Origin of the sequence: Paraburkholderia phytofirmans OLGA172, assembly GCF_001634365.1 — a bacterium.
Classification (GTDB): Bacteria; Pseudomonadota; Gammaproteobacteria; order Burkholderiales; family Burkholderiaceae; genus Paraburkholderia.
The window spans coordinates 2,305,989-3,228,734 of record NZ_CP014578.1 but is presented as its reverse complement, the minus strand read 5'-3'; the positions used below and the strand labels follow the sequence as shown (position 1 = coordinate 3,228,734).

Here is a 922,746-nt window from a genome sequence, read left to right as displayed (position 1 = left end):
AGGCCGCGGATTTTCTGTTGTCGCGGCTGAAGTGCGGAATCTGGCTCAGCGTAGCGCCGCTGCGGCCAAGGAGATCAAGGGCTTGATCAGTACGTCGGTGGAGCGAGTGGGCAACGGGTCGATATTGGCCCAGGATGCGGGTCAGACGATGGATGAAGTCGTTAAGGCGGTGAAGCGCGTGACCGACATCATGGGTGAGATTTCGGCGGCTTCTTCCGAACAGAGTGCTGGGATTGAGGAGATCAACCTTGCGGTAACGCAGATGGATTCGGGGACTCAGCAGAACGCCGCGCTGGTGGAGCAGGCTACCGCGGCTGCGAGATCGCTGGATGATCAGGCCCGCGGCCTGAAGCAGATGGTCGGGAAGTTCAGACTATAAAAAACGGCGAAACCCCGCGAATGAGACAGCGTGTCGGCGCGCGCAGCGCTGCCGATGCGAAGCTGCTGCCCCCGCACAGGGGGCGACGCTAATAGACCAATAAGAAATCAGGGAAAGGCCAAAGCCACAGGCGCACAGACAACGTGCGCCGCGAAGGCAAACCGCTCAGCTTGGCTTAACAACAACGGTACAGGTAATGCCAGCGGCAAGCACAACACCGTCAGGCACGGAATCGATCTTCACCCGCACCGGCACGCGCTGCGCCAACCGAACCCAGTTGAAAGTCGGATTCACATCGGCCAGCAGCTCCCGGCTTTCAGGATTATCCCGATCATAGATCCCTCGAGAGATGCTCTCGACATGCCCTTGCAGCGTGCCGCCGCTCATCAACCGGACTTCGGCCTTATCGCCGACGCGAACATGAGGCAGCTTGGTCTCCTCAAAATACCCATAGACCCAGAACGAGTGGCTATCGACAATCGCCAGCTTGGCAGACCCAGCAATAGCGTAATCGCCCTGAAATACATTCAGATTGGTGACATACCCGTCAACCGGCGCGACAACCCGGGTCCGCTCGAGATTCAGCTTGGCGGCATCGAGCGCAGCCAACGCCTGTTGATAAGAAGCCTCAGCAGCAGAAGCCGTGTGAGTCGCATTCTCACGACTCTCCGTAGACACAACCAACGCGTCCATATCCGCACGCCGCTGCGCATCATCCCGCTTCATCTGCAACTCGGCCTTACGCGCAGCGACAGCAGCTTGTGCCTGCTCAACAGCAATCGCATAGTGCGACGGATCGATCTGCATCAACAGATCCCCCTTCTTCACCAGTTGATTGTCCTTAACAGGCAAATCCACAACCGCGCCTGAAACATCCGGCGCCACATTCACAATCTCAGCACGCACGCGCCCATCGCGAGTCCACGGCTCATCCATGTAATGAACCCACAACACGCGCCCAATCAAAATCGCGACGATAAAAATAATGGCTGTCGCGACGAAGCCCACAATATTTCGGATGGTCATGTTTCGACTCTGATCAACGATAAACGGCGAGACCGAGCACGCCGCACACGCAGACGAGCAAGCTGGCCCTGAACAATGACGGATGCCACACCACGCGATACAAGCCTGTATAGGCAATCACGCGGTCCAACACCCAGGTAAGCGCGGCGCCCGCGATAAACAGCAGCACGATGGCCGGCACGTAGGCGTCGAAAACGGCGATATCACGTGGCATGACGAACTCCTTCAGACGCGTCGGCACGTCCGCTCATTAGCGGTTCAAGCGGCGATTGCGGATCGAGCAGCGCGGTACGAATGAAATGCAGTTGACTCAGAATGCGTTGCAGCCGATGCCGCTCCTCGCGTGGTGGCGTGAAGGTGGCCAGCATCAGTTGAACTGCGGCAATCGCATCGGTGGTGGCGGCGAGCGAGCGGTCGAAGCGGTCCGCACGCGGCCGTTCGAATAGCGCGGTCACCGCATCGCGCATCGCACGCAATCTGACGCGCCACGGCATCGACTTCGCGTAGCGCGCGTCGGCGGGCAGCGCCGCCAGTTCGCGGCGCAAGTCAATCATTGCATTGCCCACTTCGAGCACCGAGAAGAGCCAGCGCAGAGTGTCGCGCTTGAGCTCGGGTTCGTGTTGCGCGAGCGCGTTGATCTGGAACATCAGATCGCGCGTGCCGCTCTCGAAGCGTGAACGCACCCGGCGCATGCCCGCACGGCTCGCTAGCGCCACCTGGCGGCGCAGGTCCGCCAGCATGCGGTTGCGCAGCCACGGCGTCGAAGGCGGCAGCAGCACGGCAAAGGCAATCACGCATGCCAGCATCGACAGCACCAGCGCAAGCGCGTCGTTAATGGTGCCGCTCGGATCGTAATGAATCACGTTGTCCGGGCCGGCCAGAAAACAGAAGAAGATGCAGTAGCCGACGCCGTAGCCGGCCAGCGCCGGGCGCGTCGTCATGAACACGCCGAGCAGCAGGAACGGCGTGAGCGCGGCGCACAGCAGCGGAAAGCCGTCGATGTGCGGATACACGCCGTACACCACGATCATGCTCATCACCGCGGCAACCAGCGTGCCGCCCGCCATCTGGAACGCCGTGCGCTTCGGATTCGGCGACGACGACGCCAGCGCGCATACCGCCGCGGCAGCCAACGTCAGGGTCGAGCCGCTCGGCCACGCGGTCGCGATCCAGAATGCGCCGAGCGCCATCATGACGATCGCCGCGCGCAGGCCGGCGACGCCCGCGGCGATCGCGTTCGTCTTCGGTTCGTAGCGCTCGATCCAGCGCTCGCGTTCGTGCGTGTCGACGGCAAGCGACGCATAGGTGGCCACGTACGCGTGCAGATCGTCGATGAAGCGGCGCAGCAGTTCAGCACCCGTGTCGAAGTCGAGCAGCGGTGCGTCCGGCTGCGTTTCCAGTGCGGCGCGTGTCGCGCCCACCCGCTTGGGCAGCTCCGCTTTGTACGCGTCGAGTTGCGCGGCGGAGTGGGTGGCATCCGCGGCGCTCAACACCGGTTCGCCTGATTTCGCGAGCAGGGGGGCGATTTCCTTGAAGTACGGCTCCAGTGCGTCGACCGCGACGGTCGCGCTGCTCGTGTTCGTATCGCGCAGCCGGTTCATCAGCTGATGCAACGCGTGAAAGCGCGTCGAGGCGGCCATGAACTCGCTGTTCAGACGCGCCAGACGGCCGCTGCGCATCCGCGAATCGGGGCCTTCGAACACGGCGGCACTGCGCGCCGCTTCGAAACCGACGATGTCGGCGACAAAGCCCGCGTTGGTTGCTTCGATCCGCGCGCGGTCGTTGCGGCCTGCCAAAGAGGCCGACACATACTCGACGAACGCAGAGAAACGCGCGCGCACGGTGCTGCGCATCAGCAAGCCGGCAAACTGCGGAAACACCAGCCCGCTGACGGCGCCCGCGCTGATGATGCCGACCACCACTTCCGCCACCCGCGTAAGCGCGCTCAGAAACGCGCCATCTGGATGCTGTGAAGCGGGAATGCCGATCAGCGCGGCGGTGTAGCCGGCCAGTACGAATCCGTACGATTTGAAGTTGCGATTGCGCGCGGCACCCGCGGTGCAGATGCCGACCCAGATCGCGGTCGTGGCGATGAACAGTTCCGGCTGCTGCGCGAACAGGCCGATCAACGCCAGCATCACGACGAGGCCGACCAGCGTGCCGCAGATCCGGTAGAAGCTCTTGGCGAACACCATCCCGCTTCGCGGTTGCATCACGATGAACACGGTGGTCATCGCGGTGCGCGGCTGCGGCAGGTCGAGTTTCATCGCGATGCCGAGCGCCAGAAAGCAGGCGGCGAGCGCTTTGAACAGATAGACCCACGTGAGGCCGTCGGTGCGCGCCCAGTCGGCGGCGGCCGCGTAGAGCGCGGCGAACGATGTCGGGCGCGAGCCGGGAGAGGGGGCGGCTGACATGATCGGCTTCCTTATTCAGCCGCGCTGGCGCTGGCGTTGACGGAAGGGTGGCTCGGGCTCGCCGCGGCGGTCGAACTGGCTGCCGAGGCGTTGCCCTTCCCATGCGCCGGCAACGTCTCGTTCGCCTTCGGACCATTGGCCGGCTCGTCGAGTCCACCGCCCAAAGCCGTGACCAGCGATGCATGCGCGCCGAGGCGCTCGGCCTGAATCTTCGCGACGCCTTCCTGTGCGTGCAACAACTGGTTTTGCGCGATCAGGACATTCAGATAGTCGGTCAAACCGCGCCGATACCCTTCGCGCGCCAGATCGTAGTTCTTGCGAGCTGCTGCGACCGAACGGTCGGCGTCTTGCGCCTGGGTTGCGAGTGAACGGATCCGGATCACCTGATCGGAGATGTCCTTCAGCGCGCCGACGATCGACTGGTTATAGCGATCGACCGCCTCGTCGTAGCCTGCCGACGCCGCGCCGAGCTGCGAGCGCAGACGTCCGCCGTCCAGGATCGGCAGCGACAGCGCCGGACCCGCGCTCCAGCTATGCGACGGGTTCTTCAGGAACTGGAACAGCGGCCCCATTGCGGCATATCCGCCGATCGACGCCAGCAGGTTGATGTCCGGATAGAAGTCAGCCTTGGCGACGTCGATGCCGCGCGCTTGCGCCGCGACCGTCCAGCGCGCCGCGACCACGTCCGGCCGATGGCCGATCAGATCCGCGGGCAGCGCGCCTGGCAGAGCGGCGGGTGCGTTGTCGAGCGAGAGCGTCGGGCGCTGGATCGCGTCGCCCGCGCCCGGACCCTTGCCGGCCAGCGCGGCCATCTGATTGCGGCCGAGGGCGATCTTTTCCTCGATCGCATCGATCTGGCGCTCGTATTCCGGTACCGGCGTTTCGGCCTGGCTCACATCGAGCTGCGTGCCGATGCCGCCTTTCAGACGCCGGTTCGCCAGGTCGACGATCTGCTGCTGCTGCTGCAGCGTGGATTTGGCGATATCGAGCAGCGCGTAGTTCATCGACAGCTCGATGTACGTGCGCACCACGTTGCCTTCCAGTTCGAGCTGGGCCGCGCGGAAGTCCGCCGCGCTCGCATGGGCGGCGTCGAGCGCGCGTTCGGCGGCGTTCTTGTCCTTGCCCCAGAGGTCGAGGTTGTACGACAGATCCAGCGTGCCGGTGTTGTTCCACGACTGCTCGCCCGCGAGCGGGCCTGGGCCGTAAAAGACGTTGTCGGCCCATTTCTGACGCTGGATCGACAGGCTGCCGTTCACTTGCGGCGAGAGCGCCGAACGGGCGACGCCCGCCATCGACATGGCTTCGCGTACGCGCGCCTGGGCGGCAGCGAGACTCGGATTGCCCGCCTGCGCGGCTTCGACCCACTCATTGAGCTGCGGATCGTTATACGCGCGCCACCAGTCGGTGGCCGGCCATTTGGCGTCCGCGTTGGCGGCCCGGATGGCGTTGCCTGCATCGAGCGAGGAGGGCTCGATTCCGCGGTCCTGCGGCGCGATGCCTCCGGTACTGGCACAACCTGCGATTGTTAATAGGATCGTGAGAACCGCGGCTGCGGCGATCCCTTTCTGTACCGGAGACTGCACGATTTCCTCCAAAAATGGCTATAGAAGCATGTGCGTCATTATATTTTTTGATTGATTGGGGAATAACTGGTAAAAATGCAAGGGATTTTTACGCAATATGAGACAATCGCCTTTGCGAATCGTGTAACAATCGCTACCGATTTCGAGCAACTTTATCGCAACTATGTTGTATGGGACCGGAGTAAGTGTTTTGCATGGGACCAGAGTAACGCCCTATGGGGCTGGAGTAAGCGCTAAAGCGCGAACTCCAGCCGACACGCGAACCCTGGCCGACAGCTGAAGCACTAACTCCGGATCGACAGGGAAAAGTATGGATACGCTTCAAAACATGCGCGTATTTGTCCGCGTCGTCGAAGCGGGCAGCTTCACGGGTGCCGCGCAGCATCTGAACACGACCACGGCGTACGCGTCGCGCGCAGTTTCCGACCTGGAAGCGCACCTGCGCACGCGTCTTTTGAACCGCACCACGCGCCGTATCGCGTTGACTGAGGCGGGTGAGCGCTATCTGCAGCGCTGCGAGCAGATCCTTGCGTACGTGGATCAGGCGGAAGCGGAGGCCAGCGACGCCCACGCGCGTCCATCCGGCAAGCTCAAGGTCCACGCGATGACGAGCTTCGGCCAGCACTATGTGGTGCCGGCGGCGGGCCGCTATCAGGAGCGCTATCCGGACGTGCATATCGAACTGACGCTCGCGCAGCGCATGCCCGATCTGCTCGACGAGGGTTTCGACGTATCGCTGACGCTGGCGACCGGCCTGCCGGATTCGGGGCTGGTGTCGCAGCGGCTGGGCAGCGCGTTCAGCATCGCGTGCGCGTCGCCGGCTTATCTGGAGCGGCACGGTGTGCCGCAAACGCCCGCGGACCTCGCGCACCACACTTGCCTGCAATTGGTCACACCGGTGTTCCCGCCCGACAAATGGACCTTCGACGGCCCGAACGGCGAGGAAACCGTCGCCCTTGGCCCGGCCACCTTCCAGGTGAACGTCGCCGAAGCCATGGGGGTGGCGGTGTCCAACGGCATGGGGGTCGGACTGATGCCGATCTATTCGGCGATTAGTGGTCTGCGTAGCGGCGACCTCGTGTGGCTGTTGCCGGCATACACATCGCAGGAAATGAATCTGTACGCGTTGTATCCGTCCCGGCAGTATCTGGACGCGAAAATTCGCACCTGGGTCGAATTCCTGCGCGACGAACTGCCCGCCACGCTGGCCGTCGATCAAGAGGAGTTGCGCCAGTTCGCGCGCAGCTGAAGCCGCGCCGCGCGGGCGGTTTACCATGGTCGACGATTCCAGGCCGAGGTGGCGGGACAGCCTGTTACACAAGTGCCGCGCCGCAACATTTCCTTACTTCTACGCCGCGGTCGATTTGCTAACGTGTGGTCCATGCGCTGCCGCATTCAGCCGGACGCGTTCAATTAGCCGCCGTTCGGCAAACCGCAACAACCGCAACAATTGAAGGACGAGGAATTCATGGATACGCATCTGATGATCGGCGTGGCCGTCATGCTGGGACTGATCGGAATCGCCGCATCGCGCGATCTGCTGCGCCGCCTGCGCGACCAGCAGCCGCAACTGGTGCCGATCAAGGTCGAGCGTCCTGATTCGCAGGCACAACGGCGCGATTGCTGAGGCTCTGAAATGCGCCAGCACGCCGGGTTGCCGGGCGCGCGGCGATCGAGCTGGATGTTGCATTTTTTAAATATGTTTTCCGCGATACCGCGCCGTTACGGTGCGGCTGCCGGTCAGCTGCGATTGGCGCGCCGCGCGCTCAGTGCAGCGCTTCGATCAGACCTGGTTCGTCTTTGAGCGTGCGGTCTACCTCCGGGCCCACCCGGTGCCAGCGAAAGCGCGCGGCGGGTAGGCAGGTGCTGCGTGCTAGCTGCTCGAGCTCGCCGAACTGCAGCGCCGGGTCCAGCCAGCGGCGCGCCGCCTCCGGCGCGAACACCAGCGGGCGTCGACCGTGCACGTCGATCAGGCCCGCATCTGCGGTGGCCGTCACGATCACCAATCCCATGCCTTCAGTTTGCGGTTCGGTGCCACGTACGCTCGATAAGGCCGCAAGGTACATCGGTACGTCGCTTTTCAGATGCACGTAGTAGGGCTGGCGGACCGTTGCGCCGGCTTCTCCCATGTTGTCCCCGTTTGATGTTCCGGGCGCCGCTTCCATGCGCCATTCGAACCAGCCGTCCGCCGGCACCAATACCCGTCCAGTTTTCCACAGGTCTTTGAAGTAGCGCGTATGCGGCGCGGTTTCGGCGCGCGCGTTGATCGTTTGCGGCAGATGCTGCTCGCGTGCCCAATCCGGGCAATAACCCCAGTGGATCGCGTGCAGCGTTTGGTCCGGGTAAATGGCCAGCGGGTGGGTCCCCGGCGCGAGGTTGTAGCCGGGGCGGCGGTCGGCGGCGTCGAACAGCATAAGCGGGTCGGTGAGGCCGAGCTGCTGTGCGTACAGATGCGGATCGCGGTACTGGCTGATTCGACCACACATGAGCGACCTCCGGAGATCACCGGGCTGTCGGGTTTCACCGATTGAGCTATCCGGGTGATTGGGTGCGGCGCCGATGTGCCAACGCCAACGCCAACGCCAACGCCAACGCCAACGCCAACGCCAACGCCAATGCCAATGCCAATGCCAATGCCAATGCCAATGCCAATGCGTCGGCACGCCCCGAACCCAACGACAACCACAGCGTAGTGCGTGGCGCCCGGCCGCGCTACCCAGATCGGCCCCAAGCCGACGCTATATCTCGACGACCTTATCCCACGCGAACTGCGGATTCTCCAGCCGACGGGTGCGCCGGTCGAGATAGCCGCGTGGATTGCAGATCACGCGCGTGCCGTTCACGGTGTAATCGAACGGCGTATGCGTATGCCCGTGAATCCACAGTGCAACGGGCGAGCGCACCAGTTCCGGCAAATGATTGACGAAACCGGCCGACACGAGGTCTTCCGCATAGCGCTTGGCCAGACTCAGCCGATGCGGCGCATGATGCGTGACGACGATCGTCTTGCCGTCGAACGGCCTCGCGAGTTCGCTTTCGAGCCAGGCGCGGGCCCGGCGGTGCAACGCGATGGAATCGTCAGGGGTGAAGTCGCGCGGCGAGTCCTGGGTGTCGTGCGGCCAGTTCATCTGGATCAGGCCGCGGAAGTCGAGCATCACCCGGCGCGCCGCGCCAATGGACTCGGCAAGCGTGTCGGGATCCGCGCCGTATAACGCGAAGTCGGTCCACAAGGTGGTGCCGAGCACGCGCCAGCGGCCTTGCGGGTCGACCAGCGCGGCGTTGTTCAACACATGCACGTTGTCGACTTGCGCGGCTGCGTCGTAGAGGGCGGTTTCGAGCGCGCCGAATTCGCCGTCGTAGTACTCGTGATTGCCGGGCACGTAGACCACCGGCACGGCGCCGTCGAAGGTTTGCGCGGCCCAGCGCGGGCCGGCCGCGTGATTGTGGATGTCGCCGGCCAGCACGATCAGATCCGCCTGCGCATGCGGGATCAGCTCGGGCTCGTCGTTCTCCAGATGCAAATCGGACAGCACTCGAATCTTCACGACAACGACTCCTGCAATGGGCTCCGCACCAAACGGCGAAGGCTTCAAACCCTAGCGTAGCACCTTGCCCGGATTCATCAGGTTCAGTGGGTCGAGCGCGCGTTTGACGGCGCGCATCAACTGCACCTCGACGTCCTGCTTGTAATGCATCGCCTCGTCGATCTTCAACTGGCCGAGGCCGTGTTCCGCGCTAATGCTGCCGCGATGCCGATGCACGCTGTCGTAGACGATCTGATTGATCGGGCTTTCCCAGTTCTTGAGGAACGCCTTCGCGTCGACGCCTTCGGGCGCCTGCACGTTGTAGTGCAGGTTGCCGTCGCCGAGATGGCCGAACGTGACCATGCGCGCGCCCGGCACGGCTTGCGCGATCGCCGCGTCGGTTTCCTCGATGAAATGGCCAATGCGCGAAATCGGCACCGCGATATCGTGCTTGATGTTCAGGCCTTCCTCAGCCTGGGCGAGCGGGATGTGTTCGCGCAGATTCCAGAATGCCCGCGACTGTGTGAGGTTTGCCGCGACCACCGCGTCTTCGACCAGGCCTTCTTCGAGCGCGGTTTCCATCAGACGCTCGAACAGTCCGCGCGCGTGCTCCTCGCTCTCGCTGTCTGACAGTTCCAGTAGCACGACTTGCGCATGCGGTTCGGCGAACGGATAGCGCATCTGTTCGAAATGCCGGCCCACGAGCCGCACGCAGAAATCCGACATCAGTTCGAAGCCGGTCAGAAGCGGCCCGGCGAAGCGTTGCGTGAGCGACAGAAAATCGAGCGCCGCATGCGGCGACGCGAGCGCGGCGAGCGCCGTGACGCGCGCGGCCGGTTGCGGATGCAGCTTGAGCACAGCAGCGGTGATGATGCCGAGCGTGCCTTCCGCGCCGATGAACAGGTCGCGCAGATCGTAGCCGGTGTTGTCCTTGCGCAATCCGCGCAGGCCGTCCCACAGTTCGCCTTGCGGGGTGACCACTTCGAGGCCCAGGCACAGCTCGCGCGTGTTGCCGTAGCGCAGTACGCCGGTGCCGCCCGCATTGGTGGCGAGATTGCCGCCGATCGTGCAGCTGCCTTCGGCGGCGAGGCTCAGGGGGAGCAGGCGGCCGGCTTCTTCGGCCTGCTTTTGCACTTCGGCGAGGATCACGCCGGCTTCGACGGTGATCGTGTTGTTGTGCGGATCGATGTCGCGTACGCGGTTCAGACGCCGCAGGCTGATAACCGCCTGCGCGCCGCTTGCATCCGGCGTGGCGCCGCCGGCCAGACCGGTGTTGCCCCCTTGCGGCACCAGTGCGATGCGATGCTCGACGGCGAGTTTGACGAGTGCCGCGACTTCGTCAGGCGTGGCCGGGCAGAGCACCGCGCAGGCCGAGCCAGTATAGCGGCGGCGCCAGTCGGTGAGGTAGGGAGCGGTATCGTGCGGATCGGTGAGCACTTGGGCGGCGCCGATGGCGCCGCGGCAAGCGGCGAGGAAAGCGGCTTGGGTCATGTTGGTCGGTCAGGATGTTTGGCGGATAGGTTACGCGGGAAGTGGTGCGGGAAGCGACGCGAGAAACGACGCGAGAAGCGCTGTTCTCAGCGTGTGCCTCCCTCGGCATATCCGGCGTTCTGCTGTGCGTTCTCCTTTGCTGCCTGCTTCGCTGCCCGTTTTGCCGCGCGCTTGAACGGTGCGACATACACGAGCGTGCAGACGAAGAAGACTACGGCGAGGATGACCTCGAGCCAGCCGAGGCGGGCGCTCAGGCCGCGGTCGCTCCAGCCGCGGACGATGCCCTCGGCAAAATACAGGAGGATCAGCATCGACGCCCATTGCAGCGTATAAAGCCGGTGCCCCCACACGCCGGGCAGGGCGAGCAGTAGCGGCACGGCTTTGAGCACCAGCGCCGAGCCGCCCGGACGCAGCGGCGCGAGCCACCATTCCCACGCGACGGATAAGACGATTAGCGCGAGCAGGGCGGCGGCGGCGCCGAATGCAGCAGAAGGTTTGGGCTGAACCTGCATGGCAAGCGCGGGCATGGACGCGGTTGTGCCGGTGTCTGCGGATGACGTGCCGACTTGCTGATGAGTGCGGCTGCCGACGCGTGGGTCGGCGTTTGGATTGCTATATCCGCGTTGTGCGTCTGCCTCGCTCCCTGCCATTTGCGCACCGGGTTCGCTCGACTGCGCGCGTGCATTCGGCTCGCTCACGGCCGTTCGCTCATGGACGCCGCCGTGCGGGCAACGCGTGCGCCGAGGGCGATCGCAAGCGTTTTCTCGTCGGCAGAGATGCCCTGTTCGGCCGTGCCCGCGCGAGCGAAATGCGACGCGCCGTAGGGCGTGCCGCCGGTTTGCGTGGTGGAGAGCGCGCTCTCGGTGTACGGAATGCCGACGATCAGCATGCCGTGATGCAAAAGCGGCAGCATCATGGACAGCAGCGTCGACTCCTGGCCGCCGTGCAAGCTGCCGGTGGACGTAAACACGCAGGCTGGTTTGCCGGACAGCGCGCCCGAAAGCCATTGCGGCGTGGTGCCGTCGAGAAAATATTTCAGCGACGCGGCCATGTTGCCGAAGCGGGTCGGCGAACCGAGTGCGAGACCGGCGCATTCTTCGAGGTCGCGCAGTTCGACGTAGGGCGGTCCTTCAGCGGGAATATCCGGCTGGGTCGCTTCGCAGACGGCGGACACCGCCGGCACGGTGCGCACGCGCGCCTGCATGCCGGGGACGCTGTCGACGCCGTGCGCGATCGCCAGCGCAAGCTCGCGCGTGGCGCCGTGACGGCTGTAATAGAGCACGAGAATGTCTTTCATAGGCCTCATCGGTGAACGGGTATTATAGGGGGTGGGTCCGCTGCACAGGCCATCCATAGCCATTCATAGCCATTCGGCCAGGCCTCGCGCAAGGTCCTGAACCACCGTTTTATGAAGCAGGAGGTACGGAGGTGGGTTTGTTGTCCAGGGTGCGTTTCGATCTCGACACGCTCAAACGGCTCGCGCAGTTTGCGGCGAAGCGCAGTAGCGAAGACCGCATTCCACAGGTGGCCGGCAGCCTCACGTTCACGACCATGCTCGCGCTCGTGCCGCTCGCCACGGTCGCGTTTGCGCTGTTCACCGCCTTTCCGCTATTCAGCTCGTTTCAGATGTCGCTGCAGATTTTCTTGGCCGACCATCTGATGCCCGCGCAGCTCAACAGTCAGATTTTCGATTATCTGAATCAGTTCGCGTCGAAGGCCAAGAGCCTCACGACCATCGGCATGATTTTTCTGTTTGTCACCGCCGTGATGACGATGATGACCGTGGAATCCGCTTTCAACGTGATCTGGCGGGTGCGCAAGGCGCGGCCGATCGCGCAGCGCATCCTGGTCTACTGGGCGATCATCACGCTTGGCCCGATTCTGATCGGCGTGAGCCTGTCGACTTCTTCCTATCTGTTCACGCGGTCCATGGCGTTTACGGCCGTCCAGCATATTCCTTCGGTGATCGACTGGGCGCTGACCGGCGCCGCGCTGCCATTGACGGCGCTCGCCTTCACAATGCTTTACGTGTTTCTGCCGAACTGCCGGGTGGAGTGGCGTGATGCGGTGATTGGCGGAATTACTGCTGCGATCGCCTTCGAACTCGCCAAGCGGGGCTTTGGCTATTACGTGCGCCGGATTCCCACCTACACGACGGTGTACGGTGCATTTGCCGCTGTGCCGCTATTCCTGGTGTGGATGTACCTATGCTGGTTCATCGCGCTGGCCGGCGCGATGATCGCGTCGGCGTTGCCGGCGATCCGTATCGGCCAGTTTCACCGGCCGACTTTCGAGGGCAGCGATCTGTTCGATTCGCTCGAACTCCTCGCGCGGCTCTCCGAAGCGCGCGATGCGGGCAAGCGCGGCTACACGGTGCCAGAACTCTCGCGAATGCTTCGCCGCGAGATGGATACCACGATCAAGCTGCTGCAAAAGCTTGAAGAGATCGAGTGGATCGCGCGCTTGCAGGACGACGACACGCGTGCGCACTTCCTGCTGCTGGCCAATCCGGCGCAGATCACGGTCGAACGTTTGTTCAGTCTGTTCGTGATCGACCGCGCGGAACTCGAATATCAGCTTGAACTGAACTCTACGCGTGTGGATGGCCAGACGCTTCTGGCGGCGCTGGAAAACGACAAGCTGAAAGTGACGCTTGCTACGCTGCTGGCGGCGCGCGCCGCCGCGCGGGCAGCGCGCGCCCTGGAGAGCGAACAGGGCACGTCTTCAATGCCGCATCAGGCTGCATGAGCAGGCCGCCTGAGGCGGCAGCAAACCTACAGCGAAATCTTCCCCACGCAAATGTCCTTGAACATCGCCCAGTCGCCCATCAGGCTATAAAGCGGATGCCGGAAGGTAGCCGGCCGGTTTTTCTCGAAGAAGAAATGCCCGACCCAGGCAAAGCCATATCCGCAGATGACGGCAGCCGGCAGCCATAGCCAGTCGCCGGTGGCGAGCGCCATGGCGAGGCAACCTATCACGCCGAGCGACCCTACGAAATGCAGCCGCCGCGATACCGTGTTGCGATGCTCGCTCAGGTAGTACGGATAGAACTCCGCGAAACTCGCGAAGTGATCGGTGTGCGCGGTTTGAGCCATCACGGCCTCCGAATGTCGACGCTACTCGATTCCGTGCCCGTCGCTCCCAGGTTGCTTCGCCGTGCGCTGACATTGCTCGGAACGCGCTCGAAACAGGACAGGCTTGACCCATTGTGCGGCTATCGGGGCAGGCGCGCAACCTGGCCATTCGGCCGATGGCGCGCGTCTGCCTGTGCGGCTATCGTGACGACTCGCAGCAACTATTGAACGGCGCTGGCGGCCTTCGAGGCGAAGCTGAACAGCGCGTCGAGCGTGGCATCGGGCTGCTCGGTCATCAAGGCATGGCCGGCTTCGAGCATGACCGTGCCGACCGGTACGCCGGCTTGAGAGAGCGCGTCGGCGAGCGCTTTGGCCGCGCGCGGCGGCGTCATCGCATCGCGCCGGCCCACGATCAATCGCGTTGGGCAACGCACCTCAGCGGCGCGTGCGAGGCCGTCCGCATAGCCATTGCAGGCGGTGAAGTCGGTGTGGAACAGGTCAGGCTCGCCGCTCGCCGAGACACGCTCCATCAGCCGCTGGTTCATGCCGTGCAGCCAGAAGCCTGGGCCGGGGCACGACGGCTTGGCGGCGAGCGTCGAATGCGACCATTGATTGACCATACCGATTGCATCGGGCTCGCGATGCAGGGCGGCGTCGAGCAAGGTGTCGGAGACGGCCATCGGCACGGCGGTGGCGAGCAGCGCCAGGTGCGTCACGCGCTGCGGATAGCGACCGGCGAAGTCGAGTGCGATCAGCGAGCCCATGCTGTGGCCGGCCACGAATGCGCGCTGTACGCCGGCGGCGTCAAGCAGGGCTGCCAGCCAGTCGGCCATTGCTGTCACGGTGGTGAGCGCCGGGCCGGCGCTGCGGCAGTGTCCGGGCAGGTCGACCGCCAGGACGCCAAAGCCGTGATGCGCGAAGTAACGCGTTTGCAATGCCCACACGCTATGGTCATGCTCGGCGCCGTGGATGAACACGGCGGTCGGCAGGCTGGCGTCGAATGGTTTGCCGCCGGTGTAGGCGTAGGCGGGCTTGCCTTGAACGGTGACGATCATGCGGACTCCGGGCGGGGTTTGGCCGCATCGGCGGGCGGGTCGGATGGGTTGCCTTGAGTTGGCGCGGCGGATGAACTGGAGAGGATGTCTTGGGCCGAAGCTGCGGATGAACTGGAGGGGCTGCTTTGGGCCGAAGCGGCGGATGAACTGGAGGAGCTGCTTTGCGCCGAAGCGGCGGATGAACCGGAGGGGCTGCTTTGGGCCGAAGCGGCGGATGAACCGGAGGGGCTGCTTTGGGCCGAAGCGGCGGATGAACTGGCGAGGCTGCTTTGCGCCGAAGCAGCGGACGAGCTGGAATGGATGTTTTTTGCCATGCTGGACGGACCGGATGATCCACTCTCAGGCGCGGTCGTCCCACCCGCTTTCTGCGCGGCTTTCAGCGCGCGCTTGAGGTCGTCGATCAGATCGTCGGGGTCTTCAAGGCCGATCGACAGGCGGATCGTGCCTTCGGCGATGCCGGCTGCGGCGAGCGCGGCGGCGTCCATGCGGAAGTGCGTCGTCGATGCGGGATGGATGACCAGCGAGCGCGCGTCGCCGACGTTCGCGAGATGCGAGAACAGCGAAAGCGCTTCAATAAAGCTGCGTCCGGCGGCGCGGTCACCGCGCAGATTGAAGCTGAACACCGCGCCGGCGCCGCGTGGCAGCAGACGCTTGGCAAGCGCATGGTCCGGATGCGATGGCAGCTCCGGGTAGGCGACGGCTTCGACGGCAGGGTGCGCACACAGGAATTCGACCACCTTGCGCGTATTCGCGACGTGCCGTTCCATGCGTAGCGGCAGCGTCTCGATGCCTTGCAGCAGTTGCCAGGCGGCCTGGGGATGCAGGCACGCGCCGAAGTCGCGCAAGCCCTCGCGGCGCGCGCGCAGGAGGAACGGTGCGACTGTGCTTTCCTCGGCGAATATCATGCCGTGAAAGCCCTCGTACGGCTCGGTAAATTCGGGGAAACGACCGGATGCGTTGAAGTCGAACGTGCCGCCGTCCACGAGTACGCCGCCGATCGTGGTGCCGTGGCCGCCGAGGAATTTGGTCGCCGAGTGATAGACGAAGTCGGCGCCATGCTCCAATGGCTTGAGCAGATAGGGCGTAGTGAAGGTCGAATCGACCAGCAGCGGCACGCGGTGCTCATGTGCGAGCTGTGCCACCGCGGCGATGTCGAGCACGTCGAGCCCGGGGTTGCCAAGCGTCTCGCCGAACAGCAGGCGTGTGTTGGGGCGCAGCGCGGCGCGCCACGCGTCAAGATCACCCGGTTTGACGAAGGTCGTCTCGATACCGAAGCGCCGCAGCGTGTAGTGCAGCAGGTTGTGCGAGCCGCCGTACAGCGCGCTGGAGGCGACGATATGGGAGCCGGCACCCATCAAGGTGGCGATCGCCAGATGCAGTGCTGCCTGGCCGCTGGCCGTGCCGATCGCGCCTGCGCCGTTTTCAAGCGCGGCAACGCGCTCCTCGAACACGGCCACGGTCGGATTCGAGATGCGCGAATAGACGTGGCCGGCGCGTTCCATATTGAAGAGCGCTGCGGCGTGGTCCGAGTCGCGGAACGAAAACGAGGTAGTCTGGTAAATCGGCGTGGCGCGCGCGCCGGTGCTTGGGTCGGGCGCTGCGCCGGCGTGCAGCGCAAGCGTATCGAAACGGTTGGCGGACATCCTGGGCGGCGAGGCCACGGACGGCCTCGCGAAAGGTGAAAGTGGCGGCCATCCTATCACCGGCATGGATCGCTTCAAGCGCGGTTTTCCCGATGCGCACGGTCAGGATGGCGCCGGGCCGACCTTGCAAATGCCCGTTGCGCCTTGGTGGGCGGGCCGCTTTCCTTTTATGGGCCTTTCCGCTAGGATCGAAAGTCAATTGGACACTATCAGCTTAGCGGGTATCACGGAGACATATCATGCGAGTCAGCGACATTCTTAAAGTCAAAGGCAACACCCTTTTCACGGTCACGCCAGATACAACGCTGCACGACGCAGTCAATACCATGGCCGAACACGATATCGGCTCGCTGGTCGTGATGGAATATGGCGACCTCGTCGGCATGCTGACGTTTCGCGAAATTATTCTGACCTTGAGCAAGCACGGCGGCAGCCTCGGTACCTCCACGATCCGCAAGTTGATGGACGACCATCCGCTCACCTGTACGCCCGAAACGGACGTCAACGAGGTTCGCCGCATGATGCTCGAGCATCATGTGCGCTATTTGCCGGTGCTGGAAAGCCGCAGGCTGATGGGCGTGATCTCGTTCTACGACGTCGCGAAGGCGGTCGTCGAAGAGCAGGGCTTCGAAAACCGCATGCTCAAGGCTTACATCCGCGACTGGCCGGAAGAACCGCAAGACCAGCAACCGTCGCCGCGTTAACTAGCTAACGCGCGGTGGCTCACCGCGGCGCTCGCGCCGTTGCCGTGAGTGCGAAGATGCGGTCAAGGCGCGCGCGAAAGCGTGCGCTTTTTTTGCGCCCGGACCTTTCCCATTTGTTGCTCTTTTAGCCGGTTCCCGAACTTCATGAGCGATCGTCCGTTGCCTGCTGCCCGCCGTGCCGCCCGCCCTCACGAGGCGCATGAGTCGCAGTTCCGCCTGCTCGGCGAGCGCCGTTTCGCGCCGTTTTTCTGGACCCAGTTCCTCGGTGCGATGAACGACAACGTGTTCAAGATCGGCTTCACGTCGCTTGTCACGTATCAGGCGGCGCGCTTTTCCGGTGTCGATCCGAAGACGGCGGCGTTCCTGATTTCGGCGATCTTCATTCTGCCGTTCGTGCTGCTGTCGGCCACCTCCGGCCAGATCGCGGACAAGTACGACAAGGCGATGCTCACGCGTTTCGTCAAAAGTTTCGAAATCGTCGTGATGCTGATCGGTGGCGCGGGTTTCTGGCTGCATAGCGCGCCGCTGCTGTATCTGTGCACGTTTCTGATGGGCGTCCATTCGACTGTGTTCGGGCCGGTCAAGTATTCGTACCTGCCGCAGCATCTGTCGAAGTCGGAACTGGTCGGCGGTAACGGGATGGTCGAGATGGGCACCTTCGTCGCGATCCTGATCGGCACGATCGTCGGCGGTGTGGGTGCGGGTTTCGTCGAGCATGGCGCCGTGGTGCTGGCCTGCGCATGTGTCGGGATTGCGCTGGTGGGGCGGCTGGTGTCGAACTTCGTGCCTGTCACGGCGGCGCCGCAGCCCGATCTGCGCATCAACTGGAATCCGGTCAGTGAGACGTGGCGCAATCTGAAGCTCGCGCGCGAAAACCGGACGGTGTTTCTGAGCCTGCTGGGGATTTCCTGGCTGTGGTTCGTGGGCGCGACCTTTCTGTCTTCCTTTTTCAGCTTCGCGAAAAACGTGCTGTCCGCCGATCCGGACGTCGTAACCGTGCTGCTCGGCACGTTCTCGATCGGCATCGGCATCGGCTCGCTGCTGTGCGAAAAGCTCTCGAAGCGGCGCATCGAAATCGGCCTCGTGCCGCTCGGCTCGATCGGCATGAGCGTGTTCGCGATCGATCTATTCTTCGCGAGCCATGCGCTGCCAGCTGCCGGGCATCTCCTGAGCGTCGGCGAATTCCTCGTGCGGCCCGCCCATTGGCGCGTGCTGGCCGATCTGTTTCTGCTGGCCATGTTCGGCGGCCTCTATAGCGTGCCGCTCTATGCGCTGATCCAGAGCCGCAGCCAGCCGAGCCATCGTGCGCGCATCATCGCAGCGAACAATATTCTGAATTCGCTGTTCATGATCGTCTCGGCGTTGATGGCGATGGCGCTGACAGCGGCGGGCTTCAGCATTCCGGCGATTTTCCTCGTCACGGCGCTGCTGAACATTGTCGTCGCGACGTACATCTATTCGCTCGTCCCCGAGTTTTTGCTGCGCTTTATCGCCTGGGTGCTGGTGCATACGTTCTACCGGATTCGTCTGGTTCATGCCGAACGGATTCCGGAAGAGGGCGCGGCCGTGCTGGTGTGCAACCACGTGAGCTTCGTCGATGCGATCGTCATCATGGCCGAGAGTCCGCGGCCGATCCGCTTCGTGATGGACCATCAGATCTTCGAGTCGCCGTTCGCCGGCTGGGTGTTCCGCCATGCGAAGGCGATTCCGATCGCGCCCGCCCATCAGGATCTGGCGCTGCTGGCGCGCGCCTATGAGCGCTGCGCCGAGGCGCTCGCCGAGGGCGATCTGGTCTGTATCTTCCCGGAAGGCAAGCTGACAAAGACCGGCGAAATGAATCCATTCCGCCACGGCGTAACCGAGATCATCCGTCGCGCGCCGGCGCCGGTGATACCGATGGCGCTGCGCGGACTGTGGGGCAGCGTGTTTTCGCGTGCCAACGACGCGCGCTGGCCGCGACCGATCCAGAAGGGCGTGATGAGCCGGCTGACGCTGGCGGTGGGTGAACCGATCGATCCGGTCGAGGCGACGCCGGAAGTGCTGCAGCAGATCGTCTCCGAGTTGCGCGGAGCGCGGAAGTAGAGCGGCCGGATAACGGTTTGCCGACGGGGGGCGGAGCGCAAGCTGCGGCGTCACGGAATTCGCGGTTGTGTGCCGGTTTGTGGTTTGTGTCCCGTTGCGGCAGGAATTCCTGCGCTTCCACCTGCGGCCCTGCTACCGCCAGAGACTTGTCCGGAAGGCATAGACCGGCGCGCGCTGCGGTTCGAGCCCCTTGAGGGCTGGCATAATGGCGGCTTCCCCGCATTTCTTTGGACGACGCCCATGTCCGGCAACACGCTCGGTACGCTTTTCACTGTCACGACCTTCGGCGAATCGCACGGCCCCGCTATCGGCTGCGTGATCGACGGCTGCCCGCCCGGCATGGCGCTTGGCGAAGCCGATATCCAGTTCGAACTCGACCGCCGCAAGCCGGGCACGTCGCGCCACGTTACGCAGCGTCAGGAAGAAGACAAGGTCGAGATCCTGTCGGGCGTGTTCGAAGGCCAGACCACCGGCGCGCCGATCGCGCTGCTGATCCGCAATACAGACCAGCGCAGCAAGGACTACGGCAATATTGCGGACACCTTCCGGCCCGGTCACGCCGACTACACCTACTGGCAGAAATACGGCATTCGCGATTATCGCGGTGGTGGCCGTTCGTCGGCCCGTCTGACTGCACCCACGGTGGCGGCCGGCGCGGTAGCGAAGAAATGGCTGCGCGAAAAATTCGGTACCGAGATCCGCGGCTACATGGCGGCGCTAGGCGAGATCGACGTACCGTTCGTCGACTGGGTGCACGTGCGTGAGAACCCGTTCTTCGTGCCGAATGCTGGGATCGTGCCGGAACTCGAAAACTACATGGACGCGTTGCGCAAAGACGGCGACTCGATCGGCGCGCGTATCAACGTCGTGGCTTCGGGCGTGCCGGTCGGGCTTGGCGAGCCGCTGTTCGACCGCCTCGACGCGGACATTGCGCACGCCATGATGGGCATCAATGCGGTGAAGGGCGTCGAGATCGGCGCGGGCTTTGCCAGCGTCGCGCAGCGCGGCTCGGTACACGGCGACGAATTGACGCCGGAGGGCTTCGTCGGCAATCACGCGGGCGGCGTGCTCGGCGGTATTTCGACCGGGCAGGACATCACGGTGTCGATCGCGATCAAGCCGACTTCGAGCATCCGCACGCCGCGCCGCTCGATCGACAAGGCAGGGCAGCCGGCCATCGTCGAAACGTTCGGGCGCCATGACCCGTGCGTCGGCATCCGTGCCACGCCGATCGCCGAATCCATGCTTGCGCTGGTGCTGATCGACCACGCACTGCGCCACCGTGCGCAATGCGGCGATGTCGCTGTGAGCACGCCGAAGATCGCGGCGAGCGCGCCGTAAAGAACGCGCTCCGAGTGTCTTCGTACTGTGCGCGCAACATCATATCAATGACCGATTTGAATATCGAGCCGGCAGATAGCCAAGTCGCGAACCTGCGAGCGCGTGCCGCCGCCCCGCATGCCGGCGCGGCCGACTGCCTCGCCTTCGGACAAACGCTGCTGCAGCACGCTGGCCGCGGCAAAGCTGCCCAGCGCGAAGCGCTTGCAGCGCTCGTGCGCGCCTATCAGCTCGATCCCTCTTGCGAACCCACACTGCTTCACACGATTGCGCAGACGGCGTTCGTCGTGCGCGACTGGGCACTCGTCGATTCCGCCACTACGCTGCTTCTCGAACGGAACACCGAAGACGCCAACGCGCTGATCTGGCGCGCCGCCGCCGTGCAACAACGCAACGACTTCGACACGGCGGAGCGGCTGCTGCGCGAAGCGGTGCGTGTCGTGCCCGGTAATCCGGTGGCGCTTCACAAGCTCGCGTTGTGCATCAAGGAGCAGGCACGTTTCCAGGAAGCGGAAGCCTTGCTCAGGCAGGTGCTTGCTTTGTCGCCGAATAACGCGCATGCGCTGTTCGATCTGTCGGAGCTCGAAATCCGCACGGCACGTTTCACCGAAGGCTGGGCGCATTACGAGTCACGTGTCGCGTTCGGCGACGATTTGAATAACGCGCAGCATGCGCTTGCTGCGATCAGCGCGCATTGGCAGGGCGAATCGCTGGAAGGCAAAACGCTGATCGTGTATGGCGAGCAAGGCAACGGCGACTGCCTGTGGGCGGTGCGCTTTCTGCCGCTGCTGGCCGAGCGGGCGCGACGCGAAGGCGGCCGGGTGATTTTCGGTCACGACGGGCCCTTGCGGCATCTATTCGAACGAATGCTGCCGGCCGACTTGCCGCTCGAAACGAACCTTGAAACGCGGCCTGATTTCCATTGCGGGTTGATGAGCTTGCCGCTGCGGCTTGGCGTCTTCGATGCAAAAGGGTGGGGCGCGCCGTATCTGGGCGCTGAGCCCGCGCGTGTGCAGGCGTGGCGCGAGCGGGTCCAGGCGCACACGGCCGGCAAGCCGGGTAATCGCAAAGTCGGTCTGGTGTGGAACGGCAATCCTGACCATATCCGCGATAGGCGGCGGTCGGTGCCCGTCGAGCAACTCGAGCCGCTATTGAGCGTGCCCGGTGTTACCTGGTTTGCGGTGTCGCCCGGGCGCAGCGAGACGGTCGCGCAGTGGCGGGCACAGCGTCTCGATATAGTCGACTTGACCCATCATTTTCAGTCCGGATTCGACGACGTCGCTGCGTTGCTGGCGAATCTGGATCTGGTCGTCACGATTGATAGCGGACCGGCGCATCTGGCGGGAGCGCTCGGCGTGCCGACGTGTTTGATGATCGATCATGTGTCGGCATGGTTTTGGGGCGATGAATCGCGCACCACGGACTGGTATGACGCTATTGAGCTCTTTCGGCAGCCTGAGATTGGTGCGTGGGCGCCGGTGCTGGCCAAGGTGCGAGAGCGGATTGAACTGATGCGGGGCGTTTGAGCTTTTTGCTTCGCGGCGACGTTGGCAGTGCGTCTGCCGTGGATGCCGCTTTGTCTTTTGCACGCCCGGAGCGATCAACTGCCTTTCCGGAGCGATCAACTGCATGCCGTGCGCGGACAGACAAACAAGCTCCGCGCACGGCAAACAAACACCGAATCACATATTCGGGTAATTCGGCCCACCGCCGCCCTCAGGCGTCACCCAGACGATGTTCTGGGTCGGGTCCTTGATGTCGCAGGTCTTGCAGTGCACGCAGTTCTGCGCGTTGATCACCAGCCGCTCGCTGCCGTCGTCGTTCTTCACGAACTCGTACACCGCAGCGGGGCAGTAGCGTGACTCCGGACCGGCATAGGTCTGCCAGTTCACATTCACCGGCACCGAAGGATCTTTCAGCGTCAGGTGGGCCGGCTGGTTCTCTTCATGGTTGGTGTTCGAGATGAACACCGACGACAGGCGGTCGAAAGTCAGCTTCCCATCCGGCTTCGGATAAACAATCGGCTTGCACTGCGACGCCGGTTTCAGCATCTCGTGGTCGGAATGGTGGTGATGCAGCGTCCAGGGCACGTTACCGCCCAGCAGTTTCTGCTCGATGCCGACCATCAGCGTGCCGAGGTACAGGCCCTTGCTCATCCACTGCTTGAAGTTGCGCGCACGATGCAGTTCGGTGTGCAGCCACGACGTCCTGAACGACTCCGGATAGGCCACCAGTTCATCAGCCTGACGTCCTGCCTGCACGGCATCGAATGCCGCTTCAGCGGCCAGCATGCCGGTCTTGATTGCCGCGTGCGAACCCTTGATGCGCGATGCGTTCAGGAAGCCCGCATCGTCGCCCACCAGCGCACCGCCCGGGAACACCAGCTTCGGCAGCGACATCAGGCCGCCCGCCGTAATCGCCCGTGCGCCATACGACACCCGCTTGCCGCCTTCGAGCACCGCGCGGATCGCCGGATGCGTCTTGTAGCGCTGGAACTCCTCGAACGGCGACAGATACGGGTTCGTGTAGCCGAGGCCGACCACGAAGCCCACCACCACCTGGTTGTTGTCCATGTGATAGAGGAACGAGCCACCGTACGTGTCGTTTTCCAGCGGCCAGCCGGCGGTATGCATCACCAGACCCGGCTTGTGCTTCGAAGGATCGATTTCCCACAGTTCCTTGATGCCGATCCCGTGGACCTGCGGATCGACGCCTTCGCGCAGCTTGAATCTGTCGTTCAGTTGACGGCCGAGGTGCCCGCGTGCGCCTTCGCAGAACAGCGTGTATTTCGCATGCAGTTCCATGCCGAGTTGGAAATTCTCGGTGGGTTCGCCGTCCTTGCCAATCCCGAGGTTGCCGGTCGCGACACCCTTGACCGAGCCGTCGTCGTTGTACAGAATTTCCGCCGCCGGAAAGCCCGGAAAAATCTCCACGCCCAGCGCCTCGGCCTGCTGACCCAGCCAGCGCGTGACATTCGCGAGGCTGATCACGTAGTTGCCGTGGTTCTTGAAGTTATCCGGCAGCGCCCAGGTGGGCACGCTCTTCGAACCGGTTTCGGTGAGGAACAGGAATTTGTCTTCGGTCACGTCCACCGTCAGCGGCGCGCCTTTTTCCTTCCAGTCGGGGATCAGTTCGGTGATCGCGCGCGGATCCATCACCGCGCCCGACAGGATATGCGCCCCGATCTCCGAGCCTTTTTCCAGTACGCACACGCCAATCTCGACGCTTTTCTCAGCTGCCAGCTGCTTCAGGCGGATCGCGGCCGACAGGCCAGCCGGGCCGCCGCCGACGATCACGACGTCGTATTCCATCGACTCGCGTGGACCGTATTGCTCAATGAGACTTGCGGGGGTCATTGATGCTCCTCTTGTTACCGTTAGAATGCTTTTTTCGGGATCGTATTGTGGGCGATGGCCTCCGCAACTGCAACCAGATGAGCAGAGATTAGCACGATCGTACTATTTCTGTGATACGGTATGACCCGCACTGAGGGTCTTGCCGCATCTGTCAATCGCGTCTGTAACAACAACCGAACAAGGGAACGACAATGGGCCGTTCGATCAATCTGGAAGGCAAGGTCGCGCTGATCACCGGCGCCTCGAGCGGGTTGGGGAAGCGCTTTGCTCAAGTATTGTCGCAGGCTGGCGCCAAGGTCGTGCTGGCGAGCCGCCGCACCGAGCGTCTGAAAGAGTTGCGCGCCGAGATCGAGGCCGCCGGCGGCGCGGCGCACGTTGTCTCGCTCGACGTCACGGATTATCAGAGCATCAAGTCGGCCGTTGCCCACGCGGAAACCGAGGCGGGCACGATCGACATTCTGGTGAACAATTCAGGCGTGTCGACCACGCAGAAGCTTACGGAAGTCACGCCGGCCGACTTCGAATACGTGTTCGACACTAACACGCGCGGTGCTTTCTTTGTCGCCCAGGAAGTCGCCAAGCGCATGATCATGCGCGGAAATGGCGCGCAGAAGCCGTCATACCGGATCATCAATATCGCCTCGATGGCGGGCTTGCGGGTGCTGCCGCAGATTGGCCTGTACTCGATGAGCAAGGCCGCCGTCGTTCATATGACGAAAGCCATGGCACTGGAGTGGGGCAAGCACGGCATCAATGTGAACGCCATCTGCCCGGGCTATATCGATACCGAGATCAACCATCATCACTGGTCAACCGAGCAGGGACAGAAGCTGGTGTCGATGCTGCCGCGTCATCGTGTCGGCAAGCCGGAGGATCTGGACGGGCTGTTGCTGCTGCTGGCGGCCGACGAATCGCAGTTCATCAATGGCTCGGTAATTGCCGCCGACGATGGCTTCGGGCTCGCCTGAACACGGCTTTGGGGCGCTGTTGTGGGTTTTTGTATCATGTTTGCGCCGGCTCATGCGCCGGTTTCACCCTTGTTTCAACCCGTTAAAGAAGTACGATGAACGATTTTCACGCAGTTTTTGAGATGTCGATGCCGATCCGCTGGGGCGACATGGACGCATTCGGCCATGTGAACAACACGGTCTATTTCCGTTACATGGAGCAGGTGCGGATTTCCTGGTTCGAACAACTGGGTCTGGCCGGCAGCAACGCCGACGGGCAGGGGCCGGTGATCGTCAATGCATCGATGGAGTTTCTCAAGCAGTTGCACTATCCCGGCGATGTGATCGGCCGGATGTCCGTAGCCACGCCCGGGCGCAGCAGCTTTGACACGGGGTTCGAGCTCGTGCGCGCCGACGATCCGAACACCGTCTATGCACGTGGCGCTGCGCGCTGCGTGTGGATCGACTACGCCGCCGGCAAGTCGGTGCCGGTTCCGGATCTGCTGCGCGCGACCATCGAGCGCGCGGCGCTGGTTAAAGCGGCCTGATCGCCTGGCCCTTGTAACAAGCGCGTGGCCGCGCCCGCAATCGAACCTGGAGCCATTCTCACGTTCGCTGCGGGTGGCCTCAAGGCCGGCTTCTCACCGAGCCGGCACCCGATTCCGGCCCCAATGCCCGAGCCCCAATGTCCGAGCCTCAGTGCCCGAGCAAACGCTGCAGTAGCTCGGTCGCGTTCCCTGTATCGTATTTGCGCATCAGCCGCGCGCGGTAGACGTCGACCGTGCGCGGGCTGATATCCAGCACCCGTCCGATCTGCTTGCTGGTTTTGCCCGTCACCAGTTGCGCGGCGATTTCCCGCTCGCGCGGCGTTAATTCGACCGCCACGCGCCGTGTCGCGCTCAAATCCTCGAAAGTCCAGACACCGGCGGCGTGCGGGTCGGCGCGTTGCTGCGCGCGGCCGGTCACGTGGCACCAGAACAATTCCCCGTTGGCCCGCTTCATGATCCGGTCGTCCGCGTAACTGCCCTGGGCGGTCATGATCGGCGGAATCCGCGTGCCGATCCGTTCGAATTCGTCCGTCGACGGGTACAGCACCTGGAACGACTGGCCGAGCAGCGCCTCGCGCGTGCAGCCGAATATCGACGCCAGTTCGTCGTTGCAGTCTTCGATGATCCGTTCGCGCGACAGCACGAGTCCGATCGGGGCGAGGTGAAACGCGGTTTGGTAATCCAGTGCGGGCATGGGTTGGCGGCAAGTACTTATGTATTTTTGCGTATTGTGCCGCATGGCGCGCCCAGCGTACTCTTTCGAGCACATAACAACGCGGCGAAACGTTCGCAGCAGGCATTGGCGCGAGGCACGATAACCCGAGCGCACAGCCGGCCGCGGATGACTAGAATGACGTGTCGGGCGTTTGCCCGCTGAACGTCTTATCGAAGTCGCAAAGATCCGGCGGCCGGTGTACCGGCGGCCGGCGCTCCGGTTTCGGGTTTCCATAAAGGAAGGGACATACTGATGAACAAGGTCTATCCAGGCGCCGCCGAGGCGCTGAAAGACGTCGTCAAGGACGGGCAGACGTTTGCCGTCGGCGGCTTCGGGCTGTGCGGCATTCCCGAGGCGCTGATCGCGGCGCTGCGCGATTCGAAGGTGCAAGGCATCACCTGCATCAGCAACAATGCGGGCGTCGACGGTTTCGGCCTCGGCCTGCTGCTCGAAACGCGCCAGATCAAGAAGATGATCTCGTCGTACGTGGGCGAGAACAAGGAGTTCGAACGCCAGTATCTGGCCGGCGAACTCGAACTGGAATTCACGCCGCAAGGCACGCTCGCCGAAAAGCTGCGTGCCGGCGGCTCGGGCATTCCGGCCTTCTTCACGAACACCGGCTACGGCACGCTGATCGCCGAGGGCAAGGAAACCCGTCAGTTCGGCGAGAACCACTACGTGCTCGAACACTCACTGACGGCCGACGTCGCTTTGGTCAAGGCATGGAAAGCCGACAAATCGGGCAACCTGATCTATCGCCGCACCGCGCGCAACTTCAACCCGATGTGCGCGATGGCCGGCAAGATTACCGTCGCGGAAGTCGAGGAAATCGTCGAAGTGGGCGAACTCGATCCGGATGCGATCCACACGCCGGGTATTTTCGTGCAACGCATTGTGCTCAATGCGCATCCGGAAAAACGCATCGAACAACGCGTCGTCCGCGCGAAAGGAGACTGATCATGGCATGGACTCGTGACGAAATGGCCGCGCGCGCGGCGAAGGAATTGCAGGACGGCTTTTACGTGAACCTCGGCATCGGCTTGCCGACGCTGGTGGCGAACCACGTGCCGGCCGGCGTCGAAGTATGGCTGCAGTCGGAGAACGGCCTGCTCGGCATTGGCCCGTCGCCGACGGAAGAAGAAGTGGACGCCGACCTGATCAACGCCGGCAAGCAGACGGTGACCACGCTGCCGGGTTCGTCGATTTTCTCGTCGGCGGATTCGTTCGCGATGATTCGCGGCGGTCACATCAACCTGGCGATTCTGGGCGCGATGCAGATCAGCAAGAAGGGCGACCTGGCCAACTGGATGATCCCCGGCAAGATGATCAAGGGCATGGGCGGCGCGATGGATCTGGTCGCGGGCGTCAAGCGCGTGGTCGTGCTGATGGAGCACGTCGCGAAGGGCGACCAGCACAAGATCCTCGAAGAATGCACGTTGCCGCTGACGGGCGTGGGCGTGGTCAATCAGATCATTACCGATCTCGGCGTGATCGAAGTAACCGAAGACGGTCTGAAGCTGACTGAGCTGGCGCCGGGCGTCAGCGTCGAAGAAATCAAGGCGAAGACGGGCGCGCCGCTGGATGTGAGCGCGGTGAGTTGAATGGTGTTGTGAGCCGCCGGCCTCGGTCCTTGTGACGGAAGCTGGCGGCAACGCAAGTTGCCTTGTGGGTCGTGGGCGGCTTATGAAGCGAGTTGAAGCGAAGTTGTAAGCGGGCGAGGCGCGAGTCTCGCCCGTTTTGTTTTGGTGCCGTCTTTTCGTGCCGTATTGCGCTGCTCGCGTCGGAGCGCCTGCGCTGCGGCTTTTACCCTGGGGCATCCTGGTCAGTCTTAGGCCGTTCGGCCGATCCTTGCCGCGCGGCAAAGCGGTTTACAATCGTTTGAAGATTCGACATTCATTTCCCGCCGCTTGGTCTGCGGCGAGCCCAAGGCGCTTTTGCAAGGAACCCAGATGACCGAAACGTCCGCTTCCACCGCCGAGCGGCCCGCGCCGCGCCAACGTTATGTGCAGTGCGCGAGCCCTGGCGGCTTGCACCGTATCGCCTACACCGAGTGGGGCGACCCGGCCAACCCGCGTGTGCTGCTGTGCGTGCACGGCCTGACGCGCTCGGGGCGCGATTTCGACCGCATCGCGGCGGAATTCGCCGGCACTTACCGCGTGGTGTGTCCGGATGTGGCGGGGCGGGGCTTGTCTTCGTGGCTCGCGAACCCCAACTTCTATGGCGTGCCGCAATACGTCGCCGACATGGTCACGCTAATCGCGCGCCTGAACGTAGAGACGGTCGACTGGTTCGGTACCTCGATGGGCGGTCTGATCGGGCTCGCGCTGGCCGGCCTGCCGGAAACACCGATCCGCAAGATGCTATTGAACGACGTCGGTCCGCATCTCGAGCCGGTGGCCGTAGAGCGCATCGGCGATTATCTCGGCAAGCCCGTGCGTTTCGAATCGCTGCAGCAGGGCATCGATTACGCTGCGTTGCTGGCGCAAACCTTCGGTCCGCTCACGCCAGAGGAATGGCGCGAGATCAATACGCCGCTTTTGCACGAACAGGACGGCGCATGGTTGTTCCGCTACGACCCGCGGATCGCGCAGCCGTTTACCGCGATAACCGAAGAAGCGGCCAAACTCGGCGAGGCCGCGCTGTGGCATTCGCTGGCTGCGTTTCAGGGGCCGGTACTGGTGGTGCGCGGTGAGCAATCGGATCTGCTTTCTCGCGAGACCGTGGCCAGGATGGTCGAGACCGGGCGCGCCGTATCGAGCGCGGAAATCGCGGGTGTCGGGCATGCGCCGGCGTTTCTGTCGGCCGATCAGATTGGCCTCGCGAGGGAGTTCTTTATCGGGCCGGCCGCTGGCGCGTCATAATGTAGAGTTCCGCGCGGCGTCCTTGACTGGGTGCAATGCGCGGGCGCAATGCGGAACGCATCTGCGATCAACTTTCAACCAACCTCAGGATTCTTCATGGCAGTCATTCGTCATCACGTCGGCAAGCGCCTCTCGGAAATCGCTGTCTACAACGGCACCGTGTACCTCGCAGGCCAGATCGCCGAAGACGCGGATCAGGACATCACGGGCCAGACGCGCGAAGTGCTTGGCCACATCGACCGTCTGCTGGCTGAAGTGAACAGCGACAAGTCGCACTTGCTGTCCGTGCAGATCTACATTTCGGACATGGTGCACTTCGCCGGTATGAACGCGGTGTGGGACGAGTGGGTTGCACAAGGCGCCACGCCGCCGCGCGCTACCGTCGAAGCAAAGCTCGCTAACCCGAAGTGCCTCGTCGAAATCGTCGTGGTCGCGGCGCAGCGCGATTGAGCCTGGCTCAAGCCCGGTCTCGCAGTTGTTGTTGAAATTCCGTTGATCCGTCTGGCCCGGTGGGCCGTCGCACCATGACTACCGAAATCGTTACGAGCACGCCGGCACCCATCCCTTCCTTCGACGAAGCGATGGTATTCGTGCGCGAACATGCGGGCGAAGTGCGGCTCTCGTCGGGCGAGTTGCTGGCGGATCATGCGGCGGGTACGGCGTCGATCATGCGCACGCTCAACGTCGATCCGCCGGCTGTGCTGGCTGCGGCCTTGTTCGCGCTCACGCCGCATCTGCGGGACCCGGAGCGCGTGATTGCCGATAACTTCGGTGAAGAAGTCGCGCAACTGGTCGGCGACGTGCGCAAGTTGCTGCGCCTGGGTACGGTGAGCATGCGCGCCGCGCAGAATGCGATGCCTGAGGCGGGGCGCGATGCGCAGGCCGCGCGCCGCGCCCAGGTCGAGGCGCTGCGCAAGATGCTGCTCGCGTTCGCACAGGACATTCGCGTCGTGCTGATACGGCTCGCGTCGCGCTTGCAATCGCTGCGTTATTACGCGGCGGCGAAAATCACGCCGTCGCCCGACGTCGCGCGTGAAACGCTCGATATTTACGCGCCGCTCGCCAACCGGCTCGGCATCTGGCAACTGAAATGGGAGCTTGAGGATCTCGCGCTCCGTTTCGAAGAGCCGGTCACTTACAAGCGCATCGCCAAGCTGCTCGACGAGAAACGCGTCGAGCGCGAAAGTTATGTGGCGCAGGCGATCGAGCGGCTGCAGCGGGAGTTGGCCGCGGCGAATGTAGAGGCCGAAGTCAGCGGCCGGCCCAAACATATCTACAGCATCTGGCGCAAGATGCATGGCAAGGAGCTGGACTTCGCCGAGCTGTACGACGTGCGCGCGTTTCGCGTGATCGTGCCGGACATCAAGGATTGCTACACGGTGCTCGGCATCGTGCACAACCTGTGGCAGCCGGTGCCGAAAGAGTTCGACGACTACATCTCGCGGCCCAAGCCGAACGGCTATAAATCGCTGCACACGGTCGTGATCGGCGACGACGGCCGCGCGTTCGAAGTGCAGATTCGCACGCAGGAAATGCATCAATTCGCCGAGTACGGCGTGGCGGCGCACTGGCGCTACAAGGAAGCGGGCACGCGGGGTTACGGCGGGCAGTTCAGCGCCAATGAGAAGTACGACGAGAAGATTGCGTGGTTGCGTCAACTGCTCGCGTGGAAAGACGATGTCTCGGAAGGCGAGCACGGCGAGAAGCGCGCCGCCCAGCCGTGGGAGCAACTGCGCCAGGCTACGCTCGACGACGACCACATCTACGTGCTCACGCCGCAAGCGCGCGTGATTCCGTTGCCGCACGGCGCGACCCCGGTGGACTTCGCGTACCACCTGCATAGCGAACTGGGGCATCGCTGCCGTGGTGCGCGTGTCGATGGCGCGATGGTGCCGCTCAACACGCAGTTGCAGAACGGTCAGACGGTCGAGATCGTCGCGGTTAAAGAGGGCGGTCCGTCGCGTGACTGGCTCAACCCGCAACTCGGGTATCTGCAGAGCCATCGGGCGCGGCAGAAAGTGCGCGCGTGGTTCAACGCGGTCGAAGTGCAGGAGCACATCGCGAGCGGTCGTGCAATGGTCGAAAAGACCCTGCAGCGCGAGGGCAAGACGTCGGTCAATCTCGATCAGCTCGCCGCCAAGCTCGGTTTCAAAACTACCGACGATCTGTTCTCGGTGGTCGGCAAGGAAGAGTTTAGTTTGCGGCTCGTCGAGCAGGCGCTGCACGATGCGCCACCGCCCGAGCCTGTGGTTGAAGCGCCGGAACAGTTCGAGAAACGCAGTAGCGGCGCGAGCGTCGCCCGCGGGGCTTCTACGGGCGTGCTGGTGGTTGGCGTCGACGCCTTGCTCACGCAGCTCGCGCGCTGTTGCCGTCCCGCACCGCCTGACGACATCAGCGGCTTCGTCACGCGCGGCAAGGGCATGTCGATTCACCGCAGCGATTGCCCGACCTTCCTGCGCATGGCCGATCGCGCGCCGGAGCGTGTGTTGCAAACCGCATGGTCGGCAGATGTCATGAGCGGCCGCGGGCAATCGGTCTATCCCGTCGACCTCAGCATCGAGGCAACGGATCGGCAAGGTCTGCTGCGCGATATCTCCGAAGTTTTCGCGCGCGAGAAAATGAATGTGATCGGCGTGAAGACGCAATCGCGTCGTAACGCTGCGTTCATGCAATTCACTGTCGAGGTGTCGAGCGCTGCGCAAATTCAGCGCGCGTGTACCTTGCTCGGAGAAGTAACGGGCGTGATGCGCGCTTCACGCAAGAATTGACGTACGGGCGAGGTGGCGGGTGCCAGCAGGCATCCGCTCAATGCGCTCGAGCATGTGAGTAGAAATTTAAAGTCGATGCATAAAAGTACTTGCCAAGCGGTGTGGGGCTCCATATAATCTCGTTTCTTCAGGCTCGTAGCTCAGCTGGTTAGAGCACCACCTTGACATGGTGGGGGTCGTTGGTTCGAGTCCAATCGAGCCTACCAACGAAAGAGAAATTCCGGTTTTGCCGGGGTTTCGCAAGCTGCAGTAAGCGCTTCGGCGCAAAAGGCAAATACGGTTATGGCACCGCGAACGTTGACCGAAACTACTTCGGAGCGACGCTAGTCGAGGACCACTTTCGCCACTGTAGTTAGCAGGAAATGTGAATGCGGCCCCTCGAAAGCGGGGCCGCATTTTTTTTGGTTTTTTGACCTGGTTGTATGTGCCGCCGCCGGTCGGCACCACGGAGAACGCAATGGTTTCGATACGTCTGCCTGACGGTTCTGTTCGACAGTACGAGCATCCGGTGACCGTCGCCGAAGTGGCCGCCTCGATTGGCCCTGGCCTCGCGAAGGCCGCGCTCGGCGGCAAGATCGACGGTGAACTCGTCGACACGTCCACGCTGATCGATCGCGACGTGGCGCTTGCCATCGTCACCGAGAAAGACGCAGACGGCCTCGATATCATTCGCCATTCCGCGGCGCACTTGCTTGCGTACGCGGTGAAAGATCTGTATCCGGAGGCGCAAGTCACGATCGGTCCGGTGATTGACAACGGCTTCTACTACGACTTCGCCTACAACCGCCCCTTCACGCCAGAAGATCTCGAGAAGATCGAAAAGCGCATGCAGGAGCTCGCGAAGAAAGACGAGCCGGTCTCGCGCCGCGTGGTGTCGCGCGACGAAGCCGTGGACTACTTCAAGAGCATCGGCGAAAAGTACAAGGCCGAGATCATCGAATCGATTCCGGCTAGCGACGAAATCAAGCTTTACTCGCATGGCGGCTTCACGGATCTGTGCCGTGGCCCGCACGTGCCGTCCACCGGCAAGCTGAAAGTCTTCAAGCTGATGAAGCTCGCTGGGGCCTATTGGCGCGGCGATTCGAAGAACGAGCAGTTGCAGCGCATCTACGGTACGGCCTGGACGAAGAAGGAAGACCAGGACGCGTATCTGCATATGCTCGAAGAGGCGGAAAAGCGCGATCACCGCAAGCTCGGCAAGCAACTCGATTTGTTCCACATGCAGGACGAGTCGCCGGGCATGGTGTTCTGGCATCCGCGTGGCTGGACGCTGTGGCAGCAAGTCGAGCAGTACATGCGCCGCCGCGTGAACAATGCCGGCTACCTTGAAATCAAGACGCCGATGATCATGGACCGTTCGCTGTGGGAGGCGTCTGGTCACTGGCAGAACTATCGTGAAAACATGTTCACGACCGAGTCGGAAAAGCGCGACTACGCGATCAAGCCGATGAACTGCCCGGGTCACGTGCAGGTGTTCAACCACGGTCTGCGCTCGTATCGCGATCTGCCGCTGCGGTACGCGGAATTCGGCTCGTGCCATCGCAATGAATCGTCGGGCGCGCTGCACGGTCTGATGCGCGTGCGCGGTTTCGTGCAGGATGACGCGCACATTTTCTGTACCGAAGACCAGTTCATCAGCGAATCGATCGCGTTCAACACGCTGGCAATGAGCGTCTACAAGGATTTCGGCTTCGACAATGTCGAGATCAAGCTGTCGCTGCGCCCGGATGCGCGCGCCGGCACGGACGAGACATGGGATCGTGCGGAGCAGGGCCTGCGCGAGGCGCTGACGGCGTGCGGCGTGACGTGGGAGGAATTGCCGGGCGAGGGCGCGTTTTACGGCCCGAAGGTCGAGTACCACATCAAGGACGCGCTCGGCCGCTCGTGGCAGTGCGGCACGTTGCAGCTCGATATGGTGCTGCCGGAGCGCCTGGGCGCCGAATACGTCGCCGAAGACAATAGCCGTCGCCGCCCGATCATGCTGCACCGGGCAATCGTCGGATCAATGGAGCGCTTTCTCGGTATTCTGATCGAGCACCATGCTGGTGCAATGCCGTCGTGGCTCGCGCCGATGCAGGTTGTGGTGATGAATATCGCGGAAAGTCAGGCCGAATATGCGCAGTCTCTAGCCCAATCGTTGCAAAAACAAGGGGTTAGAGTGGAGGCCGATTTGCGCAACGAGAAGATTAGCTATAAAATACGCGAGCACACGCTGGAAAAGGTGCCGTACCTGCTTGTGGTCGGCGACAAAGAGCGTGAAGCCCAAACGGTAGCCGTGCGTGCCCGTGGTGGTGTCGATCTGGGCGTGATGCCTCTCGATACCTTCATTGAGCGTCTGCGCCAGGACGTGCAGTCGTTCAACTGAGCCACTTGGCAGCCCGGCTCGTTTTTTTAATTTTTAGAGGAAACGTAACATCGCTACTGATAAGTCTGCGCACCGCATCAACGGTGAGATTACAGCACCTGAGGTGCGCCTGGTCGGCGTCGAGAACGAACCGCTCGGCATCGTGAAACTCGCTGATGCGTTCCGCATGTCGGAACAGCAAGACGTGGATCTGGTCGAAATCGCTCCGCAAGCGGTTCCGCCGGTTTGCCGATTGATGGACTACGGCAAGTTCAAGTACTCGGAAGCGAAGAAGCAGCACGAGGCCAAGCTCAAGCAGAAGGTCGTCCAGGTCAAGGAAGTCAAATTCCGCCCGGGCACCGATGACGGCGATTACAACGTCAAGCTGCGCAACCTCATCCGCTTCCTCGACGACGGCGACAAGACGAAAATCACGTTGCGTTTCCGTGGCCGCGAAATGGCTCACCAGGAAATCGGTATGCGCATGCTCGAGCGCCTGCGCACGGACCTCGACGAAGTCGGTCAGGTCGAGCAGATGCCGAAAATGGAAGGGCGCCAGATGATCATGGTGCTCGCACCGAAGAAAAAGAAGTAAGCGATTGGAGCGGCGGCGCGCCATGTGGTGCGCGCTCCGATTGCCAAAGATTGAAGCGATGCTGTGCCGGGGTCCGGCGCGGTATCGGCAGGTTTCGGATCGGTGCCTATGCAAATTGGTGCCGCGTTCTGAAAAGCGGCTGCCGGAGGTATCGGCGGTCTGCATACCAAGTGGAATGGGTTTCGAAGGGCGGGTAATGGCCATCTGGCCGACCGCACACCCATATCCATCTAATAATGGAGTTGTCATGCCGAAGATGAAGACCAAGAAGAGTGCTGCAAAGCGCTTCGTGGTGCGTCCGGGCGGTACCGTCAAGCGCGGTCAAGCCTTCAAGCGCCACATTCTTACCAAGAAGACCACCAAGAACAAACGCCATTTGCGCGGCTCGACGGCAGTTCATGATGCAGATATGAACTCCGTGCGCGCAATGCTGCCGTTCGCTTAACCCTTAACCGACACTCATAGGAGCAAGATATGCCTCGAGTAAAACGTGGGGTTACCGCACGGGCCCGTCACAAGAAGATTATCAAGCTGGCCAAGGGTTACCGCGGCCGTCGCAATAACGTCTATCGCATCGCCAAGCAGGCGGTCATGCGCGCAGGCCAATACGCCTACCGCGATCGCCGCAACAAGAAGCGTGTGTTCCGTGCATTGTGGATCACGCGTATCAACGCGGCGGTGCGTCAGCACGACATGACGTACAGCGTGTTCATCAACGGCCTGAAGAAGGCTTCGATCGAACTCGACCGCAAGGTGCTGGCCGACATGGCTGTGTTCGACAAGGCTGCTTTTGCTGCGATCGTTCAGCAGGTGAAAGCCGCCGTTGCAGCCTGATTGCGCTTTGGGCAATTAAACTGCGTGGTTCGTTGCAGCGAACATCCGGTAGTCTCGGTGCCGCTGCAACAAAAACGGGGCTCCTCACCGAGCCCCGTTTTTGTTGGTAGAACCAGTTTTGCAATGATTGAACACTGACGTTGAAATGATGGGATCAATGGATCTGGACCAGATTGTCGCCGACGCGCAAAAAGCCTTCGCAGAAGCCTCCGACGTCACCACCCTCGAGAACGAGAAAGCCCGCTTTCTCGGTAAATCGGGTGCGCTGACCGAGCTATTGAAGGGCCTTGGCAAACTCGATCCCGAAACGCGCAAGACCGAAGGCGCACGGATCAACCTCGTCAAGCAACAAGTGGAAGCCGCGTTGACGGCCCGCCGTCAGGCGCTGGCCGACGCGTTGCTGAACCAGCGCCTTGACGCTGAAGCCATCGACGTCACGCTGCCTGGCCGCGGCACCGGTGCAGGCAGCCTGCACCCGGTGATGCGCACATGGGAGCGCGTCGAACAGATTTTCCGGTCGATCGGATTCGACGTGGCCGACGGCCCCGAGATCGAAACCGACTGGTACAACTTTACCTCGCTGAACAGTCCGGAAAACCATCCGGCGCGTTCGATGCAGGACACCTTCTACGTCGACGGCAAAGATGCCGACGGCCGCCAGCTGCTGCTGCGCACGCACACCAGTCCGATGCAGGTGCGTTATGCCCGTACCAACACGCCGCCCATCAAGGTGATCGTGCCGGGCCGCACGTATCGCGTGGACAGCGATGCAACGCATTCGCCGATGTTCAACCAGGTCGAAGGCCTGTGGATCGACGAGAACATCAGCTTTGCGGACCTGAAGGGCGTCTACTCCGACTTCCTCAAGAAATTCTTCGAGCGCGACGATATTCAGGTGCGCTTCCGTCCGTCGTACTTTCCGTTCACCGAACCGTCGGCTGAAATCGATATGTTGTTCGAAACGGGCAAGAACGCCGGCAAGTGGCTCGAAATTTCGGGTTCCGGCCAGGTTCACCCCACAGTGATCCGCAACATGGGCCTCGACCCCGAGCGTTACATCGGCTTTGCTTTCGGCAGCGGCCTCGAGCGGCTCACGATGTTGCGTTACGGCGTGCAAGACCTGCGTCTGTTCTTCGAAAACGACCTGCGTTTCCTGCGTCAATTCGCCTGAACCGGCGCGTACGAACGCGACAAGCATAGAGCGCGGCATTGCACGCAGTGCGTGCCGCCCGCAGCGTCCCCGGCAGTGCCCAGTGAATCAACGGGCCGCCTGCCGGACGTGGACCTAACCTGATCAGAACGTACACAGAACCATGCAATTCCCGGAATCCTGGCTGAGAACCTTTGTCGACCCGCAACTGACGACCGATGAGCTGTCGCACGCGTTGACGATGGCGGGTCTCGAAGTCGAAGACCTGCGGCCGGCCGCGCCGCCGACTTCGAAGATCGTCGTCGGCCAGGTGCTGGAAGTCGTCAAGCACCCGGACGCGGACAAGCTCAACGTGTGTCAGGTCGACGCCGGCACGGGCGCGACGCTGAACATCGTGTGCGGTGCGCCGAATGTCGCGCCGGGCATCAAGGTGCCGGTCGCGCTGGTCGGCGCGCAACTGCCGCCGGCCGAAGAGGGCGGCACGCCGTTCGCAATCAAACTTTCGAAGCTGCGTGGCGTGGAAAGTCAAGGCATGCTGTGCTCGGCACGCGAACTGAAGCTCTCGGAAGATCATAGCGGCCTGATGATCCTGCCGGAAGATACGCCGATCGGCCAGGACATCCGCGAAACGCTCAATCTCGACGACACGGTTTTCGAAATCAAGCTGACGCCGAACAAGGCGGACTGCCTGTCGGTGTTCGGCGTGGCGCGCGAAACGTCGGCCATCACTGGCGCACCGTTGCGTCCGCTCGAGATCAAGCCGGTCGAAGTCAAGTTGAACGAAACGTTGCCCGTCAAAATCTCGGCGCCCGATCTGTGCGGCCGTTTTTCGGGCCGCGTGATTCGCGGTGTGAATGCGCGCGCGAAGTCGCCGCAATGGATGGTGCAGCGTCTCGAGCGTTCGGGTCAGCGCAGCATTTCCGCGCTCGTCGATATCTCGAACTATGTGATGCTCGAACTGGGCCGGCCGTCGCACGTGTTCGATCTGGACAAGATCCACGGCGGCATGGACGTGCGTTGGGGCCGCAAGGGCGAAACGCTCAAGCTGTTGAACGGCAACACCGTCGAACTCGATGAAACCGTCGGCGTGATCGCCGATGAACAGCACATCGAAAGCCTCGCCGGCATCATGGGCGGCGACAGCACGGCCGTCACGCTCGACACTACCAACATCTATCTCGAAGCCGCGTTCTGGTGGCCGGATAGCATTCGTGGCCGCTCGCGCAAGTACAACTTCTCGACCGATGCGGGGCATCGCTTCGAACGTGGCGTCGATTACGCGACCACCGTCGAACACATCGAACGCATCACGCAATTGATCCTCGATATCTGCGGCGGCGAAGCCGGCCCGGTCGACGATCAGATCGTCAACGTGCCGAAGCGTGAGCCGGTGAAGATGCGGGTCTCGCGTGCGAACCGTATCATCGGCGTCAAGATCGATGCGGACGAAATCGCGCAGATCTTCACGCGCCTCGGCCTCGAGTTCGAACGCGACGGCGATACGTTCGCGGTGATGCCGCCGTCGTACCGCTTCGATATCGAAATCGAAGAAGACCTGATCGAAGAAGTCGCGCGTATCTACGGCTTCGAAAAGATCCCCGCGCGTCCGCCGGTCGCGACCAGCGAAATGCTGCCGACCAACGAAACGCAGCGCTCGATTCACGTCATCCGTCACGCACTCGCCGCGCGCGATTACGCGGAAACGGTCAACTTCAGTTTTGTGGACACCGAGTGGGAGCAGGACTTCGCCGGCAACGACAAGCCGGTACGTCTGCTGAATCCGATTGCGAGCCAGTTGTCGGTCATGCGTACCACGCTGTTCGGCAGCCTGATCAACGTGTTGCGCACGAACCTGAACCGTCGCGCGGCCGATCGTGTGCGCGTGTTCGAAGCGGGCCGCGTGTTTCTGCACGATCCGTCGATCAAGGCAGGCGAGCTGACGGTCGAAGGTTTCGCACAGCCGAAAATGATCGGTGGCCTTGCGTATGGTCCCGCGTTCGAAGAGCAATGGGGCGCGCAAACGCGCGCGGTCGACTACTTCGACGTGAAGGGCGATCTGGAAGCCGTGCTCGCGCCAGCCGTGGCGCGCTTTGTGAAGGCGGAGCATCCGGCATTGCATCCGGGCCGCAGCGCGAGTATTGAACTGAATGGCCGGGCAGTGGGCTGGATTGGCGAATTGCATCCGCGCTGGATGCAAAAATATGATTTACCGCATGCGCCGATTCTGTTTGAAATCGAAGCGGAAGCATTAATGCAGCGCGTATTGCCGACTCCGGCGGACGTGTCTAAATTCCCGCCGGTGCGTCGCGATATTGCGGTGGTCGTCGATCAGAAAATCGAGGTGCAGGCGCTGCTGGACGAGCTCCAGAAGGCTCAGTCCGAAGCGGCCTGCAAGACCGTCCAGAAGGTTGCGCTTTTTGACGAATTCCGTCCAAAATCAAACACTTCCGGCGGTCTGGCTGCTCACGAGAAAAGCCTTGCGTTCCGTGTGACCTTGCAAGATACTGGCGGGACCCTTCAGGATGAAACGGTCGATTTGGCCATTCAAACTCTGGTGGAACGTCTGGCTCGAGTATATGGCGCACGGTTGCGTGGATAACCCGCACTTAACATTTGCACGGCATTTTCCCGCAACTTCCGTTTCTGCTTGGCGCGCCATTTGATAGATATGAATGAAATGAACTCGAGTGATTTCGAAGCCCTTCTTACGGCGCAACGCAGCGCCATGATTCGCGAAATTCCGACATCACCCGCGGCCGTTTCCACCGAAACGCCGACGCTGACCAAAGCTGAACTTGCCGAGTTGCTGTTCGACAATGTCGGGCTCAACAAGCGGGAAGCGAAAGACATGGTCGAAGCGTTCTTCGAGGTGATCCGCGACGCGCTGGAGAGTGGCGATAGCGTGAAGCTGTCGGGGTTCGGCAACTTCCAGTTGCGCGACAAACCGCAGCGTCCCGGCAGAAACCCGAAGACCGGCGAGGCGATTCCGATTGCCGCGCGCCGTGTTGTGACGTTCCATGCAAGTCAAAAGCTGAAAGCGCTGGTCGAGAACGGCGCTGAAGCGAGCTTCGCGCGCTGATTGACTGGCGCGTTCCTGCGCAACCCACCACGACGGCTAACTGACGATGACAGCGACGATCGAAAAAGTCGTCTTGCCTCCGATTCCGGCGAAGCGCTACTTCACGATTGGTGAGGTCAGCGAACTATGCGGCGTGAAACCGCATGTGCTGCGCTATTGGGAACAGGAGTTCACGCAGTTGAGGCCGGTCAAACGGCGTGGCAATCGCCGGTACTACCAGCATCATGAGGTGCTGTTGATCCGGCGGATTCGAGAGTTGCTGTACGAACAGGGCTTCACGATCAACGGTGCGCGCAATCGGCTTGATTCGCCTGGCGGTGGCGCGCACGGTGCGCCGGCTGACGTGGTCGAGGAAGGCGAGGGCGCAGTGGCGCCGGCAGCGGCGACGGCTACGGTCGATGTGGAGCAGTTGCGCAAGGAATTACTGTACGTGATCGATCTGTTGGGCCACTAGTTTGTTTTGTTAGCGTAGAGCGGTTCTAATCGCTTGAAGTGTCTGTTATAATTTTTAGCTGTTCGGGGCGTAGCGCAGCCTGGTAGCGTACCTGCATGGGGTGCAGGTGGTCGGAGGTTCAAATCCTCTCGCCCCGACCAAAGAAATCAAGGCCTTACAAGCAATGCTTGTGAGGCCTTTTTCTATTTCTGCGTCCGTATCCTAATCATGCACGGCCGCGTCCGCTTCCTGCATATCGCCGATTCTGAAGACCGCCACTGAATCGCGCAGACCGCTTGCCCGGCTGGCCATGGATCGCGCTGCGGTGGAAACCTGTTCGACAAGTGCCGCATTTTGCTGAGTGACCTTATCCATTTCGGAAACGGCGTGGTTGACCTGCTCGATGCCCGTCGTTTGCGCGGTCGATGCGTGCGCGATCTTGCCCATGATGCCGGTGAGCTGATGCACCGATCGCATGACCTGGTCAATCGTCGCGCCTGCCTCGGCAACGAGGTGGGCGCCGGCTACGACGTGCCCGGCCGACTGCTCGATCAATGTCTTGATTTCCTTGGCCGCTCCCGCGCTACGCTGAGCCAGCGTGCGCACCTCGCTCGCGACCACCGCAAATCCGCGTCCCTGAGCACCAGCGCGGGCCGCTTCGACGGCGGCGTTCAGCGCAAGGATGTTCGTCTGGAACGCGATGCCTTCGATCACGCTGATGATCTGCCCGACTTTCGACGAACTCGTGGAGATGTCCTTCATGGTCGTGACGACGCGTTCGACCACTTGGCCACCCTGGACGGCAGTGTCGGAAGCCATGTTTGCAATCGCGCTAGCTTGCGTGGCGTCCTCGCTGTTCTGCCTGACCGTGGAGGTCAATTCCGCCATGCTGGCAGCCGTCTGTTGCAGCGAGGCGGCTTGCTGCTCGGTACGTTGCGAAAGATCGGCGTTGCCTTCGGCCGTCTCGTCGGCACGCACTGCGATCGACTCTGCTGAAGTCTTGATTTGCGTGACGATGGATGTCAGTTGCACGCGCATCGTTTCGAGCGAGGCCATCAGGCTATGTGTGTCGCCTTTGTTCAGCTTGACTGCCACCGCAAGATTGCCGGCGGCGATCTCCCGTGCCATGCGCTGTGCCTCGGCGGGCTCCGCACCAAGCTGCCTGAGTATGCCGCGCGTAATCAGAAACGCCGCCGTCAAGCCGATCAGCAGCGCGGTTGCCACCGAGGCGGCGGTGACCGCCTGCAAGGTCGCGTAGGTGGAAGCGGCGCCATTCGCTGCGGCCCGACTGCGGGTTTGTTCCAGCGTAAGCAGTTCGTCGAGGGTGGTCAGCCAGACGACCTGTTTCGGACGCACTTCGCTCACGAGGACCTTCACTGCCGCGTCCTGATCGGTCGACAGTGCCCAACTCCGTGCTTCCTTTTCGACGAGCGGCAAGGTTGCGGCTTCTTCCTGCCTTAGCATGGCGAATAGCCGGCGCTCGTCGTCGGTCGTCAGGGACGACGCGTTGAACAGGCGCCCAAGCGCCTGATAGTTCTCTGTATAAACCGCTTCTTGCCTGGCAATGGACGCCTGTTCGTTCGCGACGTCTTTCTCGTCCGTCAACAAAGCCACGTTGCGGATCGCAATGGCGATGCCGCTGACCGCGCCACGCAGGTTCGTAGCAAGTGCCGTCTCGGCGTCGTGGACTTTGACGATGTCGTCGAGTTTGCCGCGGATACTGGCTACGCCGCTCATCCCCATAGCGGAAATGGCCGTGAGCAATAGGAGTACGGTGCCGAAACCAAGCGCCAGTCGCGCGGAGACTTTAATTTGGGCCATGGCAGTTCTTTTTCTGGTCGATGGGCTGCGCGCCGATTGACGTATTTGAATGCGCGCGCTGGCCGGTTTATTGTTTGTGCCGGCAATGCTAGTGCACTCTCAGTAGCGGAAAAAACTATTTTTTTGGCGTTTGCAGCACGTAAATTCGGGCGATACGGGTTTAACCTGGCGCGATTGATATCTTCGGCATGGGACTTTAGTCCGATGCACGCCGCGCCGAATCTTCGTATGATTTGCAAACCGTATATCGAACGGGGTCGAGAGCGACGTGGAGATACTCATTTCCAGGTATGTTCCATCGCTGCGCTTTGCACTAACGTCATGGCAGACCGCATCGTTCAACGACCGACGAGAAAAATGAACGTACGGGTGGCACCCAAGGCGTGAATCTGCATATCGCGCGTCTACGTACTCCTTGCTCTAAAGCAGCGACCCCGCATGCGCGCTATGGCTGCGGGCACGTGATTTTCAGGCAACGCTGGACTTCCCGCGTCTTCTGGCACGGCGAAAGGGGATCTTGTACCGTGGATCTGGAGTTCGTTGGGACCGCCTGGGCGGCGAAAGAGCGGCTGCGGCTAAGCGGGTACGCGACGTGTTTCCCCACAACCCGGCAATCAGATCCACGGCCTTGAATCCAGCGCTCAACCCCTCCCGAGCGCGATATACCGCTCGAGGTGATGATCCTCGTCGCCCAGTTGATGGTCGATCATCACGAGGCGCTTCGCATAGTGAGCCAACGGCAACTCCCACGTCATGCCGATACCGCCATGCAGCTGAATACATTCCTCGGCGACTAGCGCCCCGATCCGGCCGATACTGTACTTCGCCGCCGAAACCGCCCGTTCCCGCACGGTGCGCTCAGCCCCAAGCGCCGCCGCAGCGTTGATCACCGCCGATCGCGCCTGCTCGATCTCGAGCAGCAGATCCGCCATCCGGTGCTGCAACGCCTGGAAGCTGCCGATCGGCATGCCAAACTGTTTGCGTGTACGCAGGTACTCAAGCGTGTAGTCCTTAGCGACATCCATCGCGCCGACCGCTTCGGAGCACAAGGCAAGCACGCCGCAACTGATCGCGTATTCGAGCGTCGCAAAACCTTCGCCGGGTGTGCCGAGCAATGCGTCGTCGCCCAGCGTGACGTTGTCGAACGCGACCTCGGCCGCGCGGCCGCCGTCGATCTTGCGATAGCCGCGCACGTTGACACCGGCGGCGTCGCGAGGGACGAGAAAGAGCGCGATGCCGGCTTCGTCATCGTCGGCGCCGTCCGTGCGCGCGGAGACGAGAAAGAGAGACGCGTTCTCGCCCTGCTGAACGACCGCTTTCGCGCCATTCAGCTTCCACGCGTTGCCGTTGCGTTCTGCACGCGTCGTCACGCGCGATAGTTCGTAGTGGCCGTCCGGCTCGCCATGCGCAAGCGCAACGAGCCGGGATCCGTCGATCAAATCGCCAAGCGCGGTCTTTTGCGTTTCATTGCCGCCACGCGCGATCGCCTGACCGACGATTAGCGTATCGAGAAACGGCTCGACCACGAGGCCGCGGCCCAGACTCTCGAAGACGACAGCGATATCGAAGCCGCCGCCGCCAAAGCCACCCTCGGCTTCATCGAACAAGGCGCCGATAATGCCGAGTTCCGCGAAACGATTCCACTGGTCGGCGCTGAAGCCCTCAGGCGAGCACGCGATCCGGTCGCGCGTTTCGAAGCCGTATTGCTCAGTGACAAAACGGTTGAGCGTATCCGCCAGCATGCGGCGATCTTCGGTGTGCTGGAAATTCATGGCGTGTGCCCCTTACAGTCCCAGGATCATTTTGGAAATGATGTTCTTCTGGATTTCATTGGAGCCGCCGAAGATCGACAGCTTGCGGTTGTTGAAGTAAAGCGCGGCAGCGCTCGCGGCTTCGTCGGGGCCGACTGGTGTGCCCTCGAAGCCATCGTGCAAGGCTTCCTCGACGAACGGCTGCGCATACGGTCCCATCGCGCGGCGTGTGAGCGAGGAGATTTCCTGGCGGATCTCAGTGCCGCGAATTTTCAGCATCGAACTCTCGGCGCCCGGTACGCCGCCGCCGGCCACCGCCGCGATCACGCGCAGGTTGGTGGTCTTCATGTTCTCCAGATCGATCTCGACGCGCGCCATGCGTGCGGCAAACGACGGATCATCCGCCAGTGGCCGGCCGTTGCGCTGCTGTTTCGCGGCGATCTTGCGCAGCCGATTGAAAGCGGCCACCGAGAAGCCGACGCCCGCGATATTGGTACGCTCATACGTGAGCAGGTATTTGGCGTAGGTCCAGCCCTTGTTCTCTTCGCCGACGAGGTTCTCGACGGGCACGCGTACGTCCGTGAAGAACACTTCGTTGACTTCGTGCTCGCCATCGAGCGTGATGATCGGGCGCACGTCGACGCCTGGCGTATTCATGTCGATCAGTAGGAAACTGATGCCTTCCTGCTTGCGCACGTCGGTGGCGGTGCGCACGAGGCAGAAGATCATGTTCGCGTAGTGGCCGAGCGTGGTCCAGGTCTTCTGGCCGTTGACGACGTAGTGCTCGCCTTGCGCGTCGCTGCCGCGTACCGCGGTGGTCTTGACCGAGGCGAGGTCCGAGCCCGCGCCCGGTTCCGAGTAGCCTTGGCACCACCAGTCCGAGCCGTCGAGAATGCGCGGCAACCAGTGGCGTTTTTGCGCCTCGTTGCCGTATTTGATCAACACCGGGCCGAGCATGTTGACGCCGAACGGCACGATACGCGGTGCGCCTGCCAATGCGCATTCATTCTCGAAGATAAATTTCTGCACGGCGTTCCAGCCCGGGCCGCCGTACTCCTTCGGCCAATGATTGGCGAGCCAGCCTTGCGCGTTGAGTATCGCTTGCCACTCGGCCATGTCGTCGCGCGTGAGGCGGCGGCCGCCATGGACCTTGCCGGCGAGACGCTGCGGGATCTTGTCGCGCAAAAAGCGCTGCACGTCGGTGCGAAATGCCTCTTCTTCAGGTGTGAAGTTCAGATTCATAGCGGGTTCTTTCCTCGATATTTATCGGACCGGCGGACCGGCGGACCGGGGGCGATCAGGCCGCCACCGGTCGGGCATGTTCCAAATGACGTGCCGTCTCAAGCCGACTGGTTGAGGCTCGCGAAATCGGCGCCGCGCTCCACCAGTTCGACCAGCAGCGGCGACGCTTGCCAGAACAGCGGATCTTCTTTGGCGAACTCGCGGATGTCCGCGAGAACCGTGGCGAGGCCTACCGTATCGGCGTATTTCATCGGACCGCCGCGGTGACGCGGAAAGCCGTAGCCATAGAGGAAGGTTACGTCGACATCGAGCGGCCGCAGTGCGATGCCTTCATGCACGACGTTGGCCCCTTCGTTGATCATCGCGGCCATATAGCGGCGCATGATTTCATCGTCGGTGAACGTGCGTGGCGTAATGCCGGCGCGTTCGCGCTCGGCGTCGATGATGGCCTCGACCTCAGCGTCCGGCACGCCGGCGCGCGAACCTTCGGGGTACAGATAAAATCCACGACCGGTTTTCTGGCCGAACCAGCCGCGTTCGCAAAGCCGATCGGCGATCTGCACATAGCGCGCCTGAGGGTTCCGCGTGGCCGCGCGCCGCTTGCGCGTGGCCCAGCCAATGTCGCCACCCGCGAGATCGGCCACCTGGAACGGACCCATTGGGAAGCCGAACGCACGCACGGCCGAATCGATCTGATAGGGTGACGCGCCGTCTTCCATCATCGCGTCCGCCGCGCTGCGATACACCGCCAGCACGCGATTGCCGATGAAGCCGTCGCACACGCCGGCACGCACCGGCGTCTTGCGCAGTTTCTTCGCGAGTTCGAACGCGGTGGCGACCACGTCCGCGCTGACCTGCTTCGGCACCACCACTTCCAGCAGCTTCATGATGTTGGCGGGGGAGAAGAAGTGCAGGCCGATCACGTCCGCGGGGCGCGAAATGCTGGCCGCGATCGCGTCGATGTCAAGATACGACGTGTTGGTGGCCAGCACTGCGCCGGCCTGGCAGACGCGATCGAGTTCGGCGAACACGGCTTTTTTCACCGCCAGGTCCTCGAATACCGCTTCGATCACCAGATCGGCGTCGGCGAGGGCGTCGTACGAGGTGCTGCCCTGCCAGCGCGTCATCACGTCGGCTTTTTTCTCCGCACTCATGCGGCCTTTGGCGATCAGACCGTCGTAGACCTTTTCGATGTGCGCGCGGCCGCGCGCGAGCGACGCGTCGTCGCGTTCGATCATCGTCACCGGCAAGCCTGCGTCGAGCACCGCGACGGCGATACCCGCACCCATCAGGCCGCCGCCCACCACGCCGATCCTGTTCAGCGCGCGTGGTTTTTCCTCGCGTGTTTCCGGCGCCTTGAGCACTTCGCGCTCGGCAAAGAACGCGTGAATCAGCCCGGCACGCTGCGGGCTGTCGATGCATTCCAGGAACAGTTTGCGTTCGAGCCGCAGGCCGTCTTCGAAAGGCTGTTCGACGGCGGCTTCCACGGCATCGACGATTTTGAGCGGGGAGAACAGGCCGCGCGATTTCTTCGCCGTTTCCGCGCGTGCGGTGGTGACGGCGGCGAGGCTCGCGGCGCGGTCGCCTAGCGCAGTGGCGTCGCGCGTGCGCCGCACTGGCGCGTGAGCGGCCAGCAGTTCGTGCACATAGGCGAGTCCTTCAGCGAGGATGTCGTCGCTGCTGCCGAGCCGGTCGACGAGGCCGAGCGCGAGCGCTTCTTTCGCGCTGGCATGGCGGCCGCTCAGGATCAGGTCGAGGGCGGCCTGCGCGCCGATCAGGCGCGGCGCACGCTGCGTGCCGCCTGCGCCCGGCAGCAGGCCGAGTTGCACTTCGGGCAAACCGAGCTTCGCGCCATTCACGGCGAGGCGGTAGTGCGCCGCGAGGGCCACTTCCAGGCCGCCGCCGAGCGCGGCGCCGTGAATGGCGGCCACCACCGGCTTCGCACACGCTTCGATGCGGTTGCAGACATCCGGCAGCGACGGCGGCACCGGCGGCTTGCCGAACTCGCGAAGGTCCGCACCTGCGATGAAGTTGCGCCCGGCGCCGACGATCAGCACGGCCTCGACGGCCTTGTCGGCATCCGCGGCTTCAATGGCGGCGAGCAGGCCGCGCCGCACGTCGGCGGACAAGGCGTTGACTGGCGCGTGGTCGATCGTGACTAGCAGGACTTTGCCGCGCAATTCGCGCGTCACAACGTCGGCGGAAGAGGTGAGGGTCATCGTGTCGTCTCCTGACGGTTGGTTACCGGGCCAGATCGAGGCAGATCGGGGCATACCGGGTCTGGCGAATTCTGCGATTGTCGGTTGGTCAAGGTTTGTTGACAATTACATAGACCGTTGACAGACTGTCAAAACTATTTTGACAAAGGCCGTGTCATGGACGTCAATTCGCTGACCTTGCTGGTCGATATCCTCGATGCGGGCAACCTGAGCGAAGCCGCGCGGCGGCTGAAAATGAGCCGCGCGAACGTGAGCTACCACCTGAACCAGCTGGAGCGCTCCATCGGGCTGCAACTGGTGAGGCGCACCACGCGCCGGGTCGAGGCGACCGAAATCGGTCTGCAGTTATACGAGCACGGCCGCACGATCCAGAACGCGCTGCTGGCCGCGCGCGAGTCGGTCACCACGCTCGGACAGAGCTTGCAGGGGCGAGTGCGATTGAGTGTGCCGAGTGGCTATGGGCAACTGGTGATGTCGGATTGGCTGATCGCATTCAAGCGTCTTTATCCGGGCATCGTGCTGGATGTGATGTTCGAGAATCGCGTGGAGGATCTGATGCGCGACGAGGTCGACATCGCGGTGCGGGTGATGTCCGAGCCGCCGCAGAATCTCGTCGCGCGCGACATGGGGCCGGTGCGCTATGTTGCCTGTGCTTCGCCGGATTTTGCCGAAAGCCGCGGCATGCCGGTGCGGCTTGATGATCTGCGCACGGCGCCGTTGATTACGGCGGCGGTGGTCGGCAAGCAGTTGCGCGTGGCGGCGTATCTGCGCGACGAGCGCCACGAAGTGCTGCTGGAACCGACGATTATTTCCGAGAACTTTCTATTCTTGCGCCAGGCGGTGCTGGCCGGCCTGGGTGTCGGTCTGGTGCCCGATTACGTGGTGCAGGACGACTTGCGTCGTGGGGATGTGGTGACGGCGCTCGATGAATGGCGTTTAAGCATTTTCGGTACGAATATGTACCTGCTCTATATGCCGAATCGGCATCACACGCGCGCGGCGGCGAGTTTTATCGAGTTCATTCTGGAGCAGGTGAGGGGAAGTGGAAGAGGGGGCTCTGCTTGAGCTGCGAGCAAGCGGTTTTCCTTTGAGGAACGTGCGCATGACGCACGGAACCCTGCCGAACGGAATCCGCACACGCCGCGCCTTCCGCGACCGCGGCCAGCCCCACATGCTACGATGCTTCGCTCGTTGTGAAGCCCGTCGGAGACCTGGATGCGCCAAGAGAGTGCCACTCGTTTCGATGAACAGTTTGCACCTCGCATCGCCGAGGCGCTCGCCGCCTGTTTCGGCACCACTGTGCACACCGAAGTGCTGCCTTACGGCGGCCACGGCCACCCCACTCGCGTGCGGATCCACGCAGCGCCGATCGAAGGCCTCGGCCACTACCCGCATCCGTTGAATCTGTTTCTCACCTGGGACAGCGACGAGATCGAACGTCTGATGGGGGCGGAAGGGCAGGCGCGCTTCGCCGGCTATCTGGCCGCATTGCCGCGCAAGCTCGAAGCCTGGCGCCAAGTGCGCGAACTGGATTTTGTCTCGCACACCCAAGCCGAGCCGACGGCATTGATCGGCGGACTCGATTTTGAATCTTAAGCGGCGGTTCCAGGCGGCGTCGAAAAAATCACCCAACGCCGATCCGGCAGAAGATCACGATCAATCCGCCGCGCCAATCCGGAAGAAACGCACGCTTTGCACCAGACCCGATGCCTTGCTCTGCACCGCATCGGCCGCCGCGGCCGCCTGCTCGACCAACGCCGCGTTGCTCTGCGTCACCTGATCCATTTGCGTGACCGCATCGTTCACTTCCGCAATGCCCGCTGCCTGATCGACGCTGGCCGTCGCGATCGCCTCGACGATGCGCGTCACGCTGCCCGCGCTTTGCACCACGCCGTCCATCGTCTGACTCGCGTGATTGATTAACTGCGTGCCGGCGTCGATCGTGGCAGCCGACTCGCGAATCAGCGTCTTGATCTCTCGCGCGGCGTCGGCCGAGCGCTGGGCCAGGCTGCGCACTTCGCTCGCGACCACCGCGAAACCGCGCCCTTGTGTGCCGGCGCGCGCCGCTTCAACGGCGGCATTGAGCGCCAGAATATTGGTCTGCGCGGCGATCGCTTCGACCACCGCGATGATGTCGACGATACGCCTGGACGACGCGTGGATCTGGCCCATTGTGCGCACCGCGTCGGTCATCACGACGCCGCCGTCGCGTGCCGCTTGCGCAGCGGTTTGCGCGAGCGTGGTGGCCTCGCGTGCGTTGCTGGCATTGCGCTGAACCGAGTCGGTGAAATGCTGCATCGACGCGGCGGTTTCTTCGAGCGACGCGGCCTGTTGTTCGGTGCGTGCCGACAGATCGAGGTTGCCCGCGGCGATTTCCTGCGTTGCTGAAGAGATGGTGTTCGCGCCTTCACGAATCTCGCCGACGAAATGCCGCAAGCGCTGATTCATTTCGTTGAGTGCGGCCAGCAACTGACCGGTTTCGTCGCGGCTCACCACGGCGACATCGGTGCGCAGATCGCCTGCCGCAACCGCTTGCGCGACGCCCACCGCCTGCCTGACCGGCAACGTGATGCTGCGGCTCAGGAACCAGATCGCGAAGCTGCCCACGCCAAGCGAGCCGATCACGACCGACAGAAGCAGCACGCAGGCGAGCGTGTACGCGCGTTCTGCGGCCTCGCCCGTGCGCACGTTGGAGTCTTGCGCCTGCTGCATCACCGCGGCGACGATGCCGTCGATCGCGGCGGTCGGCGCGCGGTCGATCCCTTTGACCAGACCGTCGACAACGTGTGCCGTATTCGGATCGGCCGCGTCATAGTGCTTGAGCGCGTCGAGGTAACTGTCTTGCAGCGAGGCGTGCGTGGCGAGCGCCTTGTCGACGCCGTCAACGTTAGCGCCCAGTGCACTCAATTGATCTTTCAATCGCTGCAGGGCAGCCTGCGTCGCACCGCTCTCCTTGCTGAAGGCGTCGCGGTATTTGGCGAACGCAGCCGGATCAGCGCCGCGCAGCAACAGGTCTTTCCATTCCTGCACCTGCTTCTTGAATTCGACCTGCGCGACGCGTGCGATGTCGGCTGCCTGCGCATACTGGCTGAGCGTTTGCGCGGACCGAATTTGCAACGCATGCGTGTTCGACAATGCGTGCCAGCCTTCCAGGCCCACCACCATTGTCGCGGCGAGCAGCACCGCGCCGAGCAGCGCCAACTTAACAGCGATCTTCAGATTGCGATAAAACGTCACTGCGATTTCCTTTGGCGTACTTTAGTCCAGCTTGAACTGCGTGACGGCACTGGCAAGACTCACGGCCTGGCTTTGCAACGCGGCGGCGGCCGCCGTGGATTCCTCGACCAGTGCGGCGTTTTGCTGAACCATTTCGTCGAGCTGGCTGACCGCGCGGTTGACTTCCTGAATCCCACGCGTTTGCTCGTTGGCGGCCTGGGTGATTTCGGAAATGATGGTCGTCACGTTGGCGACGTTGCTGACGATCTCCGTCATCGTCTCGCCGGCCTGGCGCACCTGGCCCGAACCGGAAGTCACGCTCGCCACGGTCGCTTCGATCAGCGCCTTGATTTCCTTCGCCGCCTGGGCGCTGCGTTGCGCGAGGCTGCGCACCTCGCCGGCCACCACCGCGAAGCCGCGGCCCTGTTCGCCGGCGCGCGCCGCTTCAACCGCCGCGTTCAACGCGAGGATGTTGGTCTGGAACGCAATGCCGTCGATCACGCCGATGATGTCGGAGATCTTCACCGACGCCTGTTCGATCTCGCCCATCGTCGTGATCACGTCGGAGATTGCCACGCCGCCGCGCGAAGCGACCTGCGACGCGGACACGGCGCTATCGTCGGCCTGCTTCGCGGCGCTGGCCGACTGTGTGACCGTCGAAGTGATTTCCTCCATCGACGCAGCGGTCTGTTGCAGGCTGGCCGCGGCGGATTCGGTGCGGCCCGACAGATCGACGTTGCCCGCGGCGATTTCATTCGCGGCCACGCGCACCGATTCGCTGGTATCGCGAATCTGACGCATCACGTGGCTGAGTTTGTCGATGAAGGTATTGAACGAGCGCGCGATCTGCGCGACTTCGTCGTTGCCGGCGGCCGGCAGGCGCTGTGTCAGATCGCCTTCGCCCGAGCCGATCGCGTCCATCGCATCGCGTACTTTCGACAGGCGCTGGAACGACACGGCGGTGACCGCGGCCACGATGGCGGCAGCGATCGCGGCGATCACGAGCAAGGCGATGACCGAAGCGGTCAACAGCGATCGCATGCCCGCCGTCGCTTCCGATTTGTCGAGCGCGACGACTGCGTACCAATCGGTGCCGGGGATAGCCTCGGCGCGCAGCAGTTTCGTGCTGCCGTTCAGGTCGACTTCGACAGGGTGCTCGGCGCTGAAGAGCGCGGCCAGCTTGTCGCTGGTGAGAGCGGGGGCGAGCTCCGACACCGGCTTCAAGGTCAGCTTCGCATCCGGGTGCGCGACGATATGGCCGCTCGCGTCGATCAACATGCCGAAGCTCGCGGGGGTCGGATGAATCGCCTTGACGTTGGCAATCACGCTGTCCATCGCGACGTCGCCGGACACCACGCCTTTCACTACGCCATCGCGCACCACGGGCGCGGCGAACGCGACCACCAGCTTGCCCGTGCCCACATCCACATACGGCGGTGTCACCACCGGCTTGCCCGCTGCGGCGGCCTGCTTGTACCAGGGGCGGCCGGTCGGATCGTAGTCGGGCGGAATGCCGGTCGGGTCGGAGAACTTCGCGGTCTTGTCCGCGTAGCCGACGTACACGTTGGTGAACTTGCCGGCTGCGGCGATCTGCTTCAACGCGGCGTACGGGTCGGGTTGCAGCACCGCGTCCTGCAACGAGTTAATCATCTGACTATTGGCGGCGATCCAGTCGTCGATACCGTTTACATGACCGCTTTCGACTGCGTTCAAACTGCTTTCGATGGCATCGGCGTTATACGAGTTGGCGACGGCATAGTTGAGAACCGCGTTAGCAGCGAGCGCGACCACAACGATGGCGACGCACAGGGCGACGATGCGCGCGCGAATGGAGGAGAACATGTCGGGAGTCTTTCGGAGTAAGCAGTGAGCCGTAGTCGGTGAGGCGGGAGCCTCATACGCGGTATACGGCGTGGGCAGTTGGGACTTGAGCGGGTAATGCTTTCAGTTTCTGACGGCGGCCGGCAACGCCGCTTGTGGCGGCGCGCCGCGATACTACACATTTTTTCGCGCGATGCGGGGTTTTCAATGGATGCCGAAACATCGCCCTGGAAATGCGTTGCGGGGCGCTGTATTCGTATGACAATAGCGGTGATTATGACGCGCTACGACGCGAATGCATGCAAAAAACGGCCGCTGCTTTTTATCGCAGCGGCCGCTTCTTTTCGCACGGGCTGAATTGAACCTTGTTATCGGCGTTGCCGCGAGATAAACGCCGCGATTGCCTCGTTCAACGCGTCCGGCGCATCGCGATGAGGCGAGTGCCCACACGCGTCGAGTTTGACCAGTTGCGCGTGCGGTACGCGCTCGCCGATCGTATCGATCTGCGCCATCGTGCCGTAGTTGTCGTCGTGGCCTTGCACCGCGAGCAAAGCTTGCTTGATGGCGGCCAGTTCATCGACGATGCGCCATTCCCTGAACGCCGCATTCAACCAGATATCGTTCCAGCCATAGAACGCGGAATCGACGTCCGAGTGATAGCGGCTGAGCTTGCTGCGCAGATCGGTGGTTTCGTAGAGCGCTTTGGTCTGCGCGATGCTTTCCACCGAGAGGTCTTCGACGAATATATGCGGTGCGATTACCACCGCGCCGGCCAATGCATCCGGATGCAGCGCTGCGTAGAGCAGCGCGATCGAGCCGCCGTCGCTATGCCCGATCACCCACATGCGCTTGCGCGCCTGCATATCGATATCGAGTACGCCGAACAAAGCAGGCAGGATATCGCGCGCTTGTGCGGTCATGAAATCGACTGGCCACTTGACGGCGTGTTCACGCGGTGTGGACAGTCCATACCCAGGCCGTGAATAGACAAGGCCACGCATGCCGAGACGCTCGCATAAGGCTTGCGGCCAGTCGCGCCACATCGCAACCGAGCCGAGTCCTTCATGCAGGAAAACGGCGATCGGTGCATTGCCTGCCGCTTCGTTCACCCAGCGGTATTCAATGCGCAACGGCCCATGCGACGCCGTGGCGGGCAGCTCTGCGAAGTCGCTGACAAAGGCCGTGGTTGCGGGGTTCTGCATGGATCACCTTATGACTGTTCGCGCAGTTTGAAGCGTTGAATCTTGCCGGTAGCGGTTTTTGGCAAATCGTCGACGAACACGATATCGCGCGGATACTTGTGCGGCGCGAGCCGTTCCTTGACGAAAGCCTTCAACTTATCCGCGAGTATCTCAGACGGCGCGAATTCGCGCTTCAACACCACGAAGGCGCGGATCTTGACGAGGCCGCCGTGATCGACGCCAACCACTGCGGCTTCCAGCACCGCTTCGTGCTGCACCAGGACCATTTCCACCTCGACGGGCGATACGTACTGACCGCTCACTTTCAACATGTCGTCGCTGCGGCCCGCATACACGTAGCAGCCGTTCGCGAGGCGTTGGTATTTATCGCCGCTGCGAATCCACTCGCCAAGGAAGGTCGCGCGCGACTTCTCCCGATTGCTCCAATACATCAACGCCGCGCTCGGCCCTTTGATAAATAGATCACCGACTTCGCCATCGGGCACCGCATGACCGGCTTCGTCGCGCAGTTCCACTTCATAGCCGGGCACGGGGCGCCCCGTGGTGCCGTATTCGACTTCGCCCGCGCGATTCGACAGGAAGATATGCAGCATTTCGGTCGATCCGATACCGTCGAGAATCTCGCAGCCGAAATGTGCTGTAAAGCGCTCGCCGATTTCGCGCGGCAGCGCTTCGCCCGCCGACGTGCATATGCGCATCGCGACGTCGGCGCGTGGGGGCAGGTTGGGCGAGACGAGCATGCCCGCGTAGAGCGTCGGCACGCCGTAGAAAATGGTCGGGCGATGCCGCACGAGGCGCGTGAAAATGGCGTCAGCGGTGGGGCGCTCCGCCATCAATACGACCGTAGCGCCGACCGAAAGCGGGAACGTCAGGCCATTACCCAGACCATACGCAAAGAACAATTTGGCCGCCGAGAAAACCACATCGCTTTCGACGATGCCGAGAACCGGCTTTGCGTACAACTCCGCAGTCCAGTACAGATTCGCATGTGTGTGGACCGTGCCTTTCGGTTTGCCGGTCGAGCCTGACGAATACAGCCAGAACGCAATATCGTCGCAACCTGTCGCGCATGCTTTGACAGCCGGCGCGGCCGCGTCGATCAGATCTTTGAGTCGCGGTGCGGCTAAAGGCTCGCTTGCGTCGCTTTCGGGCGGCTGTGAGACGATCAACTGGCAACCGTCGTGTTCGGCCGTATCCATCGCCTGCGTGACATTCGAGAGCAACGCACCCGATGCGATCACGGCGCGCGCGTGGCTGTGCGTCAGCATGTACACGTAGTCGGCTGCGGTGAGCAGCGTGTTCGCGACGACCGGCACGACGCCCGCATAGAGTGCACCGAGAAAGGCGATCGGCAGTTCGACGGTATCGAGCATCACCAGCAGCACGCGCTCTTCCGGATGCACGCCGCGTGTGCGCAATGCGCTCGCGAAGCGCCGGGCCCGATCTTCGAGTTCGCCGTAAGAGGTGGCGCCGGTGTCGTCGATATACGCGGTCTTGCCGGCGCGCGATTCATTCAGTCGAAACAGGTAGGCCGCGAAATTAAATGCCGCAGGCGGCGGTTCGACCGTCGCGGCGGGCTGACGCGCAGCCGGTTCCAGCAGGGCATCCATATGTCTCCTCCATCGGGTGAGGCGGTCCGGCGGTTATGTGCTTATGATCCGCTCGATGCGTACTGCCTGATTGCTCGATGCTTGTCTCGTGCCGCTACGCTGCGGGCAAATGCGTGACTTGCGTCAATGCGTCGATTGCAGTGTTCGATGCCTGAATCGCAGAGCGCCTGTGATAGAAACCCAATGCACGCAGGCCGCCGAGTGCTTCGCCGGTAATCGGGTCGGTCAGCGTCGTGCCTCCACCGCCGCCCGCGACCCACTGGCCTGCGACGTAGTTTTTCAATCGTTCGCGCATGGCGGGTCTCAGGCGAGCCTCCGGATCAGCGGGCGCACGCACGTTAATTCATGCGTATCGTCTCGCCGTTTCCGAGACGCTGCCGAAAAACCTCGACAGCGTTGATTATTGGATCAATATTTGGCGAAAATTAACTGTTCAACAAGTGCCCTGTCAAGCACTATAGTACATGTAGTGTATTCAAGGGGCAGTTAAACATGAACCAAAATTACTCTTCCGCGCCGCCGGACGATCCAGCCGATGAGGACGCAAGCCGCGCGGGTCGGGCCAGGCGCGGGGCCGACAAAGGGGCTAACCCAGAGGCCGACCCAGCGGCGGAGCGCGGCGGCGAGCGCGAGGAGCGCGATCCTTTTCTGACGGCGATGGGCGATCGCGTGCGCCTGCTGCGCGCGCGCCGCGGCATGACGCGCAAGGCGCTGGCGGCCGAAACCGGTTTGTCTGAGCGTCATCTGGCGAATCTGGAATCGGGCGTGGGCAATGCGTCGGTGCTGGTGCTGCGGCAGATCGCGGCGACGCTGAACTGCCCGCTGGCCGAAGTGATCGGCGACGAGACCACCGCCTCCGCCGAATGGCTGCTGATCCGCGAACTGCTGCAGGGGCGCGACCAGGCGGCGCTGCAGCGGGCCCGCGTGGCGCTTGCCGAGATGTTCGCGCAAGCGCCGCGCGACCCCCACCGCAAGGACCGGATCGCGCTGATCGGCTTGCGCGGGGCCGGCAAGTCGACCTTTGGACGGATGCTGGCGCAGGAGCGCAAGGTGCCGTTCGTCGAACTCACGCGTGTGATCGAGCAACTTGCCGGCTGCCCGCCATCGGAGATTCATTCCCTCTATGGCGCGAGCGCGTACCGGCGTTATGAACACCGGGCGCTCGAGGCGGTGATTCAGGAGCACGAGCGCGCGGTGATCGCGTCGCCGGGCGGGCTGGTGTCGGAGGCGGGCACCTTTAACGCGCTGCTGTCGCACTGCTTCACCGTGTGGCTGCAAGCCACGCCGGAAGAGCATATGCGCCGTGTCGTCGCGCAAGGCGATCTACGCCCGATGTCCGGCAACAAGGAAGCGATGGACGACCTCAAGCGCATCCTGGCGGGGCGCGGCGAACTGTATGGCCGTGCCGACATGATCTTCGACACCAGCGAAAAAACCTTGGCCGACGCCTACTTGCAACTGCGCGACCGGCTTGCCGCAAGGCTCGCGGCCGAATCGCCGGACGATGTCTGACGTGGTGCGGTATTCCAGGGTTTACTAGCCAACATGCATTAAAGTGCTTTACATGGGTATTGCGGTGCACTATTGTTCAAAAAACAAGTTTTGCATCGTCCAGTCAGGAGACGCCCCATGTCCACGCCAGAAACCGCAATCGCGCCAGTCGACTACCGCACCGATCCCTCGAAGTACAAGCATTGGAAGCTGAGTTTCAACGGTCCCGTCGCGACCCTCGGTATCGACATCGCCGAGGACGGCGGCATCCGTGACGGCTACAAGCTGAAGCTGAATTCATACGACCTCGGCGTCGATATCGAGCTGCACGACGCGATACAGCGCATCCGCTTCGAGCATCCCGAAGTCAAAACAGTGGTGCTGACGAGCCTGAAAGACCGCGTGTTCTGCTCAGGCGCGAACATCTTCATGCTGGGCCTGTCCACGCATGCCTGGAAGGTCAACTTCTGCAAGTTCACCAACGAAACGCGCAACGGTCTCGAAGATTCGTCGCGTCATTCGGGTCTGAAGTTTCTCGCTGCCGTGAACGGTGCGTGCGCCGGTGGCGGTTATGAACTCGCGCTCGCCTGCGACGAAATCTATCTGGTGGATGACCGCTCGTCGTCGGTATCGCTGCCGGAAGTGCCGCTGCTGGGCGTGCTGCCGGGCACGGGCGGCCTGACGCGCGTCACGGATAAACGCAAGGTGCGTCACGATCGTGCGGACATTTTCTGCACGGTGGTCGAAGGCATTCGCGGTGAGCGGGCGAAAGCATGGCGTCTCGTGGATGAAGTCGTAAAGCCGAATCAGTTCGACCAAACGATTCAGGCACGCGCGCTCGAACTCGCGGAACAAAGCGATCGTCCGGCGGACGCGCAAGGCGTGGTGCTCACGCGGATCGAACGCACCGACCGCGAAGACGGCCTGACTTATAAAACGCTCGACATCACGATCGATCGTGCGAAGCGGATCGCCACCTTCACGGCGAAAGCCCCGCAAGCCGGACAACCCACGGAGATCGACGCGATCGTCGCTGCCGGCACGAACTGGTGGCCGCTGCAGTTCGCACGCGAACTCGACGACGCGATCCTGTCGATGCGCACTAACGAACTCAACATCGGCACCTGGGTCTTCAAGACTGAAGGTGATGCCCGTAACGTGCTCGCCGCCGATGCCACGCTGATGCAGCACAAGGACCACTGGTTCGTGCGCGAAACCATCGGCCTGCTGCGCCGCACCTTGGCGCGTATCGACGTGTCGTCGCGGTCGCTGTTCGCGTTGATCGAACCGGGCTCGTGCTTTGCAGGCACCTTCGCGGAACTCGCGTTCGCCGCCGACCGAAGCTATATGGCGGCACTGCCGGGCAACGAAGACGAAGAACCGGCGATCACGCTGTCGGAAGTCAACTTCGGTCTCTATCCGATGGTCACGCATCAATCGCGGCTTGCCCGTCGCTTCTATGAAGAGGTCGAGCCGCTCGACGCGGTGCGCTCGAAGATCGGCGAGGCGCTCAAGCCTGTTGAAGCCGAGCGTCTTGGCCTCGTGACCGCGTCGCCCGACGATATCGATTGGGCCGACGAAATCCGCATCGCGCTCGAAGAGCGCGCGGCGATGTCGCCGGATGCCTTGACCGGTCTGGAAGCGAATCTGCGCTTCAACGGCCCGGAAACGATGGAGACCCGTATTTTCGGGCGTCTCACCGCCTGGCAGAACTGGATTTTCAATCGGCCGAACGCAGTGGGCGAGAAGGGCGCGCTCAAGGTGTATGGCAAGGGCAGCAAGGCGCAATTCGACGTCTCGCGCGTTTGATTCTTTCCGACGCGACGCCACATAACTGAAAAAACGCCGCCTGCCTGATACGCGCCTCTCATCCGCAAGCTCTGTATTCCGACCAGGGAACCGACCATGTCATCGATCAACTACAGCGAAAAGATTCCGAACAACGTCAATCTCGCGGACGACCGCGCACTGCAACGCGCACTCGAACAGTGGCAGCCGAATTTTCTGTCGTGGTGGGGCGATATGGGCCCGGAAGGCTCGCACGGCTATGACGTGTATCTGCGCACGGCGGTGAGCGTCGACGCCGGCGGTTGGGCGCACTTCGATCACGTGAAGATGCCGGACTATCGCTGGGGCATTTTCCTCACGCCCGGCGAGCAGGACCGCAAGATTCACTTCGGCGAGCACAAGGGCGAGGCGGCATGGCAGGACGTGCCCGGCGAGCATCGCGCGAATCTGCGTCGCATCATCGTGACACAAGGCGATACGGAGCCAGCTTCGGTCGAGCAGCAGCGGCATCTGGGTTTGACCGCACCGTCGATGTACGACTTGCGCAACCTGTTTCAGGTGAACGTGGAAGAAGGCCGCCACCTTTGGGCGATGGTGTATCTGCTGCATCGCTACTTCGGCCGCGATGGACGTGAAGAAGCCGAAGCACTGCTCGGCCGCCGTTCGGGCGACGCAGACAATCCGCGCATTCTCGGTGCCTTCAATGAGAAAACGCCGGACTGGCTCGCGTTCTACATGTTCACGTACTTTACCGACCGCGACGGCAAGTTCCAGTTGTCGGCACTCGCCGAGTCGGGTTTCGATCCGCTGGCGCGCACCACCAGGTTCATGCTGACCGAAGAAGCGCATCACATGTTCGTCGGCGAATCGGGGGTGTCGCGCGTGATCCAGCGTACCGCGCAAGTGATGAACGAACTGGGCACGGACGACGTCGCGAAGATTCGCGCGGCCGGCGTGATCGATCTGCCGACCATCCAGCGTTATCTGAACTTCCATTACTCGGTGACGATCGACCTGTTCGGCGCCGATCATTCTTCGAATGCGGCCACGTTCTATAGCTCGGGCCTGAAGGGCCGCTATGAAGAGAACAAGCGCGACGACGATCATCAACTGAATGGTCAAAGCTACAAGCTGCTCGACGTGCAGGACGGCAAACTCGTCGAGCGCGAAGTGCCGATGCTCAACGCCATGAATGAAGTGCTGCGCGACGACTACATTAAAGATTCGGTGGCGGGCGTTGGCCGCTGGAACAAGGTGCTCGAAAAGGCCGGCATCGATTTCCGCATGACGGTGCCGCATAAGGCGTTCAACCGGCAGATCGGCACGTTTGCCGGCACCCGTATATCGCCGGATGGCCGTGTGATCAGCGAGACCGAATGGACCGCGAATGAAGCGAAGTGGCTCGCCTCGCCGGAAGACCGCGCGTATGTCGCTTCGCTGATGGGCCGCGTGACCGAGCCCGGCAAGTTCGCGAACTGGATTGCGCCGCCGGCAATGGGTGTGAACCGTCAGTCGGTCGATTTCGAATACGTGCGCTTTAACTGAGTACGGCGATTAACAACGTGCGGCGTCGTATTCGCACGAATATAGGGTGGAGGAAGTCATGAACGGCCCAGTATCGATCGAAGTTCTCAGGCAGCATCTGATCGATCCGGAAATCTGCATTCGCTGCAATACCTGCGAAGAGACTTGCCCGGTCGATGCGATCACGCACGACGAGAACAATTACGTGGTCAAGGCGGATGTCTGCAATGGCTGCATGGCGTGCGTGCCGCCGTGTCCGACCGGCGCGATCGATAACTGGCGCACCGTGTTGAAGGCCGATGCGTATTCCATCGACGAGCAGTTCAAATGGGACGTGCTGCCTGAGCAGAACACGATGGCCGTGCCTGCTGCTGAAGATGAATCGGTCGCGGCGGGAGCGTCAGGCGATGCGCCGACGGATGCAAGCGGTATTGAAGTCGATACCGTGCGTGGGTCGGTGGTCCCGCCGTGGTCCGCGGCGAAACCGTACGTGAATCTCTACACGCACAAGGCGCCGACTGCCGCGACGGTGGTCGGCAACTACCGGCTCACCGACGGTTCGACCGATAGCGACATCCATCACATCGTGCTCGATTTCGGTTCGATGCCTTTCCCTGTGCTGGAGGGCCAGTCGATCGGTATCCTGCCGCCGGGAGCGACCGCGGACGGCCGCACGCATCACGCGCGGCAGTACTCCATCGCGAGCCCGCGCGACGGCGAACGGCCCGGCTATAACAACGTGTCTCTCACCGTGAAGCGCGTTTCCCAGCAGCACGGCGACGCGCTCGATGGGATCTGCTCGAATTATCTGTGCGATCTGAAGAAGGGTGACGTGGTGAGCGTGATCGGCCCGTTCGGTGGCACCTTCCTGATGCCGAATCATCCGAACTCGCATCTGCTGATGATTTGCACGGGCACCGGTTCAGCGCCGATGCGCGCGATGACCGAGTATCGCAGGCGGCGTCGTCTGAAAGGCGCAACTGGCAAGCTGATGCTGTTCTTCGGCGCGCGTACGAAAGAAGAGTTGCCGTACTTCGGGCCGCTGACGAATCTGCCGAAGGATTTCATCGACACGAATCTGGCGTTTTCGCGCACGCCGGGGCAGCCCAGGCGCTATGTGCAGGACGCGATGCGCGAGCGCGCGGCCGACGTCGCGCACATGCTCAAGGACGACAACACGCATATCTACGTGTGCGGGTTGAAGGGTATGGAAGACGGCGTGCTGCAGGCGCTGAAGGATATCGGCGAACAGCACCAGCTCGACTGGGAAGCGTTGTGGACGAAGTTGAAGCGGGAAGGGCGGTTGCATCTGGAGACGTATTGATCGGCTAGCGTCCGGCCGAGAGTGGGCCCGCATGCTTTGCGGGCCAAGCGGCTTTTACCAGATCGTTTTGACGTGCGGATACGCGCGAATTTTTTCGTCTTTTGTCACTAGCGGTACGGCAAACTTGCGTGCGGTTGCCACGATCATCCTGTCGGCTGGGTCCTTATGGAACTCACCGGGAAGATCGACGGACTTCGTTGCGATTTCCACATCGACAGGTATAAAGCGTACAGCTTCGATTGCCGAGACGGTGGCGAGCCAACTGCTGACATCCATCGAGAGTAAGAGCCTCTCTCGCTCCACCAGCATGGCTATTTCCCATGCGGAAATAGCCGACACGACGATTTCCCCGCCGGCCATTTCGTGCCCGATGGCAGTTTTTGCTTTCTTGCTTAACGTCGAATCGCCGGTGACCCACCAGACCAGAGTATGGGTGTCCAGAACGATCACTGCGCCGCCTCCCAGTCGTCTTCTCCAACGGGAGTGGTAGGGTTGTCGTAACGCACGACTGAGCCGCGTAGCACGTCTAGTGGACTGCGTTCTACGCCGCGATAGGGCCGCACTTCAAGCGCTGGCTTGCCGTGGTCGGTGACAATCAAGCTTTCGCCGGACGCCTCCACTTGCCGGAACAATTCGAGCGCCTTGGCCTTGAATTCAGACTTCGATACCAGATTGCCTTGCATGATAGCTCCTATAGTCATGTGCCTATAGTCACTATTGTACTCAAAAATGACTAGATGGATATAGTCATTGATCGACTGATCCTTTGCCTTGCGCCGGCGACACCGCCCCACACGCCCGAATCACCAACTGCACGACTTCCTCCGTCGTCGCTTCGAACGCTTTCTGCGTCAGCGCGCGCTTGCCTTTGAGCGCGCGAATCTGCGCGTCGAAGTCGGCGTAGTGCTGGGTAGTCGCCCAGATCATGTACATCAGAGTTTGTGCGTTGACCGGCGCCAGCAGCCCGCGTGCGATCCAGTCGTCGATGACCTTCACCCTGCTGTCCAGCCACGGCTTCACGCGCCCCGTGAGAATGTCCTCCATATGCTCCGCGCCGTGGATGATCTCGCTCGCCCATACCTTCGAACCTAATGGCCGGCGGCGCGACAACTCCATTTTCGCGCGTACGTATCCGCCGATCGCTTCGACAGGATCGTCGCTGCATTCGAACGTATCCGCCGCGCGGTGCCAGTCTTCGAACAGGTCTTCCAGCACACGCCGGTACAACGCGAGTTTTGTCGGGAAGTAGTAATGCAGGTTAGCTTTCGGTAAGCCTGCGCGTTCCGCGATCATCGCCGTGCTGGTTCCGTCGAGTCCTCGCTCTGCGAAAACCGCTTCGGCGCACGCCAATAAATGCGCTTCATTCGACTCGCGAATATGCGCCTTGCGCCGCCGCAAAGGTGCGCGCGTTTCGTCCAGTGTCTCGTCGTTTTCCGTGATGTCGGCAGCCACGCTGTTGTCTCTCATGTTGGCCTTCATCGGCATGTGTGCCGCGTCGCGCTTCATTCTAGTCGTTTGAGCGCGGACGGACACGCGCAATCGAGGCCGTCGCAAAATGCGTGCTGCAGTGCAATGGCACGCTTCTCGCTACGTTTCCTACCGTACGAAAGGTGTTGATTTGGCGGGCTTAATCGTCTACAACCTGTCCAACTGGACAGGATTGAGAGAGCGGGCGATGCCCTAGGGTTTGCCCTCTGTATAAGAGGCAATCGAAGGGATCGAGTGTGCACCGCCGCCGTGCGGCCACGCCCCAAACCCGCCGCCTATGCACCAGTTTCATGTCGATTCACCGAAAGGAGCGAGACGAATGAACGCGGTATCCGAAGCGCTGAAGCAGGCAGAACCCGCTACGTCGATCAGGGTCGACGGCAAGCGGCTGTGGGACAGCTTGATGACGATGGCGAAGATCGGCGCGACGCCCAAAGGCGGTGTCTGCCGGCTGGCGCTGACCGACCTCGACAAGCAGGGGCGCGACCTGATCGTCAGTTGGGCGAAGGAAGCGGGTTGCACGGTCAGTGTCGATCAGATGGGCAATGTGTTCATGCGCCGCGCCGGGCGCAATCCCGATGCGCTGCCGGTCATGACCGGCTCGCACGCGGACTCGCAGCCGACCGGCGGCCGTTTCGACGGCATCTACGGCGTGCTCGGAGGACTCGAAGTGATCCGCAGTCTGAACGATCACGGCATCGAGACCGAGCATCCGGTCGAAGTGGTGATCTGGACCAACGAAGAAGGCTCGCGCTTCGCGCCCGCTATGGTTGCCTCGGGGGTGTTCGCCGGTGTCTTCACGCTGGACTATGGCCTCTCGCGCAAAGACGTGGACGGCAAGACCATCGGCGAGGAGCTCAAACGCATCGGCTATGCGGGCGATCTGCCTTGCGGTGGCCGTCCGTTGCATGCCGCGTTCGAATTGCACATCGAACAAGGGCCGATTCTCGAAGCCGAGCAAAAAACCATTGGCGTGGTGACCGATGCGCAAGGTCAGCGCTGGTACGAAATCACGCTGACGGGGCAAGAGGCGCATGCGGGTCCGACGCCGATGCCGCGCCGTCGCGATGCTTTGCTCGGAGCCGCGCGCGTGGTCGATCTGGTCAATCGCATCGGGCTGGATAACGCGCCATTCGGCTGCGCGACGGTCGGCATGATGCAGGTCTATCCGAACTCGCGCAATGTGATTCCGGGCCGCGTGTTCTTCACCGTCGACTTCCGTCATCCCGACGACGCGGTGCTCGCGAAGATGGATGCCGCGTTGCGGCAAGGCGTGGCGGATATCGCGGGCGGCATCGGTCTGGAAACCGAACTCGAGCAGATCTTTTACTACGCGCCGGTCGCTTTCGACGAAGCCTGCGTGAAGTCCGTGCGCGCCGCGGCCGAACGCTTCGGCTATTCGCATCGCAACATGGTGTCCGGTGCGGGACACGACGCCTGCTATCTGTCGCAAGTCGCGCCGACTTCAATGGTGTTCGTGCCGTGCGTCGACGGGATCAGTCACAACGAGATCGAGGACGCCACCTTCGAATGGATCGAAGCGGGCGCTAACGTCTTGCTGCACGCCATGCTCGGAAGAGCGTGCGAGCCGGTTTCATAACGCTTTCGCAGTAGCGGTTGCGGTTTGTGGTTGATTCACCAGCCTCACCGTAGTGCCCATAAAACATGCCGCCCCGGCTCCGCTTCAGCGCAGCCGGTGGGAGCGGCTACGTCCTCACATCGAAGAAGGAACGTGTATGGCCATCAAGCAAACCGGCGATATTGCGGCTCAGCGCCTATCGGCCGATCAACTCTCGTGCGAGTTCTCCGATATCGCGCCGTTGCTCGACGCGAGTGCCGCGGCCGCGGCGGCGAGCCGCTGTCATTACTGTTACGACGCGCCGTGCGTGAACGCGTGTCCGACGCAGATCGACATTCCCAGTTTCATTCGCAAGATCAGCAACGGCAATCTGAAGGGAGCGGCCGTCGACATTCTGTCGGCGAATCCGATGGGCGGCATGTGCGCGCGCGTTTGCCCGACCGAGATTCTGTGCGAGGGTGCTTGCGTGCGCAACCATCAGGACGCGAAGCCGGTGGCGATCGGCGCGTTGCAACGTCATGCGACCGATTGGGCGATGGCGCGCGGCGAGGTGCTGTTCAAGCGCGCGGCTGAAACGGGGCGGCATGTCGCCGTGGTCGGGGCGGGACCGGCCGGACTTGCGTGTGCGCATCGGCTTGCGTTGGCGGGCCATAACGTGACCGTTTACGACGCCCACGAGAAAGCCGGCGGTCTGAACGAATACGGCATTGCTGCCTATAAAACCGTTGACGATTTTGCGCAGCGAGAAGTGGCGTGGCTGTGCTCGATCGGCGGCATCGAGATCAGGCACGGCGTAGCGCTGGGACGTGACGTGGATCTCGATGCGCTGCGCAAGCAATACGATGCGGTCTTCCTCGCGATCGGTCTCACGGGCGTGCGCGCATTGGCGATGGAGGGCGAGGACCTGAGTGGCGTGACGAACGCAGTGGATTTCATCGAACAGGTGCGCACCGCGGCTGACTTCGGCACGGTGCCGGTGGGCCGCCGGGTCGTCGTGATCGGCGGCGGCAATACGGCAGTGGATGCCGCCGTGCAAAGCCACAAGCTCGGCGCGACCTCGGTGACGATGGTGTATCGCCGCGGCGTCGAGTCGATGAGCGCGACGTGGGCCGAGCGCGATTTCGCGCAGACCAACGGCGTCACACTTGTCACGTACGCAATGCCGGTGCGTTTGATCGGAGCAGGCGGCGTGGTGACAGGTGTCGAATTCGAACGCAAGTCAAGCGATGGCGATCAGGAGCGCTTCGTGGTCGGGGCCGACATGGTGCTCAAGGCAATCGGCCAGACGCTGGTGCCGGTCGGTATCGAGCGCGAACTGTTGACGCTGGACGGCAGCCGTATCGCGGTCGATGCAAACGGACAAACCTCGCTGCCAGGCGTATGGGCGGGTGGCGATTGCGCGGCGACGGGTGGGATCGATCTGACGGTACAGGCGGTGCAGGACGGCAAGATCGCCGCCGCGGCGATTGACGCCCAGTTTGCCCGCACAGCCGTCAAAGCCGCCTGAGCCACTCAAGTCACTTAAGCCACGCATCCCATCAGACAAAAAACAGCAGTCCCCAAGGAGCCGAACATGGCCGATTTGCGCTGTACGATTGCCGGCATTACGTCGCCGAATCCTTTCTGGCTCGCCTCCGCGCCGCCGACCGACAAAGCCTATAACGTGAACCGCGCGTTCGAAGCGGGCTGGGGCGGGGTCGTGTGGAAGACGCTGGGCCTCGACCCACATGTAGTGAACGTCAGTTCGCGCTATGGCGCAGTGCAATGGAACGGCCAGCGCATCGCGGGCCTGAACAACATCGAACTGATCACCGACCGTCCGCTGGACGTCAACCTGAAAGAAATCGCCCAGGTCAAACGCGACTGGCCAGACCGCGCGATGATCGTCTCGCTCATGGTGCCGTGCAACGAGCGCGACTGGAAGTGGATTTTGCCGCTCGTCGAAGACACCGGCGCCGATGCGGTCGAACTGAATTTCGGCTGCCCGCACGGCATGAGCGAGCGCGGCATGGGTGCGGCGGTGGGGCAGGTGCCCGAGTACGTCGAGATGGTCACGCGCTGGGTCAAGGAGGGCTCGAAGCTGCCGTGCCTCGTCAAACTCACGCCGAATGTCAGCGACATCCGCCTCGGTTCGCGCGCGGCCTATAAAGGCGGCGCGGACGGCGTGTCGCTGATCAACACGATCAACTCGATCGTCGCGGTCGATCTCGACGCGATGTCGCCGTTGCCGATGGTCGACGGCAAAGGCACGCACGGCGGCTATTGCGGACCGGCGGTCAAGCCGATCGCATTGAACATGGTGGCCGAAATCGCCCGCGACGTGGAAACGCCGAATCTGCCGATCTCCGGTATCGGCGGCATTTCGACATGGCGCGATGCGGCCGAATTCATGGTGCTCGGCGCGGGCAGCGTGCAGGTCTGCACGGCGGCGATGCACTATGGATTCCGCATCGTCTCCGATCTCGCGGACGGTCTTTCGAACTGGATGGACGAAAAAGGCTATGCGACGCTCGACGACATTCGCGGCCGCGCCGTGCCGAACGTCACCGACTGGAAGTACCTGAACCTCAAATACGACATCAAGGCGCGCATCGATCAGGACAAATGCATCCAGTGCGGCCTCTGCCATATCGCCTGTGAAGACACGGCGCACCAGGCGATCATGAAAGAAAAAGATGGCGTCCGGCATTTTGAAGTGATGGACTCCGAGTGTGTCGGCTGTAATCTGTGCATGCATGTGTGCCCGGTCGAGCAGTGCATCACGATGGAGCGTGTGGACAGCGGCGAGTACGCGAACTGGACCACGCATCCGAACAACCCCGCACGGGTGAATGCCGGTGAAAGCGACACGTCGGACGCGGCTGAAACCGCAGAGCACGCCCATGCCCATGCAGCAAAAGCAGCCTGAAACATGAGCTACCTGTAGGAAACGAAACAAAGCGAAGCGCTTGTACTGAACCTGTAGTTTTCCCCAAGGCCTGACGCGCCGCCAGAAGCCGCGCAGGCCTCAACGATCAGTGGAGATCTTTCGATGAAGCAGACAGTGCAATCCGTCGATCCGCAGTTTGCGGCCGGCGCGCAGGGCAGCAGTCTTTATAACGATGACCTTGCGCCGACCGGCGTCGCACAGCGCACGTGGCGGTGGTATCACTTTGCCGCGCTCTGGGTCGGCATGGTGATGAACATCGCGTCGTACATGCTCGCGGCCGGCTTGACGGAGGAGGGCATGTCGCCGTGGCAGGCAGTGGCGACCGTGCTGCTCGGCAATCTGATCGTGCTGGTGCCGATGCTGCTGATCGGGCATGCGGGCGCGAAGCACGGCATTCCGTATGCAGTGCTGGTGCGCTCCTCCTTCGGCACACAAGGCGCGAAACTGCCGGCGATGCTGCGGGCGATCGTCGCGTGTGGCTGGTACGGCATTCAGACATGGCTTGGCGGCAGCGCGATCTACACGCTGCTGAACATTCTGACCGGCAACGCGCTGCACGGTGCGGCCTTGCCGTTCCTCGACATCTCGCTTGCGCAGCTCGCGTGTTTCCTCGTGTTCTGGGCATTGCAGATCTACTTCATCGTGCACGGCACCGATTCGATTCGCTGGCTCGAAAGCTGGTCCGCGCCGATCAAGATCGTGATGTGTATCGCGCTGGTGTGGTGGGCCACCTCGAAGGCGGGCGGCCTCGGCTCGATGCTGTCCGCACCGTCGCAGTTCGTGGCGGGTGGAAAGAAGGAAGGCCTGTTCTGGGCGACCTTCTGGCCCGGCCTCACGGCGATGGTGGGTTTCTGGGCGACGCTGGCGCTGAATATCCCCGACTTCACACGCTTTGCCAAAACACAGCGTGATCAGATCATTGGCCAGTCGGTGGGTCTGCCGATACCGATGGCGCTGCTCTCGGTGATTTCCGTGGTGGTGACGTCGGCGACCGTGGTGATCTATGGCAAGGCGATCTGGGACCCGATCGATCTGACGAGCCGCATGACCGGCATCGGCGTCGGCCTTGCGTTGATCATCCTGACGCTGGATACGATGTGCTGCAATCTGGCGGCGAATCTCGTCGGCCCAGCGTATGACTTTTCGAGCCTGTGGCCGAAAGGTATTTCGTATCGTGTCGGCGGCATGATTACCGCGACCATCGCCATTGTGATGATGCCGTGGAAGATTCTCGCCACCACGCAGGGCTATATTTTCACGTGGCTGGTCGGTTACTCGGCTTTGCTCGGTCCGGTGGCGGGCATTCTGATGGTCGACTACTTCCTGATTCGCGGCACACGGCTGGATCCGCGTGAACTGTTCGACGAGCATGGCGAGTACAGCTACACCGGCGGCTGGAATATCGGCGCGGTGGTGGCGCTCGTGATCGGCGTGCTGCCGAATCTGCCGGGCTTTTTGCACACCGCGTTTCCGGCATCGTTCCCGAATGTGCCGGCGATTTTCAACACGCTCTATACCTATGCCTGGTTTGTCGGACTGGCGTTGGCGTCGATCGTATACAGCGCGTGGATGAAGCTGAGCAAAGGACCGAGCGCGCGCGTGGCGAGTGCCTGAGTGTGTCTGAGTATGCGTGAGCGAGTGAATGAACGAGTGCACGAACTGTGCACCAGCAGAACGAAGTACGTAGCACCGAAACCAGCAGTTCATAAGGAGGCGGCAACATGACGACCCTGATTCGCGGCGGCACGATTATCGACGCGGACAACACGTATCGTGCGGACGTGTTGTGTGCGGACCCGCAGGACGGCGGTACGATCCTGCAGATCGGAGCGGACCTGGCGGCGCCGGCCGGCGCCACCATCGTCGATGCGGGCGGGCAGTACGTGATGCCCGGCGGCATCGATCCGCATACGCACATGGAGTTGCCGTTCATGGGCACCACGGCCAGCGACGATTTCTATACCGGTACCGCCGCGGGTTTATCCGGCGGCACGACCAGCATTATCGACTTCGTGATTCCGAGTCCGAAGCAACCGTTGATGGAGGCCTTCAAGGAATGGCGCGGTTGGGCTGAAAAGGCGTCGGCGGACTACGGCTTTCACGTCGCGGTGACGTGGTGGGACGATTCTGTCTATCGCGACATGGGCACGCTGGTGCACGAACACGGCGTGTCGAGTTTCAAGCATTTCATGGCCTACAAGAACGCGATCATGGCCGATGACGAAGTGCTGGTGAACAGTTTCTCGCGTTCGCTCGAACTCGGTGCGCTGCCTACCGTGCATGCGGAAAACGGTGAACTGGTGTTTCAGTTGCAGCGTCAGTTGCTGGCAAAAGGCTTTACGGGTCCTGAGGCGCACCCGCTGTCGCGGCCGCCGGAGGTGGAGGGCGAGGCTGCCAATCGGGCGATCCGCATCGCGCAGGTGTTGGGCGTGCCGGTGTATATCGTCCACGTGTCCTCGAAAGACGCGGTCGACGCGATCGCGCGTGCCCGCAGCGAGGGCCTTCGCGTGTTCGGCGAAGTGCTGCCGGGCCATCTGGTGATCGACGAAGCGGTGTATCGCGATCCCGACTGGACCCGCGCCGCAGCGCACGTGATGAGCCCGCCGTTCCGTTCCGCGGAGCATCGCGAGGCATTGTGGCGGGGTCTGCAAGCGGGCCAATTACACACTACCGCGACCGACCACTGCGTGTTCTGCGCGTCGCAGAAGGCGATGGGCCGCGAAGACTTTACGAAGATCCCGAACGGCTGTGGTGGCGTTGAAGATCGCATGGCGGTGCTTTGGCATCATGGTGTGAATTCGGGACGTCTCACGCCGAACGAATTCGTGCGTATCACGTCGACTAACGCCGCGCAGATTTTCAACCTGTATCCGCGCAAAGGTGCGGTACAGGTGGGCGCGGATGCCGACCTGGTCGTGTGGGATCCGCAGGCAAGTAAAACCATTTCGGTGAAGACGCATCATCAGAAGGTCGACTTCAACGTGTTCGAAGGGATGACGGTGCAGGGCGTGGCGATGCATACGCTCACGCGCGGCGCGCTGGCATGGACCGATGGCGAGCTGCGGGCAGTGCGGGGTGCAGGGCGTTATCTGAAACGCCCGCCGAATCCGGCTTACTTCGATGCGATCCGGGTGGCCAATAAGCGGAAGGAGCCGCATCCGGTGGAACGGTAAGCAGCATTCGGAACAGCCTGGCAAGTCTTTATCGATTCAACTTCATCCTGCACGAGCTGGCGCACTGCGCCGGTTCGTGCTGTCTCGCTTCCAAGTAGCGCCGGCTGTATGACGCGGCGCTTCATCCCGTTCGAATAGCGACTCGCGCGTTTGCCCGCTGACAGCGTCTGTGTTGCGCGTCGCAGGAGCGACTTCGTAGTCCGCCGTTCTAAGGGCGCGCATATATCCAGTCATCCTGCAGAAACCGGTAGGCTGAGACAAAACCACCCACGGGCGGGCATTGCCTCGTGCCATATCATTTAACTCAGGTATCCAAAGAATTATGTTGATCAATGGGTTGTCATGCTATGCGGCCCGATTGGGTACTTGTCATGGCCGCCGGCGTGCCGGCCATGCGTGTCGATTGCATGCCTTGCGGTGGAGACGAATATGAAGAGTATTAGAGCGGGTACGGTCGGTGTCGCGCTGGCGAGTGGCTTTATGGCGGCCTGTAATGGATCAGTCGAGGATGCGCCGTCGGGTGCGGCCCCGGTCGCGCACTCCGCGCAGAATTTAGCGCAGGCGCGGCCAATTGGCGATCCACTGGCGGAGTATCAGTGGCATTTGAAGAACACCGGTCAAAGCGCATTTTCCATGGGCGCAGGTTTGCCCGGCATGGATCTGAACGTCGACACAGCGTTTGGCGCAGGATGGACCGGCAAGGACGTAAAGGTGCTCGTGCTGGATGACGGTCTTGAGATCGCCCACGAGGATCTTGCAGCCAATGTCGCTCCGGACATGCTCTACAATTTCGATCCCGCCGCGCCGGATGCACACGATCCGACGCCCGTCCAGGAGAATGGACATGGCACGTCGGTCGCCGGCATCATCGGTGCGATCGCCGACAATCAGGTGGGCGGTCGAGGGGTGGCGCCCGGTGTGCGTCTGGGGGGCGCCCGCTTCATCGGATACACAGGCTCGCGCAATTCGTGGGCGAGGGACACATTCGACGCGTTCGGCGGAGCGCCGTTTTCGAGTCGAGCGGATGTGCTCAACGGGTCGTTCGGGCGTGTGACGATCTATCCGCTCGAGCTGGTACCGGGCCAATCAGTCGAGTCTCTTGCAGCCGAGGGACTGGAACAATTGCGCAAGGGTAAGGGCGCTGTTTTTGTCAAATCGGCGGGCAATTCCTATGCCAGCGTTGCTGGCAGCGCGAGCTATTGCGCCCATGCGGTTGCGGCTGGTGTGACGTGCTCGAATGCCAATTCCGATCCGCTTGGAACAGTGCCGCAAGCAGTCATTGTCGGCGCAATCAACGCCCGTGGCGTTCGTTCGAGCTACTCGAGTGCCGGATCGAATTTGCTCGTGTCCGCGTTCGGCGGCGAATATGGCGGGGTGAGCGGTCCCACGATCGTGACATCCGACCTGATGGGATGTGTTCGCGGCTACGCCAAACGTGCCGTGAATAACAGGCCCGCCAACGACTTCGACAAACCGGATTCCGCGACTGGCAAAGCGTTCAATCCAACGTGCAACTACACCTCGCTATTCAATGGCACGTCCTCCGCGGCCCCGATGGTGAGCGCGGTGGTGGCCCTGATGCTCGAGGCCAATGCGAACCTCACATGGCGTGATATCAGGTACATCTTGATGAAAACGGCCAGGATCGTTGACGCGGATCGCAAGCCGGGAGAGGTTACTTTGCCATCGGGAGAAAAATATGCGCCGCAGCCCGCGTGGACGCGCAATGCTGCGGGACTGTGGTTCGACAATTTCTACGGATTCGGTCTCGTGGACTCGGCACGCGCGGTGGCATTGGCGAAAACCTATACGAACCATCTGACCGGACGCATGACCAGCACGGGTGACGCACTGCGCTACGCGGCGGCACAAGACGAGCCGGGCGTGGTGGTGCCAGTCGGCTCCGCGAGCGGCGTCGACACGTCGCTGGTCTACAGCAGCAACAACATCGGCAGGATCGAGGCCGTGCAACTCACGCTTTCGCTCAGGGACGCCAGCATGCGGGATCTGGCGGTGGAACTGATATCGCCGGCGGGTACCCGTAGTGTGTTGTCGAACGCCTATAACGCATTCTGGAATGAAAGTCGTGATGTCAGCGCGTTGACGTTGGCCTCCAACGCCTTCAATGAAGAGTCGGCAAAGGGTGTCTGGAAGGTTCGATTGATTGATACGAACTCCCGGAAAGGCATGCTCCCGACGCGACTTGCCAGTGCGCAATTGCGCGTGTATGGCCGCTGACCTACTTTTGTGATCGAGAAGCTGAGATGAAGACACAACACACTGTTGTATTAGCAGGTTTCGTGTTTATCGGGCATGCGCTCACGGCTCACGCTCAGGACGCTACCGATTTGACGCCCGGCCGGATAGCGCCGGCGAATGTCGTCCAGCAAATGCAATATGAGGCGCCTGTGCGGATCGGGGCGGTTTCGGTCCGGCCTTTGCCTCAAGGCGGCCAACACCCGCTTTCGACCGACGCCAGCCAATCGACACTGGTTGCGCGCACAACGGACAACCTCATCGGCGTCAGTGCCAATGAAATGGTCGTGATCGAGCCCAACGCATCGGCGGTGCAGAAGAAGATCGCGGAACTGGCGGCCGATGCCGCCGTAAGATTGTATGCGGGCAGAGGCATCACCGTGGTGCGGGTGAAACGGTTCTCCGATCTGCCGGCGCTTCAGCAACGACTCGCGGAAGCCTTTCCCACCGCGCGGTTCGATTTACCGGTCATGTACATCGAGAACGAGCCGCACTAGTTGCACGACACCTTCGTTGTTCACGCGGCGGTGAATTGGGCAGTTGCTTTCATTGGGCTTGCTCATCATCGCCGCGCATCGTTCCACTCCCTCCCGCGTTTTCCCCGATGGCGTCGGACAAGCGTTCCGTGTTGCCATGCATGCTACCTTCTCCTATCTGCTGTAAAGTTAAATCCGACGTTGCACCAGATATTCTTGCTGTCCGCTTAGCACGCAGGCGCATATGGATCGGAAACCTGATCCTTTGTAAAAACGCAGGCCTTTTGCTACAGTCCGCCCACTTCGCCTGGTCCATCCGGGCCGGCGGACACCATGGAATACAAGATCCAGCCACCGACGTTGCAAACTGACGTAGCAAACATTACGGAGCCACCTGATGAAGTCGATTCGTTCCATTCTGCTGATCGCGCTGCTGCAAGCGGTGACCCTGAGCCCGGCCTTCGCTGCTGACGAGCTCGCGCAGATCAAGTCCGCAGGCGTGCTCAAGATCGGCACCGAAGGCACCTACGCACCGTTCACGTACCACGATGAATCCGGCAAGCTGACCGGCTTCGACGTCGAGCTCGGCACGGCGATCGCGCAACGCCTGGGCGTCAAGCCGCAATTCGTCGAAGGTAAATGGGACGGTTTGATTGCTGGTCTCGATGTGAACCGCTACGACGCGGTGATCAATGAAGTCGCTGTTACCGACGCGCGCAAAGCGAAATACGATTTCTCGGACCCGTACATCACGTCGCATGCGGCGCTGATTGTGCGTTCGGACAACACCACGATCAGGACGTTCGACGACCTGAAGGGCAAGAAGTCGGCGAATACGCTGACCAGCAACTTCGGCAAGATCGCGGCTGCGCATGGCGCGGAGGTGATTCCCGTGCAGGGCTTCAACGAATCGGTCGACCTGTTGACCTCGGGCCGCGTCGACGCGACCGTCAACGATTCGCTGTCGTTCCTCGACTTCAAGAAGCACAAGCCGGATGCGAAGGTAAAGATCGCCGCGCTCGATACGGCGGCGGACAGCAGCGACAAGTCCGCGGTGCTGATCCGCAAGGGCAACCCCGAGTTGCAGGCGGCGATCAACAAGGCCCTCGCCGACATCAGGAAAGACGGCACGTATTTGAAGATCTCGCAGAAGTACTTCGGTAAAGACGTTTCCCAATAAGCGTCACGTGCGAGTCTGAATCATGCCGGCATGGTTGCATCTGATGGCGCAGTCGCTATGGCCCCTGCTGTATGCGGGGCTCGTCTTTACCGTGCCGCTCACATTGGCATCGTTTGGCATTGGGATTGTCGTGGCGTTTATCGTCGCGCTGGTCCGGCTATTCGGGCCGCGCTGGGCGGTAGCGTGCGTGCGCTTCTACGTATGGCTGTTTCGCGGCTCGCCCTTACTGGTGCAACTGTTCGTGATTTTCTACGGACTACCGAACGTGGGCATCGTGCTCGACCCGTTGACGGCGGCGATCATTGGTTTTTCGCTGAATGTCGGTGCGTATAACTCGGAAGTGATACGCGGTGTGATCGAGTCGATCCCGAAGGGGCAGTGGGAAGCGGCGTACTCGATGGGCATGACGCGTGAGCAGGCTCTGCGCCGCGCGATTCTGCCGCAAGCGGCGCGTGTGGCGCTGCCGCCGCTGTCGAACTCGTTCATCGCGTTGGTGAAGGACACATCGCTCGCCGCGGTATTGACGGTGCCTGAGGTGTTTCAGGCGGCGCAGCGAATCGCGTCGGTGACCTATGAACCGTTGATTCTGTACACCGAGGCGGCACTGGTTTATCTCGTGTTCAGTTCGGTATTGTCGTCGGCGCAAGTCCGGCTCGAGCGCAAGTTCGGCCGCCACGCACTTTTTCAGGCGAGCAACTGATGATTCGACTGGAAAAAATCGACAAGCACTTCGGCGAGAATCGGGTGCTGAATTCAGTGGACCTGCAACTCGCCCCGGGCAATGTCACCGCGCTGATTGGCCCCTCCGGCAGTGGCAAGAGTACGCTTTTGCGTTGCGTGAACCTGCTGGAAATCCCGGAGGCCGGATCACTTGAAGTTGGTGACCAGCGCCTCGAATTCAGCCGTGACCACAAGCCATCGCGCGAGGCGGTGCTGACGATACGCCGCCGCACTGGCATGGTGTTCCAGAATTTTCAGTTGTTTCCGCACCTGACGGTGCGCCAGAACGTCATGGAAGGATTGCTGACCGTACTGAAGTGGGACAAGGAGAGAGCGCGCATACGTGCGGACGAATTGCTTGAGAAAGTCGGCATCGCGCACAAAGCGGACGCATGGCCCTCGACGCTTTCCGGCGGCCAGCAGCAGCGCGTAGCAATCGCGCGGGCGCTGGCACCGTCGCCGGAAGTCTTGTTATGCGACGAGCCCACCTCGGCACTGGATCCCGGACTGGCTGCGGAGGTGGTGGACGTACTCAAGCAGCTCGCCACGGAAGGCATGACGATGTTGATGGCGACCCATGATTTGCGTCTTGCCGCGACGATTGCGCGAGACGTGGTATTTCTGAATAACGGCGTGGTGATGGAGGCGGGCCCATCGCGCGACATTTTCATGAATCCGCGCGAACCGGAGACAGAGCGCTTCGTGTCGACGCTGACGCATAGCTTGCCGGACGCATGGACGGAGCGGAGCTGACCTGAGAGAGGACAAGACGGGAAGAAAGCCAGTCTGTCGACAGCCAGTGGCGCAGCAAAAAAGAAGAGGGGCGCCGAAGCGCCCCTCAAAAAAATTAACGATAGACAAACAATAGACCACTGGTTTGCTAGCGGACTCTTCCGGCGAGCACGAAGTGCGAGTCGGGAGGTATGACGCCTTTGTCACATGCGCCGAATTCCAGATCAAGAACCCCCAAAAACCTCAAATCGCCACACGCTCCGCGTCATCACTCAACGCCACCTCAAAAAACCGTTCCCGCGCAGCGGCATTAGCCCGTGCGTAAGCCCGATTAACCCCACTAATCACAGCCCGAATAGAAGCCGTCACCAGATTGGCATCAATCCCAACCCCAAACGCACTTCCAACCACATCGGCCCCGGCCATCTCAGCCACAGCAACAGCGCGAGCATCGGCGCCTTGAGTCAGCGCCCGCTCTTCATAGTGCTGAATCCGCACAGGCGCCCCAATCGCATGCATCAACGCATCAAGCGGCCCATTCCCTTCCCCGCTCAAGACGCGCCGCGAGCCATGAATATCGACAGTGAGCTTGATATGTTCACGCCCGTCGCGCTCAGACAAACTATGTCCAACATAATGAATCGGCGCAGCACTGTGCACATACTCCTGCTGGAACAATTCCCAGATCTGCGAAGGCGTCACTTCTTGCCCGCTGTCATCGGTATAACGTTGCACGGCGGAGCTAAAATCGACCTGCAAGCGCCGCGGCAACACCACCCCGTAACCCTGCTCGAGCAAATAAGCAATCCCACCCTTACCAGACTGACTATTCACGCGAATCACCGAATCATAAGTCCGCCCAAGATCGCTCGGATCAATCGGCATATAAGGCACCTCCCAGACCGCATCCGGTTTCTGCACAGCAAAGCCTTTCTTGATCGCATCCTGATGCGAGCCGGAGAACGCGGTAAACACCAGATCGCCAACATACGGATGACGCGGATGCACCGGTAACTGCGTGCATTCCTCGGCGGTTCGCGCGACTTCATTGATATTCGAAAAGTCGAGCTCAGGATCGACACCCTGCGTGTACAGATTCAACGCGAGCGTCACGAGATCGACATTGCCGGTACGTTCACCATTGCCGAACAAACACCCTTCGATACGATCCGCACCCGCCATCACCGCCAGTTCCGCGGCCGCCACCGCGGTGCCCCGATCGTTATGCGGATGCACCGAAATGATCAACGAATCGCGACGCGCGAGATTGCGATGCATCCATTCGATCTGGTCGGCGTAGACATTCGGCGTAGCCATTTCCACGGTAGCGGGCAAGTTGACGATCGCTTTGTGCTCGGGCGTCGGTTGCCAGATATCGAACACGGCGTCGCACACTTCCTTGGCGAATTCGAGTTCGGTGCCGCTGAACACTTCCGGGCTGTATTGCAGCGTGAACTGCGTTTCCGGTGTGGCATCGACGAGACGCTTCATCGTACGCGCGGCGTTTTGCGCGAGTTCCTTGACGCCGCTTTTTTCGAGTCCGAATACGATGCGGCGGAATTCCGGCGCGGTGGCGTTGTACAGGTGGACGATGGCGCGCGGCACGCCACGCAAGGATTCGAAAGTGCGTTCGATCAGATCGTCGCGGGCTTGCGTCAACACTTCGATGGTAACGTCGTCAGGGATATGGCCGCCTTCGATCAGCTCGCGCACGAAATTGAAGTCGGTCTGCGAGGCGGACGGAAACGCGACTTCGATTTCCTTGAAGCCAATTTGCACCAGCGTCTTGAACATGCGCATCTTGCGCTCGGCGTTCATCGGTTCGAACAGCGACTGGTTACCGTCACGCAGGTCGGTACTCATCCAGATCGGCGCGCGCGTGATGGTGCGCGACGGCCACTGGCGGTCCGTCAAATTGATCGGCTTGAACGAGCGATACTTGGTAGCAGGGTTCTTCAACATTTTCATCATCCTTGGGATCGATCAACCTGGTGTCGACCGGACGACGAAAAGACAAAGCATGGCCGCCGGTCGGAAACCGGGGCTGGGTCAGTTACTGGGGAATTGAGCGGTGCTTCGGGTGTTTCAGATGGAAGCGCGCAGCAGCAGACCTAGCCCGGTAGAGCGGGCTAGTAGTAGCGATAGGATGGTCTGGGCGCGGTACATGGTGCGCAATAGGAACATATTATTGGGACCGCGTCAAGCGCGGCGCAGTGAAGGACGCGCCGACCGGTGGGGCTTATCGCTGCCGGGGCGCGCTGGGACCCGAGCCGGTCATGCCAGTCACCTGGGTTTCACGAAACGCAATGTCATGCGATCCGATTCGCCGATCGCCGCGTATTTCGCCCGATCGACGTCGTGGCCTTCATATGTGGGCGGCAGCGACCACACGCCGTTCGGATAATTTTTCGTGTCGCGGGGATTGCTGTTCACCTCGCTTTGGCCAGCCAATTCGAAACCGGCCGCGCGCGCGTGTTCGATGACATAGGCTTCGGTCACATAGCCGGTGTCGATGGTCTGTTGCAGGGAGGTGCCCGGCGCCGCGCGATGTTCCTCGACACCGAGAATCCCGCCCGGCTTAAGTGCCGCGTAGAAGGCGCGCAGGTTCGCGTCGATCTCGCCGTCCTTGATCCAGTTGTGGATATTGCGGAAAGTCAGCACCTGGTCGACGCTGCCATCGGCCGGAAAGCCGCTGAACCGGCCCGCTCGCAGCGTGCCGACCACCACATTGCCGTAGATGGCCGGCGTGGCCGCCAGCTTGCGCGCGAATGACGCCCGGCCAGCCCGCTCCTCTGCTGCCGATGCGGCGTCCGGGCTGTCGTATTGCACCTCGTACAGTTTTCCGTGGTCGTGCAGATAGGGCGCGAGTATCTCCGTGTACCAGCCGCCACCGGGCGCGATCTCCAGCACGGTTTGCGACGACGTCACGCCGAAGAATTGCAGCGTTGCTTTCGGATGGCGGTAGACGTCGCGTGCGCGGTTCTTGTCGCTGCGCTGCGGCCCGGAAATTGCGGTGTCGAGCGAGGCTGAATCAGCCGCCGCGGAGGAGGTCGACGCCGTCGGGGCGGCGCAGGCGGCGAGCAGCAGCGCCGCGCTCAGTGCCGCGAGCGTGAAACGCAGCGCGCGGGCTTGGGGAGTGGGGTGGGTGTTCATGGCACCCATTATCGGGCGCGATCCGTCTGGAAAGAAATCGCCAATCGGCATAACGATATGCACCGGCGGTATTTGCCATGTCGTGGGGGCTTCGGTTCAAGCTTTCAGGCTTCGGCGCGACCACCCACACGCCGCCCATGACCCGGCGACCGGATCGCCGGCCCCACGTCTGGCTCAGAGACCGAACACGATCCGCAACGTATCGTTCTGCACGATCACAGAGACGCCGATGACCAGCAGGATCAGCGGCAGCAATGCGGTGCCGTAACGCCGCATCGGCGCGCCCAGCAACGGATGCTCCACCAGCCATACCGCGCCCGCGCACCAGAGGCCGATCATCGCGACGAACACCAGCGAGATGAACACACTCTCGCTGTGCGAATGGCCCGCGTACAAGGGTACGTAGACGGCGAGATTGTCCGAGCCGTTGGCGACCGCCACACACGCGACTGTCCACCATGACGAGCCTGCGCCGGCCGTAGCCGGTGGGGCCGGTACACTCGAGCGCGCCGCGGCCGGCCCCTGTTTCTCCCGATCGGCGTTGCCTGGGCGAAAGCGCGTCCACGCTTTGCCCAGACCCACCCCGATCGGCAAAATGCCGAGCAGGCCGACATAGCCGGTGGGTAAGCGCGTCAACAAGGCGGCGAGCAGTATCGCCCCCACGATCAGGGCCAGCGAACCGGCAAACTGCCCGGCGATCACGCGATGCCGCTGACCGCCCGCTTCCGCAAGGAAGGCGAGCAGCACGAAAAGGTTGTCGATATTGGTGGCGGCGTAAGCCGCAACGGCGAGCAGGGCAAGGCTGAACATGCGGGAAAGCCGGTTAATGCACAATGGGAAAACGGATCTGCACCCGTGAAGCAGGTCCAGCCGAAGAGGCTGGCAGCGCGCTGGAGGCATGGCGGCCGGTCAACACGATGCCGATGCAAGGCGTCGCGGTCAAGCCGTCTCTTGAGCCTGTGCGATGCGTGCGTTCTGCGGTTCAGTATGTGGGTTTATCCGCTTCACGTGCAGAGCGGTGTCATGCTGTCCTGTCCTGTCCTGTCCTGTCCGCGTCCCTGTCCCTGTCCTTGTGGCCCGCGCGATGCCGATCCGGCAGCCCGTAAGCTACAATTGCCGACGGATTGAAAAACGGAACATCAATGAAGATTCGGATTCTCTCTATCGCCTGCGTCACGATTGCCGCCACGCTGCTGGCGGCCTGCACGGCCGTCTATAAGAACTCGGACGCATGCGAGCAGTTGATGCGAAGCAAGCTGGCTGAAACGTCGTCGGCGGATACGCTGAAGATCGCTCATACGGGCGCCGGTATCGACGGTTCGCGGGTGGTCGTCGAAGGATCGATCGAGCATGTGACGACGGCGTCGGAGGTTGCGGCTGCTTCGGCGGCGTCCGCGGCCGCTTCCGCGGCGCAGGTGGCGAATGCGCCACGCCCGGTCTCGGGCGTGCGCGCGGCGTCCGCAGTGTCGGCGGCTGCCTCGGCTTCGGACGCTGCGGCTACCCCCGGCGTGACGGCTGCTTCGGCTTTGGACGCTGCGGCTACCTCCGGCGTGACGGCTGCCCCGGCTTCGGGTGCTACGGCCGCTTCGGCGAGCCTCGCTGCGTCGGGGGCTGACGCAGCCTCGCTTAAATCGGCCAAGCCGAAGAAGACCCGCACGGCGGCTGCCGCCGAGTGCACGTTCCACGGCTCGGCGCTGAGTGTATTCAGCTGGTTGGCGCCGGCAAAGCTTGCCACGCCGCCTGGTCACGACAACGAAGCCACCGAGTAGCAATTTCGGTTGCGCCTGTTGCCGCGCGGCTGACGCCCCGAGTACCTCATGCCGTGCTCAACGAACACGGCATGATCCGGCTAGCGCCAGACGAATCTCAAGCCGCCCCATTCGCGAGGCGGCTTTTGTTTTGGTGCATCAGTTCAAGCACGCATTCGCCGAACGCCTGCGGCCGCCCTTCGAAGCAGCGCTGGACCGCCTGCGTATCGATCAGGCGCTGCCGCAGCGCCGTGCGCTCGTCGTGCTGGTCGATCATGCGCACAGCCGCAGTGATATACGCCTCAAGGCTGTCCGTGGTGGTCCACGACGGCATGCCCACGCGCTCGAACAGCGCGCCGTCGATCCGCTCGAACACTTCCGGTCCGCGTTTGCATACGCCGGGCAAGCCGAGCGTCAATGCATCGACAATACCGTTGGTGTTGCCGAACGGAAACGGGCTGAGGAACAGGTCGGATTGATTGACGCGCGCCAGATACGCCGCGTAGTCGTGAAAATCGTGCACGACGGCGCCCGGCACCGCTCGCGCGATGACCTCACGCAGACGGTCGAACGGCAGACCGGATGGCGCACCGCTCATAAAGTGAAACTCCACGGGTGTCGCGGCACGCGCGCCGATTGCGCGGCATGCATCGAGAAAGCCGGGATTGAGCTTCATCGCGCTGGCGGTAATGATGATCTGCAGCGTCTCGCGCGGCGACGGAATCTGCGCGACGATATCCGGCAGCGCAACGGACGGGCGGTACGGTTGCCCGTCTTTCGGCAGCTTCATGAGTTGTTCGCTGAAGCAGGCCGGGTCGCCGACATAATCCTCCTCGACGCTGACGTAGTCGATCCTGTCGGAATGCGTGGTGGCGGGATGGCCGAGCGCCGCGATCTGCAACGGCGCGATGCGCAGGTTGGACATGAACACCGTCAGCACGAACATGCCGACGCTCGGCATGTACAACACGTCCGGTTGTTCGGCCTCGGCAAACTCGCGAATCGTCTTCAGGCACTCGCCGATGTAGTCCGGCTGCTCCAGTTCGATGAAGCGGTCGAAGACGTTCCGTCCCACTTCGTCGAGGGCGTAACCGAAGCCGAAGCCCACCACCTCGAAGTGCTCGCGCGCGGCTTCGAGCGTACGCGAGTGCGTGCGGTAGATCGAATGGGCGCCGCTGAACCACTCCAGCACGACCACCATCAGGGGCTTCTTGCCGCGCCGCGGTTTGCCTTTGGCAGGCACGCGCTTTGGCGCGGGCAGGTCGGTCAGGCCGAGTTGCGCGAGCTTGCGGCGCACCAGCACATTGATGTCCTGCTTGATCGCATGCCGGCGCGGCGTATCGGCATAGCTGCAGAACATATAGGCGTTGTGCAGCACGGCCGAGGGCAGATCGTCGAGGTCGTCGATCTGCTGCAGCTTGCCGGGCAGCCATTCCAGCAGCGCCTCACGCTTGAGGTGCGCGCTCGGCGAGCCCTTGAAGACCGGTGCCAGCAAAACGAGGGCGAGACAGGCTGCGATGGTTTTGTCGTACGCCCAGAGCGCCGCGAAGTCGAGTTCCAGTTCGGACTCGGTCGAATAGAGCACGCATAGCTTCTCGATGAAGCTGTCACCCGGCAGAAACTGGGCATCTTCCGGGCCGCGGGGATTCAGGTAACGGGCGATGTGGTCCGCATTGCCGGACGCCGTGGCCGAGAATAGTGTGCCGATCCATTCGTGCAGGGTGAGAAACAGTCTGTAGCACTCGGTGGATGGCCGGAAATCCGGGTCGGCGAACAAGGTCGACACGGCGCTTGTCAGGCGCGTGCAGAAACGCTGGCGTTGTTCTTCGGGAGACAGGTCGGTCATGCCCGAGGCTTTGAAGCTCGCGTTCAATTCGCCGCGCGTTTGTTGAAGGAGTGCGAGCGCGGCGATGAGCTGGATTGAGGCTTGTGCATGCTGCCGCGTGTAGACGAGTTGCTCGAAATGGTCGAGTGAAAAGGTGACTTCCATCGTTTTGACTATTGTTAGATATGCAGGACTAACGATAACGAGATGACGCTAGCCGGAAACGACGATTATTGCAGTCAGGGTGTATCAAATAAGCTGGGGATGAGAATTGGGGAATTTTCCGCGCGGGAAAATCCGATCGGCTTGTAGGATTTCTTCTGTTTTGGCACGGGAGTTTGACCCATGGCAGGGGAAACCTGCTCAGGCGCTCAATCGAACCCGCCTGACGCCGCTGTCTTGCGCCAAGGCGGATCCCTCCGACATTGAGCGCTCAGAACGCGTAATACGGACCCGGCCCGGCCGAGGTGGCGCGCGACGCGATCGCCGTATAGACCCGCCGTCCGAAAAAGAACGGCAGGCCCCAGCCGAAGCTGTTGCTGGCGATGCCGGCAAGATTGTTGAACGCATTATTCGACGACGCGAACAACGCGCGCGAATTGCCGATCGCAAACGACACGGTGTTCGACGCGCCATCGGTACCCACGATCGAGGCGCTCGCTGTTTGCGTCGAGCTCGGACAGTACCAGAAGCCGCATTGCGGGAATTGGCTGCTGCTGAAGAACAGACCGTTTGAACCGCTGTCCACGTAGCTCGTTGCATATGTCTGGCCAGCGCTGCTGGTGACAACATAGCCCGTCTGCGCATTCGCCTTGACCACGCTCGCGCCGCCGAGCGTGTTGTTCGCCTGGGTGCCGATGCCGAAGATCAGCGAGCCTGACACGCTGGCCGCGCCCGCATCGGCGATGGCCGGCAGGTCGATCACCACGCCGTTGTTGTCGAGCGCGAATCGGCTGACTGGATTGGTGACCTGTTGCGCGAGCGCTTGCGTACTCGCGAGGCAGGCGCCACTGGCGTCGCAGCGGTAATACCAGCGGGGCAAAGCGGTATTGACGCAACCACTGCCGCAGTCGGCTGCGAACAGGCCGACGCCGAGAATGCCGTTGGCCCTCAAGGTCGCGACGGTTAGCATCGACGGGCCGGAGCCGGCGCAGTCGGCCGGCACATTGGGCAGCGTGGGGTCGGCGATCAGCTGGATCGGAAGTGAGGCGGCCAGTTGGCCGGCCATCCGCACGTCCGCGCTACGCACCGCGCCCCACGCATACCCGCCGCCGAAAACCGCGCACTCGCCAGCCACCCCGCTGCCCGAGTTCACCGCCGCGAGCGAAAGGCTGGCCGGCAGCGCCGACGCGAGAATCCGCAGGCCGTGCGAGCCGGTGTCGACCTGAATATTGTCGATCGTCGCGCAGTTGCTGGTGCCGGGCTGGCAGACGGTGACGCTGGTCGTCAGCATGTTGCGCGTCAGACCCGGTGCGGTGTTGACCGCAATGGGCTGGACGTTCGGGGTGCTCGATTGCGGCACGGACGTGGCTGTGCTGGAGACGCCGCTCCCGGATGGTGCGCTGTTGCCTGGCGAGTTCGCTGCGCCCGGACTGCTGGCCGGGCTCGCCGCCCCTGCCTGTGACGAGGCGGCGGTGCCGCCGCTGCCGCCGCCGCAACCGGCGAGTGCCGCGCTGAGGAGGAGCAGGGCGTGGAGATGGGAAGGGGTCTTCATGAGTTTGCCGGCATTCGGATCGTCGAGTTGTTTTTTTGATGGCGTGCGCGCGGTGTCGGCGGAAATTCAGCGGAAATCGCCGGTCGTGACGCCGGGCGGCAAGGCTGCTGGCAGCCACGCGCGTCCTGCATAGCCGCGCATCGGACCGCCGGATTCGACGATCACGTCCGGGCGAACCACCCGCGACGCATGCAGATTGCCGTCCGGCGCCGACGCTGCGGCGCCCGTCCGGTAAGAGTCGGCGTACGGTCCCAGCAGCGCGCGCAGATCCGGCATGGTCGGGCCTTGCCACGTGTAAGCGATGATCTGGCCGGTATTGGTTGCGTACTCGTTGATGGTGGTATTGCCCGCATCGGTCAGCGTGCGCAGGCGTAAGGCGCCGTTCAGCAGGGTTTGGGGCGGCGCGAGCGCCGAATCCGCCTGGCTGGGCATCGTGCCGCCCAATTCGGCATGCCCGTCGGTGCTGACACACAGCAGGGCAGCCACCATGGCTGGGACGGCGAGGGCCGGCGAAAAAGAAGGATTTGGCATGGCAACCTGTCTCGCTATTGAAACGCTCAAGTTTTATTGAGATGTCCAATTCAAGATAACACTCAGGTTTCCTGATCGTTGCCAGGAACGGCGCACGGCGCGTCAGCCAATCTCGAAAATAGCGTGCGACGAGGGTGGAAAGTGCCTTTTAAAACAATGATCTGACAATGAGGTAGGGGATGCCTTGCAGACTCTTGGGAAGTGTTGTGAATTGTTAAATCTGCGACTGCGGGAGAGGATCGCCGCCACCAGGCGAGACGTTTTTCTGCAACGGGAGGCTCGCACCGCGCAGCGCTTTGCCGGTATCCAGGCCATTCGCCGCAGTGCGTGTTTTGCGCGCAGTGAACTGCTCAATTCATGGGCAAGCCCCGGTTTTTGCACATGTCTCGCCGGGACCGGTAAAATGTTGGGTTGATCCACGGAAACTTGCCGTGGCGTAGCGGAAGGATTCCCCGAACATGACTGATCTTCGTCTTACCAAGCGGTTTGCAGTAATGCTGATGGCAGGCGGTCTGGTCGCCGGCTGCGGCACCTCGTCGCCGACCAAAATCGACTACAGAAGCGACTCAAAGTCGAAGCAAGTGTCACTTGCCATCCCGCCGAACATGATCGATGAGACGGCCGATCAGCGTTCGTTGCCCCCGCAAGGCGGCGAAACCTCGCTGTCCACGCTCCAGCAGGTCCAGGCGCAAGCACCGGTCGCCAATACCCTGACGGTGGTGCCGCCGGTGAGCGGCATGCACATCCAGCGCGACGGCAAGGAAAGCTGGCTCGTGATCGACGACAAGGCACCCGACCAGGCATGGGCGCAAATCCGCCGTTTCTGGCAGGAACAGGGTTTCCTGCTGGTGGTCGACCAGCGCGACAAGGGCGTGATGGAAACGGACTGGAACGAAACGCACGCGCAGATCAACGAGGGCCTGATCCGCGACACGCTGTCCAAGGCAATGGGCAACAGCTATGTGAGTTCCGAGCGCAACAAGTATCGCACGCGTCTCGAAACGGCGCCGAACGGCGGCACCTATGTGTTCATCAGCCAGAAGGGCATGCGCGAGGCGATTACCGGCACGAACAACGATTCCACCAAGTGGGAACCCAAGGCGAACGATCCGGGTCTCGAACAGGAATACCTGAAGCGGCTGATGGCAGCGCTGGCGCTGGCCGATTCGCGCACGAAGTCGAGCGATACGCAAAGCGCCGAGCTTTCGCCGGCGGGTGCGCAAGCGGCGCCGAACGCGGCTACGGCGGGTGCGAAGTCGGCGGCTGCGGCCACGGCGGCGCAAAACGTCGCACTGTCGGCGCAAGCGCCCATGTCGGATGACGCGGCGAACAACACGCCGGCACAGTTCTCGTCCACCGAGCTGACGCTCGGCGAGCCGTATGACCGCGCGTGGCTGCGTGTGGGTCTTGCGCTGGACCGCAGCAACTTCACCGTTGACGATCGCGACGCAAGCCGCGGTTTGTACTTCGTGCGCTACGTCGATCCGAAGGATCTGACGTCGGCGGAGCAGGGCTTCTGGAGCCAGGTGTTCCACGGCAAGAAGGAAAAGGTCGCCAAGCAGTATCTCGTGAACGTCCGCGCGGTGACGCCTGACCAGACCCGTGTCGCCGTGGTCGACGACAAGGGCGCTATCGATCAGAGCCCACAGGCCAGGCAGATCATGAGTCTGATGGTCGACCAGTTGCACTGAACGAAGCTGTAGCAAGCAGCGAACGCTGTCTGAAAACCCGCCCGGCATGCAGTCCGGGCGGGTTTTTTTATGTCCACTTTTTTCCCCGGCGCCGCAAGCCGTTACGCAGCCGTCATGGCGCGCATGTGTTTTGCTTACCGTCTGAAACACCGGTATGAACCGGCGCTCAACGGGAGATGGCTATGTTCGACGTGATTCCTTACTGGATGTGGGCGGCGAGCTTGCTCGTCCTGGCGCTCATATGCGGTGCCGCCTTGGCGCCACGCGAGCCGCGCCGGCCAACGGGTCTGCGAGTCAGGCAGCCGGCTTCGCAACGCACGAAATGGCCGGCGCCTTGATGTTTGATTCGCTTCAAACGCATGAAGCGGGACGGCGCGGCCGCCACTGTGCGGCCGCATGTAACGTGACGTTACCCCGGTGACGTAACTCGCAAATCCCCTTTCGCCAATCCTGTCAACATGCTTTCGTTGCAAAAAATGACAATAAAAATCAAAGGCTTACGAATAATTTCTAGTGTAGTCGCATAGCTGGCACACAAGCTGCTTTTAAAGACTCATGGGGCCAGATTCGTAACATCCGACGTGAGTTTGCGGCGAGTTTCAAATCGGCGATTCCCAGACCCTTTCAGCACCGGCGGCCGAGCCGGTGCTTAGCCCGATGATGGCCTGCGCGCGTGGCGCGCGGTCTCGGTGGCCCCGTCGCCTATCCTCGTAGGGCGACGGTTTCGCCCGCACTCCAATGGAGTGCGGGCTATTTTTTGGGGTTCTCGGAATGGGTTGCCAGGCCGCCGAGGCCGTGAGCGGTGCAGGACGGGAAAGCGGCGACGCTGAAGGAGGCGTCGCGCGACGCGGTTTTCAGGTGTCGGCGCGGCGCGGTCCGACCCACGGCAGACGTTTGATCGCGCCGGTGGCAAGCGCGGTGCCGACGAGAATCACGCCGCAGCCTTCCAGCATGCCCGGCGACACAGTTTCGCCGAGAAACAGCGCACCCCACAGAATGCCGAAGATCGGAATCACGAAGGTCACCGTAATCGCGCGTGCCGGCCCGACCACCGCGATCAGATGGAAGAACAGCATGTAGGCCACGCCGGTACACGCAACACCCAGCGCGATGACCGCGCCCCAGGCGTGCAGCGAGATCGGCGCAGCCGGCCAGTAGATGGCGGCGAGCGGCAGCAGCACGATGGTGGCGCCGATCATCGTGCCGGTCGCGACGGTCAAGGCGTCCACGCCGGTCAGGTGGCGCTTCGTGTAATTGGCGGCGATGCCGTACAGCAGCGTGGCGCCGAGCGCGGCAGCCGCCGCGAGCGCGGTGGACAGCGGCGTGGCGGCTGACCCGTTCGGTGCGGCGATCTGGTCCCACACCAGCATCAGGACGCCGAGGAAGCCGATCACGAGACCGACCGTGCGCAGCGCGCTCAGGCGGTCGCGCAGCCATAGAAAGCCGACGAGTCCGCCCCACAGCGGCGTGGTCGCATTGATCACGGACGTCACGCCCGCCGACAGCGTCAGCTCGGCATACGCGAACAGGCAGAACGGCGCCGCCGAATTCAGAATGCCGACCACGAGGAGTGGGAAGGCACGCGTGCGCAGGATCGTTGCGGACTGGCGCCACGGCCGCCGCGCGATCAGCACGATGGCGAGGAAGACTGCGCCGATGCCGACACGCAACGCCATCAGCGGCGCAACGCCGAAGTCGGTCACGCCGACGCGGATAAACAGGAACGAAGCGCCCCATAGGGCGGCCAGGATCAGCAACTGGAGCAGGTTTTTGGCATTCATTGTGATGGCGCCGCGCGCGGTTGAGTCGAGACGCATGCGCATCGTAGCAGCGCGATCGCGCGAAACGTTTCAGGCTGGAATGAAACGGCAAGATTCGGGAGATGAAGGGCGTCTGCCAGTCGTCATCGTAAGCGCAGTCGAGCCGGCTGCAAAACGAGCAATTCTCACGCTTATGTGAGAAAAATTGCGATGAGATTGGCGCGATGAGGATGCAATTGCGGGCCTGGTGGGGTGTGCGCCTGCAGAGCGTGAATTATTTTGCGGCAGCGCACCAGCCGACCACCATGCCGAGGTCAACTGGCTGACCGGACCCATCGCGCGCTCCGCCGCTTCAAGGCATTGGCAAGCGCACGCAGCTACGCCGACGGGCAAAGCACACCTTAGTGCGGAATCATCCCTTGCAGGAAGTTTTGCTGCACCCACACCAGCACGCCGAGGATCACCGTCAACAGAATCGAATGCTTGAAGGTCTTGGCGAACACCACGCCTTCCTTGCCTTTGAGGTCGGTCGTCGCCACGCCGGTCGAGATGTTCTGCGGCGAGATCATCTTGCCCATCACGCCGCCCGACGAATTGGTCGCCGCCATCAGGATCGGGTTCAGGTTCAACTGATGGGCCGCCACCACCTGCAGGTTGCCGAATAGCGCGTTGCCCGAGGTGTCGCTGCCTGACAGGAACACCGCGACCCAGCCGAGGAACGCCGACACCAGCGGGAAGAACGGTCCGACCGACGCGGCGCCGAGCCCGAGCGTGTAGGTGAGCCCCGAATAGTTCATCAGATAGGCGAGTGCGACGATGGTCGCCACCGTCAGAATGGCGATGCGCGTCTGGACCCACGTGTCGGCAATAGCCTTGCCAAATTCGCGCACCCCCAGACCTGTCACGAACGACGTGATGATGGCGGCCACCAGAATCGCCGTGCCGGTGGCGAGCGGCTGGAAGTCCCACACCGCGCCATACGGCGTGTTGTACAGGGTGATGAACACGGCCTTGTCGAGGCCCGGCCAGGGTAGCTTGACGTCGCCGATCAGGAAGATTTTGGCGATGGTCCAGACGATCACCACCGCCGAGACGATGATCCACGGATACCAGCCCTGGCCGCCGCTGATCGTGCCGCGCACCTCGCCCACGCGATCGATGTTGATCGCGAACTTTGGATCGGCGACGGGCTTCCAGACACGCAGGAACGCGATCGTCAGGATCAGCGAGACCAGCGACGACAACACGTCGGTCAAGCTGTAGTTGACGTAGTTCGCCGTGACGAACTGGGTCAGCGCGAAGCTCGCGCCCGACACCAGCAGCACCGGCCACACGCGCAACATGTTACGAAAGCCCGCATATACGCCGATCACGTAGAACGGCAGCAGCAAGGCGAAAAACGGCAACTGCCGTCCGACCATTTTGGCGAGCGAGTCGGCCGGCAGGTGCGTGACCGCGCCGAGCACCGTGATCGGTACGCCCAGCGCGCCGAACGCGACCGGCGCGGTATTGAAGATCAGCGTAAAGGTGAGCGCTTCGAGCGTGGGGAAACCGAGCAGGATCAACAGCGAACTGGTGATTGCGACTGGCGTGCCGAAGCCGGAAATCCCTTCGAATAGTGCACCGAAAGAAAAACCGATCACGACCAGCACGACGCGACGGTCGTTCGGCAGGTTATCGATCATCCACATGCGGAAGGCTGCGAAGCGGCCCGAGCGTTGTGAGATGTTGTAGAGCAGAATCGCAGTGAACACGATCCACATCACCGGCCAGCAGGCGAACACCGCGCCGTTGGCCACCGAAGCGGCCGCGAGTCCGACAGGGAACTGCCAAACGAAGATCGCCACGATCAGCCCGACAATCAGGCCTGCGAGCGACGCCTGCCAGGCCGGCCGGCGCGCCCAGCCGAGCAACAGCAACACGACAATGATCGGCAAGGCGGCGACGAGAAACGACGGCAATAGCGAATTGCCGACGGGAGTGAGTAGTTGGTGAAACATCATGTCTCCTTAGTTGTTGTTTGATTCGACGCGGGACTACGCACTACGCGGGGCGCGTCGCTCTGGCAGGACGGCTGGGCGCCGGCGGCGCGTGCAGGACGCGCCGGGTCGCTTAATTAAACGGATACTGCGTGTGGCTTTCCCAAGCATAAGTCGCGGTTGGGGCGCGTCAAGAAGGGAAAGTACGGGCAAAGGAGAGAATGAGACGCCGCGCCTTGCGTGCCGAAATCGCCGCGGCATGATGCGCGCGAGGCCAGTCCGGCGTGTACTGGCGCGTGCTGGCGGGCATGCCGATTTTTGGGCAACACACGGGGAGTGCACGTTGTGCGGCATAGGTCGGTCCAGTGCCCGGTTAGCCGCAGGCACTGGACCCGTCAAAGCAGGTCAGCGAGATTCAGCTGTGGGGTTCAGCTGTGAGGTTCAGTGCCAGTGACCGTGGCCCCCCCAACCGCCATGGCCCCCCCAACCGCCGTGGCCGCCCCCCCAATAGCCGAAGCCGATCGAGACCGACGGCCCGTACCAGCCGGGGTAGCCGTAATAAGCAGGGTAGGCCGGGTAGACCGGCGGCGGATAGTAGGCGGGATAGGCGGGATAAGCGGGATAGGCAGGAGCAGCATACACGGGCAGTGGCGGCTGAGCGACCGCATAGGTTGGCGGCTGGGATTGTGAATCGGCCTGCGCGTGCTGCGCCGCTTGAGCCTGCTGTTGTTGCGCGGTGGCCGGATCGCCGGCAGTCCCGACGGCACCATCCTGCTGCACGCCATTGGCCGGGACGGTGCCGTAAGCGTAATACGGGTAGTAGCCTGGGTAGTAGCCGTAAGGGTAATAGCAGCCGGATAGCGTCAGCACGCAGGCTGCGCCGGCAAGCGCGATGCCCGTGTGGGAAAGACGGGGCAAGCCGGGCGGCAAGCGCCGGCTGATTGTGCAGAGAGAGTTGATGACGCGGGACTTCATGACGCGCTCCTGTTTACATCGGACGCCGCCATCCGGGGCGTAATGTCTTGAGCTTACGCCCCTGTCGCGCCGGCAGGATTGCAAAACCGTAACGGCTTATTTCACGTCATTGCGAAGCAACCGGCATAGCGCCGGTCGCCTTTGTTTTGCCCGCACGCTCGTCAGCGCGTGCATCTTCGTTGTTCATCGTTGAGACGGTTGGCCTATTGCACCACCTTCCCAAGGGACGCGTCGCCAGCGTTTACTTGCCGACCTGGTTACCGATGATGCCGCCTGCCGCCGCACCACCAATCGTCGACAGTGCATTGCCGCCGATCACCGCGCCTGCGGCGCCGCCCACGCCCGCGCCGATTGCCGTATCGCGTTGCCGCGTGGTCATGCCGTCACACGCGGAAAGACTGGCGACAACCGCGCCGATTGCCGCGAGCGTACCGAGTTGACGAATCGATTTCATGATGCTGACTCCGTTCATTGTGTCTGGAAATGGTTGTGTGGAAATGGACAGATCACCTCCCGTCCTTGCATTTGATCTTAGCGCCGCAGCCCGTATCCAGATGTGTGAGCTTGTCAGCAGACTGTCGGTTTCGTAATCAAATGTTTCCTTTCAGTGAGCATGCAGCGTGCCCGCCCGCGCAGAAACGCGAAAGCCCGCCAGTGGCGGGCTTCGGTGCTGCTATGCCGTGATGCGAAAGGCTCGAACAGCGGGCGCGTACTCATGCGCCCGCGTTTCCGACCCTTACTGCCGCTGATAAATCTCAGCGCCTTTCTTCATGAACTCGATCGACTTCACTTCCATGCCTTTCTTCAGCGCTTCGTCGTCGGAGACGCCTTGTTGGGCGGCGAATTCGCGCACGTCCTGGGTGATTTTCATCGAGCAGAAGTGCGGGCCGCACATTGAACAGAAGTGCGCGACCTTGGCCGAGTCCTTCGGCAGCGTTTCGTCGTGGAATTCGCGTGCCTGGTCCGGATCGAGACCGAGATTGAACTGGTCTTCCCAACGGAATTCGAAACGCGCCTTCGACAACGCATTGTCACGCACCTGCGCGCCCGGATGGCCCTTCGCCAGATCGGCGGCGTGCGCGGCGAGCTTGTACGTGATGATGCCGGTCTTGACGTCGTCCTTGTTCGGCAGACCCAGGTGTTCCTTCGGCGTGACGTAGCAGAGCATTGCCGTGCCGAACCAGCCGATCATCGCCGCGCCGATGCCCGACGTGATGTGGTCGTAGCCCGGAGCGATATCGGTCGTCAACGGTCCCAGCGTGTAGAACGGTGCTTCGTCACACCATTCCAGCTGCAGGTCCATGTTCTCCTTGATCAACTGCATCGGCACGTGGCCCGGACCTTCGATCATCGTCTGCACGTCATGCTTCCACGCGATCTGCGTGAGTTCGCCGAGCGTCTTCAACTCGCCGAGTTGTGCTTCGTCGTTGGCATCGTAGATCGAGCCGGGACGCAGGCCGTCGCCAAGCGAGAAGGCCACGTCGTACGCCTTCATGATTTCGCAGATGTCCTCGAAGTGCTCGTACAGGAAGCTTTCCTTGTGGTGAGCCAGGCACCACTTCGCCATGATCGAGCCGCCGCGCGAGACGATACCGGTCATGCGCCTGGCCGTCAGCGGCACGTATTGCAGACGCACGCCCGCGTGAATCGTGAAGTAGTCGACGCCTTGTTCGGCCTGTTCGATCAGCGTGTCGCGGAAGATTTCCCACGTCAGGTCTTCCGCCTTGCCGTTGACCTTCTCCAAAGCCTGATAGATCGGCACCGTGCCGATCGGCACCGGCGAATTGCGGATGATCCACTCGCGCGTTTCGTGAATGTGCTTGCCGGTGGACAGATCCATCACCGTGTCGCCGCCCCAGCGGATCGCCCACGTCATCTTGTCGACTTCTTCGCCGATGGAGGAGGTCACCGCCGAGTTGCCGATGTTCGCGTTCACCTTCACGAGGAAATTTCGGCCGATGATCATCGGCTCGCTTTCCGGGTGGTTGATGTTGTTCGGGATGATCGCGCGGCCGCGGGCGACTTCTTCGCGCACGAATTCCGCGGTGATTTCCTTCAGACCGTCCGGACCGAAAGCGCTCGCACCGAATGCCTGGCCCGGATGCTGGCGGCCCATCATCGCGGCGAGTTTTTCGCCGTTCGGACCGCTCGTCTTCAGGCTTTCCAGATACGCGGCGCGTTGCTGGTTCTCGCGAATCGCGATGTATTCCATTTCCGGCGTGATGATGCCGCGACGCGCGTAGTGCATCTGCGAGACGTTCTTGCCGGCGATCGCGCGGCGCGGCGTGCGGTGCAGGCCCTGGAAGCGCAGATCGGCGGTGGCGGTATCGGCGGCGCGTTCGCGGCTGAAGTCGCTCGACAGGCCCGTCAGCGCTTCGGTGTCGCCGCGCTCTTCGATCCAGGCTTGACGCAGCGCGGGCAGACCGGCGCGGATGTCGATTTTGGCTTCCGGATCGGAGTACGGTCCCGATGTATCGTAGACATAGACCGGCGGATTCTTCTCGCCGCCGAAACTATCCGGCGTATCCGCCTGGGATATTTCGCGCATCGGCACGCGAATATCGGGGCGCGAGCCAGTCACGTAGACCTTGCGGGAATTCGGCAGCGGCGCGACAGCGGCGGCATCGACGTGGGCGTCGGCGGAAAGGAACTTCGGGTTGGCGTTCATGCGGATCTCCTCTGTCGACCGGAGTTGGCGCGTTAGCGCCTTACTCCGGTCCCATGCAACTTGTTGCGGTCGACGAGAGTGGGTGCCTTAGCTGTCGACAGGAGTTAGCACTTCAGCTGTCGGCTAGAGTTGGCGCTTTAGCGCTTACTCTAGCCCCATGCAAAGCACTTACTCCGGTCCCATGCAAAGCACGCACTCCGGTCCCATGTGTGGGGCCGCTAAGCAGGAGACGAGACGGAAGTTGGCGGATTCGCGAGGGATGAAACAGTAGGTCAGGTGCGAAATCCGTACGCTTCCCTGCGCTGGCATTATCCAGATCAGGTTCAAAGGGTATTTCTCACCCACGCAACACGGACCTCCGACCTCCGTGCGACGCAGGACCCCCGCGTTAGCAGCGCACACGATACACCGCCCGGGCGGTGCTTGGCAACCCGTCTTGAAAAAGTCAGATGTCGGAGATAACGCCCGTCAGCTACGCACTATTCTTATTGTGATAGGGCTGCCGGGGATGGTGCGGCGCAGCAGTTCCGCGTCGCGAATGTGCTGCGCTTACAGCGTGAAATCGTCGGCGGCTTCGGGCTGGAACAGGATCTTTTCGAGCTTCAGCACTTTTTCCGTGCCGCTCGGCGGTGTGAAGCGAATGCGTTCGCCGCGTTTGGCGCCGAGCAGCGCAAGGCCGACCGGCGAAAACACGTTCAGGCGGCCGTGCGCGAAGTCCGCGTTGGGCGGATAGACAACGATCCAGGTCATCTGCTCGCCGCTGGTTTCGTCGACCAGGGTGGCTTGCGAATTCATCGTGACGATATTCGCCGGGATGTCGCGCGATTCGACGATCACAGCGCGTTCGAGGACGTCGTCGAGCATGTCTTGCAATTTGGCGTCGGCGCCGGGCGCGGCTGCGTGCTTTTCAAGACGGGCGACGTCGAGTTCGGTGAGGTAACAGGGTTTCGTCTTTTTCATGATGGGTTCTCCATTTCGATCTGCATGTAAGGGGACTGCGTGCGGATGAGATCGGCCCGGAGCCCGACGACGCGGCTCCGGCAAAGGAAGGAGCAACGTCAGATCGGGCGCCGGGCGGCGAGAAGCGGGAGCGTTCGGGACGGTTGGCCGGCGTGAGGCGGGGCAATGTCCGCGCGTGCGCAACCGGTTGCGCGGCGGGGGCGCAAGCGGGTGAGGGCACGGGAGAACGGAAAGCGCATCGGGGTAGCCGGCAGATAACGGAAGGTGTTGGGGGCGCGCCGGACAGAAAGCTTGACCGACGCAATCGAAAGGTGAATGTTAGCACGGCCCGGGTGTCTCCTTAATCGTTCATGGAACGGTCGAGACCCTAGGCGAACATCCCAAGCCAGAATAAAAATCAGAATAGGCTGTCATAAGTGACCTCGTGGTCCGACAAACGTGCAGATCCTGATGGAGCACGCCATGCAAACCGCACGAACCCGCTACGCGAACCGGTATGCCACCCGCTACCTCACCCGCGTAATCGCGCTGGCCGTAGCGCTCGCGATCCTCTCGGCCAGCGGTCTGGCAAGCGCAGCCGCTGCCGTATGCGCGTCGCACAGCCCATCCCACCGCGTAGCGCTAGTAGAGCTGTACAGCAGCGAAGGCTGCAGCAGTTGCCCGCCCGCCGACAACTGGCTGAGCCAGTGGAAAAACAGCGGCGCAACCCAAAGCATCGTGCCGTTGGCCCTGCATGTGGACTACTGGAATAGCCTCGGCTGGACCGACCGTTTCTCGCAGCATCGCTTTACCGAACGTCAGCAAACCCTCACCGACCTCTCCGGCGGCCACACCATCTACACGCCTGAGGTCTTCGTATCGGGCCGCGAACTGCGCAGCTGGTCGCAACGCGACAGTTTTCAGAGCCGTGTCGGCCAGGTCGTCGCCGAACCCGCTCGGGCGAACGTGGCGCTTGAACTGAAACACGAGGCGAAGGGTGCCTTCAATGTCGATGCGCAATTCACCAGCAAGGCGGCGGACGCAACGGGCTCACTGAATGCCTACGTCGCGGTCTACCAGAACGCGTTGAACTCGCAGGTCAGAGCCGGGGAAAACAGCGGCGCAATGCTGCATCACGAACGCGTCGTGCGGCAATGGATCGGCCCGGTGCCGCTCGTTGCCGGTAACGCGCAAATCCGCCGCGATATCCGCATCGACGATGCCGATGCCAACGCGCCGGCTGACACCTTCGGCGTCGTCGCTTTCGTCGAAAACGCCGCGACCGGCGAGGTGTTGCAAGTGGGCGAACTGGCCGCCTGCAATTGATCGCGCGACGCCCCCCGCAGCGCCCCCATTCAATCGGAGATTCTCATGGCAACGCCTCATGCTCTCAGCGAAACCGCTCCGCCCGCCACGCCGAAGAGCGGCACGATTCATCCGGTGTGGGTGCGCGTCACGCATTGGCTCAACGCACTCGCAGCCATCCTGATGATGCTGTCCGGCTGGCGCATCTACGACGCGTCGCCGATCTTCAAAAGCTTTACGTTCCCCACGGCGATCACGCTCGGCGGCTGGCTCGGCGGCGCGCTGCAATGGCACTTCGCGGCGATGTGGCTGCTGGTCTTCAACGGCCTGCTGTATCTCGCCCTGAACCTGATCAGCGGGCGCTTCGTGCGCAAGTTTCTGCCCCTCTCGCCGCGCGCCGTGCTGCACGACTTCGTCGCCGCGCTGACCGGCAAGCTCTCGCACGCCGATCTGCGCGTCTACAACGCGGTGCAGAAATTCGCTTACGTGTTCGTCGTCTGCGATCTGATCGTGCTGGTGCTCTCGGGCCTCGCGATCTGGAAATCCGTGCAGTTTCCGCTGCTGCGCGAGTTGATGGGCGGCTACGACAACGCACGCGTCGTCCATTTCTGCGCCATGTCACTGATGGCAGCGTTCATCGCCGTGCATCTGGTGATGGTGGCCCTCGTGCCGCGTTCGCTGCTGGCGATGCTGCGCGGACGCTAAACCGCTGATCCACGGAAACGCAAAGCTTAAGGACATCGAATCATGACCACGCCCGATACACAACCCGGTCGAAAGCTCGCCCCTAGGCCTGACAATCAGCTTGACCGCGAATCGATCCTGATCGATGCACGGCGCGAACTCGCGATGCCGTCGCGGCGCCTGTTCGGCAAGCGGCTCCTGACGCTCGGCGGCCTGTCGATGCTGACCGGCTGCTCGCTCACCGACAACGATTCGGTCAACGCATTCCTGACGGCCGTATCGCGTCTGAACGACCGCGCGCAGGCCGCACTGTTCGATCCGAAACAACTCGCGCCGACCTACACCGAAGCGCAGATCACGCGGCCGTTTCCATTCAATGCGTTCTACGGCATCGAGGACGTGCCCGATGTCGACGCCTCCGACTACAAGCTGAAGATCAGCGGCCTCGTCACCGGTCAGCGTGTCTGGACCTTGCCCGAGTTGTACGCGCTGCCGCATGCCGAGCAGATCACGCGGCACATCTGCGTGGAAGGGTGGAGCGCGATTGGCCGCTGGGGTGGCACGCCGTTTGCCGATTTTCTGCGGCGCATCGGCGCGGACACGAGCGCGAAGTACGTCGGCTTCAAATGCGCCGACGACTACTACGAAAGCATCGACATGCCGACCGCGCTGCATCCGCAAACGCTGCTCACGTTCTCGTACGACGGCGAGCGCCTGCCCGCGAAATACGGCTTTCCGATGAAGCTGCGCATGCCGACCAAGCTCGGCTACAAGAATCCGAAGCACATCGTCGAGATGTTCGTCACCAACACGTTCCCCGGCGGCTATTGGGTCGACCAGGGCTACAACTGGTTCGGAGGCTCCTGACGCGCGCGGGTCGGCGCTTGCACAGACGGATGCGCGACCCCGGGCGGCAGAAGCTTCGGAAATACCCCGGCATCACCTGGAAGCCGGTTTAGATTCACCATCCATAACGAAACGGAGTCATCCCATGAAAAAGTTCGCAATCGCAGCAATGGCCGTCGCCCTCCTGACCAGCGGCGGCGCCGCGTTCGCTCAGGCAAGCGGCGCAATGTCCAACGATGCGATGTCGAAGGACACGATGTCGAAGGATTCGATGTCCAAAGACACCATGTCGAAGGACAGCATGAAGAAGGACACGATGAAGCACGACAAGATGAAAAAGGGCAACGACGCGACGGGCATGAAGCACGAAGCGTCGGGCGCGATGGCCAACTGAACGTGGCCGGCGATGCCGCTTGCATAGCTTGAGCGCCGGAATCACGGGCGGCTCAAAAGCCGGGGGACGTCCCCGGCTTTTTGTTGCAAGCACGCAAAAAAGTTACGATTCTTTCAATCGATGCGGTGGGCGCTTACTGCATAATGCGGTGCGCGCCGAACATTTGGCGCGTGTCAGCCGCGGATCGATTCCGATCGACCGCCGCGGCGTTGTGGCCCCATTGGCCATCTATCGTCTTTCCGTTCCACCGACATGTCCGCCAGCCTCGCCCGTCAGACCGCATCGCCGATGCGGTGTCCGCCATCCCGCCACAGGGTCTTCAGCGGGGGCGCAGCACCTCGAGCGGCATGGGCGGATTGAACGCATGTCGCCGCAACTCCCAAGCCGTTTTTCGCGTGGTTTCCCGATCCGTTTGCCGCAGTCCCGCAATGGGCAGATCGCGCTCGCGCTCGCGGTCGTTTATCTCGTGTGGGGCTCGACCTATCTCGCCGTGCACGTCGCGCTCGGTTCGTTTCCGCCCTTGCTGCTCTCAGGTCTGCGCAATCTGTTTGCCGGGGTAGGGCTCTTCATCTTTGCGGCGCGCCGCAATCCGGTCTGGCCGAGCGCGGGTGAAATCCGCAACGCCGGCCTTGTCGGCACGATGCTGGTCGGCTTGTCGAGCGGCATGCTCGCCTACGGCATGCGCACCGTCGGCACCGGCACCGCGGCCGTGATGGTTGCGACCGTGCCGCTGTTCGCGACGGTGATCGCGGCGGTGGCGGGGCGCAAGATCGGCAGAGGCGAGTGGTTCGCGGTTGGCCTCGGACTGGTGGGCATCGCGATCCTGAGTCACGGCGACAGCGCGCCGGGATCGGCGGGCGGCAGCCTGGCGATTCTGTGCGGTGCGCTTTTCTGGGCAGGCGGCGCGCATCTGGCCGGACGGCTGAAGTTGCCGTCGGACCTGTTTCTATCGACGTCGTTGCAGATTGGCCTCGGTGGCGCGATGTCGACGATGGTCGCCTGGGTATCGGGCGAGCGGATGATGGAAGTGCATTTTCTGCCGGTGCTGGCCTTCGTCTACCTGATGCTGATCGGGACGATGGCCGCCTATGTCGCGTACGGCTTTCTGATCCGGCATACGAGTCCGATCATCGCCAGCAGTTGCATGTACGTGAATCCGGTGGTTGCGGTGGCGCTCGGTGCGGTGTTGCTCGGCGAGCCGGTTACGCATTCGACGGTGATCGCGACGATCGTGATTCTGGCCAGCGTAGGGTTGTCTTTCTGGTTCGATTACCGGAAGAAGGGGCTCGCCTGAAGAGCGGCGGTGGCTTGCTGTCGGCTGCCGGTCGCACGCTTGAGTTTCTCCGCGAGGTCCGGTTCGCCTCAGGGTCTCTTTACGCGGATACCAACAAGGAGAGTCGCCAGCTCGGTGTATTCCGAACGTAGACGAATACGCCGTCCTTACGCCGGCGTATCAGGCGCGATTCGTGCGGGATACGCAATTCCCCAACACTCGATAAAGGAGAATTTCAATGGCGAAGTCTTCTGGCACCCAAGGCGCAGCATCTCAATTCAGCGATTCGTTCGTGATGGACATCAAAAAGATCCGCGACGACGCGCGTAAGCACATGTCGGATGGTCCGGTCACGCAAAGCTATGGTGCGGATCGTGACACGGTGCTGAAACTGCTCAACGACTCTCTGGCCACCGAGATCGTCTGCGTGTTGCGCTATAAACGACATCATTTCATGGCCAAGGGCATCAACTCCGAGGCGGTGGCTGCCGAGTTCGCGGAGCATGCGGCGGAAGAACAGGAGCACGCCGACCGCATCGCCGAGCGTATCGTGCAACTTGGCGGCGAGCCGGATTTTGCACCGGATGGTCTGACGACGCGTTCGCATTCGGAATACAAGGAGGGCGGCAATCTGACGGACATGATTCGCGAAAACCTGGTCGCCGAGCGTATTGCGATCGATACGTATCGTGAGATCGTGCGTTATCTCGGCGAGAAGGATGTGACGACGCGCCGTCTGTTCGAAGAAATCCTCGCTGTCGAAGAAGAGCATGCCGACGACATGGCCGATCTGCTCGAGGGCCGCGAGTAACCCGGTCGAAAAGCGGACGTTGAAAGCCAGGGGGCGAGAGGCGCCGGTTGGCCGCAACGCGAATGGCCGCTTGCGCTGCCGCGCTTGTTCGGGTGGAGATTGCCGGTGCTGGCGGGTCTGGATGGTTTCCCGCGCCGGCAATCTCTGCAACTTTTACCGCTGTGGTTCTGCATCTTCGGCTGAGGCGCTGCCGGAGGTCATTACAAAGTCTGCATTGGAGCAATCCTGTTGCACGGACACCAGACCGATAATTGGCGGTGCGCGTTTTGCTCCAGAACCCCAGCTCATGTATCAGCGTAGACCGGACGTGGCGGGACGCTTCAAATGATTCCACGCCGCCAGCCCGGCAAAACCAACCCCAGCGACACTCACCCCAAGCCACCCAAACGTCGGCCAAACCAAAGCGCCGACCCCCGACCCGACAGCACCACCAATAAAATAAGCCACCATATAAACAGTATTCACGCGACTCCGCGCTTCAGGCTTCAGCGCATAAATCCGCGATTGATTGGAAATCTGTGCAGCCTGCACACCAATATCGAGGATGATCACACCAATCACCAATCCAGCAATACTCTTCGCCGACAAGGCAAAAACAACAAACGAAATCGCCACCAGCGCAATCGACACCGTGATGATCGCCTGCGGTCCGCGTCGGTCGGAAAATTTGCCGGCGAGCGGCGCGGCCATCGCGCCGGCCGCACCGACGATCCCGAATAAGCCGGCGGCCTGCGGCCCAAGATGAAACGGCGCGCCCGCCAGCAATAACGCCAGCACCGACCAGAAAATGCTGAACGCCGCGAACATCGCCGCCCCGGTCAACGACGCTTCACGCAGCGCGCGATGCTCCACCACCAGGTGCCACATCGAGACCAGTAGCTTGCCGTACGGCAACGTCGACGTCGGCCTGCTCTTCGGCAGACGCATGATGATCACCACCGCCAGCACCAGCAGCGCGACGACCGAAGCGCCGAACACCGCGCGCCAGCCGAAGTACTCGCCGACAATGCCCGCCGCAGTCCGTGCCAGCAAAATCCCCAGCAACAGTCCGCTCATCACCGTGCCAACGGCATGGCCACGCTCGGACGCAGGCGCGAGTTCGGCAGCGAACGGCACCGCCTGCTGCGCGATGGTGGCGAGCACCCCGATCGCGAGGCTGGCGGCAATCAATACGGACAACGTCGGCGCCGCCGACGCCAGCACCAGCGCAACGCACATGCCCGCGATCTGCAACAGGATCAGGCGGCGGCGATCGAAGCGGTCGCCGAGCGGCGCCAACAACAGCATTCCGGCTGCATAGCCGAGCTGCGTCATGGCTGGCACCGCGCCGACCCACGACGCGCCGTTCGGAAACGACTGCCGGAAATCGTCGAGCAGAGGCTGGTTGTAATAGATGTTGGCGACTGCCACACCGGCAATCGTCGCGAGCAGAAGCAGCAAGCCGCGCAACGACCGGTCGGCGGAAGCGGGAGTAGAAGCGTCGGATGTGGACATGAGAGGGGACTGTCGATGGACCGGCCCATGCGCGGCCCTCAAGCGTGCCGATCATACCGGAGCAGGGAGGATCGTGCTGACGGCAGCCGAGCCTTGCAGACAAAATGAGATGGTCGTTCGGTTTTCGTTCGTAGAATCGGCGCGCGCAATAAGATCCATCACGTGACCGATTTCATGAACACAAGCTCGAAACCCGAAACCCGACGAATCAGCGGCTGGCTGCTCGTCGCCCTGATCTGCCTCGCCGCATGGGCGCTATCAACCGCAGTCGCATTGCGCGATCCACTCAAACTCATGCTCGAATGGGAATTGCTGGCGGTATTCGTGCGCCCTGAAACACACGGCTGGTATCGCACCGTGATCGCGATGGTCGGCTGCGACGTGATCATCGGGTCGTTCATCGTTGCCGGCGCAGGCTGGCTCGCGTTGCTTGCGCGGCGTAAATCCGCACGCTTTCCAGTACAGGTGCAGGCATGGCTGTTGGCCATCGTCGTCATGCGAACCATCGCCTATCTGCTCGGCGAGCACATGACCCACGCCATTGGTATCGCCATCGCCATTCCATTCGATGGCTTCATTCAGGCCGTTGTGGCCGCCGCGCTCGGGATACCGTATTTCAGGCTGTCCCGGCGCGTACAGCAAACTTTTGTCGCCGCCTGAAGCGGCGCGGCGGCATCGTCAATCGATCAACTCGCCTTCAGATTCGTAAAACGGATACGGCCCATCGGCTTTGTCGACATACGCATGATGCGTGACGATGCCCGTCGCCGGATCGTAGCGATGCAGCGCATAGGCGGGCGGCTCCATCACGAATGCCGAGGGCGCATCCTCGCGCAGATCGAGTCCGACCTGATGCGCGGGCGCCGGCACCGCCGACGCAATCGTGCCGCCAAACCGCACGAACATCGGCCGATGCACATGGCCGCAGATCACCCGCTCGACGTTCGGATAACGTGCGATCAACGCGGCGAGCTTGTCGGCGGCAACGGGATCGAGCCGCAATTCATCCATGTGCCCGATGCCGCAAACGAACGGCGGATGGTGCAACGCGACCACCGTCGGCTTGCCTCGTGCGGCATCGAGTTGCGTCGCGAGCCACGCGAGACGTGCGTCGCACAAATTGCCGGCGCTTTCGCCCGGCACCATCGAATCGAGTGCGATCACCCGCAGCGGTCCGACATCGACCGCGTATTGCACGAACTCGCCGCCACTGTGCAATTCGGCGCGATCGGGAAATGCCGCGCGCAACGCAGCACGTTCGTCGTGATTGCCCACCATCAGGAAGTAGGGGATCTCGAGCGGTGCGAGCAGGGTTTTGAGGTGCTCGTACTGCTCCGGATCGCCCTGGTCGACGAGGTCGCCGGTCATGATCACAGCGTCGGGGCGCGGCTCCAACGCATTGAGCGCGGCGACAGTGCGCGCGAGATAGGCGCCGGTGTCGACGCGGCGGTAAGCCAGCGCGCCGTGCCGTTTGATATGCAGGTCGCTAATTTGAGCCAGCAGCATGGGGAGGTCCTCTTTTATAGTGCGCTAAAAACACAGCGCTATCTCATTACGATAGCGCAATCAGCGCGTCCTGCGCGATCGAAATCCCGACCGGCGTGCCGCGCGCGAGTTCTACGCGGCCCGCGACGTCGATCAGCAAAGCGTCCGGTGCGGCGCCGCCGATCGTCAGCCGGGTGCGCTCGCCGAGAAACGCCGTGCTTTCGATATGGCCGCGCAATTGTGCGTTAGCCGGATCGGCAAGGGTCGCGTCTTCGGGACGAAAGAAAAATTCGTGTGCCGTGCTTGCGCTCGTGGGGCCTGAGGGCAGCGGTACAGCGCCGCCGGTTGTCGTCAGCAGGCCATCGCGCCGCTCGCCGGCCAGCCGGTTGATCGTGCCGACGAATTGCGCGACCGTGCGATTCGCCGGACGGTAGTAGATGTCGCGCGGCGAACCGATCTGCTCGATGCGCCCGGCGCTCATCACGACGATGCGGTCGCCGAGTTCCATCGCTTCGGCCTGGTCGTGGGTCACGTAGACGGTCGTGATGCCCAGTTCACGCAGCAGCGTATTCATCTCGCTGCGCAAGGTGTCGCGCAAACGCGCGTCGAGCGCGGTGAGCGGTTCATCGAGCAGCAGCACGCGGGGTTGCACGGCGAGTGCGCGCGCCAATGCCACGCGCTGACGCTGGCCGCCCGAAAGCTGATCGATCGGCTTGTCCGCGTGGGCGGTGAGACGCATCATCGCGAGCAATTCGTCGACGCGTTGCCGCGCGGTCTCAGCCGGCACCCGTTTGATCTTCAGTCCGTAGCCGATGTTGCCGCGCACGGTCAGGTTCGGAAACAGCGCGTAGCTTTGGAACACCATGCCGACCTGGCGTTTTTCAATTGGCAGCGCCGTGACGTCTTCGTCGCCGAACGCGATGCAGCCGCCGGCATCGGGTGTTTCGAGGCCCGCGATCATGCGCAGCGTGGTGGTTTTGCCGCAACCGGAGGGGCCGAGCAGGACCAGTGTCTCGCCGGCGCCGATGTGCAGATCGAGCGGTTCGAGCACACGCGTGCCGCGGAACGTTTTCGCGCATTGCGTGAGCGTGATGGGAACGGAGTCGAGTTTCATGGCGTGGACGTCGGTGCAGACTTCGAATGGGAGGCGGCGGTGCGCTTTTTCCCCGCGCTGCGCTGGCCGGTCGCATCGACGCCGAGCCATTGCATCGCGACGAGCAGCGGCATCGTCATGATGAAAAACAGAATCGTGTAGGCGCTGCCGATTTCGATGCGTAGCGACGCATAGGTGTCGGCGAGACCGACCGGCAGCGTCTTGGTGTCGGGCGTGTGCAGCATCCACGTCAGGTTGAATTCGCCGATCGAGAGCGTCAGCACCGCCAGCGCACCGGCGACGATCCCTGGCCGCGCATTCGGCAGCACGATCGTGACGAAGCGTTGAAAGAAGCTCGCGCCGAGGCTCGCCGCGCCTTCTTCGAGCGTGCGCAGGTCGCTGCTCGCGCATACGGCAGCAACCGCGCGCACCATGAACGGCAGCGTGAACACCACATGCCCGACGACGATAAAAGCGACGCTCATGCGAAACATCGTGAAGCCGCCGTAGACCACCAGCAGCGCAAGCGCGGAAGCGAGGCCTGGCAGGGCGATCGGCAGCACCAGAAACTCTTCGATGATGCGCGAGAGCCGCGTCTTGCTGCGCGCCAGCACGTAGCCGGCGGGCACGCCGGTCAGCAGCGTGACCAGCAAGGTCGCCGCGGCCACTTCGAGCGAGAGAAATACCGAGCCGTGATACTGCGTCCACACTTCGCTGAGCCAGCGCAGCGTGAGTCCGCTCGATACGCCTTTGAAGTAGTTGACTGTGAGCCCGGCCATGATCGACATCACGACCGGCACGATCAGAAATGCGCACAGCAGCAGCGTAACGAGCCACTGACCGGCTGCCAGCCAGGTGCGTGACGTGGGCAGCCTGAGGCGCCGCGGGCGCGGCTTGGCAGCTGGCTGAAGGGGAGCACTGATGGAGTTCATCGACGTCTTGCTATCGGGTTTGGACACACCGCTCATGCGCTTGCCGCGACAGCCGAGCCGCTCACGCTGCGAGCGAACGCCAGTACGGCCCACGTGACGATGCCGAGCACGATCGAGAGACCCGCGGCTGTCACCATGTTCGCGTTCAGCGTGAACTCGGTGTAGATGGTCATCGGCAACACGTCGATGTCGGTGGCGAGTGTGAAGGCGGTGCCGAAGGCGCCCATCGCGGTCGCGAAACATACCGCGCCCGCCGCGATCAAGCCTGGCGACAACGCAGGCAACACGATGTCGCGCGTGATACGCCATGGCGATGCGCCGAGCGAACGCGCGGCTTCTTCGAGCGAGGCATCGAGCCTGGTCGCCGACGCCATCACGGTGACGATCACGCGGGGAATCGAGAAGTACAGGTAGCCGAGAAAGAGGCCGCTCATCGAGTAAGCGAACACCCAGCGGTCGCCGGTGAGTTTTAACGACAACGCGCCGATCAAACCCTGGCGTCCGGCGAGCATGATCACCATGAAGCCGACCACGACGCCTGGGAATGCCAATGGAAACGTCAGCAGCGCGAGCAGCGTGCGCTTTAGTGGAAACTCACGGCGCGCCAGCAGCAAACCGGCAATCACTGAAAGCACCAACGTCGCCGCCGTGACCGCTGCGGACAACACGACGGTCGCGCCGAGGCTCGACATGTAGCGTGGATTCGTCAGCATCGCGCGATAGGTTGCGAACGCGTTGCCGTTGCCGCTGATTTGTGCGAGCGCACCCATCGGCAGCAGCCAGAACGCGATGAAAACCGCCAGCGCCGGCGCGATCAATGCGATGCGCCAGCGCAGCGGGAATGTGACATCGTTCAATGCATCACCTGTAGATAGTGCTCTCCGAAGCTCGACTGCTTCCCGGCCATTTTGCCGAAGTCGACCGGCTTGGCGCGGGCATAGTCGCTTGCGGGCAGGAATCGGGCGGCGGTTTCCGGACTCATTGCGTTCGCGCGCACCGGACGCAGATAGGCATCGGCCCACAGTTTCTGGCCTTCGTCAGACAGCACGAAATCGAGCACCTTCTTGCCGTTCGCTTCATGCGGCGCGCCCTTCACGAGACTCATCACGTATGGCACCGAGATCGTGCCTTCCTTCGGAATCACGAATTCGACGTTGGCGTGATCCTTGTACTTCGCGCGGTAGGCGTCGAAGTCGTAGTCGAGCAGGATTGGGATCTCGCCGGACATCACGCGCGCATAGGCGGTCTGCTTCGGCACGATCGGTGCGTTGGCCTTCAGTTTGCGGAACCAGTCGAGGCCCGGCTCGAAGTTGTCGAGCGTGCCGCCGAGCGCCTGATTCACCGCGACCGCGCCCGCGTAGCCGACAAACGCGCTCGACGGATCGAGGTAGCCGATCATGCCTTTGTACTCAGGCTTCAGGAGATCGGCCCACGAACGCGGGACCGGCTTGCCTTCGAGCGCGTCCTTGTTGACGAAAAAGCCCAGCGTGCCTGAATGGATTGCGAACCAGTAGCCTTGCGGGTCCTTCAGGTTCGCCGGAATGTCGTCCCAGTGCGCGGGCTTATACGGCTGGATGACGCCTTTGTCTTTCGCCTGGAACGCCGACGACACGCCGAGATACACCACGTCCGCGACCGGGCTCTTCTGCTCGGCCATCAGTTGCGCAATCGATTGGCCGGAGTTCTTGTTGTCGAACGGTACACGGATGCCGGTCTTTTGCCGGATCGCCTTGATCTGGCTCGCCCAGTCTGCCCATTCGGGCGGGCAGTTGTAGCAGATCGCGGTTTCGTCGGCATGGGCTGCTTGCGGCGCGAGGGCGGCGAGCGCTGCGGTGACGATCATGCCGGCCGACAACGCGGTGGCTGCCGTGCGGCCGAGGCGGCGGCAGAGCGGCTTGATCGAAGAAGCAACGCGTGTTGATAAGCGGATCACTGCGAGTCTCCTGGTGCGGAAGAGAGCGGGAGGTTCGGGGTTCGGAGTAGATGACGCAAATAGGGTGTTGCCAAGGGATGTTTCCAAACGATCTGTGAAAACCGTTCATAAAAACAGTGTGGGCAAACCGGCCCGGAGCGCGCGTACGTCTTACGCAAGCGACTAAGCAAACGGCTTCTCGGCCGCCGCCGAAGTTTCGTCGTGGTTCGAAATCGCCGCGATGGTGGCGCCTTCGCGCAAGCTGTGGGGCAACGTCAGCGTGAGCGACGTTTCCCCTAGTGTTTCGTAGGTGCCGGTTACGCGGGTCAGCAAACGCCGCCAGGCGGCGCAGCCGATCTCGCGATTCGGCGCGCAGACGCTTGCCAACGGCGGCGACAGCAATTCGCCCATGGCGAGTCCGTCGAAGCCGAGAATCGACATGTCGCGCGGAATCTGCAGGCGCGCACGGCGCAGGCCGCGCATCACGACCATGGCGAGCAGATCGTTGCTGCAGAAGAGGGCAGTCGGGCGGTTCGGGCCGCTGGTTAGATGAGCGAGCACGGACGGCGACAGTTCGTCGGCGTTGAAATCGACTTCGAGCGCGGGTGCGGGGGTGAGGCCGGCCTGCTGCATCGCCTGCGCGTAGCCGAGATGCCGTTGGCGGGCGCGGTCCGAGGCGGCCAGCGTGCCTGCGAGCATCAGGATGCGGCGATGGCCGTGCGCGATCAGCATGCGTACGCCATCGAACGCGGCGAGGCGGTTGTCGACCGAGACCGACGGACGCCGCACCGTGTCGTTATGCATCAGCACATAGAGCAGGCCGGCGCGGTCGAGCTCGTCGAGCAGCGGATGCGTGTCGGCATCGGCGACGGTCAGGATCAGGCCTTCCACGCGATGTTCACGCAGCGTTTCAATGGCATGGCGTTCGCGGTCGGCATCGTACTGGGTGGTCATCAGCATGAGCCGGTAGCCTTGCGCCGCGGCGAGCTCGTCGATACCTTGCAGGCATTCGGCGAACACGGGATTGGCGATCGTCGGCAGGATCACGCCGATCAGGCGCGTGCGCTCGCCGCGCAACTGCCGGCCTAGCGGGCTGGGGCGGAAATTAAGGGCGTCGATGGCTTGACGCACTTTGTCGAGCGTGACCGGGTTCACGGTATGCGGCGCGTTGATCGCGCGCGAGACAGTGGCGATGGAGAAGCCCGCGTGGGCGGCGACATCTTTGATCGTTGGGGTCATGGTTTCCGCTAGTCATGTAAACGTTTTCGCCAGCGGATTATCGGGAACGTTTGTGACTTGAGGATGACTCCAATTTTTGTCCCTGGCGGGCGAAGGTGAGGGTGGAGCGCGGCGGGATTGTGGCGGTTTGGTGCGCTCGACCGGCAATGGTAGAATTCGCGTCCACGTGCGGTCGTACCCCTGCCGGGGTGATGAAATTGGTAAACATAGCGGACTTAAAATCCGCCGCCTTACGGCTTGCCGGTTCAAGTCCGGTCCCCGGCACCACCCGCCCAGCAAAGGATTCGCGATTTTGCTTATTCCCGGCGAATCTGTGCGGTATGGGCTTTTTTGCCTTAAACCGGATTTCCCCTCTTCTGCCCGATCTTGCCAACGGCCGCTTAGGCCTGCCGATATGGTCGGCGCTCGCCCACATGTAGCCGACGAACCTGGTCGACCACGCATGCAAGTCGTTAGCGTCCTGTTCGGCATATTCGGGTGCCCACTTCTTGAGAGTCAACATTCTTTTCCTGCCATCCTTCCAGGTCGAACCTTTGTCCGTCACTTGGGCCTGCACGTAGTCGCCTATCGTGACGGATGGCCGCGTTGACAGGCCACATCGGCCCTCGGCGGCGAAGAGGCCGACAGAGATACCCCAAGCTCACGATTAATGTAAATTGATTGTTTTTGAGCATGCCTTTTGGCGGAGAGATCCATGAAGAACGGAAAACCGAAACGAACGCGTCGCGATGCAGACGGTCTTTTCCCCGACCTGCAGCAAAGCGATGCCCATTCGGCTAGCCGGCCCGATAACCCGTTCGGCGAAGAAACAGCCCGAACATCCGCAAGACGTGAGCGTGACGAAGCATCGCTCTGGAAAGACAATCTCGTTACCTTGCCTGCAGCGATCGAGTTGCCTCCGGGGTATGAGTCGGTGTCGCACGTGCGCGAGTCGATGGAGCGGGCCTGGCGTATGAAATGGGTCCGTGAAAGCGGCAATGAGGTTGTCGCGGAATTTCCCGAAGGTTGGGCTGCGATTCGGCCGGCCAGCGGTGCGGTGGAGTTGCGGGACGCGAGCGGCGTGGTTCGGGCTGTGTACGGCTGGGCAGGGGATGCTGAAGTGAGACTGCTGCCGCGGTATCGGGTCGAATCGCAGGAGAACAGTTCGAGCGGTCTCGGCAGTCTGCTTGTCCGTGATCGCGAGAACGGACAGATTCTCGAGAGGTCGTCGACGTGGTCTGCTCAGACCGGGACTAACCACCCCGATTGGGCCCGACTGTCAGCTTGGCTCGACAAGCAGTATCCGCTTCATCGGGATCCGCTGCGGCTCTGGACGGATTGCGAAGCCAATCGCAGTTAGTTCGGCTCAACGCGAATCCGCATCCCGCTGCCTTTGCAGCGAGGCATGCGGCCCGTGCCGTCGCCACTCGCAAATAACCCCACCATGCAACACCTGAAATACCTGACCGGCTACCCTGCACATCTGCAAGAGAAGGTGAAACACCTGATAGCCGACGAGCAACTAGGCCCTTACCTCGCGAAGCGGTACACCGGCACGCACGCAGTGCAAACAGACCGGGCGCTATACGAATACTGCGCGCAGTTGAAGCGCGAACACCTGCGCAACGGCGCGCAAATCGACAAGGTCGCCTACGACAGCAAGCTCGACGTCGTGCGCCATGCGCTCGGGCTTCACACTAGCATTTCGCGTGTGCAAGGCGGCAAACTGAAGGCGAAAAAAGAAATCCGCGTCGCCTCGCTATTCAAGGATGCCGCGCCGGAATTCCTGAAAATGATCGTCGTGCATGAACTCGCTCATCTGAAGGAAAGCGACCATAACAAGGCGTTCTACCGCCTCTGCGAGTTCATGCAACCAGGCTACCACCAGATTGAATTCGATCTGCGCTTGTATCTCACGTACCGCGATCTGAAGAAAGATCAGACCTGAACGTCAAGCCTGGAGATTCACGTTCGATCCGAATCCCGCGAAACTCGCAAACAAAGGCAACGGTCGGCCGTCAAGCAGCAACGGCTTCAACCCTCTCAGCCGTCCCAACCGCCGACGCCGTCAACAACACCGGAATCGACTTCGATGTCGGCGTCCCCGCCCCATCGGCGACCGAAGACAGCGGCACCAGCGGATTGGTTTCCGGATAATAAGCGCCGAGACACCCACGCGGAATGTCGTACTCCACTAGCAGGAACCCAGCCGCGTGACGCTCGATCCCATCGGCCCACACGCTCGTGATATCCACGCGCTGGCCCGCCACGAAACCCAGCATCGCGAGATCGTCCTTGTTGGCGAACAGCACACGCCGCTGCCCATACACGCCGCGATAACGGTCGTCGAGGCCGTAGATCGTCGTGTTGTACTGGTCGTGTGAACGCGTCGTCATCAAGGTCATCAGACGTTCGCCGTGCTCTGCGCGCGCCTGGTGAATCGGCGTGTCGACGTCGATCGCATGCACCAGGAATTGCGCCTTGCCGCTCGGTGTTTTCCAGATCCGCTCGCGCGACGCCACACCCAGGTGAAAACCGCCCGGGTTCTTGAGACGCTCGTTGTAATCCTGGAAGCCTTCGATCACCCGCGCGATGCCGTCGCGAATCAACGCATAGTCTGCTGCGTGAGCGAGCCAATCGACCTTGCTGCTGCCGAGCGTGGCGTGCGCCATGCGCGCGACGATGGCAATCTCCGACAACAGATTCGCCGAGGCTGGCTTGTTCATGCCGTACGAGATGTGCACCATGCTCATCGAATCCTCGACGCTCACGCCTTGCGCCACACCATTTTGAAGATCGATTTCAGTGCGCCCGAGCGTCGGCAGAATCAGCGCGTCGCGGCCGTGCACGAGGTGGCTGCGGTTCAGCTTGGTCGTGATGTGCACGGTCAGCTCGCACGAGCGCATCGCGTCCCATGTGCGTGGCGTGTCCGGCGTCGCGATCGAGAAGTTGCCGCCGAGGCCGATGAACACCTTCACCTTGCCGTCGAGCATCGCCTGGATCGTGTTGACGACGTCGAGACCATGCTCGCGCGGCGGCTCGAAATCGTAGACTTCGCCGAGCCGATCGAGAAACGCCTGAGTCGGTCTTTCCTCGATGCCGACTGTACGGTCGCCCTGGACATTCGAGTGCCCGCGCACCGGGCACAGGCCCGCGCCGCGGCGGCCGATATTGCCGCGCATCATCATCAGGTTCGACAGGATCTGCACCGTCGGCACGGAGTTCTTGTGCTGCGTGAGGCCCATGCCCCACGTCGAAATCACCGCGCGGCCCTTCACGTAGATGTCGGCGAGCTTCAGCACGTCTTCAAACGGCACGCCTGATTCGGCGACGATGGTGTCCCAGCTTTCGGCTCGCAAATCGTCGGCGAACGCATCGAAGCCGACCGTGTGTTCGGCGATGAACGCGACATCGAGCACGCGCGCGAGACCTGAGGCCGACGCTTCGTCGTCGAGTTCGATCACGCGTTTGGCGACGCCCTTGATCAGCGCGAAATCGCCGCCGACTTTCGGCCGGATGAACACGGAGCTGATCTTCGTGCTGCCCATCGTGATCATTTCGACCGGATGTTGCGGGCTTGCAAAACGCTCCAGGCCGCGTTCCTTCAGTGGATTGATCGACACAATGGTCGCGCCGCGCTTTGCGCACTCGCGCAGCTCGCCGAGCATGCGCGGATGGTTGGTCGCCGGATTCTGGCCGAAGATCAGGAGCGTATCGGCGTGCTCGAAATCGTCGAGCGTCACCGTGCCCTTGCCGATGCCGACCGTGTGCGGCAAGCCGCGGCTGGTCGCTTCGTGGCACATGTTCGAGCAATCGGGGAAATTGTTGGTGCCGTACATGCGCACGAACAACTGGTACAGGAACGCGGCTTCGTTGCTGGCGCGGCCCGACGTGTAGAAGGCGGCGCTGTCGGGATTGTCGAGCCGCAACAGGTGATCGGCGATCAGGTCGAATGCTTCGTCCCAGCCGATCGGCACGTAACGGTCGCGCACGGCGTCGTAGACGAGCGGGTCGGTCAGGCGGCCGTGTTGTTCCAACTCGAAATCCGACTGCGCCATCAGTTCTTCGACCGTGTGCTCCTCGAAGAAAACCGGCGTGACGCGCTTGCTGGTCGCCTCGGCTGCCACGGCCTTGACACCGTTCTCGCAGAACTCGAAGGTCGACGCATGCTCGCGATCCGGCCACGCGCAACCTGGGCAGTCGAAGCCGTCCGGCTGGTTCTGTTTGAGCAGCGTGCGGTAGTTGCCGCCCGTCACCTTTTCCTTGATCAGGTTGATGGCGACATATTTGAGCGCGCCCCAGCCAGCGGCGGGGTGCGTATACGGTTCGATGCGAGCTTCGGGTTTCTTCATGATCTTGCGGCCGGATATGGCCTGGACGAGGCTTTTATGCCGATGCATGGAAGCCTACTGTGTTCCAAAAGCGGCGCAGCATACAGAAAATCGGAAAGCGGAGGGATACAGTTGCAGTTTATTCGTCATAGACTGGCGGTTCCGCCCACGCCTTTTTTGAGCCAGGTCCTTGAAACTGTACGAAAAACTCGCCGATGAAATGACCGAAGCCGTGCGCCGCGGCGTTTTCGCGGCGGGCGAGCGGATTCCCTCGGTGCGGCAGGCGAGCCAGCAGCACGGCGTCAGCATCAAGACCGTGCTGCACGCGTACGCGTTGCTGGAAAGCCGGGGGATTGTCGAGACCCGTCCGCAGTCGGGCTATTTCGTGCGCGACGCGGTAGCGACGGCGGCAGCGCTCGACGAGCCGCGTCTGAGCCGCCAGCCGGCAGCCCAAACGCCACCAGTGGCCGCTGCGGTCGACGTGAGCCGCCTCGTGCTGTCGACCCTGCGCAGCATCCGCGCGCACGACGCCGTGCCGCTCGGCTCGCCGTACCCCGATCCGTCGCTGTTCCCATGGCGGCGCATCAACCAGTACGCGAATGCGATCGCCCGGCGCCACGCGAGCTGGAACCTGATCGACGACTTGCCGCCCGGCAATCCGGAGCTGATCCGCCAGATCGCGCGGCGCTATGCCGAGAACGGCGTGCCGGTCGATCCGGACGAAATCATCATCACGCTCGGTGCCACGGAGGCGATCAACCTCAGTTTGCAGGCGGTCGCCAAGCCGGGCGATACGGTCGCCGTCGAGTCGCCGACTTACTACGCGATGCTGCACGCCATCGAGCGTCTCGGCATGCGCGCCATCGAAGTGGCGACGCATCCGGTCCACGGCATCGATATCGAGGCGTTGGCCCAGGTCATCGCCCGGCAGAAGATCGCCGCGTGCATGGTGATGCCGAACTTCCAGAATCCGCTCGGTTTCCAGATGCCCGACGCGCGCAAGCAGCAACTGGTCGAACTGCTCGCTGCGCACGAGATTCCTGCCATCGAGAACGATGTCTATCAGGAGTTGTACTTCGGCGAGGCGCGGCCGTCGACCTTGAAGAACTACGACACCAAGGGGCTGGTGCTGCATTGCGCGTCGTTTTCGAAAAGCCTGACCGCGTCATACCGGATCGGTTGGGCCATGCCGGGGCGCTATCGCACGCAGGTCGAGAAGCTGAAATTTCTCAACACGCTGACTACGCCTTCGGTGCCGCAAGTCGCCGTCGCCGACTACTTGAGGCAGGACGGCTACGATCGCCATCTGCGGCATGTGCGCAAGGTCTACCGGCAGCAGGCGAGCATCATGACGGCGATGGTGCGGCGGTTTTTTCCGGCGGGCACGCGCATGTCGGCGCCGCAAGGCGGGTACGTGCTGTGGGTGGAATTACCCGAACGTGTCGATTCGATGCGGCTCTATCAGGCGGCGCTCGCACGCAGCATCACGATCGGGCCGGGCATGATGTTTTCGATGCGCGACGATTTTCGCCACTTCATCCGGCTCAATTACAGCTATCCGTGGACGGCGCAAACCGAGGCGGCATTGAAGACGCTGGGCGATCTGGTGGCGCGGATGGCTTGATGGGGCCTGGTAGCGCTTGAGAAAAGCGAGGAGACATCACGATGGCAGACGAAGAACTCGATTCGGTGCTGGTCGCCATACTGGCGCAGTTGTGGCGCGCGTATCAGGAAACGCCTGGCGGCGCGTGGTCGCTCGCCAGGCTTTCCAGGCAGGCGGACGTGCCGATGAGCGCCTTGCGGCGGCAATTGACAGCGCTGGTCGACGGCGGGCTGGTGGACGCCACCTTCACCGAGGAAGGCACGGGGACGGCGCGCCTGAGCGAGATCGGCCTGGGCTTGTGTGCGGCGCTGTTCGGCGAGGACGGTCCGCCAGACGATGAACCGGCCGGCCCAATGCCACCGGTTCATTGAGCTGCGGCCGAATTCGGCGCGAGGGCTTTGCCGATGTACTCGTTCGAAGATGTCGAACATGTCTGTCCGCGACCAAAATACAGATTTCGTTATGGGCGAGATAACGAATAATAATTTTTCCTCTGAAATTGACCTTCGAATATGGCCCCTTATGCTGGAGCCTTGCTCGGGACAATCCCGAGCGCTGTGGCAGGAACCTGGAAACTATCTTCGGAGAATTCATGAAAGCAAAGCTGGCGCGAGTGCTGCATCACTCATTACGCATCAAAACCGTCCGGACCGTTCTCGGCGCAGCGCTCGGCGCGTCCCTCGCGTTCAGCGCCGGGGCGGCTGCAGCCGCAACCGCGCAACCGCTCGGCATCGCCTTTGTCTACCTCGGCAATCCCGGTGACGCCGGCTGGACCTATGCGCACGAGCAGGGCGTGAAAGAGGTCGAGGCGAAATTCGGCGACAAGATCAAAGTGACGCGCATCGAGAACGTGCCGGAGTCGGCGGATTCGGAGCGCGTGTTTCGCGAGCTGGCGTCCAAGGGCAACAAGATCGTGGTGGGCTCGAGCTTCGGCTTCCAGGATTTCGAGTTGAAGGTCGCCAAGGACTTCCCGGACGCCGTGTTCGAACATGCGACCGGCTACAAGAAGGCCGCCAACTTCGCCACCTATGATGTGCGGACCTACCAGAGCGCCTACCTGGCTGGGCTGGTCGCGGGTTATACGACAAAGTCCAACACGCTCGGCTTTGTCGGTTCGGTGCCGGTGCCGGAGGTGGTGCGCAACATCAACGCGTTCACGATGGGTGCGCGCTCGGTCAACCCGAAGGCGCGCGTGAAGGTTGTGTGGATCAACAGCTGGTTCGACCCGGGCCGCGAAAAGCAGGCCGCCGAGACGCTGATCGGCCAGGGCGCCGACGTGCTGATCCAGAACACCGATTCGACGGCGACAATGCAAACGGCCGAACAGAAGAAAGTGCATGCATTCGGGTGGGACTCCGACATGAAGAAGTTCGGGCCGAATGCGCAACTGGGCGCATGCGTGAGCAACTGGGGCGTGTATTACACGCATCTGGTGCAGCAGGTGATGGCGGGCACGTGGAACAACTCGCCGGTGTGGTGGGGGCTGAAAGAGAAGGCGATCGATCTGGCCGACATCAACACGGACGCGGTGTCGCCGGCGGCGCAAAAGGCGTTGAACCAGACGCGTGACGACATCATCTCGGGCAAGCTCAATCCGTTTGCCGGTCCGATCGTGGATCAGTCCGGCACGGTGAAGGTCGCTGCGGGAAAATCCTTGAGCGATATGGAACTGCTGCGTTTGAACTGGTTCGTGCAAGGCGTGGACGGTTCGCTGCCGAAGTGATGAATTGACTGGTTCGCCTAACTCCTACTAAAGATTAAAGGAGATCGCCCGTGAGTCTTACCGTCCCGACCGATACCGGCGCCGCAGGCGTGGCGGCGACCTATCCGCCGCAGGGTCTAACGCCGACTCACGAGCAGATCGTGCGGCATCTGCGGCATTCGAGCCGGGTGGCCGAGCGGGCGACGCTGCTGGGCCACCATCCGTTCGGCGCGGTGCTGGTCGGCCCGGATCAGGAGACCGTATTGATGGAGCAGGGCAATGTCGACACGGTGAATCACGCCGAGTCGGTGCTGGCTCGCGTGGCGGCGTTGAATTTCACGCCGGAGTACTTGTGGAGCTGTACGTTGTACACATCGGTCGAGCCTTGCTGCATGTGCGCCGGCACGATGTATTGGGCCAATATCGGCCGCGTCGTGTTTGGCATGACCGAGAAGCGCTTGCTGGAGGCGACCGGCGATCATGCCGAGAATCCGACCATGAGCGTGGATTGCCGCTATGTGTTTGACCACTGCCAGAAACCCGTCGAGGTGATCGGTCCAGTGGCCGAGGTGGAGGGGGAGGTGATGGAGGTGCAGCGGCGGTTCTGGCGCGGCAGGTAGCGCTATGGCGGCGCACGCTCGCGCCAGACTGCCCTGACGCCTGCGGCCGTGGCCATCGGCGCCCCCGGCCACGGCTACGGCGCAGGCGCAGCAAACCCATTTCGCCGGGCGGCCTAATCCCGCAATCTGACCCCACTGCCACAGGCATTCAGACTCGATTGTTCGGTTTGACGGACAAGTGCCTTCGCGTTCCTGGTATTTATCCGCGCCGCCGATTTCCCTAAAATCCTCCCATCGAATGCAAATTCCGCGCCCCGCCGTTGCGGCTACGCGCGATGGGAGCCGTTATGCCAGCCTTGATTGCGAACCAGCTTTATCGGCCATCGGTGGTTCTGCCGATGGTCGCCCTCATGCAGGTGATGGTGTCGCAGGACTTCAACCTCGGCCAGGTTGGCTGGGTTGTCGCGACGCGCGGCGCGCAGGCCGCGCTGCAACGCTCGCGCGAATTCATCTGCGCCGCGCACTGCCGCGTCTGAACACAATCGGGCGCAATTCACACCCTATTCACACCGATCGGCCGGCGTCGTCCCCTGGACAGGGCGAAACGGGATCGCAAGCCGGGCACGGACGTCGCAGCGTGCAACAGAACCACCGAGAAAAGGGCGATAAAGGCAACGCGAGGCGCTGAGGGTAAGATGCTACGACCTGCATCCCAGCCTCGGGAGATCTGCCATGCCACAGCACTTCGACGCAGTCGTGATCGGCACGGGACAAGGCGGTGCGCCGCTCGCTGTCCGTCTTGGTCAAAGCGGCCGTAAAACTGCGGTTATCGAACGAGCTGCCTTCGGCGGGACTTGCGTGAATGTCGGCTGCACGCCGACCAAGTCTTATGTGGCCAGCGCCCGCACGGCCCACGTGGCGCGCCATGCCGCGGACCTGGGCGTGCAGGTGAGCGGGGCGGTCAGCGTCGATCTGGCTGCGGTCAAGGCGCGCAAGGACAGGATCATCGGCCAATCGCGCGACGGCGTCGAGAAATGGCTGCGCGAGGCGGCTAACGTCACCGTCTTCAACGGCCACGCGCGCTTCACCGGCGCGCATACGCTCGCCATCGGCGGCCCGGGCGGCGCGATGCCTGACGAACTCAGCGCCGACGAAATCTTCATCAATACCGGCACGCGCGCAAGCGTGCCGCCGCTCGACGGGCTCGAGCGCATTCGCTACTACACCAACTCCAATCTGCTCGACCTGACTGAATTGCCAGACCATCTGGCGATTGTCGGCGGCAGTTATATCGCACTTGAATTCGCGCAGGTTTTTCGCCGCTTCGGCAGCCGGGTGACGGTGCTGGTGCGCGGCGAGCGCGTGCTCACGCGCGAGGATGCCGACTTCGCCGGCTCCGTGCAGAAGGTGCTGGCACGCGAAGGGGTCGAGTTTGTCTTCGGCGTGCAGCCCTCGCGGGTCGAGCCGCATCCGCATCGAGACAGCGAGGTGTGCATCGGCTTTGCGCAGAACATTCCCGCGCTCGAAGCATCGCACCTGCTGTTCGCCACCGGCCGTGAACCGAATACCGACGACCTCGGCCTCGACGCCGCCGGCATCGCGACGGACCGGCACGGCACGATTCCCGTCGACGGCCAGTTGCGCACCAACGTGCCGGGCGTCTGGGCGATCGGCGACATCAACGGACGCGGCGCCTTTACCCATACTTCCTACGATGATTTCCAGATCGTCGTGGCCAATCTGCTCGACGGCGGCGCGCGCAGCGTCGACACGCGGATCATGACGTATGCGGTATTCGTCGACCCGCCGCTCGCGCGTGTCGGGCTCTCGGAGGCCGACGTGCGCAAGGCCGGCCGTGATGCGCTGATCGCCACCATGCCGATGACGCGGGTGGGCCGCGCCCGCGAACGCGGCGAGACCGACGGCTTCATGAAGGTGCTGGTGGACGCACGGAGCAAGCAGATTCTTGGCGCGGCGATCCATGGCATCGAAGGCGACGAGGCGCTGCACACGTTCATCGACATCATGACGGCCGGCGCGCCGTATCCGACCTTGCAGTACGCCATGCACATTCATCCGACCATCAGCGAACTGGTGCCGACCTTGCTCGATGGACTCAAGCCGATGAAATGAGCGGTGCGCTCAGTGACAAGCGGGGTGGCGAGCGCGCGATGGGCGAACATGCGCGGCGGACGCAGGTGACGAGGACAGCCGGAGTACAAGCGATGAAACGCGTGATCGGTAGCGGCAATCTCTTCGATCCCGGCGCGCCGGCGCGCCTTGGCGAGCAAGTCGATGCGCTCGTTGAAGAGGCCGGCGTGAGCATCGAGCGGATCGTCTCCAGAGGGCACGCAAGCCCGCCGGAGTTCTGGTACGACAGTCCGCGCGCCGAGTGGGTCGTGCTGCTGAGCGGCGCGGCGACGCTCGAATTCGAAGGCGAGCGTGAGCTGCATCCGATGAAGCCGGGCGACCACGTGCTGATCGAAGCGCATTGCCGGCATCGGGTGGCATGGACGAGCGACACGGAGCCGAGCGTGTGGTTGGCGGTTTACTACCCTGGGGCTCGCCGCTGACTGATCGCCAGACCCCGCCGGACGGGTGGATGGGCGATCACCGATAGCTGAGATCACGTCACCCTAACGGGATTACACTCAAACTGGCACGTATCCTGGAGCGAGATCATGACTGATGCCGACCCCAAAAGCACTTTTCGCGGTCTTCCGTTGACCCCGGAACAGGACGCGGAAGTCAGACACTACATAAAAAAGCAGAAGCAACAGGGCGTGGAGTGGGACACGCCGGAACTGGCGGCCATGCTTCGAGACATGCTGGAACCGCCGGGCGATGACGACGTTGAATTCGATCCCGTCTTCGACGAAACGAAAGCGGCCGCGGAGCGTGCGGCCGCTTCGATCGACGAGGCGATGGACCCGATTGAAGCGAGCGAAGAGCGAAACGCAGCCATGGAAATCGAGGCGATGAAGGGTCTGAGGCGTTGAGCCTACATCGCAGAACCACTGACGAGCGGCGCTTATCGGTCCGGCAGGGGCGGTCGCGAGTCCACGACGAATCAGGAAAACAACATGAGCATTAGCATCGTGCAGCTTGGGTCTCCGAGAGCGGCTGACGAAGGTCTGCGTATCGGTACTGTTCGGCGGCCGCCACGCGGCGTACCCCGGACGGAATTCGCGACCCGCGACTATTACGATGTGTGGCTGCCTAATCTGTCGCCTGATGCGGAGTTGGTGAAAGAAGCCAAGGCGGTCGCGAGCGACGCCGATTGGACCGCGTTCGCGAAGAAATTCCGCGCGGAGATGAATGGCGGCGATGCCAGCAAGGTGTTGGACCTGCTTGCCGCATTGTCGAAAACGACAAACTTTTCCGTCGGTTGCTACTGCGAGGACGAAAGCCGGTGCCATCGCAGCATTCTCCGTCAGTTGTTAAACGAGCGGGCTGCGCTGATCAGGTGAGGCGTGCATGCGCGGCCGGCGCAGGTTTTGACGCGTGAGCTTGCAGAACATCAGTCAGCGGAGTGAGGCCGTTTGGCCGATACTGACATCATGACTTCGCGCGCCCAGAGCTCCCCAGCCACCCGAATCGGTTTGATCTCCGACACGCACAACCTCGTGCGCCCCGAAGTCCTGCAGTACCTCGCGGGCTGCGACGCGATCATCCACGCGGGCGATATTTGCAATCAGGCGGTGCTCGATGCACTCGCACAGATCGCGCCGGTCACCGCTGTGCGCGGCAATAACGATATCGACGAGCCAGCCGCCTCGCTGCCGACGCACGTCAAGCTGACCGTGCAGCAGGTGACGATCCTCGTCGCGCATGACATCGCCGACGTGGGGGGCGATCCGCGCAGCGAGGGCATCGACGTGGTCGTGACGGGGCACTCGCACAAGCCCGCGATCAGCGAGCGCGACGGAGTGCTGTTCGTCAATCCAGGCAGCGCAGGGCCAAGGCGTTTCAAGTTGCCGATTTCCGCCGGTCTGCTGATCGTTGAAGGGGCGCACGCCAGCGCAACGTTCGATTCTCTGGTGACATAAAAAACGGGCCGGCAAATATCTGCCGGCCCGTTTTGGACATGCTCACGCTTATTGCTGTGGTTGGCTGCTGCCGCCCGTCATAGCGCTTGCAGGCGCTATGCGTACAACTTCAGCGGCTAGTTACTGCGCAACCCCGGCGCAACTCAGGATCAGGCACGCGCCGTAGCCGCGGCGGCGTAGCCTTCATCCATCTCCGCCGCTTCGCGCTCGCCGCGCAGCACCGCTTGCGCTTCCGCGCGCGTCGCCACGCACGGACCCGAGCCGAGCAGCGGCTTGCGGGCCGTTTCACGCAGTGCGAACACCGACACGATACCGATCAACGACGCGCCCATCAGGTAGTACGCGGGCATCATCAGATTGCCGGTGCTGTCGACCAGCCATGCCGTGACGAGCGGCGTCGTCCCGCCGAACAGCGACACCGAGATGTTGAAGCCGATCGCGAGCGCGCCGTAGCGGATCTTCGTCGGGAACAGCGCCGGCAGCGCCGACGGCATCACGCCGGTGAAGCACGACAGCAGCACGCCGAGAATCATCAGGCCGCCGAACACCGGCAGCACAGTGCCCATGCGAATCAGCAACAGCGCGGGAATCGACAGCGCGAACAGACCCACGCAACCGAACAGCATCACCGGCTTGCGCCCGATCGTGTCGGACAGGCGGCCGGCTGCCAGCGTCATCGGCATCATCAGCACCATCACGAGCAGCACGAGGAAGAGGCCGTGCGTTTCGTTGAAGTGCAGCGTGGCCGACAGATAGCTCGGCAGATACGAGAGCGCCATGTAATCGGTGACGTTGAAGATCAGCACGAGGCCGACGCACAGCAGAAGCGGCTTCCATTGCTGCATGAGCAACTCGCGGAAAGATTGCTTCGGCAGCGCTTTGTCTTCGGCTTCACGTTGCTCCGCCTGCTTCTTGAACGCGGGCGTTTCTTCGAGCTTCATCCGGATGTACAGACCGACCAGACCCAAAGGGCCCGCGATCAGGAACGGCACACGCCAGCCCCACGAGAGCAGCGCGTCGTTCGACAGCGTCGCCGTCAGGACCGCGACCGTACCCGCGCCGAGCACATAGCCGATCAATGTGCCGAACTCGAGGAAGCTGCCCATGAAGCCGCGGCGCTTGTCCGTCGAGAATTCAGCGATGAAGGTCGCGGCGCCGCCGTATTCGCCCCCCGTCGAGAAGCCTTGCACCAGGCGCGCGACCAGCAGCAACACCGGCGCGAAAATGCCGATTGTCGCGTAGCTCGGAATCAGGCCGATCGCGAAGGTGCCGATTGCCATCATGATCATGGTCATGGCCAGCACCCGCTGACGGCCGATGCGGTCGCCCAGCGGCCCGAACACCATGCCGCCGACCGGCCGCACGAGGAACGCCGCGGCAAACGTGCCGAAGGTGGCGATCAACTGCGCGGACGGGCTCGACGATGGGAAGAACACTTTGCCGAGCGTGACAGCGATGTAGCTGTACACGCCGAAATCGAACCATTCCATCGCGTTGCCGAGCGCCATGGCGCCGACGGCCCGCTTGAGGAGAGATTGGTCGACGACGGTGATGTCGTCGAGTGAGAGGCGTTGTTCTTCTTTGTGGTGTCGCCAGAAGCCGTTGCTGGAAGCGGTCAAGGTGAAAACTCCAATGACTGCGACGAAACTCATGAAAACGCGCATGAACGTTCCGCCACGGGTGCTGGGAAAGCGCAGTTTCGCGAGCAGAGCGATGGCGTCTCTCTCGCCCGAAGGCAATAGAAGGGGCGTGAAAAAGAAAATAAAACGCCCGTGCCTCGCGAATCATTCGCGAAAAAACACTCATCTAGATTGTGCTGACGGTTGCATCTGCGTGGCCGTGGAAGGGGGGGCAGATGCATGAGGACGCTGGGGTGGCTGGAAGCTGGCCCACGCGCCGCTGGAAGGCTCGAAACGAAAAAGGCCGGTGCGCATTCGCCGCTCACGGTGTGAGATCGAGCGGAGAAACGTCCGACAAGCCTTCTTGTATAAACTATTCAATCCGGCCTTTGGCACGCACTGCATGCCAAGTTTGAACTGAACGTGACTCGGGGTGAAATGCTGGCGAATTGCTGTTGGAACGATGCACATGGTAGCACGATGACAGAGGATCGTGCAAACCCGGGGTTCCGGGAACGGCCCGCGTGAGGCCCTCAACCCTTGCCGGGCGGGGGATTGAGCGGATTGCGGCGGTGTGGAAAGACGGCTTAAAAGTGGCCGGAAATGGACCGTTCGGTGAACCCGCCGGGCGGGAAAACGAGGCAAAAACGAGGCACGGGCGAGCCAAAAAACGAAGCCGGAACGCGTCCATCGGCGGCGTAAAAAGAACCGGGAAAGAGCGGAGGTTCACGCGAAAATCCGGGACATCGGGCGAAAAAAATCCGCGCACGCGGCGCGGATTTTCATGTCTGGCTCGAGTTCGCAGCCGCAAGCGCTTACTCGGCCGCCGGCGGCACGTAACCCTGCGCCGTATCCGCGCCTTCGCCGAAGAAGAACTTTTCGGTCTGCTTCATCAGATATTGACGTGCGCGCGGATCGGCCATGTTCAGGCGGTTTTCGTTGATCAGCATGGTTTGCTGCTTCAACCAGGCCTGCCAGGCTTCCTTCGAAATGCTTTCGTAGATCCGCTTGCCAAGTTCACCCGGCAGCGGCGGGAAATCGAGGCCTTCGGCTTCCTTGCCGAGCTTCGCGCATTGAACCATACGAGTCATGCTGTGCTTCTCCTTTGTCGACCGGAGTTAGTGCTTTAGCACTTACTCCGGTCCCATGAAAAAATAATTACCGTGGCGGGCAGTCGCTTTATATGGGGGCGCTCAGAGCTGTTTCATCAGCACGAGCGACTTGCGCTGCCAGTTATAGAGTCGGCGGCGGTCTTCCGGCAGGTCGTCGACCGTGACCTTGACGAAGCCGCGCTTCAAGAACCAGTGTTCGGTGCGCGTGGTGAGCACGAAAATCCGCGTGAGGCCGCGCGCCCGGGCGCGTTGTTCGATGCGCTTGAGCAGGCGCTCGCCGTCGCCGGTGCCTTGCGCTTCGGGCGCGACCGTGAGGCACGCCATTTCGCCGATGCGCTCCTGCGGATACGGATACAGCGCCGCACAGCCGAACAGCACGCCATCGTGCTCGATCACCGAGAAATGGTCGATGTCGCGTTCGATCTGATGGCGGCCGCGCCGCACCAGCGTGCCGTCGGATTCGAGCGGTTCGATCAGCGAGAGAATGCCGCCGACGTCGTCCGGCGTCGCTTCGCGCAGGCTTTCGAGGTTCTCGTACGAGATCATCGTGCCCACGCCGTCGTGCAGGAACAGTTCGAGCAGCAGGCTGCCGTCGAGCGCGTAGGGGATGATGTGCGCCCGCGCCACGCCGCCGCGGCAGGCGCGGATCGAATGCTTCAGATAGAAACCCGCGTCGCCGGTGACTTCGCCGCTTTCATGCAGCTTGTAGGCGTCGTCGAGCGACAGTTCGCGAATCAGTTCCGGCCCGTCTTCACCGGTCTCCATCAGGCCCGGCGTCTCGGTCAGGAACACGATTTTGTCGGCGCGCAGTGCGATGGCCGCCGCCGAGGCGACGTCTTCCATCGACAGATTGAAGGCCTCGCCGGTGGGCGAGAAGCCGAGCGGCGACAGCAGCACCAGCTTGCGGCTTGCGAGCGAATGGCGGATCGAATCCGCGTCGATCTTGCGCACCACGCCGGTGTGGGCGAAATCGACGCCGTCCAGAATGCCGACCGGGCGCGCCGTCACAAAGTTGCCCGACACCACGCTGATGTGCGCGTGCGCCATCGGCGTGTTCGGCAAGCCCTGGCTGATCGCCGCCTCGATATCCAGCCGCACTTCGCCGGCCGCTTCTTTCGCGGACTCCAACGCGCGCGCGTCGGTAATGCGCATGCCGTGCGAGAACTCGGATTCCACGCCGTGCAGGCTCATCTGCTCTTCGACCTGCGGCCGCGAGCCGTGCACCAGCACGATCTGGATGCCCATGGCCTGCAGCAGCGCGATATCGGACACGAGCGCATTCAGGAGCCCCTGATGCACCACCTCGCCGCCGAAACCGACGACGAACGTCTTGTTACGGAACGCATGGATGTAAGGGGCGACTGAACGCATCCAGTCGACAAATTGCGCGTGCTGGGCGAGGCCTTCCGTTGCGCCGGCGGGGGCCGGAACGCTCGCGGGCGCGGGGACGAGGTCGGTTTGGGAATTCATGCCGGGGATTATAATGCGCCCCCATGTCGAATGTACCCAAAAGTCCCGCTACGGCGAACGAGAATGCGGCGCCGGCCGCCGATCAGGCGAACGCCGGCGACGCGCAGCGCCGCAATGCGCAGGACGCTAACCGCAACACGCCACCGGCCGCGCGTGAGTCCCTGCGCTCCGCGGATGACGCGCGCGTGTCCGCACAGAAAAAAAACCAGCCACAGGGCGCGCGCCGCGAAGCGGGCGCGCAGGCGCCGAAAGCTGCGCATGAAGGGCGGAAGCCCACCCCACAGGGCGACGCTGCGCGCAGCCAGCCGACTTCCGGCGGCGTGGAGAAGCCCGCGCGCCGCGACGATGGACGCGGGCAGAGCGCGCTTCACGGCCAACGCCAGCAGCAGGGCGATGAACGGCGCGCGCAGTCCGAAAACACGCGGGCTCCAAATCAGCCGAAGCGTGGCGACGGACGTGCCAATCAGCAAAGCGGTGCACCCGCGCAAAAATCGCCGCAAGCAGGCGATGCTCAAAACGGCCAGCCCCGTCGCGAGCCCCGTTCGCCGCGCGTTCAGCGCGTCGTCGAGCCAAATCCGATTCCGCCGATTACTTTCCCTGAAGCGCTGCCGGTCTCGGGCCGCCGCGAGGAGATTGCGCGCGCCATCTCGCAGAATCAGGTCGTGATCGTCTGCGGCGAGACTGGCTCCGGTAAAACGACCCAGCTGCCGAAAATCTGCCTCGAACTCGGGCGCGGTCTCGGCGCGGGCGGCACCGGCCTGATCGGCCACACGCAGCCGCGCCGGATTGCGGCATCGGCGACGGGCCGCCGGATCGCCGAAGAACTCGGCACGCCGTTCGGCGAAGTGGTCGGCTACAAGGTGCGGTTTACCGACAATCTTTCGCCGGGCGCGTCGGTCAAGTTGATGACCGACGGCATTCTGCTCGCCGAAACGCAGACCGATCCGCTGCTCAAAGCCTACGACACGCTGATCATCGACGAAGCGCACGAGCGCAGCCTGAACATCGATTTTCTGCTGGGTTATCTGAAAGAAATCCTCGTCAAGCGCCCCGATCTGAAGCTGATCGTGACCTCGGCGACGATCGACGCGGATCGCTTCGCACGCCATTTCGGCAGCGACGACAAACCCGCGCCGGTGATCGAAGTGAGCGGGCGTCTCTATCCGGTCGAGGTGCGCTATCGGCCGGTCGCGGAGGACAGCCCGGCAGTGAAGGCGGCGGAGGGGTCTTCCGCATCGTCTTCGCGTGAAAGGCCGAAGACCCAGCGCGAAACGGATCGCGATCTGATGGAAGCGATCGTCGACGCAGTCGACGAACTGTGCCGCGAAGGCCCCGGCGACGTGCTGGTGTTCCTGCCCGGCGAGCGCGAGATTCGCGATGCCGCCGAAGCGCTGCGCAAGCACCATCCGCCGCATACGGAAATTTTGCCGCTGTTCGCGCGTTTGTCCGCGGCCGAACAGGAACGCGTGTTCCGCACCTCGAACGCGCGCCGCATCGTGCTCGCGACCAACGTCGCCGAAACCTCGCTGACCGTGCCGGGAATTCGCTATGTGGTCGATACGGGCTTGGCGCGCGTGAAGCGCTACTCGTATCGCAACAAGGTCGAGCAGTTGCAGGTCGAGTCGATCTCGCAGGCCGCCGCCAATCAGCGGGCAGGGCGCTGCGGCCGCGTCGCCGATGGCGTGTGTATCCGTTTGTATGAGGAAAGCGACTACCAGGGCCGCGTGCGCTTCACCGATCCGGAGATTTTGCGTTCGTCGCTGGCGTCGGTGATTTTGCGCATGAAGTCGCTGCATCTGACGGCGATCGAAACCTTCCCGTTCATCGAGCCGCCGCCGGGCCGCGCCATCGCCGACGGTTATCAATTGCTCAACGAACTGGGCGCCGTTGACGACGACAACCAGCTCACGCCGCTCGGCCGCGAACTCGCGCGCTTGCCGCTCGATCCGCGCGTCGGCCGGATGATTCTTGCCGCGCGCGATCAGCAGGCGTTGAAGGAAGTGCTGATCATTGCCAGCGCATTGTCGGTGCAGGACCCGCGCGACCGGCCGATCGAAGCGCAGGAGCAGGCCGACCAGGCGCATCGCCGGTTCGCCGACGAGCGTTCCGAGTTCCTGCAATGGCTGAAGATCTGGAACTGGTTCGAAGAAGCGATCGCGCACAAGAAGTCGAACCGGCAATTGCAGGACGAGTGCCGCAAAAACTTCCTGTCGCAACTGCGCCTGCGCGAATGGCGCGACGTGCACTCGCAACTGCTGACGGTGGTGCGCGAACACGGCTGGCGTCTGAACGAGGCCGAGGCGACCTTCGAGCAGATTCACCTCGCGTTGTTGACTGGCCTGCTCGGCAACATCGGCCTGAAAGCCGACGACGAACCGTATTTCCTCGGCGCGCGCAGCATCAAGTTCTACCTCTGGCCTGGCTCGGCGCTGGTGAAGAAGGCCGGGAAGTGGGTGATGGCCGCGGAACTGGTCGAGACGAGCCGTCTTTACGCACGCTGCATCGCGAAGATCGAGCCGGAATGGATCGAGAAGATCGGCGAGCATTTGCTGAAAAAGTCGTTGTCCGAGCCGCATTGGGAAAAGCGCGCGGCGCAGGTGTCGGCGTTCGAGCGCGCGATGCTGTACGGCTTGCCGATCTATCACCGGCGCCGCGTGAGCTTTGGCAAACAGGACCCGGCGCGGGCGCGCGAGCTGTTCATTCGCGGCGCGTTGGTGGAAGGCGAATTCGATACGAAGCTCGCGTTCTTCGCGCACAACCGCAAGCTGCTCGCCGATATCGAGCAACTGGAACACAAGTCGCGCCGCCAGGACGTGCTGGTCGACGACGAGCTGATTTTCGGCTTTTACGATCAGGCGTTGCCGCAAGGTATTTACACTGGTGCGTCGTTCGAGCGCTGGTATCGCGACGAAGTGAAAAAGAGCGGTCAGCCGGAAGAGAAGCTGCGTCTGTTGTATCTGTCGCGTGACGATCTGATGCGGCACGAAGCAGCCGGCGTCACGACCGACCTGTTCCCGAAGCGGATGACGATGGCGGGCGTCGAGATGGCGCTCACGTATCACTTCGAGCCCGGTTCCCCGCGTGACGGCGTGACGCTTGCGGTGCCGCTGTATGCGTTGAATCAGGTCGACGCGCGACGCTGCGAATGGCTCGTGCCCGGCATGCTGAAAGAGAAAACGCAACTTTTGCTGAAATCGTTGCCGCAGAAGTTGCGGCGCCATTGCGTGCCGCTGCCCGAGTTCGCGGCGGGTTTCGTCGAGCGGCAGGGTGGTCCGCGCTTCGGCGCGGGCGGGTTGCTCGAATCGCTGATTGCGGACATTCGCGAGCAGACCCAGGTCGCGATGAAGCAATCGGACTTCAAACTCGAGACGCTGACGCCGCATCTGTTCATGAACTTCAAGGTCATCGACGAGCATGGCCGGCAGCTCGCGATGGGCCGCAACCTGTCGCAGCTGCGCGCTGAACTCGGCGGCCAGGCGCAGCAGCATTTTCAGAAGATTGCGTCCGGTGCGGCCGGGGCGGCGTTGGCGGATGCGGGCGGCGGTGGCGGCGTGGCCGCGGGCGCGCAAGCGAGCGGAACATCCGGCGCGGCGAGCGGTGCGGCGTCGCGAGGCAAGGGTGCGGCTGCGCCCGGTCCGCTTGCCGCGGCGCAAGACGGCGCGCAAGGCACCGCACTGTACGAAAAGCTGACGACATGGAATTTCGGCAAGCTCCCCGAGTTGCTCGAAATTCGCCGTGGCGGGCAGACGTTGTTCGGCTATCCGGCGCTGGTGGATCGCGGCACGCATTGCGACGTCGAGGTATTCGATTCACCGGACGAAGCCGCGCGTATCCATCGCGCGGGGTTGCGCCGGTTGTTCGCGTTGCAGCTGAAGGAGCCGATCAAGTATCTGGAGAAGAATCTGCCGGGTCTGCGTGAAATGGCCATGCAGTTCATGCCGCGCGGGACCCAGGAGGAACTGCGCGATCAACTGATCGACACCGCGCTCGACCGCGCCTGCCTGCAAGACCCGCTGCCGGCCGATGACGTCAGTTTCCATACGCGTCGCGACGAAGGGCGCAGCCGGCTGACGTTGTTGGCCCAGGAAATCGCCCGGCTGGTGGGGCAGATTCTCAGCGAATACGCGACGGTGACGAAAAAGCTGGCGCAGGCGAAGGCGTTCGCCGCTGCGCATGCGGACATGCAGAATCAACTCGATCAGCTGATCGGCAAACGCTTCGTGGTCGATACGCCCTATACGCAGCTGGCGCATTTTCCGCGCTATCTGAAGGGGATTGCGTTGCGCATCGACAAGCTGAAGGCGGACTCCGCACGCGACGCACGGCAGTTCGCCGAATTCCATCCGCTGTTGCAGAACTACCAGCGTGCGCTCGCGCAACGTGGTGGCGTGCTGGACACGCGCCTGTCGGAATTCCGCTGGTTGCTCGAGGAGCTGCGCATTTCGCTGTTCGCGCAGGAGTTGCGTACGCCCATGCCGGTATCGGTGAAGCGTCTCTACAAGGTCTGGGAATCGATGCAGCGCTGAGCGGCGGGTGGTTGGGGCGCTGCAGGTGCCCGCGCCGCTCGCGTAGTGTTAGCCGATGTGGTTCTTCACATGGCGTCGCGCAAAAAAAACGCGCGACGCCATTCCTTTTGAGAATGACGCCACGCGCAAAGGGCGCGAGCGCTTCCGGGCTCACGCCTGCTCGCTGCTGGTACAGCAACGCGATTGACTTCGATGTGACTGGCTCGGATCGAGCCGGTCACGCTTCTTGCCGAAGTCTTACCAGTGCATGCCTGCGCCGACCGACGCGCCGAACTGACCGCGTGAGTCGGTCGTGCCTTGCACCTTGTAGACCCACTTGCCGGTTTCCGACAGCTGCGACACGCCGATGGCCATTGCCGACTGGCCGCCATACGTGCCGCCCGCAATCGCCACCATGCCGTGACCCGGCAAGACCGCTTGCGGCAAGCCGGCTGCCGCCAGCGCCGATGCCGTGCCGCCGTACGAATCGCGACGGGCCGAGCGGATCTTGTCGTCGGTGTAGCTGTTAGCCTGGCCGACTGCGCCGCTCATGCTCTGCTGCAACTGATTGACGTTGACCGCGTCCGTGCCTTGCACGCCGGCTGCGACGTTGGTGATCTGACGCTCCTGACCTGCCGCGCCGACTGATACGGTGTTCGCGCGATCCGCGACCGAGCCTTGACCCAATGCCACCGAGTTGTCGGCGCTGGCGTTTGCCGCAGCACCGAGCGCGGTAGCGTTGTTGCCGCTTGCGATCGAATTCGCGCCCATGGCGATTGCGTTCGTGCCGGTGGCATTGGCGTTGGCGCCCATGGCGACCGAATGCGTGCCCGATGCCTGCGCAGCTTCCGTGTCGGTGTTGCCGTCGGCGCTGAAGAACGGCACGTTCGGATTCACGGTGATGTTCTGGACAGCGCTGCTGATTGCCGCGTTCAGTTGGCCGAGGTTGACGGCGTCGGTCGAATCCACGCCTTCGCCGACGTTGTGGATGACCGTGCCACCACTGGCTGCATCGCCGCCGAGCGTCACGCTGTTCTTGTTGACGCTGCCGTCGGCGTTGGTGTCGTACATGACGGCGCCGTCGAGCTTGGCGGCGGTCTGCGCGCTGGCCTCTTTCAACTGGGCGACGTTGACCGCATCAGTGTCGGCGGTGCCGGCGGCGACGTTGGTGATCTGGCGCTCGCTATTGACGGAACCCACCGAAACGGTATTGGCGCGATCGGCAATCGAGCCTTGGCCGAGCGCGACGGCGTTATCTGCGGTAACGGCGGCCATGTTGCCCAGCGCAGTCGCGTTCGTGGCGAGGGCTTGCGCGCTTGCGCCGATCGCGGTGGCGCCTGCGATGTTCTCGCCACCTGTCGACAGCGGATCGTGGCCGGCGACTGCCTTCGCGCCGATGGCCACCGATCCGTCGCCGTTTGCCTCGGCCTGATTGCCGATGGCGACGCTGTTGTCGCCGCTGGCATACGCAGCATTGCCGCCGGCAAAGGCGTTCGTGCCGGAGGCGCTGGCGGCGGGACCCATCGCGACGGCGCGAAGACCGGTCGCGGCTGCGTCGTCGGTGCCGTCGTTGGCGCCGTTGGCCTGGAAGTAGCGCATCTCGCCGGCCGTCGCTGCGGTGATGGCGGCTTGCAACTGGCGCACGTTGACGGCGTCGGTGCCCGCGGTGCCGTCTGCGACGTTGGTGATCTGGCGTTGCATTGCGCTCGATCCAACGGACACCGCATTTGTCCGATCGGCCACTGAGTCTTGGCCTAGCGCCACGCTGTTGTCGCTATTTGCGGCGGCATTCGCGCCGAGCGCCACGCTGCCTGCGCCGAACGCATATGCGTTGGTGCCGAACGCGCCGGCCTGCGATCCGATTGCCTGAGAATCGGCCCCCATCGCGACAGAGTTCTCGCTTTGCGCCCACGACCCAGCGCCGACGGCGACGGCGCCAGCCGCCGATGCAATGCCCTGGTAGCCGATTGCAACCGAATTCACGCCGTTCGCTTGCGCGTTGTAGCCCACGGCCGAAGCGCCGGATGCTGTTGCGTGGGCGTCGCCCGGCGTCAGGGTGCTGTCGTTCGTGCGGACGTATTTGACGCCGCTACCGTTTTCCTGGATGTAGTTGCTGCTGGTGTCGCCAGCGATAGAGTAGAGTTGCGCGCCATTCACAGCGTCGGTGCTGGTGGCGGAAACCGTGCCTTGATGCACGTTCGTTATCGTTGTGCCGCCGGTTACGCCGCCGTCCGTTGATGCCGGACCGGCGAGCGTCACGCTGCTCTTGTCGGCAGGCGTTGTGTCGTACTGGACGCTATTTGCCGTGGCCGTTGCGATTTTGTTGTCGACGGCTTTGAGTTGGCTCACGTTGACGGCGTCGGTGTCCGCTGCGCCAGCGGCGACGTTGGTCAGGCGCCGTTCATTGCTCGCCGAGCCGACCGACACCTCGCCATGAGCCGTAAGGCCAGCGATGTCTGAATCGGCGGCGCCGAATTTTTCGCCCGATGCGGTTAGGTCGGCAGTCGTGGTGGACTTTGCGCCTAATGCAACGCTATTGACTGCGGTCGCCGTAGCGGCCGAACCTATGGCGACGCTGTCGGTAGCGGTCTTTGTAACGAATGCGTTCTCGCCAAACGCGACGCTGTTGGCTGCCGCGGCTTTACTCTGGAACCCGACTGCCACCGAACTGGCTCCGGTCGCTGCAGTGTTAGTGCCGAGCGCAATGGTTTCGCTGTTCAACGCACGAGCTGAGTTGCCAATCGCTATCGAATCGAGGGCGGCGGCTGTGGCTGTAGGGCCGGCGGCGATGGAGTTCATGCCATCGACCGCAAGGGCGTCGTCTGACCCATCGGCTAGTCCGCTGACGCTGAAATAATGATTGGCCGACGCCGGATCCGCGTAGGCAGCCGAAACGCTCCCCACCAACGCCGCCCCCGCCAGCACGACTTGCGCCATAGCCAGCTTCCGCGACGTCCCGCGTTTCGTCTTCGACCGAGTCGTTTCCGACGTAGCCACCCACGTGCCCGTCGCTTCACACCAAACCGATTTGTAGATCTTGTTCATTTTTTTCAGAAACTCCGCGGTTATTGCGTGCGTGGACTGCACGTGAAAGCGCGGCGACTCGAATCAGGCGTCATCGCCCTGGTATTTCGCGCACAAATAAGAACATATAGACCGCGGTTTTCCCCGTCGTCCGTTTTCTGTGTCCTGCTGAATTTTTCGCGCGTCCGAATCGCCTGCGTCACGCCCTTAAGTCCACAGGATTAAGTGCATGGGCGATGAACGGCGGGATTGTCAGGCGTGGCACGGCAGAGAGGGAATAAGCCAATTCCTAAACGGTTGAAAATAAATAATTGAATGTAATCTATTTTGATTAATTGAAATATAAATGCATAGAGCTAGGAAATATAAAGAATTATCTTTGTTTGTCTTATGTTTTGTTTAAAAACGTGAGAATGTAATAATTTTTTGTTTTGATTGAAAAGAGTTGCATTGTGAAAATCGGACGGAAGTTTTTCTTACGCGAAACCGACGTTACGTTGGTAGTGCAGCGGAATTAGCTGACAGCGTCGTACCGACATCCCGCCCGGTTTGCACTTTTCCGCGCGTCGCACCCGCATCCACGTCAACCGCTGGTCACAGCAAACGTTCTACAATGTCGGCTGTTCTCCGAAGTGAGTTTTCATGCGTAAATTTTTTCTTCCCGGCTGGACTGCCACGTTCGCCGCAGGCGCGGCGCTGGTCGCCGCCGCAGGCTTTTTTTCTCCGGCGGCCCACGCCAACAACGTGATCGTGCTCAATTCCGGCGAAGCCACGCTGAGCCTGATCGACGAGGCCACTCACCAGGTCGTCGGCACGGTGCCAACAGGTAAAGAACCGCATCACTTGATGGCCACGCCGGACAATTCGTCGCTGATCGTCGCCAACTCGGTGTCGAACAATCTGATGTTCGTCGATCCGAAGTCGGGCCAGGTTCAGCGCTGGGTCGAGAACATCGAGGATCCGTATCAGATCGGTTTCTCGCCCGACCGAAAGTGGCTCGTCACCACCGGGCTGCGTCTGGACCGCCTCGACATCTATCACTACGACAGCCAGAAGAACCAGATGACGCTGGCCTCGCGTCTGCCGCTCGCGGTGATGCCGAGCCACATGGCGTTCACCAATGACAGCAAGACGGTTTTCGTCACGCTGCAGGTGTCGGGCGAGCTGGCCGCTATCGATCTGGCCACGCAAACCGTCAAGTGGAAGATGAAGGTCGGTAAGGTGCCGGCCGGGCTGTGGATGACGCCGGGCGAAAAGTACCTGCTGATCGGCATGACCGGGGCGGATTACGTCGCGGTGGTCGACTGGCGCAATCAGAAAATCGTCAAGACAATCCAGACCGGCAAGGGCGCGCATAACTTCCGCTCGCTGGCTGACGGCAAGCATGTGGCGGTGTCGAACCGCGTCGCGAGCACGATCAGCATCATCGACGAAGACACGCTCACCAACGTGGGCGACATCACCGGCCTGATGCCGGGCCCGGACGACATGGAACTTTCCGCCGACAAACGCTATCTATGGGTGACTTTCCGCTTCGCGAAGCACGTCGGCATCATCGACCTGAACACGCGTAAGCTGATCCAGACGATTGCCGTCGGCCGTTCGCCGCACGGTATCTATTTCCTCAATCGCGCGCCGGTCACGGCGCCGAACGGCGCTTGACGCTGTCATCAGCGAACCGCCAGGAATGGAGTAACAGGCCGGCACGATGTTCCATCTGATTTTTTCTTCTCTCGGCAGCGCCGTCTCAGCGGTGCAGACGCTGCTGTACGTCGACGTGGTGCAGCCGCTGCTGTTCCGCTTCGATCTGATGGACTACGACGAAGACACTTACGATAGCCTTTATTGGGTGATCGTCGGCGTCTTCGAGGTGCTGGCGATGTACGCGATCCTGCGCCCGCTCGAGGCGCTGCGCCCGGTGGAGCAGTGGGGAAACCGCAAGGCAGTGCGCGTCGACGTGATCTACACATGGATCGCCAAGCTCGGCATCCTCAACCTGTTTTTCTTTTTCGCGCTGCAGCCGTTCTTCGACAACGTGCAGGCGTGGCTGCGGCTGCACAACATCGCGAGTATCGACTTCGACAATCTGTGGCCGGGTGTCACCACGCAGCCCCTCGTCACGTTCGCGATGTATTTGCTGGTACTCGATTTCGCCGGTTACTGGTATCACCGCTGGGAGCATCGGTTCGGCGTGTGGTGGGAGCTGCACGCGGTGCATCACAGTCAGCAGCAGATGTCACTGTGGTCCGACGACCGTAACCACCTGCTCGACAGTTTGTTGCAGGCTTCGTTTTTCGCAGCGATCGCACTGGTGATCGGCGTGCCGCCGTCGCAATTCGTCGTGCTGGTGGCGATCACGAACCTGGCGCAGAGCGTGCAGCACGCGAACATTCGTCTGTACTTCGGCTGGCTCGGCGAGCGCCTGCTGGTCAGTCCGACTTTCCACCGCCGTCACCATGCGATCGGCTACGGCCATGAAGGCCTGAAGTACGGTTGCAATTTCGGGGTGTTGTTCCCCTGGTGGGACATGCTGTTTCGGAGCGTGTCATGGAGCCGGGAGATGGAGCCGACCGGTATCCGTGACCAACTCGAAGGCCGGCGCTACGGTGACGGTTTCTGGGCGCAGCACTGGCTCGCCTTCGTGCGCATCGCCGGGCGGCTTTCGCCGAAGCGTCGCACCGAGGGCTGCGACGCCGCCCCGGTTTAAGCATTCTTCCGCTCACGCCGCCGGTTTTCCCGGCGGCGCGTCACGTGGTTTATCCTGTCCACGTTTGCACGCACGACCCTGGTTAGCTTTCTGTTCGGCATTCCGGTCAGTATTCCGATCCGTCCGCCGCACTTTTGGCCGGTTTGTCGCGCCGCTTCCCTTATTCCATCGTTTCGTTCACTGGCACTGGCTCGCATGAATGATCTGTTGCGCTCGTTCGGACGCGCGCTCGCAAGCGCGCTCCACCCGCGCATGCTCTGGCTGACCTTCCTGCCGTTTCTGGCGGCAACGGTCGGGTGGGGCGTGATCCTGTGGTTTTCCTGGCAGACGCTGATCGGCGCCACCCGCACGTGGCTCGAAAGCTGGTCGTTCACGCTCACGCTTTATCGTCTGTTCGACTGGCTCGGCTTTTCGGCGCTGCACGCGGCGATCGCGCCGTTCATTGTGATTGCGATGGCGATTCCGTTGATCGTCGTCACGGTGTTGCTCTTGATCGCCACGCTGTCGATGCCGGCGGTGATCCGCTTTCTGTCGGTGCGGCAATTCGCGGGCCTCGAAATGCGCCACGGCGGAACGTGGTACGGTAGTCTCGGTCAGGCGTTGTGGACCACGCTGGTCTGTCTCGTGCTGCTGATTGTCACGTTGCCGCTCTGGCTGGTGCCGCCGTTCTTCGCGCTGATTCCGCCGCTCCTGTGGGGCTGGCTGACCTATCGCGTGATGAGTTACGACGCGCTGGCGCTGCATGCCACGCGTGACGAGCGCCGCGCGCTGGTGCGGCGTTTCAGGTTGCCGCTGTTGTTGATCGGCATCGCGAGCGGACTGCTGGGATCGCTGCCTACGCTGTTGTGGGCGTCGTCGGTCTGGTTGATCGTGCTGTTCCCGGTGATCACCGCGGTGACCATCTGGATCTACGCGTTCATCCTCGTGTTCTCGGCGCTGTGGTTCGGCTACTACTGTCTGCGCGCGCTGCAACGCATGCGCGCGGAAGAGCACGGCCCGCGGCACGCGGCGCCGGTTCCCTACTGATTAAATGAAAGAGGCGGCAATGGCATTTGGCGTCATCATCATCGGCGACGAAATCCTGTCGGGCAGACGCGTCGACAAGCATCTGCCGAAGGTCATCGAGTTGCTGGGCGCGCGCGGGCTGTCGCTCGGCTGGGCGGAATACGTCGGCGACGAGCCGGAGCGCATCACGGCAACGCTGCGACGCACGTTCGCGTCGGGCGACATCGTGTTTTCCACGGGTGGCATCGGCGCCACGCCGGACGACCACACCCGTCAGTGCGCGGCCGCCGCGCTCGGCGTGCCGCTCGAACTGCATCCGGAGGCCGCTAAGCTGATTCAGGAGCGCATCCGCGATATGTATCCGGCGAACTCGGCTACGCCGCTCGATCTGGACGCGCCTGAGAACCGGCATCGTCTGAATATGGGCACGTATCCGCGGGGCGCATCGATCGTTCCCAACGGCTACAACAAGATTCCGGGCTTCTCGATCAAGCAGCATTACTTCGTGCCGGGTTTCCCGGTGATGGCGTGGCCGATGATCGAATGGGTGCTGGACACCCAGTACGCGCACCTGCATCACGCGATACCGCACGCGGAAAAGTCATTGCTGGTCTTCGAGCTTCCGGAGTCGCGCGTTACGCCGTTGATGGAAAAAATCGAACACGATTTTCCGGGTGTGCGCGTGTTCAGCCTGCCGAGCGTGGGCGATGCGGCGCGCGGCGGCGTGTATGCGCGGCATCATATCGATCTGGGTGTGAAGGGCGAGCCGGAAGCGGTGGCGGCGGCCTTCGTGAAGCTGCGCGAAGGCGTGCATCTGCTGGGCGGCGACATTGTCGAGCCCGAGGCGGCTGCGGCTAAACCGCGCGCTTGAGCCGCGCTTGAGCCGCGGATGATTCTCCGCACCCGCCAAACGTTGTTTGGGCGCGCTCGCGCCCGTGCCCGTGCCTAACTCAAGACTCAATGCATCATCGGCCTGTCACACGCAGCGCCGACGATGCGTCTAACTGCAATCCATCGCCCGCAGCCTGCGTGGGGCGAGCTGCAACGATCGGGCAAGCGCTCAGCATTCAGGCGCCGATCCACGGCAATCCGCGAAAGCACCAGCCCGACACCGTCTTCCGATGCCCCTGGGCGTCCTTGTCGCCTTCGAAGCCTTCCAGCAGGTCATACGCCTTGTCGTAGCCCGCCTGGGTGGCGGCGATCGCGGCGAGCTTCGAGCGCGCGGCGCTGCGGCACAAAAACAGCACCGGCGTATCGGGCGAGGCCGCATGGCTCAGTTGCTGAAGGAATTCCTGGTTCGGCACGGCGCCCGGATAGCGCGTCCATTCCACATGCACGTATTGCCCGTCGCCGATAACCGGCCGGCCGACCCAGTCGAGTTCGGCGCGGGTGCGCACGTCGACGAGACGCGTGCGCGGATCGAGTTGCAGCAGTTCGAACGCCTCGGCGGGCGATACCGCGCCCGCGTAGGGCAACTGGTTCTCGGTGCGGCGCTTGTCCGCCTGGGCGTACAACTGTTCGAGCGTGCTCATGAGCGCAAACCTCCTTCGGACCAAATGATCATTCTAGCGCGCAGCGTGTGGTGCGGATGCGGTTCAGAGACGGCATCCCGTCCGTGCGAAGCGGGAGGATGCGCGCTCAATGATGGTGCATATTTTTACAAATGCACCAAAATGGAGGCGGTAGTCGTTGTTGATTTTGTGGGCGCACTTAATCGGTGCGTGATGGGGCTCAAAGTTTTCGGGGCTGCATGCGGTTCGGTGCGTCCGTTCCCCGCAAACGCGCGCGCAGTGTCGTTTTGCGTCGGGTTGGCGCATACGTGGCATGGAAGCTGCTTTATTGATGTCGATCGATTTGTTCCAGCAGGCTTTTATGTTCGTCCTCAGCGATAGAGGGGTGGACGCGCCGGGGCGGGTCAGCTAGATTGGGCGGCGGCTGAACCCGCCGAATTCGTTAATCAGGAGATAGGTTATGAGTAAATCCGTGGCCGACGTCGTTCAACTCGTCAAAGACGAAGACGTCAAGTTTGTCGACTTCCGCTTCACCGACACGCGCGGCAAAGAGCAACACGTTTCGGTGCCGGTGTCGGCATTCGATGAAGACAAGTTCGAAAGCGGCCATGCGTTTGACGGTTCGTCGATTGCCGGCTGGAAGGGCATCGAAGCATCGGACATGCTGCTGGTCCCGGACGCGAACACCGCCTTCATCGACCCGTTCTACGAAGAGTCGACCCTCGTCCTGACCTGCGACGTCGTCGAACCGGCTGACGGCAAGGGCTACGAACGCGACCCGCGTTCGCTCGCGAAGCGCGCTGAAGCGTATCTGAAGAGCACGGGCCTCGGCGACACGGCCTTCTTCGGCCCGGAACCTGAATTCTTCATTTTCGACTCGGTCAAGTGGGGCACGGACCAGTCGGGCACGTTCGTCAAGATCGGTTCGGAAGAAGCACCGTGGTCCTCGGCGATGGACTTCGAAGGCGGCAACACCGGCCACCGTCCGGGCACTAAGGGCGGCTACTTCCCGGTCGCGCCGGTCGACACGTTCCAGGACATCCGTTCGGAAATGTGTCTGTTGCTCGAACAGATCGGCATCCCGGTCGAAGTGCATCACCACGAAGTCGCGGGCCAGGGCCAGAACGAAATCGGCACGAAGTTCTCGACGCTGGTGCAACGCGCCGACTGGCTACAGCAAATGAAGTACATCATCCAGAACGTCGCGCACACGTACGGCAAGACGGCAACGTTCATGCCGAAGCCGGTGGTCGGCGATAACGGTTCGGGCATGCACGTTCACCAGTCGATCTGGAAAGACGGCACGAACCTGTTCGCGGGCAACGGTTACGCAGGTCTGTCGGAATTCGCGCTGTTCTACATCGGCGGCATCATCAAGCATGCTCGCGCGCTGAACGCAATCACGAACCCGTCGACGAACTCGTACAAGCGCCTCGTGCCGCACTTCGAAGCACCGGTGAAGCTGGCTTACTCGGCTCGCAACCGTTCGGCATCGATCCGCATTCCGCACGTGTCGAACCCGAAGGGCCGCCGTATCGAAACGCGCTTCCCGGATCCGATGGCGAATCCGTACCTGTGCTTCTCCGCGCTGATGATGGCGGGTCTGGACGGCGTGCAGAACAAGATTCACCCGGGCGAAGCGGCCGACAAGAACCTGTACGACCTGCCGCCGGAAGAGGATGCAAAGATCCCGACCGTGTGTGCCGGCCTCGACCAGGCGCTGGACGCACTCGACGCGGACCGCGAGTTCCTGACGCGCGGTGGCGTGTTCACGGATTCGATGCTCGACGCGTACATCGAACTGAAGACGGGCGAGCTGCAACGCTATCGTCAGTCGGTGCACCCGATCGAATTCGAAATGTACTACTCGCTGTAAGCGGCAATGGCGCTTCGCCCTTCAAACGGCGAAGCGCTTTGCCCGACGCTCGCGATCGGTCACGAAGGGACGGCGGCGCCGTCCCTTTTTTGTTAGACCCGAATGATTCGGCGCGCAATGACGCGCAAGGTTTGCGGCGTAGGGGCAATGAAGCCGGACAGTAGTTAGCACAACAAGCAGGGCAATAAGCGGTACACCTGATTGATCACCATCTCCTATCGGCCACACTGCAAGATGGTTCTGAAGAATTTGATGAAGGCAAGGAAAGGACACGAGCAGACGCTGTCGGACGACGCTCAGCTGGTGAGTTCCGGTTTGCTGCCGGGCTTCGAGGCATTGCCGACGGTTGTGCTGGTGCTCGAAAAGCGCACGCTGCGCGTGGTGTTTGCGAACCCGTCGGCGGAATCGATGCTTGATCTGTCGCGCAAGCAACTGAGGCAGATGGCATGGCAGGACATCTTCTCGAACGCCGACGAACTGGTCGCGACCATCTCCGCGATCGCCGCTCACCGTTTTCACGCGACGCATCTGGACGCCGTACTCGAGCGCCCGGGCCACGAGCCGCTGCATGTGCATGCGATCGTCGGCTTTCTGGAGAGCGCGCAAGACTACGTGCTGCTCGAACTGTTCGAGAATGAGCGGCATTTACGGTCTGACCGCGAGGAGCGCATCAATGACCTCACGTCGGTCAACAAACAACTGATCCGCAATCTCGCGCACGAGATCAAGAACCCGCTCGGCGGGATTCGCGGCGCGGCGCAACTGCTCGAGTTCGAACTCGGCGAGCGTCAGCGCGACGAGTTGCGCGAGTACACGCAGGTCATCATCAAGGAATCGGACCGGCTGCAAACGCTGGTCGATCGCTTGCTGGAGCCGCACCGGCATCCGCATATCGTTGGCGACGTGAATATTCACGAAGTCTGCGAGCGCGTGCGCCAGGTGATTCTCGCGGAGTTTCCGCGCGGACTCACGATCGAGCGCGATTACGATGTGAGCGTGCCGGACCTGCGCGGCGACAAGGAGCAACTGATCCAGGCGCTGCTGAACATTGTGCGCAATGCTGCGGAAGCATTGCGTGAACGCATCTCGCAAGGCGACGCGCGCATCGAATTGCGTACTCGCGTTGCGCGCAAGATCACCGTGTCGAAACGCTTATGTAAGCTGGCACTGGACTTGCGTATCACTGACAACGGCCCAGGCATTCCCGAGGAAATCCGTGACCGCATTTTCTATCCGCTCGTGTCGGGGCGCGAGGACGGCAGCGGTCTTGGCCTGACGCTCGCGCAGACCTTCGTGCAACAACACGACGGGCTGATCGAAGTGGAAAGCCGACCGGGCCATACCGAGTTTCAGATTCTGCTGCCGCTCGACTGCTAACACCGAATGTATTTCAAGACTTCTGACCGACCTATATGAAGCCGATCTGGATAGTAGACGACGATCAATCGATTCGCTGGGTGCTCGAAAAAGCGCTCGCTCGCGAAAACTTCGCGACACGCAGCTTCGCGAACGTGCGCGAGGCATCGGCCGCGCTCGATCACGACAGCCCTCAGGTGCTGGTGTCCGACATCAGGATGCCTGGCGGCTCCGGCCTCGAATTGCTGCAAACCGTCCGTGACAAGGTGCCGGGCTTGCCCGTCATCATCATGACGGCGTTCTCGGACCTGGATAGCGCGGTCGCCGCATTCCAGGGCGGCGCGTTCGAATACCTCGCCAAACCGTTCGACGTCGACAAGGCGGTCGAGTTGATCCGCCGCGCGGTCGACGAAAGCATGCGCGTCGAACAGACGTGGGACGACCGCGTTGCCGAGGCGCCGGAAATGCTCGGCCAGGCGCCGGCGATGCAGGACATGTTTCGCGCGATCGGCCGGCTGTCGCATTCCTCGGCCACCGTGCTCATTACTGGCGAATCAGGCACCGGTAAGGAACTGGTCGCGCGTGCGTTGCACCGACATAGCCCACGCGCGAACGGTCCCTTCATCGCGCTGAATACGGCGGCGATTCCGAAGGATCTGCTGGAGTCCGAACTGTTCGGTCACGAGCGCGGGGCGTTCACCGGTGCGCAGGCCATGCGCCAGGGGCGCTTCGAGCAGGCCGAAAACGGCACGCTGTTTCTCGACGAAATCGGCGACATGCCGTTCGATTTGCAGACACGCCTGTTGCGTGTGCTCTCGGACGGCCAGTTCTATCGTGTCGGCGGTCACAATCCATTGCGCGCCAACGTGCGCGTGATCGCGGCGACGCACCAGAATCTTGAATCGCGCGTGCGTCAGGGCCTGTTCCGCGAGGACTTGTATCACCGGCTCAATGTGATTCGCTTGCGCTTGCCGGCGTTGCGCGAGCGCAGCGAAGACATTCCGCTGCTCACGCGCCACTTTCTGCAAAAGAGTGCACGCGATCTGGGCGTGGAGCCGAAGCGCGTGTCCGAAGATGCGCTCGCTCATCTGGCATCGCTGCCGTTTCCGGGCAATGTGCGTCAACTGGAGAATCTCGCCAACTGGCTCACGGTGATGGCGCCGGCGCAGACCATCGAGATCAAGGACTTGCCGCCCGATCTGGGTCCCGTGCAAGCTGGCGTGACCGATTTCGCGGGCGGGGGCAGTGGCGTGACTGGCACGGGTGAAGCAGGGCTTGCCGGCGGCGCGCCGATCAACGGCACCAGCGCGGCCACGCATCCGGTCGCCGCTGCCGGCATGCCGGCAGCGGCGACCGTGAGCGCCTGGGAAAGCGGCTTGCGCACCGAAGTCGCGCGGATGCTGCGTGAGAATGCGGCCGACGTCATGGACGAACTCGCGCGCCGTTTCGAAGCGGCGGTGATTCGCGAGGCGCTGGATTTCACACGCGGACGCAAGGTGGAGGCGGCGGAGCGCCTCGGCATTGGCCGTAATACGATTACGCGCAAGATTCAGGAACTCAATCTCGAGCCCTGAGGTTTGCGGGGGCGAACGGGGCGGCTTGCCAGCCGCCCCGGCAGTTTTCGCTCGCTTGGGGCACTCATCAGAGGCCGCCCGTTTGACCGCTTGCTCGACAGCGCCATAAGCCGCGTCGGCGGCGCCTTCAACCGCTCCGGCACGGTGCGTCAAAGGCTCCCGGGCTCACGCAAGGCATAATCGACGCTGTTTTCATTCGACAGCTGACGATGCCCGATTCTCCTGCTTCTCCCGCTCCTTTCTCCTGGCCGCTTTCCCCCGATCCTTTTCTGTCGCTCGAGGCGCTCGACGACCCCGGCGCGCTCGCGTGGGTCGAAGCGCAGAACGCCCGCACGCGCGCCGCATGGTGCAGCAGCGCGGAATTCGAGTCGCTCAAACGGCGGCTTGCGGACGCTTATCTGCCGCGCGAGCGTCCGGTCATCCCCGATCGCTGGAAGGACTGGGCCTACGATCTGTGGCAGGACGAGCGCAATCCCAAAGGCATCTGGCGGCGCACGACGTGGGCGGCCTGGCGCAGCGGCGCGCCGGTCTGGCAGAACCTGCTCGACTTCGACGCGCTCGGTGCGGCCGAAGGCACGCCATGGGTCTGCGCCGACCTCGACATTCTCTATCCCGATGGCGATCGCGCGCTGATTACGCTGTCGCCGGGCGGCTCGGATGCGCTGGTTGTGCGCGAGTTCGACATCGAGGCGCAACGGTTTGTCGACGACGGTTTCGTGATTGCGAAGGCCGGCAAGCACACGGTTTCGTGGATCGACCGGGATACGCTGTACGTCGGCTGGGACAACGGTCGCAAGACGCTGACGCGCTCCGGCTATCCGCGCGAAGTGCGGCGCTGGACGCGGGGCACTGCGCTGGCCGAGGCGCCGGTGGTCTTCAAAGGCGCGTTCGGCGACATCGGCGTGGAGGCGCACTACGATCCTGTCGAGCAACGTCACACGGTGGTGAGCAGCGTCGATTTCTTCGACTCGCACACGTATTACCTCGATAGCGCCGATGGCGCTTTGGAGGATGGCGTTGCGGGCAATGCTGCTAAGGCAGCTAAGGCAGCTGAGGCAGCTGAGGCAACTGAGGCAGCTAACGCAGCTAACGCAGCTAACACGGCTAACACGGCTAACACGGCTAACACGGCAAATGCAGGCAGCGTTGCCAATAGCGTCAATGCCTGGCAGCAGTACGACGTGCCGTCGCACGTCGCGGTCGGCGGCTGGCAGGGCTGGCTGCTGCTGGAGCCGCGCCTCGATTGGGACTGCAACGGTATGCGCTATCCGGGCGGCGCGTTGCTGGCGATCCGCGAAGCCGCATTCTTGCGTGGCGAGCGTGACGTGGTGCCGCTTTTCACGCCGACATCGCAAACCTCCGCCTGCGAGTGGACGCACACGCGCAATTATCTGATCGTGTCGTACCTGGAGGACGTGCAGAGCAGGACCTCGCTGTGGATCCCCTCGCAAGCGGCTGATGAAGTCTGGCACTGGCATCAACGCCTCTTTCCGTCGCGTGACGACGTGCAAGCCAACGTCTCACCTGTCGAGCCGACATTGAACGACGAAGTGTTCGTTGATACCGACGATTATTTGCAGCCGCCTGCCTACTGGCTCGCCGATCTTGCCCGGGACGACTTGACCGATTGGGCGTTGCTCGACCGATGGCCGACTCAGTTCGATGCGACGCCGTTCGCGGTGACGCGTGGGCATGCGGTGTCCGCGGACGGCACGCGCGTGCCGTACACCGTGATCGGACCGCGGATTGCGCGACACGCTGCGCAAGGGCAGACTGCGCAGACTGTGCAGCAAGCGCCCGAGCAGACGTCCGAGCAGACGTCCGAGCAGACGTCCGAGCAGACGTCCGAGCAGACGTCCGAGCAGACGCCCGAGCAAACGCCCGAGCAAACGCGCCTCTGCCTGCTCAACGGTTACGGCGGCTTCTCGATTCCGTTACTGCCGAGTTATCTGACCGGGCCGGGCATTGGCTGGCTGGAGCGGGGCGGTGTGTATGTGGTGGCGCATATTCGTGGCGGCGGTGAGTTCGGCACGCAGTGGCATACGGCGGCGCAGGGCGAGCATCGGCAGCGCGCGTTCGACGATTTCATCGCGGTGGCGCAAGCGCTCATCAGCACAGGCGTGACCAGCGCCGCGCAACTCGGCATTCAGGGCGGCAGCAATGGCGGCCTGCTGGTCGCGGCGTGCATGGTGCAGCGGCCCGAACTGTTCGGCGCCGTGGTGTGCGAAGTGCCGCTGCTCGACATGAGCCGCTATCACCTGCTGCACGCGGGCGCGTCATGGATCGATGAATACGGCGATCCGGACGAGCCCGGCGAAGCGCGCGTGCTGGCGGCCTATTCGCCCTATCACCGCGTGCGTGCGGAAGTGGCGTATCCACCCGTGCTGTTCACCACGTCGACTGCGGACGACCGCGTGCATCCCGCACACGCGCGCAAGATGGCCGCGCGCATGCAGGCGCTGGGTGCGCAAAGGGTCTGGTATCGCGAGAACATGGAAGGAGGCCACGGTGGCTCCGATGAGCTGGAGCAGGCCGAGCATGATGCGATGGTGTTCGAGTTCCTGTGGCGCTGTTTGAACGGCCCGGCGTAGGCTTCGGAAACGGGCCGACTGGCGGGCGCGACTGACGGTTCGCTCTGGCGTTGTTGAGGCCTCGCTTGAGGCCATGCGTGCGGCGCCGTTCAGCCGAGCTGTGCGACGACCGGTGCGTGGTCCGACGGCTGATCCCACTTGCGCGGCACCTTGTCGACATCGCAGGACGAGCAGATTTCGGCAAGGGCTTTCGACAGCAGAATATGGTCGATGCGCAGCCCCGCATTGCGGCGGAACGCCATCATCCGGTAGTCCCACCACGAGTAGATTTTCTCCGGCTGCTCGAACTGGCGGAACGCATCGACGAGACCGAGTTCAATCAGCCGCACGAATTCGGCACGCTCTTCGGGCGACACCAGATTCTGGCCTTCCCACGCTTTCGGATCGTGCACGTCGCGATCTTCCGGCGCGATGTTGTAGTCGCCGAGCAGCGCGAGCTTCGGATACGGCGCCATTTCGCTCGCGATCCAATCGTGCAGTGCGGCGAGCCAGCGCAGCTTGTAGGCGAATTTGTCGGTACCCGGCGCCTGGCCGTTCGGGAAGTACGCGGAGACGATGCGCACGCCTTCGATGGTTGCGGCGATCACGCGTTGCTGCGGGTCTTCAAAACCCGGGATGTTGCGCACGATGCTGCTTTCGTCGACGTTCAGGCCTTTGCGCACCAGGATGCCGACGCCGTTATAGGTCTTCTGGCCGGCGAACCAGCTCCGGTAGCCTTTTTCTTCGAGCTCGGCGCGGGGAAATTTGTCGTCGGTCAGCTTCAGTTCCTGCAGGCACAGCACATCGGTGTGGCTGGTTTCGAGCCAATCGATGACGTGCTGCAGGCGGACTTTGAGGGAGTTGACGTTCCAGGTGGCGATTTTCATGAAATTCTCACATTCTTGCTGGGCAAGGCTTTGTGGGGTACTGTCCCCGCGGTTTTGCCTTATTTTGCTTTAGCTGCCCCGTCTGGCGTCCCGGATTCGGGTTGGCCGGATCAGGTTGATTCCGATAGTCCCGCATCTTATCGCGCGAGACACGCGACGGTGAAAATTGCCTCGGCGTCCGTCGAAAATAAAAGCCCGATCCCGTCACGCCGCGGCGTATAGTGGGATCACCTTTACGCGCATCGGGGATGCATCATGGCCCAACTCTATCCAGCCCTTTATAAGGACTTCGAAGTGCATCCGCTAGTGTTTTCGCGGCAGTTCGACAAGTTCGACGGTCACAAGCGTCATGCCGAAGGTTACGACGTTGCGGTCCGCGTGTGCCGGCCGGGCGCCATCAGCGGCTCGAAGGCAAGCCGCGTATTTCGTCTCGTGCTGCCGTCCACGTTTTCCGATTTCGGCGTCGCGAAACGCAGCGCGAGCCAATACGGCGCGGACATCATCGACGGCAAAGTAGAAGGCGCGACCGTCGCGGATCTCTGAGGTGCCTGCTCATTTGCGGCGTCACTTGCGGCATCACTTGCTGCATTCACGTGCCGCCCGAGTGCGCCTGAGTGCGCCCGAGTGCGCCCGAGTGCGAATACGCGCGGCGCCTCGTCTGAAATTATTTCACCCGATTGTTTGACGTCTCGCGAACGGCCCTATACAATCGCTTTTCTCTGACGCGGGGTGGAGCAGTCTGGCAGCTCGTCGGGCTCATAACCCGAAGGTCGTAGGTTCAAATCCTACCCCCGCAACCAAGCATTGTTGAAAGCCCGCTAGCGCAAGCTACGCGGGCTTTTTGACTTCTGGCGCCTGCTGTTTCCTCATGCATGCGTCACGCGCACTAGCATTCAGTCTGCGGCTGTCAGTCCGACTCGATCGCCCATTCCACCGCCGCTTGAGCATGCAACGCGGTCGTGTCGAACACGGGAAGCGCCGAATCTTCCGGCTTGATCAGCAGGGTGATTTCCGTACAGCCGAGAATCACCGCCTGCGCACCCCGCGCAGCAAGTCCTTCGATCACGCGCTGATACACCGCCCGCGAAGCGTCATTGACGTTGCCGTGGCACAACTCGTCGTAGATGATGCGATGCACATCCGCGCGTTCGGCTTCGTCGGGAATCAGTGTCTCGAGGCCGTAGCGCTCGTGTAAGCGTCCCGTGTAAAACGTCTGCTCCATCGTATAGCGTGTACCCAGCAAACCGACCCGCTCGATTCCCGCCGCGCGCAGCGCGCTACCGGTCGGATCGGCGATGTGCAGGAACGGCACGTCGATCGCCTGTTCGATCGATTCAACCACGCGATGCATGGTGTTGGTCGCCAGTATCACCAGGTCGGCGCCGCCGCGTTCGAGCTGACGGGCGGCGTCGGCCATCTGTTTGCCGAGCGCGGTCCAGTCGCCCGCGCGCTGGTTGGCCTCGATCGACGCGAAGTCGACCGTCAGCAACAGGCTGCGGGCATTGTGGTGGCCGCCGAGGCGCGCCTTGGCGTGGCGGTTCATGAGCGTGTAGTACTCGGTCGACGATTCCCAACTCATTCCGCCGATCACGCCGATGGTTTTCATGGTCTTGCTCCGTTGGTGGATGATGCAGGCCGTTATGCGTCGAAGGAGAATGCCGACGCCGACGCCGACGCCGACGCCGACGCCGAACGCTGAACGCTGAACGCCAGGCACCGAGCATTCGAAAGTCGAGTATAGGCGGGCGCCAGTGCACGCAGCCGGTACGGATTCCCCTCTGCGCACCGGTACGGCGACTTGCTAAAACGTCGCCACGCACTTTCTGGCGCCGATAGAATCGTAGTCACTCAAAGAGCGGTCAACAGGGAGCGAACCATGGATCTGATCATCCGCCGCGCGATGCTGCCGCCGAGCGCCGCGCCGCGTCACAAGCAGCCGGTCGACATCGGCATCGAAGCGGGCCGCATCGTCGCCGTCGAACCGAATCTAAGCGCAAGCGCACGCGAAGAAATCGACGCCGCCGGTTCGCTCGTCACGCCGCCATTCGTCGATCCGCATTTCCACATGGACGCGACGCTGTCGTACGGTCTGCCGCGCGTGAACGCGTCGGGCACCTTGCTGGAAGGCATCGCGCTGTGGGGCGAACTGAAGCCTGACCTCACGCAGGAGGCGCTGATCGAGCGCGCGCTGCAGTACTGCGACTGGGCTGTCGCGCGCGGTCTGCTGGCGATTCGCAGTCACGTGGATGTCTGTGATCCACGCTTGCTCGCGGTCGAGGCACTGATCGAAGTGAAGCGCCGCGTCGCACCGTATCTCGACTTGCAACTGGTTGCGTTTCCGCAGGACGGCGTGTTGCGCAGCGCCGGCGCATTCGAGAATCTCAAGCGGGCGATTGCGATGGGCGTCGACGTAGTCGGCGGGATTCCGCATTTCGAACGCACGATGGCCGACGGCGCGCAGTCCGTGCGTATGCTGTGCGAGTTCGCGGCGGAGCAGGGCCTACGTGTCGACATGCATTGCGACGAATCGGACGATCCGATGTCGCGCCATATCGAAACGCTCGCAGCCGAAACGCAACGGCTCGGCTTGCATGGGCGCGTCACCGGTTCGCACCTGACCTCGATGCATTCGATGGACAACTACTACGTCAGCAAGCTCTTGCCGCTGATGCGCGAGTCGGGCGTCGCGGCGATCGCCAATCCGCTGATCAACATCACGCTGCAAGGCCGCAGCGACACGTATCCGAAACGGCGTGGCATGACACGCGTGCCGGAGATGATGGCAGCGGGCATCAACGTCGCGTTCGGCCACGACTGCGTGATGGACCCGTGGTACAGCCTCGGTTCGGGTGACATGCTCGAAGTCGCGCAGATGGGTTTGCATGTTGCGCAGATGACGGGCGTCGAGGGCATGCATGCGTGCTTCGACGCGGTCACGGTGAATGCCGCGCGTATTCTCGGTCTGGAAGACTACGGCATCGCGCCGGGAAGCGCTGCCAATCTCGTGCTGCTCGACGCACGCGATCCGGTCGAAGCGATCCGTCTGCGCGCCGCGCGGCTCGCGGTGGTGAGCCGGGGCAAGGTGGTGAGCCGTGCGCCTGCTGCGCACGCGGCGTTGTCGCTGGAAGGGCGTCCTGCGCAGGTGGATTTCAAACTGCATCGCGCTTAAGCCGCGCGCCGCATACTGGTGCGAGAATGAAAAAGCCGGTAACTTTGAACTGCACCCCAAAAGTTGGACACCCGTCCAACGATTTGGGGTGTTTTTTCATGAGCAGGTCACCGGCTTGTTTATCGACGTCGGCGCGGTCCGCAACGCCGACTGCCGCTTCAACGCGAGATCAATGCGCCGCGCCAGGCGTCATGCCGTTGTGGCGCAACAAGGCATCGATATTCGGCTCGCGGCCGCGGAACGCCTTGAACGATTCCATCGCGGGACGGCTGCCGCCCACCTCCAGAATCTCCTTGCGATAACGCAGGCCGGTTGCCTGATCGAGCACGCTGCCACTCGCGGCTTGTGCGGCTTCTTCGAACGCGGCATACGCATCGGCGGACAGCACTTCAGCCCACTTGTAGCTGTAGTAGCCCGCCGCATAACCGCCCGCGAAAATATGGCTGAACGTGTTCGGCCAACGCGAGAACGCCGCTTGCGGCACCACGTGGAAACGCTCGTTGATCTCGCTCGCGAGTTCGGTGGCGTTCTTCGTACCGGACGCATCGAAACCGGTGTGCAGCTGCATGTCGAACATCGAGAACACGATCTGGCGCAACGTGCCGAGACCGCTCTGGAAATTCTTCGCGGCGAGCATCTTGTCGAACAGATCACGCGGCAGCGGCTTGGCGGTATCGACGTGCGAGGTCATGTCGCTCAACACGTCCCACTCCCAGCAGAAGTTTTCCATGAACTGCGACGGCAATTCAACCGCGTCCCACTCGACGCCGTTGATGCCCGACACGCCCAGTTCATCGACACGCGTGAGCATGTGATGCAGTCCGTGGCCGAACTCGTGGAACAGTGTGATCACTTCATCATGCGTGAAGCAGGCAGGCTTGCCGCCGACCGGCGCCGAGAAGTTGCAGGTCAGATACGCCACCGGCGTTTGCACGCTGCCGTGCGTGTGCTTGTGACGGCCACGCGCATCGTCCATCCATGCGCCGCCGCGCTTGCCTTCGCGTGCATACAGATCGAGATAGAACTGGGCGACGAGGCCGCCGTCCTGATTCTCGACGCGGAAAAAGCGCACGTCCGGATGCCAGACGGCCGCTTCGTCGCGACGGATGCGCACGCCGAACAGCGTTTCGGTGACCTTGAACAGGCCCTTGAATACGATGTCTTCCGGGAAATATTGTTTGACTTCGTTCTCGGAAAACGAATAGCGCTTCTGGCGCAGACGTTCGGCGGCGAACGTCATGTCCCACGGCTGCAGGTCGGTCATGCCGAGTTCGGTCGCGGCAAATTCGCGCAGTTCTTTCCAGTCCTGTTCGGCGTGCGGACGCGCGCGCGTGGCGAGATCTTCGAGGAAGGCCATCACTTGCGCCGGCGACTCGGCCATCTTCGGCGCGAGCGAGACTTCGGCGAAGTTGTTGTAGCCGAGCATGTGCGCTTCTTCCGCGCGCAGTTTCAGTTGTTCGGCGAGTACCGCCGTGTTGTCCCATTCCGGCTTGCCGTAGCCATATTGCGGACCGAGTTCCGACGCGCGCGTCACATACGCGCGGTACATCGCTTCGCGCATCGCGCGATTTTCCGAGTATTGCATCACCGGGAAATATGACGGGAAGTGCAGCGTGAATTTGTAACCGGTCTTGCCTTCGCGTTCGGCCGCTTCCTGCGCGGCTTCGATCACGTCTTCGGGCAGGCCGGCCAGTTGTGCCTCATCGCCGGCTTCGACGATATAGGTGTACGCGTTCGTCGCATCGAGCACGTGATCCGAAAACGCTTTCGACAACCCCGCCTGGCGTTCCTGCAATGCGGCGAAATGCGGCTTCTGGTCTTCCGGCAATTCCGCACCCGACAGGCGGAAATCGCGCAACGCGTTGCCCAGGATCTTCTTGCGCTCGCCCGTGAGCGAGGCGAAATCGTCGCTGGCGTTCAGTGCCTTGTACTTCTCGTACAACGCGAGATTCTGGCCGACGCTCGACCAGAATTCGGTCACGCGCGGCAGATTTTCGCCGTACACGGCGCGCAGTTCCGGCGTATCGGCCACGGCATTCAGATGGCCGACCACGCTCCAGGCGCGCGACAGCGGTTCTGTGGCGCGCTCGACCGGCTCGACCACGTCGGACCACGAAGCCGGTGTAATCGGCTGGGCGGCGCGCTCGACAGCGGCGGCTGCATCGGCGAGCAGGATATCGAGGGCAGGGGTGACGTGTTCGGGGCGGATTTCGCCAAAGCGCGGCAGGTCGGAGAAATCGAGGAGCGGATTGTCGTGCTTCGAGGGGGTAGTGGACATATGGCTTCCTGTCTGACGCGGGTGAACGGGTAATCGGTGCATCGACGGGCGCGCGCGAGGACGCCCCGATGACACTCCATGAGGACATTATTGGGGCGGGGCGCGCCGATTCCAATCCGTCGGCAGACAAATTATCAGATGTCGCGCGACTGCGTGCGCGGGAGCGAATGCCGCGCGCGGTTCAGACAGTGTTCGGGCGGCGGGCAGGCGCCGCGGTGTTGCCCCTGACTCGCCGCTCCCGCTGTGCAGCTGCACGCTGTACGAAGCCGGACGGTGGGAGTTGCTGCCCTGCCGCATTCTGGCTTTTTTCCCGGCGTGCTCAGGAGGATGGCTGGCGTGACGTATGGCGATCAGGCATTGAAGCCGTGCCTGCCGGCGAAACCGCTTCGCCGGCACGAGTTCGCGTCTTTAAGCCTTTGCGGCGGCTTCGCGCTCGGCGGCTTCGATCGTGTTGACGAGCAGCATCGTGATGGTCATCGGACCGACACCGCCCGGCACCGGCGTGACGTAGCCGGCCACGTCCTTGACACCCGCGAAATCGACATCGCCGCACAGCTTGCCGGCTTCGTCGCGATTCATGCCGACGTCGATCACGGCTGCGCCGGGCTTCACCATGTCCGCCGTGAGAATGTTGCGCAGGCCGGTGGCGGCGACCACCACGTCGGCGTTACGGGTATGGGCGGCCAGGTCGCGCGTCTTGCTATGGCAGATCGTGACGGTTGCGCCGGCTTCGAGCAGCAGCAGCGCCATCGGCTTGCCGACGATGTTCGAGCGGCCGATCACCACCGCGTTCGCGCCTTGCAACGGAATCTCATAGGCCGCCAGCATTTTCATCACGCCGTACGGTGTGCACGGGCGGAACAGCGGCCGGCCGGTCATCAGTGCGCCCGCATTGGCGACGTGAAAACCGTCGACGTCCTTTTCCGGCGCGATCGCCTCGATCACCTTGTGGCTGTCGATATGCGGCGGCAGCGGCAGTTGCACCAGAATGCCGTGGATGCGCGGGTCGCGATTCAGTTCGTCGATGCGCGCCAGCAGATCGGCTTCCGGCAGATCGGCCGGATAGCGGTCGAACGACGAACCAAGGCCGTTGTCATTACACGCCTTGACCTTGTTGCGCACGTAGACTTCGCTGGCTGGATTGTCGCCGACCAGCACCACGGCGAGGCCCGGCTGATGGCCGCGAGTGGTAAGGGCGGCGGCACGCGTGGCGACTTCGGCGCGCAGGGTCTTGGATAGGGCGAGGCCGTCGATCAGTTTGGCAGTCATGGTCGGTCGAGATGGGCAGTTTGGAAAGCGGAGCAGGGCGCAGGCGCGTGTGTGTGGCACGTGCGATGGCGCTTTTCACCGGAAACGGGGCGGCACATGAAAAGCGCGCGGCGCGAATCAGGGATAAGCAGCGCTGCAAAGTCCGACATTATACCGGCCTGGCATGGCGCGCCATGTACGGATTCCGGGTGGTACGCCGCCGCGGCTGCCGAACGGCTTCGCCCCCTATTCTTGCCCCGGCTGCCAGCTATCGTCCGGGTCGAACGATTTAATGACCGCTGCGGCGCGTGCGGATTGCGGCCCCAGGTTCTTTTGATAGACCTGACCGTCCTGATTGACGATAAAGCTCATCACACCGGTCTTGCCGTATTCAGCCGGCGAGGCGATCAGACCGAACCCTTTGGTTAGCACGCCGTTCTCCACGTAGTTTTGCGCGCCGCTCTTCGCGTGCGGACCTTGCGCCGTCAGAATCCGGTAGTGATACCCGTGATAGGCCTCTTTCGGGAGGGTGCCGTTGGGCATGGTGGCGGCGAGCGGTCCGAGCGGGCTTTCCCCTTCGCCGGGCGCCGTCGCCCAATACAGGCCGTCATGCTGGCCCTGCGTACTGACGAAGCGCTGTGCGTAGTGGTGGGTCAGGTTGTGATAGTCGTTTTGCGCGTCGAGGTAGGCGAGCGAGGTCAGGATCGCCGCGTGTTCGTTGCGGCCGATGCGGCGTGTCAGCATCTCGTCCTGCGCCGCGGGCGGATCGAAGCGCCAGCCGTGCGCGGCCTGCACGAGCGGAATCGGCAAGGTCCAGCCACTGTCGCCGACCGCCAGATGCGCGGTTGCGCGACCTTTGCTCTTCACCGGGTCCTCGACGATCTGATGGCTTTTCGACCATGCGCCAAGGAACTGGTAGATGTCGTCCTCGCCGATTCCTTCGGAAGGAATGAAGCGGTGAAAATCGTTGCCGAGCACGTGTTTGAGCGCACTTTCGTCGTTGCGGGCCAAGGCATCGACGAACGCATTGGCGGCGTCATCGGCAGTGGGATAGACCGCTTGGGCGTGTGCGGAAGTTGCGCCGAGCAGCAGTACCGGCGCCACCAGCAGGGTGCCGGCCGTGCTGAGGGCGACGGCGAGTGTCAGAGCGTGAGCGCGCAAGGCGCCGCGTGGAAATAAGCGAATCATTCGAGACTCCTCTTGATCGTTCAACGGTTGCGGCCGAATTGGCGCTCACCGCCGCCGGCCAGTCTGCCGCCACCACCGCCACCGCCGAAGTTGTTGCCGCCGCCACCACCACCGCGCTGGACGCCGCCGCCGTTTGCACCGAGACCACCGCCCGTGCGCTGCTGGCCGCCGCCATTGGCGCCGAAGCTGCCATTGCCGGAGCGGTTCGCTGCCGCGTTGCGGCTTGCCTGGCCGCGCTGCGTGTCCTGCCGCGCGGCGTTGCCGTCGCCGGCGCCGCGTAACGCGTTATCGCGATTGGCGTTCTGCGCGCGGTTTTGCAGATCGGCGTTCTGCGTGCCGCCCTGGTGGATCCCCTGCACGCGCTGGCTCGCGCTGCCGCTCAGGTTCTGGCCGGTCCGGTTCTGCAAGGTCTGCTGCGCCTGGGCGCGAGCCCCGTCGTCACGGCCGCGATAGGCATCGCGCTGCGTACCGCCGAGGTTGTTGTTGACGTTGCGGTTGACGTTGGTGTTGTTGACGTTGCGATTGACGTTGGTGTTGCGGTTCCAGTTCGTCGTGCTGCTATTTACATTGATCCGGTTGTTCACATTGATGTTGTTGTACCGGTTCACGTTGATGTTGACGTCATGCGTGTTCCAGTTGAAGCCGCCCCACAGCGAATTGGCAACGGCGACACCGGCGCCGAACGCAAGGCCGGTAGCGAAACCGGCCGCGATTGCATAACCGGGCGGCGGCGGGACATATACGGGCGGGTACGCGGGATAGGGCCAGGCGCCGTAGACGACAGTCGGGTTATACGTCGGCACGTACACCACTTGTGGATTGGCCGGCACGATCTGAATCGTGCTTTGTTCGACCACGACCTTCTGCTGTGAACTCGTCTTCAGATTGCCGGTGGCTTGCGCCTGTTTGCGCAAGCGTTGCACGGAGTCCATCACGTCGTTTGGCTGGGCCAGGAAGGCGTTGCCGAGTTGCGAGACCCAGTCGGGTTTCGACGCCATTGTCGCGAGGACTTGCGGGAAGGCGACCAGTGACTGCACGCTCGGGTCCCACGGCTCGGACGCGACCGCCTTGACGGCGTCGTCGCCTTGCAGCTTCGAGTTCGCTTTCGACCACGCGGCGGCAGCCTGCACGTCTTGCGGGAAGGTAGCGGCCATCAGCACCTGCGCGAGCAGTGCGTCGGGATAGAGCGCGATGGGCGCGGTCAGCGAATCGAGTTGCTGGTTCGACACCTTCGCAGGGCTTTGCGCATACACCGCGCTCGGCATGGCCAGACCGGCGAAGAGTGGCGTGCCCGCAAGTGCGGCGCAAACAAGCAACACACGCGAACGGTGTGCTCCGGATCGTTTCACGATGAAATCCTCGCGGTAGTGTTAGACATGCGAAGTCGATGCGCAGCGCATGCTGCGTTGCTCCGGTGCAATGAAATGTGGAACGTAGTTAGGAGGGCGGTGGATGGTTCAGGTGTGGCCGAACCGATCGATATGACACATACGCCAGCGAAGCGGCTATGCCACTTCACCTGCTTTGCATCACCTGGCGATGCCGAGTACGACAACTGCAGTTCATCTGTCCTGTGCTCATCGGGCATCAGCGATTCCTGCTAAGGAGTTCTGCGTAAATTAAGGGGCGCAGACGGGCTTGTCAATCTTGTCAGAGGAAAGAAGTTATTGCCATGCGACGTGAGCGTATGCTGAGTAATGCGTAATGATTAACGGATGCGGATGCGGATGCGGATGCGGATGCGGGTGCGGGTGCGGGTGCGGATGCGGGTGCGGATGCGGGTGCGGGTGCGGATGCAGCTGCAGCTGCAGGTGCGGATGCGTCGAGCCATCCCGCGCGTAGTTGCTGCGAAGCAGAGGGATGAGAGGAGGGAGGAAGGGGGGAAGGAAGGGAGGAAGGAGCGGCGGACGGAACGGGCCGGACTTTTCGACAGTCCGGCCGTTGAAACTCAGTCGCGCCCAGTGCGATGGGACGCGCCCGTTGTGCGTCTTGTTATTGCGCCGGTTGCGGCTTGTTCGACAGCGCGAGGCGCAGCAGATCGGCGACCGTGTTGACGTTGAGCTTTTCCATGATGTTTGCGCGGTGTGCTTCGACCGTCTTGATGCTGATGCCGAGGTCGTCGGCGATCTGCTTATTCAGGCGGCCCGCGATGATGCGCTCGAGCACCTGGTGCTCACGCGCGGTGAGTTTGCCCAGGCGTTCGGCCGCGGCGCGTTGCTGTTGCACGCTGGTGCTTTCGCTGCGCGCCTTGTCGAGCATGCGCTCGACCAGCTTGCGCAGTTCGGCTTCGTCGAACGGTTTTTCGATGAAGTCCATCGCGCCTTTCTTCATCGTCGAGACGGCCATCGGCACGTCGCCGTGGCCGGTCACGAAGATGATCGGCAGCGACGCGTTGTCGGCGATCAGGCGTTCCTGCAACTCGAGACCGCTCATGCCGGACATCCGCACATCGAGAATCAGACATGCGATCTGGCCCGGGTGCGTATGCGGCTGCCATGCGTCGATGAACTGCTCGGCGCTGGAGAAGCATTGCACGCGGTAGCCGTTCGCCTCCAGCAGCCAGCGCAGCGAATCTCGCACGGCCTCGTCGTCGTCGACGACAAAGACTGTTTCCTGTGTGGTGACTGGGCTGTTCATAGCTCTCCCGTAACGGTTTGTGGTGTCGGCGCCTCTGACCCGCCGTTGCTCGGGCCGTCCGGCTCTCCAATAGGCAGACTGCAATGGAACGTGGCGCCTGTGACGTGGCCGTCAGATTCGACGTTGTTGACCACCCACAGACGGCCGCGGTGCGATTCGATAATCGAACGGCAAATGTTCAGCCCCATGCCCATACCATCGGACTTGGTGCTGTAAAACGGTTCAAAGAGACGCTCGGCTGTCGCTTCGTCGACGCCCGGCCCCTGGTCGACGACGCTGATGCAGACAAACCCGCTCTCCAGTCGCACGACGACGCGAATCACGGGGTCGACCGCATTCGGGCGCGCATCGTACATGGCTTCGACGCCGTTCTTCAGCAGGTTCACCAGCACCTGCTCGATCAGCACCGGATCGACGTAAATCACCGGCAGGCGCGAGCGCAGATCGGTCACGATGCGAATCTTGCGCTTGCGCGCTTCGAGTTCGGCGAGCCCCACGGCGTCGGCCACGATGTCGGCCACGCGCGTGGCCTGGCGTTTCGGCTCGCTGCGTTTCACGAACTCGCGAATGCGCTTGATGATCATGCCGGCCCGCACCGCCTGTTGGGCGGTTTTCTCGAGCACGGGCAGGAGATTGTCAGGCGTCGTCCGACCGGACTTAACCAGCGCCACGGTTCCCGAGCAATAGTTATTGATCGCGGCGAGCGGCTGGTTCAGCTCGTGCGCGAGCGACGAGGCCATTTCGCCCATCGTCATCAGGCGGCTGGTGAACTGCAGCTTCTCGTCCTGCTGGCGCGAGAGCTCCTGAGCCTGCTTGCGGGTGGTGATATCGGTTGCGATCTGCATCTGCGCGAGGTGGCCGTCCACCCACTGGATGTACTGGCGGCGCACTTCGAACCATTTCTGGATGTTCTGCACGTAGACTTCCTGCGCATCGGCCGTGCTTTGGGTTAGCGCGGCGGCGGGCAGGCCCGCGTAGGTATCCACCATATCGATCGAATCGGACGATGCCTGTGCGCTGTCGAACCCGCCGCCCGCCAATTCCAGATGGCCGTCCGGGCGAATGCCGAACAGGTGGCGGTAGTAGCGGTTGGCGAACAGCAGTTCGGCTTCATCGGCGGCCAGCACGGAGACGGCGGCGTCGAGACTTTCCAGCACGGTCGTGAAGCGCTCGTGCGCGGCGGCGAGTTCTTCGCGTGCGCGCTTCGGTTCGGTGATGTCGGTCATCGACGACATCCAGCCGGTCTGGCGGCCCGAGCTGTCGATCAGCGGCGATACATAGAGGCGAGCATGGAACAGCGAACCGTCCTTGCGGCGCACCCGCAACTCGAAGCCCGAAGAAGGCGCCTTGCCGCGCAGCGTCATGTCGAGCTGGCGTTGCATCTCAGGGTAGGCGTCGCGCGGCCAGTAAGCGAACGGCGCATTCTTGCCGACCAGATCGCTTTCATCCCAACCGGTCATGCGGCAGAAGGCCGGATTGACGTGAGTGATGCGGCCGTGCATGTCGAGCACACGCATGCCGATCAGCACCGAGTTTTCCATCGCGCGGCGGAAGAAGGCTTCGGCGTAGAGCGCCTGCTGCGCCTCGAAGCGTTGCCGCGTGTGCTTCCACAAACTCCACAGGCTCCACAGCACGAAGCACGACAGCCCGGCCACCAGCCAGACCAGCGTGTTGTTGGTGAAGTTGGTCATCTGCGGGAACGCGTAGACGCGCACCGAGACGCCCTGGCCAGGCGGATCGAGCGGCAGATCGTAGAACATGTCGCGCGGCAGGCGCGGACGGGTCGACGTGGTGGTCAACTCGCGGTTGTTCACGTCGATGATCGAGATTTTGTATTTGGCCGACAACTCGGGCGGAATGTCGTGCTTCAGGATCCCTTCGACCGAGAACACGGCGGCAATCGTGCCGAGGAAGTCGCGGTCGCGGTAGACCGGTGTCTGCAGCGTGATGTAGCCATTGCCGAGGTCGTCGTAGATCAGCGGCGAGTACACCTGGCGGCGCGTATTGCGCGCCTCGTTGAAGGCGGCTTTGACGGCTTCGTCCATCTGCGCGTCGTTCGGCTTGGCGAGGCGCTGGCCGAACACGGGGAGTGCGGTATTGGGCCAGCGCGGCTGCTGCTGGCTCGTGTACCAGTTCATGTAGAGGATCTCGGGATGCCCCTGCATGATGTCCGTGGTGGACACCTGGAATGAATGCGGATCGGCGTGGCCGGCGACAAGGTCGCGGGCGAGGGCCTGAATCTGTTCCTGAGCGCCGGTCATGGACAGGCGGATCTGCTGCTGCGCCCACGCGACATTGCGGTAGAGCGTGTCTTCCTGCTGCTGCTGTTCGCGCCGGTTCAGGCTCCACAGAATCAGGCTCATGACGACCAGGAACACCAGGATCGACAGCAGCGGCGTGAGCAAATAGGAGTTCGACCACCACGGTCCGTGGTGCCAGCGGGAGGACGGCGTCGAATCCGCCGGCGAACCGGCGGTGCGCGCCGAGCGAGCGAAAAGCCGTTCGGTCAACATGCGTGGCATTGTAGCGCAGCGGGTCACTAGCAAATGGCGCAAAAAAGCGCTGAAAGAACCGTTATTCGGCGCAAACTAGCCGACGTATCCGTCGATCGGCAGTCAAATCAGGTTGCGCCGCAACAATTTTTCGCATTATGAGAATCGATCTCGTAATTTGAAAATTTTGTTGCGCGGACGTCGGGACCCCTTTTACAATCGGCCGAAGCTGCCGCGGTCGTGCTTCGTCCGCGTCGTCTGTTCAAAGAGCGTTCCTCTACATCCAGGAGACGAGCATGTCCGCTGTACCCGACGAAGTCATGAAATATGTCGCCGCCGAAAAAGACGAAGATCCCCAGGAAACCGGCGAATGGCTGGAAGCGCTGGATGGCGTGATTTCTGCTGTGGGCCCCGATCGCGCTCACTACCTGATTGAGAAACAGATCGAATTCGCCCGTGTACACGGCGAGCATCTGCCGTTCTCCGCAAACACCCCGTACATCAACACGATTCCTGTGTCGCGTCAGGCGCCGATCCCCGGCGACCAGGACCTCGAACACCGGATTCGCTCGTACACGCGCTGGAACGCCATCGCCATGGTGCTGCGCGCGGGCAAGGACACGAACGTCGGCGGCCACATCGCCTCGTTCGCGTCGGCCGCCACGCTGTACGACGTCGGCTACAACCATTTCTGGCACGCACCGTCGGCCGAACATGGCGGTGACCTCGTGTTCGTGCAGGGCCACTCGTCGCCGGGTGTGTACTCGCGCGCGTTCCTGCTCGGCCGCCTGAGCGAAAACCAGCTCGACAACTTCCGTCAGGAAGTGGGCGGCGAGGGCATCTCGTCGTATCCGCACCCGTGGCTGATGCCGGACTTCTGGCAATTCCCGACCGTCTCGATGGGCCTCGGCCCGATCATGGCGATCTATCAGGCACGCTTCATGAAGTACATGCAGGCGCGCGGCATTGCGAAGACCGAAGGCCGCAAGGTCTGGGCTTTCCTCGGCGACGGCGAAACGGATGAACCGGAATCGCTCGGCGCAATCGGCATGGCCGGCCGCGAACGCCTCGACAACCTGGTGTTCGTGATCAACTGCAACCTGCAGCGCCTCGACGGTCCGGTGCGCGGTAACGGCAAGATCATTCAGGAACTCGAAAGCGAATTCCGCGGCGCCGGCTGGAATGTCATCAAGGTCATCTGGGGCAGCCGCTGGGATGCGCTGTTCCAACGCGACAAGTCGGGCGCGCTGATGCGCCGGATGATGGAAGTCGTCGACGGCGAATATCAGACGTACAAGTCAGAGTCGGGCGCGTTCGTTCGCGAGCACTTCTTCAATACGCCGGAACTGAAGGCGCTGGTGGCCGACTGGTCCGACGAAGACGTGTGGAACCTGAACCGCGGCGGCCACGATCCGCACAAGATCTACGCAGCGTTCACCGAAGCGACAAACGCCAAGGGCCAGCCGACCGTCATTCTCGCGAAGACGATCAAGGGCTACGGCATGGGCGAAGCCGGTCAGGCGATGAACATCACCCACCAGCAGAAGAAGCTGCACGTGGACCAGCTGAAGAAATTCCGCGACCAGTTCCGCCTGCCGATCTCCGACGACGACCTCGTCCACGTACCGTACCTCAAGTTCGAAGAAGGTTCGAAGGAACTCGAGTACATGCGTGCCCGCCGTCAGGACCTCGGTGGTTATCTGCCGGCGCGCCGTCAGAAGGCCGAGTCGCTGCCGGTGCCGGCGCTGGACGCGTTCGAGCCGTTGCTGAAGGGCACGGGCGAAGGCCGCGAGATCTCCACGACGATGGCGTTCGTGCGGATCCTCAACATCCTGCTGAAAGACAAGGCGCTCGGTAAGCGCATCGTGCCGATCGTGCCGGACGAATCGCGTACCTTCGGCATGGAAGGCCTGTTCCGCCAGATCGGTATCTGGAATCAGGAAGGCCAGAAGTACATTCCGGAAGATTCCGACCAGCTGATGTTCTATCGCGAATCGGAAACCGGTCAGATCCTGCAGGAAGGCATCAACGAAGCCGGTGGTATGTGTGACTGGATCGCAGCCGCGACGTCGTACTCGACGCACGGCGAGATCATGATCCCGTTCTACATCTTCTACTCGATGTTCGGCTTCCAGCGTATCGGCGATCTGGCATGGGCGGCGGGCGATATGCGCTCGCGCGGCTTCCTGCTGGGCGGCACCGCTGGCCGCACCACGCTGAACGGCGAAGGTTTGCAGCACGAAGACGGCCACTCGCTCCTGTGGGCCGCATCGGTGCCGAACTGCATCAGCTACGACCCGACGTTCGGCTATGAACTCGCGGTCATCATGCAGGACGGTCTGCGCCGCATGGTCGCCGACCAGGAAGACGTGTACTACTACATCACGGTGATGAACGAGAACTACGAGCACCCCGCGATTCCGCAGGGCGATGCCGTAGCGGCCGACATCATCAAGGGTATGTACTCGTTCAGGAAGGCCGATGCTGACAAGAAGGCGCCGCGCGTTCAGCTGATGGGCGCGGGCACCATCTTCAATGAAGTGATCGCCGCTGCCGATCTTCTGAAGAACGACTGGGGCGTTGCTGCCGACCTGTGGAGCGTGCCGAGCTTCACCGAACTGGCTCGCGAAGGTCACGAAGTGCAGCGCTGGAACCTGCTGCACCCGACCGAAGAGAAGAAGCTCTCGCACGTCGAGAAGTTGCTGAAGGACGCGCAAGGTCCGGTCATCGCATCGACCGACTACGTGCGCGCGCTGACCGAGCAGATCCGCGCGTTCGTGCCGCAGAAGTTCGTCGTGCTGGGCACGGATGGCTACGGCCGTTCGGACACGCGCGAAAAGCTGCGTCACTTCTTCGAGGTCGACCGCTACTGGGTCACGGTTGCCGCGTTGAATGCACTGGCAGATGAAGGCACGATCGAGCGCAAGGTCGTCGCCGAGGCGCTCAAGAAGTACAACCTTGATCCCGCCAAACCCAACCCGATGACCGTCTAAGGCATCATTCCCCGTGTGCCACGGCGTGCGCGCCTGCCCCTGATCGACAGGAGCAGGCGGCGTGCGCGGCCCAGGAGACACTAACAATGAGTCAAGCGATCGAAATCAAGGTGCCGGACATCGGCGATTACAAGGACATCCCTGTGATCGAGGTGCTGGTGAAGGCGGGTGATACCGTCGAGAAAGAGCAATCGCTCGTCACGCTGGAATCCGACAAGGCGACCATGGACGTGCCGAGCTCGGCCGCCGGTGTCGTCAAGGAAGTGAAGGTGAAGGTGGGCGACAACGTGTCGGAAGGCTCGCTGATCGTCGTGCTGGACGGCGCTGCAGGCGGTGCCGCTGCATCGCCCGCTCCGGCGCCTGCCGCCGCACCGGCTCCTGCGCCGGCCCCGGCCCCGGCCGCTGCGCCGGCTGCAAGCGGTGGTGGTCTGCAAGAAGTCAAAGTGCCGGATATCGGCGACTACAAAGACATTCCCGTGATCGAAGTCGCGGTGAAGGTCGGCGATCGCGTCGAGAAAGAGCAGTCGCTGGTGACGCTCGAATCCGACAAGGCGACGATGGACGTGCCGAGCTCGGCCGCCGGCATCGTCAAGGAATTGAAGGTCAAGGTGGGCGATACCGTGTCGGAAGGCTCGGTGATCGTCGTGGTGGAAACTGAAGGCGGTGCTGCTGCGCAGGCTCCGGCGCCTGCGGCAAAACCGGCAGCGCTCGAGAAGCCGTCGGACGCGCCGGCAACGCCATCGCCCGCTCCGGCTTCGCCGTCCGCGCTTGCACAGGCGCCGGTGATTCCGGCTGGCGAAGGCGGTGCTCGCCATGCGAGCCACGCTTCACCGTCCGTGCGCAAGTTCGCGCGCGAACTCGGTGTCGATGTGGCGCAAGTGCAGGGCACGGGTCCGAAGGGCCGTATTACGCAAGCGGACGTGACCGGCTTCATCAAGGGTGTGATGACGGGCCAGCGTGCTGCGCCGGCCGGCGCTGCCGCACCGGCAGCTGCGGGTGGCGGCGAGTTGAATCTGCTGCCGTGGCCGAAGGTCGACTTCACCAAGTTCGGCCCGGTCGATCCGAAGCCGCTGTCGCGCATCAAGAAGATATCGGGCGCGAATCTGCATCGCAACTGGGTCATGATTCCGCACGTCACGAACAACGACGAAGCGGACATCACCGATCTCGAAGCGCTGCGCGTGCAGTTGAACAAGGAAAACGAAAAGGCCGGCGTGAAGATCACGATGCTGGCGTTCGTGATCAAGGCGGTGGTTGCCGCTTTGAAGCAGTTCCCGACGTTCAATGCCAGCCTCGATGGCGATAACCTCGTGTTCAAGCAGTACTACCACATTGGTTTTGCTGCCGATACGCCGAATGGTCTGGTTGTTCCGGTGATTCGCGATGCGGACAAGAAGGGTTTGATCGATATCGCGAAGGAAATGGCCGAGCTTTCGAAGGCTGCGCGTGATGGCAAGCTGAAGCCGGATCAGATGCAAGGTGGTTGCTTCTCGATTTCTTCCCTGGGCGGGATTGGCGGGACTCACTTTACGCCGATTATCAATGCGCCTGAAGTCGCAATTCTCGGGTTGTCGCGTGGCGCGATGAAGCCGGTTTGGGATGGTAAGCAATTCGTTCCGCGTTTGATTCTGCCGCTGTCGTTGTCGTATGACCATCGGGTGATTGATGGTGCCGCGGCGGCGCGGTTCAATGCGTATCTGGGTGCGATTCTTGCCGATTTTCGGCGTGTGATTCTTTGATCTGGTGATGGCGTTGCGCGGGGCGCGGGTTTTGTTTGTTTTTTGTCTGTTATCCGCGCCCTTCTGTAGAACCTGCTTTCTTAGTGGTCTATTAGCGTCGCCCCTGTGCGGGGCGGCACCTACTTTTCTTTGTCTTCCAAAGAAAAGTAGGCAAAAGAAAGGCGCGTCCTTGGGCGGACGGCAAAGGATGATTCTGTCCAGGGCGTTGCCAGCTTTTAGGCTGTTTTTTTCGGGTTCTTCACCTCATCACGATCAATAAGAGAAGGGGACACTATGAGTCTCGTCGAAGTAAAAGTGCCGGATATCGGTGACTTCAAGGACGTCGATGTCGTCGAAGTCAATATCAAACCGGGCGATGTCATCGAGAACGAACAGGCGCTGATGACGCTCGAGTCCGATAAGGCCTCCATCGAAGTGCCAAGCGATACTGCCGGCACCGTCAAGGAAGTGCGCGTCAAAGCCGGCGACAAAGTCTCGCAAGGCACAGTCATCGCGCTAGTCGAGTCGTCGGCGGACGCGGCGCCCGCTAAAGAGGCACCGAAGGCCCCGGCCAAAGAACCTGAGAAAGCGCCGGCGCAAGCCGCTGCTGCACCGAAAGCTGCCGCGCCCGCTCCGCAAGCCGGCAGCTTCTCCGGCAACGCGGATATCGAGTGCGACATGCTCGTGCTCGGTTCAGGCCCCGGCGGTTACTCGGCCGCGTTCCGCTCGGCCGATCTCGGCATGAAGACGGTGCTCGTCGAACGTTATGCAACGCTCGGCGGCGTCTGTCTCAATGTCGGTTGCATCCCGTCGAAGGCGCTGCTGCACACGGCGCTCGTCATCGACGAAGCAGAAGCGCTCGGCGCACATGGCATTACGTTCGGCAAGCCGCAAATCGATCTCGACAAGCTGCGCGACTTCAAGTCGGGCGTCGTCAAGAAGCTCACCGGCGGTCTCGCCGGCATGGCCAAGATGCGCAAGGTCGAAGTCGTGACGGGCACCGGCTCGTTCGTCGATCCGCATCACATGGAAGTGCAGACCGAAGGCGGCAAGAAGGTCGTCAGGTTCAAGCAGGCAATCATCGCCGCAGGCTCGGAAGCGGTGAAGCTGCCATTCATTCCGGAAGATCCGCGGGTGGTCGATTCGACCGGCGCGCTCGAACTGCGTCAGATTCCGCAACGCATGCTGGTGATCGGCGGTGGCATCATCGGGCTCGAAATGGCAACGGTCTACGCCACGCTCGGCGCACAGATCGATGTGGTCGAAATGCTCGACGGCCTGATGGCCGGCGCGGATCGCGATCTCGTCAAGGTCTGGGAGAAGTACAACAGCAAGCGTTTTGCCAACGTCATGCTGAAGACCAAAACCACTGGGGCCGAAGCGAAAGACGATGGCATCTACGTGTCGTTCGAAGGCGAAAAGGCCCCCGCCGAAGCGCAACGCTATGACCTCGTGCTGGTCGCCGTCGGCCGTACGCCGAATGGCAAGAAGATTGGCGCGGACAAGGCAGGCGTCGCGGTAACGGATCGCGGCTTCATCGACGTCGACAAGCAGATGCGCACCAACGTGCCGCACATCTTCGCGATCGGCGATATCGTCGGTCAGCCGATGCTCGCGCACAAAGCCGTGCACGAAGCTCACGTCGCCGCTGAAGTGGCGCACGGCGAGAAGGCGTACTTCGATGCGCTGCAGATTCCGTCGGTGGCCTACACCGATCCGGAAGTGGCTTGGGCCGGCAAGACGGAAGATCAGCTGAAGGCCGAAGGCATCAAGTACGGCAAGGCGGTGTTCCCGTGGGCCGCTTCGGGCCGCGCGATCGCCAACGGCCGCGACGAAGGTTTCACCAAGCTGCTGTTCGACGAAGAAACGCATCGCGTGATCGGCGGCGGGATTGTCGGTTTGAACGCCGGCGACCTGATCAGCGAAGTGTGCCTCGCGATCGAAATGGGGGCGGACGCTACGGATATCGGTAAGACGATTCACCCGCACCCGACGCTCGGCGAGTCGATCGGGATGGCCGCCGAGTTGTACGAAGGCGTCTGCACCGACCTGCCGCCGCAGAAAAAGAAGTAATGCGGAAGGACCGCTCGCACCTGAGCGGTCCTTAAAAGCAGGCATAAAAAATGGCGCATCCTGTAAAGGGATGCGCCATTTTTTTACGGCACGCAGCGTAGAGCATTTTCCGGCTGGGACATTGAACCCGCGTAAAACACACAGGAAACCGCGGGAAAAAAATCCCGGCTTTCGCCGGGCAAACGATACGCTGTTCAACGTATCGGAGCGTTCGGCCGTGCAGCGCGGCGTATAAGGGCTACGCACCGCCACCCGGCACCGTTGCTTTCGATACTGCCGGCTTTTGCCTGGCGGCAGGCCGGCTTGTTGTTGAATCTTAAACCGTCTTCTTTGCCGAGCGCGATGCTTGTGCAGCGGCTTGCGATGCTGCCTTCGATGCGGCCGTTGCGGCTGCATTGAAGTTGCTTTCAGCGATCTCGACAGCTTGCTTGGTCGCCTTGTGGACCGTTTCGTACGTGGTGTTGGCGGCGGTGATAGCCGACTTCATCACGGCGACAGCGGTTTCCGAGCCGGCCGGGGCATTCTTTGCAACATTTTCGACGAGCGCCTGGACCTTGCGGTTTTGCTCTTCGAATTGGGCTTCCGCGACGCGGGTGAATTCACCTTGCGTTGCCGAAACGATCTCATACACGTGACGGCCATACGACAGCGCCTTTTCAGCCACCGGCTGTGCGAGGCTTGCCTGCAGCGCCAGCAATTCCTGCGCGTCCTTCACCGACAGCGCGCGTTGGGCGTTTTCCTGACTTTCCGCGAGCGTCGATTTGACGACTTGCAGGTTCAGCTCAACCAGCTTTTCGACGCCTTCAAATGCTTTGGTCGTCAGGCCGAACAACGTTTCAAAGTTGGCTTTCTGGGCTGCGGCGAATTGCTCAGGGGTCAGCAGAGTCATGGTTTACGCTCCTGGATTGCGGCCTGTCTGTGCGGACCGCATTGGGTTAGTGGCAAGACGATTCAGGATCGTCTCCCCGGACCGCGATGTTTTGTGCATCGCAGCAATGGTTCCCATTCTAGGATGGTCACAACGAATGTCAAGCGCTTTTTGTGCGTCGCACAATATCGATAAATTACTGATAAAACAGTACGTTATACGGCAGGCATGACACTCGTGTGACGCAAGTTAATTTGTCCGTTGCACTGTGCTGGTGCGGGAGGAATCGGTACGTGCTACCGATTTCAAGGCCGATTTTGACCGCAAGGCGAGGGCGGCGCTGGTGCGAAGAAAGCAACAATGTGTTTGACAAAAAATCCATCAATTGGCCATCCCGATGTAAACCAGAAAGTGTCACGGAACGTTAATGCTCTATACCGGTCGAATGCGCGTTGGCGGTCTCCAGCAGGTGTTTAACAGCCTGCGGCGAAGCCCTGCAACGTTCCGGTGCGTCGGCAAGGCTTTACATGCCTGCGCTCTAACCGTATTTCCCCTGATCAAGGTTGTCTCGAAATTGCCGTTATGCTGAAAGAATCCCTCGATTCTGGCGGTACAGGCGAGGCGAAGCGCGCGGGCGATCGTTTTTTTCGACCGAAGCGCGGCACTTATTTGTTTTTTTTGCGATCGGAGCTTACAAGCCGGTTTAAGGAGCGCCCATAAGTGCTTCAAATTGCTAATTTTTCGTTGTTTTACTACACTTGCGGAAACCTCTCGCCGCTCCCTACCGAACACCCATGAAAACCGACATGTTTTCGTCGCTAAAAGCGATCCACGGCGCGGCGCGCAGCACCGCTCTGTCGGTGGCCGCCTCCATGGTCATCGCAGCGGCGTTCGCCACACCTGTCAGCGCTTTTGCTGACACGCCCGCCACCCCGGCACAAACCTCCAAACACGCGAAAGCAGCCAAAAAGCCCGCCGCGGCCACCGCCGACAAAGTGTCGGGCAAGAAGGCCGCCAACGGCGCCGCTGCGAACACCGCGGCCGCCGCAGGTGACGACGCACCGCGCGCGAGTGTCAAACGCAAGCGCGTGACGTACTCGTTGAACGGCCGCCACCACTCGGTGGTGCGCCGCGTCGCCTACGAGCCGCGTCAGCCTAGCGTCGGCCAGGCTTTCGGTCTGCACGAAACGCCGGACGCGCTGATGCTGCGTTCAAGCGTTGCCTACGTGATCGACCAGAACACGGGCGAATCGCTGTTCGACAAGAATTCGCGCGCCGTGGTGCCCATCGCGTCGATTACCAAGCTGATGACCGCGATGGTGGTGCTCGACTCGAAAGAGCCGATGACCGACCAGATCGAAGTCACCGACGAAGACCGCGATTACGAAAAGAACACCGGCTCGCGTCTGTCGGTGGGTTCGGTGCTCTCGCGTGAAGACATGCTGCACATCGCGCTGATGGCCTCGGAGAACCGCGCGGCCGCGTCGCTGTCGCGTTATTTCCCGGGCGGCCGTCCGGCGTTCCTCGCGGCCATGAACGCGAAGGCCAAACAACTCGGCATGACCGACACGCACTTTGAAAACCCTACGGGTTTGACGAGCCAGAACGTGTCGAGCGCGCGTGACCTCGTGAAGATGGTCAATGCGGCGTATCAGTATCCACTGATCCGCAAGTTCTCGACCGATCACAGCTACGAGGTGTACACGGGCAAGCGTTCGCTGGCTTACAACAGCACGAATGCGCTGGTGCGCAACCCGACGTGGGACATCGGTCTGCAAAAGACCGGTTTCATCAACGAAGCGGGCGAGTGCCTCGTGATGCAGGCAACCATTCACGGCCGTCCGATGATCATGGTGCTACTCGACTCGTCGGGTAAGTACTCGCGCTTTGCGGATGCAACGCGTCTGCGCACATGGCTCGACAATGGTGGCGATCAGCCGCGCATTACCAGCGCGGATGCCAGCGGCGCGGGCACCTGAAGTTGCCTTGACATGCTCGAGTGGCCGGTTTTCGGACCGGCCAGAAAAAAGGCCTCGCAAATTGCGAGGCCTTTTTATTGAGCCGGAGGAGGGCGGCGGCCGGCTAGGCGTGCTGGGAATGCGCATGCTCCTGCGGTGTCTGCGGGCGATAACCAAGCGATTCGGAAATCAACAGGGCCGTTTGGCTGAGCTGCCCGAGCCATGAGTCCTGCAAACGATCCGCTGGGGCGGACAGCGACAGGCCCGCAACCAGCTTGCCGGTGTCGTCGTAAATCCCCGCTGCAATGCAGCGCACGCCCAGTTCCAGTTCTTCGTTATCGCGCGCGCACGCCTGTTGGCGCACGTGCGACAGTTCGCGTTCGAGTTTGGTCAGATCGGTGATGCTGTTCTGCGTGTGACCGGACAGGCCGGTGCGCGTGGCGTACGCCCGCACGCGGGTCGATTCGTCTGCGGCGAGGAAGAGCTTGCCCACCGAGGTCAGATGCAGCGGCGCGCGCCCACCGATCGCTCGCACCACCTGCATGCCGGAGCGTTCGGAATAGGCGCGCTCTATATAGACGATCTCGTCGCCCTGACGCACTGACAGATTCACTGTCTGCCCGGTTTGACGGTGCAGCTCGCGCATCGGCGTGAGCGCCGCGTCGCGTACCGACAGCCGCGCCTTCACCAGATTGCCCAGTTCGAGCAGGCGCATACCGAGACGGTAGGTGCCGGGATCCGACCGGTCGACCAGCCGGCACATCACCATATCGTTCAGGATGCGGTGCGCGGTGGACGGGTGCAGCTCCGTGCGGATGGCGAGTTCTTTCAGGCTGACCGGGTCGCTATGCGCAGCGAGTGCATCGAGCAGGCGCATCATGCGTTCGATCACCTGGATCGAAGTTTTGGGATCCGGGTTCGTATCGCTCATGGGAGGAATCGGTTGGCGCGTCAAACAGCGGAAATTGATTGTATCCCGTATTGTGAAAAGAAGGGAAGCGCTTGGATGCGCTATTCCAATTTTACGTGGCGTTCGTCCTATGCCTTCTGGCCGTTGGTATTGTGCCGCAAACAGCGGATAATCAGGCACGTTTTCCCGAAGGAGGGCTCATGCGAGTCGGATTGTTCGTTACCTGCCTGATCGATCTGATGCGTCCGGAGATCGGTTTTTCGGTTATCAAGCTGATCGAAGGCGCCGGTTTCGAGGTCGTGGTGCCGCCCGCGCAAACCTGTTGCGGGCAACCCGCGTACAACTCGGGCGAGCGGCGCATCGCGCGCGACCTGGCCGAGAAAACCTTGCGCGAGTTCGAACAGTTCGACTACGTCGTGGTGCCGTCCGGTTCCTGCGGCGGCATGATCCGTGCGCATTACGGCGACCTGTTTGCGGACGATCCGGAACTGATGAACCGCTTTGGCCGGCTGCGGGCCAAAGTGTTCGAACTGACCGATTTCCTCGTCAATGTGGCCAAGGTGCAATTGCAGCCAGGTGAGTTCGCGGGCCAGGTGACTTATCACGATTCCTGTTCGGGGCTGCGCGAACTCGGCGTCAAGGCGCAGCCGCGCGCCTTGCTGGCGCAGGTCGGTGTGGCGGTGACGGAAATGAAGGATTGCGAGCACTGCTGCGGCTTTGGCGGCACCTTCGCGATCAAGTACGGCGACATCTCGACGGCGATCGTCGACGAGAAATGCGCGAATATCGGCGCGAGCGGCGCCGGCACGGTGGTGCTTGGCGACCTCGGCTGCATGCTCAATATCGAAGGCCGCTTGCGGCGCACTGGCGATACCACCACACGCGTGCTGCACATTGCCCAGGTGCTGGCCGGCGACGCTTAATAAAGTCGCTGCAGCGCCCAAAACCGGCGTGCTTGAGTCGGCGCACTCCATTCGCGCGCTTCACCCGTACGCTTCGCTCGCATTTCGCTTGCATTTCGCTTGCATTTCGCTTGCATTTCGCTTGCATTTCGCTTGCACATTTCAACTGCGCATTTCGCTCGCCCATTTCTCTCGAATACGCCCAAGGCCGCCATGCAAGTCCAATCGATGCATTTCAAGGCCCGCGCGGGCCAGAAACTCGCCGACCAGCGTCTGCAGCAGAACCTCACCAAGCTGTCGACCAAGTTCGTGTCGGCCCGTGCCGCGGCCATGACCGCGATCGATTTTCCCGCCACCCGGGCCGCGCTGAAGGAGCGCCGCAATCGGGCGCTGGACAATCTCGACGTCTGGCTCGAGACCTTCGAACGTGAAGCGAGCCGGCGCGGCGTCACGGTCCTGTTCGCCGAGACGACGCAGGAGGCCGCGCGCCTCGTCGGCGATATCGCGCGCCGGCACGAGGTGAAGAAGGTGATCAAGACCAAGTCGATGGTCACCGAGGAAATGCGTCTGAACGAGGTGCTCGGGCAGATGGGCGTGCAATCGATCGAAACCGATCTGGGCGAATACATTCTGCAGATCAACGACAACGAGCCGCCCAGCCACATCATCGCGCCGGTCGTCCATAAAGATAAGGACGAGATCGCCGAGCTCTTCGCGAAAACGCATGGCCGGCCGCGTCTGACCGAAATCACCGACATGACCCGCGAAGCGCGCGAGATGCTGCGCCCGCACTTCATGACCGCGGACATGGGGGTGACCGGCGGCAACTTCGTGGTGGCGGAGACGGGTTCGGTTGTGCTTGTCACGAACGAGGGTAACGAGGGCATGTGCACGGTGATGCCACGCGTGCACGTAGCTGTGACCGGCATCGAGAAAGTGTTGCCTACGCTGGAAGATCTGGCGACGGCGATGCGTCTTTTGCCTCGCTCGGCCACCGGCCAGGCGACCTCGAACTATTTTTCCGTGCTGACCGGGCCGCGCGGCACGGGCGATCAGGACGGACCCGAGCATATGTATGTGGTGCTGGTCGACGGTGGGCGCACGGGGCTGATCGGCGGTGACTTTCAGGAAATGCTGCGCTGTATCCGTTGCGGCGCTTGCATGAATCATTGCCCGGTGTATCAGAAGGTGGGTGGTCATGCCTACGGCTGGGTTTATCCGGGTCCGATGGGATCGGTGCTGACGCCGAGCTACGTTGGGATCGACAAAGCGCTGGATCTGCCTCAGGCGGCGACTTTGTGCGGCGAGTGCAACAGCGTATGTCCGGTGGGCATTCCCTTGTCCGATCTGCTGCGCAAGCTGCGCGAAAAGCAGGTCGAACGGCACCTGCGGCCGTGGCGCGAACGAATGGGGCTCGCGGTGTGGGGTTTCCTCGCGCTGCACCCGGATGTTTATGCGCTCTTCACCAAGCTGGCGGTTCGCGTGCTGGAGCGAATGGGCGGGCGAAATCGTTCTATTGCGAGGCTGCCGCTAGGCGGCGCGGGCTGGACCGATACGCGCGATATGCCGGCTCCGGTTGGCCGTACGTTCAGAGAACTGTACGCCGCGCAACGCAGCCATATTGGCTGAGCGAGCGGCGCTGTCGTTCTATTTGCACGGCTGCTGGAAGGTGGCGCGAGACGGCGCCTACGCCTGCCCCCTTCCTTACCCGATCAATGATCTGTTATCCCTGGCTGGCGGCCGTAAGTGCCTCGGGCCGGCGCATTGCCTCCATTGCCGCGTCCACCGCCGTTGCCCGCTTGCTGTGGCGGCGGGGGCGGCGGGCTGCCTGCCCCCGGTCGTGGCGCATTGGACCCACTCGGTCCCCTCGGCCCGCCAACTGCGCCTTGAGGCGGCGGTCCTCCGTGCGGGCCGCCGCCGTTCGGCTGACCACGCCAGCCGCCGTTATCTCCGCGGTTTCCGTTGTTTCCATCGTTGCCATTATTCGGCCGTCCGCGATCCGGGTAACCCGGGTAGCCCCGATAACCCGGCCCCGGCCCGTAATAGCGGCCCGGCCCGTCGTAGTAACCCGGGCCCGGATAATTGCTGTAGCCCATATAGACGTTGGTTTGCGGCACGACCGGCACGCCGGTGGCATAGCCGTCGTACCCGTCATAGCCGCTGTAACCGTCGCCATAGCCGTTGCCGACCATCGGCGTGCCGTCCGGATAGACCGCGCAGCCGCCTAGCAAGGCAACAGCGAGCGTCAGGCCGGCAAGTGGAGCAATACGTTTCATTTGGAGGATCAGTGCGAAGATTTCGTGTCTGTAAGACAGCCATTATCGCCAACTGTCGCGCCCGTTTTGTATGTGTTTGTAAGGATTTCTTTTTCATGCCACGACGCAGGCCAACGTCGTGCGCGGCAAACCCGTCGATGCACTGTTCCATTCAGTGCAACGCTGTATCTCGCGCCCGTGGGTTTTTGCCGATTGTGGATTCCTATAGCATTTCGACTGGGCATAGTGGATCACGAGTTCACGAGCCCCTAATCGGAAGAAACAACATCATGAAAAAGACAATATCGGTGTACTGGCCCCTCGCTATCGTTGTGCCCCTTGCTGCGGCAGGCTATTTGCACATTTGCGGCGACGCTGCTTCGCGTGCCTCGCAAGCCCCGCTCGCTGCTGATCGATTGACGGCGGAACTGGCGCGCGCCGTCTCGTACGGCATGGTCGACAACGCGGCGAAGTTGCCGGCCAAACCGATGCGCGCCGTGACGGTAATGCCGCTGGCGGAAGCATCCTGAACGCGGCGGGGTTGGACGGTGCGGCGGGATGGCATCGCCTCGGTCGCTGCCGAACCGGCAGTGGGTTGGAGCGCGACGGCGTCTGTGACCGAACCTGGCCCTTGCCGGCGCGGCGCGGCGTCCATGGCCGAATTCGGACGCCGGCAGAACGTGCCCAGCCTCCGGCGTGATTTGGTGCAGCTTTGTATAATCGCGGCACCGTTGCCTAACTGTCTATCCGCGGGCGTTTAGCGTCCGAACGCCTCTGATGAAAACCGTGTCCGTCTGCTTCGTCTGCCTGGGGAACATTTGCCGTTCGCCGACCGCGGAAGGCGTGATGCGCCGACTGGTCGGCGAGGCGAAGCTTGCGGAACGCATTCTGGTCGATTCCGCGGGCACGGGAGACTGGCACATCGGCCAGCCGCCTGACGAGCGCGCGCAACGTGCGGCCAGCCGGCGAGGTTATGAGCTTGCCGCCTTGCGTGGACGTCAGATCGCGGCGGCCGACTTCGAGCGCTTCGACCTGCTGATCGCGATGGACGACAAAAACGTCGCCGCACTGCGCCAGGCTTGTCCGGCGGAGCAGCGTGACAAAATCCGCATGCTAATGGAGTTCGTCCCTGAGGCGGATGGCCGCTGGGGTGGCGCTCGCGAAGTCGCCGACCCCTATTTCGGCGGCGCCGAAGGGTTCGAGCAGGTGCTGGATCAATGCGAAGCGGCCTGCCACGGGCTGATCGCAGTGTTGCGTCCCCAACTGCTTGCGTAAGTCGGGTGGTCATCGGCGAATGTTTTTCGTCGACCGCCTTATCCAGTAATTAAGCAAATGACCCAAATCGCGATAGGGATACTTGACTAATTCACTCATGTATTTATACTTGACCGAACTTGTCGAGAATTGCGGTTCCCACACCATATGAGACTCACCACGAAAGGCCGTTTCGCCGTCACGGCGATGATTGACCTGGCACTGCGCCAGGAGCAGGGCCCGGTGACGCTTGCGGGTATCAGCCAGCGCCAGCATATTTCCCTGTCTTATCTCGAGCAGCTGTTTGGCAAGCTGCGTCGTCACGAAATCGTCGAGTCCGTGCGCGGACCGGGCGGCGGCTACAATCTGGCCCGCCGCGCTGAAGACGTGACCGTCGCCGACATCATCATCGCTGTCGACGAGCCGCTCGACGCCACCCAGTGCGGCGGCAAGGGCTCGTGCGAGGGCACCAAGCAGCACGACGGCCACTGCATGACGCACGAATTGTGGTCGACGCTGAACCAGAAAATGGTCGAGTACCTGGATTCGGTCTCCCTGAAAGATCTGGTCGATCAGCAGCGTTCGCGCGAAGGTGCGCCGGCGGTCTTGCGTGACCGGCGCAGCGAGGCGCCGGCGGTCGAACCCGCCCGCGTCGTGCCGAAAGGTCCTAATTCTGTTTTCAACATGGCCGGTTCCTAGGCGCGGCAATCTGAACGCACCGCAGCCTGATCAGGAACCCAGAAGCCAGAGTAATGACGTCCCCGGAGCAATTGATGAACAACGACACTCTCCACCTGCCCATTTACATGGACTACAGCGCGACGACCCCGGTCGATCCGCGCGTGGTGGACAAAATGATTCCGTACTTGCGCGAGCAGTTCGGCAACCCCGCATCGCGTAGCCACGCGTATGGCTGGGACGCGGAGCGTGCGGTCGAAGAGGCGCGCGAAAACGTCGCTGCGCTGGTGAACGCCGACCCGCGCGAAATCATCTGGACGTCAGGTGCAACGGAATCGGACAACCTCGCGATCAAGGGCGCCGCGCACTTCTATAAGAGCCGTGGCAAGCACGTCATCACGGTGAAAACCGAGCACAAGGCTGTGCTCGATACCTGCCGCGAACTCGAACGCGAAGGCTTTGACGTCACGTATCTGGACGTGAAGGACGACGGTCTGATCGACCTCGAGAAGTTCAAGGCCGCGCTGCGCCCGGATACGATTCTGGTCTCGGTCATGTCGGTGAACAACGAGATCGGCGTGGTCCAGGACATCGAGGCGATCGGCGAGATCACCCGTGAAAAGGGCATCATTTTCCACGTCGACGCGGCGCAAGCCACCGGCAAGGTCGAGATCGATCTGCAAAAGCTGAAGGTCGACCTGATGTCGTTCTCGGCGCACAAGACCTATGGCCCGAAAGGTATCGGCGCGCTGTACGTGCGCCGCAAGCCGCGTATCCGTATCGAAGCGCAGATGCACGGCGGCGGTCACGAGCGCGGCATGCGTTCGGGCACGCTGCCTACGCACCAGATCGTCGGTATGGGCGAGGCGTTCCGTATCGCTCGCGAAGAAATGGCGACCGAAAACGAACGCATCCGCATGTTGCGTGACCGTCTGCTGCGCGGCCTGTCGGACATTGAAGAAGTGTATGTGAACGGCGACATGGAACAGCGTGTGCCGCACAACCTGAACATCAGCTTCAACTTCGTCGAAGGCGAGTCGCTGATCATGGCTGTGAAGGATGTGGCGGTGTCGTCGGGTTCGGCATGCACGTCGGCTTCGCTGGAGCCGTCGTACGTGTTGCGCGCACTGGGCCGTAACGACGAACTGGCGCACAGCTCGATTCGCTTTACAGTCGGCCGTTTTACGACCGAGCAGGACGTCGATTACGTGATCAACCTGCTGAAGACCAAAATTTCGAAGCTGCGCGATCTGTCGCCGCTTTGGGAAATGCACAAGGACGGGATCGACATTTCGACGATCCAGTGGGCCGCGCACTGACGCGCCACTTAGCGTCGCGTAACGTATAGAACGCAGGTTGAAACGAAACTAGGAGTTAATCATGTCTTACAGCGCAAAGGTTCTGGACCACTACGAAAACCCGCGCAACGTCGGTTCCTTCGCGAAGGACGACGATGCGGTCGGCACTGGCATGGTCGGCGCACCGGCATGCGGCGACGTGATGAAGCTGCAGATCCGCGTGGGCGCGGACGGCATCATTGAAGACGCAAAGTTCAAGACGTATGGCTGCGGTTCGGCGATCGCGTCGAGCTCGCTCGTCACCGAATGGGTGAAGGGCAAGACGCTCGATCAGGCAATGTCGATCAAGAACACGCAGATCGCCGAAGAACTGGCGCTGCCGCCGGTGAAGATCCACTGCTCGATCCTCGCGGAAGACGCGATCAAGGCAGCGGTCGCCGATTACAAGCAACGTCACGGTGAAGCGGTCGTCGAAGGCGACACGCAACACGCGTAAGCGGCAGTCGAGCGCGTGGTTGAGTGCGCTCATTTGAGTGACTCGAAGCAGGCGGTGCGAGTAGAAGCGCACGTCCGGCATGAGCGATATTTGATGCAGGCAGGGTAGCAGCGTGTCAGTAGGCATAGGAATGCCGAACGCGCGCGGCGCAATGAGAAACGCTATGGCAATTACGTTGACCGAAAAGGCAGCACAGCACGTCCAGAAGTATCTGACTCGCCGCGGCAAGGGTGTCGGGTTGCGCGTAGGCGTACGCACCACGGGTTGCTCGGGTTTGGCCTACAAGCTCGAGTACGTGGATGAACTCGCGCCCGAAGACGAAGTGTTCGACTGCAACGGCGTGAAGATCATTGTCGACCCGAAGAGCCTCGCCTATATCGACGGCACCGAACTCGACTTCGCACGCGAAGGGTTGAATGAAGGCTTCAAGTTCAACAACCCGAACGTGAAGGACGAGTGCGGTTGCGGCGAATCGTTCCGCGTGTAAATCGGCTCATTCCGCGTGCGGCGGATCAAAGGCGGCGCGGGCCGCCTTTTTAGTTTCATCCGCGCATCGGCTTGCTGCTTTTCGGTCGCCCTTTGCTGCTGAACCTTCGCGGCGCTTTCGATTCGCGTTTTTAGCTTGCACCCCGGTGCGCTTTCCAGAATGGACTCCTTTTATCCGATGGTCTCGCTGAACGACAGCCACTTCGACCTGTTCGATCTGCCGGCGCGATTTGCGCTCGACGCAGCGGCACTCGATCATGCCTACCGCACGGTGCAGGCCCAGGTGCATCCGGACCGCTTCGCGGCGGCCGGCGACGCGCAAAAGCGCATCGCGATGCAATGGGCGACGCGCACCAACGAGGCCTATCAGACGCTGCGCGATCCGTTGAAGCGCGCGACCTATCTGCTGCACTTGCACGGTATCGACGTCGATACGCATAACAATACGGCGATGGAGCCGGCGTTCCTGATGCAGCAGATGGAGTGGCGCGAAGGCATTGAAGACGCCGCCGCGGCGAAGAACGTCGGCGCGCTCGACGCCTTGCTGACCGAACTGCGCGACGAAGAACGCATGCGTTTCGACAAGCTCGGCGCGCTGCTCGACAGCGGCGCGGATCAGGCAGCGGGCGAGGCAGTGCGGCAGTTGATGTTCATCGAGCGGGTGGCGTCGGAAATCGGCACGCAGATCGAGCGGCTCGAGAGCTAGCGGTCCGGCGGTGCGGCGGCCTGGCGCGCGCCGGCGCAGCGCATGAACAGGCACCCATAGCAGCCGTAGCAACGCATTTAGTAACGCATCCAGCAACGCAAAAATTCAGGACGGGGCCAAGCGGCTCCGAGAAGATCCAGATGGCCCTACTGCAAATCTCCGAACCCGGCATGGCGCCGGCGCCCCATCAGCGGCGTCTGGCGGTCGGTATCGATCTAGGCACCACCAATTCCCTCGTCGCCGCCGTGCGCAGCGGCGTGCCCGACGTGCTGCCGGACGAAAATGGCCATGTGCTGCTGCCGTCGGTGGTGCGTTACCTGGAAAAAGGTGGCCGCCGCATCGGCCGCACGGCCAAGGCTGAAGCCGCGACCGATCCGCGCAATACGATCGTGTCGGTCAAGCGCTTCATGGGCCGCGGCAAGGCGGAAGTGGAAGGCGCCGAAAACGCGCCGTACGATTTCGTCGACGCGCCCGGCATGGTGCAAATCCGTACTGTCGACGGTGTGAAGAGCCCGGTCGAAGTTTCGGCGGAAATTCTTGCGACGCTGCGCCAGCGCGCCGAAGACACGCTCGGCGACGAACTGGTCGGCGCAGTGATTACCGTGCCCGCGTATTTCGACGAAGCGCAGCGCCAGGCGACCAAAGACGCCGCGCGCCTGGCCGGCCTGAACGTGCTGCGTCTCCTGAACGAGCCGACTGCGGCCGCGATCGCCTACGGTCTGGATAACGGCTCCGAAGGACTCTACGCGGTCTACGACCTCGGCGGCGGCACCTTCGATCTGTCGATTCTGAAGCTCACCAAGGGTGTGTTCGAAGTGCTCGCGGCGGGCGGCGATTCCGCGCTCGGCGGCGACGATTTCGATCACGCACTGTATCGCCACGTACTGGAGCAGGCAGGCATCGCGCCGAACACGCTCGCACCGGAAGACGTCCGCTTGCTGCTCGACAGCGTACGCGTGACCAAGGAGGCGTTGTCCGACGCGCCGAATGCGAAGGTGCAGGCGACGCTGTCGAACGGCACCCAGATCGATCTGACTGTCGGCGAGGCCACTTTCGAGGCCATCACTCAGGCGCTGGTTCAACGCACGCTTGGCCCCACGAAGAAAGCGCTGCGCGACGCCAAAGTGGCGACGAAAGACATCAAAGGCGTGGTGCTGGTCGGCGGCGCGACGCGCATGCCGGTGATTCGCCGCGCAGTCGAGTCGTTCTTCGGCCAGCCGCCGCTGATCAATCTGGACCCGGATCAGGTCGTCGCGCTCGGCGCGGCGATCCAGGCCGATCTGCTGGCGGGCAACCGCGGCGCCGACGGCGACGACTGGCTGTTGCTCGACGTGATTCCGCTGTCGCTCGGCGTCGAAACGATGGGCGGTTTGACCGAGAAGATCATTCCGCGCAATTCGACGATTCCGGTTGCCCGTGCGCAGGATTTCACGACCTTCAAGGACGGCCAGACGGCGATGGCGATCCACGTCGTTCAAGGCGAGCGCGAGCTCGTCAGCGATTGCCGTTCGCTCGCGCGTTTTGAACTGCGCGGCATCCCGCCGATGGCAGCCGGCGCGGCGCGGATCCGCGTCACGTATCAGGTCGACGCGGACGGCTTGCTGTCCGTGTTCGCGCGTGAACAGGGTTCGGGCGTGGAAGCGTCGGTAGTGGTGAAGCCTTCCTACGGTCTCGCCGACGACGACATCGCCAGAATGCTCGAAGAGAGCTTTTCGACCGCCGAAGTCGACATGCGCGCGCGCGCGCTGCGTGAGGCGCAAGTGGAAGCGCGCCGTCTCGTCGAAGCGACCGACGCGGCGCTTGCCGCCGACGCCGAATTGCTCGACGACAGCGAACGCGCCGAACTCGACGCGCTGCTCGCCGCCTTGCGCAACATCGCGGCAAGCGACAACGCCGACGCGATCGAAGCCGCGACCAAAACGCTCGCCGAAGGCACCGATGAATTCGCCGCCCGCCGCATGAACAAGGGCATTCGCCGCGCGCTGGCCGGCCGCAAGCTCGATGAGATCTGAGCGTCTCGCGGCGGGGCCGCGTCATGCGCGCCAGCCGGCAATGAATCGCGCCGCGCGGACTTAAAAAGTCCGCGCGGCGCCAGTAAAATGGTACGGAGCCTGTTTGCGGCAGCCGTGCCGCAGACCCAAACGGAAAATGTATGCCTCAAATCGTTGTGCTGCCTCACGTCGAACTGTGCCCGGAAGGCGCGGTGATCGATGCCGTGCCCGGCAAGAGCATCTGTGACAGCCTGCTCGAGCACGGCATCGAAATCGAGCACGCGTGCGAGAAGTCCTGCGCGTGCACGACCTGTCACGTGATCGTGCGTGAGGGTTTCGCCGCCTTGACGCCGTCTGAGGAAGACGAGGACGATCTGCTGGACAAGGCGTGGGGGCTCGAGCCAGCCTCGCGTCTGTCGTGCCAGGCGACGGTGCCGGCCGGGCAGGATCTGGTTGTCGAGATCCCGCGCTATTCGATCAATCACGCGAAGGAAAATCACTAACTGGAGGATGCAGCCATGAAGTGGACCGATACGCAAGACATCGCGATGGCCCTGACTGACAAGCACCAGGACATCGATCCGCAGCAGGTGCGCTTCACTGATTTGCACCGTTGGGTCACCGAGCTGGAAGGTTTCGACGACGACCCTAACCGGTCGAACGAGAAGATCCTTGAAGCAATTCAGGCTGCATGGATCGAAGACGCGGATTACTGAACGCATTGCCGAGCTTTCCGCTGGCGGCGGGGCGCGTTTGATTGAGCTTGCGCTCCTGCTGCGGCAAAGAAAAAGGCGATTCCATCGGAATCGCCTTTTTTAATGCCTGGAGAATCATCAGGCTGCCAGCGGTCAGACTGCTACGAGCGTGCCGTTTTCGACCCGCACACGCTGACCTTGCTGGAACGGCGGCGCTTCGTGATAGGTGAAGTAGCGCGTCTTGCCGTTTTCCATCCGCACCCGCACGGAGTAGGAAGTCGTGCTGCGGATGTGCTTTTCAACCGAGTTACCGGCCAGGCCGCCGCCGAGCGCGCCCAGCACTGTCATCGCGGTCCGGCCGTTGCCGCTACCGAACTGGTTGCCTACTACGCCGCCGGCCACGGCGCCGCCGACAGCACCGATACCCGTGCCATGGCCTTCCTGTCGTACCGCCGAGACGCCTTCGACCGTGCCGCAGGTCGAGCAATAGGCCGGTTGCGACGGCTGTTGCTGAGCGTACTGCGGTGCCGGCTGGGCCTGTTGCTGCTGGGCGTACTGTTGTTGCTGCGGCGCCGCCGGGGCGGGCGCGCGTTGGGCCGGCGGCTGAGCCTGTTGTTGAGCCTGCTGTTCGGCCTGCTGTTGCGCTGCCTGTTGCTGTGCTGCCTGTTGCGCCGACAGATTGGCCGGCGCCGCCGAATCGACCACACCTGGTTGAGTGGTCACTTGCGCAGCCTGGGTCTGATCCGTTTGCGCGCCGCTGCTCGACGCCTTTGGGAACAGGCCCGTGACGGCCGCTGTCGCGGCAAGACTGGCGATGATCACCGCACCCGCAGCCGTAGCGACGAGCGGGTGAAGACGACGTTGTTGCGGGGGTTTGGTATCTGGACTATCCATGTTGGCCTCCGTCTGGAGCAGAGTCGACTGTTATTGAGACTGAGTGTCGGACAAATCGATCCCGGGAGGGTTTCAATTTGTAACCATTTCCCGGCAATCATCGTGGCTCTTTCGCGTCAAAGCTGCGCGCAGCGCGGCGGAGTGCCTGATTTCTTGCGGGTCCGCAGCAGCTTAAGAAAACCGCGGCCCAGCGGCGGATACGCGCCTTTTACCGATGGTTACAAACTGTCAGGTTTTAGCCGGCGGAGTTTTTCATGCACCTCAAGAAAAAACGCCCGGCATCGAGCCGGGCGATTTTTTGCGAGCCGTCGAGGCGAGCGACGCAACGATCAGTCTTCGCGGCGCAGATGCGGGAACAGAATCACGTCGCGAATGCTCGGGCTGTCGGTCAGCATCATCACCAGGCGGTCGATGCCGATGCCGCAACCGCCGGCCGGCGGCATGCCGTATTCCAGCGCGCGGATGTAGTCGGCGTCGTAGAACATCGCTTCTTCGTCGCCGGCGTCTTTCTGGTCGACCTGCTTCTTGAAGCGGGCAGCCTGGTCTTCCGGATCGTTCAGCTCCGAGAAACCGTTGGCGATTTCACGGCCCGTGATGAACAGTTCGAAACGCTCGGTGATGCCGTCGAACTTGTCCGACGCGCGCGCCAGCGGCGACACCTCGATCGGGTAGTCGATGATGAAAGTCGGCTCCCACAATTGCGATTCAGCGGTCTCTTCGAACAGCGCCAGCTGCAACGCGCCGACGCCCGCGTTCAGGAACTGCGGCTGCGAGGCATCGACGCCGAACTTCTTCAGTTCCGTGCGCAGGAATGCGTCGTCGCCGAGTTGTGCGTCCGTGTACTGCGGCGCGTACTTCTGGATCGCCTGGCTGATCGTCAGGCGATGGAAGGGCGTGGCCAGATCGAGTTCACGACCCTGGTAGCTGATCGTCGCGCTGCCGAGCGCATCGATCGCCGCCTGGCGGATCAGTTGCTCGGTGAAGTCCATGATCCACTTGTAATCGGTGTACGCCGCGTAAAACTCGATCATCGTGAATTCCGGATTGTGGCGTACCGACACGCCCTCATTGCGGAAGTTACGGTTGATCTCGAACACACGCTCGAAGCCGCCGACCACGAGGCGCTTCAGATACAGTTCCGGCGCGATGCGCAGGAACATTTGCATGTCGAGCGCGTTGTGGTGCGTGGTGAACGGCTTGGCCGCCGCGCCGCCCGGAATCGGGTGCAGCATCGGCGTTTCGACTTCCATGAAGTCGGCGTCCGCCATGAACTTGCGGATCGACGACATCGCCTTGGTGCGTGCGACGAACGTCTTGCGCGTTTCCGGCGTGACGATCAGGTCGACGTAGCGCTGGCGGTACTTCATTTCCTGATCGGCCAGACCGTGGAACTTGTCCGGCAGCGGGCGCAGCGATTTCGACAGCAAACGCAGTTCGGTGCAACGCACCGAGAGCTCGCCCTTGTTGGTGCGGAACAGCACGCCGCGCGCCGCGACAATATCGCCCATGTCCCACTTCTTGAAGGCGTCGTACGTTTCCTGGCCGACGTCTGCGGGCGTAATGAAAAACTGGATCTGACCTGAACCGTCGCGTACGGTCGCAAAGCTCGCCTTGCCCATCACGCGTTTGAGCATCATGCGGCCGGCGATCGCGACTTCGAGCGGATTGGCTTCGAGTGCTTCCTTGTCGGTCTCGGCGTACTGCGTTTGCAGATCTTCGGCGTGATGCGTGGGGCGGAAATCGTTCGGATAGGCGACGCCTTGCTCACGCAGTTCGCGCAGCTTTTCGCGGCGTTCGGCCATGATCTTGTTGTCGTCCACCTCGGGTACGACATTAGGCTGGGCCGCATTAGGCTGGGCCGCATTCGGCTGGGTCGGTTCGGTCATGATGATTTGGTATTCGGTGGCCCGCATCGGGGTGCCCCACATGCGGGTGGCCAGTCAGTGAAAAACCTCAGGCGGTAAAAAGAGGCGGCGCGGCGATGCGATGCATGCCGCGCCGGTTGCGCTTAGACGCCCTGTTTCAGGCTGGCGCTGATGAACGGATCGAGGTCGCCGTCGAGCACGCTCTTGGTATTGCTGATTTCGACGTTGGTGCGCAGGTCCTTGATACGGCTGTTGTCCAGCACATACGAGCGGATCTGGTGACCCCAGCCCACATCGGTCTTGCCGGCTTCGAGCTTGTCCTGCTCGGCCTGGCGTTTGCGGATTTCCGCTTCGTACAGGCGCGATTTCAGCATGGCCATGGCTTCGGCGCGGTTGCGGTGCTGCGAGCGGTCGTTCTGGCACTGCACGACGATGCCCGATGGCATGTGCGTAATCCGCACCGCCGAATCGGTCTTGTTGATGTGCTGACCGCCCGCGCCGGACGCGCGGTACGTGTCGACGCGCAGATCGGCCGGGTTGATGTCGACTTCGATCGAATCGTCGATTTCCGGGTACACGAACACCGACGAGAACGACGTATGGCGGCCACCCGACGAATCGAACGGCGACTTGCGCACGAGGCGGTGCACGCCGGTTTCGGTGCGCAAAAAGCCGTAGGCGTATTCGCCTTCGATCTTGATCGTGGCGTTCTTGATGCCCGCGACGTCGCCTTCGGTCTGTTCCAGTATTTCGGTCTTGAAGCCCTTGCGCTCGCAGTAGCGCAGGTACTGGCGCAGCAGCATGGACGCCCAGTCGCACGCTTCAGTGCCGCCGGCGCCGGCTTGAATGTCGAGGAAAGCGTTGTTCGGGTCGGCCGGATTCGCGAACATCCGGCGGAATTCCATGTCGGCGACACGTTGTTCGATGCCTTGCGCGTCTGATTCGCAGGCGACGAGGGTTTCCTCGTCGTCTTCTTCGCGGGCCATGTCGAACAGGTCCTGCGCATCGCGCAAGTCGTTATCGAGTGACGTGAGTTTGCCGACGGTGTCGTCGAGCAGTTTTTTTTCCCGGCCGAGGGCCTGGGCGTGCTTCGAGTCGTTCCAGACGTCCGGGTCTTCGAGCTCCCGGTTGACTTCGATCAGACGTAATGCCTTGTCGTCGTAGTCAAAGATACCCCCGTAGCGAGTCCGCGCGCGTGCGCAGGTCCGCCAGAGAGGCTTCGATCGCGTTGAGACGTTCCGCTTCCATGTCGATCTTTTATAGCTTCGTAAAAAGGGGAAATTATAGCCGATCGGCGCCCCGCGCCGGAGGCTTGTGAGCAATCCGGCGCGGGTTTGGGGTTGATTTTGCAGTGATTTTCGACGCTTTGCGCGCAAGGCGGGCGGAACGTTGGCTGCGCGCAAGCCGCACACTAGAGGCGCTCGCGCGGGAACCTCGCCGCCGCTTCAGCTCGCCGCGTGCTCGACGATCAATTGCACTCGCGACACGCCATTCCACGTGTCGCTGGCCAACCGGTATGCAACGGTGGTGCGCGCGGGCAGCGTGTCGGTGTGATTGAACCAGATCGCGTTGAAACGCTGGCGGCCGCGCACGAGTTGCAGCTTCAGATGTTTGTCTTTGACCAGCGCCTGTGACGCGATATCGAATTCGCCGGAAAACACCGGCGCCGGAAAGCCCTGGCCCCATACGGCGGCGTCGAGCATTTCGACGAATTGCGGCGTGAAATAGGCGTCTTCGAGTTCGCCGTCGGTTTCCACCGTGCGCGACAGCGCTTCTTCAGAGAGCCATTCGCGGCCTACTGCCTCGAACGCGGCCGTAAAGCGCGGCACGTCGGCGGCGGCGATCGTCAGGCCCGCGGCCATCGCGTGGCCGCCGAATTTGACGATCAGGCCAGGCTCGCGCTTCGAAATCAGATCGAGCGCGTCGCGCAGATGGAAGCCCGAGATCGAACGGCCGGAGCCCTTGACGAGTTGGCCGCTGTCGTCGGCGAGCGCGAATGTGAACGACGGCCGGTGGAATTTCTCCTTCAACCGCCCGGCGACGATGCCGATCACCCCCTGGTGCCAACTCGGATTGAACAGCGTGATGGTGGTCGCGCCGTCAGGATTGATCGCCGAGAGGTCTTCGAGCGCCTGCTGCTGCATGCCGGCTTCGATTTCGCGGCGCTCGCGGTTCATGGTGTCGAGCTGCTGCGAGAGATCCCATGCGCGGCCGATGTCGTCGGTGGTCAGACACTCGATTCCGAGCGACATGTCCGACAGGCGGCCGGCCGCGTTCAGGCGCGGGCCGAGCGCGAAGCCGAGGTCGAAACCCGAGGCGCTGCGGGCGTCGCGCGCAGCGGCGCGAAAGAGGGCGGCGATGCCTGGCTGCATCTTGCCTTTGCGAATCCGCTGCAGACCTTGCGCGACCAGCACGCGGTTATTGCCGTCGAGCTTGACCACGTCGGCGACCGTGCCGAGCGCGACCAGATCGAGTAGACCATCCAGGCGCGGCTCAGGGAAAGCGTCGTTGAAGGCGCCGCGGCGGCGCAATTCCGCGCGCAATGCCAGCAGCACATAAAACATCACGCCGACACCTGCGATGCACTTGCTCGGGAATGTGCAGCCCGGCTGGTTCGGATTGACGATGGCGCGTGCAGCCGGCAGTTCGTCGCCGGGGAGGTGATGGTCGGTGACCAGCACGTCGATGCCGAGCGCATTGGCCGCTGCCACGCCGTCGACGCTGGCGATACCGTTATCGACCGTAATCAGCAGTTCCGGCTTGCCCGACGCGCTGCGGGCGGCTAGCGCGACGATCTCGGGCGTCAGGCCATAACCGTACTCGAAGCGGTTCGGCACCAGATACTCGATCTGGCCGCCGAACATGCGCAGCCCGCGCACTGCGACCGCGCAGGCGGTGGCGCCGTCGCAGTCGTAGTCCGCGACCACTAGCATGCGGCGTTTGCTCTGAATCGCATCGGCGAGCAGCGCCGCGGCGTCTTCGCAGCCCTTGAGCGCGGCAGGCGGCACGAGCCGCGCGAGACCGGTTTCGATTTCATCGGGCATGCACACGCCGCGCGCGGCATACAGGCGCGCAAGCACCGGATGCAGGCCATGGCGGGTGAGAACTTCGGCGTCGACAGGCGAGCCGGCGCGCGTAACGATTCGAGTCATTCGGAAAGGCCGTGGATCATTCGATGAAGAGCGAGGCGAGCACGCGCCGCCGCCAGAATTTGCGCAGGTCGCCACGTGTGACCGTGAGCGTCACCGAACCGGTGTCGCCGCACAGCGTCAGGCCCAGTTCGCCAAGCTGGCCCGACTGCAGTGCTGTCAGCGCCGGTTCGAACCAGTCGGTTTGCAACGCGGCGAAGGCGTCGTTCCAGCGCGCCCAGTCCTGCTCGATGTAGGGCACGGAGAAGGGATCGAGTTCGACTAGCGTGGCGCCGTTCGCGTTGGCGTTGGCGTTGGCGTTTGCGTTTGCGTTGGTATTCGTGTTCGCGGATACGCCGCTAGGTATGTGACCCGAAGCGGTACCTGAAGCACCCCCCGCAGCGCGAGCTGCCATCAGCGCCGCGAAGGACGTCGGCGGTGCGCCCACGTCGACACCCGCCGTCATGGCGAGCCCCCGCGTGGCCGCCGCATCGGAGAAGACCCGCGCGAACGGGCTCGTCACGGGTTGCGCCGCGCCCTGTGCGTGAAACCAGATCGAGTTGACGGCCGGCAGGCCACGCGCCTCGCGCGCTTCATTGACCGGATGCTCGAACCACGCCATCTGCACTTCGTTTTGCAGCTTCATCCAGGCGCGCGACCGCTCGCCGGAGTGCGCCTCGTGCGGCAGCCAGATTTCGATGTTGCGGCCGCTCGCGCGCAACGGCGACGCCCCTGCCAGCGTGCCGAAGCCGTCGCCCGACAGGTACCAGCGGGCGGGCTTAGGCGCTTCGATGCGCACGCCGAGTTCCTCGATCAACGGCCGGGCGACCGCCAGCAGCACACTGGCTTCGTCGTCGGACAGTTCGAGCGAGGCCGGATCGATCAGCACCAGATGGTCGTGCGCGATGCGAACATGCACCGGTTGCACACAAGCCCACGTGGCGGGGCCAGGGTCGCCGCCGTCGGCGCGCAGCATGTACGGGGCAAGCGGTGCTTCGTCGGCGGCCGCCGCGCCGCTCGGCAGCGCGCCGAACTGGCGCGCCACCCAGCGCTCGTGCGGCAGCGTGCGCTGAAAATCTTCGCCGATCACCCGTTCGACCAGCGTCGCGCGGGCGATCAGCCGGTCGAGGGCCGGACTCTGGATGTCGTGCAGGGCGGTGGAGGCGTCCGCTGCGGCGGGCAGCGCGAAGGGCAGGAGAAGATGGAGGCGGTTGGCGGGCATGATGCTGCGCATTGTAGGGCAAAGAGTGCGAGTATTCAGACCTTCAGCTCCCCGCTTGACGAACCGCGGCAGCGACGGCTTGCGCTCGCCGCCCTGCGGACGTTGCAGCAGCCGCGCGCGGCGGCACCGCGCACATGACGATGGAGACCGGCATGTCGCGTGAACTCAAAACCGAGCAGGAACTGCTTGAACTGGTCGTCAAGGCCCTCGATGCGAACCCGGCGACCGCCGGATGGATTCCGACCGGCTTCCACGAAACGGTCGAGGATGAGGAGGGCTGCAATTGGGACATCAACCACCTGCACCGCGACCGCAAGGACGCGGACGTGCGCGATGCCGCCAACAGCGTGGCGGCGCGCATCATCAACGAACTGCGCAGCCGTTACAACCTGTGTTAGCCGATGCGGCGGCCGGCGCTTAGCCGGCGTTCATTCCGAGCGCTCCGGGCGCGGAGCGCCGGGCAGGTGGCTTCATGCCGGCCGCGAATCCGTACGGGAAAATTCTTCTACGCCTGACGAACCAGGATCTTTGTGAGGTTTTGGAATTCCATTAGAATTCCGCCGCCACGCGATTCACCGCGAATAACGATTACAAAACAAAAACAGACCAATGAAAGTGATCCACTCTTCAGACCTTGCTGTATCGGGGCATTTACTCAACTTCGACGTTTTACGTTTGCTGTTTGCGATCTTCGTTATTTTCTCGCACAGCTTTGCCTTATTGGGTTTTGCCGACCCGGTTCAGGCGCTCGTGCGCACGACCACGCCTGGCAGCCTCGGAGTCGACGGTTTCTTTCTCATCAGCGGTTATCTGATTACGCGCAGTTGGGTGAATGATCCCTCGGCCGGGCGTTTTCTCGCCCGTCGCGTGCTGCGTCTGTATCCGGGCTTTATCGTCGCGTCGCTGGTTTCGGTGTTGATTGTGGGTCCACTCGGCGCCGACCCGGCTCAGTATTTCCGGGGTCTCGATCTGGGCGGCTTCCTGCGTGGACTTCTGCTTCTGCATGAGCCGCAGGCGCCGCGCGTGTTTGCCGGTACCCCGGTCGAGACCGTGAACGGCGCCATGTGGACGATCTCGTTCGAATTTCGCTGCTATCTGGTGGCGATGTTGTGCGGCTGCATCGGCTTGTTCAGCCGCCGGCGCATTTTCCTCGTCATCGCGCTGCTGGTCGGCGCCGCGATCTGCTATACGGTGCCGGATAGCGGTCCGACCGATTCGCAGCACCAGTTGTTCGGGTTCAAGGCACTGCGCGTGTCCGATTACATGGCGTGGTTCGCGGCGCTGTTCCTGACTGGAAGCTGTTTTTTCCTGTTCCGCGAACGCATCCGCTATACGCTGACGGGCTGGGTGGTGGCCTTCGCCGTGCTGGCCTGGTCGCTGTTCTATCCGGAGTGGCTGCGGCCGGGCGTGCTGTTGGCCGGCGCCTACGTGGTGTTCGGCGTGGCTGCGATGCCCGCGCTGCGGCGCGTTCGCAGTGGCGGCTACGTCGATCTGTCGTACGGGCTGTATCTGTATGGCTGGCCTGTGCAGAAGCTGCTGAGCTGGTACTGGCCGAAAGTGATGCCATGGCCGATGTTCTGCGTGACGATGATTCTGTGCACGGGGCTTGCCTGGCTTAGTTGGCACCTCGTTGAGCAGCCTGCGCTGCGGCTGAAGCCCGGCGCGGCGAAGCGGCTGCGTTTCAAGACCGCGATGGCGGATATGGCCTGATCCAGCGTCGCCGGCTTGTCTGCCTGAGGCCGGCTCCAGAGCGCCATTGCGCGAGTCCGCGGCTTTGTATGGCAAACTTCGCGCTTGCCCATACCGGAACCATCCGCTCCGCCGCGACACCAATGATTACGACGCTCGGGCCGCACGGCAGGCGCTTCGCGCCGTCGTACGCAGCAGAAAGCCGAAGAACGCAGAAAAGGATTCGCTTGAAATTTCCCTACGAATGGCAAATTGGCTGGCGCTACACCCGCGCCGGCAAACGCACGACCGGTAACGGCTTCATTTCCTTCATCGCGCTCGTGTCGATGTCGGGCATCGCGCTCGGCGTCGCCGCGCTGATTGTCGTGTTGTCCGTGATGAACGGTTTCCAGAAAGAAGTGCGCGACCGGATGTTGTCGGTGCTGGCGCACGTCGAAATCTTTTCGCCGACCGGTTCGATGCCCAACTGGCAACTGACCGCCCAGGAAGCGCGCCAGAACAAGGAAGTGATCGGCGCGGCGCCGTATGTCGAAGCGCAGGCGCTGCTCACGCGCCAGGACGCCGTGAGCGGCGTCGCGCTGCGCGGCGTCGAACCGACGCTCGAGCCCGACGTGTCCGATATCGGCCGCGAAATGAAGGGCGGCAAGCTGACCGACCTCGTGCCGGGCGACTTCGGCATCGTGCTGGGCGCGGACCTCGCCACCAATCTCGGTGTGACAGTCAACGACAAGATCACGCTGGTCGCGCCCGAGGGCACCATCACACCCGCCGGCATGCTGCCACGGCTGAAACAGTTCACGGTGGTGGGCATCTTCGAGTCGGGGCATTACGAATACGACAGCACCCTCGCGCTGATCAACATCAAGGACGCGCAGGCGCTGTTCCGGCTGCCCGCGCCGACCGGCGTGCGGCTGCGCCTGACCGACATGCAGCGGGCGCCGGAGGTCGCGCATCAACTGGCGCGCAGCTTGTCCGGCGATTTGTACATCCGCGACTGGACCCAACAGAACAAGACCTGGTTCTCGGCAGTGCAGATCGAAAAACGCATGATGTTCATCATCCTCACGCTGATCATCGCAGTGGCGGCGTTCAATCTGGTGTCGTCGCTCGTGATGACGGTGACCAACAAGCAGGCTGACATCGCGATCCTGCGCACGCTCGGCGCGCAGCCCGGTTCGATCATGAAGATTTTCGTGGTGCAGGGCGTGACGATCGGCTTTATCGGCACGGCGACCGGCGTCGCGCTCGGCTGCCTGATTGCGTGGAGCATTCCGTGGCTCGTGCCGATGATCGAGCATCTGCTCGGCGTGCAGTTCCTGCCGCCGTCCGTGTATTTCATCAGCGAACTGCCGTCCGAGCTGATTCCCGCCGACGTCGCGCGGATCGGCGTCATCGCGTTCCTGATGTCGGCGCTGGCGACCCTTTATCCGAGCTGGCGTGGTGCGAAAGTCCGTCCCGCGGAGGCACTGCGCTATGAATGACCGTTCCGCCAATTTATCCATGGTCTCAGAAGACACCGCGCTGCATCCCTACGTGCTGGAAGCAACCGGCATTTCGAAGTCGTTCGTGCAGGGTGGTCTCAATGTGCAGGTGCTTAACAACGCGCAATTGAACGTGCGGCGCGGCGAAAAACTGGCGATCGTCGGCGCGTCGGGGTCCGGCAAGAGCACGCTGCTGCATGTGCTCGGCGGCCTCGACGATCCGAGCGCCGGCCATGTCTCCGTAATGGGCAAGCCGTTTACGAAGCTCTCCGAGCGTGAACGGAACGACCTGCGCAATCGCGCACTCGGTTTCGTGTACCAGTTCCACCATCTGCTGCCGGAATTCACCGCGCTCGACAACGTCGCGATGCCGCTGCGGATTCGCCGCATGACGACCGAAGCCGCGCGGCGCGAAGCGCTCGCGGTACTGGAGCGGGTCGGCATGGGGCATCGGGCGAAGCATCGTCCGGGTGAACTGTCGGGCGGCGAGCGCCAACGTGTGGCAATCGCGCGGGCCTTGGTTACCAAGCCCGCCTGTGTGCTCGCCGACGAACCCACCGGCAATCTGGACGGCGGCACCGCCGACACTGTGTTCAACCTGATGCTCGAACTGTCGCAAACGCTCGACACCAGTTTCGTGATCGTCACGCACGATCCGGAACTGGCCGGACGCTGTGACCGGATCATGCGGCTGCGCGACGGCGTCTTGCACGAAGAACCGCCGGTGCCGGTCTAAGCACCGCGCGGACCGTGAGCGATGCTCTGCCGCTGACGAGGCGCGCCATGTGGATCGATACACACTGCCATCTCGACGCTTCCGAATTCGACGCCGATCGCGATGAAGTCGCCGAAGCGGCGCGTCAAAGTGGCGTAGGGCGTATCGTGATTCCCGCGATCGGCCGCCAGAACTTCACGACGGTGCGTGAACTCGCGCACCGCATCGACGGCGGCGCGTATGCGCTCGGCATCCATCCCCTCTTTACACCAGGCGCACAGGAACGCGATCTCGACCTGCTGCGCATGGAAATCGAGGCGAGTCTCGACGATCCGCTGTTCGTCGGCATCGGCGAGATCGGCCTCGATTATTTCGTCGAAGGTCTCGACGATGCGCGCCAGCAGTTCTTCTACAACGGTCAACTTCAACTGGCGCGCGAATTCGATCTGCCGGTGATTTGCCACGTGCGCAAATCGCAGGATCAGGTGATCAAAGGGCTGCGGCGGCATCAGATTCATCGCGGCATCGCCCATGCATTCAACGGCAGTTTTCAGCAGGCTCAGGCATATATCGATCAGGGCATGCATCTCGGTTTCGGCGGCAATCTGACCTTCGAGCGGGCACGGCAAATCCGCCGCCTTGCCGGGCAATTGCCGTTCGACGCGCTGGTCGTCGAGACCGACGCACCGGACATCGCCCCCTCCTGGATGTACAAGCAGCGCAATTCGCCGGAGCAGATTCCGGCCATCGGCGCGAGTCTCGCGCAACTGCGTGGCATGACCGCCGACGAAGCCGCCCTAGGCACAACGGCTAACGCGCTCGCCGCGTTGCCGCGGCTTGCACTTTCCTCTGCATAATCGAACGCAATGGTTTGAGTGGTTCGCGCCGGGCGGAACCCACGCCCGGCGGCCCTGCTAACGCCTGCTCGCTGTGCGTTGCGCTGTCCGGCCACGGCTGGGCGGCACGGGCGGAGGGCGGATGCGGGCATGGTGGTGCGGGTTTGCGTTGGGGGTGATCGGGCTGCAGCGGCAGGCGGCGTTGCCGGATTGGCGTGGGTGGTGTGCGCTGGTACTGGTCGGGTGCGTTGCGATTCTTATCGCGGCGTGGGGATTGCGCCGCGGCGCTTCGGGCGAATGGAGCGGCGGCTCTTCAGGCGAAGGGTGTCGCTGTGCTTCGAGCGAAGGGGGCCGCGATACTTCTGGCGCATTGCGCCGCGGCGCTCCAGTCGTCGCGAACGCGCATGAGGCAGTTGCAAATTCGCGCATATGCCGCGGCTTGTCCAGCGCGCGCTTGCGTTCGGGCGTCGGCTGGGGCGCGGTGTGGATTGCGGCCATATGCGTGGGCTTTGGCTACGCTGCCTGGCGCGCGGAAATCCGGCTCGCGGTGAGCTTGCCGAGCGCTTGGGAAGGCCGCGATATCGACGTCGTCGGCAGCATCAAGGGGCTGCCGTCACGCGACGACAAGGGCGCGCGCTTCCACTTCGAAGTCGAGTCGGCGGATGCGCCGATCGCCGCTTTTCCACGCGTGATCCAGCTCTCGTGGATCGCCGAAGATGCGCCTGCGCCGTTGCTCGAACCGGGCGCGCGCTGGCGTCTGACCGTGCGGCTCAAACGCCCGCATGGCAATGCGAACTTTGGCGTGCGCGATGCCGAAGCCAGTTTGCTGGCGCGCAATGTACGCGCCACCGGCTACGTGAGCGCCCCGGCTCACGCATTGCGTCTACCTGGCAACGCGCGTGGCGTCAGCGTGACGGTCGATCGCTGGCGCGCCGCGCTGCGCGCGCGCATCGACACGGTGCTCGCCGACGCACCGCACCGTGGGATTGTGGTGGCGCTCGCCATCGGCGCGCAGGACGAAGTCAGCGCGGCCGACTGGCTGCTGATGCGCGGCACCGGCACGAGTCATCTGGTGGCGATTTCGGGCTTGCACATTGGCTTTGTCGCGGGCCTTGCGGCGTGGCTCGCTGGGGCGGTGTGGCGGCGCTCCGGATTCATCGGCCGCAACTGGCCGTTGCTGCTGCCCGCGCAGGTCGTCGCGGTGACCTGCGGCGCGTTGTTCGCGGGGCTGCATGCGGCGTTGGCCGGTTTCAACGTGCCGGCGCAGCGCGCGCTATGGATGGCGAGTGTGGTGGCCCTCGCGTTTATCAGCGGGCGCAACGTCGCGCGATCGGTGGTGCTGGCGTGGGCGTTGGGGTTGGTGCTGCTGATCGATCCGTGGGCGGTGGTGGCGGCGGGATTCTGGCTGTCGTTCTGCGCGGTGGCGGCGATTCTGTTCGCGATGTCGGGACGGCCCCGTGTGCAGGATCATGAGCAGCGCCGCGACGAAGAGGGTGAGGGCGGCGTGACGCCGACAAGGCTCTCGCGCTTGTGGTCCGGCCTATGCCGCCGCGCTCGCGCTTTCGGAGAACGCGTGCGCAGCGCCGCGCATGTGCAGTTCGCGGTGACCGTCGCGCTTGCGCCGCTCACCGCTTATTGGTTCGCGCAGATTCCGTTGATCGGCCCGCTCGCGAATGCCTTCGCGATTCCGTGGGTGAGTCTGCTGGTGACGCCGGCGGTTTTGGCGGGCGTCGCGTTGCCCGCGCCACTCGATGTCTACGCCTTGCGCGCCGCGCATACCTTGCTCGACCTGCTGGCCGCGGGCTTGCAGATGCTGTCCGGTCCGGCATGGACGCTCTGGCGCTTGCCGCAGCCGGACGCGTGGACGCTCGCCGCCGCCGCGGTCGGCGTTCTGTGGTGTCTGGCGCCGCGCGGCTGGCCGCTGCGCTGGGCCGCGCCGCTCACGTGGCTGCCGCTGCTGATGCCGGCGCCGCCCGGGCCGCCACATGGCAGCTTCCGTCTAACGGCGCTGGATATCGGTCAAGGCACCTCGGTGCTGGTCGAAACGGCGCATCACACGCTGCTGTTCGATAGCGGACCGGGGCCGGAATCGACGCATGCGGGCGAACGGGTGGTCGTGCCGTTTTTGCAGGCGCACGGCGTCACGGCGCTCGATACGCTGATCATCAGCCACGCCGATTCCGACCACTCGGGCGGCGCGCCGGCTGTGCTGGACGCGATCGAGGTGCGTCAAATGGTGGCGGCATTGGCGCCCGCGAATCCGCTATGGTCGAACGCAAAGCAACGCGGCGCGGACACGCTGCCCTGCGCGGCGGGGCAGCGCTGGCAGTGGGACGGCGTCGAGTTCGAGATGCTCTGGCCGGATGCCGGGCCGTTGCAAGGCAAACCGAATGCGCATTGCTGCGTGTTGCGGGTGAGTACGATGCCTGCAGCGGTGAGGCCGTCTGCCATGGCGAGCCCGCCGGCCGGGGTGAGCCTGTCACTCGCGCAAGGCAGGGCGGCTGCAGGGAGCATGCCGGCCGGAAGGGATCAAACGGCGCCCTTACGCATGGCGGCCCTGCTGGCGGCAGATATCGAAGCGCCGGTCGAACGCATCCTGCTCGCGCGCGATCGCGACGCGTTGCGCGCCCAGGTGCTGGTCGTGCCGCATCATGGGAGCAAGACCTCGTCGACCGAGCCGTTCCTCGACTCTATCGACCCGCTCGTCGCGCTATTTCAGGTAGGCTATCGCAACCGATTTCATCATCCGAACGCGGGTGTGTTCGAGCGTTACGAGGCGCGGCACATCGAGCTTGCACGCAGCGATGCGGACGGCGCGGTAAGGGTCGACGTGAACCCGGATTTCGACCCGGGTCTCAGCTTGGGCATCGAGCCCGAGGCAAGCGTGGGAAGCAGTGCGGGAGCCGGTCCGGGAAGTGACCCGAGAAGCGGTCCGGGAGGCGGTCCGCGAGGCAACTCAGGAAGCGGCCCGGGCCTGAACGGCGCCGCACTGATGCTCGAACGCTATCGCGACACGCAGCGCCGCTACTGGATGGATCGCTGATGGATTGCCGGCCGCACAGATAGAACAAATGCGCCGCTAGCCTCGGAGGCTGCACGAAAAGTCAGGTCCGAAGCTCGCGCGCTAAAACAGAACGGAGATAGCCGCAGTTGAAAAACATCATCCACTTCTCGCATGCGAACGGGTTTCCGGCGTCGACCTACCGGACGATCTTCGCCGAACTCGCCGACGACTATGAACTGCGCTCCATCGAGCGCATCGGTCACGACGCGCGTTATCCGGTCACGCAGGACTGGCCGCATCTGGTCGAGCAGTTGCTCGATGACATCAGCCGCTCGTACGAGCAACCGGTATGGCTGGTTGGCCATTCGCTCGGCGGCTATCTGTCGCTGATGGCCGCGCTGAAAAAGCCGCAATGGGTGAGGGGCGTGGTGATGCTCGATTCGCCTGTGATCGCCGGTTGGCGCAGCAGCATGCTGCGGGTATCGCAATGGACCGGGCTCGACGAACGCCTGTCGCCGGCGGCCGCCACCCGCACGCGCCGCACGCAGTGGGCAAGCCGCGACGAGGCGTGGCGGCACTTTCATTCGAAGCCGGCGTTCGCACGCTGGGACGAACGCATGCTGTCCGACTATATCGACTTTGGCATCCCGCAGAGTTCGTCCGACGGCGGCCGATCGCTCGCTTTCGACCGGCGCACCGAGTATCAGATTTATAAGACTTTGCCGCATACGCTTGGGCCCCGCCTCGCGCGCGGCGCCCCGGTGCCGGTGGGCTTCATCGCCGGCACGCATTCAAAGGAGGTGCGCCAGGCAGGTCTGGACGCTACCCGCCGCGCGACAGGCGGTCATGTGGAATGGATTGAAGGCAGCCATTTGTATCCGATGGAAAAACCGCTCGAAACCGCGCGCGCGGTGCAGCGGATGTTGCGCGAACTGGAGCGGGGGGCGTAGGGCCGCGCGCTGCGCGGCGCGCGCCTTCACCGGCGTGGCGGCCTGCTTATAGGAGGTGCCGCGGCGGTCGCGCTGGCGGCGCGCCCCGCTCATGCGGCTGGTCACCGCCGCGATAAACGGTGCATGATCGGCGACCGGCAATTGCCATTGCCGCGGCACACTTTCGTACCGCTGTCGCCAGGATTTTGCTGGGTTGAGACCCTGCTTTACGGTATAATCCGTTTTTCCCGCGAGCATCCAGCGATGACCAAATATGTTTTCGTCACCGGCGGCGTAGTATCTTCCCTCGGCAAGGGTATTGCCGCCGCTTCCCTCGCCGCGATCCTCGAATCGCGCGGTCTTAAAGTCACCCTCCTCAAGCTCGATCCCTACATCAACGTCGACCCCGGCACGATGAGTCCGTTTCAACACGGCGAAGTGTTCGTGACGGAAGACGGAGCGGAGACTGACCTCGACCTTGGCCACTATGAGCGCTTCATCAGCACGAAGATGCGCAAGGCCAATAACTTCACCACGGGCCAGATTTACGAATCGGTGATCCGCAAGGAACGTCGCGGCGATTATCTGGGCAAGACGGTGCAGGTCATCCCGCACATTACCAACGAAATCCAGGCGTTCATCGAACGCGGCGCGGCTTCCGCGACGTGCGGTGAGCCGGATGTCGCCATCGTCGAAGTGGGCGGCACCGTAGGCGACATCGAATCGCTGCCGTTCCTCGAGGCCGCACGTCAGATGAGCCTGCGCATGGGCCGCAACAGCGCGTGCTTCGTGCACCTCACGCTGGTGCCCTGGGTCGCGACCGCAGGCGAGCTGAAAACCAAGCCTACCCAGCACAGCGTGCAGAAGCTGCGTGAAATCGGCATCTCGCCGCACGTGCTGCTGTGCCGCGCCGACCGCCGCATTCCAGACGACGAGCGCGCGAAGATTTCGATGTTCTCGAACGTGCCGGAAGACGCGGTGATTTCCGTGTGGGACGCCGACAGCATCTACAAGATTCCGCAGATGCTGCACGATCAGGGTCTGGACGCGATCATCTGCGAAGAGCTCAAGCTCACGCCGAAGCCGGCCGATCTGTCGATGTGGTCGAATCTCGTCGAAAAACTCGAGCATCCGAAGCACGAAGTCACGATCGGCATGGTCGGCAAGTATGTCGATCTGACCGAGTCGTACAAGTCGCTGATCGAAGCGCTGCGTCATGCGTCGATGCATACGTCGACCAAGGTCAACATCGAATATATCGATTCGGAAGAGGTCGAGACGCAGGGCGTCGAGAGCCTCAAGCATCTGGATGCCGTGCTCGTGCCGGGCGGCTTCGGCCGTCGCGGCACCGAAGGCAAGATCGCCGCGATCCGCTATGCGCGCGAAGCGAAGGTGCCGTATCTCGGCATCTGCCTCGGCATGCAACTGGCCGTGATCGAATTCGCCCGCGACGTGGTCGGCCTGAAAGATGCGAACAGCACCGAGTTCGATCAGGACACCGAGAACCGCGTGGTCGCACTGATCACCGAGTGGTACGACCGTGAAGGCAAGGTCGAGAAGCGCACCGAAGAATCGGATCTGGGCGGCACGATGCGCCTCGGTTCGCAACGTTGCCCGATCAAGCCCGGCACGATGGCCGAAGAGATCTATGGCAAGGATGTGAACGAACGCCATCGTCACCGTTATGAAGTCAATAACCGCTTCGTGCCCCAGCTCGAAGCCGGCGGCCTTATCATCAGCGCCCGTACCCCGAGTGAGGACCTGCCGGAAATGATGGAATTGCCGCGCAGCATGCACCCGTGGTTCGTCGGCGTGCAGTTCCACCCGGAATTCACGTCCACGCCGCGTGACGGCCATCCGCTGTTCACGTCGTTCGTCGAGGCGGCGCTCGCCCATCATGAGCAGCTATCGGGTGTTGAGGAGAAAGCATGAAACTGGGCGATTTCGAAATCGGGCTCGACAAGCCTTTTTTCCTGATCGCGGGCACCTGTGTCGTCGAATCGGAACAGATGACCATCGACACGGCAGGCCGGCTGAAGGAAATTTGTGCGAAGCTGAACATTCCGTTCATCTACAAATCGTCGTACGACAAGGCTAACCGCAGCAGCGGCAAGTCGTTCCGCGGTCTGGGCATGGACGAAGGTTTGCGCATTCTATCGGAAGTGAAGCGTCAGCTCGGTTTGCCGGTGCTGACCGATGTCCACGCCGAGCACGAGATCGAGCAGGTTGCGTCGGTGGTCGACGTCCTGCAAACGCCTGCTTTCCTGTGCCGTCAAACCGACTTCATCCACGCTTGCGCGCGCTCGGGCAAACCGGTCAACATCAAGAAAGGCCAGTTTCTCGCACCGCACGACATGAAGAACGTGATCGACAAGGCGCGTGATGCGGCGCGTGAAGCCGGTCTTTCGGAAGACCGCTTCATGGCGTGCGAACGCGGCGTGTCGTTCGGCTATAACAACCTCGTGTCGGACATGCGTTCGCTTGCGATCATGCGCGAAACCAACGCGCCGGTCGTGTTCGATGCCACCCACTCGGTGCAGTTGCCGGGCGGGCAGGGCACGAGTTCGGGCGGTCAGCGCGAATTCGTGCCGGTGCTGGCGCGCGCCGCGGTTGCCGTCGGCGTGTCGGGTCTCTTCATGGAAACCCATCCGAAACCTTCGGAAGCCAAGTCGGACGGCCCGAACGCGGTGCCGTTGCATCGCATGGCCGATCTGCTCGAAACGCTTGTTACGCTCGATCAGGCCGTCAAGCGCGCGCCGTTCCTCGAAAGCGATTTCAACTGATTCAGGCATTCGCGGCGTGTCACGCCTGGTCCGCATAATCGGCTCAGTCGGTAGCATCGGCGCGCGGCGAATGCACGCAATGGTCGTCGAAAGCATCGGGGTGCGTAGTGTGCTGGGGAGACCGGTGCTCTGCATGGGACCGGAGCAAGTGCTAAAGCACTAACTCCGGATCGACATAAGCGCTAAAGCGCTAACTCCGGATCGACCCGGCCGGTGCAGTTTCACAGTAAAGAATTCAACGTCATTTCTTGAGGAAACCATGAGTGCTATCGTAGATATCATCGGTCGAGAGATTCTCGATTCGCGAGGCAACCCCACCGTCGAATGCGACGTGCTGCTCGAGTCGGGCACGATGGGCCGCGCTGCGGTGCCGTCGGGTGCGTCGACGGGTTCGCGCGAAGCGATCGAACTGCGCGACGGCGAAGCCGGCCGTTACGGCGGCAAGGGCGTGCTGAAGGCTGTCGAGCACATCAACACTGAAATCTCCGAAGCGATCATGGGCCTCGACGCTTCCGAGCAGGCTTTCCTCGACAAGACCCTGCTGGAACTCGACGGCACGGACAACAAGTCGCGCCTCGGCGCGAACGCGATGCTGGCCGTTTCGATGGCTGTCGCGAAGGCCGCCGCTGAAGAAGCCGGCCTGCCGCTGTACCGCTACTTCGGTGGCTCGGGCGCGATGCAACTGCCGGTGCCGATGATGAACATCGTCAACGGCGGCGCGCACGCGAACAACAGCCTGGACATCCAGGAATTCATGATCGTGCCGGTCAGCCAGCCGACCTTCCGCGAAGCACTGCGCTGCGGCGCCGAAGTGTTCCACGCGCTGAAGAAGATCCTGTCGGACCGTGGCATGAGCACGGCCGTGGGCGACGAAGGCGGCTTCGCGCCGAACTTCGGCAGCAACGACGAATGCCTGTCGACCATCCTGCAAGCCATCGAAAAGGCTGGCTACCGCGCCGGTGAAGACGTGCTGCTCGCGCTCGACTGCGCAGCAAGCGAGTTCTACCACGACGGCAAGTACCAGTTGGCTGGCGAAGGCCTGCAACTATCGTCGACCGAGTTTGCCGACTACCTGGCGAACCTGGCTGACAAGTTCCCGATCGTCTCGATCGAAGACGGCATGCACGAAAGCGACTGGGCCGGCTGGAAGATCCTCACCGACAAGCTCGGCAAGAAGGTCCAACTGGTGGGCGACGATCTGTTCGTCACCAACACGCGCATCCTGAAGGAAGGCATCGAGAAGGGCATTGCCAACTCGATCCTGATCAAGATCAACCAGATCGGTACGCTCACGGAAACCTTCGCGGCGATCGAAATGGCGAAGCGCGCCGGCTACACGGCTGTGATCTCGCACCGCTCGGGTGAAACCGAAGATTCGACGATTGCGGATATCGCAGTCGGCCTGAACGCCGGTCAGATCAAGACGGGTTCGCTGTCGCGTTCGGACCGCATCTCGAAGTACAACCAGTTGCTGCGCATCGAAGAAGACCTCGGCGATATCGCCAGCTACCCGGGCAAGTCGGCGTTCTACAATCTGCGCTAATGGCTTGTTTGCTAGCGCCGACCGATGAGCCGGTTATCCTTCGTTTTTGATTGACCCCGCCGCCCTGCGTATAGCGCAGGGCGGCGTGTATTTATTGTGCTTACTTCATGCGGCTCGTTACTGCTGTCCTGATCGTTCTGCTGGCGCTGATCCAGTACCCGCTCTGGTGGGGGCACGGCGGCTGGTTACGCGTGCATGAGTTGCAGCAGCAGCTGGCGCAGCAACTGCAGAAGAACACTGATTCGAAGCTGCGTAACGAGCGGATCCAGGGCGAAGTCCAGGATTTGCAGAGCGGCACGGCAGCCGTGGAAGAGCGTGCGCGTTACGAAATGGGCATGGTGAAAGACGGCGAAGTTTTCGTACAGTTCGTCTCGCCGAATGCGCCGTTGCCGACCGCGAACACGCCTTCGGTCACCACGTCTACGCGCGGTGAGGTGTCGGCGGCGCCGCTGCATGTGGTGCCGAATCCGGAGTCGCGCGCGAAGCCGGATCGCAAGCATGGCGGGAAGGCGGCGAAAGACAAGAAGCCCACGCACTGAGTTAAATCAGGCGGTTTGAGCGCGCGGACGAACGCGAAACCAGCCGCGGGAACGAACGTAAAAGTGCTCAGGAAGACGAAAAAGGCGCGGTGAAAACCGCGCCTCTTTCGTTGGGCTTGCGATGCGTGCATCTCTGCCGAACCGCTATGCCGATTGTCCAGGAGCGCTTGTTTCGGCTTACCAGCCCCAGTACGGTGAGTAGCCTACGCCAACACCCGTACCCCAGCCGTGCCCCCAACCGCCACCGTAATAACTGCCGTACACGCTGACAGGCGGCGAGTAATAACGTGAATACGCCTGAGCGGCGTTTTCCGCGGCAATGGCCTGGTTCTGATCGGACAGCACCTGACGGTCGATCGCATCATAGCGTTCGCGTTCTTCCGGCGTGAGCGGCCGGGCGGTGCTGGCCATGCCGGACTGGTCGGCCGGCAGGCGGCTATAAATCGGCGATGGGCCCGGCGGGTCCATTACGCAGCCCGTAAGCGCAGCGCTGCTCGCGACGACGGTCAGCACGGCGAACGAGCGCATGCAATGCTTTAGCGAAGTAGGGATGTTCATTTTGATCTCCATCGGTCGGATCCCTAAGCAAACCATGCGCAGCGCGCACCGCCCACGATCCAACGCAACGATCGACGATAACGCGTCGCCCGAGCCCTGGTAAAGCAGCAGGCGACGCGTCATTTTACTGCCGCAACACCAGGCGTAACGGGCCGCCGGGGGGCGCTAGGGCCGCCGCCTGGCCGTTTCAGTGTCGCTGGTCGGCCGCTGGCGTCACTGCTTGTGAGAGCGCATTGGCGACAAAAAGTTGCGCCACGTCGACCGGATCGAATTCGTACCGTTGGTTACAAAATTCGCAATGAATCTCGACGTGACCGCGCTCTTCGATCACACCGTCCACTTCCTCCCGGCCCAGCATCTTCAGCATGGCGCCGACTTTTTCGCGCGAACAGCTGCATTCGAAGCGCGTCGTGGCCGGTTCGAAATGCTGCACGTTCTCCTGCCAGAACAGACGGCGGAAAATCGTGGCCGGTTCTTCCTTCAGCAACTCGTCTTGCGACATCGTGCCGCCCAGCGTGCAGACGCGCTCCCACGTGTCCGCATCCAGAGCGCCCGGGTGCGGGACAATGCCGCCGTCGCCCGGCAGCTTTTGCAGCAGCATGCCGACTGCGCGTTCGGTGTTCGCCGCGAGCCACAGGCGCGTGTCGAGCTGCTCCGAGTGGTGCATGTAGTGCTCGAGCACTTCGGACATCGACTTGAGCGGGCCGTCCACACCCGACAGCGGCACGATACTTTGATACGGTTGCTGGCCGGGCTGCTTGTCGCGCGGGTCGAGCGTGATCACGCAACGGCCATGGCCGCTCGCGTTGACCAGGTCGATCATGGTCGTGTCGTCGCCGATCGTATTGCCCGCTTCGCCGGAGAGCTTGGCGGTGGCGCGCATCGACAGGTCGGAGCTGCACTGCACCACCAGCATCTTGGCCGGGCCGTCCCCGAAAATCTGCATGACGAGCGTGCCGTCGAACTTGAGGTTCGCCGAAAGCAGCGCGCACGCGGCCATCATCTCGCCCAGAATCGTCCGCACGGGCGCCGGATAGTCCCGGCGCGTCAGCACTTCCTGCCACGTATTGCGCAGCGAAACGATCTCGCCGCGCACCGGCGCCGCGCTGAACATGAATTTTTGCAACTGGTCGCTCACAACTTTTCCTCGGTCGAATGACGCAGCCTGATGCTGCGCCGTGCGCGCCGCACGCGCCGGCTGATTAGCCGATGCGCACGAGCTGCGCCTTGAAATATTCGCGGCGCTCGGCATAGCTTGCCGTGCCGCGCTGCATATTGGCGATATCCGTCCCGGTCAGTTCGCGCACCACTTTGGCGGGCGCGCCGAGAATCAGCGAATTGTCGGGAAACACTTTGCCTTCAGTGACGATGGCGCCCGCTCCGACCAGACAGTTGCGGCCGATTACCGCACCATTCAAGACCACGGCCTGAATTCCGATCAGCGAACCCTCCTTGATCGTGCAGCCGTGCAGCATGACCTGGTGGCCGATCGTCACATTCGGCTCGATCGTCAGCGGGAAGCCCGGGTCGGTGTGCAGCACCGCGTTTTCCTGCACATTGCTGCCCGCGCCGAGGGTGATCGGCTCGTTGTCGCCGCGAAGCGTCGCGCCGAACCAGACGCTCGAATTTTCCTCGAGCGTCACATTGCCGATAATGTTCGCCGAATCCGCGACGAACACGCTTTCATGGATGGTCGGGGCGGCTTCGCCAAGCTTATAAATTGTCACGGTGTCTCCTCTTGATCGGTCGCTATGCGCTGCGCTGGCCGGCTGGGGCGGTAAGACGGCTTGCAGATCGGGCTGTAAAGCGGGGTTGCAAAACGCCTGAAGACAGCCTGATGGCCGCGATTGCCCTGCCGGCCCCGCGCAATAGGCACACGAGATGGTCGAATCTAGTATTGTAAACGGTTGTGTGGTTAGGCCGCTTGCCGGTGCCGCAAGCTGTCCGGCGCGCAGCCTTGGCGAACGCCGCGCCTTCCGTCTTGCCTCTTGCCTTGCCCATTGCCAATCTGGTTGCCATGAATTCCGCTGCTCCGTCTATTTCGTCCGCTGCGCCGGTATCGAATCCTGAGAATTGTTCGAATCGCGCGAATTGCGGGCGCACCGCGGCGCTGGCCGCATTGCGCGAAGCCGACCCGGCAGGCAAGGCAACCGCGGTCCGCGAGTTGTATGCCGCGGTGCTCGACGGCAGCCTTGCATCCCATGCAGACCTCGAACTCGCCGAGCCGGCAGACCTGCCGGGCCGTCCCGCGCGCCCGGAACTGGTCGATCCGCGCAAACTGAAGCGCCGCAGCATGCAATCGCCCGAAGGGCGAGCCGTTTTGCTGCATGCGCTTGCGCACATTGAATTCAACGCCATCAATCTCGCGCTCGACGCCGTCTGGCGTTTTGCCGGCATGCCCGTCGCGTTCTACACCGACTGGCTCAAAGTTGCCGCCGAAGAGGCGCATCATTTCTCGCTGCTCGTGGCGCGGCTTGCGGAATTCGGCCATGCCTATGGCGATTTTCCCGCACACGACGGCCTCTGGGACATGTGCGAGCGCACCCGTGCCGACGTGCTGGCGCGTATGGCGCTGGTGCCGCGCACGCTCGAAGCGCGCGGCCTCGACGCCTCGCCGCCAATCCGGGCCCGCCTGCAGCAGGCGGGCGACCAGGCATCCGCGGCGATTCTCGACGTGATCCTGCGCGACGAAATCGGTCATGTGCTGATCGGCAACCGCTGGTTCCGCCATCTGTGCGACGAAATCGGCCTCGATCCGCACGCGACCTATGCGCGCCTCGCCGACCAGTATCACGCACCGAAATTACGCGGTCCGTTCAATTTCGAAGCGCGCCGCGATGCCGGTTTCGACGAAACCGAACTGGCCGCGCTGGTCTCACTCGCCGGCCTCGAAGCCGAGCAGCCGGCCCGGCCGGCCGCTCCGACCCTGAGTGACTGAAGCCTTTTTCCATAGCCAGATCCCACGCATCGCCCGGCTATCTCGTTATAATCGAACGACCATTCTTTTTTGGGCGGCGCCGTTCATGAATACCTCCAGGTCTGAATTCATCGCCGTGCGCGGCATCCGTCTGCACGTGCGGCGCTGGGGCAATCCGGACGCGCCGATGCTGTTCATGCTGCACGGCTGGATGGACGTGGCGGCGTCGTTCCAGTTCGTCGTCGACGCATTGGGCGGCGATTGGCAGGTGATTGCCCCCGACGTGCGCGGCTTTGGCCTGTCGGACTGGCCGGTCGCCGAGCACGGCGGCGGCGACTACTGGATGCACGACTACCTCGCCGATCTCGACGCGCTGCTTGACCACTACGCACCGGCCGGCGAAGTCAATCTGGTCGGCCACAGCATGGGCGCGAACATCGTCTGCCTGTATGCGGGCGTGCGGCCGGAGCGGGTGCGGCGCGTGGTCGATCTGGAAGGCTTCGGTCTCGCGCCGGCGCACTCGGCGCAAGCGCCCAAGCGTTTGCGCACTTGGCTCGACGAGTTGCGTGAGCCGCCGCAGTTGAGGCGCTACGCTTCGCTGGACGACGTCGCGGGACGCCTGATCAAGACCAATCCGCGACTCGCTCCGCAGCGCGCGCAGTTCCTCGCACAGCATTGGTCCAGGCCGGACGGAGAAGGGCGCTTCATGCTACTCGCCGATCCGGCGCACAAACGGCGCGGGCCGACGCTGTACCGCCTCGACGAAGTGATGGCCGTGTGGCGCAAGGTCACCGCCAAAGTGCTGCACGTCGAGGCTGCTAACTCGCCCACGCTCGCCCACATCGCCCGCGAGATTCCGCTCGACGAATTCAAGGCGCGTTTCCAGGCTTTTCCGAACTGGCGTGAGAAAATCATCGACGAAGCGGGGCACATGGTGCATCACGACCAGCCGGAGCAGGTGGCCGCGCTGATCGAGGGCTTTTGCGCCTGAACCTTGCAAAAAGGTTTCGATGCAAGGTCCGCTATCGCGAGATAGCTCTGCGGGCACTTACTGCGTTGCAGTAAAATGAGTGCAGAACCTTCTCAAGACAAAGATGAACGCTGACCTCCACTGTCATTCCACCGTTTCTGACGGCCAGTTCGCGCCGGCCGATGTTGCGCGCCGTGCGCATGCGGGCGGCGTGACGCTGTGGGCGTTGACCGATCACGACGAACTGGGCGGCCAGCACGAAGCGCGCAGCACCGCAGAGGCGCTCGGCATGGGCTACGTCAGCGGCGTGGAGATCTCGGTGACATGGGCTTCGCGCACGGTGCACATCGTCGGTCTCGGCGTCGACCCGACGAGCGCTACGTTGATCGATGGCCTCGCGCGCACCCGCAACGGCCGCGCGGCGCGCGCCGAAGCAATCGGCGAACAGTTAGCCACGCTCGGCATTCCCAACGCCTACCAAGGCGCCCTGAAATACGTCTCGAACCCGGACATGATTTCGCGCACGCACTTCGCGCGCTTCATGGTCGAAAACGGCTACGCGAGCTCGACGCAAGACGTGTTCAACCGCTATCTCGGCGACGGCAAGCCCGGCTACGTGTCGCATCGCTGGGCGAAACTGGCGGACGCGGTCGGCTGGATTCAGGCGGCCGGCGGCGAGGCGATCATCGCGCACCCGGGTCGCTATGCGTACTCGCCGGTCGAATTCGATGCGTTTTTCGCTGAATTCATCGACCTTGGCGGCAAGGCGATCGAGGTGGTGACGGGTAGCCATACGCCGGATCAGTACCGCGAATACGCGGACGTCGCGCGCCGCTTCGGCTTTGAAGCCTCACGGGGTTCCGACTTCCATGCACCCGGCGAGGGCCGCATCGATCTCGGCACGCTGCCGCCGCTACCTTCCGATCTCAAGCCCGTCTGGGAACGCTGGCTGTGATCGCGCGCCGTGCCGCGGCGGCACGATCTGCGCGAACGTCCTTGTCCGAAGGGCGTGCGCTCGCCCGATCCTCCGCCCGACTTTCCATTCGAGTTTTCGTGCACCGTCACCCGTAGCCACTGTTAGCCAAAATGTCCCAATACTTTCGGCTTCACCCGGATAATCCGCAGCCGCGCCTCGTCAAGCAGGCCGTGCAGATCATCAATGACGGCGGCGTCGTCGCGCTGCCGACGGATTCCAGCTACGCGCTGGCCTGCCATCTCGACGACAAGGACGCGGTCGAGCGCTTGCGGCGGATTCGCGGGCTCGACGAGAAGGCCCTGCTGTCGCTGCTGGTGCGCGATCTGTCGGAGCTGGCGAACTTCGCGATGGTCGATAACCGACAGTACCGTCTGATCAAGTCGGTCACGCCGGGTCCTTATGTTTTCGTATTGCAGGCCACCAAGGAAGTGCCTCGGCGCCTCTCGCACCCGTCGCGCAAGACGATCGGCCTGCGGGTGCCGGATCACGTCATCACGCTGGCGATTCTCGAAGAGCTCGGCCAGCCGCTGCTCGGCTCCACGCTGATCATGCCGGGCGAAACCCAGCCGCTGAACGACCCGGAAGAAATCCGCGAGCGGCTCGAGAAGCAGTTGGACCTGGTGATCGACAGCGGCCCGTGTGTGTGCGAGCCGTCCACCGTGATCGATTTGAGCGGCGCCGAGCCGGTACTCGTGCGGGCAGGGCGCGGTTCTCTCGCGCCATTCGGTCTCGAAGAGACGGCATGAGCGAAAGCGGACAGACGCACGCAATCGCGTTGTTACAATAGCGAGTTATGGATTCTTCCCTGATACAGACCGTTGCGGTTTACGCGTTGCCGGTGATCTTCGCGATCACGCTGCATGAAGCCGCGCACGGCTACGTTGCTCGCTGGCTCGGCGACAATACCGCGTACGTGCTCGGCCGCGTCTCCATCAATCCGATGCGGCATATCGATCCGCTCGGCACGATCGCGATTCCCTTGCTGTTGTACTTCGCCACTAGCGGCGCGTTCATGTTCGGGTACGCGAAGCCCGTGCCGGTCGCTTTCGGCAATCTGCGCGATCCGCGTTGGGGCAGCCTGTGGGTCGCGGCCGCCGGGCCGGCCTGCAATTTCGTGCAGGCGCTGGTGTGGGGCCTGATCGGCGTCGCGCTCGCGGTACTGGGCGTCGACGAACCTTTCTTCACACGCATGGCGGCCGCCGGCGTCGGCGTGAACCTCGTGCTCGGCGTGCTCAACCTGTTTCCGCTGCCCCCGCTCGACGGCGGCCGCGTGCTGATGGCGCTGTTGCCGCCGCGGCAGTCAATCGCGCTGTCGCGCCTCGAGCCGTACGGCTTTTTCATCGTGATGGCGCTGGTCATGACGGGCACGCTCACGCGCTATTGGCTTAGCCCGCTCGTGACGCTCGGCTACGGTGCGATTACCGCCATTCTGACTCCACTTGTTTCGCTTTTCTAAATAACCATGTTCCCAGACCGTATCTTCTCCGGCATGCGGCCCACCGGGTCGCTGCACCTCGGCCACTATCACGGCGTGCTGAAAAACTGGGTGCGGCTGCAGTCCGAATACCCGTGTTTCTTTTGCGTGGTCGATTGGCACGCGCTGACGACGCACTACGAAACACCCGAAGTGATCGAAAAGAACGTGTGGGACGTGCTGATCGACTGGCTCGCTTCGGGCATCGATCCGGCGCAGGCTACGCTCTTCATCCAGAGCAAGGTGCCCGAGCATGCGGAACTGGCGTTGCTGCTCGGCATGAGCACGCCGCTCGGCTGGCTCGAACGCGTGCCGACCTACAAGGAGCAGCAGGAGAAGCTGAAGGACAAGGATCTGTCCACCTACGGCTTCCTCGGCTATCCGGTGCTGATGGCGGCGGACATTCTGCTGTACCGCGGCTCGCTCGTGCCGGTTGGCGAAGACCAGGTGCCGCACGTCGAAATGACCCGTGAAATCGCGCGCCGCTTCAACTACCTGTACGGCCGCGAACCGGGCTTCGAAGAGAAGGCGAACGAAGCCGCGAAGAAGCTGGGCGGCAAGCGCGCCAAGCTTTATCACGAGCTGCGCAACGCCTATCAGCAGGAAGGCGACGACGAAGCGCTCGAACAGGCGCGGGCGATGTTGCAGGAATCGCAGAGCCTGTCGATGAGCGATCGCGAGCGTCTGTTCGGCTACCTCGAAGGTTCGCGCAAGATCATTCTGGTCGAACCGCAGGCCATGCTGACGGAAGCGTCGCGCATGCCGGGTCTGGACGGCCAGAAGATGTCGAAGTCGTACGGCAACACGATCGGCCTGCGCGAAGATGCGGAAACGATCACGAAGAAGGTCCGCACCATGCCGACCGATCCGGCCCGCGTGCGCCGCACCGATCCGGGCGATCCGGACAAGTGCCCGGTGTGGCAGCTGCACCAGGTCTACACGGACGAAGCCACGCACGAGTGGGTGCAGAAGGGCTGCCGAACGGCGGGGATCGGTTGCCTCGAGTGCAAGCAGCCGGTGATCGAAGGCATTCTGCGCGAGCAGCAGCCGATGCTCGAGCGCGCGCAGAAGTACATGGACGATCCGTCGCTGTTGCGCGCGATCGTCGCCGACGGCTGCGACAAAGCCCGCAAGTACGCCACGGAAACGATGCGTGAAGTCCGCGAGGCGATGGGCCTGTCATACAACTGATCGTCTGCGCTGACGCGATGAGCACTCCCGTTGCCTTGCCGGACGGTTCCTCGCACGGAATCGGCGAACCGTCGCGCTGGGTGCGCCAATGGGCGCATCTGGTCGCGGCGGGCGGCGCGGTGCTCGACGTCGCGTCGGGCGCAGGGCGGCACGCCCGGTTCTTTGCGTCGCGGGGTCATCCGGTGACCGCGCTCGACCGCGATGCGGCCGCGCTAGACTTCATGCGCGACGAGCCGCTCATTACTACGCTTGCGGCTGACATCGAAGGCGCCGCATGGCCCTTGCCCGCCGACGCAGAATTTGCTGCGATCGTGGTGACGAATTACCTGCACCGGCCGCTGTTTCCGCAGCTATTGCGCTCGCTCGCGCCCGGCGGCGTACTGGTTTACGAGACCTTCGCGCAAGGCAACGAAAGCGTCGGCAAACCGTCTAATCCGGCGTTTTTGCTCGCGCCCGGCGAGCTGCTCGACGTGGTGCGCGGCCACCTTCGTGTGGTCGCATTTCAAGACGGATTTCTCGCGCAGCCGCGCCCGGCTTACGTCCAGCGGATATGCGCAATTATGGAGGCGGATCGCTCAGCCGAGCGCGCAGAGGCGGGACTTCCGCCTTGTTACGAGTTGGCTGGTTAATCCGCTACAATCGCGGTTTACCTGATCAAATTCATGGCGTTTCATGACTAACGGCAATCAAACCAGCACTGGCGGCGTTCAGATTCGCGGCAGCATCCCTGCCATCATTACTCCGATGCTCGAAGACGGCGGCCTCGATCTGCCGGCGTTTCGCAAACTGATCGACTGGCATATCGCAGAGGGCACGAACGCACTGGTCGTGGTCGGCACGAGCGGCGAGTCGGCCACGCTGTCGGTCGAGGAGCACGTGCTGATGGTCAAAACCGCAGTCGAGCACACGGCGGGCCGGATTCCGGTGATCGCGGGCTCGGGCGGCAATTCCACCACTGAAGCCATCGAGCTCACGCAGCAGGCGAAAGACGTCGGCGCGGACGCCACGCTGCAGGTCGTGCCGTACTACAACAAGCCGACCCAGGAAGGCATCTATCGCCACTTCGCGAAGATCGCCGAAACCGTCGATCTGCCGGTGATCCTGTACAACGTGCCGGGCCGTACGGTCGCGGACATGAGCAACGAAACGATTCTGCGCTGCGCGCAGGTGCCGGGCATCATTGGTGTGAAGGAAGCGACGGGCAACATCGATCGCGCCGCGCATCTGATCAAGTCGGCACCCGCGCATTTCGGCATCTACAGCGGTGACGATCCCACGGCGATCGCGCTGATGCTGCTTGGCGGCCACGGTAATATTTCGGTCACCGCGAACGTCGCGCCGCGCGCGATGAGCGATCTGTGCAAAGCCGCGCTTGCCGCAGACGCGAAGACCGCCCGCGAAATTCATTTGAAACTCCTGTCGCTGCATAAGAACCTGTTCATCGAGTCGAATCCGATTCCGGCGAAATGGGCGTTGCAGCAACTGGGTCGTGTGCAGGGCGGAATCCGCCTGCCGCTCACGCCGCTCGACGCGCAATACCACGAAGTGGTGCGTGCCGCGCTGCGCGAAGCGGGTCTGCTGGGCTAAGCGGGCTCGACCCGGCACCCCCAGCGTCAACGAAAGCCTGTCACCGGCACTCCCTTAACCGACGTCGATCCAGCCCACGTTCCCGGCACACAGAACCAGGCACCGCGTTTTAGCATCACGAAGGACCTCATGAAACGTTCCGCACTTTCCCTCCACGCAACCCGCATGGCGGCGCTGGCGCTTGCCCTGGTAACGCTCGCCGGCTGTGACACGCTGAACGACTGGTTCGCCTCCGACCGCGTCAACTACAAGGGCGCGGGCAGCGCACCGGCGCTCGCTGTTCCGGGCGATCTGAGCACGACGCCGACCGATCAACGCTACGTGGCGCCGCCGGCCAATCTGGCGCTGGGCGGCGCGCAGCAACGCGCGGTCACGGCAGCAGGCAATTCCACCGAAGGCCAGCCGAATGCGCAAGACCCGCTGGGCATGCACATCGAGCGTGACGGCGATCGTCGCTGGCTGGTAGTCGACGGCCGCACGCCGGAACAACTGTGGCCGCAGTTGCAGGAGTTCTGGCAGGAGAACGGTTTCGCCCTGAAAACCGATGCACCGGCTACCGGCATCATGACCACCGACTGGGCTGAAAACCGCGCCAATATCCCGGACGACTGGTTCCGCCGCACGGTCGGCAAGGTGATCGACTTCGCCTACTCGTCAGGCACCCGTGACAGCTTCCGCACGCTCGTGTCGCGCGGCCCGGCTGACACCACGGACATTTCGATCACGCATAGCGCGATGGAAGAAATGCTGACGGGTCAGGACAAGACGTCTTCGCGTTGGGAAGAGCGTCCGCGTGATCCGGCTCTGGAAGCACTGTTCCTGACCAAGCTGATGCAGAAGTTCGGCCTGACCGAAGCGCAGTCGAAGCAACTCCTGACCGATGCCCGCCCGGCCACCGCGCCGGCAACGATCGACCAGAGTGCAGGCGCATCGACGCTCGACCTGCAGGAGTCGTTCGACCGCGCATGGCTGCGCGTGGGTCTCGCGCTCGACCGCACGAACTTTACCGTCGACAACCGCGATCGCGCGAAAGGTATTTACTACGTGCGTTACGCAGACTCGATGCAGGAGCTGAAGAAGGAAGGGCTCTTCGGCAAGCTGTTCTACAGTGGCAATTCGTCGAAGAAGCCGGGTCAGGAATTCCTCGTCAATGTGCGTTCGAAGGGCGACACCGTGACGCAGGTAGCGGTGGTGGATGCGAACGGGCAGGTGGATAACTCGTCCGACGCGCAGCGCATCGTGACGTTGCTGCACGCACAACTGAACTAAGCGGGCTGTGCGCTTCGCCAGTCTCGGCAGCGGCAGTGAAGGCAATGCCTTGCTGGTGGAAGCGCAAAGCGGCGCGACCACCACGCGCGTTCTGCTTGATTGCGGCTTTTCGGCCAAGGAAGTCGAGCGGCGTCTGACGCGGCTCGGCGCGGGCGTCGAGGGTCTCGACGCCATTCTGATTACACATGAACATAGCGACCACATCGGCAGCGCGCTGACGCTGGCGCGCAAGTGGTCGATTCCGTTGTACATGAGCTGGGGCACCGCCCGCGCGGTAGGTGCCGACGAAGCCGATGTCGACCTGCAAGTACTGTGGGGCGACGAAGCGGTGGCGATCGGCGACCTGAGCATCCTCCCTTACACCGTTCCTCACGACGCCCGCGAGCCGCTGCAATACGTGCTCTCCAATGGTGCGAGCCGGCTTGGCGTGCTGACCGACGTCGGCACTTCCACGCCGCACATCAGCGCGGTGCTGAGCGGCTGCGACGCGCTGGTGCTCGAGTGCAATCACGATGTGCGGATGCTGGCGGGCAGTCGGTATCCCCAATCGCTGAAGGCGCGCATCGGCGGCAATCATGGGCATCTGAACAACGAGGCGGCCGCCGAAATCCTCGCCTCGCTCGACCGCTCGCGCTTGCGGCATCTGGTGGCCGCACATCTGAGCCAGCAGAACAACTCGCCGGAACTGGCGCAGGCTGCCATGGCGGGTGTGCTGGGTGCGGCGCCGACCGAAGTGGTGGTCGCTTCCCAGGATGAAGGCTTCCCTTGGCTGAGCTTGTGATCCGTCTCTGATTACCGGGCATCGCCGTGCTCGGCGATTCACTGTTGACACGCCGGCAATGCAATGAAAGAAGCCCATGACGATTGCTCGCCATGGGCTTTTTCTTCAAGGCCGGCGTTTTGGCGCCGCGCCTTGCATCAGACTTAGTTGCGGTTGCCGCCGAAGATGCCGAGCAGCGCGAGCAGGTTGACGAACACGTTGTACAGGTCCAGGTAGATCGCGAGGGTGGCAGTGATGTAATTCGTTTCACCGCCGTTCACGACGCGCTGCACGTCGAACAGCATGTAGGCCGAGAAGATCGCGATTGCCAGCACCGACACCGTCAGCATCAACGCCGGCAGATGCAGGAACACGTTCGCGACCGAAGCCAGCAGCAGCACGACCACGCCCATGAACAGCCACTTGCCGAGACCCGAGAAGTCACGCTTGCTGACCGTGGCGATCGTTGCCATGGACGCGAAGATCACACCAGTGCCACCAAAGGCGAGCATGATCAGCGACGGGCCGTTCGAAAAACCGAGCACGAAGCTCAGGATGCGCGACAGCATCAGGCCCATGAAGAACGTGAAACCGAGCAGCACGAACACGCCGATGGCGCTGTCTTTGGTTTTCTGGATGGCGAACATGAAGCCGAAGGCGATCGCGAAGAACGCCAGCATGCTCATGCCGGGGCTGGTGGCGGCGAACAGCGAGAAACCGGTGGCTACGCCTACCCAGGCGCCGAGCACTGTCGGAATCATGGACAGCGCGAGCAGCCAGTAGGTGTTCCGTAGTACGCGGTTGCGTGTTTCGACCGTGCTGACCGCGCCATTGCGGCCAAAGCTATACGGATGATCGTTCATGGTCTCTCCTTACCTCAGAAGCGTGTTACGTAATGGTTGTGTGGCGGGTTGTGCAGCAGATTGTGCGTCGGGTAGTGCGGCGCCGGCCGGGATGCTTGCCGCCAGTCGCAGGGTGTTCATTCCTAAGATTGGCGCGGCGGCAGGGAGTTTCAATACCCCGAAAATGTCCACACGGCCTACGCTACCAGTATTCGTGAACTTCTGCCCGGAGTCTTTCAGTGCTGTAAGGGATCAATCGCAATCATACACGGGAACATGCTACAATAGCGGATTCATTTGAATCTGTAACCTCTTAATTTTTTGGAGTTTTTATGGCGATCGAACGCACCCTGTCGATTATCAAGCCGGACGCAGTGGCCAAGAACGTGATCGGTCAGATCTACAGCCGTTTCGAAAACGCTGGCCTGAAGATCGTGGCTTCGCGCATGGTTCACCTGTCGCGCGCTGACGCAGAGAAGTTCTACGCTGTGCACGCTGCACGTCCGTTCTTCAAGGACCTGGTTGATTTCATGATCTCGGGCCCGGTGGTCGTGCAAGCGCTGGAAGGCGAAAACGCGATCCTGAAGCACCGTGACCTGATGGGTGCAACCGACCCGAAGAAGGCAGAAAAGGGCACGATCCGCGCCGACTTCGCCGATAGCATCGACGCTAACGCGGTGCACGGTTCGGACGCCGCTGAAACGGCTGCAGTTGAAATCGCGTTCTTCTTCCCGCAAGTGAACGTTTACTCGCGTTAAGCGGGTTTGAGCCAGGTTTGAGCGGGTTCGCGTTGTAGAGGCGCTATCCGCGCGATTCGTGTGCAGCCGTTGAATTTGTCGCACGAATCCGCACGAACAGCCTGGCAAAGTAGTAAGGTAAAGCAGCAGGAATGGGCGCGAACGGCATTGCGTTCATGCAGCTTGTTGCATGAACGTAGTCTCGCACTGAAATGGCAGGATTCGATATGACGAGCAGTCCCACCGTCAACCTTCTCGATCTCGACGCCCAAGGGCTGGTCGCTTATTGCGACAGCCTGGGCGAGAAGCCGTTTCGCGCCAAGCAATTGCAGCGCTGGATCCATCAGTACAACGCTGCCGACTTCGACGGCATGACCGATCTGGCGAAGTCCTTGCGCGAAAAGCTTAAAGGGCGCGCAACGATCACGATGCCTGGCATCGTCAGCGACAATATTTCGACCGACGGCACACGCAAGTGGCTGATCGACGTCGGCAACAGCAACGCGGTTGAGACCGTTTATATCCCCGAAGAAACGCGTGGCACGCTGTGCGTGTCGTCGCAGGCCGGGTGCGCAGTCAACTGCCGTTTCTGTTCGACCGGCAAACAGGGTTTCTCCCGCAATCTCACCACCGGCGAAATCATCGGCCAGCTGCGCATGGCCGAGTTCGCGCTGCGCGCGACGCGCGGCACGGACGGCGGCCGCGCCACGGGTGGTGACGGAAAAGGCGAGCGCGTCGTCACGAATGTGGTGATGATGGGCATGGGCGAGCCGCTGCTCAATTACGACGCGGTGGTGCCCGCCATGCGTCTGATGCTGGACGACAACGCGTACGGCCTGTCGCGCCGGCGCGTCACGCTGTCCACCTCGGGTGTGGTGCCGATGATGGACCGGCTCGGCGCCGATCTGCCGGTGGCGCTCGCGGTATCGTTGCATGCGCCGAGCGACCCGCTGCGCGACATGCTGGTGCCGCTGAACAAGAAGTATCCGCTGCGCGAGTTGATGGCCGCTTGTCAGCGCTATCTGAAGGTTGCGCCGCGCGATTTCATTACGTTCGAATATTGCATGCTCGACGGCGTGAACGACAGCGAAGCGCAAGCGCGCGAATTGCTGGCCGTAACCCGCGACGTACCGTGCAAGTTCAACCTGATTCCGTTCAATCCGTTCCCCGAGTCGGGCCTCATCCGCTCGAAGCCGGAACAGATCAAGCGGTTTGCACAAGTGCTGATGGACGCTGGCGTCGTCACCACAGTGCGTAAAACACGCGGCGACGATATCGACGCTGCCTGTGGTCAGTTGGCCGGTGCGGTGAAAGACCGCACGCGCCTCGCTGAGCGCACCGGGAAGGCGGCGAAGGTGATCGAGGTTCGCGCCGTGTAATCGCGCGAGGCGGCAGGGCGTGGCGTTCGGAAGAGCGCTATCGGGGTGCGTAAAACCCCCCACGCCATCCGCGATTGAAAAGAAAGTTTGCAGAAGCGATCGGAAGCGGCACATAAGGCCGCGCATTTTGTTATAAACGGTCTGCGATTCGGGCGTGAGGCTTTGGTCCGTCCGGGTTGCACAAGTGAAAAAGAATCGACGCGAAAGGATTTGGGATGAGTGAGCCGCAGCACCCGCAGCCGCAGGACACAGACGCAAACGAAGGCCATCCGGCGCCAGTCGCCCGGGCGGTGGTGCAGCCTGTTGTACAGCCGGGCCTGGCTGGCTTGGTCAGTTTGGATTCCCTGGCAGCGGTTGGCGCGCGCTTGTCCCAATTGCGTGAATCGAAAGGCTGGACGATCGAAGACGTGTCGGCGCGCCTGAAGGTATCCGTCACCAAGTTGCATGCGCTCGAATCGGGTGACATTAGCCATTTGCCGGACACGACCTTCGCGCTCGGCGTGGTGCGCAGCTACGCGAAGATGCTCGGCGCCGATCCCACGCCATTCACGCAGGCGTTGCGTCGCGAGAAGGGCGTGCCGGCGCCGGATCTGTCGATGCCGGCTTCGTCCGGCAAGGATTTGCCGCGTGGCCGCGTATCGCTGTCGCTTGGCGGCAGTGGGCAAAAGAGCCACTCGTGGCTATGGGGCATTGCGGCGGTCGTCGTCGCGGTGATTGCGCTCGGCATGTGGCATACCAATGGCGGTGATTCGTCGGCATGGCTCGCCCGGTTGAAGGCGGGCGCTAACGGCGCCGCGGGTGGCGCGACTGGAGCATCGGGCGCGGTGGCGCAGGGTCAGGCGGCAGGTTCCGAGGCAACCGCAGAAGACGCTGCTTCCGCGCCGGAAACGCAGGCCGCAGCGGATAACGCAGCGTCGGCTACGCCGATGCCCGCGCCGCTCGCGACCGGTACGGCGCCGTCGTCCGCACCGGCTGTCACGGCAGCAGCGGTCGCGCCGAAGGCCGGTTCGCAGGCACAGGCTGTGGCGCAAGGCGCGAGCGCGCCGGTGGTCGCCGCGATAGGCGCATCGGCCGCGGCGGATATGGCAACTGCGGCAACTGCGGCAACCGCAACGCCGGCCGCGGGTGAGGCGATTATCGCGTTGCGCGTAACGCAAGACAGTTGGTTCAGCGTGCGTGGCAAGGACGGCAAGGAGCTGTTCTCCGGCCTCGTGCACGCGGGCGATACGAAGGAAGTGACAGGCGCGGCGCCGTTCAAGGTCACGGTCGGCAACAAGGTGGGTCTCGAGTCGCTTACGCTCGACGGCCAGCCAGTCGATCCGTCGAAATATTCGGCAGCCAAGGGTAATGTGGCGCGCTTCGCGTTGCCCTGATTAGATACGGTATGCGTCGCGGCCAACCGGGTTGCGGCGCTTTTTCAATTTATGCGCTACGTCTTTTGTGTGGCGCATGCGGCGTAAATGGGTTTTTCGATGCAATCCGAAGCTCAATCCCAATCCAGTAGCAAGGTCGTTTCAAACGAGCCGGTATTTGGCGGCCACGCTGCGCGGCGCAAGTCGCACGCGGTCGATGTCCGTTGGGGCGGACAGCTCGTCACCATCGGCGGCGATGCGCCCGTGCGCGTCCAGTCGATGACCAACACCGACACCGCGGATGCGATCGGCACAGCGATCCAGATCAAGGAGCTGGCGCAAGCCGGTTCGGAACTGGTGCGTATCACGGTCAACACGCCGGAAGCGGCGGCGGCCGTGCCGGCGGTGCGCGAGCAGCTCGACCGCATGGGCGTGTCGGTGCCGCTGGTCGGCGATTTTCATTACAACGGCCATTTGCTGCTGCGCGATTACCCCGCGTGCGCGGAGTCGTTGTCGAAGTACCGGATCAACCCGGGCAATGTCGGCCACGGCGCCAAGCGCGACACGCAGTTCGCGCAAATGATCGAAGCGGCGGTGAAGTACGACAAGCCCGTGCGGATCGGCGTCAACTGGGGCAGCCTCGATCAGGACCTGCTCGCGAAGATGATGGACGAAAACGCCGCGCGTTCCACACCGTGGGAAGCGCAGAGCGTGATGTACGAGGCGCTGATCCAGTCGGCGATCGGCTCGGCGGAGCGCGCGGTCGAAATCGGCCTCCCGCGCAACAAGATCATTCTGTCGTGCAAGGTCAGCGGCGTGCAGGATCTGATCGCCGTGTATCGTGAACTCGCGCGCCGTTGCGAATTTGCGTTGCATCTGGGTCTGACCGAGGCGGGCATGGGGTCGAAGGGTATCGTGGCGTCGACCGCGGCGTTGTCGGTGTTGCTGCAGCAAGGCATCGGCGACACGATCCGTATCTCGCTGACGCCGGAACCGGGTGGCCCGCGCACAGGCGAAGTGATTGTCGGCCAGGAAATTCTGCAGACCATGGGCCTGCGTTCGTTCACGCCGATGGTGATCGCGTGCCCGGGTTGCGGCCGCACGACCAGCACGCTGTTCCAGGAACTGGCGTCGCAAATCCAGACCTATCTGCGTACGCAGATGCCGGTGTGGCGCGATCAATATCCTGGCGTCGAGAAGATGCACGTGGCGGTGATGGGCTGTATCGTCAACGGTCCGGGCGAATCGAAGCAGGCGAATATCGGCATCAGCTTGCCGGGTTCGGGCGAAAATCCGGCCGCGCCGGTGTTCATCGACGGCGAGAAGGTCAAGACGCTGCGCGGCGATAACATCGCGCAAGAATTCCAGCAAATCGTGAGTGACTACGTCGAGCGCCGCTATGGCCGCGCCTAAGCTGGCCGCGCCTAAGCACTCAACTAAATACCGTCAATCAAAGACAGATGACTGAACAGAAGAAAAAGCTCGACAAGCTGTCCGGCGTGAAGGGCATGAACGACATCCTTCCGCAGGAAGCCGGGCTGTGGGAATTTTTTGAAACGACCGTCAAGTCGATGCTGCGTTCGTACGGATACCAGAATATTCGTACGCCGATCATCGAGCATACGCAGTTGTTCAAGCGCGGTATCGGCGAGGTGACCGATATCGTCGAGAAAGAGATGTACAGCTTCACAGATTCGTTGAACGGCGAAAACCTGACAATGCGCCCGGAAAACACGGCGGCTGTCGTGCGTGCGGTGATCGAGCACAACATGCTGTACGACGGTCCGAAGCGTCTGTGGTACATCGGCCCGATGTTCCGTCACGAGCGTCCGCAGCGCGGCCGTTATCGGCAGTTCCATCAGGTCGGCGTGGAAGCATTGGGCTTTGCCGGCCCGGACGCCGACGCTGAAATCATCATGATGTGCCAGCGGCTGTGGGACGACCTCGGCTTGATGGGCATTAAGCTCGAACTCAATTCGCTGGGTCTCGTGGAAGAGCGCGCGGCGCATCGCGTCGAGTTGATCGCGTACCTCGAAAAGCATATGGACGTGCTCGACGAAGAGGCGAAGCGCCGTTTGTACACGAACCCGCTGCGCGTGCTCGACACGAAAAATCCGGCGATGCAGGAAGTCGCGCAGAACGCGCCCAGGCTGATTGATTTTCTCGGCGAAGAATCGCGAGCGCACTTCGAAGGCCTGCAGCGCATTCTGAAGGCGAACAACATTCCGTTCACGATCAATCCGCGTCTCGTGCGTGGTCTCGATTATTACAATCTGACCGTGTTCGAATGGGTAACGGACAAGCTCGGCGCGCAAGGCACGGTCGCGGCCGGCGGCCGTTACGATCCATTGATCGAACAGCTCGGCGGTAAACCGACTGGTGCGTGCGGCTGGGCAATGGGTGTCGAGCGTATCCTCGAGTTGCTGAAAGAAGAACAGCTCGTGCCGGAAGACGAAGGTTGCGACGTGTACGTGGTCCATCAGGGCGACGCGGCGCGCGAACAGGCCTTTATCATCGCCGAGCGTTTGCGCGATACCGGCCTCGACGTGATCCTGCATTGCAGCGCGGACGGTCAGACGGCGAGCTTCAAGTCGCAAATGAAGCGTGCCGACGCGAGCGGCGCGGCATTCGCGGTGATCCTTGGCGAAGACGAGATCGCCAACGGTACGGTCGGCGTCAAGCCGCTGCGCGATACAGCCGCTAACGGCGGTAAAAACGAGCAACATAACGTGCCCGCCGAAGACTTGACCGAATTTCTAATCAATGCGATGGTTGCAACCGCCGAAGACGGCGACGACTGATCGCGATGTCGTCGAGCCTCCTGGCTCGACACGCACACGTATCAAGAATGAGGAAATCGCCGGGCGATGAGTTACCACGACGAACAAGAATCGATTGAAAGTCTGAAGGCATGGTGGACGCAGTGGGGCAATGCAACCACGTGGATCGTGCTGGTGGCATTGGTTGCCGCTGCCAGCTGGAACGGCTGGAATTTCTGGCAGCGTCGTCAGGCGGCGGAAGCCGCGGTGCTGTACGACCAGGTGCAGCAAGCCGTTGCATCGGGCGACAAGGCGAAGATCACACGCGTCGCCACCGACATGGAAGACAAGTTCAGCCGTACCGCGTATGCGCAGATGACCGCGCTGGGCGCAGCCAGGGCGCTGTACGCCGCGGGTGACGAAGGCGCCGCGAAGGCCCAGCTGCAATGGACCATCGATCACGCAAAAGATGACGAGTTCAAGCAGATCGCCAAGCTGCGTCTGGCTTCGCTGCTGCTCGACGACAAGGCTTACGACCAGGGTCTCGCACTGCTCGCCGAGCCGCAGTCCGATGCGTTCAAGAGTGTTGTGGCAAACGGGCGCGGCGACCTGCTCGCTGCAGAGGGCAAGCGTGACGATGCGCGCGCGGCCTACAAGCTTGCGCTCGACTCGCTGTCGAAAAACGATAGCTCGGCACGCCAGTTGATTCAGTTCAAGCTGGACGCGCTGGGCGGCTAATTGCCGCATGCAGCGCGCCGCATGACACGACCAACCGGTCTCCTTTAATTAATTTCCTGAATGCTTCGTCCACCGATGAATCTGCTGAAACGTTACGCTGTGCCCGTTGCCTGTGCGATGACCGTCCTCACCATGGCGGCTTGCTCATCCACGAAAGACGAGCGCCGCGTGCCGACGCCGCTCACCGAGTTCAAACCCGTGCTCGACGTGCAGCAGGCGTGGAAGGCCAGCGTGGGCAAGTCGGGTCGTTATCTGTTCTCGCCGGTCGCGGTCGGCAACGCGGTGTACGCGGCTGGCGCGAACGGCTCGGTTGCCAAGATCGACGCGCAAACCGGCCAGGACATCTGGCGCGTCAAGCTGCATGAGGACCTGTCCGCAGGTGTCGGCAGCGACGGCACGCTCACGGCGGTCGGCGGCCTGAAGGGCGACGTCTACGTGCTCGGCGCGGACGGCAAGCAATTGTGGACCGCCAAGGCGCCTGGTGAAATCATCTCGCCGCCGCTGGTCGGCAACGGCCTCGTGGTGGTGCGTACGGTCGACGGTCAGATCGTCGCGTTCAATGCGCAAACCGGCGAGCAGAAGTGGAACTACCGCAACCGCGCGGTGCCGCTCAATCTGCGCGTCTCGTCGGGCATGACGTTCGCGGGCGACGCGGCTGTGCTGGCGGGCTTCCCGGGTGGCGCGTTCGCCGCGATCAACCTGCAGACCGGCGACAACTACTGGCAGACGCCGGTGTCGTATCCGAAGGGCGTCACGGAAGTGGAGCGCATCAATGACGTGACGGGTCCGCCCACGCTGATCGGTTCGGAAACCTGCGCGGTGACGTTCCAGGGCCAGATTGGCTGCTTCGATGCGAACTCGGGCCGCGCGCTGTGGGAAAAGGCGTTCTCGAGCACGAGCGGCCTCGCGCAGGACGACCGCGCCGTGGTGGCGGCCGACGACTGGTCGGTGGTGTCGGCATTCGATGCCAACAGTGGCGCGCCGCTCTGGAAGAACGACAAGCTGAAGAACCGCGACCTCAGCGTCCCATTCATACTGGGTCACGCTGCCGTGCTGGGCGACTATCAGGGTTACGTGCATTTCCTGTCGCGCGACGACGGCACGCTCCTGGCCCGTGTGAAGACCGACGGCAGCCCGATTACCGCAGCGCCGGTGCTGGCCGGCGAGACGCTGGTCGTCCTGACGCACGACGGCGACCTGTACGGCTACCGCCCGCGCTAATCGCGCAGGCTGGGTGGTCAGGCGTGCAGGCCGGCTTTGCCGGCCGCACGCGTTTTTGTTGTGCAGCAGAAGCAGAGTAACTAGAAGAATTCCGCCGGACTGGCTGGTCCGGCAAGTCGGATCAGAAACGGCCCATGTGGCCATCGGTGGCTGCTTGCGGCGCCACCTTCGACGGCACCTTGGTCGATACGCAGAGAATCGTATCGGATTGGCGTGCGGGCCGTCGGGCAAGAAAGACTGAACCTGGCGGCCCATTGGCGCTGCCCCAAACAGCCAAACTCTCGTCCGCTTTGGGTGCGCATATTGACAGCGCAGCCGGAGCTGGCCGAATTCGTGATAATTTTCGTCAAACGCTGCCGTGTAGCGGCCGCATGGCGTCGCTACGCGGGCGGTCGATTTCGATCCCGCGTTTCACCGTGAACAACATCTGATGAAACCCGTTATTGCCCTGGTTGGGCGCCCCAATGTGGGGAAATCCACGCTTTTCAACCGTCTCACGCGCACGCGTGATGCGCTGGTTGCCGACCTGCCCGGTCTCACCCGCGATCGCCATTATGGCGAGGGGCGCGCCGGCGACCGGCCGTATCTGGTCGTCGATACCGGCGGCTTCGAGCCGGTCGCGAAAGAAGGCATCCTGCACGAGATGGCGCGTCAAACCCGCCAGGCGGTCGAGGAATCCGACGTCGTCGTGTTCATCGTCGACGGCCGCAACGGCCTCGCGCCGCAGGACAAGACGATTGCCGACTACCTGCGCAAGACCGGCCGGCCGATCTTCCTCGTCGTCAACAAGGCGGAGGGGATGAAGTACACCACGGTGGCCGCCGACTTCTACGAACTCGGTCTCGGCGACCCGCGCGCAATTTCGGCGGCGCACGGCGACGGTGTCACCGAAATGATCAATGAGGCGCTGGGTGTCGCGTACGCCGGGCAGCCGGAAGAGAGCGACGAGGAAAAGCAGGCGCACGGCGTGAAGATCGCGATCGTCGGCCGGCCGAACGTCGGCAAGTCGACCTTGATCAACGCGCTGGTGGGCGAAGAGCGCGTGATTGCGTTCGACATGCCGGGCACCACGCGCGATTCGATCTACGTTGACTTCGAGCGTCAGGGCAAGCCCTACACGCTGATCGATACGGCCGGTTTGCGTCGCCGCGGCAAGGTATTCGAAGCGATCGAGAAATTCTCGGTGGTGAAGACGCTGCAGTCGATCTCGGACGCGAACGTCGTGATCCTGCTGCTCGACGCACAACAGGATATTTCCGAACAGGACGCGCACATTGCCGGTTTCGTGGTGGAGCAGGGCCGTGCGCTGGTCGTCGGCGTGAACAAGTGGGACGGACTCGATTCGCATGTGCGCGAGCGCACCAAGGCAGACATCGAGCGCAAACTAAAATTTCTCGATTTCGCCAAATTCCACTTCATTTCCGCTGCGGAAAAAACCGGAATCGGCCCGCTGATGCGCTCGGTCGACGACGCCTACGCCGCCGCCATGGCCAAGCTGCCGACGCCGAAGTTGACGCGCGCGCTGATCGAGGCAGTGGAATTCCAGCAACCGCGCCGACGCGGTCCGGTGCGCCCGAAATTGCGTTACGCGCACCAGGGCGGACAGAATCCGCCGATCATCGTGATTCACGGTAATGCGCTCGATGCGATCACCGAAACGTACAAACGCTACCTCGAAAACCGCTTCAGGGAAACTTTCAAGCTGACTGGGACTCCATTGCGCATAGAGTTCAGATCGTCGACGAACCCTTACGCGGACAAAGGCTGAAACCCAGGCTGAAACCCAGGCTGAAACCCGCGTGTGTGCTGGGTTTGGCCGGCTGGCCAGCCCGCTCGCGCAAGAATGAAAATCGGCTATAGTGTAGCGGTTGACGGCGGATCTCTTTTTCCTTCGTCGTCGATTCAGTCAACCTGCAAAAAAATACGGAGTTTGCTATGAGCAACAAAGGGCAATTGTTACAAGACCCGTTTTTGAACGCACTGCGTAAAGAGCATGTGCCGGTGTCGATCTACTTGGTCAACGGCATCAAGCTTCAAGGGAACATCGAATCGTTCGACCAGTACGTCGTGTTGCTCCGGAATACGGTCACCCAGATGGTTTACAAGCACGCAATTTCTACGGTCGTGCCTGCGCGTCCGGTGAATTTCCACCCGGATACCGAACAGTCCTAACCCCCGTCGCGGCCGGCGTAGCGTCGCCCGTTGGCGATTACTCCCGGCCGCCTCATTTTGATACCGTCCAATTTGATCAATGCAGCGCTTGTCGGCATCGACTTCGGTAAGATCGATTTCGAAGCCAGCCTTGAAGAACTCAGCCTGCTCGCGCAAAGCGCGGGCGCGAATCCCTTAGTCACCCTCACGGGGCGCCGGTCCAGTCCCGATGCCAAGATGTTCGTCGGCAGCGGCAAGGCCGAAGAATTGCGTCTTGCCTGTGAGGCGAACGACATCGAACTCGTCATTTTCAATCACGCTCTGGCGCCTGCGCAGCAGCGCAATCTGGAGCAGGCGCTTAACCGCCGCGTGATCGATCGCACCAGCCTGATTCTCGATATTTTTGCGCAACGCGCCCGCAGCCACGAAGGCAAGCTGCAGGTGGAGCTCGCGCAGTTGCAGTATCTATCGACGCGGCTAATCCGCGCATGGACCCACCTTGAACGCCAGAAAGGCGGTATTGGTTTGCGCGGTCCCGGTGAAACGCAGCTCGAAACCGACCGCCGTTTGATCGGCGAGCGCATCAAGGCGCTCAAAACCCGCCTCGAAAAACTGCGCCGTCAGCACGGCACGCAGCGCCGCGCGCGCAGCCGCAATCAGACGATGTCCGTGTCGCTCGTCGGCTACACGAACGCGGGCAAATCCACACTTTTCAATGCGCTGACGAAGGCCCAGGCGTACGCCGCCGACCAGCTATTCGCCACGCTGGATACCACGTCCCGCCGTGTCTATCTCGGCGACGAAGCCGGCCAGGTGGTGGTGTCCGACACAGTCGGTTTCATCCGCGAACTGCCTCACCAACTGGTGGCGGCTTTCCGCGCCACGCTCGAGGAAACCATCCACGCCGACCTGCTGCTGCATGTGGTCGACGCGTCGAGCGCCGTGCGCCTCGATCAGATCGATCAGGTGAACGAGGTGTTGCACGCCATCGGTGCGGACACAATTCGCCAGGTGTTGGTGTTCAACAAGATCGACGCCGTGCCGGAGTTGGCGGCCCGTGGCGACGCGGTCGAGCGGGATGAGTATGGTAATATTTCGCGCGTCTTTTTGAGCGCGCGCACGGGGCAGGGGCTGGATACACTGCGCGCTGCCATCGCTGAAATCGCTACTGCCGAACCTCTCTCCGATACGCTGGTCGATCTGTCGGAAGAAGACCGGTCGGCAGCACCACGCGAGGACCGCAAGGTCTCAGAACTCGGGCACTGACCCGCTCCAATTGCACTGACCCGCTGTCTACTCTGGTGAACGAACACAGGTGAACGATTACAACGAGCGGAGTATCTGGCTGCGCATGCGCGCCATGCTTTCACTGAACGATCCGCGCTGGGGCCGGGGCGACGGCAATGGCGACCGCCAACGACCCAACGAACCCAAGCGTCCGCCGACCAAGGACGGTGAAGGCCCGCCCGATCTCGACGAGATGTGGCGCGATTTCAACCGCCGTTTGAGCCGGGTGTTCGGCCGCAAGGGCGGCGGTGCGGGCGGTGGCCGTCCGGACAACGGTCGCGGCGCGCGCATCGGTGTGGGCATCGTGATCGGCGTGTTGATTGCGATCTACCTCGGCAGTGGCGTGTTCGTCGTGCAAGATGGCCAGGCCGGCGTGGTGATGCAGTTCGGCAAGTATCGCTACACTGCGGGGCAGGGTGTGCATTGGCGCCTGCCGTATCCGTTCGAAGCGCATGAGCTCGTCAATATCGGCCAGATCCGCCAGGTGGAGATTGGCCGTAACAACGTGGTGCGTCTCGCCAACGTGAAGGACGCGTCGATGCTCACGCACGACGCCGATATCGTCGACGTGCGGTTTTCCGTGCAATACCAGGTGAGCAAGCCGACTGATTATCTCTTCCGCAGCGTCGATCCCGATCAGAGCGTCATGCAGGCCGCGCAGGCGGCGGTGCGCAGCATCGTTGGCGCTCGCAGCACCAACGACATCCTCTATCAGGACCGCGAAGCAATTCGCCGGCAACTGATGGCGTCGATTCAGCAATCCCTGGATGAATACCAGTCCGGCCTTGCCGTGACCGGTGTCACGATTCAGGGCGTGCAGGTGCCCGACCAGGTGCAAGCCGCTTTCGACGATGCCGCCAAAGTGCGTCAGGACAACGAACGCGCCAAGCGCGAGGCGCAGGCCTATGCCGCCGAGCTGCTGCCGCGCGCGCAAACCGACGTCGCGCGCCAGATCGACGAAGCGAAAACGTATAGCGACAAGACCGTGGCGCAGGCGCAAGGCGATGCCGAGCGCTTCAAGCAGGTCTACGCGCAGTACTCGAAAGCGCCTGCTGTGATTCGCGAGCGCATGTACCTGGAAACCATGCAGCAGATCTATTCGAATACGACCAAGGTGTTTGTGGACAGCAAGAGCGGCAATAACGTGCTGTATCTGCCGCTCGACAAGCTGGTCGAGCAGACTCGCCAGCGCGTTGCTGAAGTTGCTGCCGCTTCTGGCACCGCCGTTGCGTCAGGTGCAGCCGTTCCGCAAGCCGCGAGCAGCGCTGCTGCACCGTCTGCCGCTGCTTCCGCACCCGCCGCGGTCTCGACGCCTGCCAGCCAGGCTGCAGCCAGCAGCGACGCACTCCGTTCACGCGACTCCTTCCGCAGCCGTATGCGCGAAGACGACGTTCAATAAGGAGCGCACACCATGAACAAGATCATTGCGCTCGTCGTTGCCTTAGTCATCGTGCTGTTTGCCGCGTCGTCGACGGTATTCGTGGTCGACCAGCGGCATCTGGCTGTGCTGTCCTCGCATGGCGATACCGCGCCCGTTTTGCTCGGCCCAGGCCTGCACGTGAAGCTGCCGCCGCCGTTGCAAACGGTCACGCTGGTCGATAACCGCATCCAGTCGCTCGACGCGCCGGATGAAGATCGCTATGTCACGTCGGACAAAACCGATCTGCTGGCCAACCCGGTCATCAAATACCGTGTGACCGATCCGCTGAAGCTGCTCGCCGAAACCAAGGGCGATGTGCAAAGCCTGTCGGACCGCCTGGCGCTGCTGTCGCGCAGCGCGCTCGGCGACGCGTTCGGCAAGGTCACGCTGACCGACGCGCTTGCGAAGCAACAGGCCGTTGCCGACGAAGCACGCGGCGCGATGGACAAAGCCGCGGCATCGCTGGGCGTGTCGGTGCTCGACGTGCAACTCACGCGGGTCGATTTCCCGGCGGCGATGGCCGACTCGGTCTACAAGCGGATGATCGCCGCACGCGAGCAGGCCGCGGCCGACGAACGTGCGAAGGGCACGGCCGAGGCCGACCAGATCAAGGCGGACGCCGTCGGCCAGCAACAGGCGATTCTCGCGGACGGCTATCGTCAGGCGCAGACTATCAAGGGCGAGGGCGATGCCAAGGCGGCGGAAATCGCGGCCGAGGCATACGGCAGCGACCCGCAGTTCTATCAGTTTTATCAAAGCATGCAGGCGTACAAGAACACCTTCAAGCCAGGCGACGTGATCGTGGTCGACCCGAGCAGCGAGTTCTTCCGCTTCATGCGTAGCCCGACCGGCGCCGCCGCCCCGGACGCTCCCGCGGCACCGCGCAAACACTGATAACCGGAAACGCCGCGGCATCCGCATCGCGGCCTCTTCATTCGCATGGACATAGCCGGCTCGTTACTGCTCGCGATCGCATTGATGCTGATTATTGAAGGGATGTTTCCCTTCGTTTTTCCGAGCGCCTGGCGCGACACGTTCCGTAAAATAGCGGAACGGCCCCCGCATCAGATTCGCGTCGGCGGGCTGGTCGTGATGGTGCTCGGGTTAATCCTGCTGTTCATCGTGACCTGAAGGGACGCTGCACAGCGCTCGTCGCTGCGTGCCATCGCGATGGTGATATGCGTGGCAACAGCGGCGTGCACCAGCGCGAGCGTTCTGGCGCGGGCCAAGGCCGGCTGAGGGGCTGCGAAGGGCAGTTCCGACGCCTGCGAAAACCGCCAGAATAGAGCCGTCGCCCGCCATTCACACACACTTACCGGCGCCCCCAGTCGCCGTGTTCAACGTCGTAGGACTGTATCGATGTCGACCTGGTTACTTCCCGAGAATATCGCCGACGTGCTGCCGTCGGAAGCCCGCAAGATCGAAGAGTTGCGGCGCCATTTGCTGGACCGTTTCCGCTCGTACGGCTACGAGATGGTGATGCCGCCGCTGCTCGAGTACATCGAGTCGCTGCTCACCGGCGGCGGGCACGATCTGAATCTGCGCACGTTCAAACTCGTCGATCAGATGTCCGGGCGCACGCTCGGTCTGCGCGCCGACATTACGCCGCAGGTCGCGCGTATCGACGCGCATCTGCTGAATCGTCAGGGCGTGACGCGTCTTTGCTATGCCGGCAATGTGGCGCATACGCGTCCGCGCGGGCTGCACGCCACGCGTGAGCAGATCCAGATCGGCGCGGAAATCTACGGTCACGCCGGTCTCGAAGCGGATCTGGAAATCCAGCAGTTGATGCTCGACGCGCTGCGTCTGGCCGGCCTCGCGAAAGTGCGCCTCGATTTGTGTCATGCAGGCGTGCTCGCTGCGCTGATCGAAGGGGAGCCTGCTGCTGCCGAATTGGGTCAATCGCTCTATGACGCGTTGGCTGGCAAGGACGTGCCACGCCTCGTCGAGTTGACCGCCAATCTCACGCCGGTCACGCGCGACGCATTGCGCTCGCTTCCCGCGCTCTACGGCGACGCTTCGGTGCTCGACGAAGCCCGTGCACGCTTGCCGAACGCACCGGCCATCGCGCGCGCGCTCGACGACCTTGCATTCCTTGCGAGCCAGGTGAACGGTGCCGAGGTGATGATCGACCTGGCCGATTTGCGCGGCTACGCGTACCACAGCGGGGTGATGTTCTCGGCCTATGTCGACGGCGTGCCGAATGCGGTTGCGCGCGGCGGCCGTTACGACCACGTCGGCCAGGCCTACGGCCGCGCGCGCGCGGCCACCGGCTTCTCGCTCGATTTGCGCGAGGTCGCTCGCATTTCTCCCGTCGAGGCCCGCAGCAGCGCGATTCTTGCTCCCTGGCAGCACGACGAAGCGTTGCGCACCAGCGTTGCCGCGCTGCGTAACGCAGGTGAAGTCGTGATCCAGGCGCTTCCTGGTCACGAGCACGATCTGGACGAATTCGCCTGCGACCGCGTGTTGGTCGAGCGCAACGGCGCGTGGGTGGTCGAGCCCCGTCCCTGAGCCCGCATAGATAGACCGCTCGCGGGGTGACCCAAGGGCATTTCAGAAGGCGTCCAAAGCGTCGCCGGACCCGGCGCGGCTACTCGCCACGCTATTTTCGATATACCCACCATAACGTGCATACCGTTGAGCGGAAACGGAAAAATTCGGAAGGTTCCGCGAACATAGGTAGAATACGTTTTTAACCAGCTTACGAAACAACATGTCTGCCAGCGCAGTGAATGTGAACCCCGGGCGCAACGTCGTCGTCGTGGGGACCCAGTGGGGTGATGAAGGCAAGGGCAAGATCGTCGACTGGCTGACGGACCACGCTCAAGGCGTCGTTCGCTTCCAGGGCGGTCACAATGCCGGTCACACGCTTATCATCGGCGGCAAGAAAACCATCTTGCGTCTGATTCCGTCGGGCATCATGCATCCCGGCGTCGCGTGCTATATCGGCAATGGCGTCGTGTTGTCGCCGGAAGCGCTGTTCAAGGAAATTGGCGAGCTCGAGGCCGCCGGGGTCGATGTTCAGAATCGCCTCTTCATTTCCGAAGCCACCACCCTGATCCTGCCGTACCACATTGCTATCGACCAGGGCCGCGAAGCGCGCCGTGGCGCGAGCAAGATCGGCACCACCGGCCGCGGCATCGGCCCGGCCTACGAAGACAAGGTGGCGCGCCGCGGCTTGCGCGTGCAAGACCTGTTCGAGCCGGAAAGCTTCGCCGAACGTCTGCGTGAAAACCTCGATTATCACAACTTCGTGTTGACGCAATACCTGGGCGTCGCCGCGGTCGACTTCCAGCAAACGCTCGACACGATGCTGAGCTATGCCGATCGTCTGAAGCCGATGGTGACCGACGTGTCGCGCCGTCTCTACGACGAAAACGCAGCCGGCAACAACCTGCTGTTCGAAGGCGCGCAAGGCACGCTGCTCGACGTCGACCACGGCACCTATCCGTACGTCACGTCGAGCAACTGCGTGGCCGGTGCGGCTACTGCAGGCGCAGGCGTCGGTCCGCAAAAGCTGAACTACATCCTCGGCATCACCAAGGCGTATTGCACGCGTGTCGGTTCGGGCCCGTTCCCGAGCGAACTGTACGACGCGGATAACGCCGCGCGTCAGGAACCCATCGGCCTGGAACTTGCCAAGGTCGGCAAGGAATTCGGCTCGGTCACCGGCCGTCCGCGCCGCACGGGCTGGCTCGACGCCGCCGCGCTGCGCCGCTCGATCCAGATCAACGGCGTGTCGGGCCTGTGCATGACCAAGCTCGACGTGCTCGACGGCCTCGACGAAGTGAAGCTCTGCATCGGCTACACGGTCGACGGCAAGCATGTCGACCTGCTGCCGCGTGGCGCTTCGGAAGTCGCGCGCTGCGTGCCGGTGTACGAAACCTTCGCGGGCTGGAAGGAAAGCACCGTCGGCATCACCGAATGGGACAAGCTGCCGGCCACCGCGCGTGCTTATCTGACGCGCGTGCAGGAAGTCGCGGGCATTCCGATCGACATGGTGTCGACCGGTCCGGATCGCGACGAAACGATCCTGCTTCGTCATCCGTTCAAGGTTTAAGCCATGGTGCAAGGTGTACCCATGATTGCGATGAAAGATCCGCGTAACGATGACAAGAACCTGTGGGTCGGCTGGGACGAGTATCACCGGCTGATCGAACTACTCGCGTTGGCCGTGCACGAGTCGGGCTGGAAGTTCGACAAGATCCTGTGTCTCGCGCGCGGCGGTTTGCGCGTCGGCGATCAGCTCTCGCGTATTTACGATCTGCCGCTGGCGATTCTCGCCACCAGTTCGTACCGCGAAGCGGCCGGCACGGAGCAGGGCGATCTCGACATCGCGCAATACATCACGATGACGCGCGGCGAGCTGCACGGCAATGTGCTGCTGGTCGACGATCTGGTCGATTCCGGTGTGACGCTGGCACGCGTGCAGCAACATCTGAAAGAACGCTATCCGGCGATCACGGCGGTGCGCTCGGCGGTGCTCTGGTACAAGGGCTGCTCGAAAGTGAAGCCTGACTACCACGTGCAGTATCTGCCTACCAATCCGTGGATTCACCAGCCGTTCGAGGAATGGGATACGGTTCGCCCGCATAACCTCGGTGCGTGGATCAAGCGCGGTATGCAGCAGGAGTCGTCGGGCACGTGATGCGTGCTACGACGCCGTACTTATCGCGGCGTAGCCAGTGCAGTGCCTGCAGAACGGAGTCCGGTTGGGCTCCGTTTTTTTATGTGCGCCGTATATGCATTGTGTGTGAGTGCGGGGTGCTAAGCGCCTGCTTGGTGTGTATGTCGTAGCGCGGGCTAAGAACGGTGCGGCGCTCCGCGGAATGCGCTCGCCAGCGCCGGCGAAACGCCTGACGCAGCAGACGCGCCCAAATCGCGGTGCTACACTTCGCGGACCATCCACGTGGTGTATCCACAACAAGCCGGGCGGCGCTAGGCGGGCAGTTTAGAATAGCGGTCGTTTTTTCCGCTCAGGGAACGGATTTCCTCGCGTCTATGACAGATAACAATCACGTGCACAAACAGCCTCTGCCTTCCCTCGCAATTGCCGCGATCGGAGTGGTATTCGGCGATATCGGCACGAGCCCGTTGTACTCGTTGAAAGAGGCCTTCAGCCCGTCGCATGGCATTCCGCTGACCGATCAATCGATTCTGGGCGTGATCTCGCTGCTGTTCTGGGCGATCGTGATCGTGGTCGGCATCAAGTATGTGTTGTTCGTGATGCGCGCCGACAACAACGGCGAAGGGGGTGTCCTCGCGCTGATGGCGCTGGCGATGCGCTCTATCGACCAGAAGTCGAAAATGGCCGGCTTGCTGATGATGCTCGGCATTTTCGGCGCCTGCATGTTCTATGGCGACGCGGTGATTACGCCCGCCATCTCGGTGATCTCGGCAGTCGAAGGTCTGGAGATCGCGGCGCCCAATCTGTCCCATCTCGTGTTGCCGCTTACCATGGTGATCCTCGTGCTGCTGTTCTGGATTCAGCGGCACGGCACGGCCACCGTCGGCCGCCTGTTCGGCCCGATCATGGTGCTGTGGTTCCTGGTGCTCGCCGCTCTGGGTCTGTGGCACATCATTCAGTCGCCGAACGTGATCCGCGCGCTGAATCCGTACTACGCCTACACCTTTATGGCCGCGCACGTGTTGCAGGCTTATGTGGTGCTCGGCTCGGTCGTGCTGGTGTTGACAGGCGCGGAAGCGCTCTACGCCGACATGGGCCACTTTGGCGCCAAGCCGATCCGGATGGCCTGGTACGTCCTCGTGATGCCTTCGCTGGTGCTGAACTACTTCGGCCAGGGCGCGCTGCTGATGCATGACGCGAAGGCGATCGAAAACCCGTTCTTCCTGCTCGCGCCGGATTGGGCGCTGCTGCCGCTCGTGGTGCTATCGACGGTGGCGACCGTGATCGCGTCGCAGGCGGTGATTTCCGGTGCCTATTCGCTGACGAGCCAGGCGATCCAGCTCGGCTACGTGCCGCGCATGAAGATTCTGCATACGTCGGAACTGGCGATCGGCCAGATCTATGTGCCGGTGGTGAACTGGATGCTGTTGTTCATCATTCTGTGCATCGTGCTCGCATTCAAGAGTTCGGATAACCTCGCCGCCGCGTACGGTATTGCGGTGACGGCCACTATGGTCATCACCACGATCCTCGCCTGCGTCGTCATGGTGAAGGTATGGAACTGGAACAAGTTCCTCGTGGCGATGATCATCGGCGTGTTCATGGCGGTCGACCTGGGCTTTTTCGGCGCCAATCTGCTCAAGGTTGCGGAAGGTGGCTGGCTGCCGCTTGGCATTGGCGCGCTCCTGTTCTTTTTGCTGATGACCTGGTTCAAGGGCAGGATGATCGTCAAGGAGCGTACGGCGGCTGACGGTATTCCGCTTATGCCGTTCCTGCAAGGCTTGCTCGCGCATCCGCCGCACCGCGTCTCGGGTACCGCGATCTATCTGACGGGCAGCGACTCACTCGTGCCGGTGAGCTTGCTGCACAACCTGAAGCACAACAAGGTGCTGCACGAGCGCACCATTTTCCTGACCTTCGTGACGCTCGATATCCCGTACGTGAATGACGCGGAACGCGTGACGGTCAAGGATCTCAACGGCGGCTTGTACCTCGTCAAGGCGGCATACGGTTTCAACGAAACGCCTGACGTGAAGGCGGTGTTGCTCGAGGTCGGCCGCACGCACGACATGACGTTCGAGTTGATGGACACGTCGTTCTTCCTCGCGCGCGAAACGGTGGTGCCGACGCAGTTGCCGGGCATGTCGGTGTGGCGCGAACGTGTGTTCGCATGGATGCATCAGAACGCCGCCAAGCCGACCGATTTCTTCAGCATTCCGGCCAATCGGGTGGTGGAATTGGGAACGAAGATCGAGATTTGAGCGCGGACCCAGGATCGTAAGCGCCTTGCATGCCGAAGTGTGGCGAGCGACCAGAGACAAAAAAGCCCACGCAATCTTGCGTGGGCTTTTTTTTGCCGCTGGCTTGTCCTGACCTGGGCGTCAACCTATGTCAGGACGGGTCGCGCACAGTCTCGTGAACTTCAGCGCCTGACTCAGTCACGCGCTGAAGAACCCGCTTACTTCTGCTTGAGCTTGGCGAATGCAGCAGCCATTGCGCCACCTGCTTCCGGCTCACGCGAGCGCTGTTGCTGCGCGCCGCGTCCACCGCCGCCGGAGCGGCCGCGATCCTGCTGGGCGCCGCCACCGCTGCGCGGCGCGGCTGCCGCGCCGAACTCGTCGTCCAGACGCATGGTCAGCGCGATGCGCTGGCGCTTCACATCGACTTCCAGCACCTTCACCTTGACGATCTGGCCGGCCTTGACTACTTCGTGCGGGTCTTTGATGAACTTCGTCGACATGGCCGACACGTGCACGAGACCGTCCTGATGCACGCCGATGTCGATGAACGCACCAAAGGCCGCCACGTTGGTCACGACGCCTTCGAGCACCATGCCCGGCGTCAGGTCGCTGACCTTCTCGACGCCTTCGCGGAAGGTCGCTGTCTTGAACTCGGGGCGCGGGTCGCGGCCCGGCTTTTCGAGTTCCAGCAGAATGTCGCGTACGGTCGGCAGGCCGAAGCGTTCGTCGACGAATTCCGCCGGCGACAGGCCGCGCAGGGCGTCGCGATTGCCGAGCACCTCGCCGACATGCTTGCTGATCTTCGCGAGCATGCGCTCCACGACCGGATAGGCCTCCGGGTGAACCGACGAGCGGTCGAGCGGATTCTCGCCATTGTTGATGCGCAGGAACCCGGCGGCCTGTTCGAAGGTCTTGTCGCCCAGACGCGGCACCTTGCGCAGATGTTCGCGCGACGGGAACGGGCCGTTTGCATCGCGATAATCGACGATGTTGCGAGCCAGCGTTGCGTTCAGACCCGACACGCGCGCGAGCAATGCGACCGAGGCCGTATTGGCATCCACGCCGACCGCGTTCACACAGTCCTCGACCACCGCGTCGAGCGAGCGGGCCAGTTCGCGCTGATTCACGTCGTGCTGGTATTGGCCGACGCCGATCGCCTTCGGGTCGATCTTCACCAGTTCTGCGAGCGGGTCCTGCAGACGGCGCGCGATCGACACGGCGCCGCGCAGCGACACGTCCATGTCAGGGAATTCCTTCGCCGCGAGTTCGGAGGCCGAGTACACCGACGCGCCGGCTTCCGAGACGACGATCTTCTGCAGCTTGAACTCCGGATGACGCGCGATCAATTCGCTTGCAAGCTTGTCTGTCTCGCGCGACGCGGTGCCGTTGCCGATACTGATCAACTCGGCCTGCGTCTGTGCGCAGATGCGCGCCAGTTTCGCGATCGAGCCGTCCCAGTCGCGGCGCGGCTCGTGCGGATAAATCACGTCGGTGGCGAGCACCTTGCCGGTCCGATCGACCACCGCCACTTTCACCCCGGTGCGCATGCCCGGATCGAGGCCGATCACGGCCTTCGGACCCGCCGGCGCGGCCAGCAGCAGGTCCTTCAGGTTGCGCGCGAACACGCGAATCGCTTCGTGTTCGGCTTCGTCGCGCAGGTTGGTCAGCAGTTCGTTTTCGATGTGCGGCTGCACCTTCACGCGCCAGCACCAGCGGCACACGTCGGAGAGCCACTTGTCGGCCGGGCGGTTCTGGTTGGCGATGCCGAAGTGGCGGGCAATCAGCGCTTCGCCCGGATGCGGCACCTGCGCGTCGAGCTCTTCGCCAAGCCCCAGCTTGACCATCAGCACGCCCGCGTTGCGGCCGCGGAACAGGGCCAGCGCGCGATGCGACGGCACGGTCTTGATGGTTTCGGCGTAGTCGTAGTAGTCGCGGAATTTCTCTTCTTCCGCGTTTTCCTTGCCTTCGACCACTTTCGACGACACCACGCCCTGGTTGAACAGGTAATCGCGCAGCTTGCCGAGCAGGTCCGCGGTTTCGCCGAACTGCTCGGAGAGGATGTCGCGCGCGCCGTCGAGCGCGGCCTTGATGTCGGCGACGCCTTTCTCGGCGTCCACGTAGGCGGCGGCTTCGGCTTGCGGGTCGAGCAGGGGATTCGCCAGCAGCGCGTCGGCGAGCGGCTGCAGGCCGGCTTCGCGGGCGATCTGCGCGCGCGTGCGGCGCTTGGGCTTGTACGGGAGATACAGGTCTTCCAGCACCTGCTTGCTGTCGGCCCCTTCGATCGCGGTGCGCAGCTCGTCAGTGAGCTTGCCCTGTTCGTCGATGCTGGCGATGATCGCGGCGCGCCGGTCTTCCAGCTCGCGCAGATACAGCAGGCGCTCCTCGAGATTACGCAGTTGCGTGTCGTCGAGATTGTCGGTCACTTCCTTCCGGTAGCGGGCGATGAACGGAACAGTCGCTCCTTCGTCGAGAAGTTGCACCGCGGCCGCGACCTGGCGCGGCTGGACGGACAGTTCGGCGGCGATGCGCTGTACGATCTTGAGTGCTACGGTTTCCGTCATAAGGTCTTGGTGTTCCTGCTACTCAATCAAAGGTCGCGCACTAAGGGGGCACGCCGGGCACGCCGGGCACGCCGGTGCACGCTGGGCGTGCGCGCTGCGACCAGGTTGCTGGAGCGGGGCATTTTGCCATAAATGCCAAAGGGCTCAACCGCAGGATGATAGAATTTCGGGCATGTTCCGTTGACCATTTACGACGTTGCCAACCTCTTTGTCCCTCAACCGCCTGGGCTCCCGCTTGGTCTCTCGCTCGTCACACTTGCCGCCTTTTTCGTCGCCGCGTTTGGTGCGCTCGCCGCTTACGTCGCTCATGTCGGCCTCGCGGTCCGTGTTCAGGTCGGCGTTTCCGTTCAAGCGGGCGCTTTTTGCTTCGTGCGCCGCGTGCGTCATGGCTGCGGCGCTAGCCATGTCCGCGCCAGCGGCGGCGCAATCCGCAGCGCCGCTCGAGGCCGCCAGCAGTCTCGTGCCGGCAGCCGCTTCGGGCGCACGGGCAGCGAGCGCGGCGGGCGCAACGAGCACCACGAACGGCACGGGCGCGGGGAATGCCGGGAATGCGGGTACTGCCGGTGGCGCTGAGAATGCCGACAACCCGGCCTCGCCCGACAGCGCATTCGACGCGCGGCAGAAAGTCCTGGATCAGCGCACCGAGGAAAATGACTACCGTTACGCGGTTGCCGAACACGATTGCTACAGCAAGTTCTTCGTCAACCACTGTCTGAGCAAGGCGCGCGACAGCATGCGTTCGGTGCAGGCCGACATTCGCAAGGAGCAGCTCGCGCTCGACGGCGAACAGCGTGTCCAGCGCGCCCGCCAGCGTGACGAGCAGGCAGCGCTCAAGCGCGCACAAGACGAAGCGAGCGCGCCGCAACGCGCCGCCGCCGACGCGCGTAACGCGCAAGCCTACGAAGACAAGCAGCGCCAACACCAGCTCGACCAGGCGCAGCGCACAGCCGAGGCGCCCCAGCGCAGCGCCAACGCAGAAGCCTATCAGCAGAAGCAGCAACAGCACGCGCTGGATCAGGCGCAGCGCGGCATCAGTCCGTCGCAGGCCGCAGCCAACAGCCAGGCGTACGATCAGAAACAGGGCGACTTCCAGCGCAAGCTCGAGCAAGCGCGTCAACAGGGTGCGCAAAAGGCGCAGGAGCGGGTGGAGAAGCAGCAGAGCTTTGAAAAGAAGCAGGCTGATGCGGCGCAACACAAAGCCGACGTTGAGGCCCGTCAGAAGCAGGCGGCCGAGAAGGCCGAGCAGAAACGTCAGGACCAGTTGAAAGAGCAGCAGCAACTTGAAGAACAGCAAAAGCAGCAACAGCAACAATAGGTGTGCTGTAGCGGGTTCTGGTAGGGTTGTGCAGGGCAGTAGTCGCCGTAACGCGTTTTAAGCCGGACAGCAACCTCAGGCACTGGGCTGCGCCACGCAGCCTGTGCCGCTTACGAGAGGAGGCGAGCATGCGCGATCAACATCACGTCATCACCGCGGACACACTTCGCGACCGGATTCTGCAACTGGAATCGGAGCATAGTGGGCTCGATCGCTTGATCGACCGAATGTCGGATGAGCTCGGCATCGACGACTTCGAGTTGCAGCGCCTGAAAAAGCGCAAACTCAAAGTCAAGGACACCATCATCTTGCTGCAATTGCAGCTCGAACCGGACGCACGCGCCTGAGTTCGCGGCCTGGCAGGTGCCGGGTCGCGCCGCGCGCGCCGGACTTTGCAGGAAACGCTTGCCTTGAATTCACCGCTTGAAACTTCACCACACGCCACGACGGGCGATGATGCTCCGGCGGCCGGCGCTCCGGCGGCCGGCACTCCGGTGGCCGGCACTCCGGTGGCCGGCACTCCGGTGGCCGGCACTCCGGCGCCGCGTCCTGCCGCGTCTGCGCTCGCCGCATCATTGAATCCACGCCGCGTCGCCGAACTGGACGACATCTTCGCCGACAACGGGCTGCTCGCCCGTCAGATCGATGGCTATCGCTCGCGCGCCTCGCAGATCGAGATGTCGCGCGCCGTCGCGGCGGCCATGGAAGCGTCGGGCCGCGCCATGCCGGAGCCGGCGATGTTCGAGGCGCAAAAGCGTCCGGCGCGGCGTTTGCAAACGGCGGGCACGGATGCTGTAGCGCAAGCCGCCGAAACCGACGAGTCGAACGGTCTCGACGGCAGCGAAAACACGCTGATCGTTGAAGCGGGCACAGGTACCGGCAAGACCTACGCGTATCTGGTGCCGGCCATGCTGTGGGGCGGCAAGGTGATCGTCTCCACCGGCACCAAGCATTTGCAGGATCAGCTCTTTCAGCGCGACATCCCGACGGTGCGCGATGCGCTCGCCGTGCCGGTCTCGGTGGCGATGCTCAAGGGCCGCGCGAACTACCTGTGTCATTACTATCTGCAGCGTACTGCGGATAACGGCCGTCTGCCGTCGCGCCAGGAAACCTCGTATCTGCAGGACATCATTCGCTTCGCCAAGATCACGCGCACCGGCGACAAGGCCGAACTCGCGAGCGTGCCGGAAACGGCGGCGGTGTGGCCGATGGTCACGTCCACACGTGAAAACTGTCTCGGCCAGGAGTGCCCGCACTACAAGGATTGCTTCGTCATGCAGGCGCGCCGCGAGGCGCAGCAGGCCGACATCGTGGTGGTCAATCACCATCTGTTTTTCGCCGACATCATGTTGCGCGATACGGGCATGGCTGAATTGCTGCCTACGGCGAACACCATCATCTTCGACGAAGCGCATCAACTGCCGGAAACCGCGACGCTGTTTTTCGGCGAGACGCTTTCCACCACGCAATTTCTCGAACTCGCGCGCGATTCCGTGGCGGAGGGGCTAGGTCATGCGCGCGAGTCGGTTGACTGGGTGAAGCTCGGCTCGACGCTCGAACGCGCGGCGCGTGACGTGCGGCTCGCCTTCAAGGAAGACTCGGTGCGCTTGTCGATCGGCCAGTTGCCCGACGATCATCCGTTATTCCCCGCGCTCGAAACGCTTGAAGCCGAGCTCGACGCATTGACCGCTGCGTTGGCCGGTCAGGCCGAGCGCGCCGAATCGATCGGCGCGTGTTTGCGGCGCGCACGCGAGTTGCAAGGCGTGCTTGCGGGCTGGACGACACCGCCCACCGAGACCGAACGCGCAGCCGCTGCCCCGGCAGACGCCAAGACCGAACGCGCCGATCCGAATGAAAAGGTGCGCTGGATCGAAGTCTTTGCGCATACGGTGCAGTTGCACGAAACGCCGCTGTCGGTCGCGCCGATCTTCGCGAAGCAGCGCGCCGGCGTGCCGCGCGCGTGGATCTTCACGTCGGCGACATTGTCGGTGCGGGGCGACTTCACGCACTATGCGGCGCAGATGGGCCTGAACGCAAAACGTTCGATGACGCTGCCGAGTCCCTTCGACTATCCGACGCAAGGGCTTCTGTACGTGCCGCGCAATTTGCCGCAGCCTTCGTCGCCGATGTTTACCGACGCCGTGTTCGACGCTGCATTGCCGGCGATCGAAGCATCGGGCGGTGGCGTATTCATGTTATGCACGACGTTGCGTGCTGTGGACCGCATCTCGACCAAGCTACGCGACACCATCGAGGCGCGCGGCTGGGACTATCCGCTGCTCGTGCAGGGTGATGCGAGCCGTACCGAGTTGCTCGATCGCTTCCGTGCGTACGGCAATGCGATTCTGGTGGGCAGTCAGAGTTTCTGGGAAGGCGTGGACGTGCGTGGCGATGCGCTCTCGCTGGTCGTGATCGACAAGCTGCCGTTTGCGCCGCCCGATGACCCGGTTTTGTCGGCGCGTCTGGATGCGCTGACGAAGAAAGGCTTGAGCCCGTTTGCGGTCCACCAGTTGCCGCAGGCCGTGATTACGCTCAAACAGGGCGCAGGCCGTCTGATCCGCGCTGAGACCGATCGCGGCGTGCTGATGATCTGCGACACGCGTCTCGTCGACAAGCCGTATGGGCGCCGCATATGGCAGAGCCTGCCGCCGTTCAAGCGCACACGTGAGATCGAAGTCGTGCGCGAGTTCTTTGAAGAGAATGCAGCGCCGGCTCAATAGGCGATTAAGTGATGCCGTTCTGAAAAAACGGCGTTTAAATGACAAAAAGCCACGGATGTGAATCCGTGGCTTTTTGCTTTACCGCCCGGGAAATCGAGGTGATTTCCCGATGCGGTTTTCGCCCAGAGGCGAACCCTATGCGACAGCTTACTGGCTTGCGCCCGAAGCCGGAGCAGCAGCCGAAGCAGCAGCGCCTGCGTCCGAAGCAGCGGCCGTAGCCGAAGCAGCAGCATCGCTCGCAGCAGCAGCAGCACCCGACGCAGCAGCAGCAGCGTCCGAAGCAGCAGCAGCCGGTGCCGAAGCGGCAGCAGCGTCGCTAGCAGCCGGTGCAGCGGCCTGATCGTTGCTCTTGTTGCATGCAGCCAGTGCAACAGCTGCCAACAGGGATGCTACGAGGAGGGATTTCTTCATGATCACGTCCTTTTATGGTTAAAGGTAAGCAACAGCGCAAAATAATACCGGTAATGTGCTCCAACACCGACCTGGGCCGCTGGTGGAGACGCTCTTTTGACGAGCTAGAATCTTCCCTACGGCTTGGGCGGAAATTATATGCACTTTCGTACTGACAATCCATAAATCCGGGGTCAATACGTTGTCTTTCTCATACAAAATTTCACAGTACGGTATAACACGCGGGCAGAGTTACGCAAGCTCGCCCACTTGTATCCAGCCCGCACAATACCACTCGTGAAGCAGTGCTGTCACCGACGAATCGTGTGAGAGTGTTACAAAGCGTTTCGCACTCATACACCTGTGGTCGGCGAGGTCAAATAGCCACTTTTTTGCGCCGTCAAACGGCATTTTTTCTCCATTTACGAAGAAAAAACGGCGGTTGTACAACAAATTAGTCTTGCGGTCCAGCCGAATACCGGACTTCGTTGCCTGACTGATAAAACGGGCTTCATTAAGCGGTCGTTGCGGGGGATCAAAGACGACGCTCGGCTTCGGTTCGCTGAGGTAAGTGCCGAGGAACGACGCTATGTCCTGTTCACTCCACTTGACTCCCGCAAGGATTGCGCCAACGCGTTCGATCAAGGCGGCGGGCAGTTCGGCCGGGCGGTCCACGGCGGGTTGCTGTGGATCCCGATAGAGCGCGTCAGGCCGCGCCGCCGACTCGCCGCGCTCGGCCAGATGGTAGAGGAACTGCGCGGTCAATTCTCCCGCTGACGGGGCGCGAAAACCGATCGAGCAGGTCATGCATTCGCCTTCGGCGACACCGTCATGCGCGATATGCGGCGGCAGATACAGCATGTCGCCCGGTTCGAGCAGCCATTCCTGTTCCGGCTCGAAATGCTGTAAAACTTTCAACGGCAAATCCGGCTGGAGCGTCAGATCCTTCTGCGCACTGATCCGCCACCGGCGCTTGCCTTTTACTTGCAAAAGAAACACATCGTAGGAATCGAAGTGAGGGCCGACGCCGCCGCCATCGCTCGCATACGAAATCATCAGATCGTCCAGACGCGCGTCCGGCACGAAGCGGAAGCGGTCGAGCAAGGCACGCGCGCGATCGTCGTACAGGTCCACACCTTGCACGAGCAAGGTCCAGGCGCGCTGCTTCACCGACGGCAGTTCGTCAGGCGCGAACGGGCCGTGCTCGAGTTGCCATTTGTTGCGAAAGTGCGTGATCAGCCGCGCTTCGACTTCGTCCTGATCGGCCAGCTCGAAAAACGCTTCGCGCGACAGCGGCGCCTCCACGTTCGGGATCGCCTGGCGGATCAGCAGCGGCTTCTTCTGCCAGTACCGGCGCATGAATTGCGACGGTGTCAGATTGCCGAGCAGCGGCGTGGGCGTGTCGGGCGAGGGCGGGAGGCCAGGGAGCGCCGGCTTCGAAGCCGACGAAGATTTCCGTGCCGAAGCTGCATCGGCCGGGTGGTCAGTGGGCCGCTTGGGCATCGTATAATGTGAGTTGTATTCTGGAGAATCGAATGAAAATCGTAAAGAACACCGTCGTGTCGGTCGCTTACAAGCTATCGGATGCGCAGGGCAATCTGATTGAAGAAAGCGACGAGCCGATGGTCTATCTGCACGGCGGCTATGATGGCACGTTCCCCAAGATCGAGGAAGAGCTCGACGGCCACGAGGCCGGCTTCGAGACCCAGATCCAGCTCGAGCCGCAAGACGCGTTCGGTGAGTACGACCCCGATCTCGTGAAGATCGAGCCGCGCGATCGCTTCCCGGAACCGCTTGAAGTCGGCATGCAATTCGAAGGCACGCCGGAAGAGGGCGATGAGGATCTCGATTCGCTCGTCTACGTGGTGACCGACGTGGCAGAAGATAAAGTCGTGCTCGACGGCAACCATCCGCTCGCCGGCATGGCGCTGCGCTTCGCGCTGACCGTCAAGGACGTGCGTCCGGCTACTGAGGACGAAATCCAGCACGAACACGCGCATGGCGCCGACGGCCTCGAAGTACTCGATGACGATGACGACGAAGCCGAAGACGACAAGTCAGGGCCCACGCTGCACTGAGCTTGCGGGCGTCCCGGGAGCGCCTGAAGGCGCACCCGGTGCACGCGGCAAAACCGCCGCATCGGGCGGGGCGGACATGGCGGGCCCATAATCGCCGCTGCCGTCGTCCGCCGGTCTGCGCTGCGGCTGGTCGGGTTGAACCGGTTGTGGCTGCCCGGGCGTCGGCAACAACGGCGGCAATTCGGAAGCGGGGCCTAACGCAGGCACGGCCGGCATCGAAGCCGACGGTTCTTCACGCGGCGGCGCGGGCGGCGCCGCAGGCATCGGCATTTGCCTCGGCACGTCGCGCACACTCACGCGGAACGGCGGTTTCCTGCCGAAATCCGCTTCAATCTGAATCCACTGGTTAAGACGATCACGCGGCGCAAACGCGACACGCGTGAGATTCGTTACCAGCATCCCCTTGTCGTTGCGTAGCGGCTGATCGATCACGAAGCCGGCGCTCGCACGTTCATCGTCGCAATGAATCACCAGCACGGGGCCGCGGAAAGTCTGTGCGAGTTTGACGAGGCTGCGTTTGAATTCCAGAAAACCGTCGCGGCGCGTGTTGCGCGCAAAGCGCAGCCACGCAAAACGGTCGGGCCGTTCGTAACGTTCCGGATCAGGGTCACCCTGAATGAAGACGACAATCGCGCGCGCTTCGCGGCGTTTGGCGTATTCGGCGGCGTGCTCGAGCCAGAATGCGTTGGCGATCACGCGGTCTTCGAACTCGCCGTTGCGGCCGCCCGCAGTCAGGTAGTGATTGTTCGGACCCGGCGCGTTCAGGCCGACAAACACGGTATCGCCGACTTGCCAGCGCACGTTCTCCCGGAACGGACGAAAGCGTGACACTTCGCTCTCGCGCGTCAATGCAATCGGGTTTTGACCCATCGACGTGGAGTCCGTGAACAGGGTCTGGCGCAATTGATCGAGCCGCTCGACCGGGTCGAAGCCGCCGGCCTCAGCCGTGCCGCAGTTGGCCCAGTCGTGCTGGCCCGGAATGAAGAAGAGGGCGGGCCGCGACGTTTCGAGCAACGCGTGGCGCCGTTCGTATAACGCATCGCGGCAGGCTTCTTTCGCGCCCTTCAGATTGCCGTCATAGACGATGAACGATACGTCGCGGTCGCGGCCGATCGCCTCGATCAGGCGTTGCGTGGGCGCTTCGTCGGCGGGGTTTTGCATCGTGCTGGCGACGACCGCGAAGGCATAGCGCGGCGCTTCGGCGTGCGCCAGCGGGGCAAACGCGACGAGCCCCACCAGCGACGCGAAGCCGCTCGTGAGCGTGAAGGCGAGGGTCAGCGCCGAGCAAAGTTTGCGCGGACGCTGCTGAGGCCTGTGTGCGTCAATGATCTGCATCCGGCGCGGCGGCCAGCTCGTGCAGTTCGTACAGCAGATCGAGCGCTTCGCGCGGGCGCAGATCGTTCGGGTCGATTGCGCGCAAACGCTCGACGAGTAACTGCATGGCCGGCGATGCCGCCGCCGATGCCGGCGTGTCATGGCGTTGATCGCGTTCGTCGTCGGCGTCTTCGACCAGCATGGGCATGGGTGCGGCGAACAGATCGAGTTGCGGTGCGGGTTGCGCCGCCGATTGCTGTTCGAGATGCGCGAGATGCTTGCGGGCCGCGCGGATCACTGCGTTCGGCACACCGGCCAGTTGCGCGACCTGCAACCCGTAACTCTGATTCGCCGGACCTTCACTGACCGCATGCAGGAACACAATGCCGTGCCCATGCTCGACTGCCGACAGGTGCACATTGGCCGCCTGTGGAAACTCGGCGGGCAACTGCGTCAATTCGAAGTAGTGCGTGGCGAACAGCGTATGACAGCCGTTGTGCGAGAGCAGGTGCCGCGCGATGGCCCACGCTAGCGCCAAGCCGTCGAACGTCGACGTGCCGCGCCCAATCTCGTCCATCAGCACGAGACTTTGCGGGGTCGCGTCGTTCAGGATCGCCGCCGCTTCTGTCATCTCCACCATGAAGGTCGAACGGCCGCCGGCCAGATCGTCCGCCGCGCCGATCCGCGTGAAGATGCGATCGATCGGACCGAATGCCGCGCGCCGTGCCGGCACATAGCTGCCGACGTACGCGAGCAACGCGATCAGCGCAGTCTGCCGCATGAAGGTCGACTTACCGCCCATGTTCGGGCCGGTGATCAGCAGCAGTTTGCGCTCCGGTGTGAGCGTGCAGTCGTTAGCGATGAACTGCTCGACCTGCGCCTCCACAACCGGATGCCGGCCTTGTTCGATTTCGATGCCGGTATCCGGCGAAAACGTCGGCGCGACCCAATCGAGGGCGCGGGCGCGCTCGGCGAAGGCCGTCAGCAGATCGAGTTCGGCGAGTGCTGCGGCGACCCGCTGGCAATCCGGGATGAAAGGCAGCAGCGCTTGCAGCAACGCGTCGTACAGCGAGCGTTCGCGGGCCAGCGCGCGCTCCTGCGCGGACAGCGCCTTGTCTTCGAACGTTTTCAGTTCCGGCGTGATGTAACGCTCGGCGTTTTTCAGCGTCTGCCGGCGGCGGTAGTCGTCCGGCACCTTGTCGGTCTGACCGCGCGTGACTTCGATATAGAAGCCGTGCACCTTGTTGTACTCGACCCGCAGATTGCCGATGCCGGTGCGCGCCCGTTCGCGCGTTTCGAGGTCGATCAGGAACTGTCCGCAGTTCTCCGAAATATCTCGCAACTCATCGAGTTCCGCATCGTAGCCGCGGGCGATCACGCCGCCGTCGCGCACCATGGCGGAGGGTTCTTGCGCGACCGCGCGCTTGAGCAGTTCGACACACGCTTGCGGCGGTTCCAGCGACGCGTCGATACGCGCCAGCGAATCCGCATTGGACGAAACGGCCGCGAGTTGTGTGCGCAACTCGGGCAAGGCGATGAATGTATCGCGCAGGCTCGACAGATCGCGAGGCCGCGCCGACAGCAGCGCGAGACGCCCGGTAATCCGCTCGATGTCGGAGATCTGCCGCAACGCGCCGCGCAGCGTTTCGACGCCTGCGCCCGGCGGCGCGTCGAGCAATGCGCCGATGGCCTGCTGACGTGCTTGCGCCACAGCGGCTTCGCGTGGGGGATGGTGCAGCCAGTGACGCAGCAGACGGCTGCCCATCGTCGTGCAGCAGGTGTCGAGCAGCGAGCACAGTGTGGGCGATTCGGTGCCGCGCAGCGTTTCCGTGAGTTCAAGATTGCGGCGCGTGGCAGGGTCGAGCCCGATATATTCGGACTCGTACTCGACCTTCAGGCTGCGCACGTGACGCAATTGCTGGCCTTGCGTGGCCGCCGCATACAGCAGCAGCGCGCCCGCCGCGCCGCATGCCGCCGTCAGCGAATGCGCTCCGAAGCCATCGAGGCCGGCCACCTCCAGTTGATCGCACAGACGCTGTGTGCCCGAGGTGATATCGAAGTGCCAGACCGGCACGCGGGTGAGGGCGCCGGCGTTGACGGGCGGCGTCCAGCTCGCAGAGTCCGCGAGGGTGTCGGCCACCAGAATTTCTGCGGGACGAATCCGTTCGAGCGCGGCGGCTACCTGGTCGGGCGCGACTTCGGCGAGGCGCAATGCGCCGCTCGCCAGATTCAGCCACGCGAGCCCGATGCTCGTTGCGACGCCGCGGCGGTTATGCGCGACGCACAGCGCCATCAGATAGACGTCGCTCTTGTCGGACAGAAGTGCCGCGTCTGTCAGTGTGCCCGGCGTTACCACGCGCACGACTTTGCGCTCCACGGGCCCCTTCGACGTAGCCGGATCGCCGATCTGCTCGCAAATCGCGACGGATTCGCCGAGCTTCACCAGCTTGGCCAGATACTGTTCGACCGCGTGATGCGGCACGCCCGCCATCTTGATCGGGTTGCCCGCCGACGCGCCGCGCTGCGTAAGTGTTAAATCGAGCAAACGCGCAGCCTTTTCCGCATCTTCGAAAAAGAGCTCGTAGAAGTCGCCCATCCGGTAAAACACCAGCGTGCCGGGATGATCCGCCTTGATGCGCAGGTACTGCTGCATCATCGGCGTGTGTTGTGCGACGTCATTGGCCGCTGCGGTTTGAATGCCCATCCTTGGTGTCTTCTTGCGTAAGCTGTTCAGGGCGTGAGTTTAACCTGCCGGCGCGGCGAGCGGACCCTGGCTGGACGGCCAATCCGCGAAGCATTTCAGACCGCGAGGCGAATTCTCGTGCCAACTGGGCGGCGCTCGCCATGCCGTCACTCTTCCACCAGCGCCCGCATATCCACCGTGCGCTCATTCACGGCACTGCGCCGTTTTGCGAGCCACATCATGAACGTGATGAAGCTGCCGAACACGACGATGATCCATTGCGCCGGCATCTTGGCGATGAGCAGCAGCGCGTAGGCGCCGAGCATCAGCAGCACGGCCAGGTTCTGGTTGAAATTCTGCACCGCGATCGAATGGCCCGCGGAGAGCAGCGTCGCGCCGCGATGCTGAAGTATCGCGTTCATCGGCACGATAAAAAATCCGGACAGCGCGCCGAGCAGAATCATCACAGGATAGGCGAGCAGGATATAGATCGGCAGGACATACGAGCCGATACGAATGCCGGCGCCGGCCGGAAACATGTCCTTGTTATAGAACGCCACGGCGATCGCGACCGCGCCGGTGAGGATGCCGATCGGCAGCACGCGCAGCGAACGGCGCAACGGAATCAGCGCGGCCGCGGCAGCCGCACCGACGGCGATGCCGAGACCCGTGACGCCTTGCATCACGGCGGCCTTCGACAGCGACAAGCCGAGGTTCACGTTCGCCCATTTGAGCACCAGCAATTGCAGTGTGACCGCGCCACCCCACATCAGCGTCGTGACCCACAGCGCGATCTGTGCGAGCTTGTCGGCCCACAGCACGTTGAAGCAATGATAGAAGTCGCCGACCAGTTTCTTCGGTTCGGTCAAACGGTTCGGATAGCGCGCGCCAGTGTCGGGAATGAAGACGTTGATTCCCGCTGCAATGGCATAGGTGAGCATCACCGCGAACATGGCCAGATCGGCGGAGGAGCGGATCAGAGGCAAATGCGCATGGGCGACGAATTTATCGGCAACGGTGCTGATCAGCGCGCCGCCGACCATCGTGCCGACAATGGTCGACAGGACGGTGGCCGATTCGAGCCACGCGTTCGCCTTGACGAGTTTTGCCGCGGGCAGGAGCTCGGTGAGAATGCCGTATTTGGCCGGTGAATATGCGGCCGCGCCAAAGCCGACCACGCCGTACGCGATCATCGGATGAACGCCGGCGATCATCATCAGGCAGCCGCTCGCCTTTAGCGCGTTGGAGATGAACATGACGTGCCGCTTTTGCATCGCGTCGGCGAACGCGCCGACGAAGGGAGCGAGCAACACGTAGGAGATGGTAAAGAAAATCTGCAGCAGCGGCGTGACCCAGGCGGCCGAACGGATCACCGACAGCAAGGCGATGGCGGCGATCAGCAGTGCATTGTCCGCGAGCGACGAAATGAACTGCGCCGCGATGATTGTGTAGAAGCCTTTTTTCATGAAGCGGATCGGAAACTGCGCGGAAGTCTGGCGCGAAGCAGGGCGCTGCAAAAAACGCGCGAAACGCAGCCGGCGATCGAGCATGCCGGCGCGGCCTCCCGCTTTGTAGCACGAACGCCTGCCGGATGCAGGCGCGCCAACGAAAAGCGGCCGCAGCCGCTTTTCGTGTTGCCGATGCCGGCGCAGAGCGGGCCGGATAACGGGTTTCGGCTCCAGACCTGAGACCTCAGACCTCAGAAACCCGAGACCTTAAGCCGATTGCTGACGCGTACGGCTGTAGCGCGACAGGATCGGGATCATCTGCGCGTAGACCTTCGGATTGCCCGCGACAATTTCGCCAACGTGCAGGAAATCCGAGTCCCCCGTGAAATTGCCGACCAGACCGCCGGCTTCCGTGATCAGCAGGCTGCCCGCGGCGACGTCCCACGGATTCAGGCCTTGCTCGAAGAAGCCGTCCATCCGGCCCGCGGCGACGTTGGCCAGATCGAGCGCGGCGGCGCCCGGACGGCGCAGGCCGGCGCAGGCTTCGGTCATTTCGGCGAACTGGCGGCCGTACGCTTCGAGACCGTCCTTTTCGCGGAACGGGAAGCCGGTGCCGATCAGGCCATCAGCGAGGCGGTCGCGCTTGGCGACACGAATGCGGCGGTCGTTCAGGAACGCGCCGCGGCCGCGCGAAGCGGTGAACAGGTCGTTGCGGGTCGGATCGTAGACCACGGACTGCGTCACGATGCCCTTGTGGGCGAGCGCGATCGACACGCAGTAGTACGGGAAGCCGTGGATGAAATTGGTGGTGCCGTCGAGCGGATCGATGATCCACTGATATTCGGACTCGTTGTCCGACTTGCCGGATTCTTCGGCGAGGATGGCGTGATCGGGGTAGGCGGTCTTGAGCGTGTCGATGATCGCAGCTTCAGACGCTTTGTCGACCTCCGTGACGAAATCGTTGTGCTGTTTCTTGCTGACCTGGAGGAGATCGAGGTCGAGCGACGCGCGGTTGATGATCTGGGCTGCGCGGCGCGCGGCCTTCACAGCAATATTGAGCATGGGATGCATGAGACTGGATCCTTGTGCCGGGGCAGCACGGCTGCTTACCGGTAAATGAGCGCGGGATGAGCGCTAATTGAGCGCCATCGAGGGGCGCGGAAACAGCACGGAACGCACGTCCGGTAGAGGACCGGTGCGCATTCCGCCGACGGAGACGAATTGAATAAGAACGAGGCGCCGGATTTTTCGTAGGCGAAAGCCGGGCGCGAATATTGGTATTTTACCTGAGTCCGGGCGCCGCGGCAGCGGTTGCGGTCCGGCACGCGGTATGTTGGTCGGTGAGCGCGCGTTTTGTGCGGCCATCACATGCAATTCACGCGCAATTCGGAGCCGATGCGGGGTTGGCGCTACCATACGCGTTCTCTAGCCTGCCGAGTTTCATCGTGGACCACACCCACCATTCTTCCGATCCCGCCGTCGCGGACCTGCGCGGCGGTTTTACGTCGACGCGCTTCGTGCTCGTCGAGCCCAGCCATCCCGGCAACGTCGGCGCCGCGGCGCGCGCGCTGAAAACCATGGGATTCTCGCGCCTCGTGCTGGTGTCGCCACGCATGCCGCACGTGCAAAGCGATCCGGAAGCCATTGCCATGGCGAGCGGCGCCGACGACGTGCTGGCATCCGCGCACGTCGTGCCGACGCTGGCCGACGCGTTGAGCGGCGTGCATTGGTCGGTCGCGCTGACCGCGCGGCTGCGCGAGTACGGGCCGCCGCAATGGACGCCGCGTGCCGCGGCCGGTGCCGCGCATGAACAGGCGATGCATGGAGAGATCGCGCTGGTGTTCGGCAATGAACGCACGGGTTTGTCGAATGAGGACGTCGAGCGTTGTAGCGCACTCGCGCATATTCCGGCCAATCCGGCCTATAGCTCGCTCAATCTTGCGCAGGCCGTGCAGGTATTGGCGTATGAATTGCGCACGGCGTATTTGTCGGACGGCGAGGCAAAGCCCGCGGCGCCTGCCGCGGCTCAAGCGTCCGCAGGGCAGGGCGAGCCGGCCGGCGCACGGGCGGCGAGCGACGAAATCGAAAGCATGTATGCGCATCTGGAAAGCGCGCTGGTTGCGCTCGAGTTTCTCGATCCGGCCAATCCGAAAAAGCTGATGTCGCGTTTGCGGCGCCTGTTCGCGCGTTCCGGTCTGGAGCGGGAGGAAGTGAATATCGTGCGCGGCATCGCCAAGCATATTCTGCTGAAGACCAAGCCGCCGGGGGGCGACGCTTCTTAAGGGGCGTGGGCCTTAACGGCGACCCGGTGGCCCCCCAGCTTCAACCCTCCGGCGCACCAACCGCCCCCGCCATCGACGACCTTGCCGGCAGCGTGGGCTTCCGGCAGGTTTTGCGCAATCGTCCTACAATCGCTCGAAACGTTCTAAGCAAAGCTGCCGATCTGCTATGCGGCAAGCATCTGCGGTGCGTGGTGTTTCACGCATGCGGCCTTTTCCCCCACGACACAGTCCCTGCCATGTTCACGAGACTTCGCGAAGACATTGCCACGATCCGCGAGCGCGATCCCGCCGCCCGCAGCGCCTGGGAAGTCCTCACGTGTTACCCGGGGCTGCACGCGCTCGTGCTGCACCGGCTCGCGCACGCATGCTGGCAGGCCAGACGCCGCTGGCTCGCGCGGTTCGTCTCGCAGATGGCGCGTTTCATGACCGGTATCGAAATCCATCCAGGCGCGACGCTGGGCCGCCGCGTGTTCATCGATCATGGCATGGGCGTCGTGATTGGCGAGACAGCGCAAGTCGGCGACGACTGCACGATCTACCAGGGGGTGACGCTCGGCGGCACGTCGCTTACACGGGGTGCGAAGCGCCATCCGACGCTCGAGCGCGGCGTGATCGTCGGGGCGGGGGCGAAGGTGCTCGGCGGCTTTACGATTGGCGCAGACGCGAAAATCGGCTCGAATGCGGTGGTCACGAAGCCAGTGCCGGCAGGCGGCACGGCGGTGGGCAATCCGGCCCGGATCATCGTCCCGGCGGCGGCTGCCATGGCGTCAGCCGCTGCGTCCGATGCGGAGTCTGGCGGCGCCGCACGCGACGCCAAACGCGCGTCCAAAAGCAGCGCATTCTGCGCGTACGGCATCACGCCGAATGCGGACGATCCGGTCTCGCTCGCGATTCACGGCCTGATCGATCACGCCGCCACGCAATCGAAGCGTATCGACGAAATCGTCGACGCGCTGGAGCGGCTGGGAACAAGTCTGGCAGGACTGCAAGGCGCCGATGCGGCGCTGCTCGATTTGCGGCGCCTGTCCGCTGCTATTGCAGGAAAGGTGGAAGGCGTCGCGGCGGAGCGCTAATCCTCCGCCAATTGCGCGGGAGCGCTTGTCGCGAGACGCCGGCGAATCATGCCCATGCCCATGCGCGCGCGCTGGCAACCGGCAAACCGGCAAACCGGCAACCGGCAACCGGCAACCGGCAACCGGCAACCGGCAACCGGCAACCGGCAACCGGCAACCGGCAACCGGCAACCGGCAACCGGCAACCGGCGTGCGCTGATCAATCCAGCGGCAACGCCCGAATCCCCTCCGCATCGATCCGCAGATAACCGCCACGGCGCTTGCCGTGGTCGAGATCCCAGTCCGGCAAAACCCAGCGCATGCCGCCCGGCTCGCGATGCCGCGCCGGCCGGTGCGTGTGCCCATGAATGATCGTGGCCGTTTTCGACGACTTGAATAATGCAGCGACGGCCTTCTCCGTCACGTCATACTTCGGCGAAATCGGGCGCGAGCGGCCTAGCTCGCTTTTCGAACGCATATTTTCCGCAAGCGCCTGACGCCAGCGAAACGGCCACGCGAGAAACAGCATCTGCGCGACACGGATACGCGCAAAGCGGCGGAAAAATTGATAGCCGCGATCCGCGGTGCACAGGCCGTCGCCATGCGCGAGGGTGATACGTGTGCCGAATGCGGTGATCACGAACGGATCGGGCAACCAGATCGCGCCGGCCGCTTTCATGAAGCGCTTGCCGAGCAGAAAATCGCGATTGCCGTGCATGATGTAGAGCGCGATGCCGCGCTCCGACAACGTGTGCAGCAACGCCGCCAGCCGCGCGACGAACGGCTCGACGAGCATGTCGTCGCCGACCCAGTACTCGAACAGATCGCCGAGAATGAAAACCGAATCCGCCTGCTCGGCCGTGACGCGAATGAAGTGCTCGAATGCGGCGACCGTGTGCGGAATCGCCTCGCTCAGATGAATATCGGAGAGGAAAAAAAACGGGCGTGCGGCGTGCGGGCGTTTGCCCTCGCCAGGCACGCCCGCGGCGACGCTTCGCAGCGGCGTTTCTTGCAGCATTGAAGGTGCCTGATTTCAGTTCAAACGGGTTGGCCCTGATCGGACGCTTAGTCGACGATCACCGCTTTTTCGATCACGACGTCGTCGGCCGGCACGTCCTGATGGAAGCCCTTCGAACCCGTCTTGACCTTCTTGATCTTTTCGACGATGTCCATGCCTTCGACGACCTTGCCGAACACGGCGTAGCCCCAGCCCTGCGGCGTCGGCGACGAGTGGTTCAGGAAGTCGTTGTCGTTGACGTTGATGAAGAATTGCGCGGTCGCCGAATGCGGGTCGTTGGTACGAGCCATCGCGACCGAGCCGTTGACGTTCTTCAGGCCGTTGTTCGCTTCGTTGGTGATCGGCTCAGCCGTCGGCTTCTGCTTCATGCCGGGTTCGAAACCGCCGCCCTGGATCATGAAGCCGTCGATCACGCGGTGGAACACCGTGTTGTCGTAGTGACCGGCCTTCACGTAGTTGAGGAAGTTCTCAACCGACTTCGGCGCCTTTTCAGCGTCCAGTTCGAGTTTGATGACGCCGTGGTTCGTGTGCAGTTCAACCATGATGGAATCCTTTGATGAACGGGTGGGTTAAAAGGCGCGGCCGCCCGTCACGTGAGATGCGATGACGACGGGCCGCGCCGGGTGTATAGATTTAGCGTTGACTTCCCGTGCAGCGTGCCTGGTGCTGTCCGTGCTGTTTCAGTGCTGCTTTTGTTCTGCGTTGTCCTGCCTGGGTCTGTTACTTGCCGACAACCGTGGCCGATTCGATCACGACCGGCTTTTGCGGTACGTCGCTCATCGGGCCGCGCGTGGTGGTGGGTGTGCCTTCGATCTTCTTCACAACGTCCATGCCGCTCGTGACCTTGCCGAACACCGCGTAGCCGTTGCCGTCCGGATTCGGATAGTCGAGGCCGGCGTTGTCCACCGTGTTGATGAAGAATTGCGCGGTGGCCGAATCCGGATCGCTGGTGCGCGCCATGGCGAGCGTGCCGGCGGCGTTCTTCAGACCGTTACGGCTTTCGAGTGGAATCGGCGCGCGCGTGGGCTTCTCGGCGAAGCTCTGCGTATAGCCGCCGCCCTGAATCATGAAGCCGCGAATCACCCGATGGAAAATCGTGCCGCTGTACTGGCCGGACTTCACGTAGTCGAGGAAGTTGGCGACGGTTTTCGGCGCCTTGTCAGGATACAACTCGACGCGGATGTCGCCTTCCGTGGTCTTGAAGAGGACGGACGGATGCGCGGCCTGCGAACCGGACTGGGCAAAGGCGGGGGCATTTGCGATCAGGGCGGCGCTGCCGAGCGCCAACATCAACCATTTCATGAAGATCCTCAGGGTTGGATAAACGTGTTGCCGAAAACGATGACAGTGTTAGCGCGACGGCGCCATGTAGGGCGGCATGGCGAGCGAGCCATTTGCGCCGCCGTACTGGAAACTCGGTGTCTGCGTCATGTCTGAGGTAGCGCGCGAGGCGCTCGCCTCGGCGGGCGCGGCGGCGGCTTTTTTCACCGGCGTTTTGCTCTTGGGCGGTGAGATGACGTTCTGGATGTCGGCGAGGCGCTGCGAGGTCGTGGCGCTGGTTTTGCCGAGGCTCTGCGCGCGGCGGTACGCTTCGTTGGCCATGCGCAGATACAGATCGCCGAGATTCTCGTACGCGAGGCCGTAGCCCGGATTCACCTTGGTCGCCGTTTCGAGCGCGGCGCGTGCTTCCGCATAACGGCCGTGCTTCGCGTAGAGCGCCGCCAGGTTGTTATACGGCTCGGGCAGCTCGGGATACATTTCCGTGAGTTCGGTGAACGCGGTGATCGCCTCGTCGTCGCGATTCAGATGGGCCAGCACCGTGCCGCGCTTGAACCTGGCTTGCGCGTCGCGCGGATTCGAGGCGATGCGCGCGTCGAGTTGGGTGAGCGAGGCTTGCCAGTCTTTCTGCGCAATCGACGCGTCGATCTCCGGCGTGTTGTCACGCACGGCGGGCCCCTGCGGCATCGTGGCGGCTTTCTGCGCGTACGCGGCAGCACCCGGCAAGACCGTGAGGGCGACGGCGCAGAATGCCGTCGCGGCGAGGGTCGCAGCACTGCGCGCGCGGCCGCTGGAAGGTTTCATAGGCTCAGGTCTGGATGTTATACTCCGACCCATTCTAACAAAAGGTCTGCGCGTTCCGTCGAACCGCAAACTCTCTTTTCGTCACTCGTGGTCGTCTCCGCCTTGATCGCAGCCTGACCGCCGCACCAGGTGCACCGGTTTGCTGCTGTGCGTGTTGCAGCATGGAACGCACCCGCCGTTTTCTCGCGGGGGCGCCCTATGCCCGAAACAACACGAAACACATTGCGGATTTCTTTCGGCCCACGCACCGTTCTCTATGGAATCACTGCGCATCTACAACACGCTCGCGCGTGACAAACAAACTTTCGTGCCGATGCAAAATGGCGTCGTGCGGATGTACGTCTGCGGGATGACCGTGTACGACTATTGTCACGTCGGTCATGCGCGCGTGATGGTCGTGTTCGACATCGTGCAGCGGTGGTTGCGCACGCTCGGTTACGACGTGACCTACGTGCGCAATATTACGGATATCGATGACAAGATCATCCGGCGTGCGGTCGAGAACGGCGAAACGATCAAATCGCTGACTGATCGCTTCATCAAGGCGTTGCACGAAGACGCGGACGCACTCGGCATCGAGCGGCCCGATCTGGAGCCGCGCGCCACCGATTTCATTCCGCAGATGCTCGGCATGATCGAGAAACTCGAGGCGAACGGCTACGCGTATCAGGCGGCCGACGGCGACGTGAACTACGCGGTGCGCAAGTTCGCGGGCTACGGCAAGCTGTCGGGCAAATCGCTCGAAGATCTGCGCGCCGGCGAACGCGTCGCCGCGAACGACGCGAAGCAGGACCCGCTCGACTTCGTGCTGTGGAAGCCGGCGAAGCCGGGCGAACCGGCGGACACCGGCTGGGAGTCGAAGTACGGGCGCGGCCGGCCGGGCTGGCACATCGAATGCTCGGCCATGGGCTGCGCGTTGCTCGGCGAACATTTCGACATTCATGGCGGCGGTCAGGACCTGCAGTTTCCGCACCACGAGAACGAAATTGCACAGAGCGAAGCTGCGACCGGACAAACCTTCGTCAATTACTGGATGCACAACGGCTACGTACAGATCGACAATGAGAAGATGTCGAAGTCGTTGAACAACTTCTTTACGATCCGCGAAGTATTGGCGCAGTACGATGCCGAGGTCGTGCGGTTTTTCATCGCGCGTGCGCATTACCGGTCGCCGTTGAATTACAGCGACGTTCATATCGACGACGCGCGCAATGCCCTCGCGCGGTTGTATACGGCGCTGAAAGACGTCACACCGGACGGCGCGGAGCTCGACTGGAACGAAGCGCATGCGCAGCGTTTCCAGGCAGCAATGAACGACGACTTCAACACGCCGGTTGCGGTGTCGGTGTTGTTCGAGTTGGCAACTGAAGTGAACCGCACGCGCGACCCCGCGCTGGCCCGTCAATTGCGCTCGCTCGGCGCTTTGCTCGGGCTGCTCGGCCGAGAGCCGCGTGCCTATCTGCAGCAGGCTGCGGGCGCCGCCGCGGAAGGCGCGCTCGACGCCGCCGCGATCGAAGCGAAGATCGCCGCGCGCGTGGCCGCAAAGCAGGCAAAAGACTATACGGCAGCAGACCGGATCCGGGCCGAATTGCTCGACTCCGGCGTTGCACTTGAAGACAAACCCGGCGGGTTGACCGAGTGGCGGCGCGTGTGAGCGCACCTCGACCTTCCCTTTGATCGACTCGCCAGGCAGGAGGCAGGATGGCAACGGCCACGAAGACGCCGGCTAAACGAGCCACGTCTCAAACAAACGCGGCAGCCGCAGCAAAGTCGACACGAACGTCGGCTCGTGCGGATAGCGGCGCGGTAAAGAAAGCGTCGTCGAAAGCCGCCGGGGTGGCGGCGAAGACAGGTGCGGGCGCAGCGGCGGGCGCAGTGAAGAAGGCTGCGGCCAAGCGCGTGCTGAACGGCGCGTCGGCGTCCGCGCCCGCTGCGAAGCGCGCCAAGGCACCGCGTGCAAAAAGCAATGGCGCGTTGCCTGCCGAACTCGCCGGCGACGTGCAGGAACTTGCGCGCATTACGCACGAAGGGCGCGAAGGCGAAGTCGTGCGCAAGACGCGCGCGTCATCGAGTGCGGGCGGCGAAGCAGGGGGGGGCGCTGAACTTGCGGTGCCGGTGCAGATCGGCGGCCTCACGCCTGAAGTCACCCGTCCGGCGTATTGGGACAAGGCGTGTGCGGACCTCGTCAAGCGCGACCGTATTCTGAAGAAGCTGATTCCGAAGTTCGGCCCGGTGCATCTGCTGAGCCGTGGCGATCCGTTCGTCACGCTCGCGCGTTCGGTGGTCGGGCAGCAGATTTCGGTGGCGTCCGCGCAAGCCGTCTGGGCGAAAGTCGAGGCGGCATGTCCGAAGCTCGTGCCGCAGCAGTTCATCAAGCTCGGTCAGGACAAGCTGACCGCGTGCGGCCTTTCCAGGCGCAAGGCCGAATACGTGCTCGATCTCGCGCAACACTTCGTGTCGGGCGCGTTGCATGTCGGCAAATGGACGTCGATGGACGACGAGGCGGTGATCGCCGAACTCACGCAGATCCGCGGCATCGGCCGCTGGACCGCGGAAATGTTCCTGATCTTCAATCTGTCGCGCCCGGACGTGCTGCCGCTCGACGACCTCGGCCTGATCCGCGCGATCAGCGTCAATTACTTTAGCGGCGAGCCAGTTACGCGCAGCGAGGCGCGTGAGGTTGCGGCAAACTGGGAGCCGTGGCGCACGGTCGCCACGTGGTATATGTGGCGTAGTCTCGATCCGTTGCCGGTTGACTACTAAGAAGAGAACAAGAAGCGGACCGTTTAAAAAACTATCAATTGTTAAAAATTGATAGTTGCGAGAGGGTTTTGACATCGGCGCGCGCGGTTAGAATACGCGCTGCCGGTAAGTCCAAGGATTACAACCAATGAAGACCACCTTTCTGGATTTCGAACAGCCGATCGCTGAACTCGAAGCGAAGATCGAAGAATTGCGCTTCGTGCAGGACGATTCGGCCGTCGATATTTCGGAAGAGATCGAGCGGCTGTCCAAGAAGAGTCAACAGCTCACTAAAGATCTGTACGCGAACCTCACCCCATGGCAGGTTTCGCAAATCGCCCGACACCCCCAGCGCCCGTACACGTTCGACTACGTGAACGAGCTGTTCACCGATTTCCACGAGCTGCACGGTGACCGCAACTATGCGGACGATCTGTCGATCGTCGGCGGCCTCGCGCGTTTCAACGGCCAGGCCTGCATGGTGATCGGCCATCAGAAGGGCCGCGACACCAAGGAGCGCGCGCTGCGCAACTTCGGTATGCCGCGTCCGGAAGGTTATCGCAAGGCTGAACGCCTGATGCGTCTCGCCGAGAAGTTCGGCTTGCCGATCTTCACGTTCATCGATACGCCGGGCGCCTACCCGGGGATCGGCGCGGAAGAGCGCGGCCAGTCCGAAGCGATCGGCCGCAATCTGTACGTGATGGCTGAACTGAAGACGCCGCTGATCGCCACGATCATCGGCGAAGGCGGTTCGGGCGGCGCGCTCGCGATTGCCGTCGGCGACAGCGTGCTGATGCTGCAGTTCTCGACCTATTCGGTGATTTCGCCGGAAGGTTGCGCGTCGATCTTGTGGAAGAGCGCCGCGAAAGCGCCGGAGGCCGCGGAAGCGCTCGGCCTGACCGCGCATCGTCTGAAAGCGCTCGGTCTGATCGACAAGATCGTCAACGAGCCGCTCGGCGGCGCGCATCGCGATCCGAAGGGCATGGCCGCCATGTTGCGCCGTGCGCTCGCCGATTCGCTGCGCCAGTTCCAGGGCATGAGCATCAACGACCTGCGTCAACGCCGTTTCGAACGGTTGATGTCGTACGGCAAGTTCAAGGAAACGACGCCGGGTGCGTAAGCCCGCGCGCGTTTTCTTTCGTCCTTCGGCGCTTCACGCGCTAGCGACGTGACTCCCACCACCGATTCGCCCGCCGACCGCCTCGTTCTTGAGGCGGTCGGCGCGGCGCTGTCCGCGCTGCCTGCGGATGGGCGCATTGCGGTGGCGTTCAGTGGCGGCGTCGATTCGAGCGTGCTGCTCGATGCGGCGGCGCGTGTCGCGGGCGCGTCGCGTTGTGTCGCGCTGCATGTGCATCATGGCCTCAGCGCTCACGCCGACGCGTGGCTTGCACACTGCGAGGCGTTTGCACAGGAACGTGGCGTCGAATTCGCGGCGCAGCGCGTCGAAGTGCCGCGTGACGCGGGCGTGAGTGTCGAGGCCGCGGCGCGCGATGCGCGTTACCGCGCGCTGGACGCAATGTGCGCAACACGCGCCGTGCACACGCTATGGCTCGCGCAACACGCTGACGACCAGGCGGAGACGGTGCTGTTGCAACTGCTGCGCGGCGCGGGCCTGGCGGGTCTGGCTGCAATGGCGCCCGAGTATTGGCCGGCGGGCGCCTCTGCGGTGCGCGTGAGACCTTTGCTGCACCTGCTGCGAGCGCAACTCGAACAGTATGCGAACGCCCGCGATCTGCGCTGGATCGACGACGAATCGAACGCCGACACACGTTACGCGCGCAACGCATTGCGCCACGAGGTGACACCGGCGCTGGCCGTCCACTTTCCTGGTTTTCGCGACGCACTCGCGCGCACGGCGGCGCATGCGGCATCGGCGCAACGTCTGCTCGACGATCTGGCGCGCATCGATCTGGACGCAGCCGTGCGCGATGAAGGCCGTGCGCTATCGCATGACGCGCTGCTCACCCTCGGCGACGATCGCGCGCTCAACCTGCTGCGCTACTGGATGCGCACGCTGGGTCTCGTCGCTGCATCGACCGCGCGTCTGACCGACGCTTTGCGCCAGTTGCGCGAAGTCGGGGAAGCCGGCGAGGGCCATAACCTGCGTATCGATCATGCGGGGCAGGCGTTGCGCAGCTATCGCGGTCTCGTCTACTGGGAAGCGGGCGAAAGCAGCGAAGCCGCCGACGAAACCGCGCTCACCGAGCGCGCAGTCAGTGAACTCGCATGGCAGGGTGAAGCGATCTGGCGTTTGCCGCAATGGCGAGGCACGTTTGTGTTTGTCGCTGTCGCGGCGAATCTGGACGGCGAGGCCGGCGCTGTTTCCGATGGCGATGGTGGTGCAGATGCCGATTGCGATGGCGACGCCGACGCGTGCGGCAATGCCGATGCAGCGCGGGGCGATCCGGATACGTTTCCCGTCAGCGTTCTACGCCGGGCATTGTTGAGCGCGCGATCGCGCAGCGGCGGCGAACGGATGCGCACGAGCGCCGCACCCGGCAGCCCGAGCCGCACGCTGAAAAACCTGTTCCAGGAGCGAGGCATTCCCGCATGGAAGCGTGACGTGCCGCTGCTTTACGTGGGCGGCGATCTGCTATTCGTGCCCTTGCTCGGGCTGAACCGCGCAGCGTTGCCCGAACAGGTCAATGCGGCCGAGCCGCGTGTCAGGATCATTTGGCGCGACGATCTGCTGATTGCCTGATTGCCTGATTGCCTGATTGCCTGATTGCCTGACCGCCTGACCGCCTGACCGCCTGACCGCCTGACCGCCTGACCGCCTGACCGCCTGACCGCCTGACCGACCAGTCGGACAGGCGGACAGGCGGACTATCTATCCGGTGAATCGCCGAACCAGGGCGCAAAACCGCACCGGATAAGCTTTTTCAGGCCGTAATATGGGCCATTCGACGGGCATTTCGGCTTGTCTTTTTGCGCTCGATCGGGTAATTTAACTTGTTTGCCCGACCCGATTTCGCGGTCGCTGTCGTCGGTTTGCGATCGTGATCCGTCGTTTCCGGTAAGCCACTAGCGACCATTCCCGGGCAAATCCGCGCGTGCTGCACGCGCGCTGCATCTGCGCCGCCACACACTTTGCCGTCGTTCACAAGACGTTGCGCTCCTGTGCTTTTGTGCGGTCGTCTCCAGCGCGCCAGCGCGGTTTATCCTCCAGTTCAGAACGACAATGGCACTCATCGTACATAAATACGGCGGCACCTCGATGGGCTCGGTCGAGCGCATCAAGAACGTCGCCAAGCGCGTCGCGAAATGGCACAAGGCTGGCCACAAGATGGTCGTCGTGCCGTCGGCAATGTCCGGCGAAACCAACCGCTTGCTCGGTCTTGCGAAAGAAATCACGAGTCAGCCGAGCCCGCGCGAACTCGACATGATTGCCGCTACCGGCGAGCAGGTCAGCTCGGGACTGCTGGCCATCGCGCTGCAGGAAGCCGGCATCGACGCGGTCAGCTATGCCGGCTGGCAAGTGCCGGTCAAAACGGATAGCGCGTTCACGAAAGCACGCATAAGCGAAATCGACGGCGAGCGCGTGCTGCGCGATCTCGACGCGGGCAAAGTGGTGGTGATCACCGGCTTCCAGGGTATCGATCCTGACGGCCACATCACCACGCTCGGGCGCGGCGGTTCGGATACGTCCGCTGTCGCGGTCGCTGCCGCATTGAAAGCCGACGAGTGCCTGATTTACACGGACGTCGACGGCGTCTACACGACCGACCCGCGCGTGGTGGAAGAAGCGCGCCGCCTCGATCGCGTGACGTTCGAAGAGATGCTGGAAATGGCAAGCCTGGGTTCCAAGGTGCTGCAGATCCGCTCGGTGGAATTCGCCGGCAAATATCAGGTGAAGACGCGTGTGCTGTCGAGCCTGACCGATCCGCTCATCCCGCTCGACACTGAAATGAAGTCGGGCACCCTGATTACTTTTGAAGAAGACGAGACCATGGAAAAAGCAGTCATCTCGGGCATCGCGTTCCAGCGAGACGAAGCTCGTATCGCCGTGATGGGGGTGCCCGACAGGCCGGGCATCGCATATCAGATTCTCGGCCCGGTGGCGGACGCGAATATCGACGTCGACATGATCATCCAGAACCAGAGCGTCGAAGGTAAAACCGCCTTCACGTTCACGGTCGGCCGCGGCGACTATCAGCGCGCCATGGAGATCCTCACTACCCAGGTGAAGGGGCATGTGCAGGCTGAGCAGGTCTTGGGCGATCCGAAGGTGTCGAAGGTGTCGGTGGTCGGCGTCGGCATGCGCTCGCACGTGGGTATCGCGAGCACGATGTTCCGCACGCTGTCGGAAGAGGGCATCAATATCCAGATGATCTCCACCTCCGAAATCAAGATTTCGGTGCTGATCGACGAGAAGTACATGGAGCTCGCCGTGCGCGCGCTGCATAAGGCGTTCGAACTGGATCAGGTGTAATTTGCTGCACGCGGGGCGGAGCGAGGTGATGTGAGCAGGCGCACCGCGTCTCCGAATGCATGACTGCATGCCAGGGCAACGTGAATAAATTGCGTCGTCGATGACAAAACTGGCACAAAAAATGTTCGGTAGACATTGACCTTCGCGGTTCGGCCCGCTATTATCTTGGCTTCGTTGCGCTGACTCCCTGCGCAACCGAAAGTTTGGGAGACGTGGCCGAGAGGTCGAAGGCACTCCCCTGCTAAGGGAGCATCTGGGCCAAAACCTGGATCGAGGGTTCGAATCCCTCCGTCTCCGCCAGCAATGGCGGCAAACCCCGCAGAGTTTAGGCTCTGCGGGGTTTTGTTTTTGTGCCGCTCGCACTCAGCATCAAAACGCGTGGCGCAACCCGATCATGCCGACGAATTGCGATGGCCCTGACGATGGCGTCGTATTCTGCGAGTCGCCGACCACAGCCACTGCGTCAGTCATGCTCGTCCCCGTGCTGCCCGCAGCAACCAACGTCTTGCCCCGCGCATGCTGATACGCCTCCAATGCGTATAACGTCGTGCGTGTGGAGAGGGAGTACGTCTGCTCGAGCGAAATCTGCTGATAGCGTGCAGCATCGCTGATGCCATTCGCATTGCTGGCTTGCGTGTAGCTGTAGCCGGCACCGACAGTGACGGCTGGCGTGATCCGGTACGTGGAAATCACGCCGTACGTATTGAACACGCCTTCGTCGGTGAACAGCGAACCGGAGCCCGGCGCGTACTGCACGTTCGAATTGGTTTACGCCGACCATCAGGTCCTGGTGGATGTAGCGAGCCGCTGCGGCGAACAACTGCGCGCTGCGTGCCGCAAGAATGCTTCGATATCCTACTGATATGCGGGACGCCAATACCGCGGTCACAAGACCGATCGAGGAGGCGGCGACCGGATTCCCGGCGCGTGCGCGAGCAGCGGCTAGAATTGCCTCGCAGCGGCGAGGGCGGTGAAAGATGGGTAATTGGCCGGCGGATGGGCGACTAACGGCAAGGCGGCCTGATTGCACTGGCACTACTTTTTCACCAGAACTTTGTCCAATGTAACGAGACGTAACCGGGCGGTCAGCAGCGCGATGTTATGCATCAGTTATTACAAAGTTGAAATACGCGGATGGCTGCCTTGCGCTATATTTCGGCCAACAACACATTCGTCAAAAGGGGTGATCAATGAAGTCCGCGCGTCTTGTTCCACTTCTGATCGGGGTTCTCGGGTTGGCTGCGTCGGGTGCTGCAATGGCCGGCGGGGTCAACATTGGTGTCAACATCGGCATTCCCGCGCCGGTCTACGTGGCCCCGGCTCCGGTCTATGCACCGCCTCCGCCGCCTCCGCCGCCCGTCGTCTACCAGCCTGCTCCCGTGTACTACGGTGGCCCGACGATCGTGATCGGCTGGCACGGCGACCGCTACTGGGACGGCCGCCGCTACTGGGCGCGTGACGACTGGTATCGTCATCATCCTCCGGGCCGCTACGATTACGGCCGCGACCACTACGACAATCGTCGCGGCTGGCACTAAGCCGCTAAGCCAAGGTTGAACCCGCAATGGAGTCGAAAAAAACCGCCGGTTGGGCGGTTTTTTTATTGCGCTCGCGAAACCAGCAGGCCCGTCAGCAGGATACGTTTACCAGCGAGGAAGCCCATGAATTCTTCCAATGAGGTTTGCTCACCACGCGCGTGAAGGTCGGGCAGATCCGATGCGCGGACAGCGCGGGTTTATTGGGTAGAATTCTCTCGCATTGCAATTGCCCACTGACCAACAAGGCCCCTATGACAACTGGCTCGCGATGGGTTCAAACGCCTCAAGCACCTTGGTGCAGCGTGATTCACAGGCTATCGCGTGTCGGTCTACCGGTTGTGCCGCGGGTTGTGCCACGTTCCTGGCGCTCGGCGTGCGCCGCCGCACTGTGCAGCGTGTCTGCCCTGGCTGGTTTGCTCGCGGCGCCCGAGGCCCATGCGGCCTATGCGATCGCGCAATACGGCGAGCCGAAATATCCGGCCGGTTTCAAGCACTTCGACTACGTCAACCCGGATGCGCCAAAAGGCGGCACGCTGGTGCTGGCCAATCCGAGTCGGCTTACCAGTTTCGATAAATTCAATCCGTTCACACTGCGCGGCAATACCGCACCGGGCGTCGATCTGCTGTTCGAAAGCCTGACCATCGGCAGCAGCGACGAAGTGGCCTCCGCCTATGGCCTGCTCGCCGACGACATCGATATCGCGCCCGACGGCCTGTCGACCACGTTCCACATCAATCCGCGCGCCCGGTTTTCGAATGGCGATCCGGTCACTGCCGACGACGTCAAGTTTTCGCTCGACACGCTGAAAAGCCCGCAAGCTGCGCCGCAATTCGCATCGATTTTCGGTGAGATCACGCGTGCGGTAGTGGTGGATCCGCGTACGATCCGCTTCGAGTTTCATCAACGCAATCGGGAGTTGCCGTTGCTCGCGGGCAGCATGCCGGTCTTCTCGCGCAAGTGGGGGATGAAGCCGGATGGCAGCCGGATCGCATTCGACCAGCTGGCGTTCGAGAAGCCGATCGGAAGTGGGCCGTACCTGATCGAACAGTACGACAACGGCCGCACGATCACCTACCGGCGCGACCCGAACTACTGGGGCGCGGCGCTGCCGGTGCGCGTCGGCATGAACAATTTCGATCGCATTGTTTATAAGCTGTATTCGGATAACGTCGCGCGGCTGGAAGCGTTCAAGGCGGGCGAATACGATGCGATGGTCGAATACGTCGCGCGCAATTGGGTGCGGCGCGACGTCGGCAAGAAGTTCGATAGCGGCGAGTTGATCAAGCGCGAATTTCCGCAGCACAACGGCACCGGCATGCAGGGCTTCATGCTCAATCTGCGCCGGCCGTTGTTTCAAGACGTGCGGGTGCGCAAGGCGCTCGATCTCGCGCTCGATTTTCAGTGGCTGGACCGCCAGCTGTTCTTCAATCAGTACACGCGCATCGACAGCTTCTTCGCCAATACGGATTTGCAGGCGAAGGGTCTGCCTGCGCCGGGCGAACTCGCGCTGCTCGAACCATGGCGCGCAAAACTCGATCCTGCGGTGTTCGGTCCGCCGCCGAAGCAGCCGGACACGGATCCGCCGGGTTCGCTGCGCGCCAATCTCCTGCAGGCGCGTGCCTTGTTGCAGCAGGCAGGGTGGACTTATCGCGACAACGCGCTGCGTAACGCCAAAGGCGAGCCGTTCCAGTTCGAGATCCTCGACGATTCCGGGTCGGCCGCGCAAATGGAGCCGATCGTCGCGACGTTCATCCGCAATCTGCAGAAGCTCGGCATTACCGCCACGTTTCGGGTGTCCGATTTCGCTGTCTATCAGAAGCGTCTCGACGCATTCGATTTCGACACGACCACGATCCGCATGCCGGACGTGCAGGTGCCAGGATCGGAGCAGATCGACCGCTTCGGCAGCAAAGCCGCGGACACCCCGGGCTCGGACAACATGATCGGGTTGAAGTCGCCGGCCGTCGACGCGATCCTGAACGCGCTCGTGCATGCGCAGACGCGCGAGCAACTGGTCGACGCGACACACGCGCTCGACCGCGTGCTGATGCATGGCTACTATGTGGTGCCGCACTGGTACAGCGCGACGCATCGGGTGGCGTTCAAGCGCGGGCTTGCGTGGCCTAAGACCTTGCCTCTGTACTATGGAGCGGAAGGCTGGATCACGTCGATGTGGTGGTATGCCCAGCCGCACCCGCCGCACCCGCCGCACCCGCCGCAACCGCCGCAACCGCCGCAGCCGCAAGCTCAGGCGCGCTAAAGCGTCATTCATTCACCGCCTTCGCACCGGAAACGCCGCCATGTGGAGCTACATCCTCAAACGCCTGTTGTTGATGATCCCGACCTTGCTCGGCGTGCTGACGCTGACCTTCGCCGTGATCCAGTTCGTCCCGGGCGGCCCGGTCGAACAGATGCAGCACGAACTGCGCAAAGGTGCGGAGAACGGCGCGCCGTTCGGTCTGCGCTCGCATACCGGCGTCGACGCGCAGCAGATCGCGCAATTGAAAGCGCTGTATGGCTTCGACAAACCGCCGCTCGAACGCTATGTCCTGATGCTAAAGCGCTTCTCGACGTTCGACCTTGGCCAGAGCTATTTCCGCCACCAAAGCGTGTGGTCGCTAATCGTTTCGAAGTTGCCGGTGTCGATCAGCATCGGCTTATGGACGTTCTTTCTGACTTACCTGATATCGGTGCCCTTGGGCATCGCCAAGGCGGTGCGCAACGGTTCGCGCTTTGATATCGCGACGAGCCTGGTCGTGTTGGTCGGTTACGCGATTCCGGGCTTTGTATTGGGTGTGCTGTTGCTGGTGCTGTTCGGCGGCGGCAGCTTCCTGCAGCTCTTCCCGCTGCGCAATCTCACCTCGGACAACTGGGCGCAGCTGAGTGTTGGCGGCAAGATCGTCGACTACCTGTGGCATATCGCGTTGCCGATCACGGCCTCGGTGGTAGGCAGCTTCGCCGTCGTCACGATGCTGACGAAAAACGCCTTCCTCGACGAAATCCGCAAGCAATACGTGCTGACCGCGCGCGCCAAAGGTTTGTCGGAAAAGCGCGTGCTGTGGAAGCACGTGTTTCGCAACGCGTTGCTGCCGTTGATCGTCGGTTTTCCGGCGGCGTTTATCGGTGCATTTTTCACCGGCAGTCTGCTGATCGAGACGCTGTTTTCGCTCGACGGACTCGGCCTGTTGTCGTACGAATCCGTGGTGCGGCGCGATTATCCGGTCGTGCTCGGCACGCTGTATCTGTTCACGCTGATCGGTCTTGCGACCAAGCTGATCTCCGATCTTTGCTATGTGTGGGTCGATCCCCGCATCCAATTCGAACAACTGGAGCGCTGATGAATCGAGCCCGCCTTTCAGCCGATGCGGCGGTGCGCACCGAACCGGTTCGCGCGTTCGTGTCGCCAACGCCGGCGCGCCGCGTCTGGCAGCGTTTTCGCCAGCAGCGACTGGGCTACTGGAGTCTGATCATCTTCGTCGTCGCGTTTGCGGTGAGCCTCGCCGGGCCGTTGTGGTCGAACGACAAGCCGCTCGTGGTGCGCTACGAAGGGCAGTTGTATTTTCCAATGTTCAAGACCTACGCGGAGACCACCTTCGGCGGCGACTTCCCGACGCCCGCCGATTATCTCGATCCGTATATCAAGCATCGTTTCGATACGCCGGGTAACTTCGCGGTGTATCCGCCGAACCGGTATTACTACGACACGCTGAATTATTTCTCGAAGGCGCCGAACCCGGCGCCGCCGTCGCGCGATAACTGGCTCGGCACCGACGACCGGGGCCGCGATCTCTTCGCGCGTCTTCTGTACGGTTTTCGCGTGTCGGTGGAATTCGGGCTGGTGCTGACCTTGATTGGCACCGTACTCGGGATTGCCGCGGGCGCTGTGCAGGGTTACTTCGGAGGGCGTACGGATATCATCGGGCAGCGTCTGATAGAAATCTGGAGCGCCATGCCGGAGCTTTACCTGTTGATCATTTTCTCGTCGATCTTCGAGCCGGGGTTCATTCTGCTGATCGTGCTGCTGTCGTTGTTCGGCTGGATCGGCTTGTCCGATTACGTGCGCGCGGAGTTTCTGCGCAACCGTCAGCAGGACTATGTGCGTGCGGCGCGGGCGATGGGGCTCTCGAACGGGCAGATCATGTGGCGGCACGTATTGCCCAACAGTTTGACGCCGGTGATCACGTTTTTGCCGTTCCGCATGAGCGGCGCGATTCTCGCGCTCACCAGCCTCGACTTTCTCGGCCTTGGCGTGCCATCGCCGACGCCGAGCCTCGGCGAACTGCTTGCGCAAGGCAAGGCGAATTTCGACGCTTGGTGGATCTCGTTGTCCACTTTCGGCGTGCTGGTCGCGATGCTGTTGCTGCTGACGTTCATGGGCGATGCGCTGCGTAATGCGCTGGACACCCGCATCTCCGATGCCATGCGAGCGGGAGGCAACCAGTGAGCGCCATGGTGGAGAACGACGCAAAACAAGGCACACTGCCGCCGCTGCTTGAACTCGATCGTCTGCATGTGACCTTTGGCGATACGGTCGCGGTGAACGACGTGACGCTCGCGATCCAACGCGGCGAGCGGGTCGCGCTGGTCGGCGAATCGGGCTCGGGCAAGAGCGTGACCGCGCTGTCGATCCTGCGTCTGTTGAGCGACGCGCAGGTCAGCGGGGCGATCCGTTTCGACGGCCAGGATCTGCTCGCCAAAAGCGAGCGCGAGATGCGCGGCATGCGCGGCTCGGACATCGCGATGATCTTCCAGGAGCCGATGACGGCCCTCAATCCGCTCTATACGGTCGGTGACCAGATTGCGGAGACGATCGTCGTGCACGACGGCGTAACGGCGAACGAAGCGCGTAAGCGCGCCGTCGCGTTGCTGGGGCGCACGGGCATCGCCGAGCCCGGCAAGCGTGTGAATAGCTATCCGCATCAGCTCTCGGGCGGTCAGCGGCAGCGCGCGATGATCGCGATGGCGCTCGCGTGCCGCCCGCGCCTGTTGCTGGCCGATGAGCCGACCACGGCGCTCGACGTGACGATCCGCGCGCAGATCGTCGATCTCCTGCTGGAACTGCAACGCGACGAAGCCGAGAAGCGCGGCATGGCTGTGCTGCTGATCACGCACGACCTGAATCTGGTGCGCCATTTCGCGCAACGCATCGCGGTGATGGAGAAGGGCGTACTCGTTGAGAGCGGGCCGGTCGAGCAGGTGTTCGAGTCGCCGCAGCATCCGTACACGCAACGTCTGCTGGAGAGCCGTCCGCAGCGCACGGTGGTCCCGGTGCTGCCGATTTCACCCGTGCTGCTCGAAGCGCGCGATGTCTCAGTCGATTTCAAAACGAAACTGCCGGGCTGGAGCGGCTGGTTTCGCTCGGGGCATTTCCGCGCGGTCGCCGATGCGAGCGTGTCGGTGCGCCAGGGCGAGACGCTGGGGATCGTCGGCGAATCGGGTTCGGGCAAATCGACGCTGGCGATGGCCTTGCTCGGTCTGCAACGCACCGCGCACGGCGAGATCGAGTTTCAGGGCCGGGCGCTCGGCAGCTATCGCGGCGCCGAACAGACCGCCTTACGCTCGAATATGCAAATCGTCTTTCAGGATCCATTTAGTTCGCTTTCGCCGCGCCAGACCATCGAGCGGATTGTCGGCGAAGGGCTCGCGCTGCATCGGCCGCAGATGAGTCTGGAGGCGCGGCGCGACAAGGTGGTGTCGGTCCTGCGCGAAGTCGGTTTGGACCGCACGGTGATGTACCGCTATCCGCATGAGTTCTCCGGCGGTCAGCGTCAGCGGATTGCGATCGCGCGCGCTCTGGTGCTGGAGCCACGCATCCTGATCCTCGACGAACCGACCAGTGCACTCGACGTGTCGATCCAGCAGCAGGTGCTGAAATTGCTTGCCGGGTTGCAACAGAAGTACAACCTCGGCTTCGTTTTCATCAGCCACGATCTGGCCGTGATTGGGGCGATGGCGCATCGTGTCGCGGTTATGCAAAACGGTTCAATCGTCGAAAGCGGGGGCGTTGAGCAGATTTTTGCGACACCGGCGCACCCTTACACCCGAAAGCTGCTGAAAGCAGTGCTTGACGACTGATTTTGTACTCTTTCACCAATTGGGTGCGTGTCTCGATTGTATTTTTCTATTTGTTTTGACACACGAATACTTACTGGCTAGTATCGACCAAACTTTTTTCCGTAGCTCACTGATTTTTAGGCAAAAAATACCGACCAATGCAGCACAGAAACCTAACCCAGGCTTGCACGCGCGTCGTCGCCGGGATGTTCATTGGCGTCTTGATGGCAGCAACTCCCGGCGCGTTCGCCGACGAAGTCAGCAGTTTTAATCAGAATGCCTCATATTCGACCCCTGGCGGGTCGAATTCTTTGTCCGCCCTCAATTCGCAATCGGCCGCTCCCGACAGCGACGGCGGCGCCAAATCGTTCCTGTCCGGCATGGCCGGCAAAGCGGGCGACGTGGTGGTCGGCGCGTTGAACATGATCGGCGTTCGCTATCGTTGGGGTGGTAATACGCCCGATTCGGGGCTCGATTGCAGCGGCTTCGTTCGCTACGTGTTCCAGGACACGCTCGGTATGGCGCTGCCGCGCCGCGCCGAGGAAATGAGCCGCGTCGGCGAGAAGGTGCGCGTCAGCGACCTGAAGCCGGGCGATCTGGTGTTCTTCAACACGATGCGCCGTACGTTCTCGCACGTTGGCATCTACATTGGCGACAACAAGTTCGTGCATTCGCCTTCCACGGGCAGCACGATCCGCGTCGACGATCTGGATAGCGGCTATTGGGAAAAGCGTTTCACAGGTGCACGCCGGATCGAGACGTCCTATCAGGACGGCGAAGATCTGCGCAAGCGCGTGAACGCTTCGATCGGCGGTAATCAGTAACGGATCCAGCCTGCACTGGCCGTTCTGGTGTGAAAAAAGCCTGCTTCGAACGAAGCAGGCTTTTTGCGTTTGGGTGCTTGCCGATATGTCGGCGAATCTTCCGTGCCCCTATCCCAGCCGGTGCCTGTGCCGCATGGGTGACGGCAGCCGGAGCGCGCCGGCCGGTGTAACCGGCGTTACCCCGGCGGGTTAAACCGCAGCGCGGCTTGCGGTTAACTTGCGTTGCAACTCCGGCATCATCTTCGCCACCGCTTCCTCTCCAGCCAGGATCGCTGCGTTGCGCTGCGAGAAATCGCTGCCGCTCATGGCGGCCAGATTCGGCCGGATCACGATGTCGGCGTATTTGTCGAGTTCATAGGCTTTGATCGTCTGGCCCATGATCGTGAAAGTCTGCATCAGCACGTCGAATGAGCTGGCTGTAAGGCCGCTTTCCGGGCGCTGCGAGATGTCCACGGCGATCACGAAATCCGCGCCCATCTTGCGCGCAAACGAGGCGGGCACCGGGCTCACCAGACCGCCGTCCACATATTCGTGGCCGCCGATCTTCACTGGCTCGAAAATCGACGGCACGCTGCACGATGCGCGCACCGCAATGCCGGTGTTGCCGCGCTGGAACAGGATCGGCTGGCCGGTTTTCAGATCGGTGGCGACTACGCCGAGCGGCTTGACCATCTTCTCGATCGGACGGTTGTTGAGGGTCGTATTCAGGTAGTTCTGCAGCGCGACGCCTTGTAGAAAGCCGCGCGTGCGAAACGGCATGGCCCAGTCGCTGATCGACGCTTCGTCCATGGTCAGCGCGAGCTTGTTCAGCGCAAAGCCGTTCATCCCCGAGGCGTACAGCGCACCGACTACCGAACCTGCACTGGTGCCGGCCACGAGGTCGACCTGAATATTGCGCGCCTCCAGTGCCTTGATCACGCCGATGTGCGCGAAGCCGCGTGCTGCGCCGCCGCCTAGCGCGAGCCCGACGCGGACCGGCCGCTGCGGTTTGTCGAGCGGTGGCGTGTCGGCGGTGGGCGTAGCGGTAGCCGCCGCGCTATCGGTCTTGCTGCCGCCGGTCGTGGTGCAGGCGGCCAGCACTGCGGAGGCGGCCGCCAATGAGAAGTTGCGACGGGCGAGGCGAGGGGATGACGGTTTCAACGAGTTCTCCAGCAGCGGCACCGGCGGCGTAGTCGGCGCAACCTGTACCGCGATCAGGCGGATAGTCAAACGGACAGGACCGCCGGCGGCGATTCCATACGCTGTGGTTCTATCTCTACCCGCAGCGCGCGCACATCATAAATCAAAGCTCCGGGCGCGCGTCGGCCCGGTAATGAAACGTTGCAGAGGAAACCTTCGGGCGTCCTGAAGCACGCTTCCTGCGCGTCCTGTGTGCTGGTCCCCGGCCATTCGGACGAGGGCAGGCAACGCGGGTTCGGAAGGTATAATTCGGCTCTTGCATTTATTTCCCTCGTGCCCGTGTAAGGCGTTTTCTGCTGCACGGGCGCGGTCCGCTGCCGCGCTTCACTGGCGATGTCCGCCACGGCGCCGGCGCCTGTCTTCCGAGTAACCGCTAATGACCACCTCCGTTCGTACCCGTTTCGCACCGAGTCCCACCGGCTTCATCCACCTCGGCAACATTCGCTCCGCGCTTTATCCGTGGGCGTTCGCGCGCAAGATGAAAGGGACCTTCGTGCTGCGGATCGAGGACACCGACGTGGAGCGCTCCACCTCCGAATCCGTCGATGCCATTCTCGAAGGCATGGCGTGGCTTGGCCTCGATGTCGACGAAGGCCCGTTCTACCAGATGCAGCGCATGGACCGTTACCGCGAAGTGCTCAGGCAGATGCAGGACGCGGGGCTCGTGTACCCGTGCTACATGTCGACGGAAGAGCTGGACGCGCTGCGCGAGCGTCAGCGCGAGGCCGGCGAAAAGCCGCGCTATGACGGCACGTGGCGCCCGGAACCCGGCAAGGTCCTGCCGGAGCCGCCGGCGGGCGTGCAGCCCGTGCTGCGCTTCCGCAATCCGCTCACCGGTGTAGTCGCATGGGACGACGCCGTGAAGGGCCGCATCGAAATCTCGAACGAAGAACTCGACGACCTCGTGATCGCGCGTCCGGACGGCACGCCGACCTACAACTTCTGCGTGGTGGTCGACGATCTGGACATGCGCATCACCCACGTGATTCGCGGCGACGATCATGTGAACAACACGCCGCGCCAGATCAACATTCTGCGTGCGCTCGGCGGTGAGCCGCCGGTCTATGCACACTTGCCGACCGTGCTGAACGAGCAGGGCGAGAAGATGAGCAAGCGTCATGGCGCGATGAGCGTAATGGGTTATCGCGACGCCGGCTATCTGCCGGAAGCGGTGGTCAACTATCTGGCGCGGCTGGGCTGGTCGCATGGCGACGCGGAAATCTTCACGCGTGAGCAGTTTGTCGAATGGTTCGATCTGGAGCATCTGGGCAAATCGCCGGCTCAGTACGACCACGACAAGCTGAACTGGCTTAACGCTCACTACATCAAGGAAGCGGACAACGCGCGCCTCGCGGAACTCGCCAAGCCGTTCTTCGCCGAGTTGGGTATCGACGAAGCCGCCATCGCGCAAGGCGCCGATCTGACGGCGGTGGTGGGCTTGCTGAAGGACCGCGCGTCGACGGTGAAGGAAATCGCCGAAAACGCCGCGATGTTCTATCGCGTGCCGGCGCCTGCTGCCGAGGCGCTCGCGCAGCACGTCACGGACGTCGTGCGGCCGGCGCTTGCCGATCTGGCTGCCACGCTCAAGACGGCGGAGTGGACCAAGGAAGCAATCGCCGCGGCATTGAAGGCAACGCTCGGCGCGCATAAGCTGAAGATGCCGCAACTGGCCATGCCGGTTCGTCTGCTGGTGGCGGGCACCACGCACACGCCGTCGATCGACAGCGTGCTGATGCTGTTCGGGCGCGACGTCGTCGTCAGCCGTATCGAAAAAGCGTTGGCCTAAGTGCGTTCGCGCTCACCTTGAGAGGGTTTGCATGCGGCTTGCGAAAAAAGTCGCATGCAATTGCTCAAAGGGTATTTACAAAGCGCAAATTGGCCTCTAAAATCTCGTTTCTGTTCTGCAAGGGGGGTATAGCTCAGCTGGGAGAGCGCTTGCATGGCATGCAAGAGGTCAGCGGTTCGATCCCGCTTACCTCCACCATCAGAGCAGAGCAGAGTGAAGTGGTTCCGAAGTCTGGAGCTTGTAGCAAAAAAGACTTCACAAACGGCTGTAACGTAGTTAGAATATCGGTCTTTGCTGCTGACGAAGCGAAATTAGCGAAAGTTAGCAGCAAGATAAAGACAGATCTGAAAAGATTATGTCCCCTTCGTCTAGAGGCCTAGGACATCACCCTTTCACGGTGAGTACAGGGGTTCGAATCCCCTAGGGGACGCCAAACATCAGCGTCGCTTTAGTATTCGATAAGAATGAGTAAAGCAGCGCAGCTTGCAGAGAAATAACCGACGCTCGCAAGCTAGGGTGTAAAGACTGGAGTGGTAGTTCAGTCGGTTAGAATACCGGCCTGTCACGCCGGGGGTCGCGGGTTCGAGTCCCGTCCACTCCGCCAGACAAAGCCCGTTCATACAAACCTGAACGGGCTTTTTCATTAAAGGTGTAAGCAGTACGTTGTCCCCTTCGTCTAGAGGCCTAGGACATCACCCTTTCACGGTGAGTACAGGGGTTCGAATCCCCTAGGGGACGCCAGGACATCGGCGTCGCTCATTGAGCAGAATCAGTGAGCAGTATGAGCGATGCAGTTGGTAAGTGAGCCAGGCTCACAAGCCACGGTGCAAAAATCTGGAGCGGTAGTTCAGTTGGTTAGAATACCGGCCTGTCACGCCGGGGGTCGCGGGTTCGAGTCCCGTCCGCTCCGCCAGATTTTAAGAAGCCCACTTCGAAAGAAGTGGGCTTTTTTTATTTCCGCAGCCGGTCTGCCTGGGTATCGTCCGGGTATGCTCGGGACAAACAGCCATTGCCAGCGCGCGTAGCCTGTTTTACCGTTGACCCGACCCACCTTCGTCGTTCCACCATGTTCGATCCAACCGAAGCTCCGTCACCGTTTCATCTGCGCCGCGCCAGCATGGACGATTTCGAGTTCGCCGAGGCGCTGACTCGCAATAACATGGGGGGCTACTATCACCGGCACCATCTGGTCTGGCGTGGCGATCTCTTTCTCGGTAGCTGGCGCGAGTCGGAAAATTTCATTCTCGAAGTGGACGGCGAGCCGATCGGCGTGCTGCGCATCACGCAAGAAGGCGATTCGCTGCATATCCGCGACGTGCAGATCGCCGAAGGGCATCGGCGGCTCGGCGCCGGCACGTATCTGCTCGACATGTCGCATCAGTGGGCGCGCGAGCGCGGACTGCGCGAGTTGCAGTTGCGCGTGTTCGTCGACAATCCTGCCGCGCGGCTGTATCAGCGCAAGGGGTACAAGCCGACCGGGCCGCGTCTGGCGCAACTCGGGGCGATCCGTCATCTGGCGCGGCGCGTCTGACACTCTGTGGCTCGTGGCTAATGGCTAATGGCTGGTGGCTAGTGGCTAGTGGCTAGTGGCTAGTGGTTACGCGTTACGCCGTCACTTTTGGGCGGTCTCTTCGTCCGCCTCTGTATCATCACGATCCCCGCTCTCCACGCGATGTTCAGCGCCTCGCTCAATAAACGCACGCGGACTTTTGCCGAAGGCCCGCCGGAACATCGCCGAGAACGCACTCTGGCTCTGATATCCCAGTTCTTGCGCGACATGCGAAAGCGGCCGCCCCTGGCTCAATAGCGGAATGGCGCGCGCAAGAATGGCCTGCTGACGCCATTGCGAAAAGCTCACGCCCAACTCCTGACGAAACAGCCGCGCAATCGTGCGCGTACTCGCACCGACACTCGATGCCCATTGTTCGAGCGAGTCGCCGTGCGTCGGGTCCGCGATCACTGCCTCGCACAACGCGCGCAAGCGCTTCTCGTTGGGCATCGGCACGGACAGCGGCAGTGGCTCCGAGCGCGTCAGCTCGTCGAGCGCGAGCGCGCCTAACAGTTGTTCGCGTGTGGCTGAAATGCCGGGCGTATCGAGCGCGGCGATGACTTCGCGCAGCAGGTCCGATACTTCGACCACGCGCGGCGTATCCAGTCCGGCCGGGACGGTGCTTTCGGTAATGTAGAGCGTGCGCAAAAACGCGTCTTCGACCGCGACCACTTCGTGTGTCACATGCGGCGGCACCCAGATCGCACGGGATGGCGGCACCATCCATGTCGTGCCGGTCGTCGCGACCCGCAGCACACCGCGCGACGCATAGGCCACCTGTGCCCACGCGTGCGTGTGTCGCGCGATACGCCAACCCGACGGTATCGGCCGCGAGCGCACGCGGATGGGGTGCGTTGGGGTCGGCTGGAATTCGGGAGGGATGTCAGCGAAGTGAACCTGGCTCGGCTGGACTGAGTCAGCGGACGAATTCATGTTGAAGATCGATCCAAAGGATGGAACTCGAAGAGACGCGAAGCCTGTAAACATGCAACCCATGAGCACGGGGCGCCTAAGCCCCGCGTCTTCGGGCGTGGATCAGGGAAGCGCGACCCAAAGGTGCGGACCTAAAACCACTGCGGGCCTCTCATTGTAGGTGTTACGTCGGAGTCAACGTTGCATAATGTCCCGATTGCACGGATCCCGAGGAGAACCCCATGAGCTTTGCAACCGCTGACTTGTGCGATGCACACGAGGACCAACTGGCGTCGGGCACGCTGCGTGTGCTAGAGCCGGTGTTTCATCTCTTCAGCCGCGCCGAGTCTTTCAGCGGCGAGGTGGTCACGCTAAAGGTGTTCGAAGACAACGCACTCGTGCGCGCCACGCTGGAGGAGAAGGGCGCGGGCCGGGTGCTGGTGGTCGATGGCGGTGGCAGTCTGCGTTGCGCGCTGGTAGGCGGCAACCTCGCGCAAATCGCCGAGCAGAACGGCTGGGCGGGCATCGTGCTGAACGGCTGCGTGCGCGATACGCTTGAACTCAATGAAGTCGATGTTGGCGTGGCGGCGTTGGCGACCTGCCCACGGCGTGGCCAGAAGCGCGGCACGGGCGAGCGCGACGTGCCGGTGCAATTGCCGGGTGCGCTGGTGCGTCCGGGCGAATGGATCTACGCGGATATCGACGGCGTGCTGGTGGCGAGCGCGTCGCTGAAATGAACCCCGACAACAGCCGAGGCAAGCCGAACCCATCATCAAGGAGAGCAAACGACGATGCAGACCGTTTTTGTATACGGCACATTGCGTGCCGGTGAAGTGAACGACCTCAGAGATGCTGCGGTGCGCAACGACGTCGCCGCGCCGAATCTGCTCGGTACGGCCACGGTGCGAGGCCATCTATTCGACTTCGGCTTGTATCCGGGCCTGGTGGTCGACGAAGCGGGCGTGGACGTCACGGGCGACGTCTACGAAATCGACGATGGACTGGTTGCGGTGCTCGACGAGATCGAAGCGGTATATCCCGGTGTCGAAGATCGCTTCCTCGCGCGAGAAGTGATGGTGAAAGTAGACGGTAACGTCGTGAACTGCCGCTTCTATCCGGTCGCGCCCAATGCGGTGAAGGGCCACCCGGAAATCAGGTCAGGCGATTGGGTCGAGTATCGCAGCACGCGCTGAGGGGCGGCATGGCTAGCCCAGGGCGAGCGCACCACGAGCACCTGGCGGAACATAAAGGAAGCGTAACCACCACATAACGAGCTCATCGCGAGAGCAAAAAAACGGCCCGGCAGGCATGCGCCTGTCGGGCCGTCCGGTCGGTCAGCCTTGCGACCCGGGCCGCTCTTTCATCTTGCGTGGCTGGTGAAAGCGGGCCTGGTACGACGTCGTTATTGCTGATGCCCGAGGCGGCTCAGATGCCTCAGATTTCCTCGTACAACGGCAGCGTCAGGAAGTCGGTGAACTGCTCCGACGTCGACATTGCTTCGAAGATTTGTGCAGCGCGGTCGTACGGCTTCGTATCGCCGCCAACGGCCTGCTTCACCTTGTCGAGTTCTTGCGCCGACAACTCGCGCACCATCTCGGCCGTGACCTTGCGGCCGTCTTCGAGCTTGCCCTTCGGCGAGCGAATCCATTGCCACACTTGCGAGCGCGAGATTTCCGCGGTGGCGGCGTCTTCCATCAGGTTGTGAATCGGCACGCAGCCATTGCCCGCGAGCCACGAACCCAGATAGTGAATGCCGACGTTGATGTTGTTGCGCAGACCGCCTTCGGTGATCGGCGCTTCCGGGCGGAAGTCCATCAGGTCGGAGGCGGTGACGAGCACGTCGGCGCGTTGCTTGCCGATCTGATTCGGCTTGTCGCCGAGCACCTTGACGAATTCTTCCATCGCGATCGGCACGAGGCCCGGATGCGCGACCCAGCCGCCGTCGTAACCGTCGCCGGCATCGCGTGCCTTGTCCAAGCGCACACCGCCCATTGCCTTGTCGTTCGCCGCCGGATCGTTCTTGATCGGGATCAGCGCGCTCATACCGCCGATTGCCGGTGCGTTGCGGCGATGGCAGGTCTTCAGCAGCAGCAGCGCGTACGCACGCATGAACGGCGAGGTCATCGTGATCTGCGAGCGGTCGGCGAGACAGAAGTCCTTGTCGCTCTTGAACTTCTTGATCGCCGAGAAGATGTAGTCCCAACGGCCGGCGTTCAGACCCGAGCTGTGTTCGCGCAACTCGTACAGGATCTCGTCCATTTCGAATGCGGCGACGATCGTTTCGATCAGCACGGTCGCGCGAATCGTGCCGCGCGGCACGCCGACGGCTTCCTGGGCGGCGAGGAAAATGTCGTTCCACAGGCGCGCTTCCAGGTGGCTCTCCATCTTCGGCAAATAGAAGTAGGGCGCCGTGCCGCGTGCGATCTGTTCCTTCGCGTTGTGAACCATGAAGAGCGCGAAATCGAAGATGCCACCAGAGACGCGCTTGCCGTCCACCGTCACATGCTTTTCGTCCAGATGCCAGCCGCGCGGACGCACGATCAGTGTGGCGATCTTGTCGTTCAGCTGGTACGACTTGCCGTTCTGTTCGAGCGAAATCGTGCGGCGCACCGCGTCCTTCAGATTGATGTGGCCGGTAATCTGGTTATCCCAGCTCGGCGCATTCGAATCTTCGAAGTCGGTCATGTACGAATCCGCGCCCGAATTCAGCGCGTTGATGATCATCTTGCGCTCGACCGGTCCGGTAATTTCCACGCGGCGGCATTGCAGATCTTGCGGCAGCGGCGCGATCTTCCAGTCGCCTTCGCGCACGCTTTTCGTTTCGGCGAGGAAGTCGGGCCGCTCGCCGGCGTCGAGCCGTTTGGTGCGCTCGGCACGCGCCTGCAACAGCTGCTGACGGCGCGGTTCGAACGTGCGATGCAGCGCGGCGACGAGTTCGAGCGCTTCGCGGGTGAGGATCGCTTCATAGCCCGGCTTGATCTCAGCCGTGATTTCCATGCCCTGCGGCAGCTGCAGCGATGATTGCGATGACAGCGGATTCGCCATGGTTTCTCCTTGGTCGGTCAGATTGCAAAGGTGCAAATGTTGAGATGCGATTGAATTGCGTCGTGGGATCCAGGTGGTGGCTGTCATGCGCCAGGGCTGTGGCGCGTGCGGCTGCCACCTGGATTACCCGTGCTGCCCGTGCCGCTATTGCGGCCGGGCGACGCGAGGGACTTCAGAAAAGCGAGCAGATCGTTCATGCCTCCGCCCGTGCCATGCGGCGTGACGCCCAGCTCTTCGGCTGGTGCGTTTTGCCGGTTAAGCCAGAAAGTCGTGAAGCCGAACCAGCTCGCGCCTGCCACGTCCCAGCCGTTCGACGACACGAAGACGATCTCGCGCGGGTGCGCGTCGAACGCTTGTGTGCCGAGCGAATAGGCCGCGGGCGAGGGTTTGTAGGCGCGCACTGCGTCGACGGATAGAACATGGTCGAACAGGCCCGTCATGCCGGCGCTCTTCACGGCGATGTCGAGCATTTGCGGATTGCCGTTCGAGAGGATGGCAAGACCGGGCCGTGACGCTGCCCCAGCTTTGCTGCTTGCGGGCGCAGGTGCGGACCTGGACGACGCCGACGGCGCGTCGCGCAACTGGCGCAGCGCGGGCACGGCATCGGGAAAAGCGGACAGGCACGCATATTCGTCCATCAAGCGCTTCTCTGCCGCGCGGCCGAGCGTGAGATGCAGCTTCTTGGCGGCAAAGCGCAACGCGTCGAGCGTAATGTCCCAGAACGGCCGGTAATGCGCGCCGGGTTCGCCGGCCGGATCGGCGAGCGTGCGCAACTGCGTGTATTCGATCTGTTTTTGGCGCCACAACTGCGAGAGCGCATTGCCGTGGCCCGGGAACATCTGCTCCGCGGCAGCAATCACCGAATGCACGTCGAAAAGCGTGCCGTACGCGTCGAAAATCACTGCTTTAGGGAAGGGTGTCGTTGTGGCCGACATTGCCGTGCGCTCCTATCAGAGGTCAGGACGAATTGTATTAGTGATGCTCTATGCTAAAAAAGAGGCTAAAGATCACTTGATCTTTTACTTTCATGCACCTAATCTGACGCGCACCGACCACTATCTCCGCGCAGCGCCCCGAGCGGACTTCCGTCGGGGTGCTGCAGCTCCGCAACCATGGACCGTTTCAAGCAGATCGAGACATTCGTTACCGTCGCGGCCAGGGGCAGCCTGTCTGCCGCGGCGCTTGCCGAAGGTGTCGCGCCCGCCATCATCGGCCGCCGCATCGATGCGCTCGAAGAGCGACTGGGCGTCAAATTGCTGGTGCGCACCACGCGCAAGATCACGCTGACCTTCGAAGGCTCGGCGTTTCTCGAGGATTGCCAGCGCGTCATCCACGATATGCAGAACGCCGAGGCCAGCGTGTCGGCGGGGGGCGTGAAGGCGAGCGGCCATTTGCGGCTGTCGGCGCCAGCCGGGTTTGGGCGCCGGCACGTTGCGCCGCTGGTGCCCGCTTTCACCGTCGCGCATCCGGATGTATCGATTACGCTCGACCTGTCCGACCGGCTGGTCGATCTCGTCAACGAGGGGTTCGACTGCGCCGTGCGCCTAGGCGAGCTGCCGGATTCGTCGCTGGTGTCGCTCAAGCTCGGTGAGAACCGCCGCGTATGCGTGGCTTCGCCGTCGTATCTGAGCCGGCGCGGATCGCCGCACACCCTGGCCGATCTCGCGCACCACAACTGCCTCGCGCTCGGCGCGAGCGCCAATCAGCAGCGCGGCTGGATGTTCCAGCAGGGCGACAAGGTCGTGTCGATCAAGGTATCCGGCACGATGGAATGCTCGGACGGCGCCGTGCTGCATGAGTGGTGCCTTGAAGGGTATGGACTCGCATGGCGCTCGTGGTGGGAGGTCGGCACGGATATCGCGGCTGGCCGGCTGGTCAGCGTGCTCGACGAGTTCGCCGCGCCGCCGATCGGCATCCATGCGGTTTTTCCGCAACGCCGGCATTTGCCGCTGCGGGTTCGGCTGTTTCTGGACTTTCTCAAGCATACATACGGCCATCCGGATTACTGGAACTGAGGCTGCCTGAAGGGCACCGAAGGGCAACTCGGGCGCAACTGACGTCACGCGATCTGGCGCAATGTCACCCGGCGCAATTGCGGCGCGGACCCGCGCAGCGGGTTTCCGATATGCGGGCAGACCCGCACGATGGCCTTGACCTCATTTTCTGCGCACTACAATCGATTGAAGCGGCTTCCATGCCGAGCCTCGTGGGACGCTGAGGCCGCGCTGCGCACAGCCGGCGACGGAGGGCATCATGTTCAGGCACATCCTGGTTCCGACCGATGGTTCAGACCTGTCACGCAAGGCGATAGACGGCGCCATCGATCTCGCGCAGGCTGTCGGCGCTCGTGTTACCGCCTACGCCTGTCTGCCGCAATATCCCTACTCGCCGTTCTCCGACGTGGTGATCGAGCCGCCGGTCGAGTTTCTGCAGCGCAGCGAGCGCGAAGCGCACGTGCATCTGCGGGAAGTGGAGCTGGCGGCACGCCGTGTCGGCGTCGCGTTCGACAGCCGCACCAGCGTGCATCCGGCGCCGTATCTCGGCATCATCGAAGCCGCGGAGCAGGGTGGCTGCGACGTGATTTTCATGGCTTCGCATGGGCGGCGCGGTCTTGGCAGTCTGCTGATCGGCAGCGAGACGCAGCGGGTCCTGACGCATACGAAGATTCCAGTGATCGTGTACCGCTGAGGTATCTGCCCGCGATTCGCGTCGAGGGCAGGTACGGCGTAGCAAAAAAAGCGCCGGCGCTGAGGCCGGCGCGTTCCTCCGGTCCCATGCAAGATGGTTGCTGCTGCCATCACTCCCAGATTCCAGCCATCAGGGCTGCCGGCGTATTTCAGCCCTGATGGCTACTCCTCCCTGACGGCGGCCCTCTAACGGGGCCGCTTTTTCGTCTGCCTTGCCGTTCTCGCGATCAGACTTCGATGTGACCGATGTGACCGATGTGACTTAAGCGACCTTCTTGTCGAAGAACTGTTCGTCTTCCGTCGAACCGTGCAGCGCGGTCGTCGACGCGTCGCGCTCGACCGTTTGCGTCACGGCGTCGAAGTAGCCGGTGCCGACTTCGCGCTGGTGCTTGACCGCGGTGAAGCCCTTTTCGGCCGCAGCGAATTCAGCCTGCTGCATTTCGACGAAGGCGGTCATCTGGTTGCGGGCATAGCCGTGCGCCAGGTTGAACATCGAGTAGTTCAGCGCGTGGAAGCCAGCCAGCGTGATGAACTGGAACTTGTAGCCCATCGCGCCGAGTTCGCGCTGGAACTTGGCGATGGTTGCGTCGTCCAGGTTCTTCTTCCAGTTGAACGACGGCGAGCAGTTGTACGACAGCAACTGGTCCGGGAATTCCTTGTGGATCGCGTCGGCGAATTTCTTCGCGAACTCGAGGTCCGGCTTGCCGGTCTCGCACCAGATCATGTCGGCGTACGGCGCGTAGGCGAGGCCACGCGAGATCGCCTGTTCCAGACCCGGCTTCGTACGATAGAAACCTTCCACCGTGCGTTCGCCCGTCAGGAACGGCTTGTCGTTGTCATCCACGTCCGACGTGATCAGGTCGGCGGCTTCCGCGTCGGTGCGCGCCAGCAGCACGGTCGGCGCGCCGGAGACGTCGGCAGCCAGACGCGCTGCGGTCAGCTTGGCGATGTTTTCGCGGGTCGGCACGAGTACCTTGCCGCCCATGTGGCCGCATTTCTTCACCGAAGCGAGTTGGTCTTCGAAGTGCACGCCTGCCGCGCCGGCTTCGATCATCGCCTTCATCAGTTCGAATGCGTTCAGCACGCCGCCGAAACCGGCTTCCGCGTCGGCCACGATCGGTGCGAAGTAGTCGATATAGCCTTCGTCGCCGGGGTTCTTACCTTCCGACCATTGGATCTGGTCGGCACGCGTCAGCGTGTTGTTGATACGTTTCACGACGAGCGGCACCGAGTTCGCCGGGTATAGCGACTGGTCCGGGTACATTTCGCCGGCCACGTTCGCATCGCCCGCCACTTGCCAGCCCGACAGGTAGATGGCCTTCAGGCCGGCCTTGACCTGCTGCATCGCCTGGTTGCCGGTCAACGCGCCGAGCGAGTTCACGAACGGCTCGTTGTTGACGCTTTCCCACAGCTTTTCCGCGCCGCGCTTGGCAAGCGTGTGCTCCACTTGCAGCGAGCCGCGCAGACGGATCACGTCTTCAGCGGTGTACGTACGCTTCACGCCTTTCCAGCGCGGATCGGTTTCCCATTGCTGTTGAAGTTGCCTGGCTTGTTGTTCGCGCGACATGGTGTGCTCCTTGGTTGCCTGTAATGGACGGGTGACTCTGTCGACCACTTACTCTGATCCTATGCACGAAACTTGCGGTCTTCGCCGAAGCGCTTGGCCCGTTGAGGCGTTTCGTTTCGTGAAGTCTTATATAAGAGTCTAGGCAAGCCGGCCGTCGCACAATAGCTACCGATGAGTGTTTTTTAAATATTTATTTTCGTTAAAAATCAATTAATTACGTCATACGTTTCGCATTAAGAAACGTCTTTTCCCATCTTGCAATAGAGTGTCTTGTGCCGTGCAGCACGATTTTTTACGACGCAAAAAAATTTTCCACATCGTGAAATGTGGGCGATCAACAAAGTACGGGCGAAAAAAAACCGGCGCATGAGCACCGGTTTCTTTCGACTGACGGGCGGCGCGGGGCCGTCCGGGTCTTTTCAGGCCGCCTTACGTACTGAACGAGCTACGTAAATAGCGCTTGCCTGTGAGCAGTTGAGTCGCTGCTTAGCTGCCGCGACGCGCCGTACGCGGACCGTCGCTGCGGCGTGCGCCGTAGCCACCGTCGCGCGAACCGCCGCCGAAGCCGCCTTCACGCGAACCGCCGCCGGCCGACTTGCCTGCCCAGCCGCCGCCATTGCCGCTACCGCTGCGCGAACCACCGCCGTTACCAGCCGGCTTGCCAGCGCCGCTGCCGCTGCCGAAACGACGGCCACCGCCATTGCCACCGCCCGGACGGCCACGGCCGCCAAAGCCAGGACGGCCATTGCCCGACGGAGCCGACTTGCGCGGCTCGAAGCCTTCGACGACGTTGACCGGCAGCGGGGTGCGCACGAAACGCTCGATGCGCTTGAGCGCGCCCTGTTCCGCGTGGTGCACGAGGCTCACTGCGATACCCGAGCGGCCAGCACGGCCAGTGCGGCCGATACGGTGCACGTAGTCTTCAGCGAACTTCGGCAGGTCGTAGTTGAATACGTGCGTGATGCCCGGGATGTCGATACCGCGGGCGGCGACGTCCGTTGCCACCAGCACGCGCACGCGGCGCTCGCGCAGGGCGCGGATCGTGCGATTACGTGCGCCCTGCGGCAGATCGCCGTGCAGAGCAGCCGATTCGAAACCGGCGTCGGCCAGACGGCCAGCCAGTTGGTCAGCGTCCATCTTGGTTGCCGTGAAGACGATAGCCTGGTCGAGGCCTTCGTCACGCAGCAGATGGTCGAGCAGACGATCCTTGTGATCGCGGTCGTCAACGTAGTGGACGGTTTGCGCGATGTTGGTACGTTGTTCGAGGCGTTGAACGATCTCGATGCGTTCCGGATCCTTCAGCAGGCGGCCGGTCAGCGAACCGATCTTGCCGTCGAGCGTGGCCGAGAACAGCATGGTTTGACGCGTAGCCGGCGTAGCGGCAACGATCGTGTCGATGTCTTCGATGAAGCCCATGTCGAGCATGCGGTCGGCTTCGTCGAGTACGAGGATCTGCAGTTGCGACAGATCGATACGGCCGCGTTCCAGGTGGTCGATCAAACGGCCCGGCGTAGCAACCAGGATTTCCGGGTTCTTTGCCAGCAGCATCAGTTGTTGACCGTAAGCGACGCCGCCCAGAATGCTGACGGTGCGCAGACGCTTGAGGTGCTTGCCGTACGTGGCAGCGGCGGTGGTGACCTGCATCGCGAGTTCGCGGGTCGGCGTCAGAACCAGCATGGTCGGACGGGCAACCGGTTGCGGACGGCGCGTGCGGGCGCCGTCAGCCGGACGCGGCTCACGCGGCTGGCTGGCTTGCGCCTTTTGCAGTTGCGAAAAACGCTCGATGGCGGGCAGCATGAACGCGGCGGTCTTGCCCGAACCAGTCGGGCTCGAGACCATCAGATCGCGGCCGGCGATGCCAGCGGGGATTGCGCGTTGCTGAACCGGAGTCGGGTTTTGATAACCAGCGGCGGTCAGGGCGGAGACGACATCCGCGGAGAGACCGAGCGACGCGAACGACGGGCCGGTCGGCGCTGCGGCTTCTGCGGCGACAGCTTCCGGAGCAGCAGCAACGGCTGCGGCTTGAGCGGGAGCGTCGGCGAAACCGAGAGCTTGATCGGCGATGGCGTTCAACGGGCTGCTGGGGGTATTGCTCGAAGTCATGAGAATCCTTGGTAAATCCTTGGTACACACGGAATTAAAACGTCGGCGCCAATCGGCATACCCAAGTCGTCGGATTCAGCGAGCAAAGAAGCAGCGAGCAAATCGAAAAACGGGGGCAGCTCGCGACAATGAAGGCGAGCTTTTCGTTAGAAGCTGTATCGGATGCGACATGCCAACACGGCGTGCCGCCAGCCTGGGACATGATCGCCCGTAGGGGGCTAGGCAGGAGGGGACAGGTTCTAAACTGGATTGGAGCTAAACGCTACGAGGCGCTGCGCCGCAAAGGCCGCTAGAGGAAAGCCGGGCAAAGCAGTGAAGCGCAGGCAGCATTGTATAGGGTTTTGTTGCACTGCGCCACCGTTAAGAAGTTTCCTAGTGGAAAAGTTTCGTTTGGCGGCCCGAATGGGCTTAAGGAGCCTGCTCACTGCGTCTGCCCAAGAACCTGCCCGCAGGGCTGCCTGAAGAGGCGTGCCCACGGGCCGCCTTAGGAACCACCATAAGCGGCTTTCCTTGGCGTGGTCATTCCGGGGCGGCCGCAGCCTGCCGTTCCGACGGCGGATTTCGCCGCAGGGGCAGATTCAGGCGGCGGTGCCGCTCTTGAGGGCCTCGATCAGTTCGACGTATTGCTGCTTCGCGGCGTCCTGAGCGGTGCCCTTGAGCGTGGCCCACGCATCGTACTTGTATTTGCCGACGATATCGGTGAAGCCTGGTTTGTCGCCATGGACGTCGCCGTCGGTGGCCTGCTTGAAGAGGGCGTAAAGTCGAAGAAGGGTAAGGTTGCCCGGACGCTCGGGCAGTTGCCTGGCATCTTCCTGGGCCTGGACGAATTGCGCGTTGATGTCTGTCATTGTGGTTTTGCCTGGCTGGCGGGATGGTTTTGGCTGGGCCGATGATCATAACAACTGCATGCTGCCGCGGGGCCGAGGGCTTATTCCAAACACCCGTGCCCGCCGGGAGGGCAAACCCAAAACCAAGTCCGCACGCGCCGTGCCGATTACAATACGGTCCATGACTCAAACTGTGCTTCTTGCCCTCGATACCTCGACCGAATTCTGCTCGGTCGCGCTCCTGTCCGCCGTTGGCGGCGCGGTGAGCCAGACAGTGGACCCAAGCCGTGCCGAACCCCGGATCTGGGTGCGTCACGAGCAAACCGGTGCGGTCTCCAGCACGCGTCTCTTGCCCGCCATTCGCGAACTTTTCGACGAAGCCGGTCTGAAACTGGCGGATTGCCACGCTATCGCCTTCGGCTCCGGCCCCGGCTCATTCACTGGTCTTCGCACTGCGACGGGCGTTGCTCAAGGCCTCGCGTTCGGCCTGAACCTGCCGGTCGTGCCGGTTAGCACGCTGCTGGCCTGCGCGGAAAGCGCACGGCTGCGCGATCCGTCGGCGACCCGCGTGCTCGCCGCGCTCGATGCCCGGATGGACGAAATCTATTGGGCCGACTACGCGTGGGATGCAGCCCTGGGCGAATGGCGCACGCTTCAGCCGGCTTCGCTCGACGCGCCGGAACAGCTCGTTTTGCCCGACGTCCCCTTCACGCTGGCAGGCAATGCTGCTGCCGCCTTCGGCGCGCGGCTGCCCGCCGCCGCGGCCGCGCGAATCGTCGACGGCGAAGCGCTGCCGCATGCGGTGCCGCTTGCGCACGCCGCGCTGCGCGCGTTTCGCGCCGGCCGCACCGTGCCCGCCGACCAGGCCGCACCGGAATACATTCGCGACAAGGTCGCTCAGACCACGGCGGAGCGGGCAGCCGAAAAAGCTGACAAAGTCGCCAAGGCCGAGCAGGCTGCCGCCAGGTTGGCGCACGACGCGCATCAAGGCGAGGGCCGGCAATGAGCGGCGTGTTGCTGGCGGACCGCTATATGTCGCCGATGACCGAAGCCGATCTGGACGAGGTCGCGGCCATCGAAAAGATCGCCTACGAATTCCCCTGGAGCCGCGGCAATTTCGGCGATTCGCTGCGCAACGGCTATTTCGGCATCTGCATGCGTCACGTAACCGGCGCGCTGATCGGCTATTGCGTGCTGATGCCGGTGGTCGATGAAATGCATCTGCTCAATTTGTGCGTGACACCTGCCGCGCAAGGCGCCGGCGCCGGGCTCGCGCTGCTGCGCGAAGCGGTGCGCATAACGCGCGCCGAGAAACTCGAAGGCCTGCTGCTCGAAGTGCGGCCGTCGAATCATCGGGCTATCCGGCTTTACGAGCGCTTCGGCTTTGCGTCGATTGGCCGGCGCAAAAACTATTATCCGGCGCGGCATCGCAGCCGGGAGGACGCCATCGTGATGCGTTTCTCGTTTGCCACGGAGGGCGCAGATGGCGCTGCATGAATCGGTACTGGAAGAGTTCGGACTGGCGCCGCTGTGGGTGCGTCGAGGCATGTCGGTGGCTCAGGAGAGCGCAGTCGATACCGGCGTCGAGCAGGGCGCTGGTGCGTTAGCGGATCAGGCGGTGCGTCGCGACGATCTGCGTGTGACGGCGCGTGAAGCATCATCGGCCGAGCTTGCGCAGGATAGTCAGCAGGCGGCGCCCGTGACCGGCACGCCGCGGCCCGCGACGCGTGCGGGCGAAGCGCAGCAAGCTGATGCCGCGCGAGCGCAGGGCGAGCGTCGCGCGCCGCCAGCAGCGCAGGAGCAGGCGCGGATGCAGGTACCGGCCGATGCACGGCAGGCATCGGAGGCATCGCAGGAATCGCAGGAATCGCAGGAATCGCAGGAATCGCAGGAATCGCGGGAATCGCGGGAATCGCGGCCATCGCCGCAGTCGCCGCAGTCGCCGCAGTCGCCGCCGTCGCCGCAGTCGCGAGCCTCTGAGCCACCGGCATTCGACATTCCGCCCGATGACGATTTCGCATGGTTCGACGATCAGCCGGTCCACGCTCCCGCTGAAGCGCGCCGCGAGGCGCCCGAGCCCTCTTTGATCCAGACACTCGACTGGGACGCGTTGAGCGAACAGGTCGCGACTTGCGAACGCTGCCGACTGTGCGAGAAACGCACGAACACGGTTTTCGGCGTCGGCGATCGCCATGCCGACTGGATGCTGATCGGCGAAGCGCCGGGCGAGAACGAAGACCGCCTGGGTGAACCGTTCGTGGGCCAGGCCGGCAAGCTGCTCGACAATATGCTCCGTTCGCTGACGCTCGCGCGCGACAGCAACGTCTATATCGCCAACGTGATCAAGTGCCGCCCGCCGGGCAACCGCAATCCCGAACCGGACGAAGTCGCGCGTTGCGAGCCTTATCTGCAACGCCAGGTCGCGCTGGTCAAGCCGAAGCTGATCGTCGCGTTGGGCCGCTTCGCCGCGCAAAGTCTGCTGAAAACCGATGCGAGCATTTCGTCGCTGCGCGGCCGTGTGCACGAATACGAAGGAGTGCCGGTCATCGTCACCTATCACCCGGCATATCTGTTGCGCAGCCTGCCCGACAAGGCGAAGGCCTGGGCAGACCTGTGCCTCGCGCGCGATACGTGGCTTGCGGCGGGCGGCGTGCCGTCCCACGCGGCAAAGTGACGGACGCGAGCGGGCCGGCGGCGCGCCTCGCCGTCGCGCCCGGCCTGTCCGCTGCGTTTCTCGGGAAGCTGCTCGACACATTGCGCGAACCCGCAGTACGCGATCTCGCATGGTTGCTGCTGAGCGCCGATTTGTTGCGCGCGCAACCACCGGTGGGTGTGCTCGCCAGTCCTTTCGACTCGCCGCGGGAAGCGGATGCAACCGTCGACTGGTTACGCGCGCTGGACGCCGATCCGGCCGACTTGCAGCGCGATCTTGCCGCAACGCGTATTACGCGTCTTGGCCGCTACGCCGAATGGCTGCTCGGATGGTTCCTGCAGCATGGACCGGCGGCGTGGCTGGTCGCGGCCGGCGTGCCATTGCGGCGCGAAGGCGTCACGCTCGGTGAATGCGATTTTCTGGTGCAAACGCGGCAGGGCGCACGGCTGCACTGGGAGTTGGCGGTGAAGTGCTATCTGCATGCCGGCGAAAGCCGAACGCAGTCGGCGGCGCGATTAGCAGACTACGTTGGCCCGAATCTGAAAGACCGCTTCGATCTGAAGCTCGCGCATGTGCTGAATCATCAACTGCCGTTGAGCGCGCGTGAAGAGTTCGCCTCGGTCGGCTATGCAGGGCCATGGACGCCGCAGATGTTTATCAAGGGCTGGCTGTTCTATCGTGCGGGCGAAACACCTGCCGATCCTGTCGAACTCGATCCGTCGCACGGACGTGGCTGGTGGGTCACGCACAACGATTGGCCGGACTTTGCCGCGGCGCATGCGCAGACGTGGCGCGTGCTGCCGCGCCTGGAATGGCTTGCGCCGAGACGGCACGAGTCAGACGCGGCGGGTACGCGGGGTGAGGTGGACGGCGTGGGATCCGCCTTTGTCGATGCCCGCACGCTCGCTGGGCAAACCTCACATCTGCACGGACCGACGATGGTCGCGGCGTTCGTCGATGACGGCGCAGGTAACCGCATCGAACGCTCGCGTGGCTTTATCGTGCCCAACGAATGGCCTGAGCTGGCGCAGGCCTACGCGCGGCAACCGCTGGGGCCGCAGGAGCAATAAGCGGGACGCAAGCAATAGCGGCATAGAGCCGTGCAACGCAGCGGCTAGTGCCTCCGCGATGCCGAAGCTCTTTGGGCCTCTCGCCACCACCGATAAAAACGACGCCAAAGCTCTTTTGCCTCTCGCCACCACCGATAAAAACGATGCCGAAGCTCTTTTGGCCTCTCACCACCGCCGATAAAAACGATGCCGAAGCTCTTTTGACTTCTCACCACCGCCGATAAAAACGACGCCGAAGCTCTTTCGGCCTCTCACCACCACCGATAAAAATGATGCACCGGCCCCACGCCGCTGCCGACGTCGAGCCGATCGCTCGCCTGCAACGCGCCGGTCAGATACAGCTTGGCGTCGGCGACCGCGCTCGCCAGATCGGCGCGCTGCGGAATCAATGCCGCAATTGCCGACGACAGCGTGCAGCCCGTCCCATGCGTATTCTTCACCGGCACGCGCGGGCCGGAGAGGCGCAGCGTGCCGCTATCCTGGACGAGCCAGTCGGGACTGTCCACCGCGCTCAGATGACCACCCTTCATGAGCACCGCCCGCGCGCCAAGCGCACGCAGCGCTTCACCCTGTTCGACCATGCCGGCTTCATCGGTGGCAGCTTGCACGCCTAGCAAAGCGGCGGCTTCCGGCAGATTGGGCGTCAGCAGATCGGCCAGCGGCAGCAACTCGTCACGCACGGCCGCAACCGCATCCGGCAGCAGCAGCGCGTGATTGCTCTTCGAGATCATCACCGTGTCGAGCACGACGTGCTTCGGCTTGTGCCGTCGCAGCGCGTCGGCGACCGCGCGCGCGATCGGCGCATTCGCCAGCATGCCGATTTTCACGGCATCGATACGGATGTCGTCGAACACCGCATCGAGTTGCGCGGTAACGAAGGCGGGCTCCGGCGCATGAATCGCCGTGACGCCGCGCGTATTCTGCGCGGTGAGCGCGGTGATCACGCTCGCGCCATAGGCGCCGAGCGCCGAGAAAGCCTTCAGATCGGCCTGAATGCCGGCACCGCCGCCGGAATCGGAACCGGCGATTGTCAGCACATTGGGAATGGGTTGAGTCATGGCAAAGCGAGGAAAGGGGGGAAGGCGTGGGCAGTCAGTGCACGGCCCGTCGTGCGTCAATGCTTGACTTCGCCAATCAGCGCGACCGAGTCGAACGCGCGTTGGTTCGCCTGGTGGCGCCGCATCACCAGCCACATCATCAGGCAGACGAAGGTGCCGAATAGCACGATCACCGCCGCGACCGGCACGTCGAGCCAGACCAGCACGGCGTACAGGCACAGCATGATGAGCACTGAGAGGTTTTCGTTGAAGTTCTGCACGGCGATCGAGTGGCCCGCCGACAGCAGCACGTGGCCGCGATGCTGGAGCAGCGCATTCATCGGTACGACGAAAAAGCCCGACAGGCCGCCGACGATCATCAGGAAGATATACGCGACGATCAGATAGCCCGGCACATGCACACGGCCGAAATACAGGCCCCAATGCGCGGGGAACAGATCGCGTGTGTAAAAGGCCATCAGCATCACGGCGATGCCCATCATGATGCCGACCGGAAGTACCGACAGCGACTTCTTTAACGGCACGCGCGAGGCGGCGAAAATCGCGCCGGCCGCCACGCCCACTGCCACCACCGCTTGCAGAATCGCGGCTTCCGAAAGCGACATGTTCAGCGACACCTCGGCCCACTTCAGCACGATGAATTGCAGCGTCGCGCCGGCGCCCCAAAAAAGCGTGGTGACGGCAAGCGAGATCTGGCCGAGCTTGTCGCGCCACAGCACGAGAAAGCAGTCGGCGAAATCGGTGACCAGCTTGATCGGCCCGCGTTCCTGTCGCGGATAGCGCGCGCCGGTGTCGGGAATGCGCAGATTGAAGAGCGCCGCGATCACGTAGATGGCCATGATCACCAGCATCGCCGCTTCAGCAGGCGTGTTGACCGTGGGGATGTGGTGCCTGAGGATCGGTGCGGCAATGTGCGGGCTGATGAGCGCGCCGCCGAGCACGGTGCCGAGAATGATCGAACCGACCGTGGTGCCTTCGATCCAGCCGTTCGCCGCGACCAGCCGGTCAGGCGGCAGCAGTTCGGTGAGAATGCCGTATTTGGCGGGCGAGTAGGCCGCTGCGCCAAAGCCGACGATGCCATAGGCGAGCAACGGATGCGCGCCCACCAGCATCGTGATGCAACCGACTACTTTGATGGTGTTGGTGATGAACATCACGTGCCCTTTCGGGCGGGAGTCCGCAAAGGCGCCCACGAAGGCGGCCAGAACGACGTATGACAGCACAAAGAACAACTTGAGCAGCGGCGTCATCCAGTTCGGGGCGTGAAGATCTTTCAGCAGTGCGATAGCAGCGATCAGAAGCGCATTGTCGGCCAGCGACGAAAAAAACTGCGCGGCCATGATGGTGTAAAAACCTTTTTTCATCTGATGCGATGCTGTCCTCGCTGCGGGGTCTATCCGCCCCGGCCGTGTGCAAGGCGTCCGGGCTTATGCCGTTCGAAATGGGTTGTGCGCACGGCTTTATATCACGAAAATAGCTGGATTCGGACTAGCAAAATCCTTGATCGCACCGCCCAGCGGGCTGCCGAGCGCTGAAAACGCCCTGTAAGCTCCTGATTCGCAAGCGTCTTTACGAAAATTACCTATGCCGCGCCCGCTCTCAGCCACGATTCACACTGCCGCACTCGCCAATAATCTCGCCGTGGCCCGGCGTTACGCGCCAAAATCCAAGATCTGGGCCGTGGTCAAGGCGAACGCCTACGGGCACGGCCTCGCGCGTGCTTTTCCCGGCTTGCGCGCAACCGACGGCTTCGGTCTGCTCGACCTCGAAGAAGCCGTGAAGTTGCGTGAATTGGGCTGGGCCGGGCCGATTCTGCTGCTTGAAGGCTTCTTTCGTCCGACCGATGTCGATGTGATCGACCGCTACAGTCTGACCACAGCGCTGCACTCGGACGAACAGCTGCGCATGCTGGAAATGGCGCGTTTGTCCAAGCCCGTCAATATCCAGTTGAAGATGAACACCGGCATGAACCGCCTCGGTTACACGGTGGAAAAATTCCGCTCCGCGTGGGAGCGTGCGCGGGCCTGCCAGGGCGTCGGCCAGATTACGCTGATGACCCATTTCTCGGATGCCGACGGCGAGCGCGGCATCACCCATCAAATGGAAGCGTTCGAGCGCGGCGCGCAAGGCATTGCCGGCGCGCGCAGCCTCTCGAATTCGGCGGCGACGCTGTGGCATCCCGCAGCGCACTTCGACTGGGTGCGCCCGGGCATCATGTTGTACGGCGCCTCGCCCTCGGGCGTCACGGCCGCGATCGCAGGCACCGGCCTGCAACCGGCCATGACCCTCGCCTCCGAACTGATCGCGGTGCAGACGCTCGCCGAAGGCAATACGGTTGGCTATGGTTCGGCGTTCAAGGCGCGCGCGCCGATGCGCATCGGCGTGGTGGCCTGCGGTTACGCGGACGGTTATCCGCGGGTTGCGCCGGAAGGCACGCCGGTGATCGTCGACGGCGTGCGTACGCGGATCGTCGGACGGGTGTCGATGGACATGCTGACCGTCGACCTGACGCCGATCCCGACGGCCAACGTCGGCTCGCGTGTCGAGTTGTGGGGTACGTCGCTGCCGATCGACGACGTCGCGCAGGCATGCGGCACCATCGGCTACGAGCTGATGTGTGCGGTAGCGCCGCGCGTGCCGATGCGTGCGGAGTAAGGCGCGGCGCTGACAGGCCGGGTGAGAGCCGCGCCGGCGGCCTCCATGGCGCTCGCGAAGAGGGTCCCAATGACGATTGCTGTGAGTTCCTCCTTGAGGAGACTCAGCGAGCGCATCAATTCAAAGAACAGCAACACAGGCAAGAGCGCGTGGCTAAACAGAAGACGTTGTACATCTGCAGTGAATGCGGCGGCCAGTCGCCGAAGTGGGCCGGGCAGTGCCCCTCATGCAATGCGTGGAACACGCTGGTGGAATCGGTCGCGGAGACGCCGTCCACGCATCGCTTTCAATCGCTCGCCAAGAGCGCGCCGGTGCGGCGTCTCGCCGATATCGACGCGTCCGACGTACCGCGCTTTTCGACCGGCGTCAGCGAGTTCGACCGCGTGCTGGGCGGCGGTCTCGTACCGGGCGGCGTGGTGCTGATCGGTGGCGATCCGGGCATCGGCAAATCGACGCTGCTGCTGCAATCGCTCGCGGAAATTGCCGCGGATAAACGCGCGCTCTATATCAGCGGCGAAGAATCGGCCGCGCAGATTGCGTTGCGTGCGCAACGGCTTTCGTTGCTGGAACCTGGCTCGAAGGCCAGCGAGCTGCAACTGCTGGCGGAAATCCAGCTGGAGAAAATTCAGGCGACCATCGCCGAGCAGCGGCCGGACGTCGCGGTGATCGACTCGATTCAAACCGTTTATTCCGACGCGCTGACCTCGGCACCCGGGTCGGTCGCGCAGGTGCGCGAGTGCGCGGCGCAATTGACGCGCATCGCCAAACAGTCGGGCACCACGATCATCATGGTCGGCCACGTCACCAAGGAAGGCGCGCTCGCCGGGCCGCGCGTGCTCGAGCATATCGTCGACACGGTGCTGTACTTCGAGGGCGATACGCATTCGTCATTCCGCTTGGTGCGCGCGATCAAGAACCGCTTCGGCGCGGTCAACGAACTCGGCGTGTTCGCGATGACCGAGCGCGGTCTGCGCGGTGTCGCCAATCCGTCGGCGTTGTTTCTGTCGCAGCACGAGCAATCCGTGCCGGGTTCGTGCGTGCTGGTGACGCAGGAAGGCACGCGGCCGCTGCTGGTCGAAGTCCAGGCGCTGGTCGATGCGGCCAACGCGCCGAATCCACGGCGTCTTGCCGTGGGGCTGGAACAGAACCGCCTGGCGATGCTGCTGGCGGTGCTGCATCGGCACGCCGGCATCGCCTGTTTCGACCAGGACGTGTTCCTGAACGCGGTGGGCGGCGTGAAAATCACCGAGCCCGCGGCCGATCTGGCCGTATTGCTCGCGATTCACTCTTCGATGCGCAACAAGCCGCTGCCCAAGGGGCTTGTCGTATTCGGCGAAGTGGGCCTTGCCGGCGAAATCCGGCCGTCGCCGCGCGGTCAGGAGCGTCTTAAGGAAGCGGCCAAACTGGGCTTTTCAGTCGCGGTCATTCCGAAGGCCAATGCACCCAAGCAGCCGATCGAAGGCTTACAGGTTGTTGCGGTCGAACGGATCGAACAGGCCATCGACCGGGTCCGCACGCTTGAATAGACGGGGCTTCGGCGCCTGCGGGCGCCCTTCGGTCCGTAATGCCCGGTAAATATCTCCATATTGGTTGTAACCTGCCGGACATTCCTTTTTCCTAAGCTGGTAGGGCATTGCATCCCTTCTGATGCCCGAAAAAGGATTGCGCCTTGAAACAGTCATATGAAACCGTAGCCGAGCGGCCGATGCAGGTGCGCGGCTGCCGCGTCTCCGCGCCCATTCGCCAGCCTTGGGGCGGCGCTTGCCGGATTGTCGAGTGGATCGACACGGCAGGGCAGATCTCGCGCCGGGTGGTGGCCGAAGATGTCACCGCTGCCGAAGTGCGCGCGACGATCAACCGTCACGTGGAAGGCCGCAAGCATTTTCTGTACGACGACGAAAAGACGCCGCGCCAGGTTTTGCCGCGGCAGACGGCGGTGCGGCGCTGAGATTTGGGGGGCGGCAGGAGGGTTGTTCGACGCTGGCTTAAGCTGGCTGCCCGTTGGCGGTTTAGCCGATCCGACGCTCGTCGTCCCCGGCGTTGTTTCCGTTTTTATCGTGGTTTATCGGCGCGTACGCCTCTGGATTGAACAGCGGGTGCTGCGCGGCTTCCGCCGCGGTCAGCACCGGCGAGACGCAGCAGTCCAGCGACTCCAGCAGCAATACCCATTCGTCCAGCGGGCGCCTGGCGATCAGGTCCGCAAGCTCCTGCGTCAACGCGGCAGCGTCCGGGCCGCCGATTGCCTGGCCGAGGCTCCAGTGGCGCGTCGCCCATTCGGGCCGGTCCAGCGCCATGCACAGCGTTTCCCAGAACTTCAGTTCGAGCGCGCCAACCGCGAGCCAGCGATTGTCGAGCGTCCGATACAGGTTGTAGCAGGGCACGCCGCCGTTCAGCAGACCGGCGCCGGCGGCCGGCGCGGCGCCTTCATTGGCGAGCGCCACTTGCGCGACGAGGTTGTGCGCATGCGTGGCATGCGTCATCGATACGTCGACGAAGCGGCCAAGGCCGCCGCGCGACACGTGCCATAACGCGGCGAGAATCTGCGTCACCGCGCTCAACGCGCCGCCGAGCAGGTCGGCAATCTGGAAATTCGGCAGAATCGGCGCGCCGTCGCGGCCCGCCAGCTGATCGAGCACGCCCGCGTAGCCGATGTAGTTCAGATCGTGACCGGCATGGTCGACAAACGGACCGCTCGCGCCGTAACCGCTGATCGCGCAATAGACCAGCTGCGGATTGAGCGCGCGGAGGGTTTCGTAGCCGACGCCGAGGCGCTCCATCACGCCGGGCCGGAAACTCTCGATTAGCACATCCGCTTCGGCTGCGAGCGCGCGCAATACATTGCGTCCCGCTTCAGATTTGAGGTCGAGGCGCGTTTCGCGCTTGCCGCGATTCACCAGCCGGTAAAACGCGCCGGGGCGGCCTGCTACGCGGTCGCTGGACGACTGCATCATCGTGCGGGTGGGATCGCCCGCACCGGGCGCTTCGATCTTCAGCACGTCGGCGCCGAGTTCCGCAAGCCGCAAGGCAGCCACCGGACCGGGCAGCAGGCGCGTCAGGTCCAGCACGCGCAGGCCTTGCAGCGGAGCAGGCGCCGCCACGGCTGACGACGCAGCTGACGGCTTGGCTGAAGACGCAGACAAAGACAAAGACGCAGACAAAGACGCAGACAAAGACGCAGACAAAGACGCAGACAAAGACTCGGATAGAGACTCGGATAGAGACTCAGATGAAGACGCAGATGAAGACGCAGACGGGCTCACGGGTGACAAGGGCTACCTCCGATCGATGCCGGCGCGGTCCAGAAACAGCCTGCCGCTAGCCGATTTGTTCGAGTTCCTCGTGAGTCTCGAGCCATTCGGCTTCGAGCGTTTCGAGGCGCGCGTTCACATCTGCCTGACGGCGGATGGCCTCCGTCAGTTTGCTCTTCTGCTCGGGTTCATAACTAGCCGGATCGACGACGAACGCATCGAGCGTCGCCTTTTCCGCGTTGAGCGCGTCCATTTCCTTTTCGATCTTCGTGATGCGGCTTTGCAGCGGTTTTTTCAGGTGCGCGAGCTTCTGACGCGTTTCTGCTTCGAGACGGCGTTGCTCCTTGCGATTGACGCCGTTGTCCGCGCTATCCGCGCCGTTCGACGCCGTGCCCGCCTTCAGCGCCGCGCGTTGTTCCGCGGCATGTTCCAGTAGCCAGTCGCGGTAGTCGTCGAGATCGCCGTCGAATTCCTGCAGACGGTGCTTCGCGACCAGCATGAACACGTCAGTGGTGGCGCGCAGCAGATGCCGGTCGTGCGACACCAGAATCAGCGTGCCCTCGAATTGCGCGAGCGCCATGGTCAGCGCGTGACGCGTTTCGAGATCCAGGTGGTTGGTCGGCTCGTCGAGCAGCAGCAGATTCGGCTTTTGCCAGATGATCAGTGCGAGTGCCAAACGGGCTTTTTCGCCGCCTGAGAAGGGCGCGATTTTTGCGGTCGCCATCTCGCCGGAAAAGTTGAAACTGCCGAGGAAGTCGCGCAATTCCTGTTCGCGCGTATCCGGCGCAAGACGCGCCAGATGCTGCAGCGGCGTGTCGTCCGGGCGCAGCGTTTCGAGCTGATGCTGCGCGAAGTAGCCGATGCGCAGTCCCTTGCCTTCGCGCACATGGCCGCCGAGGGCTTCGAGCGTGCCGGCGAGCGTTTTGATCAGCGTCGACTTGCCTTGGCCGTTCGCGCCGAGCAGGCCAATGCGCTGACCGTTCTGGATCGACAGCATGACATGGTCGACGATTGGAATTTCGCCGTCTTCACCGCGATAGCCGCAGCGCACGTCTTCCATCACCATCATCGGATTCGGTGCGGAATCGGGTGTGCGGAATTCGAACGTGAACGGCGAGGACGCATGCGCCGGCGCGATCATCTCCATCTTTTCGAGCGCCTTCACGCGGCTTTGCGCCTGGCGCGCCTTGGTGGCCTGCGCCTTGAAACGGTTGATGTAGCTCTGCAGATGCTCGACCGTGCGCTGTTGCTTCTCATACGCGCTTTGCTGCAAGGCGATTTGTTGCGCGCGCAGGATTTCGAACTGCGAATAGTTGCCGCCGTAACGCTTGATCTGCTGCTGCTCCAGATGCAGCGTGACATTGCAGACCGAATCGAGAAATTCGCGGTCGTGCGAGATCACGATCAGCGTGCCCGGATAACGGTTCAACCAGTCTTCAAGCCAGACGATCGCGTCGAGATCCAGGTGGTTGGTCGGTTCGTCGAGCAGCAGCAGGTCGGAGCGGCACATCAGCGCCTGCGCCAGGTTCAGCCGCATGCGCCAGCCGCCCGAGAAGCTGCTGACCGGCTCGCGTGTCTGATCGAGCGTGAAGCCGAGGCCGAGCAGTAAGGCTTCGGCGCGAGCGGGCGCAGTGTAGCCGTCTGCGTCAGCGAACGCAGCGTGCGCTTCGCCTTCGGCGGCGCCGTCATGTGCGGCCGACGCTTCGGCGATGCACCTTTCGATCGCGCGCAACGCGGCGTCGCCGTCGAGCGTATAAGCGAGGGCGGTTTTGTCCGCCGCGGGCGTTTCCTGCGCAACGTGGGCGATCTGCCAGTTTGGCGGGATAGAGAAATCGCCGCCGTCGGCGTGCAGTTCGCCGAGCAGCACGGCAAACAGCGTCGACTTGCCCGCGCCGTTCGCCCCCACCAGGCCGGCCTTTTCTCCGGGGTTGAGGGTGAACGTGGTGTTTTCGAAGAGCGGTTTGGTGCCGCGCGCGAGGCTGAACTGGTTAAAGCGGATCACGAAGAGGCCGGTCGAAGAAAAACGCTATTTTAGACTGCCGGGGCTGACACCGGGCGGAGAGCCAGGATCGGCCATTCGGCCGACTGTACCGGCGCAGCTTTTGGCATAGACTGACGGCTTTCACGGGGAGAGCACATGACATCGATTTATTCGTTTTCTGCACGTACGCTCGGCGGCGAGGAAGTGAGCCTCGAGCGCTATCAAGGCAAGGTCTTGCTGATCGTCAATACGGCGAGCGAATGCGGGTTCACGCCGCAGTACGCAGGCCTGCAAAAGGTCTATGACACATACGCGGCGCGCGGACTCGCGGTGCTCGGTTTTCCGTGCAATCAGTTCGGCAAGCAGGAACCGGGTGACGCCGCGCAGATCGGCAGTTTCTGCGAAAAGAACTACGGCGTGACCTTCCCGATGTTCGACAAGATCGATGTGAACGGCGCCAATGCGCATCCGCTGTTCCGCTATCTGACGGGCGAGGCGCCGGGCTTGCTGGGGCTCGAAGCGATCAAATGGAACTTCACCAAGTTCCTGATCGGCCGCGACGGCAATGTGGTGAAGCGCTATGCGCCGCTGACCAAGCCTGAGGCGATTGTCGAGGACATCGAAAAGCTGCTGTAACGCGCGGCGCAGCCGGAATCGAAGCCGAAGCCGAAGCCGAAGCCGAAGCCGAAGCCGAAGCCGAAGCCGAAGCCGAAGCCGAAGCCGAAGCCGAAGCCGAAGCCGAAGCCGAAGCCAAAGCCAAAGCCAAAGCCAAAGCCAAAGCCAAAGCCAAAGCCAAAGCCAAAGCCAAAGCCAAAGCCAAAGGTGGGGCGGTTCGAGTTGGAGGCGAAGCGGCAGCGCGGCTATCTGGCCGCAGTGCACTACAGGATCGGCGAGAACAACCGCGCCACGTGCATCAGCACGCGCCGCAACGCGCTCGCCCGGCGGTACTCGTTGCGGTCGATTTCGAGCGACTCCGCGAAGTCCTTGAGCAGCATTGCTTCGACATCTTTGGCAAAGCCGCGGTCCACGGTCAGCACCATAATCTCGAAGTTCAGCCGGAACGAGCGGTTGTCGAGATTGGCGCTGCCGATTGCCGCCGCCACGCTGTCGATCAGCACGACCTTCTGATGCAGAAAGCCGGGCTGATAGCGGAAGATCCGGATGCCCGCGCGCAGCGAGTCGTACGCATACAGTTTCGAGGCGGTGAACACCACGCGGTGATCGCGCCGGCACGGAATCAGAATGCGCACATCCACGCCGCGCAGCACCGCCAGTCGCAGCGCGGCGAACACGGCTTCGTCGGGTATGAGATAAGGCGTCGTAATCCAGATCCGCTCGCGCGCCGCGTTGATCGCCTCGACGAAGAAGAGCGAGCAGGTCTCCTGCTTGTCGGCCGGACCGCTCGGCACGACGAGGCAGTGCATGCCCTCGTCGGCTGGCGGGAAGGCCGGCATGGCGAACTCGGGCAGCTGCTGGGTCGCCCAGTGCCAGTCTTCGGTGAACACGAACTGGATGCTGGCGACGGCCGGGCCGCGTACTTCGATATGCGTATCGCGCCATGGCGACAGCGGCGGCTTGCCGCCGAGATATTCGATACCGACGTTGTGTCCGCCGACAAAGGCGCGCTCACCGTCCACTGAGACGATTTTGCGGTGATTGCGGAAGTTCAACTGCAGGCGGTTGACGAAGCGGCGATTGGTGGCGAACGGGTGCATTTCCACGCCGGCCGCGCGCAGTGCCGCCACGTAGCGGTGGGGTAGATCGAAACTGCCGATGCTGTCGTACAGGAAGTAGACGCGTACGCCTTGCTGCGCTTTCGCGATCAGCGCGTCTTTGAGCATCTCGCCGAGCGCATCGTCGTGCACGATGAAGAACTGCACGATCACGTAATGGCGTGCGCCTTCGATCGCTTCGAAGATCGCCTCGAAAGTCGCGGTTCCGTTCACCAGCGTGCGCACGGAATTGCCCGGCAGGAACGGCATGGCGCTCAGGCGCGTAAGCGAATGTACGAGTCTGGCGCCAAGCTCCTGCGTAGGCAGCCCTGCGGAGGAGGCCCGTGTATCCCATTCCTGAGGATGGGCGCGCGTGCGCAGCAATTCGTTTTCGATGCGGCGAGCGTCCGCGTAACCCTGGAATTTACTGCGGCCGAGGAACAGGTACGGCACCAGCGTCAGATACGGCATGGCGACCAGCGACACGGCCCACGCGATCGCGCCTTGCGACGTGCGGGTGTTCAGAATCGCGTGGCATGCTGCCACCACGCCGAGAATATGGGCGAGGGCGACCAGCGGGCCAATATGAAGCAGGTCGAATTCCATAGGCGGGCGAAGAGTTGGCAAGGCACCGCCGCTGCGTTGCTGCGCAGCGGACAGTTGACCGCGCCCATCTTACCGAACGCGAGTGCGTTGGGGGGCGTGACGGTCCAGCTTCTTCGGGGATTCCGCCGAGGCGGGTGTGCAGGCGGAGAGAGGCGCGAGGTGCCGGCGTGTGCGGTCATGCGGTGCAACACGCACGGCAGGCAGTGAACGTCTGCCGCGCGCGTCGCGCGATAAGGCAGCCCGGCGATCCCGCTATCCGGCTATCCGGCTATCCGGCTATCCGGCTATCAGGCTATCAGGCTATCCGGCTATCAGGCTATCAGGCTATCAGGCTATCAGGCTATCCGGCTATCCGGCTATCAGACTATCAGGCGGTTAAACATCAGACTGGCAGATCCGCGGCCTGAATCAGGAATACGTTGTCGTCGCCAGCGCTCGTCGACAGCCAGACCAGATCGAGGCCGCCGAAGGCCGCTTCGACGTTCGCGCGCTCGTTGCCGATCTCGACCACCAGCACGCCGTCTTCGGTCAGCCAGTTACGTGCTTCGGCGATGATCCGGCGCACGATGTCCATGCCGTCCGCGCCGCCTGCCAGGGCCATGTCGGGCTCGTGCTTGTATTCGGCGGGCAGTTCCTGCATCGAGGCGGCGTTCACATACGGCGGATTGCTGACGATCACGTCGTAGCGGCGCTCGGCGAGCGGCGCGTACAGATCGCCTTCGAAGAGGGCGACGCGGTCGTCGAGCCTGTAATCCGTCACGTTGCGCGTGGCGACTTCGAGAGCAGGTGCGGAAAGATCGACTGCATCGATATCCGCGTTCGGGAATGCGTGCGCCGCGAGGATCGCGAGGCAGCCGGAGCCGGTGCACAGTTCCAGCACGGCGCTTACCTGCTCGGGATCTTCCACATACGGCTGCAGACCGTCTTGCAGCAATTCGCCGATGAACGAGCGCGGCACGATCACGCGTTCATCCACGTAGAAGCGGAAGCCGTGCATCCACGCTTCCTGCGTGATGTAGGCCGCCGGCACGCGCTGGCCGGCGCGGCGCTCGATCACGTTCAGCACGGCGTCGATTTCAGCCGCGGAGAGACGCGCGTCGAGGAATGGTTCCAGCAGATCGAGCGGCAAATGCAGGGTGTGCAGTATCAGATAAGCGGCTTCGTCGTAGGCGTTGGCCGAGCCGTGGCCAAACGACAACTCGGCCTGATTGAAGCGCGACACCGCGAAACGCAGCAGGTCGCGGACAGTGGAAAACGGGAGCGTCATCGCAGAAATTCCTTGGTCAGGCGATCAGTTGTTCGAGCACGCGGCGATACACGTTCTTCAGCGGCTCGATGTGTGCGACTTCGATATGTTCGTCGATCTTGTGGATGCTGGCGTTGAGCGGGCCGAATTCGATCACCTGCTCGCAGATGCGGGCGATGAAGCGGCCGTCCGAAGTGCCGCCGGTAGTCGACAGTTCAGTCGTGACGCCGGTTTCGTCCTTGATCGCTTTCGCCAGCGCGTTCGACAGATCGCCGCGCGGCGTGAGGAACGGCAGGCCGCTCACGTTCCATTGCAGATCGTATTCGAGATTGTGCTTGTCGAGGGTCGCATGGACGCGAGCCTGCAGGCCTTCCACCGTGCTGGCCGTCGAGAAGCGGAAATTGAACATCACGTCCGCATGGCCGGGAATCACGTTGGTCGCGCCGGTGCCGCCATGGATGTTCGACACCTGCCAGGTGGTGGGCGGGAAGTATTCGTTGCCGTCGTCCCAGCGTTCGGCGACCAGTTCGGCCAACGCGGGCGCGAGCAGATGTACCGGATTTTTCGCCAGGTGCGGATAGGCGATATGGCCTTGCACGCCCTTGACGACCAGCTTGCCCGACATCGAACCGCGCCGGCCATTCTTCACCATGTCGCCGAACTGCGCGCTCGACGTCGGTTCGCCGACGATGCAGTAGTCCATGCGCTCGCCACGTGCCTGCAGCGCTTCGACGACCTTAATGGTGCCGTCGGTAGCGGGGCCTTCTTCGTCGCTCGTAATCAGGAATGCGAGCGAGCCGCGATGCGTCGGGTGCGCCGCGACGAATTCCTCGCTTGCCACCACGAAGCCGGCGATCGACGCCTTCATGTCCGCCGCGCCGCGGCCGTAGAGCTTGCCGTCGCGATGGGTCGGCTCGAACGGCGCCGAGTGCCATTGTTCGAGCGGGCCGGTCGGCACGACGTCCGTGTGGCCGGCGAAGGCGAGCAGCTTGCCGCGCGTGCCGTCGACGCCGCGTTTGACGGCCCACAGGTTGGTCACGCCGTTCGATTCGATCGTCTCGTGCTCGAAGCCGAGCGCGGACAGGCGTTCGATCAGGAGGCGCTGGCAATGCTGGTCGTCGGGCGTGACGGAGGCGCGCGCGATCAGTTGTTCGGTAAGGGCGAGGGTGCCGGACATGGATTCAGTACAAGCCACTTTGAAATGAAAAAATGCCGGCTGGCGGTTGGACACCGCAGCCGGCAACAGCTTTTAAGCAACGCGGCGATGCCACGTTTTACTGCTTGTTGCATTCGATCTTCGCACTCGGTCCTGGTTATGCCTGGTTTGTGCCTGGCTTTTGCCTGGCACCTGGCGCTGCGGTCGAGCTGCGCGCTTGACCGTTGCTTCCGATCTTGGGCCTCAGAACAGGCAATCAGGCAATCAGGCAAACAGCGCCGCGTATTCGTCCACCGAGAAACCGAGCGACTTGACCCTTCCGTTGACCACCAGCACCGGCCGCTTGATCACAGACGGCTTGTGGATCATCAACGCGATCGCGCCCGATTGCGTGTCCGCCGCCGCCTTCATGTCGTCGGACAGGCCGCGCCAGGTCGTGCCGCGACGGTTCAGCAACGCGTCGAGCTTCACGTCCTTCAGCCAGTCCTGAACGAGCGGCTCGGTCACGCCGTGTTTCTTGAAGTCGTGGAATTCGAACTCGACATCATGCTCTTCGAGCCACACACGGGCTTTCTTCACGGTGTCGCAGTTCGGAATGCCGTAGACGACGGTCTTGGTGCCGCGTGCCATCAGTCGCCTCGCAGCAGCTCGTTCAGGCCGACCTTCGCACGCGTCTTGGCGTCGACCTTCTTGACGATCACGGCGCAGTAGAGGCTATGCGAACCGTCTTTCGACGGCAGGTTGCCCGCCACCACCACCGAACCCGCCGGAATGCGGCCATACGTGACTTCGCCGGTTTCGCGGTCGTAAATCTTGGTGCTCTGGCCCAGGTACACGCCCATCGAGATCACCGAGTTTTCTTCGACGATCACGCCTTCCACCACTTCCGAACGCGCGCCGATGAAGCAGTTGTCTTCGATGATGACCGGGTTCGCCTGCAGCGGCTCCAGCACGCCGCCGATGCCCACGCCACCCGACAGGTGGACGTTCTTGCCGATCTGCGCGCACGAGCCGACGGTCGCCCACGTGTCGACCATCGTGCCTTCGTCCACATAGGCGCCGATGTTGGTGTACGACGGCATCAGCACGACGTTCTTCGCGATGAACGAGCCGCGGCGCGCGATGGCGGGCGGCACCACGCGGAAGCCGCCGGCGGCGAAGTCTTCAGCGGTGTAGTTGGCGAACTTCGACGGCACCTTGTCGTAGAACTGCGAGTAGCCGCCAGCCGGTTGCACCACGTTGTCTTCCAGGCGGAACGACAGCAGCACGGCTTTCTTCAGCCATTGATTGACGACCCAGTCGCCGTCCTTCTTTTCGGCCACGCGCAGCGCGCCCTTGTCCAGTTGCTCGATGGCGTGGGCGACGGCTTCGCGCACGTCGGCCGGCGCAGCCTTCGGCGACAGTTCGGCGCGGTTTTCCCAGGCGGTATCAATGATCTGCTGAAGTTGTTGCGACATATGCGTGCTTTTCTGAAGAGTTGAAGTCTGAAGAAGGGAATGCGGTGCGCGAGGTTGCTGAATACGAAAAATTCGCGAAAAACTCAGCCCGCGAGCGCGCGGCAAAAATCGACGATCCGTTGTGCGCCTTGCGTGCATTCGTCGACATCGGCGACGAGCGCCATGCGCACGAAATTGCGGCCGGGGTTCACGCCATGCGCAGTGCGCGCGAGGAACGAGCCCGGCAGAACCGTCACATTATAGTCGGCGTAGAGGCGCTGGGCGAACTCGGTGTCCGACAGGCCCGTGCGCGAGACGTCCGCCCAAAGGTAGAACGCGGCGTCCGGCAGGCGTACGTCGAGCACCTCGGCGAGCATCGGCGTCACGGTGGAAAACTTCTGCCCATACTTCGCGCGGTTCTCGCGCACATGCGTTTCATCATTCCAGGCCGCGATGCTGGCGCTCTGGAACACCGTCGACAAGGCCGCGCCGTGGTATGTCCGGTATAGCAGGAAATCTTTCAGGATCGCCGCGTCGCCCGCCACAAAGCCCGAGCGCATGCCCGGCACGTTCGAGCGCTTGGACAGGCTCGACAGCATCACAAGGCGCTCGAAGCCGCGACCGAGCTGGTGAGCCGCTTCCAGGCCGCCGAGCGGCGGATTAGCTTCGTCGAAGTAGATTTCCGAGTAGCACTCGTCCGAGGCGATCACGAAGCCGTAGCGGTCCGACAGCGCGAACAGTTCGCGCCAGTCGTCGAGCGTAAGCACCGCGCCGGTGGGATTGCCCGGCGAGCATACATACAGCAGCTGCGTGCGCGCCCAGATCTCGGCCGGGACCGCCGAATAGTCGCAGGCGAAGTTGCGCGCCGGGTCGCTATTCACGAAGTACGGCTGCGCGCCGGCGAGAATCGCCGCGCCCTCATAGATTTGGTAGAACGGGTTCGGACAGAGTACGATCGCAGGCTCGCCGTCAGCATTCCGCGCATCGTCCCGTTTAGGGTCGATGACCGTTTGTGCGAGCGCAAAAAGCGCCTCGCGCGAGCCCGACACCGGCAGCACCTGGGTGGCCGGATCGACCGGGGGCAGGTTGTAGCGCTGCGTCACCCATTTCGCGATCGACTCGCGCAGTGCTGGCGACCCGATGGTGGCCGGATACGCCGACAAGCCGCCGAGCGAAGCAATCACCGCGTCGCGAATCAGCGCGGGCGTAGGATGTTTCGGTTCGCCGATGCCGAAGCTGATGTGCGCGAGGCCGGCGGGCGGCGTGACGTCCTTGAAAAGCGCACGCAGCTTTTCGAACGGATAGGGCTGGAGGGAGTCGAGTAGCGGGTTCACTGGGCGGATCGAGCCTGATCGAGGATGGGCGCAGACGAATGCTGGACACGCATGCTGACCGTAAAACGCATGAAACACGCGAAAAGGGCGGCAGCGGCGGCGAGCGGGTGATTATAGCGTGGCGGCGCAGACGGGAAATTCATGGCGGCGTTGCCCCTTGCCTCTTGTCGTCCGGCGGCCAAAACGCATGCAACAAAGAGAAACCCGACGGTAGTATCGAGGATGACTCAGGGCCGCAACGGTCCGAACGCAAGCAATGTGGCCTGCAGAAGGCATCTGAGGGCATATTGCGGCGGCGCCTGGCGTGTAAGACGCGGCGCACCCCGCCAGGCAGCGCAGGCAATGCGACGCAGCGGGAACGACGCGAACCGCAGACGGTTCGCGCAAAAAAGAAGCAGGAGCAGCAATGGTCGTAGCAGCAAAGGAGACATCCGGACGATTCGGACGATTCGGACGAAGCGGGCGCAAGAACGCCGCCGTCGGCGAAGTCAGCAAAGTCCGCAACACCGCCCGCAGGAGCAGCAACCGCCGCGGGAGGCTCGCATCATGAGCAAGTGGTTTCGCACGGGCTGGCCAACGGCTTGGCCCACGCTCGCGATCATGCTGGGCGCCTCGGTGTGGGGGGTGATCTGGTATCCGCTGCGCATGCTGAATGCGCTCGGCGTGACCGGCACGGCGGCAAGCGCACTCACGAGCGGCGCCGGTTGTCTGTTCGTCCTGCTGGTGCGCTATCGTGCCCTCAAGACCGTGCGCTGGCACTGGCTGCTGCCGGCTCTGGCACTAGCCGCGGGCATCACCAATCTCGGCTTCGTGTGGGGCTCGATCCACGGCGAGGTGATGCGCGTCCTGCTGCTGTTCTATCTCACCCCCGCCTGGACCGCGCTCTTTGCGCACTTCATCCTGCACGAACGGCTGACCTGGGCGGGCGCTGGCCTCGCCGCGCTGTCGCTGGCCGGCGCGATGACCATGCTGTGGTCGCCGCAACTCGGCATCCCGGTGCCCAGCAATCTCGCCGAATGGGCAGGGCTTGCGGGCGGCATGGGCTTCGCGATGAGCAACGTGCTGATCCTCAAGACGAGCCGCGTGCTGCCTGAGATGAAGCCGGAAATGCGTACCGCGACGATCTTCGGCGGCGCGGCGATTTTCAGCGCCTTTGCATCGCTGTTCGAGGCGATGCCCGCACCACCCACCGGCGCGCATCTCGGCACGGCCGTGCTACTGGTGCTCGGCCTCGGTTTCCTGCTCGCGTCGAACAATATGCTCGTGCAGTATGGACTCGCGCGGGTGCCGGCCAATCGGGCCTCGATCATCATGCTGTTCGAGATCGTGGTCACGGCCTTGTCCGCGTGGCTCTTCGCCGGCGAGACGCCGGGCCCGCGTGAATGGGCGGGCGGCTTGTGCATCGTGCTGGCGTCGGCACTCTCCAGTTGGGTGCACCGGACCAAGGCCTTGCCGCCCGATCCCGCCAATCAGGACCCGGCTCTCGACACCGACGGCCGCGCCGACCGTAAGGACGGTAAGAACCGCTCGCGCGCGATGGTATGATTGCCCCTCATTAGCTGGCGCATGCTTCAACGCGTGCGATTGGCGCCCGTATCGCGAGGTTTCGCGGGCCGTTCTGCTGCACTGGCGAACGGCTGGCGCGGCCTTCACGAGCCACCTTTTATTTTCCCTTTTCAAACAGCGAAATCGCCGTGCGTCTGACCTCGATCAAACTCGCTGGCTTCAAGTCATTCGTCGATCCCACGCATTTCCAGGTTCCGGGCCAGCTCGTCGGCGTGGTCGGACCGAATGGGTGCGGCAAGTCCAACATCATTGACGCCGTGCGCTGGGTGCTCGGCGAATCGCGCGCTTCCGAGCTGCGCGGCGAGTCGATGCAGGACGTGATCTTCAATGGCTCGACCGCGCGCAAGCCGGGTAGCCGCGCCAGCGTCGAACTCGTGTTCGACAACGCCGACGGCCGTGCCGCCGGACAGTGGGGGCAGTATGCCGAAATCGCCGTCAAGCGCGTGCTCACGCGCGACGGCACCTCGAGCTACTACATCAACAACCTGCCAGCGCGCCGCCGCGACATTCAGGACATCTTCCTCGGCACCGGCCTCGGGCCGCGTGCGTACGCGATCATCGGGCAGGGCATGATCGCGCGCCTGATCGAGGCGAAGCCGGAAGAGCTGCGGGTGTTCCTCGAAGAAGCCGCGGGCGTGTCGAAGTACAAGGAACGCCGCCGCGAAACCGAGAACCGCCTGCACGACACGCGCGAGAATCTGATCCGTGTCGAAGACATTGTCCGCGAACTCAGTGCGAATCTCGAGAAGCTCGAAGCGCAGGCGATCGTCGCGACCAGGTACAAGGATTTGCAGGCCGACGGCGAAGAAAAGCAGCGTCTGTTGTGGCTGTTGCGCAAGAACGAAGCCGGCGGCGAGCAGGAGCGCCAGCAGCGCGCAATCGAACAGGCGCAGATCGACCTCGAAGCGCAAACCGCGAAGCTGCGCGAAGTCGAAGCGCAACTCGAAACGCTGCGCGTCGCGCATTATTCCGCCAGCGACGCGATGCAGGGTGCGCAAGGTGCGCTGTACGAGGCGAATGCCGAAGTCAGCCGCCTCGAGGCCGAGATCAAGTTCATCGTCGAATCGCGCAACCGCGCGCAGGCGCAGATCGCGGCATTGACCGCGCAACGTGAGCAGTGGCAGTCGCAAGCCCAAAAAGCGCAAGACGATCTCGAAGACGCTGAAGAACAACTGGCCGTCGCCGAAGAAAAAGCCGCGCTGGCCGAAGACGAAGCCGCCGCCAGGCATGACGCGATGCCGGCGCTCGAGGCACGCTGGCGCGATGCGCAGACCGAACTGAACGCCGAGCGCGGCGGTATTGCGCAGACCGAACAGGCACTCAAGCTCGAAGCGGCGCATCAGCGCAATGCGGATCAGCAATTGCAGCAGTTGCAGCAGCGCCACGAGCGGCTGAAGTCGGAAGCGGGCGGGCTGGATGCCCCTGACGAAGCGCAACTCGAAGACATGCGCGCGCAGCTCGCCGAGCACGAAGAAATCCTGCACGACGCGCAGGCCCGTCTCGCCGACGCGCAGGAAACGCTGCCGCGTCTCGACGGCGAACGGCGCGCTGCCCAGGAGCGCGTGCAGTCGGAGAGCGCGCAGATTCATCAGCTCGACGCACGCCTTGCCGCGCTCAAGCAACTGCAGGAAAACGTCCAGACCGAAGGCAAGATCCAGCCGTGGCTTGAAAAGCACGAGCTGAGCGGCTTGCCGCGTCTGTGGAAGAAGCTGCACGTCGAAGCCGGCTGGGAAGCCGCGCTCGAAGCGGTGCTGCGCGAGCGGCTCGCCGCGCTGGAAGTGTCGAACCTCGATTGGGTCAAGGCGTTCGCCACCGACGCGCCGCCCGCCAAGCTCGCGTTCTACGCACCGCCGGCAGCCGGTCAGCCGGTCACTACGCCGGCGGGTTTGCGTCCGCTGCTGTCGCTGGTTCGTATCGACGATGCCGGCATTCGCGCCGTGCTGAACGACTGGCTCGGCCTCGCCTTTGTCGCTGACGACCTGCAACAGGCGCTCGCCATGCGCGCCCAATTGCCGGAGGGCGGCTCGTTCGTCGTGAAGGCCGGCCACGTCGTGACGCGTGTCGGCGTCCAGTTGTATGCCGCCGACTCCGAACAGGCCGGCATGCTGGCCCGTCAGCAGGAAATCGAAAACCTGGCTCGCCAGGTGCGCGCGCAAGCCTTGCTCGCCGATGAAGCGAAGGCCGCCGCGATCCGCGCCGAAGCCGCGCACACGCAAGCCGCCCAAGCGTTGACCGATGTGCGTCAACAGTCGGAGCGCGCAACGCAACGCGTGCACGCCTTGCAGATGGACGTGCTCAAGCTCGCGCAAGCGCATGAGCGTTATACGCAGCGCAGCACGCAGATCCGCGAAGAGCTCGAAGAAATCACCGCGCAGATCGACGAGCAGCGCGCGTTGCGCGGCGAATCGGAAGCGAACTTCGAGCGCCACGACGCTGAACTCGCCGAATTGCAGGCGCGTTTCGAAGATCACCAGCTGGCTTTCGAAGCGCTCGACGAAGCGCTGACCGCCGCGCGCGCCCAATCGCGCGATCTCGATCGGGCCGCCACCGACGCGCGTTTCGCCGCGCGCAACATGGCGAACCGCATCGACGAATTGAAGCGCAGCATCCAGGTCTCGCACGAGCAGAGCGAGCGCGTCGCTGCCTCGCTGGAAGATGCGCGCGCCGAACTGGAAACGATCAACGAGCAAACCGCGCATACCGGCTTGCAGGACGCGCTCGATATCCGCGCGGTCAAGGAAGAAGCGCTGCACGCCGCGCGCCTCGAACTGGAAGACCTGACCGCCAAGCTGCGTGCCGCCGACGAAACCCGTTTGACCGCCGAGCGGGCGCTGCAACCGCTGCGCGACCGCATCAACGAATTGCAGCTGAAGGAGCAGGCCGCCCGCCTGAATGGCGAGCAGTTCATCGAGCAACTGGCTGCGGCCGGCGTCGATGAAGCCGAGTTGCAGGCCAAGCTCACGCCGGACATGAAGCCGTCGTACCTGCAAGGCGAAGTCACGCGGATCAACAACGCTATCACCGCGCTCGGCCCGGTCAACATGGCCGCGTTGGACGAACTGAAGGCGGCGACCGAGCGTAAGACGTTCCTCGATTCGCAATCGGCGGACCTGAACAACGCGATCGAAACGCTCGAAGACGCGATCCGCAAGATCGACGGCGAAACGCGTACGCTGCTGCAAGGCACCTTCGACGAAGTGAACCGTCATTTCGGCGAACTGTTCCCGCGTCTCTTTGGCGGTGGCCAGGCCAAGCTGATCATGACCGGCGACGAGATTCTCGACGCCGGCGTGCAGGTGATGGCGCAGCCGCCGGGCAAGAAGAATTCGACGATTCACCTGCTGTCGGGCGGCGAGAAAGCCTTGACCGCCACCGCACTGGTGTTCGCGATGTTCCAGCTGAATCCGGCGCCGTTCTGCCTGCTCGACGAAGTGGACGCGCCGCTCGACGACGCCAACACGGAACGCTTCGCGAACCTCGTGCGCGCGATGTCGGACAAGACGCAGTTCCTGTTCATTTCGCACAACAAGATCGCGATGGAAATGGCGCAGCAACTGATCGGCGTGACCATGCAGGAGCAGGGCGTATCGCGGATCGTCGCGGTCGACATGGAAACGGCGGCGGGTTTCGCCCAGAATATCGTTTAAGTTTTCGTTTAGGTTGATCATCGCGGGCGCCCGCGTTCAGCGCAGCGGCCGTCGGCCGCGCGACACGTGGGGCGGGCGCAAAGCCGCGCAGACAGAAGAATTGCTGATGGAGCATGCATGGACGAGTTGACACTCGGTTTGATCGGCGCGGGTGCCGTGGTGGTCGGGGGCGTGGTCGTGTACAACGCATGGCAAGGCGCGAAGGTGCGCCGCAAGATGCCGCGTCCGATGCCGGTCGATAGCGCCGAAAGTTTCACGCGGGACGATCAGGAAGAACAGAGCCCGTTTATCGAACCGGCCCGGCCGACCACGCGGCGCGAACCGGTAGCGGGTTCAGACGCGGCGGCGGAAACCGCTGCGGCGCGCGTCGAGCCGACTTTTGGCGCGACCGCCGCGCCGCTCGATACATCGGCCGACATTCAGGCTGAGATGACTACGCCGAATGGCTATCCGGAAGCGGAAGGCATGGTTGAAGCCGAAGGCGGCCACGCGGCGAAGACCGGCGAACCGGCCGAGCCGATCCTGCCCGCTGCCACGACGATTTCGTCGGCGCCGCCGGCTATCGTCGATCGCCGCATCGACTGCATCGTGCCGATTCGTTTGAACGGCCCGATGGCCGGCGACAAGGTGATTCCGCTTGCGCAGCGTCTGCGCCGCGCCGGCAGCAAGCCGGTGCATATCGAAGGCAAGCTCGAAGGCGGCGCGTGGGAATTGCTGCAAAACGGCGCGCGCTATGAAGAACTGCGCGCGGCCGCGCAATTGGCCAATCGGAGTGGGGCGCTCAACGAACTGGAGTTCTCGGAATTCGTGACCGGCGTGCAGCAGTTTGCCGATGCGCTCGACGCGTCGCCGGAATTTCCCGACATGCTCGAAACAGTTGCAATGGCGCGCGAACTCGACGGCTTCGCCGCGCAGTGCGATGCGCAACTGTCGATCAACGTGCTCTCCGACGGGGCGCCGTGGTCGGCCAATTATGTCCAGGCCGTCGCGTCGCAGGATGGCTTGCTGCTCTCGCGCGACGGCACGCGCTTCGTCAAGCTCGACGCGAAGCAGAGTCCGGTGTTCATGCTGCAATTCGGCGACACCAATTTCCTGCGCGACGACCTGACCTATAAGGGCGGCCAGATGATCACGCTGGTGCTCGACGTGCCGGTCGCGGACGAAGATATCCTGCCGTTCCGCCTGATGTGCGACTACGCGAAATCGTTGGCTGAGCGTATCGGCGGACGGGTGGTCGACGATGGGCGCCGTCCGCTGCCGGAAACCGCGCTGCTGGCGATCGAAAAGCAGTTGATGACGCTCTACGCGAAGCTCGAACAGGCGGGTATTCCGGCGGGTTCGCCGGCCACCCGGCGTTTGTTCAGCCAGTAACGGCTCTGCTTTTTATGTAGTACTCGACGGCCGCACGATGTGCGGCCGTCGGCGTTTGGGGTAATGCTTCACGTGGTGCTTTCCCCGCACTATTCACAGCAATGACGAACGCGCGATACTGGCCATTCGGTCGATGTAAAGGGGCACGCTTCCTGCGATAATCCAGTGTCTGAATTTCACTGAAAAAAGCTTCCGACAGCATGGCCCGAACCCCCGCCTCAAACCCTGCAACCAGCGCGCCCGCAGAGCGGGCCGCGTGGCTGCGCGCGGAACTCGAACGCGCCAATTACGCGTATTACGTGCTCGACCAGCCGGACCTGCCGGACGCGGAATACGACAAGCTCTTCAAGGAGCTGGAGCGGATCGAGACGGAGCATCCGGACCTGGTTGTGCCGGATTCGCCCACCCAGCGCGTGGGCGGCGAGGCGTCGAGCGGCTTCGAGCCGGTGGTGCACGATCAGCCCATGCTGTCGCTGAACAATGGCTTCGCAGGCGAAGATATCGTCGCGTTCGACAAGCGCGTCGGCGACGCGCTCGGCAAGAACGCGAGCGAACCGCCGGTGCCGGTTGGTTATGCGGCTGAACTGAAGTTCGACGGCCTTGCCATCTCGCTGCGTTACGTCGACGGCACGTTTGTCCAGGCGTCCACGCGCGGCGACGGCACCACCGGCGAGAACGTCACCGAAAATGTCCGCACGATCCGTTCCATTCCGCTCAAGCTCAAGGGCAAACGCGTGCCGCATCTGCTCGACGTGCGGGGCGAAGTGCTCATGTTCAAGCGCGATTTCGAACGTCTGAACGAGCGCCAGCGGGCCGCTGAGCAGAAAGAATTCGCCAATCCGCGTAACGCTGCCGCGGGCAGCTTGCGGCAGCTCGATTCGAAGATCACGGCGCAGCGGCCACTGTCGTTCTTCGCTTATGGAATTGGTGTGCTCGAAGGTGGCGAGATGCCGGCCACACATAGCGAATTGCTCGACTGGTACAAGGAACTCGGCTTGCCGGTGAATGGCGAGCGGGCGGTGGTGCAGGGCGCCGAAGGCTTGCTGGCGTTTTTTCACGCCATAGGCGAGAAGCGCGACACGCTGCCTTACGATATCGACGGCGTCGTCTATAAGGTCAACCGGCGCGATGAGCAGGACGCGCTCGGCTTTGTCTCGCGTGCGCCGCGTTTCGCCTTGGCGCACAAGTTCCCTGCGCAAGAAGCACTCACCAAACTCGTCGCGATCGACGTGCAGGTTGGCCGCACCGGCGCGATCACGCCGGTTGCGCGGCTGGAGCCGGTGTTCGTCGGCGGCGCGACGGTGACGAACGCCACATTGCACAATGAAGACGAAGTGCGCCGCAAAGATATCCGCATCGGCGACACGGTGATCGTGCGGCGCGCCGGCGACGTCATTCCCGAGGTGGTGAGTGCGCTGCTCGAGCGCCGCCCGGACGACGCCCGCGAGTTCGTCATGCCCACGCACTGCCCGGTGTGCGGCTCGAGCATCGAACGGCTGCCGGACGAGGCGATTGCGCGCTGCACGGGTGGCCTGTTCTGCCCAGCGCAGCGCAAGCAGGCGTTGTGGCACTTCGCGCAGCGCCGGGCACTGGATATCGACGGGCTCGGCGAAAAGATCATCGATCAACTCGTCGAGCAGAATCTGGTGCGCACGCCGGCCGATCTGTTCAACGTCGGCTTTGCGACGCTCGCTGAACTCGACCGCTTCGCCGAAAAGTCCGCGCAGAATCTGCTCGATTCGCTCGAAAAGGCCAAGCACACTACGCTGGCGCGCTTTATTTACGCGCTCGGTATCCGGCATGTGGGCGAATCGACGGCGAAAGATCTGGCCAAACATTTCGGCTCGCTGAATCCGATCATGGATGCCTCGGTCGAAGAATTGCTGGAGGTGAACGATGTGGGGCCTGTGGTGGCCGAGTCGATTCAGCGATTTTTCGCCGAAGAGCACAACCGCACGGTGATCGAGCAACTCCGCGCGCCGGGCAAGGTCACATGGCCGGAAGGGCCGCCCGCGCCAAAGGCGCCGCAAGGCGTGCTGGCCGGCAAGACGGTCGTATTGACCGGCACCTTGCCGACGCTCGCTCGCGAAGAAGCGAAAGAAATGCTCGAAACGGCCGGCGCGAAAGTGGCCGGCTCGGTGTCGAAGAAAACCGACTACGTAGTGGCGGGGGCCGAAGCGGGCAGCAAGCTGGCGAAAGCCGAGGAACTCGGCATCCCGGTACTCGACGAAGATGGTATGCGCAAGCTCCTGGAGGGGCAGTTATGATCCGCGAAATTCTCAAGATGGGCGATCCGCGCCTTTTGCAAATTGCCGATCCGGTCGATCACTTCGATACCCCCGAACTGCATGAGCTCATCAAAGACATGTTCGAGACCATGCACGACGCAAACGGCGCGGGGCTCGCCGCGCCGCAGGTCGGCGTCAATCTGCAGGTGGTGATCTTCGGCTTCGGGCACAACGAACGCTATCCGGATGCGCCGCCGGTGCCCGAGACGGTGCTGGTCAACCCGACCCTCACACCAGTGTCGCTGGATATGGAAGAGGGCTGGGAAGGCTGCCTGTCCGTGCCGGGCCTGCGAGGCGCGGTGAGCCGGTTTTCGATGATCAAGTATCACGGGTTCGATCAATACGGTAAGCCGATCGACCGAGTCGCCGAAGGCTTTCACGCGCGTGTCGTGCAACATGAGTGCGACCACCTGATCGGCAAGCTGTACCCGATGCGGATCAACGATTTCGCGAAGTTCGGCTTCACGGAAGTCCTGTTTCCGGATATGGATCTGAGTAGCGACGACTGAAGCTGCATTCTGGCCTGTGGCGGTCGAATTGTCGCTAGCGCGCCGCCGGAAACAAAAAACCCACGCCTCGGCGTGGGTTTTTGTTGGGCGAACCTCACGGCGCAGGCACCGTGAATCTTTCGCTGGTTGAGGCGTCAGGCTCCCGGCATCAAAACGACTCGTCCGCCGACAGATAGCGCCATTGGCCCGGCGGCAGCGCGCCCAGCATCACCTGGCCCATCCGCACGCGCTTCAGGCCGATCACTTCGAGGCCGACCAGTTCGCACATCCGGCGGATCTGGCGCTTCTTGCCTTCGCGCAGCACGAAACGCAACTGCTCGCCGTTTTGCCAGTTGACCTGTGCGGGTTTCAGCGGCACGTCGTCGAGCGAGAGGCCGTGGCACAAGAGCGCGAGGCTCTCCGGCGGGAAGTGGCTTTCGACGTCGGTGGTGTGCTCGCCGAACGACACGCGCACCAGATACTCCTTGTCGATTTCCGAATGGCCGCCGATCAGTTGCTTGGCGATGCGGCCGTCCTGCGTCAGCACCAGCAAGCCTGTCGAATCGATGTCGAGGCGCCCGGCCGGCGCTAGCTGGCGCAGATGCGCGACCGAGAAGCGGATGTCAGTATGGTCGCCTTCCCAGCGGTTTTCCGGCGTGACCAGCGTGATCGCCGGCTGGTAGCCGTCTTCCGCCTGGCCCGATACAAGTCCCACCGGCTTGTGGATCAGGACCGTTACCTGGCTCGCTTGCGCGGCTTCGGCGGCGGGGTCGATCTCGATGCGCTGGTCGGGGCGAACCTTGGTGCCGAGCGTGTCGATCCGCTCGCCGTCGACCAGCACCCAGCCTTTTTCGATCCACTCGTCGGCTTCGCGGCGTGAGCACAGGCCGAGTTCCGACATCAGCTTGGACAGGCGCAGGGTGCCCGGCGCATCTTCGTAATCGCGGCGGGGTGTGCGCGGAGCGGCATCGGCGTCGCGTTCGGCTTTGGCTGCTGGCGCCGGGCCGCGCGGCTTGTCGGCGCGAGCGGGGCGGGTGTCATCGCCAAAGCGGCGGCCGGCGGCCGGCAGCGCCTTGTCGAAGCTGCGAGCAGGGCGTTCGCCCCGGTCATTACGTTCGCTACGTTCACCGGCGCGCGCCGGACGATCGCCGAATTCCCGCTTGGCCGGTGCTCGCTCGCCACGGTCGTCGCGCGGTGCGCGCGCCGGGCGGTCCGTGCGGTCACCGTAGCCGCTTTTGACGGGCTTCGCGAAAGTGCGCTCGCCACGCTCGGACGAACCACGCTCGCCTTCAAAACGGCGCGGCGCGCTGTCGCTGCGTGGTCCGCGCTCGCCGCTACGGCGCTCCTGCGGGGCGCCACGGTCGCTGCCGAAGCGGGGCCGATCCGAGGCATCGCGCGCCGGACGCTCGCCACGCGGTCCGCCCTCCGACGGACGGCCTGCGCCCGGACGCGGACCACTGAACGAGCGGCGTTCGCCGTCGTCACGGCGCGGGGCGCGGCTGCCTTCGAAACTACGGGGAGCGCGTTCGCTGCGATCTGCGCTGCCTTCGAAGCGGCGCGGCGCGCCCTGGCTGCGCTCGCCACGATCCGCACTGCCTTCAAAGCGACGCGGGGCACGTTCGCCTCGATCGCCAGCACCTTCAAACCGGCGCGGTGCACCTTGAGTGCGTTCGCCTTCAGCGCGGCGCGGAGCACGTTCGCTGCGCTCGCTACCACCTTCGAACCGGCGCGGTGCGCGCTCGCCGTCATCTCGACGCGGTGCACGATCACCGCTGCCCTCCAAGCGGCGCGGCGCGGCGCCTGCCCCTTCGCGTCGCGGCGGCCGATCCGACGGTGCCCGGCGCGCACCACCCGCATCCCGCTCGCGGGAAAACGATCCTTCAGCCCGTGGCGCACGCGCGCCGGCGCCTGCCGGCTTACCTGCGCCAGCCGGCCGCTTGCCGCCACCCGCTGCGCCAGCGCCTTCACCCCGCGCCCCGCTAAAACCCGCCGTCGACGGGGACGGCTTCGGCCCGGCCGGACGCGTCGGCTTACGCGCCGAGGTGCTTCCGGTACGGACAGGGGCGCGTTCGGACGAAGCCGGCCGCGGGTGCTTGGCTGTTAATTTGACTCGCATGAAATCTCACACTGCAATCGCGCGCAGCAGTTCGGTCTCGACCTGAATTTGCAGGCGGCTGTCCGACAGACCGCGTCCATCCAGCAGGAACACGTCTTCGACGCGTTCGCCGAGCGTATTGATCCGCGCCGACGCGACGCCGACCCGGTGCTCGGCCAGCACGCGCGCGATCGAATAAAGAAGGCCTGGCCGGTCGTTCGCAGACACGGACAGGATGTAATATTGGCCGCGCTCGTCGGCCCGAAGATCGACGCGCGGCGTAACAGGGAAGGTCCGCGACAGCCGTGACAAACGGCCTTTCGACGGTCCCGGAAGCAGGGTGCCGTCACCGGTCAGGCGTGCGGTCAGTTCCTGTTCGACCAGATTGGCAATATCGCGATAATGCACGTCTTCTTCGGTATGCGCGACGAGGAAATTATCGAGCGCGTAGCCATGACGGGTCGTGCTGACCCGCGCATCGAGCACTGACAAGCCATTGCGGTCGAAATACGCACAAATGCCGGCGAACAGATCGGGCTGGTCTTTCACATACACCAGCACCTGAAGCGCTTCGCCGATCGGCGAAGGACGCGCCCGCACGATCGGCGTTGCGGTTTCGACGTGCCGGGACAGCACGCGGGTCTGCCATGCGATATCCGCCGCGTCGTGGCGCAGGAAGTAGCCGATGTCCAGCTTGTCCCATAGCGCCTTCTGCGCGCCTTCCGGCACGGTTTCGAGGCGCAGCAGGGCCAACGCCTCTTCCTGACGCGACTTCAGTTCGGAGTGCGCGTCCGGCCGTGCGCCGCCGAGCACCGCCAGGGTCGCGCGGTAGAGGTCCTCGAGCAGCTTGCCTTTCCAGGTGTTCCAGACTTTCGGGCTGGTGCCGCGAATGTCTGCCACGGTCAGCAGGTAAAGCGCGGTGAGCCGGCGCTCGTTGCCGACCAGTTCGGCAAACCGCTTGATGACTTCGGGGTCGCTCGTGTCCTGTTTCTGCGCGACCTGGCTCATGGTCAGATGCTGCTGGACCAGCCAGACGACCAGTTCGCCGTCCTCGCCCTCGATATCATGGTTACGGCAGAAGCGCCGCGCGTCGGCCATGCCGAGCGTGGAATGGTCGCCGCCGCGGCCCTTGGCGATGTCGTGAAACAGCGCCGCCACGTACAACACCCACGGCCGGTCGAAATTGGCGATCAACTGGCTGCAGAACGGATACTCGTGCGCATGCTCGGCGACCGCGAAGCGGCGCAGATTGCGCAACACCATGAGAATGTGCTGATCGACCGTGTAGACGTGATACAGGTCGTGCTGCATTTGTCCGACAATGCGCCGGAAGTTCAGCAGATAGCGCCCGAGCACGCTGGTCTGGTTCATCAGGCGCAGCGCGTGGGTGATGCCGGCCGGCTGCTTCAGGATGTCCATGAACAGGCGCCGGTTTTCCGGATCGCGCCGCCAATGCTGATCCATCACGTCGCGGGCGTTGTAGATCGCGCGCAGCGTACGGGCCGACAAACCCTTCACGCCCGGTGTCTGTTCGTAAAGCAGAAAAGCTTCAAGGATTGCGTTTGGCTCGCGCTGGAATACGTCGTCGCTGGCGATCTCCAGCATGCCCTGCTTCTCGACGAAACGCTCCGAGAGCACGCGCGTGATGCCGCTCGTGTTGGGGAAAAGCTGCGCCTCGATGTTCTGGATCAGAATGGTGGCGAGCTGCGTCACGGCCTTGGCGGACCAGTAATAGCGGCGCATCAGCTGTTCGCTGGCGCGCTTGGTGGCCGTCGGCTGGTAGCCGAAGCTTTCGGCAACCGGCGTTTGCAGGTCGAACACCAGAATGTCCTGGCGGCGGCCGGCGATCACATGCAGCCGGGCACGCAGCGTTTTCAGGAAGCCTTCGTTGCGGCCCAATTCGCGTGCTTCACGCTCGGTGATCAGGCCGCGTGCTTCGAGCTCGCGCCAGCTGCTGCCGAAACCGGCCGCCTGCGTAATCCACAGAATCAGCTGCAGATCGCGCAGGCCACCCGGGCTTTCCTTGATGTTCGGTTCGAGCGAATACGGTGTGTCCTGAAACTTGGCGTGCCGCTGACGCATTTCCAGCACTTTGGCCTGGAAGAACGCGCGCGGGTCGAGCGCTTCGCGGTAGCGCTTCGCAAAGTCGTCAACGAGCGGGTCGCTGCCTGTAATGCGCCGCGCTTCGAGCAGCGAGGTGCGCACGGTGACGTCGTTAGCGGCTTCTTCGAGGCATTGCGACACGCTGCGCACGCTGCTGCCGAGTTCGAGCCCCAAATCCCACGCGAGGCTGATAAAGCGTTCGATGCGCGCTTCGAGATGCTTGATCGGCGCGTCGGGTAGCAGAACCAGAATGTCGATGTCGGAATGCGGCGAGAGTTCGCCCCGCCCATAACCGCCGACGGCCAGCAGGGCTAGTTCGGGCGGCAGCTCACACGTGTTCCAGGCGGCGCGCAGCGACTCGTCCGTGGCGCGCGCGAGCGCGCCCATCAGCGAGTCGACGTTGGAGGCGGTCTTGAAACGTTCCAGCAACTGGGCTTTGGCCACTTTATAGTCTGCCTTGAGCGACGTGGCGTGGGATTGGGCGAGGGCTGGAACACTACTCATTGGCAGGCGGGCGGGTGAGGTCGGAAGTCGTTCAGGCCGTGGCTGCGACAACCGGCGGACGCGCGGGCGTGCCGGCCGAGACAGTCAGCACGTCGTAGCCCGTTTCGGTGACGAGCACGGTATGTTCCCACTGCGCCGACAGGCTGCGGTCCTTGGTCTTGACGGTCCAATGGTCCGGCATGGTGCGGATGTCGCGCCGGCCGGCGTTGATCATCGGCTCGATCGTGAAGATCATGCCAGCCTGCAGTTCGAGCCCGGTGCCGGGACGGCCGTAGTGAAGAATCTGCGGGTCTTCGTGGAATACCGTGCCGATGCCATGGCCGCAATATTCGCGCACCACGCTGTAGCCTTGCCCTTCGGCATGCTTCTGGATGGCGTAGCCGATATCGCCGAGATGGGCGCCCGGGCGCACCTGGTCGATGCCGAGCCACATGCATTCGAAGGTGGTCTGCACGAGGCGTTTGGCCATGATCGAGCCTTCGCCGACGATGAACATCCGGCTGGTGTCGCCGAAGTAGCCTTCCTTGATCACCGTGACGTCGATATTCAGTGCGTCGCCGTTCTTCAGCGTCTTGTCGCCCGGAATGCCGTGGCAGATCACGTCGTTTACCGAGATGCAGGTGGCTTTCGGGTAGGGCGGATAGCCGGGCGGCTGATAATTCAGCGGCGCCGGAACCGTACCTTGTTCCTTGAGCATGTATTCGTGACACAGCCGGTCGAGTTCGCCGGTCGTGATGCCGGCCGTGACGAACGGCGTAATGTAGTCGAGCACTTCGCTAGCGAGTTTGCAGGCGACGCGCATCTGCGCGATATCGTGTTCGTTTTTGAGCGTAATAGCCATGAGTCGGGCCTGAAATGCGATTTATTGCGGGATTATCGCACCATATTCCGCCTGCCGCAGGGTTTTGCGAGAGGGCCGGCGTCTTTTGCTCCCGTGTCTGCGGCGGAAGGCGGGCGGCTTGGTGCGGGCGGTGGCGAGCGGGCGGGTGCAACCGCTCGCGGCGAACGGGAGCTACCGCGCGGGTTGAGCCGGCCGATAGTCGCGTGCTATAATGTTTGGCTAAGTCGATCTCTGTCTTATTTTTGTTGGTCTGTTGCTGTGCTAATGCGGCACAAGCAGCTGTGCTAATGCGGCACAAGCATGCAGCACAAAACTGGCGGGAAGACTTCTCGTAGCGATAGTTGCCTGCGCTACGGGTAAATAGCAGCAAGCGCAGTACCAAGGCAGCAGACTCGCAAGCCGGCGCACCCAGGGTGTCCGTCGCGTTCAGCCAAAAAAGGCAGCGCGGCCGATACGGCAGCCGGCTTAAGACCCAACCCTCGCGGAGATTTACATGGCAGTTACCATGCGTCAAATGCTGGAAGCCGGTGTCCACTTCGGTCACCAAACGCGCTTCTGGAACCCGAAGATGGCCCCCTTCATTTTCGGCCATCGCAACAAGATTCACATTATCAACCTCGAAAAGACGCTGCCGATGTACAACGACGCGCTGAAGTACGCGCGTCAACTGGCAGCGAATCGCGGCACGATCCTGTTCGTCGGCACGAAGCGTCAATCGCGCGACACGATCGCTGAAGAAGCGCAGCGCGCTGGCATGCCGTTCGTCAACGCACGCTGGCTCGGCGGCATGCTGACCAACTTCAAGACGCTGAAGGTTTCGATCAAGCGCCTGAAGGACATGGAAGCAGCGCTGGAAGCAGGCGAAACCGAACGCATGAGCAAGAAGGAAGCGCTCCTGTTCGAACGCGAAATGGCCAAGCTGCAAAAGTCGATCGGCGGCGTGAAGGACATGGGCGGCATTCCGGACGCGATCTTCGTGGTCGACGTCGGCTACCACAAGATTGCCGTGACCGAAGCCAACAAGCTCGGCATTCCGGTCATCGCCGTGGTCGATACGAACCACTCGCCGGAAGGCATCGACTACGTGATCCCGGGTAACGACGACGCTTCGAAGGCTGTCGCTCTGTACACGGCTGGCGTGGCTGACGCGATCCTCGAAGGCCGCGCTAACGCGGTCAACGAAGTGGTGCAAGCTGCCCGTGGCGGTGACGGCGACGAGTTCGTCGAGGTCAACGGGGAAGCGTAAAGCTACCCCGTGTCCGGCAAAAAAGGGGGCTTTCTACAGGCCCCCTTTTTTTAAGCCGCGACAAAGTAGTGGTGTGCTGTGAGCAGTGCCTAAACGTAGACCGTAAAAAATACGTGCGACGTTGAAACGAATTCTTGCCGCCGGTATCGAAGTCCGGGCGGCGTGTGACAGACGGAACTCAAGGAGCAAATGATGGCGGCAATTACCGCAAGCATGGTTGCAGAACTGCGCGCAAAGACCGACGCGCCGATGATGGAGTGCAAGAAGGCGCTGACGGAAGCCGATGGCGACATGGCGCGCGCTGAAGAGCTGCTGCGCGTGAAGCTGGGCAACAAGGCCAGCAAGGCAGCGTCGCGCGTGACGGCTGAAGGCGTGGTTGCATCGTTCATCGGCGGCAACGCTGGTTCGCTGGTCGAACTGAACTGCGAAACCGACTTCGTTTCGAAGAACGACGACTTCCTGGCTTTCTCGAAGACGATCGCTGAACTGGTCGCTACGCAAAACCCGGCTGACGTCGCCGCGCTGTCGGCACTGCCGCTGGACGGCTCGACGGTCGACGCAGTGCGTCTGGCACTGGTCGGCAAGATCGGTGAAAACCTGTCGATCCGCCGTTTCGTGCGTTTCGACACGGCGAACAAGCTGGCAGCGTACCTGCACGGCACCCGTATCGGCGTGCTGGTCGAGTACACCGGCGCGGACGAGCAGATCGGCAAGGACGTGGCAATGCACATCGCCGCCATGAAGCCGGTCTCGCTGTCGTCGGACGACGTGCCGGCGGATCTGATCGCCAAGGAACGCAGCATTGCTGAGCAGAAGGCTGCTGAATCGGGCAAGCCGGCTGAAATCGTCGCCAAGATGGTCGACGGCAGCGTGCAGAAGTACCTGAAGGAAGTGTCGCTGCTGAACCAGACGTTCGTTAAGAACGACAAGCAGACAATCGAACAGATGCTGAAGGCCGGCAACTCGAGCGTGCAGAAGTTCGCGCTGTTCGTGGTCGGCGAAGGCATCGAGAAGAAGCAAGACGACTTCGCAGCTGAAGTGGCGGCTCAAGTCGCTGCTGCAAAGCAACAATAAGCATCGCTTAAGCTTCAGTTAGTACCGTTGGACCCGCGGCGGAGCAAGACTTTGCCGCGGTCGGCGGCGCCGCAAGGCTGCGCGCGGGTTGACCCTCGCTGTGCAGCCGCTGCTGGCGAACCCCAGGGTTCGTCAATTTGGCGGCGCTTGCCCGAATCAGTATTTCACCCCTACATTAGTCCCTTGTTGTTGCCCTGTTCTGCGCGATCTGGATACCCCTATGCCCACTGCCTATAAACGCGTCCTGCTCAAACTCTCCGGTGAAGCCCTGATGGGCGACGATGCCTTCGGCATCAACCGCGCAACCATCGAGCGAATGGTAGCGGACGTGGCCGAAGTGGTCCGTCTCGGAACGCAGCTGGCCGTGGTGATTGGCGGCGGCAATATTTTCCGCGGCGTCGCGGGTGGCGCGGCCGGTATGGATCGCGCCACGGCTGACTACATGGGCATGCTGGCCACCATGATGAATGCGCTGGCGCTGCAGGACGCAATGCGCCACGCCGGTATCGAGGCGCGCGTGCAATCCGCGCTGCGCATGGACCAGGTAGTCGAGCCGTACATCCGGCCCCGCGCGATTCGCCAGCTCGAGGAAGGCAAAGTCGTGATTTTCGCGGCCGGTACCGGCAATCCGTTCTTCACGACGGATACGGCCGCCGCGCTGCGTGGCGCGGAAGTCGGCGCGGAAGTCGTGCTGAAAGCCACCAAGGTGGACGGCGTCTATTCGGCCGACCCCAAGATAGACCCGAGTGCGACCCGTTACGCCACGATCAGCTTCGACGAAGCCATCGGCCGCAATCTGCAGGTGATGGACGCCACGGCGTTCGCGCTGTGCCGCGACCAGAAGCTGCCGATCCGGGTGTTTTCGATCGTCAAGCCGGGTGCGCTCAAGCGCATCGTACTAGGCGAGGACGAGGGCACCCTCGTCCACGTGTAAACTCTCGTTCACATAACGTGGGCTTTAACGCGAATCCAGGCCGCCGCATCGTGTGCGCGCTGGCCGGTTCGTACCGTTTTGAAGGTTCGGAGGTTTAAAAATGTCTGTGGCTGATATCAGGAAGGGCGCTGAACAAAAGATGCAGCGCTCGATCGACGCGTTCAAGAACGACCTGTCGAAGATCCGTACGGGCCGTGCGCACACGGGTTTGCTCGATCACATCCAGTGCGATTACTACGGTTCGCCGGTACCGATTTCGCAGGTTGCGAACCTGACGCTGATCGACGCACGCACGATCGGCGTGCAGCCGTGGGAAAAGAAGATGGTCCAGGTCGTCGAAAAGGCGATCCGCGAGTCGGACCTCGGTCTGAACCCGGCCACGCAAGGCGACGTGATCCGCGTGCCGATGCCCGCGCTGACCGAAGAGCGCCGCCGCGAACTGACCAAAGTAGTCAAGAGCGAAGCGGAAACGGCCAAGGTCGCTGTTCGTAACCTGCGCCGTGATGCGAACGAGCAACTTAAAAAGCTCGTGAAAGACAAGGAAATTTCGGAAGATGACGAGCGCCGTGCGGGTGACGACGTTCAGAAACTGACGGACAAGTTCGTCACGGAAATCGACAAACTGGTAGTGACGAAAGAAGCCGAGATCATGACGGTCTGAGGCCGCACGCTCAGCACCTTCAGGGTTTCCACTTCTTTTTTTGCAGTCACTGTCCCGACGGCCATGACCTATACCAGCTCAACCGTGCGCGTACCTGATGTCGCCGCGGTGCCGCGACATATCGCGATCATCATGGACGGCAACGGCCGTTGGGCGACCCAGCGCCGTCTGCCGCGCGTGGCCGGTCATACGCGCGGCGTCGACGCGGTGCGTGCGGCCGTCGAGGCCTGCGCCCGGCAGGGCGTCGAATACCTGACGCTGTTTGCTTTCAGCTCGGAAAACTGGCGCCGCCCGAACGACGAAGTGTCGTTCCTGATGCGCCTGTTCGTCACCGCGCTGGAGCGCGAGATCGGCAAACTGCACGCAAACGGCATCCGTTTGCGCGTGGTTGGCGATCTGTCGAAGTTCGATACGCGCATCCGCGACCTGATCAAGCGCGCGGAAACCAAAACCGCGCGCAATACCCGACTCACACTCACCATTGCCGCCAATTACGGCGGCCGCTGGGACATCATGCAGGCCACCCGCAAGCTCGCCGAGCAATCGGCGCTGGCGGGCAAGACGGTCGAGGTGAACGAGGACTCGTTCGCCGAACACCTGTCGATGGCCTATGCGCCGGAGCCGGACCTCTTTATCCGCACCGGCGGCGAGCGCCGCGTCAGCAACTTCCTGCTCTGGCAACTCGCCTACACCGAGTTCTACTTCACCGACACGTTCTGGCCGGATTTCGACGCCGACGCGCTCGGCCACGCCATCGCATCCTACGGGGAGCGTGAGCGCCGCTTCGGCCGCACCAGTGCTCAACTCGAGCCGCAATCGCAGAACGTCGATTCGCTTCCATGCTAAAAACCCGTGTCATCACGGCGATCATCCTGCTGGCGATCTTCTTGCCGGTCACGTTGTTCGCGCCGGTGGGCGCGTTCGGCGCGTTGATCGCCTTCGTCGTCGTGTTCGCCGCGTGGGAATGGGCGCGCCTGTTGAAGCTCGGCGGCGCGGGCCCGCTCATTTACGCGCTGGTGGCCGCCGTGGCGCTGGTCGCGAGCACACGTCTCGGTACCGGCGTCGAGGAGCCCCGGCCGCTCTTTCAGGCGGCCGCTATTTTCTGGGTGATCGCGGGGCCGTACGTGCTTCTGCGCAAGCCGACCTTCGCGCGGGGGGCTTGGCGAGCCTTTCTATTTCTTGCCGGCATTGTGGTATTCGTCGCGTGCTGGCATGCTCTCGTCGCCGCGCGCATGAAGGGTGTGCCGTTCGTGTTGTCGCTGCTGCTGTTGGTATGGCTGGCCGATATCGGCGCATACTTCTCTGGAAAGGCTTTCGGGAAACACAAGCTGGCGCCTGCCATCAGCCCGGGTAAGACTTGGGAGGGCGCGATCGGCGGCTGGCTGGTTGTGATGATCGTCGCCGCTGCGGCGGTCTTTTTGCACGCGTTCGAGCCGACCCTGTATTCTGCGCTGCTGGCGCAATGGGGCGCCGTACGTACACTGCTCGCACTGACCCTGCTGGTGGCATTCAGCGTGGTGGGCGACCTGTTCGAATCAATGATGAAACGCCAGGCCGGAGTGAAAGATTCAAGCGGCCTGTTGCCCGGGCACGGTGGCGTGCTCGACCGCATCGACGCATTGTTGCCGGTGCTGCCGCTTGCCATGCTGCTGCTCGGCTAGAGAAAGAGATATGCAAAAACGTCTGACATTGCTCGGTTCCACGGGCTCGATTGGAGACAGCACGCTCGACGTCGTCGCGCGTCATCCCGAGCGCTTTTCGGTTTACGCGCTAACGGCGCATCGCAACGGCGACAAGCTCGTCGAGCAATGCCTGCGCTTCAAGCCTGAAGTCGCGGTAGTCGGCGATGCCGATACTGCCGCGCGCGTCGCGGCGAAGCTGCGCGAGGGGGGCTGCAAGACCGAAGTCACGTACGGGCCGCAAGCGCTCGTCGACGTCTCGAACAGCGACGGCTGCGATACGGTGGTGGCGGCGATCGTCGGCGCGGCAGGCCTCGCGCCGAGTCTCGCTGCCGCGCGCGCCGGCAAGCGCATCTTGCTCGCCAACAAGGAAGCGCTGGTGATGTCCGGCGCGATCTTCATGGACGCGGTGCGTGACAACGGCGCCGTGCTGCTGCCGGTCGACAGCGAACACAACGCCATTTTCCAGTGCCTGCCGCGCGAAGCCGAGCAGCACGGCGGCGTCTCGAAGATCATCCTGACCGCCTCGGGCGGTCCGTTCCGCACGCGCGAACCGGCTACGCTGGTCGACGTCACGCCGGACGAAGCCTGCAAGCATCCGAACTGGGTCATGGGCCGCAAGATTTCGGTCGACTCGGCCACGATGATGAACAAAGGCCTCGAAGTGATCGAGGCGCACTGGCTCTTCAATCTGCCGGGCGAGCGCATCGAGGTACTGATTCACCCGCAAAGCGTGATTCATTCGATGGTGTCGTACGCCGACGGCTCGGTGCTCGCGCAACTGGGGAACCCCGACATGCGCACGCCGATCGCGCATGCGCTGGCGTTTCCGGACCGCGTCGATTCGGGCGTGGCGCAACTCGATTTGCTGCAGGTCGCGTCGCTCTCGTTCGAAAAGCCGGATTACACGCGCTTCCCGTGTCTCGCGCTTGCCGTGAAGGCGCTGGCCGAGGGTGGCTTGGCGAGCGCGGCCCTGAATGCCGCGAACGAAGTCGCTGTTGAAGCGTTTCTGTCGCGCCAGATCGGTTTCATGGCGATCGCTCAGGTTGTGGACGCCGTACTCAACGCGTTGCCGAACCGCAGCGCGCACGCGCTTGATGACGTGATTGAGGCCGACACCGCCGCGCGCCGCGCCGCTGTCGACTTCATTGCGCGCCTGCCGGACGGCGCCCGTCGCACGGAACGCGCCGTCCAGTGAGGCGCCTATGAATCTGCTGATCGAACTGCTTGCCTTCGCGGTCGCGATTGGTGTGCTCGTAGTCGTCCACGAGTACGGGCATTACAGCGTGGCGCGTTTGTGCGGCGTCAAGGTGTTGCGCTTTTCGATCGGGTTCGGCAAGCCGCTGTTCCAGTGGGTGAGTCCGAAGACGGGCACCGAATGGACGATTGCCGCACTGCCGCTGGGCGGCTACGTGAAGATGCTCGACGAGCGCGAGACCGGCGGTGCGCCGATTCCGGTCGAGGCCTTGCCGCATGCGTTCAACCGGCAGTCGGTGTGGCGTCGTTTCGCGATTGTCGTGGCCGGTCCGGTCGCGAACTTCCTGCTCGCCATCGTCCTGTTCGCCCTCGTGTTCGCCACTGGCGTGACGGAGCCGGCGGCGGTGGTGGCTGTGCCTGCTCCGAATACGCCGGCGGCGTTGGCCGGGTTCGACGGCGGCGAAACCATCGTTGCGGTGCGAGCCGAGAACGCCGGCGAATCCGGGCACGTGCGCTCCTGGTCCGACCTGCGCTGGAAACTGCTGGGTGCGGCTTTCGATCACAAGCGCGTCGTGCTGAGCGCGAAAGATGCCCACGGCACCTCGGATTTCCAGCTGGATCTGCGTGGCATCGCCGAGAAAGACGTCGACGACGACTTTATGTCGCGTCTCGGTTTCGAGCCGGGTGGTGGCAAGCTGACGGTCGCGGGTGTGCAGCCGGGTAGCGCAGCGCAACAGGCAGGCCTTGCAGTGGGTGACCGTCTGCGCGCGGTCGACGGCGTTCCGACCGACAATGCCACGGCCTTCATCGCGTATGTAAAATCGCACGCCGGTGTGCCCGTGACGCTGCAGGTAGAGCGTGGCGGGCAAGCGGCGGGCAAGCTGGAAGAGGTTCGCATCGTCCCGCAGTCGCAGCGTGATGACGCGACGGGGCAGCAGATCGGCCGTATCGGTGCGGAGCTGGCCACCCAGGTGCCGTCGATCGACGTGCGTTATGGACCGGTCGAAAGTCTGCAGCTCGGCGCGCGCCGTACGTGGGATCTGGCTGTTTATTCGGTGCGCATGTTCGGGCGGATGATCGTCGGCGAGGCTTCGCTGAAGAATCTTTCTGGCCCCGTGACGATCGCCGATTACGCAGGAAAGAGCGCACGTCTAGGTCCTTCTGCATTCCTGTCGTTCCTGGCCCTTGTCAGTATTAGCCTCGGTGTACTGAACCTGTTACCAATTCCGGTTTTGGACGGGGGGCATCTGTTATATTATTTGGTTGAAGCTGTAACCGGTAAAGTTGTCTCCGATCGCTGGCAACTCGTTTTTCAGAGGGCGGGTCTCGCCTGCATCGTCGCATTGTCGGCGATCGCGCTGTTCAACGATCTGGCTCGTTTAATCCATTTTTAAAGTGTCTGGCGGCGTTCACGATGGCGACCGTCTGACCTGATGCAGCTATACACACTGGGGAAGCACGTTGTTTAAACCTCATCGCTTTGTTCCAAAGACGGTTATAGCCGCGGCATTCGCCGCGCATGGGCTGGTTGCTCACGCAACGACGCCCTTCGTGGTGCAAGACATCCGGATCGAGGGATTGCAACGCGTCGAACCCGGCACCGTGTTCGCGTACCTGCCCATCAAGCAAGGCGACACGTTTAGCGACGACAAGGCTTCTGAAGCCATCCGCGCGCTGTACGCCACGGGCTTCTTCAACGACGTCAAGATCGCAACCGAAGGCAATGTCGTCATCGTGCAGGTGCTGGAGCGTCCGGCGATCGGCACGATCGACTTCGCCGGTATTCACGAGTTCGACAAGGAGAACCTGACCAAGGCGCTGCGCGCGGTCGGTTTGTCGCAGGGCCGTTACTACGACAAGGCACTCGTCGACAAGGCCGAGCAGGAACTGAAGCGCCAGTATCTGACGCGTGGCTACTATGCCGCCGAAGTCACCACCACGATCACGCCGATCGACCGCAACCGCGTGTCGGTGCTGTTCTCGGTGGCGGAAGGTCCGAGCGCGAAGATCCGCCAGATCAACTTCATCGGCAACAAAGCGTTCAGCACGGGTACGCTGCGCGACGAAATGCAGCTGTCCACGCCGAACTGGTTCTCGTGGTACACGAAGAACGACCTGTACGCGAAAGACAAGCTCACCGGCGACCTCGAAAACGTCCGCTCGTATTACCTGAATCGCGGCTACCTCGAGTTCAACATCGAGTCGACCCAGGTATCGATCACGCCGGACAAGAAGGACATGTATCTGACGGTCACGCTGCATGAAGGCGAGCCGTACACGATCAATAGCATCAAGCTGGCGGGAAATCTGCTCGACCGCGAGCCGGAGCTGGCCAAGCTCATCAAGATCAAACCGGGTGACCGCTTCTCGGCTGAAAAGCTGCAAGCCACCACCAAGGCGATCGTCGACAAGCTGGGCGAATATGGCTACGCGTTCGCTACTGTCAACGCGCAGCCGCAGATCGATCAGGAACACCACAAGGTCGACCTGACGCTGCAAGTGGACCCGAGCCGCCGTGTGTACGTGCGCCGCATCAACGTGGTCGGCAACACGCGTACTCGCGACGAAGTGGTGCGCCGCGAAATGCGCCAGCTCGAAAGCTCATGGTTCGATTCGAACCGCCTCGCGCTGTCGAAAGACCGGATTAATCGTCTTGGCTACTTTACCGATGTCGACGTGACTACGGTGCCGGTCGAAGGCACGCCGGACCAGGTCGATGTGGACGTCAAGGTGGCCGAAAAGCCGACCGGCGCAATCACGCTGGGTGCGGGCTTCTCGTCGACCGACAAGGTGGTGCTCTCCGCGGGCGTGTCGCAGGACAACGTGTTCGGTTCGGGTACGAGTCTCTCGGTGAACGTGAATACCGCCAAGACGTACCGTACCTTGACGGTCACGCAGGTCGACCCGTACTTCACGGTCGACGGCATCAAGCGGATTACCGACGTCTATTACCGTACGTACCAGCCGCTGTACTACTCGACGGATTCGAGCTTCAAGATCGTCACGATCGGTGGCGACCTGAAGTTCGGTATTCCGTTCTCCGAAGTCGACACGGTGTACTTCGGCGCCGGCCTCGAGCAGAACCAGCTGGATATCGACGCGAACACGCCGCAAAGTTATATCGATTACGTGCACGAATTCGGCCGTGTGTCGAACAACGTGCCGGTCACGGTGGGTTGGTCGCGCGACGCGCGTGACAGCGCACTGGTGCCGAGCCGCGGCTACTTCACGCAGGCGAACGCCGAATACGGCACGCCGATCGGCAGCACGCAGTACTACAAGGCCGACATCAACGCGCAGTACTATTATTCGTTCTCGCGCGGTTTCGTGCTGGGCTTCAACTTCCAGGGCGGTTACGGTAACGGCATGGGCGGCAAGCCATACCCGATTTTCAAGAACTATTACGCGGGCGGTATCGGTTCGGTGCGGGGCTACGAGCCGAGCTCGCTGGGTCCGCGCGATGCGAAGACGAACGACCCGATCGGCGGCTCGAAGCTGCTGGTGGGTAACGTCGAATTGACGTTCCCGCTGCCGGGCACGGGATACGACCGTACGTTGCGTGTCTTCACGTTCCTCGACGGCGGTAACGTCTGGGGTACGGAGGGTAACAGCACCGGCGCGAATGGCCTGCGTTACGGTTACGGTGTAGGTCTTGCGTGGATCTCGCCGATCGGCCCGCTCAAGCTCAGCTTGGGCTTCCCGCTCACGAAGCACACGGGCGACCAGTATCAGAAGTTCCAGTTCCAGATCGGGACGGCATTCTGATCCGGCGGCCGGCGATCCGGCGGCCGGCGAGCGGGCGGCGGGCGGCCCCGGCCAGCACGAGCGGCTCCCGGCGGCGGCCCCGGCCAAACTACAGTATCGAGAGGATGACTTTGCTAACCGGTATGTTTTCGAAACGTGTGGCGTGTGCGTTTGCGCTGGCAATGACGCTGGGTGTTGGCGTGGCGGGAGTCGCGCACGCTCAGGAAGCCAGGATCGCTGCGGTGAATTCGGACCGTATCCTGCGTGAATCGGCTGCCGCGAAGGCTGCGCAGGTCAAGCTCGAAGCGGAGTTCGCCAAGCGTGACAAAGATCTGGCCGACATGGCGCAGAAGCTGAAGGCGATGTCCGACTCGCTCGACAAGAACGGCGCGTCGATGTCGGCCGCCGATCGTGCGCAGAAGCAGCGCGATCTGTCGCAACTGGATACGGACTTCCAGCGGAAACAACGCGAGTTTCGCGAAGACCTGAACCAGCGGCGCAACGAAGAGCTGGCGGCCGTGCTCGACCGGGCCAACAAGGTGATCAAGCAGATCGCCGAGCAGCAGCACTACGACCTGATCGTTCAGGAGGCGGTGTACGTGAGCCCGCGCATCGACATTACCGATCAGGTGCTCAAGGCCCTCGCGGCCTCAGGTAACTGAACGCGCATGCTGGGTCGCCCGCGGCGGGGCGGGATTGCCGGGGGCGGCGGAGCGCGGCATGGGATCGGAGTAAGCGCTACTAAAGCGCTAACTCTGGTCGACGGCGTTGCATGGGACCAGAGTAAGCGCTAAAGCGCTAACTCTGGTCGACACAGGAGACAGGATAGGCATGGCATTTACGCTCGAGGACATCGTCCAACAGTTCGGCGGTGAAGTAGTCGGAGACGGGGCGCAGCGCGTCGGCAGTCTGGCGCCGCTCGACCAGGCAGGCCCGGACCAGCTGGCGTTCCTCGCCAATCCGAAATACCTGTCGCAGGTCGAGACGACCCGTGCGGGCGCAGTGTTGATCAACGCCGACGACCTCGCAAAGCTCAATTCCCTTGAAGCTCGTAACTTCATCGTCACGCCGAATCCGTACGCTTACTTCGCGCGCGTCGCGCAGACCTTCATCGACATGGCCGCGCCGAAGCCGGTGCCCGGCGTACATCCGAGCGCGACCATCGACCCGTCCGCGCAAATTGCCGCGAGCGCGGTGATCGGTCCGAACGTCACGGTAGAAGCCGGCGCGGTGATCGGCGAAAACGTGCGCCTCGATGCCAACGTGGTGATCGGCCGCGGCACGCGGATCGGCGCGGGATCGCATCTGTATCCGAACGTCGCGGTGTACCACGGCTGCAAGCTCGGCGAGCGCGTGATCGTGCACGCGGGTGCGGTGATCGGTTCGGACGGGTTTGGTTTTGCGCCGGATTTCGTCGGCGAAGGCGATGCGCGTACCGGCAGCTGGGTGAAGATTCCACAGGTCGGCGGTGTGTCGATCGCGGCAGACGTCGAAATCGGCGCGAATACCACCATCGACCGTGGCGCCATGGCCGACACGGTCATCGAAGAGTGCGTGAAAATCGACAATCTCGTGCAGATCGGCCACAACTGCAAGGTCGGCGCTTACACGGTGATCGCCGGCTGCGCGGGCATCGCGGGCAGCACCACGATCGGCCGTCATTGCATGATCGGCGGAGCGGTAGGGATTGCCGGTCACGTAACGCTGGCTGACTATGTGATCGTCACGGCGAAGTCCGGCGTGTCGAAGTCGTTGCTGAAGCCGGGCATCTACACGAGCGCGTTCCCGGCGGTAAATCATGGGGACTGGAACAAGAGCGCCGCTTTGCTGCGTAACATCGACAAACTCCGTGACCGTATCAAGGCGCTCGAAAATGCTGCGTCGGCAGGCAAGCCGGCCGACGCAGCAAGCAAGTCCGCAGGCGACAAAACCTGAGATATCAGGCAAACGCGCGGGCCAACGCGCGGGCAAACCCGCAGGCCAACTCGCAGAAAAACCCGCGGAGCAACCTGCCGGCACCGCGTAAAATGGCGGGCAAGCATCAGGAAGCAAAGTCGGTTGTCGTGACCGGGTGGCATGGCCGCCGGGTCTCGGCAAGCGTCGGCAGCACGCGTTACCAACCCACCTGCACCAGCATCCGCAGTCATCATCGCGCCGTTAATGCGTGAGTAGAAACACCATGAGCACCGAAAAAATCAATCTCGACATTCATAAGATTCTCACGCTGCTGCCCCATCGTTACCCGATCCTGCTGGTCGACCGGGTGCTCGAACTCGAGCCGCATAAGAGCATCAAAGCGTTGAAGAACGTGTCGATCAACGAGCCGTATTTCCAGGGTCACTTTCCGACCCGTCCGGTCATGCCCGGCGTGCTGATCCTCGAAGCGCTCGCGCAAACGGCAGCCCTGCTGACGTTTTCGGAAGAGCCCAGCGATCCTTCGAACACGCTGTATCTGTTCGTAGGCATCGACAATGCACGTTTCAAGCGCGTAGTGGAACCGGGCGATCAGCTGATCCTGAACTGCACGTTCGAGCGTCATATGCGTGGCATCTGGAAGTTCAAGGCGCGCGCTGAAGTGGATGGTGTCGTGGCGGCGGAAGCCGACCTGATGTGCGCGGTGCGGCACACGGACAAAGACGCTTAAAGATCGGGGTCCGGGCAGTCAGCGGCTTACCCTGAGCCCTGCGAGTTCCGGCTACGTCCATCCAGACAACGCAACAGAATCAGAAGCGAGGACGCATGAGCAGGATTCATCCCACTGCGATCGTCGAACCGGGCGCGCAACTCGACGAATCCGTCGAAATCGGACCGTATGCCGTCATTGGCGCGCATGTGACGATTGGCGCACGGACCACGGTCGGTTCGCACAGCGTGATCGAAGGTCACACCACGATCGGCGAAGACAACCGGATCGGCCACTACGCATCGGTCGGCGGCCGTCCGCAGGACATGAAGTACAAGGACGAGCCGACCCGGCTCGTGATCGGCAATCGCAACACGATCCGTGAATTCACCACCATCCACACCGGCACGGTGCAGGACGCGGGCGTCACCACGCTGGGCGACGACAACTGGATCATGGCGTACGTCCACATCGGTCACGATTGCCACGTCGGCAGCAACGTCATTTTGTCGAGCAATGCGCAGATGGCCGGCCACGTGACGATCGGCGACCACGCGATTATCGGCGGCATGTCGGGCGTGCATCAGTTCGTACGCATTGGTGAGCACTCCATGCTCGGCGGTGCGTCGGCGTTGGTGCAGGACATTCCGCCGTTCGTGATCGCGGCAGGCAACAAGGCCGAGCCGCACGGCATCAACGTCGAAGGCTTGCGCCGCCGCGGCTTCTCGCCGGACGCGATCTCGGCGTTGCGCTCGGCGTACCGGCTGCTCTACAAGAACGGCTTGTCGCTGGAAGAAGCGAAGCTGCAGTTGCGCGAACTCGCGTCCGCGGGTGGCGATGGCGATGCGCCGGTGCAAACGCTGCTCGCGTTTGTCGAAGCGTCGCAACGCGGCATCATCCGCTAACCGATGGCCTTGAACCCGAGTCCGCTGCGCGTCGCGATGGTGGCCGGCGAACCGTCCGGCGACCTGCTGGCGGCGTCGCTGCTCGACGGTCTCGCGAGCCGTTTGCCCGCCGCTACCCAGTATTACGGAATCGGCGGCCCACGCATGATCGCCACGGGCTTCGACGCCCACTGGCCGATGGAAAAGCTGACGGTGCGCGGCTATGTCGAAGCACTGCGGCATATTCCCGAGATCCTCGGCATCCGCAACGAACTGAAGCGCCAACTGCTGGCTGAACCGCCATCGGTGTTCGTCGGCGTGGATGCCCCCGATTTCAACTTCGGCCTCGAGCATCCGTTGCGCGACGCGGGCATTCCGACCATTCACTTCGTCTGTCCGTCCATCTGGGCGTGGCGGGGCGGGCGCATCAAGAAGATCGCCAAGGCGGTCGACCATATGCTGTGCGTGTTCCCGTTCGAAACGGCGCTGCTGGAAAAGGCTGGCGTCGCGGCGTCCTACGTGGGCCATCCACTGGCTGACGAGATCCCGATCGAACCCGATACGCTCGGCGCGCGGCGAGCGCTCGGCCTCGCGGAAAGCGGTCCGATCATCGCGGTGCTGCCCGGCAGCCGGCGCTCGGAGATCGATCTGATCGGTCCGACGTTCTTCGCCGCGATGGAAATGATGCAGCACCAGGAGCCGGGTTTGCGTTTCGTGATGCCGGCGGCCACGCCCGCACTGCGCGAAATGTTGCGGCCGCTGGTCGACTCGCATCCCGGTCTGGCACTGACCATCACCGACGGCCAGTCGCAAATCGCGATGACGGCGGCCGATGCGATCCTCGTCAAGAGCGGCACGGTGACGCTGGAAGCCGCGCTGCTGAAAAAGCCGATGGTGATCTCGTACAAGGTGCCCTGGCTGACCGGCCAGATCATGCGTCGTCAGGGCTATCTTCCATACGTCGGCTTGCCGAACATTCTGGCGGGGCGTTTCGTCGTGCCCGAAATTCTGCAGCACTTCGCCACGCCCCAGGCGCTCGCCGAGGCCACGCTGAAACAGTTGCGCGACGAGGGCAACCGGCGCACGCTGACGGAAATCTTCACGGAGATGCATCACGTGCTGAAGCAGAACACCGCGCAGCGTGCGGCGGAAGTCGTGGCGAGCGTCATCGAAAAGCGGAAGGCGCGGCCGTGACCACCGCACGCGCACCACGCCGCAAGGCTGCGGCCGCTGTAGGCGCAGCGGCGCGGCAGGCCGGTCTGGACTTCGAGATGCCGGATGACATCGTCTGCGGCGTCGACGAAGCCGGGCGCGGGCCGCTGGCCGGTCCGGTGGTCGCTGCAGCAGTGATTTTCGACCCGTCGAAGCCAATGATTCGCGGGCTCGACGATTCGAAAGCGCTCACCGCCAAAAAGCGCGACGAACTCTACGACAAGATTGTCGACCGGGCGTTGGCTTGCTGTATCGCGTCGGCTAGCGTCGAAGAAATCGATACGCTGAACATCCTGCACGCCACCATGCTGGCGATGAAACGGGCGGTCGAAGGCCTCTCAGTCGTGCCGACACTCGTGAAAATCGACGGCAATCGCTGCCCGACGCTGAGCATTCGCAGCGAGGCGGTAATCGGCGGCGATGCCCTGGTCAAGAGCATTTCGGCGGCGTCGATTCTCGCCAAAGTCACGCGCGACCGGATGCTGCTCGAGTTGCATCAAACCTATCCGGTCTATGGTTTTAACGCGCATGCCGGCTACGGCACGCCACAGCATCTCGCGGCGCTGCGCGAACATGGACCCTGCGAGCATCATCGGCGCTCGTTCGCGCCGGTGCGTGAAGCGTATCAGCGTTTTGGCACGGCTTCGAAGCAGCTGCCGACCGGCAACGTGATCATCGTGTCCGGCGCACTCACCGAAGCCATGCTCGACGACGACGCCTTCGGCGAGCGCAGCGGCGCCTGAGCGCCATGTGCGGCCCGGCGCATCGCCCACTCTTTCATCATTCTCACTGTCTTCGCTGCCTGTGAAAGCCATCACCTCGCGGGACAATCCGCTCTACAAGCGCCTCAAGGCGCTGGCCGGCTCGACGCCTCAGCAACGTCGTAGCGGTCACGCATTGCTCGAAGGGTTCCATCTCGCGAGCGCGTATCTCGACGTCGCCGGGCAGCCGGAAACGTGCATTGTCACGGAGGGCGCGCTGCGTCACGACGAAGCGCAGGCCATTGTGTCGCGCATCGACGAGCACCGTATCGTTACGCTGCCTGATGCATTGTTCGGCCAGTTGTCGAACGTCGTGCACGGTGTCGGGATTCTGCTGCTGGTCGAAAAGCTCGACACGCCGCTGCCGGAGAAGGTCGCGCAAACCTGCCTCGTGCTCGATGGCGTGCAGGACGCCGGCAACGTCGGCTCGATTCTGCGCAGCGCGGCGGCCGCCGGTATTCAGCAGGTGTTTTGCGCACCGGGCACCGCCTACGCATGGTCGTCGAAGGTGCTGCGCTCGGGCATGGGCGCGCATTTTCTGCTGCAGATCCACGAAGATGTCGAAGCGCAGGTATTGATCGAGCGCCTCGCGGTGCCGGTCGTCATTACGGATTCGCATGGTGCCGAGGCGATCTACGACTGCGACCTGAGCGGACCGCTCGCGTGGGTGTTCGGCAACGAAGGGGCGGGCGTATCGCAGACCTGGCGCGATGCGGTTTCCTTGCGGGTGACGATTCCTCAGCCGGGCGGCATGGAATCGCTCAATGTGGCGGCCGCGGCGGCGGTTTGTGTCTTCGAACAGTGCCGCCAGCAGCGGCGCGCGTGACCTTGCACTGACTTCAGGTCTGAGGCGGCCTCCACGGTTACCTCAGCGCCACGCGCGTAGGTAAGACAGGCCGCGCTCAGGGGCTACGCTCAATAAGCCGGCCGATCCAGCTTGATCTCCTGCAGAATCGTCGTCGCGATCTCTTCGATCGACTTATGCGTCGACGACAGCCACTTGACCCCTTCACGCCGCATCATCGCTTCGGCTTCGTTGATTTCGTAGCGGCAATTTTCCGGCGCGGCGTACTTGCTGCCTGGCCTGCGCTCGTTACGGATCTCCGACAGCCGCTGCGGATCGATCGACAAACCAAACATTTTCTGCCGATGCGCCAATAGCGGCGTAGGCAGCTTGCCGCGCTCGAAGTCTTCCGGAATCAGCGGATAGTTGGCCGCTTTCACCCCGTACTGCATGGCCAGATACAGGCTCGTCGGGGTCTTGCCGCTGCGCGACACGCCGACCAGAATCACGTCGGCATCGGCCAGATTGCGGTTCGATTGACCGTCGTCGTGGGCGAGCGAGAAGTTGATCGCCTCGATCCGGTTCTTGTATTCCTCGGTATCGGCGTTCTGGTGGCCACGGCCCATCGCGTGGCTCGACTTGAGCTCCAGTTCCTGTTCGAGCGGCTCGACGAAGGTCTGGAACATATCCAGCACGAGCGCATTCGAGCCTTTGACGATCTGATTCGAGGCGCTGTCCACCAGCGTCGTGAAGACGATTGGACGGCGGCCGTCTTGCTGGATCGCTTCGTTGATCTTTTCTAGCGTGGCGTAGGCTTTGTCTGTCGAGTCGACGAAGGGCACGCGAACCAGGCGGAATTTCTGGTCGAACTGGGAGAGGATCGAATGCGCGAAGGTTTCGGCAGTGATCCCGGTACCGTCGGAGACGATGAATACGGTGGGCGGCATCAGGGGGACTGGGGAACGTGAGCGGGAAAAAGCGCTCGAATGAAACATCGCTGCATTGACATCGCTGCACGGTGGCTAACCGTGAATGACAGCGGCGTCATGTCAGCGCACCGTGGGCACCGCAACTGCGCCCGGATGGCGGCGGGGCCTCGCAAAAGCCCGTCAGCCGGTCCGGGGCGCAATTCGAGGCGCAATTCTCGTCCGACTGTCACATTTTGAGAGTCGGCACGGTAGAATAGCGGCAACCTGTTGGATAAGCAATTGCAGGCGATTGGCGTCTAACTTACCGCGAACGGTCGGTCAACGCCGCGCTTTCAGCCGGCAACTTGCGGCGAATGGGTTGGATCGATCGGTAATTTCGTCCAACCGCTTTCTACGTCGTGCTTCTGGCGATTCTGGTGTTTCCGGCCATTTGCAGCGATTGCTTCTCCAACAGGTTGTGCAAGACGCGAGGTCACGCTTCCAATGGGCGTCTCGCGTCCAAGCCCACTTGCACAGCCGTGAATTTCTTTCACACTTAGGGGCTTGTATGACTAACGCAGTTACCGTCGCAAAGGAAGAGGCGTATGTAGTTCCGTTCGAGCAGTTGCGGATGACCGATGTGGAGATTGTCGGCGGCAAGAACGCGTCGCTTGGCGAGATGATCAGTCAGCTCGCCGAAGCCGGCGTGCGCGTGCCGACTGGCTTCGCTACCACGGCGCTGGCTTTCCGTGACTTCTTGCATCACAACAATCTGACTGACCGCATTGCCAAACGTCTCGAAACGCTTGATATCGACGACGTGAAGGCGCTCGCCGAAGCGGGCAAGGAGATCCGTCAATGGATCGTCGACGCCCCGATGCAGCCGCGTCTCGAAGCGGATATCCGCGCAGGTTTCGAGACCCTGCAAAACAGCTCGCCTGAAGAGTTGTCGTTTGCCGTGCGTTCATCGGCAACGGCAGAAGACTTGCCGGACGCATCGTTTGCCGGTCAGCAGGAAAGCTATCTCAACGTGGTCGGCATCGACGACGTGCTCGATCGCATGAAGCACGTGTTCGCGTCGCTGTATAACGACCGGGCTATCTCCTATCGCGTCCACAAGGGCTTCACCCATGCTGAAGTCGCGTTGTCGGCAGGCGTGCAGCGCATGGTGCGCTCGGACGTCGGTGCGGCAGGCGTGATGTTCACGCTGGACACGGAATCGGGCTTCAAGGACGCCGTTTTCATCACGTCGAGCTACGGCCTGGGCGAAACGGTCGTGCAGGGCGCGGTGAATCCGGACGAGTTCTACGTCTTCAAGACCACGCTCGCACAAGGCAAGTACCCGATCATCCGCCGCTCGATCGGCTCGAAGCTGATCAAGATGGAATTCACCAAGGCCGGCGAGCAAGGCCGCGTGAAGACCGTCGACGTCGCACACGAGCAGCGCAACCGCTTCTCGATCACCGACGAAGACGTGATCGAACTCGCGAAATACGCTGTCATCATTGAAAAGCACTACGAGCGTCCGATGGACATCGAGTGGGGCAAGGACGGCCGCGACGGCAAGATCTTCATTCTGCAGGCGCGTCCGGAAACGGTGAAGAGCCAGGCTGCAGGGAAGGCCGAGCAACGCTTCAAGCTGAAGGGCCAATCGAACGTGCTGACGACCGGCCGCGCAATCGGCCAGAAGATCGGTGCGGGTCCGGTGCGCGTGATCCACGATCCGTCGGAGATGGACCGTGTGCAGCCGGGCGACGTGCTGGTGGCCGACATGACCGACCCGAACTGGGAACCGGTGATGAAGCGCGCATCCGCCATTGTCACGAACCGTGGCGGCCGTACCTGCCACGCGGCGATCATCGCGCGTGAGCTGGGCGTGCCGGCGGTGGTCGGCTGCGGCGACGCGACCGACGTGCTGAAGGACGGCGCGCTGGTGACCGTGTCCTGCGCGGAAGGCGACGAAGGCAAGATCTACGACGGTCTGCTCGAAACCGAAATCACCGAAGTGCAGCGCGGCGAACTGCCGCCGATTCCGGTGAAGATCATGATGAACGTCGGCAACCCGCAGTTGGCCTTCGACTTCTCGCAACTGCCGAACGCAGGCGTGGGTCTGGCGCGGCTTGAATTCATCATCAACAACAACATCGGCGTTCACCCGAAGGCGATTCTCGAGTATCCGAACATCGATCAGGACCTGAAGAAGGCCGTGGAGAGCGTGGCGCGTGGCCATGCATCGCCGCGCGCGTTCTATGTCGACAAGCTGACCGAAGGTGTCGCCACGATCGCGGCGGCGTTTTATCCGAAGCCTGTGATCGTGCGTCTGTCGGACTTCAAGTCGAACGAGTACAAGAAGCTGATCGGCGGTTCGCGTTACGAGCCGGACGAAGAAAACCCGATGCTGGGCTTCCGTGGCGCATCGCGCTACATCGCTGACGACTTCGCCGAAGCGTTCCAGATGGAATGCATCGCGCTGAAGAAAGTGCGTGAAGATATGGGCCTCGACAACGTCGAGATCATGGTGCCGTTCGTGCGTACGCTGAAGCAGGCGGAGCGCGTGGTCGGGCTGCTGGAGAAGTTCGGCCTGAAGCGCGGTGAGAAGGGCTTGCGCCTGATCATGATGTGCGAAGTGCCGTCGAACGCGATTCTCGCCGAGGAATTCCTGCAATTCTTCGACGGCTTCTCGATCGGTTCGAACGACCTGACGCAACTCACGCTCGGCCTCGACCGCGACTCGGGCATGGAACTGCTGGCAGTCGATTTCGACGAGCGCGATCCGGCCGTCAAGTTCTTGTTGAAGCGCGCGATCGACACGTGTCTGCGACTGAACAAGTACGTCGGTATCTGCGGCCAGGGCCCGTCGGATCATCCTGACTTCGCACAATGGCTGACCGATGAAGGCATCAAGTCGATCTCGCTGAACCCGGACTCGATCATCGAGACGTGGCAGAAGTTGGCGAAGTCGTCGGCGCAGTAAGCGCAGTAAAAAAGCGCAATAAACAAGCCCCGGGCAGGTGCCCGATAGGCAGCTTGCATAAAGGGTGGTGCGCTACATCAAAAGCACGTAAAAGCGTGCTGCACCGCCCAATAAAATGCACGCGCTTCGTGCTATAAACACCCCGGTAGATCCGGGGTGTTTTGCTTTCTGGAGGTCGACGTGGCGCCAGGTGGATTGTTCTGGTGGATCGGGGCGGGTGTGCTAGTCGTGCTGGAGTTGATCAGCGGCACTTTCTATTTGCTGATGATCGCGGTGGGCTGCGTTGCGGCTGCCATTGCGCATCTGGCGGGCGCGACCGCCGACCTGCAGTTCGCGATTGCAGCTGTCGTGGCGCTGGCGGCGGTCCTGTTGCTGAGGCGTTCGCGCTTCGGCCGCAGAGCGCGCAAAGAAGCGTCGAAGAACCCGGACGTCAATCTGGACATTGGCCAGACCTTGAGCGTGCCGGCGTGGCACGAGCGCCGGGCGCGCGCCAATTACCGCGGCGCTGCGTGGGACGTCGAACTGGCCGCCGGCGAGCCCGAAGATGCGCAGTTCTATGAAATCGCCGAGATGCGTGGCAGTTGCCTCGTCGTCGTGGCCAGCCGGCAAGCGAAAGCCAAGGCAACCGTGGCTTGAGCGTGCACCAATGCGTGCACAGAACTACGCACAACTATTCGAACTACGGACCGGAGGGCAGTAATGGATTCAACCATCGTCGGGGCGGTGTTGCTGATTATCGTGATCGTGCTGGCGGCACAGACGCTCAAGATCGTGCCGCAGCAGCATGCGTGGGTGCTGGAGCGGCTCGGCCGCTATCACCGTACGCTGACACCGGGCTTGAGCTTCGCGTTTCCGTTCGTCGACCGGATCGCATACAAGCACATCCTCAAGGAAATCCCACTCGAAGTGCCGAGCCAGGTGTGTATTACGCGCGACAACACGCAATTGCAGGTGGATGGCGTGCTGTATTTCCAGGTCACCGATCCCATGAAGGCGTCGTACGGCTCGAGCAACTTCGTGTTCGCGATTACGCAGCTATCGCAGACCACGCTGCGCTCGGTGATCGGTAAACTCGAACTCGACAAGACTTTCGAAGAACGTGACTTCATCAACCACAGCATCGTGTCGTCGCTCGATGAGGCGGCGTCGAACTGGGGCGTGAAGGTGCTGCGCTACGAGATCAAGGACCTGACGCCGCCCAAGGAAATTCTTCACGCGATGCAGGCGCAGATCACCGCCGAGCGCGAGAAGCGCGCGCTGATCGCGGCATCCGAAGGGCGTAAGCAGGAGCAGATCAATATCGCTTCCGGTGGCCGTGAGGCGGCAATCCAGAAGTCAGAAGGCGAGCGGCAGGCGGCCATCAACCAGGCGCAGGGGCAGGCGTCGGCGATTCTGGCGGTGGCTGAGGCTAACTCGCAGGCGATTCAGAAGATCGCTGCGGCAATCCAGTCGAACGGCGGGATGGAAGCAGTGAACCTGAAAGTGGCCGAGCAGTACGTGAACGCGTTCGGTAACCTGGCGAAGCAGGGTACCACGCTGATCGTGCCGGGCAACCTGGCGGATATGAGTTCGATGATCGCGTCGGCGCTGACGATCGTGAGCAAGGGGAAGGGCGCGACTGAGGTGCGCTGATTGACTTTTGCTTTCTTGCCGAAAAAATGGCCCGCTGATTTTGCGGGCCATTTTTTGTTGAGTATTCGTTGAATCGCAGCTTTTGGCAGTAAGCCGGCTGGGCAGCAAAGCGCGGCAAATCCGCGCATCACGCGGCGCGAATCGGGCCAACTCGCAGGCCAACTCGCAGGCCAAACTCGCCGCTCAAGCCGGTGATTGCGATCACGACGGCGAACGCATCAGGCGCGCCTTCTCGCGTTCCCAGTCGCGCTTCTTTTCGGTCTCGCGCTTATCGTGCTGCTTCTTACCCTTGGCCAGCCCGATTTCGCATTTGACCCGGCCGCCCTTGTAGTGGAAGTTCAGCGGCACGAGCGTGTAGCCGCGCTGCTCGACTTTGCCGATCAGTTTGCTGATTTCCTCGCTATGCAGCAGCAGCTTGCGCGTGCGCACCGGGTCCGGGTGGATGTGGGTCGAGGCCTCGGGCAGCGGGCTGATGTGCGTGCCGATCAGGAACAGTTCGTTATTCTTGATGACCACGTAGCCTTCCTTGATCTGGCCGCGGCCGGCGCGCAGGGCTTTGACCTCCCATCCTTCGAGCACGAGCCCCGCTTCGTAGCGTTCTTCGACCGAGTAGTCGTAGAAGGCTTTTCTGTTGTCAATGATGCTCATGAATGGAAAGTGCCCAACTCGTTTAAAATCACGATTTTAGCAAAGCGGGGCAAGGAAAGCCCGCGGCGCTTGTCCACCCTTGCCACGCGCTGTTCAATTTATGGCAGATGTCCAGAAAACCGTGTTGATCCGCCATTCGGCGGAACAGATGTTCGACCTCGTGACCGACGTCGCCGATTACCCCAACTTCCTGCCTTGGTGCGGGGGAGTCGAAATCCGCCGCCAGGACGAAACCGGCATGGAGGCGAAGATCGATATCAACTTCAAGGGCATCAAACAGCACTTCGCCACGCATAACAGCATGGAGCGGCCCACGCGCATCGACATGGAATTCGCGGACGGCCCATTTCGCAAATTCACCGGCTTCTGGCGGTTCACGCCTTTGCGTGCGGATGCCTGCAAGATCGAATTTGCGTTGCACTACGAATTCACCAACATCATTCTCGAGAAGATCATTGGGCCGGTGTTCAGTCACATCGCCAACACCTTCGTCGAATCGTTCGTGAAGCGCGCCGACCAGCGCTACGGTAAGGCATGAGCGCGCGCTTGTCGATTGAAGTCTGCTACGCGCTTGCTGATGAGCAGACGCTGATCGTGGTCGATCTGCCGGAAGGCGCCACGCTGCAGCAGGCGCTCGAAGCGAGCGGCATCTTGCGGCGTTATCCGCAGATCGATCTGGGCGCGCAGAAGGTCGGCGTGTTCGGCAAGCTGAAGCCGTTGGATACGGTACTCGCCGACCATGATCGCGTCGAGATTTACCGGCCGCTGCTGGTGGATCCGAAGCTGTCGCGCCAACGGCGTGTTGAGAAGACCCGCAAAGCGGGCTCGATCGAAGGGCGCCGCTGGCAGAACAAGGATTCGCGCTAGGTCGTCTTGTGGCTCTGGCTCTGGCTCTGGCTGTGGCTGTGGCTGTAGCCGTGGCCGTGGCCGTGACCGTGGCAGCGCCAAGGGTGCCTCGTCTCAATGCACCGAAGGCTGCGCCTTTTCCTCGATCGACGCCGCGCCGGGCGTATCGTCGTCCGCATGCTGGCGCACCGACCAGCACACCCCCGCCACCAGCAGCAGGATCGCCGCAGTTTCCAGCGGGCGCGGCAGGCGCTGGTCGTAGATGAACGCGTAGAGCAGCGCGAATAGCGTCTCGAACACGATCATCTGGCCGGACAGGGTGAGCGGCAGCCGCTTCGACGCGGCATTCCACAACCCGTTGCCGAGCCATGACGCGCCGACGGCGAGGCCCAGATTCAGCATCCAGAAGGTGTGCCAGCGCTCGTCGCCGAGTGGCCCCTGCAGGCTGCCGGACGGCATGACGGCGACTGCCAGCCACAACCCTGCGCCGAGCGCGCCGGTCACCACACCCCACAGCACCGACCACTCATTGCCGCTGAAATGCGTCTGACGCTGCAGATAGCGGGCGTTTTCGACCGCGAACCAGGTCCAGCAGGCGAGCGCGCCGACCGCGCAGGCGAGGCCGAGGAGCTTCGTCGCGATACTCACTGGCGTGCTGTCCGCTACCGTGAAGACGTCGATGTTGATGCAGGCGATGCCGGCCACCACCAGCGAAAGCGGCCATGCGAGGCGGGCGAGCGGCACGGCGCCATGATCGCGCCGGCCGAGCAGCGTCACCGTGACCGGCAGCACGCCGACGATCAGCGATGCCGGCGCGATGCCGATCATATGGACCGCTGCGGTCAGCAGCAGGTAGTAGAGCAGGTTGCCGGCCAGCGCCAGTTTGACCAGTGCGCCGAGATCTTCGCGGGTCAGGCGTTTGACGAGCGAGCGCGCGATCGGCAGCGCGGCGGCCAGCGAAACGATGCCGTACATCGTGTAGCGGCCCGCGCTCAGCAGCAGCGGTGAAAAATCGGGCAGCACGCGCGGCACCAGAAACACCATGCCCCATAAAGCCCCGGCCATTACTCCATATGCCACACCGCGCTGCATCGACTGCCCCTGCAAGAAAAACTGGAATGGTCGGCAGAATAGCCGTTTGGCGGGCGGGGCGTCTTGTTTGATTCTGCATTCCTGCGGTTTTATCCGGTGTGTTCAGGCGCTTTTTAACTGCCGCGCGGTGGCTCGGCGGCGTGGAAGCCCTCCGAATTGCCCTCGCTCGAACCGGGCGGCGCCTCCATGCACCCGAACGCGCATACGAAACCGGATCGAACCCGAGGCGAACGTGAAAGCGAAATCGAAGGGCCTGAAGTCACGAAAAAAATCCCCCGAAATTCGCTAAGCTGCTGTTAGTGCAGTGAAAACCGGGGAGGTATCGCGTATAATTCGCTTTTGCGCCTATAGGATTTGCCATGCGTCTGATCCAAACAGCACTCACGTTCGATGACGTGCTCCTCGTCCCGGCTTTCTCCGATGTTCTGCCGCGCGACACCAGCCTCAAGACCCGGCTGACCCGCAACATCTCCCTGAATATGCCGCTCGTGTCCGCCGCCATGGACACCGTCACCGAAGCCCGTCTCGCGATCGCGATGGCGCAAATGGGTGGCGTGGGTATCATCCACAAGAATTTCACGCCGGCCGAACAGGCGCGTGAAGTTGCCAAGGTCAAGCGCTTCGAATCGGGCGTCGTGCGCGATCCGATCACCGTGCCGCCGCAAATGAAGGTGCGCGACGTCATCGCGCTGTCGCGCCAGCATGGCATTTCGGGCTTCCCGGTTGTCGAAGGCGCGCAACTGGTCGGCATCGTCACGAACCGTGACTTGCGCTTCGAAGAGCGTCTGGACGAGCCCGTGCGCAACATCATGACCCCGCGCGAGCGCCTCGTCACCGTCAAGGAAGGCACGCCGCTCGCCGAAGCCAAGGCGCTGATGCACAGCCACCGCCTCGAGCGCGTACTGGTGATCAACGACGCATTCGAACTGCGCGGCCTGATGACCGTCAAGGACATCACCAAGCAAACCGAACACCCGGACGCGTGTAAAGACGAACACGGCAAGCTGCGCGCAGGCGCGGCGGTCGGCGTGGGCGAAGACAACGAAGAGCGCGTTGAGCTGCTGGTGCAGGCGGGCGTGGACGTGATCGTCGTCGACACGGCGCATGGCCACAGCAAGGGTGTGCTCGAGCGCGTCAAGTGGGTCAAGCAGACGTTCCCGCATGTCGAAGTGATCGGCGGCAACATCGCTACCGCCGCGGCGGCTAAGGCGCTCGTCGAATACGGCGCGGATGCCGTGAAGGTCGGTATCGGCCCGGGCTCGATCTGTACGACGCGGATCGTCGCCGGCGTGGGCGTGCCGCAGGTCACTGCGATCTCGGACGTATCGGAAGCGCTGAAGGGCTCGGGCGTGCCGGTCATCTCCGACGGCGGCGTGCGTTTCTCGGGCGACGTCAGCAAGGCGCTGGCAGCCGGCGCGAACTCCGTGATGATGGGCAGCATGTTCGCCGGCACCGAAGAAGCGCCGGGCGACGTGTTCCTGTTCCAGGGCCGCCAGTACAAGTCGTACCGTGGCATGGGTTCGGTCGGCGCGATGAAGGACGGCGCGGCAGACCGCTACTTCCAGGACAACTCCGCGAACATCGACAAGCTGGTGCCGGAAGGGATCGAAGGCCGCGTCGCCTACAAAGGTTCGGTCAACGCGATCCTGTTCCAGCTGATCGGCGGCGTGCGTGCCAGCATGGGCTACTGCGGTTGCCGCACGATCACGGAGATGAACGACAAGGCCGAGTTCGTGCAGATCACGGGCGCGGGCTTGCGCGAGTCGCATGTGCATGATGTGCAGATCACCAAGGAAGCGCCCAACTACCACGTGGACTAAACGCCAATGAAGCCATTGCTGCGCGCTGTGCTCATCCTTGATGCGTTGTTGCTGCTTGCGTTCGGCCTGCTGTTTCTGCTGACGCCCTGGACTTCGCTGTACAACGCGCTGCTTTTGGTGCAAACCCAGCCGGCTCTGGTCGGCCAGGGGTTTGGCGTGGCGCTGATCGGGCTCGCGTGGCTTGCTTTGCACGCGTCGATCGACGGCGCGCTTACGTCGACGGTGGCCAAGGTCGTCGGCCATGTGAACTGGCTGACCGGCGTGCTGATGCTGGTCTGGCTGCTTGGGCTGCATACGCCGGCGCTGACCGGTTTCGGGCAGATCATCGCGGTGCTGACCGGGGTCGTACTGCTGGTGGTTGGCCTCGGCGGTGTGCGGCTGTCGGGCGCGGTGCGGCGGCGTGAAAAGGTGCGGCTGGTTGAAGCCACTGCTGCCGAGCGTGCCGAAAAGCAGGCCGCCAAAGATGCCGCGAAAGATGCTGCCAACAAGCGCGATTCCGGTCGGGTGACGGCGGGCTTTCCGGCCTATCGCACCGAACCGGTCGTCGAGCCCGTTATGCCGGTCACACGGCCCGTGAGTCCTGTTTCGGCGGCGCCGCTTCATCCGGTGGTCGCCGAACCCGGGCTGACCGCGTCTGAACGCGCCGCACGGGCTGAGACTGCGGCCGCGCGCGACGACGCACGCAACGCCGCCGCGGATGCGCCTGGTGCGCCGCGTCCGCCGTTTCATGGCTGACTCATGGCTGATTCATGGCTGACTCAGGGCGGACGCCTCGAGCGCCAGAACGTTTGCCGAAGCTACCGGATTCCGTTCGTGCGCGCAGCAGGTGAGTGCCTGCTGCGCCCGCTGGCCCAGCGCGCTTCATCGTCACGCTTCATGCTCGATCGTCCCCACGCGGACTGCTTTGAATTCAACGCCGCGCTTCATGCGCGGCATCCCATATCCGTTCACTTTTGACTCCGTCCGCTGCCATGCATGACAAGATCCTGATCCTCGACTTCGGTTCGCAAGTCACCCAACTGATTGCACGTCGCGTTCGCGAAGCCAACGTGTATTCGGAAATTCATCCGTACGACGTCGATGCGTCGTTCATTCGCGATTTCGCGCCGAAGGGCGTGATCCTGTCCGGCGGCCCGAGCTCGGTCACCGAAACGGATACGCCGCGCGTGCCGCAAGCGGTGTTCGAACTCGGCGTGCCCGTGCTGGGTATTTGCTACGGCATGCAGGCGATGGCCGAGCAGCTCGGCGGCAAGGTCGACATCGGCCACCTGCGCGAGTTCGGCTACGCCGAAGTGCGTGCGCGCAACCATACGAGCCTGCTCGAAGGCATCAACGACTTCACCACGCCGGAAGGTCACGGCATGCTGAAGGTGTGGATGAGCCACGGCGACAAGGTGCTGGAAATGCCGCCGGGCTTCCAGCTGATGGCCTCGACGGAATCGTGCCCGATTGCCGCGATGGCTGACGAGGCGCGTCATTTCTACGGTCTGCAATGGCACCCGGAAGTCACGCACACCGTGCAGGGCCGCGCGATGCTCGAACGTTTCGTGCTGCAGATTTGCGGCGCGAATCCCGATTGGGAAATGGGCCACTACATCGACGAAGCCGTCGCGAAGATCCGCGAGCAGGTCGGTAACGAGCATGTGATTCTGGGCTTGTCGGGCGGCGTGGATTCGTCGGTGGCGGCGGCGCTGCTGCATCGCGCGATCGGCGATCAGCTGACCTGCGTGTTCGTCGATCACGGCCTCCTGCGTTTGAACGAAGCCGAGCAGGTGATGGCGACGTTCGCTGAGAACCTCGGCGTCAAGGTGATTCACGTCGACGCGAGCGAAGTGTTCCTGTCGAAGCTGGCCGGTGTGACCGACCCGGAAGCGAAGCGCAAGATCATCGGCGCGGAATTCGTCGAAGTGTTCCAGACCGAAGCCAACAAGCTGACCGATGCGAAGTGGCTCGCGCAAGGCACGATCTATCCGGACGTGATCGAATCGGCCGGCAAGGGCAAGAAGGCGACGCAGACCATCAAGAGCCACCACAACGTGGGCGGCCTGCCGGAGACGCTGAATCTGAAGCTGCTCGAACCGCTGCGCGAACTGTTCAAGGATGAAGTGCGCGAACTCGGCGTGAAGCTCGGTTTGCCGCCGGCCATGGTGTATCGCCACCCGTTCCCGGGCCCGGGTCTCGGTGTGCGGATTCTCGGCGAAGTGCGTCGCGATTTCGCCGATCTGCTGCGCCGCGCGGATGCGATTTTCATCGAGACGCTGCGCACCTTCATTGACAAGGAGACCGGCAAGTCCTGGTACGACCTGACAAGCCAGGCGTTCGCGGTATTCCTGCCGGTGAAGAGCGTCGGCGTGATGGGCGACGGACGGACCTACGAGTATGTCGTCGCGCTGCGTGCTGTGCAGACGCTGGACTTTATGACTGCGCATTGGGCGCATCTGCCGCACGAATTGCTGGGGCATGTGTCGAACCGCATCATTAATGAAGTGCGCGGGATTAACCGGGTGGTGTACGACATCTCGGGGAAGCCGCCTGCGACCATCGAGTGGGAATGATTCAGACTGCTCCCAAGTCGTTCCGGGAGGACTGGTTTTTCATGTTTTTCGTTTAAAAACATGAGGTTATTGTCCGGTGTGTTCTGCTGTGATCCGGGCAATGCCTGGTGGAAATGTCGGTATCGGTGACGGTGCCGACATTTCTTCCTCGGACGGCCTTGTCCGATACCGTCAAATCAGTCTGACGGTATCGGTTGACGGTATACGTTCGAGGAGTCCCCTATGCTCACAGACATGCAGTTGCGAGCGCTGAAGCCGGCCAAGAAGATCTGCAAGGTTGCCGATCAACGGGGGCTATATGCGGCAGTGACGCCGTCAGGCGCGGTGAGCTTCCGGTACGACTACTCCAGTTTCGCGACGACGGCACGCTGGTCTTTGACCGGTACGATCGCGACTATCTGGGCAGTGACCGGGCCGACGTGTATTGCGTCGAACGCGACGCTGTTGCCGGGCTTTACGACGCCATGGCGCTTGCGACCGGCGAAAGGCCGACGACGCCGGAGACACTGCTCGCCGCCATCGGCCGGCATTATCCCGCATGGGATGATGCATACCGATGGATCTATGTCCGCGCGAGCCGTATCGTTTTTCTCAGTTGAAGCCGGCGAAATCACTCGCATCGTTGAATATTGGCCGGAATCATATGCTGCCCCTGCCAATCGAGCGCATCGAGTAGGTGACCGCGTATCGCCGGCGTTGTGCCGGCTAGACCACCGGCGCGAACTGGGCCAATTTGAGCCGCTCGTGGTGACTGCCTGAATCGGTGACAATTTCCGAAGCGCTATTGACAGCTTCGCTCTAGAACGGCAACCTCCGGTCATGGACCACGACGCGTGCAAATTCATGATGTGCACCATGACCGCCACTGGCGAGTCGTGGGAATCGTGACGTTCATACATCGCACATAGATTTCCTCAACGGCCCTGCCAGTCATGACGGGGCCGTGTCTTTTCAATCGCTCCGTTTTGTATTGGCACAAATAGGAGTGGTTGCATGCACGACAAAGTATGTGTTTCCGATCTTCTGAGTCCTATCGACGCTTGGACCTGGCAGATCGCGCTGAGGAGCGCGGCATGCTGACGATACGGAAAGCTAGCAGTGGCGATGTGCTCGATGCGTGGGATATCCGCAAGGCTTCGGTACTTGCTGCGTGCGCCGAATATTATCCAGAAGCATCCTTGTCAGCGTGGGTTGATGGCTCGCCGACCGACAAATGGGCCAGCGTTGTCGAACGCGACTTTTACGTAGCCATCGATGAAGGATTGGTCGTTGGTACAGGGATGTTTACCGTCGCAAGCGGGCAAGTGGACGCCATCTTCGTCCGGCCGTCTCACATGGGGCGCGGTATTGGGCGCAAGATGCTGCAGTTACTCGAAGCGTTGGCTCGCGATCACGGACTTGCCTCGATGCGGCTCGATGCCACGCTGAACGCGGCACCGTTTTATCGTTATTGTGGTTGGTCGGGGGATGCGATTTCGACGTACCGAACGTCGCGCGGACTGGAATTGGCTTGCGTGCCAATGACTAGAGGGTGTTAGGCACCTGGACAGCCGGCGCGACATGTACAAGCATGAGCATGGCGAAGACAACAAAGTGCAGGCCGGCTAACGTTTCGGGCAGACGTTCGTAGTCTCGCGCCAGTCGCCGGAACCGGTTGAGCCAGCCGAAACTACGCTCGACAACCCATCGGCGCGGCAGCAGCACGAAGCCCTTCTTTGCCTCTGGCAGTTTGATAATCTGCAGTTCGATGCCTTCGTCATGCGCAGCCTGTCGAGCCGTATCACCGGTATAGCCTTGGTCAGCGAATGCAAGCTTTACCGTCTGACCGGTTGCTTGCTGAACCTGACGGGCAAGCTCGGCTACCTGTGCGCGCTCCTGCTCGTTGGCCGGCGTGATGTGCACCGCCAGCAACAAACCTAACGTGTCGACAGCCATATGGACTTTGCTGCCTCGCTTGCGCTTATGACCGTCGTAACCCGCGCGCGGTCCGCTCTCGCAGGTGGACTGCAGAGTGCGCCCATCCAGAATCACCGCACTGGGCTGGCCCTGACGCTCCTGCGCGACCCGAATTACGGATCGCAGATCACTGACCATTGCCTCGAAGCAGCCCGCGTTCAACCAGCGTTGCGTTTGCTGGTAGACCAACTCCCATGGCGGAAAATTGGTCGGCAGCATACGCCACGACGCACCCGCCCGCGCCATCCAGCGCAACGCATTGAACATCTCGCGCAGTTCATACCGCCGCTGTGGAGCATCTTCATTCATCAACGTTAGATAGGGAGCGGCAAAGCTCCACTCTTCATCCGAGACATCTGTCGGGTATGGCTTGCGTTCTGTCATTCCGCCAGGGTACCAGGTCTGGCGAAAAGTGCCTAACACCCTCTAAGCGCGTTGCCCTAGCGTAGCTTGATCCCGTGCCGACTGCTGCCGCCCGCAGTCGGCAAAACGTTTGGCTGAATGGCCGCAATCGGGAAGCCCGTCAGTCCGCTTCGGGGCGCGTGCTGCCGATCGAAGCCTGGCAAGGTTCAAGCTGAACATGTCCATTCCATCTCGGCCAGTACCGGCCGCTCGACGGCAGGCGAGAGATCGCTGACAATTGGGTTGGTTGTCGCTACTTGATCGCAACTCGCGATGTCGACGTCGTCGAGCAGGCGGCACGTCGCGGCGCATCGCCGATCAACACTTCACCCATGGCTATGACCGAAGCACTTCAACTGACTCTCGTTGGCAAGACCATTGATCTTCGCGTTCTTGAACCTGCAGACGCGCCTTGTCTCCTCGACGCTGCGGCAGACGGCGAGCTTTGGAATTTAAAAGTGACTGTCGTGCCGGGGCCGTCGACTATCGACCCATACGTCGCTACGGCATTGCGGGGACATCAGGAAGGTCACGTCGTCCCGTTTGTGGTTATCGCTCGTGATACCGGCCGCATCATTGGGAGCACACGCTTTTGGAAGATCGACCGGACCAATAGGAAACTCGAAATCGGTCACACTTGGCTGAGCGAGTCTGTCCAACGAACGGCGGCAAACACGGAGGCGAAATACCTCCTCCTGAAATACGCATTTGAAGTAATGCAATGTGTCCGCGTGCAGTTCACGACCGATGAGCTAAACGAGAAGTCGAGGGCTGCAATATTGCGCATCGGTGCAAAACAGGAAGGTATCGTTCGCCATGAGCGGATCATGCCTGATGGCCGCAAGCGCAATTCGGTGCGATTCAGCATCATCGATACCGAATGGTCCGGCGTGAAAGCAACGCTGGAAGACAAGCTCATGCGCTCAGCGGAAGCACAAAATACGACTATCTAGGATCTTCCGGGCAGGCGGTCCCGCACCACGGCGAAACATCTCGATCGTCCATCTGTCAGCTTTCCGAGACCGGCCAACTCCAGCCGTTGGTCCGCGCTATGGCGAGGATGTCCGAACGGCGGCTCCGGCCCTTACAACGGCCCCTCGGGCGTGCACGCGATCATCATGATGGCTTTGTTCAAAGGCGAATGGCCTCTCGCGGCCACCCGCCCACGCTCGTGTCGACACAACCTGTCACTCATCAGACGCCCGCAGCCTCTGGCGCGCGGGAAGCTAAGGAAGCCAATTCGATTTCGCTGGTTTCAATCGCGGGCTTCTCAGCGCTAGTGTCAAGCGAGCGCGTCATTAACAGGTAAGCCACCGCAGACACTACCAGGCCTACCGCCCACGCGATATCGACACCACCGATCTTTTGCGCGATCGCACCGGTATAGAAACCCGGCAACACGAAGAACGGGATCGTCGAAAAAAATCCGATCGCATAAGCCAGCAGCCCACGAACGCCCCACGCCCCATAAATCCCGCCCGGCGTGAACAAATCGGTAATCGCGTATTCGCCGCGACGCACAAAGAAATAGTCAACCAGGTTGATCGCCGTCCATGGCACCAGCAGATACAGCATGATCGTCAGCGCGGCAAACAGGATGTCGATTGCATTGCCCGTCAACGCCAGTGAGATGATCATCCACAGCGCGGTCAGTCCTATTAGCGTGACGATACGGATCGAGCGCGTTGGTTTCACCGGCCAGAAGGAATCGAGTCCTGTGACAATGGTCAGCATGGCGCTGTACGCGTTCAGCCCCATCGTCGCGGCCATTGCGCCGATCGATGCCAGCGAGATCAACGCACCGAATCCGTGAAACACCGCATTGCCCGCGCCGTACAGCGCTACGAGGCCATCTGACGCGCCGAGCCGGGTTGCCAGCCACGCACCGAGCGCAATCAGCCAGATTGCCGACACCGACGCACCGATGAACACTGCCGCGATGATCGAACGCGGCCGGGTTTCGCGTGGCAGGTAGCGCGAATAGTCCGAGACATAGGGTGCATAGGTGATGTTGTAGCTCGCGCTTGCGGCGAACTGTGCGGCAAACGCGACGATACTGAACGCCCCCGGATGATCGACCTTGCCGCCCGCCGCGCCGGACATGATCGCCAGCGACAGCACGATATACAGCGGCAGGCTGGCGACGAGCATCCACTTGAACACCCGATGCAGCCAGTCGTGGCCGTACACGGCGAGCGCCAATGCGAGCAGCGCGGTTCCGATCGTGACGGCTACTGGCGACCATCCGAAGATACCCTTCAGTCCGCTCGACATCAGCACCGTATCGACAACATTAAAGCCGACGAACGTGAAGGCGGTAGCGAGCAACACCACGACGACACCCCGATAACCGAACTGCGCGCGCGACTGGATCATCTGCGGCAAACCGAGGTGTGCGCCCTGCGATGCGTGAAACGCCATGAACAGGGTCCCAAACAGAATGCCGAGCGTACCCGACAGCACCGTGTAGCCGAGCGAAAGTCCCATGCCCGGTCCGACGAACCCGATCGCGATGGTGAAAAACTGGAAGTTGCCGAGAAACCAGAATGGCCCCTGTCCGGCTACACGGCCGTGCCGTTCACGTTCCGGAACATAATCGATCGAGCGCGTCTCGATGCCACCCCGATGCGGCGGCACGGCGGCCGGTGCGGGATCCCAAGTCGTTGTGTTGTTGCTGTTCATATCCCTTTCTCGCTTTTGGCAAAGACTACTGGAAGCGGCGCTGACCCCGCGGCTATTACGTGCTTGAATTTCCTGGAAGGCACCCTGGCCGTCGAGCAACTGCGTCGCTCCGCATGGACACGTTCGTCTTCGCTGAGCTCATGCTGCCGAGTCCTCAAGCGTCTGATCCGATTCCGCATGGGCAGGCAGTGGCGACAGGTGCTCATGGACCGCCAGCCACCCTCCGCCAGTCCGCGCAAACACGATCGACTCGCGCTCATCAAGCGTGGCGCGGCCCGCGCGCGTCGATACGGTGGTGCGCACCGCATGCGTGAAAATCGCGCATTCGCCAACCAGCTGCACAGAGCGATCGCTCGACTCACAACCAAGCACTGCGAACTGCTGCTCCTGTTCCAGGCGGTGCCAGAGCGCTTCGTACGCCACACGCGAAGGCAAGGATTCGGTAACGTGATAGAACAGGAAAGTCGCATCCGGCGCGAAGGCCGCGAAATAGGCGTCGCGGTCATGCCGCGCAAATGCATCGATCAATATGTCGGCTGCGGCCAGTACCTGCTGTTCGGTCTCGCTCAAGGAGTCAGCTCCAATCGGTCGGTCAAAGTGGGTGGAGGGCAAGTCAATTGCCCGGAGCAACCGTTTCATTGGCATTGAATCGATGCCGCCGATCGATGCATGGCGCTACCGGGAATCAACTGGAACGGCGTGCTGCTGAGACAAGCTGGCCCGCTTAGGGACACTGGCCAGTTCGCGTGACTAACGCGGTCAATGGATTGATGCTAGAGCGTAAATATTCTGCAAAGAATTTGGCATTCGTGAAGTCAACATTCATCGCGATCGATGTGACCCCTGCGGCTGGCCTGGCCTGACCACAATGATTGACGGTTGACTTCGCCGCCTCGTCCGATTTGCGTCGGCAAAGGGGCCGGCTTTGCCCGTGTCTGCATCTTCGCGCCCGACGATCCGGGTCACGCACGCATGAGACATGCACGACATCGGCGCGGGCGACTCCAGTTCTTCGGCGAGTATGCGCAGCTCGCTGACCGAGCGGCATTTGCACAGTGGCTCGCGCCGCGGCGCGCCTCCGAATGGTTTGTGAATACCAAGCGTCCGTTCGCGAGTCCCGAAGCAGTGCTCGCCTATCTCTCACGCTATACGCGTGTCAGCGATGAACTCTTGTTGAGCCATGCGAACATACGCTTGATCTTCCATCGGCGCCGGTATCAACTCAGCGCGCGACCATCCTGCAATGGCTGCTGCTGTACGGGGAGATCAGTTCGACGCCTCCCTGCGCAAGCTTTTCATCGAGCGGATCACTGTCATCGGCAAGATCCCCAATAATTCGTCAGGGCTCTCCCGGCGTGGCGTTTTCATCGAGTGTAGCTTCGACAAGGGTAACTTCATGTGGGCTAGCAGAGGACGTGTGCACGGCGAGTGAAAAATCATGAGCATCTGAAAAAACCATGAGCTTCGTACCCTTGCTCTTCTACAAGTTTTTCTCGTCGTGCCATGCCATGCCATGCCAGGCAAGCTAACACGGCACGCGAGAAGTTAACACGGGGCGTTTATGAAACCACTTCTAGCGTAGCACGGTGGCGTGTGGCTCAAGAGCCGAAAAAAATATCGCAGAAGCTGACAGGTCCGACGCAGGTCGACGGAACTGAGGGGGCCGTCTTTTGTTTGATGTGGCCGGCATCGCTAGTGCCTGTCGTTGCAACACCCATCCCACTGTCGCCGTTTTGCTGCTTGAGCCGCGCGACCTGCTGTTCAAAGATCGGCGCAACGTCGGGGTACGACGTATCACTCACGAAATTCAGACCGTTGCGTTCGGCTTCAATCAACTCCTGCCGCACCTGCGCCCGAGTCTTTTCTTGAGCCTGCGCGTTGATCGCAATGCCCGCTGCGGCGGCGAGAATCAGGGAGAAAACGATGGTTCGCTTGTTCACTTTGGACTCCAATATAAATGACTGGAAGTTTCTGGTTCTGCATCATGAAGCGCGCGGAAAACTCAACCGGGTTCCGTCGGACGAGGTGCGTCGTAGAGGCCTTACCGTCGGAGACAGGTTCGAAGCAAAGCCACCGTTCGCTGCTGTAAGGATTCCTTGATCCACGGCATAAACACATTCTCGTCGTATGCATCGCAACCGACCGGAATCCAGTGCTCCAGAACGTTGGATACCGCATTCCCCTTTTCTCTGCTCGCTTCAATGTGAGAGGATGGAACGCTGCAGTCTTAATCACGCGTGCTCACACTACGGTATACCGGGAGCGGGCGCCGCTTATTCCCAAAGCTGCCGGGGGGGTAGAAAAAAATGGCTGACGACAACGCCTCGCTGCTGCCATGGAACATGCCTACCCAACCCTCACGATAAAGCCGTCTCGCGAGGAACTCGATTATTAAACATGAGCCAACGAATCAACTTCCGTGCAGCGGTGACGGAGATCACAAGCGATTCGTCAGTCACTGTGAATTCGATGTCGCACCATTGCCTACGTTGACGGAAATCTCGAAGGATGCCGGGAGTGGGCGCGTCCTGCGAAGTTCCTGTAGATCAAATTCCCATGCGTCCAGCAACGCCGTCGCGGTCGATGAACTTGTGTTTCAACGCGACGGAGATGTGCGCAATCAGCAAGAGCGCATAGTTCGCTTATGTTCTTGCAACAGCATGCAACGGGACTTAGATCATTGAACCCGAATCAGACCGCAAGTACGCGCGATTTATTCCGGTCGGTTACCAACATGCCAGTCCTTCGGGAATAACCTTGCTCGAGTTGCGGTATGGACAAGACACCCATCCCGATGCTTCGGGACTGGTGAACTACCGTTCGGGAGAAGGACATGAGACGTATCTATTTGCTATTGCCGAATGTGCATAGTGCACAGATGACTATCAACGAACTTCTGTTATTGCGGGTCGAGTGGCGACATATCCACGTGATTGCCAATCACAATGTGGCGCTCGAGGATTTGCCAGAAGCGACCCTGGCGCAACGCAGCGATCTGTTGCCCGCCCTCGCGAGAGGGGTGGCGATGGGCGGCCTCACGGGGACGCTGGCCGGACTGGTCGCACTGGCGTTCCCGCCGGCTGGCCTGACGATTGCAGGCGGCGCGGTCGTGGCGATCACGCTCTGTGGCGCTGGCTTTGGTGCATGGACGGCGACGATGATTGGCGTCGATGTACCGTATACGCGGCTCAAGCGCTTTGAACAGGCTATAGAAAAAGGCCAACTACTGATGATGGTCGACGTGGTGAAAGATCGCGCCGAAGAAATCGAGGAGGTGATCAAGCTGCGTCGCGCCGAGGCCGACATCCAGGGAACGGACCCGACGATTCCGGCGTTTCCGTGACGCCGCGTAATGTCATCCATCGATGCAGAGCGTCATGCGGCCGGGTCAATCCCGCAGCCAATCTCAGACGCTCGTTTACTCAAGGAGTCTTGACTTAAAATCGAATTCGTTGAACCGACTTATCATGCTATCCATACCTGATTCGCTCATTGTGAACGCCGCGCTGTTTGAACCGCCCCGGATTTGGTGGAGGCTCCAATTCTTGAGAAAATGGAGCTATGAACAAGTCGAACAAATTTTCTGCTGAAGTCCGCGAGCGTGCTGTGCGCATGGTGCAAGAGCATCGGGGCGAGTATCCCTCGCAGTGGGCAGCGATCGAATCCATCGCCCCTAAGATCGGCTGTACGAGCCAGACGCTGCTGGGATGGGTCAAGCGAGAAGAAGTTGATAGCGGTGAGCGTGAGGGCGTCACGACGTCGGAACGTGAGCGCCTCACGGCACTGGAGCGTGAGGTTAAGGAACTGCGCCGTGCCAATGAGATCCTGAAGCTGGCGAGCGCATTTTTCGCCCAGGCGGAACTCGACCGCCGCCTGAAGTCCTGAAGGCCTTTATCGATCAGCATCGCGACACCTTCGGGGTCGAGTCGATCTGCAAGGTCTTGCGGATTGCCCCGTCTGGCTATCGGCGTCATGCCGCACAGCTTCGCGATCCGTCGCGGCGCTGTGCCCGAGCGAAACGCGATGAGTTTCTGAGTCCGGAAATCAAGCGAGTCTGGCAGGCCAACATGCAGGTCTACGGCGCAGACAAAGTCTGGAAGCAGTTGAACCGGGAGGGTATCGCGGTGGCACGTTGCACCGTCGAGCGGCTGATGAAGCAACAGGGTTTGCGCGGTGTGAGGCGTGGAAAGCGAGTTCGCACGACGATCCCCGACGTATCGGCTCCACGCCCGCTCGACCGGGTCAACCGTCAGTTCAAGGCTGACCGGCCGAACCAGCTCTGGGTTTCGGATTTCACGTACGTCTCGACGTGGCAGGGCTGGCTTTATGTCGCATTTGTGATCGACGTGTTTGCTCGGCGCATTGTCGGCTGGCGCGTCAGCTCGTCGATGACCACGGACTTCGTTCTGGATGCACTTGAACAGGCGCTGTACGCTCGACGGCCGGACAATGACGGAACACTGATCCATCACTCCGATAGAGGTTCGCAATACGTCAGCATTCGCTACAGCGAACGGCTGACCGAAGCAGGCATCGAGCCGTCGGTTGGCAGCAGGGGCGACAGCTACGATAACGCGCTGGCTGAAACGATCAACGGGCTGTACAAGGCAGAAATGATTCATCGTCGTGCGCCGTGGAAAACGCGTGAGTCCGTCGAATTGGCGACGCTGGAATGGGTAGCCTGGTTCAACCATCATCGGCTGATGGAACCTCTCGGCTATATCCCGCCCGCTGAAGCTGAGGCAAACTACTACCGGCAATTCAGCAATACCATCGCTGTGCCGGCATCAACTTAAACCAACCAGCCTCCACGATTCTCGGGGCGGTTCAGTTGGCAGCATCGAACTGTGTACTCGTAAATGCCGCTGGGGTTCGGCGCACTTCATATAACGCGTGCAGAGGTTACTTACGAACTCGAAAAGCTGAAGTGAGCGCGGATATCGCGCCTTCTCCAGGTGACGATCCATACCACCCCCGACATTCAGGCGGGCAACAACGGGTCGAAGCCAAACTTCAAGCGGAATAGAATGCGCTAATAGGCGGTAACGACGCGGCGCAGACCCGATCCATGCCTTGATCAAGATTGACGATACATCTATGAAAAACTCCTTCCTGAATGGCTCCACTGCACGCGGCGTCGTCGCCGCGTTGAGTCTCGCGATCGCGCAACTGGCGAACGCCCATGTCTATCCAAAACGTCAGGTGCCGCCCCCTGGAGCTAGCATGTCTGTTTCGCCCAGGGAGGTGTCGATCGATTTCGATGACGGACTCGAAGCGGCATTTAGCGCGATCACGGTGACGGATGCAAAGCGCAGGTCCGTGACGCTTGGCAAGGCGATGGTCGATTCGTCGAACCCGAAACACATGTCGGTGCTGCTGAACCAGCTAACGCCCGGTGTGTATACGGTCACGTGGGTTGCGGTCGCCGCCGACGGGCATCGTACGGAAGCCGAATACACCTTCACGGTCAAATAGCGGCGATCTTGCCTGGCGTTGTGTTTGCATTTGGAGTTCAGTGATTCTTTCTGCAATCTTCGGCGCTCAAGTCCCTTGCGCAATTGGCCCGCGATGAAAGCGCCGACGATCGCGGATGCAGATGAGTGATGACATCGGTGCACCTATAAGAGGCCAGAAGCGGGCAAATAGTCGGCCCGTAACGCCCGAAAAGTCGGGGCTGAAGGGTGGGGTGAAGACTGCCCGATGAACTCCGGCATGCCGAGGACGCGCTCAAATTGCGCTGCCTGTTTCATGCGTGAATCCTGCTCCGTGAAGATCGGTTTAACGTCTGGGTAGGAGGTTTCGGTGACATTGTTCGGGCCGTTCAGCAGTACCTCGATCAGTTCATCTGGAAACCTCCGCGCGGGTCTTGACTTGCGCAAATGCACCTGACGAATCGAGAACAGCCAGAGAACGGACGACCACTGAAAATTCCTTCATTGCAGACCTCAGTCCGCTTTTCGATATGCAATGAGTAGACGCTGTTTCGTCGCTGGATATTCCCGCAACTTCAATAAAACACATTTGGCCGACAACAAAATCAGTTCGCAGTCGGCTCGTCAGCATCAGGCTGCCGATCGGTATTGGTCACCGATTCTGCTCACGTCGCGGTTACGTGCGTGGCAATGCGATCCTGGTGCGCGGCCACCGCAACCAACCAGGGCGCGAACCGGTTGCGCCGACCCCACGACCAAATTCGAAATGTGCAGCGGGCTGGAATAAAACGGATGACCCGGCAGTCTATGCATTGAATCCAGTCTGGAGGCCCGTCGGATAATCCGGCGGTCTACCTCCTGAACCTTAGTCGAGAGGGCACTATGTCGTCTGATCTTCCATCCGATCCGTCGCGCCGCGGCGCGTTGAAATGTCTTGCCTTCGGTGGCGTAGGCACCGTGTTTGTCCTGGCCGGCGGTATTCTCACGCCGGTGGAATTAGCCCTCGCCGCCACAGCGAAGGATTCGTCAGTTGCCTCGGGTGTTCCCCTGTTCCTTCAGATCAGCGATTCTCATATAGGCTTCAACAAGGAAGCCAATCCGGATGTCGCCGGTACGCTCAGGCAGACGATTGACTTTGTCAACGCCATGCCGGTCAAGCCGGCGCTGACGATTCACACAGGTGACATTACTCATCTGTCCAAGCCGGCAGAGTTCGACCTCGCGGCCCAATTATTGTCGGGCCTGAATATCACCGAGCTGCATACCGTGCCCGGCGAACATGATGTGACTGACGGGCCAGGGACGGAATACTTCAACCGCTTCGGTCAAGCCTCGGACAATAAAGGCTATTACAGCTTCGACCACAAGGGCGTGCACTTCATCGGGCTCGTCAACGTAATGCATTTCAAGCCGAATGGATTGGGCGGCTTGGGCGACGACCAGCTCGCCTGGCTGGAGAACGATCTGAAGGGGCGCTCGTCCAGCACGCCGATTGTCGTCTTTGCGCACATGCCGATGTGGACGATTTACGAGCCGTGGGGGTGGGGCACCGGCGATGCAGGCCAGGCGATGAGCTATCTGAAGCGCTTTGGTTCGGTCACCGTCCTGAACGGGCATATCCATCAGATCGTGTCGAAGGTGGAGGGCAACATCACCTTCCATACGGCGCGCTCGACGGCGTATCCCCAACCGGCGGCCGGCAATGGCTCCGGCCCCATGCCGCTGACGGTGGCGAGCGATCAGCTTCCGAGGATGCTTGGCGTGACCAGCATCAAGATCGCGCGCCACCCGCTGAAGGCGACACTTAGCGACACGACACTCGCCTGACTCCGGACACCACCCACCCACAAGGATCCTAATCATGCGAACCATTTTCTTTCGTCGCGCCTTCATCGTCTCACTCGCCGCCGGGATGCTGATGTCGGGATTCGCTTCCGAGTTCACCGTCGCGCAGGCGCAGGAGGCCAACGCAGTCGTGATAAAGAACTTCATGTTTTCGCCGATGTCCCTCACGGTCAAGGCTGGTTCGACCGTGACCTGGAAAAATCTCGATGGCGAACCGCATGCGGTTGTCAACGATGCCGGCCTGTTTCACTCCGGCGCGCTCGATCAGAACGACACCTTTCAGTTCAAGTTCGATAAACCCGGTGTCTACAAGATATTCTGCGGAATTCACCCGTATATGAAAGAGACGATTACCGTCAAGTAGGAGCACTCTCTCCCGGAATTCATGCCGCCAGAGGTTGAGCAACTGACCGGAAGGAGGCGCGAGGGGGAGCTCTGCGCTGCGCACTATCTATGCCGGTGCGCAGCACGGATTATCACGTTCCGAACTGTGACACTGCGCCGACTCAAGGTGTCGGCTTCGTCTGCCCGGTCTGCCCCAAGCCCATCACTGCGCTTCTTTCCGCTAGATGTTTGGCGGCAACCTTTGCTTCCGCGGCCTGAATGTCGGCGGGGTAGTCAACGTCGTCGCCCTGGGCCGGGTTATACCCATCTCGTTATACAGAAGTGTCGTAGCCGTCGCGCAAGATCTGGATGGTGCTCACAGCATCCATGACTCGCTGCATGCCAATCCACAACGTCTTCGCGCCCGGTTCACCATCGCTCTTGCGCCCGAGGAATCCACCCAGTGACGCGATCATCCGTATCATCTGGTTCAGTGTCGGTGGTTTTTTCGGACGCGCCTTCTTGCAGAGCACGTGAGCACCATGTATCTCGTCAGCCGCGAAGAATAGCGACGCGTTTAGCTCCGGACACGTTCTGCCCACACGCATGAGCCGTGCAATACGCCACGATACGACCATGTACAGCGCAAGTGCCTTCTCTACCCGTTCCATCTGCGAGAGCTGCAGCGCCTCAACCCGGCAGGCGTTCTTCAGGACATTGAAGAACATTTCTATTTCCCATCTCGCGCGGTACCAGTCGATGAGTTCGATGAGCGCATCCGCATCACCCGCTTCGCGGTTGGTCACAAGACGCCAGATGACTGGCTTTACGCCCGCTGGCGCATCCACCTCATACGCCTCGACGCAGGTGAGCGTGACGCTGACGCGACCGGGCAGCGTAATGCGCTGGCTGCGCAGTTCCTGCTTCACTTCACGTGCCTTCTGGCCACTGCGCCCGGGCAGCACGAAACTGATACGGCCGAGCACGTTACCCGCGTGCACCTTGTCCCACAGCTTTTCTTCGTCCTTCAAGGCACGGTTGTGCTGCGAGCGGATCAGCCAGTCCGCCGGTTCACCCAATTCCTGCGCACGCTGCATGAGCGCCGCGATGTCGCCTTCACGATCGGCCACATACACCAGCCGCGCGTCTGGCAGGGCCCGTGCCTGTTCGGCCACGATCTCATAGCTTTCGATCCACCGCGCACTTTCCCTGACTCCGCCACGCCTGCCGTTTGCATCGCGTGACTCGCGCGCCCACATCCAGGCATTCATCACACCCAGCGGCTCCCGATCCGGTGTCACCGCATAAGTCGCGTGAAGATACATGCCCACCTGTGCTTCATAACTGAGTGGGCCGGCCCCTTCGATGTCCTGACCGTTAAAGTTCAGCTCTGTCGTATCGGCAATGCACAGCACCACCGGCAACGCTCCCATGCGCGCCGTGGTGCGATCCCAATGCGGCTGCATCATGTCGCGCCAGTCGATGCGCTCATTGCCTAGAAAGCGATATGCTGCCATCGTCTCGGCCCAGCCTTCGCACGCGCCCGGAATGCTGGCCGTGGGCCGGCTGGCAAACCGTTTGATCAGTTCCTTCGCGCGCCGGTCTCGCCGTGGATCGCCCAAATCCAGAGTCTCAAATTCTTCGTCCACCCATGCTCCCGCGTCGTTTCGGATCTTCATGCTGAAAATCCGAGAGTAAACGCGAAATCCGCATTGTTAACAACCCCCTTCCGGCTACTTTGCTATCCAACATCGTCTCCGGAACTGTCGATTTGTGTATAACGAGATGGGTTATACCCGGCCGCCTCCAGCTCTTCGAGTTCATGTCGCACTTCCGCGCGAGTGAGCTGATGTGCGGCAGGGGCAGAGGAAGTTTGCGCATACACGCTGGCCGAAGTTGCCATCAGCACTGCGCCCGCAACAACCAGCGCACGTAGTGGCTGGTCAACAAACTGATTCATCGAATCCGATTTCATAGTAGTGCTCCTTGCTTCATGGAATGCTTATTCGCGCGAGGATCGGCCTGGGCTGCACATGATGCGAGCGGTGGTGAGAGGACGGGACGCATGCGTGCCGTCCTCCGCCATGAAAGTTCAGCCGGGACGAAATGCGTGTTCAATTGGTAGTGCTGCCCGTCATGGTTGCGCGCTGTTTCGCAATATGCTCCTGCTTCATGCGGGCGACCTGCGCCGCGAAAATCGGATTGACATCTGGGTACGAGGTATCGGTGACATAGTTCAGGCCGTTCTGCTGCGCTTCGATCAGTTCCTGATAGACCTCGGCGCGTGTCTTGCTCTGGGCAAATGCGCCCGATGACATGAGAACGGACAGCGACATGGCGGCAATAGCGAGCTTCTTCATTTCAGACTCCTGATAATAGTGTGCGGTATGCAATGAGTAGACGCGGCTTCGTCATCAGATATTCCCGAATCTTCGATAAAAGCATTGGCCTGACTGTCCGCGTCACCTTGCAATCGGCGACATATATCGGATGGCTGGTCGGGGGGATGTCGGCCGTCCGCGGGGGGCGCCGTTCCATGGGCAGGGTTACGTTCGCGGGGGAGGGAGTGCGTCGTTGTGACCTTCAGCGCGGATACAATGTCTTTGAAATCACTCATCCGTCTGCCCGCGCTCGAGGGCACCGCCAGCCGGCGGGGAGAATTAGACGAGGGGCGTCGTATCGTGCACCGGACCGGGCATGGGGAGGACTTGACTGGCGGCTCAAGCCGGAGATAATTCACGGCGGCGGGCTTGGTTAGCTTGATGCAATTGCATCAGGCGGGGCGTTTCCCGAAGGTTTCTCCGCGCACGTGTATCGATCAAACGACCTCCGCGTACTACGCCAGAGTAATACGGAGCGATTTTGACCGTCGGGGAATAAAAACGACGTGCTGGCGGTCTTATAACTGTCGGTCACGGATTGCGGTTACTGCAGGAATTTCACAATGACCGATCCAGTCAGCGCGCAGCGCTTCGAGAAGCTCGTGTTACCTCATATGAATTCAGCCTTCAATGTTGCGCGATGGCTGACGCATAACGACCAGGATGCCCAGGACGTGGTGCAGGAGGCGTATCTGCGCGCGTTCCGGTTTTTTGGCGGATTCCGCGGCGACGATGCCCGTGCCTGGTTGCTAAGCATCGTGCGCAACACCTTCTACTCCTGGTATCAGCAGAACCGGGGCCACGCACCGGATACGATGGAGTTTGAGGAAGACATGCATAGCCTTGAGACGAGTACCGCTGATCACGACGACAGTCCTGAAGCGATGCTCATGCGCAGCCAGAGCCAGAAGCGGGTGCACAAGGCGTTGCAGAGTCTGCGTCTGGAATACCGGGAGGTGATCGTGCTGCGGGAGCTGGAAGAATTGTCGTACAAGGAAATCGCCACGATTGTGGGCATCCCGATGGGGACGGTGATGTCGCGCCTCGGACGCGGCCGCCAGCAACTTGCGGCGTTGCTCGCCCCGACGGATCAGGAGGCATGATGGATCACGAACAGGCCTTCGAACTGCTGCCAGGCTATCTCGACCAGGAATTGAGCCTGTCCGAGGCGCTCGAATTCGAGCGCCATCTGGCAGGCTGCGAGCAGTGTCAGCAGGTCTACGCGCAGCACCGCCAGGTGAGTGCGCAACTCAGGCAGGCGGATTTGCGCGTCGAGGCGCCCGCGGAACTGGTGAAACGCATCAAGGCGGCGTTGCCGGGGCGGCCATCGCTCTGGCAACGGCTGGTTGAGCTGTTCGGTTGGCGGCGCGGCGGCGGGTCATTGGGCTGGGCACCGGTTGGCGCGATGGTGATGAGTGTGGTCGCGTTGACGTGGAGCGCGGGGTTGTACCTCTCGGTGCCGTCGAGCGAGACGCGCCTGAGTCAGGAACTCGTGGACAACCATATCCGCTCGTTGCAGTTCAATCACCTCTCGGATGTAATTTCAACCGACCGGCACACGGTCAAGCCGTGGTTTGACGGCAAGCTGGACTTTGCGCCGCCGGTGGTCGATCTGGCGCAGCAGGGATATCCGCTGGTCGGCGGGCGGCTGGATTACCTGAACGGGCGACCGGTCGCCGTGATGGTCTATCGGTACAAGCTGCACCCGATCAATCTTTATGTGTGGCCGGGCGACGACGCGGGCGCCACGCCTCATATCTACCAGCAGCAGGGCTATCATCTCGCGCACTGGAGTGCTGCCGGAATGAATTACTGGGCAATTACCGATGCCGGGGGCATGGAACTGAACGGCTTCATCTCGGACCTGCGAGCGCATCCGGCTTCCTAGCGGTCGCGACGCGGTAGGTTTGCGGCGGACTATCTGGGCGACGCGAAAGCGAGAATAAATTCGTGAGTGACGCGCAATGTCGCGAAGTGCTGTCAGGTCTGAGGCATCTGGGATGCCTTGGACAGCACACGGACATGAACCGGGTCATGGCGGCCTTTCAGGTGCGCATCAAGCTGCGGCAGGTCTGCCGCCGAAACGCCGGCATGCTGGAATACCTGTTCGGACACGATAGCGTCGCAAGCCATTTCTTTTGTCAGTTCCTCAAGTCTTGAGGCCACGTTCAGTGGGTCACCAATTGCGGTGAATGTCACATGCTCGCGAAAGCCAATCTCACCCATTACAGCCCGGCCGCAATGCAATCCGATGCCAAACCGGATAGGTGTTTTCAGTTGCTGCTCGAGCGCAGCGTTGAGTTGATCAATATTGGCTGCCACCAACGGCACCGCGCAGAGCGCCTGGCGACAAGCAATGGCTGGCTCGCTGTGTAAGCCAAAAATCGCGAGCACAGCGTCGCCGATGAACTGGTTTGGCATACCACCCGCCTCTACCACCGCGGCACAGACAGCGCTCAGGAAGCGACTAACTACGAATATGCTGTCGAACGGTAGTTGCGCCGCCGCAAGCTGTGTGGAACCCCGCATGTCCACGAACATGAACGCCGCGAATCGCTCCTGCGGCATGACGTCCCGCTGACGCGGTTGCAGAAAGGCCGTGAATGCGGCCGGCGGCACCAGTGGCCACACGGAGAGATCATGGATCGGCCGCAACTGGCACGCAAGACGCACTGTCTGCGAGTCAGCTCCCAGTCGCTCGAGGACACGCCGCTCCGCCTCGGCTGGCCTGGGCAGCGGCACATCGCTGAGCACGCGCACCCTGCACAATGTGCATCGGGCCCGGCCACCGCACGTGCTTGCATGGGGAACTCCGGCCATCCGGCTGGCTTCCAGCACCGAAAACCCGAGCGGCGCGAATACCTTGCGCCCGTCTGGATATAAGATGCAGAGCCGTCCGTGCCGGCGCTCCCGGACCGTGCGCAGCAGCCGCGCTCCAAGTACCAGCAGCAGCGCGCCACCATCGAAGAGCAAAAAGTCGTTGCGCAGATCGGCGAGCCAGAGATTTTGCAATCCCGTCCCGACGACCGTCGGCCGAGTCGCCGCAGCGCGCCAGACGGGATCCTGGGCAAGCGCGATCACTTCCCGTCCGCCTTGCAGGTAACCTAGAAGAGCGAGCACGGGGAGCAGCACGGCGACGCTCAGCAGCACGCTTCGCCACGCCCCAAACCATGGCTTCAACCGCAACCAGAACCAGACGCCACAACAGCCATGCGACCAGGCGACCACCAACAGCATCAGTTGCGCCCGGCCGAAGAATGGCGAAGCGATCCAGAACGAGTACAACAACTGCGCGTAACCCTTGTTCAGGCCGAAGGCGGCAAATGCGACCCGCGTATTGGCGAGATGATTGGCTAGCAGCGGCGGAATGCACAAACCGAGGACGAGCTGCGCCGCCTCACCCCGATTCCAATGCACCGAGCGCCGCTCATAGAGAGCCCACAGACCCAGGAAGAAATGCGTCACGAGCGCGCTGTACAGCACACCTGTTCCAAGCCATCCCTGCCAGATAAACTTCTGTACAAGCAGACCACGCTCCAGCCACGCGAGCGAGATATTCCCCAGCGAGTGATTCAGGAGGTGTGCCCCTACATAGGTGAACAGCACCAGCCCGGTGGTTAGCCGAACCGATCGCACTCCTGCCGGCCGCCATCTTTGAAAACTGGGAAAGCGCAACATGCTCTGCTCTCCACCCTCTTGATCAGAGGCATTTCGTTGGGAGATCGACCGGCGGGGCGCGGTTCGATGTGGTTGCAATGCGTGTTTAGTCACGCATCCATCGTCTTGTCGCCAAGGTCGTGGAGCTTCTTGAGAAACGCCAGCTCGCACCTGGTTTGTGTGCTTGCGACGCCAAGCTGGGCGACCACGTGCCTTGACACATTACTGCGGAACTGGCTCTTTCGAAGCGTGCCTTCAGGAATATTACTATTGTCGATCAAGCGATTGACGAAACTGAGCGCACGCGACTCACGCATCAGCGATGAGTTGAACGACATCTAGTTTATACGGTTCAGGATTTCGGCCGAAGCTCGCACCGATCCACGGCGCTACTCGTTGGAATGGCCAGCGCCTGAGCGACGTCGCGTTGAAGACGTGATACCGGTACGAACGGCGATGTGATTCGGCGACGTCGCGTTAAGTGGAACGTCGCGGGTAGACGCGATCAGACAAACACGCTGTACATGTCGTCGTACATTTTGGATGCCTAATCATGATCTGAGAACTTGCCGATCTTTTCACTCGTAGCCAGCTACCCGGATCATCGTCGACGCCCCCTTCAACGCCTGCGTCGCGGTGTACGACAAGCCCTACGAGGCAACACGGTCGCGAATGAGACCCCGCACAAAATGCGCGTACTCTTTCATTCGACAACGCGATACCATCAGGTAAATTCCCTCACGCAGCGAACCATCTCAAGTAACGATCCGTATATAGAATGCAAGGCTACCTACCCAGTGTCGTACTGACCGGAGCTGCTGCTCTGCTTGAGGGACTTGGCGTTCAACCTGAGCTGGTTGCGGCAGGAGCCGATCTGCCGGATCTTGCGCTCCGTTCAGCCGATGTGCCGATCCGGGGCGCGCAAGTGCTTCGATTCCTTTCGCTGGCTGCTGAAGTTACGCAATGCCGGAACTTTGGATTGAGGCTTGCCGAATATCAGGGCCTGGCGGTCCTGGGGCCGATTCTTGTCATGATGCATGGCGCGCGTACCATCGGGGAGGCAATGGATACGCTTGCCGAGTTCTACGTACTACATACATCGATGTCTTCTATTCGGGCTGCGCGGGACGATCAGGGGATGGTGCTGACTTACGACCTTGAAAGCGCTTCCGGTCCCGGCGAGGTTCAGGCAGTTGAACTGGGTCTCGCTAACGGTATGCAGTATTTGCGTACCCTCTGCGGTACCGGCTGGCAGCCGGCCGTTGTGCAATTCCGTCATTCGGCGCCTGCGGACTGCGCAATGCACAGGCGCACGTTTGGACCATCCCTGGAATTCGATCAGGACAGAAACGCGATTGTCCTCGATCGCGGTACGGTGACGCGTCCAGTGACACAACTTCGCCGTAACGCGCATCGTGTGCTCGAGGCGCATTTGCGGCGGGAAAGAGCCCAGGTGGAGGCACTATGGGCGGTACGCACGCAAACGATGATTCGCGCGCTGTTGCCGTTCACGGACAGTTCGCTCAACGCCATAGCGCGAGCGCTTGCTATGTCCCCGCGGTCCCTGCAACGTCGGCTCTCAGAGGCCCGCACGACGTTCGATGAACTGCGGGAACAGGTTCGTGAAGATCTCGCACTGAAGTATGTGCAGCAGTCAAACCTGCGTCTCGCTGAGATATCCGAACTGCTCGGTTATTCGCAGCAAAGCGCGTTTAGCCGTGCGTTCAAGCGACTGCGGGGCGTCACGCCCCGGCAGTTTCGAGCAATGCGTCACGAGGCTGACCCCGGACGCTTTGCTGAGTAGCAATAGGCCGCCTTGGGTTTCACGCGGCGACGAACGTTGGATTCAGGAATTCCGGATCGGGATATTGATAGAAGCCGCGTCCCGCCAGTTCACCGAGATACCCTGTATCGATGAAATGAGTTTTCACGTATTCCGCCATGCGCCGATACGTCGAATCACCCGACCGTTCAGCAAGCGCGCGGGTCACGTTATAGACGGTCGTCATGCCGATTCTGTCGAGAACGCCGAAAGGGCCAATGCGATCCTCTTTGGCAATCATCCACACCTTGTCGATCGTCTGAACATCTGCGACCTCGTTGACCAGCAGACCTAGAGCGGCGACCAGCATCGGGATAAGCACGGTGTTCAGCAAGCAGCCGGGCTGCTCCTTGCGCAGCGGTATAGGCACCATGCCGATACGATGCGCAAACTGCACCATGTGTGCGAATACGGCGGGGTGGGTGCCCGGATGTCCCATGATTTCCGCGATATTATGCTTCCATATCTCGTTCGCGAAATGCAGGCTCAGCACGCGCTCGGGCCGGTCGGTGAACATGGCGAACTGGCTCGGCACCAGCGTCGACGAGTTGCTCGCAAAGATGGTACCGGCCGGCGCTACAGCCGACAGGGACCGGTAGAAAGATTGCTTGATGGCCAGATCCTCGGGGATGGCTTCGATGACGAGGTTCGTGCCGGCGACGGCCGAACCGAGGTCGGTACTGCCCTCGAGGCGTGCCAACGTGGCTTCGATCTGCTCGCGAGACGCGCCGAGGTCCGCAGCGTAGACGCGCCCTAGGGCATCAAAGCGGGCGTTCGCGCGCTCCAGGCAGGCGGTATCGACGTCGTAGGCGACGACGTCGATACCGGAAAACGCACACTGAAAAGCGATCTGCGCGCCCAGCACACCGGTGCCGGCCACCATGACGCGTGCAATCGGCTGATTGTCGTTTAGGGAGTGAGTAGACATGAGTAACGGGTACGGTGCGTATCGTAGATCGGATGGGGCGGATTTTTTGCCGGCACGAGGATTCACACCAACGGCGAGATGGCGAGATGGTCGAGCAGCAATGGGATGACCCGGTCCGGCGCTTCTTCAGGGAGCCAGTGACTGGCCCCCTCCAGTATTTCGAAACGATAGGGCCCGTCGACAAAGCCGCCCGTAAGCATGGCAGCTTCGCGGCCGAGAGCACGGTCTTCGGATCCCCAAACGTAGAGTGTCGGGACGGCAATGCGGCCTGCGGGATACGACAGGTTATCCGGGAGCGCGCGATACCAGTTCAACGTCGCGGTAAGCGCACCAGGCTCGCTGAGGCGCCGCACGTTTTCGTCCACGAGCGAAGCGGGAACGCGTCCCGCGTAGGCGGCTCGCAGCGCCGCTGCTCCGTCCGCAAGCAGGCGTCGCTCTGCGACACCCCCTGGTTGACGAAAAACACGAACATAATCCAGGCGCCGGTATTGGTCTTCTTGATGCAGTGCCGCTTGCAGCGCTAACGGATGGGGTGTCGCCAGCACGGAGAGCGAACTCACGCGGTGTGCATGCGTCGAGGCGAGCCCCCACGCAACCAACCCGCCCCAGTCGTGGGCAATCAGATGAAAGCGTCCCGCGCCCAGCTGATCAGCGAAAGCGAGGGCGTCCGCCTGGAGATGCCCAGCTGCGTAAGACGCAATGTCTTGCGGCCGGGCATTCTCAGCGTAACCACGCTGATCCACGGCGACTGCCCGGTAGCCTGCTGCGCCGAGCGCGACCAGAATCCCGTGCCAGCAATCGGCGAATTCCGGCCACCCATGCAGCAGGAGGACGCACTCTCCGCTCCGCGGCCCTGTGGCCAGAGCTGTGTGGGTATGCGGCCCGCAGGCCAGTGTCAGCTCTTCCAGGGAGGGAAGCGGTGCGGAGGGTACAAGGTGGGTCATCGACGTGATCTCCGTGAAGCAGTTGCGAGGCTTATGTCCGCCGACGTCGCTTAGCGGCCGCCCTGGCAGCCGATCAGGTCGATCTCAGGAAAATTGTGGGCTTTGCAGTAGTCCTGATAACGGCTTAAAGCCGTGCGCCACGTCTCGACGAACGTGACCTTGCCGTCTTCGTCGAGGAAGTGGAGCTCACCGGTCGACACCACGAGCGCCATACCATTATCGTCGTCGGAGAGATTCGTGAACGAGTGTGACGACTCCGACGGCTCAAACACGAAATCGCCGGCTTGCGCGATCCAGTCGTGCTGGTCGTATTTCCAGCGACCGCTCAGCGTGTAGACCATCACCGTGCCGGTATGGCGATGAATATGCGCGCCTTCGCCTTTGGCCGCCTTCATGAGCAAGACCACTTCGCCCGTGACGGGATTGATCTTGAAGTATTTGAGAAGAATCTTGTCGTTGATCGGCGCGAAGGGAATCCACGGCGTGGCGTTTCCAGCGATATGGACCGTGTCGATGGCGGAAACATCGTTGAGGGCGAGCGTAGCTTCTGCGTTCATGGAATGAGTCTCCGATTGTGTTGAGGGCTGGGCGTGCGCCGCGTGAACCGTGCGCAATCTCCAGTGCCTATTCAATCGCAAGTCGTCCGTGGGAACTTGACCTGTGCCGCCCGATTTTGTACTTTACGCGCCAAGTTTTTCTTCTCTGGACCGGAAGGAAAGTGCGGTCCTGTAAAAGCCAATCGGCAGGCGCTCCAGGGAAGTGGCGCTATCTGTCAATGTGAAGCTGGCGACATATGTAAGCGCCTGGCTCGAGTGCCATCCTCCTCAATATCGCGCAAAAATCCATGGTAATAATGCAGAGGATTACTAGCGAGGCGCAATGCGGCGTCAAACGACGCCGTCAGACTTCAACCGTGAGAGCCGTTCGTCCGACAGGCCGAGCAGCGACTGCAGAACATCCTTCGTGCCTTCCCCGAGGTCTTCGAAAAATGAGCGATTTTCGCCCGCCTGCCGAATTTGCACCACAGCCCCGCATCCCGTCGAGTCAGGGAATAACCGGCGCATGCTTGCGGTATTACAGGCATGGCACCCGAAATGGGAGATCAAAATGGACATCATCGACATGGCCCGCGCGTCGGGATTGACCGTTATCCTTGATGGCAGGATTGGCCGCGAGGAATACCAGAGCGTATGCGGTTCGGTATCGGCGTTACAGCGATTTGCCGCGTCGCTACGACTATGCGCGGCGCATCAGCGTAACAGCGCCCCGCATCGGTCATCGGCGGCCAGCGTGTTTGGCCGGTTACGCCGGCGCATCAGCAGACTTGCGAGAATAGCGGGCGCCGTGACAACGCCCTCCCGACGCATGTCGCGCCCCGTTCATCGGAAACAGAAGTGAGAGGCTTTGGCGGGACGTCCGCCCCCCAGGAGAGGTGAGGATAAGGATGCAAGCCGTTCTACGCCGTCTTCAACTTGCCTCGGGGCTGGTGATGCTGACCTATCTCTTTCTGCATCTGGTCAATCACGCGCTCGGGATCTGGTCGCTCGACCTTGCCGGACGCGGCCTCGTACTCGCGCTGCGGCTGTGGCGCAGCACGCCGGGAACGATCGCGCTGTACGGTGCCGCGTCCCTGCATTTTGCGCTGGCATTGCACACGCTATACGGGCGGCGTCACTGGGCGCTGCCGCCCGCCGAATGGATCCGCCTCTGGGCCGGGCTCAGCCTGCCGATGCTGCTGATCCGCCATGCGGTGACGACCCGGCTTGCGTCTACGCTCTATGGCTTCGAACCCGACTACGAGCGCGTCATCGTCGTGCTGCTCACGAGCGGCACACAGGGTCTGCAGCTTGCGCTGCTTGCACCGGGCTGGATACACGGATGCCTCGGACTGTGGTTCCGGCTGCGCCACTATGTGTGGGCGCGCCGCATGAAGCCCGCGCTGCTGGCGTTCATGGTTCTGTTACCGCTGCTGTCCGCGGCGGGCTTTATCCGGATGATGCGGGCCGTCGAGGGGACGCGCCTCGGACTTCCGCGCGCCGATCCGACGCTCGTCGCCCATCAGGCAGCACTAGGTGCCTGGCGCCACAATCTTCTCACCCTGTATCTCGCCCTAGTTGCCAGTGCATTGATCCTGGGCCAGTGGCGCAACGGCCTTGAACGTCGAAGGCTGCGAAAGAGCTCACTGAGCTCCTGACGGGTTGGGACTGCATGCGAGATCCCCCACGCCCGCATATTCGTCAAAGATCGGGCACATCTGGCGAAGGCTGCGCCGGATGGTTTCGTTCAGAAGTTCGGATTCATGTTTCGGGAAGTAAAGCGTGCTCTGAAAGGGTACCCAGCGTCTTCCCAGCAGATTTCGTGCAAATCGAAAGATTGCCTTACGCTAACAAACGCGTATAATTGAGTGACTACTCACTCTATATATACGCAGAAAGTCCATGGCGCGCCCTTTGAGTCCGGAAAAACACAACGCCCTGTTAATGTCGGCAACGCAGGCCGTGGCTGAGCAGGGCGTGCAGGCCACCACGGCGAGTATTGCCCGGGGCGCCAGCGTGGCTGAGGGTACCTTGTTCACGTACTTCGAGAACAAGGAAGTGCTGTTTCAGGAGGTCTATCTGCACCTCAAGCGGAGCCTCGCGGAAACCGTGATGCCGGACTATCCTGATGAGGCGGACTACCGGCAACGCATGGAGCACGTTTTCCAGCGCTATGTGAGCTGGGGGCTCTCCAATGCCGCCGGGCGGTTTGCCGTCGCGCGGCTCTCGGCTTCGGGGCATATACTGGACGAGACCAGGGCGCGGGGTATGGAAGCGTTTCTGGCGGTGTCCCGGATGATGGAGGCCGGAGTGCGTGACGGTGTGCTGGTGGATGCGCCAATCGCCTTTCTTTCATCCGTGATCGAGCACATTGCCGATACCACAATTGAGTATGTGAACAGGTATCCAGAGGATGCCGAACGTCACCGCGCGCTGGGATTTCGGGTCCTATGGCGGGCGATCACGGAGTAAAAATTTTCGACTTTAATTGAGCGCGTACTCGCTCATTTATTTGCAAGGAGAACAGAATCATGTCCAGTCAAAAGTGGTTCATAACCGGCGCGTCCAGTGGTCTGGGGCTTGCCCTCACTGAGAAGGTGCTCGCAGAGGGGCACCGTGTAGTTGCGGCGGTGCGCCGTGTCGACGCGATGCAGGAGTTGAAACAGAAATACCCGGCGCTGCTCGAGGTGGAGTCGCTCGATTTGACCAATCGCGAACAGGTGCAGGCTGTCGTTGCGCGCCACGCAGATGTCGACGTCGTCGCCAACAATGCGGGTGGCGCAGTTATCGGCGCAATGGAAGAAATGACTGAAGCAGATATCCAGCAGCAGCTCGCTCTGAACCTGCTCGCGCCCATTCATGTTACGCGTGCGTTCCTCCCAGCGATGCGTGCGAAGAACAGCGGCACGTTCCTCTATGTCAGTAGCGTCGGTGGGCGTGCAGCCTTCCCGAGCGGTTCCATGTATCACGCCGCGAAGTTCGGTCTGGAAGGCTTTGCTGAATCGGTGAGCCAGGAAGTCGCCGAGTTTGGCATCAAGACGATCATCATCGAGCCGGGCTCGATCAAGACGGGTTTTGTGGCCAATATCCGCTGGACCCAGGAAATCGACGCCTACAAGGACGGCATAGTTGGACAGCTTCGCCGTCAGATTGTGGAGGTTGGTGAGGAACAAGCCTCGGGCGACCCCGTGAAAATGGCCGACGCCATCTATACGGTCAGCCAGATGCATGAGCCGCCGCTGCGTACTGTCCTTGGCGGGGATGCCTATGCGGTGCTGGACGCTGGTTACTCGCGAAGCGTCACGGCGTTGCAGGCGCAAAAGGAGCTTGCCGAATCCGTGATGTTCGCGGGTAAGGCTGGATTCAATCCGCAGTAAGCATTGTGACCGCTGCATCGCATGCCGCCGTGAAGCAATGTGTTTTGCCGACGGCGGCAGCCAGGAGCGTGCTCGAAGGACTGCCGCATGGCAGAAACGAAAGGCGCGTCGGGTTTGCAGCGGCCTGTATCTGCGGGCGATGTCGATTAGATTTGGGATCGCCCGCAGCTCTGTCAAAAACGCACCGGGATCGGTGCATCTCAAAGGTCGAACGATCATGTCCAAAGTCTGGTTGATTACAGGTGCATCCCGAGGTTTGGGCCGCTCCATTCTCGAAGCCGCGTTGCAGGATGGCGGCAAGGTACTGGCGAGCGCGCGCGACACGTCGCGATTCACCGATTTGCAGGCGCGGTATGGCGATCTCCTGGCAACGTTTGAACTGGACGTCACGAATGAACAGCAGGCGAAGGAGGCCGTGTCCGAAGCGGTGCGCCTCTTCGGACGGCTGGATGTGCTGGTCAACAATGCCGGCTATGGCCACATTGAGCCGTTTGAGTACACGTCCGCCGAGGATTTCCGCGCGCAGATTGAGACCAATCTCTTTGGGGTGGTGAACCTCACGCGTGCGGCCATTCCGGTCATGCGAGCACAGGGCGGCGGCCACATTTTTCAGGTCTCGTCGGCAGGTGGCCGCATCAGCACCCCGGGACTCTCGGCTTATCAGGCGGCCAAATGGGCGGTGGGCGGATTCAGCGACGTAGTCGGCAAGGAAGTCGCTCCCTTCGGGATCCACATCTGCACGCTGGAGCCCGGCGGCATGCGCACCGAATGGGGTCATGAGGCTCGCGCGACACTGCAGGATCTGCCGCAGGACTACCAGGCATCGCTGGGAGACTTCAAGGCGCTCATTGATGCCTACGTCGGCCATGAAGTGGGGGATCCTGAGCGCATCGCAAAGCTGATCGTGGCGCTAGCATCGCGTGCAATGGTTCCAGCGCGCCTTGTGCTGGGCTCGGACGCCTGGCAGGTCGTCGAAACCGAGGAACAGGCACGCCGCGAGACGATGCAGCGCTGGAAGCCCGTCACCCTCGCTGCCGATTTCGGAGCGGTATCGCTCGAGTGGCCGTCGGAGTGACACCATGCGCGTTGTCCTGATCGGCGCGCACGCGCCGATCGCACCAAAGACTGCGGATATCCGCAGCACATCCCGACGACGCAATGTTCCGGTCGCGTTCATCGTTGTGCCGCTCGCCATGGTCGTGCTGTCGCCCGGCTCGAGTCCTGACTTTTTCCCAGGTTGTGACCCTCGCTCTAATTGTTGACGTCGTCTCCCGGGACGCTGTGCGGCGCGCACCGTACCGCTGTGCATTTGCTCACTGCCCGCCGTAGAGCGCGTTCAAGCGATCCAGCGTGCCGTCCTGCTGGGCGCGCTGCAATTCCTGTTTGACCTCCGCGCGAGTCTTGCCGTGCAAGGCACCGCTATTGCTGGTGCCCACGGACGTACCGCCGACTGCGTCCGACGTCATAGCTGCGTTGCTGTCCGTGGCCGTCCTGGGTGTGTCGGTGTTGTCACCCGCATAGGCGAGCGTGGTGCACAACGTCAATGCGGCAATAGGGATCAAAGTCAGAGCTTTCATCATATTCTCCAGCATGGTGCATGACATGCCCGACGCCAATCGAATTACGCAGTTTGCGCCGGGATTTCGTGCCGCTTGGAAAAGCATCAAAGGTTCTTGCCAATGACTCGGCACGCTCTTGCAATACTGGAGCAGAATCTCCTTTATTCCCGAGTTATATCCCTTTTTGTATCGCGACCGCTCCAGGACGGTGTGTCGCACATGGTGCCCAAAACCGGCGGTAGCCTATCCTGCCATCCCTCGTTTTTATGTTCTTGAATTTTCCGTTCGCAAATCCCGTGAGCGAGGTTGACCATTGCAGGCAATACACGCACCGAATCACGAAGGAAGAGGGAGGGGTGAATAACCAGGACGGAATCCACGCCGGTAAAGGGCTTCCTCGGATTTCCGGTCAGGCCGGATACCGAAATCCAGTACGCACACGCCAATCTCGACGCTTTTCTCAGCTGCCAACTAATTCAGGCGGATCGCGGCCGACAGGCTAGCCGGGCCGCCGCCGACGATCACGACGTCGTATTCCATCGACTCGCGTGGACTGGACTGTTCGATCAGTGCGTTGCTTGCCATAGGGTCCTCCTAGCGGTCCGCCAGCGGTTCGATCGCGATCGACAGCAGTTTCGCCCCCGGTCCGAGCGGACTGAGATCCAGCGCTTCGTGCCGTTTTTGGAGCCATATTCCATTCATCGGTGCCAGCGAGACGTTGCGAAGCAGAGAACTGGAGAGCGTCCATTGACCGTCGACTGATAACAGCAGCTGACTGGCAGCAGGTGTCACGCGCAACGAATGCGTGTGGATGCTGACGGTCGCGCGGCAAGCATCGCGCCGTGTCATGACATTGAGCACGTGAACCGGCCTGGCGGCCAACGTGACCCACACATGCAGATCGCCGGAAAACTGTACCGGTTGCCCGGCGCGCGCGATTAACTGGCCATCCTGCGAATGCAGATCGACTGAGCCGTCATCGAGCAGTACCAGCGTTCGATCGAATCCGGGAAACTGCGAAAACCTGGCCGCGCCACTAAGCGTTGCCAGGCTGACGCGCCAGTGGACGCTCGTGTCATCCTCGGGTCCGCGTGCGATGGTCCGTGTAACGCCACCGCCGTTCGCCCACGGTTCGGGCACCAGACTGGCGCAATTGAAAAAACGCACCGCAGGCTGTGATCCCGTAACCGGATGCGACGATGCCTTACCATTAGTCGATGAGGTTGACGCGCCAGACAGATGAAGTGTCATCGGCTCATGCCTCCCGCGCCGACATGCGCCTCGATCTCGCCCACCACGTCGAACAGATCGCCCACAAGCCCAATGTCCGCGACCGAAAAGATCGGTGCGTCCGGATCCTTGTTGATCGCGACGATGATCTTCGAGTCCTTCATCCCGGCCAGATGCTGGATCGCGCCGGAGATGCCGAACGCGAGATAGGCGTCGGGCGCGACCATCTTGCCAGTTTGCCCGACCTGCGCGGTATTCGGCGCATAGCCGGCGTCCACGGCAGCGCGCGACGCGCCGAGCGCCGCGCCCATTTTTTGCGCGAGCTCGCCAAGCCGGTCCATGTTGTCCTTCGACGCGAGTCCGCGTCCGCCCGCAACGACGATCCGCGCGTCGGGCAGATCGCGGCCGGTCCGGGCGGATGCCTGTCGCTCGACAAGCGTCGTCCTGGTGAATCTTGCCACCGGTTCGAGCGTGACACGCGTGGCGGTGCCGCCGCTATGCGCAGCAGGCGCAAATGACGATGCCCGGAAACTCGCGAACGTCACGGCACTGCTTGTACGCACATTCGCTACGACGCTCCCCGCATAGAGACTGCGCACGAAGCCGCTATCGCCCTCAACCGCGACCACGTCCGGAATGAATGCGCCGCCGGCCAGCGCGGCGGCGCGCGGCAATGCACTGCGGCCGAGCGTGCGATGACTCGCCGCGATCAGCGCATACGACCCATGGATTGCGTGCAATTGCGCGGCGAGTGTTTCAGGCACGACATGCTCATTCGCTTCATCGGTCATCACGAGCACACGTTCAATGCCGGCGATCTTTTCGGCAGAGGCTGCAAGCGCGGCATCAGGCAATAGCACGTCAACCGGCCGGCCGTGCTGCATGACAGCGCTGATGACCCGAAGCGTCGCATCGGCAAGCCGTCCGCCTTCCGTTTCCACTATGACAAGGCTTCTCATGCCGACAGTCCTGTTTGATCGAATACGTGCCGCCCGGCCAGCTCTGCGATAAGCGCGGAGGTATCGGCGACTTTGATCCCCGCCTGGCGAACCGGAGGATCGCTGAGTTTCACGATGTGGGCCTGCGGCGCGAGTTCGACGGCCAGCGTGGCGGCGTCGACGCTCGCGAGCGGCTTCTGCTTCGCTTTGACGATACTCGGCAAGGTCACGCGGCGCGGGTCGGCGAGACGAAGGTCGGCACTCACGACAGCCGCGCCTTCGAGCCGCCACGTCGCCGTACCCGTGTCGTCGCCGCACGTTACGGCCCAGCCGTTGCCGTCGGCTGTGAGTTCGCTCGCGTTCAACGCCTGCGGCCAGTCGAGCAGGGCGGCGAGCATGGCGGCCACTCCGCCGATATCGCCGTCGATGGCCTGCTTGCCGCATAGCACGAGGCCGTAGTCGCGACTCGTCATGTGAGCGTGCAGCAGACGCGCCACGGCCAGCGAATCCAGCGTGGCGGTTGCCGCCGATGTGTCGATCAGCACGGCATCGTCGGCGCCCATCGCGAGCGCTGTGCGCAGCACGTCCTGGCTGGCTGGCGTGCCGCATGTGATTGCCGTCACCTTCGCTGCGGAGCCGGTTTCCCTGAGTTGCAAGGCTTTTTCGACGGCACATTCGTCGAATGGGTTGAGCGACATCTTGAGGCCGGTGGTGTCGATCGAACCATTCGCCGCAACCCTCACGCGCACGTTGGCATCGACCACGCGTTTGACTGGAACCAGAATGTTGATTGTCATGACGGGAGCATCCTTCGATCAGGAGACCGCGCCCGAGCCGTACTTGCCCACCAGCAGTGCGCCGCTGGCGAACCGGTCGAGCGCGTAGGGCGCGAGGGAAACCTCGGTGGGCAGGCCGAGTGCATGCTGGGCGAGGATCTTGCCGATGCCGGGCGAGAGCTTGAAGCCGTGCCCCGAAAAACCGAAACCGACTACGAGACCCTCGATATCGCCGACCTTGCCCAGTACCGGGTTCCAGTCGGGCGTCACGTCGTAGACACCGGTCCATGACGAAGCCAGACCTGCGGCCTCATAGGCCGGGAAGCGTTCGGCCACCTGGGCGCCGACTTCGGCGACGTAGTCGAGCGAGATATCGCCCTGTTCCGTTTCCGGCGAATTCAGCGTTTCGCCCACCACACCTTCCGACACCAGCATCTGGCTGCCACCATAACTGCGGTAATAGAGCATGCCGGCCGAGCCGAGGTCCTTGAACGCGGGCATCCTGAACGAATACGCGGCGCCGTCGCATTCGAGTGCGAGCACCGTGTGACGCTCCGGCTTGACCGGCAGAGGCACGCCGATCCAGCCGGCGAGTTCCGGTGTCCAGATGTTCTGCGTGCTGATCAGTGTGCCGCAGCTGAAGTTGCCCGCGCTGGTTGCGACACCGGTGATCTGGCGTCCTTCGCGGACGATGCCTTTGACCGTCACGCCTTCCAGGATCTTGACACCGCGCCGGCGCGCCGACCGGGCAAAGCCGGTCGCCACCAGATAGGCATCCGCAAAACCCGCCTCCGGTTCATAGCCGATCAGTGCGGCGTCGTCGAAGCTCGCGATCGGCAGGCGCTCGTGCGCCTGCGCCTTGTCGAGCAGTTGCACTTCGATGCCCATATCCTGCTGGGCGGCGAGCGAGGCGCGCAGCGGCTCCAGCTTGTCGCCATCGGGCGCGCAAATCAGATAGCCGCATTTGACGAGACCACAGGACGCTTCGTCGTCGCCGAGATACTCGGCGAAGTTATTGAATGCCCACCACGAAGAGCGCGCGAGTTCCACGTTCTGGCGCACCGAATAGTGCGTGCGCAACAGGCCGGACGACTGTGACGTGGTGCCCGCGCCGATCGTGCCCTGTTCAATAACCAGCACGCTAGGCGCGCCCAGTGCGGCGAGATGATGGGCGACCGATGCGCCGATGACACCAGCGCCGATCACGATGAAATCGTAGTGGCTCATGTGGACCTCTGTGTGGGCAATGAGGCGAATTCTAGGAAAATGTTGGCCGCGCCAATTTTGTATTAGGCAAACTTATGGAGAGCCAGTGCAATTTCTCATCCTGCACACTAACCCTGCGAACCTCGGCACCATGCTGTCGTACCGCGCAGGATGACCAGCATGTCACCCACGCGAGCGGAGCATTTCATGAGACGAACCCCGACCCCGATCGATCTGCGCGCGTTGCAGGCTTTTGTGGCTGTCTGCGACAGCGGCTCGATGACGGGCGCCGCAAAGCAGCTCGGCGTGAGCCAGAGCGCGATCAGCCAGTCGATCGCCGCGTTGGAGCGCGACCAGGGCCTGACATTGTTCGACCGCGAGAGCCGCCCGCCGCGTCCGAACGTGGTGGGGCGCGCGCTGCTCGAACTGGCGGGCCCGTTGATCGAGCACGCGCACATGGTGAGCGCCCGCATCGGCGATGCGTCACATACGGGCAAGATGCCGGTGCGCCTCGGCTGCGTCGATTCGTTTGCGGCGACCGTCGGGCCTGAACTGATCCGCGCGGTGTCGAATTCCGAGCGGCAGATTTCCATGTGGTCTGGTCTCACGCCGGGCCTGAGCAAGCAGTTGCACGACCGCGAACTGGATATCGCGATCTGCACGCAAACCACGCTGAACGACGCACGGATCGTCGAAGTGCCGCTGTTTTCCGAGGCATTCGTGGTGGTGGTTGCGCGTAGCCACTTGAGCGGACGCCGCAATATCGACTGGCGCACGCTCGCGCTCGAACTGCCGCTGATCCGCTATACGGCGCGCTCGGTGATCGGCCAGCAGATCGAGCGTTTCGCGCGCCATCTCGGCATCAACAGTCCGCGGCGTTACGAGTTCGACGCGACCGACCCTTTGCTGAGTCTGGTGGCCGCGCGGGTGGGCTTTGCGATTTCGACGCCCTTGTGTCTGTGGCAGGCACGGCACTATCTGGACGATATCGCGGTGATGCCGTTGCCGCCGAGCCGTCTCGGGCGGCGCGATTTTTTTCTGCTGCATCGGCAGGGCGAGTGGGATCAGTTCGCCGGCGACATCGTCATGCTGACGCGCGGCGTGCTGGACAACGCGATTCAACCGTCGCTCGCGCGGGCACTGCCCGATCTGCCGGACGATGCATTGCGCTGATTCAGGCGCTATAGCGCCGGTTTGTATAAGCGTTGCTTTTAACGCTGCTTAACCGCACACCTCGTTTTTGTGCAAAGTCGCACCAGTCACAACAACGATGTGCACCGCAGTCAGGCTGACGAGCCTTTCAGCATAGATGTCAGGAACGGCGTGTGGCGCCCAAAGCGTTTATCGGTGGGAATCTTTGATTCACTCAGATAAACATGGCACAAACGTTGCATTGATAGAGGCGTCGGTTGCAATGGAGACGGCGAGCGATCAGTCAGCCGCACTCGATTGCGGATACACGAAGATCGACAGGAATTGAATGGGTGTCTTGATCAGGCGTTCCGGACCGTGCGGTATCTCGCCCTGGAAGGTGAGGGTGTCGCCGGGATGCAGGATGTAGGTGTGCTGGCCGTGGCGGTATTCGAGCACACCCTTGAGCATGTGAATGAACTCGGTGCCCGGATGCTCGAACACCGGAAAGCGTTCAGCCTCGTCCTCCATCGTGATCAGAAAGGGTTCGAAGAGTTTGCGCGGACCCTGGTCGTAGGCAAGCAGGTGATAGGTGTGGCCGCTTTTGGTGCCCTTGCGAACCACTTCCATGCCGCCGCCTTTTTTGACGAGTTGTGCGCCGCCTTGTGGCACGTCGAAATTGCGGAACAGCATGGAGAGCGAAACGCCGAGCGCCTGGGCGATGCGGTTGAGGACCTCGAGACCTGCGGAAGTCTGCGCGTTCTCGATCTTTGAGAGCATGCCGCGGCTGATGCCGGCCTGGGCGGAAACCTGAGCAATGGTCAGGCCGTGGCGCTGGCGTAGTTCGCGGATGGTGTTACCAAGGTAGCGTTCGAGCGGCGTTTTGTTGTCTTCACCGGGTTGCATGTAGGCCTCACGGAAAAGGAAAGCGTAGCAGATTACAGCGCCGGGTCGCGCGCAAAGAGTTTCACCTGGGGAATCTTTGTTGCTCGTCAATAAAGTACCCGGCTGATTGAAGACAGGCTTGAAGCGCGCCGCAACCGGCGTTCGAGAGCGTGTTGCATAACCCGGTCACACGCACCGCGTGTGGCTTTCCAAACCACGAAAGATGCAGTTGCAAGGAGTGGCGATGAACCTGAACGATGCGAGCAAGCTGCCGGTCAACGAGCTCGGATGCGTGCCCCGCTTCGGCTCGGCGGAAGAGGCGCAAGCGTATCTGACGCAGCAGGGCGTGAAGTACGTGCTGGCGCAGTTTGTGGATATTCACGGGGTAGCCAAGGCGAAGTCGGTGCCGGTCAGTCATCTGAAGAGCGTGCTGAAAGCCGGCGCCGGCTTCGCGGGGTTTGCGATCTGGGGCGTCGGCATCGCGCCGAATGGTCCCGACTACATGGCCGTGGGCGATCTGACGACGCTCACGCCAGTGCCCTGGCAGCCGGGCCTCGCGCGGATCGTCTGCGACGGTCACGTGGATGGAGAGGCCTGGCAATACGATTCCCGGGTGACACTGAAGAAGCAGGTCGCTCGCATGAGCGAGCGCAACTGGACGCTCTTCACAGGCCTCGAACCAGAATTCTCGCTGCTGCGACGTTCGGCGTCGGGCACGCTGGAGCCGTGCGATCCAAGCGATACGCTCGCCAAACCGTGCTACGACTACAAAGGCTTGTCGCGCACGCGCGTCTTTCTGGAAAAGCTCACCGAATCGATGCGCGCGGTCGGCATCGACGTCTATCAGATCGATCACGAAGACGCGAACGGTCAGTTCGAAATCAACTACACGTACACCGATTGCCTGACCTCGTGCGATCACTACGTGTTCTTCAAGATGGCGGCCTCCGAGATCGCCAATGAACTCGGCATGATCTGCTCGTTCATGCCGAAGCCGTTCGCGAACCGTCCCGGCAACGGCATGCATATGCATATGTCGATTGGCGATGGTGAGCGCAATCTGTTCGCGGATCCGTCGGACCAGCTCGGCATGGGTCTCTCCAAGCTCGGCTACCAGTTCACGGCCGGCCTGCTCGCGCACGCACCGGCTCTGACCGCGCTGTGCAATCCGACCGTGAACTCGTACAAGCGGTTGGTGGTCGGCCGCTCGCTGACGGGCGCAACGTGGGCGCCGGCGTACATCAGCTACGGCGACAACAACCGCTCGACGATGGTGCGTATGCCCGGCGAGCGCATCGAACTGCGACTGCCCGACGGCGCTTGCAATCCGTATCTGGCAACGGCAGCAGTGATCGCTGCGGGGCTCGACGGCATCGACCGCGCTCTGTCGCCGGGCGAACCGGCTAACGAGAACCTCTACGACTGGTCGCCCATGAAACTCTCCGAACACGGCATCGGCGTGCTGCCGCAGAACCTCGAGCAGGCGCTCGATGCGCTCGAAAGCGACCGCGTGATCTGCGACGCGCTCGGCCCGGTTGCCGATGAATTTCTCAAGCTCAAACGGATGGAGTGGCTCGAATACATGCGCCACGTATCGGACTGGGAACTGAAGACCTACCTCGAGTTTTTCTAAGGAGAAGCACTATGTGCGGAATTGTAGGCTTGCTGGTCAAAACGCCGGCACTGCGCGAACGGCTCGGCGAACTGATGGTGCCGATGCTGATCGGCATGACCGAGCGCGGACCGGATTCGGCGGGCCTCGCGGTGTTCGGCAAACCGGTCGATGCGAGTCAGCGCAAGCTGAGCATCTACGCGGGTTTCACCGACGAAGGCGCGGACTTCGCATGGCAACCGCTGCTGGATGCATTGAACGCGGCGATGGACGTGACCGCCCGCGTCGATGCGAAGGGCAATCATGCGGTGCTGACGGTGCAAGGCAACGTCGAGCGCGTGAAGACGTGGCTGCGCGAACGCTATCCGAAGCTGTATCTGCTCTCGAGCGGACGGTCGATCGATCTGTACAAGGATATCGGCTCGCCGTCGCAAGTCGCCGGGCGTTATGACTTTGCGAACCTGAAGGGCTCGCATCTGGTCGGCCATACACGCATGGCGACGGAATCGGCGGTCACGCCCGACCGCGCCCATCCGTTCACGGCCGGCGACGATTTCTGCCTGGTTCACAACGGTTCGCTGTCCAACGCGCACGGTGTGCGCCGCAAGCTCGAACCGCAAGGCATTCACTTCGATACCGACAACGACACCGAAGCCGCCTGCCGCTTTCTCGAATGGCGGCTGCGCGAAGGCGACACGCTGCCGGTCGCATTGCAGAAGGGTTTCGAAGAACTCGACGGCTTCTACACGTTCCTGATGGGCACCTCGACCGAACTCGCGCTGATTCGTGACCCGTTCGCGTGCAAGCCGGCGGTGGTCGCGGAAAACGACGACTACGTCGCGATCGCTTCCGAGTTCCGTTCGCTCGCGCATCTGCCCGATATCAAGAACGCCAGGGTCTTCGAACCCGCACCTGAGGAGATGTATGTATGGAAAGCCTGACTTTCGATCTGGAGCGCACGACGGTCCGTGAGTTGAACCAGTTCTTGCACAAACCAGCGAGCGAACTGGAAGGCCAGGCGGTGATGGTCGTCGCGCCGAACGGCGCGCATAACCTCGCGGTCGGTGTGGATGCGCCGATGCGGGTGACGATCGCAGGTCACGCCGGCTATTACGCGGGCGGCATGAACAAACACGCGACGATCGAGATCGACGGCAGCGCGGGCACCGGCGTCGCGGAAAACATGATGAGCGGCAAGGTGCACGTGAAGGGGTTTGCCTCGAACGGCGCGGGCGCTTCCGCGCATGGCGGTCTGCTGGTGATCGACGGCGATGCGGGCCTGCGTTGCGGTATTTCGCTGAAGGGCGGCGACATCGTGGTGGGCGGCTCGGTCGGCAGCTTCTCGGCGTTCATGGCTCAGGCCGGGCGCATGGTGATCTGCGGCGATGCGGGCGATGCGCTCGGCGACTCGCTTTACGAAGCGGTGCTGTACGTGCGCGGCGAAGTGAAATCGCTCGGCGCGGACGCGCAGTACGAGCCGATGACGCAGGCGGATATCGACGCGGTGCGCGCACTGCTCACCGCCGCCGGCATGGACCACGACCCGGCGTCGTTCAAACGGATCGCCTCCGCTCGCACGCTCTATCACTGGAACGCCGACGCGAACCAGGAATATTGAATACACGCTCTCGAAGAAGGTCTCCATGGAAGCCAAACCCGTTCACTTCGCCCGTTTGCAGCAGGAAGAGTCGCAAGGCTACGACCGCAAGACGATCGACTATATCCACTCGGCCGCGCAGCGCGGCCTCTATGAAATTCGCGGTCTGGGCGCGAAACGCCGCGTGCCGCATTTCGACGATCTCCTGTTTCTCGGCGCATCGCTGTCGCGTTATCCGCTCGAAGGGTACCGCGAGAAATGCGCAACGCAGACAGTGCTCGGTACCCGCTTTGCCAGGAAACCGGTCGTGCTCGACATTCCGATCACGATTGCCGGCATGAGCTTCGGCGCGCTGTCCGCGAACGTGAAGGAAGCGCTCGGCCAGGCCGCGACCGCGATGGGCACCTCGACCACCACCGGCGACGGCGGCATGACGCAGGAAGAACGCCGCTCGTCGAAGACGCTGGTCTATCAGTGCCTGCCGTCGCGCTATGGCTTCAACCCGGACGACGTGCGCCGCGCCGATGCGATCGAAATCGTGATCGGCCAGGGCGCGAAACCGGGCGGCGGTGGCATGCTGCTCGGGCAGAAGGTCAATCCACGCGTCGCGTCGATGCGCACCTTGCCGGCCGGCGTCGACCAGCGTTCGGCGAGCCGTCACCCTGACTGGACCGGCCCGGACGATCTGGCGATCAAGATTCAGGAACTGCGCGAAATCACCGATTGGGAAAAACCGATCTACGTGAAGGTCGGCGCAACCCGCACGTTCAACGACGTCAAGCTTGCGGTGCATGCGGGCGCGGACGTGGTTGTGATCGACGGGATGCAGGGTGGCACGGCGGCGACGCAGACCTGCTTCATCGAGAACGTCGGCATTCCGACGCTGGCCGCGGTTCGCCAGGCCGTCGATGCGCTCGAGGATCTGAATATGAAAGGCCAGGTACAACTGATCGTATCGGGCGGCATCCGCACCGGTGCTGACGTGGCGAAGGCATTGGCGCTCGGCGCGGACGCGGTGGCGATCGGGCAGGGCATGCTGATGGCGCTCGGCTGCAACAGCGATACGTATTTTCAGAACGGCGCACTGCATCCGGCAGCGGCGGATTACGCGGCGTTGAACACGTCGCCGGGTTTCTGCCATCACTGCCACACGGGCAAGTGCCCGGTCGGCGTAACCACGCAGGACGCGGTGCTCGAACAACGTGTCCAGCCGGATGAAGGGTCGCGCCGCGTACGCAACTACCTGAAGACGCTGAATATGGAACTGACGACGATCGCGCGTGCGTGCGGCAAGCAGAACGTCCATCACCTCGAACCTGAGGATCTGGTCGCGCTGACGGTCGAGGCGGCGGCAATGGCGCGCATTCCGCTCGCGGGTACTTCGTGGATTCCCGGGTGGACAAAATGAATTAAGTTGTTTCGATTTTTTTGACTGTGGAAGAGTTGAGCGTATTCAACCTTGATTCACCAATCCATCAGGAGCCCCATATGAGCACTCCGCAAAGCAGCACGCAAGCAGCGCCAGTAGCGCCCGCATCGTCAGGCGGCTTGCGTGCCGGTACTTTAGGTTTTTCCGAGGTGATCGGCCAATCCATCGCGAACCTTTCTCCGACCTTCACGCCGTCGATCAATGTGACCGCGATCGCGGCGCTGGCCGGCGCGGGGACCTGGTTCATTTATGGTCTTTCGACGCTCGGGCTGCTGCTGGTGAGCATGAGCATCATCGCGCTCTCGAGCCGGATCGCGACGGCGGGTTCGTTCTTTATCTATATCTCGCGCGCGCTTGGACCGATGGCGGGCGGCATTGCCGGCTGGGGGATGATCGCGGCATACGTGGGTACTGCGATGGGGGTTGGCGCCGCAGGCGTGGTGTTCGTGCAGAACGCTTTTTCCGCCTGGGGCATCAATATCCCGTCGTGGGCGGTCTACACGATCTTTGTCGGCCTGGCCTGGTTCTTCTCGGCACGTGACGTGAAGCTCTCCTCGCGTCTGTCGCTGGCGATCGAAGCCGCTTCGGTGGTGATCGTGGGCGGTGTGCTGATCTATGTGCTCGCACTGCATCCGGACCATATCATCGACCATGCGCAGCTGGGGTTGCAGGGCGTGAGCGGCAAGGGCATGGCGCAGGGCATGGTGCTCGGCATCTTCTCGTACGTGGGTTTCGAAAGCGCGGCCTCGCTCGGCCAGGAAACCAGGAACCCGCTGCGCGTGATTCCGCGTGCGGTGGTCTGGAGCCTGATCCTGTCGGGCCTGTTCTTTATGTTTGTGGCCTATTCGATGACGATCGCCTATCACGACGACGCAGCCAAGCTCGGCGGCGACTCGGCCGTGCTCAACACCTTGCTCACGAGCGTCGGCGCCTCGCCGCTCGGCCCGGTGTTTTATCTGATCGCCTCGGTCAGCGCGTTCTCGTGCGTGCTTGCGTGCATCAACTCGTCCAGCCGCCTGCTGTATTCGATGGGCCGCTACCAGTTCGTGCACCGCTCGATGGGTATGGTGCACCGCACGCACCAGACACCGTACCTGGCCGTGGCGTTTTCCTCGATCGTGACCTTCGTCGTGTGTATTGCGATGCTCGGCACGGGTCCGCTCAACACCTTCGGCTATACCAGCACGTTCGCGACCTTCGGCTTCCTGGTCACGTATTTTCTGGTTGCGATCTCGGCGCCGATCTACCTGAAGAAGCAGGGCGAGCTCAAGTCGATCAACGTGCTGTGGGGCGTGCTCGGCGCACTGGCGATGGTCGGCGCGGTGATCGGCAGCGTGTATCCGGTGCCCGATTATCCGTATAACATCCTGCCGTATCTGTTCGTTGCGTATATGCTGGTTGGCGCAGTCTGGTTGTTGATGCTCAAGAAGCGCTCGCCGCAGGTGCTCGAGAAGATCGAGCACGATCTGGAAACAAGCGACGTGATGACCCACGGCAAAAAGTAAATGAGTGAACCCTTCTCTCCGGATAGCTTGCCCGCACCGAACACGGGCCGGATGCCAGACGATCCAGAGGGAAGGCCTGCTAGCCGTCGCGGCATGGGCGGCCAGGAAATCGACTTGCAGTTGCGGCCGGAGCGCGGCGAGTGCGCCGCCCTCGAGATCGGCTGTGTCTCTTGCCCTGCCCGCGCCCGCGGGCAGGATCACATCAACGAAGACTACGTCGGCGTGATGCTCGGCGATCTGGCGGGGCGCGCCGCGCGTGGCAGCGTGATCGCGCTGGCCGATGGCGTGAGCGGCAGCAAGGGCGGCCGGGTCGCGGCCGAACTCTCGGTGCGGACCTTTATCGATGCCTATTACGGGCTCCCCGACACCTTGCAGCCCGGCGTGGCCGCTGCACGCGCGCTCGAGGCAATACACGGCTGGCTGCATCAGATCGGCCGCGTCGATCCCGCATTGGCGCAGATGGCGGCGTCCTTTGCGGCGCTGATCGTGCGTCGCGCTACCGCGTATCTGGTGGCGGCCGGCGATGTGCGGCTGTATCTGCTGCGCGATGGCCAATTGACCCAGCTTGGCGATGACGACGTGGTGCCAGTCGCCTTCGGTTCTTATGTGGCGCATGCGGTCGGCATGCTTCCGACGCTGGTGACGCGCATCGAAACCCTTGAGCTGCGCGAGGGCGACCGCCTGCTGATGTGCTCCGATGGGCTCTATCGCCGCGTGCCGATGCGCGAGTTGCAGACGGTGCTGGCGGCGCGCAGCGGTGCGCTCGAAACTGCACGCCGGCTCGGCGCGCTGGCGGTGACGCGCGGCTCGCATGACGACGTGACGAGCGCGGTGCTCGATGTGGGCGAGCTGCCTTTGCTCGATGTCGGTTACCTTGAGCGGGTGGTCGGCGCCTTGCCGATTCCGGCCGTGCCCGACGCCGGCGACGTGGTCGATGGATATCTGCTCAAGAGCGTGTTGAGCGATGGCTTCTATTCGCGGATTTTCGCCGGCTACGATCTGGCCGATCCGAGCACGCCGCTGGCGCTCAAGTTTCCCAAGCCGCGTGTCGAGCAGGACGAGAACGTGCGCCAGTCGATCGTGCGCGAGCGCTGGCTGGCCGGCAAGATCGGCGACGATGGCGTGCTCGCGCCGATGCCGGTCGATGCCGACCGGCAAACCCGGCTCTATGTGGTGATGCCGCTCGGCGCAGGCATCACGCTCGAAAAACTGCTGGCGGCGCCTCAGCCCATGGCGCTGCCGCGTGCGCTCGAGATCGCGCGGCAGCTGGGCCGTTCGATCGACGTGCTGAATCGCCGCAATATCTTCCATCGCGATATCAAACCCGAGAACGTGCTGGTGATGTGGGGCAATAGCACGCGCCTGCTCGATCTCGGTTTCGGTTATATGCCCGGCATGCAGTTGCCGGGCCCCGACGTCGCACCGGGCTCGCCCGCTTATATGGCGCCTGAATTGATGAAGGGCGCACAGGGCGATGCGCGCTCCGAGGTGTTCGCGTATGGCGTGACCCTGTACCGGCTGTTTAGCGGCGGCAAGCTGCCCTATGGTTTTAATGGCCGCGTGCCGCTCTATCAGTACCGGCCGGACGCGCCGCAATGGCTCGACCTGGTGCTTGAGAAAGCCCTGCAGCCCGATCCGGCGCGCAGGTATCAGGACGTGCTCGAAGTCTGCGCTGACCTCGAACGTTTCTCGAGCGGTCGGGACGCGATGGCGCCGATTCGGCGCAAGCCCTTGCTCGAGAGCGATCCGGTGCTGTTCTGGCAGATGGTCGTGGTGCTGTTGCTGGCGCTGCTATTGTGGTCCTTGATGCGGCATTGAGCGGGGTTGGTGGCGCCGCCCCGCCGCGCCACCTGGCGCAAGCCGCGCGCCTTTGCGCACGCCGGGGCCCGTGCTGCTGCCGTTCAGGCGCGGACGCGGCTCTTGTCCGGATCGTAAAAGATCGGCGCCACGACTCGCGCATCGATGCGTTTCTGATGTCCGTCGATCTTGCCAATCTGCACATGCGTGCCCGGTTCGGCATGGGTGATGTCGATCCGGCACAGCGCAATGTTCTTGCCGAGTATCGGCGAACGCACGCCGCTCGTGACCACGCCGATCTGCGCCCGCGCGTTGTGTTGCCCATGCACGCAGTCTCCGTGATGCGCTGGCTCATTGCCGTCGAGTTCCAGCCCGACCAGCTTGTGCCGCGGATGCGCACTGCGGGCAAGCAACGCGTCACGACCGATGAAGTCGTCGGCTTTGCTCTTCAGCGGCACCGAAAAGCCGATGCCTGCTTCGAACGGATCGGTCTCGTCGGTGAACTCGTACCCGGCGAAGATCAGGCCGGCTTCGACGCGCAGCATATCGAGCGCGTTCAGTCCGAGCGGGACCATGCCTAGTGGTTGCCCAGTCGACCACAGGCGGTCCCACACGCGTTCGGCGTCCTGCGGATGACACCAGACTTCATAGCCGAGTTCACCGGTATAGCCAGTGCGCGAGACCATGATTGGACAGCCCTCGTAGTTGTCGAGCCGGCCGACCAGAAAGCGGAACCAGCCGAGGTTCTCGAGCGCCGGCTGGGTGGGCGGCGTCCACACCATCTGCTTGAGCAACTCGCGGCTCAGCGGTCCCTGAATCGACAGATTGTGAATCTGATCCGAGGCCGATTTGATCCACACTTTCATGCCGAGCGCTGCGGCCTGTTCGCGTAGCCAGACACCGGCGTAGTCTTCGCCGCAAATCCAGCGGAAATTGTCCGGACCAAGGCGCAACAGCGTGCCGTCGTCGAGCATGCCGCCGTGCGGATAACACATCGCCGAATACACGACCTGACCGACAGCGAGGCGCCGGACGTCGCGCGTCAGGCAGTATTGCAACAGGGCTTCCGCGTCGGGACCGATGATCTCGAACTTGCGAAGCGCGGACAGATCCATCATGGCGACGCGCTCCCGGCAGCCGAAGTATTCTTCGACGGTGCCGAAACCCTCGTAGTGCGTGGGCAGCCACCAGCCGCGATAGTCGGTGAAATGGCGGGTGAGCGCCGACGTCTTTGCATGAAAGCCTGACTCGCGGGTCAGGACCGGTTCGGCATCGGGCGTGGTTCGGGTAGCCATGGCAATGGAGAAACGTTCCTTGTTCGGATAGACGCGGATCTGGATATCGGTCGGATTCCAGCCGTTCGCGGGATCGATGTCGTCGGGGCAGGAGGAGCTCACGCAGACGAGATCGGTCAGCGCGCGCATCAGCACGTAGTCGCCGGGGCGCGACCACGGTTCATCGAGCGTCATCTGCTGATGTGCGTTGATGCCGGTGTTGAAGAAGAAATTGATCGCGGGCCAGCCGGGGCGCGGCGCCACGTTGAAAGCGGTGAGGGCGCGGCTCATGTTGTCGCTGCAGTTGCTATGGCCGAAGTAGCCCTGGCTTTCGTAATAGCGAGCCGCGCACGCCAGTGCAAATGAGTCGTGACGTCCCACCGTGTCGCGTACGACTTCGAGCATGGGCTGCATGCGTCGATTGAAGAACTTCGAGAACAGGCCGGGTGCGGGATACGCATTGCCGTTCAGCGTTCTCGTCACGGTCTGGTCGAGGTCGAGTTCTTCGTTTCGATCCAGCGCGGCGAGATCGAAGGCGACGAAATCCGAACATTGCCGGCCCGCGACGTCCAGCACCTGAATGTATTCCCCCGCGCGCACCGTGTACGCGGTGGCCATGCCGGGCCGGATCGTGAAGTCGTTCAGTACGTCGGCCAGCGGAGCGGGAAGCGGCGGCGCGGCGAGCAGCGCGGGATTCGCGCGATCGATCGTGAGACGCAAACCGGTGGGCGGATTCTGCGAATCGATTGCGCTTGCGATGCCCGGCGCGGCGACGATGACGAGCAGTGCTCCGGCGGCCACGAGCTCGCGGGTAAAACCCGCCGGCGTATCGCCGCTCCAGATGGTCGCCGCGGGCTGCCGTGCGCTCGCATCGACGCCGCGCTTGAGTAGACCGGTCAGCACAGTCGTGGGCGGGCCGTCATGCAAAAGACTCGCAATGAATGATGCGTCGGCCGAGGCTCGCAGTTCGAGCGCGCCCAGCGCGGCTTTGCCTTGCGCATCGAACGCCATCAGTTCGCAGGGCTGCCGGCCTTCGATATCGACGATCTGCAAGGTATCGCCGGGCGTGAGCGCGACGACCGTGAGGCCGCCGCCCGCCACGCGATATCGTTCGCGTCCGGCCTCGCGCGCAAACAGCGCAGGCTCCGCGGGGCGCGAGCTCATGGGGGTGCGTATCAGCATGTTCTTCCCTGGTTCGCGTCGCTTAGCTGGCGGCTTTCAGCGCCGGGGCGGCTTCGCCCAGATACGCCTCCATCGAGTCGTCGAGCGCCGACAGCCACGGCGTGTGATGAGGCGGCGATTGCGTGCCGGTCATCAGCGAGCGATAGGACTTGTTGCGATAGCCCATGATGTCGTGATGCTTGTCGTGTTTCCATTCGAGGAACGTGCGGTTCACGCCTTCGATGTCGAAACTCGGATAGTCGGTGGCGTCGAGCAGCTCCTGGATGTAGCTGCCCTGAAACTCGAACATTTCCTGATTGGTGACGAGCTTTTCTTCTTTCGCGCGCCATGCGAGGCTGTGCACGATCATTTCCGTTTTTGGCGGCAATGTGATGCGTCCGAGGATCACATCGCGCGCATACCAGGCTTGAGCGTCGAACATGTTGAACGAATACCAGAGGTCCTGCATGCCGAGGTAGATCAGGCCGGGATTGTCTTCCCAGAAAATGCCTTTGTAGAGGTTCAATGGCCACAGGCGATTACCGGTCTTCAGGCGCAGGTCGTCCGGCAGGAACGGAAAGTGATGCTGATACCCGGTGCACAGGATAATCGCGTCGATGCGCTTGTGCGTGTCGTCGGCGAAGTAGGCGATGTTGCCGCGCACGCGCTGCAGGAGCGGTTTCTCTTCCCAGTTGTCGGGCCAGTGATAACCCATTGGTGCCGTGCGATAGCAACTCGTGATGCTCTTCGCGCCGTACTTGTAGCACTGGGAGCCGATGTCCTCTGCCGAATAGCTGCTGCCTACCAGCAGTACGTCCTTGTCCTTGAACTCCAGCGCGTCGCGGAAATCGTGTGCGTGCAGGATGCGGCCGCCAAAACTCTCGAACCCGGGGAAGGTTGGCGCATTCGGTGTCGAGAAGTGGCCGCACGCGTTGACGACGTAATCGAAATCTTCCGACACCGTCGTGCCGGCGGAAAAGTCTTGCGCGGTGACGGTGAATTTTTTGGTTGCGGCGTCGAAGCTCACCTGACGGACAGTCGTATTGAAGCGGATATAAGGCCGCACGCCGGCTTTCTCGACGCGTCCGCGAATATAGTCCCACAGCACCTCGCGCGGCGGATACGAGGCGATCGGTTTGCCGAAATGCTCCTCGAAGGTGTAGTCCGCGAACTCCAGACATTCCTTTGGCCCGTTGGACCACAGGTAGCGATACATGCTCCCATGCACCGGCTGGCCATTCTCGTCGGTGCCGGTGCGCCACGTGTAGTTCCACATGCCGCCCCAGTCCTTCTGCTTCTCGAAACAGACGATGTCGGGAATGTCCGCACCTTTTTCTCCCGCGGACTGGAAAGCGCGCAATTGCGCCATTCCAGAAGGGCCTGCACCTATGATTGCGACGCGCTTGTTCATGGTCTTTCACTCACTAGATGTCTTGTACGACAACACAGGATTTCCCGTTGGGAAGCGATGGTGATACGCCAGTCGGGCACGTGGATTCCTCGATACACGGCAGCGTCATCGCCTATTGCCGCGACTGACGCCTTGCAGCCAGAACGGTGTTCTTCATCAGAAAGCCGATCGTCATCGGACCCACACCGCCGGGAACGGGCGTAATGGCGCCGGCCACACGTGAGACGCTATCGAACTCCGTGTCGCCGACGAGACGCGTTCTATCGCCGATTTCGATGCGATTGATGCCGACGTCCTGCTGGACCGTCTCGAGCAGCCCGGCAGCGGCAGCTTTGCCGTCAATGAGTTGGGCCTTGTTCATCGGAAGATCACGGTGCGGTCGCGGTTGAGGAAGACGCGATGTTCGGTGTGGAATTTCACCGCTCGCGACAGCGCCACCGTTTCCGTATCGCGCCCGATCGCCACGAGACCATCGGGTTGCAGGACGTGATCGACGCGTTGCACCTCCTGTTCGATGATCGGTCCTTCGTCGAGATCCGACGTGACGTAGTGCGCGGTGGCGCCGATCAGCTTGACGCCGCGTTCGAATGCCTGGTGATACGGCTTCGCACCTTTGAAGCCCGGCAGAAACGAGTGATGGATGTTGATGGCCCGGCCGGCGAGCTGCTTGCAGAGGTTGTTGGAGAGGATCTGCATGTAGCGCGCGAGCACCACGAGTTCCGTCTCCGTTTCGGCGACGATCTTCAGCAGTTCGGCTTCCTGCTGGTGCTTGGTTTCCGGTGTCACCGGCAGATAGATGAAACGGATGCCCTCGCGCTCCGCCATCGGCCGCAGGTCCAGATGGTTGGAGACGATGGCGGTGATCTGCATATGCAGCTGGCCCTTGTGATACCGGTACAGCAGGTCGGCGAGGCAATGGTCGAACTTGCTGACCATCAGCAGCACCTTCATCGGCTGTGCCGCACTGTAGAGCTTCCATTGCATCGCGAAGTCGTTGGCGATGCTGCTGAAGTCGTGGCGCAACTTGTCGATGCTGCCGGTTTTCGCTTCGTTAAAGCGGAACACCGCACGCATGAAGAATGTGCCGTTGGATTCGTCGTCGAATTGCGCCAGCTCGCCGATATAGCAGCCCGATTGCGCGAGATAGGACGAGACGGCCGCGACGATGCCGGAGGTGGCCGGGCAACTGATCGTCAGTATGTAGTTCTGGGTCACTGCGACACTCCTGAAAATACGTGAGAGACGTAACGGGAGACCGTCGACGGACTAACCGATCGCGGTGCGTTTCTTCTTTTCCGGATCGTCGAACGGCAGTTCGGCGGCGCTTGCACGGGCCTTGATGCGGCCGCGCACTTCGAGCGGTGCGCCGGCGCGTGCGTAGTCCACGTCGAGGCGCGCGATCGCCATCGAGCGGCCGGTCAGCCGCGAGACCATGCCGCAGGTGACGACGCCGACTTGCTTGCCATCGTTCCACAAGGCATCGCCACCGTTGGCCGCTTCGGTGGAGTCCACCAGCACGCCGAAGATCTTGAAGCGCTCCTTGCCTTGCAGACGGAAGTGTTCGCCCGCGCCGCAGAACTCGGTTTTCCCCGGCGACACGGTGAAATCAAGCCCGAGTTCCCACAACGTGTCGCCCGCCTTTTCGTTCGCGAACGGATACATCTCGGAGTTGTCGTAGGGGAAAAACAGCAGATAGCTTTCGACGCGCAGCCAGTCGAGCGCGGTGAACGCGCACGGGACGATGCCGAATGTCGCGCCCTTGTCGAGGACGGTGTCCCAGATGAAAGGCGCATCTGCGGCTTTGCAGAAGATTTCGTAGCCGCGCTCGCCGGTGTAGCCGGTGCGCGAGATCATCACCGGTTTGCCGAAAAGCCGCGTTTGCAGGTGATGGAAATAAGGCAGATCGCGAATGCCCGGTACGTGTTCCGCGAGAAAGTCCACGGCAGCGGGACCTTGCAAAGACAGATCATGCAGATCGTCGTCGAACAGGACAGCCACCTGGCGGCCTTGCGCCGAGCGCACGAGACGTTCATGGCCGGTTCCCGAGCCGTGCACGACCATGAATGCGTTCGGCCCGGTCCGGTAGACGATGCAGTCGTCGATAAACTTGCCATCTTCGTTGAGCATCGCCGCATACACCGACTTGCCGGGATAGAGCTTGCCGACGTCGCGCGTGGTCGCCCAGTTGAGCAGGCTTTCCGCGTGGGGCCCCACGTAGTGAACTTTCTTCAGACCCGAGACGTCCATCAAACCGGCCTTGGTGCGAATCGCCTCGTGCTGGTCGGCGAGGTCGCCGGAATAGGTCCATGCGGTGCCCATGCCATTCCAGTCTTCCAGGTTCGAGCCCAATGCGCGATGTCGATCGGCGAGCGCGGAAATACGCCATGAATTAGCCATGTCTGTTACTCCAGAGGTGAGGGTGTCGGGGTGTGCGTGAATTGCGCGGCGTGTTAGAGGCCGTTGTCGAACTGGCTCAACCAGTCGACGAGGATCTTCCGGTAGCGCGTCATGCCCTTGTAGTCGGCAATAGGTTCGGGCAGGTCGCGCAGCACCCGATGAAGACGGCGCGCCCACGCAGGATGAGTGACGAGCTCGGCCATGCTGGCCAGATAAGTGCGGATGCTGAACATCAGCGCGTTGCTCTGCGGCAGCCGCGCCATGAATTGCAGTTCGACGCGCAGATGCACGCATTGCGCGACGTTGTCCGGCGTCACCTGGCCGCGCTCCGCACCCCACAGGTGGTAAGTCTCGGGCGCGGTGTCGAGGCGCGGATTGATCGTGAGCGTCCAGTTCAGACGCCGTACCGGACGGTCCACCTGAATGTTCAGCAGATACTTCAGCGCGCGATCGAAGATGCCCATCTCGTGCGCCATCGGCACCGGCGAATGCCATTGCCTGAAACTCATTCCCGCATCGAATGCGAGTGACCAGTCCGCAGGTCCGGTGATGACGCCGGCATCCATGAAGAGGTCGCCGTCGCGTTGATCGAGCAGCGCGATATCGCCTTGCGTCTGCCGCATGACGTATTCGAGCGGCTCGCACGGCAACGTCTGCGCGTCGCCGAAACGGAACGCCTGCTCGATGCCGAGTGCGCGATTGAGCCATAGCCACCGATCGCCGGTGCGTTTCAGCGAAAACAGCTCTGGATAATCCTGGGCGAGATGCTCCATGATCATTTCCAGCGCGTCCCACGACGCTTTCTGCATGTGCGGCATCACCATGCAGCGGCGCGGATCGTTTTGCAGCACGATCGCGCGCTCGGCAGCTTCGGAGCGATAGTGCTCGTCGATATCGAACCAGTGCTCGAAGGCCGAGCCCGGATCGCGCGGCGTGGCCGGTTCGATATTCACCGAATACATGTAGGCGTCTTCGGGAAACGGAAAGGGGAAGCGCGCAATGGCGGCCTCGCTGTTGCGAAACGAAAACGCCTCACGGTAGCTTTCGGCGGGTTTCAGAATGACGCTCATGGCGCGGTCCTCAGAGATCAAGGAAAAGAGAGCTGCTGTGGGCACGCGAGACGCACGGCATCAGATGCGTGGCGCGCTCGGATTCGTGCAGGAACAGATCGCGGTGGTCGACTTCACCGGCAACATGACGGGTCGCGCACTGACCGCAGACCCCGCCGCGGCACAGGTTCGGAATCTCGAGTCCGCTCGCTTCGAGCGCTTCCAGCAGGCTCTGGTCTGCCGCCACGTCGAGCCTCGAGCCGCTGCGCATGAGTGTCACCACGAACGGCGCGCCCGGCTGCGGCGCAGCGAACGCTTCCCAGTGCACGCGGCCGTCAGGCCAGCCGAGCGCCCGAGCTGTCTCGCGCACGGCATTCAGAAGTGCTTGCGGACCGCATACATAGACATGCGTCCCCATCGGGCGGCCACGCAGCACCCGTTCGATATCGAGGCGCGCGCGCTCGCCGTCGTAACCATGAAAACGGCTGCCCAGGCGCTCGCTCAACTCGGTGCGATACGCGTCGGTGAGCCCTTGCCGGTAGGCGTAGTGCAATTCGAAATCGGCGGCGTCGCGCTCCAGCGCGGCGACATGCGCGACAAACGGCGTGATGCCGATGCCGCCCGCAATCAGGATGTGAGCGCGCGCGCCGGAATGCAGCGCAAACAGATTGGCCGGCGGTGTGATTTTCAACGCCGACCCTTCACTGACCCGCTCATGCATGAACACCGAGCCGCCACGCGAATCATCCTGCTTGCGCACGGCGATGCGATAGCTGGACGCGTTCGCCGGATCGCCGAGCAGCGAATAGGCGTTGCGCAATGGGCGCTCCTCCAGCGGCAACCGCACCTGGATATGGCTGCCGGAAGAGAACTTCGGCAACCGGCCGTGCACGGCGGTCAGCGTGAACTCGCGCACCACGGGCGTCAGCAGCCTTGTCGCTTCGACTCGAACCTCGATCGTGTTCATGCGCGGTGCTCCAGGTGAGGACGATCCGGATCGGCGCACACGCCGAGATACGCGCCGACGCGCTGCGAGAAATGCTGGCGCACGCCGAGGTTGATGCCACAGCCGATGCATTCGACTTCAGGCAGTGCGTCGTACACGTGCGATGCGCTGCAATGCACGCAATACACCGCGCGCGGTGTGGCATCGAGCTCGGCGCTGATTTCTTCCGCCAGCATGCCCGCTTCAACGGCGAGGCGCCGGATGCGCCAGATAAACGCTTCGTCGCCGCATACATAGAGTCGCAAGCCGATTGCCGCGCGATCCAGGGTCGCTAGAAGATGGCGCTCGAGCGCGTCGTGTGTCGGGAAGAACGATGCGCGGCGAGCCGTTGCTGACGTGTCGCCTTGAATGAGAAGTACGCTCACGTCAGGCGCTGCCGGCAGCGTCGCGATGAAAGCCGCGATCTTCGTGAGTGCGTCGGCTTGAACGACCACGATGTGTTGACGCGCCTCCTCACATATCCGGAGCGCCTGATATCGCGGAAGGCTCGGGGGAGAGCCTGGTGTTCTGTTGTGTGTCGATGTCATGTCTTGAGTCGCCGGTTCTGTCGATGCGGGTAAAGCACGTGAATAATGTTTCGCTTCAAACGTGTGCATTTGCATCTGAACTAAAACGGGGCGCCTGCTCCATCCGAGTGCGTTGCGAAGCACCGGTCTGACGGATAAAACACTCGAAAAACTGCGTCCCCACAAGCAAAATAGTTCCTTAAAGGGAAACGCCGTTCAATCCTGACAACGAGGTATGACCAAGGGAGTAGTGCCGGGATGGCGCGGACTACGGCACGGTTCTTGCGTTTAAAAGGCTTTTCTCACGGGATGCCCCGCATGGCGTTGAGCCGGACCCCGATGCGGCGGCGCGCATCCTCGCAAGCGGCTGGTGAGGTCGATGGCGTCGATCTTTCGCTGCGTTTCCGGGATGCGCTGTTGCGGGTCTTCGTCGACATCGCGGGCGGGCAGAGGTCAATGCAGCCATTGCAGCAGTTTGTCGGCTGGCTCGAAGCGGACCTTCCCGGTAGTCGCGCGACGCTGGCGGTCGCGGGCGAAAGGTTGCTGACGGGAGCGTCCGGCGTTGTCCTCTCATGCGATGAACCTCGCGACTGCGCGTTGAAGACGTCCCATGCCGAACCGTCGACCCAGCTGTGTTCGGCATGCTTGCGCGACGGTCGCGCTCGGCTGGTTGCAAGGTTCGGGGGCGCCATGCTTCTGCTCGAACTGGCGTCACCTGCGAGCCATCTGTTGGCGGTTGAAGTCGGCCATGCGGTGCAGGCGCTCGGCGCCGCAATCGGCTTGATCCAGCAGGAACGTCCAGACCGCCAGCAGGAAGCAAACACTACGGACGACGGCGCGCAAGTGCTGATCCGCGAGCTTCACGATTCGGTTGCGCAGCAGCTTGGCTTCATGTCGTTTCTCGTTAGCCGGGTGCAGCAGCAGTCGCGCAAGCCCGAGGTCGCGGAACCGCTGATTGCAGAGTTGCGTACCACGATGACGCGGTTGCAGCGCGACGTTCGCCAGTTGATCACCGGCGCGCGCCTGACGCTCGAAGGGCGTTCGTGGCGCCAGGCGCTGGCGGATTCCGTCGATGAATTTTCGCGCCGCTGCAACGTGGTTTTTGAACTGGATAACCGCATGCCCGAAATCCAACTCGCGCCAGATGTCGGGCTGCACGCGTTGCAGATCGTGCGCGAGGCGTTGTCGAACGTGGTCCGCCACGCCCACGCGCGACATGCGCGGATCGAAGTGATGGACGGTCCCGCGGACACCCTGTGTGTGACCGTGACCGACGATGGCGTAGGTTTGAGGCCTGCTTCGGTCGACGAAAATCACTACGGGCTGGAGATCATGCGCGAGCGTGCCCGCGCGATAGGCGCGCGCGTTGCCATCGAAAATGTGCAGCCGAACGGCACGCGGGTGCGCCTGCTTGTCCCGAATGACGCTTCCAGGAGGGTGTCTTTTGATGGGTCCGACGACGTTGCTTCTGATTGACGACCATCCGCTGTTCCGGCGCGGCCTCGCCGAGTACTTCAACTCGACCGGGGAGTTTCAGGTGGTCGGCGAAGCGTCCAGCGGCCGGCAGGGCATTGCGCTCGCGGAGCAGTTAAGGCCTGGCCTGATCCTGATCGATCTTCACATGCCGGGACTAGGTGGTTTGCATGTGCTCGATGAACTGGGCCAACTCGAAATCGAGAGCCGCAAGGTCGTGCTGACGGCCTCGCTCGATCGCAACGAGTTGTTGAGCGCGCTGCGCCTTGGCGCCGACGGCTATATGCTGAAGGAAACCGAGCCCGAAGACCTGCGCCTATACATACGCAACTGCGTGCAGGGCGTGATCGTGCTCGACGATTGTCTGGTCACGCTGCTGGCGAAAGACGTCGACGCACCCGAAGGCGAAAGAGGCGCTCGTCAGGTCGAACTGACCGAGCGCGAAGCGCAGACTTTGGCGCTCATCTCGGACGGCATGAGCAACAAGCAGATCGCGCGGCAATTGGGCATTAGCGACGGCACCGTCAAGGTCTATGTCAAAAATTTGCTACGTAAGCTGAATTTGCGTTCCCGGCTTGAACTCGCCGCGTGGGTTCACCGCGATGCCCTGGCGCGTCAATGACGAAGGGATAAACGAATGCGAGACAATGCTGTTGTAAGCGAATTGGCCGCCGGCACGTTAGGCCTCGATGCCTATCCAGTCGCGCTGCTGCAAGTGGATACTGAAGGCAGCATTCGCCACGCAAACGCTGCATGGAGCGAACTGATGGAAACGAGTGCGGCGGGCGTCGAGATAGCCGCGTACGTGCATCCTGAAGATCGGCTGATCTGGCGAGCGATGCTGGAGCGGCTGCGCAACGAAAGCGGAGTCTGCATGCGCGAGCGAATCCGCTTCGTTCATCCGCACGGACAGCTTCGCTGGCTGGAGGTGGCATGCCGTCGGCACGAAGACGCGTTCTTTATCTCCGCATTCGACGCCACGGCGCAAAAACGTCAGGAGACGTCAATCGAAGCCAGGCTGCGCAGCGCAATGGGTCTCCTGAACGGCGTGCCGGGACTGATCTATCGCGGCCGCAACAATCCATCGTGGTCGATGGAATTCGTCAGCGACGGCTGCGAAGAGTTGACCGGCTATCCGGCCACTTGGTTTGTCGATAGTCACGAACATAGCTACAGCCAGTTGATCGTGCCGGAAGACGTTGATTACGTCTGGCGCGGCGTGCAGGAATCACTGGCGGATCGCAGACCGTTCGAACTGCGCTATCGCATTCGCGGGGCGAATGGCGTGCCAAGAAACGTCTGGGAACGCGGCATCGGTATCTATTCGGCCAGCAGCGAGGTGTTGGGTATCGAAGGCGCGATCTTCGCCGTGCGATGAACAACGCCCGTGTTGCGCAAAGGGTCGCGCAACACGGGCGCGCGGTTTCCAGCAAGCGTGCGTAGTCAGGTCGTGATCCAGTGGCTCACGAAGACGACCACCACGCCGAGCACTAACGCCGCATACGGCAGAAAACCCGCGCGCCGCTCGCTGCTGGAGTTCGACAGGTCCATGTCGTCCAGCATCGCGTCAGGGAAACGGCCTTTGTCCGTCACGTAGTGACGCCAGATGAACACCGGCACGATCAGCGCCGAGAAGACGATGCCCGAAATCAGGGTGCCTTTGCCCCATACATCCGCGCCCAGTCCCATCAGTGCGAGATTGGCGAACGACAGCACGGTGCCGGCGCCGAGCACCCATTTCGGCGCCTTGAAAGGACGCTCCCAGCTCGACCGGTCGAGCCGATGAATCCAGGCGGCGTTGAGATTCAGAAAGTTGAAAATGATGTAGCCGACATTGGACATCGCAAGGACGACGACATAGTCGGACATCAGCAGCAGCACGAGATTGAATGCGAGGTCGGTCCACATCGCGCGGGTCGGTGCGCCGTTGTGGTTGACGTGCGACAGATATTTAGGCAGCCAGCCGTCGACGGAAGCCTGATAGAGCGTGCGCGACGAGCCCGCCATCGACGTCATGATGGCGAGCACGAGCGCGAACACCAGCATCGGTTTCAGAATGAATGCGCCCAGGTTGCCGGCGTGCACGATTTGTGCCATCGCTTCGGAAACGCCCATGCCGCTGTAGATGCCCGGCGACAGAATGCCATCGTAGATAGCGGGCTGCGTGACGTTGCCGGCGGCGTCCTTGATCTCGGGCGAGACGAGTTGGCCGAGACCGAGGGCGCCCTGGAACGCGAGCGGGACGAGCGTAAAGAACACGAGGCACAGGAGTCCGGAATAGACGATCGCCTTGACCGTGTCGCGGCGCGGATCCTTGAATTCGCGCGTGTAGCAGACCGCCGTTTCGAATCCGTAGGTGGACCAGGCGGCGATAAAAAGTCCACCGGCCATCAGTTCGATGCTGCTCAGATTCCACGTGCCGTCGATCACGCGGCCGCCGGCGTCTTTTGCCAGCGGGTAGAGCGGAAACAGATTGTGCATCGGCAGATCGCCAGTTAGCAGCGGATAGACGCCGACCAGCAGGAGCGGCAGCAGCGCGGAGATCCCGAGAATCATCTGGAGCCGCGCGGCTTGCAGAATGCCGCGGTGCTGGATTGCGAAGGTCGTCAGCAGAATCGCGGCGCCGATCACGAAGGTGGCATTGACCCGCAGACTCAGCCCGCTCGACAGCCAGCCCAGATCGACCAGCGTGATTTGCCATGTGTTGATCGCGGAGGTTGCGGGGAACAGCATGTTCAGCACGTAGCCGGCACCGAGGCCCGAACCGATTGCCAGCACCGGCGACCACGCGAACCAGTTGCACCACACGGAGAGCGGCGCGAGCAGCTTGCTGTAGCGCACCCAGGCGACCGCGCCATACACCGATGCGCCGCCGGACTTGTGCGGAAACAGCCCGGCGATCTCGGCGTAAGAAAAGGACTGGATGAAGCCGAAACAGATCGAAATCGCCCAGATGATCCACGACGGCTTGCCGACGGTCGCCGCAATCGAGCCGACCGAGAACAGCACCAGCGCCGGTACGCCGCTGGCTACCCAGAATGCGCCTGCCCAGCCTATCTTTCTATGCAGTCCTGTCGCATCTACTGGTGCGGCAAGATGAAGTTCCTGACCTGCATCGTTTACCGAACTCATGTTCGTCTCCCCAAGGATGTGTCGTCACTCAGGCGACATTCACCGGCCAATATCGGCGGAGCAAGGGGCGCGAAGAGGTACTCCCTCGGAGGGATGCGTAAGGGATCTTTAAGATCGGACCGGAGCTCGATGCGTCTAGTCCCGGCTGGCTTTCTAACGCCGAGACAGATGAATCCCCGCGAGCATGCAGCGCACGGATCCCCAGCCATTTCGATCGTGGCGACGCACGGAGATTTTTGGTGACGAGTCGGGGAGGTATCGCGTCAAGGCGAAGAAAGCGAATGCTGCAGGCGGCGTCAGTCAGTAAGTCTCACTTCACGCCTGAAAGAAGACCGGCTCGCGCGCCGGTCTTCTTTCTACGCTGTGGGTAGAAAGCGACGCCTCTTCACACCGTCAATGGCTATTGACGCGGTTCTCGAAATGCCGGATGTCGACTGTCTTCCAGATGCCCGCCGTGTTAAACGGATCATCGAGGACGAAGTGCCGGACCGTTTCAATATCTTCCGACTCATAGAGAAAGAAGCTCCCGCTCGTCGTCCCGTCCGGCTCGGTCAGCGGCCCAGCAATCAGGGCACGCAGCGGCGAAGCCTGCAACCGTGCCTTGTGTGCCGCAAAGTGGGTCCGACGACGCTCTGCCGTCTCGGGATGATCGAGGCAATAAACGATGATATGCATTTGGGTTCCTAAGTGAACAGAAAACACCGGCGGCTATGCCGTCCGGACCGACCTGATGCAAGACAGCGCACGACCGCCCCCGCAACATCAGAACTGAAAAAAACGGCGGACGGCCAGTCAACCTTGGTTGTCGAACCACGGATAGTGCGTTGTGTCCTTGCCCGCGTAATCAGGATCGAGGTAGATGAATACGCGCTGGATTTTCCAGTCGCGGATTTCAAATACATCGCACGAGTGGCCGGCCGCCGAGTGAGGTGCGCCGGCCTGCCAGGGACCATCGCGATGTTCGACATGACGGTTCTGTCGCGGTAAGGCGAGAGGGAAATTACAGTTTATCCGCGAGCTTGAATGAACAAACCGCAATGTTCAGGTTGGTCGCTTGTTCCTCAAGCGACTGCGCGGCCGCCGCAGCCTGTTCCACAAGCGCTGCGTTTTGCTGCGTCGCGTGGTCAATTTGAATGATGGCCTGATTTATTTGTTCAATGCCACGACTCTGCTCTTCCGATGAGCCCGCGATTTCACTGATGAAATCGGAAACACGTTTGATAGCACTTTCAATCTCCCTCATGGCAGTGCTGACTTCAGTCGCCTGTTGTGAGCCATCTTGAATCGTCGCTACAGATGAGGCAATCAGTTCCTTGATTTCTTTCGCTGCAGAAGCAGAACGCTGAGCTAAACTACGGACCTCACTTGCCACAACTGCAAAACCTCTTCCTTGTTCTCCAGCACGGGCAGCCTCTACGGCGGCGTTGAGCGCAAGAATATTTGTCTGGAATGCTATTCCTTCAATGACTCCCGTGATTTCGGATATCTTATTCGAACTACCACCAATTCTTTCGATGGTCGCAACCATGGCTTGAACCAGATCGTTGCCTGTGGTTGCGACGACGGCGGCCTCCATGGCCAGCGCCTTGGCGTGGCTCGCGTTGTCAGCGCTCTGCTTGACTGACTCGGTCAGTTGCGTCACGCCTGATGCCGTCTTCTCTAGCGACGAAGCCTGTTTTTCGGTCCGAGCAGACAAGTCAAAGTTTCCGGCAGCGATTTCACGTGTAGCCGTGGCGACCGAATCGCTGGATGAGCGCACAGTGGACACGGTCTCTTCTATACGACGCATCAGTTTGTCGAATGCAACAGCAGAGCGGCCGAACTCGTCCATGCTCGGACTCGACGACCGCTTCGATAAATCGAGCGTCTTCGAAATCTCCTCAAATTTTCTGCCCATTCGGTTCAGCTTGCCGCAAACAAGCCGTTGGATATGAAGACCGCTGCAGATCGCGACACCACATCCCATCCAGGAAAGCGCGATCAGACTTGCTAGAAACCAGCGGTAGGGCGAATCAGCGCTCGTTTCGACGTGTCGCAGCGCGAGTATTCCCAGCAGGCCGACGGAGAACATGAATGTCGTACACGCACCAAACGCCAACATTAATCTTAGTCTGATCGTAAAGACAAGTTTACGCAAAATGTTATCTCCGTCACTGGTGGCGATGTCGTCATGCGTTTCCGCAAATGAATTTTTATATGCAGGCGAGTCTACTTGCGCGTCGACCGCTTTCGCGCCGACATTTAAACAATCCCGCACCATTCCAATCTTCGGTTGCGCGGATCAGAATGGGGCGCTTAAGGACTGTTTTCACTATGCACTGATTGCGAAACGTGGAATAAAACGCGCCTGCGACTGCAACATTAACGAAGAGTTTTGTAGTGCCGTGGCATCTTATTGAAAGATATTAAATTATAAGCGCGCGTTCAATCCGGAACCCTTGCGTGTGATTTGGCCCATTTCTTGGAGCCCAATTTAGGCGATACCAAATGAAATCTGGTAACCGAATCGTCGCGCATTTTATCAACTAGTCCAGATTTTCCTGCTGTTCATGCATACCAAAATGCAACATTGAGGTGGCCTCGGTCATCCGTACGGAATTTGGGGACTTTTGCGCGGAACATTTTGGACTTCATCAGTCTGCCGATTTGATCGCCGGGCGCGCGGCCAAGTATTCGTTAGCAGGTACGACCCGAGCTAGTGCTGCACCTTGCGCCAGCCGCCTATCTAATGTTCTCGCCGACATAGCCGAGATGCCTGCATTCCTTCTCATGCAATCGAAGGCTCCATGTACAGTTCATTGAGCAGGCGCATAGGAACCCGATCCGCGTCGCTCACTTTCGCGTCGTCACATGGCGGGAGAACCCTTCACCCTGACTATGCCGATAAAGACACGTCTCGCTATCCCACGCGTGATAGCCAGGAGTGACGGGCCGAACCCCCAAATTTGGATGCTCGTGGCGCGACTTCGTTTCGAATAAGAGAGGACCTTCCGGGAAGGCGAAGTGCACCGCGAGGCTGATCGCCATCGCTGCGTCCAGCGGCGCTCGCAGTCCGTGCCGTCAAAATGCGCGACGAGAAAGCCAATGAGGGCGCGCAACGTCGATGGAACATATTTGGGTTCTGTTGCGATAAAGCGAACCGCTATGATGCGCGGAATGACATGAACGACTGAAAGCTCGAAGAAGACGTTAAATCCGGCGGTGGGCCGAGTGCTCAACGCCTGCATTATCCGCTCGACGTGATCCTGACTTGCGTGCGCTGGTACGTGGCCTATCCGCCAAGCCTGCGGCACCTCGACGACATGATGGCTGCGAGCAGCGCGCTCTTGTCCGACGCCGGCCTGTGTGCGCCGACCAGGACCGTGATAATCATCGCGTTCGGCGTGCGGTTCATTCCCATGAACGTCGGATCAATGAAGAGCTCGTCTTCGGCGTGCTCACTCAGAACAATGAAGCGGTCTCCCTTGGGAAGGTTGAGTGCTTCGACGAGCGAAAGATTCAGCGCGTTTCCCATCGCTATCTTCTGCTCTTTGGAAAAACGACCCTTAGGAATGTGGGCATGGAATACAGGCATATTTCTCTCCAGTTTTCAGGTGAATTGCAGTGGCACTCGACAGACTCGTTCAGAACGACGCCGTGCTGAGCACAAGATCATGATTGATATCTGTCTTTACAATATGCGTATATGCTCATATTATGATTCGCGTTGACGTTCGACAAGTACTCTGTGGAGATGGAGGAGACCGACTATGAAGGCCGCCCTTGATGCTAGCCAAACCTCGAATCGGGGGATGCGACCGGGTACCCTTGACTTTGACGCACTAGTCATCGTTCATGGCTTCCTCGATAGCCATGAAGTCTGGAATCCACTGATCAAAGCACTTTATTACACCGGGATTCCGGCAGTTGCTGTAGATCCGCGGGAGGGCGTGCGAGCGACGTGTCGAGGACGATAAGTGCACGCGGGCGCAAGCCGTGTCCGACATCGAGAAGCTATTCGACGAATCGAGCCTTTCCCGAGTGGCGCTCGTCGGGCATAGCATGGGGGCACAAATCGCTGAGCTTGTCGCGGCTGAACGCCCCGAACAAGTTGCTTCTCTCGTGCTTGGGGGGCTTACGTAAGTCGCTGCGTGACGTGCTTGGCAGCGGATTCGATCCGTGGGTAGAAGGCGAGGGGAGTTTGGCAGCGCAGTAGGCGGATCAATCGAAGAACCCACTGCAAACGGAACGTTATGCGAACATGGCTGCTACGTTTTTGCGGCCATTTTCGTCCGAAAAAATGAGCATATGCTCATATTGTGTGATGGTGATGTTCCAATCAAAGGAGATGAGACATGAAGCATTCAGCAATTGTTGAAGCATGCCGGAAAGCCTTTACGGGTTTTGATCGCAACGACAAATCCGACCTTGTCGCGCTGTTGGCAGACGACATCACGTTTGAGTTTTCGGACTCGCTCCCGTATGGTGGCACCTATCATGGCAAGGAAGAATTCCTTGCGTTCTGGAAGCACGTGTACCACGAGTGGGAATATTTCAATTACGACGCGCGGGCGATTCTCGAGGCGGAAGACTTTGTGATCGTGCCCGTGATTGCGCAAGCAAAAGCGACCAATGGGTACTCGATGCGGAACGAGCATCTCTTCCTGTTCCAGGTCCGCGATGGCCGGATCGTTCACGGACGGCTCTATGCGGATACGGCGCGTGGCCGCGACGTTCTTGAAGGGCGGGAGCCGCGTCGCTATCCGAAAGTCATCCTCGGTTGAAAGTTTCGTCGTTGCGTGATCGGCCATGGCCGTTTTTGAAAATCTGCAGTCTGACAGGGAATTCCCGTGGAAATTGATCCGGATGCTCTCGATAGCAGTGCGTTGTACAAGATTCTGATTGGCAGTGTGGTTCCGCGTCCGATCGGTTGGGCCTCCACGCTGTCGGTGGACGGCGTCGCCAATATCGCACCATTTTCGTTTTTCACCGTAGTGGCGCGAAAACCGCCGATGATCAGCCTTACGATACAACCTCGCTCGAGCCGCACACAACTGAAAGATACGCTGACCAATGCGCGCGAGACAGGCGAGTTTGTGCTCAACGTCGTGTCGCTGCCCTTTGCAAATCAGATGCACCTGACGTCCGTCGAGCATCCGCCTGAGGCGGACGAGTTCGAACTTTGCGGGCTGACCAAGGCGCCTTCTGTGACGGTGCGTCCGCCGCGCGTTGAAGGTGTGCCGGTCGCGATGGAATGCAAGGTGGAGACAATATTGTCGTTTGGCGAGGTGGACGACCATGTCGTAATCGGTCGTGTCACTCGGTTCCATATTCGCGACGAGCTTTGGCTCGATCGCGGACGCATTGACACTGCTGCTTTGCAGCCAGTGGGTAGGCTTGCGTCGGAATACACGCTCGCGGATACAGTTTTCGCTTGTCCGCTACCCGAGACCGTTCTCTCCGGAAACGCGCAGCAACGCATGAGGCGAATCGACGGGAAGGATACAAATTGGTCGCCGCTCGATGAGCGCAGTTGGTCTGCCGCAGGGAACCCTACGATTAGCAAATAGCAGAATTGGCACCGCTGCTGGGGTGGACGTTCGTAGCGAACGGCTGCGCCAGGGTGGTGCCCATGAAAAACGTCCATTCAAAACGTGCCATCCCGTCACCGCTGTGATCCGCATGCTGACATGCGACGCAAGCCCGATCCTGGTGCAACCAGAGGTGGATCAGTTGTCGTCGGCCCGACAGGGTGTTCACCATTTTCAAACCGGGTATACCTATAATGCGTATGAAATGACGAATACCTAGAATGGCGGTTCACTGCTCGCAGGCTTTGCGGTGATCGACGACGGCGTCGGGATTCAGGCGGAAAGTCTGACAAAGATCTTTAGCCATGGCTTTACGACCCGGAAGGAGGGCCACGGCTTTGGCCTGCATGGCGCCGCGCTGACCTCCAGGCAAATAGGCGGATCGTTGCGAGCGCACAGCGAGGGCGTCGGCCAAGGCGCGACGTTCACCCCGGAATTGCCACTCAAGCTTGCGGAGGGCGTTTCATGACCCGGCAAATCAGCACCGGCAACCGTCGTATCCTGGTGATCGACGACCATGAAGCAATTCACCAGGATTTCCGCAAGATTCTGGACCCGGAGCCACAAGGGGCGGCATCGCTCGCCGCATCCGAGGCGGCACTGTTCGGCGAAGCCCCACCGCAGCGACAAGGCTTCGAACTGGATTCGGCTTACCAGGGCGAGGAAGGTCTGGCCATGGTGGTCCGCGCACTGGCCGAGAACCGGCCGTATGCGCTCGCGTTCGTCGACGTGCGCATGCCGCCCGGCTGGGATGGCGTCGAGACCATCGAGCGCCTCTGGCAGGTCGACGCGCAGTTGCAAATCGCGCTGTGCACCGCCTATTCCGATTATTCCTTGGAAGCCCTGTCCGAGCGGCTGGACCTGACCGACAGCCTGCTTATCCTGAAAAAGCCATTCGACACGATCGAGATCCGTCAAATGGCCAGCGCGCTAACCGTGAAGTGGCAGATGACGCGGGATGCGGCATTCAAGATGGATTGCCTGGAAAAAGCCGTCGAGGAGCGAACCAAGGCGTTGTCCGACGCCAACATCATCATCCAGAATAGCCCGACGATCCTTTATCGTCTGCGGGGCGAGCCCTCGTTACCGCTCATCTACATCTCCCACAACATCACCAAATTTGGCTACGATCCTGCCCTGTTGCTCGCATCGCCAGACTGGGCGGAGAAGCTCATCGAGCCGGACGATCGGGACAAGGTAGGCGCGGCGATGGCGCGCGTGATGGACAAGGATGCCGAAGGCGCCTCAATCGAGTTTCGTCTGCGTACCGGCGACGGCGCTCATCGCTGGGTCGAGAACCGTTATATCCCGGTTCGCGATGCGCACGGGCGGCTTATCGAAGTCGAGGGGATCATCATCGACATCACCGAGCGCCGTGCGGCAGAGGAAAAAATTGCCCAGCTTGCCCGCACGGATGGACTTACCGGTCTGGCGAACCGCGCGACGTTCATCGAACGACTCGCACAGGCCTTCGCCTCGGCCCGGCGCGGCGCGGTCCCCTTTGCGGTCCTCTATCTTGACCTCGACCGTTTCAAACCGGTCAATGACTTATTCGGTCATCCGGTGGGCGATCTGCTGCTCAAGGAGGTCGCCCACCGCCTCACGAACTGCACGCGGGAAAGCGACCTGGTGGCGCGGCTGGGCGGCGACGAGTTCGCGGTGTTGCAGGGCGAAATGGGCGAGCCCGCGAATGCGGGTGCGCTGGCGGGAAAGATTCAGGAGGCGCTGGCCTCTCACTATCGATTGAGCGGCAATGACGTGCACATCTCGGTCAGCATCGGCATCTGTCCATATGTTCCGGACAGCGCGGGACCGGATGCGATGCTGGGACAGGCCGATCTGGCGCTCTATCGATCCAAACAGGAGGGCGGCAACCGTTATCATTTCCATTCGGATGATCTCGACCAGCAAGTACTCGACTGGATTACCCTTGCCGACGATCTGAGAAAGGCGATCAACACCGGCGAACTGCAGCTTTACTACCAGCCCCAGATCGAGCTGTCTTCTGGGACGATAGTCGGCATGGAGGCGCTGGTCCGCTGGAACCACCCCACACGCGGCCTGCTCAAGGCCGCAGCCTTCATCCCGATCGCCGAGAAAAACGGCACCATCGGGGCGCTCGGACATTGGGTGCTCGATCAGGCGTGTCGGCAGCTGAGATGCTGGCGCGATGCCGGAATTGCCCTGCCGGTAATCGCGATCAATCTCTCCGCCGCCCAGCTCAGATACGGGGACGACCTGGTACGCGACGTCGCTGAAACCCTCGCGAAGTGGCGTCTTGTCCCGTCCGATCTGGAATTCGACGTGGCCGAGGCGACCCTGGCCCAGGTGAAATGGGGACAAGCCGGCGCGCTCCCACAGCTGCGTAAGCTCGGCGTGAGGATCGCCATTGACGATTTCGGAACTGAATACTCGTCGATCGGCTATCTCCGGACGTATCGTGTGAATCACCTCAAGATCACACCGTCTCTCGTCAACAACGCTACGGAAGACTCGCGCAGCGCAGCGACGATCCGCGCCATCATCAATCTTGCGCGTGAGGTGGGTGTCGGGGTGATCGCGGAGGGCGTCGAAACCGAGGCGCAGCGCAACGTTCTGGTTGCATCGGGTTGTACCGTGGATGCGCAAGGCTTCTATTTCAGTGAAGCCGTCGAGGGCAGTCGCGCCAGCGAGCTCCTGCGCCGCGGCGTCATTGGCGTGGATGCATGGAACGACGATGCGCGTTTCGCCCGCGAAGGAGCGACATGAACATGTCACCCGGCACCGCCAACCGTCGCATCCTGGTGATCGACGACCATGAAGCAATTCACCAGGATTTCCGCAAGATCCTGGGGCCGGAGGAGGAGAGGGCGGCGTCGCTCGCCGCATCCGAGGCGGCACTGTTCGGCGAAGCCCCACCGCAGCGACAGGGCTTCGAACTGGATTCGGCTTACCAGGGCGGGGAAGGTCTGGCCATGGTGGTCAGCGCACTGGCCGAGAGCCGACCCTATGCGCTCGCATTCGTCGACATGCGCATGCCACCCGGCTGGGATGGCGTCGAGACCATTGAACGCCTCTGGCAGGTCGACGCGCAGTTGCAAATCGCGCTGTGCACCGCCTATTCCGATTATTCCTGGGAGGCGTTGTCGAAGCGCCTCGACCTGAGCGACCGGCTGCTTATCCTGAAGAAGCCGTTCGACACGATCGAGATCCGCCAAATGGCCAGCGCGCTGACCATGAAGTGGCAGATGATGCACGACGCGGCGCTTAAAACGAGCCATCTGGAGAAAACCATACAGACAAGCAAACTTGATCTGCTAAGACTATCCCATATGGTCAAGCACAATGTTCTGACCGATCTTCCTAACCACATCCTGCTCCATCATCGGCTGCCGCAAGCGATTGCCTTGTCCGAACGTCACCGGAAACAACTGGCCGTGATATGCGTGGGCGTGGATAACCTCGAGCGCATCAACAACGCCCTGGGCTATGGGGTGGGCGATGAGGTGCTGCGGTCGGTGGCAAGACGCTTGGTGGCGAACGTGCGCATGTCAGATCCCGTATTCCATCGAGGCGGAAGCGAATTCATAGTTGTGCTTGAGGATGTGACGCATCCGGAGAAAACGGTCAGCCTTGCAGAGAAGCTGCTCGCGGCACTGAGCAAGCCGGACCGCATCGCTGAGCATGATCTCCAGATCAGCGTGAGCCTTGGCATCAGCCTCTATCCAAATGACGGCGACGACGGGGAAACCCTGATCAGGAACGCGGAAACCGCGATGCGTAATGTCAAAGAAGGCGGTGGCTTCTGCTTCTTTGAGCCGAGCATGGACATCCGCGCCCGCGAGCGGCAATCCATGGTGAGCAACCTGCATAGGGCCTTGGATCAGCGTGAACTCCTCTTGCATTATCAGCCGAAAGTAAATCTTGCGTCAGGTGTAATTACCGGTGGCGAAGCGCTGGTGCGCTGGCCGATTGCGGATTTGGGATTTGTGCCTCCTGCGCAGTTCATCCCGATTGCCGAGGATTGCGGCTTGATCCTATCGCTCGGTCGGTGGGCGCGACGTGAGGCGTGCCGACAGGTACGATCCTGGCATGACTCAGGCTTCCCGTCGTTGTCCATGGCGGTCAACGTTTCTGTATCGGAATTCCGCGACGAGCGTTTCCTGGAAGGGGTTCGCGAGGCCCTGATCGAGACTGGGCTGGAACCGCACCTACTGGAGCTCGAAATTACCGAGAGCATTCTCATCAAGGACATCGCGGCAACGACCGCCCTTCTACGCGGGCTCAAGGATCTGGGCGTGAAGATCGCGGTTGATGACTTCGGAACCGGCTATTCCAGCCTGAGCTACCTGAAACGGCTTCCTGTCGATACGTTGAAAATCGACCAGTCGTTCGTGCGCGGCGTCACCACTGTTGCCGAGGACGCTGCCATCGTCAGTGCCGTCATCAATCTCGGCAAAAGCCTCGGGCTGCGAGTGGTTGCAGAAGGCGTGGAGACCTCGGAACAGCGCGCGTTCCTTCAGGCCCATGGCTGTGAGGAAGGGCAAGGTTATTATTTCAGTGAGGCCATCGCGGCCGAAGCGTTCGCAAGACTGCTCACCAGTGGTATATCGTAAGCGACTTACCATGGCCGAAGCGCTGCGACGCCTACCGCCGTGCCAATTATTACGACACTGCGCAACATAGGGCAAAGCGACATCGAGCGAGGCGGTTACGCGCCGTCGGTCAGCTGCAAGCATGATCGGCTGCTCCGTAACGCTAACGCTGCGCGGCCGATAACCGTACCAAGGATCTTATATGCATATGCGTTCGCTTCGCTCTCTACGCCTCCTCCTTTCTCTGGCGTTTGTGCTTGCCAGTTTCACCCATACCCCCGCTTATGCCGCACCTCAAAAGGACTTCAAGATCTGCTGGGTCTTGTACGCCGGCTGGATGCCTTGGGGCTACGCCAAGACACAAGGCATCATTGACAAATGGGCAAGGAAATACGACATCAAGATCGATCTCGTCGAATTAGACGACTACGTCGGCTCGATAAATCAATATACGGCCGGCAAGTTTGACGGCTGCGCGATGACCAACATGGATGCGCTGACAATTCCCGCAGCCAGTGGCATCGACAGCACCGCGCTCATCGTGAGTGACTATTCGAATGGCAACGACGGTGTGCTTATCAAAGGCAAGGGAAAAACACTCGCTGACTTGAAGGGGCAAAAGATCAACCTTGTCCAGTTTTCCGTCTCGCACTACCTGCTCGCGCGTGCGCTCGAAACAGCTGGACTAAGCGAGGGCGACGTCCATGTCGTCAACACGTCGGACGGCGGCATTGTCGCCGCTTTCGCAAGTCCCGCCGTCCACAATACAGTGACGTGGAACCCCATGCTCGCTGAACTGAAGGCTCAACCAGATATTTCCGAAGTCTTCGATTCGAGCCAAATCCCCGGCGAAATCATGGACATGATGGTGGTCAACACGAACACGCTGAAGGACAATCCTGCGCTTGGCAAAGCGTTGACCGGCGCGTGGTTTGAGACGATACAGATGATGAAGGCCGATACGGCGCAAGGCCACTCTGCCCTGAAGGCGATGGCGAAGTCCTCTGGTACGGATCTCGCAGGGTATAAAAGGCAGCTTGCGACCACGGCGCTTTTCTATACACCGCAACAGGCACTTGAGTTCGTCACGAGTCCGGACCTGCCGAGGATCATGGCGTTGATCGCGCAGTTTTCGTTCCGGCATGGACTACTCGGTCATGGAGCTTCGAGTGCGAATGTAGTGGGCGTGAGCTACGACCACGGGGTAACAACGGGGTCTAAGACGAACGTGAGGTTGCGTTTCGATCCAACCTACGTGCGCATGGCCGCCGAGGGAAAGCTGTGAGCGGAAATTTTCAAGCCAGGAGCCTGTCGGACTTGAACAAAGGACCGAAGTTGGTCGCAGCCAGACTGCACGCGGTTGACAGGATATGACGGCAACCGATCGAGCGTTCTTTCAAGCCGCGTATAGGGCTCGATCCCGTTCAGGCGACCCGTTCAATCAGCGAGTACATCGTAGCGACCGCTCAGGCACCCCTGAGCCTACAGGTGCGCGCCGGCTCCTGACCCTACCTGAGAGGGCTGGACGCGGGTAACCGCACCCAGCTACCCGACAGAACCATCAACCCCGGACGCGAAACGCTCCTGTATCACCGTCCCGGTGACTGATCCCTCGTCCCCAGTCAAATGCAGGGGTACCCGAAGCGTGAACACCGCTCCGTTGCCTGGCCCATCGCTGCGGGCCGTCAGCGTGCCTCGCATCTCCATGGCAGCCAATGCACAACTATGCAGGCCAAATCCATGGCCGTCTCTGCGGGTTGTGAAGCCATGTTCAAAGATCCGCGTTATATTCTCAGGCGCAATCCCTTCGCCGTCGTCTTTCACGCGAACCCTTAACTCTTCATTGTCCGTAATATCCACGCTCAGTGTGATCTCGCGAGTCCGCTCGACCGCCCGAGAAAACGCATGCCCAGCGTTACTTATCAGATTGACCAGGATCAGTAGCAGCCTGTGTTTGTCCAACAAAAGTACGGGGATTTGGGAGTACTCCTTCACTATCTTGATCTGATGAAGCGCGAGTGTCCCCAATTGCATGCGCAGGGCGTCCTCGATTAAATCGGTTACCTGCACAGGCTCGAGTATGCTGGATACGCCGGCATAAGTCTGCTGGGTGGCGACGATCTCTTTGATGTGGTCAACGCTTTTGGTCAACTGCACGAGCTCGTCGACGATGCCCTTTTTTTCCGACTGTAGCGCCTCCGTCAGCTGGTTCAAGTAAGCTGGCAGGAGCCTGCCCTTGGCATCGCGAGTAATAAAATCCCCCAGATCCGCAGAATGCTCATTTATCATTTGAACCGCCTTGTCCAGCCCCTGCGATTTCGAGGCGCGAACTTTGTGGCTAATCAGATCCGCTGAAATGTTGATGCTGTTCAACACGTTGCCGACGTTGTGCAATACATTGGTGGCGATTTCGGCCATGCCCGCCTGACGCGCGGTGGCGACCAGGGTGCTTTGCGCCTCTTGCAGTTCGCGGGTGCGCTGCTGCACCCGATGCTCCAATGATGCGTTCGATTGATGGAGCGCCTTGTTAGCGCGGTTGATGACACCGTAGCTGAGAACCAGGCGGCTGCCGACATACAACAGCAAGCCGGCCAATATCGCGGAGAACATCATCAGGAACAACTTCGAGCGTCTGTCTCGGGCATTGTCGTGTAGCTGCGCTCGCGTCAAAATATCAGTGAGTGCGTCTAGACGGCCCGCTACCGGTACTGCGGCGATTTCGTTCAGCGTCGCGTTCACCGCTGGCTGCTCGCGCAAGACCGCGCGGACACTAGAAGCAAGTATGTTCACTGCGCTTTGCAGGTCGATCGGTAATCGGTCCGCGTCACCCTCAAGAACGTCCAGAGCACCCTTGACCTTGCCGGCCCTTTCGCTAGACGCCAAATGCGCATATTCCATGGTACCCAACACGGCGGCGTTCACGTCCGTAGCGATTTTCGTTGCCTGCTTCCGACGGGTGTCCTTAATTTCCCTGAGAGAAGTCCGCATCCGGTCTTCGACTGTCGAGAACGAATTTAGAGCGATTTCGAGGGACGCGTTGTGGAACCTGAATTGCTCGACGAGCTTGGCTTTTTCGTAGAGGGCTTTCGAAACGGCTGCGGCGCTCGCTATCCACGCGCTGGAGTCGTCGCGGTTGCGACTGGCCTCGACTGCCTGCACTCGCGTCCACTGATCGACCAAATCGGTGGGCGGGTTAGAAGCCGGGTCGGCCCTCATGTTTATGCCAAGTTTTTCGTTCAGAATATCTAACTCCCACTGGGCGTCGAGTTGCTTCACGCGACGCAACATCGCGACGGATTCTGAAAAATCTGATCGCTCTCGTGTATGCATCACGCCGTATAGCAACGCCAACTCCACGACGATCACAATCGCCATTCCGGTCAAAAGAAACCGACTCCAATGTCGAGAAGTTCGCGTCATGTTTCCCATCAAGGGCGCTTGCCGGTGCGGTGAGCATTGTGGGAATAGTTTTCGGCCCTTCTTCACAGCGTCGTTGGCCACACTGCGTGATCCGTTTTTGCAGGCTTGCCACACCCGTTTATGCAATTGCACCATGGTGAGACCTTTTGGTTACCGTGCGGGTACGGCCGCTCAAAAGGCGGACCATTTCTCTATAGTGGAAAGACCGCTCGGGTGCCAGCGACCGCACAAAGGTAAAACTGGCTCAGGTAGGGGCCAATCAACGGAATTTCGGCACGCTCGTGTTGTTACGTTCTGGGCGATACCGCCAGTTAGCAAGGCGACGAATGCATCTGGGGGAACCGCCGGACTAAAGTAGAAACCCTAGCCTTCATCACACTGATGGGCACGAAGAAAGAGAAGCTCCTCAACCGTTTCCATGCCCTCGGCTATGACCTGCAGTTGGTGCAGTTGGAGACTTTTCGCGATGTTGATGGCTCGAACGTACGAGCGCAGCGCCGTTGGTGTCGGCGCTGATGTCGCGTACGAACGATTAGTCAGTTTTTAGTATATCGATTGGAAACCGCTTGTGTCAAACGAACTAAATTTCGGACGTATTTGCCACTAAATTTGAGGAATTGCCAAATTTAGTGGCAAATACGCGCAATGTTTAGAATTTACATCAATAAAATTTTGCGTAAGTTTGCGACCTTTTCATAGCTGTTCCTTATGGGAAGCGGGACTCCCGGAATGGGATGTTCTATTTTTACTTCGATTGGCAGCGGCGAACCCCGCGTCAAAAAATGGATCTCGCCGTTGCGGAAGTACCGGTAGGCTGCGCTGCGGGCCGCTTCGGGATTGGCGCCGCCAGCGCTCGGGCTCGCGCCGGTGTCGCCGTCGTGTGCCTTTACCCGACATGGTGGATGACCTCGGCGTCGCGTGAGGCGTTCAGCCTGAACATCGAAACGGAAGTTTTCAGATCGTTCGCCTGCGACGCGAGCGAGCTGGCGGCCGCTGCCGCCTGTTCCACCAGCGCGGCATTCTGCCGGGTGACTTCGTCCATCTGCGTGACGGCCTGGTTGATTTGGCCGATACCCTTGCTCTGTTCCTGCGATGCGGCTGTGATCTCACCCATGATGCCCGTCACGCGTCTGATTTCGTGGGCGATCTCACGCATCTTCGCACCCGCATCCCGCACATGGCCGGCACCTGCCTGCACGCGCTCCACGGAATCGTGGATCAGTTCCTTGATTTCCTTGGACGCCGCCGAGGAGCGCTGCGCCAGCGAACGCACTTCCGAGGCCACCACCGCAAAACCCCGACCCTGCTCACCCGCCCGCGCCGCTTCGACGGCCGCATTGAGCGCGAGGATATTGGTCTGGAAGGCGATGCCCTCGATGATGCCAACAATGTTGGCAATCTTGTCCGAGCTGGCATTGATGCCATCCATGGTTTCGACCACGCGTGACACTACGGTGCCGCCCTGTTCGGCCACCTGGGCGGCCTGCGCTGCGAGCTGGTTGACCTGACTGGCATTGTCGGCATTCTGGGTGACAGTCGAGGTCAGTTGCTCCATGCTGGACGCAGTTTCCTCGAGCGAGGCGGCCTGTTCTTCGGTACGCTGCGACAGGTCCTGATTGCCCGCCGAAATCTGGTGAGTGGCGGTGGCAATCGAGTCGGCCGAAACTTTGATCGTGCTGATCGTATGCGTGAGCTGCTCCTGCATACGCTTCATCGAAAACAGCAGGCTCGAGCGGTCGTCCTGGGCGATCTTCACTACGGCAGTCAGATCGTTATTGGCTATCTGGTTGGCGATATCGGTGGCATAGGATGGCTCGCCGCCCAATGAGCGGATGATGCCGCGGTTGAGGAAGACCACGACAACCGACAGGGCTCCGGCGAGTACCAGCAGAACCCCGAGGCTGACCAATGTGTAGGAGAAGGCGCGAAAGCTCACTTTGCAGGGTGGGCTTCGACGGAATACGTACAGATAACGGCGCAAGATCGATTGCGATTAATACTCGATCCAGGAACAGTCTCTTACGGACATTGCAGAATACTGGCTGCCGGTATGTGATACAGGCAGGTGCGGACGCCACGGAAGAAAAACGCCAGATGCCAGATCTGGAACTCGGGGGAGCGGATAAGAGACGATCAGCGCTTGGTGGATTCCCTCACATTCAGGGCGACAACACGACAGCGGAATGCCCGTGATAGTTCGCTCGGCCAGCGTCCAGGCGGACGGGAGACGCTCTGCGTCTGTCAATTCTTTAATTGGCGACCAGCATGCCGATGGTCAGGGCTAGTAAAGCCAACGCGGTGATAACCGTGAAGAAGCCTTCCCCACGAAACCTACCGAGGACCTCCAGCCGGCGTTGGAAGGATACGGAGGGCTTGCGAATTGTCGTTGCATTCCACACCAGAGTAAGCGTGCGGTTCCCGCAAACGTTTCTTGTACTTTCAGGCGACGGGCAATTTATTTCAGTTGTCGCACACTTATTGGTTTCGACGATCATGGCAAGTAGAGTCAGTAAAGAACACTGTATGTCACTACTATGCTGGATTTCTTGTAACAATTTTCACCGTGCGTCTCAGTTTTTAAGAAATTTGAGACGCATGGTGAAAATTGTTTTCATATACTAAATTTCTTTTGATGAATTACCTTGCTAACTCAATTAACAAAGGGATGCCCATTACTGAGCACCCCTATCGCAATCCTCGGCCGCCTGACGACGACCAGTGACAGTCGCCCCTGCGGGCCCCGGACGACATGCGTTCATCGTGGCTCCGGCGCTACAAGCGTGATCTCGCCGCCACTTCTGCTGTTTTCAACGCCGTGTTGCAATGCGGAATTGCGCGGCCTAGAATGAATTTCACGTCTCCTCCATGCTTCCCTGCATGGATTTGGCCCGGCTCGGTACGCGGGCTGTTCTTTTTCGGACATGCCAGAGATTCAAGCGTTGACACCATCGGGCTGGCCGACTTGGCGCCCGAAGGGAAAGAATACTGCATATAGCCGAATAGGAGCGAGGCACGGCATGTCGGCTATCCGCTTTCAGATTGATTACCGATGGCTGGTCGCGCAGGCTCGATTCTTGATCCTGCAGTACCGCCGTCCCGTTCAAGCACAGATGCGGTGACATCATGGAACTCTGCGACGAGTGCGACAAACTTCAAGGATGCTCTGCTGACCAGTCCCGAGCCAGTGACATGACGTTGGTCGGTATCGGTGAGTGCGAAGGCGTACTGGCAATTGAGCACTACCGTTGCGGCCGATGCGGCGTGATTATGCATCGGCAGTTCGTGGGCAGTGCGCCCGAGCGGGTCTGGACGGCCATTTATCGGGCTACGTGAAGTTATACAACCGCTGGCTTGAGGCGGTAACGCTTTTAGGAGGAGGCCTCATGCTAACCGCCGAATACCTCGTGGGGATTGTGATTGTGGCACTCCTCACCATCACAGCAGCGTTTCGGCTGAATTCCGCTCGGAACCACACGGGTGACGTCCGCGAAGCGAAACGCGGGGCGGCCTACTGCTCGTGACAGGCTAGGGACGGCGGCACCTCAAACAGCCGGGGCGAACTGGCTGACGATACAACGACTGAAGGGTCGCCGTCAGCCCAATCACGATGGTGATGCATTGGATGCCGATACTGCTCGTTGCGACGCTCGTACGCGCCGGCCGGTGAGCCACGTAAGTTTCAAAACTGAATGATCCCAGGGCGCAATCCGCGCCTACGCGATAATAAGAAGCACTCTTCGTCACATGCGGAATGGACCTTCACAACGGCCTTTCAACATGGCGCCGCATTGACACATGTGGGCGTTAAGGCCCCCGTTGTGGTCGAAAATCGTCTTGCGAAAATCAGAAAAAACACGCATTCTTGAAACCCGCTTGATTTTGCATCGAATGCCGCTTGTAGCCAGTGGCATTACACCAATTCGTAACGTTCAGAAAGACCTCGGCTGTGGACCGGCGAGTCCACGTGGAGTCATACGAACCTTGTTCAAAGCAGCGCAAGCATTCGTGCCATCCGGAAATTTCATATGTTCGACCAAATCGTTAAGAAACTGAGTTCCGACGCAGCGCGCCAGACGCATTCAGATCAACTGCTGGCACGCTATTTCGAGGCGAATCTCCAACAAATTCCATTTGAAACCGCGGCGTCAATCGCCAAGAAAATGGACTTGAGCCCAATGACGGTGGGGCGGTTTTTGAGGCGCATTGGCTACAACGGTCTGGACGAGCTCAAGAACGATCTGAAGCGAATTAGCCGTAAGGGGGGGCCGAAGAGTTCCGCTTGGGAGCTGTCAGGAAGCATCGAGGATCTGCGGCGCGATCAGCAGGAGGGCCGCCTTGTTAGCGAATTGATCGAACAACAAATCGACGTCTTGCGGGGAATTTCCGCAATGGCTCGCAGCGATAAGTGGGATAAGGCTGTGAGCACGATCACCAATGCAGAGGCGGTCTTCGTTGCCAGCTTTCAAAACATCGCCGGCATCGCTCGCTATTTCAGCGAGCAGATGCAGTATGTCCGCGGCGGGATTACGTTCATGGATGGAGCGAACGGCACTTATCTGGAAATGTTCGGTAGTTCAGCAAGGAACAGGCTGCTGATTCTGATCGACTGCAGGCGATTCGCGACGAAGACGCGGCCACTGGCTAAACTCGCTCGCGAGGCAGGCATCACGGTGCTGCTTGTGACCGATATTCATTGCAACTGGGCTGACGAAGACAGCGATATATCACTGGTACTTCCCAGCATGCGCTGGCGAACATGGGACTCCTTTTTGCCGCTCGCTGCGCTACTGGATCTATTGGTAACAAGTTGCCTGATCACGCTTGGTGACGACGTCGTCGAACGCGCGGAGCTGGTGCGCACATTGCAGAATACTTTTGGTGATTTCGTGCGCCGCTGACTATTGCTCTCGCGGCGCCCCAAAAGCACTTACTTCGATGCTTTGACCTGAGTCCAGGCTGTGTCCCACAGTCTGACGGAATCGCCTACATCACTGAGCAAGGACAAGTGGCTGAGGGTTGCCGCGTCCGGGTAGATGTTCGGGTTATTGCGTAACGCCGGGCTGATCAGTGGAAACGCCGCCTTGTTCGGTGATCCACCATGCAGCCAGTTGGTGTTCTTCGCGGAGACGTCCGGTCGCATCATGTAGGCGAAGAATTTCTTCGCCGCTTCGGTGTTTTTCGACTGGGTCAGCAAGCACATGTCTTCCTGAAATCCATTCGCACCTTCCTTGGGAATGACATAACCCACTTTGTCGGGAGCAGTCTCGACGCTTTGCGCAACCGAACCCGACCACCAGTGCGCGATCGCAAAATCGCCGTTGATCACCTTGTCACCTATACCGTCGGTCAGCATCGCCGCCCAGTAGGGTTTGGCGTGCTTGATGGTGTCCCGGGCCTTCGCGAGTTCCTTCGGATTGGTAGAATTGAAGGAAAATCCGTTGTAAATGAGCGCTGCTCCCAACGTTTCCCGTTCATCGTCCAGCATGGCAATCTTGCCGCGCAACTGGGGCGGAGGGTCGAACACCACCTTCCACGAAGTAACATCGACGCCTTTCGTCAACGCCTTGTTGTACATCAACCCTGTAGAGCCCCAGTTATATGGCATGCACACTTCGTGCTGCGGATCGCTGGTTGCCTTGAAATACCGCTGGTCGAGGTTCGAGTAGCCGGTAATCGAGCGAAGATGAGGGTCCTGCAGATAACCCAGCTTGCTCAGAATATTCTGCATGAAAACCGAAGGAAATACGATGTCGTAGCCCGTGGCTCCGGCCTGAAGCTTCGCGAGCATTTCCTCGTTGGTGCCGTAGTTGTCGAGGGTGACTGCTATACCTGTCTCCTTTGTGAAATCCTGCAGCACATCCGGATTGATATAAACCGTCCAGTTATACAAATGTAGCGATTGTGGCTCTGCAAAAGCATGCCCCGCGGCAGTGATCGCAAGACCTATCACTGCCATACGTACTCCAGAAAACCAACGCATGAGATTCTCCTTATGTCGACTTACGTTTAAAACGGTTAGTGATGCAGACAGGTTGTTGAAAAAATCTCCTCCAGGACAACCGAAACAGTAGCCGGGAGGGTTCCTGATGGTTTCAGGCAAATGGGAGCGGCGCGTCCTGAGTCTTTCCCAACGAGCGACCGGGGCGTCGGACCAATAGCGAGACGGTAACCAGCGCCAGTGAAGCGAGCATCATGAGTACCGATACCGCGTTGATCTCAGGAGACACGTTGCGTTTGATCGCACCGAAGAGGTACACAGGAAGGGTGGTCGATCCCACGCCGCTCGTGAAATAGGCGATAACCAGATCGTCGAAGGAAATGACGAGGCACAGAAGGAACCCGGCGAGAATGGGTGGCGCAATGCCTGGAAGCGTGACGCGTCTGAACGTCGTCAACGGCCGTGCGCCCAGATCGGCGGAGGCTTCCTCGAGGCTACGGTCCATCCCAACCAGACGGGCGGCTACGACGACCGTGGCATAAGAGGAAAGGAAGACTGTATGGGCCAGAATGACCGACAGGCGGCCGAGGGGGAAACCTATGGTGCTGAACATGACCAGCAGGCCGATGCCGAGGACAATGTCGGGTATGACGATGGGCATATAGACTGCGGAGCGCAGCAACGTCTTCAGGCGCGATTCGGTGCGAGCAATGCCTAACGCGGAGAGGGTGCCGACCACCGTCGCAATCGTGGAGGACGAACCTGCCACGATGAGTGTGTTGATGAGAGAACGCCCAAGGTTGGGATCGGAATACAACTGCAGATCGGAGGCGCCGACAGCCGTGGATGCGTTGTGCGTGAAACCCAGATTGGCCAGAACTCTCAGGTACCAGTCGAAGGTGAAGCCCTTCCAGGTCATCATGCTGACCGGGTTCGCATTGAACGAATACGCGACCAGCATGAGGATCGGCAGGTACAGGAAGGAGAAAAATATGGCCAGATGCAGGATCGAACCCGCCCTGCGCAGGACATTTTCGATTGGCATGTCAATGCTCCTTGCCGGTCGATGACATAACGGTTTTGCCTTCAGCCCGGGCGACCAGATACAGACAGGCAACCACGATGACGCCGAGGATTGTCGCCACCGCTGATCCGAATGGCCAGTCGCGGGCGGCAAGAAACGATTGCGCCAGCAGCGTGCCGATCTGCAGGTCCTTGGCGCCGCCAATGAGCGTTGGGGCGATGAAATTGCCCAGCGCGGGAATGAACACGAGAACGACGCCAGCCACGATACCTGGCATGGTCAGTGGAATGACCACCCGTCGCATCGTGGTGAACCGGCCGGCGCCGAGATCGAGCGATGCTTCGACGAGGCGGAAGTCCATCTTTTCGATCGACGAGAAGAGTGGCAGAACCATGAACGGGAGATACTGGTAGACCATCGATGCGGCGACTGCGGGTAGCGTATAGATCATCTGGAGTGGCTTGTCGATCAGGCCCACCGCCAGCAGTGCGTGATTGATCAGTCCATCCGATCGCAAAATCAGCATCCAGGCGTAAATGCGCACCAGACCGTTGATGAAGAAGGGCAACGTCACAAGTAGCAGCAGGAGATACTTGCGCCGGAATGACTGCCTGCTGATATACCACGCTGCGGGGTAGGCCAGCACCAGAGCGGCCATGGCGGTCGAAAGGGCGAGCAGCGAGGACCTGATGACGATGTTGAGATAGGTGAAGTCCCAGTCCCTGAGCAGATCGGCGTTCGGAAAGCCAAAAAACTGACTGTACGCATCCAGATCGAAATGCCAGATGACGCCGCCATAGGTATCCCGGGTCGCGAAACTGTAGGCGAGGATGATGGTTGCCGGCACCGCGAAGAGCAGCGTGAACAGCAGTACGCCGGGCGTCAGGAAGGCGAGTGTTGTCGCGGCGCCTGTTCGCCGTGGACGGATTTGCGGATCCGGCTCGCGATCGGCGACCCGGGACACGGAAGTCATATCGTTCATGGCAAGGACACCGTAGTAACGTCGCGTGGGTGATAGCTGAGCTTGACCGGCGCGCCGACCTCGGGAACCGACGCCTTGGCATTCAGGACGACCGTGATCCGGTCACCTTGCAGGTCGACGTCGACGCGCGTGTAATTGCCCATGTAGGTACGATCCGACACAATCCCATCGAGCAGGCAGTGACCGTCCGATACGCTCCCGAACACCATGTCCACGGCCTCGGGCCTCAGCGATGCGATGGCTGCGTGTTCGCCGGGTCTCGCACCGGCGACGAGAATTTCGGTTCCCCGTTCCGTTCTGAGAAGACTGCACCCGTCGCGCTTCCCGATCCACTTGCCGCGTAGCAAGTTGGTCTCGCCGATGAAGCGTGCCGAGAACTCGGTTCTGGGTGAATCGTAAATTTCTCTTGGGCTACCCACTTGCTCAATCTTCCCCCGGTTCATGACGACGATCATGTCGCTCATCGACAGGGCCTCTTCCTGGTCGTGCGTGACGCACACGAAGGCAATGCCAAGTTCGTGCTGAAGACGCTTGAGTTCCACCTGCATCTGCTTGCGCAACTGCCGGTCGAGCGCTGCCATCGGTTCATCGAGCAGGAGGACCTTGGGCTGCATGACAAGGGCGCGGGCGAGAGCGACTCGCTGCTGCTGCCCGCCCGACAACTGAGCAACCTTTCTTTTTGCCATGGATTCAAGCCGTACTAGTTCTAATGCCTGGCCAACACGCTGATCGATCAGGTGTCTCGGAACCTTTGCAATCTCGAGCCCATAGGCGATGTTGCCTGCAACGTCGAGATGGGGAAACAGCGCGTAGTGCTGGAAGACAGTATTCAGCGGTCGCTCATAAGGCGGCGCTGACGTCAGATCCTGGCCGTCGATCAGGACGCGACCAGAATCGGGCATTTCAAATCCGGCGATTGTCCGCAGCAAGGTAGTTTTGCCGCAGCCGGAGGGGCCGAGAAGAGTCGTGAACTTGCCCGATGGGATGGCGAGGTTGACATCGCTTAGCGCAAACACATGCCGTTTTCCGGGTGCGAGAAAGCTCTTTGATATCGAGCGAACTTCAACTGCTGGTTTCATGAACTCTCCTCTGGAGCGTATGTCGGGAAGTAACTCGACATCGGGCGAGCCTTCCAAAAGGACCACGAACGATAAGCTATGCTGGTCGAAAATGTTTGTAAAGCACCATTTCAACAAAAAGGTACTTGACTACCATTTTGCATTGGATGAACCTAGCGACTTCTCAAGAGCGGCTGGAAAGGAGGCGAGAAGAAATGAGCAAGGAATCCCGGATTGAACACTGCGTGCATACGAAAAAGCGCCGTGCGCGGGACTTGGGGTTGCCATTCGAGGGCATTCCTGGCGCGAACAATGCCATCACCGATGTGCCTGGTGTGACGGTGGGCTACAAGACCTTGTCAACAGGTTCAGGCGCTATGCAGACTGGGGTGACGGCAATACTTCCCAGACCGAGCGATCGGCTTCTGCATCCGAGTTGGGCCGGCACATTCTCGATGAATGGGAATGGGGAAATGACAGGCGTCCATTGGATTCGCGAAGCCGGTTGGTTTACCGGCCCGATTACTCTGACGAATACCTTTTCGATTGGGATGGCGCAGCATGCGACCACCCGCTGGATGGTTTCGAAATTCAGGGCACAACTGGACAAGGGCATCTGGGTGCTACCGGTCGCCGCCGAAACGTACGACGGCTGGTTGAACGACATCTGCGGGCAGCACATCTCGGAGAGCGACGTCATCGAAGCCATCGAGTCCGCTGCAGGAGGCGCCTTACTCGAAGGAAATGTTGGTGGCGGCACGGGGATGATGGCCTACGAGTTCAAGGGTGGGACGGGTACCTCTTCGCGCCGGATCGATATCGGCGGAGTTTCTTACACCGTTGGCGCAATAGTTCAAGCGAATCATGGATTGCGGCCATGGCTTCGCGTTTGTGGGGTTCCGGTCGGTGAACGGATGGCACAGTCAGCGGGGTGGCCTCACGAACGGGGATCCATCATCGCTATCATCGGGACAGACTTGCCGCTCATGCCGACGCAACTGGAACGGCTCGCCAAGCGCGCTGGCATCGGCATCGGTCGTGCGGGAACGCCATCTGGAAACAACTCCGGCGACATATTTCTTGCGTTCACCACGGCGAACTCCTTTGGCTCGTTACCAGAGCCTCCGCGTTTGACGCTGGACGCCGTCAGCAATGATCTGCTCGATCCAGTGTTTATGGCGGTTGTCGAAGCAGTCGACGAAGCGGTTATTAATGCGATGCTGGCGGCTGAGACGGTCACTGGTAAGTACGATCGCGTCGCACACGCAATAGATCACGACATGCTGCGGGCTATCGTATTGGAAGGTCGTGCAGATTGTCTCGCCAAAAATATCGATGATTGACGGAGCTACCCACAAGCGACTAATCAGTACCCTGCAGAGTGCGAAACCGTCTTTTTTGGATTCTTCACGGATTAGCGTGAAGCGGCATGCGATCGAGCCGCCGTTCCCTCTTGAGCACATGTAGGTGTTCAGCAGGCGCATTGCGCACAGCGTCGCCTCCATGCATCAACGCCGTGCGGATCGGTCATCCCGGGAGCTCCCTTCGTCAAGCTGCCAAGTAGCGCTGCGACGTTAGACGCCCGTTAAGCGGGCCTTAAGCTTGGTCCAATTAACCTGTCGTTACCGGCTGCAAACGGTATTGCGCGCAGCGGTCGACAATCCAGGAGGTACAACATTTGAAGTCCGTCATTCGAATCGCTGCTGCTGCCATCGCACTCGCCGCACCAGTGGTTTCCTTCGCCCAACAAGACAATCCACCTCTTACCCGTGCGCAGGTGCGCGCCCAGCTGATTCAGATCGAAAACGCCGGCTACCATCCCGGGCATCGCGACATTAACTTCCCAGATGACTTCCTCGCGGCCGAAGCGCGCGTCGCCGCTGAGAATGGGGGACCGTCGAGCACAGGCGTCGGTGGTGTCTCTAGCGGGGCGTCGGAGCTGGGTCATCGTGCCGCAGAATGAACGCATGTGCGAGACCGTGCGCGCAAGCGTCCCGGCGACGAAATTCATCGGACACTCATGCCCGAACGGCAAACGTTCGCAACGGATCGGGGCAAGATGGCCACGCTACCTCGAACACGATGTGAGAGCGGTTTCGATCAAGCAGGCTGATCTTCCTTGCGCGTCACGAGGCCGCCATCCCCATATTCCCGGATCACCTTCGCAATGACGACCCGGTAGCCGTCCAACCAGCGGGCCTGCTTCGACTTCGCTTCGACGTGCGTCGGATGCCTGATCAATTGCAGCAGTGCGTCTTCCGACTCCCAGTAGTAGACGTTCTGGATCAATCCGGCGCTGGCGCTCTCCCAGGTCTCTTCACCCAGATACCCAGGAATTGCACGCGCCATTTCGGCGATCTCCTGGTCGAGGCGATGGAATTCCTCGTCGTACTGACCGGCCCTGAAAATGAAGGTGGAAGAGTACATAGGGCTTCCTCTGGAGATGAATGAAAGGGCACAGAGTTTAGGGCATAAAGGGCCGGCAAGATCGTCAGGCCTCTTTCCGAGCCCCTATCTGTAAGGCCATGCCAGAAGCCTGATCCCGGCAACCCCGAATACGACAGCAAGGCATCCTTCCAGAGCGCGACGGGTCCGAATGTATAGCCGGCGAACTGAGTCCATGGAAAACAGGACGGCATACCCGCTGAACACCAGGCATCCAATGACCGCACAGCCTGGAATCACGGCCCCGTAGGCAGATCCCGAGTTGTTCGAAGAGAGGGCGACAATCGAAACCCACACGAGTATGGCCTTCGGATTTGTCAGATGCAGCAACGCGCCTCGCGCGTACAGGCTCGTCAACTTCTCTGGCTGTTCCCGTTTCGGTGAGGTTGTAGCTGCAGTGGCAAGAGCAGTGCGTCCCGATTTGAAGGCCAGCCAGAGGAGGTACAGGCCTCCGAAAAGAGTGCTGAGAATCCTGGGCTTCAAGAAGACGATGAAGGCGATGCGGCTGGTGGGTGCGTGAGCACCCGATCGCCGGAAGGTGATCGTCCGATCCTTGGATCGTTCAGTTGAACGTTGCCTTTGCCCCAGATCGCTGACTGTCAAACACCGACAGAGCTCGTCGCGTCATCAGCCAAAGCCTTCGGCCGGTAACCGTGTTGCGCCACCTTAAATATCGTCGGGTTCGAAACGGTGTACTCCGTCGCCGGTGCCCCGGGCGAATCCAAAACGATACCGCGACGTTGCGGAGATACATCGCCGCAGCGTCGTGATCGTCAAGGCAACGGGCAAGTACACCGGCCGAGCGCGCAGGCGCGACTACGCCGCGATTCGGGCGTGGCGGGCCTGAGCATTCGGGCGACACCGGAACAGTTCGGTATGGGAACCTGCCCGGCAGTATCAAAGCCGTGAATCTGAAATTCGTTCTTCTCAATATCCAGCCCGATCATGGTAATCTCGCCATCGACGATTCCCTCAGATGAAAGAGCGACTCATCATGGCACGTCGATACCGTCGCAGAGGTCGTCATCCCTATCACTGAAAATGATATTCCTACGGAGACCACACCCATGCTTATTGACTGGAAGTCGTTTCTCCCCAAAGTTAGCGGGTCCGTGAAAGAACTGGCCGAGGCCAGCCCGGAGACAATCGGGGGATACCGCCAGATTTGTGCCGCCGACGCTCAAACGGGACATCTGGACGCTAAAACGCGCGAATTGATTTCGTTGGCGGTAGCTGTGACCACCCGCAGTGACGGATGCATCGCGAATCATACGAAGAAGGCGATCGACCTCGGCACGACTCGTGAGGAGATCGCCGAGGCGCTGGGCGTCGCCATTGCGATGAACGCCGGCGCTGCGGTCGCCTATTCCGGCCGAGTCATGGACGCTTTCTCGGCCTTCTCGACTAAGGAATAACTCGTCGCACAGCCGCCCGTTCGGGCGAGGTCGGCGAAGATAAACGCGCGGGCAAGCGCGACGACCGAGGCGAAGGGGAAATTCTGGTGATAGCGTGGAGGGCGCCCGCACCGGCCTTTCGATTGCGCATCCCGCACTCGTAACCAAGGCTTGTATTCTGCTCCCGTACGTTGCCCATAACCCCGGGGCAGCGTACGGAATAATGTCTCCCTGCGTCTCGAAGCGCGGCGCGCTGAAATCCGTCCTTGTTTCTGCATGCTCGCGCTGTATTGACTACGGCTACCGCGTTCTCCATTGCCGCCTATCCCAGCTAGGTCTGCTCCGGCTTCGGGACGATGAAGTCAGTGGAACTGGAGAAACGCGATCCTCTCGTGGAGTTCGACTGGCGTAGTTCGTGCGGGAAGGTCTGTGCGATGTCGTCGTCCTTCTTGCGCTTCTTGCCAACGTCGCTGCCGGAACAGACCGCGAAACTATGAAGCGGTGTTTCACTTTCCTGCACCCATTCGGTAAGCGTCTGCGACCGCAGGGATAAACGCAGCGAGCGGCGATCGATTTGAGGTTAGCGTTCGATCGGGTTCGGCCAGGAGCGGACGGTCACATGCGTCTCTGCGCGGACGTTGAGGCGACGGGTCCGCCCCGTAATCGGCCATCCAACAGTAGAGGACGGGCGCTCGCTCATCGGCCATTGCAGACACTCAGTTAAATCTTGACATGAAGCACACAGGAGAGCGTAGTGCCGGAAACCGGCCCGCTGCGTTCGACGTGGCGGGAGCTGGAAAGATACCCCGACCGAGGTCTTGCTACGATCAGGCCTCGTCGTTCGAGCGTGTAGTAAGCCTGGAAAACTGTTGAAGGGCTGACGCGGTACGAACTGCTCGCCTGGCGCACCGACGGGAGCCGCACGCCGCGCTCAAGCGTGCCGTTCGCAATCAGGTTTTCGAACTGTGCCGCCGCTGGATATAGCGCTTCATTATTATGTCATGCAAATTAATTGAGGTTGTGCCGAGTTGATCCGGTTGCGGGCGGAATGCCTCATTTAGAAATTTCGGACCCGCCAGCCGAGCACGGTTGCAGCTCCCGCCGACTTTGAGGACGGAGCGTTAGCAGTCTGGAGAAATGCCTTCAGTTGGCTTGCGCCGAGCGCACGGCTGTAGAAGAAACCCTGACCGAATTCGGCCCGGCTTGCCCGCGCGATGTTGTGATGTGCCGTGTTCTCAATGCCTTCGACCACGACCACAGCGTCCATCTCATGGCCTATGCTCGTCAACGCAGTGATCTGTCCGGAGCGCTCATCGGGATCCATTCCCAGCACTTCCCTGTCAATCTTCACCATCTCAAAGGTCATGTCTGGCGGCAGTTCCAGTCCGACGTCAGTGGGGCGCAAGCCCGACAGGGCAAAGCGCATTCCTTTATCACGCGCCTGCGCCATCATCGGGATGAGTCGTTCTCTGAACTTCCTCACGCTGTCTGCCCCGATCTTCAGTATTAGCGGTGGAAGACCGAGGGAGCCAACGTCACCAAGGTCCGCGATGAACGCGGAACTTACCAGGTAAGATGCGGGAGCGGTAACGCCCAGGTAGAGCGATTTCGGAGCACCGATTTCCCGCAGATCCTGAGCGGCACGCGATAGGATGAATCGCGTCATTGGCCCAATCAGGCTACTGCTCTCAATGATTTCCATGTAGTGGGCCGGGCCCAGCGCGCCATATTTCTCGTTGTCCCAGCGCAGAAATGCTTCGACGCCGACACACCTGGCCCGCCGCACGCCAACGACAGGTTGATACTGAACATGGAACCGGCCACGGCGCAGCCCTGCACGCGCTGCACGCAGCAGGGACTTGTCGTAGCGAAACCACCTTTTGAGGGCCCAACCGACAACGACGACCAGGACCATCACCAGAATCGGCCACAATATAAATCCCAATATGGTCCATACTGAGGAAGGCTGCGTAGCAGTGCGCGACGAAAGCTGCACCGAGGCGAGTGTATCGGTCTCGACCGAAGGTGAGACCGCTTGTGTCTCACAACCCCTACCCAATGAGCAAACCGGGGTTGACATCGCTGGTGGTTCTGGCGACTGCTCCGCGCGGTCGACCCGCGACGCGGTATCGGCCACTGCGTCAGAGGCCAGAAGGCCGTTTCGTTCTGCCGCCGCGTGGTCGCTGATTTGCCACCGCAGTTCCCTAAGCGGCGTCACAACGTTCGGCCCCGAACTGGCCATCGCAGCAGCGGTGCCGGGGGCATCGCCACGCGTGCCGTCCAGCGAATCGCAAGTATTAATCAGTACGGGCATCGGGCCAGCAACCGGTCCGGCAAGGGCGGCGGGAATAGAGGGCAGCTGCGCAACGGACGCGCAGGCTGAGCCGAAGCGGATTGGGGGCGCTGGTGGACCCGCAAGCCAGTCCGTCAATTGCTGCCAGACGTTGCGTTCAAACGTAAGACTGCGACTGGAACCAGTGTCGGCCGGACCTGCAACAGCGAGTGAGGTGCCTGCGCAGGTGACGAGCACGACTGCCATATGTCGTCTCCAGGCCCGACGGAGCACGATGAACGCGCTGCATCTGATGGTTGATACCGGGAACCCAAATGCCATTGATTTATCGCTAAAAAATTCGGCTTAAAAGTCTCTACCGATTGGACCGCTACAAGCAGGCTAAACATCGAAAGAAGGGGAAACTGTCTGCGCTGCACTTTGCCAGCGTGTGCGCGGTCGCAATAGAAGCAGATTGCAAAAGAAAGGCCGTATCAGATTGATAAGTGGCATTCTTATAAGGTTAAGTGCGTGCTACCGGGGCGGGCCCGACGCACGAAACGGTGTTATCTGTGAGGAGTACAAGTTGAAGCGGTATGAGCGGCTAGCCCACCAACTCAGTGAGCTCATCAAGCGCGGTGATCTGCCACCCGGCGCGCGTATCCCCTCGGTTCGCGCGGCGTGCAAGGCTTGGGGCGTGAGCCCCGCGACGGTATTTCGTGCTTACTACCTGCTCGAAAACCGGGGCATGATTAAGGCGCGCCCGCGTTCAGGCTATTTCGTGTCGCCGAGTTCCGGAGAATTGCTGCGGCGAAGTCCCGGGACCTCGATGAGTACCGACCCGAAGACCGTCAATATCAGCGACCTTGTCTTTGAGGTCCTCAAGACGATCAGGCATGCCGAGACTGTCCCACTTGGTTCTGCGTTTTTGAGCCCTGCGCTGTTTCCGATGGCGCGCGTCGGAAAGTCGTGCGCGAAGGTCAATCGTTCAACGCACCTGGCCAGCATGGTTGACGGACTGCCGCCGGGGTACGAAGGATTGCGCCAGCAGATTTCGCTGCGTTACCTGATGGCGGGGATGACGGTGCCCGTCGACGAGATAATCATTACGAGCGGTGCACTCGAAGCCCTGACGCTAAGCGCCCAGTTGCTCGCCGCTCCAGGCGATGTGATCGTGATCGAAAAGCCGACGTTCTATGCAGCGCTGCAGGCTATCGAGCGTCTGAGGCTGAACGTAGTGGAGATTCCTGTTGACCCGGTGGAGGGTCATGATCTGGATGCACTCGCGCAAGCGCTGCAGCAACATCCGGTTCGCGCCTGCTGGTTCATGACCTCGTTCCACAATCCGACCGGGGTGACGCTGGACGATTCCAGGAAGCAGGCACTGGTTGATCTGCTCGCCAGACACGACGTGCCGCTCATCGAGGATGACGTCTACAACGAGCTGCATTTTGGCCCGGATCCGGTGCGTCCGGCCAAATTCTTCGATCGGAAAGGTCTTGTGATCCATTGTGGATCGTTCGCGAAGTGCCTTGCGCCCGGATATCGTATCGGCTGGGCGGCAGCCGGAAGGTTCGCGGGCAGGCTGGAACACGCGAAATGGATGACCACGTTATCGGCCAGCATGCCCGCGCAGCGCGCAATCGCCGACTATCTGGAGCATGGCGGATATGAACGTTTCCTGCACAAACTACGTCGCGAGTTGGCCCTTCAGCAATCGCAGATGCTCGACGCGATCAGCCGGTACTTCCCGGCCAATACGATGGCGACGAGGTCTGACGGCGGTTATTTCACATGGGTGGCGCTACCGGATCACGTAGACTCGATACAGCTCTTCCAGGCTGCGCTTAACAGTGGGATCAGCATCGCGCCCGGACCTATCTTCTCTGCGGACGGCGCCTTCCGGCACCGTATGCGTCTGAACTATGGATACCCGTGGTCGGCGCGGCTCGATAAAGCGGTCGCGACACTAGGTGCCCTGTGCGCTGATGAATCGCGTTGCGGCGCAAAGCTGGCCGGTCCGGTTCGGCCGGCATGATACGGGGGTCGATCTCAACCCGGCACGCCGGCCGGTGAATCGTGAACCTCGTACTCGACCCTTTCCCCGTTGAGCACGCGTTGGACGTACGGCTCGATGGCAGCAAAATAGTCAGCGTCGAGAACCTCATGGGTGAGCCGTCCCACGATCTCCTCCGGGTCCAACCCCAGCCACTCGCGATAGGTTGAGTTGGCGAACCGAAAACGTCGCTCACCGTCGACGTAAGCGACCAGCGAACGTATGGGCCATTCAGCCCCGATCCGGACGTGCGACCGAGGGAGGCAGTCCGATGCCGAAGGCCGTTCTAGCCGCTGAGCAGATTCGCGACGAACTGCGGACCCGCATGGCGAAATCGCCGCTGGCGTGCCGGGAGCTTTGCGCGTGCACATACAGCTACCGGAGCGGCATCCGCCGGACGCACCCGGCCGCCACTGGAACATAGTGTCCGTCCTAACGGCTTTCTTACGGGACGGAAACTGATCACGGATTAATTCTCGAAGCGGTCCCTTGATCATGCGTGGCACAGCGCGTTGATTCGCTCGACACTTCACGTAATTCGTCGGCGATGATGTCGATCAGCGCTTCGGCAGCAGCGCTCAACGGCCGCCGCGGATGACTGATGCGCACGATATGGCGTACGATGCGCGGCGCGAGAATCGGATAGGCGCGCAACGCACCTCGGCGCACTGCACGTTCAACCGCGATGCGCGGCAGGATCGTCGCAAAGTGGGTGCTTTCGACGAGCTTCACGATCGTGCTCAACACATCGATTTCGAAGCGCGGCGCAAGCAGCACGTCCTCATGCTGCGCGGCCGTATCGAGCACGCCGCGCAGGCCGTGGCGCTTGGTGGGCAGCACGAGTTCGAGTTCGGGTAGTTGCGCGAGCTCGATCGCATGCGGCAGTTCGGGGCCATGTTCGGCGCTGGTGACGAGCACCATCTCTTCATCGAGGAGCGGCTGCGAGTCGAGCGACAGGCGCGAGCGCGGCTTGTTGATCAGCGCGGCGTCGAGCTGGCCGCCCGACACCCAGTCGATGAAGGTCGCGGTGTAGCCGTCGGCGATGGTGACTTCGACATGCGGATAGCGCGCGTGAAAGCGCGACAGCGAATCAGCGAGCACGCTTTCCGTCACCGATGCAATCAGCCCGATCGACACGTGGCCCGTTACGATCTCGTCGCGCTGAACCATTTGCTGACGCGCATGCGCGAGATCGCGGATGATCGGCAGAAAGAGGCGGTACATCAGCCGTCCGGCGGCGGTGGGCGCCATGCCGTGCCCGCCACGGTCGAACAGTTGTTGATGCAGTTCTTCCTCGAGCTTGGCGATCTGCATGCTGAGCGCCGGCTGCACGATGTTCAGGCGCTTGGCGGCGCGCGTCACGGAGCCGTCCTCGAACAGCGCGATGAAATACTGGATCTGCTTCAGGTCCATGAGAGGTCCATTTGACGTCCAGATGGGGTGCCACGGGGTGCATCACGAAAGTTAATATCCGCTGCGTGGTCCATCAGGTCACTCACGAAAGCCGGCGAAAACAGCACAGCGCGTGGCTATCTGAATAGCTGAGAAAGACCCTTACCGGAAGCGTTGCCTATTGATAACCGAGCGCACGAAGGGCGTCATCGGGGCTAACACTGATATCAAAACTAATGATGAAAGACATCAAAAAACAATATTAGAAGTTATAGCCCGTTCTCGCTACGCTTCATTCCAACTTGTTGCAGGTCCGCCCGACAGACTCGTTCCGGCGCCCGACGGCAAGCACCGATGGAGACGTAAATGGACTCACGCGATGCCGCAGGCAGCGGCCACCTCAATCCTCATGGGCGCCGCAGAGCACCGCGCCGACGCTGCGCCACTGGCTTGAACGCCTGTCGGCAACGGGCCGCGTCGCGACGATCGATCAGCCGGTTTCACTCCAACACGAACTCGCGGCAGTCGCCAAACGGCTCGACGGAGAACAAGCCGCCATTTTTCTCAAGCCCGGCGGCCACGCCATTCCGGTAGTGAGCGGCTTCATGTCGAAGCGCGCGTGGATCGCCGAAGCGATGGGCGTGCCCGAGGCCGCGCTGCTCGAACGCTTTCGCGATGCGGCCGGGCATCCTGTTGCCTGGCACGAACTGCCACGCGACGAGGCCGCGTGCCAGCAGGTCGTCCGCACGCAGGGCATCGATCTGCACGCATTGCTGCCGATCCCGACACACAGCGAGCACGACAACGGTCCCTACATCACGGCCGGCCTCGTGATTGCGCGTAATCCGCGGACCGGCATCCAGAACGTGTCGATCAACCGCATTCAGGTGCACGCCCCGGACCGCATGGCGATCCTGATGTTGCCGCGTCATCTGCTGGCGTTCTATCAGGCCGCGGAAGCGGCGGGCGACGCCCTCGACGTGGCGATCGCGATTGGCGTCGATCCGTTGACGATGCTGGCGTCGCAGGCTATTTCCCCGATCGACAGCGACGAACTGGAGATCGCCGGTGCCTTGCACGGCGCGCCGCTGCCGGTCGTCAAGTGCGTGACGAACGACGTGCGTGTACCCGCGTTTTCGGAAATCGTGATCGAGGGCCGCATCCTGCCCAAGGTGCGCGAGCCCGAAGGTCCGTTCGGCGAATTCCCGAAGTACTACAGCGCGCGCGAAGCGCGTGAGGTGATCGACGTGACGGCAGTCACACATCGCGAACGGCCCATTTATCACACGATTGTTCCGGCTGAAATGGAGCATCTGCTGCTCGGCGCCATTCCGCGCGAAGCGACCTTGCTGGCGCATCTGCAGCGCAGCCATCCAGGCGTGAAGGACGTGGAGTTGTCGGTGGGCGGCGTGTGCCGGTATCACCTGTGGGTCCAGTTCGACAAGAAGCGCGAAGGCGAAGCGAAAAACGTGATTTTGTGCGCGTTCGGCGCGCACTACGACATCAAGCAGGTGGTCGTCGTCGATACCGATGTGGACGTGCACGATCCTGCCGAAATCGAATGGGCGATCGCGACGCGCTTCCAGGCGGATCGGGATCTCGTGATTGTGGCCGGCGCACAGGGCTCGCCGCTCGATCCATCGACGACCGTCGGCCAGCCCGACGATGCGCCGCCGCACATGCAGGGCGTCAGCGCCAAGATGGGTCTCGACGCGACGCGCCCGGTCGTCTATCCGGCACATGTATTCACCCGCGTGCGGATTCCGGGGCAGGACGCCGTCAATCTCGACCGGCTCGTCGCCACGAGCAACGCGGCGTTCGATGCCTATCTGCACAGCGGCCAGCTGCGCGACGCGGTCTGAGCGAGGCACAGCCATGCAGTCAACGCAAACGCGTGAACGGATCGTCGTCGGCATTTCGGGTGCGAGTGGTGCAGTCATCGGCGTGCGGCTGCTGGCGGCCTTGCGCCGGCTCGGCACGGCCGAGACGCATCTTATCGTGTCGCCGTCGGGCGCCATTACCGCCGCGCAGGAGCTCGGTCTTACGCGTTCAGACCTCGACGACCTCGCCGACGTCGTCCACAACGTGCGCGACATCGGCGCGACGGTGGCGAGCGGCTCGTTTCTCACCGCGGGCATGGTGATCGCGCCGTGCTCGATGAAAACGCTGGCGAGCGTCGCCAACGGTTTCGCCGACAACCTGCTGACGCGCGCCGCGGACGTGATGCTCAAGGAGCGTCGTCGCCTCGTGCTCGTCGCGCGCGAAACGCCGCTCAATCTCGCGCACCTGCGCAACATGACGCTCGCCACCGAAATGGGCGCGATCGTGATGCCGCCGGTGCCCGCGTTCTATGCGCACCCTCAAACCGTCGACGACATCGTCGATCACACGGTCGGCCGGATCATGGATCTGTTCGGCATCGAGCATCGCGAGATTGCGCGCCGCTGGAGCGGTCTTGCCAGCGAGTTCAACCGAGGCGGGAACGACGAGGGCGACGACGCCGATGCAGCCGCCACGCGCGGGCAGGGAGCAATGAAATGAATCAGCGCGATACAGTTGCCGAACTGGTAGCGGATGCACGCCCCGCTGGCGAGCCCGAAACGTCGGCTGAACGCCAGCGCCAGCGCCATGTGGGCCGCTCGATGGAACGCGTCGAAGATCCGGCGATCCTGACCGGCCGCGGACGTTACGGCGACGACATCGCCGTGAAACCCGGCACGCTGCACGCTGCGGTGTTGCGCTCGCCGCACGCCCATGCGGAACTGCGCAGCATCGACACGGACGCTGCGCTCAAACTGGCCGGCGTGCGTGCCGTGCTCACACGTGATGATCTGCCGGGCTGGTCGCGGCCGTTCGTGGTCGGCGTGAAGTCGCCGATGGAGCAGTGGGCGCTCGCGATGGACCGCGTGCGCTATGTCGGCGAACCGGTTGCCGTGGTGCTGGCCGAATCGCGTGCGCTCGCTGAAGACGCGCTCGATCTGATCAAGGTCGAGTACCAGACGCTGCCGCCGGTGACGTCGATCGAAAACGCGATCGCCGACGATGCACCGGTTCTGCATCCGAAGGTCGGCACGAACGTGATCAGCGATCGTCACTATCGCTATGGCGAGCCCGAAGCAGCATTCGAACGCGCGCCGCATCGCGTGACAATCGACGCGCACTATCCGCGCAACACGTGTGCGCCGATCGAATGCGGCGTGGTGATCGCCGAGTATCTGTCCGGCGATGAGGGTTACGACGTCACGTCGAATTTCATGGGGCCCTTCTCGCTGCATGCGGTGATGTCGATGGCGCTGAACGTGCCGGCAAATCGTCTGCGGCACAAGGCGCCGCGCGATTCGGGCGGCAGCTTCGGCGTGAAACAGGCGGTGTTTCCGTATGTGGTGTTGATGTGCCTTGCGTCGCGCAAGGCCGGTGCACCGGTGAAATGGGTCGAGGATCGCCTCGAACATCTGAGCGCGGCCACGTCGGCCACCGCGCGCCTGACGACGCTCGAAGCCGCAGTTGAGGGCGACGGCCGCATTACCGCGCTCTCATACGACCAGATCGAGGACTGCGGCGGCTATCTGCGTGCGCCGGAGCCAGCAACGTTCTACCGGATGCATGGCTGCCTGACGGGCGCCTACGCGATTCCGAATCTCGTCGTGCGCAACCGCGTGACGCTCACGAATAAAACGCCGACGGGCCTCGTCCGCGGTTTCGGCGGACCGCAGGTGTATTTCGCGCTTGAACGTCTGATGCAGCGCATCGCGATCGAACTGAAGCTCGAGGTGCTCGACGTGTATCGCCGCAACTTCGTCGCCGCTGAGGCGTTCCCGTATCGAGCCGCAGCGGGTGCGCTACTCGATTCCGGCAACTATCAGGAAGCGCTGCGCCGCTCGCTCGCTGAAGGCGGCTACGACGAACTCGTCGCGCGTCGCGATGCGGCGCGCCGCGAAGGACGTGTGTATGGCATCGGCTTTGCGGCGATCGTTGAGCCGTCTGTGTCGAACATGGGCTACATCACGACCGTGATGCCCGCCGAGGCGCGCAAAAAAGCCGGCCCGAAGAGCGGCGCCATCGCGAGCGCGACAGTCAGCGTCGATCTGCTCGGCGGCGTGGTCGTGACGATTGCATCGACGCCGGCGGGGCAAGGGCACATGACGGTCTGCGCGCAGGTTGTCGCCGATGTGCTTGGTTTGAATCCGCGGGACATCGTCGTCAACGTCGAGTTCGATACACACAAGGACGCGTGGTCAGTGGCGGCAGGTAACTATTCGAGTCGTTTTGCCGGTGCGGTGGCCGGCACGGTGCATCTGGCAGCGATGCGTGTGCGCGACAAGGTGGCCCGCATCGTCGCGAAGCAATCGGGTTGTGCGCCCGAGGACATCTGTTTCGAAGACGGCCGCATCTTTGCGAAGGGCAAGGAAGACCGCGCGCTGCCGTTTGGCCGCGTCGCGAGCAATGCGCCGCACTGGGCGCCCGCGCTGTTGCCTGAAGGCGAAGAGCCGGGCCTGCGCGAGACGGTGTTCTGGACGCCGCCGCACATGGACGCGCCCGACGAGCAGGATCGCATCAACACATCGGCGGCCTACGGTTTCGCGTTCGACATGTGCGCCGTCGAAGTGGACCGCGCAACCGGCCGGGTGCGCATCGACCGCTATGTGACCGCCCACGACGCTGGCACGCTGCTCAATCCGGCACTCGCCGACGGCCAGATTCGTGGCGCGTTCGCGCAGGGCCTGGGCGCGGCATTGATGGAAGAGTTCCGCTACGGCGCAGACGGCAGTTTCCAGTCGGGCACGCTCGCCGACTACCTGATGCCGACCACCTGCGAAGTGCCTGATCCGGTGATCGTGCATCTGGAAACGCCGTCGCCGTTCACGCCGCTCGGTGCGAAAGGGCTGGGCGAAGGCAACAACATGAGCACGCCGCCGTGCATCGCAAATGCAGTGGCCGATGCACTCGGCGTCGAGGATATCCGCTTGCCGCTCACGCCTGCGAAGGTGATGCACCTGATCGGCATCGACGATCCGCCGCCTTCGCGTCCCGAGTTACTTCAAGCGGCTGCGGCCGCCGCGTCGAACAAGGCGCTTGCGGGCGGCAAGGCGCTGACGGCGCGGGGCACTGTCGATCTCGACGCCACACCTGAAGCGATCTTTGCGGTGCTGATGGACCCACAGGCGCTCGCGAAGGTCATTCCAGGCTGCCACGCGCTCGAAGCGACCGGACCGAACCAGTATCGCGCCGATGTGACGGTCGGCGTCGGCATGATCAAGGCGCGCTTCGAAGCGCGGATCGGGTTGTCGGATATCGACGCGCCGCATCGTCTGCGCCTCGCGGGTGCCGGCAGCTCGCCACTTGGCACCGCGCGTGGCGAAGGACTCGTAGAACTGACGCCCACGGAGCGCGGCACGCGGCTGTCGTACGACTATGAAGCGCAGGTGTCGGGCAAGGTTGCGGCAGTCGGCGGGCGGATGCTCGAAGGCGCGGCGAAAGTCGTGCTGCGGCAACTGTTCGAATCGCTGGGCCGGCAAGCATCAGGCAAGCCCGTCGATCAAGGCCGCGCGCAAGGCTCGTGGCTCTCGCGCTTCCTCGCATTCTTCAGGAGTAGAACATGAAACCGGCGCCGTTCGATTATCTGCGCGCGACGAGTACGGAACATGCGCTCGAAGCGCTCGCGCATGGCGGCGAAGACGCACGCGTGCTGGCCGGCGGCCAGTCGTTGATGGCGGTGCTGAACATGCGCCTCGCGCAACCGCGTTGGCTCGTCGATATTTCCCGCACCGACGAGTTGAATACGGTGCGGGTCGACAACGAGGCGGGGCAGCTCGTTATTGGTGCGGCGGCGACGCAGGGCAGCGTCGAGTGGCGCCCGTCTCTGCGCGACGAAGTGCCGTTGCTCGCTCTCGCGTTCCCGCACATTTCCCACTTTCAGATCCGCAATCGCGGCACCGTGTGCGGGTCGATCGCTCACGCGGATCCGAGCGCCGAGTTGCCTCTCGCATTGGCAGCCCTGGGCGGCGGTGTGCTGCTGCGCTCGACAAAGCGCAAGCGCGTGCTCGCCGCCGAGGACTTTTTTCAGGGGATGTTGATGACGGCGCGCGAGCCGGACGAACTTGTCGAGGCTGTGCGTTTTCCGCTGAAAAAGCCGGGCGAGCGCTACGGCTTTGCGGAATTCTCCGCCCGTCATGGCGATTTCGCCCTCGTGTCGTGCGCGGCGGTGGTGACGGATAACCTGATCCAGCTCGCAGTGGGTGGCGTCGCCGACCGGCCGGTGGTGGAGCGCTGGCCGCGTCTGCAGGGCGACGACTTGCGTACTGCATTGAACGATTTGAGCTGGAAGCTGGGCGCGCAGGACGACGCGCATGTCAGTGCGACGTATCGCCGGCATCTGGTCCGGCAACTGGGATGGCGCGTGATCGAGGAGGCGAAGTGAGCAAGACCCCGAAGACCCCTGTTAATACGATGCCGCAGGGCATACAACCGCGCGGCGAACGGCGGCGAATCACCGTGACGCTCAACGGTCGCGAACGGAGCGGCTATTGCGAGCCGCGCGATCTGCTGTCCGATCTTCTGCGGCACGAACTGGGCGCAACCGGCACGCACGTCGGATGCGAACACGGCGTGTGCGGCGCCTGCACGGTTCATATCGACGGTGTGGCGGGACGTTCGTGCCTGATGCTCGCGTTGCAGGCGGACGGCCGCCGCATCGATACGGTAGAAGGCCTCGCGCCCGACCAGACGCTCGGCGACCTTCAGCAGGCGTTCCAGCGTCATCACGCGCTGCAGTGCGGCTTTTGCACCGCCGGCATTCTGATGTCGTGCGCCGACTATCTGAAGCGCGTACCGGATCCAGACGAGGCGCAGGTGCGCGACATGCTGTCGGGCCATCTGTGCCGCTGTACAGGCTATACGCCGATCGTCGCCGCCGTGCTCGATGTGGCGGCGCGCCGACGCCAGGCGCAGGAAGAGAAGGAGACGAGCGATGCTTGATCTCGGCCGAACCTTTCTGCAAAGCGTGGAGCGCAGCCCGAACGCGCTGGCGCTCGTCGATGGTGAACTGACGCTCACGTATGCGCAGTGGCACCGGATCATCCTGAACGTTGCGGACGGTCTGCACGAACTCGGCCTCGCACACGGTGACCGTCTGCTCGTCGTGCTGCAAAACCGCTGGGAAATGGCGACGCTGCACTGGGCGTGCCAGTTCGCCGGCGTGGCGATCGTGCCGCTGAACTGGCGGGCGAAACCCGATGAGCTCGATTACTGCGTGACCGATGCGGGCGTCAAAGCCATCGTGTACGAGCCGGTTTCCGCCGAAGCCGTCACGCAAAGCGCCGCCGCGAAGGCCGTTGCGCGCATTGCGCTGGACGATGCGGCGGGCGCGTCGATTTCGTTCGATGCACTGCTGCGCGAGCGTCGGCGCGAAGGCGCAGCTGTTGCTGCGGCCACCGCGGAAGACTACTCGCTGATCCTCTACACGTCCGGCACCACGGGCAAGGCGAAGGGCGTGCCGCGCCGGCATCGCCACGAACGCGCCGCCGCGCTCGCGCACGTCGCACAGAACCTCTATCGCCACGGCGAACGCACGCTCGGCGTGATGCCGCTCTATCACACGATGGGCGTGCGCTCGCTGCTGGCGATGGCACTCGTCGACGGGCTGTTCGTCTGCGTTCGCCGCTGGAATGCGACCCTTGCGCTCGATTCCATCTGCACGTACCGGCTGACGTGTCTGTATCTGGTGCCCACGCTCTATCACGATCTGCTGGCCGCACCGGAGTTCGCGCGCACCGACAAAAGTTCGGTGACGAAACTCGGCTTTGCCGGCGCGCCGATGAACGACGGTCTGCTGAAGCGTCTTTCGGCTGCTTTCAAGCCGGAACTGTTCGTCAATCACTACGGCTCGTCCGAGGTCTACACGTTCAGTATCGATCAGGACGCGACGCTGAAACCCGGCAGCGCGGGCCGCGCCGGCATCAATACGCGGCTGCGCGTCGTGAAGCTCGACGCGACGTCGCCCGACGAACTCGCGCAAACCGGCGAAGAAGGCCAGATCATTGCGGACCTGCTCGGCGACGAGTCGTTCGAAGGCTACTGGAACCGGCCCGACGCGAACGCGAAGTCGTTGCGCGACGGCTGGTATTTCACCGGCGACACCGGCTACTTCGATAACGACGGCGATCTCTTCGTATCGGGCCGCGTCGACGACATGATTATCAGCGGCGGCGAGAACATCTCGCCAGTCGATATCGAATCGGTGTTGTCGCTGCATCCGGCGGTGGACGAAGTGGCCGTCGCTGGCGTGAAAGACGAGCGCTGGGGGCAGCGTGTTGTCGCCTTCATCAAGCGCAGCGAATACGTCGAAGCCCAGGCGCTCGATGACTTTTGCCGGACCTCCGATCTCGTCAACTTCAAGCGCCCGCGCGAATACGTGTTTGTCGTCGACATTCCGAAATCGCCGGTCGGCAAGATCCTGCGCCGCAAGCTTTCCGCGGGCGAGTACGAACCGGAGCACGGCGCCGCACAACCTGACAGAACCACAAAAGGAGTAACACATGACTGACTTGACTCATCGCGGCCAGACGCTGCTGCAAGAACTCGACGGCTTCTCGATCGAAATCGACGCCGCGCGCGAACGCGCCGACATCATTCTGCACCGCCCGCCGTTCAACGTGATCTCGATGCATGCACGCGACCAACTGCGCGCCGCATTCGAAGCACTCGACGAGGACGACCGCGTCCGCGTGATCGTGCTGCGTGCTAAAGGCGAGCACTTTTCGAGCGGCGGCGACATCAAGGGCTTTCTCGAAGCGTCGCCGGAACACGTGTCGAAGCTGGCGTGGAATGTCGCCGCGCCCGCACGGTGCTCGAAGCCGGTGATCGCGGCCAATCGCGGCTTCTGCTTCGGCGTCGGTTTCGAACTGTCGCTCGCCTGTGATTTCCGCATCGCGACCGACACTAGCTTCTACGCACTGCCGGAACAGAAGCTCGGCCAGATTCCGGGTTCGGGCGGCTCGGCGCGTCTGCAGAAGATGGTCGGCGTCGGCCGCACGAAGGACATCGTGATGCGCTCGCGCCGCATTCCTGGCAAGCAGGCGTATGACTGGGGCATCGTGGTCGACTGCGTGCCCGATGCGGAGCTCGAAGCCGCGACCGATGCACTCGTCGACGAGTTGCGCGCCTTCTCGCCGCTCGCGCAGCGCACTGCGAAGAAGCTGCTGAATGACACCGAAGACGCGCCGCTTTCGATCGCGATCGAACTGGAAGGACATTGCTATAGCCGGCTGCGCAGTTCGGACGATTTCCGTGAAGGCGTCGAAGCGTTTCATGGCAAACGCAAGCCCGTGTTTCGCGGTAGCTGATAGCCGCGCATAGATCGAGCAATTCGGGAGACAGGCATGGAGCGGGCAAGCGCAGTTTGCGGCGCAAGACCAGCGCGGTCTGGCTCGCCTGACGTCATAACGATTTTCGTCAACGTAACAAGAACGCGCCGTGCCTTTCACGAGGCCGAAGCGCGTCGCACATCGGGTGAGTTCACATCTGGGCCAGCCCGGTATTAACTTAGGAGATGATGATGTCCGTTGCAGCGCAAAGTGGCGCCGCCGTGCCCGCAATCAACAGGCGGCAGGTGATGGGCGCAGTGGTAGCCTCGTGTCTGGGATGGGCACTCGATCTGTTCGATCTGTTCGTCCTGTTGTTCGTCGCACCGGTGGTCGGCCGGTTGTTCTTCCCCTCCGAACACGCGATGTTGTCGCTCGCCGCGGTGTATGCGTCGTTCGCCGTCACGCTGCTGATGCGGCCGCTCGGATCCGCGTTGTTCGGCTCGTATGCGGACCGGCGCGGCCGCAAGGGCGCGATGATTCTCGCGGTGGTCGGTGTCGGTCTGTCGACGGCGGCGTTCGGTTTGCTGCCGACCGTCGCACAGGTGGGCGTGATCGCGCCGGTGCTCTTTCTGCTGCTGCGTCTCGTGCAGGGCGTATTCGTCGGCGGCGTGGTGGCGTCGACGCACACGATCGGCACGGAATCCGTTGCGCTGAAGTATCGCGGCGCGGTGTCGGGGTTGATTGGCGGCGGCGGGGCAGGTCTTGGTGCGCTGCTCGCTTCGCTGACGTATCTCGCGATGTCGTCGCTGTTTCCCGGCGACCTGTTCGACGTGTGGGGCTGGCGCTGCATGTTCTTCACCGGGATCATCAGCTCGGTGCTCGGACTCTTCGTCTTCAACAGTCTCGAAGAATCGCCGCTGTGGAAGAAGCTTGCCGCGGAAAAGACCGCGCGTGCCGCGGAAAAGACCGCGCGTGCCGCCGCCGACAAGACGCGTAACGCGCCGGTCGAGGTGGTTCGTTCGCCGATCCGCACGCTGTTCTCGCGCGACTATCGTTCGATCCTGTTCGTCAACCTGCTGCTGACGATCGGCGGCGGCAGCGGCTACTACCTGACGTCGGGTTATCTGCCGACCTTCCTCAAGGTCGTCAATCACGCACCGAATGGGACGGCTGCTGCGATCCTTATGTTGTGCAGCGTGGCCGTGGTAATCGCATCGGTCGCGGCCGGTCACCTGAGCACGTTCATCGGCCGCAAACGGACCTTCATCCTGCTCGGCGCAATCCGTCTGTTTGCATTGCCCGCACTGTTCCTGCTGTTGCCGACGGCGCAGACCATCACGATGGTCGGTGTCTACGCGGTCATCCTGAGTGCGCTCGGCAGCGCAGGTTATGCGCCGATTCTGATCTTCCTGAACGAGCGGTTTCCGACGGCGATCCGCGCGACCGGCACGGGTCTGTCGTGGAATATCGGCTTTGCGATCGGCGGCATGATGCCCACGCTCGTCTCGCTGGTCGCGAAGACGCCACTCGATCTGCCGATGACGCTTGCCGTGTTCGTCGGCGCGATCAGCGTGATATTTCTCATCGGCGCGTTCGTCGTGCCGGAGACGCTCGGCAAGCTCGACAACACGCCGGTGCGCGACCCGTACTGATCGCGCGACCGCGCGCGATAGGCAGATTTGCGTCGCGCCGTTCGCTACCCGCAGCGATGCGCTTAGCGACGCGCGCCAGCCGCCGGAAGGCCGGCGCCAGCGAAGCGGCTCACGCCTGGTTGCCGTTGGCCGGATCGGGGTCCGCGATCTCGATCCCCGTGGTGACGCGGCGGATCTGATCGGCGATGATGTCGATGAGCTTGGTCGTGGCAGGACCGATCGGCCGCTTTGGATGGCTCACGCAAACGATGTGACGCACGATGCGCGGCGCCGAGATCGGCGTCGCGCGCAGCAGGCCGTCGTCGACCTTCCGCTGCACGACCACGCGCGGCATGATCGTCGCGATGCTGCTTTGTTCGACAAATTGCACGATCGTGGTCAGCAGGTCGATCTCGAACTGCGGCTTGATCACGATATCGGCATTCAGCAGCGCGGCGTCGAGCACGCCGCGCAGGCCGTTGCGGCGCGTCGGAAGCACGAGCTCGAGCTCCGTCAGCGCGGATGCCGTAATGGTGTCGGGCAGCGCAGGGCCGTGTTCCGCGCTCGTGACGAGCACCATCTCTTCGACTACCAGTGGAGACGTATCGAGCGACAGGCGCCCGCGGGGCCGGTTGATGATGGCCGCGTCGAGCCGGCCCGCTTCCACCGCGTCGATCAGTTGCGCGCTGAAACCATCGGCCACCGACACCTCGACATGCGGATAGAGCGCGTTGAATAGCGCGAGCGATTCCGGCAGGACGCTCTGCGCTTCCGACGCCACCATCCCGAGCGAGATACGCCCGGCGACGATCACATCGTGCCGGCTGAGCTGCTCGCGAGCGTGGTCGATGTCACGCATGATCGGCATGTAGAGGCGGTACATCTGCCGTGCAGCGTCGGTGGGCGTCATGCCATGCGGGCCGCGCTCAAAGAGCCGGCTGTTCAGTTCCGTTTCGAGCTTTGCGATCTGCATGCTGAGCGCGGGCTGCACGATATTGAGCCGCTTGGCGGCGCGTGTTACGGAGCCATCTTCGAACAGCGCGATGAAATATTGAATCTGCTTTAGATCCATGAGCCGAAAGATGAGGGAGCGATGGCCAGACATCGAGTGTAACGACATCGGCGTGTGGGGGGAAACGGCGAACCTGATTTCATCTTGAAGGAAGCACACTGGTTCCTCGAGATGCCTTAGCTTGATCGCGCGCCAAACCAGGCGAACCATACCGTTTCAGAACTCCGAGGCAGCCCCTGAGCCACCGGACATGGTTATCAACGATGGCAAGCCGCGCAACGTCAGGCAGCACAGGCGCAATAAAACGTCGTCGGCTTGCGTATCGCCGGCGCCTTCGCACTCACGGCCTTCTTGGCAACCACCTTCTTCACCGCAACCTTCTCTGTCGCTGCGACCTTCCTGACGACGGCTTTTCTGGCAACTGCCGTTTTGGCCGAAGGCTTTGTTTTGCTCGCAGCCCCCGCACTGGTCCATTTGGTAGTTGTCGGCAACTTTGAGCAACATGCGGCCATGTCGATGCTGCTAGAAAGCAAAGATTTCAAAGCGAAAATATCTGCGACGGGGCGTCGCAAGGTAGACCATTCGAGGTAAGCGCATCATTAGTGCCCACGCCATAAAAAACGAACAGCGAATCGATGTCTTTCGCGGTTAGTCCCCAAATGGATTGCCGGTGTCCTTCACTTCGGTATTGAGGTTGTATTCCGCACGCACTGCTTTCAGCACGCCCTCGATGTCGCGCTCGAAGCCGACCGCGTTGCCGAAGTGAGTCATGTTCCAGTTGCAGCCTGTCTTGTCAGCCTCTTGCAACTGCGGCCGCGGCACACGAATCTTCACGCCATCCTCGACGATTTCCTGCAGTCGATGGATTCGCCGGTCGACCTCCTGCTGAAGCTGCGAGGCATTGAGCGTTCTGCGTATCATCCAAGTCTCCTTCCGTTGCTCAACCCAGTCTAGCGCAGGTGAGGCGTTCCGCGACCTGGCGCTGAAATGCAAAGTGCCTGAGAGAGAGCAGGCGCCTTGATTCGTAGGGGTAATTTAGTCCGCGACAATCGCTACGCCGCTGCCGCCAATGCGACGACCAGCGATGCGCGCATGGTCCCAAACTCTCAGGACACTTGCTGGCCGAGAAGCCGAGATAAAGCGACGGTTGCGCGCTTGAGCAACTCTCCAAACTCCTCGACCCGCTGCTCGGTGACCCGGACGCTCGGACCAAAGATGCATAGCGAGCCTGCGACCTGATTGGCCCCGTTGAAGAAAGGTGCCGCCACGGCGACGGCGCCATCAATCAATTCGTGGTGACTTGTACCGAACCCTTTTAAACGGATTTGTTCGATGTCTTGAATCAACGCCGACACATCCTGGGTAGGGTCGACGAGATAACGCGTTAATTCGTCTGGTGTCAGTCGCATCTGCGAAAGAATGGTGCGGCCGCTGGCGCCGCGCACAAGCTTTTCGCGGTAGCCGACACCGCGTCGAAAACTAAGCGGCTGATGACTCTCCAGTTCTGCCACGCAAAGTCGATACGTGTCATCTGGAACAAACAGAGCCACGGTCTCGGACGTCGCCTCCCATAGGTTGCGCAGAACCGGCTGCGCCAGTTCGGCGATTCTGTGTTCGCTCAGCCAGACGTGTGCCAATTGAGCCACCGAGCTTCCCAGGTGGAATCGCTGCGGTTCACCGGTCGATGCGAGGAACCCGGCCTGCTCCAATGTGTTTAGCAGTCGATACAACGTCGGACGGCTAAGGTTCACACGCCCAAGCAACTCAGCGACGGTTAGAGATTCATCTCCCGGCCTGAACGCCAAAAGTATTTCTAAAGCTCGTTCAACCGCACGAACGCTCTCGTGCGCCTTTTTTTCTTCCATGTTCCGCTATCCCCTTGGCCGATGCCATCTGCGCCATTGTAGAGAAACTACCTATTCGTAGAGGCTTGACTTCAAATTTCGTGTCCGTAGAATGAGAACACAATCTCATCAGACGGACAACATCACATACGATTTGGAGTTTGAGCATGGACAAGAACATGTCGGAAACGCTTGTGCGCACGGGTCCCGGCACAGCAATGGGTAATCTGATGCGGCGCTACTGGGTGCCAATTCTGCTGGCGAGCGAAATCGCGGAGCCAGACTGCCCGCCGGTGCGAGTGCAAATCCTTGGAGAGAAGTTGCTGGCGTTTCGGGATTCAGACGGCAATCCGGCGCTGATTGATGAGTTCTGTTCGCATCGCGGTGTGTCGCTCTATTTCGGGCGCAACGAGGAGAACGGCATCCGCTGCTCGTATCACGGCCTCAAATTCGACCGGAACGGAAACTGCGTCGAGGTGCCGTCCGCGCCGCAAGCGTGCAAGCACATGAGCATCACGGCATACCCGTGTATCGAGCGCGCCGGTATTCTCTGGGCTTACATGGGCCCCAAAGACAAGCAGCCGGCACCGCCGGACCTCGAATGGTGCAACCTGCCGGCGGACCACGTATTCGTTTCCAAACGTCTGCAAGAGTCAAACTATCTGCAGGCTATGGAAGGCGGCATCGACACGAGCCACGTCTCGTACGTGCACCGCTACGAAGTCGACGAAGACCCGATGCACCAGGGCACCAAAGCGCTCGAGTACATCAAGGCGGATGGGAACGTCATCTTCGAAATCGAGAAGCAGCCGTTCGGCCTCACGCTTTTCGGGCGTCGCAATGGCGGCCCGGATTCTTACTACTGGCGAATCACGCAGTACCTCTTCCCGTGGTACACGCTCATTCCGCCGTTTGGCGACCACTCGCTAGCAGGTCACGTCTGGGTGCCGATTGACGACCATACCTGCTGGGCGTGGAGTATCAACTTCCGTCCGGACCGTCCGTTGTCCGAGGAAGAGATAAGCGACCTGAACGCAGGTAAGGGCATTCACTGCGAATACGAGCCGGGCACGTTCCGCCCGAAGGCGAACAAGAGCAACGACTATCTGATTGACCGTCAGGCCCAAAAGGACAAGCGCGCATATTCAGGCGTCTTCGGCTTCGCGATGCAGGACGCGTCGCTGCAGGAAAGCATGGGTCCCATTCAGGACCACAGCAAGGAGAAGCTGTTGCCGACGGACCGCGCCATCGTAATGGCTCGACGCATGCTCTATGAAGCAGCTACCTCTTTGCAGGTTGACACCGACCCGCCCGCAATCGATGCAGACCAGCAGCGTGTGCGCGCGGCCGGCGCCTTGCTCCCGCGCGACCGGAAACCGCAAGAGTGGGCTGTCATCCATCTCTCGGATGGCAAGGGCCAGCCGATTTACTCAATCTGAGCGGGCTCAGCGCTCATTGTTCAACGCTGCATAAGGAGGCCGGCACCGCGCCGGCGTGAGATGCAAGGTTCAAGACTAAGAGACAAAGTCGCGCTGATTACGGGCGGCGGAGGCGGCATTGGTGCTTCTACCGCGCGTGTGTTCTGTGACGAAGGCGCTGCAGTCGTCCTCGTCGACGCAAATCCACAAGCGCTCGCCAATATCGCAGACGACTTGCTCGGCCGTGATGCCGCGGCAAGAGTTCAAACGTATGTCGCTGACGTGGCGAACGCCGAGCAAGCTTCCGCGGCCGTCGAGCTTGCCCAACGTGCGTTCGGCCGGCTTGACGTCCTCGTCAACAACGCCGCAATGCGCAACTACAGCGCCCTCGCCGATGCGACGCCGGAAGAATGGCAAAGCATGGTGTCGGTGAATATGGTGGGCACCGCGAACTACTGCAGGGCTGCTTTGCCGTTGTTGCGCGCGGCGGGTTCGGCGAGCATCGTCAACGTGTCGTCCTGCTACGCGGTCACCGGCCGCAAGGGCATGGGCCTCTACGATGCAACCAAGGCCGGCATGCTCGCTATGACTCGCACGCTTGCCTTCGAGGAGGCTGTACACGGTGTGCGTGCCAACGCAATATGCCCAGGCTCGACGCTGACGGATTTTCACGTCAATCGGGCGCAGGCTGCTGGAAAGAGTGTAGAGGTGCTCAAGACACAGAGGCAAGACACGTCGTTGTTAGAACGTTGGGCGTCTCCTGAGGAGGTCTCATGGCCGATTCTATGGCTTGCGAGCGATGAGGCATCGTTTATCACCGGCACCACGCTGATGGTCGACGGCGGCTTGTCGATTATGTAACGGTGGTGGCCATGAAGAATTCCACAATGATGGTACGAGTTGCGCGGCGCAATATCGAGGCTGACGGCATCGTCAGTTTTGAATTCGCAAGTCCAGACGGTCGTGATTTGCCGGCGTTCGATGCTGGCTCACACATCGATGTCCACTTGCCAACGGGGCATGTCCGGCAATATTCGCTTTGCAGCGCGCCCCACGAGCGCTCGCGTTATCAAATTGCCGTGTTACGCGAAGAGCACTCGCGAGGTGGTTCGGCAGGTATGCACGACGCAGTTAAAGAAGGGGACGAACTGAGCGTCAGTATGCCTCGCAATCACTTCGCGCTCGCGTCCGTTCCCGCGAAGCACCTGATGTTGGCCGGGGGCATCGGACTCACTCCGTTGCTTTGCATGGCACAGCACCTCGACCGTACCGGTAAAGATTTCGAGCTGCACTACTGTGTACGTTCGCGTTCGCGTGCGGCTTTCCTCGAGCGGCTCGCGGACGCGTCATGGGCTGAGCGCGTTCACTATCACTTCGACGACGAGGATGAGCACCAACGCCTTCGTCTTGATGCGCTGCTCAAGGACGCAACCCCGGACACGCATCTCTATGTCTGCGGGCCGCAAGGCTTCATGAACGCGGTGCTTGATGCGGCGCGTGCGAGCGGGTGGCCAGAGAGTCGAATGCATTACGAGTTTTTCTCGGCTCCCACCGTCGACACGTCGGCCGATGGCAGCTTTGAAGTGTGCCTTGCGCGCACTGGAAAGACGGTGACCATCCCCGCAGACCGCACGGTGACGCAGGCGCTCGCGGACGCTGGAGTTGACGTACCCGTTTCGTGCGAGCAGGGCATTTGTGGAACCTGCCTTACCCGCGTTCTCGACGGCGAGCCGGAACATCGAGACCTGTTCCTATCTCCGGAAGAGCAGTCACGAAACGACCAGTTTCTACCGTGCTGCTCCCGCTCGAAGTCCGGGAGACTTGTGCTGGACCTGTAACGCCGCAACCCGGCAACACACGCCCGGCGCCCCTTACGCGCCGGATGTCAAATCGGAAAAAGAATAAGGGCGGCGTACGCACGCCCTGCATGGAGGAGTCGTGGGAAAAAACCTGACGTCGTCGAGTGACGCATCGGGCGCGGACTGGACCGCGTCAAGCGTCGGTGTAACAGCGGCGAGCCCCTACCGCTGGGTTGCTCTGTTTATCGTGTGGGCAGCATTTCTTCTCAGCTACGTCGACCGCGTCGCATGGAGCACGGTCGCAGCGCCTGTTGGCGCATCGCTCGGTATCAAGGTGTCGCTCCTTGGTGCCTTTGTTACGGCGTTCTATGCGGGATACGTGGTTGCAAACATCATCGGAGGCATGCTGACCGATTTTCTCGGCGGTCGGGCCATGATGACTCTCGCGTTGCTTCCGCTCGGTGTCTTCACGTTCTTTTTTGGCGAGACGACCTCGTTGACGGCGGGCATTCTGATTCAACTGGCAATGGGCTTTGCAGCCGGAGCTGACTATTCGGCCGGGATGAAGGTGATTCCTGCCTGGTTCACGCGAGACCGGGGGCGAGCGATGGGCATTTACACCACGGCAACTTCGCTCGCCGTGGTCCTCGCCAATGCAATCGTGCCCACCATTTCCGCGCAGTACGGCTGGGCCAGTGCATTTCGCATGCTCGGCATTGCCACGTTCGCCTGGGGCATCGTCTCCCTTCTGTTTCTCAAGAATCGCCCGGTCGGCGAACGAGCTCCGGCTCGCAACAGTGCGAAAGAGATGCTTAGTCTCTTGCGCAATCGCAATCTGATATTTCTTTCCATTGCTGGTTGCGGCGGTCTCTGGGCGACTGTTGGCTTCGGCGCCTGGGGAAATGCGCTGATGACGCGGCAGTACGGTATTTCCCCTGTCGTGGCCGGGTCGATTATCGCGTCTTTCGGCATCGGCGCGGTCATTGCGAAACCCACACTCGGTTGGGTATCCGACCTGCCGGGAATCTCGCGTCGGCTCATGTCCATTCTGGTTCTGGTCGCGTTTGCCATCACTCTTGTGGTGTTTGGCATGTGCTCGACTGTCACGCAGTTTTATATCGTCGCTCCGGTTCTTGGCGCGTTTTCATATGGTTACCTGCCGGTGCTTATGGCACAGGTGAGCGACGCATCCGGAAAACGTCTGGCTGGAGCGAGCGCTGGTTGGACAAACGCCATTTGGCAAATGGGTAGCGCTGTGTCCCCTCTGGCTGTCGGACACGTCTATGGCGGGACACATTCAATCGTGCTTGCCGTTCTTACGCTTGCCATCGGGCCAGTCGTCGGGCTTGTAGCGATGCTGTTCGTGAGCAAACGCATCGCACAGGTTTAATTCGCCCCGCACCGTCGGATGCAAATCGAAAAATTGTCGATGTGTATCGCCTGAATATTAAATTAGTATAACTACTCATAATAAGGAGACTAGCTTGAAATCGAATCACGGTACGCGACTGTTGAGGACAGTGCTCGCCGCTACGATATGTTCGTCGGCAAGTATTGCATCTCACGCTCAGTCATCGGTAACGCTCTACGGCATTCTTGACTCTGGCGTCGAGTTCGTCACCCATGCAGCCAGGCAGGGCTCCGGCAACCTGTTTCGTATCAACACCGGCAATCGCATCAATTCTCGTTGGGGTTTCACTGGCAAGGAAGACCTTGGGGCAGGTCTGCGCTCGATATTCACGCTCGAATCGGGCTTTGCGACGAATAACGGTACCCTGCAGCAGGGAGGACGGTTGTTCGGCCGCCAGGCGTTCGTTGGCCTTGAGAGCGATAAGTTCGGTGCGGTGATGGCCGGCCGGCAGATGACACCTATGTATCGCTTCTTCCTGGCGCTTGACCCTCTCAATTACTCCAGCTATGGCCTGTCGGCCCAGGATGCGCAGTTTGTAGGACGGGCCGATAACGCGCTCGAATATCTCGGGCACGCCGGTCCGTTCGAGTTGAACGCGCTCTACAGTTTTGGCTACGATTCGACGATTGCGAATGGGGGCCAGGTGCCGGGAGAGTTCCGGGTCGGCAAGCAGTTTGATATTGGTGGCCGGTATCGCCAAGGGCCAATCAACCTGACCTTCGTTTATGAGCAACGCCAAGGGACGAGTGTTGCCTCGTCCGGCGACAGCGAGCGGCGCTATCTCGCGGGCGGTTCCTGGTCTATTGGCAATGCGACCCTGTACGCTGGTTACGAACTCCTTCTGAACGACATTGCCGCTACGTTCGCTGCGTCACCGCCGCAGACCATGGGATTCGGAGGCCTTCGCTATAAGTTAACGCCAGCGTTTCAAGTTTCGGCGGGTTCGTACTATCACACATTTCGGACGGTTTCGGCGCATGCCATCAGCTCAGGCGTCAACGCAGACTACCTGCTATCCAAGCGCACCACGCTGTACACGGATGTCACGTACGTCATCAACAGCGCGAAGTCTGCCTTGAGTGCGACAGGGTCGACCACCCCTGTCGCGACCGGAGCCAACCAACTTGCGGTGGTAGTCGGAATCGCGCATGCTTTCTGAGTTGTGCCGGGGCCCGCAGGACTACGCGGGCTGAGCGTTGGGCCAGAGATGCTGACGCGTGTCCGCAGCTTACGGGCAAGGTGGCGCTCATGTAGCCTTTGGGCGGTGCGGCCGCTGCGGCGCTCCGCGTGGTCGCTGGGACTGCTCGCATCGTCTGGACGCAAAGAACGCAAAAGACGCGTTGCTGCCGGTAGTTCGTGATGGAACTCCTTAAGGTTCGTCGCTGTAGGAACCAACGAGGTTTTCAATCCGCCCCTTTAGAACACTGCCGTCCTCCCGAACCCGCTCGCGGACGCGACCGACGTCTTCCTGATATTCGCGCACGACAAACTCCGCCTTCCGGTAGGTTTCGTCCACCCATTCCTTGGGTTTGAAGTCGAGCCAGCGCTGGGCCACGAGATGGAAGGCGCCTTCGGCCACGCATTTGCGGGCGATGGACTCGGCCCGGCGATGTTCGACCGGATCGGTGCCTTCGCGAACCAGATTGCACGCGGTAGAAGCGGACCGTCGCGCATCAGCGAGTGTGATATCGGGGTAGGGGCCGAGGCTAAGGAAGTTCTCCTTGCCCGTGCCAAGACGGCGATAGCGAAGCAGCCAGGTTTTTGTAGGCAACAAAAAACCCCGTAAGACGTCGATCTTACGGGGTTTCTCGAACTACTTCGGCTTACGCCAGAACAACTGTTGGTGCCAGGAGAGGACTCGAATTTAATATTTAAGTATTTGATTTAAGATAAAAAAATCTCATTGATATGTGCTGCGTATACGCATGTGTATACGCAAAAATCTCGTATATTTGCTTGATCACCGGGAGATGATGTGTCGCTTTTATACAGCATCGTTATAGGGCAAGATTGATTCATCTGCAGATTGCCGTTGCTAGTGCCAGAATGAAGCGCGGATAGTGAGCAACGGAATCGCGATGAGCAACGCTTACCGGCCGGAGGCTGTATGGGGTTCGACCGTCAACAGTTAGAGACTTTCGCCGTCGTCGCGGAGTTGCGACATTTCGGGCATGCCGCAAGTTCGTTGAGCATCACCCGCGGAGCAGTGTCCCAGCGAATTAATGCGCTGGAGGAGTCTCTGGGGGTGCCCTTGCTGGTGCGCGATGGCGCGGCCCCGACGCCTGCGGGCGAAGCACTCTTGAGGCATATACAGGTGCTCAGGGCGCTCGAAACGGATACGCTCAATCAAATCAAACCGGAAGGGAGCGAGCGTACAAGAGTCGCAATCGCAGTCAATGCAGACTCACTGGCGACGTGGTTCGAGCCGGTCGGGTGTGCTATTGCCGGTAGCGATTTTGTACTCGAACTTATCGTCGATGATCAGGATCATACATTGCCGATATTGGCTCGGGGGGAGGCCATGGGATGCGTCTCGACGGAAGGCACTGCGCCGACTGGATTTGTTGCTGAGTCCATTGGCGCGATGGAATATGAATGCGTCGCTCACCCGGAATTTGCCCGGACGCATTTCGCCCAAGGGCTAACGTTGCACACGATCCTTGCGGTGCCGGCCGTCCTGTTTAATCGCAAGGACGGCTTGCATGCGATGTTTCTTGAGCGCCTGCTGGGCTTTCCTGTGAGAGGCTACGCCGCGCATTATTTCCCGTCGCCTTCGGCGTTACTAGCCGCTATCCAGTCCGGCGTCGGTTATGGGCTCGTACCATCCATTCAGGCGCAGGCGCTGCTGAATTCAGGTGACCTTATATCCCTGGCCCCTCATCACAAGATTCCTGTCGATCTGTATTGGCATCATTGGGAAACGGCTCCCCCTAACGCCCGGACAATCAGCGATATGGTTATGCATCACGCCCGCCAGGCCCTGATTCAGTTACCTCGCGACGGAGAGATCGAAGCCAGCGACGCTTCGAATTGAACATAGGCGGTGAGGCCGGTGGAATGCCTCTTCTGCTATCTGCGAAGGACGTGGTGCGGCGATGCATCACTCCGGCGAGGGCGAGAGCGAAACATAATGAGAGAAGTGCGGTCGCGCCACCGGGGAGCAGCACGATGCCTGTCCAACGCAACAGGTATCCCAGACCAGCAATCGTGCATATGATGGAGCGCGGCGAGGTACCGAAGTACTGGCGGGCCGTCGCAAACGATACGCAGCGCGAGGCGCGTTGGGTTGCACACGGTGGGGTGTTTGCTGCATGGCGCCAGCTCGCCTACGCGATGGCAGAATCTCGTGTGAGCGAGGATCGTGTGATGGCGGTTGAAATGGCGTATTTCGTTGGCGCGATGCCGGTACAGCGTGACAGGCATGCAGCGGAACGGGAGCGAGATATCGGGCAGGACCAGCCGGCTCGCACGGTATCGGAAAGCGATGGCCGGTCAAACGATGTCGGGCCGGATGTGGAACGCTGATCGGCGGAGATGATAATAGACATGTGGATTACGGCCAGAGGCGCGAACAGTACCACTTCGCATAAGGAACTGATCCCCTTTAGTTGGAGTAGGTCAGATTACCCAGAGGCATTGCTCCAATGTGTGGTGCTTGCAGAGTGGGACGGCACGATATAGAGCGCCGGTGTGGAATGCTAACTGCCGCGTAGCGATCGACGAGCCACGCCGGCCCAGCTCTGAAGGATGCGAACAGCACAATTGCCATAGCAATCAGGAGGAGCGGGAGGCTGTAAAGTGCCACAGGGAAGAACAACGCTAACTGCAATGCCGAGCCGGCCAGTCCGTGGCCAAGATCCGTTTCACGGATGTTTTCATAGGCCATCCAGACAATGGCGACGATGCTCAGAACGAAGAGGACGAGTCCGTCATTAATGGAGGCATGCTCGCGTACAGCATACGCATAGCAATAAAGTCCCAGCCACATGAGGTTGATGCCGGCGTTCGGGGCCTTGATCATTCGTTACATCGCTCGTCTCGGGACCGACCACCATAGCAGATCGGCTTACTGCGACAGAACCGCCATCAGCCCGACATCTGCGCTTTCCGGGTTGTATACCGGCCGGCCTGCGTCTCGTCGTAGCAGGCGCCCCGCAGGCCGGTATATAAACAGTCCGAGGAAATTTCCTTCGCATAACACAATTTGTCCATTCAACAAGGCTTTACTTTCAATACCCCATAGAAAGGCGATTTCGATTTCTTCATCACGCCATCTTATTGACCGGCCCAATAACCTGACACCCATTAGCGGGCCGAAATCAAGGGCAAAAATCATCATCCATCGCGAGGCGTGGTGGTGATGCATTGTGAGATCAACACCACGCCTCGCGATGCCTCTTCAACCATACCACGCTCCTTGCGGATTCGAATCGCGCCCGGGTTTTCGTTCGGTTGGCTGCGATCTGGATCGCGCCAGACACCCATCGAGATCAAGCAGGTGCGACACCGCCCGCAACTGCCCTGGCGGCCTGCGCCGCCCCAGAAAACCGTCGGTTCCAGACCGTGACCTGAGACATTGGCAAAAGCCATGGCTATCTCACACGGGGTAAGCGCCAGTCCTGAAGGGGCTCACAGCCTGGGCGACCCAGTCATCCACAACTGGAGGCGGCGCAAGGCATGCGTCCAATCAATGCCGTGGCTGCCGGCCAGTCAGGTTACTGGCTCGCCAGCTTGCGCCGGACCATCAGGCAAAGCATCGCGTCACGTCAAACGGTTGCTGGTCGCGCAGCATGTAGTAACAGGCACGCGCGAGTTTGTGGGCGACGGTCTTGAGCGCGACGATCCGGTTGGTCGCGCGCTGCTTTCGTTCATAGAAACGCTGTGCCGACGGGCATTGCCGTAACGCAAAGTTCGCCGCCTCGATAAACGCCGATGCGAGATATGCGTTGCCGTTGCGAGTGTTGCCTTCACCCTTCTTCCTGCCGTTACTTTGCCGCACGCTATAGACGCAGCGGCAGTACGAGCTGAACTGACCAACGCCCGCAAACCGTTTCACTGTCCGCGTCTCCAGCATGATCACCGTCGCGAGCGTCTCACCAATCCCGGGCACCGTCTTCAGCAGGCGGTAGTCGGCACGTAGTTTGACGCACTCGGCCAGCCGTTTCTTGAGGATCGCAATCTGCTGCTGCAGTGTTTCGCAGATCGCGAGATTGGCCTTGGGTGCCAGCGCGACATCTGGCGGCAATCCGAGAGCGCTCACCTGATCGGCCGTCATTCGCTTGACCTGGGCGCAGCGTGGCCGCGCACCGGTGTGACGGGTAACGAGGTTCTCGATCGACGCCACCTGGACCGTGCAGGTCCTTCGTAGCGCTTGATCGCTGCGACGTGCGCCAGATGTACCTGGTATCCGACGTCCATCGGTCCATCCACCAGCCAGCACCAGTTGTAGGTCGATTCCACGACTACACCCTCGAGCTCGCCACGGTGAGGCGCAAGGGCAGCGAGGATTGCCTCGAGAGCATTCGGCAAGCGTCGCTGCAGCACAATCCGGTCTTCGGTATCGCTGACCACCACCACACTGTTATTCAAGTGCAGGTCTATTCCGCAGAACTTCATGTCGGCCTCCGTCAGGTAAAAACGGCTTGTCACACCCTGACTCTACCTCCGCGCCGCTCGCCACGACGCCGAGGCCCGCTACATGATTATCAACGCCGGATTGTGTCCGCGGCCTGAGATTGAATGGTCCGCTGCTTTAACACGTTACATAGGAATACGACGTATAGTTTATGAAATCATGAAGCGCTCTATAAGCCAATCGCGAACCCGTGGCAAGGGCTGCCGCTCCCGAAAACGTCTTCAAGTGATCCGCCATAGTGCCTTTCAACAATCTGTCACTTCTCCGCTCGCTCCCTTGATGGAGACGATCAGAGAAAAGAACTTAACGCCAGAAAAATGGTGCGCGGGCCATCTTGCTAGGTAGATTCCCTAGGGTTCTTGACATTGTTCTCGTCAGAACACATCATCCTTTTCAATATCATTCGATATAAAGCGATTTGACATCGAGGCAACGTAAAACAAATGATTAAGCTGGAAGAGCGACAGGTCTGCGGTGCATTCGTGGACGCGCTGAGCACCGCGTCCGCGTTGCGGTTCCAACGGGGGAATACTGATATGGCAATGATGATCCTAAGAATGACAGGTCACATGCCATTGTCTGTCACGCCTGGTAGGCGTACAGCCCGGACTTGATGGAGGCGAGGCCGTAAGTCCGGCGTCCCACCTTCGGAAGCGAAAAAGAAGCGCCTGCATTGCGTGACGCATCGTGTCAACCGTTGTCTGCGTTGGAAAGCTGGATAGCAGTCCCATTGCGGTCGGATCGGATCGAATCGAATTTATCAGCATCTCGATCCCGACTTCACTACCTACCTTGAGGATCAAAATGATCGAAAAACTGCCACTCTGGGAAGCTGCCAAACGTGAAATGGAGGAGTATCAGTTCATTGCTGGAGCCGAGTTGCAACCCAAATGGGACGTACCGGAAAAGATTGCAATTAACGCCGCCGTGTCAGGACGCTTTGAGACGACCACGTCGATCGAGGAATATGTGGATGCGGCTTCCAGCGTGATCGAAGCTGGCGCTTGCGGCGTCCACATCGATTTCTCCTTCATGACCGACAAGCAGGGGCGGCGTCTCGATCGCGACATTCCGCCGGTCGAGGCGTATTCCGCGGTACTCGAGCCGCTGCGGGCACGCTTTGGCAACGACTTCGTTCCGAACGTGAACGTACTCAACGGAACGACGTTCGATATGTGCATCAGCCCTGCGCGTGAAGGGTTGTGCGAAGTCGCACCGTGTGCGCCGGGCCATCCGGAGGCCTTCATGGTGCCGGCTATCGAGGCGCTTGAAACGACAGGAGTCAAGCCCGAGTTGGCTGTTCACAGCTCTGGCGAGATCGAACTCGCAAAGCGCAAATTGATCGATACCGGCATTCTCAGGAAGCCGTATAACTGGTTGCTTCTCTATGGTCTGCCTTTCAACGTCGGTCGCACGCTGGTTTCCGGCACATGGGTGAGCAATGCCCACGACATGACGCAGCACATGTTCCTGATGGTCGACCAAATCCGCCAGATCGATCCGACTTCGGTTATCAGCGTCTGTGCGGCAGGTCGCGCGGGTCTCTACATGACGACCCTAGCCACGATGATGGGCCTGCACATCCGTATCGGCACAGAAGATACACCGTGGAAGCACCCGAACAGCGACGAGCGTCTCAAGGACAATCTGGAGATGTTCAACATGGCGCGCGACCTCGCGGGCCTGCTCGGACGTAAGCCGGCCTCGGCGAACGAATACCGGGAACTGGTCGGCAAGCCAGCTCGCAAGTAGCGTTTCGTTCCTTCTCTTCGCGGCACCTAAGCGTCCTCTCCAGAAAGCGGGATTAGTGGGTCGTTCGCTAGAATATGCAATATGGATTACTAATTTAATACTAGATTTTGCAAACCAAATCGTGCACATACGGCCTGCCGTATGTGCGCGAATCAGGCTGGGGAAAATGAGAAATGACACAGGCTTTTGAATTTTCGACCGCTGTCTACGAGGCGGTGGACAGCATGGACGAGACGAGACTCGCGTCCTTCCTGACTGAGAACTGTACTTTCGTCTTTGGCAACTCAGAACCTGTCATCGGGCGCGCTGCGGCCGCCGAGCATTCAAAGAGGTTCCTGGAGACAATCGCTGGGATCAAACATGAGGTGATCAATGCGTGGAGCGTCGATGGGCGGATCATTTCGCAGGTTACGGTCGCCTACACGCGCAAGGATGGGAAGCAAATGAGCTTCCCAGCCGCGACGATCTGGCGAATGGAAGGCTCAAAGATTGCCGACTACCGTATTTACGTCGACAACTCGCCGCTGTTTGCGCAATAACCGTTAAAGGATGGGCGCGTCCATCATGGTTTGAACTTATGCGGGGCGGCCGTGTTGCTCCGACTCAGCACTGCGTTTGATGGAAGCACCATCGCATGATGGATCTCCAGCATCGGCGGTAAAGACAGGCACAAGGTTGAGGTGCCACACGTGCATCTTTCAGGCAGGTGGATAACAACGGAACCCGAAGGGGACAGACAATGACAGGAAGAAACCGGTGGTCGGACATACGCCGCTATGGCCGCGACCCGAGTGGACTGAGATTGAGGTGGCTCACGCGCCGCGTGATGGCGAGTTCGGTCGCGGCTGCATTAAGCGTGCTGATCGAGCCGACAGCACACGCGTTCAATTTCACTACGGATAATGACGATTTGACTGCGCGGTGGGATAACACCTTCGAATACAGCACGGGGATTCGGGTGAAGAGTCCGTCATCGCAATTGACCGAGGACGCGAATCTTGACGACGGCGATCGCAATTTCAAGAGCGGCGGGCTGATATCGAATCGCGTTAACCTGCTCTCGGAGTTCGATCTCAATTACAAGAGTTTCGGTGTGCGCTTGAGCGGTGCCGCCTGGTACGATACGGTCTACAACCATTCGAATGGCAACAATTCGCCGTCTACGGCCAATGCGGCATCCGTACCGTTCAATGAGTTTCCGCAGGATACCCGCGATGCGCAAGGTCGCGATGTCGAACTGCTTGATGCCTTCGTGCATGGCGAGGGCAGTATCGGCGATGTCGGTTTAACAGGACGCGTGGGGCAGCACAGCTTGCTGTACGGCGAGAGCCTGTTTTTTGGCAACAACGGTATCGCCGGAGCGCAGTCACCGGTCGACATTGCCAAGCTGCTGTCGGTGCCAAACACGCAGTTCAAGGAATTAATTCTGCCGGTTCCGCAGCTGTCGGGACAGATGCAACTGTTGCCCAATCTGGCCGTGGGCGGCTATTACCAGGTGCATTGGGAAAGGGATCGTTTGCCGGGTGTGGGCAGCTACTTCTCCGACGTCGACATTCTCGATACCGGGGGCGAGCGCATTCTGGCCGGGCCTAACACGATTATTCCCGGCGGCCCCGGTTTATACCTTCAGCGCACTGGCGATATCAAGCCGAAGAACTCAGGGCAGGGCGGTATTCAAATACGGTTCCGCCCTCAAGGACAAGGCGTCGAGTACGGTCTATACGCAGCGCAGTTTGATTCCAAGGATCCCCTCGTCTATGTGCATTCCGGCGCGGGCTTCAATCCGACGACGGGTCAGGTGGGCACCTATCAATTGGTGTTCCCGGAAAGCATCAAGACCGTTGGTGGCAGCTTTTCGACGACAGTATGGGACGTCAACGTCGCGGGTGAGGCCTCCTTGCGCTACAACATGCCGCTCCAGCCTGAAGGCGGAGCGGTGGCCGTGCCGAATGGCATGGCGGCGGACAACAACAACAACCCGCTCTATCCAGTTGGCAAGACGATGCACGCCAACCTGTCGTGGGTTTCGCTACTGAACGGTTCCCCGCTGTGGCAGGGCGGCACTCTCCTCGGTGAGATCGCGTGGAACCGGCGCTTGAGTGTATCCAGGAACGCGTCGGCGCTCGACCCCAACTCCACGCGCGATGCCGCAGCTATTCGCGTGGTGTTTCAACCGGCCTATTTCCAGGTGTTGAGCGGACTCGATATCAACGTTCCCATCGGGATCGGCTACGGACTCTTCGGCAAGTCATCGGTGATCAATCCCGGATTCAGCGTTTATCACGGTGGCGATATGAGTATCGGGATCAACGGTGAATATCAGAAAGTCTGGAAATTCGGCCTTAATTACACGCATTTCTATGGTCCGGCGGCTGGCGTGATTGGTCCGCCGAACAGTTCCGTTCAGGCTTACACGTATGGGCAGACGTTCAAGGACCGGGACTTTGTCTCGCTCTCGGTTCAGCGCACGTTTTAATTGGAGAGATACCTGATGAAAATTCGAAGCGCAGCATTGCTGATGGCGTTGTGTGGCCTGGTGGGCGCGAGCCAGTTGGCCGTCGGCGCCGTGAGTGCCGACGAAGCGGCCAAGCTGAAGAGCACGTTGACACCATTCGGTGCAGAGAAGGCCGGCAATAAGAGCGGGACAATCCCGGCATGGGACGGCGGCTATACGCAGGCGCCACCCGGCTATAAATCGGGCGATCAACTCCCCGATCCATTCGCGAGCGAAAAGCCGTTGTACTCGATCACAGCCAAAAACGTGGATCAGTATGCGGATAAGCTGACCGACGGGACTAAAGCGCTGCTGAAGAAGTATCCGGACACTTTCCGACTTGACGTTTATCCGACGCATCGGACCGCGGCCGCACCGCAGTGGGTTTATGACAATACGTTCAAGAACGCCACGAACTGCAAGACGAAGGAGGGCGGCAACGCGCTCGAAGGGTGCTACGGCGGGATTCCATTTCCGGTTCCGACGAATGGCGTAGAAGCGATGTGGAATCATCGCCTGATCTGGGCCGGCGAAACGACATCGCTGAATGTCGCCAACTATATTGGTACGGCAAACGGTCATCTGGAATTGGCGGTAAAAACGTACAACAAGGGCACATACCCGTACTACGACAAGAATGGCTCGGTGGACACCTTCAAAGGTAATAGCCAGATGTTGCGGGTGTTCATGACGGATCCGCCATTCAAAGCCGGCGAACAGTTCCTCGCTGTCGATTCCGTAGACCAGCCGCGCCAGGCATGGCAATACCTCACGGGGCAGCGCCGCGTGCGCATGGCACCGACCATCGGCTATGACACGCCCGACGACGTCAATTCCGGCACTAACTACTATGACGAGGCCTTCACTTTCTGGGGACCGCTCGATCGATATGATTGGAAGCTCATCGGTAAGAAGGAGATGTACATTCCCTATAACGACAACAAGTTTTTCGAGCGTGGCAAGAAGATCGAAGAGTTGCTGACGCCGCGTCATCACAATCCGGATGCCGTCCGCTGGGAACTGCATCGGGTCTGGGTAGTGGAAGCGACGCTCGCGCCGGGCAAACGGCACGCCGTGCCCAAGCGCCGCTTTTATCTGGATGAGGATACGTGGGGCGCTGTGCTTGGCGATGGGTACGACGCGAATGGCCAATTGTGGCGTGTCGAGATGGCGCTGCCGTTTATTGTCCCTGAAGGCCCGATGGTGCTGCCTAACGCGAATTTCTCGCTTTACAACCTTACGACCGGTACCTACCTGGCATCGTGCGTGACGGATTGGTCGAATCCTTCCTACAAGTACTTCTTCAAGGTGCTTGACCGACTCCCGAAGACGTTTTTTACGCCCGAAGCAATGGCGGGCGAAGGCGTGCGTTAAGCGCGGATCGAACGACCAGACGATCGGGGCATCCGTGAGTGATGCCCCGGAGGACAGGAATCATGCAGATGAAATCAGGTTTGACACGCACGATGGTGGAGATGGCCGTTCTCCTGACATTGCCCTTTGCGGTGACGGGCGCACACGCGGAACCGGAACTGCTCGTGCGCCCGGCTATACATGACACACGTGCGAGCAACCGGGTGATGCTAGCGATCAGCCGTGCAGGCGAGCGGTTGGTGGCCGTGGGCGAGCACGGCATCATTCTGCTCTCCGACGATAACGGCAAGACGTGGACACAGGCGTCAGTGCCGGTGAGCCTGACACTGACCAACGTCCGCTTCGTCGACGCGACGAACGGATGGGCTGTGGGACACGGCGGTGTCGTGCTGCATACGGTCGACGGCGGCAAGAACTGGATCAAGCAGCTCGATGGCGTACAGGCTGCCGCGCTTGTACATGAGGCTGCGGCGGCCGCGGCCGGTGAGGGTGGCGAGGATGCGCGGCGAGCGCTTGCCGCGGCCGACCAACTCGTCGCGGATGGGCCGGACAAGCCGTTCCTTGATGTCTATTTCGCCGACGAGCGGCGTGGGCTGATTGTCGGGGCCTATGGTCTTGCGTTTGCCACCGAGGATGGCGGAAAACATTGGCGGTCCATTTCGGAGCGCATACCGAATCCCCAGGGCCTGCATCTCTACAGCATCAATGTGTCTGGCAACGAACTTTTCATCGCGGGTGAGCAGGGTTCGCTGTTTCGCGCTACTGGCGGTTGGGAATCGTTCACCAGGATCGCCACCCCTTACGCCGGTACCTATTTCGGCTCGCTGGTCGCCAACAACAACGCGATCGTGGTGTTCGGGTTGCGCGGCAACATCTACCGTTCCGGCGATGCGGGCCAAACGTGGCAGAAGATCGATGGCGGCAATACCACCACGCTGACGGCGGGCCTGCGCCTGCCCGACGGCAGGTTGTTGCTCGTCAATCAGGCGGGCCAGCTGCTGCAAAGCCATGACGCGGGCAGTAGTTTCCGGCAATTGACCTTACGCAGCGCCTCGGCGTTATCGGGTATTACCCAGGCTGCTGACGGGTCCCTCGTCTTGTCCGGCGTGCGCGGTGTGACAAGCGTGACTTTAGCAACCCAGTTTGCGGAGCAGAAGCAATGAATAATGACACGTCACTTGCCGAACAGCCAGTGATCCGCGATCTGAACGATTTCGACAGGAACTCAGGATCGTGGGCCGAGCGTCTACTGTTCAACAACCGCCTGGCGATTATCGTTGTGTCCCTGCTGCTGACGGTGACACTGGGTCTGCAGGCGACGAAGCTCACGCTCAATGCGGGCTTCGAGAAGATGATCCCGACAAAACATCCGTTCGTTGTGAACTACCTGGCCAACAGGAGCGAGCTCGCAGGGTTGGGCAACACGCTGAATATCGCAGTGGAGAACACAAACGGTACGATCTTCGATGCGGCTTATCTGGAGGCGCTGCGCAAGCTCAACGACGAAATTTTCCTGTTGCCCGGTGTAGACCGTGCCTACATGAAATCACTGTGGACGCCATCGACGCGTTGGCTGGGGGTGACGGAGGGGGGGCTCGAAGGCGGCCCGGTAATTCCCGACGACTACGACGGCTCGACGAAGAGCATCGATCAACTTCGCGCCAATATCGAGCGCTCGGGCCAAGTGGGTCAATTGGTGGCGAACAACTACCGCTCGAGCATCATTCGGGTACCGCTGCTCGATAGCGATTCGACAGGCCGGCGGCTCGATTATCATGAATTTTCGGGCAGGCTCGAACAGTTGCAGCATAAGTATGAATCGCCCTCAATCAAGATCCACGTCACGGGGTTCGCGAAGGTGGTGGGTGATCTGATCGACGGGCTGCAGCAGGTGCTCCTGTTCCTGGCATTGGCGATCGCGATCTGCACGGCGTTGCTTTACTGGTATACGCGCTGCGTGCGCAGCACGTTGCTCGTGGTGACCTGCTCCCTGCTGGCGGTGGTCTGGCTACTGGGGTTGCTGCCGACGCTCGGGTTCGAAATCGACCCATACTCGATTCTGGTGCCATTTCTGGTATTCGCTATCGGCATGAGCCATGGCGCGCAGAAGATGAACGGGATCATGCAGGACATCGGCCGTGGCACGCATAAGCTGGTGGCGGCACGCTACACGTTCCGGCGGCTGTTCCTCGCGGGGCTGACGGCATTGCTGGCCGACGCGGTGGGTTTCGCGGTGCTCATGGTCATCCAGATCAAGGTTATTCAGGATCTGGCGATTACGGCGAGTATTGGTGTGGCTGTGCTCATCTTTACAAACCTGGTGCTGCTGCCGATTCTGCTCTCCTATGTGGGGGTGAGCCGCCAGGCGGCGTCGCGTAGCCTCAACGTTGAGTCCCAGGACGAAGAAGATCTGCCCCATAAGAAGCATCCGTTCTGGGCATTCCTCGATTTGTTTACGCAGCGCAAGTGGGCACGTCTGGTCTTACTTGTCGCGGCATCCTTTGGAATCGCGGGCTTTGCCGTGAGCCTTCATCTGCAAATCGGGGATTTGAAGCCTGGGGCGCCGGAACTGCGCTCGACTTCGCGTTACAACCGCGACAACGCCTTCACGGTAGCGAACTATTCGGCGAGCAGCGACACGTATGTGGTCATGGTGAAGACTCCGCAATATGAGTGCACGTTATATAAAAACCTCGAGCAGGTCGATGCGCTCGAGTGGCAACTGCAGCAGTTGCCGGGGGTCGAGTCGACCAACTCGGTTGCGGATCTGGCGAAGAACGCCGCGACGGCGATGAACGAAGGCAGTCTGAAATGGTACGAAATCCCGCGCAGCCAGGACATGGTCAATTCGATCACGAACCGTGCGCCGCGAGAGCTGTTCAACCAGAGTTGCGATCTGCTAACTATTTATATTTATCTGAAAGACCACAAGGCCAGCACACTTGATAGCGTGGTGCGCACGGTGCAGGCGTTTGCCGATCGTAATAACACGGCGAATCACCAGTTCCTGTCGGCGGCGGGCAACGCGGGGATCGAGGCGGCGACGAACATCGTGGTCAAGCATGCCCACACCGAGATGCTGCTGCTCGTTTATGCGGCGGTGATTGTGCTGGCATTCATCACGTTCCGCTCGTGGCGGGCGGTATTGTGCGCCGTGTTGCCTTTGATGCTGACGACCGTATTGGCTGAGGCGCTCATGGTGGTGCTAGGTATAGGCGTGAAGGTGGCGACCTTGCCCGTTATCGCGCTCGGTGTGGGCATTGGCGTCGATTACGCGCTTTACGTTCTGACGGTGGCGCTGTCGAGGTTGAGGCAAGGAGCGAGCTTGTCGCAGGCGTACTACCAGGCCTTGCTCTTTACGGGGAAGGTGGTGGTGCTGACTGGGGTGACGCTCGGTGTGGCGGTCGCCACCTGGGCATTGTCTCCGATCAAGTTTCAGGCGGACATGGGGATCCTGCTCGCGTTCATGTTCATCCTGAACATGGTGGGCGCGCTCGTTCTGTTGCCCGCGTTGGCCTGCTTCCTTTTGCCTCGCGGGAATCCCATGCCAAAAGGCAAACCGTCGACTACCGCGGGGGCGGCGCAAGCGGGTGTCGCGCGGGGAACCTCGCATTAACAAACGGCGACGCTTCGATGGACGCTCCATGCGATCGCCGCCTCAGAGTTGCTGGAGACGGGAGAGTACGGACCGGATCCAGGCTTGTGTAAATGAAAGTGTGGTTCGACGATGGCAAGCGGACTTCGATCGAGAATGATGTTGACATAGCCTCGCGGTGATCGAGGCAGGAGGAAGCAGAGATGAATCGGGATCTTGAAGGGAAGTCGATTATCGTAACTGGTGCGGGCGCGGGTATCGGCAGAGCGGCAGCCCTCGCCTGTGCCGAGGCCGGGGCGCGCGTGGTGGTGGCCGATGTCGCCGTTGCGGCAGGTGAGGATACCGTCTCGACAATTCGGCACCAAGGCGGCACAGCCCTGTTCGTGAAGACGGATGTTTCCGACGAAGCGCAGGTCGAGGCGCTCGTAGCAGCGGCGTTAAGCGAGTTCGGATGTCTCGACGGCGCATTTAACAACGCTGGTCTTTCTCAGACGAACGTCTTGCTGCACGAGTTGACCACGGCGCAATGGCGCCGCATCCAAGGCGTCAACTACGAGGGTGTTTTCTTTTGCATGAAGCATGAGATTCGCGCGATGCTCCAGACAGGAGGGGGATCTATTGTCAACACTGCTTCCGCGCTTGGGCGGGTATCGGTGCCGCGCGCGGCCGACTATTGCGGCTCAAAGGGAGGCGTACTTGGGTTGACGAAAGCTGCGGCCGTGGACTATGGCGAGCGGAAGATCCGCGTCAACGCTGTCCTTCCTGGCGTCACGAGCACTCCCATGGTCAATGCGCTCGTCTCGGATCCACAATTCGCCGAATTGCTGCCGAAGCTCAAGGCTCGTCATGCGATGGCGCGGTTGGGTCTCCCCGAGGAAGTCGCCGCGGCCGCAGTATGGCTCTTGTCCGATAACGCGTCGTTCGTGACGGGGGCCGAGTTGGCTGTCGACGGGGGCTACCTCGCGATGTGACGAACTCCGAAGCGCATCTTTTGGCCACGGAGGAGGGCGGTGCGCCTAACGACCGCGGCTTTTTATCGTGAGCACATCATTGTAAATCCGGACGGAGCAAAGACATGAATCGTGGTAACAGGCTGGCAGGCAAGGTGTGCATCATCACTGGATCGGGCGGGAGCATGGGACGCGCTGCCGCGCTGATGTTCGCACGGGAAGGCGCGCGTGTCGTCGGCTGCGACGTATCGGTGCAGGCTTCGCAGGAAACGCTCGTCCAGGTGAGCGAGGCCGGCGGTGAGATGGTATCGCTGCAGCCTTGCGATCTCACACGGAAGGAGCATTGCCAGGAACTGGTCGAGTTTGCAGTAAAGACATACGGTCACGTCGATGTGCTGTTCAACAATGCAGCGATGGCGTATTTCGCGCCGATCGACAAAATCAGCGATGAAGAATGGTACAAGACCATCGACCAGGAATTGCATCTGGTGTTTCAAATGGTGAAGGCCGTATGGCCGGAGCTGATCAAGTGCTCCGGTTCGATCATAAGCACGGCGTCCTGCAGCGCCTGGCAGACCTATCCGATGTTACCTGCGTTGGCGCACACGGCCGCGAAAGGCGCGATCGTTTCATTGACGCGCCAATTGGCACTGGAAGGGCGAACACACGGTGTGCGTGCCAACTCGATCTCGCCCGGGTTAATCGAGACCAATCAGACGCGCCCTTTGCTTGCCAACGCAGAGTGGTCCGCATCAATGCTGGGAAAGGTCATGCTTGGACGAATGGGACGCCCGGAAGAGGTAGCGGCAACGGCCCTGTTTCTGGCGTCGGATGAAAGCTCGTTCATTACCGGGGCCGATATTCGCGTCGACGGGGGAATGACGGCCTGGTAGGCGTAATGGGCACAACAGGACGAATAGGTCCGTATTGGAAACTTTGACATCGGGAACGATATGTTGACAGTCTTTGTCTGCGGCGGACCGAACCCCCGCAAAGTAACCCTCCTTCTGGAGGAACTCGGTTGGGCCTATGAGTGGAAGCTCGTGGACATGTATCTTGGCCAGCAGCGATCCCCTGAGTATCTCGCGATCAATCCGAATGGGCGATTACCGGCTCTTATCGACGACGCAGCACATTCGGCGCCGATTGTGCTGTGGGAGTCCGGGGTCATCCTCGAATATCTTGCCGACAAGGCTGGGCAGTTTCTCCCAGTAGAGGGCGCTGCCCGGTATGAAGTCCTCAAGTGGCTTCATTTTCAGATCGCACACGCCCCGTACCTGGGCAATGCGCATCTGTACCGCGTCATGTACAAGGAAGCTATCAACTTCGACATCAAGCGATTCACGATCGAATCGTCTCGAATCTATAGTGTCCTCAATGCGCAACTGGCCCAATCGCAGTTCATAGCGGGTAAGGAATACTCCATCGCCGACATCGCATGGTATCCATGGATCGAGTATCACGAATGGCAGGGGCAGGATTTAAAAAAATTCTCAAATATCGATCGATGGTTCAAGGAGATATCGGAGCGCCCTGCCGTACGCAGGGGGGCGGCTATCCCCTGGCGCTATGGCGAATTCGGCCCTAGCGCCGTCGGTGAAAAAGTCAGGAGGATCGTTGAGCGTAGACTCAAGGATCCCCGGTTTACCCTCACTGCGACGACAGACAACGAAGCGCTCTCAAATATTGCGACTTGAGTTCGGGACGATTAGACTAAATAGTCTGGGGTCCTCTTTTAATGGCATCATGAACCTGGTGCTCAAAGCCGCCCGCAGGGAGACAGGATCTGGTCGGAATTCACGTTTCCGATGAAGGGTTGAACATAGTCAGTGAGAGAGTCTTTATGATCAAGCTAATCATCGCCATCAAGCGCAAATCAAACTTTACGCAAGAAGAATTTCGTGAGTACTTGAGTACCACCCACGCAAAACTTGTTAGAGAGTGCCCGGCGAGCCAGAAATTTGTCCGGAAATATGTGCAAAGCTATACGTTGCCGATCGGCATTGACGGACGGCAACTGGACACATCGAGTCAGGGCTTCGACGCTGCCTCGGAATTGTGGTTCGATACTACTGAAGACATGCGGTCCTTTTTTTTCAATCCAGACTATCTCGCCAACGTTCGCCCGGACGAATCGAAATTCTCTGATATGGAGCACTGCGTATTTTTTGTGACCGAGGAACGGCAGATAATTTGACAATCCTGGTCGGGCGGGCTCTGTCAGGTTGATGGGGACGCAGCGGTAGAGTGAAGTGATGAAGAAAGCGAAAATCGCTTTATCACTGTCACCGCTTCCCTGCCGTCGTCATCAGCTGCGCGACAAGGCCGTGGTGCAAGTGCTGCTTTCAAACCCGGTGCCGAGCAGGATCGTTACCGACCAGCTGCGCAGCCAGGGGCATCAACAGCCCGGAAGATCTGAAGGGCAAACCCATCGGGGTGCCGGAATATCAGCTAACAGCAAACGTGAGCGATACGGCCGCCACCAAAATTACCCTGTCGTTCGTCGAGGACCAACTACGTGCTGCTCGCAAACTGATGGGTACGGACTTCTGGTCATACGGTTTTTCGGCTAATGAGCATGCTATTGACCGTTTTCTCGCCCGTCATTTCGCCAAGGGACTGTCAAGTCGCCGGCTTGAACTGCGTGAGCTATTCCGTCCGGCGAGCGTCGAAAGCTTTGCGATTTGACGGCAAGACGCAGGGACTTGCCGCGATAACTGATCGGCTCATAAATAACAGGAGACAAACGATGAAACTTGATTTGGTCGTCGACGCCCAGAAGTTCATCGACGAACACCAGTTCGGCCGCTTTCAACGACTCATTTTTTTCATGTGCTTTGTGATTGTCATGCTGGATGGTTTCGACACTGCGGCAATCGGTTTCATCGCGCCGTCGCTACTGACTGAGTGGCATCTCGCAAAGCCCGACCTCGCACCGGTCCTGAGTGCCGCGCTGTTCGGTCTGGCATTCGGTGCGCTGGTATCCGGCCCTTTGTCCGACCGTGTTGGACGACGATCCCTGATGGTCGGCAGCGTGTTCCTCTTCGGTGTTGCCTGTGTCGTGTCCGCGTTTTCCATGAGCATCGGTCAACTGACTGTGTTGCGCTTGATGACGGGCATTGGCCTTGGCGCAGCGATGCCAGGCGCGGTAACAATGATGGACGAGTTTTGCCCGACGAGGCGCCGCGCAACGGTGACTACGCTGATGTGCTGTGGATTCCCACTCGGTGCGGCTTTGGGCGGACTGCTTGCGGCATGGTTGATTCCACATGCTGGCTGGCGAAGTGTCCTGCTGCTGGGCGGGATCACACCGTTAGTTCACACTGTTGTGCTGTTGCTCAGGATGCCAGAATCAGTGCGCTTCATGATTGCAAATGGCAAGCCGATAGCGCGCATTCGCGCAATTCTCGCGCGCATCTCCGATGAGGCAGACAATGCGCGGCGCTTCGTACTGACTGAGAGCGCGCCCGGAACGGGTGATAATGGGCTCGGCCTTGTGCTGTCGCGTTCATACATTGTCGGTTCATTGATGCTATGGCTCGCCGCTTTCATGGGCCTTCTGATTATCTACGCCTTGATGAACTGGATGCCAATTCTGCTGAAAGATGCGGGCCTGGGCCAGAAAAGCGCGACGCTCATCTCTGCCCTGTTCCCACTGGGTGGTGTGGGCGCGGTGCTGTGCGGCGCGCTGATGGATCGCTTCAATGCAAATCTCGTAATAGCGGTGTGTTATGCGCTCGCTGCGATCAGCCTCTTCTGTATCGGAGAGACGGTCGCACACGTAGGCCTGCTCGTGCCAGCTGTCGTTGTTTGCGGTGTGTTGACGAATACCGCACAATCCTCAATGAATGCGCTTGCGGCCGCCTTTTATCCGACTGAAGGGCGTGGCACCGGTGTCGCGTGGATGACTGGCATGGCGTGTTTCGGTGGCATTGCCGGCTCGTTTCTCGTAGCCGAACTCGTCCGCTGGCATTTTACGTTGGTAGGTGTCTTCGCGACGATCGCTGTTGCCGGAGCCCTTTCGTGCGTCGCTTTGCTAGTCAAGCAGCTTGTATCGCCACACGTTATAACGTTGTACGCAATCGCCATTGACGAGGCGATTCCACATGTCCAATGAGGCGAACAGGGCAGCATTCGAAGTGTACGAAGCCGTTGATTCGACGGACGAGCAACGCTTGGCACGCTTCTCGACGGAAGACTGCGTGTTTGTCTTCGCCATTAGCGAGCCTCTAATCGGACGCACAAATTCTGGAGATGTTCAACATGGCCCGTGCCATCGCAGCGCTGCCCGGACGCACCGCGGCAATGGCGAATGAGTACTGGGCGCTGGTTGGCAAGCCGGTGCGCTGAGGCGTAGGGGTAGTCGCGCAGCGCTTGCGGGATTGCTTCAGCGAATCAGAGTCACCTAAAGTGTGCTGTGACAGGTTGAACAGCAGTGCCAGGACGGAGACGACGCGCCGGACGCTTCATGGAGCGCGCCGGTTGTGAGGGTTAGATAACGAAGGAGAGTGACATATGCATGATAAGACGAATGGTGAAGCGCCACCTGTACAACTGTGGACCCGCGATGGCTTCATGGGTGCACACTCTGTCGTTACGCGGTCAACTTATGCACCAGACTATGTTTCAGTGCAAGGCCCGCACTCCCCGCGACGACTAGTCCTTGACCGATTGACGCCCGACGACTGGGACGATGCGGAAGCCCTCCCGACGGCCGTGGCCACATCCCGGTCAGGCGTCAGGTTGCTTGTGTCCGGCCGGCGCAAGCCCATGCCTTTTGTGGTTCGAAATGTCGAAGCGGACGAGATCCATTTCATTCAGTCGGGTAACGTCAAATTCGAAACGGATGTTGGATCTCTCACGGCAGAGGAGGGCGACTTCGTCTGCATTCCTAAAGCCGTAGCGTACCGGTATCATCCGACCGGAGATGCAATGCGGAGCGTCATTGTCGAGAGCCCGTCGGCGGTGAAGTTTTCGCCACCGGCGCCTACCGGGATGCTCAACCTGGCGCGGGATCTCACCTACGCCAAAGTGGCTCCCGACATTCCCGTGGGCGGCCCGACGAGACTGGTGCTGAAGAGCGCCGATGGAGAGAACACGGTGTTCACCATGCCGCACGATCCGCTCTCTCTCGGCGTGCAGTTGTCGGAGTCCGTTCCGGTCTGGAAGTTAAACCTGACCAAAATCCAGGTTCTTACCTATTTGCCGGAAGGCGGACCTCCAAGCCCATTCCTGTCATCCGGTACGGGTGATGTTCTGATGTTCAACCTCAGTTCACGCATTTCGGGCCGTGCGCCGATTCACATCAATGCGGACTTTGATGAGGTGATCTGCTATGTACGAGGCCCTGGCGCCTGGGGCGGATGCACGGAGCCTGGAACATTGACATGTGTGCCAAAGGGCGCCATTCATCACGGGCCCTCCGAAAACGGTCGGGAGACCTATCAGGCATGGCTACTGGAAACGCGCGCAACGCTCCGGTGGACACCGAAGGCAATCGCGATATCACAGTTGATGGAAACGGGCGAATACAGTCCGCATTCTGGTGCTGGCAGATGAGTCGGCTGGTTGTACGGTAACTCGGAAGAGCAACCGTGTTGCATGAGATCGTCCATAACGTGCATGGGACGACGGTTTGCATCGGGCGGCTATTTCGTCTCTCTGCGTCCTCGACGCCAGTGAACGTCCTGCTCCAGCCTGGCCGGCCAAATCTGCTTGTGGATCTGACCCGCCAGCGGTCTGAGCGCGTTGATCCGCGGGCGGCTGCGGCCCGGCAAGGAGTCGATACTTCGAGCGCCAGGCAACAAACGTCGTTTCCCAGGCGGGCGCCGCATGGAACGGTAATCCGCCGGACACCTCGGTGCCGCACGGCGGAGCATAGTTGGTCAGTAGGCAGCAGTCGGGCAGTTTCCAAGGCTCAGACACGGCAAAAATGTCGCGTTGCAGTGAAGGGACGCTTTTGCAGTCGCAACGGGGGGCGTTAAGAAGTTTGGGGTAGCGGCGCGGATGATCGTCGGAACCGCCGCAGGAAGACAGCGATCTCGATCAGGATTACTTCGGCGCGTTGCCCGAAAGCCGCGGCCACCCGTTTTGTCAGACTGAGCTTGCCCCCGAAAAACGAATCCCTTGCTGAGCAGGTAAACTCAAGCAAGGAGAAGAACGATGACAGGCAAGGCAAAGCGGGCACAGTACACGCTCGAATTCAAGCTGGAAGCCGTGCGACTGGTCAAGGCCGGACAAAGCATGGCGGCCGTGGCGGCGACACTGGGTGTTGTTGAACAGACGCTGTACAACTGGATAAAGGCTGAGCGGGAAGGCAGGCTGGCGGGCGCTGGCACGAAGCCTGTGAGCCCAGAACAGATGGAACTGGCGCGGCTGCGTGCGGAAGTGGCTCGCCTGAAGATGGAGCGGGATATTTTAAAAAACCGCCCTACGCGCTTGCGCGCGCCCCTCATGAGTAGAAACTCCCGGGGAGTACACTCGATGCACGCAGAGACAGTGGCCGTAAGCTTCTTGGAGGTATGAACCCCGTCAAAAAACCTGGCCCAGGGGAAGCTGCGGACTCATCTGTGGCGGCGTCTTCGGGCGACCCCGTTTAGGAAATTGATCTATTCCGAGTCCCCGTCCTGCGCCTGATTATCCAGGAGGTGGGTGATGCCAAAAGACCGAACACGATCCAAGCCCTCAGGGTTGCCGATCATTCATCCGTTTGCAGCCGGTATTGATATCGGTTCACGGTTCCATGTTGTCGCCGTGAGTCCAGATCTGTGCGACGAGCCGGTGCAGACATTCCAGGCATTTACGAGCGATTTGCAACGCATGGCGGACTGGCTCGTCGCGACCGGCACAAAGACGGTTGTGATGGAATCGACCGGCGTGTACTGGGTCGCCGCCTACGAGGTGCTGGAGTCCCGGGGCCTTGAAGTCGTTCTTGCCAATGCACGCGAGGCGCGCGCAGTCCCTGGAAGAAAGAGTGATGTCAACGACGCACAATGGCTGCAGCGACTGCACGCGTGTGGGCTACTACGGGCAAGTTTCCGGCCTGGGCGCGACATCGCGGAATTACGCGCATACCTGCGTTGCCGCGAAAGGCATACTGACTATGCCGCCGCGCATATCCAGCACATGCAGAAAGCGCTGACCTTCATGAATATCCAGTTGCACCACGTGATCACGGATATCACGGGCGTCACTGGAATGCGGATCGTCCGCGCGATCGTCGCCGGCGAACGCGATCCAGACCGGCTGGCGGCGATGCGCGACGTCCGCTGCAAGGAAAGCCTTGAGACCATTCGTAGTGCACTGGTGGGCAACTACCAGCCCGAGCACGTATTCGCCTTGAAGCAGGCGCTTGCGCTGTATGACTTTTACCAGCGGTGTATCGACGAGTGCGATGTTGAGATCGAACGCGCTGTCGCGATTCTCAATATCGCTCACCCGATTCCGGATGCGCCGTTGCCGAAGGCGAAGCATCGCAGCAAGCTGCCCAGCGATCCCAACTTTGATGTGCGCACGGCCATGTACCAACTGGCGGGGACCGACCTGACGCAAATTCACGGCATCGGCCCATTCCTTGCACTGCGCCTGATTGGCGAATGTGGAACGGACTTGAGCCGATGGCCAACCGCCAAACATTTCACTTCATGGCTCACGCTTTCGCCCGGCTGCAAGATCAGCGGTGGCAAGGTGCTGTCATCGCACACGCGCAAAACAAGCAGTCGCATCACAGTCGCCCTGAGGCTTGCGGCGGTGACCGTTGGAAGAAGCAATACCGCGCTTGGTGCATTCTACCGGCGCCTCGCCGGGCGCATCGGCAACGCCAAGGCCGTGACCGCGACGGCGCGCAAGATCGCTGTCCTGTTTTATAACGCGATGCGCTATGGCATGGACTATCGCGACCCGGGTGCGGATCATTACGAGCAGCAGTACAGGGACCGCGTCATCAAACAGCTTCATCGCCGCGCGGCGCAATTTGGGTATTCACTGCAACCTCAGGACTCGCCAGCGTGAAGGTGTGTTTCTTAGGAAAGCCGCAGCGTACTTCGCGAAGGAGTCGATGTGAAGTGCGCGTTCATTGACCGGAATCGACACCACTGGCCAGTTTCAGTACTGTGTGAAGCGCTCGAAGTCAGCCCCAGCGGATATCATCAGCGCCAGCAACGCAGCGCCAAGGACAAGCCGCAAAGAGGCTACATGAGCAACGATGCCCTGCTCGCGCACATCAAGGCGATTCACGCGCAGGTCAAGGGCGAATACGGCTGGCCGCGCATGTGGAAGGAACTGCTCGCGCGCGGCGTGCGCGTGGGCAAGGAGCGGGTTCGCAAGCTGATGGCGCAGCATGGCATTCGTGCACGGCACAAGCGCAAGTACATCGCGACGACGAACTCGAATCACAACCTGCCGGTTGCACCGAATCTACTGGGGCGCGACTTCACGGCGTCGGCGCCGAATCAGGTCTGGACGAGCGATATTACCTATCTGGCGACAGCCGAAGGCTGGGTGTACCTCGCGGTCATCATCGACATGTTCAGCCGGCAGGTGGTGGGCTGGTCGATGCAGCCGCACATGAAAGCGGAGTTGGTCACAGACGCGCTACGCATGGCGTGGTTCCGGCGTCGCCCCGAGGCTGGTGTAATCGTGCATAGCGACCGGGGCAGCCAGTATTGCGGCGGCCTGTTCCAGGACACGCTGAAGGCCTACGGCATGCGCTCGTCGATGAGCCGACGCGGCGATTGCTGGGACAACGCGCCGACGGAAAGCCTGTGGGGTTCGCTGAAGGTAGCTCGTATGCATGGACGACACTTCACCACGCGGCGTGCTGCAATGGATGAGGTGATTGACTGGCTGAGCTTTTACAATGCACGCCGGTTGCACTCGACACTCGACTACGTCAGTCCCATGACATTCGAGAAAAACTGGTTCGCGGCTCAGCAGGGACGAGCCGCATAATTCCCTCGGTTATGGGATTCGCGGAACGGGGGCAAGGTCAGACCTGCATGACGAAGGCAAATCGCGATTGGTCGAGCAGATGAACTCGCTGAGGGACCGTGTCATCCGCTGCCGTTTGCACGTGCGGCGGTTTTGAATTCAAATCCGACATACCCCAAGCGTTCTTAACGCTCCCGAGGGAGTTCGAGGGGCTGCGCCACTAAGTCAATAGTGCCCGCCCGTTGGGGAGCTGGAGCGGGGCCTAAGATCTCATGGAAAAAGACGGAAATATGCCCTGGAAAAAATCGCTGGCGGCACGCAACTCGCACCGTAATAGGCGCAGGCAATCTCTGTTGACTGCTCGTTCGACGGTTCTGGCTCACTCCATACGAACACCAAAGCTGCCAAACCTACAGCAGCAAGCACACCTAGAACCCAAACAAGTCGATTCATGACAGTCTCCTCCTTTCGGCTATACAACTGACACTGCTGCTGGATCTTCTCGGGTACGACTCCGACCTCCATCGAGGATACGACTGACGAGCATATGGCGATTAAGCAACATGAACTTTAGAGGTGGAAGAGGAAGGGGCGTTTGCTTTACTGCCGACCGACGCCCGCCCACTTCCGGCGATGGACATGGCGGCCAGATATCCGAACGTCAACGCGGGTCCGAGTGTAATGCCGGCACCAATGTAGCGTCCGCCCACAGGCGAGTTCATATCGTTGCCGCAAGCGTAAAGTCCGGGAATTGGACGGTTATCGTGATCAAGAACTTCGCCGTGACTTCCGGTGACGAGACCACGGCTTGTACCGAAGTCGCCCGGCATCAGCTTGACAGCGTAAAAGGGTCCCCGCTCAATGGGCCCAAGGCATGGGTTGGGTGAGTGTGACGCGTCGCCCTTGTAAATGTTGTAGGCGGACGATCCCTTCCCGAACTCTGCGTCCACGCCGGTGACTGCAAAGTGGTTGTTGCGCGCGACGCTGCGTTCCAGCCCGTTGCGGTCAACGCCGATCTTGCCGGCAAGTTCGGCGAGCGCGGTGCCACTAAAGAGGTATCCCGCCTTCTCATAGCGCCGCAGCGACATCGCGCCGGGAAGAATGACGCCAATGCCGTACTTTTTTACGGTCGCCGCATCGGCAATAAGATATGCGGGGATGGCGCCAGCATCGAACATCCCGAGGGTGAAAGCGTGGTACGACGCTGCCTCGTTGGTGAAGCGGTTCCCGTCCTTGCCCACTGCAATGAACCCAGGCTTGGGACGGTCAAGCATGAAGTGCCCCCAGAGCGTCTTTTCGCCCGCCTCGTTCGAAAGCACGGACATCGGCACGTAGTAACCAGTGTCCTCGGAGTTGTGGTCAAGCCGTCCCCCGGCCGATTGGCCTAGACGAATTCCCTCGCCAACATTGCTGGGCAGTCCGAGTCCCAACTCGACTGTGGGCTGGCGTGAGTGTTCCTTGCGCATTTCCTGGTTGCCCGGATAGCCCCCTGTCGCAATGACCACGCCCTGGCGGGCGCGGATTCGAAGTGTGCGTCCATCCCGAACCACTTCGGCACCGATGACAGCACCGTCCTCGGTGATCAGTCGGGTGGCGGACGTCTTCAGCCAGATTTCGATTTGACGATCCAGTATGGTCTTGTACAACCGGGCAATGAGCGCATTTCCGCCTACGAGTCGGGTGCCACGATGATAGTTCAGCCGATCGACGCCATAGCGCAAAAAGCGCTTTAGCACGTGGAAGAACGACCGGACCGACTTCGTGACGGACAGGAAGTGGAGTAAATCAACGAGGTCAAGCATCATCCCGCCGAACGGTGCAAACGCCGGTAGCGGGGCACGCAAGTTCTTGAAATTCTCACCTAGCTTGCGAGCGTCGAATTCCAGCGGGGCGTGAGCGCGACCGAACATGCCTCCCTCCAGCTCGGGGTGGTAGTCCGGGTAGTCGAGTGCCACGACCTCCAGTGCAGAGTTGCTCAGCATATAGTCGAGGGCGGCTCGACCTTCGCGGATGTAGGCTTCCTGCAATGAGCGGTCGACACTCGAACCGACAGTGCTGGCAAAGTATTTCCGTGCTCTATCGAATGAATCTTTGAAGCCAGCGGCCTGCATTGGTGCACTGTCGACGAACCACATCATTCCCACCGACCACGCAGACGTTCCGCCGACCTGATCTGTCTTCTCGAGAACGAGCGGTACAAGCCCCTCGTTGTTCGACACGATCGCCGCCGTCATGCCAGCGGCGCCAGCACCCATGATGATGACGTCGACCTCGCGGTCCCAGTTCTCCGTCGTTGTGGTGCCCATGGCGTTTGTCCTGTGTTTAAGCGCTTCTGATGACAGCTCTGTTCGCAAATCGGTGTGCACGCGCGCCCTGAAAAGAGGTCGCGCCACACAAGCGTAGTACGCGTCGCGCTTTAGTCAACTCATGCCATGACGAATCATGCGGCGATGCATCGCGCTATATAGAATGATGTGTTTCGGTGTGAACGATGTCAAGAAACTCCAGGGAATCCCCTGGCCAATCTGGTTGGTTCCTCTTGCTGCATGTGCACATGGGTGTCCCGCCGGAGAACTTCTGGAATTTCTTGACACACATCGTTCTATGGAAGATGATTCTACATCAATCTATATTTTCGAGTGAAGATCGACACAGGAGGAACAATGAGCAAGCTTCAGTTGTCCGTCGCCGTAGGCAACTACGACCGGATCAGGCCGTTGGTCGACGGGGAGGTTCAGATCGAGGGCGTGGACCCCGTCTTCATGTTGCAGGATCCCGAGGAGATCTTCTTTCGCGCTTTCCGACACGCGGATTTTGATATTTGCGAACTCTCACTCAGCAGCTACTCGGTGAAGACTGCCGCGGGGACTTCACCCTATATCGCGGTGCCGGTCTTTCCGTCGCGAGCCTTCCGGCATACGTCGATATATGTGCGCACGGATAGGGGTATCAACAGCCCGCAAGATCTGAAGGGAAAGCGCATCGGCGTGCCGGAATATCAGCTGACGGCAAACGTCTGGGTCCGTCTTTTTCTGGAGGAGGAGTACGGTGTAAAGCCTTCTGACGTGACCTGGGTGCGCGGTGGATACGAAGATCCGACCAGGGTGGAAAAAATCACGCTGAACCTGCCTGCGGACGTCAAGCTGGAGAACGCGTCCGAAGGCAAGACGATCTCGAACCTGCTGGCGGACGGGGAAATCGATGCCGTCATTGGACCCCGAGCGCCTTCATGCTTTGACCGCGGACATCCCCAGGTCAAGTATCTCTTCGACGATCCGCATAAAGCCGCAGCGGACTGGTACGCGAGCACGAAGCTGTTTCCGATCATGCACACGCTTGGCGTCAGGCGGACGCTGGCGGAGAGTCACCCCTGGCTTCCAGGCGCACTGTTGAAGGCATTCGAGAAGTCGAAAGCCCTCGCGTTGACAAGGCTTAGCGATACGGCGGCCACCAAGGTTACGCTGCCGTTCGTCGAGGACCAGCTGCGTGCGGCTCGCAAACTGATGGGTACGGACTTCTGGTCATACGGCTTTTCTGCTAACGAGCATGCCATTGACCGTTTTCTCGCCCGTCATTTCGCAGAAGGGTTGTCAAGCCGCCGCCTTGAGCCGCGTGAGCTTTTCCATCCGGCCAGCCTCGAAAGCTTCGCAATTTGAAGGGGGGCGGACAGGTCGCGATAAATGCCCGCTACTTAGGGATCCTGAAGCGAGGATGACGGTGGATGGCGATTTGATCGCGGCGGCACCGGCGCGCCGATTTCGACGCGCCGGTGCGCACAATCACACGCGATACGCGGGTGCGCCCTGTGGGGCACGAGAGGCGCCGCCATCTATGACGATTTCCGCCGCCTGCATGCTACTTGAGTGGTCCGAAGCGAGGAAAAGCGCGGCTTGGGCGACCTCGTCGGCATCGCTGAGACGGCCAATCGAAATACTTCTGACCAGACTTTTCTCGAGTTCCTCCAAATCCCTCTCCGTATGAGCGATGGTGCCCCAGATGGGAGTTCGAGTTGGACCGGGAACCAGTGTGTTCACACGAATGCCTTTAGGCGGGAGCTCTGACGCCAGCGCGCGTGCCATCCCCGATAGTCCAGCTTTGCTCGCAGCGTAAGCCCCGAATCCTGCGATTCCCATTGTTGCGACCACAGAGCCGATGAGAATAACCGATGCTCCAGAACGCAGGTATGGCAGCGCGGCCTGTACCGTATAGAAGCTCCCAGCAACATTGATCCTGAGTATGCGTTCAAAGAGCTCGCTGGACGTGCGCTCCAACGGAGTGGGAGGGACAACACCGGCACTGGCAAACAGGACGTCGATATGACCAAACTGGCGCCCCACTTCTGCGAAGGCGATGCCGAGAGCCCTGGTATCCGTGACATCGGCCTCGATCGTCACGACCTTCGCGCCAAGCTGACTGCGAGCGACTCCACGCGTTTCCGGATTGTTGCTCATGATGACGACGTCAGCGCCCGCTTCGAGGAACAGCCGTGCCGAAGCCAATCCGATCCCACTGTCTCCGCCAGTGATAACCGCCACCTTGTCGTTCAACTCCATGCGTGTGTCTCCTGCGAGTGTCAGGCTGTGGAAAAAGGCGTCAACACAGCAGTGTGCCGAGGTTGACGCTCCCTATGCGCTCTCTTGTTGCGATGATTCTTTCATTTCCGTTCTTGCGGACCCGCAGTTCGATTGTCGAAGTCTGCTCAGTCAGTCCGGAGAACCGGAAATCCCCGAAATGATCAGTCGTTGTCGTGCGTTCATCCCCGCCGGCGGAGTCGCGCAACACGATTTCAACACCCTCCACGTTTCGCAGGCGACCGTCGCCAGTGGCTTCGCAGACGTTGCCTGCGACCAGATGGCTTAGTGCGTCATCCAGATTGCGGTAGAAGACTCGAGGCTGTGTGCCGAACTCCGGGTTAATGACCGTCAGGTGTTCCTTCTTCACCATTTCTTCGAGTTCTGTGTCTGGCATGTTCAGCGCACGTAGTGCCCTGGTCGGGCAGGCTTGCGCGCAACGCGGTTCTTTCCATCCGGCGTCGAGCAGGTGCGCATCAAAATTCCAGTTCTGCGGCACCTGTTCCTGTTCATTCCATTCAATCATGCCGTAGGGGCACGCCGCCACCAGATCCCGTCGACCGTGTGACTTCTCCGGGTCAATGACCACGACGCCGTCCGGGCGCTTATAGATTGCCCCGTCGCCCGCTGCCTTGATGCATGGAGCGTTGTCGCAGTGATTGCACATCTTCGGAATGTAAGTCACGTCCACCAACGATCCCTCTCCGCGGACGTGGCGTTCGACACGAATCGTTTCGAGGCCCTCCGGCGGGTGCGGTGCCGAATAGCCCGGGAAGGCGTTACCGCTGTATTCGTCTTTTGTCGATATCACGCAGTTTCTGCAATTGATGCAGAGCGAAACGTCCACGACCAGTGCCCATTTAGTCATGCTGCCTTTTCCATTGTGGTGTCCCATTTCTCTACCTCCACCCAGCAACTGTTGGGAACAATCCCGTCTGCGGTCTCGCTCATCTTTCTCCCGGGAGTCAGGAGGTTGAGACAACCTCCGCGATCCACCATGCCTACTGAGGTCTGGATCAGATCGAGTTCGCCGCATGATTCGTTTCCGCGTGCAACGCCATCCTTGACGAGCTGCGAAACGTCGATTGCGCAGATGACCGATGCCTGGGTGTTGTAGACCCGGACCAGATCGCCCGACCCGAGGCCGCGCGCCGACGCATCCGTGGGGCTCATTCGCAGGACCCAGTATCGATAGCCTCCAACGTTCATCCGGTGCTCATTGATCGTGCTGATGTGGCTATTCTTTCCATCAGCCTGAGTATGGAAGCTGTAGACCGGGTGATTGGTTACGAGTTGGAGCGGGAACCTTTGCTTCACACCGCTCTGACTGTTGATATACCGGTTGACCGCCGGTCGCGCGGGATCGATCTGCTCGATACGGCGCAGGCTGGACGGCACAAACTCGAACTTGCCCGATTGCGTGGGCAGTCCCTGGCTAAATCCAGTCGAATACACGCCGGGGAGGGGATTCGCTTCCGGCAAGTCTTTGGTGCGGCCCTCTGCGAACCAGCGCATATCCACCGGCTGCTTGTCATCGTCCTTGGGAGGCGGCACGACGTGATAGCCTTTCTGCAGGAATTTCTTCCAGGTGGTCTGCTTCGGCAGGTCCGTGGAGTTGAAGATCCGCTCGCACCAGGTCAGTTCCGATCCACCGCCTTCCGAGTACATGCCGCCGTAGCCGAGTCTTGTCAGGATCTCCAGGAAAATCTGGTAGTCCGATTTTGATTCGCCGAGCGGCTCGATACATTTGTGCTGCATGATCATCATGCGGTGATTGAGCTGGCTCTGTGCGTGCTGGATGTAACCGCCACAGTTTGCCCATTCGGATATATCGTCACGCTCGAGGGCGGTACACGCGGGCAGGATGATGTCTGCAAACTGCGCTTCGTTCTCCATCCACACCGATTGATTGACGACGAACTCAAGGGACGGATGACGATACGCGTCGACAAGTCTGTTCGAGCCCGGGACGGTGCCGAATGAAGACGAGCCGTAGCGGTAGAGCATGTGAACGCGCGAATGGCCGAGCTTGGGATACGAGTATTGACCAAATTGCCCTTCAGCCGAGAAGCCGTCCCAGAAGTAGCCTTCCGCGCTTCCCTGCGTGATTGCCTCCGCAAGGCGTTGGCGAGGAATAGACTGCTTCACCGGATTGATCGTGATGATGTGCGGCATGCGGCAATAGTTGTTGGCCGCGCTTGCCGTGTAGGTCAGGTCGCCGGAGATTCCCCCCTCGGCATAGCCGGGAAAGTAAAAGTTCAGGTCCTGGGGAGCGCCGATCTGAAGGTTGCCAAAGTTGATCCCGGGCTTCCCCCATCCTCGCATGGCCATCATCATGACGAGGCTTCGCGTCCATTGGGCCCCCGTCTCGGTGCGGCATGCGCCGCCAAAGCCTGCGCCGAGACCTCCTGCAGCGAGGTACGTCTTCTTTGACGCCCACAACTGCGCGAGGCTGCGTACGTCTTTCGCGGGAATGCCGGTTTCTGCTTCTTGCCACTCCGGCGTCTTCGGCGTGCCGTCTTCTTCACCGAGAACATAGGCACGCCATTCGTCGAAGCCCGTTGTTTTCGATGCTACGTATTCCTCATCGTAGCTACCGCTGATCATCCATTCATGCATGATCGCGATCGCGAGCGCCGAATCGGTGCCGGGCTTGATCGGCAGCCATTTTCCACCGAGGAACTGGGCGGATTGCGTCAGGTAGGGGTCGATATGAACGAACTGTATCCCAAGTTGCTTGGCCCATAAGCGGCGCTCAGTGCCCTCGAATCCGGCGTACACGCCATTGGTCGACTCGGGATCGCTCGACCAGAAGACGATCACCTCCGCGTGTTCAAGACAGTCCTCCGTCGTGCCGTAAAAGCTCGGCGTACCCAGACGCAGACTGTTGCCGTAGTGATGCATGGCGCCCCAGTACCAGCCTTCCCAGCTAATCGGGCTCATTTCGATGCGGGTATAGCCAATCAGGTTACCGAAGCGTTGCATGGCGCTCAGGTAGTAGTTGACGTTTCCCCACTGGTGGTGAGCACCCGTGGCCATCGCGATCGCACCGGGACCGTGCTCCTGCTTCATACGGCGGATTTCGCCTACGACAATGTCGAGCGCTTCGTCCCAACTGATGCGCTCGTAGCCTGAAGTCCCCCGGGTCTGAGGATTGCGCTCGCCCTTCGGGTCGAAATCGACCCGCTTCATCGGATAAAGAATCCGTTTGTCTGAATAAACAAGGGATTTGAGTGAGAGCGCGTGCGGGCTGACGGTTGCACGTCGTGCCGGTGAAAACTGGCGGCCCCGTGCGGTGATGGTCCAACTGGGTCCGTCCTCTGCCGCCAGATCAATAGGCGTTGTCCGGATGATCTTGCCGTCCTTGACGAAGACAAACACCGGCCCGCCATTGGTGAGCGTGACATAACGGGTGGTCCCATCCTTCATCCGGGTGCCCGTGCGCCAGGACCCCGTTTTCATCGTGTTCACCAACTGGCCGAACCAGACTAGCGCCTCATCGCTGCCACCCTGCGTGATCTTGAAGTTCTTGAGCGCGTCGATCAGGAACGCGTGATCGGTCGTGGGCGCAAGCATCTGGCGTGCCGTTGCCACATCCATGAAGACCAGTTCGGCGTCGGGCTTGGTGTTGACACCCCAGCGCGCGGACACAGTGCCATTTCTGAAATGGAGTTGTCGCGCCAGACTGTTGTCCCTTAGCCGAAGCTGGATGACCCAGTGTCCGGAACCGAGATGTTCCCGTACGGACGGAAACTTCCGCGCCGCCATACGTAGAGCGAACGGCATCAGCCAGAGTATGAGGACGAGAATGTGTCTTTGCATGTGCGTCTTGAACCTGAGCTGAAATAAACCTGCGCGTGGCGCGGCGGCTGAACTGGGCTATTTTCAGCCCGGGACCGGGAAGCGGTCGCAAATTCGGCCGTGTGTTGTATGATCTCTCTTGTCACGGATGATTTTCAAAAAGATGATTCCGCATAAGATCGATTTATATCGAATCATGTGTCTCGGGATTAACAAAGTCAAGGACCCTGGGGAATACCCTGGTGCGATTGAAAACCTAAACGTCGAGGAATGAGCGAATGCCCAAGTCGAACTCCGCTACGGTCAAAACAACCAGGCGAGCTGCCGTGCCAGTGCTCGCGGCGGCAAAAGAAGCATCTGACGCATTTGATGATAGGGGGCGAACCGTTCCGTGGATGGCCAGAACGGTGCACAGGCTCTACGACGCCCAGGCACAGAAGATTCTCGACCGGGAGAACATCGCCATTTCGTACTGGTACTACTTACGGGTATTGGCGGAGCGGGGCGAGCTGAACCAGCTTGAACTGAGCAAACGCGTGGGTATTGCGTCGACTACGGCGGTGCCCGCCCTGGACAACCTTGAAAAGCGCGGCCTTGTGCAAAGAACCCGCGACCCAAACGACAGACGAAAGTATTTCGTCAGTCTGAAGGATGAAGGCCGGCGTCTGGTGGATGAGCTGCTGCCTGAGCTGACGGAGATGATTTCTGCTTCACTCGACGGAATCACCCAGCGAGATATGGGTGTTTTCTGGAAGGTCATGCATCGGATCGAAGCAAACCTCAACCAGAAGGCCCAGGACGATACGGTCGTGGATTGAGCAGGCGATGCCCCGGAAGTCTGGTTTGAGGGCTTATTCGATGCCTTAAGCGGTGTGCCATTCCTTCATGTGTGGGTCCGCGAATGCGCGAAGACTCTCCAATGCCATGGACACTGCAATGCGATTCACGTTTTCGGCGTGCCAGTAGAGCGAGACGGATCCGAAGCCCTCCAGTTGAATTGGCAAAATCCGCAGCGCGTTCAATTGTTCGAATCGAAGGGCGGCGCGATGCGACGCGACGCCCACCAGTTCAGTGTGGTTCAGCAACGTCAGGTTGAGAATCGAGGAATTGGATTCGACGCAATGGCCTGGCAGTGTGCGCCCCTCCGCGGCAAGCGCTGCCTCCAGTGCGGTTCGCACAGGTGTGCCTTGCGGCCAGACGATCCACGAATAGGCGAGGACGTCATCCCAGCCGAGCGCCGGGTGCCCGACGAGCGGGTGCTGCGGTCCTGCGACGAAGTTGATCGGCTCCGTATAGAGCGTCACCGTCTGCAACTGCGGATCGTCGTACTGCTGGCCTGACCGCCCAACGACGATATCCAGCTCGCCGCGCGCAAGTTGCGGCATCAGCTGGTTCATCGTGCTTTCGACGAGCCGCACCTGGGCGCGCGGCAGGCGCTCCAGAAGCCGGGATACGGCGAGGGGCACGGTATCGGCCGCCGATACCCCCGATGTGCCAATGCTCACGAGGCCGCTGCCGCCTTCGCGCATGGCCTGCATGTCGTCGCGCGTGACATCGAGATGGGCTTCGATGCGGCGCGCGTGTTCGATCAACGCCTCGCCATACGACGTGGGCCGCAAGCCGCGCGCGTGCCGCTCGAAGAGCGGCAGGCCGACATCCTCCTCCAGCTCCTTGAGCCATTTCGACAACGCCGGTTGCGTCGTATTGAGCGCCGCTGCCGATTGACTCAGATTACCTGTGCTCGCGAGGCTCAGCAGCACCTGCAGATGCCTCAGACGAAGACGGTAAGTCCAATCCATCGCCTCATCCTCCTGTGTCGACGGGAGTTAGCGCTAGCGCTTTCTCCGGTCCCATGCACTTGTTGCGCAGATTTTCCACTACGGCTGCGTAGGTATATCCAAAGCCGTATGGATTAGATGTTTTCGCCATTTTACGAGATATAGCTTCGTCGCATATAAATAGTGCACAGGGCCGATGAGAGCGACGCTTGCTTAGCCGACGTGCCCGACCCAGGTGACACCGACAGGAGACGCGAATGACACACAACAATCCGGACGCATCGCGCGTGGCCTACTACGAGCAGATCGCGCGGCAGCGCATGGCACCGCTGTGGGAATCGCTGCACAACCTCGTGCCGAAGGCGCCGCAACCAAAAGCCCAACCTGCCATCTGGAAATATGCGCAGGTGCGCGATCTCGTGATGCAGGCCGGCTCCGTCATCAGCGCCGAAGAAGCCGTACGCCGCGTGCTGATGCTCGAAAACCCCGGCCTGCCCGGCAAGTCCAGTATGACGCCGAACCTGTACGCCGGACTGCAGTTGATCCTGCCCGGCGAAATCGCGCCGAGTCACCGGCATACGCAGTCGGCGCTGCGTTTCATCGTCGAAGGCATGGGTGCGTGGACGGCCGTCAACGGTGAGCGCACGACCATGCGCCCGGGCGACTTCATCATCACACCGTCGTGGACGTGGCACGACCACGGCAACCCGTCAGTGGCAGACGGCGGCGAACCGGTCGTGTGGCTCGACGGCCTCGATATTCCCCTCGTTGCCCAGATGGACGCCGGTTTCGCCGAGAACTACCCCGAGGCGATGCAGCCGGTGACGCGCCACGAGGGCGACAGCTTTGCGCGCTTCGGTCACAACATGGTGCCCGTGCGGCATCGCGTGTCCGATCCCACGTCGCCGATTTTCAGCTATCCGTATGAGCGCAGCCGCGAAGCGCTTGACGCGCTGTATCGCAACGGCGAACTCGACGAGTGGGACGGCGTGAAGCTGCGATATGTGAATCCGACGACGGGCGGCTGGCCGATGCCGACCATCGCGACGTTCATGCAATACCTGCCCGCAGGTTTCAAGGGCCGCCCTTACCGCAGCACCGATGCAACCGTCTACTGCGTCGTCGAAGGCGAGGGCACCGCGAAGATCGGCAATGACGAATTCACGTTCGAGCCGCACGACGTATTTGTTGCGCCGTCGTGGGCGCCCGTGCAACTGACGGCGTCGGCGGAAAGCGTGCTGTTCAGTTATTCGGATCGCCCCGTGCTCGCCGCGCTGAATCTGCTGCGCGAAGAACGCAGCTGACCAACCTGCTATTCCCTCCGCGCGTGCTGCACCTGCGTGCGTGATCTCCTTTATCCATTGAGCCGAAATCATTATGACTTTTGTTTTCCCGCCCGAAGCACCTATTGCCGTTCCCGTTGCCGGTAGCGACGCTCAATTCGCGGTGCGCCGCGTCTATTGCGTGGGCCGCAACTACGCGGCCCACGCGCGCGAAATGGGCTTCGATCCCGAACGCGAGCCGCCGTTCTTTTTCTGCAAACCGGCTGATGCCGTCGTGCCGGTCGCGTATGGCGAGACGCTCGAACTGGCCTATCCGGCGCAGACACAGAACTATCACTATGAAGCGGAACTCGTCGCGGTGATCGGCAAGGGCGGCTCGGATATTCCGCTTGAACGGGCACTGGATCATGTCTGGGGCTACGCGGTCGGTCTTGACATGACGCGCCGCGACCTGCAGATGAAGATGCGCGAGATGGGCCGTCCATGGGAAATCGGCAAGGCATTCGACCGTTCCGCGCCGATCGGCCCGATTCATCCCGTCAGCGCGGTAGGTCACTTTGAAAGCGGCGCGCTGTGGCTGAACGTCAATGGCGAAACGAAGCAGAAGAGCGATGTGTCGCATCTGATCTGGTCGGTGGCCGAAACCGTTGCGGACCTGTCGAAGTACTTCCGCCTTGAACCGGGTGATGTGATTTTCACAGGCACGCCGGAAGGCGTTGGCGCGGTAAAGACGGGCGACACGATGAAGGTCGGCGTCGAGCGTCTGGGGGAAGTGACGGTACGGGTGGTCTGAACATCAGTAATCTGCCTTGAGACGGAGGTCTACCCGTGCAACTCCATAGCTTCTTCAACAGCTCGACGTCGTACCGCGTGCGCATTGCGCTCGCGCTCAAAGGTCTGGCTTACGACACGCTGCCCGTGAATATCCGAGTCGGCGAGCATCGCGCAGCGGACTACGTGGCGAACGTGAATCCGTCCGCGACGGTGCCCGCGCTGATCGATGGCGATTTCAGGCTTGGCCAGTCACTCGCGATCATTGACTATCTCGATCAGACGTATCCCGAGCCGCGTCTGATTCCGCTCGAACCCGCAGTGCGGGCGCGTGTACTCGAACTTTCGACGCTGATTGCCTGCGACATCCATCCCGTCAACAACCTGCGCGTGCTGCGCTATCTGGAGACGGAACTGCAGGTGACGCCGCAGCAAAAAACCGCGTGGTATCGGCACTGGGTCGCTCAGGGGATGGCGGGCGTCGAGCGCCTGCTCGAACGCAGCAACCACGGCCCGTGGTGCTTGGGCGCGCAGCCGACGCTCGCCGACGTGTCCCTCGTGCCGCAGATCGCCAACGCGCTGCGCATGGACTGCGATCTGAGCGCCTATCCGCGCAGCCTCGCGGTGTATGAACACGCGTCGGCACACCCGGCATTTGCTGCGGCAGAGCCGCAGCGCCAGCCCGATTATGTTGCTTGATTACAGGGGACGGAGACAGTCATGAGTGAGACAGACAAAGGGCGCCGCGTGCTCGTCATCGGCGGCGGTATTGGTGGACTCGCCGCTGCGCTGGCGCTGGCACGGCAGGGCATTCGCGTGCAACTGCTCGAGCAGGCTCCGGAGATTCAGGAGATCGGTGCGGGCATTCAGTTGGCCGCGAATGCGTTCAACGCGCTCGATGCGTTGGGTGTCGGCGAGGCGGCGCGCAGCCGGGCCGTGTTCACTGACTACCTGAGCCTGCGGGACGCGCTCGACGCGAAAGAAATTGCGCACGTCGACGTCAGCGAACCGTATCGCGCGCGCTTCGGCAATCCGTATGCGGTGATTCATCGCGCCGACATCCATCTGTCGATTCTCGAAGCGGTCAAGGATCATCCGCTGATCCAGTTCCGCACGAACACGCAGGTCTGCACGCTGGATCAGGATGCCAACGGCGTGACCGTCACAGACCAGCATGGCGAGCGTTACAGCGCGGACGCGGTGATTGGTTGCGACGGCGTGAAGTCGGCGATACGCAACGCGTTGATCGGTGACGCGCATCGCGTGACAGGGCATGTGGTGTATCGCGCAGTCGTCGATGTCGAGAACATGCCCAAGGACCTGCAAATCAATGCGCCCGTCGTGTGGGCGGGTCCGCACTGTCACCTTGTGCATTATCCGCTGCGCGGCGGTCGGCAGTACAACCTCGTCGTCACGTTCCATAGTCGCGAGAAGGAGGAATGGGGCGTGCGCGAAGGCAGTAAGCAGGAAGTGCTGTCGTACTTCGAAGGTATCCATCCGCTGCCGCACCAGATGCTCGACCGGCCGACTTCATGGAAGCGCTGGGCTACAGCGGACCGCGATCCCGTGGAGCGCTGGAGCGACGGGCGCGCCACCGTGCTCGGCGACGCGGCGCATCCGATGACGCAGTACCTCGCGCAGGGCGCCTGTCAGGCGCTCGAAGACGCGGTCACGCTCGGCGCGGCCGTCGCCGCTACCGATGGCGATTTCGAAGCAGCGTTCAAGCTGTACGAGTCGGTGCGCATTCCGCGCACCGCGCGTGTGCTGTACTCGGCGCGCGAAATGGGCCGTATCTATCACGCAAAGGGTGTCGAGCGTCTGGTGCGCAATTCGCTTTGGGTCGACCGCACGCAAGAGCAGTTCTACGACGCGTTGGCGTGGTTGCATGGCTGGCGCGCGGAAGATTGTCTGGATGGCGCCGTCCAGGGGTAAGGCCGCGGGCGGCAACGTATTGGGCTTGTCATCGCCGCGATCGCCAGATACAGAGGCGTGCGGCGATGCTCCATATCGAGCGTGTGCCGGGGATGCCAGAATCTTAGGATTCCATTCGAATCGCTACGGCAGGAATATCGCCTTCAGCTTCTCGGCAGAGAGTGGGGATGACAGGTCGGCATCGGGTGGTGCAGCGGGATCACACTTGGGGGCGAGACCCTTGGCGCTGTCCGCAAACGGAAACGGTAAAATCGCCGGCGATTCGCTGTCAGATGTGCCCTGATAGGCGGCTATCGCACGCCGCGCGGCGAAGCGAATATAGGACGTCGTGCCGTCGAGCGTAAAGTACTGGAACCCCGCTCCGGATTTTTTCGCCGCGATGAAACGGCAGCTCAGTTCGTTGTCGCTCCCGATCGCTGGCACGGGAAGATGCGCCTGTTCAAAGGCCTTTTCGGCCGCGAGCGCCGTGATCCCGTAGTCTGTGACGATCGCATCAATGAGCGGATATTGTGCAATTAGACCTGCGGTCGCCTTTTGGGCATCCGCGGGATTCCAGTTCGTCGCAATGATTTATTCGTTCAGTAGTTTCAGCTCGGGATATTTTTGCAGACCATCCTTGAGGCCGACCATGAAGTTCTGCGACGTCGTGGCACCTGCCGTTCCGCCCATAAAGATGACGCCGCCTTTCCTGTTTTGTCGCATTAAGGCGCTGAGATAAGATTCGCGTCCAAACATGGATGACGAACAAGATGGCCAAAACGAAGAAGTCGGCGCGCACGACGTTGCCACCGAGTATCGGTAAGGTGCTGAAGCGACTGGACCATCCACCGGACGTGATTTTGCTGTGCGTCCGCTGGTACGTAGCTTACTCGCTGAGCCTGCGCAACCTCGAGGGAATGATGGCCGAGCGGGGTTTGGAGGTCGACCATTCGAGCGTGCACCGCTGGGTGATCAAGCTCGTACCGTTGTTCGAAAAGGCGTTTCGCAAACACAAGCGCCCAGTTGGCAAGAGCTGGCGCTTGCGCGCGACAAAAAGCGCTGACGTACAGATGCCTGTACGTCAGCAGAACAGCGGTTAAAAGAAGTGCATGATGCCGATGTAGCCACCTTGCTGATTGTGGCCCGGCAGCGGTTGGGAGTCGGCCGTTTCAACCGGGAACGCCGAATTCTTCCCGTTGAACATCTCGCCAAAGGTCAGATAGAGGAATGTCCGTTTCGACAAGTTATAGGTGGTGCCGATGGCACCGAGATTTCCCGTGCCGCCGCCATGATTTACGTTGCCGTGATACCAGCCGGCCTGGAAGGCGAGGGCAGGGGTCGCCTGATACGAGGCGCCAATCCACTCCTGCTGGCTCCGCGTGGCGGCAGACGGATTGAAAGAATCGGCAACTGTATCTTGCCCAGACGAGACAAGCTGTTGAAAGCCGGTATAGAACTTCAGTCCACCCACTTGGTAGGTGGCGCCCACCATGTATTCGCGCGATGCCGCATACAGGCTGGAGAATTTACCGTTGGCGTCGCGAACTTCTTCGTATACACCGTAGGCAGCAAAATTCACGAGCGTGTACTGGGCGCTCACACTGAACTGGCGTCCGCCACGGAAATTGCCAGCCTCGTTGCCGAATCCGTCCTGCACGCGGAAGGAGAAGCCGGCCCAGTTAGGCGAATTGTAAGTGACGACGTTTGAGCGCGGACCCCACGCTCGCCCGAATGCAAAGTTGCCGACTCCAATGCCTACCTGTTCCCCCAACGGGTCGATGTACCAGCCCGTCTCGTCGGTGAGGCTCATTGCCCGTCCGAACCAGATACTGCCATACTTATCGTAGGAGAGGCCTACGTATGCATCGCGGGTGAAGATCGTGTCTGGCGGGATCTGACCTGTGCCGGACGTAAAAAGGCTTTCCAGTTTGAAGACAGCATGCAGGCCGCCTCCGAGGTCTTCATCACCTTTCAGGCCGAACCAGCTGTATCCATACTGGTTGCTGCCGAACCTGAAATTGCTCTTCGACTGGCCATTTGGCGTTGCGACGTTCGTGACGAAATCGAGACCAGATGCGACGCGTCCATACAGGGTCACAGTACTCTGTGCGTAGGTGTTGCAGGCGCAGAAAGCCATCAATGATGCGCAATAAATAATCTTTCGCATTTCGTTATCCTAACGATAAAATAGATTCTCCAGAGATTGCCTGACGGCCTCTATCGGGCCGTTGCAATCGGCTTGCAAAGTCAGGTCCAACGTTCAGGCGCAACGTTGAACCGGTCGGACAAGTGGTTTCTAGGAGCAGCTTCCGCTCGTCCACCGCCGATCTGAAACAGGTAAAGTCATTCGCATGCTGACGATGCAGTCCAACGACGCGTCCAACAGACTACTCGCTCCCGGGTCCCCTACCCGAATCGCCTGTCTTTCGAGCCAATACAACGCGTGCCCGGAAGAGAACGGCGTGGACCTTAGTTACTACTGTTCACTACGATTTTTTGCGAAACGTTTTTACTGCCGTTGGCAGATGGCGAACAGTGGTTGCGAGCAGAATCGCGCACGCCTGCACCAGCAACTGAACTGCGGGCCCCGCACCAAGTGCCAGCACAAGTTGGCCGAGTTGCGCCATGAACAGCGCCGCGACCGCGCTAGCGATAACGCTGCCTTTTCCACCAGTGAATGGTGTGCCGCCGACAACTACAGCCGCGATGGCGGGAAGCAGATAGTCGTTGCCCGACGTCTGCGACGCGCTACCAATGAAGCCTGCGAGTAGCATTCCGGCGGCAGAGAAGCACACTGCAGACGCGACATAAGCACCGATCCGGTATTGCAGAACTCTTACCCCCGCGGCCTCGGCCGCACGCGGATTGACGCCCACAGCGACAAATCTGCGGCCAATGGCAGTCTTGCGGGTGATGACCCAGGCCGTTACCACGAAAACGAACGCAAAGAGCACATTGGCTGGCAAGCCAACGAGTTGTGCGTGAGAGACGGTTTGCATGATGACCGGGACATTGACCGGAACATTGCCGGTTAGCGAACGGACGCCCCCAATGAGAAGCGCGTTGACCGCCAGCGTTGCAACCAATGGAGTAATTGCGAACCTCGAAACCAGTGTTCCATTGACGATTCCGACAATCATCCCCACGCACACCGTGAGAATCACTGCAAGGACAATGGAATCAAAGCCAAATCCGGTTCGAGCCATCACCACGCCAGCGAGCGAGACCATGCCAATTGCTGACATGTCGAGCCCCCGCTGCTGGATGACCAGGGTCTGTCCCGTTGCGACAATGGCGAGAATGCCTGCGAACGGGAGCATGGCCAGAATCGAACCACGGGTCATGGTGCCTGGTGCGATCACTGAGCTGACGGCGAAGAGAAGGATCAGTCCGACCCAGATCCACCAGAACTCACCCAATCCTGGCGCCCGAACTGACTTCGACTTCGCAAAGAATGACCGCACGAGATCCGAAAACACGTATGCCTGATTGTCCATGATCTTTCTCATTTTGCCACCGCCATTTCTCTGCTCTTCGAATAGAGTGCGACAGATGCCAGAATCATCCCGCCCAACAGATACGACTGCCACGAATCTCCAATGTCCAGAAATGACGTGACCACGTTGACCTGAACGATGAGAAGGGCGCCAAGCAGGGAGCCGACAAAGGACCCACGTCCGCCAAACAGGCTTGCCCCGCCGATGGCGACGGCCGCAATACTAGCCAGCGTGTAGTTGATGCCCGAACTCGGGTCGCCGGACCCAACCTGCGCCATCATCGGCACGGCGGCTACGCCAGCGAGGAGCGAGCAACCCACATACGCCGCAAGCAAGGTCCGATGTGGACGCACACCTGCCATGCGGGCAGCTTCAACCCGCGAGCCCACGCCGCGAAACGTGAGCCCAAGCCGGGTCTTGAAGAGAGCGAACTCGAGTGCGACCGCGAGAACAACAGCGAAGATCGCGATAACTGGTACAAAGCCGGCCTGCGTACCGATTGCCTCGACCACCGAATCCGCGATCAGTCCGCCTGGAACCGGGCGTAACAGGAGGGATGCCGCCTGCAACGCCATGTAGGTGGCTAGCGTTGCGACCATTGGATGCAATCGGAATGGGTCAACCAGTATCCAGTTCACAACCCCGACTGCGACTGCGATCAGAATAACAATCACCCATCCCGACAACTGGTGCATCATTGAGGCGCCGTCGTTGAGGAAAAACGACTGTATAACGACCATCAGCCCCATCAGTGGTCCAACAGATAGATCGATACCTCCAACGAGCATGAGTGCTTGCTGCCCGTATGCAACGATGGCCAATGTCGCTACGAGCGCCAGCATCCCGCTCAGGTTGCGAGCGGACAGATAGGTATCGTTGACGTGCGTGGCATAGATGCCGAGTGCGCAAACTGCCAGTGCGAGCATGACGAGGGGCGCCCAATCTCCCGATGCCCACTTCCAGAATCCTGGGATGCTAGCCGAACCTCTCTCGCGCTCCGTGGTCGCAGTCAGCACCGCAGACGTGATGTTGTTTTCGTTGACAGCAGTGTCGTGCAGTTCCTTGACGATATGCCCGCGAGAGAAGATCGACACACGGTCGCACAGACCCGCCACCTCAAGCGCATCTGACGAAACCACGATCACGGCGGTGCCGGCTGCGGCAGCCTGACGAAGCACCTTGTAAATCTCCATCCGGGCGCCAATGTCCACACCCTGGGTCGGTTCGTCGACGAGCAGAACCTCGGGATTGCTCGCAAGGACGCTGGCCAGCACCAGCTTCTGCTGATTGCCTCCTGACAACGAGCGAATGGGCGTTTCGACGGTCGGTGTCTTGACCGCGAAACCTGTTACTGCCAGTTTGGTGCGTCTCGCTTCGCTTCTCTGGTTGATCCAGCCATGAATGGAATCGAACGGAAGACTGCGGAGTGAGAAATTCTCACGTACGGATAATTCGCCGAAGATGCCATCCCGATGGCGGTCACCCGGGAGGTAGCGAATGCCCGAAGCGGCGGCGGCCTGAGACGTCTGAATTTTCGCTGGTATTCCGTTGACGGTGATGCTGCCACGGCTTCTGGCAAGGCCGGCGAGGGCGCGCATGAATTCGCGCTGTCCGTTGCCGTCGATACCGGCCAGCCCCACGATTTCCCCTTTCCTGACCTGCACCGATACGTCAGTGAAGCCAGCGCCGCGCAGCGATACCACGTCAAGCACCACGCCGGCGCGCTCATGTCCGGCTTTCGCGGGGAACTCCCGGTCAAGCGCCCCGCCAACGATGAGTTCGACGATTTGTTGTTCGCTGAGACCGGCAGCGTCATACGTGCCTTGTCCTTGTCCGTCGCGCAAAACGGTCAGGCGGTTGGCGATCTTCTGCACTTCGCGAATGCGGTGCGAGATATAGACGACCGAGCAACTCGCTGCCGTCACTTTGCGAATGTGCTCAAATAGACGGTCGACGTCTTCCGCCAGCAGATGCTCGGTGGGCTCATCGAGAACGAGAACCTTCGGTTTGGCGGCGAGCGCCTTCACGATCTCGACAATGAAGCGTTGCTCGGGATTCAGGCTCAAAACCCGCTCGTTTGCATCGATCGCGACGTCGTCACTCCACTGCCGCAGGAGTTGTTGTGCCCATTGCGCGGTGTTCATCAGAGAAGGGCGTTGTTCGATCGGCACGCCGAGATAAAGGTTCTCGGCAACAGTCAGATCGGGCATGAGAGCCGGTTCCTGTCGCACGATCGCCAAGCCGAGGCGCCGCGCCGCGTCGGTGTCGCCTTTAGTTTCTGCGCCGTTGATAACGACGCGTCCTTTTTCCGGGACGAGCGCACCGGACGCAACCGCCATGAGAGTGGACTTACCTGCGCCATTCTCGCCGACGAGACCATGCACTTCGCCCGCGAGCACCGAGAACGTGACGTTATCAAGTGCCCGTACACCGGGAAAGACTTTGGTGACACCATCAATCTGAAGCAGAGTGTTCTGATCGTTCATGATTCGCCTCGAGCTTTACTGCTCAAATACTGCCTTGAGCTTTTCAGGGGGGAGGGCGGAGGACAGGTCGGCATCGGGCGGCGCGCTGGGATCGCACTTGGGATCGAGGCCCTTGGCACTGTCGGCGTAGGCGAAAGGAAGTACTGAGGGCGATTCGTTATCAGCGGTGCCTTGATAGCTGGCGACGCCATGCCGCACTGCGAAGCGCACGTAAGTTGTCGTGCCATCGAGGGTGTAGTACGGAAATGCGGTCCCCGACTTCTTGGCCGACAGGTAGTGACAGTTCAGTTCGTTATCGCTTGCGATGGTTACGATGGCGGGCACCGGGAGATGTGCCTGCTCGAATGCTTTCGCAGCGGCAAGCGCGGTCACGCCATAGTCTGTGACGATGGCGTCGATGTGCGGGTACTGGGCGATCAGGCCTGCGGTGGCTTTTTGCGCGTCCACCGGATTCCAGTTCGTCACGACAAACTGATCATTTAATAGCTTCAGGTTCGGGTATTTATCGAGGCCGGCCTTCAGGCCGTCCATGAAGTTGCGGGATCCGGCAGCGCCAGGCGATCCACCCACGAACACCACGTTGCCTTTCTTGAGGTTTGTTCCAAGCCAGTTGGCCCAAAGCACACCAATCTGCTTAGTGTCCCCGACGACGTTGACGACGTAGTCGCGTCCGGCTACCCCGGATATCTGTGCCGAATACGGTACGACCGATACACCCGCTTTCATGGCTGCGCGCATGGCCGGAAGTTGTACTGCGCCAAAATCCGGAAGCATGATGAGCACATTGACGCCCTGTGCGACCATGCTGTTGATGTCGGAGTTTGCCTTCTGCGGATCGCCGTTGGCGTTGCTGTAGATGATCCGCTTGACGTTCTTGCAGCGGCTGAGTTCGTCCTTGACCTCGGCCAGACCTGTCTTTCGCCAGGTATTACCACCGTATCCATCGGACACGCCGACAATCATCGGCTTCGCGCCGCAGAGGGGAGTAATGTCGCTTTGGCGGTTCGTCAGGGAATCGTCTGTCGCGTGTGCGGCAGTACCAATCAGGCCAGCCGAGATGAGCAGTGCAATGTGGCGCAGCGAGTGTGGAACGGCTCGCCGATGCGTACGGCATGCGCCGACGTGCCTGACCGGGCGGTCTGTGGAGACTTTTTTCCCGACAGACGACTCTCCATCCGCAATGAATTGGGTCTGCATTTTTGGCGCTGCAGCTTGCCAGACTCGAAACATATCGAACATGACGATCCTCAAGGTAGGTAATGAAGTCGGATTCGAAAAATGAGTTGAGGAAAATCTCGAACCCAGCAGTGATCTTTTGAACACAAGCCGCGCTAGTGATAAAGCTCGAACGCGAACAGATGCAGACGAGTTGCGCGATAGCGAAAACCGGAACAGGCCATACATCCCGGCATCAGTCCGTGGTGAGAATTTGGCAATCCTATATTATTTATTTGATGAAACATTGGTTCAGATATTTGGACATGCCAGAAAGCGTGCGTCCTGTGTCCAATGCCCGTTGCGGCATAGTTTTATGCTAAATCGTGCTATGTGCGATGAATTCATATCGAATAATGTGTTTCGGGATGAATAAAGTCAAGAACCCTAGGGAATGTCCCTAGCGAAGGGTGTAGGGGTGATTTGGCAGCGCTTGCGTGACTGTGGCGGCGTACAACGCCACCATCAATTTGAGTTGGGCTGCGTGGGCGAACCTGCTTTTGTGTGCGGAACCATGCACGCCAGTTTCGATTGCCCAACGCCTATGGTCCGCAGTGATAGATGAGGAAGGCTAAGCAGTTGTTTCGGCATATGAAGCGGGGCGACGTGTCGCGTCCAGACTGTTGTTCGCCATGCAACGGTGAATCGGTGGCATGAGTACTTACCCCAGGTGGCTCTTTCTCTTAGACTGTTTCTAGCCGTGGCACACAAGCTGTTTCGTCACGCCACTCATACAATTTTAGAGGCACATGATCATGAAGTCGTTCACTAAGGCGGTCTTTATCGCAGCCCTGATAGCGGCGCCCGTTGCGTCGTTCGCGCAGTCCAGTCAATCGCTCAGCCGAGCACAGGTGCGTGAAGAACTCTCTCAGGTTGAGAGCGCCGGCTATAACCCGCGTGATGCGGTGCATTACCCGGAAAACATTCAAGCTGCTGAAAAGAAAGTCGCAGCACAGAATGCCGCGGCGCAAAGTGGTGAGGTGGGCTATGGCGGCGCAACGGCTGGGACCTCTCGTTCGGGTCACGCACCGGGCCTGTAACACTTAGCTATGTTCCGAACTGCGGCAGCCAGGCCGCAGTTCGCTTTGCTTCTCCGTGCGTACTGATCGGGGACTGTGCGCCCCGCAAGCCAGCGCTCACGATCTAGTCTTCGACTGTGCCGTCACTGGCCCTGTCCGTGAGGTTTTGCGCGACCTGATGCATGACCTTCCAGAAGACGCACGTCTCCTCGGGCGTTACTCCATCAAACGAACTGCAAAGCATCCGGATGATCTCCGGCAATAGTTCATCAACCAGACGTCTGCCATCGTCAGTGAGACTGACGTAGTACTTGCGCCGGTCTTTCGGATCGCGAGTTCGCGTTACCAAGCCGCGCTTTTCCATACTGTCCAAAGCCGGCACAGCAGTGGTCGAGGCGATCCCCACGCGTTTGCTCAGTTCCAGTTGATTCAATTCACCGCGTTGGGCCAGCACCCGCAGGTAGTACCAATGTGCGATGGAGATTTTCTCCCTGTCGAGGATCTTCTGCGCCTCGACGTTGTACAGCCGATGCAGTGTTCGGGTCATCCACGGGACGGTTCGGCCGCGATCGTCGAAGATTTCCCGTCGTTCCATTTCCGCTGAGCCGCAAGGCGACTCGATCGCTTCGAAGGTCATATCGATTGCGGTGGGGTAGGACTTAGCCATTCGCTCATTCCTCGACAGATAGTTTGAACCGGCTACGCGCCGGGCCGCCCGGAAAAACTCAGTGAGAACGTCTTTCCAGGGGATTCCCTGGTGCCCTTGACTTTGTTAGTTCTTGAGTGCATCATTCGATGTAAATCGATCGTGCGAAGAATCATTTTAACACAAATGATTCGATTGGGAGGGCGGTGGACTTTCGTGAGTTTACGGCTCTGTCATTTGATGAGGCCTTCAGCCACGTCGGAACGTCCGATGCCTATCTGATTGCCGCTGGTTCGGAAAAATTCGAGCCCTTACTTCACTACCTACGTCGAGGATCATCATCATGGAAAAACTGCCACTGTGGGAAGCCGCCAAGCGCGAAATGGAGGAGTACCAGTTCATTGCAGGAGCCGAGTTGCAGCCCAAGTGGGACGTGCCGGAGAAGGTCGCAATCAACGCCGCGGTTTCCGGACGCTTTGAAGACACGACGTCCTTCCAGGCGTACGTGGATGAAGCGACCACCGTGATCGAAGCCGGCGCCTGCGGCGTTCACATCGACTTCTCGTTCATGACCGACGCACAGGGGCGCCGCATGGATCGCGACATCCTGCCGGTCGAGGCCTACAAGCAGGTTATCGAGCCGCTGCGCGCCCGCTTCGGCAACGATTTCGTCCCGAACGTGAACGTGCTGCACGGCACAACATTCGATATGTGCATGAGTCCCGCTCGCGAAGGCCTGACCGAAGTCGCGCCGTGCGCGCCGGGCCATCCGGAGGCCTTTGCGGTGCCGGCCGTCGCAACGCTCGAGGAGGTAGGCGTCAAGCCCGAGCTGGCAGTCCACAGTTCCGGCGAAATCGAACTTGCCAAGCGCAAGCTGATCGATACCGGCATTCTCAAGAAGCCGTACAACTGGCTGATCCTCTACGGCTTGCCGTTCAACGTCGGCCGCACGCTGGTGTCGGGCACCTGGGTTAGCGACGCTCAGGACATGACGCAGCACATGTTCCTGATGGTCGACCAGATTCGCAAGATCGATCCGACCTCGGTCATCAGCGTCTGCGCGGCGGGCCGCGCATCGCTCTATATGACCACCCTCGCCACCATGATGGGTCTGCATATCCGCGTCGGCACGGAAGACACGCCGTGGAAGTACCCGAACAGAGACGAGCGCCTCAAGAGCAATCTTGAGATGTTCACGATGGCGCGCGACATTGCCGGTCTTCTCGGACGCACTCCGGCAACTGCTAACGAGTACCGGGCGCTGATTGGAAAGCCAGCGCGCTAATAACGTGTGGTTGCCATGACGCCGCGAGCGCGGCGTCATTTTGAAAGAGTGGTTGTTCGACGTTGACGTGGTCGTGCAATGCGGGGAATCTTGGCAATACGGTTGTTGATCGGATTCTGTAACTGCTACAAAGTCAGAACCAGTTGTTCTTCAGGCCTTGGCGTGTCGACGCATGCCCGGATGCTCCATGGGCCACGCCGACCTTGAGCGTTCTACAACCGAGGAGAGTGACAAATGAGTGATCAGACAAAAGGCGCAGAGCCTCCTGTGCAACTGTGGACCCGGGATGGGTTCATGGGCGTATTTTCTGTCGTTACCCGGTCGACGTACGCGCCAGATTATCTTTCTGTGGAAGGGCCACATGCACCGCGGCGGGCGGTCCTTGACCGTTTGATACCAGACGATCGGGACAGCGCGGATGCGCTTCCGACCACCGTGGCGACGTCCAGACTGGGTGTCAAGCTGCATGTGTCTGGCCGGCGCAAGCCGATGCCGTTTGTAGTTCGAAATGTGGAGGCGGACGAAATCCATTTCATCCAGTCGGGTAGCGTCAAATTCGAAACGGACGTTGGCTGCATCACGGCTGATGAAGGCGACTTTGTTTGCATCCCGCGCTCGATAGCGTATCGCTACGCGCCTTTGGGCGACACCATGCGCAGCCTCATTGTCGAAAGCCCATCGGCATTGAAACTTGCGCCTCCGGCGCCCACGGGAATGATCAATGTCGCGCGGGACCTGGAGTATGCGAAGGTGGGTCCCGACATTCCCGCAGGCAGTCAGACGAAACTGGTGCTGAAGGCCATCGATGGAGAGAATACGGTGTTCACGATGCCGCATGATCCGCTCTCTCTCGGCATGCAATTGTCGGAATCCGTTCCGGTGTGGAAGCTCAACCTGAACAAAATTCAGTTGCTCACCTACTCGCCTGATGGCGGACCTCCGAGTCAGTTTTTGTCATCCAGCACGGGCGATGTTCTGTTATTCAACCTCAGTTCACGCATCTCGAATCGACCGCCGATTCACGTCAATGCGGACTTCGACGAGGTGATCTGTTACGTGCGTGGGCCTGGTGTCTGGGGCGGATGTTCGGAGCCCGGCACGTTGACCTGGGTGCCAAAAGGTGTGATTCATCACGGGCCGCCCGAGAACGTTCCAGAGACCTATCAGGCCTGGTTGCTGGAAACGCGGGCAACGCTTCGTTGGACGCCGCAAGCGATTGCGGCATCACAGTTGATGGAAACGGGCGAATACGGACCGCATCCGAGCGAGCTTCATCGTTCCTAACGAGAAAAAGGAGCCATAAAGTGGATAACAGGCTTCAACAGTTTCTGGACGAGGCTGAAATCAAGCGCATTCATATCCGCTACTGCCGGGGCATTGACCGGATGGACTGGGACCTTGTGCGTTCGTGCTATCACCCGGACGCGATCGATCGGCACGGCGCCTATAACGGAGGCGTGGAAGGTTTCATTGAATGGGCTGCGGAACTGCTGCCGAACTTTGAGTGCACGCAGCACTTCACCGGCAACCAGTACGTTCAGGTGGATGGCGACGTCGCTTATGCGGAGCACTACGCGCAGGCAATACACAGGACAAAACCCGTCGACGGAAAATTGGCAACGGATTGGATTGTGAACGTCCGATATGTGGACCGAGTAGAACGACGTAACGGCGAGTGGCGAATTGCGGACCGTGTTGTCGTACTGGACTCCCAGCGCTCGGACGCAGTCTCAGCCGAGTCGGCACCGTTGGAGAACTCCAACGCCGGGCGCCGCGATAAGGATGACCCATCGTACAAGTGCGGGCTTGTGTAAGCAATGCCTAGCGGTCTCTGATGGTCGGTATGGAAGTCACACATTGGTTTAGAGGGAGCAATGGATAAACGTTTTCGTGTGGGTATCGTTGGCTTGAGCGCTGAGCGAGGCTGGGCCACTACCGCTCATATTCCGGCCTTGCGTGCGCTGCCTGACGTGTTCGAACTTGCCGGTGTGGCGAACACCAGCCTGGCGAGCGCGCAGGCCGCCGCCGCCGCCTTTGACATTCCACGTGCTTTCGAGAGCGTGGCGGCACTCGTTGCGTCTCCAGACATTGATGTCGTGGTTGTAACGGTAAAGGTTCCATACCATAAGGAAGTGGTCGCGGCGGCGCTCGAGGCTGGAAAGACGGTCTATTGTGAATGGCCGCTTGGAAATGGACTTGCCGAAGCAACCGAGCTTGCTCTTCTCGCGAATAAAGCAAAGGTGCCGGCCGTTATTGGAACTCAAGCAATCGCGTCACCTGAAGTGGAGTTCATTCGCAAGCTCGTTGCCGACGGTTACGTCGGAGACGTGTTGTCGTCGACCTATATCAGCGCGGGGGTCAGCTGGGGCGAACAGATACCACGCGGTGACGCTTACGCCATGGATTCCAAAAATGGCGCGACCCTGCTCTCGGTCATTGGTGGACATGCTATTGCGGCGGTGCAAAGTGTGCTGGGGCCTATCCGCGAGATTGATGCCGTACTGTCGCGGCGTCGGCAATCGGTGAGCATCATCGAAACGGGAGAGAGCATCCCGATGAAGACGCCCGATCATGTGATGATCAACGCAGTGCTTCAGTCTGGCGCGCCTTTGTCTTTGCAGCTTCGTGGTGGATTGCCGCGCGGTACCCGTCTGCTGTGGGAGATCAATGGAACCGAAGGGGATCTGCGTATCACCGCAGCGGTCGAACAGGTTCCTGCAGTGAACATTTCGCCGCTGCGTGTGGAGGCGGGTCGCAAAGGCCAGGACGGCTACACCGAACTCGAGATACCGCAATCGTATTACTTCGGTCTTGAAGATGCTCTGGCTGCACGAAACGTGGCAGGAATATACCGGTTATTGGCTGACGATCTGCGCCTCGGAACCCAGACGGCTCCCAATTTCGATGACGCGCTGGTACTTCATAAGGTTTTATCCGCGATTGAACAGTCTGATCAGACCGGTCGACGGGTGCGAGTCGGCTGATCAGCGCATTGGTCGCTTCTCCGGCGACGGCTTCCAAGCGATACCTGCGTTACGCCCTGCTTTTTTGCATGTGGCGCAGGTTTCGTGTGTTGGTTCTGAGCGTCGACCGCCGCGATATGGGCGGCCACGTGCGCTCCTTCGACAAAGGAGACAAACGATGAAAAGTGCTTTGGTCGTCGACGTCCAGGAGTTCATCAACGAGCACCCATTCGGTCGCTTTCGACGACTCATTTTTTTCATGTGCTTCGTGATTGTCCTCCTGGATGGCTTCGACGCTGCGGCAATCGGTTTCATCGCGCCGTCGCTAATGACCGAGTGGCATCTTGCGAAGCCCGACCTCGTACCCGTCCTGAGTGCCGCGCTGTTCGGGCTCGCGTTCGGGGCGCTCGTGTCCGGCCCTTTGTCCGACCGTGTCGGACGTCGCTCCCTAATGCTCGGCTCCGTGGTCCTCTTCGGTGTTGCCAGCGTCGCGTCCGCGTTCTCGACGAACCTTGTGCAACTGACCGTGCTGCGCTTCATAACAGGCATCGGCCTCGGCGCAGCCATGGCCAACGCAGTGACTATGATGGACGAGTTTTGCACAACCCGACGCCGCGCAACTGTGACCAGCCTGATGTGCTGCGGATTCCCGCTCGGCGCGGCTTGCGGCGGACTGATTGCGGCGTGGCTGGTTCCGCAGGCTGGCTGGCGAAGCGTTCTGATGCTGGGCGGGGTCGCACCGATACTTCACAGCGTCTTGCTGTTGCTCAAGATGCCGGAATCGGTGCGATTCATGGTCGCAAATCACAAGCCCGTAGCGCGCATTCGCGCAGTTCTCGTGCGCATCGCCGATGAAGCAATCAATGCGCGCGGCTTCACACTGAGCGAGAGCGCCCCCGAAACGGGCGACAACGGGCTCGGCCTGGTGCTGTCGCGTTCATATATCGTCGGTTCATTGATGCTATGGCTCGCCGCCTTCATGGGTCTCCTGATTATCTATGCGTTAATCAACTGGATGCCAATTCTCCTGAAAGATGCTGGCCTGAGCCTGAAGAGCGCAACGCTGATCTCTGCACTGTTTCCGCTTGGCGGTGTCGGCGCGGTGCTGTGCGGCGCGCTGATGGATCGCTTCAACGCCAATGTCGTGGTTGCCGCGTGCTACGCGCTCGCTGCGATCAGCCTCTTTTGTATTGGAGCAACGGCGGGACACATCGCCTTGCTCGTGCCAATCGTACTCGTGTCCGGCGTGCTGATGAACACCGCGCAAGCCTCAATGAATGCTCTTGCAGCCACCTTTTATCCGACGGAGGGGCGTGGCACCGGTGTCGCGTGGATGCTCGGCATGGCCCGCTTTGGCGGCATCGCGGGCTCGTTTCTCGTAGCCGAACTCGTACGCTGGCATTTCACGCTAGTAGGCGTCTTCGCGACGATCGCCGTTGCCGGAGCCCTTGCTTGTGTCGCTTTGCTAGTCAAGCAGCTTGCGCCGCCACACGTCTTCAGAACGGCGCCGGACGGAGTCGGATCGCTGAGTCATTGACCGGCCGGTTGTGCCGGCTATTGCTGGCGATGCAGCCGACGTATGCGCCGCAGTGAACCGCCCCGAGAATCGTGGAGGCTGGTTGGTTTAAGTTGATGCCGGCACAGCGATGGTATTGCTGAATTGCCGGTAGTAGTTTGCCTCAGCTTCAGCGGGCGGGATATAGCCGAGAGGTTCCATCAGCCGATGATGGTTGAACCAGGCTACCCATTCCAGCGTCGCCAATTCGACGGACTCACGCGTTTTCCACGGCGCACGACGATGAATCATTTCTGCCTTGTACAGCCCGTTGATCGTTTCAGCCAGCGCGTTATCGTAGCTGTCGCCCCTGCTGCCAACCGACGGCTCGATGCCTGCTTCGGTCAGCCGTTCGCTGTAGCGAATGCTGACGTATTGCGAACCTCTATCGGAGTGATGGATCAGTGTTCCGTCATTGTCCGGCCGTCGAGCGTACAGCGCCTGTTCAAGTGCATCCAGAACGAAGTCCGTGGTCATCGACGAGCTGACGCGCCAGCCGACAATGCGCCGAGCAAATACGTCGATCACAAATGCGACATAAAGCCAGCCCTGCCACGTCGAGACGTACGTGAAATCCGAAACCCAGAGCTGGTTCGGCCGGTCAGCCTTGAACTGACGGTTGACCCGGTCGAGCGGGCGTGGAGCCGATACGTCGGGGATCGTCGTGCGAACTCGCTTTCCACGCCTCACACCGCGCAAACCCTGTTGCTTCATCAGCCGCTCGACGGTGCAACGTGCCACCGCGATACCCTCCCGGTTCAACTGCTTCCAGACTTTGTCTGCGCCGTAGACCTGCATGTTGGCCTGCCAGACTCGCTTGATTTCCGGACTCAGAAACTCATCGCGTTTCGCTCGGGCACAGCGCCGCGACGGATCGCGAAGCTGTGCGGCATGACGCCGATAGCCAGACGGGGCAATCCGCAAGACCTTGCAGATCGACTCGACCCCGAAGGTGTCGCGATGCTGATCGATAAAGGCCTTCAGGACTTCAGGCGGCGGTCGAGTTCCGCCTGGGCGAAAAATGCGCTCGCCAGCTTCAGGATCTCATTGGCACGGCGCAGTTCCTTAACCTCACGCTCCAGTGCCTTGAGGCGCTCACGTTCCGACGTCGTGACGCCCTCACGCTCACCCCTATCAACTTCTTCTCGCTTGACCCATCCCAGCAGCGTCTGGCTCGTACAGCCGATCTTGGGGGCGATGGATTCGATCGCTGCCCACTGCGAGGGATACTCGCCCCGATGCTCTTGCACCATGCGCACAGCACGCTCGCGGACTTCAGCAGAAAATTTGTTCGACTTGTTCATAGCTCCATTTTCTCAAAAATTGGAGCCTCCACCAAATCCGGGGCGGTTCACAGTCCCTCTGGCCCTACCCTTGATTTCAATGCAATTTGCGACGGTAGGTTGGTCTGGGTTTGATGCGAGTTTGCGAGGCGGCCCTGTTAAAATACCTCACCAAATCAGGCACTTCCTGTCTGGTCGTTTTCGTTTTTTGATCTCCCGACCGAAGTGGCCGCGGGGGGAGTGCCGATCGCCCTGCGCGCATCGGGCGGAATTCGAGTAGCGGCGCGCCGATGGAGATCACTGCGGGTCAAGCTAGCCGTCGCTGCTGCGCATTCAGGCCGGCGACGCTCGGCAGCAAATGATGCGCATAGCGTGCGATCGGGAAATTGAACGTTCCGCGCAGGTTGATGCCTTCGAGCTGCGTCGACGCGATGCGCCGCAAATCCGCCGCCTGAACGGTCTCTCCACTCATCGAGTCCATCTGGTCGATCGCACACTGCATGTGGATCGTGTTCCACGCCATCTCGGCATTGATGAGCAGCGCCAGCGCCGAGGACACCGCCGAGAGCGAGTCATGGTGTCCGGCCAGTTCCAGCGGAATCTTGCCGATGTGGATCGCCCGCTGAACGGTATGTACCGCCTCCCCACGATTGAGCACATGCTGCAATTCGGCGTGAAATGCCGGATTGGTGAGGTAGTCGATTAGGTAAATCGTCCGGAACAGCCGCCCGATATGGACACCGCCATCGTATACCGGCTGTCCTCGTGACGCCGAACCGAAGCGCGAGAGCGCTTGCACCGAAGTGCATTGGCCGGTCTGCACCGAGGCGGCGACACGAACGAACTCGTCCCAGATGCTCCCAATCAGATCCATCCGGACATCGCGATCGGTGACGGCAATCAGCTCCGCAGGGACGGTATGTTGCTGCGGGACGTGCAGGCGCCGGTCACGGAGACGCGAAAGCCGTGGGCACAGGTCAAAGCCTAAAGCCCGTGCGAAGCCCATCGCATAGTCCGTATATCCATGGGTATCGGCTGCAAGCTGTGCCACGTCGTCGATACCGCTTTGGCGAATCATGCCCTCAATCGCTGCCGCGGCCTGCCGCTCATTGAGGACAATGGGTTGATCGTAGAAGATACCCCAGCGATCGCGCACACGCGTGTACATGCCCATCGACGCAGTGCGCCGGCGCGGGTCGGGCCGGGCTTGCCAGACAGCACGGGCCGTCTCCAGCGACATCATGTTCGACGATGCCGGGTCGGCGCGCCTCCAATGTGCCGCGATCTGATGCCGGTGCATGAATTCCAGCACCGCATCGGCGGCACGCCGCAATTTCCGTTCATCGGCGATGCGGTTCATCATCTGCCGGATGGCCGCGGACGCCAGTTCCGGCACCATGCGTGCGATGTCGGCGCCGTCACAGTTGAAACGCGTCGTGCTCGGGCAGTTGGCTATTTCGGCGGCTGTGAATACAGTTCTCGACGTTCGCGTTGAACTGATCGATCAGATTGCCGGAGTACGCGGCAGGATCCCGGTCGACGCGAGAGAGCTTGTTTGTTAACAAGCGCAAGTTTACTGAGGCTGTGACCATGCTTGTCTGGTAGAAGTGTGTCGCACATGGCGCCCAAAACCGGCGATAGCCTATCCTGCCATCACTTGTTTCTACGTTTGTTTTCGGGGCTGAGTGTGAGTCCCGTGCAAGCGATGCACAAGTCATGTGCAAAAAAAATTCAGTCCCGTGTAATCGCCGTGCGTAGCGCGAGCAACGCGGTGATAAAAAAAAGGTGCAAGTCGCATGAACATTGCCGATTGATCCCGAGTGCGTTTGATGTGACGGCGTGGTTGAAGCACCTCGGCACGCGAAAAACGGAGTTCGCGCTAGACACAACATCCCGTGCAGATCAGGTGACATTCGCGGGCACTGCGCTGTTGCATGGCTGTGATCTCCTGTGCAAGTCGGATGCGTGCGCGTGTAGGCAGCGTGCTAAAGACGATTCAAGACAAGTGAATATCGCGTTCACTTGCCCGTAGCAGGGCTGGTGCTTCTGTGTCCTCCGTGTTGCTCGATGAGAACATGATTCTCACGTGTCGTTGATGCCGGTGTGTGCGCGTGGCAAGGCGTGTTGAATTCCATGCATATCGAGAGGACTTCAGCTAACAGCGGAAAAATTTTTCTGTTCCATCATATTCCTCTGCATTCCGATGTATTCCATCGATCTCAATGACCAGTAGCGACAGGTATTGACTTCGGGGGAATGCCTACGCAACATGCATGAGAGGGCGTTGCATCGGAGTGAATCATGCCGATTATCAGAAGTTTCGCGCGAGGACAATGGGAGGCACTTGGACGCAGGCTGGATGCACTGCCGGAAAAAGCGAAAGACGAGCAGCACCTCAAGGTGGGAGACGGCGTTAAATCCATACGGACGCAAATCAGTACGGCGCGGGAGAAGGGATACACGCTCAGTGAAGTGATCGAACAGGCGGCGCAGGAAGGCATCGACGTGAATCTCAATTCCTTGAGATACGCGATGCGCCGCAGTGAGGGAAACGGGCGAATTCGACGGGAAAGCAAAGAAGCGGTACGAGGTCATGCCGCAGGGCCAGCACGGGGCAAGAAACCGGCGCAGACGAATGCGGCACGCGATAACCCGCTATATGCCGGATCGCAACAGAAAAGGGATGGGGGAGTAACCAGGCCGGGACTCACACAGGTACAGGGCTTCCTCGGATTTCCGATCAGTCCAGATACCGAAAATCTGTAGAGGTATGACATGGCAACGGAAAATCCTCCTATCTATATGGTCGGTGGCAGCAAGGGCGGTGTCGGCAAGAGTTTCGTGACACTGGCGTTAGTCGATTACCTGCGGCGCATGGATATGAATGTCGTGCTGGTCGAGACGGATACATCCAATCCCGATGTCATGAAGGCCGTTCATGACGAAATCGAATGCGGGTCATGCGATCTGGACGATGTGAGTGGCTGGATCGATTTCGTTAATTTTTGCGACGCGCACCGGGATTCGACGGTCATCGTTAACACGGCGGCGCGGAGTCAGGTGGGCGTTGCGCAGTACGGCGAAACGCTCGCCAGCACGCTGGACGAACTGGCTCGGCGTCTCGTCGTGTTGTGGGTCATCAACCGGCAACGCGACAGCCTGGAACTGCTCCTCAAGTTTGGTGCGACGTTCCCGAATGCAGTCACGCACGTCGTGCGCAACGGCTATTTCGGCACGCCTGAAAAATTCACCCTGTATCGGGACTCGCAACTGCGCAAGGCCATCGAGGCACAAGGTCAGTCGCTGGATTTTCCTGATCTCGCGGATCGGGTAGCCGACGAGCTTCGCAGTCAGCGCCTGTCGATACGCAAGGCGGCGGAAACGATGCACATCGGCGAGCGGGCCGAACTGCTACGTTGGCGCGCGCTGTGCAGCACGATGTTTGCTAGGGTGACGGGCAATGCGTAACCGGCGGGTGCGGCCACCGGATGCGCTCGCCCGCCTGTTTCTCGATGTCGCGGGTGAATTACCCGACGATGCCAGTCTCCTGCGCATGAGGCGGGTTTCCACCGCGCTGAGCCTGCGGGACAACGATGCGCTGTGGTCGATGATCGCCGTGCTGGAATACTATGCGCGGCTTTACGAGGCGATGCCCGACCGGATACGAAGGGCCGGTGACGGCAGTTTCGACGCAGTGCGTCGAGAAGCCGAGACGGCGACCGATACCTTGATGCGCCAGCATCGGGACGCGCTCGCGCGCTGCAAGGCAACGATCCAGTTGGCTGAGGACATGATCCGGGAGCACGAAGCGAGATATCAGGCCGCGCTGGCGAAACTCAATGAAGCATCGATAGCCGTGCTGGCCGACCGGCTGGCCAATCGGGTCGTAGGGATCGCCTGTAACCGGTTTATCGGTGCGGCCGCGGTGGCGGCGCGGGAACAGAGGGAGCGGATGGACGGTGCGGTGGGCCTGTTCGAGCGGGCGATAGCTGAGGTGGCAACACGGACGGAAGCGAGCCTTGAAGTGGCAGAGCGGCGTTTTACTCGCGCCCTGCGTCGTTTATCGATAGCCGTGGCCGTCTTGTTTGTGATGTTGGTCGGTGCGGTAATCGTGTCGAGCGGGCACGTCAGCTAAGCTATAAGCCCCGCCTGCGCGTGAGCGCGGGCGGGGGAGTAGGTTGCTTACGCGGTGTGCTGCATCACTTCCGTATTCGCCACGCTGGCGGCGGTCGGGAAGGGCCATGCCGGGAAGCTGCCGCCCGTCTGTGCGGCGTCGGTCGCAGAGTCCGTTTCCTGCGCGTCGGCGGCGCCTGCGCTGGCTTCCTGTGGGTTCTCCGGATCGTCCTCGTCAGTCTCGTCATCCTGGGCCGTCATTACGCCGAGGGCATGGATGGGCGGAGCTTCCCGATCGGTGAGGATTTCCGGGAGCCATGCCGATTTTGCGAGCCGCATCTCCGCAGCAGCAGACGCATCGCCCTTCTTCATCTTGCTGAGGTCGAGGGCGATCTTGGGCGAAACTGCCTGCATCGCGACGTCCACGATGCGCGCCTTGCTGACATGATCGAAATATGAGGCGCGGGTCGGCGTCCAGTACCGGGTCATGTCGAGCTGCAGCACGTTGCTCAGGGCGTTAATGGCCTGCGGCCCTTCTGTGCCGGTTACTCCGTCAAGCAGGCTGCCGGTGCAGAACGCGAGCAGGTCGAGCAGCGTCGTGCCGGGGTCTTGCTCGGTCAGCCACGGCAGCAGATCAGCCAGATTCCGGGGGAGGGTCGCGAGCCACTGCTGGCGTTGCGCGTCGATGATGCTCCATGCGGGGCTGGCGGGCAGATCGTCAGCGGCCTTGAGCAGGGCATCGTGGTTGCTGCTGGCGTTGAGTTCGAGGTAGTCCCGGCTCGACCCGACGCCATATCGTTCGGGGAAGGCGATCGGCGCGAGCCGGAACAGCAGGGCGGCGAGGGCAACGGACGGCTGTGCGATCAGTTCCGCGTGGATGGCAGCGGTGCGATGAGCGCTCAGACGCTGGCAGAGCTTCGCGCTGTGAACCGGCTTGACCTTTCGGTTTGCCTCCTTGAGCGCCGCGACAGCTTGTCCGACCGTTGCCGCGCCTGCGTCGTGTCCGGCTTCGCTGTCACGGCGCACCAGCCCGCGTTCGATGATCAGATTGCCTTGCGGGTCGAGGATCACGAACGCCCCCGCTTCGGCCATCTGCTGCGCGTCCCACGCCTGTGTGCGGATTTCCAGTGCCTGAATCGTGGCAGTGACTGCGTTTAGGTCGGCCTCGATCCGTTCGCCTTCGTCGTAGGCGTTTTCGTCATTTTCCGAGAGCGCATCGTACTGGTCCGCGAGTTCGTCCTGCCGCGCCGTCAGTGCATCCATTTCGCGCTGCTCGTCCTCGGTATACGGGCGGTTGAGCGGATCGAGCTTGTCGTAGCGGTTCAGTTCGAGCACGTCACGCTCGATCCGAGTCTCCGTCCAGTTCCACCCTTCGGCGCGGACTTCCTCGGCAACGGCTTCGAGTTTCTCGCCCGCTAGTCGCTGCAACAGTTCAGCGTCGGCAATGAATCCGGCGTTTTCGGCGTCGCTGAACAGGTCACGCCGCACAAAACCGCCCGCTGCGTCGTAGGCCGTGAGTCCGACGAAGCGCACCAGACGACTGCGGCTCGCGTCGACTTCTGACCGTGTGATCGCTTGCCGCAGATATTGCGGTGCGCGCTGCCAGTCGTTCAGTGCATCAAACCAGATGCGCTCCTGCGTTTCAGGATCGTCGGCTAGTGCGAGCGCCGCAAGCTGGTCGAGGGTAATAGCATCCTCGCGCAGCAGGGCGAGCAGCTTGGGCGATACGTTGGCAAGCTTCATGCGCCGTTTGACCGTGAGCGGCGAGGCGGAAAAGAGCGCGGCGATGTAATCGACGCTGCGACCTTCCTCGGCCAGCATCCGGTACGAGCGCAGCACGTCGAACGGGTCGAGTCCCTCGCGCTCGCTGTTCTCGATCAGCGAATTGGCAAGGGCTTCGCCTTCACTGACGATCCGAACGGGCACCGGATAGTCGGCGGTGATGTGCTTCTGTTCATATAGCAGGTCGAGCGCGGCCTCACGGCGCTGGCCCGCGCAAACGCCGTGCCGGCGCTGCTTGCCACGCGATCCCTTAATTTCGTGGACGACGAGATTTTGCAGCAGCCCCTTCGCGCGTATGTTGGCGGCGAGGCCGGGAATGCCGGACAGTGGCTCGGTGCGCGCGTTAAGCGGCGAACGCCGAAGACTGGAATAGGGCACCGTCACGATAGGTTGCTCGTTACCAAAGCTGGTTTCGAGCAGGGAGGCTGTTTCGGCAGTGTCTGCCGTGGTGGTTTCGACTTGGGCTTGCATGATTGACTCCAGAAAGTTAAGAAAAAGTTCCGGGCCGCTGCACTGCTGAAACCGATAAGGAATCGACCCGGATAGGATTCCTAATCGACATGGAAGAAACGAGGCGGCGGAGCGCCGCCCCTGTGCGCTTACGCCTTGATCTGGCGCATCGCGTCCGCGAGCATCCAGAGCGCGCGGTTGAGCTTTACGTTCTGGTCGATACCGGTAATTGGGCGCGTGGACATCGCGCGGCCCGTGCGCGAGCGCCCGTGCAGGCCGCCCTTCGTGAGGTTTTCCTGCACGCGGTTAAAGACCGTCCACAGGTCGTCCCGGCGATCCTCGAAGCGACGCGGGGCGAGTAACTGGCTTTCGGTGATGGGGGCCTGTGCCTCGGCATCGGTCGGGTCATATCGCAGCGCGAGCGCGGAGCGGGCAAACGCGTGCTGTTCGTCGCGGTCGAGCGTCACGTCGCGCATGCCGTCCTTCTGCTCGCGGATCAGGTCGAAACCGTCGAGCACGTCGAATGCGCCATTGATGACGTTCTGAACGATGTTGCCTTTATGATGTACGCGGATATCGGCCACGTTGTCGCCTGCCACCATGCCGTTCTGGCAGACGAAGCGCAGCACGCCCGCCAGCATCTGATAGCTACTCGTGCCATCGTGCGAATTGAGGAGCACTATTTCGTTAGCTTCATCGCCGTTGATCTGGTCGGCGTGGCGAAGCCGGAGCATGTGTTTCGTGTATTCGCGCTTGCCCTGATCGCGCACGCGTGTCTGACAGACCATGAACGGCTGGAAGCCTTCGTTGCGCAGGCCGCGCAGCACATCGATCGTTGGAATGTAGGTGTAGCGTTCCGAACGGCTTTCGTGCTTGCCGTCCGCGAAGATGGACGGGGCAACGCGGTGGATCTGGTCATCCGACAGGGGCACATCGGCGCGAAGCATCGGGGAGCCGTAATGGAAAGAGGAAGCGAGTTGCATGGCGTTCTCCACAACAAAGAAATTGAAGGGTGTTGGGCTGACCGGGCTCCAAGATTCCGCCCGCCCTTAGGGGTTGGGCTCGTCCCGGTGGAACCCGGGGTTGGCAGTGCTGCCGCCAGTCTCCTGAGTTCGCGCCCGTGCGATCCAAGGAGCCGATAGCGGCCCGGCGTCAAGGAAAAAGGCGAGGGAGGGGTGCGGGCAACACGGTCCCTCGCCCCTTGACGCCGGGCCGCTATCGGCTACGGTCGCGAGATTTGGGCGGGAACACACGGGCTGGTGGCTGCGAAGCTTCGGGTTTGACCGGAACGAGCCGCCGCGCGGCGAGCGCGATCGTGGAGGCCGTGAGCGGCCTCCACCTGAACAGGTCTTTTGGGGGTTCAGGTGTTGCGTCAGGGATTGATGCCCATCAGGGTCGAGACGCGGCACGCGGCTCGACGCGCAGCGCGAAAGCCCGGCCCGCAACGTGAGTGCGGGGACGCCTGAGCTCGCTTGCTAGAATGCCGTAGGGAACAATGGACTGATGTGGCAATGCCTCTACCGACAAAAGTTGATCAAATGTTCGCGTCCGAGGAGATTTCCGGCGCGCGTTCTCGACATCAGGATGCCACCCGGGCTTCTCGCGAACGGCGAACGAGTGCCTTTACTGGTTCGCGGATCAGATTCCGCGGATATGAACTAGAAGTGCTGGAGATCGGCCCGTTTGTGGACGGGCACGAACAGGTGGTAACGTTCAGAGCGCGGTCGGTAGGCGACGCGTCGCCGGGTAGCGGCGCGATCTTGCAGACGCCGTGGGGAACTTGCGAGATCGCTGGTTAATGGTCCGGAGATATGATTTCAAACGCCGGGATGGCCTTACTGTTCAGTTCAGGCCCGAAGGCAAAGCTCGTCAAAGCCTTGATGGCTCTGCGAAATAACGGGGGCGGCTGATTGGTAATTGCCATTGACGATTCGATTATGCAACCAATTGCTGATGGGCGGCCTGCGTCGGCTCGGTGACCATGGATTCAGGAAACAACACGCGAAATGCGGCGCTGGACCGGTTGGCACTTGCGCTGTCAATATTCAGGGACTATGTCGAAATCAAAAATGGCGCGTTTTTTTTCGACAGCAACCGGCTTGCCGAGACCCTGATGTGTGATCTGCTATCGGATCTGTGCGGGTGGGGGACATTCAGGAATCTGAACACGGACAATCCGAAGCAACCGGCTATCGATCTCCTGTCGTTTGACGGCAGGGTGGGCGTTCAGGTCACGTCGACGCGAACCCTCAACAAGGTTAAGGACACGATCGCAAAATTCGTGTCGCTTGAACCAAGACCCGACGAACTCTACATCGTGATGATCTGCGGCAAGGAGGACAGTTATCCGGCACGGGCTATCGAGAAGTGTCTGGGCGATTCGGGTCTGGATTTCACGGCGAAGAAGAACATCTTGGATCTGGGCGGACTTTTCAATCTGGCGCAATCGCGTAGCGAGGCCCGGATCGAGGACGCCGTGATGCGCCTCGAAGCTGAACTCGGGAAATGGGCGTTGAGGTTGTTGAATAGATTCGACGGGACGGCCGACCGTGTCTTAAGAGTGCTGACGTCTCACGACCTGGCACCGTCAAGCATTGTTCAGGCGCTTCAGGTTGACCCGAAAGTCCCTCGCGTAGCACTGACCACGCCGCATGATCTGCATCCGTACCTGACCGGGGCAGCGTGCGAGTCGATCGCTGCGGAGTTCAACGTTCCGCTCGATTGGCTTAACGGACGTTCCGAGCGGATCGGGGAGTACTTCTGTCCGTCGCCATGGCGCTCACTAGGAAATGTCAAAAGCCTGCTTCACGGCGTTCTGGATCGTTACCGAACGTGGCTTGAGCGGCACGCAGATCGAGCGGCTGTTGCAAGAGATTGAGGTAGCCGACCCATCGCCGGGCATCACCAAATGGAAGCGGCTGTTCAATGCCTTGGCCGGCGTACAGAACCAACATCAGGTCGGCAACCATCTCATCATGTTCATCAACCGTGCGACGAATCCAGTGAGTTACGCGCGCGACCCTGGCACGTTCGCTTGGCGGCGCGATGAACTCAACGTCGTGTTGGCGTTTTCGGGATTCTACGTTCGCGAGGATGGCAGGGTCGGACATGCCGATAAGGCAACGACCCTGGACGCAGCGCGCGCGCGTGCCGGTCGGCTTAAGGCGGCTCTGGAAAGCCGAAGCGTGCATGCAGAGGTGCTGAATTACTGCCGCGTCGAGCTGCTGGATGAAAACTATTTCCATGCCGTCTTCGAGGCGAGCAAGGGCGTCGCGGAGCGCATTCGATTGCTCTCCGGCCTCACCGGCGACGGTGCTGAACTGGTGAACAAGGCGTTCGCCGGCCAGCAGCCCATTCTGACGTTGGGGCCGCTCACCACTGAATCCGAGAAAAGCGAGCAGAAAGGCTTTGCGAATCTGCTGATCGGCTTGTTTGGAGCCGTGCGCAACCCGCTTGCCCACGCACCCAAGACGAATTGGCCCATGTCCGAGCAAGATGCGTTGGACATCCTTACGATGGTATCGCTGATTCATCGCAAGCTGGATCGTGCACAGAAAGCAGATATTTCATCACTGTAATGAGGGAAACGTATCCATGGATGTTTCGCATATCGAACTGCCAACGCGTCGAGACCCGCTTCTGATGCCTTGGCCGGTACCAGGGAATACTGGCGGCTTCATTCAATTCGACCATGCGGACCAATGGCGTGCCTTTATCAGCCATCTTGACATGGGCTCCCGTATTCCGGATCTGGTGCACATGAAATACGCCCGCGCGCAGAAGCTCTATTTACTTGGCTGGATAGACTCAGATCTAATTAAGGCTGGTGAGTTGGTCGCCTTGACCACGCTGGAACTCGCGTTAATGGACCGCTATGGAGTCCACTACCGGAAGCAGGATCGGACGTTCGCAGCGGTGCTCAAGCATCTGGTGAATGCCGACGGTTTGACCGACGAACAAATACCGATTGTCGCTCGCTGTGGCGGTAGTGCAATCGGCCAGCTTATCGGTACGACGAGACCGACTTTGGCGCAACGCCGCAACGCAATGGCTCACGGCGATCCATTTGACGGGCTCCCGGTCGGCGGCCTTATTGAACTGGTACGCGATCTGATCACCTTCGCCTATCGCCATTTCATCGCGGAATCCGGTAGGAATAACTACATGAAGCCGTTGCGCTGGGAAACCAGCAATGATGTGGCCGACGGTTGCAGCTAGCGATGGAAGCAGACCAGCAGCTTCTCGACGTTTTGGCCGTACTATGGCGCATTCCGCCGCCAGGACCGGACAACTTGCTAACGGCGCCAGCCTTCGTTGCGTTGAGTGAGCTGCTCGATCAGCGTTATGGTGGAGGCAAAGCAACATTCGCGCTGAGCAATGCGCTCAGGTCGTTTGGCCTTCCATGCGGGCTACCGTCCAACAAATCGGCGCTCGCGCTCGATTTGCCAACGGCCGCAGCAACCCTTACCGCGGCCTATTCGCGCAGAATGACCGTGCGCCGTTACATTTGTCCGCTTGATCTAGCCGATGATTTGCCACGGATGACATTCGGCAATGCGCGAGTCGCGCAGTTCACCGCCGAGGAGTTGGAGAAGTTGTTCAACGCGCCGAGACTCCGGCGCAACTTCCCGACATTGCCGTTCGAATCGGAACGGCTTGCACAGTTCCATTGGCTGGTGGTCGAGGAGGAACGCGCCGTCGATCCGAGGCCGGAAGCGCGTGCCGTGCCAATGCTGTTCTCCGACATCCGGCGGGATTTCGGAGAAATCGAACCCTATCTCGGCCGCTTTCCGCCGACTGTCGAAGGCGCGCTTTTTTTCCTGCTACTGGCTCGGTGGGAGGAGTGGTCAACGATGCCAGATGTTGACTGGCGTGGGTTCCGGATACCGTGGATTTATACGCTTGACGAGGATCTTTTCGTCAGATCAGCACGGCCGCCGAACCCCGACAGTCTCAGCCTTGAGCCCTGGATCGTCCAAGATCATTGGGGCGAAGAGATAGAACTTGAACGTCCGACCTATTTGCCGCTTCACGATAGCGCCAAGATGGAGCTACCGCGCTTTACCGAATCGGATTTGACCGAGCTGCAAGCGGCGCTCGCAACGCCGCTCTTCGAGACGCCGGTCGTGCATTTCCTGGTCCGCGCTTTCCTCGCGGATGGCGTCGACGAAGTGCTAGCGCACATGACGGCGATCGAGGCATCGTTGGGCCTGGAAAGCGATCACAAACGTAAGCTGCGTCCCAACCCTGACCCACACCCGAAATTATCGGCGACAAACCGGGTAGCCGCACGGATCGGTGCGGCGCTTACAGATGCCAAGGCAGTGCAAGACTATAAGAACCTGTTCGAGTTGCGAAGCGCATTCATTCACGGACGGGCTGGACTGGAGAAGATATCGACTCAGCAGCGCGTCTTGGCGCGCGGCCTTGCGCGGCGCGTGGCGTGCGCACTGGTTTCACTGGCTGCTACGTACCCGTCATCTTCTCGCGAGGACGTATTGGCCCATCTTCTCAATCGGGGCATCGCCTACCTATAAGTGGCGTCTAGAGGCGGGTCCGCTGCGATCGAGTGCGTAAGTGCAATCCATCGCATGCTTTGGCCGGAGCTGAAGATCGCGGCACCGGTCGGTTCTGATCGGACCGTGTCGGAAAGAGCCTGACGGTATCGATGACGGTATCACCTTCACAAATCGCCTTTAGGTACCCCATCTTCATGGTAGTTTAAATAGAAGGGGCATTGACTTTCCATTGCGATCCGCAGAAAGCACGCTAAGTGCTGGCAGGATTTTTCGGTATCACTGACGGTATCGTCATCACACGAACTGGCGGAACCGCCGTCTCCACGGGGCTCCAGCCCGGTGATTGACGATTGAGTGGGTATGCAGCTCAGGTCCGCTTGCTCGATCCCGTTTCTGTCGTTGGCATGCTTAGGCGATCAATATAATCGGCCCACTCCTGCATGACCCGGCGGCGATCATCGTCAAACGTAGTTCTATCGTAGGCCTTTTGTACATCGCCACGTTTGGCGTGTGCCAGTTGCGCTTCCAGTACATCGATATCCATACCGAGTCGTTCTCGCCCGACCGTGCGAAGCATGCCCCGGAAACCGTGCGTCGCGTGCTTTCCTTGAAAGCCCATCTCTCGCAGTGCTTTGCTCAATGCATCTCGATGTAAATGAGGGGTCTTTTGACGGGCAGGGGACGGAAAGACATAGTGCCCCTTACCGGTAAGTGACTGCAACTCGTTCAGGACGGCGATGGCCTGCTTCGGCAATGGCACGATGTGATCGTGCCGCATTTTCATCCGCTCGGCTGCGACGTGCCATTCAGCTGTCTCGAGGTTCACCTCGGTCCACGGCACCGCTGCAACCACGCCGGGGCGAAGACCGGTCAGCATGGTGAGCTTGAGGGCGGCGCGGGTAATGGGTGACCTGTAGGCATCGATAGCAAGAACGAGCGGAGCGATGTCCGCAGGCCTGGTGATCGCAGGTATGTGGCCTTTCCTGTGGCGAGGCACAACGCCGCGCAGTGTCAAGGCGGCGCCATCTTCGCGCAACCCGTTCTGGACGGCGTACGTCACGATGCCAACGACATACTGCCGTGCCTTGGTCGCGAGGTTAGGCGCGTGAGCTGCAATCGCTTCGAGTATGGGCTTGACCTCTGGCGTGGCAAGCGTCGAAATGGGCTTGTTGCGGAGTGCGGGAGTCAGGTATTCGCGCACGACAAACTCCGCCTTCCGGTAGGTTTCGTCCGCCCATTCCTTGCGTTTGAAGTCGAGCCAGCGCTGGGCCACGAGATGGAAGGCGCCTTCGGCCACGCGTTTGCGGGCGATGGACTCGGCCTGGCGATATGCAACCGGATCGATGCCTTCGCGTACGAGATTGCGTGCGGTAGTGGCCGACCGTCGCGCATCAGTGAGCGTGATATCGGGGTAGGGGCCGAGGCTGTGGAAGTTCTCCTTGCCTGTGCTCGGTCGTCGATAGCGGAACAGCCAGGTTTTGGTGCCGTTCGGCTGGACCCTTAGGGCGAGTCCGTTTCCATCCGTGAGGAGGTAGGAACGGGCGCGCGCTTTGGCGGCACGGAACACTAACTCTGACTTCGGTTCGACGCGTCTGGGCATGGGTTTGCCCCCGAATCTGGTATACGCAACAGTATACGCAAAGATCGTCGATGTCAGTGGAACGCAAGGGATCTGTAGAGAACAAAAAACCCCGTAAGACGCTGATCTTACGGGGTTTCTCGAACTTCTTCGGCTTGCGCCGGAACAACTGTTGGTGCCCAGGAGAGGACTCGAACCTCCACGGTGTTGCCACCGCTAGGACCTGAACCTAGTGCGTCTACCAATTCCGCCACCTGGGCACGTCTTCAAGCTAGACCGCTATTTTAGCGTGATGATGCAGCGTGTCAATCCCTACATGCAAACAAACGATCGCTTCATCAACCGCCCGGTTGTGCCATGCAGCAGAGCAAAACTCCACTGCTCGACAACTGCCAACTCACGTCGACCCAACCGTCCTGCCAACCACGTATTCCGATCGAAAAAACCAGAATCGGATCACGTAGCCTCACACAAAAAGTAAAGCCGCCTATGTGAAACATCAGGCGGCTTTACTTTTGAATCTGGTGCCCAAGAGAGGACTCGAACCTCCACAGTGTTGCCACCGCTAGGACCTGAACCTAGTGCGTCTACCAATTTCGCCACCTGGGCAGGTGATGAACAGCAAAGAACGCCATTATAGCGACAGATTCAGGGCTGTCAAGCGTTTCTCAAAGGCCACTTAAACATCGCCGCAGCGAGACTGCATACGGCTCACAGCGACTATTGACGGGCCGCGTGGCGCGCCAGACGGGTGTTAGAATGCCTCGCAGTAGTTCGTTGGCACGGTGCACACGCCCCGTCGGACTCAGACTTGAACGAGCCGGACCCGAGCAGTCATTCCAGTGCAATCGCAAGTGCAACTTAAGCGCAACCCAAACGCTTCTTAAGCCGAGCCACATCGCCGACCGACGTCCATGCAACGAGAAAAAATCATCGACAAGCCCTTGAGCAAATTCCCGTATCCGATTCCAAGCCGCGAAGAAATCCTGGGCGTCCTGCGCACGAGTGAAGCGCCGCTTGCCGCGAACGACATCGCCGAAGCCCTGTCGATCAAGCGCCAGGAGCGCGAAGGATTTTTCAAGCGCTTAGGCGCCATGGAGCGCGACGGCCAGATCCGGCTCGATCAGCGCAATCTCTATCAGCTGACCCATCCGTCGAACTTCGTCGCGGGCCGCGTACAGGGCCATCGCGACGGCTACGGTTTTCTCATTCGCGACGACGGCCAGGACGATCTGTTCCTGCCCACCGGCGAAATGCAGAAGGTCATGCACAACGATCGCGTGCTCGCGCGCATTGTCGGCTATGACCGCCGTGGCAGGCCGGAAGGGCATATCGTCGAAGTCACGGATCGCGCCAACAAGCGCGTGATCGGCCGTCTGCTCAACGAGAACGGCGCGCTGATCGTCGCGCCTGAAGACAAGCGCATCGGGCACGACATCCTGATCACGCAGAACACCAAGAAGGCCAAGGTCGGCCAGGTGGTGGTGGTCGAGCTGACCGATTTCCCGAGCCGTCATTCGCAGCCGCTCGGCCGCGTGGTGGAAGTGCTCGGCGATATCGACGACCCCGGCATGGAAATCGAAATCGCGGTGCGCAAGTACGGCGTGCCGCACGAATTCAGCGAGGCCGCGCTCGACGAAGCCGCCAGGCTGCCTGACGAAGTGCGCCCGGTCGACGCGCGTCATCGCATCGATCTGCGCGACGTGCCGCTCGTCACGATCGACGGTGAAGATGCCCGCGACTTCGACGACGCAGTCTATTGCGAACCGGTTCAGGTCGGCCGCGGCGAAGGCTTCCGCCTGATCGTCGCGATCGCAGACGTCTCGCACTATGTGCATCAGAAGAGCGGGCTCGACGCCGACGCGCTCGAGCGCAGCACCTCGGTGTACTTCCCGCGCCGCGTGATTCCTATGCTGCCGGAAAAGCTTTCGAACGGGCTGTGCTCGCTGAATCCGCATGTCGATCGTTGCGTGCTGGTGTGCGACATGATCGTCACCGCGCGTGGCGAAGTGAAGGCCTATCAGTTCTATCCCGGCGTGATCAATTCCGCCGCGCGCCTCACGTACACCGAAGTCGCCGCGGTGCTGAAAAACACCAAGGGCCCGGAGGCTGCGCGTCGCGCCGCCTTGCTGCCCCAACTGCAGAATCTGTATGGCGTCTACAAGTCGCTGTTCGCCGCACGCCAGAAGCGCGGCGCAATCGACTTCGATACGACCGAGACTTACATCGTCTGCAATGCGCAGGGCAAGATCGAACAGATCATTCCGCGCACGCGCAACGACGCACACAAGCTGATCGAGGAATGCATGCTGGCCGCGAACGTCTGCGCGGCCGACTTCCTCAAGCGCAACAAGCACCCGGGTCTGTACCGCGTGCACGCTGGGCCGACCGCCGAGAAGCTCGAAAATCTGCGCACCTTCCTGCGCGGCATGGGCCTCACGCTTGCCGGCGGCGACAAGCCGCACGCCAGTGATTATGCCGCGCTGATGGCGCAGATCCGCGAACGGCCGGACGCGCAGATGCTGCAGACCATGCTGCTGCGCTCGATGCAGCAGGCCGTCTACAGTCCGGACAACATCGGCCACTTCGGTCTCGCGTACGAGGCGTACGCGCACTTCACGAGCCCGATTCGCCGCTATCCCGACCTGCTCACGCACCGCGCGATCTACGCGGTCCTGCAAGGCCGCAAGTATCAGCCGGAGCCGCCGCAAGGCGTCGAGTTGAATACGGCGCTGTCGCCGCGCGCCCGCGCGATGCAGCAAGCCGACGACGAAAAACGCGGCCGCCAACGTGGCAACAACGTGGCGATCTGGGAAGAGCTCGGTCTGCATTGCTCGGCCAACGAGCGCCGCGCGGACGAAGCCTCGCGCGACGTCGAAGCCTGGCTCAAGTGCTACTTCATGCGCGACAAGCTCGGTGAAGAGTACGGCGGCATGGTGAACGGCGTGACGTCGTTCGGCATTTTCGTGCAGCTCGACTCGCTCTTTATCGAAGGCCTCGTGCACGTCACCGAACTGGGTTCGGACTATTTCCAGTACGACGAGATCAAGAACGAGTTGCGCGGCGAGCGCACCGGCATTCGCTATCGTCTGTCGGATCGCGTGCGGGTGCAGGTGAGCCGCGTCGATCTCGATGCGCGCAAGATCGACTTCCGCCTCGTGCGCGATACGCCGATCAAGCCGCCGGCGAGCCGTCCGGCTCCTGGCGACAAGGCATCCGGTGAAAGCGGCGGGGCGCGTGTGCGTTCGTTGCCGCCGGTGGACGGCGGCGCAGGCGGTGCGGCGGCCGGCGCGGGCGGCCGGCGCAAGAAGGCTGCCCCGGCGCAAACCGCGGCCGTCAAGGAAGCGCGCGCGGCACGCGGCGCGGCGAAGAAGCACGGCGGCGCTGCGTCCAAGCCGGCATCGAAACCGCAGGCCCGCAAGAAACGCTGAAGTCGCATGACGGGTTGAACCGCGCGCATCGGGTATGTTCAGACGTACCGGTTGCGCGCGGTCTTCGTTTCATCGCAAGCAAGTCAAGTACCGAAGCAGATACGCCAGCAACACAGTAAGCAGGCTTGTATTCATCACAGCAGCGCGCGTTTCAAGGCGCGCTCAATCAAAGGTTTTTCAGTCATGTCACGTCTCAAGGTTCTATACGGTTTCCATGCAGTGACCGCGCGCATGCGGCACGACGCGTCGACGGTCGAAGAGGTCTATTACGACGCGACGCGCAAAGACCGTCGCATGACCGAATTCCTGCATGCGGCGAAAGAAGCCGGCGTGCGTCTGATCGCTGCCGACGAAACGCGTCTGTGGGGCCTCTCGCATACCGAGCGGCACCAGGGCGTGGTGGCGCGCGCGGGCGACATGCCGCTCGCGCAGAACCTGGCTGAACTGCTCGACGGCATCAACGGTTCGCCGTTGATTCTGGTGCTGGACGGCGTGACCGATCCGCACAATCTCGGCGCCTGCCTGCGCGTGGCCGATGCGGCCGGCGCGCATGCGGTGATCGCGCCGCGTGACCGCGCGGTGGGTTTGAACGCGACGGCAGCGAAAGTGGCGAGCGGCGCAGCCGACACCGTGCCGTACATCACCGTCACGAATCTGGCGCGCGCGCTCCGTGAGTTGAAGGACGCGGGCGTGTGGGTGGTCGGTACCGCCGGCGAGGCCACCAAAAGCCTCTACGAGACCGAACTCGACGGTCCGGTCGCGCTGGTGATGGGCGCCGAAGGCGAGGGCATGCGGCGTCTCACGCGCGATACCTGCGACGTGGTTATGCAGATTCCGATGGCGGGTACGGTCGAAAGCCTGAATGTGTCCGTGGCGAGCGGCGTGTGCCTGTTCGAAGCGGTGCGTCAGCGCTCGGTGAAGAAGTAAACGAAGCTCGCTCGCGACTCCGGTAAACTTGTCGTTTTTTACGCTCGCCTGCATTCCCATGACCCAAGACGAACTCAAGCAACTGGTCGGCCAGGCCGCCGCCGACTATGTGAACGCCAACGTGCCGGAAGGCTCCGTGATCGGCGTCGGCACCGGCTCCACCGCAAACTGTTTCATCGACGCGCTGGCCGCCAGCAAGACCCGCTATCGCGGCGCCGTGTCGAGCTCGCTCGCCACCACCGCGCGCCTGCAATCGCACGGTTTCAAGGTGCTCGACCTGAACGAAATCGATTCGCTGCCGGTGTACGTGGACGGCGCCGATGAGATCGATCATGGCGGCGCGATGATCAAGGGCGGCGGCGGCGCGCTGACGCGCGAGAAGATCGTCGCTTCGGTGTCGGACGTGTTCGTCTGCATCGCCGACGCGAGCAAGCTGGTCGACACGCTCGGCAACTTTCCGCTGCCGATCGAAGTCGTGCCGATGGCGCGTACCGCGATCGGCCGCCGCGTGACGGCGCTCGGCGGCGTGCCGGTGGTGCGCGTGACCAAGGAAGGTGTGCCGTTCATTACCGATAACGGCAACGAGATCATCGACGTCAAGGGGCTGCGCATCAGCGACCCGCGCACGCTGGAAATGCACATCAATGCATGGCCGGGCGTGGTGACGGTGGGCCTGTTCGCGGGCCGCGGCGCGAATCTGTGCATGCTCGGCACGGATACGGGCGTCGAGACGATCGAATACAGCAAGAGCTGATCACCGCGCTTTTGCAGCCGCATGCGAGCCCGCTTCAGCGGGCTCGTTCTCCCGCATTGATTTGTTCCGGCCTGCAGCCGGCCTGCCATCGTCGGGCGCAGAAAGCTCGAAGCCGGGCGACGTGATTGAATGCGCCGTTCGCAAGAGGCGAATAACGGGGCATCATTATTCGCGGACTGTCGCGCGTCGAATGTGGGCGTGCGCACGCACAGCAAATGATGCGGCACATACACTCGTCGGTACGGTCGTGGGGTGTTTATCTACAGGCGGGGCGCATCCAGCCGGTGTGTATTTCGCACACCCAATGGTTGTGTCGATGCTCGATGCAATTGACCGTTTCGAGCGGCGGAGTGGACAGATCACCCCGGCGGCATGCCGCGCGAATGCCGAACGGTTTTCGGCGGTGGTTTTCCGTCCCGCCTTCATGGCCGATGGGACGCGCACGATCGCGGCATCCGGCTCGCGGCTGTGGGGGGCGGCGGCAGAGCGGATCGAATACGGTTTGGCGATCGATTAGCATTTATTCGCATACCGCGAACGTCGCAATATGCGAATAGAAAGCTTTTGTCGTACTGCTGTAAGCCATAGCTGGCCGTTCGGTCTATGCCACCCGGCTGACTATCGGTGCCGATCCCGTCCTATTAGCCATGCAGGTAGAGCGTGCATGTTCAGTGCGCGAAACCGTGCGGCGACATTCGATGCGGGTCGTGCCAAGGAAGGCGTTGTTGGAGTTGCTGGACTTTATAAAGAGACATCCGGAGGCGCGCAGTGCGTTGTTGGCGTGGTACGCACTGGCGCAGGCTTGCCTCGCGTATGGCTATAACGATCTGAAGCAGACGTTCGCGGGCGTGGACGACGTGCCGCCGCACTACACTGTTTTCAACGTTGGCGGCAACGGGTTCCGGATCATCGCGGCGATTCATTACAACAGGCAGTCGTGGTTCGTTCGTCATGTATGGACGCATGCGAAATACGACCTTTGGACGAGGAAGAGTTTAAACTCATGAATGCCGATCGCCTTCCGGGAGCCTTTCCCGACATCGCTCAAAGCTGGGCTGCGCTGCAAACCCAGCTACCGATCACACCCATTCGCAACGAGCAGGACTACCAGAAGATGGTGCGGCTCGCCAACGCGCTCTCCGATCACCTGAACGGTAACGGTGAGGATCCGCTGGCTGATCTGTTTGCGATCGTCACCGACCTGATCGAAAGCTGGGAAGCGAGCAACGTGACGATCCCGAAAGCGGAACCGCGCGAGGTGTTGCGGCATTTGCTGGAGACGCACGGGCTCAAGCAAAAGGATCTGATCGGTATCGCATCGCCCACGGTGGTGAGCGATATTCTCGCGGGCCGGCGCGCCATCAGCAAAAAGGTGGCGAAGGCGCTGGCCCTGCGTTTTCATACCGACGTCAGCGCGTTCCTGTAAGCACGGCGCAGCGCCAAGCCTTGTGCGGAGCGCTGCGACTGCCGCTCAGTCGGCCATTCAGCTGCCTGCGGTGCCCGCAGCGGCATGCTCAGAACGCGTTGCGGCCGACGAAACCCTTGAAAATCGTAATTAACACGATCTTCATGTCGAACCAGAACGACCAGTTGTCGATGTAGAAGAGATCGAACTTGACGCGCGTCTCCATCTTTTCGACCTTGGTCGTGGCGCCGCGATAACCGTTCACCTGCGCCCAGCCGGTGATGCCCGGCTTGATCCGGTAGCGGTTCATATAGCCGTACACCTGATCTTTGTAGAGATCGTCGTGCTCGAGCGCATGGGGACGCGGACCCACCACCGACATCTGGCCGAGCAGCACGTTCAGAAATTGCGGCAGTTCGTCGAGACTGGTGCGGCGCATGAAGCCGCCGAGCTTCGTGACGCGCGCGTCGTTGCGCGCGGCCTGCGTGACCTGGCCGGGGGCTTCGTGGTGCACGGTCATCGAGCGGAACTTGTAGATCGCGAACGGCTGGCCGTCCACGCCCTTGCGGGTCTGGCGGAAGAACACTGGCCCCGGCGAGCTCAGCTTGATGCCGATCGCGAGCACGACGAACACGGGTGCGAGCGCCAGCAGCGCGGCCGCCGCGAACAGGCGGTCGAAGATCAGCTTGGGCCACATCTGCGGCGACGAGACGGGCGTCGCGCTCAGATTGAGCGTCGGTAAACCGACGACATCGACCAGCGCATGGTCGAGATGCGCGAGCAAGGTACGCGCGAAACCGGGCGCACCGACGATCGCGACCGTGCGGTAGTTCATGCCGCGCCGCCGCACACTGCGCAAGGACACATGCACGAGGCACTTGGTGACGATGATCAGGGCGCCGGAGATCAGCGTCGAGTAACCGAACCACAGCCGCGAAAGCGCGTCCATGCGGTGCAAGGTGAACGCCAGCACAAGGGCGGTGGCGACCACGACCAGCCACGCGGCAGCAACTCTCAAAAGCATGGAAGGCAGCGCCTTGCCGCGCCACGGTTCATAGACGCCGAAGCCGGGAAACATCAGCAAGACGAGTACACAGTTAAAGGCGATCAGGAGATGCTCGGTGTCCGACAACGCGATCGGCGTCGAAAACCGCATCCTGTGCGCGAGCAGCCCGCCCGCAATCACAAAGAGTGCGTCGAGACATCGCGCAGTATTCCTGAACATGATGATTGACCCTGTGACCGAGCGATGCAGCCGTGGGCGGGCTGCTTACTCGACGGTTTCAGCCTGGCGCAGGCGTGGCAGCAGGCGATCGAATTCGCGTTTGACGAGGCCGTAGCATTCGCAGGCGCGTGCTTCGAGACCTTTGCGGTCGAGTACCTTGATATGGCCGCGGCTGTGATGAATCAGGCCTTCGTCGTGCAGCTTGCCGGCCGCTTCGGTGATGCCTTCGCGACGCACGCCGAGCATGTCGGCGATCAGTTGCTGGGTGACCGTCAGATCGTTCGACGCCACACGGTCCACTTCGATCAGCAGCCAGCGGCACAGTTGCTTGTTCAACGCGTGATGGCGATTGCAGGCAGCGGTCTGCGCGACTTGCGTGAGGAGGGCGTGCATGTACAGCAGCATCAGGCGGCGCAGGAAGTCGGAGCGTGCGAATTGCTGCTTGAGCGCCTGTGCGCTCATCCGGTAGGCGAAGCCCGCACATTGCACCTGCACACGGTTCGGCATCGTTTCGCCACCCGTGAGCACCGGCACGCCGGTCATGCCTTCGCGGCCGACCGCGGCGATTTCGACCGAGCTGCCGTCTTCCATCGTCGAGAGCATCGAGATGATCGCAGTGGTCGGGAAGTAGACGTGATGGATCCGCTGACCTGAGTCGCACAGCAACTGCTCGGTGCGCAGATGAACCAGTTCGAGATGAGGGGCAAGTGCCTGCCATTCGTGGGACGGCAATGCGCCGAGCAAATGGTTGCCGTGCAGATCTGATTGAAGTGTCAACATGATCGGTCCTCGCTGAAGCCGCGCATTGCGCGGTTTCCTGTCTTTGTTCCGATGCCCGCATCCTTTAATTGACGACATGCTCGCTTGGCGAGCAGCGAAGGGATGAACAGGAACGGCCCCGTGTGCCCTGATGCGTCACCGTCGTTTTTGGAATCTCGCTGCGGTAGCGCGGTGTTGCGTTCTCTCTTTAGCGAGGAGCGTGCCAACCTTGGGTAAAACGAGCGCTGGTGTGGCGCAGCGAACAAAGTCTTGGCAGAGCGCGAAGCTAAACGTGACTTTTTGTTTCAATTCTGTACAACGCCTGCTTAGGGCGCGAGCCCGTCGAAGGGTAATTTTATTCGAGCCAAGTCATTGATCGGATTGGGTTAGCGGTCAATGAGCGTTGCTTTGCAGCCGGTGTCTCAAAGATGCAATGGCCTTTGCATGTGCGTTCTCGGGGGCCGTCCGGAGTGTGCCGGAATTGATTCAGTTGTGTTCCATACGCCGGGTGCGGTGCGGTACGGAGTGTCCTGTTTGAAGACCGGGAAGTTGCAAAAGAACCGACAGTGATTCCGCAGACCAGACAGGCGGGTTCGTGCAGAGCGAGGTTTTGGCGCATTGCGACGGGATGGCTAGTTCAGGGACGACATTCAGCCCTGGAAGGTGGCGGATATCGCATTGAACGCGCGGACTTCGCCGACGAGTGCCATGCGTGTTGCGTCTGCGTTAAACACCGCATTCGATGCATGTGCAACGAATTTTTCAACGGGGCGGAGTCGCACGATGCGGGCGCGGTTCGTCAGCAGGCTTCAACGTCAGAGGATATAAAGTGGGCTCGCCATGCGTGTGGGGCCACCCGCGTTCGGCATGCCGCACAGGCTCGCTTCCGGTCAGTGCATATGCATCGCTCCATTCCGAAGACGAAATCAAGCCACCGCAATTCACCGCGGCAGCACAGCGGCGTCCCGAGATGCGCAGGAAATGCCTCGCGCCACCGCGAGATCGGCTTGGTCAGCGGCAGCCGGTTTCGATGCGCACCCAACAATTCAGCCGATGCTTCGGCGAGCGCGGCGCCTTCCAGCGCGGGCCGAACCTGCTTGGCGAATTCAACATACGGAAACAGCAGAGCGGGTTGCTGCGCGAATTGCGGCTTCTTGCTACACCCTGTCCCTACGCCCGTATTCAAGGATTGTCGAAGCCCAGCGTCAGTGCGATGCCGCACGGAAACACGCGTTTCGCGGACGTACCGTGTAGCCATGGCAACAGGCGTGTTGGACCAGGCCGTCTCGAGGGCGGCGTGCGATGCCGTCCTCGCTGAACTTATTACCACTGGGGAACGCGATGAACTGGAAAACGCTGGAATTCGAGCAGCTTTCGGCACGTGAGTTGTATCTGATCTTGCGGGCGCGCAGCGCGGTCTTCGTGGTCGAGCAATCGCACGTCTGTCTTGACGCCGATGGCCGCGACGAGCACGCGCCGCATGTCTTCGCGGCCGAGGACATGGCGCGGCCCATGCCGATCCTGGCCTACGCACGCCTGCAACCCGGCGACGCCGAAGATCCGGAAGTCACCATCGACAAGGTGCTGACGAGCCCGCTGCGGCGCGGCGACGGCACTGCCGAACAATTGCTCGAAAGGGTGCTGCAGGCGATCGCCGAGCGTTGGCCGGGACGCGCCGCGCGCGTGAGCGCGCCGCTCGGCTTGCGCGACTTCTACGAGCAATTCGGCTTTCGTAAGACGGAAGGGCCGTACCTCGAACATGGCGTGCCGTTCATCGGCCTGACGCGCCAGGTGCGCGGCAGCCAGCCGCCCTTCGGGACGCGGCGCCGCGAGCGCGACGGCGCGGCGTCCGTCAACACGTTCGAACTCCTGTAATCAAGTGGCTGTAGCCCCCGGCGGCGGCGTCCTGGCTGAACGCGATTGGCACGCGCTAAAGCGGCAAGCTCGCTGGGTTTCCTTTCAATTCGCCCGCGTTTTCACATTCAAGGCCAACGCTGCTCGACGCCTGACGCGCCGCATCGTTACGCCAGTCTTTTGGCGCCTGTCCGGAACCGCCGCGGGGAGAGGATCAGACAATTCGATTCACTACGTGCGTCTTCGCACGATGCAAATTTTGCAACGCAGGCACGCTTGAGGCGCAAGCTTATGGCCCGTCAAAACATGCGGCGTTACACGGAAGAAACAATTCTTCAGAGGGATAACCCTCTCAGGACGTTTCCCAACTGGCGCAACCGTTTCGAAGCTAGCAACGTATCGTAAAAGAACAACGACATAACGATAAAACGACACATCAGGGCCGCTTGATCAACAGGCTACGCGGGGGCAAACACCGCTTCGGGGAGAGGTCAAATGGAACAGGCAAACAAGGATCGATCGCTGGTCAGTAAAGTCATGGACGGGCTCGTGACCGGCATTGTCGAGGAGAAGTACGGCGCCATCCTGCCACCGCAGGATGTGCTGTCGAAGGAGTTCGACGTCAGCCGCACCGTCATGCGCGAGGCGCTGTCGATGCTGCTCGCGCGCGACATGCTGGACGTGCGGCCCAAGATCGGCACGCGCATCCGGCCGATGAGCGATTGGCGCATGATCGACGAGGACGTCGTGAACTGGCGTTTTCGCGCGAAGCCCGATCCCCTGTTTCTACGCGACGTGATCGAGTTTCGCATCCTGATCGAACCGCGTGCCTCGGCACAGGCGGCCGCGCGCGGCAGTGCCGCCGACATCACCGCGATTCGCGAAGCGTTCGAAACGTTCCGTGTGATCCGGCCGGGCGAGCCCGGCTATCAGGCCGCCGACGAACTCTTCCACGCGCGCATCGTGGTGGCGAGCGGCAATCAGTTCTTCAAACAGATGGCGGCGATCATCCGCGGCGCGCTGTCGACCGTCAACCCGATCGTCAGTCAGAAGGACGGGTTGTGGGAGGAGGCGGTGAGCACGCATCAACGCGTGGTCGAAGCGATCGAACGGCGCGATCCGAAGGAAGCGGAAATCGCCTCGCTGGCGATGATCGACTACACCGCGGAAGAGATCGGCAGCAGGTTCACTTCGGAACCGCCGATGCGCGGCTGAGCGTGGCCGCTGCGGCGGCGGCCCGGATTGTCTTCCCGGGAGACCTGGCATAACGGACGGTGTGGCAGCATGCCCGCGCGCAGGCGCGCGGCTTGCGTCACAATAGCGCCTGTTCTGAACTGCATGGACTCGAAGGAACGATGACAATTGCAACGCAAGAGGCCTCCTCGGGCGGCATGATTCGCTGGGGGATCGTCGGGACGGGCCGCATTGCCCGTCGCTTCGCTCTTGGACTCGCTCATGTGCCGCACGCGCAATTGACCGCGCTGTGGTCGCGTCGCACCGAACCGGCCTTGGCCTTCGCCGGAGAATTCGGCGGCGAGGTGTGCGCGAGTTTCGACGCGCTGCTCGCGAGCGGTATCGACGCGCTTTATATCGCCACCGTCCAGGACAGTCACGCCGAGTACGCGATCGCCGCGCTGCAAGCCGGTCTGCACGTGCTGTGCGAAAAACCCGCCACCATCAACAAGCCGCAACTCGTGCGCGTGCTCGATGTCGCTCGCGCCGAGCAACGGCTTTTCATGGAAGCCATGAAGCCGCCGTTTTATCCGCTCTACAGGACTTTGCGCGCACATCTGGATGCCGAGCCGATCGGCGAGGTGGGTCTCGTGCGTGCCGGGTGTTCGGTGCCGGGCGTGCCGGACGATCATCCGTCGCTGTCGTTCGAGCATGCGGGCGGCGCGCTGCTCGATATCGGTGTCTACGAAATGTTTCTCGCGGTGGACTGGCTCGGTGCGCCCCGTGAGGTGCAGACGCTCGGGCGGCTCGGCTCGACCGGCGTCGATACGTTCGCGAGCCTGAACAGCCAGCATGAGCGCGGTATCGGTCAGCTGTTTTGCGGACTCGACCTGCACGGCAAGGGCGACGCGTTGCTGATGGCCAAAGGCGGGCATGTCACGATTCATGAGCCCTGGTGGAATCCGGCGCGCGCGACGATCCGGTACGCCAACGGTCGTGTGGTCGAACTCGACGAGCCGTTCGAGGGCGGCGGTCTGAACTACGAGACCGCGCATTTTTGCGAGCTGATTCGAGCGGGGCAGCTGGAGAGTCCGCTGATGCCGCATAGCAAGTCGCTGCAGATGATCGAGATGGCGGATGCCGCGCGTGCCGCGTTGGGGCTTAAGTTCGCGGGGGAGTGAGGCGTATCCGATGTTCGGCTACGATCGCGATGACAGCGCCGACTCGCGTGACTCCGGGCGAGGCATGGACGCTCAGTGGCGCGCCGGCAGCGCAAGGCGCCGTTCGTACCAGTGCTGCACCCACTCGAGCACCTGGCACAGCACCCAGTAGACCGCGGCTGCCGCGAGGTACAGCGGCAGCGGCTGATAGGTCGACGCGATGATCTCCTGCGCGCTGCGCAGCAGTTCGGTCACGGTAATCACCGACACCAGCGACGTATCCTTGATCAGGCTGATCAAGCTGTTAGACAGACTCGGCACGGCGATGCGCAAGGCTTGCGGCGCGATCACGTAGCGCAGCGTCTGGCGCCGCGAGAGTCCGAGGCTATAGGCGGCCAGCCATTGGCCGTTGGGAATGCCCAGAATCGCGCCGCGCATGCTCTCCGACAGATACGCCGCCACGTTCGCCGACAACGCGATCACGCCCGCGGGTGTGGGGTCGAGCGAAATGCCGAGACTCGGCAAGCCGTAGTAGATCACGAAGATCTGCACCAGCAGCGGTGTGCCGCGGAACAGGCTGACATACACGCGCGCGAGCCAGTTCAGCGGGCGGTTGTGGCTGATGCCCATCACCGCGAGCACGGCGCCGGCAAAGAGGCCGAAGATCATCGACAGAACCGCGAACTTGACCGTCAGGACGGCGCCCTGTGCGAGCACAGGAAGCGATTGGACGAGCAGGGAAGTGGTGGACATGAGCGGTGGGTAGGGTTGGCGCGCAAAGCGCACATCATAAACTTTGGCGGGCGTTAAGTACGTCTGCAAAAGCGCGTCTGCAATAGGCGCCTCTGCAAAAGCGAAGGGCGGCATCGTCGACGATGCCGCCCTTCGTTTCATCCGGCGCGCGTTACTTGATCGGCTTGCTCACGTCAATGCCGAACCACTTGTCCGAGATCTTCGAGAACGTGCCGTCCGCTTCGAGCTGGCTCATCGCGTCGTCGATCGCCTTGGCGAACTTCGGATTGCCCTTCCTGAACGGAATGCCCGACGGGTTGCCCGCGCCGACCGTCGCGCCCGTGCGCAGCGGCAGTTGCGAGTTCTTCATCAGATACGCGAGCATCAGGCGGTCGTTCAGCGCCGCGTCCAGACGGCCGGCGGCCAGGTCGCGCAGGTATTCAGGCGCGCCTGGATACGTCTTCACGTCGATGCCCTGCACCGACTTTGCCATGTCCATGTAGTTCGTGCCCAGACCGACGCCGAGCTTCTTGCCCTTCAGATCGTCGAGCGATTTGAACTGGCGCGTGTCGTCCTTACGCTGGATCAGCTGAGCGGCCGAGTACGTGTATGCCGGCGAAAAGTCGAGCGCCTGTTTGCGTGCGTCCGTGATGCCGACCTGGTTGACGATCACGTCGAACTTGTTCGCCTGTAGACCGGCGATGATGCCGCTCCACTCGGTCGTGACGAACTCCGGCTTCACGCCGAGCTTCGCGGCGACGGCTTTGGCGATGTCGACGTCATAGCCGACCAGCTCGCCCGACGGCGCTTTCGAATTGAACGGCGGGAAGGTGCCTTCCAGACCGACGCGCAGCGTGCCGCGTTGCTTGACCTGGTCGAGCAGGTCGTCCGCATGGGCGGTGACAGCGGTGAACGACGCGCCGATCAGGCCGGCGACGAGCATCTTTTTCAGCAAGCCAAATTTCATCGAGTTCCTTTTTTTCGTCTGGCGTTTTAACGGACGAAAGCATAACAAAGCAGACTATCGAAATCTAAATACCGTTTGAGTATGTCTATATTACTGATGCGGATTGGAGATGGCGCGGAGCGGACCGCCGTATGTCCCGCTTCAGGTCGGGCCGAGTGGAGCCGGATTCAGGCTGGGTTGGACCGGGCGTGGACCCGGCTTGGGGCAGCCCACGCCGCTCCAAGCCACACACGAACCCGCTGCGCCGGAGGCCGCCGCCTGGCTTTAGCGCAGCGCCTGCGCACATTCGGCCACCAGCGCCGGTCCGCGGTAAATGAAGCCGGTATAGAGCTGCACCAGCGAAGCGCCCGCCGCCAGCTTGGCGCGCGCATCCTCGCCCGAGAAAATCCCGCCCACGCCGATGATCGGCACCGTCTCGCCGACTTCGGCGCGCAGCTTGCGGATCACTTCGTTCGACGCGTCGAACACGGGCTTGCCCGACAGGCCGCCGGCTTCGTCGCCGTATTGCATGCCGGTGACGGCGGTGCGCGAGAGCGTGGTATTGGTGGCGATCACGCCTTCGAAATGATGGCGTAGCAGCGTATCGGCGATCGATTTGATCTGTTCGTCGTCGAGGTCCGGTGCGATCTTCAGCGCGAGCGGCACCAGCTTGCCATGCAGGTCGGCCAGACGCTGCTGCTTGTCCTTGAGCGCCGCGAGCAGCGCGTCGAGTTCGCCCGCGCCTTGCAGCTGGCGCAGATTCTTCGTATTCGGCGACGAGATGTTGACCGTCACATAGCTCGCGAACGGGTACACGCGTTCGAGGCAGTACAGGTAGTCTTCGGCGGCGCGCTCGATCGGCGTGTCGGCGTTCTTGCCGATGTTCAGCCCGAGAATGCCGCGATAGCGCGCGGCCTGCACGTTCTTGACGAACTGGTCGACGCCTGCGTTGTTGAAGCCCATCCGGTTGATCACGGCATTCGCCTGCGGCAGGCGGAACATGCGCGGGCGCGGATTGCCCGGCTGCGCGCGCGGCGTGACCGTGCCCACTTCAATGAAGCCGAAGCCGAGCGCCGCCAGACCGTCGATACACGCGCCGTCTTTGTCGAGACCCGCGGCGAGCCCGACCGGGTTGCGGAACGTCAGCCCCATCACGGTGCGCGGCGCATCCGGCACGTGTGGCGCGAGTACGCCCGCAAGGCCGGTGCGGCCGGCGGCGCCGAGCACGCGCAAGGTCAGGTGGTGAGCGTCTTCCGCGTCCATGCGAAAGAGTTGGGCGCGTACGAGCGGGTAGAGGGAACTGAACACAGGACGAAGCCGGGCGGCCGGAAAATGGGAACCCGCCATTTTACCGGCTTTGGGGTATGAGTGAGACTAACTGGAAGGGGCGCGGGGGCGTGCGCACCAGGACGCTGCGGGCGAACCTGCCTGATGTGGCGAGGCGTACTGGCGCAGCGGCGTCAGCTTCGGAGCGTGCAGACGGTACCGCCTCGCCTGGTGGCGCCCGCGGATGTTACGGCCGCAGCGGTCCGTGCCGACCCTGAATCGCCAGATCGACCGGCGGCAGATTGATGTTGGCGGGATCGAGCACTTTCCAGACGCCGTCGATCAAGCCTTCGAGCGGCCGGAAATTCGCCTTGTACGCCATCTTCGGACTCTCGCGAATCCAGTAGCCGAGGTACACGTAGGGCAGCTTGAGGTTCTTCGCCTGCTCGATCTGCCAGTAGATGTTGTAGGTGCCGAAGCTGGTGTGCGGCAGACCCGGTTCGAAAAACGTATAGACCGACGAAAGCCCGTCACCCAGGATGTCGATCATGCTGATCATGCGCAGAATTCCCGGCGCTTCCGGATAATCCGGCAGCGGCTCGCGAAATTCGACCAGCCGCGAGTTGATCCGGCTCTGCAGCAGGAACTGCTCGTATTGATCGCGGCTGTCGCGGTCCATGCCGCCGCCGGCATGCCGAGCCGACTGATAGCGCATGTAGAGCGCGTAGTGTTCTTCGTCGTAATGCAGTGGGGCGACCGTTGCGACCAGCTCGCCGTGCTTCTTCCAGACCCGGCGTTGCGTGCGGTTCGCCACGAAATGATCGACCGGCACGCGCACCGGCACACAGGCGCGGCAGCCATCGCAATACGGGCGGTAGGTGAACACACCCGAACGGCGGAAGCCGGCTTTGACGAGGTCGGTATAGACGTCGGAGTTGATCAGATGGCTGGGGGTGGCGACTTGCGAACGCGCGATGCGGCCATCCAGATAGCTGCAGGGATAGGGCGCCGTTGCATAAAATTGCAGCGCGGAAAGCGGGGAAAGAGGCAGCTCGTTGGGATGAGTCACGTTGGCAGCTCTAGAAGCGTCTCTGGTAGTGCAAACCCGGCGTGCCTTGCGGCTCGTGACCCGCGGCTCGGTAGGCGACGGATCCGGATTCGGCCTGATTCTTCCTACGCCGCCGGCGCGACGACATCGCGCAATACGGTCTTGTCGAAGCGCCAGGGAATTGGCGCTGCATCGACAGACGCACGAACATGCGCAATGAACGCTTTGCGCGCTATCTCGCGGCCGCCGAGCGACGCCAGATGCGACGTGTTCTGCTGGCAGTCTATCATTTCTATTTCGTGACGGCGCAAGTGTGCGACAAGCGCGGCGAGCGCCATTTTCGACGCATCGGTGACCTCCGCGAACATCGATTCGCCGAAGAACATCCGGCCGAACGACACCCCGTACAAACCGCCCACGCGCTCGCCTTCGAACCAGGTTTCGATGCTGTGCGCATCGCCCACCCGGTGCAGGGACGAATACGCCTCGACCACGTCGGCGGTGATCCACGTGCCGCGCTGGCCGCGCCGCGGCGCCTGCGCACAGGCGCGCATCACGGCGGCGAAATCATGGTCGACGCGGATTTCCCAGGCGTCTTCGCGCAGCACACGCTTGAGCGTCTTGCGCAGCGACGGCGACACTTTGAACTCGGCGGGGCGCAGGATCATGCGCGGATCGGGACTCCACCACAAGACCGGCTGGCCGTCCGAGTACCACGGGAAGATGCCGCGCCGATAGGCGTCGATCAGCCGCGACGGCAGCAGGTCGCCGCTGGCGGCGAGCAGGCCGGGGGCGCCGCTTGTCGCGCCGAGCGCGCGCTCGACGGAGGGAAACGGATCGTCAGGTCCGAGCCAGGGAACCATGCGCGCCGCTCAACCTTCGCGCAGTGAGCGGAAAATATCGCCCGTATGCAGGCCGAAGCTGCCGGCGGCACGGTCGGCGAAAAAGAAACGCAAGGTCTGGCCGACGGTCGGGAAGGCGATCTCGTCCCACGGAATTTCGTGTTCCTCGAAGAGTTTCACTTCGAGGCTTTCCTCCCCGGCGGCGATGTCGAGATCGAGCAGGCGCGCCATATAGAACAGATGCACCTGATGCACGTGCGGGACGTTCAGCAGCGAGAACAGGCTTTGCACCTCGACGCGCGCGCCGGCTTCTTCCAGCGTTTCGCGCGAAGCCGCTTCGGCGGTGGTTTCGCCCATTTCCATGAAGCCTGCCGGCAGCGTCCAGTAGCCGTAGCGCGGTTCGATCGCGCGACGGCACAGCAACACCTTGTCGTCCCAGACCGGGACGGTGCCGACTACGTTGCGCGGGTTCTGATAGTGCACCGTGCCGCAACTGCCGCATACGAAGCGCTCGCGGTTGTCACCCGGCGGAATGCTCAGGCTGACGCCGTGGCCGCAGACAGAACAGAATTTCATAGGAAGGGGACGAGAAAGAGTGATGGGAGTTTATCACTGGGGCGAGCTTTGCCGGGAGCGGGGCATGGCGGTGCGCGTCGGGCAGTACGGGGTGGGGAATTTCACTGGTCAGACGCCCGCCGGCGCTTGTGTCCGCTTGCGTCCGCTTGTGCCTGCTGCTGCCGTTGAGGAAGAATGCGGATATGTTTGGAGTCCGGATCAATGGGGCGGGCGGGAATGACGGGGTGTGCAGAACGCCTCGCAACTGCGAGGCGGAGAACGGGAAACAGAAAGGACAGAGACAGAAAACAAAAAAGGCCTGCCGGTTGGGCAAGCCTTTGATATTGTTTCGACGTTTCGAACCGCTTCAGCTATTTAAAAGCTACTTGGTTGCGGGGGTAGGATTTGAACCTACGACCTTCGGGTTATGAGCCCGACGAGCTGCCAGACTGCTCCACCCCGCGTCCGTCGAAGAAAAGATTATAGGACAAAGCGACAGCCAACGCAATAGCTATTTAAGAACCGACTTCAATACATGCCGAGGCACGCCAATGCGGAGAGGTTTCCAAAGCGGCCTCCAAAGCGGTTTCCAAAGCGCGGCGCTCTCCAAAGTCGCGGCGCGCATTGCCGGCGTCGCAAACCGGAAGGCCCTCGTAAGGCGCTGCGCTAGAATCCAGATTCTCTTCGCGCGCCGGCATGCATGTGCGACGGGCTGCGCTTCACCTCTTACCTTGCTCTGAACTCCATGGATATCGCTCACGATCTACAGGTGATTGCCGCACAGGAACACGCGCTGGTGTTCCCGCAATTCGACGCCGACCGCGCATGGCAGGTCGGTGCCTATCTGCACGAGGTCGCGAGGGCACGCGGCATCGCCGCCGCCATCGACGTGCGCACGTTCGGTCAGCCGCTGTTCTTCAGCTTGCTTGACGGTGCTACGCCGGACAACGTCGACTGGGCACGCCGCAAGGGCAACACGGTCGCGCATTTCCGGCGCAGTTCGTACGCGATCGGTTTGAAGATGCAACATGCGGGTAGCACGCTCGCCGACAAGCACGGCTTGCCGGTCACGGAATATGCGTCCCATGGCGGCGCGTTTCCATTGACGGTAGCGGGCGCCGGTGTGATCGGCTCGATCACAGTATCCGGTTTGCCGCAGCGTGCGGATCACGAACTGGTGGTGGAAGCGCTGTGTGCTCACCTCGGCCACGACTACAGCAAGCTCGCGCTTGCAAAGGCCTGAGGCGATGCGGATGCCTCCTTATGCATTACTCGCCATTGCGATCGTTGCCGAAGTCATCGCGACCTCCGCAATGCGGGCGTCGGAGGGTTTTTCGCGGCTGTTGCCCGCAACGGTCGTGGTGATCGGCTACGGCATCGCGTTCTATTGCCTGTCGCTCACGCTGAAGAGCATTCCGGTGGGCATCGTCTACGCGGTGTGGTCCGGCGCCGGCATCGTGCTGATTACGCTGGTCGCGCTCGTGCTGTACCGGCAAGTGCCTGACGTGCCGGCCATTATCGGGCTCGGGCTGATCATTGCCGGGGTCGCCGTGTTGAACATGTTCTCGAAGATGCAGGCGCACTGAGGCTACTTGCAGCGCACGATCATCGACCGGTTTTTCACGTTGGCCGAGACCACGTTAGTGACGCTGCCGCCCGCGGCGCCGCCTTCATCGTTGTCTTTCGAAACGATGTCGTAGCCGGTCGCGCCACATGCATTGCCGGCCTGCACGTAGCAGGAGGCCCAGCTGGAAGCGGCGTCGGCGCCGCTGCAGTTCACCGCGAAGCCGGTCTGGCCGTTCGGCAGATTGATCAGCGAGGTGGTGTTCGACGATGCGCAACCGGCGAGACCCGCGCCGAGCAGCAGGGCGGCGGACAGGGCGGCAGACAGGGACGCCCTGCGGACTAGCGCAAGCGCGGCGCTGCTGGGTCGGAAGCGGCTGGAGCGGCGCAGTTGCGTCATGAAATGCATCGTAATGTTTCCTTTCATCGGGGGTGCAGCAGAGAAGATTTTCCCATATTGCGCTCGCTGAACCCGAAATGGCGTCACTGCACCGGCACAGACCGTGCCGCTGGACCGGTTCGATAGAGGCAGGCGGCACAAGCGCAATCCGGCGTATCGATTCGCACGCAGAACTCATCTGCCCGGGTGGCGCGGCATCGGGCAGGAGGGCGAAGGGGGCTGGACCGCGGTCCAGCCGCGCGAGTACCATAACGGGCATGTCCGGGGGCGGGCGGTTCTCACTGGTGTGCTTTTCCTGCCGGATACTTCTGATGAGGCGACCATGGAAATTCGGTTTCCCGCGGATGCGCCTGCTTACCGCGACTCAAATCTGACGGTGGTGTTTCCCGCGCTCGTGGACGGCGAACCGGTGCCGTGTGCGATTTCGGTCGGGGCGCTCGAGGATCACTTCGGCGCGTACTCAGAGGATCTCGAAGGCTGGATGCGCGCGTTCGATGCCGGGCGTCCGCACATCGAGGCCGTTGCGCGCGAGCATTTGCAGATCAGCAACGGCACGCCCGTGCTGCTCAAGAGCGGCCATTTCCCACCAGGCAACGTTGCGGGCTGATCCGGCTCATTCGCTGATACGTGGGTGGCGCGCTGCCAATACTCTCGCTTGCGATAGCTGTCCACAGTCAGGCTGTTTTCGCGGCGCTCCGGTGCGTGTTTGCATTCGCCGATGCTGCCTCGCGCGCTGCGTCGAAAGCATGGCGGATACCGTCCTCGTACGAGGTTTTTGCGATCGGGCCGATTAGCTTCGTCAATGCGGAGTCGTCAAGCACAACCGGCTCGGTCATCAGGTAATTCATCTCCACCAGTTCCCGCATCAGCGGATTGAAAAGGCCGAGCATGCGCAGCATGGTCTTGCCGGCCACCATCAGCTTCGGCCCGCGGCCCGCCAGCGCATAGGTCTGTCTCGCCACTTCGCGCTGCGTGATCGTGCCCGTGCCGGCCAGGTGCCACCACCGGCCGTATGCGTCGGGTGTGCGTGTGAGCTTCTCGACCACCGGTCCGATATCCGGCAGGTAGATGAATTCGTGCGGCACATCCACCGGCCCGATCACCTGCGCGCGTTTGCCGTGCGCCGCGCCCTCGAACACGCCATTCAGCAGACTGCGTTCGATGCCGGGGCCGTAGAAATCCGGCAGGCGCAGCACCAGCGTCGACAGGCGGGTCGATCCGCTGGCGTGCCCGTGTGCCGCCAGCACCAGTTTTTCCTGCGCGAGCCGCATCTTGCCTTTGAACGTATGGGGCTCGCGCGGATGATTTTCGCTAATCGGATTGCCGCGTGCGCGGCCGTACGGATACACAGTGCCGATCAGAATGAAGCGCTCGACGCCCGCCGCCGTTACCCCGGCGAGGGTTCTTTCCATGAGCGGCGGATGCGCGGCGAACTGATCGTAGGGCACGCCCACCAGATAGATCACGGTTTGCAAACCGGCTGCCGCAGCGCTGATCGAAGCCGGATCGTCTGGATTCCACATGACGATTTCCGCATGCGGATCGTGGCCGAAAGCCGCCTCGAGCGGCGCGCGCGAGCGGCCGACCACCCGGTAATCCCGGCCCGCCGCGCCGAGAGCCGCCGCAATACTTTGCCCTGCCGCGCCCGCGGCACCGAATAAACCCACTTTTCCTGTGGCTTGCATGACGACTCCTGAAGACGGCGCCGTATCGCGCCTGGGGGATGTTGGCCGATCGATGTGTTGATTGATGTGTTGGTTGATCAATGAGAATTTAGTGAACACCGTTCAGTGAACAGTGTTCAGTTTAATTTGACTTTTCAGTTTGTCAACCCGAAAATGTCTGTCATGGGAATCGTCGAACGAAAAAACCGTCAGAAACAGGCGCTGCGCGAGCGCATCCTCGACGCAGCGCGGCGCATTGTGATGCGCGAAGGCTTTGCCTCGCTATCAATGCGCAAGATTGCCGACGCCATCGAGTATTCGCCCGCCACGCTGTACCTTCACTTTGCGAGCCGCGATGAGATCGCCCAGGCGCTGTGCGCGGAAGGCTATGCGCAATTGCTGGAGACGTTCGTGCCGCTTGCGCAGATCGCCGATCCGGCTGAGCGCTTGAGGGCGCTCGGGCGGGCTTATGTGGCGTTCGGTGTCGCGCATCCGGAAACCTACCGGCTGATCTTCATGGAAGACCCGAGCTACACGGGCGCGGCGCTGGGCGGCGTGGCGGCTGCGTCGAGGGCGGCTGTGTCAGGGGCTGCTGTCATGGATGCAGATGCAGGTGCAGGTGCGGGTGCAGGTGCAGGTGCGGGTGCAGGTGCAGGTGCAGATGCAGATGCAGATGCAGATGCAGATGCAGATGCAGATGCAGATGCAGATGCAGATGCAGATGCAGATGCGGGTGCAGGTGCAGGTGCAGGTGCAGGTGCAGGTGCAGGTGCAGGTGCAGATGCGGTGGGCGAAGCATCGGAGATCACGGCGGCAGGAACACCGGCCGCGGGTCCCCCCGTGTCAGAAAAGGCGAGCCTCGCGCCGGCGAAACCGGACGACGACTCCGGCGAAGCCGCGTTGCACATCATGCTCTGCGCGCTCGAAGAGTTGAAAGCGGCGGGGCGCTTGTCCGCATCGATGGACGTGACCGTTTGGGCGGAGGCGTTCTGGGCGACTCTGCACGGCATCGTCGCGCTCAACCTCACGTGTCCCGTGTTTCCGAGCGCGCCGCTGGATACGGTGGTGGGTGTCGCGCTCGATGCCTGGCTGGGTACGCAAAACGCCGGGCAGCCGCGAGGCGTCACGAGCGCTTCCCGGGCGCGGAAAAAAAAGTCTGCTGAAACGTCGGTTGAACCGCATGTCGAGCCGGGCACCAAACCGGCTATCGGAGCGGAAACCAACGCGGACACCAAACCCGCGGCCAAGCCCAAAGCCGCGAGTGCGTGATAACGTTCAGTTCCGTTTCATTTCGCGCCATCGCGCTTAGCTCTCCATGTCCATTTCCACCTCGCCCGCCGTCAGCGACGAAGTCGCGACTTACATAGCCAACCGCATCGGTTTCATCGAACTGGAAAGGCCGAAGGCGCTCAACGCGCTGTCGACCGGCATGATTCGCGCGATGCATGCGGCGCTCGACCAGTGGCGCGAAAATCCCGACGTGCTCGCCGTGGTGGTGCGCAGCGCGCATCCGCGTGCGTTCTGCGCGGGCGGCGATATCCGCTTTCTGTATGAGTCCGCGCAGCGCGGCGAGCATGATGCGCGCGATACGTTTTTCACCGAGGAATACCGGCTCAATCACGCGATCTTCACCTACCCGAAGCCGTACATCGCGTTGATGAACGGCGTCGTGATGGGCGGCGGCATGGGGATTTCGCAGGGCGCGCATCGCACCGGCGGCCTGCGTGTGGCGACTCACTCGACGAAGATGGCGATGCCCGAAACCCGCATCGGACTCTTTCCCGATGTCGGTGCGGGCTGGTTTCTGGCGCGCACACCCGGCGCGCTCGGCCGCTATCTGGCGGTCACCGGCGAAACGATCGGCGCAGCCGATGCGCTCTACGCAGGCCTCGCCGACGCCTATATCGACGACGCGGCATTGCCCGCGCTAGTCGATACGCTGCGCACTGAACGGTTCGAACGTGGCGCAGACGTGGTGGCGTGCGTCGAGCGCGAGACGGCCGCGCATCAGGTCGTGCCGGCACCCGATGCTTCGTTGCTCGCGAACACACGTGCGTTGATCGACCGGCATTTCGCGTTGCCCGACATGGCGCAGATTCTCGCTTCGCTGGAACAGGAACGTGAGCTTGGCGGCGAGGCCGCCGATTGGGCAGAGCAGACGATTGCCGTGTTGCGCGAACGTTCGCCCTTGTCGATGGCCGTGTCGCTGGAAGTGGTGACGCGCGCCGAGGGCTCGATGGCGGATGTGTTGCGCTGCGATCTCGATCTGACGCGCACGAGCTTCGCGCAAGGCGACACGGTCGAAGGGATTCGCGCGCGCATCATCGACAAGGACAACGCGCCGCGCTGGCGTTTTGCGCGCATTGAAGACGTGAGCGCCGCCGATGTGGCGAAGATGTTCGAAAGCCCGTGGCCGGCCAACGAACACCCGTTGCGCGATCTGCGGGCTTGACGCTCAGTCCTCGTCTTCGCTCGCCATGAATGCGCGCATGAACACCAGCGCGCCCCAGCCCCACATCGCGTTCGCCGCGAAACCCAGCGCGAGGCGCGGCAGCATGTTGCCGCTTGGCCAGATGCCGCGCAGCGGATCGACCACGAACACGCTTGCCGCCGTCAACGCAATGCCGCCGAATACAAAGGCGGGCACCCACGGCGCGCGCCGCCCAGGCGCCACGCGCAACAGCCACGCCATCAGCACCGCCCAGCACGCGCTCCAGATTGCGTTCGCAATGAACTCGGGCAGCCCGAGCGGCAAAAAGGGCGCGGTCGAAAAACCGGTTGGGTCGATCAAACCGGCTGCGTGCAGCAGCGCCAGAGTCGATTCATGAAAGAACAGGGAAGCCAGAAAACCGGCGACGAACGGCAGGATGAGTTTTTGCATGCATTGCACCGCGAGAGCTCAGGCGGCGCGGTTCGCGCGGCCTGCACCGGATTATTGGAAACGTGGCGCCATTATATATAGGGGCCACCCGCTTCCAGCGTGGGGAAGGTGCAATACCGCGCAACATCCGTATGCTTCAGCGTCGGGCTAATCACGAAAGTGGAAAACCTAAGCTAAAAAAAATCGTTCAAAAGCCGGTCCCCGGTCCATAGACTGCTTCTCCATACAGACGGTGTTTGCCGCCGTCGCCTGTTTAATCGAGCGCATCACGCGCACGTTTGGTCGAGGGAAGCCGTCGCGATGTCCTGCCTGATGCCGATCTTCAACTGCTCCATGGCGCGCACGCATATGTGGATGCGCTGTCGGAGCTAATCCGCGCCTCACCGCAGTATTTCCATAATTTTGCGCTTGCATCTCCGGCTGTGTGCCGGATGGATGCGCGCGGCCAGCGGTGCGCGGCCGGCGTGTGCGCTTTCACTCGACGCACCATCGTTGCACACGTCCCCATTCAATCCGGTTTCGAACAAGCAGGAGCAGCAAATGAATGTGTTCTGGTTCATTCCGACGCACGGCGACAGCCGCTATCTCGGCACGTCCCAAGGCGCACGCGCAGCGGACTACGACTACTTCCAGCAAATCGCCGTCGCCGCCGATACGCTCGGTTACGAGGGCGTGCTGCTGCCGACCGGCCGTTCGTGCGAAGACGCATGGGTCGTCGCGTCGAGCCTGATTGGCGCGACCAAACGTCTGAAGTTTCTGGTGGCGATCCGTCCGGGCATTTCGTCGCCGGGCCTCGCGGCGCGCATGGCGGCGACCTTCGACCGGCTGTCGAATGGACGTCTGCTGATTAACGTCGTGACCGGTGGCAGTCCGGCTGAACTCGAAGGCGACGGCGTGTTCGTCGATCACGACATACGCTATGAAATCACCGACGAATTCCTGCAGATCTGGCGCAAGCTGCTGAGCGCCGCGCATACCAACGACGCGATCGACTTCAGCGGCAAGCATCTGACCTCGAAGGGCGGCAAGGCGCTGTATCCGCCGGTGCAGAACCCGCATCCGCCGTTGTGGTTCGGCGGTTCGTCGGCGGCTGCGCACGACATCGCGGCCGATCACATCGACACGTATCTGACGTGGGGCGAGCCGCCCGCGGCCGTCGCGAAGAAGATCGCCGACATTCGCGCCCGTGCCGAAGCGCGTGGCCGCAAGATCAAGTTCGGCATTCGCCTGCACGTCATCGTGCGCGAGACCGAAGAAGAAGCATGGGCCGCCGCGGACAAGCTGATCAGCAAGCTCGACGACGAAACCATTGCCCGTGCGCAGGCTTCGTTCTCGAAGATGGATTCCGTGGGACAGCGCCGCATGGCCGCGTTGCACGGCGGCAAGCGTGGCAGCCGCGCGGAACTCGAGGTGTATCCGCATCTGTGGGCGGGCGTGGGTCTCGTGCGCGGTGGCGCGGGGACGGCGCTGGTCGGCAATCCCGAGCAGGTGGCGGCGCTGATGAAAGAATACGCGGCGCTCGGCATCGAGACGTTCATCCTGTCCGGCTATCCGAATCTCGAAGAATCGTATCGCTTCGCCGAACTGGTGTTTCCGCTGCTGCCGGGCCGTCGAATGAAGACCTCCGGCGGTCCGCTGTCGGGTCCGTTCGGCGAGATCGTCGGCAACGACTATTTGCCGAAGGCGACGAGTTCGAGCTGAGCGCTTTTGCGCGGTTCTGTCACTACGCCCAACAGTTAAGCAATAAGGAAATCGTCATGGCTCAAGCCACTGCGAGTGCGGAACGAGGTCCGAGCGAAGGCACGCGTGCGGACGCCAATGCGGACTTGCATGCAGACGTGAATGCAGGTGCGTGTTCAGGCGCTAGTCTTGCCGCGAGTTTCACAGCCAGTTTCACCGCGAGTTTCACCGTATCACGCCGCATCGGCGCGCATCTGGCGCCGTGGCTCGTGCCGCTGGCGATTCTGCTGGTGTGGGAGTTCGCGGCGCGTAACGGCATTCTCTCGACGCGCGTGCTGCCCGAACCGCTCGCGGTCGTGAAGGCCGCATGGTCGCTGATCCAGTCCGGCGAAATGTGGGCGGACGTGAAGGTCAGCACGTGGCGCGCGGTATCGGGCTTTGCGATCGGCGGTGGCATCGGATTCGTGCTCGGCCTTGCGACGGGTCTCTTCAAATTCGCCGAAATCGCGCTCGACTCGACCGTGCAGATGATCCGCAACATTCCCGCGCTGGCGATGATCCCGCTCGTGATCCTGTGGTTCGGTATCGAGGAAGAGGCGAGGGTGTTTCTCGTCGCGCTGGGCGTGTTTTTTCCGATCTACGCGAACACGTTCCACGGCATCCGCTCGGTCGATGCCAATCTGATTGAAATGGCGCGGAGTTACGGCGTGAAGGGTTTCGCCCTTTACCGCCACGTGATCCTGCCGGGTGCGTTGCCGTCGATTCTGGTCGGCGTGCGTTTCGCGTTCGGGCTGATGTGGGTCACGCTGATCGTTGCTGAAACCATCTCCGCGCAGTCTGGCATCGGCTACATGACGATGAACGCGCGCGAATTCCTGCAAACCGATGTGGTGGTGGTCGGCATCCTGCTCTACGCGGCGCTCGGCAAACTCGCCGACTTGCTGGCCAAGCGTCTCGAGCGCGTGTCGCTGCGTTGGCATCCGGCGTATCAACGGGGAGCGAAAGCATGAGCGCAACGACATTGTCGGCGTCGTTCGGCGGCATCGCCGGCAGCGATCTCGAAGCCGAACTGGCGCAACCGCGCACCGTCGATCACGACGCCGATGAGGCGGCTGGCTTCGACCGTGCGGATCAGGCGCACGATTACCATCGCGTGGGCAGCGTGGGCAGCGTGGGCGTCGTGAGCGGAGTGCCCTCGGCGGCGGGGGCATCGGCGCGCAACGACGCACGCCGGTCCGCCGATCATGCGGTCGAGTTGCGCGGTGTCGGTAAGCAGTACGGCGAGCGCAAGGTGTTGTCCGATTTTGATGTGTCGATCGAGCGCGGCAGCTTCGTGGCCATTGTCGGCCGCAGCGGCTGCGGGAAATCGACCTTGCTGCGGCTGGTCGCCGGCCTGGAAAAGACCACGTCGGGCGTGCTCGAAAAGCGCGCCGAAGACGGTCGGCCGCTCGACACTCGCATCATGTTTCAGGACGCGCGGCTCCTGCCCTGGAAGAGCGTGCTGCAAAACGTGATGCTCGGCCTCGGCCGCAGCGCGCGTGAAGATGCGCGCGCCGTGCTCGCGGAAGTCGGCTTGCTGGAGCGCGCCAACGACTGGCCCGCACAGCTCTCCGGCGGCCAGCGTCAGCGTGTGGCGCTGGCGCGTGCGCTGGTGCATCGGCCGCAATTGCTGCTGCTGGACGAACCGCTCGGCGCGCTCGACGCGTTGACGCGTATCGAAATGCACGCGCTGATCGAACGCCTGTGGCGCGAACATCGATTTACCGCGCTGCTGGTGACGCACGACGTGCATGAAGCCGTCGCGCTAGGCGAGCGGATTCTGCTGATCGAAGAAGGGCGCATCGCACTCGATCAGCCGGTGCCGCTTGCACGCCCCCGGGCGCGTGCATCGGCCGGTTTTGCCGCGCTGGAAGAACATGTGTTGCAACGCGTACTGAAGACGGCGCCGAACGACGGCGCGCGGTCCTTTCGCGCTTACGACGCACGTAACGAGGGCCGCCTCAGGCGGCCGACAGACGTCCGCTGGGCCGTCTGACATCCCTTGACCGACTTTTTTCAACCGCTTTTCTGGAGCCACTCGATATGGGCATTTCCGCAATCAACGTACGCAATCAGTTCAAAGGCAAGGTCAAGGAAATCATCCGTGGGCCGGTGGTATCCGAGGTCGACGTGGACACGCCGTTCGGCATTGTCACCTCGGTGATCACCACGCGCTCGGTCGACGAACTCGACTTGAAGGTCGGCTCGGAGGTAGTCGCCCTGGTGAAGTCGACGGAGGTGTCGATCGCGCGTCTGTAAGCCCCCGCTGTGCCGTTCGCACCGCCACGCGTGCCGACGCTATTTCGCGTTGGCGGCGTTGGCGGCGCCGGCGGGCATCCAGACGGTGCACAATGCCCATGCGTCGACGCGTCCCTGCGTGCTGCCGCGAAACTTGCTACGATAAATTCAGCATCACGACGGAGACGGCCATGTCGAAGTCATTAAGTCCGGAAGCGGTTGAAGCACTGCGGCGCCTGAACGAAGTCGGCGTCGGACAGCCCATGCCGAAGTTTGCGCAATCCGTCACGGCGGAGTTGCTGGCGAACGGGCTGGCCGCCGAAGCTAGCGGCGGCGACGTCGAAATCACCTGTAACGGCCGGCAGTACCTGTCTGGCGATTGCGACTGATCGTCGGACGAGGGCCGGCCGATGCATGCTCCGAGCCGCGACGACGGCCCGGCGGAGAGGCATGGCCGCGGAATTTCATACGGGTACCGAAGCCATCAGGGAAGCCATAGGGAGGCGATCATGGAGCCGAAAGGCCTCGACATGGGCGACTACCGGGAGCGCTATCAGGACTACGACATCGAAGTCGCGGTCGAACAGGTGCTCACCGGCGTCAAAGCGCACTTCAGGGTGTTGCGCAACGAGGCGGTGGTGGTCGACTGGCGCCTCGTGCACATCGACACCCTATGGTCTACCGAGCATGCCGCTGCTCAGGCAGGCTTCAGGGTGGCGCGCGAAACGATCGATGCCGGCCTCGCCGTCTAGCCACAAGCACGCGAGCCGGCAAGCGCATTCAATTAAGGCTACGCGGGGCTTGATGCTGCGGGCGCCGCCGCGATGTAATGGGACTGAAAATGGAACTGGGCGCCGGCATGCGTTGCTGCATGCGCGGCGCCCAGTTCGGTTGCCGTCTTGTGAACGGCAGCCTGCAACGGCGACAGATTAGTGGCCGAAGAAAACCGATTGCGGGCCCGAAACCGGCTCACGCGTACCCGATTGCGTCGACACGTTCTTCGTGCCGCCGAACGAATTGGATTCAGTGTTAGCGCGCTCGGCCGCGACGGTTTGCGCGTTCTGGCCCTGTTGCGAAGCCGGTGCGCCGACCGACGGACTATAGTAGGGTGCAGGGCCGTAGCCGCTAGCGAATGCGGGAGCAGCGATCGAGGCAGAAACAGCAACCAGCAGGGCGGCGATAAGCTTGGTCTTCATGGTGTGACTCCGATAACGTTTCGATTTCATTTCAGGAAGGCGTCGCAGGGGCCGATGGGATGTATCTGCAACGTCGATGGAGTGCAGTGTATACACCTACTATCAAAAATTTGTACCGATAATTTGAATTTACTGTTCTGGCTGCCGCAATAATCGCTCAGAGGGTTATGCGACAGGCGTCAGCGGCGGTCTGACCCTGTTGGCCAAGCGTTTTCGCCGCTCAAAGACCCGCTTGGCAGGGCGGTTTATCGGCGCGGTTGTGGGGAATATCTGGCCCGTCTTCGGCGTTTCAGGGGCATTTCGCCACTTGCGGTAAAATTGCGGTTTGATTCAAGCCGTCTGGCCGCCCCATGTCTTCAGCTCAAACTCCCAGTCCGCGCCGCATTTCTGTCGCTCCGATGATGGACTGGACCGATCGCCACTGCCGCTCGCTGCATCGCGTGATATCGCGCCATACGTGGCTCTACACCGAAATGGTCACCACCGGCGCGCTGCTGCACGGCGACGTGCCGCGCCATCTGGCGTTTACGCCCGAAGAAGCGCCGGTTGCCTTGCAACTCGGCGGCAGCGAGCCTGACGATCTCGCGCGTGCGGCGAGGCTCGGTGAGCAATGGGGCTATGACGAGATCAATCTGAACTGCGGCTGCCCGTCTGAGCGCGTGCAGCGTGGTGCGTTCGGCGCTTGCCTGATGAACGAGCCGCAACTCGTCGCCGATTGCGTGAAGGCAATGCGCGATGCCGTGTCGGTACCGGTAACGGTCAAGCACCGGATCGGCGTCGATGCGGTCGAGGAATATGGCTTTGTGCGCGACTTCGTCGGCACGATCGCGAACGCCGGCTGCAGTGTGTTCGTGGTGCACGCGCGCAATGCGATTCTCAAGGGCTTGAGCCCGAAAGAGAACCGCGAGATTCCGCCGCTCAAATACGACTACGCGTATCAGTTGAAGCGTGACTTCCCGCATCTGGAGATCATCATCAATGGCGGCATCAAGACGCTTGATGAGGTGGAGGCGCATCTTCAGCACGTCGATGGCGTGATGCTCGGGCGCGAGGCCTATCACAACCCTTATGTGCTGGCCGATGTCGATGCACGCTTCTACGGCTCGACGGATGCGCCGCTCACGCGCGAGCAGGTCGAGGCGAAGCTGATCGAATATTGCGCGGCTGAAATGGCGCGCGGCACGTACCTTGGTGCGATCACGCGTCATGCGCTCGGCCTCTACCGCGGTGAGGCAGGCGCACGTGGATGGCGTCGCGTGTTGTCCGATAGCAAGCGCCTGGCGGCGCGCGATCTGAGCATCTTCGACGAGGCAAGACAGCATCTGCGTGAGCCCGTCGAAATTTTTGAATAAAGGACTAGGCAAACGGAATTCTTGTTCGTATAATCTCGTTTCTTCATCGGCGAGCCAAGTTTCTCAGCAATGAGTTGCTTAGCAAGTCAAGCAGATGTCAGTGGTGGCTGTAGCTCAGTTGGTAGAGTCCAGGATTGTGATTCCTGTTGTCGTGGGTTCGAGCCCCATCAGCCACCCCAAAGAATTCAGTAGATTCAAAACGTTGTAGCTGAAGAGCCGTTCCAGAATGCAAAATTCGGAACGGCTTTTTTGTTTTTGGAATCTACGTCGCCATTTTTGCGGCCTTCATCTTGCGTCAGTCGCATCGACGGCAAATCACGCTCGGATTTGCGTGCGCCGCGCATTCATCTGCATCTTCCTGCCTTCCCACTCCCTCGAAATCGTCGGATCGAATTTCCCGACGTAGTAGGCGATCGCTTCCCGCCACACCCGGCGCATACCGCGTAAGGCATGCGGTATGCGGGGTTACGTTTAAGAACATTTAAGACTGCCGTCAGGACTTTTAGCGCTTCATCCCCCTAATCTGCTGACCAGTCGGGATGCCGCGTCGGTCCGAAACCGGCGCGCTTGCGGCGGCGGTCGTCCCTGCTGTTTCCAATGCCGCAAGCACTGCAGCGGGCAGCAAAACCGGCAATCATCTTGCACATCCAGGAGCACGAGCCATGAACTTCGTTACTACCAGGGACGGCGCACAGATTTTCTACAAGGATTGGGGCTCGGGCCACCCGATCGTGTTCTCCCACGGCTGGCCGCTCGATGCCGATGCCTGGGACGCGCAAATGCTGTTTCAGGTGCAGAAAGGTTATCGCGTGATCGCTCACGATCGCCGGGGCCACGGCCGTTCGAGCCAAACCGCGCACGGTAACGACATGGACACCTACGCGGATGATCTGGCTGCCGTCATCGAGGCGCTCGATCTCAAGGGCGCAACCCTCGTCGGCCATTCAACGGGTGGTGGAGAAATCGCGCACTACGTGGGGCGCCATGGAACAAAACGTGTCGCCAAAATGGTCCTTATCGGTGCGGTGCCGCCGATCATGCTGAAGACCGAGGCCAATCCGACGGGGCTGCCCATGTCGGTCTTCGACGATATTCGGACCAATACCGCAAACAATCGGTCGCAGTTTTTCAAGGACCTCGCGGTGCCTTTCTACGGCTATAACCGGCCCAATGCAAAAGTCCAGCAAGGCGTGATCGACGAATTCTGGCGCGAAGGGATGATGGGCTCGGTGCTCGGTCAGTACGAGTGCATCAAGCAGTTCTCCGAGGTCGACTACACGCCAGATCTCAAGAAGATCGATGTGCCGACGCTGATCCTGCATGGCGACGACGATCAGATCGTGCCGTTGGACGACGCCGGGCGTAAGTCCGCGCAAATCGTCAGGAACGCCACGCTCAAGGTCTACCCAGGCGCACCTCACGGCATGTGCACGACGGAAGCGGATCGCGTCAATGCCGATCTTCTTGCATTCATCGAGTCGTAAGCTTGAGGCGCAGCGAAGCCGATAAAGGCCAGGAAGATTGATGCTGCCGGCGTTGTGACCCGGCAGCCTTGCTATAAAGGAAGCCTTGATGAACCGCCTCGATTCCGAACTGGCGCCGGTACCGTCGCGCACGGCCGACGCCGCGCTGCTTTTCCTGCGTGTCGCGGCCAGCGTGCTGGTGCTGATCGTGCACGGCCTGCCGAAGGCCATGCACTACACGAGTCAACTGGCGGCGATCGAAGACCCGCTGCATCTTGGCAAGACGTTGACGCTCAGCTTTGCGATCTTCGCCGAGGTGCTGTGCCCCGTGCTGATGATTGCGGGCATCGCGACCCGGCTTGCCGCGTTGCCGATCATCGTGATCTCGCTGATGGCGCTCACGCTGGTGCATCCCGAGTGGACGCTCGATCAGGCGCAGTTCGCGTGGATGCTGCTGATCCTGTTCGGCACGATCGTGATCGGCGGTGCGGGACGCTACCGTGTTACATGGTTTTCGCGAACGCCGGCGAACCGACGCGCATGAGCCGCGTCTGGAACGATTCAGGTTCACTCCACAAAGGGACGCGGATGCCGCGGCGCGGTTCACGGCCGCGCTGGCGTCGGCACGCCGCCGTCTTAAGAAAAGTTAGTCCTGCAACGCCATTCGCAAGGTCGGCAAGAAGTCGAAGGCATGGTATCGGCCGACATACTATTTTGCGAAGTGGCTACTCTTTTGTGGGATATTAGCGGGATTGTTTTCCCTGCGTTGAAAGCAGGGTTGGGCGCAGGTATTGGCGCCTCGCTTCGTTAGCAGTTTTCACAGAGAAACGATCTCATGCTTACGCGTCTGAGTACCCACCTCGCTATCGGGTTTTTGAAGTTCCTGGCAATCCTCCCGTACGGCCTTGTTGCCCGCTTTGGCGACGGCCTCGGTTGGCTCCTGTACCAGATTCCGAGCAGGCGCAAGCGGGTGGTCCACATCAATTTGCGTCTGTGCTTTCCGCAATGGGATGCAGCCCGCCGTAATGAAGTGGCGGGGCAGCATTTCCGCCATGTTATTCGCAGCTACGTCGAACGGAGCGTTCAATGGTTCGGCTCGGCGGCGAAGCTCGAAAAGCTGGTGCAGATCGAGAGCGAGATCGATCTCCTTGATCCCGATATGCCGCCGACGCTATTGTTGGGCGCGCATTTTGTCGGTATCGAGGCGGGTTCGATTTTTATCAACTACGCGTTGCAGCGGCAATGTGGCGCGCTGTATCAGCCGATCTCGAATCCGCTGCTGGATAAGGTCGCCATTGAAGCGCGCGGACGCTTCGGTTCGCACATGGCAAGCCGTGCCGACAGCGCTCGGATCGTGTTGCGCTGGCTGCGCGATCGCAAGCCCGTGATGCTCGGTGCGGACATGGACTACGGAAAGCGTAACTCCATGTTCGTGTCGTTTTTTGGCGTGCCGGCATGCACACTCACGGCAACCGGTCGTCTTGCCAGGACGGGTAATGCGCAAGTGGTGCCGTTTATCGGCGAGGTGCTGCCGGGCTACAAAGGGTATCGCCTCAAGGTTTTCAAGCCATGGGAAAACTATCCGAGCGGCGACGACTATGCCGACGCGCGCCGGATGAATGAGTGGCTCGAAGCAGAAATTCCGCACATTCCAGAGCAGTACTACTGGGTGCACAAGCGCTTCAAGACCCGGCCGGAAGGCGAGAAGGGCTTCTACTAACGGCTTCAGCCAACCCGGCTAGCAACTCACCTGCAACTTCGATGCGAGCCCTCGTCAAGGCGACGCAGTCGTCTACGCCGCCTATCTGCCCAATCGCCGTCACTCCGGCAAAGTGCGCTCGCTCGTTCAGTTTCTCGAAGCACGGCTTCACACCTCATCCGAAGGCTGAACGGCGGCGCGCCCACGCCGGCTGATTGAAGTGTACGAATGCAGCGCACATAAAGTCCTGCAGAAAATGTGAAATGTTCTGAGCCGGCCATATGGATCGCGTCGCGATCAGTCGCGACTGTCCGGCCGTCATTTTGTTTAAGAACTATTAAGGGCTTTGCCAAGGACTCGGCGAAAAGTGGTGGATAGACTGGGCGCTAGTTTTTCTCGCACTCAGGGCGAGTGCGACATGACTTCCCGTGTTCACTAATTTCCTTAGGATGTACAAAGCCATGGCAAATCCGAAACTTGAAGTCCTGACACCGGCAAACTCGCAGATCATTTTCATCGACCACCAGCCGCAAATGGCTTTCGGGGTCCAGTCCATCGACCGTCAGGTATTGAAGAACAACGTAGTAGGACTCGCGAAGGCAGCGCGGGTGTTTAACATTCCTACCACCATTACGACAGTGGAATCCGAAAGTTTCTCGGGATACACCTACCCCGAGCTGCTGGACGTGTTTCCGGGGCACAAAGTGCTCGAACGCTCGTCCATGAATTCGTGGGACGACCAGAAGGTTCGTGACTCGCTGGCTGCCAATGGCCGGAAAAAAGTGGTGGTGGCAGGTCTGTGGACCGAGGTTTGCAACAACACGTTTGCGCTATGCGCGATGGACGAAGGCGACTACGAAATCTATATGGTCGCCGACGCGTCGGGCGGCACGTCGAAGGAGGCCCACGATTATGCAATGCAGCGCATGATCCAGGCCGGCGTGGTTCCGATGACCTGGCAACAGGTGTTGCTCGAATGGCAACGCGATTGGGCGCACAGAGAGACTTACGACGCAGTTATGGCGATTGCCAAAGAGCATTCGGGTGCGTACGGAATGGGCATCGACTATGCCTACACCATGGTGCACAAGGCTCCGCAGCGCGCGGCAGGGTCGCACGAGGTTCTGGCGCCAGTGCCTGCGAAGAAGTAAATAGTCGCCGAGCGCCCGCTTCCCACGAATCGCTCCGCGCGTGAGAAGCGGAGCGCTCCCTATGAGGACCACCATGAATTCCAATACTCCCGAGCCGACGCCGGCCGACGTCGTGTTCTTCAACGGCAAGATCGCTACGCAGGACGACAAGCGTTCATTTGCCGATGCGCTTGCCGTCGCGAACGGCCGTATCGTCGCTTCGGGATCTCGCGAAGCTGTGATGCGTCACGTGAACCACACGACGCGGCAGGTTGACCTCAAGGGGCGCACGGTCATCCCCGGTCTGAACGATTCCCACCTGCACATCATTCGAGGCGGGCTGAACTTCAACATGGAGTTGCGTTGGGACGGCGTGCCGTCGCTCGCGGACGCGCTCGACATGCTGAAGAAGCAGGTGGCGCGCACGCCGGCGCCGCAATGGGTGCGCGTGGTGGGCGGCTGGAACGAATTCCAGTTCGCCGAGGGCCGAGGGCCGACGCTCGAAGAAGTCAATGCGATTGCGCCGGACACGCCGGTGTTCATTTTGCATCTGTACGACAGCGCGCTCCTGAACGCAGCGGCGCTGCGCGCGGTCGGTTATACCAAAGACACGCCCAATCCGCCCGGCGGCGAGATCCAGCGCGATAAGCGTGGCAACCCGACCGGCATGCTGATTGCGCGGCCGAACGCCGGCATCCTGTACGCGACGCTCGCCAAAGGGCCGAAGCTCGCACCGGAAGATCAGCGCAATTCCACGCTGCACTTCATGCGCGAACTGAACCGTCTCGGCGTGACGAGCGCGATCGACGCGGGCGGCGGCTACCAGGCCTATCCGGACGACTACGCGATCATCATGGATCTCGCGAAGCGCAACGAGCTGACCGTACGTATCGCGTACAACCTGTTCACGCAGAATGCCAGGAAGGAAATCGAAGATTTCGCGAAGTGGGTGAAGGTGACCCAACCCGGCGACGGTGACGATTTTCTGCGCGTCAATGGCGCCGGTGAAATGCTGGTGTTCTCGGCAGCGGACTTCGAAGATTTTCTCGAGCCGCGCCCGGACCTGCCGGATACGCTGGAAGACGAACTGGAAGCGGTCGTCAAACTGCTGGTGGCGAACCGCTGGCCGTTCCGGCTACACGCCACGTACAACGAATCGATCGAGCGTTTCCTGAACGTCTTCGAGCGTGTGAACGCCGAGATCCCCTTCAACGGGCTGCGCTGGTTCTTCGACCATTGCGAGACCATCGCGCAGAAGAACATCGAGCGGGTGCGCGCGCTCGGCGGCGGCATCGCGATCCAGCATCGGATGGCGTTTCAGGGCGAATACTTCATTCAGCGATATGGCGAAGAGGCGGTCAAGCGCACCCCGCCCATCCGTCACATGCTCGATGCCGGATTGCCCGTCGGCGCGGGGACGGACGCCACGCGCGTCGCGAGCTTCAATCCGTTCGTTTCACTGTACTGGATGGTGTCGGGCAAGACTGTTGGCGGCACGGCGATGTATGCCAGCGAGAACCGTCTTGACCGGATGGAAGCGTTGCGCCGCTACACGGTAGGCAGCGCATGGTTCTCGAACGAGGACGACCGCAAAGGCGCGCTGGTGCCCGGCCAGTTCGCGGACTTCGCGGTACTCAGCGAGGACTACTTCACCGTCGACGAAAGCCGCATCAAGTTCCTGACCTCCGCGATGACGGTGGTGGGCGGCAAGGTCGTGTATGCCGACGACGAATTCGCGCCGCTTGGCCCCCCTGATCTGCCGGTCAGCCCGTCGTGGTCGCCGGTCGCGGAATTCGGCGGCTACAGCCGTTACAAGCCGACCGCGGTGGCGTGCGTGGATGGCTGCGTGAATCTGTGCGGCGTGCATGCCCATGCCCACGGCTGGGCGTGGCGTAAAAATGTGCCGGTCAGCGATTCGAACGGCTTCTGGGGCGCTTTGGGCTGTAGCTGTTTCGCATTCTGATCGCCACAGCTTCGTGCCAACACGCGAGCGAGGACCATGATGCCGACCCTCATGAAGAAAACCATTGCCGGCATTGAGATTCCCGATGGTGTGATGGCTCAGGCGGCGACCGCTCAGATCCGGGGCACGGAGTCAGAGTTGATCTTTCACCATTCGCTACGAGCATTTCTGTTCGGTGCGCTGATCGGATACCGCGAAAGCCTGACATTCGACGCCGAGCTGCTTTATGTCGCTGCGATGTTTCACAACGTTGGGCTGAACGTGAAGTATCACCGGTCGCCGTACCGGTTCGAGGTGGACAGCGCGAATGCCGCGCGCGATTTTTTGCGGCGGCACGTCGTCATCGACCGTTTGATCGACGAAGTCTGGACGGCGATCGCGCTGCACACGACACCGGGCATTCCGGAACATATGTCGCCGCTGGTCGCGCTGATCAGCGCCGGCGTGCAGATGGATGTTCGCGGCGCCCGCTACGACGATTTCACCGCACAGCAGTGCGATGAAATCGTACAGGCTTATCCGCGCGAATCAGGCTTCAAGAGGAAGATCATCGAAGCCTATGCGCGTGGCATGGAACATCGGCCGGAGACGACGTTCGGAACGGTGAATGCCGACGTCCTTGACCGGTGGGACCCGAACTATCGCCGCTTGAATTTCTGCGGACTGGTGCTGGGATCGGACTGGCCCAATTAACAGGTGTTTCTGGAAAGGACGAATAGCATGGGCTACATCATTTCTCTGGGGGTGGGCTTTTGCGTTGGCCTCCTCTATTGGCTACTCAAGGTGCAGTCGCCGGCGCCGCCGCTGATTGCGCTGGCCGGATTGCTCGGCATGGTGTTGGGCGAGCACGCCATCCCGGTCGTCAAAACGCAGTTATTCGCGCAGACGACGGTTGAGGTCGCTGGGCCGGGAAAGGGCGCTGCAGCGCAAAAGGCCGTGGCGCCCGACACGACGAAGCAGGGCAGTTGACGTGGCAGGCGCAGGTCCTTCGCCTGGCTGAGCATCGTCGATTCGACACGACGCCCCCGTTCCCGCGCTGATCGCGGGCTGCGCAAACGTGCGCCAGACAACATACACCGCCTCGATCAGAGGCAGACCATTCAAACTTTGCTAATACATGTGGGTAATGCCATGTTCAAGTCGTTTCATCGGCCCCGTCCACTCGCATCGCTCTGCGCGGCGATACTGATTGGATTGACATCGGTTGCATCCGCATCCGCATCCGCATCTGCATTCGCCGATGCCGGGCCGCCGGAGGTGTCGAACGGAACAGCCGCATCCGCCGCGAAATACCCCGACGTATCGGTCGGCGCGCAGTACGACACGACTCACGTGTATGTGGCTTCGGCCGATCTCGACGCGTTCGTCAACAGCTTTCTCGCGACCTTCGGCGGCAAGGCATCCCAACGTGCGGTTTTCACGGTGACGCCCACGCCGAGCAAGACGGCGTCGCAATATGTGCAAACGCCGGTCGGCATGCTCTCGGTGTTCGGCTTCGAAACGGCGATTCCGTATCCGTTCGGCAATGAGCGAACCGGGTATCTGGTCACCGATATCGACAAGGCGGTGAAGGCCGCGCGTGCGGCCGGCGCCGACATTGTCGTCGACCCGTTCGACGATCCGATCGGCAAGGATGCAATCATCCGATGGCCGGGCGGCGTCACGATGCAGCTCTATTGGCATACCAAGGCGCCGAACTATGCGCCGTTGCAGAGCGTGCCGGATAACCGCGTGTACGTGTCGCGCTACGAAGCGGACAACTTCGTGCGCCGGTGGCTGCGTTTCTCGCATGGCAAGGTGCTGTCGGACAACCCGCGTGCGGACGCCGGCGTGATCGGCCGGCCGGGCGAGACGATCCGTGTGATTCGCATCAACTCGGGCTTCGGCCATATGGTCGTGTTCGTCACGGACGGCAAGCTGCCGGTCCCGTTCGGGGGTGAAACGACCGGTTATAGCGTGGACGATGTCGCCCAGACGATCGAGCGCGCACAAGCGGCCGGCGCGAAGGTGCTTTACCCGCCGTATCACAGCGCAGCGGGTACGACGGCCATGCTCGAATTCCCGGGCCGCTACATTGCCGAAGTGCACGATGGCAAGTGATGCAAACGTCACGAAGCCATTGAGATCATTGAAGGCACGCGGGCGCGCGCCGCGCCTTTCCGTGCGGCGCGCCGCCCGCGCCTTGCTGATCAGCACGGGTCTCGCGGCCGCGCTGCCGGCTTCAGCGGCGGATACGGCGCTCGGCGGAGCTGACGATACCACCACGGCCAATCCCGCCGTGACTGCGGCTCCGGCGAGTGCATCGTGTGTGCGGCCGGCAATCATGTTCAACCGCTGGCAGGAAAACTGGGGGGTATTGGCGAATCCTTGCGTGCCGAAGCGGCCGTTCGATTCGCTGAAGTACATTCCGCTGTTCGGCAATCCCGACGCGTACATCTCGCTCGGCGTGGTGCTGCGCGAGCGCCTGGAGATGAACGATGCGCCGCTGTTCGGTCTCGGCTCGGGGCATGACGACACGTACCTGCTGCAACGTCTGGACGTTCATGCGGATATCCACCTCGGCCCTCACGTGCAGATCTTCACGCAATTCGAAGACGCGCGGCCCTACGGCAAGGACAACGTCACGCCGGTCGATAAAAATCCGCTGGATCTGCGCCAGGCGTTCGTCGCGATTACCGAGCCGCTTGGACCCGGCACCTTCAGGTTCCGCGTCGGCCGGCAGGAAATGGCGTTCGACTTGCAGCGCTTCGTCGCGGTGCGCGACGGCCCGAACGTGCGTCAGGCATTCGACGCGCTATGGGCCGACTATGAAACCGGTCCATGGCGCTGGATCGCCTATGCGACGCAACCGGTTCAGTATCGCGACAATTCGGATTTCGACGACGTCTCCAATCGCGATCTGACATTCAGCGGCGTGCGCGTGGAGCGCAAAAACGTCGGGCCGGGTGACTTGTCGGCGTACTACTCGCGCTACAACCGCAGCAACGCGCACTTTCTCGACGCAGTCGGCGACGAGCATCGCGACGTCTTCGATGCGCGCTATTCCGGCAAAGTCAACCATATCGACTGGGACGTGGAGGGCATGTATCAATCGGGCCATGTCGGCAGCAAGACGATCGGTGCGTGGGCGGTGGGCTCGCTCGCCGGCTACACGCTGACGTCCGTGCCGTGGATGCCCCGGCTCGGCATCCAGGTCGACGCCGCGTCGGGCGACAACCACCCGGGCGACGGCCGCGTCGGTACGTTCAATCCGCTGTTCCCGAACGGCTATTACTTTGCACTGGCCGGCTATACCGGCTACTCGAACCTGGTTCACGTCAAGCCGTCGCTCGTCCTTAAACCGGACAGCAAGCTGACGCTGCTGGCCGGCGTGGGGCTGCAATGGCGCGAGACCACCGCTGACGCGGTCTACCAGCAAGGCTCGGCGGTCGTGCCGGGCACGGCGGGACACGGCAGCAGCTGGACGGGGTTCTATACGCAGCTTCGCGCTGACTGGGCCGTCGCCGCGAATCTTGCCGCGGCGCTCGAGGCCGTGCATTTTCAGATCGGACCGTCGCTGCGCGAATTGGGCGCCCGCAATTCCGACTACATCGGCGCGGAACTCAAATTCGGCTGGTAGAAGCGCAATCTGCAAACCCTGCCAGATGAGGTCATGTTATGAGCACGACAGTTGGTCGAACCCGCCGCGGCCACAACGAACGCTTCGAACACTTAAAAGCGTGCAGGTACCGCGGTCTCGCGCATCACCGCATCGGGCGTGCGATAGCGCTCGGCCATTTCACGGTCGACCTCGTTTTTCAATTGCGCCTGCATGTAAGCGCCGAGATGGCGTGCGTGCTGGACGATGGCCGTGCCGACTTGCGTGCGCACGCGGCTGTACTCCGCGAGTGCGTCCTGAACGTCTGCATGGCTCTTCAACGCGCTGACGAGCGCCATTGCGTCGCTCGCCGCCTTGGTGACGCCCATGCCGCAGTGCGGCCGCGCCACGAACGCCGCGTCGCCCAGCAAGGCAACCCGGCCGAACGCCATGTGCGGCACTTCGAGATCGAAGATGGGTTGAAAGAGCGGTTGCGTCGATTTGGTCACCACTTCGCCGAATTGCGGCGCGAGTAGCGTGAGCGCCGCGTCTTCCATGTCGGCGAGCACCTCGCGGCGAATCAGCGTTGGCGGAATGCCACCCACCCAACGCTTGCCGGATGCATCGGTCAGCAGGTTCGGCAACTGGATGTCTTCGCTTGTCGCGCGGTACCAGACGAAGTTGTAACGGCGTTCACCCGGGGTCGTGCTGTTGCCCTGGCCAGCAACCGGATAGCCGAGAATCTGTTCGCGCGGGGGCAGGCAGAAGGCAAACTTGTCGAACAGTGCCTCGCGCGTTGCCAACGACAGCGAGGTTTCGTCGACCAGGCCGCGCCATGCGACATAGCCGGCATACTGAAGCTTCACGTCAGGCAGGAACCGCTCGCGAATCGCCGACTTGAAACCGTCCGCCGCAATCACGAGATCCGCGCGCAATACCGTGCCGTCACCGAGCGACACGCTTGCCTGATCGGCTCCGTCTTCCACGGCTACGACCGTGCCGCCGGCATGGTAGTGGACCTCGGGCAGCGCCGCGCGCAGCACGTGATACATCTTGCCCCACGCGGTCAGGGTCTGCGGCAGTTCGCGCTCGGACAACACCGCGCCGCTCTGCGCGAAGGTCACGCGCGACTGCACTTTGACGCCGATCGAGTCATCGATTGCGATTCCGGCGGCCGTCATGGCCTCGAATAACTCGGGATGGGTGACGATGCCGGCGCCGCGGCCGGCCAGTTCTTCAGGAACGCGCTCGAAAATGTCGACGTCCCAGCCATTGCGGACCAGCAGATTGGCCGCAAACAGGCCACCCAGCGAGCCACCGGCGATGATCGCCTTTAAACGTGCCGAAGGATTGGCCATGCTTACTCTCCTGCGTCAATGGATGCCCGATCGATGGCCGGATGTGCTTCGGCCAGACCGGTGAGTTCTTCGGCGGGGAAATTCAGTTCGATGGTCACGCCGGACGGGTCCTCGATGAACACCTGATGCAGGCCGAGGCTCGGCACCGTGCGATCGCGCCAGGCGACGCCTTCGGCTTGCAAGGTTTTCCACATGTCTTCGACACCCGTCGCAAGAAATGCGATGTGGTCGACCGTGCCGGTCCCGCTGGCGGGGAGTGCCTTGTCGCCGAGATAGGCGGTGAGTCCGGCGGGATTGTCCGGATCGACGCCAATGATGTGGACGGTGCCGAAGTCGGCCTCATCGCCGCCCTTGTAAAGCCACGCGCCGGGAAAATCGAAGGGCGGGCGGTAGCCCCGCTTGAAACCGAGAATCCGCTCGTAGAAACGACAGGATTTCTCGAGGTCCATGGTGCGGATCGAGTAGTGCGCAAGTTTTGACACGGGCATAAGGAACTCCTGACATGCTATTTATCGATCGATTAGTGATCGACGGATAAATTGTAGGCGAACGCGTCGGCAGGAGAAAGCGGCGTAACGACGGTGTTTACCCTGAAAAACGCACAGGAGGCTGCGCGATGGGCGATGAAGCGAGCGGTCGGCTGTGATTCCAGCCGGCGTCAGGCTTTGGCTTTGCTGGACGCTTTCGTTGCGTGCTTGAGCGCGTCAGGCACGCCGTTGAGGAAGGCGTCGACCTGGCGTGCGATGTGGTCTTCGACGTTGTCGCTGACCGGTAGCCCGTAGATCCATTTCCGGACGCCGAGATAGAAGATGCTGGCGTGCAGGCTCCAGATCAGCTCCAGATCGATGTCGCGCTGCTTCGTGCTGGACGATGCCGGGAGGTCATAGGCCAAACGGATTTCCGCCATGACGGGCAGGAACACGCGTTCGCGCAGCCGCGACAGATATTTGGAGTTGATGCCTTCGCGCGTCAACCCGGCGAAGATGAAAATCCGGATCCATTCGCGCCGCAGAATCACGCTGGCGTACGACGAGTAGAACCTGACCATCCGTTCCTGGATCGGCACGGAGCGGTCCTTGATCAGGCTTTCCCAACGCGTGTCCCATTGATAGACCTCTTCGTACACACGGTCGATCAAGGCTTCCTTGCTCGGAAAGTAGCGGTAGAGAAGCGGTTGAGTCACGCCGAGTTGGCGCGCGAGTTCGCGGGTGCTGCCGGAGAATCCGTGGGTGGCGAAGTGGTCGACGGCCTTCAGCACGATCTGGCGCTCCCGCACTTCGGGGGCAAGGCGTCGCGTGATGCCCTTCTCGATGTCATGCACCTCGCTCGTCGACGCTGCGCCGACCGTCCGTACTTTTCTCGGCATGGTGTGTTCGGTACCCAGGATGTTGGGACGCATCATACAAAGATTACCCCGGTCTGGCTAGGCGAAGGCGCCTTGCGGCCGCGCTTGTCGAGCATGCCCGATGCGGGCGATCGTCGAAGGAAGAGCGACGAGACTGTCGAACTGGCACGAGCCACGTACGCTGGCCGCACGCAGAACTGACGAGTAGCTCACGGCCATGGTTTCGTGCGTCATCGTCATGATGCACCGCGTAAGCGGTCACTGAGGGCGGCCGGCCAGTTCGGACACGAAATCGATAAACGCATTGACTCTTCGCGACCCCCGCTGATTGGGCAGATACAGTGCGCTCACGACAGCCCGTGCGTCGTTCGGTCCCGCCTCGAACTCGGCAAACAGCCGGGTGAGGGCGCCTGACTGAACATCCGACGCCACCAGCCAGTCGGGAAGCAACGCGATGCCCATACCGTCCAATGCCGCTTCGCGCAACACTTCGGAACTGTTCGCCTTGAGTCTGCCCGTCACCGGCACGCGTTTTTCTTCCTTGTCACGCGAAAACGTCCAGACTTGAGGTTCTGTCGTGTAGGTGAATCGAAGGCATTCATGGTCGATCAATTCGTCAGGAGACGCGGGATAGCCTGCCCGATCGAGATATTCGCTGCTCGCGACAAGATAACGAGTGAAGATGCCGACGCGCTTGCTGACGACGTCGGCCATGGCAGCGACCTCACCAAGGCGAATAGCGACGTCTATGCGCTCGCTCACCAGATCGACAAAGGCATCGCTAAGTTTGACGTCCAACTCCAGCTTTGGATATTTTTGCAGGAACACCGTGAGGGACGGTGCGATCCGTCGGGATCCGAATGCGACGGGCACGGACACGCGCAGTGGGCCTGACGGTTCGCCGCTTCTGTCCGAAACCGATGCATCGGCGTCGGCCAGATCTTCGAGCAGCTTTTTCGCCTTGGCGTAGTAGGCGGTCCCTGCGTCGGATAAGGTCACCTGGCGGGTGGTCCGATTCAGGAGTACCGCGCCCAGTTCCTTCTCAAGCGAATCGACAGAGCGCATGACCGAGGATGTTGCCAGATCGAGGCGTCGTGCCGCACTCGAAAAACCGCCTGCCTCAGCGACTTCCACGAACGCCCGAAGCGACAATAGCTTGTCCATAACCTTGGCCCATACAGTTTCGGGTTTGCGGTGGGCGCGCCATGCGGCGAGCGCGGTCATCGTTCCCAATGTATCAGAACCATTAATTATCATATGAATAATTGTGGTCAAACCGACGCCCGGCAATTGCAGGCAGTTTTTTGACTTGGGGGATTACCCGGATTGGCCCACCGCTTCTAAGTATCGATCTCCAGCAGCGCTACCGCTGGGCTCCGTATCGAGGACCTTCACCTTTCCGGTCAGGCACTCGCGGCGAAGCATTCACAATGCGCTCACTCGTGGTGTGCCGAGCGGCGAAAAGCGGCTCCGTGCGCGAGATGAGTTGTTCCGGGCAGACTACGCCGTTCGCCCCATCTCATTGCATGCCACGCAAAAGAACGTTGCCTCGCGTTGCCATTCCGATCGGCCGGTAGCCGCGCTATCGTTTGTTGTGCAAACAATCCCTTTTGGAGAAGGTCGATGAATGCGCTGAATATCGAGGTCACATACGATTTCATTTGTCCCTGGTGCTGGAATTCAACCATGCGCTGGCGAAGCGCACGCCGAACACGCTCGCCGCGCATCGGCTTGTATGGGTGTTGCAGCAAAGGCATGATGTAACGGCGCTAGTGGAGGCGATCTTCCATGCGTATTTTTCCGCTGGCCGCGATATTGGAGACGTCGCCGTGTTGACGGAGATCGCTGTGGCGACGGGTTTCAAGAAAGACAAGGTCGAAGCATTTTTTGCGTCGGACAGGGGTGTAGACGAAGTGCGCGCGCTTGAAGCTCGGGCGATCGAGCGTGGCGTGAACTCGGTACCGCCGGTGAAGATTGGCGACGAAATTATCAGCGGCGCACAGTCTGTCGCGCTATTTCGGGCAACCCTTGAGAACGCCCTGAAACCCAGCGCCACCGTGGCGTAAGCAGAGCCGCGCTGACTATGGGCTGCTTCGGCTGCTCGCCTCGAAGCTGGGGTGGCAGCCCGGCTCGCGCTGCGCATAGCGGCGTCAATGCCCATGCCCCCCATGGCTGCCGCCACTGCTCCACGATTCGCCGCCGTTGCCGTGGGAGCCGCCACCACCGCCGTGCCAGCCGCCTCCGTGCCACCCTCCGCCATGCCACCCGCCGCCGTGCCAATACCCGCCATGCCCATGGTAGTAATAACAGCACGGGCCACCACCCCAACCGCCCCAGATGTCGGCCGTACCGTAAGCCGGTCCATACACCGGCCCGTAGGCATAACCGTAGCCGGGGTAATAGGGTTGCGCGTAGGTGTAGTCGTAGCCCGGCGCAACCACGCAGCCGGCGAGACCTGCCGCCACGGCCAACATCGCGACTGATGCAATGAGCCTGCTCACGATTTTCTCCCACGTATGAGAATGAGAAAAACGGCGTGCCCGGGAGTTCAGCAGGATTTGTGTCCGCAAATTACGGGGCGGATGCGCCATCGCGCCTGCCTGACACCGCCGTGGCGATCCGACGCCATAGCGGCCGCGCATTGCGACGGTCTTCCGAATCATGACGGAATCATGGCGGTGTAATAGTTCGTTAAATTTTCGAAGCATAACTGTAAGGCGCGCCTGATAGTTTCCCGTCAGACAATTTCCCTTTGAATCGAGACCGATGCTTGTGCTGACGCTGGACGAAGAAGAGCGCATGCCACATTGCCGGGCCGCCCGGTGCGAAGCCTGAAAAGAACCTGGCCGTCAATGAAGCACGATCCACAGCCTGCGACCGCATCAGAATGGCGTGCCGAAGGCGACGCCTGCGCCGCTCGCGGCGAACTTGAGGCCGCACTCCAGTGTTTCGAAGCAGCGCGTGTGCTCGATCCGGTCGACGCCGTCGTCCTTGAACGCCTCGCCGCGACGCTCGCCGCGCTGAACCATTTTTCCGAAGCCGTCGTCCGCTATCATGAAGCAACCATGTTCGATCCGCGGAACGCCGATTTGCACCACGGCCTCGGCTGGTCGCTCGAGCAGATGCATCGGCTCGAGCAGGCGGTAGACGCCTATCGCGAAGCGGTCCGGCTCAATCCGAAAGCCGACGGCTCGTACAACAACATGGGCAACTGTCTGCAGGCACTCGGTCGTTTCGACGAGTCGCACGAAGCCTATCGCCGCGCGATCGAGGCGGCCCCGCAGGTGCCGCTGTATTACCGCAACTTCGTTCAGTCCAAGCGCCTTACCGCCGACGATCCGGTGTTCGTCGCGCTCGAGCAACTCGCCGGCGTTGCCGCTTCGCTCACACTCGTCGATCAGGCGGAGATGCACTTCGCGTATGGCCAGGCGCTGTCCGATGTGGGCCGCAACGATGCGTCGTTCGATCACTTCCTGAAGGCCAACGCATTGCATCGCACCGGCGTGCGTTATGACGAAGCCGCGTCGCTCAGTCTGTTCGCCCATTTGCCTGAGGTACTGACGTCAGAGGAGCTGGCGGCCAAACGCGGTCTGGGCGACCCGTCGGCTGCACCGATTTTTATCGTCGGGATGCCGCGCTCCGGTTCGACCCTGATCGAACAGATTCTCGCGAGTCATCCGCACGTTTTCGGCGCGGGTGAGCGCACGGAGTTCGGCGAGGCACTGGTGAATTGCATCGGCCACCATGTAGACGACCCGTTGCGCATCGATATCGAAGCATTGCAGGGCGTCGGTGCAACGCAATTGCGCGCGCTCGGCGCCGACTATTTGCGCCGCATGCGCATGTCGCTGCCGGAAATACCAAGCGGAGCGCCGGGTTACACGCACTTCACCGACAAGTATCCGTTCAATTTCATCAACGTCGGGCTGATTCATCTGGCGTTGCCGAATGCGCGCTTCATTCATAGCAGCCGCTCGCCGTTGCAAAGCTGCCTGTCGATCTTTTCGCGAATTTTTCACGACGTGCCGTTCAGTTACGATCTCGGTGAGCTGGGTCGCTACTATCGCGCGTACGACGCGCTGATGGCACATTGGCAACGCGCGTTGCCCGAGGGTACGATGATCCAAATCAAATACGAAGAGCTGGTCGAAGATCTCGAAGGCAATGTCCGGCGTTTGCTCGCGCATTGCGGACTCGACTGGGACGCGCGCTGCCTATCGTTTCACCAGACCACGCGGCAGGTGAACACGGCAAGCGCGGCGCAGGTGCGCCGCCCGCTCTACAAGACGTCGGTGCAGCGCTGGCAGCCGCGGCAGGTGTTGTTGCAACCCTTGTTCGACGGCCTGGGACCGGAGTTGGCGCCGGCTGACAGCGTCGGCGCGCAGCAGCGTGCACCTCTGGCAGATGCCGACGCGGCGGCTGCGGGCACGGAGCAGAAGTCATGAGCGCTATCCGCGGGGCCGTCATATGGATGACCGGTTTGTCCGGCGCCGGTAAATCGACCTTGGCCGACGCGTTGCACCAGCGTCTGAAACAAGCCGGGCATGCTTCGATCGTGCTCGACGGCGACGTGCTGCGACGCGGCCTGACCGCCGGCCTCGGCTTCACACCCGAAGACCGCGCCGAGAATCTGCGGCGGGTCGCGCACGTCGCGGCGCTGGTCATGCAACAGGGTTTCATTGCGATTGCCGCGGTGATCTCGCCGGAGCATCAGCATCGGCGCATGGCTCGCGAGATCGTTGGCGGCGGGTTCGTCGAAGTATTCGTGAAGGCGCCGCTGACGGTGTGCGAAGCGCGCGATGTCAAAGGCCTCTACGCGCGTGCACGGCGCGGCGAGATTCCCCATTTCACCGGTATTTCGGGGCCGTTCGATGTGCCGCTCGACCCCGATGTCATGATCGAAACCGATCGGGTGTCGATCGACGAGGCAGTAGACCGCTTGCTCGTGCATCTGCGCGCCATGGGTTGCCTGCCCAGGGAACGCGGGCTCGGCAAGCCTCGTCTCGCGAAATAGTCAGCGCTTGCGCAAAGGCTCGATCAGCGACGACAAGCCGTTGTGATCGATCTCGTGCATCAAAGCCAGCAGGCGGCCGATTTCGCCCGGCGGAAAGCCCTGGCTCGCAAACCAGTTCAGATAGTGACCGGGCAGGTCTGCGATCAGCCGGCCCTTGTATTTTCCGTAAGGCATCACGCGCGTGACCAGGAGTTCGAGGTGTTCGGGATTCATCGCAGACGGGGTGACGGAAAATTCATTGAGCGCGCTGGTGCGAGCGCCTGCTAAAGCAGCATTTTAGCCGCGCTGCAGGCATTGCGCCGGCATGGTAACGTCAGCGCTTTCCGTTTACACACAACAGGACAGGTTCGATGGAATACCGCAGACTCGGCGACTCGGATGTGAAGGTTAGCCTGATCGGTCTGGGCACCATGACATGGGGCGAGCAGAACACCGAGCAGGAAGCGCACGCACAGATCGATTACGCGCTCGACCACGGCGTCAATCTGATCGACGCCGCGGAAATGTACCCGGTGCCGCCGCGTCCCGAGACGCAAGGCTCGACCGAACGCTATATCGGGTCATGGATCGCGCAGCATCGCAGCGCACGCGAGAAGATCGTGCTGGCCACCAAGATCGCCGGCCCGGCGCGCCAACCGCACAATCCGCGCCATATTCGCGGCGAGGGCAACCAGTTCGACCGCAAGAATCTGACCGAAGCGTTGAACGATAGTCTGAAGCGCCTGCAAACGGACTATGTCGATCTGTACCAGTTGCACTGGCCGGATCGCAGCACGATGACGTTCGGCCGTCCCGCCTATCCGTGGGTCGACGACGCGTACACGGTGCCGATCGAAGAAACGCTGTCGGTGCTCGCCGAATTCGTCAAGGCGGGCAAGATCCGCCATATCGGCGTGTCGAACGAAACGCCGTGGGGTATGGCGCAGTTTCTGCGCGCCGCGGAAAACCTCGGCTTGCCGCGCATCGTTAGCATCCAGAATCCGTATAGTCTGTTGAACCGCACGTACGAAGTGGGTCTGTCCGAGTACGCGCATCGCGACAACATCGGCTTGCTGGCGTATTCGCCGCTGGCCTTCGGCTGGTTGTCGGGCAAGTATGAAGGCGGTGCGCGTCCGGCAGGCGCCCGCATTTCGCTGTTCGAGCGCTTTCAACGCTACAGCAAGCCGCAAGCGGTTCAGGCAACCACGCGCTACGTGGAACTGGCGAAGCGTCACGGGTTGTCGCCCGCGCAGTTCGCGCTGGCCTTCGTCAACAGCCGGCCGTTTTTGACCAGCAATCTGATTGGCGCCACGTCGCTCGATCAGCTGAAGGAAAACATCGCCAGCGTCGAGGTGAAACTCTCGCCGGAAGCGCTAGCGGACATCGACAAGCTGCATGAGCTGCAGCCTAATCCGGCGCCTTGACGCGGTTGCGCTTGCGCGCGGTGAGTTCTCGCCGAGATCCCGGAACAGTCCCGCCATGATCTGCAGACCCTCGCGTACCACCGGCCCGAGCAGATGCTCGTTCGGCGCGTGCTGCGAGCACGCCGACGACGGCTTCGTCGCGATACCGCTGACGCACCCGCAGATGCGTCAGCACAGCATCCAGGTGCAGACGATGGCCGGACGGGCGTTGCCGCCGTCGGTGAAGGCGTTCCGCGACCATTTGATTGCAGAGATTGGCGGCGCGAAACCTTCGGATGCTGCGGCGCCGAAGCCGGCTCGAAAGTGCGGCCAGACGCATTGATTGCATTGAACAGCAAATCTCTCTGCCGGACGGCGAATCACGTCCTAAACTGTGGGGACGGAGCGGGCTGGACGGCCTCCAGTGCGTGGCTCGCGTTGCCGCGGCCCATACCAGTGGTAGGATTCAGCCCGAAAAATGGAGAGCGGTACGCGCTGAATGGGCGTGCCGTTCACAACAGAGCGATAGGACTCAGGACATCGAATGGCGCAACAAAAAACAAACCCAAAACTTGAGCAGGCGCTGACGCGCGGGGATCTTGCAATTCGCCAGGCCAACTCGGCTCGGGCGACGGCGTTGCTGCGCGCGTTGGGCAAGATGATCGTCGATGCGTCGGCGACGATCGGCGTGGAGGCCTTCACGCTGATTCCGGACGGCGACAAGATTTACGATCCCACCGACGGGCTGTGGCCACAGGAATTGCAGGTTTCGCTCGACGGCCCGGTCGAGGAGGCCGATCCGGATGAAGTTCGAACTGTGCGATTGATTGCTGATGATCCGGGCACGGTGTTCAGGGTCGAATGGCAGCGGGCAGATGGAAAGATCGGGCGTCAGGATGGGGGGCCGTTTGCAACGGTGGCTTTTATTTCCGATGTGGATATTCCCTGGACGGATGATGAGGATTGAAAAGGGTTTTGGCCTTTCCATGAATTGATATTGGATGATTGGCGTCGCCCCTGTGCGGGGCGGGCAGCTGTTTTTGTTCGCCTGCCGCAAAGAAGAGCGCGGTACGCATACTGGAAAAGTCCAACGCCACAGGCGCACAAAAGAACACCACCGCCAAAGGCAAAAACCCCACCACCGCCAAAGGCAAAAACCCCACCACCGCCAAAGGCAAAAAAACCACCATAACGCCAGGCCGCCACCGGCCACCACGATCGACCGCTACAATATTCTTTTAACCTGCGGCTTCGAGACCCAAAGATGTCCACCCCAACGCCCCGCGCTCCGATGCTCTCCACCGCCGAAGCGTTGACGACTCTGCTCAGCGCGGCGACCCCGATCACCGGAACGGAATCGATCCCCACACTAGACGCGCTCAACCGGGTGCTATCGGCAGACGTCGTTTCGCCGCTGGACGTCCCTCCCATGAACACCAGTTCAATGGACGGCTACGCGATCCGCACTGAAGATCTGACAACCGATGGCAACCGCCGCCTGCCGGTCTCGCAACGCATTCCAGCCGGTCACGCGCCCGAGCCGTTAGAGCGAGGCACGGCCGCCCGCATCTTCACCGGCGCCACGGTGCCGCCGGGCGCCGACGCCATCGTGATGCAGGAGCAAACCGAGGCCGCCGGCAACGAAGTCACAATCCTCCACAGCCCGGCATCCGGCGAATGGATCACGGGCCAAGGCGCGGACATCCGTAGCGGCTCGATCATTCTTCCCGCGGGCACGCGGCTGACGCCGCAAGCATTGGGGCTCGCCGCCTCGGTCGGTTGCGCCGAACTCCAGGTGCGCCGCCGCGCAAAGGTTGCCGTGTTCTTCACCGGCGACGAACTGACCATGCCTGGCGAACCGCTGAAACCGGGCGCGATCTACAACTCGAACCGTTTCACGCTGCGCGGGCTGCTGGAAAAATTAGGCTGCGACGTCACCGACTACGGCATCGTCCCCGATAAGCTTGACGCCACCCGAACAACACTGCGCGAAGCCGCGCAGGCACACGATCTGATCCTGACTTGCGGCGGCGTGTCGGTCGGCGAGGAAGATCACGTCAAGCCGGCGGTCGAGGCCGAAGGGCGCCTGTCGATGTGGCAGATCGCGATGAAACCGGGTAAGCCGCTCGCGTTCGGCGCAGTGCGCCGCGCCGCTCAGCAGGCAGATGCGGCTGCATCAGACGAAACCTTTTTCATCGGCCTGCCGGGCAACCCTGTTTCCAGTTTCGTGACATTTCTACTGTTCGTGCGTCCGTTCGTCCTGCGTCTGGCCGGCATGCAGACGGTGGCGCCGCGCGCGCTGTCGCTGCGCGCGGATTTCACGCAGAACAAGGCCGACCGCCGCAACGAATTCCTGCGCGCGCGCGTCAATGCGGCCGGCGGCCTCGATCTGTTTCCCAATCAGAGCTCCGCTGTACTGACATCGACCGTATGGGGCGACGGCCTGATCGACAATCCGCCGAACCACGCAATCAGCGTCGGCGAGACCGTGCGTTTCATCCCCTTTTCCGAATTGCTGAACTGAGGCCGGCAACAGCCGGCAGCTTCCCGATGAAGATTCAACTCCGATATTTTGCAAGCGTGCGCGAAGCGCTTGAAACCGCCGACGAAACGGTCGATTTGCCCGACGGCATCGCGACCGTCGGCGACGTGCGCGCCTGGTTGCGCGTGCGCGGCGGCGTCTGGGCCGATACCCTCGCCGAAGGCCGCGCGCTGCGCATGGCCTGCAACCACGTGATGACCGATGCTGGCACGCGCATCACCGAAGATTGCGAAGTCGCGTTCTTTCCGCCCGTCACTGGCGGGTGAGCCGCCCCGACGGCCGCAAAAAGCCGCGCTAAAGCACGCCAACCGGTTAAGCCGCGCTGAGCCGCACTAACCCGCACAGGAGCCAGAGATGCCCGTTCGCGTCCAGACGGAAGATTTCGACCTCACCGCCGAGGTTGCCGCGTTACGCGCGCGCAATCCGAAGATCGGCGCGGTTGCCTGTTTTGTCGGCACCGTGCGTGATCTGAACGACGGCAGCGCGGTCGAAACAATGGAGCTCGAACACTATCCGGGCATGACGGAGAAGTCGCTGGAAGCGATCGTCGTGAGCGCGCGCGAGCGCTGGCCGGGGATCGAGGTGCTGATCGTGCATCGGGTCGGCAAGCTTTATCCGCTCGACCAGATCGTGCTGGTGGCGACCACCGCCGCACATCGGGGCGAGGCTTTCGCGTCGTGCGAGTTCGTGATGGACTACCTGAAGACCCAGGCGCCGTTCTGGAAGAAAGAGAAGACCGAAGAAGGCGAGCGCTGGGTCGATGCCCGCGTCACCGACGACGCGGCGCTGGCCAGATGGGGCATCGAATCGGATAACCAGGACGCGGATTAGGGCGCGCGCTTCTCAAGCGCCCGCGTCAATCGTCGTTCGCTTTCCCGATGATCCGCGTCGGAAACGGTTCACCAGGCGGCCGTGTCGGGGCGACCCCGGCGTGCTCGTCGTCGCGCGGACGCCGCTTCGGTGCGACGCGCTCCAGCAACGCCTGTTGTTCCTCCGGAATCTTGTAATTCCAGCCGAAGCGGCTCAATTGCAAACTCTGCGCGATACGCAGCGCCGGTTCCATGAAGCGGACCGCCGCCGCCGGCTGATAGCGCGACTCCACCGTATCCAGAAACAGATACAGCCAGCGGCTGAAATGCTGCGGCTCGACACCCTCGAGCGGCTGATGCGCCTGCTGCACATTGCCGCGGTATTGCTTCGCGCCCAGCACAAGACTGCCCCAGAACGTGCACATCTTGGGCAAGTGGTCGTCCCAACGGCCCGCAAGCGTCGCGTCGAACACGGGGCCCAGCAGCGGATCGGCGCGCACGCGGTCGTAAAAGCCGTAGACGAGCTCGCGAATATTCGCCTCGGTAGGCTCGGCGGCGCGCTCGACAACCGGTGCGGCAGGGAAAGACGGATTCATGCAAATTCCAGATAATGCAGTGATTCATTGTGGATCGTCGCGCGGTGCCACAGACGGTCGGGAATGGCCTCAAACTGTGTCCAAACGAAAGGAAGTAGGCTGCGAATGCCCCGCTTTTCGGATGAATGGCCTATGCGGGAGACGTTACCATTGCTGCCGAAAGACAAACACCGCCTGTCAGCGCAGAATGACAAAATATGCGCGGCGCCTGCATCTTAGGGCGAAGCGACGGCCCCTCGCAACCCTTGCATCGACGCGGTTATCCCCGGATCGCGGCTTGCGCTCATCGTGACACCTGCACTTATGAGACTGACCGACTATACGGATTACGCATTACGCGTCCTGTTATACCTCGCCGTCCGTGGCGAAGGCTTATCGACCATCCAGGACATCTCGGACGCGTACGGGATATCCAAGAACCATTTGATGAAGGTGGTGCAGCAACTCGGCGAACTCGGCTGGGTCGAGACCGTGCGCGGCCGTAACGGCGGCCTGCGGCTCGCCGAACAAACCAACACGTTGACCGTGGGCGAGATCGTGCGGGCCACGGAAACCGACTTTGCACTGGTCGGCTGCTTCCCGGACCCGCAGGGTGAGCGCCGGGCCTGTGTCATTACACCGCAATGCCGTATTCGCGGCGCGCTCGAGGCAGCACGCAACGCGTTCCTCGCCGAACTCGACCGCTACACGATCGGCGAGGTTGCGAAGCCGCACCGCCCGCTGGCTGCGCTGCTTGGTTTAAGCACCATCATTCCGATTGTGCCGGTCGCACCTGCTGGCGGCGAAGCCGGGCCGCCATCCTGAAATCCGCCGGCAAGTTCTCGTGCGTCAAATGTTAAATAGTTGTTGCTGATGCAAAAAAACGCTTGAAACCTGCGTAAAACGCCTCAATTTGGTGGTAATCGAAAATTGGAGGTCTCTTGATGAGAATCGACAAACTTACCACTAAATTTCAGGAAGCACTGGCCGACGCACAGAGTCTTGCCGTCGGTCATGACAATCAATACATCGAACCGGTTCATGTCCTGTCGGCGCTCATCGCCCAGCAGGACGGTTCGGCGCGTTCGCTGCTCTCGCGTGCCGGCGTCCATGTGCAGGCACTGCAAACCGCGCTGAACGATGCCATCACGCGCCTGCCGCAAGTGCAGGGCACCGACGGCAATGTGCAGATCGGCCGCGAACTGACCGGCTTGCTGAACCAGGCGGACAAGGAAGCACAAAAACTCGACGACACGTTTATCGCGAGCGAGATGTTTCTGCTTGCGGTCGCTGACGATAAAGGCGAGGCCGGCCGTCTCGCGCGTCAGCACGGTCTGTCGCGCAAGTCACTGGAAAGCGCGATCGCGGCGGTGCGCGGCGGTTCGCAGGTGCATAGCCAGGACGCCGAAAGCCAGCGCGAAGCGCTGAAAAAGTACACCGTCGATCTGACCGAGCGTGCGCGGGCGGGCAAGCTCGACCCCGTGATCGGCCGCGACGACGAAATCCGCCGTTCGATCCAGATCCTGCAGCGCCGCACCAAGAACAATCCGGTGCTGATCGGCGAACCGGGCGTGGGTAAGACCGCGATCGTCGAAGGGCTCGCGCAGCGGATCGTCAACGGCGAAGTGCCGGAAACGCTCAAGGGCAAGCGCGTGCTGTCTTTGGACATGGCGGCGTTGCTGGCCGGCGCCAAATACCGCGGCGAGTTCGAAGAACGCCTGAAGGCCGTGCTGCACGACATCGCGAAGGACGAAGGCCAGACCATCGTCTTCATCGACGAAATCCATACGATGGTTGGCGCGGGCAAGGCCGAAGGCGCGATGGACGCGGGCAATATGCTCAAGCCGGCGCTCTCGCGCGGCGAACTGCATTGCGTCGGCGCCACCACGCTCGACGAATATCGCAAGTACATCGAAAAGGACGCCGCGCTCGAACGCCGCTTCCAGAAGGTGCTGGTCGACGAACCGTCGGTCGAGGCAACCATCGCGATCCTGCGCGGCTTGCAGGAGAAGTACGAACTGCATCACGGCGTCGATATCACCGACCCGGCGATCGTCGCCGCAGCCGAATTGTCGCATCGCTACATCACGGATCGTTTCCTGCCGGACAAGGCCATCGATCTGATCGACGAAGCTGCTTCGAAGATCAAGATGGAAATCGACTCCAAGCCGGAAGAGATGGATCGGCTCGACCGTCGATTGATCCAGTTGAAGATCGAGCGCGAAGCCGTCAAGAAGGAAAAGGACGAAGCGTCGCAAAAGCGTTTGCAACTGATCGAAGAGGAAATCGAGCGCCTCGACCGCGAATATTCGGATCTCGAAGAAATCTGGACCGCGGAAAAAGCGGCGGTGCAGGGCAGCGCGCAGTTGAAGGAAGACATCGAGAAAACGCGCGCGGAAATCACACGCTTGCAGCGCGAAGGCAAGCTCGAGAAGGTTGCCGAGTTGCAGTACGGCAAGCTGCCGGGTCTCGAGGCGCAGTTGAAGGAAGTGACCAAGGCCGAAGCGAACGAGCAGAACAACCCGACCCGGCCGCGTCTGTTGCGCACTCAGGTGGGCGCAGAGGAAATCGCAGAAGTCGTCTCGCGTTCCACTGGCATCCCGGTGTCGCGCATGATGCAAGGCGAGCGCGAAAAGCTGCTGCAGATCGAAGAGAAACTGCACGACCGCGTGGTCGGTCAGGACGAGGCGATCACCGCGGTGGCGGATGCGATTCGCCGCTCGCGTGCGGGTCTGGCGGATCCGAACCGGCCGTACGGCTCGTTCCTGTTCCTCGGGCCGACCGGTGTGGGTAAAACCGAACTGTGTAAGGCGCTGGCGTCGTTCCTGTTCGATTCGGAAGATCATCTGATCCGCATCGACATGAGCGAATTCGTGGAGAAGCATAGCGTCGCGCGGTTGATCGGCGCGCCGCCGGGCTACGTCGGTTACGAGGAAGGCGGTTATCTGACCGAAGCCGTGCGCCGCAAGCCGTACAGCGTGATCCTGCTCGACGAAATCGAGAAGGCGCATCCGGACGTGTTCAACGTCCTGCTGCAGGTGCTCGACGACGGCCGTATGACTGATGGCCAGGGTCGTACCGTGGACTTCAAGAACACGGTGATCGTGATGACGTCAAACCTCGGCTCGCAGGTGATTCAGGCGATGGTCGGCGAACCGCAGGAAGTGGTGAAGGACGCGGTCTGGGAAGAAGTGAAACTGCATTTCCGGCCCGAGTTCCTGAACCGGATCGACGACGTCGTGGTGTTCCATGCACTCGATCGTTCGAACATCCAGTCGATCGCGCGGATTCAGCTGCAACGTCTGCAAGAACGGCTTGCCAAGCTCGACATGCAACTGCTGGTGTCGGACGCGGCGCTCGAGCACGTCGGCAAGGTCGGCTACGATCCGCAGTTTGGGGCGCGGCCATTGAAGCGTGCGATCCAGCAGGAGATCGAGAACCCGGTCGCCAAACTGATACTCGCCGGGAAGTTCGGTCCGAAGGATGTGATTCCGGTCGAAGTGGAAGACGGCAGGCTGGTATTCGACCGCGTCGTGCACTAAGCGACAGGCGTTCGGCAGACCTTAGGTAGACCTTAGGTAGGAAGTGGCTGCGGTACAAGCCGAGCCTCCCAAACGCATTTGCCAAACGCGTCTGCCAAAAATCAGAAGCGGCAACGAAGATGACTTCGTTGCCGCTTTTTTTTCGCCTTTTGGCGGGTGCTCAGGACATCTGACGAGGCCGCTTACGCGTTGCCCTTGCCGAACAGTGCCGACAGACCGCCAAGCGCGCCGAGCACAGTCGTCGAATTCAGTGTGCCTTCGGCGGGCACTTCGCCTTCCGGCGTCGCTGCGTTGACGACGTGCGGCAGAATCTGCGACAACAGGCCCGTGACCTGATCCGGCTGCACGCCAGCTTTCGCCGCGAGGCTGGCGACAGCATCCGAGCCGAGCACGCTATGGAGTGCATCGGGTGTGATCGGCTGGTTCTCACCGTTACCGACCCACGACGACACAACGTCGCCGAGCCCCTTTTCCCTGAAGCTGCTGATCAGGCCGTTCAGGCCGCCCGGCTGGCTGTTGACGAATTCGAGTGCGGCGGAAACCAGGGCTTGCTGGCCGCCGTCTTCGGGCGATTTGCCAACCAGGGAACCGATAGTGTCGAGTAGGCTCATGACGGACTCTCTTGAATGCCGACGCGTGCTTGACGGGTCGGCGGGTGAAAACGCTGCGCGGTTGCGCGGCGTTGGGGAGGCGGGACGGACGGCGACGGGGCGGCTTATATGCGCCATCGCGCGATCATCGCGCTGCCGATGCTCAAGCCAAATATTACGCGCCGGAGGCTGCGGCAGCCGATGCAGCCTTGCTCGTCTTCGCCTTCTTCTTCGAGGCCTTGGTGCCGGACGCGTCGGCCGGCGTGCTGGCTGCGGCGGCCGTAGCCGGTGCCGAAGCGGCAGCCGCGCCGGATGCCGCGGCCTTGCTCTTCTTCTTCGATTTCGATGCCTTTGTGCCTGACGCTTCGGCCGGCGCTGCGGTCGCCGTCGGGGCCGGTGTCGCGGCCGGCGTGGTGGCAGCGGGTGCCGCCGCCGGTGCCGCCTTGGTGCTCGCGGCGCCGGTCGACTTCGCGGCTGCCTTGGCGCCGGTCGGCGGTGTGGACGAGCCGTTGACGGTCAAACCCGCCGCTTCGAGATTAGCCACTGATTTGGTGCCGAGGCCTTTGACGCGAGTAGAGAGATCGTCAGCATCCTTGAACGGGCCGTTCTTGGTGCGTTCGTCGATGATCGCTTTCGCATGCACCGGGCCGATACCCTTGACCGATTCGAGCGCGGCCTGATCGGCGGAATTCACTTCGACGGCAGCCGCAAATCCGGCCGACAGCGACAAAGCCAAAGCAACGCAAAGCATCAAAAGCTTCTTCAGCATGGCAAGCACTCCATTGAGGGCGAAAAAGTTGGCCGCAAAGGGAAAAACTCGGGACGACGCAGCCTGTCAGCAGGCGCTGCGCTTAAGCATAGAACAAATTGCGCGCCCTTATTTGCAAACGCCGACGATTTATACCGATCGATTCATGACAAGTAAATCAGGCTGGACAATATTTAAAGCTTTTGCCTGGCGATTAAGCAGTATTGAGTTTATCGATCAACGCAGCGAGTCGTAAAAATGACAGTCCGGACAAATGACAGCGTCTTCCACTTGACTTGGAGTGCACTCGAAGTCCCAACCTGAGTTCCGTCATGTCGAAAATGTCAAAGGCACTCACCATCGGCGAGGTCGCCGGGACGATCGGCGTCTCCACCCACACGCTGCGCTACTACGAACAGGCCGGCCTGATTCGGGCGGTTGGGCGCACGCAGGCGGGGCATCGCCTGTATTCGCCGGCCGAGCTGGGCTTTCCACGAAGGGGGCAATTTTGCGGCGATCTCCGTCGCGTCAAACCGCCGAATCCACCCTGACCACCGGCTCGGCGCGCAAATACCGCTTGCTCACGCCACGCCAGTACAACAGCAAACCGATGCCGGCAATCGCCAGGCTCGCCGTATTGGCGACCCAAAAGCCGCGCGCGCCGGTCAGCCATTCCGGCGTGGTGCCGGAAACATTGAAGCCGAGCAGATATCCGCCGCCGAGTCCCACGCCCCACAGCGCAACCGCATAGATGACGGTTGGCACGACCGCCACTTTGTACGCGCGCAGCACGAACGCGGTGGTGATCTGCAAGGCATCGAACAGGTGATAGCAGACGACGATCAGCACCAGCGGCATCGCTGCCGCCGCGACCTGCGCATTCGGCGTATAGCCTTCGATCACATACGGCCGCAGCACCAGCACGATCGCGCCGTAACAGCAGGCGATCGCCACGGCCATCATGATGCCGTGCCGCGACAGCGTGCGCGCCGCTTCCGGGCGATGCGCGCCCAGTGCCTGAGCGACCAGCGTAGACGAAGCGATCCCGATCGACAGCGGCGTCATGTAGAGCACTGCGCCGATGTTGCCTGCGATCTGGTGTCCGGCGAGCGTCGTTGTGCCAAAGCGTGCAATGAAGAGCGCCATGAACGTGTACGAGGTGACTTCGATCAGGTACGACAGACCCATCGGAATGCCCAGGCGCAGCTGCGCCGCTTGCCGGCGCCAGACCGGCCAGCAGAAGTGCGCAAAGATCGCGAACGGCTTGAAAACGTAGACGCGTGTCAGCAGCAGCATCCCAACCACGGCCAGCCCCCAGTTGATCGCGGTGCTGGCAAGCGCACAGCCCGGCCCGCCGAGCGCCGGCACGCCGAGTCCGCCAAAGATGAACCATGTGTTGAGCGGAAACTTGAGCAGCAGCGCGCCGATCTGCAGGATCATCACGAGCCGCGGTTTGCCGACCGCATTGGTGATCGAGCTGTAGACGCGAAAGGCGAGGCCGGCCGGCAAGCCGAATGCCAGAATCTGCAGGTAGGCGACCGTGCGCTCATGCAGCGCTTCGGGCACACGAGCCAACTGCAGCACCGGCCCTGGAAAATAGAGAATCAGAAAGCCGATCACGGTCAACGCGAGCGCGAGCCACAAAGCCTGGCGCACTTCTTCGCCGATCTCGACGTACCGGCGCGCGCCATAGAGTTGCGCGGTGATCGGTTGCAGCGCGGTGAGGATGCCGGTCAGGCCGATGTAGACGGAAATATAGATCGACGAGCCGAGGCCGAGTGCGGCGAGATCGACGGCCGAATAGCGGCCGACCATCGCCGTGTCGATTACGCCGAACGCGATGATCGCCAGCTGGCCGATCAGCACAGGCCATGCGAGCCCGGCGATTTTTCGCACGTCGGCGAACATGATCAGTCTGGCTTTTTATGCCAGCTGCGGCGTTTGACGACTGGCGGCTTCGGACGGTCGATCCGCACATACAGGCGGAAGCGTTCGTCGCGGTCGGCCACGCGGCGGCCTTCCCACACCAGCTTCCACATGAAGTCCGACATCGCGCTCGGATCGCCGAAGTCCTGGGTGTCCTGACGCAGGATCACGTCGCAGTCCTCGTTGAACGAGAAATGCATATCGCCGAAATAGGCGAAAGTCGCGATCTGCGCGTTACCGAGGCGCACCGGCGAGATACAGGTGTAGTCATCCGGCAGATGGCTTGCGATCTGCTGGGCGACGTCCTTATAGGTCCGGCTGTAGTTGACGACCGGCAGCCACAGCGTCATCAGCAGCACCCACATCAGCGTCGTGCCGGCGCTCGAGAGCACCACGCTGCGCCACAGAACTTTCGGATGACGGGCGAGGCGCCATTGCACTAGCACGAACCAGCAGATCGTCACGGCGACCGCGCACATGAACGACAGGATCTTGAACTGCGGCGCAAAACCCGGGGCGAGACGCGCGAGGTTGCGCGCGAGCGGATGCGGGAAGCCGGTCAGCCCGGCGATGTACACCAGCCAGACGAAGCTGCCGAGGATCGTGAAGCTCAACAGTGCGAACCAGTCGATCGCATTGATCGCGCCGCGTTTGAGCGTGGGCAGCGCGAAGGTGGCCAGCACTGCGAGCGGCGGCAGCAACAGCATGTAAAGCCGGTTCGACTGATGGCTCTGCAACACGACCAGAGCCAGCAGCGGCCCGATCACCGACAGCGGAATCGCCACGTGCGGTGCGCGCCGCAGGCCCGACCAGCTGAACCACGCCCAGAGCGCGAGCGGCCAGGCCGGCCACGTGAAGAGCGGGAGATTCTTGAGCGCGTAGGCGGCCACCGAGCCGGGCGGCCCGGCGAATGACGACAGGCTGACGTGCACCCACTGGTTCAGATACCAGACGGCGTCATCGGGATAGGCGGCGAGCGCGGCGATCGGCCACGCAACCGACAGCAGGAGCGCCACTGGCAAACCGGCCAGCAGCAGCCAGCGCGTACGCGCGTTGCGCACGATCAGCGCCATCGCGAGGGTGCCGAGCAACAGCGCGCCGACCAGCACGGGGGTGCTGGAGAGCGCAACCAGACCGAGCGCCAGGCCCCAGATCAGCGCGCCCTGGATCGGCTTGTCGATCATCCGCACGAGCCCATAGACGAGCATGGCGATGCCGAAGAACTGCGCCAGTTGCGGCGTGGTTTCGTGGCCGCGCTCGGCAAGGCCGAAGCAGGCGAGCAGGATCAGCAGCGCGCCATCGGCGAGGGTGCGGCCGTAGTCGCGCGGTTCCGGCTCGCCGCCGAACGCGTATTTGAACGGCTGCACTTCGGCGCGCCGGCCGAGCAGATAAGCCGCATACCAGACGAATGCACAGGCCGCGCAAAACAGCAGGCCCGTAAACACGCGTGAGGCATTGCTCGCGTCGACCCACGGCGCGAGCGCGCGGATCGCGCTGGCGCCGAGCCAGTAACCGAACGGCCCGTCTTCCGTCATGTACTTGCCGACCAGGTTCGGCAACAGCCAGTCGTGCGTGCCGCCGTTCGCCATCGTCCACATGACGCCGAAGCCGGCTGCGTCCTCGTTCTTCCACGGATCCCGGCCAAACAGGCCAAAGAAGGCATAGACGATACAGATGGTCAGCAGCAGCCAGCGCGGCAACGCACTGGTCGCGGAGGCAGTGAGGCGAACGGCAGGTCTCATGCGGTGTGTGGATATCGGATAAGCGGTGCAGCCGGGACCAGACGGAAAGTCCGGCGGGAATGGCCAATTTGGAGCATCCGGCATTGTAGTCGTGCCGTGCGCTGCGCGTCACGGCCGGTAACGGCTGGCAACGTGAATGGGATGCCTGTAACACGGCGCCGCAACGGGCGACGAATCGCCGGGCGACGCTTCGCATCCGGGCGTCCAGAGTCGGCGACAAAAAAAGGCGACAAAAAAGGGCAGCGTGAGCTGCCCTTTTTCGCTGCTGCTTCGTTGCAGGCCAAGGCCGGCGACGAAGCGGGTATTACTTCGCTGCTGCCTTGCCGGTAGCGCGCGTGCCGAACTTCTTGTTGAACTTCTCGACGCGGCCTGCCGTGTCCATGATCTTTTGTTGGCCGGTGTAGAACGGATGCGATTCCGACGACACTTCGATCTTGGCGAGCGGGTAGGTCTTGCCGTTGAATTCGGCGGTTTCACGCGTCTGGATGGTCGAGCGCGTCACAAACTTGAAGTCGATCGACATGTCGACGAACAGGACTTCGCGGTAATCCGGGTGAATGCCTTCTTTCATGGTCTTTCCTTTAATCTGGCGGTAGCCAACCCGCGTGCAGCCGCTATGAAGGCGGACAGCATCTAGGCGCGAGCCACTTGCCTATGGTCGAAAAACGACGATTATGCCAGAAAATCAGTCGCTTGACGACCTTTCTACGACCTTTTTGCCCGTCTTTTGCCGCGTTTTCGCCGCCTTTGCGCCGGTTGTTTCTCGCCGGCTGGTGCGTGGCTGGAGTGGCGCCCCTCCACCGGCACGCCCTTGCGTGGTGGCGCGGCAGACCTCTCAGGCCGGCGGGAAAGTCAACCCGGCCCGCGCCGGATCCTGGCGGTAATACCGCGCCAGCAAGCGGTATAGCTCGGGATATTCCGCCTCGAAGGCGTGCGGCTGGACGAACAACGCTTCGCTGCAAACGGCAAAAAATTCCGACGGATGGTCCGCCGCATACGGATCGATCAGCGAATCGCGCTCGAAACGTGCCCAGCGCCGATCCGGCACCGCGTCCACTTTGGCGCAGAACTGGTCGTAGGCATGGTCGAAAATGTCGGCCCATGCCTGTGAATCGAGCGGTGCATGCCAGCGGCGCATGAGCGGTGGATGGCCGTCCGCCTCGCCGGTCAGCATGTCGATCTTGTGCGCGAATTCGTGAATCACAACGTTATAGGCGTCCGTGCCGCCGGTCATCTGCGCGTCTTCCCATGACAACACCACCGGGCCGCCTTCCCACGCTTCGCCGCTCGCGTCGTGCTCGACCTCGTGCACCACGCCGTCTTCGTCCTCGACCGTCTTGCGGATCACGAACTCGCCCGGATAGACGATCACGCCGACCCAGCCGCGATACAGGTCGAGGCTCAGGTTCAGCACCGGCAAACACGCTTGCGCGGCGATCGCCACGGTCATGGCGTCGGTTAGCTCGAGGTCGTGCGCGGTTGAAAATTCCTTTTGCGCGATAAAAAGGCTGGTCAGCTCGCGCAGACGCACGCGATCCGGCGCGTCGAGGTGGGCGAGGAACGGCAGGCCGTCGAGCGTGGCCTGCCAGAGGGCGTCCTCGATCGCGTAGTCGCGCAGCGCGCGGTCGCGGCGGCGCGTGCCGAACCATTGGGTGAGTTTCGAGAGCATGGCCTGATGAAACCTTTAGTCGATCTGTTTTTGCCGCGCGGCGAACATGCCGCCGCATATCGCAATGCCGATCAGAAAGTAGAAGCCGTCCAGCGATGTCAGGAAGCTAGCCTGCTGCGTCACCGTCCGGCTGATTTCGACCAGCGCAAGCGCATGTGCCTCGGACGGCGAGCCGCCGGCTGCGCTCAAGCCACTGGTCAGCGCCGCAAGCGAATTCTGGAACAACGGATTGTACGGATTCACGAACTTCGCGAGGCGAGCTTGATGCAGTGCCTGCCGATGTTGTTCGACGATGATCACCGAGGCCGTCGCGAACGAGATCGTCAGTTGCCGCACGATGTTTTTCAGCCGGTAGCCGTGCGTGAATTCTTCAATAGCGAAGATTCTAAACGTCAGATTGGCGACCGGCAGCACGATGAACAGCAGCAAGCCACGCAGCAGCATGGGCGCGATCAGCGCGGCCTGGCCGACGCCCGGCGACATGCGCGTCATCCACAACGGTGCGCGAGAGGATGTGGCGCTCATGCGGAGTTCGCCGGCATTTGAATCGGGCGGCAGTTGTTTGTCGTTGCACATGCCGCGGACGAAAAAAAACCGCTCGTTTGCAGCGAGCGGCTTTCTTCTGCGATGCGGGTAGTTGCTCCCGGCGCAGCGTTGCGGCTTAAGCGTTAGCTGCCGCCGCCACGACGCATCATGTCGAAGAACTCGGAGTTGCTCTTCGTCTGGCGAATCTTGTCGAGCAGGAATTCCATCGACTCGACTTCGTCCATGTCGTGAATGAACTTGCGCAGCACCCAGATCTTTTGCAGCACTTCGGGCTTGATCAGCAGTTCTTCACGGCGCGTGCCGGACTTGTTCAGGTTGATCGACGGATAGACGCGCTTTTCAGCAAGGCGACGCTCCAGGTGCACTTCCATGTTGCCGGTGCCCTTGAATTCTTCGTAGATCACGTCGTCCATGCGGCTGCCGGTTTCGATCAGCGCCGTACCGATGATGGTCAGCGAACCGCCTTCCTCGATATTGCGCGCCGCGCCGAAGAAGCGCTTCGGACGTTGCAGCGCGTTCGCGTCGACACCACCCGTCAGCACCTTGCCCGAGGCCGGCACGACTGTGTTGTACGCACGCGCAAGACGCGTGATCGAGTCGAGCAGAATCACCACGTCGTTCTTCATTTCGACGAGGCGCTTGGCTTTTTCGATCACCATTTCGGCGACCTGGACGTGCCGCGCAGCCGGTTCGTCGAACGTGGAGGCGATCACTTCGCCGGCCACCGAACGCTGCATTTCGGTCACTTCTTCCGGGCGTTCGTCGATCAGCAGCACGAACAGCACGACATCCGGATGGTTTTGCTTAATGGCGTGCGCGATGTGCTGCAGCATCACGGTCTTACCGGACTTCGGCGAGGCAACCAGCAGACCGCGCTGGCCTTTGCCGATCGGCGCGATCATGTCGATGATGCGGCCCGTGACGTTTTCTTCGCCACGCATTTCACGTTCGAGCAGCAGCACCTTGTTCGGGTGCAGCGGCGTCAGGTTTTCGAACATGATCTTGTGCTTCGAGGCTTCCGGCGGCTGGCCGTTGACCTTGTCCACCTTCACCAGCGCGAAATAGCGTTCGCCGTCTTTCGGCGTACGCACTTCGCCTTCGATCGTGTCGCCCGTGTGCAGGTTGAAGCGGCGGATTTGCGACGGGCTGATGTAAATATCGTCCGTGCTGGCGAGATACGAGGTTTCCGGCGAACGCAGGAAGCCGAAGCCGTCCGGCAGCACTTCGAGCGTGCCGTCGCCGAAGATCGTGTCGCCCGTTTTGGCTCGTTTTTTTAGAATGGCAAACATCAATTCCTGCTTGCGCAGGCGGTTTGCACTTTCGATCTCGAGGCCATTGGCCATCTCGATCAATTCGGACACGTGCAGAGTCTTAAGCTCGGATAAATGCATACGGAGAACCCGCAGGAGAAGGTGCGACGAAATGAAATCTGGGAGGAGAGTGAGCGGAACCGCTCAAGGACTTACACGTCTTTTCGACGTTTTGCGGATTCTAGCATAGCACACGCCAATTTCCGCCAGTGCGACGGCATGGCATCTTTCTTATTTATCAGGCGTGTTGTCGCTGGACAACACGCCTAAGACAGCGCGCCTATAGGTCTCAAGGGAATCAGGAGCACCCCGACGCGCCGGGCGCCGCTTTACAGGTTGCCGTCGAGGAACGCGGTGAGTTGCGACTTCGACAGTGCGCCGACCTTCTGCGCGGCGACAGCGCCGTTCTTGAAGAGGATCAGCGTGGGGATGCCGCGCACGCCGAACTTGACCGGCGTCGATTGATGTTCGTCGACGTTGATCTTGGCGATCTGCAGGCGATCGGCGTAATCCTTGGCGACTTCGTCGAGGATCGGCGCGATCATCTTGCAGGGACCGCACCATTCAGCCCAGAAATCGAGCAGCACGGGTTTATCGGATTTCACGACGTCCTGTTCGAACGATGCGTCGCTAATATGCTTGATTGATTCGCTCATTGTATGAATACCTCTATCGGTTCGAGGCCCGCCTGAATTGCTCGCCACGATACGTCAAAATCTAGGGAAACTTCCATTCGCTTTGCCGCAACCGGAGCCTTGCCGGCACACCCCTGAAAAGGTCGAAAAACCCTGTCCGGAATGTGTGGAAAGCTCGCGCTTGCGGGTCATCCGTATGGCAGTTTAGCTTAATTCGCTATGCGTTGCCGGTGGTGATAGTACTCATCAAGGGCAGTGGGGCCAATGGCCGCCGGTGCCGTGTCACTCCGTTTTAACAACCGCGACGCAGTCTATCTGGAGACAGGCAGCGCAAACTCAAGTACCCGAACGCGTACTGCCGGGCTGCTGCCTATATAGTGCGAAGCGCCTGATTCGGCGCGTCGATGTCGGTTTGGCCGTATTAACAGTCGCGCGACGGCCCAAGCGGTGATAGAATGTTTCGTGACGGGCCTCCTCGCATGGAGGGATGGTCAACCTGGTCAGGTCGGGAACGAAGCAGCCACAGCCGTTTTCCACCAGTGCCGAGGGTCAGGCTCGTCACCTTCTTTTTTTTTGTCCGCGTTTTCGTCGCATTTTCGTCAGTAGCACCTCCCATCTCCTGTTTTGCCTTAGGCATGCCTCACAGGCGCTGCAGCGGCATTCCCCGCGCGCTTCATCTATTTTTTTCTATCGGTCCGTTAGCCAGTTTCAATGAAGCGGCAACACGCGTTCGTGCGCCGTCTCGATTCGGTTTTGCGCGCCATCGTTACTGATACAATTTCCGGATGACCTATCAAGTTCTCGCACGCAAATGGCGGCCGAAGGATTTCGCTTCGCTCGTCGGACAGGAGCACGTGGTGCGCGCGCTCACGCACGCGCTCGACGGTGGCCGTCTGCATCACGCCTATCTGTTTACCGGCACCCGCGGCGTCGGTAAGACCACGCTGTCGCGCATCTTCGCCAAGGCGCTGAATTGCGAAACCGGCGTGACCTCCACGCCGTGCGGCGTGTGCCGCGCGTGCCGCGAAATCGATGAGGGCCGCTTTGTCGATTATGTCGAGATGGACGCGGCGAGTAACCGCGGTGTCGACGAAATGGCGGCGCTGCTGGAGCGCGCGGTTTACGCACCGGTCGACGCGCGCTTCAAGGTCTACATGATCGACGAAGTGCACATGCTGACCAACCACGCCTTCAACGCGATGTTGAAGACGCTGGAAGAGCCGCCTTCGCACGTCAAATTCATTCTTGCTACTACCGATCCGCAGAAGATTCCGGTCACGGTGCTGTCGCGCTGTCTGCAGTTCAACTTGAAGCAGATGCCGGCCGGGCACATCGTGTCGCATCTCGAGCACATTCTCGGTGAAGAGAAGGTGCCGTTCGACGCCCAGGCATTGCGCCTGCTCGCGCGCGCGGCCGACGGCTCGATGCGCGACGCGCTCTCGCTCACCGATCAGGCGATCGCCTATTCGGCCAATCAGGTGAATGAAGAAGCGGTGCGCGGCATGCTCGGCGCGCTCGATCAAAGCTATCTGATTCGACTGCTCGACGCGCTGGCCGATGGCGACGGCGCCGCCGTGCTGGCGGTCGCGGACGAGATGGCGTTGCGCAGCCTGTCGTTTTCGACGGCGTTGCAGGATCTGGCGAGCCTGTTGCACCGAATCGCGTGGGCGCAGTTCGCGCCGTCGTCGGTGTTGGACGAGTGGCCGGAAGCGGGGGATCTGCGTCGTTTCGCCGAAGCGTTGAGCGCCGAGCAGGTGCAGTTGTTCTATCAGATTGCGACCATCGGCCGTAGCGAACTGGGTCTCGCGCCCGACGAATATGCCGGTTTTACGATGACGCTGCTGCGCATGCTGGCGTTCGAACCGGCGCCCATCGGCGGTGGCGGCGCGACTGCCGCGCGTCCGGCAGGGCCGGCGGGGGTGGGTGGCGCTAAACGCGCTGGCTCGCCGGCGGTCGCTGCGCAACAGGCGGTGGCGCCGTCGCGTGCGGTTGAAGCTGCTGCTGCCGTGCCGGTACGCTCGCCTAATCCGCTGGCGGAAACGAAGCCCGCCACGGCCGATTCGCGGCACCTGGCGTCGGCGGGGGCTGCTGAAAATGCTGACACGCCGAAGGCATCTACTGGTGAAGCAGCAATCGTTTCCAGGTCCGTAGCTGTATCCGCATCGGCCTCTGGCGAAGCGAGCGCGGCGCCTGCGCCCAAGGCGGCCGACGTCATCGTCGCACCGGCTTTAGCGCCGTGGCAGGAAGAGGCTTCCGCCGAACCGATTCCGAGCGATCCGATGTCGGCACCTACGGACGCGAGCGCGCCCCGAGGGGCCCCGATGCCCGAAGCAACGCCCCTGGCGTCGGCAGTCGTGGCGACCGAACCGATCGCAGCACCGAAAGTAGCGACCGCGCCGGCTTTGGCACCGTGGGACGACGCACCCACCGAGCCAGTCCCGAATGAATCACCCGCTGCGGCCGCTTCTCAGGAATCGGCGCCCGCGTCTTCGCTCGCTGCTCCGGCCGCAGCCGCGTTCGCACAGGCAGAAGAGGCCGCACCCGCGCCGGCATCGCAAGAATCGCCGCCCGCGGCCAACATTCCGCCCCGCCGTGCAGGCGGCGCGGCCGACGCGCTCAATGTATTGCGCAGCGCCGGCTTGAAAGTGTCGTCGGACCGTGGCCGCGCCACGGCGGCAGCCACCGCCAAGCCGGCAGCAGCCCCGGCTACGCCGAAGCCTGCCGCACCGCGCGTTGTCGTCAATGTGCCGACGCCGGGCGCCCCGCGCCGCGCGCCGCAACAAGACGCAGCTGCGGGCGCGCGTGCGCCGTCGGCGCAGGCCCAGGAGCAGACCGGCTCGTCGAGCGCGCCGTGGGACGACATGCCGCCCGACGAATACATGCCGCTCACGGCAGCGGACGAGGGCTACTACGGCCTGCCGGACGACAACTACGTGCCGGTGTTCGACAGCGGACCCGACGACGTCCGCGTGAACGCGGCGCCTGCGTCCACACCTGCACCAGCGGTCGACAAGCGGCCGTTGCCGCCCGCCGTGCCGCTCGATCCGCTGGGTTTTCAGGGCGACTGGCCCGCGCTCGCCGTCGACCTGCCGCTCAAGGGTATTTCGTATCAACTCGCGTTCAACAGCGAACTGATGGCACTCGAAGGCGGCACGCTCAAACTGAACGTGCCGGTGCCCCAGTACGCGGAAGCCTCGCAGGTCGCTAAACTGAAAGCCGCGCTCGCTGACAGGCTCGGCCAGACCGTCGACGTATTGGTCGAAGTCGGCCCGGCGCGCCGCACGGCGGCCGCGCACGACGCCGCCATGCGCGCCCAGCGCCAGCAGGAAGCGGAGCGCGAAATCGGCGCCGATCCGTTCGTGCAGTCGCTGATCCGCGAGTTCGGCGCGAGCATCGTGCCCGGCTCGATTCGGCCGATTACGCAGGACGCCGGCCCGAACGGCGCGCCGTCCGTCCACTGATTCGCCGCGCCCTGTGGCGCACCCGATTTCCGGATTTCACGCTATCAAGAAGGAGCATGTCCATGATGAAAGGCCAACTCGCCGGGCTGATGAAGCAGGCCCAGCAGATGCAGGAAAACATGAAGAAGATGCAGGAGCAGCTTGCATTGATCGAAGTCGAGGGGCAGTCGGGCGCCGGTCTCGTCAAGGTGACGATGACCTGCAAGAACGACGTGCGCCGCGTGTCGATCGATCCGAGCCTGCTCGCCGACGACAAGGACATGCTGGAAGACCTGGTCGCCGCTGCGTTCAACGACGCCGTGCGCAAGGCCGAAGCCACCGCTCAGGAAAAGATGGGCGGTATGACTTCGGGTCTGCCGTTGCCGCCGGGCTTCAAGCTGCCGTTCTGAGCGACGTCGCTGCAAGAAGAAGGAGAAGGACTCACGCCGCTGCGTTGACCGCGGCGTGATAACCGCATCGCCACCCGCGTACCGGACCCTACCAGGCAACACCCACTTCGACACCGCCGATCCGCATGAAACAACCTTCCGCCTTGTCGGCGCTCGTCGAAGCGCTGCGCGTGCTGCCCGGTGTCGGGCCTAAGTCCGCGCAACGCATGGCGTACCACCTGATGCAGCACGACCGCGACGGCGCCGAAAAACTCGGCCGCTCGTTGCTGTTCGCGACTGAACATCTGCAGCACTGCGAGAAGTGCAACACCTTTACCGAAGCGCAGATCTGCGAGGTCTGTCTCGACGAGGAGCGCGATCCGGCGCTGTTGTGCGTCGTCGAGACGCCCGCCGACCAGATCATGCTCGAACAGACGATGACCTATCGCGGCCTCTATTTCGTTCTGATGGGGCGGCTCAGTCCGCTCGACGGCATCGGTCCGAAGGAAATCCATTTCGACCGGCTGGTCAAACGCGCTTCGGACGGCATCGTCAAGGAAGTTGTGCTCGCAACCAATTTCACCAATGAAGGCGAGGCCACCGCGCATTACCTCGGGCAGACGCTCAAGGCGCGCGGTCTTGCCGTGACGCGCCTCGCGCGCGGCGTGCCGGTGGGCGGTGAACTCGAGTATGTCGACGCCGGCACCATCGCCCGTGCGATGCTCGACCGGCGCTCGATGTAGCGCGACGTCACGGAAAGCGCCACGTCGCGGCGCCTGCCATGTCTGAGCGAGCCGCGCGAGACCGGTCCGCATCGCCTCGCGCCGCGCGCCGCCTTGGCAAGAACAGAACACAGAGGAGACACATGAGCGTCAACCCCGATCCCAGCGCCACCGCCACGCCGAAAGGCCCGCTTGCCGGCGTCAAGGTGCTCGAACTCGGCACGCTGATCGCCGGCCCGTTCGCCGCGCGCTTTCTCGGCGAGTTTGGCGCCGACGTCATCAAGATCGAAGATCCCAAAGGCGGCGACCCGCTGCGCAAGTGGCGCAAGCTCTATCCGGAAGTCGGTGGCACGTCGCTGTGGTGGGCCGTTCAGGCGCGCAACAAGAAATCCGTCACGATCAATCTGAAAGCCGAGGAGGGCAAGGAGATCGTGCGGCGTCTGGCGAAAGAAGCCGATATCGTCGTCGAAAATTTCCGGCCGGGTTTGTTGGAGAAGCTCGGTCTCGGTTATGACGTCTTGTCGGCGGAGAACCCGGGGCTCGTGATGGTGCGTCTGTCCGGCTATGGCCAGACCGGGCCGTATCGCGACCGGCCTGGATTCGGAGCGATCGCCGAATCGATGGGCGGTTTGCGCCACATCACCGGCTACCCGGATTTGCCGCCGCCGCGCATCGGCATTTCGATCGGCGATTCGATTGCCGCGCTGCACGGCGTAATCGGCGCATTGATGGCGCTGCATCACAAGCAGGTGAACGGCGGCAAAGGGCAGGTCGTCGACGTCGCGCTGTACGAGGCGGTCTTCAACATGATGGAGAGCGTGGTGCCGGAGTACGGCGTGTACGGCATGGTGCGCGAGCGTACCGGCGCGTCGCTGCCGGGCATCGTGCCGTCGAACACATATCCTTGCCGCGACGGCAGCATCGTGATCGGCGGCAATAGCGACCCGATCTTCAGGCGCTTGATGATCGCCATCGAACGAGAAGATCTGGCGAACGATCCCGCGTTGGCGCACAACGACGGCCGCGTGCCGCGCACGCAGGAAATCGACGGCGCGATCGCCGCGTGGCTCGCCACGCGCACCATCGACGAGGCACTCGCCGTGCTGAACGCCGCCGACGTGCCGGTCGGCCGTATTTACAGCGTCGCGGACATGTTCACCGATCCGCAATTCATGGCGCGCCAGATGATCCAGCGCTTCAAGTGGCAGGACGGTCAGGAAATCACGCTTCCCGCGGTGACGCCGAAGCTCTCGGAAACCCCCGGCGAAACGCGCTGGCTAGGCCCGGAACTGGGTGAACATACCGATGAAGTCCTGCAATCGCTAGGTTATGATTCTGACCACATTGCAAGGTTGCGTGCGCAACTGATTGTGTAAGTGAGCGCGCTGCAAAAAAGACAACAAAAGTTTGGAGACAACAGACCATGCAACGCAGAACCTTCCTCGCGGGTACCGCCGCGCTCGCGGGCGCCACGTTCGCTGCCACGCCGCTGGCCTTCGCGCAGGGCAAACCTGAAACCACCAAGGTGGCGATCGCCGTCGGCGGCAAGAATCTGTTCTATTACTTGCCGCTCACGATTGCCGAGCGCCGCAATTACTTCAAGGACGAAGGGCTCGACGTCGAAATCTCGGATTTCGCCGGCGGCTCGCAAGCGCTGAAGGCGGCAGTGGGCGGCAGCGCGGATGTGGTCTCCGGCGCGTTCGAGCACACCTTGCTGCTGCAGGCGCAAAAGCAGTCGTTCCGCGAATTCGTGCTGCAAGGGCGCGCGCCGCAGATCGTACTCGCGGTCTCGAAGAAGGCGATGCCGAACTACAAGTCGATCGCCGATCTGAAGGGCAAGAAAATCGGCGTCACCGCGCCGGGTTCGTCGACCTCGATCATGGCGAGTTTCGTGCTGGCGAAAGCCGGGCTGACCGCGAAAGACGTCGCGTTCATCGGTGTGGGCGCAGGGGCGGGGGCGATCGCGGCGCTGCAGTCGGGCCAGATCGATGCCATCGCCAATCTCGACCCGGTGATGACCAAGCTCGAACGCAGCGGCGAGATTCGCGTCGTATCGGACACGCGGACCTTGGCCGACACGCGCAGCGTGTTTGGCGGCGACATGCCGGCGGGGTGCCTGTACGCGTCGCAGAGCTTCATCACGAAGAATCCGAACACCACCCAGGCGCTGACCAATGCGATGGTGCGCGCACTCAAGTGGTTGCAAACGGCGACCGGCAGCGAGCTGATCGACACGGTGCCGGAAGGCTATCTGCTCGGCGACCGCGCGGTGTATCTGGACGCGTGGCAGCACGTGAAGGAAGCGATGTCGCCGGATGGCCTGATGCCCGCCGACGGCCCGGCCACGTCGCTGAAGACCTTGCAGGCATTCGATCCGAACGTGCAGGGCAAGCCGATCGATTTGTCGAAGACGTGGACCAACGACTTCGTCAAGAAAGCGCTGGCGACGGTCAAGGCCTGAGCGCCGTAAGTGTGGAGCCGGGGGCGGCACGTGCCGCGCTTGCCTCAACCATCGCCGTCATGACGGCATGACAAACCGAAACCGATCTTCGAAGCGAGTCGAACGATGACCGTTGCCGCCCTGGCGCTCGACAACATCACCTGCACGTTCGCTGCGCGGGACAACCGCGCGCAGCGCTATACGGCGGTCAAGGATACGACCTTGCGCATCGCGCCGGGCGAATTCGTCTCGGTGGTCGGCCCGACCGGTTGCGGCAAATCCACCTTGCTGAACGTCGGCGCGGGTTTGCTGGGGCCGTCGTCGGGCACGATCAGTGTATTCGGCGAGCCGCTCAAGGGGATCAACCGGCGCGCCGGCTATATGTTCCAGGCTGACGCACTGATGCCGTGGCGCTCGGCCATCGACAACGTGATGGCCGGCCTGGCATTCCGCGGCGTGCCGCCGGCCGAAGCGCGCAGCAAAGCCGACGAATGGTTGAAGCGCGTGGGCCTCGGCGGTTTCGGCGACCGCTATCCGCATCAACTGTCGGGCGGCATGCGCAAGCGCGTCGCGATGGCACAGACGCTGATCCTCGATCCGGACATCATCCTGATGGACGAGCCGTTTTCCGCGCTCGATATCCAGACGCGTCAGTTGATGGAAAACGAGTTGCTCGACCTGTGGGCCGCCAAACGCAAAGCGGTGCTATTCATCACGCACGATCTCGACGAAGCGATCTCGATGTCCGACCGCGTGGTGGTGCTGTCGGCGGGGCCGGGCACGCATCCGATCGGCGAATTCACGATCGATCTGCCGCGTCCGCGCGACGTCGCCGAGATCCGCGCGCATCCGCGTTTCGTCGAATTGCATGCGCAGATCTGGAGCGTGCTGCGCGATGAGGTGCTCAAGGGCTACCAGCAGCAACTGACGGCCGTTTAATCGCGGCTCACGGTCGGGTCTCGCAGTTGGGTGACACATTTGCGTCTTGCTGTTGCGTTCGCAAGTTACGTTCGGCAGTAGCGTCGATCAATCGTCTAAGGCAAACCGAGTCATGTGGAAGACGTTACGCCCGAACCGGGCGAACCTGGTGATCTGGCAGTGGCTGCTGCTCGTACTGTGCTTCGTGCTCTGGTACGTGCTGACCAGTCCGACACTGCTGCCGCCGTTCTATTTCGACGACCCGAACAAGGCCGCGTTCTTCTTCGGCGAGCCGCAGAAGGTACTGCAGCGCATCTGGGAGTGGTTCACGGGCGGCGAAATCTATCTGCACCTGTGGATCACCCTCGTCGAAACGGTGCTCGCGTTCGCGCTCGGCACCGCGCTCGGACTCGGCGTCGGTCTGTGGCTTGCGCTGTCGCCGCTCGCGAGCGCGCTATTCGATCCCTATATCAAGGCGGCCAACTCGATGCCGCGGGTGATTCTTGCGCCGATCTTCGGCGTGTGGTTTGGCCTCGGCATCTGGTCGAAGGTGGCGCTAGGCGTCACGCTGGTGTTCTTTATCGTGTTCTTTAACGTCTACCAGGGCGTGAAGGAAGTGAGCCCGGTTGTGCTCGCCAACGCGCGTATGCTCGGCGCCAACCGCAAGCAGTTGCTGCGTTTCGTCTATCTGCCAAGCGCGATGAGCTGGGTGTTTTCGAGCTTGCATACATCGGTGGGCCTGGCGTTCGTCGGCTCGGTGGTGGGGGAATATCTCGGCTCGGCGCGCGGCGTCGGCTATCTGATTCTGCAAGCCGAGGGCACTTTCGATATCAATACCGTGTTCGCCGGCATTCTGGTGTTGACGGCGTTCGCGCTGATTCTCGATGCCATCGTCGGGCTGGGCGAGCGGCGGCTGATGAAGTGGCAGCCAAAGTCGGGTGATACGGAAAAGCTGTAGGCACACGAGCGCTGGGCGCAGCAAAAACGGCGCGCGGTTTTAAAACCTCGCGCCGTTTTCATTTGTCGCTCGATGAAGCGCACGTTGAGCGCGCGACGGCTAACGGTTAAGGCGTAATCACTACCTTCCCGATCACGCGCCGCTCGGCCATGTCGCGCAACGCGCGGCCGGTGTCTTCGAGCGAATAACGTTCCGATACATAGGGCTTGAGCTTGCCTTCGCCAATCCAGCCGGTCATTTGCTGGAACGCGGCGTGATTGTGCTGCGGCTCGCGTTTCGCAAAGTCTCCCCAGAACACACCGACCAGACTTGCGCCTTTGAGCAGCGTCAGGTTGAGCGGCAACTTCGGGATCTCGCCATTTGCAAAGCCGACCACCAGATAACGACCGCGCCAGCCGATGCTGCGAAACGCCGGTTCCGCATACACGCCGCCGACCGGATCGTAGATCACGTCCGGACCCTTGCCATCGGTCAGCGCCTTGATGCGCTCGCGCAGATCTTCGGTGCTGTAGTTGATGGTCGCGTCCGCGCCATGCTTCACGCAGGTGGCGAGCTTCTCGTCGCTCGACGCCGCCGCGATCACGCGCGCACCGAGCGCCTTGCCAATCTCGACCGCGGCAAGCCCGACGCCGCCCGCCGCGCCCAACACCAGCATCGTTTCACCGGCCTTCAACTGGCCGCGGTCGACCACTGCGTGATGCGACGTGCCATAGGCGAGCGTGAACGCGGCGGCCAGTTCGAATTCGACGCCGTCCGCCAGCGGCACGCACGCCTCGACCGGCGCCAGGGCCTGCTCGGCAAACCCGCCTGAGCCGGTGAACGCGACCACCCGCGAGCCCGGCCTGAACTGCGTCACCCCGGCGCCGACCGCGCGCACGACGCCCGCGACTTCCGAGCCGGGCGTAAAGGGCAGGGGCGGTTTGAACTGGTACTTGTTCTCGATGATCAGCACATCGGGAAAGTTGACCGCCGCCGCTTTGACGTCGATCACGACGTGGCCGGGTGGCGGCTCGAGGTCAGGCAGATTTTCGACGACCAGGCTCTCCGGCGGCCCGTATTGATTGCAGCGAATCGCGCGCATCGTGTCTCCATATCGATCAGGGTTCCCCAAGGGACTTCCTTCGGGGCATCGCAACTATTCTGAGTGTAAAACAATCAGCACGACCGTGCGTTTTTATTGCTCGAAGCCGGCTGCCTGTGCGCTCGATACCCGTCGCCGCGAGGCCCGGCGCGCGCGCTTTGCATGGGATGCGCGCAGCGCCTGCCGTGTCGTTCGCGTGCCTTCTTTCCTCGGTTACAATCGCCGCATGCGAATCCTACTCAGCAATGACGACGGCTATCTGGCGCCAGGCCTTGCGGCGCTTTACGAAGCGCTCAAGCCGATCGCGGACGTCACCGTGATGGCCCCCGAGCAGAACTGCAGCGGCGCGTCGAATTCCTTGACGCTGTCGCGCCCGCTTTCGGTGCTGCGCTCGGCGAACGGCTTCTACTACGTCAACGGCACGCCAACCGATTCGGTGCACATCGCGCTGACCGGTATGCTGGACCACACGCCCGACCTCGTCGTCTCAGGCATCAACAACGGCCAGAACATGGGCGAAGACACGCTCTATTCGGGTACCGTCGCCGCCGCCACCGAAGGCATCATGTTCGGTGTGCCGGCCATCGCCTTTTCGCTGGTCGACAAAGACTGGGTGCACCTCGAAGATGCTGCGCGCGTGGCCGCCGAGATCGTCGCGCACTACCTCGAGCACCCGTTGCCGGGGCATCCGCTTCTGAACGTCAATATTCCGAACCTGCCGTATGAGCAAATCGGCGGCTGGCATATCACGCGTCTTGGCAAGCGGCATCCGTCGCAGCCGGTGATCCGCCAGACCAACCCGCGCGGCGAACCGATCTACTGGATCGGTCCGTCTGGCAGCGCGCGCGACGCGAGCGAAGGCACCGATTTTCATGCCGTCGCCAACGGCCTGGTGTCGATCACGCCGTTGCAACTCGACCTGACCCACACGCAGATGCTGCCCGCGGCGCGCGACTGGGCGCGCGCCGGCAGCGGCACTTCATGACTAGCGAGCGCGCAAAGCGCTTTCCGCTCGGCCTCGAGGACCTGGTGCGTGAACCGCGCCGGACTGAAGGACGTCCGGGCGAAATGCGCGCGGCGGCACTCGCCGCGAGCGCGGCGCTGAACGCACGCCAGCAACCGGCGAAGAACCCGGCGCCTGGCTCCGCGGGGAAAATCCAGGCGAAGCCGCCGGCGAGGGCACAGGCCCAAGCGCAGGCGCCGTCGCTTGCAAAACCGCAAGCAAAGCCGCAAGCGAAGGCGTCGGCGAGCCCGCCGGTCAATGCCCAAGCCAAGTCGCAAGCCAAGTCGCAAGCCAAACCACCCGCAACAGCCGTCGCGCAAAGTGCGGCGGTGCGCGCCGCGCCAAAACCGGCGCCGGTGAACAAGCCAGTGGCCAAACTCAACGAGCGGACCGCCGTGCCGAATGTCGCGTTGAACGGCGCTTTGGCACTGACTTCGGAACGGGTTCGCGAACGGATGGTCGAACGGCTGCGTGCGAACGGTGTGACCGATCAGCGCGTGTTGAACGCGATGTCGGTGGTGCCGCGTCACATGTTCGTCGACCCGGGCCTCGCGGCCCAGGCCTATGAAGATGCCGCGCTGCCGATCGGCCATCACCAGACGATTTCCAAGCCCTCTGTGGTCGCGCGGATGATCGAACTGGCGGCCGCCGGCCGCGCATTGAACAACGTGCTCGAAATCGGCACAGGTTGCGGCTATCAGGCAGCGGTACTGAGCCAGGTCGCGCGGGATGTTTATTCGATCGAGCGCATCAAGCCGCTATCCGAGCGCGCGAAGACAAACTTGCGTCCGCTGCGCATTCCGAACATTCGGCTGCACTACGGCGATGGCCGTCTGGGACTGCCGTCGGCAGCGCCGTTCGATGCGATCGTGATCGCCGCGGCCGGACTCGACGTACCGCAAGCATTACTTGAACAACTCGCGATCGGCGGCCGTCTGGTCGCGCCGGTCGGCTCGCAGGAAGGCCAGAACCAGGTGCTGACCCTGGTCGAACGTCTCGGACCCGCGCAGTGGCGCGAGTCGCGGCTTGATCGCGTTTTCTTTGTACCCTTAAAATCCGGAGTGATTTGACACCGATGAGTATGTTGCGCGCGATGCAAAGAACCAGACTGACTATCCCCATGACCGTAACCCAGCGTAGCGTGTGCGTGCTCGCCTTGTCCCTGTTGATGTCGGCCTGTGCGACCCGCTTCGATCAGGCGCCGGTCGTCGACCGTTCCGGCAGCGGCGCGCTCGGCACACAAGCCGCGCAGCAGCCGGCCGTGCCGCTCGGGCCGCCGCCGCCTGGCTACTATCGCGTGAAGCCGGGCGATACGCTGTACCGGATCGCGTTGGAGAACGGTCAGAACTACCGCGATATCTCGACGTGGAACAATCTCACGAACCCGAATCAGATTGAAGTCGATCAGTTGCTGCGCGTCGTGCCGCCGGGTGCGAACACCGCCGCCCTGACGCCGGGCGTGTCGACGGCGCCGATCGGCGGTGGCGCGGTGCAGAGCGCGCCGCTTGGCAGCACGCCACCGTCGGGCGGTGCCGCAGCAGGCGTCGCGGCACCGCCGATCTATGGTTCGGGTGCGAACAACGCGTCGCTGACGGCACCGGCCAACCCGGCTGGCGCGAGCGATTCGAGCACCGGCGCGCCCGGCAACGTTGCGTTCGCATGGCCGGTGCGGGGGCCGATGCTCGGCACGTTCAACGATTCGACCAACAAGGGCATCAATATCGGTGGCGCGGCTGGCGATCCAGTTAAGGCTTCGGCGGATGGACGCGTGGTTTATGCCGGAAATGGGCTGCGTGGTTACGGTAATCTCATTATCATCAAGCATGATGCAACTTATCTCACGGCGTACGCACACAACCGCTCTTTGATGGTAAAAGAGGGGGATGCGGTGACCAAAGGGCAGAAGATCGCCGAGATGGGCAATAGCGATTCCGACCGCGTGATGTTGCATTTCGAAGTTCGCCGGCAGGGTAAACCTGTCGACCCACTGAAGTATTTGCCGCCGCAATAAGCGATACGACCATGCCGAAATCGAAGCGCCGCCTGCCGCAAGCCGAGTCTGAGACGATTAGCCGCGTCACGTCCGCTTCGGTGGAGGAGGGCGGCGCTTCGGAAGCGGAAGACGAGATCGTCGAGGAGCGCGATCTCGACGAACGCCAGGGCAGCATGGAAGAAGCTGGCGAGGCCCGCGAAGGCGCGAGCGAAGCGCCGCCCGACGTAGACGATTTCCGCGCGTTGCTGCAAGCCGAGCTGACGGCCGACACGATTCAGCATTACCTGAACCGCATCAGCGTCAAGCCGCTTCTGACCGTCGAGGAAGAGCAGAAGTATTCGCGCCTGGCGAAGGCGGGCGAGTTCGAAGCGCGGCAAGTGATGATCGAACGTAATCTGCGGCTCGTCGTCAGCATCGCGAAGGGGTACCTGAACCGCGGCGTGCCGCTGCTCGATCTGATCGAAGAGGGCAACCTCGGCCTGATGCACGCCATCGAGAAATTCGATCCCACGCGTGGCTTCCGTTTCTCCACGTATGCCACCTGGTGGATTCGCCAGAGCATCGAGCGCGCGATCATGAACCAGGCGCGCACGGTGCGTTTGCCGGTGCACGTGATCCGTGAGCTCAATCAGGTGCTGCGCGCAAAGCGCCATCTGGAAAAGAATTCGATGAATTCCGGCGAAGCAGCCGAGCGCCGCGACGCCAGCATCGACGACATCGCCTATCTGACCGGCAAGACCACCGACGAAGTCACCGACATTCTCGCGCTGAACGAACACACCGCATCGCTCGATGCGCCGCTCGATCTCGACCCGGCGAGCAGCCTGCTCGATCTGCTGTCCGACGACCAAAGCCAGTCGCCGGACGCCGAAGTGCAGCATCGCGAGCTGGAAACGCTTACACGCGCATGGCTCGCGCGCCTGTCGGACAAACATCGTCATGTGATCGAGCGCCGCTTCGGGCTGAACCACATCGAGCCCGCCACGCTTGAAGAGCTGGCCGACGAAATGGGCCTCACGCGCGAGCGTGTACGCCAGATCCAACAGGAAGCGCTGGTGCGGCTAAAGCGCTTCTTTGCCTCCAACGGTGTTCGGAAGGACGCCGTTCTATAACCTGATGACACCGATTCTTGTTTTCGACATCGAGACGATTCCCGATGTCGCCGGCATTCGCCGCCTCGAAGATCTGCCTGCCACGCTGAGCGACGCCGAAGTCGCCGAGCACGCTTTTGCGGCGCGCCGCGAAAAGACCGGCAGCGATTTCCTGCCGCACCACCTGCAACGGATCGCGGCGATTTCCTGTGTGTTCCGCGACCACAACGGCTTCCGCGTGCGCTCGCTCGGCACGCTGGAAGACGGCGAGGCGGCGCTCGTGCAGTCGTTTTATCGCGTGATCGAAAAGTACACGCCGCAGCTCGTGTCGTGGAACGGCGGCGGGTTCGACCTGCCGGTGCTGAACTACCGCGCGCTGGTCAACGGCATTCCGGCCTCCCGTTTCTGGGACCTCGGCGAGGACGACCGCGAGTTCAAGTGGAACAACTACATCAGCCGCTATCACGCGCGTCACACCGATCTGATGGACGTGCTGGCGATGTATCAGGCGCGCGCCAACGCGCCCCTCGACGCGCTCGCCAAGATGTGCGGCTTCCCCGGCAAGATGGGGATGGACGGCAGCCAGGTGTGGCACGCGTACCAGCAAGGGCGCATCGAGGAAATCCGCAATTATTGCGAGACCGACGTCGTCAATACGTACCTGCTGTATTGCCGCTTCCAGCTGATCCGCGGCGCGTTTTCGGCCGAGGAGTATGCTGACGAGATCAACCTGGTCAAGAATGCGTTAGCGCTGGAAACGGCGCCGCAATGGGCGGAGTATCTGGCCGCATTCGATCAATAGGTCGCAGTATTGTGATAGCGAAGCGGTTCGCCGCACGCGAATCGGCTACGGCGCGGGTAGGCAGGCGCTAGCCGCCGCAGCTGCGCCAAATCGTTGGCGACAGCGGCGCTTCGTCTACAATCTCGCCTTTCCCCAAGTTTGTCAGGAAGTCGCAGGTGTCCCGAACTGCCCCCCACCGTCGCTCGCCCAAGCACCAGAAGGCGCCCGCTCCGGTCAAAGCGCACGTCATTACCGGCAATGAGCCGATCATCGAAATCGTTTCGCTCGATATGGAAGCGCGCGGCGTGGGCCGCATCGAGAGCGAAGACGGCACGCCCGGCAAGGTGATTTTTGTCGAAGGTGCGTTGCCCGGCGAACGTGTCAGCTACTCGACGCATCGTAGCAAGCCGAAATTCGAGCAGGCCGAGGTTGTCCAGGTGTTCCGCGAAAGCGTGCTTCGCACCAAACCGAAATGCACCTACTTCGATATCTGCGGCGGTTGTTCGATGCAGCATCTCGACATCCGCGCCCAGATCGCCGTCAAGCAGCGCGTGCTCGAAGACAATTTCCAGCATCTGGCGAAGCTGCGCCCGGAGACGGTGTTCCGGCCCATTCACGGGCCGGCCTGGGGTTACCGCTACCGCGCGCGTCTGGCTGTGCGTTATCTGCCGGAAAAGGGCGGCATGCGGATCGGCTTCCACGAGAAGAAGAGCAGCTACATCGCCGATATGAAGACCTGCGAGGTGCTGCCGCCGCACATTTCGGCGATGCTGATGCCGCTGCGTTTCATGGTCCGCAAGCTGTCGATTTACGATCGTATGCCGCAAATCGAGCTCGCGGTCGGCTCCTCGGTCACCGCGCTGGTGCTGCGCAATCTCGCGCCGATCACCGCCGCCGACGAGCAGGTGCTGCGCGATTTCGCGGACGAACACAAGATCCAGTGGTGGTTGCAGCCGGGCGGTCCTGACACGGTCACGCCGTTCTATCCGCTCGACATGCAACTCGACTACACGCTGCCGGAATTCAACATCCGGATGCCGTTCAAGCCGACCGATTTCACCCAGGTGAATCACGCCATCAATCGCGTGCTGGTGAGCCGCGCGCTGCGTCTGCTCGCCCCGGCCAGCACCGACCGCGTGCTCGATCTGTTCTGCGGAATCGGCAACTTCACGCTGCCGCTCGCGCGGATTTCGAAGGAAGTGGTGGGCATCGAAGGTAGTGACGTGCTGACTTCGCGTGCGCTTGCCAATGCCGAGCTGAACGGCGTAGCGGGCCATACGTCGTTTGCTTGCCGCAACCTGTTCGAAGTCACCGCCGACGACATGCGCGCGCTCGGCCATTTCGACAAGTTCCTCATCGACCCGCCGCGCGAAGGCGCGCTGGCCGTCGCCAAGGCACTCGCGGAGATCGCGCAGAGCGGCAATGGGCCGCTGCCCAAGCGGATCGTCTACGTGTCGTGCAACCCGGCGACGCTCGCACGCGATTCAGGTCTGCTGGTGCATGAGGCCGGCTATCGGCTGGTAGGCGCGGGCGTGGTGAACATGTTCCCGCATACGTCGCATGTGGAGTCGATTGCGATGTTCGAGCGGGACTGAGCGCACCTGCCTGATATCCGCTTGTGATGCATAGCTGGCGATGCTGTCCAAACAAAAACGCCACGACCGAAGTCGTGGCGTTTTTGTTTGCAGCGGATTCTCAGTGCGTGGTGCGGCTTAGAACTGCCACCACGACTTTTCCTTACCCGGCCTTGCATGGCCCGTGATGTACGGGCTGTCGGGGAAGGTGCCTGCCAGAATGCGCTTCGTGTCGTCGGCCAGTTGCGGCTGATTCAGCTTCTCGTACGAGAGCATCATGATGTGCAGTGCGTCTTCGATAGCCGGCGCGTTTTTGTATTCCCTCAACGCCAGTTGCGCGCGGTTGATCGCGGCGACGTAGGCGCCACGGCGGTAGTAATAATCCGCCGCGTGGACTTCGTGCGACGCCAGCGCGTTCACGATATAGCGCATGCGTTGCGCGGCGTCCGGCGCATACTTGCTGTTCGGGTACTTGTCGACCACGACCTTGAACGCGTCATACGACTCGCGCAGCGACTTCGGATCGCGCTCGCTCATGTCCTGGCCGGAGAAGCGGCCGAACAGACCGAGGTCGTCGTTGAAGTGGATCATGCCTTTCAGGTAGTAGGCGTAGGCGATGTCCGGGTGATCCGGGTGCAACTGGATGAAGCGGTCGATCGCCTGGTCGGCGGCGGCGTTTTCGTTATCTTTCCAGTTGCAATACGCGACGTTGATCTGCGCTTGCTGGGCAAAGTGGCCGAACGGATCGCGGCCTTCGAGCATCTCGAAATACTTGGCGCACTTGCCGAAATCACCACCGGTCAGAGCGTCGTTCGCCTCCGTATATAATTTGTTGTTGTTCCACGTAGCCGTCTCGTCGGTTTTTTCCGGCAGGCCGTGACAAGCCGCAATAATGGCGACGGCTGCGGCGCACGCAATGTATCCGGCCACTTTCCGGGCCGCCTTCTTGATGGCCGCCAAATTGAGCGCCGTTTTAGTGATGGTGTTCAAGGCTCGCATTTTCCAGTCTAGCTTTACGTCCAGGTGACCCAGACTCAATGACCCGCTCAAATACTCCAGGCGCCGCAACCGGTGCCGGGAATAGCAACAAAGATTATAGCGTAAGCGCTGACCCCTCCGACGCGTTGGGCGTCGATTCACTCGACGACGATCTCGGCAGCGACGCGCTCGCCGCCGCCGGCCCGCAAAGCAGGGTGCCGACGGTGGCGAGCCGCGTGGCGGACGAGTCGCCGCGCAGCGTCGCCGTGCCCGACGAACTGGCCGGCGAACGGCTCGACAAGGTGCTCGCCCGGGTCTTTCCGGAGTTTTCACGTAACCGGCTGCAAAGCTGGATCGAGTCGGAGCGGGTGCGCATCGACGGCAAGCCGGCGAAGATCCGCCAGCCGGTGCCGCTTGGCGCGACCATCGAGCTCGTGCCCGATCTGCTGCCGGAGCAGCTCGCGTTCACACCCGAGCCGGTGCCGCTCGAGATTGTCTACGAGGACGACACGCTCGTGGTCATCAACAAGCCGGCTGGCATGGTCGTGCATCCGGCCGCCGGCAACTGGAGCGGCACCGTTCTGAACGGTCTGCTGTACCGCTATGGCGACGCTGCGGCCGGCCTGCCGCGTGCGGGTATCGTCCATCGGCTCGATAAGGAAACGTCCGGTCTGATGGTGGTGGCGCGCACGCTCGAGGCGCAGACCGATCTGGTGCGCCAGCTCCAGGCACGCACGGTGAAGCGCCGCTATCTCGCGCTGGTGTGGGGCAACATGCCCGAAGAGGGCACCATCGACGCGCCGATCGGCCGCGATCCGCGCGAACGCACGCGCATGGCGGTGGTGACGAGCGCATCGGGCAAAGCGGCACGCACGCATTTCCGGCGCGTGGACACCGCGATCTGGCAGCGTCAGCCGGTCACCGCGATTCATTGCGATCTGGAAACCGGCCGCACCCATCAGATTCGCGTGCATTGCGCGCACATCGGCCATCCGCTGCTCGGCGATCCGGTTTATGGGCGCGCGCGCGGCAAGCGCTCGGTGACGCCGTTGCCAGACGGTTTCGCACGCCAGGCGCTGCATGCGTGGCGCCTCGGCCTGATCCACCCGCAAACCGGCCGCACCATGCAATGGCGTGCCGATGCACCGGAAGACATGCAGGTGCTGTCGGCGGCGCTCGGCCTCGGGCGTGACGACGCGGGCGAGTTCGACGAGACATACTACGAGGAAGACGATTACGACGCCTCGCCGGGCGACGCCTCGCCGGGCGACGCTTCGCTGGACGACTACGCCGACGAAGACGAAGCACACGGTGGCGGCGATTACGACGAAGGCGACGAAGACGACAATCGCGCCGAGCACGACGAACCCAACGAGGACGGTCACGCATGAGCTTGCCCGCGCTGAGCTTTGCCGATGTCGTGCAACCGGCATGGAACGTGTCGCCCCGGGTGCGTGCGCTCGTCACCACGCGCAACGGCGGCGTGAGCGAGCCGCCGTTCGGCCGCTGGCAGGATGGCGTGGACCAGCCCGGCGGCCTGAATCTGGGGATGAAAGCGGGCGACGATCCCGCCGCGGTCGCAACCAATCGCGCGCGGCTGCTGAGTCTGGCAGGCGTAGGCGAGGCCGCGTGGCTCGAACAGATTCACGGCGCCGGCATCGTGCGGGCTGAAGATGCGCTTGCTCAGGCTCACGCCAGCGGCGCGCCGACACGAGCGGACGCCAGTGTCACCGATCGGGCCGGCACGGTGTGTGTCGTGATGGTCGCCGATTGCATGCCGGTGCTGTTATGCGACGAAGCAGGGCGTGCGGTCGGTGCGGCCCATGCCGGCTGGCGTGGCCTGGCAGCGGGCATCGTCGAACAAACCGCAGAGCGCGTCGCCGGTCTCGCCGGCGTGGAGGCCGCATCGTTGCACGCCTATCTCGGCCCGGCGATCGGGCCGGGCGCCTTCGAGGTGGGTGCAGATGTGCGTGACGCCTTCATGAATGGCGTGGACGGCGCGCAACGCGAGGCCACCGCGGATGCATTCGTTACGCATCCGCAAAACCCCGGCAAATATCTTGCCGATCTCGCGGCGCTGGCGCGTTTGCGCTTGCAGCGGCTCGGCGTCACGCGCATTGTCGGCGGCGATCTGTGCACGGTCACGCAACATGAGCGTTTCTATTCCTATCGCCGCGATCGCGAGACTGGGCGCATGGCCGCGCTGATCTGGCTGGACGATCAGGCGCAGACGATCGCGGAATAGGCTGGCCGCTCCGGCGCCCGCTACGGTGGGCGCGACGCCTCCCAGCGAGCACGCGTATGAGGGTTTCTTCGGGGGCGCGGCACGCTTTTTTGCTGCGCTGCCGGAATTCGCCACGCAGCCATAAATCTGCCGCCGGAAATGTTCGTTTGCGAACGGCAAAATGTACATAAACCCATGCATTATGGGCGTTTTTTCGCTTGCGCCGGCACTTGTCAACTCAGGTTCCAGAAGCGCGATCTACCACACAGGGAAAACGATAATTAAAAAACTATCGCACTGCGGCAAAATCGGGAACAAGCATTGACATGCCTTGCGATGGGGAGCAAGAATGTTCCTCACAGCTCCTCGTACATGGGACAGGGCGTGACGAGGTCGCGAGCAATCGCCCACGTGCGCATGAACCTGCCTCTCAACCCGTCCGCAAGGACTTACCGGTCAAAAGCAGGTATGGCAGCTTCACATTCTTCAACCTCCCCCAACACTGACTCCTCGACGGAGCACACGCAGCAGGCTAGTACGAGCGGCGCAACGCCGGCCGCAGGCATGCAGCAGTTACTCGACGCCTGGACGAACGCGTGGCGTTCGCTCGGCGCGTCGCCAGGCGGCAATGGCATGCCTTTCCCGATGCCGCAGATGCCACAGATGCCGCACATGGGCTTGCCGCAGATGCCGTCGTTTCCGGGCATGCCCGACTTCAGCAAACTGGCTGCGGGATCCCTGCCGCCAATGCCTTCATTCGCCGGACTCAATGTTCCGGGCGCCGCGATTCCAACGGAGCGTCTGCAAAAACTGCAAGCCGATTATTCGCGCGAGGCGATGGAGTTGATCCAGCAGGCGGCCACTTCCACGACGAAAGCCCCCGAACTCAAGGACCGCCGCTTCAGTTCCGACGCGTGGAGCGCGGCGCCCGCCTACGCATTTACCGCGGCGTGGTATCTGTTGAACGCGCGCTATCTGCAGGAAATGGTCGACGCGCTCGAAACGGAACCGAAGATGCGCGAGCGCGTCCGTTTCGCCGTTCAGCAATGGACCGCGGCGGCGTCGCCCAGCAACTTCTTCGCATTGAATCCGGAAGCGCAAAAGACCTTGGTGGATAGCCAGGGCGAGAGCTTGCGGCAGGGCGTGATGAATCTGCTGGGCGACCTGCAGCGCGGCAAGATTTCGCAGACGGACGAATCGCGTTTCGTGGTCGGCGAAAATCTCGCGACTACCGAAGGCTCGGTCGTGTTCGAGAACGACCTGATGCAGTTGATCCAGTACAAGCCGCGCACGGCCACCGTGCGTGAGCGGCCGCTGCTGATCGTGCCGCCTTGCATCAACAAGTTCTACATTCTCGATCTGCAGCCGGAGAACTCGCTGGTCGCGCACGGGCTCGATTCGGGTCATCAGGTGTTCCTGATTTCGTGGCGTAATGCGGATGCATCGGTCGCCAGCAAGACGTGGGACGACTACATCGGCGAGGGCGTCCTCGAGGCGATCGACACGGTCAGCAAGATCAGCGGCCGCGAGCAGATCAACACGCTGGGTTTCTGCGTGGGCGGCACCATGCTGGCCACGGCGCTGGCGGTGGCGGCAGCGCGCGGCCAGCATCCGGCCGCGTCGATGACCTTGCTCACCGCAATGCTCGACTTCTCCGACACGGGCGTGCTCGACGTGTTCGTCGACGAGGCGCATGTGCAGATGCGCGAGCAGACCATCGGCGGCAAGAACGGCAGCGTTCCCGGCTTGATGCGCGGCATCGAATTCGCCAACACCTTCTCGTTCCTGCGGCCGAACGATCTGGTGTGGAACTACGTCGTCGACAATTACCTCAAGGGGCGCACGCCGGTGCCGTTCGATCTGCTGTACTGGAACAGCGATTCGACCAGTCTGCCGGGCCCGATGTATGTCTGGTATCTGCGTAACACGTATCTCGAGAATCGTCTGCGCGAGCCGGGTGCGTTGACCACCTGCGGCGAGCCGATCGACCTCTCGAAGATCGATGTGCCCACCTTCATCTACGGTTCACGCGAAGACCATATCGTGCCGTGGCAAACCGCCTATGCGTCGGTGCCGCTGCTCACCGGGCCGCTGAAGTTCGTGCTCGGCGCGTCGGGTCATATCGCAGGGGTGATCAATCCGCCGGCGAAGAAAAAGCGCAACTACTGGACCCTGGAAGGCGACGTCAGGACGTTGCCGGAAAGTCCGGACGAATGGCTCGACCAGGCGGCCGAAGTGCCTGGCAGCTGGTGGCCCGAATGGACCACGTGGCTCGACCAGTATGGCGGCAAGAAGGTGAAGCCGCGCGCCGAAGCCGGCTCCGCGGAATTCCCGGTGATCGAGCCCGCGCCTGGGCGGTATGTGCGGCAACGGGAGTAGGCTGTAGCGCGCCTGAAGGCGCGGATCGTTTGGCGGTATGAATGCGCGTCCGGATAGGCAAGGGCGCATGAGCAACAAGATTTTTAACTTGACGGGCTGCGGCGGATTCGGCCGAGGTGCCCGGAGGACATGGAAATGACTGATGTTGTGATCGTATCGGCCGCCCGTACGGCAGTTGGCAAATTCGGTGGGTCGCTGGCGAAGATCGCCGCGCCCGAACTCGGCGCGACGGTGATTCGCGCCGTGCTCGAACGGTCTGGTCTGAAGCCTGAGCAGGTCAGCGAAGTCATCCTGGGGCAGGTGCTGACGGCAGGTTCGGGCCAGAATCCGGCGCGTCAGTCGCTGATCAAGGCGGGGCTGCCAACGGCCGTGCCCGGCATGACGATCAACGTGGTGTGCGGCTCGGGCCTGAAGGCTGTGATGCTGGCGGCCAACGCGATCATCGCGGGCGATGCCGACATCGTGATTGCCGGTGGTCAGGAAAACATGAGCGCGGCGCCGCACGTGCTGCCGGGCTCGCGCGACGGTTTCCGCATGGGCGACGCGAAGCTGATCGACTCGATGATCGTCGACGGCCTGTGGGACGTCTACAACCAGTACCACATGGGCGTGACGGCGGAGAACGTCGCCAAGGAATACGGCATTACGCGCGAGCAGCAGGACGCGTTCGCGGCGCTGTCGCAGAACAAGGCGGAAGCCGCGCAGAAGTCGGGCCGCTTCAACGACGAAATCGTGCCGGTCGAGATTCCGCAACGCAAGGGCGAGCCGCTGCGTTTCGCAACCGACGAGTTCGTGCGTCACGGCGTGACGGCTGAATCGCTGGCGGGTCTGAAGCCGGCTTTCTCGAAGGAAGGCACGGTCACGGCGGCCAACGCGTCGGGCCTGAACGACGGCGCGGCGGCCGTGCTGGTGATGTCGGCGAAGAAGGCCGAAGCGCTCGGCCTCACGCCGCTTGCGCGCATCAAGGCTTACGCCACCTCGGGTCTGGATCCGAAGGTGATGGGCATGGGCCCGGTTCCTGCGTCGCGCCGCTGTCTCGAGCGCGCGGGCTGGACGCCGGCCGATCTCGACCTGATGGAAATCAACGAAGCGTTCGCTGCGCAGGCGGTAGCCGTGAATCAGCAGATGGGCTGGGACGCGTCGAAGATCAACGTGAACGGCGGCGCGATTGCGATCGGCCATCCGATCGGCGCGTCCGGTTGCCGGATTCTCGTCACGCTGCTGCACGAAATGCAGAAGCGCGATGCGAAGAAGGGTCTGGCGTCGTTGTGTATCGGCGGCGGCATGGGCGTGGCGCTGGCGCTCGAGCGCGCTTGACGAGCCTCAAATCCGAGCCTCAAATCCGGGCCTCAAATCCGGGCCTCGAGCAGGCTCAAGTGGGCTCGGTAGGTTTTAGCAGGCGCTAAAGCAGGGTTGCCGCGCGTCACCTGGCAACAGGTGGTGCGCGGCGAGCAATGGCCTCGTCGGCCGGTCGCCCGGCGGCAGTGGAGATGATCCACCAGGCGAGGGAAGAGGCAGCCGGTCGGCGCCTCGAAAACGAAAAACGGAGTGTAGTTTATGACACAGCGAATTGCGTACGTAACGGGCGGGATGGGCGGTATCGGCACGAGCATTTGCCAACGGCTGCACAAAGAGGGTTTCAAGGTCGTTGCAGGTTGTGGCCCGAACTCGCCGCGCCGCGTGAAGTGGCTCGAAGAGCAGAAGGCGCTCGGCTACGATTTCATTGCGTCCGAAGGCAATGTCGGTGACTGGGAATCGACCAAGGCGGCGTTCGACAAGGTCAAGGCCGAAGTCGGCGAGATCGATGTACTGGTGAACAACGCCGGGATTACGCGCGACGTCGTGTTCCGCAAGATGACGCACGAAGACTGGACGGCGGTGATCGACACTAACCTGACCAGCCTGTTCAACGTCACCAAGCAGGTGATCGACGGCATGGTCGAGCGCGGCTTCGGGCGAGTCATCAACATTTCGTCGGTGAATGGCCAGAAGGGCCAGTTCGGCCAGACCAACTACTCGACCGCGAAGGCCGGCATTCACGGCTTCACGATGTCGCTGGCGCAGGAAGTGGCCACCAAAGGCGTGACGGTGAACACCGTGTCGCCGGGCTACATTGGTACGGATATGGTCAAGTCGATCCGCCCGGATGTGCTGGAAAAGATCGTCGCGACGATTCCGGTGCGCCGTCTCGGCCAGCCGGGTGAAATCGGTTCGATCGTGGCATGGCTCGCCTCGGACGAATCGGGTTTCTCCACGGGCGCGGATTTTTCGCTGAATGGCGGTTTGCATATGGGCTGAGTCATCGGCGCGCCGCTCACAAGGCGGCGTGCTTCTGCTCAGATGGTTCCGGCGGCGTCTCGACTGTGCGATTGCCCGATTGCGCAGTCGGTATGACGCCGTTTCCGCGCTCAACTTGCGCTCAAAGGCGTTACATGACTACTACTACAAAGAAAACAGCCGAACGATTGATCAAGAAGTATCCGAATCGTCGACTCTACGATACCGAGACAAGCACGTACATCACGCTGACGGACGTTAAGCAGCTCGTGCTGGATCAGGAGGATTTCAAGGTCATCGATGCGAAGAGCAACGAGGATCTGACGCGCGCCATCCTGTTGCAGATCATTCTCGAAGAGGAAAGCGGCGGCTTGCCGATGTTTTCGTCGTCGATGCTGTCGCAGATCATCCGTTTCTACGGCCATGCGATGCAGGGCATGATGGGCACGTATCTGGAAAAGAACATCCAGGCCTTCATCGACATTCAGGCGAAGCTCGCCGACCAGTCGAAGAACCTGTACGAAGGCAAGGCGATGAACCCCGAAGTCTGGTCGCAGTTCATGAACATGCAGGCGCCGATGATGCAGGGCATGATGACCAGCTATATCGAGCAGTCGAAGAACATGTTCGTGCAGATGCAGGAGCAGATGCAGAACCAGGCGAAATCGATGTTCGCCACCTTCCCGTTCACGCCGGGTGGCCCGGTGAATGCGGCCGGCGCGCCGGTCACGCCGGCTACTAATCCGCAAAGCAACCCGGAACCGGAGAAGAAGTAACCCGCAGCACGGCGCCGACGCGACGAGCGCGTCTTGGCGAGTCCGCCTCACGGACCGTGGCGGCGGCCGGGTGTGCACGTCGCGCCGGGCGGTGCCGGGTGCGACCCCGGTGGCCCGCGCGCCGGGCGCAAGCGGACGGTCGCGGGCACGGTTCAATCGCGGGTTGCGTGCGCTTGTCGCGGGGCGCGGATCTCATGATCCTGTCACCTCTTAGCCCTTGCCGCACCGTCCCCATTTGCCGCTGTCGCCACCGCTGTATGTCCGCCCCATCTATGTCGCAGACCCGTTTTCCTATCTCGCCTACGCCTTCGATTCCGAGGGCCGGATTTGTCAGCCTTGGTTGACCGTAAGATTCGCAAAAGCAGCTTAGGCGTCGTTCTCGCATGAGCCAGCTGTTTCTTGCGCCCATGGAAGGGCTTGCGGACTACGTATTGCGCGACGTGCTGACCAGCACGGGCGGATTCGACGGGTGCGTGTCCGAATTCGTCAGGGTGACGGGCTCGGTGCTTCCCGAGCGAGTCTACGAGAGGGATACGCCCGAAGTCCTTCACGGAGGCCGTACACCCAGCGGCACGCCGATGGTGATCCAGTTGCTCGGCAGCGACCCTGAATGGATGGCGCTGAATGCGGCCCAGGCGGCTAGTTTGTCGCCGCATGGACTCGATCTGAACTTCGGTTGTCCCGCCAAAGTCGTCAACCGGCACGGTGGCGGCGCGATGCTGCTGGCTCACCCTGAGCAGCTGAACCGGATCGTTTCGTCCGTTCGCGCCGCGGTGGCCGCCGACATCGCCGTAACAGCAAAAATGCGGCTCGGCGTGTCCGATACCGCGCTCGCGATCGACTGCGCCACGGCGCTAGCGGAAGGTGGCGCGGCCTCGATCGTCGTGCATGCCAGAACGCGTGACCATGGCTACCGGCCGCCGGCCCACTGGGAGTGGATCGCGCGGATCGACGCCGCCGTGGACGTGCCGGTCATTGCCAACGGAGAAGTCTGGACGGTGGACGACTGGGAGCGGTGCAGGGCGGTCAGCGGCTGCGCTGACGTGATGATCGGGCGCGGCGCCGTGTCGGATCCTTTCCTGGCCTTGCGCATACGCGGGCTGATGGACCGGACGCCTTCCGGCGAGGAATGGCCGGCCGTGCTGGGGCAGCTCGCCGGCTACCTGAAAAAACTGCAAGCCCGTGTCGCGGGGCGCCATGAGCACGGACGCGTCAAAATGTGGCTCAGCTATCTGAAGCGGACGTGGCCGCAGGCCGCCGAGCTGCATGCAGCTATCCGGCGCCTGCATGATTCGCGCGAAATTCTTGAAGTGATCCAGCGCGCCCCGGCACTCAACGACTTGATACCGGCATATCAATGCGCGGCCGTCGGCCTGCCCGGTCCGGCAACGCCTCGCCACTTGACCGGCTGCACGGTCGTCGGCGCGGTACAATAAAGGGTTGCGTGCGCGGGACACTGTCCGGGCTGTGGGCTTTATGATTTATGGCCAACGGACCCATGAGCCTTGCCGCACCGTCCCCATTTGTCGCATCGTCACCGCTATACGCCGGACCCATCTATGTCGCAGACCATTTCCTCCGCCGTGCCGACCCCTTCGACTCCGAAGGTCGGATTCGTCAGCCTCGGCTGCCCTAAAGCGCTAGTCGATTCCGAACAGATCATTACGCAGCTGCGCGCCGAGGGATACGAGATCTCCGGCACGTACGACGGCGCGGACCTCGTCGTCGTCAACACTTGCGGGTTCATCGACGAAGCGGTGCAGGAAAGCCTCGACGCGATCGGTGAAGCGCTCAGCGAAAACGGCAAGGTGATCGTCACGGGCTGCCTGGGTGCCAAGCAGAGTGCGAGCGGCTCGAACCTGATCGAAGAAGTGCATCCGAAGGTGCTGGCCGTGACTGGCCCGCATGCGCTCGGCGAAGTGATGCAGGCGGTCCACAATCATCTGCCGAAGCCGCACGATCCGTTCATCGATCTGGTGCCGGCTGCCGGCGTGAAGCTCACGCCGCGCCACTATGCGTACCTGAAAATTTCCGAAGGCTGCAACCACCGCTGCACGTTCTGCATCATCCCGTCGATGCGCGGCGACCTCGTGTCGCGCCCGGTCGCCGAAGTGATGCTCGAAGCGGAGAACCTGTTCAAGTCCGGCGTGAAAGAACTGCTGGTGATTTCGCAGGACACGAGCGCCTATGGCGTCGACGTCAAATACCGCACCGGTTTCTGGAACGGCAAGCCGATCAAGACGCGCATGACCGATCTGGTCGGCGCGCTCGGCGAACTCGCGGCGCAATACGGCGCATGGGTGCGCTTGCATTACGTGTATCCGTATCCGAGCGTCGATGAAGTCATTCCGATGATGGCCGAAGGTCCGTTCAAGGGCCACGTGCTGCCGTATCTGGATGTGCCGTTCCAGCACGCGCATCCAGAAGTGCTGAAGCGCATGAAGCGTCCGGCCAACGCCGAGAAAGTGATGGAGCGCGTGAAGGCGTGGCGCGAAATATGTCCCGATCTGACGATCCGCAGCACGTTCATCGCCGGCTTCCCGGGCGAGACTGAAGAGCAATTCCAGACGCTGCTCGATTTCATCCGCGAGGCGGAACTGGATCGGGTCGGCTGCTTTGCTTACTCGCCAGTCGAAGGCGCGAGCGCCAACGAACTCGACGGCGCATTGCCCGACGAAGTGCGCGAAGAACGCCGCGCGCGTTTCATGGAAGTGGCCGAAGAAGTGTCGGCCAAACGGATCGCGAAGAAGGTCGGCAAGACGCTGAAAGTGCTGGTCGACGAGATCAATGCCGACGGCGGCATCGGCCGCACGGCGGCGGATGCGCCCGAGATCGACGGCGTCGTGTATATCGCACCGGCCACCAAGGCGTCCAAGCGTTACAAGGTCGGCGATTTCGTCTCGGTGAAGATCACCGGCGCCGACGGCCACGACCTGTGGGGCGAGGTCTAAGCGATGACGGTGAGCATGGCTGACGCGCCAGACGGCCGGCCTTCGGCAGCCCGGCCCGCGGACCGCCGGCCCCCGGAAGGCCGCCCCCCGGCAGCCCGCCCCCCGGCAGCCCGGCGCCCGGAAATCCTCGCGCTCGGCGAGGCAATGATCGAGTTCAACCAGTCGGCTAAAGATCAGCCGAACTAAGCGGCGCGTTATGCGAACGTGGCTGCGGCCCTGTCCACGCAAGGTTACGGCGCGGTTGCGCCGATCCCTTCGCGGGCGACGGTCGAACATAGTCTGGGCGGCTGATCACAACGCGCAGCGAGGCGCGCCCCGCAGCCCGGCAAGGCAGATTCATCTTGAGACACGAAAGAGAGGAGCGAGCGATGCAACGGGACGTAGTGGTGGTAAGCGGTGTGCGGACGGCAATCGGCGCTTTTGGCGGCAGTCTGAAGGATTTTCCGCCGACGGATCTTGGCGCACGTGTCGTGCGTGAAGCGCTGGCGCGCGCGAACGTGTCGGGCGACGAGGTCGGACACGTGGTGTTCGGCAACGTCGTGCATACCGAACCGAAAGACATGTATCTGGCCCGCGTGGCGGCGATCAACGGCGGTGTCGCGCAACATGCGCCCGCGTTGACGGTCAACCGCCTGTGCGGCTCGGGCCTGCAGGCCATCGTCTCGGCCGCGCAAAGCGTGCTGCTCGGCGACGCCGACATCGCGATCGGCGGCGGCGCGGAAAACATGAGCCGCGCGCCGTATTCCATGCCGGCTGCGCGCTTCGGTCAGCGCATGGGCGATGCGCGCCTTGTCGACATGCTGGTCGGCGCGCTGAACGACCCGTTCCAGCAGATCCATATGGGCGTGACGGCGGAGAACGTCGCGCGCAAATACGAGATATCTCGCGAAACGCAGGATGCGCTCGCGCTCGAATCGCATCGGCGCGCGGCCAACGCGATTACGAATGGCTACTTCAAGGACCAGATCCTGCCGATCACGATTCCGTCGAAGAAGTGCGACGTCGTGTTCGATACGGATGAGCACGCGCGCATGAACGCAACGGCGGAAGACTTCTCCAAGTTGAAGCCGGTGTTCGCGAAGGAAAACGGCACGGTGACGGCCGGCAACGCGTCGGGCATCAACGATGCCGCCGCGGCGGTCGTGCTGATGGAGCGCAGCGTCGCTGAAAAGCGCGGCATCAAGCCGCTGGCACGGCTGGTTTCGTACGCGCATGCCGGCGTCGATCCGGCCTACATGGGCATCGGCCCGGTGCCGGCGACGCGCAAGGCGCTCGAGCGCGCCGGCCTGACGGTCGCCGATCTGGATGTGATCGAAGCGAACGAGGCGTTTGCCGCTCAGGCGTGCGCGGTCAGCAAGGAACTCGGCTTCGATCCGGCCAAGGTCAATCCGAACGGCTCGGGCATTTCGCTCGGCCACCCGATCGGCGCGACCGGCGCACTGATCACCGTCAAGGCGCTGTATGAATTGCAGCGGGTCGGCGGCCGCTATGCGCTCGTGACGATGTGTATCGGCGGCGGGCAGGGCATCGCGGCGATCTTCGAGCGGATCTGAGGCCGAGGCGGGGCAACGCGACGCAGCGCAGCACGCCGGCTTTCCCCGCTGCACGAAGCCAGGCAGCAAGCAGGTAGCAAACCAGTATCGAGCAGTATCGGGCAATAAGGAAAGAACGGATGCAGGAATCGAAAGCGATGAAGGGTGCGATGCGTCAGCGCGGTTGGGCAGTTCCCCGGAGGGACTTCCTTCGGGGCGTAGTGGGCGCGGCCGCATTGCTGTGTGCCGGCGCCGGGGCTCTGCTGCCCACGCAGGGGTGGGCGGAAAGCGACGCAGTGAAGCAACTGGCGGCGCCTCCGCCGATTCAGTTGCCGCTCAAGCCGAGCCCCGAATTCGCGAAGTTTCCGCGCTACGCCGGCATGCTGGGCGCGCGTCAGATCGTGCTGCTGCTCGGCGCGAAAACCGGCGACCCCGCCGACGATTCCGCTGGCGTGCACGGCGAGTATCAGTACACCGATACCGGCGAGGTGATCCTGATCGCGGGCGACCGCGACGGCGATACGCTCGAAGTCGAGGAATCGAACGACGGCACGCATATCACCGGCAACTGGGTGGGCAAGTTTGCCGCCGACGGTTCGGTGGCGGGCGACCGGATGAACGTCGATGATTCGGACCCGCAGCCGTTCGATCTGAAACCACTGGCAGCGGGGCAGGCCGTGCCGGCTGCGTCAGCGGGTGCCAGTGCGGCGGCCGGTAAGGCGGCCGCCGCGCCGCAGCCGTCCGCCGGCAGCGCTGCAGCGCCCGCCTCGGCGACGAGCAGCGGTCACGCCGTCGGTGGAGTTAGCAATCTGCAAATCGGCGAATGAAGCCTACATACACCATGACCCAATCCAAACTCAAACGCGGCCTGCAAACCCGCATCGTGCGTGCCGAAGATCAGCTCACACCAGGCTTCGAGTCGTTCTCGATGCCGGTCACGCGCGCTTCGACGGTCGTATTCCCCGATCTCGCGACGATGCGCGCGCTCGACTGGAAAAACGACGCGCAATGGCGCTATGGCCTGCACGCCACGCCGACTTCGCTCGCACTGGCGCAGCGGCTTGCCACCATCGAAGGTGGCAATCACGCGTTGTTGCAGCCTTCGGGGTTGTCGTCGATTTCCAACGTGTACTTCGGCCTCGTGAAGGCCGGCGACGACGTGCTGATTCCCGATAATGTCTACTCGCCGAACCGCGATCACGGCGACTGGCTGGCACGCGATTTCGGTATTGCCGCGCGCTACTACGATCCGATGATCGGTGCGGGGATCGCGGATCTGATCCAGCCGAATACGCGCCTGATCTGGATCGAGGCACCCGGTTCGGTCACGATGGAAGTGCCCGACGTGCCCGCCATCACCGCGGTGGCGCGCGCGCGCAACGTCGTCACGGCAATCGACAATACCTGGTCCGCGGGGCTTGGTTTCCGGCCGTTCGACCACGGCGTCGATATCTCGGTGCAGGCGTTGACCAAGTACCAGTCGGGTGGCGGCGACGTGCTGATGGGCGCGACGATCACCGTCGATCGCGAGTTGCATCTGAAGCTGAAGGCGGCGCGCATGCGCATGGGTATCGGCGTGTCGTCGGATGACTGTTCGCTGATTCTGCGCAGTCTGCCGACCATGCAACTGCGCTTCGAACAGCATGACCGCGCGGCGCTCGGCCTCGCCACCTGGCTGAAGACCCGTCCGGAAATCGCCGCGGTCTTGCACCCGGCATTTCCCGACTGTCCGGGGCATGAGTTTTTCAAACGCGACTTTACGGGGGCGGGCGGACTGTTCTCCGTGGTGTTCGACGCACGTTACAGCGCGGCGCAAATCGACACGTTCTGCGAGTCGCTCGAGCTGTTTTCGCTCGGCTGGAGCTGGGGCGGCGCGCACAGTCTCGCAATGCCGTACGACGTCGCCTCGATGCGCACGGAAGGTCAATGGCCGTACCGCGGTACGCTGGTGCGGTTCTATATCGGTCTGGAAGCGGAGGCCGATTTGCGCGCGGATATCGAACAGTGTCTGGTGGCGCTGGGTTAAGCGCCTGAGCGCCGATTGCCGATTGCCGATTGCCGATTGCCGATTGCCGAAGGTTGGATGAGCCCATTGGGACGCGTTCCCGATGGGTTTTTTTCTTGTCAAGATAGCCAGTAAGCCTAACCATTCGGCCGAATGGTCGCCCCCGGATCTCGACGCTACGATGGTGCACATCCCGACTAACGGTTACTGCGCAATGGTGAGCTTCGATGAATCTATTTTTCTGGATGTTGCTGAATCTTGGCGTGCCGATTGTCGGCCCGATCTTTACGCTAGCGCTCGTCGCACCCACGCACGGCTGGCGCGTCGCGAAGACGTTGATCGCCGTATCGGTGAAAGACGGCCAACTGTTCTGGTGTGCGATCGGGCTATGTGCGGCCGCGGTTTATGAAGCGGTGACCGCGCTGGAGCGCGGAAGTGGCGCGGCGCCGACCTTGGCGTTCGCCATTGTTGGATTTTGCATGCTGGCGTTTTCCTGTTCCAATATCGTGATGTCGGCCTCGGTCAATGCACATCATGACCGGGCGGCTCCAATCGCCTGCAATAGGCAGACACCGTTCGTTTCCGGTTCATTGTCGCCCGTAGCAATCGGCGCTTCGATTTTTACAACGTCCGTCGCTGCAGTTCTGTTTGCAATCCTACACGTGTGCTTGATTTAGTTTTTTTAGATAGCGCAGCAATTATACTGGTCAGCTTACGGGAGGAACTCATGCACAAACTATTTGCGTTTCTGGAATCTGACGAAAATTTCGCTCGTGTTGTGAAGTGGACGAACGTCGTGGTAGGCACCGTTGGGATCTGCATGCTGGGCGTGTTCCTGATAGCGTTTCTGAACAAGTAACCCTCGTGCCAGCGCTGGCCACCGTTGCGCAGGCCAGCGCAAATTTAAGACTTCAGAACAACCGCAGCAACCCATCCAGCCCAACGTGGTTGAACGCCACGCTGGCTGCTTCGCGCACCACTGGCTTCGCGCGGAATGCTACGGAAAGTCCCGCAGCGGCCATCATTTTCAGATCGTTCGAACCATCACCCATCGCAATCGCGCGGGTCGGCGCGATGCCCAGTTGGGCGCACGTCTCGCGAAGTGTGCGTGCTTTGACGTCGGCGTTGACGATCTCGCCGATTACATTGCCGGTCAACTTGCCATCAACGATTTCGAGCGTGTTCGCGAGCGTGAAATCGAGGCCGAGCCGGGCCTTCAGTTTCTCGGTGAAGAACGTGAATCCGCCGGACACCAGCAGCGTTTTCAACCCTGCCGCTTTCGCGCCGGCCAGCATCTGTTCGGTGCCCGGCGAGAGTTGCAGCCGCTCTTCATAAACGCGTTCGAGCGCGCCGGCGTCGAGTCCCTTGAGCAGCGCCACGCGGCGCGTCAGACTTTCGTTGAAGTCCTTGATTTCGCCGCGCATCGCCGCTTCGGTGATCGCGGCGACTTCGGCTTTCAAGCCGCAGAAGTCGGCGATTTCATCAATGCATTCGATCGTGATCAGCGTCGAATCCATGTCCATCGCGACGAGCCCAAAGTCACGCAGCTGGCGGCCGGCTTCGACAAACGCGTAGTCCAGTTGATGCGTGCCGCAATAGACCTCGAGGTCGGCGCGTTGCGCAATGTTCGCCTCGGCGATGCGAATCGCGTTCGCGTCGACGACGGCGGCGTGCGAACCACGGGCGAGCGCAACGAGCGTTTTGTGATGGTCGGCGGAAAGGGGCGCGGTGCTTTGGATGACGAGGTTCATGGACGACGCATTGACGCAGAAAAGGGCGGCCGCGCGGCGCGCGCGGAAAACTCCGCCATTGTAACGGTTCGGCGGCACGCAGCCGGTCGGGCAGCCTGCAACCGGATAGCCGGCAAGCCGCTAGCAGACGAAGGAGCAGCGGACGACAGCCGGCCAGGCGTTCCGCCAGCAACCCGCCGCGTGCTTCGTCAGGCAATCCGCAGTGCAATCATCAGGCGCCCGCGTCATACTGGCGCTTCGAACGACGCCCCGCAGCCCATCGAGCCTGTCGATCCCGCCGCGCCTGTGAGGCGGCGTGTGCCACACCGCACGCGGCACCTGCCACACCGCACGCGGCACCCATTGGCACCAGCGACGAGGCGCGCCACCACGGAGACAAGTCATGCCCCCCGCGACCGCCAGCGACGCGCTCACCCTTGCGCGCGACTTCGATCTGCGCCATCCGAGCCCTGCGTTCTATGCCGATCCGTACCCGGTCTACCATGCGCTGCGCGCCCACGAGCCGGTCAAACGCATGCCGGACGGCTCGCTGTTTCTGACGCGTTTTCGCGACGTGCAGGCGGTCTACCGCGACCCGAAAACGTTCAGTTCCGACAAGGCCGTCGAATTCAAGCCGAAGTACGGCGACTCGCCGCTCTACGCGCATCACACCACCAGTCTCGTCTTCAACGATCCGCCGCGTCACACGCGGGTTCGCAAACTGATCGCCGGCGCGCTGACGGCGCGCGCGATCGCGGCCATGGAGCCGGGGCTGATCCGCCTCGTCGATGGCTTGCTCGATGCTGCCGCGGCGCGTGGCCGGATCGATCTGATTGGCGAGTTCGCGTCGGCGATCCCGGTCGAAATCATCGGCAATCTGCTGGCTGTGCCGCACGCTGAGCGCGCGCCGTTGCGCGGCTGGTCGCTGGCGATACTTGGCGCGCTCGAACCCTCGCTGAACGAGGCGCAGCTCGAACGGGGAAACCGCGCGGTCAGCGAATTTGTCGACTATTTGCGCGCTCTGGTGGCGCAGCGCCGGCGTGAACCCGGCGATCCTCAGCATGACGTATTGACGCGCCTGATCCAGGGCGAGCAGGGAGAACAGGGCGGCGAGCAATTGTCGGAAGCCGAGCTTCTGCAAAACTGCATCTTCATTCTGAACGCCGGTCATGAGACCACCACGAATCTGATCGGCAACGGTCTCGTTACGCTCGCCGACTGGCCGGAGCAGCGCGCCGCATTACTGCGCGAGCCGTCGCTGATCGAATCGGCGATCGAAGAGTGTTTGCGATTCGAGAGCTCGAATCAGCTAGGCAACCGGATGGCAACTGTCGACACGGAAGTCGGTGGTGTCGCGGTGGCACGCGGTACGCCCGTCACGTTGTGCATCGGCGCGGCCAATCGCGATCCCGAACAGTTCGCAGATCCGGACCGCTTCGACATGCGCCGCGATCCGAACCGGCATCTGGCGTTCGGCTTCGGCATTCACCAGTGTGTGGGGTTGTCGCTTGCGCGACTCGAGGCGCGCATCGCCATCGGACGCTTCGTGCGGCGCTTTCCGGCATATCGGCTCGACGGCGAACCGACGCGCGGCGGACGCGTGCGGTTTCGCGGCTTCGCAGCGGTGCCGGTCGAACTCGAGCCGGCGAGCGCGGACTGACGCCGGCGGCCAGGCAAGGCCGCGACGCATGCCGCACAGACCGCATGCTTGCGCAACGCTCGGCCTCCGTATCTTTTGCCGACATGACGCAAGACTTACAGCCGATGCCGGTGGCAGCCAGCACGGCGCCGCGCCAGTCATAGCGCCAAAACCGTGGCACGCTTGCTGCTTCATCGAATGAAGGTCTGGGGCTCTGGAGAGCGCGCGATGGCACACATGATCTGGAAGGGCGCAATCAGCTTCGGCCTTGTCCACGTACCGGTGCAGTTGTATCCGGCGACTCAGTCGCAGAAAGTCGGCTTCAATCTGCTGGACAAGCGCACGATCGATCCGATCGGCTACAAGCAGATCAACAAGCGCACCGGCAAGGACGTGGCGCGCGAGAACATCGTGCGCGGCTTCGAGTACGAAAAGGACAAGTACGTCGTACTTTCGGACGAGGAGATTCGCGCGGCCAATCCCGAGTCGACGCAGACGGTCGATATCCTCGCATTCGTCGACGCACCGGACATTTCGTTCCTCTATCTCGACACGCCGTACTTTCTGACGCCCGATCGCAAGGGCGAAAAGGTGTACGCGCTGCTGCGCGAAGCAATGAAGGCGTCGGGCAAGATCGGCGTGGCGAGCGTCGTGCTGCACAACAAGCAGCATCTCGCGGCGCTGATTCCGGTTGGGCAGATGCTCGCGTTGAACACCCTGCGCTGGGCCGGCGAGGTTCGCGACTTCGACGAATTCAAGCTGCCGCCCGAAAGTATGAAGGCAGCCGGCGTTACCGCGCGCGAACTCGACATGGCGAAAAAGCTGATCAGCGACATGAGCGACAAGTGGGATCCATCGCAGTATCACGACACATTCCACGACGACATCATGGCGCTGGTCGACCGAAAGATTCGCTCGGGTAAGACCGAGGAAATTACCGAAGTCGAGACGCCGCACGAATCGCGTCGATCCGCCGACATTCTTGATCTCTCCGACCTGCTCAAGCGCAGCCTTGGCCGCGGCAAAGCCAGGCCGGCGGCCGGTGCGCGCAAGCATGCAGTGGGTGATGACGACGAGGCCACCGATACCAATACCGAGCCAACTGCGCCAGCCCATAAGAAGCCGCGCTCGGCGCGCTCGGTGGGTACGCGCCGCAGCGGGGGCAGGAGCGGAGGCGCCAGTGCCAAGGCGGCGCCGGCTGCACGCAAACGGCGTGCGGCCGCCTGATCGCTCATTTGATCGATAGCGCCGCGCTCGCTCGACCCACGACGAGGTCACCTCGATGAACGACAGGCTCGATCCCTACAACCGCAAGCGCCGCTTCGACGAAACACCGGAGCCGTCGGGGGCGGCTGCGCGTAAGCAAGCCGGCCGCGGGACGGCGGCGCGTGACGCGGCGCGCGCATCGAATGGAGCGCTGTCGTATGTGATCCAGGAGCACGACGCGCGGCGCTTGCATTACGACTTCCGGCTCGAACTGAACGGCACGTTACTGTCGTGGGCGGTGCCCAAGGGGCCGAGCCTCGACCCGTCGGTGAAACGGCTTGCGGTGCATGTGGAAGATCATCCTGTCGAATATGGCTCGTTCGAAGGCGAGATCCCGCCTGGCAACTACGGCGCGGGAACGGTGATCGTGTGGGACCGTGGCACGTGGGAGCCGGTCGGCGGCGCGGCGGAGGCGGCCAGATCGTATCAAGCGGGCAAGCTCAAATTCCGGCTCTTCGGCGAAAAGCTGCACGGCGGCTGGACGCTGGTACGCAGTCGTATGCGTGGCAGCGGCGACAAGGAGCAGTGGCTGCTGATCAAGGAGCGTGACGACGAAGCCCGCAAGGAGAGCGAATACGACGTCCTGAAGGAGCGCCCAGGCAGTGTGCTGGATGGCAGGGTGCCGACCGGCAGGGGCGCAGGGTCTACGAGGCGCGCGACGGGAAAGACCGCGAGCGGGTCTACACACGGGAGCGCAAGCGCAAAGAGGGTGGCGAGCGCAACGCAGGCGTTTGCTGCATCCCCCTCGATCAAAGGCGCGGTCAAAGCCGCGTTGCCCGCTACCTTCAAGCCGCAACTGGCGACGCTCGTCGACGCCGCGCCACCTGGCGATGAATGGGTGTACGAAATCAAGTTCGACGGCTATCGCGTGCTGGTCCGCATCGATCGAAAGGCAAAGGGCCGCGCGGTCAAGGTGTTCACGCGCGCGGGCAACGATTGGACCGCGAAGTTCGGCAAGCAGGTGAAGGCGCTTGAACAACTCGACGTCGAAAGCGCGTGGCTTGACGGCGAAGCCGTGGTGCTCGATGAAAACGGCGTGCCAGGTTTTCAGGCGCTGCAAAACGCGTTCGACTCGAACCGCCCGCAGGACATTGTCATCTATCTGTTCGACATTCCGTTTCTGAACGGCTATGACTTGCGCGGCGTGCCGCTCGAACAACGCCGCACGATCTTGCGTGCGCTGATTGACGGGAACGACGAGGATGGGCACGACGACAGCGTTCTGCGCTTCTCCAACGACTTCGCGTTCAGTGCAGGCGAACTATTGAAGAGCGCGTGCGATATGGCGCTCGAAGGGATCATCGGCAAACGGCGTGATAGCGGTTACGCATCGGGACGCTCGTCCGCGTGGATCAAATTGAAGTGCCGGCGGCGCCAGGAGTTCGTGATCGGCGGCTATTCGGAGCCGTCCGGCAGCCGCGCGGCGTTCGGTGCGCTGTTGCTTGGCGTCTACGACGACACCGGCAAACTGCAATACGCCGGACGGGTCGGCACGGGTTTCGACGCCGCGTCGCTACGCTCAGTCAAGAAGGAACTCGGCGCGCACGAGATCGAGCACATGCCGTTCGCCGGCGCGCCGCGCGAGCGCAGCCGCACGGCGGTGCATTGGGTCGAACCGGTACTCGTCTGCGAATGCAATTTCGCCGAATGGACGAGCGATGGCATCGTGCGACAGGCGTCGTTCGTGAGTCTGCGCAACGACAAACCGGCGCGGCAGATCATCAGGGAAGCAGCCCGCAAAGGAGCCGACGTGCAACAGCAAACCGATACCGCTTCCGACGACGTGCCGAAAAAGCGCACGACGAGAAAGGCCGTCGAGGCTCTCGCAGCCGAGCCCGCTAAAAAAAGCGCGACGAAATCGAAAACTGCCGCGACGCCGGCCGAAGTCGCCGGCGTCCGCGTATCCCATCCCGACCGCATCATCGACAAGCGCACCGGCACGCGCAAAATCGATCTCGTGCGGTACTACGAAGCGGTCGCCGACTGGATGCTGCCATATCTGCGGGACCGGCCGGTGTCGCTGGTGCGCGCGCCCGAGGACATCGGCGGCGAGCTGTTTTTCCAGAGGCACAGTCAGAAGCTGTCGATTCCCAACGTCACGCAACATCCCGGACTGGACCCGGGGCATCCGCCGCTGATCACCGTCGATACGCTGAAGGCTGTGGTCGGCGCCGCGCAAATGGGCACCGTCGAATTTCATACATGGAATGCCGTGGTGTCGAACATAGAAAAACCCGATCGCATGGTGTTCGATCTCGACCCCGATGCGTCGCTCGCCTGGGAGCGGATGATCGAGGCTGCGCAACTGACGCGCTCGCTGCTCGAGGAACTTGGCCTGACCTCGTTCTGCAAGACGAGCGGAGGTAAAGGGTTCCACGTGGTGGTGCCGCTCGCGAAGCACGCCGGCTGGGACGAAGTGAAAGCGTTTTCGCAAGCGGTCGCGCAGCATATGGCGGCAACGCTGCCCAGGTACTTTAGCGCGAAGATGGGCGCGCAGAATCGCAAGCGGAAGATCTTCGTCGATTACCTGCGCAACAACCGTGGCTCGAGCACGGTGGCCGCATTTTCGGCACGCGCCAGGCCGGGCCTGGGCGTTTCGGTACCCCTCTCGTGGGACGAAGTCGCCACCACGACGAGCGGCGATCAATGGACCATCGAAAATGTGCACGAGCGTCTCCAGGATCTTAAGCGCGACCCGTGGGCGGGCTACGCGAAGACGCGGCAGCGCATTACCGCGGCAATGAAAAAACGTCTGGATGAAGCGCACACGAACGTCAATTCCGATGGCGAGGCACCGGGTGGCGGCCGCCGCGGCACGCACTGACGGCGCGCTGGGCGTGAGGACCGGCCCGGACACGGCGGTCGCTTCAGGATCTGCGGCCTTCAGTCCGGCTGATTCCGGCTGATTCCGGCTGATTCCGGCTCAGCGTCCCAATAAGGCGGATCGCCGAAATGTGCAGCAAGGAACTCGATAAACGCGAGCGCTCTCGGCGGCACGAACGCACGGCTGGGATAGACCGCCCAGATCGCCACCTTCTCCGCGAGCGGATAGGTATCGAGCACGCTTACCAGTTCGCCGCTGCGCAGATACGGCGCTACGTCCCAGGTCGATTTGAGCGCGATGCCGAAACCGGCCAGCAAGGCGTCGCGAATCACTTCACCGTTGTCGACGACGAGGCGTCCGCTCACGCGTACCTCGAGCGAACCGGCGGGCGTGACGAAGGCCCAGTCGCGCTGGTCTGACAGGATTATGCATTCGTGCTGCGCGAGGTCCGCAGGATGATGCGGCGTTCCACGCGCGGCGAGGTAAGCGGGCGCGGCGCACAGCACGCGGCGGTTCACAGCCAGGCGCCGCGCCACCAGCGACGAATCCTTGAGCACGCCGACGCGGATCGCCACGTCGATACCCGCATCGACCAGGTCGATCACCTGATCCGTCAGTCGCAGATCGACGCTCACGCCGGGATAGCGGCGCAGAAATTCGCTGATCACCGGCGATATGTGCTGCCGTCCGAACGACGACGGCATGGATACTCGCAAGCGCCCCTGCGGCTCGGCCTGCGCGCGGCCCACCGAGGCGCGTGCGGCATCGGCCGCGTCGAGCAGCGCCTCGGCGTATGTCATGAACACTTCGCCGTCCTGCGTGAGACTGATGCGCCGGGTGGTCCGATGCAGCAGGCGCGCGCCGAGGCGCTTTTCCAGCTGTGCGATGCGCGAGCTCGCCACCGCCGCCGACAGGCCGAATTCGCGACCGGCTGCCGACACATTGGCGAGCAGGGCGGCCCGCACGAACAGGGCGACGTCGAGCAGATCGAGTCGCTCCCGCTCGCCGGACGAGGGCTTGTCAGCGGGCTTTGCAGCGGCTGTTTCGGGATCGGCAGGATGGTCCATTCTTCTGAAATTCAAAAAGATGTTTCAGTCATTATGATGGTTTTATGAGAATAAGATCCGCCTTAGGATGACACCCATGCGATCGATTGGCCCGCATGGCGCGAGGCGCCGTCCGCATCGATCGCCAGTCTCTCAACCTCATCTGAAAGAACAGGAGCTGTGATGAAAGCTGTAGGCCTCCATCGCTATTTGCCGATCGATCAAGCCGAGTCCCTGGTCGACGTCGACATTCCCCAACCCGAAGCCACCGGCCGCGACCTGCTGGTGAAGGTCGAAGCCATCTCCGTCAACCCGGTCGACACCAAGGTGCGTGCCCCGAAAGACACCGTCGAGAAAGCGCCGCGTGTGCTCGGCTGGGACGCCGCCGGCACCGTGGTGGCGGTCGGCCCGGACGTTACGCTGTTCAAGGTCGGCGACCCGGTTTTCTATGCGGGCAGCATCACGCGGCCGGGCGCGAATAGCGAGTTCCATCTGGTCGACGAACGCATTGTCGGGCGCAAGCCGGCGTCGCTCGATTTCACGCACGCAGCCGCATTGCCGTTGACCGCGATCACGGCCTGGGAGGCGCTCTTCGACCGCCTCGGCGTGTCGCCGCAAGGCGCGGACGAAGGCCGCACGGTGCTGATCGTCGGCGGGGCGGGCGGGGTCGGCTCGATCGGCATCCAGCTGGCCAAACAACTAGCGAAACTGACTGTGATCGCTACCGCCTCGCGTCCCGAATCGGCGAAGTGGGCGACGGCGCTGGGCGCGGATCATATCGTCGATCACTTCGGCGATATGCCCGCGCAGTTGAAAAAGCTCGGCATCGACCAGGTCGACTACGTGCTGATCTTCAACGATACCGACCGGAATTTCCCGGCGGCCGCCGAAGTGATCAAGCCGCAAGGCGGCATTTGCACAATCGTCGAAAACAGTCAGCCGCTGCCGGTGGAACTATTGAAGGCGAAAAGCGCCGCGTTCCATTGGGAGTTCATGTTCACGCGCTCGATGTTCAAAACGCCGGACATGATCGAGCAGCATAAGCTGCTAACCGAGGTGGCGCGTCTCGTCGATGCGGGCACGTTGCGCACGACGGTCGGCCAGGATCTCGGCAAGATCAACGCCGAAAATTTGCGCCGGGCGCATCGACTGCTCGAAGACGGCCGCGCGATTGGCAAGCTGGTCCTGACGGGGTTCTAAACCGTGCAGGGTGTGCACAGGGTCTGGCGGGTCTGTTATATCGCACACGCAGAAAACGCCTCCTTGCAAGCGGGGTAACACCCGATTCGTATGAGGCGCGCAGAGCGCTGCTTGGCGGTAGACTGGTGGGGCATCATGCCAAAACAGTTGCGTGTCTCGCGGCTCGTCTGGGCGGGCCTCAACCCGGTATTAACCAGGCATCAGTCAGGCATCGACCAGACTTCGCTCAGACGGTGCATTGGCAGTAACGCTTAAGCGAGTACGCAGCGGCACAACAACGAGGTGACAGTATGAGCTCCAGCTTCAAACTTTCCGCCGTTTCAGTTGTCGCTTCTCTCGCTTGCGCGCTCGCGCCCGGCATGCTCGTCACGGCGGCGCACGCAGCCACGCCGATCACGGTGACGTCGCAGTCCGCCCTCGACGGTCCGATCCGCTACACGGTCCGCGTCACGTCGAAACAGTTCGGCAATTCACAGGAAACGCGCACGATCCGCTCCGGCGAATCGGACGACTTCACGTGGAAAACCGTGCCGCCGGGCGGCCCCGTGCCCGCAGCGGATGCCTGCCCGAATTATGCGTCGCTGCCGACCGATACCAACGGCGCAATGATTCGTCAGACACAGATCCGCTTTGCGCCGGTCGTCGCTGCTGACGGCACCGCGTCCGTGCAACTGAGCTTTCAGGCGCAGACGCCGCACGGCGTGAAGACGGTGACGAGCGGCGGCAAAACGCTCAAGTGTCCGAACGACGTGAGCGTCAGCCAGATTCTGCGTTTTACGATGCCGACCAACGGCAGCACGAAAACGCTGACGCTCAATGACGGCACCGAAGTGGCGGTCACAGCGAAACGTTGAGGGTTGCGCGCGCGAAGTCAGCCAGATGGCCGCCGCATGGCGCCGCAGCGGCAGGGCGGCTATTTGCCGGCAGCGGCCAGCCAGCTTCGCGCATTGCTCGTCCCACGCTATCGCACCTGTGGCGTGTGGCCGATGAGATAGACCGCGAACAGGCGACGCAAGTCGCGCTGCGCATCCGCGTGCCCTCTCAACGCTGCGCCGCCGCCCGCTCCACCAGCCGCGCCGACAGAAACCGGTGCTCCGCCGAGAAGAGCCGCCGATACGTGAGCAGCACCGCGCCCACCGTCCCCAAGGCGGACGCCGCCGCGATCAGGAACATGATCACGATCTGATAGCGCACCGCCTGCAACGGCGACTGACCGGCCAGCACCTGCCCGGTCATCATGCCGGGCAAACTCACCACGCCGACTACGGCCATCTGATTCAGCGTGGGCATCATGCCCGCGCGCACCGCCTGGCGCGCTGGCGCGTGCGCCGCTTCCCAACGGGTCGCGCCGAGTGCGAGCGCCATGTCCACACGGTCACGCCGCGCGGTCAACTCTTCGGTCATCCGTTCGATGCCGAGCGACACGCCTGTCAGCGTATTGCCGAGGATCATGCCGAGAATCGGAATCGCGTACTGCGGCTCGTACCACGGGTGAATGCGGATCACGACGAAGAGCCCAACCGCGGCCACGAGCCACGAACTGACCCAGATCGACAGCACGCTATCCGCACGCTGGCCGGCATAGGTGCGGCTGCCGCGCTGCGCGCCCGCGAAGCCGGCGATCAGCGTCATCACGACCATCAAGGGCAGCACCACGAACCAGTGGGCGTATCGGAACACCCAGCCGAGCACATAGCCGATCGCCAGCAACTGCACGACGGTGCGTACCGCTGCCCACGCGAGCTTGCGTTCGAGGTCCAGCTTGAGCGCCACCGACACCACGCCGTTCACCACGATCAGCAACGCGGCGATCGCGACGTCCCAGAGACTCAGGTTCTGCAGTGTCATGGGTCGATCTCCTGAGGCGCGGGCGCCGCCACGGATTCGTCGAGCACACCGGCGCGCATCGTGAGGTGCCGGGCGCTCATGCGCGCCGCTTGCGCCGGATCGTGCGATACCCACATCGACGCATGCCGCCCAGGGTCGTCCGCGAACCACGCGTGCACCAGCGCCTCGATCGCGCGCGACGATTCCGGATCGAGCGACGCAGTGGGTTCATCCAGCAGCAGCACTTCGGGTGCGAGTTGCAATACGCGAATCAGCGCGGTGATCTGCGCTTCTCCGCCGGACAACTCGCTCGCACGCTTGTCGAGAAAGTCGCTGCCGCGGCCGGCCTGCGCGGCGAGACTTGCCGCGCGCGCGCGATCGAAGCGCACGTCGCGGTAGGCGCGCAATTCGAACGGGTAGCGCAGATTGTCTTCGACGCTGCCGTCGAGCAGCGCGGGCCGTTGGCGGATATACGCGACGTTGCGGCGGTAACGCGGAATGGCGGCGCGTTCGACCGGCGCGCCGTGCCACATGATGCGTCCCGCATCGAGCGGATCGAGCAGGGCGAGGGCGCGCAGAAACACGCTCTTGCCCGAACCCGACGGCCCGGTGACCGCGACGCGGTCGCTGGCGCCGAGGGCGAAGGTGGTCGGTTGCAGCAATGTCTGCCCGCGCAATGCATCGCGCCGGGCGATGCCGTCGGCGAGGACGAAGGGAACATCGGTCATGAGTGGGTTCGCGGTGGATTTTTGCGTGGATTCGGGGGCCGCCATGACATTCCCTTACGTTTCCATGGAAGAGAACCCTGTGCCCAAACTGTGCGGCATGATAAAACGCCTCCTATTGGACAATACTACCGGGCACGCTGCGTGCTGCCCCATGCACAACGAAGAACAAAGGCGGAGTTTCTCAATGGCGGTGTCGAGCACGATTGGAAGGCGGATAGGAAAAATCATCGCATGGCTGGTGGCGATCATCGTCATTCTGATTGTCGCGCTGACAATTTTCATTTTGACCTTTGACTGGAACCGGGCCCGGCCTTACATCAACGACAAGGTCACGCAGGCGATCGGCCGACCGTTCGCGATCAACGGCGATCTGAAAGTAGGGTGGCAGTACCCGGTCGGCGAGACCGGCTGGCGCGGCTGGGTGCCCTGGCCGCGTTTTTCGGCGGCCAATATCACGGTAGGCAATCCCGACTGGACCCAACAGCCGCACTTCGCGGCGCTCGATGAAATCGACTTCGAGGTCAAGGTGCTGCCGCTGCTCGCGCACGACATTGTGATTCCCGCGATCAATCTCGTGAATCCCTCGGTCGACCTCGAACGGCTGCTCGATGGCCGTGATAACTGGACTTTCAAGCTGGCATCGTCCGGTGGACCTTCCGAATGGAGGCTCGATTTGCACGACATCGCATTTGCGAAGGGCAATATCGCGCTGTCCGATCAGCAGAAGAAGCTTGAGATGCAGGTGGCCATCGACACGCTCGGCCAGCCGATTCCGATCGGCGAGGCGATGAAGGAGCAGGAGGCGGCGTCGCGCAGCGCGTCGGCGGAGGCGGTCGGCAAGGCCGGCGCGAGCAAGCTTGCCGCACAGGCTAACGCGCAGGCCGCATCGGAAACCGCAGCCGCGGCTTCCGGCGCTTCGTCGACGGAGATCACCGCTTCGGGCGCGACAGCGGCGAATGGCGCGTCGGGTGCGCTGCTTGCCAGTGGAGCGAACGGTGCAAGCGAGGGCGCAAGCGGAGCAGCGGTGGCCTCGGCGTCGAGCGCCAGCGAGGCAGGCACGGCGAACGGTACGAAACCCGGGATCACTCCTTACGCGATCGGTTGGACCGTCAAAGGTATCTACAACAAGACGCCGGTGTCCGGCAGCGGCAAGGTAGGCGGCGTGCTGGCGTTGCAGGACGCGAACCGGCCGTTCCCGGTGCAGGCCGATGTGAAAGCTGGCGATCTGCGCGTCGGGCTCGTGGGCACGCTCATCGATCCGGCGCATCTTGCCGCAGTCGATTTGCGCCTCTGGCTGCAAGGCAACAGCCTGGCGCGGCTGTATTCGCTGACGGGCGTGACCTTGCCCGACACGCCGCCGTATGCGACCGAGGGGCGCCTCATTGGTCAGTTCAAGTCCGGCGGCAGCGTATTCAAGTATGAAAATTTTACGGGCCGGGTGGGCGGCAGCGATCTGAATGGCTCGCTGACCTACACGGCCCGTGAGCCGCGTCCGCTGTTGCAGGGCGAACTGGTGTCGCATCTGCTGCAGTTCGCCGATCTGGCGCCGGTCATCGGCGCGGACTCGAAAGCCAGCAAGGCGAAGCGCGGCGACGCGACGGCGCAGCCGGCCAATAAAGCGTTGCCAGTGGAAGAGTTCCGCACCGACCGCTGGAAGGCAATCGACGCCGACGTGAAGTTCACGGGGCGCCGCATCGTCAAGGACACCAACCTGCCGATCACGGACCTGTACACGCACGTCGTGATGACCGACGGCGTGCTGTCGCTCGAGCCGCTGAAGTTCGGCGTGGCGGGTGGCTCGCTGTCGTCGGATATTCATCTGGACGGCAGCACGACGCCGCTGAAGGGCCGCTTCGCGACGTCGGCGCGGCATCTGAAGCTCAAGCAGTTGTTCCCGGACTTCAAGTCGATGCAGAACGCGCTCGGCGAAATCAACGGCGACGCCGCGCTGACCGCGACCGGCAATTCGCCGGCGGCGTTAGCGGCGACCTCGAACGGCGAGCTGAAGGCCTTGATCACGGACGGGACGGTGAGCCGCCTGCTGATGGAAGCTGCGGGACTGAACGTGGCGAACGTGGTCTATGAAAAGCTGTTTGGCAATCGCGACGTGAAGATCAATTGCGCGGCGGCGGATTTTGTCGCGACGAACGGCGTGCTGGATTCGCGCGTCTTCGCGCTCGACACGGACGACGCGGTGATCAATATCGACGGCAATGTGAATCTGCGCGACGAATCGATGGATCTTGGCGTGCATCCGCATACCAAGGGCTTCCGGGTGTTTTCGCTGCGCTCGCCGCTGTATGTGAAGGGGACCTTCAAGGACCCGCACGTGGGGGTGAATGCCGCCGCGCTGGCGCTGCGAGGCGGCGCCGTGATCGGGCTCGGATTGATCAATCCGTTTGCCGCGCTGATTCCGCTGCTTGCGCCTAGCAATAACAAACCGCTGCCGTGCGGGCAGTTGCTGTCGCAGGCTCGTCAGGCGCCGAGCGCGCCGCCGCCGGGCGTGAAGCAGCAGCCTAAGCCGGCCATTTCCCTCAACGGTGCGCCGGTGAACAAATAACGAAAAGGAAAGAAACGAACTACCTCAACGAGCGCGGAGCGGCGTCCCCCGCCGCATCCTGCCTGCGAACCCCTCGCCGGGCGCCGCCAATGCGGGTGGCGCCAAACTCCATCAGAATCTTGCCTCGAGCCCGGCTGGCAAAGACGAGGAAGCCAAACCCATCGGCTTCATACCAATACCCGCCGTTCTCGAGCCCATCGAGCGGCTGCTCCAATGCATTGGTAATGGATTCGATACAACGCCGCCGCAATTCGGCGGGCGCGGGATAGGGTGGCTGCGCGCCGCGTACGCTGCATAGGAGAACGTCGAGCCCGGGCAGCACATGTGCATAGAGCACCGGTTCGTCCTGCGCGCGAGCGCGCGCAATTTTGGTGTCGAGCTGACTGAACGGCTTGAAATGCCGTAGGACCGCGAGGAACGACTCATCGCCGTCCACCTTCGCGCGTCTACGCTTTTTCGGGAAGGACATAAAAATTCGCCTGAAAAAGAATTGCAAGAAACGCAGCGTCCTCATGCGACAACTCCCGGCTTCGCGCGCCGCACGTCGATCTTTTATAGCATACGACAAGGCCGGATTCACGGTGATTCGGCGCCTGCGCCTTCCCACCGCCTCCCGCACGAATCATGCCGAACCGCCTCGCCGCGCGCTTTCGCTTCCCAGCACATCTGTCTCCATCATAGACGCACGCGCCGCCGAAAAAACATCCCGTAGCAATAAAAAAGTCATTTTTATGTGGGCGAGCGCATCTTGCCGCTACGTTGAAATATCTCACGTTCACGTCGATAATGGCCCGTCCGGCAGCACCGCGGCGTGCTTTCCAGTCCTGCGCCGCGACGGGCCGTCCGCGTGGTGAGGCGAGGGGCGCGGGCCGTGCCGGACTGGCAAGCACGCCGCGGCTTGAACGACCCTTCGGGCGAACATGAAACTATTCACCAAGGGTCTGCTGCTGATTGCAGTGCCGAGCGCGGTCGAGCTGGCGCTTCTGGGCGTCGTCTTCGATACCCAGGAGCAAACGGCGCAGGCCGCGCAGTGGGTCAGCAACAGCAAGCAGATCCTTTACCAGTCGTCGGCCATGGTCGATCCGCTGCTGCGTCAGGCCGCACGGGTCCGTACGGGTATGGTCGTCGGCGATCCGTTGTTTATCGACCGCCACACGGTATGGGTCGACCTCGGCGACCGGCTTTCGAACCTCGAAGCGCTGGTGGCCGATACGCCGCAACAGGTCGGGCGCGTGCGCAAGATGCAACAGGCGATCGAGGCGTATCGCGCGCAGGCTGCCAGGATCTCGCAGGCGCTGCACGCAGGACGCAACCTGAATTCGTTTGCCGCCCAGGATACGGGCGCGCTCCCTCAGCAGATCGCGCTGTTCCGCGATCAGCTCGCTGAATTTGGTAGCGAGGCCTCGCGGCTCGACGCCGAGCGCGGCGCGGCTCTGGCGCGGCGCCACGAACGCCAGCAATATGCGCTGATCGCCGCGGTGTTGGGGTCGATGCTGATCTGGGCGGTCACCGCCGTGGTGTTTGCGCGCAGCATCGGCCAGCGTCTGGAAGTGTTGACGGGCAACGCCGAACGTCTGGGCCGCGGGCGGGAGCTCGCAGCGCCGCTGTCCGGCAGCGACGAAATTGCCGCGCTCGACGCGGTGCTGCATCAGACGGGCGCGCGCCTGCGCGAGGCCGACGGCGAACAGGCCATGCTGAAAGCGCGGCTCGAAGCGCGCGCGCGGGAACTGGCGGGCGTCAACGAAGAACTGCGCCAGGAGACGCAAGACAATGAAATGTTCATCTATAGCGTGTCGCACGATCTGCGCTCGCCGCTGGTGAATCTGCAAGGCTTTTCGAAAGAATTGCAGGTGTCATGCGACGAACTGGGCAGCATCGTCGAGGCGGCGAGACTGCCGGAGGCGGAGCATCGGCGCATGGTGCATATCCTCGACGGCGACGTGCGCGAGTCTCTGCAATATCTACGCGCAGCGGTGACGCAGGCGGCGGCGATCATCGACGCGCTATTGCGGATTTCGCGCGCCGGCCGGCGCGAATACCAGTGGCAGCGGGTGAGTGTCGGACGGGTGGTGAGCCGCGTGGTCGACGCGCTGCAAGGCGCGATCAGGCAGCGTGCGGCGGTGGTCACCGTGCGCGAGTTGCCGCCCGCATGGGGCGACCCGGGCGCGATCGAGCAGATTTTCAGCAACCTGGTCGGTAACGCGCTCAATTATCTCGATCCGGCGCGCAATGGGCGCATCGAGATCGGCGTGCTGGCGCCGGAGCCGGAACCAGTCGACGAGACGGAGCCGCGCGCGTTGCGCACGCGCACTTATTATGTGCGCGACAACGGCCTCGGGATTCCAGCGGCGTATATGTCGAAGGTGTTCCGCGCGTTTCAGCGTTTGCACGGCGACGTCGCGAACGGCGACGGCATCGGCCTCGCGGTGGTGCGCCGTATGGTCGAACGGCATGGCGGCCGCGTTTGGGTCGAGTCGGCGGAAGGCGCGGGCTCGACCTTTTTCGTCGTGTTGCCGGAACAGCCGGCGCGTCATTGAGCCGGGACAGGCACGAGGAGAAACGGTGGGGACAATTAAAAGCACGATGCAAAAATGGATCGTCGGCACGGAGGGCATATGAGTCACGGGGAAACGGTCAGTATCGTGCTGATCGAAGACGACGACGGCCACGCGACGCTGGTCGAGCGCAATCTGCGCCGTGCCGGCATTTCGAACGGTTTCGTACGCTTTCGAGATGGCCAGCAGGCGCTCGATTACTTCTTCGGGCCGGTGCCGGCGGACGCGGCGGCCAGCCCTTACCCGCCTCGTGAAGATCTGACGAATTTCGTCGTGCTGCTCGATCTGAAAATGCCGCGCGTGGATGGTTTCGAGGTATTGCGGCGTTTGAAGGATTCGCCGCAGACAGCCGCGGTGCCCGTGATCGTGCTGACCACGACCGACGATCCGCGCGAAATCGCACGTTGTTACGAACTCGGCTGCAACGTCTATATCACCAAGCCGGTCGAATACGACGCGTTCATCGAAGCCGTGCGCCGTCTCGGCTTCTTCCTGCAGGTGGTCAAGCTGCCGCCGGGCCACCGGCTGGCCCCGCCGTGACGGAAACTTCATGTGAAGGCGCTCCGAAAGCGGCCCATGACAAGATAGCCACACCCGATCTAGCCAAAGAAGACTCTGCATGACCGAAGAAGTGTCCCCGCAGCCTGCCGCTTATGTGCTGGTCGTCGACGACGACGAAGGCATCTTGCGGCTTGCGCGCAAGTCGCTCGAGCGCGCCGGCTGCCGGGTTGCAATCTGCGCCGGTGTCGAAGCCGCCCGCGAGCGGCTCGCTGCGGGCGCGCCCGATCTGCTCGTGCTCGACTACCAGCTCAGCGGGCCGGAGACCGGCCTCGACTTCTTTCGCCGCTTGCGGGCGGAAGGCGTGCGGATTCCCGCCATCCTCGTGACCGGTTTCACCGACGAATCCCGCGTAATCGAAGCGTTGCGCGCGGGCGTATCCGATGTGGTGCCGAAATCCGGCGACTACCTTGATTACCTGCCCGAAGCGGTGGACCGGGTGCTGTCCCAGGTGCGTTTGCAGAAAGCCTCGGACGAAGCCTTGTTGCTGCGCGATCGCGAACAGCATTACCGCACCTTGTCAGAGGCGTTGCCGCACCTCGTGCTGACCTGCAACGCCGCGGGAGATTGCGATTTCCTGTCGAAGCAGTGGTTCGACTACACGGGGTTGGCGGAAAGCAGTTCGTACGGTCTTGCGTGGCTCGCCGCGGTCCATCCCGACGATCGTGAAGAGATTCGCCGCACCTGGCTCAAGGCGGTGACGAGCGGCGCCGCCGATTATCGGCACGAACTGCGGATTCGCCGCCACGACGGCGAATATCGCTGGTTCGACGTCCGCGCGGTCGCCATGCGCGATCCCGAGGGCAATGTCAGCAAATGGTTCGGCAGTTGCACGGATATTCATCCCCAGCGCGCGGCGATCGAGGAGCGCGAGCGGCTGCTCGCCTCGGAGCAGGCCGCCCGCCAGACCGCTGAAGAAGCCAATCGTGCGAAAGACCGCTTCCTCGCCATGCTGTCGCACGAATTGCGCACGCCGCTCACGCCTGTACTGGCGGGCGCCAGCGTTCTGGAGATGATCCCGGATCTGCCCGATCAGGCACGCGCGAGCGTGCGCATGATCCGTCGCAACGTCGAACTCGAAGCGCGCTTGATCGACGATCTCCTCGATCTCACGCGCGTGGCGAACGGCAAGCTGCGTTTGTCGCTCGAAACCGTCGACGTGCATGAGGTGATGGACAGCGTGCTCGAACTCTTTCGCAGCGAGATCCAGGTCAAGCAGCAGGACGTGCATGTCCACAAGAACGCGCAACACCATTACGTGCTCGCCGACCGCGCACGGCTGCAACAGATGCTGTGGAACCTGATACGCAACGCCGCCAAGTTCACGCCGGACGGCGGCCATATCTACGTGCGCACGCATGATGAACGCATGCACGTGCAGATCTCGGTCGAGGATACGGGCATCGGCATCGAGCCCGGGCAGATCGGCAAACTGTTCAACGCGTTCGAGCAGGGCAACCAGAACATGACGCGGCAATTCGGCGGCTTGGGCCTGGGTCTCGCGATCACCAAGGCACTGACCGATGTGCACGGCGGCACGGTGATCGCACAGAGCCCGGGCGCGCACTGCGGCGCGACTTTCACGATCACGCTGCCGACCGCCGCCGCGCCTGCGGAATCGACGCCCGTTGCAGCGCCTGATGAGGTGCGTCCGCCCGGCCTGTTGACCATTTTGCTGATCGAAGACCATGTGGATACCGCCGAGGTGATGGCGCAGCTGATTCGCAGCCTCGGGCACGAGGTGACCACGGTAGGCCGTGTGGACGAGGCATTGGCCGCCACCGAGTCGCAGACCTTCGATCTGGTGATTAGCGATGTGGGCTTGCCCGATGGCACCGGCCTTGATTTCATCAAAGCGTTTCGCGAGCATTCGGATGCGCCGGCGGTTGCGTTGACCGGTTTCGGTACTGACGAAGATGTGCGGCGTTGCCTGAGCGCGGGCTTTACTTCGCATCTGACCAAGCCTGTCAATTTCGGACAGCTCGAAACGATGATCGAAAGCGCGCTGAGTCAGAAGGCGGAAAAGGACGCTTAATGAGTTCGCAGCGTCAACTGGGCCGGCGTAATTTGCACGCGCCATGAAAAAGGCCTGTGGGGATTTTCTCGGCGATTTTCTCGCAACAGGCCTTTTTTATTCGCGCCGGCTAATGTGCTGGTGCGAATGCGTAACGCGGTGAAAGTGGCTTAACGCGGGTGGCTTACCACGGGCGCCTTAACGCGGCGATGAGTTCTTCAGCGAATCGCGAATCTCACGCAGCAGCACGACTTCTTCGGGCGTCGGCGGCGGCTCTGCCGGCGCGGCTTCAGCCGGCTTGCGCAGATTGTTGATGAACTTGACCATCAGGAAAATGATGAACGCGAGGATCACGAAGTTGATGGCCACGGTGATGAACGAGCCATAACCGAACACTGCCACGCCTGCCGTCTGCAAGTCTTTATACGACTCGGGACTGCCTTTGAAGCTCGCGGGAATATCGCCGAGGCGAACGAATTTGTTGGAGAAATCGAGGCCGCCGGTGGCAACGCCGACAACCGGCATGATCAGGTCTTTAACAATTGAATTGACGATGGTGGAAAATGCGCCGCCGATAATCACCCCGACGGCGAGATCCATCACGTTGCCTTTAAGGGCAAATTCCTTGAATTCCTTAATCATGCTCATATACGTTCCTCCCAGAAGTCGATATTCGAATCATACCAATCCAAGAAGGATAGGCTAGTTTTGTGCCCTGGAAAGAGCAGCTTGGCTTTATTCTGGAAACTGTGACTGGCTATGGCGCGCCCGTTCGATATGCGCGGCAAAACTGACCGGGTCGGTATTGGTGCCGCACAGCAGCACGCCTACGCGTTTGCCTTGCAGCGTTTCGCGCAGCGGTCCCAGCAGCGCCGCCGTAGCTGCGGCGCAGGCCGGTTCCACGGCTAGCTTAAGTTGTCCGAACAAGGTCAGCATGGCCGCGCGCAACTGGTCGTCGGATACGGTGACGAGCTGGTCGATATGACGGCGGCACAACTCGTAGCTGTATTCCTCGGTATGCGGCGACGCCAATGAATCGGCAATGGTGTGCATGTGGCCCAGCTTGACCGTGTGATTGGCGGCAAAGCTTTTGCCCATCGCATCCGATCCTTCCGGTTCGACGCCGTACACATGCACCCGCGGATTCGCGAGCCGCATGGCGGTGGCCACACCGGCAGCGAGACCGCCACCGCCGATTGGCACGATCACCGCTTCGAGGTCGGGCGTTTGCGTGACCCATTCATAGCCGAGCGTGGCCGAGCCCAGCACAGTGCGATAACCGTTGAACGGGTGTACGAAGTAGCGGCCTTCCTCCGCCTCGATACGGCGCACCAGTTCGAATGCTTCGGCAATGTTCTCCGCGAACACGATGTCGGCGCGATATTGCCGGCACAAGGCGACGCGTGCCGGATTGGCCGCCCGGAACAGCACGACCTTCGCGCTGATACCGAGACGCATCGCTGCGTACGCGACCGCCACGGCGTGATTGCCGCCCGACACACAGGTGACGCCCGCGCTGCGTTGCGCTTCGTCGAGCGCAAGCAGGTTGGTGAACGCGCCGCGCGCCTTGAAGCTGCCGCCCGCTTGCAACAACTCGAACTTGAAGTTCACGACCGTGCCTTCCAGCGACGGAAAGTCGAGCCGGTCGAACACCGGCGTTCGCGTGACCCACGGCGTCAACGCAAAGTGCTGCGTGGCGATGTCGTCGAGTGTGGGGATCGGCTCGCCGTCGATCGTATGGTCGGTATGCTGCGGCGTGGCGCTTGACATGGCGTGGGCGTGTTGTTTCTCGATATGGCTAAGACTGTTTTTGCAGCGGTCAGTTTCAGTGCGCGTGTGCGTCCCTCCTGTGCGAAAGGGGACTTCCTACGAAGCGTCAACCGACATGCTGTGAATGAATTTTTGCAGGAAACGTTCGCACGCCACGAGCTGATCCAGCGCCACGAACTCGTTGGCTTTGTGCGCCTGCTGGATATCGCCGGGGCCGCACACAATGCTCGGAATGCCCGCCAGCGAGAACAGCCCGGCTTCGGTGCCGTACGCGACCTTGCGCTTGTCCTGATCGGCGGTCAGCGCGCGCACGAGTTGCGTGATCGCGGCTTGTTCAGACGAATCGAGGCCTGGCGCGGCAGCGATCTTCGTAATCTCGATCGCCGCAGATGGATGCTCGCGCAACATTTTCGGCAGCAGTGTTTCGCGTGCATATTGGTCGATGCGCGCGAAGATCGGCTCGGGGTCGAGCGTCGGCAGATTGCGGAATTCGAACTGGAACGTGCATTCGGCCGGCACGGTATTGAGCGCATTGCCACCCATGATCGTGCTGGTTTGCGCCGTGGTGAAGGGCACGTCATACAGTTCGTCGAACGGGCCTTGCGCGCGGAATTGATCGGCCATATCGCGGATGTAGCAAATCAAACGCGCGGCGTATTCGATGGCATTCAAGCCCTTCGGCGTGAGCGACGAATGCGCGGCCTGCCCGCGCACGCAGCACTGATACGCGTTGATGCCTTTGTGAGCGACGATCGGGCGCATGCTGGTCGGTTCGCCGACAATGCAGCCGTCCGGCTTCACGCCGCGCTTCATCAGATCGGCGATCAGGAGCGGTGCGCCGGCACAGCCCACTTCCTCGTCGAACGACAAGGCGAAGTGAATCGGCTTGGCGAGCCTGGTGCGCTGCATGTCGGGCACGAGTGTCAGCGCCGCGCCGATGAAGCCTTTCATGTCGCAGGTGCCGCGGCCGTACAGTTTATCGCCGCGAATTTCCGGCTTGAACGGATCGCTGTCCCATTGCTGACCGTCCACAGGCACGACGTCTGTATGGCCCGACAGCACGACGCCGCCGTTCGTCTCGCCGTTGTGCGCGGGAATCGTTGCGAACAGATTGGCCCATTTGCCGCTTTCGTCGTGAGTGAGCGTGGCTTCGATGCCGACCGCGCGCAATTCGTCGCGCACGGTTTCGATCAGGCCGAGATTCGGATTGCGGCTTACCGTGTCCATCGACACGAGACGGGTTACCCAGGGAAGTGAGGCAGGCGAGGAAGTATTCGATTCAGAGGCGGACGCTTGCGGGGACTGCGCTGATTCAGCGACGTGAGACATGACAAGACTCCGGCATTTGAGTCTTTCGATCATACCCAAAAAAACCGCACCCGTATGCTGCGGTGCGCGTTTGCGCACCGCAGCATGAGCGCACAGCGCCTAGACGTACCCGTTTTTTTGGGGCCCGGGATAGGTGCCGGCGCGGGTGCCGGTGCGGGTGCCAATAGCGGCGCCGATGTTGACGCGATACCGGCGCGTCAGCACGCAACGGCGCGACACGTTAGCGCGCAGCAACCGTGGCCGCCGTGCCGCGACTGGGCGATCCCAATGCGCGCAAGGTCTCTTTCACCGTCGCCACACGCACGGCCAGATCCGGGCTGCGCGTTTCAATACGCAGCTTGTCCTGGCCCGCGAGCTTGATGTGCTTGTGCTTCTGCACCATCTCGATGATCCGCATTGCATCGATCGGCGGGTTGGGGATGAACTGCAAGCCGATCACGGATTCGCCCGCATCGATTTTCGAAATGCCCAAAGGCTTGGCCGCCAACCGCAGACGATGCGTCTCGACGAGCGCATGCGCTTGCGGCGGCAACTTGCCGAAGCGATCGATCAGTTCTTCCTGAATGCCGTCGATCGAATCGTTGTGTTCGCAATTAGCCAGGCGCTTGTAGAGCGACAGACGTTCCTGCACGTCGCCGCAATAGTCCGCGGGCAGAATCGCGGGCGCGTGCAGGTTGATCTCGGTGGTTGCGGCGAGCGGCGCGGTGAGGTCCGGCTCCTTGCCTTCCTTGAGCGCCTTCACGGCATCGTTCAGCATGTCGGTATAGAGCTGGAAACCGATCTCCTGAATCTCGCCCGATTGCTTGTCGCCGAGCACTTCACCCGTGCCGCGAATCTCGAGGTCGTGCATCGCGAGATAGAAGCCCGAACCGAGTTCCTCCATCTGCTGGATCGCTTCGAGACGGCGCTGCGCCTGCTTGGTCAGTCCTTGCGGGTCATGCACCAGCAGATACGAGTACGCCTGGTGATGCGAACGGCCGACGCGGCCACGCAACTGGTGCAACTGCGCGAGGCCGAACTTGTCGGAGCGGTGAATCAGAATCGTGTTGGCACTCGGCACGTCGATGCCGGTTTCGATAATCGTCGTGCACAGCAGAACGTTCGCGCGTTGGGCAACGAAATCACGCATCACGCGTTCGAGTTCGCGCTCATGCATCTGTCCATGCGCGACGGCGATACGCGCTTCGGGCACGAGCGCTTCAAGCATGTGCCGACGATTCTCGATCGTCTCGACTTCGTTATGCAGGAAGTACACCTGGCCGCCACGTTTCAATTCGCGCAACATCGCTTCGCGAATCACGCCGTCTTCTTCGCGACGCACGAAGGTTTTGATCGCGAGGCGCTTTTGCGGCGCGGTGGCGATCACGGAGAAATCGCGCAGACCTTCGAGCGCCATGCCGAGCGTACGTGGGATCGGCGTGGCGGTCAGCGTGAGCACGTCGACCTCGGCGCGCAACGCTTTCAACGCCTCTTTCTGACGCACACCGAAACGGTGTTCCTCGTCGATGATCACGAGCCCCAGCCGTTTGAACTGCACGTCCGACGACAGCAGCTTGTGCGTGCCGATCACGATATCGACCGTGCCTTCGTTGATCTGCTGGATTGCCGCGTTGACTTCCTTGGTCGACTTGAAGCGCGACAATTCGGCGATGCGCACCGGCCAATCGGAGAAACGGTCAGTGAAGGTTTGCGTGTGCTGTTCGGCGAGCAGCGTGGTGGGCGAGAGCAGCGCAACCTGCTTGCCGCCCATCACCGCAATGAACGCCGCGCGCAATGCCACTTCGGTCTTGCCGAAACCGACGTCGCCGCACACCAGGCGGTCCATCGGCTTGCCGCTCGTCATGTCGCCGATCACAGCGGCAATCGCCGCGGCCTGGTCCGGTGTTTCCTCGAAGCCGAAGCTCTCGGCGAACTTCACATAGTCTTTCGGTTCAAGCGCGAACGCATGGCCTTCGCGCAGGGCGCGACGCGCATACAGGTTCAGCAGTTCTGCCGCGGTGTCGCGAATCTGCTGCGCGGCCTTGCGTTTGGCCTTTTCCCACTGGCCTGATCCGAGGGAATGCAACGGCGCGCTTTCCGGATCCGCGCCGCTGTAGCGCGAGATCACATGCAACTGCGCGACCGGCACGTAGAGCTTGCTGTCGCTCGCGTATTCGAGGTGCAGGAATTCGGTCTCGCCTTCGCCGAGATCCATCGTGACGAGGCCCATATAGCGGCCGATGCCGTGCTGCGAATGCACGACCGGATCGCCGATCTTCAACTCGGACAGATCGCGCACCATCGAATCGACGTTGCTCGCCTGTTCCTGACGGCGGCGTCCCGCGCGGCGCGCGAGCGGGCCGTAAAGCTCCGTCTCGGTGATGATCGCGATGCCGTCGACCGGAACCGCAAAACCGTTGGCCAGCGGTGCGACGCCAAGCGAGAAACGTGTGTCGCCCGTGAGCCAGCTTTGGAACGTGTCGCTCGACGCCGGCTTCAGATGATTGTCGGCGAGCAACTGCAACAGCGTTTCGCGCCGGCCGGCCGACTCAGTGGCAAAGAGCACGCGGTTCGGCGTGGTGTCGAGATAGGCGCGTAAGGCCGAGAGCGGATCCTCCGCGTGACGGTCGATCGCAAGATTCGGCAATGGGGTTGACCAGCCGCCGCCCGCGTTGGCGGGCAAGGCGAGCCGCGCGAACGGCTTGGCGAACGTGAAGAAATCCTCGTCCGACAGGAACAGACGCTGCGGCTCCAGAATCGGCCGGTCGCGATCGTGCGACAGGAAGTTGTAGCGTTGTTTGGTGTCGTTGGTGAAGCGCCGGATCGCCGCGTCCAGATCGCCCACGAACGCCAGTTGCGCACCTTCGGGGAGATAGTGGAAGAGCGTCGCCGTCTCGTCGAAGAAGAGCGGCAGATAGTATTCGATGCCTGCTGAGGGCACGCCGTTGCCAATGTCCTTATAAATCGACGCGCGGCTCGGATCGCCCTCGAAGGTTTCGCGCCAGCGGCTGCGGAAGGCGGTGCGGGCGGCCTCGTCGAACGGGAATTCGCGGCCGGGCAGCAGGCGCACGTCCTTCACGGGATAGAGGCTGCGCTGCGTGTCCGGATCGAATGCACGGATCGAGTCGACCTGGTCGTCGAACAGGTCGATCCGGTATGGCAGCGGCGAACCCATCGGAAAGAGGTCGAGCAGCGAGCCGCGCACGCAGTATTCGCCCGGACGCACCACCTGGCTCACATGCTCGTAGCCGGCCAGCGTCAACTGCGCTTTGAGCCTGGCCTCGTCGAGGCGCTCGCCTTGCGAGAAGGAGAACGTGTAGCCCGCCATGAACGAGGCAGGCGGCATCCGGTACAAAGCGGTGGTGGCCGGCACCAGCAGGATGTCGCAGCGGCCGTCGCCGAGATCGTGCAGCGTGGCGAGGCGCTCGGAGACCAGATCCTGGTGGGGCGAAAAGGTATCGTAAGGCAGCGTTTCCCAGTCGGGCAGCAAACGCACGCGTGCCTCGGGCGCGAAAAAGCCGATTTCCTGCGACAGCCGCTGCGCGTCGACAGCGTTTTCGCAGACGACCGCGAGGAGCGGCACCTTCTCGCGATAGGCCAGATGGTAGCGGGCGATCAGCAGCGCGTCGGACGAGCCGTGCGTGCCGTCGAAGGCGAAACGCTGGCCGGGCTTGACGAGCGCGACGGGCGGGGCGTACTGCGATGATGCGGCGATGTCTGGCATAGAAGAGAAAAGGCGGCCTCGGGCTCACACGTGATCGGCAAGTTTACGCGTGTCGGGGCGTAGATGCGAAGGAGGTATTATAAAATCCGTCCTTTACTTTAACTTCGCGGCTTCCGCACTCGTGACTTCCCGTCTATTTGCCCTGATTCCGTGCGCAGGCATCGGCAGCCGTTCCGGCGCCGCGATGCCCAAACAATATCGCACTGTCGCCGGCCGCGACATGTTGCATTACTCGCTGGCGGCTTTCGACGCCTGCAGCGAGTTTGCGCAAACCCTTGTCGTGATTGCCCCCGAAGACCAGCACTTCGACGCCCGCCGCTTCAGCGGCTTGCGTTTCGCCGTGCGCCGCTCTGGCGGGGCGTCGCGCCAGGCGTCGGTGCTGAACGGACTGCATGCGCTGGCCGAGTTTGGCGCGCACGACGACGACTGGGTACTGGTGCACGACGCCGCGCGGCCCGGCATTACGCCTGGCTTGATCCGCACGCTGATCGCCTCGCTGAAGGACGACGCGGTGGGCGGCATCATGGCCTTGCCGGTGGCGGATACCTTGAAGCGGATCGACTCGGGTTCGTCCGACGGGCGGATTGCCCGCACCGAAGCGCGCGACGGCCTGTGGCAGGCGCAGACGCCGCAGATGTTCCGCATCGGCATGTTGCGCGAGGCGATTTTGCGCGCGCAGGCGGACGGTCACGACCTGACCGACGAAGCGAGCGCGCTCGAGTGGCTGGGGCACGCGCCCAGGTTGGTGCAGGGGAGTTTGCGTAACTTCAAGGTCACTTATCCGGAAGACTTCGATTTGGCCGAGGCGATTTTGTGCCGGCCGTCGTCGGCTTCCTGAATGGATAAATCAGATTTAAATTAACGGACTTGACGGATATGGATTTCAGAATTGGGCAGGGTTATGACGTGCATGCGCTGGTGCCGGGGCGTCCGTTGATTATCGGCGGCGTGACGATTCCCTACGAGCGCGGGTTGCTCGGGCATTCGGATGCGGATGTGCTGCTGCATGCGATTACCGATGCTATTTTCGGCGCGGCCGCGATGGGCGATATCGGGCGGCATTTCTCCGATACCGATGCCAGATTTGCTGGCGCGGATAGCCGGGTTTTGCTGCGTGAGTGTTTCGCTCGCGTTAGAGCGGCGGGGTTTTCCATTGCTAATGTGGATAGCAGTGTGGTTGCTCAGGCGCCTAAGCTGGCGCCGCATATCGAGGGGATGCGGGCTAATATCGCTGCGGATCTTAACCTCCCGGTTGAGCGGGTTAATGTTAAGGCCAAGACTAATGAGAAGCTGGGTTACCTTGGGCGAGGCGAAGGCATTGAAGCGCAGGCTGCGGTTTTGTTGATCAAGAATTGATATTAGGTTTTTTGCCTGCGCAGCGAAAAAACCTTAACCCTGCTGCGCTCGCAAAAAAACTATTTCCTTCAGCAGCAATACACTGCGCAGCAGCGTTATCCACTGCCGCAATGCGGCCAACATCCCGCAATTGCGCAGATTCAGCCGAATGTCCTTGGCGTAGTCAGGTACATGTGCCTTAATCGAAGGCAAGAATTCCATTGAAATATTCTATCGGTTTGTCGACAAAAAAGCCCGCTGCCGTTTCAAGCGTAGCGGGCTTCTGACAGCGTGGCTTACAGCGTTGCGCCGCCGACCGCCCAGTTGCAAGGACACGGTTCGTCCGTTTGCAGGCCGTCGAGAATACGCAGCACTTCTTTCGGGTTGCGGCCGACGTTCAGGTTGTTCACTGAAACGTGTTGAATCGTATTGTCCGGATCGACAATGAACGTTGCGCGCAGCGCCACGCCGGCTTCCTTGTCGCGCACGCCGAGCTGGTCGATCAACTCGCCCTTCACGTCACCAAACGAATAGTGGTTGAGCTTGCTCAGGTCCTTGTGCTCGCGGCGCCAGGCCAGCTTGACGAATTCATTGTCCACGCTACCGCCGAGCAATACCGCGTCGCGCTCCTCGAAATCCTTGGCCAGCTTGCCGAACTCGACGATTTCCGTCGGGCACACGAACGTGAAATCCTTCGGGTAGAAATAGATGATCTTCCACTTGCCCGGAAACGACTGTTCCGTGATCTCCTCGAACGCCGATACGCCGTTTTCTTCATGGTTGTTGAAGCCCGGCTTGGCCGCAGTGACGGTGAACGCTTCGACTTTATCGCCAACGGTTTTCATGCAAGTGCTCCTTCGTTTGACGGAAAAACAGCATGTTGAGGCTATCAGCTCGTCGTAACGAGCACGTTACACGGTTTTGAATATGGCAATATCAAACCATTCGCTCAATAGTTTTATCCTAACCCCTTGGGGAGTTTTTATTCAACGCGGCCGGCGGTCGCACTGGCAGGGCAATGCCCCTTTGGTCAGACGCCTTTTGCCAGCGGAAACTCGATCGTGACCTCGAGCCCCGGGCCTGGCGTGCGATTGCGCAGGCGCAACGCGCCGCGATAACGGCCTACCAGCCGCTGCACAATGGCCATGCCAAGGCCGGTACCGTTCGCCTGGGTGCGCGCAGAGTTCACGCGATAGAACGGTCGTGTGACAAGAGCCAGTTGGTCTTCGGGAATGCCGGGCCCTTCGTCGACCACCGACAATTCGACCCGTGAGTGTGATACCCGCGTTTCCAGAATCACATGCGGTATGCCGTCGGCGTCGCTCAAACCATACTTGCGCGCGTTCTCCAGCAGATTGCCGACCACGCGACGCATGTCGGTTTCATCCGCCTCGATCACCGCAGACGGCGCGAGGCGTGTGATCAGGCGCATGCTGTCTTCGCTCTGCATGCGCGCGGCAAGCTCACCTGCGATCACCGACAGATCGACGGGCTCCGGCACCCGCTGCACCGGACGAGCGTAATCGAGGAACCGGCCGATGATCATGTCCATCTGCTCGATGTCGTCGACCATCGCATCTTTGGTGGCCTGGTCGGACGGGCTCATTTCGGTTTCGAGCCGCAGCCGCGCAAGCGGGGTGCGCAGATCGTGCGAAATGCCGGCGAGCATCAGCGCGCGGTCGGCCTCGAGCTGTTCGAGGTCCTGCACCATCTGGTTGAAGCTGCGATTGGTCTCGGCGGCCACGCCCATGCCGCGCTCGGGCAGCGGCTCCGGTAACTGGCCGGAGCCGACTTTGCGCGCGGCCATGGCGAGCCGGGCGAACGGACGGTTCACGAGACTGGTGATGAAGGCCGCGCCAAACAGCGACAGCGCCAGCGCAAACACGCCCCAGCCGGCCCACTGCAAGCCCGTCGCGTTGTCCAGTTGATCGCGGTCGAGCGCCACCCAGTAGTCGTCGTCGTCGATCTTGAAGCTGATCCAGACGCCGGGGATGTCGTTGACGCTCTGCGCAATCACCGTGTCGTCGCCGAGGCGGCCGCGAATGTCATGTTCGATCAGCCGGTTCAGCGACTCGTTGGGCTGGAGTCTGTACTTGTCGGTGGTTTCGCGAGGGTACACGCGCACCCCTTCATTGCTCTCCAGATCCTGCAGCAGGGCGCGCCGCAGGTCGGGATCGGAATAGAGGAGTGCAGTGCGCGTGAGCTTGACGATGGCGACCAGTTGCAACGCCACGCGCTGTGCGCGCGGCTCGCGTTCGATCACCCGAAAGCTCTGGAACCACGCGGCGAGACTGACTGCGATCAACAGCGCGATCAACAGAAAGGTCCGCCAGAAAAGGCCACCGAACGCGAGCGTCAGGAGGCGCCGGTCGATCCGCATGGGCCCTTCTTATCTGGAACTATCTTGCATGGAACCAGAGTAAGCGCTTTGCATGGGACCAGAGTAATCGCGCTGAAGCGCGAATTCTGGTCGACAGCTAAAGAGCCAACTCTGGTCGACTGCTTTGCATGGGACCAGAGATAAGGCGCTAAAGCGCCAACTCTGGTCGACACATAACGTGAGGGCAAACTCAGGCTGCACCGTCAGGAATGAACACGTAGCCAAGACCCCAGACGGTTTGAATGAAACGCGGGCTGCCCGGATCAGGTTCGATCAGCTTGCGCAGACGCGAAATCTGCACGTCGAGACTGCGGTCGAAGACTTCATATTCACGGCCACGCGCCAATTCCATCAGCTTTTCACGCGACAGCGGCTGACGCGGGTGACGCGCAAACACCTTCAGCACCGAAAACTCACCCGTGGTCAGCGGAATTTCCTGTCCGGCCTTGGTGAGTGTGCGGGTGGCGAGATTCAGCGCGAACTCGCCGAACTCGAACACTTCGGTGGTTTCGGACGGCGCGCCCGGCAACTCCGACGGCGACTGGCGGCGCAGCACCGCGTGAATCCGCGCGACCAGTTCGCGCGGGTTGAACGGCTTGGGCAGATAGTCGTCGGCGCCCATTTCGAGCCCGACGATACGATCGACGTCTTCACCCTTGGCCGTCAGCATGATGATCGGCGTGCGGTCGTTGCTGCCGCGCAAGCGGCGGCAAATCGACAGGCCGTCTTCGCCGGGCAGCATCAGATCGAGCACCAGCAAGTCGAAGCGCTCACGCACCCAGAGCTTGTTCATGGACGGCGCGTTCTCGGCAACATAGACATTAAAGCCCTGTTCACCGAGGTAGCGGCGCAGCAGATCGCGCAGGCGCGGATCGTCGTCGACGACGAGGATTTTCGAAGGGTTTTTGGTTTCCATGGTCGGCATCTTAGCGCGATTAGAAAGTGGTGCGCGGTTGCATCGTTTACCGGGTTACAGTCAGTTACAAAATTTACCCGCACTGTGGCACGACGTAAAGCACGGGCAGGTAGACTCCTTTACTGAATGCGGCTGTTCGGTGGATACTTCACTCGACTAAAACTCTCGCACCCGGCTCGCTACCGGGGTCTGTATACGCATTTAAGGTAGCCGGTTGCCGCGCCACGAAGGGAACAACATGAAGGGAGGGGTTTGGCCGAATGTGCGCCTAAGCGTAATTGTACTGGCGGTAGCCGGGACGCTTGCAGGCACACTGGGACCAACGCTCGCCCACGCCCAGCCTTCGGCCGACAGAGCGGTGACCGAACGCGTGCCCAAGCCGGCTAATTTCAGGGCGAATCGCCGTAACTCCAACCCTGGCAGCGACCGCCCTGCGTCAGACGTGATATTGCGCACTGCAGTTCCCCCCGATCTTGATCAACGCCGTCGTGATGGCCATATGACGCCCGACGAGCGGCGTCTCTTACGGCAGCACATCGAAGACGCTGTGCGCGAGCTCTACAAGCGGTAGCTATTTCCGTGCCCGCTCTCGGCACGCCAGTCGCGCTTTCTCCGCGCGCGAAAGATTTCGTTGCACTTCCCTGGTCAACTTTTTCCTTTCATCTGCCGTTGAGCCGCCAGAGCACAGCGGCTTTTGCATGCGCGAATGCCTTTTCGTGACGCCCCGCAACCGGATGGTCGACGATGAAAGTGACAGGCGGTAAGGGTGGGTGCTGGCTGGCAGTCACAGCCACTGCGCTCGTCGTCGTGACGTGGTGTGCGCCGGCACCGGCCGTGCAGCAAGGCGCTGCTCATGCTCCCCACAACAAGCATCGCGCGCCGTCTGCCGCGTCTGCTGTTTCCGCAGCCGACCAGGACATCCTCGACGCCGACGACGCGCGTTTCTTCCTGACGCGCGTCGGCTTTGCGCCCGACAGTGGCGAGGTCGCGCAATACCTTGGACTCACGCGCGAGCAGGCCGTCGACAAAGTGCTGGCCACAGCCCGAACCGAAGCCGTCACGCCACTGCCGGACTGGGTACTCGAACCAATCCCGACACGCGAAATCCGCAAGACGTGGACGGACGATCAACGCCGCGAAGAGCAGCGGCTGCGTGGCCAGCGTTACGAAATATTACGTGCATGGTGGGTGCGCGAGATGTTGAGCACGCCGTCGCCACTGACCGAACGCATGACGCTCTTCTGGCATAACCACTTCGCGTCGGGGCAGGACAAAGTCCAGTATCCGCAGCAGATGGCGCAGCAGAACATGCTGTTGCGCCGTGACGCGCTCGGCAACTTCGGCGAGCTGTTGCACGGCGTCGCGAAAGATCCGGCGATGCTCCAATACCTGGATGGTGCGAGCAATCGCAAGGGCAAGCCCAATGAAAACTTCGCGCGTGAAGTGATGGAGTTGTTCACGCTCGGCGAAGGGCACTACACGCAGCGCGACGTAGCGGAAGCCGCGCGTGCCTACACAGGGTGGAGCCTCGATCCCGACACGCAGACGTATGTGTGGCGTGCCACCCAGCACGATGACGGCGACAAGACCGTACTCGGTCAAACCGGTCCGTTCGACGGCGATCAGGTGCTCGACATCCTGCTAGCGCGGCCGGAAACGGCGACCTTCGTCACGTCCAGACTGTGGCGCGAGTTTGTCTCCGACACACCGGACCCCGCCCGCATCGCACCGATCGCCGCGCAGTTTCGCGCGAGTCACTACGATATCAAGGTCGCATTGCGCGGCCTCTTCATGAGCGACGCGTTCTGGGACGACGACGATCGCGGCGTCCTTGTGAAATCGCCGGTGGAGTTCGTCGTCGGGACACTGCGTGCGTTCGATATCGGTTATGACGACACGGCACCGTTCGCCGCGCAGATCCGCACGCTTGGCGAGAACCTGTTCTACCCGCCGAACGTCAAAGGATGGCCGGGCGGCACGATATGGATCAATAGTTCGACACTGCTTGCCCGCAAGCAATTCGTCGAGCAACTGTTTCGCGCGTCTGAAACCGCCGGTCAGCGGCGTGTGAACAATCCAACGAGTGCAAAGCTCGCGGCGAGCGGTGCACCGGGCAATATGCAGGCGAATCCGCCAATGCAGCGCGCGATGGCGCGAGTCGGCCAGACGGGCCAAGGTGGCGTACGCTTTGACATCGACACGTGGCTTGCGCAATACAACACCGCGCCGACGGCGAAGCCGGGGCTGTCGGTGGAGCTTCAACTGCAGCACGCGGTTTTGCCGCTCGCGCCGGTTGACGCGATCGAAACCGATTCGACCGCCAGTGCTTATCTGGAGGCGTTGCTGATGGACCCGGCGTATCAGTTGAAGTGAGCAACCGGGCGATCTGTTGAGGTGAGCGACTGACGTGAGCGGCTGCGACGGGCGACGGAATCGAGCCGTTCAACCGTTTAAGTCAGATCGGCCGCGCCAATGAACGGTCCGTCGACGGCGGCAAGACAGGCGTCATGGCAATCGAACGAGGTGAAGGATGAAACGACGCAGCTTTCTGTCGATCAGTGCAGCCGCCGGCGCGACGCTCTGGTTGCCACGCGCGTTCGGTGCGCAGGCGGCAACTCCCGGCGGTTCAACGAATCCCCGCTATAGCAACCTGCTGATCCTCGTCGAGTTGAAGGGCGGTAACGACGGTTTGAATACCGTGATTCCGTTTGCCGATCCCACTTACTATCAGCTGCGTAAAAACATTGGCATCAAACGCGAGCAGGCGATTCAGCTCGACGAGCGCACCGCGCTGCACCCGTCGTTGCAACCGCTGATGCCGCTTTGGCAGAGCCAGCAACTGGCGATCGTTCAGGGCGTCAGCTATGCGCAACCGAACCTGTCGCATTTCCGCTCGATCGAGATCTGGGATACCGCGTCGCGTTCGGATCAATACTTGCGCGAGGGCTGGCTCACACGCGCATTTGCGCAAGCTCCGGTGCCGGCCGGTTTTGCCGCCGACGGCGTGGTGATCGGCAGCGCCGAAATGGGGCCGCTCGCCAACGGCGCGCGCGCGATCGCGCTGGTCAACCCGGCGCAGTTCGTCAAGGCCTCGCGTCTCGCCACACCGGTGTCGCTGCACGAGCGTAATCCGGAACTGGCGCACATTCTCGACGTCGAGAACGAGATCGTGAAAGCCGCCGACCGCCTACGTCCCATACAAGGTCAGCCGCAATTGAAGACGGTGTTTCCCGGCGGTGCATTCGGCAGTTCGATCAAGACCACGATGCAGGTGCTCGCCGCTGGCGACGCCCCCCAGGAAGTCCCCTTGGCGGGCGCCCCCCAGGAAGTCCCCTTGGGGAACACGCCGCGAGGGCAGCCGAAGCGCGGCCCGGGCGTCGCGGTGATCCGTTTGACGCTGAACGGTTTCGATACGCATCAGAACCAGCCTGGTCAGCAGGCAGCGCTGCTCAAGCAACTGGCCGAAGGGTTTGCGTCGATGAAGTCGGCGCTGGTGGAACTCGGCCGCTGGAATGAGACGCTGGTGATGACCTACGCCGAATTCGGCCGGCGCCCGAGTGAGAATCAGAGCAACGGTACCGACCACGGCACAGTGGCGCCGCATTTCGTCATGGGCGGGCGAGTGCAGGGCGGCTTGTATGGCGTGCCGCCGGTGCTCACGCGGCTAGACGGCAACGGCAACTTGCCGGTGGGTGTCGATTTCCAGCAACTCTACGCGACCGTGCTCGGACCCTGGTGGGGGCTCGACGCGCCCGCGATCCTGCAGCAGCGGTTCGAGCCGCTGCCCCTCCTACGCGTCTGATAGTGGACTGCGCTTTCTTCTCTGCATAAGGTGGCGGCCGGCGTGCCGCCCGCTTATCTGGCGCGCCACGCGATCCAGAGTTTGCGGATCGGCGTCAACGCGATGCGTTGATGCAGCACGTGATAGCCGTCACGTTCGATTTCATCCAGCAGCGCCAGGGCAAGTGCCGCCTGCGCCACCAGCGTGCGCTGCGAGCGGCGCTCATGCACGGGCATGGCGGCGAGCGCCGCTTGCAAAGCATCGCGGGCCCGCTTGGTCTCGAAGCGCATCAGCTCGGTAAACGCGTCGGAATATTTTCGATTGATCAGATCCGCAGCAGTGACATTAAAGCGCTGCATTTCGTCGATCGGAATATAGATGCGGCCGTGACGCGCATCATTGCCGGTTTCGACGACGAACTGCGCAAGCTGCAGCGCCTCGCCGAGCGGCCCGGACCAGTTCGACGCCTGTGCGCTGTCTTTCGCCGTAGCACGCGCGAGCAGCGACGCGAAGGTGCCGCCCACGCCCTGCACGTAGCGCCGCAGATTCGGATAGTCGAGGTAGCGCGCCTGGTCGAGGTCCATTTCGAAACCGGCGAGCAGCGCCTGTAATGCCGGATACGCGGTCTGCACGTCGGGCAAATAAGCCGCCAGCGCCTTTGAAACCGGATGCGACGGCGAGCCCGAAGCCAGCGCGGCGATCTCGTTTTGCCACCACGCGAGTTTGGTGCGGCCGATGGCCGGATCGCTGGTTTCTTTTACGGTTTCCTCGAACTCGCGGCGCAGGGCAAACAGCGCGGTCAGGAGCGGCTGGCTTGCCGCGGGCGCCTGCCGAAGCGCATAGTAAGTGCTCGATCCGGGCGGCGCCGCTTTCTGCTGGCAATATTCGTCGAAATTCACGGGATTGGAATGTGGGGAAGGGCAGGCGAAGAGGGGCACGGCGTGCGTGCCTTTGGCCGAAAATTGTAGCATCCACGCTCCTCGGGCAGATGCATGAGCAAATGCAGACAAGTGCGAATCAATCGGTTAGAATCTCGCGCTTACACTTTCGGGCGCGGGGTTTTACGCGGCCGTGAGCAGGCAGGACATCGGGCAGAACGCGTAGCGGCTTTGCCCGGCTGCGAGGGTGGCGAAATTGGTAGACGCACCAGGTTTAGGTCCTGACGCCCGCAAGGGTGTAGGGGTTCGAGTCCCCTCCCTCGCACCATCCCTATGTAGCAGAGAACCCCGTTAAGTCTTCGGACTGACGGGGTTTTTTGTTTTCCGTGTGACTTGCGCCGGGCCGCGCGTGCCCGGCAGCGCTCAGGCGTCCGGTGCGGGCGATTGCTGTTCGGCTTGTGCGCCCGGCAACTCGGCTTGTGCGGCGCCTTCGAGAAAGCGGCGGGTCGATCCGAATGCCTGCAGCATCGGATCGGGCCATGGCGTTTGCAGCATGACCGCCTGGTGGTTTTCGAACGCCGACGACAACAATTTTGCCAGTTCAGGCGAGCGCAGATGACGCAGCAGCACACTGACGGCGATCGCCGTCGCCTGGCTTGCGCCGGCGGTTTGAAGTTCTGAGGCGGTGAGGGCCGCTAGCTGTTTGTTGATGTCCACTGAAACTTCCCTGGGTGAAATGTGGGTGACTGAGGTGGTGACTGAAGGCCCGGTGGCCGATCCCGAATTTTGACATGGTTGACGGGTTGCCGTGAACGCGGCGGCCTGGCCGGCTCCGCCGTGCTCGAAGCGTGACGAAGGTGTTCAGCGCAGTTACTCTATTAAACGTCGTTGACGCAATACTCGCGGATTAATACGTGCGACAAACGGATCTCGCAACAGAAGACAATAAAAGAGGGATGCGATGAACGTGATATTTGCCGTGATCGGCGCGATCGTCGGGGTGTTGGCCGCCTTGTCGAACGATTTCCCGATCGGCTACGGTGCGCTGATGGGCGGGGTGGCCGGCTTTGCGCTCGCACGTCTGCTGCAAAAGAAGTCCTTGGGTGCCGCGAACGAACCCGCGTCCAAACCGGCGGCGACCGATAGCGGGAGTCCAATCCGCAGCCCATCCAGCGAACTGGCCGCGCGCGTCGAGCGACTCGAGCGCGAGATCGTCGTTCTGCGCGGCGAGATTCGCGAATGGCGGGCCAGCGTCACGGGGGCATCGGCGACCGGGAGCGTGGATGGCGAGCCGGCAGCGTTCAAACTGCGTCCGGCCGATGATGTGCCGCATCCCTACGCGATGCCAGCCGCGACAGAGCAGAAGCCGCCGCGCGAGCCTGCGGCAACGCCGGCGCAACCGGCCGCCATACACCTGACGGTGAGCGCCAGTGCGGTCAGGCCGTCCGCGTCGCCCGGTGCGCTTTCATCGAGCGAACCGCTGCCAGCGCAGACCCCGTCCGCACCACCGTCTCCGCCCGTACCGCCGCGCGGCGCCGGTCCCGATCTCGCCGAGCGCCTCCTCAAACGCGGACGCGACTGGCTATACGGCGGCAACACGGTCGTGCGGGCCGGCGTCGTCGTGTTGTTCTTCGGCATTGCGTTCCTGCTCAAATACGCCGCCGACAACAGCCTGCTGCCGATCGAATTCCGCCTCGCCGGTGTGGCGCTTGCCGCGACCGTCCTGATCGGGCTCGGGTGGCGCATCGGCGAGCGTCGCGGCGCGTACGGGCTGATCTTGCAGGGCGGCGGCGTCGGTGCGCTCTATCTGACCGTGTTCGCCGCCACCAGGCTCTACCATTTGCTGCCGGCGGCCGCCGCCTTGCCGCTGATGCTCGCGATCTGCGGCTTGAGCGCCTTTCTGGCGGTGCGGCAGAACGCGTCGTCGCTGGCCTTCATGGGCAGCGCGGGCGGCTTCCTCGCGACGGTGCTCCTGTCGACGGGCGGCGGCAATCACGTGATGCTGTTCAGCTACTACGCGCTGCTCAACGCGGGCATTTTCGCGATCGCGTGGTTCAAGGCGTGGCGGCCGCTGAATCTGCTTGGCTTTGTGTTCACGTTTTCGATCGGCGCTGTGTGGGGCGTAACGGCTTACCGGCCTGAGTTGCTTGCCAGCACCGAGCCGTTCCTGATTCTGTTCTTCCTGATGTATGTCGGCATCGCGTTGCTCTACGCGGTGCGCCGCGAGGTCGCGCTCAAGCATTACGTCGACGGCACGCTGGTGTTCGGCACGCCGCTCGTCGCGATCGGTCTGCAAGCGGCGCTGATGAAGGGCACCGAGTTCGGTCTGGCGTGGAGCGCGGTGGCGCTGGCAGCGTTCTACCTCGCGATCGCGGGCTGGCTGGCGCGGCGGCACGCGCGCCTTGGCATGATGTTCGAGGCCATGCTCGCGCTGGCCGTGATCTTCGCTACGCTCGCTGTGCCGCTCGCTTTCACCGGACCGACCACGAGCGCGGCCTGGGCAATTGAAGGCGCCGCGATCACCTGGCTCGCTGTGCGTCAGCGGCGCCTGATCGCGTTTGGCTTCGGCTTGCTGATGCAACTGGCCGCGGCGGGCGCGTATGTTGTCGGCATGCTCGCGCAGATCGATGGCGCACATGCGTGGCCGGTCCTGAACGGCGCGTATATCGCGACCGTGCTGATCGCGATCGCGGGCATCTTCACGGGATGGCGGTTGCATGGGCGCAGCGAAGCGGGCGCGTGGCACGTATGGATGCCGCAGATTGGCCTCGTCGCCAGCGTGTGGGGGCTGTCGTGGTGGATCTCGGGCGGTCTCCACGAGATCCACGCCTACGTGCAGGCGCATCTTGCGTATGGCCATGATCGTTTCGAAACGGCCGTCGTCGCGCTGTTCGCCGTTCTAACAGCATGGCTCGCGCACGGCGCGCGCCGCGAGCTGCGTTGGCCGCTCGCCGAACTGCCGGCACTGGCGCTCGTGCCGGTCCTCGCTCTGCTGACCTTGAGTCTGTTCATGCTGAGCATGGTCCCGGTCAGCGGTTACGGTTGGCTGGCTTGCGCGGTCGTCGCAGCGTCCACCTACCTGCTGCTTTGGCGTCAGCAGTGCGACGTCGGCGATCGTGTGCTCGCGCCCCTGCATGCGCTGATGTTCTGGACGGCCGGCGCGCTCGTCGCGCTCGAAGGCTATTGGGGCTTGCGCGCCTACGTGCCGGAAGGTGCATGGAGCTGGAGCGCGTGGGCTTATGGCGTCGGCATTCTGCTGCTATTGGTGGCGGGCGTCGGGCATCGTTTGCGCTGGCCGGTCGCGCGCTTCGTAGAGGCCTATCAGGTGTGGGCCACGGCGCCGCTCGCCGCCTTGCTCTGGATGTGGAGCATCGCGAGCGTGACGAGCGACGGCAGCGCCGCGCCCCTTTTCTGGCTGCCGATCGCGAATCCGCTGGATGTGGCGCAGATCCTTGCGTTTATCGCCTGCGCCGTGTGGCTGCGGCGCCTGCGCGCACTGGGCGTGCACGGGCGTCCGCGGGCTTTCGACTACGCGGTGCTCGCGACCTTGTTCCTGTGGTTCAACGCGTTGCTGCTGCGCACGCTGCATCATTGGATCGGCGTGCCGTACCAGCTCGACGAAATGTCACACTCGATGCTGGTGCAGGCTTCGGTATCGGTGTTCTGGACGGTCTGCGCGTTGGCTGTGATGATCTGGGCGACTCGGCGAACCAGCCGGATATTCTGGTTCATCGGCGGCGGCCTGCTGGCGGCGACCGTCGTCAAACTATTCCTGTTCGACCTGTCGCACGTGACCGGTATCGAGCGGGTCGTGTCGTTCATCGGTATCGGCCTGATGTTGCTCCTGATTGGCTACTTCTCGCCGTTGCCGCCTAAAGCGGCCGTTCTGGAAACTGAGCAATGAAGCGTGTCTTGATAGTGACGGGGTGGTGTCTTGCGATCTCGTCCATATGGGTGTCGACGGCGGCCGTAGCGGCCGATCGGTTTGCGCAGCGCTTTGCGCTCGAACTCGAGAGCGGCGCCGCCTATTACAGCGTGACGCTTCCGGCTGCCGTCTACGCCGCCAGCCAGCGCGGGGATCTCGGCGACGTGCGCGTGTTCAATGGCGCCGGCGAACCGGTGCCGTATTCGCTCGAGGCGCCGCGCGAGCCTTCCAGCGCACCGGCCGCCTTGCGTCCGGTGCGCTGGTTTCCGTTGCCGTCCGCCGCTTCCGGCAGCAGTAGCGGCGCGCCACTCGGCGTGACGATTGCCGCCGACGGGTCGCTGCGTGCAACGTCAGCGCCACCGGACCGCGCGCAACATGACGCCGACCTGATCGACGTCTCGCGCGAGACGCGAGGGGAGGCTCAGATCGACGCATTGGTCGTCCATGTGCGTGACGACAATTATCAGGGGCGAGTCAGCGTCGAATCGAGTGACGATTTGCGCAACTGGCAACCCGCCGGCGAGGCGCAACTGCTCAAGGTGAGCTACAACGGCAGCACGCTGAGCCAGGACCGTATCGAGTTCAACGGCATGCGCGCACGTTACCTGCGTTTGCACTGGCTCGACGGCGAGCCGTACATCGAGTCGATCGACGCTCAGGTGCAGGCGGCCAGCGCCGACAATGCGCAGCGCGCGGATACCCAGCGGGAATGGCGCGAAGGCATCGTCGCCCACGCGGGTCCGAAAGCCGGCGAGTATTTCTTCGAGACCGGCGGCCCTTATCCCATCGATCGTTTGCGCCTGAATCTGCCGCAGCCGAATACTGTGGCGCCCGCTGTCGTCTACTCGCGTGCGGGACTGGAGTCGGCCTGGAGAGAAGTATCGAGCGCGATGCTCTTCCGGTTGCACAACGGCACGGTGGAGCAAAGCAATCCATCGCTTGAAATGGCGCTCGACACCGATCGTCAGTGGCGCGTGGTGGTCGATACGCGCAATGGCGGTTTGGGAAGCGGCACGTTGACTGTCGCAGCGGGCTGGCGTCCGGCGACACTCACTTTCGTCGCGCGCGGGGCCGCGCCATTCACGCTGGCGGTGGGGAGTGCGGCCGCGGTGTCGTCAGCGGTGAGCCGGGCGGATCTGCTGATGGGCGCTTCGTCGGTCGCCGTCACGGCGCGGCTGGGCGAGGCGTTGCCCGTTGGGCTGGAGGGCGATGCGCAGTCGCCGGGCAAAGACCACGATGCAATGCGGCGCTATATGTTGTGGGCGGCGTTGTTGCTGGCTGTCGGCTTGCTCGGTGCGATCGCCTGGCGGCTTGCGCGTGGCGCTCAGGTGCAGGCCGGAGCCCAGGCTGGCGGTGTGGCTGGAGGAGTGGCCGATGGCGGCGCAGGAGCGGGCGGCGCTGGCGGATCGGCAGGTGGTGCGCCCAGCGGGTCAGGTGCAGCAAGCGCTACAGCTAACGATGCAGGCGCGGCTGGCGCTGATGGTCAAAACACCGGAAAGCGCTGACTTCGGCGCGGGCGTATTCCGACGTGGGGGATTGCACAGAGCCGGAAGATTGGGACGCGCCGAGGGATTGCACTGCGCGGGCACCTGGCGCTGGCGCGTCGTTACTTACTCCTCGCGCTCCGACATCGAATTGATGATCTTGTCGAGCGCCTGGCCGAACGCGAGCTTCTCCTGCTCGTCGAGGCAGTCGAACATATCCCCGTTCCACTTACGCGCGATCGGCATCACCTTGCGATAGAGCGCGCGGCCTTCAGGGGTCAGCGACACCAGCACGACGCGGCCGTCTTCAGCGCTCGGCTCGCGTTTCACGAGTCCTTGCTTGATCAACGCCTCGGCCGCACGGCTCGCCTGACTCTTGTCGAGGTTGGCGTGCCGCGCCAGTTCCATGATCGAAAACGGTCCGAACGAGCCCACCGACGCAATCACCCGTGCTTCAGGCAATGTCACGCCCAATTTGTCCTGATAGCGCACGCCGATGCCACGCTCCGCGAGTTTGTTCAGGACATGCAGACGGTACGTCAAGAACTGTTCGAGTCCGGTTTTGGCGGAGGCCTTCATGCTCTTCCCGTGATGAGTGGCGCGGTCGCGGCGCTGTGATTGTTGCCGCAACCGTCCTGCCGGTCAACGCGCGCCGTATTTCAGGCGCGTCAACTGTTCGGCTGCGTCGGCCAAAAGACGCGCCGCGTCGCGAATTGCAACATCGAGGGTGATCGGCCCGGGGGCCGGCGAGAAGCAGCCACTGAAGTATTCGGCAAGGCGCGGTAGCGCCGCGGAGTCGACCGCACCGGAGAGCAGCGTGGCCGGCACGCCCGCTGCCTGCGCATGACGGCAAGCGATGAACGGCGCTTTGCCGTGCAGCGTTTGCACGTCCGAGCGGCCTTCGCCGGTGATCAGCCAGTTCGCGCCTCCAAGCGCCGCGTCCAGGCCGATCTGCCGTGCGACGGTTTCCGCCCCCGGCTCGAACTGCGCGTCCAGCATGTGCAGCGCGAAGCCGAGACCGCCGGCCGCACCCGCGCCGGGTTGGTTGCGTGCGGAGCGCCCCAGCGCCGCCTCGAGCAGATCGGCGAAGCGGGTGAGGGCGGCGTCGATGGGGGCAACCTGTTCCGGCTTCACCCCCTTTTGCGGTCCGAACACAGCGGTCGCGCCGTGCTCGCCGGTCAGCGGGTTGTCCACATCCGACATGCCGACGAACTGCGTGTCCGCGAGACGGGCGTCCAGTTGCGAGACGTCGAGGCGCGCGACGCGAGCGAGTTGTTCGGGCGTGGCGTCAAGTTCCTTGCCTTCCGCGTCGAAAAATTTCAGGCCGAGACCGGCCAGCAAGCCGGCGCCGCCGTCGTTCGTGCTGCTGCCGCCGAGCGCGACGAAAAAGCGCCGCACGCCCGCGTCGAGCAGTGCGCGAATCGCTTCGCCCATACCGCGGGTGCTGCGCGCCTCGACCGGCACGCCCATGCCGACCGGATCGGTAATGCCGACGATTTCCGCTGTTTCGATGATCGCGCTGCCATCCGCAAGCAGGCCGGTGAGTGCCTCGCGCACTGGACCGGCCGCGCCGCGCACGCTCAGCGTGCGGCGTTCGCCGCCGCTTGTGAGCATGGCGTCGAGCGTGCCTTCGCCGCCATCGGCCATCGGGCAGATGCGCACAGTGGCGTCCAGCCGGGCGCGCTGGATGCCGGACGCAATCGCCTGCGCGACCTGTTCCGCGCTGAGCGAACCTTTGAAGGAATCGGGAGCAATGACGACGACAGGCGAGGACGGCAGGTTCGGCATGGTGTCTCTGAATGGTTGGAGTCGTTGCGAGGGCGGGTGGCATAAACAGATAGAGGCGCAGCCCCGAGCGCGTCCACTAGCTTATCAGCATGGGCGCACCGACTGAATATGTCGAATGGCATAGCCGGGATTGTCCGCCGGAAGGCGTGTGGGAATCATGAGTGGAAACGCGAGCGGCAAGCGCGGCATTGTCGGCCACGCAGGTCCTTCTGGCGGATTCGGCACCGGTGAAAGGGGCCGCTAAACTGCCACAAGCACCGCCGCAAGCAGGCTGGAAACTGGCAGGGAGTGGGCGCAAGGCAGGGCCACCAGGCAGCCGCCAAGCGAGCCGCAAAGAGGTGAAAAACAGTGCGGAAAGCGGCTTGAACCCCGATAAAAACGCGCGCAATCATCGAATCCCGGCTAGGCGCAATACTGTTCACTTGATAACCACTTTGGGCGCTATTCGCTGATTCAACGGCTCCCATCGTCGCCGGATCCGGAAATTCGACATCTTTCGCTTCACGCCGCGGGGATTGCGCTTGCCGCGGCTTTGCACCGCGCGCCCGCTGGCGATTTCCCGCAGCAAGCTGAGCCTCCAACTTTGCCACTGCTCAGGGGGGAACGGCCGCCGCCTCGGGCAGGCGTCGGTTCAGCACGCGCACGGCATGAACGAACGATAAGTCTTCGGGTCGCTGTCCGCTGTCCTGTGCCGCCTCGTACATCAGGCGACGGATCGCCGCGTGGGTAAGCATTAACGCATAGAACTCCTGACGGACCAGATCAGGCGTCTTGCTGCGCAGCACCTTCTTGCCATCGCACAGATGTGTCTTGATCTCGTCAAACATCTCTTCTATTTTCCAGCGCCGGTGGTACAGCGCCGCGAGTTCTATGGCAGGCGCTACCGCTGCGTCCAGCAGATTGGTGATCAGGCGATACTGCGGCTCGGCATCAGGCACGCCTTCCAGGCGATACTCGATGACCCGCACCCGCATGCCGTTGCGCTGGTGTCGCCGGTCGGTGTCGCTGGCATAGACGGTGCTCAGGTACGAACCGTCTGCCAGCGGCACTTCGCACGGCAGCCGCAAATTCGACTTCACGCGCCACAGTAGCTTCGCTCCGGTGGCCACCGCGTCGCGCCACATGTCATAGCCATAGAACAGGCGATCGGCCAGCACCAGCATGTCGTCCGAGAATGCCGGAAACAGCTGGCGTGTGAGCGCCTGTTCGCTGTCATCGCATACCCCGCCCATCTGGACCTCACACAGCGCGTGCGTTGCACATTCGGCCAGCGCTACAAAGCGAATCTGCGGATACGCGGCCTCACCGCGTCCGCCCTGCGCATAACCGAACGCCTCCGCATTGACCTTCTCATCAGGCACATCCAGCGTCGAGCCGTCCACGCTCATGACCCGGTAGCCCGCATAGTCGTCGCCTGCAGTTCGTGGGCGTTGCGCTGCCTGCCGGGCGAACAGCTCGCGCATCACCTGCCAGCCCAGGCGTGCGCGCCCCTGCGAGATCGCCGCCTTGCTGACCTGCACATCGCGTACCTGGTCGCCGTAGATGCGCCGCAGCCCCTCGATCACCAGCCGAAACACTTCCTCATAGGCCACGCGCGGATACAGGCACATCGCCATCACGAAATACACCAGCACTTCCCGCGGCATATCGCGGCGTAGCCGCGTATGCACGCCGCATTTCACGAGCGCCTCCTTGACCTCGCCCAGCGAGCAGTTCAGCGCCAGATACCCCACCGCCAGATAGTCCGCGAGCCTCGCACCACCGGGCAGCGTTGCTTCCGTTCTTGCCATCTTCAAGCTCTTCTTGTCGTTGCAGGCGCTTGAAAGTTAACACAAATTCGACTTTGTTAACAGTATTGCGGCTAGGCGCGCAAATAGTTTGCTAAAATATTCGGCTCTTTAGACCCAAACCGTGCTGCCGGTGGCCTGCAAGGCCGCGGCGCAGGCGCTGAATCGATCAGACGCGCGATGCGAAGCGACATCGAAAAGCGGCACGTAGAAGATAACTGATTCGCTCGAATAATTTTAGGACGATTGAAGCCATGGCTAACGTTGTTGAAAACCTCGGCAAGCTCGAACGCCGCGTCACGATTTCCCTGCCGAAGGACGCCGTGCAGAAGGAAGTGGACTCGCGTATCCGCCAACTCGCGAAGAACGTGCGCATGCCGGGTTTCCGCCCGGGCAAGGTGCCGCTCAAGATGGTCACCCAACAGTATTCGGGCCAGGTGGAAGCCGAAGTCCTGAGCGACAAGGTCGGCAAGGAGTTTTTCGACATCAGCCGCGCCGAAAACCTGCGCGTTGCCGGCCAGCCGAGCTTCGCGCCGAAGGCCGACGTTGCTGAAGGCGACTACGCGTTCGACGCGACCTTCGAGGTGTATCCGGAAGTGAAGCTGGGCGACGTCGCCACGGCTGAAATCGAACGCACCACGACCACCATCAGCGAAGCGGAAATCGACCGCACGCTGGACATCCTGCGCAAGCAGCGCGTGCACTTCCACGCTCGCGGCGACTCTGGCGAACACGGCGACGGCGGCGCGGACACGGCGGCTAAAGACGGCGACCGCGTGACGGTCGACTTCGTCGGCAAGATCGACGGTGAAGTGTTCCAGGGCGGCAGCGCAGAAGACTTCGCATTCGTGCTGGGCGAAGGCCGCATGCTGCCGGAATTCGAAAAGGCGGCGCTCGGCCTGAAGGGCGGCGAGTCGAAGGAATTCGACCTGGCTTTCCCGGCTGACTATCACGGCAAGGATGTCGCGGGCAAGACCGCGCAATTCACGATCACGATGAAGAAGATCGAGTGGCCGCACCTGCCGGAAATCGACGCCGAGTTCGCGAAATCGCTCGGTATCGAAGACGGCGATCTGGTCAAGATGCGCGCTGAGATCAAAGACAATCTCGAACGCGAAGCGAAGCGCCGCACGCAAGCTATCGTCAAGAACCAGGTCATGGACGCGCTCCTGAAGATTTCGGAACTCGACGTGCCGAATGCGCTGATCGAACAGGATCAGGAGCGTCTGGTCGGCATGGCGCGTCAGGACCTCGAGCAACGTGGCGTGCCGAACGCTGCCGACGCACCGATCCCGGCTGAAATGTTCAAGGAACAGGCTGAGCGTCGCGTGAAGCTGGGCCTCGTGCTGGCCGAGCTGGTCAAGGCTAACGAGCTGCAAGCCAAGCCGGAGCAGATTCGTGCCGAAGTCGACGAATTCGCGAAAAGCTACGAAGACCCGAAGGAAGTCGTCCGCTGGTATTATTCCAATCAGCAACGTCTTGCCGAAATGGAAGCGTACGTCGTTGAAGCCAACGTCGTCGATTTCGTCCTCAGCAAGGCCAAGGTGACGGACAAGGAAGTAAGCTTCGAAGAACTGGCAAGCGCAACGGCGCAAGCATAAGTGTCGCTGCAACGGCGTGCCGGCTGTCGGAGCGACGGCTCGCACGCCGTTTTTTTGTGCTGTGAAAGTACGTTGCGTTTTGCACGGCGTGTTTCGCCCAGCGCCGCACACCGCGTTTGTGCTGATCGCGCACTTGAATACGGGCTCGTCGACTACACCTGTCTAGCATCTAATATTTAGAATATCTCCAGACAAGGATCCATTGCATGACCTTTCGCGCCCAAATGCTGGACACGTTGACCTCCCAGTCGTCGCGGGATCTCGAAGCGCAGGCGCTCGGACTGGTGCCGATCGTCGTGGAAACGAGCGGCCGCGGCGAGCGCTCGTATGACATCTATTCACGTCTGCTGAAGGAACGCATCGTGTTCCTGGTCGGCGAAGTGAACGACCAGACGGCCAACCTCGTCGTCGCGCAAATGTTGTTCCTTGAAAGCGAAAATCCGGACAAGGACATCAGCTTCTACATCAACAGCCCGGGCGGTTCGGTCTCGGCTGGGATGGCAATCTACGACACGATGCAGTTCATCAAGCCGGACGTGTCGACGCTGTGCATGGGCCTCGCGGCCAGCATGGGCGCGTTCCTGCTGGCGGCCGGCGCAAAGGGCAAGCGTTTTGCGCTGCCGAATTCGCGCGTGATGATTCACCAGCCGCTGGGCGGCGCGCGCGGTCAGGCGTCGGACATTGAAATCCAGGCGCGCGAAATCCTGTACCTGAAGGAAAGGCTGAATCATCTGCTCGCGCATCACACTGGCCAACCTGTCGAGCGTATCGCCCGTGACACCGACCGGGACAATTTCATGTCTGGCGATGACGCGCAAGCTTACGGTCTGGTTGATCAAGTGGCGCACAAGCGTCCTTGAAGTGTCCTTGAATCGCCGGTGCGGTCTTGCCCCAAAACGGGACGAGGCCGTCATCGGACCGGTTGTGAAATAATCAAGACTCGTCCGAGCGCCTGCGGCAAACGCCGTCACCTTGGCTCAAGCCCTGCCGCGCCCAAACTGCGAGGCCGGGGCAAACGGCGTATCATGTAATCGAGTGTCCGGAGGCTCACACATCTATGGCGGACAAGAAAGGTTCTAACAGCGAAAAGCTGTTGTATTGCTCGTTCTGCGGCAAGAGCCAGCATGAAGTCAAAAAGCTGATTGCAGGCCCGTCGGTGTTCATCTGTGATGAATGTATCGACCTGTGCAACGAAATCATTCGCGATGAAGCTGCAGGCGCGGGCATTGAGGCGGGCTTGTCCAAGTCCGATCTGCCGAGTCCGCAGGAAATCCGTGAAATCCTCGACCAGTACGTGATCGGTCAGGAGCGCGCGAAGAAGATTCTTGCGGTTGCGGTGTACAACCACTACAAGCGCCTCAAGCATCTCGACAAGAAAGACGAGATCGAACTGTCCAAGAGCAACATCCTGCTGATCGGCCCGACCGGTTCCGGCAAGACCTTGCTCGCGCAGACGCTCGCGCGTCTTCTGAACGTCCCGTTCGTCATTGCGGATGCAACGACGCTGACGGAAGCCGGCTACGTCGGCGAAGACGTCGAGAACATCATCCAGAAGCTGCTGCAGAACTGCAATTACGAAGTCGACAAGGCCCAGCGCGGCATTGTCTACATCGACGAAATCGACAAGATCAGCCGCAAGTCCGACAACCCGTCGATCACCCGCGATGTGTCGGGCGAAGGCGTGCAACAGGCTTTGCTGAAACTGGTTGAAGGCACGATGGCGTCGGTGCCGCCGCAGGGTGGCCGTAAGCATCCGAATCAGGACTTTATCCAGGTCGACACCACCAATATTCTGTTCATTTGCGGTGGCGCATTCGACGGTCTCGAGAAGGTCATTGTCGACCGTACCGAGAAGACCGGTATCGGCTTCGGCGCGAGCGTGAAGAGCAAGCAGGACCGCGACGCCGGCGAAGTGCTGCGCGAAGTGGAGCCGGAAGATCTGATCAAGTTCGGCCTGATTCCGGAACTGATCGGTCGTCTGCCGGTGGTGGCGACGCTCGGCAAGCTCGACGAAACGGCGCTGATGAAGATCCTCGTCGAACCGAAGAATGCCTTGGTGAAGCAATACCACAAGCTGTTCAACATGGAACGCGTCGAACTCGAAATTCGCCCGGCTGCGCTGCAGGCTGTTGCGCGTAAGGCGATTCGTCGCAAGACAGGCGCCCGGGGTCTGCGTTCGATCCTGGAACAGGCGCTGCTTGATGTCATGTACGACTTGCCGCAAATGAAAGGCGTTAGCAAGGTCATCATCGACGACAACGTAATTGACGGCGACGGCAAACCGTTACTGATCTACGAAGACGCGCCAAAAGTGGCGGGTTCGAACTGATCGGCTTTCGGGTTCTGCAAAAAAAGCCGTTCATGGCGACGTGAACGGCTTTTTTCGTTTATCGTGTGGTCAGGATGGTTGTTTTCACTATGGAGTCACTGAACCTTCGGAGTCACTGAACTTTTCCCACACGCGGAGGCTTGCAATCTTTTCTGCTGGCCTCACCTATCGAACGAACTGATTCCACTCATGGGGAAATGAAATGTCAGGAACCCAACTCCTTCCGCCGGAACGCATTACGCTCCCGCTGCTCCCGCTGCGTGACGTAGTCGTCTTCCCGCACATGGTGATTCCGCTCTTCGTAGGCCGCCCGAAGTCGATCAAGGCTCTCGAAGCAGCGATGGAAGGCGGCAAGCACATCATGCTCGTCGCCCAGAAAACGGCTGCGAAAGATGAGCCGACCGAAAAGGACATGTACGAAGTAGGGTGTGTTGCCAACATCCTGCAAATGCTGAAGCTGCCCGACGGCACCGTTAAGGTGCTCGTTGAAGGCTTGCAGCGCGCAAAAACGCTTTCCATCGAAGAACAGGAAACGCAGTTTTCGTGCGAAGTCATGCCGCTCGAACCCGACCACGCCGACAGCGCTGAAACTGAAGCGCTGCGCCGCGCGATCGTGTCGCAGTTCGACCAGTATGTGAAACTGAACAAGAAGATCCCGCCGGAGATCCTGACGTCGCTGTCGGGCATCGACGAGGCAGGGCGTCTGGCCGATACGATCGCGGCGCATCTGCCGCTCAAGCTCGACCAGAAGCAGCACATCCTCGAAATGTTCCCGGTGATCGAGCGCCTCGAGCATCTGCTCGCGCAACTCGAAGCCGAGATCGACATCCTGCAGGTCGAAAAGCGCATCCGTGGGCGTGTGAAACGCCAGATGGAGAAGAGTCAGCGCGAGTACTACCTGAACGAACAGGTCAAGGCGATCCAGAAGGAACTGGGCGAAGGCGAAGAAGGTGCGGATCTCGAGGAACTCGAGAAGCGCATCACGGCTGCCCGCATGCCGAAGGAAGCGAAGAAGAAGGCCGACGCCGAGCTGAAGAAACTCAAGCTGATGTCACCGATGTCGGCTGAAGCAACGGTCGTGCGCAACTACATCGATACGCTGATCGGCTTGCCGTGGCGCAAGAAGAGCAAGGTCAACAACGACCTCTCGAATGCGGAACGCGTGCTCGACGAAGACCACTTCGGTCTCGAGAAAGTGAAGGAACGCATTCTCGAGTATCTCGCGGTCCAGCAACGTGTCGACAAGGTGAAAGCGCCGATCCTGTGTCTCGTTGGGCCTCCGGGTGTTGGTAAGACGTCGCTGGGTCAGTCGATCGCTCGCGCTACGAACCGCAAGTTCGTGCGTATGGCGCTCGGCGGCGTGCGCGACGAAGCCGAGATTCGCGGTCACCGTCGTACGTACATCGGTTCGATGCCCGGCAAGATCCTGCAAAGCCTGACCAAGGTCGGCGTGCGCAATCCGCTCTTCCTGCTCGACGAAGTCGACAAGATGGGCCAGGATTTCCGCGGCGATCCGTCCTCGGCTCTGCTGGAAGTGCTCGATCCGGAACAGAACCATACGTTCGCCGATCACTACGTCGAAGTCGACTTCGATCTGTCGGACGTGATGTTCGTGGCGACGTCGAACTCGCTGAACATACCGCCGCCGCTGCTCGACCGGATGGAAGTGATCCGTCTGTCGGGTTACACGGAAGACGAGAAGGTCAGCATCGCGCAACGTTATCTTTTGCCCAAGCAGAAGAAGAACAACGGCCTCAAGGATGGCGAGGTCGATGTGACGGAAACCGCGATCCGCGACATCATTCGTTACTACACGCGTGAAGCGGGCGTCCGTTCGCTCGAGCGTGAAATTTCGAAGATCTGTCGCAAGGTCGTGAAGATGCTTCTGCTGAAGAAGGCGGCAGGCGCGGTGACGGTCGACGGCAGCAATATCGACACGTTCCTCGGCGTGCGCAAGTACGACTTCGGTCTGGCCGCGAAGGAAAATCAGGTTGGCCAGGTCACGGGTCTTGCGTGGACAGAAGTGGGCGGCGATCTGCTGACCATCGAAGCCGCGGTGATGCCGGGTAAGGGCAATGTGATCCGCACGGGTTCGCTCGGCGACGTGATGAAGGAATCCGTCGAAGCTGCGCGCTCGGTGGTCCGCTCGCGTTCGCGCCGTCTGGGCGTCAAGGACGAAGCGTTCGAGAAGCAGGACATTCACATCCACGTGCCGGAAGGCGCGACGCCGAAAGACGGTCCGTCGGCCGGTATCGCGATGACAACCGCGCTGGTGTCGGTGTTGACCGGTATTCCGGTTCGTGCCGATGTCGCGATGACGGGCGAAATCACCTTGCGTGGCGAAGTCCTGCCGATCGGCGGCCTGAAGGAAAAACTGCTGGCAGCGCATCGCGGCGGTATCAAGCTGGTGCTGATTCCGGAAGAAAACGTCAAGGACTTGACGGAAATTCCGGACAACGTGAAGAACGCAATCGAAATCGTGCCGGTCCGGTGGATCGACAAGGTGCTCGAGTTGGCGCTGGAGCGTGTGCCTCAGGCATTGCCGGAAGAAGAGCCGAAGCCGGCTGCGCCTGTCGCAGCGGCTGAGCCAGGCAAGGAAGCCGGTGCGACGGAAGTCGTGAAGCACTAAGTTAGCCAGCGGCGAAAGCTGTTTGCTGCAAAGAACCCGCGATCACGGTCGCGGGTTTTTTATTGCCGGCGAGATATAGAAAGACACGTCTGAAACGCACGCAATCCCACCTTTTGAGCAAAGAGCGCTCTCAGCCGCAGACTGGTTGTGCGCGCATCGATTTGCGGCAAGATCGGGTTATAAGCAGCGTCATCCAGAGCCGCTCGAATCAGGCTCAACCCCGCTTGACACAAGGGTTTCGGCCAATTCTAATGAGTCGGCTTGGCGTTGGCCGCCAGCCGCGTGATACCAGGTGCTGTAGAGCACCGTCACGATTGCCATAAACATTCTCGGGGGTTGGAATGAATAAAACGGAATTGATCGATCACATTGCGCAGCAAGCCGATATTTCGAAGGCCGCTGCAGGCCGTGCACTGGATGCGGTGATCGGTGGGGTCAAAGGTGCGTTGAAGCAAGGCGGTTCGGTGACTTTGGTCGGTTTCGGTACGTTTGCCGTGGGCAAGCGTACTGCGCGTACAGGACGCAATCCGCGCACCGGCGCTGCCATCAAGATCAAGGCAGCGAAGATTCCTAAATTTAGGCCTGGCAAAGCTCTGAAGGATGCGCTAAACTAATGGGCTTGCTGCTTGAGGAGCTGCGGATTCGTTAGAAAGAAGTGCGGCGAATTCTGTGTGACTTGCTCCAGGTGATGCGCAATTGCATGAGTTAGGGTGCAAGTCGATAAATCGGGCAGCAAATGCAGGAGCACGGTGAATCGCGAAACGGGTGCTTAGCTCAGTTGGTAGAGCGGCGCCCTTACAAGGCGTAGGTCGGGAGTTCGAGCCTCTCAGCACCCACCATTTCCGTTTCGTGAGGACGTCCATAAGCGTCCATAGATGTCCGGAGCAATCCGCTGAAACCCGCATGGCTAATGGCTCTGCGGGTTTTTTATTGCCTGTCGCCAATTAAAAGACGAAATGGCTGGTCACGGCTTTCGTGCAACTGGTCGTGCCCTTATTCGAGAGCGCCTTGGGTATGCCAAAGAAATCGTCGAGCGACATCTTGCCCACGGCCGTGACGAGGAACTTGGGGATGCATACGATCGAGCCCAGTTCCCGGAAATCGCCCAATCTATTACGCATTCTCTTGAATACGGCGGAGCGATCCAAACGCTTTCCCGCTCCTGTATCGAGCAATATGACGAAACAGGGAATCACCATGCTGAAATTATCAAAAAAATTTCTATCGCACATATTGCTCGCTGAGCAAAGACCGCATTAGGATGGGGCACCCTGGTGCGCGGTGAAATAGCGGCAAGTGCCCCGGTTCCCGGATAGGTGCACGGGCTTTCTTCCTCTTCCCGATGGAGCAAGGTCCGAGTGAAAGTGAACGGCCATTGCAGCGACTGGTCATTCCGCACTGCTTGATGTTGTCCGTAAGCAGTGTATGCACCCAGAAGGCCGACGGAATTAGCCTCGGCCAGATGATTGAAGTGCAGTCTCGAAAAAAGCTCCGAATACGGCTAGTTGCTCAGTTTCGGATGCACAAGGCTGGTGGCCGATGCTGCGAGGACGCGTAGGGAGAAACTACATGTTCCCGAGATTCAGATCAGGCGTCCCTGTCTTTCTTCTGATGCTCGTCGCCTTGGGCGGTACGGCATCCGAATCAATGGCGCAAACCGCCCGGCAACTGGTCACCCAGGTCATTGACGAGCGCCAAACCGTCGAACTGGCCGGCAAGACCCGCCCCGAGGTGAGCGCTGGGGGTGATCGCGAACGCGTCGAAGACACGCTCATTCTTGAGCGCATGCAGCTCCTCCTGAAGCGTCCGGCCGAGAGGGAAGCCGCACTCGTTCGCTTCATCGACCAGCTCCACGATTCGAAGTCACCCTATTTCCAAGCTATTCGAAGGCCTACGGCACCGGTGCGGGTTGGAACTTTGCCACCGGTATCGGCGCGGCCAACGTCACCAATCTGGTGAACGCGCGGCCGCGTTGACAAGGATCCCGAGGTCCAGGAAGACCTGGATGAGATGGGTGACTTCGTTCCGGTTCTGATAATCATGCTGGAGTGGATAGCCCCCGTCACTTCGTCGTCTGAGCTTGTGCTTGTTGCGCCGCCAACGGTCTTCGCCCCGCGGGCCGATCCCATTGGCCACGTAACGGGTCCGTATATTCATCAGGGTCGCGGTTTCGGTAAATTTGTCTTACGATAATCGTGCGCCGACGACCATCGATATCCGTTCCGGATGCGGGCAGTTCCCCCTCACTTTGGGTTGCCATGTCAGAGATCTCGAAATCTGCCAGCCTCTCGCTGCCCGCTGGGGCCAGCGGCCCGGTGCCGATATGGAGCGGGATCGGGCCGCGTCTGTCGCTACTCGTCGCAACCGGCGGCAGCGCTCTTGTCCTGGTAGCCGCGGTTCTGTTCGGGGAGTACGGTGCGACTCGCGCGCTGGCGGCCCATGAGCGGCTGATCGGCAACGATCTGGTCGCGTCCGTCGACCGTATATTGAACGACGTCAGGGCGCGCCGGCGGACCGAACTGGTAGCTCTCGTGGGACGACCGTGTGGCGATGTCCGACGTCCCCTGGCGCAGTTGCAGACATATGTGCGGTACGTTCGTGGTCTGAATCTTGTGGTCGACGGGCGGGTTTATTGTTCCTCCGGCCTGGGACAGATCGACGTTCCGCTGTCGGTCTATGTCAGGTCGACCGCGACGGGCACCAGTATCAACCTGCTGCCGCAGACCCCGTTCCATCCAGGCGATCCGGTCCTCACGATGTTCGATGCGACCGGCCAGGGCACCGGCATCCTATACCTGATCGCGGGCACCTATATTGCGGATGCGCTCGCGCACGGAGTGAGATTCAGTGCACAGCATGTCGCCCTGTCGCTAGCTGGCGTCGGGCTTCTGACGGACAACGACGGGTTCGTGCCGGTCCCGAAATCCGCGCCGTCTTACACGACAAATGTAACTTCTGGCGCGTGGCCGTTTTCCATCACGTTGTCCTCGTCGCCCGAATTCGCTTCCCAGCTGCGCTGGCAGTACCGGCTATATTCTGGCGCTGCGGGCGTCCTGCTGGACATGCTCATCATCACCCTGTATCTGCTCGCGTTTGCTCCAGACCGTCTGCTCCTGAACGCGGTTCGCCGCGGGTTACGGCAACACGAGTTTCACGTCGTTTATCAGCCCATCGTCGACGTCGCCAGTCGGTACACGGTCGGCGTGGAGGCTCTGTTACGCTGGGATCATCCGAAGAAGGGGCCTATCGGTCCGTCCTTTTTCATGGCTGAGGTCGAGACCAGTTCGCTTCTTGCCGTGGTGACGGGATTCGTGCTGCGCACCGCAGTGGCGGAGATGAGCCGTCACGCGCCAACGCTGCCGTTGCGCGTAGCGGTCAATATCGCACCAGGGGACCTGGAGAGAAAGGGTTTTGCAGCGGAGGTGTTGGCCGTGAGCAGAACGCTGCCGGGAGGCATCAGTCTGGTCCTGGAGCTGACTGAACGGTTCCTTCTGAACGAAAGCGCCCATACCATGGCTGCCTTCAGGGCACTCAAGGCAGGCGGTGTCAGATTCGCTATCGATGACTTCGGGACGCACCATAGCAACCTTGATCTCCTCAGCCGGTTTCCTTTCGACTACGTGAAGATCGATCGTCAGTTTGTGAGTCAGGCCGATACAGGTGGCGCCGGGCTGATCAAGGCCGTCGTGTCCGTTGCGCATCATTTCGGCTTGCAGGTCATCGCCGAAGGTGTGGAAACCGAGGAGCAGCATCAGGCGTTGCGAGCCGTAGGCGTGTCGCTCGGTCAGGGTTATCTCTATCAGAGACCCCTGCGAGCGGAACAACTCGTAAGGCAGAAGGAACGCCGGTAAGCGGTGCGGCGAGTGTCGTACCGAACTGCATGTACCGGCCGGCCCGCTTGTTCCGGCCCGCAGGCGTGTCCAAGCAGGGAAGCGCTTCACCGTCTACCGCATGTCCCATAACGCGCGGTTGACGGCGACACGTATTGCACCCCAGCCTTGACATTGACTCAAATTTATTGATCATAAAGTATGAACACGATGCGGTCAGCCTGGGCCTCGATACGACATGAAGACTGAAACCTTACCGCGCTGGTCGAAGGCGTCGGTGGCGGCAATGCCGCCGGTCTGGCTGATATTCGTGTTGCCTACGGCCTATTTCCTGGCCGCGTTCATTTCCATTTCCTTTTTTGGCACCGATACGCCGATCTGGGCGTCCAACGCCTTCGCGGTAGCGGCCCTGCTGCGCAACCCACGCCGAACCTGGCCGGTTCTGTTGGCGCTGGCGGCCTGCGCTGACTATCTCGCCCTCGCCATTACCGGGACGCCGGTCATCGCCTTCGGGATCATTCTGTGTGACGCCTTCGAAATATCATCGGTCGCCTTCCTGGTGCAACTCACCGGCGCGTCAGCGTTGAGCGAAAGCATGTGGGCCATGGCAAAACTCGCGGCGATCTGCACGCTGGTGCCGCTCATCAGTTCGACGGGCGGCGCGCTGCTGGTGGCCCTGAGCTTCGGCGCGCCATTCGTCGCCACCTGGCTCACCTGGTACCTATCCGTCACCTGCGGGCTGATCACGGTTACTCCGCTGCTGCTGGCCTGGACCGACAAACGGTTGTGGCAGGAGGAGCGCAAGTCGTGGCAGGCCATCCTGCAGGTCCTGACCATCGCGCTGGCCGTGGGCGCACTGGGCTATCTCGATTTCCGCTACCACGTCACCGGGATGGACCTGTCCGTGCCGTTTCTCCTTCTGGCAACATTTGGTGGCGGGCTGCTCGGCGCCACCACCGCATCCGCGGCGCTGGCCATTGCGACGATCCTGGCTACGATGGCGGGCCACGGACCCATAGCGGTCTCCGCGGGGACCGACACCATCAAGGAAATTCAGGGTATCCAGATTTTCATCGCCTACATTCTGCTAATCGCGCTGCCCGTGGGCGCGATTCTGGAGCAGCGCCAGCGCATGAACGTGCAGCTGCGGGAGCGGCAGCGCGATGTGCAAAGAGCCGCGCAGGCCAAGTCCGATTTCCTGGCTGTCATGAGCCATGAGATCCGCACGCCGCTGACCAGCGTGCTGGGGGTCGCGGATCTCTTGTACCAGGACGACCTGTCCCCGCAGCACCGGACCTATGTGAAACAGATCCAATCCTCCGGCCGCTATCTCCTCTCCGTTATCAACGACATCCTCGACTTCTCCCGTCTTGACGCCGGCAAGATGGAGGTCGAGACGATCGACTTCGAGCTACCGCGGATGATCGAGCCTGTGCGCTCGCAGATGGCGCCCCTGGCCACGGAGCGGCATCTGGCGCTGCACTTCGAGCTGGACAACGTGCCGCCGCTGAAGGGGGATCCGACCAAGCTGCGTCAGATTCTCACCAATCTCATCGCCAACGCGATCAAGTTTACCTCGCAAGGGGTCGTGACCGTTACCGGCGTTTGGCAGCCCACAGGCGCAGAGCGTGGAATATGCCGGTTCGAAGTGCGCGATACGGGAATCGGCATCCCGGTGGAAAAGCAGGCTCACCTGTTCGACGCCTTCAGTCAGGCCGATACCTCGACGACGCGCCGCTACGGCGGCAGCGGCCTTGGCCTTGCCATCTGTAAGCGTCTCGTTGAGGCACTGGGCGGAACGATAGGTGTGGAAAGTCTCTCGGGTGTGGGCAGCCGGTTCTGGTTCGAGGTGCCAATGACACTGGGCAAACCCACCGGGTTGGAGGAGTCGGAAAAATTGGGCATGATGAAACGCAGCCCGCAACGCGTGCTCCTGGCAGAGGATGTGGAGACCAACAGGATGCTGGTCACAAGAATGCTGCGCACGCAGGGCTATCAGCTGGTGGCGGTGGAAACGGGCGAGCAGGCGCTGGCGGCGGCCACGGACGAGGATTTCGACCTGATCCTGATGGATGTGAACATGCCGGTCATGGACGGGATGGAGGCGACGCGGCGCATTCGCACCCTGCCGGCGCCGCGCGGCAGGGTGCCCATTCTGGCACTGACGGCCAACGTTTTGCCGGAAGACCTGCTGCGCTACCAGGCCGCCGGCATGACCACGACGATCACGAAACCGATCGACTGGCAGCGGCTGTTCGACGCCATGGCCCGCTATGGCCAGAACGGCCGGGGGGCGGACGCGCCGCACACTGGCCTGTCCGCCGTCGGACAGGAACTGCGCGAGCAGCTGCACCGGCTTGACGACGGTACGGGCGCGGGCATGAGGGACATTGCCCGCCTGTTCATTCAAGACACGCAGCGGCGCCTCTCGGAGCTTGGCCCGACGCTGGAAGCGGCCGACGCCGACGGGGTCGCCAGGTTGGCGCATGCGATCAAGGGCAGCGCGGGGAATCTCGGCCTGCGGCGTCTGGCGAGCCTGTGCGACGAGATCGAGACCGCGGCTCGCACCGCCGAGCTTGAGGCCGTGCCCGTACGCCTGGATGATGCCGAAGCCGAATTCGCCGGAATTTGCGAGGCTCTCGCGCAACTCAACACTGAACCGCTCCCGCCATGCGCGTCCTGATTGCCGAAGACGACGCTTCCTCGCGCTTGATCCTGGAAATCCAGATGCGGCGGCTGAAGCATGAGTTCGTGTCCGCCAGCGCCGGTGAAGAGGCGTGGCGACTATTCCAGGACAACGATGTCGATGTCGTCATCAGCGACCGGGAAATGCCAGGCATGGATGGGCTGGAACTTTGCCGGCGGATCCGCGCCTCCACCCGGCTGGAAAAATATGTTTACTTCATCTTCATTACGTCGTCGGGCAGCAAAGTCAATATCCTCGACGGAATGCAGGCCGGCGCGGACGATTATCTCGCCAAACCACTCGACCCCGACCAGTTGGCCATACGTCTTCTGGTGGCGCACAGGATTACCGCGCTGCACAGGCAACTCGCCACCCAGCAGAGGGAGCTGGAGCATTTCAATGCGCGGCTGTTCGAGCTGGCGCGCACCGACCCGCTGACGGAACTGTATAACCGCCTCAGGCTCCGCGAGGATCTCAGCCTGTTTCCGGCATGGGCTCCCAGCGGGCCGCACGGGTTCTGCGCCATCATGCTCGACGTCGATTATTTCAAAGCGTACAACGACCATTGCGGGCATTTCGCCGGTGACGCGGTGCTCAAAGCTGTGGCCGGTGTGTTGCACCAGAACATGCGCCCGGGCGGGCGCGGCTACCGTTTCGGCGGCGAGGAATTTCTCGTTATCCTGCCGGCGCAATCGTTGCGCGATGGCTGTCAGGCGGCGGAGAATTTTCGCGAGACGGTCGCGGCAATGGCGCTGCCGCACATGGGAAGTCCCAGCGGAGTGCTTACTGTTTCTGCGGGCGTGGCCGAGTGGCCGCGCGACGGCATGATGGTGAACGCGTGGCTGAAGCGGGCGGATGAAGCGCTGTATCTGGCAAAGGCGCAGGGCCGGAATCGGGTTCATCCGGCGCCCGATGATCCGCAAGCGTAGGGCCTATCCATTCTTAACGACCGCCTTAACGGATATGCGACAGATTGATGCGCGGTCGAAACGCCTTGAGGGTGCAGGGGCCGCTCCCTGCGGCGATTACAGGAACGATTCAAGTGTCACTCGAGGGCCTTGAGCGTTAACAAGTCCGCCTCCCACGCGGCGATTTTCTCTGCCCATTCCCGCGCCTGTTTGTCATGCTTGTCGGCGGCTTCCTGACCATCCCTATATTCTCCCGCGACGTACCCATACCAAATGGCGGCAGCAAGCAGCGCCGGAAGGACCCCGGGCCCGAGCCGGTACGCAAGCACGAACACCAAAAACGTCGTGGCCGCCCGGAAGGCCGTATTGTATGTGGACCTCGCCATCGGTTGCGCGTTCGGCGCGCTGCAGGAGATGCTTGCTTCTAACAACCGTATTGCTCTCGCTCGGTACTGGCTGCGGATGCCGGTGTCCCGAATCAGCTTCGCCGTCTGGGAAAAGTCCATCCAGTTCAGTTCGGCATCCAACCTGCCGAGCCGCGGTTTGACGATGGTTGCGAAATACTCGCTGAACGCTTTCTGCGCTAACGCGAACTGTTCGTGCTGGTTGCACGTGCTTGTCGCCATGGCTTCTCCCGAATCCTCACGCCTTGCGGCCCTTGGTGCAGCACGACGGCTGCATGACATCGATACCCCCTAACGCCCTTGCGTGGCGAAGTGCCGTGATCGCCCATTGCTCGGGCTTGGCTACAACCGTCCACTGACGCCTGCCGATGCCGCTGTCGAGCGCGGCATGCCGTGATGCGGCCGCTCGAGCTCGGAAAGGCTTTGGTCCGCCGACCCGGCCCACACCGCCGCCTGCGCGGCTAGCTCAGCCAGGTTAGGGGTGGTCGGGGACGCGATCTGCTCGGCGATGCAATCGAACCGGTCCCAATTGCCGAGCTCCAGCGCTTCGATGGCACTCAAGAGCGTTCCGAGCACGCCCTCGCGACGCAATAGGGCCGCGCGAACCGTGTCCGACACGGGAAAGTCCCGGATCGTGTGATCGAGGGAGTCCCCCGAGGCCGCCTCTACCAGGGAAAGCACGCCGGTGAGAAATGCGCATTCGGCGTCGTCAGCGTCGACATCTGGCATTCGGTCAACGGCCAGTTCCATGAAACGGGCCCGCGTCAAGGCGAGCTGAGCGAGCGGATTGTGCTCGAGCGAGGCGATGCTGTCGTCCGCGTAGAGTAGTAATTGAGCCCAGCGTCCCAGACGGCTCGTGCCGATCGCACTGATGGCGTCGCGCAGCGTTGTCGATGATGTGGGACCGTGCCGGCACGCCTGCAGGTTGGCCATGCGCATCACGTGCGTGGTGAGCGCCGGGACCCGCTTCAATTCCGCTTCAATCTCGGTCAGGGATGGGTCCAGTTCGATCAACCGCAACAGCCGAAGCAATGAATGACGTGGTGTATGGACGCGGCGCGTCGTCAGGATCTCGGGGTGGGCAAAGAAGTACCCCTGAAACAGGTCGAATCCGCACTTGCGCGTTGCTTCAAATGCGGCCATCGTTTCCACTTTCAGGGCAATCAGTGTCTTTCCTCTTGCCTTCAATGCACGCACGAGGACCGTTTGCGTTTCCGGGTGGCACCGGCTGACATCAATCTTGATCGCCTCCGCGAAAGGCAGAAGCAGCGCGAAGGTCTCATCCGGCCGCGTGATTGCGTCCAGCACGAACCGATAACGCTTGGCGCGCAACTCGGCGAGCCGCTGCAGCAACGTTTCGTCGACGTGCAGATCCGGCGGCAGCTCCAGCATGAAACGGTCGGGCGCAACAACGTCGAACGAATCGCTCAACAATATCTCGCGACTCACGTTCAAGTATCCCACGTGCTTGCCCAGCACGCTTTCTATCCCGATTTCGCCGATAACGCGTTTGATGACTCTCGCCGTGGCGGCTCGCAAGTCGTCGATGGCCGCGTAGTTGGAGGCGTCTTCGCGCACGAGCAATTCGTATCCGCAAAGATTGCCCTCCCGATCGAGCAGCGGCTGTCGGGCGAGATAGGTGCGGTCAGGGGCTGATGCGGCCTCGGCGCGTGCTGGCATTGGGTGTCCCTCATGCAGTAACAAAAGGCTGGCCAGAGTTCGAGCAAATCGTGTGCCAATGCAGGCGACGTGAGACCGGGCGCGAGTTCGAACCGCGCGTTCGCGACGCGTGAAAACTGCGCGACTATGTGCGGCGTGCCGTTTGGCCCTTCCGTGCGGGACCTGGCAGATCCGAGGGGGTGCGTTCGCGCATTGGCTACGTTCAAGCGCGGGCTCTGGCATTACGTAACAAATGACGCGGCGTTCCCGAGCATCCGTAACATGGCCGCAGGCGCAGACCCGACAGATGTCGCGACAGCGTGTCACGACGCCGAACCATCTGTGGCTGGCGCGCTCAGCAGGGACGAGCCGCATAATTCCCGCAGTTACGGGAGTCGCGGAACAGGGGCAAGGTCACTTTGCCAGGTTGCGAGTAGCATAAGAGGCGCGATGCCTTCAGGTTAGCTGCACGGCCAGATTTCCGTTGCCAAGTAGCTACATTTGCGGCAGAATCCCGGATCGTTGTATTTTTCGTTGTATCCGCTGGATCGAATTGCGTGGGCGTTTTACCCCATAAGGCTTTGCTGGGTGTTTTCGAGCCCATCAGCATTTCAGATTCGGCTAAGTGTTTCAGCTCAGTTGCAGTATAAGGAGTGGTAGTTCAGTCGGTTAGAATACCGGCCTGTCACGCCGGGGGTCGCGGGTTCGAGTCCCGTCCACTCCGCCAGCATCCACGAAAGGCGAACTCCGGTTCGCCTTTTTTATTGCCCGCTGTTGTAAGATCGGGCGTTCTGTTTTGGGCACTCCTTACGCATGCTCGATTTTTTCCGCAATCACAAACGCCTGATGATGTTCATGCTCATCCTCGTCATTGTGCCGGGGTTGGGTTTTGTAGGTATTCAAGGCTTCCGCGGCTTCTTTGACGAAAGTGCAAACGTCGCCAGCGTCAACGGTCACAAGATCACGCGCGCAGAGTATGACGACGCGACGCGTCAGCAACTCGACCGCGCCCGTCAGATGCTCGGCGCGCAGTTCGACATGAAGTCGTTCGACACGCCTGAGCGCCGTCGCGAAATGCTCGACGGTCTGATCGAGCAGCGTGTGCTGGCTGACGAAACACAGCGCCTGCATCTGACCGCATCTGACGACGCCGTGCGCCGCGTGCTGCTGAACGATCCGGTGATCTCGTCGCTGAAGAATCCTGACGGCTCGATCGACGTCGACCGCTACAAGCAGTTGCTCGCGATGCAGGGCATGACGCCCGATCAATACGACGAACGTGTGCGCTACAGCCTCGCCACGCAGCAGTTGCCTGCGAGCATTCAAGGCAGCGCCTTCACGTCGAAGACCCTCGCACAGCATTTGACCGAGCTCGCCGAACAGCAGCGCGAAGTGCAGGGCATCGCGTTCCATCCGCGTGACTATGCAGCCAAGGTGCAGCCGACGGATGCGCAACTGCAGGCGTACTACGACGCGCATCGCAACGACTTCGCCACGCCGGCCACGGCGACGATCCAGTATCTGGTGATGTCGCCGGCAACCTTGTCTGCAGCCGTGCAGCCGAGCGACGCCGACCTGAAGAAGTACTACGACGACAACATCGCGCATTACCGCACGGACGGCCAGGTGCGCGCGAGCCACATCCTGATTGCCGCGCCGAAAGATGCCAGCGCGGCTGACAAGGCCAAGGCGAAGCAGAAGGCCGAAGAGTTGCTCGCGCAGATCAAGGCGCATCCGGACCAGTTCGCGCAAATCGCGCAGCAGAACTCGCAGGATCCGGGTTCGGCGTCGAAGGGCGGCGATCTGGGCTACTTCGGCCGCGGCATGATCGCAGGCGGCCAGGTGTTCGACGACGCCGTGTTCGGCCTCAAGAAAGACGAAGTCAGCGGCATCGTGCAGACCGACTTCGGCTATCACATCGTCAAGGTCACGGACGTGAAGCCGGCCGTCACGAAACCGTTCGACGAAGTGAAAGATCAGATCGCAAAAGACCTGAAGACACAGCTGGCAAGCAAGGCATTCAGCGACGACTCGGAAGGCTTCACGTCGGTCGTCTACGAGAAGGCGAAGAGCCTGCAGCCTGCCGCCGACAAGTACAAGCTGCAACAGCAAACGGCCACCGTGACGCCGCAGCCGGATCCGAAGCTGCCGCCTGACAGCCCGCTGAACAATGCGAAGTTCCTGGCTGCGGTCTTCGCAAACGATGCGGTCACTGCACGCAACAACACGCAAGCGATCGACGTCGGCAGTAACACGCTGATCGCGGCACGCGTGACCGATTACAAGGCTGCAGCCGTGCCGGCGCTCGACGCCGTCAAGGACGCAGTGCGTCAGAAAGTGATTGCGGCTCAGTCGAACGATGCAGCTCACAAGGACGGCATCGCGAAGCTGGCTGAGTTCGACAAGTCGAAGGCCACGACAGGCTTCTCGTCGCCACTGAAAGTTTCGCGCAACGACGCGCAAGGCGTGCCACCGGCTGCATTGAGTGCAATCTACAAAGCGGACGCACAAAAGTTACCCGCCTACGTCGGTGTGGATCTGGGTGACGACGGCTATGCGATCTATCGCGTGAACGCAGTTGTTGCCGGTGCCTCGATCGATCCGAAGCGTTTGGCTGCCGCGCAGCAGCAGATTGCGCAAGTCGACGCTCAGTCCGAAGCAGAGGCGTACGTCGAGGCGCTGCGCGCGCGTTCGAAGGTGAAGTTCTATGGCTCGCTCGACAGCAGCAATGCTCAGGCGAGCGGCGAATAAGATCCAGCTTCAACTCCTGCACGCAAGCAAGTAAAGCGCGCAGATGCCAAAAAGCCCCGCAAATTTTGCGGGGCTTTTTCAATTGACGCGCGCAAAGCGCGTCAATTGGTTTGCCTGAGTGCGCGGCTTATTATGCCGTCAGCCGCTTACAGGCAAGCGCTGATCGAGCTGGTGGCATCGCTCCCTGCAGCGCCATTGGCGCGGAACCCGACCCATGAACCCGGGCCGGTATAGGAGGGCCGTACGACGGCGGCGGCGCCGTCAGGCGGCTGCTGACCCGGCACATAGACATCCATTGCCTGATCGTTAGCCAGGATGTCTTGCGACACGACTTGCTGTTGCGAACTATCGGCCCACTTGTGCGCAATGCACGTCGCGACGACCTTCGGCGGCTGCTGGCTTTGGCCCACGGATTGGACGCCGGTAGGCGGTTGAGCGGCGCCTGCAGAAATTGCCACGGTCAAAGCGATTAACGGTAAATATTTCACGTTATCTCCTCAAAAGTCGCTCAGAATCGAGCCGGGTTACACGGGATTACGAAAGTGCCGGATCGACTTCATCGATCCGCTTACCGATCCGCGTTCCCCAATTACCGGAAACAAGTTGCTAGCGAGCTTTTCAGTGCGGCGAACTTGTGCGAAGGAGTGGCTTGACAGCTGGCCACACGTTATTGAGTAGCACTGGCTGTGCCTGCTGCGTGGGATGGATCTGGTCCGCCTGAAACATGTCCGGTTTGTCGGCGATACCGGCCAGCAGGAAGGGCACCAGCGGCACGCGCAATTGCTTCGAGAGTTCGCCGTACAGGCCGTGGAACTTTTGCGTGTAGTCGGGGCCGTAATTGGGTGGCACATACATGCCAATCAGCACGACCTTCGCGTGACTCTGTTGAGCCTGCTCGATGATCGTACGCAGGTTGTCTTCGGTCGTTGCGAGCGGCACGCCGCGCAACGCATCGTTGGCACCGAGCTCGACGATCACGATGCTCGGCTTGAGCCGCTGCAGGAGCGCCGGCAAGCGGGCCCGGCCACCGCTCGTAGTGTCGCCGCTGATGCTCGCATTGGCGACGCTATAATCGATTCGCTCATCGGTGAGGCGCTGGCGCATCAAGGCAACCCAGCCAGTGTCGCGGGGCAAGCCGTATTCGGCGGAGATGCTGTCGCCGAGTACGACGATCACCGGCTTGGCCTGTTCGGGTGCGTTGGCCGCACGGGCTGGGAAGGCCAGCGAAAACAGGGTGGCGGCCAGCACGGCCGAGCCGAATGCCGTAGTCAGCGCCAGCGCGCGAGGCGCTACGGCGCGCACTTTCAACCTACGCTTCACCATGCTAAACAAAACTGATCCAGTCATTGCAGTGCGGGGTTTGTGCAAGAAGGTTAAGGATGCAACGGGTGAACTGACGATTCTCGAAGACATCGATCTTGCTATCGATGCCGGCAGCAGTGTGGCGATCGTCGGTGCATCCGGGTCGGGCAAGTCTACGCTGCTCGGCTTGCTCGCAGGATTGGACAGCGCGAGCTCCGGCTCGGTTCGGCTGCTCGGTCGCGAACTCACCGAACTGAACGAAGACGAGCGCGCCGCGTTGCGCAGCGGCTCGGTCGGTTTCGTGTTCCAGTCGTTTCAATTGATGCCGCATTTGACGGCGCTTGAAAACGTCACCTTGCCGCTCGAACTGCAAGGCGGCATCGGGACGCGTGAGGCTGCGGCGCGTGCGCGCGGCTTGCTGGAGCAGGTAGGACTCGCTCAGCGCACGGGGCACTATCCGAAGCTGCTGTCGGGCGGCGAACAGCAGCGGGTTGCGCTTGCGCGCGCGTTTGTTACGCATCCGGCGATCCTGTTCGCCGACGAGCCGACCGGCAGTCTTGATGCAGCCACTGGTCACGCAGTGATCGATCTGATGTTCGAGATGAACCGTGCGAACGGCGCCACGCTGATCCTCGTCACGCACGACGTCGAGCTGGCGCGCCGCTGCGATACGACGGTGACCATCGAAGCGGGGCGTCTGGCCTGAGCGTGCGAGCAACACATCGCTCGTTCGTACAAAGCAAAGCGGACCACAAGAGCCCGCTTTGCTTTCCATCTGATGCAACTCGATAACACAAAGCCGCTAACCAGGCGCGCGTGAACAATCAGCGCATGCGGCACGAACAAGCGCGTCGCTCACGCTCAGCGCTTCAATGCAGCACGCGCCCGCGCGATCAACGCCGACGTCGAGGAGTCGTGCTTCTTTTCATCGACGCTGGCCGACGTCAGATCCGCCTCGACCACCTTGCCGAGGATCTTGCCCAACTCGACGCCCCATTGATCGAACGGATTGATGTCCCATACCGATGCCTGCACCAGCACCTTGTGCTCGTACAACGCGATCAATGCGCCAAGCGAACGCGCCGTGAGGGCATCGACCAGCAGCGTCGAGGTCGGACGGTTGCCCGGAAACACCAGGTGCGGCGCCAGTTCAGGCTTGTCCGCACCGGCAACCTTCTTCGCTTCTTCGAGCGTGCGTCCCAGCATCAGCGCTTCGCTTTGCGCGAAGCAGTTCGCCAGCAGCTTCGGATGATGACTGACAAGCGGATGCTCCGGCGTCAACACTGCGATGAAGTCGATCGGCACGATGGTCGGACCCTGGTGCAGCATCTGGAAGAACGCATGCTGTCCGTTCGTACCCGGTTCACCCCACGTCACCGCAGAGGTCGGATAGTCGACCATCACGCCATCCAGGCGCGCCGACTTGCCGTTGCTCTCCATTTCGAGTTGTTGCAGATACGACGGCAGGAAATGCAGCGCTTCCGAATACGGCGCGACCAGATAGCTTTGCGAGCCGAAGAAGTTGCGATACCAGATGCCGATCATGCCGAGCAGCACCGGCAAATTCTTGTCGAGCGGGGCGTCGCGGAAATGCTGATCCATCTCGTTGGCGCCGGCCAGCAGTTCGCCGAACTGTTGCGGGCCGATCGCGATCATGATCGATAGACCCACCGCCGACCACAGCGAATACCGCCCGCCGACCCAGTCCCACATCTCGAACACGTTCTCTTTCGCGATGCCGAACTTGACTACCTCAGCCGGGTTCGCCGACACGCCGACGAAGTGCTTCGCCAGTGCGCTTTCCGGGCAGCCTTTCTCGATGAACCAGTCACGCAGCGAGCGCGCGTTGGTCATCGTTTCGAGCGTGGTGAAGGTCTTGGAGACGATGATCGCGAGTGTCTCTTCGGGATCGATCATCTGCATCACGTTGTACAGATCCGCGCCGTCCACATTCGACACGAAATGCGTGGTGATCTCGGGCGCGGCCAGATGATGCAGCGCATGCACGACCATCTTCGGCCCGAGATCCGAGCCGCCGATGCCGATGTTCACGACGTAGCGAATCCGCTTGCCCGTATAGCCGGTCCACTCGCCGCTGCGGACCTTGTCGGCGAACGCGGCCATCCTGGCGCGTTCGGCCTGGATTTGTGCATGGAACGGCGCCTTCGGATCGGTGGCGCGCAGCGCGGTGTGCAAGGCGGCGCGGCCTTCGGTCGGGTTGACGATTGCGCCCGCGAACATCGCGTCGCGGCGTTTCTCGACGCCGGCTTCGCGCGCGAGTTGCACCAGCAGTTTCAGGGTTTCGTCGGTGATGCGGTTCTTCGAGAAATCGGCCGCGAGACCGCCGCCCGCGAACGCCAAGCGCTCAGCACGGGTAGGGGCGGGATCGTTCTCGGGGGCGAACCAGTCGCGCATGTGCGCATCGCGAATCTGCTCGTAATGCGTTTGCAGCGAGGACCAGGAGGGGAGCGAGTTCTGGGTCATAGCGTCCGTCTAACGAAGGGGCACGAAGAATGGCGCACGCGTGAAGCGCTGCCGGGGATGATGCAACGATGCTGTTAGAGCGATGCCGCGCGGCCGGGTTCGCGGTGGGTTGCCGCGAGCCTTCGCGAGCCTGCCTGGAGGTCGAGCCGGCTCGCTGAAGGTTCGCTGCAACCCGCGACGACCCGACGCGCGGCGCAGTCGATCAGTATAGCGGCGTTGCGTGACAGGTGGCAGCGGTTTGGACGTCCCGGTCACACTGTGGGATGGGTGGGTTCATTCAGGCGCTGCCGGATAGAACATGCGGTTTAGCAAAGTCCGCACCATCGGGGCGAGTTCGCCCGCCGTCAAACCTGCCGGACCGTGGCCTTGCGCGCTCAGCGTGTCGGCGGCGAGGCCGTGCAGGTAGACGCCTGCTAGCGCGGCTTCGTAACGCGGCACATGCTGGGCGAGCAATGCACCGATGATGCCGCCGAGCACATCGCCTGTGCCGCCCGTCGCGAGTGCGGCATTGCCGGTCGGATTGATCGCGACGCGGCCGTCCGGCGCGGCGATGACGGTGCCCGCGCCTTTCAGCACGACCACGGCGGCAAAGCGAGCAGCCAGTGCGCGCGCGGCGGCGAGGCGGTCGCGTTGCACGCCCGGCGCGTCGGTGCCGAGCAGGCGCGCGGCTTCGAGCGGGTGCGGCGTCAGCACGCACGGGTCGCCTTGCACGCCGCGCGCGGTGACTTCGGCCGCGAGCGACGGGTCTGTCGAAATCAGATTGAGCGCGTCGGCGTCGAACAGTTTGGGCATGTCGAGCGGCAACACGTCGTGCATGACACGCGTGGCACGATCGCGCAGACCCATGCCGCAACCGATGGCGAGTGCGTCCATCTTGTCGAGCGGCAGATCGTCAATGGCATGCAGCATCAGTTCGGGGTGCGGCGGATCGTAGGGTGGGGCGCCGTCGCCGAGCAAGGCGACGTGCACTTTACCCGCACCGGTGTAGAGCGCCGCGCGCGAGGCAAGGATCGGCGCGCCGCACATGCCGGTGTCGCCGCCGACCACGGCAAGGCTGCCGAAGGTGCCCTTGTTGGTGGCGAAGTCACGCGGCGGCAGGAAGGCGGCGAACAGTCCGGGCGCGTTGAGTTGGACAGCCGCGCGGGTGGTGCTGTCGATGCCGATCGGCGCCACGATCACCCTGCCGGCGAGATCGCGGCCCTGTGCGGTGAAGAGGCCGGGTTTCGCGCCGATGAAGGTAATCGTGTGGGTGGCGTGGACCGCGAGGCCATGGCTCTGATTTTCGCTTCGTCCTTTGCCTTGATCCAACCCTTCGCCGACTACCGTGCCGGTGTCGCCGTCGAGACCGCTTGGCGTGTCGAGTGCCAGAACGCCGCCTCTTCTGGGCTTTGTTTTCGTGCGCTGCGAGAGTTGCCGGGCGATGGTGGCAAAGATGCCTTCCAGCGGGCGGGTCAGGCCGATGCCGAACATGCCGTCCACCAGCCACGTGTAGCTGTCCAGCGAGGCCGGCGGTGCGGTGGTGATGGCTACGCCCGCCGCGCGGGCTGTGTCGAGCGCCCAGCGGGCGTCGTCCGGCTTGACTTCAAGCGGCATGCACAGCTCTACGGCGATGCCGGACCGATGCAGCTCCGCGGCCATGATCAATGCGTCGCCGCCGTTGTTGCCGGGGCCCGCCACGACCCATACCTTGTGCTTCGCTTTTTCGGTCGATGTGTCGCGGGCGATCTGTTCTTGCAGGTAGCTGGCGGCGGCTTTGCCGGCGCGGGACATCAGCGTGTGCTGAGGCAGTGTTGCCGCTGCCTGGGTCTCGAGGATTCGCAGGTCGGTTAGCGTGAGCAGCGGCAAGGCCCGGTTGCGCGGGCTGATTAACGTCGGGAGCGTGGATTCGGGCGCAGTCATGGCGAGGCTTGACGTTCACCTTGGGCAAGGCGAGGAAGCTTTGGGAGCCACTATGGTAGTGCCGATAGGCTCCGGGCGGGTCTGCCGTTTACTGGAATCGGTCCGCGCGCAGCGCAGCCAGGGTGTCTGCGGGGACGTCGGGGGTCTTGCCCGAGATCAGGTCGGCGATCAGTTTGCCCGAACCGCATGCGAGGCCCCAGCCGGCAGGCCCGTGCCCAGCGTTGACGAACAGACGCGGATGAAGCGCATTGCCGATCACCGGCAAACCGTCTGGCGACAGCAGTTTTACGCCTTCCCATGGCAAGGCCGCGGAGATCCGGGCCGCGCCCGGGATCCAGTCGTGCGTCGCTTGGCCCAGCAGCGCCAGCGCTTCCTTCGTCAATGCCTCGCCGAGCGGCTTGTCGATCTGTCCGGCGCTCTGCAGGACCGCACCGCCCGCAACCCGCAGGCGATGATTCATGCGGCTGACCGTAATCCGCTTGACCGCATCCACTATTGCGACGTGCGGTGCGCATTCCTCATGTGCAATCGGCGCCACCAGGTTATGCAGGCGCAGCGGGTGCAGCGGCAGCCGCAGGCCCAGGCGTTCGAGCAGCGTGAGGCTGCCGTAACCCGCGGCAACGACAATCGCGTCGGCGTTGATCACGTCGACTTCGCGTGAGCGCGCCGCGGTGGCGCTGGCGCCCGGCCGTCGCGCCAGTTCCACCGCGGCGCGCTGACCTTCGAGACGGATCGCCGAGACTTCGCAGCCCAGCATGAATTGCACGCCGCCCTGCGTATCGAGGCTCTGCTTGATCAGTTTCGCGAAAAGCGGGCAATTGGCCGTGCGCTCATGGTCGAACAGCACGCCGCCGGCGAATTCCGGCTCGGTCCGCACGGAATGCTCGAACGCGGCGCATTCGGCCGGCGTCAGCACGTGATGCGGGACTTCGTATTGGCGCAGCAGATCGAGCGCAGTCTGTGTCTGCCGCCACTCCTGCTCGGAACGCACCAGATAGAGCAGGCCGCTTGCCTGTTCGAATTCCAGGCCGAAGCGCGCTTCGATATCGGCCATCGCGTCACGCGATGCTTCGATCAGCGGACGCAGCCGCGCGTACTGGCGGCTGAACGCCTCGGGCTCCTGCAAAGCGGCCAGCTGCTTGATGAACTGGCGTGCCGCGCCGTTAAAGCCGGCCTTGCTGATCACGCCGTTTTTGGCGCCCTGACGGCTCGCCATGAAGGTCGGGCCAAACCAGACGTCGAGCGGGGTCGGTAGCACGCTGCCGCCGTGCCCATAAGTCGCGCCTTGCGCGACCGTAGCGTGGCGTTCGACGACGCATACCCGGTGGCCGGCCGCGCGCAGTTGATAAGCGGTGGCGACGCCCGCAATCCCGCCGCCGATGACGATGACATCCATGATCTGATTCGATTTGCTGGCGGGACGCCGAAACGCCGCGGTCCCGTTAAGCGTGGCATGCGGCGCGTTGCCCGGCATTGCTCGGGCGGCTCGCGCCGATTTGGTGAAAGGGCGAATGATAGCAGTCAAACGGATGGCTCCGCCACGCGAGCGCCACGCGGGAGCGCCGCAGCGGCGCGCCCGAGCCGCCATGCGGAGCGCGCCAAAACCCTGGTGCGAAGCCCGCTGGAAGCCCGTTCCCGGGGTATAATCCCGGACTTCCTTTCCGCCTCACGTCGCCTTCACGCGCGACTCATCGGCATCACTCATCGGCATCATTAGCGACGCAACGTCAAGTCCATGGCCCACTTCTCGTGTTTCCCCGGCGCTTCGGCCCTTTCCGATTTCCGTCAAACCCGCCTGCTCGAAACGCTTACGCGCATCGACCCCAACATCACGGGCGTGCGCGGCCAGTATCTGCACTTCGTCAACGCGCAAACCCCGTTGTCCGCGGAAGACAACGCGAAGATCGAAGCGCTGATGCACTACGGCGATCCGCTCGAAGAAACCAAAGAGCGCGGCACGGCCGAAACCTTCCTCGTGGTGCCGCGCTTCGGCACAGTGTCGCCATGGGCCAGCAAGGCAACCGATATTGCCCACCTCTGCGGCCTCGCGCAGGTGCGCCGCATCGAGCGCGGCGTCGAATACACGGTCACGCTGAAGAGCGGCCTGCTGGGCGGCAAGAAGGCGCTCTCGGACGAAGCCCGCGCGGCCGTCGCCGCGGCGCTGCACGACCGTATGACCGAGAGCGTGTCGCCCTCGCGTGACCATGCGATGCATCTGTTCGACGAACTGCCGGCCAAGCCGCTGCAAACCGTCGACGTGCTGAGCAACGGCCGCGGCGCGCTGGAAGCGGCGAACACGGAACTGGGCCTCGCGCTCGCCGACGACGAAATCGACTACCTCGTCGACGCCTTCACGAAACTCGGCCGCAATCCGACCGACGTCGAACTGATGATGTTCGCGCAGGCCAACAGCGAACACTGCCGTCACAAGATCTTCAACGCGGAATGGACGATCGACGGCGAGAAGCAGGACATCTCGCTGTTCAACATGATCCGCAACACGGAGAAGCTGAACCCGCAGGGCACCATCGTCGCGTATTCGGACAACTCGGCGATCATGGCGGGCGGCGTGGCCGAGCGCTGGTTCCCCCACACGCCGGCTGAACCCGGCGCGCTGCCCGAACACTACCACCGCAACGTCGAACTGACGCACACCTTGATGAAGGTGGAGACGCACAACCACCCAACCGCGATCTCGCCGTTCCCGGGCGCCTCGACCGGCGCGGGCGGCGAAATCCGCGACGAAGGCGCGACCGGCCGCGGCGCGCGTCCGAAGGCGGGTCTGGCGGGTTTCACGGTGTCGAATCTGGAATTGCCGGACGGCGTCGAAGCATGGGAAAACGCGCGCGACGCCGCTCAGCCGTTGGCGCACCGGAACCCGGACGACAAGCACGAAGCGTATGGCCGTCCTGACCGCATCGCGTCGCCGCTGCAAATCATGATCGACGGCCCGCTCGGCGGCGCCGCTTTCAATAACGAATTCGGCCGGCCGAATCTGGGTGGCTATTTCCGTGCTTACGAGCAGAACGTCGCGGGTCTGGTGCGTGGTTATCACAAGCCCATCATGATCGCTGGGGGCATCGGCAATATCTCCGACCAGCACACGCACAAGCACGATCTGCCGGAAGGGTCGCTGCTGATCCAGATCGGCGGCCCGGGTATGCGCATCGGCATGGGCGGCGGCGCCGCCAGCTCGATGGCGACTGGCACCAACACGGCCGAACTCGACTTCGACTCGGTCCAGCGCGGCAATCCGGAAATCGAGCGCCGTGCGCAGGAAGTGATCAACGCGTGCTGGCAGCTTGGCGAGAAGAACCCGATTCTGAGCATTCACGACGTGGGCGCGGGCGGTCTGTCGAACGCGTTCCCGGAAGTGGTGGACGGCGCCAGCAAGGGCGCGATCTTCGATCTGCGCAAAATCCAGCTGGAAGAGAGCGGTTTGTCGCCGCGCGAAATCTGGTCGAACGAAGCGCAGGAGCGTTACGTGCTGGCGATTGCGCCGGCCGATCTGCCGGCCTTCGAAGCGATGTGCAAGCGCGAGCGCTGCCCGTTCGCGGTGGTCGGCACGGCCACGGCCGAGCGTCAACTGAAAGTGATCGATTCTGAGTCGAACGACAACGTCGCGCACGAGCCTGTCGACATGCCGATGGAAGTGCTGCTAGGCAAGGCGCCGCGCATGCATCGCGACGTGAAGCGCGTCGAGCGGAAACTCGAACCGGTGGACGTCACCGGCATCGCGTTGTCGGAAGTCGCGGTCAGCGTGCTGCGTCACCCTACGGTTGCCAGCAAGTCGTTCCTGATCACGATCGGCGACCGCTCGGTCGGCGGCACGACCGCGCGCGACCAGATGGTCGGCCCGTGGCAAGTGCCGGTGGCCGACGTCGCCATCACGACGATGGATTACGCGGGCTTCCGCGGCGAAGCGATGACCATGGCCGAGCGTACGCCGCTCGCCGTGATCAACGCGCCGGCCTCGGGCCGCATGGCGGTCGGCGAGGCAGTCACGAACATTGCGGCGGCGCCGATTGCGTCGCTCGATAAGCTCAAGCTGTCGGCCAACTGGATGGCCGCGTGCGGCGCAGCGGGCGAAGACGCCGCGCTGTACGACACGGTCAAGGCCATCGGCATGGAGTTGTGCCCCGCGCTCGGCATCAGCATTCCGGTCGGCAAGGATTCGCTGTCCATGCGCACCAAGTGGGAAGACCGTGGCGTGGCGAAGGAAGTGGTCGCGCCGGTCTCGCTGATCATCTCGGCATTCGCGCCGGTCGAAGACGTGCGCAAACACCTCACGCCGCAACTGCGCCGCGCGAGCGAGGTGGGCGATTCCGTGCTGATCGCGATCGACCTTGGCCGCGCCAGGCATCGCCTGGGCGGCAGTATTCTCGCGCAAGTCACGCAGCAGGTCGGCGACACGGTGCCGGACGTCGACGACCCTGAGGATCTGAAGCGTTTCTTCACTGCGATCCAGTCGCTCAATAGCGACGGCAAGCTGCTCGCCTACCACGACCGTTCGGATGGCGGCCTGTGGGCGACGGTTTGCGAAATGGCGTTTGCGGGTCACGTTGGCGTGTCGCTGAATGTCGACATGCTGGTGCTCGATCCGAACCACGAATCCGATTACGGCGACGCGAAAGACTGGGCGAAGCAGACCAGCGGCCGTCGTGAAGACCGCACGATCCGCGCGCTCTTCAGCGAGGAGCTTGGCGCGGTGATTCAGGTGCGCGCGACGGATCGCGACCCGGTGCTGGGCGCGTTGCGCGAACACGGTCTGTCGGCATGCTCGCATGTGATCGGCAAGACCAACGAGCGCGACACGATCGAAATCTATCGCGACGCGAAGAAGATCTACGAGGCACCGCGTACCGAATTGCATCGCGCGTGGAGCGAAGTGAGCTGGCGTATTTCGCGTCTGCGCGACAACCCCGCGTGTGCCGATGCCGAATACGATGCGCTCTCCGACGCCGCAGATCCGGGCATTTCGCCGATCCTCACGTTCGATCCGAAGGAAGACGTCGCCGCGCCGTTCATCAACACGAGTGCACGCCCGTGTGTCGCGATCCTGCGTGAGCAGGGCGTGAACTCGCACCTCGAAACGGCTTATGCCTTCGACCGCGCCGGCTTCGACGCGCACGACGTGCACATGAGCGACCTGCTGGCCGGCCGCGCCAACCTGGCGGATTTCGCCGGTGCGGTGGCGTGCGGCGGCTTCTCGTACGGCGATACGCTGGGCGCCGGTGAAGGCTGGGCGAAGGCGATCCGCTTCAACTCGCAACTGGCCGATATGTTCGCTGCGTTCTTCGGCCGCGAAGACACGTTTGCGCTGGGCATCTGCAACGGCTGCCAGATGATGAGCAGCCTCGCGTCGATGATTCCGGGCGCCGAAGCCTGGCCGAAGTTCACGCGCAACAAGTCGGAGAAATTCGAAGCGCGCTTCTCGCTGGTCGAAGTGCAGGCTTCGCCGTCGATTTTCTTTGCCGGGATGGAAGGCTCGCGCATTCCGGTGGCGATTGCGCACGGCGAGGGTTACGCGGATTTCTCGCAGCAGGGCGATGCGTCGAAGGTGGCAGTGGCGATGCGTTACGTCGATCACCGTGGTCAGGCAACTCAACAGTATCCGTTCAACCCGAACGGTTCGCCGGACGGCATCACGTCGGTTACGACAGCCGATGGCCGCTTCACGGTGCTGATGCCGCACACCGAGCGCGTGCACCGTGCGGTGCAGATGAGCTGGCATCCGGAAGGCTGGGGCGAAGGCAGCACGGACGCGAGCCCGTGGCTGCGCGTGTTCCAGAACGCACGCCGCTGGCTGGGGTGATGATGTAGTACAGGCTGCCGCGTTATCCACGCGCGGCAGCTTGCCGGTGCTACGGCTGCGATGTCGCAGTCGAAAACCGCCGATAGATAGCACCCGAAGCGCCGACCCGAAGCGGACGCAGAAACAAAAAACCGCCCGCAGGCGGTTTCTTTTTTAGGGCAGCGAAAAACGCTTACTGAATCTTCGCGTTCTTACGCAGACCTTCTTCGAACGCCTGCAGCTTCTCCTGCTGGATCTGCTGCACGATCTGCGGGCGCACTTGCTCGAGCGGCGGCGGCGTGATGTTGCGCACGTCGTCGACACGGATGATGTGCCAGCCGAACTGCGTATGAACCGGTGCGTCGGTCATCTGGCCTTTCTGCAGATGCGTGGCCGCGTCCGCGAATTCAGGCACGTAGGCCTTCGGGTCCGACCAGTCCAGGTCGCCGCCGTTCTTGCCCGATCCCGGGTCCTTCGAGTATTGCTTGGCGAGGTCTTCGAAGCTCGCGCCGGCCTTGATCTTGGCGATCAGATCCTTGGCTTGCTCTTCGTTGTCCACCAGGATGTGGTGCAGGTGATATTCCTTGCCGCCCGCGTCCTTGATCAGCGCGTTGTAGCGCGCAGTGATTTCGGCATCGGTCGGCGCGTTGTTCTTCACGAAGTCTTCGATCAGCGCGCGCAGCACGACCGTTTGCTGTGCAACGGCGATTTGCGCCTTGATGTCCGGCCGATTCGGCAGGCCGCGGCGCAGCGCTTCCTGCATCAGGATTTCGCGGTTCACCAGCTCTTCGCGCACGGCCATTTGCAACTGCGGCGTGTTTTGCTGGCCTTGATGAACCAGTTGATCGACCAGTGCGTCGGCGCGCGCTTTCGGAATCGGCGTACCGTTCACGACAGCGATGTTCTGTGCAAATGCAGGTGCGGCAGCAAATGCAGCCAGCAATACCCAAAGGTGGGTTTTCTTCAAGGTCATCAGAAATTTTCCTAGCGGGGCAACAAAGCGAATTCTTCGGGCGTGTACGCCGTGATTGCAAGGGCGTGAATGCCGCGCTGCATGGCATCGGCCAGCGCATCATACACCATGCGATGCCGCGCCACGCGGGCCTTGCCGGCGAATGCGACCGCCACGATCGTGACAGTGAAATGACCGCCAGCCGAGGCGCCGGCGTGGCCTGCGTGCTGCGCGCTGTCATCCGTGATCTGGATCGAGGCAACCGGCGCGAGCGCCGCGGTGAGGCGCGCCTCGATCAGCGCGGCGCGCTCGGCGGTGGTGGCGTGCATGAACACATCGCTTGTCATGTCATTCTTCCTTCATATACTTCGACAGCCACAAACTCTGTCCGACGATGAATACCACGAGGCACCCGGTCGCGCCGAACAGCTTGAAATTGACCCACTGGTCGGTCGTGTAGTGATACGCGACGAACAGGTTCACCAGCCCCAGCAGCACGAAGAAAATCGCCCAAACGATATTCAGCTTGCCCCAGATCGCGTGCGGCAGCGTGATCTGCTTGCCCATCATCGCTTCGATCAGGTTCTTGCTGAAGGCCAGTTGCGAGATGATCAAAGCGACCGAAAACGCCCAGTACAGCACGGTCGGCTTCCATTTGATAAAGGTGTCGTTGTGCAGCACGAGCGTCGCTCCGCCAAAGACGGTGACGACACCGAGGCTCACCCACAGCATCGGATCGACCTTGCGGTGGCGGAACGCCACCCACGCGATCTGCACCAGGGTGGCAACGATCGCCACAGCCGTCGCCGTGAAAATGCCCCATAGCTTGAAGGCGACGAAAAACAGGATGATCGGGAACAGATCGAACAGGAATTTCATTATCTGGTCGGGAATTCGGAGAGTAGGTCGGAGAGTTTGAGAAACAGGGACGCGGCGCGCCCGGTGGCATGGAGGCGGCAGAAACCCGACACGGCAGCCGGGAACTGCGCGTTGCGCCATTCGTCGCCTGATTGCCGCGCCGGGTTGACCGCTGGCTTGGCCGCTGCCTTGACCGCTGCCTTGACCGGTTTGCAAGCCGGATGAAGGGTGTCGCGGCCAACAGGCGCCTTACGACAGCCGCCGGCCGGCCATGCGCCGAACTCCGCGCTGCGTTACTTGGGCTCGAATTGTAACGCAGCCGAATTGATGCAGTAACGCAGGCCGGTCGGCGCCGGTCCGTCTTCGAACACGTGGCCCAGATGCGCGCCGCAGTTCTTGCACTGCACCTCGATGCGCAGCATGCCGTGCGTGCGGTCGGTTTTCTCGGCGATCACTTCGCCGTTGATCGGCTTGAAGTAGCTCGGCCAGCCGCAACCGGCGTCGAACTTGGTGTCCGATTCGAACAGTGGCGTACCGCAGCAGACGCAGTCATAGATGCCGCGGTCCCAGTGGTCGTGGTAGCGGCCAGTGAAGGGGCGCTCCGTGGCCGCGTGGCGTGTCACCTGGTATTCGATGTCGGAGAGTTGCTTGCGCCATTCGGCGTCGTCTTTCTGCACGGCGGGGGCGTCGGTATTGAGGTCGTCGGGCTTGTTCATGGTCGGGGTTCCTGTCTCGAGATTGTTTTGGGGGCTCGTCACGAAGAGCAACTCACTTCCAGCGAGCTGGCCCAATCCGGCGGCAGCCCCGCATACGCTTCGTGTTCCGGCTGCTCGTCGAACGGACGGCGCAGGACTGCGGCCAGACGCTCCACTTCGGAGAAGTCCTTCTCTTTCGCACGCCGGATTGCCGTTTCCGCCAGATGATTACGAAGTACGAATTTGGGGTTCACACGGTTCATTGCAATGGCGCGCGCGGCGTTGTCGCGTGTTTCTTCGGACAGGCGCGCGCGGTAGTCGTTCACCCACGCATCGAACGCGGCGCGGTCGAGAAACAGGTCGCGCACCGGCGTGTCGCCGCTCGCATCGTGCTTCGAAATGCGCGCCAGATTGCGGAACGTCAGCGTGAAATCCGCACGGTTGGCATGCATCACTTCGAACAGGCGGTTGACCAACGTATCGTCTCCCTCGCGCTCGCTTTCCAGGCCGAGTTTCGCACGCATGCGTTTTTCCAACGCCGGTGCGAAACGCTCTTTGAAGCCGCCGAGCACGCGCTGGGCGTCTTCGATCGCCTTGTCGCCGCGCACGCTTTCGTCATGTTGTTCACCCAATAGCGGCAGCAGGCCTTGCGCGAGGCAAAAGAGATTCCAGTACGCGATCTGTGGCTGCATCTTGTACGCGTAGCGGCCTTGCGAGTCAGAGTGATTGCAGATGTAGCCGGCGTCGAAGCCGTCCATGAAACCGAACGGGCCGTAGTCGATCGTGAGACCGAGGATTGACATGTTGTCGGTATTCATCACGCCGTGGCAGAAACCGACGGCTTGCCATTCGACCATTAGATCGGCCGTCGACATCACCGCTTCATTCAGCAGCGCGAGATACGGATCGTCGGCTTCGCGGCAATGCGGATAGAAGCGTTCGATCACGTGATCGGCGAGCGCGCGCAGCGCATCGACGCGATCGTTCGAATAGAAATGCTCGAAGTGTCCGAAGCGCACGAAACTCGGCGCCACGCGTGTGACGACCGCTGCGGTTTCGACTTCCTCGCGGCGCACCGGCTGGTCGGAGCCGATCACGCACAGCGCGCGCGTGGTTGGAATGCCGAGGTGATGCATCGCCTCCGAACACAGATATTCGCGGATCGACGAACGCAGCACGGCGCGGCCGTCGCCCATGCGCGAATAGGGCGTGCGGCCCGCGCCTTTGAGCTGCAGCTCGAAGCGCTGGCCATTGTGTGCGACTTCGCCGAGACCGAGCGCGCGGCCGTCGCCGAGCTGGCCGGCCCACACGCCGAACTGATGCCCCGAATATACCGACGCATACGGCAGCGCTTCGGAGGGCCATTCACGCGTGGCGTTGCCGGAGAACAGTTCGGCGAAGCCCGGATCATTCTGGAGCCCATGCTCTAAACCGAGCAACGCAGCGGTTGCTTCGGAGAACCCGACCACGTACGGCGCGCTCAGCGGCGCGGCGGGCAGCCGCGTCAGAAATGCGCTGCCGAGGCGCGCAAACGCGCTTTCGGGCAAGGTGACAAGTGCGTTGGAAAGAGCCGACAAAGGCCCGGATAACCCTGCAATGCTTGGGGAAAACGACATGTTGAGCGCCTCTGGATTAACCGATATTGTAAGTCCGCACCCGCGGAACTGCTGGGCGGCCCTTAGCCCAAGGTTTAGCCCGACACGCGCCTGCGTGCCGGGCGTCTCCTGCCGGAGCGCACCGCGCCGTCTCGGAGCACGCCGCGCGGACCCGCCGGAGCGTTTCGCGCGACTCCTTCGCGCGACTCAAGCAGAGCGCCCCGCGCGGCCCCGAACTACAACCCCAATGACGCAAACAAGGCGAGGAGACCTCTCTTTATGACGACGCCGCTGCTTGGACAGATGATGGACGTGCCGCTCACTGTGCCCTCGTTGCTCGCGCATGCCGCGCGGCATTTCGGCGACACCGAGATCGTGTCGCGGCGCATCGAAGGCGACGTGCATCGCTATACCTACCGCGACTGCGAAAAACGCGCGAAGCAGTTGGCGCAGGCGCTGATCGCGCTTGGCGTCGAGCCTGGCGAGCGGGTGGCCACGCTGGCCTGGAACGGCTACCGGCACCTGGAAGCGTATTACGGCACGACGGGCTTCGGCGCTGTGTGCCACACGATCAATCCGCGCCTGTTTACCGACCAGATCGCCTACATCGTCAACCACGCCGACGACGCCTACGTGCTGTTCGACACCACGTTCGCACCACTCGTCGATGCGCTCGCGCCGCAGTGCCCAAAAGTGCGCGGCTGGATCGCACTGGCCGACGAAACCCATCTGCCGAAGATGCAAACGCCGGTGCTGAGCTACGAAACCCTGGTCGAAGCGCAGGATGGCGCTTACGAATGGCCGGCCATCGACGAACGGCAGGCGTCTTACCTCTGCTATACGTCGGGCACCACAGGCAACCCGAAAGGCGCGCTGTACTCACACCGCTCGACCGTGCTGCACGCGTTCGGCGCGTCGCTGCCCGATGCGATGAGTCTGTCCGCGCGCGACTCCGTGCTGCCGGTCGTGCCGATGTTCCATGTGAACGCCTGGGGCATCCCGCACGCCGCGCCACTGACCGGCGCGAAGCTGGTCTTTCCCGGCAAGGATCTCGACGGCAAATCGCTCCATGAGCTAATGGAAAGCGAACGCGTCACGTATTCGGCCGGCGTGCCGACCGTGTGGCTCGGCTTGCTCAACTACCTGCGCGAGGCCGGGGTGCGCTTCTCTTCGCTGAATCGCACGGTGATCGGCGGGTCAGCCTGTCCGCCGGCCATGCTGCGCGCCTTCGAGGACGAGTACGGTGTGCAGGTGATCCATGCATGGGGCATGACGGAAATGTCGCCGCTCGGCACCTTGTCGAAGCTGACGTGGGAGCAGAGTCAGCGTCCGTTGGCAGAGCAGCGCAAACTGCTCGAAAAGCAGGGCCATGCGCTGTACGGCGTCGATATGAAGATCGTCGGCGAAGACGGGCGCGATCTGCCGTGGGACGGGGTGGCATTCGGCGATCTGCACGTGCGCGGCCCCTGGGTGATCGACCGGTATTTCCGCAAGGACGATTCGCCGCTGGTCGATGGCTGGTTCCCGACTGGCGACGTCGCCACCATTGACCGCGACAGCTTCCTGCACATCACGGATCGCTCGAAAGACGTGATCAAGTCCGGCGGCGAGTGGATCAGTTCGATCGACATCGAGAACGTCGCGATCGCGCATCCGGCGGTGGCCGAAGCCGCGTGCATCGCCTGCGCGCATCCGAAGTGGACCGAGCGGCCGCTGCTGGTGGTCGTCAAGCGGGCGGGTTTCGACGTGACGCGCGAAGAACTGCTCGCGTTCTACGACGGCAAGGTCGCCAAATGGTGGATTCCCGACGACGTCGTCTTCGTCGACGAGCTCCCGCATACGGCCACCGGCAAGCTGCAGAAACTCAAACTGCGCGATATCTTTCGCGACCACATCCTGCCGTCCGCGCTCGAAGACGAAAAGGATTGCCTCCTTACTTCGCTTGCCAGGGGAAACCCCATCTAACGATAAATTGAACGAGCGTGCTTTTTTGTGTATTCTGCCTGCTGACTCCGGGAACATCGGAGAGAAAGTCGGTCAACGAGCCGGCTCGATCAACCGGACGGGCGGCGCGTCATGCGCCGCCTCATCGCATGGAGGCTGGCAGATGGCAGTGGACTACACAACTCATGACGGCGTGGCCGTCATCACGCTGAACAATCCCCCCGTAAACGGTCTCGGCCTCTCGACGCGGGCCGGTATCGTCGAAGGGGTCGAGCGCGCGCAGAACGATCCGGCCATCAAGGCGATCGTGCTGACGGGCGCCGGCAAAGCCTTCTCGGGCGGTGCCGATATCACGGAATTCAACACGCCGAAGGCGACCCAGGAGCCGACGCTCGCCACGGTCATCAAAACCGTCGAGTCAAGCGCCAAGCCGGTTATCGCCGCGATTCATAGCGTCGCCATGGGCGGCGGCCTTGAGTTGGCGCTCGGCGCGCATTACCGCATCGCCGCCTCCGGCGCGCAGATCGCGCTGCCGGAAGTGAAGCTCGGCATCCTGCCAGGCGCGGGCGGCACGCAGCGTCTGCCGCGTGCAATCGGTCTTGAAGCCGCGCTCAACATGATCGTCTCGGGTGCGCCGGTAATGTCGGAGAAGCTGGCCGACTCTGGCCTCTTCGACGAAGTCGTGGAGGGCGATCTGGCAGAAGCCGCGCTCGCGTTTGCCCGCAAGGTCGGCGCGAAAGCGGGTCCGCATCCGAAGGTGCGCGACCGCAAGATCGAGCATCCGAATGCTGCCGGTTTCATCCAGTTCGCGCGCAATAGCGTCGCGGCTGTCGCGAAGAATTTCCCGGCGCCGCAGAAATGTATCGACGCAGTGGAAGCGGGCGTGCAGAACGGTTTCGATAAGGGCCTCGCATTCGAACGCGAATGCTTCATCGCGCTCGTGCAGACGCCCGAAAGCCGTGCGCTGCGTCATGCGTTCTTTGGCGAACGCGCGGCGAGCAAGATTCCCGATGTGCCGTCGGACACTGTTGCTCGCGAGATCAGGCAGGTGGCCGTGATCGGCGCCGGCACGATGGGCGGCGGTATCGCGATGAACTTTATCAACGCGGGCATTCCGGTCACGCTGCTGGAAACCAAACAGGAAGCGTTGGACCGCGGCATCGCCACGATCCGCAAGAATTACGAAGCCACCGTCAAGAAAGGCAAGCTCAAGCCCGAAGCGCTGGAACAGCGCATGGCGCTGATCACGCCTACGCTCTCCTACGACAACCTGAAAAACGCCGACCTGATCGTCGAAGCGGTGTTCGAAGAACTCGGCGTCAAGAAGCAGGTATTCAAGCAGCTCGACGAAGTGGCGAAGCCCGGCGCGATCCTCGCATCGAACACGTCCACGCTGGACGTCGACAAGATCGCCGCTTTCACGAAGCGTCCGCAGGACGTGGTCGGCATGCACTTCTTCAGCCCGGCCAACGTGATGAAGCTGCTCGAAGTCGTGCGCGGCAAGGAAACGGCGAAAGACGTGCTCGCCACCGTCATGAAACTCGCCAGGAAGATCAAAAAGACCGCCGTGGTCTCGGGCGTGTGCGACGGCTTCATCGGCAACCGGATGATCGAGCAGTACATCCGTCAAGCGCTCTTCATGCTTGAAGAAGGCGCGTTGCCCGCGCAAGTGGACAAGGCTATCGAGAAGTTCGGCTTCGCGATGGGCCCGTTCCGCATGAGCGATCTGGCGGGCAACGACATCGGCTGGGCGATCCGCAAGCGCCGCTATCAGGAACATCCGGACATGCACTACTCGAAGATCGCCGATCGTCTCTGCGAGATGGGGCGCTTCGGCCAGAAGACCGGTGGCGGCTGGTACGACTACAAGGCGGGCGACCGCACCGCGTATCCGTCGAAAGTGGTCGACGAGATGATCGTGGCGTTCTCGAAGGAAGCCGACGCCGAGCGCCGCAAGATCAGCGACGAGGAAATCGTCGAGCGCCTCGTGTTCGCGCTCGTGAACGAAGGCGCGAAGATTCTCGAGGAAGGCATTGCGTCGAAGGCGTCGGACATCGACATGGTTTATCTGACCGGCTACGGCTTCCCGCTCTATCGCGGCGGTCCGATGCTGTACGCGGATACGGTCGGCCTCTACAACGTCGAGCGTGCGATTCGCCGCTATGCGTCGCGGCCGAATGGCGACGCGTGGCAACTGGCGCCGAGCATCGCGGAGCTGGCGGCGAAGGGCCGTGGGTTCAACGGCTGAATCGCCGCTGCCTGGGCGAAACGAGTGGAATGAGTGAAGTGGGGCGACTGTGCGATCCGCCAGCGCGCCCACCATCAACGTCTGGAAGTACCAGCCAACTTGCATGGGACCGGAGTAAGCGCTAAAGCGCTAACTCCGGTCGACACAGGAGAGATGCATGACTGATGCCGTAATCGTATCGACCGCCCGTACGGGCCTCGCCAAATCATGGCGCGGCGGTTTCAACATGACGCACGGCGCGACGCTAGGCGGCCATGCGACGCAGGCCGCTGTCGAGCGCGCAAAGCTGGACCCGGCGCGCATCGAAGACGTGATCATGGGCTGCGCGAATCCGGAAGGCGCAACGGGCATGAACATCGCGCGCCAGATCGCACTGCGCGCCGGTTTGCCGGTTAGCGTGCCGGGTATGACGGTGAACCGTTTCTGCTCGTCGGGTTTGCAGACCATCGCACTGGCCGCGCAGCGCGTGATCGCCGGTGAGGGCGATGTGTTCGTCGCGGGGGGCGTGGAGTCGATCTCGTGCGTGCAGAACGAGATGAACGACCACATGATGACCGAAGGCTGGCTCAGCAAGAACAAGCCGGAAATCTACTGGTCGATGTTGCAGACCGCAGAGAACGTTGCGAAGCGCTACTCGATCTCGAAGGAGCGTCAGGACGAATACGGCGTGCGCTCGCAACAGCGTGCCGCGGCCGCACTCGAAGCCGGCAAGTTCAAGGACGAGATCGTGCCGCTGACGGTGTTGGCCGGCGTCGCCGACAAAGCGACCGGCCGTCTCTACACGAAGGAAGTGACCGTCAGCGCCGACGAGGGCATTCGTGCCGACACGACGCTCGAAGGCGTGTCGAAGATTCGTACTGCGATGCCGGGCGGCGTGATCACCGCAGGTAATGCGAGCCAGTTTTCGGACGGCGCGTCGGCTTGCGTCGTGATGAACGCGAAAGTCGCGGAGCGCGAAGGTCTGCAACCGCTCGGCATTTTCCGCGGCTTTGCGGTGGCCGGCTGCGAGCCGGACGAGATGGGCATCGGCCCGGTGTTCGCCGTGCCGAAGCTGCTCAAGCAGGCAGGCCTGAAAGTCGAAGATATCGACCTGTGGGAGTTGAACGAAGCGTTTGCGGTGCAGGTGCTGTATTGCGCCGACAAGCTCGGCATTCCGCACGACCGCCTGAACGTGAACGGCGGCGCGATTGCGGTGGGCCATCCGTATGGGGTGTCGGGCGCGCGTTTGACCGGCCATGCGCTGATCGAAGGCAAGCGGCGCGGTGCGAAGCTAGTCGTCGTGACGATGTGTATCGGCGGTGGCCAAGGTGCGGCGGGCCTGTTCGAAGTGGTTTGATCAGGCGCGAATCGGCGGCATCGACTGGCGGCGCAGACCGGGGTCAGGGCAAAGCCATGCCGAGTGCCGGCAGGCTCAACGTGCCTTGATAGACGAAGCGGGTCGTGCCTGTCAGGCCGCCGGCGAGCTTGCCGCGCAAGATGTACGGAATCTGTCCCGCCTGCACGGCGCCCGCAAAGGCGAAAGCCTGGCGAACTGCGGCGAAGGCGGGCACCGTCAACGGCACATTGACGACCGTTTCGCCAAAGCGCGGCACGCTGCCGCTCTGATCGCTGACACCGCTGGCGAACGGCTTGCCGTTCAGTTCGAGATCGAGCGACACGCCGTCGAAGTTGACAGCGGATTCATTGGGATTCTGGATACGCAGTTTGACGTTGAAGCGCATCTCCAGGCCCTGAGCGTCGACCGGTTCGATGCCGGCCACGTTGACGCGCAAAGGGTCGCCGCCGAACAGACCTGCGCAGCCGTTGAGCGTCAGCGTGACGACGGCGAGGATCGCGGCCAGACGGGCGTGACGGCGGGACAGCAGTACGCGAAAGAAGGACATGACCGGCACCTCGAGGGAAGCGGCGTGGATCATGCATTGTAGCGGGCCGTTCTGCGGCGGTAGAGACGTTTCAGGTGGCGCATGCACGAACGCTATAGCGGTTATCATTTGCGATTGCGCGCGTGCGCCGTTTCAGCGGACGCAAAGCCCCAGTTCAATGAATTGACTCGAACAAGGTAATCCCGTGATCCGTCATATTGTGATGTGGAAGCTCAGAGAGCACGCAGAAGGTGCCTCGCGTGCTGAGAACGCCCTGAAGCTGAAGGACAAGCTCGAAGGCTGCCGCGACATCGTTCCCGGCATCCTCAAACTCGAAGTTGGCATCGCGGCAGCGGGCCTCGAATCGACCTATGACATCGTGCTGGTGTCGGACTTTACCGACAAAGCCGCGCTCGACGCCTACCAGGTCCATCCGACGCACACGGCACTAAAGGGCTTCGTGGGTGCGGTGCGCGAATCGCGTGAATGTGTCGACTACGAAATCTGAAATCAGCAATGACCGATTCACCCTCATTTAAAACGGGCAACGCGTCGTTGCCCGAAAGTCCCTTCGCCGACCGGCTTGGCGCGCAACTCGTGTCGGCGGGCGACGGCATCAGCGAAGTCGTGCTGCCGTTGCAGTCCGATCACATGAACGCGTGGGATGTCGCGCACGGCGGCGTGACCATGACGCTCGCCGACGTCGCACTCGCGATGGCCGCGCGCAGTCTGGCCGGCGACGGCGTCGGCGTGGTCACCATCGAGATGAAGGTCAACTTCATGCAACCGGGCCGCGGCGAACTGCGCGCCACCGGCCGCGTGCTGCACCGCTCGACCACCATGGCCTATTGCGAAGGCGAGATCCGCGACAGCGAAGGCCACTTCGTCGCCAAAGCGCTCGGCACCTTCAAATACATGCGGCGTCTCGCCGTGGGCCGCGACGTGACGCAACAGCGTCTGCGCAGCGATCCTTCGGCGAAACCCGGCCCAAGCGACGGCTAATCAGCGGATGACCCGCGCGCGCGTTGAGCGCCTCGCGCGCCGGATCCTGTTGTTGCAAATACCGTTCGTTCAAACTATTCGCCGATCACATCGGTAACCCATGGAGACGATCGTCATGCCCCAGATCAACCGTCAACTCGTGCTGGCTTCGCGTCCGCAAGGCGCTGTCACGCCGGATAACTTCAAGCTCGTCGAAACGCCGCTTGCGCCGCTGGCCGATGGCGAATTGCGCGTGCGCAATCACTTCCTGTCGCTCGATCCGTACATGCGCGGCCGCATGAACGACAGCAAGTCGTATGCGGCGCCGCAGCCGCTGAACGAGGTGATGATCGGCGGCACGGTGGGCGAAGTGGTGGAGTCGAAGAATCCGAAATTCGCGCTCGGCGACAAGGTCGTCGCGATGTTCGGCTGGCAGGAGTACGGCACCTCGAACGGTGCGGGCGTGCAGAAAGTCGACGCTACGCACGTGCCGCTGTCGGCGTATCTCGGCTCGGTCGGCATGCCCGGCGTGACGGCCTGGTATGGCCTGAACAAAATTATCGTACCGAAAGCAGGCGAGACGGTGGTGGTCAGCGCGGCGAGCGGCGCCGTGGGCAGCGTAGTCGGGCAACTGGCGAAGCTGGCCGGCGCGCGCGCGGTCGGCATCGCGGGCGGCGCGGATAAGTGCCGCTACGTGGTCGAGACGCTCGGCTTCGACGCCTGCGTCGACTACAAGGCCGGCAATCTGTATCAGGACCTCAAAGCCGTGACGCCGGATGGCGTCGATGGCTACTTCGAGAACGTCGGCGGCGAAGTGCTCGACGCGACGCTCGCACGCATGAACGCGTTCGGCCGCATTGCGTTGTGTGGATTTATTGCCGGCTACGACGGCCAGCCGCTGCCGCTCAAGTATCCGTCGCTAATGCTCACGCAGCGGTTGCTGGTGCAGGGCTTCATCGTCAGCGAGCATATGGACGTGTGGCCCGAAGCGCTCACGCAACTCGGCACCCTGGTCGCGCAGAAGAAGCTGCAATATCGCGAGACCATCGCGCAAGGGCTCGATGCGACGCCCGAGGCGTTCATCGGTCTCCTGAAGGGCAAGAACTTCGGCAAGCAGCTCGTCAAGCTGATCTGAGCACGGCGGCTGTCGAACCGCGCATGCGGTAGATGTCGATGAAGCCCAGCCGATAAACGTATCGGCTGGCGGCTCTCGGCCGATCATCCCGAGCTGATCAATCCAGGAGAGAAACGATGTTCGAATTCGCCGGCAAGGTGGCGGTGATCACCGGTGCCGCAAGCGGTTTCGGCCGGGCGTTCGCGGAGAAGGGTGCCTCGCTCGGCATGAAGCTCGTGCTCGCCGACGTGAATCCCGAGGCGCTTCTTCAAACCGTCGACGCATTGCGCGCCGGCGGCGCCGAGGCAATCGGCGTGCCGACGGACGTGTCTGACGCCGCCCAGGTCGAAGCGCTCGCGCAAGCGGCGCTCGGCGCCTTCGGCAAGGTGCATCTTCTGTTCAACAACGCGGGCGTGGGCTCGGGCGGCTTCCTCTGGGAAAGCTCGGCGAACGACTGGGCGTGGGTGTTCAACGTCAATGTGATGGGCGTCGCGCACGGCGTGCGCGCCTTCACGCCAATCATGCTGCGGCAGAACGAGCCTGCGCATATCGTCAACACGGCGTCGGTGGCGGGTTTGCTGTCGCCGCCCGCGATGGGCATCTACAACGCCTCGAAGCACGCCGTGGTGTCGCTGACCGAGACGCTCTATCACGACCTGCAACTCGCACAGGCGGCGGGGGGCGGCGAGGTCGGCTGTTCGCTGTTATGTCCGGCCTTCGTGCCGACCGGCATCGCCGACGCGGAACGCGCGCGGCCCGCGGAACTGCGCAACGATAGCGGGCCGACCCGCTCGCAGATCGCCGCCGGCAAACAACTGCAACGCGCGGTGCAATCGGGCAAGCTGAGCGCGGCCGACGTCGCCGACATCACGTTCGAAGCGATTGCCGCGCGGCGCTTTTACATCGTCACGCACCCGGGCATCATGGCGTCGGTGAAACTGCGTCACGAGGATATCGAGCAGTTGCGCAACCCGACTGATCCGATGTCGCTGAAGCCCGAAGTGAAGAATGTGAGCTAGGGGCTGCTTACCCATTTTTTGACCCACTAATTGTCGGCGCCCACGCGCCACCAGAAGCCCAATGCCGCTGAATCCGAAGATCGAGCAGGTGCTCGACATGATCGCGCGCGCGAAACGCCCGCAACTTCACGAGTTGAGCCCGCAAGCGGCGCGAGCGTCCTACGAGAAAAGCGCGCCGATTCTGGAGATCGCGAGCGCGCCCATGTTCGCGGTCGAAGACCTGCAGGTGCCGACGCGCGACGGCGCGACAATTCGCGCGCGTCTTTATCAGCCTGTCGAGCCGAGCTGGGCCGAGCCTGCGCCGGCGGTAGTGTATTACCACGGCGGCGGCTTCACGGTCGGCAGTGTCGATACGCACGATGCGTTGTGCCGGATGTTCGCGCGCGATGGCAAGTGCACGGTGTTGTCGGTCGATTATCGGCTCGCGCCGGAGTACAAATTTCCCACCGCCGTTGACGACGCGTTCGATGCGCTGACCTGGCTGCACGCGCATGCCGCGGAATACGGCGTCGATGCAGAGCGGCTGGCGGTGGGTGGCGATAGCGCGGGCGGCACGCTGGCAACGGTGTGCGCGGTGCTGGCACGCGACGCGGGTATCAAACTCGTGCTGCAATTATTGATCTACCCGGGCGCCACGGGCCATCAGCAAACCGATTCGCACTCGCGCCTCGCCGATGGCTTCCTGCTGTCGGGCGACACGATTCAATGGTTCTTCGAGCAATACGTGCGGGACAAGAGCGACCGCGACGACTGGCGTTTCGCGCCGCTCGACGGTACCCGCGGCGCGCCCGATTTCAGCGGCCTCGCGCCAGGATGGATCGCGACCGCCGAATACGATCCTTTAAGCGACGAGGGTGATGCGTATGCGGAGAAACTGCGTGCGGCGGGCAATCAGGTCACGCTGCAACGCTATCCAGGCATGATTCACGAGTTCTTCAAGATGGGCGGCTACGTGCCCGACGTTGCGCAGGCACATGAGGATGCCGCCGCGGCATTGCGGGCGGCGTTCGGCGTTGAGTAATCGCCGCTGCCCGCGGCTCGTCAGGCAATCTCGCGTTCAACGTTGAACGCAAAACTACGCTCGAAGTCGCCGGGTCGCACGATCCGGTGCGAGCCGTTGTCGTCGCTGCGCTCGGCCGCTGCTACGCTGATGACCTCGCCATGCGCGACCACGCGCACCGCGGTCGTGCCGCGCGTGCCGTACTCCGGCGTTTCGATAAACGCCGCCGACAACACCCGCTCGCGTTCGAGCGGAATGCCGGTGGACGGTAATTCGTCGTCGCGCGCGAGGCGCGGATCGCGCATCAGATCGATCAGGCGTTCGAGCGGCGGCATCGCCTCACGCGTGAGCATGGCGCCTAGTTCCGCGCGCTTTTTAACCAGCTTCGGCCAAGCGGTATCGAGCACCGCGTTCGAGATGCCGTGCGTACCGGGCGTAAGCAGCGTGGGCGCAATGTTCGACCGGTTGCAGTACCACCCGAGTTCACGGCGCGTCCAGTCGCCGATAATCAGATTGAAGCCGTTATAGATATCACCGGTTCGCGCGACATGTTGCAGATAGTCGAGCGGCGTTTCGTGCTGGCCATTGCCCGAGCCGCTTGCGGAGCCGCTGAGCCAATCGCTGACAAGCGTGCCGCGGGTCGGCGCATCGGCGCGCATTTCATGCGGTGCGCGGTAGTTGGTCAGCGCGGCGAAGCGGCCATCGCGCGACATGCCGAGCCACGTGCCGCCACCCAGCAGATCGCGGCCGGCCAGCACGGTCGGCGCGTCATGCCACCAGCTGATCGGCTCGGCGGTACGGCGAAAGAATTCGTCGCGATTCGCGGCGAGCGTGAAGAGCGGTCCGTCGACCGCATCGGGTCGCCAATCGAAGACGATCAGGCACATCGGGGGAGTCTCCCGGGAGGTAGTTAGAGTGCCGGCACCGACTGGGCAGCGAATGGATTGCGGATCTTTATGGAGCAGCGGAGTGTTTAAACCTCAGCCGGCAACCCATACGGCAACGCCAGGAACGTCAGCGCCGGACCGTCTGCTGCGCCCAGATGCACCGAGCCGCCTTCGAGCGCAGCCAGCTTGATCTCCACCAGCACATCGACGCCACCCTCCGGCGCCGACGCCGCGTTCACCACCATCCCGCATGGCTGGCCCGGATCGTCCGAGTGAAACAGTTCCGCGCCGGCCTTGACCGTTTCCAGTTCGCCCGCCACGTTCGCGAGCGAGGTGCGCCGCTTGATCGTGCCGCGATACTGGCTGCGCGCCACCACTTCCTGACCCGGATAGCAGCCTTTGCGGAAATTGACCGCGCCGAGTACGTCGAAATTGACCATTTGCGGCACGAACTGCTCGACCACCGGTTGCGTGATGCGGGGTTCGCCCGCGCGAATGTCGAGCCAATCCCATACCGCCGGCGACACGCGCTTGAGCTTTCCATCGAGCAGGGGCAACTGCGCCTCGATCGCGGCCTTCGGACCCACCCACAGATAGCGCAGCCGGCCGAGCGCGTCCGGAACGCGAATCAGCGAACCCGCCGTGCCGTCCACCTGCACATGCACGCCGTCGGGCAAAGCATCGAACACGCCGGAAAGCGCTTTGCGCACGTCGCCGGCGAGGCCCACCACCGCCAGTTCGCCGCTCGCATCCACGAGCCTGGCCTTGGCGCGCAGAACGAACATGGACAGCCGCTTTTGCACGGCGGCCTGCACGTCTTTCGACACCAGCAGGCGGATCCCGTCGCTCGTGCGCCACGTCAGAAACGACGCCAGCAATCGGCCCTTCGCCGAACAGTAGCCCGCAAGGCGCGCATTGGCGGCGTCGAGATGCTGGGTGTCGTTGGTCAACTGGCCATGCAGGAAGCTCGCCGCGTCGTCGCCGGTGACGTCGATCACGCCGAACTGGGTCAGCGGCATGTAGGCGCCGTGTTGAATGACGGCGTCGAATTCATCAGCGGCGGGGCGCGGCAAGACAGGGAGTCTGACGGGCGCGGAGGCCTGTGCCGCGGCAGCCGTGCCCGTGTGAGCAACTGCGGGCGCAACTGAAGGGGTGCCTGAAGCGGTAGCGAGCGGTGTGTTCATGGATTCCGAGAACAGTCAATTCTGACTTTAGCTAAGGCAAACAAGTATTATATGAGGTCCAACCCAGCCACGTTTCGCATGTCCCTTCTGAAGAAATGTTTCGTCGCCGGCTCAATCGTCGTTGTGCTGGCCGCAGCCGCCATCGCAGGCGGCTATCACTGGGCCACCAGCCCACTTGATTTAACCCCCGCGCAACTCGATGTCACCGTCAAACCGCACAGCAGCTTGCGCAGCGTCACGCTGCAGCTCAACCGTGGCGGCGTGCCGGTCCAGCCTGAACTGTTCGTCATCATGACGCGCTTGCTCGGGCTGCAAGGCAATCTCAAATCCGGCAACTACGAGTTCAAGACAGGCATCACGCCGTACGAAGTGCTGCAGAAAATCGCGCTCGGCGACGTCAATGAATACGTGGCGACCATCATCGAAGGGTGGACGTTCAAGCGCATGCGCGCCGAACTGGATGCCAATCCGGCGCTCAAGCACGACTCGATCGGCATGAGCGATACCGATCTGATGAACGCGATCGGCGCACCGGAAGCGTCGATCGGCAATGGCGAGGGGCTGTTTTTCCCGGACACCTATCTGTTCGACAAGGACACCAGCGATCTGGACATCTATCGCCGCGCCTACCGGCTGATGCGCGTGCGTCTCGATGAGGCGTGGATTGCCCGCGCGTCGAACCTGCCGTACAAGACCCCGTACGATGCATTGACGATGGCATCGATCATCGAAAAGGAAACTGGCAAGCCATCGGACCGGTCAATGGTGGCGGCCGTGTTCGCGAACCGTTTGCGGGTGGGCATGCCGCTGCAAACCGACCCGACCGTGATCTACGGCATGGGCGATGGCTACACCGGCCACATCAGGAAGAAAGACCTGCAGACCGACACTCCCTACAATACCTACACCCGGATGGGGCTTCCGCCAACCCCCATCTCGCTGCCCGGTGTCGCATCGCTGCAGGCGGCGATGAACCCGGCGCAATCCACCGCGCTGTACTTCGTGTCGCGCGGCGACGGCAGCAGTATCTTTTCTGACACCCTCGGCGATCACAACAAAGCCGTGGACAAATACATTCGAGGGCAATGATGGCGCGGGGCAAATTCATCACGTTTGAGGGCATCGACGGTGCCGGCAAGACCACCCACCTGGGCTGGTTTCGCGAACGCCTCGAAGAGAAGGTCGCGAGCACCGGCCGCTCGGTTGTCATGACGCGCGAGCCGGGCGGCACATCGCTCGGCGAACAGATTCGCGAGATCGTGCTGCATCAGAAGATGGACCTCGAAACCGAAGCGTTGCTCATGTTCGCGCTGCGCCGTCAGCATCTGGCCGAAGTAATCGAGCCGGCGCTGGCGCGCGGCGACTGGGTGCTGTCCGACCGTTTTACCGACGCGACCTTCGCCTACCAGGGCGGCGGCCGCGGCCTGCCGCGCGACAAGCTGGAAACACTCGAACGCTGGGTGCAGGGCGGTTTTCAGCCGGAGCTAACGGTGCTGTTCGACCTCGCGCCGGAAATCGCTAGCGAACGGCGCAGCGCCGCGCGCGATCCGGACCGGTTCGAAAGCGAGTCGGAGGCATTTTTCAACCGCACCCGCGCCGAATATCTGCGCCGCGCGGAAGAAGCCCCGTACCGGTTCGCTATCATTGACTCTTCGCAGAGCATCGCACGAATTCAGAAGCAACTCGAAGAACTGATCGCAGTTCTTTGATTCTTAAAGAATATAATCCTGAATTATAACGGCGGCAGAGTTCGCTTGGTGTCTCATCAAGTGTCGTCAACCGATTGATTTAAAAGAGAAACGATGATTTATCCGTGGCAAGCCGATGACTGGAATCGCCTGCAGCAGTTGCGTGGGCACTGGCCGCACGCCTTGCTGCTGCATGGCCAAGCGGGGATCGGCAAGCTGCGCTTCGCGCAGCACCTCGCGCAAGGGCTTTTGTGCGAGGCCCAGCAGGCCAACGGCGAGCCCTGCGGCGCGTGCGTGGCGTGCAACTGGTTCACGCAGGGCAATCATCCGGACTATCGGATCGTTGTGCCCGAAGCGCTGGCCGCCGAAGCCGGCCTCGGTAACGCCGCCGCGGACGAAAAAGCCGAAAAAGCCGAGAAGGCCGAGGGCGACGAAGGCAAGAAGAGCCGCGCGCCCAGCAAGGAAATCAAGATCGAGCAGATTCGCGGCCTGCTCGATTTCGTCGGCGTCGGTTCGCACCGTGGCGGCGCGCGCGTGGTCGTGCTGTATCCCGCCGAGGGGCTCAACATCGCCGCAGCCAACGCATTCCTGAAAACGCTGGAGGAACCGCCGGCGGGCGTGGTGTTTTTGATGGTGTCGGCGCGCATCGACCGCCTGCTGCCCACCATTATCAGCCGCTGCCGCCAGTGGCCGATGACGATGCCCGCGCCAGAGGTCGCCACGAAATGGCTGGCCGCGCAAGGTGTCGCCGAAGCGCCCGCGCTGCTCGCCGAGGCCGGCGGTGCGCCGCTCACGGCCCTCGCACTGGCGAGCGACGAGAACCGCACGTTGCGTGACTGGACCCTCAAGCAACTCGCCGCCGGCGCCGAGTGCGACGCCTTTGCTTGCGGCGAGGCGCTGCAGAAGCTGCCGGTGCCGCTCGTGCTCGGCTGGCTGCAGCGCTGGATGTACGATTTGCTGGCGCAGCGCACGGCCGGCGTGCCGCGCTATTTTCCGCAGGCGTCGACCGCATTGACGCGCTGTGCAGCGCAAGCCGACGCCAGCGCGTTCGCGCGCTTCATGCGCACCGTGACACGCCAGCGCGCCGTCGAGAACCATCCGCTGAACGCGCGGTTGGTGTTCGAAGAACTGTTTATCGGCTATCGCGAGCTGTTTGCGTAGTCTGCAGATGGCGGCCGGTCCGGCCCGGGGCTGGCGTGCCTTACCGCGCCGCGCCCACCGGTGAGTGCGTCCGCTGATTCATCTTCCATCTCACGTTCAAAGCACCATGAGCCTTTCCTACCGCGATGCCACGCTCGACGATCTGCCCGCGATCGTCGCCATCTACAACTCGACCGTGCCGTCGCGGCAAGTCACCGCCGATCTCGAACCGGTGAGCGTCGAAAGCCGTCTGGCGTGGTTTCACGCGCACGGCCCGCAAAAGCGCCCGCTGTGGGTGGTGGAAGATCCGCAGCAGCCCGGCCGGGTGATCGCGTGGCTGAGCTTCTCGGACTTCTACGGCCGCCCGGCCTATCTGCGCACCGCCGAAGTCAGCATCTATCTGGACGAAAGCGCGCGCGGCAAGGGGCTCGGCAAGCAACTGCTGGCGGCCTCGCTCGCGGCGGCGCCGGCGCTCGGCATCGACACGGTGCTGGGCTTTATCTTCGGCCACAATGACGCGAGCCTGCGCCTGTTCCGCGCGTTCGGTTTCGACACGTGGGGGTCGCTGCCGCGCGTCGCGGTGCTGGACGGCGTGGAGCGCGATCTGGTGATTGTCGGCAAGCGGCTCGACGCGGCCGCCGTCTGACTGGCAAGCGGATTCACCGCCTGTTCGGCGGCCAGATTCACACCCAGCTATTTATCAGCAGGACACCATCATGTTTGTCGATTCGCACTGCCATATCAACTTCGAAGGACTCGCCGACCGCCTGCCTCAGGTGCTCGAGAACATGCGCAGCCATTCGGTCACGCATGCGCTGTGCGTCTCGGTCGACCTGGAGACGCTGCCCTCTGTCCTCGCGATCGCCAGCCAGCACGAGAACGTGTTTGCATCGGTCGGGGTGCATCCGGATCACGAGGACATGCGCGAGCCGAGCCTCGCCGAACTCGTCGAACTGGCCGCGCATCCGAAGGTGGTCGCGATCGGCGAGACCGGCCTCGACTACTATCGCCTGGAAGGCCGCACGATCGCCGATATGGAATGGCAGCGGGAGCGCTTCCGCACCCATATCCGCGCGGCGCACGCCACGAAGAAGCCGCTGATCATTCACACGCGTTCATCGGCGGAAGACACGCTGCGCATCATGGCCGAGGAGCGCGCGAGCGAGCCGGGCGGCGTGATGCACTGCTTCACCGAACCGTGGGCGATTGCCGAACAGGCGCTGGCGCAGAATTTTTACATTTCGCTGTCGGGCATCGTCACGTTCAAGAGCGCGACCGACGTGCAGGACGTCGCGCGGCGCGTGCCGCTCGAGCGCTTGCTGATCGAAACCGACTCGCCGTATCTCGCGCCCGTGCCGTATCGCGGCAAGCCTAATGAACCTGCGTACGTAAGTTATGTCGGACGCTTCATCGCGCAGCAACGCGACATACCGGAGACGGCGCTGGGCGCCGCGACGACACAAAACTTCTTCCGGCTCTTCAAGATCCCCACGCCAGCTGGCATGTGATTGGCAAAGCCGATAAATATCAAAAGGATAGGGACGTTTCCTAAAGTAAGACATGACAAATTATTCGACTTCGGCCGCAGCGTTGCAAGAGACTTCGGCGGTGCAAACCGCCTTCGGTTCGGCACGCCGCGGCGCATCGCGCCTCGCGCTGGCCGCCACGCTCGCCTGCGCCGCATTGACTTCGCTGCTCGCCTCGCCGGTTCAGGCCGCGCCGATCGACTCGCTGATCAAGTCGGTTAAATTCGACGACGTCGACAGCGTCAACAAGCTGCTCGCCAAGGGCATGGACCCGAACAGCGTCGACAACCAGGGCTTCCCGCTGCTGGTGATCGCCGCGCGCGAGAAGTCGGACAAGGTGGGCGCCGCGCTGCTCGCCAATCCGAAGACCAACATCGAGATCCAGGACAAGGCTGGCGAGAACGCGATGATGATGGCCGCGCTGACCGGCGACCTCGATTTCGTCAACCTGCTGATCGCGAAGGACGCCGAAGTCAACAAGAAGGGCTGGGCACCGCTGCACTACGCGGCTGCGAACGGCAACGACGCTATCGTCAAGGTGCTGCTCGATCATTCGGCCTACGTCGACGCCGGCTCGCCGAACGGCACCACGCCGTTGATGATGGCTGCGCGTGGCGGTCACGTGTCGACGGTGAAGCTCCTGCTCGACAACGGCGCGGATCTCACGGTGAAGAACCAGATCGGCATGACCGCGCTCGATTTCGCGAAGACCTACAAGGAACCGGACGTGGTCGAAGGACTCACCGCGCGTCTGCAGCAGATGCAGCAGAAGTGAACTGCGCGAAGAACCGGCGCATCGGCGGCCGGCGCGCTCGCCGCACGAGCGCGGGCCGCCGGATTGCTGAAACGCCGGCTGCCCGTTCACACATTTGCCCGCACATAGCGGTTGTCGGCATGCCTGCCGCTTCGCAAAACAGTGCAGAATGACGGCTTGGCGCGCTACGAGGCGCGCCGGTTCGATGCGGCGCAAGACCGCCTGATAAACGACCCTGGAAAGGAACACCATGCTGCGGGCTTTGATTTTCGCCAGCGCGCTTGCCGTACCGCTATCGGCAGCCGCGTTTACAGGGGGCGACCTCAACAAGCTGTGCACGAAGACCGATATTGCATCGCGTAGTGCGTGTGCCGCGTATATCGAAGGCGCTGCCGACGGTATCTTCAACACGATCGACGCAATCGGCGGCACCACCGGCCCGCGCGTCGGCCAGTACTACTGCCTGCCGGCGGACGCGCGCTCGGCGCAACTGACCGACGCGGTACGCAAGTACATCGCCGAGAACCCGATCGTTGCGGGCTATAACGCCAGTACGGCGATCTCGCTGGGACTCGGCAAGGCATTTCCTTGCAGAAGCGGCAACTGATCACGCACTAAAGCAGTCGAACCGTCCATCTGATCCACGAACCTGGCGTGGTTTTGTCTGCGCGGCCTGCTTCACCGGCTAGATTCCTCTGAGGCGTTGTCGTGCCGGAGCAGGCGAAGTGTTTACAGCACATCGGCCGCGCCGTGCGAACCAAGGAGGGCTGCCAACATGGGCCGACTGATCGTCGTGTCGAATCGCGTCGCAACACCGACGGAAACCAAAGGATCGGCGGGTGGCCTTGCGGTCGGCGTGTTCGGCGCGCTGAAGGATGCAGGAGGCGTGTGGTTCGGCTGGAGCGGCGACGTGGTGAGCGAGACCGTCGCCAACGCTGGTCCGACGCTGGAGCAGGACGGTGCCGTGACCTTCGCGACCGTCGGGCTGACGCGCAAGGACTACGACCAGTACTACCGCGGCTTTTCGAATGCGACGCTGTGGCCGGTATTCCACTATCGCAACGACCTCGCGCGTTACGAGCGCGAAGAGTACGCGGGCTACCGGCGCGTCAACGCATGGCTCGCGCACAAGCTGATCAGGCTGCTCGAGCCCGATGACGTGCTCTGGATTCACGACTACCATCTGATCCCGTTCGCCGAAGCGCTGCGCTCCGAAGGCGTCACGAACCGCATCGGCTTTTTCCTGCACATTCCGTTTCCCGCGCCGCAGATTCTGCTCAACATTCCACCGCACGAAGAGTTGGTGAAATCGCTGTCGTGCTATGACCTGCTGGGCTTCCAGACCACGACCGATGAACTCGCTTTCCACGACTACGTGACACGCCACGCGCGCGGCACCGTCAGCGGCGGCAATCAGGTCGAAGCCTTCGGCCGCAAGTTGCGTACGGGCGTCTATCGGATCGGCGTATTCCCCGATGAAATCGCCGAACAGGCCAAGCGCTACGAAAGCCGCCAGCACGTACTCGATCTGAAGCAGAGTCTGGAGGGCCGCAAGCTGATCATGAGCGTCGACCGGCTCGATTACTCGAAGGGGCTCGTTGAACGGTTTCGTGCGTTCGAGCAGTTGCTGGAACGCTCGCCCGAATGGCGCGGCAACGTCACGCTTGTGCAGATTGCGCCGCCGACCCGGTCGGACGTCGCCACGTATCAGAAGATCCGCCAGGATCTTGAATACGAAGCGGGGCGCATCAACGGCCGTTATTCGGGCCTCGACTACACGCCGATCCGCTATCTGAATCAGCAGTACGACCGCTGGAAGCTGATGTCGCTGTTTCGCGAGTCGCAGATCGGCTTTGTGACGCCCTTGCACGACGGTATGAACCTGGTCGCGAAGGAGTACGTCGCCGCGCAAAATCCTGACGATCCTGGCGTGCTGGTGTTGTCGATCTTCGCGGGCGCGGCCGCGGAGCTGACCGGCGCGCTGCTGGTCAATCCGCACGATGCGATCGGCATGTGCGAGGCCTTGCAGCGTGCCTTGCAAATGCCGCTCGATGCGCGCCAGCAGCGTCACGAGATCAACATGGCGGCGCTGCGCAAGAACGATCTCGGCGTGTGGCGCGATACCTTCCTGAACGATTTGCGCAATGTGCCCGTGCAGAAGCCTGGCAAAGGCGGTGGGCATAAGTGATGGTGCGTTTGAACGATGTAGTGTCAGCGGGCGCCCGGTGGTGCGCGTCGGTTCGAAAGGTGTCTGCGTGCCGAGGACGTTGGCCATTGCGGGGTATCGGTCGCTGCGCGAGTTGATCGTATCGCTCGGCAGTTGAGATAGGGCCACCCGGTTTCTTCTCGATCATGTAAGCTGAATGTAACAGTGCACAGGAATTGCAAAGCCGAGGGCTTTTTTGTTGCGCCCTGGTGAATAATGCTTTGATGCGGATGGTGCAGGCGGACACCCGGCGTTCACTGCATCGATGGAGAGGGACCGGCGCTGTCATACGCAGCGCCGCTGACGTGCACCGCCATTGGCGCAAGCCGTCAGTTCACGGAGACAAAATATGAAGATTGCGCAGATCGCCCCTTTGACCGAATCGGTGCCGCCAAAGCTATACGGCGGCACAGAGCGCGTCGTGTCCTACATCACCGAGGCGCTGGTCGACCTCGGCCATGACGTTACGCTATTCGCGAGCGGCGATTCCGTCACGAGCGCAAAGCTCGAACCGGTATGGCCGCGCGCGCTGCGTCTGGATCCGGGGATCCGCGATCGCATCGCGCCCCATATGCTGTTGATGGAACTGGTGCGCCGCCAGGCCGAAAACTTCGACGTGCTGCATTTTCACCTCGACTACTACTCGTTTTCGGTCTTCAAGCGTCAGGAGACCCCCTTCGTCACGACGATGCATGGCCGCCTCGACTTGCCCGAGCAGCAGCCGGTATTCGACACTTTCAATACCGCGCCGGTGATCTCGATTTCGAATTCGCAGCGTCATCCGTTGCCGCAGGCCAAGTGGCTCACAACCGTCTATCACGGTCTGCCGGAGCAGCTCTACACGCCGCAGCCCGTCGAGCAGAAGTACCTCGCGTTTCTGGGCCGTATCTCGCCGGAAAAACGGGTCGATACCGCAATCCGGATTGCCGGGCGCTGCGGGATGCCGATTCGCATCGCCGCGAAGGTGGATGCCGCCGACCACGAATATTTCGAGCGTGAGATCCGGCCGTTGCTGGACTTGCCGCATGTCGAGTTCATCGGCGAGATCGCGGATAACCAGAAGGCCGAGTTTCTATCGGGCGCGCATGCGCTGCTCTTCCCGATCGACTGGCCGGAGCCGTTCGGCCTCGTGATGATCGAAGCGATGGCGTGCGGCACGCCGGTGATTGCGTTTAACCGCGGCTCGGTGCCGGAAGTGCTGGACGACGGTGTGACCGGCTTTATCGTCGAAGACGAGATCGGTGCGGTGGCGGCGGTCAATCGCCTGCATAAAGTGCCGCGGGCGGGTGTGCGGCAACGCTTCGAAGAGCGCTTCACGTCGCACCGGATGGCGCAGCAGTATGTTGACGCGTATCAGTCGGTGATTCGCGCGCAGAAGCGCTCGCGCTTCAAGGTGATCGATACGTCGGGGAGCTGAGCGCGTAGCGTCGCCTCACGCGGCAAAAGAGCGGCGTAGCGTCGCCTCACGCGGCAAAACGAAAAAGAACGGCGACGTGCCATGCGCATCGCCGTTTTTTATTGCTGCGGCGCTCAGGGCCGGCCAATGGAGCGCGGGCCTAGATTTTCAGGCGCGACACCTTGGTGCCCTGCAGCGAGATATCGGCCATCAGGCCGGAGTTGGTCAGCACGAATACTTCGACCGGGGCGGTTGCCGTGGTCGTGTCGATCGCGCCGTTGGCGCCCATCTTCACCAGCGCGACGGAGGCGTCGCCGCCCGCCGACCAGCCGTCGGCGTTGCGGAATGTGTCGAGCGAGTCCTGCGTCATGAACAGGAAGATGATGGCCTTCGACTGCGCGCCTGCCGTCAGACCGAGCGAGCCGGAAACCGTGCTGTAGTAACCCACTGTGCCGCCGCCGACGCGCAGCGCACCTTCGCCATACTGGCCGCCGACGATGAAGCCCGCTTGCAGCACCGACGGGAACACCAGTACGCCGCGCGCCTTGGAGACGAGTTCGCGCGAACCTTTCACGGTCGTGAACAGGCGCGAGATGGTGCCGTCGACGCTGGCATCGATCGACTGGCGTTTGGATGCATCAGTGGAGGGCGTGCTTGGACTGCTGCTGGTGGTCGTGCAACCGGTGAGGGCAAGGCCTCCGAAAGCGAGCGCAGCGGTCGTCTTCAACATGAAGTTTCGTCTTTGCATCGTTTTTCTCCGTCGTGGTTCCTGGGCACAACCTCATGGGTGTTGCCGGGTTGCCTTTAAGTTATATCACACGCAAGCGGGGAAGGCGTACTTCGCCGTTCGGCGAAAAGCCTTGTGTGGCGGGGGTTTGCGACCCATCGCAGGGCGCGTTGATGTAATTTTGACCGGCTGCGGGAGAGCGTTAAAACGACGCTCGGACAGGGCGTTCGAATGGGTTCCCGACGAATCGTGCCGGGCAGGGGCGGGCTCGCCGGCGGGTGCACTGGACCGTCTCAAGGACCCGTTTTTACCGATTTTTCGCGGTCACGATTCGCGTTGAAATCGAACTGAAAGTGTTGCCTTCGCGCTGCATCCGCATCCTCACCCGTGGTTCACCGGACTTTTGACAGGCGGGCGCCGCAGCGCGCGGCGAATCATCCCGATCAACACGCCGATCAGGAACAGCGTGATAGCCGGCACGATCCAGTAGCCAACGAACGCATGCCAGAGGTAAGCCATGAGCGTAGAGCGGCGCACGCCATATTCGTTGCGGGCGTCCTGCTGGCGCGGCGCATTGGCGGCCAGCACATCGGCCGGGCAGCCGGCGGCTTGCGCCTCGTCAGGCTTGCCGTGGCAGCGCGCGGGCGCGCCGGCGGCGCGTTGTGCGTCGGTGAAATTCCAGGTGGTCAGCGCGCGGTCGAGGTCGACGGCGTTGTACGCCATTTCCTCCCGGATCTCGCTGACCGCAACGATCGCCACGGGCACGGCCCAGAATATGATGACGACCAGCCACCGCCTCAACCAGCGGTTTTTATGCTTCGATACCATCCTTGCCTCCGATGGGTGCTCTGCAGCACCAACGACAAGATGGCGGCCCGTCTAATGTTGTGTGTGGGGGTGGGCCGTCTCCGCAGCCATCATAGAAGAAAAATGGCGCATTCGCGCGGATGGACAGCGAAGGAATCAGTGGCGCGAGAGCGGTTGCCGGGGAAATGAACTGCGAAGAAGAGCGGGAGTAAGGACCGAAGCAACGGCAGAAGCAAGGACAGAAGCAAGGACAGAAGCAAGGACAGAAGCAAGGACAGAAGCAAGGACAGCCGCCGCGCCGGACAGCGGCGCGGCCCCGTTCGAGCAATGCGCCGTTGAACGCGCGGCGTGTGGGCTGCGCCGATTGCCTCGCGTTCAGTTAGCCGGCGCGGACGACAGGCAGGTCTTCATGAACGTCTTGCGGTCGTCGCCCTTCTTGTCGCCGGCTTGCGTGTTGCACGCCTTCATCTTGTCCTGCTGGCTCATCGGTGCTGCGGCAGCCGGCTTGGCGGACAGGCAGGTCTTCATGAACGCCTTGCGGTCGTCGCCTTTCTTGTCGCCGGCCTGCTTGTTACAGTCGGCCATTTTCGTTTGCTGGCTGTTCTGCGCGAACACCGGCGATACGAGGACAGCACCCAGCACCAGCGTAGCGATAGCGGATTGGATTTTCATGTGACACTCCATCGGTGGTGAAAACGTTTTTTTGGCGGCTCATGCGCACGGGCGTCAAGGGCGTCCAGGGCGCCTCGCGCACGTCCGTTATGGCAAATGCTGTCCAGGGCGCATCGGCACGTCCGTTATGGCAAATGCTGTCTGCCAGAACGGACAAAGGCGTGCTCCGGTTGACAAGCGCTCACGCTGGTTTTCACCTACACCGCAAGGATGGCGATGCTCCGGCGAATGAAACGGCTGAATCGCAGCAGTGCAGAAATATGATATGCAATCCGGAATAATTGGCGCGGCGCATGCCAATGAATTGGCTCACCGTCATTTGAAATAGGTGATCAAATATTAAGCATTAGATCCACATTGCTGCAGATGCAAATGAATAGGAAATCCGCGAAAAATACCATTGACTACCCTATGGGTAATCTTGACTCGAATTCCTGCGCCGATGCGCCGCCCACTGTCTTCGTCACGCGAACCAAAGGAGGCTCGCCATGCACTATCTGTTGATCTATGACCTCGTACCGGACTACCTCGAACGGCGTGGCGCGTATCGCGACGCCCATCTGACGCTCGCCTGGGCAGCAGCGGCGCGCGGTGAATTACAACTGGCCGGCGCGTTGACCGAGCCCGTGGACACTGCCGTGCTGCTCTTCGAAGGCGACTCTCCTGCAGCCGCCGAAGCTTTTGCCAGAGCCGATCCGTATGTGCTCGCGGGGCTCGTGGCGAACTGGCGCGTACGCCAATGGATGACTGTGGTGGGTGCGGGCGCGGCGAACCCGGTGCGCTAGAAGCAAGCCGCTCGGCCACGCTCGCGCGGCGCCGAGAGGAAGGCGAACAGCATGAAGAAGCGCCGCGTTCGCTTGCGCGGCCCGTGCGCCTCGATGCCAGTCAGGTGCTGGCCATCCGCTGCGCCCGCGCGCTTCCCGGCCGGGGAAAAATACGCCAAAAGCACATGAAAATGCATTGTGGATCAAATGCCTGTTTCGTAAAGACAATTCGCCGAATTTGTCGTGTCATTGTGCTGTGCAATAGTGTCTTTCGAAGCTGGAACCGACAGCCGTTCTGTTACAGCAATGCGTGAAATGACGCAGCAAAAAGGACAAGATTGTTTCCATCCGTAACACTTGTCTCAACGATATTCATGCAAACCCTGGTGATGGTATGCTTCGTGCACAAATTCTCCCACGCACGAGTGAGACCACGTTTTGTGCTTCGCAATAGGGACAAATCGCACTAAGTCAGTGCGATATTGACCAACAGACAGAACGTACAAAACATATTTGTGCAACCGAAGGCTGCACACGGATCGTGAAAGTTGAATCCGTGGCCGCCCAAAGCCGCGGCCCGGCCAGGCTGCGTGGAGAAAACCCCATGTTTTTTGATGAGCTAAGCAATGACGAATGGGCGCTGCTAGCAGCGCTTGTGTCCGATGAGCCGGCCGTTCGTCTGAACCGACGCGGACGGCCCCGCGCCGAACCGCGCATCGTGGCGAATGCCGTCCTGTGGATTTTGACAACTGGCGAACCCTGGTCGAAGCTGCCGGGGCGCTATCCGTCGGGCCCCACATGCCGGCGCCGTTTTGAAGAATGGCAGTTGAACGGCACCCTCCTCGAGATGGTTCGGCTGTTGTCGCAAACCGGGCGCACCTTCGCGTACGTCCCGCAACCGGCACCGCCCGTCACGGCCAAACCGGCAGCACCGGTAGCGGAAACCCCCAGCGTGCGCGACGAAAGTCTGCGTGGTGTGTCGTGGAAGAGCCCCGAATCGTGGCAAGCGCCCGGTGTCTCGAGCAGCCTGAGCAACTGGCGTCCGGCCGATCCGATCGCCGATATCACACGCCAGTTGTCCGGGCTGACGAACGTGCCGCCGGTGTCCCGTGCATCTTCGGCGTCTTCGTCGCCCTCGTCACTCGCAGCACGGCCTGCCGTGCGCGCCGGTGTGCAAGGCACGCACGAAGCGCGAGCGGTGGACGCGGCCATGCATAGTCTGGATTCGGCCATTGCTTCGGCACGCCGCACGCAACAGCTTGAGGAGCAGCGCAGCCCGCTGTCGATGAATCTCGCGCCGCGCGGCACGCAGGTCGCCGACCGGCGCGGCTATGTGATCTACGTTGCGGCGGAGCAGGTTCCCAACGCCATGTATCGCGCGTGGGCGGAGATCATGAAGGACGGCAAACGCGTCGAGCGTTCCGGCCTCGTCGGCCCGCGCTTTGAAGAGGCCGACGAAGCGGAGCGATACGCGCTCGAATGGGCGCGGCAGTGGATCGACCGCGAATGCCGCACACAGGCTGCAGCCGACGCCGCACCGGCAGTCAACGCGGCGGCGGCGCGCCCGTTGCCGGCCATGCGTCATGTACCGGCGCCGGTCACGGTGAATCACGGCGGCCCTTTGCACAGTCCTTTCAATGCGTTCCGTGGACCGCTGCGCCGTTACCCCAGCGAACCGGCAGCGCCTGCGACCGAAAGCAGTGAATCAGATCGTTTCCCGCTGTACCCGGAACTCATCTCCCAAGCGGGATGAGCACGGCTGTAAGCGCGGCGGCTAGCGCAGCAGCACCCCGCGGCCGTTAGGAGCAACCGCCGCAGGTTCCCGCTTCATCCGTTGTGAATCATTGACGTCCATACGTGTCGTCGAAGCGCACGATATCGTCTTCGCCGAGATACGAACCCGACTGCACCTCGATCATTTCGAGCGGCATCTTGCCCGGGTTCTCGAGACGGTGGGTGACGCCCAGCGGAATATAAGCCGATTCGTTTTCGGAGACGATGAAGCGCTCTTCACCCCGCGTGACGAGCGCGGTGCCGCGCACGACGATCCAGTGTTCCGCGCGGTGATGATGCATTTGCAACGAAAGCCGTGCACCGGGTTTCACGACGATGCGTTTCACCTGGAAGCGCTCGCCGGTGTCGACGGAATCGTAGTTGCCCCACGGGCGATGCACCTTGCGATGGTTGGCCGCCTCCAGCCCGCCATCGTTGCGAATCCGTCCGACAATCTTCTTGACGTCCTGCACGCGCGATTTGTCCGCGACCAGAATCGCATCGGCCGTTTCGACCACCACGAGATCCTGCGTGCCGACGCAGGCAATCAGGCGTCCTTCCGAATGCGCGAAGGTCGAAGCCGCCCCTTCGAACATCACGCGGCCGCGGCCCACGTTCTGGTGGGCGTCTTTCTCCGAGATGTCCCAGATCGCGTCCCACGAGCCCACGTCCGACCAGCCCGCCTGCAGTGGCACGACCACGCCGGACGCGGCGGTCTGATCGTTACCCAGTTGCTCCATCACCGCGTAGTCGATCGAATTCGACGGCGAGGCGCTGAACGCGTCGCGTTGCAGGCGGAAGAAATCGCCGTCCGCTTTGCCGCCTGCGAACGCCGCTTCGCAGGCTTCGTGAATCGCCGGCTGGAAGTGGCGGATCGCCTTCAGCCAGGTCGACGCGCGCATGATGAAAATGCCGCTGTTCCACCAGTACTCCTGCGATTCGATATAACGCTGCGCCAATTCCAGATGGGGCTTTTCGACGAAGCGATCGAGCTTGTGCGCGCCGATCTTGCCGGCTGCATCGGCGTCTGTTGCGCGAGCGTCGTTAGGCATGCAGAGCGCTGCGCCGATGCGGATGTAGCCATAGCCTGTTTCCGCACGCGTCGGCACGATGCCCATTGTCACGATATGGCCGGCAGCCGCATGCTGTACGCCGGCGGCCACTGCCGCATGAAAACCGTCGATATCGGTCACGGCGTGATCGGCGGGCATCACGACCATGATGCCGTCCTCGTCCTGCGCGGCGATCGAAAGGGCGGCCACCGTCAGCGCCGGCGCCGTGTCGCGCCCGGCGGGCTCGAGAATCAGCCGGGTCGGCTTGCCGCTCGTGCGCAATTGCTCGGCGGTGGTGAAACGCTGTTCCTCGTTGGCCACGACGACGAGCTGCTCCGCGAGCGGGTGGCCGGCTTCGAGCCCGTCGAGCCGACGAGTGGTCGACTGCAGCAGCGAGTCGTCGCCGAGCAGGCCAATCAGTTGTTTCGGATGCTGTTCGCGCGACATCGGCCACAACCGTGTACCGGAGCCGCCCGCCAGAATCACGGGATGAACCTTGAGTTTGACGTTAAGGGGCATAGCTTGCGTGGACCGGGTGTCGGCGGGAGTGGCCGTAACCGGAGCTGTCATGATGGACTCCTCGAGGCTGGGTGAATGCGTCGATTTTTATCACGAAGTAAGGAATCAATAAAAGCGCGTTAAATAGAAACTATATAAAACGTCCAATAAATTTAGCCGTTTCATGAAGGAAAAATGTCCGATTAATTTTTAAAAAAGAAAAATTACCCGAAAAAAATAGCGGGCAATTTTTTTCTCGATGGAACGATGGAAAATGGAGGCGAACGACGCGATGTAAGCTTCGTAGGAAAACAGGAAAATTGACTCACTGCCGCCTCCAGAAAGGCGATAAAAGGATATCTCAAACGCCAATTCGGTAACAATTGCCGTACAAAATTCAGAAAAAATACCGAAATTTTGACCGATACATTTTGAGATATTTTGCTGTCTTGCAGTCCGAATTTTAATGTCGCTTTATCTATACCTGTACAAGGGTATTCACTCATTCAGACACCTGATTTCCAAATCGCCAGTTCAGGAATTTTTTATCTGGAAGGTGGCAGGGCAATTAGCACCGGTTCAATCAGTTTCGCGTCGCGCATGTATCTGGCGGGCGCGAATACCGGCGTTGCGCCCCCGGCGGCAGGACTTGTGAGTGTGACGGGAATTCAATCAACCAACGGATGGCACTTGACTGACGAACTGAGGGGCACCGCATGCTGAGCGTTCTATCGAGAATCATCGACATCGCTATGGTCGCGCTAGGCGCCGCCATTGCGACGGCCGTGCACAGCGGGAAATTGGTGTGGCTGGACGACGTCCAAAGCGTGTCGCTCGCGTTCGACTGCTTGCTGGTGGTGGTGTTTTTTCCCGCGCTGGGGATCTATCAGTCGTGGCGCGGCAAGCCGCTCTACGACCTGCTGTGGCGCGTCGCGGGCGGTTGGGTGATGGTCGAAGTCACCGGCGTGCTGATCAGCTTCAGCCTGCACCGCTCGGACAGCCTGTCGCGGCTATGGCTCGTGTACTGGGCAGTCGCCACGATCGCGCTGCTGATCGTCACCAAGGTGATCGTCTATTCGATCCTGCGCGGACTGCGCCGCGAAGGCTTCAATCAGCGCGCGGTGGCGATCGTCGGCGGCGCACCGTACGGGCGGTTCCTGATCGAACAGATGCGCAGCCGTCCGGAAGCGGGCTTTAGTCCCGTCGTGGTGTTCGATGAGGACGGCACGATCAACCCTTACGAAGACCCCGACGCGAGTGACTCGATCGAAGGCGTGCCGGTGGAGCGCGATTACGCGCGGATGCTTCAACTGGTGCGTCAGCGCGCGATTCGCGAGCTGTGGCTCGCGCTGCCGATCTCGAAGGAGAAGGCGATCCACCGTTTCGTGATGGACCTGAAGAACGACTTCGTGAACATCCGCTTCATTCCGGACGTGCGCAGCCTCACGCTCTTCAATCAGCCGATGGTCGATCTGCTCGGTGTGCCGGCGATCAACCTGGCCGCCTCGCCGATCACCGATCTGCGCGTGCTGCCCAAGCGCGTGTTCGACCGTCTGTTCGCGCTGGCGGCATTGACCGCGCTGTCGCCGGCGATGCTGCTGATCGCGGTGATGGTGAAGCTGAGCTCGCCGGGCCCGGTGTTTTTCCGCCAGAAGCGCAAAGGTATCGACGGCAACCAGTTCGAGATCTACAAGTTTCGCTCGATGAAGATGCACAAGGAAGAGGCCGGCCGGATCACCCAGGCCACGCGGCGCGATCCGCGCATCACGGCGGTCGGCGCGTTCCTGCGGCGTACCAGCCTCGACGAATTGCCGCAATTCATCAACGTGCTGCGCGGCGAGATGTCCGTGGTCGGTCCGCGCCCCCACGCGCTCGAACACGACGACATCTACAAGGATCTGGTGAAGGGCTACATGCACCGTTACCGGATCAAGCCGGGCATCACCGGATGGGCGCAGATCAACGGCTATCGCGGCGAAACCGACCGCATCGAAAAGATGATGGGCCGCGTCAAGCTCGATCTGTACTACATGCAGCACTGGACCTTCTGGCTCGACATCAAGATCGTCGTGCTGACGCTGTGGAAGGGCTTTGTGGGCAGCAACGCTTACTGAGCGCCGTATTGACCGTTTATCGGGCAGTGGCCGCGCAACGCATCGCGCGACGGCTCTTCTGAATCAATTCCATTTTCCGAGGTGTAATAGATGAACCTGACGATCATCGGTAGTGGCTACGTAGGCCTCGTAACGGGCGCATGTCTGGCCGACATCGGCCACGACGTGTTCTGTCTCGACGTCGATCAGCGCAAGATCGACGTGCTCAACAACGGCGGCGTGCCGATCCATGAACCGGGTCTGCAGGAGATCATTGCGCGCAATCGCAAAGCAGGCCGTCTGACGTTTTCGACCGACATCAAGGCCGCGGTCGCGCACGGCGACATCCAGTTCATCGCGGTCGGGACGCCCTCCGACGAAGACGGCTCCGCCGACCTGCAATACGTGCTGGCCGCCGCACGCAACATCGGCCGCCATATGACGGGCTTCAAGGTGATCGTCGACAAATCGACGGTGCCGGTCGGCACGGCTTCGCGCGTGCGCGACGTAATCGCCGAGGAACTGGCTGCGCGCAACGCGAGCCACATGTTCTCCGTGGTGTCGAATCCGGAGTTCCTGAAAGAAGGCGCGGCCGTGGAAGATTTCACGCGGCCCGATCGCATCGTGCTCGGCTGCGACGAAGACGCGCCGGGCGAAAAAGCGCGCGAACTGATGAAGCGCCTCTATGCCCCGTTCAACCGCAATCGCGAGCGCACGCTGTACATGGACGTGCGCTCGGCCGAGTTCACCAAGTACGCGGCCAACGCGATGCTCGCCACACGTATCTCGTACATGAACGAACTCGCGAATCTCGCCGACCGCGTTGGCGCGGATATCGAAGCGGTGCGCCGCGGCATCGGTTCCGATCCACGGATCGGCTACGACTTCCTGTATGCCGGTTGCGGTTACGGCGGTTCGTGCTTCCCGAAAGACGTGCAGGCGCTGATTCGCACGGCAGCCGACCACAAGGCTAACTTGCGCATTCTCGAGGCGGTGGAAGCCGTCAACGACACGCAGAAAAAAATCCTCGCGCACAAGATCGTCGATCGTTTGGGCGAAGACCTGTCGGATCGCACCTTCGGCGTGTGGGGTCTCGCCTTCAAGCCGAACACGGACGACATGCGCGAAGCGCCGAGCCGTCCGCTGATCGCCGAACTGCTGCGCCGCGGCGCGCGCGTGAAGGCCTACGACCCGGTTGCGATCGACGAATCGAAGCGCGTGTTCGCACTCGATCTGAAAGACGTGCCGCAACAGCATGCGCGCCTGTCGTTCGTGAACGAGGAGATGGAAGCGGCCGAGGGCGCCGATGCACTGGTGATCCTCACCGAATGGAAGGCGTTCAAGAGTCCGGATTTCGATTCGCTCAAAGAGAGCCTCAACACGCCGCTGATTTTCGACGGCCGCAATCTGTACGAGCCGGACGCGCTGCTCGAACTCGGTATCGAGTATCACGCGATCGGCCGTCAGCACGCGCTGCGCCATGCGCCGGCGAAGGTCGGCGCGAACGGTCTGCCGATCACGGCCGGGTCGGCCCGCTCGGCCCACCCGGTCGAGGTCGGCCGGTAAGTTGGCCCATACGCCGCCGCGCCGCCACGTCTCGTCAAGGAGCCCGCTATGTTCGCCAACGTCCTGATCGTCTGCCACGCCAACGTGTGCCGTTCGCCCGCCGCCGAAATGCTGTTCAAGTCCCGGCAGCGCGCGGCGTCGCGCTCGTCCTCGGCGCCGATCGCGTTTCATTCGGCGGGCCTGCGTGCCGTGAACGGCCACGGCATGGACCCGGTGATGCGGCGCCTGCTCGACGAGCAGGGCGTCGCCTCCGGGATCCACTATTCGCGGCGCCTCGACCGCCAGCTCGTGCGTTGCGCCGACCTGGTGCTCGTCACCGAGCGCACCCAGGTGGGCGCGGTCGAAGCGCTCGATCCTGCCGCGCGCGGCAAGGTCTACCCACTCGGCAAATGGGAAGCCGACTCCGACGTCGCCGATCCGCACGGCCACGTGGAAGCCGACTATAGGGAGAGTCTCGTGCTCATCGAACATCTGGTCATGGGATGGCTGAAAAAAATATGCTGATGAAAAAACTCACTGCACACACATTCGCGAACTGCAACTCGAAATTCGCCGCCACGCTTTTGCTGACATCCTTTCTGTCGGCCTGCGCTACCGCACCTGGCAATTACCTCGACACGTCCCGTCTGAAAGACGACGGTCAGCACCAGAGTCAACAAGCTAACGAAACCTATCCGGTCCATCTGATCGACGGCCCGCTGGTTGCGGCGCAAGCGCAGGCGCAAGCCTCCGCCGCGCAGGCGGCGTTGCCGGCTTCGCACTTTGCCGACCCGTCGCAGTATGTGTACCGGCTCTCGCCGCAGGACATTCTCGGCATCACCGTGTGGGATCACCCTGAATTGACCACCCCGCAAGGCAGCACGCTGTCGGCGGGCGGCAACACCACGCAGAGTATCGGCGGCGCGTTGCAGCAGCCATACACGGCCGCGCTGCCGGGCCAGGCCGATCCTTACGGCCAGACCATTGCCGCCGACGGCACGATCTTTTTCCCGTTCGTCGGCCGCATCAGGGCCGCGGGCAAGACCGTGGGCGAAGTGCGCGATCAGTTGAGCGCCGGCCTCGTGCGCTACATCCGCAATCCGCAGGTCGACGTGCGCGTGCTGTCGTACCGCGGCCAGAAAGTGCAGGTGACCGGCGACGTGAAGACGCCGGGCCCGCTCGCCATCAGCGACGTGCCGCTCACGCTGGTCGACGCGATCACGCGCTCGGGCGGCACGAACAGCGACGCCGACATCCAGCGTGTGCGCCTCACGCGCAACAACAAGCTGTACGTGCTCGACGCCAACCGCATGCTCGACCAGGGCGACACCACGCAGAACGTCATGCTGCAAAACGGCGATGTGATCAACATCCCGGATCGCAGCGACAGCCGCATCTTCGTGATGGGCGAAGTGAAGACGCCGATCCAGCTGCCGATGTTGAAGGGCCACCTGACGATCGCCGACGCGCTCACCCAGGGGGGCGGCATTCTCGACACGGACGCCAATCCGCGCCAGATCTTCGTGATGCGCGGCATGCGCGAGCATCCGACCACGCCGGACGTGTACCGCCTCGACATGACGCAGCCCGACGCGATCATGCTGTCGTCCCAGTTCCAGTTGCAACCGATGGACGTCGTGTATGTGGGCACCGCGGCTTCGACCACGTTCAACCGTGTGTTGCAGCAAGTCCTGCCGAGCGTACAGACGCTGTTCTACCTGAAGCAGTTGACGAGATAACCGTCTGAGCCGTCGACAGGCCCGCGCCGCTCTCAAAGGGCGCGGGACCGAAGCAAACGCCGAGGCAAACGCGCAAGCACATGCCGAAGCCCACGCCGAAGCAACCGAAACGGGATCGAATTGTGAGCAACCAAATCTCTCCACACATGGCCGGTCCGATCAAGACCGAAGAAGAGGACGTCGTCCTCGGGCAACTGGTGCAGGTGATCCTCGACGACATCTGGTGGCTGATCGCGATCGCCGGCGTGATCGTCGCGCTGGCCGCCGCGTACTGTTTCCTCGCCAAGCCGATCTATTCGGCCGATGCGCACGTGCGGGTCGAGCAGTCCGACAACACCTCGCAGGCGCTCACGCAGACGCAAACGGGCGCGGCCATCACGACCGGCTCGACTTCGCTGCCGACCGACGCCGAAATCGAAATCATCAAGAGCCGCGGCGTAGTCGGCCCGGTGGTCCAGCAACTGAAGCTGAACTTCAGCGTCGTGCCGAAGACGATTCCGCTGCTTGGCAGCATTGCCGCGCACATGGCGACGCCGGGCCAGCTGGCGCAGCCGTGGCTGGGTCTGGCTTCATACGCCTGGGGCGGTGAAGACGCCGAGATCGATTCGCTCGACGTGGTGCCGGCGCTCGAAGGCGAGAAGCTGACGATGAAGGTGTTCGACGAACAGCACTACGAACTCTATGCAAAGAACGGCACGCTGCTGCTGCGCGGCCAGGTTGGCCAGCAGGAACAGGGCGGCGGCGTGACGATCCTCGTCAGCAAGCTGGTGGCCCGGCCGGGTGAAGAGTTCACCGTGACGCGCTTTAACGATCTCGACGCGATCACCGCGTTCCAGTCGGCGATCACCGTGCAGGAGCAGGGCAAGCAAACCGGCGTGATCCAGATCTCGCTGGAAGACAAGAGTCCGGAGCACGCTGCTCTGGTGGCCAATGCGCTCGCGCAGTCGTATGTCCGTCAGCACGTGTCGAACAAACAGGTCGACGCCAGCAAGATGCTCGACTTCCTGAAGAGCGAAGAGCCGCGCCTGAAGTCCGATCTCGAACGCGCCGAAGCCGCGTTGACCGCTTACCAGCGTCAATCCGGTTCGATCAATGCGAGCGACGAAGCCAAGGTCTACCTCGAAGGCAGCGTGCAGTACGAGCAGCAGATCGCCGGTTTGCGTCTGCAGATGGCGCAGCTGACCGAACGCTACGGCGACGACCATCCGATGCTCGTGGCCGCGCGCCAGCAAATGGCCGAACTGGAGGCGCAACGCGCCAAATACGCTGACCGCTTCCGCGATCTGCCGGCGACCGAAGTGAAGGCCGTGCAGCTGCAACGCGACGCGAAGGTGGCGGAAGACATCTACGTGCTGCTGCTCAACCGCGTGCAGGAGTTGTCGGTGCAGAAGGCCGGTACCGGCGGCAATGTGCATATCGTCGACCAGGCAATGCGCCCGGGTGCGCCGGTCAAGCCGAAGAAGGTGCTGATCCTGTCGGCGGCAGTGATTCTGGGCCTGATCTGCGGCACCGGTTTCGTGTTCCTGCGCCGCAATATGTTCAAGGGCATCGACGACCCCGACCATATCGAGCGCGCGTTCCATCTGCCGGTGTACGGCCTCGTGCCCTTGAGCGCCGAACAGGCTGTGCTCGAAAGCGGTTTCCAGCGCGGCGGCGAACGCCTGCGCTCGGTGCTGGCGAATGCGCGGCCGAAGGACGTCACGATCGAAAGCCTGCGCAGCCTGCGCACCTCCATGCAGTTCACGATGATGGACGCGAAGAACCGCATCGTCATGCTGACAGGTCCCATGTCCGGCGTCGGCAAGAGCTTCCTGACGGTCAATCTGGCCGTGCTGCTCGCGAACTCGGGCAAACGCGTGCTGATGATCGACGGCGATATGCGTCGCGGCGTGCTCGAACGCTATATGGGCGGTGCGCAGGACAACGGCATGTCGGAATTGCTGAGCGGGCAGATCTCGCTCGAAGAAGCGATCCGCACCTCGAACGTCGAAGGCTTGAGCTTCATCTCCTGCGGCCGCCGTCCGCCGAATCCGTCGGAACTGCTGATGTCGCCGCGTCTTCCGCAATACCTGGATGGCCTCGCCAAGCGCTACGACGTGATCCTGATCGACACGCCGCCGGTGCTGGCCGTGACCGATGCGTCGATCATCGGCGCCTATGCCGGTTCGACCTTCTTCGTGATTCGCTCGGGCGTGCACAACGAAGGCGAGATCGCGGAGGCACTGAAGCGCCTGCGCGCAGCCGGCGTGCACGTGCAGGGCGGCATCTTCAATGGGATGCCGGCGCGTTCGCGCGGCGGTTATACCCATGGCTATGCAGCGGTCGAGGAATATTTGAGTACCTGAGTCTGAGCATCTGAGCCCCAGGCTAAGCCCATTGATCCGATCCCAGCGCAAACACGATAGAAGAGGACATCACGATGAAAGTGACGGTACTGGTTCCGACTTACCGCCGCCCGGCCGATCTGGCGCGCTGCCTCGCCGCGCTGCAACGGCAGTCGCGCGTGCCGGACGAAGTGGTGGTGGTCGCGCGCGCCGACGACGAAGCGACTCATGCCTGCCTGCGCGATCCCGCCGTGCCGGGCACGTTGCCGTTGCTCGTCGCGCCGGTGGACGTGCCCGGCCAGGTCGCCGCCCTGAATCGCGGACTGGATGCGGCCAACGGCGACGTGATCGCGATTACCGACGACGACGCCGCACCGCATGTGGACTGGGTCGAACGGATTGCTGCTGCGTTCGAAAGCGATGCGCGCCTCGGTGCGCTGGGCGGCCGCGACTGGGTGCATGAAAAAGGCCGCGTGCTGGACGGCGAGCGGCCGCTGGTCGGCAAGGTCACGGCGCACGGCAAGATCATCGGCAATCACCACCTGGGTGTGGGCGGCGCACGCGAAGTCGACATTTTGAAGGGCGCCAACATGAGCTACCGGCGCGAGGCGGTGCGCACGATCCGTTTCGATCAGCGCCTGCGCGGCGCGGGCGCCCAGGTCCACAACGACATGGCGTTCAGCCTCGCCGTGAAGAACGCCGGCTGGAAGCTGATGTACGACCCGCGCGTGGCCGTCGACCATTTCCCGGCCGAACGTTTCGACGAAGACCGGCGCGACGCGCAAACCATGACGGCGTTGCGCAATGCCGCTTTCAATTTCCACCTGATCCTGCGCGACCAGTTGCCGCCGCTGCGCCGCGAAACCGCGTGGTGGTGGTGGACGCTGGTCGGCACGCGGGTGTATCCGGGCCTCACGCACGCCGCGCTCGCGCTGGTTTCGAAACAGGCGGGCCTGCGGCTGTCGCGCTGGCGTGCGGTGCGCACCGGCGCGCATGAAGCGCGCCGTGCCCTGTCGCGGATCGCGTGACCCAATCGTCCTGCACGTTCGTGCATCGGCACTCGCGCCTGCTCGCGCATGCCGATGCTCCTTTCCACCGGCAGAGCGGAGTGTCTGCATGAGTACGAAAGTTCACGTTCATCTGTTTTACGGCGCCGACCCGCGCTTTTACCGGCCGGGCGACAACATCGGCTGTTTGTATGGGTATCACCATGCCGAATCCGATGCGTTCGCGCTGACCTATTCGCAGGACGCGCGCGAAAGCAAGCCGGTGCGGTTGCTGCGCCGCGCGCTGAAGGCGGCGCTCGGGTTCGACTTCATCCATACGTGGCGCAACCGCGACGAAATGCTGCGCTCGGACGTGATCTGGACGCATACCGAGCAGGAATGGCTGTCCGCCGCGCTGATGCTGCTGCTGAGCGGCCGCAAGGCCGGCCCTGGTGCAGCACCCTTGCTGTTGGCGCAAAGCGTGTGGCTGCTCGATAAATGGCCTTCCTACGGGATTCTGCGCAGCTGGCTGTATCGCAAGCTGATGACCCGCGCCGACCAGCTAACCACCCTCGCCAGCGAAAACGCCGAACTGTGCCAGCGCTACTTCAATCGCGACGCGAAACCGCTCTTCTACGGCCTGAACACGCAGGACTTTCCCGTGAAGGCGCCGACCGAATGGACACCGCATACGCCGATCCGCATCGCCGCGATCGGCAACGATCGCGACCGCGATTGGGAAACGCTCATCAAGGCCTTCGGCAACGATGCGCGCTACACGGTGAAGCTCGCGACACGCCGGCGGATTCCCGCTTCATTGCGCGCGCCGAACGTCGAGATCGCGTTGTTCTCGGGCATCAGGAAACAGCATGAACTCTACGACTGGGCCGACGTGATCGTGGTGCCGCTGCGTCCGAATTCGCATGCCTCGGGCATTACGGTGATGCTGGAAGCGGCGGCGGTCGGCAAGCCGATGGTGGTCACCAACGTCGGCGCGCTGCAGGATTATTTTCCGGCGGACGAGGCGGCTTATATCCCGCCGTTCGACCCACAGGCACTGCGCGAGGCGGTGGATCAGCTCGCCGCCGCTCCGCTGGATGCATTGCGCCAGGCACAGGCGGCGGCCGCCGGTTTGCTGTCGCGCGATCTGACCACGCAAAACTATGCCATGCAGCACGTGAGGGTCACGCAGGCGATGCTGCGGGCGCGTGCGGCGTCGCGGGGACGCGTGGCGGCAGGCACGGCCGATGCCGACGCCAACGTCGATGCCGTGGCAACGGCGCCGCGTGCCGCGGCGACCGCTGCCGCTGCCGCTGTGAACCAGCCAGCGCGAGTTCACGGGGGCAGCCAGGGGCCGGGTCAACGCCCTTCGCGCGAATCACGCGGGGGCCTCTAAACGATGTCGACGATTGCGCGAGGCGGCGATAACGCGGAGCGGGTACTGTCTGGCGCTCGCAAGGAGTGGCTGCCGGAGGCTTTACTGTGGCTGATCACGGCGATGCTGATCATCGCGCATCAGGGCACGGTGCTCACGCTCGGATTCCCGATGCTCGCGATCCTGACGGGCCTGTGGCTCTATTTCAAGAGTCCGGCGCGCTACATCGGTTTCATGTGGTGGCTGTGGTTCCTGAGCCCGGAAGTGCGGCGTCTCGCCGACTGGTCCAAAGGTTCGTTCACGCCGACCAGCCTGATCCAGGTCGCGCCGCTCGCGGTGACGATGATCAGTGCGTTTTCCTTGCTCCGCTACTACAGGCTGCTGTCGCAGCGGCGCGGCCTGCCGGTGCTGCTGGTTCTGATGGGGCTCGCCTATGCGTTCATGATCGGCGTGATGTCGAGCGGGCCGCTCGCCGCGACCTATGACCTCGCGAACTGGCTCTATCCGATCCTGATCGGCTTTCACATCATGGCGCACACGCGTCAGTACCCGAAGTATCGCGACACCATCGTGAGCACCTTCATCTGGGGCATGCTGGTGATGGGCGGCTACGGCCTGATCCAGTTCTTCATCATGCCGCCGTGGGACGCGCTGTGGATGCTCGGCTCGCAGATGAATTCGCAAGGCGATCCCGTGCCGATGGGCGTGCGCGTGTTCAGCACGATGAATTCCTCGGGACCGTTCGCGTTCGCGATGATGGGCGCGATGGTCTACGTGATGGCGGCCACGCACCGCGTGCGCTGGATCGCGGCGGCGCTAGGCTTCTTTTCGTTCGCGCTGAGCCTCGTGCGTTCGACGTGGGGCGGCTGGGTGATCGCGCTCCTGATCCAGCTGGTCAAGGCGAACAACAAGGTGCGCGTACGGATCGTTGCGAGTGCGGTGCTGCTTGCCGGTCTTTGCGTGCCGCTGCTCACGGTCGGCCCGGTCGCCGAGCGGATGCAGGCGCGCCTGAACACGCTCGTCAACCTGAGCGACGACCAGAGCTACGCCGCGCGTAACGAGTTCTACGCGACCTTCGCGAAGACGGCCTTTACCGACGTCTCCGGCGAAGGCATGGGCGCGACCGGCACCTCGACCAAGCTCTCGAACGACGGCGGCCAGCTCGGCCAGTACGGCAACTTCGACAGCGGCGTGATGAACATCCCGTTCGTGCTCGGCTGGCCCGGCACCTTGCTCTACATGTCCGGCATCGTGTGGCTGGTGGTGCGCGCGGCGCTCGCGTCGTTCAAGCTGCGCAACGACAAATTCGTTTCCGCCTGCCTGAGCCTCAGTCTCGCGACCTTCGCGATGCTGGTGTTCACCAATTCGCTGGTCGGCACTGGCGGGCTGCTGCTTTTCATGAGTGTTTTTTCGATCCTTTCTGCGGTGCACTACGACAAGATGAACCGCAGACGCACGCTATTTCCCCACGGAGGCACTGATTGAGAGTCGCCATTGTCACGCACGTCGTGCGCCATAACGACGGCCAGGGGCGCGTCAACCACGAGATTGCGCGCGCCGCCCTCGATGAGAACATCGAGGTCACACTGGTTGCATCGCACGTCGCGCCGGATTTGCTCGCGCATCCGAACGTACGCTGGGCGCCGATGAAAATCGGCCGCTGGTGGCCCACCAATCTGCTGCGCCAGCAGGTGTTCGCGTTCAAGAGCGCGATGTGGCTGCGCGCGCATCGCGGGGAATACGACGTGCTGCACGTGAACGGCTTCATCACGTGGATGCCCGCCGACGTCAACACCTCGCACTTCGTGCATAGCGGCTGGTTCGGCAGCAAGTACTACCCGTTCGGCCTCACCAAAGGCGTGTGGTCCGCGTATCAGTCGGTCTATACGCGCTGCAATGCGTTGCTCGAGCGCTGGGCTTACCGGCGCTCGAAAGTGATCACGGCGGTGTCGCAAAAGGTCGCCGATGAAATTCGCGCGATCGGGTTGACGCCTCATAACCGGGTCGACGTGATTTACAACGGTGTCGATACGCAAGGCTTCGCGGCCGCGACGGGAGACCGCGCGAAATTCGGTTTGCCTGCGGATGCTTTCCTGCTGCTGTTCGTTGGTGACCTGCGCACGCCGCGCAAAAACCTCGGCACGGTATTGCAGGCGCTCAAGCATCTGCCCGAGCACGTGCAGATCGCAGTGGCCGGGTTTCTGCCAGGCAGCCCGTATCCAGAAGAAGCGAAGGCGCTCGGCATTGCGCATCGCGTGCATTTTCTCGGTCTTGTCAAAGAAATGCCGGTGCTGATGCATTCGGTCGATGCATTCGTGTTCCCGTCGCGTTACGAGGCGATGAGCCTCTCGCTGCTCGAAGCGATGGCCGCAGGCCTGCCGGTGGTCACGGCGCGCACGGCGGGCGGCGCAGAAATCATCACGCCGGAATGCGGCATCGTGCTCGACGATCCGGACGATCCCAAGGCATTGGCCGGCGCAGTGGCGCGTCTTGCTGACAACGACGACGCGCGCCGCGCGATGGGCATCGCAGCCAACGAACTCGCGACCGGCTTCGGCTGGGCGCGGATGGCTGCGCAATATATCGCGCTGTACCGGCAACTGGCCGGGCAGCAGAAGGACCGTCGGCGTAGCGAAACAGAAGCTGCGACAGTGGCCAGGAGCGACGCGCTGACGCTGAACACGCTAGCCGGACAGACAATTCATCACCATTCTCAGAACGCACAGGGGCAACAGTCATGACGACGAGTTCAATCAAATCGCTGCAGATCGGGATGCACTGGTTTCCCGAGCGCGCGGGCGGCCTCGACCGCATGTATTACTCGCTGGTCGGCGCGCTGCCGGGCGCGGGCGTCGCGGTGCGCGGCGTGGTGGCCGGCTCGCCCAAAGTCGCCGCGGACACCGGCGGCGCGATCAACGGTTTCGGCTCCGCCGCGCAATCGCTGCCGCTGCGGCTGATGGCGGCACGCCGCGCGCTGCGCCAGGAGCTCAGCACCTCGCGCCCCGACGTGATTTCGTCGCACTTTGCGCTGTACACGTTTCCGGGGCTCGACGTGACGCGGGGCATTCCGCAGGTCTCGCATTTTCAGGGACCGTGGGCCGACGAGAGTCATGTGGAGGGCGCCGATTCGCTCGGCCAGCGCGCCAAGCGCTATCTGGAGCAATCGGTGTATGCGCGTTCGTCGCGGCTGATCGTGTTGTCGGAGGCGTTCGGCAAGATTCTGACTTCGCGCTATCGCATTTCACCGGATCGTGTACGCGTCGTGCCGGGCTGCGTGGATGTCGAGCAGTTCAATCTGCCGCTCACACCGGCCGAGGCGCGCCTGAAGCTGCAATTGCCGCAAGACCGGCCGATCGTGCTGGCCGTGCGGCGTCTGGTGCGCCGCATGGGCCTCGAAGATCTGATCGATGCGGTGAAACTGCTCAAGCGCACGGAACCCGATGTGCTGCTGCTGATCGCGGGCAAGGGGCGGCTCGAAGGCGAGCTGCAGGCGCGTATCACCGCGGCGGGTCTCGAGGACAATGTGAAGCTGTTGGGTTTCGTGCCCGATCAGCATCTGGCGGCGTTGTACCGTGCGGCAAATATCAGCGTGGTGCCCACGGTGGCGCTGGAGGGCTTCGGGCTGATTACCGTTGAATCGCTGGCTTCGGGCACGCCCGTGCTGGTGACGCCGGTGGGCGGTTTGCCGGAAGCGGTGGCGGGTTTGTCGCCGAATCTGGTGTTGCCGGAGACGGGCGCGAAGGCGATTGCGGAAGGTCTGGCAGGCGCGTTGAACGGCTCGCTAAAGTTGCCGGATGCCGAGGCTTGCCGCCGCTATGCACGCGAGAACTTCGATAACTCGGTGATCGCGAAGCGGGTGGCGTCGGTGTATGGCGAGGCGATTGCGGCGGGTGGGGTGCATTAAGTGGCCCATGCCGGGCCGCGCTCAAGTGGCCCGGCTGCCGTCGGCGTTGAGAAGCCGGAACTCGGCAGGGGACTCTTCGAATGCGTGAGCGACTCTCATGCTGGATATGAGGCTTGCAACGTCGGCGTAGTCGAATCCGGCGGACCAGTTGGCCATTCGAGACAGGGCGGTGATGAGTGGCTCCGGGCGCCCACTTTGCGTAAGGGCTCGCAGACAATCCACGAACTGCGGGTGGAAAAGTGTCGGGATGATGATGCGGCAGCGTTCGCCACGCGACAACTCAGCATTCATGACCAATCTGGACAGACGTCCATTGCCGTCCGCGAAGGGATGGACCTCGGCGACGAGGAAGAGGTAGTAGATCGCCCTTGCCATACCCTCAGGAATTGACAGCGCAAGACGAGATCCTTCGGCAAGGGTTCCGCGCACGTGGGATGGCTGAACAAATTGGGTCGTGCCCGCGTAGTTCGCCTCGAGTTTGAGGTTGCCAGGGTCGACCTCCGGTCTGCGTTCAAGCATGATTCGATGGCGCTCCTGAAGCACATCGACGAAATCTTCCCCGGCGGGCGGCACCATCGCCCGGGTTTCGCTCCGATACGCGAGATTGAACACGCCGAGGATGTCATGCGAATCCTTAGGGCGTTGCGCGACAATCTGGTTGCGCAGCACGATGCCCTCGGCTTCCTCCACAGAGAACCGCGTGCCCTCGACGTAGTTGGAAAAGTACGATTCAAGGAAGGCGAAATGGATACGGCCGTTGCCCTGATCGGCTATGTCGGCGATATCTGGTAGTACCGCCGTGCGTAGCGCTGTGGCGAGCGAGTCGAAAAGACTCATGCGCTCCATGTCGATTGGGGCGCCCTGGGCGATGGCCAGCCCCGCTTTCGTTTTGTTGAGTACACCCTTTGAATGCGTGCTCAGCAGCGCACCGATCAAACCATTGAGTGTGTCGTAACTGGTTTTCGCGCCGAGCGGTTCGACGAGTTCACGAGCACGGTCGCGAATTTGATTGAGTCCCGCCTCCTTGCTCGCGTTAAGGCAGGTAATCAGGCGTTCTTCGATGTCATCGCGTGCTGCCCGTGCCGTCGCTGACGCTCGACCCAGATTTTCGAGAAGCGCACGTTCTTGTGAGGCCCAGTAAAGGTCGAGCGAACCAAGACGCAGATCGCGAGGCTGCGGACCGGGGCCTTTCAGCAGCACCAGGGTGAGGCCCGGATAGCGAATGCGCCGGTTGAATCGTGTTGGATGAGACAGCACGACTTCAGCCGACGGCGTGATGCCGCCCCCGAATGCGCTGCGATGGGAGACAACGGCGCCGGGCACCGCATGCGCGGCGAGCTTCTGCCAGTTTCGCTGGATTCTGCCGGCGATTTCCTCATCGGTGCCCGACTGGACGTAGACGCCGGCGGCGACGCGTTTCAGATGGCCTTCTTTCGCGCTCCGCTGAAGGCTGCGGTCAGACGTCGGATCGCCGGTCGCAAACAGGATTTCGTCCGAAAGTCGTTTTTCCGCTAAGGAAAGGGGCATGTCGGTGCCTGAATGTCGCTATCGAGCTTAGATTCTACCTAATTTGTCGTTTTTCAGCTAAGTTTGCTTGGAGCGCTGGCGAACGGATTTGTCGCGAACGAGCTAAGTTTGCGGCGACGAATTTGATATTTGTCGTTTTTCAGCTAAATAACTCGACTTTTTGTCGTTTTTTAGCTTAAAAGCCAGACCATACAGTCCAGTCCAGCTCGACACGAAAGAATCTCTGATTCGTTACCGGCCACGCACGCAAAGGCCTTTTCCACTATCGAAGAAAGCCCGAACGCCGTGGCGCGGCACAAAAGATCGCTCAGAACGTCTCGTGATGCTCGTTCCGTCCGAGATCCGCATGAACCATCATGTGGCACAGCTGTTCCAGCGTGGTTTCCGGCTTCCAGCCGAGCTTCTCGCGCGCCTTGTCGGCGCAACCGATCAGCAGGTCCACTTCCGCCGGGCGGTAGAACTTCGGGTTCACGCGCACCAGCGTCTTGCCGGTAGCCACGTCGATGCCAGTCTCGCGCTCTTCCTTGCCCGACCATTCGAGCTGATAACCCGCCGCGGCGAATGCCATGCGGACGAAGTCGCGTACCGTCTCGGTGCGGCCGGTCGCGAGCACGAAGGTGTCGGGTTCATCGGCTTGCAGCATGCGCCACATGCCTTCCACGTATTCGAGCGCGAAGCCCCAGTCGCGCTTGGCGCTCAGGTTGCCGAGTTCCAGCACGTCCTGCTTGCCGAGCTTGATCTTCGCAACCGTGTCCGTGATCTTGCGGGTCACGAATTCGCGGCCACGCAGCGGCGATTCGTGATTGAACAGAATGCCGCTGCTGGCGAACAGGTTGTACGACTCGCGATAGTTGATGGTCGACCAGTGCGCGAACAGCTTGGCCACACCATACGGACTGCGCGGATAAAAGGGCGTGTCCTCGCGTTGCGGCACCGCCTGCACGAGGCCGAACATTTCCGAGGTCGACGCCTGGTAATAGCGCATCTTCGGATTCAGAATGCGGATGCCTTCGAGCAGATTCAGCGCGCCGATGCCGGTCACTTCGGCGGTCGTCACGGGCTGGTCGAACGAGACGCCCACGAAGCTCTGCGCGGCGAGGTTGTACAGCTCGTCGGCCTGCGCGCCTTCGAGCAGGCGCAGCGTCGAACCCAGGTCGGTCAAATCGTGTTCGACGAGACGCAGATTCGGATGATCGAGCACGCCGAGCTCACGAATGCGCCAGAAGTTGACCGAACTCGTGCGCCTGTAGGTGCCGGTCACGTGGTAGCCCTTGTCGAGCAGCAGTTTGGTCAGATAGGCGCCGTCCTGTCCGGATACGCCGGTGATGATCGCTTTGCGTGGTTGGCTCATAGCTTGCCTTCGATATTGGTAAAAGAGAAAAGAAGCGCACTTGAAAAAAGAGCTTCAGAGCGTGCCGTCCAGCAGTCGCCGCACCAGCGGATCGACGACCTGAAAATCCTGCTCGGCCTTGAGCCGGTACAAGCCCGGCTTCGGATGCGCGCCGTCGGACATCAGCGTCTTCCAGTCCGGCAGATTGCTGACGTAAGCGAACTGATCGACGAGCGGCACCTGCTGTTCGGCAGCCACGCGGCGCGTCATCGCGACCATCGCGGCGAGCCGCGCGTTGAGGCGGTTGTCGGGCATCGGGTTCGAGGTCTGCAGCACTGCCTCTTTGCCGAGCGCACGGGCGGTTTTCACGAGCGTTGTTTCGGCCGCGTAAAACTGCTCGGGCGTCTGGTTCTGCATCACTTCGTTGATGCCGTAGTTGATCAACACGATCTGCGCGGACGAAGCAGCGAGCCGTTCCTGCCACGGCAGGCCGGCAGTCGGGCCGGCGCGGCGGTTGCCGGTGCCGTCGCGCAGCTGGGTGGCCGTTGTGCCGCCCACGCCGTAGTTCGCGACGCGTACCCGTTGGCCGTGCTGGGCTTGCAATTCATTCTGCAGATACGACACGGCGTTTTGCGCCTGGGGTCCGCAATGGCCGTTGCTGCAAGTAATGCCGAGTGTGGTCGAATCGCCGTAGGCGTCCACCAGCACCTGCGTTGCCGGGCTTCCGGCATGCGCATCCAGTGCCAGCGAAACCAGCACCGACGCAACGACCGACACGCTCGCGGCGAGCCACGCGCGGCGTCTCATGCGCGGCTTTGCGGCGCTTGCGACGCGCCCCCCGAAAGGCTGCCGGCCGGCGTCCGGGCTTGGCCTGCCGAGCCGAAGATCAACCGCTTTTCGAACACAAACCACGTGATGCTGGCGTACGCGAGGGTGATCGCGAGCGCGAGCGCCGCGCTCAGATAGCGGTTCAGATGCAGCGGCCACAGCGTGTACAGCACGCTCAGGTGAATCAGATAAATCGTGTAGCTGATGGTGCCGATATAGACCAGCACGGGGTTGCACAGCAGCCGCTTGACGATGCCCTTGCTTTGCAGGGCGATGACCACGACGGAAGTGCAGAGCAGCAACGAAACGCTGTAGAGCGCGGCGTTCGAAAGCGGTGTATTCGCCGCGCGAAACCGCGGGTAGTGCAGATGCAGCCACGCAAGCACCGCCAGCGCAGCAAAGAAACCGAGTACGGCGAGGCCCTTGAACGGCTCGAGTGCATTGCGATCGCGCCGTACGGCGACCGCGAGCAGCGCGCCGGCCGCCAGCAGGTCCATGCGGAACGGCGTCAGGTAATAGATCGGCCAGAACGAATCGAACCAGGGCGTGGCGAGCGCCCGCAGTACCGGCACCAGAATGATCAACGCGGCCGCCACGTAGCCGAGCACGCGTTCGGGCAGCAACAGGATCACGAACGGCCAGACAATATAGAACTGCTCTTCGACCGCCAGCGACCACAGCACATTCAGGCTGTCGTGACCGCTTTGATTGAGCGCGTCGCCAATATTGGTCGCGAAGAACGCGTACCACTGCCAGTGCTGCGCCCAACCGAAGCCGAACAGAATCGACGACACCACCATCAGCAGCAAATAAGGCGGCAGGATGCGCCGCGCGCGGCGCGCATAGAAGTAGCCGAAATACGACTGCTGACGCGCCTTGCGTTCGAGCAGGATGCCGGTAATCAGAAAACCGCTCAAAACAAAAAACAGATCGACGCCCATCCACAGCGGCGCTTTCAGCGCGTGCTGGGCGAATACCGCGAGCACGGCGATGGCGCGCAAGCCGTCGAGCTGCACGATGCGGCGTGAGTGGGAGGGCGCTAAGGGCAATGCGCTAGCAGTCATGAACCGTCCATGGTGTGAAGCGGATGAGCCTGGCGAAGGATCGCGCGAGCCTTTTCAAGTCAAGAACAGGGCCTAAGAAAACAGGGGCGCGGTCGCTTCGCGTCGCAACGGGAGTGCAATCGATTCTAGGCAAAAGAAATTGATGAAAAAACGGGAATGAAATGGATAAATGAATCAGATTGCAACAGGGTGTTTCGTTATCCATTCTCAATAGTTTTTTATGCTTGCGACCTGAAATTGTCGTAATGCGTAAGAAGTGCCGTCGGCATCAGAGTGCATCGGTAAAGATGAGTGTGCGGGCGCTACGGGATGCAGGGTTCCGTGTTTATTTTAATTTAATCAATTTTTAAATCACTTTCTTTCACAACGCTTAAAGCGTCGAATATTTTTGAATTATTTTCGATTTTCGTCGCGGCGTTTTTTCCGCGTAATGTGAGCCGTGCGGATTGGGCGGCCAGGGCGGGCGCGTGTGTCACGCGCTCAGTGCTCTTGGACCGGGTCGCGTTCGACCGGGTCGCGCTCGACCGGACTCGCGCTTGGTACTCGCGTTCGACCGGGTCGCGTTCGACCGGGCTCGCGGCCGAGTGACGGCTCTGCGGCGAGCCTTGCCTCAAAGCCTCGTCTTATATGTCGTGCCTGGCGTGAATCAGTCTCACGTTCTCGCGTCGCTTCTAGCGGTCTCTGCTGTCACTTCATTGGATTTTGCATCCGCGCGGGCTATGTGCCCGATCGCGGCACGGCCCGGATTGGAGGAATTACTTTGGCCCGTTTCACGTTCAAAACCTGGTTTGCTGTACTCGCCTGTGCGGCCGGCATGACGGCGGCATCGGTCAGCTTCACGGCATCCGCGGAAACCGTGTTGAACGCGAAAAATTCCTGGGTCGGCAACACCTTCGGTTTCGGCGACGGCACGTGGACGCAGATCAACATCACGGCGATTGCGGTCGCACCCGACGGCAAGGTTTATACGAACGCACCGTGGGACGAAAGCGGCGCCGAAGCGAGCGTCTACCAGAACGGCAAGATGCTGGGCTTCGCGGGCGGCACGCACGGTTGGGGCAACGGCGGCGGCAGCGCGATCGCGGTGAATCGCAAGTACGCCTTCGTGGCGATCGCGGTCGGCAACGAAAAGGGACGTCTGGTCGAGCAGGGTGTGTGGCCGGAAAAGGGCAAGCAATGGTTCGGTATTTCGCGCCGGCTGATCGCCGATCCGAAGCGCGCCGCGCCGTTCCAGCCGGCCGCGAACGGCGCGGACCCGCATGCGCAACTGGCAGCCGGCTTTCTGATGATGAACGAAGTGCCGACCGGCACGAGTGCCGAAATCGGCGGTCTGGCGGCGAATGACACCACGCTTTACGCGGCGAACACCGCGCGCGATCGCATCGAGGTGTATGACGCGGAGTCGATGCAGCAGAAAACCACCTGGACCGTGCACGAACCGGGCCGCATTGCGCTCGCCCCCGACGGCACGCTTTGGGTATTGAGCGGTACGCGCAATGATAAGGCGCCCCATGTGGAGCACTACACCGCCGCCGGCAAGCGTATCGACGAAACCTTCACGCTGCCCGCCGATTCGGTCGCGGTCGATATCGCTGTCGATGCACAAGGCCGCGTTCTGATCGCCGACAACGGTCCGCGTCAGCAAGTGCTGTTCTTCAGCAAGAGCAATGGCCGTTACGCGGAGTCGGGCTCGCTCGGCGAACGCGGCGGTATTTTCAGCGGCGTCCCCGGCAAGCCGGGACCGCAGCGCTTCAACGGTCTGACCGGCGTCGGCGTGGATGCGCACGGCAACGTCTATGTGTCGACCAACGGCATCGGACCGCGTTACGACCCGATCGGCGCGGGCCTCGGCGCCACGCTCGAAAGCTATGCACCGGACGGCAAACAGAACTGGCAGGTGCAAGGCTTGTTGTTCGTCGACGGCGCATGGATCGACCCGTCACGTCCGGATAGCGTCTACACGGGCAACAAACGCTTCGAACTCGATCTCTCGAAGCCTGCAGGTCAGGACTGGAAATACGCGGGTTTTCTGTCGAACCGCTTCAAGTATCCCGACGACCCTGTCTTTCACACCGACCAGTATCCCGGCTTGCCGATCGCCCGCAAGCTCAAGGGCCACACGTTCCTGTACCTGACCGACATGTACGCGGACCACCTGAAGATCTATCGCTTCGATGCGCAGCAGGACGGCGAAGTGGCGATTCCTTCGGGCTTCATCGCCGGGCGCGAGCGCGCCGTCGCCAAGGTGCCGAATGCGCCGTCGGGCGGCGACTGGATCTGGCGCGACGTGAACGGCGACGGCAAGTTCAACACGGACGAATTCACGCTCAATACGAGCGGCACGAAGCTCGCGGGCGGTTGGGGCTGGTGGGTCGATAGCGCCGGCGACATCTGGCGCACCCGCGATAACAAGGGCATCTACCGCTTCCGTTTCGGCGGCCTCGATGCGAAGGGCAACCCTATCTACTCGTATTCGAATCTCACGCAATACCCGGTGCCGCAACCGTTCACCGAACTGCATCGCGCGATCTACGACCCGGACACCGACACGATGTATGTGACCGGCTATACGCCCGATACGCCGGCCGATCGCGGCTTCTGGAAAGAAGTGGGCCGCGTGCTGGTGCGCTACGACAAATGGTCGAGCGGCAATCCGGTGCAGCGCTATTCGATCACGCTGCCGTGGACCACGCAGACCCAACCCATCGCCACGATTATCGGTCTCACGCTCGAAGGGCAATACCTCTTCGGCGTCGAACCGGTCGGCGCCGTGCACGTGTGGGACAAGGACAGCGGCCGCGAGGTCGGCGTGATCCGTCCGGGCCCGGAAGTGGGCCGCGCCTCGGGCTGGGTCGACGTGCCCAACGGCATCAGCGCCGCGAAACGCAGCAATGGCGAGTACCTCGTGTTCGTCGAAGAAGACGCGCGCGGGAAAGTAATGATGTATCGCTGGAAGCCGTGAGGCGCCGCACGGCATGAACGCTTTCTTCGCAATACCAGGCAAATGTAGTCAAACCCAGGGCATCCGATGGACAAAGGCATTCTCAAGAACGTAGCGATCAACTTCTTCGGGCTGGTACTGCCGACTTTCGTCTCGCTCGTGACCGTGCCGTCGTATATCAAGCTGCTCGGCGTCGAGCGCTACGGCGTGATCAGTCTCGTGTGGACGCTGATCGGCTACTTCGGGATTCTCGATCTCGGCATGAGCATGGCTGCGCAGAACCACATCTCGAAGGCACGCGCCTCGGGCGACAGGAGCGAGAGCGCACGCGTGTTCTGGAGCGCGACGTGGCTCAATCTCGCGACCGGCATCGTCGGTGGCCTGATCATTTATTTCGGCGCGTTTCTGTACACCGCGTACTTCACCAAGGTGTCGCCGGAATTGCAGCACGAGGTCTATATGGCGCTGCCGTGGCTCGCGGTGGCGATTCCGATTGCCAACGTGTCGTGGGTGTTCGCCGGCGCGATCAACGGCGCCGAACGCTTCGGCGTCTACAACACCAATCAGACCATCGGCACCTTCCTGTTCCAGTTGCTGCCGCTTGGCGCTGCGCTGTGGATGGGCGCGACCTTGCAGAACGTGCTGGCCGCCGCGGTGTTCGCACGGATTCTGGCGGCGATTCTGCTGGGCCGTTCCGCGCTGAAGGTGCTGGACATTCGCAGCATTCTTCCGCCGCAGCTCGGCGTGGCCAAGGGACTCTTCAACTTTGGCGGCTGGATGCTGATTGCGAGCGTCACCAACATGATCGCGGAATCGCTCGACCGCGTGATGCTCGGCACGAGTCTCGGCGCGCGTTTCGTTACCTATTACACGGTGCCGCAGAACCTCGTGACGCGATTGAATATCGTGCCGACCGCGCTGGTGCGCACGCTGTTTCCGCGCCTGTCTGCCGTGGGCCGCGCGGACGCGGACACCATCACGCAGCAGTCGCTCGAGTTTCTCAACGGCGTGTTCACGCCGGTCGCGCTGGTCGCCATGCTCGTACTCGAGCCGTTCCTGCATCTGTGGGTCGGCAATGAGATCGCCACCGTGGCGGCGCCGGTGGGCCGGATCCTGATTGTCGCCGTGTGGCTTGTCGGCCAGGCGAACGTGACACGGATTCTGATCCAGTCGCAGGTCAACCCGGCCACTGCCGCGCGCGTCGGCTTGTTCGAATTGCCCTTGTTTGCAGGGGCGATGTGGCTCGGCATCACCCATTTCGGCTTGACCGGCGCGGCGATGGCCGTGGCCGGCCGGGCACTGTTCGATTACGCCGTGCTGCTGCGCCTGTCGGCGATTCGCGCGCGCCAGATCGCGCTCGACATGCTCGCCCACCTCGCTTTTCTGCTGGCCGGCCTGTGGCTTGCCAGCTTCCTGCCGAGTCTCGCTTTGGCGATTGTCGCCGGCGTATTGATGGTCGGCGCGAACGTCGCCTGGTCAATCACGATGACACCCGCTTTGCGCGATCTTGCGCGTTCACTGCTGTTGCGACTGAATCCGAGGAAAAGCGCATGAACCACGAAGTCCTTGAAGAAGCCGTGCTGCAATCCGCGACGCGCAGCGCACTGGCTGAACTCTCCACCGTTCCGGGCGTTCAGGCGCCGCCGCGCCACACGGCGTTGCGCCGCGACAAGACGGTGCGTGTCGCGATCGTGCACGACTGGCTCGTCACCTATGCGGGTGCCGAGAAGGTGCTCGAACAGATCGTCGCGTGCTTTCCGGACGCGGACCTGTTCAGCCTCGTCGATTTTCTCGACGATCGCAGCTTCCTGCGCGGCAAGCCGGTCACGACCTCGTTCATCCAGAAACTGCCGCTCGCACGCACCAAGTACCGCACGTATCTGCCGTTGATGCCGCTCGCGATCGAGCAGCTCGACGTGTCGGCCTACGACGTGGTGATTTCCAGCAGCCACGCAGTGGCGAAGGGCATTCTGACCGGTCCCGATCAGGTGCATATCAGCTACGTGCATTCACCGATCCGCTATGCGTGGGATCTGCAGCACCAGTACTTGCAGCAGTCGAAGCTGACCGCCGGGCCGAAGTCGGCGATGGCGCGGCTGATTCTGCATTACATCCGCAACTGGGATATCCGCACGTCGAATTCGGTGGACGGCTTTGTTGCGAACTCCGACTTCATCGCACGGCGAATCAAGAAGGTCTATCAGCGCGAAGCGCAGGTGATCTTTCCGCCCGTCGACGTCGAAGCGTTTTCGCTATATACCGAGAAGGATGATTTCTATCTGACCGCCTCGCGGATGGTGCCGTACAAGAAGATCGATCTGATTGTCGAAGCGTTCGCGCGGATGCCGGAGCGCAAGCTGGTAGTGATCGGCGACGGCCCCGACATGCAGAAGATCCGCGCGAAGGCGGGGCCCAATGTCGAGATCATGGGCTACCAGCCGTTCAAGGTACTCAAGGAAAAAATGAGCCGCGCGAAAGCTTTCGTGTTCGCCGCGGAAGAAGACTTCGGCATTTCAGTGGTCGAGGCGCAGGCGTGCGGCACGCCGGTGATCGCATACGGCAAGGGCGGGGCGCTCGAAACCGTGCGCGATCTGTCCGAGTCGCGGCCCACCGGCATGTTCTTCGACGAGCAGAACGCCGAGTCGATCATTGCGGCGGTCGAGCGTTTCGACGGCCACATGAAGCGTTTTTCGCCGGTGGATTGCCGTGCGAACGCCGAGCGGTTCTCCGCCGCCCATTTCCGCGAACGTTTCTTCGCCCATGTGCGTGATTCGGTGCCGGCAATGCGCTCGGCGACGCTGCCGCCGTACGTCCCCTATAAAGCCGACGCGGCTGCCAGCGCGCCCCGCATTCTCGCGGTCGACCAGAGTGGCGTGCTCGGGGGCGCCGAGTTGTCGCTGCTGGAGATCGTCAAAGCCTTGCGCGCGCGCATCGAAGTCGTGCTGTTCGACGACGGCCCATTCCGTAGTGCGCTTGCCAGGACCGGCGTGACCGTCAACGTGCTGGACGCCGGCGCATTGCGCAATGTCCGCAAGCGTGGCGGGTCATTGCCAAAGGGCCAGGCGCTCAAGGGCTTGATGTCGCTCGTGCGCGCCACGGTGAAACACGCGCGCAACGCCGAGGTGATCTACGCCAACACGCAGCGCGCGATGGTGATCGGCGCGATTGCCGGCAAGCTCGCGAGGCGGCCGGTGGTCTGGCATCTGCGCGATATCGTGAGTCCCGAGCATTTCGGCGGCAAGCAATTGGCGATCATCAAGTGGTGCGCGCGCCTCGGCCTCTCGCATGTGATCGCCAATTCGGCGGCTTCCGCTCGCGCCTTCGCGGAGCTCACGCAGTTCGACAAAAAGCGTATCGACGTGGTGTTCAACGGCATTTCCGCAGCACCGTTCGACGCGTTGCGCGCGGTCCCGCAAGCGGCGCTGCGCCGGCGTCTGAACCTGCCGCAGGACGTGTTTCTGGCTGGCTCGTTCAGCCGCCTCGCGCGCTGGAAGGGGCAACACGTGCTGCTCGAAGCAATGGTCCTCAATCCGCAGATGCATGCGGTGCTGGTGGGCGCCCCGTTGTTTGGCGAGGAGGCGTACGAGATCGACCTGCATGCCTTCGTTCACGCGCACAACCTCGGCGACCGGGTGCATTTTCTAGGCTTCCAGCATGACATTGCGGCTTGTATGTGCGCGGTCGATGCCGTTGTTCATACGTCGATCACGCCGGAGCCGTTCGGCCGCGTGATCGTCGAGGGGATGCTCGCGCAGCGGCCAGTGGTGGCGGCACGCGCGGGCGGCGTGCTGGAGATCGTCGACGACTACGAAAACGGCATGCTGTGCACGCCCGGCGACGCACACGGTCTCGCCGATTCGCTCGCTGAATTGCGCTCGAACGACGAGCTGCGCAATAAGCTCGTCAGGAATGGGTATCAGACGGCGTTGAGCCGGTTTGGGACAGGAACCTATGTGGAAGGTGTTGCGCGGATTCTGAAGCGCGTGGCGGGGCGTTGAGGTGCTCGCGCGGGCGCTTGAGCGGATGGTTGGGCAAAAGGTGATTTAACGCGCGGGTGGGCAGGGACGTGGCCGATCCCTGTCGTTAGCGCAGCGGAGCGAAAGTCCTGAGGGCCTTCGCTCCGTTTTTTTATCGCGCCGTGCGCGGCTTGAAACTCGCCGACCACTTCATTGCCGGGAGTTCGACCAGCCGGTAGAACACGTACGCCACCGGCACCGCCACCAGCATGTAGCCGAACGACGGCCAGATCGACATTTGCAGCGACGAGCGGAACAGAATGGACGACAGCAGCACGAAGATCGGCAGATGGATCAGATACAGCGAGAAGCTGAAGTCGCCGAAGCGCGACAAAAGACGCACGCCTGGCGTATCCGCATTGCGGCGTTCCAGCGCCTTATACAGGTAGAACGCGAAACCGACCGCCCAGAACTGGAATGCGCCGTACTGCCCGAAATGGAACGCTGCGCAGCCGAGCGCGATGAACGCCGCGGCCAGCGCGTAGAGCCAGATCGACGAACGCGCATCCGGAGCGGCACGGGTCTTCGCATCGGCGATCCACGCACCGAGCGTCCACGAAAACCAATAGGACGTGAAGAACTGGATATCGTGGCGCTCGAGCACATAGGCGGACACCACGTTGATCGCCGCGACGATCGCCAGCACGGACGTCATGCCCAGCCGCCGGCGCAGCGCGAATAGCAGCGGATAGATCGCGTAGAACTGCACTTCGAGCGATAGCGTCCAGAGCGCGCCGTTCGATCCATACGTCTTGCCGGCCACGCCTTGCAGCGAAAACAGATTGACAAGGAACGCCTGCAGGCCGATCTCGCGGATCTTGTGATTGACCGGCGGCAACTGCAAGCTGAACCAGTCGAGCGCAAAAGTCAGCACGAGCGCTGCCAGCAGCACCGGATAAATGCGCGCAAAGCGGCGCACCCAGAAATTGCCGGTGTCGAGCCGGTAGTCGGGATTTTTCGCGAGGCGCAGCGCGCCGCCACGATGAATGCAGTAGCCGCTGATCACGAAGAAAATCGGCACACCGGCCGAGCCCCACGCAATCGGGAACGTCAGATACGCGGCAATCGTACTCAGACTGAATGAATGGCCGACGCTTTGGTGAAAGGTCTGCATGCCAACCCATTCGACCTGGCGGCAATGAAAATACGCGACCAGAAGCGCGGCGAAACCCCGCATTGCGTCAATCACGTGTTCCTTGCCGGCGCTGTCGGCTAGCGTTTCGCTCTGCGCGCGCGGCGCGGCTGCCGGCCGTGACGGGGCGAGGGGCAGGGATGAGCCGGCGGCATTCAGGGCTGAGTCGCTCATGCGCGGTCCTTATTCTGAAGGAAGAAATAGCTTATTGCCGGGCGCGCCGTACGCGCCCGTGGTGCATCACATGCTAGTGCACCACGGAGGCAAAAAAATCCATAAAAAATTGCGTATCGAATCGAATTAAATGGCGATTTTGTGACGAATTGTAATTGGGCATAAGCACATGCTACAGCGAATTATTTGCCGGTTTTTTCGTGCTAATTTAAGGCACGGATTCTCTTGACCTGAGGTGAAGTCATGAACCTGCATTTACTCGCCGGCATTGCCGTGCTGCTGATCCTTGTCGCCGCCTCCGCCTACCGGGAGGCGCTGCGCAACGAGCCGATCCGCCGTTTTCGGATCAACCCAGGCAAGCTGCCTCAACTCGAAGAGCACGAATGAGCGGCGCCCGGGAGCGCCTGAGCGGGTCCGCGATTCGCGTCCGGACCCGTTTGAGGCTCGCCGATATCCGCTTCGCCGAATACGTAAAATTTTCGGGATTTCCGAAAATAATTCGATCCCGCTACGTAATTGTTTCCTGATGAAGGCCACGATCGGGAATGACGAAAGAGAATCGATTTATTTATTCGAATCGAAAAAATAACGCCAGAAATGAATTAATTTTTTGTTAGTCTTTTCGGCGACATCGAGTGGCCGCCAGGCCCGCGACACACTAATTTCTAACCGATGTGGGAATGCCTACCATGCTGAAAGTCACCAAAGCTGTGTTTCCCGTAGCGGGCCTCGGGACACGATTCCTGCCGGCTACCAAAGCAAGTCCCAAGGAAATGCTGCCGATCGTCGACAAGCCGCTGATCCAATACGCGGTTGAAGAGGCGATTGCCGCCGGCATCACCGAGATGATCTTCGTGACGGGCCGCAGCAAGCGCGCTATCGAAGATCATTTCGATAAATCCTACGAGATCGAAGCGGAGCTCGAAGCGCGCAACAAGCAGAAGCTGCTCGACCTCGTGCGCAGCATCAAGCCGGCCAACGTCGACTGCTTCTATGTGCGTCAAGCCGAAGCGCTCGGCCTGGGCCATGCGGTGCTGTGCGCCGAAAAACTGGTGGGCGGCAGCCCGTTCGCCGTGATTCTGGCGGATGACTTGCTGCACAGCGAGAAGCCGGTGATGAGCCAACTCGTGGACACGTTCAACCACTATCACAGCTCGGTGATCGGCGTCGAAACCATCGCGCGTGAAGACAGCCGCTCGTACGGCGTCGTGGACGGCCGCGAGTGGGAAGACAATGTGATCAAGCTGTCGGGCATCGTCGAAAAGCCGGCACCGGACAAGGCGCCGTCGAACCTCGGCGTGGTGGGCCGCTATGTGCTGATGCCGACCATCTTCAAGCATATCCGTGCGCTCAAGCCGGGGGCCGGCGGTGAGCTGCAATTGACCGATGCGGTGCAATCGCTGCTGACTGAAGAGCAGGTTCTCGCGTACCGCTACTTCGGCACACGCTTCGATTGCGGCAGCAAGCTGGGCTACCTGAAGGCGACGGTTGAATTCGCGCTGCGTCATCCGGAAGTGAAAGCGGATTTCGAAGCGTATCTGCAATCGTATCTGCAGGCGAATATGCAGGCCAGCGTGCCGGCGCAATATACGGCTGAAGCGGCTTAGAGGGTGTTAGGAACTTTGAGTTAGACCTGGTATCCTGGCGGAATGAAAAACCGCAGGCCATACCCAACGGATGTGTCGGATGAAGAGTGGTACTTCGCCGCTCCGTACCTGACCTTGATGAACAAAGACGCGCCGCAGCGCCGCTACGAACTGCGCGAGATGTTCAACGCGCTGCGCTGGATCGTACGTGCGGGTGCGCCGTGGCGTTTGTTGCCCAATGATTTTCCACCGTGGGAACTGGTCTACCAGCAGACGCAACGCTGGATTCAGGCAGGCTGTTTCGAGGCGATGGTGAATGACCTGCGTTCGATCATCCGGATCGCACAGGAGCGCCGTGGTCAACCCAGCGCGGTCATTCTCGACGGGCGGACCCTGCAGTCGACATGCGAGAGTGGGCCTCGCGCCGGTTACGACGGCTACAAACGCAAACGCGGCAGTAAGGTCCACATGGCGGTTGATACTTTGGGGCAGTTGCTTGCTGTGCATGTTACGCCGGCCAACGAACAGGAACGCGCGCAGGTCGGAGAACTGGCGCGTCAGGTTCAGCAGGCCACGGGCCAGACGGTCAAGGTGGCGTTCGCCGATCAGGGATATACCGGCGAAGAGCCTGCGCAGGCGGCACTCGACGAAGGGATTGAGCTTCAGGTAATCAAGCTGCCGGAGGCGAAGAAGGGCTTCGTGCTGTTGCCGCGCCGCTGGGTGGTCGAGCGCAGCTTCGGCTGGCTCAACCGGTTCCGACGACTGGCCAGAGACTACGAACGATTGCCCGAAACCTTGGCTGGTTTGCATTTCGTCGTATTCTCCGTGCTTATGCTTGTTCACTTTGCAACCCTTAACAAAAGTGCCTAACACCCTCTAAGGATAAGAGGCCGCTTCAACAGCTTCAACAGCTTCAAGCAGCAGCAACGCGCAAATTAAAAAACGGGCGCCGCATCATCCGGCGCCCGCCTTTCTTTTCGGCCTGGTTTTCGGCTGCGACCCGGGCGGGCCCGAAAGATCGAGCCTTATACCCAAGCCACCGCCAAAGAAGCCTTTACTGCTCCTTCTTCACTTCCAGCCGGAACTTATGCAGCAACGGTTCCGTATAGCCGCTCGGCTGCTGGCGCCCCTCGAATACCAGCGCTTGCGCGGCCTTGAACGCCAGCGTGTCGAAGCCCGGCGCCATCGGCTTGTAGTGCGGATCGCCCGCGTTCTGCTCGTCGACCACCTTCGCCATACGCTTGAAAGTCTCGTCGACCAGCTCGCGCGTCACCACGCCGTGATGCAGCCAGTTAGCGATGTGCTGGCTGGAAATACGCAGCGTCGCCCGGTCTTCCATCAGGCCAACGTTGTGAATGTCCGGCACCTTTGAGCAGCCCACGCCCTGATCGATCCAGCGCACCACGTAGCCGAGAATGCCTTGCGCGTTGTTCTCGATTTCGCTGCGAATCTCGTCCGCGTTCCACTTCGCCTCGGCGACGACCGGAATCGTCAGCAGGCCGTCGAGCAGTTCGTCGCGCACTGTCGAGTAGTCCGTGCGTTCGAGTTCCTGCTGAATCGCCTGCACGTCGATCTGGTGATAGTGCAGCGCGTGCAGCGTCGCGGCGGTCGGCGAGGGCACCCATGCGGTGTTCGCGCCGGCCTTCGGATGCACGATCTTCTGTTCGAGCATGGCATGCATCAGATCGGGCATCGCCCACATGCCCTTGCCGATCTGCGAGCGGCCACGCAGGCCCGCGCTCAAACCGACCAGCACGTTGCTGCGTTCGTACGCCGTAATCCATGCGCTCGACTTCATGTCGCCCTTGCGCATCATCGGGCCGGCTTCCATTGCCGAGTGCATTTCGTCGCCGGTGCGGTCGAGGAAACCCGTGTTGATAAACGCGACACGCTCGGACGCTTCGCCGATACAGGCGAGCAGATTGACGCTCGTGCGGCGCTCCTCATCCATGATGCCCATCTTGATCGTGTTGCGCGGCAGCTTGAGCAGGTCTTCGACGCGCGCGAACAGCTCGCTCGCGAACGCGACTTCGGCCGGGCCGTGCATTTTCGGCTTCACGATATAGATCGAGCCGGTGCGCGAATTCAGCTTGTGCTTGCGGTCGTGCAGCGCGCACAGCGTCGTGATGACGGCATCGAGAATGCCTTCCGGAATCTCGTGCCCGTCTTTGGTCAGCACGGCCGGGTTCGTCATCAAATGGCCGACGTTGCGGATGAACAGCAGCGAGCGGCCATGCAGCACGACCGGCGCTGTGCCGTTCGCGGCGGTGTACACGCGGTCGGCGTTCAGACGGCGCGTGAAGGTCTTGCCGCCCTTCGTGACTTCCTCCGCCAGGTCGCCATTCATCAGGCCGAGCCAGTTGCGATAGAGCTGGACCTTGTCGTCCGCGTCGACTGCTGCAACGGAGTCTTCGCAGTCGATGATCGTGCTCACCGCCGCTTCGACCAGCACGTCCTTCACATGCGCCGAATCGGATTTGCCGATCGAATCGTTCGCGTCGATCTGGATTTCGAAGTGCAGGCCGTTGTGCTTCAACAGCACGGCGGACGGTGCGCTCGCATCGCCCTGATAGCCGATGAATTGCGCCGGCGCTTTCAGTTCGGTCTTGCCGCTCTTCAGCGTGACGACGAGCTTGCCGCCTTCGACGCTAAAAAGCGTGGCGTCGGCGTGCGAGCCGTTCGTGAGCGGTGCGGCCTGATCGAGAAACTTGCGGGCATATGCGATCACCGCGGCGCCGCGCACCGGGTTAAAGGCCTTCTGCTTTTCGGCGCCGTTGGTTTCGGGGATCGCATCGGTGCCGTACAGCGCGTCGTACAGGCTGCCCCAGCGTGCGTTCGCTGCGTTCAGCGCATAGCGCTGATTCGACAGCGGCACGACGAGCTGCGGTCCGGCCTGTTCGGCGATTTCAGTGTCCACCTGGTCGGTCGTGGCTTTGACGCTCGCCGGCACCGGCACGATGTAGCCGATGCCTTCGAGGAAGGCGCGGTACGCGCGCAGATCGCGCACCGGGCCCGGATTGGCGCGATGCCAGGTGTCGAGTTCGGTTTGCAGGCGGTCGCGCTCGGCCAGCAGCGCACGGTTTTTGGGCGCCAGCTCGTGCACGAGGGCGTCGAAACCTGACCAGAATGCGGCGCTGTCGATACTGGTGCCGGGCAGGGCTTCGGTTTCGACGAACTGGTCGAGATTGGCGGCGACTTGCAGTCCACCGCGCGGGTTCATCTGAGTCATCGACTGCTCCATCTTTGAATGGGACCGATGAGGGGGCATCGGTCCGTGTTGTGCGTCGTTTTTATTGCCGTCGCTTTGAACGGATTTCGAGCGAAATGCGAACTTAAGCGGCGATTGCCTGAATACCCGCGCGGGCGATTTGCGCGTCCTGATCCGACTTCACGCCCGACACGCCGACCGCGCCGACCACCTGGCCGTCGACGATCACCGGCACGCCGCCTTCCAGCGTGCCTTGCAGCGGCGCGCTCAGGAATGCGGTGCGGCCGTTGTTGATCATGTCTTCGTATACCTTGGTTTCGCGGCGGCCGATCGCCGAAGTGCGGGCTTTTTCCGTCGCGATGTACGAACTGGCCGGCGAGCTGCCGTCCAGACGCAGCATGCCGAGCGGGTGACCGCCATCGTCGACCACCACGATGGCGACGGCCCACTGGTTCTTCTCGGCCTCCGCGCGGGCGGCTTCGAGGATTCGGGTCGTTTCGGCAACGGTCAACACGGGTTTGCTCAGCATAATCAATTTCCTGTTTCGGTTACGGTAGGGATGCTTCCAGGCAAACTTGCCAGCCTTGTTTTAGCCAGAGCGCTTCGCCTGGGGATTTTACGTCCAAGCGCGGCCGGAAGAAACGGCCGCATGGCCCAGCCGGTTTCAAGCAGCGCGCCGAATCCCGCCGGATTCGGAATCCCCCGGCGCAAACCCTCGCTCAGCAGGCGTGCCGAGGCAGGACGTTCAACGCGTGGCAGCGTTTTACAATCGGGCATCAACACAAGAAATCGCGTGTTCCTCACGCTCCACACCATGCCCACCATCAGCGAGCTTTTTGTCTATCCGATCAAATCCTGCGCCGGCATTGCGCTCAATGAAGCACGCCTGCTCGCCACCGGCCTCGAATACGACCGATACTGGATGGTCACCGACCCGGGCGGTGCGATGCTCACACAGCGCGCGTATCCCCGCATGGCGCTGATCCATGTCGAACTCGGCGAACGTGATCTCGTGATTCGCGCGCCGGGCATGAGCGAGTTGCGCACGCCGCTCGACGCCGCCGGACTCAGCGCGCCGCAACCGGTGCAAACCGTGGTTTGGGACGACGCGGCCTACGGGCTTGACGCCGGCGAAGAAAGCGCCGCCTGGTTTTCAGCGTTTCTCGGCGTGCCGGCGCGGCTTCTGCGCTTCAATCCCGAGCGCGCGCGGATTGTCGATCCGGACTACACCGGCAGTGTCGGCGGCGCCACCACGCATTTCGCCGATGGTTTTCCGCTGCTGGTGATCGGCCAGGCCTCGCTCGACGATCTGAACCGGCGCCTGAACAGTAAGGGCGCTCCGTCGATTCCGATCGACCGGTTTCGCCCCAACGTCGTACTGACGGGACTCGATGCGTACGAAGAGGATTATGTCGAGAGCCTGAATGTCGACGCAGCCGGGGATCGGGCCGTGCAGTTGCAACTGGTCAAGCTGTGCTCGCGCTGCCCGATGCCGACCATCGATCAGGCGAAGGGCGCGCCCGATCCCGATTGGCCGAACGAGCCCACCGACACCATGAGCCTCTACCGGGCGAATCCGCAGCGAAATGGTGCGCTGACGTTCGGCAACAATGCAGTCGTTGCGCGCGGCGCCGGAACGTGGCTGCGCGTCGGGCAAGCGGTCGAGGCCGAATTGGGCTTTGGTGATTAGGCTGGGCTCAAGCACGCGCGCAGTGCTGCGTCGCACCACCCCTGTGCCTCGCTGCATCAAAACGTATTGCGCCCCGGACTGACGGCACGTCTGTGCCATTCGCCGCCGGGCCCCGTGCCACGGTGCTGCAGTGGGAATTTTGCACGGTTGGCACAAGCTTTGCATTAAGCCTGTCATCGGATCAACGTGGATCCGTCGCGAGCGCAACAACATGGCGCTCGCCGCAGCACAGGTCAGGACAACGGCGTCCCCCGAATTCAGTCATCGACTGGGTTCGCGGGACGCCGTTTTTATTTCCGGAATCGCTTTCGCGCAGCAGCCCTTCGGCAGCGATTCGAGCCCAGCACATTGAGGAAGCCGCGGTCATGAAAATCATCGTTATCGGTCACGGGATGGTCGGCCACAAACTGGTCGAATGCCTCGCACAAGACGCGGCGCACGGCCTCGATATCACCGTGCTGTGCGAAGAATCCCGCCCGGCGTACGACCGTGTGCATCTGTCCGAATTCTTCGCAGGCAAGACGGCGGACGATCTGTCGCTCGTCGAGCCGGGCTTCTTCGAACGCCAGAACGTCTTGCTGAAGCTGAATGCGAAAGCCGTGGCGATCGATCGCGACGCGCGCACCGTGACGGTATCGACCGGTGAGACGCTACCGTACGACAAGCTGGTGTTCGCCACGGGCTCCTATCCATTCGTGCCTCCCGTGCAAGGCCGTGAACGCGCCGACTGCTTCGTCTACCGCACCATCGACGACCTCGAAGCGATGCAGGAATGCGGCGCCCGCTCGAAGACCGGCACGGTGGTCGGCGGCGGCCTGCTCGGTCTTGAATGCGCGAAGGCACTGCGCGACATGGGCCTGCAAACACACGTGGTCGAATTCGCGCCGCGCCTGATGGCGGTTCAGGTCGACGAAGGCGGCGGCCGCGTGCTGCGCACCAAGATCGAGGAACTCGGCGTGACGGTGCACACGCAGAAGAACACCTCGGCGATTGTCGACGGCGAAAACGGCACGCATCGCATGCAATTCGCCGACGGCAGCTTCCTCGACACGGACATGATCGTGTTCTCCGCGGGCATTCGTCCGCGTGACGACCTTGCACGCGAGAGCGGCCTCGCGCTCGGCGAACGCGGCGGCATCGTGATCGACAACGCGTGCCGCACCAGCGACCCGCACATCTATGCGATCGGCGAGTGCGCGTTGTGGAACGGTCAACTGTTCGGCCTCGTCGCGCCGGGTTATGACATGGCGCGCACGGTGGCGAAGCAACTGCTCGGCGACTCGGCGGAATTCGCCGGCGCCGACATGAGCACCAAGTTGAAGCTGATGGGCGTGGACGTCGCCAGCATCGGCGACGCGCACGGCAACACGCCGGGCAGCCGCGCGTATCAGTTCAGCGACGAACGCAAACAGGTCTACAAAAAGCTGGTGGTGTCCGAGTGCGGCAAGTATCTGCTCGGCGGCGTGATGGTCGGCGACGCGAGCGAATACGGCACGCTGCTGCAGATGATGTTGAACCGGATCGAGTTGCCGGCATCGCCCGAATTCCTGATCCTGCCGTCGTCCGACGGTCTGGCGAAACCCGCGCTCGGCGTCGAGGCATTGCCCGCCGGCGCGCAGATCTGCTCGTGCAACAACGTCTCGAAGGGCGACCTGTGCGCCGCCGTGTGCGCGGGCGCGACCGACATCGGCGCGTTGAAGTGCGCGACCCAGGCCGGCACCTCGTGCGGCGGCTGCGTGCCGCTCGTCACGCAGGTGATGAAAGCGGAGATGAAAAAGCAGGGCCTCGCGGTCAACAACCACCTGTGCGAACACTTCGCGTATTCGCGCCAGGAGTTGTATCACATCGTGCGCGTAGAGGGTTTGCGCAGCTTCGGCGAATTGCTGGAGAAGCACGGCCACGGCCTCGGCTGCGACATCTGCAAGCCGGCTGTGGCGAGCATCCTCGCCTCGTGCTGGAACGAATTCGTGCTGAAGAAAGAGCACGCTTCGCTCCAGGATACCAACGATTACTACCTCGCCAACATCCAGCGCGGCGGCACCTATTCCGTTGTGCCACGCATGGCAGGGGGTGAAGTGACGCCCGACGGTTTGATCGCGGTCGGTCAGGTGGCGAAGAAATACGGCCTCTATACGAAGATCACCGGTGGCCAGCGGGTCGACCTGTTCGGCGCGCGGGTCGAGCAACTGCCGTTCATCTGGGAAGAACTGATCGCGGCCGGCTTCGAATCGGGCCATGCGTATGGCAAATCGTTGCGCACGGTGAAGTCGTGTGTGGGTTCGACGTGGTGCCGCTACGGAGTCGGCGATTCGGTGGGCCTCGCGATCGAACTCGAGAACCGCTACAAAGGCTTGCGCACGCCGCACAAAATCAAGTTCGGCGTATCCGGCTGCACTCGCGAATGCGCGGAGGCGCAGGGCAAGGACGTCGGCATCATCGCCACCGAGAAGGGCTGGAATCTCTACGTCTGCGGCAACGGCGGCATGAAGCCGCGCCATGCCGAATTGCTTGCCTCGGATCTCGACAAGGAATCGCTGGTGCGCTACATCGACCGCTTCCTGATGTTCTACGTGCGCACGGCCGACCGTCTGCAACGCACCAGCGTGTGGCGCGACAACCTCGAAGGCGGGCTCGACTATCTGATCGACGTGGTCGTCAACGATCACCTCGGCGTGGCCGCGGAGCTCGAAGCGGAAATGCAGCACGTGGTCGAAACCTACGAATGCGAATGGAAGAAAGCCGTCACCGATCCTGAAACGCGCAAGCGCTTCCGTCACTTCGTCAACAGTGGCGAGCCGGACAGTAACGTCGCCTTCGTCGAGGAGCGCGGCCAGATCCGGCCCGCGACGACAGCCGAGCGGCGCTCGAAGCTCGCTTCGATTCCGGTGGTTGCCGAAACCGTCTGATTCTTTCCCGTGTCATTCACTGAGAACTTCATATTTGAGGATGCCTGATGAAAAACGTGATGAACTCCCTAAAAAGTGGGGACTGGCGCGCGCTAGTAGCGTGTTTTCTCTATTTCGACACCGGCTTCACCGTCTGGGTTCTGTATGGGCCGCTCGCGCCGTTCATCAGCAAGAGCGTTGCAATGACGCCTGCGCAGCAAGGTTTGCTGGTCGCCGTGCCGGTGCTGTCGGCGGCGATCCTGCGCGTGACGCTCGGTAACCTCTATCAATCGGCGCACGGCAAACGCATCGCGCTGATGGGCGTGTTGCTGTCGGCGGTGCCGACGATCGTGCTGCCGTTGTTGCCGTTCGTGCCGTCGTATACCTTGCTGCTGGTGCTCGGCGTGTTCCTCGGCGTGGGCGGTGCAAGCTTCGCGGTGGCGCTGCCGATGGCCGGCAGCAACTATCCGCCGAAAGTGCAGGGCCTGGTACTGGGTCTTGCCGCCGCGGGCAATATCGGCGCGGTGCTCGACGGCTTCCTGTTCCCGCAACTTGCGGCGCACTACGGATGGCAAATGGCGACTGCCGGCGCACTGCCGTTGCTCGCGATTGCTGCGATCACGCTGTACTTCTGGGCCAACGATTCCGGTATCAAATCGGGCAGCGTGTTGCGCGCGTTCGGCAGCTTTGCGGTAACGCTGGCCGGTTTGATCGTACTCGTGCTGCTGGTCGAAGCGGGCTTGTTCGGTTCGGGCAAGACCGGTGTGCTGCTGTTGCCGGTGGTCGGTGCGCTGCTGGCGATTGCGGTGCTGCCCAAGCGCTATCGCGCGGTGCTGGCCGAGCGCGACACGTGGGTGATCATGCTGGTGTACAGCATCACGTTCGGTGGGTTTGTCGGCATGTCGTCGTATGTTTCGCTGCTGCTGACCAACCTGTATCAGTTGTCGAAGATCGACGCGGGTCTGTTCATGGCGCTGCTTGCCGCAACCGGCGCGATGGTGCGGCCGCTCGGCGGCCTGATTGCCGACAAGGTGTCCGGCGTGCGCGCGTTGACCTTACTGCTCGCGATCATTTCGCTGTGTGATTTCGTCTTCGCCGCCGCGATGCCGTCGATGGTGGGCGGGATTGCGCTGCTGCTGTGCCTGTACGTGGCCTTCGGTCTGGGGAATGGCGCGACCTTCCAGTTGGTGCCGCATCGTTGGGCGGGCCGCACTGGGCTGATGTCGGGCATCGTCGGCGCAGCCGGCGGTGTAGGCGGCTTTTATCTGCCGGTCGTGATGGGTATCGCGAAGGAGAGCACGGGCAGCTATCAGATGGGCTTTGCGACCTTCGGTGCGCTGGCGGCTTGCGCGTTTCTCGCGATCGTCGCACTGCGCCGTCCGTGGATGGCGTGGTCGATGCACAGCAGCGTGATGCACGTCCACGCAACGGAGTAATGCAACAGGATTTGAACATTTATGCCCGCGGAGCCGCTGACGGGGCGGCTCCTGCCCTCCAAACCCTGACGCTCAGAACTTGTGCCGCAGCGCAACCCGCGCGACGACCTGATTCCCCGTCGATGACGGCGCCTGCACGCCCGGAATGAACGCGTTGTCGAGAATCGAGTGGGTCGAGTCGCCCGCGACCTTCTGATACTCGCCCTGCACATAAACATCCGTGCGTTTGGACAAGTTGTAATCCGCCATCAACCCGACCGAGTGAATCTTCGGCTTCACGCTGCCAGTCGACGCATCGTAGTTCTCCATCGTGTACACATACTGCACGCCGATAAAGAAGGCCGGCGTGAACTGGTATTTGCCGTTCACTTCGAAGTTCTGGTATTTCAGCGTGTTCAACCCGACGCCGGATGCCGCCAGCGGGATGCCGATATAGCCGTTGCCGGTCGGATCCTTATAGTTCGAGTTGGTGTAGGCAAAACCGGCGGTCGCCGAACCGAACGTGTAGTTGATGCCGCCGCCGAACACCCGCATGCGCCCGGCGATGAAGCTCGCATCGTTCGCGGTGATCGCGCCGGTGGAGCCGACGCCCGGATTGTTCGCCTGCAAGTACGCGGCCGCAATCAGCAGGCCGCCGTTCGCATACTGGCCACCGAAGCTGTAGGCGCGGTTGTTCGCGAAGTTCGTGTCGTTGCTGAAGCTGTACACGCCGCCGAACTGGAAGCCCGCGATCTCCGGGCTCGCGTATTTCACGCTGTTGCCGAGACGGAACGAGTTGTCCGTATTGTCGTTGTCGTACGGGTGTGCAAACAGGTAGCCGGCCCAGTTGCCGTTGGCCGTGGTCTGCGCGAGGTAGTCGACCACCGAGTCGTACTGGCGTCCGAGTGTGACCGTGCCGAACCGGCCGTCGCTCAAACCCACGTAAGCCTGGCGGCCGAACATGCGGCCGCCCTGGCCGAGCCGCCCCGAACTCACGTCGAAGCCGTTTTCCAGCTGGAACACCGCCTTCATGCCGCCACCCAGATCTTCCGAACCCTTCATGCCCCAGCGGCTGCCTTGCGCATAACCGCTCGCCATTTCCCACACCGCGCCGCGCCCGGCGTTGTTGGTGTAGTCGATGCCTTCGTCCAGCACTCCGTACAAGGTCACGCTGCTTTGCGCGAAGGCTGACGAGGCCGTCAACGAGGCGAGTGCGGTGAAGGCTGCGGTGGCGATGACATTCTTTTTCATTGTGAGCTCCAGACTTTGGTCATGAGCGGCCCCGTGGTTCGAAACAGGGTTCGACCAGCCGCGAAGGCCGCCGCTTGTTGGCAAAGCCCGGATTCTGCTATTCGAGATGGGAGTCGCGTATGAGGCACATCCCTGGATAAACGTGATTTTTTCGAATGTTTGTCCCGCGAATTATTCGCTTGTGGGGCGCCGTGCCTCCGGAGAAAAATTCCGTCCATGCACCTTCGGCATGAAGGCAATGCGCTACCGCACCCGCTTTTTCAGGAGACGACATGCGACTCGATCGGAATTTTGCTAACGGCTGCTTCATCGATGCGGCAAGCGGCGAGCTCATCGCCGTCACCAACCCCGCCACCGAAGCCGTGATTGCCCACGTCACGGGCGCTACCCGGGCCGAGGCCATCGCCGCGGTCGACGCCGCCGCAGCCGCGCAAAAGGGCTGGCGCAAGCTGCCTTCGGCCGAGCGCGCGGTCTATCTGCACAAGCTCGCCGATGCCCTCGCCGAATGCGCGCCCGCCATTGGCGCGGCGCTCGCGCTGGAGTCGGGAAAGAGCGTTGCCGACGCCACCAATGAAGCGATCTACGCTGGCCAGATCACCCGCTACCACGCCGAATGGGCGCGCCGCATCGAAGGCGAGGTGATCCCGAGCGACACGCCCGACGAAAACCTCGTGCTGCATCGGGAGCCGATCGGTGTAGTCGCTTGCCTGATCCCATTCAACTATCCGGTCTATACGTTCATGCGCAAGGTGGCGCCTGCGCTGATCGCCGGCAACACGGTGGTGGTGCGCCCGAGCAACAACACACCGACCTCGGCGTTCGAGATCGCTAAGGCGGTTGAGAAGGCAGGGCTGCCGGCCGGCGTCGTCAACATTCTCGCGATGAATCATGCAACCGCCGAGGCGCTCTGTACGCATCCCAAGGTCGGCATGATCACGCTGACCGGCAGCGTCGGCGCGGGCCGCAAGGTGCTCGAATACTGCAAGGCGAACATCGCCAGGCCGTCGCTCGAACTGGGCGGCAAGACGCCCGCCATCATCGAGGCGGATGCCGATCTCGAGCAGGCCGCGCGCGATCTGGTTGCGTCCAAAACCACTCACTGCGGGCAGCTTTGCACGGCGATCGAACGCGTCTACGTGCAGGAGAGCGTGCATGACCGTTTTGTCGCACTGCTGAAAAAGCACATGAGCGCGGTGGAAAGCGGCGATCGCAGCGAACAGCCTTTGCTGATGGGGCCCCTTGTCAACGACGCCTCGCGTCAGTCGATTCACGGCATGGTCGAGCGCGCGATTGCCGCGGGCGCCACGCTCGAAACCGGCGGCAGACTGCCGCAAGGCAAGGGCTTTTTCTATCCGGCTACGCTGCTCTCGAACTGCCGTCAGGACATGGAAATCATCCAGGAAGAAAGCTTCGGTCCGATCATGCCGGTCGTCAAATACCGCACGCTCGACGAAGCGCTGGAAATGGCCAACGACCATCAGTTTGGTTTGTCGTCGGTGCTCTACACCGAGAACTATCGCAGCGCGATGAAAATCGCCAACGGCATCGAGGCGGGCGAGTTGTATGTGAACCGTACGCCAGCCGATCCGTATCAAGGTTTCCACGCGGGCTGGAAACGTTCGGGGCTCGGCGGCGACGACGGCAAGCACGGCATGCTCGAATTCACGCAGACCCGTCTCGTGGTCATGAAGTACTGAAGCTGAAACCGGCGCGTGCTGCGCGATTCGGAGTAGACAGCACGCGTCGCCTTGAAACCCACAGAAACGCAGCAAACTCGCTGCACTTATAACAACAAATTAGAGATCCGGCGGACCGTTTGAGCGGCGCTGTGTCTATCAGGAGAACTCAAGTGTCATCTCAACCTGTTCAATCCACCGCGTCGCTCGCCTCAAGCGACGCAGAAGCCGCACTGCAAGACAGCAAGGCTCACCGCTATATCCAGCTCATGTTGCTGGTGCTGGCGGCCGGCGCGATTTACCCGATTCTGTATCTTCGGCAGGTCTATCAGCCGACGATGCTCGAAGTGTTTCACATCACCGATAGTCAGCTCGGCTATCTGTATTCGTCGCTCGGCACGATCTTTCTGCTGAGCTACCTGCCGAGCGGCTGGCTCGCCGACCGGATCGCGCCGCGCCTGTTGATCTGCTTTTCGCTGATTGCAACCGGCGTGCTCGGTCTGTGGTATTCGACCGCGCCGTCGTTCAACGTGCTGATGCTGATCTTCGGCGGCTGGGGCTTGACGACTGGATTGACGTTCTGGGCTGCCGTCATCAAGCGCGTGGCAATGATCGCCGGCACGCACGAGCAGGGTCGCTTCTTCGGTTTGCTCGACGGCGGACGCGGCTTGATCGAAGCCATGCTCGCGACCATTGCGATCACGCTGTTCGCCTGGTTCACGCAGACCAAGGGGGAGCCGGTGGCGGCCGGTTTCAAGCTGGTCGTCTACATGTACGCCTTTCTGTGCATCGCGCTCGGTGTGGTGCTCGCGCTCGTCAAAGACCCGCAAGGCACAAAAGACGCCGCTGCCAACCGCGCCACGCGCAAACGCAGCAACGTGCTGGCCGATCTGAAAACGCTCGCGTCGATTCCCGCGTTGTGGTTGGTCGCGGCCATTGTGTTCTGCGGCTACCAGGTGTTTTGGGCCACCTACAGTTTCTCCGCGTATCTGCATGAAGGCGAGATCGGCTTGACGGTGGTGATGGCCGGCACGATCACCACGCTCAAGCTGTGGATGCGGCCGATCGGCGGCATCGGCGGCGGCTTTCTCGGCGACCGTTATTCGAAGGTCTCGGTGCTGGTGATCGCGCTCTTCCTCGCGGCACTGTCGCTGCTGGGCCTGATGGCGGCGCCGCGCATCTCGAGCCATGTGCTGCTGGTGTTCCTCGTGCTTTTCATCGGCATTCTGACTTACGCGATTCGCGGTCTGTACTGGTCGCTGCTGGACCGCTGCAATATCCCGGTCGAAACGATGGGCCTCGCCATTGGCCTGATCTCCGTACTCGGGTATTCGCCCGACGTGTTCCTGCCGTTGATCAATGGCTATCTGACGCAGAACTTCCCGGGTGTCTTCGGTTACCAGCTTTACTTCGGCTATGTGGCCGGAATGGCGGCGCTCGGCGGCTTTGCCGGCCTGGCGCTGAGAAACATGCTTAATACGAAAGGGGTTGCGTAAATGAAGGTCGTCTCGCTCGAAACGCATATCGTCGCCGTACCGCCGCCGCACGTGGGCGGCATGTACTGGATCTTCGTCAAACTCAAGACTGATTGCGGCATTGAAGGCGTCGGCGAAATCTATTCGGCGACGTTCCATCCGAAGGCGATGACGCACATCATCGACGATGTATTCGGCCGCTACCTGCTCGATAAAGATCCGCACCATATCGAGCGGCTCTGGCGTGAAGCGTATTCGAGCGGTTTCACGCAACGCCCCGATCTGACGATGATGGGCGTGGTCAGCGGGCTGGAAATGGCGTGCTGGGACATCATCGGCAAGGCGGCGAACAAGCCGGTGTACGAGTTGCTCGGCGGCATGGTGAACCCGCGCTTGCGCTCGTACACGTACCTGTATCCGAAGAACAGCCGCGGCGAATACGACTACGACGATCCCGATCTCGCCGCCGAATGCGCCGCTGAAAACGTAAAGCGCGGCTTCACCGCGGTGAAGTTCGATCCGGCGGGGCCGTATACGGCTTATTCGGGCCATCAACTGTCGATGGAAGTGCTCGACCGTTGCGAGACCTTCTGCCGGCGCGTGCGCGAAGCCGTCGGCAGCAACGCCGATCTGCTGTTCGGCACGCATGGGCAGATGGTGCCGTCTTCGGCAATCCGGCTTGCCAAACGTCTCGAGAAATACGATCCGCTGTGGTTCGAAGAACCGGTGCCGCCGGGCCAGGAAGGCGCGATGGCGCAAGTCGCGCAGCACACGAGCATTCCGATTGCCGCGGGCGAGCGCCTGACCACCAAGTATGAATTCTTCAAGCTGCTCGAAGCGGGTGCCGCGTCGATCCTGCAACTGAACGTGGCGCGTGTGGGCGGCCTGCTCGAAGCGAAGAAAGTCGCCGCGATCGCCGAGGTGTATTACGCGCAGATCGCGCCGCATCTGTACAACGGGCCGATCGGCGCGGCGGCCAGCATTCAGCTCGCAGCCTGCACGCCGAACTTCCTGATTCAGGAAAGCATCGGCACGTGGGACGGCTTCCATGCGGCCGTGTTGAAGAAGCCGATTCAATGGGAAGACGGCTACATCATTCCTTCGCGGGAACCGGGCTTGGGCGTGGAGTTGAACATGGACGTCGTGCGGCAGCACACGCCGTACACCGGCGAGCGTCTGCATCTGCAAATGGCCGCGCTTCCCGCCGACGTGAAAGATCTCGCGCCGGCCAAGGGTTGAACCCGGATTGAACCCGTCGGGTTCGACCTGCGGGAGTCGACCTGTGAGTTTCAACCCGATTTTCGCATTCAATGGACTGAGCGCCCTCGGGCGACATAGAGCATGAACTACGATTACATCATCGTCGGCGCGGGTTCGGCGGGCTGCATTCTCGCCAATCGCCTTTCGGCGTCAGGTCAATATTCGGTACTGCTGCTCGAAGCGGGCGGCAAGGACAGTTCGTTCTGGTTCAAGATCCCGGTGGGTTTCACCAGGACGTACTACAACGAAACCTATAACTGGATGTACTACAGCGAACCCGAAAAGGAACTCGACAACCGGCCGATCTATTGCCCGCGCGGCAAAGTACAGGGCGGTTCCGGTTCGATCAACGCCATGATCTATGTGCGTGGCCAGCCGCATGATTTTGACGACTGGGCCGCGGCCGGCAACCCGGGCTGGGCATTTCGCGACGTGCTGCCGTATTTCCGCAAGCTCGAATCGCATCCGCTCGGCAACACCGAGTATCACGGCGCGGACGGCCCGATCCGTATCTCGCCGATGAAGGATGAGGTCCATCCGATCTGCCGCGTGTTCCTGAAGGGCTGCGACCAGGCCGGCTATAAGCGCAGCGACGACTTCAACGGTGCACGATTCGAAGGCGCCGGCATCTACGACGTGAATACGCGCAACGGGCGGCGGTCGTCGAGCAGCTTCGAATACCTGCATCCGGTGCTGACGCGCAAGAATCTGAAGGTCGAGCGTGAGGTGCTGGCAAGCCGCGTGCTATTCGACGGGAACCAACGGGCAATTGGCGTGACCGTTACGCAGAACGGCACTACGCGTCAGTTCATGGCGACCCGTGAGGTGATTCTGTCGGCGGGTGCGGTCGATTCGCCCAAGCTGCTGCAACTCTCGGGCGTAGGCGATAGCGCATTGCTGGCGAAGCATCGCATTGCGATGGTCAAGGAACTGCCCGCTGTGGGGCAGAATCTGCAGGACCATCTGTGCGTGAGTTTCTACTATCGCGCGAACGTGAAGACGCTGAACGACGAGATGCGGCCGTTGCTCGGCAAGCTCAAGCTCGGCCTGCAGTATCTGCTGACACGCAAGGGGCCGCTCGCGATGAGCGTGAACCAGTCGGGCGGGTTCTTCAAGGGCAACGATCGGGAAGCACAGCCGAATTTGCAGCTTTACTTCAATCCGCTGTCGTATCGGATTCCGAAGAGTAATAAGGCGAATCTCGAACCCGAGCCGTATTCGGGCTTCCTGCTGGCATTCAATCCGTGCCGGCCGACGAGCCGCGGTTCGATCGAAATCGCGTCGAACCGTGCGGAAGACGCCGCGAAAATCCGCATCAACGCGTTAACCACGGAGAAGGACATCGACGAAGTGATCCAGGGTTGCGAGCTGGTGCGCAAGGTGATGGCATCGCCGGCGTTGAAGGAGATCACGGTCGAGGAAATTTCGCCGGGGCCGCAGGTTAATACGCGTGAAGGCTTTCTGCAGTATTTCCGCGAGCAATCAGGTTCGATCTATCACCTGTGCGGCTCGTGCGCGATGGGCGACGACCCGCGCACCTCGGTGGTGGATGCGCGTTTGCGGGTGCATGGCATTGCCGGCTTGCGCGTGGTCGATGCGTCGATCTTTCCGAATATCACGTCGGGCAATATCAATGCGCCGACGATGATGGTGGCGGAGAAGGGCGCCGAGATGATTCTTGAGGATGCCGCCGTCGAAGCCACCTTTAGGCCCGAAGCGGCGGAACTGGCTGCTGCCGCCTGACGCTGCCCGAGGGTTGGCGGTGGAGCTTCAAAGCGGTAGAAAACTGCGCCGATGCGACGCCATCGGCGCAGTCTTTTATGTCAGGTTAACGCCGCATCTTGCACGCTGCAAAGCGGGGCAATGATGCATGGCAAGCTTCAATCCTCTCAGCCTGACTGTGCCGACTCCGACGAATCGAGTGCGCGTTCGGTCAGCCAGATTTCCTGCTGCAGCCAGTCGCGGAACAGCGCGACGTGCGGCAACTCGTCCTGCTCTGCGCGCGTAACGAGCCAATACGACTGGTGGCCGTCGACGTGCACATTGAGCACTTGTACCAACTGCCCCTCCGCCAGCTCACGCCCGATCATGTGACGATCGGCGATCGTCACGCCAAGCCCGTCGATAGCGGCCCGGATCGCGTGATCGAGCAGATCGAACTCGTAGCCGCCGCGGGTGTCGACGTTTTCAATGCCGGCCGCCTTTAACCAATGCTGCCAGGTCAGATAGCGCTGATCGGCGCTCGCGAGCACGTGCAGCAGCGTGAACTGATTCAGGTCGATGGCCGCGCGGCCGGCCTGACGCGCAAGCAACGCGGGCGCGCAGACAGCGATGTGCCGTTCGTTCATCAGCAGACGGTTGTCGAAACCGTCCCACTCGCCGTTGCCGAAGCGGATGGCGCAGTCAAGCACGCCCGATTCGGCGAGATTGTCGTCGACGCGGGTCGACAGGCTGAGTTCGAGATGCGGGTGCGCATCACGCAAACGTCCGAGGCGCGGCATCAGCCAGCGGCTCGTGAAGGTGGGCGGCGCGTTGATACGCAGGCGGTTGCGGTGGGTTTTCTCTTGCAGGCTGCGGACCGTGAGCTCGATCCGGTCGAATGATTGTTGCAGTGCTTGCAGGAGGATGCGGCCGGCGGCCGAGAGCTCCAGATGGTGGTGGTGACGCTGGAGCAACGTCTCGCCGAGTTGGGCTTCCAGTTGCCGGACTTGCCGGCTGACCGCGCTTTGTGTCACGTTCAGCAGTTCCGCTGCGCGGGTAAAGCTGCCCGTGCGGCCAGCGACTTCGAAGGCTTTTAGCGCGTTCAGCGCAGGCATTTTGCGTTTCAAGTTTGGGCTCAGGGGGGCTTTGCGCGGCGGCGCGGGTGCTTTGCAGGGCGCGGTGTACAGCTTGCCGAAGCGGACGGCGGTCTATGCGGTGGTGATCGGGCAGAAAATCGGGCAGAAATCCTCAGGCGCCGGACTGGGGATCAATCCGTCGACGGGGCAAACGGAGAATCTGGCGCAGATTCCGAATATCGTCAATTCGGACACGGATAAACAGCTCTCGGTGATCGTCGGCCTGCGGCACAATTTTTAATCTGCCAGGCGCTTGTCCGCTAGCGCGTTCTGGCAATCCGTCAGCACCTGCTTCACCAGTCGCGCTTGCGGGTCAAGCTCGTCCGTATCGAGAATCTCCTCGACAGCATCCCGCGCCCAATCGGCCTCGACAAATTTCGCGTGCCGCCGCGCAATCTCCAGTGCGGTTGCCGACAACCTGGCGATACTCAGCCAGTCTGCTTCCCGGGACCGATGGTCGAGCCACTTATGGGCGGCCTGCACGTGAAACGCCGCGTCAGGCCAGTCCTCATTCAGGTAATAAGCGCCAAGGCAGCCGCATGTGAGCCAGCACAACAGCTCCAAACGGTCCCGTGGACTCAGATGATGGCGTACATCACTCATGGCGACGCTCGCTGCTGTAAATTGCGTTCCGGTGGGGACGGCAAGCCGCCCTCCGCTTACGTTACACAATATCACGCAGAATTCACGAGCGGCAATGCCTGACTGACCCTGGCGGCTCCGGCACCACAAATACTACGCGGCGGCAACCGGCAACCGGCGCGGCCCTGCTAGCGCGTAGCGACGATAAACAGCCGCGGGAACGGCAACAACACGGTGCCGTCGGCCAGGGCCGGATAAGCCTGCGCGATCGCATCCCGGTAACGCTCCAGAAAGGGGCCTTCTTCGCTGTCGTCGAGTTCGGCGAGGAACGGTCTCAGCGCGCTGCCCTTGAACCATTCGACCACCGCGTCCGCGCCGCCAGCGAGCGGGTGGTGGTAGACGGTGCGCCACACGTCGACCCGCGCGCACTGCGGTTTGAGCAGCTTGTAGTACCAGTCGACGCCGTGGCGCATGGTGCGTTCCACGCCCCTCAGTTTGTTGGCCCAAGGGCCGTCCGCCGCGATTTCGCGCAGCAGGCGGTGCGCGGGTTCGTCGAGGTTGTCCGGCATTTGCACGGCAAGACTGCCCCCCTGCGCAAGTTTCTTCACCAGTGACGGAAACAGCTGCTCATGATTCGGCACCCACTGCAGCACGGCATTGGCGAGGATCAGGTCGTAAGAGCCCGGCGCGGCCCAGTTCGAAATGTCGCTCACCTCGAACTGGAATTGCGGCAGGCGCTTCCTGGCCGCCGCGATCATGTCGGCGGAACTGTCCAGACCGCTGACCGCCGCGCCGGGCAGGCGGGCTGCCAGCACCTCGGTGGAGTTGCCGGGGCCGCAGCCGATGTCCACCGCCACTTGCCCATCCGTCGCCGGGACCGCTGCAAGCAGATCCCTGACTGGACGCGTGCGCTCGTTTTCGAACAACACGTACTGCTTTGCAACCCAATTTGTCGATGAATTCATCTCACGCTCCTTTGTCTCGATGGCTGGACCGTTTCCGCTGACATCCGCTCAATGCGTGCGATGTCAAAACGATCCAATCCGCTCATTCTGTGCGGTGGCGAAGGCAGAGTAAAATGAATTTATCATTCCAATTCCTTCATTTTTCTAATGAAAATCGACACGCTCGGCGTCCAGGCGTTCGTCGCGATCGCGGATCGCGGCAGCTTTCAAAGCGCCGCCGATTCACTGCACGTCACGCAAACGGCCATTACGCAACGTCTGCGTAAGCTCGAAACGTTTCTGGGCGTCACGCTGATCGAGCGGACCACCCGCTCCATGGCGCTGACGGAAATAGGGCGCAGTTTTCTACCGCAGGCGCGCCGCTTGTTGGGCGAGCTTGCCGACGCGCTGGTGGAGATTCGTGAGACGGGTGTGGCCCGTCGCGGCGACGTGTCGATCGCCTGCGTGCCGACCGTGGGCGTGCAGTATCTGCCGCGCATTTTGCAGGCGTACGCCGCGCGTTATCCGCATAACCGCATCAAGATTCTCGATCACGCGTCGTCAGCGGTGGAGGAGGCGGTGTTGCGCCGGGAGGTGGAGTTCGGCATCAATATCGCCGGTGAGCATCATCCGGATCTCGCCAGCGTGCCGTTGACGGAAGACCGCTACGTGCTGATTTGCCATGAAGATCATCCTCTGGCAAAACGGCGGCGCATCGCCTGGCCGCAACTGCAACCCTATCCGCTGATTTTTGCCGGCGAGGTCAGCGGCAATCGCGCATTGCTCGATGTTGCACTGGAAAAGAGCGAACTGGCGCTGCGTTCCTTTTATGAAGTGCAACGCAGTTCGACGGCTGTCGGCCTGGTCGCTCAAGGGGTGGGCGCGGCCGTCGTGCCGGCGCTCGCCATTCAGAAGGGTGCGTATCCGACGGTTCGCACCGTCGAGCTCACGCATCCGGTGGTCTCGCGCACGCTGGTCCTCGTGGCGCGCAAGACCGCTCAGTTATCGCCGGCGGCGCAGGCGCTCTACGACATGATTCTCGAACAGGCGACGCTGAAAGCGTGATCCCTACAAACATTGCTCCCGCAAACAACTCGCCGCATGGCTCAGGTCGTGCTCGATCGCGCGTCGCACGCCGGCCGCATCGCGCGCCTTCGCGGCGTTCAGCAATTCGTCGTGCGCATCGTTGAGCGTGCCGGCAAACTGCGCCTCGCCAAACAACAGATTCGAAATCGGCCCGACCTGCAGCCACACCGTTTCGATCAACTCGAGCAGAAGCGGCGAGCCGGCCGCGCGGTACAGAATCAGATGGAACGCTTCGTTGGCGTCGAGATAGGCCTTGGCGTCGGCAGTCCGCAGGGCCCGCGCCATCTCCTCGTTCAGTTTTTCCAGCGCTTCCAGATCGTGCGCACTGAGATGCGGTACGCCCAGTTCGGCGGCCTGGCCTTCGAGAATCAGGCGCACGCGCAGCACATCGTCGAATTGCTGTTTCGACAGACGGGGCACCGTCACGCCGCAATTAGGCACGTTCACCAGCGCCGATTCGGCTGCAAGGCGCTGCAAGGCGGAGCGCACCGGCATCTCGCCCACGCCGAGTTCGGCGGCGACGTGACGGATCTTGATGCGCTCGCCCGGCACGAAGCGCCCGATCGTCAGCCATTGCCGCAGCGTTTCGTAGGTCTGGTCCTGCAGCGTGTGATGGCGCGAAGTTTTCATAAAGCTCAGTGCGGCGACCGAAATAAAGCTGCAAAAAGGCTGCAAAAAAGGCCGACAGTCTAGCGCCGGCCGCGCTCGATCAACCTCGATCCGAAAGCGCTCAGGTCAGTTCGGCAAGGCAGGCGTCGAACGTAGAAACCAGTCTGTCGACGTCGGTTGCCGACGTGTCGGGGCACACCAGGATCATGTTGTGAAACGGCGTGATCAGCACGCCGCGATTGAGCAGGTACAGGTGCACGATATGCTCCAGTTCCGGATCGAGCTGGCGGCCGGCCTCGGCGCCGTTGCGCGGCGGTGTCGGCGTGAACTGGAATTCGGTGCGGGCGCCGACGCGCGTCACGCACCACGCGAGGCCATGACGGGCGATCGCGCTTTTCAGGCCGGCTTCGATCCGCTCGGCGAGCGCGAACATATGATCGTAGGCGGCCTCGGTCATCACCTCGGCGAGCGTTGCGCGGATCGCGCTCATTGCCAGCATGTTCGCTGTAAGGGTGGTGCCGATGCCGGAGTGCCCAGGCGGTGCGCTGCGCTTGGCGTGCTGCGCGCGGGCTGCCAGCTCGGCGCTGAAACCGTACACCGCGCACGGAAAGCCGCCACCCACCGGCTTGCCGAGGATGAACAGGTCGGGTTCGAGGCCGTACGCCGTCGAGTAACCACCCGGCCCGCAGCTGATGGTGTGGGTTTCGTCGATGGCGAGCAGCGTGCCGTAGCGGCGCATGAGCGCTTGCGCTTGCCGCCAGTAGTCCGGTTCAGGCAGCACCATGCCGATGTTGGTCATCGCGGGTTCGGCCAGCACACAGGCCACGTCGCCGTCCTTCAGCGCGTTCTCCAGCGCAGCCAGGTCGTTGAATTCGATCACGCGCGTGGTGTCGAGCAGGTCGTGCACCTGGCCGATCAGGCTGTCGCGCTGTTGCGGCTTGCCGTCGACGAGATCGACGAACACGTCGTCCACGGTGCCGTGATAGCAGCCGTTGAAAATCACAATCTGCCGGCGTCCGGTCGCGGCGCGCGCCCAGCGCAACGCAAAGCGGTTGGCGTCGCTCGCCGTCATCGCGAACTGCCAGTAGGGCAGTCCGAAACGGCGTGCGAGTTCTTCGCCGACCCACGCGGCATCCTCGCCCGGCAGCATGGTCGTCAAGCCGCGCTCAGCCTGGGCAGCCAGCGCGCGGGCTACCGGGGCGGGCGAGTGGCCGAACATCGCGCCCGTGTCGCCGAGGCAGAAGTCGGCGTAGCGATGACCGTCCACGTCGGTAAACGCGGCGCCGCGCGCTTGATCGACATAGAGCGAGAAGGGTGTCGACCAGTCGTTCATCCAGTGCAGCGGCACGCCGAACAACAGATGGCGCGCGGCGCGTTCGGATAGCGCGCGGGATTTCGGCATGGCCTCGGTAAACGCGCGGCGTTCGCGTTCGACGAGCGCCTGCGCACGCTCCCAGTTGATGCCGTGGCGGGTATTCAAATCCAGCTTCTCCAATGATGTTTTGATAAGCCGCCCGGGCTCAGACGAGCAGTTGCAGATGCTCGCGTTCCCACGCGGTAATGCCTTGCGAGAAGGTCTCGAACTCTTTTTCCTTCACCGCGCAATAGGCCTGCACGAAGTTGTCGCCGAGCACGTCCGCGAGTTCGGTGCACTTCAGGAGCGCCTTGAGCGCATCTTCGAGACCGCGCGGCAATTCGTATTCGAGGTCGTAGGCGCTTTCGACCATTGGCGCCGACGCTTCCAGCTGCTCCACCATGCCGAGATAGCCGCAGGCGAGGGTGGCCGCCATCGCCAGATACGGATTGACGTCGACGCCCGGCACGCGGTTTTCGAGCCGCCGGCCGTCCGGCCCGGAATTAGGCACGCGAATGCCGCAGGTGCGGTTGTCGTAACCCCAGCGCACGTTGATCGGCGCAGCGGTAAAGCGCGACAGGCGCCGGTACGAATTCACATAGGGCGCGAACATCGGCATGGCTTGTGGCATGTACTTCTGCAAGCCGCCGATATAGTTGAAAAACAGCGGACTCGCCGATCCGTCGGGCAAAGAAAAGATGTTCTCGCCGGTTTCACTATCGACGATGCTCTGATGAATATGCATCGCGCTGCCGGGCTCATGCTCCATCGGCTTGGCCATGAAGGTCGCGAAAATGCCATGACGGAAGGCGGTTTCTCGCACCGCGCGCTTGAACAGGAACACGCGGTCGGCGAGATCGAGCGCGTCGCCGTGCGAAAAGTTGATCTCCATTTGCCCTGCGCCGACTTCGTGCACGAGCGTTTCGACACCGAGATGCGTGGTCTCGCAGAAGCGCGACAGGTCCTGGAAGAACGGATCGAATTCGTTGACGGCGTCGATCGAGAACGACTGGCGGCCAGCCTCGCTGCGCCCCGCGCGGCCGAGCGGCGGGCGCAGCGGTTCATGCGGATTCTGATTCTGGGCGATCAGGTAGAACTCCATCTCCGGCGCGACCACGGGACGCCAGCCTTTTTCCTCATAGAGCTTCAGCACCCGCCGCAACACCGCGCGCGGCGAAATGCCGATCGGCTTGCCATCGAGTCCGACGCAATCGTGGATCACGACCGCGACCTGCTCGATGGCCCACGGTACCAGCCGTACCGTGTTGGGATCGGGGATGCAAACCATGTCGGGATCGCTCGGCCCGACAAAGCGTTCGAAATCCGCGAACTCGCCGTTGACGGTGATCATCAGGAGCGCGTTCGACATGTGCATCTTGCCTTCCGAGAGAAACAGGTTCTTCGGCACGATCTTGCCGCGCGCGACGCCCGTCATGTCCGGTATCACGCACTCCACTTCATGGATGTGGTGATGTTCCAGGAATTCACGCAGATCGTCGCGTAGGTCGCTTTGCAAGGTTGACTCCAGTCGGTTGATGAAGACGGCGCGAAGCGCGGCTGCAAACCGTGCGCGACGCGCTGCCTGTTCGGGGAAGCCGGGCGTTTTGCATGATGGGATTTGATCAAATCATCGCACGGATTTTTTCTTTTGGGAAATTTGATCAAATATCATCGGTTCATTGAGGGAACCCGAGAGCGGCCCATGACCGATGCACCGTGTTCGCAACGCCCGTCGCCGGCTTAATGCGTCGCGACCCTGCATACGATTCTCGGCGGGTTGAGTGACGGATTCGAGCGGCAAGCATTCTGAGGAGACGTTGCATGTTGACTGTGTATAGCGATCGACATCGGCTGCACCATGGCCATGCCGAACTGATCGACGGCGAAATGAAGCCTTGCTTCGAGATGCCAAGCCGTGCTGATTTCATCCTGGAACGGGTGCGCGAAACGAAACTCGGCGAGGTGATTGCGCCCGCACCGTTCGGGCTCGATCCGGTGCACCGTATTCACGACAAGGGCTTCATTGCGTTTCTTGGCAGCGCATGGGACGAATGGAGCGCGCTCGGCCGCAAGCACGACGCGCTGCCGCTCATATGGCCAGTGCGCGGCATGCGCCAGGACCGCGTGCCGGAAGATATCGATGGCAAGCTCGGCTACTACTCGATGGATGCGGGTGTGCCGATCACCGCGGGCACGTGGGCTGCCGTGAGCGATGCCGTGGATGTCGCGCTGACCGGCGCGCGCCACGTGAGGGCGGGCGCGCGCGGCGCGTTCTCGTTGTGCCGCCCGCCCGGGCACCACGCTGCGGCGGACTATATGGGCGGCTACTGCTACATCAACAACGCGGCGGTGGCGGCGCAATCGTTCCTCGACGCGGGCGCGAAACGCGTGGCGATTCTCGACGTCGACTATCACCACGGCAACGGCACGCAGAGCATCTTCTATCACCGTTCGGACGTATTGTTCGCGTCGCTGCATGGCGATCCGCGCACCGAGTATCCGTTCTTTCTCGGGCACGCCGACGAAACCGGCACGGGGGCGGGTCTCGGCTGCAACGCGAACTTCCCGCTGCAACCGGGCACGGCGTGGGCGGACTATACGGTGGCGCTCGACGCGGCTTGCGCGCGTGTCGCTGAATACGCGCCGGATGCGCTGGTGGTGTCGCTCGGTGTCGATACGTTCGAAGAGGACCCGATTTCGCAGTTCAAGCTGCGCAGCGCCGACTATCTGCGCATCGGCGAGGCGATCGGACGAGTGGGGAAGCCGACTCTGTTCGTGATGGAGGGCGGCTACGCGGTCGCGGCGATCGGGGTGAATGCGGTGAATGTGCTGATGGGTTTTGAGTCGGTTTAACCGATCCTTTGTCGTGACGCCGGCTGGCCCAGCGCGCAACGCGGGAAGTGTCCATGTCCGATTTATCCCGCTATCGATACGCTACGATTCGAGCCGGATTCCCGGTGAAATTATCCATAGCGATCGAACGAGCGACCCCATGCTTCAGATACTCGGCAAAGCCTCATCCATAAACGTCCGCAAAGTACTGTGGGCGTGTGCCGAACTCGACCTGCCGTTTGAACGGGAGGATTGGGGTTCCGGATTCAGGGCGACCGACGTGCCCGAATTCGTCGCGTTGAATCCCAACGCCATGGTTCCGGTGATCCGGGACGGCGAGTTCGTGCTGTGGGAATCCAACTCGATCATCCGTTACCTGGCCGGCCGCTATAACGGCGAGTCGTTCTATCCGGGCGATCCTTGCGAGCGCGCGAAGTGCGACCAATGGATCGACTGGCAGGCGAGCGAGTTGAACCGGGCATGGAGCTACGCGTTTCTTGCGCTGGTCCGGCATTCTCCGGCTCATCAGGATCGTCAGCAGATCGATCTGTCGTGTGCAAACTGGGCGAAGCATGTTGCAATTGTCGACAGGCAACTGGAGAAGACAGGCGCGTTCATCGCCGGGTCATCGTTCTCGCTGGCGGACATTCCGATCGCGCTGTCGGTCAACCGCTGGCTCGAGACGCCATTGCAACACGCCGATTTTCCCGCGCTGATGGCTTACATGGGGCGCCTTGCCACGCGCCCAGGCTACCTGGCGTACTGTCGCAACGGCACGCCGTAAGCGGCGCATTCGTGCTGCTTACGTGACTCATTAACGTGAGCGCGGTGACTCCGGCACAAAGGATCCGCATCGCGCCGGAATGCTTACAAAATACTCGTCCAATGCTTACGGATTCCTGATCGACGAGCGCTTCAGCGCAGCATTCCCCGACTCGCCTACAATGGCGGCTTTTGCGACACAGATTGAAGGTTCAAGATGCGGGTATCGAAATTTGCACTGGCTTTGCTGACGGCCTGCTTTACGCTCAACGCAAGCGCCGAGATGACGGCCGCGCAATACAAACTCTGGGCGCATACCGATAACAACTCGGTCTACGCGGCTTACATTACGGGCACGATCAACGCGCTGGGGTGGGCGAACGGGGATCTGGTGTCGAAGAAGCGTCCGCCGCTGTTCTGCCCGCCGCAGAATCTCGCTATTGGCAACCAGAACGTCTATCCGCTGCTCGATCAGTTTTTCACCAACCATCCGGGTCTTTCAGACGACTTTCCGATCGGCCTCGCCATTCTGCGCACGCTTCAGGCGGCGTTTCCCTGCTGATACGGAAGCACCCGCGCGACATTTGAGTGATGCCGCGTGGCCGGGGATGGTTGAGCGCCCATGCGAGGTCGCCCGTCTTCAGCCCGAATGGGCCACCGATGTTCTACAAACAGGCAACAGGCAGGCGGGGCGGCAGAGCCCCGCGAAGACTCAGACCTGTACCAGCCCAGGAATCTGCACGTCCGGATTGACGTCGGCTTCATAGTCCACGCCGGCGATCTCGAATCCAAACAGGCGCAGGAAGTCAGTCTTGTAGCCGCTGAAGTCGGTGAGCTCGTAAATATTGTCGTTGGTCACCTGAGTCCAGAGTTCCTGAACGCGGGCTTGCACTTCGGGATCGAGTTCCTTGTAGTCTGCGCGCAGACGGCCTTCTTCGTCGATGTGCGGTGCTGTGCCGTACATGCTGTCTTTGTAGAGACCGTAGACCTGCTCGATACAGCCTTCGTGCGTGCCTTTTTCCTTCATGACCTTGAAGAGCAGCGACAGGTACAGCGGCATCATCGGAATCGCGGAGCTCGCTTGCGTGACGACCGCCTTGAGCACCGAGACGCGTGCATCGCCGCCCTTGGCCGCGAGTTTTTCGCGGATACCGAGCACCTTCTGGTCGAGATCTTTCTTGGCCGCGCCGATCGAACCGTTCCAGTAGATGTCGTGCGTGATTTTTTCGCCGAGATAGGTGAACGCGGTCGTCTTCGCGCCATCGGCGAGCACGTTGGCCTCGAGGAGGGCGTCGATCCACATCTGCCAGTCTTCGCCGCCCATCACCGCGACGGTGTTGTCGATTTCGGCTTGCGTGGCGGGTTCGAGGACGGTTTCCTTGACGACTTCCTTGTCGGTGTCGATGCCGCGCAGGTTGACGGCTTTGCCGACGGGCTTCAGGGTTGAGCTGAACACTTCACCGGTTTTCGGATGCGTGCGCTTGGGCGCCGCAAGACTGTAGACGACCAGGTCGACCTGACCGAGATCGCGCTTGATGACTTCGATGGTGCGTTGCTTGACTTCATCGGAGAAGGCGTCGCCGTTGATGCTTGTGGCGTACAGGCCTTTTTCCGCGGCGAATTTCTCGAAGGCGGCGGTGTTGTACCAGCCCGCGGTGCCGGCTTTGGTTTCGCTGCCGGCACGCTCGAAGAACACGCCGAGCGTGGCGGCGTCGGCGCCGAACGCGGCGCTGATGCGGGCAGCGAGGCCGTAGCCCGTGGAGGCGCCGATCACGAGCACTTTTTTCGGGCCATTGGCGATGGGACCGCGTGCCTTGACGTATTCGATCTGTTCTTTGACGTTGGCTTCGCAGCCAACCGGATGGGTCGATACACAGATGAAGCCACGCACGCGCGGTTTGATGATCATGAAGCACCTCTTGTCAGAATTGCCGACATTATAGTGGGCTTGGGTTTCTGCCTGTGCGCGGCGATTGGGTTTGCCTATCTGCGACGCAAAAATCGGCCGTCGCTCAGCATCTTGGTAGGATTCAGCCTTTCCCAGCAGACGGTAGCCCGTGTGAAGCGCCTGATCACCTCATTCCTACAGACCCTTGAAAAAGGGCTCATCCTGGCGAACCCGCTCATCATCCGGGCGCTGTGGCATCTGCGCCATCCCACACGCCGAGGCGTGGCATGGGCCTGCGCTGCAATCCCGGCGTTCTTCGTCGTGTATGTCCTGGCCCTGATCCCGTTCACACCCAGCATCGGCGACATCCGCAAGGCGAAAATCGAGCAGCCGGCCCAGATTCTCTCGGCCGACGGCAAACTGCTGGCCGAATTCAAGCCCTCGAACCGCGAGTGGGTGAAACTCAAGGACATCTCCCCGAACGTGGTGAACGCGCTGATCGCCACGGAAGACCACCGTTTCTACCAGCATTTCGGGCTGGATTGGCGCCGGACGGCTTCGGCCGCGCTGCACACCTTTTCCGGTGACCGCCAGGGCGGCTCGACCATCACCCAGCAACTCGCCCGCAATCTTTATCCGGACGAGATCGGCCGCGCGCCCACGCTGACCCGCAAGATCAAGGAGGCGATCACGGCCTTCAAGATCGAGGCGCTCTACACCAAGGACGAAATCCTCGAGACCTACCTCAACACGGTGCCGTTCCTCTACAACGCCTATGGCATCGAGATGGCGGCGCGAACCTATTTCGACAAATCGGCCGGCGACCTGAACGTGCTGGAAAGCGCGACGCTCACCGGCATGCTCAAGGGCAATAGCTACTACAACCCGGTGCTCAACCCGGAACGCGCCCTGCAGCGGCGCAACACGGTGCTGGCGCAAATGGTCAAGTACGGCAAGCTCACGCCCGCGGCCTATGCGACGCTCGTGCGCCGTCCCTTGCGTATCGATTTCGAGCGGCAAACCGAGCCGCCGGGGCCCGCGCCGCACTTCGCGCAGCAATTGCGCAAGTGGCTCGCAGCATGGGCCGATCGCAACGACTACAACATCTATTCCGACGGACTGGTGGTGCGCACCACCATCGATTCACGCTTGCAGACCATGGCCACTCAGGCCGTGACTTTGCAGGGCAACCAGTTGCAGGGCATTGCCAACTCCGCGTGGGGCACGCGCGCGGGTTGTGCGAACGGCCGCGACCTGCTGCAGACTTTCCTGCGCGAAACGCCTGACTATCGCGCCGCGAAAGACGCGGGCCTGACGGACGACGACGCGCTGAAGCGCGTTTCATCCGACCGCAACCTGGTGCAGGCAGTATGCGAATCCAAGACCCGGGTGCAGGCGGACTTTCTCGCGATGGACCCGCGTAACGGCCAGATCAAGGCATGGGTCGGCAGCCGCGACTTCAGCCAGGACCCGTTCGACCACGTCCAGCAGGCGCGGCGCCAACCGGGCTCGACCTTCAAGCCGTTCGTCTACGCCGCGGCCTTCGAAGACGGCGCCAAACCGTCCGACACGTTTATCGACAAGCCCGTCGAGATTCCGCTGGCCGGCGGCGAAGTCTGGCGGCCGAGCGACGAGGATGAGCCGAGCGAGCGCGCCATCAGCCTGCGCGACGGCCTCGCGTATTCCCGCAACCGGATCACCGCCCAGCTGATGGAAACGGTCGGTCCGAACAAGGTCGCGAGACTGGCGCGCGCCATGGGCGTGCGCGACAGCGAACTCGACCCGGTGCCGTCGCTCGCGCTCGGCACGAGTCCGGTGACGCTCAAGGAGATGGTCTCGGCCTACGGCACGATCGCCAACCTCGGCGGTTACGTGGAGCCGGTCATGGTCACGCGTATCGAAGACCGCAACGGCGAGGTGCTCGCCGAATTCGCACCGGTGCCGCCCAAACAGGAGTTGCCGGCCGGCGCCGCACGCACGCTCGTCGATGTGATGCGCGATGTGGTGACCCGGGGGACAGGTTCGAGCATTCGCAGCCGCTTTGGCGTGCGCGGCGATGTCGCCGGCAAGACGGGCACCACGCAGGGTAACGCCGACGGCTGGTTCATCCTGATCCAGCCGCAACTCGTGGCAGGCGCGTGGGTTGGCTTCAACGACAGCCGGGTGACCTTGCGCAGCGACTATTGGGGCCAGGGGGCGCACAGCGCGTTGCCGATTGTCGGCGACTTCTTCCAGCGCGCCCAAAGGTCGAAGCTGGTCGACAGCCACATCAGATTCGCGACCGACCAGGAGCCAGGCTGGTTTACGGAACGCTCGGGCAGATTGCGCGAATGGTTCCAGCATCTGTTCGCGGCGCCGCCCGCGAAGACCGAAGCGCCGGTTGTTACGCGCAATACGGTGCGACACGCGCCTGCTGTTGCAGTACCTGCGTCGGCATCTGTATCTGCGTCCGGTGCGAATGTTGAACCCAAGCCGCTCCCGACGCAGCCGCCGCTTCTTCAAGCGCCTGTGCCGACGAGCGGGGCGGTCGACGGTGAGACGCATGGCAGCGGCGAGCCGGCGTCGGCACCGACGCCCACGCCGGACGACATCGCGCTGCCGGACGCAGGCGGCAACGCCGCACGCCCGCCCCTGGGCGCATCGGGCGGGTTGCCGGCAGGGGAATAACCCCGCACCGATGCGCCTTAGAACCGATGCGTCACGCCCACTGTCGCAAGAATCTGCTTGGTTCCGGGTGCGGTCACGGTCACGCCCGGCCAGCTCACCGTGGCGGCACCGTTGTTCTTCATGTAGCCCGCCCGCATGTACAGACTCGTGCGTTTGGATATCGAATGATCGACGCCCACTTCGATGCTCGACGTATTGTCATGCACGCCACGCACGCTGCGCTGAACGCCGGCAATTGCGATCACGTCAGCCGGGGTTGCCTGGATCGTCGCGCCCAACTCCGCAATGCTCAGCGAATGGCCAGTGCCCAGGTGCGCGGCCAGCGACCCTGGCGCCGGGTCCTGCGCGCGGTTGTATGAATAGTTGAACTGGAAGTTCACGATGCCGATCCGGTAAGCGAGCGCGCCGATGAAGTGCTCGGTGCCGAGGAGGCTCAGCGAAGCAGGCAGGCCGGCGATGGTTACCTGTCCCGGATGCTGGTTCACATACGCAAGACCCGCGTAGAAACCGTAGCCCGAGTAAGTGGCTGCGACGTTCAGCATGTTGCCCGTCGTGGCCGGCACGGGCTGGCTTACCGTGGCGGCGAACGCATACATGCCGTAGAACTGCAGGCCTTTGAGATTCGGCGATTGATACATGATCGAATTGCTGGCGCGGCCGGAATCGTACTGTGTCGAGAGCGTGTTCCGACCGACTGCGAGGACGTTGGCCGAAAACGGCGACAGCATTTCGTTCGCGCGAAACGGGTCGGACGGGTAGATGACCCGGAAGCTCGGCTCGTACTGACGCCCCATGGTCACCGAACCGTATTTGTCGTCGCTCAGGCCGACCCATGCCTGACGGTAGAAGAGCGCCGAGGTGTCGACGAACAAGCCGCCGTTGTTCACGTTAAAACCCGTTTCGACGTTGAACTGCGCCTTCAGGCCGCCGCCCAGGTCTTCGGTGCCCTTCAGGCCGAACAGGGAGCCACTCGAACCGCCGCTCTTTGCGGCATACGAATGGACGCCGCCGTTGTCGAGATACTGGATATTCGCATCGACGATGCCGTACAAGGTCACGCTCGACTCGGCGGCCGCGGCGCCACCGGCGGCAAGAATCAGTGTGGCTCCGCAAACGCCATGATTGATAAAACGCATGCATGTCTCCTCTTTTTATATCCGCCTGTTGCGGACTTGATTGCACAGCCTTGCTGCTGGGCGAATTCGGTCTGGGTTCATCGACCCCGCCCGGCCGCAGCAAAATCGAATGACCGTGCTAATTTCAAGCCAACTGGAGGGATAAAGCCAGTGCATTGTTTTTATGAGAAGAATGCAGATATTGCATGAGCGAGAAAGGCCATGAAAATCTGGCCTAGGCCGACGGGATTACGCTGTTCGTCCCATCACGCCGCCGACTTGCGAAGTTCCGTCCCGGCACTGACTGCCAGCGATTATTCAGGCACATGCAACAGTGTTTTCGGATGACGAGGCTGATCTGGGGCGCTGGATTGCGCATAATTTCGAGATTGGTAAAACGGTCAAAAATGTAGGCGAATCATGTTGAACACTGTTTCAGATCACATGCCCGGTCAGGAGCGGGCATCCAGAACGCTGCAGCGTCGAAGCTCATTGTCCAACCAGGCGCGCGCGCTTGTCGCGGCGGTGGCGGCGTGTGCCGGCCTCGTGGGATGCGCTTCGGCGACCGACGTTGTCGCCACGGACAAACCCGGCATCTACACGGTAGCGGCGAGCGCGGCAGGCGGTCGGATGGCTTGGGCCCGCGCGCACGAAAGCGCGATAAGCGAGGCGCGCGACTATTGCGAACGCCGCGGCATGCAGAGCAGTGTGACGACTGAAACGGTCAGCGGTGTGGCGATGATGACCGTGCATGCATCGTCAGTGAATTTCGAATGTCATCCGAAGTTCTAGGGAAGAGGGCGGGCGCTCACTGCAAGTGTGGCGCACTCCAACGCATGTCCGCTTGCTCGGCTTGAACTTCGCGAAGCCAATACGCCGAAGCATCGTGCGTATCTGGAGACCAAGCCGATCGTTCTTGTCACATCCGGTCCGTTGGTGGACGACTCTGGCGAGAAGAAGATCGGCAATTTCTTTCTGGTGGAAGCGCAGACACGCGAGGAAGTCGAGGCATTCAATCGCAATGATCCGTTCTTCGCGCTGGGACTCTGGGATGAAGTCAGGATTCACCGTTTTCATCGCCGCATGGGCTGAACGGGATCTACTGCCACTTGCCGCCGCGACGTTGCTTAGGGACTGCCTGGTCAAGTCATGAGCAAAGAACATGACGAGCATGAAAATTGATCGATTGCCACGTATGCCCTGTGAAACAAGAATGCACAGACATACACATACTCCGAGACAAGTATGCCCGGCTACCGTCAATTTTCAGGCATCCACATGAATTCACCTGAAGTTGCTTCTCTCTTCGCCAATGCGGCTGGGCGCCCCACGCAGAAATTTGCCGCTGCGCAGACTTGTGGGGAGGCACTGGTAACGCTGCTCGAAGACTATGGCGTCGAACTGGTGTTCGGCATTCCCGGTGTCCATACCGTCGAACTCTATCGAGGTCTCGCGGCGTCAACGCTGCGTCACGTCACACCGCGCCATGAACAGGGCGCGGGTTTCATGGCTGACGGCTATGCACGCGTGACTGGCAAGCCGGGGGTATGTTTCATCATCACGGGGCCCGGTATGACGAATATCGCGACCGCGATGGCACAGGCCTATGCCGATTCGATCCCGATGCTGGTGATTTCCAGCGTGAATGCCACGCGCGAGCTCGGCGGCGGCAGCGGCCGGCTGCACGAACTGCCGTCGCAGCACGGCGTGTTCGCCGGTCTCACTGCGTTCTCTCATACGCTGCTGGATGCCGATGAGCTGCCGCAGGTGCTGGCCCGAGCTTTCGCGGTCTTTGCCAGCGAGCGGCCGCGTCCGGTCCATATCGAGATTCCGCTCGACGTGATCGTCGCCCCCGCGCGTACGATGACGTCCCGCGTGCCGACCCTTCCCGCGAGATCCGCCGGCGCACCAGGCGCGCTTGAGGAAGCCGCCGCTCTGCTGGCCAGTGCGCGACGCCCCCTGATACTTGCCGGAGGCGGGGCTAACGAAGGCGCTGCCGAATTGTGCGCACTGGCCGAGCGCCTGCAGGCGCCGGTGGCATTGACGATCAACGCCAAGGGCCTGTTGCCGCGCGGTCACGCGCTGTCGATCGGCTCGATCCAGTCGCTCCCCGCACCGCGCGCGATGGTGCGCGAGGCCGACGTGGTGCTGGCGGTCGGCACCGAACTCGGCGAAACCGACTACGACGTGGTGTTCGACGGCGGGTTCGCGATCGACGGGAAGCTGATTCGAATCGATATCGACGGCCAGCAGGCGATGCGCAACTTTGCGCCCGAGGTGGCGATCGTAGCCGATTCGCAGCTTGCGCTCGCTGCGCTCGACGCCAGCCTGGCAACGCGTCCGCTCCCGCCGCGCGATGGCCGCTGGGGAGCCCAGCGCGTGCGCGCCGTGCGCACGGCGGTCAATGCGGAATACGACGCACCGACCCGCTCGATGGCGGCGCTGTTCGATACCTTATCGGACACGCTGCCCGACGCGGTCATCGTGGGTGACTCAACGCGGCCGGTCTACGCGGGCAATTTCGTTTTCGAGGCGGCCGCCCCGAGGTCGTGGTTTAACTCTTCGACGGGCTACGGCACATTGGGTTATGGGCTGCCGGCTGCGATCGGTGCGCGGCTTGCAGTAGGGAACCGGCCCGTCATCTGCCTGGTCGGCGACGGCGGCCTGCAGTTCACGTTGCCCGAGCTGGGGAGTGCCGTCGAAGCGGCCGTGCCGGTGATCGTGCTGCTGTGGAACAACCGGGGCTATGCCGAAATCCGGAGGTACATGGTCGAGCGCGATATCGAGCCGATTGGCGTCGACATCTACACGCCGGACTTCATCGCTCTCGCTCGGGGTTTTGGCTGCTGCGCCGTCACGGCCGACAACCAGGCAACGCTCGCAAGTGAACTGAAACAGGCCGCCGGGCGCCGCGTACCCACGCTGATCGAAATTGACGAACAGAAGTGGTTTGACCAGGTACCAGGAGCGCGGGCATGAACGCACCGGAAAACAGGCTGTTTTTGGCGCAGCACTATATCGACAGGTATCGGATCGGCCGGCACGGCGCTGAATAGAGCAGTGGTTGTAGTGGCATAACGTTGACAGGTTAAAAGATGATTTCCATTAATAATGTTTCGAAGTGGTATGGCCAGTTTCAGGTGTTGACCCATTGCACCACCGAGGTGAAGAAAGGCGAAGTGGTCGTGGTGTGCGGACCGTCAGGCTCCGGCAAATCGACGCTCATCAAGACGGTGAACGGCCTCGAGCCATTCCAGCAGGGCGAGATTGCGATCAACGGTCAATCGGTCGGCGACAAGAAGACCAACCTTTCGAAGCTGCGCGCGAAAGTCGGCATGGTGTTCCAGCACTTTGAACTGTTCCCGCATCTGTCGATTACCGAAAACCTGACACTTGCGCAGATCAAGGTACTCGGCCGCTCAAAGGACGAAGCCGGGGAGAAGGCGCTGAAGCTGTTGCATCGCGTCGGCCTGCGCGCGCACGCGGATAAATTTCCTGCGCAATTGTCAGGCGGTCAGCAGCAGCGAGTGGCGATTGCGCGCGCGTTGTCAATGGACCCGATCGCAATGCTGTTCGATGAACCGACCTCGGCCCTCGACCCTGAAATGATCAATGAAGTGCTTGACGTGATGGTTGAACTTGCGCAGGAAGGCATGACGATGATGTGCGTCACACATGAAATGGGCTTTGCAAAGAAAGTCGCGCACCGCGTGATCTTCATGGACAAAGGTTTGATCGTGGAAGACGACTGCAAGGAGGACTTTTTCGCGAATCCGAAGTCCGATCGGGCCAAGGACTTTCTGGCGAAAATTTTGCACTAGCCGGAAGCCGTTCCGCGCGATTGGAGCCGGCCAAGTTGATCATAAGCAGCTGATTTTATTGGAATTGTTCTAAAGGTCTTGCAAAGGCGGCGCGAATCGCACGGTTTCTTTTCCACGCCAATGACGCCGATTTTGGGGATTCAATAAGATGGCCGCCGTCGAAGTGATTGACCGGAAGCGTTTTCCCCCCGAAACGCGCCGGATGAACAAATAGCTTTGTGAACAGGTTACGCGGAGCAGTACAGTCTGCTCGACTAACGGCGGATGAGGAGCTAGCGCCGCTTCGCGCAGGAATGTGTTCGCGAGCGCGCACGACGACCTCAGCGGATGAATAAACTGAGCTCGAGGAATTGAAAAGTCCGATCGACCGGGCGAAGTGAGTCCGCGGCTGACCGCTCGGCGATGACTTGTCGGGCCGTGTCCTTCCGTCGTCTCACGATTGTGGGACGACGGAAAGTGGCTTTGCTCTAGAGCATGCGAAGCTTTGCCATCAGCCTGTTTCGCACACAGGAAAGCAAGATGCGCACGGCGTTCTGCAGTGACAACTCGCCTTTTCGATCAGCGGCGGTTGCATTGATTAGCTGCGCGGACTGCACGGTGTGATATTCGAAAACAGACAGCACGTGCATTGCATGGAATCATGCACAGCCTTTCCAAAGCAACCATCGCGGACAGTCGGTGCATGGGCTATGTCGCAGGATGCGCTGTGGCTAAACGGAGTAGGTACGTTAGGGGGCGAGATCAATTGACCAAGGCGTTGTTGATGGATCCGGCCATCGTTGCTTTTGCGCTGCCTTGTGGCATTGGTCTTCGGTTCCCTTAAAGAAGAGACGTTGTCGTCCTGGTGGGGCGATGCTCGCGTCGCGTTCAATGTAACGAACGAGCGTGCCGTGTGCGTCCACGAACTCGAAAGCAGTGCATCTCATCGAGCTTACCGTCGCGGTTCGCAGGTGATCGGCCTTATGCCTAAGTTGTGCAGCGAAAAGTTCCGCTGCGCGCAATTTGACGGCCTGCAGATCTCTGGATATTGAGACTTGTGAACATGGTCCAAGGCGCGAGTTGATGAGCAAGCTCGCATGGTCGTCACCGGTCGGAAGGTCCTCAAGTCCACGAAATCTACGGTACTGACAAAAGGAAGTCAAAAGATCATTGGCAACAGGCATTTTCAAAGGACCTCCTCTTTGAGGATTGGTCGCTGAGTGCCACCACCAACGACCTTTTTCGCATCGGAAGCTGCTCATAGTCGCCCCAACGAGCTCCTTAACTTGAGGCCCGAGGAAATAGATTAATCTTAAGAGAAAGCGCAGTCTTCCGTAAAAGTGTGGATCGGAGTCAGTACCTGCTCTGAAGTCTTCCACGGCCAATATCATCGCTTTCCACATGTCTGAGTCGAGTACAGGTCTGTCGGAACCGCCGAGAGCAGTTCCAACTTCTCTGCGGATCATTCTGTTGTCCACACGCAGTATGTCGCCTGTTGGATTTCCAATCGCATATCCAACAGCGATCCAGTATCTGAAAAGGCCATTTATTGATGCCGAATCATGGTGCGGGCGTCTCGCGGTTGAGTCACCAAGGAAAGGTCGCCAATGGTGATTGCTCGTCCCGACCGGGTTCCCAGATCTGCACCATAGACTTTTAGGTTGAGGATCACGTAGGAAACGCATGTATTCTGAAAAATCTGCATAAAGTAGTGATGAGACAGGCTTACGAGCTTGCACCCAAGACCACAGGAAAAGACGTGCCAACGCCCGTCGCGCCCCTTCGGTTGCTGCAACCGACAGGTGCGAAATCGAGGCGAGATACATTTCCGCGGCCTCCCAATCCGTAGTCGCAGAAATCTTCAGCGAGCTGGCTGGCGCCCTGTTGATTCCATGTTCCCCGGAAAGATCCGAAGGGGGCGACATTTCCCATGGCGGGCGTAAAGGCGTAGACCAATCCGGACCGGACTTAGCGGTAGTTTTCACGTTGTGTTTGTCAAAAAAACTCGTATATGAGTAAACTACTCCATATCATGCATATTTGGTAAGTTTATATGGTCATTCGCAATGTCGGGAGGAGCATGGACGAGACAAGCGAACCCTACCCTCCCTTTGGGAGGGTGGTTGCCGCCGATTGGCCAACACTGACCCGGCAAAGGCGTATCCTGGAGTTACTAAATACGGAGCCGTCCGCCGAACAAGTGGAGGCAATAACCGGTCTAGACCTGGACCAGCAACGTCGTTTGTTGAACGCGGTAACGTTACTCGACGGGATCGACCCAAGCGTTATGAGGGCGGGTTGTGAAGCTGATTTCAGCACCGCCGACGCGTTTTCCGAGATTTCGTTGAAGGGCCCAAAGAAAACCCGCGGAGTGTCACAAGAACGCTGGACGGGAAGCAGTTGGTCACAGATGCCGCACGAATCTGTGTTCGGCGTGTATGGACGTTTTTGTCACGTGAACGCTTTGGAGCACGCTCCCGCCGAGTGGCCGGGGCGACTCAATGAGCGTTATCACCATGGCGCGTTCGGTAACGCTTCGTTCCTCAACGTCGTTAACTTTGAACGCGAAACTGGGCTAACCTTACGGGACGTACAGACGGCGGCTGCTCGTTGCTTTCCAAACTTGGTCAGCTTGCTTTTCTCGGACAGGCCGCGTCTTTGTCAACGCTGTCTAAGAAATGGATACCACAGTACCTGGCATCAATTTCAGTTGCTCGACCGATGCCCGCTACACGACGAAGAATTGACGACCCGCTGCCTATCGTGCAGTGCTGAGCGAAGATGGAAACGGGGCGGCAGGTATTTTGAGCAACTGGGGAAATCGCTGTTCACATGCCGGCAATGCGGCAAGCCGCCTTCCGGAGAGGCTTTCCTCCTCGATCGATATCTGAGATTTCGTCATCAGTCGGGTATGGTCGACGCGGCGTTCGCCTCGCTTGACAGGTGGCTACGATCTGCGCAGGCGGCACTGTGGCCGATCGAACAGCTATTAGTGCAGAACCGAGTCCACAATTGGACGTCGTGGACCACACCCTCAGAATTCCTATGGGGCGCGATCCACTCGTTGCATCCGCTTCCCGAGCCTTTTAGCTCTGACGTAACAATATCGGTCCGCGCAACTCGTTGGTGCCAGACGGTCCGTCCAAGTCGTGAACTGGACCTCGACCAATTTGGGGAACGCGGCCAGAGCCAAAGTACGGCCGTGTACGCCAGCGTGCTGCGCAGGCTGACCGTGCCGTGTACGATGATAGCGGCGTCTCATCTACAAACGCTGACGTCAGAGATCTGTTTTCGGCAGGCGGCCTTCATTCCGCAGGACGTGCGCCCCAAGAGACAGCACTTGCCTTATTCAGGGCCTGTTTCGAAGTAAATTCGGCCGACTCGTCAAGCCTCACTGATGTTTACAGGGCGAAGCTGCGCCCTAGATCATCGGGCAATCATGCCGGCAAGCGAATGCCGCGCGTGGTGCAAAGAGCCGTATTCATAGCAACATTCTGCATTTTGGTGCAGATTGCCATTCGCCGGGAGAACGAGGTTTTCAGAGCCAGTGAGTTCGACGGGAGTCACGTATGGATCGGGGGATTGGTTCCATTGGCTTACCTTCCTGCACTTGACGGTACTGCGATGACTGGGCGTTTTTCAGAGGGGATCGTGTTCTACATTGATCCCGGCGTTGACGTCTGGCCGGCCAACGATGTGTGATCCGCGAAGGGTAAACAATTCATGCCGGATCCCAAGTGATTTCTCGCGCGAGGAGGCCGGACAAGACAACGCTTGACACCGCACTGCTTGCAGGTGGTCTCGGATGCCCAGTGCGGGCGCGATTGCCTTCCGAGGTTCCGTGGAGAGGTGCACTCGGATGGACAAGGTCTGTACCGAACAGATCACCTGTTCGAGGCTCTATCGGAGCCGCGACATCCGCTGTGATAGTCGCTGCGGACCATGCACAGCCTGATAAGAAACCATCGTCTAATCAACTGTGGAATGTCGACGATTGAGTGACCCCGGCTTATGCGGATGGCAATTTACTAATGCTGATGGAAGTGGTCATTGGGGTTCGATGTCCAGCATTATCTTGCTTTGATTAGGTGGGTGTTGGTAACACAATTGTTTAATGTGTCCCTTTTTTCCGAGGTTGGCCGGCTGAATTCGAAGCTTCGGCTTTGGTCAAATCTTGAAAGGGGTACATAGGCGCACCTTGCAACGGGCGTCGTCCCAGATACCCTGCGGGATTCATTGAGGCAAAATCTGCACCCTTGTGACCTAGCTTGGTCCGGGCGGAAACTCACTGCATTCGTACATGCTACCGCCGGGTTGGTGCCAAAATCCATCAACCCAGTTTGCTACTACGCTATTTCCACTCTCTTTATACGAGCTTCCTGATCGGGCGTCAGCGGGGCAAACAAAACTGCCTTGTCACTGCCGATCGTTTTCAGAACCTGTAAGAAAAAAGCCATACGATAGCTACCGCGCGTGATTTTGTTCGTCACCGACCGCTCGGTCTCATCCAAACCGCCCTCCCGGAGCAACTCCGCCAAGCGGCGGTAAGTGACTCCCTGCTTCCGCAGCTCCCTTTTGAGCAGCTCTTTCGATTCATATTCCCAGTCAATCTCGAGCAAGTTCGGCATTTGCGTCATATACCCACCTTCGCGGCCTGACCGCACAACTACAACCCCTCATGGAGGGATATTTTTCTAGATTTTGCAAATATGCGAAAATTCATTCCAAGTATCCACGATCTGGGAGAAGGTTTCCGCTTTCGATACATATGGCTGCAATCGGGTTGCATGGCCGCCCCCGGTGAACTATGCTCATATTCATCGATACTACTCAAATGAGAGATGTTATGACGAATAGGCGAAAATATCTCGCCTTTGAGATAAACAATCGCTACTAAACAATTCTACCCGTCCAGCGGACTAGGGGCTAGACCGTTCGCGACGAATCCGTTCTACCCGGACATTTTTGCTCGTGTGGGTTGAGTATTGCTGCGCGAGTGAAGTCTGGCGTTTGAAGTACCCCGATTTCGAAGGTCGGGCGACGCGCCGTTCCATAACTCGAGACCGCGCATCAGACAACAGAATCTTTAGGCATACGAAGTAGACTGCGACGCTTCATGTCGAGGAAGTTCAATTAAGGAGAGAGTGCAATGGCCGCCGTTATGGACTCTCTGTATTTCCGTTCCGCTCGCCGGGTCAATAGCGATGCCGCTGCTAGGTCGAAGGATCGAGGGATTAGCTCGCTAACATTCATTTACTTTGAAAAGGTACCCAGGAGATTTGTTATCTATGGGCAATTGTTGTTTGTCTCACTCGTCCTGAAGGAGTGGGGGGCATCAATTGAGACATTCTCGATGGGGGGGTGACAGGGACGTGACTCCGGACAATCCCGCGTACGATGCGTCCTCGCCGGTGATATGTACGTATAGAGACGGTGCGCATGTTTGGGAAACTTGTTTGGCTGAGGCACCGACGACGGCCGAGGGGAGGGCAGCGATCAAGTGCAGAAAGGCCAACGCAACATACCGCATATTTACAAGACGCCGTTCCAAAACTCGAGACCGCGTATCAGGCAACAGAATGTTTAGGTATGCGAGCTAGACTACCGCGATCCATGTCTAGGAAGTTAAATTGAGGAGGCAGTGCAATGGCCGCCGTTATGGACTCTCTGTATTTCCGTTCCGCTCGCCGGGTCAATAGCTATGCCGCTGCTAAGTCGAAGGATCGAGGGATTAGCTCGCTAACATTCATTGATTTTGAAAAGGTACCCAAGAGATTTGTTATCTATGGGCAATTGTTGTTTGTCTCACTCGTCCTGAAGGAGTGGGATCCATCAATTGAGACATTCTCGATGGGGGAGGGTGACAGGGACGTGACTCCGGACAATCCCGCGTACGATGCGTCCTCGCCGGTGATATGTACGTATAGAGACGGTGCGCATGTTTGGGAAACTTGTCTGGCTGAGGCACCGACGACGGCCGAGGGGAGGGCAGCGATCAAGTGCAGGGAACTCGACGCAGCAAAGGTCAACGCAACGCACCGAATATTTACAAGACGTGACGGTCTGGGGGCGGCCATCCGGTTCGAGAATTGCCTTTTTCTCAATTCCATCATGCAGCGTGTGCCGCCGGAGCGCTTCACCTGTCAAATGGAAAGAAGGTTTCTTGAAGATATATTGACCAACCAAAGGCAAACGAACCTCGATTCACTCTTGTCAATTCCCGGAGTGGACAAAGGAAAGATGCTGGCGACAGCGGCTCGTTTCATTCATACGGGACGCGTCAAAGTAGACCTGGATCACGAAGAGTTGAATCTGCTGACGCCCCTGACGCTTGTATGCTGAGCAAATCCGTGACGAGCCTTCCGTGTTTGTCTCCGCTAGTGAGGCCGTAGGAGCGCGCCGTGCTGATGACCAAATCCGATATGCCAACCGGTAGAGGTGTTCCAATGCAACGACAGGATACTAGTCAATGGCCGACTCCAGCCGAGGAGGCTGTTCCTATGGGAATCAGACAGCGGTTCCTGGAGCAAAAGACGGCTGTCGAGATGTGGTGCGCGGGCGAGTCATATACCGCTATAAGAGCCGAGACGGGCATAAACGTCAGCAACGTAAGGCGGCTGGTTCGGCGCTGTCTTGGCATAGATCCTCAACAGGGGATTGTCGGATTCCATGGGTGCATACCGATGGCTTGCCTCGGCTTATACCCGCGTTGGACGGACGCCCTTCAACGGCGTGTCGACACAGAAGGACGAGAATGTAGTGGTCCAATGAACGGTAACTACAAAGAAAAGGTAATCCTTGCGGGATTCTACCAATCTATATCGTCCAGGTCGAAGTCTTCGAAGTGATCTGTCTTGCAACCGGCCGGTCTGAAATCTTGACGCATTCGGCTTGTGTCATGTGGAACGCCGGTCGCCAACGTTATGCGACCGTGCGGCTAGCCGAAAATCTGAACAAACCTTTTGGAGTGTGTATGCCAACCGGTAGAGGTGTTCCACTGCAACTGCGGGATACTAGTCAATGGTCGGCCCCGGCCGATGAAACAGTTCCTATGAGAATCAGACAGCGGTTCCTGGCGCAAAGGACTGCCGTCGAGATGTATTGTGCAAGCGAGTCATACGCCACTATAAAGGCCGAGACGGGCATAGGCGACCGCGGCGTAAGACGGCTGGTTGGACGCTGTCTTCAGAAAGACCCGTCAACAGGGGCCATTGTCGGATTCCATGGGTGCATGCCGATGGCTCGCCTAGAGGGTGTTAGGCACTTTTGTTAAGGGTTGCAAAGTGAACAAGCATAAGCACGGAGAATACGACGAAATGCAAACCAGCCAAGGTTTCGGGCAATCGTTCGTAGTCTCTGGCCAGTCGTCGGAACCGGTTGAGCCAGCCGAAGCTGCGCTCGACCACCCAGCGGCGCGGCAACAGCACGAAGCCCTTCTTCGCCTCCGGCAGCTTGATTACCTGAAGCTCAATCCCTTCGTCGAGTGCCGCCTGCGCAGGCTCTTCGCCGGTATATCCCTGATCGGCGAACGCCACCTTGACCGTCTGGCCCGTGGCCTGCTGAACCTGACGCGCCAGTTCTCCGACCTGCGCGCGTTCCTGTTCGTTGGCCGGCGTAACATGCACAGCAAGCAACTGCCCCAAAGTATCAACCGCCATGTGGACCTTACTGCCGCGTTTGCGTTTGTAGCCGTCGTAACCGGCGCGAGGCCCACTCTCGCATGTCGACTGCAGGGTCCGCCCGTCGAGAATGACCGCGCTGGGTTGACCACGGCGCTCCTGTGCGATCCGGATGATCGAACGCAGGTCATTCACCATCGCCTCGAAACAGCCTGCCTGAATCCAGCGTTGCGTCTGCTGGTAGACCAGTTCCCACGGTGGAAAATCATTGGGCAACAAACGCCACGGCGCACCCGCACGTACGATCCAGCGCAGCGCGTTGAACATCTCGCGCAGTTCGTAGCGGCGCTGCGGCGCGTCTTTGTTCATCAAGGTCAGGTACGGAGCGGCGAAGTACCACTCTTCATCCGACACATCCGTTGGGTATGGCCTGCGGTTTTTCATTCCGCCAGGATACCAGGTCTAACTCAAAGTTCCTAACACCCTCTAGGGCCATACACGCGTCGGATGCCCTTCAACGGCGTGTCGACACGGAAAGACGAGAACGGTAACTACAAGAAAGGCAATCCTTGCGGGATGTTAGCCGTGTTCTTTGATCAGTTTCCGGAAATCGAGGACGAACTGGAAAGGTTGTTTCTGAAGCGAGGCAAAGGGCCATTTGAGAAACGCATCACTATCATGACTTTGGCAGCAAGGATGCAAGAAATGGCCCGTGCAGCCGGTTTAAAAGATACACAATGGCCGCTATGCAGTTCGGACCACGGATACGAAGCTATCAGACGCTGGGCGAAGCGTCTAGTTGGAGAAAATCCGGAACAATTCATCCGCGCCCGATTTGGAAGGCAGGCCGCAAAAAATCTGCGGAAGGGGAAGGGGGAGCCGAGCGTTGTTGAAAACCTTCGCCCGCTTGCCGGTCGCGAACTCGATTTCCACAAAGTTGATGAGGCGTGTGTCATCGATGTTGAGGATCCGAACGGCGCGACACTCTGTTTTCCAATGGAGAGATTTCATTTGGGCATTATCGTTGGGGAGTATCCCCAGGTCGTTTTCGGATACGCAATCGTGCTTGAAGCGACTCCGTCAGCGAGGGCGGTTCTGAACGTGATGGAAAATTGTCTTTTCCCGAGCATCGACGGGGAGGCCAAAATATCGCTGACTGGAAAAGGCAATGTGGTTACAAGTGCGTTGATTCCGGAGCTTCGGGGAAACGGCTTTAGCCTCCTTAAGGTAGATAATGGCTCAAGCAATATTGCGCTTGATTGTGTCTCGAACATCATGGACGTGGTGGGTTGCGCTATCACTTTTGGGGCACCAGGGAATTGGTGGGCCCGCCCCATGATAGAGAATTTTTTCGGGATTTTCACGCGCAAGACCGGGCAGCAACTCCCTAGTTCGTTCGGGACAGGTCCCCGAGATCCTATGCGCGAAGAGCCGATTGAGACCGCCCATCGCCTGCACATCAGTTACTTCGACCTAGTCGACACATTCGAGGAGTTCATCGAGCAATACAATAGGCGTCAGCCGAGCAAGAAGACATCAGGACAAACGCCTGTAGACATGATTAAAGCACTCCTAAACAACAAAAAAAGCGGAGTTTTTCCTCAGCCGCTCCCCGTTGAAAACGAGAATAGCTGGTGTCTTTTGGCACATACGGTAGAGGCGACTATCCGTGGAAGCCAAAAACGAGGCGAACGACCATTTATCAAGATCGACAAGACTGTGTACACATCGCCCACCATGAGCAAGGATTTCGAGCTTGTGGGCAAGCAGGCCTATGTCTTCATTCACCGAAGAAACGCAAACATCGCGATAGCGATAACGAAAGATGATCAACGATATCTAGGTCGACTGGTGCCGGATCGTGATGCGCGCAGACATCCACTCCCCGTAGACATGCGAAAAATGCTAAATGCTTTCTTGCGAAAGCAGAGATTCGATCTCGCGACTGTAGGTGCGGTCAGAATATATGTGCAGTCGAAGACGGACGAAATACGCACGAGCAAAGGAATAGGAGGCAGACGGGCATCTTTGAAGTTGGCCGATCTGCATCAAAAAATTGAGCAAATGGCACATGATGAATTGGCCTCTAAGGCCGACGCTTCACTAAAAGAGCAACCGTCCCAGAGCCGTATCTCGCGACCACCAGTCCCGCATTGGCCAACTGAGACACAACCTATTGTCGCGCTGTTAGATGTCCGGCGCAACCTTCGCCAGCGTGGGCGCGGGTTCTGATTCGCTTCAGCATGACAACGGAGGCAAATATGGGCGCGGCGACAGCCAGAAGTAGCACTAGCGTTTCCGATTCAAAACCCGAAGAGATTGATCCGCCAGGAAGCAGTGCCCCTGACCTCCGTGATATGCCATCATCGAAGCCCGCGGCGGAGCAAAACCCCGCGCGGCGAAGCGAGTGGACAGCACATCCACTTTGCCAAAACACCAAGGAACCGCTAGCAACGCCCGCGGCCGTGCGACTTTTCCAGCACACCATGAGAGCCATAAGGACGGGCGTCTCGGGATACCATTTTCTTGGGGCGCATCGCGATGGAATCACCCGCACGCTCTTCGTGCTTCAAGCCATGGTTGAGCAGGCGGCGCCGGGCGTGGTTACGGCATATCTCACGTTCAGTCGGGGGAAGCGGGTAGATCCACTCCGGCATGTCTGTTTAAGTTTGCTGCAGTCAGGGAACTGTCCAAACGTACACGGTAAAACGGAGGATCTTCGGATTCGGGCATTTCAGCGCTTCGTCGGAGAGGGGAGAAACATCCCGAAATCTACAATCGTTCTCTTCCTGGACAACGTGCAAGATTGTGCCCCAGAAGACATTTTTGCCATAGATGATCTCCGGCATGAACTGGACAGAAACGGCATTCCGCTACTTGTGCTTTCAGCAGGTCATAGTTCAGGCATGCATGCCTGGCAGAGTAGTCTAAAAAAAAATAAGGTGGATGCCGCCGTGAGAAAAATGCTGGTAGGCCATCGACTGCAATTTTCTGCTATTGCGTCACCGGAGGAGGTGCGTGGGATTCTTCAGCTAATTGACTTGAAAAAAAGTGACGAGACCGGCGAAACGTGGACATCCTTTTTCCTGCCAGAGCAAACGGATCGAGGATTCACCCTGGAAAGCGAGACGGAAAACTTCATCATGGCGCTCGGTGGTCGGGAAAACACCAAGCGAATTTTTTACACCGGAATTCCGCAAGGCGCTTTTTTTGAGACGGTACGACTGTTTTTAGACCACGCTGCTGACGAGGGCCCAAAGGCAATCAGTGATCGGATGAGGCAAGAGTTTTGGACGTTCGCGCTGTATGAAAGCGACTTCTTCGATGCGATTGAAGACAAGATTGAGGAAGGGGTAGCAAATGGAATGGCCGCGAGGCGAGACCAACTCCATGACCAGGAAGAGGCGTCTTTAGAGGATACGTGAGATGGTGCGAATGGCGGCGGAGCAACGCAAATGGGTCGGGCTTGATTGTGGAGCGTTGCCACACGAGTCCACACCATCATTGTTGGGACGATTCTGTAGTTTGAACGGGGTCGATCGCCAAATGCTTCGGGAGGAACTCGGCTTTTGGATGAATCAGAATACAGGATCGTTCGCGAGAGGCTTTGGTGTGCGGGAGGAACTGCTCGCACGCGAGACTGGGTGGAAGCTCCCAGTCGATGAAAAGACGGTGCTGACGGCGCGGGTGGAGCTTTTGCCCTGGATGTTCTCTTCCCGGTTCCGGTTTTGCCCAAAATGCCTAGCCGGCGGATTCCATTCATTTTGGTTCCAGCTGGATTGTCTTCAACAATGTCCAGTCCATCGGGTGCAACTGGTTGACAAGTGTCTGTGCTGCGGAGGGCGAGCCGGCAACTATGCTGGGCTGCTAGGGCATTTCCTTATACACAAATCGACGTGCCTGGAATCGATGCTGGATAGCAAATCAGCCAGGAGGGGGTTGTTAACAATGCGGATTTCGCGTTTACTCTCGGATTTTCGGCATGAAGACTCGAGACGACGCGGGAGCATGGGTGGACGAGGAATTTGAGACGCTGGATTTGGGTGATCCACGGCGAGACCGGCGCGCGAAGGAGCTGGTCAAGCGGTTCGCCAGCCGGCCCACGGCCAGCATTCCGGGCGCGTGCGAAGGCTGGGCCGAGACGATGGCGGCATATCGTTTTCTGGGCAATGAGCGCATCGACTGGCGCGACATGATGCAGCCGCATTGGGACCGTACCACGACGCGCATGGGGCAGTTGCCGGTGGTGCTTTGCATTGCCGATACGACAGAGCTGAACTTTAACGGTCAGGACATTGAAGGGGCCGGCCCGCTCAGTTATGAAGCACAGGTGGGCATGTATCTTCACGCGACCTATGCGGTGACACCGGATCGGGAGCCGCTGGGTGTGATGAACGCATGGATGTGGGCGCGCGAACCACGCGATGCAAACGGCAGGCGTGGCGGTGTCAGGGAAAGTGTGCGGTGGGTCGAAAGCTATGAGATCGTGGCCGAACAGGCACGGGCCCTGCCTGACACGCGACTGGTGTATGTGGCCGATCGTGAAGGCGACATCGCCGCGCTCATGCAGCGTGCGCAGGAACTGGGTGAACCGGCGGACTGGCTGATGCGCTCGCAGCACAATCGCGCCCTGAAGGGCGAAGCGAATTTGTGGGAGACGGTGCACGCCAGTGAGGTGGTCGGCCACATCAGCTTCGTGCTGCCCGGGCGCAGCGGCCAGAAGGCGCGTGAAGTGAGGCAGGAACTGCGTAGCCAGCGCATCACGCTGCCCGGGCGTGCCGGTGTCACGCTCACCTGCCTCGAGGCGTATGAAGTGGATGCGCCAGCGGGTGTGAAGCCCGTCATCTGGCGTCTTGTGACCAACCGCGAAGCGGGCGATGCGCATGCGCTCATCGAACTCGTTGACTGGTACCGCGCGAGGTGGGAAATAGAAATGTTCTTCAACGTCCTGAAGAACGCCTGCCGGGTTGAAGCGCTGCAACTCTCACAGATGGAGCGCGTGGAGAAGGCGCTCGCGCTGTACATGGTCGTATCGTGGCGTATCGCACGGCTCATGCGTGTCGGCAGAACCTGTCCGGAGCTGGACGCGTCGTTGTTCTTCGCGGCTGACGAGATACACGGCGCTCACGTGCTCTGTAAGAAGGCGCGTCCGAAAAAACCACCGACGCTCAGCCAGGTGATACGGATGATCGCGTCACTGGGAGGATTCCTCGGGCGCAAGAGCGACGGCGAACCGGGCGCGAAGACGCTGTGGATTGGCATGCAGCGAGTCATGGATGCTGTGATCACCATTCAGATCTTGCGCGACGGTTACGACACTTCTGTATAACGAAATGCTGCTAGGGAGGGCGTCGGGGTTTTACGCCTGTGAATCATGTTGTGGCCCGTTGGCAGCAGACGCGTTCTCATGGCGTTCGCACGATGTCTTGCGTAACCGCGCCAATGAGATCAATCGGGCGTTTAATCCGCTAGCAGAATGGTGGTCTGACTCTAACGAGGGCCTCGATGTGCTCGAGCAACTGGTGGCCCAAAACGCCTTGACGACGTGGCATGTGTGGTGCGATACACGGGAGTTCTTTCGGCAGGCATCGGCACAGCTCGCGCCGGTTCCGCGATCGTTTGTTGTCGCCGACAACGGACACGATTTGACGTGTCTTCGATGGGATATAAGGCTCACAAGTTCGAGATGGAAAGACACAGATAGCGTACGCGGTCGCTTGCCGTACCCGTCGGTCGGTCAAGCCTTGTATGCCGGCATGCTAACGCGACTACATGCCTGGGCCTTCCCAAACGGTGCGCGCGCACAGGGAGCGAGCGATATGCTTGCCCTCCGGGAGAAGGGTTGTATTGATAAGAATGGTCGCGAACCAGGTCAGCTAGCGCTAGCATGGTTTAGGTTGTTGTTCGAAGACGCTAGCGCCACACCGTTCGAGTGGATTAATACAAGGCGGGCGGTGTGGTCAGGGAGGTTGCGGGCGCGGCACGTTGGCGCACACGTACAACGACTACCCGCTCGGGCGATCTTGCTTGGAGCTTTCGCTGTCATGCTCGAGATTACGAAGCGCCAATTGGCGTCAGACGAAACGTTTCACCTTAACGGCCTCCGGCCGACTATTCCCTCCCTGGTGCCATTGGTTTACCAACCTTGGTACGGACCCGCTCTGGTTGATGATCGCTCACGGGGCCTTGTTATGTTTCCATCTATTCCTGACCTGGACCTGAAAGCCCTGTGGCCACCGATGCGCCATGTAACGTAAACTTGCGGGAAAAGTACCGTCATGATCGAACGCCTTTGCTGCGGTGCTTGAGTCTGGACGAGGCAGAAACCGAGCATTTTGCCCGGGTATGACCACGTATGTCGCAGGGTAGGGTTGTCATTGTTCATCTTACACGCCGCGCGGCGGAGCGGCTTCGACTGAGCGGGGCAAACGACTCCGTATTGGGATAAACCGCGTTACCAGTAAACGGCGGCGGAAATCGGGACTGTATTCACACCTGACAAGACGCACGGGCGAATATAAATTGCAGAGCGCCAATGTTCTTTGACGGCAATGAGCGCTGCGAGAATGGCGACCTGTATTTCATCCGTACGCCACTGCCGGCGCGCTTACGATCGCGGCCCCGTTCACCTAGCCAGAATCCGCGCTGGACACTGTGAATATGCCGCTGCAGTTACTTCGCTTCAGGCATAGGAGGCTACAAAGTCGAGAGAGAACTGGGCGCAGACAGGCCGCGCCAAAGGCGAAGTGTTTGACGGGTGCTCGTGCGGCATACAGACGCGACTTGGCAAGGCGTCAAGCACACTCTCGACTTGCTGGTTGCGGTACTGCCGTCAGAACGACTGGAATGTTTCAAGGCGTCGCGGTTAGCTGACGTCTTTTCGACGCAGATATGGGCGCACAACAAAGTCTGCGCCGATCGCTAACGACGCGCTAACAGACAACAAAGTCTGCTCGAACGGCGAAATACGCGTTGCCGAGCAGCATTCGACATAGGAAGTGACTATAAGGGGCACCCGATGCTCCGTACGTAAGGACACAACGCCGCATGCGTTGGACCGGAGTGGGCGCTACTTTGAAAACTCTGTGGGCGGCAGATTGCTTCGCCCAGTTTTCTCGAATGAGGGGGAGATGCCACGACGCCCCTTATAGTTGTGCGGCCGGCCCCGCCATCCCTTTTACACCTGGCGTAGTCTTGACTCTGGACTGGCGGAAGAGGGCGGCGGTGAGAGTCCTACGGCATTGGCCGGTAGGGTCAGATTCGTATCGTACGTTCCTGGTTTCAACGTTCGATCTTGCTAGGGACGCCTGAACGTACTGTCCGCGTCCTGCAAGCCACCTCGTGTGTTGTGAGGCGAAAATGATGAAGGTACCTGACGATTTTCCGCGTGATGTCGCGCCAGCCGCGCTCGCCGGAGCGCAGCCGAAGCTGGCGGCGCGCATGATCAACGGCCGGTTTGTCGTCGGACTGACCGAAGAAGAGCGATTGGAGCGATGGCAGATATGTGAGGACCTGGCACAGCAACTGATTGTGCCCGCCCGGACGGACGCCGCAAAGTACCCACAGAATTCTCACGATGTGGTGCTGGGGCGCATCGGGGACGCTATCGTGGGCAAGGACTGGTGCAGTGTAGTCGAAATGAACTGGATCATTGCCCGGTTGCGCGAACTGCTCCGATGGTGACCCCTCATCAGCTACCGGGCGTGTGTCGAAAGCCGGGTCAGATTTACCGGACAGTCGCATCCATCTGGCCGCGAAGTAATCCGGCGACACTGATGTCTTCGTCGAGGGCGTCCCAATGCAGACCCGCGCCGGAGGCAGAAATGCGGAATGCGTTCCGTTGTTCACATGTCGCTGCTGCCAGTCGCGGGAAACACCATAATGGGATCTTGAGCCTGCGACCGTCGCCCAGTACGACGGTGAAGCTGGTGTCGTCAAACAGCAGGTCTGTCGCGAGCGGTGTCATCACTCTACCTTCTGTCGTTTGGTCGCCGCAGGCCGCCCCAGTCTTCCAGTGAGGCTTGACCTTCATTCGTGGCGGCGCTGCCCGCGAGGCCAGGGGAAACGGTCCCGCCTGCATTTCGTCTGCGGGAAAGAGCCGCGGAAATGGACCGGCTTCGTCAGTGTTGCGGCGCGAAAGCCAATCCTGACAGGCAGCCGGCCTGATGATAACCAGTGGGCGCTTTTCGTCGCAACGCCTGTGACACGGCTTCATTGCGGACGGTCGTCGGCGTTCACCGTGCGCATCATGAAAGCGATCGGAGTGGTCTGCGGATCATAACGCCTGGTTGCGCAACGATGCACGGCAGGAGCGTTTTCCGCCTGAATTTCCATACGCTGGTTCGCCGGAGGGTATGAGTATCGTGGCGGGCGTTGGCGGTCCCGACGCGCCAGAGCGATCACCTGACATGCGCGGGTGCGGCCCTCGCCGCCCATGAATTCACGATATCGGGAGTAATGGTGAAAACGGCATCAGGTTAGAGCATCACCCGATTGCCATCCTTTTCAATATCGCCAAACGCAATGGTGGCAATACCACTTATCACCATTGAAATTGACCCTTCAACCCGGGGAAGCATCGTGACGATCTGGGGCAGGTTAGGGTTCGTCTCACAGATGTAGCAGGCGCCCGGAAATGAAGGCCCGGATAGTTCAGAGCTATCATACCCTTCATTTGCGGACACTGCCCCTTATTTCGGGAGCGATGCGGCGCTGGACGGCCCCTGGAGCGACGCCGTGGCACGCGATGGACGATCCAGGCATCATTCCGGATGCGATCGTAGATGCGGGGACGCGGGCAGGTGCCCCAGAAGTGCGGACCGATGCGACCCAGGACGCGGGGATGTCTATGGAGTCTGCAGCGTAGAACCGTAACCGTCTGCCTTTCGCTGAGGCGCCGAACTTTGCATGTGCAAGGTTCATCACACAGCAGACAGGACCGGAAAGCCTGATCGGCTGAAGATTGCGAGTCTGCATCGGCTGGTTTATCCCGCGAGACCGGCACAGCGCCGTTGCGTGCCGATTGCGCGGAAGTACGCCGATCGGGTAGGGTGGCAACACTCACAACCACAGCGAGGAAAAGCAATGAACAAGCAGGAACTGGTGGATGCGGTCGCCGCGAAGACCAGCTCAAGCAAGGCGGCCGCCGGCGAGGCGATCGATGCATTTATCGGCACGGTCACCGCAGCCGTCACGAAAGGTGACACCGTGCAGCTGATCGGCTTTGGATCGTTTTCGACGGGCGCACGCGCCGCGCGGGTCGGCCGCAACCCGTCGACCGGCGCCGAAATTCAGATCCCGGCCGCGAAGACCGTCAAGTTCACGGCGGGCAAGGCGTTCAAGGATGCAGTGAACGGCGCCTGAGACCGGCCGCAAGCCGTCGGCCGGAATCCACCGATGGCGCGGGGCGGCGGCAGGGTAGCCGCTACACATGCTGGCGACAGCAACGGCACGGAGTGATCGGGCAAGGCCTGGACCTCGGGCAGCCGGCCTGGTAGCATCAGTGCGAGATGCCGCGATGTACCGCGGCCCCTGCGATTCGCTGCATGTCTAGATAGATAGCCGTATGGAAAAGAAACGATCGCGGACCGGGCGCGAAATCTCGTGCCCAACGATCGGTGCGTTACTGCGCTACCGGAAGCGCATCGTGCGCGTCATTGCGGAAGCCCGCGGGCAACGCGCGATGATCGAATCGCTCGACGTCACAGGCAGGACCTTTGTGAGCACGGTGAAGTGGGTCAGCCTGCGTGAGCTGGGCAATCAGCTTTTCTGAAGCTGGATCTCTTCGCGGGCCGATCGGTCGGTCATTCCGGGATACCTGCGGGTCAAATGCCTCGATTCTCCAGCTTCGATATGCCCGTCGGCGCCTGAACGTGGCGAGTTCCTGCTCGTCCCATCGCACTGGATGTGAAAATTTGCTGCTCGTATACTGGCGCTGACATCGGGAAAGGAAAGAGTATGCGGCGCGTGATTGTCCGGCGGTCTGCAGTTCACGGCAAAGGCGTGTTCGCCATTCGTCCGCTCGCGGCGGGTGAGCGCGTGCTCCAGTACAAGGGTGAAATAACGTCGTGGCGCAATGCGGTGCGGCGTCACCAGCGCGAAGGCATCGCAGGTCATACGTTTCTCTTCGGGCTGTCGGATGGGCGCGTGATCGACGGCAGCCGTGGCGGCAACAGCGCGCGCTGGCTCAATCACGCCTGTGCGCCTAACTGCGAGACCATCGAGGATGAGGGGCGGATTTTCATTTACACGCTTCGGCCGATCGGGGCCGGTGAAGAACTGTTTATTGAATATCTGCTGGCTACCGACGATCCTCTGGATGAAGACGTTCGGGCGCAGTACGCGTGTCGATGCGCCGCGGCGGACTGTCGTCACTCAATGCTGGCTAACGCAGCGTGAACAGGGTTTGAGGAGCTAGTGGGCAGCATCGCTATCCCGAAAATCGATGAGGCCCGAAGCGGGAGAAAGATGGATTTGTCCGGATCGGCGTGGATGTGGTTTTTCATCCCGATGTGCTGAAACCGCCGTTGCCAAAGGGCGATGTATCCGACGGTGCTCCTGGCGTAAACATGACATGAAGAAACAGATGTCGCTGGAGCTTGACGATTGGTGGTGACGTCGATGCCAGCGCGTATCTCGACAGCTATAGGGGAGCGGCCTTATGCAGAAGCGGAAGTTCGCAGGAAAGAGAGCAGGGGGAGTGAGTCTGCCGGAACTGCTGGACCAGCTTGAACTGGCGCTGACGGGGACGCCTGCTCTCGCGTCCGTCTGTCGGGCGCTGTCGGATCTGAACCGGCGGCTCGGTTCGACCAGCGAGAAAACTGCTGCACGGCCCAGTCGATCCACGTCCTCGCGACGTCGGCGCCAAACCGCCGTCGAATCTTTGTCGCTGTTTTCGTGAGGGCCGCTCGGACGCGCGACTGGCACGTCCCACTGAATCGGCCTGGCACATCGAGCGATTTTCGAAAACTCTTCGCGGTTTGTCTGCGTCGAGCGGAGTTCGGCCATCGACCGCCGTTCGAAGAGCATTTGTGAATGCTCCGCGTACCTGTGAGCTTGAGCCGGTAGCGTCTGAGAGTCCTTGGACCCCGGGAGGCGCCGAACGGATCGCTCCCGTGCGGCGCTGCTATCGGACCAAAGCCCTATGGCACATCACTCGCCCCCCTGTTAGGCTCAAGCTACATAGGGTCTCCTCACCGGGCGCGATCGCGTCGTCATAGACCCCTCATATGGCCAATCTCAACCAAATCGTCGCTGTGGTCGACGATGACGAATCAGTTTGCCGCGCCATCAAGCGTTTGCTGCGTTCCATTGGGATAAAGGCAGAGACGTTTTCGAGTGGTGAGGAATTTCTAGGCACGCTTTCGTCGACAGCTTCGTATCGACCCGCGTGCGTGATCCTGGACTTTCAGATGCCGGGAATCAACGGGCTGGAGCTACAGCGTCGCCTTGCCCCGACTGACTTGCCCGTCATCTTCATCACCGCGCACGACGATCCCGCCGTTCGCGAGAAGGCTCTTGCGTCAGGCGCTGCAGGCTATCTGCGAAAACCATTCAACGACGCCATATTGCTCAAGGCCGTGGAAATAGCGCTGGGCGCTACGCCGATTCCCGTCTCGACGGTCGTAGGAAATCGTGTATAAATAGTGCCAGTGCCAGTGCCAGTGCCAGTGCCAGTGCCAGTGCCAGTGCCAGTGCCAGTGCCAGTGCCAGTGCCAGTGCCAGTGCGACATAACCACCAAACCAATTCCCCGAAGGACGATGAGCAAAAATATGGACGACGCTCTGCTCGCGCGCCGTAGGGCTCTCGCTGCTGAGCTCCTGTTGAATGGTCAAGGGGTTAGCGACGTATCCAGGAAGGCCCGACTGAGTCTTCCGACCGTGAGCAAATATAAGGACCTGATAGAAAGGGGCGGACCTGAGGTTCTTGCGCGCCTTCGTATTCACGGGAATGTCCCGCGACTGGATGATGCTTCGCAAAGCTGGCTTGTTAGCGCGATCAAGCACTCACCTGGACTTCACGGCTATCCAGGGCCGACCTGGACTATACGTCAACTGCGCAAATTGATCTTTCGACGTTTCGGAGTCCAGTTTTCAGCTTCGCATGTTGGTTACCTCGTGCGGGGTTATGGTCTCGCATATCGCCTCACTTATCCAACTTCCGAAAAGCCGTCTCGTGCTGCAACTGAGAAGTCGCAATGCGACGTCTATGCTGCGCGCCGAAAGGTTGCTGCAAAAATGCTTCTGGACGGAGAAGGCGCCGAGCGCGTCTCAAAAGCGCTCAATATCAGCGAGCGGACGATTGCGAAATACTGATCGATGGTAGTTGCAGGCGGCATTGAGACTGTTGAACAGCTCAGGTCATCTGGGCGGAAAGCGACACTTGGCCCCGAGGCTCTTGAATGGTTACGAGCGGCATTGAAGCGCAGCCTCATGGCCCACGGATACGAATCCGAACTTTGGAGAAACGTAGATGTTCAAAAGCTGATCAAGGAGAGATTCAACGTATACCACTCCAGCGGACATGTGAGGACCCTCGTCGGAAAGCTCGGACTGGAGCACAGAATGCGACCACCAAAGCCGCGCACGGAGAAGAAGCGCCTGACAATCAATGATGGAACGCTGGCATGGGACGCCGCGACGGTCAGGCAGTGCCTCGGGTACACGGCATAGACGCTGATCACTGGACGAACGCGCGTTTGCGCACCGTGCTTCGTCGCCGGGTGGGCGTCGATTATTCTCGCGGATATATATGGGAAATCGCCACCCGCGCCGGGGTGGCGGACCTGCTTACAAGACGCCGTAGCTGATCAATTCAGTCTGGTCCTGGCCGCCTCGTCGTGTGTGGCCGTAGGGCAGCGTGGAGTCGCTGCAATTCATCGCGAACAGCGTGCAGCTCGTTTCTTACGCCGATGGCAGAAGCAGCGTCAATGATGTCGACGCACGCAGCCATGGCACGAGACCATCCCTAATCAATGACGCGGCAGGTTTCATAACGCTCTGCGGCGGACTTGTCAATCCTGCTACCCATTTAATGGCATTTTTTTGCGGCAACGGACAATCCGCTCGTAACACCGGCCAACAGATCTCCTGTCACCGCACGCTCGAGACGTACCCTCTTCGACAGTCAGGCCGCGAGCGTGTTTCGTGATTCGCGGAAGTGTGCGGAAAGAGAAGGTATGTTGAACGCACGTTTGACCGTGTACATTCAGCAGTTCGAAGAAAAGGGCGGCTCCGACCGCACGGAGAGAGAGATTTCCGAGGGATTTTTTAATGTGGTTGAATGGCCGCAGGTGTTCGCGATTGGCAATCGCTGCTGCGTGGTTGATTTTTGGCGTGGGCTACCTGGCTATCGGGATGAATAGCTGCCGCAGGCGGAAACGTGGCGGACGGCACCACCTATCCGGGGTGGACCGTTCCAGGAAGTCCTGATTTTGAGAGCACCCCGAAGAGGGCTCTTTTTCGTTGACCGTCGATAAGCCAACTGTTTGTAGGGTGGACTCCATCCGGGCGCGCTTGTTTATATTGTTGCCGGGTCCCCCGCGAGCATTTCGAGTAACGCGGCGCCACTGCACCCACTGGCGACGTAACGCTCCCCATCGGCCAGCCCAGCTGTGTTGCCGCTGATGAAGGCGCCCGCTGCCGGGGCGCGACCGGTGAGGGGTTCCACGAAGCCTCCGCCCGTCTGCGGAAAAATCGATGTGGCGACGAAACGGGCCGCTTCATGGGCGACCCTTGCATCCGTGACGGCCCACGCCGAACAGATGGCCACCGAAAAGCCATTGAAGTAACCGAGCAGCCCGGCAGTCAGGCCATTGGGTAGTGATCCGCCGTCGGGCATAGAGCACGTGATCCTGTCCGCAGTCAATGTCGCGACGATTCCCGCCACCTTGCGCGCCGTCGCGATGTGAGGCAGTTCACCCGCCTCCTTGTGGGTTCGAAACAGGCGTCCGGCCATAACGTCATCCCCTTGATGGTTTCTGTTTCCCCGCGACGAATGGTGACGCGGCGCCCAGTGAATATGAACAATGCGAGGCAGAAACTCTGTGCGATGCTGAACGCCCGGACGTTCGTCGGCTTGCCGATGACACGCGCAGCGCCTCCAACTCGCAGATTGTTCTGCCGGATTTCAAAATCGGGTACGCGAGGCGCGCTCGGCCAGCTATATTTCTTCAACCGGCATTTTCATGCCTTTTGCATGGAGAGTCGTCGGAGTAGTTATTATTCAATTCAGCGTCCCCCAATATCAATGTCAAAAACCGAGAGAAACCGGATCGCCCGTTTAACTGGTAGCATCCGGCAAAAACTGGCAGCGTCCTCGCTGGTTGTCGCTGCCTGTGGCGCCATGATTGCAATCGTCATGGTCGGCCTGTGCGCGGTAACGCTGTATCAGGGGCGACTGGATGCACAGGACCACACCCGCGATACGTTGCGTGACATTGCGCTGATCGCACAGCGCGACATCGAGCGCAATCTCGAACTGTACGAACTTTCGTTACAGGCGGTCGTGGACGGCCTCCAGCAGGCCGACGTGATGGCCTTGCCGCCTCGTCTGCGCCGGGAGGTCCTGTTTGACCGTGCGGCGAGCGCGAAGTATCTCGGTTCGATGCTGGTGCTGGACGAAACCGGCAATATCGTCATTGACTCTGGAAGCGACACACCCCGGCACGGCAATTTCGCGGACCGACCGTACTTCATCGTGCAACGCGATCACCCTGATGCGGGTCTCTATATCAGCGATCCGTACGAATCGCGCCTGCGTGGCGGCTCGCCGAGCATCGCGCTCACCAGGCGCCTGTCCCATCCGGACGGCTCGTTCGCCGGCATTGTGCTGCTGGCGGTCAATCTCGAGTACTTCCACACCCTGTTTGCCGGTCTGTCGCTCGGCCCGCACGGCTCGATGTCGCTGATCGGCAGGGACGGTGTCATGATCATGCGGCAACCGTATGACCCTCGCATCATTGGGCGCAATATCAGCGGGGCCAGCACGTTTCGCCGGTTCATGTCCGCGCCGGAAGGGAGTTTCAGCGAAACGGCATCGATTGACGGCATCCGCCGCCTTTACTGGTTCCAGAATTTTCCCCACGCGCCGCTGATTCTCATGGTCGCGGCCGCCGAGCAGGATTTCTACGCGGCATGGTGGCGCCGCGCGTTGACAATCGGTTTGCTGATGCTCGCGTTTGGCGCCTCCTTCGTCGGACTCTCGGTGCTGCTCGGCGTGCAGCTGCGCCGCCGCATGCGGGCGGAGTCCGAGTTGCAGCTACTGGCGCGCACCGACGGCCTGACCGGGCTGAACAACCGCCGCAGTCTCGGCGAGATCCTCGACCACGAGTGGCGCCGCGCGAAGCGCACACGCAGCGTGATGTCGCTGCTGTTCGTCGATATCGACCGCTTCAAGGCCTATAACGACACCTATGGCCACCAGGCCGGTGACGACGCACTCGCGGCTGTGGCGCGCTGTATCAGCGAAAGCATCCGGCGTCCGGCGGACACTGCGGCGCGCTATGGCGGCGAGGAGTTCGTGGTGGTGCTGCCCGACACACCCGCGTCCGGTGCGTCGGAGATCGCCGAAAGGATCCGCAACGCCATCGGCGAGTGTGCCATCGAGCACGCAGGCAGCGAGTACGGACGCGTGACTGCGAGCATCGGCGTGGTAAGCCGGATGCCGCTGACAAACGACGACTTGACGACGGCGATCAAGGCCGCTGACGAGGCGCTCTATAACGCGAAAGCGACCGGCCGGAACAGGGTGTCACAATCCCAGCCGTCGTGAGTATCGCGACGTCGTCTTGTCTCGGCTCGCGATCGCAACACCGGCGGCGAATCCAGCCAGGCTATGCGACCACGATAGAATGGCTCCCATCGATGCGCAAGCGAGAGCAACGGCGCGTCGAGTCCATCCTGCCTTAGTCGGGTAGCAGCAACGTATCGCCGCGCCGCGCCGATGCCCGAATAAGGCCGCACTCTGGTCGATTTAACAGCACGCAACGGCCGGAATTGCCCCTTGGCGATGCGTTTGTTGGCGGGCCACACATAGTCGCCCGTCAGGTTGATGTGAGTCCAGCCCAGTGGCGCGACGTGCGGGATCAACCTGTCGTCGATCTCGCGCTGCTGCCGCAAGGCTGCCATCGACCGCTCCAGATACGCCGTGTTCCACAGTGTGATCGCAGCCACCACCCGATTCAGGCCACTGGCCCGGTAGCGTTGGTTACATACGAACGGTCCCGTATCTCGCCCAGCCGAGAGAAGAACACCGCCCGCGCCAGTGAGTTGCGGGCTTTTGTCTCGTAGGTTTGGGAAAGAAATACCCGGTTGAATTTTAGTCCCTGCTTCCAGTCCTGGTGGCAAAACGGCTATAGCAGCCGCGCCGGGTCTGCAATGGTGGTGCTCCGAATCCAGGCCAGCTTGGCGCTGTACAAATTTGATGCCGGCACTGCCCGCGCCGCACAGGTCCAGTGCTATTTCGCCGTGCGTTTGCAGCACAGCACCGGCTGACGAGCTGTGCGACTGCGCCAGCCGATGCATCGGGTTGCTCTCTGCGGCGAATTCCGGCGCGCGATGAGGACATTCATCGAGTACCGCGGTAATCCGGACACGCGCGCGCTGTGCGCGGTCCGCCGCGGATAACGCAGGCGTTCCGGTCATGGAGACTCTACGGTGCGGTTTTTACCCAGCGACGAGTGTACAGAACATACCGCTCAGGTCATGCAATCCTTGCTGAAGCAACCGGCGCCAGCGACACATGGACTGCCTCACGTCATTGCTGAAAATCCTCTCCGGAACGATTATTACGTCGATAGCTAATTACCCTATCGAGCCGTGCAGTGGCACCGGCTCAGGTGCGGACCTGACCGGAACGTCGACGGTGACGGGCGCGAAATCGTCAGGGCTGGTATTTAGCTACCCGAAGCAGGCCGTCTCTCGGCTCAGCGTACGCGCTCCATCATTGTGTGGTTGATATGCCCGGTATTATTTGGCGTTAACCCCGGTTTTGATGACCATGGCTTTCACCCAGAATGCCAGTGACGGAAAAAATTCCAAAAGATGGGCTGTCGCAGGCGGGTAATGGTCTGCCGCAATAGTTGCGTGGTGACGCCGGGAAGCCGAAGGTGTCCACGCCCCTCAAGCCAAGGCACACGATGGAGATACCGTTCATGAAGGCAGTCGTTGCGACGACGCATCGAGGCTATCAACTCACGGCCAGCACATGTCCTGTGCACGGCGGTCTGCATGCCGCGGACCTTGTAATCGAAAAGCCCGGTCGTTCGCCAGAATCTTTTTCTGCGCTCGATTACTTCTTCGACGACCAGCAGGCGTTGAAATATGCCACCCACTGGGGACGCATCTGGGTCGACATGAAGACTTGAGACCTGCCTCAGGTTCAAGCATCACGAATATGGACAGGCAACCAACGGAGACCTCCATGCGCGATGTCCCACGCGTCGAACCGTCGTCGTATCTCCTTACCCGGCAGACGCTGCGGTTCCTCGCACGCGACTCCAGAAACCCCAGCGCCGCTCTTATTTATTGGCTTGGGGTCTCGGAACCATCGCGCGAACCCTGCTTTTTCGACGTCATGCAAAAGTTCGGTCCGCTGTTGCAGCTGGTTCTGCCCGACGAACGCCCCGGTGTCTTCGTGAAACGCGACGCCATTCACGTTGTTCGGGACTGCGGGGTTGTGAAACGACTCGCTTTCAAGGACGGGTCTTCGCTCGATGTTCGATACGCCGGGCCGTGCTGCGACCTTTTCGACGAGTGAACGGAAGTTGCATGCTCGCGGTGCGCCTGGAGATGGAGGTGGCCCACAAACGTGTTGCTCCCGGCTCACTCAGGCACGGTAGCGCCAGCGCGAAGGACGACTGCTTACACAGTTGTCTCATTGGCGTTGGCGCTGGCGGGATGACCACGCGACGTTCAGGAAAACCGTTCCTTTGTCCGAGGCTCGGCACGAATAGGACGACATGAATACGGTTCCTGCACATACTCATTAAGAGGGCGCTGTCACGTTGGGCGGGGTGTTCGCGTAACATGATGCGATGACGAAAACGAAATCGCTTTATCACGGCCACCGGTTCCCGGCGACGACCATCAGTAATGCGGTGCGGTGGTACTTCCGGTTCCAGCTCAGTCTGCGCGACATTGAAGAGTTGCTGTTCGAGCGCGGCGTGACGGTCAGCTACGAGACGATTCGCCGCTGGTGCGAGAAGTTCGGCGCGGGCTTTGACCATCGGGTAAAAGCGGCGCGACAAGGCCGCCGCCAAACGTTTCTTCAAGCGTGTGCTGCGCTCGAACCCGGCGCCACGCAAGATCGTTACCGATCAATTGCGCAGCTATCCGGCCGCGAAAGCCGACATCCCGGAATTGGCAAACGTGAAGCATGTGTTCGTCAAGGCTGCGGCCCGTGTCAACAATCGTGCAGAGAACAGCCATCAGCCCACGCGGGAGCGCGAGCGGCGTATGCGCGGCTTTCGCGACCCGAAGCGCACGCAGGCTTTCCTGTCGAGATTCGGTCCGATCCGTCAGCACTTCGCATTGAAACGACATCTGCTGCGCGCTTCTCTTTGTCGCAAACACCTCGCGGCCCGGTTCGCCGCATGGCGCGAATTTACTAACGTCACCCAAACTCCATCGAATGCTTTCTGAGCTACTGTGCCTCATCCTTCAACACCGACGAAGTCCCGCAAGTTGACAGTGCCGGCTGAGCATATTCACTGCAGGCAGCGCAATTGGTTCGGCGTGCAATTGCGAGCTACACCGCATGCTGGTTCAGCCAGAGCCGGCCCGCAGCGGTCATATTGATGGCGCCATAGCTGTGCGACTCGTATGCAAGCCCGAGCGTCAATACCTCCACCGCCACGGGGCACGGTGTCTGCGCCTGTGGATCTGGAATTCGATCAAGCGATTTGAGAGTCTGGATGGCCTCGGGTGAAAGTTGGATGTACATGGTGGCCTCCTGTTATTGAGAACATCTTGATCCGGCCGAAATTCTTTCGTCTGTACGGTAGCGTCTACTCGACTCCCTCTTTTGAGAATCACTTGAGCAAACCGCACAAAGACATACTGCGGAAGCTGTTTCGACGGATATGTTACTGGTTTGCACAGTGACCTGAACGGCGGAATCAATCCATATCACGGCGTGTCAGCCGGTTTGCCAAAACCCGCCGGTACTTATTGATGTAGATACCTGTGTACTTGCCAATTTGGGCTGCATCGGTGCAGGTCGACCATGCCGCTCCGGAACCAGTACGGCACCGTACCGACTACTGTTCGTGTTGCGCGTACCGTGTGCGTGAGTGTCGTGGACTTCCCATGACACGCCGCACAAAGAACGGCAATCTTCGATCGTTTGCAATGGCCGCTGCTGCCACTACGGCGAAACATTCAAAGAGAGCTGATTTATGCTCTGCGGATGCGATGCATCAAGGCAATGCCGGCAATGGTGAACACCATACTCGTTAAAAGTTGAAGCACAGCGCAATGTGCGCATTCAATCTGATGTCGCGATGATCACACTACCCGAGGCATGAGCAGGCCGATGCGCCGCGGGATGGATGTGTTCATTGGAGTCTGACATGAAAAAGCGCAACGTCTTGCAATGGGTAGTGGTTCTAGGTGCGGCTTTCGGCGTGAATATCGCTATTGCGGCGGAGACGGACCTCCCGGCGATACAGCATGCCGGGGACGTGACATATCTATCGGGGGGGATCGGGAGCGACCAGGCACGAGCGATCAAAGACGTCATGCACAACTACCCCATGGTGTTGACGTTCGTCGGCAAGACGAGCAACCAGAATCAATATCTCTCGGATGTCCCCGTCACGATCACGGATGGCAAAGGGAACACCGTTCTGGAGACGAGTTCGGATGGCCCATTCATGCTGGTTTCTCTCCCCAGTGGACATTACACGGTCAGCGTTAGCTATAAGGGGCAAGCGGAACATCGTACGATGAATATTTCAAATGCCGCTCACGCGCGCCAGACGTTTGTCTGGGCAATGTAGTTGCCGCGCTTAAGCAGATGTCGCCGGCCGTCTGTCAAGATTAAAGCGATTTTTCGTGTAGCAATTGATTGCGTTGGGATTCGACTAAACCGTATTCGGACGCGCCTGCGATTTATTTTTAGCGGCTTCCTTTACCACCGTACATCTCAAAGATGGGACCGGCCGCACATGTACGCTGCCGGACCGACGGGAACCGGCAATTCGTGTAACAAGAAAGTGTCTACTGGCGGGCGAGTGAAACCTGTATCCGTGGATCTTGGTGGCAGACGCGTCGGATCGCGTCATTTACGTATATAGGTGGTATCAAAATGAACAGCACTCGCTTATTTTCAATAGGTACGCTAACGCTCATTGTCGCGATTGGAGGCTTGGGTTGCTCCGGCATGTCCCAGCGAGGCGTCGACACGGCTGCTGGTGCCGGGATAGGCGCCGTCGGGGGAGCGGTGCTTACAGGCGGTAGCGCGGTAGGCACAGTTGGCGGCGCGGTCGTAGGTGGCGTGGTCGGCAACCAGATCGGTAAATAGCCCGGCGCGCCTGGACTGAGTCAGATCATCCGTGGATATCTCCCCGGTAGGGTGACACCACGGTGGGAATGGAAGATGGTGACCGTTCAGGGTGACGTCGAGTGCGGTTTCGCAGTGGCTAGGAACTTTTCGACATGTGCTGCGCGTCGATAGCGGCGTGCGTGGGTCCTGGGCTCTGTGCTCAAGATGGACATCTTCGCAATAACGGCTCTTTTGGACACCGGCGAGTCACTTTTCGTGAATCAAGTCGTATAGAAAGCAAATCGGAGAAGAATCATGAGCAGTACCTATGTTTGCAGAACCGCAGTTCTCAACATGTTGATTGCAGTCGGTCTGGTTGCCGGGGTTAGCATCGGCACGGCTGGCGCAGCCTCGGGGGATGACACCATCCCGCAGCCCCACAGCGACAGCGTAAGCGCGACGCTCACCGATACCGTCATCACGACCAGGGTGAAGGCTAAACTTATGGGTAGTGACAGCCTAAAAAAATCTGACATCAGCGTGACTACCACCAACGGCGTGGTCACGCTTGACGGCTCGGCAAGCAACTCAAACGCGAAGACCGTGGCTGAGGCGGCGACAATGTTAGTCGATGGCGTCAAGAGTGTCGACAACAACTTGAAAACACCCGCGAGCAGCAAGGCATCGGCCCGGACGCACGAGGCCGTCACAAAGACAGAGCGGGTCGCATCCGATAGCTGGATTACCACCAAGGTGAAGTCAGGGATCCTTGCGGACAGCGTCAGCAAGGGTTTCGATGTAAGCGTGGAGACGATTCACGGCGTGGTGGTTCTGAAGGGGGCTCTGTCAAACCAGGACGCCGTCGATCACGTGAAGGACATCGCTGAGAAAGTGAAAGGCGTGAAGAGCGTTGACACGTCCGCCCTCACCGTCGCAGGCGGATAGCCGGTCGGCCAGCAAGAGAGGAGCTAAGCAAGGAAGCAATGACAAGGTATGTGTTGCAATTCTTGCCTTGGTGATTTCATTGTTCACCGCATGCGGCGGGGGTGGAGGCGGCTCGAATAACGGTAGTGGCGCGGCCACCCCGCCGGGCGGCGTTAGTCTGCAAGTTGTCTCGTTCGGCGACAGCCTGTCGGACGTCGGGACCTATGCGCCGATCGCTAGCGCGGTCGGATCAGGGGCGCATCTCCACCCGGGTTCGGACGGGAAGCAATCGGGAGGCTGGACATGCTACGCGATTTGCTGGTGCATGTAGACGGGAGCGAGTCGGGGCGGCGCAGGGTGCGATTCGCCGTCGACCTGGCAATGAGCACGGGCGCGCGCCTTAGCGGAATACATGTGACCCCGCCGGTGGAGGTTCCACCCCTGTACAAACCGACTCGCGTGGCGGAAGTGGCCGCACATCTCTCCTCCAGGCTGGCCCTGGACGCACGGACAGCAACGACGGTCTTCAGGGAAGAAGCGATGGAGCGCCTGGCTGACGCATGCTGGTTCGAGGCGAAAGGCGACGTAGCTGAGGGCGTCAGCGACAGGGCCCGCTACGCGGACCTTGTCGTCCTTGGCCAATACGAATGGCAAGGCTCACCCGAAACCCATCCCTTGCCGATCGCCCACCCGGTCGCTGTGCGATGTGGTCGCCCGGTCCTGGTCGTGCCTGCCGCCGTACGGTCGAGCTCACTGGCCAGCGTCGCTGTTGCGTGGGACGGTAGCCGTGAATCCGTGAGGGCAATCCACGACGCCATTCCGCTACTGCGGCTGTCGCAGTCGGTTCAAATCATCACGATCATTTCCCCGTCTGCGGATAGCCGCGAGGACGACGCGGAGAGTCTTCTCGCGCACCTTGCCAGACATGCCATCGCGGTCGGACCAGACGTGCTCCGGATCAGGACCACAGAAGAGCATGCTTCACTGCGTGAACACATTGAGAAAGGGCCATACGATTGGTTGGTGATGGGCGGCTACTCTCGCCCCATGTGGATGGAATTCATTTTCGGCGGCGTCACGCAATCCATTCTCCTGTCGTCGAAGATACCCGTGCTGGTTTCCCACTAGCGAGGTGAATGAATGGACGTTAATGGACAGCAGGGACCGCAGCACACGAGCATTTTTGGGGTTCTTTTGCGGCGTCTGAAGGAGCACCCGCTATCGCGGATCGGGCCAGGGCTCATCACCGGCGTCGCCGACGATGACCCTAGCGGGATCGCCACATATTCCCAGGCGGGCGCTCAATTCGGCCTGAACATGCTTTGGACGATGCCGCTGGCTTACCCTTTAATGGTTGCCGTTCAATCGATGTGCGCGAACCTCGGCAGGGTCACGGGGAAAGGACTTGCAGCCAACATAAAAACCGCATTCCCGCCGATCGTTGTAAGGAGCGTAGTGCTGCTACTGCTCATCGCCAATACGCTCAACATCGCTGCCGACGTAGCAGCCATGGGCGAAGTGGCGGAGCTTGTCTCAGGTGTCAATCGTCACCTCATGACAGCGTTCTTCGTGTTCGCGACGCTTCTGCTGCAGATATTCGTTCCGTACCATCGGTACGTCTTCTTCCTAAAGTGGCTGACCCTCTCCCTGCTTGCTTATGGAGCAGTTCTCTTTACGGTTCATGTTCCGTGGGGGCAGGTCGCACTGCGCACGGTCTGGCCCAGCTTCACACCCAATGCCAGCGCTGCCGCCGTGGTGGTCGGTGTCTTCGGCACGACCATCAGCCCATACCTGTTTTTCTGGCAGGCGTCCGAGGAGGTCGAGGACATGGAGGCGAACCACGGCAGTGCGCCGCTTGTGCGTGACGCACGTGCCGCAGGCACGGAACTTCGGCGCATCCGGTGGGATACCTGGAGCGGCATGCTCTACTCCGACGTTGCCGCCTACTTCATCATTCTTGCGACCGCCGTCACACTCCATGTGGCTGGAATCACCGACATCAACACGGCGGCGGAGGCAGCCAGTGCACTGCGGCCGCTCGCGGGTGACTTTGCATACATGCTCTTCGCCCTTGGCATTCTCGGCGTGGGCCTGATTGGCGTGCCGGTGCTGGCGGGTTCCGGGGCATACGCCCTTTCCGAGGTGATGGGTTGGAAGGAAGGGCTCGAACGCAGGGTGGGCGATGCGCAAGGGTTCTACGGCATCATCGCCGTCAGCGTGCTCGCCGGACTCGGTATCCAGTATTCGCCAATCAGTCCGATGAAAGCCTTGTTCTGGAGCGCGGTAATCAACGGACTCGTCGCCGTGCCGCTGATGGTTGTAATAATCATCCTGGTCTCGAAGAAATCGGTAATGGGCGCTTTCACGGCGAGTCGGCCGCTTATTATTCTTGGCTGGATTGCGACAGCGATTATGGGCGCGGCGGCCGTGGCGATGTTCATCCCTGGATAGCCATTCGGTGCACGTTCCGTTCACATTGCGGCCGTCGGCTTTCGCCAAGCTAACGGACCGTCGCGGCCCGATCCTGTCCGGCGTGCCGTCGGCCATTGTGGTCACTAGCCGCCTGGCACTGGCGGCTCTTACAATGGGCCCCGCACGTGTTTTGCGACGTTGCGGTGCCAACCCTGTTTCCTCGCACCACCAAAGCTGCCCACGTCCTTCACGAAGCGCAACCGAAGGCCTGCGATGCCAGTCAACACATGACGCGGGTAGTGCGTCAGTGCTCGCTGCAGAAGATGGCCGTGAGCAGGAGGGGGGCGACTTGGCGAACGACAGCGTCGCTGCCAGCCTCGCGTGCGCGGGCTTCTACTGCCTCGGCGGGGCCAAGGACTACAGCGCCATATGCTGACGGCGTAATGGGCTGGCCACTTCCCTGTTTGAATATCCAGAGGTGTTACTGTCGATCGACATGCTCGACCGGCAGGTCACACAGATTAGCCGGCTTGCTGAGGACTTGATGGATGCAACGCGGATCGACCGTGGCGCGCTCCGTGTGGGCAAGACCCCCATCGAAGTCGTTGCGGTTCTGGCCGCCCCTCTCACCGCAGCCGCACTGGTGGCCGCCCAACGCGGCCAGACACTCACCGTGCAGATTGCCGACCGGACAGTACGCATTGAAGGCGATCCGGTCCGTCTCGCACAGGCCGTCGACAACCTCCTGCATAACGCAGTGAAATACACGCCGGAGAAGGGTTGCATCGCCGTGAACGTGCTCGCGGACGGGAAGGACCTTGTGGTGTCCGTCAAGGACAATGGCCTGGGCATATCGGCGGCGCTCCTGCCACATATCTTCGACCTCTTCGCTCAATCCAGCAGAACGATTGCGGCGAGTGCCGGCAGTTTGGGGGTGGGTCTTGCCGTCGTGAAAGCGGTCGCCGAGTCGCATGGCGGCACGGTGTCGGCTACCAGTGCCGGCCCCGATACGGGCAGCGAATTCACGCTACGGCTGCCGATCGTGCTGGAACGGCGCACGGCTGGTGAGCCGGCGTGACGGAAGCGGCACTGAAACTGCAGGATGCGGGGCTGATTCGTTACAGTCATGGCCACATCGAGGTGCTGGATCGACCGGGATTCGAAACGCGCGTGTGCGAATGCTATGGCGTGGTAAAGCGGGAGTTCGATCGGCTGTTGCCTGGTCTGAAGGCGATATAAAACGTATCTTTCCTGCGCGGCCGAGCAGCGCAGGGCTACCGCAATACCCCCTGCAGCATTCCCGGCGGATACGGCTGGCGCTCTTTACCAGGGCGGGCACGCAATTGAACCATGGCGTGAAAGGGAGAAGTTTTTGTTCGCGACTGGACCGCTGCTGAACGGAATACCGCGCTTTGGCTGGTGTATTGCAGAGCGTCATCTGGATCGCGCCGAACGATCTCCGGGCCTGTCGAAGTGCAGCCGGACTGACAGCCTGGCAATGCCCCCCGCGCGGGCGCATCCTGCATGCGGCAGTCGCGAACTCCAGGCGTAAAAAAAGAAATCCCGATGTCCACCACCGTACCGACTGCGTGGCAAATCAATGCCAGCCTCACACTACAGGGTGGGTCTTTTCCGGGTTGTGAGGATGCCGGTCATCATCACTTTTTTTGCGAAGATACCTCGCGAAAGGCCTGAAGATTCCGGGCACGTGGTGAGAGAGCGGCGAAGGGCTCGTCGTAACACGGGGTCGGAAAGGACTCGTCTCATGTTGAGCATACTATTGATAGTCGTACTGGCGTTCTTGTTGATGGGAGTGATGCCGACCTGGCCGCACAGCCGTTCGTGGGGCTATATGCCAAGCGGGGTGCTGGGTGTGCTGCTGGTCCTCGTTCTTCTGTTGCTGCTTCTGGGCAGAATATAAGAGCGCAAAATTCCTGTTTGGATGATCCGTTCACGGGCAGTCGTTGTCGCACAGTGCCCTCGGAAAACGAGCGGGCGGCAAGCGTCAGTAAGCTCGATCATCCGCATTTTCAAGGAGCAATGTCATGAACAAGGATCAGGTGAAAGGCCGCGTCGAGGAAGCAAAGGGAAAAGTCAAGGAAGCTGTCGGCAAAGTCACGGGAAGCGAAACGACCCAGGTGAAGGGTAAGGTCGAACAGGTCGTTGGCAAGACACGGGCCGCGTACGGCGATGCAAAGGAGCAATTGAAGAAGCAGCCGTAGGCTGTTCGCGCCGACAGGTTTTGAGGCGCCACGTAGTGGATCAGAGTGCTCGCGTGACGCCTTTCTCAACATATGCTTTCGAACCGCGGGGGTGCACGATGAAACGGGTTATCACGCTGGTATCGGTGGCTGTGCTCGGAACGGCCCTGAACACGGGAACGCTGTGGGCCCAGGGAACGCCACAATCCATCACGGCGAAGCGCGTTGATGTCGTCCAGCTGGCGACGGGGTATCGGGCCTCCAGGATCAACGGATCGCCCGTCTATAACCGCAACAAGGACAACATCGGAACAATTGACGATCTGATCGTCAGCCCAACCGATCGGGTTCCCTACGTCATTCTCTCGGTAGGCGGGTTTCTCGGGATGGGAACCCATCTCGTCGCTGTACCGTTTGGCAGCCTTCAGGTCGTCGACAAGCAGATGCGGCTGCCGGACGCGACTAGGGAGTCCCTGAAGTCATTGCCAGAGTTCAAGTACGCGCCTGAGTAACGGCTGCCACCGGTTTTGATGCGACGCCGCGGGCGGCTGACGATCTGGGCGGCACCACCATGGACGAACGGTGAGGGACCGTCATGGTCGGCATCGCCTGCGACACGCGGACTTGCGGACTCGCCGCTCGTCGATTTTTTTCGAAGTGCGGGTGTCCGGATCCCGCCCGGCGTAAGTGACCACGCCTGACGTCGCACGCGGCTTTCGCCGGCGCTCCAGACAGCCAGACGTATTGACGCGCGAAAACCGCGAAAGAAGAGAGCGATGTCGTGGGAATGTGCATGACGTACCCGCAGGATTGAAGACGCCACGCAGGCACGCGAACACCGCCCCGTCTGTTTTTGGCGCTACAGTGACCCGTCATATAACACCGGCGTACAGCAAGATGAATGCCATCCGGCCGGCGATCACACGTCGGGCGTGTGCCTGATCGTCGCTTTCATTGGAAACGTCGAGTCTTTCAACGTTGCCACGACGTTTTGAAGGCGCGCATCTGAAACGTCGGCGAACTCGAGGGTGAGCGACTCTGCACCACGCTGGGCATCAACATGCGCCGTCCATGTGCAAACGTTAGCTGCACATTCCTGCAAATTTTGCCAGATGGCGATGACGCGGAGCGCGCCGGCGTCGGCGCTAATGGTGATGATTTGTCAAGTTGACGGGCGTAGAATACCCGTGTGGATTAAGAGTAGTTATCCTTATTAGATAACTTTATCGACTGCAGCAGTGACAGTCCAACCATGCCATGTGGCGAAGCGTTCCTGGAGCCAAGCTGACGTGGGAAGTGCCATCTCGGGCATGTCTGGGACGCGGCGCCCGCCAAGGTCATTTACGCCGGGACGTGGTGCCCGAACTGCTTCAGGTTGCGCGGCAGGCGTGTCCAGTCGCCGCGCGATCCGTCGAACCTTTACCGGATCTGTGCGCGGCGCACAGGCTGTCCGCTTCCTTCGCTGCGGCCTGATGTCTCAGGACCCGCCGGCCGGATGGACCGACAGCGCATTCTTCACCGACTTCACACCGGTCACACCCTTGGCGACCTCGGTGGCCCGGTCGGACTGTGACGCTTCAGGCACGCTGCCCTGCAGGACGACCGCGCCATCATGCGCGCGCACGGTCACCGTGTTGGCGTTGACACCCATGTCTTTCACGAGTGCGTTGCGCACCTTTTTGGCCAGTGCGCGGTTTGCCGCTTTTGCTGCCTTGTATTGCGACTTCGACTCCTGATATTGCGCCTTCGCTGCTGCAGTCGGTCCGCTTGCGGGCTCCGAGGCAGCGGACTGTGCATATACGTGGGCAGATAACGTGACAAGCAACACGCTGCCTGCCAGCTTGAGCCGATGAGTGGTCTTCATGCTGCTTCTCCTGTTATTGCAGTGATCATCATGTGCCGATCCGGAAGTGGATCGTGGTACTGCTCCATCGACTGACAACGTTCATCCGCTGCCCCAGGAGGCTGCACCATGTTCCGCTTTTTGATTGAACGGATCAGGAACCAGAATGGATGTCAGTGAAAACCCGGATTCAAGCTCGCTTGCGCCATACCCTTCCCCTGCAAAACTTGATCACGTACCTGGCGCAGCAAAAAAAACGGGAGGACAAGCCCGTGAAACGTTTCCTGTGGTTTGCGATGGCACCGACGCTGCTGTTCGCGGGAGTGGCCGTCGCGCAGTATCCGGTCATGGACCGGATTGCGGACGAGGTCGTTCAGAAATACCAGCAATCCAGTTGTGAACAACTACGGCAGGAAAAAGCATAGCAACAGGGCCAGCCGAAGTCCGAGGGAGGGCAGAAGGCGGGACAGATGCTGCGCAACGATCCGCAGACGCGCGCGGCCTTTCTCAACAAGGTGGCGGCGCCGATTGCCAACAAGATGTTTGAATGCGGCATGATTCCCTGACCAATATTCTGGGTCGCTGAAAGGGATGGCCTGACACCGCTTTGTGTAGATCGCTCTGGACAAGGTGTCGTGAAGTCGGCATACGCACCGGCCTGTCGGAGTGGGACCGCTGCAATCCACGACCGGATGACGGCCGCCCGCTCTACGACGTCTATCATGACACATGCCTACCTCGCAGGGGGCTGAATCATGGCGACGCGATACACGTTGCGTAATGGTGTTACGTCCCGCTATATCTGGGTTCCAGCGGAGGTGTTTATCTCGGTATCAAATAGGATGAAGTTTGGAACTTAACCCTGAACATCATGAGATGAGACGGACGTAAAGAAGGCCAGTACTGCTCTGTTATCGTGGGAAGTGACGAAGCCCCACACGAACAACAAAGTAGACCGGCCTATGCATCGAATTGTATTCGCGTTTCCTGTTCTTGAACAACATCTCAATGCGGTCGATCGCACGCCGCAAGTGTATCGACCTGTCGCTTGCGTACATTGCGGCTGCTCGGATGTGTGGTGTCACGGTCGTTACCATCGCAAGGCCGACCGCAGCGCCGCTGGCGCTCTCAATCCGATTCCCGTTTTGCGCTTTCGCTGTCGAACCTGCAGCCGCACGTGTTCGCGCCTGCCGCTGTGCATAGCTCCCCACCGTTGGTACAACTGGGCGGACCAACAGCGTGTCTTACTCCTTCTGTTGGCCGGCTGCTCGCAGCGCCGCGCCAGTGCGATCTTCGCGCTCGGCAGACATACGGTACGGCGCTGGTGGCAGCGGCTTGGCGAGCGTAGCCTCTCGTTCGAATTTCATTTGCGAAGCCGTTTCGGCGAACTCGGGCGATCAGTCGATATCACTGAATTCTGGCTGCGCTGCCTGCAGCGCATGCCGTTGTGCGAAGCCATGGCCTGGCTCGACGGCGACGGCGTTTGCGTCCCGTGATCCGTTTATCCTGATTGGGTACGCGACGACCTAATTTTCGTCATTCCGGGCTCTCCACACACTTTGCCCACTCGCGCCGAATTCGGTTCGCGGTTCTCATGGCACTCCCTTTTTAACCATAGGAGTGAGCATGAAGGACATCGACCCGAAGGCCCTGTTTCGCCTGTCCGTACTCGGACCACTTGTCAGTCGCGAACGGCTTGATCGCGGCGACTTGCAGCAGATCATCCGCCAACTGGCTCAGCAGGAGTACGCAATTCCCGGTTCTCGTCGTCGCCATATCGGCGAGAAGACGCTTCAGTCCTGGTATTACGCCTGGAAACAGCACGGGCTGGAGGGCCTGTGCAGCAAGCCCCGTGTGGATCGCGGGCAATCGAAGCTGCCATCGGCCGTGCAAGCTGCGATCCTTGCAGCTAAGCGCGAGAATCCGCGACGCTCGATCCGCCAGATCCGTTTGCTGCTCGAATCTGCGGGTATCGTGGCGCACGACACACTCTCGCGCTGCGCCGTTCATCGGCTGCTGCAAGCCCACGGGCTCTCGCGCATCGTTGGCTCGGCCAGCTTGCCCGAGGAGAAACGCAGTTTCGTGGCCGAACACGCCGGCTCCATCTGGTACGGCGATGTCCTGCATGGCCCGCACTTGTCGCTTGGCCGAGGGCGCCGCAAGACCTACCTGGTCTCGTTGATGGACGACGCCTCGCGGCTCATCGCCCATAGCGCGTTCTGCTTCTCGGAGAGCGCGATCGACATCGAGGGCGTACTCAAGCAGGCCTTGCTCAAACGCGGTGTGCCCAAGATGTTGATCGTCGATAACGGCGCCGCTTATCGGGCGGCGACATTGCAGGGCATTTGTGCACGGCTGTCGATCAGGCTGGTTTATTGTAGACCGTATGCTCCCGAGGGTTATGTGCCGGCCAAATATATGTCGCGGCGGCCTTTTATACCGGCATGCCGCATGGATTTGCGAGATGCGGCCAGCACATAATTTTTGGGTTACAGCGTGCGCAGGAACTCCAACAGGTCGGGCTGGTCGCGCCAGCGCTTTCTTGCCTTCATCGTCCCGGATACTGCGCACGTTGCCAATGCGCGAGCCTTGGTCTCCAGATTGATTTCGGCATAGACATTCGTGGTGGTCAGCGAGACATGTCCAAGCCAGGCCCGAATGGTGTTGATGTCGACACCCGACTGCAGCAAATGGGAAGCAGTACTGTGGCGAATCACGTGGGGTCCCACTTTCTTGTCTTTGAGTGATGGCATGCGATCACCAGCGTGGCCGGCACAGCGTTTTACCAACGTATGGATGCCTGATCGGGTCATCGGTCGATCGCAGCGGTTGAGGAATACCGGCTCTGACCCGTCTCGTTCGCCCGCCAAGACACGCAATTGATCGAGGGTGTCGGTCCAGAGCGGGCAGCGGCGCTGCTTGTTTCCTTTGCCGACAATGCGGACGCACTCCGCGTGCCAATCGATATCTTTGATCTTGACCTGCGCGGCCTCACTGGCCCGCGCGCCAGAATTGTAGAGAAATAGTAGCAAACCCTGTTCACGCCGCCCTTGCGCGCTATGCTCGTCATGTGCAGCAAGAAGCGCATCCATTTCCTGCCTGTCCAGATAGGTAATCGAGGGCTGGCTGGCCTTTTTGAAAGGAATCAAACAAATCTGGCCGCACCACTCGATATGCTCGGGGCTATGCTCGCCGATGAATCGCGCCAATGCGTGAATACCACCCAGGCGCTGATTGCGCGTCGCGACCGTGCAACCGCGCTGCTGCTCCACGTGAGTCAGAAACAGACGCACGATTTGCGCCGATAGATCGGTGACCGTCAGACGATCGATTGGCTTCTCGACCTTTCCGGCTACATAGGGAAGTAACAGCGTGAGCATGTCACGATAGCTCTTTCTGGTATTCACGGCGAGATTGCGCTCAGCGACCAAGTGTTCGAGCAGGAAACGCCGGACCCAAGGTCCGAGCAAAATTGTGTCATTCATGACGGGGCTCCTTGGCATACCGCTCGAAGCGAAGGCTTGCTTCGCGCAAAAGTTCCGGGGTCATCGTGAGATAGCGTTGCGTGGCAGAGAGATCGATATGGCCGAGGTACGTTGCAAGCTGGGGCAAAAGCCGCTGTAGATCCGAGCCGCTGCGATACCAGGCCACTAGTCGATGCACCGTGCCGCTGTGCCGAAGATCATGAATCCGTGGCTGATAGCGGGCACCATCGTGGCGACTGACACGGGCGAGCGCACGCAGTCGCCGGAAAGCGCTTCGTACTGCTGATTGGCTCAAGGGACGATCATCGCGAAAACAAAAGAATGGTGACTCCGGATCGTGCGCATGAACCAGATTGCGTTGCTGGACATAATGGCGCAACGCCGTGCTCAAATCTCTGCCAAGAGGGACCATCCTCGTCTTGTAAAATTTGGTCTCTCGAACACAAAGAACGGCCTGATCGAGATCGACGTCGTTCATCGTAAGTCGCAGCGCTTCGCCGAGTCGAAGGCAGGCTGCATATAACAACAGGATTAGAGTGCGGAATACAAACGCCTCCATTGGAACTTGCGGGCCGCACACAGCTGGTGTTGCATCCAGCAGGCGCTTTAACTCCTCCTGCGAATAGATGTAGGGAATCAGAGGGGGCGGAATTTGCGGATGGCGGCAAGGAACCGGCGAAATCTTGATGTAGTCGCACTGCATGGCAAATCGAAACAGGCCGTTGAGCACCGTGTGTTTGCGCTCCCAGTAGCTGGATGTGGGCAGGCGGCCATCAAGATAGCTCCTTACTTGATCCGCGGTGACCTCGACCAACGCTACATCACCGACACGCCGGCAGAACGCAGCCAGTGTCTCTGCTTCGGTATCGAAACGCATGCCCAGCGCGCGTTTGTACGCCACATACTCGTGCGCAAGATCGGAGAGTTTCATAACAGCGCCTCCAGATTGAGTTCGGCCACTTGCCGCAAACCGTCGAGGTCGACCTTGACGTACTCTCTGGTCGCTGCGGCGCTACGATGACCGAGATGGTCACCGATTTGCTTGAGGGAGAAGCCTCCAGCCAACAGCTGCCGGGCACAGGCATGTCTCAGGCAATGGGCGCCACGCCGTGGGGGGTGGATGCCGAGAGCGGCCAGGCGCGAACGCACAATGGGACTAATGCAGGCCGGCAAAAGGGGGCGAATGGGCGCGTCAAGACTCAGAAACAGCTGGCGATGAACGCATCGTGGCCGCGCTTCCTTCAAGTACCGGATGATCGCGTCGCCAACGACCGAATCCAGGGGGTACTGTTGCGTGCAGCGTTGCTTTGGGCGCGTCACATAGAGCTTCTCACCGGCCCAGTCCAGATCCTCCAGGCGAAGTCGGGCAACCTCGCCACGACGCAGTCCGTAGACTGCGAGCAACAGTACGATAGCCCGATCGCGAAGGTCTGCTGCACTGTTACCGGTGAAACACTCAATGAGTTGTTGCACCTCGTCCCAGCGTGGCCCGAGGGGCAAAGCTTCGTGGGCATAGATACGCGGCGTCATGATGGCCGCCGCGATGTTGCTGGTCCATCCCTGGGCCTGCGCATAGCGGAAAAAACTGCGCAATGCGTCCGCGAGTGTATGCAGCGACACTCTGCTCCAGCCGTGATTGCCTTGCCGGGCAAGATAGGCATTGACGTCCTGAATCGAGATCGTATTCAGAGAGCCACTTGCGGGCCAGGTCATGTCCAGGAAATGCGTGACCTGTTCACGACGAAACGCTACTGTCGCGGCGGTCAGGCCTTGCTCTTCGGCCATGAAATTTACGAAATCATCGACCAGGTGTGCGAATGGCCGCGGCTCGACTATATCCTCCTCCAGATAGCCGAGAAAACGCAGCCACGCGGTCGCGATATGGATGAACAACAGTCGTGAGCTTCTCGAATCCTGGGCGTGCTCAGGTCGCCGGGCAAAACGAGCGCGGCGATCTACCGCAAACGCGATCTCCTGACGGGTAATCCGGCTCGTTCGAGACAGGTCAAGGCTTTGCGAAAAGGCCATCAACACCCAGGCGATCTTCCTCAATGACGACCGTGTATAGCCTTGCTCCAAGCAATGCTCAAGATACTGATCTATAGATGCGGCGAACGGGTTGGAGCAGTGTCGAGCCAGACTACAAGGGCGAGTGAATAGGGTTTCCAACATGGCGTGCCGTCCTTTGAAACGGGGGCTTACCAGTATCGAACCAATTTAATATGTCGCATAGTTCTGGCCATTCACCGCTTCAGGTCTGCCCTTCATCATCCGCCGCGACATATATTTGGCCGGCACATAACCCTCGATATGGACTCGAGTCCATATCGAGGGCAAGGGCAAGTTGGAGCGCTGGCATCGCAGCTTACGGGCTCAATTCCTGAGCGAGCTCGACACCACGCACGTCCATGATCTGGCGGACCTCAACGCGCGCCTGTGGGCTTGGGTCGAACAGATTTACCATCGCACCGAACACAGCGGCCTGTGTAACCAGACGCCGCTCGCCCGCTATCAGCAGGACCTACCCCGTATCGGCACACTCGGCGCACGCGCCGCACAACTGGACGAACTGTTCCTGCACCGTATCGAGCGCTACGTGCGCCGCGACGGCACCGTGTCATTTCAGGGCAAGCGCTTCGAAGTGCCATACGAGCTGGTCGGCAAGACCGTGTTGCTCGTGGTGGATCCCCATACGGGAACCGTCAAGGGCGTAGAAAGTGAGGCGGGCGAGCCCTTGGGCGCCGCAACCCTGCTCGACGCTGTCGGCAATCGCACACGCAAGCGGCGCAAATCTCAGCCTGAGACCGTCGAGCCGGCCGTGACAGGACACGACGCGCCGATCGAGAACGCAGCGCACGGTCCCAATCTTATCGAGCTTGCCTATCAACGTCACTACGCCCGGGAGCTGTGACATGTATCGACAACACTTCGGTCTACGTTGCGCGCCGCTTTCCAAAGAACATAGTGAGTTGTGGGACGACGGCGCCTTGGCGCAATTCAACGAGCGCTTCCAGTGGCTACTGCACAGTCCCGGTATTGGCTTGCTCACGGGCGAGCCCGGTGTGGGCAAGACTGCCGCGTTACGCCACGCAGCACTGGCCTTGAATCCCCATCGCTACCAGGTCATCTATCTGGCTGAAACCGAGTTCGGGCGCATCGATCTGTACCGCAGCCTAGCTCGGGCGCTGGGTCTGGAGCCCGCCTATCGGCGTGCCGACCTGTGGCGGGATCTGAAGCTGCGCATCCTGGAGCTCGTCGAGAGCAAACAGTTGTTGCCCGTGTGGATTATCGACGAAGCGCAGAACCTGCCCCTCGAATTCTTCCGCGACTTCCCGGCCTTCCTGAACTTCGCCTTCGATTCGCGCGACCTGCTCACTGTCTGGCTCGCAGGCCATCCGAGTCTGGGCCAAACGCTCGAGCGTGCGCCGTACGCAGCTTTATATGGACGTATCCAGGCACGCGTTCAACTCAAACCCGTGATCGAACGCGAGCGCTTCGCCCTGTTCATCCAACACGCATTGAAGAGCGCCGGCTGCAGTCATACGTTGCTGGCCGAATCTGGCCTGGAGTTACTTCGCCAGGCCTCTCGCGGCTTGCCCCGGCAAGCGGGGCGGATTCTGCGCACCTCTATGCAGATGGCCGTGCCCAAAGGACTGAACCATCTACCCGACGAGCTGCTACAACAGGCGATCGAGGAGTTGAAATGACGCCCGAGTTTGACACGCTATTCCCCCATGGTATCCCTGATTCTTGTGCTCGTGCTCTGACCGACTTCCTCTACCGCCTCGCCCTTGTATGCGAACAACGATACGAGCACGAACTGCGTCGCGACTCCGACAAACGCTATCGCGAGACAATGGATCCCGATCAACCTTGGCGCCGTAAAACCGACCCTCCAATCTAGCGCCGCCGTCGCGCACTAAACGAGGCCCATTCCATTCCTCATTTAGTGCGCGACGCCCCTCGCAATCTCACGCCACATAGCTCGCGACGACAACCCTAATTTAGGCCGGGACGTAACAAATGGCCGGCGTGCAAGCATACGGCAGGCTGCATACAGCCTGGCTGACAGCGGTCGCTATGCCGACTGGCAGGCGATCGAGGGCATTCTGTGCACCCGGTACGGTGTGATCGAGGCGCGCCGGCTGTTCGTTGATCGCGCGCTCTGCCTGAGCGTGAACCGGCGCTGCACGGAAGCACGGAGGAAGCGCGACGCACCGGCTGCGTAAACGCGGCATCGCTCGTGAGAACCCGGTCAACCGTCGTTACCAGGGTCAGGTGTGGTCGATCAGCGCGAGCGCAGCGGCCTGCGTTTCGTTGGCTTCCGCCCGCCTGGTCACGTCGGCGAGCCGCTCGTACAGGCTGGTGGTCTGCGGCCAGTCCTGTTTGCGTTGCAGCGCCGGCCTCCCGGACACGGCGAGTGCGCCGCACACGAGCGGCGCCATCTGCGAGAACAGGGGATTGCCGCTGGCCGCGAGGATGCGCGTCGAGAACTGTTCGCGGGCGGCCAGAAAACCGGGTTCACCAGGCGGACTTTCGCGCAACGCCCCGAACGCGATCCCGATGGTACTGTTGTAGGGGGCTGAACAAGGTACGCGCTTCTCTGTCGCCAGCAATATTCGTGAGTGCTCTACCGAGGCCAACGACAGCAGCTATAGACGTTCAGTGGAGACAGGCTGGCCACGCTCACGGGCTGAGGAATTTGAAGGCGAGCACTGCCGAAGCGGCGTCCGGTTTGCCTCGACGTTGCAGATCCTCTGCAAGCAGTTTTTGAAAGAGTGTTTCTTCCCGTTCGCCGTGCAGTTCGCGAAATTCGCCGAGAACTTCAGCGATAGCGCTGTTCCGCGTGGCCGGACTTAGTCGGACCTGAACAATCTTAAAAGCCTTGCGGGGTGAGGCTTTGAGTCCGAAATGAGGTTGTGGGAATTGCAGGGACCTGGCATATTAATGCGTGAAACCTGCAATTCTTGACGAGGTGCAGATGGGTCCGAAGACGCCTGTGACGGAGGGAGATTTCTTCCGGCAACCGCTGCGCGAACAGATCAACCTGAAGCACCCGTTGGTCGGTTTGGCCGACCTGATCAACTGGGAGCGATTGGGCGCATCGATGAGCGAGAGCTTCGTGTCGGGCAAGGGTCGACCGGCGAGCGCGCCGCGCCTGATTGCGGGGCTGCTGTATTTGCAGCACGCGTTCGATCTGTCAGACGAAGAGGTCGTCTGGCAATGGGTGGAGAACCCGTATTGGGTGCGCCGGGAGACCGGCAAGGTGTAGGTGGTGAGAGTCCACTACGATGAAGGCATAGCGAGCCACATCGCCCCCGAGCCGTGCGCGGGCATCCGTGAGGAGGTCAGCGAAGCGTCGGCAGGGGAATGTGCAGGCCAGCCATGGAGCCACGAAATGGTTTATATCCCGGATGCCGACGCGCTCCAGTACGTGGAAGGCAATACGAGCGGGCGCGACATCGCGAGTGCCTGCCGATCCGGCGTGGTCGTAGAACCTGGCATGCACGCAAGCGCCTTGCGCGGGAACCGGGAGATCTCACGTCTGACCTGGCTCAGTAGCATTGGCCAGGCCCGCATCGGGAAGGTGAGGAGCCGAAGCCGATGATGTACGGACGTGAGAAGTCAGACTCCGCCATAGTAGCGACGAAGCCTGCGAACAAGGCTGGGAAACCGGCTGCGGAGCGGGTGGAGCCAAGGGCGGGGACCGAAGGGAACGCGAACCAGACTCGCACGCGCCGGGCGCAGAACCGGGGAAGCGTGTCACAGGGGCTGGAGCGCGTACGGCAGTTGGCGAAGCAGCATAAGAAGATGCGCTTCACGACGTTGCTACACCACGTCACGGTCGAGCGTTTGAGCGATGCGTTCTATGCGCTTAAACGCAAGGCGACGCCCGGTGTCGACGGAGTGACGTGGCAAAGCTACGAAGCAGGACTGGGGAGCAATCTCCGGGATCTGCACAGGCGGGTTCACACAGGGAGCTACCGTGCCCTGCCAGTGTTGCGACGTTACATACCCAAGGGCGATGGAGGCCTCAGACCGTTGGGTGTGGCCGCACTGGAAGACAAGCTTGTGCAGAGCGTAATGGTTGATGTTCTGAACGCCATTTATGAGGAAGACTTCCTCGGCTTCTCGTACGGATTCCGTCCGGGTCGCAACCAGCACGATGCGCTCGATGCATTGGCTGCAGCGATTCAGTGGCGGCCTGTGAACTGGATTCTGGATGCCGACATCCGAAGCTTTTTCGACACCGTCAACCGGCAATGGCTGATCCGTTTCGTGAAGCATCGGGTGGCGGACCCGAGAGTCATTCGCCTGATCGGTAAATGGCTCGATGCCGGGGTGCTGGATGATGGCCGGCTGATGTCGGTACAAGCCGGTACACCCCAGGGTTCGGTGATCTCCCCACTACTCGCCAATATCTACCTGCACTATGTGTTTGATCTGTGGATAGAGAAATGGCGGCGTCAGCGGGCACGTGGCACGGTCATTGTGTCGCGTTACGCGGACGATACGGTGGTGGGCTTCCAGTACGAAGCAGATGCGTTGTTGCTGATGAAGGACCTGCGGCAGCGCATGGAGGAATTCGATCTCACGCTGCACCCGGAGAAGACCCGTCTGCTGGAGTTTGGTCGGTATGCCGCCGAGCGGCGAAGGCGTAAGGGTATGGAGAGGCCGGAGACGTTTGCTTATCTGGGTTTCACCCACATAAGCGGCAGGTCACGCAACGGTGCTTTCCAGCTTAAACGAAAGAGCCGCAAGGATCGGCTGCGCGCGAAGCTCAAGCAGGTTAAAGAGCAGATGCACCGCCGGATGCACGAGCCAATCGCCTCACAAGGGCGCTGGCTGGCGCAGATCGTTCGGGGCTACTTTGCGTACCATGCGGTCCCGACCAACATCCGGGCGCTACATGCGTTCAGACACGGCATCATGAATATCTGGCGGCGGACGCTTCGGCGGCGCAGCCAGAAGGACACGATGACGTGGCAGCGTATCCAGCGTCTGGCAGACGAGTGGCTACCCCAACCGCAGATTCTTCATGCATGGCCGGATCGCCGATTTGCCGTCAATCACCCGAGGTGGGAGCCGAATGCCTAAATTGGGCACGTTCGGATCTGTGCGGGGGGTATCGGGTAACCGGTATTCCTACCGCGATCAGGTGTTCACCGGCGAGACCTATTTGCAGACCGAACCGCCGATCGACCCGTCGAGCCTGACACGCTGGCGCAAGCGACTGGGTGAGGCCGGCGTTGAAGAGTTGCTGGCCGAGACGATCGAAGCGGCCAAACGTGCCGGCGTGATCAAGGCATCGAGCGTGAAGCGCGTGATTGTAGATACGACCGTCATGGAGAAGGCGATTGCCCATCCAACCGATTCGCGCTTGCTCGAGCGGTGTCGCGAACATCTGGTGAAGGCCGCGGCACGGCATGGCCTGAAGCTGCGGCAGAACTACAACCGCGAGGCGCCGCGTCTGGGGCTGCAGATTGGCCGCTACGCTCACGCGAAGCAGTACAAGCGCATGAGGAAGGCATTGCGCACGCTGCGTTCGCGCGTTGGCCGTGTCATGCGCGATGTTGAGCGACAGGTCGCTCAGGTGGCAGACTCAGGTCGTACTGTGTTGCTGGAACTGATCGCGAGCACGAAGCGGATTCTGTCGCAAAAGCCAAAGGACAAGAACAAGCTGTACGCGCTGCATGCGCCGGAAGTCGAATGTCTGGCCAAAGGCAAGGCACGCACCCCTTACGAGTTCGGCGTGAAAGTGTCGATCACGACGACCCACAAGGAAGGACTGGTAGTTGGCATGCGCTCGATGCCGGGCAATCCGTACGACGGTCATACGCTGGCTGAAGCGCTGGAGCAGGCGGCAATCCTGAGCGACACGACGCCAGAGGTGGCGATTGTGGATCGCGGCTACAAGGGTGTCGCGATCGACGGCGTGAAGATCTACCACCCGGGCTTGCGGCGGGGCATCACACGCGGACTACGCGCGATGATCAGGCGGCGCAGCGCGATCGAGCCAGCCATCGGTCACATGAAGACCGACGGAAAACTCGACAGAAATTGGCTCAAAGGGGCGCTCGGCGATGCGATGCACGCGGTGCTGTGCGGCGCGGGCCACAACCTCCTATAAGGACTTTCCCTTTTTTGCAAGCTGGGGTTGATTTATCCATTCATCCATTCGATTCCCATGTCATCGGGGACACATTCGGCATTCAGCGGCGAGACAGACTGCACACCTATAAGCGGCCTTGTTGAGCACCATCGTTGCGGGTGCCCGGGCCCGGATAGTAACCGCGCAGCAGGACTCCATCCGGATGACGGCGAATACATGCGATGTAGCGCCTGAAGGTTGTTCGAGTTCGCCCGCTGCCGGTCTGACCTGTCGCTATCCTTGCCTTTGCGTCCTGGGTTACGAAGTCACACTTTTAGGTGACGCTACGAATTTACCTGTTCGTGCTGTTGTCCTACCGTGGCTGGCCTCAGTGTTGAGGGAGTGGAGACATACGAGGGATCGAAGCGCTCGCCCTTGGCCAGAATCGCCCACAGGATGCGCGCGTGCTTGTTGGGGTCGTCTCAAGATTCGGAAATTTGCGCACGATAAGCGTTTGCGTCCTGCGGTTGAATCCGCAACCCACAAGAGACCTTCAGATCGATCCAAAGCGGCCGTTCAACTTCCTGATCAAAATGAGGCGCTAGAACTCGCTTCGGTAAGCGAACAACCCGGGAAGGCCACCAGTCATTACGAACAAAATATTTTGCCCCGCAAGATATTTTCTGGAAGTGGCGCTTTCCACGAGCCCCGCAAACGCCTTTCCGCTATATACCGGATCAAGCAGGAGACCTTCCGTCGATGCAAGCAGGCGAACAGCCGCACGCATACTGTCGGTTGGAATTCCGTAGCCGGGCCCGAGTTGCCCTTCATTGATCGAAATCGCATTACCGTTCACTCGCAGATTTGGATCGATGAGGCGAGCTGTTTGATTGGCTTTATCGAGTGTGATGGAGTAAGCCTGCTCAGCATTTCCATACACGGTGAACCCCGTAACGAACGACGGATCCAAACCGAGAGCAACAAAACCAGCGACGAGTCCAGCGTGCATTCCGCTGCTTCCGTTGGGCACTACGATACGATCAAAGGACAAATCCGCGGCACTCGATTGAGCCATGATTTCGGCCGCACAATCTGCATATCCCAAGCAGCCAATGGCACTTGAGCCACCAAGCGGGCACACGTAGACGTTCCGGCCTTGCGCACGCAGCTCATTCGCGCGCTCTTCGGCGAATTGCAGAGAATTGGCGGAACCGGGAAGGTCATGCACGCGAGCAGCGAATAAGTCATCAAGCAAAATGTTGCCGTTGTCCAGATAGTCGGCATCGAAGCGCGGCACTGCCCTTGTCAGGACAAGTTCGCATTTGAGACCGACGCGCGCCGCTGCGGCGGCCGTCAGCCGAGCGTGATTCGACTGCCGGGCACCTACGGTAATGATCGTGTCTGCACCGACAGCCAATGCTTCTCCGATCAAGAATTCAAGCTTTCTCAACTTGTTGCCGCCACCACCGAGACCGTTCAGATCCTCCCTCTTGACGAAAACGTTCACGCCACCAAGATGAGCACTCAGGCGGGGAAGATGCTGAATTGGAGTCGGTCCCTCCAGAAGGGCACGACGCGGAAACTTTGAGAGGTCGACCTTGGGTACTGATGCAGTGATCATGATTTCGCAGATTGTTGAATTACGTAGCCGATATGCTCAGCAATGTCGAGCAGTCGAATTTAGCGTGCGCCGCGCAAAGGTACCGACCTGCCTCGCAACCGCTCCTGCCGGAAGCAACCGGAGTAACTATGGAGGTAACGAAATGGCTGAAGCCTTCGGTTAAGCCATGTGCCTACCCATGTGACTGGCCCGCGCGTAAGTGGCATAAAGAGGCGCCTGCAGATTGACTGCGCCGGTGATAAGGAAAAGCGTAAATGCCACCACCCGGACAGGCCACACGCCGTGCTTCGTGGTGAGGGGGAGTGCAGGAGCGCGCATGGGTTCGTTGTTGATGATCAAGGGAGAGAGTATTGCCATTCGCGATTTTTAGTGCAATGATTAAATTGAACTAATATCAATCTAGGAATACATGGCTGCCCCTGCTCGATACCGGGAACACGTCGAAAGACTTGCGTCGCTCATCCAGGATGGTTCTCTCGTCGCTGGCAGCCGTCTGATGCCACATCGGGACTATGCCGACGAACACGGCATCGCCGCCGCGACCGTTGCGCGGGTTTATCGAACGCTCATTGAGCGTGGTCTGGCGGTTGGCGAAGTAGGCCGAGGCACCTTCGTCCGCTCGCTCGAAACGCAGGTCGCGGCTGATTTCGCACAAACTCGTGAACGCGAACCCGATTTAATCGATTTGGCGTTCAATTACCCTGTCCTGCCTGAGCAGGCGGCGCAGTTGCGCCATGCGCTGCGCAATTTGTCAGATAAGGGGGATCTGTCGACTCTTCTCGACTATCACCCTCACCCGGGGCGTCGCGAGGACAGAGAGGCGGCGGCAAACTGGTTTTCCACCGGCAGCGACCGAATCGACACTGCGGACATTATGGTTTGCGGAGGCAGTCAGCATGCTCTTAGCGTTGTCTTGGCAACGCTAGTCACTGGTCGTGACCTGGTCGCCGTCGAATCCCTGACTTACCCCGGGTTCATGAGTGCAGCGAAGCTGTTGGGCATTCCGTTGGTCGGCGTGCAAATCGACGATGCTGGAATCGTGCCGGAGTCGCTTGATGTTGTCTGCCGGAAGCATGCAGGCCGGGTCCGCATGGTCTACACGATACCAACGGTTCACAATCCCACAGGGGCAGTGATGCCGCTTGAGCGAAGGCTCGCATTAATCAAGGTTGCACGACGCCACGACTTGCTAGTGGTTGATGACAGCGTATACGGCTTTCTCGAAGCTTCGCCTCCACCGTCGCTCCGTAGTCTGGCGCCGGATCGCGTGATCGAAATTCATAGCCTGTCGAAAAGTGCCGCACCCGGACTGCGAGTGGGCTACATCGTCGCACCTGAACGGGTTCGACAACGGCTTCATGAGGGGCTTCGCGCCACGATGTGGTCTGCAAGCGCCATTGCGGTTGCACTTGCCACCTCCTGGATGCGGGACGGTACACTTGGAAGCTGGATCGCAGCGAAACGCAAAGAAGCTACGTTGCGCCAGAATCTCGCGAGAAGGATTCTCGGGTCGTGGCCCATCACAGCCCACCCCGGTAGCTTCCATCTGTTACTTGACCTTCCGAAACACTGGAGACCAGATGATCTCGTCTTCGCGTTGGCACAACGAGGCGTGAACATCACACCTTTGGCAGCGTTTGAGACTTCAAACGCGTCGGTGAGCCGTACGGTAAGAATCGCAACGGCAGCTCCCGCAACCATTCAGCAACTCGAAATTGGGCTTCAAATAGTGGCTGAGACGTTAAGCCTCTAGCCGGAGGTCTATTTCTGCCGGCATCAATCTTTACCCAGGGGAACCCCACCCGGGCCGATTGTCGACGAGCTAAGCAATGATGTCGATTGGCCGCTCGTGGCCGAACCCGCCCCTTTGGCGCTGAATGGGGATTGCGCAAACGAACGTTTGTGCAACAATACAGATCTCAAGACGCGAAGTGCTGCGGCGGGTTGCACAAACGTATTGCAATACACAAGTGCTTGGCAACAGGTTTATGCAATTATGTTGATCGGATATGCACGGGTTTCGACCCACGACCAGGAAACGGCCGCCCAGGCGGCCGCCCTCAAGGCGGCTGCCTGCGAACGCATCTTTCACGAGAAAGCATCCGGCGGTCGATGGGACCGGCCAGAGCTGCATAAGCTGCTCGACCATTTACGATCAGGAGATGTGCTAGTCGTCTGGAAGCTCGACCGACTTTCGCGCTCGTTACGCGACGTGCTGGCTCTCATGGAGCAAGTCCAGGATGCGAAGGCTGGCTTTCGTAGCTTGACCGAAGCCGTTGACACCACCACTCCGGCTGGCCGGATGATGATGCAAATGGTCGGCGCGTTTGCGGAATTCGAGCGTGCGATGCTACGCGAACGCACCAAGGCCGGGCTGGAGTCCGCGCGCAACGAAGGCCGAATTGGCGGCCGCCGTCCGAAGCTGCGGCCGCAACAGCAACAGGAGATCGTACGCATGGTGACGACCGGGAAGAAGACCGCGGCCGATGCCGCGCGCCTGTTCAACGTCCGTCCTGCGACAATTTCGCGGCTACTTGCCCAGACCCGTACCGGGTCGGCGACGACGAAATCATAGAGGCATGCAATGCCGCGCCGGGAACTGCTCACCTCTGCCCAGCGCGCGCAACTGCTTGCCTTTCCAGCCGATGAAGGCGAATTGATCCGGCACTACAGCCTGTCGAAATCGGACCTCGCTTTCGTGCGGCAGCATCGAGGCGACCATAACCGACTCGGGGTAGCGGTTCAAATTGGCTACCTGCGTTTCCCGGGCCGCGTTTTGGCAGAGGGTGAACGGCCGTATCCGCCGTTGCTCGGCATGGTGGCTGTGCAGCTGAAGCTTTCTGCTTCCATCTGGGACATTTACGCCGAGCGCGACCAGACGCGGCGTGAACACCTGCAGGAACTCATCGACTGGCTCCAACTCTCACAATTCGATAGAACCCACTATCGTGCAGTGGCCGACTGGCTCCTGCCAATCGCATTACAAACCACTCAGGGGATGGCGCTCGCGCAGGCCGTCGTCGATGAACTGCGCCGCCGGCACATCGTGCTGCCACCCGTCGCAACCATTGAACGGCTCTGCGCCGAGGTGGCAACACGCGCGCAACGCCAGGTGTACCGTCTGCTGACTGATCCTCTCGCGGCACGACAACGCAAGGCCCTCGATAGTCTATTGTTGCTTCGCGAAGGTCGCCGAGTCAGCACGCTGACCTGGATCCGGCAGTCGCCCGGTGCGCCCTCCGCCAAAGCAGTGCTGGCCCACATCGAGCGATTGCAGGCCATCCGCGCAATCGCTTTGCCGATCGATCTAGGCTGCGATGTGCACCAGAACCGATTGATTCGCCTGGCTCGGGAAGGTGCACAGACGGCGGTCTACCAACTTGAAGAATATGAGCCTGATCGTCGTCACGCGACGCTCGTAGCCATCCTGCTGGATACTGCCGCCACACTAATCGATGAAACGCTTGATCTTCTTGACCGGCTGATTGGTTCGTTTTTTACGAAGGCTAAACATCGGCACGAACGGGAATTCGCCGCCGCCGGCAAGGCGATCAACGACAAGGTCAGACTCTACGCGCGCATCGGCGGCGCATTGGTCGACGCAAAGACGTCGGGTACCGATCCGTTCGTCGCGATCGAAGCCATCATGCCCTGGGATCAGTTTGCCGAGACGGTGAAGGACGCGCAGAGGTTGGCGCGTACCGAGGATTTCGACCATCTCGTGCTGGTCGGCCAACACTATCAGCAGCTGCGCCGTTATGCACCGGCGTTTCTCGACACCTTCGAGTTCAGCGCTGCACCCGCCGCACAGGGCGTGATTGATGCCATCCAGACCCTGCGAACATTGAACCGCACATCGGCCCGTAAGGTGCCAGCAGACGCACCGATTGGCTTTGTTCGGAAGCGCTGGCAACCGCTCGTGTTCGTTGACGGCGGCATCGACCGGAAATTCTATGAGTTATGTGCGGTGGCTGAACTGAAGAACAGCTTACGTGCGGGTGACGTATCGGTTGCCGGCAGCCGTCAGTTCAAGGACTTCGATGCTTACCTCATGCCACGTTCCACGTTTGATGGGCAACGCGAGACGGGCACGCTGGCGGTACCCGTCGCTGATACCCCACAAGCCTATCTCGCCGAGCGGTTGGAGCGCTTGCGCACCGCACTCGACGAGGTGAACCGCCTGGCCGAGGCCGATCAACTGCCAGATGCAATACTGAAAGCCGATGGACTGAAGATCTCCCCACTCGACGCGGACGTTCCCGATGAGGCAGAGGCCTTGAGGGAACGGGCATACGCGATTTTGCCGCACATCAAGATCACCGATCTCCTCCTTGAAGTGGATCGCTGGACGAATTTTTCGCAACATTTCAATCACCTGAAGACCGGCGAACCGCCCAAGGATGGAGCGCTGCTGCTGACCGCCGTACTCGGCGACGCATTGAATCTCGGAATCACCAAGATGGCCGAGGCCTGTCCCGGTACCAGCATGGCGAAGCTGTCCTGGCTAGAGGGTGTTAGGCACTTTTCGCCAGACCTGGTACCCTGGCGGAATGACAGAACGCAAGCCATACCCGACAGATGTCTCGGATGAAGAGTGGAGCTTTGCCGCTCCCTATCTAACGTTGATGAATGAAGATGCTCCACAGCGGCGGTATGAACTGCGCGAGATGTTCAATGCGTTGCGCTGGATGGCGCGGGCGGGTGCGTCGTGGCGTATGCTGCCGACCAATTTTCCGCCATGGGAGTTGGTCTACCAGCAAACGCAACGCTGGTTGAACGCGGGCTGCTTCGAGGCAATGGTCAGTGATCTGCGATCCGTAATTCGGGTCGCGCAGGAGCGTCAGGGCCAGCCCAGTGCGGTGATTCTGGATGGGCGCACTCTGCAGTCCACCTGCGAGAGCGGACCGCGCGCGGGTTACGACGGTCATAAGCGCAAGCGAGGCAGCAAAGTCCATATGGCTGTCGACACGTTAGGTTTGTTGCTGGCGGTGCACATCACGCCGGCCAACGAGCAGGAGCGCGCACAGGTAGCCGAGCTTGCCCGTCAGGTTCAGCAAGCAACCGGTCAGACGGTAAAGCTTGCATTCGCTGACCAAGGCTATACCGGTGATACGGCTCGACAGGCTGCGCATGACGAAGGCATCGAACTGCAGATTATCAAACTGCCAGAGGCAAAGAAGGGCTTCGTGCTGCTGCCGCGCCGATGGGTTGTCGAGCGTAGTTTCGGCTGGCTCAACCGGTTCCGGCGACTGGCGCGAGACTACGAACGTCTGCCCGAAACGTTAGCCGGCCTGCACTTTGTTGTCTTCGCCATGCTCATGCTTGTACATGTCGCGCCGGCTGTCCAGGTGCCTAACACCCTCTAGTGGCGTGGCACGTCCGGGACGAAACGTACAGCAAAGCGCTCGCCGAACTGGTCAACTACCATCACCAGATGCCGTTCGCTGCATACTGGGGCGAGGGCACTACGTCGTCTTCGGATGGCCAGAGGTATCGGGCCGGCGGCCGTGGCGAAGCAGGTGGTCAGGTCAATGCCAAATACGGCAACGAGCCAGGCATCCTGTTTTACACGCATGTCTCGGATCAGTACGCCCCGTTCCACACCAAGGTGATCAACGCAACCGTGCGTGATGCGACCCACGTTCTTGATGGTCTGCTGTATCACGAATCTGACCTGCGGATCGAAGAACACTATACGGACACGGCGGGCTTTACCGAGCACGTCTTCGCGCTCTGTCATCTGCTCGGGTTCCGGTTCGCACCACGCATTCGAGATCTGGCCGACAAGCGGCTATACGTTCCCGGCGCGGCGACTCAATGGCCAGCACTGGCACCCCTAATTGGCGGCAGCTTGAATCAGAAGCTGATTGAACAGCAGTTCAACGAGGTGCTGCGCCTGGCTTCTTCGATCAAACAGGGGACGGTGACCGCATCCTTGATATTGCGCAAGCTCGGCGCCTATCCTCGCCAGAATAGTCTCGCAGTGGCGTTGCGCGAAGTCGGGCGCATCGAGCGATCGCTGTTCATGCTGGAATGGTTGCGCGACCCGTCGTTGCGCAGGCGTGTGCAGATCGGACTGAACAAGGGGGAAGCACGCAATTCACTCGCGCGGGCCGTGTTTTTTCATCGACTCGGCGAGATTCGCGACCGCTCGTATGAAAACCAGCGCTACCGTGCGAGTGGGTTGAATCTCGTCGTCGCCGCAATCACGCTGTGGAATACCGTCTATCTGGAGAAAGCGATTGATGCGTTGAGACAGCACGGCACGGTAGACGAAAAGCACCTACCGCACATATCACCGCTGGGCTGGGAGCACATTAATTTGACAGGCGACTATATCTGGCACACAAATAAACGGGTTGCGAAGGGACGTTTCCGGCCCCTGCGCGCGGTCAGGCCTTCTAATCCTTAACGTGCGCAAATTTCCGAATCTTGAGACGACCCCAGGTACAGCGACAGATGCCGGTCCCGGCTGACGCGCAGACGGTCGATCAGTTGCTCGCTGCTGAGGCCGAATAGCGAGGACAGGGTATGCGCGCGCAAACCGGTGAGCGGCAATCCCAGTTGGAATTGCGCACTACGATTGGCCGACAGGAAGCGGCCATCGCAGGTAAACGCGGCGATGCCTTCCATCAAGGTGCCGAGAAATTCGGGCCTGCCGTGAAAGGCAATTTGCAACGTCTCGCGAAAGGTATTGGTAAACAGATGATTCTCGATCATCTGTACGGACATTTTTGCCAGCGCCAAGGTGTGCTGGTGATAGCTGCGATGGTCGCCGGTCACGTCGAGCACGCCGATCAGATCGCCGTACGGATCGAGGATCGGCACGCTGGAGCAGGTGAGAAAGCGATTGGCAGCCAGATAGTGTTGTTCGCCATGAACGACCGTCGGACAGCGCTCGGCGAGCGCCGTGCCGATTGCGTTCGTGCCTTGCCGGTCTTCCGCCCAGTTCGCGCCCGGACGCAGCGCGACTTTCTCGGCTCGCCGGAGAAAATCATCGTCGCCGATCGAGTGAAGAATCAGTCCTTCGGCGTCGGTCAGCATGATCATGCTTTGCGTGTTGACGATCTGCTCGTGCAGCGTTTCCATCACAGGCGTGGCATGCGCGCACAGGACGCGGCTTTGCTCGAGTTTTAACGTGAGTTCAGCCGCCGGCAGCACGTCATAGTCCGGTCGCATCGCGGCGCTCAAGCCGAAAGTTTCGGAGCGTTCGTGGGATTTCTGAATCGACGGCGTGAGCCAGCCGGCCTCACGAGCCGTCATTGGCGTTACGGCGTGACCGACATCATCGCGCATTGTCTCCTCCTGCTGGTCAGCCCCGGTCGCTTCGCCGGGGTCGTACTGGTACAACAATAAGCAAATCCTGGGCCAGGTTGGCGGTCATCGCGCGCCGGCAGAGTGTCATTGCCCTTGTGGTTGCGCCTTGGCGGGGCGGTCGGTCTAGCCGGTTTGCCGCAGCCGCTCAGGCGATGCGAGATTACGCATATTCGTCCCGATACGCCTAAGCGGCTTGATTTGAATCAATGTTGGTGAAATGCGTTGCCGTCTTCGAGAAAGGTCGGGTTCGCGGCCAGTGACGCCTGCGACAGCGTGTGCGCCATTGATACAAATCAATTCACGGGTGAGGCAAGCGCAGATGATGAATGTGTGACTGCCGTCAGCTTGGGCGTGGCGCGCAGTCAGTGCGGCTCGAACAGACGTTGCGCCGACAGCGCGGTTGATCCGCCATGACGAGCGAATTCGTAATCGACTTACCAGAGAGGGTGGTCATGTACAAAGATATTCTGGTGGCACTGGATGGCAGTCACGCGTCGAAGGGTGCGCTAAAGGAAGCGATCCGCATGACAAAGCTGGCTGGCGGAACGATGACGGCGGTGTACGTGCTCGACCGTTTCGCGATGTTTGCCTATTCGGCCAATTACGACCAGTTTGCGATGGTCGAGGCACTACGCGCTGAAGGCGATCGAATACTGGCGGAGGCGCATAAGGAGGCGACTGAGAGCAACGTTGCGTGCAAGGTCGATACCGCCGAGACGGACAACATCAGCGAAGACGTCGCGAGTTGCTTGCTGCGGTACGTACAGGGGCACAGCGTGGATCTTGTCGTGATGGGCACCCACGGACGTCGCGGAATGCGGCGCATGACAATAGGGAGTGTCGCTGAGCGATTTCTTCGGTCCTCGACCTGCCCGGTGCTGCTGGTTCGTGACGCGATCGTTGAAACCCGGTCGAACGGCGCGAAATAAGGGCATCGCGAAAAAATACGCTACCGGCGCTGCGTGAGCATATCGTCGACGACCGGAACAGCAGCGAGAGTAAGCAGTACGAGCGCAAGGGGAATGGTCGCGATAAACCCCAAGTGCTTGAAGCCTACGGCGCCTGTCAGGCCGCCTGCGAGGAACGACAATAAGAGCGATCCGAGGATGCGCAGTTTCTGGCGATCCGCACGGACTGCGCTCCCGCTCGTTGCGCCAACGTTCCAGTAAAAGAACTTGCCGAGTTCGATGCCGATGTCCGTCACGAGGCCGGTGACGTGCGTGGTGCGGATCTCCGCTTTTGAGATCTTGGTGATCATGGCATTCTGCAAACCCATCACATAGCACAGAAGACAGACGGTCGCCAGTACGAAAAGGACGCGATGGGTCTCGAGATGGGTGCCAAGCAGCCCAAAGCAGAGGAGCAGCGTAGCCTCGAGCATCAACGGCATTGCATAGAGGCTGTGCAATTGCCGGCGACGCCCCCAGTTGATCAGGATGGCGGACGTGGCGGCCCCGAAAAGAAACGACAACAGGGCGCTCAATCCCGCAACGACCGCATTGATTTCGCCGAGCGCGAGGTTGTCGGCGAGCGACGACACAATACCGGACATGTGAGAGGTGTACTGCCCCACAGCGAGGAATCCGCCGGCATTGGCCGCACCGGCGACGAAAGCTAGCGATCGTCCGAGGCGCAGATTCGCCGCGTCGCTGCGCTCGGGTTTCGTGAATCCTCGAAGATAGTTGATCGGCATGCCGGCATTTTATCAGTGTGAGCGGCGGCGCGATGGCCGCCGCCTGCTTTCAGGCGCCGCGGAGTCCCTCGGTGACCGTGATGGTCACGTCGATCTTCTGAACGCCGGTTCCCACCGGCAGCACCGTGTGCCCATGAGTTTCGTTGATGATCTCAGCCGCCGACAGGTAGAAAGCCAGCAGCGCCGTCAGCAGACCGAGGTAACCGCCAGCGTGGTGCAACCACACGAGGCCGGTCCATTCGCTCGCTGCCAGCACGAAGAACGTGATCCACAGAGACAGAAACACCAGTTGCAATGCGCTCGGCGCATGCCATGTCGCGACCCACATATAAAGCGTGAACATGCCCCACAGGAACAGATACCAGCCGACGAACGCCGCAGGGACGGTACCGTGCAGGAACAGCACGAAGAGGGCGAGCGACCACCAGAACGCACCGTAGCTCAGAAAGGCCGTCGCGCCGAACGTATTGCCGCGCGGTATTTCCATGAGTCCGGCGAGTGCCTGCGCGGTGCCGCCATAAGCGAAAGCGACGGCGAGCACCATGCCCATCGAATCGCCGCTGAACCAGCCGGCGTTGATCATGCTAAGCAACCAGGTCGTCAAGGCAAAACCGGCGAGGCCGAGTGCGGCGGGATTAGGGGCTTTGATATTCATGATGAATTCCTCATGCAAAAAACAGAAGTAGACATAGCTTGCGCGACTGTCGTGAAGACTAGTGCCGCGCAAGGGTCACATCGCAATCGAACGCCGGAGTGCCGGAGCGCCGGGCCGCCGGAGCGCCGGACCGTTCAGATCGAATCGGCGAACTGGGAAATCACGGCGGGATTCTCGACAGTCGACGTGTCCTGCGAAATCGCTTCGCCTTTCGCGACTGAGCGCAACAACCGGCGCACGACCTTGCCGGAGCGCGTCTTGGGCATTGCGTCGCCGAACCGGATGTCTTTCGGTTTTGCGATTGGACCGATTTCCTTGGCGACCCAGGCGCGCAACTCGTCCGCTATGCGCTTCGCCTCTGCACCGATGGGCCGCGCCGTTTTCAGAACAATGAAGGCGACGATGGCTTCTCCGAACGTTTCATCCGGACGGCCGACGACCGCAGCCTCGGCGACCAGCGGATTGGCCGCCAGCGCCGACTCGATTTCCATCGTGCCCATGCGGTGTCCGGACACGTTCAGCACGTCGTCGATACGACCGGTGATCGTGAAATAGCCTGTGTCCCGGTCGCGAATCGCGCCGTCGCCGGCGAGGTACAGCTTGCCGCCGAGTTCGTCGGGGTAATAGCCGTTGCGAAAGCGCTCAGGATTGCCCCAGATCGTGCGGATCATTGACGGCCACGGCTTGCGGATAACGAGCACGCCGCCTTGTCCGTTGGCCACTTCATGGCCGGTTTCGTCGACGATCGCCGCATCGATGCCCGGCATCGGCAGCGTGCACGATCCCGGCACGAGCGGGGTAGCGCCTGGCAACGGCGAGATCATGTGGCCGCCTGTCTCGGTCTGCCAGAACGTGTCGAGCACCGGACAGCGGCCACCGCCGACATGTTCGGCGTACCAGTTCCATGCACTCGGGTTGATCGGCTCGCCGACCGTGCCGAGAATGCGCAAGCTGCTCAGGTCGAAGCTGCCAGGATGCACGGCGGTGTCAGCGTCGGCACTCTTGATGAGAGACCGGATGGCAGTGGGTGCGGTGTAGAAGATGCTGACCTGATGGCGCTGGATCATGTCCCAGAAGCGGCCCGCATTCGGATAGGTGGGCACGCCTTCAAAGATGACCTGGGTTGCACCCACTGCGGTCGGGCCATAGCAGATATACGTGTGACCGGTGATCCAGCCGATATCGGCGGTACACCAGAAGACATCGGCCGGCTTGATGTCGAAGGTCCATTTCATCGTCACGGCGGCCCACAGCAGATAACCGCCGGTGCTGTGCTGAACGCCTTTGGGCGCACCGGTCGACCCTGATGTGTACAACACGAATAGCGGATGTTCAGCGCTGACCCATTCCGGCTCGCAGGTATCAGGTTGGTTTCGTTCGAGCTCGTGCAACCACGCGTCGCGTCCGGCGATCCAGGGGATCCGGCCGCCGGTACGCCGATAGATGACGACCGTTTTGACGGCTTCGGCGCCGCCCATCGCAAGGGCTTCGTCGACGATCGTCTTGAGCGGCAGTGTCTTGCCGCCGCGCACCTGTTCGTCGGCCGTCATCACGGCCACCGCGCCGACATCGACCATCCGTTCATGCAGCGATTTGGCGGAGAAACCGCCAAACACGACGGAGTGCGGCGCGCCGATGCGTGCACACGCCAGCATGGCTGCGACGCCTTCCACCGACATCGGCATGTAAATCACCACCCGGTCGCCTTTCTTGACGCCGCGCGCGCGCAGCGCGTTGGCGAGTCTGCACACGCGGTGATAGAGCTCCTGATAGGTGACGCGCGTGACCTTGCCATCGTCCGCCTCGAACACGATGGCCGTTTTGCCGGCGAGTCCGTTGGCGAGGTTGCGATCCAGGCAGTTGTATGAAGCGTTGAGTTCGCCGTCTTCGAACCATTGATAGAAGGGCGCGTTGGTATCGTTCAGCACTTTCGTGAAGGGCCGGCGCCACTCGAGATGCTCTCTGGCAAGGCGCGCCCAGAACCCTTCGTGATCGCGTTCTGCCTCGGCCACGAGCGCATGGTAAGCCTCCATACCGTCGATGCTTGCGTGCTTGAGCGCGGGGATCTGTTGCGCCGTAGTGCTGGGTTGATTAAGTTCGATGGTAGACATCCGGTGTCTCCTCACGTGAAAGTCAAGGATAGGGCGAGGCCTGAAACGGCGAGTCGCTTGAAGGAAGGCTCTTGATGGCCGTGGTGCAGATGCGTGCGTGCAGGTCAACTATGACCGCGCGGCCGATCGTGCGGTTGATGCACATCAAGGGAAGGACTGAGGGGGAGAGCGGCCGGTGCTTGATGCAAATCAGCCGCAATATCTCCGGCGGGGCGATGATGAGTTCGTCATTGACTGTTCGCGAATGTCACGCCGGTACGGAATCGCTTCATGCTGGTGGCAGTGTCGACAACGCTCACGGGTTATCGTGGGCGGCAAAGATGCCGTCTTCCGGCTCCGTGTTCTCGTGGTCGACACATTGCACGTGCCAATGGCCCGCCATCAGCGATCTGCCCGCATCCGAGCACCGTTGCGCACGTCCGGTTTCGCCCTCGAATGGCCCGGACGTGGCGTTCAGATCGAGCCCTTCGAGTACGCAGCAGGGCGTCGAATCGTGCGGCCCGCAGACGAGCGTGTTGCCGCAATCGACGTGCAACGCGCCCCATTCAGGCAGTTCGAGCCCCGTATGACCCTCGCGTGACCACTGACGTGTTTCATTGTCGAGCCACAGGATGGCGAATGCCATCGGATTGACACGATCGAACGTGTCGAGGTGGATGGTGAGGCGCATGAGGTTCTCCGTACATTTCAGGAACATGTGCAAACGAACTGGGTGGCTATTGACTCAACACCCACTGGATCAACGTGCGAGCATCTTCGGGTGTCAACGGGCCGCCGCGATCCGCGGGCAGCGGCATTGCCATGTCGCCCCAGTGGGCTTTGCCGCCGAGTCGCAACTTGTGCTCGAACATCACGCCGGCGTTTGGCACGTCGCGATAACGGTCCGCGATCTGCTGGAACGAAGGTGCGAGAAAAGGCGCGTCCCGGGTGTGGCAGAACATGCAATGCTGTTGATCGACGAGTGCCGTCGGCTCGGACTGGGCAAGCGCTGCGCCGCTTGCTGCGAGCAACAGCGCAAGTGTGCTTGCAGTGAGATAGTGCGGGTGCAGGGCATTCACGAGACACACTCCAGGACAGGTTCTGAGTTCAGTGTAGGGTCGGTGCCGCCCGCGCGATTGACTCATCTACACGCGCGCGAGGCCTTCGAGGTCGAGAATCCTGATCTGCTTGCCATGCGTGTCGACAAGGCCGTCTTTCTGAAATTTAGAAAACATGCGGCTGACGGTTTCGAGTTTCATCCCCAGATAGCTGCCGATCTCCTCGCGTGTCATGCGTAAATTGAAACGGGCAGGCGAGTAGCCGCGCGTCTTGAGCCTTCCTGACAGGTTCAACAGGAATGCGGCGACCCGCTGGTCGGCGGACATCGTGCCGAGCAGCATCATGAGTGTCGCCTCGCGAACGATCTCGCCGCCCATCAGACGATGGACGTGCTGCTGCACCACCTTCACCTCGCGGCACATGACTTCGAGCAGATGAAACGGGATGATGCAGACGTTGCTGTCCTCGATGGCGATCGCGTCGCAGCTGTGCTTGCCTGAACATACGCCGTCGAGACCGAGCGAATCGCCGGGCAGATGAAAACCGGTGACCTGTTCTCGACCGTCGCGATGCATGACGATGGTCTTGAACGAACCGGCGCGGACCGCATAGATACTCTGGAACGAATCGTTGGCACGGTATAGCGATTCACCATGCTTGATTGTGTGCGAAACGCACATCAGCGACTCCATGCGCTCCAGTTCGGCCGGCGTCACGCCTTCTGGCATGCAGCTCGAGCACAGCGAGCAGCTCGAGCAGCGCGCTGCAGCCCGGGCCGGTACTGACGGCGCGAGCGCGGAATGGCCTGACGCCGGCAGTGGTACACGCTGCAGCGGCATGATTTCAGAATATTCGGCGACGTCAGACATGATGTGCTCCTGTGTAATTGAGGCCACGCGCGCAATGCGCGTGGGCAATCCGCGTGATCGTGTCGCATGCAAGATCGAACTCGCTGGTCTTGTCGAAGAAGTACTGCGCGCCCGCCGCGACGCATGCCTGCCTGAACCACATACTTGAGTGATTTGTCAGCACGATCGTGATTGCCGGCGACATGCTCTTCGCGAGACTAACCAGCAGTTCGATACCGGTGCCAACAGTCAGGCGCAAATCCAGGACCACGACGTCGGCTCTGGTGGTGTCGATGCCGGTGAGCGCGGCGCCAGCTTCCTCAGCCTCGCCGACGATCTCGACACCATCGATTGCGCCTAAGCGAGCCGCCATCCGTTGTCTGATCGGGATCGTGTCTTCGACGAGGAAAACACGCAGTGCTTGCAGGGACGGGCTGGAGTTCATGGCTCGAAGTATCGGCCGTGCTGTCTCAAAATAAAATCGGTGGCGAACGAACTTCGGGTAGGCGAGCGCGAAGGTGTGTAGGGGATTTCCTACACGCGACGAATGTGAGGGTAGAGGTAGCCGCGCGGCTGGCGAATTGATGTGACGATTCGATCGGGCTCTGCGGCCCGTGCGCCGACCCGGAACTAGATCTCGTCGTCTTCCCCGAGCAGCTTGTGGCGCAGCGCGTAACGCACCAGTGCGGCTTCGTGCGGCATCTGCATTTTTTCGAGGATGCGCGTTTTATAGGTGCTCACCGTTTTGCTGCTGACACACAACTCCGTGGCAATCTCGGTGAGGGTCTGACCTGCGGCGATACGGCGGAATACATCGAACTCACGGTCGGACAGGCGCTGATGGGGTAACGTGTCGGCGGGCTCATTCAGGCTCTGTGCAAAACGTTCGGCCATCGCGAGGCTCACGTAGACGCCCCCGGATGCGACTTTGCTGACTGCGGTGACCAGTTCGGCACTGGCGCTTTCCTTGGTTAAATACCCCGACGCCCCCGCTTTGAAAGCGCGTACCGCGTACTGCTGCTCCGCATGCATGGTGAGCACGAGAATCCGCAGCGCCGGCTTTTCCTCCTTGATCTGTTTGATCAGCTCGACGCCGTTTCGTCCCGGCATCGACAGATCCAGCACGAGCACGTCTGCAGCGTTCGAGCGGGTCAGCGCAATCGTGCTGACGCCGTCATTGGCTTCGCCGACCACCTCGAAGCCGCTTGCGCCTTGCAGGATATGCCGCAGGCCATCACGCACCAACGTGTGATCGTCTGCGATTAGCACTCGAATCATGTTTGCATCTCCTGCTGTTGAACCGCCAGTATCGGAAAGGTAACGGTCAGCGCAAAGCCCGTGTCATTGGAAGTATGAATTTCGACGGTGCCGCCCAGCATGTGTGCGCGCTCGCGGATACCGAGCAGGCCAAACGATTTCTCGCCGGAGGTGGGCGAGCGGTTCGCGCCATGGCCGTTGTCCGCGATCTGCAACACGCAAACGCCCCCTGCGATGCGCACCGTCAGCGTGACGAGCGTCGCTTCCGCATGCCGGGCGACATTGGTTAGCGCTTCCTGCACGATACGAAATAGCGTCGTTGCGCCCGTCGGCGTAAAGCTGGTGTCGCCGACTTCGATTCGGCGCTCCACGTCGATGCCGTAGCGGTTGGTAAAGTCATTGGCGAGCCATTCGATCGCTGGAATCAGACCGAGATCGTCAAGCATGACCGGGCGCAGATCGGCAGCGATCCGGCGCACCGAGGCGACCGTCGCATCGATCAGCCGGCGCATCCCACGCAGTTGCTGCAGCAGGCGCGGTTCAGCCGTGGTTTCAAGCGCCTGTTCGACCGACGAGATGTCCATCTTGAGGGCGGTCAATTGCTGCCCAAGGTCGTCGTGCAGCTCGCGTGCGATGCGGGTTTTTTCTTCCTCGCGAACTTTCTGCAGATTTGCAGAGAGTTCGCGTAGTTCCTCGCGCGATTGCCGCTGAGCATTTTCCGCTTTGACCCGCTCGGTGATGTCGCGCAGCATGACCGTGTACAGCTTGCCATCGCCGTCGCGGATCTGCGAGATCGATGCTTCAATCGGAAACTCTTCGCCGTTGCTCCGCAAGCCGAACAGCACGCGCTGCCTGCCCATTTGCCGGTCTGAAACACCGGTCACGCCGAACTGTTCGACATGCCGCTGGTGTCCTGCGCGAAAGCGCTCGGGAATGAATCGCGAGAGCGAGGCGCCGACCGCGTCCATCGCGGAGCATCCGAAAACCTGTTCAGCCATTGGATTGAAGATGACGATGTTCTGCCTTTCGTCGACAGTAATGATGGCTTCCATCGAAGAGCGGATGATTCCCATCATGCGTGCCTCGTTCAGGGATGACTGGCTGCGCGCCTTGCTCGTCGCTACAGATCCGCCGCCGCGTTCGCGGGCTATCAGGAAAGCCATGGCGCCGAACAGGCATGCTGCCGCAACGCCGGCGATCAGCACCGTGGTTTCTGCAAATTCGTCCTCGGCTCGCAGATAGCGGCTGCTCGTCGTGTAGGACAGCGTGATAGGTACACCGCCGACGTGCAAGGTATCGGTTCTACGGATGACAGGCGTCGTCTCCGCCAGGTCGTCGTCTGCCGCGGCGGACGAATAAAGCAGCGTGGCAGGCGTTCCGCTAAATACCTGCAGATCAATGCGCCGTTGCCGGGCGAGGGCGTTATCGAATACACGGCTGGTGTCCAGCGCCGCTACCAGCAGCCGCTTGATGCCCGCGCGGCGCGCTTGTGGCGTCGAGGGCAATCCGGCGTCCGAATACACCGGAAAATAGACGTAAAGACGAGGGTGAGGGGTCGAGTCGGTATCGCCGAACGGCGCGGCGTCCGCGTCGAGCGCGCTTGCCCCTGTATCGATAGCGTGCAGCAACGCCGTACGGCTCGCGGGAGCGCTAGCTAGGTCGTAGCCGACTGGCATCGCATCGGCGGTGGTTGGCGCCATCTGGGTCACCGGCGCGACCGGTTGAGACATGGTGGCTGGTCCGGTCACGTTACCGGTGCCGCCCGTCAGGCGCGCGACACCGGCGGCGTCGACGTCAGCATAGCCAAGCGCGCGCACCACCGACGATGTTTCATCCAGATCGAGTTGCGCGACATATCGGCGCCAGGCGTCGGCGTCGGCGTCGGCCGTCGGCGCGACGGAGAGCAAGCTGCGCGCGCCGCGCAGCAACGAATCGCCCGTGGCGAACTCGCGCTGCAGATCAGCGGTGATATGCACCGTATTCTGATCAAAGCGGCTGTTGGCGGCGCGCAATGACTGCTCGCCGACCCAGCGCCACGCAGCGAGCGCAGCCACAAGAACGACAGCAAATGTGACTGCCGCGACAAGCACGGGACGCCGTTCGGGCGGGGCAACCCGCATGGGCAAAGGCAATTTTTTAGTGAAGGGCGTCTTACCGCGAAAGGGCATGTGCGCCTCATTGGATGGTGGGCAATCCGCCACGCTGGCTGATGGCGCAGGCGCGGCGCGGATCGGCAAACATCACCGTGATTTTCGTTAATTGCGGCCAGCCGGAACAACGCGTGCGCAGCCTATTGTGCGCGGATTGCACGGATCGTGCCAGTAGGCAGCCAACTCACCGTGGAAGCCGCGCCGTGCACGAATGTCGACGGACAGCGAGCCGTCGGCGCTTGATCCTTATCAAGCGCTTAAAGTTGCGCGAGGGGCTTTACCGCGCAATTCCTGAATGGTCAGATCAATGCGACATCAGTACCGGCACGGTCATCGATTTGAGGATCGTGCGGCTCGCTCCGCCCATCACCAGTTCCTGCCAGCGGGCGTGCCCGTAAGCACCCATCACGAGCAGATCTGCGCCGATCGCGGATGCCTGCGACAACAGCGCGTCGCCGATCGACGCGTCGCTGGCGACTTCGATGTCTTTGACCTCGACGTTCACGCCGTGCCGCGCGATGAGCGTCGCGATATCCGCGCCCGGAATGCGCGGGCGCGGCTCGTCACGCGCGCCGTTGATGGTGACGATCGTGGTGGTCTTCGCCGCGCGCATGAACGGCAGCGCGTCGTGTACCGCACGGGTGGCTTCGCGGCTACCGTCCCAAGCGACCATCACATGCGCACCGGGCGACGTGACGCTGCTGGCGTACGGCACCAGCAACACCGGCCGGCCTGCGGACATGATCAGGTTTTCAGGAAAGAAATCGCCGACGTACGATTCCGGATCGCTAGGATCTTCCTGTCTGGCGATGATCAGATCGGCGCACCGGCCGCGATGCGGCACGGCGAGGCTGGCCGGGGCGTCGGCGGTGATCCACTCGCCGGCAACCTCGGCTCGGCTCAGTTCCGCATGAAAGAGCCGTTCGAGCGCGCCGCGGCGTTCCTCGCGCAGTTGTTCATGCGTAACGTAGTATTCGGCGGTTCCCGCCATCACGTAGAGCGAGCGCGGATCGGGCGTGAACACGGCAAACACGCCGGTCAGATGGGCGTCGAACTGCTTGGCGAGCCGCAGCGCGAGTTCGAGCCTGGGGTGCGCGCGCTGACTCGTATCCAGGTGAACGACGATGGTCTTGTAGGTCATTGCAACGCTCCAGAAGTGGGTGAGTGGCGCATGAACGCGTGATGTGAGTCTAGGAGCCGGGTAGTCGCCGTCGTTGATTCAGATCAACGGCGCAGTAGCGCGCAACACTTCATCCGGGTGCGCCGACGGCGATCCGGCGCTGATGAGCAGACGTTCGGCCTGCGCCTCTGGAATGGGCGTGCTGATTCGTCGGGGCTTCGTGACGATGGGTGGGGCGTAGTCAGCCTCCCGATCAGGAATCGCGAGGCGTCATTTCTCATACGGTTGATGGAAGTCATTTTATCGGTCGATTGCGGCGGTATCGTGGGACTATCTCAAAAGCGGCCGCAAGGAATCCTCGATATGCCGACTCATTCAACAGCACCGTCGCCAGCGAGACAGCCCGCCGTAAGCGACGGCTGCGTTGTCGCTGTGCGGGGTGCTGTCGTCGACGTCAGGTTTGCGGCTGATCAGCTTCCGGCCATCGACGACGCGCTCCTCATCCTGCCGGACGATCTCGCGCCGGTTCTCGCCGAAGTTCAAGCCCATCTGAGCGAAACAACGGTGCGGGCGCTGGCGCTGCAATCGACGGCGGGATTGCGGCGCGGCGCTCGCGTGCAAGCCTGTGGCGGTTCCATCGAGGCGCCGGTCGGCGAGGCGGTGCTCGGCAGGCTGCTCGACGTCACGGGCGCGACCCGTGACGACGGCGCGGCGCTCCCCGCGCAGATCGAGCACCGTCCGATTCATCGTGCAGCGCCGCCGCTCGCCGCGCAGACCGGCGCCACTACGCTGTTTTCGACGGGCATCAAGGTGATTGACCTGCTTGCGCCGCTCGCCCAGGGTGGCAAGGCGGCGATGTTCGGTGGTGCGGGCGTCGGCAAGACCGTCCTGGTCATGGAATTGATCCATGCGATGGTCGAGCGCTACCAGGGGATTTCGGTGTTCGCAGGCGTTGGCGAACGCTCGCGCGAAGGGCATGAGATGCTGCTCGACATGCGCACGTCGGGCGTGCTGGCGCGCACGGTGCTGGTGTACGGCCAGATGAACGAACCGCCTGGCGCACGCTGGCGCGTGCCGTTTACGGCATTGACGATCGCCGAGTATTTCCGCGACGAACGCCGGCAAAACGTACTGCTGCTGATGGATAACGTGTTTCGCTTCGTGCAGGCGGGCGCCGAGGTGTCGGGCCTGCTGGGGCGCATGCCTTCGCGAGTCGGCTACCAGCCGACACTGGCGAGCGAAGTCGCGAGTCTGCAGGAGCGCATCGTGTCGGTCGGCGACGTATCGGTCACGGCAATCGAGGCGGTGTACGTGCCCGCCGACGATTTCACCGACCCCGCCGTGACCGCGATTGCCGCGCATATCGACAGCATGGTCGTGTTGTCCCGTTCGATGGCCGCCGAAGGCATGTATCCCGCCATCGATCCGATCGCGTCGTCGTCGATCCTGCTCGATCCGCTCGTGGTCGGCGAGGAACATGCGGCGGTTGCGACCGAGGTGCGCCGGATCATCGAGCACTACCGCGAGCTGCAGGACGTGATCTCTTTGCTCGGTATCGAGGAACTGGGCGCCGAAGACCGCGCCCTCGTAGGGCGTGCGCGGCGCCTGCAGCGCTTCCTGACCCAGCCGTTTGCCGTGACCGAAGCCTTCACGGGCGAAGCAGGCCGCTCCGTGGCAGTCGCCGACACGATCGCCGGCTGCAAGGCGATTCTCGCCGGCGAGTGTGATACATGGCAGGAAAGCTCGCTCTACATGATCGGCACACTCGACGAAGGCCGTCGCAAGGAAGGGGCTGCCGCCTCGCAGGACGTGGCGGCGCACGGCGTGGAGCCAGTGCAATGAGCGCCGCGCCGCTGACCCTGACTGTGGCGACGCCGCTGCGGGTATGGTTCGATGCTGTCGAGATCGTGTCTCTGCGCGCCGAAGACGCAAGCGGCTCGTTCGGCATCCGCGCCGGACATGCCGATTTCGTGACGCTGCTGACGCCGTCGGTGGTCCGCTGGACCTGCCCGGACGGTACCACGCGCTATTGCGCGGTCGATGGCGGCGTATTGTTGGTATCGCGTGGCGTTCAGATATCGATCGCATGCCGCGAAGCAATCTCCGGCGATTCGCTGGAAAATCTGGAAGCGGGGGTCCGCAGCCGCCATGCCGAGGAGGACGATGCGGCGCGGCGTGCCCGTGTCGAGCAATTGCAACTGCATGCTCGCGCCGTGCGTCAGATGTTGCGCTATCTACGGCCGCGCCCGGGCGCCGACGGTGCCGACGGACCCGGTATGGGAGCCAACTCACGATGAATCCACACCAGATCGACGAGCGCAAACCGCCTGACGACAGGATGGCCGGCGCGGCCCGCCAGGCCGCCGAACTCGATTCGCGCGGACGCGCTGAACCGGAGCCGTCGCTGGGTAGCAGGCTCGGCCAGATTGGCATTCTCGGCTGGGCCATTGTCCTGCCGACGCTGATGGGACTCGCGATCGGACACTGGCTGGACCGGACCTTCGGCACGCGCGTGTTCTTCTCGGCACCGCTGCTGATGATCGGCGCCGCGATCGGTTTCTGGTCGGCATGGAAATGGATGCATCGTCAGCAACGGGGGCGCGATGACTAGTCCGCTGCCCTTGATCGCGCAGTTGGCCATGGGACTCGCGCTCGGCACGTTGGCCGGCGCGTGGCACTTCATGTCGCTGCGCTGGAACTGGCCGCTCTTCGCCGAGGGCCGCGCGGCCGCGGCGCTGGCGTTACAGCTAGCCCGCTTCGCGCTCACCGGCGCGCTGCTGTTCCTGCTCGCGCACGTCGGCGCATTGGCGCTGCTTGCCGGCATGGCCGGCTTTCTGCTCGCACGCGCCATCGTAATGCGGCGCCATGGAGGCCAGCCATGACCGCTTCGCCGCTGGCCACCGCGCCGCTCCTGCATCTCGGTCCGCTCTCGATCACTGAGCCCGTGATCGCGACCTGGGCAATCATCATCCTGATGACCGCGGTGTCCGCCTGGCTGATCCGCAACCTGTCGCTCACGCCGGGCAAGGTGCAAACCGTGCTGGAGCTGCTGGTCGAGACGATCGATCAGCAGATCCGCGACACCATGCAAACCGGTCCCGCCACCTATCGCGCTTTGATCGGCACACTGTTTCTCTTTGTGCTGATCGCCAACTGGTCCGCACTGGTGCCGGGTGTGACACCGCCGACCGCGGATCTCGAGACGGATGCCGCGCTCGCCCTGATCGTGCTAGGTGCGACGATTTTCTACGGCATTCGCACGCGCGGCACGGCGGGCTACCTCGCTGCTTTTGCCGAACCGAGCTGGGTCATGATTCCGCTCAACGTCGTCGAACAGATCACGCGGACGTTTTCTCTCGTGGTGCGCCTGTTCGGCAACGTGATGAGCGGTGTGTTCGTGATCGGCATCATTCTTTCGCTCGCCGGCCTGCTCGTTCCCATTCCGCTGATGGCATTGGACCTGCTGACGGGCGCCGTGCAAGCCTATATTTTTGCCGTTCTGTCGATGGTGTTCATCGGTGCTGCGATCAGCGATACCCATCATCCCGTTAGTGTGAAAAAGGGCGAAGCCTCATGAATAACCTCATTGAAATCGTCAGCATCGCCGCCGCGGCGCTCGCTGTATCGTTCGGCGCGATCGGCCCGGCGCTTGCCGAAGGCCGCGCCGTCGCAGCCGCGATGGATGCCATCGCGCGGCAGCCCGACTCGGCCGGCACCGTGTCTCGCACGCTATTCGTCGGGCTTGCCATGATCGAGACAATGGCGATCTATTGCCTCGTGATCGCATTGCTCCTGCTGTTTGCCAACCCGTTCGTGAAATAGGCGGCGGTCATGCGAATCGACTGGTCGACGCTCGCGCTGCAGACGATCAATGCCCTGGTCCTGATCTGGCTACTGGCGCGGTTCCTGTTCCGCCCGGTCGCGGGGATCATCGCCGAGCGCCAGAAGGCGGCGCAGACGCTGATCGCGGACGCCGAAGCGGCGAAGCGCGCGGCGGTTCTGGAGCGCGATACAGCGGTTCGCGAGACGCAGCAGCTTGTCGCCGCGCGTGGCGACGCCATGAAAGCGGTGGCCGCGGACGCGGCGGCGGAAAAGGCCGCCTTACTGGCTGTCGCGCAAGCCGATGCGGACAGGCTGCGCGCGGCCGCCGACGCCGAAGCTGAGGCCGCGCGCGTCGAACAGGACAAACTTGTCGCGGTTCGGGCCACCCAGCTCGCCGTCGATATCGCGGCAAAGCTGCTCGCGAAGTTGCCGGAGAACGTGCGTGTGAGCGGCTTCATCGACGGTCTCGCCGACGCCATTGCACAACTCCCCGAGCCGGTTCGCGCGCAGCTCGGCGCAAACGGCGTGGCGCTCACGCTAGCCGCGCCGCATGCGCTGAGTCCGCAGGAGTTGGAACATTGCCGCACTGTGCTCGCAGCGTGCCTGAACCGGGCGGTGTCTCTTGAGGTCGAGGTCGATCCGCAACTGATTGCCGGGCTGGAACTGCGGGCCGCCCACGCCGTGGTGCGCAATAACTTCGGGGCCGATCTCGCGCAGATCAGGGCGGCGCTGCTGGGTAGCGAGCATGTGCCCAGCTGACATGGTCGACGATCCGTGGCTCGCGGCGCAGCGCAACACGCTGGCCCGCACCGCTGTGACCCCATACGCCGAAACGCTCGGACGGGTCGAGCGGTGCGGCGACGGCATCGCGTTTGTCTCGGGCCTGCCGGACGCGGCCCTCAATGAACTGCTCCATTTCGACAGTGGCGCGACGGGCTTTGCCCACACGCTTGACGCTGACCTGATCAGCGTCGTGCTGCTGGACGACGGGACCGCGGTCGAGGCGGGCGCGCGCGTGACACGCACCGGCACCGTGCTGGAGGTGCCGGTCGGAGAAGGGCTGCTCGGGCGCGTGATCGACCCGCTCGGGCGGCCGCTCGACCGTGACGAGCCAATCGTGGCGGCGACGCGCATGGCAGTCGAACGACCGGCGCCGGCGATCATCGAGCGTGACCTGGTCAGCGAGCCGGTCGAAACCGGTGTGCTCCTCGTCGACGCGCTTTTCGCGATCGGCCGCGGGCAGCGGGAACTGATCATCGGTGATCGCGCCACCGGCAAAACCGCCCTGGCCATCGATGCCATCGTCAATCAGAAACAGTCGGACATGATCTGCGTGTATGTCGCGATCGGCCAGCGCACGACCGCCGTGCAGCGGGTGATCGAATCCGTCCGTCAGTACGGCGCCCCCGAGCGCTGCATCTTTGTCGTCGCCGCCGCTTCGTCCGCGCCCGGGCTGCAATGGATCGCACCGTTCGCAGGCTTCACCATTGCCGAGTACTTTCGCGATCGCGGACAGCACGCGCTAATCGTCATCGACGATCTCACCAAACATGCTGCGACGCATCGTGAACTGGCGCTCCTGACGCGCGAACCGCCGGGACGCGAGGCCTATCCCGGCGACATCTTCTATGTTCATGCCCGCCTGCTCGAGCGTGCGGCGAAGCTGTCAGCAAAACTGGGGGGCGGTTCGCTGACTGTGCTGCCGATTGCGGAAACCGACATGGGCAACCTGTCCGCGTATATCCCGACCAACCTCATTTCGATCACGGACGGCCAGATTGTGCTGGATGCCGGACTGTTCGCCGCGAACCAGCGGCCGGCCGTCGATGTGGGCTTGAGCGTGAGCCGTGTCGGTGGAAAGGCGCAGAATCCGGCGTTACGCGAGGTGTCGGGCCGCCTGCGCCTCGATTACGCGCAGTTCCTCGAGCTGGAAATGTTCAGCCGCTTCGGCGGTCTGACGGACGCGCGTGTCGCCGGCAAGATCGCTCGCGGGGAACGTATCCGCGCGCTGATTGCACAACCGCGCTTCAGCGCTCTGCGTACCGTCGACGAGATCGCGCTGCTCACCGCACTGTCGGCGGGCGTATTCGATGCGGCGCCGGCCGGGATCCTTGCCCAGGTGCGAACGCAATTGGCCGCACGACTGCAGAGCCAGCGCGTGCAATCCGAACTGGCGAAAGCGCACGCGGGCTCGCCATCCGCCCCGTTTAACGCCGATGTACAGCGCGCGCTGGTCGCCACGGTTCGTGAACTTGTTCAGCAGTTGACGCCCTCAGCCACTAGCGGCACGTCGGGCACCGGGAGTGCGCGATGAGCGGCAAACTCAGCGAAATCGAATCGCGCAGCGCCACTGCCCGGCAACTCGACGCCGTGATTGGGGCAATGCGCGGTATCGCGGCAGCCCGCTCGCGCGAGGCGCAACGGCGGTTGCCGGGCATCCGTTCTTCGGCTTCGACAGTCGGTGCCGCAATCGGCGCCGTACTCGCGCACGGTGCCGGGGCGCCAATGCGTGTGCCGGAGCGCGGCACGCAGATCGTCATCGCACTGTGCGCGGAGCAGGGTTTTGTCGGCTCGTTCAATGACCAGATCCTCGACCGCGTACAGTCCCGACTCGCGTCGGCGCCATGCGAGTGTCTGCTCGTGGGCACACGCGGCGAGATCGCGGCAAACGAACGTCGCCTCGCATTTGCCTGGCGTTCACCGGCCGCCTCACATGCCGACGATGTACCCGCACTCGCCAGCCGTATAACCGACGCACTTTATCTACGTCTCGACCAACGGGTGGTCACCGAAGTCTCGGTCATCCACGCGGTGCCAGGCATCGCGGCCCACAGCGAGATCGTCGAGCATCGTCTGATTCCGTTTGATTTTTCCCGTTTTCAGGTAGTGCGGCGCAGTCAGCCGCCGTTGCTCACCTTGCCTTCCGAGCACCTGCTTGCCGGACTGGTCGAAGCGTATGTCTATGTCGAGTTGTGCGAGGCGTTGATGCTCTCATTCGCCGCGGAAAACGAAGCACGCGTGCGTGCCATGCTAGCCGCACGCGCCAACGTGAAGGAGACACTCCAGGTGCTGACCCAAAGCTACCGCCAGGTCCGTCAGGATGAAATCACGGCGGATATTGTGGAACTGGCGGCGAGTGCAGGCACCGCCGTCTGAGCAGCGATGTCTCCTGCGGCGCCGTGCGAGTCGTCAGCCGCGCGCTGCACGGCACTGACTAACGGTCCCGTAGCGTCGAAAACGCCTTGTAGACAATCCGGGGGGCGTGCTGCCCCTTGTAGACCTCGGGCGCCGCGAGATCGAGTCCGAGCAGCGCATACACCGCATTCTGCGCCGAGCGCACCGAGTATTCGACGGTGAACACGACGTTGTTGGGCAGTTCGCAGAACTGCCCGGTGAAGGCGAGGTTCTGCCAGCCTTCGGGCACCACAGCAGGCCGATCGCCACGGCTGCGCGGCAGGAACTGGCTCGTGATGAATGGCATCAGGCAGGGGATGCAGTTGGCGTGTTCGAGAATGCGGGCAGACTCCGCCTCCACCCGCAAATGGCCAAGCATCTCCGTCAGGATTTCCCGACCGGTGCAGGCCTGCATGGGTTTGCCGACGAAATCGCCGGGCTCGTCGACCCGCAAGCCGTAGCCCCACAACACCTGCACGTCCGCGGGTTGATCGATGAAATGCGGGTGATGCGGCAGCACGATCGACGCCAGCCAGCTCGACTCCGGAAAGGTAATCAGGCCGCCTTCACCCGGCACATTGCCGGTCAGGTCGCGGATCAGCCGGAACAGCGTCGGGTCTCGCAAGGTCACGGTGAACGACAGCCACTTCGAGGCGTCGACGTGATCCGCGAAGACGGACGGGTGGCCGAACTCCGGGCGGCCCGCGGCGATGGTTTTCCAGAGGTGCCAGGCGCCGGTGTCGTCGGTGCTGTTCAAAGCCGCGAGGCGGTCCATGGCGCCCAGGCTGGAAGCGGCTGTCATGGAGCCGAGCGTGACGATGACCTTGTCTGCCGGCCCTACCGGCAGTTCAATACGCTGATGCGCGGTTTCGCAGACAATGCCGCGCACGCGCTTTTCCACACCGGTTTCGTCGAACAACAGATTCGTGACCCGGGTGTCCGGCCGGAACGCAACGCCGTGGTCGTCCAGCCAGCGGCGCAGTGGGCGGACCATCGAATCGTACTGGTTGTAGACCGTACGCATGATGCCGTGCAACTGGTTGAACCCGGCCGACATATGCGCGAAGCGCAGCAGATAGCGCCGGAGTTCGACCGCGCTATGCCACGGCTGAAAAGCGAAGGTCGTGCACCACATCAACCAGAAATTGGTTTCGAAGAAGGACGAATCGAAGTGGTCCGAAATCCGGCTATTGCCGAGCATCACTTCGGGTTCGATCGACAGGCGGCCTAGCGCCAGCAGATGTTTTTCGTCGAGCCCATAGGCGGGCGTGTCTTCGCGTTTGCCGTTCCTGACGAGCCGCGACTTCGATGAGGTTCTGATCGTCTCGTTCCAGTCGAAGATCTCCTGCGCCACGCTCTTGCTGTCATCCAGCGTAGGGATCGACGAGAACAGGTCATAGGTACACAGATACTTGCTTTCGAGCATGCGCCCGCCGCGTACGACGTAGCCGCCTTCCGCGGTGCCGGCGCCGTCCAGGCTGCCGCCGGGCTTGTCGAGCGCTTCCAGAATGGTGATGTCGCAACCGCGTACGTGCCCGTCTCGGATCAGGAACGCCGCTGCCGCTAACGAAGCGATGCCACCGCCGATGAGGTAGAACTTGCCACTTGCAGGGTCGCGGACGTCGAGGTCGGTGTCTGCGCGCAGTGCTGCTGCGTGGATCGGGTCAGAGTTTTGCACGTCGATTTCCTTTTCATGTTCGCCACTATCCGAATGCAGTCGGACCGCTCCGAGGCGTATTGCGGACGTTGCTCCAACATACCCGCTGTGTCGGCGTTCCGATTGAGTTGGATCAAGCCGCGATCGCGGCAAGACTTTTGATCGGGGCGGACACGGGGCGATTTGCTTCATTCGCTGCGGCTGCTCATGCGGCGAAAATCCGGCGAATTTCGCTGTTTTGTGATCCTTATCAAGAACACCTGAAAGCAAGTTCATACGATGTCCACCACAGGGCGTCGTCCGCGTGGCCAATCAGCGTCCTAACCTCGAATTCGGTGGCGAAATGAACGAGCGTTTTCGCATTGCGGGCCTCGGCGCTGTCGATCCCCATGACAACGCGCGGGCGGTGCGTGCATGGCGCTGGCTACAGTGGGTGCTGTTGGGATTCAGCCTGCTCGCCATTCCCGCTTTCTACTTCAAACTGGCCGTCGATTTGCCGCTGCGTGACCGTCGATACGTATCGCTTGATTCATATCAATCGGCGCGGCGTGAGCCAGCCTAAAGTCGATCGTACAGCAGGCTCGTTTCGATCAACGGAGGTAACCCCCTATGAAAGCGCTCGTGTATCACGGTCCGGGCAAAAAATCGCTCGACGATCGGCCCATTCCCAAGCTCGCCGCACCTGGCGACGCGATCGTCAAGATGACACGTACCACGATTTGCGGCACTGATCTGCATATTCTGAAGGGCGATGTGCCGACTTGTGAGCCGGGACGCATTCTCGGCCACGAGGGGGTAGGCATCGTGCAGGAGGTCGGCGCGGCGGTGTCGGCGTTCAAACCAGGCGACAGGGTGCTGATTTCATGCATCTCGTCGTGCGGCAAATGCGACTACTGCCGGCGTGGCATGTATTCGCATTGCACCACCGGCGGCTGGATTCTCGGCAACAAGATCGACGGCACCCAGGCTGAATTCGTGCGCATTCCTCACGCCGAGACGAGTCTGTATCCGATTCCGGCCGACGCCGATGAAGAAGCGCTCGTGATGCTTTCGGACATCCTGCCGACCGGCTTCGAATGCGGCGTGCTAAACGGCAAGGTGCAACCCGGCAGCACGGTGGCGATTGTCGGGGCGGGCCCGATCGGTCTCGCTGCACTGCTAACCGCACAGCTCTATTCACCGGCGCAGATCGTGATGATCGACCACGATGCGAACCGTCTTGAAGTTGCGAAGCGCTTCGGTGCCTCCGCGTGCATCGATAACGGGCACGCCGATCCGGTCGCCGCTGTAATGAAGCTGACGGAGCAGACGGGCGTTGACTGCGCGATCGAGGCGGTCGGCATACCGGCTACGTTCGAGTTGTGCGAGGCGCTTATTGCGCCCGGCGGCGTGATTGCGAATGTGGGCGTGCACGGCGTGAAAGCTGATCTGCACCTTGAAAAACTATGGGATCGCAACATCGCGATTACGACTCGCCTCGTCGATACCGTGAGCACGCCGATGCTGCTCAAAACCGTTCGTTCGGGCCGCATCGACCCCACGCGGCTGATCACGCACCGCTTCCAACTTGAAGATGTCGCAGGTGCTTACGACACCTTCGGCCGCGCGGCCGAGACGCATGCACTGAAAGTCATCATCGAGGTGTCCTAGCCGTTGAGAAGACTTGGCCCATGATCCTTCAAGAAAACCGGCCGGCGATCCGCGCGGCCGCGGCATTCAACCCATCCTGTATTCACGATGTCCATGGATGATCTGTGGAGTGACTCATGACAATCTCGGATAACGTGGGCGACGGTGACTGGTCGGTCGCCGCAACCACACATCGCACAGCAGGCGGCTTCAATTGCTCGATCCAGTTCAGCCATCACACGCCAGAGGGAATCTTCAAACATGAGTTCATGCACAGCAATGAATTTCCCACGGAGCGCGAGGCCGTGCTTGCCGGTTTGCGCGAAGGCATGGACTGGGTGGAACTCAAAATGTCGAACACGTTTTCGATTCAGCCTCGCGAATCTTCTGTTGAGCCTGAGTGATGTCTGTCACACCCGCCTTATCTATCGCTTCGCAGGGAGCTGTCACAGCGGACGGATCGACAGGTGCACGCAACGGCCTTCGAGATGATCCATGTCAAACGACAGGACGCCGTGCCGGCCTAATCTCAAACCACACCAGGGCTTGCCGGCGGGTTTTGTCGCGATAAGGAAGAGAGAGCGAACGGGATCGGCATGATGAGGAATGCTTACATCGCCAACAAATAAAACTGCTCGGCTGGAGTTTGGCCGCCACCACCGTCTTTCATCTGCCCCTTCGCAATCATGTGCATGAGCTCGATACCGCCCAGCAAAATGCGGGCGCAACGAAAGGTCTTGAACCCGAGCATCGGCCGGGTACGGCGCTTGATAGCCCGGTGGTCCTGTTCGATGATGTTGTTCAGATACTTGTTCTGGCGGATCTTGATCGGCGTGTCGCGCTCCGCGTTGAGGGCCTCGAGCGCTGCCAGATTCGCACCACTTTTATCGATCGTGACCGTCTCGGGCTCGCCGTTCTGATCGATCGACTTCTCGAAGTAGCGCTGGGCTGCAGCCTTGTCACGGTGGGCACGCAGCAGGAAATCGACCGTCTGGCCGGCCTTGTCAACGGCGCGATATAAATACTTCCAGTGACCCTTGACCTTGATGTAGGTCTCATCAACGCGCCAGCTCCTGCCAACAGGGCGCTTGTGACGCCGAAACGCCTTCTCCAGCACCGGAAGCAGTTTGATGGCCCAACGATGCACGGTCGAATGATCGACCTGGATGCCGCGCTCAGCCATCATCTCTTCCAGATTTCGCACACTCAGCCCATAGGCCACGTACCACCGCACGCACATCAGCATTACATCAAACGGGTAGTGCAGGCGTTTAAATATGCGGGCCAAGGCCGGAGTCAAGGTCGGCTTCATCAGTTACGTCATTCATCTCGTTCGCTCGAATCATACCGCACCGTCTTATTGCGACAGAACCCCACCGGGCTATCAAGCGCCGTACCCGGCCGATGCTCGGGTTCAAGACCTTTCGTTGCGCCCGCATTTTGCTGGGCGGTATCGAGCTCATGCACATGATTGCGAAGGGGCAGATGAAAGACGGTGGTGGCGGCCAAACTCCAGCCGAGCAGTTTTATTTGTTGGCGATGTAAGCATTCCTCATCATGCCGATCCCGTTCGCTCTCTCTTCCTTATCGCGACAAAACCTTAAAGATTACCACTATCACATCTACACCCTATCATCTACCATTGAATTGGTTGGGGAGCTTGCGACACTCGCGAAGAATTCCAGAAAATTCTGAAAGGAAATGCCTCGATAGGCATTAGCAGATGCCACTATAAGTCTCTCGGCCAGTATAAATGCGTCTGTCAATATAAATATCCGGACCGGCAATTTCGCCGTGAAAGGTAAAGCAGCATGCCGAAAATGTATCTAACAACGTCTGCAGAAGCGTTTATGACGTACCGGAAAGCTATATCACACTGGCTTCTCAATCAGAATATTCCGGTCGAGATACATCTTTGGTCCCAATCACAGAAAGCCAGATTGCTGTTCGAGAACACGAACGACGCCTGGTCATTTCAGGAAGAATTCGAGGGAATATGAGGCCAAAACCAAAAGCGATTCATGAGCAACACAACAAGAAGACGCATAGAACCAAACAGATCGTGGAAGCAGGAGGAATCTACGCTGTCTTCTATATTTGACGCAAGCTCGTGCTATGGATACCTATCGAGGTTGATCAGAAGCTCGAAAGATTCGAAGCAGCATTGAGGCAGATAGGGGCAAGCGCCAATTACGTTGATGTTACAACGGCCGTTCCGTCCGCGCCATTACGCAAGGAACATGCTGCGCAGATGTTTATGATCCTCGCAAAGCTTTCCGGCTTCCGCGAATGGGAGACGCAAAAAAATTCACGGATGAGTTGGTCGTATCCTCGCAGATACGGTTGCTTCGGGTCATCCTGGGCACTGAAGAACTTGCCGAGATGCGCCCTCCGAGATGCCAGCTTCAACCGACGCCTCAACGTGGCCCATCGCACGCACGGCACCGGGAATGTCTAGCAAAGCTCGGCGGTGGCCACCCACGTCATCTTCTCGAACTGCCTGAGAACTGTGCTCAGCGACCCGGAGAACGTTTCGGCAAACGATATCGTCATGTCCTCGAAACCACGTTCGCAGCTAGTCGCAATCCGGACGCGCTCGACGTCACAGGCAATCGGCATCAGCACCTGCCAGACAGCGGCGATCCGCATGCCGCCGCTTCTCGTGCGAACTGTGATCTGATGGCTTGTGGCCATCAATGGCCCAGCGATTTCGGGTGTCATTCTCTAGCCCTCTCTCCGATGTGTTTGTCTTGTTATCCGCGCGGGCGGCGTGATCACATTCGCCTGCGCGTTTGATGCCACCGCTCATGATGATTCAGATTTTGTAGCATTCTTGCCCGTGTCCGCTCACGGCGATAGTGACCAATCACCATGAGCATCGCGATACTGAGGGCCGAGCCCCCAATGATCAGGCCCATCCAGGTTTCACTCATGACACATTCCTCTCATGGAAGCACAGGGGCGTTGCGTGAATGGATCACGCCGGTTCGTGCGGTGTCCCTGCACGAACCGGCCGGCGCGCGCTTCACGTTACTGCATGTGCTGGCCACCGTTGATCGCGATATTGGAGCCGGTCACGAAGCCTGCATCGTCCGAGCACAGATAAAGCACGAGCGTCGCCACTTCTTCGGGCTTGCCGAGACGCCCCATCGGGATATGCGGCAGGATCTTCGTGTCCAGAATCTCCTGCGAAATAGCGGTGACCATCTTCGTCGCCAGGTAGCCCGGCGAAATCGTGTTGACGGTTACCCCTTTGCGCGCCACTTCCAGCGCCAGCGATTTGGTGAAACCGTGCATGCCAGCCTTGGCTGCGGCGTAGTTGGTCTGGCCGACTGAACCTTTCGAACCGTTGACTGACGAGATGTTGACGATGCGCCCCCAGCCGCGTGCGACCATGTCTTCGCACAACGGCTTGGTCATGTTGAATACCGAATCCAGATTGGTGCGAACGACCGCGTCCCAGTTGACCTTGTCCATCTTCCTGAATGTCATGTCCTGGGTGATCCCGGCGTTGTTCACCAGAATGTCAACCGGGCCGACTTCAACCTGAATTCTGGCCGCACAATGCTGGCATGAGTCATAGTCGGCCACATCAACCGGGTACGCACGAATCTTCCGGCCTTGAGTTTCCATGCTCGCCAACCATTCGGCTGCGCCGGTGTTGTTCGGCGAGTGAGTTGCTACAATCGCATAACCAGCGTCATGCAGTTTCGTACTGATCGCTTCTCCGAGGCCGCCCATACCGCCCGTCACTACAGCGATTCGTTTCGTCATCCTTTCCATCCGTGATCGTAGTATCGGCGAGGATCATGAATATCCAATGGCGCGTCTCGCACAACCCGCCATTGCTTTGCCACAATGCCTTGCCGCCTCCAGCGTTGCGGGAGGAACGGCTTCAGCATCGATTGAACTGCGCGGTTTTTTGTAGACTTGTGGTATTGCGCGAATGAAATTTGGCGTGCCGGCGAGCTATTGTTCATTCTAACCAGTAAATGTTAAATCAAAATGCTGGATCGCTAAGTAAATACCCCTATTTTTTGTGCGAAACGCACGCTCGTGATGGGCTGCTGTCTGAGGATTGTGTTGAAAAAGTCTTGTTTTGGGTCAGGGCGCTGGAGTTGGCGCGACGTTATCGAGTTGTGACGATCGGCGAAGCGGTGAACTTGGGCGAGGCAACGATCCTCATTTCTCGTCATGCAACTGCCTGGTTCATCTGCTTGCTTCCTGACATGAACCGCTTGGCCATTCTTCGCAGGTTTTGCGCAGTCGCTGCCATCAGGAACTCATCATGAGCACCGCTTGGACCTCGCAGTCGCAAACGGTCCAGTTTCAGGATGCGTTTGAGATGGGCAAAGAGCATTTCCACCTTCTTTCGCTCACGGCAAGATCGCTTGTATTCAGGCGTCTTCGCAATACGCCTCGTTTCGTCACGCGCAGCTTCATGGATGCTGCGGGCGATCTTGCGGCATGGTGTATTCGGACAGCAGCGATCCTTCATCGAACAGCTCTCGCAGTCGAGCTGACTTGCCCGATAGATGATCGTGTCAGCCTTCGTGACGCGCGAGCGCGGATTCGTGAATTTGCGCCGGTCACTGCGTAGTGCGTGCCCGGTGGGACAGCGATATTCATTGGCCAGTTCATCCCATAGGAACTCGCTGCTGGACAATGTATTGTCCTTGCGCGTCGTTTTATCCCAGACCGGAACATGTGGTGCAATCTCCTTCTCTTCGATCATCCAGGCAAGCATCGCTGCCGAGCCATACGCGGTGTCGCCTGCAAGACGTCGAGGTCTGAGATCATGCCGCCGCTCAACGCGGTCAATCATCGTCCTGGTTGATTCCACTTCGTGCGAACGGTTCGCGGGCGTCGCCTCGACGTCAACGATGATCCCTGCCTGCAGGTCAATCAGATAATTGGTCGAGTAGGCGAAGAACGGCAAACCACCCTTGGCGGCTGTCCAGCTCGCGGCGGGATCCGTCAGAGATATCCTCTTTGGCGGGGTCGATGTCTCTGCCATCTCCGCCGCTTCGGTGCCCGCTGGATTCGCTTCTTCCAATGCTTCCAGATACTCGCGCACCGCACGGCTTTGTCCCTTGACGCAACCCCAGTCGATGGGCCCAGAACCCGGAACACCGCGTGCAGAGCTCGCGTCGGCTCTGATGATGCTTGCGTCAATCGCGAATCCTTCACCCTTTACGAGCCCTTCGGACATGCACCGACCCAGCACTGACTCGAACACATGGCGTAGTACATCGCTATCGCGGAAGCGACCGTGGCGGTTCTTGGAGAATGTCGAGTGTTCGGGTACGGCGTCCTGTTCGGGTACGGCGTCCCCTCCAGGCCCAGGCGACAGAACCATCGATATGCCAGGTTCAGATGCACCTCTTCGCATAGCCTACGCTCGGACCGGATGCCGAAACAGTAGCCGACGATCAACATGCGGATCATGAGCTCCGGATCAATCGATGGCCGCCCCATCGGACTGTAGAACGGCGCGAGATGCTGGCGTAGATCGCGCAGATCAAGGAAGTGATCGATGCCTCTCAACAGGTGTTCGCGAGGGACGTGATTATCGAGGTTAAACGAGTAGAAGAGTTTGTCCTGTCCGCTGCCCAGTTTACCCATCATGACGAATCACTCCCGTCGATCGATGTCTTCCAGGATACCGAACATTCCGAACCACGGGCGACTTTTTCAACACAATCCTTCGTAAAGGAGACATTCGCAGAGATTAGCGTGGCAACGTTCGGCCGAAGCGGCCGCTTATACCTTTCCAGTTGCGACCACTCGAAAATGTCCGCTTCGATGCAAATCGAATAGATGCTTTCAACCATCGCCGCCTTGGAAAACAGACCTTAAAGCAAGCTTTCTGGCGACGGTTCTATTCTCGTATGGGGGCGAGTCGCTTCCTTTTTACTCTCACGCCAATACGTTTGGTTCGCCGTGCATTGATAAGGAAAACGAGGACTATGTGTGACGTCCAGTCGCCGGGCGCTCGCGGAAAATACCGTCTCACCACGATCGGGACATGAGGTTCTCGCTTCAAGGCTGAACCTCATACGGTGGACATGTGGACAGGCGCTGATCGTCTACCGCACGGCCGACGGTGAAGTGATACAGGCTTTGCCAGGTGTGATCCTCCACGCCGAGCAGTGCGTGCATTTCATCATCGAAAAAGCAGCCAATCCCTGTCGCGCGCACGCCGGCGGCTTCGGCTTCGAGATAGAGCGCCTGGCCAAGAATGCCGCATTCCCAGAACAGATGGCGATAACGCCATGGCTGCTTCAACGCGATTCCGAATCCTGCGATCATCCCCAGCGCAAAGCAGGAATCGGCGCCGATATCCTGGTGGCAGCAGATCGACTTTGCCGTGGCGCGCAAATCGTAAGGCAGTAGAAGATAGAGCGGCAGATGATCGGGGCCGGTCTTTTGCCACAGCCATTCTGGACGTAGAGACCGCTTGAGATCCGGCAGTGCGCCCGGATTTCTCACGAACATATACAGGCCCGGCTCCAGGTCGCCCACGCGGTGCACCATTAGCGCTGCATGCACTGCTGCAGGAGACACCAGCGCATTCCACGGCGGCGTGTCATGACATGGCAACAGGCACGCCAGCATGCTGAAAAACGCCGCCTTGGTGATACACGTCGTACCGTCGAAATTCACCGCGCTGCGACGCTGCCGTGCGATCCTGGCAAAGCTGAGGTCAAGGGCGGGTGCCGCGGGCGACGGGCGCTCGTCCGGATCCGGCAAGGTCGGTTCGCGAGTACGGGCCTTATGGGTGGCGCGATGGATCGAATCGATATCCGGCCACTTCACATGTCCCGGACTCAGCTGATTCGCGCGTCCGTGCCACTGTGCGCTATCCAGGGCGATCAGCAAGCGCTCAAGATCAGGCCGCAATTCGGGGTTGCCGATCCAGAGCAAGGCATCCGGCGCCTCTGCTTCTGCCTTCCCGAAATCTTCTCCGCGGTTCAATCCAAGCAGGTTGGCGACTGCGTCGTCCGCAGCCGCCTCCGCCAGCCGCGTCTGCCAGCCAAGCGCTGCCGCTGCGTAACTCACCGCGGCGATGACATGGCCGCAATCGTGCTGGCAGTAGCGCCAGGCGCGCATGCCGTATTTCCACGCCTCGCGCCAGGGGATCGAGCTTATGCCGATCAGGACGCCACTTTGCGGGAACGCCTCGCTCCATCGTTCGTCATCCACTGCAGCGCGACATTCAAGGGAATGGTTCCGGCTCAGGTAATGGTAGACCCCACCGGACAAGCCGGGCAGAGTCGGACACAGAAGATAGCCCTCGGTCGGATGCAGATTTCCGCTCGAAGGGTTGCAGCGCAATGCCCACCGCTGGGTGCCGTAGGATTTCCACGCCGACAGGCCGAGCGAAAGTTCGAACAGGATTGCCAGACTGGAAAGATCGAATCTGCGCGCGGGCGGCAAAGCGCCGCAGCGCAGTTCGTTGTAGCGTGTAGTCAGGCTATCCGCGGCTAACGGCAGACCAATGCGCGGTGCGCCGTGAAACACCCGGAACGGATCCGGTTGGGTTGCCCAGTCGAGTTTCCCGGGGCCAGGGGCGTAGCCGCTGACGCGATGCTTGCTGCGCTCGTGATATTCAAGCATCGCATACTTTAACCGGTCCATATTCCCCTCAGACCAGGAATATCCGCACATGCGGCTGTACAAAACCGGCTGGCTGGACGTTGGGGCGAGCTCGTCATCAAGTCGTGGAATCGAACGCGCTTCGGCAAACCGCTATTGCGTTCGGCGCCTCCTGTGCGATGCCCCCGCAATCGGGTTGTCTTTACGAAAGCCGGGGGATGTTTGCAGCGCTTAGGTCACCCCTTCAGGTGTCTTCGAAGGCATTCGGGACCGCCGACTTCAAAAACTCGTGGCCATCCCAGGTTAGTCGCCAGTCGCTACCCATCGAACGGACGAGATTTGCGTCGGCCAGCAGATTCAACTGATACCACACACCCCGGTTCGAAACATCGAACGCATCCTTGAGCGCACTTTCAATGTCAAATTCGCTGAGGTGCGGGGATTTGTTTTCCTCGAGAGTCTTCAATATTGCGAGTGCCAGATTCATATCGCGTTTCACGATCTCCTCCTGTCGCAGATAGGACATACATCGAAAGGGCGCCACGGGTACAACGTCCGCGCAATCGATGTGATTCCGGGTTCCCAACAGGCTCATGCGACGGTCCGAACGCGTAGGGTGAATTTCAACAGCAGTCGCGAGCGCTGCCGTGGATTCAACGCTTCGGTCCCCTCATACCCTCGGTTTCCATCGCAGCATTCCGCTCTTCGCAGGCTTCAATGGGTTCCATGGTCTCGTCGATGGAAGCTGTCGCGCGTTCTGTGGCCGCCTTCGTTTCGTCGACGGTGGAACCGGGTCCTCCGTCGTCGTCGCTCGGGGGCTGCAGCATGTCTCGAAGCATGGCCTCCAGCTCCGGCGTGTCCCACGGCGCGCCATGCTGCTCTCTTTTCTTTATGTAGTGCCTGACTTCTGCGTCCTGCTCCGGCGTCAGGGGAAGACCGCGAAATGTGCTTTGGGGGGTAGCGTCGGTCATGGTATTGCTCCGGAATTCATCCCATTTTGAGTGTATCCCTGTTGTGGCCAACGAGTCTCTGCTATCGGTCTGCGCATGGACTGATCCGTCCATTCGCATCGGCTCGTTCAGCGAGCGGACGTTGCTGTCGGCACAGATACGAGCCCGGGCGCTTTGCGCACCGATGCAAATTGCGACGGGTCATGAAGGATGGCAGGAACTATGACAAAACTGTTCGGACAGTTTTCCATCGAGCGCGTGCACAAAAGCTGTACGCTGGTGATTCCCGACTGCGACAGGATCGGACCCAGATGAGCGGATGGCATTCGGCTTTCACAACCTCAGCCGCAGCTATGACGCACTTGGGCACTGCGTAACGTTTTGGGGTTATGACAACGTCGTGAAGGGGACCACGAATATCGGTATCAGACAGACGGGAGGGCGGAAGATGCAACTGATCGAACCGGATGAACGCCAGGCTTTCCTGGCGACCTTGCAGCGCAAGGGACTGACAGAAGGTGAATTCAACCTGCTGGAAACGGATACGACCGACCCCAAGGGCGACGAGAACGTCGGCCTGCAGGGATATGTCACCGTAACCAGACTATCAACACAAATTGCGAGGGAATACCCCATCGGCTTCGAAACCGGTTGGGTGCAGCATTTCAGACAGGATCTCGAAGCCGGCGTCTTCGATAAGCCGGAATGAGATCCCGCTGTTGCGGCGAACTCTCCGAGCGTAGCAAGCAGGTATGGCGAAGTGGAAGCGGGATCAACGGCGGGGGAGGGAGTGATGTGGCCTTGTCGATCTGGAGCGATGCGGGCGGCATCGATCAGTAACCCTAGGCATCCCAGAGCCCAATGCGCCTACGCGGCGGTCTTGACTGGTGTCAGCGTGGCCCAGCCACGTCGCGCCCTGCAATCTCACAGGTGACCGTCCGCTTACGGGGCGTCGAGTTCGAGCGTCCGAAACTGTGGCCGATAGTTACCGCCTCCACCAAGCCAGATCATGATGTCCTCATACCATTCGCGGCGAACCTTTCCACAAGCTTTTGTGCGATGCCGCAACGCTCGCCGCACCTTCATGTGGTATCAGATATAGACTGAAATTGACCTGTATTCAGGTTGCCGCATCGAGTGTCCCGAACGTGTGCGGAACGCGTGATTCAGAATCAGCGGAGGCTCAAATGGCGACTGCAATTATTACCCCCCGGAATGATGGCCCGTACCACATCAAGGGCGACTTCAAGATTACCACTCAAGGCGGGAAAAACATTGAGGTGGATAAGGACGAGGTCTGGCTGTGTCGATGTGGCCACTCGCAGAACAAGCCATTCTGCGACGGTTCGCACAAGAAGTACGAGTTCAAGAGCAATCTTGACGAACAGCCGCAGGAAGGTGAAACACCCTGATGCATCAGGCGCTGTCGACAAGTTCGGCGCGGGCTTCGCACACGCGTCAAGGCTGTGCATTGTCCCAACGAGACTGTGCGTGGTTTCACGCTGCCCGAGCGCGCGCAGGCATACAGGAAAAGCAGACGATGGGGGACGCGAGTGTCGCGGACATCGCTAACCGGAAGGCGCGTTCTTGCAGTGCTCGTACTCTGCCTAGGTATTACGTGCCTGGCAATTGGCGCGCCGCTGCTGTTCGAGTTGTCAGTGATCAGCCGTGCCATGAGCGATTTTCGGCTGGATGAGGCGGTCGAAAACGCCCGAATTTCCCGTGGCGAAAAGCCTGCTATCGAGGATCTCCTTAACCCGCCATACCTGAAGCGATACGGCCTGGACCTGAACTTGTACGCGGACAAGCACGGCCGTTTTTTGCCAACAGGCTCTGATTGGCAACAATGGGGACTTCGGACAAAGGCGGCGGCGACTGTGATGTGGCTGGGTCATGATCCGCCCGGCACATGGTGGACCTTCGGTCAGATAAGTTGCGTCGATCGCTTTTACGAAGCTTATGGCGACAGCGAGCCGATTGTCGATGTCGCTGATGCTTGCCTCGGCGAGCCACATTGAGCAACGTATGTGCAATCGGGGAGGCGCGGCCGAGCAAGAAGATCGGGACTTCACAAAATGAGCTGGATATCGCGCGCTTCCGGGACAAAACATGTCGCTGAACTCGCGCTGAAGATTGCCGGCTAGCGCCACCAACTCGACCGCGCACGTCTCGCCCGAAACCGATCGAACGTCACCCGCATCCGAAAGGCCCGCGCCCCCCCTTTTTCGTGTCCGCGGGATCAGTTCGTGGTTCTCGAAAGCGGACAGACAGCGCATCATGTAAGGTGGCACGCGGTTGCAATCGGCAATCGGCAACCGGCCTGAATGGCCGATGACTTGCCGGCAGACACCAGGGGACGAATGGCTGTTTCACCTTGGAAGCTGCCGTAGAGGTCACTCCGGGTCGAAGGGCAGCTCAGGGTGTGCGCCGTGAAAAGGCGGCGCTTTCCAGCGGGTGTAAGTCCCGTCCGGCAACCGCTCCAGCCGGAAGCAACCGGAGCAGTCATGGAGGTAACGAAATGGCTGAAGCCTTCGGGTAAGCGTGTCACGAATTGGTGACAGCGCGAGTGTGCAGGCCGTAACGTGAGTGAACGCTGAGCAAGCCTCGAAAATGCCGATGCGCAGGCCGACCCGGCGACCCTTTCGGGGAAGGCTGATACGACTGGATGGATGAGCGAAGCAGTGCCGCCAGTCGCTGCGCCGGGGTAGTGGCGACAGCATGTGCACAAGGAAAGCGCACGCAACACGGGAAGCCCCTTGGCGTGTTCAGGGATGAGCAACCGGACGCCCGTGAGGGACAGGCCGGGCGCCTTGGGGTGACGGAGAGGCCCGTAATACCGATGAAGCTGGTGTAATGCCGGTGGAGGGAAGGGGCCTCAGTTCAAGACAGACGCAATACGTAGTGAGGACGTGGAGATTGGGCAACCTATCAACTCCGATTCGTGTTCAGAAGCTGCAGATGGCGTTACACGCGAAAGCGAAGGCAGCAGCCGGGTATCGCTTTTATGCCTTGTACGACAAGATCTATCGCGAGGATGTGCTGGCACATGCGTACGCCCAGTGTCGCTCGAACAAGGGCGCGCCGGGTGTCGATCGGCAAGACTTCGCGGAGGTCGAGGCGTATGGGGTACAGAAGTGGCTCGGCGAACTGGCGCTTGCGCTCAGGCAGGAGAGTTACCGGCCGGACCCTATCAGAAGAGTGTTTATCCCGAAGGCCAATGGCAAGCTGAGGCCACTGGGCATCTCGACCTTGCGAGACCGGGTGTGCATGACAGCAGCGATGCTGGTGCTCGAACCGATCTTCGAAGCCGACCTTCCACCCGAGCAGTACGCCTACCGGCCGGGCCGCAACGCCCAGCAAGCGGCGGTCGAGGTGGAAGAACTGCTGTTTCGCGGTCACACGGACGTTGTTGACGCCGACCTCGCGGACTACTTCGGAAGTATTCCCCACGCCGAACTGATGTTGTCGCTGGCGCGACGCATCGTTGACCGGCGCGTTCTGCATCTGATCAGGATGTGGTTGGAGTGCTCCGTTGAAGAAACCGATAACCGTGGTCGGAAGATGCGGACGACTGAGGCCAGGGACAGCAGGCGCGGCATTCCGCAAGGTTCACCCATCTCACCATTGCTCGCGAATATTTATATGCGCCGGTTTGTGTTGGCATGGAAGAAGCTCGGGCTTGAGCGCAGTCTTGGCAGTCGAATCGTGACCTACGCGGACGATCTGGTGATCCTGTGCAAGCGAGGTAACGCTGAGAAAGCGTTGTCGCAACTGCGCGCGATCATGGGCAAGCTGAAGCTGACGGTCAACGAGGAAAAGACACAAATCTGTTCGGTGCCGGAAGGCGAATTCGACTTCCTGGGTTTTACGTTTGGGCGAATGTACTCAGCGACAACTGGTCAGGCCCGTATGGGTTTGCGCCCGTCGAAGAAGAGTATCCGGCGCATGGTCGAAAAGATTCATGCGCTGACTGCCCTTAAGACGGCATGGCAAGAGACCACGGCGATGGTGGGCAAGTTGAACCGCTCGTTACGCGGCTGGGCGAACTACTTCCAGGTAGGGAGCGTTAGCCGCGCATATCGCGCGCTCGACAGCTACACCGCGACGCGGTTGCGCCGGTGGCTACGCAACAAGCATAAGCTCAGGCGACGCAGGGGCGGGGGCTATCCACTCCCGCACCTCTACGGGCACTTCGGGCTCGTACGTCTGAGCGCCCGCGGGGGCGTAGCCTGGCGTGTGTGAAGGCGTGATGTCTTGTCCGAGAGCCCAGTGCGGGAGATCTGCACGCTGGGTTCGATGAGCGGGGTGTGGAAACGGGGTTAGGGCTAGGTTATTCGGGCACCGCCAAACGAAAGGGGCGGCAACAGACAAACCGAACCTAATGCGACCGCGAGAGGGTAGCCCCACTGCCTCTCGACAGCAGGGCCCCCGAAGAACCGTGCATGCGACTTTCGCCGCACACGGCTCGCGCACAGCATGAAACGTCACACTGACGCCGGTCTTGTCAATCTGCACAAGCCCTTCGCACGCGTCACCTCGTCGATTCATCTCATTGCTGAGACGAGGGCGCTGAACCGCAAACAGCCGGTCTCTCTCAAGCTGCCCCACGGCGAATCTAAAAAGTGGACCTGCGACAGCTGCACCACACGGAAGTCTGCACCCTTTCAGGTCGAGGCAAATCTTGAACCTCTATGCAGCCCGTTACAGGCCGCCATTCGCTTTCTCCGCGTTCTCACACCCGCTTCGTCAACAGCGCTCCTCACGGTTTGCCTGCCTTGATGGCTGTGTTCCGGAATCAAGGCGATGAATCGGGCTTACCACGTTCCCAGTCTTGCCGATTCGATTGTTCCCGAATCTATCCGTTTAGCGCCCGCCTCTTCCTCGGTAGCGATGATGACGACGTGCACCCAATGTGGAAGGGAGCAACCTGCTACGCACCGTTTGGTCAGGGCCTGACAGCAGCTTTGGCCCATCAGTCGTGACGAGGTTTATCGGCAGTTCACTTAAGTTGCGCATGCGGAACTTGCCTCGTCCCTATACCGCGTCGCTGCTCGCAGTGTCGGTTCCTTGTCACCAAGGTGGACCGTCCGTCGGAAGGGTACTTTGTCCCCGGAGCTTCACACCCGACGGTCTCCCGTCGCGCATGTCCAGGTAGGCAACTGTTGGTCGTACAACAGGTCACGGCTTCAACCTCCAAACTTCGACTGCTGAATGTGACAAGGCAAAACAGAGCTTTACCATCTACAGCATGCCGCATAACGCGCGGCTGACGGCGACACGTGTCGCACCCACATCTCGACTCTACCGACATGAGTCCGTCGACACACGCTCGGGACTCTGAATCTTGCGACGCAGCACAAAGCGCCAATATTGGCCGGGGGTACGGATACCTTTTCCAGCTTGCACGCATCGAAATGCAGCAGATTGCTGCACTCGAAATCTTCCTGAGACCCGCACGGCAAGGCTCCAAAAGTCCGGCATGGAGGGCGACAATTACAGTGTCCGGGCGGAAAGATAGTTGACGGTATCCACCGGCGTCGACGGCATTAAAGCCGGCGACCCAAGCGATGCCCGCAGGCGGGGAGGGGACTGCAAAAAAGTATTGCTGGTGCCGGCTTGCTTCTAGCAGCCCAAAACGCCAACCGTCTGCGGTGGCGGATTTGCCGGCCGCCGCGATGAGTTGGGCCGACTTACCTCTCCGGAACGCCCAGTTTCGCCGTGCGTTAGTGGCAGATCCGTTCCCAATGGTGGTGATGCCAAACCCGATGGCAATGATGCCAGTGGTGATCATGGTAGTAATCGGCGAATGCCGGTGCTGTGGAAAGCGTTGTCACAGCAACGACGATGGCCATAGCGATCTTCTTCATAAGTTCGCTCCATGAGAGATGAGTTAACTGTGGATCTCGCGAGCGTCACGCTGCGTAACGTCGAAAGCTTTAGCAAGCCTGATCATTCACCTTCCATGTCCGCCGTGTCCGCCGCCATAGTAGCCACCAAAACCGATCCCAACATCGATGGCCGGTGCGACGTAATAGCCAGGCGCATATCCGTAGTAGCCTGGCCCAGATTCATATGCGGGCGTGGGGGCATAACCGTAGCCAGTAGCGTACGGCGGAGCGACGATGCAGCCTGTTAGGCCCGCCGCAAGCGCGAAAATGCAGAATAGTCGGATCATGATGGTCCTCCTTTTAAACGTTGGAGGGACCGGCGGTGGCTTAGTTCGGCCGGCTGATGACGGCGCATTGCAGCCCCGCGTGCCTCAGATCCTCGCATCGAATGAGCTGTGGTGTCTGTACGCTGGCGGTCCGTTGGTATCGCCTGGTTGCGTCTATTTGAGCCGCGCTCGCGGTCGCTATTTATGACGGCAGCGCCACCAGGCGCCGTATCGACGGGAGCATAGTCTCAACGGACACGGGCTTTTGCCAAAACTCATCCCAAACGCGTGCGCCGAATGCAAATTCATGTTCAGCACTGGCTAGCACCACAGGGACCCCCGCCAACTTTGGCTCGCGCCGGAGTCGATGGAAAAACTCGATACCATTCATACCAGGCATCGATCGGTCCGCGATAATGAGGACGGGTTGCACCCTGTTGGCGGTGTCCAGGCCCGCGTCCCCATCACTGGCCGTCTCGACACGACCGCCTTCGAGTTGCAAGATACGTTTCCAGGCAATCCGGATACTGCGATCGTCATCCACTAGAAGAATCGTCTGCATTTTGCTTACCGAACAGTTGTCGTCCGTCATCAGGCGGCAGTTCGTTTGTCGGCGGCGCGGAGAAACCGCTGTGGTTTCGATCAGCGGTCCGCCTACGCGACGTGGCCGCTTGCTAAATGACGACGTGTATCGTCCCAAGCGTTACGTCAGTGGACGTTCTCGTGCCTGGGCGGCGGCGCGGCATGATGGTGAGAGTGGTGATGTTGCGGATGACGCGGCGGCGGACGCACGTCATGGTGATCGTGGTTGTCGCTAGAAGATTGCTCCGCAAAGGTGAGCCTTGGCATCACGGCAGTCATCACGATTGCACATACGAGAATGATTTTGTTCTTCATGGATCTCTCCGTTGAGTTTGGGCCGGACGGTGAATCTAATATTAATCGTGGTCGTGACCCTCATGCCAGGCAGTGCCCTGGTGGTCGTCGCTGGCGACGGGAACAAAGATGCACGCGCTCAGCACCGCAATCAGCAGCTAGGCGGTCAGTATCCATATCAGTGCTCGTGTCTTAGTGTCTGTTCCTTCGGTTTTCTGCCTGGCTGTGCAAGAATTAGCGTGTCAGTGCCCGGTGCAGAAGACGGCGGTGACCAGCAGCGGAACGACCTGCCGGACGACAGCGTCGCTGCCAGCCTCGCGTGCACGCGCCTCTACTTCATCGGCAGGCCCCAGTACTACCGCTCCGTACCCTGAGTCGTTAATGGGCAGGCCACTTCCCTGTTTGAACATTGCATCGTCCTGTTCATATCCGAGAACGGCGTAGACGCGAAACCCAAATGCCGTCAGGTTGGCGCCATGCGCCGTTCGAAATGCGTCAACCGAGTTCGCTTCGACGCGCATCGGATTCGGATCGATGTATTGATCATTCAGGAGCGGAGCAATGAACGAATGTGCGTCCGACTTACAGTCGAGTTGCGCATCAAGTGCGTAGGCATAGCACGACACTGGCATGAACCCTGTGCCTATTGCAGCAATCATCATTAGCGAGTTGAGAGCAGCCTTGGTCATGATGGTAAAACTGGTTTTATCCTGCCTCACATTCCCACACCCCGCCGGGGATGTCTGTACGGTAGCCGCCCACGCACTCACTCGATACGGGCCGGTCGCTGTGTCTGTTCGATCGGGCCAGCGACGCCTCAAGCCAACTGGTTCACGTGAGAAACTAACGGCGATCTGGGAGCGGTCAGTAGATCCATCGGTGCAGACCGCTGCAGACATTAGGGACGCGAATTCGGGCCTGCCCGTCTACGTGATGCGCCTGATGCGGTTGTTTTTACTGACGTGAACGCCACCGTACAGACTTACCGTATCGTCCATGGGATTTTCCTACTCCAACCTGCGCGTACCAGCGAGCTTCAGGTCGCTCTCGCGAGGCAGGGTAACGGCGAGTCGCCGTCTACGGGTCCATTGCGACCAGAAGGGCCCAATCTGGGGACCAACATGCCAGCTCATCCAGTGTCTTTCCGGCGGTCCGTGGGCACGAGCAAAGCGTCAGACTACGCAGATGTGTCCGACGAGATGATGGAACGCCCGCAGCAAGGGGCCTCGATCGCTTCAACGTGAGGTTGGTGTCCAGGTAAACCTGTGTTGTTTCTATCGATTCGTGACCGAGCACAGCCGGATTCCCGAGAGTCGCGTGGATCTAACGTCGATTCCAGCGCTTGCCGAGCAGCAGCATCGACCGCGCCGCACAGTGTATTGATTGCGGACATGGAAGGACCTGTCTCTGGCATTCGTGGCGCGGTACCGATCAGTCATGACAGCGCGCAGGCCTTGGATGCCCAGGACACTCGTCTTCGATGCCTCCGTTCGTGCGTTTTGCGAAACGTTGGCATCCACTTTTCCGGCCGGTCTCAACCTTGGGGACGAAGGCTCGTCGCTGATTGGTCGTCGCTTTAGTGACGCGCATCGCCGAGCGGCAGAGCCGGTCTGAGTCAGCAAGCGCGACCGAAAGGTTTCATTTTCATACTGCTTTGCGGTATAAAAAAGGCCGCTCGTCGAAGGGTGGATGGCGGCCTGAACGCATATCTCGGGAGCCAGTGTCGGCCCTGAAAACAATCATACGGTGAGGGCAACAAATCTGTTCGCAGGGTAGTGGGCCCGTTCATCGGCCAGATCTAAGCGCCACCTCAATCCCTCTACCACATAAACGATGGCGGCATAATACCCGCGCCGCGAATGGCGCTGCAGCCTATCGCGGCGTCACTCCTTCGCGGCGCCAGAGATCCGCTTAACGTGCGGTGTGGTGAGTTTATTGAGGCAGCTCAGAGTTACGAAGATGAGAAGCAGGGTAAGTACGACAAGCTGGCCAACCAGGAAAACCGGCACGGCAAATATGGCCCACAGCGTCAACCTGAGCATCTCGCCTCCCTAGATTTTGCGATAGGTCGGCGGAAGCTGACGGCGACCTTAACGGCTCGTTCAGAGGGCTTGCTGTCAGCCCTCAAAACCATCATATCGCGACCCGTCAGATCTGTTTGTACGGTAGTGGACGCAGGGCGCCCACGAGCTGGGTGACGCGCCAAGTGTAGCGCTGACGCCCAGAGAGCGGCCAATGGCGGGTGGACGCACGATTCGGACGAAAATTGTCGCCTAACTCCAAGTCTTTGATTATGTTGATTGTGCGTCGCAGCTAACGTATGTTTTCGTCCGAATCGTGCGTCCACCCCTATTAAACTAAAACTATAGTCCGGATGCGCGCTGGTGCGCGCATCCGCGTTCGTGATCGGGGTCAACGTTGCGATCAACGGCGGTCAGCATCTACAGTAGAGCTTGAAGAGGCAGTCGACCGCGTGAGAAGGCGTTCGCCATGATCGAATCCTGGGTAGGCATGGTCGTCGGGGTGTTCGTACTCGCAATTGCGGCGACGCTGATCATTGGTCACTATCGCCGCGAACATCTGCGCGCGCGGCTGCTCAAACGGATGGACCCTCATCACTATGACAGGGGGCTTTTACGTGGCACGGGGGCTTATCGTGCCAAGGGGGCACGATCACCATACGTCGGGCGGGACTGTCACACGCTCCCGCTCGATGAGCATCCCTGCTCGGCGATACGCTTCGGGCCAAAGAAAGCCCGCGTGTTCCGGAGAACGCGCGGACGGTATCAAGATGAGGCTGTTACCGGCTCACTAGCCCTAAGCGGCCCTATGAATCGCGTCGCGCGGCAGACGATTTTGGTCTTTCAGCGGAGCGTCCGAAATTGTTTAGGGTTGTAGGATGCCCGCCTTTGCCATCGTTCGATCGCTGCCACCGGACATAAGGAGCAAGCTCGCCGATGACTTCCATGAGCAGGTCGAAATCGCCAGACGTCGCACTTGAGCTCAACAGCTGATCGCGAAACGGATGATGCGTTCAAGGTTCATGTCAGAAGGCAGTGGAACGTGCTTGCCTCGCTGTCGTAACAAAAAAGCGGCGAATCCGAGGTGCCACATGCTGCGTGTCGCCAAGACGTCAATAAAGTCCCGCGTCGCAGGGTTCGCGAGGCTCGCATCTCTAGCGATCGCATCGGCTGCGATGATTGTCGCGCCGGGGCATGCTGAGGACGCGCCGACACCGGCGAGCCATCCAGAGCCGGGAGATCAGTCACCCGTCGCGATCACACAGGTATCGAGTCTGCCTGTCGAGCGCCAGATAGTCTGGCTAAGCCACGCCGCCCGAAGCGGTGAGCTCGAAAGATTGGACGACGCGCAACTGATCGAACTCTTTCGAGCGCTCGCGCCCGACACACTTTCTCGCTACGTGCAGACGGGCAGCGCGCGCTACCGGGAATACGAGTTCCAGACGTTCAGCCAACAACGCGTGAAAGGCAGGTGGCAGACGAAGCCGGCTCACATGCTGGTCCGCTATCGTCAGGAGCCGCGACAAGTGTACGTTAAGTGGCTGGCTGACGGCAGGAACGCCGGGCAGGAAATGATTTATGACGAGAAGAGGGATCCGGACCAGCTTTACGCGCATCTGGGTGGGATCCTCAACCTCGCGTCCTTCTGGGTACCAATCGATGGCGCTCGCGTCAAGGCGCAGTCGAACCATACCGTGCGTGAACTGGGCATAGACTATTTCACGGATCTGTTTCTGGCTGAGCTGAAGAAGTATCGCGCGGCAGGCGTCGAGAAGCCCTCGAAGATCGAGGTGCTGAACGATCATGGTGCGCGCGTAGTAGCGTTCACGTGGGAAACACCTACCGGACGGCCCGACTTCTATGCAAAGAAGGAGCGGCTCGGTCTCGACTTGCGGCAACCTTTCTTTCGCACGAGCGAAGCGTGGGACAACGATCTCCAACTCTTCGAGAAGTTTTCGTTCACGGACGTGACGCTGAAACGTTTCGACGACTCGGTATTCGATCCAAAGAATCCGGAGTACAGGTTCTGACGCGGCGCCGTTATTGGCCATTGCGACGACCGGAGAGCGGCTCGAACGCTTCCCGGCCGGCGAGCCGTATCGCCTGGTGCAAAAGAAGCGAGATGAACCGAGAATATTCCGTCGTATTCAAACGTCAGGGTGTTACTCACCCAATCTGAAAGGAACTTACGATGAACAAGCAGGAACTGATCGATGCAGTATCGATCGATGCAGTATCGGCCATCACCGGCGACAACAAATCGGCCACGGCACAGGTCAAGGCCTACGGTGTAACCAGTCGCGCATAGGGTGCGTGTCCAGCCATCGAAGTTGCTGACTCCTGTGATGCCCGCGTCTGTAGTGCTCCGCAACCAGGATGGCAGCCATGATCAGGACGATTACCCCAAGCAGCATCCCCGAAATTGACTCGCCCATGGCCGTCTCCTTGCTTGTCGCGATCATGCCTATATTTTAGGCGATGGCTACAAGCGGCGACGGTGAATATCCGGGCCGCTGAAGGGCGTACCAACGCTCGCCAAACTACCCAATACGACTCGCGTGGTGGTTGCCTGAGAATTACCGTCACCTATCCCAATATTTGGCATGCAGCGAAAATTAGCCTACAGTATTTATCAGACATAAAACAATAGGTCGCAGGCCAAAAGCAAATACGGGGGCGCACATGGGTATGTTCTTTGACCAGGACATCGCGCATATTGCACGCGTGATGGTGCCGTCATTGATAGGAGACCTCGGCAGGCCAATCCTGCCCGCTGAATACTGGCGCGGACGGCTCCACGAGCTTCTGGATGCGACTCACCTGACGCGCGGCCAACTCTGTGCGCTGGATAGTCTGCTGCTTCAACTGGACGACTTCGAAGGCAAGGGCCGGTCGACGCCAGCGGAAAGCACTTGTCCGTATCACTCGAAAACTCGACAACACGGAAAGCCGCAGCAGAACATTTCCTGATCCAGGCCCCCGCGAATTTCCACTGGCGTTCGCATAAAAAGAAGCCGCAGGACTTGCCTGCGGCTACTTAACACACAAAACGCGGGGATATGTCCGCGTTACTGAAAGCTTACAGTCCAGATATGGCGGCAACAAGCCAAATCTCCATGATTTGCATCTCTTTGCCACATTCGCAACACAGCTCGTCCCCCAACTAGTTCCCGCTATCGCCACTCACAGCGTTAATACCGAGCCCCCCGCGCGGAGGAGTGCCACCTTCGACGGCGAGTGAATGGCTCGTCGGACGCGGGACGCCCGGCCGTATCGAAGGCCGACTGGACCGCGAGGTACAGCCTCCTGATGCATTGATCCGGGCGCGTCGGAAGGATGCCGAACGTATATGGTCACGGAGCACCGCCCACTGAGCGCGCAGCACCTCTGCGCGCACATTTGCAGAACTGGCTCGCTATTGAACAAGGTATCGACGGCGCCATCTCGCTGGTTCGTTTCCTCCGGGCGAATCTTGCATAGGATATCGAATCAATATGTGAAGAAAATGCGGGAAGTGATTCCAGTGATCGCACCGCTCAAGAAAGATTCGAAGCCAGCGAAGACGCTCAAAAAAAGAAACGCGAAGAAAAATCTTTTAAGCGTAGCAAACGTACGTGCTGCCGTTTGAGGATGTCTTGACCTGAACATTTACATGCAATGACCGGCGTAACCCAGAGAACCGCCGTTCAATGCCAAGGATCCAACGGCCGGGATGGGGCTTGGATTCAACCGGTCGACGCAATACATTGATAAAACTGTTCGGCCGGTGTCTGGAAGTTTAGTGTTTTTCGTGGTCGCTCGTTAAGTCGCCTGGCAACCGCATTAAGTTTCGACTGCGAATACGTCGAAATATCCATTCCCTTTGGAAAGTACTGTCTTAGCAGCCCATTTGTGTTTTCGTTCGATCCGCGCTGCCATGGCGCATGAGGATCGCAAAAATAGACCTTGATATCCGTCGCCACAGTGAAGCGCTTGTGGCCGGCCAATTCCTTCCCACGATCCCAGGTTAGCGATTTGTATAGCTCTTGCGGCAGTTTGACGGCGTGATTGATCAGAGCGTTGACGACAGTTTCGGTATCCTTCCCGGTGGTTTTTACCAGCATCACGAACCGGGTCTGGCGTTCAACAAGCGTTGCAATCTGGCTGCTCGCGTCGCCGAACAACAGATCGCCTTCCCAGTGGCCGGGAATCGCGCGGTCTTCAACCGCAGCGGGGCGTTCGCTGATCGAAACTGCGTCACGAATTCTGCCGTGAGTCTCCGTCTTCATCGTGTGGTGGCGCGACCGACGCATGGCACGCGAACGCCGCAAATGTTCAAGGAGCTCCTTCTTTAACGCTCCGCGTGCCTGTATGTAGAGGCTTCGATAGATGGTCTCGTGTGACACGTGATAGTCCTCGTTGACCGGGTATGCGTGTTTGAGCCATCCGGCAATCTGTTCGGGCGACCACTGCAGTTCCAGCTTGCTTGCCACAAGTCGCGCCAGCGGCCGGTTATCGACCAGCTTGCATGTCTTTGGCCGACGTGCCCGGTCCCATGCAAGCTGGTCGGCCCGATTCGCACGATAGTCCTGGCTTCCACCATTTCGCTTGATTTCCCGGCTGACGGTGGAAGGAGCGCGCCCGAGCCGGTTTGCTACCGAAACAATTGAATCGCCGGATACGACTGAGCGTGATATCTCCTCTCGCTCGGCGAGCGTCAAAGCCAGCCTCGATCGGTGCCTCTGGGCAGGTTGTATCCCGCCTGTCTCCGAAAGAATGCCCTGCACCGATGAATGGTTTCGATCGAACATCTGGGCAATCTGTTGCAGCGACTCGCCTTTGCGCCAGCGCTCCCACATTACCGCTTTCTGGCTTTCAGTGTAGTAGATCCGCCGTCTCTGCTTCATTTCAATACCTCCGCTGCTCAGGCAGCCTAGGGTATTGCGTCGACCGGTTGAATCCAAGGGCGATCCGAGACGGTCGGGTCGACCCACTTTGTTGAATCAATCATCTTCCACCGGCCACGTCCCCCAAAACAACACCGCCTCGACCGCGAAAAATGCAACGAGCGGCACAATCGCTCCCACCGTCCCTGCGATCTCACGCCCAAACCGGCTCGTCACATAAAGCAGCACGATCATACTGATCGCCATGCCCGGCGCCCCCAGCCCGCGCAGCGCTGCGCTGCGATGATAGCCGAGCCAGAACGCGGCCCGCGCAGCGATCCAGACGACGGTCGTCGCTACGACCGCACGCATGGCCGAGCCGTCGGGGCAATAGGCGGCCAGGCCGAACAGCGCCGCCGCAAACACGATGATCTGCTCCACCGTGTTCTGCAGGTATCGTTGATTGACGCGCAACCTGTGTGTCTCGAAGCCCGCCAGCGGATCGAACGCGGGTGAGGTTAATCGCTCGTGCGCCACGGCTTCCACACCCGTCACCAGGCAGAACAGCACGACCACACAGCAGCACTTAAGCGTCAGCAGCATCCGCGCGCCGAGGTTATCCATGCCCGGTAGGGGTGACATCAAATAATCGATGCCAAGCCAGAGCCCCGAGGCAAGCAGCGAGGCGGCCACGATGCCGGCAAGGCCAACCCGGCGCTGCCGGCGAAAGTCGAACGAGTCATGGGCCGGGTCGGTCATCGATTTTTCCCCCTAGCGTTTCGTCCGGCGGCATCGGTCGCGGTCTGCGTGTCTGCGTCATGCGAAGTAGTGTATTGCGTCGCCCCTGCAAAATACATTCTGCGAGTTTAAGGAATCTAAATCTGGCCTTCGCGAGCAGGCCGCTCGAACACCGGACCCAGCGTTGCTTCGATCGACCTTCGAGTGGCCGCCACCGCCAGCGGGTGACGAAATCGATGATTGCGTCCCGTCGGCTGCGGAAGAAGCCTGAGGCGCGGAGTGTATTAAATCTTCTACCGTCGCAACAGTAAAAGCATGGGCGTCACGACGCCGCAGTGCATCAGACAGGGACAGCCTTGGCCGAATCTGATTCCAGTTTAAAGACCCGGAAGACCGCGGCGCGGCGCAGCCCGCGCTCCCCAATTCGATACCGTGGGTATCCGTCATCAGGTTGACAGAAAAACACGCTGTTAAGCGGAATGAGCGTACCCGATTTCCTACATAAGGGGTACTGTCAGGAAACGGGACAAAACCTACGATCTGCGCCCTGCACAATCAATTGAATCAAGCGTTTCATCAACGCCAACTTTCGGCCGAACGCCGGACGGCGGTGTTAGTGCCGTGCTTTATGCGACGGGGCGTCTCGGACCAAGCGGTTCTGCGGCCCGCCAGATTTCATTTGTAGTGACATGAGCCGGAGCACTCGCCGATGCAAAGTCCGTTGAACGTGGATCAATCAGCCGTGAACGCCAACATCCTGGTGGCAGGACGTCTTTTCTTCCAGGAGTTTGCTGGCGCGCCGACCGACGTGGGAAGAAAGACAGCCAATCGAGGGAACCGAAAATGTCGGATACCGGATCGAACCGAAAGATAGGCCTGGCGCTCCAGGGTGGCGGAGCTCACGCAGCTTTCACGTGGGGCGTACTGGATCGCCTGCTTGATGAAGTGGCGAAAGGCGAGCTGTTTATCAAGGCTATCAGCGGCACCGGCGGGGGCGCGTTGAACGGTGCGGCATGCGCATATGGTTTGCATGACAACGCGGGGGAGGCAAAGCGATTACTCGAGCTACTTTGGAACGCCGTCGGCGCGAGGTCGTCCTGGCACCCGTTCCTTTTCAACTCGCCGACCGCAGAGCTAGACTCGCCACGGCGTTCGAACGTTGACTCCAACCTGTTCGTGATCGGGCAACGCGTGCTTCAACAGGTCAGTTCGCCGTACCTGACACCCTGGCTACAGGATCCAATCGGTTCGATCATGGAGCAGGTCATTCCTGATTTCGGCCGACTCAATGAGCATAGCGACGGCGCGCCCGACCTATATGTAGCGGCGACGAATGTGAACCGGACTGCGCTCCGCATCTTTGGTCCCGGGGAAATCACGTCAAAGGCACTGATGGCATCCACCTGTTATCCGACGCTTTTCCAGGCGGTCGAAATCGACGGTGAATTCTATTGGGATGGAGGATACATGGCTAATCCTGCGCTCAACCCGCTCGTTGATTCTGTGGACGATCTTTTGACCATCCTCATTGATCCACTCTGTGTAGAACACGGACCACCGAAGCTGCCGCGACAAATCGTCAATCGGATTAACGAGGTGAGCTTTGGCTCGTCCTGGGTAACGGAAGTTCGACAGATCGAGTTGATCAACCAGCTCATCAGAGACAAGGTCATTCCTCTCGAGGCCACGAATGGCAAGACCTACGCCGAGAAGCGTTTCCATGTGATACGAGCAGACGACTTCATGGAGGAGATTGGAGCCGCGTCGAAGAACACTCCGTCACCTGGGTTCTTTCTCGCTTTGAGAAAAGCAGGATGGAAGGCGGGAAACGCATGGGTGCAATGTCACCTTGCAGTTATCGACGTGAGGTCAAGTTTCGACATAGACACGGAAGTGAAGAACAGGCTGAATGGATCAGCCAGCACGATTCGGTCGCAGCAGCCTACGAACGGAAAGCCGTGATGACGCTTTGCCGGGGTGTCCGTTCGGCGCGTACGAGCGAGGTGCTTTTGTGCGTGATCGGGGAGCGACAAGCGTAGACCGTTCGAGTAGTGACGACGCATTGCAGCGCCGGCGCCTCAGAACCGTGCGCGCAGCTTTTACCGCAAGCACATTCAGCCGGTCAAAGCCGTATTTGTTGAAGTTAGCAAGGTTCATGGCCCTTTGTCAGTTACACCGGGTGACTGTTACGGTTCGTACCTGATTTAACGCGGGTGCTGAAGGGAAACTTAAGGCAGTGCGCGTTCCGTGCATCAAGCGACCCGTGGCCCGCAGGGGAAGAATGCGCGTCAGAAAAAAAACAACGAAAGCTGGCTTTAAGAGTCCCGGTATCATCCGGAGGGTAGCTAGAACCGTTCTGATGTGATGAACGCTCCTTTGCCTTGGAAGGCATGACTTCTACACTTTTTCATATGCCCATCCGCGAAGGGCGGGAGTCGTCCATCACATCAGAGCCAGTCGGACGATCCACACGAAACTGAACAGGAATTCGCGCGTGAGGATCGGGCGCGAGATGCAGCGCGCGCTCTTGCCAGCAAGTTGCTTAAAGAGCGTGAGTCCTGAATGGCCGCGTCGTCCCCTCCGAACCTCGACAACCGGCGAAGCGTCGAAAACGGCGATGGAGACAGCTATGTGGACTTGCCGAAACTGCGATGCGCGGTTCGCCTTCGATGAGGTCGAGCCTCAAATCGACGAGGAAGGATTTTTTTTCATCTGTCTTGGCTGCGACTACCGGAACAAGCTGGTGGACATAGGTCGAGACGCAGCGGGGCGTCCGCAGCTTGTCCAGCGCGACGACGAGTAGAGCACCCTTTCGGGGACAGCCATGAAGTTCGACTACAAAGAGTTCCACATCGACGCGTCGCCTCTCGATGAAGGCGGCCATTACTACGCCCGCGCAAAGATCTACCGGCGTGCCTCGGCGGATGGAGATGCCGTCGAAGTGAAGTATTCGGGTGACCTCGGCGACTATCCCTCCGACGCGGGCGCTATCGAGGCGGCGCAGCGCTGGGCGATCCAGTGGTGCGACGCGCATGGCGCTTAGGCAGCGTGCTACTATCCCTCGAAAATCACGGTGGAGACGAACATGGACTACGAACTCACGCCGGGCAAGGCTCCGGTACTCGTCAGCGGCGACGTGCATTTCTGGCTCACCATTGATGGTCGCGTGCAGCACTACGTTGTATCGCACGAAGCGCTTGAAGACCATTTTGGCGACACACACGGGGCCGCAGGTGATGGGATTGCCGCCTTTAATCGCGGACGCGACGCCATTTGCAGAGTCGCCGCAGCTAAGCTGGGAAGCGCATCGGTTATGGATTCGGGTGAATTCATAGTGGTGGGGACGTTTGACCTCTGAATCGATCATGTGTGCCGCCGGAACCCGATCACCCACACCCACGGATTGACGTCCCAGCGATAGCCGCGCGCGGCGTTAGGGCTGTCCCACAGGCGAACATAGTTGCCGCAGCCGGTGAAGGTGGGCCCAGACTCGCAGCCTTCGGCGATCGCGTCCGCCTCACTGATCTCCTGCAGTCGTTCGACACGTACGACAAGCACCTCGAGGGTGATGCGTGAGCCCCAGCGCGGCATGTGGATAGACGGCGTCCAGCCGCCGCTTTCTTTCGCATCCAGTTCGAGATAAGGCCGGCGAAATTTCGAATTGCTCGCGCCCATCGTCGGCCGGATGGGCACCTCCTGCGTAACGGCGCGCTCCGTCCCGGCTCTCCTCGTAGCCAATCCGGTTGACTTCGTGCGCCCCGCGCACCCACAGCTTCTGACCTTCGGCATACGGACAGCAGGCAGCCTTCTGGTCGCGCGACTGCGCGTCCGGGACGCCGGTGGATTTGATGATGCGGCGCATCTGCGTCTTGCGGCGGTCGAGCAGCGCGCACCATTGAGCCGCTGAAAAGGATAGGGCGTTCCTTCATGCTACGATCCTCCCGTCCACTTTCCGGGGTGCGCCATGGCTTTCAAGGAAACAAAAGGCAATAAAACTGTCGAGGCGTGTGTGATGCCGGCTCCCGGTGGCATGTTCAAGGGATACATCCGTGTCACGACGAAGCGCGGCAATCACGTCATCGGGCAGACCATTGGGCGGGGCTGCGGGCGCCCGATGCCGACGGCCGAGGCCGCACTGGAGCTTGCCGAGTCTGAAGCGAGGCGGGTTATCGCTCTTTGAATGGATCTCTGGATTCAGCCTTGCGCGGCGTGCGCTGACCTTTACGGCCCGCTGGCCGCCACAGACCCGCACGACAAGCTGACGCCAAATGGTGCTGGCGACATGAAGGATGTGCGCATCGAGAGCACTACACCTGCGTGCGCTGCTGCGGCGTATTTGTGCGTTCTCGCCGTGCCGCCGGCGCGACAGATCTGGATGCTCCTGAACACGTGGCAGCCCTGATTCACCTGCGCCGGAGAGCTGGCTTACGGATAGTTCCTTCATGCTAGGATTCCTCGAAAACTCCGAGAGAAACCTTCATGGCCAGCCACAATTTCTCGTACAACGAAGTTAACTACAGCGTTTACGTGACCCAACAAAAGGACGGAAGGTGGGACTGGGCATACACGTTGACTAAGCCGCCCATCTACTGGAAAAACCCAGAGGCGCCTGCGGGAACTCCGGAGCAGGCGATCGAAGAGGCTCGTTTCGACGCGGAGCGCCGCATCGACGCGATGAAATAAGCCCTCGAAAATGGTCCGTACCATCGGGCACGGCTTCAATTCGGCCGTCCCTGCGGCTCGTATCGTGTTGTCGGTCACACTAGATTCTTCAAACTGCACGATGGAGACGACCATGGCATCTCACCTGTTTCATGAGTTCAGTGAAGACGAACGAGAGGACGCGGAATCGATTGCTGCAAGCCATGGCTTTGATATCGTTGAATTCGACATCTGCGACGAAGATCACTATCCCGCCGGCGGCGCAGTCGGCCCGATTCGTCGGCAAGTCACGGTTACTCGACGAAGCAATGGCAAGGTTGGCATTTACGACGCCGGTAATGGCACCGCGTGGCATGCCGGTTTTGAGCGTGATCTGGCGGCCGGAGAATTCGGCGACAGTTCGGTTTAGCGCGATCGCGTTATCCATGGTGACGTTCCAGCAGGGCGCGAACAGAGGCGTCGCGACGGCATTGTCACGGTAACTGGATGTGCTGGTAGGGTGAGACGATGAAGAACTCGAAGCTGCTTTATCGCCGCCATCGCTTTCTGGGCACCGTCATCAGCCGGGCAGTGCGCTGGTAAAAACCTTCCATGTTCACAGACGTTCGCACCGGATTCCTCCTGCTCAGCAGCGGTAGCGACCCACGTTACCCGCACACAGCCCCGATGGACAAGGTCATCTCAAAAATATTTATTCCACATATTGATCATTGAACAGAGACAGCATAAAGTGACTTCCTCGGCGCGCAGCACGCACCCGGTCAGCACAGACGTCTCGCATCCGTGATCGATGGGTGATCCGGCTCGCAGCGGGACGGCAACAGATCAAGTTCCCAGCGAATGCAGCCCCTATAAGCCAGGAGACGAAGATGCTGAGTCCACATGAATTCGCAACCCTGATGCTGCTCAAGGACGCTCCAGACCCGATCGACCTGGACCGTGCGGATCTCGAAGCCCTTCTCGAACGCCAACTCGTCACGCTGGAACAGCTTGCTCACGGGCAACAGCGACCTCTCATCACCATCAACGGTTACTCGGTTCTCAAGGCGGCTGCGCGGGTCCGGTAAGTGACATTTGCGTCAAACGCTTTGTCGCCTGATCCCTGCATGGTACGCAGTTCGATCGGCGTCTGATCGAACATCACGTCGCGAAAATCGGGAAGAACCCTGGTTATTTTGGTGTGCGAATGAGTTCGCAAAGCAGGCCTTGATGCAAAACACATTGAGACCACGCTGAGCGGCGCATCGAAGTCCGGCAAGCAAGTCGGCGGGCGGGCATCGAGCGCCGCGAAAACATGAAGGTCGCCTGCCAGGGTAAATGAGCCGCTTCGCGACGCGGCATCCGGCGATAGCCGACACCGGTAAGGGCGTGGCAAAGGCGGCGGTGTCGAACCGCACGTGCCACGATAACCGGCAAGCACGAATCGTGGCCTGCGGCCATCCGGTAGCGTTCGGTTCGAACGTGGATCAGATTCCTCAACGGAACGGAGGCTTCCATGACTGACTCGTGGACGGGGATTGTCGTCGGTTCGTTCGCACTAGCCATCGCGGCGCTGATGGTCATTGGCCACTATCGTCGGGAATGGACGCGGCGGCGGCTCCTCAGACGAATGGATCATCACCACTGTTGGGAAGTCATGCGGCAGCGGCGCTGAATGCGCTCTCCGGTGGCCGCGGCGTGGATTTTGGTGCTCGTCATCTCTATCCCTCTGTGTCCCTGTGACCAATGGAGACTATTGCAATGAGTGGCACGACTGTGGAAGAGAGGATCCGGGCGCGCGCGTACGAACTCTGGCAACTGGACGGCGGCCTTGAAGGGTGCGCTGACGAGTACTGGCGCACAGCCCGTGCACTCGTCGAGAAGGAGATGACCGCTCCGGACTCCGCCGAGCCCGGTGATCCGGATGTCCGGGCGCCGGACTGACGGATCATTCCAGCAGTGGTGCAGAATGGCCTGACGCTAATGAGCCTGAGCCGACATTCTCTCTTCTACGAAGCGGACATCGATTCCCGGTAACCCGGCCCGTTTCTGAAGCCGTTCATGGCTCGCGTCCGTGAAACCGGAGCGTGGATCGCATGGGTGGGCCGCGTGGCCGCTGTCAATGCGTTGGCCGTTGCAGATTTTTTCGTTTTCGTTTTCGTTTTCATCGGTCCGCTGTGTCACAGTTGCCGGTTGCTACGCGCGAAATACTTGATTCACAGTGCCTGTTAGCCACCGGCGCTTCACGCGCCCGGCACAACGGCCGCCGCGAGCGGCGTGAAGCCAGGCGACGTGATCATCCGGATCAGCGACGAGCCGATTGATCGCTCGGCCGAACTCGGCGAGGATGCTGCTGGTCTACCCCCTGGGACAAAAACCACCCTCAGGCTGATCCGCAATCGAAGGCCGATGACCGTCACGGTCATGGTCGGCGCGTCCGCGGAAAGCCCCAAAGCTCGAAAAGCGAAGGCGGCTCAGGGGATCGCCTAGGCTTGAGCTTGCATCCGCTGAATGAGGACGAGCGGCGCGCGAGCGACCTGGCCGTTGGTCTGATGGTGGGCGCAGTTGACTGGCCGGCGGCAAGCGCTGGCATCCCGCCTGGCGATATCGTCCTGTCGCTCAATGACACGCTGGTCTAAACCCAGGCGGACGTGACCGCGCTGGAGGCAAAGACAGGGAAACAGGTAGTCGTGCTGATCCAGCGCATCCACGCGCGCAGTTTTGTGTCGGTCGAGCCTAGATGAACAGCGGGGCGTGGGCAGCTTTGGTGGTGCGAGGAAACAGGGTTGCGCCGCAACGTCGCAAGACCGACGCGGGACCAATGGTTAGCCGAGCGTTTCGGGGGCGACTGTGAAGACTTACCGCTGCGAGCGCGCGCCATTGCGTCGGTGAAAGGATCGTACGTTGCTTCATACTGGAATTCCCTGAAGACCTGGAAGGAGACGACCATGGCACAAGAGCTCAGCACCAAAGCGCAAGAAACGCTTCTGGAACTCAGCCAACGCGCGGCGAGCGACCAACCTCTCATGGTTGAATGGGATATCCAGACCGAACTGGAAAAGTGCGACCTGATTTCGGCGGCCCCACATGGTGGGTGTCTGATCACAGAGAAGGGGCGGGCGTACGTGCGGGAGATGCACAATTGATCCGACCGCGCGAAGCGCGAATAGGCAGTTTGCTCCGAATCCGGAGCCCCCTGTCGTGTCGTAGAACGGGGTGCTGAGGGAAATCCACAGCGACCCGCGAGCAGTGCGCGCGCTCCGTCAATTTACAAGAATTGTAAGACCGCTGTGCGCGCTCAACCCGCACGCGACTGCATTGGGTTCCCGCTCGGATTGCCTGCGCGAGCGCCGACGACCGCTCATCGGCTCGCAGCGGTGCTCGCGCGAAGCTTGCGCGCATCTATCCATGGCATGTCAGTTGCGTGAGTTAGGGTTCGTTCTTTTCAGGAGAGAATCATGACCATACTTAATCCCGGCACGCAATCGCAGTCTCAGACAGGTAGCGCGGGCGCGAAGATCATCGGCACCGGAGTTGGCGAAGGGGCCGGTCCCGATGTGATGACGGCAGCCACGCTCGCCGGCAACAAGGTCGTCACCTCGGATGGCGAACACGTCGGCAAAATCTCCGAAATCATGCTCGACGTACGTGGCGGCCGTATCGCGTATGCCGTATTGTCGAACGGGGGTTTTCTTGGCATGGGAGACACGCTGCATGCGATCCCGTGGAGTGCGCTGACCCTGGATACCGATGAGAAGTGCTTCCGGCTCGACATGACTGCCGAGCGCATCAAAGCCGCGCCTGGCTTTGACAAGGATCATTGGCCCTTGATGGCGGACGCACAGTGGGGTTCGTCGGTGCACGAGTATTACAACCGCCGCCCATACTGGCAATCGATACAGGATTCTGTTGAAGACGGCCCGTTCCAGCATTGAGCGACGGTCGGAACAGAGGGGCGACGTGACGCGGCGTCTCCGCAGCACGTCGAATGCGGCGGGCTGCGCTCGCCCTCTGTCGATGCATCCGGCCGCTGTCCGGCAGAAGATCGCGAATACGGTTCGCCAATCGCGCCATCAACATTCTGCTTCCAGTGGATACTTCGCACGGAAACAGGCATCAAACTTTCGGAGCAGGCAGGAATCGCAAATGCCCGGTAACAGCGGGACGCGTCATCAACAGGGAAAGGGCGAAAATGAACCGGTTCGGATCAGTGCGGATCAAGATGAGAAATCTAGCTCGTTCAAGTTCTGCGCCCCCGCTACTGCTTTTTCTTAATGAAGTCCTATGGCACCCCTCGTCTGCCGGGGCAGTATTTCCAAGCTCAAGAAACCTGGCAAAACGCATAGCGCGGATGGTCCCGGTCAAAGGTACAGGGCTCGTTGTGGAGCTTGGCGCAGGCACCGGCGCGGTAATTCAGGCATTGCTTGACCACGGCATCCAGGCAGATCGTCTGCTTATCATCGAGCGTTCTGCCGCTCTGGTCACACATCTGCGGTCCAGATTCCCTCGACTCAGAATTATTCAGGGTGACGCCGGTACCCTTGGCGACTTTTTTGCCGGCAGACACGCCGATTGATGGCGTTGTTTCCGGTGTGCCGCTGCGTTCCTTGCCTTATGCCGAATCCCGCGCAATTGTCGAACATTGGCGCGCGGTGCTGCCAGTGGCAACGCTGATAGTCCAGTTCACTTATGCGCTCTCCGGCCCGTTGCGTCATCTTACAAACGGTTTCATCCAGTTAGCGTCCGAGATCGCTTGGCTCAACTTTCTGGCAGCCCGTGTAGTAGCGCTCGAGTTATTGTGTGCGACCACCTGCACGGTCGGACGTCACGGTAGGCCGAAGTGGTTGTCTAACAAAAAGTAAGCGTGCCTGCTTTCGAATTGATTGGAGAAGACACGCTTATCGCAACGGAACCGGGAGGCCGTGCGTGCCTTGCCCTGTGAGACCGCCTCTTGCCGACCGTTGCAGCCAGTCGTGCGAGTGCGAAGCCGACCTTCGCGGACCTCGTCAATCGGGCGGGACCGGACGTTCAGGGCGGCCGCAGACGGTCGGCCATTCGAGAACATTCGGGCGCAAGCGCGTCTCAAATCCAACCGGAAATGCCCGCGATCTGTAGTAGCAGAATCAGATTCAGAATCAACACTGCTACGGTGCCCGCAACTGCCGCGACTGTCGTCAGGCGGCTGTTGCGGTAGCGTCCCATCAGCGCGCTGCGTGACGTGAACCACACCAGCGCGACCATTGGTACCGGCAACGCGATGCTCATCACGACCTGACTCAATACCAGCGCACTGGTCGCATCGACACCCCACGCCACCACGACGAACGCCGGCACCATCGTGACAAGCCGCCGCAACCATACCGGAATGCGAAAACCGACGAACCCCTGCATGATCATCTGCCCAGCCATCGTGCCGACCACCGAACTCGAGATGCCGGACGCGATTAGCGCGGCGAGGAACAAACCTGCCGCAGCGCTGCCAAGCAGCGGAGTTAGCGTGTGCCATGCAGTCTCGATGCTGGCGATCTCCGGGCGTACCTGGTGGAAAGCGCTGGACGCCATGATCACCATGGCCATATTGATCAGACCCGCCACGCCCAGCGCAACCACCACTTCGATGTTCGAGAATGCGAGCAGCTTCGAGCGCTCGCGCTCGTTGTGCGGCGTCACACGATTCTGCATAAGGCCCGAATGCAGGAAGAGGACATGCGGCATCACGGTCGCGCCGACGATGCCGACTGAAATGGTCAATGCATTGCGGTCCGGCATGCTCGGCGTAAAGGTATGTAGCAACACCGCCGGCCACTGAACCGGTGCGATCAACAGTTCGGCCAGATACGAAAGGCCAATTACGCCGACCAGCGCGACAATGAGCAGCTCCAGTGGCCGGAAGCCCTTTCTCTCGAACTGCAGCAGCGCATACGTGACGGCGGCGGTGACCAGCATGCTGGCCATCATTGGCAGATGCAGCAGTAATGACACGCCGATCGCCCCACCCACGAATTCCGCGAGATCGGTCGCCATCGCGGCGATTTCGCTGGCCAGCCACATCACGATGACCCACGGCCCCGGTAACGACTCGCGGCATAGTTCGGCGAGATTGCGTCCTGTCACGAGACCGAGTTTGGCCGACAACGACTGGAACAGCATCGCCACGACGTTGGCGATGGCCACCACCCACAGCAGCGCATAGCCGTAGCCGGCGCCGGCCTGGATGTTGGTCGCGAAGTTACCTGGGTCCACGTACGCAATCGACGCGACGACCGCCGGCCCGACAAACGACAGCATGACACGCGGCCCGCGGCGTCGGCCTGCAAGGACCTCGCGGATATCGAAACAGGTCTGCTCGGTAAGCGTCTGCGGCACGATTGTCTGACTCATGGCTTCATTCATGACTTCCCCTGTGCGTAGTCTGAGTGACCCGGCCCCCGGCAGGCCGAACGCCTGCCACCGGCCAACGGGTGAGCGTGGCCACTGCCACGGCGCCCCGCGCCGGTGTGCCGCTGTTGCGTTCAGGCGCTCATGTTGAGCGTACCGTTCACGCCATTCGGGAAGAAGCCGCCCTTGACCGCGGCGGTACTTGTCAGATACACGATGTTGAGCACGTCGTTGTAGCTGCGGCTGAATGCAAGACCGTTGCTGTCGAGCGGGACGATGTTGGACGTACCGGGCGTGCTGCCGCTGATACCCTGGTCGTCGTTGCCGACCTGGTCGAGACTGTCGCGTGCAGCGGAGATGGCGTTGGCCGCACTGATCAGGCTCGACGTGTTGAGGCCTTTCGCGTACAGCGTGGTTCGCACAAGGCCCGCGTGGTAGGCCTCGGCAGCGAGAATGCCTGCGGCGGCCGACAGGAACGTCTTGCTGGCAAGCAGCGGCGCAGCTCCCTTGTAGGCCGTCACGCCGACATCCTCGAAGATGAACGCGCCCAGCAGAAAATTGTTGTCGTTTGCATATGGACTGAACGCGACGCCCGCGCCGACGAGACCCGCTGCACGCGCCGCAACGGAGAACGCGCCATTCGGATTGGTGCCACTGATATCGATGGCGGGTTGTGCAACGGCGGCCGAACCTAGCGCGCTGCGCAGGAACGCGACGTGCTCGCGCTCGTCATTGGCGATCTCGTTTGCGTACGCCTGCACCAACGGATCCTGGAACGGAACCTGCGCTCCGGCGATCACGGCGCCTTGCGTGCCGACGCCAGTGAGCATACTGGCGGGCAACCCGCTGCCGGTGGTCGCATAGGTGTAGAACTGGGCTTCGAGGTATTCAAGGTTAAGGGCGAAGTTCAGGATCTCGTCATCGGTCGGCGCGCTGGGGCTGGCCGAAGCGGAGACTCCTGAGCCACCACCGCATGCGCTGATGAGGGTGCCGCCGACAAGACCGAGGCCCAGTCCACCGGCATTCCGGAAAAACTGCCTGCGCTTCAGGCGCCGCTCGACGCGACGGTCGAACACATCGATGAGCGCTGCTGAATCAGCTTTAGTATCAGGCATGGCCATGCTCCTCATAAAGTTCGCAGGGAATACCGCAAAACTCGCGTCACATGCGCGGAGGCAACAGAACGCCTTCAGCGATGCGGCAGCGCGAATCGCAGCACGAAGACAGGCCGTCCTTCAACGAAGAACAAAAAACATCACAGAGAAGAGGCAAGTCCTCAAAAACCTTTACGGGCCGAGCGAATCGGTGGATGCAGGCGGTACACAAAAATGTTCCTGGCGTTGATTTTGTCACGAGCGCACGACGGTGTATGACACCGCTAAAGTTGCGAACATTGACCGTCCGCTCGTGGGCAATAGCGTCTATGAGCGACAGCTTTCGGGGCAGCGTTCTTCAGAGACCGGGATTGGCCGGCTTGCTGCCGAATAGACCATCAGACGACGCCCCGTACTGACGCGGCCGGTGATAAATTTGCTTCGCGCTGCTCAAACGCTTGTCCGGCAAGGCATGAGTGCCACCGGAACGTCGCGTCGCTTGAGGTGACAGTTTGCTGTCGCAATCGTGGCAGATTTATTGCGGTCTGCGGGGGGCGAAGTCGTTGACCGCTACCGTACAGACGTACCTCGTCAGCCGTGAGAACGTGCAAGTCCACCCTGCGCGCACCAGCGATTTTCGGGTTGCTCTCACGAGGCAGGTATTCACGAATAGTCGGTAAAGCGCCCTGCCACAGCAAGCCGTTGCTGTGGCAGGGCGCCGGATGCCGTAGCGTGCATCGGCCGCTGGTCGCGATCCGCGTGTCAAAAAATGAGGCTCAACATGTCATCTCATCCAGTGTCTTTCCGGTGGTCTGTTGGCACGCCCGACGCGTACCACGCAGACGTGAACGATGAAATGATGGAACAACCGCAGCAACGAGCCTCCACCGCTTTTTCCAGTCATTCTCAGTCGGCCGCCCATCGTTTCGATGCGCTACGACGCAAGGACGAAATTCTTGCGATGGTGGCGCACGAGCTTCGTGGACCGTTGACGCCGATGCAACTCGCCATCCACCTCATCCGCAGGGCGTCGGCGGATCGCCCGGAGGTGTTACGGTCGATCGACATGCTCGACCGCAGATCACCCAGATCAGCCGGCTTGCTGAGGACTTGATGGATGCCACGCGGATCGACCGTGGCGCGCTTCGTGTGAGCAAGGCCCCCGTCGAAGTTGTTGCGGTTCTGGCCGGCCCTCTCGCCGCAGCCGCACTGGCGGCGGCCAAACGCGACCAGACGCTCACCGTGCAGATTGCTGACAGGGCACTACGCATTGAAGGCGATTCTGTGCGTCTCGCACAGGCCGTCAGCAACCTCCTGCACAACGCGGTGAAATACACGCCGGAAAAAGGTTGCATCGCCGTGAACGTGCTCGCAGACGGGAAGGACCTTGTGGTGTCCGTCAAGGACAATGGTCTGGGCATATCCGGCGCGCTCCTGCCACATATCTTCGACCTCTTCGCTCAATCCAGCCGGACGATTGCGGCGAGTGCCGGCGGTCTGGGGGTGGGTCTTGCCGTGGTGAAAGCGGTCGCCGAAGCGCATGGCGGAACGGTGTCTGAGATTGACCCGCTTCGACGGACAGATTTGCATTTGAGTCTTACAGCGGCACGTGTCCTCCATTCGGTGTTGCTTCGCGGGTTGTCCACGGGCGGGCGGCGGGTCGGATATCACGACCACGACGCTGCCCGGCGGTGGGCAACCCGCGCCGCGATGGATTTTGTGTTTTTTCGTATTGCTGCTCGAATACCATCGGCGAGCAGTAGCCCAGGCTGCTGTGCAGGCGACCGATGTTGTACCAACCCTCCAGGAATGAGAAGATGCGCCGCCTGGCCTGCTCATGCGTATCGAAGTGTTCGCGCATGAGCAGCTCGGCTTCGAGCGTGCCGAAGAACGACTCGCACATCGCGTTGTCATAGGCATCGCCCGCGGTGCCGCCGGATTCAACCGGTCGTCGCAACACCTTTAATCGAGGAGGTGTTTATGGGACGACCAGCGGGGTGGATGTATAAGTTGACAGGGCGAGCAGCGATGCGCTCGCCAGGTGCGCCGTCGCATCGGCGTGAGATTGAGCGGCGATTTTGGGAGCAAATCGCGACAGGCATTACAAGTGAGAAGGCTGCAGAGGCGGTTGGCGTATCGCAGGCGGTAGGCACTCGCTGGTTTCGTCATAATGGCGGCATGCCACTTTTCATGTCGAACCCCTTGTCCGGGAGGTACCTGTCGTTCGCGGAGCGAGAAGAGATTGGATTACTTTCGTTCCAAGGCGTCGGAGTACGCGAGATCGCTCGCCGTATCGGACGCAGCCCGTCAACGGTCTCCCGGGAACTGACACGTAACGCTGCAACTCGTAGCGGCCAGCTTGAGTATCGGGCGTCGGTTGCGCAGTGGAAGGCCGAACTGGTTGCCAAAAGACCCAAACCGTCGAAACTGGTGACTAACCCACGGCTGCACCACTACGTGCAAGACCGTTTGGAGGGCAAGGTTAGCGATGCTGATGGCCGTGCAATTGCTGGGCCTCGGCAGGCACCGTTCAAAGGGAGAAACAAGCCGCATCGCGGTGACCGTAAATGGGTTAATGGCTGGTCGCCCGAACAGATTTCCAAACGGCTGCAGTTCGACTTCCCGGATGACGAATCTATGCGCATCTCTCACGAAGCGATTTATCAGGCTCTCTATATCCAGAGCCGAGGTGCCCTCAAGCGCGAGCTGGTCAGCTGTCTTCGCACAGGGCGGGCGTTGCGCGTACCGAGGGCCAGGGCACAAGCCAAGGCCTGGGCGCACGTTAGCGAGGATGTGATGATCTCTAGCCGGCCTGCAGAAGTGCAGGATCGTGCCGTGCCAGGGCATTGGGAGGGGGACCTGATCATCGGCCTGAACCGATCTGCTATTGGGACGCTGGTGGAGAGATCAAGCCGTTTTACCATGCTCGTGCACCTGCCTCGGGAGAAAGGCTATGGGTTGACTCCCCGCACGAAGAACGGCCCCGCGCTGGCTGGCTACGGAGCTGTCACGATGGCCAATGCGCTCAAGAAGACCGTGACTGACATGCCTGCCCAGTTGTGGCGGTCATTGACCTGGGATCGTGGCAAGGAACTATCCGATCACGCCCGCTTCACCGTCGAGTCCGGCGTAAAGGTATTCTTCGCCGACCCGCACAGTCCATGGCAGCGTGGCACGAACGAGAACACGAACGGCCTTCTGCGACAATACTTTCCAAAGGGCACAGACCTATCCAGGTGGAGCGCTCGAGAGATCCAGGCCGTCGCCAATGCACTGAATACCAGACCCCGGAAAACGCTTGGCTGGAAGACACCTGCCGAAGCTCTGGACGAGTATCTAAAATCTGTTCAACAATCTAGTGTTGCGACGACCGGTTGAATCCGCCATCAGTTCGGTGTACAGATGGTTCGACATTGCCCAGCCCACGATACGCCGGCTGAATACATCCAGCACGACGGCCAGATACAGAAACCCTTCGCCGGTCGGAATGTACGTGGCATCAGCCACCCACAGCACGTTCGGCGCGGCGGCGCTGAAGTGGCGGCGCACCAGATCGGGGGCGCGCCGCGCGCCCGCCGCGCGCCCGCCCGCGGGTGGGTGGTGTGCTTCCAGCGCCGCCGGCTGGCCCCGCGCAGACCAGCCACACGCATCAGACGCGCCACCCGTTTGCGTCCCACATGCACCCCATCACGCCCGAGCTGCACATGAATACGTGGCGCCCCGTATGTGCCACGCGAGCTTGCATGCAGGGTGCGGATGCGTGCCAGCAGCCGCGCGTCACTGCGTGCATGTGCCGATTGCCCTCTTGCCAGCCACCCGTAATAGCCGCTCGTCGAGACCCTGAGCAGCCGCGCCATCGTGGCGATGGGCCAGCGGGCCTGGTTCGCTCTCATGAATCCGTATCCTTCGGCGATACGGCTCCCGTCTCCCGGGCAAACCAGGCCGCTGCGTGAGAGAGTATGTCGCGCTCCATCTTCAACTGCCGGTTCTCACGACGCAGCCTGGTCAGCTCCTGCCGCTCGGCCGTGGTCAGCCCGTCATGACGCACGCCCGCATCGCGACCCGCCTGCGCGACCCAGTTGTAGATGGTCTGCGCGGTCGGCTCGAACTCCTTTTCCAGCTCCTCCGGCATGCGTCCAGCCTTCACCAGCTCAACCATTTGCGCCCGGAATTCCGCCGGGTACGGGGTACGATGTTTGCCCATTTCGGCACCGCCTCTTCAAAAGAATAGGCGTCCGATTTTGCGGGTCAACTTCAGTCGGCGACCAGTGCCGGCCCCGGTACGGGCAGCGAACTCACCCTACGGCTGCCGATCGTGCTGGAACGACGCAAGGCTCGCGAGCCGGCGTGACGGCGGGCAATGCGGCCACACATTTCAGTCTGCTGTTGAGCCTGCCAGCCCGCAGACGACACCCCCCTTGCAGTTGACAGACCTGTCAGCGCAGACCCCGTTGAGCCATGGCCGGTGGCCGTTGCAGCCCCGCCCACGACGCGCCACCGCGCGCGCGAACTATAATTTAAACAGGTTTAGTCAGGGTCGGTATCCTCGCCCATCCGTCTGCTGCTTTCATGCAACTGCCGTTGATGCCTGATACTGTTAAGAACAATTCTGCGAAAACGATGCAGTTTCCGGACAGGATGGTGGGGAGCGGGACATGGAAAACGGACATCATTCCGGAGAAAACCACCTGCTTTCGGTTCTGCCGGAAGCAGAGCGGACGCGCGTGGCGCCGCATCTCGTACCGGTTGAAATGCCCCTGGGGCAGGTCGTGTACGAGTCTGGCGACCGCCTTGATCACGTCTATTTTCCGACCACGTCCATCGTATCGCTGCTCTATGTGATGGAGGACGGCGCGTCCGCCGAGATTGCGATCGTGGGCAACGAAGGAATCGTCGGTATTGCGCTCTTCATGGGCGGTGAAACGACGCCAAACCGGGCAGTCGTGCAAAGCGCAGGCCGGGCGTATCGACTGGATGCGCGCATCCTGAAAGAGGAATTTCATCGCGCCGGCCCGGTTCAGCGGTTATTGCTGCGCTATACCCAGGCATTGATCACCCAGATGGCCCAGACCGCCGTTTGCAACCGGCATCATTCGATCGACCAGCAGTTGTGCCGCTGGCTGCTGCTTAGCATGGACCGCCTGCCGTCAAACGAGCTGAAGATGACGCAGGAACTGATCGCCAACATGCTTGGCGTGCGGAGATCCGGCGTGACGGAGGCGGCGCTGAAACTGCAGGAGGCGGGGCTGATCCGCTACGGTCATGGCCATATCGAGGTACTGGATCGACCGGGGCTCGAAAAGCGCGTGTGCGAATGCTACGGCGTGGTGAAGCGGGAGTTCGACCGGCTGCTGCCCGATCTGAAGGCGATATAAACCGCGCTTCATTCCTGCGCGGGCGAGCAGCGCAGGGCTACCGCAATACCCTCTGCAGCATTCCAGCCGAATACGGCTGGCGCGCTTTATCAGGGCGGGCACGCGATAGAACCCTGGCGTGAAAGGGGGAAATTTTCGTCCGCGACCGGACCACTGCTGAACAGAATACCGCGCTTTGGCTAGTGTATTGCAGAGCGTCATCTGGATCGCCCCGAACGATCTCCTGGCCGGTGAGAGTGCAGTCGGACTGACAGCCCGGGCATGCCCCCTGGCAGCCGTATCCCGGCACGCGGCAGTCGCGAACTCCGGGCGGAAAAAAAGAAATCCCGATGTCCACTACCGTACCGACTGGGTGGCAAATCAATGCCAGGCTCACGCTACAGGGCGGGTTTCGTCCGGATTGTGCGGATGCCGGTCAGCATCACTTTTAATTTTGCGGAGAAACCTCCGAAAGGCCAGAAGATTCAGTGCATCTGGCGAGAGAGCGGCGACAGGCTGTGTTGAACACGGAGTCCGAAGGAGAGGTTCCATGCTGGGAACAATATTGATAGTCGTGCTGGTGCTGGTGTTGATCGGTGCGATACCGACCTGGCCGCACAGCCGTTCGTGGGGCTATATGCCCAGCGGTCTGTTAGGCGTTGTGTTAGTCGTTGTGCTTGTATTGCTGCTTCTGGGCCGGATATAAGCACGAAATTCCTGTCTGGATGATTCCTTCGCGGGTAGCCGTCGCCGGGCCGTCCCATAAGAAAAACGCGTAGCCTGCACGCGTCGAGAAGTTCGGTCATCCGTCATTTTCAAGGAGCAGTGTCATGAACAAGGATCAGGTGAAAGGCCGCGTCGAGGAAGCAAAGGGAAAGGTCAAGGAAGCTGTCGGCAAAGCCACGGGAAGCGAAACGACCCAGGTGAAGGGTAAGGTCGAAGAGGTCGCCGGCAAGACACGGGCCGCGTACGGCGATGCAAAGGAGCAACTGAAGAAGCAGCCGTAGGCTGTTCGCGCCGGCAGGTCTTGAGGCGTCACGTAGTGGGTGCTCGCGTGACGCCTCCCAACGTATGCTTTCGAACCGCGGGGTGCACGATGAAACGGGTTATCACGCTGGTATCGGTGGCTGTTCTCGGAACGGCCCTGATCACGGGAACGCTGTGGGCTCAGGGAACGCCACAATCCATCACGGCGAAGCGCGTTGATGTCGTCCAGCTGGCGACGGGGTACCGGGCCTCCAGGATCAACGGATCGCCCGTCTATAACCGCAACAAGGACAACATCGGAACAATTGACGATCTGATCGTCAGCCCAACCGATCGGGTTCCCTACGTCATCCTCTCGGTAGGCGGGTTTCTCGGTATGGGAACCCATCTCGTCGCAGTACCGTTTGGCAGCCTTCAGGTCGTCGACAAGCAGATGCGGCTGCCAGACGCGACCAGGGAGTCCCTGAAAGCATTGCCGGAGTTCAGGTACGCGCCTGAGTAACGGCTGCCACCGGTTTTGATGCGCCGCCGCCGCGGTCGGGCAGGCAATCCGGCCGGCACCATGGCTGGACGATGGGCGACCATCATGACCGGCATCGCCTGCGACACGCGAACTTGCGGACTCGCCGCGTCATCGCGCTATTTTCGAAGTGCGGGTGTCCGGATCCCGCCCGGCGTTAGTGACCAATCCTGACGTCGCGCGTGGTTTTCGTCGGCGCTCCAGACAGCCAGACGTATTGACACGCGAAAACCGCGAAAGAAGAGGGCGATGTCGTGAGATTGTGCATGACGTCCCGGCAGGATCGAAAACGCCACGCAGGCACGCGAGCACCGCCCCGCCTGTTTTTGGGCGCTACAGTGACTTCAGCCTGGTGACCTTCGTGCCTTCGAGCGTCACGCCGGCCATCAACCCGCTGTTCGTGAGCACGAACGCTTCGACCGGTGCTGTCGCGGTGGTGGTATCAATGTTCCCGTTCGCGCCGACTTTCAGGACAGCCACTGACGCATCGCCGCCCACTGACCAGCCTTCGCTATTACGGAACCGGGCAAGTGCGTCCTCGGTCATGAACAGGAAAATGATCGCTTTCGATTGTGCGCCGATCTGCAGCCCGACCGAACCGGTCGTGGTGCTGTAGTAGCCAACCGTGCTGCCGCCAACGCGCAGCGAGCCTTCACCATACTGGCCGCCGACGCCGAAGCCGGCGGCAATGACCGACGGGAACACCAGCACACCACGGGCCTTGCCGACGAGTTCATGCGAGCCGTTGGCGGCGGTGTAAAGGCGTGCGAGGGTGGAGTCGACACCAGTATCAATGGTGTGACGCTTGTCGGCTTGCTGCCCACTGGCGTCGGACTGCCCGGTCATCGTGCAGCCCGAAACCGCGAGCCCAATGGCAAGGATGGATCCGGGCGTACCCCTTATGAATGTTCGTCGTAGCATCATCGTCTCCTGGATGTTCCTGGATGCTTCTGACGCTACGCCTGGGCGGCGGCGGACACGGTACGACAGCGTACAGAAACGCGAAACAGGTCCCGATGAACAGGGCGGGTTTGACGCGCAGGACGCGTATCGCTTTCCGGTCGCGTTCGGGAATCGGGTCAAGTTGCGGTCTTCGCCAGCGGACGGTTCGATATTTGTCGCTGCCCGTTCCGGGTACCCAATAGCTCGGTCCACTGCGCTGTTCTGAACAGGTCCGGCTTTTCATGTGGAAACATGATTCCGGCGCCATCGCTTCGTCCTGGAAAACTGTCCGGATGCCGATCAGCCCGTTGCGGTACGTCGCAACACCGGGCGCCTTGATGCCTGAAGGAGTGACGTATAGCTGTCGAGGTAATTGCGCGCCATCGTCCTCGCACTGAAGCGACGCTCGAACTGGGCGCGGATTTCTGTACGTGACAGGTTATCGACACGTTGCAACGCACCGATGGCACCCTGTACGTCTTCGCAGATATAGCCGGTGACACCGTGATCGATTACCTCGGGTACCGAGCCGCGATTGAATGCAATCACTGGAGTCCCGCACGCCATCGCTTCGATCATAACCAGGCCAAACGGCTCGGACCAGTCGATCGGAAACAGCAGCGCCTTCGCACCCGACAGGAATCCGGGCTTCTGCTGCTCGCTGATTTCCCCGAGAAATTCGACGTGCGCCTGCGACAGGAGCGGCTCGATTTCCGTCTTGAAATATCTCTGGTCGGCCTTGTCTATCTTCGCGGCGATCTTCAACGGCAGACCGCTCTGTGCAGCGATCCTGATGGCGACGTCTGCTCCTTTCTCCGGACTCAGACGTCCGAGGAAAGCGAGATATGGCGGCTCATTCTGCGTTTGCGGCGTGAGCAGCGTTTCCGGCAGACCGTGATAGATCGTGTCCAGCCAGTTCGCCTGCGGTAGCGGAAAACGTTGTGAATCGGAGATCGACACCACCGGCGCCTTCGGAAACGTATTGAACACGGCCTGCAGTTCCGGCAGGTCGAGGCGGCCGTGCAGCGTCGTCACGAACGGCGTGTCGAGCTGTGAGAACAGCGAGAACGGCAGATAGTCGAGGTGGAAGTGCAACACGTCGAATTCGTGGGCGACACGGCGCACCTTTTCGAGCATCAGGAAGTGCGGGGCGAGGACGTCGCGCGTCGACGGGTCGAGGCGCAATGCATGCGGCCACGCGGCCGCGAGCGTCGCCTTCGTGTGCGAGTCGCCGCTTGCGAACAGGGTCACGTCGTGCCCCAGGTCGACGAGCGCCTCGGTAAGGTAAGACACCACACGCTCGGTGCCGCCATAGAATTTCGGCGGAACAGCCTCGTGCAACGGGGCAATCTGTGCGATTCGCATTGGCCGTTCTCCCTGGAACAGGTGCTGGGGCGTCAAACTATCCCCGAATGACCAGCGATAGTCTCGAACGCTGGCGTCTGCGCGATATGTATTGCGCTGCGCCAGGTCTGTGGCATGTGGAGAACCTCTCACCTGCGAGAACATACGTCTGTACGGTAGCGTTCAACGCCCCCGTCATTCGACGGGCTATACCGTTTTCCTGTTTCTCACTGGATTGATCTTGCCGTCCGTGTGCGTAGCGGGCACAACGCGCGCTATTGCTCGGCCGCTCCCGGCGAGCCACGTCAGCAGTCTGCGGTTTCGCTGAAGGTAGTCAAATACCGGGCTTGGAGCCGGTACGTTCTGCGTCTCCGACAGAGGTATGATGGTGGTTGCTGGCCACGTCAGCGTAGGAGGAAATCATGCCCCCAAACCCGACCACACGACTGATTCACCGGCCAGGACTTCCGGATCACCCCATCCACGGCGTTACGCCAGGCACCAGGTCGCCGGCGCCTGAACCTGCGCTGGGCACTCCGGGTGACGTTCCTGATGCCGCAGAAGCGGAGCCGGTCCCGCACGAGCACCCACCGAGCAGGTCAGACGAGAACTGAACTCCCTGCGTGTTTAGCGTGACGCCGCCCGGGTGTGTTCTGTGTAGCCGACCTACACGTGACGGAGCCACGCGAAGATGAGTGCAGCACGCCGAACATACGGTGCGCTGCCTCAGCCGGGTTTAGTCCCGGCGTCGCACGGGCACAGCGCACGCTCAATCAGTTCACCATTGGCTTGATATGACGGCTGGAGGGAGCCCGGCCTCGGCGCTTTTGATAAGCCAGAGCGACGCTCATGCGCGCAGTTCTTCGGCCTGTTCGGCGGAAAGGCTGTGAGGACACGTCGCGGCTCGATGTGTCCGTCAACAAGTTCTCACTTCCGACACGGCAGGTCTGTACGGTAGCGGTCAACACCCGTCACACGATGCGTCACGCCGCTGTTCCTGTTCCATTGGGTGATCGACCCTGCCGCCCGTCTCCCCAGCGAGTCCATCGAGCGGCTATGGAGCAACCAGTTTTCGCAACGCTGTACGTTCGACGCACGCGGAGACTAACGCCCGCGTCCGAAACGCGTCTCTTGAGATCATCCCGCGACGCCTCCGGCCTCGGTGCACGGTTATCACCAGATCGCTCGCCCCCAAAAAAACCCGGCGCGGGTCAATTGATGCAGCGCACACCGCCGCGACCTGCACGATTCCAGACGAACACCACCATGGCGGACTTCCTCACCGGTCTGAGAAAAGGATGGGCTCTTCGAGCGCGTTTCCGCCCCGTGGAAGGAACGGGACCTGTCTGATTGCAGTGGAGAGTTCTATAGTAAACAAGGCGCCACTTGTCAATTGGCTTGGAGCCGCGGCGCAGCAATATGTCAGCTGGCTCAGGCAGACGGGACTGACGGTACCACGCTGGGATCCGGTAAAACGGCGCCCGAACTTACCGTGGAACAACCTTCGAGGAGGAGGTTCATCATGCTGCAAGCTAGCGAAATCCAGAAGCGTTTCACCCATCTGGAGCAAACCATCGAGAAAGCTTCGCAGGCCTGTCACGCCGACGCCACGCTGCCCAAGGAGCTTATGGACTGCGTTGATCAGCTGGACAAGAAGTCCGAAGGCGCAAAAAAAATAATGGAGTCGAAAGACGAAAATCGCATGCGTCAATGGATAGACGACCTGGAGCACGTCGGCGACCGCGCAGAGCAGGCGTGTAAACGTGCAACCAATGTAGATGCGAAAGTAAAAAGTGCAGTCACGTCGGTTCATGCCGAACTTTCCGATCTGAAAAAACAGTTGCATTAACTCATTTTTAATACTGACAGCCCTGCCTTGGGCTCGCACGAAGGTAACGTTAGCTGTTGCGCACCAATCCGTCTCTGCACTTGCCCATGGCATGACGGTTGCGGGATAGAAGGTCTGGTCTTTTCACGAGGAGCACATCATGACCACACTTGACCCCAGCGCCCAACCTGCAACGGGCGGCAGCGGCGCGAAGATTGTCGGCGGCGGAACTGGCGAAGGTCCCGGGCCGGATGTGATGGCGGCAGCCACGCTCGACGGCGACAAGGTCATCACTTCGGATGGCGAAGATATCGGCAAAATCGCCGACATTATGCTTGACGTGCGTGGCGGCCGGATCGCGTACGCCGTCCTGTCCAGCGGTGGGTTCCTGGGCATGGGCAACACCCTTTACGCCATCCCGTGGAGCGCGCTGACCCTGGACACCAACGAGAAGTGTTTCCGGCTCGACATCACCGCAGAACGCATCAAAAACGCGCCCGGCTTCGACAAGGACCATTGGCCCGCGATGTCGGACCCGCAGTGGGGTTCGTCGCTGCACGAGTACTACAACCAGCGGCCCTACTGGCTGGCCACCCGGGGCGCAGTCGAAGGCCGGAGGCTCGATCTTTAGGTCACCTGGACGAAGAACGGGGTGTCGAACCAACCAGACGCCCTCGCCACCTGTTCGAAATGCCGGCCGCAAGGCCGGCATTTTCCTGTTACCAGCAGTTGCCGAAGGAACTTCGTGAGACGCCCTCCTTGCACGGCTTCTGCAGAAACGCGCTCCAGAGATGGTCTTCCTGCCGGCGAAGATGCGACCAAAGCCGTAACTGGAACCATGACTTTATGCTGTCCGCGGTTCGCGAGTTCCTGAATATGCATTACGATCAGAGGAGCTTTTTGGCGTGACGTGAGGTCGGCTGCAACACGGCAGCGACGAACGACCGTCGCTTCCGATACCCATGCTATCGACCCCGTATGGAATCCGATATTGATCCGTCGTCAACGCCGCACACCAACGTCAATTCGTGGGTCGAGAAGTTAGGGCCCGGTCTGATTACCGGAGCGGCCGACGATGACCCGAGCGGCATCGCAACCTACTCGCAGGCGGGCGCTGCGTTTGGCTACGACATTCTGTGGACGATCCTGCTGACATATCCGCTAATGGTTGCAATCCAGGTGATCAGCGCCAGGATTGGTAGGGTCAGCGGCCACGGACTGGCGACCAATATTCGACGCCACTATCCCGCATGGCTGCTCTATGGCACGGTTATTCTTCTGCTCGTGGCGAACACGATCAATATTGCGGCTGACCTCTCGGCCATGGGCGCTGCCGTCAATCTGGTCATCGGTGGACCGACGCATGTTTACACGGTCGGTCTGGCGATGCTTTCGCTCGTTTTGCAGGTTTTTGTTCCGTATCGAAACTATGTCCGCGTTCTCAAATGGCTGACGCTTGTCCTGTTTGCCTACGTCGGCGTTGTGTTCACCGTCCAGATTCCATGGATGACCGTCGCAATCCGGACCGTGTTTCCGCATCTGTCGTGGAACGGCGACTACATCACAACCGTCGTCGCGGTGTTCGGCACGACAATCAGTCCCTACCTGTTTTTCTGGCAAGCCTCGCAGGAGGTCGAGGAGTTGCGGGCACGACATGGGCAGCGCGCACTCAAGCATGCGCCATCCCAAGGTACGTCAAATCTGAAGCGGATCAAATTCGATACGTGGATCGGCATGGGATTTTCAAACCTGATCGCGTTCTTTATCGTTCTCGCCACGGCCGCGACCCTCCACGCGCACCACATTACCGATATCCAGACGTCGTCACAGGCCGCCTCGGCGCTCAGACCGATCGCCGGAGAATTTGCGTTCCTGCTGTTCAGTATTGGCATCATCGGTACCGGGCTGCTGGCACTACCGGTCCTGGCCGGCTCCGCGGCCTATGCGATGGCAGGAACGTTCGAGTGGAAAAACAGTCTGGAGCTGGAACCGAAGCTCGCCAAGCGGTTTTACGGAATCATCGTTCTTGCCACGGTGATTGGCCTCTCCCTTGGCTTCACCTCGATTGATCCGATCAAGGCACTGTTCTGGAGTGCCGTCATTAACGGCGTCGCCTCAGTCCCGATCATGATGCTCGTGATGAAAATGGCATCGAATCCAGACATCATGGGGACGTTCCGCATTTCAGGCACCCTGCGGGTCGTCGGCTGGCTGGCGACGGTCGTGATGGCCGCTGCCGTGGTGGGGATGTTCTGCTTTCTATAGGAAGCGAGCGCGACACATGACAATCGTCCGGACGAGCCAGGCTTTGGCGCGGAATCGGCCACAGGTCTTTCCGCGGCCGTCGCGGCGACCTCGACGATCGATGTCGGTGGCAAGACGGATCCCGATTAGGGCGGCGCCGCCTTGCGTCTCGCGCCGACAATCGGCGAGGTGCCGGATGACGGTCCGAATGCCTGGATGCGATCCTTGCCTTCGTGTCACGATGAATTGAAACCCTGCGAACGGGGTGACCGCGCACGAATCCTGACGGCGCCTCAGGTCGCACTCGCGAGACAGCGGGTCGGGCGGGGCTGGACATGCAAAGGGCTACCCGACGGTAACCCCTCTCCGATAGCGATGCGGCTGCCTTTCTTCATATCATGAACCGCACTTGTCACGCGTTCACGCGCTCCTTGAGGGCCTTACCTGCGGTGAACTTGACGGTTTTTGCTGCAGCAATGTGCATTGCCTCGCCCGTGGCGGGATTGCGTCCCGTGCGTGCGGCGCGTGCGCCGACGCCGAACGAGCCGAAGCCAATCAACTGCACCGTATCTCCCTTCGCCAACGCGGAGCCAACGATCTCGGTGAAGGCGTCGATGACTTGTGCCGTGGCTGATTTGCTGTCGCCGGTGACGGCCGACACTGCATCGATGAGTTCCTGCTTGTTCATGGTCAGTTCCCCTCGGATCAGGTGAGTAACCCAGATATTTGAATACGCCCGGATATTCTCGGGTAATCGCGCTTATTTTGCACCAGGTGATGCGGCTTGCCAGCCTTGAAGCTTTCGAACCGCTCGCCCGCTCAGGCTTCGATCACCGTCCAATGCCCATCTCGGTCAACGTCCCTACCGCTGCTGCCTTCGTTCGACACCGTCGTTTAATGTACAGGCTCGCCCTGTGGCCGCCTGGCTCGCCCGTCGGATGGAACACGAGCATCGGGACGCCGTCGAGTGAACGGTGTTGACCGCTACCGTACAGACTTACTCTGCCGCAGGTGAGAACGTAGTATTACGCCCTGCGCGTACCAACGATTCCCGGGTCGTTCCCGCGAGCCAGGACATTCGCGGACAGCCGGTGACCGGCGCAACGTAGCACGTCCATGTTGTGACAGACCGCCAGATGCCACGGCACGTTTCGCTAGCTGGTCGCGACCCACGCGTCGCGCGGCTGTTGAAGGGGCTGTCGAACTTAAGGAGAGCGTCATGTACAACATCGTCTGGCTTGTGGGAGCCGTGGTCATCGTCCTGTTTGTGCTCGGCTATGTCGGATTGAGGTAAGGCCTTCGTTACCGTTGGAAAACGTCGCCAGCGGGGGTGCCATCATGTCTGGACGGCCGCCATGCGAAGACGCGACGACGAGCCGCTACGACTCACCGCCGGGATGAAGAAACGCTCCGGCCGCGATCGTGCGCGCCAGCCGCGCACGATCTCCGGTCAGACGATCCGGATCTACCTTGCACAACGGAGTCTGTGATGAAATGCGCAGAACGGAAGCCCGCTGCCAATGCCGTCTCCAGTGATGCCGCTACCGGGGCGGAAAATGTTCAGGAAAACGATGCACCGCTGCCACTGCCGCACGAGACCGACCAGTCCGCGGAATCGCAACACGAAGAAGGTACCCTCGACGTCGGGCGACAGGCGCATCAGGACCTCTCGCGCGGCCTGACCGACACCGATCGTCGCGGCGGTGATGCGTATCAGCAACGCAAACAGAAAGATGCGAACACCAACACGCAGTCGCCTGAACACGAGGTCACGTGCAAGCGCTAGCCGTTTATATTCGCGTTCGCCGGCACTCACGCCTGAGCCGGTGCCACACGTCCCAACCGCACCGCCTGATTCTGCCGCACGGACGCAACCTGCTGATATTTCCGGGACACGATCGTCCCCAACAACTCACAACCGGAGGCCATCATGCGCATCTACCATCCCGAACAACATCAGAACAGCGACAAGAGCGAACCCAACGTCGACAAGGCCGTCGAGGACACCTTTCCGGCGAGCGATCCGCCCTCGATCGGCGGCGTAACAAAAATCAAACCGGAGCCGGATCGCAAGAAATCACATAAGAAACAGGTCCGTAGTTAGTTAAGGAAGCTCTGCACAACTAGCTTTGAAGCGTTACCTTTCACATCGAGCGCAACCTCGGCGTTCAGATCTTTGTTGGTGAGCTGATTGCGAGGGGTTTTCCGCGCTCCGGAGCGCTCCAACCAGACATATGGCCTTCATCGGCCCGGTGTTTCAAGCTTTGCGCAAAGCTCTGCGAGCCATCCATAAATTGCCCAAAGCAAACAGCGTGGTGATCTGGGCGATGTTCTTCGGCAAACCACGATAGCGCGTCTTCATGTAACCGAACTGCCGCTTGAGGATGCGAAACGGGTGTTCGACCTTGGCCCGAATACCCGCCTTCAGGCGTTCGATCTGATCGTATATCGCGTCCAACGAATCACTCAGATCCAGTTTCCTGCGCTTTGCCGGTCGCATTGCAACATGCCAACGCACCGCCTCAGGCTCACAACGCTTTTCGATACCCTGATATCCGGCGTCTGCGTACACATCCGTTTCTTCACGATGCAGCAACGTCTGGGCTACGGTAATGTCGTGAACATTGGCCGCCGTTCCAATGACCGTATGGACCAGGCCCGAATCGGCGTCCACGCCGATATGCATTTTCATCCCGAAGTACCAGTTGCCACCTTTCTGCGTTGATTGCATTTCAGGATCGCGCGTGCCGGAGCCATTCTTTGTCGAACCGGGCGCGGCGATCAGGGTGGCGTCGACTGCCGACCCAGCCTTAAGCATCAGGCCTTTCTCCGTCAGGATTTCATTGACCAGCGCCAGCATTTGCACCGCCAGACCGTGCGTTTCCAGCAGATGGCGGAACCGGAGAATCGTGCTTTCATCCGGCAAGCGGACCATCCCGCCGTCGAGACCCGCGAACTCGCGATACAGCGGCACGTCATAGAGTGCCTCTTCCATGGCAGGGTCTGACAGACCGAACCATTGCTGCATGAAATGAATCTGCAGCATCGTCGCAATCGGGAACGGCGGCCGACCGGTTTTGCCCGTGGGATAGTGCGGCTCGATCAGCGCAATCAGCTTCAACCAGGGCACAACGCGTCGCATCTCATCGAGAAATTCCCGCTTGCGCGTGCGCTTCGTTGACAGATCCAGACCAAGACCAAGTTGCGTCATTACACTGCTCCCCACCTAATTGGCTCTGCTTCCAGGATAGCTCAGCAGCAACGCAATGCCAGGACTTTTGCAGACCTTCCTTAACCATAGGGTGCGACGTCACCGCCTGAGAACCCGGAGTTCTGTCAAGCGACTTGAGAGCCGGGATGGCCTCGGACGAGAGCTGGATTTACATGGTGACCTCCAAGAGCGGGGACCAGCACGGATCGGACGCCCCCCGTCTGTACGATAGCGATTACCTGGGCCCTCTGCCTGGGCTCGTTGTCTCGCGACGCATCAGTCCTGAGGGTGGTCCTCGCGGTCGATCTCGGCGGCAGCCTGTCCCCAGATCTGCTCGTCCTGGCCTTCTGGGGTACCCGCGCGCTCCCATAGTTCGCGGGCCCGGCGCAGTATCCGGGCTTCCCTCTCTGAAGTCGGCTCGCGTTCTTCAACCGTCGCACCCCGCGCATCGACATGGACGCTCGTGACGTCATATCCGTCAGCGAGCTGATGCCAGACCTTGACCTTGTTCATCTCTTCAAACTGACGGGTGGCGGTGTTGATCGCCTCTTCTTTTGTGCCTTTGGCCACGGTAATACGCATCAACTCACTGTGATGGGGATGGCCGCGATGATCAGTGAACGTCTTATGGAAGATCACCTCATAAGGCCGTCGCTCGGACACACCGCCGCTTAACGCAGTCAGTGAAATGATGCCGATCAGGTGCTGGTCTCCACGATCGAGGACGGCCAGACGCTGCACATGATTCTGGCGCATGATCGTTTCGGCGTCTTCGGCCCGGTCATCCTCGAAGCAGAAGAGGATCTCGGCCGACATCGCCTCACGCACGGTCATCTTGCTGACGTCGCGGGCATCCGCGACGCCGCGCATCGTGATATCGCGGTCGGTAATCATGCCGATCACCCTGTTGTTCAGGCACACCGGCAGGGCACCGATATTTTCCTTTTTCAGCTTGCGAGCTGCCGCGTCGAGGGTTTCCCCAGCCTGAACGCAAACTGGCTCTTTCATCACATCTCTGACTAACATGACCTTACCCCTTACGGGCTGTAGTGAAAGGACGTGCCCGCAAACGCAGTGAGCAGCAAATCTCAGGCCTCACAGGCTGCGCGTCGGTGAGTGTGGACGTGACGGGCTGTTCGTTACCCGATGGTTCTGGTGGGTGACTTCTTCCCTCGACTGCGGCTTTGGGTGGGTTGACCTCGGCCGCGTCGACCGCTCTTGCCGCCAGTTAGGCGATGACCTTTTGATCGTCACACAATTGTCGTAGGATGGAATAATTGAGACATCACAGTCGGGCCGCCGAGCGACGACAAGGAGCGACATGTCATGCACGCTGATCCCGTGGAATACAAGACATCGACCATCATGCCTCTCGCTCCAATTTCCATGCCAGGCTACGCCGCAACCGCGATAGTCACGCACCGGAACGGCAAACGCGAAACATTCGGCATTCTTGGTTACTTCGCGTCCGAAAGCGCGGCATGCATGTTTGCCGTTGAATACGCAAAAGCCCATATCGACGGTCGGCAACACCCGAGGCCGCCGTTTTCCCTTCGGTAAAACTGCGCGGACCGTTTGCTTTCTAATGCGCGTTGCCCCGCTTTTCGCAGCGTCGTTTCGCATCCAGATCGCAATCGCAGCCGCCCATTTGCCGTGATCGCATGACTCTCACAGAGTGGCGTGGCAGCGCTCGCGCCTAGCTTTCCGTCGTCGCATACCGGGGCAGGCT

The 922,746-nt window shown here is 61.6% G+C and carries 801 protein-coding genes, 17 tRNA genes, 1 other RNA gene, 33 pseudogenes, 1 riboswitch and 2 other annotated features (2 of these 855 running past the window's edge); of the genes and pseudogenes, 533 read left to right on the top strand and 319 right to left on the bottom strand.

Going from position 1 to position 922,746, the window contains the following annotated elements:
• Positions 1-379: the 3' portion of a methyl-accepting chemotaxis protein gene (locus AYM40_RS14110; RefSeq protein ID WP_063496757.1), read on the top strand. 1,301 nt of this gene lie to the left of the window's left edge; only the last 379 of its 1,680 coding nucleotides appear in the window; its start codon lies beyond the left edge, outside the window; it ends in the stop codon at positions 377-379.
• Between the two features lie 165 nt (positions 380-544).
• Here the strand turns inward: AYM40_RS14110 and AYM40_RS14105 are convergent, their stop codons facing one another.
• From AYM40_RS14105 to AYM40_RS14090, 4 genes are read right to left on the bottom strand one after another with little or no spacing between them, the layout of a single operon-like run.
• Positions 545-1,405, bottom strand: a complete 861-nt coding sequence (locus AYM40_RS14105; RefSeq protein ID WP_063496756.1) for an HlyD family secretion protein — start codon at positions 1,403-1,405, stop codon at positions 545-547.
• Between the two features lie 13 nt (positions 1,406-1,418).
• Positions 1,419-1,619 (bottom strand): DUF1656 domain-containing protein, encoded by a 201-nt coding sequence (locus AYM40_RS14100; protein WP_063496755.1) that lies wholly within the window; start codon positions 1,617-1,619, stop codon positions 1,419-1,421.
• Positions 1,609-3,819 (bottom strand): FUSC family protein, encoded by a 2,211-nt coding sequence (locus tag AYM40_RS14095; RefSeq protein WP_063496754.1) that lies wholly within the window; start codon positions 3,817-3,819, stop codon positions 1,609-1,611. Before AYM40_RS14095 ends, AYM40_RS14100 begins: the two co-directional genes overlap by 11 nt.
• An 11-nt stretch (positions 3,820-3,830) precedes the next feature.
• Complete coding sequence (locus AYM40_RS14090) at positions 3,831-5,402, bottom strand: efflux transporter outer membrane subunit (protein WP_063496753.1); 1,572 nt, start codon at positions 5,400-5,402, stop codon at positions 3,831-3,833.
• 310 nt (positions 5,403-5,712) lie between these two features.
• Here AYM40_RS14090 and AYM40_RS14085 point away from each other — a divergent pair, with 310 nt between their 5' ends.
• Together AYM40_RS14085 and AYM40_RS41910 are read left to right on the top strand one after the other, a co-directional pair.
• Complete coding sequence (locus AYM40_RS14085) at positions 5,713-6,651, top strand: LysR family transcriptional regulator (RefSeq protein ID WP_063496752.1); 939 nt, start codon at positions 5,713-5,715, stop codon at positions 6,649-6,651.
• A gap of 219 nt (positions 6,652-6,870) precedes the next feature.
• On the top strand, positions 6,871-7,029 hold the full coding sequence (locus AYM40_RS41910) for a hypothetical protein (RefSeq protein ID WP_181448376.1): 159 nt from the start codon (positions 6,871-6,873) through the stop codon (positions 7,027-7,029).
• A gap of 139 nt (positions 7,030-7,168) precedes the next feature.
• Here AYM40_RS41910 and AYM40_RS14080 read toward each other — a convergent pair whose 3' ends face one another.
• The 5 genes from AYM40_RS14080 to wrbA all read right to left on the bottom strand — a co-directional run bounded on the left by AYM40_RS14080 (position 7,169) and on the right by wrbA (position 11,714).
• Entirely contained in the window at positions 7,169-7,888 is a 720-nt protein-coding gene (locus AYM40_RS14080) for an SOS response-associated peptidase (protein WP_063496751.1), read from the bottom strand.
• 252 nt (positions 7,889-8,140) lie between these two features.
• Complete coding sequence (locus AYM40_RS14075) at positions 8,141-8,947, bottom strand: metallophosphoesterase (RefSeq protein ID WP_063496750.1); 807 nt, start codon at positions 8,945-8,947, stop codon at positions 8,141-8,143.
• Positions 8,948-8,998: 51 nt separating this feature from the next.
• Positions 8,999-10,417 (bottom strand): FAD-binding oxidoreductase, encoded by a 1,419-nt coding sequence (locus AYM40_RS14070; protein WP_063496749.1) that lies wholly within the window; start codon positions 10,415-10,417, stop codon positions 8,999-9,001.
• Between the two features lie 86 nt (positions 10,418-10,503).
• Entirely contained in the window at positions 10,504-10,929 is a 426-nt protein-coding gene (locus AYM40_RS14065; protein ID WP_420488478.1) for a DUF2069 domain-containing protein, read from the bottom strand.
• A gap of 182 nt (positions 10,930-11,111) precedes the next feature.
• On the bottom strand, positions 11,112-11,714 hold the full coding sequence (gene wrbA, locus AYM40_RS14060) for an NAD(P)H:quinone oxidoreductase (protein ID WP_063496748.1): 603 nt from the start codon (positions 11,712-11,714) through the stop codon (positions 11,112-11,114).
• 137 nt (positions 11,715-11,851) lie between these two features.
• On the opposite strand from wrbA, the gene AYM40_RS14055 reads away from it, so the two are divergent.
• Positions 11,852-13,165: a YihY family inner membrane protein gene (locus tag AYM40_RS14055; protein ID WP_181448424.1), complete on the top strand. Its 1,314-nt coding sequence runs from the start codon at positions 11,852-11,854 to the stop codon at positions 13,163-13,165.
• A gap of 26 nt (positions 13,166-13,191) precedes the next feature.
• Here AYM40_RS14055 and AYM40_RS14050 read toward each other — a convergent pair whose 3' ends face one another.
• The 3 genes and pseudogenes from AYM40_RS14050 to AYM40_RS14040 all read right to left on the bottom strand — a co-directional run.
• Positions 13,192-13,512 carry an Mpo1-like protein gene (locus AYM40_RS14050; RefSeq protein ID WP_063496747.1) on the bottom strand — a complete coding sequence of 107 codons (321 nt, stop codon included), beginning with the start codon at positions 13,510-13,512 and terminating at the stop codon, positions 13,192-13,194.
• A 200-nt stretch (positions 13,513-13,712) separates the two neighbouring features.
• Positions 13,713-14,546, bottom strand: a complete 834-nt coding sequence (locus tag AYM40_RS14045) for an alpha/beta fold hydrolase (RefSeq protein WP_063496746.1) — start codon at positions 14,544-14,546, stop codon at positions 13,713-13,715.
• A gap of 317 nt (positions 14,547-14,863) precedes the next feature.
• Positions 14,864-16,189, bottom strand: a pseudogene (locus AYM40_RS14040) (O-acetylhomoserine aminocarboxypropyltransferase); the annotation flags it as partial.
• A 239-nt stretch (positions 16,190-16,428) separates the two neighbouring features.
• Between AYM40_RS14040 and AYM40_RS14035 the strand changes: the two are divergent.
• The 4 genes from AYM40_RS14035 (at position 16,429) to AYM40_RS14020 (ending at position 21,839) form a co-directional block, all read left to right on the top strand.
• On the top strand, positions 16,429-16,893 hold the full coding sequence (locus AYM40_RS14035; protein WP_063496745.1) for a CBS domain-containing protein: 465 nt from the start codon (positions 16,429-16,431) through the stop codon (positions 16,891-16,893).
• 144 nt (positions 16,894-17,037) lie between these two features.
• Positions 17,038-18,975, top strand: coding sequence for an MFS transporter (locus AYM40_RS14030; RefSeq protein WP_063496744.1), 1,938 nt, complete (start codon positions 17,038-17,040; stop codon positions 18,973-18,975).
• Between the two features lie 240 nt (positions 18,976-19,215).
• Positions 19,216-20,316: a chorismate synthase gene (gene aroC / locus AYM40_RS14025; RefSeq protein WP_063496743.1), complete on the top strand. Its 1,101-nt coding sequence runs from the start codon at positions 19,216-19,218 to the stop codon at positions 20,314-20,316.
• Positions 20,317-20,363: 47 nt separating this feature from the next.
• On the top strand, positions 20,364-21,839 hold the full coding sequence (locus tag AYM40_RS14020; RefSeq protein WP_063496742.1) for a tetratricopeptide repeat protein: 1,476 nt from the start codon (positions 20,364-20,366) through the stop codon (positions 21,837-21,839).
• A 156-nt stretch (positions 21,840-21,995) separates the two neighbouring features.
• Here the strand turns inward: AYM40_RS14020 and AYM40_RS14015 are convergent, their stop codons facing one another.
• The gene (locus tag AYM40_RS14015; RefSeq protein ID WP_063496741.1) at positions 21,996-23,669 is read right to left on the bottom strand and encodes an electron transfer flavoprotein-ubiquinone oxidoreductase; all 1,674 of its coding nucleotides are present in this window, start codon (positions 23,667-23,669) and stop codon (positions 21,996-21,998) included.
• A 191-nt stretch (positions 23,670-23,860) separates the two neighbouring features.
• Between AYM40_RS14015 and AYM40_RS14010 the strand changes: the two genes are divergently transcribed.
• A complete protein-coding gene (locus tag AYM40_RS14010; RefSeq protein WP_063496740.1) occupies positions 23,861-24,637 on the top strand; it encodes an SDR family oxidoreductase in 777 nt (258 codons plus the stop codon).
• 95 nt (positions 24,638-24,732) lie between these two features.
• The gene (locus tag AYM40_RS14005) at positions 24,733-25,164 is read left to right on the top strand and encodes an acyl-CoA thioesterase (protein ID WP_063496739.1); all 432 of its coding nucleotides are present in this window, start codon (positions 24,733-24,735) and stop codon (positions 25,162-25,164) included.
• Between the two features lie 148 nt (positions 25,165-25,312).
• Here the strand turns inward: AYM40_RS14005 and AYM40_RS14000 are convergent, their stop codons facing one another.
• Positions 25,313-25,858: a LuxR C-terminal-related transcriptional regulator gene (locus AYM40_RS14000; RefSeq protein WP_063496738.1), complete on the bottom strand. Its 546-nt coding sequence runs from the start codon at positions 25,856-25,858 to the stop codon at positions 25,313-25,315.
• Positions 25,859-26,131: 273 nt separating this feature from the next.
• On the opposite strand from AYM40_RS14000, the gene AYM40_RS13995 reads away from it, so the two are divergent.
• From AYM40_RS13995 to AYM40_RS13925, 15 genes are all read left to right on the top strand, one after another.
• The gene (locus tag AYM40_RS13995) at positions 26,132-26,836 is read left to right on the top strand and encodes a CoA transferase subunit A (protein WP_063496737.1); all 705 of its coding nucleotides are present in this window, start codon (positions 26,132-26,134) and stop codon (positions 26,834-26,836) included.
• Between the two features lie 2 nt (positions 26,837-26,838).
• On the top strand, positions 26,839-27,480 hold the full coding sequence (locus tag AYM40_RS13990; RefSeq protein WP_063496736.1) for a CoA transferase subunit B: 642 nt from the start codon (positions 26,839-26,841) through the stop codon (positions 27,478-27,480).
• 348 nt (positions 27,481-27,828) lie between these two features.
• The gene (locus tag AYM40_RS13985; protein WP_063496735.1) at positions 27,829-28,740 is read left to right on the top strand and encodes an alpha/beta fold hydrolase; all 912 of its coding nucleotides are present in this window, start codon (positions 27,829-27,831) and stop codon (positions 28,738-28,740) included.
• Positions 28,741-28,836: 96 nt separating this feature from the next.
• Positions 28,837-29,190: a RidA family protein gene (locus AYM40_RS13980; protein ID WP_063496734.1), complete on the top strand. Its 354-nt coding sequence runs from the start codon at positions 28,837-28,839 to the stop codon at positions 29,188-29,190.
• A gap of 74 nt (positions 29,191-29,264) precedes the next feature.
• Positions 29,265-31,508 carry a RelA/SpoT family protein gene (locus tag AYM40_RS13975; protein WP_063496733.1) on the top strand — a complete coding sequence of 748 codons (2,244 nt, stop codon included), beginning with the start codon at positions 29,265-29,267 and terminating at the stop codon, positions 31,506-31,508.
• 129 nt (positions 31,509-31,637) lie between these two features.
• Positions 31,638-31,714: transfer RNA gene (locus AYM40_RS13970), tRNA-Val, on the top strand.
• Positions 31,715-31,965: 251 nt separating this feature from the next.
• Positions 31,966-33,873, top strand: a complete 1,908-nt coding sequence (thrS, locus tag AYM40_RS13965) for a threonine--tRNA ligase (RefSeq protein WP_063498014.1) — start codon at positions 31,966-31,968, stop codon at positions 33,871-33,873.
• A 49-nt stretch (positions 33,874-33,922) separates the two neighbouring features.
• Positions 33,923-34,447, top strand: a complete 525-nt coding sequence (gene infC / locus AYM40_RS13960; protein ID WP_075643546.1) for a translation initiation factor IF-3 — start codon at positions 33,923-33,925, stop codon at positions 34,445-34,447.
• 247 nt (positions 34,448-34,694) lie between these two features.
• Complete coding sequence (rpmI, locus tag AYM40_RS13955; RefSeq protein WP_012433738.1) at positions 34,695-34,892, top strand: 50S ribosomal protein L35; 198 nt, start codon at positions 34,695-34,697, stop codon at positions 34,890-34,892.
• A 29-nt stretch (positions 34,893-34,921) separates the two neighbouring features.
• The gene (gene rplT / locus AYM40_RS13950; protein ID WP_006052502.1) at positions 34,922-35,281 is read left to right on the top strand and encodes a 50S ribosomal protein L20; all 360 of its coding nucleotides are present in this window, start codon (positions 34,922-34,924) and stop codon (positions 35,279-35,281) included.
• 157 nt (positions 35,282-35,438) lie between these two features.
• Positions 35,439-36,452, top strand: a complete 1,014-nt coding sequence (gene pheS / locus AYM40_RS13945) for a phenylalanine--tRNA ligase subunit alpha (RefSeq protein ID WP_063496731.1) — start codon at positions 35,439-35,441, stop codon at positions 36,450-36,452.
• A gap of 142 nt (positions 36,453-36,594) precedes the next feature.
• Positions 36,595-39,030 carry a phenylalanine--tRNA ligase subunit beta gene (pheT, locus tag AYM40_RS13940; RefSeq protein WP_063496730.1) on the top strand — a complete coding sequence of 812 codons (2,436 nt, stop codon included), beginning with the start codon at positions 36,595-36,597 and terminating at the stop codon, positions 39,028-39,030.
• 69 nt (positions 39,031-39,099) lie between these two features.
• Positions 39,100-39,510, top strand: a complete 411-nt coding sequence (locus AYM40_RS13935; RefSeq protein ID WP_063496729.1) for an integration host factor subunit alpha — start codon at positions 39,100-39,102, stop codon at positions 39,508-39,510.
• A 46-nt stretch (positions 39,511-39,556) separates the two neighbouring features.
• Positions 39,557-39,964 carry a MerR family transcriptional regulator gene (locus AYM40_RS13930; protein ID WP_063496728.1) on the top strand — a complete coding sequence of 136 codons (408 nt, stop codon included), beginning with the start codon at positions 39,557-39,559 and terminating at the stop codon, positions 39,962-39,964.
• Positions 39,965-40,027: 63 nt separating this feature from the next.
• Positions 40,028-40,104, top strand: a tRNA-Pro gene (locus AYM40_RS13925).
• Between the two features lie 61 nt (positions 40,105-40,165).
• Here AYM40_RS13925 and AYM40_RS43395 read toward each other — a convergent pair.
• The 4 genes from AYM40_RS43395 to AYM40_RS13905 form a co-directional block, all read right to left on the bottom strand.
• A complete protein-coding gene (locus tag AYM40_RS43395) occupies positions 40,166-41,764 on the bottom strand; it encodes a methyl-accepting chemotaxis protein (protein WP_063496727.1) in 1,599 nt (532 codons plus the stop codon).
• Between the two features lie 641 nt (positions 41,765-42,405).
• Positions 42,406-43,536 carry an acyl-CoA dehydrogenase family protein gene (locus AYM40_RS13915; RefSeq protein WP_063496726.1) on the bottom strand — a complete coding sequence of 377 codons (1,131 nt, stop codon included), beginning with the start codon at positions 43,534-43,536 and terminating at the stop codon, positions 42,406-42,408.
• A 12-nt stretch (positions 43,537-43,548) separates the two neighbouring features.
• The gene (locus AYM40_RS13910; protein ID WP_063496725.1) at positions 43,549-44,757 is read right to left on the bottom strand and encodes an acyl-CoA dehydrogenase family protein; all 1,209 of its coding nucleotides are present in this window, start codon (positions 44,755-44,757) and stop codon (positions 43,549-43,551) included.
• Positions 44,758-44,855: 98 nt separating this feature from the next.
• Positions 44,856-46,976 carry a 3-hydroxyacyl-CoA dehydrogenase NAD-binding domain-containing protein gene (locus tag AYM40_RS13905; RefSeq protein ID WP_063496724.1) on the bottom strand — a complete coding sequence of 707 codons (2,121 nt, stop codon included), beginning with the start codon at positions 46,974-46,976 and terminating at the stop codon, positions 44,856-44,858.
• 156 nt (positions 46,977-47,132) lie between these two features.
• Between AYM40_RS13905 and AYM40_RS13900 the strand changes: the two genes are divergently transcribed.
• Together AYM40_RS13900 and AYM40_RS13895 are read left to right on the top strand one after the other, a co-directional pair.
• A complete protein-coding gene (locus AYM40_RS13900; RefSeq protein WP_063496723.1) occupies positions 47,133-48,041 on the top strand; it encodes a LysR family transcriptional regulator in 909 nt (302 codons plus the stop codon).
• 150 nt (positions 48,042-48,191) lie between these two features.
• The gene (locus tag AYM40_RS13895; RefSeq protein WP_063496722.1) at positions 48,192-48,572 is read left to right on the top strand and encodes a DUF5594 family protein; all 381 of its coding nucleotides are present in this window, start codon (positions 48,192-48,194) and stop codon (positions 48,570-48,572) included.
• A 60-nt stretch (positions 48,573-48,632) separates the two neighbouring features.
• Here AYM40_RS13895 and AYM40_RS13890 read toward each other — a convergent pair whose 3' ends face one another.
• From AYM40_RS13890 to AYM40_RS13870, 5 genes are all read right to left on the bottom strand, one after another.
• Positions 48,633-50,213, bottom strand: coding sequence for a methyl-accepting chemotaxis protein (locus AYM40_RS13890; RefSeq protein ID WP_063496721.1), 1,581 nt, complete (start codon positions 50,211-50,213; stop codon positions 48,633-48,635).
• 21 nt (positions 50,214-50,234) lie between these two features.
• The gene (locus tag AYM40_RS13885) at positions 50,235-52,034 is read right to left on the bottom strand and encodes a methyl-accepting chemotaxis protein (RefSeq protein WP_063496720.1); all 1,800 of its coding nucleotides are present in this window, start codon (positions 52,032-52,034) and stop codon (positions 50,235-50,237) included.
• Positions 52,035-52,381: 347 nt separating this feature from the next.
• A complete protein-coding gene (locus tag AYM40_RS13880) occupies positions 52,382-53,215 on the bottom strand; it encodes an alpha/beta fold hydrolase (RefSeq protein ID WP_063496719.1) in 834 nt (277 codons plus the stop codon).
• 8 nt (positions 53,216-53,223) lie between these two features.
• Positions 53,224-54,825 carry a benzoate-CoA ligase family protein gene (locus AYM40_RS13875; RefSeq protein WP_063496718.1) on the bottom strand — a complete coding sequence of 534 codons (1,602 nt, stop codon included), beginning with the start codon at positions 54,823-54,825 and terminating at the stop codon, positions 53,224-53,226.
• A gap of 94 nt (positions 54,826-54,919) precedes the next feature.
• Positions 54,920-55,120, bottom strand: coding sequence for a hypothetical protein (locus AYM40_RS13870; protein ID WP_063496717.1), 201 nt, complete (start codon positions 55,118-55,120; stop codon positions 54,920-54,922).
• A 197-nt stretch (positions 55,121-55,317) separates the two neighbouring features.
• Here AYM40_RS13870 and AYM40_RS13865 point away from each other — a divergent pair, with 197 nt between their 5' ends.
• From AYM40_RS13865 to boxA, 4 genes are all read left to right on the top strand, one after another.
• Positions 55,318-56,337 (top strand): helix-turn-helix transcriptional regulator, encoded by a 1,020-nt coding sequence (locus AYM40_RS13865; protein WP_063496716.1) that lies wholly within the window; start codon positions 55,318-55,320, stop codon positions 56,335-56,337.
• A 117-nt stretch (positions 56,338-56,454) separates the two neighbouring features.
• On the top strand, positions 56,455-58,125 hold the full coding sequence (gene boxC / locus AYM40_RS13860; protein WP_063496715.1) for a 2,3-epoxybenzoyl-CoA dihydrolase: 1,671 nt from the start codon (positions 56,455-56,457) through the stop codon (positions 58,123-58,125).
• 96 nt (positions 58,126-58,221) lie between these two features.
• Positions 58,222-59,649 carry a benzoyl-CoA 2,3-epoxidase subunit BoxB gene (gene boxB, locus AYM40_RS13855; RefSeq protein ID WP_063496714.1) on the top strand — a complete coding sequence of 476 codons (1,428 nt, stop codon included), beginning with the start codon at positions 58,222-58,224 and terminating at the stop codon, positions 59,647-59,649.
• A 58-nt stretch (positions 59,650-59,707) separates the two neighbouring features.
• The gene (gene boxA, locus AYM40_RS13850; protein ID WP_063496713.1) at positions 59,708-60,952 is read left to right on the top strand and encodes a benzoyl-CoA 2,3-epoxidase subunit BoxA; all 1,245 of its coding nucleotides are present in this window, start codon (positions 59,708-59,710) and stop codon (positions 60,950-60,952) included.
• Positions 60,953-61,006: 54 nt separating this feature from the next.
• Here the strand turns inward: boxA and AYM40_RS13845 are convergent, their stop codons facing one another.
• The 3 genes from AYM40_RS13845 to AYM40_RS13835 form a co-directional block, all read right to left on the bottom strand.
• Positions 61,007-61,402: a type II toxin-antitoxin system VapC family toxin gene (locus tag AYM40_RS13845; RefSeq protein ID WP_063496712.1), complete on the bottom strand. Its 396-nt coding sequence runs from the start codon at positions 61,400-61,402 to the stop codon at positions 61,007-61,009.
• A complete protein-coding gene (locus tag AYM40_RS13840) occupies positions 61,399-61,635 on the bottom strand; it encodes a type II toxin-antitoxin system Phd/YefM family antitoxin (RefSeq protein WP_063496711.1) in 237 nt (78 codons plus the stop codon). Before AYM40_RS13840 ends, AYM40_RS13845 begins: the two co-directional genes overlap by 4 nt.
• A gap of 64 nt (positions 61,636-61,699) precedes the next feature.
• The gene (locus tag AYM40_RS13835) at positions 61,700-62,458 is read right to left on the bottom strand and encodes a TetR/AcrR family transcriptional regulator (protein WP_082855083.1); all 759 of its coding nucleotides are present in this window, start codon (positions 62,456-62,458) and stop codon (positions 61,700-61,702) included.
• Between the two features lie 301 nt (positions 62,459-62,759).
• On the opposite strand from AYM40_RS13835, the gene AYM40_RS13830 reads away from it, so the two are divergent.
• The 10 genes from AYM40_RS13830 to AYM40_RS13785 all read left to right on the top strand — a co-directional run bounded on the left by AYM40_RS13830 (position 62,760) and on the right by AYM40_RS13785 (position 75,506).
• Entirely contained in the window at positions 62,760-64,040 is a 1,281-nt protein-coding gene (locus tag AYM40_RS13830) for a Zn-dependent hydrolase (protein WP_063496710.1), read from the top strand.
• 136 nt (positions 64,041-64,176) lie between these two features.
• Positions 64,177-65,526: an NAD(P)-dependent oxidoreductase gene (locus AYM40_RS13825; RefSeq protein ID WP_063496709.1), complete on the top strand. Its 1,350-nt coding sequence runs from the start codon at positions 64,177-64,179 to the stop codon at positions 65,524-65,526.
• A 66-nt stretch (positions 65,527-65,592) separates the two neighbouring features.
• Positions 65,593-66,927, top strand: a complete 1,335-nt coding sequence (gene preA / locus AYM40_RS13820) for an NAD-dependent dihydropyrimidine dehydrogenase subunit PreA (protein ID WP_063496708.1) — start codon at positions 65,593-65,595, stop codon at positions 66,925-66,927.
• Positions 66,928-67,050: 123 nt separating this feature from the next.
• Entirely contained in the window at positions 67,051-68,562 is a 1,512-nt protein-coding gene (locus tag AYM40_RS13815; RefSeq protein ID WP_063496707.1) for an NCS1 family nucleobase:cation symporter-1, read from the top strand.
• 107 nt (positions 68,563-68,669) lie between these two features.
• On the top strand, positions 68,670-70,121 hold the full coding sequence (hydA, locus tag AYM40_RS13810) for a dihydropyrimidinase (protein ID WP_063496706.1): 1,452 nt from the start codon (positions 68,670-68,672) through the stop codon (positions 70,119-70,121).
• Between the two features lie 429 nt (positions 70,122-70,550).
• Entirely contained in the window at positions 70,551-72,359 is a 1,809-nt protein-coding gene (locus tag AYM40_RS13805) for a S8 family serine peptidase (RefSeq protein ID WP_158515279.1), read from the top strand.
• 26 nt (positions 72,360-72,385) lie between these two features.
• Positions 72,386-72,874, top strand: coding sequence for a hypothetical protein (locus AYM40_RS13800; protein WP_063496704.1), 489 nt, complete (start codon positions 72,386-72,388; stop codon positions 72,872-72,874).
• A 376-nt stretch (positions 72,875-73,250) separates the two neighbouring features.
• Positions 73,251-74,033, top strand: coding sequence for an amino acid ABC transporter substrate-binding protein (locus tag AYM40_RS13795; RefSeq protein ID WP_063496703.1), 783 nt, complete (start codon positions 73,251-73,253; stop codon positions 74,031-74,033).
• Positions 74,034-74,055: 22 nt separating this feature from the next.
• Complete coding sequence (locus AYM40_RS13790; protein ID WP_063496702.1) at positions 74,056-74,733, top strand: amino acid ABC transporter permease; 678 nt, start codon at positions 74,056-74,058, stop codon at positions 74,731-74,733.
• On the top strand, positions 74,733-75,506 hold the full coding sequence (locus AYM40_RS13785) for an amino acid ABC transporter ATP-binding protein (protein WP_063496701.1): 774 nt from the start codon (positions 74,733-74,735) through the stop codon (positions 75,504-75,506). Before AYM40_RS13790 ends, AYM40_RS13785 begins: the two co-directional genes overlap by 1 nt.
• 222 nt (positions 75,507-75,728) lie before the next feature.
• On the opposite strand, the gene leuA is transcribed toward AYM40_RS13785, so the two are convergent.
• The 3 genes from leuA to AYM40_RS13770 form a co-directional block, all read right to left on the bottom strand.
• Positions 75,729-77,447 (bottom strand): 2-isopropylmalate synthase, encoded by a 1,719-nt coding sequence (gene leuA / locus AYM40_RS13780; RefSeq protein WP_063498012.1) that lies wholly within the window; start codon positions 77,445-77,447, stop codon positions 75,729-75,731.
• Positions 77,448-77,768: 321 nt separating this feature from the next.
• Positions 77,769-78,647 carry a class I SAM-dependent methyltransferase gene (locus AYM40_RS13775; protein ID WP_063496700.1) on the bottom strand — a complete coding sequence of 293 codons (879 nt, stop codon included), beginning with the start codon at positions 78,645-78,647 and terminating at the stop codon, positions 77,769-77,771.
• Between the two features lie 165 nt (positions 78,648-78,812).
• On the bottom strand, positions 78,813-79,448 hold the full coding sequence (locus tag AYM40_RS13770) for a cadmium resistance transporter (RefSeq protein WP_063496699.1): 636 nt from the start codon (positions 79,446-79,448) through the stop codon (positions 78,813-78,815).
• A 332-nt stretch (positions 79,449-79,780) separates the two neighbouring features.
• On the opposite strand from AYM40_RS13770, the gene AYM40_RS13765 reads away from it, so the two are divergent.
• The gene (locus AYM40_RS13765; protein ID WP_063496698.1) at positions 79,781-80,407 is read left to right on the top strand and encodes a hypothetical protein; all 627 of its coding nucleotides are present in this window, start codon (positions 79,781-79,783) and stop codon (positions 80,405-80,407) included.
• 97 nt (positions 80,408-80,504) lie between these two features.
• Here the strand turns inward: AYM40_RS13765 and AYM40_RS13760 are convergent, their stop codons facing one another.
• The 3 genes from AYM40_RS13760 to AYM40_RS13750 form a co-directional block, all read right to left on the bottom strand.
• Complete coding sequence (locus AYM40_RS13760) at positions 80,505-82,376, bottom strand: hypothetical protein (protein ID WP_063496697.1); 1,872 nt, start codon at positions 82,374-82,376, stop codon at positions 80,505-80,507.
• 268 nt (positions 82,377-82,644) lie between these two features.
• The gene (locus AYM40_RS13755) at positions 82,645-83,925 is read right to left on the bottom strand and encodes a DUF3443 domain-containing protein (RefSeq protein ID WP_063496696.1); all 1,281 of its coding nucleotides are present in this window, start codon (positions 83,923-83,925) and stop codon (positions 82,645-82,647) included.
• Positions 83,926-83,991: 66 nt separating this feature from the next.
• Positions 83,992-84,456, bottom strand: coding sequence for a DUF2844 domain-containing protein (locus AYM40_RS13750; protein WP_082855081.1), 465 nt, complete (start codon positions 84,454-84,456; stop codon positions 83,992-83,994).
• A 458-nt stretch (positions 84,457-84,914) separates the two neighbouring features.
• On the opposite strand from AYM40_RS13750, the gene bamC (AYM40_RS13745) reads away from it, so the two are divergent.
• Positions 84,915-86,147, top strand: coding sequence for an outer membrane protein assembly factor BamC (gene bamC / locus AYM40_RS13745; protein ID WP_063496694.1), 1,233 nt, complete (start codon positions 84,915-84,917; stop codon positions 86,145-86,147).
• Positions 86,148-87,001: 854 nt separating this feature from the next.
• Here the strand turns inward: bamC (AYM40_RS13745) and AYM40_RS13735 are convergent.
• The 6 genes from AYM40_RS13735 to AYM40_RS13710 all read right to left on the bottom strand — a co-directional run bounded on the left by AYM40_RS13735 (position 87,002) and on the right by AYM40_RS13710 (position 94,489).
• On the bottom strand, positions 87,002-87,928 hold the full coding sequence (locus AYM40_RS13735; protein WP_063498011.1) for a DMT family transporter: 927 nt from the start codon (positions 87,926-87,928) through the stop codon (positions 87,002-87,004).
• A gap of 380 nt (positions 87,929-88,308) precedes the next feature.
• Positions 88,309-89,907, bottom strand: coding sequence for an L-lactate permease (locus tag AYM40_RS13730; RefSeq protein ID WP_063496692.1), 1,599 nt, complete (start codon positions 89,905-89,907; stop codon positions 88,309-88,311).
• Positions 89,908-90,327: 420 nt separating this feature from the next.
• Entirely contained in the window at positions 90,328-90,861 is a 534-nt protein-coding gene (locus AYM40_RS13725) for a hypothetical protein (RefSeq protein WP_063496691.1), read from the bottom strand.
• Between the two features lie 241 nt (positions 90,862-91,102).
• Positions 91,103-91,315, bottom strand: coding sequence for a glycine zipper 2TM domain-containing protein (locus AYM40_RS13720; RefSeq protein ID WP_063496690.1), 213 nt, complete (start codon positions 91,313-91,315; stop codon positions 91,103-91,105).
• Positions 91,316-91,597: 282 nt separating this feature from the next.
• Positions 91,598-93,529 (bottom strand): phosphomethylpyrimidine synthase ThiC, encoded by a 1,932-nt coding sequence (gene thiC, locus AYM40_RS13715; RefSeq protein WP_063496689.1) that lies wholly within the window; start codon positions 93,527-93,529, stop codon positions 91,598-91,600.
• 276 nt (positions 93,530-93,805) lie between these two features.
• Positions 93,806-93,924: riboswitch (TPP riboswitch) on the bottom strand.
• Between the two features lie 154 nt (positions 93,925-94,078).
• Positions 94,079-94,489: a GreA/GreB family elongation factor gene (locus tag AYM40_RS13710; RefSeq protein ID WP_063496688.1), complete on the bottom strand. Its 411-nt coding sequence runs from the start codon at positions 94,487-94,489 to the stop codon at positions 94,079-94,081.
• A gap of 462 nt (positions 94,490-94,951) precedes the next feature.
• On the opposite strand from AYM40_RS13710, the gene AYM40_RS13705 reads away from it, so the two are divergent.
• From AYM40_RS13705 to AYM40_RS13680, 6 genes are all read left to right on the top strand, one after another.
• A complete protein-coding gene (locus AYM40_RS13705; protein WP_063496687.1) occupies positions 94,952-95,794 on the top strand; it encodes a DUF1223 domain-containing protein in 843 nt (280 codons plus the stop codon).
• A gap of 45 nt (positions 95,795-95,839) precedes the next feature.
• Entirely contained in the window at positions 95,840-96,478 is a 639-nt protein-coding gene (locus tag AYM40_RS13700) for a cytochrome b/b6 domain-containing protein (protein WP_063496686.1), read from the top strand.
• A 42-nt stretch (positions 96,479-96,520) separates the two neighbouring features.
• On the top strand, positions 96,521-97,324 hold the full coding sequence (locus AYM40_RS13695) for a molybdopterin-dependent oxidoreductase (RefSeq protein WP_063496685.1): 804 nt from the start codon (positions 96,521-96,523) through the stop codon (positions 97,322-97,324).
• A 124-nt stretch (positions 97,325-97,448) separates the two neighbouring features.
• Entirely contained in the window at positions 97,449-97,697 is a 249-nt protein-coding gene (locus tag AYM40_RS13690) for a pentapeptide MXKDX repeat protein (RefSeq protein ID WP_063496684.1), read from the top strand.
• Between the two features lie 364 nt (positions 97,698-98,061).
• Positions 98,062-98,991: an EamA family transporter gene (locus AYM40_RS13685; protein ID WP_063496683.1), complete on the top strand. Its 930-nt coding sequence runs from the start codon at positions 98,062-98,064 to the stop codon at positions 98,989-98,991.
• A 217-nt stretch (positions 98,992-99,208) separates the two neighbouring features.
• Complete coding sequence (locus AYM40_RS13680) at positions 99,209-99,781, top strand: ferritin-like domain-containing protein (RefSeq protein ID WP_063496682.1); 573 nt, start codon at positions 99,209-99,211, stop codon at positions 99,779-99,781.
• Positions 99,782-100,072: 291 nt separating this feature from the next.
• Here AYM40_RS13680 and AYM40_RS13675 read toward each other — a convergent pair whose 3' ends face one another.
• Positions 100,073-101,275 (bottom strand): MFS transporter, encoded by a 1,203-nt coding sequence (locus AYM40_RS13675; protein WP_063496681.1) that lies wholly within the window; start codon positions 101,273-101,275, stop codon positions 100,073-100,075.
• 174 nt (positions 101,276-101,449) lie between these two features.
• Here AYM40_RS13675 and AYM40_RS13670 point away from each other — a divergent pair, with 174 nt between their 5' ends.
• Positions 101,450-101,935 carry a DUF2569 domain-containing protein gene (locus AYM40_RS13670; RefSeq protein WP_063496680.1) on the top strand — a complete coding sequence of 162 codons (486 nt, stop codon included), beginning with the start codon at positions 101,450-101,452 and terminating at the stop codon, positions 101,933-101,935.
• Between the two features lie 18 nt (positions 101,936-101,953).
• Here the strand turns inward: AYM40_RS13670 and AYM40_RS13665 are convergent, their stop codons facing one another.
• The 6 genes from AYM40_RS13665 to AYM40_RS13640 form a co-directional block, all read right to left on the bottom strand.
• The gene (locus AYM40_RS13665) at positions 101,954-102,781 is read right to left on the bottom strand and encodes a phosphodiesterase (RefSeq protein ID WP_063496679.1); all 828 of its coding nucleotides are present in this window, start codon (positions 102,779-102,781) and stop codon (positions 101,954-101,956) included.
• Between the two features lie 46 nt (positions 102,782-102,827).
• Positions 102,828-103,874 carry an ABC transporter ATP-binding protein gene (locus AYM40_RS13660; protein ID WP_063496678.1) on the bottom strand — a complete coding sequence of 349 codons (1,047 nt, stop codon included), beginning with the start codon at positions 103,872-103,874 and terminating at the stop codon, positions 102,828-102,830.
• On the bottom strand, positions 103,871-104,785 hold the full coding sequence (locus tag AYM40_RS13655; protein ID WP_063498010.1) for an ABC transporter permease: 915 nt from the start codon (positions 104,783-104,785) through the stop codon (positions 103,871-103,873). The genes AYM40_RS13660 and AYM40_RS13655 overlap by 4 nt, the downstream gene beginning before the upstream one ends.
• A gap of 32 nt (positions 104,786-104,817) precedes the next feature.
• Positions 104,818-105,642, bottom strand: a complete 825-nt coding sequence (locus tag AYM40_RS13650; protein WP_063496677.1) for an ABC transporter permease — start codon at positions 105,640-105,642, stop codon at positions 104,818-104,820.
• On the bottom strand, positions 105,639-106,718 hold the full coding sequence (locus AYM40_RS13645) for an ABC transporter substrate-binding protein (RefSeq protein WP_063496676.1): 1,080 nt from the start codon (positions 106,716-106,718) through the stop codon (positions 105,639-105,641). Before AYM40_RS13645 ends, AYM40_RS13650 begins: the two co-directional genes overlap by 4 nt.
• A 162-nt stretch (positions 106,719-106,880) precedes the next feature.
• Positions 106,881-107,936, bottom strand: a complete 1,056-nt coding sequence (locus tag AYM40_RS13640) for a LacI family DNA-binding transcriptional regulator (RefSeq protein WP_063496675.1) — start codon at positions 107,934-107,936, stop codon at positions 106,881-106,883.
• A 182-nt stretch (positions 107,937-108,118) separates the two neighbouring features.
• Here AYM40_RS13640 and AYM40_RS13635 point away from each other — a divergent pair.
• The 3 genes from AYM40_RS13635 to AYM40_RS13625 all read left to right on the top strand — a co-directional run bounded on the left by AYM40_RS13635 (position 108,119) and on the right by AYM40_RS13625 (position 109,863).
• Positions 108,119-108,203 (top strand) — tRNA-Leu (locus AYM40_RS13635).
• Positions 108,204-108,630: 427 nt separating this feature from the next.
• Positions 108,631-109,275, top strand: coding sequence for a hypothetical protein (locus AYM40_RS13630; RefSeq protein WP_063496674.1), 645 nt, complete (start codon positions 108,631-108,633; stop codon positions 109,273-109,275).
• An 84-nt stretch (positions 109,276-109,359) separates the two neighbouring features.
• Positions 109,360-109,863, top strand: a complete 504-nt coding sequence (locus tag AYM40_RS13625) for a M48 family metallopeptidase (protein WP_063498009.1) — start codon at positions 109,360-109,362, stop codon at positions 109,861-109,863.
• A 70-nt stretch (positions 109,864-109,933) separates the two neighbouring features.
• On the opposite strand, the gene AYM40_RS13620 is transcribed toward AYM40_RS13625, so the two are convergent.
• On the bottom strand, positions 109,934-112,267 hold the full coding sequence (locus AYM40_RS13620; RefSeq protein ID WP_063498008.1) for an FdhF/YdeP family oxidoreductase: 2,334 nt from the start codon (positions 112,265-112,267) through the stop codon (positions 109,934-109,936).
• Positions 112,268-112,436: 169 nt separating this feature from the next.
• Here AYM40_RS13620 and AYM40_RS13615 point away from each other — a divergent pair, with 169 nt between their 5' ends.
• The 10 genes from AYM40_RS13615 (at position 112,437) to AYM40_RS13570 (ending at position 120,160) form a co-directional block, all read left to right on the top strand.
• Positions 112,437-113,870 carry a PLP-dependent aminotransferase family protein gene (locus AYM40_RS13615; protein WP_063496673.1) on the top strand — a complete coding sequence of 478 codons (1,434 nt, stop codon included), beginning with the start codon at positions 112,437-112,439 and terminating at the stop codon, positions 113,868-113,870.
• 41 nt (positions 113,871-113,911) lie between these two features.
• A complete protein-coding gene (locus tag AYM40_RS13610) occupies positions 113,912-114,220 on the top strand; it encodes a helix-turn-helix domain-containing protein (RefSeq protein WP_063496672.1) in 309 nt (102 codons plus the stop codon).
• A 221-nt stretch (positions 114,221-114,441) separates the two neighbouring features.
• The gene (locus AYM40_RS13605) at positions 114,442-115,572 is read left to right on the top strand and encodes a BMP family ABC transporter substrate-binding protein (protein ID WP_063496671.1); all 1,131 of its coding nucleotides are present in this window, start codon (positions 114,442-114,444) and stop codon (positions 115,570-115,572) included.
• A 50-nt stretch (positions 115,573-115,622) separates the two neighbouring features.
• Positions 115,623-116,171 (top strand): nucleoside deaminase, encoded by a 549-nt coding sequence (locus tag AYM40_RS13600; protein WP_063496670.1) that lies wholly within the window; start codon positions 115,623-115,625, stop codon positions 116,169-116,171.
• 287 nt (positions 116,172-116,458) lie between these two features.
• On the top strand, positions 116,459-116,647 hold the full coding sequence (locus AYM40_RS13595) for a hypothetical protein (protein ID WP_063496669.1): 189 nt from the start codon (positions 116,459-116,461) through the stop codon (positions 116,645-116,647).
• Between the two features lie 196 nt (positions 116,648-116,843).
• Positions 116,844-118,244, top strand: coding sequence for an FAD-containing oxidoreductase (locus AYM40_RS13590; RefSeq protein WP_063496668.1), 1,401 nt, complete (start codon positions 116,844-116,846; stop codon positions 118,242-118,244).
• Positions 118,245-118,336: 92 nt separating this feature from the next.
• Complete coding sequence (locus AYM40_RS13585) at positions 118,337-118,684, top strand: cupin domain-containing protein (RefSeq protein ID WP_063498007.1); 348 nt, start codon at positions 118,337-118,339, stop codon at positions 118,682-118,684.
• A 108-nt stretch (positions 118,685-118,792) separates the two neighbouring features.
• Entirely contained in the window at positions 118,793-119,110 is a 318-nt protein-coding gene (locus AYM40_RS13580) for a hypothetical protein (RefSeq protein WP_063496667.1), read from the top strand.
• Between the two features lie 84 nt (positions 119,111-119,194).
• The gene (locus AYM40_RS13575) at positions 119,195-119,581 is read left to right on the top strand and encodes a DUF488 domain-containing protein (RefSeq protein ID WP_063496666.1); all 387 of its coding nucleotides are present in this window, start codon (positions 119,195-119,197) and stop codon (positions 119,579-119,581) included.
• A 90-nt stretch (positions 119,582-119,671) separates the two neighbouring features.
• Positions 119,672-120,160: a metallophosphoesterase family protein gene (locus AYM40_RS13570; protein ID WP_063498006.1), complete on the top strand. Its 489-nt coding sequence runs from the start codon at positions 119,672-119,674 to the stop codon at positions 120,158-120,160.
• A 149-nt stretch (positions 120,161-120,309) separates the two neighbouring features.
• On the opposite strand, the gene proP is transcribed toward AYM40_RS13570, so the two are convergent.
• The 3 genes from proP to argA form a co-directional block, all read right to left on the bottom strand.
• Positions 120,310-121,812 carry a glycine betaine/L-proline transporter ProP gene (gene proP / locus AYM40_RS13565; RefSeq protein ID WP_236720845.1) on the bottom strand — a complete coding sequence of 501 codons (1,503 nt, stop codon included), beginning with the start codon at positions 121,810-121,812 and terminating at the stop codon, positions 120,310-120,312.
• 782 nt (positions 121,813-122,594) lie between these two features.
• Positions 122,595-122,870, bottom strand: coding sequence for an oxidative damage protection protein (locus AYM40_RS13560; protein ID WP_082855080.1), 276 nt, complete (start codon positions 122,868-122,870; stop codon positions 122,595-122,597).
• Between the two features lie 102 nt (positions 122,871-122,972).
• Complete coding sequence (gene argA / locus AYM40_RS13555; RefSeq protein ID WP_063496664.1) at positions 122,973-124,361, bottom strand: amino-acid N-acetyltransferase; 1,389 nt, start codon at positions 124,359-124,361, stop codon at positions 122,973-122,975.
• Between the two features lie 23 nt (positions 124,362-124,384).
• Between argA and hrpA the strand changes: the two genes are divergently transcribed.
• Complete coding sequence (gene hrpA / locus AYM40_RS13550) at positions 124,385-128,887, top strand: ATP-dependent RNA helicase HrpA (RefSeq protein WP_063496663.1); 4,503 nt, start codon at positions 124,385-124,387, stop codon at positions 128,885-128,887.
• Between the two features lie 237 nt (positions 128,888-129,124).
• On the opposite strand, the gene AYM40_RS13545 is transcribed toward hrpA, so the two are convergent.
• Positions 129,125-131,911 carry a YadA-like family protein gene (locus AYM40_RS13545; RefSeq protein WP_063496662.1) on the bottom strand — a complete coding sequence of 929 codons (2,787 nt, stop codon included), beginning with the start codon at positions 131,909-131,911 and terminating at the stop codon, positions 129,125-129,127.
• Between the two features lie 621 nt (positions 131,912-132,532).
• On the opposite strand from AYM40_RS13545, the gene AYM40_RS13540 reads away from it, so the two are divergent.
• From AYM40_RS13540 to AYM40_RS13525, 4 genes are all read left to right on the top strand, one after another.
• Positions 132,533-133,552: a beta-propeller fold lactonase family protein gene (locus tag AYM40_RS13540; RefSeq protein WP_063496661.1), complete on the top strand. Its 1,020-nt coding sequence runs from the start codon at positions 132,533-132,535 to the stop codon at positions 133,550-133,552.
• Positions 133,553-133,598: 46 nt separating this feature from the next.
• Entirely contained in the window at positions 133,599-134,597 is a 999-nt protein-coding gene (locus AYM40_RS13535; RefSeq protein WP_063496660.1) for a sterol desaturase family protein, read from the top strand.
• A 195-nt stretch (positions 134,598-134,792) separates the two neighbouring features.
• Positions 134,793-135,623: an EI24 domain-containing protein gene (locus AYM40_RS13530; RefSeq protein WP_063496659.1), complete on the top strand. Its 831-nt coding sequence runs from the start codon at positions 134,793-134,795 to the stop codon at positions 135,621-135,623.
• Positions 135,624-135,642: 19 nt separating this feature from the next.
• Positions 135,643-136,473 (top strand): competence/damage-inducible protein A, encoded by an 831-nt coding sequence (locus AYM40_RS13525; RefSeq protein ID WP_063496658.1) that lies wholly within the window; start codon positions 135,643-135,645, stop codon positions 136,471-136,473.
• Positions 136,474-136,669: 196 nt separating this feature from the next.
• Here AYM40_RS13525 and AYM40_RS13520 read toward each other — a convergent pair whose 3' ends face one another.
• Positions 136,670-137,134: a rhodanese-like domain-containing protein gene (locus AYM40_RS13520; RefSeq protein WP_063496657.1), complete on the bottom strand. Its 465-nt coding sequence runs from the start codon at positions 137,132-137,134 to the stop codon at positions 136,670-136,672.
• Between the two features lie 439 nt (positions 137,135-137,573).
• Here AYM40_RS13520 and glnA point away from each other — a divergent pair, with 439 nt between their 5' ends.
• From glnA to AYM40_RS42470, 4 genes are all read left to right on the top strand, one after another.
• Positions 137,574-138,989: a type I glutamate--ammonia ligase gene (gene glnA, locus AYM40_RS13515; RefSeq protein WP_063496656.1), complete on the top strand. Its 1,416-nt coding sequence runs from the start codon at positions 137,574-137,576 to the stop codon at positions 138,987-138,989.
• Positions 138,990-139,223: 234 nt separating this feature from the next.
• A complete protein-coding gene (glnL, locus tag AYM40_RS13510; RefSeq protein ID WP_063496655.1) occupies positions 139,224-140,366 on the top strand; it encodes a nitrogen regulation protein NR(II) in 1,143 nt (380 codons plus the stop codon).
• Between the two features lie 35 nt (positions 140,367-140,401).
• Positions 140,402-141,919 (top strand): nitrogen regulation protein NR(I), encoded by a 1,518-nt coding sequence (ntrC, locus tag AYM40_RS13505; protein ID WP_063496654.1) that lies wholly within the window; start codon positions 140,402-140,404, stop codon positions 141,917-141,919.
• Between the two features lie 209 nt (positions 141,920-142,128).
• Positions 142,129-144,510 (top strand): prolyl oligopeptidase family serine peptidase, encoded by a 2,382-nt coding sequence (locus AYM40_RS42470; RefSeq protein WP_236720844.1) that lies wholly within the window; start codon positions 142,129-142,131, stop codon positions 144,508-144,510.
• A gap of 89 nt (positions 144,511-144,599) precedes the next feature.
• Here the strand turns inward: AYM40_RS42470 and xth are convergent, their stop codons facing one another.
• Positions 144,600-145,376, bottom strand: coding sequence for an exodeoxyribonuclease III (gene xth, locus AYM40_RS13490; RefSeq protein WP_063496653.1), 777 nt, complete (start codon positions 145,374-145,376; stop codon positions 144,600-144,602).
• 255 nt (positions 145,377-145,631) lie between these two features.
• Between xth and AYM40_RS13485 the strand changes: the two genes are divergently transcribed.
• Together AYM40_RS13485 and AYM40_RS13480 are read left to right on the top strand one after the other, a co-directional pair.
• A complete protein-coding gene (locus AYM40_RS13485; RefSeq protein WP_063496652.1) occupies positions 145,632-145,919 on the top strand; it encodes a hypothetical protein in 288 nt (95 codons plus the stop codon).
• A 180-nt stretch (positions 145,920-146,099) separates the two neighbouring features.
• Positions 146,100-146,176: transfer RNA gene (locus AYM40_RS13480), tRNA-Met, on the top strand.
• 107 nt (positions 146,177-146,283) lie between these two features.
• On the opposite strand, the gene AYM40_RS13475 is transcribed toward AYM40_RS13480, so the two are convergent.
• Positions 146,284-146,982 carry an aspartate/glutamate racemase family protein gene (locus AYM40_RS13475; protein WP_063498004.1) on the bottom strand — a complete coding sequence of 233 codons (699 nt, stop codon included), beginning with the start codon at positions 146,980-146,982 and terminating at the stop codon, positions 146,284-146,286.
• Positions 146,983-147,252: 270 nt separating this feature from the next.
• Here AYM40_RS13475 and AYM40_RS13470 point away from each other — a divergent pair, with 270 nt between their 5' ends.
• On the top strand, positions 147,253-148,545 hold the full coding sequence (locus AYM40_RS13470; protein ID WP_063496651.1) for an amidohydrolase family protein: 1,293 nt from the start codon (positions 147,253-147,255) through the stop codon (positions 148,543-148,545).
• Positions 148,546-148,714: 169 nt separating this feature from the next.
• On the opposite strand, the gene AYM40_RS13465 is transcribed toward AYM40_RS13470, so the two are convergent.
• From AYM40_RS13465 to fixL, 6 genes are all read right to left on the bottom strand, one after another.
• On the bottom strand, positions 148,715-150,823 hold the full coding sequence (locus tag AYM40_RS13465; protein ID WP_063496650.1) for a M3 family metallopeptidase: 2,109 nt from the start codon (positions 150,821-150,823) through the stop codon (positions 148,715-148,717).
• 408 nt (positions 150,824-151,231) lie between these two features.
• Positions 151,232-152,092, bottom strand: a complete 861-nt coding sequence (gene folD / locus AYM40_RS13460) for a bifunctional methylenetetrahydrofolate dehydrogenase/methenyltetrahydrofolate cyclohydrolase FolD (RefSeq protein ID WP_063496649.1) — start codon at positions 152,090-152,092, stop codon at positions 151,232-151,234.
• Between the two features lie 225 nt (positions 152,093-152,317).
• Positions 152,318-153,259: a DUF2950 domain-containing protein gene (locus tag AYM40_RS13455; protein WP_063496648.1), complete on the bottom strand. Its 942-nt coding sequence runs from the start codon at positions 153,257-153,259 to the stop codon at positions 152,318-152,320.
• Positions 153,260-153,279: 20 nt separating this feature from the next.
• Positions 153,280-154,608 carry a DUF3300 domain-containing protein gene (locus AYM40_RS13450; RefSeq protein WP_063496647.1) on the bottom strand — a complete coding sequence of 443 codons (1,329 nt, stop codon included), beginning with the start codon at positions 154,606-154,608 and terminating at the stop codon, positions 153,280-153,282.
• Between the two features lie 643 nt (positions 154,609-155,251).
• On the bottom strand, positions 155,252-155,896 hold the full coding sequence (gene fixJ / locus AYM40_RS13445; protein ID WP_011488992.1) for an oxygen response regulator transcription factor FixJ: 645 nt from the start codon (positions 155,894-155,896) through the stop codon (positions 155,252-155,254).
• On the bottom strand, positions 155,893-158,409 hold the full coding sequence (fixL, locus tag AYM40_RS13440; RefSeq protein WP_063496646.1) for an oxygen sensor histidine kinase FixL: 2,517 nt from the start codon (positions 158,407-158,409) through the stop codon (positions 155,893-155,895). Before fixL ends, fixJ begins: the two co-directional genes overlap by 4 nt.
• A 275-nt stretch (positions 158,410-158,684) precedes the next feature.
• Here fixL and aceE point away from each other — a divergent pair, with 275 nt between their 5' ends.
• The 3 genes from aceE to lpdA all read left to right on the top strand — a co-directional run bounded on the left by aceE (position 158,685) and on the right by lpdA (position 165,172).
• Positions 158,685-161,381, top strand: a complete 2,697-nt coding sequence (gene aceE, locus AYM40_RS13435; protein ID WP_063496645.1) for a pyruvate dehydrogenase (acetyl-transferring), homodimeric type — start codon at positions 158,685-158,687, stop codon at positions 161,379-161,381.
• Positions 161,382-161,467: 86 nt separating this feature from the next.
• Positions 161,468-163,120 (top strand): dihydrolipoyllysine-residue acetyltransferase, encoded by a 1,653-nt coding sequence (gene aceF / locus AYM40_RS13430; RefSeq protein ID WP_063496644.1) that lies wholly within the window; start codon positions 161,468-161,470, stop codon positions 163,118-163,120.
• Positions 163,121-163,393: 273 nt separating this feature from the next.
• A complete protein-coding gene (gene lpdA, locus AYM40_RS13425) occupies positions 163,394-165,172 on the top strand; it encodes a dihydrolipoyl dehydrogenase (protein WP_063496643.1) in 1,779 nt (592 codons plus the stop codon).
• 316 nt (positions 165,173-165,488) lie between these two features.
• On the opposite strand, the gene AYM40_RS13420 is transcribed toward lpdA, so the two are convergent.
• Positions 165,489-166,061: a phasin family protein gene (locus tag AYM40_RS13420; RefSeq protein WP_063496642.1), complete on the bottom strand. Its 573-nt coding sequence runs from the start codon at positions 166,059-166,061 to the stop codon at positions 165,489-165,491.
• Positions 166,062-166,834: 773 nt separating this feature from the next.
• Between AYM40_RS13420 and pbpG the strand changes: the two genes are divergently transcribed.
• Complete coding sequence (gene pbpG / locus AYM40_RS13415; RefSeq protein WP_063496641.1) at positions 166,835-168,019, top strand: D-alanyl-D-alanine endopeptidase; 1,185 nt, start codon at positions 166,835-166,837, stop codon at positions 168,017-168,019.
• 103 nt (positions 168,020-168,122) lie between these two features.
• Here pbpG and AYM40_RS13410 read toward each other — a convergent pair whose 3' ends face one another.
• A complete protein-coding gene (locus AYM40_RS13410) occupies positions 168,123-168,929 on the bottom strand; it encodes an IclR family transcriptional regulator (protein ID WP_063496640.1) in 807 nt (268 codons plus the stop codon).
• 179 nt (positions 168,930-169,108) lie between these two features.
• Here AYM40_RS13410 and AYM40_RS13405 point away from each other — a divergent pair, with 179 nt between their 5' ends.
• Both AYM40_RS13405 and AYM40_RS13400 read left to right on the top strand, forming a co-directional pair.
• Positions 169,109-169,831 carry a (Fe-S)-binding protein gene (locus tag AYM40_RS13405; RefSeq protein WP_063496639.1) on the top strand — a complete coding sequence of 241 codons (723 nt, stop codon included), beginning with the start codon at positions 169,109-169,111 and terminating at the stop codon, positions 169,829-169,831.
• Positions 169,832-170,023: 192 nt separating this feature from the next.
• Positions 170,024-171,439 (top strand): lactate utilization protein B, encoded by a 1,416-nt coding sequence (locus AYM40_RS13400; protein ID WP_063496638.1) that lies wholly within the window; start codon positions 170,024-170,026, stop codon positions 171,437-171,439.
• 83 nt (positions 171,440-171,522) lie between these two features.
• Here AYM40_RS13400 and AYM40_RS13395 read toward each other — a convergent pair whose 3' ends face one another.
• The gene (locus AYM40_RS13395) at positions 171,523-172,086 is read right to left on the bottom strand and encodes a hypothetical protein (RefSeq protein WP_063496637.1); all 564 of its coding nucleotides are present in this window, start codon (positions 172,084-172,086) and stop codon (positions 171,523-171,525) included.
• Positions 172,087-172,355: 269 nt separating this feature from the next.
• Here AYM40_RS13395 and AYM40_RS13390 point away from each other — a divergent pair, with 269 nt between their 5' ends.
• The 10 genes from AYM40_RS13390 to iscX all read left to right on the top strand — a co-directional run bounded on the left by AYM40_RS13390 (position 172,356) and on the right by iscX (position 179,690).
• A complete protein-coding gene (locus AYM40_RS13390; protein ID WP_063496636.1) occupies positions 172,356-172,595 on the top strand; it encodes a hypothetical protein in 240 nt (79 codons plus the stop codon).
• Between the two features lie 247 nt (positions 172,596-172,842).
• Positions 172,843-173,340 carry a low molecular weight protein-tyrosine-phosphatase gene (locus AYM40_RS13385; protein ID WP_063496635.1) on the top strand — a complete coding sequence of 166 codons (498 nt, stop codon included), beginning with the start codon at positions 172,843-172,845 and terminating at the stop codon, positions 173,338-173,340.
• A 147-nt stretch (positions 173,341-173,487) separates the two neighbouring features.
• Complete coding sequence (gene iscR, locus AYM40_RS13380; RefSeq protein ID WP_063496634.1) at positions 173,488-174,018, top strand: Fe-S cluster assembly transcriptional regulator IscR; 531 nt, start codon at positions 173,488-173,490, stop codon at positions 174,016-174,018.
• A gap of 74 nt (positions 174,019-174,092) precedes the next feature.
• Positions 174,093-175,316: an IscS subfamily cysteine desulfurase gene (locus tag AYM40_RS13375; protein WP_063496633.1), complete on the top strand. Its 1,224-nt coding sequence runs from the start codon at positions 174,093-174,095 to the stop codon at positions 175,314-175,316.
• A gap of 61 nt (positions 175,317-175,377) precedes the next feature.
• Complete coding sequence (iscU, locus tag AYM40_RS13370; RefSeq protein WP_063496632.1) at positions 175,378-175,791, top strand: Fe-S cluster assembly scaffold IscU; 414 nt, start codon at positions 175,378-175,380, stop codon at positions 175,789-175,791.
• 163 nt (positions 175,792-175,954) lie between these two features.
• Entirely contained in the window at positions 175,955-176,278 is a 324-nt protein-coding gene (gene iscA, locus AYM40_RS13365; RefSeq protein WP_028199494.1) for an iron-sulfur cluster assembly protein IscA, read from the top strand.
• 177 nt (positions 176,279-176,455) lie between these two features.
• On the top strand, positions 176,456-176,983 hold the full coding sequence (gene hscB, locus AYM40_RS13360) for a Fe-S protein assembly co-chaperone HscB (protein WP_063498003.1): 528 nt from the start codon (positions 176,456-176,458) through the stop codon (positions 176,981-176,983).
• Between the two features lie 140 nt (positions 176,984-177,123).
• Positions 177,124-178,995: a Fe-S protein assembly chaperone HscA gene (gene hscA, locus AYM40_RS13355; RefSeq protein ID WP_063496631.1), complete on the top strand. Its 1,872-nt coding sequence runs from the start codon at positions 177,124-177,126 to the stop codon at positions 178,993-178,995.
• Positions 178,996-179,135: 140 nt separating this feature from the next.
• Positions 179,136-179,477, top strand: coding sequence for an ISC system 2Fe-2S type ferredoxin (fdx, locus tag AYM40_RS13350; RefSeq protein WP_063496630.1), 342 nt, complete (start codon positions 179,136-179,138; stop codon positions 179,475-179,477).
• Between the two features lie 15 nt (positions 179,478-179,492).
• Positions 179,493-179,690: a Fe-S cluster assembly protein IscX gene (gene iscX, locus AYM40_RS13345; RefSeq protein WP_007181290.1), complete on the top strand. Its 198-nt coding sequence runs from the start codon at positions 179,493-179,495 to the stop codon at positions 179,688-179,690.
• A 132-nt stretch (positions 179,691-179,822) separates the two neighbouring features.
• Here iscX and AYM40_RS13340 read toward each other — a convergent pair whose 3' ends face one another.
• From AYM40_RS13340 to AYM40_RS13325, 5 genes are all read right to left on the bottom strand, one after another.
• Positions 179,823-180,563 (bottom strand): glycine zipper 2TM domain-containing protein, encoded by a 741-nt coding sequence (locus AYM40_RS13340; RefSeq protein WP_063496629.1) that lies wholly within the window; start codon positions 180,561-180,563, stop codon positions 179,823-179,825.
• A gap of 329 nt (positions 180,564-180,892) precedes the next feature.
• A complete protein-coding gene (lysS, locus tag AYM40_RS13335) occupies positions 180,893-182,449 on the bottom strand; it encodes a lysine--tRNA ligase (protein ID WP_063498002.1) in 1,557 nt (518 codons plus the stop codon).
• A gap of 122 nt (positions 182,450-182,571) precedes the next feature.
• Positions 182,572-183,676, bottom strand: a protein-coding gene (prfB, locus tag AYM40_RS38520; protein ID WP_148662171.1) for a peptide chain release factor 2 whose coding sequence is annotated in 2 segments (ribosomal slippage) — positions 182,572-183,594 and positions 183,596-183,676 — 1,104 coding nt in all. Because the reading frame shifts where the segments join, the coding sequence is not laid out codon by codon here.
• 197 nt (positions 183,677-183,873) lie between these two features.
• A complete protein-coding gene (recJ, locus tag AYM40_RS13330) occupies positions 183,874-185,580 on the bottom strand; it encodes a single-stranded-DNA-specific exonuclease RecJ (RefSeq protein WP_063496628.1) in 1,707 nt (568 codons plus the stop codon).
• 16 nt (positions 185,581-185,596) lie between these two features.
• Complete coding sequence (locus AYM40_RS13325; protein ID WP_063496627.1) at positions 185,597-186,790, bottom strand: hypothetical protein; 1,194 nt, start codon at positions 186,788-186,790, stop codon at positions 185,597-185,599.
• Positions 186,791-186,930: 140 nt separating this feature from the next.
• Here AYM40_RS13325 and AYM40_RS13320 point away from each other — a divergent pair, with 140 nt between their 5' ends.
• The 11 genes from AYM40_RS13320 (at position 186,931) to ftsB (ending at position 200,297) form a co-directional block, all read left to right on the top strand.
• Positions 186,931-187,176: a hypothetical protein gene (locus tag AYM40_RS13320; protein WP_063496626.1), complete on the top strand. Its 246-nt coding sequence runs from the start codon at positions 186,931-186,933 to the stop codon at positions 187,174-187,176.
• 211 nt (positions 187,177-187,387) lie between these two features.
• Positions 187,388-188,488: an acyltransferase family protein gene (locus tag AYM40_RS13315; protein ID WP_063496625.1), complete on the top strand. Its 1,101-nt coding sequence runs from the start codon at positions 187,388-187,390 to the stop codon at positions 188,486-188,488.
• A gap of 206 nt (positions 188,489-188,694) precedes the next feature.
• Complete coding sequence (locus tag AYM40_RS13310) at positions 188,695-189,948, top strand: lipoprotein-releasing ABC transporter permease subunit (protein WP_063498001.1); 1,254 nt, start codon at positions 188,695-188,697, stop codon at positions 189,946-189,948.
• Positions 189,941-190,684 (top strand): lipoprotein-releasing ABC transporter ATP-binding protein LolD, encoded by a 744-nt coding sequence (gene lolD, locus AYM40_RS13305; protein ID WP_063496624.1) that lies wholly within the window; start codon positions 189,941-189,943, stop codon positions 190,682-190,684. The genes AYM40_RS13310 and lolD overlap by 8 nt, the downstream gene beginning before the upstream one ends.
• A gap of 47 nt (positions 190,685-190,731) precedes the next feature.
• On the top strand, positions 190,732-191,520 hold the full coding sequence (locus AYM40_RS13300; RefSeq protein WP_063496623.1) for a TatD family hydrolase: 789 nt from the start codon (positions 190,732-190,734) through the stop codon (positions 191,518-191,520).
• Positions 191,521-191,641: 121 nt separating this feature from the next.
• Positions 191,642-194,542: a DNA internalization-related competence protein ComEC/Rec2 gene (locus AYM40_RS13295; protein ID WP_063496622.1), complete on the top strand. Its 2,901-nt coding sequence runs from the start codon at positions 191,642-191,644 to the stop codon at positions 194,540-194,542.
• Positions 194,543-194,649: 107 nt separating this feature from the next.
• Positions 194,650-195,453 (top strand): alpha/beta fold hydrolase, encoded by an 804-nt coding sequence (locus tag AYM40_RS13290; protein ID WP_063496621.1) that lies wholly within the window; start codon positions 194,650-194,652, stop codon positions 195,451-195,453.
• A gap of 243 nt (positions 195,454-195,696) precedes the next feature.
• Positions 195,697-197,364 carry a CTP synthase gene (locus AYM40_RS13285; RefSeq protein WP_063496620.1) on the top strand — a complete coding sequence of 556 codons (1,668 nt, stop codon included), beginning with the start codon at positions 195,697-195,699 and terminating at the stop codon, positions 197,362-197,364.
• A complete protein-coding gene (gene kdsA / locus AYM40_RS13280) occupies positions 197,361-198,215 on the top strand; it encodes a 3-deoxy-8-phosphooctulonate synthase (protein WP_054038194.1) in 855 nt (284 codons plus the stop codon). The genes AYM40_RS13285 and kdsA overlap by 4 nt, the downstream gene beginning before the upstream one ends.
• A 259-nt stretch (positions 198,216-198,474) precedes the next feature.
• Complete coding sequence (gene eno, locus AYM40_RS13275; protein WP_054038196.1) at positions 198,475-199,758, top strand: phosphopyruvate hydratase; 1,284 nt, start codon at positions 198,475-198,477, stop codon at positions 199,756-199,758.
• A 107-nt stretch (positions 199,759-199,865) separates the two neighbouring features.
• The gene (gene ftsB / locus AYM40_RS13270) at positions 199,866-200,297 is read left to right on the top strand and encodes a cell division protein FtsB (RefSeq protein ID WP_063496619.1); all 432 of its coding nucleotides are present in this window, start codon (positions 199,866-199,868) and stop codon (positions 200,295-200,297) included.
• Between the two features lie 177 nt (positions 200,298-200,474).
• Here ftsB and AYM40_RS13265 read toward each other — a convergent pair whose 3' ends face one another.
• From AYM40_RS13265 to AYM40_RS13255, 3 genes are all read right to left on the bottom strand, one after another.
• Positions 200,475-200,855 carry a hypothetical protein gene (locus AYM40_RS13265; RefSeq protein ID WP_063498000.1) on the bottom strand — a complete coding sequence of 127 codons (381 nt, stop codon included), beginning with the start codon at positions 200,853-200,855 and terminating at the stop codon, positions 200,475-200,477.
• Positions 200,856-201,042: 187 nt separating this feature from the next.
• Entirely contained in the window at positions 201,043-201,993 is a 951-nt protein-coding gene (gene hslO, locus AYM40_RS13260) for an Hsp33 family molecular chaperone HslO (RefSeq protein ID WP_063497999.1), read from the bottom strand.
• A gap of 64 nt (positions 201,994-202,057) precedes the next feature.
• Positions 202,058-202,582 carry a gamma carbonic anhydrase family protein gene (locus tag AYM40_RS13255; RefSeq protein ID WP_063496618.1) on the bottom strand — a complete coding sequence of 175 codons (525 nt, stop codon included), beginning with the start codon at positions 202,580-202,582 and terminating at the stop codon, positions 202,058-202,060.
• 290 nt (positions 202,583-202,872) lie between these two features.
• Between AYM40_RS13255 and AYM40_RS13250 the strand changes: the two genes are divergently transcribed.
• From AYM40_RS13250 to AYM40_RS13205, 10 genes are all read left to right on the top strand, one after another.
• Entirely contained in the window at positions 202,873-203,793 is a 921-nt protein-coding gene (locus tag AYM40_RS13250) for a ferritin-like domain-containing protein (RefSeq protein ID WP_063497998.1), read from the top strand.
• An 85-nt stretch (positions 203,794-203,878) separates the two neighbouring features.
• Positions 203,879-204,763 (top strand): alpha/beta fold hydrolase, encoded by an 885-nt coding sequence (locus AYM40_RS13245; RefSeq protein WP_063496617.1) that lies wholly within the window; start codon positions 203,879-203,881, stop codon positions 204,761-204,763.
• 103 nt (positions 204,764-204,866) lie between these two features.
• A complete protein-coding gene (locus tag AYM40_RS13240; protein WP_063496616.1) occupies positions 204,867-205,697 on the top strand; it encodes a 3',5'-nucleoside bisphosphate phosphatase in 831 nt (276 codons plus the stop codon).
• 131 nt (positions 205,698-205,828) lie between these two features.
• The gene (locus tag AYM40_RS13235; RefSeq protein WP_063496615.1) at positions 205,829-206,464 is read left to right on the top strand and encodes an L-threonylcarbamoyladenylate synthase; all 636 of its coding nucleotides are present in this window, start codon (positions 205,829-205,831) and stop codon (positions 206,462-206,464) included.
• 47 nt (positions 206,465-206,511) lie between these two features.
• On the top strand, positions 206,512-207,174 hold the full coding sequence (locus tag AYM40_RS13230) for a site-2 protease family protein (protein WP_063496614.1): 663 nt from the start codon (positions 206,512-206,514) through the stop codon (positions 207,172-207,174).
• Positions 207,175-207,180: 6 nt separating this feature from the next.
• On the top strand, positions 207,181-208,383 hold the full coding sequence (locus AYM40_RS13225) for a tryptophan--tRNA ligase (protein ID WP_063496613.1): 1,203 nt from the start codon (positions 207,181-207,183) through the stop codon (positions 208,381-208,383).
• Between the two features lie 17 nt (positions 208,384-208,400).
• Positions 208,401-209,012, top strand: a complete 612-nt coding sequence (locus AYM40_RS13220; RefSeq protein ID WP_063496612.1) for a class I SAM-dependent methyltransferase — start codon at positions 208,401-208,403, stop codon at positions 209,010-209,012.
• Positions 209,013-209,055: 43 nt separating this feature from the next.
• Positions 209,056-209,970 (top strand): 4-hydroxy-tetrahydrodipicolinate synthase, encoded by a 915-nt coding sequence (gene dapA / locus AYM40_RS13215; RefSeq protein ID WP_063496611.1) that lies wholly within the window; start codon positions 209,056-209,058, stop codon positions 209,968-209,970.
• A gap of 129 nt (positions 209,971-210,099) precedes the next feature.
• A complete protein-coding gene (bamC, locus tag AYM40_RS13210; protein ID WP_063496610.1) occupies positions 210,100-211,239 on the top strand; it encodes an outer membrane protein assembly factor BamC in 1,140 nt (379 codons plus the stop codon).
• Between the two features lie 7 nt (positions 211,240-211,246).
• Entirely contained in the window at positions 211,247-212,020 is a 774-nt protein-coding gene (locus AYM40_RS13205; protein ID WP_063496609.1) for an MBL fold metallo-hydrolase, read from the top strand.
• A 143-nt stretch (positions 212,021-212,163) separates the two neighbouring features.
• Here AYM40_RS13205 and AYM40_RS13200 read toward each other — a convergent pair whose 3' ends face one another.
• Complete coding sequence (locus tag AYM40_RS13200) at positions 212,164-212,862, bottom strand: Bax inhibitor-1/YccA family protein (RefSeq protein ID WP_063496608.1); 699 nt, start codon at positions 212,860-212,862, stop codon at positions 212,164-212,166.
• A gap of 311 nt (positions 212,863-213,173) precedes the next feature.
• On the opposite strand from AYM40_RS13200, the gene ndk reads away from it, so the two are divergent.
• The 17 genes from ndk (at position 213,174) to AYM40_RS13110 (ending at position 232,773) form a co-directional block, all read left to right on the top strand.
• Positions 213,174-213,599, top strand: a complete 426-nt coding sequence (gene ndk, locus AYM40_RS13195; RefSeq protein ID WP_012433533.1) for a nucleoside-diphosphate kinase — start codon at positions 213,174-213,176, stop codon at positions 213,597-213,599.
• A gap of 206 nt (positions 213,600-213,805) precedes the next feature.
• Positions 213,806-214,957 (top strand): 23S rRNA (adenine(2503)-C(2))-methyltransferase RlmN, encoded by a 1,152-nt coding sequence (gene rlmN / locus AYM40_RS13190; RefSeq protein WP_063497997.1) that lies wholly within the window; start codon positions 213,806-213,808, stop codon positions 214,955-214,957.
• Between the two features lie 215 nt (positions 214,958-215,172).
• On the top strand, positions 215,173-216,330 hold the full coding sequence (locus AYM40_RS13185) for a helix-turn-helix domain-containing protein (protein WP_063496607.1): 1,158 nt from the start codon (positions 215,173-215,175) through the stop codon (positions 216,328-216,330).
• Between the two features lie 87 nt (positions 216,331-216,417).
• A complete protein-coding gene (ispG, locus tag AYM40_RS13180) occupies positions 216,418-217,722 on the top strand; it encodes a flavodoxin-dependent (E)-4-hydroxy-3-methylbut-2-enyl-diphosphate synthase (protein ID WP_063496606.1) in 1,305 nt (434 codons plus the stop codon).
• A 47-nt stretch (positions 217,723-217,769) separates the two neighbouring features.
• On the top strand, positions 217,770-219,110 hold the full coding sequence (hisS, locus tag AYM40_RS13175; RefSeq protein ID WP_063496605.1) for a histidine--tRNA ligase: 1,341 nt from the start codon (positions 217,770-217,772) through the stop codon (positions 219,108-219,110).
• A 66-nt stretch (positions 219,111-219,176) separates the two neighbouring features.
• Positions 219,177-219,806, top strand: coding sequence for a YfgM family protein (locus AYM40_RS13170; protein WP_063496604.1), 630 nt, complete (start codon positions 219,177-219,179; stop codon positions 219,804-219,806).
• A gap of 75 nt (positions 219,807-219,881) precedes the next feature.
• Positions 219,882-221,027 (top strand): outer membrane protein assembly factor BamB, encoded by a 1,146-nt coding sequence (gene bamB / locus AYM40_RS13165; protein ID WP_063496603.1) that lies wholly within the window; start codon positions 219,882-219,884, stop codon positions 221,025-221,027.
• 430 nt (positions 221,028-221,457) lie between these two features.
• Positions 221,458-222,795 (top strand): ribosome biogenesis GTPase Der, encoded by a 1,338-nt coding sequence (gene der, locus AYM40_RS13155; RefSeq protein WP_063496601.1) that lies wholly within the window; start codon positions 221,458-221,460, stop codon positions 222,793-222,795.
• A gap of 167 nt (positions 222,796-222,962) precedes the next feature.
• Positions 222,963-223,199 carry an RNA chaperone Hfq gene (hfq, locus tag AYM40_RS13150; protein WP_063496600.1) on the top strand — a complete coding sequence of 79 codons (237 nt, stop codon included), beginning with the start codon at positions 222,963-222,965 and terminating at the stop codon, positions 223,197-223,199.
• Positions 223,200-223,256: 57 nt separating this feature from the next.
• Positions 223,257-224,444 carry a GTPase HflX gene (gene hflX / locus AYM40_RS13145; protein WP_063497996.1) on the top strand — a complete coding sequence of 396 codons (1,188 nt, stop codon included), beginning with the start codon at positions 223,257-223,259 and terminating at the stop codon, positions 224,442-224,444.
• A gap of 49 nt (positions 224,445-224,493) precedes the next feature.
• Complete coding sequence (gene hflK / locus AYM40_RS13140) at positions 224,494-225,864, top strand: FtsH protease activity modulator HflK (RefSeq protein WP_063496599.1); 1,371 nt, start codon at positions 224,494-224,496, stop codon at positions 225,862-225,864.
• 12 nt (positions 225,865-225,876) lie between these two features.
• The gene (hflC, locus tag AYM40_RS13135; RefSeq protein ID WP_063496598.1) at positions 225,877-226,779 is read left to right on the top strand and encodes a protease modulator HflC; all 903 of its coding nucleotides are present in this window, start codon (positions 225,877-225,879) and stop codon (positions 226,777-226,779) included.
• Between the two features lie 45 nt (positions 226,780-226,824).
• Complete coding sequence (locus tag AYM40_RS13130) at positions 226,825-227,016, top strand: DUF2065 domain-containing protein (protein WP_054041860.1); 192 nt, start codon at positions 226,825-226,827, stop codon at positions 227,014-227,016.
• 228 nt (positions 227,017-227,244) lie between these two features.
• A complete protein-coding gene (locus AYM40_RS13125; RefSeq protein WP_063496597.1) occupies positions 227,245-228,396 on the top strand; it encodes an ATP phosphoribosyltransferase regulatory subunit in 1,152 nt (383 codons plus the stop codon).
• 202 nt (positions 228,397-228,598) lie between these two features.
• Complete coding sequence (locus AYM40_RS13120; RefSeq protein ID WP_063496596.1) at positions 228,599-229,945, top strand: adenylosuccinate synthase; 1,347 nt, start codon at positions 228,599-228,601, stop codon at positions 229,943-229,945.
• A 3-nt stretch (positions 229,946-229,948) separates the two neighbouring features.
• Positions 229,949-230,533, top strand: a complete 585-nt coding sequence (locus AYM40_RS13115) for a phosphoribosyltransferase (protein ID WP_063496595.1) — start codon at positions 229,949-229,951, stop codon at positions 230,531-230,533.
• Between the two features lie 353 nt (positions 230,534-230,886).
• Positions 230,887-232,773 carry a potassium transporter Kup gene (locus tag AYM40_RS13110; RefSeq protein ID WP_063496594.1) on the top strand — a complete coding sequence of 629 codons (1,887 nt, stop codon included), beginning with the start codon at positions 230,887-230,889 and terminating at the stop codon, positions 232,771-232,773.
• A 197-nt stretch (positions 232,774-232,970) separates the two neighbouring features.
• Here AYM40_RS13110 and AYM40_RS13105 read toward each other — a convergent pair whose 3' ends face one another.
• Together AYM40_RS13105 and AYM40_RS38515 are read right to left on the bottom strand one after the other, a co-directional pair.
• Positions 232,971-235,313, bottom strand: a complete 2,343-nt coding sequence (locus AYM40_RS13105; RefSeq protein WP_063496593.1) for a Tex family protein — start codon at positions 235,311-235,313, stop codon at positions 232,971-232,973.
• 144 nt (positions 235,314-235,457) lie between these two features.
• Positions 235,458-235,700 (bottom strand): hypothetical protein, encoded by a 243-nt coding sequence (locus AYM40_RS38515; protein WP_082855079.1) that lies wholly within the window; start codon positions 235,698-235,700, stop codon positions 235,458-235,460.
• On the opposite strand from AYM40_RS38515, the gene AYM40_RS13100 reads away from it, so the two are divergent.
• From AYM40_RS13100 to AYM40_RS13090, 3 genes are all read left to right on the top strand, one after another.
• Complete coding sequence (locus tag AYM40_RS13100; protein WP_063497995.1) at positions 235,621-236,628, top strand: hypothetical protein; 1,008 nt, start codon at positions 235,621-235,623, stop codon at positions 236,626-236,628. The two genes, AYM40_RS38515 and AYM40_RS13100, sit on opposite strands and share 80 nt — an antisense overlap.
• Before the next feature lie 128 nt (positions 236,629-236,756).
• A complete protein-coding gene (locus AYM40_RS13095; RefSeq protein ID WP_063496592.1) occupies positions 236,757-236,975 on the top strand; it encodes a DUF465 domain-containing protein in 219 nt (72 codons plus the stop codon).
• Between the two features lie 63 nt (positions 236,976-237,038).
• Entirely contained in the window at positions 237,039-239,348 is a 2,310-nt protein-coding gene (locus tag AYM40_RS13090; protein WP_082855173.1) for an ATP-dependent DNA helicase, read from the top strand.
• Between the two features lie 147 nt (positions 239,349-239,495).
• Here AYM40_RS13090 and AYM40_RS38510 read toward each other — a convergent pair whose 3' ends face one another.
• Together AYM40_RS38510 and AYM40_RS13080 are read right to left on the bottom strand one after the other, a co-directional pair.
• Positions 239,496-239,759 (bottom strand): hypothetical protein, encoded by a 264-nt coding sequence (locus tag AYM40_RS38510; protein ID WP_082855077.1) that lies wholly within the window; start codon positions 239,757-239,759, stop codon positions 239,496-239,498.
• Positions 239,760-239,990: 231 nt separating this feature from the next.
• On the bottom strand, positions 239,991-241,241 hold the full coding sequence (locus AYM40_RS13080; RefSeq protein WP_063496590.1) for a cupin domain-containing protein: 1,251 nt from the start codon (positions 241,239-241,241) through the stop codon (positions 239,991-239,993).
• A gap of 32 nt (positions 241,242-241,273) precedes the next feature.
• Between AYM40_RS13080 and AYM40_RS13075 the strand changes: the two genes are divergently transcribed.
• On the top strand, positions 241,274-241,816 hold the full coding sequence (locus AYM40_RS13075; protein ID WP_063496589.1) for an FKBP-type peptidyl-prolyl cis-trans isomerase: 543 nt from the start codon (positions 241,274-241,276) through the stop codon (positions 241,814-241,816).
• Here AYM40_RS13075 and AYM40_RS13070 read toward each other — a convergent pair.
• The 4 genes from AYM40_RS13070 to AYM40_RS13055 form a co-directional block, all read right to left on the bottom strand.
• Positions 241,796-243,151, bottom strand: coding sequence for a hypothetical protein (locus AYM40_RS13070; RefSeq protein WP_063496588.1), 1,356 nt, complete (start codon positions 243,149-243,151; stop codon positions 241,796-241,798). The genes AYM40_RS13075 and AYM40_RS13070 overlap by 21 nt on opposite strands.
• Positions 243,138-245,834, bottom strand: coding sequence for a DNA mismatch repair protein MutS (mutS, locus tag AYM40_RS13065; protein WP_063496587.1), 2,697 nt, complete (start codon positions 245,832-245,834; stop codon positions 243,138-243,140). Before mutS ends, AYM40_RS13070 begins: the two co-directional genes overlap by 14 nt.
• Positions 245,835-245,980: 146 nt before the next feature.
• Positions 245,981-247,279 carry a lysophospholipid transporter LplT gene (lplT, locus tag AYM40_RS13060; RefSeq protein ID WP_063497993.1) on the bottom strand — a complete coding sequence of 433 codons (1,299 nt, stop codon included), beginning with the start codon at positions 247,277-247,279 and terminating at the stop codon, positions 245,981-245,983.
• Between the two features lie 249 nt (positions 247,280-247,528).
• Positions 247,529-248,332, bottom strand: coding sequence for an inositol monophosphatase family protein (locus tag AYM40_RS13055; RefSeq protein WP_063496586.1), 804 nt, complete (start codon positions 248,330-248,332; stop codon positions 247,529-247,531).
• Positions 248,333-248,706: 374 nt separating this feature from the next.
• Between AYM40_RS13055 and AYM40_RS13050 the strand changes: the two genes are divergently transcribed.
• Together AYM40_RS13050 and cysE are read left to right on the top strand one after the other, a co-directional pair.
• On the top strand, positions 248,707-249,543 hold the full coding sequence (locus AYM40_RS13050) for an RNA methyltransferase (RefSeq protein WP_063497992.1): 837 nt from the start codon (positions 248,707-248,709) through the stop codon (positions 249,541-249,543).
• A gap of 236 nt (positions 249,544-249,779) precedes the next feature.
• Positions 249,780-250,616 carry a serine O-acetyltransferase gene (cysE, locus tag AYM40_RS13045; protein WP_063496585.1) on the top strand — a complete coding sequence of 279 codons (837 nt, stop codon included), beginning with the start codon at positions 249,780-249,782 and terminating at the stop codon, positions 250,614-250,616.
• Positions 250,617-250,815: 199 nt separating this feature from the next.
• Here the strand turns inward: cysE and AYM40_RS13035 are convergent, their stop codons facing one another.
• The 4 genes from AYM40_RS13035 to AYM40_RS13020 form a co-directional block, all read right to left on the bottom strand.
• Positions 250,816-251,613, bottom strand: coding sequence for a UDP-2,3-diacylglucosamine diphosphatase (locus AYM40_RS13035; protein WP_063496583.1), 798 nt, complete (start codon positions 251,611-251,613; stop codon positions 250,816-250,818).
• 47 nt (positions 251,614-251,660) lie between these two features.
• A complete protein-coding gene (locus tag AYM40_RS13030) occupies positions 251,661-252,155 on the bottom strand; it encodes a peptidylprolyl isomerase (protein WP_063496582.1) in 495 nt (164 codons plus the stop codon).
• Positions 252,156-252,333: 178 nt separating this feature from the next.
• Positions 252,334-252,915 carry a peptidylprolyl isomerase gene (locus AYM40_RS13025; RefSeq protein ID WP_063496581.1) on the bottom strand — a complete coding sequence of 194 codons (582 nt, stop codon included), beginning with the start codon at positions 252,913-252,915 and terminating at the stop codon, positions 252,334-252,336.
• Between the two features lie 48 nt (positions 252,916-252,963).
• Positions 252,964-253,695, bottom strand: coding sequence for a tetratricopeptide repeat protein (locus tag AYM40_RS13020; protein ID WP_063496580.1), 732 nt, complete (start codon positions 253,693-253,695; stop codon positions 252,964-252,966).
• A gap of 256 nt (positions 253,696-253,951) precedes the next feature.
• Here AYM40_RS13020 and cysS point away from each other — a divergent pair, with 256 nt between their 5' ends.
• From cysS to AYM40_RS12990, 6 genes are all read left to right on the top strand, one after another.
• Complete coding sequence (gene cysS, locus AYM40_RS13015) at positions 253,952-255,349, top strand: cysteine--tRNA ligase (protein ID WP_063496579.1); 1,398 nt, start codon at positions 253,952-253,954, stop codon at positions 255,347-255,349.
• A gap of 47 nt (positions 255,350-255,396) precedes the next feature.
• Positions 255,397-256,458: a DNA-3-methyladenine glycosylase family protein gene (locus AYM40_RS13010; RefSeq protein ID WP_063496578.1), complete on the top strand. Its 1,062-nt coding sequence runs from the start codon at positions 255,397-255,399 to the stop codon at positions 256,456-256,458.
• A gap of 127 nt (positions 256,459-256,585) precedes the next feature.
• Entirely contained in the window at positions 256,586-257,557 is a 972-nt protein-coding gene (locus AYM40_RS13005; protein WP_007181378.1) for an acetyl-CoA carboxylase carboxyltransferase subunit alpha, read from the top strand.
• Between the two features lie 48 nt (positions 257,558-257,605).
• Positions 257,606-259,138 (top strand): tRNA lysidine(34) synthetase TilS, encoded by a 1,533-nt coding sequence (tilS, locus tag AYM40_RS13000; protein WP_063496577.1) that lies wholly within the window; start codon positions 257,606-257,608, stop codon positions 259,136-259,138.
• Between the two features lie 480 nt (positions 259,139-259,618).
• Complete coding sequence (locus tag AYM40_RS12995; RefSeq protein ID WP_063496576.1) at positions 259,619-260,869, top strand: aspartate kinase; 1,251 nt, start codon at positions 259,619-259,621, stop codon at positions 260,867-260,869.
• Between the two features lie 206 nt (positions 260,870-261,075).
• Positions 261,076-261,169 (top strand) — tRNA-Ser (locus AYM40_RS12990).
• A 69-nt stretch (positions 261,170-261,238) separates the two neighbouring features.
• Here AYM40_RS12990 and AYM40_RS12985 read toward each other — a convergent pair.
• Positions 261,239-261,725: pseudogene (locus AYM40_RS12985) on the bottom strand (porin); the annotation flags it as partial.
• A 334-nt stretch (positions 261,726-262,059) separates the two neighbouring features.
• On the opposite strand from AYM40_RS12985, the gene AYM40_RS12980 reads away from it, so the two are divergent.
• The 6 genes from AYM40_RS12980 to AYM40_RS12955 all read left to right on the top strand — a co-directional run bounded on the left by AYM40_RS12980 (position 262,060) and on the right by AYM40_RS12955 (position 269,286).
• Positions 262,060-262,407: a hypothetical protein gene (locus AYM40_RS12980; RefSeq protein ID WP_063496575.1), complete on the top strand. Its 348-nt coding sequence runs from the start codon at positions 262,060-262,062 to the stop codon at positions 262,405-262,407.
• A 251-nt stretch (positions 262,408-262,658) separates the two neighbouring features.
• Positions 262,659-264,668 (top strand): extracellular solute-binding protein, encoded by a 2,010-nt coding sequence (locus tag AYM40_RS12975; protein ID WP_236720843.1) that lies wholly within the window; start codon positions 262,659-262,661, stop codon positions 264,666-264,668.
• Positions 264,669-264,708: 40 nt separating this feature from the next.
• Complete coding sequence (locus tag AYM40_RS12970; protein WP_063497990.1) at positions 264,709-265,746, top strand: microcin C ABC transporter permease YejB; 1,038 nt, start codon at positions 264,709-264,711, stop codon at positions 265,744-265,746.
• Positions 265,746-266,852 (top strand): ABC transporter permease, encoded by a 1,107-nt coding sequence (locus AYM40_RS12965; protein ID WP_063496574.1) that lies wholly within the window; start codon positions 265,746-265,748, stop codon positions 266,850-266,852. Before AYM40_RS12970 ends, AYM40_RS12965 begins: the two co-directional genes overlap by 1 nt.
• A gap of 5 nt (positions 266,853-266,857) precedes the next feature.
• Complete coding sequence (locus AYM40_RS12960) at positions 266,858-268,483, top strand: ABC transporter ATP-binding protein (RefSeq protein ID WP_063496573.1); 1,626 nt, start codon at positions 266,858-266,860, stop codon at positions 268,481-268,483.
• A 137-nt stretch (positions 268,484-268,620) separates the two neighbouring features.
• Positions 268,621-269,286: a C40 family peptidase gene (locus AYM40_RS12955; RefSeq protein WP_063496572.1), complete on the top strand. Its 666-nt coding sequence runs from the start codon at positions 268,621-268,623 to the stop codon at positions 269,284-269,286.
• 189 nt (positions 269,287-269,475) lie between these two features.
• Here the strand turns inward: AYM40_RS12955 and AYM40_RS12950 are convergent, their stop codons facing one another.
• Positions 269,476-270,426, bottom strand: a complete 951-nt coding sequence (locus AYM40_RS12950) for a patatin-like phospholipase family protein (RefSeq protein ID WP_063497989.1) — start codon at positions 270,424-270,426, stop codon at positions 269,476-269,478.
• Between the two features lie 415 nt (positions 270,427-270,841).
• Here AYM40_RS12950 and gltX point away from each other — a divergent pair, with 415 nt between their 5' ends.
• The 7 genes from gltX to AYM40_RS12915 all read left to right on the top strand — a co-directional run bounded on the left by gltX (position 270,842) and on the right by AYM40_RS12915 (position 273,782).
• Positions 270,842-272,251 (top strand): glutamate--tRNA ligase, encoded by a 1,410-nt coding sequence (gltX, locus tag AYM40_RS12945; protein ID WP_063496571.1) that lies wholly within the window; start codon positions 270,842-270,844, stop codon positions 272,249-272,251.
• Between the two features lie 122 nt (positions 272,252-272,373).
• Positions 272,374-272,449 (top strand) — tRNA-Ala (locus AYM40_RS12940).
• Positions 272,450-272,608: 159 nt separating this feature from the next.
• Positions 272,609-272,684, top strand: a tRNA-Glu gene (locus AYM40_RS12935).
• Between the two features lie 94 nt (positions 272,685-272,778).
• Positions 272,779-272,855 (top strand) — tRNA-Asp (locus AYM40_RS12930).
• A 61-nt stretch (positions 272,856-272,916) separates the two neighbouring features.
• Positions 272,917-272,992: transfer RNA gene (locus tag AYM40_RS12925), tRNA-Glu, on the top strand.
• Between the two features lie 95 nt (positions 272,993-273,087).
• Positions 273,088-273,164: transfer RNA gene (locus tag AYM40_RS12920), tRNA-Asp, on the top strand.
• A 153-nt stretch (positions 273,165-273,317) separates the two neighbouring features.
• Positions 273,318-273,782: a GNAT family N-acetyltransferase gene (locus AYM40_RS12915; RefSeq protein ID WP_063496570.1), complete on the top strand. Its 465-nt coding sequence runs from the start codon at positions 273,318-273,320 to the stop codon at positions 273,780-273,782.
• An 81-nt stretch (positions 273,783-273,863) separates the two neighbouring features.
• On the opposite strand, the gene AYM40_RS12910 is transcribed toward AYM40_RS12915, so the two are convergent.
• A complete protein-coding gene (locus AYM40_RS12910) occupies positions 273,864-274,733 on the bottom strand; it encodes an AraC family transcriptional regulator (protein WP_063496569.1) in 870 nt (289 codons plus the stop codon).
• A gap of 221 nt (positions 274,734-274,954) precedes the next feature.
• Between AYM40_RS12910 and rraA the strand changes: the two genes are divergently transcribed.
• Both rraA and AYM40_RS12900 read left to right on the top strand, forming a co-directional pair.
• Positions 274,955-275,449, top strand: coding sequence for a ribonuclease E activity regulator RraA (gene rraA, locus AYM40_RS12905; RefSeq protein WP_063496568.1), 495 nt, complete (start codon positions 274,955-274,957; stop codon positions 275,447-275,449).
• A 54-nt stretch (positions 275,450-275,503) separates the two neighbouring features.
• Positions 275,504-275,905 (top strand): gamma-glutamylcyclotransferase family protein, encoded by a 402-nt coding sequence (locus AYM40_RS12900; RefSeq protein ID WP_063496567.1) that lies wholly within the window; start codon positions 275,504-275,506, stop codon positions 275,903-275,905.
• Between the two features lie 241 nt (positions 275,906-276,146).
• Here the strand turns inward: AYM40_RS12900 and aceB are convergent, their stop codons facing one another.
• Both aceB and AYM40_RS12890 read right to left on the bottom strand, forming a co-directional pair.
• Positions 276,147-277,757: a malate synthase A gene (gene aceB / locus AYM40_RS12895; RefSeq protein WP_063496566.1), complete on the bottom strand. Its 1,611-nt coding sequence runs from the start codon at positions 277,755-277,757 to the stop codon at positions 276,147-276,149.
• An 83-nt stretch (positions 277,758-277,840) separates the two neighbouring features.
• Positions 277,841-278,692, bottom strand: a complete 852-nt coding sequence (locus AYM40_RS12890; RefSeq protein WP_063496565.1) for a (S)-2-haloacid dehalogenase — start codon at positions 278,690-278,692, stop codon at positions 277,841-277,843.
• 177 nt (positions 278,693-278,869) lie between these two features.
• Between AYM40_RS12890 and AYM40_RS12885 the strand changes: the two genes are divergently transcribed.
• Together AYM40_RS12885 and AYM40_RS12880 are read left to right on the top strand one after the other, a co-directional pair.
• Entirely contained in the window at positions 278,870-279,772 is a 903-nt protein-coding gene (locus tag AYM40_RS12885; RefSeq protein WP_063496564.1) for a LysR family transcriptional regulator, read from the top strand.
• A 238-nt stretch (positions 279,773-280,010) separates the two neighbouring features.
• Entirely contained in the window at positions 280,011-280,445 is a 435-nt protein-coding gene (locus tag AYM40_RS12880) for a universal stress protein (protein WP_063496563.1), read from the top strand.
• 261 nt (positions 280,446-280,706) lie between these two features.
• Here the strand turns inward: AYM40_RS12880 and aceA are convergent, their stop codons facing one another.
• The 3 genes from aceA to AYM40_RS12865 all read right to left on the bottom strand — a co-directional run bounded on the left by aceA (position 280,707) and on the right by AYM40_RS12865 (position 284,962).
• Positions 280,707-282,011: an isocitrate lyase gene (aceA, locus tag AYM40_RS12875; RefSeq protein ID WP_063496562.1), complete on the bottom strand. Its 1,305-nt coding sequence runs from the start codon at positions 282,009-282,011 to the stop codon at positions 280,707-280,709.
• 486 nt (positions 282,012-282,497) lie between these two features.
• Complete coding sequence (locus AYM40_RS12870) at positions 282,498-284,114, bottom strand: DEAD/DEAH box helicase (protein ID WP_063496561.1); 1,617 nt, start codon at positions 284,112-284,114, stop codon at positions 282,498-282,500.
• Between the two features lie 578 nt (positions 284,115-284,692).
• Positions 284,693-284,962: an acyl-CoA-binding protein gene (locus AYM40_RS12865; RefSeq protein ID WP_063496560.1), complete on the bottom strand. Its 270-nt coding sequence runs from the start codon at positions 284,960-284,962 to the stop codon at positions 284,693-284,695.
• A 160-nt stretch (positions 284,963-285,122) separates the two neighbouring features.
• Between AYM40_RS12865 and tsaB the strand changes: the two genes are divergently transcribed.
• From tsaB to AYM40_RS12845, 4 genes are read left to right on the top strand one after another with little or no spacing between them, the layout of a single operon-like run.
• A complete protein-coding gene (gene tsaB / locus AYM40_RS12860) occupies positions 285,123-285,947 on the top strand; it encodes a tRNA (adenosine(37)-N6)-threonylcarbamoyltransferase complex dimerization subunit type 1 TsaB (RefSeq protein WP_063496559.1) in 825 nt (274 codons plus the stop codon).
• Positions 285,944-286,438, top strand: coding sequence for a ribosomal protein S18-alanine N-acetyltransferase (gene rimI, locus AYM40_RS12855; protein WP_063496558.1), 495 nt, complete (start codon positions 285,944-285,946; stop codon positions 286,436-286,438). The genes tsaB and rimI overlap by 4 nt, the downstream gene beginning before the upstream one ends.
• Positions 286,425-287,615 carry a uracil-DNA glycosylase gene (locus AYM40_RS12850; RefSeq protein WP_063496557.1) on the top strand — a complete coding sequence of 397 codons (1,191 nt, stop codon included), beginning with the start codon at positions 286,425-286,427 and terminating at the stop codon, positions 287,613-287,615. The genes rimI and AYM40_RS12850 overlap by 14 nt, the downstream gene beginning before the upstream one ends.
• A complete protein-coding gene (locus tag AYM40_RS12845) occupies positions 287,612-288,664 on the top strand; it encodes a DUF1853 family protein (RefSeq protein WP_063496556.1) in 1,053 nt (350 codons plus the stop codon). The genes AYM40_RS12850 and AYM40_RS12845 overlap by 4 nt, the downstream gene beginning before the upstream one ends.
• A 251-nt stretch (positions 288,665-288,915) precedes the next feature.
• On the opposite strand, the gene thiD is transcribed toward AYM40_RS12845, so the two are convergent.
• Together thiD and lplT (AYM40_RS12835) are read right to left on the bottom strand one after the other, a co-directional pair.
• The gene (thiD, locus tag AYM40_RS12840) at positions 288,916-289,722 is read right to left on the bottom strand and encodes a bifunctional hydroxymethylpyrimidine kinase/phosphomethylpyrimidine kinase (protein ID WP_063496555.1); all 807 of its coding nucleotides are present in this window, start codon (positions 289,720-289,722) and stop codon (positions 288,916-288,918) included.
• 56 nt (positions 289,723-289,778) lie between these two features.
• Complete coding sequence (gene lplT, locus AYM40_RS12835) at positions 289,779-291,086, bottom strand: lysophospholipid transporter LplT (protein WP_063496554.1); 1,308 nt, start codon at positions 291,084-291,086, stop codon at positions 289,779-289,781.
• 220 nt (positions 291,087-291,306) lie between these two features.
• Between lplT (AYM40_RS12835) and alr the strand changes: the two genes are divergently transcribed.
• The 3 genes from alr to AYM40_RS12820 all read left to right on the top strand — a co-directional run bounded on the left by alr (position 291,307) and on the right by AYM40_RS12820 (position 294,325).
• The gene (gene alr, locus AYM40_RS12830; protein ID WP_063496553.1) at positions 291,307-292,377 is read left to right on the top strand and encodes an alanine racemase; all 1,071 of its coding nucleotides are present in this window, start codon (positions 291,307-291,309) and stop codon (positions 292,375-292,377) included.
• A gap of 149 nt (positions 292,378-292,526) precedes the next feature.
• A complete protein-coding gene (gene radA / locus AYM40_RS12825) occupies positions 292,527-293,903 on the top strand; it encodes a DNA repair protein RadA (RefSeq protein ID WP_063496552.1) in 1,377 nt (458 codons plus the stop codon).
• Between the two features lie 143 nt (positions 293,904-294,046).
• Complete coding sequence (locus tag AYM40_RS12820) at positions 294,047-294,325, top strand: DUF2866 domain-containing protein (protein ID WP_063496551.1); 279 nt, start codon at positions 294,047-294,049, stop codon at positions 294,323-294,325.
• 61 nt (positions 294,326-294,386) lie between these two features.
• On the opposite strand, the gene AYM40_RS12815 is transcribed toward AYM40_RS12820, so the two are convergent.
• Both AYM40_RS12815 and AYM40_RS12810 read right to left on the bottom strand, forming a co-directional pair.
• Positions 294,387-295,457 carry a CaiB/BaiF CoA transferase family protein gene (locus tag AYM40_RS12815; RefSeq protein ID WP_063497988.1) on the bottom strand — a complete coding sequence of 357 codons (1,071 nt, stop codon included), beginning with the start codon at positions 295,455-295,457 and terminating at the stop codon, positions 294,387-294,389.
• Positions 295,458-295,692: 235 nt separating this feature from the next.
• Positions 295,693-297,627: an ATP-binding cassette domain-containing protein gene (locus tag AYM40_RS12810; RefSeq protein ID WP_063496550.1), complete on the bottom strand. Its 1,935-nt coding sequence runs from the start codon at positions 297,625-297,627 to the stop codon at positions 295,693-295,695.
• A gap of 135 nt (positions 297,628-297,762) precedes the next feature.
• On the opposite strand from AYM40_RS12810, the gene AYM40_RS12805 reads away from it, so the two are divergent.
• Entirely contained in the window at positions 297,763-298,242 is a 480-nt protein-coding gene (locus AYM40_RS12805; RefSeq protein ID WP_063496549.1) for a glutathione peroxidase, read from the top strand.
• Between the two features lie 242 nt (positions 298,243-298,484).
• Here the strand turns inward: AYM40_RS12805 and cls are convergent, their stop codons facing one another.
• The 6 genes from cls to dapC form a co-directional block, all read right to left on the bottom strand.
• Entirely contained in the window at positions 298,485-299,924 is a 1,440-nt protein-coding gene (cls, locus tag AYM40_RS12800) for a cardiolipin synthase (RefSeq protein WP_063496548.1), read from the bottom strand.
• A gap of 382 nt (positions 299,925-300,306) precedes the next feature.
• Positions 300,307-301,191, bottom strand: coding sequence for a 50S ribosomal protein L3 N(5)-glutamine methyltransferase (gene prmB, locus AYM40_RS12795; protein ID WP_063496547.1), 885 nt, complete (start codon positions 301,189-301,191; stop codon positions 300,307-300,309).
• A 16-nt stretch (positions 301,192-301,207) separates the two neighbouring features.
• On the bottom strand, positions 301,208-302,347 hold the full coding sequence (gene dapE, locus AYM40_RS12790) for a succinyl-diaminopimelate desuccinylase (protein WP_063496546.1): 1,140 nt from the start codon (positions 302,345-302,347) through the stop codon (positions 301,208-301,210).
• Between the two features lie 243 nt (positions 302,348-302,590).
• Positions 302,591-302,956, bottom strand: coding sequence for an ArsC family reductase (locus AYM40_RS12785; protein ID WP_063496545.1), 366 nt, complete (start codon positions 302,954-302,956; stop codon positions 302,591-302,593).
• A complete protein-coding gene (gene dapD / locus AYM40_RS12780; protein ID WP_063496544.1) occupies positions 302,956-303,783 on the bottom strand; it encodes a 2,3,4,5-tetrahydropyridine-2,6-dicarboxylate N-succinyltransferase in 828 nt (275 codons plus the stop codon). Before dapD ends, AYM40_RS12785 begins: the two co-directional genes overlap by 1 nt.
• 83 nt (positions 303,784-303,866) lie before the next feature.
• Positions 303,867-305,096, bottom strand: coding sequence for a succinyldiaminopimelate transaminase (gene dapC, locus AYM40_RS12775; protein WP_063496543.1), 1,230 nt, complete (start codon positions 305,094-305,096; stop codon positions 303,867-303,869).
• A gap of 546 nt (positions 305,097-305,642) precedes the next feature.
• Between dapC and AYM40_RS12765 the strand changes: the two genes are divergently transcribed.
• The 5 genes from AYM40_RS12765 (at position 305,643) to def (ending at position 314,477) form a co-directional block, all read left to right on the top strand.
• Positions 305,643-306,641 (top strand): DMT family transporter, encoded by a 999-nt coding sequence (locus AYM40_RS12765; RefSeq protein WP_063496541.1) that lies wholly within the window; start codon positions 305,643-305,645, stop codon positions 306,639-306,641.
• Positions 306,642-306,790: 149 nt separating this feature from the next.
• Positions 306,791-310,309, top strand: coding sequence for a chromosome segregation protein SMC (smc, locus tag AYM40_RS12760; protein WP_063496540.1), 3,519 nt, complete (start codon positions 306,791-306,793; stop codon positions 310,307-310,309).
• Between the two features lie 117 nt (positions 310,310-310,426).
• Positions 310,427-311,680: a cell division protein ZipA C-terminal FtsZ-binding domain-containing protein gene (locus AYM40_RS12755; protein WP_063496539.1), complete on the top strand. Its 1,254-nt coding sequence runs from the start codon at positions 310,427-310,429 to the stop codon at positions 311,678-311,680.
• 200 nt (positions 311,681-311,880) lie between these two features.
• Positions 311,881-313,947, top strand: a complete 2,067-nt coding sequence (gene ligA / locus AYM40_RS12750; RefSeq protein WP_063496538.1) for an NAD-dependent DNA ligase LigA — start codon at positions 311,881-311,883, stop codon at positions 313,945-313,947.
• Entirely contained in the window at positions 313,944-314,477 is a 534-nt protein-coding gene (gene def / locus AYM40_RS12745; RefSeq protein WP_063496537.1) for a peptide deformylase, read from the top strand. Before ligA ends, def begins: the two co-directional genes overlap by 4 nt.
• 148 nt (positions 314,478-314,625) lie before the next feature.
• On the opposite strand, the gene AYM40_RS38490 is transcribed toward def, so the two are convergent.
• From AYM40_RS38490 to map, 3 genes are read right to left on the bottom strand one after another with little or no spacing between them, the layout of a single operon-like run.
• Complete coding sequence (locus tag AYM40_RS38490; RefSeq protein WP_082855076.1) at positions 314,626-316,572, bottom strand: pseudouridine synthase; 1,947 nt, start codon at positions 316,570-316,572, stop codon at positions 314,626-314,628.
• A gap of 6 nt (positions 316,573-316,578) precedes the next feature.
• A complete protein-coding gene (locus AYM40_RS12735; protein WP_063496536.1) occupies positions 316,579-319,158 on the bottom strand; it encodes a [protein-PII] uridylyltransferase in 2,580 nt (859 codons plus the stop codon).
• Between the two features lie 31 nt (positions 319,159-319,189).
• Positions 319,190-319,999 carry a type I methionyl aminopeptidase gene (gene map, locus AYM40_RS12730; protein ID WP_063496535.1) on the bottom strand — a complete coding sequence of 270 codons (810 nt, stop codon included), beginning with the start codon at positions 319,997-319,999 and terminating at the stop codon, positions 319,190-319,192.
• 493 nt (positions 320,000-320,492) lie between these two features.
• Between map and rpsB the strand changes: the two genes are divergently transcribed.
• The 16 genes from rpsB to AYM40_RS12650 all read left to right on the top strand — a co-directional run bounded on the left by rpsB (position 320,493) and on the right by AYM40_RS12650 (position 336,840).
• The gene (gene rpsB / locus AYM40_RS12725; RefSeq protein ID WP_028199373.1) at positions 320,493-321,245 is read left to right on the top strand and encodes a 30S ribosomal protein S2; all 753 of its coding nucleotides are present in this window, start codon (positions 320,493-320,495) and stop codon (positions 321,243-321,245) included.
• A gap of 192 nt (positions 321,246-321,437) precedes the next feature.
• Positions 321,438-322,319 carry a translation elongation factor Ts gene (tsf, locus tag AYM40_RS12720; RefSeq protein ID WP_063496534.1) on the top strand — a complete coding sequence of 294 codons (882 nt, stop codon included), beginning with the start codon at positions 321,438-321,440 and terminating at the stop codon, positions 322,317-322,319.
• Between the two features lie 220 nt (positions 322,320-322,539).
• Complete coding sequence (gene pyrH, locus AYM40_RS12715; RefSeq protein ID WP_063496533.1) at positions 322,540-323,253, top strand: UMP kinase; 714 nt, start codon at positions 322,540-322,542, stop codon at positions 323,251-323,253.
• Positions 323,254-323,353: 100 nt separating this feature from the next.
• Positions 323,354-323,914 (top strand): ribosome recycling factor, encoded by a 561-nt coding sequence (gene frr / locus AYM40_RS12710; protein ID WP_054035184.1) that lies wholly within the window; start codon positions 323,354-323,356, stop codon positions 323,912-323,914.
• A 63-nt stretch (positions 323,915-323,977) separates the two neighbouring features.
• The gene (gene uppS, locus AYM40_RS12705; RefSeq protein ID WP_063496532.1) at positions 323,978-324,760 is read left to right on the top strand and encodes a polyprenyl diphosphate synthase; all 783 of its coding nucleotides are present in this window, start codon (positions 323,978-323,980) and stop codon (positions 324,758-324,760) included.
• Positions 324,754-325,575 carry a phosphatidate cytidylyltransferase gene (locus AYM40_RS12700; protein WP_063496531.1) on the top strand — a complete coding sequence of 274 codons (822 nt, stop codon included), beginning with the start codon at positions 324,754-324,756 and terminating at the stop codon, positions 325,573-325,575. The genes uppS and AYM40_RS12700 overlap by 7 nt, the downstream gene beginning before the upstream one ends.
• Positions 325,576-325,585: 10 nt before the next feature.
• Complete coding sequence (locus AYM40_RS12695; protein WP_063496530.1) at positions 325,586-326,791, top strand: 1-deoxy-D-xylulose-5-phosphate reductoisomerase; 1,206 nt, start codon at positions 325,586-325,588, stop codon at positions 326,789-326,791.
• Positions 326,792-326,798: 7 nt separating this feature from the next.
• Positions 326,799-328,184, top strand: a complete 1,386-nt coding sequence (rseP, locus tag AYM40_RS12690) for an RIP metalloprotease RseP (RefSeq protein WP_063496529.1) — start codon at positions 326,799-326,801, stop codon at positions 328,182-328,184.
• 67 nt (positions 328,185-328,251) lie between these two features.
• A complete protein-coding gene (gene bamA / locus AYM40_RS12685; protein WP_063496528.1) occupies positions 328,252-330,555 on the top strand; it encodes an outer membrane protein assembly factor BamA in 2,304 nt (767 codons plus the stop codon).
• 104 nt (positions 330,556-330,659) lie between these two features.
• A complete protein-coding gene (locus AYM40_RS12680; protein ID WP_181448373.1) occupies positions 330,660-331,196 on the top strand; it encodes an OmpH family outer membrane protein in 537 nt (178 codons plus the stop codon).
• A gap of 169 nt (positions 331,197-331,365) precedes the next feature.
• Positions 331,366-332,469 carry a UDP-3-O-(3-hydroxymyristoyl)glucosamine N-acyltransferase gene (gene lpxD / locus AYM40_RS12675; protein ID WP_063496526.1) on the top strand — a complete coding sequence of 368 codons (1,104 nt, stop codon included), beginning with the start codon at positions 331,366-331,368 and terminating at the stop codon, positions 332,467-332,469.
• Positions 332,470-332,713: 244 nt separating this feature from the next.
• A complete protein-coding gene (gene fabZ, locus AYM40_RS12670; protein ID WP_006048683.1) occupies positions 332,714-333,178 on the top strand; it encodes a 3-hydroxyacyl-ACP dehydratase FabZ in 465 nt (154 codons plus the stop codon).
• A gap of 95 nt (positions 333,179-333,273) precedes the next feature.
• Positions 333,274-334,062, top strand: a complete 789-nt coding sequence (lpxA, locus tag AYM40_RS12665) for an acyl-ACP--UDP-N-acetylglucosamine O-acyltransferase (RefSeq protein WP_063496525.1) — start codon at positions 333,274-333,276, stop codon at positions 334,060-334,062.
• Between the two features lie 3 nt (positions 334,063-334,065).
• Positions 334,066-335,235 (top strand): lipid-A-disaccharide synthase, encoded by a 1,170-nt coding sequence (gene lpxB, locus AYM40_RS12660; protein WP_063496524.1) that lies wholly within the window; start codon positions 334,066-334,068, stop codon positions 335,233-335,235.
• The gene (rnhB, locus tag AYM40_RS12655) at positions 335,232-335,996 is read left to right on the top strand and encodes a ribonuclease HII (RefSeq protein ID WP_063496523.1); all 765 of its coding nucleotides are present in this window, start codon (positions 335,232-335,234) and stop codon (positions 335,994-335,996) included. The genes lpxB and rnhB overlap by 4 nt, the downstream gene beginning before the upstream one ends.
• A gap of 61 nt (positions 335,997-336,057) precedes the next feature.
• Positions 336,058-336,840: a TrmH family RNA methyltransferase gene (locus tag AYM40_RS12650; protein WP_063496522.1), complete on the top strand. Its 783-nt coding sequence runs from the start codon at positions 336,058-336,060 to the stop codon at positions 336,838-336,840.
• Between the two features lie 89 nt (positions 336,841-336,929).
• Here AYM40_RS12650 and ppsR read toward each other — a convergent pair whose 3' ends face one another.
• Positions 336,930-337,745 (bottom strand): pyruvate, water dikinase regulatory protein, encoded by an 816-nt coding sequence (ppsR, locus tag AYM40_RS12645; RefSeq protein WP_063496521.1) that lies wholly within the window; start codon positions 337,743-337,745, stop codon positions 336,930-336,932.
• 529 nt (positions 337,746-338,274) lie between these two features.
• On the opposite strand from ppsR, the gene ppsA reads away from it, so the two are divergent.
• The 3 genes from ppsA (at position 338,275) to AYM40_RS12630 (ending at position 342,312) form a co-directional block, all read left to right on the top strand.
• Positions 338,275-340,680 carry a phosphoenolpyruvate synthase gene (ppsA, locus tag AYM40_RS12640; protein ID WP_063496520.1) on the top strand — a complete coding sequence of 802 codons (2,406 nt, stop codon included), beginning with the start codon at positions 338,275-338,277 and terminating at the stop codon, positions 340,678-340,680.
• A gap of 180 nt (positions 340,681-340,860) precedes the next feature.
• Complete coding sequence (locus AYM40_RS12635) at positions 340,861-341,316, top strand: NfeD family protein (protein ID WP_063496519.1); 456 nt, start codon at positions 340,861-340,863, stop codon at positions 341,314-341,316.
• Positions 341,317-341,379: 63 nt separating this feature from the next.
• A complete protein-coding gene (locus tag AYM40_RS12630; protein ID WP_063496518.1) occupies positions 341,380-342,312 on the top strand; it encodes an SPFH domain-containing protein in 933 nt (310 codons plus the stop codon).
• A 201-nt stretch (positions 342,313-342,513) separates the two neighbouring features.
• Here the strand turns inward: AYM40_RS12630 and smpB are convergent, their stop codons facing one another.
• Positions 342,514-342,960 (bottom strand): SsrA-binding protein SmpB, encoded by a 447-nt coding sequence (gene smpB / locus AYM40_RS12625; RefSeq protein WP_063496517.1) that lies wholly within the window; start codon positions 342,958-342,960, stop codon positions 342,514-342,516.
• Between the two features lie 100 nt (positions 342,961-343,060).
• On the opposite strand from smpB, the gene AYM40_RS12620 reads away from it, so the two are divergent.
• A complete protein-coding gene (locus tag AYM40_RS12620) occupies positions 343,061-343,498 on the top strand; it encodes a type II toxin-antitoxin system RatA family toxin (protein ID WP_063496516.1) in 438 nt (145 codons plus the stop codon).
• Positions 343,495-343,827, top strand: a complete 333-nt coding sequence (locus AYM40_RS12615; RefSeq protein ID WP_063496515.1) for an RnfH family protein — start codon at positions 343,495-343,497, stop codon at positions 343,825-343,827. Before AYM40_RS12620 ends, AYM40_RS12615 begins: the two co-directional genes overlap by 4 nt.
• Before the next feature lie 93 nt (positions 343,828-343,920).
• Here AYM40_RS12615 and AYM40_RS12610 read toward each other — a convergent pair whose 3' ends face one another.
• Positions 343,921-344,898 (bottom strand): DMT family transporter, encoded by a 978-nt coding sequence (locus tag AYM40_RS12610; protein WP_063496514.1) that lies wholly within the window; start codon positions 344,896-344,898, stop codon positions 343,921-343,923.
• 359 nt (positions 344,899-345,257) lie between these two features.
• Here AYM40_RS12610 and guaB point away from each other — a divergent pair, with 359 nt between their 5' ends.
• The 6 genes and pseudogenes from guaB (at position 345,258) to AYM40_RS12580 (ending at position 350,811) form a co-directional block, all read left to right on the top strand.
• The gene (gene guaB, locus AYM40_RS12605) at positions 345,258-346,718 is read left to right on the top strand and encodes an IMP dehydrogenase (RefSeq protein WP_063496513.1); all 1,461 of its coding nucleotides are present in this window, start codon (positions 345,258-345,260) and stop codon (positions 346,716-346,718) included.
• 6 nt (positions 346,719-346,724) lie between these two features.
• The gene (locus AYM40_RS12600) at positions 346,725-347,453 is read left to right on the top strand and encodes a hypothetical protein (RefSeq protein ID WP_063496512.1); all 729 of its coding nucleotides are present in this window, start codon (positions 346,725-346,727) and stop codon (positions 347,451-347,453) included.
• 236 nt (positions 347,454-347,689) lie between these two features.
• Positions 347,690-349,273 carry a glutamine-hydrolyzing GMP synthase gene (guaA, locus tag AYM40_RS12590; protein WP_063496510.1) on the top strand — a complete coding sequence of 528 codons (1,584 nt, stop codon included), beginning with the start codon at positions 347,690-347,692 and terminating at the stop codon, positions 349,271-349,273.
• Between the two features lie 222 nt (positions 349,274-349,495).
• Positions 349,496-349,618, top strand: a pseudogene (locus AYM40_RS42465) (Arm DNA-binding domain-containing protein); the annotation flags it as partial.
• A gap of 207 nt (positions 349,619-349,825) precedes the next feature.
• Positions 349,826-349,948, top strand: a pseudogene (locus AYM40_RS43455) (nuclear transport factor 2 family protein); the annotation flags it as partial.
• Between the two features lie 398 nt (positions 349,949-350,346).
• Complete coding sequence (locus tag AYM40_RS12580; protein WP_063496508.1) at positions 350,347-350,811, top strand: GNAT family N-acetyltransferase; 465 nt, start codon at positions 350,347-350,349, stop codon at positions 350,809-350,811.
• Here the strand turns inward: AYM40_RS12580 and AYM40_RS12575 are convergent.
• Positions 350,798-351,613, bottom strand: a complete 816-nt coding sequence (locus AYM40_RS12575; RefSeq protein ID WP_063495601.1) for an IS5 family transposase — start codon at positions 351,611-351,613, stop codon at positions 350,798-350,800. The two genes, AYM40_RS12580 and AYM40_RS12575, sit on opposite strands and share 14 nt — an antisense overlap.
• Positions 351,614-351,963: 350 nt before the next feature.
• Here AYM40_RS12575 and AYM40_RS12570 point away from each other — a divergent pair, with 350 nt between their 5' ends.
• Positions 351,964-352,584 (top strand): GNAT family N-acetyltransferase, encoded by a 621-nt coding sequence (locus AYM40_RS12570; RefSeq protein ID WP_420488477.1) that lies wholly within the window; start codon positions 351,964-351,966, stop codon positions 352,582-352,584.
• Positions 352,585-352,825: 241 nt separating this feature from the next.
• Here the strand turns inward: AYM40_RS12570 and AYM40_RS12565 are convergent, their stop codons facing one another.
• Together AYM40_RS12565 and AYM40_RS12560 are read right to left on the bottom strand one after the other, a co-directional pair.
• Complete coding sequence (locus AYM40_RS12565) at positions 352,826-354,313, bottom strand: purine-cytosine permease family protein (RefSeq protein WP_063496507.1); 1,488 nt, start codon at positions 354,311-354,313, stop codon at positions 352,826-352,828.
• Positions 354,314-354,451: 138 nt separating this feature from the next.
• Positions 354,452-354,883 carry a nuclear transport factor 2 family protein gene (locus tag AYM40_RS12560; protein WP_063496506.1) on the bottom strand — a complete coding sequence of 144 codons (432 nt, stop codon included), beginning with the start codon at positions 354,881-354,883 and terminating at the stop codon, positions 354,452-354,454.
• A 417-nt stretch (positions 354,884-355,300) separates the two neighbouring features.
• Between AYM40_RS12560 and AYM40_RS43260 the strand changes: the two are divergent.
• Positions 355,301-355,648: pseudogene (locus tag AYM40_RS43260) on the top strand (transposase); the annotation flags it as partial.
• 263 nt (positions 355,649-355,911) lie between these two features.
• On the opposite strand, the gene AYM40_RS12550 reads toward AYM40_RS43260, so the two are convergent.
• Positions 355,912-356,265 (bottom strand): DUF4148 domain-containing protein, encoded by a 354-nt coding sequence (locus AYM40_RS12550; RefSeq protein WP_236720842.1) that lies wholly within the window; start codon positions 356,263-356,265, stop codon positions 355,912-355,914.
• A gap of 881 nt (positions 356,266-357,146) precedes the next feature.
• On the opposite strand from AYM40_RS12550, the gene AYM40_RS12545 reads away from it, so the two are divergent.
• From AYM40_RS12545 to AYM40_RS12520, 5 genes are all read left to right on the top strand, one after another.
• The gene (locus AYM40_RS12545; RefSeq protein WP_063496503.1) at positions 357,147-357,656 is read left to right on the top strand and encodes a hypothetical protein; all 510 of its coding nucleotides are present in this window, start codon (positions 357,147-357,149) and stop codon (positions 357,654-357,656) included.
• 218 nt (positions 357,657-357,874) lie between these two features.
• Positions 357,875-359,109 (top strand): IS3 family transposase gene (locus AYM40_RS12535; RefSeq protein WP_420488451.1). Its coding sequence is split into 2 segments (ribosomal slippage): positions 357,875-358,163 and positions 358,163-359,109, totalling 1,236 coding nucleotides; the frame shifts between segments, so codons are not numbered across the junction.
• Positions 358,153-358,269: a sequence feature (AL1L pseudoknot), on the top strand. (Overlaps the previous gene by 117 nt.)
• Before the next feature lie 301 nt (positions 359,110-359,410).
• On the top strand, positions 359,411-359,788 hold the full coding sequence (locus tag AYM40_RS12530; protein ID WP_063496501.1) for a copper resistance CopC family protein: 378 nt from the start codon (positions 359,411-359,413) through the stop codon (positions 359,786-359,788).
• Positions 359,789-360,627: 839 nt separating this feature from the next.
• Positions 360,628-361,572, top strand: coding sequence for a metallophosphoesterase family protein (locus AYM40_RS12525; protein ID WP_063496500.1), 945 nt, complete (start codon positions 360,628-360,630; stop codon positions 361,570-361,572).
• Between the two features lie 85 nt (positions 361,573-361,657).
• Positions 361,658-361,954: a cupredoxin domain-containing protein gene (locus tag AYM40_RS12520; RefSeq protein WP_420488476.1), complete on the top strand. Its 297-nt coding sequence runs from the start codon at positions 361,658-361,660 to the stop codon at positions 361,952-361,954.
• A gap of 292 nt (positions 361,955-362,246) precedes the next feature.
• Here the strand turns inward: AYM40_RS12520 and AYM40_RS12515 are convergent, their stop codons facing one another.
• From AYM40_RS12515 to AYM40_RS12505, 3 genes are all read right to left on the bottom strand, one after another.
• Positions 362,247-363,593, bottom strand: coding sequence for an IS4 family transposase (locus tag AYM40_RS12515; RefSeq protein ID WP_063495219.1), 1,347 nt, complete (start codon positions 363,591-363,593; stop codon positions 362,247-362,249).
• 62 nt (positions 363,594-363,655) lie between these two features.
• On the bottom strand, positions 363,656-363,889 hold the full coding sequence (locus AYM40_RS12510; protein WP_063496498.1) for a DUF4148 domain-containing protein: 234 nt from the start codon (positions 363,887-363,889) through the stop codon (positions 363,656-363,658).
• Between the two features lie 139 nt (positions 363,890-364,028).
• Positions 364,029-364,274 (bottom strand): DUF4148 domain-containing protein, encoded by a 246-nt coding sequence (locus AYM40_RS12505; protein WP_063496497.1) that lies wholly within the window; start codon positions 364,272-364,274, stop codon positions 364,029-364,031.
• A 584-nt stretch (positions 364,275-364,858) separates the two neighbouring features.
• On the opposite strand from AYM40_RS12505, the gene AYM40_RS12500 reads away from it, so the two are divergent.
• Together AYM40_RS12500 and AYM40_RS12495 are read left to right on the top strand one after the other, a co-directional pair.
• The gene (locus tag AYM40_RS12500; RefSeq protein WP_063496496.1) at positions 364,859-365,398 is read left to right on the top strand and encodes a sigma-70 family RNA polymerase sigma factor; all 540 of its coding nucleotides are present in this window, start codon (positions 364,859-364,861) and stop codon (positions 365,396-365,398) included.
• Positions 365,395-366,183, top strand: coding sequence for an anti-sigma factor family protein (locus AYM40_RS12495; protein WP_236720841.1), 789 nt, complete (start codon positions 365,395-365,397; stop codon positions 366,181-366,183). The genes AYM40_RS12500 and AYM40_RS12495 overlap by 4 nt, the downstream gene beginning before the upstream one ends.
• A gap of 92 nt (positions 366,184-366,275) precedes the next feature.
• On the opposite strand, the gene AYM40_RS12490 is transcribed toward AYM40_RS12495, so the two are convergent.
• Both AYM40_RS12490 and AYM40_RS12485 read right to left on the bottom strand, forming a co-directional pair.
• Entirely contained in the window at positions 366,276-368,066 is a 1,791-nt protein-coding gene (locus AYM40_RS12490) for an adenylate/guanylate cyclase domain-containing protein (RefSeq protein WP_236720840.1), read from the bottom strand.
• The gene (locus AYM40_RS12485) at positions 368,063-368,290 is read right to left on the bottom strand and encodes a hypothetical protein (protein ID WP_063496493.1); all 228 of its coding nucleotides are present in this window, start codon (positions 368,288-368,290) and stop codon (positions 368,063-368,065) included. Before AYM40_RS12485 ends, AYM40_RS12490 begins: the two co-directional genes overlap by 4 nt.
• 440 nt (positions 368,291-368,730) lie before the next feature.
• On the opposite strand from AYM40_RS12485, the gene AYM40_RS12480 reads away from it, so the two are divergent.
• The gene (locus AYM40_RS12480) at positions 368,731-369,756 is read left to right on the top strand and encodes an AraC family transcriptional regulator (RefSeq protein WP_063496492.1); all 1,026 of its coding nucleotides are present in this window, start codon (positions 368,731-368,733) and stop codon (positions 369,754-369,756) included.
• 19 nt (positions 369,757-369,775) lie between these two features.
• Here AYM40_RS12480 and AYM40_RS12475 read toward each other — a convergent pair whose 3' ends face one another.
• The 3 genes from AYM40_RS12475 to AYM40_RS12465 all read right to left on the bottom strand — a co-directional run bounded on the left by AYM40_RS12475 (position 369,776) and on the right by AYM40_RS12465 (position 372,203).
• Positions 369,776-370,657, bottom strand: a complete 882-nt coding sequence (locus AYM40_RS12475) for a 3-hydroxyacyl-CoA dehydrogenase (protein WP_236720839.1) — start codon at positions 370,655-370,657, stop codon at positions 369,776-369,778.
• Between the two features lie 107 nt (positions 370,658-370,764).
• Complete coding sequence (locus AYM40_RS12470) at positions 370,765-371,646, bottom strand: alpha/beta fold hydrolase (protein WP_063496490.1); 882 nt, start codon at positions 371,644-371,646, stop codon at positions 370,765-370,767.
• 50 nt (positions 371,647-371,696) lie between these two features.
• A complete protein-coding gene (locus tag AYM40_RS12465; RefSeq protein ID WP_063496489.1) occupies positions 371,697-372,203 on the bottom strand; it encodes a 2,4'-dihydroxyacetophenone dioxygenase family protein in 507 nt (168 codons plus the stop codon).
• Positions 372,204-372,753: 550 nt separating this feature from the next.
• Here AYM40_RS12465 and AYM40_RS38475 point away from each other — a divergent pair.
• From AYM40_RS38475 to AYM40_RS12445, 5 genes are all read left to right on the top strand, one after another.
• Entirely contained in the window at positions 372,754-373,044 is a 291-nt protein-coding gene (locus AYM40_RS38475) for a hypothetical protein (RefSeq protein ID WP_148662168.1), read from the top strand.
• A gap of 46 nt (positions 373,045-373,090) precedes the next feature.
• The gene (locus tag AYM40_RS12460; RefSeq protein WP_181448370.1) at positions 373,091-373,840 is read left to right on the top strand and encodes a hypothetical protein; all 750 of its coding nucleotides are present in this window, start codon (positions 373,091-373,093) and stop codon (positions 373,838-373,840) included.
• 244 nt (positions 373,841-374,084) lie between these two features.
• Positions 374,085-374,654: a TetR/AcrR family transcriptional regulator gene (locus AYM40_RS12455; RefSeq protein ID WP_063496487.1), complete on the top strand. Its 570-nt coding sequence runs from the start codon at positions 374,085-374,087 to the stop codon at positions 374,652-374,654.
• A 59-nt stretch (positions 374,655-374,713) separates the two neighbouring features.
• Entirely contained in the window at positions 374,714-375,559 is an 846-nt protein-coding gene (locus AYM40_RS12450; RefSeq protein ID WP_063496486.1) for an SDR family NAD(P)-dependent oxidoreductase, read from the top strand.
• 217 nt (positions 375,560-375,776) lie between these two features.
• Entirely contained in the window at positions 375,777-376,634 is an 858-nt protein-coding gene (locus AYM40_RS12445; protein WP_063497985.1) for an SDR family NAD(P)-dependent oxidoreductase, read from the top strand.
• A gap of 238 nt (positions 376,635-376,872) precedes the next feature.
• Here AYM40_RS12445 and AYM40_RS12440 read toward each other — a convergent pair whose 3' ends face one another.
• From AYM40_RS12440 to AYM40_RS12420, 5 genes are all read right to left on the bottom strand, one after another.
• Positions 376,873-377,136 (bottom strand): DUF4148 domain-containing protein, encoded by a 264-nt coding sequence (locus AYM40_RS12440; protein ID WP_063497984.1) that lies wholly within the window; start codon positions 377,134-377,136, stop codon positions 376,873-376,875.
• Positions 377,137-377,712: 576 nt separating this feature from the next.
• On the bottom strand, positions 377,713-378,285 hold the full coding sequence (locus AYM40_RS12435) for a HutD family protein (protein WP_236720838.1): 573 nt from the start codon (positions 378,283-378,285) through the stop codon (positions 377,713-377,715).
• 80 nt (positions 378,286-378,365) lie between these two features.
• Positions 378,366-379,307, bottom strand: a complete 942-nt coding sequence (locus AYM40_RS43390; RefSeq protein ID WP_063496484.1) for an electron transfer flavoprotein subunit alpha/FixB family protein — start codon at positions 379,305-379,307, stop codon at positions 378,366-378,368.
• Positions 379,304-380,077, bottom strand: coding sequence for an electron transfer flavoprotein subunit beta/FixA family protein (locus tag AYM40_RS12425; protein ID WP_063497983.1), 774 nt, complete (start codon positions 380,075-380,077; stop codon positions 379,304-379,306). The genes AYM40_RS43390 and AYM40_RS12425 overlap by 4 nt, the downstream gene beginning before the upstream one ends.
• 24 nt (positions 380,078-380,101) lie before the next feature.
• On the bottom strand, positions 380,102-381,289 hold the full coding sequence (locus tag AYM40_RS12420) for an NAD(P)/FAD-dependent oxidoreductase (protein WP_063496483.1): 1,188 nt from the start codon (positions 381,287-381,289) through the stop codon (positions 380,102-380,104).
• Positions 381,290-381,475: 186 nt separating this feature from the next.
• On the opposite strand from AYM40_RS12420, the gene AYM40_RS12415 reads away from it, so the two are divergent.
• Positions 381,476-382,441 carry a LysR family transcriptional regulator gene (locus tag AYM40_RS12415; RefSeq protein WP_063496482.1) on the top strand — a complete coding sequence of 322 codons (966 nt, stop codon included), beginning with the start codon at positions 381,476-381,478 and terminating at the stop codon, positions 382,439-382,441.
• 258 nt (positions 382,442-382,699) lie between these two features.
• Here AYM40_RS12415 and AYM40_RS12410 read toward each other — a convergent pair whose 3' ends face one another.
• Positions 382,700-383,305 (bottom strand): helix-turn-helix domain-containing protein, encoded by a 606-nt coding sequence (locus AYM40_RS12410; protein ID WP_063496481.1) that lies wholly within the window; start codon positions 383,303-383,305, stop codon positions 382,700-382,702.
• A 223-nt stretch (positions 383,306-383,528) separates the two neighbouring features.
• On the opposite strand from AYM40_RS12410, the gene glnT reads away from it, so the two are divergent.
• The 6 genes from glnT (at position 383,529) to AYM40_RS12380 (ending at position 391,245) form a co-directional block, all read left to right on the top strand.
• Complete coding sequence (gene glnT, locus AYM40_RS12405; RefSeq protein ID WP_181448369.1) at positions 383,529-384,917, top strand: type III glutamate--ammonia ligase; 1,389 nt, start codon at positions 383,529-383,531, stop codon at positions 384,915-384,917.
• 11 nt (positions 384,918-384,928) lie between these two features.
• On the top strand, positions 384,929-385,837 hold the full coding sequence (locus AYM40_RS12400) for a class II glutamine amidotransferase (RefSeq protein ID WP_063496480.1): 909 nt from the start codon (positions 384,929-384,931) through the stop codon (positions 385,835-385,837).
• The gene (locus AYM40_RS12395; RefSeq protein WP_063496479.1) at positions 385,825-386,514 is read left to right on the top strand and encodes a protein glxC; all 690 of its coding nucleotides are present in this window, start codon (positions 385,825-385,827) and stop codon (positions 386,512-386,514) included. The genes AYM40_RS12400 and AYM40_RS12395 overlap by 13 nt, the downstream gene beginning before the upstream one ends.
• Before the next feature lie 25 nt (positions 386,515-386,539).
• Positions 386,540-387,901, top strand: coding sequence for an FMN-binding glutamate synthase family protein (locus tag AYM40_RS12390; RefSeq protein WP_063496478.1), 1,362 nt, complete (start codon positions 386,540-386,542; stop codon positions 387,899-387,901).
• An 80-nt stretch (positions 387,902-387,981) separates the two neighbouring features.
• Positions 387,982-389,427: an APC family permease gene (locus AYM40_RS12385; RefSeq protein WP_063496477.1), complete on the top strand. Its 1,446-nt coding sequence runs from the start codon at positions 387,982-387,984 to the stop codon at positions 389,425-389,427.
• Entirely contained in the window at positions 389,428-391,245 is a 1,818-nt protein-coding gene (locus AYM40_RS12380; protein WP_082855072.1) for a bifunctional protein-serine/threonine kinase/phosphatase, read from the top strand. It begins immediately after the preceding gene.
• A gap of 83 nt (positions 391,246-391,328) precedes the next feature.
• Here AYM40_RS12380 and AYM40_RS12375 read toward each other — a convergent pair whose 3' ends face one another.
• The 8 genes from AYM40_RS12375 to AYM40_RS12340 form a co-directional block, all read right to left on the bottom strand.
• A complete protein-coding gene (locus AYM40_RS12375; RefSeq protein WP_236720837.1) occupies positions 391,329-393,662 on the bottom strand; it encodes a DUF1989 domain-containing protein in 2,334 nt (777 codons plus the stop codon).
• A 40-nt stretch (positions 393,663-393,702) separates the two neighbouring features.
• A complete protein-coding gene (locus tag AYM40_RS12370; RefSeq protein ID WP_063496476.1) occupies positions 393,703-395,070 on the bottom strand; it encodes a flavin-containing monooxygenase in 1,368 nt (455 codons plus the stop codon).
• A 112-nt stretch (positions 395,071-395,182) separates the two neighbouring features.
• A complete protein-coding gene (locus AYM40_RS12365) occupies positions 395,183-395,431 on the bottom strand; it encodes a hypothetical protein (RefSeq protein ID WP_063496475.1) in 249 nt (82 codons plus the stop codon).
• Positions 395,428-396,285 (bottom strand): formyltetrahydrofolate deformylase, encoded by an 858-nt coding sequence (purU, locus tag AYM40_RS12360; protein WP_063496474.1) that lies wholly within the window; start codon positions 396,283-396,285, stop codon positions 395,428-395,430. The genes AYM40_RS12365 and purU overlap by 4 nt, the downstream gene beginning before the upstream one ends.
• A 51-nt stretch (positions 396,286-396,336) precedes the next feature.
• Positions 396,337-397,467 (bottom strand): aminomethyltransferase family protein, encoded by a 1,131-nt coding sequence (locus AYM40_RS12355; protein WP_063496473.1) that lies wholly within the window; start codon positions 397,465-397,467, stop codon positions 396,337-396,339.
• A 53-nt stretch (positions 397,468-397,520) separates the two neighbouring features.
• Positions 397,521-398,537 carry a heme-dependent oxidative N-demethylase family protein gene (locus AYM40_RS12350; RefSeq protein ID WP_063496472.1) on the bottom strand — a complete coding sequence of 339 codons (1,017 nt, stop codon included), beginning with the start codon at positions 398,535-398,537 and terminating at the stop codon, positions 397,521-397,523.
• Positions 398,538-398,547: 10 nt separating this feature from the next.
• Positions 398,548-399,483 carry a PDR/VanB family oxidoreductase gene (locus tag AYM40_RS12345; RefSeq protein WP_063496471.1) on the bottom strand — a complete coding sequence of 312 codons (936 nt, stop codon included), beginning with the start codon at positions 399,481-399,483 and terminating at the stop codon, positions 398,548-398,550.
• Entirely contained in the window at positions 399,480-400,049 is a 570-nt protein-coding gene (locus AYM40_RS12340) for a dimethylamine monooxygenase subunit DmmA family protein (protein ID WP_063497979.1), read from the bottom strand. The genes AYM40_RS12345 and AYM40_RS12340 overlap by 4 nt, the downstream gene beginning before the upstream one ends.
• 297 nt (positions 400,050-400,346) lie before the next feature.
• On the opposite strand from AYM40_RS12340, the gene AYM40_RS12335 reads away from it, so the two are divergent.
• From AYM40_RS12335 to AYM40_RS12325, 3 genes are read left to right on the top strand one after another with little or no spacing between them, the layout of a single operon-like run.
• On the top strand, positions 400,347-401,504 hold the full coding sequence (locus AYM40_RS12335) for a sensor histidine kinase (protein WP_158515278.1): 1,158 nt from the start codon (positions 400,347-400,349) through the stop codon (positions 401,502-401,504).
• Positions 401,476-402,123: a response regulator gene (locus AYM40_RS12330; protein ID WP_063496469.1), complete on the top strand. Its 648-nt coding sequence runs from the start codon at positions 401,476-401,478 to the stop codon at positions 402,121-402,123. Before AYM40_RS12335 ends, AYM40_RS12330 begins: the two co-directional genes overlap by 29 nt.
• Positions 402,124-402,138: 15 nt before the next feature.
• Positions 402,139-402,879: a PAS domain-containing protein gene (locus AYM40_RS12325; RefSeq protein WP_063496468.1), complete on the top strand. Its 741-nt coding sequence runs from the start codon at positions 402,139-402,141 to the stop codon at positions 402,877-402,879.
• A 65-nt stretch (positions 402,880-402,944) separates the two neighbouring features.
• Here AYM40_RS12325 and AYM40_RS12320 read toward each other — a convergent pair whose 3' ends face one another.
• The 3 genes from AYM40_RS12320 to AYM40_RS43385 form a co-directional block, all read right to left on the bottom strand.
• The gene (locus AYM40_RS12320; RefSeq protein ID WP_063496467.1) at positions 402,945-404,633 is read right to left on the bottom strand and encodes an APC family permease; all 1,689 of its coding nucleotides are present in this window, start codon (positions 404,631-404,633) and stop codon (positions 402,945-402,947) included.
• 393 nt (positions 404,634-405,026) lie between these two features.
• Entirely contained in the window at positions 405,027-405,308 is a 282-nt protein-coding gene (locus AYM40_RS12315; RefSeq protein WP_063496466.1) for a YciI family protein, read from the bottom strand.
• A gap of 325 nt (positions 405,309-405,633) precedes the next feature.
• On the bottom strand, positions 405,634-406,893 hold the full coding sequence (locus AYM40_RS43385; protein ID WP_082855068.1) for a methyl-accepting chemotaxis protein: 1,260 nt from the start codon (positions 406,891-406,893) through the stop codon (positions 405,634-405,636).
• A 941-nt stretch (positions 406,894-407,834) separates the two neighbouring features.
• On the opposite strand from AYM40_RS43385, the pseudogene AYM40_RS41900 reads away from it, so the two are divergent.
• Positions 407,835-407,944 (top strand): annotated as a pseudogene (locus AYM40_RS41900) (IS6 family transposase); the annotation flags it as partial.
• On the opposite strand, the gene AYM40_RS12305 reads toward AYM40_RS41900, so the two are convergent.
• Complete coding sequence (locus AYM40_RS12305; protein WP_082855067.1) at positions 407,905-408,207, bottom strand: tautomerase family protein; 303 nt, start codon at positions 408,205-408,207, stop codon at positions 407,905-407,907. The pseudogene AYM40_RS41900 and the gene AYM40_RS12305 sit on opposite strands and share 40 nt — an antisense overlap.
• 401 nt (positions 408,208-408,608) lie before the next feature.
• Here AYM40_RS12305 and AYM40_RS42435 point away from each other — a divergent pair, with 401 nt between their 5' ends.
• The 7 genes from AYM40_RS42435 to AYM40_RS12275 all read left to right on the top strand — a co-directional run bounded on the left by AYM40_RS42435 (position 408,609) and on the right by AYM40_RS12275 (position 416,062).
• Complete coding sequence (locus tag AYM40_RS42435) at positions 408,609-408,755, top strand: alpha/beta fold hydrolase (protein ID WP_236720836.1); 147 nt, start codon at positions 408,609-408,611, stop codon at positions 408,753-408,755.
• 212 nt (positions 408,756-408,967) lie between these two features.
• Positions 408,968-409,396: a nuclear transport factor 2 family protein gene (locus tag AYM40_RS12300; protein WP_063496465.1), complete on the top strand. Its 429-nt coding sequence runs from the start codon at positions 408,968-408,970 to the stop codon at positions 409,394-409,396.
• 66 nt (positions 409,397-409,462) lie between these two features.
• The gene (locus AYM40_RS12295) at positions 409,463-410,182 is read left to right on the top strand and encodes a flavin reductase family protein (RefSeq protein WP_063496464.1); all 720 of its coding nucleotides are present in this window, start codon (positions 409,463-409,465) and stop codon (positions 410,180-410,182) included.
• Positions 410,183-410,453: 271 nt separating this feature from the next.
• Positions 410,454-410,672 carry an ATP-binding protein gene (locus AYM40_RS12290; protein WP_063496463.1) on the top strand — a complete coding sequence of 73 codons (219 nt, stop codon included), beginning with the start codon at positions 410,454-410,456 and terminating at the stop codon, positions 410,670-410,672.
• Complete coding sequence (locus tag AYM40_RS12285; RefSeq protein ID WP_063496462.1) at positions 410,669-412,951, top strand: EAL domain-containing protein; 2,283 nt, start codon at positions 410,669-410,671, stop codon at positions 412,949-412,951. The genes AYM40_RS12290 and AYM40_RS12285 overlap by 4 nt, the downstream gene beginning before the upstream one ends.
• Positions 412,948-414,798 (top strand): GGDEF and EAL domain-containing protein, encoded by a 1,851-nt coding sequence (locus AYM40_RS12280; protein WP_063496461.1) that lies wholly within the window; start codon positions 412,948-412,950, stop codon positions 414,796-414,798. The genes AYM40_RS12285 and AYM40_RS12280 overlap by 4 nt, the downstream gene beginning before the upstream one ends.
• Positions 414,799-414,979: 181 nt before the next feature.
• Positions 414,980-416,062 carry a putative urea ABC transporter substrate-binding protein gene (locus AYM40_RS12275; protein ID WP_201788144.1) on the top strand — a complete coding sequence of 361 codons (1,083 nt, stop codon included), beginning with the start codon at positions 414,980-414,982 and terminating at the stop codon, positions 416,060-416,062.
• 260 nt (positions 416,063-416,322) lie between these two features.
• On the opposite strand, the gene AYM40_RS12270 is transcribed toward AYM40_RS12275, so the two are convergent.
• Entirely contained in the window at positions 416,323-418,152 is a 1,830-nt protein-coding gene (locus AYM40_RS12270; RefSeq protein WP_236720835.1) for a DAHL domain-containing protein, read from the bottom strand.
• A 931-nt stretch (positions 418,153-419,083) separates the two neighbouring features.
• Positions 419,084-420,121: pseudogene (locus AYM40_RS12265) on the bottom strand (methyl-accepting chemotaxis protein); the annotation flags it as partial.
• Between the two features lie 2,101 nt (positions 420,122-422,222).
• Between AYM40_RS12265 and AYM40_RS12260 the strand changes: the two are divergent.
• Positions 422,223-423,095, top strand: a complete 873-nt coding sequence (locus tag AYM40_RS12260) for a MurR/RpiR family transcriptional regulator (protein WP_063496459.1) — start codon at positions 422,223-422,225, stop codon at positions 423,093-423,095.
• 29 nt (positions 423,096-423,124) lie between these two features.
• Here the strand turns inward: AYM40_RS12260 and AYM40_RS12255 are convergent, their stop codons facing one another.
• From AYM40_RS12255 to AYM40_RS12240, 4 genes are all read right to left on the bottom strand, one after another.
• Positions 423,125-424,177, bottom strand: a complete 1,053-nt coding sequence (locus AYM40_RS12255) for an ABC transporter substrate-binding protein (protein WP_063496458.1) — start codon at positions 424,175-424,177, stop codon at positions 423,125-423,127.
• A gap of 112 nt (positions 424,178-424,289) precedes the next feature.
• The gene (locus AYM40_RS12250; protein ID WP_063496457.1) at positions 424,290-425,180 is read right to left on the bottom strand and encodes an ABC transporter permease; all 891 of its coding nucleotides are present in this window, start codon (positions 425,178-425,180) and stop codon (positions 424,290-424,292) included.
• Position 425,181: 1 nt separating this feature from the next.
• Positions 425,182-426,141 carry an ABC transporter permease gene (locus AYM40_RS12245; RefSeq protein ID WP_082855064.1) on the bottom strand — a complete coding sequence of 320 codons (960 nt, stop codon included), beginning with the start codon at positions 426,139-426,141 and terminating at the stop codon, positions 425,182-425,184.
• Complete coding sequence (locus AYM40_RS12240; protein ID WP_063496456.1) at positions 426,138-427,220, bottom strand: ABC transporter ATP-binding protein; 1,083 nt, start codon at positions 427,218-427,220, stop codon at positions 426,138-426,140. The genes AYM40_RS12245 and AYM40_RS12240 overlap by 4 nt, the downstream gene beginning before the upstream one ends.
• Positions 427,221-427,414: 194 nt before the next feature.
• Here AYM40_RS12240 and AYM40_RS12235 point away from each other — a divergent pair, with 194 nt between their 5' ends.
• Both AYM40_RS12235 and AYM40_RS38460 read left to right on the top strand, forming a co-directional pair.
• On the top strand, positions 427,415-428,542 hold the full coding sequence (locus AYM40_RS12235; protein ID WP_063496455.1) for a P1 family peptidase: 1,128 nt from the start codon (positions 427,415-427,417) through the stop codon (positions 428,540-428,542).
• 335 nt (positions 428,543-428,877) lie between these two features.
• Complete coding sequence (locus tag AYM40_RS38460; RefSeq protein ID WP_082855062.1) at positions 428,878-429,162, top strand: DUF4148 domain-containing protein; 285 nt, start codon at positions 428,878-428,880, stop codon at positions 429,160-429,162.
• A gap of 137 nt (positions 429,163-429,299) precedes the next feature.
• Here the strand turns inward: AYM40_RS38460 and AYM40_RS12225 are convergent, their stop codons facing one another.
• Both AYM40_RS12225 and AYM40_RS38455 read right to left on the bottom strand, forming a co-directional pair.
• Positions 429,300-429,626: an antibiotic biosynthesis monooxygenase family protein gene (locus tag AYM40_RS12225; RefSeq protein ID WP_063496453.1), complete on the bottom strand. Its 327-nt coding sequence runs from the start codon at positions 429,624-429,626 to the stop codon at positions 429,300-429,302.
• A gap of 84 nt (positions 429,627-429,710) precedes the next feature.
• A pseudogene (locus AYM40_RS38455) lies at positions 429,711-430,142 on the bottom strand (LysE family translocator); the annotation flags it as partial.
• A gap of 569 nt (positions 430,143-430,711) precedes the next feature.
• Between AYM40_RS38455 and AYM40_RS12215 the strand changes: the two are divergent.
• The gene (locus tag AYM40_RS12215) at positions 430,712-431,059 is read left to right on the top strand and encodes a carboxymuconolactone decarboxylase family protein (protein WP_063496451.1); all 348 of its coding nucleotides are present in this window, start codon (positions 430,712-430,714) and stop codon (positions 431,057-431,059) included.
• A gap of 699 nt (positions 431,060-431,758) precedes the next feature.
• On the opposite strand, the gene AYM40_RS43710 is transcribed toward AYM40_RS12215, so the two are convergent.
• Together AYM40_RS43710 and AYM40_RS12205 are read right to left on the bottom strand one after the other, a co-directional pair.
• On the bottom strand, positions 431,759-431,962 hold the full coding sequence (locus tag AYM40_RS43710; protein ID WP_420488450.1) for a GntR family transcriptional regulator: 204 nt from the start codon (positions 431,960-431,962) through the stop codon (positions 431,759-431,761).
• Positions 431,963-432,095: 133 nt separating this feature from the next.
• Positions 432,096-433,577 (bottom strand): EAL domain-containing protein, encoded by a 1,482-nt coding sequence (locus AYM40_RS12205; RefSeq protein WP_236720834.1) that lies wholly within the window; start codon positions 433,575-433,577, stop codon positions 432,096-432,098.
• Positions 433,578-433,896: 319 nt separating this feature from the next.
• Here AYM40_RS12205 and AYM40_RS12200 point away from each other — a divergent pair, with 319 nt between their 5' ends.
• Positions 433,897-435,348, top strand: coding sequence for a PLP-dependent aminotransferase family protein (locus AYM40_RS12200; RefSeq protein ID WP_063496448.1), 1,452 nt, complete (start codon positions 433,897-433,899; stop codon positions 435,346-435,348).
• Between the two features lie 14 nt (positions 435,349-435,362).
• On the opposite strand, the gene AYM40_RS38445 is transcribed toward AYM40_RS12200, so the two are convergent.
• Both AYM40_RS38445 and AYM40_RS12195 read right to left on the bottom strand, forming a co-directional pair.
• Positions 435,363-435,737 carry a PAS domain-containing protein gene (locus tag AYM40_RS38445; RefSeq protein WP_236720833.1) on the bottom strand — a complete coding sequence of 125 codons (375 nt, stop codon included), beginning with the start codon at positions 435,735-435,737 and terminating at the stop codon, positions 435,363-435,365.
• Positions 435,738-435,828: 91 nt separating this feature from the next.
• Entirely contained in the window at positions 435,829-436,779 is a 951-nt protein-coding gene (locus tag AYM40_RS12195) for a LysR family transcriptional regulator (RefSeq protein ID WP_063496447.1), read from the bottom strand.
• A gap of 345 nt (positions 436,780-437,124) precedes the next feature.
• On the opposite strand from AYM40_RS12195, the pseudogene AYM40_RS12190 reads away from it, so the two are divergent.
• From AYM40_RS12190 to AYM40_RS12155, 8 genes and pseudogenes are all read left to right on the top strand, one after another.
• A pseudogene (locus AYM40_RS12190) lies at positions 437,125-438,620 on the top strand (UbiD family decarboxylase).
• 13 nt (positions 438,621-438,633) lie between these two features.
• Positions 438,634-439,299 (top strand): UbiX family flavin prenyltransferase, encoded by a 666-nt coding sequence (locus AYM40_RS12185; RefSeq protein WP_063496446.1) that lies wholly within the window; start codon positions 438,634-438,636, stop codon positions 439,297-439,299.
• Entirely contained in the window at positions 439,296-442,358 is a 3,063-nt protein-coding gene (locus AYM40_RS12180; RefSeq protein WP_063496445.1) for a xanthine dehydrogenase family protein molybdopterin-binding subunit, read from the top strand. The genes AYM40_RS12185 and AYM40_RS12180 overlap by 4 nt, the downstream gene beginning before the upstream one ends.
• A complete protein-coding gene (locus AYM40_RS12175) occupies positions 442,355-443,176 on the top strand; it encodes an FAD binding domain-containing protein (RefSeq protein WP_063496444.1) in 822 nt (273 codons plus the stop codon). The genes AYM40_RS12180 and AYM40_RS12175 overlap by 4 nt, the downstream gene beginning before the upstream one ends.
• A 29-nt stretch (positions 443,177-443,205) precedes the next feature.
• On the top strand, positions 443,206-443,733 hold the full coding sequence (locus AYM40_RS12170) for a (2Fe-2S)-binding protein (protein WP_063496443.1): 528 nt from the start codon (positions 443,206-443,208) through the stop codon (positions 443,731-443,733).
• The gene (locus tag AYM40_RS12165) at positions 443,726-445,300 is read left to right on the top strand and encodes an AMP-binding protein (protein WP_063496442.1); all 1,575 of its coding nucleotides are present in this window, start codon (positions 443,726-443,728) and stop codon (positions 445,298-445,300) included. The genes AYM40_RS12170 and AYM40_RS12165 overlap by 8 nt, the downstream gene beginning before the upstream one ends.
• Positions 445,293-446,099, top strand: a complete 807-nt coding sequence (locus tag AYM40_RS12160; RefSeq protein ID WP_063496441.1) for an enoyl-CoA hydratase/isomerase family protein — start codon at positions 445,293-445,295, stop codon at positions 446,097-446,099. The genes AYM40_RS12165 and AYM40_RS12160 overlap by 8 nt, the downstream gene beginning before the upstream one ends.
• A gap of 212 nt (positions 446,100-446,311) precedes the next feature.
• Positions 446,312-447,712, top strand: coding sequence for an MFS transporter (locus AYM40_RS12155; protein ID WP_063496440.1), 1,401 nt, complete (start codon positions 446,312-446,314; stop codon positions 447,710-447,712).
• A gap of 109 nt (positions 447,713-447,821) precedes the next feature.
• Here the strand turns inward: AYM40_RS12155 and AYM40_RS12150 are convergent, their stop codons facing one another.
• The 4 genes from AYM40_RS12150 to AYM40_RS12135 form a co-directional block, all read right to left on the bottom strand.
• Entirely contained in the window at positions 447,822-448,763 is a 942-nt protein-coding gene (locus AYM40_RS12150; RefSeq protein ID WP_063496439.1) for a LysR family transcriptional regulator, read from the bottom strand.
• Positions 448,764-448,919: 156 nt separating this feature from the next.
• Positions 448,920-449,207 carry a hypothetical protein gene (locus AYM40_RS41385; protein WP_158515277.1) on the bottom strand — a complete coding sequence of 96 codons (288 nt, stop codon included), beginning with the start codon at positions 449,205-449,207 and terminating at the stop codon, positions 448,920-448,922.
• Between the two features lie 144 nt (positions 449,208-449,351).
• Positions 449,352-449,624 carry a hypothetical protein gene (locus AYM40_RS12140; RefSeq protein WP_063496437.1) on the bottom strand — a complete coding sequence of 91 codons (273 nt, stop codon included), beginning with the start codon at positions 449,622-449,624 and terminating at the stop codon, positions 449,352-449,354.
• A gap of 185 nt (positions 449,625-449,809) precedes the next feature.
• A complete protein-coding gene (locus tag AYM40_RS12135) occupies positions 449,810-450,568 on the bottom strand; it encodes an IclR family transcriptional regulator (RefSeq protein ID WP_063496436.1) in 759 nt (252 codons plus the stop codon).
• A 146-nt stretch (positions 450,569-450,714) separates the two neighbouring features.
• Here AYM40_RS12135 and AYM40_RS12130 point away from each other — a divergent pair, with 146 nt between their 5' ends.
• The 5 genes from AYM40_RS12130 (at position 450,715) to AYM40_RS12110 (ending at position 456,334) form a co-directional block, all read left to right on the top strand.
• Positions 450,715-451,986 carry an aromatic ring-hydroxylating dioxygenase subunit alpha gene (locus AYM40_RS12130; RefSeq protein WP_063496435.1) on the top strand — a complete coding sequence of 424 codons (1,272 nt, stop codon included), beginning with the start codon at positions 450,715-450,717 and terminating at the stop codon, positions 451,984-451,986.
• A gap of 60 nt (positions 451,987-452,046) precedes the next feature.
• Complete coding sequence (locus AYM40_RS12125) at positions 452,047-452,826, top strand: SDR family NAD(P)-dependent oxidoreductase (RefSeq protein WP_063496434.1); 780 nt, start codon at positions 452,047-452,049, stop codon at positions 452,824-452,826.
• 11 nt (positions 452,827-452,837) lie between these two features.
• Positions 452,838-453,803 carry a PDR/VanB family oxidoreductase gene (locus tag AYM40_RS12120; RefSeq protein WP_063497975.1) on the top strand — a complete coding sequence of 322 codons (966 nt, stop codon included), beginning with the start codon at positions 452,838-452,840 and terminating at the stop codon, positions 453,801-453,803.
• A gap of 100 nt (positions 453,804-453,903) precedes the next feature.
• A complete protein-coding gene (locus AYM40_RS12115) occupies positions 453,904-455,154 on the top strand; it encodes an MFS transporter (RefSeq protein WP_063496433.1) in 1,251 nt (416 codons plus the stop codon).
• A gap of 94 nt (positions 455,155-455,248) precedes the next feature.
• Entirely contained in the window at positions 455,249-456,334 is a 1,086-nt protein-coding gene (locus AYM40_RS12110) for a porin (protein ID WP_148662165.1), read from the top strand.
• Positions 456,335-456,544: 210 nt separating this feature from the next.
• Here AYM40_RS12110 and AYM40_RS12105 read toward each other — a convergent pair whose 3' ends face one another.
• Positions 456,545-456,946, bottom strand: coding sequence for an integrase arm-type DNA-binding domain-containing protein (locus tag AYM40_RS12105; RefSeq protein WP_236720831.1), 402 nt, complete (start codon positions 456,944-456,946; stop codon positions 456,545-456,547).
• A gap of 336 nt (positions 456,947-457,282) precedes the next feature.
• Here AYM40_RS12105 and AYM40_RS12100 point away from each other — a divergent pair, with 336 nt between their 5' ends.
• Positions 457,283-458,209, top strand: a complete 927-nt coding sequence (locus AYM40_RS12100) for an HTH-type transcriptional regulator ArgP (RefSeq protein ID WP_063496431.1) — start codon at positions 457,283-457,285, stop codon at positions 458,207-458,209.
• A 134-nt stretch (positions 458,210-458,343) separates the two neighbouring features.
• A complete protein-coding gene (locus AYM40_RS12095; protein WP_181448367.1) occupies positions 458,344-458,700 on the top strand; it encodes a hypothetical protein in 357 nt (118 codons plus the stop codon).
• Between the two features lie 79 nt (positions 458,701-458,779).
• Here AYM40_RS12095 and AYM40_RS12090 read toward each other — a convergent pair whose 3' ends face one another.
• The 5 genes from AYM40_RS12090 to AYM40_RS42425 all read right to left on the bottom strand — a co-directional run bounded on the left by AYM40_RS12090 (position 458,780) and on the right by AYM40_RS42425 (position 460,824).
• The gene (locus tag AYM40_RS12090; RefSeq protein WP_063496429.1) at positions 458,780-459,196 is read right to left on the bottom strand and encodes a hypothetical protein; all 417 of its coding nucleotides are present in this window, start codon (positions 459,194-459,196) and stop codon (positions 458,780-458,782) included.
• Positions 459,197-459,241: 45 nt separating this feature from the next.
• The gene (locus tag AYM40_RS12085) at positions 459,242-459,514 is read right to left on the bottom strand and encodes a hypothetical protein (RefSeq protein WP_063496428.1); all 273 of its coding nucleotides are present in this window, start codon (positions 459,512-459,514) and stop codon (positions 459,242-459,244) included.
• On the bottom strand, positions 459,511-459,765 hold the full coding sequence (locus AYM40_RS40225; RefSeq protein ID WP_148662164.1) for a hypothetical protein: 255 nt from the start codon (positions 459,763-459,765) through the stop codon (positions 459,511-459,513). The genes AYM40_RS12085 and AYM40_RS40225 overlap by 4 nt, the downstream gene beginning before the upstream one ends.
• A gap of 154 nt (positions 459,766-459,919) precedes the next feature.
• Positions 459,920-460,450 carry a transposase gene (locus AYM40_RS42430; protein ID WP_236720830.1) on the bottom strand — a complete coding sequence of 177 codons (531 nt, stop codon included), beginning with the start codon at positions 460,448-460,450 and terminating at the stop codon, positions 459,920-459,922.
• Positions 460,447-460,824, bottom strand: a complete 378-nt coding sequence (locus tag AYM40_RS42425; RefSeq protein ID WP_236720829.1) for a hypothetical protein — start codon at positions 460,822-460,824, stop codon at positions 460,447-460,449. Before AYM40_RS42425 ends, AYM40_RS42430 begins: the two co-directional genes overlap by 4 nt.
• 790 nt (positions 460,825-461,614) lie before the next feature.
• Between AYM40_RS42425 and AYM40_RS12075 the strand changes: the two genes are divergently transcribed.
• The 16 genes and pseudogenes from AYM40_RS12075 to AYM40_RS12000 form a co-directional block, all read left to right on the top strand.
• A complete protein-coding gene (locus tag AYM40_RS12075) occupies positions 461,615-462,562 on the top strand; it encodes a 3-keto-5-aminohexanoate cleavage protein (RefSeq protein WP_063496427.1) in 948 nt (315 codons plus the stop codon).
• A gap of 173 nt (positions 462,563-462,735) precedes the next feature.
• Positions 462,736-463,101, top strand: coding sequence for a nuclear transport factor 2 family protein (locus tag AYM40_RS12070; RefSeq protein WP_063496426.1), 366 nt, complete (start codon positions 462,736-462,738; stop codon positions 463,099-463,101).
• 200 nt (positions 463,102-463,301) lie between these two features.
• A complete protein-coding gene (locus AYM40_RS12065; RefSeq protein ID WP_236720828.1) occupies positions 463,302-465,038 on the top strand; it encodes a DUF1302 domain-containing protein in 1,737 nt (578 codons plus the stop codon).
• Positions 465,039-465,053: 15 nt separating this feature from the next.
• Positions 465,054-466,430 carry a DUF1329 domain-containing protein gene (locus AYM40_RS12060; protein WP_063496424.1) on the top strand — a complete coding sequence of 459 codons (1,377 nt, stop codon included), beginning with the start codon at positions 465,054-465,056 and terminating at the stop codon, positions 466,428-466,430.
• 62 nt (positions 466,431-466,492) lie between these two features.
• Entirely contained in the window at positions 466,493-467,593 is a 1,101-nt protein-coding gene (locus tag AYM40_RS12055; RefSeq protein WP_063496423.1) for a WD40/YVTN/BNR-like repeat-containing protein, read from the top strand.
• Positions 467,590-470,046: an efflux RND transporter permease subunit gene (locus AYM40_RS12050; RefSeq protein WP_063496422.1), complete on the top strand. Its 2,457-nt coding sequence runs from the start codon at positions 467,590-467,592 to the stop codon at positions 470,044-470,046. Before AYM40_RS12055 ends, AYM40_RS12050 begins: the two co-directional genes overlap by 4 nt.
• 182 nt (positions 470,047-470,228) lie before the next feature.
• Complete coding sequence (locus AYM40_RS12045) at positions 470,229-470,996, top strand: glucose 1-dehydrogenase (RefSeq protein ID WP_063496421.1); 768 nt, start codon at positions 470,229-470,231, stop codon at positions 470,994-470,996.
• Positions 470,997-471,100: 104 nt separating this feature from the next.
• Positions 471,101-471,868, top strand: coding sequence for an SDR family NAD(P)-dependent oxidoreductase (locus AYM40_RS12040; protein WP_063496420.1), 768 nt, complete (start codon positions 471,101-471,103; stop codon positions 471,866-471,868).
• 60 nt (positions 471,869-471,928) lie between these two features.
• Entirely contained in the window at positions 471,929-472,672 is a 744-nt protein-coding gene (locus AYM40_RS12035) for a glutathione S-transferase family protein (protein ID WP_063496419.1), read from the top strand.
• A 146-nt stretch (positions 472,673-472,818) separates the two neighbouring features.
• Positions 472,819-473,172 carry an EthD domain-containing protein gene (locus AYM40_RS12030; RefSeq protein ID WP_063496418.1) on the top strand — a complete coding sequence of 118 codons (354 nt, stop codon included), beginning with the start codon at positions 472,819-472,821 and terminating at the stop codon, positions 473,170-473,172.
• A 260-nt stretch (positions 473,173-473,432) separates the two neighbouring features.
• A pseudogene (locus AYM40_RS12025) lies at positions 473,433-473,663 on the top strand (ABC transporter substrate-binding protein); the annotation flags it as partial.
• 61 nt (positions 473,664-473,724) lie between these two features.
• Positions 473,725-475,092 (top strand): MFS transporter, encoded by a 1,368-nt coding sequence (locus tag AYM40_RS12020; protein WP_063496416.1) that lies wholly within the window; start codon positions 473,725-473,727, stop codon positions 475,090-475,092.
• 653 nt (positions 475,093-475,745) lie between these two features.
• Positions 475,746-476,534, top strand: coding sequence for a homogentisate 1,2-dioxygenase (locus AYM40_RS12015; protein WP_236720827.1), 789 nt, complete (start codon positions 475,746-475,748; stop codon positions 476,532-476,534).
• Positions 476,535-477,137: 603 nt separating this feature from the next.
• A pseudogene (locus AYM40_RS12010) lies at positions 477,138-477,398 on the top strand (transposase); the annotation flags it as partial.
• Between the two features lie 231 nt (positions 477,399-477,629).
• Positions 477,630-478,985 (top strand): IS110 family transposase, encoded by a 1,356-nt coding sequence (locus AYM40_RS12005; RefSeq protein WP_063495238.1) that lies wholly within the window; start codon positions 477,630-477,632, stop codon positions 478,983-478,985.
• A gap of 15 nt (positions 478,986-479,000) precedes the next feature.
• A pseudogene (locus AYM40_RS12000) lies at positions 479,001-479,924 on the top strand (IS3 family transposase); the annotation flags it as partial.
• A gap of 249 nt (positions 479,925-480,173) precedes the next feature.
• Here the strand turns inward: AYM40_RS12000 and AYM40_RS40220 are convergent.
• A complete protein-coding gene (locus tag AYM40_RS40220; protein ID WP_148662163.1) occupies positions 480,174-480,356 on the bottom strand; it encodes a hypothetical protein in 183 nt (60 codons plus the stop codon).
• Positions 480,357-480,457: 101 nt separating this feature from the next.
• Positions 480,458-482,209 (bottom strand): FAD-binding protein, encoded by a 1,752-nt coding sequence (locus tag AYM40_RS11995; protein WP_063496413.1) that lies wholly within the window; start codon positions 482,207-482,209, stop codon positions 480,458-480,460.
• Between the two features lie 357 nt (positions 482,210-482,566).
• Here AYM40_RS11995 and AYM40_RS11990 point away from each other — a divergent pair, with 357 nt between their 5' ends.
• On the top strand, positions 482,567-483,559 hold the full coding sequence (locus tag AYM40_RS11990) for an ABC transporter substrate-binding protein (protein WP_063496412.1): 993 nt from the start codon (positions 482,567-482,569) through the stop codon (positions 483,557-483,559).
• Positions 483,560-483,682: 123 nt separating this feature from the next.
• Here AYM40_RS11990 and AYM40_RS11985 read toward each other — a convergent pair whose 3' ends face one another.
• The 3 genes from AYM40_RS11985 to AYM40_RS11975 are packed head-to-tail and all read right to left on the bottom strand — an operon-like array spanning position 483,683 to position 488,296.
• Positions 483,683-484,456 (bottom strand): SDR family NAD(P)-dependent oxidoreductase, encoded by a 774-nt coding sequence (locus AYM40_RS11985; RefSeq protein WP_063496411.1) that lies wholly within the window; start codon positions 484,454-484,456, stop codon positions 483,683-483,685.
• Between the two features lie 40 nt (positions 484,457-484,496).
• Complete coding sequence (locus tag AYM40_RS11980; protein WP_063496410.1) at positions 484,497-485,369, bottom strand: 4Fe-4S dicluster domain-containing protein; 873 nt, start codon at positions 485,367-485,369, stop codon at positions 484,497-484,499.
• Complete coding sequence (locus tag AYM40_RS11975; protein WP_063496409.1) at positions 485,339-488,296, bottom strand: molybdopterin-dependent oxidoreductase; 2,958 nt, start codon at positions 488,294-488,296, stop codon at positions 485,339-485,341. The genes AYM40_RS11980 and AYM40_RS11975 overlap by 31 nt, the downstream gene beginning before the upstream one ends.
• 257 nt (positions 488,297-488,553) lie before the next feature.
• On the opposite strand from AYM40_RS11975, the gene AYM40_RS11970 reads away from it, so the two are divergent.
• Positions 488,554-489,093, top strand: a complete 540-nt coding sequence (locus tag AYM40_RS11970; RefSeq protein ID WP_063496408.1) for a MarR family winged helix-turn-helix transcriptional regulator — start codon at positions 488,554-488,556, stop codon at positions 489,091-489,093.
• A 45-nt stretch (positions 489,094-489,138) separates the two neighbouring features.
• Here the strand turns inward: AYM40_RS11970 and AYM40_RS11965 are convergent, their stop codons facing one another.
• Positions 489,139-490,074, bottom strand: coding sequence for a LysR substrate-binding domain-containing protein (locus tag AYM40_RS11965; protein ID WP_063496407.1), 936 nt, complete (start codon positions 490,072-490,074; stop codon positions 489,139-489,141).
• Positions 490,075-490,310: 236 nt separating this feature from the next.
• On the opposite strand from AYM40_RS11965, the gene gtdA reads away from it, so the two are divergent.
• The 4 genes from gtdA to AYM40_RS11945 all read left to right on the top strand — a co-directional run bounded on the left by gtdA (position 490,311) and on the right by AYM40_RS11945 (position 494,039).
• The gene (gene gtdA, locus AYM40_RS11960; RefSeq protein ID WP_063496406.1) at positions 490,311-491,357 is read left to right on the top strand and encodes a gentisate 1,2-dioxygenase; all 1,047 of its coding nucleotides are present in this window, start codon (positions 490,311-490,313) and stop codon (positions 491,355-491,357) included.
• Positions 491,358-491,430: 73 nt separating this feature from the next.
• Positions 491,431-492,129 (top strand): fumarylacetoacetate hydrolase family protein, encoded by a 699-nt coding sequence (locus tag AYM40_RS11955; protein ID WP_063496405.1) that lies wholly within the window; start codon positions 491,431-491,433, stop codon positions 492,127-492,129.
• A 35-nt stretch (positions 492,130-492,164) separates the two neighbouring features.
• A complete protein-coding gene (gene maiA / locus AYM40_RS11950) occupies positions 492,165-492,806 on the top strand; it encodes a maleylacetoacetate isomerase (protein ID WP_063496404.1) in 642 nt (213 codons plus the stop codon).
• Positions 492,807-492,827: 21 nt separating this feature from the next.
• Positions 492,828-494,039, top strand: coding sequence for a 3-hydroxybenzoate 6-monooxygenase (locus tag AYM40_RS11945; RefSeq protein WP_063496403.1), 1,212 nt, complete (start codon positions 492,828-492,830; stop codon positions 494,037-494,039).
• 123 nt (positions 494,040-494,162) lie between these two features.
• Here AYM40_RS11945 and AYM40_RS42420 read toward each other — a convergent pair whose 3' ends face one another.
• Entirely contained in the window at positions 494,163-494,462 is a 300-nt protein-coding gene (locus AYM40_RS42420; RefSeq protein ID WP_236720826.1) for a hypothetical protein, read from the bottom strand.
• A gap of 326 nt (positions 494,463-494,788) precedes the next feature.
• On the opposite strand from AYM40_RS42420, the pseudogene AYM40_RS11935 reads away from it, so the two are divergent.
• Positions 494,789-495,070: pseudogene (locus AYM40_RS11935) on the top strand (IS6 family transposase); the annotation flags it as partial.
• Between the two features lie 44 nt (positions 495,071-495,114).
• On the opposite strand, the gene AYM40_RS11930 reads toward AYM40_RS11935, so the two are convergent.
• From AYM40_RS11930 to AYM40_RS11915, 4 genes are all read right to left on the bottom strand, one after another.
• Positions 495,115-496,185 carry a porin gene (locus AYM40_RS11930; protein WP_063496402.1) on the bottom strand — a complete coding sequence of 357 codons (1,071 nt, stop codon included), beginning with the start codon at positions 496,183-496,185 and terminating at the stop codon, positions 495,115-495,117.
• Positions 496,186-496,504: 319 nt separating this feature from the next.
• Entirely contained in the window at positions 496,505-497,437 is a 933-nt protein-coding gene (locus AYM40_RS11925) for an ABC transporter permease (RefSeq protein WP_236720825.1), read from the bottom strand.
• 86 nt (positions 497,438-497,523) lie between these two features.
• On the bottom strand, positions 497,524-500,001 hold the full coding sequence (locus AYM40_RS11920) for an ATP-binding cassette domain-containing protein (protein WP_063496400.1): 2,478 nt from the start codon (positions 499,999-500,001) through the stop codon (positions 497,524-497,526).
• A 15-nt stretch (positions 500,002-500,016) separates the two neighbouring features.
• The gene (locus AYM40_RS11915; RefSeq protein ID WP_063496399.1) at positions 500,017-501,240 is read right to left on the bottom strand and encodes a substrate-binding domain-containing protein; all 1,224 of its coding nucleotides are present in this window, start codon (positions 501,238-501,240) and stop codon (positions 500,017-500,019) included.
• 731 nt (positions 501,241-501,971) lie between these two features.
• On the opposite strand from AYM40_RS11915, the gene AYM40_RS11910 reads away from it, so the two are divergent.
• A complete protein-coding gene (locus AYM40_RS11910) occupies positions 501,972-502,256 on the top strand; it encodes a DUF4148 domain-containing protein (protein WP_063497973.1) in 285 nt (94 codons plus the stop codon).
• A gap of 103 nt (positions 502,257-502,359) precedes the next feature.
• Here AYM40_RS11910 and AYM40_RS11905 read toward each other — a convergent pair whose 3' ends face one another.
• Complete coding sequence (locus tag AYM40_RS11905) at positions 502,360-502,902, bottom strand: MarR family winged helix-turn-helix transcriptional regulator (protein ID WP_063496398.1); 543 nt, start codon at positions 502,900-502,902, stop codon at positions 502,360-502,362.
• A 319-nt stretch (positions 502,903-503,221) separates the two neighbouring features.
• Between AYM40_RS11905 and AYM40_RS11900 the strand changes: the two genes are divergently transcribed.
• The 5 genes from AYM40_RS11900 (at position 503,222) to AYM40_RS11880 (ending at position 508,666) form a co-directional block, all read left to right on the top strand.
• Positions 503,222-504,166 (top strand): 3-keto-5-aminohexanoate cleavage protein, encoded by a 945-nt coding sequence (locus AYM40_RS11900; RefSeq protein WP_063496397.1) that lies wholly within the window; start codon positions 503,222-503,224, stop codon positions 504,164-504,166.
• A 639-nt stretch (positions 504,167-504,805) separates the two neighbouring features.
• Complete coding sequence (locus AYM40_RS42415) at positions 504,806-505,450, top strand: hypothetical protein (RefSeq protein ID WP_236720824.1); 645 nt, start codon at positions 504,806-504,808, stop codon at positions 505,448-505,450.
• A gap of 20 nt (positions 505,451-505,470) precedes the next feature.
• Positions 505,471-505,980, top strand: a complete 510-nt coding sequence (locus tag AYM40_RS11890; RefSeq protein ID WP_063496395.1) for a nuclear transport factor 2 family protein — start codon at positions 505,471-505,473, stop codon at positions 505,978-505,980.
• Between the two features lie 60 nt (positions 505,981-506,040).
• Positions 506,041-507,150 (top strand): Gfo/Idh/MocA family protein, encoded by a 1,110-nt coding sequence (locus tag AYM40_RS11885; RefSeq protein ID WP_063496394.1) that lies wholly within the window; start codon positions 506,041-506,043, stop codon positions 507,148-507,150.
• 157 nt (positions 507,151-507,307) lie between these two features.
• Complete coding sequence (locus tag AYM40_RS11880) at positions 507,308-508,666, top strand: MFS transporter (protein WP_063496393.1); 1,359 nt, start codon at positions 507,308-507,310, stop codon at positions 508,664-508,666.
• An 87-nt stretch (positions 508,667-508,753) separates the two neighbouring features.
• Here AYM40_RS11880 and AYM40_RS11875 read toward each other — a convergent pair.
• Together AYM40_RS11875 and AYM40_RS11865 are read right to left on the bottom strand one after the other, a co-directional pair.
• A protein-coding gene (locus AYM40_RS11875; RefSeq protein WP_420488449.1) for an IS3 family transposase occupies positions 508,754-509,988 on the bottom strand; the annotation gives its coding sequence in 2 pieces (ribosomal slippage) (positions 508,754-509,700 and positions 509,700-509,988; 1,236 coding nt in all).
• Positions 509,594-509,710 (bottom strand) — a sequence feature (AL1L pseudoknot). Its footprint overlaps the gene before it by 117 nt.
• Positions 509,989-510,274: 286 nt before the next feature.
• Positions 510,275-511,384 (bottom strand): annotated as a pseudogene (locus tag AYM40_RS11865) (Tn3 family transposase); the annotation flags it as partial.
• Positions 511,385-512,268: 884 nt separating this feature from the next.
• Between AYM40_RS11865 and AYM40_RS11855 the strand changes: the two are divergent.
• The 3 genes from AYM40_RS11855 to AYM40_RS11845 are packed head-to-tail and all read left to right on the top strand — an operon-like array spanning position 512,269 to position 514,102.
• Entirely contained in the window at positions 512,269-512,733 is a 465-nt protein-coding gene (locus AYM40_RS11855; RefSeq protein WP_063496391.1) for a hypothetical protein, read from the top strand.
• Positions 512,734-512,742: 9 nt separating this feature from the next.
• Positions 512,743-513,435, top strand: a complete 693-nt coding sequence (locus AYM40_RS11850) for a protein mobD (protein ID WP_063496390.1) — start codon at positions 512,743-512,745, stop codon at positions 513,433-513,435.
• A complete protein-coding gene (locus tag AYM40_RS11845; protein ID WP_063496389.1) occupies positions 513,428-514,102 on the top strand; it encodes a hypothetical protein in 675 nt (224 codons plus the stop codon). Before AYM40_RS11850 ends, AYM40_RS11845 begins: the two co-directional genes overlap by 8 nt.
• A 47-nt stretch (positions 514,103-514,149) precedes the next feature.
• Here the strand turns inward: AYM40_RS11845 and AYM40_RS11840 are convergent, their stop codons facing one another.
• Both AYM40_RS11840 and AYM40_RS11835 read right to left on the bottom strand, forming a co-directional pair.
• Positions 514,150-516,333, bottom strand: coding sequence for a ParB/RepB/Spo0J family partition protein (locus AYM40_RS11840; protein ID WP_063496388.1), 2,184 nt, complete (start codon positions 516,331-516,333; stop codon positions 514,150-514,152).
• Positions 516,334-516,461: 128 nt separating this feature from the next.
• Positions 516,462-517,295: a DUF932 domain-containing protein gene (locus tag AYM40_RS11835; RefSeq protein WP_063496387.1), complete on the bottom strand. Its 834-nt coding sequence runs from the start codon at positions 517,293-517,295 to the stop codon at positions 516,462-516,464.
• Between the two features lie 998 nt (positions 517,296-518,293).
• Here AYM40_RS11835 and AYM40_RS11830 point away from each other — a divergent pair.
• From AYM40_RS11830 to AYM40_RS11815, 4 genes are read left to right on the top strand one after another with little or no spacing between them, the layout of a single operon-like run.
• Entirely contained in the window at positions 518,294-519,190 is an 897-nt protein-coding gene (locus tag AYM40_RS11830) for an SMEK domain-containing protein (RefSeq protein ID WP_063496386.1), read from the top strand.
• On the top strand, positions 519,150-519,890 hold the full coding sequence (locus AYM40_RS11825; RefSeq protein WP_236720823.1) for a TIGR02391 family protein: 741 nt from the start codon (positions 519,150-519,152) through the stop codon (positions 519,888-519,890). The genes AYM40_RS11830 and AYM40_RS11825 overlap by 41 nt, the downstream gene beginning before the upstream one ends.
• Positions 519,891-519,906: 16 nt before the next feature.
• Entirely contained in the window at positions 519,907-520,530 is a 624-nt protein-coding gene (locus AYM40_RS11820; protein ID WP_063496384.1) for a hypothetical protein, read from the top strand.
• A 2-nt stretch (positions 520,531-520,532) separates the two neighbouring features.
• Positions 520,533-521,849: a hypothetical protein gene (locus AYM40_RS11815; RefSeq protein ID WP_063496383.1), complete on the top strand. Its 1,317-nt coding sequence runs from the start codon at positions 520,533-520,535 to the stop codon at positions 521,847-521,849.
• A gap of 349 nt (positions 521,850-522,198) precedes the next feature.
• Here the strand turns inward: AYM40_RS11815 and AYM40_RS11810 are convergent, their stop codons facing one another.
• From AYM40_RS11810 to AYM40_RS11800, 3 genes are all read right to left on the bottom strand, one after another.
• Positions 522,199-523,431, bottom strand: a complete 1,233-nt coding sequence (locus tag AYM40_RS11810; protein WP_063496382.1) for a tyrosine-type recombinase/integrase — start codon at positions 523,429-523,431, stop codon at positions 522,199-522,201.
• Positions 523,432-523,583: 152 nt separating this feature from the next.
• Positions 523,584-523,670: transfer RNA gene (locus tag AYM40_RS11805), tRNA-Leu, on the bottom strand.
• A gap of 262 nt (positions 523,671-523,932) precedes the next feature.
• Positions 523,933-524,019: transfer RNA gene (locus AYM40_RS11800), tRNA-Leu, on the bottom strand.
• 305 nt (positions 524,020-524,324) lie between these two features.
• Between AYM40_RS11800 and rnr the strand changes: the two genes are divergently transcribed.
• The 6 genes and pseudogenes from rnr to AYM40_RS11770 all read left to right on the top strand — a co-directional run bounded on the left by rnr (position 524,325) and on the right by AYM40_RS11770 (position 529,948).
• Positions 524,325-526,841 carry a ribonuclease R gene (gene rnr / locus AYM40_RS11795; protein WP_063496381.1) on the top strand — a complete coding sequence of 839 codons (2,517 nt, stop codon included), beginning with the start codon at positions 524,325-524,327 and terminating at the stop codon, positions 526,839-526,841.
• A 183-nt stretch (positions 526,842-527,024) separates the two neighbouring features.
• Complete coding sequence (rlmB, locus tag AYM40_RS11790) at positions 527,025-527,768, top strand: 23S rRNA (guanosine(2251)-2'-O)-methyltransferase RlmB (protein ID WP_063496380.1); 744 nt, start codon at positions 527,025-527,027, stop codon at positions 527,766-527,768.
• A 58-nt stretch (positions 527,769-527,826) separates the two neighbouring features.
• Positions 527,827-528,522 carry a ribose-5-phosphate isomerase RpiA gene (gene rpiA / locus AYM40_RS11785; RefSeq protein ID WP_063497972.1) on the top strand — a complete coding sequence of 232 codons (696 nt, stop codon included), beginning with the start codon at positions 527,827-527,829 and terminating at the stop codon, positions 528,520-528,522.
• Between the two features lie 265 nt (positions 528,523-528,787).
• Positions 528,788-529,039: pseudogene (locus AYM40_RS11780) on the top strand (glycosyltransferase family 4 protein); the annotation flags it as partial.
• A 181-nt stretch (positions 529,040-529,220) separates the two neighbouring features.
• Positions 529,221-529,529, top strand: coding sequence for a type II toxin-antitoxin system HigB family toxin (locus tag AYM40_RS11775; protein WP_063496378.1), 309 nt, complete (start codon positions 529,221-529,223; stop codon positions 529,527-529,529).
• Entirely contained in the window at positions 529,526-529,948 is a 423-nt protein-coding gene (locus tag AYM40_RS11770) for a helix-turn-helix domain-containing protein (RefSeq protein WP_063496377.1), read from the top strand. The genes AYM40_RS11775 and AYM40_RS11770 overlap by 4 nt, the downstream gene beginning before the upstream one ends.
• Before the next feature lie 88 nt (positions 529,949-530,036).
• Here the strand turns inward: AYM40_RS11770 and AYM40_RS11765 are convergent, their stop codons facing one another.
• From AYM40_RS11765 to AYM40_RS42410, 3 genes and pseudogenes are all read right to left on the bottom strand, one after another.
• Positions 530,037-531,152: an exopolysaccharide biosynthesis polyprenyl glycosylphosphotransferase gene (locus AYM40_RS11765; protein WP_063496376.1), complete on the bottom strand. Its 1,116-nt coding sequence runs from the start codon at positions 531,150-531,152 to the stop codon at positions 530,037-530,039.
• A gap of 45 nt (positions 531,153-531,197) precedes the next feature.
• The gene (locus AYM40_RS11760; protein WP_006048767.1) at positions 531,198-531,932 is read right to left on the bottom strand and encodes a Crp/Fnr family transcriptional regulator; all 735 of its coding nucleotides are present in this window, start codon (positions 531,930-531,932) and stop codon (positions 531,198-531,200) included.
• Positions 531,933-532,872: 940 nt separating this feature from the next.
• Positions 532,873-533,067, bottom strand: a pseudogene (locus AYM40_RS42410) (DUF1839 family protein); the annotation flags it as partial.
• Positions 533,068-533,252: 185 nt separating this feature from the next.
• Here AYM40_RS42410 and AYM40_RS11755 point away from each other — a divergent pair.
• The 3 genes from AYM40_RS11755 (at position 533,253) to AYM40_RS11745 (ending at position 536,119) form a co-directional block, all read left to right on the top strand.
• On the top strand, positions 533,253-533,786 hold the full coding sequence (locus AYM40_RS11755) for a GNAT family N-acetyltransferase (protein ID WP_063496375.1): 534 nt from the start codon (positions 533,253-533,255) through the stop codon (positions 533,784-533,786).
• Positions 533,787-534,260: 474 nt separating this feature from the next.
• Entirely contained in the window at positions 534,261-534,980 is a 720-nt protein-coding gene (locus AYM40_RS11750) for a FadR/GntR family transcriptional regulator (RefSeq protein WP_063496374.1), read from the top strand.
• A gap of 140 nt (positions 534,981-535,120) precedes the next feature.
• Complete coding sequence (locus AYM40_RS11745) at positions 535,121-536,119, top strand: Gfo/Idh/MocA family protein (RefSeq protein WP_063497971.1); 999 nt, start codon at positions 535,121-535,123, stop codon at positions 536,117-536,119.
• A 72-nt stretch (positions 536,120-536,191) separates the two neighbouring features.
• Here AYM40_RS11745 and AYM40_RS11740 read toward each other — a convergent pair whose 3' ends face one another.
• The 7 genes from AYM40_RS11740 to AYM40_RS11710 form a co-directional block, all read right to left on the bottom strand.
• The gene (locus tag AYM40_RS11740) at positions 536,192-536,851 is read right to left on the bottom strand and encodes an amino acid ABC transporter permease (RefSeq protein ID WP_063497970.1); all 660 of its coding nucleotides are present in this window, start codon (positions 536,849-536,851) and stop codon (positions 536,192-536,194) included.
• A 151-nt stretch (positions 536,852-537,002) separates the two neighbouring features.
• The gene (locus AYM40_RS11735) at positions 537,003-537,797 is read right to left on the bottom strand and encodes a cystine ABC transporter substrate-binding protein (protein ID WP_063496373.1); all 795 of its coding nucleotides are present in this window, start codon (positions 537,795-537,797) and stop codon (positions 537,003-537,005) included.
• 264 nt (positions 537,798-538,061) lie between these two features.
• Positions 538,062-539,123, bottom strand: coding sequence for a quinone-dependent dihydroorotate dehydrogenase (locus tag AYM40_RS11730; RefSeq protein WP_181448366.1), 1,062 nt, complete (start codon positions 539,121-539,123; stop codon positions 538,062-538,064).
• 166 nt (positions 539,124-539,289) lie between these two features.
• Positions 539,290-540,111 (bottom strand): arginyltransferase, encoded by an 822-nt coding sequence (locus AYM40_RS11725; RefSeq protein ID WP_063496371.1) that lies wholly within the window; start codon positions 540,109-540,111, stop codon positions 539,290-539,292.
• A 104-nt stretch (positions 540,112-540,215) separates the two neighbouring features.
• On the bottom strand, positions 540,216-540,953 hold the full coding sequence (gene aat / locus AYM40_RS11720; protein WP_063496370.1) for a leucyl/phenylalanyl-tRNA--protein transferase: 738 nt from the start codon (positions 540,951-540,953) through the stop codon (positions 540,216-540,218).
• Between the two features lie 9 nt (positions 540,954-540,962).
• A complete protein-coding gene (locus tag AYM40_RS11715; protein WP_035550671.1) occupies positions 540,963-541,508 on the bottom strand; it encodes an NUDIX hydrolase in 546 nt (181 codons plus the stop codon).
• Between the two features lie 366 nt (positions 541,509-541,874).
• A tRNA-Met gene (locus tag AYM40_RS11710) sits at positions 541,875-541,951 on the bottom strand.
• A gap of 281 nt (positions 541,952-542,232) precedes the next feature.
• On the opposite strand from AYM40_RS11710, the gene AYM40_RS11705 reads away from it, so the two are divergent.
• Both AYM40_RS11705 and AYM40_RS11700 read left to right on the top strand, forming a co-directional pair.
• Entirely contained in the window at positions 542,233-542,730 is a 498-nt protein-coding gene (locus tag AYM40_RS11705) for a heme-degrading domain-containing protein (protein ID WP_063496369.1), read from the top strand.
• A 10-nt stretch (positions 542,731-542,740) separates the two neighbouring features.
• Complete coding sequence (locus AYM40_RS11700; protein ID WP_063496368.1) at positions 542,741-543,073, top strand: SMR family transporter; 333 nt, start codon at positions 542,741-542,743, stop codon at positions 543,071-543,073.
• Between the two features lie 2 nt (positions 543,074-543,075).
• On the opposite strand, the gene AYM40_RS11695 is transcribed toward AYM40_RS11700, so the two are convergent.
• Complete coding sequence (locus tag AYM40_RS11695) at positions 543,076-543,459, bottom strand: hypothetical protein (protein WP_063496367.1); 384 nt, start codon at positions 543,457-543,459, stop codon at positions 543,076-543,078.
• A gap of 313 nt (positions 543,460-543,772) precedes the next feature.
• Between AYM40_RS11695 and AYM40_RS11690 the strand changes: the two genes are divergently transcribed.
• On the top strand, positions 543,773-544,057 hold the full coding sequence (locus AYM40_RS11690) for a DUF1488 domain-containing protein (RefSeq protein WP_063496366.1): 285 nt from the start codon (positions 543,773-543,775) through the stop codon (positions 544,055-544,057).
• Positions 544,058-544,124: 67 nt separating this feature from the next.
• On the opposite strand, the gene AYM40_RS11685 is transcribed toward AYM40_RS11690, so the two are convergent.
• Complete coding sequence (locus tag AYM40_RS11685) at positions 544,125-545,135, bottom strand: NAD-dependent epimerase/dehydratase family protein (protein WP_063496365.1); 1,011 nt, start codon at positions 545,133-545,135, stop codon at positions 544,125-544,127.
• A gap of 162 nt (positions 545,136-545,297) precedes the next feature.
• Between AYM40_RS11685 and AYM40_RS42405 the strand changes: the two genes are divergently transcribed.
• Complete coding sequence (locus AYM40_RS42405; protein ID WP_236720822.1) at positions 545,298-546,383, top strand: TetR/AcrR family transcriptional regulator; 1,086 nt, start codon at positions 545,298-545,300, stop codon at positions 546,381-546,383.
• A gap of 46 nt (positions 546,384-546,429) precedes the next feature.
• Entirely contained in the window at positions 546,430-547,566 is a 1,137-nt protein-coding gene (locus tag AYM40_RS11675) for an enoyl-CoA hydratase/isomerase family protein (protein ID WP_063496364.1), read from the top strand.
• A 3-nt stretch (positions 547,567-547,569) separates the two neighbouring features.
• On the opposite strand, the gene AYM40_RS11670 is transcribed toward AYM40_RS11675, so the two are convergent.
• Positions 547,570-547,995 (bottom strand): hypothetical protein, encoded by a 426-nt coding sequence (locus AYM40_RS11670; RefSeq protein ID WP_063496363.1) that lies wholly within the window; start codon positions 547,993-547,995, stop codon positions 547,570-547,572.
• 540 nt (positions 547,996-548,535) lie between these two features.
• Here AYM40_RS11670 and ssuD point away from each other — a divergent pair.
• The 6 genes from ssuD to AYM40_RS11640 all read left to right on the top strand — a co-directional run bounded on the left by ssuD (position 548,536) and on the right by AYM40_RS11640 (position 552,704).
• Positions 548,536-549,696: an FMNH2-dependent alkanesulfonate monooxygenase gene (gene ssuD / locus AYM40_RS11665; RefSeq protein WP_063497969.1), complete on the top strand. Its 1,161-nt coding sequence runs from the start codon at positions 548,536-548,538 to the stop codon at positions 549,694-549,696.
• 56 nt (positions 549,697-549,752) lie between these two features.
• A complete protein-coding gene (ssuC, locus tag AYM40_RS11660) occupies positions 549,753-550,685 on the top strand; it encodes an aliphatic sulfonate ABC transporter permease SsuC (protein ID WP_236720821.1) in 933 nt (310 codons plus the stop codon).
• Positions 550,682-551,710 (top strand): ATP-binding cassette domain-containing protein, encoded by a 1,029-nt coding sequence (locus AYM40_RS11655; RefSeq protein WP_063496362.1) that lies wholly within the window; start codon positions 550,682-550,684, stop codon positions 551,708-551,710. The genes ssuC and AYM40_RS11655 overlap by 4 nt, the downstream gene beginning before the upstream one ends.
• A 47-nt stretch (positions 551,711-551,757) precedes the next feature.
• Entirely contained in the window at positions 551,758-551,973 is a 216-nt protein-coding gene (locus AYM40_RS11650) for a TOBE domain-containing protein (protein WP_063496361.1), read from the top strand.
• Between the two features lie 170 nt (positions 551,974-552,143).
• Positions 552,144-552,341: a hypothetical protein gene (locus AYM40_RS11645; protein WP_063496360.1), complete on the top strand. Its 198-nt coding sequence runs from the start codon at positions 552,144-552,146 to the stop codon at positions 552,339-552,341.
• Positions 552,342-552,461: 120 nt separating this feature from the next.
• Positions 552,462-552,704 (top strand): DUF6566 family protein, encoded by a 243-nt coding sequence (locus AYM40_RS11640; RefSeq protein ID WP_063496359.1) that lies wholly within the window; start codon positions 552,462-552,464, stop codon positions 552,702-552,704.
• A 177-nt stretch (positions 552,705-552,881) separates the two neighbouring features.
• On the opposite strand, the gene AYM40_RS11635 is transcribed toward AYM40_RS11640, so the two are convergent.
• The gene (locus tag AYM40_RS11635; protein WP_063496358.1) at positions 552,882-553,148 is read right to left on the bottom strand and encodes a hypothetical protein; all 267 of its coding nucleotides are present in this window, start codon (positions 553,146-553,148) and stop codon (positions 552,882-552,884) included.
• Positions 553,149-553,498: 350 nt separating this feature from the next.
• Here AYM40_RS11635 and dusA point away from each other — a divergent pair, with 350 nt between their 5' ends.
• Positions 553,499-554,500: a tRNA dihydrouridine(20/20a) synthase DusA gene (gene dusA / locus AYM40_RS11630; protein ID WP_063496357.1), complete on the top strand. Its 1,002-nt coding sequence runs from the start codon at positions 553,499-553,501 to the stop codon at positions 554,498-554,500.
• 103 nt (positions 554,501-554,603) lie between these two features.
• A tRNA-His gene (locus AYM40_RS11625) sits at positions 554,604-554,679 on the top strand.
• Between the two features lie 15 nt (positions 554,680-554,694).
• On the opposite strand, the gene AYM40_RS41380 is transcribed toward AYM40_RS11625, so the two are convergent.
• Positions 554,695-554,844, bottom strand: a complete 150-nt coding sequence (locus AYM40_RS41380) for a hypothetical protein (RefSeq protein WP_158515276.1) — start codon at positions 554,842-554,844, stop codon at positions 554,695-554,697.
• A 318-nt stretch (positions 554,845-555,162) separates the two neighbouring features.
• Here AYM40_RS41380 and AYM40_RS11620 point away from each other — a divergent pair, with 318 nt between their 5' ends.
• The 10 genes and pseudogenes from AYM40_RS11620 to AYM40_RS11580 all read left to right on the top strand — a co-directional run bounded on the left by AYM40_RS11620 (position 555,163) and on the right by AYM40_RS11580 (position 564,374).
• Complete coding sequence (locus tag AYM40_RS11620) at positions 555,163-555,984, top strand: alpha/beta fold hydrolase (RefSeq protein WP_063496356.1); 822 nt, start codon at positions 555,163-555,165, stop codon at positions 555,982-555,984.
• A gap of 88 nt (positions 555,985-556,072) precedes the next feature.
• A complete protein-coding gene (locus tag AYM40_RS11615; RefSeq protein WP_063496355.1) occupies positions 556,073-556,507 on the top strand; it encodes a DoxX family protein in 435 nt (144 codons plus the stop codon).
• Between the two features lie 291 nt (positions 556,508-556,798).
• On the top strand, positions 556,799-557,683 hold the full coding sequence (locus tag AYM40_RS11610; protein WP_063496354.1) for a lipid A biosynthesis lauroyl acyltransferase: 885 nt from the start codon (positions 556,799-556,801) through the stop codon (positions 557,681-557,683).
• Between the two features lie 34 nt (positions 557,684-557,717).
• Positions 557,718-557,852 (top strand): annotated as a pseudogene (locus AYM40_RS42400) (LysR family transcriptional regulator); the annotation flags it as partial.
• Between the two features lie 271 nt (positions 557,853-558,123).
• A complete protein-coding gene (locus AYM40_RS11605; protein ID WP_063496353.1) occupies positions 558,124-558,813 on the top strand; it encodes a hydrolase in 690 nt (229 codons plus the stop codon).
• A gap of 73 nt (positions 558,814-558,886) precedes the next feature.
• Positions 558,887-560,755 (top strand): amidohydrolase, encoded by a 1,869-nt coding sequence (locus AYM40_RS11600; protein ID WP_063496352.1) that lies wholly within the window; start codon positions 558,887-558,889, stop codon positions 560,753-560,755.
• Between the two features lie 51 nt (positions 560,756-560,806).
• Entirely contained in the window at positions 560,807-561,448 is a 642-nt protein-coding gene (locus AYM40_RS11595; RefSeq protein WP_063497967.1) for an HD domain-containing protein, read from the top strand.
• 27 nt (positions 561,449-561,475) lie between these two features.
• Positions 561,476-561,724 carry a DUF1427 family protein gene (locus AYM40_RS11590; RefSeq protein ID WP_063496351.1) on the top strand — a complete coding sequence of 83 codons (249 nt, stop codon included), beginning with the start codon at positions 561,476-561,478 and terminating at the stop codon, positions 561,722-561,724.
• A gap of 162 nt (positions 561,725-561,886) precedes the next feature.
• On the top strand, positions 561,887-562,855 hold the full coding sequence (locus AYM40_RS11585) for a VOC family protein (RefSeq protein ID WP_063496350.1): 969 nt from the start codon (positions 561,887-561,889) through the stop codon (positions 562,853-562,855).
• The gene (locus AYM40_RS11580) at positions 562,845-564,374 is read left to right on the top strand and encodes an alginate export family protein (protein WP_063496349.1); all 1,530 of its coding nucleotides are present in this window, start codon (positions 562,845-562,847) and stop codon (positions 564,372-564,374) included. The genes AYM40_RS11585 and AYM40_RS11580 overlap by 11 nt, the downstream gene beginning before the upstream one ends.
• A 92-nt stretch (positions 564,375-564,466) precedes the next feature.
• Here AYM40_RS11580 and AYM40_RS11575 read toward each other — a convergent pair whose 3' ends face one another.
• From AYM40_RS11575 to AYM40_RS11560, 5 genes are all read right to left on the bottom strand, one after another.
• Complete coding sequence (locus AYM40_RS11575; protein WP_063496348.1) at positions 564,467-565,690, bottom strand: FAD binding domain-containing protein; 1,224 nt, start codon at positions 565,688-565,690, stop codon at positions 564,467-564,469.
• 2 nt (positions 565,691-565,692) lie between these two features.
• Positions 565,693-566,178: a VOC family protein gene (locus tag AYM40_RS11570; RefSeq protein ID WP_063496347.1), complete on the bottom strand. Its 486-nt coding sequence runs from the start codon at positions 566,176-566,178 to the stop codon at positions 565,693-565,695.
• Between the two features lie 170 nt (positions 566,179-566,348).
• Positions 566,349-567,056, bottom strand: a complete 708-nt coding sequence (locus tag AYM40_RS11565; protein WP_063497966.1) for a TetR/AcrR family transcriptional regulator — start codon at positions 567,054-567,056, stop codon at positions 566,349-566,351.
• Between the two features lie 57 nt (positions 567,057-567,113).
• Positions 567,114-567,275: a hypothetical protein gene (locus AYM40_RS41375; RefSeq protein ID WP_158515275.1), complete on the bottom strand. Its 162-nt coding sequence runs from the start codon at positions 567,273-567,275 to the stop codon at positions 567,114-567,116.
• 18 nt (positions 567,276-567,293) lie between these two features.
• Positions 567,294-568,199 carry a LysR family transcriptional regulator gene (locus tag AYM40_RS11560; RefSeq protein ID WP_063497965.1) on the bottom strand — a complete coding sequence of 302 codons (906 nt, stop codon included), beginning with the start codon at positions 568,197-568,199 and terminating at the stop codon, positions 567,294-567,296.
• Between the two features lie 506 nt (positions 568,200-568,705).
• Between AYM40_RS11560 and AYM40_RS11555 the strand changes: the two genes are divergently transcribed.
• Entirely contained in the window at positions 568,706-569,101 is a 396-nt protein-coding gene (locus AYM40_RS11555) for a DsbA family protein (protein ID WP_236720951.1), read from the top strand.
• An 84-nt stretch (positions 569,102-569,185) separates the two neighbouring features.
• On the opposite strand, the gene AYM40_RS11550 is transcribed toward AYM40_RS11555, so the two are convergent.
• Positions 569,186-569,536, bottom strand: coding sequence for a hypothetical protein (locus AYM40_RS11550; RefSeq protein ID WP_063497964.1), 351 nt, complete (start codon positions 569,534-569,536; stop codon positions 569,186-569,188).
• Between the two features lie 351 nt (positions 569,537-569,887).
• On the opposite strand from AYM40_RS11550, the gene AYM40_RS11545 reads away from it, so the two are divergent.
• Positions 569,888-571,480, top strand: a complete 1,593-nt coding sequence (locus AYM40_RS11545; RefSeq protein WP_063496345.1) for a tetratricopeptide repeat-containing sulfotransferase family protein — start codon at positions 569,888-569,890, stop codon at positions 571,478-571,480.
• Positions 571,477-572,049, top strand: coding sequence for an adenylyl-sulfate kinase (gene cysC, locus AYM40_RS11540; RefSeq protein WP_063496344.1), 573 nt, complete (start codon positions 571,477-571,479; stop codon positions 572,047-572,049). Before AYM40_RS11545 ends, cysC begins: the two co-directional genes overlap by 4 nt.
• Here cysC and AYM40_RS11535 read toward each other — a convergent pair whose 3' ends face one another.
• Positions 572,050-572,262, bottom strand: coding sequence for a DUF3820 family protein (locus AYM40_RS11535; RefSeq protein WP_006048800.1), 213 nt, complete (start codon positions 572,260-572,262; stop codon positions 572,050-572,052).
• Between the two features lie 137 nt (positions 572,263-572,399).
• On the opposite strand from AYM40_RS11535, the gene AYM40_RS11530 reads away from it, so the two are divergent.
• The 6 genes from AYM40_RS11530 to moaE all read left to right on the top strand — a co-directional run bounded on the left by AYM40_RS11530 (position 572,400) and on the right by moaE (position 576,804).
• Complete coding sequence (locus AYM40_RS11530) at positions 572,400-573,452, top strand: NADP(H)-dependent aldo-keto reductase (protein ID WP_063496343.1); 1,053 nt, start codon at positions 572,400-572,402, stop codon at positions 573,450-573,452.
• 55 nt (positions 573,453-573,507) lie between these two features.
• On the top strand, positions 573,508-573,774 hold the full coding sequence (locus AYM40_RS11525; protein WP_063496342.1) for a hypothetical protein: 267 nt from the start codon (positions 573,508-573,510) through the stop codon (positions 573,772-573,774).
• 201 nt (positions 573,775-573,975) lie between these two features.
• A complete protein-coding gene (locus tag AYM40_RS11520; RefSeq protein WP_063496341.1) occupies positions 573,976-574,398 on the top strand; it encodes a hypothetical protein in 423 nt (140 codons plus the stop codon).
• 324 nt (positions 574,399-574,722) lie between these two features.
• Positions 574,723-575,955 carry a gephyrin-like molybdotransferase Glp gene (glp, locus tag AYM40_RS11515; RefSeq protein ID WP_063496340.1) on the top strand — a complete coding sequence of 411 codons (1,233 nt, stop codon included), beginning with the start codon at positions 574,723-574,725 and terminating at the stop codon, positions 575,953-575,955.
• A gap of 26 nt (positions 575,956-575,981) precedes the next feature.
• Positions 575,982-576,239: a molybdopterin converting factor subunit 1 gene (gene moaD / locus AYM40_RS11510; RefSeq protein ID WP_063496339.1), complete on the top strand. Its 258-nt coding sequence runs from the start codon at positions 575,982-575,984 to the stop codon at positions 576,237-576,239.
• Positions 576,240-576,327: 88 nt separating this feature from the next.
• Positions 576,328-576,804: a molybdopterin synthase catalytic subunit MoaE gene (gene moaE, locus AYM40_RS11505; protein WP_063496338.1), complete on the top strand. Its 477-nt coding sequence runs from the start codon at positions 576,328-576,330 to the stop codon at positions 576,802-576,804.
• 25 nt (positions 576,805-576,829) lie between these two features.
• On the opposite strand, the gene AYM40_RS11500 is transcribed toward moaE, so the two are convergent.
• The gene (locus AYM40_RS11500) at positions 576,830-577,378 is read right to left on the bottom strand and encodes a group III truncated hemoglobin (protein ID WP_063496337.1); all 549 of its coding nucleotides are present in this window, start codon (positions 577,376-577,378) and stop codon (positions 576,830-576,832) included.
• A gap of 303 nt (positions 577,379-577,681) precedes the next feature.
• Between AYM40_RS11500 and AYM40_RS11495 the strand changes: the two genes are divergently transcribed.
• Together AYM40_RS11495 and clpB are read left to right on the top strand one after the other, a co-directional pair.
• The gene (locus AYM40_RS11495; RefSeq protein ID WP_063496336.1) at positions 577,682-578,182 is read left to right on the top strand and encodes an Rrf2 family transcriptional regulator; all 501 of its coding nucleotides are present in this window, start codon (positions 577,682-577,684) and stop codon (positions 578,180-578,182) included.
• 119 nt (positions 578,183-578,301) lie between these two features.
• Positions 578,302-580,899: an ATP-dependent chaperone ClpB gene (gene clpB, locus AYM40_RS11490; RefSeq protein ID WP_063496335.1), complete on the top strand. Its 2,598-nt coding sequence runs from the start codon at positions 578,302-578,304 to the stop codon at positions 580,897-580,899.
• A 182-nt stretch (positions 580,900-581,081) separates the two neighbouring features.
• On the opposite strand, the gene AYM40_RS11485 is transcribed toward clpB, so the two are convergent.
• Positions 581,082-581,627, bottom strand: a complete 546-nt coding sequence (locus AYM40_RS11485; RefSeq protein WP_420488448.1) for a YidB family protein — start codon at positions 581,625-581,627, stop codon at positions 581,082-581,084.
• Positions 581,628-581,664: 37 nt separating this feature from the next.
• The gene (locus AYM40_RS11480; RefSeq protein ID WP_063496333.1) at positions 581,665-582,258 is read right to left on the bottom strand and encodes a ComEA family DNA-binding protein; all 594 of its coding nucleotides are present in this window, start codon (positions 582,256-582,258) and stop codon (positions 581,665-581,667) included.
• Between AYM40_RS11480 and AYM40_RS40200 the strand changes: the two genes are divergently transcribed.
• Positions 582,257-582,493 carry a hypothetical protein gene (locus AYM40_RS40200; RefSeq protein ID WP_148662161.1) on the top strand — a complete coding sequence of 79 codons (237 nt, stop codon included), beginning with the start codon at positions 582,257-582,259 and terminating at the stop codon, positions 582,491-582,493. The two genes, AYM40_RS11480 and AYM40_RS40200, sit on opposite strands and share 2 nt — an antisense overlap.
• A 76-nt stretch (positions 582,494-582,569) precedes the next feature.
• Positions 582,570-582,734 (top strand): annotated as a pseudogene (locus tag AYM40_RS11475) (MerR family DNA-binding transcriptional regulator); the annotation flags it as partial.
• Between the two features lie 31 nt (positions 582,735-582,765).
• On the opposite strand, the gene AYM40_RS11470 reads toward AYM40_RS11475, so the two are convergent.
• The 7 genes and pseudogenes from AYM40_RS11470 to trxA all read right to left on the bottom strand — a co-directional run bounded on the left by AYM40_RS11470 (position 582,766) and on the right by trxA (position 590,086).
• The gene (locus tag AYM40_RS11470; RefSeq protein WP_063496332.1) at positions 582,766-584,145 is read right to left on the bottom strand and encodes an MATE family efflux transporter; all 1,380 of its coding nucleotides are present in this window, start codon (positions 584,143-584,145) and stop codon (positions 582,766-582,768) included.
• A 2-nt stretch (positions 584,146-584,147) separates the two neighbouring features.
• Positions 584,148-585,905, bottom strand: coding sequence for an ArnT family glycosyltransferase (locus AYM40_RS11465; RefSeq protein WP_063496331.1), 1,758 nt, complete (start codon positions 585,903-585,905; stop codon positions 584,148-584,150).
• 304 nt (positions 585,906-586,209) lie between these two features.
• Positions 586,210-586,476 carry a type B 50S ribosomal protein L31 gene (locus tag AYM40_RS11460; protein ID WP_028196650.1) on the bottom strand — a complete coding sequence of 89 codons (267 nt, stop codon included), beginning with the start codon at positions 586,474-586,476 and terminating at the stop codon, positions 586,210-586,212.
• A gap of 264 nt (positions 586,477-586,740) precedes the next feature.
• Positions 586,741-587,574: a M90 family metallopeptidase gene (locus tag AYM40_RS11455; protein WP_063496330.1), complete on the bottom strand. Its 834-nt coding sequence runs from the start codon at positions 587,572-587,574 to the stop codon at positions 586,741-586,743.
• Between the two features lie 15 nt (positions 587,575-587,589).
• A pseudogene (locus tag AYM40_RS11450) lies at positions 587,590-588,078 on the bottom strand (MFS transporter); the annotation flags it as partial.
• Between the two features lie 164 nt (positions 588,079-588,242).
• Positions 588,243-589,511: a transcription termination factor Rho gene (rho, locus tag AYM40_RS11445; RefSeq protein ID WP_006048863.1), complete on the bottom strand. Its 1,269-nt coding sequence runs from the start codon at positions 589,509-589,511 to the stop codon at positions 588,243-588,245.
• 248 nt (positions 589,512-589,759) lie between these two features.
• Entirely contained in the window at positions 589,760-590,086 is a 327-nt protein-coding gene (trxA, locus tag AYM40_RS11440) for a thioredoxin TrxA (protein ID WP_054039468.1), read from the bottom strand.
• 443 nt (positions 590,087-590,529) lie between these two features.
• On the opposite strand from trxA, the gene ffs reads away from it, so the two are divergent.
• From ffs to AYM40_RS11400, 8 genes are all read left to right on the top strand, one after another.
• Positions 590,530-590,628, top strand: an RNA gene (ffs, locus tag AYM40_RS11435) — signal recognition particle sRNA small type.
• Positions 590,629-590,850: 222 nt separating this feature from the next.
• Positions 590,851-593,526, top strand: coding sequence for a DNA polymerase III subunit gamma/tau (locus tag AYM40_RS11430; protein ID WP_063496328.1), 2,676 nt, complete (start codon positions 590,851-590,853; stop codon positions 593,524-593,526).
• Between the two features lie 62 nt (positions 593,527-593,588).
• Entirely contained in the window at positions 593,589-593,915 is a 327-nt protein-coding gene (locus AYM40_RS11425; RefSeq protein ID WP_007182071.1) for a YbaB/EbfC family nucleoid-associated protein, read from the top strand.
• A 125-nt stretch (positions 593,916-594,040) separates the two neighbouring features.
• Entirely contained in the window at positions 594,041-594,637 is a 597-nt protein-coding gene (gene recR, locus AYM40_RS11420; protein ID WP_063496327.1) for a recombination mediator RecR, read from the top strand.
• Positions 594,638-594,759: 122 nt separating this feature from the next.
• On the top strand, positions 594,760-595,992 hold the full coding sequence (locus AYM40_RS11415; protein ID WP_063496326.1) for a CaiB/BaiF CoA transferase family protein: 1,233 nt from the start codon (positions 594,760-594,762) through the stop codon (positions 595,990-595,992).
• A gap of 47 nt (positions 595,993-596,039) precedes the next feature.
• Positions 596,040-597,077, top strand: coding sequence for an ABC transporter substrate-binding protein (locus AYM40_RS11410; protein WP_063496325.1), 1,038 nt, complete (start codon positions 596,040-596,042; stop codon positions 597,075-597,077).
• 105 nt (positions 597,078-597,182) lie between these two features.
• On the top strand, positions 597,183-597,995 hold the full coding sequence (locus AYM40_RS11405) for an ABC transporter ATP-binding protein (protein ID WP_063496324.1): 813 nt from the start codon (positions 597,183-597,185) through the stop codon (positions 597,993-597,995).
• 112 nt (positions 597,996-598,107) lie between these two features.
• Positions 598,108-598,932: an ABC transporter permease gene (locus tag AYM40_RS11400; RefSeq protein ID WP_063496323.1), complete on the top strand. Its 825-nt coding sequence runs from the start codon at positions 598,108-598,110 to the stop codon at positions 598,930-598,932.
• Between the two features lie 106 nt (positions 598,933-599,038).
• Here AYM40_RS11400 and AYM40_RS11395 read toward each other — a convergent pair whose 3' ends face one another.
• A complete protein-coding gene (locus tag AYM40_RS11395) occupies positions 599,039-600,013 on the bottom strand; it encodes an NADPH:quinone oxidoreductase family protein (RefSeq protein ID WP_063496322.1) in 975 nt (324 codons plus the stop codon).
• Between the two features lie 226 nt (positions 600,014-600,239).
• On the opposite strand from AYM40_RS11395, the gene surE reads away from it, so the two are divergent.
• The 6 genes from surE to rlmD all read left to right on the top strand — a co-directional run bounded on the left by surE (position 600,240) and on the right by rlmD (position 606,476).
• Positions 600,240-600,998 (top strand): 5'/3'-nucleotidase SurE, encoded by a 759-nt coding sequence (surE, locus tag AYM40_RS11390; RefSeq protein WP_063497963.1) that lies wholly within the window; start codon positions 600,240-600,242, stop codon positions 600,996-600,998.
• The gene (locus tag AYM40_RS11385; RefSeq protein WP_063496321.1) at positions 600,995-602,086 is read left to right on the top strand and encodes a protein-L-isoaspartate(D-aspartate) O-methyltransferase; all 1,092 of its coding nucleotides are present in this window, start codon (positions 600,995-600,997) and stop codon (positions 602,084-602,086) included. Before surE ends, AYM40_RS11385 begins: the two co-directional genes overlap by 4 nt.
• 5 nt (positions 602,087-602,091) lie before the next feature.
• Positions 602,092-603,027 carry a peptidoglycan DD-metalloendopeptidase family protein gene (locus tag AYM40_RS11380; protein ID WP_063496320.1) on the top strand — a complete coding sequence of 312 codons (936 nt, stop codon included), beginning with the start codon at positions 602,092-602,094 and terminating at the stop codon, positions 603,025-603,027.
• 11 nt (positions 603,028-603,038) lie between these two features.
• Entirely contained in the window at positions 603,039-604,121 is a 1,083-nt protein-coding gene (gene rpoS, locus AYM40_RS11375; protein ID WP_063496319.1) for an RNA polymerase sigma factor RpoS, read from the top strand.
• 4 nt (positions 604,122-604,125) lie between these two features.
• Positions 604,126-604,902 (top strand): 3'-5' exonuclease, encoded by a 777-nt coding sequence (locus tag AYM40_RS11370; protein ID WP_063496318.1) that lies wholly within the window; start codon positions 604,126-604,128, stop codon positions 604,900-604,902.
• 155 nt (positions 604,903-605,057) lie between these two features.
• Entirely contained in the window at positions 605,058-606,476 is a 1,419-nt protein-coding gene (rlmD, locus tag AYM40_RS11365) for a 23S rRNA (uracil(1939)-C(5))-methyltransferase RlmD (protein ID WP_063496317.1), read from the top strand.
• Positions 606,477-606,593: 117 nt separating this feature from the next.
• On the opposite strand, the gene AYM40_RS11360 is transcribed toward rlmD, so the two are convergent.
• Positions 606,594-607,454 (bottom strand): outer membrane protein assembly factor BamD, encoded by an 861-nt coding sequence (locus AYM40_RS11360; protein WP_063496316.1) that lies wholly within the window; start codon positions 607,452-607,454, stop codon positions 606,594-606,596.
• A gap of 38 nt (positions 607,455-607,492) precedes the next feature.
• On the opposite strand from AYM40_RS11360, the gene AYM40_RS11355 reads away from it, so the two are divergent.
• The 14 genes and pseudogenes from AYM40_RS11355 (at position 607,493) to AYM40_RS43255 (ending at position 622,436) form a co-directional block, all read left to right on the top strand.
• Entirely contained in the window at positions 607,493-608,824 is a 1,332-nt protein-coding gene (locus tag AYM40_RS11355) for an RluA family pseudouridine synthase (protein WP_063496315.1), read from the top strand.
• Complete coding sequence (gene pgeF, locus AYM40_RS11350; RefSeq protein WP_063496314.1) at positions 608,821-609,678, top strand: peptidoglycan editing factor PgeF; 858 nt, start codon at positions 608,821-608,823, stop codon at positions 609,676-609,678. The genes AYM40_RS11355 and pgeF overlap by 4 nt, the downstream gene beginning before the upstream one ends.
• A gap of 543 nt (positions 609,679-610,221) precedes the next feature.
• The gene (phaC, locus tag AYM40_RS11345) at positions 610,222-612,036 is read left to right on the top strand and encodes a class I poly(R)-hydroxyalkanoic acid synthase (RefSeq protein WP_063496313.1); all 1,815 of its coding nucleotides are present in this window, start codon (positions 610,222-610,224) and stop codon (positions 612,034-612,036) included.
• A 135-nt stretch (positions 612,037-612,171) separates the two neighbouring features.
• Complete coding sequence (locus AYM40_RS11340) at positions 612,172-613,353, top strand: acetyl-CoA C-acetyltransferase (protein ID WP_063497962.1); 1,182 nt, start codon at positions 612,172-612,174, stop codon at positions 613,351-613,353.
• A 240-nt stretch (positions 613,354-613,593) separates the two neighbouring features.
• A complete protein-coding gene (locus tag AYM40_RS11335; protein WP_063496312.1) occupies positions 613,594-614,334 on the top strand; it encodes a 3-ketoacyl-ACP reductase in 741 nt (246 codons plus the stop codon).
• Positions 614,335-614,468: 134 nt separating this feature from the next.
• Positions 614,469-615,089: a polyhydroxyalkanoate synthesis repressor PhaR gene (gene phaR / locus AYM40_RS11330; protein WP_063496311.1), complete on the top strand. Its 621-nt coding sequence runs from the start codon at positions 614,469-614,471 to the stop codon at positions 615,087-615,089.
• 383 nt (positions 615,090-615,472) lie between these two features.
• Positions 615,473-616,525, top strand: coding sequence for a tRNA dihydrouridine synthase (locus tag AYM40_RS11325; RefSeq protein WP_082855056.1), 1,053 nt, complete (start codon positions 615,473-615,475; stop codon positions 616,523-616,525).
• A gap of 123 nt (positions 616,526-616,648) precedes the next feature.
• Positions 616,649-618,040: a 30S ribosomal protein S12 methylthiotransferase RimO gene (rimO, locus tag AYM40_RS11320; protein ID WP_063496310.1), complete on the top strand. Its 1,392-nt coding sequence runs from the start codon at positions 616,649-616,651 to the stop codon at positions 618,038-618,040.
• Positions 618,041-618,226: 186 nt separating this feature from the next.
• Positions 618,227-618,331 (top strand): annotated as a pseudogene (locus tag AYM40_RS42395) (sugar kinase); the annotation flags it as partial.
• A gap of 77 nt (positions 618,332-618,408) precedes the next feature.
• A complete protein-coding gene (gene bktB, locus AYM40_RS11315) occupies positions 618,409-619,593 on the top strand; it encodes a beta-ketothiolase BktB (protein WP_063496309.1) in 1,185 nt (394 codons plus the stop codon).
• A gap of 119 nt (positions 619,594-619,712) precedes the next feature.
• Complete coding sequence (locus AYM40_RS11310) at positions 619,713-620,399, top strand: hypothetical protein (protein ID WP_063496308.1); 687 nt, start codon at positions 619,713-619,715, stop codon at positions 620,397-620,399.
• Between the two features lie 14 nt (positions 620,400-620,413).
• Complete coding sequence (locus AYM40_RS11305) at positions 620,414-621,598, top strand: cystathionine beta-lyase (protein WP_063496307.1); 1,185 nt, start codon at positions 620,414-620,416, stop codon at positions 621,596-621,598.
• A gap of 206 nt (positions 621,599-621,804) precedes the next feature.
• On the top strand, positions 621,805-622,254 hold the full coding sequence (locus tag AYM40_RS11300; protein WP_063496306.1) for a hypothetical protein: 450 nt from the start codon (positions 621,805-621,807) through the stop codon (positions 622,252-622,254).
• A 50-nt stretch (positions 622,255-622,304) separates the two neighbouring features.
• Positions 622,305-622,436 carry a hypothetical protein gene (locus AYM40_RS43255; RefSeq protein WP_256390353.1) on the top strand — a complete coding sequence of 44 codons (132 nt, stop codon included), beginning with the start codon at positions 622,305-622,307 and terminating at the stop codon, positions 622,434-622,436.
• A gap of 52 nt (positions 622,437-622,488) precedes the next feature.
• Here AYM40_RS43255 and serB read toward each other — a convergent pair whose 3' ends face one another.
• Positions 622,489-623,328, bottom strand: coding sequence for a phosphoserine phosphatase SerB (gene serB / locus AYM40_RS11295; RefSeq protein WP_063496305.1), 840 nt, complete (start codon positions 623,326-623,328; stop codon positions 622,489-622,491).
• Positions 623,329-623,710: 382 nt separating this feature from the next.
• On the opposite strand from serB, the gene AYM40_RS11290 reads away from it, so the two are divergent.
• The 3 genes from AYM40_RS11290 to ligD all read left to right on the top strand — a co-directional run bounded on the left by AYM40_RS11290 (position 623,711) and on the right by ligD (position 629,036).
• Complete coding sequence (locus AYM40_RS11290; protein ID WP_063496304.1) at positions 623,711-624,967, top strand: cytochrome P450; 1,257 nt, start codon at positions 623,711-623,713, stop codon at positions 624,965-624,967.
• A gap of 207 nt (positions 624,968-625,174) precedes the next feature.
• Complete coding sequence (locus AYM40_RS11285) at positions 625,175-626,173, top strand: Ku protein (protein WP_063496303.1); 999 nt, start codon at positions 625,175-625,177, stop codon at positions 626,171-626,173.
• Between the two features lie 55 nt (positions 626,174-626,228).
• Positions 626,229-629,036, top strand: coding sequence for a DNA ligase D (ligD, locus tag AYM40_RS11280; RefSeq protein ID WP_063496302.1), 2,808 nt, complete (start codon positions 626,229-626,231; stop codon positions 629,034-629,036).
• A 59-nt stretch (positions 629,037-629,095) separates the two neighbouring features.
• Here ligD and AYM40_RS11275 read toward each other — a convergent pair whose 3' ends face one another.
• Complete coding sequence (locus tag AYM40_RS11275; RefSeq protein ID WP_063496301.1) at positions 629,096-630,103, bottom strand: LysR family transcriptional regulator; 1,008 nt, start codon at positions 630,101-630,103, stop codon at positions 629,096-629,098.
• Between the two features lie 162 nt (positions 630,104-630,265).
• Between AYM40_RS11275 and AYM40_RS11270 the strand changes: the two genes are divergently transcribed.
• On the top strand, positions 630,266-631,282 hold the full coding sequence (locus AYM40_RS11270) for a zinc-binding alcohol dehydrogenase family protein (RefSeq protein ID WP_063496300.1): 1,017 nt from the start codon (positions 630,266-630,268) through the stop codon (positions 631,280-631,282).
• Between the two features lie 290 nt (positions 631,283-631,572).
• Positions 631,573-632,136, top strand: coding sequence for a DUF6013 family protein (locus AYM40_RS11265; protein ID WP_063496299.1), 564 nt, complete (start codon positions 631,573-631,575; stop codon positions 632,134-632,136).
• 187 nt (positions 632,137-632,323) lie between these two features.
• Here the strand turns inward: AYM40_RS11265 and AYM40_RS11260 are convergent, their stop codons facing one another.
• Together AYM40_RS11260 and AYM40_RS11255 are read right to left on the bottom strand one after the other, a co-directional pair.
• On the bottom strand, positions 632,324-633,130 hold the full coding sequence (locus tag AYM40_RS11260) for an ABC transporter permease (protein ID WP_063496298.1): 807 nt from the start codon (positions 633,128-633,130) through the stop codon (positions 632,324-632,326).
• Positions 633,127-633,837 carry an ABC transporter ATP-binding protein gene (locus AYM40_RS11255; RefSeq protein ID WP_063497961.1) on the bottom strand — a complete coding sequence of 237 codons (711 nt, stop codon included), beginning with the start codon at positions 633,835-633,837 and terminating at the stop codon, positions 633,127-633,129. The genes AYM40_RS11260 and AYM40_RS11255 overlap by 4 nt, the downstream gene beginning before the upstream one ends.
• Positions 633,838-634,021: 184 nt before the next feature.
• On the opposite strand from AYM40_RS11255, the gene AYM40_RS11250 reads away from it, so the two are divergent.
• Positions 634,022-636,397, top strand: a complete 2,376-nt coding sequence (locus tag AYM40_RS11250; protein WP_082855054.1) for an AsmA family protein — start codon at positions 634,022-634,024, stop codon at positions 636,395-636,397.
• 19 nt (positions 636,398-636,416) lie between these two features.
• On the opposite strand, the gene AYM40_RS11245 is transcribed toward AYM40_RS11250, so the two are convergent.
• Complete coding sequence (locus tag AYM40_RS11245) at positions 636,417-636,911, bottom strand: hypothetical protein (protein WP_063496297.1); 495 nt, start codon at positions 636,909-636,911, stop codon at positions 636,417-636,419.
• A 406-nt stretch (positions 636,912-637,317) separates the two neighbouring features.
• On the opposite strand from AYM40_RS11245, the gene AYM40_RS11240 reads away from it, so the two are divergent.
• The 3 genes from AYM40_RS11240 to AYM40_RS11230 all read left to right on the top strand — a co-directional run bounded on the left by AYM40_RS11240 (position 637,318) and on the right by AYM40_RS11230 (position 641,545).
• Complete coding sequence (locus tag AYM40_RS11240) at positions 637,318-638,934, top strand: sensor histidine kinase (protein ID WP_063496296.1); 1,617 nt, start codon at positions 637,318-637,320, stop codon at positions 638,932-638,934.
• A 78-nt stretch (positions 638,935-639,012) separates the two neighbouring features.
• A complete protein-coding gene (locus AYM40_RS11235; protein ID WP_063496295.1) occupies positions 639,013-639,492 on the top strand; it encodes a response regulator in 480 nt (159 codons plus the stop codon).
• 79 nt (positions 639,493-639,571) lie between these two features.
• Positions 639,572-641,545: a hybrid sensor histidine kinase/response regulator gene (locus AYM40_RS11230; protein WP_063496294.1), complete on the top strand. Its 1,974-nt coding sequence runs from the start codon at positions 639,572-639,574 to the stop codon at positions 641,543-641,545.
• 177 nt (positions 641,546-641,722) lie between these two features.
• Here AYM40_RS11230 and mscL read toward each other — a convergent pair whose 3' ends face one another.
• From mscL to mfd, 4 genes are all read right to left on the bottom strand, one after another.
• Complete coding sequence (gene mscL, locus AYM40_RS11225; RefSeq protein WP_063496293.1) at positions 641,723-642,172, bottom strand: large conductance mechanosensitive channel protein MscL; 450 nt, start codon at positions 642,170-642,172, stop codon at positions 641,723-641,725.
• Between the two features lie 87 nt (positions 642,173-642,259).
• Positions 642,260-643,294, bottom strand: coding sequence for a threonine/serine dehydratase (locus AYM40_RS11220; protein ID WP_063496292.1), 1,035 nt, complete (start codon positions 643,292-643,294; stop codon positions 642,260-642,262).
• Between the two features lie 96 nt (positions 643,295-643,390).
• Entirely contained in the window at positions 643,391-644,623 is a 1,233-nt protein-coding gene (gene argE, locus AYM40_RS11215; protein WP_063496291.1) for an acetylornithine deacetylase, read from the bottom strand.
• A 220-nt stretch (positions 644,624-644,843) separates the two neighbouring features.
• Positions 644,844-648,326 (bottom strand): transcription-repair coupling factor, encoded by a 3,483-nt coding sequence (gene mfd / locus AYM40_RS11210; RefSeq protein ID WP_063496290.1) that lies wholly within the window; start codon positions 648,324-648,326, stop codon positions 644,844-644,846.
• Positions 648,327-648,447: 121 nt separating this feature from the next.
• Here mfd and ispD point away from each other — a divergent pair, with 121 nt between their 5' ends.
• Positions 648,448-649,164, top strand: coding sequence for a 2-C-methyl-D-erythritol 4-phosphate cytidylyltransferase (ispD, locus tag AYM40_RS11205; RefSeq protein WP_063496289.1), 717 nt, complete (start codon positions 648,448-648,450; stop codon positions 649,162-649,164).
• 38 nt (positions 649,165-649,202) lie between these two features.
• Positions 649,203-649,682, top strand: a complete 480-nt coding sequence (gene ispF / locus AYM40_RS11200) for a 2-C-methyl-D-erythritol 2,4-cyclodiphosphate synthase (protein ID WP_063496288.1) — start codon at positions 649,203-649,205, stop codon at positions 649,680-649,682.
• A 64-nt stretch (positions 649,683-649,746) separates the two neighbouring features.
• Here the strand turns inward: ispF and AYM40_RS43705 are convergent.
• The 4 genes and pseudogenes from AYM40_RS43705 to ompR form a co-directional block, all read right to left on the bottom strand.
• Positions 649,747-649,818: pseudogene (locus AYM40_RS43705) on the bottom strand (carboxymuconolactone decarboxylase family protein); the annotation flags it as partial.
• Between the two features lie 139 nt (positions 649,819-649,957).
• Positions 649,958-650,506 carry a peroxiredoxin gene (locus AYM40_RS11195; protein WP_063496287.1) on the bottom strand — a complete coding sequence of 183 codons (549 nt, stop codon included), beginning with the start codon at positions 650,504-650,506 and terminating at the stop codon, positions 649,958-649,960.
• A 185-nt stretch (positions 650,507-650,691) separates the two neighbouring features.
• Entirely contained in the window at positions 650,692-652,041 is a 1,350-nt protein-coding gene (locus AYM40_RS11190; protein WP_063496286.1) for an ATP-binding protein, read from the bottom strand.
• A 190-nt stretch (positions 652,042-652,231) separates the two neighbouring features.
• Positions 652,232-652,966 (bottom strand): two-component system response regulator OmpR, encoded by a 735-nt coding sequence (ompR, locus tag AYM40_RS11185; RefSeq protein WP_006048917.1) that lies wholly within the window; start codon positions 652,964-652,966, stop codon positions 652,232-652,234.
• Between the two features lie 229 nt (positions 652,967-653,195).
• Here ompR and AYM40_RS42385 point away from each other — a divergent pair, with 229 nt between their 5' ends.
• The 3 genes from AYM40_RS42385 (at position 653,196) to AYM40_RS11175 (ending at position 656,759) form a co-directional block, all read left to right on the top strand.
• Positions 653,196-653,528: a hypothetical protein gene (locus AYM40_RS42385; protein ID WP_082855053.1), complete on the top strand. Its 333-nt coding sequence runs from the start codon at positions 653,196-653,198 to the stop codon at positions 653,526-653,528.
• A 173-nt stretch (positions 653,529-653,701) separates the two neighbouring features.
• Positions 653,702-655,330 (top strand): DUF1800 domain-containing protein, encoded by a 1,629-nt coding sequence (locus tag AYM40_RS11180; protein WP_082855052.1) that lies wholly within the window; start codon positions 653,702-653,704, stop codon positions 655,328-655,330.
• Positions 655,331-655,487: 157 nt separating this feature from the next.
• Positions 655,488-656,759: a DUF1501 domain-containing protein gene (locus AYM40_RS11175; protein ID WP_063496285.1), complete on the top strand. Its 1,272-nt coding sequence runs from the start codon at positions 655,488-655,490 to the stop codon at positions 656,757-656,759.
• A 53-nt stretch (positions 656,760-656,812) separates the two neighbouring features.
• On the opposite strand, the gene AYM40_RS11170 is transcribed toward AYM40_RS11175, so the two are convergent.
• Positions 656,813-657,637 carry a squalene/phytoene synthase family protein gene (locus tag AYM40_RS11170; RefSeq protein WP_063497959.1) on the bottom strand — a complete coding sequence of 275 codons (825 nt, stop codon included), beginning with the start codon at positions 657,635-657,637 and terminating at the stop codon, positions 656,813-656,815.
• A gap of 220 nt (positions 657,638-657,857) precedes the next feature.
• Between AYM40_RS11170 and AYM40_RS11165 the strand changes: the two genes are divergently transcribed.
• A tRNA-Leu gene (locus AYM40_RS11165) sits at positions 657,858-657,944 on the top strand.
• 95 nt (positions 657,945-658,039) lie between these two features.
• On the opposite strand, the gene AYM40_RS11160 is transcribed toward AYM40_RS11165, so the two are convergent.
• Entirely contained in the window at positions 658,040-658,333 is a 294-nt protein-coding gene (locus AYM40_RS11160; RefSeq protein ID WP_063496284.1) for a hypothetical protein, read from the bottom strand.
• A gap of 244 nt (positions 658,334-658,577) precedes the next feature.
• Here AYM40_RS11160 and AYM40_RS11155 point away from each other — a divergent pair, with 244 nt between their 5' ends.
• Positions 658,578-661,520 carry a DUF2339 domain-containing protein gene (locus AYM40_RS11155; RefSeq protein WP_063496283.1) on the top strand — a complete coding sequence of 981 codons (2,943 nt, stop codon included), beginning with the start codon at positions 658,578-658,580 and terminating at the stop codon, positions 661,518-661,520.
• On the top strand, positions 661,517-663,046 hold the full coding sequence (locus AYM40_RS11150) for a DUF3999 domain-containing protein (protein WP_063496282.1): 1,530 nt from the start codon (positions 661,517-661,519) through the stop codon (positions 663,044-663,046). The genes AYM40_RS11155 and AYM40_RS11150 overlap by 4 nt, the downstream gene beginning before the upstream one ends.
• Positions 663,047-663,151: 105 nt before the next feature.
• Here AYM40_RS11150 and AYM40_RS11145 read toward each other — a convergent pair whose 3' ends face one another.
• The 3 genes from AYM40_RS11145 to AYM40_RS11135 all read right to left on the bottom strand — a co-directional run bounded on the left by AYM40_RS11145 (position 663,152) and on the right by AYM40_RS11135 (position 666,603).
• Positions 663,152-663,604 (bottom strand): MarR family winged helix-turn-helix transcriptional regulator, encoded by a 453-nt coding sequence (locus AYM40_RS11145; RefSeq protein WP_063496281.1) that lies wholly within the window; start codon positions 663,602-663,604, stop codon positions 663,152-663,154.
• A 63-nt stretch (positions 663,605-663,667) separates the two neighbouring features.
• A complete protein-coding gene (locus AYM40_RS11140; RefSeq protein WP_063496280.1) occupies positions 663,668-664,813 on the bottom strand; it encodes a glycerate kinase in 1,146 nt (381 codons plus the stop codon).
• 593 nt (positions 664,814-665,406) lie between these two features.
• A complete protein-coding gene (locus tag AYM40_RS11135) occupies positions 665,407-666,603 on the bottom strand; it encodes an IS4 family transposase (protein WP_063494880.1) in 1,197 nt (398 codons plus the stop codon).
• Positions 666,604-666,854: 251 nt separating this feature from the next.
• Here AYM40_RS11135 and tig point away from each other — a divergent pair, with 251 nt between their 5' ends.
• The 7 genes from tig to AYM40_RS40180 all read left to right on the top strand — a co-directional run bounded on the left by tig (position 666,855) and on the right by AYM40_RS40180 (position 674,403).
• Positions 666,855-668,201 (top strand): trigger factor, encoded by a 1,347-nt coding sequence (gene tig / locus AYM40_RS11130; protein ID WP_063496279.1) that lies wholly within the window; start codon positions 666,855-666,857, stop codon positions 668,199-668,201.
• Between the two features lie 206 nt (positions 668,202-668,407).
• Positions 668,408-669,061, top strand: a complete 654-nt coding sequence (clpP, locus tag AYM40_RS11125) for an ATP-dependent Clp endopeptidase proteolytic subunit ClpP (protein WP_007182010.1) — start codon at positions 668,408-668,410, stop codon at positions 669,059-669,061.
• 197 nt (positions 669,062-669,258) lie between these two features.
• On the top strand, positions 669,259-670,530 hold the full coding sequence (gene clpX, locus AYM40_RS11120) for an ATP-dependent Clp protease ATP-binding subunit ClpX (RefSeq protein ID WP_020065906.1): 1,272 nt from the start codon (positions 669,259-669,261) through the stop codon (positions 670,528-670,530).
• A 202-nt stretch (positions 670,531-670,732) separates the two neighbouring features.
• Complete coding sequence (lon, locus tag AYM40_RS11115) at positions 670,733-673,159, top strand: endopeptidase La (protein WP_063496278.1); 2,427 nt, start codon at positions 670,733-670,735, stop codon at positions 673,157-673,159.
• A gap of 341 nt (positions 673,160-673,500) precedes the next feature.
• Positions 673,501-673,773 (top strand): HU family DNA-binding protein, encoded by a 273-nt coding sequence (locus AYM40_RS11110; protein WP_063496277.1) that lies wholly within the window; start codon positions 673,501-673,503, stop codon positions 673,771-673,773.
• Between the two features lie 149 nt (positions 673,774-673,922).
• Positions 673,923-673,998 (top strand) — tRNA-Val (locus AYM40_RS11105).
• A 117-nt stretch (positions 673,999-674,115) separates the two neighbouring features.
• The gene (locus AYM40_RS40180; RefSeq protein ID WP_148662159.1) at positions 674,116-674,403 is read left to right on the top strand and encodes a hypothetical protein; all 288 of its coding nucleotides are present in this window, start codon (positions 674,116-674,118) and stop codon (positions 674,401-674,403) included.
• A gap of 400 nt (positions 674,404-674,803) precedes the next feature.
• Here the strand turns inward: AYM40_RS40180 and AYM40_RS11095 are convergent, their stop codons facing one another.
• Entirely contained in the window at positions 674,804-675,013 is a 210-nt protein-coding gene (locus tag AYM40_RS11095) for a hypothetical protein (RefSeq protein WP_063496275.1), read from the bottom strand.
• A gap of 404 nt (positions 675,014-675,417) precedes the next feature.
• On the opposite strand from AYM40_RS11095, the gene AYM40_RS11085 reads away from it, so the two are divergent.
• The 3 genes from AYM40_RS11085 (at position 675,418) to AYM40_RS11075 (ending at position 680,604) form a co-directional block, all read left to right on the top strand.
• On the top strand, positions 675,418-677,010 hold the full coding sequence (locus AYM40_RS11085) for an EAL domain-containing protein (RefSeq protein ID WP_082855051.1): 1,593 nt from the start codon (positions 675,418-675,420) through the stop codon (positions 677,008-677,010).
• A gap of 217 nt (positions 677,011-677,227) precedes the next feature.
• On the top strand, positions 677,228-679,672 hold the full coding sequence (locus AYM40_RS11080; RefSeq protein ID WP_063496273.1) for an ATP-binding protein: 2,445 nt from the start codon (positions 677,228-677,230) through the stop codon (positions 679,670-679,672).
• Positions 679,660-680,604, top strand: a complete 945-nt coding sequence (locus AYM40_RS11075; protein ID WP_063496272.1) for a GGDEF domain-containing protein — start codon at positions 679,660-679,662, stop codon at positions 680,602-680,604. The genes AYM40_RS11080 and AYM40_RS11075 overlap by 13 nt, the downstream gene beginning before the upstream one ends.
• A 116-nt stretch (positions 680,605-680,720) precedes the next feature.
• On the opposite strand, the gene AYM40_RS11070 is transcribed toward AYM40_RS11075, so the two are convergent.
• Both AYM40_RS11070 and AYM40_RS41370 read right to left on the bottom strand, forming a co-directional pair.
• Positions 680,721-681,209, bottom strand: a complete 489-nt coding sequence (locus AYM40_RS11070; RefSeq protein ID WP_063496271.1) for a hypothetical protein — start codon at positions 681,207-681,209, stop codon at positions 680,721-680,723.
• A 120-nt stretch (positions 681,210-681,329) separates the two neighbouring features.
• Positions 681,330-682,418, bottom strand: a complete 1,089-nt coding sequence (locus AYM40_RS41370; protein WP_158515274.1) for an EAL and HDOD domain-containing protein — start codon at positions 682,416-682,418, stop codon at positions 681,330-681,332.
• 878 nt (positions 682,419-683,296) lie between these two features.
• On the opposite strand from AYM40_RS41370, the gene AYM40_RS11060 reads away from it, so the two are divergent.
• Positions 683,297-683,373: transfer RNA gene (locus AYM40_RS11060), tRNA-Asp, on the top strand.
• Between the two features lie 86 nt (positions 683,374-683,459).
• Positions 683,460-685,397 carry a SurA N-terminal domain-containing protein gene (locus AYM40_RS11055; RefSeq protein ID WP_063496269.1) on the top strand — a complete coding sequence of 646 codons (1,938 nt, stop codon included), beginning with the start codon at positions 683,460-683,462 and terminating at the stop codon, positions 685,395-685,397.
• Between the two features lie 146 nt (positions 685,398-685,543).
• Here the strand turns inward: AYM40_RS11055 and AYM40_RS11050 are convergent, their stop codons facing one another.
• Together AYM40_RS11050 and AYM40_RS11045 are read right to left on the bottom strand one after the other, a co-directional pair.
• Positions 685,544-685,885 (bottom strand): hypothetical protein, encoded by a 342-nt coding sequence (locus tag AYM40_RS11050; RefSeq protein WP_063496268.1) that lies wholly within the window; start codon positions 685,883-685,885, stop codon positions 685,544-685,546.
• A 130-nt stretch (positions 685,886-686,015) separates the two neighbouring features.
• The gene (locus tag AYM40_RS11045; RefSeq protein ID WP_063496267.1) at positions 686,016-686,720 is read right to left on the bottom strand and encodes an arylesterase; all 705 of its coding nucleotides are present in this window, start codon (positions 686,718-686,720) and stop codon (positions 686,016-686,018) included.
• Here AYM40_RS11045 and AYM40_RS11040 point away from each other — a divergent pair.
• Positions 686,719-687,405 (top strand): ABC transporter ATP-binding protein, encoded by a 687-nt coding sequence (locus AYM40_RS11040; RefSeq protein ID WP_063496266.1) that lies wholly within the window; start codon positions 686,719-686,721, stop codon positions 687,403-687,405. The two genes, AYM40_RS11045 and AYM40_RS11040, sit on opposite strands and share 2 nt — an antisense overlap.
• 155 nt (positions 687,406-687,560) lie before the next feature.
• On the opposite strand, the gene pgi is transcribed toward AYM40_RS11040, so the two are convergent.
• The 3 genes from pgi to AYM40_RS11025 all read right to left on the bottom strand — a co-directional run bounded on the left by pgi (position 687,561) and on the right by AYM40_RS11025 (position 692,478).
• Positions 687,561-689,183: a glucose-6-phosphate isomerase gene (pgi, locus tag AYM40_RS11035; RefSeq protein ID WP_063496265.1), complete on the bottom strand. Its 1,623-nt coding sequence runs from the start codon at positions 689,181-689,183 to the stop codon at positions 687,561-687,563.
• A 273-nt stretch (positions 689,184-689,456) separates the two neighbouring features.
• Positions 689,457-691,082 carry an NAD(P)H-hydrate dehydratase gene (locus AYM40_RS11030; RefSeq protein ID WP_063496264.1) on the bottom strand — a complete coding sequence of 542 codons (1,626 nt, stop codon included), beginning with the start codon at positions 691,080-691,082 and terminating at the stop codon, positions 689,457-689,459.
• An 88-nt stretch (positions 691,083-691,170) separates the two neighbouring features.
• Entirely contained in the window at positions 691,171-692,478 is a 1,308-nt protein-coding gene (locus tag AYM40_RS11025; protein WP_063497957.1) for an FAD-dependent oxidoreductase, read from the bottom strand.
• Between the two features lie 339 nt (positions 692,479-692,817).
• On the opposite strand from AYM40_RS11025, the gene purL reads away from it, so the two are divergent.
• The gene (gene purL, locus AYM40_RS11020) at positions 692,818-696,897 is read left to right on the top strand and encodes a phosphoribosylformylglycinamidine synthase (RefSeq protein WP_063496263.1); all 4,080 of its coding nucleotides are present in this window, start codon (positions 692,818-692,820) and stop codon (positions 696,895-696,897) included.
• A 172-nt stretch (positions 696,898-697,069) separates the two neighbouring features.
• On the opposite strand, the gene AYM40_RS11015 is transcribed toward purL, so the two are convergent.
• The 5 genes from AYM40_RS11015 to AYM40_RS10995 form a co-directional block, all read right to left on the bottom strand.
• On the bottom strand, positions 697,070-697,849 hold the full coding sequence (locus AYM40_RS11015; RefSeq protein WP_063496262.1) for a peptidylprolyl isomerase: 780 nt from the start codon (positions 697,847-697,849) through the stop codon (positions 697,070-697,072).
• An 11-nt stretch (positions 697,850-697,860) separates the two neighbouring features.
• On the bottom strand, positions 697,861-698,175 hold the full coding sequence (locus AYM40_RS11010; protein WP_063496261.1) for a BolA family protein: 315 nt from the start codon (positions 698,173-698,175) through the stop codon (positions 697,861-697,863).
• A 1-nt stretch (position 698,176) separates the two neighbouring features.
• Positions 698,177-698,707, bottom strand: coding sequence for a septation protein A (locus tag AYM40_RS11005; protein WP_063496260.1), 531 nt, complete (start codon positions 698,705-698,707; stop codon positions 698,177-698,179).
• A 272-nt stretch (positions 698,708-698,979) separates the two neighbouring features.
• On the bottom strand, positions 698,980-699,402 hold the full coding sequence (msrB, locus tag AYM40_RS11000) for a peptide-methionine (R)-S-oxide reductase MsrB (protein WP_063496259.1): 423 nt from the start codon (positions 699,400-699,402) through the stop codon (positions 698,980-698,982).
• 38 nt (positions 699,403-699,440) lie between these two features.
• Positions 699,441-700,997, bottom strand: coding sequence for a protein adenylyltransferase SelO (locus tag AYM40_RS10995; RefSeq protein WP_063496258.1), 1,557 nt, complete (start codon positions 700,995-700,997; stop codon positions 699,441-699,443).
• Between the two features lie 258 nt (positions 700,998-701,255).
• Between AYM40_RS10995 and AYM40_RS10990 the strand changes: the two genes are divergently transcribed.
• The 3 genes from AYM40_RS10990 (at position 701,256) to AYM40_RS10980 (ending at position 706,504) form a co-directional block, all read left to right on the top strand.
• Positions 701,256-702,941 carry a 3-(methylthio)propionyl-CoA ligase gene (locus tag AYM40_RS10990; protein ID WP_063496257.1) on the top strand — a complete coding sequence of 562 codons (1,686 nt, stop codon included), beginning with the start codon at positions 701,256-701,258 and terminating at the stop codon, positions 702,939-702,941.
• A 142-nt stretch (positions 702,942-703,083) separates the two neighbouring features.
• The gene (locus tag AYM40_RS10985; RefSeq protein WP_063496256.1) at positions 703,084-705,168 is read left to right on the top strand and encodes a 3-hydroxyacyl-CoA dehydrogenase NAD-binding domain-containing protein; all 2,085 of its coding nucleotides are present in this window, start codon (positions 703,084-703,086) and stop codon (positions 705,166-705,168) included.
• A gap of 157 nt (positions 705,169-705,325) precedes the next feature.
• Positions 705,326-706,504, top strand: a complete 1,179-nt coding sequence (locus AYM40_RS10980; protein WP_063496255.1) for an acetyl-CoA C-acyltransferase — start codon at positions 705,326-705,328, stop codon at positions 706,502-706,504.
• A 43-nt stretch (positions 706,505-706,547) separates the two neighbouring features.
• Here AYM40_RS10980 and AYM40_RS10975 read toward each other — a convergent pair whose 3' ends face one another.
• A complete protein-coding gene (locus tag AYM40_RS10975) occupies positions 706,548-707,051 on the bottom strand; it encodes an LEA type 2 family protein (RefSeq protein ID WP_063496254.1) in 504 nt (167 codons plus the stop codon).
• Positions 707,052-707,235: 184 nt separating this feature from the next.
• Here AYM40_RS10975 and AYM40_RS10970 point away from each other — a divergent pair, with 184 nt between their 5' ends.
• From AYM40_RS10970 to AYM40_RS10950, 5 genes are all read left to right on the top strand, one after another.
• A complete protein-coding gene (locus tag AYM40_RS10970; protein ID WP_063496253.1) occupies positions 707,236-707,538 on the top strand; it encodes a Dabb family protein in 303 nt (100 codons plus the stop codon).
• A gap of 8 nt (positions 707,539-707,546) precedes the next feature.
• Complete coding sequence (locus AYM40_RS10965; protein ID WP_063496252.1) at positions 707,547-708,032, top strand: PaaI family thioesterase; 486 nt, start codon at positions 707,547-707,549, stop codon at positions 708,030-708,032.
• Between the two features lie 115 nt (positions 708,033-708,147).
• A complete protein-coding gene (locus AYM40_RS10960) occupies positions 708,148-709,146 on the top strand; it encodes an NADP-dependent oxidoreductase (protein WP_063496251.1) in 999 nt (332 codons plus the stop codon).
• A 116-nt stretch (positions 709,147-709,262) separates the two neighbouring features.
• Positions 709,263-710,144, top strand: a complete 882-nt coding sequence (locus AYM40_RS10955) for an SDR family oxidoreductase (RefSeq protein ID WP_063496250.1) — start codon at positions 709,263-709,265, stop codon at positions 710,142-710,144.
• A gap of 61 nt (positions 710,145-710,205) precedes the next feature.
• Positions 710,206-711,165: an alpha/beta hydrolase gene (locus tag AYM40_RS10950; RefSeq protein WP_063496249.1), complete on the top strand. Its 960-nt coding sequence runs from the start codon at positions 710,206-710,208 to the stop codon at positions 711,163-711,165.
• Between the two features lie 20 nt (positions 711,166-711,185).
• Here AYM40_RS10950 and AYM40_RS10945 read toward each other — a convergent pair whose 3' ends face one another.
• Both AYM40_RS10945 and AYM40_RS10940 read right to left on the bottom strand, forming a co-directional pair.
• Entirely contained in the window at positions 711,186-712,031 is an 846-nt protein-coding gene (locus tag AYM40_RS10945; protein ID WP_063496248.1) for an NRDE family protein, read from the bottom strand.
• Positions 712,032-712,117: 86 nt separating this feature from the next.
• Positions 712,118-713,215, bottom strand: a complete 1,098-nt coding sequence (locus AYM40_RS10940) for a YgfZ/GcvT domain-containing protein (protein ID WP_063496247.1) — start codon at positions 713,213-713,215, stop codon at positions 712,118-712,120.
• Between the two features lie 78 nt (positions 713,216-713,293).
• Here AYM40_RS10940 and mltG point away from each other — a divergent pair, with 78 nt between their 5' ends.
• From mltG to AYM40_RS10895, 9 genes are all read left to right on the top strand, one after another.
• A complete protein-coding gene (gene mltG, locus AYM40_RS10935; protein WP_063496246.1) occupies positions 713,294-714,304 on the top strand; it encodes an endolytic transglycosylase MltG in 1,011 nt (336 codons plus the stop codon).
• Positions 714,304-714,924, top strand: coding sequence for a dTMP kinase (tmk, locus tag AYM40_RS10930; RefSeq protein WP_063496245.1), 621 nt, complete (start codon positions 714,304-714,306; stop codon positions 714,922-714,924). The genes mltG and tmk overlap by 1 nt, the downstream gene beginning before the upstream one ends.
• A gap of 93 nt (positions 714,925-715,017) precedes the next feature.
• Entirely contained in the window at positions 715,018-716,064 is a 1,047-nt protein-coding gene (locus AYM40_RS10925; protein WP_063496244.1) for a DNA polymerase III subunit delta', read from the top strand.
• Between the two features lie 106 nt (positions 716,065-716,170).
• Positions 716,171-716,689: a GNAT family N-acetyltransferase gene (locus AYM40_RS10920; protein WP_063496243.1), complete on the top strand. Its 519-nt coding sequence runs from the start codon at positions 716,171-716,173 to the stop codon at positions 716,687-716,689.
• 70 nt (positions 716,690-716,759) lie between these two features.
• Positions 716,760-717,551: a TatD family hydrolase gene (locus AYM40_RS10915; RefSeq protein ID WP_063496242.1), complete on the top strand. Its 792-nt coding sequence runs from the start codon at positions 716,760-716,762 to the stop codon at positions 717,549-717,551.
• A gap of 52 nt (positions 717,552-717,603) precedes the next feature.
• Positions 717,604-718,344, top strand: a complete 741-nt coding sequence (locus AYM40_RS10910; protein WP_063496241.1) for an ankyrin repeat domain-containing protein — start codon at positions 717,604-717,606, stop codon at positions 718,342-718,344.
• Positions 718,345-718,573: 229 nt separating this feature from the next.
• Entirely contained in the window at positions 718,574-718,930 is a 357-nt protein-coding gene (locus AYM40_RS10905; protein WP_063496240.1) for a Rap1a/Tai family immunity protein, read from the top strand.
• A 168-nt stretch (positions 718,931-719,098) separates the two neighbouring features.
• Positions 719,099-720,511 carry an alpha,alpha-trehalose-phosphate synthase (UDP-forming) gene (gene otsA / locus AYM40_RS10900; protein WP_063496239.1) on the top strand — a complete coding sequence of 471 codons (1,413 nt, stop codon included), beginning with the start codon at positions 719,099-719,101 and terminating at the stop codon, positions 720,509-720,511.
• A gap of 367 nt (positions 720,512-720,878) precedes the next feature.
• Complete coding sequence (locus tag AYM40_RS10895; RefSeq protein WP_063496238.1) at positions 720,879-721,946, top strand: glycosyltransferase family 4 protein; 1,068 nt, start codon at positions 720,879-720,881, stop codon at positions 721,944-721,946.
• Between the two features lie 139 nt (positions 721,947-722,085).
• Here the strand turns inward: AYM40_RS10895 and AYM40_RS10890 are convergent, their stop codons facing one another.
• The 3 genes from AYM40_RS10890 to AYM40_RS10880 all read right to left on the bottom strand — a co-directional run bounded on the left by AYM40_RS10890 (position 722,086) and on the right by AYM40_RS10880 (position 724,131).
• Complete coding sequence (locus AYM40_RS10890; protein WP_063496237.1) at positions 722,086-722,673, bottom strand: YSC84-related protein; 588 nt, start codon at positions 722,671-722,673, stop codon at positions 722,086-722,088.
• Between the two features lie 360 nt (positions 722,674-723,033).
• Positions 723,034-723,480: a hypothetical protein gene (locus tag AYM40_RS10885; protein ID WP_063496236.1), complete on the bottom strand. Its 447-nt coding sequence runs from the start codon at positions 723,478-723,480 to the stop codon at positions 723,034-723,036.
• A 354-nt stretch (positions 723,481-723,834) separates the two neighbouring features.
• Complete coding sequence (locus AYM40_RS10880; protein WP_063496235.1) at positions 723,835-724,131, bottom strand: PsiF family protein; 297 nt, start codon at positions 724,129-724,131, stop codon at positions 723,835-723,837.
• Positions 724,132-724,619: 488 nt separating this feature from the next.
• Here AYM40_RS10880 and AYM40_RS10875 point away from each other — a divergent pair, with 488 nt between their 5' ends.
• Entirely contained in the window at positions 724,620-724,916 is a 297-nt protein-coding gene (locus tag AYM40_RS10875; RefSeq protein WP_063496234.1) for a YciI-like protein, read from the top strand.
• 583 nt (positions 724,917-725,499) lie between these two features.
• Complete coding sequence (locus tag AYM40_RS10865; protein WP_063496232.1) at positions 725,500-726,648, top strand: DUF6566 family protein; 1,149 nt, start codon at positions 725,500-725,502, stop codon at positions 726,646-726,648.
• 88 nt (positions 726,649-726,736) lie between these two features.
• Here the strand turns inward: AYM40_RS10865 and AYM40_RS10860 are convergent, their stop codons facing one another.
• Positions 726,737-728,290, bottom strand: coding sequence for a mannose-1-phosphate guanylyltransferase/mannose-6-phosphate isomerase (locus AYM40_RS10860; protein WP_063496231.1), 1,554 nt, complete (start codon positions 728,288-728,290; stop codon positions 726,737-726,739).
• Between the two features lie 644 nt (positions 728,291-728,934).
• Between AYM40_RS10860 and AYM40_RS10855 the strand changes: the two genes are divergently transcribed.
• From AYM40_RS10855 to AYM40_RS10810, 10 genes are all read left to right on the top strand, one after another.
• On the top strand, positions 728,935-730,332 hold the full coding sequence (locus tag AYM40_RS10855; protein ID WP_063496230.1) for an undecaprenyl-phosphate glucose phosphotransferase: 1,398 nt from the start codon (positions 728,935-728,937) through the stop codon (positions 730,330-730,332).
• Between the two features lie 90 nt (positions 730,333-730,422).
• Positions 730,423-731,877 (top strand): UDP-glucose dehydrogenase family protein, encoded by a 1,455-nt coding sequence (locus tag AYM40_RS10850; RefSeq protein ID WP_063496229.1) that lies wholly within the window; start codon positions 730,423-730,425, stop codon positions 731,875-731,877.
• 48 nt (positions 731,878-731,925) lie between these two features.
• Positions 731,926-732,381: an exopolysaccharide biosynthesis protein gene (locus AYM40_RS10845; protein WP_063496228.1), complete on the top strand. Its 456-nt coding sequence runs from the start codon at positions 731,926-731,928 to the stop codon at positions 732,379-732,381.
• On the top strand, positions 732,375-733,595 hold the full coding sequence (locus AYM40_RS10840; protein WP_063496227.1) for a polysaccharide biosynthesis/export family protein: 1,221 nt from the start codon (positions 732,375-732,377) through the stop codon (positions 733,593-733,595). Before AYM40_RS10845 ends, AYM40_RS10840 begins: the two co-directional genes overlap by 7 nt.
• Before the next feature lie 146 nt (positions 733,596-733,741).
• Positions 733,742-735,940 carry a polysaccharide biosynthesis tyrosine autokinase gene (locus tag AYM40_RS10835; protein WP_063496226.1) on the top strand — a complete coding sequence of 733 codons (2,199 nt, stop codon included), beginning with the start codon at positions 733,742-733,744 and terminating at the stop codon, positions 735,938-735,940.
• A 74-nt stretch (positions 735,941-736,014) separates the two neighbouring features.
• Entirely contained in the window at positions 736,015-736,947 is a 933-nt protein-coding gene (locus AYM40_RS10830) for a glycosyltransferase family 2 protein (RefSeq protein ID WP_063496225.1), read from the top strand.
• An 88-nt stretch (positions 736,948-737,035) separates the two neighbouring features.
• A complete protein-coding gene (locus AYM40_RS10825; protein ID WP_063496224.1) occupies positions 737,036-738,301 on the top strand; it encodes a glycosyltransferase in 1,266 nt (421 codons plus the stop codon).
• 3 nt (positions 738,302-738,304) lie between these two features.
• Positions 738,305-739,765, top strand: coding sequence for a hypothetical protein (locus AYM40_RS10820; protein WP_063496223.1), 1,461 nt, complete (start codon positions 738,305-738,307; stop codon positions 739,763-739,765).
• Entirely contained in the window at positions 739,762-741,021 is a 1,260-nt protein-coding gene (locus AYM40_RS10815) for a glycosyltransferase family 4 protein (RefSeq protein WP_063496222.1), read from the top strand. Before AYM40_RS10820 ends, AYM40_RS10815 begins: the two co-directional genes overlap by 4 nt.
• The gene (locus AYM40_RS10810) at positions 741,018-742,184 is read left to right on the top strand and encodes a glycosyltransferase family 4 protein (protein WP_063496221.1); all 1,167 of its coding nucleotides are present in this window, start codon (positions 741,018-741,020) and stop codon (positions 742,182-742,184) included. The genes AYM40_RS10815 and AYM40_RS10810 overlap by 4 nt, the downstream gene beginning before the upstream one ends.
• 21 nt (positions 742,185-742,205) lie before the next feature.
• Here the strand turns inward: AYM40_RS10810 and AYM40_RS10805 are convergent, their stop codons facing one another.
• Positions 742,206-743,507 (bottom strand): Fic family protein, encoded by a 1,302-nt coding sequence (locus AYM40_RS10805; RefSeq protein WP_236720817.1) that lies wholly within the window; start codon positions 743,505-743,507, stop codon positions 742,206-742,208.
• Positions 743,508-743,510: 3 nt separating this feature from the next.
• Here AYM40_RS10805 and AYM40_RS42380 point away from each other — a divergent pair, with 3 nt between their 5' ends.
• On the top strand, positions 743,511-743,699 hold the full coding sequence (locus AYM40_RS42380) for a hypothetical protein (protein WP_236720816.1): 189 nt from the start codon (positions 743,511-743,513) through the stop codon (positions 743,697-743,699).
• 319 nt (positions 743,700-744,018) lie between these two features.
• Here the strand turns inward: AYM40_RS42380 and gmd are convergent, their stop codons facing one another.
• From gmd to AYM40_RS10790, 3 genes are read right to left on the bottom strand one after another with little or no spacing between them, the layout of a single operon-like run.
• A complete protein-coding gene (gmd, locus tag AYM40_RS10800) occupies positions 744,019-745,062 on the bottom strand; it encodes a GDP-mannose 4,6-dehydratase (protein WP_063496219.1) in 1,044 nt (347 codons plus the stop codon).
• A 54-nt stretch (positions 745,063-745,116) separates the two neighbouring features.
• The gene (locus AYM40_RS10795) at positions 745,117-745,848 is read right to left on the bottom strand and encodes an SGNH/GDSL hydrolase family protein (RefSeq protein ID WP_063496218.1); all 732 of its coding nucleotides are present in this window, start codon (positions 745,846-745,848) and stop codon (positions 745,117-745,119) included.
• Positions 745,845-746,933: an acyltransferase family protein gene (locus AYM40_RS10790; RefSeq protein WP_063496217.1), complete on the bottom strand. Its 1,089-nt coding sequence runs from the start codon at positions 746,931-746,933 to the stop codon at positions 745,845-745,847. Before AYM40_RS10790 ends, AYM40_RS10795 begins: the two co-directional genes overlap by 4 nt.
• Positions 746,934-747,693: 760 nt before the next feature.
• Here AYM40_RS10790 and AYM40_RS10785 point away from each other — a divergent pair.
• The 3 genes from AYM40_RS10785 (at position 747,694) to AYM40_RS10775 (ending at position 753,872) form a co-directional block, all read left to right on the top strand.
• On the top strand, positions 747,694-749,895 hold the full coding sequence (locus AYM40_RS10785; protein WP_063496216.1) for a hypothetical protein: 2,202 nt from the start codon (positions 747,694-747,696) through the stop codon (positions 749,893-749,895).
• 66 nt (positions 749,896-749,961) lie between these two features.
• Positions 749,962-751,428: a flippase gene (locus AYM40_RS10780; protein ID WP_063496215.1), complete on the top strand. Its 1,467-nt coding sequence runs from the start codon at positions 749,962-749,964 to the stop codon at positions 751,426-751,428.
• A complete protein-coding gene (locus AYM40_RS10775) occupies positions 751,425-753,872 on the top strand; it encodes a glycosyltransferase family 4 protein (RefSeq protein WP_063496214.1) in 2,448 nt (815 codons plus the stop codon). The genes AYM40_RS10780 and AYM40_RS10775 overlap by 4 nt, the downstream gene beginning before the upstream one ends.
• A 130-nt stretch (positions 753,873-754,002) precedes the next feature.
• Here the strand turns inward: AYM40_RS10775 and AYM40_RS10770 are convergent, their stop codons facing one another.
• Complete coding sequence (locus tag AYM40_RS10770; RefSeq protein WP_063496213.1) at positions 754,003-755,196, bottom strand: acyltransferase family protein; 1,194 nt, start codon at positions 755,194-755,196, stop codon at positions 754,003-754,005.
• Between the two features lie 243 nt (positions 755,197-755,439).
• Here AYM40_RS10770 and AYM40_RS41895 point away from each other — a divergent pair, with 243 nt between their 5' ends.
• The 3 genes from AYM40_RS41895 (at position 755,440) to AYM40_RS10760 (ending at position 757,652) form a co-directional block, all read left to right on the top strand.
• Complete coding sequence (locus AYM40_RS41895; protein WP_181448365.1) at positions 755,440-755,583, top strand: hypothetical protein; 144 nt, start codon at positions 755,440-755,442, stop codon at positions 755,581-755,583.
• 302 nt (positions 755,584-755,885) lie between these two features.
• Positions 755,886-756,803 carry a UTP--glucose-1-phosphate uridylyltransferase GalU gene (galU, locus tag AYM40_RS10765; protein ID WP_063496212.1) on the top strand — a complete coding sequence of 306 codons (918 nt, stop codon included), beginning with the start codon at positions 755,886-755,888 and terminating at the stop codon, positions 756,801-756,803.
• Positions 756,804-756,845: 42 nt separating this feature from the next.
• The gene (locus AYM40_RS10760) at positions 756,846-757,652 is read left to right on the top strand and encodes an IS5 family transposase (RefSeq protein WP_063495529.1); all 807 of its coding nucleotides are present in this window, start codon (positions 756,846-756,848) and stop codon (positions 757,650-757,652) included.
• Positions 757,653-757,836: 184 nt separating this feature from the next.
• Here AYM40_RS10760 and AYM40_RS10755 read toward each other — a convergent pair whose 3' ends face one another.
• Together AYM40_RS10755 and AYM40_RS10750 are read right to left on the bottom strand one after the other, a co-directional pair.
• Positions 757,837-760,011, bottom strand: a complete 2,175-nt coding sequence (locus AYM40_RS10755; RefSeq protein ID WP_063496211.1) for a malate synthase G — start codon at positions 760,009-760,011, stop codon at positions 757,837-757,839.
• 103 nt (positions 760,012-760,114) lie between these two features.
• A complete protein-coding gene (locus AYM40_RS10750) occupies positions 760,115-760,519 on the bottom strand; it encodes a heme-binding protein (RefSeq protein ID WP_063496210.1) in 405 nt (134 codons plus the stop codon).
• A gap of 285 nt (positions 760,520-760,804) precedes the next feature.
• Here AYM40_RS10750 and AYM40_RS10745 point away from each other — a divergent pair, with 285 nt between their 5' ends.
• The 3 genes from AYM40_RS10745 (at position 760,805) to AYM40_RS10735 (ending at position 766,001) form a co-directional block, all read left to right on the top strand.
• Positions 760,805-761,680, top strand: a complete 876-nt coding sequence (locus AYM40_RS10745; protein ID WP_063496209.1) for an MOSC domain-containing protein — start codon at positions 760,805-760,807, stop codon at positions 761,678-761,680.
• 365 nt (positions 761,681-762,045) lie between these two features.
• Positions 762,046-764,586: a nitrite reductase large subunit NirB gene (gene nirB / locus AYM40_RS10740; RefSeq protein ID WP_063496208.1), complete on the top strand. Its 2,541-nt coding sequence runs from the start codon at positions 762,046-762,048 to the stop codon at positions 764,584-764,586.
• Between the two features lie 47 nt (positions 764,587-764,633).
• Positions 764,634-766,001 carry an MFS transporter gene (locus tag AYM40_RS10735; RefSeq protein WP_063496207.1) on the top strand — a complete coding sequence of 456 codons (1,368 nt, stop codon included), beginning with the start codon at positions 764,634-764,636 and terminating at the stop codon, positions 765,999-766,001.
• A gap of 72 nt (positions 766,002-766,073) precedes the next feature.
• Here AYM40_RS10735 and AYM40_RS10730 read toward each other — a convergent pair whose 3' ends face one another.
• Complete coding sequence (locus AYM40_RS10730) at positions 766,074-767,231, bottom strand: porin (RefSeq protein ID WP_063496206.1); 1,158 nt, start codon at positions 767,229-767,231, stop codon at positions 766,074-766,076.
• 272 nt (positions 767,232-767,503) lie between these two features.
• Here AYM40_RS10730 and aldA point away from each other — a divergent pair, with 272 nt between their 5' ends.
• From aldA to AYM40_RS10710, 4 genes are all read left to right on the top strand, one after another.
• Positions 767,504-768,928 (top strand): aldehyde dehydrogenase, encoded by a 1,425-nt coding sequence (aldA, locus tag AYM40_RS10725; protein WP_063496205.1) that lies wholly within the window; start codon positions 767,504-767,506, stop codon positions 768,926-768,928.
• A gap of 152 nt (positions 768,929-769,080) precedes the next feature.
• Positions 769,081-770,403 carry an MFS transporter gene (locus AYM40_RS10720; RefSeq protein WP_063496204.1) on the top strand — a complete coding sequence of 441 codons (1,323 nt, stop codon included), beginning with the start codon at positions 769,081-769,083 and terminating at the stop codon, positions 770,401-770,403.
• On the top strand, positions 770,404-771,621 hold the full coding sequence (locus AYM40_RS10715) for a mandelate racemase/muconate lactonizing enzyme family protein (RefSeq protein WP_063496203.1): 1,218 nt from the start codon (positions 770,404-770,406) through the stop codon (positions 771,619-771,621). It begins immediately after the preceding gene.
• Positions 771,622-771,723: 102 nt separating this feature from the next.
• Positions 771,724-773,385 (top strand): GMC family oxidoreductase, encoded by a 1,662-nt coding sequence (locus AYM40_RS10710; RefSeq protein WP_063496202.1) that lies wholly within the window; start codon positions 771,724-771,726, stop codon positions 773,383-773,385.
• Between the two features lie 146 nt (positions 773,386-773,531).
• Here AYM40_RS10710 and AYM40_RS10705 read toward each other — a convergent pair whose 3' ends face one another.
• The gene (locus AYM40_RS10705) at positions 773,532-774,458 is read right to left on the bottom strand and encodes a LysR substrate-binding domain-containing protein (protein WP_063496201.1); all 927 of its coding nucleotides are present in this window, start codon (positions 774,456-774,458) and stop codon (positions 773,532-773,534) included.
• A 1-nt stretch (position 774,459) separates the two neighbouring features.
• Here AYM40_RS10705 and AYM40_RS10700 point away from each other — a divergent pair, with 1 nt between their 5' ends.
• On the top strand, positions 774,460-774,720 hold the full coding sequence (locus AYM40_RS10700; protein ID WP_063496200.1) for a hypothetical protein: 261 nt from the start codon (positions 774,460-774,462) through the stop codon (positions 774,718-774,720).
• Here AYM40_RS10700 and AYM40_RS10695 read toward each other — a convergent pair.
• Both AYM40_RS10695 and tam read right to left on the bottom strand, forming a co-directional pair.
• Positions 774,717-775,082, bottom strand: coding sequence for a hypothetical protein (locus AYM40_RS10695; RefSeq protein WP_063496199.1), 366 nt, complete (start codon positions 775,080-775,082; stop codon positions 774,717-774,719). The two genes, AYM40_RS10700 and AYM40_RS10695, sit on opposite strands and share 4 nt — an antisense overlap.
• Before the next feature lie 167 nt (positions 775,083-775,249).
• Positions 775,250-776,026, bottom strand: coding sequence for a trans-aconitate 2-methyltransferase (gene tam, locus AYM40_RS10690; protein WP_063496198.1), 777 nt, complete (start codon positions 776,024-776,026; stop codon positions 775,250-775,252).
• 147 nt (positions 776,027-776,173) lie between these two features.
• On the opposite strand from tam, the gene AYM40_RS10685 reads away from it, so the two are divergent.
• Positions 776,174-777,070: a LysR family transcriptional regulator gene (locus tag AYM40_RS10685; RefSeq protein WP_063496197.1), complete on the top strand. Its 897-nt coding sequence runs from the start codon at positions 776,174-776,176 to the stop codon at positions 777,068-777,070.
• Positions 777,071-777,073: 3 nt separating this feature from the next.
• On the opposite strand, the gene AYM40_RS10680 is transcribed toward AYM40_RS10685, so the two are convergent.
• The 3 genes from AYM40_RS10680 to AYM40_RS10670 all read right to left on the bottom strand — a co-directional run bounded on the left by AYM40_RS10680 (position 777,074) and on the right by AYM40_RS10670 (position 780,570).
• Complete coding sequence (locus AYM40_RS10680) at positions 777,074-777,721, bottom strand: GntR family transcriptional regulator (protein WP_063496196.1); 648 nt, start codon at positions 777,719-777,721, stop codon at positions 777,074-777,076.
• Positions 777,722-777,821: 100 nt separating this feature from the next.
• Positions 777,822-779,180: an aspartate aminotransferase family protein gene (locus AYM40_RS10675; RefSeq protein ID WP_063496195.1), complete on the bottom strand. Its 1,359-nt coding sequence runs from the start codon at positions 779,178-779,180 to the stop codon at positions 777,822-777,824.
• Positions 779,181-779,220: 40 nt separating this feature from the next.
• Positions 779,221-780,570, bottom strand: a complete 1,350-nt coding sequence (locus tag AYM40_RS10670) for a glutamine synthetase family protein (protein WP_063496194.1) — start codon at positions 780,568-780,570, stop codon at positions 779,221-779,223.
• Positions 780,571-780,875: 305 nt separating this feature from the next.
• On the opposite strand from AYM40_RS10670, the gene AYM40_RS10665 reads away from it, so the two are divergent.
• The 3 genes from AYM40_RS10665 to AYM40_RS10655 all read left to right on the top strand — a co-directional run bounded on the left by AYM40_RS10665 (position 780,876) and on the right by AYM40_RS10655 (position 783,210).
• Positions 780,876-781,907, top strand: coding sequence for a histone deacetylase family protein (locus AYM40_RS10665; RefSeq protein ID WP_063496193.1), 1,032 nt, complete (start codon positions 780,876-780,878; stop codon positions 781,905-781,907).
• A gap of 139 nt (positions 781,908-782,046) precedes the next feature.
• Entirely contained in the window at positions 782,047-782,670 is a 624-nt protein-coding gene (locus AYM40_RS10660; protein ID WP_063496192.1) for a glutathione S-transferase family protein, read from the top strand.
• Positions 782,671-782,865: 195 nt separating this feature from the next.
• Positions 782,866-783,210, top strand: coding sequence for a hypothetical protein (locus AYM40_RS10655; RefSeq protein ID WP_063496191.1), 345 nt, complete (start codon positions 782,866-782,868; stop codon positions 783,208-783,210).
• A 150-nt stretch (positions 783,211-783,360) separates the two neighbouring features.
• Here AYM40_RS10655 and fabV read toward each other — a convergent pair whose 3' ends face one another.
• Positions 783,361-784,557: an enoyl-ACP reductase FabV gene (gene fabV, locus AYM40_RS10650; RefSeq protein WP_063496190.1), complete on the bottom strand. Its 1,197-nt coding sequence runs from the start codon at positions 784,555-784,557 to the stop codon at positions 783,361-783,363.
• Positions 784,558-784,707: 150 nt separating this feature from the next.
• Here fabV and AYM40_RS10645 point away from each other — a divergent pair, with 150 nt between their 5' ends.
• Positions 784,708-787,203, top strand: a complete 2,496-nt coding sequence (locus AYM40_RS10645; RefSeq protein WP_063497956.1) for a penicillin-binding protein 1A — start codon at positions 784,708-784,710, stop codon at positions 787,201-787,203.
• 17 nt (positions 787,204-787,220) lie between these two features.
• Here the strand turns inward: AYM40_RS10645 and AYM40_RS10640 are convergent, their stop codons facing one another.
• Complete coding sequence (locus tag AYM40_RS10640; RefSeq protein ID WP_063496189.1) at positions 787,221-788,339, bottom strand: porin; 1,119 nt, start codon at positions 788,337-788,339, stop codon at positions 787,221-787,223.
• Positions 788,340-788,738: 399 nt separating this feature from the next.
• Here AYM40_RS10640 and AYM40_RS10635 point away from each other — a divergent pair, with 399 nt between their 5' ends.
• The 5 genes from AYM40_RS10635 (at position 788,739) to AYM40_RS41365 (ending at position 795,820) form a co-directional block, all read left to right on the top strand.
• Complete coding sequence (locus AYM40_RS10635; protein WP_236720815.1) at positions 788,739-789,110, top strand: hypothetical protein; 372 nt, start codon at positions 788,739-788,741, stop codon at positions 789,108-789,110.
• A 27-nt stretch (positions 789,111-789,137) separates the two neighbouring features.
• Entirely contained in the window at positions 789,138-789,410 is a 273-nt protein-coding gene (locus tag AYM40_RS10630) for a YciI family protein (RefSeq protein WP_063496188.1), read from the top strand.
• A 186-nt stretch (positions 789,411-789,596) separates the two neighbouring features.
• Positions 789,597-791,297, top strand: a complete 1,701-nt coding sequence (locus tag AYM40_RS10625; protein WP_063497954.1) for a 5-guanidino-2-oxopentanoate decarboxylase — start codon at positions 789,597-789,599, stop codon at positions 791,295-791,297.
• Positions 791,298-791,413: 116 nt separating this feature from the next.
• On the top strand, positions 791,414-792,139 hold the full coding sequence (locus AYM40_RS10620; protein WP_063496187.1) for an amino acid ABC transporter ATP-binding protein: 726 nt from the start codon (positions 791,414-791,416) through the stop codon (positions 792,137-792,139).
• Between the two features lie 3,432 nt (positions 792,140-795,571).
• Positions 795,572-795,820 (top strand): hypothetical protein, encoded by a 249-nt coding sequence (locus tag AYM40_RS41365; RefSeq protein ID WP_063496184.1) that lies wholly within the window; start codon positions 795,572-795,574, stop codon positions 795,818-795,820.
• A 644-nt stretch (positions 795,821-796,464) separates the two neighbouring features.
• On the opposite strand, the gene AYM40_RS10600 is transcribed toward AYM40_RS41365, so the two are convergent.
• The gene (locus AYM40_RS10600) at positions 796,465-796,755 is read right to left on the bottom strand and encodes a DUF6471 domain-containing protein (RefSeq protein WP_063496183.1); all 291 of its coding nucleotides are present in this window, start codon (positions 796,753-796,755) and stop codon (positions 796,465-796,467) included.
• A 1,009-nt stretch (positions 796,756-797,764) separates the two neighbouring features.
• On the opposite strand from AYM40_RS10600, the gene AYM40_RS10590 reads away from it, so the two are divergent.
• On the top strand, positions 797,765-798,460 hold the full coding sequence (locus AYM40_RS10590) for a hypothetical protein (RefSeq protein ID WP_063496181.1): 696 nt from the start codon (positions 797,765-797,767) through the stop codon (positions 798,458-798,460).
• 914 nt (positions 798,461-799,374) lie between these two features.
• Here AYM40_RS10590 and AYM40_RS10585 read toward each other — a convergent pair.
• Positions 799,375-800,181, bottom strand: coding sequence for an IS5 family transposase (locus AYM40_RS10585; RefSeq protein WP_063495529.1), 807 nt, complete (start codon positions 800,179-800,181; stop codon positions 799,375-799,377).
• A gap of 63 nt (positions 800,182-800,244) precedes the next feature.
• Here AYM40_RS10585 and AYM40_RS10580 point away from each other — a divergent pair, with 63 nt between their 5' ends.
• The 5 genes from AYM40_RS10580 (at position 800,245) to AYM40_RS10560 (ending at position 807,420) form a co-directional block, all read left to right on the top strand.
• The gene (locus AYM40_RS10580; RefSeq protein ID WP_063496180.1) at positions 800,245-801,969 is read left to right on the top strand and encodes a hypothetical protein; all 1,725 of its coding nucleotides are present in this window, start codon (positions 800,245-800,247) and stop codon (positions 801,967-801,969) included.
• Positions 801,970-801,998: 29 nt separating this feature from the next.
• Positions 801,999-803,162 (top strand): hypothetical protein, encoded by a 1,164-nt coding sequence (locus tag AYM40_RS10575; RefSeq protein ID WP_148662158.1) that lies wholly within the window; start codon positions 801,999-802,001, stop codon positions 803,160-803,162.
• A gap of 1 nt (position 803,163) precedes the next feature.
• Positions 803,164-803,766 carry a TniQ family protein gene (locus tag AYM40_RS43700; protein ID WP_082855048.1) on the top strand — a complete coding sequence of 201 codons (603 nt, stop codon included), beginning with the start codon at positions 803,164-803,166 and terminating at the stop codon, positions 803,764-803,766.
• On the top strand, positions 803,720-805,066 hold the full coding sequence (locus AYM40_RS10570) for an IS4 family transposase (RefSeq protein WP_063496178.1): 1,347 nt from the start codon (positions 803,720-803,722) through the stop codon (positions 805,064-805,066). Before AYM40_RS43700 ends, AYM40_RS10570 begins: the two co-directional genes overlap by 47 nt.
• Positions 805,067-807,096: 2,030 nt before the next feature.
• Positions 807,097-807,420, top strand: coding sequence for a hypothetical protein (locus AYM40_RS10560; protein ID WP_063496176.1), 324 nt, complete (start codon positions 807,097-807,099; stop codon positions 807,418-807,420).
• A 43-nt stretch (positions 807,421-807,463) separates the two neighbouring features.
• Here AYM40_RS10560 and AYM40_RS10555 read toward each other — a convergent pair whose 3' ends face one another.
• On the bottom strand, positions 807,464-807,703 hold the full coding sequence (locus AYM40_RS10555) for a DUF2442 domain-containing protein (RefSeq protein ID WP_063497953.1): 240 nt from the start codon (positions 807,701-807,703) through the stop codon (positions 807,464-807,466).
• Positions 807,704-808,644: 941 nt separating this feature from the next.
• On the opposite strand from AYM40_RS10555, the gene AYM40_RS43250 reads away from it, so the two are divergent.
• The 6 genes from AYM40_RS43250 to AYM40_RS10515 all read left to right on the top strand — a co-directional run bounded on the left by AYM40_RS43250 (position 808,645) and on the right by AYM40_RS10515 (position 813,101).
• Positions 808,645-809,100, top strand: coding sequence for an HU family DNA-binding protein (locus AYM40_RS43250; RefSeq protein ID WP_158515273.1), 456 nt, complete (start codon positions 808,645-808,647; stop codon positions 809,098-809,100).
• A 202-nt stretch (positions 809,101-809,302) separates the two neighbouring features.
• Positions 809,303-809,509 (top strand): hypothetical protein, encoded by a 207-nt coding sequence (locus AYM40_RS10540; protein WP_063496173.1) that lies wholly within the window; start codon positions 809,303-809,305, stop codon positions 809,507-809,509.
• Positions 809,510-809,694: 185 nt separating this feature from the next.
• The gene (locus AYM40_RS10535) at positions 809,695-810,135 is read left to right on the top strand and encodes an SET domain-containing protein (RefSeq protein WP_063496172.1); all 441 of its coding nucleotides are present in this window, start codon (positions 809,695-809,697) and stop codon (positions 810,133-810,135) included.
• A gap of 830 nt (positions 810,136-810,965) precedes the next feature.
• Entirely contained in the window at positions 810,966-811,379 is a 414-nt protein-coding gene (locus AYM40_RS10530) for a response regulator transcription factor (RefSeq protein WP_063496171.1), read from the top strand.
• Positions 811,380-811,617: 238 nt separating this feature from the next.
• Positions 811,618-812,052, top strand: coding sequence for a winged helix-turn-helix domain-containing protein (locus AYM40_RS10525; RefSeq protein WP_158515272.1), 435 nt, complete (start codon positions 811,618-811,620; stop codon positions 812,050-812,052).
• A gap of 863 nt (positions 812,053-812,915) precedes the next feature.
• Positions 812,916-813,101: a hypothetical protein gene (locus AYM40_RS10515; RefSeq protein WP_063496168.1), complete on the top strand. Its 186-nt coding sequence runs from the start codon at positions 812,916-812,918 to the stop codon at positions 813,099-813,101.
• A 155-nt stretch (positions 813,102-813,256) separates the two neighbouring features.
• Here the strand turns inward: AYM40_RS10515 and AYM40_RS10510 are convergent, their stop codons facing one another.
• Positions 813,257-813,694 (bottom strand): hypothetical protein, encoded by a 438-nt coding sequence (locus tag AYM40_RS10510; protein ID WP_063496167.1) that lies wholly within the window; start codon positions 813,692-813,694, stop codon positions 813,257-813,259.
• Between the two features lie 387 nt (positions 813,695-814,081).
• On the opposite strand from AYM40_RS10510, the gene AYM40_RS10505 reads away from it, so the two are divergent.
• A complete protein-coding gene (locus tag AYM40_RS10505; RefSeq protein WP_063496166.1) occupies positions 814,082-815,509 on the top strand; it encodes a sensor domain-containing diguanylate cyclase in 1,428 nt (475 codons plus the stop codon).
• Here AYM40_RS10505 and AYM40_RS43695 read toward each other — a convergent pair.
• Positions 815,455-816,381, bottom strand: coding sequence for a Tn3 family transposase (locus AYM40_RS43695; protein WP_420488447.1), 927 nt, complete (start codon positions 816,379-816,381; stop codon positions 815,455-815,457). The two genes, AYM40_RS10505 and AYM40_RS43695, sit on opposite strands and share 55 nt — an antisense overlap.
• A gap of 509 nt (positions 816,382-816,890) precedes the next feature.
• Here AYM40_RS43695 and AYM40_RS10500 point away from each other — a divergent pair.
• From AYM40_RS10500 to AYM40_RS10490, 3 genes and pseudogenes are all read left to right on the top strand, one after another.
• On the top strand, positions 816,891-817,103 hold the full coding sequence (locus tag AYM40_RS10500) for a hypothetical protein (protein ID WP_148662157.1): 213 nt from the start codon (positions 816,891-816,893) through the stop codon (positions 817,101-817,103).
• A 56-nt stretch (positions 817,104-817,159) separates the two neighbouring features.
• The gene (locus tag AYM40_RS10495; protein ID WP_063496164.1) at positions 817,160-817,495 is read left to right on the top strand and encodes a hypothetical protein; all 336 of its coding nucleotides are present in this window, start codon (positions 817,160-817,162) and stop codon (positions 817,493-817,495) included.
• A 277-nt stretch (positions 817,496-817,772) separates the two neighbouring features.
• Positions 817,773-818,379, top strand: a pseudogene (locus tag AYM40_RS10490) (IS6 family transposase).
• A 106-nt stretch (positions 818,380-818,485) separates the two neighbouring features.
• On the opposite strand, the gene AYM40_RS10485 reads toward AYM40_RS10490, so the two are convergent.
• Entirely contained in the window at positions 818,486-818,680 is a 195-nt protein-coding gene (locus tag AYM40_RS10485; RefSeq protein WP_063496163.1) for a hypothetical protein, read from the bottom strand.
• Between the two features lie 628 nt (positions 818,681-819,308).
• Between AYM40_RS10485 and AYM40_RS10480 the strand changes: the two genes are divergently transcribed.
• The 11 genes and pseudogenes from AYM40_RS10480 to AYM40_RS10450 all read left to right on the top strand — a co-directional run bounded on the left by AYM40_RS10480 (position 819,309) and on the right by AYM40_RS10450 (position 826,271).
• Positions 819,309-819,737 carry a carboxypeptidase-like regulatory domain-containing protein gene (locus AYM40_RS10480; protein WP_063496162.1) on the top strand — a complete coding sequence of 143 codons (429 nt, stop codon included), beginning with the start codon at positions 819,309-819,311 and terminating at the stop codon, positions 819,735-819,737.
• 308 nt (positions 819,738-820,045) lie between these two features.
• The gene (locus AYM40_RS38395) at positions 820,046-820,261 is read left to right on the top strand and encodes a glycine zipper 2TM domain-containing protein (RefSeq protein WP_082855046.1); all 216 of its coding nucleotides are present in this window, start codon (positions 820,046-820,048) and stop codon (positions 820,259-820,261) included.
• 276 nt (positions 820,262-820,537) lie between these two features.
• Positions 820,538-821,167 carry a BON domain-containing protein gene (locus AYM40_RS10475; RefSeq protein ID WP_063496161.1) on the top strand — a complete coding sequence of 210 codons (630 nt, stop codon included), beginning with the start codon at positions 820,538-820,540 and terminating at the stop codon, positions 821,165-821,167.
• A 73-nt stretch (positions 821,168-821,240) separates the two neighbouring features.
• A pseudogene (locus AYM40_RS42370) lies at positions 821,241-821,402 on the top strand (lipase); the annotation flags it as partial.
• A gap of 47 nt (positions 821,403-821,449) precedes the next feature.
• Positions 821,450-822,274 carry a universal stress protein gene (locus tag AYM40_RS10470; protein WP_063496160.1) on the top strand — a complete coding sequence of 275 codons (825 nt, stop codon included), beginning with the start codon at positions 821,450-821,452 and terminating at the stop codon, positions 822,272-822,274.
• Positions 822,275-822,286: 12 nt separating this feature from the next.
• Positions 822,287-823,597, top strand: a complete 1,311-nt coding sequence (locus tag AYM40_RS10465; RefSeq protein WP_063496159.1) for an NRAMP family divalent metal transporter — start codon at positions 822,287-822,289, stop codon at positions 823,595-823,597.
• A 457-nt stretch (positions 823,598-824,054) separates the two neighbouring features.
• Positions 824,055-824,636: an ATP-binding protein gene (locus tag AYM40_RS10460; protein ID WP_335341187.1), complete on the top strand. Its 582-nt coding sequence runs from the start codon at positions 824,055-824,057 to the stop codon at positions 824,634-824,636.
• Positions 824,627-824,797: pseudogene (locus tag AYM40_RS38385) on the top strand (Crp/Fnr family transcriptional regulator); the annotation flags it as partial. The gene AYM40_RS10460 and the pseudogene AYM40_RS38385, both read left to right, overlap by 10 nt.
• A gap of 526 nt (positions 824,798-825,323) precedes the next feature.
• Positions 825,324-825,479, top strand: coding sequence for a DUF3309 family protein (locus AYM40_RS38380; protein WP_082855045.1), 156 nt, complete (start codon positions 825,324-825,326; stop codon positions 825,477-825,479).
• A gap of 124 nt (positions 825,480-825,603) precedes the next feature.
• The gene (locus AYM40_RS10455) at positions 825,604-825,780 is read left to right on the top strand and encodes a CsbD family protein (RefSeq protein WP_063496157.1); all 177 of its coding nucleotides are present in this window, start codon (positions 825,604-825,606) and stop codon (positions 825,778-825,780) included.
• 98 nt (positions 825,781-825,878) lie between these two features.
• The gene (locus AYM40_RS10450) at positions 825,879-826,271 is read left to right on the top strand and encodes a PRC-barrel domain-containing protein (RefSeq protein WP_148662156.1); all 393 of its coding nucleotides are present in this window, start codon (positions 825,879-825,881) and stop codon (positions 826,269-826,271) included.
• A gap of 965 nt (positions 826,272-827,236) precedes the next feature.
• Here the strand turns inward: AYM40_RS10450 and AYM40_RS10445 are convergent.
• Positions 827,237-827,623 carry a BON domain-containing protein gene (locus tag AYM40_RS10445; RefSeq protein WP_063496156.1) on the bottom strand — a complete coding sequence of 129 codons (387 nt, stop codon included), beginning with the start codon at positions 827,621-827,623 and terminating at the stop codon, positions 827,237-827,239.
• 149 nt (positions 827,624-827,772) lie between these two features.
• Between AYM40_RS10445 and AYM40_RS42365 the strand changes: the two genes are divergently transcribed.
• From AYM40_RS42365 to AYM40_RS10430, 3 genes and pseudogenes are all read left to right on the top strand, one after another.
• The gene (locus AYM40_RS42365) at positions 827,773-828,027 is read left to right on the top strand and encodes a hypothetical protein (RefSeq protein WP_236720814.1); all 255 of its coding nucleotides are present in this window, start codon (positions 827,773-827,775) and stop codon (positions 828,025-828,027) included.
• A 606-nt stretch (positions 828,028-828,633) separates the two neighbouring features.
• On the top strand, positions 828,634-829,098 hold the full coding sequence (locus AYM40_RS42360; RefSeq protein WP_420488446.1) for a DUF6431 domain-containing protein: 465 nt from the start codon (positions 828,634-828,636) through the stop codon (positions 829,096-829,098).
• Positions 829,099-829,228: 130 nt separating this feature from the next.
• A pseudogene (locus AYM40_RS10430) lies at positions 829,229-829,996 on the top strand (DDE-type integrase/transposase/recombinase); the annotation flags it as partial.
• 95 nt (positions 829,997-830,091) lie between these two features.
• Here the strand turns inward: AYM40_RS10430 and AYM40_RS10425 are convergent.
• Genes AYM40_RS10425 through AYM40_RS10415 form a run of 3 tightly spaced genes read right to left on the bottom strand, consistent with a single transcriptional unit; the run spans position 830,092 to position 833,166 of the window.
• Positions 830,092-831,087, bottom strand: a complete 996-nt coding sequence (locus AYM40_RS10425; protein WP_063496154.1) for a tyrosine-type recombinase/integrase — start codon at positions 831,085-831,087, stop codon at positions 830,092-830,094.
• On the bottom strand, positions 831,080-832,018 hold the full coding sequence (locus AYM40_RS10420; protein ID WP_063496153.1) for a tyrosine-type recombinase/integrase: 939 nt from the start codon (positions 832,016-832,018) through the stop codon (positions 831,080-831,082). The genes AYM40_RS10425 and AYM40_RS10420 overlap by 8 nt, the downstream gene beginning before the upstream one ends.
• Positions 832,015-833,166 carry a tyrosine-type recombinase/integrase gene (locus AYM40_RS10415; RefSeq protein WP_236720813.1) on the bottom strand — a complete coding sequence of 384 codons (1,152 nt, stop codon included), beginning with the start codon at positions 833,164-833,166 and terminating at the stop codon, positions 832,015-832,017. The genes AYM40_RS10420 and AYM40_RS10415 overlap by 4 nt, the downstream gene beginning before the upstream one ends.
• A 265-nt stretch (positions 833,167-833,431) precedes the next feature.
• Here AYM40_RS10415 and AYM40_RS10410 point away from each other — a divergent pair, with 265 nt between their 5' ends.
• Complete coding sequence (locus tag AYM40_RS10410) at positions 833,432-833,998, top strand: Mu transposase C-terminal domain-containing protein (protein ID WP_063496151.1); 567 nt, start codon at positions 833,432-833,434, stop codon at positions 833,996-833,998.
• A 1-nt stretch (position 833,999) separates the two neighbouring features.
• Complete coding sequence (locus tag AYM40_RS10405) at positions 834,000-834,794, top strand: ExeA family protein (protein ID WP_063496150.1); 795 nt, start codon at positions 834,000-834,002, stop codon at positions 834,792-834,794.
• A 567-nt stretch (positions 834,795-835,361) separates the two neighbouring features.
• On the opposite strand, the gene AYM40_RS10400 is transcribed toward AYM40_RS10405, so the two are convergent.
• Entirely contained in the window at positions 835,362-835,631 is a 270-nt protein-coding gene (locus tag AYM40_RS10400; protein WP_063496149.1) for an FCD domain-containing protein, read from the bottom strand.
• Between the two features lie 437 nt (positions 835,632-836,068).
• Between AYM40_RS10400 and AYM40_RS10390 the strand changes: the two are divergent.
• The 3 genes and pseudogenes from AYM40_RS10390 to AYM40_RS10375 form a co-directional block, all read left to right on the top strand.
• Positions 836,069-836,332, top strand: a pseudogene (locus tag AYM40_RS10390) (transposase); the annotation flags it as partial.
• Positions 836,333-836,694: 362 nt separating this feature from the next.
• Positions 836,695-838,185 (top strand): group II intron reverse transcriptase/maturase, encoded by a 1,491-nt coding sequence (gene ltrA, locus AYM40_RS10380; RefSeq protein ID WP_063497951.1) that lies wholly within the window; start codon positions 836,695-836,697, stop codon positions 838,183-838,185.
• A gap of 58 nt (positions 838,186-838,243) precedes the next feature.
• A pseudogene (locus AYM40_RS10375) lies at positions 838,244-839,218 on the top strand (IS5 family transposase); the annotation flags it as partial.
• 562 nt (positions 839,219-839,780) lie between these two features.
• Here AYM40_RS10375 and AYM40_RS10370 read toward each other — a convergent pair.
• Positions 839,781-840,800: a D-cysteine desulfhydrase family protein gene (locus AYM40_RS10370; RefSeq protein WP_063496146.1), complete on the bottom strand. Its 1,020-nt coding sequence runs from the start codon at positions 840,798-840,800 to the stop codon at positions 839,781-839,783.
• A gap of 409 nt (positions 840,801-841,209) precedes the next feature.
• Here AYM40_RS10370 and AYM40_RS10360 point away from each other — a divergent pair, with 409 nt between their 5' ends.
• From AYM40_RS10360 to AYM40_RS10340, 5 genes and pseudogenes are all read left to right on the top strand, one after another.
• Positions 841,210-842,553: a PLP-dependent aminotransferase family protein gene (locus tag AYM40_RS10360; RefSeq protein WP_063496144.1), complete on the top strand. Its 1,344-nt coding sequence runs from the start codon at positions 841,210-841,212 to the stop codon at positions 842,551-842,553.
• Positions 842,554-842,649: 96 nt separating this feature from the next.
• A complete protein-coding gene (locus AYM40_RS10355; RefSeq protein WP_236720812.1) occupies positions 842,650-843,375 on the top strand; it encodes a recombinase family protein in 726 nt (241 codons plus the stop codon).
• A 9-nt stretch (positions 843,376-843,384) separates the two neighbouring features.
• A complete protein-coding gene (locus AYM40_RS10350; protein ID WP_063496142.1) occupies positions 843,385-845,391 on the top strand; it encodes a Tn3 family transposase in 2,007 nt (668 codons plus the stop codon).
• On the top strand, positions 845,351-846,166 hold the full coding sequence (locus AYM40_RS10345; protein WP_063495601.1) for an IS5 family transposase: 816 nt from the start codon (positions 845,351-845,353) through the stop codon (positions 846,164-846,166). Before AYM40_RS10350 ends, AYM40_RS10345 begins: the two co-directional genes overlap by 41 nt.
• Positions 846,163-847,212, top strand: a pseudogene (locus AYM40_RS10340) (Tn3 family transposase); the annotation flags it as partial. The gene AYM40_RS10345 and the pseudogene AYM40_RS10340, both read left to right, overlap by 4 nt.
• Positions 847,213-847,214: 2 nt before the next feature.
• Here AYM40_RS10340 and AYM40_RS10335 read toward each other — a convergent pair.
• A pseudogene (locus AYM40_RS10335) lies at positions 847,215-848,096 on the bottom strand (sigma-54-dependent Fis family transcriptional regulator); the annotation flags it as partial.
• A 473-nt stretch (positions 848,097-848,569) separates the two neighbouring features.
• Between AYM40_RS10335 and AYM40_RS10330 the strand changes: the two are divergent.
• The gene (locus AYM40_RS10330) at positions 848,570-849,046 is read left to right on the top strand and encodes a universal stress protein (RefSeq protein ID WP_063497950.1); all 477 of its coding nucleotides are present in this window, start codon (positions 848,570-848,572) and stop codon (positions 849,044-849,046) included.
• A 20-nt stretch (positions 849,047-849,066) separates the two neighbouring features.
• Here the strand turns inward: AYM40_RS10330 and AYM40_RS10325 are convergent, their stop codons facing one another.
• The 10 genes from AYM40_RS10325 to AYM40_RS10280 form a co-directional block, all read right to left on the bottom strand.
• The gene (locus AYM40_RS10325; protein WP_063496141.1) at positions 849,067-849,810 is read right to left on the bottom strand and encodes a YoaK family protein; all 744 of its coding nucleotides are present in this window, start codon (positions 849,808-849,810) and stop codon (positions 849,067-849,069) included.
• Between the two features lie 49 nt (positions 849,811-849,859).
• On the bottom strand, positions 849,860-850,465 hold the full coding sequence (locus AYM40_RS10320; RefSeq protein ID WP_063496140.1) for an acetate uptake transporter: 606 nt from the start codon (positions 850,463-850,465) through the stop codon (positions 849,860-849,862).
• A 134-nt stretch (positions 850,466-850,599) separates the two neighbouring features.
• Positions 850,600-852,576: an acetate--CoA ligase gene (acs, locus tag AYM40_RS10315; protein ID WP_063496139.1), complete on the bottom strand. Its 1,977-nt coding sequence runs from the start codon at positions 852,574-852,576 to the stop codon at positions 850,600-850,602.
• 295 nt (positions 852,577-852,871) lie between these two features.
• A complete protein-coding gene (locus AYM40_RS10310; protein ID WP_063496138.1) occupies positions 852,872-853,246 on the bottom strand; it encodes a DUF3564 domain-containing protein in 375 nt (124 codons plus the stop codon).
• A 46-nt stretch (positions 853,247-853,292) separates the two neighbouring features.
• Positions 853,293-853,586 (bottom strand): c-type cytochrome, encoded by a 294-nt coding sequence (locus AYM40_RS10305; RefSeq protein WP_063497949.1) that lies wholly within the window; start codon positions 853,584-853,586, stop codon positions 853,293-853,295.
• Between the two features lie 114 nt (positions 853,587-853,700).
• Positions 853,701-854,483 carry a helix-turn-helix domain-containing protein gene (locus tag AYM40_RS10300; protein WP_063496137.1) on the bottom strand — a complete coding sequence of 261 codons (783 nt, stop codon included), beginning with the start codon at positions 854,481-854,483 and terminating at the stop codon, positions 853,701-853,703.
• A complete protein-coding gene (locus AYM40_RS10295; protein WP_063496136.1) occupies positions 854,476-854,907 on the bottom strand; it encodes a response regulator in 432 nt (143 codons plus the stop codon). The genes AYM40_RS10300 and AYM40_RS10295 overlap by 8 nt, the downstream gene beginning before the upstream one ends.
• Before the next feature lie 185 nt (positions 854,908-855,092).
• On the bottom strand, positions 855,093-855,740 hold the full coding sequence (locus AYM40_RS10290; protein WP_063496135.1) for a response regulator transcription factor: 648 nt from the start codon (positions 855,738-855,740) through the stop codon (positions 855,093-855,095).
• Positions 855,737-857,887, bottom strand: a complete 2,151-nt coding sequence (locus AYM40_RS10285; protein ID WP_236720811.1) for a CHASE domain-containing protein — start codon at positions 857,885-857,887, stop codon at positions 855,737-855,739. The genes AYM40_RS10290 and AYM40_RS10285 overlap by 4 nt, the downstream gene beginning before the upstream one ends.
• A gap of 286 nt (positions 857,888-858,173) precedes the next feature.
• Positions 858,174-859,010 (bottom strand): universal stress protein, encoded by an 837-nt coding sequence (locus tag AYM40_RS10280; RefSeq protein ID WP_063496134.1) that lies wholly within the window; start codon positions 859,008-859,010, stop codon positions 858,174-858,176.
• Between the two features lie 342 nt (positions 859,011-859,352).
• Here AYM40_RS10280 and atpD point away from each other — a divergent pair, with 342 nt between their 5' ends.
• From atpD to AYM40_RS10235, 9 genes are read left to right on the top strand one after another with little or no spacing between them, the layout of a single operon-like run.
• Entirely contained in the window at positions 859,353-860,831 is a 1,479-nt protein-coding gene (gene atpD, locus AYM40_RS10275) for a F0F1 ATP synthase subunit beta (RefSeq protein ID WP_063496133.1), read from the top strand.
• On the top strand, positions 860,828-861,286 hold the full coding sequence (locus AYM40_RS10270) for a F0F1 ATP synthase subunit epsilon (protein WP_063496132.1): 459 nt from the start codon (positions 860,828-860,830) through the stop codon (positions 861,284-861,286). Before atpD ends, AYM40_RS10270 begins: the two co-directional genes overlap by 4 nt.
• Positions 861,283-861,600 carry an AtpZ/AtpI family protein gene (locus AYM40_RS10265; RefSeq protein ID WP_063496131.1) on the top strand — a complete coding sequence of 106 codons (318 nt, stop codon included), beginning with the start codon at positions 861,283-861,285 and terminating at the stop codon, positions 861,598-861,600. Before AYM40_RS10270 ends, AYM40_RS10265 begins: the two co-directional genes overlap by 4 nt.
• The gene (locus AYM40_RS10260) at positions 861,593-861,871 is read left to right on the top strand and encodes an ATP synthase subunit I (RefSeq protein WP_063496130.1); all 279 of its coding nucleotides are present in this window, start codon (positions 861,593-861,595) and stop codon (positions 861,869-861,871) included. Before AYM40_RS10265 ends, AYM40_RS10260 begins: the two co-directional genes overlap by 8 nt.
• Positions 861,868-862,566: a F0F1 ATP synthase subunit A gene (locus AYM40_RS10255; protein WP_063496129.1), complete on the top strand. Its 699-nt coding sequence runs from the start codon at positions 861,868-861,870 to the stop codon at positions 862,564-862,566. The genes AYM40_RS10260 and AYM40_RS10255 overlap by 4 nt, the downstream gene beginning before the upstream one ends.
• Positions 862,563-862,811 carry a F0F1 ATP synthase subunit C gene (locus AYM40_RS10250; RefSeq protein ID WP_012427417.1) on the top strand — a complete coding sequence of 83 codons (249 nt, stop codon included), beginning with the start codon at positions 862,563-862,565 and terminating at the stop codon, positions 862,809-862,811. Before AYM40_RS10255 ends, AYM40_RS10250 begins: the two co-directional genes overlap by 4 nt.
• 9 nt (positions 862,812-862,820) lie before the next feature.
• Positions 862,821-863,570, top strand: coding sequence for a F0F1 ATP synthase subunit delta (locus AYM40_RS10245; RefSeq protein WP_063496128.1), 750 nt, complete (start codon positions 862,821-862,823; stop codon positions 863,568-863,570).
• Positions 863,557-865,125 carry a F0F1 ATP synthase subunit alpha gene (locus tag AYM40_RS10240; RefSeq protein ID WP_420488445.1) on the top strand — a complete coding sequence of 523 codons (1,569 nt, stop codon included), beginning with the start codon at positions 863,557-863,559 and terminating at the stop codon, positions 865,123-865,125. Before AYM40_RS10245 ends, AYM40_RS10240 begins: the two co-directional genes overlap by 14 nt.
• The gene (locus tag AYM40_RS10235; RefSeq protein ID WP_063496126.1) at positions 865,122-865,967 is read left to right on the top strand and encodes a F0F1 ATP synthase subunit gamma; all 846 of its coding nucleotides are present in this window, start codon (positions 865,122-865,124) and stop codon (positions 865,965-865,967) included. The genes AYM40_RS10240 and AYM40_RS10235 overlap by 4 nt, the downstream gene beginning before the upstream one ends.
• A 58-nt stretch (positions 865,968-866,025) precedes the next feature.
• On the opposite strand, the gene AYM40_RS10230 is transcribed toward AYM40_RS10235, so the two are convergent.
• Positions 866,026-867,645 (bottom strand): oleate hydratase, encoded by a 1,620-nt coding sequence (locus AYM40_RS10230; protein ID WP_063497947.1) that lies wholly within the window; start codon positions 867,643-867,645, stop codon positions 866,026-866,028.
• A 340-nt stretch (positions 867,646-867,985) separates the two neighbouring features.
• Here AYM40_RS10230 and AYM40_RS40170 point away from each other — a divergent pair, with 340 nt between their 5' ends.
• The 3 genes from AYM40_RS40170 to AYM40_RS10215 all read left to right on the top strand — a co-directional run bounded on the left by AYM40_RS40170 (position 867,986) and on the right by AYM40_RS10215 (position 869,675).
• Complete coding sequence (locus tag AYM40_RS40170) at positions 867,986-868,204, top strand: hypothetical protein (protein ID WP_236720810.1); 219 nt, start codon at positions 867,986-867,988, stop codon at positions 868,202-868,204.
• Between the two features lie 47 nt (positions 868,205-868,251).
• On the top strand, positions 868,252-869,292 hold the full coding sequence (locus tag AYM40_RS10220; RefSeq protein ID WP_063496124.1) for a zinc-dependent alcohol dehydrogenase family protein: 1,041 nt from the start codon (positions 868,252-868,254) through the stop codon (positions 869,290-869,292).
• A gap of 116 nt (positions 869,293-869,408) precedes the next feature.
• On the top strand, positions 869,409-869,675 hold the full coding sequence (locus AYM40_RS10215) for a hypothetical protein (protein WP_063496123.1): 267 nt from the start codon (positions 869,409-869,411) through the stop codon (positions 869,673-869,675).
• Between the two features lie 206 nt (positions 869,676-869,881).
• Here the strand turns inward: AYM40_RS10215 and AYM40_RS10210 are convergent, their stop codons facing one another.
• Positions 869,882-870,583, bottom strand: a complete 702-nt coding sequence (locus tag AYM40_RS10210) for an IS6 family transposase (RefSeq protein WP_063496122.1) — start codon at positions 870,581-870,583, stop codon at positions 869,882-869,884.
• 47 nt (positions 870,584-870,630) lie between these two features.
• Between AYM40_RS10210 and AYM40_RS41890 the strand changes: the two are divergent.
• Positions 870,631-870,816: pseudogene (locus AYM40_RS41890) on the top strand (IS6 family transposase); the annotation flags it as partial.
• Between the two features lie 909 nt (positions 870,817-871,725).
• On the opposite strand, the gene AYM40_RS10200 reads toward AYM40_RS41890, so the two are convergent.
• From AYM40_RS10200 to AYM40_RS10170, 7 genes and pseudogenes are all read right to left on the bottom strand, one after another.
• Positions 871,726-871,920 carry a hypothetical protein gene (locus AYM40_RS10200; protein ID WP_236720809.1) on the bottom strand — a complete coding sequence of 65 codons (195 nt, stop codon included), beginning with the start codon at positions 871,918-871,920 and terminating at the stop codon, positions 871,726-871,728.
• Between the two features lie 125 nt (positions 871,921-872,045).
• Positions 872,046-872,204 carry a hypothetical protein gene (locus AYM40_RS41885; protein WP_181448364.1) on the bottom strand — a complete coding sequence of 53 codons (159 nt, stop codon included), beginning with the start codon at positions 872,202-872,204 and terminating at the stop codon, positions 872,046-872,048.
• 97 nt (positions 872,205-872,301) lie between these two features.
• The gene (phbB, locus tag AYM40_RS10195; RefSeq protein ID WP_063496119.1) at positions 872,302-873,045 is read right to left on the bottom strand and encodes an acetoacetyl-CoA reductase; all 744 of its coding nucleotides are present in this window, start codon (positions 873,043-873,045) and stop codon (positions 872,302-872,304) included.
• A gap of 418 nt (positions 873,046-873,463) precedes the next feature.
• Positions 873,464-874,899, bottom strand: a pseudogene (locus AYM40_RS10190) (IS1182 family transposase).
• Positions 874,900-875,313: 414 nt separating this feature from the next.
• Positions 875,314-876,912: a SagB/ThcOx family dehydrogenase gene (locus tag AYM40_RS10180; RefSeq protein WP_063496117.1), complete on the bottom strand. Its 1,599-nt coding sequence runs from the start codon at positions 876,910-876,912 to the stop codon at positions 875,314-875,316.
• A gap of 202 nt (positions 876,913-877,114) precedes the next feature.
• On the bottom strand, positions 877,115-877,369 hold the full coding sequence (locus AYM40_RS10175) for a DUF2513 domain-containing protein (protein ID WP_236720808.1): 255 nt from the start codon (positions 877,367-877,369) through the stop codon (positions 877,115-877,117).
• Between the two features lie 154 nt (positions 877,370-877,523).
• A complete protein-coding gene (locus tag AYM40_RS10170) occupies positions 877,524-877,841 on the bottom strand; it encodes a hypothetical protein (RefSeq protein WP_063497946.1) in 318 nt (105 codons plus the stop codon).
• A gap of 427 nt (positions 877,842-878,268) precedes the next feature.
• On the opposite strand from AYM40_RS10170, the gene AYM40_RS10165 reads away from it, so the two are divergent.
• From AYM40_RS10165 to ltrA (AYM40_RS10150), 4 genes are all read left to right on the top strand, one after another.
• Positions 878,269-878,529, top strand: a complete 261-nt coding sequence (locus AYM40_RS10165) for a hypothetical protein (protein WP_063497945.1) — start codon at positions 878,269-878,271, stop codon at positions 878,527-878,529.
• A gap of 478 nt (positions 878,530-879,007) precedes the next feature.
• A complete protein-coding gene (locus tag AYM40_RS10160) occupies positions 879,008-879,232 on the top strand; it encodes a CDGSH iron-sulfur domain-containing protein (protein ID WP_063496116.1) in 225 nt (74 codons plus the stop codon).
• 246 nt (positions 879,233-879,478) lie between these two features.
• Positions 879,479-879,838 (top strand): hypothetical protein, encoded by a 360-nt coding sequence (locus AYM40_RS10155; RefSeq protein WP_236720807.1) that lies wholly within the window; start codon positions 879,479-879,481, stop codon positions 879,836-879,838.
• Positions 879,839-880,778: 940 nt separating this feature from the next.
• Complete coding sequence (gene ltrA, locus AYM40_RS10150; protein ID WP_063497941.1) at positions 880,779-882,062, top strand: group II intron reverse transcriptase/maturase; 1,284 nt, start codon at positions 880,779-880,781, stop codon at positions 882,060-882,062.
• A 1,481-nt stretch (positions 882,063-883,543) separates the two neighbouring features.
• Here ltrA (AYM40_RS10150) and AYM40_RS41880 read toward each other — a convergent pair.
• From AYM40_RS41880 to AYM40_RS10135, 5 genes are all read right to left on the bottom strand, one after another.
• Complete coding sequence (locus tag AYM40_RS41880; RefSeq protein ID WP_181448363.1) at positions 883,544-883,687, bottom strand: hypothetical protein; 144 nt, start codon at positions 883,685-883,687, stop codon at positions 883,544-883,546.
• An 86-nt stretch (positions 883,688-883,773) separates the two neighbouring features.
• Entirely contained in the window at positions 883,774-883,995 is a 222-nt protein-coding gene (locus AYM40_RS38350; RefSeq protein ID WP_082855039.1) for a hypothetical protein, read from the bottom strand.
• 181 nt (positions 883,996-884,176) lie between these two features.
• The gene (locus AYM40_RS10145) at positions 884,177-884,566 is read right to left on the bottom strand and encodes a response regulator (protein WP_063496114.1); all 390 of its coding nucleotides are present in this window, start codon (positions 884,564-884,566) and stop codon (positions 884,177-884,179) included.
• A gap of 116 nt (positions 884,567-884,682) precedes the next feature.
• Entirely contained in the window at positions 884,683-884,871 is a 189-nt protein-coding gene (locus AYM40_RS10140) for a hypothetical protein (RefSeq protein WP_063496113.1), read from the bottom strand.
• Positions 884,872-885,092: 221 nt separating this feature from the next.
• Positions 885,093-885,539: a hypothetical protein gene (locus AYM40_RS10135; RefSeq protein ID WP_063496112.1), complete on the bottom strand. Its 447-nt coding sequence runs from the start codon at positions 885,537-885,539 to the stop codon at positions 885,093-885,095.
• A gap of 2,423 nt (positions 885,540-887,962) precedes the next feature.
• Here AYM40_RS10135 and AYM40_RS10125 point away from each other — a divergent pair.
• Both AYM40_RS10125 and AYM40_RS10120 read left to right on the top strand, forming a co-directional pair.
• Entirely contained in the window at positions 887,963-888,901 is a 939-nt protein-coding gene (locus AYM40_RS10125; RefSeq protein ID WP_063496110.1) for a DUF1571 domain-containing protein, read from the top strand.
• 652 nt (positions 888,902-889,553) lie between these two features.
• A complete protein-coding gene (locus AYM40_RS10120; RefSeq protein ID WP_236720806.1) occupies positions 889,554-889,841 on the top strand; it encodes a hypothetical protein in 288 nt (95 codons plus the stop codon).
• A gap of 755 nt (positions 889,842-890,596) precedes the next feature.
• Here the strand turns inward: AYM40_RS10120 and AYM40_RS10115 are convergent.
• Both AYM40_RS10115 and AYM40_RS10110 read right to left on the bottom strand, forming a co-directional pair.
• Positions 890,597-891,757: an IS30 family transposase gene (locus AYM40_RS10115; protein WP_063496109.1), complete on the bottom strand. Its 1,161-nt coding sequence runs from the start codon at positions 891,755-891,757 to the stop codon at positions 890,597-890,599.
• A gap of 96 nt (positions 891,758-891,853) precedes the next feature.
• Positions 891,854-892,495, bottom strand: coding sequence for an MAPEG family protein (locus AYM40_RS10110; RefSeq protein WP_063496108.1), 642 nt, complete (start codon positions 892,493-892,495; stop codon positions 891,854-891,856).
• 822 nt (positions 892,496-893,317) lie between these two features.
• Here AYM40_RS10110 and AYM40_RS10105 point away from each other — a divergent pair.
• The 3 genes from AYM40_RS10105 to AYM40_RS10095 all read left to right on the top strand — a co-directional run bounded on the left by AYM40_RS10105 (position 893,318) and on the right by AYM40_RS10095 (position 895,832).
• Complete coding sequence (locus AYM40_RS10105; protein ID WP_063496107.1) at positions 893,318-894,436, top strand: patatin-like phospholipase family protein; 1,119 nt, start codon at positions 893,318-893,320, stop codon at positions 894,434-894,436.
• Between the two features lie 862 nt (positions 894,437-895,298).
• Positions 895,299-895,517 (top strand): hypothetical protein, encoded by a 219-nt coding sequence (locus AYM40_RS10100; RefSeq protein WP_063496106.1) that lies wholly within the window; start codon positions 895,299-895,301, stop codon positions 895,515-895,517.
• A 42-nt stretch (positions 895,518-895,559) separates the two neighbouring features.
• Positions 895,560-895,832 carry a DUF1488 family protein gene (locus AYM40_RS10095; RefSeq protein ID WP_063496105.1) on the top strand — a complete coding sequence of 91 codons (273 nt, stop codon included), beginning with the start codon at positions 895,560-895,562 and terminating at the stop codon, positions 895,830-895,832.
• 5 nt (positions 895,833-895,837) lie between these two features.
• Here AYM40_RS10095 and AYM40_RS10090 read toward each other — a convergent pair whose 3' ends face one another.
• Entirely contained in the window at positions 895,838-896,212 is a 375-nt protein-coding gene (locus AYM40_RS10090) for a hypothetical protein (RefSeq protein ID WP_148662153.1), read from the bottom strand.
• 226 nt (positions 896,213-896,438) lie between these two features.
• Between AYM40_RS10090 and AYM40_RS40165 the strand changes: the two genes are divergently transcribed.
• From AYM40_RS40165 to AYM40_RS10040, 11 genes are all read left to right on the top strand, one after another.
• Positions 896,439-896,654, top strand: a complete 216-nt coding sequence (locus tag AYM40_RS40165) for a hypothetical protein (protein WP_148662152.1) — start codon at positions 896,439-896,441, stop codon at positions 896,652-896,654.
• Positions 896,655-896,876, top strand: coding sequence for a hypothetical protein (locus AYM40_RS10080; protein WP_148662151.1), 222 nt, complete (start codon positions 896,655-896,657; stop codon positions 896,874-896,876). It abuts the gene before it with no gap.
• A 77-nt stretch (positions 896,877-896,953) separates the two neighbouring features.
• Positions 896,954-897,157: a hypothetical protein gene (locus tag AYM40_RS10075; RefSeq protein ID WP_063496102.1), complete on the top strand. Its 204-nt coding sequence runs from the start codon at positions 896,954-896,956 to the stop codon at positions 897,155-897,157.
• A gap of 112 nt (positions 897,158-897,269) precedes the next feature.
• Positions 897,270-897,545, top strand: a complete 276-nt coding sequence (locus tag AYM40_RS10070; protein ID WP_063496101.1) for a hypothetical protein — start codon at positions 897,270-897,272, stop codon at positions 897,543-897,545.
• Between the two features lie 460 nt (positions 897,546-898,005).
• Positions 898,006-898,203, top strand: a complete 198-nt coding sequence (locus AYM40_RS10065; protein ID WP_063496100.1) for a hypothetical protein — start codon at positions 898,006-898,008, stop codon at positions 898,201-898,203.
• A 428-nt stretch (positions 898,204-898,631) separates the two neighbouring features.
• Positions 898,632-898,790, top strand: a complete 159-nt coding sequence (locus AYM40_RS41875) for a hypothetical protein (RefSeq protein WP_181448362.1) — start codon at positions 898,632-898,634, stop codon at positions 898,788-898,790.
• An 86-nt stretch (positions 898,791-898,876) separates the two neighbouring features.
• Complete coding sequence (locus AYM40_RS10055; RefSeq protein WP_063496098.1) at positions 898,877-899,059, top strand: DUF2934 domain-containing protein; 183 nt, start codon at positions 898,877-898,879, stop codon at positions 899,057-899,059.
• A gap of 333 nt (positions 899,060-899,392) precedes the next feature.
• A complete protein-coding gene (locus AYM40_RS10050; RefSeq protein ID WP_063496097.1) occupies positions 899,393-899,605 on the top strand; it encodes a PDZ domain-containing protein in 213 nt (70 codons plus the stop codon).
• A 2-nt stretch (positions 899,606-899,607) separates the two neighbouring features.
• Complete coding sequence (locus AYM40_RS41355; protein ID WP_158515271.1) at positions 899,608-899,754, top strand: hypothetical protein; 147 nt, start codon at positions 899,608-899,610, stop codon at positions 899,752-899,754.
• A gap of 309 nt (positions 899,755-900,063) precedes the next feature.
• The gene (locus tag AYM40_RS10045) at positions 900,064-900,261 is read left to right on the top strand and encodes a hypothetical protein (RefSeq protein ID WP_063496096.1); all 198 of its coding nucleotides are present in this window, start codon (positions 900,064-900,066) and stop codon (positions 900,259-900,261) included.
• A 312-nt stretch (positions 900,262-900,573) separates the two neighbouring features.
• Positions 900,574-901,050: a PRC-barrel domain-containing protein gene (locus AYM40_RS10040; protein WP_063496095.1), complete on the top strand. Its 477-nt coding sequence runs from the start codon at positions 900,574-900,576 to the stop codon at positions 901,048-901,050.
• A 386-nt stretch (positions 901,051-901,436) separates the two neighbouring features.
• Here the strand turns inward: AYM40_RS10040 and AYM40_RS41870 are convergent, their stop codons facing one another.
• Positions 901,437-901,604 (bottom strand): hypothetical protein, encoded by a 168-nt coding sequence (locus tag AYM40_RS41870; protein WP_181448361.1) that lies wholly within the window; start codon positions 901,602-901,604, stop codon positions 901,437-901,439.
• A 64-nt stretch (positions 901,605-901,668) separates the two neighbouring features.
• Here AYM40_RS41870 and AYM40_RS41865 point away from each other — a divergent pair, with 64 nt between their 5' ends.
• Positions 901,669-901,977, top strand: coding sequence for a hypothetical protein (locus AYM40_RS41865; protein ID WP_181448360.1), 309 nt, complete (start codon positions 901,669-901,671; stop codon positions 901,975-901,977).
• A gap of 220 nt (positions 901,978-902,197) precedes the next feature.
• Here AYM40_RS41865 and AYM40_RS10030 read toward each other — a convergent pair whose 3' ends face one another.
• Positions 902,198-903,508, bottom strand: coding sequence for an Nramp family divalent metal transporter (locus tag AYM40_RS10030; RefSeq protein ID WP_063496094.1), 1,311 nt, complete (start codon positions 903,506-903,508; stop codon positions 902,198-902,200).
• 119 nt (positions 903,509-903,627) lie between these two features.
• Positions 903,628-904,608, bottom strand: a complete 981-nt coding sequence (locus AYM40_RS10025; RefSeq protein WP_063496093.1) for a ferritin-like domain-containing protein — start codon at positions 904,606-904,608, stop codon at positions 903,628-903,630.
• 823 nt (positions 904,609-905,431) lie between these two features.
• On the opposite strand from AYM40_RS10025, the gene AYM40_RS10020 reads away from it, so the two are divergent.
• Together AYM40_RS10020 and AYM40_RS43690 are read left to right on the top strand one after the other, a co-directional pair.
• The gene (locus AYM40_RS10020; protein ID WP_158515270.1) at positions 905,432-905,701 is read left to right on the top strand and encodes a histidine kinase dimerization/phospho-acceptor domain-containing protein; all 270 of its coding nucleotides are present in this window, start codon (positions 905,432-905,434) and stop codon (positions 905,699-905,701) included.
• A pseudogene (locus AYM40_RS43690) lies at positions 905,701-906,087 on the top strand (sensor histidine kinase); the annotation flags it as partial. The gene AYM40_RS10020 and the pseudogene AYM40_RS43690, both read left to right, overlap by 1 nt.
• A 97-nt stretch (positions 906,088-906,184) precedes the next feature.
• Here AYM40_RS43690 and AYM40_RS10010 read toward each other — a convergent pair.
• Positions 906,185-906,547 (bottom strand): integrase core domain-containing protein, encoded by a 363-nt coding sequence (locus AYM40_RS10010; RefSeq protein ID WP_082855037.1) that lies wholly within the window; start codon positions 906,545-906,547, stop codon positions 906,185-906,187.
• A 41-nt stretch (positions 906,548-906,588) separates the two neighbouring features.
• On the opposite strand from AYM40_RS10010, the gene AYM40_RS10005 reads away from it, so the two are divergent.
• Positions 906,589-907,965, top strand: a complete 1,377-nt coding sequence (locus AYM40_RS10005; protein ID WP_082855036.1) for an IS30 family transposase — start codon at positions 906,589-906,591, stop codon at positions 907,963-907,965.
• Here AYM40_RS10005 and AYM40_RS43685 read toward each other — a convergent pair.
• The 3 genes and pseudogenes from AYM40_RS43685 to AYM40_RS09995 all read right to left on the bottom strand — a co-directional run bounded on the left by AYM40_RS43685 (position 907,924) and on the right by AYM40_RS09995 (position 908,791).
• Complete coding sequence (locus tag AYM40_RS43685) at positions 907,924-908,103, bottom strand: DDE-type integrase/transposase/recombinase (protein ID WP_420488469.1); 180 nt, start codon at positions 908,101-908,103, stop codon at positions 907,924-907,926. The two genes, AYM40_RS10005 and AYM40_RS43685, sit on opposite strands and share 42 nt — an antisense overlap.
• Positions 908,104-908,210: 107 nt before the next feature.
• Positions 908,211-908,444: pseudogene (locus AYM40_RS43680) on the bottom strand (IS3 family transposase); the annotation flags it as partial.
• Between the two features lie 32 nt (positions 908,445-908,476).
• On the bottom strand, positions 908,477-908,791 hold the full coding sequence (locus AYM40_RS09995; protein WP_063496088.1) for an IS3 family transposase: 315 nt from the start codon (positions 908,789-908,791) through the stop codon (positions 908,477-908,479).
• A gap of 451 nt (positions 908,792-909,242) precedes the next feature.
• Here AYM40_RS09995 and AYM40_RS09990 point away from each other — a divergent pair, with 451 nt between their 5' ends.
• The 4 genes from AYM40_RS09990 (at position 909,243) to AYM40_RS09980 (ending at position 911,430) form a co-directional block, all read left to right on the top strand.
• A complete protein-coding gene (locus AYM40_RS09990) occupies positions 909,243-909,962 on the top strand; it encodes a Crp/Fnr family transcriptional regulator (protein WP_063496087.1) in 720 nt (239 codons plus the stop codon).
• Between the two features lie 529 nt (positions 909,963-910,491).
• A complete protein-coding gene (locus tag AYM40_RS38330) occupies positions 910,492-910,647 on the top strand; it encodes a DUF3309 family protein (protein ID WP_082855034.1) in 156 nt (51 codons plus the stop codon).
• Positions 910,648-910,771: 124 nt separating this feature from the next.
• Positions 910,772-910,948, top strand: coding sequence for a CsbD family protein (locus tag AYM40_RS09985; RefSeq protein WP_063496086.1), 177 nt, complete (start codon positions 910,772-910,774; stop codon positions 910,946-910,948).
• An 89-nt stretch (positions 910,949-911,037) separates the two neighbouring features.
• Complete coding sequence (locus tag AYM40_RS09980) at positions 911,038-911,430, top strand: PRC-barrel domain-containing protein (RefSeq protein WP_063496085.1); 393 nt, start codon at positions 911,038-911,040, stop codon at positions 911,428-911,430.
• Positions 911,431-911,781: 351 nt separating this feature from the next.
• Here the strand turns inward: AYM40_RS09980 and AYM40_RS09975 are convergent, their stop codons facing one another.
• Together AYM40_RS09975 and AYM40_RS09970 are read right to left on the bottom strand one after the other, a co-directional pair.
• Positions 911,782-912,369, bottom strand: a complete 588-nt coding sequence (locus AYM40_RS09975) for a YSC84-related protein (RefSeq protein ID WP_063496084.1) — start codon at positions 912,367-912,369, stop codon at positions 911,782-911,784.
• A gap of 321 nt (positions 912,370-912,690) precedes the next feature.
• Complete coding sequence (locus AYM40_RS09970; RefSeq protein ID WP_063496083.1) at positions 912,691-913,755, bottom strand: glycosyltransferase family 4 protein; 1,065 nt, start codon at positions 913,753-913,755, stop codon at positions 912,691-912,693.
• A gap of 1,501 nt (positions 913,756-915,256) precedes the next feature.
• On the opposite strand from AYM40_RS09970, the gene AYM40_RS09965 reads away from it, so the two are divergent.
• From AYM40_RS09965 to AYM40_RS09955, 3 genes are all read left to right on the top strand, one after another.
• On the top strand, positions 915,257-915,583 hold the full coding sequence (locus AYM40_RS09965; protein ID WP_063496082.1) for a hypothetical protein: 327 nt from the start codon (positions 915,257-915,259) through the stop codon (positions 915,581-915,583).
• Between the two features lie 139 nt (positions 915,584-915,722).
• Complete coding sequence (locus AYM40_RS09960) at positions 915,723-916,193, top strand: PRC-barrel domain-containing protein (protein WP_063496081.1); 471 nt, start codon at positions 915,723-915,725, stop codon at positions 916,191-916,193.
• A gap of 347 nt (positions 916,194-916,540) precedes the next feature.
• Complete coding sequence (locus tag AYM40_RS09955; RefSeq protein WP_063496080.1) at positions 916,541-917,827, top strand: NRAMP family divalent metal transporter; 1,287 nt, start codon at positions 916,541-916,543, stop codon at positions 917,825-917,827.
• 391 nt (positions 917,828-918,218) lie between these two features.
• Here the strand turns inward: AYM40_RS09955 and AYM40_RS09950 are convergent, their stop codons facing one another.
• Complete coding sequence (locus AYM40_RS09950; RefSeq protein WP_063496079.1) at positions 918,219-918,494, bottom strand: HU family DNA-binding protein; 276 nt, start codon at positions 918,492-918,494, stop codon at positions 918,219-918,221.
• Between the two features lie 667 nt (positions 918,495-919,161).
• On the opposite strand from AYM40_RS09950, the gene AYM40_RS43245 reads away from it, so the two are divergent.
• The 3 genes from AYM40_RS43245 (at position 919,162) to AYM40_RS41860 (ending at position 919,910) form a co-directional block, all read left to right on the top strand.
• The gene (locus AYM40_RS43245; protein ID WP_256390479.1) at positions 919,162-919,296 is read left to right on the top strand and encodes a hypothetical protein; all 135 of its coding nucleotides are present in this window, start codon (positions 919,162-919,164) and stop codon (positions 919,294-919,296) included.
• Complete coding sequence (locus tag AYM40_RS09945; RefSeq protein WP_063496078.1) at positions 919,296-919,592, top strand: hypothetical protein; 297 nt, start codon at positions 919,296-919,298, stop codon at positions 919,590-919,592. The genes AYM40_RS43245 and AYM40_RS09945 overlap by 1 nt, the downstream gene beginning before the upstream one ends.
• A 144-nt stretch (positions 919,593-919,736) precedes the next feature.
• Positions 919,737-919,910 (top strand): hypothetical protein, encoded by a 174-nt coding sequence (locus AYM40_RS41860; RefSeq protein ID WP_181448414.1) that lies wholly within the window; start codon positions 919,737-919,739, stop codon positions 919,908-919,910.
• Between the two features lie 153 nt (positions 919,911-920,063).
• On the opposite strand, the gene AYM40_RS09940 is transcribed toward AYM40_RS41860, so the two are convergent.
• The 3 genes from AYM40_RS09940 to AYM40_RS09925 form a co-directional block, all read right to left on the bottom strand.
• Positions 920,064-921,017: an IS5 family transposase gene (locus AYM40_RS09940; protein ID WP_063496077.1), complete on the bottom strand. Its 954-nt coding sequence runs from the start codon at positions 921,015-921,017 to the stop codon at positions 920,064-920,066.
• A 276-nt stretch (positions 921,018-921,293) separates the two neighbouring features.
• Complete coding sequence (locus AYM40_RS09935; RefSeq protein WP_082855033.1) at positions 921,294-922,043, bottom strand: CBS domain-containing protein; 750 nt, start codon at positions 922,041-922,043, stop codon at positions 921,294-921,296.
• 670 nt (positions 922,044-922,713) lie between these two features.
• A protein-coding gene (locus AYM40_RS09925; RefSeq protein WP_181448421.1) for a sensor histidine kinase crosses the window boundary here: on the bottom strand, positions 922,714-922,746 show its final stretch. It continues 1,104 nt past the right edge of the window; 33 of the gene's 1,137 nt are visible here — the last part of the coding sequence; its start codon lies off the right edge, out of view; it ends in the stop codon at positions 922,714-922,716.

Coding starts and splice junctions, on each gene's coding strand:
- proP (WP_236720845.1), bottom strand. CDS start 121,812: ATGAGTTTCGTCGCAGTCATTGGAGTTTTCACCTTGACCGCTTCCAGC.
- AYM40_RS10495 (WP_063496164.1), top strand. CDS start 817,160: ATGCGCGATGTCCCACGCGTCGAACCGTCGTCGTATCTCCTTACCCGG.
- AYM40_RS10235 (WP_063496126.1), top strand. CDS start 865,122: ATGAGCGGCAAACTCAGCGAAATCGAATCGCGCAGCGCCACTGCCCGG.
- dapD (WP_063496544.1), bottom strand. CDS start 303,783: ATGTCGCAACAACTTCAGCAGATCATTGATACCGCCTGGGAAAACCGC.
- AYM40_RS11070 (WP_063496271.1), bottom strand. CDS start 681,209: ATGGCGACAAGCACGTGCAACCAGCACGAACAGTTCGCGTTAGCGCAG.
- AYM40_RS10755 (WP_063496211.1), bottom strand. CDS start 760,011: ATGACTCAGATGAACCCGCGCGGTGGACTGCAAGTCGCCGCCAATCTC.
- AYM40_RS10030 (WP_063496094.1), bottom strand. CDS start 903,508: ATGAATGAAGCCATGAGTCAGACAATCGTGCCGCAGACGCTTACCGAG.
- AYM40_RS11085 (WP_082855051.1), top strand. CDS start 675,418: ATGTCAGAGATCTCGAAATCTGCCAGCCTCTCGCTGCCCGCTGGGGCC.
- AYM40_RS12680 (WP_181448373.1), top strand. CDS start 330,660: ATGACTTTGCTAACCGGTATGTTTTCGAAACGTGTGGCGTGTGCGTTT.
- cysE (WP_063496585.1), top strand. CDS start 249,780: ATGTTCACGAGACTTCGCGAAGACATTGCCACGATCCGCGAGCGCGAT.
- AYM40_RS13605 (WP_063496671.1), top strand. CDS start 114,442: ATGAAAGCAAAGCTGGCGCGAGTGCTGCATCACTCATTACGCATCAAA.
- bamC (WP_063496610.1), top strand. CDS start 210,100: ATGAAACGTTCCGCACTTTCCCTCCACGCAACCCGCATGGCGGCGCTG.
- AYM40_RS10840 (WP_063496227.1), top strand. CDS start 732,375: ATGCTGATGAAAAAACTCACTGCACACACATTCGCGAACTGCAACTCG.
- uppS (WP_063496532.1), top strand. CDS start 323,978: ATGACCTATACCAGCTCAACCGTGCGCGTACCTGATGTCGCCGCGGTG.
- AYM40_RS12785 (WP_063496545.1), bottom strand. CDS start 302,956: ATGGCACGCGGCACCAAGACCGTCGTCTACGGCATTCCGAACTGCGAC.
- AYM40_RS13705 (WP_063496687.1), top strand. CDS start 94,952: ATGCAAACCGCACGAACCCGCTACGCGAACCGGTATGCCACCCGCTAC.
- AYM40_RS11620 (WP_063496356.1), top strand. CDS start 555,163: ATGAACTTCGTTACTACCAGGGACGGCGCACAGATTTTCTACAAGGAT.
- aceB (WP_063496566.1), bottom strand. CDS start 277,757: ATGGCGAATCCGCTGTCATCGCAATCATCGCTGCAGCTGCCGCAGGGC.
- AYM40_RS13200 (WP_063496608.1), bottom strand. CDS start 212,862: ATGAACGATCATCCGTATAGCTTTGGCCGCAATGGCGCGGTCAGCACG.
- AYM40_RS10535 (WP_063496172.1), top strand. CDS start 809,695: ATGCGGCGCGTGATTGTCCGGCGGTCTGCAGTTCACGGCAAAGGCGTG.
- AYM40_RS11530 (WP_063496343.1), top strand. CDS start 572,400: ATGGAATACCGCAGACTCGGCGACTCGGATGTGAAGGTTAGCCTGATC.
- AYM40_RS10040 (WP_063496095.1), top strand. CDS start 900,574: ATGACCATACTTAATCCCGGCACGCAATCGCAGTCTCAGACAGGTAGC.
- AYM40_RS12165 (WP_063496442.1), top strand. CDS start 443,726: ATGCTTGATCTCGGCCGAACCTTTCTGCAAAGCGTGGAGCGCAGCCCG.
- AYM40_RS12515 (WP_063495219.1), bottom strand. CDS start 363,593: ATGAAGATCCGAAACGACGCGGGAGCATGGGTGGACGAAGAATTTGAG.
- AYM40_RS10995 (WP_063496258.1), bottom strand. CDS start 700,997: ATGTCGTTTTCCCCAAGCATTGCAGGGTTATCCGGGCCTTTGTCGGCT.
- AYM40_RS13910 (WP_063496725.1), bottom strand. CDS start 44,757: ATGAATCTGAACTTCACACCTGAAGAAGAGGCATTTCGCACCGACGTG.
- aroC (WP_063496743.1), top strand. CDS start 19,216: ATGTCCGGCAACACGCTCGGTACGCTTTTCACTGTCACGACCTTCGGC.
- AYM40_RS12765 (WP_063496541.1), top strand. CDS start 305,643: ATGAGCAAGTGGTTTCGCACGGGCTGGCCAACGGCTTGGCCCACGCTC.
- folD (WP_063496649.1), bottom strand. CDS start 152,092: ATGACTGCCAAACTGATCGACGGCCTCGCCCTATCCAAGACCCTGCGC.
- AYM40_RS11815 (WP_063496383.1), top strand. CDS start 520,533: ATGGAAGCAGACCAGCAGCTTCTCGACGTTTTGGCCGTACTATGGCGC.
- AYM40_RS12400 (WP_063496480.1), top strand. CDS start 384,929: ATGTGCGGAATTGTAGGCTTGCTGGTCAAAACGCCGGCACTGCGCGAA.
- AYM40_RS12100 (WP_063496431.1), top strand. CDS start 457,283: ATGGGGTTCGACCGTCAACAGTTAGAGACTTTCGCCGTCGTCGCGGAG.
- AYM40_RS12870 (WP_063496561.1), bottom strand. CDS start 284,114: ATGACTTCGAGCAATACCCCCAGCAGCCCGTTGAACGCCATCGCCGAT.
- AYM40_RS12120 (WP_063497975.1), top strand. CDS start 452,838: ATGAAGAATTCCACAATGATGGTACGAGTTGCGCGGCGCAATATCGAG.
- galU (WP_063496212.1), top strand. CDS start 755,886: ATGCTGAAAGTCACCAAAGCTGTGTTTCCCGTAGCGGGCCTCGGGACA.
- AYM40_RS13300 (WP_063496623.1), top strand. CDS start 190,732: ATGTGGATCGATACACACTGCCATCTCGACGCTTCCGAATTCGACGCC.
- AYM40_RS12125 (WP_063496434.1), top strand. CDS start 452,047: ATGCAAGGTTCAAGACTAAGAGACAAAGTCGCGCTGATTACGGGCGGC.
- AYM40_RS10515 (WP_063496168.1), top strand. CDS start 812,916: ATGTTGAACGCACGTTTGACCGTGTACATTCAGCAGTTCGAAGAAAAG.
- AYM40_RS10825 (WP_063496224.1), top strand. CDS start 737,036: ATGAGTACGAAAGTTCACGTTCATCTGTTTTACGGCGCCGACCCGCGC.
- AYM40_RS38395 (WP_082855046.1), top strand. CDS start 820,046: ATGAACAGCACTCGCTTATTTTCAATAGGTACGCTAACGCTCATTGTC.
- AYM40_RS12995 (WP_063496576.1), top strand. CDS start 259,619: ATGGCACTCATCGTACATAAATACGGCGGCACCTCGATGGGCTCGGTC.
- frr (WP_054035184.1), top strand. CDS start 323,354: ATGTCTGTGGCTGATATCAGGAAGGGCGCTGAACAAAAGATGCAGCGC.
- AYM40_RS10475 (WP_063496161.1), top strand. CDS start 820,538: ATGAGCAGTACCTATGTTTGCAGAACCGCAGTTCTCAACATGTTGATT.
- AYM40_RS13975 (WP_063496733.1), top strand. CDS start 29,265: ATGACTACCGAAATCGTTACGAGCACGCCGGCACCCATCCCTTCCTTC.
- AYM40_RS13870 (WP_063496717.1), bottom strand. CDS start 55,120: ATGCGCGAACGATTGAAAAACTACGTCGCAGGCCAGTGGGTCGCGGGC.
- AYM40_RS10345 (WP_063495601.1), top strand. CDS start 845,351: ATGACAGAACGCAAGCCATACCCGACAGATGTCTCGGATGAAGAGTGG.
- AYM40_RS11750 (WP_063496374.1), top strand. CDS start 534,261: ATGGAACAGGCAAACAAGGATCGATCGCTGGTCAGTAAAGTCATGGAC.
- AYM40_RS14050 (WP_063496747.1), bottom strand. CDS start 13,512: ATGGCTCAAACCGCGCACACCGATCACTTCGCGAGTTTCGCGGAGTTC.
- lolD (WP_063496624.1), top strand. CDS start 189,941: ATGAATGACCGTTCCGCCAATTTATCCATGGTCTCAGAAGACACCGCG.
- AYM40_RS12350 (WP_063496472.1), bottom strand. CDS start 398,537: ATGAGCGTCATTCTGAAACCCGCCGAAAGCTACCGTGAGGCGTTTTCG.
- aceA (WP_063496562.1), bottom strand. CDS start 282,011: ATGTCGCGCGAACAACAAGCCAGGCAACTTCAACAGCAATGGGAAACC.
- prmB (WP_063496547.1), bottom strand. CDS start 301,191: ATGACGCTCCCGTTTTCCACTGTCCGCGACCTGCTGCGTTTCGCGGTG.
- AYM40_RS14000 (WP_063496738.1), bottom strand. CDS start 25,858: ATGCCCGCACTGGATTACCAAACCGCGTTTCACCTCGCCCCGATCGGA.
- tsf (WP_063496534.1), top strand. CDS start 321,438: ATGGCGGCAATTACCGCAAGCATGGTTGCAGAACTGCGCGCAAAGACC.
- AYM40_RS10945 (WP_063496248.1), bottom strand. CDS start 712,031: ATGTGCCTGATCGTCTTCGATTGGCGACCCGATGCGGTCGACGGACCG.
- AYM40_RS11245 (WP_063496297.1), bottom strand. CDS start 636,911: ATGAGGACGCTGCGTTTCTTGCAATTCTTTTTCAGGCGAATTTTTATG.
- AYM40_RS12980 (WP_063496575.1), top strand. CDS start 262,060: ATGAAGTCCGCGCGTCTTGTTCCACTTCTGATCGGGGTTCTCGGGTTG.
- AYM40_RS13315 (WP_063496625.1), top strand. CDS start 187,388: ATGAAAGTGATCCACTCTTCAGACCTTGCTGTATCGGGGCATTTACTC.
- AYM40_RS13805 (WP_158515279.1), top strand. CDS start 70,551: ATGAAGAGTATTAGAGCGGGTACGGTCGGTGTCGCGCTGGCGAGTGGC.
- AYM40_RS12340 (WP_063497979.1), bottom strand. CDS start 400,049: ATGACATCGACACACAACAGAACACCAGGCTCTCCCCCGAGCCTTCCG.
- AYM40_RS12510 (WP_063496498.1), bottom strand. CDS start 363,889: ATGAAATCGGATTCGATGAATCAGTTTGTTGACCAGCCACTACGTGCG.
- AYM40_RS10325 (WP_063496141.1), bottom strand. CDS start 849,810: ATGCCGATCAACTATCTTCGAGGATTCACGAAACCCGAGCGCAGCGAC.
- mltG (WP_063496246.1), top strand. CDS start 713,294: ATGTCCCTTCTGAAGAAATGTTTCGTCGCCGGCTCAATCGTCGTTGTG.
- AYM40_RS12965 (WP_063496574.1), top strand. CDS start 265,746: ATGAATCGAGCCCGCCTTTCAGCCGATGCGGCGGTGCGCACCGAACCG.
- rraA (WP_063496568.1), top strand. CDS start 274,955: ATGAGCTTTGCAACCGCTGACTTGTGCGATGCACACGAGGACCAACTG.
- AYM40_RS12440 (WP_063497984.1), bottom strand. CDS start 377,136: ATGAAAGCTCTGACTTTGATCCCTATTGCCGCATTGACGTTGTGCACC.
- mscL (WP_063496293.1), bottom strand. CDS start 642,172: ATGAGCATGATTAAGGAATTCAAGGAATTTGCCCTTAAAGGCAACGTG.
- der (WP_063496601.1), top strand. CDS start 221,458: ATGAAACCCGTTATTGCCCTGGTTGGGCGCCCCAATGTGGGGAAATCC.
- pheT (WP_063496730.1), top strand. CDS start 36,595: ATGCAATTCCCGGAATCCTGGCTGAGAACCTTTGTCGACCCGCAACTG.
- AYM40_RS11980 (WP_063496410.1), bottom strand. CDS start 485,369: ATGGGACACCACAATGGAAAAGGCAGCATGACTAAATGGGCACTGGTC.
- AYM40_RS10070 (WP_063496101.1), top strand. CDS start 897,270: ATGGCATCTCACCTGTTTCATGAGTTCAGTGAAGACGAACGAGAGGAC.
- AYM40_RS11955 (WP_063496405.1), top strand. CDS start 491,431: ATGACTTTTGTTTTCCCGCCCGAAGCACCTATTGCCGTTCCCGTTGCC.
- AYM40_RS13240 (WP_063496616.1), top strand. CDS start 204,867: ATGAACGCTGACCTCCACTGTCATTCCACCGTTTCTGACGGCCAGTTC.
- AYM40_RS11735 (WP_063496373.1), bottom strand. CDS start 537,797: ATGAAATTTGGCTTGCTGAAAAAGATGCTCGTCGCCGGCCTGATCGGC.
- iscA (WP_028199494.1), top strand. CDS start 175,955: ATGGCAATTACGTTGACCGAAAAGGCAGCACAGCACGTCCAGAAGTAT.
- thiD (WP_063496555.1), bottom strand. CDS start 289,722: ATGACTCAACCCATTCCCAATGTGCTGACAATCGCCGGTTCCGATTCC.
- AYM40_RS12030 (WP_063496418.1), top strand. CDS start 472,819: ATGATCAAGCTAATCATCGCCATCAAGCGCAAATCAAACTTTACGCAA.
- AYM40_RS10165 (WP_063497945.1), top strand. CDS start 878,269: ATGCAACTGATCGAACCGGATGAACGCCAGGCTTTCCTGGCGACCTTG.
- AYM40_RS12195 (WP_063496447.1), bottom strand. CDS start 436,779: ATGGACCTGAAGCAGATCCAGTATTTCATCGCGCTGTTCGAGGACGGC.
- AYM40_RS12390 (WP_063496478.1), top strand. CDS start 386,540: ATGGAAGCCAAACCCGTTCACTTCGCCCGTTTGCAGCAGGAAGAGTCG.
- hfq (WP_063496600.1), top strand. CDS start 222,963: ATGAGCAACAAAGGGCAATTGTTACAAGACCCGTTTTTGAACGCACTG.
- mfd (WP_063496290.1), bottom strand. CDS start 648,326: ATGCCAGACATCGCCGCATCATCGCAGTACGCCCCGCCCGTCGCGCTC.
- AYM40_RS10110 (WP_063496108.1), bottom strand. CDS start 892,495: ATGACCGACCCGGCCCATGACTCGTTCGACTTTCGCCGGCAGCGCCGG.
- AYM40_RS13295 (WP_063496622.1), top strand. CDS start 191,642: ATGCGGGCATGGTGGTGCGGGTTTGCGTTGGGGGTGATCGGGCTGCAG.
- AYM40_RS12485 (WP_063496493.1), bottom strand. CDS start 368,290: ATGTCGTTCAACTCATCGCTGATGCGTGAGTCGCGTGCGCTCAGTTTC.
- AYM40_RS13750 (WP_082855081.1), bottom strand. CDS start 84,456: ATGCCAAATCCTTCTTTTTCGCCGGCCCTCGCCGTCCCAGCCATGGTG.
- AYM40_RS13655 (WP_063498010.1), bottom strand. CDS start 104,785: ATGAACTCCATCAGTGCTCCCCTTCAGCCAGCTGCCAAGCCGCGCCCG.
- AYM40_RS11340 (WP_063497962.1), top strand. CDS start 612,172: ATGACTGATGTTGTGATCGTATCGGCCGCCCGTACGGCAGTTGGCAAA.
- AYM40_RS13680 (WP_063496682.1), top strand. CDS start 99,209: ATGGCGAAGTCTTCTGGCACCCAAGGCGCAGCATCTCAATTCAGCGAT.
- AYM40_RS10975 (WP_063496254.1), bottom strand. CDS start 707,051: ATGTCCTTCTTTCGCGTACTGCTGTCCCGCCGTCACGCCCGTCTGGCC.
- AYM40_RS13880 (WP_063496719.1), bottom strand. CDS start 53,215: ATGCAGAACCCCGCAACCACGGCCTTTGTCAGCGACTTCGCAGAGCTG.
- AYM40_RS09950 (WP_063496079.1), bottom strand. CDS start 918,494: ATGAACAAGCAGGAACTCATCGATGCAGTGTCGGCCGTCACCGGCGAC.
- AYM40_RS10250 (WP_012427417.1), top strand. CDS start 862,563: ATGAATAACCTCATTGAAATCGTCAGCATCGCCGCCGCGGCGCTCGCT.
- AYM40_RS10905 (WP_063496240.1), top strand. CDS start 718,574: ATGCTGCGGGCTTTGATTTTCGCCAGCGCGCTTGCCGTACCGCTATCG.
- AYM40_RS12235 (WP_063496455.1), top strand. CDS start 427,415: ATGAGCAAGGAATCCCGGATTGAACACTGCGTGCATACGAAAAAGCGC.
- recR (WP_063496327.1), top strand. CDS start 594,041: ATGAAACAACCTTCCGCCTTGTCGGCGCTCGTCGAAGCGCTGCGCGTG.
- AYM40_RS12240 (WP_063496456.1), bottom strand. CDS start 427,220: ATGAAACCAGCAGTTGAAGTTCGCTCGATATCAAAGAGCTTTCTCGCA.
- AYM40_RS10465 (WP_063496159.1), top strand. CDS start 822,287: ATGGACGTTAATGGACAGCAGGGACCGCAGCACACGAGCATTTTTGGG.
- rho (WP_006048863.1), bottom strand. CDS start 589,511: ATGCATTTATCCGAGCTTAAGACTCTGCACGTGTCCGAATTGATCGAG.
- AYM40_RS13695 (WP_063496685.1), top strand. CDS start 96,521: ATGACCACGCCCGATACACAACCCGGTCGAAAGCTCGCCCCTAGGCCT.
- AYM40_RS13525 (WP_063496658.1), top strand. CDS start 135,643: ATGGCATTTGGCGTCATCATCATCGGCGACGAAATCCTGTCGGGCAGA.
- dapE (WP_063496546.1), bottom strand. CDS start 302,347: ATGTCCGGCACCCTCGCCCTTACCGAACAACTGATCGCGCGCGCCTCC.
- AYM40_RS13265 (WP_063498000.1), bottom strand. CDS start 200,855: ATGAACATCCCTACTTCGCTAAAGCATTGCATGCGCTCGTTCGCCGTG.
- AYM40_RS12495 (WP_236720841.1), top strand. CDS start 365,395: ATGATGGATCACGAACAGGCCTTCGAACTGCTGCCAGGCTATCTCGAC.
- AYM40_RS13980 (WP_063496734.1), top strand. CDS start 28,837: ATGGCAGTCATTCGTCATCACGTCGGCAAGCGCCTCTCGGAAATCGCT.
- AYM40_RS10965 (WP_063496252.1), top strand. CDS start 707,547: ATGACCGATTCACCCTCATTTAAAACGGGCAACGCGTCGTTGCCCGAA.
- AYM40_RS10600 (WP_063496183.1), bottom strand. CDS start 796,755: ATGACGCAAATGCCGAACTTGCTCGAGATTGACTGGGAATATGAATCG.
- AYM40_RS13400 (WP_063496638.1), top strand. CDS start 170,024: ATGCAAGTCCAATCGATGCATTTCAAGGCCCGCGCGGGCCAGAAACTC.
- AYM40_RS10285 (WP_236720811.1), bottom strand. CDS start 857,887: ATGCCCTTTCGCGGTAAGACGCCCTTCACTAAAAAATTGCCTTTGCCC.
- AYM40_RS11255 (WP_063497961.1), bottom strand. CDS start 633,837: ATGACCGATGTTCCCTTCGTCCTCGCCGACGGCATCGCCCGGCGCGAT.
- AYM40_RS13010 (WP_063496578.1), top strand. CDS start 255,397: ATGGCAACGGCCACGAAGACGCCGGCTAAACGAGCCACGTCTCAAACA.
- AYM40_RS13585 (WP_063498007.1), top strand. CDS start 118,337: ATGAAACGCGTGATCGGTAGCGGCAATCTCTTCGATCCCGGCGCGCCG.
- AYM40_RS43250 (WP_158515273.1), top strand. CDS start 808,645: ATGTGCAAGGTTCATCACACAGCAGACAGGACCGGAAAGCCTGATCGG.
- AYM40_RS12150 (WP_063496439.1), bottom strand. CDS start 448,763: ATGGATCTAAAGCAGATTCAATATTTCATCGCGCTGTTCGAAGATGGC.
- ligA (WP_063496538.1), top strand. CDS start 311,881: ATGGCCCGAACCCCCGCCTCAAACCCTGCAACCAGCGCGCCCGCAGAG.
- AYM40_RS40225 (WP_148662164.1), bottom strand. CDS start 459,765: ATGGCTTTTGCCAATGTCTCAGGTCACGGTCTGGAACCGACGGTTTTC.
- AYM40_RS12270 (WP_236720835.1), bottom strand. CDS start 418,152: ATGGCGATTGTGATCGTCGTGGAGTTGGCGTTGCTATACGGCGTGATG.
- pheS (WP_063496731.1), top strand. CDS start 35,439: ATGGATCTGGACCAGATTGTCGCCGACGCGCAAAAAGCCTTCGCAGAA.
- acs (WP_063496139.1), bottom strand. CDS start 852,576: ATGTCTACCATCGAACTTAATCAACCCAGCACTACGGCGCAACAGATC.
- moaD (WP_063496339.1), top strand. CDS start 575,982: ATGAAGATTCAACTCCGATATTTTGCAAGCGTGCGCGAAGCGCTTGAA.
- hflC (WP_063496598.1), top strand. CDS start 225,877: ATGAACAAGATCATTGCGCTCGTCGTTGCCTTAGTCATCGTGCTGTTT.
- AYM40_RS13620 (WP_063498008.1), bottom strand. CDS start 112,267: ATGAAGAAACCCGAAGCTCGCATCGAACCGTATACGCACCCCGCCGCT.
- AYM40_RS11820 (WP_063496384.1), top strand. CDS start 519,907: ATGGATGTTTCGCATATCGAACTGCCAACGCGTCGAGACCCGCTTCTG.
- AYM40_RS12865 (WP_063496560.1), bottom strand. CDS start 284,962: ATGACAGACATCAACGCGCAATTCGTCCAGGCCCAGGAAGATGCCAGG.
- AYM40_RS12445 (WP_063497985.1), top strand. CDS start 375,777: ATGTCCAAAGTCTGGTTGATTACAGGTGCATCCCGAGGTTTGGGCCGC.
- lpxA (WP_063496525.1), top strand. CDS start 333,274: ATGAGCAGGATTCATCCCACTGCGATCGTCGAACCGGGCGCGCAACTC.
- AYM40_RS13760 (WP_063496697.1), bottom strand. CDS start 82,376: ATGGAAGTCACCTTTTCACTCGACCATTTCGAGCAACTCGTCTACACG.
- AYM40_RS11965 (WP_063496407.1), bottom strand. CDS start 490,074: ATGGATTGGACTTACCGTCTTCGTCTGAGGCATCTGCAGGTGCTGCTG.
- moaE (WP_063496338.1), top strand. CDS start 576,328: ATGCCCGTTCGCGTCCAGACGGAAGATTTCGACCTCACCGCCGAGGTT.
- AYM40_RS10830 (WP_063496225.1), top strand. CDS start 736,015: ATGAAAGTGACGGTACTGGTTCCGACTTACCGCCGCCCGGCCGATCTG.
- AYM40_RS11415 (WP_063496326.1), top strand. CDS start 594,760: ATGAGCGTCAACCCCGATCCCAGCGCCACCGCCACGCCGAAAGGCCCG.
- AYM40_RS11230 (WP_063496294.1), top strand. CDS start 639,572: ATGACCGAAGAAGTGTCCCCGCAGCCTGCCGCTTATGTGCTGGTCGTC.
- AYM40_RS13900 (WP_063496723.1), top strand. CDS start 47,133: ATGGACGTCAATTCGCTGACCTTGCTGGTCGATATCCTCGATGCGGGC.
- AYM40_RS13340 (WP_063496629.1), bottom strand. CDS start 180,563: ATGGATAGTCCAGATACCAAACCCCCGCAACAACGTCGTCTTCACCCG.
- AYM40_RS12060 (WP_063496424.1), top strand. CDS start 465,054: ATGAAAATTCGAAGCGCAGCATTGCTGATGGCGTTGTGTGGCCTGGTG.
- AYM40_RS11580 (WP_063496349.1), top strand. CDS start 562,845: ATGGCAAGTGATGCAAACGTCACGAAGCCATTGAGATCATTGAAGGCA.
- AYM40_RS13395 (WP_063496637.1), bottom strand. CDS start 172,086: ATGAAACGTATTGCTCCACTTGCCGGCCTGACGCTCGCTGTTGCCTTG.
- AYM40_RS12910 (WP_063496569.1), bottom strand. CDS start 274,733: ATGAATTCGTCCGCTGACTCAGTCCAGCCGAGCCAGGTTCACTTCGCT.
- tam (WP_063496198.1), bottom strand. CDS start 776,026: ATGAATTCATCGACAAATTGGGTTGCAAAGCAGTACGTGTTGTTCGAA.
- AYM40_RS10580 (WP_063496180.1), top strand. CDS start 800,245: ATGCCCTTCAACGGCGTGTCGACACGGAAAGACGAGAACGGTAACTAC.
- tmk (WP_063496245.1), top strand. CDS start 714,304: ATGGCGCGGGGCAAATTCATCACGTTTGAGGGCATCGACGGTGCCGGC.
- AYM40_RS11275 (WP_063496301.1), bottom strand. CDS start 630,103: ATGGACCATCCTGCCGATCCCGAAACAGCCGCTGCAAAGCCCGCTGAC.
- AYM40_RS11500 (WP_063496337.1), bottom strand. CDS start 577,378: ATGAATCCGTCTTTCCCTGCCGCACCGGTTGTCGAGCGCGCCGCCGAG.
- AYM40_RS12565 (WP_063496507.1), bottom strand. CDS start 354,313: ATGAACAGCAACAACACAACGACTTGGGATCCCGCACCGGCCGCCGTG.
- ompR (WP_006048917.1), bottom strand. CDS start 652,966: ATGCCGACCATGGAAACCAAAAACCCTTCGAAAATCCTCGTCGTCGAC.
- AYM40_RS12155 (WP_063496440.1), top strand. CDS start 446,312: ATGTCCGTTGCAGCGCAAAGTGGCGCCGCCGTGCCCGCAATCAACAGG.
- AYM40_RS13030 (WP_063496582.1), bottom strand. CDS start 252,155: ATGGTTGAACTGCACACGAACCACGGCGTCATCAAACTCGAACTGGAC.
- AYM40_RS11370 (WP_063496318.1), top strand. CDS start 604,126: ATGACACCGATTCTTGTTTTCGACATCGAGACGATTCCCGATGTCGCC.
- AYM40_RS10875 (WP_063496234.1), top strand. CDS start 724,620: ATGCACTATCTGTTGATCTATGACCTCGTACCGGACTACCTCGAACGG.
- AYM40_RS13835 (WP_082855083.1), bottom strand. CDS start 62,458: ATGAAGCGCGACGCGGCACACATGCCGATGAAGGCCAACATGAGAGAC.
- phaR (WP_063496311.1), top strand. CDS start 614,469: ATGACTACTACTACAAAGAAAACAGCCGAACGATTGATCAAGAAGTAT.
- AYM40_RS10735 (WP_063496207.1), top strand. CDS start 764,634: ATGAAAAACGTGATGAACTCCCTAAAAAGTGGGGACTGGCGCGCGCTA.
- AYM40_RS13470 (WP_063496651.1), top strand. CDS start 147,253: ATGGATCTGATCATCCGCCGCGCGATGCTGCCGCCGAGCGCCGCGCCG.
- AYM40_RS12695 (WP_063496530.1), top strand. CDS start 325,586: ATGCAAAAACGTCTGACATTGCTCGGTTCCACGGGCTCGATTGGAGAC.
- AYM40_RS12420 (WP_063496483.1), bottom strand. CDS start 381,289: ATGAGCCACTACGATTTCATCGTGATCGGCGCTGGTGTCATCGGCGCA.
- AYM40_RS12255 (WP_063496458.1), bottom strand. CDS start 424,177: ATGCGTTGGTTTTCTGGAGTACGTATGGCAGTGATAGGTCTTGCGATC.
- AYM40_RS09990 (WP_063496087.1), top strand. CDS start 909,243: ATGGAAAACGGACATCATTCCGGAGAAAACCACCTGCTTTCGGTTCTG.
- AYM40_RS11770 (WP_063496377.1), top strand. CDS start 529,526: ATGAATGCCGATCGCCTTCCGGGAGCCTTTCCCGACATCGCTCAAAGC.
- ssuD (WP_063497969.1), top strand. CDS start 548,536: ATGAATGTGTTCTGGTTCATTCCGACGCACGGCGACAGCCGCTATCTC.
- rpiA (WP_063497972.1), top strand. CDS start 527,827: ATGACCCAAGACGAACTCAAGCAACTGGTCGGCCAGGCCGCCGCCGAC.
- hscB (WP_063498003.1), top strand. CDS start 176,456: ATGGTCTCGCTGAACGACAGCCACTTCGACCTGTTCGATCTGCCGGCG.
- AYM40_RS11400 (WP_063496323.1), top strand. CDS start 598,108: ATGTGGAAGACGTTACGCCCGAACCGGGCGAACCTGGTGATCTGGCAG.
- AYM40_RS10095 (WP_063496105.1), top strand. CDS start 895,560: ATGGACTACGAACTCACGCCGGGCAAGGCTCCGGTACTCGTCAGCGGC.
- AYM40_RS10480 (WP_063496162.1), top strand. CDS start 819,309: ATGAAAAAGCGCAACGTCTTGCAATGGGTAGTGGTTCTAGGTGCGGCT.
- AYM40_RS13170 (WP_063496604.1), top strand. CDS start 219,177: ATGAGTTACCACGACGAACAAGAATCGATTGAAAGTCTGAAGGCATGG.
- AYM40_RS13120 (WP_063496596.1), top strand. CDS start 228,599: ATGTCTGCCAGCGCAGTGAATGTGAACCCCGGGCGCAACGTCGTCGTC.
- AYM40_RS12520 (WP_420488476.1), top strand. CDS start 361,658: ATGCTGATGTCGGGATTCGCTTCCGAGTTCACCGTCGCGCAGGCGCAG.
- surE (WP_063497963.1), top strand. CDS start 600,240: ATGCGAATCCTACTCAGCAATGACGACGGCTATCTGGCGCCAGGCCTT.
- AYM40_RS11325 (WP_082855056.1), top strand. CDS start 615,473: ATGAGCCAGCTGTTTCTTGCGCCCATGGAAGGGCTTGCGGACTACGTA.
- glnT (WP_181448369.1), top strand. CDS start 383,529: ATGAACCTGAACGATGCGAGCAAGCTGCCGGTCAACGAGCTCGGATGC.
- AYM40_RS09955 (WP_063496080.1), top strand. CDS start 916,541: ATGGAATCCGATATTGATCCGTCGTCAACGCCGCACACCAACGTCAAT.
- rlmN (WP_063497997.1), top strand. CDS start 213,806: ATGACGAGCAGTCCCACCGTCAACCTTCTCGATCTCGACGCCCAAGGG.
- AYM40_RS12015 (WP_236720827.1), top strand. CDS start 475,746: ATGCCTTTTGTGGTTCGAAATGTCGAAGCGGACGAGATCCATTTCATT.
- fixJ (WP_011488992.1), bottom strand. CDS start 155,896: ATGAACAGCCCAGTCACCACACAGGAAACAGTCTTTGTCGTCGACGAC.
- AYM40_RS11135 (WP_063494880.1), bottom strand. CDS start 666,603: ATGGCAAGAACGGAAGCAACGCTGCCCGGTGGTGCGAGGCTCGCGGAC.
- AYM40_RS11760 (WP_006048767.1), bottom strand. CDS start 531,932: ATGTTGACACTTCAATCAGATCTGCACGGCAACCATTTGCTCGGCGCA.
- AYM40_RS11460 (WP_028196650.1), bottom strand. CDS start 586,476: ATGAAAGAAGGCATTCACCCGGATTACCGCGAAGTCCTGTTCGTCGAC.
- AYM40_RS10265 (WP_063496131.1), top strand. CDS start 861,283: ATGAATCCACACCAGATCGACGAGCGCAAACCGCCTGACGACAGGATG.
- AYM40_RS12040 (WP_063496420.1), top strand. CDS start 471,101: ATGAATCGTGGTAACAGGCTGGCAGGCAAGGTGTGCATCATCACTGGA.
- AYM40_RS10370 (WP_063496146.1), bottom strand. CDS start 840,800: ATGATCACTGCATCAGTACCCAAGGTCGACCTCTCAAAGTTTCCGCGT.
- AYM40_RS13455 (WP_063496648.1), bottom strand. CDS start 153,259: ATGATTCGCTTATTTCCACGCGGCGCCTTGCGCGCTCACGCTCTGACA.
- AYM40_RS12610 (WP_063496514.1), bottom strand. CDS start 344,898: ATGCAGCGCGGTGTGGCATATGGAGTAATGGCCGGGGCTTTATGGGGC.
- fabV (WP_063496190.1), bottom strand. CDS start 784,557: ATGATCATCAAACCGCGCGTGCGTGGCTTCATCTGTGTATCGACCCAT.
- AYM40_RS11190 (WP_063496286.1), bottom strand. CDS start 652,041: ATGCGGATCGACCGGCGCCTCCTGACGCTCGCGTTCGGTGGCCTTTTC.
- AYM40_RS13720 (WP_063496690.1), bottom strand. CDS start 91,315: ATGAAATCGATTCGTCAACTCGGTACGCTCGCGGCAATCGGCGCGGTT.
- AYM40_RS12970 (WP_063497990.1), top strand. CDS start 264,709: ATGTGGAGCTACATCCTCAAACGCCTGTTGTTGATGATCCCGACCTTG.
- gtdA (WP_063496406.1), top strand. CDS start 490,311: ATGACACACAACAATCCGGACGCATCGCGCGTGGCCTACTACGAGCAG.
- AYM40_RS10105 (WP_063496107.1), top strand. CDS start 893,318: ATGTCGGATACCGGATCGAACCGAAAGATAGGCCTGGCGCTCCAGGGT.
- boxC (WP_063496715.1), top strand. CDS start 56,455: ATGTCCACGCCAGAAACCGCAATCGCGCCAGTCGACTACCGCACCGAT.
- AYM40_RS10135 (WP_063496112.1), bottom strand. CDS start 885,539: ATGACCAAGGCTGCTCTCAACTCGCTAATGATGATTGCTGCAATAGGC.
- AYM40_RS10280 (WP_063496134.1), bottom strand. CDS start 859,010: ATGACCTACAAGACCATCGTCGTTCACCTGGATACGAGTCAGCGCGCG.
- AYM40_RS10200 (WP_236720809.1), bottom strand. CDS start 871,920: ATGCGGATCGCCGCTGTCTGGCAGGTGCTGATGCCGATTGCCTGTGAC.
- guaA (WP_063496510.1), top strand. CDS start 347,690: ATGCATGACAAGATCCTGATCCTCGACTTCGGTTCGCAAGTCACCCAA.
- AYM40_RS13485 (WP_063496652.1), top strand. CDS start 145,632: ATGGCCCAACTCTATCCAGCCCTTTATAAGGACTTCGAAGTGCATCCG.
- AYM40_RS12140 (WP_063496437.1), bottom strand. CDS start 449,624: ATGATACGCAGAACGCTCAATGCCTCGCAGCTTCAGCAGGAGGTCGAC.
- AYM40_RS11260 (WP_063496298.1), bottom strand. CDS start 633,130: ATGACACTGCAGAACCTGAGTCTCTGGGACGTCGCGATCGCCGCGTTG.
- AYM40_RS13815 (WP_063496707.1), top strand. CDS start 67,051: ATGAAGCAGACAGTGCAATCCGTCGATCCGCAGTTTGCGGCCGGCGCG.
- AYM40_RS40220 (WP_148662163.1), bottom strand. CDS start 480,356: ATGAATCGACTTGTTTGGGTTCTAGGTGTGCTTGCTGCTGTAGGTTTG.
- AYM40_RS10055 (WP_063496098.1), top strand. CDS start 898,877: ATGAGTGGCACGACTGTGGAAGAGAGGATCCGGGCGCGCGCGTACGAA.
- AYM40_RS13735 (WP_063498011.1), bottom strand. CDS start 87,928: ATGAATGCCAAAAACCTGCTCCAGTTGCTGATCCTGGCCGCCCTATGG.
- AYM40_RS11915 (WP_063496399.1), bottom strand. CDS start 501,240: ATGTTCGATATGTTTCGAGTCTGGCAAGCTGCAGCGCCAAAAATGCAG.
- AYM40_RS10505 (WP_063496166.1), top strand. CDS start 814,082: ATGATTGCAATCGTCATGGTCGGCCTGTGCGCGGTAACGCTGTATCAG.
- fixL (WP_063496646.1), bottom strand. CDS start 158,409: ATGTTGACCGAACGGCTTTTCGCTCGCTCGGCGCGCACCGCCGGTTCG.
- AYM40_RS12050 (WP_063496422.1), top strand. CDS start 467,590: ATGAATAATGACACGTCACTTGCCGAACAGCCAGTGATCCGCGATCTG.
- AYM40_RS12600 (WP_063496512.1), top strand. CDS start 346,725: ATGAAGCCATTGCTGCGCGCTGTGCTCATCCTTGATGCGTTGTTGCTG.
- AYM40_RS12615 (WP_063496515.1), top strand. CDS start 343,495: ATGAGCGCGCGCTTGTCGATTGAAGTCTGCTACGCGCTTGCTGATGAG.
- AYM40_RS13840 (WP_063496711.1), bottom strand. CDS start 61,635: ATGCAAGGCAATCTGGTATCGAAGTCTGAATTCAAGGCCAAGGCGCTC.
- AYM40_RS11250 (WP_082855054.1), top strand. CDS start 634,022: ATGGCGGTGTCGAGCACGATTGGAAGGCGGATAGGAAAAATCATCGCA.
- AYM40_RS11880 (WP_063496393.1), top strand. CDS start 507,308: ATGAAAAGTGCTTTGGTCGTCGACGTCCAGGAGTTCATCAACGAGCAC.
- argE (WP_063496291.1), bottom strand. CDS start 644,623: ATGTCTCACGTCGCTGAATCAGCGCAGTCCCCGCAAGCGTCCGCCTCT.
- AYM40_RS12055 (WP_063496423.1), top strand. CDS start 466,493: ATGCAGATGAAATCAGGTTTGACACGCACGATGGTGGAGATGGCCGTT.
- AYM40_RS10170 (WP_063497946.1), bottom strand. CDS start 877,841: ATGACCGACGCTACCCCCCAAAGCACATTTCGCGGTCTTCCCCTGACG.
- AYM40_RS11005 (WP_063496260.1), bottom strand. CDS start 698,707: ATGAAATTCCTGTTCGATCTGTTCCCGATCATCCTGTTTTTCGTCGCC.
- AYM40_RS41860 (WP_181448414.1), top strand. CDS start 919,737: ATGCGCATCTACCATCCCGAACAACATCAGAACAGCGACAAGAGCGAA.
- AYM40_RS10530 (WP_063496171.1), top strand. CDS start 810,966: ATGGCCAATCTCAACCAAATCGTCGCTGTGGTCGACGATGACGAATCA.
- AYM40_RS14080 (WP_063496751.1), bottom strand. CDS start 7,888: ATGTGTGGTCGAATCAGCCAGTACCGCGATCCGCATCTGTACGCACAG.
- AYM40_RS11470 (WP_063496332.1), bottom strand. CDS start 584,145: ATGTTCGCCGACGTGCGAAAAATCGCCGGGCTCGCATGGCCTGTGCTG.
- AYM40_RS11220 (WP_063496292.1), bottom strand. CDS start 643,294: ATGTCAAGCGCCACGCCGCAGCATACCGACCATACGATCGACGGCGAG.
- gltX (WP_063496571.1), top strand. CDS start 270,842: ATGACCACCTCCGTTCGTACCCGTTTCGCACCGAGTCCCACCGGCTTC.
- AYM40_RS14030 (WP_063496744.1), top strand. CDS start 17,038: ATGAGCGATCGTCCGTTGCCTGCTGCCCGCCGTGCCGCCCGCCCTCAC.
- AYM40_RS13685 (WP_063496683.1), top strand. CDS start 98,062: ATGTCGCCGCAACTCCCAAGCCGTTTTTCGCGTGGTTTCCCGATCCGT.
- AYM40_RS10575 (WP_148662158.1), top strand. CDS start 801,999: ATGGGCGCGGCGACAGCCAGAAGTAGCACTAGCGTTTCCGATTCAAAA.
- AYM40_RS13540 (WP_063496661.1), top strand. CDS start 132,533: ATGCGTAAATTTTTTCTTCCCGGCTGGACTGCCACGTTCGCCGCAGGC.
- AYM40_RS41375 (WP_158515275.1), bottom strand. CDS start 567,275: ATGACGATGACGCACGAAACCATGGCCGTGAGCTACTCGTCAGTTCTG.
- AYM40_RS10685 (WP_063496197.1), top strand. CDS start 776,174: ATGAAAATCGACACGCTCGGCGTCCAGGCGTTCGTCGCGATCGCGGAT.
- AYM40_RS12320 (WP_063496467.1), bottom strand. CDS start 404,633: ATGAGTTCGGTAAACGATGCAGGTCAGGAACTTCATCTTGCCGCACCA.
- AYM40_RS12545 (WP_063496503.1), top strand. CDS start 357,147: ATGAGACGTATCTATTTGCTATTGCCGAATGTGCATAGTGCACAGATG.
- AYM40_RS13630 (WP_063496674.1), top strand. CDS start 108,631: ATGAAGAACGGAAAACCGAAACGAACGCGTCGCGATGCAGACGGTCTT.
- pgi (WP_063496265.1), bottom strand. CDS start 689,183: ATGACCCAGAACTCGCTCCCCTCCTGGTCCTCGCTGCAAACGCATTAC.
- AYM40_RS10570 (WP_063496178.1), top strand. CDS start 803,720: ATGAAGACTCGAGACGACGCGGGAGCATGGGTGGACGAGGAATTTGAG.
- AYM40_RS11600 (WP_063496352.1), top strand. CDS start 558,887: ATGAATTCCAATACTCCCGAGCCGACGCCGGCCGACGTCGTGTTCTTC.
- AYM40_RS10405 (WP_063496150.1), top strand. CDS start 834,000: ATGTATCGACAACACTTCGGTCTACGTTGCGCGCCGCTTTCCAAAGAA.
- AYM40_RS10510 (WP_063496167.1), bottom strand. CDS start 813,694: ATGGCCGGACGCCTGTTTCGAACCCACAAGGAGGCGGGTGAACTGCCT.
- AYM40_RS13075 (WP_063496589.1), top strand. CDS start 241,274: ATGAAAATCGTAAAGAACACCGTCGTGTCGGTCGCTTACAAGCTATCG.
- AYM40_RS14085 (WP_063496752.1), top strand. CDS start 5,713: ATGGATACGCTTCAAAACATGCGCGTATTTGTCCGCGTCGTCGAAGCG.
- AYM40_RS13235 (WP_063496615.1), top strand. CDS start 205,829: ATGTCCCAATACTTTCGGCTTCACCCGGATAATCCGCAGCCGCGCCTC.
- AYM40_RS12415 (WP_063496482.1), top strand. CDS start 381,476: ATGAGACGAACCCCGACCCCGATCGATCTGCGCGCGTTGCAGGCTTTT.
- AYM40_RS12620 (WP_063496516.1), top strand. CDS start 343,061: ATGGCAGATGTCCAGAAAACCGTGTTGATCCGCCATTCGGCGGAACAG.
- AYM40_RS13420 (WP_063496642.1), bottom strand. CDS start 166,061: ATGACTCTGCTGACCCCTGAGCAATTCGCCGCAGCCCAGAAAGCCAAC.
- AYM40_RS12915 (WP_063496570.1), top strand. CDS start 273,318: ATGTTCGATCCAACCGAAGCTCCGTCACCGTTTCATCTGCGCCGCGCC.
- AYM40_RS10140 (WP_063496113.1), bottom strand. CDS start 884,871: ATGAAGAACAAAATCATTCTCGTATGTGCAATCGTGATGACTGCCGTG.
- AYM40_RS11830 (WP_063496386.1), top strand. CDS start 518,294: ATGGATTCAGGAAACAACACGCGAAATGCGGCGCTGGACCGGTTGGCA.
- AYM40_RS12525 (WP_063496500.1), top strand. CDS start 360,628: ATGTCGTCTGATCTTCCATCCGATCCGTCGCGCCGCGGCGCGTTGAAA.
- AYM40_RS13990 (WP_063496736.1), top strand. CDS start 26,839: ATGGCATGGACTCGTGACGAAATGGCCGCGCGCGCGGCGAAGGAATTG.
- AYM40_RS11405 (WP_063496324.1), top strand. CDS start 597,183: ATGACCGTTGCCGCCCTGGCGCTCGACAACATCACCTGCACGTTCGCT.
- AYM40_RS12330 (WP_063496469.1), top strand. CDS start 401,476: ATGGGTCCGACGACGTTGCTTCTGATTGACGACCATCCGCTGTTCCGG.
- AYM40_RS13775 (WP_063496700.1), bottom strand. CDS start 78,647: ATGGGTGCCATGAACACCCACCCCACTCCCCAAGCCCGCGCGCTGCGT.
- AYM40_RS12975 (WP_236720843.1), top strand. CDS start 262,659: ATGACAACTGGCTCGCGATGGGTTCAAACGCCTCAAGCACCTTGGTGC.
- AYM40_RS11715 (WP_035550671.1), bottom strand. CDS start 541,508: ATGAAATTCTGTTCTGTCTGCGGCCACGGCGTCAGCCTGAGCATTCCG.
- AYM40_RS12755 (WP_063496539.1), top strand. CDS start 310,427: ATGGACGAGTTGACACTCGGTTTGATCGGCGCGGGTGCCGTGGTGGTC.
- AYM40_RS13795 (WP_063496703.1), top strand. CDS start 73,251: ATGAAGTCGATTCGTTCCATTCTGCTGATCGCGCTGCTGCAAGCGGTG.
- AYM40_RS11180 (WP_082855052.1), top strand. CDS start 653,702: ATGAAAGTGACAGGCGGTAAGGGTGGGTGCTGGCTGGCAGTCACAGCC.
- dusA (WP_063496357.1), top strand. CDS start 553,499: ATGTCTTCAGCTCAAACTCCCAGTCCGCGCCGCATTTCTGTCGCTCCG.
- guaB (WP_063496513.1), top strand. CDS start 345,258: ATGCGTCTGATCCAAACAGCACTCACGTTCGATGACGTGCTCCTCGTC.
- AYM40_RS38445 (WP_236720833.1), bottom strand. CDS start 435,737: ATGTGCACGCGCAAAGCTCCCGGCACGCCAGCGGCGATTTCGCCATGC.
- AYM40_RS10890 (WP_063496237.1), bottom strand. CDS start 722,673: ATGCAAAGACGAAACTTCATGTTGAAGACGACCGCTGCGCTCGCTTTC.
- AYM40_RS10705 (WP_063496201.1), bottom strand. CDS start 774,458: ATGCCTGCGCTGAACGCGCTAAAAGCCTTCGAAGTCGCTGGCCGCACG.
- AYM40_RS11305 (WP_063496307.1), top strand. CDS start 620,414: ATGACCCAATCCAAACTCAAACGCGGCCTGCAAACCCGCATCGTGCGT.
- eno (WP_054038196.1), top strand. CDS start 198,475: ATGAGTGCTATCGTAGATATCATCGGTCGAGAGATTCTCGATTCGCGA.
- AYM40_RS11455 (WP_063496330.1), bottom strand. CDS start 587,574: ATGCTCTCGAAACTCACCCAATGGTTCGGCACGCGCCGCCGCGACCGC.
- AYM40_RS40180 (WP_148662159.1), top strand. CDS start 674,116: ATGGCTGGTCACGGCTTTCGTGCAACTGGTCGTGCCCTTATTCGAGAG.
- hscA (WP_063496631.1), top strand. CDS start 177,124: ATGGCCCTACTGCAAATCTCCGAACCCGGCATGGCGCCGGCGCCCCAT.
- AYM40_RS12180 (WP_063496445.1), top strand. CDS start 439,296: ATGAATCAGCGCGATACAGTTGCCGAACTGGTAGCGGATGCACGCCCC.
- kdsA (WP_054038194.1), top strand. CDS start 197,361: ATGAAACTGGGCGATTTCGAAATCGGGCTCGACAAGCCTTTTTTCCTG.
- AYM40_RS41880 (WP_181448363.1), bottom strand. CDS start 883,687: ATGAAGAAGATCGCTATGGCCATCGTCGTTGCTGTGACAACGCTTTCC.
- rplT (WP_006052502.1), top strand. CDS start 34,922: ATGCCTCGAGTAAAACGTGGGGTTACCGCACGGGCCCGTCACAAGAAG.
- AYM40_RS13095 (WP_063496592.1), top strand. CDS start 236,757: ATGCGCGATCAACATCACGTCATCACCGCGGACACACTTCGCGACCGG.
- AYM40_RS10980 (WP_063496255.1), top strand. CDS start 705,326: ATGACTGATGCCGTAATCGTATCGACCGCCCGTACGGGCCTCGCCAAA.
- rseP (WP_063496529.1), top strand. CDS start 326,799: ATGAATCTGCTGATCGAACTGCTTGCCTTCGCGGTCGCGATTGGTGTG.
- AYM40_RS13405 (WP_063496639.1), top strand. CDS start 169,109: ATGCGAGTCGGATTGTTCGTTACCTGCCTGATCGATCTGATGCGTCCG.
- AYM40_RS10045 (WP_063496096.1), top strand. CDS start 900,064: ATGGCACAAGAGCTCAGCACCAAAGCGCAAGAAACGCTTCTGGAACTC.
- AYM40_RS13785 (WP_063496701.1), top strand. CDS start 74,733: ATGATTCGACTGGAAAAAATCGACAAGCACTTCGGCGAGAATCGGGTG.
- AYM40_RS11930 (WP_063496402.1), bottom strand. CDS start 496,185: ATGCGAAAGATTATTTATTGCGCATCATTGATGGCTTTCTGCGCCTGC.
- AYM40_RS13055 (WP_063496586.1), bottom strand. CDS start 248,332: ATGCATCCCATGCTCAATATTGCTGTGAAGGCCGCGCGCCGCGCAGCC.
- AYM40_RS11905 (WP_063496398.1), bottom strand. CDS start 502,902: ATGGCTAAGTCCTACCCCACCGCAATCGATATGACCTTCGAAGCGATC.
- AYM40_RS12045 (WP_063496421.1), top strand. CDS start 470,229: ATGAATCGGGATCTTGAAGGGAAGTCGATTATCGTAACTGGTGCGGGC.
- AYM40_RS13285 (WP_063496620.1), top strand. CDS start 195,697: ATGACCAAATATGTTTTCGTCACCGGCGGCGTAGTATCTTCCCTCGGC.
- AYM40_RS09945 (WP_063496078.1), top strand. CDS start 919,296: ATGAAATGCGCAGAACGGAAGCCCGCTGCCAATGCCGTCTCCAGTGAT.
- AYM40_RS12570 (WP_420488477.1), top strand. CDS start 351,964: ATGGCTATGACCGAAGCACTTCAACTGACTCTCGTTGGCAAGACCATT.
- AYM40_RS43255 (WP_256390353.1), top strand. CDS start 622,305: ATGCACAAACTATTTGCGTTTCTGGAATCTGACGAAAATTTCGCTCGT.
- AYM40_RS12280 (WP_063496461.1), top strand. CDS start 412,948: ATGAACATGTCACCCGGCACCGCCAACCGTCGCATCCTGGTGATCGAC.
- AYM40_RS10350 (WP_063496142.1), top strand. CDS start 843,385: ATGCCGCGCCGGGAACTGCTCACCTCTGCCCAGCGCGCGCAACTGCTT.
- AYM40_RS13245 (WP_063496617.1), top strand. CDS start 203,879: ATGAATACCTCCAGGTCTGAATTCATCGCCGTGCGCGGCATCCGTCTG.
- AYM40_RS11705 (WP_063496369.1), top strand. CDS start 542,233: ATGGATATCGCTCACGATCTACAGGTGATTGCCGCACAGGAACACGCG.
- AYM40_RS43390 (WP_063496484.1), bottom strand. CDS start 379,307: ATGAGAAGCCTTGTCATAGTGGAAACGGAAGGCGGACGGCTTGCCGAT.
- AYM40_RS13110 (WP_063496594.1), top strand. CDS start 230,887: ATGACAGATAACAATCACGTGCACAAACAGCCTCTGCCTTCCCTCGCA.
- AYM40_RS10125 (WP_063496110.1), top strand. CDS start 887,963: ATGCTGCGTGTCGCCAAGACGTCAATAAAGTCCCGCGTCGCAGGGTTC.
- purL (WP_063496263.1), top strand. CDS start 692,818: ATGGCCCACTTCTCGTGTTTCCCCGGCGCTTCGGCCCTTTCCGATTTC.
- AYM40_RS12205 (WP_236720834.1), bottom strand. CDS start 433,577: ATGGCAGTCGTGCTCGTCACCTGCGCAGGCACCTCACTCGCTGTTGCA.
- AYM40_RS13560 (WP_082855080.1), bottom strand. CDS start 122,870: ATGACTCGTATGGTTCAATGCGCGAAGCTCGGCAAGGAAGCCGAAGGC.
- AYM40_RS13070 (WP_063496588.1), bottom strand. CDS start 243,151: ATGCAGATCATTGACGCACACAGGCCTCAGCAGCGTCCGCGCAAACTT.
- AYM40_RS12335 (WP_158515278.1), top strand. CDS start 400,347: ATGGCGTTGAGCCGGACCCCGATGCGGCGGCGCGCATCCTCGCAAGCG.
- AYM40_RS13765 (WP_063496698.1), top strand. CDS start 79,781: ATGAAGATTCGGATTCTCTCTATCGCCTGCGTCACGATTGCCGCCACG.
- AYM40_RS12505 (WP_063496497.1), bottom strand. CDS start 364,274: ATGAAGAAGCTCGCTATTGCCGCCATGTCGCTGTCCGTTCTCATGTCA.
- AYM40_RS11640 (WP_063496359.1), top strand. CDS start 552,462: ATGGAGCCGAAAGGCCTCGACATGGGCGACTACCGGGAGCGCTATCAG.
- alr (WP_063496553.1), top strand. CDS start 291,307: ATGCCGCGCCCGCTCTCAGCCACGATTCACACTGCCGCACTCGCCAAT.
- AYM40_RS12470 (WP_063496490.1), bottom strand. CDS start 371,646: ATGACCCACCTTGTACCCTCCGCACCGCTTCCCTCCCTGGAAGAGCTG.
- AYM40_RS10960 (WP_063496251.1), top strand. CDS start 708,148: ATGCCCCAGATCAACCGTCAACTCGTGCTGGCTTCGCGTCCGCAAGGC.
- AYM40_RS11055 (WP_063496269.1), top strand. CDS start 683,460: ATGCTCGATTTTTTCCGCAATCACAAACGCCTGATGATGTTCATGCTC.
- AYM40_RS11690 (WP_063496366.1), top strand. CDS start 543,773: ATGGAAATTCGGTTTCCCGCGGATGCGCCTGCTTACCGCGACTCAAAT.
- AYM40_RS11995 (WP_063496413.1), bottom strand. CDS start 482,209: ATGGGCACCACAACGACGGAGAACTGGGACCGCGAGGTCGACGTCATC.
- AYM40_RS11080 (WP_063496273.1), top strand. CDS start 677,228: ATGAAGACTGAAACCTTACCGCGCTGGTCGAAGGCGTCGGTGGCGGCA.
- AYM40_RS11485 (WP_420488448.1), bottom strand. CDS start 581,627: ATGGCGCATATAAGCCGCCCCGTCGCCGTCCGTCCCGCCTCCCCAACG.
- AYM40_RS11145 (WP_063496281.1), bottom strand. CDS start 663,604: ATGAAGGCCTCCGCCAAAACCGGACTCGAACAGTTCTTGACGTACCGT.
- AYM40_RS14070 (WP_063496749.1), bottom strand. CDS start 10,417: ATGACCCAAGCCGCTTTCCTCGCCGCTTGCCGCGGCGCCATCGGCGCC.
- AYM40_RS12260 (WP_063496459.1), top strand. CDS start 422,223: ATGTTCGACCAAATCGTTAAGAAACTGAGTTCCGACGCAGCGCGCCAG.
- AYM40_RS13005 (WP_007181378.1), top strand. CDS start 256,586: ATGAAGACCACCTTTCTGGATTTCGAACAGCCGATCGCTGAACTCGAA.
- AYM40_RS09995 (WP_063496088.1), bottom strand. CDS start 908,791: ATGGGCAAACATCGTACCCCGTACCCGGCGGAATTCCGGGCGCAAATG.
- AYM40_RS13895 (WP_063496722.1), top strand. CDS start 48,192: ATGCGCCAAGAGAGTGCCACTCGTTTCGATGAACAGTTTGCACCTCGC.
- AYM40_RS11635 (WP_063496358.1), bottom strand. CDS start 553,148: ATGAAGACCAAGCTTATCGCCGCCCTGCTGGTTGCTGTTTCTGCCTCG.
- rpsB (WP_028199373.1), top strand. CDS start 320,493: ATGGCAGTTACCATGCGTCAAATGCTGGAAGCCGGTGTCCACTTCGGT.
- AYM40_RS10865 (WP_063496232.1), top strand. CDS start 725,500: ATGTTTTTTGATGAGCTAAGCAATGACGAATGGGCGCTGCTAGCAGCG.
- AYM40_RS12460 (WP_181448370.1), top strand. CDS start 373,091: ATGCAAGCCGTTCTACGCCGTCTTCAACTTGCCTCGGGGCTGGTGATG.
- AYM40_RS10640 (WP_063496189.1), bottom strand. CDS start 788,339: ATGCGTTTTATCAATCATGGCGTTTGCGGAGCCACACTGATTCTTGCC.
- rimO (WP_063496310.1), top strand. CDS start 616,649: ATGTCGCAGACCATTTCCTCCGCCGTGCCGACCCCTTCGACTCCGAAG.
- AYM40_RS10770 (WP_063496213.1), bottom strand. CDS start 755,196: ATGAGCGACTCAGCCCTGAATGCCGCCGGCTCATCCCTGCCCCTCGCC.
- AYM40_RS10295 (WP_063496136.1), bottom strand. CDS start 854,907: ATGAACTCCAGCCCGTCCCTGCAAGCACTGCGTGTTTTCCTCGTCGAA.
- AYM40_RS10485 (WP_063496163.1), bottom strand. CDS start 818,680: ATGTACATCCAACTTTCACCCGAGGCCATCCAGACTCTCAAATCGCTT.
- AYM40_RS11975 (WP_063496409.1), bottom strand. CDS start 488,296: ATGCAAAGACACATTCTCGTCCTCATACTCTGGCTGATGCCGTTCGCT.
- map (WP_063496535.1), bottom strand. CDS start 319,999: ATGGCTATTACGCTCAAAAACGAACACGATATCGCGCAGATGCGCGTC.
- AYM40_RS11425 (WP_007182071.1), top strand. CDS start 593,589: ATGATGAAAGGCCAACTCGCCGGGCTGATGAAGCAGGCCCAGCAGATG.
- AYM40_RS12215 (WP_063496451.1), top strand. CDS start 430,712: ATGCTTATTGACTGGAAGTCGTTTCTCCCCAAAGTTAGCGGGTCCGTG.
- AYM40_RS11465 (WP_063496331.1), bottom strand. CDS start 585,905: ATGAGACCTGCCGTTCGCCTCACTGCCTCCGCGACCAGTGCGTTGCCG.
- AYM40_RS11840 (WP_063496388.1), bottom strand. CDS start 516,333: ATGCAAGCCCAAGTCGAAACCACCACGGCAGACACTGCCGAAACAGCC.
- AYM40_RS13035 (WP_063496583.1), bottom strand. CDS start 251,613: ATGCTGCAAGAAACGCCGCTGCGAAGCGTCGCCGCGGGCGTGCCTGGC.
- AYM40_RS11360 (WP_063496316.1), bottom strand. CDS start 607,454: ATGCGAGCCTTGAACACCATCACTAAAACGGCGCTCAATTTGGCGGCC.
- AYM40_RS10730 (WP_063496206.1), bottom strand. CDS start 767,231: ATGAAAAAGAATGTCATCGCCACCGCAGCCTTCACCGCACTCGCCTCG.
- AYM40_RS10215 (WP_063496123.1), top strand. CDS start 869,409: ATGACAATCTCGGATAACGTGGGCGACGGTGACTGGTCGGTCGCCGCA.
- AYM40_RS12960 (WP_063496573.1), top strand. CDS start 266,858: ATGGTGGAGAACGACGCAAAACAAGGCACACTGCCGCCGCTGCTTGAA.
- AYM40_RS10695 (WP_063496199.1), bottom strand. CDS start 775,082: ATGAGTGATGTACGCCATCATCTGAGTCCACGGGACCGTTTGGAGCTG.
- glnL (WP_063496655.1), top strand. CDS start 139,224: ATGGTTCTGAAGAATTTGATGAAGGCAAGGAAAGGACACGAGCAGACG.
- AYM40_RS10985 (WP_063496256.1), top strand. CDS start 703,084: ATGGCAGTGGACTACACAACTCATGACGGCGTGGCCGTCATCACGCTG.
- AYM40_RS11520 (WP_063496341.1), top strand. CDS start 573,976: ATGGCGCAACAAAAAACAAACCCAAAACTTGAGCAGGCGCTGACGCGC.
- AYM40_RS40165 (WP_148662152.1), top strand. CDS start 896,439: ATGGCTTTCAAGGAAACAAAAGGCAATAAAACTGTCGAGGCGTGTGTG.
- AYM40_RS11430 (WP_063496328.1), top strand. CDS start 590,851: ATGACCTATCAAGTTCTCGCACGCAAATGGCGGCCGAAGGATTTCGCT.
- AYM40_RS13640 (WP_063496675.1), bottom strand. CDS start 107,936: ATGACCCCAACGATCAAAGATGTCGCCGCCCACGCGGGCTTCTCCATC.
- AYM40_RS10940 (WP_063496247.1), bottom strand. CDS start 713,215: ATGAACACACCGCTCGCTACCGCTTCAGGCACCCCTTCAGTTGCGCCC.
- AYM40_RS41885 (WP_181448364.1), bottom strand. CDS start 872,204: ATGAGTGAAACCTGGATGGGCCTGATCATTGGGGGCTCGGCCCTCAGT.
- AYM40_RS11590 (WP_063496351.1), top strand. CDS start 561,476: ATGGGCTACATCATTTCTCTGGGGGTGGGCTTTTGCGTTGGCCTCCTC.
- aceE (WP_063496645.1), top strand. CDS start 158,685: ATGTCCGCTGTACCCGACGAAGTCATGAAATATGTCGCCGCCGAAAAA.
- AYM40_RS11010 (WP_063496261.1), bottom strand. CDS start 698,175: ATGACAAGCGATGTGTTCATGCACGCCACCACCGCCGAGCGCGCCGCG.
- AYM40_RS43395 (WP_063496727.1), bottom strand. CDS start 41,764: ATGGCCCAAATTAAAGTCTCCGCGCGACTGGCGCTTGGTTTCGGCACC.
- AYM40_RS11240 (WP_063496296.1), top strand. CDS start 637,318: ATGAAACTATTCACCAAGGGTCTGCTGCTGATTGCAGTGCCGAGCGCG.
- AYM40_RS10220 (WP_063496124.1), top strand. CDS start 868,252: ATGAAAGCGCTCGTGTATCACGGTCCGGGCAAAAAATCGCTCGACGAT.
- AYM40_RS10775 (WP_063496214.1), top strand. CDS start 751,425: ATGAACCACGAAGTCCTTGAAGAAGCCGTGCTGCAATCCGCGACGCGC.
- AYM40_RS42365 (WP_236720814.1), top strand. CDS start 827,773: ATGTCAGTGAAAACCCGGATTCAAGCTCGCTTGCGCCATACCCTTCCC.
- AYM40_RS13935 (WP_063496729.1), top strand. CDS start 39,100: ATGAATGAAATGAACTCGAGTGATTTCGAAGCCCTTCTTACGGCGCAA.
- AYM40_RS10310 (WP_063496138.1), bottom strand. CDS start 853,246: ATGCGCCTCACCATCCACCTCGACACGTTCGATCGTGTCAATCCGATG.
- ltrA (WP_063497941.1), top strand. CDS start 880,779: ATGGCGTTACACGCGAAAGCGAAGGCAGCAGCCGGGTATCGCTTTTAT.
- AYM40_RS11945 (WP_063496403.1), top strand. CDS start 492,828: ATGAGTGAGACAGACAAAGGGCGCCGCGTGCTCGTCATCGGCGGCGGT.
- mutS (WP_063496587.1), bottom strand. CDS start 245,834: ATGGGCATTCAAACCGCAGCGGCCAATGACGTCGCACAACACACGCCG.
- AYM40_RS13930 (WP_063496728.1), top strand. CDS start 39,557: ATGACAGCGACGATCGAAAAAGTCGTCTTGCCTCCGATTCCGGCGAAG.
- AYM40_RS11380 (WP_063496320.1), top strand. CDS start 602,092: ATGAGTATGTTGCGCGCGATGCAAAGAACCAGACTGACTATCCCCATG.
- ssuC (WP_236720821.1), top strand. CDS start 549,753: ATGGCTCAAGCCACTGCGAGTGCGGAACGAGGTCCGAGCGAAGGCACG.
- AYM40_RS12455 (WP_063496487.1), top strand. CDS start 374,085: ATGGCGCGCCCTTTGAGTCCGGAAAAACACAACGCCCTGTTAATGTCG.
- AYM40_RS13130 (WP_054041860.1), top strand. CDS start 226,825: ATGGACATAGCCGGCTCGTTACTGCTCGCGATCGCATTGATGCTGATT.
- AYM40_RS10855 (WP_063496230.1), top strand. CDS start 728,935: ATGCTGAGCGTTCTATCGAGAATCATCGACATCGCTATGGTCGCGCTA.
- AYM40_RS13225 (WP_063496613.1), top strand. CDS start 207,181: ATGTTCCCAGACCGTATCTTCTCCGGCATGCGGCCCACCGGGTCGCTG.
- AYM40_RS12850 (WP_063496557.1), top strand. CDS start 286,425: ATGGCGCTGCATGAATCGGTACTGGAAGAGTTCGGACTGGCGCCGCTG.
- AYM40_RS10715 (WP_063496203.1), top strand. CDS start 770,404: ATGAAGGTCGTCTCGCTCGAAACGCATATCGTCGCCGTACCGCCGCCG.
- rnr (WP_063496381.1), top strand. CDS start 524,325: ATGCAACGAGAAAAAATCATCGACAAGCCCTTGAGCAAATTCCCGTAT.
- AYM40_RS10915 (WP_063496242.1), top strand. CDS start 716,760: ATGTTTGTCGATTCGCACTGCCATATCAACTTCGAAGGACTCGCCGAC.
- AYM40_RS09970 (WP_063496083.1), bottom strand. CDS start 913,755: ATGCGAATCGCACAGATTGCCCCGTTGCACGAGGCTGTTCCGCCGAAA.
- AYM40_RS13545 (WP_063496662.1), bottom strand. CDS start 131,911: ATGAACAAGATCTACAAATCGGTTTGGTGTGAAGCGACGGGCACGTGG.
- AYM40_RS11355 (WP_063496315.1), top strand. CDS start 607,493: ATGACCCGCTCAAATACTCCAGGCGCCGCAACCGGTGCCGGGAATAGC.
- AYM40_RS12805 (WP_063496549.1), top strand. CDS start 297,763: ATGACATCGATTTATTCGTTTTCTGCACGTACGCTCGGCGGCGAGGAA.
- AYM40_RS11175 (WP_063496285.1), top strand. CDS start 655,488: ATGAAACGACGCAGCTTTCTGTCGATCAGTGCAGCCGCCGGCGCGACG.
- AYM40_RS42470 (WP_236720844.1), top strand. CDS start 142,129: ATGCCCGATTCTCCTGCTTCTCCCGCTCCTTTCTCCTGGCCGCTTTCC.
- AYM40_RS13985 (WP_063496735.1), top strand. CDS start 27,829: ATGACCGAAACGTCCGCTTCCACCGCCGAGCGGCCCGCGCCGCGCCAA.
- AYM40_RS10660 (WP_063496192.1), top strand. CDS start 782,047: ATGCTTCAGATACTCGGCAAAGCCTCATCCATAAACGTCCGCAAAGTA.
- AYM40_RS13105 (WP_063496593.1), bottom strand. CDS start 235,313: ATGACGGAAACCGTAGCACTCAAGATCGTACAGCGCATCGCCGCCGAA.
- AYM40_RS13580 (WP_063496667.1), top strand. CDS start 118,793: ATGACTGATGCCGACCCCAAAAGCACTTTTCGCGGTCTTCCGTTGACC.
- AYM40_RS14010 (WP_063496740.1), top strand. CDS start 23,861: ATGGGCCGTTCGATCAATCTGGAAGGCAAGGTCGCGCTGATCACCGGC.
- AYM40_RS11755 (WP_063496375.1), top strand. CDS start 533,253: ATGAACTGGAAAACGCTGGAATTCGAGCAGCTTTCGGCACGTGAGTTG.
- AYM40_RS09960 (WP_063496081.1), top strand. CDS start 915,723: ATGACCACACTTGACCCCAGCGCCCAACCTGCAACGGGCGGCAGCGGC.
- rimI (WP_063496558.1), top strand. CDS start 285,944: ATGAGCGGCGTGTTGCTGGCGGACCGCTATATGTCGCCGATGACCGAA.
- AYM40_RS13115 (WP_063496595.1), top strand. CDS start 229,949: ATGGTGCAAGGTGTACCCATGATTGCGATGAAAGATCCGCGTAACGAT.
- AYM40_RS10920 (WP_063496243.1), top strand. CDS start 716,171: ATGAGCCTTTCCTACCGCGATGCCACGCTCGACGATCTGCCCGCGATC.
- AYM40_RS14015 (WP_063496741.1), bottom strand. CDS start 23,669: ATGACCCCCGCAAGTCTCATTGAGCAATACGGTCCACGCGAGTCGATG.
- bktB (WP_063496309.1), top strand. CDS start 618,409: ATGCAACGGGACGTAGTGGTGGTAAGCGGTGTGCGGACGGCAATCGGC.
- AYM40_RS11040 (WP_063496266.1), top strand. CDS start 686,719: ATGCTAAACAAAACTGATCCAGTCATTGCAGTGCGGGGTTTGTGCAAG.
- AYM40_RS11615 (WP_063496355.1), top strand. CDS start 556,073: ATGAACCGCCTCGATTCCGAACTGGCGCCGGTACCGTCGCGCACGGCC.
- AYM40_RS12355 (WP_063496473.1), bottom strand. CDS start 397,467: ATGGCTAATTCATGGCGTATTTCCGCGCTCGCCGATCGACATCGCGCA.
- AYM40_RS11030 (WP_063496264.1), bottom strand. CDS start 691,082: ATGACTGCGCCCGAATCCACGCTCCCGACGTTAATCAGCCCGCGCAAC.
- AYM40_RS13660 (WP_063496678.1), bottom strand. CDS start 103,874: ATGAAACTCGACTCCGTTCCCATCACGCTCACGCAATGCGCGAAAACG.
- argA (WP_063496664.1), bottom strand. CDS start 124,361: ATGAATTCCCAAACCGACCTCGTCCCCGCGCCCGCGAGCGTTCCGGCC.
- recJ (WP_063496628.1), bottom strand. CDS start 185,580: ATGACTCGAATCGTTACGCGCGCCGGCTCGCCTGTCGACGCCGAAGTT.
- AYM40_RS12005 (WP_063495238.1), top strand. CDS start 477,630: ATGCCAAAAGACCGAACACGATCCAAGCCCTCAGGGTTGCCGATCATT.
- AYM40_RS11300 (WP_063496306.1), top strand. CDS start 621,805: ATGAATCTATTTTTCTGGATGTTGCTGAATCTTGGCGTGCCGATTGTC.
- AYM40_RS10420 (WP_063496153.1), bottom strand. CDS start 832,018: ATGAAACTCTCCGATCTTGCGCACGAGTATGTGGCGTACAAACGCGCG.
- cls (WP_063496548.1), bottom strand. CDS start 299,924: ATGGAATTCGACCTGCTTCATATTGGCCCGCTGGTCGCCCTCGCCCAT.
- msrB (WP_063496259.1), bottom strand. CDS start 699,402: ATGAACAAGCCCGACGACCTCAATACCGACGCCCCCGCCGTGCAGAAA.
- AYM40_RS11395 (WP_063496322.1), bottom strand. CDS start 600,013: ATGCGCGCGATTCGCTGCAATCAATACGGGCCGCCGGAGAGCCTGGTC.
- AYM40_RS12630 (WP_063496518.1), top strand. CDS start 341,380: ATGGATTCAACCATCGTCGGGGCGGTGTTGCTGATTATCGTGATCGTG.
- AYM40_RS12175 (WP_063496444.1), top strand. CDS start 442,355: ATGAAACCGGCGCCGTTCGATTATCTGCGCGCGACGAGTACGGAACAT.
- AYM40_RS11810 (WP_063496382.1), bottom strand. CDS start 523,431: ATGCCCAGACGCGTCGAACCGAAGTCAGAGTTAGTGTTCCGTGCCGCC.
- AYM40_RS12900 (WP_063496567.1), top strand. CDS start 275,504: ATGCAGACCGTTTTTGTATACGGCACATTGCGTGCCGGTGAAGTGAAC.
- AYM40_RS43245 (WP_256390479.1), top strand. CDS start 919,162: ATGCGAAGACGCGACGACGAGCCGCTACGACTCACCGCCGGGATGAAG.
- AYM40_RS10955 (WP_063496250.1), top strand. CDS start 709,263: ATGTTCGAATTCGCCGGCAAGGTGGCGGTGATCACCGGTGCCGCAAGC.
- AYM40_RS11015 (WP_063496262.1), bottom strand. CDS start 697,849: ATGACCTTGAAGAAAACCCACCTTTGGGTATTGCTGGCTGCATTTGCT.
- AYM40_RS10145 (WP_063496114.1), bottom strand. CDS start 884,566: ATGACGGACGACAACTGTTCGGTAAGCAAAATGCAGACGATTCTTCTA.
- AYM40_RS13475 (WP_063498004.1), bottom strand. CDS start 146,982: ATGAAAACCATCGGCGTGATCGGCGGAATGAGTTGGGAATCGTCGACC.
- lpdA (WP_063496643.1), top strand. CDS start 163,394: ATGAGTCTCGTCGAAGTAAAAGTGCCGGATATCGGTGACTTCAAGGAC.
- AYM40_RS13885 (WP_063496720.1), bottom strand. CDS start 52,034: ATGTTCTCCTCCATTCGCGCGCGCATCGTCGCCCTGTGCGTCGCCATC.
- AYM40_RS12315 (WP_063496466.1), bottom strand. CDS start 405,308: ATGCATATCATCGTTTATTGCCTCGATCATCCCGAGACGGCAGAGCGT.
- AYM40_RS13020 (WP_063496580.1), bottom strand. CDS start 253,695: ATGAAACCTTCCAGCGGCCGCGCGCGCAGTGCTGCGACCCTCGCCGCG.
- AYM40_RS13690 (WP_063496684.1), top strand. CDS start 97,449: ATGAAAAAGTTCGCAATCGCAGCAATGGCCGTCGCCCTCCTGACCAGC.
- AYM40_RS13755 (WP_063496696.1), bottom strand. CDS start 83,925: ATGAAGACCCCTTCCCATCTCCACGCCCTGCTCCTCCTCAGCGCGGCA.
- AYM40_RS38515 (WP_082855079.1), bottom strand. CDS start 235,700: ATGACGCACGCGGCGCACGAAGCAAAAAGCGCCCGCTTGAACGGAAAC.
- pbpG (WP_063496641.1), top strand. CDS start 166,835: ATGAAAACCGACATGTTTTCGTCGCTAAAAGCGATCCACGGCGCGGCG.
- AYM40_RS13025 (WP_063496581.1), bottom strand. CDS start 252,915: ATGAAATGGTTGATGTTGGCGCTCGGCAGCGCCGCCCTGATCGCAAAT.
- AYM40_RS14005 (WP_063496739.1), top strand. CDS start 24,733: ATGAACGATTTTCACGCAGTTTTTGAGATGTCGATGCCGATCCGCTGG.
- AYM40_RS12700 (WP_063496531.1), top strand. CDS start 324,754: ATGCTAAAAACCCGTGTCATCACGGCGATCATCCTGCTGGCGATCTTC.
- AYM40_RS41385 (WP_158515277.1), bottom strand. CDS start 449,207: ATGTTGCTCAAAGTTGCCGACAACTACCAAATGGACCAGTGCGGGGGC.
- AYM40_RS42405 (WP_236720822.1), top strand. CDS start 545,298: ATGGGAATCGTCGAACGAAAAAACCGTCAGAAACAGGCGCTGCGCGAG.
- AYM40_RS12365 (WP_063496475.1), bottom strand. CDS start 395,431: ATGAACAAGGCCCAACTCATTGACGGCAAAGCTGCCGCTGCCGGGCTG.
- AYM40_RS10455 (WP_063496157.1), top strand. CDS start 825,604: ATGAACAAGGATCAGGTGAAAGGCCGCGTCGAGGAAGCAAAGGGAAAA.
- AYM40_RS13915 (WP_063496726.1), bottom strand. CDS start 43,536: ATGAATTTCCAGCACACCGAAGATCGCCGCATGCTGGCGGATACGCTC.
- clpX (WP_020065906.1), top strand. CDS start 669,259: ATGGCGGACAAGAAAGGTTCTAACAGCGAAAAGCTGTTGTATTGCTCG.
- iscU (WP_063496632.1), top strand. CDS start 175,378: ATGTCTTACAGCGCAAAGGTTCTGGACCACTACGAAAACCCGCGCAAC.
- AYM40_RS13665 (WP_063496679.1), bottom strand. CDS start 102,781: ATGCTGCTGGCTCAAATTAGCGACCTGCATATCAAACGGCACGGCGCG.
- AYM40_RS11270 (WP_063496300.1), top strand. CDS start 630,266: ATGAAAGCTGTAGGCCTCCATCGCTATTTGCCGATCGATCAAGCCGAG.
- AYM40_RS11075 (WP_063496272.1), top strand. CDS start 679,660: ATGCGCGTCCTGATTGCCGAAGACGACGCTTCCTCGCGCTTGATCCTG.
- ppsA (WP_063496520.1), top strand. CDS start 338,275: ATGACTAACGCAGTTACCGTCGCAAAGGAAGAGGCGTATGTAGTTCCG.
- tig (WP_063496279.1), top strand. CDS start 666,855: ATGGCTAACGTTGTTGAAAACCTCGGCAAGCTCGAACGCCGCGTCACG.
- AYM40_RS11290 (WP_063496304.1), top strand. CDS start 623,711: ATGCCCCCCGCGACCGCCAGCGACGCGCTCACCCTTGCGCGCGACTTC.
- AYM40_RS38350 (WP_082855039.1), bottom strand. CDS start 883,995: ATGATCCGACTATTCTGCATTTTCGCGCTTGCGGCGGGCCTAACAGGC.
- AYM40_RS10445 (WP_063496156.1), bottom strand. CDS start 827,623: ATGAAGACCACTCATCGGCTCAAGCTGGCAGGCAGCGTGTTGCTTGTC.
- AYM40_RS10990 (WP_063496257.1), top strand. CDS start 701,256: ATGACGACGCCGCTGCTTGGACAGATGATGGACGTGCCGCTCACTGTG.
- AYM40_RS43700 (WP_082855048.1), top strand. CDS start 803,164: ATGGTGCGAATGGCGGCGGAGCAACGCAAATGGGTCGGGCTTGATTGT.
- preA (WP_063496708.1), top strand. CDS start 65,593: ATGGCCGATTTGCGCTGTACGATTGCCGGCATTACGTCGCCGAATCCT.
- AYM40_RS12225 (WP_063496453.1), bottom strand. CDS start 429,626: ATGTACTCTTCCACCTTCATTTTCAGGGCCGGTCAGTACGACGAGGAA.
- AYM40_RS41365 (WP_063496184.1), top strand. CDS start 795,572: ATGCCGCGCGTGGTGCAAAGAGCCGTATTCATAGCAACATTCTGCATT.
- AYM40_RS10255 (WP_063496129.1), top strand. CDS start 861,868: ATGACCGCTTCGCCGCTGGCCACCGCGCCGCTCCTGCATCTCGGTCCG.
- AYM40_RS41380 (WP_158515276.1), bottom strand. CDS start 554,844: ATGCGCGGCGCACGCAAATCCGAGCGTGATTTGCCGTCGATGCGACTG.
- AYM40_RS12475 (WP_236720839.1), bottom strand. CDS start 370,657: ATGGTGGCCGGCACCGGTGTGCTGGGCGCGCAGATCGCTTTTCAGTGT.
- AYM40_RS10745 (WP_063496209.1), top strand. CDS start 760,805: ATGCCCACCATCAGCGAGCTTTTTGTCTATCCGATCAAATCCTGCGCC.
- AYM40_RS11285 (WP_063496303.1), top strand. CDS start 625,175: ATGGCACACATGATCTGGAAGGGCGCAATCAGCTTCGGCCTTGTCCAC.
- AYM40_RS10260 (WP_063496130.1), top strand. CDS start 861,593: ATGACTAGTCCGCTGCCCTTGATCGCGCAGTTGGCCATGGGACTCGCG.
- AYM40_RS13595 (WP_063496669.1), top strand. CDS start 116,459: ATGCCAGCCTTGATTGCGAACCAGCTTTATCGGCCATCGGTGGTTCTG.
- AYM40_RS12135 (WP_063496436.1), bottom strand. CDS start 450,568: ATGGAAGAAAAAAAGGCGCACGAGAGCGTTCGTGCGGTTGAACGAGCT.
- boxB (WP_063496714.1), top strand. CDS start 58,222: ATGTCATCGATCAACTACAGCGAAAAGATTCCGAACAACGTCAATCTC.
- fabZ (WP_006048683.1), top strand. CDS start 332,714: ATGAGCACCGAAAAAATCAATCTCGACATTCATAAGATTCTCACGCTG.
- lpxD (WP_063496526.1), top strand. CDS start 331,366: ATGGCATTTACGCTCGAGGACATCGTCCAACAGTTCGGCGGTGAAGTA.
- AYM40_RS11695 (WP_063496367.1), bottom strand. CDS start 543,459: ATGCATTTCATGACGCAACTGCGCCGCTCCAGCCGCTTCCGACCCAGC.
- AYM40_RS11560 (WP_063497965.1), bottom strand. CDS start 568,199: ATGGACAAGCTATTGTCGCTTCGGGCGTTCGTGGAAGTCGCTGAGGCA.
- AYM40_RS11410 (WP_063496325.1), top strand. CDS start 596,040: ATGCAACGCAGAACCTTCCTCGCGGGTACCGCCGCGCTCGCGGGCGCC.
- AYM40_RS09965 (WP_063496082.1), top strand. CDS start 915,257: ATGCTGCAAGCTAGCGAAATCCAGAAGCGTTTCACCCATCTGGAGCAA.
- ltrA (WP_063497951.1), top strand. CDS start 836,695: ATGTACGGACGTGAGAAGTCAGACTCCGCCATAGTAGCGACGAAGCCT.
- bamC (WP_063496694.1), top strand. CDS start 84,915: ATGACTGATCTTCGTCTTACCAAGCGGTTTGCAGTAATGCTGATGGCA.
- AYM40_RS11985 (WP_063496411.1), bottom strand. CDS start 484,456: ATGGAGTTGAACGACAAGGTGGCGGTTATCACTGGCGGAGACAGTGGG.
- AYM40_RS11545 (WP_063496345.1), top strand. CDS start 569,888: ATGAAGCACGATCCACAGCCTGCGACCGCATCAGAATGGCGTGCCGAA.
- boxA (WP_063496713.1), top strand. CDS start 59,708: ATGAACGGCCCAGTATCGATCGAAGTTCTCAGGCAGCATCTGATCGAT.
- AYM40_RS11700 (WP_063496368.1), top strand. CDS start 542,741: ATGCCTCCTTATGCATTACTCGCCATTGCGATCGTTGCCGAAGTCATC.
- AYM40_RS10835 (WP_063496226.1), top strand. CDS start 733,742: ATGGCCGGTCCGATCAAGACCGAAGAAGAGGACGTCGTCCTCGGGCAA.
- AYM40_RS43385 (WP_082855068.1), bottom strand. CDS start 406,893: ATGGTGCGGGATTGTTTAAATGTCGGCGCGAAAGCGGTCGACGCGCAA.
- ftsB (WP_063496619.1), top strand. CDS start 199,866: ATGCGGCTCGTTACTGCTGTCCTGATCGTTCTGCTGGCGCTGATCCAG.
- AYM40_RS10075 (WP_063496102.1), top strand. CDS start 896,954: ATGGCCAGCCACAATTTCTCGTACAACGAAGTTAACTACAGCGTTTAC.
- AYM40_RS10780 (WP_063496215.1), top strand. CDS start 749,962: ATGGACAAAGGCATTCTCAAGAACGTAGCGATCAACTTCTTCGGGCTG.
- fdx (WP_063496630.1), top strand. CDS start 179,136: ATGCCTCAAATCGTTGTGCTGCCTCACGTCGAACTGTGCCCGGAAGGC.
- AYM40_RS38510 (WP_082855077.1), bottom strand. CDS start 239,759: ATGAAGAAATCCCTCCTCGTAGCATCCCTGTTGGCAGCTGTTGCACTG.
- AYM40_RS11140 (WP_063496280.1), bottom strand. CDS start 664,813: ATGCCGAACCTGCCGTCCTCGCCTGTCGTCGTCATTGCTCCCGATTCC.
- AYM40_RS13390 (WP_063496636.1), top strand. CDS start 172,356: ATGAAAAAGACAATATCGGTGTACTGGCCCCTCGCTATCGTTGTGCCC.
- AYM40_RS10590 (WP_063496181.1), top strand. CDS start 797,765: ATGGCCGCCGTTATGGACTCTCTGTATTTCCGTTCCGCTCGCCGGGTC.
- AYM40_RS12480 (WP_063496492.1), top strand. CDS start 368,731: ATGCAAGGCTACCTACCCAGTGTCGTACTGACCGGAGCTGCTGCTCTG.
- AYM40_RS11480 (WP_063496333.1), bottom strand. CDS start 582,258: ATGCTGAAGAAGCTTTTGATGCTTTGCGTTGCTTTGGCTTTGTCGCTG.
- AYM40_RS12370 (WP_063496476.1), bottom strand. CDS start 395,070: ATGAACAAGCGCGTCGCAATCATAGGTGCAGGCCCTTCTGGAATGGCG.
- AYM40_RS13790 (WP_063496702.1), top strand. CDS start 74,056: ATGCCGGCATGGTTGCATCTGATGGCGCAGTCGCTATGGCCCCTGCTG.
- AYM40_RS12275 (WP_201788144.1), top strand. CDS start 414,980: ATGCATATGCGTTCGCTTCGCTCTCTACGCCTCCTCCTTTCTCTGGCG.
- lpxB (WP_063496524.1), top strand. CDS start 334,066: ATGGCCTTGAACCCGAGTCCGCTGCGCGTCGCGATGGTGGCCGGCGAA.
- AYM40_RS13770 (WP_063496699.1), bottom strand. CDS start 79,448: ATGTTCAGCCTTGCCCTGCTCGCCGTTGCGGCTTACGCCGCCACCAAT.
- AYM40_RS12375 (WP_236720837.1), bottom strand. CDS start 393,662: ATGAGCTCGCGCCCCGCGGAGCCTGCGCTGTTTGCGCGCGAGGCCGGA.
- AYM40_RS13875 (WP_063496718.1), bottom strand. CDS start 54,825: ATGGATGCCCTGCTGGAACCGGCTGCGCGTCAGCCCGCCGCGACGGTC.
- ppsR (WP_063496521.1), bottom strand. CDS start 337,745: ATGCCGCCCACCGTATTCATCGTCTCCGACGGTACCGGGATCACTGCC.
- AYM40_RS13830 (WP_063496710.1), top strand. CDS start 62,760: ATGAACGCGGTATCCGAAGCGCTGAAGCAGGCAGAACCCGCTACGTCG.
- AYM40_RS11655 (WP_063496362.1), top strand. CDS start 550,682: ATGAGCGCAACGACATTGTCGGCGTCGTTCGGCGGCATCGCCGGCAGC.
- AYM40_RS13100 (WP_063497995.1), top strand. CDS start 235,621: ATGTCGGCCTCGCGGTCCGTGTTCAGGTCGGCGTTTCCGTTCAAGCGG.
- AYM40_RS12130 (WP_063496435.1), top strand. CDS start 450,715: ATGGACAAGAACATGTCGGAAACGCTTGTGCGCACGGGTCCCGGCACA.
- AYM40_RS14095 (WP_063496754.1), bottom strand. CDS start 3,819: ATGTCAGCCGCCCCCTCTCCCGGCTCGCGCCCGACATCGTTCGCCGCG.
- AYM40_RS12085 (WP_063496428.1), bottom strand. CDS start 459,514: ATGATGATTTTTGCCCTTGATTTCGGCCCGCTAATGGGTGTCAGGTTA.
- AYM40_RS10680 (WP_063496196.1), bottom strand. CDS start 777,721: ATGAAAACTTCGCGCCATCACACGCTGCAGGACCAGACCTACGAAACG.
- AYM40_RS13530 (WP_063496659.1), top strand. CDS start 134,793: ATGAATGATCTGTTGCGCTCGTTCGGACGCGCGCTCGCAAGCGCGCTC.
- aceF (WP_063496644.1), top strand. CDS start 161,468: ATGAGTCAAGCGATCGAAATCAAGGTGCCGGACATCGGCGATTACAAG.
- AYM40_RS11855 (WP_063496391.1), top strand. CDS start 512,269: ATGCCGATTATCAGAAGTTTCGCGCGAGGACAATGGGAGGCACTTGGA.
- AYM40_RS13570 (WP_063498006.1), top strand. CDS start 119,672: ATGACTTCGCGCGCCCAGAGCTCCCCAGCCACCCGAATCGGTTTGATC.
- AYM40_RS11765 (WP_063496376.1), bottom strand. CDS start 531,152: ATGTTCAGGAATACTGCGCGATGTCTCGACGCACTCTTTGTGATTGCG.
- AYM40_RS12385 (WP_063496477.1), top strand. CDS start 387,982: ATGAGCACTCCGCAAAGCAGCACGCAAGCAGCGCCAGTAGCGCCCGCA.
- AYM40_RS13670 (WP_063496680.1), top strand. CDS start 101,450: ATGAACACAAGCTCGAAACCCGAAACCCGACGAATCAGCGGCTGGCTG.
- AYM40_RS10360 (WP_063496144.1), top strand. CDS start 841,210: ATGGCTGCCCCTGCTCGATACCGGGAACACGTCGAAAGACTTGCGTCG.
- iscX (WP_007181290.1), top strand. CDS start 179,493: ATGAAGTGGACCGATACGCAAGACATCGCGATGGCCCTGACTGACAAG.
- AYM40_RS10300 (WP_063496137.1), bottom strand. CDS start 854,483: ATGTCTGACGTCGCCGAATATTCTGAAATCATGCCGCTGCAGCGTGTA.
- cysS (WP_063496579.1), top strand. CDS start 253,952: ATGGAATCACTGCGCATCTACAACACGCTCGCGCGTGACAAACAAACT.
- AYM40_RS12880 (WP_063496563.1), top strand. CDS start 280,011: ATGTTCAGGCACATCCTGGTTCCGACCGATGGTTCAGACCTGTCACGC.
- AYM40_RS13385 (WP_063496635.1), top strand. CDS start 172,843: ATGAAAACCGTGTCCGTCTGCTTCGTCTGCCTGGGGAACATTTGCCGT.
- AYM40_RS10425 (WP_063496154.1), bottom strand. CDS start 831,087: ATGAATGACACAATTTTGCTCGGACCTTGGGTCCGGCGTTTCCTGCTC.
- phaC (WP_063496313.1), top strand. CDS start 610,222: ATGCAGCAGTTACTCGACGCCTGGACGAACGCGTGGCGTTCGCTCGGC.
- AYM40_RS12890 (WP_063496565.1), bottom strand. CDS start 278,692: ATGTCGGCCACAACGACACCCTTCCCTAAAGCAGTGATTTTCGACGCG.
- AYM40_RS10845 (WP_063496228.1), top strand. CDS start 731,926: ATGTTCGCCAACGTCCTGATCGTCTGCCACGCCAACGTGTGCCGTTCG.
- AYM40_RS10860 (WP_063496231.1), bottom strand. CDS start 728,290: ATGACAGCTCCGGTTACGGCCACTCCCGCCGACACCCGGTCCACGCAA.
- AYM40_RS11585 (WP_063496350.1), top strand. CDS start 561,887: ATGTTCAAGTCGTTTCATCGGCCCCGTCCACTCGCATCGCTCTGCGCG.
- AYM40_RS11495 (WP_063496336.1), top strand. CDS start 577,682: ATGAGACTGACCGACTATACGGATTACGCATTACGCGTCCTGTTATAC.
- AYM40_RS10160 (WP_063496116.1), top strand. CDS start 879,008: ATGGCGACTGCAATTATTACCCCCCGGAATGATGGCCCGTACCACATC.
- AYM40_RS12095 (WP_181448367.1), top strand. CDS start 458,344: ATGCCTGTCCAACGCAACAGGTATCCCAGACCAGCAATCGTGCATATG.
- AYM40_RS38490 (WP_082855076.1), bottom strand. CDS start 316,572: ATGCGAGTCAAATTAACAGCCAAGCACCCGCGGCCGGCTTCGTCCGAA.
- AYM40_RS10655 (WP_063496191.1), top strand. CDS start 782,866: ATGCGGGTATCGAAATTTGCACTGGCTTTGCTGACGGCCTGCTTTACG.
- clpB (WP_063496335.1), top strand. CDS start 578,302: ATGAGAATCGACAAACTTACCACTAAATTTCAGGAAGCACTGGCCGAC.
- AYM40_RS14065 (WP_420488478.1), bottom strand. CDS start 10,929: ATGCAGGTTCAGCCCAAACCTTCTGCTGCATTCGGCGCCGCCGCCGCC.
- AYM40_RS10625 (WP_063497954.1), top strand. CDS start 789,597: ATGAATTCACCTGAAGTTGCTTCTCTCTTCGCCAATGCGGCTGGGCGC.
- atpD (WP_063496133.1), top strand. CDS start 859,353: ATGCCGACTCATTCAACAGCACCGTCGCCAGCGAGACAGCCCGCCGTA.
- AYM40_RS13230 (WP_063496614.1), top strand. CDS start 206,512: ATGGATTCTTCCCTGATACAGACCGTTGCGGTTTACGCGTTGCCGGTG.
- AYM40_RS11195 (WP_063496287.1), bottom strand. CDS start 650,506: ATGAAAACCGTTGGCGATAAAGTCGAAGCGTTCACCGTCACTGCGGCC.
- AYM40_RS11605 (WP_063496353.1), top strand. CDS start 558,124: ATGGCAAATCCGAAACTTGAAGTCCTGACACCGGCAAACTCGCAGATC.
- AYM40_RS12160 (WP_063496441.1), top strand. CDS start 445,293: ATGACTGACTTGACTCATCGCGGCCAGACGCTGCTGCAAGAACTCGAC.
- AYM40_RS12300 (WP_063496465.1), top strand. CDS start 408,968: ATGAAGCATTCAGCAATTGTTGAAGCATGCCGGAAAGCCTTTACGGGT.
- AYM40_RS43695 (WP_420488447.1), bottom strand. CDS start 816,381: ATGACCGGAACGCCTGCGTTATCCGCGGCGGACCGCGCACAGCGCGCG.
- AYM40_RS11885 (WP_063496394.1), top strand. CDS start 506,041: ATGGATAAACGTTTTCGTGTGGGTATCGTTGGCTTGAGCGCTGAGCGA.
- smpB (WP_063496517.1), bottom strand. CDS start 342,960: ATGAGCATCATTGACAACAGAAAAGCCTTCTACGACTACTCGGTCGAA.
- AYM40_RS10500 (WP_148662157.1), top strand. CDS start 816,891: ATGAAGGCAGTCGTTGCGACGACGCATCGAGGCTATCAACTCACGGCC.
- AYM40_RS13800 (WP_063496704.1), top strand. CDS start 72,386: ATGAAGACACAACACACTGTTGTATTAGCAGGTTTCGTGTTTATCGGG.
- AYM40_RS11235 (WP_063496295.1), top strand. CDS start 639,013: ATGAGTCACGGGGAAACGGTCAGTATCGTGCTGATCGAAGACGACGAC.
- AYM40_RS10710 (WP_063496202.1), top strand. CDS start 771,724: ATGAACTACGATTACATCATCGTCGGCGCGGGTTCGGCGGGCTGCATT.
- AYM40_RS38330 (WP_082855034.1), top strand. CDS start 910,492: ATGCTGGGAACAATATTGATAGTCGTGCTGGTGCTGGTGTTGATCGGT.
- AYM40_RS40170 (WP_236720810.1), top strand. CDS start 867,986: ATGAACGAGCGTTTTCGCATTGCGGGCCTCGGCGCTGTCGATCCCCAT.
- AYM40_RS13675 (WP_063496681.1), bottom strand. CDS start 101,275: ATGTCCACATCCGACGCTTCTACTCCCGCTTCCGCCGACCGGTCGTTG.
- AYM40_RS10245 (WP_063496128.1), top strand. CDS start 862,821: ATGCGAATCGACTGGTCGACGCTCGCGCTGCAGACGATCAATGCCCTG.
- hrpA (WP_063496663.1), top strand. CDS start 124,385: ATGTCGAATGTACCCAAAAGTCCCGCTACGGCGAACGAGAATGCGGCG.
- AYM40_RS11845 (WP_063496389.1), top strand. CDS start 513,428: ATGCGTAACCGGCGGGTGCGGCCACCGGATGCGCTCGCCCGCCTGTTT.
- ispG (WP_063496606.1), top strand. CDS start 216,418: ATGGGTTTTTCGATGCAATCCGAAGCTCAATCCCAATCCAGTAGCAAG.
- AYM40_RS12070 (WP_063496426.1), top strand. CDS start 462,736: ATGACACAGGCTTTTGAATTTTCGACCGCTGTCTACGAGGCGGTGGAC.
- AYM40_RS12450 (WP_063496486.1), top strand. CDS start 374,714: ATGTCCAGTCAAAAGTGGTTCATAACCGGCGCGTCCAGTGGTCTGGGG.
- rpmI (WP_012433738.1), top strand. CDS start 34,695: ATGCCGAAGATGAAGACCAAGAAGAGTGCTGCAAAGCGCTTCGTGGTG.
- AYM40_RS12500 (WP_063496496.1), top strand. CDS start 364,859: ATGACCGATCCAGTCAGCGCGCAGCGCTTCGAGAAGCTCGTGTTACCT.
- bamB (WP_063496603.1), top strand. CDS start 219,882: ATGAATCTGCTGAAACGTTACGCTGTGCCCGTTGCCTGTGCGATGACC.
- phbB (WP_063496119.1), bottom strand. CDS start 873,045: ATGACGAAACGAATCGCTGTAGTGACGGGCGGTATGGGCGGCCTCGGA.
- thrS (WP_063498014.1), top strand. CDS start 31,966: ATGGTTTCGATACGTCTGCCTGACGGTTCTGTTCGACAGTACGAGCAT.
- AYM40_RS10025 (WP_063496093.1), bottom strand. CDS start 904,608: ATGCCTGATACTAAAGCTGATTCAGCAGCGCTCATCGATGTGTTCGAC.
- AYM40_RS12285 (WP_063496462.1), top strand. CDS start 410,669: ATGACCCGGCAAATCAGCACCGGCAACCGTCGTATCCTGGTGATCGAC.
- pyrH (WP_063496533.1), top strand. CDS start 322,540: ATGCCCACTGCCTATAAACGCGTCCTGCTCAAACTCTCCGGTGAAGCC.
- AYM40_RS13730 (WP_063496692.1), bottom strand. CDS start 89,907: ATGTTTCACCAACTACTCACTCCCGTCGGCAATTCGCTATTGCCGTCG.
- AYM40_RS40200 (WP_148662161.1), top strand. CDS start 582,257: ATGGCAAGCACTCCATTGAGGGCGAAAAAGTTGGCCGCAAAGGGAAAA.
- AYM40_RS11835 (WP_063496387.1), bottom strand. CDS start 517,295: ATGCAACTCGCTTCCTCTTTCCATTACGGCTCCCCGATGCTTCGCGCC.
- AYM40_RS42380 (WP_236720816.1), top strand. CDS start 743,511: ATGCGCGGCGAGCTTCTGCCAGTTTCGCTGGATTCTGCCGGCGATTTC.
- AYM40_RS12020 (WP_063496416.1), top strand. CDS start 473,725: ATGAAACTTGATTTGGTCGTCGACGCCCAGAAGTTCATCGACGAACAC.
- AYM40_RS10635 (WP_236720815.1), top strand. CDS start 788,739: ATGTTGAACACTGTTTCAGATCACATGCCCGGTCAGGAGCGGGCATCC.
- AYM40_RS11045 (WP_063496267.1), bottom strand. CDS start 686,720: ATGGTGAAGCGTAGGTTGAAAGTGCGCGCCGTAGCGCCTCGCGCGCTG.
- AYM40_RS14035 (WP_063496745.1), top strand. CDS start 16,429: ATGCGAGTCAGCGACATTCTTAAAGTCAAAGGCAACACCCTTTTCACG.
- AYM40_RS14020 (WP_063496742.1), top strand. CDS start 20,364: ATGACCGATTTGAATATCGAGCCGGCAGATAGCCAAGTCGCGAACCTG.
- AYM40_RS13220 (WP_063496612.1), top strand. CDS start 208,401: ATGAGCACTCCCGTTGCCTTGCCGGACGGTTCCTCGCACGGAATCGGC.
- AYM40_RS11610 (WP_063496354.1), top strand. CDS start 556,799: ATGCTTACGCGTCTGAGTACCCACCTCGCTATCGGGTTTTTGAAGTTC.
- AYM40_RS11595 (WP_063497967.1), top strand. CDS start 560,807: ATGAAGAAAACCATTGCCGGCATTGAGATTCCCGATGGTGTGATGGCT.
- AYM40_RS10810 (WP_063496221.1), top strand. CDS start 741,018: ATGACGACGAGTTCAATCAAATCGCTGCAGATCGGGATGCACTGGTTT.
- ndk (WP_012433533.1), top strand. CDS start 213,174: ATGGCGATCGAACGCACCCTGTCGATTATCAAGCCGGACGCAGTGGCC.
- AYM40_RS13625 (WP_063498009.1), top strand. CDS start 109,360: ATGCAACACCTGAAATACCTGACCGGCTACCCTGCACATCTGCAAGAG.
- cysC (WP_063496344.1), top strand. CDS start 571,477: ATGAGCGCTATCCGCGGGGCCGTCATATGGATGACCGGTTTGTCCGGC.
- AYM40_RS10560 (WP_063496176.1), top strand. CDS start 807,097: ATGATGAAGGTACCTGACGATTTTCCGCGTGATGTCGCGCCAGCCGCG.
- AYM40_RS42430 (WP_236720830.1), bottom strand. CDS start 460,450: ATGACGGCCGATCAGGTGAGCGCTCTCGGATTGCCGCCAGATGTCGCG.
- ispF (WP_063496288.1), top strand. CDS start 649,203: ATGGATTTCAGAATTGGGCAGGGTTATGACGTGCATGCGCTGGTGCCG.
- AYM40_RS12345 (WP_063496471.1), bottom strand. CDS start 399,483: ATGAACACGATCGAGGTTCGAGTCGAAGCGACAAGGCTGCTGACGCCC.
- AYM40_RS12885 (WP_063496564.1), top strand. CDS start 278,870: ATGGACCGTTTCAAGCAGATCGAGACATTCGTTACCGTCGCGGCCAGG.
- AYM40_RS10100 (WP_063496106.1), top strand. CDS start 895,299: ATGAAGTTCGACTACAAAGAGTTCCACATCGACGCGTCGCCTCTCGAT.
- AYM40_RS10240 (WP_420488445.1), top strand. CDS start 863,557: ATGTGCCCAGCTGACATGGTCGACGATCCGTGGCTCGCGGCGCAGCGC.
- AYM40_RS11970 (WP_063496408.1), top strand. CDS start 488,554: ATGCCCAAGTCGAACTCCGCTACGGTCAAAACAACCAGGCGAGCTGCC.
- AYM40_RS11310 (WP_063496308.1), top strand. CDS start 619,713: ATGCAGGAATCGAAAGCGATGAAGGGTGCGATGCGTCAGCGCGGTTGG.
- rlmB (WP_063496380.1), top strand. CDS start 527,025: ATGTCACGTCTCAAGGTTCTATACGGTTTCCATGCAGTGACCGCGCGC.
- AYM40_RS11535 (WP_006048800.1), bottom strand. CDS start 572,262: ATGAATCCCGAACACCTCGAACTCCTGGTCACGCGCGTGATGCCTTAC.
- AYM40_RS10950 (WP_063496249.1), top strand. CDS start 710,206: ATGCCGCTGAATCCGAAGATCGAGCAGGTGCTCGACATGATCGCGCGC.
- AYM40_RS10895 (WP_063496238.1), top strand. CDS start 720,879: ATGAAGATTGCGCAGATCGCCCCTTTGACCGAATCGGTGCCGCCAAAG.
- AYM40_RS13700 (WP_063496686.1), top strand. CDS start 95,840: ATGGCAACGCCTCATGCTCTCAGCGAAACCGCTCCGCCCGCCACGCCG.
- trxA (WP_054039468.1), bottom strand. CDS start 590,086: ATGAGCGAATCAATCAAGCATATTAGCGACGCATCGTTCGAACAGGAC.
- AYM40_RS12075 (WP_063496427.1), top strand. CDS start 461,615: ATGATCGAAAAACTGCCACTCTGGGAAGCTGCCAAACGTGAAATGGAG.
- AYM40_RS13825 (WP_063496709.1), top strand. CDS start 64,177: ATGGCCATCAAGCAAACCGGCGATATTGCGGCTCAGCGCCTATCGGCC.
- AYM40_RS13905 (WP_063496724.1), bottom strand. CDS start 46,976: ATGACCCTCACCTCTTCCGCCGACGTTGTGACGCGCGAATTGCGCGGC.
- AYM40_RS14100 (WP_063496755.1), bottom strand. CDS start 1,619: ATGCCACGTGATATCGCCGTTTTCGACGCCTACGTGCCGGCCATCGTG.
- lplT (WP_063497993.1), bottom strand. CDS start 247,279: ATGAAAAAAGGCTTCTACACAATCATCGCGGCGCAGTTCATTTCGTCG.
- AYM40_RS11150 (WP_063496282.1), top strand. CDS start 661,517: ATGAAGCGTGTCTTGATAGTGACGGGGTGGTGTCTTGCGATCTCGTCC.
- serB (WP_063496305.1), bottom strand. CDS start 623,328: ATGAACCTCGTCATCCAAAGCACCGCGCCCCTTTCCGCCGACCATCAC.
- AYM40_RS13325 (WP_063496627.1), bottom strand. CDS start 186,790: ATGCGCAGCATCATGCCCGCCAACCGCCTCCATCTTCTCCTGCCCTTC.
- AYM40_RS09985 (WP_063496086.1), top strand. CDS start 910,772: ATGAACAAGGATCAGGTGAAAGGCCGCGTCGAGGAAGCAAAGGGAAAG.
- AYM40_RS10290 (WP_063496135.1), bottom strand. CDS start 855,740: ATGATTCGAGTGCTAATCGCAGACGATCACACGTTGGTGCGTGATGGC.
- AYM40_RS11385 (WP_063496321.1), top strand. CDS start 600,995: ATGACTAGCGAGCGCGCAAAGCGCTTTCCGCTCGGCCTCGAGGACCTG.
- AYM40_RS11685 (WP_063496365.1), bottom strand. CDS start 545,135: ATGCAAGCCACAGGAAAAGTGGGTTTATTCGGTGCCGCGGGCGCGGCA.
- AYM40_RS11645 (WP_063496360.1), top strand. CDS start 552,144: ATGTCGAAGTCATTAAGTCCGGAAGCGGTTGAAGCACTGCGGCGCCTG.
- iscR (WP_063496634.1), top strand. CDS start 173,488: ATGAGACTCACCACGAAAGGCCGTTTCGCCGTCACGGCGATGATTGAC.
- aat (WP_063496370.1), bottom strand. CDS start 540,953: ATGGTTCCCTGGCTCGGACCTGACGATCCGTTTCCCTCCGTCGAGCGC.
- glnA (WP_063496656.1), top strand. CDS start 137,574: ATGAGTAAATCCGTGGCCGACGTCGTTCAACTCGTCAAAGACGAAGAC.
- gmd (WP_063496219.1), bottom strand. CDS start 745,062: ATGAGCCAACCACGCAAAGCGATCATCACCGGCGTATCCGGACAGGAC.
- AYM40_RS13375 (WP_063496633.1), top strand. CDS start 174,093: ATGAACAACGACACTCTCCACCTGCCCATTTACATGGACTACAGCGCG.
- AYM40_RS11920 (WP_063496400.1), bottom strand. CDS start 500,001: ATGAACGATCAGAACACTCTGCTTCAGATTGATGGTGTCACCAAAGTC.
- AYM40_RS10065 (WP_063496100.1), top strand. CDS start 898,006: ATGCTGAGTCCACATGAATTCGCAACCCTGATGCTGCTCAAGGACGCT.
- dapA (WP_063496611.1), top strand. CDS start 209,056: ATGACTAACGGCAATCAAACCAGCACTGGCGGCGTTCAGATTCGCGGC.
- AYM40_RS10885 (WP_063496236.1), bottom strand. CDS start 723,480: ATGGTATCGAAGCATAAAAACCGCTGGTTGAGGCGGTGGCTGGTCGTC.
- AYM40_RS11155 (WP_063496283.1), top strand. CDS start 658,578: ATGAACGTGATATTTGCCGTGATCGGCGCGATCGTCGGGGTGTTGGCC.
- AYM40_RS10820 (WP_063496223.1), top strand. CDS start 738,305: ATGTCGACGATTGCGCGAGGCGGCGATAACGCGGAGCGGGTACTGTCT.
- AYM40_RS10180 (WP_063496117.1), bottom strand. CDS start 876,912: ATGGACCGGTTAAAGTATGCGATGCTTGAATATCACGAGCGCAGCAAG.
- AYM40_RS10795 (WP_063496218.1), bottom strand. CDS start 745,848: ATGAGACGCCGCGCGTGGCTCGCCGCGAGCGTGTCGGTCGTTGCGTCG.
- leuA (WP_063498012.1), bottom strand. CDS start 77,447: ATGTTGAAGAACCCTGCTACCAAGTATCGCTCGTTCAAGCCGATCAAT.
- AYM40_RS13520 (WP_063496657.1), bottom strand. CDS start 137,134: ATGAGCACGCTCGAACAGTTGTACGCCCAGGCGGACAAGCGCCGCACC.
- AYM40_RS11025 (WP_063497957.1), bottom strand. CDS start 692,478: ATGGATGTCATCGTCATCGGCGGCGGGATTGCGGGCGTCGCCACCGCT.
- ligD (WP_063496302.1), top strand. CDS start 626,229: ATGAACGACAGGCTCGATCCCTACAACCGCAAGCGCCGCTTCGACGAA.
- AYM40_RS10880 (WP_063496235.1), bottom strand. CDS start 724,131: ATGAAAATCCAATCCGCTATCGCTACGCTGGTGCTGGGTGCTGTCCTC.
- AYM40_RS11910 (WP_063497973.1), top strand. CDS start 501,972: ATGAAGTCGTTCACTAAGGCGGTCTTTATCGCAGCCCTGATAGCGGCG.
- AYM40_RS13185 (WP_063496607.1), top strand. CDS start 215,173: ATGAGTGAGCCGCAGCACCCGCAGCCGCAGGACACAGACGCAAACGAA.
- glp (WP_063496340.1), top strand. CDS start 574,723: ATGCTCTCCACCGCCGAAGCGTTGACGACTCTGCTCAGCGCGGCGACC.
- AYM40_RS41910 (WP_181448376.1), top strand. CDS start 6,871: ATGGATACGCATCTGATGATCGGCGTGGCCGTCATGCTGGGACTGATC.
- AYM40_RS11335 (WP_063496312.1), top strand. CDS start 613,594: ATGACACAGCGAATTGCGTACGTAACGGGCGGGATGGGCGGTATCGGC.
- AYM40_RS11730 (WP_181448366.1), bottom strand. CDS start 539,123: ATGGCGGGTTCCCATTTTCCGGCCGCCCGGCTTCGTCCTGTGTTCAGT.
- AYM40_RS41895 (WP_181448365.1), top strand. CDS start 755,440: ATGAACCTGCATTTACTCGCCGGCATTGCCGTGCTGCTGATCCTTGTC.
- AYM40_RS12955 (WP_063496572.1), top strand. CDS start 268,621: ATGCAGCACAGAAACCTAACCCAGGCTTGCACGCGCGTCGTCGCCGGG.
- AYM40_RS10270 (WP_063496132.1), top strand. CDS start 860,828: ATGAGCGCCGCGCCGCTGACCCTGACTGTGGCGACGCCGCTGCGGGTA.
- AYM40_RS13710 (WP_063496688.1), bottom strand. CDS start 94,489: ATGAAAAAGACGAAACCCTGTTACCTCACCGAACTCGACGTCGCCCGT.
- lplT (WP_063496554.1), bottom strand. CDS start 291,086: ATGAAAAAAGGTTTTTACACCATCATGGCCGCGCAGTTTTTTTCGTCG.
- AYM40_RS12735 (WP_063496536.1), bottom strand. CDS start 319,158: ATGAGTAGTGTTCCAGCCCTCGCCCAATCCCACGCCACGTCGCTCAAG.
- AYM40_RS12170 (WP_063496443.1), top strand. CDS start 443,206: ATGCCGCAGGGCATACAACCGCGCGGCGAACGGCGGCGAATCACCGTG.
- AYM40_RS13125 (WP_063496597.1), top strand. CDS start 227,245: ATGTCGACCTGGTTACTTCCCGAGAATATCGCCGACGTGCTGCCGTCG.
- def (WP_063496537.1), top strand. CDS start 313,944: ATGATCCGCGAAATTCTCAAGATGGGCGATCCGCGCCTTTTGCAAATT.
- AYM40_RS10665 (WP_063496193.1), top strand. CDS start 780,876: ATGTTGACTGTGTATAGCGATCGACATCGGCTGCACCATGGCCATGCC.
- xth (WP_063496653.1), bottom strand. CDS start 145,376: ATGAAAATCGCCACCTGGAACGTCAACTCCCTCAAAGTCCGCCTGCAG.
- AYM40_RS11525 (WP_063496342.1), top strand. CDS start 573,508: ATGATCTGCAGACCCTCGCGTACCACCGGCCCGAGCAGATGCTCGTTC.
- AYM40_RS13995 (WP_063496737.1), top strand. CDS start 26,132: ATGAACAAGGTCTATCCAGGCGCCGCCGAGGCGCTGAAAGACGTCGTC.
- hisS (WP_063496605.1), top strand. CDS start 217,770: ATGACTGAACAGAAGAAAAAGCTCGACAAGCTGTCCGGCGTGAAGGGC.
- AYM40_RS12575 (WP_063495601.1), bottom strand. CDS start 351,613: ATGACAGAACGCAAGCCATACCCGACAGATGTCTCGGATGAAGAGTGG.
- AYM40_RS10115 (WP_063496109.1), bottom strand. CDS start 891,757: ATGAAGCAGAGACGGCGGATCTACTACACTGAAAGCCAGAAAGCGGTA.
- AYM40_RS11565 (WP_063497966.1), bottom strand. CDS start 567,056: ATGCCGAGAAAAGTACGGACGGTCGGCGCAGCGTCGACGAGCGAGGTG.
- AYM40_RS10330 (WP_063497950.1), top strand. CDS start 848,570: ATGTACAAAGATATTCTGGTGGCACTGGATGGCAGTCACGCGTCGAAG.
- AYM40_RS10080 (WP_148662151.1), top strand. CDS start 896,655: ATGGATCTCTGGATTCAGCCTTGCGCGGCGTGCGCTGACCTTTACGGC.
- AYM40_RS13410 (WP_063496640.1), bottom strand. CDS start 168,929: ATGAGCGATACGAACCCGGATCCCAAAACTTCGATCCAGGTGATCGAA.
- AYM40_RS12245 (WP_082855064.1), bottom strand. CDS start 426,141: ATGAACGATATGACTTCCGTGTCCCGGGTCGCCGATCGCGAGCCGGAT.
- AYM40_RS12380 (WP_082855072.1), top strand. CDS start 389,428: ATGAGTGAACCCTTCTCTCCGGATAGCTTGCCCGCACCGAACACGGGC.
- AYM40_RS11575 (WP_063496348.1), bottom strand. CDS start 565,690: ATGGCCAATCCTTCGGCACGTTTAAAGGCGATCATCGCCGGTGGCTCG.
- AYM40_RS09980 (WP_063496085.1), top strand. CDS start 911,038: ATGAAACGGGTTATCACGCTGGTATCGGTGGCTGTTCTCGGAACGGCC.
- AYM40_RS10005 (WP_082855036.1), top strand. CDS start 906,589: ATGTATAAGTTGACAGGGCGAGCAGCGATGCGCTCGCCAGGTGCGCCG.
- AYM40_RS13535 (WP_063496660.1), top strand. CDS start 133,599: ATGTTCCATCTGATTTTTTCTTCTCTCGGCAGCGCCGTCTCAGCGGTG.
- lon (WP_063496278.1), top strand. CDS start 670,733: ATGTCAGGAACCCAACTCCTTCCGCCGGAACGCATTACGCTCCCGCTG.
- AYM40_RS10850 (WP_063496229.1), top strand. CDS start 730,423: ATGAACCTGACGATCATCGGTAGTGGCTACGTAGGCCTCGTAACGGGC.
- AYM40_RS12325 (WP_063496468.1), top strand. CDS start 402,139: ATGCGAGACAATGCTGTTGTAAGCGAATTGGCCGCCGGCACGTTAGGC.
- AYM40_RS42385 (WP_082855053.1), top strand. CDS start 653,196: ATGAAGGGAGGGGTTTGGCCGAATGTGCGCCTAAGCGTAATTGTACTG.
- AYM40_RS10620 (WP_063496187.1), top strand. CDS start 791,414: ATGATTTCCATTAATAATGTTTCGAAGTGGTATGGCCAGTTTCAGGTG.
- AYM40_RS10320 (WP_063496140.1), bottom strand. CDS start 850,465: ATGAATATCAAAGCCCCTAATCCCGCCGCACTCGGCCTCGCCGGTTTT.
- AYM40_RS10120 (WP_236720806.1), top strand. CDS start 889,554: ATGGGTATGTTCTTTGACCAGGACATCGCGCATATTGCACGCGTGATG.
- hydA (WP_063496706.1), top strand. CDS start 68,670: ATGACGACCCTGATTCGCGGCGGCACGATTATCGACGCGGACAACACG.
- AYM40_RS09975 (WP_063496084.1), bottom strand. CDS start 912,369: ATGCTACGACGAACATTCATAAGGGGTACGCCCGGATCCATCCTTGCC.
- AYM40_RS41870 (WP_181448361.1), bottom strand. CDS start 901,604: ATGTGTGACCAGAGCGGCAGAACGCTCGATGATAAGCAGACGATCTGC.
- AYM40_RS41875 (WP_181448362.1), top strand. CDS start 898,632: ATGACTGACTCGTGGACGGGGATTGTCGTCGGTTCGTTCGCACTAGCC.
- AYM40_RS13590 (WP_063496668.1), top strand. CDS start 116,844: ATGCCACAGCACTTCGACGCAGTCGTGATCGGCACGGGACAAGGCGGT.
- clpP (WP_007182010.1), top strand. CDS start 668,408: ATGACCTTTCGCGCCCAAATGCTGGACACGTTGACCTCCCAGTCGTCG.
- AYM40_RS10925 (WP_063496244.1), top strand. CDS start 715,018: ATGATTTATCCGTGGCAAGCCGATGACTGGAATCGCCTGCAGCAGTTG.
- AYM40_RS10750 (WP_063496210.1), bottom strand. CDS start 760,519: ATGCTGAGCAAACCCGTGTTGACCGTTGCCGAAACGACCCGAATCCTC.
- nirB (WP_063496208.1), top strand. CDS start 762,046: ATGAAAATCATCGTTATCGGTCACGGGATGGTCGGCCACAAACTGGTC.
- AYM40_RS38475 (WP_148662168.1), top strand. CDS start 372,754: ATGGACATCATCGACATGGCCCGCGCGTCGGGATTGACCGTTATCCTT.
- AYM40_RS10470 (WP_063496160.1), top strand. CDS start 821,450: ATGCTACGCGATTTGCTGGTGCATGTAGACGGGAGCGAGTCGGGGCGG.
- AYM40_RS38380 (WP_082855045.1), top strand. CDS start 825,324: ATGTTGAGCATACTATTGATAGTCGTACTGGCGTTCTTGTTGATGGGA.
- AYM40_RS11265 (WP_063496299.1), top strand. CDS start 631,573: ATGAGCTCCAGCTTCAAACTTTCCGCCGTTTCAGTTGTCGCTTCTCTC.
- AYM40_RS10540 (WP_063496173.1), top strand. CDS start 809,303: ATGGAAAAGAAACGATCGCGGACCGGGCGCGAAATCTCGTGCCCAACG.
- AYM40_RS11110 (WP_063496277.1), top strand. CDS start 673,501: ATGAATAAAACGGAATTGATCGATCACATTGCGCAGCAAGCCGATATT.
- AYM40_RS13465 (WP_063496650.1), bottom strand. CDS start 150,823: ATGTCCACTACCCCCTCGAAGCACGACAATCCGCTCCTCGATTTCTCC.
- aldA (WP_063496205.1), top strand. CDS start 767,504: ATGCGACTCGATCGGAATTTTGCTAACGGCTGCTTCATCGATGCGGCA.
- AYM40_RS12250 (WP_063496457.1), bottom strand. CDS start 425,180: ATGCCAATCGAAAATGTCCTGCGCAGGGCGGGTTCGATCCTGCATCTG.
- AYM40_RS10555 (WP_063497953.1), bottom strand. CDS start 807,703: ATGACACCGCTCGCGACAGACCTGCTGTTTGACGACACCAGCTTCACC.
- AYM40_RS11570 (WP_063496347.1), bottom strand. CDS start 566,178: ATGCCCGTGTCAAAACTTGCGCACTACTCGATCCGCACCATGGACCTC.
- AYM40_RS14045 (WP_063496746.1), bottom strand. CDS start 14,546: ATGATCGTCACCGTTCAAGGCAAGCCCGCCTACGCCTACACCGGCGGC.
- AYM40_RS11740 (WP_063497970.1), bottom strand. CDS start 536,851: ATGTCCACCACTTCCCTGCTCGTCCAATCGCTTCCTGTGCTCGCACAG.
- AYM40_RS12395 (WP_063496479.1), top strand. CDS start 385,825: ATGGAAAGCCTGACTTTCGATCTGGAGCGCACGACGGTCCGTGAGTTG.
- AYM40_RS10460 (WP_335341187.1), top strand. CDS start 824,055: ATGCTCGACCGGCAGGTCACACAGATTAGCCGGCTTGCTGAGGACTTG.
- AYM40_RS12530 (WP_063496501.1), top strand. CDS start 359,411: ATGAAAAACTCCTTCCTGAATGGCTCCACTGCACGCGGCGTCGTCGCC.
- AYM40_RS13250 (WP_063497998.1), top strand. CDS start 202,873: ATGAATTCCGCTGCTCCGTCTATTTCGTCCGCTGCGCCGGTATCGAAT.
- AYM40_RS10585 (WP_063495529.1), bottom strand. CDS start 800,181: ATGAAAAACCGCAGGCCATACCCAACGGATGTGTCGGATGAAGAGTGG.
- AYM40_RS12410 (WP_063496481.1), bottom strand. CDS start 383,305: ATGCAACCCGGTGAAGACAACAAAACGCCGCTCGAACGCTACCTTGGT.
- AYM40_RS11775 (WP_063496378.1), top strand. CDS start 529,221: ATGCGGGTCGTGCCAAGGAAGGCGTTGTTGGAGTTGCTGGACTTTATA.
- AYM40_RS13575 (WP_063496666.1), top strand. CDS start 119,195: ATGAGCATTAGCATCGTGCAGCTTGGGTCTCCGAGAGCGGCTGACGAA.
- AYM40_RS11990 (WP_063496412.1), top strand. CDS start 482,567: ATGAGCAAGCTTCAGTTGTCCGTCGCCGTAGGCAACTACGACCGGATC.
- tsaB (WP_063496559.1), top strand. CDS start 285,123: ATGACTCAAACTGTGCTTCTTGCCCTCGATACCTCGACCGAATTCTGC.
- AYM40_RS11650 (WP_063496361.1), top strand. CDS start 551,758: ATGGGCATTTCCGCAATCAACGTACGCAATCAGTTCAAAGGCAAGGTC.
- AYM40_RS13320 (WP_063496626.1), top strand. CDS start 186,931: ATGTCGCGTGAACTCAAAACCGAGCAGGAACTGCTTGAACTGGTCGTC.
- AYM40_RS09935 (WP_082855033.1), bottom strand. CDS start 922,043: ATGTTAGTCAGAGATGTGATGAAAGAGCCAGTTTGCGTTCAGGCTGGG.
- AYM40_RS10910 (WP_063496241.1), top strand. CDS start 717,604: ATGACAAATTATTCGACTTCGGCCGCAGCGTTGCAAGAGACTTCGGCG.
- AYM40_RS10210 (WP_063496122.1), bottom strand. CDS start 870,583: ATGAAGCCGACCTTGACTCCGGCCTTGGCCCGCATATTTAAACGCCTG.
- AYM40_RS12090 (WP_063496429.1), bottom strand. CDS start 459,196: ATGATCAAGGCCCCGAACGCCGGCATCAACCTCATGTGGCTGGGACTT.
- AYM40_RS12465 (WP_063496489.1), bottom strand. CDS start 372,203: ATGAACGCAGAAGCTACGCTCGCCCTCAACGATGTTTCCGCCATCGAC.
- AYM40_RS11670 (WP_063496363.1), bottom strand. CDS start 547,995: ATGCAAAAACTCATCCTGCCGTTCGTCGCCGGTTTTCTGGCTTCCCTG.
- otsA (WP_063496239.1), top strand. CDS start 719,099: ATGGGCCGACTGATCGTCGTGTCGAATCGCGTCGCAACACCGACGGAA.
- ntrC (WP_063496654.1), top strand. CDS start 140,402: ATGAAGCCGATCTGGATAGTAGACGACGATCAATCGATTCGCTGGGTG.
- rpoS (WP_063496319.1), top strand. CDS start 603,039: ATGCCGAAATCGAAGCGCCGCCTGCCGCAAGCCGAGTCTGAGACGATT.
- AYM40_RS12065 (WP_236720828.1), top strand. CDS start 463,302: ATGACAGGAAGAAACCGGTGGTCGGACATACGCCGCTATGGCCGCGAC.
- AYM40_RS09940 (WP_063496077.1), bottom strand. CDS start 921,017: ATGACGCAACTTGGTCTTGGTCTGGATCTGTCAACGAAGCGCACGCGC.
- AYM40_RS10760 (WP_063495529.1), top strand. CDS start 756,846: ATGAAAAACCGCAGGCCATACCCAACGGATGTGTCGGATGAAGAGTGG.
- AYM40_RS11745 (WP_063497971.1), top strand. CDS start 535,121: ATGACAATTGCAACGCAAGAGGCCTCCTCGGGCGGCATGATTCGCTGG.
- AYM40_RS11675 (WP_063496364.1), top strand. CDS start 546,430: ATGTCCATTTCCACCTCGCCCGCCGTCAGCGACGAAGTCGCGACTTAC.
- AYM40_RS13865 (WP_063496716.1), top strand. CDS start 55,318: ATGAACCAAAATTACTCTTCCGCGCCGCCGGACGATCCAGCCGATGAG.
- wrbA (WP_063496748.1), bottom strand. CDS start 11,714: ATGAAAGACATTCTCGTGCTCTATTACAGCCGTCACGGCGCCACGCGC.
- AYM40_RS12580 (WP_063496508.1), top strand. CDS start 350,347: ATGCTGACGATACGGAAAGCTAGCAGTGGCGATGTGCTCGATGCGTGG.
- AYM40_RS11850 (WP_063496390.1), top strand. CDS start 512,743: ATGGCAACGGAAAATCCTCCTATCTATATGGTCGGTGGCAGCAAGGGC.
- pgeF (WP_063496314.1), top strand. CDS start 608,821: ATGAGCTTGCCCGCGCTGAGCTTTGCCGATGTCGTGCAACCGGCATGG.
- AYM40_RS10790 (WP_063496217.1), bottom strand. CDS start 746,933: ATGACTGCTAGCGCATTGCCCTTAGCGCCCTCCCACTCACGCCGCATC.
- thiC (WP_063496689.1), bottom strand. CDS start 93,529: ATGAACGCCAACCCGAAGTTCCTTTCCGCCGACGCCCACGTCGATGCC.
- lysS (WP_063498002.1), bottom strand. CDS start 182,449: ATGACCGAACCGACCCAGCCGAATGCGGCCCAGCCTAATGCGGCCCAG.
- AYM40_RS14105 (WP_063496756.1), bottom strand. CDS start 1,405: ATGACCATCCGAAATATTGTGGGCTTCGTCGCGACAGCCATTATTTTT.
- AYM40_RS13725 (WP_063496691.1), bottom strand. CDS start 90,861: ATGAAGTCCCGCGTCATCAACTCTCTCTGCACAATCAGCCGGCGCTTG.
- AYM40_RS10450 (WP_148662156.1), top strand. CDS start 825,879: ATGAAACGGGTTATCACGCTGGTATCGGTGGCTGTGCTCGGAACGGCC.
- AYM40_RS12305 (WP_082855067.1), bottom strand. CDS start 408,207: ATGCCTGTATTCCATGCCCACATTCCTAAGGGTCGTTTTTCCAAAGAG.
- AYM40_RS13610 (WP_063496672.1), top strand. CDS start 113,912: ATGGCAGACGAAGAACTCGATTCGGTGCTGGTCGCCATACTGGCGCAG.
- AYM40_RS12035 (WP_063496419.1), top strand. CDS start 471,929: ATGTTGACAGTCTTTGTCTGCGGCGGACCGAACCCCCGCAAAGTAACC.
- AYM40_RS12185 (WP_063496446.1), top strand. CDS start 438,634: ATGCAGTCAACGCAAACGCGTGAACGGATCGTCGTCGGCATTTCGGGT.
- AYM40_RS13080 (WP_063496590.1), bottom strand. CDS start 241,241: ATGCCCAAGCGGCCCACTGACCACCCGGCCGATGCAGCTTCGGCACGG.